The 922,746-nt window shown below is 64.3% G+C and carries 864 protein-coding genes, 7 tRNA genes, 1 other RNA gene, 2 pseudogenes and 4 riboswitches (1 of these 878 only partly in view); of the genes and pseudogenes, 391 read left to right on the top strand and 483 right to left on the bottom strand.

Annotated features, from left to right (window positions below; translation table 11 throughout):
• Positions 1-94 precede the first annotated feature (94 nt).
• The 4 genes from BH93_RS06050 to BH93_RS06035 are packed head-to-tail and all read left to right on the top strand — an operon-like array spanning position 95 to position 3,320.
• Positions 95-1,138, top strand: coding sequence for an amidohydrolase family protein (locus BH93_RS06050; RefSeq protein ID WP_037171974.1), 1,044 nt, complete (start codon positions 95-97; stop codon positions 1,136-1,138).
• Position 1,139: 1 nt separating this feature from the next.
• Positions 1,140-1,919: an iron-sulfur cluster assembly protein gene (locus BH93_RS06045; RefSeq protein ID WP_037171975.1), complete on the top strand. Its 780-nt coding sequence runs from the start codon at positions 1,140-1,142 to the stop codon at positions 1,917-1,919.
• A gap of 5 nt (positions 1,920-1,924) precedes the next feature.
• Positions 1,925-2,950 (top strand): NAD(P)-dependent alcohol dehydrogenase, encoded by a 1,026-nt coding sequence (locus BH93_RS06040; RefSeq protein ID WP_032380770.1) that lies wholly within the window; start codon positions 1,925-1,927, stop codon positions 2,948-2,950.
• Positions 2,951-2,996: 46 nt separating this feature from the next.
• Positions 2,997-3,320, top strand: coding sequence for a putative quinol monooxygenase (locus BH93_RS06035; protein WP_027498443.1), 324 nt, complete (start codon positions 2,997-2,999; stop codon positions 3,318-3,320).
• Here BH93_RS06035 and BH93_RS06030 read toward each other — a convergent pair.
• The 3 genes from BH93_RS06030 to groL all read right to left on the bottom strand — a co-directional run bounded on the left by BH93_RS06030 (position 3,317) and on the right by groL (position 6,821).
• A complete protein-coding gene (locus BH93_RS06030; RefSeq protein WP_037171976.1) occupies positions 3,317-4,219 on the bottom strand; it encodes an alpha/beta fold hydrolase in 903 nt (300 codons plus the stop codon). The two genes, BH93_RS06035 and BH93_RS06030, sit on opposite strands and share 4 nt — an antisense overlap.
• A 40-nt stretch (positions 4,220-4,259) precedes the next feature.
• On the bottom strand, positions 4,260-5,048 hold the full coding sequence (locus BH93_RS06025) for an RsiV family protein (protein ID WP_037171979.1): 789 nt from the start codon (positions 5,046-5,048) through the stop codon (positions 4,260-4,262).
• Between the two features lie 147 nt (positions 5,049-5,195).
• Positions 5,196-6,821, bottom strand: a complete 1,626-nt coding sequence (gene groL / locus BH93_RS06020) for a chaperonin GroEL (protein WP_032380280.1) — start codon at positions 6,819-6,821, stop codon at positions 5,196-5,198.
• A 406-nt stretch (positions 6,822-7,227) separates the two neighbouring features.
• On the opposite strand from groL, the gene BH93_RS06015 reads away from it, so the two are divergent.
• Positions 7,228-8,709, top strand: coding sequence for an amino acid permease (locus BH93_RS06015; RefSeq protein ID WP_032380279.1), 1,482 nt, complete (start codon positions 7,228-7,230; stop codon positions 8,707-8,709).
• Between the two features lie 75 nt (positions 8,710-8,784).
• On the opposite strand, the gene BH93_RS06010 is transcribed toward BH93_RS06015, so the two are convergent.
• The gene (locus tag BH93_RS06010; protein WP_037171981.1) at positions 8,785-9,702 is read right to left on the bottom strand and encodes a serine/threonine-protein kinase; all 918 of its coding nucleotides are present in this window, start codon (positions 9,700-9,702) and stop codon (positions 8,785-8,787) included.
• A gap of 289 nt (positions 9,703-9,991) precedes the next feature.
• On the opposite strand from BH93_RS06010, the gene BH93_RS06005 reads away from it, so the two are divergent.
• Positions 9,992-11,851 carry a BCCT family transporter gene (locus BH93_RS06005; RefSeq protein WP_037171982.1) on the top strand — a complete coding sequence of 620 codons (1,860 nt, stop codon included), beginning with the start codon at positions 9,992-9,994 and terminating at the stop codon, positions 11,849-11,851.
• Positions 11,852-11,893: 42 nt separating this feature from the next.
• Here BH93_RS06005 and BH93_RS06000 read toward each other — a convergent pair whose 3' ends face one another.
• A complete protein-coding gene (locus BH93_RS06000) occupies positions 11,894-12,223 on the bottom strand; it encodes a winged helix-turn-helix transcriptional regulator (RefSeq protein ID WP_037171984.1) in 330 nt (109 codons plus the stop codon).
• 79 nt (positions 12,224-12,302) lie between these two features.
• Between BH93_RS06000 and BH93_RS05995 the strand changes: the two genes are divergently transcribed.
• Positions 12,303-12,650 (top strand): DoxX family protein, encoded by a 348-nt coding sequence (locus BH93_RS05995; RefSeq protein WP_032402070.1) that lies wholly within the window; start codon positions 12,303-12,305, stop codon positions 12,648-12,650.
• Here the strand turns inward: BH93_RS05995 and BH93_RS05990 are convergent.
• The 5 genes from BH93_RS05990 to BH93_RS05970 form a co-directional block, all read right to left on the bottom strand.
• Entirely contained in the window at positions 12,630-13,232 is a 603-nt protein-coding gene (locus BH93_RS05990) for a DJ-1/PfpI family protein (protein ID WP_037171986.1), read from the bottom strand. The two genes, BH93_RS05995 and BH93_RS05990, sit on opposite strands and share 21 nt — an antisense overlap.
• Positions 13,233-13,238: 6 nt before the next feature.
• Positions 13,239-13,916: a GOLPH3/VPS74 family protein gene (locus tag BH93_RS05985; protein WP_037171987.1), complete on the bottom strand. Its 678-nt coding sequence runs from the start codon at positions 13,914-13,916 to the stop codon at positions 13,239-13,241.
• An 81-nt stretch (positions 13,917-13,997) separates the two neighbouring features.
• A complete protein-coding gene (locus BH93_RS05980; protein WP_032380273.1) occupies positions 13,998-14,342 on the bottom strand; it encodes a UBP-type zinc finger domain-containing protein in 345 nt (114 codons plus the stop codon).
• A complete protein-coding gene (locus tag BH93_RS28120) occupies positions 14,339-15,772 on the bottom strand; it encodes an ATP-binding protein (RefSeq protein ID WP_037171989.1) in 1,434 nt (477 codons plus the stop codon). Before BH93_RS28120 ends, BH93_RS05980 begins: the two co-directional genes overlap by 4 nt.
• The gene (locus BH93_RS05970; protein ID WP_037148826.1) at positions 15,769-17,424 is read right to left on the bottom strand and encodes an FAD-dependent oxidoreductase; all 1,656 of its coding nucleotides are present in this window, start codon (positions 17,422-17,424) and stop codon (positions 15,769-15,771) included. Before BH93_RS05970 ends, BH93_RS28120 begins: the two co-directional genes overlap by 4 nt.
• A gap of 424 nt (positions 17,425-17,848) precedes the next feature.
• On the opposite strand from BH93_RS05970, the gene BH93_RS05965 reads away from it, so the two are divergent.
• From BH93_RS05965 to BH93_RS05940, 6 genes are all read left to right on the top strand, one after another.
• Positions 17,849-18,646 (top strand): DUF1206 domain-containing protein, encoded by a 798-nt coding sequence (locus BH93_RS05965; protein WP_037171992.1) that lies wholly within the window; start codon positions 17,849-17,851, stop codon positions 18,644-18,646.
• A 154-nt stretch (positions 18,647-18,800) separates the two neighbouring features.
• Entirely contained in the window at positions 18,801-19,265 is a 465-nt protein-coding gene (locus BH93_RS05960) for an SRPBCC family protein (protein ID WP_037171993.1), read from the top strand.
• Between the two features lie 88 nt (positions 19,266-19,353).
• On the top strand, positions 19,354-19,623 hold the full coding sequence (locus tag BH93_RS05955) for a GlsB/YeaQ/YmgE family stress response membrane protein (RefSeq protein WP_027498459.1): 270 nt from the start codon (positions 19,354-19,356) through the stop codon (positions 19,621-19,623).
• 133 nt (positions 19,624-19,756) lie between these two features.
• Complete coding sequence (locus BH93_RS05950; protein ID WP_032401775.1) at positions 19,757-20,473, top strand: phosphatidylserine decarboxylase; 717 nt, start codon at positions 19,757-19,759, stop codon at positions 20,471-20,473.
• Positions 20,474-20,481: 8 nt separating this feature from the next.
• Complete coding sequence (pssA, locus tag BH93_RS05945; protein ID WP_032380268.1) at positions 20,482-21,336, top strand: CDP-diacylglycerol--serine O-phosphatidyltransferase; 855 nt, start codon at positions 20,482-20,484, stop codon at positions 21,334-21,336.
• 58 nt (positions 21,337-21,394) lie between these two features.
• Entirely contained in the window at positions 21,395-23,575 is a 2,181-nt protein-coding gene (locus BH93_RS05940) for an AAA family ATPase (protein WP_037171995.1), read from the top strand.
• Positions 23,576-23,628: 53 nt separating this feature from the next.
• Here the strand turns inward: BH93_RS05940 and BH93_RS05935 are convergent, their stop codons facing one another.
• Together BH93_RS05935 and BH93_RS05930 are read right to left on the bottom strand one after the other, a co-directional pair.
• On the bottom strand, positions 23,629-24,381 hold the full coding sequence (locus BH93_RS05935) for an isocitrate lyase/PEP mutase family protein (RefSeq protein WP_037171996.1): 753 nt from the start codon (positions 24,379-24,381) through the stop codon (positions 23,629-23,631).
• Between the two features lie 61 nt (positions 24,382-24,442).
• Positions 24,443-24,859 carry an NUDIX hydrolase gene (locus BH93_RS05930; RefSeq protein WP_242459133.1) on the bottom strand — a complete coding sequence of 139 codons (417 nt, stop codon included), beginning with the start codon at positions 24,857-24,859 and terminating at the stop codon, positions 24,443-24,445.
• A 226-nt stretch (positions 24,860-25,085) separates the two neighbouring features.
• Here BH93_RS05930 and BH93_RS05925 point away from each other — a divergent pair, with 226 nt between their 5' ends.
• From BH93_RS05925 to mnhG, 6 genes are read left to right on the top strand one after another with little or no spacing between them, the layout of a single operon-like run.
• Entirely contained in the window at positions 25,086-27,950 is a 2,865-nt protein-coding gene (locus tag BH93_RS05925; RefSeq protein ID WP_037171997.1) for a Na+/H+ antiporter subunit A, read from the top strand.
• Complete coding sequence (locus BH93_RS05920) at positions 27,947-28,603, top strand: Na(+)/H(+) antiporter subunit C (RefSeq protein WP_037171998.1); 657 nt, start codon at positions 27,947-27,949, stop codon at positions 28,601-28,603. The genes BH93_RS05925 and BH93_RS05920 overlap by 4 nt, the downstream gene beginning before the upstream one ends.
• Positions 28,600-30,243 (top strand): Na+/H+ antiporter subunit D, encoded by a 1,644-nt coding sequence (locus tag BH93_RS05915; RefSeq protein ID WP_032380263.1) that lies wholly within the window; start codon positions 28,600-28,602, stop codon positions 30,241-30,243. Before BH93_RS05920 ends, BH93_RS05915 begins: the two co-directional genes overlap by 4 nt.
• A gap of 8 nt (positions 30,244-30,251) precedes the next feature.
• On the top strand, positions 30,252-30,893 hold the full coding sequence (locus BH93_RS05910; RefSeq protein WP_329955168.1) for a Na+/H+ antiporter subunit E: 642 nt from the start codon (positions 30,252-30,254) through the stop codon (positions 30,891-30,893).
• On the top strand, positions 30,890-31,147 hold the full coding sequence (locus tag BH93_RS05905) for a monovalent cation/H+ antiporter complex subunit F (RefSeq protein WP_032380262.1): 258 nt from the start codon (positions 30,890-30,892) through the stop codon (positions 31,145-31,147). The genes BH93_RS05910 and BH93_RS05905 overlap by 4 nt, the downstream gene beginning before the upstream one ends.
• The gene (mnhG, locus tag BH93_RS05900) at positions 31,144-31,485 is read left to right on the top strand and encodes a monovalent cation/H(+) antiporter subunit G (protein ID WP_032380261.1); all 342 of its coding nucleotides are present in this window, start codon (positions 31,144-31,146) and stop codon (positions 31,483-31,485) included. The genes BH93_RS05905 and mnhG overlap by 4 nt, the downstream gene beginning before the upstream one ends.
• On the opposite strand, the gene BH93_RS05895 is transcribed toward mnhG, so the two are convergent.
• From BH93_RS05895 to BH93_RS05875, 5 genes are all read right to left on the bottom strand, one after another.
• On the bottom strand, positions 31,451-32,740 hold the full coding sequence (locus BH93_RS05895; protein WP_052064876.1) for a phosphatase PAP2 family protein: 1,290 nt from the start codon (positions 32,738-32,740) through the stop codon (positions 31,451-31,453). The genes mnhG and BH93_RS05895 overlap by 35 nt on opposite strands.
• 38 nt (positions 32,741-32,778) lie before the next feature.
• Positions 32,779-33,909, bottom strand: coding sequence for a glutamate--cysteine ligase (locus BH93_RS05890; RefSeq protein WP_230592342.1), 1,131 nt, complete (start codon positions 33,907-33,909; stop codon positions 32,779-32,781).
• A 1-nt stretch (position 33,910) separates the two neighbouring features.
• On the bottom strand, positions 33,911-34,627 hold the full coding sequence (gene sodC, locus BH93_RS05885) for a superoxide dismutase[Cu-Zn] (protein WP_037171999.1): 717 nt from the start codon (positions 34,625-34,627) through the stop codon (positions 33,911-33,913).
• A gap of 113 nt (positions 34,628-34,740) precedes the next feature.
• Entirely contained in the window at positions 34,741-35,274 is a 534-nt protein-coding gene (locus tag BH93_RS05880) for a LytR C-terminal domain-containing protein (protein WP_242459132.1), read from the bottom strand.
• Positions 35,275-35,333: 59 nt separating this feature from the next.
• Entirely contained in the window at positions 35,334-35,672 is a 339-nt protein-coding gene (locus BH93_RS05875; protein ID WP_032380761.1) for a DUF3263 domain-containing protein, read from the bottom strand.
• Between the two features lie 293 nt (positions 35,673-35,965).
• Here BH93_RS05875 and BH93_RS05870 point away from each other — a divergent pair, with 293 nt between their 5' ends.
• The 3 genes from BH93_RS05870 to BH93_RS05860 are packed head-to-tail and all read left to right on the top strand — an operon-like array spanning position 35,966 to position 38,388.
• Positions 35,966-36,568 (top strand): peptide deformylase, encoded by a 603-nt coding sequence (locus tag BH93_RS05870; protein WP_032401768.1) that lies wholly within the window; start codon positions 35,966-35,968, stop codon positions 36,566-36,568.
• A gap of 49 nt (positions 36,569-36,617) precedes the next feature.
• A complete protein-coding gene (locus BH93_RS05865; RefSeq protein ID WP_052064915.1) occupies positions 36,618-37,538 on the top strand; it encodes an N-acetylglutamate synthase, CG3035 family in 921 nt (306 codons plus the stop codon).
• 49 nt (positions 37,539-37,587) lie between these two features.
• Positions 37,588-38,388 (top strand): exodeoxyribonuclease III, encoded by an 801-nt coding sequence (locus tag BH93_RS05860; RefSeq protein ID WP_052064877.1) that lies wholly within the window; start codon positions 37,588-37,590, stop codon positions 38,386-38,388.
• On the opposite strand, the gene BH93_RS05855 is transcribed toward BH93_RS05860, so the two are convergent.
• The 3 genes from BH93_RS05855 to BH93_RS05845 all read right to left on the bottom strand — a co-directional run bounded on the left by BH93_RS05855 (position 38,358) and on the right by BH93_RS05845 (position 39,836).
• Positions 38,358-38,942 carry a hypothetical protein gene (locus BH93_RS05855; RefSeq protein ID WP_155290873.1) on the bottom strand — a complete coding sequence of 195 codons (585 nt, stop codon included), beginning with the start codon at positions 38,940-38,942 and terminating at the stop codon, positions 38,358-38,360. The two genes, BH93_RS05860 and BH93_RS05855, sit on opposite strands and share 31 nt — an antisense overlap.
• Positions 38,943-39,038: 96 nt before the next feature.
• Positions 39,039-39,389, bottom strand: coding sequence for a GNAT family N-acetyltransferase (locus BH93_RS05850; RefSeq protein WP_037172002.1), 351 nt, complete (start codon positions 39,387-39,389; stop codon positions 39,039-39,041).
• Between the two features lie 120 nt (positions 39,390-39,509).
• Entirely contained in the window at positions 39,510-39,836 is a 327-nt protein-coding gene (locus BH93_RS05845) for a GNAT family N-acetyltransferase (RefSeq protein ID WP_032380255.1), read from the bottom strand.
• A gap of 291 nt (positions 39,837-40,127) precedes the next feature.
• On the opposite strand from BH93_RS05845, the gene thiD reads away from it, so the two are divergent.
• Complete coding sequence (thiD, locus tag BH93_RS05840) at positions 40,128-40,982, top strand: bifunctional hydroxymethylpyrimidine kinase/phosphomethylpyrimidine kinase (protein ID WP_032380254.1); 855 nt, start codon at positions 40,128-40,130, stop codon at positions 40,980-40,982.
• Here thiD and BH93_RS05835 read toward each other — a convergent pair.
• From BH93_RS05835 to thiO, 7 genes are all read right to left on the bottom strand, one after another.
• Positions 40,944-41,765, bottom strand: coding sequence for an adenylate/guanylate cyclase domain-containing protein (locus BH93_RS05835; RefSeq protein WP_037172004.1), 822 nt, complete (start codon positions 41,763-41,765; stop codon positions 40,944-40,946). The two genes, thiD and BH93_RS05835, sit on opposite strands and share 39 nt — an antisense overlap.
• 37 nt (positions 41,766-41,802) lie before the next feature.
• On the bottom strand, positions 41,803-43,260 hold the full coding sequence (locus BH93_RS05830; RefSeq protein WP_037172005.1) for a M28 family peptidase: 1,458 nt from the start codon (positions 43,258-43,260) through the stop codon (positions 41,803-41,805).
• Between the two features lie 33 nt (positions 43,261-43,293).
• Positions 43,294-44,064 carry an ABC transporter permease gene (locus BH93_RS05825; protein WP_037172006.1) on the bottom strand — a complete coding sequence of 257 codons (771 nt, stop codon included), beginning with the start codon at positions 44,062-44,064 and terminating at the stop codon, positions 43,294-43,296.
• A complete protein-coding gene (locus BH93_RS05820) occupies positions 44,064-45,026 on the bottom strand; it encodes an ABC transporter ATP-binding protein (RefSeq protein WP_032401761.1) in 963 nt (320 codons plus the stop codon). The genes BH93_RS05825 and BH93_RS05820 overlap by 1 nt, the downstream gene beginning before the upstream one ends.
• 284 nt (positions 45,027-45,310) lie before the next feature.
• Entirely contained in the window at positions 45,311-46,060 is a 750-nt protein-coding gene (locus tag BH93_RS05815) for a thiazole synthase (protein WP_037148847.1), read from the bottom strand.
• 4 nt (positions 46,061-46,064) lie between these two features.
• Positions 46,065-46,280 (bottom strand): sulfur carrier protein ThiS, encoded by a 216-nt coding sequence (thiS, locus tag BH93_RS05810; protein ID WP_037172008.1) that lies wholly within the window; start codon positions 46,278-46,280, stop codon positions 46,065-46,067.
• Positions 46,277-47,344: a glycine oxidase ThiO gene (gene thiO, locus BH93_RS05805; RefSeq protein ID WP_242459214.1), complete on the bottom strand. Its 1,068-nt coding sequence runs from the start codon at positions 47,342-47,344 to the stop codon at positions 46,277-46,279. Before thiO ends, thiS begins: the two co-directional genes overlap by 4 nt.
• A 158-nt stretch (positions 47,345-47,502) precedes the next feature.
• Between thiO and thiE the strand changes: the two genes are divergently transcribed.
• Positions 47,503-48,195 carry a thiamine phosphate synthase gene (gene thiE / locus BH93_RS05800; protein WP_037172010.1) on the top strand — a complete coding sequence of 231 codons (693 nt, stop codon included), beginning with the start codon at positions 47,503-47,505 and terminating at the stop codon, positions 48,193-48,195.
• 19 nt (positions 48,196-48,214) lie between these two features.
• Complete coding sequence (locus tag BH93_RS05795; RefSeq protein ID WP_052064878.1) at positions 48,215-49,024, top strand: lipase family alpha/beta hydrolase; 810 nt, start codon at positions 48,215-48,217, stop codon at positions 49,022-49,024.
• On the opposite strand, the gene BH93_RS05790 is transcribed toward BH93_RS05795, so the two are convergent.
• The 4 genes from BH93_RS05790 to BH93_RS05775 form a co-directional block, all read right to left on the bottom strand.
• Positions 49,014-49,826 carry an ABC transporter permease gene (locus BH93_RS05790; RefSeq protein WP_037172012.1) on the bottom strand — a complete coding sequence of 271 codons (813 nt, stop codon included), beginning with the start codon at positions 49,824-49,826 and terminating at the stop codon, positions 49,014-49,016. The two genes, BH93_RS05795 and BH93_RS05790, sit on opposite strands and share 11 nt — an antisense overlap.
• Positions 49,823-50,773, bottom strand: coding sequence for an ABC transporter ATP-binding protein (locus BH93_RS05785; protein WP_037172013.1), 951 nt, complete (start codon positions 50,771-50,773; stop codon positions 49,823-49,825). The genes BH93_RS05790 and BH93_RS05785 overlap by 4 nt, the downstream gene beginning before the upstream one ends.
• Positions 50,770-51,861, bottom strand: a complete 1,092-nt coding sequence (locus BH93_RS05780; RefSeq protein ID WP_155290874.1) for a LolA family protein — start codon at positions 51,859-51,861, stop codon at positions 50,770-50,772. Before BH93_RS05780 ends, BH93_RS05785 begins: the two co-directional genes overlap by 4 nt.
• Positions 51,862-51,933: 72 nt before the next feature.
• A complete protein-coding gene (locus BH93_RS05775; protein ID WP_037172015.1) occupies positions 51,934-52,770 on the bottom strand; it encodes an NUDIX hydrolase in 837 nt (278 codons plus the stop codon).
• Between the two features lie 86 nt (positions 52,771-52,856).
• Here BH93_RS05775 and BH93_RS05770 point away from each other — a divergent pair, with 86 nt between their 5' ends.
• From BH93_RS05770 to BH93_RS05760, 3 genes are read left to right on the top strand one after another with little or no spacing between them, the layout of a single operon-like run.
• Positions 52,857-54,161 carry a hypothetical protein gene (locus tag BH93_RS05770; protein WP_242459131.1) on the top strand — a complete coding sequence of 435 codons (1,305 nt, stop codon included), beginning with the start codon at positions 52,857-52,859 and terminating at the stop codon, positions 54,159-54,161.
• Positions 54,158-55,129, top strand: coding sequence for a glutamate ABC transporter substrate-binding protein (locus tag BH93_RS05765; RefSeq protein ID WP_032380241.1), 972 nt, complete (start codon positions 54,158-54,160; stop codon positions 55,127-55,129). The genes BH93_RS05770 and BH93_RS05765 overlap by 4 nt, the downstream gene beginning before the upstream one ends.
• 7 nt (positions 55,130-55,136) lie before the next feature.
• Positions 55,137-57,593, top strand: coding sequence for a serine/threonine-protein kinase (locus tag BH93_RS05760; protein ID WP_197914557.1), 2,457 nt, complete (start codon positions 55,137-55,139; stop codon positions 57,591-57,593).
• Here the strand turns inward: BH93_RS05760 and BH93_RS05755 are convergent.
• Positions 57,590-58,780: an acetate kinase gene (locus tag BH93_RS05755; protein WP_037172020.1), complete on the bottom strand. Its 1,191-nt coding sequence runs from the start codon at positions 58,778-58,780 to the stop codon at positions 57,590-57,592. The genes BH93_RS05760 and BH93_RS05755 overlap by 4 nt on opposite strands.
• Positions 58,777-60,903, bottom strand: coding sequence for a phosphate acetyltransferase (gene pta / locus BH93_RS05750; RefSeq protein WP_037172021.1), 2,127 nt, complete (start codon positions 60,901-60,903; stop codon positions 58,777-58,779). Before pta ends, BH93_RS05755 begins: the two co-directional genes overlap by 4 nt.
• Before the next feature lie 60 nt (positions 60,904-60,963).
• On the opposite strand from pta, the gene BH93_RS05745 reads away from it, so the two are divergent.
• On the top strand, positions 60,964-61,491 hold the full coding sequence (locus tag BH93_RS05745; protein WP_037172023.1) for a nitroreductase/quinone reductase family protein: 528 nt from the start codon (positions 60,964-60,966) through the stop codon (positions 61,489-61,491).
• Here the strand turns inward: BH93_RS05745 and fgd are convergent.
• The 8 genes from fgd to BH93_RS05705 all read right to left on the bottom strand — a co-directional run bounded on the left by fgd (position 61,488) and on the right by BH93_RS05705 (position 68,837).
• Positions 61,488-62,501, bottom strand: coding sequence for a glucose-6-phosphate dehydrogenase (coenzyme-F420) (gene fgd / locus BH93_RS05740; RefSeq protein ID WP_032401751.1), 1,014 nt, complete (start codon positions 62,499-62,501; stop codon positions 61,488-61,490). The genes BH93_RS05745 and fgd overlap by 4 nt on opposite strands.
• A gap of 64 nt (positions 62,502-62,565) precedes the next feature.
• Complete coding sequence (locus BH93_RS05735) at positions 62,566-62,898, bottom strand: YidH family protein (protein WP_037172025.1); 333 nt, start codon at positions 62,896-62,898, stop codon at positions 62,566-62,568.
• A complete protein-coding gene (locus tag BH93_RS05730; RefSeq protein WP_155290875.1) occupies positions 62,895-63,047 on the bottom strand; it encodes a hypothetical protein in 153 nt (50 codons plus the stop codon). The genes BH93_RS05735 and BH93_RS05730 overlap by 4 nt, the downstream gene beginning before the upstream one ends.
• Before the next feature lie 8 nt (positions 63,048-63,055).
• On the bottom strand, positions 63,056-63,757 hold the full coding sequence (locus BH93_RS05725) for a GNAT family N-acetyltransferase (protein WP_155290876.1): 702 nt from the start codon (positions 63,755-63,757) through the stop codon (positions 63,056-63,058).
• 67 nt (positions 63,758-63,824) lie between these two features.
• Positions 63,825-65,696: an adenylyl-sulfate kinase gene (gene cysC, locus BH93_RS05720; protein ID WP_037172027.1), complete on the bottom strand. Its 1,872-nt coding sequence runs from the start codon at positions 65,694-65,696 to the stop codon at positions 63,825-63,827.
• Entirely contained in the window at positions 65,696-66,625 is a 930-nt protein-coding gene (cysD, locus tag BH93_RS05715; protein ID WP_032380234.1) for a sulfate adenylyltransferase subunit CysD, read from the bottom strand. Before cysD ends, cysC begins: the two co-directional genes overlap by 1 nt.
• The gene (stf0, locus tag BH93_RS05710) at positions 66,622-67,413 is read right to left on the bottom strand and encodes a trehalose 2-sulfotransferase (protein WP_037172029.1); all 792 of its coding nucleotides are present in this window, start codon (positions 67,411-67,413) and stop codon (positions 66,622-66,624) included. The genes cysD and stf0 overlap by 4 nt, the downstream gene beginning before the upstream one ends.
• A gap of 62 nt (positions 67,414-67,475) precedes the next feature.
• Positions 67,476-68,837 (bottom strand): sulfatase family protein, encoded by a 1,362-nt coding sequence (locus tag BH93_RS05705; RefSeq protein ID WP_037172031.1) that lies wholly within the window; start codon positions 68,835-68,837, stop codon positions 67,476-67,478.
• A 47-nt stretch (positions 68,838-68,884) separates the two neighbouring features.
• Here BH93_RS05705 and BH93_RS05700 point away from each other — a divergent pair, with 47 nt between their 5' ends.
• Both BH93_RS05700 and map read left to right on the top strand, forming a co-directional pair.
• A complete protein-coding gene (locus BH93_RS05700; protein ID WP_080738921.1) occupies positions 68,885-69,757 on the top strand; it encodes an SUMF1/EgtB/PvdO family nonheme iron enzyme in 873 nt (290 codons plus the stop codon).
• 50 nt (positions 69,758-69,807) lie between these two features.
• The gene (map, locus tag BH93_RS05695) at positions 69,808-70,575 is read left to right on the top strand and encodes a type I methionyl aminopeptidase (RefSeq protein WP_037172033.1); all 768 of its coding nucleotides are present in this window, start codon (positions 69,808-69,810) and stop codon (positions 70,573-70,575) included.
• On the opposite strand, the gene BH93_RS05690 is transcribed toward map, so the two are convergent.
• Entirely contained in the window at positions 70,576-70,989 is a 414-nt protein-coding gene (locus tag BH93_RS05690; protein ID WP_080738942.1) for a GNAT family N-acetyltransferase, read from the bottom strand.
• 263 nt (positions 70,990-71,252) lie between these two features.
• Here BH93_RS05690 and BH93_RS05685 point away from each other — a divergent pair, with 263 nt between their 5' ends.
• The gene (locus BH93_RS05685; protein WP_032380229.1) at positions 71,253-71,732 is read left to right on the top strand and encodes a winged helix-turn-helix domain-containing protein; all 480 of its coding nucleotides are present in this window, start codon (positions 71,253-71,255) and stop codon (positions 71,730-71,732) included.
• A gap of 2 nt (positions 71,733-71,734) precedes the next feature.
• Here BH93_RS05685 and BH93_RS05680 read toward each other — a convergent pair whose 3' ends face one another.
• Positions 71,735-72,148: an HIT family protein gene (locus BH93_RS05680; RefSeq protein WP_242459129.1), complete on the bottom strand. Its 414-nt coding sequence runs from the start codon at positions 72,146-72,148 to the stop codon at positions 71,735-71,737.
• Between the two features lie 61 nt (positions 72,149-72,209).
• Positions 72,210-72,301: riboswitch (ZMP/ZTP riboswitch) on the top strand.
• A 22-nt stretch (positions 72,302-72,323) separates the two neighbouring features.
• Between BH93_RS05680 and BH93_RS28220 the strand changes: the two are divergent.
• Both BH93_RS28220 and BH93_RS28215 read left to right on the top strand, forming a co-directional pair.
• A pseudogene (locus BH93_RS28220) lies at positions 72,324-72,620 on the top strand (tetrahydrofolate dehydrogenase/cyclohydrolase catalytic domain-containing protein); the annotation flags it as partial.
• Between the two features lie 13 nt (positions 72,621-72,633).
• Complete coding sequence (locus BH93_RS28215; protein WP_242459128.1) at positions 72,634-73,206, top strand: hypothetical protein; 573 nt, start codon at positions 72,634-72,636, stop codon at positions 73,204-73,206.
• Here BH93_RS28215 and BH93_RS05670 read toward each other — a convergent pair.
• The 4 genes from BH93_RS05670 to BH93_RS05655 form a co-directional block, all read right to left on the bottom strand.
• Positions 73,121-73,645: a hypothetical protein gene (locus BH93_RS05670; protein WP_037172036.1), complete on the bottom strand. Its 525-nt coding sequence runs from the start codon at positions 73,643-73,645 to the stop codon at positions 73,121-73,123. The genes BH93_RS28215 and BH93_RS05670 overlap by 86 nt on opposite strands.
• Before the next feature lie 149 nt (positions 73,646-73,794).
• Positions 73,795-75,120 carry an ABC transporter substrate-binding protein gene (locus BH93_RS05665; RefSeq protein ID WP_037172038.1) on the bottom strand — a complete coding sequence of 442 codons (1,326 nt, stop codon included), beginning with the start codon at positions 75,118-75,120 and terminating at the stop codon, positions 73,795-73,797.
• A gap of 14 nt (positions 75,121-75,134) precedes the next feature.
• A complete protein-coding gene (locus tag BH93_RS05660; RefSeq protein ID WP_037172039.1) occupies positions 75,135-75,974 on the bottom strand; it encodes a carbohydrate ABC transporter permease in 840 nt (279 codons plus the stop codon).
• Entirely contained in the window at positions 75,974-76,861 is an 888-nt protein-coding gene (locus BH93_RS05655) for a carbohydrate ABC transporter permease (RefSeq protein ID WP_037172040.1), read from the bottom strand. The genes BH93_RS05660 and BH93_RS05655 overlap by 1 nt, the downstream gene beginning before the upstream one ends.
• A gap of 140 nt (positions 76,862-77,001) precedes the next feature.
• Here BH93_RS05655 and BH93_RS05650 point away from each other — a divergent pair, with 140 nt between their 5' ends.
• Complete coding sequence (locus BH93_RS05650) at positions 77,002-77,760, top strand: 2-phosphosulfolactate phosphatase (RefSeq protein ID WP_037172041.1); 759 nt, start codon at positions 77,002-77,004, stop codon at positions 77,758-77,760.
• Positions 77,761-77,858: 98 nt separating this feature from the next.
• On the opposite strand, the gene BH93_RS05645 is transcribed toward BH93_RS05650, so the two are convergent.
• From BH93_RS05645 to BH93_RS05635, 3 genes are read right to left on the bottom strand one after another with little or no spacing between them, the layout of a single operon-like run.
• Positions 77,859-79,205, bottom strand: a complete 1,347-nt coding sequence (locus BH93_RS05645) for an LLM class flavin-dependent oxidoreductase (RefSeq protein WP_037172043.1) — start codon at positions 79,203-79,205, stop codon at positions 77,859-77,861.
• Between the two features lie 14 nt (positions 79,206-79,219).
• Positions 79,220-80,092, bottom strand: a complete 873-nt coding sequence (locus BH93_RS05640; protein WP_037172044.1) for an LLM class flavin-dependent oxidoreductase — start codon at positions 80,090-80,092, stop codon at positions 79,220-79,222.
• Positions 80,093-80,098: 6 nt separating this feature from the next.
• Positions 80,099-80,413: a rhodanese-like domain-containing protein gene (locus tag BH93_RS05635; RefSeq protein ID WP_037172045.1), complete on the bottom strand. Its 315-nt coding sequence runs from the start codon at positions 80,411-80,413 to the stop codon at positions 80,099-80,101.
• A gap of 164 nt (positions 80,414-80,577) precedes the next feature.
• Between BH93_RS05635 and BH93_RS05630 the strand changes: the two genes are divergently transcribed.
• A complete protein-coding gene (locus BH93_RS05630) occupies positions 80,578-81,543 on the top strand; it encodes a squalene cyclase (protein ID WP_037172046.1) in 966 nt (321 codons plus the stop codon).
• A gap of 205 nt (positions 81,544-81,748) precedes the next feature.
• Here the strand turns inward: BH93_RS05630 and BH93_RS05625 are convergent, their stop codons facing one another.
• Entirely contained in the window at positions 81,749-83,047 is a 1,299-nt protein-coding gene (locus tag BH93_RS05625) for an NtaA/DmoA family FMN-dependent monooxygenase (RefSeq protein ID WP_037172048.1), read from the bottom strand.
• 166 nt (positions 83,048-83,213) lie between these two features.
• Between BH93_RS05625 and BH93_RS05620 the strand changes: the two genes are divergently transcribed.
• Positions 83,214-85,028: an FAD/NAD(P)-binding protein gene (locus BH93_RS05620; RefSeq protein WP_037172050.1), complete on the top strand. Its 1,815-nt coding sequence runs from the start codon at positions 83,214-83,216 to the stop codon at positions 85,026-85,028.
• A gap of 9 nt (positions 85,029-85,037) precedes the next feature.
• Here BH93_RS05620 and BH93_RS05615 read toward each other — a convergent pair whose 3' ends face one another.
• On the bottom strand, positions 85,038-85,640 hold the full coding sequence (locus BH93_RS05615; protein ID WP_037172051.1) for a TetR/AcrR family transcriptional regulator: 603 nt from the start codon (positions 85,638-85,640) through the stop codon (positions 85,038-85,040).
• Between the two features lie 92 nt (positions 85,641-85,732).
• Between BH93_RS05615 and BH93_RS05610 the strand changes: the two genes are divergently transcribed.
• The 7 genes from BH93_RS05610 (at position 85,733) to BH93_RS05580 (ending at position 93,192) form a co-directional block, all read left to right on the top strand.
• Positions 85,733-86,752 (top strand): aldo/keto reductase, encoded by a 1,020-nt coding sequence (locus BH93_RS05610; protein WP_037172052.1) that lies wholly within the window; start codon positions 85,733-85,735, stop codon positions 86,750-86,752.
• A 1-nt stretch (position 86,753) separates the two neighbouring features.
• A complete protein-coding gene (locus BH93_RS05605; RefSeq protein ID WP_037172054.1) occupies positions 86,754-87,620 on the top strand; it encodes an LLM class flavin-dependent oxidoreductase in 867 nt (288 codons plus the stop codon).
• A gap of 132 nt (positions 87,621-87,752) precedes the next feature.
• A complete protein-coding gene (locus BH93_RS05600) occupies positions 87,753-88,841 on the top strand; it encodes an ABC transporter substrate-binding protein (protein WP_242459127.1) in 1,089 nt (362 codons plus the stop codon).
• A complete protein-coding gene (locus BH93_RS05595) occupies positions 88,841-89,698 on the top strand; it encodes an ABC transporter permease (protein WP_037172055.1) in 858 nt (285 codons plus the stop codon). Before BH93_RS05600 ends, BH93_RS05595 begins: the two co-directional genes overlap by 1 nt.
• Entirely contained in the window at positions 89,674-90,432 is a 759-nt protein-coding gene (locus BH93_RS05590) for an ABC transporter ATP-binding protein (protein WP_080738922.1), read from the top strand. The genes BH93_RS05595 and BH93_RS05590 overlap by 25 nt, the downstream gene beginning before the upstream one ends.
• Positions 90,429-91,757, top strand: coding sequence for an LLM class flavin-dependent oxidoreductase (locus tag BH93_RS05585; protein ID WP_037172056.1), 1,329 nt, complete (start codon positions 90,429-90,431; stop codon positions 91,755-91,757). Before BH93_RS05590 ends, BH93_RS05585 begins: the two co-directional genes overlap by 4 nt.
• Before the next feature lie 37 nt (positions 91,758-91,794).
• Entirely contained in the window at positions 91,795-93,192 is a 1,398-nt protein-coding gene (locus BH93_RS05580; protein ID WP_052064880.1) for a PLP-dependent cysteine synthase family protein, read from the top strand.
• A gap of 88 nt (positions 93,193-93,280) precedes the next feature.
• Here the strand turns inward: BH93_RS05580 and BH93_RS05575 are convergent, their stop codons facing one another.
• Positions 93,281-93,490 carry a dodecin gene (locus BH93_RS05575; RefSeq protein ID WP_037172057.1) on the bottom strand — a complete coding sequence of 70 codons (210 nt, stop codon included), beginning with the start codon at positions 93,488-93,490 and terminating at the stop codon, positions 93,281-93,283.
• 301 nt (positions 93,491-93,791) lie between these two features.
• Between BH93_RS05575 and BH93_RS05570 the strand changes: the two genes are divergently transcribed.
• Together BH93_RS05570 and BH93_RS05565 are read left to right on the top strand one after the other, a co-directional pair.
• A complete protein-coding gene (locus BH93_RS05570) occupies positions 93,792-93,953 on the top strand; it encodes a hypothetical protein (RefSeq protein WP_155290877.1) in 162 nt (53 codons plus the stop codon).
• Between the two features lie 29 nt (positions 93,954-93,982).
• The gene (locus BH93_RS05565) at positions 93,983-95,056 is read left to right on the top strand and encodes a YeiH family protein (RefSeq protein ID WP_242459126.1); all 1,074 of its coding nucleotides are present in this window, start codon (positions 93,983-93,985) and stop codon (positions 95,054-95,056) included.
• 309 nt (positions 95,057-95,365) lie between these two features.
• On the opposite strand, the gene BH93_RS05560 is transcribed toward BH93_RS05565, so the two are convergent.
• Genes BH93_RS05560 through BH93_RS05505 form a run of 12 tightly spaced genes read right to left on the bottom strand, consistent with a single transcriptional unit; the run spans position 95,366 to position 109,761 of the window.
• Complete coding sequence (locus BH93_RS05560; protein WP_242459125.1) at positions 95,366-96,673, bottom strand: NtaA/DmoA family FMN-dependent monooxygenase; 1,308 nt, start codon at positions 96,671-96,673, stop codon at positions 95,366-95,368.
• Positions 96,674-96,707: 34 nt separating this feature from the next.
• The gene (locus BH93_RS05555) at positions 96,708-97,787 is read right to left on the bottom strand and encodes an LLM class flavin-dependent oxidoreductase (protein WP_197914556.1); all 1,080 of its coding nucleotides are present in this window, start codon (positions 97,785-97,787) and stop codon (positions 96,708-96,710) included.
• Position 97,788: 1 nt separating this feature from the next.
• Entirely contained in the window at positions 97,789-98,820 is a 1,032-nt protein-coding gene (locus BH93_RS05550; RefSeq protein ID WP_037172061.1) for an aldo/keto reductase, read from the bottom strand.
• 40 nt (positions 98,821-98,860) lie between these two features.
• Positions 98,861-99,886: an aldo/keto reductase gene (locus BH93_RS05545; RefSeq protein ID WP_037172063.1), complete on the bottom strand. Its 1,026-nt coding sequence runs from the start codon at positions 99,884-99,886 to the stop codon at positions 98,861-98,863.
• 56 nt (positions 99,887-99,942) lie between these two features.
• The gene (locus BH93_RS05540; protein WP_037172064.1) at positions 99,943-101,154 is read right to left on the bottom strand and encodes an acyl-CoA dehydrogenase family protein; all 1,212 of its coding nucleotides are present in this window, start codon (positions 101,152-101,154) and stop codon (positions 99,943-99,945) included.
• The gene (locus BH93_RS05535) at positions 101,151-102,062 is read right to left on the bottom strand and encodes an LLM class flavin-dependent oxidoreductase (RefSeq protein ID WP_037172246.1); all 912 of its coding nucleotides are present in this window, start codon (positions 102,060-102,062) and stop codon (positions 101,151-101,153) included. The genes BH93_RS05540 and BH93_RS05535 overlap by 4 nt, the downstream gene beginning before the upstream one ends.
• Before the next feature lie 37 nt (positions 102,063-102,099).
• A complete protein-coding gene (locus tag BH93_RS05530) occupies positions 102,100-103,338 on the bottom strand; it encodes an LLM class flavin-dependent oxidoreductase (protein ID WP_037172065.1) in 1,239 nt (412 codons plus the stop codon).
• On the bottom strand, positions 103,335-104,552 hold the full coding sequence (locus BH93_RS05525) for an acyl-CoA dehydrogenase family protein (protein ID WP_037172066.1): 1,218 nt from the start codon (positions 104,550-104,552) through the stop codon (positions 103,335-103,337). The genes BH93_RS05530 and BH93_RS05525 overlap by 4 nt, the downstream gene beginning before the upstream one ends.
• On the bottom strand, positions 104,549-106,165 hold the full coding sequence (locus tag BH93_RS05520; RefSeq protein WP_037172067.1) for a dipeptide ABC transporter ATP-binding protein: 1,617 nt from the start codon (positions 106,163-106,165) through the stop codon (positions 104,549-104,551). The genes BH93_RS05525 and BH93_RS05520 overlap by 4 nt, the downstream gene beginning before the upstream one ends.
• Entirely contained in the window at positions 106,162-107,064 is a 903-nt protein-coding gene (locus BH93_RS05515) for an ABC transporter permease (protein WP_037172068.1), read from the bottom strand. The genes BH93_RS05520 and BH93_RS05515 overlap by 4 nt, the downstream gene beginning before the upstream one ends.
• Entirely contained in the window at positions 107,061-108,119 is a 1,059-nt protein-coding gene (locus BH93_RS05510) for an ABC transporter permease (protein ID WP_037172070.1), read from the bottom strand. Before BH93_RS05510 ends, BH93_RS05515 begins: the two co-directional genes overlap by 4 nt.
• 7 nt (positions 108,120-108,126) lie before the next feature.
• On the bottom strand, positions 108,127-109,761 hold the full coding sequence (locus BH93_RS05505) for an ABC transporter substrate-binding protein (protein ID WP_037172247.1): 1,635 nt from the start codon (positions 109,759-109,761) through the stop codon (positions 108,127-108,129).
• A 233-nt stretch (positions 109,762-109,994) separates the two neighbouring features.
• Here BH93_RS05505 and BH93_RS05500 point away from each other — a divergent pair, with 233 nt between their 5' ends.
• The 3 genes from BH93_RS05500 to BH93_RS05490 are packed head-to-tail and all read left to right on the top strand — an operon-like array spanning position 109,995 to position 113,457.
• Complete coding sequence (locus BH93_RS05500) at positions 109,995-111,122, top strand: acyl-CoA dehydrogenase family protein (protein ID WP_037172071.1); 1,128 nt, start codon at positions 109,995-109,997, stop codon at positions 111,120-111,122.
• Positions 111,119-112,183, top strand: a complete 1,065-nt coding sequence (locus BH93_RS05495) for an LLM class flavin-dependent oxidoreductase (protein WP_037172074.1) — start codon at positions 111,119-111,121, stop codon at positions 112,181-112,183. Before BH93_RS05500 ends, BH93_RS05495 begins: the two co-directional genes overlap by 4 nt.
• Positions 112,180-113,457, top strand: coding sequence for an MFS transporter (locus BH93_RS05490; protein ID WP_080738924.1), 1,278 nt, complete (start codon positions 112,180-112,182; stop codon positions 113,455-113,457). Before BH93_RS05495 ends, BH93_RS05490 begins: the two co-directional genes overlap by 4 nt.
• Here BH93_RS05490 and BH93_RS05485 read toward each other — a convergent pair.
• The 12 genes from BH93_RS05485 to BH93_RS05430 form a co-directional block, all read right to left on the bottom strand.
• A complete protein-coding gene (locus BH93_RS05485; protein ID WP_242459124.1) occupies positions 113,435-114,103 on the bottom strand; it encodes a class I SAM-dependent DNA methyltransferase in 669 nt (222 codons plus the stop codon). The two genes, BH93_RS05490 and BH93_RS05485, sit on opposite strands and share 23 nt — an antisense overlap.
• A gap of 141 nt (positions 114,104-114,244) precedes the next feature.
• Positions 114,245-114,691, bottom strand: a complete 447-nt coding sequence (locus tag BH93_RS05480) for a nuclear transport factor 2 family protein (protein WP_037172076.1) — start codon at positions 114,689-114,691, stop codon at positions 114,245-114,247.
• Entirely contained in the window at positions 114,688-115,116 is a 429-nt protein-coding gene (locus BH93_RS05475; RefSeq protein ID WP_052064882.1) for a nuclear transport factor 2 family protein, read from the bottom strand. The genes BH93_RS05480 and BH93_RS05475 overlap by 4 nt, the downstream gene beginning before the upstream one ends.
• Positions 115,113-116,054 carry an NADP-dependent oxidoreductase gene (locus BH93_RS05470; protein WP_037172078.1) on the bottom strand — a complete coding sequence of 314 codons (942 nt, stop codon included), beginning with the start codon at positions 116,052-116,054 and terminating at the stop codon, positions 115,113-115,115. The genes BH93_RS05475 and BH93_RS05470 overlap by 4 nt, the downstream gene beginning before the upstream one ends.
• 38 nt (positions 116,055-116,092) lie before the next feature.
• A complete protein-coding gene (locus BH93_RS05465) occupies positions 116,093-117,217 on the bottom strand; it encodes an LLM class flavin-dependent oxidoreductase (protein WP_037172079.1) in 1,125 nt (374 codons plus the stop codon).
• Positions 117,214-117,954, bottom strand: a complete 741-nt coding sequence (locus BH93_RS05460) for a DUF1684 domain-containing protein (RefSeq protein ID WP_037172081.1) — start codon at positions 117,952-117,954, stop codon at positions 117,214-117,216. Before BH93_RS05460 ends, BH93_RS05465 begins: the two co-directional genes overlap by 4 nt.
• The gene (locus BH93_RS05455; protein ID WP_037172082.1) at positions 117,951-119,306 is read right to left on the bottom strand and encodes an NtaA/DmoA family FMN-dependent monooxygenase; all 1,356 of its coding nucleotides are present in this window, start codon (positions 119,304-119,306) and stop codon (positions 117,951-117,953) included. The genes BH93_RS05460 and BH93_RS05455 overlap by 4 nt, the downstream gene beginning before the upstream one ends.
• Entirely contained in the window at positions 119,303-120,379 is a 1,077-nt protein-coding gene (locus BH93_RS05450; RefSeq protein ID WP_037172083.1) for an LLM class flavin-dependent oxidoreductase, read from the bottom strand. The genes BH93_RS05455 and BH93_RS05450 overlap by 4 nt, the downstream gene beginning before the upstream one ends.
• On the bottom strand, positions 120,372-121,970 hold the full coding sequence (locus tag BH93_RS05445; protein WP_037172084.1) for a dipeptide ABC transporter ATP-binding protein: 1,599 nt from the start codon (positions 121,968-121,970) through the stop codon (positions 120,372-120,374). Before BH93_RS05445 ends, BH93_RS05450 begins: the two co-directional genes overlap by 8 nt.
• Entirely contained in the window at positions 121,967-122,860 is an 894-nt protein-coding gene (locus BH93_RS05440; protein WP_037172086.1) for an ABC transporter permease, read from the bottom strand. Before BH93_RS05440 ends, BH93_RS05445 begins: the two co-directional genes overlap by 4 nt.
• A complete protein-coding gene (locus BH93_RS05435; protein ID WP_037172088.1) occupies positions 122,853-123,833 on the bottom strand; it encodes an ABC transporter permease in 981 nt (326 codons plus the stop codon). Before BH93_RS05435 ends, BH93_RS05440 begins: the two co-directional genes overlap by 8 nt.
• Positions 123,834-123,837: 4 nt before the next feature.
• Complete coding sequence (locus BH93_RS05430) at positions 123,838-125,454, bottom strand: ABC transporter substrate-binding protein (protein ID WP_037172089.1); 1,617 nt, start codon at positions 125,452-125,454, stop codon at positions 123,838-123,840.
• 220 nt (positions 125,455-125,674) lie between these two features.
• Positions 125,675-125,768: riboswitch (SAM riboswitch) on the bottom strand.
• Positions 125,769-125,871: 103 nt separating this feature from the next.
• On the opposite strand from BH93_RS05430, the gene BH93_RS05425 reads away from it, so the two are divergent.
• Positions 125,872-126,672, top strand: a complete 801-nt coding sequence (locus tag BH93_RS05425) for a phosphotransferase (RefSeq protein WP_052064883.1) — start codon at positions 125,872-125,874, stop codon at positions 126,670-126,672.
• An 89-nt stretch (positions 126,673-126,761) separates the two neighbouring features.
• Here BH93_RS05425 and BH93_RS05420 read toward each other — a convergent pair whose 3' ends face one another.
• Positions 126,762-127,193 carry a hypothetical protein gene (locus BH93_RS05420; protein ID WP_155290878.1) on the bottom strand — a complete coding sequence of 144 codons (432 nt, stop codon included), beginning with the start codon at positions 127,191-127,193 and terminating at the stop codon, positions 126,762-126,764.
• Positions 127,194-127,632: 439 nt separating this feature from the next.
• On the opposite strand from BH93_RS05420, the gene BH93_RS05415 reads away from it, so the two are divergent.
• Both BH93_RS05415 and BH93_RS05410 read left to right on the top strand, forming a co-directional pair.
• The gene (locus BH93_RS05415; protein WP_052064884.1) at positions 127,633-129,474 is read left to right on the top strand and encodes an HNH endonuclease signature motif containing protein; all 1,842 of its coding nucleotides are present in this window, start codon (positions 127,633-127,635) and stop codon (positions 129,472-129,474) included.
• A gap of 150 nt (positions 129,475-129,624) precedes the next feature.
• Positions 129,625-129,972 carry a TfoX/Sxy family protein gene (locus BH93_RS05410; protein WP_037172093.1) on the top strand — a complete coding sequence of 116 codons (348 nt, stop codon included), beginning with the start codon at positions 129,625-129,627 and terminating at the stop codon, positions 129,970-129,972.
• Between the two features lie 28 nt (positions 129,973-130,000).
• Here the strand turns inward: BH93_RS05410 and BH93_RS05405 are convergent, their stop codons facing one another.
• The 8 genes from BH93_RS05405 to BH93_RS05370 all read right to left on the bottom strand — a co-directional run bounded on the left by BH93_RS05405 (position 130,001) and on the right by BH93_RS05370 (position 137,966).
• On the bottom strand, positions 130,001-130,546 hold the full coding sequence (locus tag BH93_RS05405) for a nucleoside deaminase (RefSeq protein ID WP_242459123.1): 546 nt from the start codon (positions 130,544-130,546) through the stop codon (positions 130,001-130,003).
• Complete coding sequence (locus tag BH93_RS05400; RefSeq protein ID WP_155290879.1) at positions 130,543-131,982, bottom strand: MFS transporter; 1,440 nt, start codon at positions 131,980-131,982, stop codon at positions 130,543-130,545. The genes BH93_RS05405 and BH93_RS05400 overlap by 4 nt, the downstream gene beginning before the upstream one ends.
• A 10-nt stretch (positions 131,983-131,992) precedes the next feature.
• Positions 131,993-132,517 (bottom strand): GNAT family N-acetyltransferase, encoded by a 525-nt coding sequence (locus BH93_RS05395; RefSeq protein ID WP_052064885.1) that lies wholly within the window; start codon positions 132,515-132,517, stop codon positions 131,993-131,995.
• A 16-nt stretch (positions 132,518-132,533) separates the two neighbouring features.
• On the bottom strand, positions 132,534-133,532 hold the full coding sequence (locus BH93_RS05390) for an FAD-dependent oxidoreductase (RefSeq protein WP_037172256.1): 999 nt from the start codon (positions 133,530-133,532) through the stop codon (positions 132,534-132,536).
• A gap of 40 nt (positions 133,533-133,572) precedes the next feature.
• Positions 133,573-134,550: a transporter substrate-binding domain-containing protein gene (locus BH93_RS05385; protein WP_037172097.1), complete on the bottom strand. Its 978-nt coding sequence runs from the start codon at positions 134,548-134,550 to the stop codon at positions 133,573-133,575.
• A gap of 34 nt (positions 134,551-134,584) precedes the next feature.
• A complete protein-coding gene (locus BH93_RS05380; protein WP_037172099.1) occupies positions 134,585-135,376 on the bottom strand; it encodes an amino acid ABC transporter ATP-binding protein in 792 nt (263 codons plus the stop codon).
• A complete protein-coding gene (locus BH93_RS05375; RefSeq protein ID WP_242459212.1) occupies positions 135,373-136,266 on the bottom strand; it encodes an amino acid ABC transporter permease in 894 nt (297 codons plus the stop codon). The genes BH93_RS05380 and BH93_RS05375 overlap by 4 nt, the downstream gene beginning before the upstream one ends.
• Positions 136,267-136,453: 187 nt before the next feature.
• Positions 136,454-136,551, bottom strand: a riboswitch (SAM riboswitch).
• Between the two features lie 83 nt (positions 136,552-136,634).
• Positions 136,635-137,966 (bottom strand): LLM class flavin-dependent oxidoreductase, encoded by a 1,332-nt coding sequence (locus BH93_RS05370; RefSeq protein WP_371832084.1) that lies wholly within the window; start codon positions 137,964-137,966, stop codon positions 136,635-136,637.
• Positions 137,967-138,191: 225 nt separating this feature from the next.
• Here BH93_RS05370 and BH93_RS05365 point away from each other — a divergent pair, with 225 nt between their 5' ends.
• The 4 genes from BH93_RS05365 (at position 138,192) to BH93_RS05350 (ending at position 141,577) form a co-directional block, all read left to right on the top strand.
• On the top strand, positions 138,192-138,530 hold the full coding sequence (locus BH93_RS05365; protein ID WP_371829197.1) for a WhiB family transcriptional regulator: 339 nt from the start codon (positions 138,192-138,194) through the stop codon (positions 138,528-138,530).
• 120 nt (positions 138,531-138,650) lie between these two features.
• Positions 138,651-139,409 carry an HAD-IIA family hydrolase gene (locus BH93_RS05360; protein ID WP_155290891.1) on the top strand — a complete coding sequence of 253 codons (759 nt, stop codon included), beginning with the start codon at positions 138,651-138,653 and terminating at the stop codon, positions 139,407-139,409.
• Entirely contained in the window at positions 139,409-140,482 is a 1,074-nt protein-coding gene (locus tag BH93_RS05355; protein ID WP_037172106.1) for an isochorismate synthase, read from the top strand. The genes BH93_RS05360 and BH93_RS05355 overlap by 1 nt, the downstream gene beginning before the upstream one ends.
• A gap of 153 nt (positions 140,483-140,635) precedes the next feature.
• A complete protein-coding gene (locus BH93_RS05350; RefSeq protein WP_037148901.1) occupies positions 140,636-141,577 on the top strand; it encodes a TauD/TfdA dioxygenase family protein in 942 nt (313 codons plus the stop codon).
• 5 nt (positions 141,578-141,582) lie between these two features.
• Here the strand turns inward: BH93_RS05350 and BH93_RS05345 are convergent, their stop codons facing one another.
• From BH93_RS05345 to BH93_RS05330, 4 genes are read right to left on the bottom strand one after another with little or no spacing between them, the layout of a single operon-like run.
• Positions 141,583-142,806, bottom strand: a complete 1,224-nt coding sequence (locus tag BH93_RS05345; protein WP_037172107.1) for an O-succinylhomoserine sulfhydrylase — start codon at positions 142,804-142,806, stop codon at positions 141,583-141,585.
• On the bottom strand, positions 142,803-143,216 hold the full coding sequence (locus tag BH93_RS05340; protein WP_037172108.1) for a rhodanese-like domain-containing protein: 414 nt from the start codon (positions 143,214-143,216) through the stop codon (positions 142,803-142,805). Before BH93_RS05340 ends, BH93_RS05345 begins: the two co-directional genes overlap by 4 nt.
• Before the next feature lie 45 nt (positions 143,217-143,261).
• The gene (locus BH93_RS05335) at positions 143,262-143,789 is read right to left on the bottom strand and encodes an Rv0361 family membrane protein (protein ID WP_037172109.1); all 528 of its coding nucleotides are present in this window, start codon (positions 143,787-143,789) and stop codon (positions 143,262-143,264) included.
• Positions 143,790-143,823: 34 nt separating this feature from the next.
• A complete protein-coding gene (locus tag BH93_RS05330; RefSeq protein WP_032380198.1) occupies positions 143,824-144,684 on the bottom strand; it encodes a TauD/TfdA dioxygenase family protein in 861 nt (286 codons plus the stop codon).
• A 295-nt stretch (positions 144,685-144,979) separates the two neighbouring features.
• Here BH93_RS05330 and BH93_RS05325 point away from each other — a divergent pair, with 295 nt between their 5' ends.
• Entirely contained in the window at positions 144,980-146,365 is a 1,386-nt protein-coding gene (locus BH93_RS05325; RefSeq protein ID WP_032380197.1) for an FAD-dependent oxidoreductase, read from the top strand.
• A gap of 101 nt (positions 146,366-146,466) precedes the next feature.
• Here the strand turns inward: BH93_RS05325 and BH93_RS05320 are convergent, their stop codons facing one another.
• On the bottom strand, positions 146,467-147,336 hold the full coding sequence (locus BH93_RS05320; RefSeq protein WP_242459121.1) for an SMP-30/gluconolactonase/LRE family protein: 870 nt from the start codon (positions 147,334-147,336) through the stop codon (positions 146,467-146,469).
• 55 nt (positions 147,337-147,391) lie between these two features.
• Between BH93_RS05320 and BH93_RS05315 the strand changes: the two genes are divergently transcribed.
• The gene (locus BH93_RS05315) at positions 147,392-148,138 is read left to right on the top strand and encodes an amidohydrolase family protein (protein ID WP_032380743.1); all 747 of its coding nucleotides are present in this window, start codon (positions 147,392-147,394) and stop codon (positions 148,136-148,138) included.
• Between the two features lie 4 nt (positions 148,139-148,142).
• Here the strand turns inward: BH93_RS05315 and BH93_RS05310 are convergent, their stop codons facing one another.
• Both BH93_RS05310 and purT read right to left on the bottom strand, forming a co-directional pair.
• Positions 148,143-148,625 carry a DUF456 domain-containing protein gene (locus tag BH93_RS05310; protein ID WP_037172112.1) on the bottom strand — a complete coding sequence of 161 codons (483 nt, stop codon included), beginning with the start codon at positions 148,623-148,625 and terminating at the stop codon, positions 148,143-148,145.
• A gap of 24 nt (positions 148,626-148,649) precedes the next feature.
• Positions 148,650-149,786: a formate-dependent phosphoribosylglycinamide formyltransferase gene (gene purT / locus BH93_RS05305; RefSeq protein WP_197914645.1), complete on the bottom strand. Its 1,137-nt coding sequence runs from the start codon at positions 149,784-149,786 to the stop codon at positions 148,650-148,652.
• Between the two features lie 156 nt (positions 149,787-149,942).
• Between purT and BH93_RS05300 the strand changes: the two genes are divergently transcribed.
• Entirely contained in the window at positions 149,943-151,019 is a 1,077-nt protein-coding gene (locus BH93_RS05300; RefSeq protein ID WP_037172115.1) for a CaiB/BaiF CoA transferase family protein, read from the top strand.
• A gap of 101 nt (positions 151,020-151,120) precedes the next feature.
• Here BH93_RS05300 and yczR read toward each other — a convergent pair whose 3' ends face one another.
• Positions 151,121-152,602, bottom strand: a complete 1,482-nt coding sequence (yczR, locus tag BH93_RS05295; RefSeq protein WP_032380741.1) for a MocR-like transcription factor YczR — start codon at positions 152,600-152,602, stop codon at positions 151,121-151,123.
• A gap of 91 nt (positions 152,603-152,693) precedes the next feature.
• Here yczR and BH93_RS05290 point away from each other — a divergent pair, with 91 nt between their 5' ends.
• A complete protein-coding gene (locus BH93_RS05290) occupies positions 152,694-153,218 on the top strand; it encodes a methylated-DNA--[protein]-cysteine S-methyltransferase (protein ID WP_037172259.1) in 525 nt (174 codons plus the stop codon).
• Positions 153,219-153,286: 68 nt separating this feature from the next.
• Here the strand turns inward: BH93_RS05290 and BH93_RS05285 are convergent, their stop codons facing one another.
• Positions 153,287-153,727: an LGFP repeat-containing protein gene (locus BH93_RS05285; protein WP_037172117.1), complete on the bottom strand. Its 441-nt coding sequence runs from the start codon at positions 153,725-153,727 to the stop codon at positions 153,287-153,289.
• A 164-nt stretch (positions 153,728-153,891) separates the two neighbouring features.
• Positions 153,892-155,181, bottom strand: a complete 1,290-nt coding sequence (locus BH93_RS05280; RefSeq protein WP_032380192.1) for an adenylosuccinate synthase — start codon at positions 155,179-155,181, stop codon at positions 153,892-153,894.
• Positions 155,182-155,344: 163 nt separating this feature from the next.
• On the opposite strand from BH93_RS05280, the gene BH93_RS05275 reads away from it, so the two are divergent.
• Both BH93_RS05275 and BH93_RS05270 read left to right on the top strand, forming a co-directional pair.
• Positions 155,345-156,049 (top strand): hypothetical protein, encoded by a 705-nt coding sequence (locus tag BH93_RS05275; protein WP_052064886.1) that lies wholly within the window; start codon positions 155,345-155,347, stop codon positions 156,047-156,049.
• A gap of 16 nt (positions 156,050-156,065) precedes the next feature.
• Positions 156,066-156,839, top strand: coding sequence for a site-2 protease family protein (locus tag BH93_RS05270; protein WP_037172120.1), 774 nt, complete (start codon positions 156,066-156,068; stop codon positions 156,837-156,839).
• A 1-nt stretch (position 156,840) separates the two neighbouring features.
• Here the strand turns inward: BH93_RS05270 and BH93_RS05265 are convergent, their stop codons facing one another.
• The gene (locus BH93_RS05265) at positions 156,841-157,782 is read right to left on the bottom strand and encodes a helix-turn-helix transcriptional regulator (RefSeq protein ID WP_037172121.1); all 942 of its coding nucleotides are present in this window, start codon (positions 157,780-157,782) and stop codon (positions 156,841-156,843) included.
• A 53-nt stretch (positions 157,783-157,835) separates the two neighbouring features.
• On the opposite strand from BH93_RS05265, the gene BH93_RS05260 reads away from it, so the two are divergent.
• A complete protein-coding gene (locus BH93_RS05260) occupies positions 157,836-158,303 on the top strand; it encodes a pyridoxamine 5'-phosphate oxidase family protein (protein ID WP_037172122.1) in 468 nt (155 codons plus the stop codon).
• Here BH93_RS05260 and BH93_RS05255 read toward each other — a convergent pair.
• The 3 genes from BH93_RS05255 to BH93_RS05245 form a co-directional block, all read right to left on the bottom strand.
• Positions 158,293-159,216, bottom strand: coding sequence for a cation diffusion facilitator family transporter (locus tag BH93_RS05255; RefSeq protein ID WP_032380187.1), 924 nt, complete (start codon positions 159,214-159,216; stop codon positions 158,293-158,295). The genes BH93_RS05260 and BH93_RS05255 overlap by 11 nt on opposite strands.
• Positions 159,217-159,311: 95 nt before the next feature.
• Complete coding sequence (locus tag BH93_RS05250; RefSeq protein ID WP_197914643.1) at positions 159,312-160,379, bottom strand: FUSC family protein; 1,068 nt, start codon at positions 160,377-160,379, stop codon at positions 159,312-159,314.
• Positions 160,380-160,443: 64 nt separating this feature from the next.
• Positions 160,444-160,860, bottom strand: a complete 417-nt coding sequence (locus BH93_RS05245) for a DUF3151 domain-containing protein (RefSeq protein ID WP_032380738.1) — start codon at positions 160,858-160,860, stop codon at positions 160,444-160,446.
• 148 nt (positions 160,861-161,008) lie between these two features.
• Here BH93_RS05245 and BH93_RS05240 point away from each other — a divergent pair, with 148 nt between their 5' ends.
• Positions 161,009-161,830, top strand: coding sequence for an Rv0361 family membrane protein (locus tag BH93_RS05240; protein ID WP_155290880.1), 822 nt, complete (start codon positions 161,009-161,011; stop codon positions 161,828-161,830).
• Between the two features lie 87 nt (positions 161,831-161,917).
• Here BH93_RS05240 and fbaA read toward each other — a convergent pair whose 3' ends face one another.
• Positions 161,918-162,958, bottom strand: a complete 1,041-nt coding sequence (gene fbaA / locus BH93_RS05235; protein ID WP_032380186.1) for a class II fructose-bisphosphate aldolase — start codon at positions 162,956-162,958, stop codon at positions 161,918-161,920.
• A gap of 152 nt (positions 162,959-163,110) precedes the next feature.
• On the opposite strand from fbaA, the gene BH93_RS05230 reads away from it, so the two are divergent.
• Both BH93_RS05230 and BH93_RS05225 read left to right on the top strand, forming a co-directional pair.
• Complete coding sequence (locus BH93_RS05230) at positions 163,111-163,851, top strand: VTT domain-containing protein (protein WP_371828239.1); 741 nt, start codon at positions 163,111-163,113, stop codon at positions 163,849-163,851.
• A gap of 73 nt (positions 163,852-163,924) precedes the next feature.
• Positions 163,925-164,590, top strand: a complete 666-nt coding sequence (locus BH93_RS05225; protein WP_032380735.1) for a DedA family protein — start codon at positions 163,925-163,927, stop codon at positions 164,588-164,590.
• Positions 164,591-164,716: 126 nt separating this feature from the next.
• On the opposite strand, the gene BH93_RS05220 is transcribed toward BH93_RS05225, so the two are convergent.
• The 4 genes from BH93_RS05220 to BH93_RS05205 all read right to left on the bottom strand — a co-directional run bounded on the left by BH93_RS05220 (position 164,717) and on the right by BH93_RS05205 (position 168,126).
• Positions 164,717-165,853: a glycoside hydrolase family 76 protein gene (locus tag BH93_RS05220; protein ID WP_037172123.1), complete on the bottom strand. Its 1,137-nt coding sequence runs from the start codon at positions 165,851-165,853 to the stop codon at positions 164,717-164,719.
• Positions 165,854-165,914: 61 nt separating this feature from the next.
• Entirely contained in the window at positions 165,915-166,595 is a 681-nt protein-coding gene (locus BH93_RS05215; protein ID WP_032401532.1) for a TrmH family RNA methyltransferase, read from the bottom strand.
• Positions 166,592-167,251: a DUF6636 domain-containing protein gene (locus BH93_RS05210; RefSeq protein WP_242459120.1), complete on the bottom strand. Its 660-nt coding sequence runs from the start codon at positions 167,249-167,251 to the stop codon at positions 166,592-166,594. The genes BH93_RS05215 and BH93_RS05210 overlap by 4 nt, the downstream gene beginning before the upstream one ends.
• A gap of 86 nt (positions 167,252-167,337) precedes the next feature.
• Positions 167,338-168,126: an SDR family oxidoreductase gene (locus BH93_RS05205; protein WP_037172263.1), complete on the bottom strand. Its 789-nt coding sequence runs from the start codon at positions 168,124-168,126 to the stop codon at positions 167,338-167,340.
• A gap of 89 nt (positions 168,127-168,215) precedes the next feature.
• Between BH93_RS05205 and BH93_RS05200 the strand changes: the two genes are divergently transcribed.
• Entirely contained in the window at positions 168,216-168,668 is a 453-nt protein-coding gene (locus BH93_RS05200) for a hypothetical protein (protein ID WP_032380183.1), read from the top strand.
• Here BH93_RS05200 and BH93_RS05195 read toward each other — a convergent pair.
• Positions 168,636-169,274, bottom strand: a complete 639-nt coding sequence (locus BH93_RS05195; RefSeq protein ID WP_052064888.1) for a lysoplasmalogenase family protein — start codon at positions 169,272-169,274, stop codon at positions 168,636-168,638. The genes BH93_RS05200 and BH93_RS05195 overlap by 33 nt on opposite strands.
• Before the next feature lie 131 nt (positions 169,275-169,405).
• Between BH93_RS05195 and BH93_RS05190 the strand changes: the two genes are divergently transcribed.
• The 5 genes from BH93_RS05190 (at position 169,406) to BH93_RS05170 (ending at position 174,488) form a co-directional block, all read left to right on the top strand.
• Positions 169,406-170,005, top strand: coding sequence for an Rv1733c family protein (locus BH93_RS05190; protein WP_155290881.1), 600 nt, complete (start codon positions 169,406-169,408; stop codon positions 170,003-170,005).
• A gap of 81 nt (positions 170,006-170,086) precedes the next feature.
• Positions 170,087-170,548, top strand: coding sequence for a MarR family winged helix-turn-helix transcriptional regulator (locus tag BH93_RS05185; protein WP_052058227.1), 462 nt, complete (start codon positions 170,087-170,089; stop codon positions 170,546-170,548).
• The gene (locus tag BH93_RS05180) at positions 170,545-171,771 is read left to right on the top strand and encodes an MFS transporter (RefSeq protein WP_032380180.1); all 1,227 of its coding nucleotides are present in this window, start codon (positions 170,545-170,547) and stop codon (positions 171,769-171,771) included. The genes BH93_RS05185 and BH93_RS05180 overlap by 4 nt, the downstream gene beginning before the upstream one ends.
• Positions 171,772-172,045: 274 nt before the next feature.
• Positions 172,046-173,893 (top strand): hypothetical protein, encoded by a 1,848-nt coding sequence (locus tag BH93_RS05175; protein WP_037172126.1) that lies wholly within the window; start codon positions 172,046-172,048, stop codon positions 173,891-173,893.
• Positions 173,880-174,488 carry a class F sortase gene (locus tag BH93_RS05170; protein WP_032380178.1) on the top strand — a complete coding sequence of 203 codons (609 nt, stop codon included), beginning with the start codon at positions 173,880-173,882 and terminating at the stop codon, positions 174,486-174,488. Before BH93_RS05175 ends, BH93_RS05170 begins: the two co-directional genes overlap by 14 nt.
• 20 nt (positions 174,489-174,508) lie before the next feature.
• Here BH93_RS05170 and pyrE read toward each other — a convergent pair whose 3' ends face one another.
• The 5 genes from pyrE to clpB all read right to left on the bottom strand — a co-directional run bounded on the left by pyrE (position 174,509) and on the right by clpB (position 180,590).
• The gene (gene pyrE, locus BH93_RS05165) at positions 174,509-175,057 is read right to left on the bottom strand and encodes an orotate phosphoribosyltransferase (RefSeq protein WP_032380731.1); all 549 of its coding nucleotides are present in this window, start codon (positions 175,055-175,057) and stop codon (positions 174,509-174,511) included.
• Between the two features lie 105 nt (positions 175,058-175,162).
• Positions 175,163-175,741 carry a LemA family protein gene (locus BH93_RS05160; protein ID WP_037172128.1) on the bottom strand — a complete coding sequence of 193 codons (579 nt, stop codon included), beginning with the start codon at positions 175,739-175,741 and terminating at the stop codon, positions 175,163-175,165.
• Positions 175,742-175,798: 57 nt separating this feature from the next.
• Positions 175,799-176,914 carry a hypothetical protein gene (locus BH93_RS05155; RefSeq protein WP_371832094.1) on the bottom strand — a complete coding sequence of 372 codons (1,116 nt, stop codon included), beginning with the start codon at positions 176,912-176,914 and terminating at the stop codon, positions 175,799-175,801.
• A 93-nt stretch (positions 176,915-177,007) separates the two neighbouring features.
• Positions 177,008-177,952: a DUF5666 domain-containing protein gene (locus tag BH93_RS05150; protein WP_037172131.1), complete on the bottom strand. Its 945-nt coding sequence runs from the start codon at positions 177,950-177,952 to the stop codon at positions 177,008-177,010.
• A gap of 91 nt (positions 177,953-178,043) precedes the next feature.
• On the bottom strand, positions 178,044-180,590 hold the full coding sequence (gene clpB, locus BH93_RS05145; protein ID WP_037172132.1) for an ATP-dependent chaperone ClpB: 2,547 nt from the start codon (positions 180,588-180,590) through the stop codon (positions 178,044-178,046).
• 200 nt (positions 180,591-180,790) lie between these two features.
• On the opposite strand from clpB, the gene BH93_RS05140 reads away from it, so the two are divergent.
• A complete protein-coding gene (locus BH93_RS05140) occupies positions 180,791-181,954 on the top strand; it encodes a globin domain-containing protein (RefSeq protein WP_037172133.1) in 1,164 nt (387 codons plus the stop codon).
• Positions 181,955-181,971: 17 nt separating this feature from the next.
• On the opposite strand, the gene BH93_RS05135 is transcribed toward BH93_RS05140, so the two are convergent.
• Complete coding sequence (locus BH93_RS05135) at positions 181,972-182,643, bottom strand: hypothetical protein (RefSeq protein WP_155290882.1); 672 nt, start codon at positions 182,641-182,643, stop codon at positions 181,972-181,974.
• A gap of 291 nt (positions 182,644-182,934) precedes the next feature.
• Between BH93_RS05135 and BH93_RS05130 the strand changes: the two genes are divergently transcribed.
• Positions 182,935-183,354 carry a helix-turn-helix domain-containing protein gene (locus tag BH93_RS05130; protein WP_032380730.1) on the top strand — a complete coding sequence of 140 codons (420 nt, stop codon included), beginning with the start codon at positions 182,935-182,937 and terminating at the stop codon, positions 183,352-183,354.
• 9 nt (positions 183,355-183,363) lie between these two features.
• Here BH93_RS05130 and BH93_RS05125 read toward each other — a convergent pair whose 3' ends face one another.
• Both BH93_RS05125 and BH93_RS05120 read right to left on the bottom strand, forming a co-directional pair.
• Positions 183,364-183,639 (bottom strand): DUF2277 domain-containing protein, encoded by a 276-nt coding sequence (locus tag BH93_RS05125; protein ID WP_032380171.1) that lies wholly within the window; start codon positions 183,637-183,639, stop codon positions 183,364-183,366.
• A 22-nt stretch (positions 183,640-183,661) separates the two neighbouring features.
• Positions 183,662-184,237, bottom strand: a complete 576-nt coding sequence (locus BH93_RS05120) for a TetR/AcrR family transcriptional regulator (protein WP_037172135.1) — start codon at positions 184,235-184,237, stop codon at positions 183,662-183,664.
• Between the two features lie 96 nt (positions 184,238-184,333).
• On the opposite strand from BH93_RS05120, the gene BH93_RS05115 reads away from it, so the two are divergent.
• Positions 184,334-185,731, top strand: a complete 1,398-nt coding sequence (locus BH93_RS05115) for a cytochrome P450 (RefSeq protein WP_037172265.1) — start codon at positions 184,334-184,336, stop codon at positions 185,729-185,731.
• On the opposite strand, the gene dinB is transcribed toward BH93_RS05115, so the two are convergent.
• Positions 185,732-186,919 (bottom strand): DNA polymerase IV, encoded by a 1,188-nt coding sequence (gene dinB / locus BH93_RS05110; RefSeq protein WP_037172266.1) that lies wholly within the window; start codon positions 186,917-186,919, stop codon positions 185,732-185,734.
• A gap of 166 nt (positions 186,920-187,085) precedes the next feature.
• Here dinB and BH93_RS05105 point away from each other — a divergent pair, with 166 nt between their 5' ends.
• Genes BH93_RS05105 through BH93_RS05095 form a run of 3 tightly spaced genes read left to right on the top strand, consistent with a single transcriptional unit; the run spans position 187,086 to position 191,031 of the window.
• Complete coding sequence (locus tag BH93_RS05105) at positions 187,086-189,359, top strand: putative bifunctional diguanylate cyclase/phosphodiesterase (protein ID WP_080738946.1); 2,274 nt, start codon at positions 187,086-187,088, stop codon at positions 189,357-189,359.
• An 11-nt stretch (positions 189,360-189,370) separates the two neighbouring features.
• A complete protein-coding gene (gene bluB / locus BH93_RS05100) occupies positions 189,371-189,991 on the top strand; it encodes a 5,6-dimethylbenzimidazole synthase (protein ID WP_196249226.1) in 621 nt (206 codons plus the stop codon).
• Complete coding sequence (locus tag BH93_RS05095; protein ID WP_037172137.1) at positions 189,988-191,031, top strand: hypothetical protein; 1,044 nt, start codon at positions 189,988-189,990, stop codon at positions 191,029-191,031. The genes bluB and BH93_RS05095 overlap by 4 nt, the downstream gene beginning before the upstream one ends.
• Before the next feature lie 4 nt (positions 191,032-191,035).
• Here BH93_RS05095 and BH93_RS05090 read toward each other — a convergent pair whose 3' ends face one another.
• The 4 genes from BH93_RS05090 to BH93_RS05075 form a co-directional block, all read right to left on the bottom strand.
• Positions 191,036-191,548 carry a DUF427 domain-containing protein gene (locus tag BH93_RS05090; protein ID WP_032380167.1) on the bottom strand — a complete coding sequence of 171 codons (513 nt, stop codon included), beginning with the start codon at positions 191,546-191,548 and terminating at the stop codon, positions 191,036-191,038.
• 22 nt (positions 191,549-191,570) lie between these two features.
• Entirely contained in the window at positions 191,571-192,269 is a 699-nt protein-coding gene (locus BH93_RS05085) for a DUF2637 domain-containing protein (RefSeq protein WP_037172138.1), read from the bottom strand.
• A gap of 48 nt (positions 192,270-192,317) precedes the next feature.
• A complete protein-coding gene (locus BH93_RS05080) occupies positions 192,318-192,620 on the bottom strand; it encodes a WhiB family transcriptional regulator (RefSeq protein ID WP_080730720.1) in 303 nt (100 codons plus the stop codon).
• 120 nt (positions 192,621-192,740) lie between these two features.
• Positions 192,741-193,301: a gluconokinase gene (locus tag BH93_RS05075; RefSeq protein ID WP_032401511.1), complete on the bottom strand. Its 561-nt coding sequence runs from the start codon at positions 193,299-193,301 to the stop codon at positions 192,741-192,743.
• An 80-nt stretch (positions 193,302-193,381) separates the two neighbouring features.
• Between BH93_RS05075 and BH93_RS05070 the strand changes: the two genes are divergently transcribed.
• A complete protein-coding gene (locus BH93_RS05070; RefSeq protein ID WP_032380157.1) occupies positions 193,382-194,125 on the top strand; it encodes a FadR/GntR family transcriptional regulator in 744 nt (247 codons plus the stop codon).
• A gap of 59 nt (positions 194,126-194,184) precedes the next feature.
• Positions 194,185-196,737: a trehalose-phosphatase gene (gene otsB / locus BH93_RS05065; protein WP_037172141.1), complete on the top strand. Its 2,553-nt coding sequence runs from the start codon at positions 194,185-194,187 to the stop codon at positions 196,735-196,737.
• A 250-nt stretch (positions 196,738-196,987) separates the two neighbouring features.
• Here otsB and BH93_RS05060 read toward each other — a convergent pair whose 3' ends face one another.
• A complete protein-coding gene (locus tag BH93_RS05060; RefSeq protein ID WP_032380155.1) occupies positions 196,988-198,094 on the bottom strand; it encodes a LacI family DNA-binding transcriptional regulator in 1,107 nt (368 codons plus the stop codon).
• 142 nt (positions 198,095-198,236) lie between these two features.
• On the opposite strand from BH93_RS05060, the gene BH93_RS05055 reads away from it, so the two are divergent.
• Genes BH93_RS05055 through BH93_RS05030 form a run of 6 tightly spaced genes read left to right on the top strand, consistent with a single transcriptional unit; the run spans position 198,237 to position 203,209 of the window.
• A complete protein-coding gene (locus BH93_RS05055) occupies positions 198,237-199,247 on the top strand; it encodes a metal ABC transporter solute-binding protein, Zn/Mn family (RefSeq protein ID WP_197914551.1) in 1,011 nt (336 codons plus the stop codon).
• A gap of 31 nt (positions 199,248-199,278) precedes the next feature.
• On the top strand, positions 199,279-200,112 hold the full coding sequence (locus BH93_RS05050) for a metal ABC transporter ATP-binding protein (protein WP_037178111.1): 834 nt from the start codon (positions 199,279-199,281) through the stop codon (positions 200,110-200,112).
• Positions 200,109-200,987, top strand: a complete 879-nt coding sequence (locus BH93_RS05045; RefSeq protein WP_032401506.1) for a metal ABC transporter permease — start codon at positions 200,109-200,111, stop codon at positions 200,985-200,987. Before BH93_RS05050 ends, BH93_RS05045 begins: the two co-directional genes overlap by 4 nt.
• A 10-nt stretch (positions 200,988-200,997) precedes the next feature.
• Positions 200,998-201,759: a LamB/YcsF family protein gene (locus tag BH93_RS05040; RefSeq protein WP_037178245.1), complete on the top strand. Its 762-nt coding sequence runs from the start codon at positions 200,998-201,000 to the stop codon at positions 201,757-201,759.
• The gene (pxpB, locus tag BH93_RS05035; protein ID WP_037178114.1) at positions 201,756-202,358 is read left to right on the top strand and encodes a 5-oxoprolinase subunit PxpB; all 603 of its coding nucleotides are present in this window, start codon (positions 201,756-201,758) and stop codon (positions 202,356-202,358) included. The genes BH93_RS05040 and pxpB overlap by 4 nt, the downstream gene beginning before the upstream one ends.
• Positions 202,355-203,209 carry a biotin-dependent carboxyltransferase family protein gene (locus BH93_RS05030; protein ID WP_037178116.1) on the top strand — a complete coding sequence of 285 codons (855 nt, stop codon included), beginning with the start codon at positions 202,355-202,357 and terminating at the stop codon, positions 203,207-203,209. Before pxpB ends, BH93_RS05030 begins: the two co-directional genes overlap by 4 nt.
• On the opposite strand, the gene BH93_RS05025 is transcribed toward BH93_RS05030, so the two are convergent.
• On the bottom strand, positions 203,199-204,035 hold the full coding sequence (locus tag BH93_RS05025) for a shikimate dehydrogenase family protein (RefSeq protein ID WP_037178118.1): 837 nt from the start codon (positions 204,033-204,035) through the stop codon (positions 203,199-203,201). The two genes, BH93_RS05030 and BH93_RS05025, sit on opposite strands and share 11 nt — an antisense overlap.
• A complete protein-coding gene (gene shiA, locus BH93_RS05020) occupies positions 204,032-205,426 on the bottom strand; it encodes a shikimate transporter (RefSeq protein ID WP_052065955.1) in 1,395 nt (464 codons plus the stop codon). Before shiA ends, BH93_RS05025 begins: the two co-directional genes overlap by 4 nt.
• A gap of 117 nt (positions 205,427-205,543) precedes the next feature.
• Between shiA and BH93_RS05015 the strand changes: the two genes are divergently transcribed.
• Positions 205,544-206,317: an IclR family transcriptional regulator domain-containing protein gene (locus tag BH93_RS05015; RefSeq protein ID WP_052065957.1), complete on the top strand. Its 774-nt coding sequence runs from the start codon at positions 205,544-205,546 to the stop codon at positions 206,315-206,317.
• Positions 206,318-206,319: 2 nt separating this feature from the next.
• Here BH93_RS05015 and rlmB read toward each other — a convergent pair whose 3' ends face one another.
• Genes rlmB through BH93_RS04990 form a run of 5 tightly spaced genes read right to left on the bottom strand, consistent with a single transcriptional unit; the run spans position 206,320 to position 210,389 of the window.
• Entirely contained in the window at positions 206,320-207,303 is a 984-nt protein-coding gene (gene rlmB, locus BH93_RS05010; protein WP_032380147.1) for a 23S rRNA (guanosine(2251)-2'-O)-methyltransferase RlmB, read from the bottom strand.
• Positions 207,303-208,718, bottom strand: a complete 1,416-nt coding sequence (gene cysS / locus BH93_RS05005) for a cysteine--tRNA ligase (RefSeq protein WP_037178247.1) — start codon at positions 208,716-208,718, stop codon at positions 207,303-207,305. Before cysS ends, rlmB begins: the two co-directional genes overlap by 1 nt.
• A 23-nt stretch (positions 208,719-208,741) precedes the next feature.
• Positions 208,742-209,206 (bottom strand): 2-C-methyl-D-erythritol 2,4-cyclodiphosphate synthase, encoded by a 465-nt coding sequence (gene ispF, locus BH93_RS05000; RefSeq protein ID WP_032380146.1) that lies wholly within the window; start codon positions 209,204-209,206, stop codon positions 208,742-208,744.
• A gap of 10 nt (positions 209,207-209,216) precedes the next feature.
• Positions 209,217-209,882 (bottom strand): 2-C-methyl-D-erythritol 4-phosphate cytidylyltransferase, encoded by a 666-nt coding sequence (ispD, locus tag BH93_RS04995; RefSeq protein WP_037178123.1) that lies wholly within the window; start codon positions 209,880-209,882, stop codon positions 209,217-209,219.
• A gap of 18 nt (positions 209,883-209,900) precedes the next feature.
• The gene (locus BH93_RS04990; protein ID WP_027494344.1) at positions 209,901-210,389 is read right to left on the bottom strand and encodes a CarD family transcriptional regulator; all 489 of its coding nucleotides are present in this window, start codon (positions 210,387-210,389) and stop codon (positions 209,901-209,903) included.
• Between the two features lie 288 nt (positions 210,390-210,677).
• On the opposite strand from BH93_RS04990, the gene BH93_RS04985 reads away from it, so the two are divergent.
• The 3 genes from BH93_RS04985 to disA all read left to right on the top strand — a co-directional run bounded on the left by BH93_RS04985 (position 210,678) and on the right by disA (position 213,931).
• Positions 210,678-211,286 (top strand): hypothetical protein, encoded by a 609-nt coding sequence (locus BH93_RS04985; protein WP_032380144.1) that lies wholly within the window; start codon positions 210,678-210,680, stop codon positions 211,284-211,286.
• 53 nt (positions 211,287-211,339) lie between these two features.
• Positions 211,340-212,737 (top strand): DNA repair protein RadA, encoded by a 1,398-nt coding sequence (gene radA / locus BH93_RS04980; RefSeq protein WP_037178127.1) that lies wholly within the window; start codon positions 211,340-211,342, stop codon positions 212,735-212,737.
• A gap of 108 nt (positions 212,738-212,845) precedes the next feature.
• A complete protein-coding gene (gene disA, locus BH93_RS04975; RefSeq protein ID WP_032380142.1) occupies positions 212,846-213,931 on the top strand; it encodes a DNA integrity scanning diadenylate cyclase DisA in 1,086 nt (361 codons plus the stop codon).
• Here disA and BH93_RS04970 read toward each other — a convergent pair.
• The 3 genes from BH93_RS04970 to BH93_RS04960 all read right to left on the bottom strand — a co-directional run bounded on the left by BH93_RS04970 (position 213,928) and on the right by BH93_RS04960 (position 216,273).
• Complete coding sequence (locus BH93_RS04970) at positions 213,928-214,803, bottom strand: SCO6745 family protein (protein WP_037178128.1); 876 nt, start codon at positions 214,801-214,803, stop codon at positions 213,928-213,930. The genes disA and BH93_RS04970 overlap by 4 nt on opposite strands.
• A gap of 15 nt (positions 214,804-214,818) precedes the next feature.
• Positions 214,819-215,556 (bottom strand): hypothetical protein, encoded by a 738-nt coding sequence (locus BH93_RS04965; protein WP_032401496.1) that lies wholly within the window; start codon positions 215,554-215,556, stop codon positions 214,819-214,821.
• A 90-nt stretch (positions 215,557-215,646) separates the two neighbouring features.
• The gene (locus BH93_RS04960) at positions 215,647-216,273 is read right to left on the bottom strand and encodes a carbonic anhydrase (protein ID WP_037178249.1); all 627 of its coding nucleotides are present in this window, start codon (positions 216,271-216,273) and stop codon (positions 215,647-215,649) included.
• Positions 216,274-216,363: 90 nt separating this feature from the next.
• Here BH93_RS04960 and BH93_RS04955 point away from each other — a divergent pair, with 90 nt between their 5' ends.
• A complete protein-coding gene (locus BH93_RS04955; protein ID WP_037178131.1) occupies positions 216,364-217,248 on the top strand; it encodes an A/G-specific adenine glycosylase in 885 nt (294 codons plus the stop codon).
• Positions 217,249-217,282: 34 nt separating this feature from the next.
• Here BH93_RS04955 and BH93_RS04950 read toward each other — a convergent pair whose 3' ends face one another.
• On the bottom strand, positions 217,283-217,852 hold the full coding sequence (locus tag BH93_RS04950; protein ID WP_037178133.1) for an RBBP9/YdeN family alpha/beta hydrolase: 570 nt from the start codon (positions 217,850-217,852) through the stop codon (positions 217,283-217,285).
• A gap of 55 nt (positions 217,853-217,907) precedes the next feature.
• On the opposite strand from BH93_RS04950, the gene BH93_RS04945 reads away from it, so the two are divergent.
• Positions 217,908-218,252, top strand: a complete 345-nt coding sequence (locus BH93_RS04945) for a MerR family transcriptional regulator (protein ID WP_037178252.1) — start codon at positions 217,908-217,910, stop codon at positions 218,250-218,252.
• A 31-nt stretch (positions 218,253-218,283) separates the two neighbouring features.
• Here the strand turns inward: BH93_RS04945 and BH93_RS04940 are convergent, their stop codons facing one another.
• Together BH93_RS04940 and BH93_RS04935 are read right to left on the bottom strand one after the other, a co-directional pair.
• On the bottom strand, positions 218,284-219,093 hold the full coding sequence (locus BH93_RS04940) for an alpha/beta fold hydrolase (protein WP_037178135.1): 810 nt from the start codon (positions 219,091-219,093) through the stop codon (positions 218,284-218,286).
• Positions 219,094-219,097: 4 nt separating this feature from the next.
• Complete coding sequence (locus BH93_RS04935; protein WP_037178138.1) at positions 219,098-219,835, bottom strand: alpha/beta fold hydrolase; 738 nt, start codon at positions 219,833-219,835, stop codon at positions 219,098-219,100.
• 36 nt (positions 219,836-219,871) lie between these two features.
• Here BH93_RS04935 and BH93_RS04930 point away from each other — a divergent pair, with 36 nt between their 5' ends.
• Positions 219,872-220,183 (top strand): antibiotic biosynthesis monooxygenase family protein, encoded by a 312-nt coding sequence (locus BH93_RS04930; RefSeq protein ID WP_032380136.1) that lies wholly within the window; start codon positions 219,872-219,874, stop codon positions 220,181-220,183.
• Positions 220,184-220,193: 10 nt separating this feature from the next.
• On the opposite strand, the gene BH93_RS04925 is transcribed toward BH93_RS04930, so the two are convergent.
• Together BH93_RS04925 and BH93_RS04920 are read right to left on the bottom strand one after the other, a co-directional pair.
• The gene (locus BH93_RS04925; protein WP_052065959.1) at positions 220,194-222,506 is read right to left on the bottom strand and encodes a putative bifunctional diguanylate cyclase/phosphodiesterase; all 2,313 of its coding nucleotides are present in this window, start codon (positions 222,504-222,506) and stop codon (positions 220,194-220,196) included.
• Between the two features lie 173 nt (positions 222,507-222,679).
• Positions 222,680-223,117, bottom strand: coding sequence for an OsmC family protein (locus BH93_RS04920; protein ID WP_032401489.1), 438 nt, complete (start codon positions 223,115-223,117; stop codon positions 222,680-222,682).
• Positions 223,118-223,228: 111 nt separating this feature from the next.
• Between BH93_RS04920 and BH93_RS04915 the strand changes: the two genes are divergently transcribed.
• Both BH93_RS04915 and BH93_RS04910 read left to right on the top strand, forming a co-directional pair.
• Complete coding sequence (locus tag BH93_RS04915; protein WP_080739288.1) at positions 223,229-224,416, top strand: lipase family protein; 1,188 nt, start codon at positions 223,229-223,231, stop codon at positions 224,414-224,416.
• A gap of 65 nt (positions 224,417-224,481) precedes the next feature.
• Positions 224,482-225,807, top strand: coding sequence for a serine hydrolase domain-containing protein (locus BH93_RS04910; RefSeq protein WP_052065961.1), 1,326 nt, complete (start codon positions 224,482-224,484; stop codon positions 225,805-225,807).
• Between the two features lie 158 nt (positions 225,808-225,965).
• On the opposite strand, the gene BH93_RS04905 is transcribed toward BH93_RS04910, so the two are convergent.
• The 19 genes from BH93_RS04905 to dacB all read right to left on the bottom strand — a co-directional run bounded on the left by BH93_RS04905 (position 225,966) and on the right by dacB (position 246,394).
• Positions 225,966-228,506: an ATP-dependent Clp protease ATP-binding subunit gene (locus tag BH93_RS04905; RefSeq protein WP_037178140.1), complete on the bottom strand. Its 2,541-nt coding sequence runs from the start codon at positions 228,504-228,506 to the stop codon at positions 225,966-225,968.
• A gap of 274 nt (positions 228,507-228,780) precedes the next feature.
• The gene (gene lysS / locus BH93_RS04900; protein WP_037178143.1) at positions 228,781-230,304 is read right to left on the bottom strand and encodes a lysine--tRNA ligase; all 1,524 of its coding nucleotides are present in this window, start codon (positions 230,302-230,304) and stop codon (positions 228,781-228,783) included.
• A 36-nt stretch (positions 230,305-230,340) separates the two neighbouring features.
• Positions 230,341-230,763 carry a rhodanese-like domain-containing protein gene (locus BH93_RS04895; protein ID WP_032380719.1) on the bottom strand — a complete coding sequence of 141 codons (423 nt, stop codon included), beginning with the start codon at positions 230,761-230,763 and terminating at the stop codon, positions 230,341-230,343.
• Positions 230,764-230,774: 11 nt separating this feature from the next.
• Positions 230,775-231,344, bottom strand: coding sequence for a cysteine dioxygenase (locus BH93_RS04890; protein ID WP_037178146.1), 570 nt, complete (start codon positions 231,342-231,344; stop codon positions 230,775-230,777).
• Between the two features lie 159 nt (positions 231,345-231,503).
• The gene (locus tag BH93_RS04885; protein WP_032380131.1) at positions 231,504-232,304 is read right to left on the bottom strand and encodes a type III pantothenate kinase; all 801 of its coding nucleotides are present in this window, start codon (positions 232,302-232,304) and stop codon (positions 231,504-231,506) included.
• 5 nt (positions 232,305-232,309) lie between these two features.
• The gene (panD, locus tag BH93_RS04880; RefSeq protein WP_032380718.1) at positions 232,310-232,741 is read right to left on the bottom strand and encodes an aspartate 1-decarboxylase; all 432 of its coding nucleotides are present in this window, start codon (positions 232,739-232,741) and stop codon (positions 232,310-232,312) included.
• 4 nt (positions 232,742-232,745) lie between these two features.
• Positions 232,746-233,654 carry a pantoate--beta-alanine ligase gene (panC, locus tag BH93_RS04875; protein WP_037178149.1) on the bottom strand — a complete coding sequence of 303 codons (909 nt, stop codon included), beginning with the start codon at positions 233,652-233,654 and terminating at the stop codon, positions 232,746-232,748.
• Positions 233,651-234,565 (bottom strand): Rossmann-like and DUF2520 domain-containing protein, encoded by a 915-nt coding sequence (locus tag BH93_RS04870; RefSeq protein ID WP_037178152.1) that lies wholly within the window; start codon positions 234,563-234,565, stop codon positions 233,651-233,653. The genes panC and BH93_RS04870 overlap by 4 nt, the downstream gene beginning before the upstream one ends.
• 114 nt (positions 234,566-234,679) lie before the next feature.
• Positions 234,680-236,011, bottom strand: a complete 1,332-nt coding sequence (locus BH93_RS04865) for a DUF6779 domain-containing protein (protein ID WP_052065963.1) — start codon at positions 236,009-236,011, stop codon at positions 234,680-234,682.
• A gap of 90 nt (positions 236,012-236,101) precedes the next feature.
• The gene (locus BH93_RS04860; protein WP_032403783.1) at positions 236,102-236,572 is read right to left on the bottom strand and encodes a DUF3180 domain-containing protein; all 471 of its coding nucleotides are present in this window, start codon (positions 236,570-236,572) and stop codon (positions 236,102-236,104) included.
• Entirely contained in the window at positions 236,569-237,078 is a 510-nt protein-coding gene (gene folK / locus BH93_RS04855) for a 2-amino-4-hydroxy-6-hydroxymethyldihydropteridine diphosphokinase (protein ID WP_037178155.1), read from the bottom strand. The genes BH93_RS04860 and folK overlap by 4 nt, the downstream gene beginning before the upstream one ends.
• Positions 237,075-237,524: a dihydroneopterin aldolase gene (folB, locus tag BH93_RS04850; protein WP_242459119.1), complete on the bottom strand. Its 450-nt coding sequence runs from the start codon at positions 237,522-237,524 to the stop codon at positions 237,075-237,077. Before folB ends, folK begins: the two co-directional genes overlap by 4 nt.
• Complete coding sequence (gene folP / locus BH93_RS04845; RefSeq protein WP_037178158.1) at positions 237,521-238,369, bottom strand: dihydropteroate synthase; 849 nt, start codon at positions 238,367-238,369, stop codon at positions 237,521-237,523. Before folP (BH93_RS04845) ends, folB begins: the two co-directional genes overlap by 4 nt.
• Positions 238,370-238,388: 19 nt before the next feature.
• The gene (folE, locus tag BH93_RS04840; RefSeq protein WP_037178265.1) at positions 238,389-239,057 is read right to left on the bottom strand and encodes a GTP cyclohydrolase I FolE; all 669 of its coding nucleotides are present in this window, start codon (positions 239,055-239,057) and stop codon (positions 238,389-238,391) included.
• A 149-nt stretch (positions 239,058-239,206) separates the two neighbouring features.
• Entirely contained in the window at positions 239,207-242,050 is a 2,844-nt protein-coding gene (gene ftsH / locus BH93_RS04835) for an ATP-dependent zinc metalloprotease FtsH (protein ID WP_037178161.1), read from the bottom strand.
• A gap of 303 nt (positions 242,051-242,353) precedes the next feature.
• Complete coding sequence (hpt, locus tag BH93_RS04830; protein WP_032380712.1) at positions 242,354-242,905, bottom strand: hypoxanthine phosphoribosyltransferase; 552 nt, start codon at positions 242,903-242,905, stop codon at positions 242,354-242,356.
• Positions 242,906-242,916: 11 nt separating this feature from the next.
• On the bottom strand, positions 242,917-243,903 hold the full coding sequence (gene tilS / locus BH93_RS04825) for a tRNA lysidine(34) synthetase TilS (protein ID WP_242459118.1): 987 nt from the start codon (positions 243,901-243,903) through the stop codon (positions 242,917-242,919).
• A gap of 5 nt (positions 243,904-243,908) precedes the next feature.
• A complete protein-coding gene (locus BH93_RS04820) occupies positions 243,909-245,006 on the bottom strand; it encodes a zinc-dependent metalloprotease (RefSeq protein WP_032380126.1) in 1,098 nt (365 codons plus the stop codon).
• Positions 244,991-246,394 (bottom strand): D-alanyl-D-alanine carboxypeptidase/D-alanyl-D-alanine endopeptidase, encoded by a 1,404-nt coding sequence (gene dacB / locus BH93_RS04815; protein WP_032380125.1) that lies wholly within the window; start codon positions 246,392-246,394, stop codon positions 244,991-244,993. The genes BH93_RS04820 and dacB overlap by 16 nt, the downstream gene beginning before the upstream one ends.
• Positions 246,395-246,537: 143 nt before the next feature.
• On the opposite strand from dacB, the gene BH93_RS04810 reads away from it, so the two are divergent.
• On the top strand, positions 246,538-247,029 hold the full coding sequence (locus BH93_RS04810) for an inorganic diphosphatase (RefSeq protein ID WP_032380124.1): 492 nt from the start codon (positions 246,538-246,540) through the stop codon (positions 247,027-247,029).
• Between the two features lie 63 nt (positions 247,030-247,092).
• Positions 247,093-247,551, top strand: coding sequence for a PAS domain-containing protein (locus tag BH93_RS04805; protein ID WP_032380123.1), 459 nt, complete (start codon positions 247,093-247,095; stop codon positions 247,549-247,551).
• A 37-nt stretch (positions 247,552-247,588) separates the two neighbouring features.
• Here the strand turns inward: BH93_RS04805 and BH93_RS04800 are convergent, their stop codons facing one another.
• The 3 genes from BH93_RS04800 to BH93_RS04790 form a co-directional block, all read right to left on the bottom strand.
• Positions 247,589-248,665, bottom strand: coding sequence for a GGDEF domain-containing protein (locus BH93_RS04800; RefSeq protein WP_242459117.1), 1,077 nt, complete (start codon positions 248,663-248,665; stop codon positions 247,589-247,591).
• A 126-nt stretch (positions 248,666-248,791) separates the two neighbouring features.
• A complete protein-coding gene (locus BH93_RS04795) occupies positions 248,792-249,256 on the bottom strand; it encodes a MarR family winged helix-turn-helix transcriptional regulator (protein ID WP_032380122.1) in 465 nt (154 codons plus the stop codon).
• A 1-nt stretch (position 249,257) separates the two neighbouring features.
• Positions 249,258-250,085: a crotonase/enoyl-CoA hydratase family protein gene (locus BH93_RS04790; RefSeq protein ID WP_032380121.1), complete on the bottom strand. Its 828-nt coding sequence runs from the start codon at positions 250,083-250,085 to the stop codon at positions 249,258-249,260.
• 119 nt (positions 250,086-250,204) lie between these two features.
• On the opposite strand from BH93_RS04790, the gene BH93_RS04785 reads away from it, so the two are divergent.
• Entirely contained in the window at positions 250,205-250,702 is a 498-nt protein-coding gene (locus tag BH93_RS04785) for a 2-oxo-4-hydroxy-4-carboxy-5-ureidoimidazoline decarboxylase (protein ID WP_037178163.1), read from the top strand.
• A 21-nt stretch (positions 250,703-250,723) separates the two neighbouring features.
• Here BH93_RS04785 and BH93_RS04780 read toward each other — a convergent pair whose 3' ends face one another.
• On the bottom strand, positions 250,724-250,948 hold the full coding sequence (locus tag BH93_RS04780) for a DUF6480 family protein (RefSeq protein WP_032380119.1): 225 nt from the start codon (positions 250,946-250,948) through the stop codon (positions 250,724-250,726).
• Between the two features lie 28 nt (positions 250,949-250,976).
• Complete coding sequence (locus BH93_RS04775; protein ID WP_032380709.1) at positions 250,977-251,555, bottom strand: TetR/AcrR family transcriptional regulator; 579 nt, start codon at positions 251,553-251,555, stop codon at positions 250,977-250,979.
• A gap of 152 nt (positions 251,556-251,707) precedes the next feature.
• On the opposite strand from BH93_RS04775, the gene BH93_RS04770 reads away from it, so the two are divergent.
• From BH93_RS04770 to BH93_RS04760, 3 genes are read left to right on the top strand one after another with little or no spacing between them, the layout of a single operon-like run.
• A complete protein-coding gene (locus BH93_RS04770) occupies positions 251,708-252,712 on the top strand; it encodes a hypothetical protein (RefSeq protein WP_037178166.1) in 1,005 nt (334 codons plus the stop codon).
• A 4-nt stretch (positions 252,713-252,716) separates the two neighbouring features.
• Positions 252,717-253,682, top strand: coding sequence for an allantoicase (gene alc, locus BH93_RS04765; protein WP_037178169.1), 966 nt, complete (start codon positions 252,717-252,719; stop codon positions 253,680-253,682).
• A 27-nt stretch (positions 253,683-253,709) separates the two neighbouring features.
• Entirely contained in the window at positions 253,710-254,183 is a 474-nt protein-coding gene (locus BH93_RS04760; RefSeq protein ID WP_032403756.1) for a YbaK/EbsC family protein, read from the top strand.
• A 42-nt stretch (positions 254,184-254,225) separates the two neighbouring features.
• Here BH93_RS04760 and BH93_RS04755 read toward each other — a convergent pair whose 3' ends face one another.
• From BH93_RS04755 to BH93_RS04750, 3 genes are read right to left on the bottom strand one after another with little or no spacing between them, the layout of a single operon-like run.
• Positions 254,226-254,729, bottom strand: a complete 504-nt coding sequence (locus BH93_RS04755) for a hypothetical protein (protein ID WP_037178173.1) — start codon at positions 254,727-254,729, stop codon at positions 254,226-254,228.
• Positions 254,730-254,746: 17 nt separating this feature from the next.
• Complete coding sequence (locus BH93_RS28110) at positions 254,747-254,875, bottom strand: hypothetical protein (protein WP_254925613.1); 129 nt, start codon at positions 254,873-254,875, stop codon at positions 254,747-254,749.
• 9 nt (positions 254,876-254,884) lie between these two features.
• Positions 254,885-256,216 carry an aminotransferase class V-fold PLP-dependent enzyme gene (locus tag BH93_RS04750; RefSeq protein ID WP_037178176.1) on the bottom strand — a complete coding sequence of 444 codons (1,332 nt, stop codon included), beginning with the start codon at positions 256,214-256,216 and terminating at the stop codon, positions 254,885-254,887.
• Between the two features lie 53 nt (positions 256,217-256,269).
• A riboswitch (SAM riboswitch) is annotated at positions 256,270-256,385 on the bottom strand.
• Between the two features lie 196 nt (positions 256,386-256,581).
• On the opposite strand from BH93_RS04750, the gene BH93_RS04745 reads away from it, so the two are divergent.
• Together BH93_RS04745 and BH93_RS04740 are read left to right on the top strand one after the other, a co-directional pair.
• Positions 256,582-260,523 (top strand): Pls/PosA family non-ribosomal peptide synthetase, encoded by a 3,942-nt coding sequence (locus tag BH93_RS04745; RefSeq protein ID WP_080739291.1) that lies wholly within the window; start codon positions 256,582-256,584, stop codon positions 260,521-260,523.
• A gap of 2 nt (positions 260,524-260,525) precedes the next feature.
• The gene (locus tag BH93_RS04740; RefSeq protein WP_094609591.1) at positions 260,526-261,863 is read left to right on the top strand and encodes a M1 family metallopeptidase; all 1,338 of its coding nucleotides are present in this window, start codon (positions 260,526-260,528) and stop codon (positions 261,861-261,863) included.
• An 85-nt stretch (positions 261,864-261,948) separates the two neighbouring features.
• Here the strand turns inward: BH93_RS04740 and BH93_RS04735 are convergent, their stop codons facing one another.
• The 14 genes from BH93_RS04735 to BH93_RS04670 form a co-directional block, all read right to left on the bottom strand.
• A complete protein-coding gene (locus BH93_RS04735; RefSeq protein ID WP_037178179.1) occupies positions 261,949-262,143 on the bottom strand; it encodes a hypothetical protein in 195 nt (64 codons plus the stop codon).
• Between the two features lie 10 nt (positions 262,144-262,153).
• Positions 262,154-262,717 (bottom strand): hypothetical protein, encoded by a 564-nt coding sequence (locus tag BH93_RS04730; RefSeq protein WP_155291143.1) that lies wholly within the window; start codon positions 262,715-262,717, stop codon positions 262,154-262,156.
• A gap of 81 nt (positions 262,718-262,798) precedes the next feature.
• Positions 262,799-263,413: a hypothetical protein gene (locus BH93_RS04725; RefSeq protein ID WP_037178185.1), complete on the bottom strand. Its 615-nt coding sequence runs from the start codon at positions 263,411-263,413 to the stop codon at positions 262,799-262,801.
• A gap of 198 nt (positions 263,414-263,611) precedes the next feature.
• Positions 263,612-264,862, bottom strand: coding sequence for an MFS transporter (locus tag BH93_RS04720; RefSeq protein ID WP_165712643.1), 1,251 nt, complete (start codon positions 264,860-264,862; stop codon positions 263,612-263,614).
• Complete coding sequence (locus tag BH93_RS04715) at positions 264,859-265,515, bottom strand: GntR family transcriptional regulator (RefSeq protein ID WP_037178188.1); 657 nt, start codon at positions 265,513-265,515, stop codon at positions 264,859-264,861. Before BH93_RS04715 ends, BH93_RS04720 begins: the two co-directional genes overlap by 4 nt.
• Positions 265,516-265,574: 59 nt before the next feature.
• Positions 265,575-265,772: a hypothetical protein gene (locus BH93_RS04710; RefSeq protein WP_032380110.1), complete on the bottom strand. Its 198-nt coding sequence runs from the start codon at positions 265,770-265,772 to the stop codon at positions 265,575-265,577.
• A gap of 110 nt (positions 265,773-265,882) precedes the next feature.
• Complete coding sequence (locus tag BH93_RS04705) at positions 265,883-266,293, bottom strand: DUF2752 domain-containing protein (RefSeq protein ID WP_037178191.1); 411 nt, start codon at positions 266,291-266,293, stop codon at positions 265,883-265,885.
• A 19-nt stretch (positions 266,294-266,312) separates the two neighbouring features.
• On the bottom strand, positions 266,313-266,654 hold the full coding sequence (locus tag BH93_RS04700) for a cupredoxin domain-containing protein (RefSeq protein WP_032380705.1): 342 nt from the start codon (positions 266,652-266,654) through the stop codon (positions 266,313-266,315).
• A 23-nt stretch (positions 266,655-266,677) separates the two neighbouring features.
• The gene (locus tag BH93_RS04695; RefSeq protein WP_037178195.1) at positions 266,678-267,652 is read right to left on the bottom strand and encodes a HEAT repeat domain-containing protein; all 975 of its coding nucleotides are present in this window, start codon (positions 267,650-267,652) and stop codon (positions 266,678-266,680) included.
• A gap of 9 nt (positions 267,653-267,661) precedes the next feature.
• On the bottom strand, positions 267,662-268,297 hold the full coding sequence (locus BH93_RS04690; protein WP_197914637.1) for a HEAT repeat domain-containing protein: 636 nt from the start codon (positions 268,295-268,297) through the stop codon (positions 267,662-267,664).
• A 43-nt stretch (positions 268,298-268,340) separates the two neighbouring features.
• Positions 268,341-270,398 carry an FUSC family protein gene (locus BH93_RS04685; RefSeq protein WP_037178200.1) on the bottom strand — a complete coding sequence of 686 codons (2,058 nt, stop codon included), beginning with the start codon at positions 270,396-270,398 and terminating at the stop codon, positions 268,341-268,343.
• 21 nt (positions 270,399-270,419) lie between these two features.
• Positions 270,420-271,712: a GAF domain-containing protein gene (locus tag BH93_RS04680; protein ID WP_037178202.1), complete on the bottom strand. Its 1,293-nt coding sequence runs from the start codon at positions 271,710-271,712 to the stop codon at positions 270,420-270,422.
• A 44-nt stretch (positions 271,713-271,756) separates the two neighbouring features.
• Positions 271,757-272,524: an acetoin reductase gene (locus tag BH93_RS04675; RefSeq protein WP_037178204.1), complete on the bottom strand. Its 768-nt coding sequence runs from the start codon at positions 272,522-272,524 to the stop codon at positions 271,757-271,759.
• Positions 272,521-273,579, bottom strand: a complete 1,059-nt coding sequence (locus BH93_RS04670; RefSeq protein WP_037178206.1) for a 2,3-butanediol dehydrogenase — start codon at positions 273,577-273,579, stop codon at positions 272,521-272,523. The genes BH93_RS04675 and BH93_RS04670 overlap by 4 nt, the downstream gene beginning before the upstream one ends.
• A gap of 181 nt (positions 273,580-273,760) precedes the next feature.
• Here BH93_RS04670 and BH93_RS04665 point away from each other — a divergent pair, with 181 nt between their 5' ends.
• Both BH93_RS04665 and BH93_RS04660 read left to right on the top strand, forming a co-directional pair.
• Positions 273,761-274,876, top strand: coding sequence for a hypothetical protein (locus BH93_RS04665; RefSeq protein ID WP_037178208.1), 1,116 nt, complete (start codon positions 273,761-273,763; stop codon positions 274,874-274,876).
• Between the two features lie 91 nt (positions 274,877-274,967).
• Positions 274,968-276,809, top strand: coding sequence for a flavin-containing monooxygenase (locus BH93_RS04660; RefSeq protein ID WP_037178210.1), 1,842 nt, complete (start codon positions 274,968-274,970; stop codon positions 276,807-276,809).
• Between the two features lie 68 nt (positions 276,810-276,877).
• Here BH93_RS04660 and BH93_RS04655 read toward each other — a convergent pair whose 3' ends face one another.
• From BH93_RS04655 to BH93_RS04630, 6 genes are read right to left on the bottom strand one after another with little or no spacing between them, the layout of a single operon-like run.
• Positions 276,878-278,353, bottom strand: a complete 1,476-nt coding sequence (locus BH93_RS04655) for a carboxylesterase/lipase family protein (protein WP_037178213.1) — start codon at positions 278,351-278,353, stop codon at positions 276,878-276,880.
• Positions 278,354-278,410: 57 nt separating this feature from the next.
• On the bottom strand, positions 278,411-279,415 hold the full coding sequence (locus BH93_RS04650) for an aldo/keto reductase family protein (protein ID WP_037178215.1): 1,005 nt from the start codon (positions 279,413-279,415) through the stop codon (positions 278,411-278,413).
• A 40-nt stretch (positions 279,416-279,455) separates the two neighbouring features.
• Positions 279,456-280,709, bottom strand: coding sequence for a hypothetical protein (locus BH93_RS04645; protein WP_037178218.1), 1,254 nt, complete (start codon positions 280,707-280,709; stop codon positions 279,456-279,458).
• Positions 280,710-280,716: 7 nt separating this feature from the next.
• On the bottom strand, positions 280,717-281,181 hold the full coding sequence (locus BH93_RS04640) for a MarR family winged helix-turn-helix transcriptional regulator (protein WP_037178220.1): 465 nt from the start codon (positions 281,179-281,181) through the stop codon (positions 280,717-280,719).
• Positions 281,178-281,777 (bottom strand): DJ-1/PfpI family protein, encoded by a 600-nt coding sequence (locus BH93_RS04635; RefSeq protein ID WP_037178223.1) that lies wholly within the window; start codon positions 281,775-281,777, stop codon positions 281,178-281,180. The genes BH93_RS04640 and BH93_RS04635 overlap by 4 nt, the downstream gene beginning before the upstream one ends.
• A gap of 40 nt (positions 281,778-281,817) precedes the next feature.
• A complete protein-coding gene (locus BH93_RS04630; RefSeq protein ID WP_037178226.1) occupies positions 281,818-282,462 on the bottom strand; it encodes a hypothetical protein in 645 nt (214 codons plus the stop codon).
• A gap of 95 nt (positions 282,463-282,557) precedes the next feature.
• On the opposite strand from BH93_RS04630, the gene BH93_RS04625 reads away from it, so the two are divergent.
• Together BH93_RS04625 and BH93_RS28210 are read left to right on the top strand one after the other, a co-directional pair.
• Positions 282,558-282,917: an ArsR/SmtB family transcription factor gene (locus tag BH93_RS04625; protein ID WP_037178228.1), complete on the top strand. Its 360-nt coding sequence runs from the start codon at positions 282,558-282,560 to the stop codon at positions 282,915-282,917.
• Positions 282,914-283,951, top strand: coding sequence for a TIGR03086 family metal-binding protein (locus tag BH93_RS28210; RefSeq protein ID WP_052065972.1), 1,038 nt, complete (start codon positions 282,914-282,916; stop codon positions 283,949-283,951). Before BH93_RS04625 ends, BH93_RS28210 begins: the two co-directional genes overlap by 4 nt.
• A 7-nt stretch (positions 283,952-283,958) precedes the next feature.
• Here BH93_RS28210 and BH93_RS04615 read toward each other — a convergent pair whose 3' ends face one another.
• The 3 genes from BH93_RS04615 to BH93_RS04605 form a co-directional block, all read right to left on the bottom strand.
• The gene (locus tag BH93_RS04615) at positions 283,959-285,104 is read right to left on the bottom strand and encodes an acyl-CoA dehydrogenase family protein (protein WP_371832093.1); all 1,146 of its coding nucleotides are present in this window, start codon (positions 285,102-285,104) and stop codon (positions 283,959-283,961) included.
• A gap of 69 nt (positions 285,105-285,173) precedes the next feature.
• Positions 285,174-285,995 carry an SDR family oxidoreductase gene (locus BH93_RS04610; RefSeq protein WP_037178232.1) on the bottom strand — a complete coding sequence of 274 codons (822 nt, stop codon included), beginning with the start codon at positions 285,993-285,995 and terminating at the stop codon, positions 285,174-285,176.
• 70 nt (positions 285,996-286,065) lie between these two features.
• On the bottom strand, positions 286,066-286,920 hold the full coding sequence (locus tag BH93_RS04605; RefSeq protein ID WP_037178235.1) for a sulfurtransferase: 855 nt from the start codon (positions 286,918-286,920) through the stop codon (positions 286,066-286,068).
• A gap of 65 nt (positions 286,921-286,985) precedes the next feature.
• On the opposite strand from BH93_RS04605, the gene BH93_RS04600 reads away from it, so the two are divergent.
• Positions 286,986-288,131, top strand: a complete 1,146-nt coding sequence (locus BH93_RS04600) for an NADH:flavin oxidoreductase (RefSeq protein WP_037178238.1) — start codon at positions 286,986-286,988, stop codon at positions 288,129-288,131.
• A 73-nt stretch (positions 288,132-288,204) separates the two neighbouring features.
• On the opposite strand, the gene BH93_RS04595 is transcribed toward BH93_RS04600, so the two are convergent.
• On the bottom strand, positions 288,205-290,508 hold the full coding sequence (locus tag BH93_RS04595; RefSeq protein ID WP_165712640.1) for an HNH endonuclease: 2,304 nt from the start codon (positions 290,506-290,508) through the stop codon (positions 288,205-288,207).
• 142 nt (positions 290,509-290,650) lie between these two features.
• On the opposite strand from BH93_RS04595, the gene BH93_RS04590 reads away from it, so the two are divergent.
• Positions 290,651-290,923 (top strand): hypothetical protein, encoded by a 273-nt coding sequence (locus BH93_RS04590; RefSeq protein WP_037176079.1) that lies wholly within the window; start codon positions 290,651-290,653, stop codon positions 290,921-290,923.
• On the opposite strand, the gene BH93_RS04585 is transcribed toward BH93_RS04590, so the two are convergent.
• Positions 290,920-291,735 (bottom strand): IclR family transcriptional regulator, encoded by an 816-nt coding sequence (locus tag BH93_RS04585; RefSeq protein WP_052065554.1) that lies wholly within the window; start codon positions 291,733-291,735, stop codon positions 290,920-290,922. The two genes, BH93_RS04590 and BH93_RS04585, sit on opposite strands and share 4 nt — an antisense overlap.
• Positions 291,736-291,844: 109 nt before the next feature.
• On the opposite strand from BH93_RS04585, the gene BH93_RS04580 reads away from it, so the two are divergent.
• Both BH93_RS04580 and BH93_RS04575 read left to right on the top strand, forming a co-directional pair.
• Positions 291,845-292,606 (top strand): CoA transferase subunit A, encoded by a 762-nt coding sequence (locus tag BH93_RS04580; RefSeq protein ID WP_037176075.1) that lies wholly within the window; start codon positions 291,845-291,847, stop codon positions 292,604-292,606.
• On the top strand, positions 292,603-293,241 hold the full coding sequence (locus BH93_RS04575; RefSeq protein WP_037176074.1) for a 3-oxoacid CoA-transferase subunit B: 639 nt from the start codon (positions 292,603-292,605) through the stop codon (positions 293,239-293,241). The genes BH93_RS04580 and BH93_RS04575 overlap by 4 nt, the downstream gene beginning before the upstream one ends.
• Before the next feature lie 67 nt (positions 293,242-293,308).
• On the opposite strand, the gene BH93_RS04570 is transcribed toward BH93_RS04575, so the two are convergent.
• The gene (locus tag BH93_RS04570) at positions 293,309-294,157 is read right to left on the bottom strand and encodes an aldo/keto reductase (RefSeq protein ID WP_037176072.1); all 849 of its coding nucleotides are present in this window, start codon (positions 294,155-294,157) and stop codon (positions 293,309-293,311) included.
• 54 nt (positions 294,158-294,211) lie between these two features.
• Between BH93_RS04570 and BH93_RS04565 the strand changes: the two genes are divergently transcribed.
• The 5 genes from BH93_RS04565 to BH93_RS04545 all read left to right on the top strand — a co-directional run bounded on the left by BH93_RS04565 (position 294,212) and on the right by BH93_RS04545 (position 299,076).
• Positions 294,212-295,885, top strand: coding sequence for a phospholipase D family protein (locus BH93_RS04565; protein ID WP_037176070.1), 1,674 nt, complete (start codon positions 294,212-294,214; stop codon positions 295,883-295,885).
• Positions 295,886-296,012: 127 nt separating this feature from the next.
• Positions 296,013-296,906 carry a 1-phosphofructokinase family hexose kinase gene (locus BH93_RS04560; RefSeq protein WP_242459210.1) on the top strand — a complete coding sequence of 298 codons (894 nt, stop codon included), beginning with the start codon at positions 296,013-296,015 and terminating at the stop codon, positions 296,904-296,906.
• Entirely contained in the window at positions 296,903-297,652 is a 750-nt protein-coding gene (gene surE, locus BH93_RS04555; protein WP_037176066.1) for a 5'/3'-nucleotidase SurE, read from the top strand. The genes BH93_RS04560 and surE overlap by 4 nt, the downstream gene beginning before the upstream one ends.
• A 94-nt stretch (positions 297,653-297,746) precedes the next feature.
• Complete coding sequence (locus tag BH93_RS04550; protein WP_037176064.1) at positions 297,747-298,784, top strand: M4 family metallopeptidase; 1,038 nt, start codon at positions 297,747-297,749, stop codon at positions 298,782-298,784.
• Between the two features lie 10 nt (positions 298,785-298,794).
• A complete protein-coding gene (locus BH93_RS04545) occupies positions 298,795-299,076 on the top strand; it encodes a protealysin inhibitor emfourin (RefSeq protein WP_052065549.1) in 282 nt (93 codons plus the stop codon).
• 43 nt (positions 299,077-299,119) lie between these two features.
• On the opposite strand, the gene BH93_RS04540 is transcribed toward BH93_RS04545, so the two are convergent.
• Genes BH93_RS04540 through BH93_RS04530 form a run of 3 tightly spaced genes read right to left on the bottom strand, consistent with a single transcriptional unit; the run spans position 299,120 to position 302,202 of the window.
• A complete protein-coding gene (locus BH93_RS04540) occupies positions 299,120-299,779 on the bottom strand; it encodes an NADPH-dependent F420 reductase (RefSeq protein ID WP_037176063.1) in 660 nt (219 codons plus the stop codon).
• A 37-nt stretch (positions 299,780-299,816) separates the two neighbouring features.
• Complete coding sequence (locus BH93_RS04535) at positions 299,817-301,307, bottom strand: flavin-containing monooxygenase (RefSeq protein WP_037176061.1); 1,491 nt, start codon at positions 301,305-301,307, stop codon at positions 299,817-299,819.
• 28 nt (positions 301,308-301,335) lie between these two features.
• Positions 301,336-302,202 carry an SDR family oxidoreductase gene (locus BH93_RS04530; RefSeq protein WP_037176060.1) on the bottom strand — a complete coding sequence of 289 codons (867 nt, stop codon included), beginning with the start codon at positions 302,200-302,202 and terminating at the stop codon, positions 301,336-301,338.
• Positions 302,203-302,275: 73 nt separating this feature from the next.
• On the opposite strand from BH93_RS04530, the gene BH93_RS04525 reads away from it, so the two are divergent.
• Positions 302,276-302,920 (top strand): TetR/AcrR family transcriptional regulator, encoded by a 645-nt coding sequence (locus tag BH93_RS04525; RefSeq protein WP_037176058.1) that lies wholly within the window; start codon positions 302,276-302,278, stop codon positions 302,918-302,920.
• A 7-nt stretch (positions 302,921-302,927) separates the two neighbouring features.
• Here the strand turns inward: BH93_RS04525 and BH93_RS04520 are convergent, their stop codons facing one another.
• Positions 302,928-303,929 carry an EamA family transporter gene (locus BH93_RS04520; protein WP_037176056.1) on the bottom strand — a complete coding sequence of 334 codons (1,002 nt, stop codon included), beginning with the start codon at positions 303,927-303,929 and terminating at the stop codon, positions 302,928-302,930.
• Positions 303,930-303,968: 39 nt separating this feature from the next.
• Between BH93_RS04520 and BH93_RS04515 the strand changes: the two genes are divergently transcribed.
• Together BH93_RS04515 and BH93_RS04510 are read left to right on the top strand one after the other, a co-directional pair.
• Positions 303,969-304,502, top strand: coding sequence for a CGNR zinc finger domain-containing protein (locus tag BH93_RS04515; protein WP_037149106.1), 534 nt, complete (start codon positions 303,969-303,971; stop codon positions 304,500-304,502).
• Positions 304,503-304,566: 64 nt separating this feature from the next.
• Positions 304,567-304,878, top strand: coding sequence for a hypothetical protein (locus BH93_RS04510; protein WP_141215839.1), 312 nt, complete (start codon positions 304,567-304,569; stop codon positions 304,876-304,878).
• A 33-nt stretch (positions 304,879-304,911) separates the two neighbouring features.
• Here BH93_RS04510 and BH93_RS04505 read toward each other — a convergent pair whose 3' ends face one another.
• Together BH93_RS04505 and BH93_RS04500 are read right to left on the bottom strand one after the other, a co-directional pair.
• On the bottom strand, positions 304,912-306,009 hold the full coding sequence (locus BH93_RS04505; RefSeq protein WP_037176054.1) for a hypothetical protein: 1,098 nt from the start codon (positions 306,007-306,009) through the stop codon (positions 304,912-304,914).
• Positions 306,006-306,206 (bottom strand): hypothetical protein, encoded by a 201-nt coding sequence (locus tag BH93_RS04500; RefSeq protein WP_037176053.1) that lies wholly within the window; start codon positions 306,204-306,206, stop codon positions 306,006-306,008. Before BH93_RS04500 ends, BH93_RS04505 begins: the two co-directional genes overlap by 4 nt.
• 470 nt (positions 306,207-306,676) lie before the next feature.
• On the opposite strand from BH93_RS04500, the gene BH93_RS04495 reads away from it, so the two are divergent.
• Genes BH93_RS04495 through BH93_RS04475 form a run of 5 tightly spaced genes read left to right on the top strand, consistent with a single transcriptional unit; the run spans position 306,677 to position 311,927 of the window.
• Positions 306,677-307,798 (top strand): ABC transporter ATP-binding protein, encoded by a 1,122-nt coding sequence (locus tag BH93_RS04495; RefSeq protein WP_037176051.1) that lies wholly within the window; start codon positions 306,677-306,679, stop codon positions 307,796-307,798.
• A 37-nt stretch (positions 307,799-307,835) separates the two neighbouring features.
• Complete coding sequence (locus BH93_RS04490; protein WP_052065545.1) at positions 307,836-309,212, top strand: ABC transporter substrate-binding protein; 1,377 nt, start codon at positions 307,836-307,838, stop codon at positions 309,210-309,212.
• Positions 309,209-310,168 (top strand): metallophosphoesterase, encoded by a 960-nt coding sequence (locus BH93_RS04485; RefSeq protein ID WP_080739173.1) that lies wholly within the window; start codon positions 309,209-309,211, stop codon positions 310,166-310,168. The genes BH93_RS04490 and BH93_RS04485 overlap by 4 nt, the downstream gene beginning before the upstream one ends.
• Before the next feature lie 18 nt (positions 310,169-310,186).
• Positions 310,187-311,128, top strand: a complete 942-nt coding sequence (locus BH93_RS04480) for a carbohydrate ABC transporter permease (RefSeq protein WP_080739236.1) — start codon at positions 310,187-310,189, stop codon at positions 311,126-311,128.
• Entirely contained in the window at positions 311,118-311,927 is an 810-nt protein-coding gene (locus BH93_RS04475) for a carbohydrate ABC transporter permease (RefSeq protein WP_037176048.1), read from the top strand. Before BH93_RS04480 ends, BH93_RS04475 begins: the two co-directional genes overlap by 11 nt.
• Here the strand turns inward: BH93_RS04475 and BH93_RS04470 are convergent, their stop codons facing one another.
• The 5 genes from BH93_RS04470 to BH93_RS04450 form a co-directional block, all read right to left on the bottom strand.
• Entirely contained in the window at positions 311,928-312,821 is an 894-nt protein-coding gene (locus tag BH93_RS04470) for a LysR substrate-binding domain-containing protein (protein WP_037176930.1), read from the bottom strand. It lies immediately after the preceding gene.
• 129 nt (positions 312,822-312,950) lie between these two features.
• On the bottom strand, positions 312,951-313,409 hold the full coding sequence (locus BH93_RS04465; RefSeq protein WP_037176047.1) for a hypothetical protein: 459 nt from the start codon (positions 313,407-313,409) through the stop codon (positions 312,951-312,953).
• A gap of 78 nt (positions 313,410-313,487) precedes the next feature.
• Positions 313,488-314,711 carry an AGE family epimerase/isomerase gene (locus tag BH93_RS04460; protein ID WP_037176046.1) on the bottom strand — a complete coding sequence of 408 codons (1,224 nt, stop codon included), beginning with the start codon at positions 314,709-314,711 and terminating at the stop codon, positions 313,488-313,490.
• 39 nt (positions 314,712-314,750) lie between these two features.
• Entirely contained in the window at positions 314,751-315,308 is a 558-nt protein-coding gene (locus tag BH93_RS04455; protein WP_037176044.1) for a dihydrofolate reductase family protein, read from the bottom strand.
• Positions 315,309-315,378: 70 nt separating this feature from the next.
• Complete coding sequence (locus BH93_RS04450; RefSeq protein ID WP_371832092.1) at positions 315,379-315,759, bottom strand: RidA family protein; 381 nt, start codon at positions 315,757-315,759, stop codon at positions 315,379-315,381.
• Between the two features lie 109 nt (positions 315,760-315,868).
• Here BH93_RS04450 and BH93_RS04445 point away from each other — a divergent pair, with 109 nt between their 5' ends.
• Complete coding sequence (locus tag BH93_RS04445; RefSeq protein WP_037176042.1) at positions 315,869-316,237, top strand: winged helix-turn-helix transcriptional regulator; 369 nt, start codon at positions 315,869-315,871, stop codon at positions 316,235-316,237.
• Here BH93_RS04445 and BH93_RS04440 read toward each other — a convergent pair.
• On the bottom strand, positions 316,232-317,137 hold the full coding sequence (locus BH93_RS04440; protein ID WP_080739172.1) for an alpha/beta fold hydrolase: 906 nt from the start codon (positions 317,135-317,137) through the stop codon (positions 316,232-316,234). The two genes, BH93_RS04445 and BH93_RS04440, sit on opposite strands and share 6 nt — an antisense overlap.
• On the bottom strand, positions 317,134-317,829 hold the full coding sequence (locus BH93_RS04435) for a TetR/AcrR family transcriptional regulator (protein WP_052065543.1): 696 nt from the start codon (positions 317,827-317,829) through the stop codon (positions 317,134-317,136). Before BH93_RS04435 ends, BH93_RS04440 begins: the two co-directional genes overlap by 4 nt.
• A gap of 109 nt (positions 317,830-317,938) precedes the next feature.
• Here BH93_RS04435 and BH93_RS04430 point away from each other — a divergent pair, with 109 nt between their 5' ends.
• The gene (locus tag BH93_RS04430) at positions 317,939-319,060 is read left to right on the top strand and encodes a DUF2087 domain-containing protein (protein ID WP_037176040.1); all 1,122 of its coding nucleotides are present in this window, start codon (positions 317,939-317,941) and stop codon (positions 319,058-319,060) included.
• Between the two features lie 38 nt (positions 319,061-319,098).
• On the opposite strand, the gene BH93_RS04425 is transcribed toward BH93_RS04430, so the two are convergent.
• The gene (locus BH93_RS04425; RefSeq protein WP_037176038.1) at positions 319,099-320,190 is read right to left on the bottom strand and encodes a spore photoproduct lyase family protein; all 1,092 of its coding nucleotides are present in this window, start codon (positions 320,188-320,190) and stop codon (positions 319,099-319,101) included.
• A 63-nt stretch (positions 320,191-320,253) separates the two neighbouring features.
• Positions 320,254-322,779 carry a putative bifunctional diguanylate cyclase/phosphodiesterase gene (locus tag BH93_RS04420; RefSeq protein ID WP_165712636.1) on the bottom strand — a complete coding sequence of 842 codons (2,526 nt, stop codon included), beginning with the start codon at positions 322,777-322,779 and terminating at the stop codon, positions 320,254-320,256.
• Between the two features lie 349 nt (positions 322,780-323,128).
• On the opposite strand from BH93_RS04420, the gene BH93_RS04415 reads away from it, so the two are divergent.
• On the top strand, positions 323,129-324,226 hold the full coding sequence (locus tag BH93_RS04415; RefSeq protein WP_037176036.1) for a DNA alkylation repair protein: 1,098 nt from the start codon (positions 323,129-323,131) through the stop codon (positions 324,224-324,226).
• A gap of 54 nt (positions 324,227-324,280) precedes the next feature.
• Here BH93_RS04415 and BH93_RS04410 read toward each other — a convergent pair whose 3' ends face one another.
• From BH93_RS04410 to BH93_RS04400, 3 genes are all read right to left on the bottom strand, one after another.
• Positions 324,281-325,294 (bottom strand): zinc-binding dehydrogenase, encoded by a 1,014-nt coding sequence (locus BH93_RS04410; protein WP_037176922.1) that lies wholly within the window; start codon positions 325,292-325,294, stop codon positions 324,281-324,283.
• 144 nt (positions 325,295-325,438) lie between these two features.
• Positions 325,439-325,511, bottom strand: a tRNA-Thr gene (locus BH93_RS04405).
• Between the two features lie 66 nt (positions 325,512-325,577).
• On the bottom strand, positions 325,578-326,273 hold the full coding sequence (locus tag BH93_RS04400) for an SDR family oxidoreductase (protein WP_037176035.1): 696 nt from the start codon (positions 326,271-326,273) through the stop codon (positions 325,578-325,580).
• Between the two features lie 87 nt (positions 326,274-326,360).
• Here BH93_RS04400 and BH93_RS04395 point away from each other — a divergent pair, with 87 nt between their 5' ends.
• A complete protein-coding gene (locus BH93_RS04395; protein ID WP_037176033.1) occupies positions 326,361-326,879 on the top strand; it encodes a CGNR zinc finger domain-containing protein in 519 nt (172 codons plus the stop codon).
• Here the strand turns inward: BH93_RS04395 and BH93_RS04390 are convergent.
• From BH93_RS04390 to BH93_RS04370, 5 genes are all read right to left on the bottom strand, one after another.
• A complete protein-coding gene (locus BH93_RS04390) occupies positions 326,876-328,063 on the bottom strand; it encodes a DNA polymerase III subunit delta' (protein WP_037176031.1) in 1,188 nt (395 codons plus the stop codon). The two genes, BH93_RS04395 and BH93_RS04390, sit on opposite strands and share 4 nt — an antisense overlap.
• Before the next feature lie 27 nt (positions 328,064-328,090).
• Positions 328,091-328,759 (bottom strand): DUF3558 family protein, encoded by a 669-nt coding sequence (locus BH93_RS04385; protein WP_037176029.1) that lies wholly within the window; start codon positions 328,757-328,759, stop codon positions 328,091-328,093.
• An 18-nt stretch (positions 328,760-328,777) separates the two neighbouring features.
• The gene (gene topA / locus BH93_RS04380; protein WP_037176028.1) at positions 328,778-331,786 is read right to left on the bottom strand and encodes a type I DNA topoisomerase; all 3,009 of its coding nucleotides are present in this window, start codon (positions 331,784-331,786) and stop codon (positions 328,778-328,780) included.
• A 109-nt stretch (positions 331,787-331,895) separates the two neighbouring features.
• The gene (locus BH93_RS04375) at positions 331,896-332,483 is read right to left on the bottom strand and encodes a hypothetical protein (protein WP_037176027.1); all 588 of its coding nucleotides are present in this window, start codon (positions 332,481-332,483) and stop codon (positions 331,896-331,898) included.
• A 138-nt stretch (positions 332,484-332,621) separates the two neighbouring features.
• Positions 332,622-332,825 carry a cold-shock protein gene (locus BH93_RS04370; RefSeq protein ID WP_005248460.1) on the bottom strand — a complete coding sequence of 68 codons (204 nt, stop codon included), beginning with the start codon at positions 332,823-332,825 and terminating at the stop codon, positions 332,622-332,624.
• A 400-nt stretch (positions 332,826-333,225) separates the two neighbouring features.
• Here BH93_RS04370 and BH93_RS04365 point away from each other — a divergent pair, with 400 nt between their 5' ends.
• The 3 genes from BH93_RS04365 to BH93_RS04355 all read left to right on the top strand — a co-directional run bounded on the left by BH93_RS04365 (position 333,226) and on the right by BH93_RS04355 (position 337,845).
• A complete protein-coding gene (locus BH93_RS04365; protein ID WP_197914546.1) occupies positions 333,226-335,595 on the top strand; it encodes a DEAD/DEAH box helicase in 2,370 nt (789 codons plus the stop codon).
• A gap of 354 nt (positions 335,596-335,949) precedes the next feature.
• Positions 335,950-336,486, top strand: a complete 537-nt coding sequence (locus tag BH93_RS04360; RefSeq protein WP_052065541.1) for an FAS1-like dehydratase domain-containing protein — start codon at positions 335,950-335,952, stop codon at positions 336,484-336,486.
• 96 nt (positions 336,487-336,582) lie between these two features.
• Positions 336,583-337,845 carry an alpha-hydroxy acid oxidase gene (locus BH93_RS04355; protein ID WP_037176026.1) on the top strand — a complete coding sequence of 421 codons (1,263 nt, stop codon included), beginning with the start codon at positions 336,583-336,585 and terminating at the stop codon, positions 337,843-337,845.
• A 205-nt stretch (positions 337,846-338,050) separates the two neighbouring features.
• Here the strand turns inward: BH93_RS04355 and BH93_RS04350 are convergent, their stop codons facing one another.
• The 7 genes from BH93_RS04350 to ssd form a co-directional block, all read right to left on the bottom strand.
• Entirely contained in the window at positions 338,051-338,398 is a 348-nt protein-coding gene (locus BH93_RS04350) for an Rv3654c family TadE-like protein (RefSeq protein ID WP_037176025.1), read from the bottom strand.
• Positions 338,395-338,706 (bottom strand): TadE family type IV pilus minor pilin, encoded by a 312-nt coding sequence (locus BH93_RS04345; protein WP_037176024.1) that lies wholly within the window; start codon positions 338,704-338,706, stop codon positions 338,395-338,397. Before BH93_RS04345 ends, BH93_RS04350 begins: the two co-directional genes overlap by 4 nt.
• A 23-nt stretch (positions 338,707-338,729) precedes the next feature.
• Positions 338,730-338,933 carry a DUF4244 domain-containing protein gene (locus tag BH93_RS04340; RefSeq protein ID WP_032380048.1) on the bottom strand — a complete coding sequence of 68 codons (204 nt, stop codon included), beginning with the start codon at positions 338,931-338,933 and terminating at the stop codon, positions 338,730-338,732.
• Between the two features lie 63 nt (positions 338,934-338,996).
• On the bottom strand, positions 338,997-339,569 hold the full coding sequence (locus BH93_RS04335) for a type II secretion system F family protein (protein WP_037176023.1): 573 nt from the start codon (positions 339,567-339,569) through the stop codon (positions 338,997-338,999).
• A complete protein-coding gene (locus tag BH93_RS04330) occupies positions 339,566-340,345 on the bottom strand; it encodes a type II secretion system F family protein (RefSeq protein WP_037176022.1) in 780 nt (259 codons plus the stop codon). The genes BH93_RS04335 and BH93_RS04330 overlap by 4 nt, the downstream gene beginning before the upstream one ends.
• Positions 340,342-341,535: a TadA family conjugal transfer-associated ATPase gene (locus BH93_RS04325; protein WP_037176021.1), complete on the bottom strand. Its 1,194-nt coding sequence runs from the start codon at positions 341,533-341,535 to the stop codon at positions 340,342-340,344. The genes BH93_RS04330 and BH93_RS04325 overlap by 4 nt, the downstream gene beginning before the upstream one ends.
• Positions 341,523-342,638, bottom strand: coding sequence for a septum site-determining protein Ssd (gene ssd, locus BH93_RS04320; RefSeq protein WP_080730713.1), 1,116 nt, complete (start codon positions 342,636-342,638; stop codon positions 341,523-341,525). Before ssd ends, BH93_RS04325 begins: the two co-directional genes overlap by 13 nt.
• 334 nt (positions 342,639-342,972) lie before the next feature.
• Here ssd and BH93_RS04315 point away from each other — a divergent pair, with 334 nt between their 5' ends.
• Positions 342,973-343,818 carry an HAD family hydrolase gene (locus BH93_RS04315; RefSeq protein ID WP_230592590.1) on the top strand — a complete coding sequence of 282 codons (846 nt, stop codon included), beginning with the start codon at positions 342,973-342,975 and terminating at the stop codon, positions 343,816-343,818.
• A gap of 359 nt (positions 343,819-344,177) precedes the next feature.
• Here BH93_RS04315 and BH93_RS04310 read toward each other — a convergent pair whose 3' ends face one another.
• The 5 genes from BH93_RS04310 to BH93_RS04290 all read right to left on the bottom strand — a co-directional run bounded on the left by BH93_RS04310 (position 344,178) and on the right by BH93_RS04290 (position 350,247).
• Positions 344,178-344,924 carry a hypothetical protein gene (locus BH93_RS04310; RefSeq protein WP_037176020.1) on the bottom strand — a complete coding sequence of 249 codons (747 nt, stop codon included), beginning with the start codon at positions 344,922-344,924 and terminating at the stop codon, positions 344,178-344,180.
• 30 nt (positions 344,925-344,954) lie between these two features.
• On the bottom strand, positions 344,955-346,628 hold the full coding sequence (locus BH93_RS04305; RefSeq protein ID WP_037176019.1) for an ABC transporter ATP-binding protein: 1,674 nt from the start codon (positions 346,626-346,628) through the stop codon (positions 344,955-344,957).
• 1 nt (position 346,629) lies between these two features.
• Positions 346,630-347,568, bottom strand: a complete 939-nt coding sequence (locus tag BH93_RS04300) for an ABC transporter permease (protein ID WP_094617952.1) — start codon at positions 347,566-347,568, stop codon at positions 346,630-346,632.
• Complete coding sequence (locus BH93_RS04295; protein WP_032380042.1) at positions 347,561-348,484, bottom strand: ABC transporter permease; 924 nt, start codon at positions 348,482-348,484, stop codon at positions 347,561-347,563. Before BH93_RS04295 ends, BH93_RS04300 begins: the two co-directional genes overlap by 8 nt.
• A gap of 140 nt (positions 348,485-348,624) precedes the next feature.
• Complete coding sequence (locus BH93_RS04290) at positions 348,625-350,247, bottom strand: peptide ABC transporter substrate-binding protein (RefSeq protein ID WP_032380685.1); 1,623 nt, start codon at positions 350,245-350,247, stop codon at positions 348,625-348,627.
• A gap of 445 nt (positions 350,248-350,692) precedes the next feature.
• Between BH93_RS04290 and acs the strand changes: the two genes are divergently transcribed.
• Positions 350,693-352,636 (top strand): acetate--CoA ligase, encoded by a 1,944-nt coding sequence (gene acs / locus BH93_RS04285; RefSeq protein WP_037176017.1) that lies wholly within the window; start codon positions 350,693-350,695, stop codon positions 352,634-352,636.
• 68 nt (positions 352,637-352,704) lie between these two features.
• Here the strand turns inward: acs and BH93_RS04280 are convergent, their stop codons facing one another.
• The 3 genes from BH93_RS04280 to BH93_RS04270 all read right to left on the bottom strand — a co-directional run bounded on the left by BH93_RS04280 (position 352,705) and on the right by BH93_RS04270 (position 357,157).
• Positions 352,705-354,513, bottom strand: a complete 1,809-nt coding sequence (locus tag BH93_RS04280; protein ID WP_080739234.1) for a glycosyltransferase family 39 protein — start codon at positions 354,511-354,513, stop codon at positions 352,705-352,707.
• 186 nt (positions 354,514-354,699) lie between these two features.
• On the bottom strand, positions 354,700-355,680 hold the full coding sequence (locus BH93_RS04275) for a cytochrome c oxidase assembly protein (RefSeq protein WP_037176015.1): 981 nt from the start codon (positions 355,678-355,680) through the stop codon (positions 354,700-354,702).
• Positions 355,681-355,786: 106 nt separating this feature from the next.
• Entirely contained in the window at positions 355,787-357,157 is a 1,371-nt protein-coding gene (locus BH93_RS04270) for an MFS transporter (protein WP_037176013.1), read from the bottom strand.
• Between the two features lie 244 nt (positions 357,158-357,401).
• Here BH93_RS04270 and BH93_RS04265 point away from each other — a divergent pair, with 244 nt between their 5' ends.
• Together BH93_RS04265 and BH93_RS04260 are read left to right on the top strand one after the other, a co-directional pair.
• Complete coding sequence (locus BH93_RS04265; protein WP_032380038.1) at positions 357,402-357,896, top strand: phage holin family protein; 495 nt, start codon at positions 357,402-357,404, stop codon at positions 357,894-357,896.
• Positions 357,897-357,920: 24 nt separating this feature from the next.
• Positions 357,921-358,853, top strand: coding sequence for an alpha/beta fold hydrolase (locus BH93_RS04260; RefSeq protein ID WP_032380037.1), 933 nt, complete (start codon positions 357,921-357,923; stop codon positions 358,851-358,853).
• A gap of 22 nt (positions 358,854-358,875) precedes the next feature.
• Here BH93_RS04260 and marP read toward each other — a convergent pair whose 3' ends face one another.
• From marP to nth, 4 genes are read right to left on the bottom strand one after another with little or no spacing between them, the layout of a single operon-like run.
• Positions 358,876-360,066, bottom strand: coding sequence for an acid resistance serine protease MarP (marP, locus tag BH93_RS04255; protein WP_032380036.1), 1,191 nt, complete (start codon positions 360,064-360,066; stop codon positions 358,876-358,878).
• Positions 360,063-360,749 carry an NUDIX hydrolase gene (locus tag BH93_RS04250; RefSeq protein WP_037176916.1) on the bottom strand — a complete coding sequence of 229 codons (687 nt, stop codon included), beginning with the start codon at positions 360,747-360,749 and terminating at the stop codon, positions 360,063-360,065. Before BH93_RS04250 ends, marP begins: the two co-directional genes overlap by 4 nt.
• Before the next feature lie 23 nt (positions 360,750-360,772).
• Positions 360,773-361,381, bottom strand: coding sequence for a TlpA family protein disulfide reductase (locus BH93_RS04245; RefSeq protein ID WP_052065759.1), 609 nt, complete (start codon positions 361,379-361,381; stop codon positions 360,773-360,775).
• A gap of 50 nt (positions 361,382-361,431) precedes the next feature.
• Positions 361,432-362,118: an endonuclease III gene (gene nth, locus BH93_RS04240; protein WP_242459209.1), complete on the bottom strand. Its 687-nt coding sequence runs from the start codon at positions 362,116-362,118 to the stop codon at positions 361,432-361,434.
• Positions 362,119-362,291: 173 nt separating this feature from the next.
• On the opposite strand from nth, the gene BH93_RS04235 reads away from it, so the two are divergent.
• Together BH93_RS04235 and BH93_RS04230 are read left to right on the top strand one after the other, a co-directional pair.
• On the top strand, positions 362,292-362,561 hold the full coding sequence (locus tag BH93_RS04235) for a hypothetical protein (protein ID WP_032380033.1): 270 nt from the start codon (positions 362,292-362,294) through the stop codon (positions 362,559-362,561).
• 268 nt (positions 362,562-362,829) lie between these two features.
• On the top strand, positions 362,830-363,504 hold the full coding sequence (locus BH93_RS04230) for a Crp/Fnr family transcriptional regulator (protein ID WP_027494494.1): 675 nt from the start codon (positions 362,830-362,832) through the stop codon (positions 363,502-363,504).
• Here BH93_RS04230 and BH93_RS04225 read toward each other — a convergent pair whose 3' ends face one another.
• Positions 363,505-364,299 (bottom strand): MBL fold metallo-hydrolase, encoded by a 795-nt coding sequence (locus BH93_RS04225; protein WP_037176008.1) that lies wholly within the window; start codon positions 364,297-364,299, stop codon positions 363,505-363,507.
• 71 nt (positions 364,300-364,370) lie between these two features.
• Between BH93_RS04225 and BH93_RS04220 the strand changes: the two genes are divergently transcribed.
• A complete protein-coding gene (locus BH93_RS04220) occupies positions 364,371-365,231 on the top strand; it encodes a Gfo/Idh/MocA family protein (RefSeq protein WP_037176005.1) in 861 nt (286 codons plus the stop codon).
• Between the two features lie 4 nt (positions 365,232-365,235).
• Complete coding sequence (locus tag BH93_RS04215; RefSeq protein ID WP_037176004.1) at positions 365,236-366,639, top strand: wax ester/triacylglycerol synthase domain-containing protein; 1,404 nt, start codon at positions 365,236-365,238, stop codon at positions 366,637-366,639.
• Here the strand turns inward: BH93_RS04215 and BH93_RS04210 are convergent.
• Together BH93_RS04210 and BH93_RS04205 are read right to left on the bottom strand one after the other, a co-directional pair.
• Positions 366,620-367,078, bottom strand: coding sequence for a RidA family protein (locus BH93_RS04210; RefSeq protein WP_037176002.1), 459 nt, complete (start codon positions 367,076-367,078; stop codon positions 366,620-366,622). The genes BH93_RS04215 and BH93_RS04210 overlap by 20 nt on opposite strands.
• Positions 367,079-367,084: 6 nt before the next feature.
• Positions 367,085-367,252, bottom strand: coding sequence for a DUF4177 domain-containing protein (locus BH93_RS04205; protein WP_094609297.1), 168 nt, complete (start codon positions 367,250-367,252; stop codon positions 367,085-367,087).
• 106 nt (positions 367,253-367,358) lie between these two features.
• Between BH93_RS04205 and BH93_RS04200 the strand changes: the two genes are divergently transcribed.
• Together BH93_RS04200 and BH93_RS04195 are read left to right on the top strand one after the other, a co-directional pair.
• The gene (locus tag BH93_RS04200) at positions 367,359-368,366 is read left to right on the top strand and encodes an ArsA-related P-loop ATPase (protein ID WP_037176000.1); all 1,008 of its coding nucleotides are present in this window, start codon (positions 367,359-367,361) and stop codon (positions 368,364-368,366) included.
• On the top strand, positions 368,363-369,493 hold the full coding sequence (locus BH93_RS04195) for an ArsA family ATPase (protein WP_032380027.1): 1,131 nt from the start codon (positions 368,363-368,365) through the stop codon (positions 369,491-369,493). The genes BH93_RS04200 and BH93_RS04195 overlap by 4 nt, the downstream gene beginning before the upstream one ends.
• A 47-nt stretch (positions 369,494-369,540) precedes the next feature.
• On the opposite strand, the gene BH93_RS04190 is transcribed toward BH93_RS04195, so the two are convergent.
• Positions 369,541-369,864: a WhiB family transcriptional regulator gene (locus BH93_RS04190; RefSeq protein WP_008712729.1), complete on the bottom strand. Its 324-nt coding sequence runs from the start codon at positions 369,862-369,864 to the stop codon at positions 369,541-369,543.
• Between the two features lie 295 nt (positions 369,865-370,159).
• Here BH93_RS04190 and BH93_RS04185 point away from each other — a divergent pair, with 295 nt between their 5' ends.
• A complete protein-coding gene (locus tag BH93_RS04185; RefSeq protein ID WP_032380683.1) occupies positions 370,160-372,508 on the top strand; it encodes a penicillin-binding protein in 2,349 nt (782 codons plus the stop codon).
• Positions 372,509-372,574: 66 nt separating this feature from the next.
• On the opposite strand, the gene BH93_RS04180 is transcribed toward BH93_RS04185, so the two are convergent.
• Positions 372,575-373,039: a GatB/YqeY domain-containing protein gene (locus BH93_RS04180; protein ID WP_037175998.1), complete on the bottom strand. Its 465-nt coding sequence runs from the start codon at positions 373,037-373,039 to the stop codon at positions 372,575-372,577.
• Between the two features lie 185 nt (positions 373,040-373,224).
• Between BH93_RS04180 and BH93_RS04175 the strand changes: the two genes are divergently transcribed.
• The 6 genes from BH93_RS04175 to BH93_RS04150 all read left to right on the top strand — a co-directional run bounded on the left by BH93_RS04175 (position 373,225) and on the right by BH93_RS04150 (position 377,280).
• Positions 373,225-374,163: a metallophosphoesterase gene (locus BH93_RS04175; protein ID WP_032380682.1), complete on the top strand. Its 939-nt coding sequence runs from the start codon at positions 373,225-373,227 to the stop codon at positions 374,161-374,163.
• A gap of 17 nt (positions 374,164-374,180) precedes the next feature.
• Positions 374,181-374,254: transfer RNA gene (locus tag BH93_RS04170), tRNA-Pro, on the top strand.
• 116 nt (positions 374,255-374,370) lie between these two features.
• Positions 374,371-374,796, top strand: coding sequence for an SRPBCC family protein (locus tag BH93_RS04165; protein WP_032380025.1), 426 nt, complete (start codon positions 374,371-374,373; stop codon positions 374,794-374,796).
• An 86-nt stretch (positions 374,797-374,882) separates the two neighbouring features.
• Positions 374,883-375,785, top strand: coding sequence for an ABC transporter ATP-binding protein (locus tag BH93_RS04160; RefSeq protein WP_037175995.1), 903 nt, complete (start codon positions 374,883-374,885; stop codon positions 375,783-375,785).
• Entirely contained in the window at positions 375,782-376,528 is a 747-nt protein-coding gene (locus BH93_RS04155) for an ABC transporter permease (protein WP_037175993.1), read from the top strand. Before BH93_RS04160 ends, BH93_RS04155 begins: the two co-directional genes overlap by 4 nt.
• The gene (locus BH93_RS04150; protein ID WP_037175991.1) at positions 376,525-377,280 is read left to right on the top strand and encodes an ABC transporter permease; all 756 of its coding nucleotides are present in this window, start codon (positions 376,525-376,527) and stop codon (positions 377,278-377,280) included. Before BH93_RS04155 ends, BH93_RS04150 begins: the two co-directional genes overlap by 4 nt.
• Positions 377,281-377,337: 57 nt before the next feature.
• Here BH93_RS04150 and BH93_RS04145 read toward each other — a convergent pair whose 3' ends face one another.
• From BH93_RS04145 to BH93_RS04095, 11 genes are all read right to left on the bottom strand, one after another.
• Positions 377,338-378,309 (bottom strand): LLM class F420-dependent oxidoreductase, encoded by a 972-nt coding sequence (locus BH93_RS04145; RefSeq protein ID WP_027494506.1) that lies wholly within the window; start codon positions 378,307-378,309, stop codon positions 377,338-377,340.
• An 11-nt stretch (positions 378,310-378,320) separates the two neighbouring features.
• Positions 378,321-379,121, bottom strand: a complete 801-nt coding sequence (locus tag BH93_RS04140) for an SDR family NAD(P)-dependent oxidoreductase (protein WP_037175988.1) — start codon at positions 379,119-379,121, stop codon at positions 378,321-378,323.
• Positions 379,122-379,150: 29 nt separating this feature from the next.
• On the bottom strand, positions 379,151-380,950 hold the full coding sequence (locus tag BH93_RS04135; RefSeq protein WP_037175985.1) for a glycoside hydrolase family 15 protein: 1,800 nt from the start codon (positions 380,948-380,950) through the stop codon (positions 379,151-379,153).
• Positions 380,947-381,639, bottom strand: coding sequence for an HAD family hydrolase (locus BH93_RS04130; RefSeq protein WP_037175983.1), 693 nt, complete (start codon positions 381,637-381,639; stop codon positions 380,947-380,949). The genes BH93_RS04135 and BH93_RS04130 overlap by 4 nt, the downstream gene beginning before the upstream one ends.
• Positions 381,640-381,721: 82 nt before the next feature.
• Entirely contained in the window at positions 381,722-382,195 is a 474-nt protein-coding gene (locus BH93_RS04125; protein ID WP_032380678.1) for a Dps family protein, read from the bottom strand.
• A gap of 144 nt (positions 382,196-382,339) precedes the next feature.
• Positions 382,340-383,869 (bottom strand): catalase, encoded by a 1,530-nt coding sequence (locus BH93_RS04120; protein WP_037175981.1) that lies wholly within the window; start codon positions 383,867-383,869, stop codon positions 382,340-382,342.
• Between the two features lie 185 nt (positions 383,870-384,054).
• A complete protein-coding gene (locus tag BH93_RS04115; RefSeq protein WP_037175980.1) occupies positions 384,055-384,690 on the bottom strand; it encodes an acetoacetate decarboxylase family protein in 636 nt (211 codons plus the stop codon).
• The gene (locus BH93_RS04110; RefSeq protein WP_037175978.1) at positions 384,690-386,381 is read right to left on the bottom strand and encodes a GMC oxidoreductase; all 1,692 of its coding nucleotides are present in this window, start codon (positions 386,379-386,381) and stop codon (positions 384,690-384,692) included. The genes BH93_RS04115 and BH93_RS04110 overlap by 1 nt, the downstream gene beginning before the upstream one ends.
• A complete protein-coding gene (locus BH93_RS04105) occupies positions 386,378-387,895 on the bottom strand; it encodes a flavin-containing monooxygenase (RefSeq protein WP_037175976.1) in 1,518 nt (505 codons plus the stop codon). Before BH93_RS04105 ends, BH93_RS04110 begins: the two co-directional genes overlap by 4 nt.
• Positions 387,892-388,497: a TetR/AcrR family transcriptional regulator gene (locus BH93_RS04100; protein ID WP_155291062.1), complete on the bottom strand. Its 606-nt coding sequence runs from the start codon at positions 388,495-388,497 to the stop codon at positions 387,892-387,894. Before BH93_RS04100 ends, BH93_RS04105 begins: the two co-directional genes overlap by 4 nt.
• Positions 388,498-388,551: 54 nt before the next feature.
• Positions 388,552-389,913: a neutral zinc metallopeptidase gene (locus BH93_RS04095; RefSeq protein WP_037175974.1), complete on the bottom strand. Its 1,362-nt coding sequence runs from the start codon at positions 389,911-389,913 to the stop codon at positions 388,552-388,554.
• 153 nt (positions 389,914-390,066) lie between these two features.
• On the opposite strand from BH93_RS04095, the gene BH93_RS04090 reads away from it, so the two are divergent.
• Together BH93_RS04090 and BH93_RS04085 are read left to right on the top strand one after the other, a co-directional pair.
• Entirely contained in the window at positions 390,067-390,792 is a 726-nt protein-coding gene (locus BH93_RS04090; protein WP_037175972.1) for an LpqN/LpqT family lipoprotein, read from the top strand.
• Between the two features lie 62 nt (positions 390,793-390,854).
• Positions 390,855-391,166: a hypothetical protein gene (locus BH93_RS04085; RefSeq protein WP_052065534.1), complete on the top strand. Its 312-nt coding sequence runs from the start codon at positions 390,855-390,857 to the stop codon at positions 391,164-391,166.
• A gap of 42 nt (positions 391,167-391,208) precedes the next feature.
• Here BH93_RS04085 and BH93_RS04080 read toward each other — a convergent pair whose 3' ends face one another.
• Positions 391,209-392,381 (bottom strand): epoxide hydrolase family protein, encoded by a 1,173-nt coding sequence (locus tag BH93_RS04080; RefSeq protein WP_037175970.1) that lies wholly within the window; start codon positions 392,379-392,381, stop codon positions 391,209-391,211.
• A gap of 79 nt (positions 392,382-392,460) precedes the next feature.
• On the opposite strand from BH93_RS04080, the gene BH93_RS04075 reads away from it, so the two are divergent.
• Both BH93_RS04075 and BH93_RS04070 read left to right on the top strand, forming a co-directional pair.
• Entirely contained in the window at positions 392,461-393,027 is a 567-nt protein-coding gene (locus BH93_RS04075) for a CGNR zinc finger domain-containing protein (RefSeq protein ID WP_037175968.1), read from the top strand.
• 54 nt (positions 393,028-393,081) lie between these two features.
• Positions 393,082-393,966 (top strand): polysaccharide deacetylase family protein, encoded by an 885-nt coding sequence (locus BH93_RS04070; protein ID WP_037175966.1) that lies wholly within the window; start codon positions 393,082-393,084, stop codon positions 393,964-393,966.
• A gap of 354 nt (positions 393,967-394,320) precedes the next feature.
• Here the strand turns inward: BH93_RS04070 and BH93_RS04065 are convergent, their stop codons facing one another.
• The 3 genes from BH93_RS04065 to BH93_RS04055 all read right to left on the bottom strand — a co-directional run bounded on the left by BH93_RS04065 (position 394,321) and on the right by BH93_RS04055 (position 398,430).
• Positions 394,321-396,012, bottom strand: a complete 1,692-nt coding sequence (locus BH93_RS04065) for an HNH endonuclease signature motif containing protein (protein WP_242459116.1) — start codon at positions 396,010-396,012, stop codon at positions 394,321-394,323.
• Between the two features lie 48 nt (positions 396,013-396,060).
• Positions 396,061-396,462, bottom strand: coding sequence for a DUF6855 family protein (locus BH93_RS04060; protein ID WP_037175964.1), 402 nt, complete (start codon positions 396,460-396,462; stop codon positions 396,061-396,063).
• Positions 396,463-396,597: 135 nt separating this feature from the next.
• Positions 396,598-398,430, bottom strand: a complete 1,833-nt coding sequence (locus BH93_RS04055) for a multicopper oxidase family protein (RefSeq protein ID WP_037175961.1) — start codon at positions 398,428-398,430, stop codon at positions 396,598-396,600.
• Between the two features lie 117 nt (positions 398,431-398,547).
• On the opposite strand from BH93_RS04055, the gene BH93_RS04050 reads away from it, so the two are divergent.
• Complete coding sequence (locus tag BH93_RS04050) at positions 398,548-399,618, top strand: ABC transporter ATP-binding protein (protein WP_032379999.1); 1,071 nt, start codon at positions 398,548-398,550, stop codon at positions 399,616-399,618.
• A 49-nt stretch (positions 399,619-399,667) separates the two neighbouring features.
• On the opposite strand, the gene BH93_RS04045 is transcribed toward BH93_RS04050, so the two are convergent.
• Both BH93_RS04045 and BH93_RS04040 read right to left on the bottom strand, forming a co-directional pair.
• Positions 399,668-400,690: an aspartate-semialdehyde dehydrogenase gene (locus BH93_RS04045; protein WP_037150007.1), complete on the bottom strand. Its 1,023-nt coding sequence runs from the start codon at positions 400,688-400,690 to the stop codon at positions 399,668-399,670.
• Positions 400,691-400,692: 2 nt separating this feature from the next.
• Entirely contained in the window at positions 400,693-401,958 is a 1,266-nt protein-coding gene (locus tag BH93_RS04040; protein WP_032379997.1) for an aspartate kinase, read from the bottom strand.
• Positions 401,959-402,106: 148 nt separating this feature from the next.
• On the opposite strand from BH93_RS04040, the gene BH93_RS04035 reads away from it, so the two are divergent.
• Both BH93_RS04035 and leuA read left to right on the top strand, forming a co-directional pair.
• Positions 402,107-403,783, top strand: coding sequence for an FUSC family protein (locus BH93_RS04035; RefSeq protein WP_037175959.1), 1,677 nt, complete (start codon positions 402,107-402,109; stop codon positions 403,781-403,783).
• Positions 403,784-403,946: 163 nt separating this feature from the next.
• Positions 403,947-405,758 (top strand): 2-isopropylmalate synthase, encoded by a 1,812-nt coding sequence (leuA, locus tag BH93_RS04030; RefSeq protein WP_037175957.1) that lies wholly within the window; start codon positions 403,947-403,949, stop codon positions 405,756-405,758.
• A gap of 141 nt (positions 405,759-405,899) precedes the next feature.
• Here leuA and BH93_RS04025 read toward each other — a convergent pair whose 3' ends face one another.
• Together BH93_RS04025 and BH93_RS04020 are read right to left on the bottom strand one after the other, a co-directional pair.
• Positions 405,900-406,100 carry a hypothetical protein gene (locus tag BH93_RS04025; RefSeq protein WP_037175955.1) on the bottom strand — a complete coding sequence of 67 codons (201 nt, stop codon included), beginning with the start codon at positions 406,098-406,100 and terminating at the stop codon, positions 405,900-405,902.
• Between the two features lie 36 nt (positions 406,101-406,136).
• Positions 406,137-406,364, bottom strand: coding sequence for a hypothetical protein (locus BH93_RS04020; RefSeq protein WP_037175953.1), 228 nt, complete (start codon positions 406,362-406,364; stop codon positions 406,137-406,139).
• A gap of 150 nt (positions 406,365-406,514) precedes the next feature.
• On the opposite strand from BH93_RS04020, the gene BH93_RS04015 reads away from it, so the two are divergent.
• Entirely contained in the window at positions 406,515-406,892 is a 378-nt protein-coding gene (locus BH93_RS04015) for an SHOCT domain-containing protein (RefSeq protein ID WP_037175950.1), read from the top strand.
• On the opposite strand, the gene BH93_RS04010 is transcribed toward BH93_RS04015, so the two are convergent.
• Positions 406,861-407,772 carry a LysR family transcriptional regulator gene (locus tag BH93_RS04010; protein ID WP_037175948.1) on the bottom strand — a complete coding sequence of 304 codons (912 nt, stop codon included), beginning with the start codon at positions 407,770-407,772 and terminating at the stop codon, positions 406,861-406,863. The two genes, BH93_RS04015 and BH93_RS04010, sit on opposite strands and share 32 nt — an antisense overlap.
• Before the next feature lie 72 nt (positions 407,773-407,844).
• Here BH93_RS04010 and BH93_RS04005 point away from each other — a divergent pair, with 72 nt between their 5' ends.
• The 3 genes from BH93_RS04005 (at position 407,845) to BH93_RS03995 (ending at position 410,821) form a co-directional block, all read left to right on the top strand.
• Positions 407,845-408,741, top strand: a complete 897-nt coding sequence (locus BH93_RS04005; RefSeq protein ID WP_037175946.1) for an EamA family transporter — start codon at positions 407,845-407,847, stop codon at positions 408,739-408,741.
• 120 nt (positions 408,742-408,861) lie between these two features.
• Entirely contained in the window at positions 408,862-410,124 is a 1,263-nt protein-coding gene (locus tag BH93_RS04000; RefSeq protein ID WP_032404550.1) for a Mur ligase family protein, read from the top strand.
• The gene (locus BH93_RS03995) at positions 410,117-410,821 is read left to right on the top strand and encodes a type 1 glutamine amidotransferase (RefSeq protein ID WP_037175943.1); all 705 of its coding nucleotides are present in this window, start codon (positions 410,117-410,119) and stop codon (positions 410,819-410,821) included. The genes BH93_RS04000 and BH93_RS03995 overlap by 8 nt, the downstream gene beginning before the upstream one ends.
• A gap of 20 nt (positions 410,822-410,841) precedes the next feature.
• Here BH93_RS03995 and BH93_RS03990 read toward each other — a convergent pair whose 3' ends face one another.
• The 4 genes from BH93_RS03990 to BH93_RS03975 all read right to left on the bottom strand — a co-directional run bounded on the left by BH93_RS03990 (position 410,842) and on the right by BH93_RS03975 (position 413,566).
• Complete coding sequence (locus tag BH93_RS03990; RefSeq protein WP_037175941.1) at positions 410,842-411,876, bottom strand: hypothetical protein; 1,035 nt, start codon at positions 411,874-411,876, stop codon at positions 410,842-410,844.
• A gap of 94 nt (positions 411,877-411,970) precedes the next feature.
• Positions 411,971-412,579 (bottom strand): recombination mediator RecR, encoded by a 609-nt coding sequence (gene recR, locus BH93_RS03985; protein WP_037175939.1) that lies wholly within the window; start codon positions 412,577-412,579, stop codon positions 411,971-411,973.
• A 9-nt stretch (positions 412,580-412,588) separates the two neighbouring features.
• Positions 412,589-412,900, bottom strand: a complete 312-nt coding sequence (locus BH93_RS03980) for a YbaB/EbfC family nucleoid-associated protein (protein ID WP_242459115.1) — start codon at positions 412,898-412,900, stop codon at positions 412,589-412,591.
• Positions 412,901-413,134: 234 nt separating this feature from the next.
• A complete protein-coding gene (locus tag BH93_RS03975) occupies positions 413,135-413,566 on the bottom strand; it encodes a hypothetical protein (RefSeq protein WP_037175937.1) in 432 nt (143 codons plus the stop codon).
• Positions 413,567-413,629: 63 nt separating this feature from the next.
• Between BH93_RS03975 and BH93_RS03970 the strand changes: the two genes are divergently transcribed.
• The gene (locus tag BH93_RS03970; protein WP_155291061.1) at positions 413,630-414,280 is read left to right on the top strand and encodes a hypothetical protein; all 651 of its coding nucleotides are present in this window, start codon (positions 413,630-413,632) and stop codon (positions 414,278-414,280) included.
• Here the strand turns inward: BH93_RS03970 and BH93_RS03965 are convergent.
• Positions 414,277-414,711, bottom strand: a complete 435-nt coding sequence (locus tag BH93_RS03965; protein WP_032379987.1) for an SRPBCC family protein — start codon at positions 414,709-414,711, stop codon at positions 414,277-414,279. The genes BH93_RS03970 and BH93_RS03965 overlap by 4 nt on opposite strands.
• A gap of 258 nt (positions 414,712-414,969) precedes the next feature.
• On the opposite strand from BH93_RS03965, the gene BH93_RS03960 reads away from it, so the two are divergent.
• On the top strand, positions 414,970-416,415 hold the full coding sequence (locus BH93_RS03960; protein WP_052065527.1) for an FAD-binding oxidoreductase: 1,446 nt from the start codon (positions 414,970-414,972) through the stop codon (positions 416,413-416,415).
• Positions 416,412-417,728, top strand: a complete 1,317-nt coding sequence (locus tag BH93_RS03955; RefSeq protein WP_037175934.1) for a class I SAM-dependent methyltransferase — start codon at positions 416,412-416,414, stop codon at positions 417,726-417,728. The genes BH93_RS03960 and BH93_RS03955 overlap by 4 nt, the downstream gene beginning before the upstream one ends.
• Positions 417,729-417,736: 8 nt before the next feature.
• On the opposite strand, the gene BH93_RS03950 is transcribed toward BH93_RS03955, so the two are convergent.
• Both BH93_RS03950 and BH93_RS03945 read right to left on the bottom strand, forming a co-directional pair.
• Positions 417,737-418,519, bottom strand: a complete 783-nt coding sequence (locus BH93_RS03950) for an alpha/beta fold hydrolase (RefSeq protein WP_037175931.1) — start codon at positions 418,517-418,519, stop codon at positions 417,737-417,739.
• A gap of 29 nt (positions 418,520-418,548) precedes the next feature.
• The gene (locus tag BH93_RS03945) at positions 418,549-419,481 is read right to left on the bottom strand and encodes an oxygenase MpaB family protein (protein WP_037175929.1); all 933 of its coding nucleotides are present in this window, start codon (positions 419,479-419,481) and stop codon (positions 418,549-418,551) included.
• Between the two features lie 23 nt (positions 419,482-419,504).
• Between BH93_RS03945 and BH93_RS03940 the strand changes: the two genes are divergently transcribed.
• The 3 genes from BH93_RS03940 to BH93_RS03930 are packed head-to-tail and all read left to right on the top strand — an operon-like array spanning position 419,505 to position 422,779.
• Positions 419,505-420,077, top strand: a complete 573-nt coding sequence (locus BH93_RS03940; RefSeq protein WP_032379983.1) for a TetR/AcrR family transcriptional regulator — start codon at positions 419,505-419,507, stop codon at positions 420,075-420,077.
• Between the two features lie 26 nt (positions 420,078-420,103).
• On the top strand, positions 420,104-420,364 hold the full coding sequence (locus tag BH93_RS03935; RefSeq protein WP_032379982.1) for an acyl-CoA-binding protein: 261 nt from the start codon (positions 420,104-420,106) through the stop codon (positions 420,362-420,364).
• Between the two features lie 48 nt (positions 420,365-420,412).
• Positions 420,413-422,779 (top strand): FdhF/YdeP family oxidoreductase, encoded by a 2,367-nt coding sequence (locus tag BH93_RS03930; protein WP_037175927.1) that lies wholly within the window; start codon positions 420,413-420,415, stop codon positions 422,777-422,779.
• Positions 422,780-422,787: 8 nt separating this feature from the next.
• Here the strand turns inward: BH93_RS03930 and BH93_RS03925 are convergent, their stop codons facing one another.
• Positions 422,788-423,606 carry an oxygenase MpaB family protein gene (locus tag BH93_RS03925; protein WP_037175923.1) on the bottom strand — a complete coding sequence of 273 codons (819 nt, stop codon included), beginning with the start codon at positions 423,604-423,606 and terminating at the stop codon, positions 422,788-422,790.
• A 92-nt stretch (positions 423,607-423,698) separates the two neighbouring features.
• Here BH93_RS03925 and BH93_RS03920 point away from each other — a divergent pair, with 92 nt between their 5' ends.
• Entirely contained in the window at positions 423,699-424,307 is a 609-nt protein-coding gene (locus tag BH93_RS03920; RefSeq protein WP_037175920.1) for a TetR/AcrR family transcriptional regulator, read from the top strand.
• Between the two features lie 22 nt (positions 424,308-424,329).
• Here BH93_RS03920 and BH93_RS03915 read toward each other — a convergent pair whose 3' ends face one another.
• Both BH93_RS03915 and BH93_RS03910 read right to left on the bottom strand, forming a co-directional pair.
• Positions 424,330-424,968, bottom strand: coding sequence for a GntR family transcriptional regulator (locus BH93_RS03915; RefSeq protein WP_037175919.1), 639 nt, complete (start codon positions 424,966-424,968; stop codon positions 424,330-424,332).
• Between the two features lie 6 nt (positions 424,969-424,974).
• Positions 424,975-426,117, bottom strand: a complete 1,143-nt coding sequence (locus BH93_RS03910) for an acyl-CoA dehydrogenase family protein (RefSeq protein ID WP_037175914.1) — start codon at positions 426,115-426,117, stop codon at positions 424,975-424,977.
• 135 nt (positions 426,118-426,252) lie between these two features.
• On the opposite strand from BH93_RS03910, the gene BH93_RS03905 reads away from it, so the two are divergent.
• Positions 426,253-427,749 (top strand): aldehyde dehydrogenase family protein, encoded by a 1,497-nt coding sequence (locus BH93_RS03905; RefSeq protein WP_037175912.1) that lies wholly within the window; start codon positions 426,253-426,255, stop codon positions 427,747-427,749.
• Between the two features lie 2 nt (positions 427,750-427,751).
• Positions 427,752-428,672 carry an oxygenase MpaB family protein gene (locus tag BH93_RS03900; protein WP_052065521.1) on the top strand — a complete coding sequence of 307 codons (921 nt, stop codon included), beginning with the start codon at positions 427,752-427,754 and terminating at the stop codon, positions 428,670-428,672.
• Here BH93_RS03900 and BH93_RS03895 read toward each other — a convergent pair.
• From BH93_RS03895 to BH93_RS03885, 3 genes are read right to left on the bottom strand one after another with little or no spacing between them, the layout of a single operon-like run.
• Positions 428,647-429,741, bottom strand: coding sequence for an NAD(P)-dependent alcohol dehydrogenase (locus BH93_RS03895; protein WP_037175909.1), 1,095 nt, complete (start codon positions 429,739-429,741; stop codon positions 428,647-428,649). The genes BH93_RS03900 and BH93_RS03895 overlap by 26 nt on opposite strands.
• A complete protein-coding gene (locus BH93_RS03890; RefSeq protein WP_037175906.1) occupies positions 429,741-430,214 on the bottom strand; it encodes a DUF4334 domain-containing protein in 474 nt (157 codons plus the stop codon). Before BH93_RS03890 ends, BH93_RS03895 begins: the two co-directional genes overlap by 1 nt.
• Positions 430,215-430,243: 29 nt before the next feature.
• Complete coding sequence (locus tag BH93_RS03885; protein ID WP_037175904.1) at positions 430,244-431,431, bottom strand: TetR/AcrR family transcriptional regulator; 1,188 nt, start codon at positions 431,429-431,431, stop codon at positions 430,244-430,246.
• Between the two features lie 178 nt (positions 431,432-431,609).
• On the opposite strand from BH93_RS03885, the gene BH93_RS03880 reads away from it, so the two are divergent.
• The 15 genes from BH93_RS03880 to BH93_RS03810 all read left to right on the top strand — a co-directional run bounded on the left by BH93_RS03880 (position 431,610) and on the right by BH93_RS03810 (position 445,617).
• Positions 431,610-432,407 (top strand): enoyl-CoA hydratase-related protein, encoded by a 798-nt coding sequence (locus BH93_RS03880; RefSeq protein WP_037175902.1) that lies wholly within the window; start codon positions 431,610-431,612, stop codon positions 432,405-432,407.
• A gap of 117 nt (positions 432,408-432,524) precedes the next feature.
• Positions 432,525-434,108, top strand: coding sequence for a fatty-acid--CoA ligase FadD5 (gene fadD5 / locus BH93_RS03875; protein ID WP_052065519.1), 1,584 nt, complete (start codon positions 432,525-432,527; stop codon positions 434,106-434,108).
• A gap of 3 nt (positions 434,109-434,111) precedes the next feature.
• Positions 434,112-434,921 carry an MlaE family ABC transporter permease gene (locus BH93_RS03870; RefSeq protein ID WP_037175900.1) on the top strand — a complete coding sequence of 270 codons (810 nt, stop codon included), beginning with the start codon at positions 434,112-434,114 and terminating at the stop codon, positions 434,919-434,921.
• A complete protein-coding gene (locus BH93_RS03865; protein ID WP_080739171.1) occupies positions 434,921-435,769 on the top strand; it encodes an MlaE family ABC transporter permease in 849 nt (282 codons plus the stop codon). The genes BH93_RS03870 and BH93_RS03865 overlap by 1 nt, the downstream gene beginning before the upstream one ends.
• Positions 435,766-436,926, top strand: a complete 1,161-nt coding sequence (locus tag BH93_RS03860; RefSeq protein ID WP_242459114.1) for an MCE family protein — start codon at positions 435,766-435,768, stop codon at positions 436,924-436,926. Before BH93_RS03865 ends, BH93_RS03860 begins: the two co-directional genes overlap by 4 nt.
• The gene (locus BH93_RS03855) at positions 436,923-437,933 is read left to right on the top strand and encodes an MCE family protein (RefSeq protein ID WP_037175897.1); all 1,011 of its coding nucleotides are present in this window, start codon (positions 436,923-436,925) and stop codon (positions 437,931-437,933) included. Before BH93_RS03860 ends, BH93_RS03855 begins: the two co-directional genes overlap by 4 nt.
• Entirely contained in the window at positions 437,930-438,904 is a 975-nt protein-coding gene (locus tag BH93_RS03850; RefSeq protein WP_037175896.1) for an MCE family protein, read from the top strand. The genes BH93_RS03855 and BH93_RS03850 overlap by 4 nt, the downstream gene beginning before the upstream one ends.
• Positions 438,901-439,965 carry an MCE family protein gene (locus BH93_RS03845; RefSeq protein ID WP_242459113.1) on the top strand — a complete coding sequence of 355 codons (1,065 nt, stop codon included), beginning with the start codon at positions 438,901-438,903 and terminating at the stop codon, positions 439,963-439,965. The genes BH93_RS03850 and BH93_RS03845 overlap by 4 nt, the downstream gene beginning before the upstream one ends.
• The gene (locus BH93_RS03840; protein ID WP_037175893.1) at positions 439,962-441,005 is read left to right on the top strand and encodes an MCE family protein; all 1,044 of its coding nucleotides are present in this window, start codon (positions 439,962-439,964) and stop codon (positions 441,003-441,005) included. Before BH93_RS03845 ends, BH93_RS03840 begins: the two co-directional genes overlap by 4 nt.
• A complete protein-coding gene (locus tag BH93_RS03835) occupies positions 441,002-442,213 on the top strand; it encodes an MlaD family protein (RefSeq protein ID WP_037175892.1) in 1,212 nt (403 codons plus the stop codon). Before BH93_RS03840 ends, BH93_RS03835 begins: the two co-directional genes overlap by 4 nt.
• Positions 442,210-442,680 carry a hypothetical protein gene (locus tag BH93_RS03830; protein WP_037175889.1) on the top strand — a complete coding sequence of 157 codons (471 nt, stop codon included), beginning with the start codon at positions 442,210-442,212 and terminating at the stop codon, positions 442,678-442,680. Before BH93_RS03835 ends, BH93_RS03830 begins: the two co-directional genes overlap by 4 nt.
• Before the next feature lie 221 nt (positions 442,681-442,901).
• Complete coding sequence (mihF, locus tag BH93_RS03825; protein ID WP_008712632.1) at positions 442,902-443,216, top strand: integration host factor, actinobacterial type; 315 nt, start codon at positions 442,902-442,904, stop codon at positions 443,214-443,216.
• 47 nt (positions 443,217-443,263) lie between these two features.
• Entirely contained in the window at positions 443,264-443,746 is a 483-nt protein-coding gene (locus BH93_RS03820; RefSeq protein WP_032379978.1) for a cation:proton antiporter regulatory subunit, read from the top strand.
• 19 nt (positions 443,747-443,765) lie between these two features.
• A complete protein-coding gene (locus BH93_RS03815) occupies positions 443,766-444,938 on the top strand; it encodes a cation:proton antiporter (protein WP_032379977.1) in 1,173 nt (390 codons plus the stop codon).
• A gap of 13 nt (positions 444,939-444,951) precedes the next feature.
• On the top strand, positions 444,952-445,617 hold the full coding sequence (locus BH93_RS03810; protein ID WP_052065517.1) for a GntR family transcriptional regulator: 666 nt from the start codon (positions 444,952-444,954) through the stop codon (positions 445,615-445,617).
• Between the two features lie 42 nt (positions 445,618-445,659).
• Here the strand turns inward: BH93_RS03810 and BH93_RS03805 are convergent, their stop codons facing one another.
• Complete coding sequence (locus tag BH93_RS03805) at positions 445,660-447,798, bottom strand: 3-hydroxyacyl-CoA dehydrogenase NAD-binding domain-containing protein (RefSeq protein WP_037175887.1); 2,139 nt, start codon at positions 447,796-447,798, stop codon at positions 445,660-445,662.
• A 9-nt stretch (positions 447,799-447,807) separates the two neighbouring features.
• Positions 447,808-449,019, bottom strand: a complete 1,212-nt coding sequence (locus BH93_RS03800) for an acetyl-CoA C-acetyltransferase (protein WP_037175885.1) — start codon at positions 449,017-449,019, stop codon at positions 447,808-447,810.
• A gap of 234 nt (positions 449,020-449,253) precedes the next feature.
• On the opposite strand from BH93_RS03800, the gene BH93_RS03795 reads away from it, so the two are divergent.
• Complete coding sequence (locus tag BH93_RS03795) at positions 449,254-449,490, top strand: hypothetical protein (RefSeq protein ID WP_037175884.1); 237 nt, start codon at positions 449,254-449,256, stop codon at positions 449,488-449,490.
• A gap of 12 nt (positions 449,491-449,502) precedes the next feature.
• Here the strand turns inward: BH93_RS03795 and BH93_RS03790 are convergent, their stop codons facing one another.
• The 6 genes from BH93_RS03790 to phoU all read right to left on the bottom strand — a co-directional run bounded on the left by BH93_RS03790 (position 449,503) and on the right by phoU (position 459,494).
• On the bottom strand, positions 449,503-451,851 hold the full coding sequence (locus BH93_RS03790) for a DNA polymerase III subunit gamma and tau (RefSeq protein ID WP_037176899.1): 2,349 nt from the start codon (positions 451,849-451,851) through the stop codon (positions 449,503-449,505).
• A gap of 44 nt (positions 451,852-451,895) precedes the next feature.
• Positions 451,896-454,289 (bottom strand): helicase-associated domain-containing protein, encoded by a 2,394-nt coding sequence (locus BH93_RS03785; protein ID WP_037175883.1) that lies wholly within the window; start codon positions 454,287-454,289, stop codon positions 451,896-451,898.
• A gap of 52 nt (positions 454,290-454,341) precedes the next feature.
• Positions 454,342-454,917: an HhH-GPD-type base excision DNA repair protein gene (locus BH93_RS03780; protein WP_037175881.1), complete on the bottom strand. Its 576-nt coding sequence runs from the start codon at positions 454,915-454,917 to the stop codon at positions 454,342-454,344.
• A 106-nt stretch (positions 454,918-455,023) separates the two neighbouring features.
• Positions 455,024-457,747, bottom strand: a complete 2,724-nt coding sequence (locus BH93_RS03775) for a helix-turn-helix transcriptional regulator (protein ID WP_037175879.1) — start codon at positions 457,745-457,747, stop codon at positions 455,024-455,026.
• 252 nt (positions 457,748-457,999) lie between these two features.
• Entirely contained in the window at positions 458,000-458,803 is an 804-nt protein-coding gene (locus BH93_RS03770) for a transglutaminase-like domain-containing protein (RefSeq protein WP_052058346.1), read from the bottom strand.
• A gap of 37 nt (positions 458,804-458,840) precedes the next feature.
• Positions 458,841-459,494, bottom strand: a complete 654-nt coding sequence (gene phoU / locus BH93_RS03765; RefSeq protein ID WP_037175876.1) for a phosphate signaling complex protein PhoU — start codon at positions 459,492-459,494, stop codon at positions 458,841-458,843.
• Positions 459,495-459,599: 105 nt separating this feature from the next.
• Between phoU and BH93_RS03760 the strand changes: the two genes are divergently transcribed.
• Positions 459,600-459,929 carry a YnfA family protein gene (locus BH93_RS03760; RefSeq protein ID WP_032379969.1) on the top strand — a complete coding sequence of 110 codons (330 nt, stop codon included), beginning with the start codon at positions 459,600-459,602 and terminating at the stop codon, positions 459,927-459,929.
• 25 nt (positions 459,930-459,954) lie between these two features.
• Here BH93_RS03760 and BH93_RS03755 read toward each other — a convergent pair whose 3' ends face one another.
• Complete coding sequence (locus BH93_RS03755; RefSeq protein WP_037175875.1) at positions 459,955-461,256, bottom strand: lipase family protein; 1,302 nt, start codon at positions 461,254-461,256, stop codon at positions 459,955-459,957.
• Positions 461,257-461,376: 120 nt separating this feature from the next.
• Positions 461,377-462,048: a TetR/AcrR family transcriptional regulator gene (locus BH93_RS03750; protein ID WP_037175873.1), complete on the bottom strand. Its 672-nt coding sequence runs from the start codon at positions 462,046-462,048 to the stop codon at positions 461,377-461,379.
• Positions 462,049-462,153: 105 nt separating this feature from the next.
• On the opposite strand from BH93_RS03750, the gene BH93_RS03745 reads away from it, so the two are divergent.
• The gene (locus BH93_RS03745; RefSeq protein WP_037175872.1) at positions 462,154-463,671 is read left to right on the top strand and encodes a DHA2 family efflux MFS transporter permease subunit; all 1,518 of its coding nucleotides are present in this window, start codon (positions 462,154-462,156) and stop codon (positions 463,669-463,671) included.
• 54 nt (positions 463,672-463,725) lie between these two features.
• Here BH93_RS03745 and BH93_RS03740 read toward each other — a convergent pair whose 3' ends face one another.
• On the bottom strand, positions 463,726-465,012 hold the full coding sequence (locus BH93_RS03740) for an aminotransferase class I/II-fold pyridoxal phosphate-dependent enzyme (RefSeq protein WP_037175870.1): 1,287 nt from the start codon (positions 465,010-465,012) through the stop codon (positions 463,726-463,728).
• A gap of 54 nt (positions 465,013-465,066) precedes the next feature.
• Positions 465,067-465,161, bottom strand: an RNA gene (ffs, locus tag BH93_RS03735) — signal recognition particle sRNA small type.
• A gap of 95 nt (positions 465,162-465,256) precedes the next feature.
• Between ffs and BH93_RS03730 the strand changes: the two genes are divergently transcribed.
• A tRNA-Ser gene (locus BH93_RS03730) sits at positions 465,257-465,344 on the top strand.
• A gap of 287 nt (positions 465,345-465,631) precedes the next feature.
• Here the strand turns inward: BH93_RS03730 and BH93_RS03725 are convergent.
• Entirely contained in the window at positions 465,632-466,378 is a 747-nt protein-coding gene (locus BH93_RS03725) for a 3-hydroxybutyrate dehydrogenase (RefSeq protein ID WP_037175868.1), read from the bottom strand.
• The gene (locus BH93_RS03720) at positions 466,375-467,793 is read right to left on the bottom strand and encodes an MFS transporter (protein WP_032404528.1); all 1,419 of its coding nucleotides are present in this window, start codon (positions 467,791-467,793) and stop codon (positions 466,375-466,377) included. The genes BH93_RS03725 and BH93_RS03720 overlap by 4 nt, the downstream gene beginning before the upstream one ends.
• Positions 467,794-467,932: 139 nt before the next feature.
• Here BH93_RS03720 and BH93_RS03715 point away from each other — a divergent pair, with 139 nt between their 5' ends.
• The 7 genes from BH93_RS03715 to BH93_RS03685 all read left to right on the top strand — a co-directional run bounded on the left by BH93_RS03715 (position 467,933) and on the right by BH93_RS03685 (position 477,000).
• The gene (locus BH93_RS03715; protein WP_094618253.1) at positions 467,933-468,841 is read left to right on the top strand and encodes a LysR family transcriptional regulator; all 909 of its coding nucleotides are present in this window, start codon (positions 467,933-467,935) and stop codon (positions 468,839-468,841) included.
• A gap of 281 nt (positions 468,842-469,122) precedes the next feature.
• Entirely contained in the window at positions 469,123-469,221 is a 99-nt protein-coding gene (gene kdpF / locus BH93_RS03710) for a K(+)-transporting ATPase subunit F (RefSeq protein ID WP_080734555.1), read from the top strand.
• A 4-nt stretch (positions 469,222-469,225) separates the two neighbouring features.
• Complete coding sequence (gene kdpA / locus BH93_RS03705) at positions 469,226-470,998, top strand: potassium-transporting ATPase subunit KdpA (RefSeq protein WP_037175865.1); 1,773 nt, start codon at positions 469,226-469,228, stop codon at positions 470,996-470,998.
• Complete coding sequence (gene kdpB / locus BH93_RS03700; protein WP_037175863.1) at positions 470,995-473,091, top strand: potassium-transporting ATPase subunit KdpB; 2,097 nt, start codon at positions 470,995-470,997, stop codon at positions 473,089-473,091. The genes kdpA and kdpB overlap by 4 nt, the downstream gene beginning before the upstream one ends.
• Before the next feature lies 1 nt (position 473,092).
• Positions 473,093-473,731: a potassium-transporting ATPase subunit C gene (locus BH93_RS03695; protein ID WP_037175861.1), complete on the top strand. Its 639-nt coding sequence runs from the start codon at positions 473,093-473,095 to the stop codon at positions 473,729-473,731.
• Between the two features lie 31 nt (positions 473,732-473,762).
• Positions 473,763-476,309: a sensor histidine kinase gene (locus BH93_RS03690; RefSeq protein ID WP_052065513.1), complete on the top strand. Its 2,547-nt coding sequence runs from the start codon at positions 473,763-473,765 to the stop codon at positions 476,307-476,309.
• Positions 476,302-477,000, top strand: coding sequence for a response regulator (locus BH93_RS03685; RefSeq protein WP_037175860.1), 699 nt, complete (start codon positions 476,302-476,304; stop codon positions 476,998-477,000). Before BH93_RS03690 ends, BH93_RS03685 begins: the two co-directional genes overlap by 8 nt.
• Here BH93_RS03685 and BH93_RS03680 read toward each other — a convergent pair.
• The gene (locus BH93_RS03680) at positions 476,963-478,183 is read right to left on the bottom strand and encodes a hypothetical protein (RefSeq protein ID WP_052065511.1); all 1,221 of its coding nucleotides are present in this window, start codon (positions 478,181-478,183) and stop codon (positions 476,963-476,965) included. The genes BH93_RS03685 and BH93_RS03680 overlap by 38 nt on opposite strands.
• A 235-nt stretch (positions 478,184-478,418) precedes the next feature.
• Here BH93_RS03680 and BH93_RS03675 point away from each other — a divergent pair, with 235 nt between their 5' ends.
• Together BH93_RS03675 and BH93_RS03670 are read left to right on the top strand one after the other, a co-directional pair.
• Positions 478,419-479,099, top strand: a complete 681-nt coding sequence (locus tag BH93_RS03675) for a hypothetical protein (protein WP_037175859.1) — start codon at positions 478,419-478,421, stop codon at positions 479,097-479,099.
• A 68-nt stretch (positions 479,100-479,167) separates the two neighbouring features.
• A complete protein-coding gene (locus tag BH93_RS03670; protein WP_037175857.1) occupies positions 479,168-479,890 on the top strand; it encodes a mycothiol-dependent nitroreductase Rv2466c family protein in 723 nt (240 codons plus the stop codon).
• Positions 479,891-479,903: 13 nt separating this feature from the next.
• Here the strand turns inward: BH93_RS03670 and BH93_RS03665 are convergent, their stop codons facing one another.
• From BH93_RS03665 to arr, 3 genes are read right to left on the bottom strand one after another with little or no spacing between them, the layout of a single operon-like run.
• On the bottom strand, positions 479,904-480,521 hold the full coding sequence (locus BH93_RS03665; protein ID WP_037175855.1) for a dihydrofolate reductase family protein: 618 nt from the start codon (positions 480,519-480,521) through the stop codon (positions 479,904-479,906).
• 46 nt (positions 480,522-480,567) lie between these two features.
• A complete protein-coding gene (locus tag BH93_RS03660) occupies positions 480,568-481,434 on the bottom strand; it encodes an alpha/beta fold hydrolase (protein WP_037175854.1) in 867 nt (288 codons plus the stop codon).
• Between the two features lie 47 nt (positions 481,435-481,481).
• Positions 481,482-481,910, bottom strand: a complete 429-nt coding sequence (gene arr, locus BH93_RS03655; RefSeq protein ID WP_037176895.1) for an NAD(+)--rifampin ADP-ribosyltransferase — start codon at positions 481,908-481,910, stop codon at positions 481,482-481,484.
• 297 nt (positions 481,911-482,207) lie between these two features.
• Between arr and BH93_RS03650 the strand changes: the two genes are divergently transcribed.
• From BH93_RS03650 to BH93_RS03630, 5 genes are all read left to right on the top strand, one after another.
• Entirely contained in the window at positions 482,208-482,576 is a 369-nt protein-coding gene (locus tag BH93_RS03650; RefSeq protein WP_037175853.1) for a nuclear transport factor 2 family protein, read from the top strand.
• Positions 482,577-482,758: 182 nt separating this feature from the next.
• On the top strand, positions 482,759-483,472 hold the full coding sequence (locus BH93_RS03645) for a haloacid dehalogenase type II (RefSeq protein ID WP_052065508.1): 714 nt from the start codon (positions 482,759-482,761) through the stop codon (positions 483,470-483,472).
• Positions 483,473-483,482: 10 nt separating this feature from the next.
• Complete coding sequence (gluQRS, locus tag BH93_RS03640) at positions 483,483-484,343, top strand: tRNA glutamyl-Q(34) synthetase GluQRS (protein ID WP_037175851.1); 861 nt, start codon at positions 483,483-483,485, stop codon at positions 484,341-484,343.
• 103 nt (positions 484,344-484,446) lie between these two features.
• The gene (locus BH93_RS03635; protein WP_080739170.1) at positions 484,447-485,286 is read left to right on the top strand and encodes a hypothetical protein; all 840 of its coding nucleotides are present in this window, start codon (positions 484,447-484,449) and stop codon (positions 485,284-485,286) included.
• A gap of 79 nt (positions 485,287-485,365) precedes the next feature.
• The gene (locus BH93_RS03630) at positions 485,366-486,109 is read left to right on the top strand and encodes a queuosine precursor transporter (RefSeq protein ID WP_032379950.1); all 744 of its coding nucleotides are present in this window, start codon (positions 485,366-485,368) and stop codon (positions 486,107-486,109) included.
• On the opposite strand, the gene BH93_RS03625 is transcribed toward BH93_RS03630, so the two are convergent.
• From BH93_RS03625 to BH93_RS03605, 5 genes are all read right to left on the bottom strand, one after another.
• Entirely contained in the window at positions 486,106-486,942 is an 837-nt protein-coding gene (locus BH93_RS03625) for a PaaX family transcriptional regulator (RefSeq protein ID WP_037175848.1), read from the bottom strand. The genes BH93_RS03630 and BH93_RS03625 overlap by 4 nt on opposite strands.
• On the bottom strand, positions 486,923-488,131 hold the full coding sequence (kynU, locus tag BH93_RS03620) for a kynureninase (RefSeq protein ID WP_037175845.1): 1,209 nt from the start codon (positions 488,129-488,131) through the stop codon (positions 486,923-486,925). The genes BH93_RS03625 and kynU overlap by 20 nt, the downstream gene beginning before the upstream one ends.
• The gene (kynA, locus tag BH93_RS03615; protein ID WP_037175844.1) at positions 488,131-488,985 is read right to left on the bottom strand and encodes a tryptophan 2,3-dioxygenase; all 855 of its coding nucleotides are present in this window, start codon (positions 488,983-488,985) and stop codon (positions 488,131-488,133) included. Before kynA ends, kynU begins: the two co-directional genes overlap by 1 nt.
• Positions 488,986-489,059: 74 nt before the next feature.
• On the bottom strand, positions 489,060-490,367 hold the full coding sequence (locus BH93_RS03610) for an MFS transporter (protein WP_052065506.1): 1,308 nt from the start codon (positions 490,365-490,367) through the stop codon (positions 489,060-489,062).
• Between the two features lie 20 nt (positions 490,368-490,387).
• Positions 490,388-491,806, bottom strand: a complete 1,419-nt coding sequence (locus tag BH93_RS03605; protein WP_052065503.1) for a M20 family metallopeptidase — start codon at positions 491,804-491,806, stop codon at positions 490,388-490,390.
• A 187-nt stretch (positions 491,807-491,993) separates the two neighbouring features.
• Here BH93_RS03605 and BH93_RS03600 point away from each other — a divergent pair, with 187 nt between their 5' ends.
• From BH93_RS03600 to BH93_RS03590, 3 genes are read left to right on the top strand one after another with little or no spacing between them, the layout of a single operon-like run.
• The gene (locus tag BH93_RS03600; protein WP_242459207.1) at positions 491,994-492,878 is read left to right on the top strand and encodes a LysR family transcriptional regulator; all 885 of its coding nucleotides are present in this window, start codon (positions 491,994-491,996) and stop codon (positions 492,876-492,878) included.
• 57 nt (positions 492,879-492,935) lie between these two features.
• Positions 492,936-493,313, top strand: coding sequence for a BlaI/MecI/CopY family transcriptional regulator (locus BH93_RS03595; RefSeq protein WP_032379946.1), 378 nt, complete (start codon positions 492,936-492,938; stop codon positions 493,311-493,313).
• On the top strand, positions 493,310-494,191 hold the full coding sequence (locus BH93_RS03590; RefSeq protein WP_037175842.1) for a M56 family metallopeptidase: 882 nt from the start codon (positions 493,310-493,312) through the stop codon (positions 494,189-494,191). The genes BH93_RS03595 and BH93_RS03590 overlap by 4 nt, the downstream gene beginning before the upstream one ends.
• 2 nt (positions 494,192-494,193) lie before the next feature.
• Here the strand turns inward: BH93_RS03590 and BH93_RS03585 are convergent, their stop codons facing one another.
• The 4 genes from BH93_RS03585 to BH93_RS03570 form a co-directional block, all read right to left on the bottom strand.
• On the bottom strand, positions 494,194-494,913 hold the full coding sequence (locus BH93_RS03585; protein WP_037175841.1) for a VIT1/CCC1 transporter family protein: 720 nt from the start codon (positions 494,911-494,913) through the stop codon (positions 494,194-494,196).
• Positions 494,906-495,382 (bottom strand): DUF2231 domain-containing protein, encoded by a 477-nt coding sequence (locus BH93_RS03580; RefSeq protein ID WP_037175839.1) that lies wholly within the window; start codon positions 495,380-495,382, stop codon positions 494,906-494,908. The genes BH93_RS03585 and BH93_RS03580 overlap by 8 nt, the downstream gene beginning before the upstream one ends.
• Positions 495,383-495,432: 50 nt before the next feature.
• Entirely contained in the window at positions 495,433-499,836 is a 4,404-nt protein-coding gene (locus BH93_RS03575) for an amino acid adenylation domain-containing protein (protein WP_242459112.1), read from the bottom strand.
• A 162-nt stretch (positions 499,837-499,998) separates the two neighbouring features.
• Entirely contained in the window at positions 499,999-501,360 is a 1,362-nt protein-coding gene (locus BH93_RS03570; RefSeq protein ID WP_052065497.1) for an HNH endonuclease signature motif containing protein, read from the bottom strand.
• A 230-nt stretch (positions 501,361-501,590) separates the two neighbouring features.
• Here BH93_RS03570 and BH93_RS03565 point away from each other — a divergent pair, with 230 nt between their 5' ends.
• Entirely contained in the window at positions 501,591-502,277 is a 687-nt protein-coding gene (locus BH93_RS03565) for a pyridoxamine 5'-phosphate oxidase family protein (RefSeq protein WP_037175835.1), read from the top strand.
• Here the strand turns inward: BH93_RS03565 and tgt are convergent.
• The 7 genes from tgt to BH93_RS03530 form a co-directional block, all read right to left on the bottom strand.
• Complete coding sequence (tgt, locus tag BH93_RS03560; protein WP_037175833.1) at positions 502,231-503,469, bottom strand: tRNA guanosine(34) transglycosylase Tgt; 1,239 nt, start codon at positions 503,467-503,469, stop codon at positions 502,231-502,233. The two genes, BH93_RS03565 and tgt, sit on opposite strands and share 47 nt — an antisense overlap.
• 48 nt (positions 503,470-503,517) lie before the next feature.
• The gene (locus BH93_RS03555) at positions 503,518-505,458 is read right to left on the bottom strand and encodes an ABC transporter ATP-binding protein (RefSeq protein ID WP_037176890.1); all 1,941 of its coding nucleotides are present in this window, start codon (positions 505,456-505,458) and stop codon (positions 503,518-503,520) included.
• 8 nt (positions 505,459-505,466) lie between these two features.
• Positions 505,467-507,200, bottom strand: coding sequence for an ABC transporter ATP-binding protein (locus BH93_RS03550; RefSeq protein WP_037175831.1), 1,734 nt, complete (start codon positions 507,198-507,200; stop codon positions 505,467-505,469).
• Positions 507,201-507,293: 93 nt separating this feature from the next.
• The gene (locus BH93_RS03545) at positions 507,294-509,582 is read right to left on the bottom strand and encodes an MMPL family transporter (RefSeq protein WP_037175830.1); all 2,289 of its coding nucleotides are present in this window, start codon (positions 509,580-509,582) and stop codon (positions 507,294-507,296) included.
• Between the two features lie 2 nt (positions 509,583-509,584).
• Positions 509,585-510,268 (bottom strand): acyl-CoA-like ligand-binding transcription factor, encoded by a 684-nt coding sequence (locus BH93_RS03540; RefSeq protein ID WP_037175829.1) that lies wholly within the window; start codon positions 510,266-510,268, stop codon positions 509,585-509,587.
• An 86-nt stretch (positions 510,269-510,354) separates the two neighbouring features.
• Complete coding sequence (locus tag BH93_RS03535; RefSeq protein WP_037176889.1) at positions 510,355-510,813, bottom strand: RrF2 family transcriptional regulator; 459 nt, start codon at positions 510,811-510,813, stop codon at positions 510,355-510,357.
• A gap of 46 nt (positions 510,814-510,859) precedes the next feature.
• On the bottom strand, positions 510,860-511,495 hold the full coding sequence (locus BH93_RS03530; protein ID WP_037175828.1) for an SOUL family heme-binding protein: 636 nt from the start codon (positions 511,493-511,495) through the stop codon (positions 510,860-510,862).
• Positions 511,496-511,605: 110 nt separating this feature from the next.
• Between BH93_RS03530 and BH93_RS03525 the strand changes: the two genes are divergently transcribed.
• Entirely contained in the window at positions 511,606-512,511 is a 906-nt protein-coding gene (locus BH93_RS03525; protein WP_037175827.1) for a sterol desaturase family protein, read from the top strand.
• Here the strand turns inward: BH93_RS03525 and BH93_RS03520 are convergent.
• Positions 512,492-513,181 (bottom strand): YceI family protein, encoded by a 690-nt coding sequence (locus BH93_RS03520; RefSeq protein WP_037175826.1) that lies wholly within the window; start codon positions 513,179-513,181, stop codon positions 512,492-512,494. The two genes, BH93_RS03525 and BH93_RS03520, sit on opposite strands and share 20 nt — an antisense overlap.
• Before the next feature lie 120 nt (positions 513,182-513,301).
• Here BH93_RS03520 and BH93_RS03515 point away from each other — a divergent pair, with 120 nt between their 5' ends.
• The 3 genes from BH93_RS03515 to BH93_RS03505 are packed head-to-tail and all read left to right on the top strand — an operon-like array spanning position 513,302 to position 515,714.
• Positions 513,302-514,312 carry a PHP domain-containing protein gene (locus BH93_RS03515; protein WP_037176887.1) on the top strand — a complete coding sequence of 337 codons (1,011 nt, stop codon included), beginning with the start codon at positions 513,302-513,304 and terminating at the stop codon, positions 514,310-514,312.
• Positions 514,309-515,223, top strand: a complete 915-nt coding sequence (locus BH93_RS03510; protein ID WP_032379931.1) for an alpha/beta hydrolase family protein — start codon at positions 514,309-514,311, stop codon at positions 515,221-515,223. The genes BH93_RS03515 and BH93_RS03510 overlap by 4 nt, the downstream gene beginning before the upstream one ends.
• Positions 515,224-515,258: 35 nt before the next feature.
• Positions 515,259-515,714, top strand: a complete 456-nt coding sequence (locus BH93_RS03505; RefSeq protein ID WP_037175825.1) for a hypothetical protein — start codon at positions 515,259-515,261, stop codon at positions 515,712-515,714.
• A 416-nt stretch (positions 515,715-516,130) separates the two neighbouring features.
• On the opposite strand, the gene BH93_RS03500 is transcribed toward BH93_RS03505, so the two are convergent.
• From BH93_RS03500 to BH93_RS03485, 4 genes are all read right to left on the bottom strand, one after another.
• Positions 516,131-516,221: transfer RNA gene (locus BH93_RS03500), tRNA-Ser, on the bottom strand.
• 58 nt (positions 516,222-516,279) lie between these two features.
• Positions 516,280-516,477, bottom strand: coding sequence for a CsbD family protein (locus tag BH93_RS03495; RefSeq protein WP_032380656.1), 198 nt, complete (start codon positions 516,475-516,477; stop codon positions 516,280-516,282).
• A 93-nt stretch (positions 516,478-516,570) separates the two neighbouring features.
• Positions 516,571-517,026, bottom strand: a complete 456-nt coding sequence (locus BH93_RS03490) for a nucleoside deaminase (protein ID WP_037175824.1) — start codon at positions 517,024-517,026, stop codon at positions 516,571-516,573.
• A 3-nt stretch (positions 517,027-517,029) separates the two neighbouring features.
• Entirely contained in the window at positions 517,030-517,569 is a 540-nt protein-coding gene (locus tag BH93_RS03485; protein ID WP_037175823.1) for a tRNA adenosine deaminase-associated protein, read from the bottom strand.
• 63 nt (positions 517,570-517,632) lie between these two features.
• Between BH93_RS03485 and BH93_RS03480 the strand changes: the two genes are divergently transcribed.
• Positions 517,633-518,604 carry a prephenate dehydrogenase gene (locus BH93_RS03480; RefSeq protein ID WP_037175822.1) on the top strand — a complete coding sequence of 324 codons (972 nt, stop codon included), beginning with the start codon at positions 517,633-517,635 and terminating at the stop codon, positions 518,602-518,604.
• Here BH93_RS03480 and BH93_RS03475 read toward each other — a convergent pair.
• Positions 518,577-519,092 (bottom strand): putative glycolipid-binding domain-containing protein, encoded by a 516-nt coding sequence (locus tag BH93_RS03475; protein ID WP_032380655.1) that lies wholly within the window; start codon positions 519,090-519,092, stop codon positions 518,577-518,579. The genes BH93_RS03480 and BH93_RS03475 overlap by 28 nt on opposite strands.
• A 223-nt stretch (positions 519,093-519,315) precedes the next feature.
• Between BH93_RS03475 and BH93_RS03470 the strand changes: the two genes are divergently transcribed.
• Positions 519,316-519,657, top strand: a complete 342-nt coding sequence (locus BH93_RS03470) for a hypothetical protein (RefSeq protein ID WP_242459111.1) — start codon at positions 519,316-519,318, stop codon at positions 519,655-519,657.
• An 18-nt stretch (positions 519,658-519,675) separates the two neighbouring features.
• On the opposite strand, the gene BH93_RS03465 is transcribed toward BH93_RS03470, so the two are convergent.
• From BH93_RS03465 to BH93_RS03455, 3 genes are read right to left on the bottom strand one after another with little or no spacing between them, the layout of a single operon-like run.
• Positions 519,676-520,053, bottom strand: coding sequence for a hypothetical protein (locus BH93_RS03465; RefSeq protein ID WP_242459110.1), 378 nt, complete (start codon positions 520,051-520,053; stop codon positions 519,676-519,678).
• Positions 520,054-520,093: 40 nt separating this feature from the next.
• Positions 520,094-521,917, bottom strand: coding sequence for an ABC transporter ATP-binding protein (locus BH93_RS03460; protein ID WP_037175819.1), 1,824 nt, complete (start codon positions 521,915-521,917; stop codon positions 520,094-520,096).
• Positions 521,910-523,703: an ABC transporter ATP-binding protein gene (locus BH93_RS03455; RefSeq protein WP_037175818.1), complete on the bottom strand. Its 1,794-nt coding sequence runs from the start codon at positions 523,701-523,703 to the stop codon at positions 521,910-521,912. Before BH93_RS03455 ends, BH93_RS03460 begins: the two co-directional genes overlap by 8 nt.
• A gap of 178 nt (positions 523,704-523,881) precedes the next feature.
• Here BH93_RS03455 and BH93_RS03450 point away from each other — a divergent pair, with 178 nt between their 5' ends.
• The 5 genes from BH93_RS03450 to BH93_RS03430 all read left to right on the top strand — a co-directional run bounded on the left by BH93_RS03450 (position 523,882) and on the right by BH93_RS03430 (position 527,761).
• Positions 523,882-525,030, top strand: a complete 1,149-nt coding sequence (locus BH93_RS03450; protein WP_037176883.1) for a DNA cytosine methyltransferase — start codon at positions 523,882-523,884, stop codon at positions 525,028-525,030.
• Complete coding sequence (locus BH93_RS03445; protein WP_037175817.1) at positions 525,027-525,443, top strand: very short patch repair endonuclease; 417 nt, start codon at positions 525,027-525,029, stop codon at positions 525,441-525,443. The genes BH93_RS03450 and BH93_RS03445 overlap by 4 nt, the downstream gene beginning before the upstream one ends.
• Positions 525,444-525,539: 96 nt before the next feature.
• Positions 525,540-526,601 (top strand): hypothetical protein, encoded by a 1,062-nt coding sequence (locus BH93_RS03440; protein WP_155291060.1) that lies wholly within the window; start codon positions 525,540-525,542, stop codon positions 526,599-526,601.
• A gap of 9 nt (positions 526,602-526,610) precedes the next feature.
• Complete coding sequence (locus BH93_RS03435) at positions 526,611-527,300, top strand: DUF998 domain-containing protein (protein ID WP_037175813.1); 690 nt, start codon at positions 526,611-526,613, stop codon at positions 527,298-527,300.
• Entirely contained in the window at positions 527,276-527,761 is a 486-nt protein-coding gene (locus BH93_RS03430) for a GAF domain-containing protein (RefSeq protein ID WP_037175811.1), read from the top strand. The genes BH93_RS03435 and BH93_RS03430 overlap by 25 nt, the downstream gene beginning before the upstream one ends.
• Here BH93_RS03430 and dhaL read toward each other — a convergent pair.
• On the bottom strand, positions 527,745-529,400 hold the full coding sequence (dhaL, locus tag BH93_RS03425; RefSeq protein WP_037175810.1) for a dihydroxyacetone kinase subunit DhaL: 1,656 nt from the start codon (positions 529,398-529,400) through the stop codon (positions 527,745-527,747). The two genes, BH93_RS03430 and dhaL, sit on opposite strands and share 17 nt — an antisense overlap.
• Positions 529,401-529,465: 65 nt before the next feature.
• Between dhaL and BH93_RS03420 the strand changes: the two genes are divergently transcribed.
• Entirely contained in the window at positions 529,466-530,017 is a 552-nt protein-coding gene (locus BH93_RS03420; protein WP_032379918.1) for a YceI family protein, read from the top strand.
• 38 nt (positions 530,018-530,055) lie between these two features.
• On the top strand, positions 530,056-530,787 hold the full coding sequence (locus BH93_RS03415) for an SIMPL domain-containing protein (RefSeq protein ID WP_037175806.1): 732 nt from the start codon (positions 530,056-530,058) through the stop codon (positions 530,785-530,787).
• Here the strand turns inward: BH93_RS03415 and BH93_RS03410 are convergent.
• The 5 genes from BH93_RS03410 to BH93_RS03390 all read right to left on the bottom strand — a co-directional run bounded on the left by BH93_RS03410 (position 530,784) and on the right by BH93_RS03390 (position 535,723).
• Positions 530,784-531,893, bottom strand: a complete 1,110-nt coding sequence (locus BH93_RS03410) for a CaiB/BaiF CoA transferase family protein (RefSeq protein WP_037175804.1) — start codon at positions 531,891-531,893, stop codon at positions 530,784-530,786. The two genes, BH93_RS03415 and BH93_RS03410, sit on opposite strands and share 4 nt — an antisense overlap.
• A gap of 31 nt (positions 531,894-531,924) precedes the next feature.
• Positions 531,925-532,566 carry a TetR/AcrR family transcriptional regulator gene (locus BH93_RS03405; RefSeq protein ID WP_037175803.1) on the bottom strand — a complete coding sequence of 214 codons (642 nt, stop codon included), beginning with the start codon at positions 532,564-532,566 and terminating at the stop codon, positions 531,925-531,927.
• Between the two features lie 53 nt (positions 532,567-532,619).
• Positions 532,620-533,987: a lipase family protein gene (locus BH93_RS03400; protein WP_037175801.1), complete on the bottom strand. Its 1,368-nt coding sequence runs from the start codon at positions 533,985-533,987 to the stop codon at positions 532,620-532,622.
• A gap of 247 nt (positions 533,988-534,234) precedes the next feature.
• On the bottom strand, positions 534,235-535,116 hold the full coding sequence (locus tag BH93_RS03395) for a dioxygenase family protein (RefSeq protein ID WP_037175799.1): 882 nt from the start codon (positions 535,114-535,116) through the stop codon (positions 534,235-534,237).
• Between the two features lie 196 nt (positions 535,117-535,312).
• The gene (locus tag BH93_RS03390) at positions 535,313-535,723 is read right to left on the bottom strand and encodes a hypothetical protein (RefSeq protein ID WP_032388013.1); all 411 of its coding nucleotides are present in this window, start codon (positions 535,721-535,723) and stop codon (positions 535,313-535,315) included.
• Between the two features lie 125 nt (positions 535,724-535,848).
• Between BH93_RS03390 and BH93_RS03385 the strand changes: the two genes are divergently transcribed.
• Positions 535,849-536,247: a hypothetical protein gene (locus BH93_RS03385; protein ID WP_037175797.1), complete on the top strand. Its 399-nt coding sequence runs from the start codon at positions 535,849-535,851 to the stop codon at positions 536,245-536,247.
• Here the strand turns inward: BH93_RS03385 and BH93_RS03380 are convergent.
• Complete coding sequence (locus BH93_RS03380) at positions 536,219-536,428, bottom strand: hypothetical protein (protein WP_037175795.1); 210 nt, start codon at positions 536,426-536,428, stop codon at positions 536,219-536,221. The genes BH93_RS03385 and BH93_RS03380 overlap by 29 nt on opposite strands.
• 93 nt (positions 536,429-536,521) lie before the next feature.
• Here BH93_RS03380 and BH93_RS03375 point away from each other — a divergent pair, with 93 nt between their 5' ends.
• The 4 genes from BH93_RS03375 (at position 536,522) to fahA (ending at position 540,285) form a co-directional block, all read left to right on the top strand.
• Positions 536,522-537,049 carry a MarR family winged helix-turn-helix transcriptional regulator gene (locus BH93_RS03375; protein WP_037175793.1) on the top strand — a complete coding sequence of 176 codons (528 nt, stop codon included), beginning with the start codon at positions 536,522-536,524 and terminating at the stop codon, positions 537,047-537,049.
• A 71-nt stretch (positions 537,050-537,120) separates the two neighbouring features.
• Positions 537,121-538,314 (top strand): homogentisate 1,2-dioxygenase, encoded by a 1,194-nt coding sequence (locus BH93_RS03370; protein ID WP_032385929.1) that lies wholly within the window; start codon positions 537,121-537,123, stop codon positions 538,312-538,314.
• Complete coding sequence (locus BH93_RS03365) at positions 538,260-539,099, top strand: hypothetical protein (RefSeq protein WP_347402322.1); 840 nt, start codon at positions 538,260-538,262, stop codon at positions 539,097-539,099. Before BH93_RS03370 ends, BH93_RS03365 begins: the two co-directional genes overlap by 55 nt.
• A gap of 19 nt (positions 539,100-539,118) precedes the next feature.
• A complete protein-coding gene (gene fahA, locus BH93_RS03360; protein ID WP_037175789.1) occupies positions 539,119-540,285 on the top strand; it encodes a fumarylacetoacetase in 1,167 nt (388 codons plus the stop codon).
• A gap of 17 nt (positions 540,286-540,302) precedes the next feature.
• Here the strand turns inward: fahA and BH93_RS03355 are convergent, their stop codons facing one another.
• The 3 genes from BH93_RS03355 to BH93_RS03345 all read right to left on the bottom strand — a co-directional run bounded on the left by BH93_RS03355 (position 540,303) and on the right by BH93_RS03345 (position 542,689).
• Positions 540,303-541,130, bottom strand: a complete 828-nt coding sequence (locus BH93_RS03355; protein ID WP_080739228.1) for a transporter substrate-binding domain-containing protein — start codon at positions 541,128-541,130, stop codon at positions 540,303-540,305.
• 266 nt (positions 541,131-541,396) lie between these two features.
• Positions 541,397-542,056: an IclR family transcriptional regulator gene (locus BH93_RS03350; RefSeq protein WP_037175787.1), complete on the bottom strand. Its 660-nt coding sequence runs from the start codon at positions 542,054-542,056 to the stop codon at positions 541,397-541,399.
• A gap of 93 nt (positions 542,057-542,149) precedes the next feature.
• A complete protein-coding gene (locus BH93_RS03345; protein ID WP_037176878.1) occupies positions 542,150-542,689 on the bottom strand; it encodes a gamma carbonic anhydrase family protein in 540 nt (179 codons plus the stop codon).
• 173 nt (positions 542,690-542,862) lie between these two features.
• On the opposite strand from BH93_RS03345, the gene BH93_RS03340 reads away from it, so the two are divergent.
• From BH93_RS03340 to BH93_RS03330, 3 genes are all read left to right on the top strand, one after another.
• Positions 542,863-544,086, top strand: a complete 1,224-nt coding sequence (locus BH93_RS03340; protein WP_037175785.1) for a CaiB/BaiF CoA transferase family protein — start codon at positions 542,863-542,865, stop codon at positions 544,084-544,086.
• 1 nt (position 544,087) lies between these two features.
• A complete protein-coding gene (locus BH93_RS03335) occupies positions 544,088-544,960 on the top strand; it encodes a hydroxymethylglutaryl-CoA lyase (protein WP_037175783.1) in 873 nt (290 codons plus the stop codon).
• 72 nt (positions 544,961-545,032) lie between these two features.
• A complete protein-coding gene (locus BH93_RS03330) occupies positions 545,033-546,412 on the top strand; it encodes an SLC13 family permease (RefSeq protein ID WP_037175781.1) in 1,380 nt (459 codons plus the stop codon).
• Positions 546,413-546,453: 41 nt separating this feature from the next.
• Here BH93_RS03330 and BH93_RS03325 read toward each other — a convergent pair whose 3' ends face one another.
• Positions 546,454-546,966: an Lrp/AsnC family transcriptional regulator gene (locus BH93_RS03325; protein WP_037175780.1), complete on the bottom strand. Its 513-nt coding sequence runs from the start codon at positions 546,964-546,966 to the stop codon at positions 546,454-546,456.
• A 207-nt stretch (positions 546,967-547,173) separates the two neighbouring features.
• Between BH93_RS03325 and hppD the strand changes: the two genes are divergently transcribed.
• Positions 547,174-548,379: a 4-hydroxyphenylpyruvate dioxygenase gene (hppD, locus tag BH93_RS03320; RefSeq protein ID WP_037176876.1), complete on the top strand. Its 1,206-nt coding sequence runs from the start codon at positions 547,174-547,176 to the stop codon at positions 548,377-548,379.
• A 28-nt stretch (positions 548,380-548,407) separates the two neighbouring features.
• Here hppD and BH93_RS03315 read toward each other — a convergent pair whose 3' ends face one another.
• Positions 548,408-548,893 carry an Lrp/AsnC family transcriptional regulator gene (locus BH93_RS03315; RefSeq protein ID WP_037175778.1) on the bottom strand — a complete coding sequence of 162 codons (486 nt, stop codon included), beginning with the start codon at positions 548,891-548,893 and terminating at the stop codon, positions 548,408-548,410.
• 158 nt (positions 548,894-549,051) lie between these two features.
• Between BH93_RS03315 and pdhA the strand changes: the two genes are divergently transcribed.
• From pdhA to lpdA, 4 genes are read left to right on the top strand one after another with little or no spacing between them, the layout of a single operon-like run.
• Complete coding sequence (gene pdhA / locus BH93_RS03310; protein WP_037175777.1) at positions 549,052-550,167, top strand: pyruvate dehydrogenase (acetyl-transferring) E1 component subunit alpha; 1,116 nt, start codon at positions 549,052-549,054, stop codon at positions 550,165-550,167.
• The gene (locus BH93_RS03305) at positions 550,164-551,168 is read left to right on the top strand and encodes an alpha-ketoacid dehydrogenase subunit beta (protein WP_037175775.1); all 1,005 of its coding nucleotides are present in this window, start codon (positions 550,164-550,166) and stop codon (positions 551,166-551,168) included. Before pdhA ends, BH93_RS03305 begins: the two co-directional genes overlap by 4 nt.
• On the top strand, positions 551,165-552,445 hold the full coding sequence (locus BH93_RS03300; RefSeq protein WP_037175773.1) for a dihydrolipoamide acetyltransferase family protein: 1,281 nt from the start codon (positions 551,165-551,167) through the stop codon (positions 552,443-552,445). The genes BH93_RS03305 and BH93_RS03300 overlap by 4 nt, the downstream gene beginning before the upstream one ends.
• Positions 552,442-553,809, top strand: a complete 1,368-nt coding sequence (gene lpdA, locus BH93_RS03295) for a dihydrolipoyl dehydrogenase (protein WP_037175771.1) — start codon at positions 552,442-552,444, stop codon at positions 553,807-553,809. The genes BH93_RS03300 and lpdA overlap by 4 nt, the downstream gene beginning before the upstream one ends.
• 19 nt (positions 553,810-553,828) lie before the next feature.
• Here the strand turns inward: lpdA and BH93_RS03290 are convergent, their stop codons facing one another.
• Positions 553,829-555,025, bottom strand: a complete 1,197-nt coding sequence (locus BH93_RS03290; protein ID WP_242459109.1) for an EAL domain-containing protein — start codon at positions 555,023-555,025, stop codon at positions 553,829-553,831.
• 337 nt (positions 555,026-555,362) lie between these two features.
• Here BH93_RS03290 and BH93_RS03285 point away from each other — a divergent pair, with 337 nt between their 5' ends.
• Positions 555,363-556,391, top strand: a complete 1,029-nt coding sequence (locus tag BH93_RS03285; RefSeq protein WP_052065484.1) for an Rv1355c family protein — start codon at positions 555,363-555,365, stop codon at positions 556,389-556,391.
• A gap of 78 nt (positions 556,392-556,469) precedes the next feature.
• Entirely contained in the window at positions 556,470-557,630 is a 1,161-nt protein-coding gene (locus BH93_RS03280) for a GGDEF domain-containing protein (protein WP_037176872.1), read from the top strand.
• Between the two features lie 13 nt (positions 557,631-557,643).
• Here the strand turns inward: BH93_RS03280 and BH93_RS03275 are convergent, their stop codons facing one another.
• Positions 557,644-558,402 (bottom strand): hypothetical protein, encoded by a 759-nt coding sequence (locus tag BH93_RS03275; RefSeq protein ID WP_242459108.1) that lies wholly within the window; start codon positions 558,400-558,402, stop codon positions 557,644-557,646.
• A gap of 476 nt (positions 558,403-558,878) precedes the next feature.
• The gene (locus tag BH93_RS03270) at positions 558,879-560,180 is read right to left on the bottom strand and encodes an MFS transporter (RefSeq protein ID WP_037175769.1); all 1,302 of its coding nucleotides are present in this window, start codon (positions 560,178-560,180) and stop codon (positions 558,879-558,881) included.
• Between the two features lie 295 nt (positions 560,181-560,475).
• Between BH93_RS03270 and BH93_RS03265 the strand changes: the two genes are divergently transcribed.
• Positions 560,476-561,885, top strand: a complete 1,410-nt coding sequence (locus BH93_RS03265) for an FAD-binding oxidoreductase (RefSeq protein ID WP_052065752.1) — start codon at positions 560,476-560,478, stop codon at positions 561,883-561,885.
• Here the strand turns inward: BH93_RS03265 and BH93_RS03260 are convergent.
• The 5 genes from BH93_RS03260 to BH93_RS03240 all read right to left on the bottom strand — a co-directional run bounded on the left by BH93_RS03260 (position 561,869) and on the right by BH93_RS03240 (position 566,516).
• Positions 561,869-562,978: a helix-turn-helix domain-containing protein gene (locus tag BH93_RS03260; RefSeq protein WP_037175766.1), complete on the bottom strand. Its 1,110-nt coding sequence runs from the start codon at positions 562,976-562,978 to the stop codon at positions 561,869-561,871. The genes BH93_RS03265 and BH93_RS03260 overlap by 17 nt on opposite strands.
• A gap of 29 nt (positions 562,979-563,007) precedes the next feature.
• The gene (paaI, locus tag BH93_RS03255; RefSeq protein ID WP_176457523.1) at positions 563,008-563,376 is read right to left on the bottom strand and encodes a hydroxyphenylacetyl-CoA thioesterase PaaI; all 369 of its coding nucleotides are present in this window, start codon (positions 563,374-563,376) and stop codon (positions 563,008-563,010) included.
• 23 nt (positions 563,377-563,399) lie between these two features.
• On the bottom strand, positions 563,400-563,717 hold the full coding sequence (locus BH93_RS03250) for an EthD family reductase (RefSeq protein ID WP_037175764.1): 318 nt from the start codon (positions 563,715-563,717) through the stop codon (positions 563,400-563,402).
• Positions 563,714-565,741: a phenylacetic acid degradation bifunctional protein PaaZ gene (gene paaZ, locus BH93_RS03245; RefSeq protein ID WP_037175763.1), complete on the bottom strand. Its 2,028-nt coding sequence runs from the start codon at positions 565,739-565,741 to the stop codon at positions 563,714-563,716. The genes BH93_RS03250 and paaZ overlap by 4 nt, the downstream gene beginning before the upstream one ends.
• 163 nt (positions 565,742-565,904) lie before the next feature.
• A complete protein-coding gene (locus tag BH93_RS03240; RefSeq protein WP_032380646.1) occupies positions 565,905-566,516 on the bottom strand; it encodes a TetR/AcrR family transcriptional regulator in 612 nt (203 codons plus the stop codon).
• A 111-nt stretch (positions 566,517-566,627) separates the two neighbouring features.
• Here BH93_RS03240 and BH93_RS03235 point away from each other — a divergent pair, with 111 nt between their 5' ends.
• The 11 genes from BH93_RS03235 to BH93_RS03185 all read left to right on the top strand — a co-directional run bounded on the left by BH93_RS03235 (position 566,628) and on the right by BH93_RS03185 (position 576,390).
• The gene (locus BH93_RS03235; RefSeq protein ID WP_037175761.1) at positions 566,628-567,827 is read left to right on the top strand and encodes a thiolase family protein; all 1,200 of its coding nucleotides are present in this window, start codon (positions 566,628-566,630) and stop codon (positions 567,825-567,827) included.
• The gene (locus BH93_RS03230) at positions 567,824-568,546 is read left to right on the top strand and encodes an enoyl-CoA hydratase/isomerase family protein (RefSeq protein WP_037175759.1); all 723 of its coding nucleotides are present in this window, start codon (positions 567,824-567,826) and stop codon (positions 568,544-568,546) included. Before BH93_RS03235 ends, BH93_RS03230 begins: the two co-directional genes overlap by 4 nt.
• Positions 568,543-569,394 (top strand): 3-hydroxyacyl-CoA dehydrogenase family protein, encoded by an 852-nt coding sequence (locus BH93_RS03225; protein ID WP_037175757.1) that lies wholly within the window; start codon positions 568,543-568,545, stop codon positions 569,392-569,394. The genes BH93_RS03230 and BH93_RS03225 overlap by 4 nt, the downstream gene beginning before the upstream one ends.
• Positions 569,391-570,161 (top strand): enoyl-CoA hydratase/isomerase family protein, encoded by a 771-nt coding sequence (locus tag BH93_RS03220; protein ID WP_037175755.1) that lies wholly within the window; start codon positions 569,391-569,393, stop codon positions 570,159-570,161. The genes BH93_RS03225 and BH93_RS03220 overlap by 4 nt, the downstream gene beginning before the upstream one ends.
• 130 nt (positions 570,162-570,291) lie before the next feature.
• On the top strand, positions 570,292-571,239 hold the full coding sequence (paaA, locus tag BH93_RS03215) for a 1,2-phenylacetyl-CoA epoxidase subunit PaaA (protein ID WP_032379887.1): 948 nt from the start codon (positions 570,292-570,294) through the stop codon (positions 571,237-571,239).
• Positions 571,236-571,598, top strand: coding sequence for a 1,2-phenylacetyl-CoA epoxidase subunit PaaB (paaB, locus tag BH93_RS03210; protein ID WP_037175753.1), 363 nt, complete (start codon positions 571,236-571,238; stop codon positions 571,596-571,598). Before paaA ends, paaB begins: the two co-directional genes overlap by 4 nt.
• Before the next feature lie 43 nt (positions 571,599-571,641).
• Positions 571,642-572,559, top strand: coding sequence for a 1,2-phenylacetyl-CoA epoxidase subunit PaaC (gene paaC / locus BH93_RS03205; protein ID WP_037175752.1), 918 nt, complete (start codon positions 571,642-571,644; stop codon positions 572,557-572,559).
• A 41-nt stretch (positions 572,560-572,600) separates the two neighbouring features.
• On the top strand, positions 572,601-573,062 hold the full coding sequence (gene paaD / locus BH93_RS03200; RefSeq protein ID WP_052065751.1) for a 1,2-phenylacetyl-CoA epoxidase subunit PaaD: 462 nt from the start codon (positions 572,601-572,603) through the stop codon (positions 573,060-573,062).
• A complete protein-coding gene (gene paaE, locus BH93_RS03195; protein WP_037175750.1) occupies positions 573,062-574,156 on the top strand; it encodes a 1,2-phenylacetyl-CoA epoxidase subunit PaaE in 1,095 nt (364 codons plus the stop codon). Before paaD ends, paaE begins: the two co-directional genes overlap by 1 nt.
• Before the next feature lie 19 nt (positions 574,157-574,175).
• The gene (paaK, locus tag BH93_RS03190) at positions 574,176-575,483 is read left to right on the top strand and encodes a phenylacetate--CoA ligase PaaK (protein ID WP_037175747.1); all 1,308 of its coding nucleotides are present in this window, start codon (positions 574,176-574,178) and stop codon (positions 575,481-575,483) included.
• Between the two features lies 1 nt (position 575,484).
• Entirely contained in the window at positions 575,485-576,390 is a 906-nt protein-coding gene (locus BH93_RS03185) for a helix-turn-helix domain-containing protein (protein ID WP_037175745.1), read from the top strand.
• 10 nt (positions 576,391-576,400) lie between these two features.
• Here BH93_RS03185 and BH93_RS03180 read toward each other — a convergent pair whose 3' ends face one another.
• From BH93_RS03180 to styD, 9 genes are all read right to left on the bottom strand, one after another.
• Positions 576,401-577,636: an acyl-CoA dehydrogenase family protein gene (locus BH93_RS03180; RefSeq protein ID WP_037175743.1), complete on the bottom strand. Its 1,236-nt coding sequence runs from the start codon at positions 577,634-577,636 to the stop codon at positions 576,401-576,403.
• A gap of 115 nt (positions 577,637-577,751) precedes the next feature.
• The gene (locus BH93_RS03175; protein WP_165712629.1) at positions 577,752-578,705 is read right to left on the bottom strand and encodes a helix-turn-helix domain-containing protein; all 954 of its coding nucleotides are present in this window, start codon (positions 578,703-578,705) and stop codon (positions 577,752-577,754) included.
• Between the two features lie 119 nt (positions 578,706-578,824).
• A complete protein-coding gene (locus tag BH93_RS03170; RefSeq protein WP_037175738.1) occupies positions 578,825-580,354 on the bottom strand; it encodes a GMC family oxidoreductase in 1,530 nt (509 codons plus the stop codon).
• 102 nt (positions 580,355-580,456) lie between these two features.
• Complete coding sequence (locus BH93_RS03165) at positions 580,457-582,166, bottom strand: amidohydrolase (protein ID WP_037175736.1); 1,710 nt, start codon at positions 582,164-582,166, stop codon at positions 580,457-580,459.
• A 22-nt stretch (positions 582,167-582,188) separates the two neighbouring features.
• The gene (locus BH93_RS03160) at positions 582,189-582,680 is read right to left on the bottom strand and encodes a hypothetical protein (protein ID WP_037175733.1); all 492 of its coding nucleotides are present in this window, start codon (positions 582,678-582,680) and stop codon (positions 582,189-582,191) included.
• 5 nt (positions 582,681-582,685) lie between these two features.
• Positions 582,686-584,101, bottom strand: a complete 1,416-nt coding sequence (locus tag BH93_RS03155; protein ID WP_037175732.1) for an APC family permease — start codon at positions 584,099-584,101, stop codon at positions 582,686-582,688.
• Entirely contained in the window at positions 584,094-586,040 is a 1,947-nt protein-coding gene (locus BH93_RS03150) for a primary-amine oxidase (protein WP_037175730.1), read from the bottom strand. Before BH93_RS03150 ends, BH93_RS03155 begins: the two co-directional genes overlap by 8 nt.
• Before the next feature lie 88 nt (positions 586,041-586,128).
• Positions 586,129-586,698, bottom strand: a complete 570-nt coding sequence (locus BH93_RS03145) for a TetR/AcrR family transcriptional regulator (RefSeq protein ID WP_080730754.1) — start codon at positions 586,696-586,698, stop codon at positions 586,129-586,131.
• Between the two features lie 221 nt (positions 586,699-586,919).
• Positions 586,920-588,404, bottom strand: a complete 1,485-nt coding sequence (gene styD, locus BH93_RS03140; RefSeq protein ID WP_037175728.1) for a phenylacetaldehyde dehydrogenase StyD — start codon at positions 588,402-588,404, stop codon at positions 586,920-586,922.
• Positions 588,405-588,697: 293 nt separating this feature from the next.
• Between styD and BH93_RS03135 the strand changes: the two genes are divergently transcribed.
• The 4 genes from BH93_RS03135 to BH93_RS03120 all read left to right on the top strand — a co-directional run bounded on the left by BH93_RS03135 (position 588,698) and on the right by BH93_RS03120 (position 592,580).
• Entirely contained in the window at positions 588,698-589,753 is a 1,056-nt protein-coding gene (locus tag BH93_RS03135) for a carbon-nitrogen hydrolase family protein (protein ID WP_037175726.1), read from the top strand.
• A complete protein-coding gene (locus BH93_RS03130) occupies positions 589,746-590,747 on the top strand; it encodes a phenylacetaldoxime dehydratase family protein (protein WP_037175724.1) in 1,002 nt (333 codons plus the stop codon). Before BH93_RS03135 ends, BH93_RS03130 begins: the two co-directional genes overlap by 8 nt.
• A gap of 20 nt (positions 590,748-590,767) precedes the next feature.
• Complete coding sequence (locus tag BH93_RS03125) at positions 590,768-591,718, top strand: helix-turn-helix domain-containing protein (protein ID WP_037175722.1); 951 nt, start codon at positions 590,768-590,770, stop codon at positions 591,716-591,718.
• 130 nt (positions 591,719-591,848) lie between these two features.
• Positions 591,849-592,580, top strand: a complete 732-nt coding sequence (locus BH93_RS03120) for an SDR family oxidoreductase (RefSeq protein WP_037176863.1) — start codon at positions 591,849-591,851, stop codon at positions 592,578-592,580.
• A gap of 14 nt (positions 592,581-592,594) precedes the next feature.
• Here BH93_RS03120 and BH93_RS03115 read toward each other — a convergent pair whose 3' ends face one another.
• Positions 592,595-593,572: an alpha/beta hydrolase gene (locus tag BH93_RS03115; RefSeq protein ID WP_037175720.1), complete on the bottom strand. Its 978-nt coding sequence runs from the start codon at positions 593,570-593,572 to the stop codon at positions 592,595-592,597.
• 243 nt (positions 593,573-593,815) lie between these two features.
• Here BH93_RS03115 and BH93_RS03110 point away from each other — a divergent pair, with 243 nt between their 5' ends.
• Together BH93_RS03110 and BH93_RS03105 are read left to right on the top strand one after the other, a co-directional pair.
• Positions 593,816-594,268: a MarR family winged helix-turn-helix transcriptional regulator gene (locus BH93_RS03110; protein WP_155291058.1), complete on the top strand. Its 453-nt coding sequence runs from the start codon at positions 593,816-593,818 to the stop codon at positions 594,266-594,268.
• Positions 594,265-594,645 (top strand): DUF5313 family protein, encoded by a 381-nt coding sequence (locus tag BH93_RS03105; protein ID WP_037175718.1) that lies wholly within the window; start codon positions 594,265-594,267, stop codon positions 594,643-594,645. The genes BH93_RS03110 and BH93_RS03105 overlap by 4 nt, the downstream gene beginning before the upstream one ends.
• On the opposite strand, the gene BH93_RS03100 is transcribed toward BH93_RS03105, so the two are convergent.
• The gene (locus BH93_RS03100) at positions 594,639-597,020 is read right to left on the bottom strand and encodes an ATP-binding protein (RefSeq protein WP_037175717.1); all 2,382 of its coding nucleotides are present in this window, start codon (positions 597,018-597,020) and stop codon (positions 594,639-594,641) included. The two genes, BH93_RS03105 and BH93_RS03100, sit on opposite strands and share 7 nt — an antisense overlap.
• 123 nt (positions 597,021-597,143) lie before the next feature.
• Here BH93_RS03100 and glgX point away from each other — a divergent pair, with 123 nt between their 5' ends.
• On the top strand, positions 597,144-599,186 hold the full coding sequence (gene glgX / locus BH93_RS03095) for a glycogen debranching protein GlgX (protein ID WP_037175716.1): 2,043 nt from the start codon (positions 597,144-597,146) through the stop codon (positions 599,184-599,186).
• Here the strand turns inward: glgX and BH93_RS03090 are convergent.
• The gene (locus tag BH93_RS03090; protein ID WP_080739166.1) at positions 599,117-600,583 is read right to left on the bottom strand and encodes an FAD-dependent oxidoreductase; all 1,467 of its coding nucleotides are present in this window, start codon (positions 600,581-600,583) and stop codon (positions 599,117-599,119) included. The genes glgX and BH93_RS03090 overlap by 70 nt on opposite strands.
• Positions 600,584-600,705: 122 nt before the next feature.
• On the opposite strand from BH93_RS03090, the gene BH93_RS03085 reads away from it, so the two are divergent.
• On the top strand, positions 600,706-601,269 hold the full coding sequence (locus tag BH93_RS03085; protein WP_037175715.1) for a TetR/AcrR family transcriptional regulator: 564 nt from the start codon (positions 600,706-600,708) through the stop codon (positions 601,267-601,269).
• Positions 601,270-601,271: 2 nt separating this feature from the next.
• Here the strand turns inward: BH93_RS03085 and BH93_RS03080 are convergent, their stop codons facing one another.
• Genes BH93_RS03080 through BH93_RS03070 form a run of 3 tightly spaced genes read right to left on the bottom strand, consistent with a single transcriptional unit; the run spans position 601,272 to position 605,343 of the window.
• The gene (locus BH93_RS03080) at positions 601,272-602,978 is read right to left on the bottom strand and encodes a glycerol-3-phosphate dehydrogenase/oxidase (protein WP_037175712.1); all 1,707 of its coding nucleotides are present in this window, start codon (positions 602,976-602,978) and stop codon (positions 601,272-601,274) included.
• Positions 602,975-604,492: a glycerol kinase GlpK gene (glpK, locus tag BH93_RS03075; RefSeq protein ID WP_037175711.1), complete on the bottom strand. Its 1,518-nt coding sequence runs from the start codon at positions 604,490-604,492 to the stop codon at positions 602,975-602,977. The genes BH93_RS03080 and glpK overlap by 4 nt, the downstream gene beginning before the upstream one ends.
• Positions 604,489-605,343 carry an MIP/aquaporin family protein gene (locus BH93_RS03070; RefSeq protein ID WP_037175709.1) on the bottom strand — a complete coding sequence of 285 codons (855 nt, stop codon included), beginning with the start codon at positions 605,341-605,343 and terminating at the stop codon, positions 604,489-604,491. The genes glpK and BH93_RS03070 overlap by 4 nt, the downstream gene beginning before the upstream one ends.
• 122 nt (positions 605,344-605,465) lie before the next feature.
• On the opposite strand from BH93_RS03070, the gene BH93_RS03065 reads away from it, so the two are divergent.
• On the top strand, positions 605,466-606,452 hold the full coding sequence (locus tag BH93_RS03065; RefSeq protein WP_155291057.1) for a sugar-binding transcriptional regulator: 987 nt from the start codon (positions 605,466-605,468) through the stop codon (positions 606,450-606,452).
• On the opposite strand, the gene BH93_RS03060 is transcribed toward BH93_RS03065, so the two are convergent.
• From BH93_RS03060 to BH93_RS03035, 6 genes are all read right to left on the bottom strand, one after another.
• Positions 606,412-607,980: a flavin-containing monooxygenase gene (locus tag BH93_RS03060; protein ID WP_080739165.1), complete on the bottom strand. Its 1,569-nt coding sequence runs from the start codon at positions 607,978-607,980 to the stop codon at positions 606,412-606,414. The genes BH93_RS03065 and BH93_RS03060 overlap by 41 nt on opposite strands.
• On the bottom strand, positions 607,956-608,837 hold the full coding sequence (locus BH93_RS03055) for a methyltransferase family protein (RefSeq protein ID WP_080739164.1): 882 nt from the start codon (positions 608,835-608,837) through the stop codon (positions 607,956-607,958). Before BH93_RS03055 ends, BH93_RS03060 begins: the two co-directional genes overlap by 25 nt.
• Complete coding sequence (locus BH93_RS03050) at positions 608,828-609,838, bottom strand: fatty acid desaturase (protein WP_037175707.1); 1,011 nt, start codon at positions 609,836-609,838, stop codon at positions 608,828-608,830. The genes BH93_RS03055 and BH93_RS03050 overlap by 10 nt, the downstream gene beginning before the upstream one ends.
• Positions 609,835-611,127 carry a hypothetical protein gene (locus tag BH93_RS03045; protein ID WP_052065482.1) on the bottom strand — a complete coding sequence of 431 codons (1,293 nt, stop codon included), beginning with the start codon at positions 611,125-611,127 and terminating at the stop codon, positions 609,835-609,837. Before BH93_RS03045 ends, BH93_RS03050 begins: the two co-directional genes overlap by 4 nt.
• Complete coding sequence (locus BH93_RS03040) at positions 611,124-612,140, bottom strand: polyprenyl synthetase family protein (protein WP_080739225.1); 1,017 nt, start codon at positions 612,138-612,140, stop codon at positions 611,124-611,126. The genes BH93_RS03045 and BH93_RS03040 overlap by 4 nt, the downstream gene beginning before the upstream one ends.
• 226 nt (positions 612,141-612,366) lie before the next feature.
• The gene (locus tag BH93_RS03035) at positions 612,367-613,269 is read right to left on the bottom strand and encodes a LysR family transcriptional regulator (protein ID WP_165712625.1); all 903 of its coding nucleotides are present in this window, start codon (positions 613,267-613,269) and stop codon (positions 612,367-612,369) included.
• A gap of 85 nt (positions 613,270-613,354) precedes the next feature.
• Between BH93_RS03035 and BH93_RS03030 the strand changes: the two genes are divergently transcribed.
• The 3 genes from BH93_RS03030 (at position 613,355) to BH93_RS03020 (ending at position 616,121) form a co-directional block, all read left to right on the top strand.
• Entirely contained in the window at positions 613,355-614,245 is an 891-nt protein-coding gene (locus BH93_RS03030) for a LysR family transcriptional regulator (RefSeq protein ID WP_037175704.1), read from the top strand.
• A 121-nt stretch (positions 614,246-614,366) separates the two neighbouring features.
• Positions 614,367-615,698 carry an MCE family protein gene (locus tag BH93_RS03025; RefSeq protein WP_037176853.1) on the top strand — a complete coding sequence of 444 codons (1,332 nt, stop codon included), beginning with the start codon at positions 614,367-614,369 and terminating at the stop codon, positions 615,696-615,698.
• A gap of 66 nt (positions 615,699-615,764) precedes the next feature.
• Positions 615,765-616,121 (top strand): STAS domain-containing protein, encoded by a 357-nt coding sequence (locus BH93_RS03020; protein WP_037175702.1) that lies wholly within the window; start codon positions 615,765-615,767, stop codon positions 616,119-616,121.
• On the opposite strand, the gene BH93_RS03015 is transcribed toward BH93_RS03020, so the two are convergent.
• Positions 616,098-617,246: a PP2C family protein-serine/threonine phosphatase gene (locus tag BH93_RS03015; RefSeq protein WP_080739162.1), complete on the bottom strand. Its 1,149-nt coding sequence runs from the start codon at positions 617,244-617,246 to the stop codon at positions 616,098-616,100. The two genes, BH93_RS03020 and BH93_RS03015, sit on opposite strands and share 24 nt — an antisense overlap.
• On the bottom strand, positions 617,243-618,043 hold the full coding sequence (locus BH93_RS03010) for an alpha/beta fold hydrolase (protein WP_037175699.1): 801 nt from the start codon (positions 618,041-618,043) through the stop codon (positions 617,243-617,245). The genes BH93_RS03015 and BH93_RS03010 overlap by 4 nt, the downstream gene beginning before the upstream one ends.
• An 87-nt stretch (positions 618,044-618,130) precedes the next feature.
• Here BH93_RS03010 and BH93_RS03005 point away from each other — a divergent pair, with 87 nt between their 5' ends.
• Positions 618,131-619,183 carry an NAD(P)H-binding protein gene (locus tag BH93_RS03005; protein WP_052065477.1) on the top strand — a complete coding sequence of 351 codons (1,053 nt, stop codon included), beginning with the start codon at positions 618,131-618,133 and terminating at the stop codon, positions 619,181-619,183.
• Here BH93_RS03005 and BH93_RS03000 read toward each other — a convergent pair.
• The 8 genes from BH93_RS03000 to BH93_RS02965 all read right to left on the bottom strand — a co-directional run bounded on the left by BH93_RS03000 (position 619,180) and on the right by BH93_RS02965 (position 629,492).
• Complete coding sequence (locus tag BH93_RS03000) at positions 619,180-620,664, bottom strand: amidase (RefSeq protein WP_037176851.1); 1,485 nt, start codon at positions 620,662-620,664, stop codon at positions 619,180-619,182. The two genes, BH93_RS03005 and BH93_RS03000, sit on opposite strands and share 4 nt — an antisense overlap.
• Before the next feature lie 43 nt (positions 620,665-620,707).
• On the bottom strand, positions 620,708-621,910 hold the full coding sequence (locus BH93_RS02995) for an MFS transporter (protein WP_037175696.1): 1,203 nt from the start codon (positions 621,908-621,910) through the stop codon (positions 620,708-620,710).
• A gap of 77 nt (positions 621,911-621,987) precedes the next feature.
• The gene (locus tag BH93_RS02990; protein WP_037175694.1) at positions 621,988-623,163 is read right to left on the bottom strand and encodes a 4-hydroxybenzoate 3-monooxygenase; all 1,176 of its coding nucleotides are present in this window, start codon (positions 623,161-623,163) and stop codon (positions 621,988-621,990) included.
• 64 nt (positions 623,164-623,227) lie between these two features.
• Positions 623,228-623,980 (bottom strand): IclR family transcriptional regulator, encoded by a 753-nt coding sequence (locus BH93_RS02985; RefSeq protein WP_037176850.1) that lies wholly within the window; start codon positions 623,978-623,980, stop codon positions 623,228-623,230.
• A gap of 36 nt (positions 623,981-624,016) precedes the next feature.
• Positions 624,017-625,159, bottom strand: coding sequence for a citrate synthase 2 (locus BH93_RS02980; RefSeq protein WP_165712623.1), 1,143 nt, complete (start codon positions 625,157-625,159; stop codon positions 624,017-624,019).
• A gap of 42 nt (positions 625,160-625,201) precedes the next feature.
• A complete protein-coding gene (locus BH93_RS02975; protein WP_037175651.1) occupies positions 625,202-626,707 on the bottom strand; it encodes a carboxyl transferase domain-containing protein in 1,506 nt (501 codons plus the stop codon).
• Complete coding sequence (locus BH93_RS02970) at positions 626,704-627,903, bottom strand: CaiB/BaiF CoA transferase family protein (protein WP_037175649.1); 1,200 nt, start codon at positions 627,901-627,903, stop codon at positions 626,704-626,706. The genes BH93_RS02975 and BH93_RS02970 overlap by 4 nt, the downstream gene beginning before the upstream one ends.
• A gap of 218 nt (positions 627,904-628,121) precedes the next feature.
• On the bottom strand, positions 628,122-629,492 hold the full coding sequence (locus BH93_RS02965) for an SLC13 family permease (RefSeq protein ID WP_037175647.1): 1,371 nt from the start codon (positions 629,490-629,492) through the stop codon (positions 628,122-628,124).
• 194 nt (positions 629,493-629,686) lie between these two features.
• Between BH93_RS02965 and BH93_RS02960 the strand changes: the two genes are divergently transcribed.
• From BH93_RS02960 to BH93_RS02935, 6 genes are all read left to right on the top strand, one after another.
• Positions 629,687-630,385 carry a FadR/GntR family transcriptional regulator gene (locus BH93_RS02960; RefSeq protein ID WP_032377660.1) on the top strand — a complete coding sequence of 233 codons (699 nt, stop codon included), beginning with the start codon at positions 629,687-629,689 and terminating at the stop codon, positions 630,383-630,385.
• Positions 630,386-630,564: 179 nt separating this feature from the next.
• Positions 630,565-631,725 (top strand): acyl-CoA dehydrogenase family protein, encoded by a 1,161-nt coding sequence (locus tag BH93_RS02955; RefSeq protein ID WP_037175644.1) that lies wholly within the window; start codon positions 630,565-630,567, stop codon positions 631,723-631,725.
• Positions 631,726-631,761: 36 nt separating this feature from the next.
• Positions 631,762-632,970 carry an acetyl-CoA C-acetyltransferase gene (locus tag BH93_RS02950; protein WP_037175640.1) on the top strand — a complete coding sequence of 403 codons (1,209 nt, stop codon included), beginning with the start codon at positions 631,762-631,764 and terminating at the stop codon, positions 632,968-632,970.
• Positions 632,971-633,005: 35 nt separating this feature from the next.
• Complete coding sequence (locus BH93_RS02945) at positions 633,006-635,180, top strand: 3-hydroxyacyl-CoA dehydrogenase NAD-binding domain-containing protein (protein WP_037176834.1); 2,175 nt, start codon at positions 633,006-633,008, stop codon at positions 635,178-635,180.
• Between the two features lie 28 nt (positions 635,181-635,208).
• Positions 635,209-635,838, top strand: a complete 630-nt coding sequence (locus BH93_RS02940) for a TetR/AcrR family transcriptional regulator (RefSeq protein ID WP_347402321.1) — start codon at positions 635,209-635,211, stop codon at positions 635,836-635,838.
• A gap of 132 nt (positions 635,839-635,970) precedes the next feature.
• Complete coding sequence (locus BH93_RS02935; protein ID WP_037175637.1) at positions 635,971-637,518, top strand: acyl-CoA synthetase; 1,548 nt, start codon at positions 635,971-635,973, stop codon at positions 637,516-637,518.
• A gap of 55 nt (positions 637,519-637,573) precedes the next feature.
• On the opposite strand, the gene BH93_RS02930 is transcribed toward BH93_RS02935, so the two are convergent.
• From BH93_RS02930 to BH93_RS02910, 5 genes are read right to left on the bottom strand one after another with little or no spacing between them, the layout of a single operon-like run.
• Positions 637,574-638,773, bottom strand: a complete 1,200-nt coding sequence (locus BH93_RS02930) for an MFS transporter (protein WP_037175636.1) — start codon at positions 638,771-638,773, stop codon at positions 637,574-637,576.
• A 3-nt stretch (positions 638,774-638,776) separates the two neighbouring features.
• Entirely contained in the window at positions 638,777-639,439 is a 663-nt protein-coding gene (locus BH93_RS02925; protein WP_037175635.1) for a class II aldolase/adducin family protein, read from the bottom strand.
• A complete protein-coding gene (locus tag BH93_RS02920) occupies positions 639,439-640,374 on the bottom strand; it encodes a carbohydrate kinase family protein (RefSeq protein ID WP_037175634.1) in 936 nt (311 codons plus the stop codon). The genes BH93_RS02925 and BH93_RS02920 overlap by 1 nt, the downstream gene beginning before the upstream one ends.
• A complete protein-coding gene (locus tag BH93_RS02915) occupies positions 640,371-640,850 on the bottom strand; it encodes an SRPBCC family protein (protein WP_037175633.1) in 480 nt (159 codons plus the stop codon). Before BH93_RS02915 ends, BH93_RS02920 begins: the two co-directional genes overlap by 4 nt.
• The gene (locus BH93_RS02910; protein ID WP_037175632.1) at positions 640,832-642,259 is read right to left on the bottom strand and encodes a flavin monoamine oxidase family protein; all 1,428 of its coding nucleotides are present in this window, start codon (positions 642,257-642,259) and stop codon (positions 640,832-640,834) included. Before BH93_RS02910 ends, BH93_RS02915 begins: the two co-directional genes overlap by 19 nt.
• Before the next feature lie 138 nt (positions 642,260-642,397).
• Between BH93_RS02910 and BH93_RS02905 the strand changes: the two genes are divergently transcribed.
• Positions 642,398-643,009 carry a TetR/AcrR family transcriptional regulator gene (locus tag BH93_RS02905; protein WP_052070381.1) on the top strand — a complete coding sequence of 204 codons (612 nt, stop codon included), beginning with the start codon at positions 642,398-642,400 and terminating at the stop codon, positions 643,007-643,009.
• Between the two features lie 15 nt (positions 643,010-643,024).
• Here BH93_RS02905 and BH93_RS02900 read toward each other — a convergent pair whose 3' ends face one another.
• From BH93_RS02900 to BH93_RS02890, 3 genes are read right to left on the bottom strand one after another with little or no spacing between them, the layout of a single operon-like run.
• Complete coding sequence (locus tag BH93_RS02900) at positions 643,025-643,912, bottom strand: siderophore-interacting protein (RefSeq protein WP_037175630.1); 888 nt, start codon at positions 643,910-643,912, stop codon at positions 643,025-643,027.
• Between the two features lie 10 nt (positions 643,913-643,922).
• Positions 643,923-644,996, bottom strand: a complete 1,074-nt coding sequence (locus tag BH93_RS02895; protein WP_080739159.1) for an ABC transporter substrate-binding protein — start codon at positions 644,994-644,996, stop codon at positions 643,923-643,925.
• 20 nt (positions 644,997-645,016) lie between these two features.
• Complete coding sequence (locus tag BH93_RS02890) at positions 645,017-645,601, bottom strand: TetR/AcrR family transcriptional regulator (RefSeq protein WP_037175626.1); 585 nt, start codon at positions 645,599-645,601, stop codon at positions 645,017-645,019.
• A 102-nt stretch (positions 645,602-645,703) separates the two neighbouring features.
• Between BH93_RS02890 and BH93_RS02885 the strand changes: the two genes are divergently transcribed.
• The 4 genes from BH93_RS02885 to BH93_RS02870 are packed head-to-tail and all read left to right on the top strand — an operon-like array spanning position 645,704 to position 650,117.
• Entirely contained in the window at positions 645,704-646,618 is a 915-nt protein-coding gene (locus BH93_RS02885; protein ID WP_037175625.1) for a metal-dependent hydrolase, read from the top strand.
• 11 nt (positions 646,619-646,629) lie between these two features.
• Positions 646,630-647,739: a PDR/VanB family oxidoreductase gene (locus BH93_RS02880; RefSeq protein WP_242459107.1), complete on the top strand. Its 1,110-nt coding sequence runs from the start codon at positions 646,630-646,632 to the stop codon at positions 647,737-647,739.
• 12 nt (positions 647,740-647,751) lie between these two features.
• A complete protein-coding gene (locus BH93_RS02875; protein ID WP_037175622.1) occupies positions 647,752-649,287 on the top strand; it encodes a flavin-containing monooxygenase in 1,536 nt (511 codons plus the stop codon).
• The gene (locus BH93_RS02870; RefSeq protein ID WP_037175613.1) at positions 649,284-650,117 is read left to right on the top strand and encodes an SDR family NAD(P)-dependent oxidoreductase; all 834 of its coding nucleotides are present in this window, start codon (positions 649,284-649,286) and stop codon (positions 650,115-650,117) included. The genes BH93_RS02875 and BH93_RS02870 overlap by 4 nt, the downstream gene beginning before the upstream one ends.
• Positions 650,118-650,135: 18 nt before the next feature.
• Here the strand turns inward: BH93_RS02870 and BH93_RS02865 are convergent, their stop codons facing one another.
• A complete protein-coding gene (locus BH93_RS02865; protein ID WP_037175606.1) occupies positions 650,136-650,789 on the bottom strand; it encodes a TetR/AcrR family transcriptional regulator in 654 nt (217 codons plus the stop codon).
• A gap of 124 nt (positions 650,790-650,913) precedes the next feature.
• Here BH93_RS02865 and BH93_RS02860 point away from each other — a divergent pair, with 124 nt between their 5' ends.
• From BH93_RS02860 to BH93_RS02845, 4 genes are read left to right on the top strand one after another with little or no spacing between them, the layout of a single operon-like run.
• Positions 650,914-652,047 (top strand): VOC family protein, encoded by a 1,134-nt coding sequence (locus BH93_RS02860; RefSeq protein WP_032377675.1) that lies wholly within the window; start codon positions 650,914-650,916, stop codon positions 652,045-652,047.
• Positions 652,044-652,979: a fumarylacetoacetate hydrolase family protein gene (locus tag BH93_RS02855; RefSeq protein WP_032377676.1), complete on the top strand. Its 936-nt coding sequence runs from the start codon at positions 652,044-652,046 to the stop codon at positions 652,977-652,979. The genes BH93_RS02860 and BH93_RS02855 overlap by 4 nt, the downstream gene beginning before the upstream one ends.
• Positions 652,976-654,601 (top strand): bifunctional 3-(3-hydroxy-phenyl)propionate/3-hydroxycinnamic acid hydroxylase MhpA, encoded by a 1,626-nt coding sequence (mhpA, locus tag BH93_RS02850; protein WP_037175602.1) that lies wholly within the window; start codon positions 652,976-652,978, stop codon positions 654,599-654,601. The genes BH93_RS02855 and mhpA overlap by 4 nt, the downstream gene beginning before the upstream one ends.
• Complete coding sequence (locus BH93_RS02845) at positions 654,598-655,413, top strand: SDR family oxidoreductase (RefSeq protein WP_037175600.1); 816 nt, start codon at positions 654,598-654,600, stop codon at positions 655,411-655,413. Before mhpA ends, BH93_RS02845 begins: the two co-directional genes overlap by 4 nt.
• Here BH93_RS02845 and BH93_RS02840 read toward each other — a convergent pair.
• The 3 genes from BH93_RS02840 to BH93_RS02830 are packed head-to-tail and all read right to left on the bottom strand — an operon-like array spanning position 655,410 to position 659,081.
• The gene (locus BH93_RS02840; RefSeq protein WP_155291099.1) at positions 655,410-656,510 is read right to left on the bottom strand and encodes a lipase family protein; all 1,101 of its coding nucleotides are present in this window, start codon (positions 656,508-656,510) and stop codon (positions 655,410-655,412) included. The two genes, BH93_RS02845 and BH93_RS02840, sit on opposite strands and share 4 nt — an antisense overlap.
• A 53-nt stretch (positions 656,511-656,563) precedes the next feature.
• A complete protein-coding gene (locus BH93_RS02835) occupies positions 656,564-657,691 on the bottom strand; it encodes a HoxN/HupN/NixA family nickel/cobalt transporter (protein ID WP_080739224.1) in 1,128 nt (375 codons plus the stop codon).
• Positions 657,692-657,719: 28 nt separating this feature from the next.
• Positions 657,720-659,081, bottom strand: coding sequence for an MFS transporter (locus tag BH93_RS02830; RefSeq protein WP_037175599.1), 1,362 nt, complete (start codon positions 659,079-659,081; stop codon positions 657,720-657,722).
• A 184-nt stretch (positions 659,082-659,265) separates the two neighbouring features.
• Here BH93_RS02830 and BH93_RS02825 point away from each other — a divergent pair, with 184 nt between their 5' ends.
• Positions 659,266-660,318: a DUF3068 domain-containing protein gene (locus tag BH93_RS02825; RefSeq protein ID WP_165712620.1), complete on the top strand. Its 1,053-nt coding sequence runs from the start codon at positions 659,266-659,268 to the stop codon at positions 660,316-660,318.
• A gap of 72 nt (positions 660,319-660,390) precedes the next feature.
• On the opposite strand, the gene BH93_RS02820 is transcribed toward BH93_RS02825, so the two are convergent.
• Positions 660,391-661,008: an SACE_7040 family transcriptional regulator gene (locus BH93_RS02820; protein WP_080739157.1), complete on the bottom strand. Its 618-nt coding sequence runs from the start codon at positions 661,006-661,008 to the stop codon at positions 660,391-660,393.
• A 90-nt stretch (positions 661,009-661,098) separates the two neighbouring features.
• On the opposite strand from BH93_RS02820, the gene BH93_RS02815 reads away from it, so the two are divergent.
• The 6 genes from BH93_RS02815 to BH93_RS02790 all read left to right on the top strand — a co-directional run bounded on the left by BH93_RS02815 (position 661,099) and on the right by BH93_RS02790 (position 667,660).
• Positions 661,099-662,676, top strand: coding sequence for a carboxyl transferase domain-containing protein (locus BH93_RS02815; RefSeq protein ID WP_037175597.1), 1,578 nt, complete (start codon positions 661,099-661,101; stop codon positions 662,674-662,676).
• A 5-nt stretch (positions 662,677-662,681) separates the two neighbouring features.
• Entirely contained in the window at positions 662,682-664,676 is a 1,995-nt protein-coding gene (locus BH93_RS02810; RefSeq protein WP_037175596.1) for an acetyl/propionyl/methylcrotonyl-CoA carboxylase subunit alpha, read from the top strand.
• Positions 664,673-665,839 (top strand): acyl-CoA dehydrogenase family protein, encoded by a 1,167-nt coding sequence (locus BH93_RS02805; RefSeq protein WP_037175595.1) that lies wholly within the window; start codon positions 664,673-664,675, stop codon positions 665,837-665,839. The genes BH93_RS02810 and BH93_RS02805 overlap by 4 nt, the downstream gene beginning before the upstream one ends.
• Positions 665,840-665,880: 41 nt before the next feature.
• Complete coding sequence (locus BH93_RS02800; RefSeq protein WP_052065745.1) at positions 665,881-666,321, top strand: MaoC family dehydratase; 441 nt, start codon at positions 665,881-665,883, stop codon at positions 666,319-666,321.
• A complete protein-coding gene (locus BH93_RS02795; RefSeq protein WP_037175591.1) occupies positions 666,318-667,127 on the top strand; it encodes an HpcH/HpaI aldolase/citrate lyase family protein in 810 nt (269 codons plus the stop codon). Before BH93_RS02800 ends, BH93_RS02795 begins: the two co-directional genes overlap by 4 nt.
• A gap of 80 nt (positions 667,128-667,207) precedes the next feature.
• Positions 667,208-667,660 carry a MarR family winged helix-turn-helix transcriptional regulator gene (locus tag BH93_RS02790; protein ID WP_032377685.1) on the top strand — a complete coding sequence of 151 codons (453 nt, stop codon included), beginning with the start codon at positions 667,208-667,210 and terminating at the stop codon, positions 667,658-667,660.
• A gap of 1 nt (position 667,661) precedes the next feature.
• On the opposite strand, the gene bla is transcribed toward BH93_RS02790, so the two are convergent.
• Entirely contained in the window at positions 667,662-668,591 is a 930-nt protein-coding gene (gene bla / locus BH93_RS02785; RefSeq protein WP_037175589.1) for a class A beta-lactamase, read from the bottom strand.
• A gap of 103 nt (positions 668,592-668,694) precedes the next feature.
• Here bla and BH93_RS02780 point away from each other — a divergent pair, with 103 nt between their 5' ends.
• Both BH93_RS02780 and BH93_RS02775 read left to right on the top strand, forming a co-directional pair.
• A complete protein-coding gene (locus BH93_RS02780; RefSeq protein ID WP_037175588.1) occupies positions 668,695-669,549 on the top strand; it encodes a LysR family transcriptional regulator in 855 nt (284 codons plus the stop codon).
• Entirely contained in the window at positions 669,546-670,451 is a 906-nt protein-coding gene (locus BH93_RS02775) for a serine hydrolase (RefSeq protein WP_037175583.1), read from the top strand. Before BH93_RS02780 ends, BH93_RS02775 begins: the two co-directional genes overlap by 4 nt.
• On the opposite strand, the gene BH93_RS02770 is transcribed toward BH93_RS02775, so the two are convergent.
• The 3 genes from BH93_RS02770 to BH93_RS02760 form a co-directional block, all read right to left on the bottom strand.
• Positions 670,424-671,119 carry a hypothetical protein gene (locus BH93_RS02770; RefSeq protein ID WP_037175581.1) on the bottom strand — a complete coding sequence of 232 codons (696 nt, stop codon included), beginning with the start codon at positions 671,117-671,119 and terminating at the stop codon, positions 670,424-670,426. The two genes, BH93_RS02775 and BH93_RS02770, sit on opposite strands and share 28 nt — an antisense overlap.
• A gap of 114 nt (positions 671,120-671,233) precedes the next feature.
• Positions 671,234-672,043, bottom strand: coding sequence for an enoyl-CoA hydratase/isomerase family protein (locus tag BH93_RS02765; RefSeq protein ID WP_242459106.1), 810 nt, complete (start codon positions 672,041-672,043; stop codon positions 671,234-671,236).
• A complete protein-coding gene (locus tag BH93_RS02760; RefSeq protein WP_242459105.1) occupies positions 672,027-673,562 on the bottom strand; it encodes an acetyl-CoA acetyltransferase in 1,536 nt (511 codons plus the stop codon). The genes BH93_RS02765 and BH93_RS02760 overlap by 17 nt, the downstream gene beginning before the upstream one ends.
• Positions 673,563-673,623: 61 nt before the next feature.
• On the opposite strand from BH93_RS02760, the gene BH93_RS02755 reads away from it, so the two are divergent.
• Positions 673,624-674,232 (top strand): TetR/AcrR family transcriptional regulator, encoded by a 609-nt coding sequence (locus BH93_RS02755; protein WP_037175576.1) that lies wholly within the window; start codon positions 673,624-673,626, stop codon positions 674,230-674,232.
• A gap of 64 nt (positions 674,233-674,296) precedes the next feature.
• On the opposite strand, the gene BH93_RS02750 is transcribed toward BH93_RS02755, so the two are convergent.
• Together BH93_RS02750 and BH93_RS02745 are read right to left on the bottom strand one after the other, a co-directional pair.
• The gene (locus BH93_RS02750) at positions 674,297-675,433 is read right to left on the bottom strand and encodes a PrpF domain-containing protein (RefSeq protein ID WP_037176822.1); all 1,137 of its coding nucleotides are present in this window, start codon (positions 675,431-675,433) and stop codon (positions 674,297-674,299) included.
• Between the two features lie 112 nt (positions 675,434-675,545).
• Entirely contained in the window at positions 675,546-676,937 is a 1,392-nt protein-coding gene (locus BH93_RS02745; RefSeq protein ID WP_037175575.1) for an SLC13 family permease, read from the bottom strand.
• 136 nt (positions 676,938-677,073) lie between these two features.
• Between BH93_RS02745 and BH93_RS02740 the strand changes: the two genes are divergently transcribed.
• Positions 677,074-678,009 (top strand): LysR family transcriptional regulator, encoded by a 936-nt coding sequence (locus BH93_RS02740; protein WP_037175573.1) that lies wholly within the window; start codon positions 677,074-677,076, stop codon positions 678,007-678,009.
• On the opposite strand, the gene BH93_RS02735 is transcribed toward BH93_RS02740, so the two are convergent.
• Positions 677,993-678,664: a GntR family transcriptional regulator gene (locus BH93_RS02735; RefSeq protein WP_032405075.1), complete on the bottom strand. Its 672-nt coding sequence runs from the start codon at positions 678,662-678,664 to the stop codon at positions 677,993-677,995. The two genes, BH93_RS02740 and BH93_RS02735, sit on opposite strands and share 17 nt — an antisense overlap.
• 166 nt (positions 678,665-678,830) lie before the next feature.
• On the opposite strand from BH93_RS02735, the gene glyA reads away from it, so the two are divergent.
• Genes glyA through BH93_RS02695 form a run of 8 tightly spaced genes read left to right on the top strand, consistent with a single transcriptional unit; the run spans position 678,831 to position 687,822 of the window.
• Positions 678,831-680,111 (top strand): serine hydroxymethyltransferase, encoded by a 1,281-nt coding sequence (gene glyA, locus BH93_RS02730; protein ID WP_037175571.1) that lies wholly within the window; start codon positions 678,831-678,833, stop codon positions 680,109-680,111.
• A complete protein-coding gene (locus BH93_RS02725; protein ID WP_032367894.1) occupies positions 680,108-681,346 on the top strand; it encodes a sarcosine oxidase subunit beta family protein in 1,239 nt (412 codons plus the stop codon). Before glyA ends, BH93_RS02725 begins: the two co-directional genes overlap by 4 nt.
• A gap of 51 nt (positions 681,347-681,397) precedes the next feature.
• Positions 681,398-681,676 carry a sarcosine oxidase subunit delta gene (locus BH93_RS02720; protein WP_032377699.1) on the top strand — a complete coding sequence of 93 codons (279 nt, stop codon included), beginning with the start codon at positions 681,398-681,400 and terminating at the stop codon, positions 681,674-681,676.
• Positions 681,673-684,516 (top strand): 2Fe-2S iron-sulfur cluster-binding protein, encoded by a 2,844-nt coding sequence (locus tag BH93_RS02715; RefSeq protein ID WP_037175569.1) that lies wholly within the window; start codon positions 681,673-681,675, stop codon positions 684,514-684,516. The genes BH93_RS02720 and BH93_RS02715 overlap by 4 nt, the downstream gene beginning before the upstream one ends.
• Positions 684,509-685,087 (top strand): sarcosine oxidase subunit gamma, encoded by a 579-nt coding sequence (locus BH93_RS02710; protein ID WP_037175566.1) that lies wholly within the window; start codon positions 684,509-684,511, stop codon positions 685,085-685,087. Before BH93_RS02715 ends, BH93_RS02710 begins: the two co-directional genes overlap by 8 nt.
• Before the next feature lie 40 nt (positions 685,088-685,127).
• Positions 685,128-686,036: a dihydropteroate synthase gene (gene folP, locus BH93_RS02705; RefSeq protein ID WP_052065743.1), complete on the top strand. Its 909-nt coding sequence runs from the start codon at positions 685,128-685,130 to the stop codon at positions 686,034-686,036.
• The gene (locus BH93_RS02700; protein WP_052065451.1) at positions 686,033-686,443 is read left to right on the top strand and encodes a glycine cleavage system protein H; all 411 of its coding nucleotides are present in this window, start codon (positions 686,033-686,035) and stop codon (positions 686,441-686,443) included. The genes folP (BH93_RS02705) and BH93_RS02700 overlap by 4 nt, the downstream gene beginning before the upstream one ends.
• Positions 686,440-687,822: an L-serine ammonia-lyase gene (locus BH93_RS02695; protein WP_037175564.1), complete on the top strand. Its 1,383-nt coding sequence runs from the start codon at positions 686,440-686,442 to the stop codon at positions 687,820-687,822. The genes BH93_RS02700 and BH93_RS02695 overlap by 4 nt, the downstream gene beginning before the upstream one ends.
• Before the next feature lie 173 nt (positions 687,823-687,995).
• Here the strand turns inward: BH93_RS02695 and purU are convergent, their stop codons facing one another.
• The 3 genes from purU to BH93_RS02680 all read right to left on the bottom strand — a co-directional run bounded on the left by purU (position 687,996) and on the right by BH93_RS02680 (position 693,156).
• Complete coding sequence (gene purU / locus BH93_RS02690) at positions 687,996-688,844, bottom strand: formyltetrahydrofolate deformylase (RefSeq protein WP_037175562.1); 849 nt, start codon at positions 688,842-688,844, stop codon at positions 687,996-687,998.
• Positions 688,845-688,869: 25 nt separating this feature from the next.
• Positions 688,870-691,335 carry a GcvT family protein gene (locus tag BH93_RS02685; RefSeq protein ID WP_037175559.1) on the bottom strand — a complete coding sequence of 822 codons (2,466 nt, stop codon included), beginning with the start codon at positions 691,333-691,335 and terminating at the stop codon, positions 688,870-688,872.
• 177 nt (positions 691,336-691,512) lie between these two features.
• The gene (locus tag BH93_RS02680; protein WP_155291055.1) at positions 691,513-693,156 is read right to left on the bottom strand and encodes a BCCT family transporter; all 1,644 of its coding nucleotides are present in this window, start codon (positions 693,154-693,156) and stop codon (positions 691,513-691,515) included.
• Positions 693,157-693,519: 363 nt separating this feature from the next.
• On the opposite strand from BH93_RS02680, the gene BH93_RS02675 reads away from it, so the two are divergent.
• From BH93_RS02675 to BH93_RS02650, 6 genes are all read left to right on the top strand, one after another.
• Positions 693,520-694,605, top strand: coding sequence for an S-(hydroxymethyl)mycothiol dehydrogenase (locus tag BH93_RS02675; RefSeq protein WP_165712616.1), 1,086 nt, complete (start codon positions 693,520-693,522; stop codon positions 694,603-694,605).
• A gap of 370 nt (positions 694,606-694,975) precedes the next feature.
• Positions 694,976-695,338, top strand: a complete 363-nt coding sequence (locus tag BH93_RS02670) for a bifunctional 3-phenylpropionate/cinnamic acid dioxygenase ferredoxin subunit (RefSeq protein ID WP_037174693.1) — start codon at positions 694,976-694,978, stop codon at positions 695,336-695,338.
• On the top strand, positions 695,335-696,498 hold the full coding sequence (locus BH93_RS02665) for an NAD(P)/FAD-dependent oxidoreductase (protein ID WP_080739098.1): 1,164 nt from the start codon (positions 695,335-695,337) through the stop codon (positions 696,496-696,498). The genes BH93_RS02670 and BH93_RS02665 overlap by 4 nt, the downstream gene beginning before the upstream one ends.
• A 94-nt stretch (positions 696,499-696,592) precedes the next feature.
• The gene (locus BH93_RS02660) at positions 696,593-697,744 is read left to right on the top strand and encodes an aromatic ring-hydroxylating oxygenase subunit alpha (protein WP_197914540.1); all 1,152 of its coding nucleotides are present in this window, start codon (positions 696,593-696,595) and stop codon (positions 697,742-697,744) included.
• A 41-nt stretch (positions 697,745-697,785) separates the two neighbouring features.
• Positions 697,786-698,478: a GntR family transcriptional regulator gene (locus BH93_RS02655; protein WP_080739099.1), complete on the top strand. Its 693-nt coding sequence runs from the start codon at positions 697,786-697,788 to the stop codon at positions 698,476-698,478.
• 63 nt (positions 698,479-698,541) lie between these two features.
• The gene (locus BH93_RS02650; protein WP_037174694.1) at positions 698,542-699,345 is read left to right on the top strand and encodes an IclR family transcriptional regulator; all 804 of its coding nucleotides are present in this window, start codon (positions 698,542-698,544) and stop codon (positions 699,343-699,345) included.
• Here BH93_RS02650 and BH93_RS02645 read toward each other — a convergent pair.
• Complete coding sequence (locus BH93_RS02645; protein WP_037174695.1) at positions 699,315-700,190, bottom strand: bifunctional methylenetetrahydrofolate dehydrogenase/methenyltetrahydrofolate cyclohydrolase; 876 nt, start codon at positions 700,188-700,190, stop codon at positions 699,315-699,317. The two genes, BH93_RS02650 and BH93_RS02645, sit on opposite strands and share 31 nt — an antisense overlap.
• Before the next feature lie 112 nt (positions 700,191-700,302).
• Here BH93_RS02645 and BH93_RS02640 point away from each other — a divergent pair, with 112 nt between their 5' ends.
• Complete coding sequence (locus BH93_RS02640; RefSeq protein ID WP_052065222.1) at positions 700,303-700,761, top strand: hypothetical protein; 459 nt, start codon at positions 700,303-700,305, stop codon at positions 700,759-700,761.
• Positions 700,762-700,768: 7 nt separating this feature from the next.
• Here BH93_RS02640 and BH93_RS02635 read toward each other — a convergent pair whose 3' ends face one another.
• Positions 700,769-702,145, bottom strand: a complete 1,377-nt coding sequence (locus BH93_RS02635; RefSeq protein ID WP_037174696.1) for a cytochrome P450 — start codon at positions 702,143-702,145, stop codon at positions 700,769-700,771.
• Positions 702,146-702,262: 117 nt separating this feature from the next.
• On the opposite strand from BH93_RS02635, the gene BH93_RS02630 reads away from it, so the two are divergent.
• On the top strand, positions 702,263-702,568 hold the full coding sequence (locus tag BH93_RS02630; RefSeq protein ID WP_032405153.1) for a hypothetical protein: 306 nt from the start codon (positions 702,263-702,265) through the stop codon (positions 702,566-702,568).
• A gap of 31 nt (positions 702,569-702,599) precedes the next feature.
• Here the strand turns inward: BH93_RS02630 and BH93_RS02625 are convergent, their stop codons facing one another.
• Positions 702,600-703,397: an endonuclease/exonuclease/phosphatase family protein gene (locus BH93_RS02625; protein ID WP_037174697.1), complete on the bottom strand. Its 798-nt coding sequence runs from the start codon at positions 703,395-703,397 to the stop codon at positions 702,600-702,602.
• Positions 703,398-703,545: 148 nt separating this feature from the next.
• Between BH93_RS02625 and BH93_RS02620 the strand changes: the two genes are divergently transcribed.
• Positions 703,546-703,965, top strand: coding sequence for a nuclear transport factor 2 family protein (locus BH93_RS02620; RefSeq protein WP_037174699.1), 420 nt, complete (start codon positions 703,546-703,548; stop codon positions 703,963-703,965).
• Between the two features lie 19 nt (positions 703,966-703,984).
• Here the strand turns inward: BH93_RS02620 and BH93_RS02615 are convergent, their stop codons facing one another.
• Positions 703,985-704,647 carry an IclR family transcriptional regulator gene (locus BH93_RS02615; RefSeq protein ID WP_197914627.1) on the bottom strand — a complete coding sequence of 221 codons (663 nt, stop codon included), beginning with the start codon at positions 704,645-704,647 and terminating at the stop codon, positions 703,985-703,987.
• A gap of 216 nt (positions 704,648-704,863) precedes the next feature.
• Between BH93_RS02615 and BH93_RS02610 the strand changes: the two genes are divergently transcribed.
• The 6 genes from BH93_RS02610 (at position 704,864) to BH93_RS02585 (ending at position 710,164) form a co-directional block, all read left to right on the top strand.
• Positions 704,864-705,688, top strand: a complete 825-nt coding sequence (locus BH93_RS02610; protein ID WP_037175080.1) for an SDR family NAD(P)-dependent oxidoreductase — start codon at positions 704,864-704,866, stop codon at positions 705,686-705,688.
• Positions 705,681-707,120, top strand: coding sequence for an FAD-dependent oxidoreductase (locus BH93_RS02605; protein ID WP_037174701.1), 1,440 nt, complete (start codon positions 705,681-705,683; stop codon positions 707,118-707,120). The genes BH93_RS02610 and BH93_RS02605 overlap by 8 nt, the downstream gene beginning before the upstream one ends.
• Before the next feature lie 24 nt (positions 707,121-707,144).
• Complete coding sequence (locus tag BH93_RS02600; protein WP_037174703.1) at positions 707,145-708,476, top strand: MFS transporter; 1,332 nt, start codon at positions 707,145-707,147, stop codon at positions 708,474-708,476.
• A gap of 11 nt (positions 708,477-708,487) precedes the next feature.
• Positions 708,488-709,267: an SDR family NAD(P)-dependent oxidoreductase gene (locus tag BH93_RS02595; RefSeq protein ID WP_037174705.1), complete on the top strand. Its 780-nt coding sequence runs from the start codon at positions 708,488-708,490 to the stop codon at positions 709,265-709,267.
• On the top strand, positions 709,267-709,773 hold the full coding sequence (locus BH93_RS02590) for a nuclear transport factor 2 family protein (RefSeq protein ID WP_037174706.1): 507 nt from the start codon (positions 709,267-709,269) through the stop codon (positions 709,771-709,773). Before BH93_RS02595 ends, BH93_RS02590 begins: the two co-directional genes overlap by 1 nt.
• 112 nt (positions 709,774-709,885) lie before the next feature.
• A complete protein-coding gene (locus tag BH93_RS02585) occupies positions 709,886-710,164 on the top strand; it encodes a hypothetical protein (RefSeq protein WP_242459104.1) in 279 nt (92 codons plus the stop codon).
• 30 nt (positions 710,165-710,194) lie between these two features.
• On the opposite strand, the gene BH93_RS02580 is transcribed toward BH93_RS02585, so the two are convergent.
• Positions 710,195-710,794, bottom strand: coding sequence for a hypothetical protein (locus BH93_RS02580; protein ID WP_155291004.1), 600 nt, complete (start codon positions 710,792-710,794; stop codon positions 710,195-710,197).
• Between the two features lie 177 nt (positions 710,795-710,971).
• On the opposite strand from BH93_RS02580, the gene BH93_RS02575 reads away from it, so the two are divergent.
• A complete protein-coding gene (locus tag BH93_RS02575; RefSeq protein WP_242459103.1) occupies positions 710,972-711,349 on the top strand; it encodes a hypothetical protein in 378 nt (125 codons plus the stop codon).
• Positions 711,350-711,409: 60 nt separating this feature from the next.
• On the opposite strand, the gene BH93_RS02570 is transcribed toward BH93_RS02575, so the two are convergent.
• The 4 genes from BH93_RS02570 to BH93_RS02555 form a co-directional block, all read right to left on the bottom strand.
• A complete protein-coding gene (locus BH93_RS02570; RefSeq protein WP_155291005.1) occupies positions 711,410-712,072 on the bottom strand; it encodes a hypothetical protein in 663 nt (220 codons plus the stop codon).
• Positions 712,073-712,208: 136 nt separating this feature from the next.
• Positions 712,209-712,281, bottom strand: a tRNA-Arg gene (locus BH93_RS02565).
• A 50-nt stretch (positions 712,282-712,331) separates the two neighbouring features.
• Positions 712,332-712,421: transfer RNA gene (locus BH93_RS02560), tRNA-Ser, on the bottom strand.
• A 123-nt stretch (positions 712,422-712,544) separates the two neighbouring features.
• Entirely contained in the window at positions 712,545-713,309 is a 765-nt protein-coding gene (locus BH93_RS02555) for a dienelactone hydrolase family protein (RefSeq protein WP_037174710.1), read from the bottom strand.
• Between the two features lie 93 nt (positions 713,310-713,402).
• On the opposite strand from BH93_RS02555, the gene hisC reads away from it, so the two are divergent.
• Complete coding sequence (gene hisC, locus BH93_RS02550; RefSeq protein ID WP_037175082.1) at positions 713,403-714,458, top strand: histidinol-phosphate transaminase; 1,056 nt, start codon at positions 713,403-713,405, stop codon at positions 714,456-714,458.
• Here the strand turns inward: hisC and BH93_RS02545 are convergent.
• Positions 714,447-715,493: an alpha/beta hydrolase gene (locus BH93_RS02545; RefSeq protein WP_037175084.1), complete on the bottom strand. Its 1,047-nt coding sequence runs from the start codon at positions 715,491-715,493 to the stop codon at positions 714,447-714,449. The genes hisC and BH93_RS02545 overlap by 12 nt on opposite strands.
• A 292-nt stretch (positions 715,494-715,785) precedes the next feature.
• Positions 715,786-715,989, bottom strand: a complete 204-nt coding sequence (locus BH93_RS02540) for a DUF3072 domain-containing protein (protein ID WP_032381115.1) — start codon at positions 715,987-715,989, stop codon at positions 715,786-715,788.
• A gap of 143 nt (positions 715,990-716,132) precedes the next feature.
• Between BH93_RS02540 and BH93_RS02535 the strand changes: the two genes are divergently transcribed.
• Both BH93_RS02535 and BH93_RS02530 read left to right on the top strand, forming a co-directional pair.
• Positions 716,133-716,465 carry an excalibur calcium-binding domain-containing protein gene (locus BH93_RS02535; RefSeq protein ID WP_037174711.1) on the top strand — a complete coding sequence of 111 codons (333 nt, stop codon included), beginning with the start codon at positions 716,133-716,135 and terminating at the stop codon, positions 716,463-716,465.
• Positions 716,466-716,543: 78 nt separating this feature from the next.
• Complete coding sequence (locus BH93_RS02530; protein WP_242459102.1) at positions 716,544-717,464, top strand: pseudouridine synthase; 921 nt, start codon at positions 716,544-716,546, stop codon at positions 717,462-717,464.
• 10 nt (positions 717,465-717,474) lie between these two features.
• Here the strand turns inward: BH93_RS02530 and BH93_RS02525 are convergent, their stop codons facing one another.
• The 3 genes from BH93_RS02525 to BH93_RS02515 all read right to left on the bottom strand — a co-directional run bounded on the left by BH93_RS02525 (position 717,475) and on the right by BH93_RS02515 (position 719,462).
• Positions 717,475-717,846: a DUF4288 domain-containing protein gene (locus BH93_RS02525; protein WP_242459101.1), complete on the bottom strand. Its 372-nt coding sequence runs from the start codon at positions 717,844-717,846 to the stop codon at positions 717,475-717,477.
• 45 nt (positions 717,847-717,891) lie between these two features.
• Positions 717,892-718,704, bottom strand: a complete 813-nt coding sequence (locus BH93_RS02520; RefSeq protein WP_037174714.1) for a formate/nitrite transporter family protein — start codon at positions 718,702-718,704, stop codon at positions 717,892-717,894.
• 122 nt (positions 718,705-718,826) lie between these two features.
• Positions 718,827-719,462: a hypothetical protein gene (locus BH93_RS02515; protein WP_155291006.1), complete on the bottom strand. Its 636-nt coding sequence runs from the start codon at positions 719,460-719,462 to the stop codon at positions 718,827-718,829.
• Between the two features lie 246 nt (positions 719,463-719,708).
• Between BH93_RS02515 and BH93_RS02510 the strand changes: the two genes are divergently transcribed.
• The 5 genes from BH93_RS02510 (at position 719,709) to BH93_RS02490 (ending at position 726,481) form a co-directional block, all read left to right on the top strand.
• Positions 719,709-721,646 (top strand): AAA family ATPase, encoded by a 1,938-nt coding sequence (locus tag BH93_RS02510; protein WP_080739100.1) that lies wholly within the window; start codon positions 719,709-719,711, stop codon positions 721,644-721,646.
• Positions 721,612-723,390 (top strand): UvrD-helicase domain-containing protein, encoded by a 1,779-nt coding sequence (locus BH93_RS02505; protein WP_080739101.1) that lies wholly within the window; start codon positions 721,612-721,614, stop codon positions 723,388-723,390. Before BH93_RS02510 ends, BH93_RS02505 begins: the two co-directional genes overlap by 35 nt.
• Positions 723,391-723,870: 480 nt before the next feature.
• Positions 723,871-724,491: a hypothetical protein gene (locus tag BH93_RS02500; protein WP_155291007.1), complete on the top strand. Its 621-nt coding sequence runs from the start codon at positions 723,871-723,873 to the stop codon at positions 724,489-724,491.
• A 458-nt stretch (positions 724,492-724,949) separates the two neighbouring features.
• Positions 724,950-725,510, top strand: a complete 561-nt coding sequence (locus BH93_RS02495; RefSeq protein ID WP_037174717.1) for a hypothetical protein — start codon at positions 724,950-724,952, stop codon at positions 725,508-725,510.
• Complete coding sequence (locus BH93_RS02490) at positions 725,507-726,481, top strand: ImmA/IrrE family metallo-endopeptidase (protein ID WP_037174718.1); 975 nt, start codon at positions 725,507-725,509, stop codon at positions 726,479-726,481. The genes BH93_RS02495 and BH93_RS02490 overlap by 4 nt, the downstream gene beginning before the upstream one ends.
• Before the next feature lie 509 nt (positions 726,482-726,990).
• Here the strand turns inward: BH93_RS02490 and BH93_RS02485 are convergent.
• Positions 726,991-727,278 carry a hypothetical protein gene (locus tag BH93_RS02485; RefSeq protein WP_037174720.1) on the bottom strand — a complete coding sequence of 96 codons (288 nt, stop codon included), beginning with the start codon at positions 727,276-727,278 and terminating at the stop codon, positions 726,991-726,993.
• A gap of 9 nt (positions 727,279-727,287) precedes the next feature.
• Positions 727,288-728,337 (bottom strand): GTP pyrophosphokinase, encoded by a 1,050-nt coding sequence (locus BH93_RS02480; protein ID WP_037174721.1) that lies wholly within the window; start codon positions 728,335-728,337, stop codon positions 727,288-727,290.
• Positions 728,338-729,108: 771 nt separating this feature from the next.
• Between BH93_RS02480 and BH93_RS02475 the strand changes: the two genes are divergently transcribed.
• The gene (locus BH93_RS02475) at positions 729,109-730,491 is read left to right on the top strand and encodes a deoxyguanosinetriphosphate triphosphohydrolase family protein (RefSeq protein ID WP_242459205.1); all 1,383 of its coding nucleotides are present in this window, start codon (positions 729,109-729,111) and stop codon (positions 730,489-730,491) included.
• Between the two features lie 301 nt (positions 730,492-730,792).
• Here BH93_RS02475 and BH93_RS02470 read toward each other — a convergent pair whose 3' ends face one another.
• The 5 genes from BH93_RS02470 to BH93_RS28270 form a co-directional block, all read right to left on the bottom strand.
• A complete protein-coding gene (locus tag BH93_RS02470) occupies positions 730,793-731,098 on the bottom strand; it encodes a hypothetical protein (RefSeq protein WP_052065226.1) in 306 nt (101 codons plus the stop codon).
• A 13-nt stretch (positions 731,099-731,111) separates the two neighbouring features.
• Positions 731,112-732,014 carry a hypothetical protein gene (locus BH93_RS02465; RefSeq protein WP_155291009.1) on the bottom strand — a complete coding sequence of 301 codons (903 nt, stop codon included), beginning with the start codon at positions 732,012-732,014 and terminating at the stop codon, positions 731,112-731,114.
• A 59-nt stretch (positions 732,015-732,073) separates the two neighbouring features.
• Positions 732,074-732,343 carry a hypothetical protein gene (locus BH93_RS02460; protein ID WP_155291010.1) on the bottom strand — a complete coding sequence of 90 codons (270 nt, stop codon included), beginning with the start codon at positions 732,341-732,343 and terminating at the stop codon, positions 732,074-732,076.
• Between the two features lie 175 nt (positions 732,344-732,518).
• A complete protein-coding gene (locus BH93_RS02455; protein WP_037174728.1) occupies positions 732,519-732,770 on the bottom strand; it encodes a helix-turn-helix domain-containing protein in 252 nt (83 codons plus the stop codon).
• A gap of 158 nt (positions 732,771-732,928) precedes the next feature.
• Complete coding sequence (locus BH93_RS28270; protein WP_371832091.1) at positions 732,929-733,237, bottom strand: DUF3892 domain-containing protein; 309 nt, start codon at positions 733,235-733,237, stop codon at positions 732,929-732,931.
• Between the two features lie 253 nt (positions 733,238-733,490).
• On the opposite strand from BH93_RS28270, the gene BH93_RS02445 reads away from it, so the two are divergent.
• The 3 genes and pseudogenes from BH93_RS02445 (at position 733,491) to BH93_RS27865 (ending at position 735,871) form a co-directional block, all read left to right on the top strand.
• Positions 733,491-734,507 carry a hypothetical protein gene (locus tag BH93_RS02445; protein WP_155291011.1) on the top strand — a complete coding sequence of 339 codons (1,017 nt, stop codon included), beginning with the start codon at positions 733,491-733,493 and terminating at the stop codon, positions 734,505-734,507.
• A gap of 452 nt (positions 734,508-734,959) precedes the next feature.
• Positions 734,960-735,205 (top strand): annotated as a pseudogene (locus BH93_RS28265) (uL30 family ribosomal protein); the annotation flags it as partial.
• Positions 735,206-735,331: 126 nt separating this feature from the next.
• Complete coding sequence (locus tag BH93_RS27865) at positions 735,332-735,871, top strand: hypothetical protein (protein ID WP_037174731.1); 540 nt, start codon at positions 735,332-735,334, stop codon at positions 735,869-735,871.
• 1,069 nt (positions 735,872-736,940) lie between these two features.
• Here the strand turns inward: BH93_RS27865 and BH93_RS02435 are convergent.
• A complete protein-coding gene (locus BH93_RS02435) occupies positions 736,941-737,303 on the bottom strand; it encodes a site-specific integrase (protein WP_037174734.1) in 363 nt (120 codons plus the stop codon).
• Positions 737,304-737,463: 160 nt separating this feature from the next.
• Here BH93_RS02435 and BH93_RS02430 point away from each other — a divergent pair, with 160 nt between their 5' ends.
• The 12 genes from BH93_RS02430 to BH93_RS02375 all read left to right on the top strand — a co-directional run bounded on the left by BH93_RS02430 (position 737,464) and on the right by BH93_RS02375 (position 747,319).
• Positions 737,464-737,814, top strand: a complete 351-nt coding sequence (locus BH93_RS02430) for a hypothetical protein (protein ID WP_037174735.1) — start codon at positions 737,464-737,466, stop codon at positions 737,812-737,814.
• Positions 737,811-738,059, top strand: coding sequence for a hypothetical protein (locus tag BH93_RS02425; RefSeq protein WP_037174736.1), 249 nt, complete (start codon positions 737,811-737,813; stop codon positions 738,057-738,059). The genes BH93_RS02430 and BH93_RS02425 overlap by 4 nt, the downstream gene beginning before the upstream one ends.
• Positions 738,056-738,274 (top strand): hypothetical protein, encoded by a 219-nt coding sequence (locus BH93_RS02420; RefSeq protein WP_155291012.1) that lies wholly within the window; start codon positions 738,056-738,058, stop codon positions 738,272-738,274. Before BH93_RS02425 ends, BH93_RS02420 begins: the two co-directional genes overlap by 4 nt.
• A gap of 387 nt (positions 738,275-738,661) precedes the next feature.
• Positions 738,662-738,865 carry a hypothetical protein gene (locus tag BH93_RS02415; protein WP_037174739.1) on the top strand — a complete coding sequence of 68 codons (204 nt, stop codon included), beginning with the start codon at positions 738,662-738,664 and terminating at the stop codon, positions 738,863-738,865.
• The gene (locus BH93_RS02410; protein WP_037174741.1) at positions 738,858-740,972 is read left to right on the top strand and encodes a type IV secretory system conjugative DNA transfer family protein; all 2,115 of its coding nucleotides are present in this window, start codon (positions 738,858-738,860) and stop codon (positions 740,970-740,972) included. Before BH93_RS02415 ends, BH93_RS02410 begins: the two co-directional genes overlap by 8 nt.
• A 127-nt stretch (positions 740,973-741,099) precedes the next feature.
• The gene (locus BH93_RS02405; protein WP_037174743.1) at positions 741,100-741,939 is read left to right on the top strand and encodes a replication-relaxation family protein; all 840 of its coding nucleotides are present in this window, start codon (positions 741,100-741,102) and stop codon (positions 741,937-741,939) included.
• Positions 741,936-742,937 carry a DNA-methyltransferase gene (locus BH93_RS02400; protein ID WP_037174744.1) on the top strand — a complete coding sequence of 334 codons (1,002 nt, stop codon included), beginning with the start codon at positions 741,936-741,938 and terminating at the stop codon, positions 742,935-742,937. The genes BH93_RS02405 and BH93_RS02400 overlap by 4 nt, the downstream gene beginning before the upstream one ends.
• Positions 742,938-742,949: 12 nt before the next feature.
• Positions 742,950-743,549 (top strand): antirestriction protein ArdA, encoded by a 600-nt coding sequence (locus tag BH93_RS02395; RefSeq protein ID WP_052065228.1) that lies wholly within the window; start codon positions 742,950-742,952, stop codon positions 743,547-743,549.
• A gap of 86 nt (positions 743,550-743,635) precedes the next feature.
• On the top strand, positions 743,636-744,001 hold the full coding sequence (locus tag BH93_RS02390) for a helix-turn-helix domain-containing protein (RefSeq protein ID WP_037174745.1): 366 nt from the start codon (positions 743,636-743,638) through the stop codon (positions 743,999-744,001).
• 45 nt (positions 744,002-744,046) lie between these two features.
• Entirely contained in the window at positions 744,047-744,724 is a 678-nt protein-coding gene (locus BH93_RS02385) for an ImmA/IrrE family metallo-endopeptidase (protein ID WP_052065229.1), read from the top strand.
• Positions 744,721-746,715 (top strand): recombinase family protein, encoded by a 1,995-nt coding sequence (locus BH93_RS02380; RefSeq protein WP_052065230.1) that lies wholly within the window; start codon positions 744,721-744,723, stop codon positions 746,713-746,715. The genes BH93_RS02385 and BH93_RS02380 overlap by 4 nt, the downstream gene beginning before the upstream one ends.
• A gap of 160 nt (positions 746,716-746,875) precedes the next feature.
• Positions 746,876-747,319 (top strand): hypothetical protein, encoded by a 444-nt coding sequence (locus BH93_RS02375; RefSeq protein WP_037174746.1) that lies wholly within the window; start codon positions 746,876-746,878, stop codon positions 747,317-747,319.
• A 65-nt stretch (positions 747,320-747,384) separates the two neighbouring features.
• Here BH93_RS02375 and BH93_RS02370 read toward each other — a convergent pair whose 3' ends face one another.
• The 14 genes from BH93_RS02370 to BH93_RS27860 all read right to left on the bottom strand — a co-directional run bounded on the left by BH93_RS02370 (position 747,385) and on the right by BH93_RS27860 (position 754,600).
• Positions 747,385-749,076 carry a Gp37-like protein gene (locus tag BH93_RS02370; RefSeq protein WP_052065231.1) on the bottom strand — a complete coding sequence of 564 codons (1,692 nt, stop codon included), beginning with the start codon at positions 749,074-749,076 and terminating at the stop codon, positions 747,385-747,387.
• A 3-nt stretch (positions 749,077-749,079) separates the two neighbouring features.
• The gene (locus tag BH93_RS02365; protein ID WP_037174748.1) at positions 749,080-750,285 is read right to left on the bottom strand and encodes a phage major capsid protein; all 1,206 of its coding nucleotides are present in this window, start codon (positions 750,283-750,285) and stop codon (positions 749,080-749,082) included.
• Positions 750,286-750,529: 244 nt separating this feature from the next.
• Complete coding sequence (locus tag BH93_RS02360; protein WP_037174749.1) at positions 750,530-750,808, bottom strand: hypothetical protein; 279 nt, start codon at positions 750,806-750,808, stop codon at positions 750,530-750,532.
• Between the two features lie 131 nt (positions 750,809-750,939).
• Positions 750,940-751,092: a hypothetical protein gene (locus BH93_RS02355; RefSeq protein WP_155291013.1), complete on the bottom strand. Its 153-nt coding sequence runs from the start codon at positions 751,090-751,092 to the stop codon at positions 750,940-750,942.
• The gene (locus BH93_RS02350) at positions 751,085-751,405 is read right to left on the bottom strand and encodes an HNH endonuclease signature motif containing protein (RefSeq protein WP_037174750.1); all 321 of its coding nucleotides are present in this window, start codon (positions 751,403-751,405) and stop codon (positions 751,085-751,087) included. The genes BH93_RS02355 and BH93_RS02350 overlap by 8 nt, the downstream gene beginning before the upstream one ends.
• Before the next feature lie 8 nt (positions 751,406-751,413).
• A complete protein-coding gene (locus BH93_RS02345) occupies positions 751,414-751,563 on the bottom strand; it encodes a hypothetical protein (protein WP_155291014.1) in 150 nt (49 codons plus the stop codon).
• A 125-nt stretch (positions 751,564-751,688) separates the two neighbouring features.
• Positions 751,689-751,853 carry a hypothetical protein gene (locus BH93_RS02340; RefSeq protein WP_155291015.1) on the bottom strand — a complete coding sequence of 55 codons (165 nt, stop codon included), beginning with the start codon at positions 751,851-751,853 and terminating at the stop codon, positions 751,689-751,691.
• The gene (locus BH93_RS02335; RefSeq protein ID WP_037174751.1) at positions 751,850-752,125 is read right to left on the bottom strand and encodes a WhiB family transcriptional regulator; all 276 of its coding nucleotides are present in this window, start codon (positions 752,123-752,125) and stop codon (positions 751,850-751,852) included. Before BH93_RS02335 ends, BH93_RS02340 begins: the two co-directional genes overlap by 4 nt.
• The gene (locus tag BH93_RS02330; RefSeq protein ID WP_037174753.1) at positions 752,122-752,301 is read right to left on the bottom strand and encodes a hypothetical protein; all 180 of its coding nucleotides are present in this window, start codon (positions 752,299-752,301) and stop codon (positions 752,122-752,124) included. The genes BH93_RS02335 and BH93_RS02330 overlap by 4 nt, the downstream gene beginning before the upstream one ends.
• A gap of 176 nt (positions 752,302-752,477) precedes the next feature.
• Positions 752,478-752,846 carry a helix-turn-helix domain-containing protein gene (locus BH93_RS02325; protein ID WP_165712610.1) on the bottom strand — a complete coding sequence of 123 codons (369 nt, stop codon included), beginning with the start codon at positions 752,844-752,846 and terminating at the stop codon, positions 752,478-752,480.
• A 56-nt stretch (positions 752,847-752,902) separates the two neighbouring features.
• Complete coding sequence (locus tag BH93_RS02320; protein WP_037174755.1) at positions 752,903-753,382, bottom strand: hypothetical protein; 480 nt, start codon at positions 753,380-753,382, stop codon at positions 752,903-752,905.
• A complete protein-coding gene (locus BH93_RS02315) occupies positions 753,379-753,666 on the bottom strand; it encodes a hypothetical protein (RefSeq protein ID WP_155291016.1) in 288 nt (95 codons plus the stop codon). Before BH93_RS02315 ends, BH93_RS02320 begins: the two co-directional genes overlap by 4 nt.
• Before the next feature lie 98 nt (positions 753,667-753,764).
• Positions 753,765-754,391 (bottom strand): hypothetical protein, encoded by a 627-nt coding sequence (locus BH93_RS02310; RefSeq protein WP_037174757.1) that lies wholly within the window; start codon positions 754,389-754,391, stop codon positions 753,765-753,767.
• Positions 754,391-754,600 carry a helix-turn-helix domain-containing protein gene (locus BH93_RS27860; RefSeq protein WP_037174758.1) on the bottom strand — a complete coding sequence of 70 codons (210 nt, stop codon included), beginning with the start codon at positions 754,598-754,600 and terminating at the stop codon, positions 754,391-754,393. The genes BH93_RS02310 and BH93_RS27860 overlap by 1 nt, the downstream gene beginning before the upstream one ends.
• 97 nt (positions 754,601-754,697) lie before the next feature.
• Between BH93_RS27860 and BH93_RS02305 the strand changes: the two genes are divergently transcribed.
• Positions 754,698-755,225, top strand: a complete 528-nt coding sequence (locus tag BH93_RS02305; RefSeq protein ID WP_052065232.1) for a helix-turn-helix domain-containing protein — start codon at positions 754,698-754,700, stop codon at positions 755,223-755,225.
• Positions 755,225-756,343, top strand: coding sequence for a tyrosine-type recombinase/integrase (locus BH93_RS02300; RefSeq protein WP_037174760.1), 1,119 nt, complete (start codon positions 755,225-755,227; stop codon positions 756,341-756,343). Before BH93_RS02305 ends, BH93_RS02300 begins: the two co-directional genes overlap by 1 nt.
• Before the next feature lie 59 nt (positions 756,344-756,402).
• Here the strand turns inward: BH93_RS02300 and BH93_RS02295 are convergent.
• Together BH93_RS02295 and BH93_RS02290 are read right to left on the bottom strand one after the other, a co-directional pair.
• Positions 756,403-756,492: transfer RNA gene (locus tag BH93_RS02295), tRNA-Ser, on the bottom strand.
• Positions 756,493-756,537: 45 nt separating this feature from the next.
• On the bottom strand, positions 756,538-757,050 hold the full coding sequence (locus BH93_RS02290) for a MarR family transcriptional regulator (RefSeq protein WP_080730805.1): 513 nt from the start codon (positions 757,048-757,050) through the stop codon (positions 756,538-756,540).
• Positions 757,051-757,127: 77 nt separating this feature from the next.
• Between BH93_RS02290 and mgrA the strand changes: the two genes are divergently transcribed.
• Together mgrA and BH93_RS02280 are read left to right on the top strand one after the other, a co-directional pair.
• Positions 757,128-758,162 carry an L-glyceraldehyde 3-phosphate reductase gene (mgrA, locus tag BH93_RS02285; protein ID WP_037174761.1) on the top strand — a complete coding sequence of 345 codons (1,035 nt, stop codon included), beginning with the start codon at positions 757,128-757,130 and terminating at the stop codon, positions 758,160-758,162.
• Positions 758,163-758,243: 81 nt separating this feature from the next.
• The gene (locus BH93_RS02280; protein ID WP_037174762.1) at positions 758,244-759,233 is read left to right on the top strand and encodes an NAD(P)H-quinone oxidoreductase; all 990 of its coding nucleotides are present in this window, start codon (positions 758,244-758,246) and stop codon (positions 759,231-759,233) included.
• A gap of 70 nt (positions 759,234-759,303) precedes the next feature.
• Here BH93_RS02280 and BH93_RS02275 read toward each other — a convergent pair whose 3' ends face one another.
• Positions 759,304-760,509, bottom strand: coding sequence for a cysteine desulfurase-like protein (locus BH93_RS02275; RefSeq protein WP_037174763.1), 1,206 nt, complete (start codon positions 760,507-760,509; stop codon positions 759,304-759,306).
• Positions 760,510-760,725: 216 nt separating this feature from the next.
• Between BH93_RS02275 and BH93_RS02270 the strand changes: the two genes are divergently transcribed.
• From BH93_RS02270 to BH93_RS02250, 5 genes are read left to right on the top strand one after another with little or no spacing between them, the layout of a single operon-like run.
• A complete protein-coding gene (locus BH93_RS02270) occupies positions 760,726-761,307 on the top strand; it encodes a bacterial proteasome activator family protein (protein WP_037174765.1) in 582 nt (193 codons plus the stop codon).
• Positions 761,308-761,367: 60 nt separating this feature from the next.
• Positions 761,368-762,249 (top strand): galactan export ABC transporter permease subunit Wzm/RfbD, encoded by an 882-nt coding sequence (gene wzm, locus BH93_RS02265; RefSeq protein ID WP_032381189.1) that lies wholly within the window; start codon positions 761,368-761,370, stop codon positions 762,247-762,249.
• A 16-nt stretch (positions 762,250-762,265) separates the two neighbouring features.
• Positions 762,266-763,066: a galactan export ABC transporter ATP-binding subunit Wzt/RfbE gene (wzt, locus tag BH93_RS02260; RefSeq protein WP_170944878.1), complete on the top strand. Its 801-nt coding sequence runs from the start codon at positions 762,266-762,268 to the stop codon at positions 763,064-763,066.
• Positions 763,050-763,961: a galactofuranosyltransferase GlfT1 gene (gene glfT1 / locus BH93_RS02255; protein ID WP_037174766.1), complete on the top strand. Its 912-nt coding sequence runs from the start codon at positions 763,050-763,052 to the stop codon at positions 763,959-763,961. Before wzt ends, glfT1 begins: the two co-directional genes overlap by 17 nt.
• A 51-nt stretch (positions 763,962-764,012) precedes the next feature.
• Complete coding sequence (locus BH93_RS02250) at positions 764,013-764,876, top strand: TylF/MycF/NovP-related O-methyltransferase (RefSeq protein WP_037174767.1); 864 nt, start codon at positions 764,013-764,015, stop codon at positions 764,874-764,876.
• Here the strand turns inward: BH93_RS02250 and BH93_RS02245 are convergent, their stop codons facing one another.
• The 4 genes from BH93_RS02245 to BH93_RS02230 all read right to left on the bottom strand — a co-directional run bounded on the left by BH93_RS02245 (position 764,877) and on the right by BH93_RS02230 (position 770,100).
• Entirely contained in the window at positions 764,877-766,769 is a 1,893-nt protein-coding gene (locus tag BH93_RS02245) for a glycosyltransferase (protein ID WP_037174768.1), read from the bottom strand.
• 111 nt (positions 766,770-766,880) lie between these two features.
• Complete coding sequence (locus tag BH93_RS02240; RefSeq protein ID WP_037174770.1) at positions 766,881-767,714, bottom strand: alpha/beta fold hydrolase; 834 nt, start codon at positions 767,712-767,714, stop codon at positions 766,881-766,883.
• Entirely contained in the window at positions 767,711-768,316 is a 606-nt protein-coding gene (locus BH93_RS02235) for a TetR/AcrR family transcriptional regulator (RefSeq protein WP_037174771.1), read from the bottom strand. The genes BH93_RS02240 and BH93_RS02235 overlap by 4 nt, the downstream gene beginning before the upstream one ends.
• Entirely contained in the window at positions 768,313-770,100 is a 1,788-nt protein-coding gene (locus tag BH93_RS02230; RefSeq protein ID WP_037174772.1) for an N-acyl-D-amino-acid deacylase family protein, read from the bottom strand. The genes BH93_RS02235 and BH93_RS02230 overlap by 4 nt, the downstream gene beginning before the upstream one ends.
• 132 nt (positions 770,101-770,232) lie before the next feature.
• Here BH93_RS02230 and BH93_RS02225 point away from each other — a divergent pair, with 132 nt between their 5' ends.
• Genes BH93_RS02225 through BH93_RS02205 form a run of 5 tightly spaced genes read left to right on the top strand, consistent with a single transcriptional unit; the run spans position 770,233 to position 775,820 of the window.
• Positions 770,233-772,515 (top strand): hypothetical protein, encoded by a 2,283-nt coding sequence (locus tag BH93_RS02225; RefSeq protein ID WP_242459100.1) that lies wholly within the window; start codon positions 770,233-770,235, stop codon positions 772,513-772,515.
• 14 nt (positions 772,516-772,529) lie between these two features.
• Positions 772,530-773,585 carry a glycosyltransferase gene (locus BH93_RS02220; RefSeq protein WP_197914624.1) on the top strand — a complete coding sequence of 352 codons (1,056 nt, stop codon included), beginning with the start codon at positions 772,530-772,532 and terminating at the stop codon, positions 773,583-773,585.
• Positions 773,582-774,523, top strand: a complete 942-nt coding sequence (locus BH93_RS02215) for an NAD-dependent epimerase/dehydratase family protein (protein WP_037174773.1) — start codon at positions 773,582-773,584, stop codon at positions 774,521-774,523. Before BH93_RS02220 ends, BH93_RS02215 begins: the two co-directional genes overlap by 4 nt.
• On the top strand, positions 774,520-774,987 hold the full coding sequence (locus tag BH93_RS02210; RefSeq protein WP_037174774.1) for a GtrA family protein: 468 nt from the start codon (positions 774,520-774,522) through the stop codon (positions 774,985-774,987). Before BH93_RS02215 ends, BH93_RS02210 begins: the two co-directional genes overlap by 4 nt.
• A complete protein-coding gene (locus BH93_RS02205; RefSeq protein ID WP_032381098.1) occupies positions 774,984-775,820 on the top strand; it encodes a glycosyltransferase family 2 protein in 837 nt (278 codons plus the stop codon). Before BH93_RS02210 ends, BH93_RS02205 begins: the two co-directional genes overlap by 4 nt.
• A gap of 8 nt (positions 775,821-775,828) precedes the next feature.
• Here BH93_RS02205 and rfbB read toward each other — a convergent pair whose 3' ends face one another.
• Positions 775,829-776,833 carry a dTDP-glucose 4,6-dehydratase gene (rfbB, locus tag BH93_RS02200; protein WP_037174775.1) on the bottom strand — a complete coding sequence of 335 codons (1,005 nt, stop codon included), beginning with the start codon at positions 776,831-776,833 and terminating at the stop codon, positions 775,829-775,831.
• Positions 776,834-776,923: 90 nt separating this feature from the next.
• Between rfbB and BH93_RS02195 the strand changes: the two genes are divergently transcribed.
• From BH93_RS02195 to BH93_RS02185, 3 genes are all read left to right on the top strand, one after another.
• Complete coding sequence (locus BH93_RS02195; protein ID WP_052065234.1) at positions 776,924-777,700, top strand: hypothetical protein; 777 nt, start codon at positions 776,924-776,926, stop codon at positions 777,698-777,700.
• Positions 777,701-777,820: 120 nt separating this feature from the next.
• A complete protein-coding gene (locus BH93_RS02190) occupies positions 777,821-778,903 on the top strand; it encodes a WXG100 family type VII secretion target (protein WP_242459099.1) in 1,083 nt (360 codons plus the stop codon).
• Positions 778,900-779,268, top strand: coding sequence for a hypothetical protein (locus BH93_RS02185; RefSeq protein ID WP_155291017.1), 369 nt, complete (start codon positions 778,900-778,902; stop codon positions 779,266-779,268). The genes BH93_RS02190 and BH93_RS02185 overlap by 4 nt, the downstream gene beginning before the upstream one ends.
• Positions 779,269-779,284: 16 nt before the next feature.
• Here the strand turns inward: BH93_RS02185 and BH93_RS02180 are convergent, their stop codons facing one another.
• The gene (locus tag BH93_RS02180; RefSeq protein ID WP_052065236.1) at positions 779,285-779,803 is read right to left on the bottom strand and encodes a maleylpyruvate isomerase family mycothiol-dependent enzyme; all 519 of its coding nucleotides are present in this window, start codon (positions 779,801-779,803) and stop codon (positions 779,285-779,287) included.
• A gap of 129 nt (positions 779,804-779,932) precedes the next feature.
• Between BH93_RS02180 and rfbA the strand changes: the two genes are divergently transcribed.
• Both rfbA and BH93_RS02170 read left to right on the top strand, forming a co-directional pair.
• Complete coding sequence (gene rfbA / locus BH93_RS02175) at positions 779,933-780,805, top strand: glucose-1-phosphate thymidylyltransferase RfbA (RefSeq protein ID WP_037174776.1); 873 nt, start codon at positions 779,933-779,935, stop codon at positions 780,803-780,805.
• Positions 780,802-781,386, top strand: a complete 585-nt coding sequence (locus BH93_RS02170; RefSeq protein ID WP_037174777.1) for a dTDP-4-dehydrorhamnose 3,5-epimerase family protein — start codon at positions 780,802-780,804, stop codon at positions 781,384-781,386. The genes rfbA and BH93_RS02170 overlap by 4 nt, the downstream gene beginning before the upstream one ends.
• A 45-nt stretch (positions 781,387-781,431) precedes the next feature.
• On the opposite strand, the gene BH93_RS02165 is transcribed toward BH93_RS02170, so the two are convergent.
• Positions 781,432-781,950, bottom strand: coding sequence for a GtrA family protein (locus tag BH93_RS02165; protein WP_080739128.1), 519 nt, complete (start codon positions 781,948-781,950; stop codon positions 781,432-781,434).
• Between the two features lie 47 nt (positions 781,951-781,997).
• Between BH93_RS02165 and BH93_RS02160 the strand changes: the two genes are divergently transcribed.
• Genes BH93_RS02160 through BH93_RS02150 form a run of 3 tightly spaced genes read left to right on the top strand, consistent with a single transcriptional unit; the run spans position 781,998 to position 786,104 of the window.
• Positions 781,998-783,449 carry an FAD-binding oxidoreductase gene (locus tag BH93_RS02160; RefSeq protein WP_032405385.1) on the top strand — a complete coding sequence of 484 codons (1,452 nt, stop codon included), beginning with the start codon at positions 781,998-782,000 and terminating at the stop codon, positions 783,447-783,449.
• Positions 783,446-784,210, top strand: coding sequence for a decaprenylphospho-beta-D-erythro-pentofuranosid-2-ulose 2-reductase (locus tag BH93_RS02155; RefSeq protein ID WP_032381093.1), 765 nt, complete (start codon positions 783,446-783,448; stop codon positions 784,208-784,210). Before BH93_RS02160 ends, BH93_RS02155 begins: the two co-directional genes overlap by 4 nt.
• Positions 784,211-784,214: 4 nt before the next feature.
• Complete coding sequence (locus tag BH93_RS02150) at positions 784,215-786,104, top strand: galactan 5-O-arabinofuranosyltransferase (RefSeq protein WP_052065237.1); 1,890 nt, start codon at positions 784,215-784,217, stop codon at positions 786,102-786,104.
• 256 nt (positions 786,105-786,360) lie between these two features.
• Here the strand turns inward: BH93_RS02150 and BH93_RS02145 are convergent, their stop codons facing one another.
• Entirely contained in the window at positions 786,361-786,819 is a 459-nt protein-coding gene (locus tag BH93_RS02145) for a hypothetical protein (protein WP_052065239.1), read from the bottom strand.
• 173 nt (positions 786,820-786,992) lie between these two features.
• On the opposite strand from BH93_RS02145, the gene BH93_RS02140 reads away from it, so the two are divergent.
• Positions 786,993-787,229, top strand: coding sequence for a hypothetical protein (locus BH93_RS02140; RefSeq protein ID WP_052065240.1), 237 nt, complete (start codon positions 786,993-786,995; stop codon positions 787,227-787,229).
• Between the two features lie 230 nt (positions 787,230-787,459).
• On the opposite strand, the gene BH93_RS02135 is transcribed toward BH93_RS02140, so the two are convergent.
• From BH93_RS02135 to BH93_RS02115, 5 genes are all read right to left on the bottom strand, one after another.
• Entirely contained in the window at positions 787,460-788,413 is a 954-nt protein-coding gene (locus BH93_RS02135) for a LysR family transcriptional regulator (protein WP_037174779.1), read from the bottom strand.
• Positions 788,414-788,830: 417 nt separating this feature from the next.
• The gene (locus tag BH93_RS02130; protein WP_037174780.1) at positions 788,831-789,373 is read right to left on the bottom strand and encodes a CGNR zinc finger domain-containing protein; all 543 of its coding nucleotides are present in this window, start codon (positions 789,371-789,373) and stop codon (positions 788,831-788,833) included.
• A 336-nt stretch (positions 789,374-789,709) separates the two neighbouring features.
• Positions 789,710-792,097 carry an ABC transporter permease gene (locus tag BH93_RS02125; RefSeq protein WP_037174781.1) on the bottom strand — a complete coding sequence of 796 codons (2,388 nt, stop codon included), beginning with the start codon at positions 792,095-792,097 and terminating at the stop codon, positions 789,710-789,712.
• Positions 792,094-792,873 (bottom strand): ABC transporter ATP-binding protein, encoded by a 780-nt coding sequence (locus tag BH93_RS02120; protein WP_052065241.1) that lies wholly within the window; start codon positions 792,871-792,873, stop codon positions 792,094-792,096. The genes BH93_RS02125 and BH93_RS02120 overlap by 4 nt, the downstream gene beginning before the upstream one ends.
• A 498-nt stretch (positions 792,874-793,371) precedes the next feature.
• The gene (locus BH93_RS02115) at positions 793,372-795,093 is read right to left on the bottom strand and encodes a fatty acyl-AMP ligase (protein ID WP_037174783.1); all 1,722 of its coding nucleotides are present in this window, start codon (positions 795,091-795,093) and stop codon (positions 793,372-793,374) included.
• Positions 795,094-795,547: 454 nt separating this feature from the next.
• On the opposite strand from BH93_RS02115, the gene BH93_RS02110 reads away from it, so the two are divergent.
• The gene (locus BH93_RS02110; protein WP_242459098.1) at positions 795,548-796,501 is read left to right on the top strand and encodes an ATP-binding cassette domain-containing protein; all 954 of its coding nucleotides are present in this window, start codon (positions 795,548-795,550) and stop codon (positions 796,499-796,501) included.
• Positions 796,502-796,607: 106 nt separating this feature from the next.
• Here the strand turns inward: BH93_RS02110 and BH93_RS27780 are convergent, their stop codons facing one another.
• The 6 genes from BH93_RS27780 to BH93_RS02080 form a co-directional block, all read right to left on the bottom strand.
• Positions 796,608-797,312, bottom strand: coding sequence for a helix-turn-helix transcriptional regulator (locus BH93_RS27780; RefSeq protein WP_197914536.1), 705 nt, complete (start codon positions 797,310-797,312; stop codon positions 796,608-796,610).
• A 515-nt stretch (positions 797,313-797,827) separates the two neighbouring features.
• Positions 797,828-798,058 (bottom strand): MbtH family protein, encoded by a 231-nt coding sequence (locus tag BH93_RS02100; RefSeq protein WP_037174787.1) that lies wholly within the window; start codon positions 798,056-798,058, stop codon positions 797,828-797,830.
• A gap of 22 nt (positions 798,059-798,080) precedes the next feature.
• The gene (locus BH93_RS02095) at positions 798,081-805,208 is read right to left on the bottom strand and encodes an amino acid adenylation domain-containing protein (protein WP_052065243.1); all 7,128 of its coding nucleotides are present in this window, start codon (positions 805,206-805,208) and stop codon (positions 798,081-798,083) included.
• Positions 805,205-825,625 carry a non-ribosomal peptide synthase/polyketide synthase gene (locus BH93_RS02090; RefSeq protein WP_165712605.1) on the bottom strand — a complete coding sequence of 6,807 codons (20,421 nt, stop codon included), beginning with the start codon at positions 825,623-825,625 and terminating at the stop codon, positions 805,205-805,207. Before BH93_RS02090 ends, BH93_RS02095 begins: the two co-directional genes overlap by 4 nt.
• A complete protein-coding gene (locus BH93_RS02085; protein WP_052065246.1) occupies positions 825,622-835,146 on the bottom strand; it encodes a non-ribosomal peptide synthetase in 9,525 nt (3,174 codons plus the stop codon). The genes BH93_RS02090 and BH93_RS02085 overlap by 4 nt, the downstream gene beginning before the upstream one ends.
• 76 nt (positions 835,147-835,222) lie before the next feature.
• Positions 835,223-835,492 carry an acyl carrier protein gene (locus tag BH93_RS02080; protein ID WP_037174788.1) on the bottom strand — a complete coding sequence of 90 codons (270 nt, stop codon included), beginning with the start codon at positions 835,490-835,492 and terminating at the stop codon, positions 835,223-835,225.
• 450 nt (positions 835,493-835,942) lie between these two features.
• Here BH93_RS02080 and BH93_RS02075 point away from each other — a divergent pair, with 450 nt between their 5' ends.
• The 3 genes from BH93_RS02075 to BH93_RS02065 are packed head-to-tail and all read left to right on the top strand — an operon-like array spanning position 835,943 to position 838,639.
• Complete coding sequence (locus BH93_RS02075; RefSeq protein ID WP_080739108.1) at positions 835,943-836,413, top strand: cobalamin-dependent protein; 471 nt, start codon at positions 835,943-835,945, stop codon at positions 836,411-836,413.
• Positions 836,295-837,806: a hypothetical protein gene (locus BH93_RS02070; RefSeq protein WP_242459204.1), complete on the top strand. Its 1,512-nt coding sequence runs from the start codon at positions 836,295-836,297 to the stop codon at positions 837,804-837,806. The genes BH93_RS02075 and BH93_RS02070 overlap by 119 nt, the downstream gene beginning before the upstream one ends.
• Entirely contained in the window at positions 837,803-838,639 is an 837-nt protein-coding gene (locus BH93_RS02065) for an ABC transporter permease (RefSeq protein ID WP_155291018.1), read from the top strand. The genes BH93_RS02070 and BH93_RS02065 overlap by 4 nt, the downstream gene beginning before the upstream one ends.
• 2 nt (positions 838,640-838,641) lie before the next feature.
• On the opposite strand, the gene BH93_RS02060 is transcribed toward BH93_RS02065, so the two are convergent.
• Positions 838,642-839,664 (bottom strand): MupA/Atu3671 family FMN-dependent luciferase-like monooxygenase, encoded by a 1,023-nt coding sequence (locus BH93_RS02060; RefSeq protein ID WP_037175112.1) that lies wholly within the window; start codon positions 839,662-839,664, stop codon positions 838,642-838,644.
• A gap of 5 nt (positions 839,665-839,669) precedes the next feature.
• Positions 839,670-840,653, bottom strand: a complete 984-nt coding sequence (locus tag BH93_RS02055; RefSeq protein ID WP_197914534.1) for an ornithine cyclodeaminase family protein — start codon at positions 840,651-840,653, stop codon at positions 839,670-839,672.
• A 304-nt stretch (positions 840,654-840,957) separates the two neighbouring features.
• Here BH93_RS02055 and BH93_RS02050 point away from each other — a divergent pair, with 304 nt between their 5' ends.
• Entirely contained in the window at positions 840,958-841,908 is a 951-nt protein-coding gene (locus BH93_RS02050; RefSeq protein ID WP_037174790.1) for a TauD/TfdA family dioxygenase, read from the top strand.
• Between the two features lie 18 nt (positions 841,909-841,926).
• Here the strand turns inward: BH93_RS02050 and BH93_RS02045 are convergent, their stop codons facing one another.
• From BH93_RS02045 to BH93_RS02025, 5 genes are all read right to left on the bottom strand, one after another.
• Positions 841,927-844,218 carry a pyridoxal-phosphate dependent enzyme gene (locus tag BH93_RS02045; RefSeq protein ID WP_052065248.1) on the bottom strand — a complete coding sequence of 764 codons (2,292 nt, stop codon included), beginning with the start codon at positions 844,216-844,218 and terminating at the stop codon, positions 841,927-841,929.
• A gap of 22 nt (positions 844,219-844,240) precedes the next feature.
• On the bottom strand, positions 844,241-845,170 hold the full coding sequence (locus BH93_RS02040) for a GHMP family kinase ATP-binding protein (protein ID WP_052065249.1): 930 nt from the start codon (positions 845,168-845,170) through the stop codon (positions 844,241-844,243).
• Positions 845,167-846,723, bottom strand: coding sequence for an argininosuccinate lyase (locus BH93_RS02035; protein WP_037174791.1), 1,557 nt, complete (start codon positions 846,721-846,723; stop codon positions 845,167-845,169). The genes BH93_RS02040 and BH93_RS02035 overlap by 4 nt, the downstream gene beginning before the upstream one ends.
• Positions 846,723-849,905, bottom strand: a complete 3,183-nt coding sequence (locus tag BH93_RS02030; RefSeq protein ID WP_052065250.1) for a non-ribosomal peptide synthetase — start codon at positions 849,903-849,905, stop codon at positions 846,723-846,725. The genes BH93_RS02035 and BH93_RS02030 overlap by 1 nt, the downstream gene beginning before the upstream one ends.
• Positions 849,906-850,416: 511 nt before the next feature.
• A complete protein-coding gene (locus BH93_RS02025; RefSeq protein WP_037174793.1) occupies positions 850,417-851,100 on the bottom strand; it encodes a DedA family protein in 684 nt (227 codons plus the stop codon).
• Between the two features lie 175 nt (positions 851,101-851,275).
• On the opposite strand from BH93_RS02025, the gene BH93_RS02020 reads away from it, so the two are divergent.
• Complete coding sequence (locus tag BH93_RS02020) at positions 851,276-852,496, top strand: sensor histidine kinase (protein WP_037174794.1); 1,221 nt, start codon at positions 851,276-851,278, stop codon at positions 852,494-852,496.
• Positions 852,487-853,131, top strand: coding sequence for a response regulator (locus BH93_RS02015; protein ID WP_037174795.1), 645 nt, complete (start codon positions 852,487-852,489; stop codon positions 853,129-853,131). Before BH93_RS02020 ends, BH93_RS02015 begins: the two co-directional genes overlap by 10 nt.
• A 373-nt stretch (positions 853,132-853,504) precedes the next feature.
• Here the strand turns inward: BH93_RS02015 and BH93_RS02010 are convergent, their stop codons facing one another.
• A complete protein-coding gene (locus BH93_RS02010) occupies positions 853,505-854,335 on the bottom strand; it encodes an NAD-dependent epimerase/dehydratase family protein (RefSeq protein WP_037174797.1) in 831 nt (276 codons plus the stop codon).
• Positions 854,336-854,427: 92 nt separating this feature from the next.
• On the opposite strand from BH93_RS02010, the gene BH93_RS02005 reads away from it, so the two are divergent.
• Positions 854,428-855,069, top strand: a complete 642-nt coding sequence (locus BH93_RS02005; protein WP_037175117.1) for a ScbR family autoregulator-binding transcription factor — start codon at positions 854,428-854,430, stop codon at positions 855,067-855,069.
• A gap of 38 nt (positions 855,070-855,107) precedes the next feature.
• On the opposite strand, the gene BH93_RS02000 is transcribed toward BH93_RS02005, so the two are convergent.
• On the bottom strand, positions 855,108-856,007 hold the full coding sequence (locus BH93_RS02000; RefSeq protein WP_242459097.1) for an AfsA-related hotdog domain-containing protein: 900 nt from the start codon (positions 856,005-856,007) through the stop codon (positions 855,108-855,110).
• 205 nt (positions 856,008-856,212) lie between these two features.
• Complete coding sequence (locus BH93_RS01995) at positions 856,213-856,509, bottom strand: hypothetical protein (protein ID WP_037174798.1); 297 nt, start codon at positions 856,507-856,509, stop codon at positions 856,213-856,215.
• Positions 856,510-856,600: 91 nt separating this feature from the next.
• Between BH93_RS01995 and BH93_RS01990 the strand changes: the two genes are divergently transcribed.
• Genes BH93_RS01990 through BH93_RS27775 form a run of 3 tightly spaced genes read left to right on the top strand, consistent with a single transcriptional unit; the run spans position 856,601 to position 857,878 of the window.
• Positions 856,601-857,206 (top strand): TetR/AcrR family transcriptional regulator, encoded by a 606-nt coding sequence (locus BH93_RS01990; RefSeq protein ID WP_037174799.1) that lies wholly within the window; start codon positions 856,601-856,603, stop codon positions 857,204-857,206.
• Positions 857,203-857,754 (top strand): hypothetical protein, encoded by a 552-nt coding sequence (locus tag BH93_RS01985; protein WP_197914532.1) that lies wholly within the window; start codon positions 857,203-857,205, stop codon positions 857,752-857,754. The genes BH93_RS01990 and BH93_RS01985 overlap by 4 nt, the downstream gene beginning before the upstream one ends.
• Positions 857,693-857,878 (top strand): NIPSNAP family protein, encoded by a 186-nt coding sequence (locus tag BH93_RS27775; protein WP_197914530.1) that lies wholly within the window; start codon positions 857,693-857,695, stop codon positions 857,876-857,878. Before BH93_RS01985 ends, BH93_RS27775 begins: the two co-directional genes overlap by 62 nt.
• Before the next feature lie 14 nt (positions 857,879-857,892).
• Here BH93_RS27775 and BH93_RS01980 read toward each other — a convergent pair whose 3' ends face one another.
• Positions 857,893-858,918: a zinc-dependent alcohol dehydrogenase gene (locus BH93_RS01980; protein ID WP_037174800.1), complete on the bottom strand. Its 1,026-nt coding sequence runs from the start codon at positions 858,916-858,918 to the stop codon at positions 857,893-857,895.
• 132 nt (positions 858,919-859,050) lie between these two features.
• On the opposite strand from BH93_RS01980, the gene BH93_RS01975 reads away from it, so the two are divergent.
• The 4 genes from BH93_RS01975 (at position 859,051) to BH93_RS01960 (ending at position 868,650) form a co-directional block, all read left to right on the top strand.
• Positions 859,051-860,820, top strand: coding sequence for a glycosyl transferase (locus tag BH93_RS01975; RefSeq protein WP_037174801.1), 1,770 nt, complete (start codon positions 859,051-859,053; stop codon positions 860,818-860,820).
• Complete coding sequence (locus tag BH93_RS01970) at positions 860,798-864,007, top strand: arabinosyltransferase domain-containing protein (protein ID WP_052065251.1); 3,210 nt, start codon at positions 860,798-860,800, stop codon at positions 864,005-864,007. Before BH93_RS01975 ends, BH93_RS01970 begins: the two co-directional genes overlap by 23 nt.
• A gap of 75 nt (positions 864,008-864,082) precedes the next feature.
• A complete protein-coding gene (locus BH93_RS01965) occupies positions 864,083-867,400 on the top strand; it encodes an arabinosyltransferase domain-containing protein (RefSeq protein WP_037174802.1) in 3,318 nt (1,105 codons plus the stop codon).
• Positions 867,401-867,678: 278 nt separating this feature from the next.
• A complete protein-coding gene (locus BH93_RS01960; RefSeq protein ID WP_037174803.1) occupies positions 867,679-868,650 on the top strand; it encodes a hypothetical protein in 972 nt (323 codons plus the stop codon).
• A gap of 143 nt (positions 868,651-868,793) precedes the next feature.
• On the opposite strand, the gene BH93_RS01955 is transcribed toward BH93_RS01960, so the two are convergent.
• The 16 genes from BH93_RS01955 to cobM form a co-directional block, all read right to left on the bottom strand.
• Entirely contained in the window at positions 868,794-870,338 is a 1,545-nt protein-coding gene (locus tag BH93_RS01955; RefSeq protein ID WP_032381086.1) for an acyl-CoA carboxylase subunit beta, read from the bottom strand.
• A gap of 3 nt (positions 870,339-870,341) precedes the next feature.
• On the bottom strand, positions 870,342-875,492 hold the full coding sequence (pks13, locus tag BH93_RS01950; protein ID WP_037174804.1) for a polyketide synthase Pks13: 5,151 nt from the start codon (positions 875,490-875,492) through the stop codon (positions 870,342-870,344).
• Between the two features lie 42 nt (positions 875,493-875,534).
• On the bottom strand, positions 875,535-877,433 hold the full coding sequence (gene fadD32, locus BH93_RS01945) for a long-chain-fatty-acid--AMP ligase FadD32 (RefSeq protein WP_032381084.1): 1,899 nt from the start codon (positions 877,431-877,433) through the stop codon (positions 875,535-875,537).
• Between the two features lie 180 nt (positions 877,434-877,613).
• Positions 877,614-878,612 (bottom strand): LLM class F420-dependent oxidoreductase, encoded by a 999-nt coding sequence (locus BH93_RS01940; protein WP_032381083.1) that lies wholly within the window; start codon positions 878,610-878,612, stop codon positions 877,614-877,616.
• 206 nt (positions 878,613-878,818) lie between these two features.
• Complete coding sequence (locus BH93_RS01935) at positions 878,819-879,775, bottom strand: cutinase family protein (protein WP_032381082.1); 957 nt, start codon at positions 879,773-879,775, stop codon at positions 878,819-878,821.
• Between the two features lie 26 nt (positions 879,776-879,801).
• Positions 879,802-880,350, bottom strand: a complete 549-nt coding sequence (locus BH93_RS01930) for a DUF732 domain-containing protein (protein ID WP_037174805.1) — start codon at positions 880,348-880,350, stop codon at positions 879,802-879,804.
• A 97-nt stretch (positions 880,351-880,447) separates the two neighbouring features.
• Positions 880,448-882,331, bottom strand: a complete 1,884-nt coding sequence (locus BH93_RS01925) for an alpha/beta hydrolase-fold protein (RefSeq protein WP_371832083.1) — start codon at positions 882,329-882,331, stop codon at positions 880,448-880,450.
• 221 nt (positions 882,332-882,552) lie between these two features.
• Positions 882,553-883,566 (bottom strand): alpha/beta hydrolase, encoded by a 1,014-nt coding sequence (locus BH93_RS01920; RefSeq protein WP_052065252.1) that lies wholly within the window; start codon positions 883,564-883,566, stop codon positions 882,553-882,555.
• A 348-nt stretch (positions 883,567-883,914) separates the two neighbouring features.
• Entirely contained in the window at positions 883,915-884,940 is a 1,026-nt protein-coding gene (locus BH93_RS01915) for an alpha/beta hydrolase (RefSeq protein WP_371829223.1), read from the bottom strand.
• A 219-nt stretch (positions 884,941-885,159) separates the two neighbouring features.
• The gene (gene zomB / locus BH93_RS01910) at positions 885,160-887,025 is read right to left on the bottom strand and encodes a flagellar motor control protein ZomB (RefSeq protein ID WP_037174807.1); all 1,866 of its coding nucleotides are present in this window, start codon (positions 887,023-887,025) and stop codon (positions 885,160-885,162) included.
• Positions 887,003-887,908: a decaprenyl-phosphate phosphoribosyltransferase gene (locus tag BH93_RS01905; protein WP_037174808.1), complete on the bottom strand. Its 906-nt coding sequence runs from the start codon at positions 887,906-887,908 to the stop codon at positions 887,003-887,005. The genes zomB and BH93_RS01905 overlap by 23 nt, the downstream gene beginning before the upstream one ends.
• On the bottom strand, positions 887,905-888,441 hold the full coding sequence (locus BH93_RS01900; protein WP_170944675.1) for a phosphatase PAP2 family protein: 537 nt from the start codon (positions 888,439-888,441) through the stop codon (positions 887,905-887,907). Before BH93_RS01900 ends, BH93_RS01905 begins: the two co-directional genes overlap by 4 nt.
• The gene (locus BH93_RS01895; RefSeq protein WP_037174809.1) at positions 888,419-890,326 is read right to left on the bottom strand and encodes a glycosyltransferase; all 1,908 of its coding nucleotides are present in this window, start codon (positions 890,324-890,326) and stop codon (positions 888,419-888,421) included. The genes BH93_RS01900 and BH93_RS01895 overlap by 23 nt, the downstream gene beginning before the upstream one ends.
• Positions 890,323-891,552 (bottom strand): UDP-galactopyranose mutase, encoded by a 1,230-nt coding sequence (gene glf, locus BH93_RS01890; protein WP_052065253.1) that lies wholly within the window; start codon positions 891,550-891,552, stop codon positions 890,323-890,325. The genes BH93_RS01895 and glf overlap by 4 nt, the downstream gene beginning before the upstream one ends.
• 67 nt (positions 891,553-891,619) lie before the next feature.
• Entirely contained in the window at positions 891,620-892,369 is a 750-nt protein-coding gene (gene cobF / locus BH93_RS01885) for a precorrin-6A synthase (deacetylating) (protein WP_037175124.1), read from the bottom strand.
• A complete protein-coding gene (gene cobM / locus BH93_RS01880; protein WP_037174810.1) occupies positions 892,366-893,109 on the bottom strand; it encodes a precorrin-4 C(11)-methyltransferase in 744 nt (247 codons plus the stop codon). Before cobM ends, cobF begins: the two co-directional genes overlap by 4 nt.
• 181 nt (positions 893,110-893,290) lie before the next feature.
• Between cobM and BH93_RS01875 the strand changes: the two genes are divergently transcribed.
• Together BH93_RS01875 and BH93_RS01870 are read left to right on the top strand one after the other, a co-directional pair.
• A complete protein-coding gene (locus tag BH93_RS01875; protein ID WP_037174811.1) occupies positions 893,291-895,501 on the top strand; it encodes an N-acetylmuramoyl-L-alanine amidase in 2,211 nt (736 codons plus the stop codon).
• Between the two features lie 70 nt (positions 895,502-895,571).
• Positions 895,572-896,465 carry a M23 family metallopeptidase gene (locus BH93_RS01870; protein ID WP_080739111.1) on the top strand — a complete coding sequence of 298 codons (894 nt, stop codon included), beginning with the start codon at positions 895,572-895,574 and terminating at the stop codon, positions 896,463-896,465.
• A 15-nt stretch (positions 896,466-896,480) separates the two neighbouring features.
• Here the strand turns inward: BH93_RS01870 and BH93_RS01865 are convergent, their stop codons facing one another.
• Entirely contained in the window at positions 896,481-897,317 is an 837-nt protein-coding gene (locus tag BH93_RS01865; RefSeq protein WP_037174812.1) for a Cof-type HAD-IIB family hydrolase, read from the bottom strand.
• A 75-nt stretch (positions 897,318-897,392) separates the two neighbouring features.
• Here BH93_RS01865 and BH93_RS01860 point away from each other — a divergent pair, with 75 nt between their 5' ends.
• Both BH93_RS01860 and msrA read left to right on the top strand, forming a co-directional pair.
• Complete coding sequence (locus BH93_RS01860) at positions 897,393-898,424, top strand: NADP-dependent oxidoreductase (protein ID WP_032381072.1); 1,032 nt, start codon at positions 897,393-897,395, stop codon at positions 898,422-898,424.
• 55 nt (positions 898,425-898,479) lie between these two features.
• Positions 898,480-898,992 (top strand): peptide-methionine (S)-S-oxide reductase MsrA, encoded by a 513-nt coding sequence (gene msrA, locus BH93_RS01855; protein WP_032381071.1) that lies wholly within the window; start codon positions 898,480-898,482, stop codon positions 898,990-898,992.
• A 58-nt stretch (positions 898,993-899,050) separates the two neighbouring features.
• On the opposite strand, the gene BH93_RS27855 is transcribed toward msrA, so the two are convergent.
• On the bottom strand, positions 899,051-899,701 hold the full coding sequence (locus BH93_RS27855) for an NAD(P)-dependent alcohol dehydrogenase (protein WP_242459095.1): 651 nt from the start codon (positions 899,699-899,701) through the stop codon (positions 899,051-899,053).
• Entirely contained in the window at positions 899,635-900,096 is a 462-nt protein-coding gene (locus BH93_RS27850; protein ID WP_242459094.1) for an alcohol dehydrogenase catalytic domain-containing protein, read from the bottom strand. Before BH93_RS27850 ends, BH93_RS27855 begins: the two co-directional genes overlap by 67 nt.
• Before the next feature lie 95 nt (positions 900,097-900,191).
• Here BH93_RS27850 and BH93_RS01845 point away from each other — a divergent pair, with 95 nt between their 5' ends.
• From BH93_RS01845 to BH93_RS01825, 5 genes are all read left to right on the top strand, one after another.
• Positions 900,192-900,773, top strand: a complete 582-nt coding sequence (locus BH93_RS01845) for a TetR family transcriptional regulator (protein ID WP_037174813.1) — start codon at positions 900,192-900,194, stop codon at positions 900,771-900,773.
• Between the two features lie 53 nt (positions 900,774-900,826).
• Positions 900,827-902,125 carry a YhgE/Pip domain-containing protein gene (locus BH93_RS01840; RefSeq protein WP_371832082.1) on the top strand — a complete coding sequence of 433 codons (1,299 nt, stop codon included), beginning with the start codon at positions 900,827-900,829 and terminating at the stop codon, positions 902,123-902,125.
• A 19-nt stretch (positions 902,126-902,144) separates the two neighbouring features.
• Positions 902,145-902,888, top strand: coding sequence for a CPBP family intramembrane glutamic endopeptidase (locus tag BH93_RS01835; protein ID WP_037174816.1), 744 nt, complete (start codon positions 902,145-902,147; stop codon positions 902,886-902,888).
• Positions 902,889-902,893: 5 nt separating this feature from the next.
• Positions 902,894-903,496, top strand: a complete 603-nt coding sequence (locus BH93_RS01830; protein WP_037175127.1) for a DinB family protein — start codon at positions 902,894-902,896, stop codon at positions 903,494-903,496.
• A 341-nt stretch (positions 903,497-903,837) separates the two neighbouring features.
• Positions 903,838-905,184: an HNH endonuclease signature motif containing protein gene (locus BH93_RS01825; RefSeq protein ID WP_080739112.1), complete on the top strand. Its 1,347-nt coding sequence runs from the start codon at positions 903,838-903,840 to the stop codon at positions 905,182-905,184.
• A gap of 61 nt (positions 905,185-905,245) precedes the next feature.
• Here BH93_RS01825 and BH93_RS01820 read toward each other — a convergent pair whose 3' ends face one another.
• Positions 905,246-905,845, bottom strand: a complete 600-nt coding sequence (locus BH93_RS01820; RefSeq protein ID WP_155291020.1) for a hypothetical protein — start codon at positions 905,843-905,845, stop codon at positions 905,246-905,248.
• A gap of 127 nt (positions 905,846-905,972) precedes the next feature.
• Between BH93_RS01820 and BH93_RS01815 the strand changes: the two genes are divergently transcribed.
• Positions 905,973-906,656: a response regulator transcription factor gene (locus tag BH93_RS01815; RefSeq protein WP_080739113.1), complete on the top strand. Its 684-nt coding sequence runs from the start codon at positions 905,973-905,975 to the stop codon at positions 906,654-906,656.
• Entirely contained in the window at positions 906,653-908,107 is a 1,455-nt protein-coding gene (locus BH93_RS01810) for a sensor histidine kinase (RefSeq protein ID WP_242459093.1), read from the top strand. The genes BH93_RS01815 and BH93_RS01810 overlap by 4 nt, the downstream gene beginning before the upstream one ends.
• Here the strand turns inward: BH93_RS01810 and BH93_RS01805 are convergent, their stop codons facing one another.
• A complete protein-coding gene (locus tag BH93_RS01805) occupies positions 908,108-908,593 on the bottom strand; it encodes a GNAT family N-acetyltransferase (RefSeq protein WP_037174821.1) in 486 nt (161 codons plus the stop codon).
• 9 nt (positions 908,594-908,602) lie between these two features.
• Positions 908,603-909,343, bottom strand: a complete 741-nt coding sequence (locus tag BH93_RS01800) for a lysophospholipid acyltransferase family protein (RefSeq protein WP_037152791.1) — start codon at positions 909,341-909,343, stop codon at positions 908,603-908,605.
• A 101-nt stretch (positions 909,344-909,444) separates the two neighbouring features.
• On the opposite strand from BH93_RS01800, the gene BH93_RS01795 reads away from it, so the two are divergent.
• Complete coding sequence (locus BH93_RS01795) at positions 909,445-910,323, top strand: hypothetical protein (protein WP_037174822.1); 879 nt, start codon at positions 909,445-909,447, stop codon at positions 910,321-910,323.
• Between the two features lie 44 nt (positions 910,324-910,367).
• Here BH93_RS01795 and serS read toward each other — a convergent pair whose 3' ends face one another.
• Positions 910,368-911,621 (bottom strand): serine--tRNA ligase, encoded by a 1,254-nt coding sequence (gene serS, locus BH93_RS01790; RefSeq protein ID WP_032405417.1) that lies wholly within the window; start codon positions 911,619-911,621, stop codon positions 910,368-910,370.
• Between the two features lie 11 nt (positions 911,622-911,632).
• Entirely contained in the window at positions 911,633-912,025 is a 393-nt protein-coding gene (locus BH93_RS01785; RefSeq protein ID WP_037174823.1) for an ankyrin repeat domain-containing protein, read from the bottom strand.
• A gap of 24 nt (positions 912,026-912,049) precedes the next feature.
• Here BH93_RS01785 and BH93_RS01780 point away from each other — a divergent pair, with 24 nt between their 5' ends.
• Positions 912,050-913,141: a septum formation family protein gene (locus BH93_RS01780; RefSeq protein ID WP_037175130.1), complete on the top strand. Its 1,092-nt coding sequence runs from the start codon at positions 912,050-912,052 to the stop codon at positions 913,139-913,141.
• Between the two features lie 13 nt (positions 913,142-913,154).
• Complete coding sequence (locus BH93_RS01775) at positions 913,155-913,487, top strand: metallopeptidase family protein (RefSeq protein WP_080734486.1); 333 nt, start codon at positions 913,155-913,157, stop codon at positions 913,485-913,487.
• A gap of 152 nt (positions 913,488-913,639) precedes the next feature.
• On the opposite strand, the gene BH93_RS01770 is transcribed toward BH93_RS01775, so the two are convergent.
• Positions 913,640-914,437 carry a CbtA family protein gene (locus BH93_RS01770; protein WP_037174824.1) on the bottom strand — a complete coding sequence of 266 codons (798 nt, stop codon included), beginning with the start codon at positions 914,435-914,437 and terminating at the stop codon, positions 913,640-913,642.
• Positions 914,428-914,622, bottom strand: coding sequence for a CbtB domain-containing protein (locus BH93_RS01765; protein ID WP_037175133.1), 195 nt, complete (start codon positions 914,620-914,622; stop codon positions 914,428-914,430). The genes BH93_RS01770 and BH93_RS01765 overlap by 10 nt, the downstream gene beginning before the upstream one ends.
• A 282-nt stretch (positions 914,623-914,904) precedes the next feature.
• Between BH93_RS01765 and BH93_RS01760 the strand changes: the two genes are divergently transcribed.
• The 4 genes from BH93_RS01760 to BH93_RS01745 all read left to right on the top strand — a co-directional run bounded on the left by BH93_RS01760 (position 914,905) and on the right by BH93_RS01745 (position 917,953).
• A complete protein-coding gene (locus BH93_RS01760) occupies positions 914,905-915,471 on the top strand; it encodes a histidine phosphatase family protein (protein WP_037174825.1) in 567 nt (188 codons plus the stop codon).
• An 87-nt stretch (positions 915,472-915,558) separates the two neighbouring features.
• Positions 915,559-915,870 (top strand): PE family protein, encoded by a 312-nt coding sequence (locus BH93_RS01755; RefSeq protein WP_032381057.1) that lies wholly within the window; start codon positions 915,559-915,561, stop codon positions 915,868-915,870.
• 83 nt (positions 915,871-915,953) lie between these two features.
• On the top strand, positions 915,954-917,132 hold the full coding sequence (locus tag BH93_RS01750; RefSeq protein WP_052065257.1) for a PPE domain-containing protein: 1,179 nt from the start codon (positions 915,954-915,956) through the stop codon (positions 917,130-917,132).
• Complete coding sequence (locus BH93_RS01745; protein ID WP_037174826.1) at positions 917,129-917,953, top strand: ESX secretion-associated protein EspG; 825 nt, start codon at positions 917,129-917,131, stop codon at positions 917,951-917,953. Before BH93_RS01750 ends, BH93_RS01745 begins: the two co-directional genes overlap by 4 nt.
• 37 nt (positions 917,954-917,990) lie before the next feature.
• On the opposite strand, the gene BH93_RS01740 is transcribed toward BH93_RS01745, so the two are convergent.
• From BH93_RS01740 to BH93_RS01730, 3 genes are read right to left on the bottom strand one after another with little or no spacing between them, the layout of a single operon-like run.
• The gene (locus BH93_RS01740; protein ID WP_037174828.1) at positions 917,991-918,656 is read right to left on the bottom strand and encodes a histidine phosphatase family protein; all 666 of its coding nucleotides are present in this window, start codon (positions 918,654-918,656) and stop codon (positions 917,991-917,993) included.
• The gene (pheA, locus tag BH93_RS01735) at positions 918,653-919,585 is read right to left on the bottom strand and encodes a prephenate dehydratase (RefSeq protein WP_037174829.1); all 933 of its coding nucleotides are present in this window, start codon (positions 919,583-919,585) and stop codon (positions 918,653-918,655) included. The genes BH93_RS01740 and pheA overlap by 4 nt, the downstream gene beginning before the upstream one ends.
• A 9-nt stretch (positions 919,586-919,594) precedes the next feature.
• The gene (locus BH93_RS01730) at positions 919,595-920,317 is read right to left on the bottom strand and encodes a hypothetical protein (RefSeq protein WP_037174830.1); all 723 of its coding nucleotides are present in this window, start codon (positions 920,315-920,317) and stop codon (positions 919,595-919,597) included.
• Positions 920,318-920,434: 117 nt separating this feature from the next.
• Between BH93_RS01730 and BH93_RS01725 the strand changes: the two genes are divergently transcribed.
• The 3 genes from BH93_RS01725 to BH93_RS01715 form a co-directional block, all read left to right on the top strand.
• The gene (locus BH93_RS01725) at positions 920,435-921,205 is read left to right on the top strand and encodes a DUF2470 domain-containing protein (protein WP_037174832.1); all 771 of its coding nucleotides are present in this window, start codon (positions 920,435-920,437) and stop codon (positions 921,203-921,205) included.
• A gap of 33 nt (positions 921,206-921,238) precedes the next feature.
• Positions 921,239-922,048, top strand: coding sequence for a CPBP family intramembrane glutamic endopeptidase (locus BH93_RS01720; RefSeq protein ID WP_032401438.1), 810 nt, complete (start codon positions 921,239-921,241; stop codon positions 922,046-922,048).
• Positions 922,049-922,579: 531 nt separating this feature from the next.
• On the top strand, positions 922,580-922,746 hold the 5' portion of the coding sequence (locus BH93_RS01715; RefSeq protein WP_371832081.1) for an LCP family protein. The gene runs 1,198 nt beyond the window's last position; the window shows 167 of its 1,365 coding nt (coding positions 1-167); it begins with the start codon at positions 922,580-922,582; its stop codon lies beyond the right edge, outside the window.

Below are 922,746 nucleotides of genomic sequence, written 5' to 3'. Positions count from 1 at the left end.
ACAGCGAGAGGCCCCCGAGGCGGCCACACCGCCTTACCGTCGTGCACAGACAAACGTGACCCACGTCACGAACTGCACTTCGGGAGGCTCACGCATGTACACGAAAAACGGCGAAAACTTCTTCATCGTCGACGCCCACGTCGCCCTGTGGGACGCGCGGCAGGAGAACCAACGCAACATCCACGGCAAGCAGTTCATCGACTGCTTCTACGACTATCACCGCAACCTCTCGCCCGAGAGCGAGCTGTGGACGTACGACGAGTACCTCTACCAGGGCGGCGAGCGGTTGATGCACGACCTGTTCGAGATCGGATACGTCGATCACGCGATCTTCCAGCCGGCGCACCTCGGGGAGTTCTACAAGACCGGGTTCGGGCAGACAGAGGAAGCGTCGGCGCTTGCCGCCGCACACCCGGACAAGTTGACCTACAACCACCACTTCGACCCGCGTAACGGCGAGCGTGGCCTCGACCAGCTACGCGCCGACGCGGAACGATTCGGGCTGAAGGGCGTCAAGCTCTACACCGCCGAGTGGCACGGCGACTCGCGTGGCTACAAGCTCGACGACGACTGGACGCGCCGCTACCTCGAGGTGTGCCGCGAGGTCGGCATCAAGAACATTCACGTGCACAAGGGTCCGACCATCCGTCCGCTCGACCGCGATGCGTTCGACGTCGCGGACGTAGACCATGTGGCCACCGACTTCACCGATCTGAACTTCGTCGTCGAACATTGCGGACTGCCGCGCCTCGAGGACTTCTGCTGGATCGCCACCCAGGAGCCCAACGTGTACGCCGGCCTCGCTGTGGCCATTCCGTTCATGCACACGCGCCCGAAGTACTTCGGTCAGATCATGGGTGAGCTGCTGTACTGGCTCGGCGAGGACCGCATCTTCTTCTCTTCCGACTATGCGCTGTGGACACCCAAGTGGCTGGTCGAAGGATTCGTCGACTTCCAGATCCACGAGTCCCTCGACGAATACGCGCCCATCACGCTCGAGCAGAAGAAAAAGGTGCTCGGACTCAACGCCGCCAAGCTCTACGACATCCCGGTGCCGGCCGAGCTGCAGCTGCCCGACGCCGACGAGACCGAGACCGGTCCTCGTCAGCCCGAACGCGCCGACCTCGCGGCGGTGTGACATGACAACCGCTACGACTACCAGGAAGGACGAGGCGTACGCCGCCCTCGGTGTCGTCCTGGATCCCGAATTGGACGAGCCCATCACCGATCTCGGCTTCGTCCGATCCCTCGAGGTAGACGAGGGCACCGTCCACCTTCATCTGCGGTTGCCCACGTCGTTCTGCTCGCCGAACTTCGCGTACCTCATGTCGGGGGATGCGAAGGACGTGTTGACGGCATTGCCGTGGACCGAGCGTGTTCTCGTCGAACTGGACGATCACCACGACTCGGACAAGATCAACGCCGGCCTCGCCGCCGACGCAGGTTACCGAGGCACTTTCGGGCACGAGGCCGAGGAGGACCTCGAGGAATTACGAGCGACGTTCCGACGCAAGGCATATGTGGCGGCGATGGAACGGTCGCTCATGGCATGGTTGCGCGCCAATCCCGACTCGACCGAAAATGACTTGGCTGCAGTGGTTCTCGGAGATCTAGCGGACGATCGCACCTCGACCGCGCTGCTTCGCCGACGTGAGGCACTCGGGCTGAGGGTCGACCCGGCAGCTCCGGCTCTGGTCGACCACACCGGTCGTTCACACACCGGAGATCTGACGATGGTGATGCGGCGCGCCCGCGCCACCCGCGTCTCGATCGACGGCAACGCGCACTTCTGTCGTGGATTGCTGCAGACCCGCTACCCAGGGTCGGAGGAGCAGCAAGTACCTCGGATGGAAGGCGCGTTCATCCCCCTCACCACCCTCACCGTCCAGCACAGCACTACACAGGAGCAGTCACGATGAGCATGATGCGCGCAGTCCAGGTGGTCGGGTACCACAAGAATCTGGAGATGACCGAGGTTCCGATTCCGGAAGTACAGGGCCCACTCGACGTCATCGTCAAGATCGGCGGGGCCGGCGTGTGCCGCACCGATCTGCACATCCTCGAAGGCCAATGGGCCGAAAAGTCAGGCGTCACACTGCCCTACACGATCGGGCACGAGAACGCCGGGTGGGTCCATGCCGTCGGCTCGGCGGTCACCAACGTGCGCGAGGGCGACAAGGTGATCCTGCATCCACTGGTGACGTGCGGGTTGTGCCGCGCCTGCCGATCCGGAGACGACGTCCATTGCGAGACGAGCGATTTCCCCGGCATCGACACCAACGGTGGATACGCCGATTACCTACGGACCAATGCGCGAACCGTCGTCAAGATCGACGATTCACTCGAACCGTCCGCCGTAGCCGCACTGGCCGATGCCGGTCTGACGGCGTACCACGCGGCGGCGAAGGCGGCCAGGCGTCTGACACCGCGAGACAAGTGCGTCGTCATCGGAGCAGGCGGTTTGGGCCACATCGGTATTCAGGTACTCGAGGCGCTGTCCCCGGCCGAGTTGATCGTCATCGACCGCAATGCCGATGCCGTGAAGCTGGCGCTCACCCTGGGCGCAGATCACGCGGTGGTCGCTGACGGTACCCAGGTCGATCAGGTCATGGAACTCACCCGCGGCTTCGGGGCCGAGGTGGTACTCGACTTCGTCGGCGAAAACGGCTCCACCGCAGAAGGATTGGCGATGACCAGGCGGGCCGGTGACTATCACGTCATCGGGTACGGCGAGAACGTCGACGTGCCGACCATCGACCTGGTCTCGGCGGAGAAGAACATCGTCGGCAATCTCGTCGGGTCCTACAACGACCTGTGTGATCTGATGTCGCTCGCCGCACGCGGTGCCGTCAACCTGCACACGCAGACCTACGCACTGGACGACTTTCAGAGCGCCATCGACGACCTCGACAACGGACGAGTTCGCGGCCGCGCGATTCTCGTACCGTGAAATCGGGTACAGCCCAGATTCGTCACTACAACCACAGGGAGCAACGTTGATCTTCATCACCGCCAAGTTCAAGGTCAAGCCCGAGCACGCCGACAACTGGCCCGAGATCTCACGCGATTTCACCGAAGCGTGCCAAGCCGAAGAAGGATGCCTCTGGTACTTCTGGTCGCGCACCCTCGACGACCCCACCGAGTACGTCCTGGTGGAGGCATTCAAGGATCCCGATGCCGGTGCGACGCACGTGAACTCGGATCACTTCAAGCAGGCCCAGAAGGACCTCCCGCCGTACCTGCAGGAGACGCCGAAGATCATCAGCCAGGAAGTCGACGGAACCGACTGGAACGAACTGGGCGAGCTCGCGGTCGACTAGTCCCGTTCGCGATCCCGGACCACCTGGCCCAGAGTCACGATGGCGTCGGCGAACTGCCCGGGCAACTCCTGAGGCGGGTTGTGACCGCAATCGACCTGACGAACATCGATCAGATCGGTGAAGTGCGCCGCGTGGTCCGGGCTGCCGTACAGCGAGGCGACGGTGTCCTCGGTCGGATCGATCACGACCGTGGGCACCGTGATCCTCGGTTGCCGCGTCAGCAACTCCTGCGTTTCTGCATAGGGCGCGTCCCCGGACTCGATGCCGTATCGGTGCCGGTAGGAATGCACGGACACGTCCACGAAGTCGGGGTTGTCGAACGAGGGTGCGGTGGCGGCGAATTCGGAGTCACCGAACCTCCAGGTAGGCGACCAATCCGTCCACAGTGTCTGGGCGATCTCTGCGCGGTAGGCCGCCAGCCCGGCCCGGCCCCGCTCGGAGTGCAGGTAGTACTGGTACCAGTACCGCTTCTCGAGGTGCGGCGGCACCGGTGTGGACACAGCGGCAGCGATGTCCTGGACCAGATATCCGGAGACGCTCACCAGGCCCGACACCAGCTCCGGCCACAGCGCGGCGACGACGCAGGCGGCTCGCCCACCCCAGTCGTAGCCCGCGACGATGGGCTCGTTCAGTCCCAGCGCGATGATCAGCTCGCGGACGTCGTGGCCGATCGCGGCCTGCTCACCGGAGCGCATCGTGTCGGCGTCGACGAACCGGGTAGGTCCGAAGCCGCGTAGGTACGGCACCACCACGTCGTAGCCGGATTCTGCGAGCAGCCTGGCGACGTCGTCGTAGGACCTGGTGTCGTAAGGAAATCCGTGCAGCAGCACCACTGCGCGGCCGGACGGATCACCGAAGCGGTCGAAGGCGATGTCCAGCACCCCTGCGCGAATCATCATGGGTCCATGCTCGCATTGCGGTGGCGGTCAGTGCCGACAGTCAGCTGCTCAGCACGTCCTGCATACCGGGAGCGAGTACGTCGGACAGGTCGGTCCATGGGACGGTGATCGTGATGAGGCCGATGCCATAGGCCCCCACCTGATAGTCCCCGAAGTGAATGTTCATCCCCTCCGGCGATGCCGTCCAGTTCCCGAAGTTTGCCACCGTCGGCTCGATGCCCGAGCGCTCGAAACTCTCGCCCGCGCGGGTGGTCGGCAGGATCTTCGCTGCTCGATCCGACAGCCGTGCCAGGCCTGTGTCGAGGTCGGTGAAGGCATCGCCGAGGGAGATCGGCTGTGCGGTGTCGGCGTCGATAGTCACGGTCGCAAGCAGTGAATTGCCATGCGCACCAGGCGGCACGGCGATCCAGTCGGTGATCTGTTCGGCACTGATCACGCGCCGGCCGACGTAGGTCGTACCCGTCGAGTAACCGTCGCTGAGGGCGAAGTCGTATCCGTAGTCGCCGTCGATCTGATCCTGGAGTGCAGCGCGCATCGACTCGTTGAACTCTGCCGTCGCGGCGGGATTCCCGCCACTGAGCTGCGGAATGGCGACGTCGTAGGTTGCATGTTGCGTGGATCCGGTGACTCGAGTGCTGCCGACGACGTACGGCTCGACGGCATTCGAGGTCGTGGGCGGCGCTGTACTCGCAGGCTCGGCTCGCTCGGTCGTGACGGTGACATCAGTGGTCGTCGGTGCCGACGCAGGCGTGGCGGTTCCCGAGGTGGAGCAGCCCGCCACGGCCGCGGTCACGGCCACTGCGGCGACCATCGAGCGAATACGAATCATGACCGACCCTAACCACAAACTCGACGGGTAGTACCCCGAATCGGCTGCAGCCGACCGCGCTCAGCGCGGCCCACTGCACCGGATTCGAGCACGAAAAAGCCCGACCCCCTCGAAAGGGAGTCGGGCTTCTTCAGCGAGGGGCTGGACTCAGAAGTCCATGCCGCCCATGCCACCGGTCGGATCGCCAGCGGGCGCTCCGGCCTTTTCGGGCTTGTCGGCGACGACGGCCTCGGTGGTGAGGAACAGAGCCGCGATGGACGCTGCGTTCTGCAGTGCCGAGCGGGTGACCTTGACCGGGTCGTTGATGCCTGCAGCGAGCAGGTCCTCGTACTCGTTGGTCGCGGCGTTGAGGCCGTGACCGGCGGGCAGGTTGGCAACCTTGTCCGCAACGACGCCGGGCTCGAGGCCTGCGTTGAATGCGATCTGCTTGAGCGGAGCGGACAGCGCGACGCGAACGATGTTCACGCCGGTTGCCTCGTCACCGTCGAGCTTGAGGTTGTCGAGTGCGGGCGCTGCCTGGAGCAGTGCCACGCCGCCACCGGCGACGATGCCTTCTTCGACGGCTGCCTTGGCGTTGCGCACTGCATCTTCGATGCGGTGCTTGCGCTCCTTGAGCTCGACCTCGGTTGCGGCTCCGGCCTTGATGACTGCAACGCCGCCGGCCAGCTTGGCCAGGCGCTCCTGCAGCTTCTCGCGGTCGTAGTCGGAATCGGAGTTCTCGATCTCGGCGCGGATCTGGTTGACGCGACCGGCGATGGCGTCGGAATCGCCCGAGCCCTCGACGATGGTGGTCTCGTCCTTGGTGATGACGACCTTGCGTGCCTGACCGAGCAGCTCGAGTCCGGCGGTCTCCAGGGAGAGGCCGACCTCTTCGCTGATGACCTCGCCACCGGTGAGGATGGCGATGTCGGCGAGCTGCGCCTTGCGACGGTCACCGAATCCGGGAGCCTTGACGGCGACGGACTTGAAGGTGCCACGGATCTTGTTCACCACGAGGGTGGAGAGAGCTTCGCCCTCGACGTCCTCGGCGATGATGACGAGCGGCTTGCCGGACTGGATGACCTTCTCCAGCAGGGGCAGCAGGTCCTTGACGGTGCTGATCTTGGAGCTGACGAGCAGGATGTACGCGTCTTCGAGGACGGCTTCCTGACGCTCTGCATCGGTGGCGAAGTACGCCGAGATGTAGCCCTTGTCGAAGCGCATGCCCTCGGTGAGCTCGAGCTGCAGGCCGAAGGTGTTGGACTCCTCGACCGTGATGACGCCTTCCTTGCCGACCTTGTCCATTGCCTCGGCGATGAGCTCGCCGATGGACGGGTCGCCTGCGGAGATGCCAGCGGTAGCAGCGATCTGCTCCTTGGTGTCGATCTCCTTGGCGGACGCGAGCAGAGCCTCGGTGACGGCTGCAACAGCCTTCTCGATGCCGCGCTTGAGGCCGAGCGGGTTCGCGCCGGCTGCGACGTTGCGCAGGCCTTCACGGACGAGTGCCTGGGCGAGAACGGTAGCGGTGGTGGTGCCGTCGCCTGCGACGTCGTCGGTCTTCTTGGCGACCTCCTTGACGAGCTCGGCACCGATCTTCTCGTAGGGATCTTCGAGCTCGATCTCCTTGGCGATGGAAACACCATCGTTGGTGATCGTGGGAGCTCCCCACTTCTTCTCGAGTACGACGTTGCGACCCTTGGGGCCCAACGTCACCTTTACTGCGTCGGCGAGGGCATTGAGGCCTCGCTCGAGGCCACGGCGTGCCTCTTCGTCGAACGCGATGATCTTGGCCATTGCGAAGTGATCCTCCGGATTGGGGGTGACACATTGCTGGCCGAGCTCGGTGCCCGCGACGGACGACCAGGGGTGTCGTTGATTCCCCGGCCTCACCGTGTCCCGACCTGGCACTCACGTGTCGAGAGTGCCAACTGCATTTCTAGCACTCGACCATGGCGAGTGCAAGGTCGTCCGCCTCGAGCGAACCACCACCGCCCCTGTGCCCGACGCCACCGCGCGACGCAGGTCTCGAGCAGATGCTCAGCCGAGCTGCCATTCGTCACACACTGTTCACACCAGTACGCGTTGTTAACATCCGAATACTGTGCATCGAACCCTCGGCGCTAATACCGTTGAGCGACAACAGCTTCGACGCCACAAAATTCGGACAAAACCCTACAAATCCGACAGTAAGGATCGAAACATGTCCGATACGGTCGACACCTCGTACGACAACTCGGCGATGGACCACGAGGAAGAGGGCTACCACAAGGGCCTCAAACCTCGGCAGTTGCAGATGATCGCGATCGGTGGCGCAATCGGCACCGGCCTGTTCCTCGGCGCGGGCGGACGCCTGGCCAGCGCCGGGCCCGGCCTCTTTCTCGCCTACGCACTCTGTGGAATCTTCGTCTTCTTCATTCTGCGTGCCCTCGGCGAGTTGGTGCTGCACCGTCCGTCGTCGGGCAGTTTCGTCTCCTACGCGCGTGAGTTCTTCGGCGAGAAAGCCGCTTTCGTCGCCGGGTGGATGTACTTCCTGAACTGGGCGATGACGGCCATCGTCGACGTCACCGCCATCGCGACGTACATGCATTACTGGGGCAGTTTCGAGGTGATCCCGCAGTGGGTCATCGCATTGATTGCTCTGGTCATCGTCATGAGCTTGAATCTCGTGTCGGTCAAGTGGTTCGGTGAGATGGAGTTCTGGGCGGCCATCATCAAGGTCATTGCCTTGGTGACCTTCCTGATCGTGGGCGTCGTGTTCCTCGCGGGCCGGATCCCCGTCGGTACCCAGATGCCGGGCATCAGTCTCATCACCGACAACGGCGGGTTGTTCCCGTCGGGCGCGTGGCCGCTCGTCATCGTCATCTCCGGCGTCGTGTTCGCTTACGCCGCAGTCGAATTGGTGGGCACTGCCGCGGGTGAGACCGAGAACCCGGAGAAGATCATGCCGCGGGCGATCAACTCGGTCATCGCGCGTATCGCTCTGTTCTACGTCGGCTCGCTCGTACTGCTCGCGCTGCTGATGCCGTACACCGCATACCAGTCCGGTACCTCACCGTTCGTGACGTTCTTCTCGAGCATCGGCCTCGGCGGCGCGGGCACCATCATGAACATCGTGGTGCTCACGGCGGCACTGTCTTCCCTGAACGCCGGCCTGTACTCGACCGGCCGCATCCTGCGGTCGATGGCGATGAACGGCAGCGCGCCGGAGTTCACCAAGAAGATGACCAAGGGCGGAGTGCCGTTCGGCGGCATTCTGCTCACCTGCTTCATCACCTTGTTCGGTGTCGCCCTGAACGCGATCGCGCCCGGCGAGGCATTCGAGATCGTGCTCAACATGTCTGCACTGGGCATCATCGCCAGCTGGGCAACCATCGTCCTGTGCCAGATCCAGCTGTACCGCTGGTCCAAGAAGGGCATCGTGGAGCGGCCCAAGTTCCGCCTCTTCGGCGCGCCGTACACCAGCTACGCGACGCTGGTGTTCCTGTTCGGCGTGCTGGTACTGATGGCCTTCGACGCGCCTATCGGGTCGTGGACCATCGCCACCCTGGTGGTCATCATTCCCGCGCTGATCGGTGGCTGGTACCTGGTACGCACCAAGGTGCTCACCGTCGCCGAGGAACGCTTGGGCTACACCGGTCAGTACCCGGTGGTGGCGAATCGTCCGACCGAACCGGAGGAGTGACCCGTACACACCCCGAGGAACAGGGCCCCGCATCGAGTCGATGCGGGGCCCTGCTTCGTGCACGGGCCGGTGTCGTCAGGAGAACCTGAGCCATCTCGATCGAGTGAACGGTGAGCGTCGCACGGGCGGTTCCGGAATCCCTGCGGCAATGGCGGCAGCGACGGCGTCGGCCAGGTCCACGCAGGTCTCGAAACGATCCGCCGGGTCCTTGGCCAATGCGCGTGCGACCACCGCATCGAGTCCCCGCGGTAGTGATCGCCGACGCCGCGTCACCGCAGGCGGCTCGGCCGACAGATGGGCTGCGGTGATCGCGAGTGGCGTGGCCAAGGGGTACGGCGTTCGCCCGGTGAGTAATTCGACCAGAGTCGCCCCCAGTGCGTAGACGTCGGTCTGCGCGCTCAGTGCTTCCCCGCGGAGCAGTTCCGGTGCCGCGTAGTGAATGGACGCGAGCACCGTTCCGCCGACGACCAACGGCGTCGAGTCGTCGACCAGACGCGCAATTCCCCAGTCGGACAACAACACCTGCTCGTAGCCGTCCACCCGCTCGGTGGAGATGAGGATGTTCGACGGCTTGACGTCCCGGTGCAGGACGCCGTTCGAGTGGGCGTAGTCGAGCCCCTTGGCCACCTCGGCGACGATGCGCGCCACCCGGGAGACGTCGAGCGCGATCTGACCGCGAGCGACCAGCCGCGACGCGCTGTACCCGTCGACGTAGTGCATCGACATCCACAGCTGGTGCTCGAACTCACCATGTTCGTGCACCGACACGATGTTCGGATGCACCAAGAGCGCCGCAACGGTGGCCTCGGTCCGAAATTTGGTGCGTAGTCGCGGTGACCGCGATGCGTCACGATCGAGAACCTTCAGTGCTTCGAGCCGATCGTGTCCGCGACCGAGGACCAGGTACACCTCACTCATGCCGCCGACCCCCAGGCGACGCTGCACTCGAAAGCCCGCAAACTCGGTGCCCGGCTGCAACCGACCGGGAGTCACGGAATCACCTGTGCAACAGCACTACTCGCGGCACATCGACTCCCACGAAGGACGACCGGGCGAGACCGCAACATCGACAGAACTGTAGTCCGTTCGGGTGTTCGCGGCGACTCGGCAGACTGTCGACGCGGGCTTGTCTCCCCTGCTCACCGGCTCCGTCACGTTTCGCCGCCCGCGCCGACGTCGTTTATGGTGATTACCGGTACTTGACCAAAACAAGGGAAAAAGAACGGCAAACCGATAGTGGTCAGCCGATCACCTCGACTCGAGTTGTAAGGAAGTCAAGTAAGTGAAAGCAGTAAAAGAAGCGTGGGGCGGCCTGCTCAAGCCGGTCTTCGTCCCCGCATCTATCGTCATTTTTGTCATGATCGCCTTCTCGGTGATCTACGCCGGCACTGCCGCCGACGCATTCGACAATCTCAACAACGCCATCACCAGCGGAGTCGGCTGGTGGTACATCCTGGCCACCACCGGCTTCGTGCTGTTCGCGCTGTACTGCGGTCTGAGCAAAGTCGGCAACATCCGCCTCGGACGTGACGACGAGAAGCCCGAATTCGGCGTCCTGTCCTGGTTCGCGATGCTGTTCAGCGCCGGCATGGGCATCGGCCTGGTGTTCTACGGCGTCGCCGAGCCTCTTTCGCACTACGTCACACCGCCCGAAGCCGGCGGCGTTCCCGGCAGCACCGACCCGGCAGCGCGTCAGGCGATGGAGCTGACCCTGTTCCACTGGGGTCTGCACGCCTGGGCCATCTACGTGGTGGTCGGCCTCGGGCTGGCCTACATGACGTACCGCAAGGGACGCCCGCTGTCCGTGCGTTGGCTGCTCGAGCCGCTTCTGGGGCGCAAGCGCATCGAGGGCGGCATCGGCCATGCGATCGACGCCGTCGCAATCATCGGCACGTTGTTCGGCGTTGCCACCTCGCTCGGATTCGGTGTGCAACAGATCTCGGCCGGCCTCGAGTACCTGGGTTGGGTCGATACCAACAACTGGGTGACGGTCATCATCATCGCCGGAGTCACCGGTCTCGCGACGTTCTCCGTCGTGTCCGGCGTCTCACGAGGGCTCAAATGGCTCTCCAACATCAACATGGGAATGGCCGCGGCTCTGGCAGTCTTCGTTCTGATTGCCGGACCGAGCCTGTTTCTCATGCAGTCGTGGGTGCAGAACCTCGGCGGCTACATCCAGGCGTTGCCCGAGTTGATGCTGCGCACGTCACCGTTCTCCGACGACGGCTGGACCGGCGACTGGACCATCTTCTACTGGGGCTGGTGGATGAGCTGGGCGCCGTTCGTCGGCATGTTCATCGCCCGCATCTCACGCGGCCGCACCATCCGCGAGTTCGTGTTCGGAGTACTGCTGGCACCGACGATCATCGGATCGCTGTGGTTCACGATCTTCGGTGATGCCGGCATCCTGCGTCAGCGCGAGAACGGCGACCTGTTGGTCGACGGTGCCGTCGACACGAACACGAGTCTGTTTCAGCTGCTCGACACGTTGCCGTTGGCCACGATCAGCAGCGTGCTGGCGATCTTCGTCATCGTGTTCTTCTTCGTGACGTCCTCCGACTCCGGCTCGCTGGTCATCGACATCCTCTCCACCGGCGGCGATCTGGAGCCCCCGAAGATCACCCGCGTGTACTGGTCGATTCTCGAAGGCGTGGCAGCGACGGTTCTGCTCCTCATCGGCGGAACCGGATCGTTGACGGCCTTGCAAACGATGTCGATAGCCACGGCAGTGCCGTTCTCGATCATCCTGGTGCTCGCGTGCGTGTCGATGCTCAGGGCCTTCCGCTACGACGTCGCCACCACCCCGCGGTACGTGCGCGTGACCACTACGCCGGAGGTCAAGGACAGCGAACAGGACCCAGCTCGGTCGACTCCGCGCAAGAAGGCGTCGGCAGGCATCTCGAGCACGTTCTCCGGCCTGACAGCGTCACGGGAGGGACTCACTTCGCCCGCTCGCACCGGGACCGTCGTGCTCGCGGTGCACGAGGTGTCCACCGAACAGCTCGAGGTTCATCCCGAGACCGGAGCCGTCGAATACTCGAGCGACAACGCTCCCGTCGATCCGCTGGGCGGCGAGGTGTTCGACACTCAGGAGTTCGCCGACTCCGCCGAGGGACAGAAAGACAGCAACCACCCCGGCTGATCGATCGATCCATCTCTGGCCCTCGCGACAGTGTTGCGGGGGTCAGAGGTTTTTCGAAGCCCAGTCGGTGAGCGCCTCGAGCGACGGCAGCAGCGCCTCCCCCGACGTCGTCAGGCTGTACTCCACCGAGATGGGGGGCCCGTCCGTGACGGCGCGCGCCACCAGTCCCGCTTTGCCGAGTTCTCCGAGTCGCTCCGACAGCACCGAGTCACTGATGCCGCCGACAGCGCGGCGCAGGTCCGAGAATCCCATCGGCCCGTTCATCAGCGTCGCAAGAAGAAGTCCGTTCCATCGCTTGCCGAGAAAGCCGAAGGCTTTGGTCAACGCTCCGTCACAGGCACGGGAGTCATGTGGCTGTTCGTTCGTGACCATGACTCCACCCTACCGAGGTGCTACAGTCCGCCTTGCTACTTCTGATTTACTAGTGGCCCCAGAAATGAAAGCAGGGATCATGTTCATCGCAACCCTCGTCGTCTCGGTACTGCTCGCCGTGGCGCTCACGTTCTCGGCAATCGGCAAACTGACGAAAAATCCCTCCGTCATCCCGATGCTCGAGCAGGTGGGCGTCCCCGCCGACAAGATTCCGTGGTTGGCCTACGCGGAGATACTCGGTGCCATCGGCCTCCTGGTCGGCCTGTTGGTCTGGCCCATCGGCGTGGCAGCTGCTGTCGGCGTCATCCTCTACTTCGTCGGTGCGGTTGCCGCGCACCTTCGCGCCAAGGACAAGGACTTCGCCCCAGCCGCCGGACTCGCCGTGTTCGCCGTCGTGGCGCTGGTTCTACGGGTGCTCAGCGCCTGACCAGTCGTAGTCCATCTGGCCCGCGGTGGCGAGGGCGTGATCCGCGCCCGCCCACCGCGCGACCAGATGCAGCGCGAGATCGAGGCCGGCACTGATACCGGCCGATGTCGCCAGATCGCCATGATCGATGTACCGAACGCCCTCGTGCACCACGAGTGCAGGCCACCTTGTCCGCAACAATTCCAGATCTTCCCAGTGCGTCGTCACCGGACGCGCGTCGAGCAGTCCCGCCGCCGCGAGCACGAACGCACCGGTGCACACCGACGCGACCACTTCTGCGGTGGGTCGAGTTCGCTGCAGCCACTCCAGAACTCGGCCGTCCGCTTCGACGGCGTCGACGACGCCGCCGGGAACCAAGACGAGGTCGTAGGTCCGCGGATCGTCGATCGTGGTGTCGACGCCGATCCTCATGCCACCTCGCGCACGCACGGGCGAGGCATCGACGCCGACCAGTACCACCTCGAAAGGCGCTGCGCTACCAGCACGTTCGGCGACACGATCGGCCACCGAGAACACCTCGAACGGACCGCAGGCGTCGAGCACCTCGACGTCGTCGAACAACAGAATCGCTACGCTTCTCATGTCGCCTCAGCTACTCGTGGTCGAAACGATGACGGGCACCATGACAGCAGCCATCACCGCAGTGTTGACGTCGGAAACTGCCTTGCGTACTGCCTCCCCTGCCCACTCACCCTCGGCAATCTCCTTGGCCCGCTTCTTCAACAGCTTCTTGTCCGCATCTGTGATGACCTTGTGAGTGAGATCCACCGCCGAGACGAGCGAGATCAGGGCCGCGGAATGCGGCTCGGGAGTCGTGCCGTCGACGAGCGCGCTTCGTAGCGCATCCCGCAGCACCTTCTCCCGCGAGGTGTCGCGCGCGGGCCACGTCGTCGTCGGGAACAACCCCAACACCTTGTCCTGCTTCTCGGTGACAAAACCCTGAGCCACCAGACGCGCGGCCAGTTCCTTGGCCAGATTCTTCTGCGACTTCTCGATCACCTTCTGCGGCTTCATCGGCCGTGACGTCGTTGCCACGAGATCGAACACACGGCGCAGCAGTGCATCTTCGGGCGGCTCCCCCGCCACGACCACGTGATCCTTCTCGAGCTGCTCGTCGGGGCCGGTGATGCGCAGCGATCCATTCATTGCGAGCTCGACGACCAACGCGCCGGCCAGCACCCGCGGCAACTTGGTGCTGTCTGCCGACGGTTTGCCCGACTCGTCGTCGAGCAACAACAGCAGCAGATCCTCCGCAATCAACGTCATGGAGCGAGATTACCCACAACGCGCGCCCGATTTGCGGTGTTCACCTTCTCGCTACCCAGTGTTTCACCGGTGCCGAACGAGTCAGTTGATCAAGCTCTGCCAGTTCGACGGCACCCGTTCACGCGGCCCCGGAACCGTCTGGTCGAGTGGATGATGCTGCGGTGGAGCAAGTTCGGGGCCGTCGTACATCTGCTCGTCGGCGTAGTTGTAGAACCATTCCTCGCCGGGCTCGTAGCTCCGCACGAACTGATGTCGAGTGGATTCGGCGTGCTTGCTGGCGTGCTGCGACGGCGAGGAATCGCAGCACCCGATATGACCGCACTGCGCACACCGACGCAGGTGCACCCACCAGCCCTGCGTCTGAGTGCACTCGACACAGCCGGGTCCCGACGGCGGAACCTGCGGGTCGATGCCTTCGATGGTCATGATGCCTCCTCGACAGCGGGTTGGACTGGCAGTCTCACGATGAAGCGCGTGTTCCCAGGTTCGGACACCACCTGCAGGTCACCCTGGTGCTTCTTCACCACGATGCGCCACGAGATGTCGAGGCCGAGACCCGTACCCTCGCCGACGGCCTTGGTGGTGAAGAACGGCTCGAAGATGCGTGACCGAATCTCCTGCGGCACACCGGGTCCGGTGTCGCAGATCTCGATCTGCACTTGATCCTCGTCCAACGACGTGCGCACCGTCAAAACCCCCGACCCATCCATCGCCTGCACGGCATTGTCGATCAGGTTCGTCCACACCTGGTTGAGTTCGGCGGCATAGGCGGGGATGGGCGGAACCGCCGGATCGTATTCCTTGACCACCGCGATGTCGTCACCGATCTTGCGGCCCAACATGATCAGTGTGCTGTCGAGCAACTCCCGCACATCCACGGTCTGGTACGGCGCGCGGTCCATCTGCGAATATTGCTTCGCGGCACCGACCAGCGTGGAGATTCGCGTGGTCGAATCCGCGATCTCGTTCATCAGCAACTCGGTTTCGACCGTGTAGTTGAGCCACCTGATCGCACCCTCGAGCATGGCCGGATCGTCGACGGTCGCCGATACCCGATCGAGCCACGGCACATCGAGCCCCGCCGAGACGAACGTGGGGGCCAGATCCCATCCGTCTCGAATGTCCTTGTCCTCGAACCATTCTCCGAGCTCGTCCTCGCGGTCCGACGCCTCCATGGCCGTCAACTTCGGTGCCTTCGCGACCAACTCGACGGCCTCGTTCTGCAGTTCGACCAGACGCGCCAGGCTCGCGCGGTCGAGGGTGCCGCCGGCGATCATCGCCAACTTCTGCCGCATGTGCGCCACCCGATTGCGCAACGCGGACGTCGCCCGCACCGCGGCCGCGGCCGGATTGTTGAGCTCGTGCGTCAACCCTGCCGACAGAGAACCCAACGCCAGCAAGCGCTCTCGCTGCTCCACCACTTGCTTGGTGTTCTGATTTCCGAAGAACAATCCTTCGAGCAGATGCAGGGCCATCGGAAACCACTCGCGCACGATCGATGCGAAACAGTCCGCGTCGAGCACGAAGAAGCGCGAGGGCTCACTCACCCGCATCGAACCCTGGTACGTCTGAGGCACCCGATCACCCAGATATGCCTGCCACGCACCGGCATACACCCCACGTTGCGACGTTCGGTTGATCACCAGATCCTCGCCGCCCGAGAGCTTCGAGAGCACCACAGCACCGTCCATCAAGACGTAGAAGCACGTCGCCGGCTCGCCCTCGGCGTACACCGGACCCGGTTCGATCGTCTCGATGCGCCCGTCCCGACACAGCTCAGCCAACTGAGAGTCGGTGAGATGCTCGAACAGGAACAGCGTCCGCAACTCGTCCGGATCACACGCGAGCGTGCTCACGGGTTCGCCAGATATCTGTGCACCAACATCACGGCCATTGCTCCCTCTCCCACTGCCGACGCGACACGTTTGGCCGAGTCGGATCGAACGTCCCCGGCCGCGAACACCCCGGGCACACTCGTCTCGAGGTGATGCGGAAGTCGGGTGGGCGTCCACCCGGCGGGTCCGCGTCCGTCGGTGACGAGGTCCGGTCCGGTGACCACAAATCCATGATCGTCCCGAACGAGCACTCCGTCGAGCCACTCGGTACGCGGGGCAGCCCCGATGAACAGGAACAGGTACTGCGCGTCGACCGTCGAGGTCTCGTCGGTGGCCCGGTTGCGCAGCGTGATCGACTCGAGGTGACCGTCGCCTGCCACGCCCGCGACCTCGGTACACGGCCGAACGCTGATCTTCGGATTCTCTTCGATCTGCTTGATGAGGTAGTACGACATCGACGCTTCGAGCGAGGTGGCACGGATCAAAATGGTGACGGACCTGGCCCCGCGCGAGAGGTACACCGCTGCCTGCCCGGCCGAGTTCGCGCCGCCGACGATGTAGACGTCCTGCTCGGCGCAGCGTGCGGCCTCGGTCATCGCCGATCCGTAGAACACACCCCGGCCGGTGAAGTCGTCGATTCCGGGTGCGTCCAATCGTCGATAGGCGACGCCGGTGGACAGGATGATCGTCTGCGCACTGATGCTGCGGCCGTCCGCGAACCGCACGGTGCGCGCGGATCCGTTGACATCGAGTCCCACCACGTCCTGTGTGGTGACGACCTCGGCACCGAACTTCAACGCCTGCCGCCGGGCTCGCTCGGCCAGCTGCGCACCCGAGACCCCGTCGGGAAATCCCAGGTAATTCTCGATGCGAGAGCTCTGACCGGCCTGACCGCCCGTCGCGGTCCGCTCGATCAGTGTCGTTCGCAGACCCTCCGACGCGCCGTACAGAGCCGCTCCGAGTCCTGCCGGACCGCCGCCGATCACGACGAGATCGTAGAACTCCTCCGAGGGCGAGACGGTCAGACCGAGCCGGTTACCGAGTTCGGCGTCGGACGGTTCGATCAACGCATCACCCTCGGTGGTGATGACCACCGGGAGCCGGTCGTCTGCCACACCTGCCGCGGCCAGCAGTCGCGCGCCCTCGGACTCGTCGGACATGTACCAGCGGTAGGGCAGTTGATTGCGGGCGAGGAACTCGCGAATCTCCGACGACCGCGCGGACCAGCGGTGGCCGACGATCTTGGTGTCCTCGACGGCTCGGTGGTCGTACGCGCACCAGGCTTCGAGTTGGGCGTCGAGCACGGGGTAGAGCTTTTCCTCGGGCGGATCCCACGGCTTGAGCAGGTAGTAATCGAGATCGATGACGTTGATGGCGTCGATCGCCGCGTCCGTATCCGCGTAGGCGGTGAGCAGAATGCGGCGGGCCGTCGGGAAAAGGTCCATGGCCTGTTCGAGAAATTCCATGCCGCTCATCTGGGGCATGCGGTAGTCGGCCAACAGAATGGCGACCGGGGTGCCGCGCAGCGTGAGTTCTTTGAGTGCGTCCAGTGCCCCGGCACCGGATTCGGCGCGCACGATGCGGTACTGCTCGCCGTAGCGGCGGCGCAGGTCGCGGGCGACCGACCTCGATACTCCGGGATCGTCGTCGACACTGAGAATGACCGGTTTCATGACCCTCCAGGACTGATGCTCACCAACCTCATGAGCATGCCACCGGCTCGCCCCGAATGGGAGGCAAGCGGGCCTGGAAAGAGCGGGGTCAGATTCGGCCGCGTCTGATCAGATCGAGTTCGTGTGGGGTGAGGAGTCGTTCGAGCTTCTCGGCCGGCCAGGTTCGCGGGCTTCCGCTCATCCTGGCGGTCTTCAACAGGGGTAGATCACTGCTGGTACGACGCATTATCGACTGTAATTTCACGGTGGATCACTCCGAACAATTTCTTCGTTGGTCCCGACACTCCGCTTGCTACATCGGTCAGTGTCCGCTCGGTGTTAACGCAGCAGTGGGATCTCGTGCGGCGTTTCGTGGGGAAACACGGTTTCTCGTGCCCCTCCTCGGGGTAAACATTCCTTCAAATCAACTGATCGGGGAACGTTCGTGAACACGTCGGGAAAGTCTGTAGCCAACACCGTTCAAGACAACGGTGCATTCGAGAAAGCGGCGCGCGCCGGCCACTTCGTCAGCGGAGTGCTGCACATCCTCATCGGATACATCGCGATCCGGCTGGCGTTCGGTCAGGCGGGTAACGCCGACCAGTCCGGTGCGCTCGCCGAACTGGCCGACAAGCCCGGCGGAAAGATCGCCCTGTGGGTGGCCGTGGTCGCCTTTGTCGCATTGGCCCTGTGGCGAATCGTCGAAGCGATCGTCGGCAAGAAATCCGACGCCGACGAGGGAAGTGCGCTCGATCGCCTCAAGGCGGCGGCACTGGCCATCGTCTACATCGCCTTCGCATTCTCGACCTACGGTTTCGCGACCGGTTCCGGAAAGTCCAGCGGCCAGCAGAACGCCGGCTATTCGGCCCGGTTGATGGAATCCGGCGGCGGCAAGCTGGTGCTGATCGTCGTGGCCCTCGTCGTCATCGGTGTGGGCGGCTACCACGTCTACAAGGGCGTCTCGAAGAATTTCCTCGACGATCTCGAAGGCCACCAGAGCGGAGCCGTCGTCAAACTCGGTATCGCCGGATACGCAGCCAAGGGCACGGCGCTGGTCGGGGCAGGCATCCTCGTCGTCGTGGCGGTACTGCAGTCCGATCCCTCCAAGGCCACCGGAATCGACGGTGCCGTCAAGACACTGGGTGCCCAGCCGTACGGGCAGGTTCTGCTGGTCCTCGCCGGAGTGGGAATTGCGCTCTACGGGCTCTACGCGTTCGTGTTGGCTCGCTTCGCTCGCATGTGAGTGGAGCTCGCTTCGCTCGCAGGTGAGCGGTAACTCGTAGCAGGGTACGAAGTTCCGCTCACCTAGCTGGCCAATTGTGTCCGCTGACACATAGGATGCGCACGATTGTATGTGACAGTCAGTTGCACGTACCACGACCAATTGGAGGCCCACGTTGAGCAGGACTCTCGAAGCCACGATCGATATCGCCGCGAGCCCCGAGACGGTCTGGTCGATCGTCTCCGACCTCCAGCGCATGGGCGAATGGAGCCCGCAGTGCAAGAAGATGAAGGTCCTCGGCGGACCGGTCGGCAAGGGCACCAAGACGCTCAACGTCAACCGCAAGGGCCTGCTCGTCTGGCCGACGACGTCCAAGGTCGTCACTTTCGAGCCCAATCGTGAACTCGCGTTTCGCGTCGTCGAGAACAAGACGATCTGGTCCTACACCCTGACCCCCACCGCCACCGGAACCACCGTCGTCGAGAAGCGGGAGGCACCCAGCGGCACGTCGACGGTGTCGTCGTTGCTGGTCAAGCGCATCCTCGGCGGCATCGACCAGTTCGACGTCGAACTCGTCGAGGGCATGAACAGCACCCTGCGCCGCATCAAGGTCGAGAGCGAGAAGCTGGTAAAAAAATAATTCTTCTCAGGAAGGTTTCAGGTTTGTTTCCCTCGGGCATCCGGCGTTTCGACAAGCAAACGACACGAACGGAAAGTGGGGGCAACATATGTTGGGTCTCGGAATCATCGGCTGGATCATCATCGGCGGACTCGCAGGTTGGATCGGCAGCAAGATCATGAAGACCGATGCTCAGATGGGCATCATCCTGAACATCGTCGTCGGCATCATCGGCGGCCTCATCGGTGGATACCTGCTCAAGGTCTTCGGCGTCGACGTCGAAGGTGGCGGACTGATCTTCAGCTTCATCACCTGCATCCTGGGCGCATGCATCTTGCTGTTCCTGGTCAAGCTCGTGACAGGTCGCAGCCGCGTCTGATCGACTCGCAGCTCCCGACTGCCGGGGCACCTCACGTACGCTGTGAGGGCCTCGGCAGTCGTGCGTCTGCGCCTCGACTGCTTCCAGCACCACGACATGCCAACCCCTGTCCGACGAAAAGTTAGAGGAGACCGTGGCACGCCGTCCCGCCCCGATTGGTCAACCGCCCCGCACCGGAGTGGCTCACATCGTCGACTTGGTCCGTGAAACGGTTCCACCGCTACACCCCGCAGGGCTTCCGTTCGTCGGTGGTCCGCTCGCAGTTGCAGTGCTCGGCCGCCGCTCGAAGTGGGTTCGCAATGCCGGACTCGTCGCCGCCGGAGCCTGCGCCACCTTCTTCCGCCACCCATCACGGGTGCCGCCGAACCGCCCCGGAGTCGTCGTCGCTCCCGCCGACGGCCTCGTCACCCTCGTCGATACTGCGGTCCCGCCGGCCGAGCTCGATCTCGGCTCCGAGCCGGTCCCGCGCGTGAGCATCTTCCTCTCGGTCCTGGACGTGCACGTACAGCGTGTTCCCGTCGGCGGCCGAGTGATGGAGGTCGTTCATCGCCGCGGCCAGTTCAAATCCGCCGATCTCGCCGAGGCCAGCGAAGTCAACGAACGCAACAGCATGCACATCAGGACCGACTCCGGCCAGGACGTCGCCGTCGTGCAGATCGCCGGCCTCATCGCGCGACGCATCATCAACAACGCCAAGGTGGGCGATACGCTCTCGATCGGCGACACGTACGGCCTGATCCGATTCGGCTCACGCGTCGACACCTACTTCCCCGCGGGCACGACCTTGCTGGTCGAGCGCGGCCAACGCGCAGTCGGTGCCGAGACGGTCCTCGCCGAGCTGTCGCAGTAGACGCCGACATGATCACCAGACGCGCCAAGCCGCCTGCTGCCATCCGTCTGCTCCCGTCCGTCGTCACGATTCTCGCGCTGTGCTCCGGCCTGTCCGCGGTCAAGTTCGCCCTCGACGGTCAGCTCGGCACCGCACTCGCCATGATCGGTGCCGCCGCCATTCTCGACGCGTTGGACGGGCGAATCGCGCGTCTGCTCGACGCCACCAGCAAGATCGGTGCCGAACTGGACTCGCTGTCCGACGCCATCTCGTTCGGCGTCGCCCCGGCGCTGGTCTTGTACGTGACGTTGCTCGAAGGCAGCAGCGGCGGCTGGATCGTCGCACTGGTCTACGCGGTGAGCATCGTTCTCCGGCTCGCCCGCTTCAACACCTTGCTCGACGAGGACGACACCCCCGCGTACGCTCGCGAATACTTCACCGGCGTTCCCGCACCCGCCGGGGCACTCATCGCGCTGGCCCCGATCGCCGCATTCGAGGAATTCGGCGACGGCTGGTGGGCGTCGTTCTACGTCGTCGCCGGATGGTCGATCGTCACCGCGGCTCTCATCGTCAGCCGCATCCCCACCCTCGCGCTCAAGACGGTGTCGGTCCCGCCTCGACTGGCGGCCATCCTGCTGGTTCTGGTGGCTCTGCTCGCCGCCGCGCTCATCACCTTCCCGCTGGTTCTCCTGATGGGATTGGTGCTGGCCTACCTGGTCCACATCCCGTTCGCGGTGCGATCACAACGCTGGACTGCCGCGCGCCCGTACACGTGGGACGCCAAGCCGGCCGAGCGCCGCGCGGAGCGACGGGCCATCCGACGCGCGCCGGGTAACAATCGGCGGTCGCAGGCTCGTCTGGGACTGCGTCGGCCTCGTAGTTGACGCCTCGCAGCCAATGTCGGTAGTGGAGCCTGCGGAATGACCCCAGTAGGTTGGGTGTGTGACCGAATCTCGCTCGACGACGCCTGAGCTCGTTCTCACCGCTCGCCTGAATACCTCGGCGGCCGACGCCAGACGCGGTGTCGTTCGACTGCATCCGGAAGTGCTCGCCGCTCTCGGCCTGCGGGAGTGGGATGCGTTGGCGCTCATCGGTTCTCGGCGTACTGCGGCCGTCGTCGCTGCGGCTCCCGAGGGATCACCGCAGGGCACGGCACTGCTGGACGATGTCACTCTCTCCAATGCCGGCTTGCGCGAAAATGCCACTGTCGCAGTCGCGCCCGTCACCGTCTACGGTGCCAAGACCGTTACGGTGACCGGCTCCGCGCTCGCCACCGGTTCCATCTCCGACGCCACCCTGCGACAAGCGTTGCTCGGCAAGGTGTTGACGGTGGGCGACACGGTATCTCTGCTCCCCCGCGATCTGGGCCCCGGCACGTCGACGAGTTCGGCGACGCAAGCGCTGTCGAGGACGTTCGGGGTTGCCTGGACCACCGAACTGTTGACGGTCTCCGCCGTCGACCCGTCGGGTGGGCCGGTGAGTGTTCAGCCCAACTCGGCGGTGAGTTGGGGGACCGGCACCGTGGCCGCTTCCGGCACAACACAATCCGCGTCGGTACACATCCCGAGGGCTGCTCCCCCACGAGTGAGCGCGGCTGATCTGGTGGGCGTGAGCGCACAGTCGGCAAAGCTGACCGAGTGGCTGCGTCTCGCCTTGGACGAATCGGAACTACTGGCCACACTCGGCGCATCGCCACATCTGGGAGTGCTGATCACCGGGCCGGGTGGGGTGGGCAAGGCCACGCTGGCCCGCGCGGTGATCGCCGAGCGAGCCTGCGTGGTACTGGACGGTCCGTCGATCGGCGCACTCGAGGCGTCCGCTCGCGTCGAGCGCGTCACTGCGGCGGTGGACGAACTCGCCGGCTCCGGGGTTCTGATGATCACAGACGTCGACGCACTGTTGCCGTCCGATCCCGAACCGGCGTCGACCTTCGTGCTCGACGTGCTGCGCCGGGCCGTCGACACTCCGGGTCTGGCCCTGATCGCGACGACCGCGCATCCCGAGGCCACCGACGCACGACTACGGGGCCAGGACCTGTGCGATCGCGAGCTCACGCTCACCCTGCCCGACGCCGCCGGCCGCAAGGGATTGCTCGAACACCTGCTGAAGAAGGTGCCGCAGGATGACGTCGATCTTGTCGAGATCGCTTCACGGACACCGGGTTTCGTGGTCGCAGATCTCGCTGCACTGACGCGTGAGGCGGCGTTGCGTGCCGCAGCCCGCGCGTCGGAGAACTCGGCCGCAGCCTCGTTGACTCAGGACGATCTGGTGGGCGCTCTGCAAGTGATCCGCCCGCTGTCGCGTTCGGGCAGTGAGGAGCTCGCGATCGGCAGCCTGTCCCTCGAGGACGTCGGCGACATGGTCGAGACCAAGCAGGCACTCACCGAGGCCGTGCTGTGGCCGCTTCGGCATCCGGATTCGTTCGCGCGCTTGGGAATCGAACCGCCGCGCGGTGTGCTGCTCTACGGTCCACCCGGGTGCGGCAAGACATTCCTCGTGCGCGCTCTCGCCAGCTCCGGCCAGCTCAGCGTGCACTCGGTCAAAGGCGCAGAGCTGATGGACAAGTGGGTCGGCTCCTCGGAAAAGGCTGTGCGAGAGCTCTTTCAGCGAGCCCGCGATTCTGCGCCGTCGCTCATCTTTCTCGACGAGGTCGATGCGCTCGTTCCCCGACGCGGGCAGAGCTCGGATTCGGGCGTCGGCGATCGGGTCGTGGCAGCGCTGCTGACCGAGCTCGACGGCGTCGAACCGTTACGCGACGTGGTGGTACTGGGAGCAACCAACCGGCCCGATCTGATCGACCCGGCCCTGCTGCGGCCCGGCCGACTCGAGCGTCTGGTGTTCGTGCCGCCGCCGGATTCCGATGCCCGGGTGGACATCCTGAAGGCGTCGGGCAAGTCCATTCCACTGGCCGAGGACGTCGATCTGGAATCTCTCGCCCGCGATCTCGACGGCTACTCCGCCGCCGATTGCGCGGCGCTGCTGCGCGAGGCGGCCTTGACGGCGATGCGTCGGTCGATGGATGCCGCGGCCGTCACGGCCGCCGATGTCGCCACCGCTCGGGCGACGGTCAAGCCGTCACTCGATCCCGACCAGGTGGCGCATCTGCGGGCCTACGGGTCGTGAGCGGAAGCTCGTAGCGGGCTACGAGTTTCCGCTCACCTGCGGCGAAGCCGCTCTCACTTCCAGCGCGCGAGGACCTCTTCGGCGCGCTTGGCGAGCACCATCTGGAAGATCGGCCCGAAGCTGATGCGACCGACACCGAGGGATGCGAAGTGCGAGAGATCGCCCTCGGCGGGGTTGGCAATGGCGTTGATCGGCAGCGGGAGTTCCTCGGCCAGACGCTTGTAGTCGGCGTCGTTGTGGAAGCCGACAGGGTAGAGCGAGTCGGCTCCGGCATCGGCGGCCAGCTTCAGACGCGCGATGGCGCGGTCGACGCGATCGTTCTCGTCGCCGATCTCCTTGACGAACAGGTCGGTGCGGGCGTTGATGACCACGTGCACGTCGGTGGCGTCCGACGCCGCGCGCAGTGCTCCGACGAGGTCGGCGTGCTCCTGTGCTTCACGGAGGCGTCCGCCCTCGCTGTGGACGGTGTCCTCGATGTTGAGGCCGACCGCTCCGGCGGAGATCAGTCCGTCGATCAGGCGCTTGGGGTCCTCGCCGTAGCCGGATTCGATGTCGACCGAGAGCGGTGCGTCGACGGCTCCGGAGATCTGCGTGATGCGGGCGAGGAGTTCGTCGAAGGTGATGCCCTCGTTGTCCGGCTTGCCGATGGAGTCCGAGACCGGGTGGCTACCGACGGTCAGCGCGGTGAAGCCCGCGGACACGGCCAGGTTGGCGGACCAGGCGTCCCACACGGTCGGCAACACGACCGGGTTGCCCGGCTTGTGCAGCTCGAGCAGGGTGGTGGCTTTCTGGGACAGATCAGTCATGGAGACTCCTTCGCGGTGGCTGTGGAGAACGTACGTTCTCTCACTGACCAACGTACCTGCTTCAGTCGATCAAATCGAGTGCTTTCATTCGGTCGAACACCATCAGTGACCCCGGAGCGACGTCGGGCATCGCGGCGTACTCGTCCCGGGTGAAGTACCTGATCTCGGCAATTTCGCTGGTCGGCGACGGTTCGCCGACCAGATCGGCCAGAAAGCAGGTGATCTCGAGCGGTGTTCCCGTCGGATGTCCCCAGGCCTCGCACTCGAACACTCCGAGGAGACGAGCATCGATCACTGCGACGTCCAGTTCTTCTCTGATCTCCCGGTGCAATGCCTGCTCTGCCGTCTCACCGGGGTCGATCTTGCCGCCCGCCATGTAGAACGCGGATTTGCCGACCGATCGCGCCTGGATCATGCGACGGTCTCGAACGTAGGCCAACCCGGCCGTCCGAATGAGCCTCTCACCGTTCGCGGGCATAGTTCCTCTTTCCGAGATACGTCCGATTTGTACCGCTGGGTCCGCCGTCGACCATGCAAAGTAGGATGGAATCCGACAACCGAGGTGCCACCGTTCGGTGGCCGGTTCGTTATTTCTCAAAGCCATAGGTCGAATTTCACACAGATTTCAAAACCCTACTCATCGCCGCCCTACGACCACCGCCTCGGCCCCGCAGCCGATGCGACCCGAGACGACGGAGTGATTTTTGCTCGCCATTCTTCTTGCGCACACCGCCGCCGCGCTGCTCGCCCCGCTCCTCGTCCGGTGGTGGGGTCGCACTGCCTTCTTCCCGCTCGCACTCGTTCCCCTGCTGAGTCTGATCTGGGTGTTCGTCAACTGGAACACAGAGCAGAAGCTGAGTATCGAGTGGGTTCCCGGCCTGTCGATGAACATCGATATGCGGTTCGACTCCCTCGCCGCCATCATGTCGTTGCTGGTGCTGGGCATCGGCGCGTTGATTCTGCTCTACTGCGCCCGCTACTTCGAGGACGACGAGCCACGGCTCGGCCTGTTCGCCGCCGAAATGGTCGCGTTCTCCGGTGCCATGTTCGGCCTCATCACCAGCGACAACATGCTGGTGCTCTACATCTTCTGGGAAATCACGACGGTCCTGTCGTTCCTGCTCGTCGGCCACTACGCCGAGCGTGCCTCGAGTAGGCGTGCGGCCACGCAGGCTCTGCTCGTCACCACCGCAGGCGGGCTGGCGATGTTGGTGGGCATCATCGTCCTCGGCCAGGCCGCGGGCACGTACAACCTGTCCGAGGTAGTCACGAACGCCCCGGGCGGCTGGCTGCCCGGCGTGGCGATCGTGTTGATCCTCATCGGCGCGCTGAGCAAGTCGGCCATCGTGCCGATGCACTTCTGGCTCCCCGGAGCCATGGCCGCCCCCACACCGGTCAGCGGCTACCTGCACGCCGCGGCCATGGTGAAGGCCGGCATCTACCTGGTGGCGCGCCTCGCACCGGGTTTCGCCGACTCGGGTCCGTGGCGCGCGACCATCATCAGCTTGGGGCTGCTGTCGATGATCCTGGCCGGGTGGCGCGCGCTGCGTGCCTTCGACCTCAAGCTCATCCTGGCGTTCGGCACCGTCAGCCAGCTCGGCTTCCTGATGGTGCTGGTGGGCATCGGCTCCGAAAAAGCCATGCTGGCCGGCCTGACGATGGTGATCGCGCACGCGATGTTCAAGGCAACACTGTTCATGGTCGTGGGCATCGTCGATCACACCACCGGCACGCGCGACATTCGCAAGCTCGCCCACCTCGGCAAGAAGGCCCCGTGGCTCGCCGCCATCGCAGCGCTCGCTGCCGCCAGCATGGCCGGCCTGCCCCCGATGATCGGTTTCGTCGGCAAAGAGACGGCCCTGTCGGCGGTGATCAGCACTCCGACGCTCGATCCGACCGTCGCCGCCCTCGTCGTCGCCGGCTTGGTGATCGGGTCCATTCTCACCGTCACCTACAGCATCCGATTCGTCTGGGGCGCGTTCGGCCGCAAGCAGCTCAAGCGTCCGAGCCCGTCGGTGAAGAACATGCACGCGCCGTCCGCGCTGTTCCTGGCCGCGCCAGCATTCCTGGCGGTTCTCGGCCTGGTCGCGGGATTCGCGTCCTCGATCGTCGACCACATCGTCAGCCCTTACGCACGCACCCTGCCGTCGTACGGGCAGGAGCCGTACCACCTGGCGCTCTGGCACGGGTTCAACCTGCCGCTGGCGTTGACCGTCGTCGTCGTCACCGGCGGCGTCGGGCTGTTCATAGCCCATCGTGTGGTCAACCGACTCAAGTTCGAGCACCCACCGCTCGGCAACGCCGACCGCATCTACGACAACGTGCTCAAGTCCATGGACACCCTGTCCATCCGCCTCACCGGCACCACGCAGCGTGGTTCGCTCCCCCTCACCCAGGGCACCATCCTGCTGACCCTGGTGCTGCTGCCGATCATCGTGTTGATCGTCGGGCAGAAGCCAGGCCTGGAGTACACCCTGTGGAACACCCCGCTCCAGTTGGTCATCGGAGTGATCATGATCGCGGGTGGCCTCGGGGCAACCGTCATGCGAAACCGTCTGGCAAGCGTCATCCTCGTCGGACTCACCGGCTACGGCTGCGGCGTCATCTTCGCCATCCACGGTGCACCCGACCTCGCCCTGACCCAGTTCCTCGTCGAGACCCTGACCCTCGTGGTCTTCGTGCTGGTGCTGCGCAAGCTGCCGGCCGAGGTCGACGACCGGGGCTCGGCCGGATCTCGCGGCCCCCGCGCCGCGCTCGCCGTCGCCGTCGGCGCAACGGTCAGTGTGCTGGGAGCATTCGCGATGAACGCCCGCAGCGCAGCTCCGGTCTCACTGCAGTTCCCCGAGGCCGCGTACGAGCTGGGCGACGGCAAGAACATCGTCAACGTGATCCTCGTCGACATCCGCGCCTGGGACACCCTCGGCGAGATCTGCGTTCTGCTGGTCGCCGCAACGGGCGTGGCCAGCCTGGTCTTCCGCAACCGCCGGTTCGGCAGCGCTCCGCGAGTGTCCGACGCCCCCGCATCGAACGCCTCCTCGTCGAACTCGGACTCCAACTACGCGGCGGAGACGACGTGGCTGTTGGGTGGCGATCTGATCGATCCGCGCCATCGCTCACTGATTCTCGAAGTGACGACGCGGTTGATCTTCCCGACGATCATGGTGCTCTCGATCTACTTCTTCTTCTCCGGCCACAACGCCCCCGGCGGCGGTTTCGCCGGTGGCCTCACGGCCGGTCTGGCGTTGGTGCTGCGTTATCTCGCGGGCGGCCGCTACGAGCTCGGCGAAGCGGTGCCGATCGATGCCGGAAAGATCCTGGGTCTCGGGTTGATCTTCGCGGCCGGTACGGCGGTGGCGTCGATGTTCCTCGGCGCACCTGCACTGTCCTCGGCGACGTTGGAAGTGACGCTGCCGATACTCGGTGACATCAAGCTCGTCACCGCATTGTTCTTCGACCTCGGTGTGTATCTCATCGTGGTCGGGTTGGTACTCGACGTGCTGCGCAGTCTCGGCGCACGTCTCGACGCACAGGTGGAAATGCAGAGCCAAGGCCGAGTGAGCGCCCCATGACCGCTGATCTCGGAATGCTCATAATCGTCGGCGTCCTCGTCGCCGCCGGCGTCTACCTGCTACTCGAACGCAGCATCACCAAGATGCTGCTCGGCCTGTTGCTGTTCGGCAACGGCGTCAATCTGCTGTTGCTCACTGTCGGTGGGCCGGCCGGTACGCCGCCCATCGTGGGCCGGGACAACTCCCTGGGCCAAAGCATGGCCGATCCGTTGGCGCAGGCGATGATCCTGACGGCAATCGTGATCACCATGGGTATCGCGGCCTTCGTCCTCGCACTCGCCTACCGATCGTTCACGCTCAACACCAAGGACGACGTCGAGAACGACCCCGAGGACACCAAGGTCTCCAAGCGCCGGTCGATGGCCGAGGCACCCGACCGCGACCGCTCCGACGACCCGGTGACGGGCGAACCGAGCTTCGGCGGCGACGCATTCGACTCGAAGGGCAATCCGATCCCCCTCGAGGAGATCAGAAACCTCGAAGACCTCGAATGCTACGAGGATCTGCACGACGGCGACTTCGACAACGACGACGACAACCCACAGCTCCGCGGGCTCGACGGTCTCGATACGGCCGAGAAGGACGACAGCCGCCCAGAGAACGGCAGCAACGACGACCGCAGCACCGACGACACGAAGGGAGACGACAAGTGACGATCTCCCCGGGCGTGATCGATGCCCTGACTCCACTACCCGTTCTCATTCCGATGCTCGCCGCGGCCCTGACGTTGGTACTCGGCCGCAAACCCCGCGCGCAGCGTTTCATCACCATCGTCGCGCTGACTGCCGTGGTCGCGATCTCGTCGATGATGCTCTACCTCGCCGATCGCGACGGCACCAGCGCACTTCAGGTCGGCGGTTGGGATTCACCGCTCGGCATTTCCCTTGTGGTGGACCGACTTTCGGCGATGATGCTCGTCGTTTCCTCGATCGTGTTGCTCGCGGTCATGGTGTACTCGATCGGTCAGGGTATCCGCGACGGCAGTGAGAATCAGCCGGTCTCGATCTTCCTGCCGACCTATCTCGCACTGACCGCAGGCGTGTGCAACGCCTTCTTGGCCGGCGACCTGTTCAATCTGTTCGTCGGCTTCGAGGTACTGCTGGCCGCCTCGTTCGTGCTGCTGACTCTGGGAGCCAGCGCAGACCGCGTGCGAGCAGGCGTCTCGTACGTGATGGTCTCGATGGTGTCCTCACTGATCTTCCTGATCGGTATCGCCCTGGTCTACGGCGCCACCGGAACGCTGAATCTGGCACATATCGCGGTGCGGATGGACGACATCCCGTCGGGCACGAGAACCGCGATCTTCGCCGTGCTGCTGGTGGCGTTCGGCATCAAGGCCGCGGTGTTCCCGCTGTCGACGTGGCTTCCCGACTCGTACCCCACCGCCCCGGCCCCGGTCACGGCAGTGTTCGCCGGTTTGCTGACGAAAGTCGGTGTGTACGCGATCATCCGCGCACACACCCTGCTGTTCCCGGACGGCTCACTCGACAACGTGTTGATGGTCTGTGGTCTGCTGACGATGCTCGTCGGCATCCTCGGCTCCATCGCCCAGAGCGACATCAAACGACTGCTCTCGTTCACCCTCGTCAGCCACATCGGCTACATGATCTTCGGCGTCGCGCTGTCGACCCAATCGGGATTGTCGGGCTCGATCTACTACGTCGCGCACCACATTCTGGTGCAGACGACGCTGTTCCTCGTCGTCGGCCTGATCGAGCGTCAGGCCGGTTCGTCGTCACTGCGACGACTCGGCGGTTTGGCTGCGGCCAGCCCGGTGCTGGCGATCGTGTTCCTGGTGCCCGCCCTCAATCTCGGTGGCATTCCACCGTTCTCGGGCTTCATCGGCAAGGTCGCTCTGCTGCAGGCCGGTAGCGAACAGGGCAGCGTGTTGGCCTGGCTGCTCGTCGCCGGCGGCACCGTCACCAGCCTGCTGACGCTGTACGTGGTGGCCCGGGTGTGGACCAAGGCATTCTGGCGGGCTCGCGCCGACGCCCCCGAGGGCGACCTGGCCGACAACAGCCCGTCCGCTCTGCTCGACGACTCGTCGGACATTCAGTTCGGTGACCGCGAGGACGTCGGCCGGATGCCGGCCTTCATGTTGATCCCGACGATCGGCCTCGTCGTCGTCGGCTTGGCGATGACGGTGTTCGCCGGCCGCATCATCGACATCAGCGACCGCGCCGCAGCGGACCTCCGCGATCGCTCGGTGTACATCGACGCGGTGCGCGGTGCGGAATTCGTCGGCGATCAGGCCTACGAGCAGGCTCGTGCAGACGAGGAGGGCACCCGATGAAGATGAAGATGGACCGCTCGATTCTGCTGCGTCTGTGGACCCTCGCCTGGTTGACGGCCATCTGGGTGCTGTTGTGGGGCAACGTTTCTGCCGCGAACATCCTCGGCGGTATCGCAGTGGGACTGCTGATCATGGTGCTGCTGCCGTTGCCACGAGTTCCGGTCGAGGGCCGCATCCACGTGTTCTCGCTCGTCAAGCTTGCCGTCGTATTCCTCTACTACGCAATCGAATCCAGCGTCAGCGTCGCCTGGTTGGCGATCCGGCCGAAGGCCCCGCCGGTCACCGGAGTGCTGCGCTGCCGCATCGCGATCAAGTCCGATCTGGTACTCACCCTGTTCGTCGACGCTATGAATCTGGTGCCCGGCACCATGGTGCTCGAGATCGACCGAACCCGACGCCTGCTGTACGTGCACGTGCTGGACATGGGTACCCAGAAGGCGGTCGACGGCTTCTACGCCTACGTCCGACACCTGGAGAAGCTGTTCATCGCCGGCTTCGAGCGTGATTCCGACTGGAAGCCCAGCCCCCTGCACTACCAGGAGTACGAGCAGTACCACGGGGTGCTCGGCGACGACCCCGTCGAGGCCGATTCGGACGCTCCTCGGGACGACAAGAAGACCGACGACAAGAGGAAGGGGGACTGGTCGTGACCGTCGTACTCGCCGTAGCAGGCGTCCTCCTGATCGCCGCCGCGATCCTGACCGCGTTCCGATTGCTCGACGGCCCCAGCACACTCGACCGACTCGTCGCCATGGACACGATTCTTGCCGTCTCCATGTGCGGCCTCGCGGTGTGGGCCGTCTACAGCCGCGACACCACGCTGGTACCGGCCATCGTCGCGCTGTCGCTGGTCAGCTTCGTCGGATCGGTCAGCATCGCACGATTCCGGGTGAGGGACGAATGAGCACCGTTGCGCAGGTCATTGCATCCATCTTCATTCTGTTGGGGGCACTACTGGCGTTCACCGCCGCCGTGGGCATCGTGCGCTTCCCCGATACTCTCTCGCGGATGCACGCGGCCACCAAGCCGCAGGTGGTCGGTCTGATCATGGTGTTGATCGGGGCGATCATCAGCCTGCGCGGAAACGTCGACATCTGGATGCTCGTGCTGGTGGGTATTTTCACCCTGGTGACCGCTCCGGTAATCGCTCATACGGTCGGCCGCGTGGCCTACCGAGAGCAGCGGGGCCGCGACGGCCTGCTGATCGTCAACGAGATGGAACCGGACGAGTCCGATCGGTAGCTCGGGGCGAATCGGCGAAGAACACCGCATGGAAGCCGAACGCCATGGCTGCCAGTACGCCGAGAACGAGCGGCCCGAACACCTGAGGGTGTGATGCGAATGCGGCGGCGAGATAGCGGTAGCTCACCAACAGCGCAGCCATCGCGGCGCAGCCGTAGGCCACCAACGTGATTCGGGCCCGATTCCAGCCGCGCTCGGGGTCGCGGAGGACGGATTCGAGAGTCAGGCACAGCACTGCACCGGCCACCAGATCGACGCCGTAGTGGTAGCCGAATCCGAGAGTGGCGGCAAGCGTACCGAGCAACCACAGGGTGCCGCCGGCGCGCAGCCACCACGGGCCGCGTCGGGAATGGATGAAGATGCTCAGCGCCCATGCGGTGTGCAGGCTCGGCATGCAGTTTCTCGGAGTCTCCGAGTCGAACGGGATCTCGCCGAGCGCGCCCGAGAGCGGCATGACCTGCGATGGCCACGAATCGAACGCGAACATCGGTCCTACCACCGGGAACAGCAGATAGAACACCGGTCCGACGAGTCCGATGAGCAGAAACGTGCGGAACAGGAAGTGCCTCGGCCAGGCTGCACCCGCGGCAACTCCGCGTAACTGGTACAGCGCAACGACGATCGCCGCGACGGGAAGCTGGATGTAGATCCAGTGCAGCGTTCCTTCGGCGACCGGGCCGAGGCGGTCCAGGATGTTGCCCAGGACCCAGGACGGATTCCCCAGCGCGTGATCGGCGGCGTATGCGTATTCGTCGAGAACGTAGGGCCGAACGACGGTGGTGATGTGCAACCAGGCGTCGCCCGCCTTGGTCGCGAGCAACAGCAGTGCTCCCAGAGCAACACCGCGCATCGCCCGAGTGTCCCCCCGACCGGCGACGTAGAACCCGAGCCCGACCAACACGAGCGACGGGCCGTTGCCGACCGTCAGGGTGGCGTCGAAACCGAATCGGACACCGAGCACAGCAGCATCGATCAGCGCTGCGATGACCAGGGTGCGCAGACGGAGAGCAGTGTTCAGTCCTACAGTGGCCAGGACCAGCGCCGCCCACGGCAGCGACATCGACTTCGGTGTGCCGAACAGGTCGTTCCACACGCTCGGCAGCGGGCCGGGAAAGTTCCAGACCGTCGCGATGATCTGCAGCAGCACCAGGAACGCGGCAACGAGGGCAGCGCCGACGATCAGGGGACGAACAGAGTTCTCACGTGTCGAATCGACCTCGACGGTCCCGACATCCCCCTGCAGCACGCCGTTGATCGTAAACGGTGAGTGAACACAAAGTTAAATACAAACGGTCACGATTGGAGCTCGGTGACCAACGACTCCACGACGGCTCGCAGATCTCCGCCGGACTGCGCAGCCACCGCACGCTGGCGTTGGTACGACGCCCCGCGCCGGGGAATGTCGGCCACCGCGGCCAACTCGTCGACGCAGTTCAACCGCACGGCCGTCGGCGTCAACTTTTCGAGCAGGTCGTGCAAATCGTCGGTGACCAGGCGTTCGTTGCTGCTCGAGTCCAGGATGATCTCGGCGTCGAGGCCGTACCTGGCCGCTCGCCACTTGTTCTCCTGCACGTGCCACGGCGGGATGGACGGCAGTGTCTCCCCCGCTTCGAGTCGCTCGTCGAGGTGGACGATGAGGCAGTGTGTCAACGCGACGAGGGCCGCCAACTCCCGCTTGCTCGACGCCCCGTCGCACACTCGGACCTCGATGGTTCCCCACTTCGGTGCCGGCCGGATGTCCCAGTGCATGCCGCCGAGTTGCTCGATGACGCCGGTCTTGAGCTGATCGCGAACGAATCCCTCGAACTGCGACCAGTCCTCGAACTGGAACGGCAGACCGGCTGTCGGCAGCTGCTGGAACATCAGCGCACGATTGCTGGCGTATCCGGTGTCGTTTCCAGCCCAGATCGGCGAGGAGGCGGACAATGCCAGCAGGTGTGGGTACTGCAGGAGCAGCGAGTTGAGAATGGGAAAGACCTTGTGGGGCGACGAGACTCCCACGTGCACGTGCACTCCCCAGATCAGCATCTGCCGACCCCACCACTGGGTGCGCGCGATCAGCTCGTCGTAGCTCGGCGAGCTGGTGAGCTGCTGGGTGGACCATTCGGCAAACGGGTGCGTGCCCGCCGAGAACAGATCGATTCCCAGTGGATCCGCGGCGCGGCGCACCAGGTCCAACGAGCCGCCGAGGTCCTCCATGGCCTCTCCGACGTTCTCGCACACTCCGGTGACGAGCTCGACGGTGTTGCGCAGCAATTCCTTGGTTACCCGAGGGGTGTCCCCGGCGATATCGCGCACGCCGTCCATCACCGCTTCGGCGGAGTTGACCAGGTCTCGCGTGTTCTTGTCGACCAGTGCGATCTCCCACTCGACGCCGAGCGTCGGGCGAGGTGAACTCGCGAAGTCGATCCGGGGAGCGCTCAAACTACTGCAGTACCGCGCACGCAGCCCGAGCACCGGCGTCGCCGGTCATCAGGGTCGTCATGTCCGGCACCGCGGCACCGTCGGGAAGTGTGTACCGCGGCGGAATGTTCGCGAAGTTGTCGGCACCCTCGTGCACGATCACCGAGGTTCCCGCACCGCCGGCGCGCAGATCGTCGAGCGTGATCGTGTCGGTCGTGGTGACGAGTCGTCCGGTGCCGTCCTCGCCGACCTGGATGGACGTCAGATCACCGCTGGCCGGATGCTCGGTGCGGCCGTCGACCTGCAGGTGACCGCCCGCAGACAGGAATGCGCCCGGTTCCCCGCCGGTGGGTGCCACGGAGTTCGGCTCGCAGGCGGCCACGGTGTGAACGTGGAAGCCGTGGAATCCGGGAGTCATGTTCTCGACCTCGGCGGTGACGGTGAGCTTCTCACCCTCGGCCGCGAACGTCACTGTGCCCACCTCGGCACCGGAGGCGTTGCGGAGGGTGCCCTCGATGGTCTCCTCGGAGCCCGACCCGGACTCGGCCCGGCCGTCGCCTGCCGTAGCGGCCGCCGACGGATCGGACTCGCCGGTCCAGACCGGCGGAACGGTACCGGGGGTATCGGACGCAACCTCGCCGTTGCTGCAGGCAGAGAGACCGAGCGCTGCGATCGCGAGGACCGGCACCGCGTAACGCAACGATCGGGTCGCAGCAGTGCGTCGCTTGAACATGTCCATCGGAAATCGCTCCTCTTTCAGGCAGTTTCGCCGGGCTCGAAAATAATAACGTGCCGCCCGATTCGACCGAACCGGGCACGTCGTCGATGTGGTGAACTCTCGGGTCTGGATACCTATTGCGTCACGATGACGACGACGCCGACCGTGGATTCGAGCGAGGTCGGCTTGGGCTCGGCCGGAACACCGAGTTCCGTGGCGATCGACTGCGCAGCTTGTTCCTCACCTGCAGCAGTTCCGTAGTACACCGCCGTCTGGGCGAACTGGGCCTCGCTGAAGTTGCCCGTCTCGGCGACGTTCCATCCCCCGGCGGTCAAGGTGCTCGCGGTACCGGCCGCGAGACCGGAGACGTTGGAGTTGTTGAGCACCCGCACTTCGACGTCGGCGGAGGTGCCCGAGGTGGTGGGGGCCGCGGAGCTGGTCGACGCGTCACCTGCCGGTACCTGCGCTGCGGGGGCCTGCGTCGTGGGTGCAACCACAGCCGGCGCGCTCGTCGTCTCGGAAGCGGAGGGCTCGGCGGCCGCCTCGTCGGAATCGGAACCGGTGAGCGAGAGTGCACCGATCGCCGCGAACAGGATCGCGAGCGAAATCAACACCATGGCCAGAGCGCGGAGTGGTGGCCCGGTCTGTTCCGGGTTGGGGCTGCTCACGTACTCGACCCTAGCCGACCGTCGACGGCGGCTCGGAACACGCCGATAGTCGGACCTGCTCAGACGTCGAAACCGAGCCGACGTGCCGCGCGAGCCTTCTGCCGACTCGCCCGCAGGCGGCGCAGGCGCTTGACCAGCATCGGATCCGCGGCGAGCGACTCCGGACGATCGACCAATGCGTTCAGAATCTGGTAGTAGCGGGTGGCCGACATGGAGAAGAGTTCCTTGATGGCCTCTTCCTTCGCACCGGCGTACTTCCACCACTGCCGCTCGAAGGACAGGATGTCGTGCTCTCGTCGACTCAGGCCGTCTGCACCGACTTCGTTCGGATCCTGCGAGCCGTCCGAACTTCCCGGTTGCTGAGCCTGGTTCGAGTCACGCGCTGCTGCGCCGTCCATCCCACTCCTCGACTTCTCGACTCCCTGGACCTGTGCGATCACCAACTCGTGAGACCACAGACCCTGGGGAAATCTGCTTCCCCCAGTACTGCCGGCACCCGTACGCGCACCGACCGAATTACACAGTTGTGTTTCGAGAATCATTCAACCATGCTCGATGCCCGAGGCACGGCTCCCGCGAGGTACCGGCGCGTGGCGTGTTCGACGAAGACCGGCAGCGCAAGGGACCACACGCACCACCCCCCCTGGGTCATTCCGCAGGCTCCACTCCCGCACCACTATCCTTGTCGACCATGGCAATTCTTCCCATCCGGATCGTCGGCGATCCGGTGCTCCACACCGCAACCGCTCCCGTCACCGAGTCACCCGCCGAGCTGGCCGAGCTGATCGCCGACATGTACGAGACCCTGGCCGCCGCGAACGGCGTCGGTCTCGCGGCGAACCAGGTGGGCGTCGGCAAACGTCTGTTCATCTACGACTGCCCCGACCAAGGCGCGGACGGCAAGGTCTTCCGGCGACGCGGGGAGGTCGTCAACCCCGTCCTCGAGACGTCCGAGATTCCCGAGACGATGCCCGATCCCGATGACGACGACGAGGGCTGCCTGTCGGTTCCCGGCGAGCAGCACCCCACCGGCCGCGCCGACTGGGCTCGGGTGACCGGCACCGATGCGAAGGGCGATCCCGTCGACATCGAAGGCCGAGGCTTCTTCGCTCGGATGCTCCAACACGAAGTGGGTCATCTCGACGGTTTCCTCTACACCGACGTACTCATCGGACGACACGCACGGGCAGCCAAGAAGGCCATCAAGCGCGCCGGCTGGGGCGTGCCGGGGCTGAGCTGGACGCCCGGCACCGTCGACGATCCGTTCGGGCACGACGACGAAGACGAAGACTGACCGACCCGATGATCGTCGACCAGTGAGCATTCCGGTGGGTACCCGGGTGATGCTCCGCTATCGGCTGCCGCCCGGGCACACCCATCCGATGACGGACGTGATCGGTGAGCTGGTGACGCTCGACGCCGATGCCGTCTCGGTCCGCGGCCGGGACGGATCGTTGGTGCAGGTTGCCGCCGAGCGCGTCGTAGCCTTGAAACCGTTGGGCCCGAAGCCGATTCGGACGTCGGAGATCAGGGCACTCGAAGCTGCCGCCGCCGACGGATGGCCGGGCGTCGAGCGAGAATGGATCGACGGTTGGCAGCTGCGCTTCGGTCACGGTTTCACCGGTCGCGCCAATTCGGCGGCACCGCTCGAGCCCGGGGCGTCGACGACGCCCGAGACGCTGGCGAGAATCTGCGATCGATACACCGCACGGGGATTGACGCCGACGCTGTCGCTACCCGATCGTCTCGGCACCGCTCCGGCCGGATGGACGTCGTACAACGAGAGTGCCGTCATGGCGGCAGACATCTCGAATCTTGTTCTGCGCGAGGGCGACTCGGCCATCACCGTCACGGCGGAGCCGACCACCGACTGGCTGACGTCACTGCACTACCAGGGTCGCGCAGCACCTCACGGCGCTGCAGAAGTGGCGTCGGCGATCCACGAGGGCACCCTCGGGTTCGGCACGCTCGGAGCAGGTGCAGTCGGATCAGGCGCGATCGCAGTCGGACGAGCGGCGGTCACCACCGCCCCGGACGGTCGCCACTGGGTGGGACTGACCTCCCTCTGGGTCTCCCCCGAACATCGCCGCAACGGACTCGGCACCTTGATGTGCGGCGAACTGGTGCGGTGGGGACGCGAGCACGGCGCAACCCACGCGTACCTGCAGGTGGCCGTCGACAACACCGTCGCGCTCGCCCTGTACCGAGACCTGGGCTTCGTCGACCATCACCACTATCGCTACGCGCGACCGGATTCACACTGAGGCGATCGGTCGGACACCGTGTCGGCGGCGTTCTATAGGGTTCCTCTCCGTGCGCTTGGCTACCTGGAATGTGAACTCCGTCCGCTCTCGTCAGGATCGAATCGTCGATTGGTTGCAGCGATCCGATGTCGATGTACTCGCGATGCAGGAAACCAAGTGCAAGGACGCACAGTTTCCGTATCAGCGGTTCACCGATATCGGATACGAGGTGGCCCACGTCGGACTGAGTCAGTGGAACGGCGTCGCCATCGCGTCCCGAGTCGGTCTCGACGACGTGCAGATCGGGTTCGAGGATCAGCCCGGGTTCAGCAAGGATCCCGAGATCGATCCCGCGCAGGAAGCCCGCGCCATCGGAGCCACGTGTGACGGTGTGCGCGTCTGGAGCCTCTACGTGCCGAACGGCCGCGACCTCGCCGACCCGCACTACACCTACAAACTCGAATGGCTCGCCGCCCTGAAGGCCGACGCTCAGGCGTGGGTTGCGGCCGATCCGGAGGCCCAGATCGCGCTCGTGGGCGACTGGAACATCGCGCCCACCGACGACGACGTCTGGGATCCTGCGCTGTTCGAGGGCAAGACCCACACCTCCCAGGCCGAGCGTGATGCTTTTGCCGCATTCGCCGACGCCGGATTCACCGAGGTGACGCGGCAGTTCACTCCCGAGCCCGGAACGTATACCTACTGGGATTACACGCAGCTGCGGTTTCCCAAGAAGCAGGGCCTACGCATCGACATGGCGCTGACCTCGCCTGCGCTCTCGGCCCGGATCACCGGTGCCTCGATCGACCGCGAGGAACGCAAGGGCAAGGGAGCCAGCGATCACGCTCCGGTGATCATCGAGATCGGCTGAGCAGACCGGACCGAACCGCCTGCCACCGCTCGCGCGGCGATGATCGCCCCTACGGCGATCAGTAATCCGTGGGCGATCCGCAGGGCCGGCGGGGCGTAGAACTGCGGGAGAAACAGGATGAATCCGGCGGCCAACACCATCGCGTAGCGGTTCCGTAGAGCGAAGATCACCAGCCCGACAGCAATCGAGACGAGCCCGAGGCCGAACATCACAGACTGCACAGGCGAGTAGCGGATCGGATCGGCAAGATCGATCAGGCCCGGGTTGGAGTTCGCTACCGCGTCGACACCCAGAGCATGCAGGGCGAACCTCTCTGCGCCGTAGTACGGCAGAACGAGCCCGACGCCGATCCAGGTGGTGACCACTGCGGGATCGGACCGACTACCTCCGTAGAGCACGACCAGGCCGAGTGCAATGAAGCCGAGCATCGCGAAGGTGTGAGCCGGCACCCAGCTCGAGGATGCGAAGGCGTCCGCTCCTGCGCTCCCCACCTCGTCCGAGTAGGGCCGCAATGCGGGGTAGAGGGCGAACATGAGGCCGAGGAAGAGGTACATAGCTGCACGTATCGGGAGTACCAACCTTTCGAGAGCGGCGCTCTCTACAGGAATCAGTATTCACCCATGGTGCACTCCAGGCAAGAGCAGTGCTCTCTACTCGGCGATCAGGTCCAGAAATTCCTCGTGCTGCGCCAGATACCGTTGGACGTACGTGCAGATCGGAACGATGCGCCACTGACGATCACGCGCGGTGTTGAGCGAGGCGCGCACCAGCACACCGGCCCACCCACGATCGCCGAACTCCTCCTTGACGACGGTGTGCATGAGCGCCACGACGCAGCCTTCGCCCACCTCTCCGTCACCGAAGCGGTAGCCGAGAATGCCGACGAGCTCGTCGTCGACGAAAAGATCGAATCTGCTGTGATCGACGTCGTCCTCGATGCGGACGACGGGTCGCTCGACAGGTGTCGCCGGGACGGAGCGACGAGAAATGATGTGACTCATGTCACTTATGAGACCAGTGTTACTCGTGTGACGCGAGTCGAGTGCCTCGATCGTCGCCGAGTCGAGTCCTTAATGTGACCAGCCTTGATGTGACCAGCGAGAGACCGACCCGAGTAGTGGTCAGAGGGCGACGAGCATGTCGTTGTATTCCGGGTTCGCGGCGGCGAATCGCTGCACGTAGGTGCAGACCGGCCTGACCTTCCAACCGTAGGAACGTGCGCTGTCCAGCGCGCGCCGTACCAAGATTCCGGCCAAGCCCTGATGACCGAAGTCCTCGGTGACGACGGTGTGCATGAAGGACACGACGTGCGTGCGCGTTGCGCGCGTGCCGTTTCCCTCCACCTCGAAGAATCCGACGATCCCGACGAGATCGCCGTTCAATCGAAGCTCGAACCGGTTCTGATCCTTGTTGATCGAGACATCAGCGCTAGGAGAACTCGCAAGCATGGGACGCCTCCTTCGCTGTGTATGGGGTGGTGAACGAGTGAATCGAATGTGACGTGCACCACTATTAAACATGCGTGCGGTGGCTCTGTCACCTTTTCTACCAACAAACCTTCGGATGCGTAGGTTTGTCCGTCCATCCCGACTCGAATGCTGGTATCGGTCATAAGCTGCCCTGTTCGACGTTGTGATACAACAACATTCGAAGCCACGTCGCGTTTTCACCGAATATTCACAGGTTCGGATTCGGCCGCCGAGACGGTCGCCTCCGCCCCGCCGGTACTGTCGTCTCTCGTGAAGTTCCTACCGCTCACGCCCAACGGCGAGACTCCCGTCCGCGCGCTGACGATCGCCGGAACCGACTCCGGCGGCGGGGCCGGAATCCAGGCGGACAGCCGCACGATGGCCATGTTGGGCGTCCATGCGTGCGTTGCCGTCGCCGCGGTGACGGTCCAGAACACCGTCGGTGTGACGGGCTTCCACGAGATCCCGCCCGAGATAGTCGCGGCCCAGGTTCGCTCGGTGGTCTCGGACATCGGCGTCGGCGCAGCGAAGACCGGGATGTTGGCGTCCACCGCCATCATCGAAGCGGTCACCGCCGTGTGCACCGAGGTGGGCATCGGCCGCGACCGGCCGGTACCCCTGGTCGTCGATCCGGTGTGCGCATCGATGCACGGCGATCCGCTACTGCACGCCGAAGCGCTCGACGCCATCCGCCACACCCTGTTTCCCATCGCCTCGCTGGTGACCCCCAACCTCGACGAGGTCCGGTTGATCACCGGCATCGAGGTGGTCGACGACGCGTCCGCGCACCGCGCCGCGGAAGCCCTGCACGGCTTGGGCGCGCAGTGGGCACTGGTCAAGGGCGGTCATCTGCGCACATCCACCCACAGCACAGACCTGCTGTTCGACGGCGACACGTTCCTCGAATTCACCAGTGACCGCATCGACACCGGCAACGATCACGGCGGCGGCGACACCCTCGCTGCCTCGATCGCGTCGGCACTGGCACACGGATACTCGATGCCCGACGCGGTGGCCTTCGGTAAGGAGTGGGTCACCCGTTGCCTGGCCGCGTCCTACGACCTGGGTGCGGGCCACGGCCCGGTGTCACCGCTGTGGCGACTGCACGAGTCGGAGGATGCGTAGGTCGTCGGGCGCGCCCTTGATCTTCGGAGCGAAGAAGCTGCGGCGATAGGGCTTGGCCACCACGTGTAGGGCGTCGAGCACCTCCGGCGGGACCGCCTCCAGGGCCGCGGCGGAGATCATGACGTTGCCGTTTCCGCCGGTCTGCATCACGCGGGCGGCGACGGTGACGTCGACACCGAGCCAGTCCGATCCCACCTGACGCGGGCTGCCGGTGTGGATACCGACGCGCATCGTCGGGGTGTGTCCGTCGACATTCACGGCGCCGAGGGCATCCCGTGCTGCGAACACGGCCTCGACGGCTTTGTCCGCATCGGAGAACACGGCCATGATGCCGTCGCCGAGCCTTTTGACGACGTGACCGCCGCGGAACGCGACCTCGGGTTCGACGGCTTTCGAGACTTTGCGAAGCAAAGTCAGCGTGGCGGTATCGCCCGCACGAAGCGACCACGACGAGAATCCGACGAGGTCGGTGAAGACGATCGTGACGTCCGATTCGCCGCGGCCGCGGCCGGCCCGCTCGAGGATCGCCTGCCACACCTGCAGGGCACCGAGGCCGACTTCACGGGATGCACCCGGTTCGTCGTCGAGTCCGTTGGCGGCCAGAAACCGATCCGCAACGCGGGCGACGGCCAATGCTCGTCCCGGGCCGTCGATGGACATCGGATCGCCGAACGTGGGATCGCCGGGTAGTGCTCGCCGCACACGTCGAACCGCCCCGACCACCGTGGGCGCTCGATTGGTGGTGCGGACCCACTCCACCACCGAGGAGACGACTGCGTTCACAGCATCGAGCGTAACCCACGGTTACACATACTTAGCCTCACCCTTCGGCGCGTGCAGCCTCGCGCGCAGCACCGACCGGAACTCCGTTGGGGCCCTCCACAGACTGCGCGTAGACGCCGATTCCGTAGGCGACGGCGGCACCGTTCTTCGCCAGTGCGGCGCGGTCGACGTTCGCCAGGGTGTCCTGATCGGTGTGGTAATTCTCGTCGAAGGTCTGATCGGCAGTGCCGCCCCACTTTGCAGCCTGCTCGGCCGTCTTGTTCTCGTCCGCGCCGCTGAAGACGCCGCCCGCCGGAATGCCGACCTCGATGAACGGGCCGTAGTCGGATCGACCGTCGAAATCGGTGCCGTCCGCGGCGACGCCGTCGGCGGCCAGCCGCTCGACGAAGGTGCGCTCGATGGCGTCGGATCCGGCCGGTCCCGCAGGCTCACCGACCTTGTCGGAGTCGTCGCCGTCGTACGCGAGGTAGCCGGCGTTGTGCGAGCCGATCATGTCGAAGTTCAAGTACAGGGCGATGTTTCGCTTGTCGTCGTCGGACAGGCCCTCGACGTACTTGGTGGAACCGACGAGCCCGTCCTCCTCGGCACCCCAGAACGCGAAGCGCACCGCGTTGGTCACCTCGGGCGCACTACCCATCTGCAGGGCCGTCTCGAGTACTGCCGATGTGCCGGTGCCGTTGTCGTTGATGCCGGGGCCCTCGGGCACGCTGTCGAGGTGAGCACCCGCCACCACAACGTTCTCGGTAGAGCCCGTGGTGGTCTGGGCGATGATGTTGCGGCTCGTGGTCGTGTCGGTCGTCGTGACGAGGGTCAACGTGACCTCGGGTGCCGCGAGGACCGCTGCGCCGTCTTCCTGGCTGACGCCGCCGGTCGGGATCTTTGCGGTCTCGGGATCGCCGAGTGTCCCCGAATCCAGCGGTCCCGGTTCGTTGTTGACGATGATCGTGGCTGCCGCACCCAGTTCGGCGGCGACGGTCTGCTTCGCACCGAACGGGCACACGCCGCGCGGCACGACGGCGACCGCACCGGCGAGATCGAGGCCGGCGTAATCCGCTGCCTCGCATCCGTCTGCACCGGCGGGAGCCCCGACGACGCGCGCGGTGATGCCCTCGGCGGGTGTGGTCGGTGAATAGCTGAGCGCGAACACCGGAATCTCGGTGCCCTCGAGCGACAGGGTCTGGGTCTGCGCCTCGAAGGTCTCGAACTCGAACTCCGGAGTGGTGACTTCGAAACCGGCCGATTCGAGTTGCGAGACAACGTAATCGACACTCGCGTCGTATCCGGCGGTACCGGCGGCACGGTTTCCGTCATGTGCGGCGGCGATCGTTTCCAATTCCTGGAGGTGCCCGACGAGGGCGTCCTCGGTGACCGCGGCCGACAGGCCCGGCCCGTCGGGTGTCGCGAAAACTCTGGCCGGTTCCTCGTCCGAGGTGGACGAGCAACCGGCCAGAATCAACACAGTGACGGCGCTACCTGCAAGCAAGGAAATCCGCATAGCGGACACCCTACCCAGACAAATCGCAGGGTGTCAGGCGTCCCGACGATTGACCACGAACACTGCTGCGCCGAAGATCACCGCAGTGAAGACGACGAAGTAGATCAGACTGCCTACCGGACCCCAATGGAAGTCGATGCCCGCCGAGCCGCCCAGGAAATGGTCGGCGTTCTTGAAGGGCAGGAACGGCTGAATCTTCTCGCCGACCTTCGGGATGACTCCGACGAGGCTCTCGATCAGCAACGGCCACAACAGTAGGACGGCGATGGCACCGGCGGACTGCCGGATGAGCGCACCCACCGCGACAGCGAGAACGATCTGCACGAACGCCAGGACGGCAGTGCCGTAGATGACTCGCCAGGTGCCGTCGACGTCGAAGCTCAAGAGCGCGCCCGCTTCTTCACCCGCGATCGATTTCGCCAGGAAGAATGCACCGAACGCCAGGATCAACGATAGAACCGCGCCGTACACGCCGACGATCAGCGCCTTGGCACCGAGCACCGAGGCCCGGTTGGTGACTGCCTGAAATGTGGTCCGGATCAGGCCGAAGCGGTATTCGCTGGTGACGGTAAGTGCCGCCAGGATCATCAGCACCATGATCCCCAGCCCTCCTACACCGCTGCCGACGACGTCGTATGCGGTGGTCGGCGGAAGCCCCTCCGGAGCATCCGGGCCGATGGCCGTCTTTGCGGCCCAACCGAGGATGGCTCCGAACCCGAGGCCGAATACCACGACGATCGCGCTGCACCACCACGGCGATTTGGTCGAGGTGAACTTGATTCTTTCTGCTGCCAAGACGCCCATCAGAGTGACCCGCCCATCGCTTGCTGAGTGTTCTGGTCTTCGGCGCCCGCGCCGTGGTACTGCACAGTGTCTCCGGTGAGTTTCATGAATGCTTCCTCGAGTGAGCCTCGCTGAGAGGCCAACTCGTGCAGGGTGATTCCGGCGCGGCCGGCGATATCGCCGATCGTGTCGGTCGTGGAGTTCAGCACCACGAGCGAGGGCTGAAGCTCATCGGTCTTGTCCGGCTCGCGCACGGTGAGACCGGCGGTGGTCAGGGCCTGCCGGAGGCCGTCGAGCTGTGGGCTGCGCACGCGCACCGATGCCTCGGACGCGTGGTCGATGAATTCCTGCACCGAGGAATCCGAGATCAGCTTGCCGCGTCCGATGACGATGAGGTGCTCTGCAGTCTGGGCCATCTCCGAGAGCAGGTGGCTCGAGACCAGCACCGTGCGGCCCTCGGCTGCCAAGCGCTGCATGAACTTTCGGATCCAGACGATGCCCTCGGGGTCGAGGCCGTTGACCGGCTCGTCGAACAGCAACACTTTGGGATCGCCCAGCAGAGCGCCCGCGAGACCGAGCCGCTGCGACATGCCGAGCGAGAAGCCGCCCGCATTCTTCTTCGCGACCTCGGACAGTCCCACCAGACGCAGCACCTCTTCGACGCGCGACTTGGGGATGCCGTTGGACGCGGCCATCCACTCGAGATGAGCACGTGCCGAACGATTGGGGTGCACCCACTTGGCGTCGAGCAGAGCGCCGACGGTACGCAGTGGCTGCTTCAGGTGGCTGTAGCTCTTGCCCTCGATGGTCGCCGAGCCCGAGGTGGGTCGGTCGAGCCCGAGGATCATCCGCATGGTGGTCGACTTGCCTGCGCCGTTGGGGCCGAGGAAGCCGGTCACGATGCCGGGTTTGATGGTGAAGGTGAGGTTGTCGACCGCCGTCACCGCGCCGTATTGCTTGGTCAATCCTGTCACTTCGATCATGGGGTCAACCTTCCCCGATCGAACGCGTCCGCACATCGACCTACAGTCGCCGATTGCATCATCCTTTCGGATGACACACACCCTGAGACAGTCGGTCACATGGGCGGCGAGCAATTACATCGGCACCCGTGGCCGACCAGGCGCAGCCGCAAACGCGCGCGCGTTTGCCAGATGCGAGCGGAACAGTTCTCGTATTCGCCACTGTTCTGCGCGCGTTTCACAAATGCGCGCGCGTTTGCCGGATGCGAGCACCCTGGAAGGTGCCGGGCCGCCGACGCAACCGCTCACATCGGCGAGCTGGCCTGCGCCCAGAATCGTTTCGGGATGCGTCCCGCATGTCGGGCCTGGTAGCCAGCCGCTACTGCATGTCTCATCGCCGACGCCATCAGGGCGGGATCCTTCGCCCGGGTCACCGCGGTCGCGAGCAGCACCGCGTCGCAGCCGAGTTCCATCGCGAGGGTGGCGTCGCTGGCGGTACCGATTCCGGCGTCGAGGATCACCGGCACCGTTGCAGCGTCGACGATCATTTCGATGTTGTGCGGGTTGGCGATGCCGAGACCGGTGCCGATGGGCGAGCCGAGCGGCATGACGGCCACGCAGCCGATGTCCTCGAGCCGCTTGGCCAGAACCGGGTCGTCGGTGGTGTACGGCAGCACCTGGAAGCCGTCGTCGACGAGTTGCTCTGCGGCTTTGACCAATTCGATGGCGTCGGGCAGCAGGGTTCGCTCGTCGGCGATCACTTCGAGTTTCACCCAGTCGGTCTCGAGCGCCTCACGACCCAGCTGCGCGGTGAGCACTGCCTCGGCCGATCCTCGGCATCCTGCGGTGTTCGGCAGCGGCGCGATGTTCAACCGGCGCAGCAGATCCAGCACTCCCGTCCCACCCGCGGCGTCGACGCGACGCATCGCAACAGTGGTCAGTTCGGTTCCGGACGCGACGAGCGCCTCCTCGAGTACCGCGAGATTGGCCGCTCCCCCGGTGCCGGTGATGAGCCTGGAAGTGAAGGTGCGGTCCGCAATAGTCAGACCCGTCATGCCCTCAACCACCCTGAACTGCCGTGAGAACGTCGATGTTCCAACCCTTTTGGACGTCGGTGGTGTCCCACCGGCTCTTGGGCAGCACGGAACCGTCGACGGCGACGGCGATGCCCTTCTCCGGCATTCCAAGCTTGTCGAGGAGTCGAGTCATGGTCATGTCCTCGGTGAGCAGGTGATCCTCGCCGTTGACGGTGATGCCGATGGCAACCTGTGTCATGGTGTCCTTTCGATCTGCGGGCTGAGAATGTGCGAGAAGCGTTCAGGACTGGCGGCTTTCGCCTCGGAGATCTCTTCGCCGGAGACAAGTGCGGCTACCGCGTCGGCGGTGATGGGGGCGAGCAGGATGCCGTTTCTGCCGTGGCCGGTGGCGACGATCACCTGGGGAGACAGCCTGCCGATGATGGGTAGTCCGTCCGGGCTCATGGGCCGCAGTCCGGCAGCTGTTTCGTACAGCTCGTATTCGCCGATACTCGGCATGAGCCGTTCGGCGTCGGCTATCAGGTCTCGTACCCCGGCGACGGTGACCTGGGCGTCCTGACCGGATTCGTATTGTGTTGCGCCGACGACCAATCCGTCCCCCCGTGGCACCAGGTAGATCGGTCTGCCGTGCACGGTTCCGCGAATTGTGCGGTGCGGCGGGGGCGCGGCGCTCGGTCGACGACGCAGCCGCAGGATTTCGCCCTTGACCGGCCGGACGGGCAGCGTGGGCCACAGCGCGGCCGACTGTGCCCCGGCGGCCAGCACCACCTGATCGGCGTCGGGGATGGTCTCCACCGGGGCGGCCACGAACTCCACTCCCGCATCCAGGCATCCCTGCTCGAGCGCGGCAACCAGCGCTCGATTGTCGACGGACAGCTCGGTCGGTGCCAGCAGGCCGAGCCGAATATTCTGTGCCAGAGCAGGTTCGAGCTCACGCAGCTGTGCGCGGCCGAGGATCTCCAGTTCGTGTCCTTGCTCGCCCACCCACTCGGCAACGGTCCGCAGATCGGCGGCATCGGCGGAGTCGAGGGCAACCGTCACCGATCCGGACGCGGAGAACACCGACGGGCCGGGCAGGCGCTCGGCGAAGTCCGGCCACCGCGCCAGCGAGGCAGCACCGAGATGCAGGAGTTCGTGTTCGCCCGGCCACCCCTCGGACAGCGGGGCCAGCATGCCGCCGGCCACCCAGGACGCGCCCTTACCCAGAGCTGGATCGTGCACGACCACTCGGTGACCGTCCTGGCTCAGGCGCAGCGCCGTCGACAGCCCGATGACGCCTCCGCCGATAACGACGATGTGCACGCGATTCACGTCCTCACTCCCTGCGCCCGCATGATCGGGTTCAGGTATTGACGGTAAGGGCGGCGAACCCACTCTCAGCCCCACGATCCTCGGGACTCCCGCGATATCTCGGCCACTCCGTCGTCGGTGGCGGCCACCATGAGAATACAGTTCGCTTTGTGCATCCATCTCAGACCGCCCGCAATCAGACTCCCCGTGAGCGTCTTGCGTCCGCTCGCCTGTACCTGTGTACCGATGCCAGGCGCGACAAGGGCGATCTCGCGCAGTTCGCCGAGGCCGCGCTGTCCGGTGGCGTCGACATCATTCAGCTGCGCGACAAGAACTCGGCCGGTGAGCGCCAGTTCGGGCCGCTCGAGGCCAAGGACGAGCTGGCTGCGCTGGCGATTCTGCTCGGCGCGACCAAGCGGCACGGTGCACTGCTGGCGGTCAACGACCGCGCGGACCTGGCGCTGGCCTCCGGCGCGGACGTGCTGCATCTCGGTCAGGGCGATCTGCCGGTGCACTACGCCCGCCAGATCCTCGGTCCGGACGTGGTGATCGGCCGCTCGACGCAGAACCGCGCCCAGTCCTCGCTCGCCGCGATCGAGGACGGCGTCGACTACTTCGCCGTCGGGCCGGTCTGGCCGACGCCCACCAAGCCCAACAGATCTGCCGCTGGGCTCGAGACTCTGCGGGCCACCGCGGACTCACTGCCGGAGCGGCCGTGGTTCGCCATCGGCGGCGTCGACGCCACCAACGTGGATCAGGTGAGGGCAGCCGGTGCCGATCGCATCGTGGTGGTCCGCGCCATCACCGAGGCCCGGGACCCGCAGGCAGCCGCCCGCGCGCTGGTCGAGGCTCTGCAGGCCTAGCCGGGGCACACTGGACGGAGTGTTCTCCTCCCTCGCCCCGGCCCGTCGCCGGTTCGTCCTCGCTCTCCTCGTCCTGGTTGCAGTCGGGGTCGTCGTCGTTGCAGCGGTTGTTGCGTCGGCACTCCGTACCGATGACCCCGTCGCGAGCGTCGACCAGTCGGTGCCCGGCCCGGTGCTGCTGGTCCCCGGTTTCGGCGGTTCCACCGATGCGCTCGACGTGCTCGCGGCCGCGCTGCGGGAAGACGGTCGCGACGCCACCGTGGTGGCCCTACCGGACGGTGGCGTGGGTGATCTGACCGTGCAGGCGGGCACCTTGCGGGACGCCGCCGACGCAGCTCTGACTCGAACGGGAGCGACGTCTGTCGACGTCGTCGGGTATTCCGCAGGCGGTGTGGTGGCCCGGATCTGGGCCGCCGACCTGGGCGGTAGCGAGCAAGCCCGGCGCATCGTGACTCTCGGCTCCCCGCACCACGGCACCCAGGTGGCGGGGCTGGCGGCCCAGGTCCTGCCCGACCGATGCCCGACGGCCTGCCAGCAGCTCGCCCCGGACAGCTCCGTGCTCGCCGCCCTGAACTCCGGCGACGAGACCCCGGAGGGGCCGCAGTGGGTGTCGATCTGGACCGACGTGGATCAGGTCGTGACCCCGCCGAACTCGGCCGAACTCGACGGAGCGATCGACATCCCCGTCCAGAGCGTGTGTGCGGATTCCACCGTCGATCACGGGAACCTGCCCCGCGATCCTCTCGTCGCCGCGATGGTCTCCGCCCAGTTGGACGGCGGCTCCACCACCCAGCTCGGCGCAGCTGATTGCAGCCGTCTCAGCTGGTGATGTCCTTGGTCGTGAAGTTCGCCCATGCTGCGCCGAGAAGCACGACGACGTAGACGCCCTGCAGACCGACGCCGCGAACCAGGTCCCGCGTCGGCACCGGGTCGCGGAAGAGGTCGACGAAAGCCAGCCAATATCGCGTCGGCAGGTACGGCGCGATGGCGTCGGCCGCGTCCAGGGTCAGCAGCAACGAGCTGGCGATGAGGAAGGCCAACGCGCCCAGCGTCGCGGCGAGCGGGGAGTCGGTCAGGGTCGAGAGGAACAGGCCCATGGCGGCGACTCCGAGCATCGACAGCGTCACGTAGAGCACGGCGATGACGGTGCGCACGGCGACCTGTTCATCGGTGAGCACCGTGCCGGACACGCTGGAGACGCCGGCCAACGACGTGGTGTCGAACAGCGTCGTACCGACGAAGTACGCGACAGCGGCCACGATGACCACGGCCAGCAGCACGAAGGCAGCCACCGAGATCAGCTTCGCCACCAGTAGCTTGGTCCGTCCCACCGGGCGGGCGAGCAAGTAGCGCAGGGTGCCGGCCTGAGCCTCCCCGGCTACGGCATCGCCGGCGATGACCGATACCGCGACGGGCAGGAACAGTGGAAGCACGATGGCGAGCGCGGCGAGCGGGAAGAGCTGACCGTTGGTGAGCACCGCCGACAGGAAGGCGGGGCCTTCGCCGGGCCGCGGACCGACGTCGGTGAGGGCCAGCAGACCCGCGACGACGGTGGGCAGCAGATTGAGCAGGAGAATGACGACCCACGTGCGGGGTCGGCTCAGCATTGCGCGCAGTTCGACGCCGATCATGCGGTCACCTCCGTCCGGGTGGAGCGGACGGGGCCGTCGACGCGGTCGGCGCTGGTGCCGGTGACGGCCAGAACGGACTGCTCCAGACTCATCTGTTGCGGGCTCAACTCGTTCACCCGGACCCCGCCTTCGACGAGCAGTCGATTGAGCAGGGCCGAATCCGGGTGTTCGATCACGAGCTGCTGCCCTTCACGGTGGAGCAGGGTGGCGTTCTGGACTCCGGAGAGCACGGTGACGGCCTCGGCCGGGTCCGGGGTGCTCACGAGCACTCGGCCGGTGGGCTGTTGGAACGCGGAGAGCTGATCCTGCAGGACGAGGCGACCCCGATCGAGCACTCCCACTCGGTCGCACAGTTGCTCCACCTCGGCCAGCAGGTGGCTCGAGAGGAACACCGTGGTGCCCTTCGCATGCAGCTCGAGGAGCAACTCGCGAATCTCCAGGATTCCCTGTGGGTCGAGACCGTTGGTCGGCTCGTCGAGGATCAGCAGCTCGGGGGTGCGCATGAGCGCCGCGGCCAAGCCGAGGCGCTGCCGCATGCCGAGCGAGTACTGCTTGACCGGTCTGCGTCCCACGCCGGCGAGGCCCACCTGCTCGAGGGCTTCGCCGACGCGGGCGTTTCTGGTTCGCCGTGACCGGCCCGGCCCGGCCGCGTCGAGCAGCGTGAGATTGCGGCGTCCGGAGAGGTTGGGGTAGGCGGCTGGGTTCTCGATCAGTGCCCCCACCCGCGGCAGCACGCTCCTGCGTCGCCGCGGCATCTCCTCGCCGAGCACCTGCATCTGCCCGGAGGTCGCCAGGACCAGCCCGAGCAGCATCCGCACGGTCGTCGTCTTGCCGGAGCCGTTGGCACCGACGAAGCCGTAGATGTCGCCGGCGCGCACGTCGAGGTCGACGCCGTCGACTGCCCGCACCGATCCGTAGCTCTTGGTCAGGCCGGTCGTGCGGATCATGTGGCTGCTCCTTCGAGCTGCTGGGCGGCGGTGGCCAGGGTTTCTGCGGTGACGGTGCCGGAGAGCAGGTACCGACGACGGTCAGCGGTGGGCTCGGTGATCAGGACGTTGAGCGGGCCGATCGTCAGAGCGACGCTGCTGCCGCTGACGACCGCGCCCGGCGCGGCCCGCAGCTGATCGAGGAGCCCGCGCGCGGCGCGACGCGGTAGCGGAGCGGCGATCAACTCCGTCACGCCTCGGCCGTAGATTCCCACCGCACCCTCGCTGCCGCGGTCCCTCAGATCCAGTCCCGACAGAGTCGAAGGGAGACGAGCAGAGTCGATCCCGTCGGCGAACGAGGCGATGTCGAGACCGTCCTGCTGCTGCACATCGGTACCCGGCGGCGGGACGAAACGGACGGTGTCGGCGTCGGGGGTCGCGGAGGAGAAGTCGAGGAACGCGGTGCTGACGATGGGGCGAGCGACCCCGTCGCCCAGCACGTCGACCTGTAGTGGAAGCCCGCTGTCGGGGTCGGCCCACACGTCGACCTCGGTGATCGTGCTCTGAGGTTCGCTGGGGATCAGCCGCAGGCCGGGGGCGTCGCGGCCGGCAATCCGACGAGTCGGCAGCCGAGTGACCTCGTCGGCGGTCGCCTCGCTGAGCAACCGCTGCCCGAGCTCCGGGGGTAGCAGGTCGGCTTGGCGAGGCAGGCGCAGACTCGGCTCGGGGACGGGGGTCACCACGGCCGTGTTCTGTTCGTAGTCCCAGCTCCACAGCCGAGCCGGGCTCCGGTAGAGACCGCGCTCTCCGGCGAGGCGCACGGTGTCGACGCGCCAGCTGTCCGGGGCGCGATACCAAGCGCGCAAGGTCGTGGTGTCGCCCAGCAGGTCCGGAAGTCCGCCGAGTCCGTCGGTGACCGGCAAAGTGACACCGCCGACCGCCTGGGCATAGCCCGAATACGGGGTCGCGGTGGAGGACTGGACGCGGGAGAGCAGTTCGGCCGCATCGATGTCCGACGCGTCGACGGGCCAGCGCTCGATCACCGAGGGCGTGGCGACGAGCACGGCGATGCCGAGCACCACCGCCAGCCACCGCCACTTTTTGTGCACTCCATCGACCGTACGGACGTACCCGGTGTGCTGCATGTGAGCAGAACCGACCGCGGTCGAACGCCAGGTTCTCTACAACCAGCCGAGGACTGTCGACGGCGTCAACACCTGCACCGAGTCGGGCAGTCGGTCGCGCAGTCCGCGGTCGGCGGTGACCAGCGCCGTCAGATCTCCGTCGAGACGGGCCTGATCGGCCAAGGTGTCGTCGCCGCTGCCGTTCGCGAGAATCGTCCTGGTGCGCGGGTCGTTCACCACCGCGCCGCGGGCCTCACCTTCGAGGACGGCCTCGATTCTGGTGAGCCACCCGTACTGGCCGCCGGGCAGTTCGACGGTGCGTGGCAGCGTCTCGGCGAGCGAGGTGAGCAGTGCGCCGGTCGATCCGGCGCGGTCCTTCCACCAGCCGTTCGGTCGTGAACCGAGCACGTTGGCGGTGTCCAGTAATATCCGCAGCGGCACGGTGCGCAGCGCCGACCAGCTCGATGCGAACCCCGGGTGCAACGGGAGGTCGGCGACGATCGATTCCGGCACCCAGCGCAGTTCGGTGCTCTCACCGTTGGGCACGGTGGTCAGTGGATGATCGGTATCGGCAACGACGGTGGTGTACGACCAGCCGCTAGCGACACTCGCAGTGACCCGTTCGCTCCGAACGCACAGCTGCTCGGCAGCGATACCGGCTTCCTCGTGAGCCTCGCGTACGGCCGCGTGCTCGGTGCTCTCGTGAGAGTCACGGGCCCCGCCGGGCAGCGCCCACGTTCCGCCCTGGTGGCTCCACAGTGCGCGGTGCTGCAACAGTACGAGTGGTTCGCCGGTGTTCGACGGTGCGCGGAGCAACAGTCCGGCGGCTCCGTGCTTTCCCCAGTGCCGAGAACCGTCGGCACCGATCACCCACCCGTCCCCGTCACCTCGCATGCTCACCACCCTAGGGGAATCGTCCGCGTGTAGTGACTGTGCTGTAGTGGCTGCAGTACGGTCCGCCTGCTTATATGCTCGGTGACGTGATCGCGGCCGGCATTACCCCCTCCGCTGCCGTGCCTCCGACAACGGCCACTCCCGTCGGTACCGTTGCCGGCAAGCCACCGGTTCGCTACACGATGCGTTCGACGCCTGCGCGGTTGGTCGCGATGGGAACCGCGCTGGTGGTGTTGGCGTTGACGGTCGGAAATCTGGCGTCGACGGCCGTCACCGAGCGGGTGGACACCTTGGGCACACTGCTGGTGCGGACCGAGCCGTTCGCGAACTCGGCGCAGAATCTGTACGGGGCACTGTCGGTGGCCGATTCCGCTGCCGCAACCGCATTCATCGCCGGCGGTCTCGAACCGGCGGAGGTACGCGAACGCTACTCGCAGGCACTCGGCGAGGCGTCGTCCGAACTGATCGCAGCGTCGGCCGGAGTGACCGAGAACGACGAGGCCACCAGTGCGGTGCTGACGCAGATCGCCGCCGGACTACCGGTGTACAGCGGTCTGGTCGAGACGGCCAGGGCCAACAACCGGAGCGGGAACCCGGTGGGGGCGGCGTATCTCGGTGAGGCCTCGACCATGATGCAGACAAGTCTGCTGCCGCTGGCCGAAAAGTTGTACACCGAGCAGGCATCACGGGTGTCGGCCGATCAGGAACGGTTCACCAGCCCGCCGTTCTTCGCGATCGGGTCGGTGGTGTTCCTGCTGATGATGACCGGCCTGGCGCAGTGGTACCTCTCGCGAACGACGCGTCGAACGTTGAACATCGGATTCCTCGGTGCCACAGCCGCTGTCGTCGGCCTGCTCGGCTGGATGCTGGTGGTGGGCCTGATCTCCTCGATCGCTACCGACCGCGCGCTCGATCGCGGCGTCGCGCCGCTGAAGTCGTACACGACGGGTTTCATCATGGCCCAACAGGCCAGAGCGGACGAGACCCTCGATCTCGCACGCCGCGGCGGCAGTCAGGATTACGGACAATCGTTCGACGCCAACGTCTCTCGAATGTCGGAGATGTTCCAGGGTGATACCGCGGTGATCGACGCGTTGAACACGTGGTCCGGCTCGCATGCGCGCATCGATTCCGCGCTCGAGGTCGGCGACTTCAACGGCGCGGTCGCCATCGCCACCGGAACCTCGGAATCCGATTCGGCCGCCGCCTTCACTGCACTGGACAGTGTTCTGGTCGACGGAATAGAGAACGCGCGAGCCGAACTACGGTCCAACATCGACCGCTCGGTCGGTGTGTTGTCCGGCTTGTCCAACGGCGCGTACGTGCTCACCGTCGTCGCCTCGGTGGCGTTCGGTGTCGGCCTGTTCCCGAGGCTGCGTGAGTACCTGTGAAACGTCTGCTCGCCGTCGGCCTCCTGACCACCGCACTGCTGGTCGGCTGCACCCCGCCGGAAAGCTTTGCGCCACAAGTCGATACGACGTTCTCCGAACCGCCGCTACCGGACGGGGCATCCGTGGCCGCCCGGCCGACCGAGACTCCGGCCGACGACGAGTGCGCCCGCCCCACCGCCAGCCTGCGCCCACTCACGACCGGCACGGATGCTCCGCCGGTACCGCAACCGACCATCGACGCACTGCGCGCGAAGGGCCGCCTGGTAGTCGGACTCGACACGGGCAGCAACCTTTTCAGCTTCCGTGATCCGATGAGCGGGCAGCTGGTCGGGTTCGACGTCGACATCGCACGGGAGATCTCGCGGGACCTCTTCGGCGATCCGAATCGGTTGGACTTTCGCATTCTGACCTCGGCGCAACGGCTGGAGGCCCTGCAGGATTCATCGGTGGACATCGTGGTGAAGACCATGACCATCACGTGCGCTCGACGCAAGGACGTCCAGTTCTCCACCGTGTATTTCCAGGCGCAGCACCGGATTCTGGTGGTGCAGGGGTCGGGTATCCGCGGCGTCGGCGACCTGGCGGACAAGCGCGTGTGCGCCGTCGAGGGCACCACCTCACTGCGACGACTGCAGCGAGTGCAACCCGCAGCGACCGTGGTCACTGTGCCGATGTGGTCGGATTGCCTTGTGGTGCTGCAACAACGACAGGTCGACGCGATCAGCACCGACGACGCCATTCTCGCCGGTCTGGCTGCGCAGGACCCGTACCTCGAGATCGTCGGCGACAGCCTGAGCCCGGAGCCGTACGGAGTCGGGATCAACCGAGACAGCGAGGATCTGGTGCGGTTCGTCAACGGAACACTGGCGCGCATTCGCGCCGACGGAACCTGGAATCGCATCTACAACCGATGGCTGACGGTCCTCGGCCCCTCCCCCGGCCCGCCCACCGCGTCGTACAGCGACTAGGGGCATCATGGACGACGACGAACAGCAACCTACTGCCCCGGCGGACAAGACGCAGGCAGTCTTTCGGGCCGAGTCGGGAACCGACGGAATCGAACGCACCCAAGCAGTGTCGAGAAGCCCAGCAGTGTCGAAGAACCCAGCCGTGTCACGGGCACCGATCGACGATCGGACCGCACGGACGCCGGGACCCGTATCCCCGGACGCCGGCTCGACCGAACGCGGAACAGCGAAATCGGCTGCAACACGGGCCGCATCGACCCGTTCCAGGACGGGTAGGTCCAGATCCGGTCGATCGCGCAGCACCGGCCTTCGACGTCGGCTCGGCGGCGGGCTGGTCGACGTACCCCGGGTGGAGCCGGTCGATCCCGAAACTGCGGTGATGTCGGATCCGACGGTGCCGCAGCACAAGCGGTTCTGCTGGAAGTGCAACGCCAAGGTCGGCCGCACCGAGCCGGGCGAGCCCGACATCGCCAAGGGCGTGTGTCCGCACTGCGGTACGACCTTCGACTTCACGCCCCTGCTCGAACCGGGCGATCGAGTGGTCGGCCAGTACGACGTGCAGGGATGTATCGCGCACGGCGGACTCGGCTGGATCTATCTCGCCATCGACCGCAACGTCAGCGACCGCTGGGTGGTGCTCAAGGGACTACTGCACTTCGGCGACGAGGAAGCCCACGCGGTCGCGGTCGCAGAGCGTCAATTCTTGGCCGAGGTAGCGCATCCCGGCGTCGTCAAGATCTACAACTTCGTCGAGCAACCCCGCAGCGACGGGTCGACCGTCGGCTTCATCGTCATGGAGTACGTCGGTGGACGGTCGTTGCGCGACATCCTCGGTACGTGCGACGGCGGGAGGATGCCCGTCGAGCAGGCACTCGCCTACGTCCTGGAAGTGCTTCCGGCACTGGGCTACCTGCATTCGATCGGCCTGGTCTACAACGACCTCAAACCCGAGAACATCATGGTCTCCGACGACCAGATCAAACTCATCGACCTCGGCGCGGTCGCGGGTATCGAGGACTACGGCTACCTGTACGGCACGGTGGGCTACCAGGCACCGGAGATCGTCAAGACGGGACCGACGGTGGCGTCGGACATCTTCACGGTGGGCCGCACGCTCGCGGTACTGACGCTGGACATGCCCTCGAAGAACGGAAAGTATCTCGAGGGCCTGCCGTCGGTCGAAGACTCCGAAGTGCTGCAGCAATTTCCGTCACTGCACCGACTGCTGCTGCGCGCGACGCACGAGAACCCCGCTCGACGGTTTCGATCAGCGGACGAATTCGCCGGGCAAGCGACCGGGGTTCTACGCGAGATTCTGGCCATCCGAACGGGCGTCGAGCGCCCCGGACTGTCCACGGTGTTCAGCCCGCCCCGTACCACCTTCGGAACCGAGCAGTCGGTGGGCCGTACCGATACCTATGTGGACGGCACGGTGCGCCACGAACGCATGACCGCAGCCGAAGTTGTTGCGGCGCTCCCCGTTCCACTGGTGGACCCCAATGATCCGAGCGCGCCCTTGCTCGCGGCGGCCGTACACGTCGAACCTCGCCAGACCCTGGACTCACTGCAGCACGCCAAACGCAACGGCATCGAACGTGTCACTGCAGGCGCGGACAAGCCCAAGGACTCCACGACTTCCTCGTCTCCTGTCGACCTGGGGGTCGAGATCACCCTCGCCGAGGTCAAAGCCAATCTGGATCTCGGAAACGTCGTCGAGGCCACCGAGATTCTGACCAAGGTGCAGTCCGAGGACCACGCCGCCGATCCGTGGCGGGTGCAGTGGTACGCGGGCCTGATCGCCCTGCTCCATCACGAATACGAGTCTGCGTTCACCAGTTTCGACAACGTACTCGGGGCGATGCCCGGAGAGCTGGCCCCCAAGCTCGCCCTCGGTGCCACCTCGGAATTGCTCGGTCACGTCGCCGCGGGCAAAGCCGACGAAGCCGAGAAATGGCGGGCCCGAGCCGAGGGCCTCTATCGAGCTGTGTGGCGTACCAACCGCGGCATCGTGAGCTCGGCGTTCGGCTTGGCCCGACAGTTGCAGCGGCGCGGCGATCAGACCGGGGCCATCGCCGCTCTCGACCAGGTGCCGATCAGTTCACGGCACTACTCGATGGCGCGCATGACCAGTGTGTTGACGCTGCTGATGGATCGCTCGCGAGCCGAACTGTCCGAGGCCGACTTCCGTTCCGCCGCCCGCCGAGTTGCGTTGCTACCCAAGGCGGAGAGCCGGGCACTGCAGATGCGGACGCTGGTGCTCGCGATGGCGCTGGACTGGATCGTCTCCGGCCACGCCGCCACGGCCGAACGGGAGCCGATTCTCAGCGTCCCGTTCACCGAGGACGGATTGCGGCGTGGCACCGAGAAGGGGCTACGGGCGTTGGCCCGCAACGCCACCGATCGCGCGCATCGCTTCTCACTGGTGGACCTGGCGAACGCTATCCGGCCCCGTTCTCTGTTCTAGTCGCCGTCACGAACCAGATCGTCCGTCGCCCGAGCGATCGCCAACTCCTCGTTGGTCGGCACCACCAACACGGTCACGGTCGACGAATCGGTCGAGATGACCCGAGCCTGCTTGCTGCGCACTGCATTACGATCCGGGTCGATCTCGATGCCGAATCCCTCGAGGTTCGCCAGCGCGTCGGCACGCACGGCGGCCGCGTTCTCGCCGACACCCGCGGTGAACGTGATGACGTCGAGCCGGCCGAGTCCGAGCATGTACGCGCCGATGTACTTGCGCAGGCGATGGATGTAGACGTCGTACGCCAGCCGCGCGGAGGCGTCGCCGTCGTCGATCCGTTGTTGCAGTTGCCGGAAGTCGTTGACCCCGGACAATCCGATCAACCCGGAACGACGGTTGAGCAACGCATCGATGTCGTCGACACTCATGCCTGCGCTGCGGCGCAGATGCATGATGACGCCGGGGTCGATGTCGCCGCTGCGAGTACCCATGACGAGTCCCTCGAGCGGGGTCAGGCCCATCGAGGTGTCGACTGCCTTGCCCCCGGAGACCGCCGATGCCGAGGCTCCGTTGCCCAGGTGCAGGACGATCTGGTTCAGGTCTGCGAGATCGCGTCCCAAGAACTGCGCCACCTGGCCGGAGACGTAGTGGTGCGAGGTGCCGTGAAAGCCGTAGCGCCTGATGTCGTGCTCGGCGGCGACGGTCGCGTCGATGGCATAGGTCGCGGCTGCGTCGGGCAGCGAATGAAAGAAGGCCGTGTCGAACACCGCCACGTGCGGAACGTCCGGAAGCTGCTTCCTGGCGACCTCGATGCCCAGTACGTTCGGCGGATTGTGAAGCGGTGCAAGGCTACTCAGGTCCGATATCTGCTGTACAACGGCGTCGTCGATGATCGTCGGACGGTAGAACACCGTTCCTCCGTGGACGACTCGGTGCCCGACGGCGGTGACGTCTGAGCCCAGTTCGATTCCGGCATCCGCGAGCATCTCGAACGCCAGCGCCAGACCGGCACCGTGATCCTCGATGTGCTGGGTACGCTCGACGCTCTCGCCACGATGGTCGAGTTCGACGCGGCCGTCGGATTCACCGATGCGCTCGACGAGCCCACTGGCCACGGACTCGCCGGAGCCGGGGTCCACCAGTTGGAACTTGACCGACGACGAGCCGGAGTTGACGACGAGGATACTCACGATTCGCTGTTCTCCTTGGCTGCGTCGGCAATACCCTGCGCCTGAATAGCCGTGATGGCAACGGTATTGACGATGTCCTCGACGAGTGCGCCGCGGGACAGATCGTTGACGGGTTTGCGCAGGCCCTGCAGAACCGGTCCGACGGCAACGGCACCGGCGCTGCGCTGGACGGCCTTGTACGTGTTGTTACCGGTGTTGAGATCCGGGAAGATGAACACCGTCGCTCGGCCGGCCACCTCGGAGTCGGGCAGCTTCGACGCGGCGACGGACGGCTCGATGGCCGCGTCGTACTGGATCGGACCTTCCACGAGTAGTTCCGGATTCCGTTCGCGCACAATCGCAGTGGCCTGCCGAACCTTGTCCACATCGGCCCCGGAACCGGATTCTCCGGTGGAGTAGGACAGCATGGCCACCCGCGGCTCGATGCCGAACTGGGCCGCCGTCTGCGCCGAGGACACGGCGATGTCGGCGAGCTGCTCGGCTGTCGGGTCGGGTACGACGGCGCAGTCGCCGTAGGCGAGTACGCGATCGGACAGGCACATGAGGAAGATCGACGACACCGTCGACACTCCCTCGGTGGTCTTGATGATCTCGAAGGACGGCTTGATGGTGTGCGCGGTGGTGTGCGCCGCGCCCGAGACCATGCCGTCGGCGATTCCCCTGTGCACCATCATCGTTCCGAAGTACGAGATGTCGGCCATGATCTCGCGGGCTCGCTCGATCGTCATGCCCTTGTGCTTGCGCAGTTCGGTGTATTCCGCCGCGAAGTCCTCGGTGTACTCGCAGTTGTTGGGATCGAGCACAGTGGCTTTGTCGAGGTCGACGCCCAGTTCCGACGCACGTCGCCGAACAGGGCCCTCTTCGCCGAGGATCGTGAGGTCCGCAACCTGACGCTGCAGCAGTCGGCCGGCAGCCCGAAGGATGCGATCGTCGCCGCCCTCGGGCAGGACGATGTGCTTGCGGTCGGCGCGGGCCCGGTGGATCAGCTGGTACTCGAACATCTGCGGAGTCGTGATGGTGGGGATGGCGATGTCGAGCCGTCCCAGAAGGGTTTTCGCGTCCACTCGCTGTTCCATCAACCCCAGTGCCGTGTCGACCTTGCGCTGCGATCCCACCGCGACACGGCCTCGGGTCTGCGCCGCGGCAGAGGCGGTGTCGAAGGTGCCGAGATCGGTGGTGAGGATCGGCAGCCGGGGGCCGAGTCCCGCCACCAGACGTGCGATGGCCGGATGGGGCTCGATGCCGCCGTTCATGATGATGCCGGCCAGCGACGGAAAGCCCTCGGCCTCATGGGCATTGACCAGTGCGAGCAGTACGTCCGATCGGTCCGCAGGCGCGATGACGACAACGCCTTCGGTGAGGCGCTCGAGGATGTGCTCGGCTGTCATGCCACCGACCATGACCCGCAACGCTTCTCGCTGCAGCAGCGACGAGTCACCACTGTAGAGAGTGCCGTCGACGGCGTCGAGCAGCTCGGCCATCGTCGGGGCCACGAGGAGGGGGATCTCCGGCAAGCTCCACGCAGGCACCCCGACCGACGCCAACGCATCGGTGACCGCATCGAGATCGTCGGGGGCACAGCGGTTTGCCACGATCGCGGCCAGATGAGCGTGATGTTGGCGTAGTTCGGCCTGGCACAGAGCGGCCAGCTGCGCGATCTCGTCGGGTGTGCGATCCGATCCACGCAGCGCTAGCAGCACCGGGGCACCGAGATTGACGGCGATCCGGGCATTGAAGCCGAGCTCACTCGGACTGCCGACATCGGTGTAGTCGCTGCCCACGATCACCACGGCGTCGCACTGAGCAGCAACCTCGTGATAGCGATTGACGATCTCGCTGAGCGCGGCATCCTGGTCGGTGTGCACCTGCTCGTACGTGACGCCGAGCGACTGCTCGTACGTCAGATCCGCGGTGGTGTGCTCGACGAGAAGTTCCAGAATGTAATCGGGTTCGTCGGTCGAGCGCGCGATGGGACGAAACACCCCCACCCGGGCGGCCGTCGCGGCGAGCATCTGCAGTACGCCCAACGCGATGGTGGACTTGCCGGAGTCACCTTCCGGTGACGCGACATAGATGCTGGAGGGATACATACCGGCCGTCTCGGCACTGGTGGGCTCAGCCATGATCGCTAGCCTAGTGGTTGCGGTGTTGACACCGAGGGCAGTCCGGTTGTCCTATGAACCATGGCCGATTCACCGTTCCCGGATGTGCGCTGGGGCAGCGAGACCTCGTTCATCCGCAAGCCCGCCGTGAAGTTCGCGTCGACGAAGCCCGGTTCGTGGGTCATCCGCAATCTCGCAGGCGTCGACCGATGGTTGCTGACCAAATCCGACGGTCGCTTCACCGTGCTCGGCCCGATCGCCGCTCCGGTGGTACTGCTGACCACGACCGGCCGCAAATCCGGCAAGCCGAGGACGAGCCCGCTGCTGTACTACCGGGAGGCCGACAAGATCTATGTCGTCGGATCCAATTTCGGTCAGCAACATCACCCGGCATGGACGTCCAACCTCCTCGCCGATCCGAAGGCCGTGGTGGCCATCGGCGGCAAGAAGATTCCGGTGACGGCCACCCGAATCACCGGCGACGCGAAGGCCCGCATCTACCGCCAGTTCGACGCGATGGTCGAGGTGTACGGCGAATACGAGACCAGGACCGACCGCGACATGCGACTGTTCGCACTCGCGGCCGATCTCGGGGCTCCTCGTAACTAGCCGAGCTTCCGCAGGCGCGGCGCGAGATCCTTCTCGAACAGTTCGAGGAACCGCTTCTGATCGTGACCCGGAGCGTGGAACACCAGGTGGTTCAGGCCGGCGTCGGTGTACTGCTTGACCTTCTCCACTGCCTCGTCCGGATCCGATGCCACGATCCACCGCTTGGCAACCTGCTCGATCGGCAGCTCGTCGGCGGCCTTCTCCATCTCGATCGGATCGTCGATCGAATGCTTCTGCTCGGGCGTCAGCGACAGCGGGGCCCAGAAGCGGCAATTCTCCAGCGCCAGTTCGGGATCGGTGTCGTAGCTGATCTTGATCTCGATCATCTTGTCGATCTCACCGGCGTCGCGCTCGGCCTTACCTGCGCCCTCTTCCACAGCCGGAAGGAGCTTGTCGGTGTAGAGCTCCATGCCCTTGCCCGAGGTGCAGATGAATCCGTCGCCCGCGCGTCCGGCGTACCGCGCCACGACGGGTCCGCCGGCCGCGATGTACACCGGGATGCCGCCCTCGGGGACGTCGTAGATCGACGCGCCCTTGGTCGTGTAGTACTCGCCCTCGAAATCGACGCGGTCGCCGAGCCACAGCTCGCGCATCAACCGCACGGACTCACGTAGGCGCGCGAATCGTTCCTTGAACTCCGGCCATTCGCCGGTGAATCCGGTAGCGATCTCGTTGAGCGCTTCGCCGGTACCGACACCGAGCATGATGCGCCCGGGGTACAGGCAGCCCATCGTCGCGAATGCCTGGGCGATGACCGACGGGTTATAACGGAACGTCGGGGTGAGCACCGAGGTACCGAGCTGGATCGTGTTGGTGCGCTCACCGACGGCAGTCATCCAGGCGAGCGAGAACGGTGCATGCCCGCCCTCGTGCCGCCACGGCTGGAAATGGTCGCTGACCGTCGCGGAGTCCATTCCGTGCTGCTCGGCGAGAACACCGAGCTCGACCAACTCACGCGGCCCGAACTGCTCCGCCGATGCCTTGTAACCGAGTTTGAGACCCTGCGCCACGCCGAACTCCTGTCGTTGGTCGTCCTAGTTCTTCGATTGTGCACCCGCAGTGATCCACCGAGTACTACTGGATCCCCAGAACTGTGACCACTGCAGCCAGCAAAGCCACCGCACCGATACCGATCGCGAAGATCCACAGGTCTCGAGACTCCGGCATCGGTGCACCGTTCTCGAGGGCATTGCGAACACGCATCCACCGCCGCAAGCCGATGATCGGTGCCGCGGCGGCGAGTCCGATCAGAATCAGACCGAGTGCCGTCCGCACCCATCCCGTACTGAAATCGGGAACGAGGTGAACGATCGCAATTCCGCCGGCCAGGAGCCCGAGCGAAGTCCGCAGCCACGCGAGAAAGGTGCGTTCGCTGGCGAGCGTGAACCGCTCGTCGGGGCGCGTCACTGCCGTGCGGCCATGCGCTCGCGAATCAGATGGGCAACGAGTTCAGGATCGTCGGGGGTGAAAACCGGCGAGATGCGGCGGATAGTCAGCACCACTGCAGTGTCCTTCTTGGGACGCATCACGTCCAGCGGAAGCCACTGATCGACCATCGCACTCGTCAGTCGGCATGCTCCGCGTTCAGTGCGGGCGTTCGGACCAATGTCAGATGGGAGGTCCGACGTAGCTCGAATCCGATGGACAGGTAGAGGTCGATGGCGCGCACGTTCGCAGCCGATGCATGCAGGAACGGCTCCTCTCCGCGGGCGCGGATACCGTGACCGACCGCGCGCACCAGGTCCGTGGCCAGACCCTGCCCTCGGAATGCCGGGTCGGTGCACACCGCGCTGATTTCCGTCCACCCGGGCGGGTGCATACGCTCGCCCGCCATCGCAATCAAAGCACCGTCGCGTCGAACACCGAGGTACGTGCCGAGCTCGATCGTCCGGGGCAGGAACGGTCCGGGCTCGGTGCGGCGAACCAGATCGAGCATCTCAGGGACGTCTGCTGCCGTGAGCTCGACGGCCTCAGTGAAGGGCCGCGTCTCGAGGTGCGTGCCGACGAGTTGCACCAAACCGAAGGTCTCCACGTGCGACCACCCCGCGGGCACTTCGCGTTCCGGTCCGTTCAGTGCCACCACGGTTCGCGGTCCGAACAGGGCAGCGATGTCGTCCCAGTCCTGCGGATCGAGAACGTCCGGGTGCACCAGGAACGGAGACACCTCGGGATCCGCCCGCATGACCCGCCCGCGCCGGACCGCAAAGCGAGAGAGTGCGCCGTCGAGAGAATTGCGAATGGGTTCGTCGAGAGGATGAGCGGACACGAAAGTCAGGATTCCACAGGGGTGGTGCCGGCCGAACGACCCGTGCCCAGAGACAACAGGAACGGTCTCACCTGGTGCCCCCGCGTCGCTCGTGTTCCTCCAGAACCGCCAAGACCTTCTGCACCAGATCGTCGATGTCGGCTCCTGTGGTGTCGATCGTCAGGTCCGGGTTCGACGGCGCTTCGTACGGGGCGTCGATGCCCGTCAGCCCCTTGAGTTCGCCGGCCCGAGCGCGGGCGTACAGGCCTTTGGGATCGCGGCGCTCGCATTCTTCCAACGGAGTGCTGACGGCGACCTCTACGAACGGTAGCTTCGCAGCGTCGTTCAGTGCACGAGCGATAGCGCGGTCCGATTCCAACGGCGACACGAGCGAGGCAATGGCCACCACCCCGGCATCGGCGAGAAGTCGCGTCAGGTGCCCGACGCGACGGATGTTCTCGGCTCGGTCGCCTGGACTGAAGCCGAGATCGTCGGACAGTCCGTGGCGCACGTTGTCGCCATCGAGAAGGTATGCGGTACGGCCCGATTCGACCAACGCGCGTTCGAGCGCCACCGCCACTGTCGATTTACCCGAGGCCGGCAGCCCGGTGAACCAGACGGTTGCTCCGCTCTGCCCCGTTGCGCCCCAGCGGTGTGCACGATCGAGCGCCGAGGGGTGCCACTTGATGTCGTTTCGGGTCTGCTCGCCGGGCTTGACTTCCCTCGCCTCTGCGATGGTGCCTGCACCGACTGTGTCGTTCGAGGATTCGTCGATCAGAATGAACGCACCGGCATCTCGGTTGCCCAGGTACGGATCGGCCACGATCACCGACGATGTTCTGAGAGTCACGATACCGATGTCGTTGAGCGACAACTCGACCGGCGAGTCCTTCTCGTCCAGAGTCTCCGGATCGAGCCTGGAGTGCAAGGCCTGCACCGTCGCCCGGACTGTCCTGGCGGTGTGTTTGAGCGACACGCGGTCCCCGGCACGCAGCGGAGTCGCGCCGAACCAGCACACCGTTGCGTCGATCTCCCGCGCGAGCACCGGCTCGTGTGCACCGTCCACACCACTGACCAGGACGTCTCCGCGGCCGATGTCGATATCGTCTGCGAGCTGGACCGAGATCGACAGTGGTGCAACAGCGGTCGTGCGATCGTCGTCGAGAGTGTCGAGTCCGGTCACAGTCGAACGAGACCCCGACGGCAGCGCGACCACCTCGTCGCCGACGGACAGTGTTCCGGCCGACAGCCTGCCGGTGTACCTACGTCGCTCCCCCGCGGTCGGTCGAGACACCCATTGAATCGGCAGACGTAACTCAGCGGGTTCCGCTGCAGGAGCGGCCAATTCGATGCTCTCGAGATGCTCGAGCAGAGTCGGGCCGTGGTACCAGGGGGTATTCGCAGAGCGGTGCACTACGTTGTCGCCGTCCTTCGCGGCCAACGGGATCACCGTCAGTTCGACGCCGCCCAACCTCTCGGCGAGCAAACGAAGCTCGGCCTCCACCTCTCGGAACCGATCCTCGCGATAGCCGACGAGGTCGATCTTGTTCACGGCGGCCACCAGGTGTTCGACGCCGAGCAGCGTCGAAATCCTGGCATGCCTGCGTGTTTGCCGCAGTACCCCGGCGCTGGCGTCGACCAGCAGCACTGCGACGTCGGCCGTCGACGCACCGGTGAACATGTTTCGGGTGTACCGCTCGTGACCGGGGGTATCGGCCAGGATGTAGCTCCGCGATTCGGTGGAGAAGAATCGGTACGCCACATCGATCGTGATGCCCTGCTCCTGCTCGGCGCGCAACCCGTCCGACAGTGCCGCCAGGTCCGCAACGCCGTCCTTCGTGACCGCGTCCAGGTGGTCGAGCGGCAGGCTGTCGGTATCGAACATCAGCCGACCGATCAGCGTGCTCTTGCCGTCGTCGACCGAGCCTGCCGTAGCCAGTCGCAGAAGTTGCCGTGTCATCAGAAGTACCCCTCACGCTTGCGGTCTTCCATCGCGGCCACCGACGTTCGGTCGTCGGCGCGAGTTTCTCCCCGTTCGGATACCGTCGCCGCGGAGATCTCTCCGATGACGCCGGCAATGTCGGTTGCGTGCGAGCGCACAGCTCCCGTGATCGTCAGGTCGCCGACTGTGCGGTAGCGCACCCATTCCGTCGACGCACGCTCGTGCTCGGTGGGCGAGGTGAACTCCGATGTGCTGAGCAGAATCCCGTCCCGCTCGAACACTTCTCGCTCGTGCGCGAAGTAGATGGACGGAAGCTCCAGGCCTTCGAGTTCGATGTAGCGCCAGATATCGAGCTCGGTCCAGTTGCTCAGCGGGAAGACGCGTACCTGCTCGCCGCGGCGGATGCGCCCGTTGTACAGCGACCACGGTTCGGGGCGCTGCGCCCTCGGGTCCCACTGGCCGAACTCATCGCGGAAACTGAGCACTCGCTCCTTTGCCCTGGCCCGCTCCTCGTCGCGCCGCGCCCCACCGAACGCAGCGTCGTAGCGGCCTTCCTCCAACGCGTCCAACAGAGTTCGCGTCTGAAGGCGGTTGCGTGATGCATTGGGCCCGCCGACCTCGGTGGAGCGGCCACGGTCGATGGAGTCCTGCACCGACGCGACGATCAGCTTGTGCCCCGAACTTTGCACGCGTCGATCTCGAAATTCGATGACCTCGGGGAAATTGTGTCCCGTGTCGACGTGCAGAACCGGGAAGGGCAGCGGCGACGGCCGAAACGCTTTCTCTGCCAACCGAAGCAGAACGATCGAGTCCTTGCCCGCCGAGAAGAGCAGTACAGGCCGCTCGAGTTCGGCCACCACCTCACGAATGATGTGGACCGACTCCGCCTCGAGAATCCTGAGCTCGTCTACGGTGGTGGGATCGGAATTCGCGAGACTCGCACTCATGCGCTCACCCTTTCGGCCGTGTAGCGGTCGATCCAGTCGTCTGAGCGGCGATCGCCCTGCCGCTTCAGCGCAGGTGGTGGTGCCAACGCTGGATCGAGTCCGAGCGCCGCCAGCACCCGCCCGACCTGGCCGGTCGTGTCCTGGGCGAGTTCGCTGAAGCCGACGTCGAGTGGCGTCACACCAGCCTCTGCGAACCAGCCCGTCCAGGACTGTTCCTGCTCGACGAGGATTCGATGCAGATGTGCAATTCCGTCGGCGTGGTACTCGGCGCGAGCGTCAACCTCGGGATCGGCGCTGCCGCGCCATACTTGCGTCTGTACCGCTCTCCACATCGACACCGCTTGCGCCACAGTGTCTTCGCGCCTGACGTGAACCAGAAGTACGTCCTCGCCAACGACATCGTGGATGGCCGAGAGCAGATCCTCGCCCGACCGATCCGGTAGTGCGTCAGCCCATCCGGTGAGCAGCGGTGTCTGGTTCCACATCAGTTTGCCGCCCCACACGCCGTTGTCGCTGCGCCCGGCCGCCCGAATTCGATCCCGCCACTGCACGGCGGTCTCGGTAGCCGGGGTGCCCGGGACCAGCGGCGCGAGCAGGCGAAGTATCGATTCGTCCTCGACGCCGGCGAACCATTCACGCGGTTGCGGTGCCAGTGACGTCGTCGGCAGGTACTGGAAGAACTCTTGCGGCTCGCCTGCCACTCCCGTCGCGCGCAACGATTCGACCAGCAGAGTGCTGCCGCTGCGCTGCGATGCCAGCACCAGATAGGAACGTGGAAGTTCGCTCATGGACGAGAGCGTAAACGAACTCCAACAACCGCGCGCAACAGGCTATTTCAATCTTTCAGCGTTTAACCCTTGCCTGATTCGCCATCATGTGCAGCGTCGATTCCCCGCTCGGAACTGAGCGGAGAACGAGACGTCGGCTTCAGCCCGTGCACGACGACGTAGTCCTGGGTGTAGCGATCGGAGATGCGGGTTCCGACGAAATCCGACGGAATCACGTCCCGGGTGTACTCACGCCACGTGTGCAGACGCATTGCCAGATCCTCGGCGACGCTGCGATACGACGGGTCGCCGTATACGTTGACGGTTTCTCCTGGATCGGTACGTAGGTCGTACAGCTCCGTTCGTGCTCTCGGACCGGCCACGGCACCGGCAACCGCCTGACCGGACGGGCTTTCCTCGATGTCCCAGGGCAGATCCAGCTCCGGACGATCCGTGTAGTTCTCGATGTAGCTGTGATCCTTGGTCCGCACGGCCCTGATGGGGTCGAACGAGTCGTGGTAGGTCTTCGACGTGAAGACCTGGTCGCGAGCCACCGCGGAATCTCCGGTCAGCTGCGCTGCATGCGAAAGTCCTTGTACCTCATCAGGTACCGGCACCCCCAGCAGATCCAATAGCGTCGGCACGAGGTCGACCCCACTGAACAGCTCGTCGTACACCTTCGGCTGCAGTCCGCGCGACTTCGGCGGGCGGACGATCATGGCGATTCCGGTGCCTGCCTCGTACAAGGTCGACTTCGCGCGCGGGAAAGCCGGGCCGTGGTCGGTCATGAACACGACCCAGGTGGTCTCGTCGAGCCCCGTCTCGGTGAGCGTGTCGAGCAGCTCCCCCACCGCTGCGTCCGCCACCTCGACCGACCCGTGGAACTCGGCCAGATCGGCCCGGACCTCCGGGGTGTCGGGCAGGTAATCGGGAACTTCGATCGACGAGGCGTCGACCGGGGTGTATCGCTCCCGAGGGTAGGGCCGGTGCGTCTCGAAGAAGCCCGCCGTCAACAGGAAAGGTCGGCTGCGATCCTCACGCAACCACTCGTCCGCCTTTTCCACGACATACTCGCAGTACGAGTTCGACACATCGAACGTCTCGAACCCCAGCCTCGAAGGAAACGAAGTTTCGTGCTGCATACCGAACAGCGTTGTTTGCCAACCGGATTCACCAAGAAGAGCCGGCAAGGTCTGCACGCCTGGGCGATACTCCCACCCATGGTGCGCCAAGCCGACCAGCCCGTTGCTCTGCGGGTAGCGTCCCGTGAACAATGAACCCCGCGAGGGCGAGCACAGTGGCGCAGTGGCATGCGCGCGGGTGAACAGGATTCCCTCAGCGGCAAGCGCGTCGACGCGCGGGCTCGATACCGAGCGCACCCCGTACGCGCCCAGGTGACGCCCCAGATCGTGCCAGTGAACAATCAGGACGTTCTCTTCACTCATTGTTATTGCCTAGCACATCGTTCGGCTCAGGATGCGATCATGAGGACATGTCCGCATGCTGTACACCCGGCCGCAACGGGAGCGTCGGTGCCCCGACCAGCATGTCGAGCTCCGGTGTGGCGCCCGCGATGGCGGACCTGAACGGAACTGTGTTTCTGATGGGTAGCGACGATCCACTCAGCTACCCCGAAGACCTCGAGGGACCGGTGCGCCGAGTTGCCGTCGACAGCTTCTCCATCGGTATCACCACGGTGACGGTGCGCGAGTTCGCGGCATTCGTCGATGCCACCGGGTTCGTCACCGACGCCGAGACCTTCGGAGATTCCCTCGTGTTCGCCGGCACCCTCCCCTCCGCGGACCGGTCCCCCGTCGTTCCAGAGACCCCCTGGTGGCGCGTTGTTCCCGGGGCGAACTGGCGGGCACCGGCCGGGCCGAAATCGTTGGTCGACGCCGTCCGCGACCTGCCGGATCACCCGGTGACTCACGTGTCCCGACGCGACGCCGCAGCATTCTGCGCGTGGTCCGGGACAGGGCTACCGTCCGAGGCTCAGTGGGAGTTCGCAGCCAGGGGCGGGCTGGAGCAGCAACCGTTTCCGTGGGGCAGCGAACCGGATCTCTCTCGCATGAACACCTGGCGCGGCCACTTTCCCGGCTCGTCGACCGACACCGTGTACACCTGCGCTACAAAGACATTCGACCCCAACCGGTACGGCCTGTACGAATGCACCGGCAACGTCTGGGAGTGGACGACGGGCGCATTCGACGCCTCCCGCCGCGACCGGCGTGGGGTGATCCGTGGCGGATCGCACCTGTGTCACGCCAGTTACTGTCGACGCTATCGCACGTCGGCGCGCTCAGGAACGTCCGAGGACACGTCCACTGGTCATATCGGCTTCAGAGTCTGCAGCATCCCGACCTAGAGGTATAGTTATACCGGTATAGTTATCGCATAACCCACGAAAGGTGCCCCATGATCGAAATTCTCCCGCCGAGCAAGATCCCCCTCGCACGCAAATCCGGCGCTCTGGTCGCCGAAATTCTCGAGACCGTCCGCGAGCGTGCCACCGTCGGCACCAACCTGCTCGAGATCGACGAGTGGACCAAAGACATCATCCTCGGAGCCGGGGCAACGTCCTGCTACGTCGACTACGCGCCCTCCTTCGGCCGCGGTCCGTTCGGCCACTACATCTGCACCTCCGTAAACGACGCTGTGCTGCATGGCCTTCCGCACGACTACGCATTGGCCGACGGCGATCTGCTGACTCTCGATCTCGCCGTGGTCCTCGGCGGCGTGGCAGCGGACTCTGCCATCAGCTTCGTAGTCGGCGAGCCCCGAAAAGAAGACACCGCCATGATCGACGCCACCGAGCGGGCTCTGGCTGCGGGGATCGCAGCGGCACGTCCGGGAAACAAGATCGGTGACATCTCGCATGCCATCGGCGCCGTCCTCGGCGAGGCGGGCTACCCGATCAACATGCAATTCGGCGGCCACGGCATCGGGTCCACGATGCATCAGGACCCACATGTGTCCAACAACGGGCGGCCGGGCCGCGGCTACGGCCTTCGCCCCGGCCTGATGTTGGCACTGGAGCCCTGGATCATGGAAGACACCGACGAGCTCGTCACCGACGACGACGGCTGGACTCTGCGCAGTACGACGGGATGCCGCACCGCGCACAGCGAGCACACGGTGGTCATCACCGACGACGGTGCCGAGATCATGACCGTGCGAGCCTGACTACAGGCGCTTCTCGAAGGTGTTCGAGAACGGCAGGACCTCGTAGGGAGGAAACACCGGGATTCGGGTGTAACCGCTCTTCTCGTACAGCCGAACTGCGTCGGGCTGTCTGTCCCCGGTCTGCAATATCAGCCGCGGCAGGCCCTGGTCGCGGGCGGCATTCTCCGACGCCTCCAGCAGGGCAGCCGATACTCCCGTGCCGCGATGGTCGGGATGAACGAACATGCGCTTGAGCTCGAGGTCCGCCCCGTTCCAACGCAGCGCTGCATGTCCGACGGCGTGCGCATCCCCCTCCGAGTCACTGCGATACACGACGAACGTCCGGTGCACAGTGCTCTCGTCGACGGCGTTGGCCTGGGTCTTCGACATCAGAGCGGACCGGTCTGCGTAGCGGGGACCCACCTCGGCGGCCATCGCCGCGCGCAGGGCTTCGGCGTCGGGATGATCCCAGTCGACGGCTCGGGTGAACAGGGCGGCGCGGGGTCGGCATACATCGGTCACGCCCGATCGCAACACGTCGACGGTCTTGGGGTCAACAATTGCGATCACGGTGAGCGCATCTCTGGCGCACGAGCCCGCCGTCGATCACCCTGTGACGGTGAACAAGAACTGTTGCTGCCCACGCTGACCAACTGCCCGGTATCCGCAGCACACCCTTGTCTCAGGAGCTCTCCAGCATGACCACCGAAGCCACCGTCGTTGTCCACATCTCCGATTCCGGCACATCATCCCTGCAGGGATTGACCCGACCGCAGTTGCACGCACTCGCCGATGCGCTTCGCAGTGCCGCCAAAAGCTATGCGCCGCATGCAAAGATCCTCACGCGATTCGATGTACGGGTCAACGACCTGAACGCGCCCCTGGTCATCGACATCCCCGCCCGCGACGTGATCCTCGGCGGCAAGAGCATTCGACTCAGTCACACCGAGTTCGAGATCTTCGCGTATCTGGCTCAGCATCCACGCGTCGTCGTTGCGAGATCCGAGCTCAACACATCCGACGGCGGACGCAGCGTCGACGTCCACCTGTCGAGGGTGCGCACCAAACTAGGCCAATTCGGTCGACTGATCACCACGGTCAGAGGAACCGGATACCGCTTCGACCCGGAGCCCGGAATCCGCGTCGTCACCCAACCGACGGTATTGCGCAGCGCCTGACGTCAGGCGGGCATCAAACCCTTCATCTCGGCTGCGAAGCTCTCAGCACCGAGCCCATCGACTCTGTGTGGCCCAGGCTCGTCCCGAACTGCGAACCACTCGACCGACGCATCGACACCCGGCCACCGAGGAATCACGTGCACATGCAGGTGGGGATGACTGTGCCCGATCGCCGCGACATACACGTACTCGGCACCGAGCCGCGTGAGGGTGCGTGAGACCGCCGTGACCGTCTGCCCTACCTCGGCCGCTTCCACGTCGGTCAAAGTCCCGAAGTTCGCGGTGTGCCGAATCGGCGAGACCATCGAATGTCCCCGAAGCACGAGGCCGTCGATCGACTGTTCCGGAAGGTGAAACGCCACGACTCTGTCCGACGCATGGAGAAAGTCCCCGGGTAGCTCGATCTCTCCGGTCACTTCCCTACAGAGCAAACAGGTTTCGTCCATGACAAGCGTCGAGAATAGCGGTAATGTCTCTGTCACACAGCATGACTGGCGAAGGTGGAGTTACCACCGGGGAGTGCTGCGATCAGTTCACCGAAGGAAACGCCGACCGCCTGGGTGTTTCACACGACCATCGTGTGGAGGACCGATGAAAATTTTGAATGGCGCAGTGGTCGCAGCAGAGATCTTGGCGCACACGGCGACGCGGGCAGAGGCACTACTCGAAAGCAACGGTGCCACCGCAGTTCTGGCCACTGTTCTCGTCGGGGACGACCCCGCATCACGGACATACGTGAACATGAAGGCGCGGCGTTGCGAGCAAGTCGGCATCAGGTCACGACGCGTCGAATTGGACGCCGGAACGACAACGTCCGAGTTGATCGCCGTCATCGAGAATCTATCGGCCGATCCGGCAGTGAACGGATTCCTACTGCAACATCCCGTTCCCGAAAACATCGATGAACGTGCGGCATTCGACGCCATCACGCCCGCCAAGGACGTCGACGGCGTCCTTGGCCGCAACGGCGTTCGGCGGGGTTGGGTTTCGATCGTGCACGCCGGGAGGAATTCTGCGCTTGCTCGATGCGTACGACATCGAAATCTCGGGCAGGCGCGCCGTCGTGGTCGGCCGCAGCCCGATACTCGGGCTACCGGTGGGCCTCCTGCTGCTCGGCAGAAACGCGACAGTCACCTACTGCCACTCCAGAACCGCTGACCTGGAGGCCGAGGTGGCGCGCGCAGACATCGTGATTGCCGCGGCCGGGCACGCCGAGCTGGTCCGAGGCTCGTGGATCGCCCCCGGTGCCGTTGTCATCGACGCGGGATACAACGCAGGCAATGTCGGCGACGTGGAATTCGCGGCCGCCGCGGACCGCGCTTCAGCGATCACTCCAGTCCCCGGAGGCGTCGGGCCCATGACCATAGCGCTGCTGCTGGAGCAGACGCTTACTGCGACAGAGCGCCAGCTCTACGGCGACGGTTTCGCCGGACCACCACGAACACGAGCAGTGCAACCAGAACCACGGCGATGATCGCGCCGAGTGCCGTTGCGCCGCGGAAACCCGGCGCACTGGTGTCGAGGGTGCGTTCACCGGCATGGGCGGCATTGCTGGTACCGAGGACAATGGTGAGGGTCAACAGGTTCGGAATCGCAGTGACGACGGCGAGGACGACCGACCCGATGGCAAGCTGCTTGCCCGCCCTACCCTTGCGGACCGTCCAGGCGCTCCAGAAGAACACCAGCGGCGCGAACGTGCAGACGATGCCGAACAGCAGGCCCCACAGAATGCCCTTGGTGAACGTGCGGTCGGCCAGTTCTTCGACCCGCAGACTCCACCAGCGCGGAAGAAATGCCGCCAGGATGAAGTACGCGATCAACAACAGGACGATGCCGGCTCCGACGAGGATGCCCCGCCTCTTCCAGTTCGCCGAGCTGGTCGACGGTGCGGGCGTGGTCGGATCGGCAGTCATGAGGCCATCGTAGATCGTGCGTGGCCGTACCCCACGCGAGTCGAGACCCGATCGTTAGCTTCCATCGTCGACACGCGCTCTCGATCGCAGTCTCACGGCCGTGTCGTGCCCCCGAACCCTGATCGATCCACCCTCTCCCGCTCTCATGCCTAACCCGAGACCTGTTCGTTCGCCGCGTCCTGCGCTGCCGTGAGCGCTTCGGGAATCGATCCTGCCCGTCCGGCGAAGATTTCCTTTAATGCGGAGTCGATATCGGCAGCCGCTGCCTGCGCTCCCGGAACCGGGTCGTTCTCGAGCACGCCCTCCTGCACGGCTTTCGGGAACACGCTCGCGTCGACGCCCTTTCCACGCCAGTAGTCGAAGTAGGACTGCTGCGCTCCGGTCACCGCCGGGATCAGCGACCCGCTGGCACCGAGGGCAGCGCTGCCTTCGGAGCTACCGATCCAGGCGAGCACCTTCTGCACCGACTCGTTGTTCCCGGACTTCGCATTGGCTGCGGCGATGACGCTGTTGGTAACCGGGATTCGGCCCTCCGGTCCGGCTGGGATGGGAGCCAGTCCCCACTCGAAGTCGGCACCTTCGTCGATCTTGGCCAAGTTGTAGGCTCCGGACTCGAACACCGCGAGCTTGCCCTGCAGAAATTGGTCGACGCTGAAGTCGGCGTTGTCGTTGGTGTCCGCAGCCGACGGCGCGACCTTGCTGTCATCGACAAGTCCTACGGCGTACTGAATTGCCTCGATAGCCTTTTCGTTGCTCCCGAAGACGTACTTGCCGTCCTCCTGGTACAGACCACCGTTCGAGCCGATGAAGTTACCGAGGATGGCATCGAAATCGTAGGCGGCGTTGAATCCGTACTGCGTCACCTGCGAGGCGTCGAAACCCGGTTGCTCTGCCGTCCGCCCGGCAGAGTCCACGGTGAGCTTGCGAAGTGCCGGAAGGAAGGTGTCAGCTGCGACGTTTTTCGGATCCCAAGTCAAGTTTTCCAGATCGACACCCGCATCGGCGACGAGCTTCTTGTTGTAGTACAGCACTTTTCCGCCGTCGATGAGCTGGGGCACGCCCCACAGCGAATCGTTGCGTGTGTACTGGCGAACCGCGGTGTCCTCGAATCCTGAGACGGCATCGGGCAAAGCTTCGCTGACGTCCACCAGGCTGCCGTTGTCAGCGTAGCTACTGAAGTTCGGCGCGTTGACCCAGAAGATGTCGTCACCGCCGCCGCCGGACAGGTCTGCTCGCAGCTTGTCCCAGTAGTTCACCCACGGAACCTGATTCACCTGGACGGTGATATCGGGATTCTGCTTCGTGAACTCCTCGAACGACGCCTCGTAGGCAGCGGCCACAGCGTCGTCGCTCCAAATTCGGAACGTGACAGTACCCGCGTCACTGTCGTCTCCCGATCCGCATGCAGTCAGCCCTGCGGCCAGTGTCAACGCACCGACAATACCGACTACCCTTTTGAAATAGTTGCGCTGCATCTAATTTCCCCTCCTCAGTTGAATCCGCGGATCGCCAGCGAGTCGACGATGTGTTTGTGGAATGCGATGAACAGCGCGAGCAGCGGCACGATGGCGACCGTCGTCGCTGCCATCACCAAAGTCCAATTTCCGTTGTATTGGCTTTGCAGATTCGCCGTCGCCACAGTGATCACCTGCCAGCGCTCCCCGCTGGTGATGATCAGCGGCCACAGGAAGTTGTTCCAGTGCGTGACGACGGAGATCACCACCAGGGTTGCGATGATAGGCCTGCTCACCGGAATGACGATGTGCCACAGGGTGCGCAGATGTCCGGCTCCGTCGAGTCGTGCTGCCGCCAGCAGGTCCTCCGGGATGCGGAGGAAGTGTTGGCGGAGCAGAAAAATGGCGTAGGGCGATCCGAACATCGTGGGCAGTACCAAAGACCAGAACGTGTTACGAAGACCTGTTTGCGAAAATATTGCGTACAGCGGGATCAGTGTGACGATCGCCGGCACCATCATGGTCGAGAGGTATACCCAGAACAACACGTCGCGCCCCGGAAAGCTAAGTCGCGCAAAAGCATAGGCAGCCATGATCGAGAAGGTCACCTGTGAGATCACAATGGTCGCAGCTACTGCGACGGTTACCAGAATTGAGCGTCCGAACGACCCGCTGCCGAGCAACTGTGAGTAGGACTCGGACGACAGCGGTGAAGGCAACGAGGTAGGCGCGGTGCCGGCGAACTGTCGGGCAGTCTTGAGCGAAGTGAGGAAACTGAGCAGGAACGGCACCAGTATCACCAGGGCGGCAGCGGTCAGCATCACGTACACCACGGCAGTGGACGTATGGCGTTTCGAGAACGTCGAAGTTGCCATCAGCTGAGCTCGTAGCTCGTGCGGCGGGAGAAGTATCGTTGCTGCGCGACCGTGAAGACGGCCAGCACGAAGAACAGGACCAAGGCCATCACAGCGGCGTTACCGAACTGAAAAGAACTGAACGCCTCGTAGTAGATACGCCCGCTGACGACGTCGGCAGCCCGCTGCGGACCGCCGTTCGGTGCCAGAGCGTATGCGGTGTCGAAGATCTGGAAAGAGCTGATCATTCCGGTCACGAGAACGAAGAACGTGGTCGGTCGCAACAGCGGTAGTTTGATGTGCCGGAATTGCTGCCAGGAGTTGGCACCGTCGATCCTGCTCGCCTCGATGATGTCGTACGGGATGGCACCGAGACCGGCAGCGAAGAAGAGCGATACGTAACCCACGTTCGTCCACACGCTGACGAAGATCAGCACGGGCAGAACCAGCTTCGGCTCCGACAACCATTCGATGCGGAGCCCGATGACGCTGTTGAGCAGTCCATCCGTCGGCGCGAGGATCCACTTCCACACCACGCCGAGCGCCAGCGGCGCACACACCCAGGGCAGCAGCAGTATCAGTCGAAAGACACTCGCACCTCGGTCTCCACGAGCCAGCAGCGTACCGAGAAACAGTCCGACAACGGTCTGCGCCGGCAACGCGACGGCAACGAATACGGTTGTGATCAGCAGTGAATGAGCGAATCGACCGTCCTGAAACACGGCGCTGACATTGTCGAGACCCACGAACGACGGGTCACCGATCAGGTCCCACTTCTGGAAAGCGAGCCAGATCACGACTGCTATCGGAACGAGCAGGAAGAGTACGACACCGAACAGGCTCGGGAGGAGGAAGAGATAACCAGCCGCAGTTTCCCTACGAGCGGATCGGTGATGCGTCGACGGCACTCGGTGAACTGTAGGGCGAAGCGGCAGTTCGACCTACGGTCAGAATCACCCGGAGTCGATGGGTTGACAGATCACCGGCCACCCGTGCGCGGACGATTGCAGCATCGATCCGCCTACCGCGCGCGGGTAGCATCACCGCGGTGAATTCTGCACACCGGCAATTGTCCTATGACGTTCGGTTCGAGTGGGGCCTGGCGGGCGCGAAGGCTGTTGCGCCCGAGTGTGATCTGGCGGTCGTGGTGGACGTGTTGTCGTTCACCACCACATTGAGCGTAGCTCTGGACGCCGGCATCGAAGTACTACCCTTCCGGATGCGCGGCGACGAAGCACAGGCCTACGCGCAGCACCACGATGCAGTCCTTGCGGTCGGCCGATCCGTCGCTCGCGGAGATCAGATCAGTCTGTCGTCGCCGACCATCCGGGATCGAGCCTCGAAACCCGAACGGCTCGTGTTGCCCTCGCCCAACGGGTCGACCATCTGTTACGAACTGGCCGAGGCAGTGTCGTGCGTCGTCGGCGGGTGTCTACGAAACGTCGACGCGAACGGGCAGTGGGTTGCTGCCGAGTTCGCCGACGGCGCTCGGATCGCAATTATCGCCGCGGGAGAGAAGTGGCCGGATGGGACACTCCGACCGGCCGTCGAGGATCTATGGGGCGCCGGCGCCCTGATCCGGGCTATCGCTGGTCAGGGGCGACGCCGGACGCTGTCACCCGAGGCCCGGATGGCCGGTGCCGCATGGACTGCAGTCGAGGCAGAACTCACCCCAGCCCTCGAAGCATGTTCGAGCGGACGTGAACTGATCGACGCCGGCTATCCGCGGGACGTCTCGATTGCCGCGGAAGTCAACGGCAGCGACGTCGTACCAGTTCTACGACACGACCGCTTCGGCCCCGCCTGATTTCAGCCGAACAGGCCACCGGTTCCATACCGATCTCTATCCCGCATTCGGAGCCGAGGACTCGGCAAAGACGATCGGCGAGTTGACGTTCCGCAAGCCTATGAGGCCTTCACCTTGTCCGTTGCGGCCTCCTCGTCCAGACCGAGGTGCCCGCGCAGCGTGGTGCTCGTGTACTCGGTTCGATACACCCCGCGCTCCTGTAAGGCCGGAACCAATTTGTCCACGAGGTCGTCGATGGCATCACCCAAGTGATAGGGGTTGATGTTGAATCCGTCGACCACCCGGTGCCGAACCAGATCGGCCCATCGATCGGCCAACGCCGCAGGCGTTCCGGAATGGAACCGGGACGCAGGCGAGATCTCGAGTACCAGTTCGCGGATCGACAGGCCTTTCTCCTCGGACAGCGTGCGCCACTGGGCAATCTGATCGAGCTTGCCGGTACGTGCATCGACGGAGAGGGTGCCACGGGACGGATCGAGCTCGTCCTCTACCGGATCGATGTCCGGCAGTGGACCTTCCGGGTCGTAGCTCGACAGATCCTTTCCCCAGTAGTGCTCGAGGAACGCAATGGCGCGAACTCCGTTGTAGGCGTTGGATCTTAGCCAGCGAACCTTCTCCTCCGCCTCGGCTTCGGTATCACCGAGCACCACGGTGACACCCGGCAGAATCTTGACCGCATCGGCGGCGCGACCGTATGCAGCCGTTCGTGCGCGCAGATCTCGCGCATACGCCACCGCCGCGTCGTAGGCGTTGTTGGCCGAGAACACGACGTCGGCGTGCCTCGCTGCCAGATCCCGTCCACCCGAAGAATCCCCGGCCTGAAAGAGCACGGGCCTACCCTGCGAACTGGACCGAACGTTGGGTGTTGCAAGGGCTTTCAGCAGATCGGTATCGGCGTCGATATCCGTACCCGCCCAATACTGTTTCGCCAGTTCGACCACCTGGGTTGCCCGCTCGTAGCGTCGTTCGTGGTCCAGCCAACCTCCGCGACGGAAATTCTCACCCGTCCATGCGTTGTCGGTGGTGACGATGTTCCATCCGGCGCGCCCGTCGGAGAGGATGTCCAGGCTCGCCAACCGCCGGGCGAGCTCGACGGGGATGCTGTAGGTCGTGTTCTGTGTGGCGACCAGTCCGATGCGCTCGGTCACCGATGCCAACGCAGCGAGCTGTGTGATCGCGTCCGGCCTGCCGGCGATGTCGGTGGAGAGGATGGCACCGCGGTTCTCCCGCACCCGCTGACCGTCGCCGAGGAAGAAGGCATCGAACAGACCACGTTCGAGCTTGGTTGCCACCTCGACGAAGGTGTCCGTCGCAACCTGATCGGGTGCCTTCGGATCCTCCCAGACCGTCTGGGCGCCGATTCCCGGATAGAACACGCCCAGATGAATCTGTGCATTCGGGTCGAACGGTGCGCCGGTGTCCGGGTGCTGGTCGTTGGTGCTCACGATGATTCTTCTCCCTATTTCCGAGCCGAAGCGGCGTAGCGGCTGACCGGACGCGCCAGTCCCAAATTCTCGCGCAGCGAGAGTCCAGGGGTCGGCCTGCGAAGCAGATGTGCCGGGACGGCAAGGTCTTTCACGGCGTCAGTCCCGAGATGTAAGCGGATGCCGTCGACCACGCCGGCCAGCGATTGGGCGTCGGACAGATCGTCGATGTCGGCGAACACCAGGGCTGCTCCATCGGCGCGCGCCGCTGCCGCCCGATCCGCGACATCGTCGCCGCGCACCAACGCCACATCCAGCAGATCGGTGACGCCCAGATCTACATCTCCGATGACGACCACCTGACCCTGCGGCGAACGTGGGGTGATCAGGGGCCCGACGACGCCGAAGAACTCGCCCTCGAACCGCACGTGATGCACCTTGGCTGGGTCGAGATATCGACCGGTCGCCGCGTCACGGATAACCGTGTCGTCCTCCCACGAATCCCACAGCCGCCGAGACACGTCGATGACGTCACGGACCTCGGCGGTCACGCTCGACCGCACCTCCGATCCCACTGCTGCATGAGCAGCGGGAGAGTTGTCTGCGCCGATCACCCAGGCTCCTCGTCCGTGGGATGCATGGTCGAGGCTGGCGAGTTGCGTTGCGAGAAAGAACGGTTCGGTAGTGACTGTGTGGACGGTGGGAGCCAGCCCGATGGTCGATGTGGTCGAGGCGACAAACGCAGCGCGCGTGCCTGCATCGAGTCGATTCCGGGCCGAGACCAGAGAATCACCGAAGGTGACGACTGTGAAACCTGCGCGTTCGGCGTCCGCGACGTCGCTGCGAAGTCGCTCGGGTGACTCGTCGTAGCCGTCGAGTTCGAGGGCAAAGTACAAGGTGTCAGCCATTGTCGCTCACACGCCCTGAATCGGCAGGCCGTGATCGCGCAGCGCGGGAAAGCCACCGTCGACGTGCGCGACATTGGTGTATCCGAGCTCTTTCAATTTCTCGACGACCGGTCCGGATCCCTTGACAGAGCCGCAGAACACCACGATGCGCTCGGAACGGTCGCGATTGTCGGCACCGAATTCGACCGCCACATCGTCCTTGTCGACCACGATCGCACCTGCGACAGTGCCGAATTCGATTCTCGACGGTGCGCTTCGCACATCCACCAACGTGGCCTCGCCCGCCACGGCTTCGCTGGGGCTGATCAACTCCGAACTCATCGTGATCCTGCTTTCTCCGGGGCATACATCGATACCTGCGCAACAGCCCACGTTGCCGCAGATGCGCTCGAGAATGAAGGGTTCGAATCAGCATGAGGTAAACCAAGGAATACAGATGTGAACACCTCAGGACGAATGGCCGGACGACGATAGGCTGCCTGATCATGGTCGCCGATTCCCTGCGAAGCTGGCTCATCGACTCGGATCCAGCGCTGCGTTGGCAGGTGGAGCGCGATCTCTTGGACGAACCGTCCGAAGTTTGGGAAGCAACTCGCGCCCGAGTTGCCACCGAAGGTTTCGGTGCAAGGCTTCTTGCGCTGCAAGATCCGGACGGGCAATGGGCCGGCGGCGCATTCTTCCCTGCGGATTTCGATAGTTCCGCGGCTTCGGGACAACCCTGGACTGCGACCACTTGGTCGCTGAATTCGCTGCGCGAGTGGGGTCTCGACCCCGCGGTCCTGCGAGCGCGCCGCACGGTCGAGTTGCTCGACAAGAACAGTCGGTGGGAGTACGACAACCTGCCGTACTGGGGCGGCGAGGTCGACTGCTGCATCAACGCGTGGACGGTCGCCAACGGGGTGTGGCTTGGTGCGGACGTCGAGGGCATCGTTCAGTGGTTTCTCGAACGCCAACTGCCGGACGGTGGTTGGAACTGCGAGTGGGTCGAGGGATCCACCCGCTCATCGTTTCACTCGACACTGAACTCGTTGAAAGGATTGCTGGAGCACGACAAGGCCATTGGTGCCACGGAAAGAACTCGGGCTGCCCGGCAAACCGGTGAAGAATATCTGCTGAGGCGAAAACTGCTGCACACCCTGTCCACGGGCAAGCACGTCGGGCCATGGGTGGATGAATTCTTCCACCCATCCCGTTGGACGTACAGCGCCCTCCATGCCGCCGACTACTTTCGGCAGGCCTCCCTTCTCGATGGGACAGCGCCCGATCCCCGTATGGAGGAGGCGATCGGAACCATCAGAGCCGCCCGCCAGAGCGATGGAACGTGGTTGCAGGGCCACCCTCATCCAGGTCAGGTGTGGTTCGATATCGACGCACCAGAGGGCGAACGCTCGAAGTGGCTCACCTTGATCGGAACCCGAGTGCTGACGTGGTGGGATTCCTACTACGGATGATCGACACTCGGCGCGGTGACGGCACGCCGTAACGGTCTACCTCGAAGCAACGCTTGCGACGTCAGCCGCGGATGCCGAAGTCGACCGCAGCGTGGGTGCACGCAGGCTGCGATCCGAGGCGGTCGATGAGAGCCGCTACTCGCGCTTTGAGCCAGGTCATGACCCTGACGCTAGGCTCGATGCGCAGAATATGCACCCGTTGCAATCACGCTGATTCGAATGGTGGCAAGGGAGGAAGTTCGACATTTTCGCGGAAGGTTCCGCCGATGTAATCGGTGCCGAGGATGCCCCGTTTGCGCAGTTCCGGGAACAGTCCGTTGAGAACGAAGTCTCCGGTCCGTGGGTCGGTCAGGCCCCCGACGGAGATGACGTCGAGAACCCCCGCGTCGTAGCGTTCCTGGATGGCGTCGGCCAGTTGCTCGGGGGTTCCCGCCGCTGCCCAGTGGCCGGTGTCCTTCGACGCGATGATCAACTCACGCAGCGTCTTTCCCTGCGCCGCCAGTTTGCCGAAGATCTCCACTCGGCCGCGTCGACGGTTGACCGAGGACGGGTCGGGCAACACCGACTCCGGGATCGGCTGGTCCAGTGGCACCTCGGACAGATCGACGCCACCACCGAGCATGTCTTCGAGCCGTATTCTTCCGGCCTCGAAGTCGGTCGCATCCTCGGCCTCGCGAACGATCCGCGCCACCTCGGCTTCCGATGCGCCGTAGGTGGCGTGGAAGGAACTGAAGATCAGGGGCAGTTGGTCGCCGCGGCCCAGTTCGGCGGCCCGGGTTCTCACGGCCTTGGTGTAGGTGACGGCGTCTTCGAGGGTCGCGAGCGAGGTGAACACCACCTCCGCGAATCGGGCACCCAACTCGATCCCGCCTGCAGACTGCCCGGCCTGGAACTGTACCGGTCGACGCTGCGGCAACGCAGGAATGTTCAGCGGACCCTGGACGGTAAAGTACTTGCCCCGATGGTCGATGCGCTCCACCAGCGTGGCATCCAACTCGGCACCGTTCGGCCCCGGCGTCAATGCGCCGGGCTTCCAGCTGTCGAACAACTTGTTCACCACCTCGAGCGACTCGGTGGCGCGTGCATACCGCTCCTCCGGGCTCGGTAGGTCCAGGTCGCTGTAGTTCTCCTCCCCCAGCGACGAGGTGACGGCATTCCACGCGGCGCGGCCGTTGCTGACATGGTCGAGCGTCCCGAAGAGCCTCGCCAGGTTGAACGGATGATGGAACGTCGTGGTGACGGTCGCGATCAGCCCGACATCCGAGGTGACCGCAGCCAGCGCGGCCAGATAGATCAACGGTTCTTGGGCGCCGATAGCACCTTGCGACCCGAAGCTCAGCAGGTCGGCCGCGAAGAGCGCATCGATCTTGTTGGCCTCCGCAATTCTGGCAACCTCGAGCGCCTGATCGAGAGTGGACTTGGTGGAATCGACTGCCGCGTCGTAGATATCGGTTCCACCACTGACGCCGGTGACGGTCTTCAGTGTGCGACGACGCTCGCTCATGCGCCCTCGAGCCGAACTGTTGCGAGTGTCATGTGGAACGACGGTAAAGTGCCGCCGGCCGAAAAGGGAAGACTTCGACTCAGCGTGATTTTTTACACCTGCATTCCCCGATTTCGGCACGTGCATACTTGATTTCGAGACGTCTGCACACTCGGGAAGGAAGCCAGTGACCGCGTTCACCATTGCGATAGTCGGCGCAGGCCCCCGCGGTACCGGGGTACTGGAACGGCTTCTGGCACGAGAGTCCGCGGCGGATATCCGCGTCCACGTGATCGATCCCTTCCCGCCCGGGGCAGGCAGGATTTGGCGCGGCAGCCAACCACCCCTGCTGTGGATGAATTCAGTAGCGGCCGATGTCACCATGTTCACCGACGACACCACCGTTGTGGACGGACCCATCCGAACGGGTCCAACCCTTGCCGAGTGGGTTCTCGACAACGTAGACACACTGCGCGCGGACCCCGAACTTCAGGACGAGCTCGAGCGGTTCACGCCCGGATCGTTCGCCTCACGCACCCTTCAGAGTCGCTACCTCGGTTGGGTGTTCGAGCGCGCCATCGCTGGGTCCAGCGCGCACGTGCGGGTGCACCGGGCGCGGGTCGTCGATGTGTCGAGCGAGCAAGTCCTCACCCTCGACGACGGGTCGAACATCCACGCCGACGTCGTTCTGCTCGCGCAAGGCCATCCCGATGCGCTTGCCTCACAACGGGAGACAGAATTAGCAGACTTCGCGAATGCCCACGGGTTGACGTACATCGGCCCCGGATACACCGCAGATCTGGACCCGGGACCGGTACCTGCGAGTGAGCCGGTGTTGGTTGCCGGACTCGGGCTGGCATTCATCGATTGGATGGTATTGCTCGCGGAAAGTCGCGGTGGCACCTTTGCACGGAGCGAGAACGGCACACTGGTGTACACACCTTCGGGCCGAGAGCCGGTGCTCTACGCAGGCTCGCGACGCGGGGTGCCGTATCACGCGAAACTCTCCTACGACATCGCGGCCGCGCGGCCACCTCTGCCGAAGTACTTCACCGCCGACGCGTTCCCCGGCGACGGACCGCTGCACTTCCGCGACGAGATCTGGCCACTGGCGTCCAAAGAACTTGCCTGGGCCCACTATTACGAACTGTTCGCAGCTCATCCCGAGCGCACGTCCGGATCGTGGACCGACTTCGAGTGCGGATTGACCGAGATCGATTGGCAGTCGGAGGAACTCGTCCGGTTCGTCGAACAGTACGTTCCGAAGGACGATGACCGGATCGATCTCGCGCGCATCGACAAGCCCTTCGCCGGAGTGCGATTCGAGAGCCTGGAGGATGTTCGGACACACCTGGACGAGTACATCGTGACCGACCTACGCCGTCGAGCCGACCCTCACTACAGCTCCGACGCAGCAGTCTTCTCCGCGTTGCTGTCCGTGTACATGACGATCGGTGAGTTGTTGCGCCGCGGCCGGATTCCGGCGCACTCTGTTGCAACGGACGTCGAAGGCTGGTTGCATTCGTTCTTCAGCTTCGTCGCCAGCGGACCGCCGCCGCTTCGTCTCGAACAGCTGTTGGCCCTCAGCCGTGCCGGCATCGTGCAGTTCCTCGGCCCCGAGGTCACCTTCGCTACCGAGGGCGACCGGTTCGTCGCCCGCAGCGCCGCTCACGACGTGGTGATCCATGCCGACACCCTGATCGATGCGCGGCTCCCCGTGGCGTCGATCGCGAGGGCAGGTGATGAACTGCTGCGCACCCTGCATGCCCGCGGTGACGTGACCGATATTCGCGCGACCGAACGCAGCGCCGCGAAAGTAGCCGTGGACGGGCACTCTCGATTGATTACAGCGTCGGGGGAGATCGCAGGGAACCGGTATGCCGTGGGTCCGTGGGTCGCCGGACACACGTGGTCGAGTGCCTTCCCTCGGCCGAGAACCAACGCTGGGTTCTTTCGACACAACGACCAGTTGGCCGCAGAGCTGCTTCGCCATCGACTCTGACGCTGTCCGTCAACCGATCCCGTCACATTCCGTCCTGATACGCAGTCCTGCAACCAACACCCGCGCCATTTTTCGCGGGTCGTAGCGGGGATCCGTTGCACCAATACACAGGTTGCCGACCGCGCGCATCAGCTCCAGTGCGGTCTGCCCCGGTGCAATCTCCCCCGAGTCCGCGGCGGCGTCGAGCAGTGACTCGCACACGGGGATCAGCCGATCCAGGAAGTAGCTATGCAAAGTTTCGAATCCGGCGCTGTCCGACTGCATCGCCTCGGCCAGACCATGTTTGGTGACCAGGAAGTCTACAAATCGGTCGATCCACAGCACCAACGCGGCGTGCGGTGATTCGCGGCCGGCGAGGAGCTCCTGACCCGCGCCGACACACGCCTCCACCTGATGCCGGAAGACGGCAACGACGAGGTCACCACGCGTCGGGAAGTGCCGATAGATGGTGCCCACGCCGACGCCGGCCCTCCGGGCAATCTCGCGCACCGGTACCTCTACTCCCGAGTCGACGAACGCAGTTGCAGCCGCGTCGAGCAACGTCGCCTCGTTCCGCCTCGCATCCGCTCGTTTCCTGGGCTGCTCGGCCTCGGTCACTGTCCCTCCAGGCATCGACAAACGGAACGATGTTCCGTATGTTGGTTTACGGAACACCGTTCCGCTTACTCACACAGTAGCCCCACAGCGGCCAAGAGGAGATCACCATGCAGTACCGCACACTGGGACGAACCGGCGTCCAGGTCAGCACGCTCTCGCTCGGCGCGATGAACTTCGGAGCCATCGGGCGCACTACGCAGGACGAGGCCACCGCCATCGTCGATGCCGCACTCGAGGGCGGCATCAACCTCGTCGACACCGCGGACATGTACAGCCAGGGGCAGTCCGAGGAGATGGTCGGCAAGGCGATCGCAGGTCGGCGGGAGAACGTCGTACTGGCCACCAAGGTGTTCAACCCGATGGGCGACGAACGAAATCATCAGGGCAGCTCCCGCCGCTGGATCGTCACCGAACTCGAGAACAGCCTGCGCCGACTCGACACCGATCACGTCGACCTCTACCAGATTCACCGCTGGGATCCCACGACGAGCGACGAGGAAACCCTCTCCGCCCTGACGGATCTGCAGCGCGCCGGGAAGATCCGCTACTTCGGCTCCTCCACCTATCCGGCTTACCGAACAGTGCAGGCGCAATGGGCCGCGAAGGAACACCATCTCGCACGGTTCGTCACCGAGCAGCCGCCGTACTCGATCCTGCAGCGCGGCATCGAATCTCATGTCCTTCCTGTCGCCCAGGAATACGGAATGGGAGTGCTCGCGTGGAGCCCCCTGGCGGGCGGATTCCTCTCCGGTGCCATCCGGGCCGGGCAGGCCGCGACCTCCCAACGCGCCATGATGATGCCCGAACGCTTCGGTACCGACACTCCCACCGGACAGGCCAAACTCGACGCTGTGGAGAAACTTGTCGCTGTCGCCGACGATGCCGGGCTGACGCTGATCCAACTCGCTCTCGGTTTCGTGACGGCACATCCTGGAGTCACCAGTGCAATCGTCGGGCCGCGTAATGTCGCCCATCTACACTCGCAACTCGCTGCTGCAGACACCATCCTGACCGGCGATATCCTCGACAGGATCGACGAGATCGTAGCGTCCGGTGTCGATCTCGCTCCCGGCGACAAGTTCGACACCCCACCCGCCCTGCTCGACGCGTCACTGCGGAGACGCTGACATGGCCAGTTTCGGGATCATGACCCCGCCGCAGAACGTCTCCTACGTAGACCTGCTCCGGGTGTGGCGCGAGGCAGACGACATTCCGGAGATCGAGCATGCGTGGCTGTTCGATCACCTCATGCCCATCGGCGGAGATCTCGACGGCCCGATCTTCGACGGCTGGACCATGCTGGCCGCACTGGCCGCTCAGACCGAGCGGATGCGACTCGGAATCATGGTCACCAGCAACCGCATTCGTCCACCGGCGATCCTCGCAAAGATAGCCGCCACGGTCGATGTGGTGTCGAACGGTCGGCTGGACCTCGGCATCGGTGCCGGGTCACGGCCGAGCGTGCCGATGGCGAGACGGGAGTACGACGGCAACGGTCTGCCCTACAGCGACGCCGCGGAAGCGGTGGCGCGGCTCGGTGAATCGCTCACCGTGATTCGCAGACTCTGGACCGAGGACGAACCCTTCGACTTTCACGGTACCCACGTCGACCTCGTCGGGGCCTTCCAGAACCCGAAACCTGTTCAGCGACCCGGCCCACCGATCGTCATCGGCGGCCGAGCAGCAGGTGTGCTGCGTCTCGTCGCCGCGCACGCCGACACGTGGAACATCCCCGGCGGGGACCTCGACGACGCACTGGACCGAGCGAGGCTACTCGACCGGTTCTGTGCCGAGATCGGGCGCGATCCAGCGACGATCACCAGATCGGTCGCTCTCGGGGTGTCGTTCGAGGAACCCGAGAAGACGAGAAACGAGATCGGTGACGCCGTGACTGCGGGATTCGATCACGTCGTTCTCATCCTCCCGGGCCCCTACCCTGCCGGCATCGCGCACCGAGTGAGCGAGGAGTTCATCAGACCCAGCGGGCACTCGTGAGACATCCCGCGCCACCTTCGGTTTCGTCGCTATCGGCCCACCACCTCTCCATCTCGAGCAGTCGGGAAGCGACTTAGAATCACGCTAACGTAAACTGTTGTTCAACAATCGGTCTCACGTTTCACTGGTCCCATGCGCACCTTCATGGCCAGACGACGACCGTTCCGAACCGCGACCACTGCCCTGGTCGCCCTGTGCACTGTGGCCGTGGCTCTGTCCGGTTGTGCGTCGGTCGATTCGCCGGACAACGCTCTCGCTGCCGACGCGGCGTTGCCTACCGAGATTCCTCAGGGAACCAAGCTGGTCATCGCGGACCAGTCGGAGGCTCAGCAGACCGTTCTTGCCGCATCGGGCGAAGCAGATGCTCTGCCGTTCGACTACGAGTTCGCAAACTTCGTGGGCGGGCCCGCGATTCTGGAGGCCTTCCGGGCCGGTGCCGCCGACGTCGCTATCGTCGGCGACACCCCGCCGATCCAGGCTCTCATCGCCGGCCAAGATGTGCCCATCATCGCTGCACGCCAGTCGGATCCGAACAACACTCGGCTGGCAGTAGCCGCGGGCCGAGACATCACTACTCTCGCCGATCTTCGCGGCACCAAGATCGCCTACGCCGAGGGCACGGCACAGCAAGCAATCGTGCTGCGCGCGTTGGCCGCTGCCGACCTGACCACCGACGACGTCGAGCTCGTCCGGTTGCAGCTGTCGGAGTTTCCGGACGCCATCCGCACCGGTCAGGTGGACGTAGCGCCGCTCGGCGAGCCCAATCTGACTCGATTCCTTGCCAATCCGGGCGCAACGTTGATCGACGTCAGCGAGTCCGACGGGACGTCCACAGGGTTGAGCTACCTGTACGCGCGACGTGAAGCACTGCAGGATCCCGCCAAGGCCGCAGCCCTGCGCGCCTATGTTGCGTCGTACATTCGCGCGGTCGACTGGTCCAACGACAACCCAGACGAGTGGATACAGGCGTACTACGTGGACAACCAGGGGCTCACCGAGGCGGACGGTCGACGCATCGTGGAATCGCTCGGACCGTCGACCTTCCCTGTCCTCGACGAGGCTCTGGTACAGCGTCAGCAGGACACCATCGACGTCATCGACGCCGCAGGCGAACTGCCTCGAAAAGTCACCGCATCCGACGGATTCGACCTGCGATTCGAGCCGATCATCGCGGAGACGGTCACCGATGTCGGCGGCGCACGCACCCGTGAGGACAGCTGATGGCCACCCTGGCACTGCGCCGCACCGGCAAGCCACACGTACTCGACTCGACCGGCAAGCTCGCGCCCCGGCGTACCTCGACCCGACGCCTCGGGCCGGGCAAGGCAATTCCGTACGGGTTGGCCGTCGGCCCATTGCTTCTCCTACTTCTCTGGGTGATCTCGTCCGCCGCCGGATGGCTGGACCCGCAGACCCTCCCGGCTCCTTGGACCATCTATCAGGCCGCGGCCGAACTGATCGCCGACGGTCGCCTGCAGAGCAATCTGCTCACGTCCGTTCAGCGCGCGGGGATTTCACTCGTACTGGGCGTCGCCATCGGGGTCGTACTCGCCCTCGTCGCCGGCCTGAGCAGGCTCGGTGAAGCTGTGGTCGACGGGCCGGTGCAGATCAAACGCGCGATTCCCACCCTGGCCCTGATCCCGTTGTTCATCGTCTGGTTCGGAATCGGCGAATCGATGAAGATCATCGTCATCACAACGAGTGTGCTCATCCCCGTCTACATCAACACCCATGCCCAATTGCGCGGAGTCGACAAACGGTTCGTCGAGCTGGCCGAGACAGTCGACCTGTCCCGCTGGCAGTTCATCCGAAAGATAGCTCTCCCAGGCGCACTCCCCGGTTTCTTCACCGGACTGCGCATGGCGGTCACGATCTCGTGGCTTGCACTCGTCGTAGTGGAACAGGTCAATGCCACCAGCGGCATCGGCTACCTGATGACGCAGGCACGCACCTACGGACAGATCGACATCATCGTCGTCGGGTTGGTGGTGTACGCGCTGTTCGGATTGATCGGCGACACCCTCGTCCGGTCGGCCGAGAGAAAGGCACTGGCATGGCGACAGACACTGGGCGGCTGAGCACCACCACGACGCCGAACGATACTCGAGTAGTCGAAGCTCGTGGTCTCAGCAGAGGTTTCGACGATCGACTCGTGTTGGACAGCATCGACCTCGACATTCACAGGGGCGAGTTCGTTGCGCTGCTCGGACGAAGCGGCTCGGGCAAAAGCACGCTACTGCGCGCATTCGCCGAATTGGACGACGGCGTGCTCGGTTCCGGCGACCTCCGCGTGCCCCGAGCTCGTGCCGTCGTGTTCCAGGACTCTCGTTTGCTGCCGTGGGCACGGGTACTCGACAACGTCGTCCTCGGACTCACCGGACGCGACGCCTCGGCTCGTGGCCGCGCCGCCCTGGCCGAGGTGGGTCTGGAGGGCCGCGAGAGAGCCTGGCCCAAGGAACTGTCCGGCGGCGAACAGCAGCGAGTTGCGTTGGCCCGCTCATTGGTTCGCGAGCCGGAATTGTTGCTCGCCGACGAGCCGTTCGGAGCACTCGACGCACTGACGCGCATCCGCATGCACGTCCTGTTGCAGGATCTCTGCGCGCGCCACAACCCTGCCGTGCTGTTGGTCACGCACGACGTCGACGAGGCAATACTGCTCGCCGATCGCGTACTCGTACTCGACAGCGGCCGCTTCGTTGCCGATCGCCAGATCGATCTGCCGTCACCGCGTCGTCACGGCGACCCCCGATTCGTATCGCACCGCAACGCTTTGCTCGAGGCGCTCGGTGTCGAGGAAGGAGCACACGCATGACCCGAAGCCTGCACTTCAACGCCTTTCTGATGTCCACCGGCCATCACGAGTCGTCATGGCGTCTTCCCGAATCCGATGCGCGGTCCGGCACCGACATCAAGCACTATCAGCGACTGGCCCAGATCGCCGAGCGAGGAACGTTCGACTCGATCTTCTTCGCCGACAGCCCCCAATTGATGGCCAATGTCGCGCGCCGCCCGTCCGGGAACCTGGAGCCCTTGCAGATTCTGACGGCTGTATCGACGGTCACCGACCGGATCGGTCTGATTGCCACTGCCACAACGAGTTACAACGAACCGTTCAACCTCGCTCGTGCCTTCGCCTCCCTCGACCACATCTCGGGCGGTCGTGCCGGCTGGAACATCGTCACCACGGCGGGCCTCGAGGCGGCACAGAACTTCAACCTTGACGAGCTGCCCAAGCACGACGTTCGGTATGCCCGCGCGGCGGAATTCGTCGACGTGGCCCAGAAGTTGTGGGACAGCTGGGACGACGATGCCATCTCAGCAGACAAGGAGTCCGGCGTATGGGGACACAACGACAGGGTGAGAACCGTCGATCATCGAGGCGAGTTCTTCTCCGTCCGTGGACCGTTGAATGTCCCACGACCGATCCAGGGGTATCCGCTTCTGGTACAGGCGGGTTCGTCCGAGGACGGCAAAGATCTCGCGGCCCGGTACGCCGAAGCAGTGTTCACCGCGCAGCAGACAATCGACGACGCTCGTGCGTTCTACACGGATCTGAAAGCGCGGGCAGCCGCTGTCGGTCGAAATCCTGACCACATCAAGATTCTGCCCGGCATCGTCCCGGTCATCGGCTCGACCGAGGCCGAGGCTCGCGCACTCGAACTCGAGCTGGACCGGCTCATCGTGCCCGAATACGCACTTGTTCAGCTCGCGAAAACCTTGAAAGTGGATCCGTCCACACTGCACCTGGACGAACAGCTTCCTGAGCAACTACTGCCCGAGGACGCTATCGAAGAGGCCAAGAGCCGCTACACCCTGATCGTCGAACTCGCTCGACGCGAAAGGCTCACGGTGCGTGAGCTGATCGGACGCCTCGGCGGCGGACGCGGACACCACACGTTCACGGGTACGCCGCTGCAGGTGGCCGACGCCATCGAAGAGTGGTTCCTCGGCGGAGCCGCAGACGGCTTCAACATCATGCCGCCGGCGCTTCCCTCCGGGCTCGAGGTCTTCGTCGATGAGGTGGTTCCGATTCTGCGGGCACGGGGACTGTTCCGAACCGAGTACACAGGATCGACGTTGCGCGAGCACTACGGCCTGCCGCGGCCGACAAATCAGTTCGGTCTGGTCTCGGCCTGAAGATCGTTCCACTATCGCAGAACCGAGGTGTCGAAGAGTGAGTGCGGAAAGCGACAATTGTCCTGATACCGCTGGACTCAACGTCTACGAGTCAGTTGCGGATGCCATTGGACACACGCCGCTGGTTCGACTGAACCGAGCGACCGAGGGCATCGCTGCGGCCGTCTACGCCAAACTCGAGCTGCTCAATCCCGGCGGAAGCGTCAAGGACCGTGCCGCGCGTCAGATGATTCTCGATGCGGAAGCCAGCGGTGAGCTCAGGCCCGGCGGAACAATTGTCGAGGGCACATCGGGCAACACCGGTATCGGACTCGCCGTTGTCGCCGCGTCGCGTGGGTACCGAACCATCGTTGTCGTGCCGGACAAGACGAGCGTCGAGAAGGTTGCGTTTCTGCGCGCCTACGGTGCCGAGGTGAAAGTGACGCCCGGCGCGTTGCCGACACATCACCCCGATCACGTGCGCAACGTCGCTCGACGGATCGCCGACGAGACCGACGGCGGCTGGCTCGCGGGCCAGTACGACAATCCAGCGAATCCCGGTGCACACTACGTCACGACCGGACCCGAGCTGTGGCGTCAGACGGCAGGTGCCATCACGCATTTCGTTGCCGGCATCGGCACGGGCGGGACGATCAGCGGAACCGGGAAGTACCTGAAGGAAGTCAGCGACGGAGCGGTCCGAATCATCGGAGCCGATCCCGAAACCTCCAGTTACAGCGGTGGAGACGGGCGAGCGTACTACGTCGAATCGATCGGCCACTTCGTTCACCCCGACTCGGTCGAGGATATCTGGCCAGAATCCTACGACCGCGGCATCGTGGACGAGTTCATCACCGTCAGCGACCACCAATCGATCACGGCTGCACGCACTCTGGCCCGAACCGAAGGGCTGTTGGTGGGCGGATCAGGTGGAACGGCCGTCGCGGCAGCGTTGCGAGTTGCCCGAACGCTGCCCGCCGATTCCGTCGTCGTGGTGCTCATTCCGGACTCGGGTCGCGCGTACCTCTCGAAGTATTTCGACGACGATTGGGTCGCGCGCTTCGGATTTGCCGACCGCGCGGAGAGTGTCGACCGCGCCGTCGAGGACCTGCTCGGCGAGATCACCACTCCGGAGGCCGTACCGTCCAACGTTACTGTGGGTGAGGCTCTTTCGCTGCTGGGGTCGCGCGCCGAGCTGCCGGTTGCACTGCCGCGTAACCGGACCGGCCCGCAGGTTATCGCCGAGATCCTCGGATCGGTGACTGCTGAAGAATTGCGCGACGTCGATCCGTCCGCTCCGCTGACGGCTCACATCTCACCGCCGCTTGTAGTCGTCGGGGCGTTCGAAAGCGTCGACTCGGCAGTTCGGCGCGTGGGCATCGATCGTCGTACTGTCGTCGTCGCCGGATCGGGCGTCGTGGTGGGGCTACTCGAGCCACGACGGCTGAGTCGCTGACGGTACGCCTGTCGCGGCGCATATACGGGAGAGGGTGAAGTCGGCCTCGGAAGCTTCCCGAGGCCGACTTCAATCGGCCACGCTCGCTTCACTCCTCGAGCTTGAAGCCAACCTTGATCGTGACCTGGTAATGCTTGACCTCGTTGTTCTCGATGTGGCCGCGAGTCTCGACCACCTCGAACCAATCGAGGTTCTTCAGCGTCTTGCTTGCCCGTGAAATGGCGTTCGTGATCGCATCGTCGGATCCCACCGTGGACGTCCCGACGATCTCGGTGACTCGGTAGACGTTGTCACTCATTACTCAAAGTCCTTTCGTAGCGTCGTTCCAGTGTGCATCCAGCGGACCGAAGAGGGCCACCATTCGAATCGGCCCGATCCGAACGAGAGGTGGACTGCAGGAACGACCAGTCGAATCACGTTCTGTCCATCTGCTTTGCGGAATGCTGCGGGCATGCAGAGTTTCGGATAGATGTTTCTTCGGCCGCGTCTCATGTCGTTGCCCGATGTGGTAGCCCATACGCCCGACGGCGCGATGAAACGCTGGAATCAACGTGATTCGAACTGTTCGCATTCGCAGCGACCGCCCATAGCGTCGGTGCATGTCCGAAAAATCCGATACGCCGCTCGCACCCGACGGGGACTCGTCCACGGAAGAACTCAGACTTTCCTGGCTGACTGAGGACTGGGCCTCGGTCGTCGTCGGACTTGCTCTCATCGCGCTGGTCTTCGCCGGCGCAATCAAAGGGTGGTTGATCCCATGAGCGACAACCTGCAGCTAGAAAACGGACGAATGAACCGCAGCGTTCCATTGGCACTCGGTGGCGTGCTCGCCGTGGTGGTACTCGGTTCGCTGACAAGGCTGTTGGAAACTCAGGTTCCGAACTGGCTTGCCGACACCCCACTCGAAGGCATAGCCAAGGCAATCGAATTCCCCATCTATGCAATAGCTCTCGGCCTCATCGGCAATTTTGCACTCGGCAGGCTGGGCCTTCGTGAAAAACTGTCGGGGGGCTACCGAACCGAGTTCTTCATCAAGACGGGTCTTGTGCTGTTGGGCGCGTCGGTCAATCTGAAGATTCTGGTGACGGCAGCGGGGCCCGCAATCGTTCAATCAATCCTGTTGATCACCATCGTTTTCGGATTCACCTGGTGGTTCGCAGGCAAGCTGGGCATCGACGACAAGCTGCGCGCTCTACTCGCCTCCGCCGTCTCGATCTGCGGCGTCAGCGCTGCGATCGCCGCTGCCGGTGCAGTGCAGGCCAAGAAAGAGCAACTTGCCTACAGCGCATCTCTCGTCATCGTGTTCGCGCTGCCCTCGATCTTTCTGTTGCCATGGCTGGCTAGCGTTATCGGGCTTCCCGACGCGGTTGCAGGAGCCTGGATCGGTGGAAACATCGATACCACAGCGGCTGTGGCAGCGGCAGGAGCGCTCGCGGGCGAGGATGCCCTGCAGATTGCCACTATCGTCAAGACCACGCAGAACGCTCTCATCGGGTTCGTTGCCATTGCGCTCACCGCGTACTTCGCGTTGAAGGTCGAACGCACGTCGTCGGCGCGTCCGACCATCTCGGACTTCTGGGGGCGTTTCCCGAAGTTCGTCCTCGGCTTCATCGCAGCATCGATCATCGGAACGTTGTGGGTCGCGAACGTCGACGGCGGCAAGGCCGACATCGGCGTGATCAACGACCTCCGAACCTGGTTCTTGATCTTCGCATTCGTCTCGATCGGGCTCGAGTTCTCGGCCAAAGGAATTCGAGAGGCTGGGTGGCGGCCGATTGTGGTCTTCGGCTCGGCCACCGTCGTAAATATCGTTGTCGCGCTCGGACTTGCGCTGGTTCTGTTCGGCAGCTTCGAAGTCGGCTGATTCACAACCGGCCAGCCGAGACCCGTAAGCCGCATACGTGGTGATCGCAACGCTCGCCCACGCCCCGCTCCTCTACCGGCTCGCAGTCCGCGAGGCCGACATCGTCGTCATCACGCCCCACACCGTTGCGGACGTGCAAGGTGCTCGATTCATCTTGCAGGCGAGGATGAATCGAATACCTTTCCGACAATCTCCGGCGACCACTGAACCTATTCGACGCTCACTCCATCGGGATGCGTCAGGTAGTAGAAGACACCCGTGTCGCTCGCGAGCGGACCGGCGTCCACCCGCGCGCCGGCTCCCACGAGGTTACCGAGCCTCGTGTCGTTGGATCGCGTCGGACGTCTCTACCTCGAGCCCCAGCCTCTCACGGAGTGTCGTTGCGCTGTAGTCGGTCTGGAACAGCCCGCGCTCCTGCAGAATCGGCACGACGAGGGTTGCAAAATTCTCGAAGTCCACGGCGGTGTCGGCAGGCATGATCGTGAATCCGTCAGCGGTGCCTGCCTCGAACCAGGACTGCAGATCGTCGGCCACCTGTTCCGCCGATCCCACCACCAGCCGGTGGCCGGACCCTCCTGCCCCGCGCTCGATGAGTTCGCGCGGTGTGATGGCTCGTTCCTCGATGAGAGCGCGGGTGGAGATTGCAAAACCGGATGAGAACGCAGTGATCGGAATCGACGCAGGGAGGTCGGCTGCCGAGATCGCGTCGTCCGGACCGAACGAACCGTCGGGAAGTCCGAGATTGTTCAGCAGAGCCGCTGTGAGCCGCTCGATGGGCATCGAACGGTAGAGCTCCTCTGCCCGCTCCCTGGCCCCGGCCTCGGTGGCGTCGACCACGACAACCACGCCGAGCGAGATCTTCACCGCGTCCGCTCCGCGCCCTGCACTCACGGCTCGCCGGCGTATGTCGTCCCGGAACGCCACCGCCTTCGCCCTGGTCTGCGAAACAGTGAACACCACGTCGGCGAAGTCTCCGGCCAGCGTCAACCCACCCTCGGATCCTCCGGCCTGCACCAGAATCGGCCGCCCCTGCGGACCGGGCGGAACGGGAAGTGGACCCGCGACGGAGAAGAACTCACCCTCATGATCGATGCGGTGGATCTTCGTGGTGTCGGCGTAACGCCCCGAGTCCTTCTCGGCCACCAGCCAATCCGGCTCCCAGCTGTCCCACAAGCCGGTCACCACTTCGAGGAACTCCCATGCCCGACGGTAGCGAGTGGCTTTGTCGGGATGCTCCGTCAGTCCGAAATTGGCGGCGGCGGCTTCGGTTCCAGTGGTGACGATATTGACTGCCGCTCGGCCCTTCGTCACGTGATCGAGGGCCTGGAACCGTCGCGCCAAGTTGTACGGCGAGTTGTACGTGGTCGAACTCGTGACGATCACGCCGAGGTGGGCGGTGAGCGCGGCCAGATGCCCCAGAAGAACGAGCGGGTCGATTCCGGTTCCCGGAGCCTCTTCGATCTCGCCGCGTAGGGCCGGTCCGTCGCCCAGGAACACTGCGTCGATCTTCGCCGCTTCGGCAATGACGGCGAGGCGGGCGAAGTGGTCGATGTCGAGATATGCCAACGGGTCGGCATGCGGCAGTCGCCAGGCGTGCCGAAAGTGACCCGGTGTCATCAGTGACAGATTCAGGTGAAATGGCATAGCTCGCTCACAATCGGATCGGGTGACCGGCGGTCGCCGGGTACCACCCGAGCGCCGGTGCGAGCTCTCGGGCGGTTGTCTCGAGCAGTCGCCGATGCTCCGCGGGTTCGGGCACTCCCGGTACGAAACTGACGAGCAGATCGGTGATCTCGCGTAGCGCCGGATCCTCGGTGAGCTCCGCAGCCAGAACATCACTCGGCCCGATCAGCGCCCGGTCCGAGGCCAGATACTCCTCGACGGTCTGCTCCGGTCTGGCTTCCCCTGTGGTGCTCCAACTCTGCCAACGGCGCACCCCGGGAGAGACCAGGCGCAGCGCCTGCGCGCGGTCTTCGTGGGGATAGACCGCACGGGAGACCTGAATTCGTGGGGCATGCACCGGGTCCGTCCACGCCGCGCGGTACTCCGCTACCAGCTCGCCTTGACGTTCCCGCGCCTGCCGAGCCGTCCCGCCCCGCCACGCCGTCGCTCGCGAGAGCTGCAGGCCGTCCCCCGATCGTGCAACTGCGCGCACGGCGTCGCCTGCGACAGCCGGATCGCTCGTCGTTGCCTGCCACAGCCGACTACGCACGCCCGCACCCGGCGGGTGGAGAACCTCACCCGCACTGTTGAGAGCCGACCCGTCGAGTACCTCGTGCAGCCTCGCCACCGACTCGTCGAACAGTCGGTGCCTGTCGCCCAACGGCTTCCCGAACGCTTCCCACGCCTGCGGGAACGGGCCGGAGCCCACGCCCAGTTCGACGCGTCCCCCGCTGATCGCATCGAGGGTGGCCACGTCTTCGGCGACCCTCAAGGGGTCCTCCAGCGGGAGGACGAGGACCCCCGTCCCCAAACGAATGCGCGTCGTGTGTTGCGCAATCGCGGCCAGGGTCACCAACGGTGACGAGATGTGTTCTTTACCTTGCCGGAAGTGCCGCTGAATGACCCAGCCGGAGTCGTAACCCAATTCCTCGGCGTGGACGAACAACTCGACGGCTTCGCGATACGCGTCGGCGGGTGCGAGGTCTCGGTCGAGATGGAGTAGAAAGCCGAGGCGGAACGGACGCCCGTCCTCGACGCCCGCACCGATGGACGCGCCGTGGTACGCCATGTCAGAGATTCAGTCCGGTGCCGTGCACACCGAATTCCTCGATGATCGCAAGGTCCTCGTCGGTCAGTGACGGGAAGCTCAGCGCCTGTACGTTGTGGTCCAGCTGCCACGTCGAGCTTGCTCCGACGAGGGCCGACGTCACAGCAGGCTGACGAAGAACCCACTGAAGTGCCAACTGAGCCAACGACTGTCCGCGTGATTCGGCCAGTTTGTTCAGTTCCGCGGCGCGCTGACGGTAGGTGTCGGTCAGAGCGTCGGGCGTCAGAAAAGTGCTGTTGACGGCGCGTGCTTCGGCCGGGATCGACTCGAGGTACTTGTCGGTCAGCAGACCCTGTGCCAGCGGCGAATACACGACGAGCCCGAAGCCGTCCTGCTCGGCGAGTTCGAGTAATCCGTTCTGCTCGATGCGTCGATCGAAGATCGAGTATCTGGGCTGGTGCACGAGCAGCGGCACGCCGGCCTCGCGCAGCAGCACGGCGGCCTCGTGGGCGCGCTCGGGGAGGTAGTTGGACAGGCCGACGTACAGCGCCTTGCCCTGTTGGACGGCCGAAACCAATGCTCCGACAGTTTCTTCCAATGGCGTCGTCTCATCGGGGCTGTGATGGTAGAAGATGTCGACGTAATCGGTGCCGAGATCGCGAAGACTGTGCTCGAGCGAGCCGAGCAGCGACTTGCGAGATCCGCCCTTCAGGTACGGGCTGGGACCGATCGCATTACCCGCCTTGGTGGACAGCACGATTTCGTCGCGGTACGCGGCCAGGTCCTTGCCGAGTACTCGGCCGAAATTCTTCTGTGCTGCCCGGTGCGGCGGGCCGTATCGGTCCGCGTTGTCGAAGTGGGTGATACCCAGATCGAACGCGTGCAGGATGATCTCCCGCTGGGTCTCGAACGAATAGTCGGTACCGAATTTCTGCCACAGGCCGAACGAAAAGGCAGGCAGATCGAGTCCTGATGTGCCACTGCGCCGATAGTCGATCTTGTCGTAGCGATCGGCGGCCGCGAGGTGTGGGGTATCGAATGATCCGTATGACATGAGACGAAGGCCTTTCAACGATGGAGGTTGCGGTGGTAGGTCAGTTGTTGCGGCGCAGCGCATCCGGAGACAGTGAGGGTGTGTCCGCTCCGGTATCTCGGTCCTGGAACTGCGTGCCGGGTTCGACGATCTCGTCGATGCGATCCAGCACATCGGAACCGAGCCGAACGGTGCTCGCCTTCAGGTAAGCCTCGAGGTGTTCCTGGGTTCGTGGACCGATGATGACACTGCTGATCGCAGGGTGTTCGAGTGCGAACCCGATGGCGAGCTCGATGATGGTGAGTCCATTGTCCTCGGCGAGTCGGGCCAGGGCGTCGGCTGCTTCCAGCTTGCGCCTGTTACGCGCCGCACCGACGTCGAACCGGCCCGGTATGAGATCGGCACGCGCAGAATCGGGTTGCGGTGCATCGAGCCGGTAACCGCCGGAAAGCCATCCGGCCGCGAGTGGACCGTAGGACAGCACTCCCACTCCGTACTTGCGCACCACCGGAAATACCTCGCGTTCGACGCCTCGGACGAGCAACGAGTACGGGAGCTGTTCGGTATGCGGGGCGATGAGCCCGTGCTTCTCGGCGATCCAGTGCGCCTCGACCTGCAGGTGCGCAGGGAAGACGGAGGTGCCGTAGTAGAGAATTTTTCCCTGCCCGATCAGGTCGTTCAACGTCTGCAGCGTTTCGAGCAGGCTGGTGGTGGGATCCGGGCGGTGCGCCTGATACAGATCGATCCGGTCCGTTCCAAGCCTGCGCAGACTGTCCTCGACTGCACGGGTGATCCAGCGCCGTGAGTTTCCAGCGTGGCGCGGGTCGGTACCGATCTGTCCGTGGAACTTCGTGGCCAGGAACACGTCGTCACGACGACCCGATATCGCCTTGCCGACAATGGTTTCCGACTCGCCCTGCCCGTACACATCTGCAGTGTCGATCGAGCTGATCCCTGCATCGAGCGCCGCCCCGATGATGCGAAGGCTTTCGGATTCCTCCTGCCAGCGACCGAAATTCATCGAACCCAGTGTGAGCGGGCCGATGCGAACTCCGGTGCGGCCCAGTACGCGGTCTTCGTTGGACATTGTTCCCTTTCGTGGGTAGCTCGAAATCGATTCGGGCTTTTATTGAGACTCGGGGTTTAGAAGAGCCCGGTCGTGGGCGGATCCTGCCCGGTCAGGTGATATGCCCCGGCGACAGCTGCTTTCCATTGTCGCGGATTGTGATTGGCCGCCGTCCTCGCGTTGCGCCAGTGCCGATCGAAGCCCGACCCCCGATCGGTGATGGATCCACCCCCGACGTCGAACAGCAGTTCAGCGGCTTTCAAGGCCGATTCGATAGCGACGATTCCGGCCTCGGCGACGGTCACCGAGGCACGGGCTCCGGCGTCGCGAGCCTCGGGTCCGGAGAGACCGCGTGCATCCTGCACTGCCTCGGCCGCCAGAATCACCACCGCGCGAGCTGCAGTGGCCTTCGCCGCGATCTCGCCGACGGTCTGTCGGACGTACGGATCGTCGACGCTGTGTGGGGCTGAACTGTGTTTGATCGGACGGGCACGCTCACGCACGAACCACACCGCATCGTCGCGGGCCCGGGCCGCGATGCCAGCCTGTACCGCAGCGAGATAGAGCTGAGCGAAGGACCCGAGCCACGGATTGTCGGGCGTCGCGGCGTCGAAATCGACGGCCTCGTCGGCGTGCACCCGCACTCGGGTGAACAGAGTCGATCCGCTCTGTGTCAGTCGTTGACCGATCGCATCGAAGTCGTCGTTCCGCTCGAGCCCGGCACGGTCGGTGGGGACGGTGAAACGCACCACCTCCCCTGTATCGGTCACCGCGGACGACGAGAAGTACGACGCGTAGAGCCCGCCCGTCGAGTAGAACTTGCGGCCGTCGACGAGGTATCCGTCTCCGTCACGGGTAGCGGTGGTGGAGATACTTCCGCTTGCCCCGCCGTTTCGTTCGTTGCCTGTTCCCGCGAACAGAGCCCCCGCTCTCAGACGGTCCAGATTGACCTCACGCAGGGGCACGTCCTTCCTCCCGGCTATCTGGTTCGCTACCAGAAACGTGGGTCGAAGCGCCTGTGCCACATTGGAATCAGCACGGGCAATCTCGATGACCAGGTCGGCGACGTCTCGAACGGTTCCGCCTGCACCGCCCTCGTGACGTGCAATTCCCGTCAATGCGATTCCGGCACCGGCAAGTTCGCGTACCTCGGGAAAAGCGTAGTCGCGCGACTCTTCACGCGATCGAGCCGTCTCGCCGAGCGTGGCCAAGATGGGTGCCACCACGGAGCGGATCCCGTCGACGGTCAGCTGCCGAGCCGTATCGAGAGTGTCCGTCTGCGTGCTCATGCGGGTACCTCCGTACGAGTACGCAGTCCGAGTCTGTCCCGCAGACTTCCACCCGCCGGTCTCTCGATGTGGGCCGCGACCGCGCGGATCAGATCGACCACCTCCCCCGCATCGAGGTCATCGGTGACGAGCACGACGCCGTTCACCTCGTCGTGGGCGTACCACTCCAGGTAGTCCGGCACCGTTCGAGTCCTGACCAGGACGGTCACGTCGGTCCGATTCCTGCCCGCCGCCCCCAGCGCCGACGTGAGCGAACGCAGTGACGCGACCGCACTGGGAACATCGATGATCACCACATCGGCATGTGCCGCCGTACGCTTCCATCCCACCGCGTCCGGCTCGGCAACGACGAGAGGTGGTCGCCCCTGACGCGATGCAGGACCGTCCAGTGGGCCCGCCACTCGATAGAACCGACCGTCGTGCTCGATCGCCCGAACGAGGCTGTCGTCGACCACGAGTGCGCGTTCCTGGTCACCGAGAAGTGCAGAGGCCGGAAAAGACTCCCACAGCTGTTCGAGGATGCCCGCGTACTCACCCCATCGCTCGGCGGACTCGACGGCTCCTCGATCGGGGGCCGTTGCATCGCTCACTTCGTCGCCATCGCCCGGATTCAGGACGAGCCCGACCAGGCCATCGGTTGCCCGGTCGAAGGCCGACACCCGACGCGCCAGATTGTACGGCGCATTGTGAGTGGTTCTGGCGTCGATCAGGTATCCGAGACCGTCGTGGTGGCCGGCGAGATAAGCACCCGTTACGGACGGATCGACTACCGCCGATTCACCTGCCCGGTCGAGAAGTCTGATCGCATCGATGCCGGACTCCTGCGCCACGGCAAGGATGGCATCGGCATCGGCCAACGACACCCCCGCATCCGAGTCCGTCACTGCCAGTTCGAGTACGACGGTCATGGTGTGCTCCTGGTTTCGTCGAAGGCGAATCGCGTTCTCACACTGCACTCACTAGGGGACGAGTCGTCGACGTCGGTGCGGCAGGGAGACCGAGACCGAGATGACCCCGCAGGGTCGTGGTCTCGTACTCGGTTCGGAACAATCCACGGCGCTGCAGTTCGGGAACGAGATGATCGGCGAAATCATCGAATCCCGAGGGCAATACGTCGGGCATGACGTTGAAGCCATCCGCAGCCCCTCCGCGGAACCACCGCTCGATATCGTCGGCGATCTGCTCGGGAGTGCCGACGACGATCCGGTGTCCGCCTCCACCCGAGAGCTTCTTGAGCAGCTGCCTCACCGTGGGGTTCTCGCGGTCGATGATGTCGCGGACCACACGATAGAACGTCTGCGAACCGCCGGCGTGGTCCGGGTCGCGGAGCAGTTCGGCAGGGATCGGCTCGTCGTCCGGAAGACCGTCGAGGGAGAAACCGAGCTGACCGGACAGCCGTGCACGGGCGTAGGCGTCGGGTAGTAGTTCGTCGAGTTGCTCACGACGAGCGAGCGCCTCGGCTTCGGTACTACCGAGGACCGTCGAGAGCCCGGGAAGCACCACGATTTCCTCTGGATCGCGGCCGAATCGCACTGCACCCTGGCGTATTTCGGAACGGAACGCACGTGCCTTGTGGAGATCCTGTTCGGCGGAGAAGACCACCTCGGCCACGCGCGAGGCGAGTTGCTTGCCATCGCTCGACCCGCCGGCTTGGACTACCACGGGCCTGCCCTGGGGGGAGACCAGCTCGGCACGAGAACTCCATTGCGCAACAACGTGTTCCACCACATCGGCCGCTCTGCGGTATCGCAGCGCGTGCTCGGGCTCGCCGTCACGACCGAAGTTCGCGCCCGCTATCGGGCCGGCCGTGGTCACCACGTTCCAGCCGAACCGACCACCACTGACGTAGTCGAGATCACCGAGTCGACGGGCGATTTCACGGGGATCGTTGTAGGAGGACGAGAGGGTGGCAATGAGTCCGATGCGTTCGGTCTGCGCGGCCACTCGCGCCAGCACCGTGGTCGGCTCCAAATTGTTGCCGGGTCGGTGGCGTGTGCTCGGGTCGAACTGTGGTCCGTCGGCAAGGAACACCGCGTCGAGTGCGGCCTCCTCCGCCTTCTTCGCAATCGAGGTGTAGTGGTCGATCGAGTAGCTCGCCAGTCCGTCGGTTTCGGGAAACCGCCAGGAGCCGCCGAAGACACCGGCATTGAGGATGTTGACATTGAGATGTAGCCGACGCGTCATCGCTGACTCTCCGATTCTCCGTAGTAGCCCGAGACCGGGCGAGTTCCGTTGACGAGGTTGTCCCCGATCACTCTCGGCTTGTAGATCAGCGGATTGTGTGAGGCCAGAGTCCTCGCGTTACGCCAATGACGATCGAGTCCCACCCGGGCGCGAACTGTGGACGATCCGCCGGCGTCGAAAGCGCTCGAGGCCAGGTCCAGGACAGCATCGGCCACGCCGATCTGCGCTGCGGAGGTTTCGACGTACGCGTCGGCGAAAGCCGCTTCGTCATCGAGTTCGTGCGCCGAGTGCAGCTGCTCTGCAGCGTGTTTCAGCAACGTCTCTGCGGTGAGTGATCGGGAGTACAGGGTACCGATCACCGCGAGCACATCGGGGTCGGACGCAGCGTCCTGGGTTGTCGCGTGGCGACCGGTCCGTGTTCGAGTGCGCACGATGTCGACGGTCTCGGCCACCGCGCTACGAGCGATACCGACGAGATTTGCCAGGTGGACGATCTGCACGAAGGAGTCTAGACCGCGCAGTGCGTCCTTGTCCACGCCCACGTCACCGTGTGGCTCGACGGGTACGGCGGTGAAAATCGTTGTTCCACTTCCGGTCTGACGTTGACCCACGCCGTCCCAGTCGTCGATGTGCTGAACTCCTGGGTGGTCGGCAGGGAGAACCACGAATCCTCGGCGGTCGTTCTCGTCCAGCACGGCGGCACGGATGAACTGCGCGAAGCGCGATCCGGTCGAGTAGAACTTGGTACCCGACACCACCCTGCTTCCTGCATCGTCGACACCGACCCGAGCGGTGATGGCACCGTGCCCGCCCACTGTCTCGAGTCCCACGACCGAAGCCGAGGGTTCCGATTGAGCATTACCGAACACGGCCCCGTCGGATATCTTTCGCGACCAGTGCTCGGCTACCACGGGATCTGTTTCGCGTCTGAGTATCTCGGTCGTGGTGAAGTGACCGCGCCAGATCTGCGGAATGTTGGAATCGGCCTGCCCGGCCTCGGCGAGCAGTGAGAACAGCGTCGGCAGATCGACGTCGAAGCCGCCGAACTCTTGGTGGACGCGTAGCTTTCCGAAGCCTGCACGAGCCAGCTGCTGCACCAGCTCGTACGGATGCTCTCCCGAACGGTCGCGTTCGGCAGCACCCTTAGCCAATTCGGCGAACACCGTGCGGAACTGCGCCACTGCAGCGTCGAGATCGTTCGTCGATGCGCTCATGCTGAACCTCGTGTGCCGATGGAGTCGCGGCCTGCGATCGCCTCGAGCAGTTTCACGGTGTAGTCGCTGGTGGGGTTGTCGAATACCGTACTCACGGGACCTTGCTCGACGATTCGGCCGCGTTGCATCACCGCAACCCTGTCCGAAATGGCCTCCACGACAGCCAGATCGTGCGAGATGAACACGTAGGTCAGCCCGTGTTCGCTCTGCAGCCGCTGCAGCAGCTCCAGGATTTGGGCCGCAACCGACACGTCCAACGCCGAGATCGGTTCGTCGAGCACCAGGACCTTCGGCTCGAGGATCAACGCCCGGGCGATCGCGACGCGCTGCCGCTGTCCGCCGGACAGCTCGCGCGGATGGCGAGCAGCGAAATCAGCAGGAAGCGCTGCTGATTCGAGCGCAGCCGCCACCTCGTCGACGTTCTTGCGACGACGCCCCCACCGCGGTTCCTGGAACGATCGGAGTGGCTCCTCCACCACGTCGAACACACTGAATCGTGGGTCGAACGACGAATACGGATTCTGGTAGACGATCTGCACGTCGCGGCGAAGCGGCCGAAAATCCCTGCTGCTCAGCGTCGTCGTCTCTGTGCCCAGGATCGTCACCGCTCCGGAGGTCGCGTTGGTCAGCCCGGTCAAGATGCGCGCCGTGGTGGATTTACCACTTCCGGACTCGCCTACGATCGAGAATGTCTCCCCTGCGCGCACCGAGAACGAAATTCCCTCCACAGCAGGCTTGTCGCCGTATGTCTTGTGGAGTTCGGCGACCTCGATGACCGTCGCCTTCTCAGCGGACACAGCGGCTTTTATCGGCCGAGAGGCACGACGCGACGGCACACTGTCGAGAAGATGTCGGGTGTAACTGTCTTGCGGGTTGGCCAGCACGTCGGCCGTTGCGCCCAGTTCCACCAGATGCCCGCCCCGCATGACACCGATGAGATCGGACCGGTCGGCGGCGACACCGAGATCGTGGGTGACCAGAACGAGACTCGTCGACGACCGGGTTCGCAGGTCGTCCACGAGATCGAGGACCTGTTTCTGCACGGTCGCGTCCAGGCCGGATGTGGGCTCGTCCGCAATGATGAGGTCCGGTTCCGAAGCTACTGCGGCAGCAACCAATACACGCTGCTGCATGCCGCCCGACAATTCGTGCGGGTACTGCTGGTATCTGCGTTCCACGTCGTCGAATCCGACCAGACCGAACAGATCGAGTACTCGTGCCCGCCGCGCGTCCGCGTCGAGATCGGTGTGCAGCCTGAACACGTCCTCGACCTGATGCCCCACCCGTCGCACCGGATCGAGCGAGACCGACGGGTCCTGCGGGATCAGGCCGATCGCACTGCCGCGGACCTGCCGCCATTCTCTGGGTGTGAAGGTGTTGAGATCCCGACCGCGGAAGGTGATCGTGCCGCCGAGTACGTGGCCGTTCGCGGGTAGCAACCCCAAGATTGCCTGCCCGGTGGTTGTCTTGCCCGACCCGGACTCCCCGACGAGCGCCAGAACCTGACCTGGACCGACGTCGAACCCGACCCCGTGTACCACCGGTCGTAGATCCCTGCCGGTTCGATATCCGACGGTGAGGCTGTCGACGGACAGTACTGGTGTGCCGGTCATCGGGCGTTCCGTTTCTGGAGGTGGCGAGAAATGATGTTGGTCGACATCACTACTGCGATGATGGTCAGTGCGGGGTAGAGGGTGAGCCAACCCCTGGTTGCGATGAACTGCCTACCGTCGGCCACCAGCAGCCCCCACTCGGGGTCCGGCGGCTGCGCACCCAACCCGAGGAAACTGAGGGACGCAATCCAGATGATGGCAATTCCGAGCTGAACCGCGATCAGTGAAATGGTGGGTGCCAGCGAGTTCGGCACCACGTGACGGCGCAGAATCGTGAACGTCGTTGCGCCGCTCGTAACTGCGGCCTCCACATAGCTGCTCGTCCGCACCTTCAGCACTTCGGAGCGAATCAGCCGAGCGAATTTCGCGGACGACGTGACCCCGACAGCCAGTGCGGCCGGAATCAATCCAGCGCGGCCGGTGCTGGCGGAGTACAACACGACGATGGAGATGGCCAGAAGGAACTCGGGAATGGAGAGCACCACATCGATAACGCGCATGACGACACTGTCCAGGGCACCTCCGAACCATCCGGCGACGGAACCGAGCAGGGAGCCGGCGACGACCGCAACGGCAACGGCAAGGCCTGCGCCGAGCAATGAGGCACGCGCTCCATAGACGATGCGAGAGAACAGATCTCGACCGAGTAGATCGGTTCCGAACCAGTGCTCTCCCGACGGCGGCAGCAACTTACGAGTGTTGTCGATGGCGATGGGATCGAAGGCTGTGAACAGCGACGGCGCGACGGCCCACGCGGCCGCGATCGAGAAGATTGTCACTGCTACTGCCAGCACGGCATGACCACGCAACCAGCGAAGTACTGTGCCGATCGATCGTGCATTGTGGGACGGTTGTACTGCGGTGTCGTCCTGTGGCGCAGCGGAGTCCAGGGTCGTCATGGCATCGACACCTCCGCTGGGAGTCCACGACCGACCGACACCGCGCCGATGCCGTCGAGCCGGGAATCGCCGAGCAGGGTCTTCGCCGGTGCCCGTAGTCCGGCTCCGGCCCTTCGTGTCCGACCTGTCGCCACCAGTATTCGTGGGTCGAGGAACGGGTAGGCAATATCGACGACGAAGTTGACCACCACGAACGCCGATGCGGCGATGAGCACGACCCCCTGCAGAACCGGAAGGTCCTGGGTACCTACAGCATTGACGGTCACCTGTCCGATTCCGGAGCGAGCGAACACGGCTTCGGTCACCACCGAACCAGCGATGAGCTCGCCGCAGACCAGCCCCAGGAGCGTCAGCACCGGAAGCGACGAATTTCGCAGTACGCCGCGACGGAAGCTGTACCCTTCGCCGGCTCCCCTGGCCCGCAGTACGTGGACGAACGGCAGATCGCGAGTCGTGGCGATCGAGATGGCCAGCACCTGTGCCAGTGGTGCCGTGATGAAGATCGCCAAGGTCACCGCAGGTGCAAGAAGCGCAAGGAAGGTGCCGTCGTCGGTGGAGGGGATCAAACCCAACTCGAAGGACAGGAACTGCAGAGCGAGGATGCCCACGACGAATGTGGGCACCGAACCGAACAGCGCCGGAATCGCCCCGAGCAACTCGCGCACCGGCTTCCACGGCGCGTAGTTGGCACCCGTCGCCAACAGAGCCGCGAAGATCAATCCGAACACCAACGCCAGACCGGTCAGCTGCAGCGTACTCGGCAAAGCCTGGGCCAGAAGACTTCCCACAGTGGTGCCGTTGGTCAGAGAGAATCCGAGATCACCGTGCAGCACCGACCCAAGCCCGCTGAAGTACTGCACCACCAGGGGTCGGTCCAGGCCGTAGTAGGCAATCAGCGCCTGCGCGGACTCCGGTGACAGTTGGGCCTCCGGGTTCTGGATCCGGTTGCTGACCGCGTCGCCGGGCAGTGCATTGAGGAGCAGGAAGGACAACGTGTACGCGGCCCACAGAACAAGCACTGCCTGCCCAGCCCGCTTCAGGATGTAGGTACTCATTCCGCGCCTACTCCGACAGCCAGGTGTCGTAGAACCAGGAGCGACCGGTGGATTCGGTCGTGAAGCCCTGCACCTCGGGAGCAAGTCCGAAGACCTGCGTCTCGTCGTAGAGAGGAATCGAGTAACCCTCAGTGAAGATATGGTCCTCGACCGCCTGGATCGCTGTCTCTCTTGCTACCGGGTCGAATTCGGCAGACTGTGCCTCGAGTAGCCGGTCCAGCTCGGCATCCGGGACGGCATTCTTCGTCACGTTCTGCCGATCACTGCCATAGGAGGTACGCAGCACACTCGGTTCCGCAGTCGAGGTCTGGCCCTGGGTGAAATACCAGTCGGGGGCACTCGCCAGCTGCGATTCGTACTCGGTCAGCGACGGACGGGTCAGGTTCACCTCGACACCTGCTTTGCGCCACTGCGATTGAACGACTTCGATTACGGACTGTGATACCTGGTAATACGGCGCGACGCGGAGGTTGAACGACAGACGCTTGCCGTCCTTCTCGCGTACTCCGTCGGCTCCCACTGTCCAGCCGGCGTCGTCGAGCAAGGATGTCGCCTTGTCCAAGTCGTAGGCGAGGTAGCTGCTCGACTCACCCCGTAGTGGGGTCCCCTGCACCAAGGCGCTGGTCGGAATCGGATAGTTGGGCGACAGAACGGACTTGTTGATCTCGTCCCGATCGGTAGCCGCTTGCAGAGCCAGCCGCACCTGCTTGTCCTGGATCGGCGCTGTGGGGTCGCTGAGATCCACCGTCAGATCGTTGGTCTCGCCCTGGACCGGGATGGCCACAAGAATTCCGCCACCGGCAGTGACCGTCTCCTCGTCGTACGGCGCAATGTTACGAGCGATCTGCGCTTCCCCTGATTGCAAAGCGCCGACGCGTGTTCCACCCTCCGGAACAGTCTTGAACACGATCCTGTCGAGATATGCCTTGCCGCTGTGCCCGGACCCTTCGGGTGCCCAGTCGTAGTCCTGGCGGCTCGTCAACGTCACACCCGTCGTTCCGTCGACGGATTCGACGACGAACGGACCGGTACCCACCCAGTTACGCAGATCGCTCTGACCGTTGAGGTCTCGATCCAGAAACGACTGCGCCAATATCGAGCTCGCGCGGTAGTTCGACAGAATCTGGATGAACCCGGCGTTGGGCTCGGACAGCTTCACTGCGACCGTCCGGTCGTCGATCGCATCGGTACCGGCGTAGTCGGTCCAGAACGGATCCTTGGTGATTCCGCGAGCCTCGTCGCCGTTGCCGTGCTGATCGAAGTTCGCCTTGACGACCTCGGCTGTGAGCGCGGTGCCGTCACTGAACGTGACGCCCGGCTTCAGCACGAACGTGTAGGTGAGGTTGTCGTCGCTGATCCGATACGACTCGGCCAACCACGGTCGGTATTCACCGGTTTCGGGGTCCTGCCAGATCAGACGCTCGGCAAGATTGTCCGAGACTTGACTGTTGGACCAGATCGAGTTGGTGGGCTTCCACGCGTTGTACTCGACCGGATCGTAGAACGTGAGCGTGCCACCGGACACCGGTGATCCCACGTCGGCCTGCGCGGCGGGACCGCTGCTGCACGCTGCCAATGCAAAGACAGCGGAGGCAGAAACAATGACGGATGCGACGGTGCGTTGAGACTTCTTGGTGAACACGTAGTTCGCCTTTCTACAGAGATCTGTCCCGACAGACAATATGAATACATCCAGGCGACCCACGCTTCGAGCGCGGACTCGATCGACGATTGAGGACAGTCAACGGCACTCGCGGAATTCGGTCACGAGTTCTATTCATCGTGATTACAAGGTGGGTGAAACCCACTCGACCGCAGTAGCTTTGTGCACACTGCAGAGCGGGGGACGTATGAGCCGAATGGAGAAACGAACGCATGACGCCTAGCTCGTTCCGCGTAACCCCGTCCACGCAATTGATTACCGGAGAAAAAGAAATTCCGTTCCTCGATCGCGTACTCGAGTACGCCGAACGCGCGCTGCGGCCGTCTGCCCTGCAGACCGACAAGCACGGAGTAACCCATGAGCGAATCGAACAATTCTCGGAACTGAAGCTGCTCAATCACCTTGCCCCTCCGGAATTCGGCGGTGCTGCAGTCGATCGAACAACCGATCGTCGACTTCACGAGGCAATCGCAGGGGCGTGCCTCAATACGTGGCTCGTCTGGGCCCAACATGGACCGATGGTCGGCAGACTCGCCGAAGCACACGCCGCAGGTAGAGAGTTGCCCGAGTTGGGTTACGAAATTCTGCGTGGACGTGTGCTCGTCGGGGCGGCGGTCAGCGACGTTCGAAAGTTTCCCGATCACTTCATCGAAGCGGTCCACAATCGCGGCAGTTGGACGTTCTCGGGAACGGTCTCCTGGGTCAGCGGTTGGGGCCTCAACACGGTGTTGACCGTCGCCGCGGTCGAACGCGCGACGCGCACGGTGGTCACTGCGCTGGTACCCGTCACCTCCGAAATCCGTCCAGTGGGACTGGGCCTGAGCGCAGTTCACGGGAGCCGCACCGAGCGGGTGAAGCTGGCGGACGTAGTGGTGCCCGACGAATACGTCATCGACAGGGTGCCGCTCGCCACCTATCGCACGAAGGACTTCGGTGTTGCAAGCGATGCGCGTCCACATCACTTCGGGTTGGCCGAGACGGTGCTTGCCGAACTCGACGTGTCCACACCGGCAGCCCGACAGGTTGCCCAGGCGTGGCGACCTCGCATCGCACAGCTGCGTGCCGATGCCTACGGCCTCAGTGACGCCGCGAAGCAGTCCGGCGACGACCGGCACCGTGCAGGAGATCGCCTGCGCATCAAAGCTGAGGTCGGAGAAGCATTGTCGACGCTGACGCGGGCTCTGCTGATCTCACGCGCAGGCCGCGGCATTCAATCCGACGACACTGCACAACTCCACGCACGTTCGGCATTGTTTCTCCTCGTGCAGGGCCAAACCTCGGATGTACGTGAGGTGCAGCTGAACAGAATCGCCCTCGAAGGGACAGAAGAGAGAACATGACCAACGAATTCCTCTGGTACATACCCAATCAGGTCGATCCCGGCCACCGCGGCGACGACGCCGTCGAGGGCCACAACAGCCTGGAGAACCTGACCGGTCAAGCCATTGCGCTCGAGCAGAACGGCTGGGCGGGCGCATTGATCGGTGCCGGATGGGGCCGTCCCGACACATTCACGGTTGCAACAGCCTTGGCGGCTCGAACCACCACGTTCGAGCCGCTCATCGCAGTCCGTCCCGGATACTGGGCTCCCGCCCACTTCGCCGCCTCGGCAGCAGCTTTGGATCATCTCACCGGAGGTCGGGTACGGGTCAATATCGTCTCCGGCAAAGACGATCTCGGTGCCTACGGCGACGTCGACAGCGATCAGTCGCGCCGTTACGAACGAACAGCAGAGTTCATCGCACTGGTACGCAAGCTGTGGACCGAGGAAAACGTGACCTATCGAGGTGAGCATTTCCAGGTGGAGAATTCGACCGTGTCCCCGCCGATCGTCGGACGCCCTGGCCGTCCGCACCCCAAGCTCTACTTCGGGGGTGCCTCGGAGGCAGCCGAGCGAGTGTCGGCCGCTCATGCGGACGTTCAGTTGTTCTGGGGTGAGACGCTCGACGGAGTTGCCGAACGAATCGATCGGCTGAAAAACTTTAGCGAGGATGTCGACCGGCAACATCGACCGCTCGAATTCGGCTTGCGCGTCACCACTTTCGTCCGCGAGACCACCGATCAAGCGTGGACCGATGCGGAAGCCAAGGTGGCCGAACTCGCAGGTTCGCAATCCGACGCATTCCGAAATCCGCACCGTCGAGTCGCCGTCGGGCAACAGCGTCTGCTCGACCTGGCATCACGTGGAGATGTGTTGGACGACAACCTCTACACGGCCCCCGGACGCGTGGGCGGCGGCGGTGCCGGCACCACCTGGCTCGTCGGGTCGGCGCACGACGTAGCCAAGTCACTGCGCAAGTACCAGGATCTCGGGATCACCCATTTCGTCCTGTCGGATACGCCCTACCTTCGTGAGATCGAGCGCCAAGGCACCACCTTGCTGCCGCTGCTGCGCGAATGACACTCGCGGCCACCGACTCGCTACTGCTGTCACCGAAGTCGAAGCAACGCTTGGTTGCCGTGTTCGCACTGACGAACTCGATCGGTTACATCGCCATGGTGCAGACCCTGCCGGTTGTGCTGATTCCCATGGCCGACGACCTAGGAACATCGCGAACCGCAATCGCGGCGGCGACAACGGTCTCGACCTTGATGGGGGCCTTCGCTGCACTACCGGTAGGGCGGGTCCTGGACCGAGTCGGTGGCCGCGCCCTCATGGCGACCGGGTCCGGGTTGGGCGCGGCGTCGGTACTTCTCTGGTCACAGGCCCAGAGCCTCCTGCTGTTGTACGGCGCGTTCGCCCTGATCGGTTTGGCGTTGTCCATGTCGACCTACGAAGCGTCCTTCGCGGTACTGGCCGTATCTGTCGAGCCCCCGCAGCGAAACCAGTCGATCCTGACGGTGACGATGGTCGTCGGCCTGGCGACCTATCTTGTCTACCCCCTCGTAGGGTGGCTGAACATCCAGTTCGGTTGGCGGACAACCGTCATTGCTCTGGCAGCGACTTTGGCCGTCACCGCCGTACCGGCTCATGTTGTCTCGGTGCCTTCGCGAACAACACACCGCAGCCGAATTATCGGGCGCTCCGGCGCTCCGCTCGGCACTGTGCTGCGGCAGAGCCGGTTCTGGCTGCTGACGGTCGCATTCGTCGCGCAGGCAGCGTCGTCGGCCGCATTCTTGCTGCTCGGAATCACCTACCTGATCGATAGAGGGCATTCGGTGCCCGTCGCCACCTCTGTCCTGATCTCAGTCGGGGTACTGCAGATCGTCGCCAGACTCATTCTGACGGTGGCGGGCAGTCGCTTGTCTTTCACGGTGGCAGCCGCCGTATCCTTCGCAATCCAGGGCATCGGGCTTTTGTTGTTGCCGTTGGTCGGGCTATCGATTCCGTTGACACTGCTGTGTGTGGCGGCGGTGGGCCTCGGCCAAGGCGTGGCCGTCGTCGCGAAGCCGGCGGTCCTGGCCAACACGTTTGGGGTACTGCATTTCGCAAGTGTGCTCGCGGTCATCACCGTTCCGACAGCACTCGCGCGAGCCGGATCGCCCCTGCTCGCAGCCTGGTTGGGTGATTGGCGATTTCTCGTCGGATGCGGTGGGTTGTCTCTGATCGCTGCACTCGCGTTGCTCCCGCTGCTGCTGAGATCATCTCGGAACACCGACGAATCCTCGGCTGCGGGTCGTGACAGGGATTCGACAGGAACGGTTCAGTCCGCTACCTGCGCGCGTACACGCTGATGTGCCGCTCGCTCGAGGCGGTGAAGGGCTCGCCGTTCCAACCACCCCACCGGCTCCGCAACTGCAATCCGGCGATTCTCGCCATCAGATCCATCTCGGCCGGCCAGATGAGTCGGCACGAGATCGGGTCCAGCCGAATCCCGCTATCGGTGAACGAGACGTGGTTCTCGTCGAGGATCTGTGTGACCGGGTCATAGCGATTGACATCGAGAATGACCTCACCGGCAGTAAGTCTTTCGACGTTGACGAACTGGTTCCCGCGCAACCATGCCGACGGCACACCGGCTTCGACGACGAAGACTCCGGTTGCCGTCAGGTGCGAAGCCGCGTTCTCGAAGCAACGCACCTGACCGTCCTGAGTCAGCAGGTTGTAGATCGTGTTGTAGACGAGGTAGACGAGCGAATATTCGTCCGCTGGGCCGGTCGCGCTCGACATGTCGCCGATCGTCACATCGATTTCGTTGCCGCCCGGCTTCTCACGCAACCGAGCGACCATATCCGGCGACAGCTCGATACCGTCGACTCGAATGCCCCGGTGTGCAAGCGAAATCGCGATACGCCCGGTACCGACAGCAAACTCGAGTGCGGATCCGTCGGCGGCCAGACCGGCGAGAAAGCGAACGGTGTCGTCCTCATCGCCACGCACGGATCTGTCGTATCGCCGTGACACCTCCGGTCCAAAACTGGTCGCGGGGTCGAATCCTTCCATGCGAATGATGTTGTCAACCGGGCGCACAACCATCAACCGATTTATCCAGCGCAGCCGAACCAGTCGCCGCGGCTCCTGTCATCCCCTCCAGGAAGCGAAAGTGAATGTCCTGCTCGACGGACCGCCGGGGTCGTCGCGTCGACGGTTTCCGCGGCTTGCGACTCGGTGCGCGATTCTCCAGCCACGGTGGGTGTGCACCAGCGTGTCCTGGTAGTCGCCGCTGCCCGCGGTGCCGTCGGTTCGAACGATGACGAACTTGCTCCACGCCCGGATGGTTCCATCCGGGCGGCGGGTGAGGATGGTATTGGACGTGTGGTGTGGGTGATAGGGCCGAACGTTCTCGACCATCTCTTGCACCGCCGAAATACCCTGCCGAGCAGCCTCTCCGGCCCCGAAGACCACATCGTCGGTGAACACTGTGTGGACCTGATCCCAGTCCCGGTTGTCTATCACCTGGGCGTAGCGGGAGAGAACGTCCAGGATCTCGGCCGCAGTGTCGGAATCGACGCGAACTTCCGCGGTCACGACCGAGCCCAGCTCGCGAACGATTCCGCCTCGTGTTGAGCAATGTCCGGTCGATTGCGAACGGTGATGCGCCTCCTCGAGATTCGGGCACCGTCTCCGGTCGCGATCACCTGATCGACGTAATCACCGGTCAGAGAGGTGGCGTCGAACTCGACCACGATGAACCGACTCCACACCCGCGCTATATCACCGTCGATATCGGTGATGGTGTTGAGCGTGTGATGAGATCGCTTCGGATCGAACGACTCCAGATACCCCCGGATACCGTCGAGTCCGATGATCAGGTTTTTCTCTGCCTCCAGGGTTGCATCGGGAGTGAAGACCGACGCCAACTCTTCCCACTCCTGATTGTCCACCACGTGCGCGTAGCGCGCGAGTACCTCCGCGACAGCCCAGTTGTTCAGCACGTCAACTTCTTCCGTCACGGAATCAACACGAACTTTCCGCGCGGGTGATCCCTTTTCAGTTCCAAGTGCGCTGTGGCTACATCGGCCAACGGGAACGTCTTCGCGACGACGACCTCGAAATCACCCTCACCTGCTTGTCGCACGAGTGACAGGGCTGCCTTCTTACGCCGTTCCGCGCTCTGCGGGTTACCGCCACCCACCGAAGGGAAACCCTCGTTGGCGGCCCGCTCGAAGGCAGCGATCGTGACCAAACGGGCTTTGTCCGTCAACAATTCGAGGGATACATCCACGGCCTCGTCGGTGCCGACCGTGTCGATGGCCGCATCGATGCCGTCGGGTGCCACGGCCCGCACACGATCGAGCAATCCCTCGCCGTACTCGATCGGCACCGCACCGTATTTCCGCAGAGCGTCATGGTTCTCCGCACGCGCTGTGGCGATCACGGTCGCACCACGGGCCTTTGCCAACTGCACGACTATGGATCCGACTCCGCCGGCCCCGCCGTGTACGAGCACGGTGTCGCCGGTCGACACAGCGACCGTTTCGAGCGTGTCGTATGCGGTACCGGCGACGACGAGCAGGCCGGCAGCGACATTCCAGTCCAGAGAGGCGGGCTTCGGCAGTACCGCATCCGCAGGAACGAGAATCTTCTCGGCGTATGCCCCCTTCGCACCGGACACGATCACCTCGTTGCCGACCGAGATCGGCCCGCCCGCACCTTCGGCCGCGTTACCGACAGCAACGACGACGCCGGCCGCTTCGCTACCGAGCGGGAGCGGAAGCGACGACTCGTCGGTGCCGAACGCGCCGCTGTAGAGCTTGTAATCGATCGGATTGACCCCGATGGCCCTCACCTCTACCAGAACCTGCCCTGCTGCAGGCTTGGGCAGAGCCCGATCGACGATCTCGACGACCTCTGGCCCACCGAATGATGTTGCTACCGCTACTCGAGTCATGCCGCCCTCAACTGTTCTCTCACATCGTTTGTTCCCGACTACACGCGTAATCGCGGTAGTCCCCATTCCTTACCGAGCAGTTCGTACGAGAGCAACCGGTCGGCGTGGTCGTGGGTCATCGAGGTGACAACCAATTCGTCTGCGCCGGTGGCCTTCTGCAAACCATCGAGCTTCTCGCACACCGTCGCCGCCGAGCCGGTGAATTGGGTGTCTACGCGATCGGCCACCAGTGAGTACTGCTCGTCGGACAGCGGTGTGAGACTCCTGGGATCCGGATACTCGACGGCACCGTGACCGCTCCGAATGCTGTACACCCACTGAGGGAACGACGCCGCCAACTCGTGCGCGCTGGAATCCGAATCTCCCACAACCACATCAGCTGACACTGCAACATACGGATGGGACAACGTTTCCGACGGCAAGAATGCACTCCGGTACTCGTCGATCGCGTCGAGTGTCGTTCCAGGACTGACGTGGTAATTCGCGACAAACGGTAGTCCTCGAGCACCCGCTTCACGGGCGCTTGGCCCTGCACTGCTTCCGAACAACCACACTTGCACCTGGGCACCCGCACCGGGACGGGCCGACAAGGGCACACCGTTTCGCTCATAGGTATCGGACAGCAGCGCCGCGATATCGTCGAGCTGATCACCGAAGTCCGGTGAGATCGCCTCGGGCTGCTGGAGGGCACCCAGCGATGCTGCCAGTCGGGCCGACTTCAGCAGTGCAACAGGTGAATACGGAGCTGGAAACAGCACCCCGTCGATCGTTCGCGCATCGCGAGGCTGCTCGGGTACCGGGTCACCGGACAGCGCTTCGGCACGCCGCTGCCCGGATCGACCCACACCAAGATCGATACGACCCGGATACAACGCGTCCACCGTTCCGAAGGACTCCACAACGGCGGCAGCTGTGGTGAAACCGAGCTGGACCGCAGCCGATCCGACGCGAATCCTGTTGGTAGCAGCGGCGATCAGACCGATCAGCACGGCGGGTGACGAACTCGCGACTGCCACGAAGTGGTGCTCGGCCACCCAATAGCGCTCGTAACCCCACTCTTCGGTCTGGCGCGCCAGATCCAGGGTGTTTCGCAGCGTTTGCTGGATGGTCGACCCCTCGCTGATCGGGGACAGATCGAGAACGGACAACGGAACTCGCGTCATCTCGGGTTCTTCTCCCCGGCCTCGACGTCGACGGTCAGCCTGTTCTCAGCAGGCGCGACGGGGCACGTCGCGTAGTCGGTGAACGCACACGGAAGGTTGGATGCCCGGTTGAAATCCAGCACAACGGAACCGTTCTCGGGTGCCGCAATGGAGAGAATCCGTGCAGCCGGATAGGTCGTCACCCCGCTCGTGGCATCGGTGAACAGGACCTTCAGACCGTTGCCGGTGCCGCCGAACGCAATCAGTTGCGCAGCGGTACCGGCCAACTCGAAGTCGAGAGTGCCCACGGCCGAGTGATGGTGTTCGAGTCCTTCCACCACGGCTCCGGTCGTGACGGTCACCGGCGAGTCGTACGGGGTGAACGTCCCGGTGGCAACGAACTTCTCGCTCGGCTCGTAGGCCGGGATACCGCTGTAGGACTGGAGGGTCTGCGCTTTCGGGTCGTGTACCCGCAGCGCGACAGAACCGGTCCGACGGATCACCTCGATCCGCCGACCTCCGTCCTCGACCAGGATGCCCGGTGCGCCCTCCACCGGATTCAGAGTCGTCACGCCGTCGAACCCTTCGACAGTCACCGAATCGGCGTCCGCCTTCCACCGGCCGGGAAGATCGGCGACGGTCTCGAATTCATCTGTCAGCCAGTACAAACCGGTCAAGGAGACCCAACCCAGAGGATCACCGTAGGACGCCTCTCGGTCTGCATGCCATTGCTTCCAGTCCTGTTCGAAATCGCTCATGATGCTCGCACTCCTTGACGCTGTTCGTACGGGTGACGCAGACCGAGATGGTCGCGCAAGGTGGTTCCGGCGTATTCGGTGCGGAAGCTGCCGCGGTCCTGAAGTTCCGGAATCACCTTGTCGACGAATTCATCGAGGCCGGCTGGGGTGATGTGCGGGACGAGGATGAAGCCGTCGCTCGCGTTGTTCTGCACGTAACTGTCGATTTCCTCGGCCACCTGCGCAGGGGTTCCGACGAACTGCTGCCGCGTCGTCATCGCGATTATCAGTTCACGAATGCTCAGGTTGTCTGCTTCGGCGCGCTCGCGATACTGCTGGGCAATGGTTCTGGGGTCTCCGTGTCGCGCACGGCCACGGGTGATGGACACCTCGCCGCTGGGTTCGATGTCGGGCAAAGGCCCGTCCGGGTCGTACGCGGACAGGTCCTGTCCCCACACCTGTTCGAGGAACGAGATAGCCGTCTTACCGCTGACCTGCTGATGCCGGATGTGGTGCGCCCTCTCGGCAGCATCCTGCGCAGAGTCGCCGAGCACGAAGGTCGCCGCGGGCAGCACCTTCAGGTCGTCGTGTTCGCGGCCGTACTTGGCGAGCCGACCCTTGACGTCGGAGTAGAACTTCTGTCCGTCCTCGAGCGTGCCGTGGATGGTGAAGATGGCGTCGGCCTTGGCGGCGCCGAACTCGCGGCCCTCGTCGGAATCGCCCGCTTGCAACAGAACCGGATGCCCCTGCGGACTGCGCGGCAGCGTGAAGCGACCCTGCACATCGAATTGCGGACCTGAATGCGAGACTGCGCGGATTTCGGACTCGCGACCGAAGATTCCCCGCTCGCGGTCGACGACCAATGCGTCGGACTGCCAGGAGTCCCAGAGCTTTCGCGCGACGTCGATGATCTCGTTGGCGCGCACGTACCTATCCGCCCGATCGAGATAGCCGCCCCGCCGAAAATTCTCGCCGGTGAACGCGTCCGAGGACGTCACCATGTTCCATGCCGCCCTACCGTCGGACAGGTGGTCCAGCGACGAGAACTGTTTGGCGAGCTCGAACGGTTCGTTGAACGTGGTGTTGATCGTCCCGGCCAGTCCGAGCTTGGTCGTCACCGATGCGAGAGCGTTGAGGACGGTGAGCGTATCCGGTCGACCGACCACGTCGAGATCGTGAATCTTGTTGCGATGCTCTCGCAGTCGCAATCCTTCGGCGAGGAAGAAGAAGTCGAACAGGCCGCGTTCGGCCGATTCGGCGAGATGTACGAACGAGTCGAACTCGATCTGGCTCTTCGATTCCGGATCGGCCCAGACGGTGGTGTTGTTGACGCCAGGGAAATGGGCACCTAGATGTATCTGCTTCTTCGTCACAGGCTCTTCCCTTCGAGTGCGTAGCGATTGACGGGACGCGTCAGGCCGAGACGATCACGCAGAGTCGATCCGCTGCGGGTGTCGGTGGCCGGTAATGATCGGATTCCCGACGGCAACGCGAGCGGTACCAGAGTCACACCGTCCAGGCCGGCCGCTTCGATGGAACCGAGCAGGAGATGCAAGCCTGCCAAGTCGCCGATATGCGACACGCCCTCAGCGGCCCTGACGTGCCCCGCCCAGTTGTCGAGCTGAGCGAGTTCCTCAGCAGCAGAATCGGATACCAAGGTCTCCACGTCCAGCAGAACGAACACCTCGGCCGGGTCACGGCCTTCGGCAACGACGGCCCGTCGAACGCGGCCGGCGGTCGTCGCCGCGTCCTCGACCGTGTCGGCGACGATGCGGACGATGTCGGCACGCGCAGCGGCCACCGACACGGACTCCGTGGAGTCACCGCGAATCACGACCAGCGACTGTCCTTGAGGAGACCTCGGAGTGATCGACGGACCCTTGACCGAGAAGTTCTCACCCTCGAAGTCGATGTAGTGCAGCTTGTCTCGGTCGATGAACCGCCCCGACTCGACATCGCGGATCTCCGCGTCGTCCTCCCAGCTGTCCCAGAGCCTGGTGACGACCTCGATTGCCTCGTCCGCCTCGCGCCACAGGCTGCCGTTGTCCTGCTCCGCTTTCCGACCGAACAGCGCTGCTTGCTCGGCACCCGGACTCACCTCGACCTGCCATCCGGCCCGGCCGTGGGAAGCGAAGTCGAGGCTCGCGATCTGCTTCGAGATGTGGAACGGCTCGGTGTGCGTGACGGTGATCGTGGGCACCAGCCCGATCTTCTCGGTGAGGGCAGCTGCCCGGGCCGCGATGGCTGCGGCCTCGAGCGTCCGACTGGCAATCGAATCGCCCAGGAACGCGAGATCGATACCCGCTCGGTCTGCAGTCTGGAGCTGGTCGATCCAGAACCCTGCGGTGAACGCCTCGTCCGCGCGAGAATCGGGACGACGCCAGGCCTGCGGATGTGCGCCGGTGCCTTTCAGCTCTATCGCGGTCAGGAACAGCTTGTCAGACACTGGTGCTCGCTTTCTCGTGTGCGCTTCCGGGAATTGCCCCGAGTAGCTCGCGGGTGTAATCCTGCTGTGGACTGTCGAACAATGCTGCGGTGTCGCCGTATTCCACGATGACGCCGGATTGCATGACGGCCACGGTGTCACTGATCTGACGGACCACGGCCAGATCGTGCGAGATGAAGAGGTAGCTCAGGCCCAGCTCCGACTGGAGGTCGTCGAGCAGCGTCAGGATCTGCGCCTGCACAGACACATCCAGGGCCGAGACCGGCTCGTCGAGCACCACCAGTTCCGGCGCGAGAGCCAACGCTCGGGCGATGGCGACGCGCTGGCGCTGCCCACCCGAGAGCTCGGCCGGCCGTCGGGCCAGGTAGTCGCTGGTGAGTGCTACCTGATCCAGCAGCGTTCGGGCACGCTCGGAACGCTCACGCGAGGAACCGACCTTGAACGCGTCCAGCGGTTCTCGCACGATCTCGCCGACGCGCAGCTTTGGGTTCAGTGACGCGTACGGGTTCTGATAGACGATCTGAACACGCCGCCGCAGTTCACGCCTGGCCTTGCCACGCAGACCTGTGATGTCCACGCCGTCGAACGTGACCGAACCCGACGACGCGGTCTCCAGGCCGATCGCGATGCGCGCCAACGTGGACTTACCGGACCCGGACTCGCCGACGAGCGAGACCGTCCGCCCGCGTTCGACGGTCAACGTGGCTCCCTTGACCGCATCGAGGTGGATGCCGCGGCCTATGGTGAACCGCTTCGAGACGTTGCTGACCGTGAGGATCGGTTCGGCTGCCGTGGTGCGCGCGGGTCGTACGGTCGTATTCAGCGACGGCGCAGCGGCCAACAGTTGACGTGTGTACGCGTGCGTCGGGTTCGCCAGTACCTCTGCGGTGGGGCCGGTTTGCACAATCCGACCCGCGCTCATGACGATCAGGCGATCGGCTCTGTCCGCAGCCACGCCCAAGTCATGAGTGATCAGCAGGACAGCGGCACCGGTCTCGGCGATCCTGGCGTCGAGATGATCGAGGATGCGTCGCTGCACGGTGACGTCCAGGGCGCTGGTCGGCTCGTCGGCGATCACCAGTTCCGGGCGGCACGCGAGAGCGATTCCGATCAGTACGCGCTGACGCTGCCCACCGGACAGGTCCTGCGGATACTGCCGCGCCCGCACCTCGGGGTTGTCCAGACCCGCTTCGGTGAGGATGCGAATTGCCTCGACCTTCGCGGACCGGCGATCTGCGAGACCGTGCACCCGCAGCACCTCGGCAACCTGGTCGCCGACGCGAACCACCGGGTTCAGCGAGGTGGTCGGATCCTGCGGGACGAGCCCGATATGACGGCCGCGCAACCGGTTCAACGTCTTGTCCGAGGCTGTGTCGAGCCGCTGCCCGACGAACGTTACCGATCCGCCCACGATGCGGCCGGAACCCGAGAGCAGACCGATGAGGGCGTGGGCAGTCGTCGACTTCCCGGAGCCCGATTCACCGACCACGGCCACCACTTCACCGCGGTCGACGGTGAACCCGATGCCGGAGACGGCGGTCGTCTCACCGTAATTGACGTGCAGATTCTCTACTTCGAGAATGGGGCTCATTGTGATCGCCTCTCAAGTGCGTGCCCTAGGCGGTGCGCGGACACGACGACGGCCACGATCACCAATCCCGGCAATGTGGTCATCCACCAGGCGGTGGCCAGGAAGTTGCGGCCCTCGGAAATCAGCGATCCCCACTCCGGGGTGGGCGGAGCAGCGCCGAAGCCGAGGAAGCTCAGCGCCGATACCGCGAGAACTGCCATACCGAATTCGACTGCAGCGAGCGCGATCACAGGGCCGTACGAGTTTCTGAGGATGTGCCTGCGGAAGACATCGAACCACCGCACACCCGAGGCGTAAGCCGCTTCGACATACAGTGATCTGCGTACCCGCAGCACCTCCGAGCGCATCACTCTGGCGAAATTGGCAATCAGCGTGACGCCGACGGCGATAGCGACGTTCACGGTGCCGAAGCCTAGAGCGGTCACCAGCGCCAGCGAGAGCAACAGCGTCGGAATCGACAGCAACACATCGACGATTCGCATCAGCACCGCGTCGACTAATCCGCCGACGGCACCCGAAACCAGACCGATGATCGAGCCGACCACCAGGGCGATACCGACTGCCAACAGCGTTGCCGTCAGAGACAGTCCGGAACCGTGGACCACTCGGGTGAAGACGTCACGGCCGATGTTGTCGGTGCCGAACCAATGCGACGCGCTGGGCGCCTGGAGCTTGTCCGCCGGTGTACCCACCAGCGGGTCGCCGCTTGCGAAAACGGACGGGAACAGCGCGAACCCGAGAGCCAGCAACAGCACGACCACGGAGGCACCGAGCCAGATGTGCTTCAGCACGTCTCGGGGACCCCGGCGCCGCGCGGGTGCCGGTGCTTCTTCGACTACCGGGGGAACTGCCGAATGGACGGCGGCCTCGCGAATCAGGATGTCAGACATGAGCTTTCTCCGGTTCTGCACTGGCCTGCACGGGCCGGTATTCGCGCACGATGCGCGGATCGATCAGCGGATAGAGCAGGTCGACTGCGAGATTGACCAGGACGAAGACAAGCGAGGTCAGAACGACAATGCCTTGCACCACTGGAATATCCTGGGCCAGCACCGATGTCTGGGTCAGCCGTCCGACTCCGGCGCGCGAGAACACCGTCTCGACCACCACCGATCCGGCCAGCAGGGTGCCCACCAAGACTCCGGCAATCGTGAAGGCCGGGATCGAGGACAGTCTCAGAACGTGTCGCGTCTGCACCCGAATGCGTGAGACCCCCTTGGCCCGAGCCACATCCACGAACGGCTGCTTCCACGTGGTCGCCATGCTGGTAGCCAGGACCTGCGCGATGACAGCACCGGTCGGCAATGCCAGTGTCACCGCAGGCAACACCAACGACGCCGCGCCTGCGTCACCGAACGCCGGAAACCAGCGCAGTCGGAACGAGAACAGTTGCAGCAGCAGTAGTCCTACCCAGAACGTCGGCACCGCCACCCCGAGCGGTGGGAGCGCTAGCAGCAGGTTCTTCAGCCAGACGATCTGGGTGTACGTGGCGGCGTAGGCCACCGCGGATCCGAACACGACCGCCAGCACCAGGGCCGTCCCCGCCAAGCCGAGTGTGCTGGGCACCGCGTCGAGAATGGCCGTCGTCACCGGCTGGCCGGTGGCGATGGACAGTCCGAAGTCGCCCTGCACGGCCCCGACCAGCGAGTGCCAGTACTGCACCAGCACCGGCTGATCGAGACCGTAGCGGGCCTGCAGTTCGGCGATGGCCGCAGCGTCGGCCGGGGTGCCCGAGCCGGCCGAGTCCACGGCAAGACTGACCGGATCCGAGGGAAGGAGGAAGAGCACGATGAACGAGATCGTGAACGCAGCCCACAGCACTGCCAGTGCCTGCAGTACTCGCTGTCCGATGTAGCGGGTCATAGCTCTACTGCCCGCTCAGCCAAGTGTCGAAGAACTGCAGGCGAGCGGAGGCCTCGAATTTGAGATCCTGCACTTTCGACGCCGCGCCGACTGCCTGCGACAGCTCGATCGTGGGAATCCACAATCCGTTGTCGAGCACCTGCTGCTGCGCGGTTGCGAGGATCTCGTTGCGGGCCCCCACGTCGGTGGTCGAGAGCTGCTCCGTCAACAATGCATCCAAATCCGGAATCGGGCCGCGCGCGTTCAAGTTCCGACCGTCCACGGCAAACGAGGTGCGCAGAATGTCACCGTCGGCGCGGGTGCTGTTGTAGTACGTCGCGTCGTAGTCCTTTGTGCCTTGCCGTGCCGTCGCCTCCGAAGTGGAGACCAGCTCGAGCTGTAGGTCGACACCCACCGCGCGCAATTGCTGCTGGGTCAGCTCCAGAATCGCCTGGTTGCCGGCAAACACCGCTGAATACATGACCTTGAAACTCAGCCTCTGCCCGTCCTTTTCACGGATGCCGTCCCCACCGGGAACCCATCCAGCCGCGTCGAGCAGCGACTTCGCCTTCTCGGGATCGTAGGTGACATCGGCGAGTTCGACGTACCCCGGCGTGGCGCTGGCCAACGTGCTTGTCGCCGTTCGGAAGTCCGGTCCCAAGACCGTATCGACGAGTTCCTGACGGTTGATCGCCGGCACCAAGGCCGTCCGGACGGCGGGGTCCTGTAGCGCACCGCGAGTGACGTTGGGCTGAATGCCGAACGGAACGCCCGGATTGGATGCCGTCAGGATCCGGCCACCGGTCGCCTCGATCTGTGGAGCGTCCTGCGGTAGTGCATCGCTGACGGCGTCGAGCTGGTCGGAGGACAGGCTTCCGGTACGGACACCCGATTCGGGCACGATGGTGAACTCGATGCGGTCCAGGTAGGCCTCGCCCTCGTGACCGAATACCGCAGAGCCCCAGTTGTATCCGCTTCGCTTGGCCAGAGTGACGGAACGGTCCTGTTGATAGTCCGCGTAGGTGAACGGTCCCGATCCGACGTTGGTACCCAAGCACCGCGACTCAGCCGACTGCGCCGAGGTCGCGATGGATTGAATTCCGAGTTGAGGCGTCGAACTCGCCTGCAGGAACTGCGCATTGGGTGCCGAGAAGTCGATGCGAATGGTGAGGGGGTCAACGACAGTGGCACCTTGATATCCGGTCAGGTAACTGGCAGCAAGCGGAGCCTTGGCAGCACCGAGGGTGCCGGTGATGGCGTCGAAATTGTCCTTCACGGCGGTGGCGTCGAGCGGGGTGCCGTCACTGAACGTCACACCGTCCTTCAGCTGGAAGGTGAAGGACTTCGCGTCGGCACCGACCTCCCAACTCTCGGCCAACCATGGCTCGACTTCTCCGGTTTCAGGGTTCTGGTCGGTAAGCGAATCGACCACCTGCCGGGTGACGTAGATGGTTTGATTCGTACCCGCCTGAGCCGGGTCGGAGCAGGTAGGAGCCCCGGACAGTCCGTAACGCAGCGTCCCTCCGGACTGCGGTGGGCCCGCGTCGGCGGCCGAGGTGTTGGCGCTACCTGCGCACCCGGCGAGCAGTGTGGCGGTGGCGGCGATTACTCCGGCCACCAGAAGAACAGGGCGAGTGGACACGTGGGTGTCTCCGGTATCTGGTCGATCGCACGAGAACTCCGGCGTCCGAGCCACGTGTGCCCAGGAAGGAGTACGTGCAGATGATGAGGTGTGGTGTCGAAAAGTACGGTGCCGAAATGTCAGCTAAGACAGGTCGAACCGTTCAGACGGCACAAATCGAGATGGAGCCGGCGACAACCGGTGACGAAGCCTGCAGCTACTCGGGTATTCACGTGCGTTTCCTCCATCGGTCCCGGCGGTAGCACCCTCACCCGACAAGCGGGGGGTTGCTGCGACGTCATAGAGCCAGGTCTCTCGGTCGCTCTGGATGGTCCTACGTGTTCGATACTACGAGAGGGTCCGCGCAGTTGCCAACTTGGGTGAAGATCGGGGCGGTTTCCCGCCTGCACTCCTACATCGACATGAGAACGTAGAAGCATGAAGTACGAGACGGAAATGCCGTTGTCGGGAGGCAACAGCACCGTCGTTCATCGGGTCGCCGAGACGGTGCGTCGAGTAACGGGAGACCACTCGTCTGCCGTACACAGTCTCCTAAAGGAGTTGGAGCGCAAGGGCTATCCCTACGCTCCGCGATTTCTGGGGGTGGATGGCCAGGGTCGAGAAATACTCACGTATCGACATGGGACTGCCGGGAACTACCCGATGCCGGCCGCCATTCGCAGCGTCGAAGCTCTGGAGAGCGCTGTCCGGATCTTACGTCGATTACACGACCTCACCATCGGTGTGCAGTTGCCCGACGGCCATGCGCGACACCTACCCGACGGCGTCGACCCCGAGGTGATCTGCCACTGGGATGCAGCTCCGTACAACTTCGTCTTCGAGGGATCCACAGCCGTCGCGTTGATCGATTTCGACGAAGCTGGACCGGGCCGTCGCATCGACGACCTGGCCTACTTCGCCTATCGATTCGCGCCACTCTGCAGTGCCGACAACTTCTCCGACGGAGGATGGTCCCCGGACACCGATCGATGGGACAGGCTGCGCCGAATCTTCACGATCTATCCCGACCCTCGGACTGCCGAACTCCCAGACATCGTCATCGCCAGACTCGCGGCAATGAAGAACGCAACCAGCGGAGGGCTCGCGCACGCGCATGGTGCCCTCTATACGCGAGATCAACTGTTCATCGATCAGAACCGAAACAACATTGCCGAAGCCGTCTGCTCCGCGAAGAAAGCTGTCGCAGGTTACGACGGCACAGCATCACTCTCGGACTGAGCGATCGATCTCCTGCGGAGGGCATTTCGTCCCTATCGCAGTCGACATTCACTCGAGAAATCAAGCAACCATGGGACTATCCCCACTAGTCAGACGGCCACTGTCAGCTCAGAGTTCTCGTCGGCAATTGAGACCGAATCAGGCTGCTGCTCAGCAATATTCGATACCCGAGCGTTCACACGATGCACCCAGTACCCAACCGTTTCGCCGGCCGAGGCAAACCGATCCAGCACGTCCATGCACAGCCAGGTCGCAACCGAGAAGTCCTGTTCCACCCCGTCGAGGCCCATGAGTGCCAACTCGTGGCCCACGGCGATGAGAGCGCGATCGACACCGGAACTACCGCGCTCGAGCCATCCCAACGCCCGCCGGAGATACTCCCAGTCAGCCGCGGGCACAGACTCGGTGGCCGATTGCCTGCACAACTCCGCCGTCGCAACGAGCGCGTCCACAACCGCTCGCGACGGTGCACCGTCGAGTTCGACGAGCATGCCTCGATCGGAATCGATCAGATCGGCCATACAGCGCCAACGGGTCGGAAGGGCGACGTCCTCTGGCCACAAGTCCGTCGTACCGAACTGAAGTCGAGTGATCAGTTCCTTCGGTGAACTGCACGAAGCGGCGAAACTAAATGCGTCGTTCATGTCGATCGTCCCCACTGGGTCAACACACAACATTGGACACCGACCCGACAGTCGAGTTCGGAGGTACTGACAAGCAGCGGCTTTCGTCACCGAAACAAGCAACGCTGCTGAGGTCGTTACGTCCGCCTTGGGAAGTATTGAACCCCGCCACCAGCATCTACGCGACTCGTCGTTACGCGAGATCGACAATGTCACACTTTCGATCGATGTGTAATCCCCCACATAGTTCGATGCTCCACTCCACCGTTTCAACAGCCAAGTACGACCGGGAACGTGTGTTCGAAAGTGTGTCGGTGGGTCGCGATAGATTCTGATCATGCTTTCGGGGGACGGCGGATCAGGGGTGGACGGCATCGAGACGGTGCCGCCTCCCCCTGTCGTGTCCGATCCCGCACTGTCGATACTTGTGGACCGTGTCGAGTCCGCGGTCGCCGAGTTGGCCGGGCAGGGGTCGGTGTCGTGGACCAATGCCGACCGGCGTGCGGTGATCCAACGCATGGAAACGCTCACCCGATCCGTGACGGCGTACTCGTACACCTGGCTCAACGAGTTGATCACCCAACACGGCCTCGATGTGTATCCGGGGTCCGTGCCGTGCTCGGTGGCCTGGATGCTGCGGATCACCCCACGAACCGCCGGGGCGCGAGTGCGTCTCGCTGCGGAGTTGGGCGATCGCACCGCACTGTCCGGTGAAGCCCTGCCCCCGTTGTTGCCGCACACCGCGACAGCGTTGCGGGCGGGGTTGCTCGATGCCAAGCATGTGCAGATGATCCGCGAATTCTTCAAACACTTGCCGACGAGTGTCGATCCGCAGACCCGCGATCTCGCCGAACAGCAGTTGGTGGGGTACGCCTCGACCCGGCGACCCGACGACTTCGCACCGTTGGTGGCGCACCTGGACTCGATCCTCAACCCCGACGGCGACTACGACGAGGACGAGGACGGTAAGCCCAAGCCACGCAAACGACGCGATGCGTTCTTCTACCTCGGTGAGCAGGGTGCCGACGGGATGTCGGAAGGCAACTTCTGCGTCGATTCCGAACTACGCGCCTATCTCGAGGCTTTGTTCTCCAAAGCTGCGAAACCGGGCGTGAACAATCCGGCCGACCCGACATCGGTCGTCCACGACGAAACCAGCGACCACGACGATCAGACCAGCGGCGGCGGGAGCGGCAGTGCCACTGCGCCGACGCCCGAGCCGACGTCCGGTGATGCCGGGTCGAGCGATGCAGGCCTGTGGGATGAGACGACCTGCAACGAGGCCAGCGACTGCAGTAACGACGACTGCTGCAAAGGCGACTGCGGAGTCGGTGCCGACTGTGGTTGCCGCACAGAGTTCGACGACACGCTCGACTCCGACGGATACGACGGCTCCGACGACACTGCAGACACTGCTGAACCCGGCGGCCACTCCGCATCCGACGCCGGCGGTGACCATCACCTTGACGATGACGCACCGGACACCGCAGTGCGCGACGCTGCCGCCGCGCGTGATCGACGCACCCAGAACGAACGTCGTCACGACGCCCTGAAACTGGCACTCCGGCACACACTCGCCTCCGGCACCCTCGGCACTCACCGCGGCCTCCCCGTCACCGCCATCGTCACCATGACCCTCAAAGACCTGAACGCCGGCTGCGGCTACGCCATGACCGCCACCGGATCCCGCGTGTCCATCCGCGACGCCATCCGCATGGCATCCCACGCCCACCACTACCTGACCATCTTCGACGACCACGGCCGAGCCCTCTACCTCGGCCGATCCAAACGCATCGCCTCCGCCGACCAACGCATCGTCCTCATCGCCCGCGACCGCGGCTGCAGCTTCCCCTCCTGCACCCGACCCGCGACCTGGTGCCAAGCCCACCACCTCGACGACTGGACCGACGGCGGACCCACCGACATCGACTCCCTGACCTTCGCCTGCGACATGCACCACGCACTCGTCGGCACCGGACCAGGAAAATGGGCAACCACCAAAACCACAGCAGCACATCGATATCCGGGCCGCACCCTGTGGCACCCCCCCACAGGAATGGACCCCAAGCGCCGCGGGCTGATCAACCACGCACACCACCCCGAAGAAGTCCTCTACCCACCCGACCACCACGGCGAGACCGGAGATGCAGGTGACGAGGAACCACGACAACCCGCATGACGACCTACACCAGCATCACGGCACAGCTCTGCTTGCTGCACAGACATGCGCTGAAGCCAACGGCATGCCACACGGCGAGTGATCCACTCTTGCGCCCACTACCGATCAGGTCTTCGATGGGGGCAACGACCATCGAAGGGGCGCAAGCACATGGCGTACGACGAGCTTCTTGCAGATCGCATCCGCGACATCCTCTCCGATCAGGAAAGTCTGCGCGAGCAGAAGATGTTCGGCGGTCTGGCCTTCATGGTGCGAGACAAGATGGTGGTGTGCGTCGGCACCGGGAATCGTGCTCTGCTGGTTCGGGTGGAGGGAGTTCGCGAACCCGAATACCTCCAGCGCGACGGAACAGACCATGCCGTGATGGGCAAAGATCGGTCGATGGGCGCAGGGTGGATCACCGTCGACGCGAATGCACTGACAACCGAAAAGGCACTGGATTTCTGGGTCGCCGCCGCGCTCGCACACAACGCGAACACTGCAGGCCGGACACCCTGATCGCTACTCACGAAGTGAGACACCTACCCTACTGATTGCCGTGTTGCTGCGCCCAACGGCGCATTCCTGCCGGACCCGTTCCCTCTGCGTATCTACGGAACAGCCTCCGCGATTCGTCACGACGAATCCCGCCGAGCACCTCGCGTGGCTTGACGAAGTGCGGAGACCGGACCGGTGGTTGCCGAACACGCAATAGTTCGGCCGCTCCGTCGTCCGGCGACTCGAGGGCAAACCACACTCGGCTCACGCCGAGCGCGACAGCAGCGCCCACGCACACAAGACACGGCTCGACGGTCACCGCAAGAGTCGGGTCCCCCGACGCCGGACGGAACCCGAGCGCCTTGTCTGCCTGTTCCAGGGCGAGCAGATCAGCGTGTACGAGACGTCGCCCCTGCGCTCGCTCCTGTGTGTACGCACTTCCGAGCACCTGTTCGGCATCGAAGACCACTGCCCCGATCGGCAATTCGCCCCGGTCCAGACCCGCGACGGCAACCTCGATCGCGGCACCGATTGCCGAGTCAGTTGCGTGCCCACCCGGCGGGACGTTGCCGTTCTCCACATCCGCTCCGGTCACGACTTCAGGCCTTCGAGGCCTCGTCTGCGGCGACGCGCGTCGGCGATGGCGAACACGAGGGACAGCAACAGCATCGCGAGACACACTCCCAGTCCGGCGGCGACGGCCCGGCCGTAACCACCCGCCGAGGACCCGAGTATTCCGAGATAGATCCCCGATACCGCCGCCAGCGAAATTGTTGCCGAGAGTCGTTGTGACAGTTGCAGGAATGCAGCTGCCACGCCACTCGCTCCGGCCGGGGCGTACTCGAGGGTCAAACCACGATTGGGTGCGTCCACCAGACCGCTCGCGACCCCCGACACGGCTGCGAGTACTACGAAGACGATCACCACATGTTCTCGCGGAACGGTATTGACCGTACCGATGTACCCGGCGACCACTGCGATTTCGACGACAACCGCCCCCACTACCGCCGAACGTCCGAACCTCGACACCAGCCGCCAACCGAAGGCCGAGGTGACCGCCATCATGAGCGAACTCCCGGCCATGACCAACGCCGCGCGCAGAGCACTGAAGCCGAGCCCCTCGATCAGATAGAGGCTGAGCACCGCGTTGAGAGCCAGCACCGCACCGAACCAGAACATCGCCACCAACGTGCCCAAGACGTAACCGCGTCGAGCCAGGAGTGCAGGCAACAGAACGGGCACTCCCCCGTGCGCTGCAAAACGGCGCTCCCACAACCAGAACCCGACCAGCATTGCGCCCGACGCAGCCACCGACAACATCGAGAATACGAACGCCATCGACGACACCAACGGAAGCAACAGCAGCAGCGTCGCCGTACCGAGCGCGAGCAACCCCACGGAATCGACGCGGACACCCTGCCGGGCAATGCGATCCGGTCGCAGATACACCACAGCGAGGATCAGCGTCACCACCGCGAACGGTACGTTCAGCATCAACAACACCCGCCAGCCGACATCCGGATCGAGCCAGCCGAGCAATGCGCCACCGAGCACGGGACCACACAGCCCGGCCACACCGCCCGCCGTGCTGTACGCACCCAACGCCCGTGCTCGTTCCCGACCGGAGAACCGATCGGTGATGATGCCGAGCACCTGAGAAGACACCACTCCGGCACCCACACCCTGGCCGAGTCGAGCAGCCACAACCATCCACGGGTCGGCAGCCATCGCGCCGAGTAGCCCCATGACCGAGAACAATGCGAGCCCGCACAGGAACAACCGGCGACGACCGATCACGTCCCCGAGCCGTCCTGCTGGGACCAGCGCCAACCCGAACGTCAGCGAGTAGCTCGCCAGAATCCATTGGACCTCTGCGGTACCGGCCCCGAGCGAACCGCGAATCGCTGGTATGCCGATGCCGAGGACAGCCGAATCGAGCAGAGTGGTGAACCCTGCTGCGGCGCAGACGAATACCTCTCCGGTAGTACCCGTGGTTCTGGTATCGAGCTGCGTCCCGGGCGGGGAACTCACTGCAGCGATCTCATTCGAGACTCTTCTCGAAGGGATGCGATCCGACAGTCTTGGACGGCAAGCTCCGGTCGAACAATGGGGTGTATCCGGCTGACAGGTACAGGGCCACGGCCTCGGGCTGATTCCAGCCGGTCGTCAGATACACCCGGCGATATCCGCGATCGCGTGCGCTGCGTTCCAGCTCGGCCACAACGAGTTTGCCGAACCCCCTGCCACGGTGCGCCTTCGAGGTCCAAATACGCTTGAGCTCGGCGGTAGTCGAGTCGTATTGCCGGTACGCGCCGCCGGCAACCGGAACACCGTCGTCCAACGCCATCACCAGCACACCGCCCGGAGGGGCGAACTCTCGAGCGGGATAGGACTTCAATTCTTGATATTGAACGCCGGGACTGCGGCCGTACCTGGACGCATACTCCGCCGCCAGCTCCTGCAGCAGAGGTGCCGCAAGCGGATCGTTCTGATCGACTTCGACGAAGTTCAGCCGTACTCGACCGGTGTCGCCAGTGCGAGGGTTCAGATCGAACGTTGCGCTCATGTGCCTCCTGTCTCGATTATCCGTCGACCAGATCTGCGACCAGTTCCCCGATCGCGGGGGCGAACTTGAATCCGTGGCCCGAGAATCCTGCAGCGACAACGGTGTTGCCACTGCGTCCGACGGCGAAGTTGGAATCGGGAGTACTGGTGTACAGACACGTCAGCGGTTCGGCTGTATCGGCGTTCACTCCCGGCAGCCACGTGCGCGCGTACTCGATCAGGCGATCGACTCCCGCGGGATCGGCCGCGAAGTCGCGGGTGTGCGGATCGACGACCGGTCCGGTGGCATGCTCGCCGATCTTGACGCCGTCGGGCGACGACAACCCGTAGATGCCGGCAGTATCGAGAAGTGCACCGGGGTGGTGGATGAAGCTCGGCCACAATTCGTCGGAAAGCAACGGCGCGAAATGCGCCGGCTGCTCCTGCGTGGTGACCAACGGCGGAGTGGCACCGTACGGCGCGAACTCGGCCGTCCATGCTCCCGCCGCGAGAACGACGACATCGGCCACGTAGGTGCGGGTGTCCGTCACCACGTCGGAGCCGGAGATCTCACGCACCGGACTCTCGTATTCGACCGTCGCACCGCGTGAGCGAGCTGCCGCTACAGCTGCGGCGACGCTGTGATCGGCGTGAAGTCGCCCGGCCGCAGCATGGAACAGCACTGTGGTGTCGAATCGAAGACCTGGCCACCGTCGCTGCGCAGCAATGGGTTCCAACACCTCGAACTCCAGACCTGCCCGCTCCAGTGCACCGATCCTCGGATTCACCGTCTTCGGATCTCCATGATCGACGGCTCCTGTGATGTCCAACAGCTCTGTGTCGGTAGCGGTTTCGAGCTCACGCCAAATTCCGTGTGCCCGGGCGGCCAGTGCCACGTAGTTGTCGTCGGCATATGCGTGCCGAAAAATTCGCGAGCTGCCGTGCGAGGCACCGTTCTTGTGCCCCGGCCCGAACTGCTCGAGCAGAGTGACGTCATGACCGCGTCGCGCAATCTGCCACGCCGACGACGCGCCCATGATGCCGCCGCCGACGACTACTACTACTTTCACCGCGCTCCTACGCTGCGGGCTTGCGAGGCAACCCGGGCGGGTTGATGACGGACTCGGACACGGCCTCGGACTGCAGACCCCAGCGATCGATCACCTTCTGGTAACTGCCATCGTCGATGGCATGTTGCAGTGCCTCACGGACGGCCTCGATGAGACCGTTGTCCTTCTTCGTCAGCACCGCGATCTCACCCTGCAACGCATCGCCGGCACCGGAGAACGTCCCGACAACCTTCGATTCCCCACTGGTTGCCGCGTGGTAGACGGCAGAGGGGTTCGGCCCGAGATAACCGTCGATGCGCTTGGATCCCAATGCCAAGTAGTAGTCGGAGGTGTTCTGGTAATACGCCAGCTCGGCCGGCGCGAGACCCTCGGCCACATTCGCCTCGTTCCAGTCCACCAACAGCTGTTCCTGGTTGGTGCCGGACCCGACGCCGATCTTCTTGCCGGCGATGTCCTGACGCTTCTCCACCTTCCAGTCGGTGTCCTTCTGGGTCTCGAAGGCGAGATTGTCGAGCCGGTAGGTGGCGAAGTCGTACTTGTCTTTTCGCTCCTCGGTGACCGTGACATTGGAGATGAACACATCGTTCTCGCCGGAATCGATCTTGACGAAGTTCTGCGACCAGTCCGCAACCTGCAGATCGACGTCCAGCCCGAGAATATCTCCGACGAGGTAAGAGAAGTCGACCTCGGATCCGACGATGGAGGTGTCGTCGGTGGCGTAGAAGCGCAGCGGCGGCGCAGTTCCGCCCGCGCCGGTGACGATCAGCGTGCCTCGATCTCGAATGGCCTGTGGCACTTTTGCGGCGATCTCGTCGACCTTGTCGACTCGGACTCTTTCGGTCTGCTCGGGTGTGAGGTCGAAGCTTTGCCCGTCCTCGGTCACGACCTGCGACTCGGCCTCGGGTTCGCTGCAGGCGGTCGCGGTGAGCGCCACGATGGCCAATGCTGCGGCCATGACCGTCAGCCTGCGTGATGGTTTCGACATGAGTGTTGTCCGTCTTTCGCTGAAGTGAGGTGGTCTACAGAACGTGAGAGAGGAAAGATTTGGTCCGCTCGTACTGCGGGGAGTCGAGAAGCGCTGCAGGAGTGCCCTGTTCGACGATGACGCCGGCGTCCATGAACACGATGGTGTCGGCGATGTCGCGTGCGAAGGCGACTTCGTGCGTGACGATCACCAGCGTGGCACCACCGCGGGCAAGTCCGCGGATGACTTCCAGTACCTCGCCGACGAGCTCCGGATCGAGAGCCGAGGTGGGCTCGTCGAACAGAATTACTTTGGGACGCAACGCCAGTGCTCGCGCGATGGCAACTCGCTGCTGCTGGCCCCCGGAAAGCCGACGCGGGTAGTCGTGCGCTTTCGCGCCGACACCCACCCGCTCGAGCAGCGCGAGCGCCTCGGGCTCGACGTCGACGCGCTTACGCTTCTGCGCCGAGATGGGAGCCTCGACGACGTTCTCGAGCACGGTCAGGTGCGGAAACAGATTGAAGTTCTGGAACACGAACCCGATCTGCGAACGCTGACGCAGAATCTCACGGTTGCTCAGCTCGTGCAGCTTGGCACCCTTGCGTTCGTAGCCGACCAGATCGCCGTCTACCCGGACAGTCCCCTGGTCGACTTTCTCGAGGTGGTTGATGATGCGCAGCAGGGTCGATTTACCGGATCCGGACGGGCCGATGACTGCGGTGACCTCCCCGGGCCGGACGACGAGGTCGACGCCTTTGAGCACTTCGAGGGAACCGTAGGACTTGTGTACGCCGCGCACCTCGACGGCATAGGTCTTCGCGGTCGTCGTGGCATCGAGTGTGGTCATCGTGTCGCTCCTCGCGGGGCGAGAGTGATCTCGGCCAACTTCGTTCGCAGCTTCTGGATCGGCGTCAGCTCGACGGTGCGGACAGCTCCCTTGGCGTAGTGCCGCTCCACGTAGTACTGCACCACCGACAGAATCGAGGTGAGAATGATGTACCAGACGGTGGCCACCATCAGCAGCGGTACCACTCGGCCGCTTCGTCCGTAGATGACTTGAACCTGGTAGAACAGCTCGGCGATGGCCATGACGGAGACGATCGAGGTGCCCTTGAACAGGCTGATCACCTCGTTGGCCGCGTTGGGGAGAATGCCTCGCATCGCCTGCGGAAGAATGATCTTGAAGAACTCTCGCCTTTTCGGAATACCCAGTGCTGCAGACGCTTCCAGCTGTCCCTGATCTACGGAGATGATACCGGCGCGGACGATCTCAGCGGAATATGCAGCCTGATGGAGAGCGAGTCCGACGATCGCAGCCGTCGACCCGCTGATGACGTTGTTGACGTCGAACTCGAAGAAGCTGGGTCCGAACGGAATTCCCACCGACAGGGTTTGGTAGAGATACGCGATGTTGAACCAGAACAGCAGCTGCACGATCAGAGGAATGGATCGGAACGCCCAGATGTAGAACCATGCAATCACCTGTAGGACAGGATTGTTCGACAATCGCGCGACCGCCAAGGCGATGCCGAGCGCGAAGCCGATCAGGGTGCCCCAGAACGTGAGCTGGATGGTGAGCCACAGGGCCGAGAGCACCGATTGCGCGGTGAAGTACTGGGCGAACGTGCCCCAGTCCCAACCCGGATTGGTGGCGAAGCCGTGCAGGAACTGGGCAACCACGACCAGGGTGGCGATGCTGATCACCCAACGCCACGGATGCCATTTCCTGGCCAGCACGAGTTGCTCGTCGGGGACCTGTGCGTCGTCACCGGGGTTCGAGGCCGCAGGTCGAGCTTGTAGTTGAGTCACCGGAACCGCCGGGCCGGATGGGCAGCGATCATCGCTGTGTGCCTTTCGAGGAATTCGAGCTGTGAGTACGCGAATCGTCAAGCGTGCGTACAGGTACAGATGCTCATCAGCAGTGCCTCCATCGGTCCTGGCGGTAGCACCCACACCTTCGGCGAGGAAGGGGGTTGCTGCGACGTCATCGAGCCAAGGTCTCTCGGTCGCTCTGGATGGTGACAGGAATGTATAGAACGTGGGATTGAAAAGTCAAGTGCGAGTGTCACTTCGGGTTGAAATCACGATGATTTCAACCCTTGCCGTCAGAGCGATCGGCCGAATGCTCCCCGAAAGCGGGCGGCGGGATGCGCGTCGGGCAGGCGATCGACACCGGTCAGCTTGCGCCTGACGGTGCCGGTCTCGTATTCACGCTTGGCCAACCCCCGCTGCTGCAGGACCGGCAGTACGTGTTCCACGAACTCGACGTAGCTTCCGGGAAGGGTGGAGTTGATGACGTTGATCCCGTCGACACCGGCGTCGCGCCACTGTTCGAGACGATCGGCGATGGACTCGGGCGTTCCCACCACCCGGCCGCTCCGAGTCCGCATGTGCGCGAGATCGCGAACGGTGGGTTCTCTGTCGGTGATCGCTTCGCGAAGCCACGCCAACGTGCTCTGCGACCCCTCCCCCTGCACTTCGCCGATCGGGGTGTCCAGATCGTAGAAGCCGAGATCGATGCCGATTCCGCCGGCGGCATGCGCGATCATCGCCTCGTCGTCGACGAACTCGTCCAGCTCCGCTTCCTTCCGCCGCGCCTCGTCATCGGTGCTCCCGATGACGAATGACAGCCCCTGGTAGAACTCGAGATCGTGTGCCGCTCTGCCATTGTCGACCACCAGCCGCCGTGTGTCGGCAATCAGCGCCTGGGCGGCCTCGGGTGACGGGGACGCGATGAACTGCGCTTCGGCATTTCGGGCCGCGAAGCGTCGACCCGTCGGCGAGGAACCTGCCTGAAACAGCACCGGCGTGCGCTGCGGCGACGGCGCAGACAGATGCGGCCCTTCGACGCGGTAGCGCTTGCCCACGTGATCGATCGTGTGCACTTTGGAGAAGTCCGCGTGCACCCCGGTCTCCTTGTCCTGCACCAGAGCTCCGTCGTCCCAGGAACCTTCCCATAGCTTGTAGACCACCTCGACGTACTCGTCCGCCCAGGCGTATCGGTCCTCGTGCAGGGCCAGATCGCCGAAGCCGAAGTTGCGCCACGCGTTGGCCGACATACTCGTCACGATGTTCCAGGCAATCCGACCCTGCGACGCGTGATCGAGGGTGGACATCTTGCGAGCGAAGTTGAAGGGATGCTCCTGCAGGATCGACGACGTGATCGCAATGCCCAGATGTTCTGTCGCATAAGCGATCGCCGACGCAACTACGGATGGATCGTGGCTCGGGATCTGCAATCCGGACTCGACGAACTTGCGCGACGAGCCTCGGTGGTCGTTGTACAGGCCGACGACGTCAGCGAAGAAGATGAAGTCGAACTTCCCCTGCTCGAGCAGTCGGGCCAGTGAGACCCAGTGTTCGAGGGACGCGAAATTCGTCTGCTCTGCTTCCGGCCTACGCCACGCACCGTGCACGATGTGAGACGTGGTGTTCATGACGAATGCGGAAAACCTGAGCGGCCGAGTCATACCGCCACCATGCCACGAAGACACATGCCGGAACACCGCGCAGACGTCGGCAGCGCACCGAGCACAGCCCCTCGAATCAGCCTGATTTCAACCATTGCGTCGCGCCAACGACGCGGCGAGCCTTTTCGGTAGCGAATCGTTCTGTGTGGGCTGGGTCTCGCACAGCATCGACGAAAGGAATGGGTCGCCACGATGCCGAACAGCTCTGCCACGTCGAAGAACACCGCAATCGCCATGATCGAACGCAGAATCTCCTCCACCACCGAATCCTGGGACTGGCAGATCGACGCACTGTGCCGAGGCCAGGACTCGGAGATCTTCTTCTCCCCGTCGGGTGAGGGGCGAACGGCACGTCGCCAACGCGAGGATCGCGCCAAGCAGGTGTGCGCCGGCTGCGGAGTGCTCGACGCATGCAAACGGTTCGCGCTGGCAGCCAACGAACCGTTCGGAGTGTGGGGCGGAACGACTGCCCGCGAGCGACAACAGCACCGAGCCAACTCCCGACGTGCCGACGAACGGCAGGCGAGCTAGTAGCAGGAGTGAAGCCGGCGGAACGACCCGATAGTTCGGCAGTCGACCTTGCGGCTCGACCCGGTAGTTCACAATGGAAGGGTGAGCGAAACCGAGAAGCCCCAGCAGTGGACGTATCTGATGGACATGGACGGTGTCCTCGTGCACGAGGATCACCTGATCCCCGGTGCCGACACGTTCCTCGCCGAGCTGCAGGCCAACGAGATTCCGTTCATCGTGCTGACCAACAATTCGATTCGTACCCCCCGTGACCTGCGCGCACGTCTCGCGTTCACCGGTCTGGACATTCCGGAGAAGTCGATCTGGACCTCCGCTCTCGCCACCGCGACGTTCCTCGGCAATCAGCGGCCCGGCGGCAGCGCGTACGTCGTCGGCGAGTCGGGTCTGACCACCGCGCTGCACGACATCGGCTACACCCTCACCGACTCGAGCCCGGATTACGTGGTGCTCGGCGAGACCCGGACGTACTCGTTCGAGGCCATCACCACCGCCATTCGTCTCGTCGAGAAGGGTTCGCGCTTCATCGCCACCAACCCCGACGCCACCGGACCGTCCCGTGAGGGCTCGCTGCCGGCGACCGGTTCGGTGGCCGCGCTCATCACCAAGGCCACCGGTAAAGAGCCCTACTACGTGGGCAAGCCCAACGCGTTGATGATGCGGTCAGCTCTGCGTGCGATCGGAGGGCATTCCGAGAACACGCTGATGATCGGCGACCGGATGGACACCGACGTGCTCTCCGGTCTCGAAGCCGGGCTGCAGACCATCCTGGTCCTCACCGGTATCTCGACGATCCAATCCGTCGAGCAATATCCGTACCGACCGACCAAGGTCCTCGATTCCGTCGCAGACCTGGTGGGCCGCACTCAGAACCCGTTCTGATGACACTCGAATTCGTACTCTCCCGGCAGGATCACCACGTCGTCGGACTGGGCGTCCGGCACGCTTTTCCCGATGTCGCCGACGCGGTGGCCGCGGTGCGGGAGGGCCGAAACGTCGTCGGCGCAATCCCTTTCGACATGTCCGACGCCACCGCCCTCATCGAGCCGGATGAGTTCTACCGACTCGACGGGCCTTGGTCGACGGTCGATGCTCAACCGCCGTTACCGGCCGTGACCGTCACGCGCCAGATTCCCGATCCGGAAGTCCATGTGCAGCGAGTGCGCGATGTCGTCGAGCAGCTGAAAGCCGGTGTGGCCGAGAAGATCGTGCTCGCTCGGGCCATCGAAGTGACCGCAGATGCACCGATCGATCCCGCCTCCGTGTTGAGCGCACTGGTCACCCGAGATCCGATGGGCAACGGCTTTCTGGCGGATCTGTCGCCCGCAGGTAAGACCGGCACGCACATCGTCGGCGCGAGCCCGGAACTGTTGGTTCGCAAGCGCGGCAACGTCGTCACCTGCCATCCGTTTGCCGGAACGGCTGCGCGTTCCACCGATCCCGACGAAGAAGCACGTATCTCCGCGGCGTTGGCGGCCAGCGCCAAGGATCAGGCCGAGCACCGATTTGTCGTCGACGAGATCCGTGCTGCGTTGGAGCCGTATTGCGAGACGCTCGATGTGCCCGAGTCACCCCAACTCAGCAGCACTCCACAGCTGTGGCACCTGTCCACGCCCATCGTCGGCACCTTGGCCGATCCCGCGACCTCGGCGCTCGATCTCGCGCTGGCACTTCATCCCACCGCTGCCGTCGCGGGCGTTCCCCGAGCCGCGGCCATGGCTGCGATCGCGGACTTCGAGGGCTCCCGCGGCTTCTACGCCGGAGCCGTCGGGTGGACCGACGGCAGCGGCGACGGCGAATGGATGGTCACGATCCGCTGCATCGAACTCGCTGCCGACGGACTTTCTGGAACGGCCACAGCGGGCGGCGGCATCGTCGCAGATTCCGACCCCGACGCCGAACTGAACGAAACCACGGCCAAGTTCCGAACGGTACTCAGCGTTTTCGAGCACTGACGTCGCTTTCGGACACCGCTACCGATCGCCCGTCGCGTTGAGATCACGGTGAATCGAACTGTGTACATCGACGATCGACAATGGTCAGCTTGTTGAATTCCACACTGCACCGGCGCAATTCGGGCAGTTCTTCAACCAGCGAAAGGTACCGACATGTCGGTGGACACTCTTGTCGAGAATGACACAGCTCTGCGTGCAATCAAGATCGGCGGCAATCTCGGTGCCCGCATCGAGGGAGTACGACTCGGTGGCCACCTCGATGCGAACACCGTCGAGTTCGTTCGGCGCGCTCTGCTCGAACACAAGGTGATCTTCTTCAGCGGCCAGCACCACCTCGACGACGAAAGCCAGTATGCGTTCGCGGAACTACTCGGATCGCCGACCACTCCGCACCCCACGGTCACTTCTCGCGGCACCAGAACGCTGTCCATCGACTCCGATTACGGCAAGGCCAACAGCTGGCACTCGGATGTGACCTTCGTCGACCGCATCCCGAAGGCCTCGATCCTGCGTGCGGTCAGCCTCCCGGAATACGGCGGGAACACCACGTGGGCGTCACAGACTGCCGCCTACGCGCAGCTGCCGGATTCGTTGAAGGCGTTGGTCGACAACCTCTGGGCCACCCACTCGAACACCTACGACTATGCGGCGACAGCGGCAGAGAAAATTCAGAACTCCAAGACCGAGGAGTACCGGAAGGAATTCCAGTCCACCTACTTCGAGACCGAGCATCCGGTGGTGCGAGTACACCCCGAGACCGGTGAGAAGACTCTGGTTCTGGGCCACTTCGTGAAGAACTTCATCGGATTGTCGACCAAGGAGTCGCAGACGCTGTTCGATCTCCTACAGAATCGAGTGACAAAGCTGGAGAACACTGTTCGCTGGACATGGAGCCTCGGCGACGTCGCAATCTGGGACAACCGCGCCACCCAGCACTACGCCGTCGCAGACTGGGACGATCAGTACCGCCGCCTCGAACGCATCACCCTGGCGGGCGACGTGCCGGTACACCCCAACGGAGAGAAGAGCCGAGTGGTCGCAGGCGATGCCGCGCACTACTCCCTCATCGACAAGCCGGTACCGGTGACACTCTGACCCCGCTACTTCAGCGCCTGATCCAGGTCTCCGATCAGGTCCTCGGTGTCTTCGAGCCCGATCGAGATGCGCACGACGCCGTCGGTGATGCCCACTGCCGCACGACCTTCCGGCCCCATCGCACGGTGCGTGGTGGTGGCCGGGTGCGTGATGAGCGACTTCGAATCGCCCAAGTTGTTGGAGATGTCGACGATACGCAACGCGTCGAGCACCTCGAAGGCGCGCTTCTTGCCCTCTCCCTCGGGAGCATCGAGCTCGAAGGTCACGACGGTTCCGCCGCCCGACATCTGCGACTTCGCCAGCTCGTACTGCGGATGTGATTGCAGGAAAGGATATTTCACCCAGCGCACCGCCGGGTGAGCTTCGAGGAACTCGGCGATCTGCAGCGCGGAGTTCACCGAATGCCGCACCCGCACCGGCATCGTCTCGAGCCCCTTCAGCAGTGTCCAGGCGTTGAACGGGCTCAGTGCAGGTCCGGTGTGCCGCATCAGAGTCTGCACCGGGCCTTCGATGTACTCCTTCGAGCCCAGGATCGCCCCGCCGAGTACCCGGCCCTGGCCGTCGATGTGTTTGGTGCCCGAGTACACGACCACGTCGGCCCCGAGTTCGAGGCTGCGCTGCAGCAGTGGCGTCGCGAACACATTGTCCAACACCACCGTTGCGCCGGCAGCATGCGCCAGCTCGGAGACGCGCCGGACATCGACCAACGACTGCATCGGGTTGGACGGGGTCTCGAAGAACACCGCCGTCGTCGGCACCGACAGCGCCTGCTCCCACTGCTCGAGGTCTTCGCCGTCGACGAAGACGGTCTCGACGCCCCAGCGCGGCAGAATCTCGTTGCAGACCACGAAACACGACCCGAAAAGGCTACGCGCAGCGACCAATCGGTCGCCGGCCTTCAGCAGCGCACCGAGCGCGGTGAACACCGCGGACATGCCGCTGGACGTCCCGAAGCATGCCTCGGCACCCTCGATCAACCGCAGTCGCTCCTCGAACATCTTCACTGTCGGGTTGCCGTACCGCGAGTACACGAAATGATCGATGTCGCCGGTGAAGGCCTGCTCGGCCGCGCCGGCACTCTCGTACACGAAACCCGAAGAGAGATACAGCGCTTCGGCGTTCTCGTCGAACCCGGATCGCATCAGACCGCCGCGAACTCCCAGCGTTCCCTGACCGACACCTTCGGGTAGCGGCTTCTCGAAACCCCCACCTTTGGGAATGTTCGTCACGACTGCCTCCAGGGCAACCCGACTGCACGCCAACCCGTGGCTCCGCGGTGGCCGTCGGCGTCGGTGGCACCCTCGAAACCGTCGAGCACGTTGTAGGACGGGCCGATGCCCGCTGCCGTCGCGGCTTCCGCGGCACCGATGGACCGCTGACCGGAGCGGCACAGGAAGACCACCGGCCGATCGCCGTCCACCCCTGCGGCTTTCAGGTCATCGACAAAATCGGTGTTGCGCGCACCGTCGGGGTAGCTGACCCACTCGATCAGGTGCGTCGGACGGTCGATACCGGAGGTGTCCGGAACACCGACGTACTGCCACTCGGCGCGCGTACGAACATCCACGAGCACAGCCTCGGGGTTGCTCTGCAACAACTCCCAAGCCGCTTCCGGGGTTATGTCACCTGCGTAGGTCACTGGATCAGCCTTCCGTCACTTGCCGTTACATCACACATACCGAGATCAGACATTGCAGACCAGCCACTTGTCGTCGACGCGGACGAACTTCCACTCGTCGTCGGTCTGCACTCCGGATTTCTCTTCCTTCAGCGGGACGGTCACCCTGCCGCGGTCGCCGTTGACCTCGTACTCCGACGGCACCCCGTCGATCGACGTCTCGCCGTTGCGCTCGACCTCGCCTGCTCGATCGGTTCGGTACTGCGCATCGTCGCCGGGGACGAGCACGGCGACCTGATCGAAGCAGGTGTTCTCACGCAGGAGATCTGCGTCGCCGGAGTTCTGTGCCTCGAGGAATCCGTCGACGGCGTCGGTCAGTAGCTGCGCCTGCGTCACGTTGTTCTCCGCGGGAGCGAACTTCGAAGCCGCGAAGATACCGACGAGCAGAACGACGACGATGCCCGCGGCGATGATGAACGGCCACGCGTTGGGCGGACGCTGCTCACCGGAGTCGGCGGCCGCTTCGGAAGCGTTGTTGCGCGCTTCCTCACGACTGTCGACCCACTGCTGCCTACGTTCACTCCACGACGCCATGTAGGCAATCTTCCTCGATCCAACGGGCCCGGAACTACCGGGGTCCGACGGGAATGTCTCCGCGCAATGTGATGCGATGCATCTTGCGGTGCTCGGTGCCGTAGTCGCGGTTGGCGTAGTGCGAGGTGCTCCGGTTGTCCCACAGCACCAGATCGCCGAGACGCCAGCGGTGCCGCACGACGTGCTCGGGCTTGGTGAGGTGCGCGTAGAGCAAGTCCAGAATTCCGCGGCTCTCCGCCTCCGACACGCCCACGATGTGGGAGGTGAAACCGGGGTTGACGAACAGCCCCTTGCGGCCGGTTTCCGGATGAACCCGCACGACGGGATGTTCGACGGGGACCAGCGCGGTGACTTCCTTGCCGTCCCACACGTTGCCCTTACCGCCGCGCTTCTGCGCGAGGTAGTAGCCGAATTCGCGGTTGCCGTCGTGAATCGCGGTGAGCCCGTCGATCATTCGCCGTACCGGTGCCGAGAGGGACTCATAGGCGAGCTGGCTGTCGGCCCAGTTGGTGTCGCCACCGTGTGGGGGCAGGACGACGGGACGCAGGATCGACCCCATCGGCGGACGTTCCATGAAGGTGACGTCGGTGTGCCAGACGTCGGCGAACCCGTTGTCCTGACTGTCGAGCGCATACACCTCGGGGGCGACGTGGCCACTGTCGTGTACCGGGTGACCGGCGGTGAGGTCACCGAGACGGCGGCCGAATTCGACGTGTGCCGCGTCGTCCAACGTTTGCCCGCGCAGCACCAGAACCTTGTATTCGACGAGGGCTCGGCGCACGGCGTGGATCTGCGCATCGGACGCCGACGCGACGTCGAGGCCGATGACCTCGGCACCGAACGACGGGCCGAGCTTGTCGAGTGTGAGGGTGGCGGTCTGTTCCAGGGTGGTCATGTGTCCTCGAATCTGTGCACGGCGAGAGGGCTGGTTCAGGCAGCGCTGCCGTCGAGAGAGGGATCCCGTCCTGTTCAGGAAGGGGAAGGGCGTCGGGTCAGGTCACCGACAACACATGTTGGTGCAGGTACGACAGAAGTCGACGGTGAACCGTCGGACCAGGTATGTCGTCTGCACAGAGCAATTCCTACCGGAAACCGGGAAATCCGGCAAGTTGCCCACTGCCCCAGCTCAGGTTGTCCTTAATTTATGCTGGGGTGTCCGCACTTCCCTCGAAGAAGGTAGCTCGCTGCACATGACTGATCAGACTCGTCCACTCCGCGTCGCCATCGTCGGTGCCGGACCGGCCGGCATCTATGCCGCCGACGCGCTCATGAAGTCCGACCACAATGTCAGCGGACCGGGCGTGAGCATCGACCTCTTCGAGCGGATGCCTGCACCGTTCGGGCTCATTCGCTACGGCGTTGCCCCCGACCACCCGCGCATCAAGGGCATCATCACCGCCCTGCACAAGGTCCTCGACAAGCCACAGGTTCGCCTGCTCGGCAACATCGATTACGGCACCGATATCAATCTCGACGATCTGCGCCGCTTCTACGACGCCGTCATCTTCTCCACCGGAGCCAACGCGGACCGCGCACTGAACATCCCCGGCATCGACCTCGACGGCAGCTACGGCGCCGCAGACTTCGTCTCCTGGTACGACGGCCACCCGGATGTGCCGCGCACCTGGCCGCTCGAGGCCGAGAAGGTCGCCGTCCTCGGCGTCGGAAACGTCGCCCTGGACGTCGCACGCGTCCTCGCCAAGACCGGCGACGAACTGCTCCCCACCGAGATCCCGGCCAACGTCTACGAAGGACTCAAGGCCAACAAAGCCCTCGAGGTGCATGTCTTCGGACGTCGCGGACCGGCTCAGGCCAAGTTCACCCCGTTGGAGCTGCGCGAGCTCGACCACTCGCCGAACATCGAGGTCATCGTCGCCCCCGAGGACATCGACTACGACGAAGGCTCCGAGCAGGCCCGCCGCAACTCCAAGCAGGTCGACATGGTCGCCAACACCCTGCAGGACTGGGCCATCCGCGACGTCGGCAACCGCCCGCACAAGCTGTTCCTGCACTTCTTCGAGTCGCCCAGCGAGGTTCTCGGTGAGGACGGCAAGGTGGTCGGTCTGCGTACCGAACGCACCGAACTCGACGGCACCGGCAACGTCAAGGGCACCGGCAAGTACAACGACTGGGATGTCCAGGCCGTCTACCGCGCCGTCGGCTACCTCAGCCAGAACATCAGCCAGCTCCCGTTCGACGAGCAGGCAGGCACCATCCCCAACGAGGCCGGACGCGTCGTCGAGTCACCGCACTCCACCACTCCCGTCCCCGCCACGTACGTCACGGGCTGGATCAAGCGCGGACCCGTCGGCCTCATCGGTCACACCAAGGGCGACGCCAACGAAACCGTCGCGAACCTGCTCGAGGATGCGCCGAACTTCGCCGGTGCGGCCGAGCCGGATCTCGATGCCGTCACGTCGTTCCTCGAAGGCAAGCAGGTGCCCTTCACCACCTGGGACGGCTGGTACCGCCTCGACGCCCACGAGCGTTCACTCGGTGAGCCCGAGGGCCGCGAGCGCGTGAAGGTCGTCGAGCGTGAGGACATGCTGAAGGCCTCCGAGCCCGACAAGGCCTGAGCGGCTGCGCCGCATGTGAGCGTGGAGCCTGCGGGTCGTTCCGCAGGCTCCACTCCTGCCTCGTAGCCCACTACGAATTTCCGCTCACATGCGCGAAGCGCCTACACCCGAACCGCCAGCAGCTTTCCCTCCGTCTCGATCTTGCGCTGATGCTCGTTGAAATCCGGTGCAGCGCAGACGAACAGCGTGCGGCCGTCGGATCCGCCGAGTCCGCAGGCGAAGACCCCGAGGTCGAAGTCGAGCTGATCGAGCACCTCTCCACCCTGCGCGACGTGCAGCACCCGCTGACCCAGCGCATCGGCGATCCACATCGTGCCGTCGGTGTCGATGCAACATCCGTCGGCAGCCACTTTCACCTCGCCCAGAGCCGTTGCCATGTCCGTCGACGACGGCAGCTCACCGAACGTCGCCCAGTCACGCCGCTCCCCCAGTGACCCGTCCTCGGCGATGTCGAACGCACTGACCCGGTTACCGACCGTCTCGTCGACCAGCAGCTCACCCGAACCCGTGAACGCCATCCCGTTGGGGAAGTACAGATCCGATGCCACGACGTGTGCAGAACCGTCCGGGTCGACGCGAATCAGATCGGCCGTCTCGACGGGAGCGAAGTTCATCAGGTCGAACCCGAAATTCCCGATGTAGGCGCGGCCCTGCGCGTCCACGAGCATATCGTTGAGGTTCGCCGTCACGTACGTCGACAGGTCGGCGTGGACGGTCAGCGAACCGTCGTGCTCGCGCAGCAGCAGTTTGTAGTCGCGCATCGACACGATCAGCAACCGGCCGTCCGGCAACCACCCCAGGCCCGACGGCTGATTGGGCACCTCGGCTTCGACTCGCACGTCGGAGCCGTCCTCGAGGGCAGAGACGACCCGGTGCGAATAGAAGTCCGATACCCAGATCCTCCCTTCGTGCCAGCGCGGACATTCGAAATAGGTGTAGCCGTCGAGAACGACAGTGGTCTCCGGTTTCATGTTTCGCATTCAAACACCGCGACACCGGGCCGCGACGGCGAATCAGCGAGCTGGCATGCTGAGACCCGTGTTCGACGCCCACTTGCACATCATCGACCCCCGTTTTCCGCTGATCGAGAACCACGGGTTCTTGCCCGATCCCTACACGGTCTCGAATTATCTGTACGACGTGGACGGGCTCGGCATCACCGGCGGTGCGGTGATCTCGGGATCGTTTCAGGGCACCGACCAGAGCTACCTGCTCGCTGCTCTGGAGACCCTCGGGCGCGGCTGGGTGGGCGTCACCCAGATCGATCCGGACTGCTCCGACGAGGACATCGTCGCGCTCGACGACGCGGGCGTGCGCGGTATGCGCTTCAACCTCAAACGCGGCGAGACGGATGTCGAGATGCTCACCACCCAGGCACGTCGCGTGCACGAACTGGTCGGGTGGCATGCCGAGCTGTACGTCGATGCGTCCCTGCTGCTCTCGCTCGAACCCATCCTCGCGAAGTTGCCGGCGGTGAGCATCGATCACCTGGGCTTGTCCACTCAGGGTCTGCCGTACCTCCTGAACCTCGTCGACCGCGGGGTACGCGTCAAGGCAACCGGATTCGGCCGAGTGGATCTCGACATCGCCGACACACTGCAGCAGATCCATCGAGTCAACCCCGCGGCGTTGATGTTCGGCACCGATCTGCCGGGCACCCGTGCCCCACGCCCGTTCTCGGAGAACGACATCGACATCATCACCCACGCCGTCGGCGGCGACCTACCCGCCGTGCTCGACGGTAATGCCCGGGCTTGGTATCGGGTCCCTTAGGCCCTCAGACGAGTACGGCTCCCCCGAGCCACACCGCTGAGGCGAGCAACGCGCCGAACAGTTCCACCAGGATCGACAACCCCGCGGCCTTGGTGGCGTGCACGGTCGATCGCCAGGCCTCGGAATGGCTGCGGTGCCTGGGCACTTCGGCCACGTAGACGCCTGCGATGAAACCGATGAAGAGCCCGACGACGGGGATGACGAAAAATCCGACGATGCCGAGCAGGCCGCCGACCACCAGCGATCGCATCGGCACGCCCGCCTCCCGCATGCGACGGCCCGGCCAGGTGTATTTCACGACGCCGCTCAGCACCAGCAATAGCGTCACGATCGCGAACACCGTCCATGCGGCCGCTCCGCCGGTGAGCCACGCCCACACCGCGACCGCCGCGAAGATCAAGATTGTGCCGGGCAGAATCGGGACGACGATGCCGACGAGGCCGACCAGAATCACCAGGCCGACCAGGACTTCTCCGAGCGCGCTCATGAGCTCAGTGTGCCCTGTGCCGGGTCAGACGACAGGACGAACCTTGCCTGCCGCCTCGCGGGCCCGGCTCCGCGCCGTCTCGATGTCCGACGCGGTCGACACCGCGACACCCATCCGGCGCCGGACGAAACTCGTCGGCTTGCCGAACAGGCGCAGGTCGGTCTCGGGAACCGACAACGCATCGGCGACGCCTTCGAAGGAAATGCCGTCCGCATCGACACCGCCATAGATCACGGCCGACGCGCCGGGCGAGAGCAGCGTCGTGTCGATCGGCAGACCGAGCACGGCGCGGGCATGCAGCTCGAACTCCGAGAACCGTTGCGTCCGAAGCGTTACCAGACCCGTATCGTGCGGCCTGGGGCTGACCTCGGAGAAGTACACGGTGTCGCCCTGAACGAACAACTCGACACCGAACAGCCCGCGCCCACCGAGCGCCGTCGTGATGCGCTCGGCGACGTCGCGGGCACCGGCGAGGGCCGCGTCGGACATCGGCTGCGGCTGCCAGGATTCGATGTAGTCGCCGGATTCCTGCAGGTGGCCGATAGGCTCGCAGAAGAAAGTTCCGTCGACGGCTCGCACGGTGAGAAGTGTTATCTCGTAATCGAAGTCGACGAATCCCTCGACGATGACGCGGCCGAGGTCGACGCGACCACCCTTCAGTGCGTACTCCCAGGCCGCCTCGACATCGGCTTCACTGCGAACAACGGACTGACCCTTGCCCGACGACGACATGACCGGCTTGATGACGGCCGGAAAACCTATGGTGGACAGCGCTTGTCGAACGTCGTCCAGCGAATCGGCGAATGCGTAAGGCGAGGTCGGCAGCCCGAGTTCCTCGGCTGCCAATCGCCTGATGCCCTCGCGGTTCATCGTCAACTGCGTCGCCCGAGCCGTGGGAATCACCACGCTTCGGCCTCGGGCTTCCACCTCGGCGAGGGCGTCGGTGGCAATGGCCTCGATCTCCGGAACCACGAAGTCGGGCTGCTGCGAATCGATCAGCGCCAGAAGCTCTTCCGGATCGCTCATGTCGATGGTGAATGCGTGGTGGGCCACCTGATGGCCGGGAGCATTGTCGTAGCGATCGACGGCGATCACCTCGACACCGAGGCGTTGGAACGCGATGATGACTTCTTTGCCCAGCTCACCTGAGCCGAGCAGCATGACCCGGGTCGCGCCGGGAGTCAGTGGAGTACCGATGCGGACGGGATCTGGGGCAGTCACAGCCCTATTATCCACACCCACATTACTTGGACGACCTAGTACAAGTTAGTCTCCATTCACAATTGCAGCGCACAACGTCGGAACGAGGCAATCAACGTGTCGAACACTGGTGGACCGCTCGCGGGGCTCCGCGTCGTCGAACTCGCAGGAATCGGGCCCGGCCCGCACGCGGCACTGCTGCTGGCAGACCTCGGCGCAGACGTCGTGCGCGTGCAACGCGCCGGACAGGTCTCTCCCCACGACCACCAGCTGCGCAGCCGCACCATCGTCGAGGCGAACCTCAAGGACCCGGCCGACATCGAGAAGGTTCTCGGCCTCGTCGAGCGCGCCGACGTGCTGATCGAGGGATTCCGCCCCGGTGTCACCGAACGCCTCGGCCTCGGACCCGACGACGCCCTTGCCCGCAACCCGCGCCTGGTCTACGGCCGCATGACCGGCTGGGGTCAGGAAGGCCCCTGGGCCCAGACCGCAGGCCACGACATCAACTACATCTCCGTCACCGGGGTGCTCAACGCGATCGGCCGTGCGGGCGAACGCCCGGTGCCGCCGCTGAACATGGTCGGCGACTTCGGCGGCGGCTCGATGTTCCTCGTCTTCGGCATCATGGCGGCGCTCTACGAGCGACAGAACTCCGGGCAGGGCCAGGTGGTGGACGCCGCCATGGTCGACGGCACCGCCGCACTCTCGCACATGATCTGGTCGTGGCGCGGAGTCGGAGCCTGGAGCGACGACCGCGGCACCAACCTTCTCGATACCGGCGCACCGTTCTACGACACCTACGAGACCTCCGACGGCCAGTACATGGCAGTCGGCTCGCTCGAGCCGCAGTTCTACGCTCAGCTCCTCACCGGATTGGGCCTCTCCGATGCAGACCTGCCGTCGCAGATGGACAAGTCGCGCTGGCCGGAACTGCGCGAGAAGTTCACCTCGACGTTCCTGACCAAGACCCGTGACGAATGGGCCACGATCTTCGACGGCACCGACGCGTGCGTGTCGCCGGTCCTCACCTTCGCCGAGGCCCCGAACCACCCGCACATGAAGGATCGAGACTCACTCATCGACGTCGGCGGCGTCACGCAACACCGTCCGGCACCGCGGTTCTCCCGCACCGAGAACGGAGTCCCGACGCCACCGCCCGCCGCCGCTACCGACATCGCGTCGGTCTGGGCGTAACCGTCTGCGCCGAACTCGAAGTTGTGGACAATTTTCGGGTGATTTCCATCCATAACTTCGAGTTCGCGGTCAGAACACCAGCCGCTCAGAACACCAGCCGCTCAGAACACCAGGGCCGGCTGCTCCGCTTCGGCGCTCGGGGCCAAGGCTCGATATGCCGCGGCCGTCGCCGCAACAGCGGCCCGAAGTTCTTGCGGCTCACGGGTGTACGGCAGCCTGAGGTAGCGCTCGAAGGCACCCTCCACGCCGAATCGTGGTCCCGCTGCCAACACCGCTCCGAATGCGGGAGCCGTGGCGGCCAACGCACTCGATACCGGAGCGGGCAGCTGCAACCAGAGCGACATGCCACCCTCGGAACGGCGATAGCGCCAGTCCGGAACATGTTCGGCCAGAGCATCTTCGAGAATGTCCCGACGCTCACGCAGTTGGGACCGACGCAGATCGAGGGCCGGTTCCGCGTCCTGAAGCAGAAACGACGACGCCAACTGGTCCATGATCGACGTACCAAGGTCGTGTGCTGCCCGGGAGCCCGCGAGCTGTGAGACCAGGGACGGGTGTGCCCTGATCCACCCGATGCGCAGGCCACCCCAGAACGACTTGGACGCCGAACCGATCGTGACGATATCCGAACCGGAGACCCGCCCGAACGATGCGACCGGCGGTGGCGGCGGCGCGTCGAGCCACAGGTCCACCATGGTCTCGTCGACGATGAGCGTCATTCGGGTGTCGCGGGTGATGCGCGCGAGTTCGGCCCTGCCCTCGGCACTGAGCACCTGCCCGGTCGGGTTGTGGAAGTCCGGAATCAGATATGCCACCTTGGCTGCCGTTTGTCTTGCCGCGCTGCGAATTCCGTCGAGATCCCAGTCGCCGTCCGCGGGGCGCACCGGCACCGGCACGGGTCGCGCACCCACTCGCCTGATGGCCTCGAGCGCGTTGGGATACGTGGGGTGATCGATCAGGACGCGATCGCCGGGCGAGGTCAGCGTGCCCAGCAGAAGCCGAACTGCCTGCTGCGCACCGGAGGTGACCATGATCTGATCCGCGGTTGTTGGCAGTCCACGTTCGACGAAGCGCTGTGCGATGGCCTCCCGCAACACCGCCAGACCGATGGGCTCCATACCGTGCGTCGGCAGATACGCCGGAAGTGCTTGCAGCGCAGACTCGTACGCGGCCGTCATAGTGCCGTCCGCGGCCGACATCGCCGCGTGAGACATGTCCACCACCGGACCCGACGGCGACGTCGATTGAATCAGTAGCCCGTTCGGGCTGGGGGCAGAGGGCAGAGCGACCGTACTGCGTGAGCCCTGCTTGCTGATGAGATACCCCTCGTCACGCAGCACGGAATACGAGGAGGTGATCGTCGTGCGGCTCAGGTCGAGAGCAGCAGACAGATCGCGTTCGCTCGGCAGCCCTACGCCGAGCGGAATCCGGCCGTCGTGAATCAGCAGACGCACGCCGTCTGCCAACGCGCGATACGTCGGACGCGAGGCCTTGCGCTTGCCGGATCCATCCGCGGAGGCGTCGGCGCGCCAGCTACCGAGATCGCGGGCCAGTGACGTTGCATTGAGAACTCTCGAGGCCATGCTCCCCAGTATTCGCGCACTGGCATCGAACATTCAAGTCCATTCGCCGATCAACTGGACTGCTCCGGGGCGACGGGTGGATACTGGATCCATGCCGAGCAGCACGCTCTTCGACACCGCCATCGGACGCTGCGGTATCGCGTGGACCGAGGACGGAATAGTCGCCGTTGCGTTGCCCGAACCGTCGGACGAGGCAATGGAGGAGTACCTGGCCGGCTTCGGCGCTGCGCACGGGCAGGTAGATGCACTTGCGGCCGATGCAATCCACCGAATTGTCGGCCTGCTGGGCGGACGTACCGTCGATATGAGGCCGATTCCGCTGGTTCTCGACGTCTCCGAGTTCGACGCCTCGGTGTACACCGTGTGCAGCGAGATTCCCCGGGGCTCGACCCTCACCTACGGCGACATAGCCCGCCGACTCGGCCATCCCGGTGCGGCCCAAGCGGTAGGCGGAGCACTCGGCCGCAATCCCGTGCCGATCATCGTCCCGTGCCATCGAGTACTCGGCGCGGGCACGGAAGTCGGAGGCTTTTCGGCACCGGGCGGAGCGAACACCAAACAACGAATTCTCGGCATCGAGGGAGTACCGGGGTTCGACGAGCCGACACTGTTTTGAATTATCGCGGTGGTAATTCAGACTCCACGACCGGATAAATGGCTCGAAACAGGGAAGAGGAATAGTTTTCAGGCAGAAACTTCCAGCGAAGAAAGAGGGCCGTCGACTGCCGATACCAATACAGCGTCCGGTCCGGGGCTGACGTCCGATTCATCCGATCGACCACCGATGGTGAACGCACCCACTTCCGGCAACCAGCCGATGGCCCCACGCTGAAAAAGGTTGTATCTACCGGAACCGGTGGGTGTCGGACGCTCGTTGCTGATCGGATAGCCAAGTGCGCCATAGGGTCCCCCATGTCCCAGGTACCAGTCCAGGATGGGACCGTGCACCTCGTGCGCGCCACCTTCGGGTAGCGCGAACACGGTGGCGTGCGTGAAATCGAGCATTCCCCCACCTTCGGGCCCGAGCATGAATTCACCGGTCTGCGCACCGATCCAGGGATGTTCGTAAGCGAACCGATCGAATTGGTAGCCGAAAACTTCCAATCCGTTGTAATTTTCAGTCATCGCCCGACCTTCCTTCGCCCAACCTGGTCGCAATTATCCACGCCGATGAGTGGCGGCGCCCTCCAATTTCGACATATATGTGAATGAGCGCTATTCGAGTGCGCTCGGGAAAGAAGAAGACCCCGAGGCGTTGCGCCTCGGGGCCTGTCATTTCACCGAAATGTCTACCGCAGAATGTCCCGGCGAACGATGGTTTCGTCGCGGCCCGGTCCGACGCCGATGCACGACATGTACGCACCCGACAGCTCTTCGAGACGCAGGACGTAGTTCTGCGCGTTGATCGGCAGTTCCTCGAACGTACGGGCACCGGAGATGTCTTCCCACCAACCGGGCATCTCTTCGTAGATCGGCTTCGCGTGATGGAAGCCGGTCTGCGTCATCGGCATTTCGTCGTGCCGCACACCGTCCACGTCGTACGCAACGCAGATCGGCACCGTGTCCAGGCTGGACAGCACGTCGAGCTTGGTCAGGAAGTAGTCGGTGATGCCGTTGACGCGGGTGGCGTATCGCGCGATGACGGCATCGAACCAACCGGTGCGCCTGGCGCGACCGGTGGTGACGCCCACCTCGCCGCCCTGCTTGGCCAGGTACTCGCCGTGATTGTCGAACAACTCCGTCGGGAACGGACCCGAGCCGACACGCGTCGTGTAGGCCTTCAGGATGCCGAGCACGGTCCCGATCTTGTTGGGGCCGATGCCGGAGCCGACCGATGCGCCTCCCGCCGTCGGATTCGAGGACGTGACGTAGGGGTACGTGCCGTGATCGACGTCGAGCAGCGTGCCCTGCGAGCCTTCGAGCAGAATGGTCTCGCCGCGCTCGAGCGCCAGGTTCAGCTGCAGCCTGGTGTCGGTGATGCGGTGCTTGAAGCCCTCTGCCTGCTCGAGCACCTCGTCGACAACCTGCTGTGAATCCAACGCCCGCCGGTTGTAGATCTTCGAGAGCACCTGGTTCTTGAATTCGAGTGCGGCCTCGACCTTCTGGGTCAGAATCTTCTCGTCGAGCACATCGGCCGCTCGGACTCCGACGCGGGCGATCTTGTCCTGGTAGCAGGGCCCGATACCGCGCCCGGTGGTACCGATCTTCTTGGCACCGAGGAAACGCTCGGTCACCTTGTCGATGGCCACGTGGTACGGCATGATCAGGTGCGCATCGGCGCTGAGCAGCAGGTTCGAGGTGTCGACGTCGCGCTTTTCCAGCCCGTCGAGCTCGGTCAGCAACACACCGGGATCGACGACGACGCCGTTGCCGATGACGTTCTTCACGCCCGGCGTGAGGATTCCCGACGGGATCAGATGGAGCGCGAACTTGTCGCCGTTCGGAAGCACAACGGTGTGCCCGGCGTTGTTTCCGCCCTGGTAACGAACGACCCATTGAAGGCGTTCGCCGAAAAGGTCGGTGGCTTTGCCTTTGCCCTCGTCGCCCCACTGGGCGCCGATCAGGACTATCGCCGGCATGTGCTCTCCTACGTTGCTTTCGTGCGAGGACGTGCTGCAGATTTGCTCGAACGAATGCAGCAGTCACCATTTGTCGCAGGCGCGACAGTGGCCGGGAGAACAGTCTAGCCGAGCCGGTGAGCTGGCCCGCATGCCGCTACGGTGGAACCGAAACGAGGGCACTATGGTCGTGACGAGGTTCGACCGAAGACCGAGGAGCGCCGTGACACCGTTCGTTCTGCACTGCGGAAGTCCGCTGCTGCCGATCGCGCTGACCGACGTCCCGCTGCGTAGCGCCGATGCCGTACCGACCGACGACGACTGCAGCGCTCTCTTCTCGGACATCGAATCCGCTCCCGCACCCCGCATCATCGTCCTGGGCGACGACGCTTCCCTGGCCGCAGTACTGACCCGACTGATGCGTACCGACCGCCTGCACGTCGAAGTCGCCTTCGTACCGGAGACCGCGACCAACGCAGCCCACATCTACAAGCTCGGTACCGGATCGCGCGCCGCCAAAGTGGCGCTCACCGGGACGGCGTCGAGCACACCCCTGATTCGCGACGACGCGGGCAAAGCCGTCGTCGGTCGGGCGCTCCTCGGCGGTGCCGACGGAGCGGAACTCGAGGGCGAGGCCTACGTCGACGACACTCGCCTGTTCTCCGGCGTCGTACCCGGCGTCGAGGTGGCACCCACCCCGGAGCTGCCGGGTCTACGCGCGCGAGTGATCGGCCGTCGACGTCTGCTGCCCCGCCGCTGGGTGAGCGGGCGCGCGATGCAACTCGGCTCCCCCGCAGCTCAACTGATGCGCGACGGCATCGGCGGCGACAGAACGGTGAAGAGATCCACGTTCTACCGCCACGATCAGGAGTGGTTGCTGGTCCGATGACCGTCCCGCTGATCCGATGACCGTCCCACTACGGCGCAGTCCCGTTCTGCCGAGTCCGGTGTTCGTTGCCGTTCTGGCTGTCGCAGGAGTGGGCGGCGCGCTGGCCTGGACGGCCGAGGACGTCACGTCGTTCACGGCGCGGCTCGGGGTGTTCGTTCTGGTCCTTGCCGGCTGGATCGCCTCGGTCTGCCTGCACGAGTTCGGCCACGCCTTCACCGCATTTCGCGCCGGCGATCGCGAAGTCGAGCTCCGCGGCTATCTGACGCTCAACCCGCTGAAGTACACCCACCCGTTGCTCTCGATCGTCCTGCCGGTGGTGTTCATCGCGATCGGCGGAATCGGACTACCAGGCGGTGCCGTGTACCTGCGCACCGGCCAGTTCTCGGCGTCGACGCAACGGCGGATCGCCCTGGCCGGCCCGTTCGCCAATGCCGTTGTCGCCGTGGCACTTCTGGTCGTCATCAGACTGTTCGGCTCGGACGGCACTCACCCCGCGTTCTGGTACGGGCTCAGCTTCCTGGCGTTCCTGCAGATCATGGCCACCATCCTCAACCTGATTCCGGTACCGGGACTCGACGGATACGCCGCGCTGGAGCCCTCGCTCTCACCCGCCACGAGGGCAGCGCTGGCGCAGTTCAAGACGTACGGTCTGCTCGTACTCGTGGCCTTGCTGTTCGTGCCCTCGGTCAACTCTGCATTCTTCGGAGCGATCTACACCCTGTTCGGGCTGTCCGGTGTTCCCGAGTTCTTCGCCGGTAACGGCAACTACCTGATGCGATTCTGGGTGTAGCTCAACCGTTGTCGAGTGCGATGTTCGACGCGAGGTCGCGCAGAGATATACGCAGAGAGGTCGGCTCGAGCACCCGGACTCCCCCACCGAGCGCGATCAGCTGTCCGAGCGCCACCTCCTCGCTCTCGAGCATCAGGTCCACGGTGGTCCAGCCGTCGTCGTCGGGCGGCGCAGTTGCCGGCATCGCCGTGGCACCGATCACCCGAGGCAGAGCGCGAATTGCGGAGTCGGACAGACGAACACGACATGCATACGTCAGCAGCGACCGATCGAACTCCGCCATCGACGCGTTCCACCACTGCGCGAGGTCGAATCCCTCGGGCCGAACGACCGGAGTTTTCGACTCCGTGACGCTGCCGATCCGGTCGACCCGAAACGACAGGACGCGCTCGCCGCGCGTGGCCACCAGGTACCAGACCGACGCCTTCACCACGAGACCGAGCGGCCCTACGACCCGTCTCCCACCGCGGTAAGCCATCTCGATCTCCCGACCACCGAGCACCGCACGAGCCAGCACCGGCACGACATCGTTCGCGGCGGGCACGGTGAACCACCCGGGAACGTCCACATGCACACGCTCACGCCACAGTTGCGCGCTCGCCCGCAACGGAACCGGCAATGCGCCGAGAAGCTTGCTCTCGGCCGCAGCGGTGACATCGGACAGACCCAGGTCGGCAGCAATCGAGGGCATCCCGAGAAGCATCAGCGCCGACGTTTCGATCCCGGTCATACCGGTCAGTGCGGACTGCCACCCGTCGAGCAGCCGGATGCCGCCGCCGGGGCCGGTTTCGGTCCACAGAGGCACTCCGGCCGCACCGAGTGCGCCGATGTCGCGGTAGATGGTTCGGACGGATACCTCGACCTGGTCGGCCAGGGATTGCGCAGTCGCCGTTCGCCCCTGCTGGAGCAGCAGCATGATGCGGAGCAACCGCGCGGAACGCATGTCTCGATATTACTGACACAAGGTGTCAGTAATGGTGGCGAATACTCGTCACTATGACGACGTGGAACGAGTTCTCGACTGCAGCACCGAACCTGGCCTCGGCGGTGCGGGCCAGATTCACCGCTCACAAGCACCATGTTCTTGCGACGCTACGAGCAGACGGCTCGCCGCGCGTGAGCGGAACCGAGGTGGAATTCGACGCGAGCGGCGTAGTGCGCCTCGGGTCGATGCTCGGCGCGGTCAAGGCGCGCGACCTGCAACGTGACGGACGGTTCGCGCTGCACAGCAATCCTGGGCATCATTCGATGGACGGCGGGGATGCGAAGATCGGCGGAGTGGCCGTCGAGATCACCGATCCGGCTGTGCTGCAACCGATATTCGACGCCGCGCCGGGCGAACTGGTGCCGTACCACGTGTTCGACCTCGACATCACCGAGATCGTGCTGACGTCCCTGGTGGACGATCACATGCAGATCGACGTCTGGCGTCCGGGCACCGAGGTTCGTACCGTCACCAGGTGATCTCTTCCTTGCACGTTCGGCCGTGTGCCGCCGGCTCGACCTGCACCGTGGCGTGGTCGAGTCCATAGGTGGACAACAACGACTTGGCACGATCGAGCACCATCGACGACGAACCCTCGCACTCGAGATGCACTGTGGCCACATCCATTCCGGTGGTGAGCGTCCACACGTGCAGGTCGTGCACTCCGGTCACTCCGGGAAGTGCGCTCAGGTCACCCGTCAACGCGTCCACGTCGACGTCGGCCGGACTGGCCTGGGTGAGAATGCGTAGCGCAGAGCCGGCCAGCTTGATCGCTCGCGGAATCACCCACAGGGAAATCAGCACACCCACGACGATGTCCACCCAGGTCCACTGGAACAGCAGCATCAGCACGCCGCCGACGAGCACCCCCACGCTGCCGACCGCGTCGGCCAGGACTTCCATGTATGCGCCGCGGACCGCGAGCGAGTCCTTGGCGTCTCCGCGAATGAGCAGCATGACGACGATGTTGGCCGCGAGACCGGCGGCCGCAGTGAGAATGAGTGGTAGGCCGGGGATTTCGGGAGCGTCACCGATCCGCGATACTGCCTCGTACATGATGAAGGCCGCAACACCCAGCAGCAGAACAGCATTGGCGATGGCGGTCAACACCTCAGCGCGGTGCCAACCGAAAGTTCTTGCCGCGGCAGCGCTTCCCTTACGTGCCAGCAGAAGTGCAATCAAACCCATGGACATACCGAGGACGTCGGTGAGCATGTGGCCGGCGTCGGCGAGCAGTCCGAGCGAGCCGATCGCCAGCGCCACGGTTGCCTCGACGACGAGGAACACCACCAGAATGGCGAGAGCGACAACCATCTTGCGTACGCGGGACTTGGGTGGCCCTGCGGGCGAATGACCGCCCACACCGTGACTGTGCCCGTGACCGGCGCCCATGACTCCCCCTTGCGTGCCTGTATCTACTTCCGGCAGCCACCATATGCGTACATACGCATATATGCAATGGTGTCGTGCGGGGCGCAGGCTCCGGTTCACAACTCCGGCGGGACGTGCGGATGCTTCACCGTCGGCGGAAGCGTCGCCAACGCAGAAATGCGCTTGAGCCCGGCGACCTGCAGCAAGTCGACGATGATCGACCGCAACTGCGCCAACACCACCGTCGCCGACAGACCGGCATTCGAGATCAACTCAGGCTTGGCACCGGCCGCAACCGAACGCAACACCCGCGCAGCCTCCGCCGCATCCGGCTTCTGTCCCGGATCCGCCAGAATCATCTGGCGTAGAACTTCCACCGCGTGCGCCAGCTTCTCCACCTCGTCGACGACACGTGGATCGAGAATCTCGTCGTCTCGCACCAGCGTCAGCGACCGCCGAGCGAGCACCCGAATATTGCGGACGGCATTGTCGATGGGATCGGCCGTCGCCGCGAGCGCGGCCAGACGATTGCGGTGATTCCAGTACATCGGCGAGATCCGGGCAATTTCCCGGCCGCCTTTGAGATCGGTTCGGAGCGCATCGATACCCGACTGCGTTGCACGCGCCTTACGCAGCCCCTCCTCGATCGGTTTGGGATCGTTCGCCACCAAACCGTCGGCCACCTTCTGCAACACACTTGCAGCCGTAGCCAGGACGTTCGCGGCATCCTTGCGGGCCCGCCAGACCGGATGCGTCGGAATCAACGCCACGATCGCGATGCCGACCAGACCGCCGACCAACGCGTCGACCATGCGGTTGGGGCCACCCATGTTGCCCGGCGGGATCAGGGTCGCCACCAGCACGGCGGACGATCCGGCCTGCATCGCGATGATCGGACCACCGTCGAGGAACACCGCGGCCGACATCGCCAACACGACCACCAACGCGATCTGCCACGGCCCGCTGCCGATCAGCGAGATGAGCAGATCGCCGATGCCGATGCCCACCGTCACTCCGACGACGAGCTCGGCCGATCGGCGCAGGCGAGCGCCGAGCGAGACGCCCAGCGAGACGACAGCGGCGATCGGCGCGAAGAACGGGCTCTCGTGACCGACGATGTCCGTTGCGACGAACCACGCCACACCTGCGGCCAACGCGCACTGAATGATGGGCAGCAGCGACAACTTCAGCCGAGCACTGCCCGATTTCAGCCGGGTGCGCCCCCGCGAGCGGCTGGCGCGGGCTCGATCAGCCCAGGCCGAGCGCTTCTGCTGCCTTGGGGTCACAGTCTTCGAGGAGGTCGAGGCAGCGGGCGTACTCGTCGTTCTCGTTGATGTCGCGGGCGGCTTTGGCGAGGACTGCGACGCATCGGAGGAATCCGCGGTTGGGCTCATGGCTGTACGGGACCGGCCCGAATCCCTTCCATCCATTACGACGCAACTGGTCCAGACCTCGGTGATATCCGGTACGCGCATAGGCGTAGGCGGTGATGGTGGCACCCGATTCGAGCGCGCCCTCGGCAAGATATGCCCACGCGATGGACGCGGTCGGATGCGCAGCTGCGACCGTCTCGGGGGCCTCGTGATTCAGCAGTGCGGATTCGGCCTCGTCGTCGCCGGGCAACAGTGTGGGTTGGGGTCCGAGCAGATCACCGAAAGAAGTCATGGCGCTCATTGTGCCCCTACGTCACCGAATCGTGTCCGAACACCCCCGCATCGCTCGTGCCGGACCGCAGATGCGGTCGATAGGCTGCCAGCTGACGAAATTTCAGACATACCGCTCTTGCGAGAATTCGGTGAACGAGGGAGAACGCATGCCGGACGAGAAGAAGAATGCACCCTCCGAGGCCGACGCCGCCACCGAGAACGACGCCGCCACCGAGAAAATCGATCTGGGCAAGAAGAAGCTGGTCGACGAGCCCGCCGACACTCCGACCGAGAAGATCACCACTGATCCAGCCGAGGTACCGGCAGCCAAGCCTGTCGCAAAACCGACCGCGGCACCGCGTCGTATTCCGCCACGGGACGCCGCTGCTGGTTCCTCGAAAGCTGTTGCGGCAGAAAAGAAAGCACCGTCAGTGGTGCCGCAACCGGTCGGGCCCCGCAAGATCGAGCCGCAGCAGGCCGTTGCGAAACAGGTTGGTGCCGGTGCCAAACAGGCAGTTCCCCAGCGCGTCGGACCGCCGCCCGCGGAGCCGAAGAAGCCGAGCCACAAGAAGTGGTGGGCGGCACTGGTGTCCGCGGTGGTCGTGATCGCAGTGGTTGCCGCAGGGGCATACCTGCTGATCGACCGCACGAGCGAGGACAACTCACCGGAGGCACAGATCCGGTCGACCGTCGAATCGTTCACCAGGGCGCTGGCCGGCGGTGACCTGGCCACGCTTCGCAGCACCTCGTGCGGGGATCTGGCAACGTTCTACCGCGATATCCCGGACACCGAGTTCGCCGACGTCCACCGCGTCTCCGTGGAGCAGGGCAGCATTCCGACCGTCGACAGCATCGACGCCATTCAGGTCACCGACACCACCACCGCGATCGCGCAGGTGATCGCGCACACCGATGCCAATCCGAACGATCGGTCGCCGCGCACCTTCGACCTGAGCCTCGAAGGCGATCAGTGGAAGGTGTGCAGCTGACGCTGCATGTGCGCGGCGGAGCCTGCGGGTCGTTCCGCAGGCTCCACTCCTACCTCGTAGCAGGCTACGAGGTTCCGCTCACGTAGATCAGCCTGCGGATACGCTGCGGCCGGCGGACTTGAGGTCGTTGCACGCCTCGACGACACGGGCCGTCATGCCGGCCTCGGCCTTCTTGAGGTAGCTGCGCGGGTCGTAGGCCTTCTTGTTGCCGACCTCGCCGTCGATCTTGAGCACACCGTCGTAGTTGGAGAAGAAGTGTCCGGCGATGGGACGGCTGAACGCGTACTGGGTGTCGGTGTCGACGTTCATCTTCACGACGCCGTACTCGAGAGCCTCTTCGATCTCGCTCTTCGCCGAGCCCGATCCGCCGTGGAAGACGAAATCGAACGGCTTGGAACCCGAAGCCAGACCGAGCTTCTCCGTTGCGACCTTCTGGCCGTCGGCGAGCACGGAGGGCTTGAGCTTGACGTTGCCCGGCTTGTACACGCCGTGCACGTTGCCGAAGGTGGCCGCCAGCAGGTACCGCGAGCCCGCATCGCCTGCACCGAGCGCCTCGACGGTCTTGAGGAAGTCTTCGTTCGAGGTGTAGAGCTTGTCGTTGATCTCGGCCTCGACGCCGTCTTCCTCGCCGCCCACGACACCGATCTCGACCTCGAGAATGATGTTCGCTGCTGCAGCACGGGCGAGCAGATCCTTGGCGATCTCGAGGTTCTCGTCGATCGGGATGGCCGAGCCGTCCCACATGTGCGACTGGAACAGCGGGTTCTTGCCTGCGTCGACGCGCTCCTGCGAGATCGCGATCAGCGGACGCACGTACGTGTCCAGCTTGTCCTTGGGGCAGTGGTCGGTGTGCAGAGCGATGGTGACGTCGTACTTGGCGGCGATCACGTGCGCGAACTCCGCGAGCGCCACGGCACCGACGACCATGTCCTTGATACCGAGTCCGGAGCCGAACTCGGCACCACCGGTCGAGAACTGGATGATGCCGTCGCTACCAGCGTCGGCGAAGCCCTTGATAGCGGCGTTGATGGACTCGGAACCCACACAGTTGATTGCCGGAAAAGCGAACTTGTGTTCCTTCGCCCGGCCCAGCATCTCGGCGTAGACCTCGGGAGTTGCGATAGGCACGGCGTCATTCCTCCATTGAAAGTTCGATTGTGTCCCGTGCAGTATGGCAACTACCGGGCTCGGTGTCGTGCATACCCGCATCACCCCGGTCATTACGCAGGCTCCACTCCCGCTCACCGACTGTTCAGGAGTTACCAGTTTCGGCCGGTAGTGTGGGCGCGGTGAGTCTTCTAGCTGCCTCGGAATCGGTGACGACCAATCTGGCCCTGTTGCCCGGATTCCTCGACCCGGTGAACCTGCTCAACTCTTTCGGACACTGGGTGCTCATCGGGCTCCTGCTGGTGGTGTTCATCGAGTCGGGTCTGCTGTTCCCGCTGCTACCCGGCGATTCCTTGCTCTTCACGGCCGGGTTGATCGCAGCGTCGAAGTCCACCGAGATCGAGCCGTTCGCATCGATCTGGACGCTCGTGATCCTCATTCCGATCGCGGCGATTCTCGGCGACCAGGTCGGCTTCCTCATCGGAACCAAGGGCGGTGCCGCTCTCTTCAAGAGCAACGACGCTCGATTCTTCAAGAAGAAATACATCGACGAGTCGCACCTGTTCTTCGAGAAGCACGGTCCGATCACCATCATCCTCGCGCGCTTCGTTCCGATCGTGCGGACGTTCGCGCCGGTCGTCGCCGGTGCGTCGCACATGAAGTACTCGCTGTTCCTCACCTACAACGTCGTCGGCGGCATCCTCTGGGGCGCGGGCGTGACGGTGTTGGGGTACCTGCTCGGGCAGATCGCGTTCATCCGCGAGCACGTCGACATCATCTTCCTGATCATCGTGGCCGTCTCCGTACTGCCCATCGTGATCGAGGTCGGCAAGCGAATGATCAAGGCCCGTAAGACTCCGCTCGGCGAGGCAACCGACGCGATCGAAGCCGACGCCCCGGACACCAAGTCCTGATAGTGATCTTCCGAAAGTGATCGAGCCTGTGCATTCGATTACCACCGCTCTGAGCGCAACGGCGCTGCAGGACGTGTCCACGCAAGCAGCCGGTAGCTTCGGCCCACTGCAGACGGCGGGCCCCCTCGTCGTCTGGGTCGTCGTGATGACTTTCGTGTTCATCGAATGCGCGGTCATCATCGGCCTGTTCCTCCCCGGGGACTCGATGCTGATCACAGCAGGAATCGTGATGGCGACGCACGCGTCGGGCACCGGTCACATCTGGGCACTGTCGGTCGGTGCGATGGTCGCAGCTATCGCCGGTAATCAGGTGGGGTACATGATTGGCCACCGAACCGGCTCGACTTTGGTGGCCCGCAAGAACGGCAAATACCTCAACACCAAGAACCTGCACAAGGTGAATCTCCTGCTCGAGAAGCACGGATTCTGGGCGGTGCTCGTCGCGCGATGGATCCCCTGGGTGCGCACACTGTGCCCGCTCGTCGCAGGCGCGGCAAAGATGGATCACCGCCGCTACACCATCGCCAGCACCCTCGGCGCGATCATCTGGGCACCGGTGCTGTTGCTGATCGGTTTCTACTTCGGGTCGTTCCTGGAGAAGATCCCGTGGCTGCTGCCCGCGGTTCTCATCAGCATGATCGTGCTGCTCGTGGTCGGAACCGGTTTGGGAATCTGGCAGTACCGCAAGGAAATGGCACGGCCCGAGGAGACCATCGAGGTCGAAGAGGTCGTCGAGTAGGGACGGGCCACCGCACCTGAGTGTTCGGCATCGACGTTCGGGCGCGGCTTTCCGCCGATCGACTGCGATCGTGAACACTCAGGTCCGTTCTATCGAAACCTGCAGGAGTGGAGCCTGCGGAACGACCTAGAACCCTGCAGCCGAGACTCGGTAGGCGGCTTCCATCAGCATCCAGCCGCCGAGTTGGACCGACAGATCTCGCTCGGGTACGTCGGACGGTCGGACGGTGCCCTCGGCAAAAGTGGCGATGTGCAGTCCCTGGCCCGGGAATCGTGCTTCGCGGGTCCAGTCGGCTCCGAACAGCGGGTTGTCTTCCACTTCGAGTCGGTTTTCCCACGCGGCCTCGGCCGAGTGCAGCACGATTGCCGCGGCGAGTTCGCGGGCACGATCGTCGGCGTCGGAGTCTCCGGGCAGCTCGACCGCGACCACGGCCAGGTAACGCGCCAGGATGGAGTTGAACAGTCCGCCGTCTCCCCCGCCGCCGCCGGTGATGACGAGGTTACGGGTCAGGTGGTTCTCGACGGAGTCGACCAGTGTGTGGACTCGCTTCGCATGCCTGGGCTCGCCGAGTCGAACCGCGAGTTCGGTCTCGAGGCCGAGCGTGACTCCCTGGCAGTAGCTGTAGATCGCACGTTCCAGCTCGGGCTGTTCACCCGCGTCGACGATCGCGCGAGTGGAGTGCACTCCGTCGATGATCAAGCCGGTTCGCTGGTCCCGCAGAGTCCGATTCATCCAGTCCGACATCTCCTGGGCACGCCACAGTCGACCGGTGCGAGCGAGCATGATCGCGGCCGGACCGTTGGCCGGGGCGTTGTAGAAGTCGTCCTTCTTGCGCCACGGAATGCCGCCACCCTCGGCCGGAGCCCAGGCGTCGAACAGCTCCATCTCGATCTGCTGGATGCCACCGCGATTGCCGACGAAGTGCTGACGCTGCGCGCGTTCGAGTGCCAGCCCGAGCCAGGCCATGTCGTCGTAGTAGTTGTTGGTCCATCCGCTGATGTTGCGGGTGCGATGCGCTCGGGTGATCTTGTTCAGTCTGCGACGGCGCTTGGGAGTGAGTTCACGATCTGCGGCATCGACTGCGCAGTCGAGCAGATGGGCCTGCCACCAGTAGTGCCAACGCAGGAACAGCCGCTCACGGCGGACCGGAGGCCAGGCGACGACTCCGAGCGTCGTGCCCGGCAGCCCCCACAGCCGACACATGTGCCGCGCGACGACGGCCCCCTCCGCAGCGTCCGCACGCTGCGACCACAACTCCTGCATACCGAAGATCCTGCCACTACCGTTGCTGATTCGTTACATCCCGCCCCGGATCAGCGCGCTGTCACCAGGCAGTGTCGAGGTCGGCATGCTGCCGAATCCATGCATGCATGGCGATCCCAGCGGCGACACCTGCATTGATGCTGCGTGTGGAGCCGAACTGGGCGATCGATACCGTCATCGACGACGATTCGCGGGCCCCGTCGGTGACGCCCGGTCCCTCTTGGCCGAACAGCAGCAGGCACTCCCGCGGGAGCTCGGCCGTCTCGATCGGTACCGATCCCGGGGTGTTGTCGACGGCGACGACAACCAGGCCCTGCTCGGCGGCGAACGCCATCAACGCCTCCACCGAATCGTGGTGATGGAGATGCTGGTAGCGGTCGGTGACCATGGCACCGCGGCGATTCCATCGACGTCGTCCGACGATGTGCACAGCCTGGGCGGCGAAGGCGTTCGCAGTGCGCACCACCGTGCCGATGTTCGCGTCGTTGGTGAAGTTCTCGATAGCGACGTGCAGCGAGTGGCGTCGAGTGTCGATGTCTTCGACGATGGCCTCACGCCGCCAGTAGCGGTAGGCGTCGACGACGTTGCGGCGGTCACCACCGGCGAGAAGCTCTGGATCCAACCGTGGATCGTCGGGTGGCGGTTCGGAGTGGGAATCGGCCCAGGGGCCGACGCCGTTGGGGTTGTCGCCCCACTCGGTGGGGCCGATGTCCTCCGACGGAGTTGCGCTGTCGCCGCTCAAAAGACTTCGTTGCTGTCCGGTGCGATGCGGAATCCGTGGCCGGTTGCGTCGTCGACGCACGAGATGCCGTTCTCGGCCGATGTACAGGTGAAGCCGGCCTCGGCGATGGTCGCGCCCACAGCCAACGGTGGATCGATCGTTTCCCCGCCCGAGGTGTACACCACTCCACCCGAGCACATGAATGCCGCGGGACCCTCGTTGGTGACTCGAATTCCGTTGCCCCAGTTGATCATACAATCTTCAGGCCGGGGCGGAACCGGGTCGGTGGTGCCCTGACACCCGGCCTCGGTACGGCTGGACAACGGCACGATGCCGCATTGGAACAGACCGTCGGGAGAACTGAAGTAGTACGCACCACCGATGGCGGCGTACGTCGTCTGCGGTTCGGCGGTGGGCGGCGGTTCGACCGGCGGCGGAGGCGGAGGGAGCGGCACCTCGGTTGTCGTCACCGGAGCGACGGTGGTGGTGGGCGCGGTCGTCGTCGGGGCAGGCGTTGTGGTCGACGGCGGCGGTGGGGGCTGAGCGGCCGACTCACTGCTGCAACCGGAGAGAACGAGTGCCGTGGCCGCCCCGATCCCGACCAACCAACCTCGCACCGAACGAATTTTCCCGGCCTTGCTCGAACCCAACTTGCTCGAACCACACGTGCTCAGCATGAAAAAACCCCGACCCACCTTTCGACACCGATTGCTCGAAAGACCGACGATACCGGCGTGCCGCCGGCATCCTTCGGCGAGAAGTCCTAGGTGTGGCTCAGGCGCCGGTTGACCTCACGAGTGAGCCATGCGGGCGAGAAGCGTGACCCGAGCGAAAGCGCCTTGGACGGCAAACCGACCGGGAAATGCACCTTGTGCAACCGCCGCTTGACCGGACGGGTCGCGGCGAAGATCGCGTCGGACACGTCTTTCACGGTGAGCTTGATACCCAACGAGCTCGTGGTGCCCGTCGAGACACCCTGGGTCATCGCCGTCTGAACGAACAGCGGCCACATGGCCTTGACCGAGATGTCGTACTTGCTCCACTCGAGATCCAACGCCTCGGTGATGCCGCGCACCGCGAACTTGGACGCGCCGTAGGTCACCAACTCGGGCTGACCGTAGATGGCCGACGCGGAGCACAGGTTGACGACCTGCGCGCCCGGGGTGTCCTTGAGGTAGGGAAAGGCCGCGAGGGTGCCGTAGATGACCCCGTTGACGTTGATGTCGATCTGACGACGGTGCACCGACAGCGGCATGTCCTCGAAGGCACCCGCGGCAAGGATTCCGGCGTTGTTGATCAGAATGTCGAGTCGACCGTCGCCCTCCCCGACGAACTCCTTCAACCGGGTTTCCCACTGGTCGGAGTTGGTTACATCCAAGACGCCGGTGACTACACGGCCGCTGAGCGAGGCAGCTTCCTTGCCGAGTGATGCCAAGCCGGTCTCGTCGATGTCGTATGCACCGACGAGGTAGCCACTGGCCGCGAACTTGAGAGCAGTTGCGCGGCCGATACCTGCTGCCGCGCCTGAGATGAAGACAGTTGGTCGAGTCACATCGAACACCGTACATGTAACCCTACTTACCGGTAACCCCCTATCGTCGAATATCGAAGCACCGCTGCAGGCGGCCCAGGAGTGTCGAAGTGAACAACACGAGAATCGTGCGTGCCGTCGTCGTCGTGACGGTCGTGTACGCGGTCGTGCTGGCGATTTGGATCGGCTGGCTGAACCCTCGAACGCCGCCCGGAACGCTTCCGTATCAGCTCGCTGCCCTGGTCGCCGGATTCGGCGCGGCTCTCGGACTGGCGATGATGATCGCCGGCCGCCCGACGCGTGAGCAGAAGGAACTGATCGAGCACGGCGTCGAGGGCTGGGCGACGGTGGATGCCATCCGCCGGATCGACCACGACACGGCCGAGCTGGACCTGGAATTCACCGTGCCGGGCTCGAGCAGCTACTTCGGCAAGATCGTCTACGACATCCCTGAATCCGACACCGCCCGGTTCGAGCCGGGGACGGTGATCGCGGTGCGCGTCGACCCGGCCCATCGTGAACGGGTGCTGCTACTGCCCCGACCGCAGAGCCTCGACGAGTAGCACCTGCGCCGCCACGTACGTCGACAGGATGATCGCCTCCGCCGTCCTGCGTTGACGTTCCTCGGACAGAAACAGTCGCCGGAACACGATCAGCGCATCGGAGGCGGTGAACAGCGCGCCGCCGATCATCAGCCGTCGATCGCCGCCGCGCGCCCGGGAAACGGCAGAGAGCGTCGACGTGGTCGCCAGCACGGCTCCGTACGCCGACAGGGTCGACGCCACCGCCGGCTGGCGTCGGGCCAGCAGAGCCGCCGCGGCCGCCCATCCGGCGTACCTCGGAATCGCGTCGATCGGTGTCGGTCGTGCACCTCGGCGAAGAAGCAGACAGGCATAACTTCCCTGCATCACCGCGAATGCACGCGCGCCCCATTCCAGAGCGGAATCGTCGTCGGGATCGATCAACAGAACATCACCTGCCGTCGCCGCGGCGAGACCGGCCAACAGCACTCGGTCGCGAGCCGGATCGAGCGCGGTCGCCAGGGCAGGCACGATCAGCGGCTTGGCGATGCATTGCAACCGCGTCGAGCCGGTCCAGGCTCCGACCACCGTCACGGCTCCGGCAACCAGAGCAGCACCGCGGGCACGACGCACCCGGTCGACAGTCATTCCACTCCTTCCACCGAACCCATCACAACGGACATCACATGTGACGCTGACCCCTCCTGCTTGATACTCGCAGGTCGGCTCGTCATCGTGTAAAGGTCGGTCGGAATCATTTCGAAGTAGTGGGGACCATCATGCGCCGTAAACTCACCGGGCAGGCCCGCTCGGCACACACCGACTTCTCCGGCTACCCCAACCCGTTGCTCCGCGACTGCGACGTCCGTCAGGCCCGCATCAAGCACTGGGTCACCGCGTTGCTGATCGTCATGATTCCGGTGTCGCTGTGGCTCGGGCTGAGCGCCCACGCCGATCAGCAACAACGCCTCGAGACTCAGAGCAGCTCGATTCACCAGGTCACCGCAACCACGACGGCAACCGCCGAGACGACGTCCGTTGCCTCGACCGAGTTCGGCTCGTCCGGTGCCGCAGCTGCCACTGCCGTCGACTCACGCTGGGTCTACCGGGGCGTCGAGCACACCGGGCGCGTCAGCGTCGACACCGGTTCTCCGGCGGGCACCACCACCGAGATCTGGGTCGACAACAGCGGCAACCTGAGCTTGCGACCACTGACGTCGGCGGATGTCGTCGCCGCATCCATCTTCAACGCAGTCGGTAGCTGGGTGCTGGTCGCGGTGGTTCTCATCGGCTTCTACCACGTGATGTGCTTCCGGTACGACGGTCGACGCAATGCCGAGTGGGATCGCGACATCGCCGATCTCCTGAGCCGACACTGACTCGCCCCCTGGCTCCCCCGGTTATCCCCGGAGGTCGGCCCCGCGTTGCGATAGATAGTTAGTGTATGTAACAATAAATCGGTGAGCCACTCCGACGAAGACATCCGGGACCTCCTCTCGCAGCTGGTCACCAGTTCGTCACGCTTCGTCCGATTGGCCGCCCGGTTCGGCAGCGACGAATGGCCGCGAGCATGGATGCGGGCCCTGTCGTTGCTCGAGGAGTATCAGCCACTGCGCATTAGCACCTTCGCCGAGCTGGATCGATGCTCCCAACCATCGGCGACGGCGTTGCTCGCCAAGCTGAGCAACGCCGACCTCGTCACCAGACGATCCGACCCCGACGACTCGCGCGCCGTGCTCGTCGAGATGACCGAGGCCGGCCACCGTTGGCTGGCCGACGGTCGACGTCACCTCGTCGACGGACTGGTCCCGTACCTGTCCGACCTCGACCCAGAACAGATCCAAAAACTGACCGACGGCTTGGGTGAACTTCGCAGCATCCTCGAGCCCGTCGATCACGGAATGAGAGGAACTCTTTCGTGACCACCAGCACCTCCCCCGACAGCCTGCTGAAGCAGCCGCGCGCGGTATGGGCAGTCGCATTCGCCAGCGTCATCGCCTTCATGGGCATCGGCCTCGTCGATCCCATTCTCAAGCCCATCGGTGAGCAACTCGATGCCTCGCCGTCCCAGGTGTCACTGCTGTTCACCAGCTACATGCTCGTCACCGGCGTCGCGATGCTGATCACCGGAGTGGTGTCCAGCCGCTTCGGCCCGAAGCGCACATTGCTGGTCGGCCTGGCGATCATCGTCGTCTTCGCCGCGCTGGCCGGCACGTCCGGATCGGTCGGCGAGATCATCGGCTTCCGCGCCGGCTGGGGACTGGGCAACGCACTCTTCATCGCCACGGCGCTGTCGACCATCGTCGGTGCCGCGTCGGGCGGAGTTGCGCGCGCGATCATCCTCTACGAGGCCGCGCTGGGTATCGGCATCGCGACCGGTCCCCTCGTCGGCGGTGTCCTGGGTGGATTCAGCTGGCGTGGACCGTTCTTCGGCGTCGCGGCACTGATGGCCGTCGCGTTCATCCTGCTCATCGTCATGCTCCCGGACACCCCCAAGCCCGCGCACACCACATCGATCCTCGATCCGTTTCGTGCTCTTCGGCACCGCGGATTGTTGACCGTCGGGATCACTGCTCTGCTCTACAACTACGGCTTCTTCACCTTGCTGGCGTACACGCCGTTCCCGCTCGACATGGGCACCTACTCGATCGGATTCATCTTCTTCGGCTGGGGTCTGTGCCTGGCCGTGGCGTCGGTGTTCATCGCACCGAAGCTGCAGCGGGCCTTCGGAACGCTGAACATGATGATGCTCGCGCTACTGCTGTTCGCCGTCGACCTGGCCGTCATGGCGATGTTCACCGAAAACAAGACGGTCCTGATCGTGGGCACCGTCGTGGCCGGGTTGTTCCTCGGCGTCAACAACACCCTGATCACCGAGACGGTCATGATCTCGGCACCGGTCGAACGGTCGACGGCATCGGCTGCCTACAGCTTCGTTCGCTTCACCGGTGGAGCAGCGGCGCCGTACCTGGCAGGCAAGCTGGGCGAGTCCAACATGCACGTGCCGTTCTGGGTGGGTGCCGCGTGCACCGCGCTGGCGATCGTCGTCCTGGCCACCGGACGAAAGGTGCTCGCTCACGTCGACGACCACGAACCTGCACCTCACAGCATCGACGAAGCCCAGGCTGTGACGGTCGGCGACTGAATTACGTTCATCCGAAAGCCTTTTCGCGACGGTCGAGATCACGGATCTCGGCCGTCGCGTCGTATCTGCGGCCCCTTTCGTCACATGAGCCTCATCCGTAACACTTTCATAACCAAACCACTGGTAAAGCCCTTTTCTGTTTGCTGGACCGGACGGTTGGTTTACGGTTCCCCCATCACGGTTGTTCGTGTGACTCACCAACAACACTCGTTCCGCGTGGGAGGACGGGTGCGCGCAGCACGATGCTGCCACTGACCGAAGGGCCACAATCTCCATGTCGCAGAAGTCGATCGCCAGGTCCAAGAAGGCGCGCCTCGCCGCTGCCGGGGCCGCCATGGCACTGTCCCTCTCCATCGTTGCACCGGGAATTGCCAGTGCACAGGAGCCGACGACCCCGGAAAGCTCCGCCGTCGAGCAGCCGGCCACCGAGGGCGGCACCGAATCCGGGGCCCCCGCCGCCGGAGAAGGCGCAGGCGTGGACGGATCGGCCACAGCCTCCGTCGACGGGCAGCTCCAAGCCCCCGCCCCCGCTGTCACCCCCGAGGATGCAGCCGCGGCAGCCGCAGCCGCAGCCGCCGTTCCGGCCCCCGAGGCCCCGTCGGCCATCCGTCCACTGCCGCAGGTGACCGGCGGCGTCGTCTTCAACGACGACGGAACCGCGACCGTGAACCTCGACATCATTCCGCAGCTGTCCGACGCCGAGAAGCAGGCGATCACCGACGCCGAAGCTGCCAGCAAGGAAGCCGCAGCCGCTTCGGCTGCTGCCCAGGTGCGTCTCGAAACGGCCAAGGCCGCCGAGGCCAGCGCGAGCACCGACGCCACCAAGGCCGAGGTCCAAGCAGCCGAAGCCGACGTCAAGGCAAAAGCAGCAGCCGCAGAGGCCAAGGCTGCCGCAGTCGCCAGCAAGGCCGCGAGTGCAAACGTCACCGCAGCCAAGAACACCGCAGCTGAATTGAAGACCGAGGCCGACGAGACCAAGGCTGCAGCCGATCAGGCCGCAGCCGACGCCGCAGCAGCAGAGAAGATTGCCGCCGACCTCGAGGCAGCAGCGGTCTCGGGAGACCCCGAAGCCACCGCCGCCGCCGAGGCCGCCCGCGCCGACGCAAACGCAAAGGCCGAACTGGCTACCACCGCCAAGGCCGACGCCGACGCGTCGAACAAGGCAGTGGAAGACTCGGTCGCAGCGCTGCAGGAGTCGTTCAAGAACTTCAATCTCGCCAAGGTCGTTGCTGCCACCCGCGCCGCAGCGGCCACCGCCGCGAAATCCCTCGCTCTGCACGTCGAGGCTCAGACCGCGGCAGCCGTAGCCGCAATCGCCGAGCAGAACGCCAAGAATCTCGAAGCAGCAGCAGAGGCTGCCGCCGGTGAGGAAACCGAGTCGGAGAAGGCAGCGTCCGACGCCCGTGACACGGCAGACGCAGCCAAGGCCGATGCCGACGCCAAGGCCGCCGCTGCAACAGCAGCACAGGCAGCACTCGACGAAGCGCCGACCGATGCCGACATCGCTGCGTTGCAGGCCACGGCCGACGCAGCCGCCCAGGCCGTCGTGGATGCCGACGCCGCAGCTGCGGCCGCCGACGCAGATCTTGTGGCCAAGACCGATGCAGCCGCTGCCGCAAAGACCAAGGCCACGGAAGCCGCAGCCACCCTGAAAACCGCTCAGGATGCTGCAACGGCAGCCAAGACCGAGGCCGACGCCAAGGCGAAGGTCGAGGCCGACCTCAAGGCCGAGGCAGCCGAATTGGCCGCCAGCGGACCGAAGTTCAGCTGGACCATCAACCTGGGCAACACCGTCCGCGAGGATGTTCCGGTCACCGAGGTCGACGAGAACACCGTCGTCGTCGACAAGACCGGCGTCTCGCTGGTCGGCGTCAAGAACGAGGACGGATCGTTCACCGTCGCGGATTACTTCACCACCGACGAGAACGGTGTCGTCAGCGTGGCCGGCGATCTGCCGCCGGTCGATCTCGCACTCGGCGACTCCTCGAACGAGGCGTCGGGCGGATCGGACAGCTCGTCCAACACCCCGGTGATTCTCGCCGGAGTGGGCGTGGTCGTAGTAGCGGCAGCGGGTGGAGTGTTCTACCTGCGTCGCCGCAACTCTTCCGATGCCACCTCGTAGTACCCGCTGGCTGTGGACGGCGATCCTGACCTTCGTTCTACTCGTATCAGGTTGTGCGAGTGACGAAGTCGGGATCGCCGCACCCGATCGCTCGCCGGTGCAGTCACAGATTTCGGTGGCTGCGCCTGCGAGCGACGTCGCTCCTGCCCAGCCCGAGTACATCGAGCTCCGATCTTCGGACGGCACCACCTATCTGAGCAGCCCCATCCATCCCGATCCGCTCTATCGCGGCGGCGAGAGCGGCCAGGTGCTGAACCCAGTGGACGAACTACCGGCCTGGTGGGCCGAGAGCGGCATGCCGGGTACCTCGACCGAACAGACGGTAGTTGTTGCCGGACACAACTATTCGAAGCGGGACGCCCCGTTCAAGGCGTTGCGGGTGGTTGCTCCAGGCGACACCGTTGTGCTGCGAACCGCGAGCGGCACTCTGGAGTACGCCGTCGAATCGGTCGGCCCCCTACCCAAGGGATCCCTGTTGGCCGACAACGAACTCAGACGTTCGGTACCGGGACGATTGATCCTGGCCAACTGCGACGTCCAGGGCGGCGAACCGACCGACGACAACTTTGTGGTCGTCGCGCAATTGGTTCGCTAGCAAGCCGATTCGGGCCGGGGTTACAGGCCGAGGTCTGCCAAGCCGAGCAGGGATCGATATTCGAGCCCCTCTGCAGCAATGACCTCGTCCGCCCCGGTCGCCCGGTCCACCACCGTGGCCACCCCGACGACCGTCGCGCCCGCGTCCCGCAGAGCTTTGACGGCAGTGAGCGGCGAATTTCCGGTCGTCGTCGTATCTTCCACCACCAGAACGCGTTTGCCGACGATATCCGGTCCCTCGATCTGACGCTGCATGCCGTGCGCCTTCGCAGCCTTACGCACCACGAACGCGTCGATCGGACGACCCTGGGCATGCATAATCGACATCGCCACCGGATCTGCGCCCATGGTCAGCCCGCCGACCGACACGAAATCCCAATCGGAGACCAAGTCACGCATCAACGAGCCGATCAACGCGCCCGCCCGATGATGCAGCGTCGCCCGACGCAGATCCACGTAGTAATCGGCTTCCTTGCCGGAGGACAACGTGACCTTCCCGTGCACGACGGCAAGGTCTTTCACCAAATCGGCCAGTTCCTGCCGGTCCGAATTCGCGGCACTCTCGGCCATGTCGGGGTTCCTCTCGTCGCACCACGGATCTTCGAAGGTCGCTACGAACTTACCCACAACAAAGCGGGTCGTTCCTGGCGGCTCGCCACTCCGGCCGCTCCGCCCCTACGCAGCGACCTGGGCCGACAACTGCTCGTCGAGGACGTCCCTCGTCTCCACGAACGGTTCGGGCGCCGTCAGAGCACGAGACTTGGCGACGATGGACGACGGGAAGGTGCCGATCGCCTGCGACAGTCGGTAGGCGGTGTCGTTGTAGACCCGCACCGCCCCCGCAATTCGACGTTCGGTCACGGCCAGCTCCCCGGCCGGTCCTTGAAACGCCCAGTTGCCCAACACGTTCCGACCCGCGTCCGCCTCGGCGAGAACGGCGTGAAAGGCGGCGGACAACGCATTCTCGGCAGCCGCCTGTGCCGCCGGTCCCAGGTCGCGATCACGCACGGCCCTGGACCACGAGCGAGCACCGCCGAGCTGGCGCACTGCATCGGCGGACAACCCGGAAGCGTCGGCGGCCTCGATGAACGGCACCAATTGCTGGTGCCGCCGCTCGAGCTCTACGTCGACCAGCCGCAGACTCTGCTCGGTCTGCTCGCTGTACCGACCCAGCCGACGCACCGTGCTCGCGACGTAACCGACCAGCAACAGGACTACGACAACCACGATGGCCACAACCACAAAAACCGTCACGAGGTACGAATTTAGCTGCGTCCGAGCTCCCGAGCCCGTAAACACGCCCGAAAGAAATCAGGGCTGATTGCGCCGACGCTCGGAATCGAACGGAATCGGACGCGACGCAGGCGGACGCGGTACCGGGCGCGACGGACTCGCCGAACGTACGGCCTGCGGACCAGCCGCGTCGGGCCTGGGTGGACGAGGCCTGCGACCCGGTTCCTGAGGACGCGGCTCATGGTCGCGGGGTTCCTGAGGACGGGGCTCCTGGGGACGGGGCTCCTGGGGACGGGGCTCCTGGGGACGGGGCTCCTGGGGACGGGGCTCCTGCGGGCGAGGTTCCTGAGGACGGGATGTCTGGGGACGCGCTACCTGAGGACGAGCCACCTGGGGAGGTCGAACGCGTGGCTCGGATCTGGAGGGCTCGGCAACTCGCGGCTCCGACTGGGCCTGCTGGGGCTGTGGGCCGCGGGCCTGCTGGGGCTGTGGGCCGCGGGCCTGCTGGGGGCGAGCTTCCTTGACCAACGGCCGGCCCGGATCGCCTCGATCACGGCCGGGCTCGCCTGCGCGTGCGCCGTAGACCGCGCTACCGCGCACGGGGGGAAGCACGTGCAGCATGCCGGACAGTCGTGCGACTGCGTCGATGGCCGCGTCCCAATCACGGCCCGAGCTGCCCAGCGGCAGCGATCCCAGCGTCCAGTCCTTCTCGCTCCACAGCAACTGAAGATTTTCGGGAACGGATTCGGTGAAAGCAGCCATTCGCTGGTCGCAGACCCGGCGAGCGATATCGACATCGGTGGCGAACACCACGCGCGGGCCGATGGACCCGAGCAGTTCCATGTCCTCGTCGCGCGGCGGTGGCGTCGAGCGAGGCCGTAGGTCTATGTCGACGTCGGAACCGACCGAGCGCTGCACGGCCACGATGGTGCCCGTTTCCTCGACGTCGAAGAGAACGAACTCCTCACCCCGTCGGACACCGGTCACCACGCCGAGAGCGACGTCGAATTCGGGCTTGGACAGGGCCGCACGGGAGAACCGGGTGACCAGTTCTTCATCGTGCGGTCGATACTCGTATCCCTGCGCCTTGGCCCACATCTGCCGCAGCCGCCCGGATTGATCTCGCTTGGACCTGTCGATGTAGAGCAGGGCCACTGCACCTACCAGTGCAATCGCCGCCAGGCCGAACCACATTGCCGTCATCGCGAACCACCTTAATCGACATCCACGCCGTCACCGCCCACCACCGCCGGGTCCTGTGAACGATCCCTACGACAATGCCGGCTGCTAACCGCCGAGATTCGGGGTCTCGATGATGACGTTCGCGCGAATGGTCCCGTCCTCCACCGACTCGCCCTGCACCACGACGAAAGCGCCAACCTCAAGCGACGCCAGACTGGTGCCGGACAACGAGATTATCTGGGTCTGCGGCGTGGTCTGCACCGTGACCGGCGCACCATCGAGTCCGTCGATCGTCAGACTCGAACCGTCGTTGGCGCTGATCGTTCCCACTGACGAACCGAGTTGCCCGAGTATCTCCGGAATACCGCCCGGGATGAGTTCGGGCGTGGTCGTCGCACCCGATTCCGTGGAACGCGGCGTGGTCGTGGGCGTACTCGACGGCGAGGGCCGAATGGACGTCGACGGCGCAGCTGCAGTGGTGTTGGAGTCGTCCGATCCACCGCTCAGGAAGGAAATTCCGAAAACTACGACGATCGCGAGGACGACGAGACCGATCAGGGCCAGAACCCACGGACGAGGACCCTTGCCACCCGAATCGGCGGCGGGTTCCTCGGCGGGTGGCCCTCCGAACTGCTGGGGTTGGCCGAACTGCTGGGGTTGGCCGAACTGCTGAGTCTCGTAACCCGGCGCCTGGCCGTACTGCGGTTGGCCGTACTGCTGAGTCTGGCCGTACTGCTGAGTCTGGCCGTACTGCGGTTGGCCGTACTGCTGAGTCTGGCCGTAGGCCTGATTTGCTGCTGTCTGTTGATCGGGGTCGTACGGCGGCAGCGCCTGCGTGGGCTGATACCCCGGCGGATACGCCGGTGGGTCTTGGTTCTGCTGGGCCGGGTTCTGCTGGGCCGGGTCCTGGTACCCCGGGCTCTGGTACCCCGGACTTCCGGACGCCTGAGTCGGATACGCCTCGGTGGGATGAGCGTCGTCGGGTCGGTTGCGCTCTGCCGCATCCTGGTCGCGCTCCCGCGGTGACCGTGGGTCGTCCGGATTCGTCATTCCACGAGGGTACCTACCCGGCAGAACGCAGGTGGCGACACAGAACGGGCCCGCACGAGCAGTGCTCGTGCGGGCCCGTCTCGCAGACCTCCTAGCCCAGGATGAGGCGTTCGCCGTCCGGGCTTGCGTTGACCGACACCACGTCGCCGTCGTGGACGTCCCCGGCGAGCAGCAGCTTCGCCAGTTGATCGCCGATGGCCTGCTGGATGAGTCGCCGCAGCGGCCGAGCGCCGTAGAGCGGGTCGTAGCCTCTGGCCGCGAGCCACATCTTCGCCGGCGAAGACACCTCGAGCGTCAGACGACGAGCGGCAAGACGCTTGGTGAGGAAGCCGAGCTGGATGTCGACGATCGACTCGAGCTGGTCCTCGGACAAGGCGTCGAACACCACGACGTCGTCGAGTCGGTTGACGAACTCGGGCTTGAACGAGCGTCGCACCGCGTCCATGACCTGCTCCTTGGTACCGCCGGCACCGAGGTTGGAGGTGAGGATCAGGATCGTGTTGCGGAAGTCGACGGTCCGGCCCTGGCCGTCGGTGAGGCGGCCTTCGTCCAGTACGGCGAGCAGGATGTCGAACACATCGGGGTGCGCTTTTTCGACCTCGTCGAAGAGCACCACGGTGTACGGACGCCTGCGCACGGCCTCGGTGAGCTGTCCGCCGGCCTCGTAGCCCACGTAGCCCGGAGGCGCACCGACCAGGCGGGCGACGGCATGCTTCTCGCTGTACTCGCTCATGTCGATCCGCACCATCGCGCGTTCGTCGTCGAAGAGGAACTCCGCCAACGCTTTCGCGAGCTCGGTCTTACCCACACCGGTGGGCCCCAGGAACAGGAACGATCCCGTCGGACGGTTGGGGTCGGCCACACCTGCGCGCGCTCGACGGACGGCATCGGACACCGCCTGCACCGCATCCTTCTGTCCGACGACTCGCTTGCCGAGTTCGTCTTCCATGCGGAGCAGTTTGGCGGTCTCGCCCTCGAGCATCCGGCCTGCCGGGATTCCGGTCCAGGCCGCCACCACGTCGGCGACGTCGTCCGGACCCACCTCTTCCTTGAGCATCACGTCACCCTGCGCGGGCGACGCCTCGGTCTTGACGGCGAGTTCCTTCTCGAGCGTCGGGATGCGTCCGTATCGAAGCTCGGCTGCCTTGCCGAGATCGCCGTCGCGTTCGGCGCGGTCGGATTCGCCACGCAGATTCTCGAGCTCTTCCTTGAGCACCCGCACCGAGTCGATGGCGTTCTTCTCGTTCTGCCAACGGGTGCTGAGCCCGGCCAGCTTCTCCTGCAGGTCGGCGAGTTCCTGACGCAGCTTGTCCAGGCGAGCCTTCGACGCGTCGTCGGTCTCCTTGGCCAGCGCCATCTCCTCGATCTCGAGGCGACGCACGGCGCGTTCGACCTCGTCGATCTCGACGGGGCGCGAGTCGATCTCCATGCGCAGCCGCGATGCAGCCTCGTCGACGAGGTCGATCGCCTTGTCGGGCAGGAACCTGGCCGTGATGTACCGGTCACTCAGGGTTGCCGCGGCGACCAGGGCAGAGTCCGTGATCCGGACACCGTGATGCACCTCGTAGCGCTCCTTGAGCCCGCGCAGGATGCCGACGGTGTCCTCGACCGAGGGTTCACCGACGTAGACCTGCTGGAAGCGACGTTCGAGGGCAGCGTCCTTCTCGATGTACTTGCGGTACTCCTCGAGGGTCGTCGCACCGACGAGCCGCAGTTCGCCGCGGGCGAGCATCGGCTTGATCATGTTGCCGGCGTCCATCGCGGATTCGCCGGTCGAGCCTGCTCCGACGATGGTGTGCAGTTCGTCGATGAACGTGATGACCTGACCTGCGGAGTTCTTGATGTCGTCGAGCACGGCCTTGAGCCGCTCCTCGAACTCACCGCGGAACTTCGCGCCCGCGACCATCGAACCGAGATCGAGCGAGACGACGGTCTTGCCGCGCAGGCTTTCCGGTACGTCGCCGGCGATGACGCGTTGCGCGAGTCCTTCGACGATGGCCGTCTTGCCGACGCCGGGTTCGCCGATGAGCACCGGGTTGTTCTTGGTTCGCCGGGACAGCACCTGGACGACGCGGCGGATCTCGGTGTCGCGTCCGATGACGGGATCGAGCTTGCCTTCTCGCGCGAGCGCCGTCAGGTCGGTGCTGTACTTCTCCAGCGCCTGATAGGTGTTCTCCGGATCCGCGCTGGTCACCCGAGCGCTGCCCCGTACGGCTTGAAACGCGTCGCGCAGCTCGTTGGCTCCGGCACCATGGCCGGAGAGGAGCTTGGCGACGTCGTCGTTTCCGGTCGCGAGACCCACCATGAGGTGTTCGGTGGAGACGAACTCGTCGTCGAGTTCGGTGGCCAGGTGCTGCGCTGCGGTGATCGCGGCGAGGGTTTCACGGCCGAGTTGCGGAGTGGTGGTCGAGCCGGATGCCGAGGGCAGGCGGTCGACGAGGTTCTGCGCTTCTCGACGCACCGTTGCAGGGTCGACGCCGACGGCCTTCAGCAGTGGAGTGGCGATGCCGTCGGTCTGATCGAGCAACGCCACCAACAAATGTGCCGGACGGATATCCGGGTTGCCGGCCGCGGATGCGGCCTGCAGAGCAGCAGAGAGCGCTGCCTGCGACTTCGTGGTGGGAGTGAAACTGTCCACCGGTCACCTTCTTTCTCGGATCGGTTCTTGCGTGTCGCTGGGTACAACCATAGACAAGTTGAGTCTGTTCCGCTCAACCTTGAATTTCTCGAGCGCCCTCTCGCGCGAAAGTCTCGATCGGTCTACTTTGGTGACGGTCGACAGTGGCTGTGTCATCGGCGGCGAACTCGGTGGCGAATCGGTGGGGTGGAGGTTGATCGATGCTCGACGCACGAACGATCTCCCTGGTCCGCACCGGTTTCAAAGCCGTCGTCGCGTCGCCGGACGGCCCTGCCCGGCTCTCCAGGTCCTTCTACGCACACCTCTTCGCCGAGTACCCGGACTTCCGATCCCTCTTTCCCGCCTCGATGGATTCGCTTCGCGAACACTTCGTACTGGCGCTCGGCTACGTCTTCGAGCATCTCGACAGCACCGACCGCGTCGAGCCGTTCCTCGAGCAACTCGGCCGAGATCACCGGAAGCACGGCATCTCGGGCGCGCACTTCCGCGCGGGTAGCTCGGCTCTGATCAGCGCGTTCCGCACGTTCGCCGGTACCGAGATGTGGACCGACGAGGTGGAGACGGCCTGGCACGACGCACTCACCGTGGTCAGCAACGCGATGGCCGCCGCCGCAGACAACGACGAACTGCCGCCGTACTGGAGTGCCACCGTCGTCGAACACCAACGGCTCCTCGACGACCTCGCGGTGGTGCGATTGAAGACCGACGGCGAGATCCCGTACTTTCCCGGGCAGTACGTGAGTGTGCAGATCCCGCAGCGGCCCAAGTTGTGGCGGTACCTGTCCCCGGCCATTCCGAGCAACCCGTACGGCGAGATCGAGTTCCATGTTCGACGCGTATCCGGCGGCTGGGTGTCTCCGGCCATGGTCACCGAGACCCGGGTCGGTGATCGCTGGTCCATCAGTCCACCACTGGGCGGGATGCACGTCGATCGCGCGATCCACGAGGACGTGTTGATGATCGCGGGAGGCACCGGCCTGGCTCCGTTGCGTGCCCAGGTCATGGAGATGGCTCAGCGCAGCAACAATCCGCGGGTGCATCTGTTCGTCAGCGGTACGTATCCGTGCGATCTCTACGATCTGGACACCCTGTGGCAGTTGTCGCTGTCCAATCCATGGCTGACGGTTGTTCCGGTAACCGAGGAGCTGGAGGATCCGTGGTGGTACTCCGGCCCGGCGCGCGAGCTGCCGTGGGGAATGCACCATCGACTGCACGGTGCGGTGGGCAAGGTCGTCACCCGATTCGGCTCCTGGGCCGATCGCCAGATTCAGATCTGTGGGTCGCCGTCGATGGTGCGCACCACGCTGTACGCACTACGCAAGGTCGGCACCCCGATGGAGCATGTTCAGCACGATCCGTTCTGATTGTGCCGCAACGCTTTTCAGCTGGACAACGATTTCGGCGGCACGTCCTCGACAACCCCGCCGACCACCAGACGTGGAGTCCAGGCCTCGGTGACGAGTCGGCCGTCTCCGGTGATGATGGCATCGGGATCGGGATCGATGAGGATGGGATATCCGGTATCCGGGGTAACTCCGACGTTCTGCACCAGCAGACCGTTCTCGATGGTGTAGTGCACGTGCACCGGCTGCAGATCACCGTCGAACGCCCACGGACGGCCGATGAAGATCACGGCGATGCCGACCTCGTCCAGTACCGACACCGAGCCATCGTGCTCGAGCCGCAGACTCCACAACGGCGGCATCGACGTCGTGAACTCGAATCTGTGCGGTGCCTGCGGGGCGAGAAGATGGATCATCAGCAGCGCGCCGTCGTGCGGATCTCGCTGCGGCACAATGACTTCGTACGATCCGCACTCGTAGAACCTGGATCCGAACGGCCCGGGAATGCCCGTGCCGAGATCGCCCGCAATGGCAAGTTCGAGCCGAATGAAGCCGGAGCCGTTCTCGGCTCGAAGGGTGATTCCCTCGGAAGGATGCGGCGTGGGCGACTCGTCCCGCGGCGCGTAGGACAGAACCGCGCGCAGCAGTGGTTCGACCACCTCCGCGTCACCGTCGCGTGAATCGAACGTTCGTCGTCGACGATCGGCCATCTCCACCCCCTTCGCCTGGCAATCCAGTGTGCCACCGAGGTGCCGATCGTGCGACGAATTCTGCTCGAAAACCATCTGTTCGATCGAGACGGTCCACTATCGAAGCCCGCCGGGGCTACCGATGTGCCCGCAAGGTCAGGAAACCGATCAGTACTATTTTCGGCTAAGTTTCTGCAGGTCAGCCATGGTCCAGCGGAACCATGGCACCGGCTACTATCAACCGGTTCGGTCCGCGGCGGATCGATCTGCCCGGTGGGCAGCGGCCGTGTCAGGAAGGCAAACACATCCCCGATGTCCGCTGATTTCGCCGCACGTCTGAACCATCTGTTCTCCACGATCCACCCTGCGGGACGCAAGCCACACACCAACGCGGAGGTGGCCGACGCTCTCGCCCTGCGCGGGCACCAGATCTCCAAGCCGTACATCTCGCAACTGCGATCGGGCCAACGCGCCAACCCGTCCGCCGACACCGTGACGGCACTGGCTGCCTTCTTCAAGGTCAAGCCCGATTACTTCTTCGACAACATCTACGCAGCCAAGGTCGATCACGACCTCGAATTGCTGGGCCGACTGCAGGGATACGGCCTACGTCGCCTGTCTGCCCGCGCGTTCGACCTGTCCGAGGAATCGCAGAACCTACTCAGCTCGATGGCCGAGAAACTGCGCGTGAGCGAGGGACTGCCGGCGGTGCCGCCGGACAGCACCCGCTAGGACGCGTATTCAGGCACCCGCCTTGGCGGCAATCCTCGCCTGCACTTCGGGACGCCGCAGAGGCGGCACCGTGGGAGGTGGCTGACGCCGGTCCGGCAGTGCATCGAGGAGCCGATGCGTCGTTGCTGTCACCTCGGCGACGGCCAGCTCGAAGGCGTCGCGCGTGGCGTCGGACGTCTTCTGTACGCCGCTGATCTTGCGGACGTACTGTCGCGCGGCGGCTTCGACTTCCTCGTCGGTTGCGTGTGGTTCCAACCCTCGAAGGGTGGTGATGTTTCGGCACATGTGTCGACGATAGCCCCGCAGCTCACCCCTCGAGAAGACCCGACAGCGCGCGAAGGCACAGCTCACGAACCTGCTCGCGATCGAGGGTTCTGCGCTCCACCCAATCCAGGCACACCGCTCGCACGAACGCGATCCAGCCGCGCAGCGCTGTTCGCACCATCTCGTCGTCGGCGAAGGTCGGGGGCAGCGCAGCGAGGATCCGCTCCTGCTGAACAGCGAACTCTCGCGTGAGGATGTCGTTGATCCGATGGTCACCGAGCAACGCGCCCCGGTTGACGGCACGGAGGCCGTGCGCGTGTTCGTCGGAGTAGGCGATGTAGGCGTCGAGACCGGCTGCGACCTGCTCGAGGACGGGCAGCGAGGTGTCCGGCGCGGTGACGTCGAGGTTGCGCTCGGATTCGGTGCGCACGATCTCGACGAAGAACTCCCGCTTGGACGGGAAGTAGTGGTACATCAACCCTCGGGACACTCCCGCGAGATCGGCGACCTCCTCGATCCACACATCCTCGTACGGCCGCTCGGCGAACAGTGCGGAACCGATCTCGAGCAATTGCGCGCGACGCTGCGCCGGCGTCATGCGCTTACGGGGTGTGGTCATGGGCTTCGGATCTTACTTGACACGAGTTCAACAGTGAGTACGGTCACTATTACACATCAGTTCAACAACATGCGGTTCGTCAACGAGGGAGCGGCAATGTCGACACAGTTCGCGGTGCGAAACGGCTCGCTACCGCATCCTCCCTACCGACTCCCCGTCCTCGGCGACGTCGTCGGCGTCGATCCCCGCACCCCGATTCAGGACTCCACCGTCTTGGCCGGCCGACTCGGCCCGATGTTCGAGCGCGAAATTCTCGGGCGGCGCTTCGTCTTCGCCTCCGGTGCCGACGTGGTGGGCGAGCTGTGCGACGAAAAACGCTTCGAGAAGTTTCTGCCCCCTGGAGTCGAGAATCTACGGGATATCGGGGCGGACGGATTGTTCACCGCCTACAACCACGAGCCGAATTGGCAACGCGCCCATGACCTTCTGCGTCCAGCCTTCACTGCGGGTGCCATGCGCGGGTACCACGAGATCATGGTCGACGTCGCCGATGACCTGATCGAGCACTGGGAGGGCCGCTCTCGTAGCGGTGCCGACACCGACGTGGCCTCGGACATGACAAAACTGACCCTCGAGACCATCGGACGCACCGGCTTCAGTTACAGCTTCGGCTCGTTCGCGCGCGCCGACCCGCATCCCTTCGTGGCCGCCATGGTCGGCGCACTGACGTACAACCAGCGGCGGTCGTTGTTGTCCATCCCCGCGTTCGCAAAGCCCTTGTTCGCCAAGTCCGATCGCAGATACGCACACAACAAGCAGTACTTGGCCGAGGTCCTCGCCGATGTCGTCAGAACCCGCCGCCGATCGAACGAGGACTTCAGCGACCTGCTGCAGATCATGATGGATGCGGCGAAAGATGCCGACAATCCGAATGCACTGAGCGAGGCCAACATCGGATACCAGATCCTGACGTTCCTGATCGCCGGCCACGAGACCACCTCGGGTGCACTGTCTTTCGCGCTGCACTACTTGGCGAACCACCCCGAGGTGTTCGAGCGCGCCCGCGCCGAGGTCGACGAGGTCTGGGGCACGGGCAAACCCCAGTTCGGCCAGGTTCCCAAACTGCGGTACGTCCGCCGAGTCCTCGACGAATCGCTGCGCCTGTGGCCGACGGTTCCCGCGTTCGGACGCGGCGCGCGGGCAGACACCGTCATCGGCGACGACTACCGCATGGCGGCCGGCGACTGGGCAGTCGTTCTGGTGACGGCCTTGCACCGCGATCCGGTGTGGGGTGACCGTCCGAGCGACTTCGATCCCGACAATTTTCTACCCGATCGCATCAAGGCACGCCCCGCGCACGTGTACAAACCCTTCGGTACCGGCGAACGTGCCTGCATCGGAAGACAATTCGCTATCCACGAAGCGGTTCTGGTACTCGGGACCATCCTGCAGCGCTTCGATCTGCAGGCCGACCCGTCGTACCGACTGAAGGTCCAGGAGCGACTGACCATGATGCCCGAGGGCTTTCGGGTTCGGCCCACAGTTCGCACGTAGTCAGTCCGGTAGCAGGGGGACCGAGATTCCCGGATCTCGGCCGAGCAGCACCCCACGCGTCAACGACGTGGAGCCGAACTTCTTGTGCACCCCGTCGAGCGCACGGTCGAGCGCCGATGCCTCCGGGGGCTTGCGCACCTGCGGTGCGTCGAACTGCAGTTCCAGTTGCTCCGCGCCGCCCTTGTCGATGCTCGAGACGGTGACACCGACGAGGGTGATGCCCTTCTCCGCGATCATCGGTGCCGCGTCGTGCAGCAATTCCAGCGCGGCGTCGAGAATGTCCCGGGTGTCGGCGGTGGCTCGATCGAGTGTGTGCGATCTGGTAGCGCGGGTGAAATCGGCAAAACGCAAGCGCAACATGACAGTTCGACCGGTTCGGTCCGCTGCGCGCATACGGTGTGTGACGCGATCGACGAGCCCGATCAACGATGCCTCCACCTCGGCTGCGTCGTGCCTGCCGCGTCCGAGTGCCCGCTGTGCGCCGATGGAACTACGCGACTTGCCGGGCTGGACGCGTCGGGGATCCCGGCCCATTGCCAGTGCATACAGATGCGCGCCCGCACCCTTGCCCAGCACCGAGGCCAACGACCGCTCGCCGTAGGCCGCGATGTCGCCGACGGTCCTGATGTCGAGAACGTGCAATTTCTCGGCGGTCACTTTCCCTACGCCCCAGAGTCTTTCGATGTTCAGCGGGTGCAGGAACTCGAGTTCGCCGCCGGGCGGTACGAGCAGCAGACCGTCCGGCTTCGCGAACGCACTGGCGACCTTCGCCAGGAACTTGGTGGTGGCGATCCCGACGGTGATGGGCAGCCCCACCTGCTCGGCCACCTCCTGCCGCAGACGCTGTCCGATCTCCGTTGCACTGCCCGCAATCTTCTGTAACCCACCGACGTCGAGAAAAGCCTCGTCGATGGAGATGCCCTCCACCAGCGGAGTGGTGTCGTGAAAGACGTCGAAGACGTCCTTGCTCGCCTGCGAGTACGCCTCCATACGCGGCGGCACCACGATGGCCTGCGGGCACACGGCCCTGGCCTGACCGCCGCTCATTGCGGTGCGCACCCCGAACGCTTTGGCCTCGTAGCTGGCGGCGAGCACCACTCCCCCTCCGACGATGACCGGCTTGCCGCGGAGCCGGGGGTCGTCGCGTTGCTCCACCGAGGCATAGAAGGAGTCGAGGTCGGCGTGCATGATGCTCGCCAAATTCGGATTGTTCGACTCCACGAGTCCATGCTCGCACGGGCTACCGACATACTCTTGATACACAAGCAGAGCAATCGAGACAGCCGAAGTGACCCAGATCACCGAGTGTGCCATTGTTGAGTCGTCGGATCGGCGTGAACGGCTGGAGAGAATCGTGACGGCCTGGTGGCGGTGGTACGCAGCCCTCGGCGTACTCGGCTGCCTCGCCTACTTCGCGGTTCCGAGCATCGCCGCGGCACAATCGATCTTCGTGCTCGTCGGTGCATCCGCTGTTGCGGCCACCGTGATCGGCACCAGGATGCACCGGCCGAGCAATCGCACTGCGTGGTTGACCATCGCGCTGGGCACCGGGCTCTGGGTCGTCGGCGACGTCGTGTTCGAGTGGATCGACGTCACGAGGGGCAGCGTTCCCGAACCCTCGCTCGCCGACGCGTTCTATCTGGTGGCCTACCCGATCTACGGGTTCGGCCTGTTTCTGCTGGTCCGACACAAATGGCGAGCGAGCGAGCGCGGTCACGTCGCCAACAGCGCCATCGTCATGGTCGCGTTCGGATTGCTCACCTGGGTGTTCGCCGTGCAGCCGACGCTCGGCAACGACGGCATTTCGGGGACAGCCGGCCTTGTCGACGTGGCGTACCCCGCCATGGACATCTTTCTACTCGGGTTGCTGGCCCACTTCGTCGGCTCACGACAATGGCGCACTCTGTCCTACCGTTTGCTGACGGCGGCAGTATTGCTGCTGGTCGTCACCGATATCGTCAACAATTTCTCGATCGTTTCGGAGCCGTCGTCGGAGCGCTCACTGATCGACGCCGGGTGGACCATGTCGTACGTCCTCATCGGCGTCGCCGCCCTGCATCCGTCCATGCGGCGAATAACGAGCCCGAACATCGAACCCGAAGCACACCTGATGGCATCGTTCACCACCCCTACGGTCGTCGTCTTGACCGCCGCTACCCTGACGGCTCCGACGGTCATGTTCATCGAGGTGATTCGCGACGAGCCGATCGCGCAGTGGGTCTGGGCAGTTCTGCTCTGCGCATCGGCGTTGGTGATTCTGGTGATATTCCGCATCACGGATCTGCTGCGCTTGCTCCACACCCAAACCGTGCGGCTCCGCGCCGCTGCCGACACCGACCACCTCACCGGTCTCGCCAACCTCCGCGCTCTTGAACACAGAATTTGGCAGAACGCGGGCGACACCACCTTGCTGACGGTCGACATCGACCGATTCAAGGAAATCAACGACACATTCGGACGCGGCCTGGGCGATCAGGTTCTCGTGGCGGTCGCCGACAGACTGCGGGGTGTCGTCGACGATTCGATCATGTTGGCGCGCTTGGCAGGTGACGAGTTCGCGCTGTGCGGGACGGCGGATTCGATGGACCCGACCGAACTGGCTCACGAGATTCAGCGGCGGTTCGCTGCCCCGTTCGATGTGGGCACCATGACGCTGCTGATCGAGGCGAGTGTGGGTGTGGCGTTCAGCCTTCCCATCGCCGAGGGCGAGGACGAGGCCACCCCGGATCGGCTGGTGCAGCGTGCCGATCTCGCCGTGCAGGCCGCGAAGGCGACGCAGTCGCGCGTCGCGTTCTACGACCGCTCCATGGACCGCGACACGAGCGCGCAACTGATCATGCTCGGCGAGTTGACCACGGCACTCGGGTCCGACCAGCTGGAACTGCTGTATCAACCCCAGGTCGATCTCGAGTCGATGACTGTCGTCGGCGTTGAGGCGTTGCTGCGGTGGCATCATCCGAACGGGATGCTGCTTGCGCCCAGCGCATTTCTACCCACCGCCGAACGGACCGGGCTGATTCGGCCGCTGACGAGCTACGTGCTCACCCGTGCGCTCGCCCAACGCAGTCTCTGGGCAATGGACGGACTGGATCTACAGATGGCCGTCAACATCTCGACCCGCAACCTGTTCGACGACACCCTGATCGCGCAAGTACGCACCGCGTTGAGGGAATTCAACTGCCCTGCAGAACGATTGACACTGGAAGTGACAGAGACCTCGGCAATGACCGACCCTGTGGGTGCAACCGAGATGCTGTCGATTCTGCATGCGATGGGCGTACAGGTCGCCATCGACGACTACGGCACGGGATACAGTTCGCTCGCCTACATCGAACGGTTACCGGTGCAGGAGCTCAAGATGGATCGAGCCTTCGTCGGCGGGATGGCCCACGATCCCGCACACGCCGCGATCGTACGATCGACCGTCGAGCTCGCCCGTACGCTGGGGTTGTCGGTGACTGCAGAGGGCGTGGAGGACGAGATGACGATGACCGCGCTACGCGAACTGCGATGCGGGCGTGCCCAGGGGTACCACCTCGGCAGACCCACCTCATCGGATCTACTGCCCGCCCTCGTCGCTGAACAGAACACTCGCTTGAAAACTGTTACAGGAGAACGGATAGCATGACCGAGGCAGCCCTGTCGGTGTACGCCGCGATTCGATCTCGACGCGATGTCCGTGCCGAGTTCGACGGAACCGTCGTCGGCGACGACACGCTGCGCCGCATCCTCGGTGCCGCGCATCAGGCCCCGAGCGTCGGCAACACCCAGCCCTGGGACTTCGTCGTGGTCCGCAAGCCCGACACGTTGAGCGCATTCGCCGCCCACGTCGCGGGCTGCCGACAGGATTTCGCCGACAAGCTCGATGCCGAACGCCGAAAGACGTTCGACCCCATTCGGATCGAGGGGATCGAAACAAGCGGGACCGGAGTGGTGGTCACTTACGATCCGAACCGTGGAGGACGGCACGTCCTGGGCCGCGACACCGTCGACGACACCGGATTGTTCTCTGCTGTGCTCGCGATCGAGAACCTATGGCTGGCAGCGATTGCCGAGAACGTCGGCGTCGGCTGGGTCTCGTTCTACGACGAGGCGTACCTCACCGAGTTGCTCGACATCCCCGCTCCGGTGCGTCCCATCGCTTGGCTGTGCGTCGGCCCGGTCGAGTCGTTCCAGGAGGTGCCGGATCTGGAGCGCTTCGGTTGGCGCTCTCGGCGTCCCCTCGACGACGCCCTCCACTTCGAGCAGTACCGCCGATGAGGGCGCGCCTGGTTGCGGTGGCAGTAGCCTGTGTGCTGGTGGCCGGATGCTCTGCCGCCGAATCCCCTACCGAACCGTCCGCTCCGGCAACGACTCCGGCGGCCGAGCCCGCACAGGCTCCGGATTCGGCCGACCCGATCGGCACCGTCGTCGCGCTACCGGGCGCTCCCGAAGGTGTTGTGGTCGGGACATCCGGGATCGCTGCCGCAGCGGTCCGAGAGCCCGACGGTGTGGTGCTGTTCGACTCGGCGACAGGTGTCGTGCGACAAATGGTCCAGACGACCGGAGCACCACGGCATCTCTCGCTCGCCGGCCCCGACGGCCCGGTGCTGGCACCGCTCGAAGGCAGCGACGAGCTGGTCGAGGTCTCACTCGACGACGGCGCGATCCTGTCGACCGCCACCGGTGTGGGCCGTCAGCCGCACGATGCCGTCTCGACCTCCGACGGCACGATCGTGGCCACCAACGAAATGGGTGGCGGAGTGATCTTTCTGCGCGACGGCTCGGTGCTGTCGGAGCTACCGCCGGGCCCCGTCCAACCCGGTGGAGTCGCAGCCGTCGGGCCGTACGCAGCCGTCGCAGACGTGCAGGGCAACGGCGTGTGGGTCTACGAAGGCGCGGCACAACGCGAGGTGGCGCAGGCCCCGATCGGCGTCAAGCTCACGCATGCAGAGACGGTGAACGAGACGACGGCCGGATTCGCCGACACCGACGGCGGAGCAGTCCTGCTCACATCGGTCGACGCCGCTGGGGCTATTCGTCAGATCGCGTCGATCGACGCACCCGGCAACCCGTACGGGCTCGCCGTGGACACCGACCGTCAGCTGCTGTTCGTGACCTTGACCGCGTCGAACCTACTGCGGGTGGTCGACGTGTCGGATCCCACTGCTCCGCGAATTCTGGGCGACGTCCCGACGGTGACACAGGCCAATTCCGTCGCGGTCGATCCGCGCACCGGGAACGTGCTGGTGACCGGCAGCGATCCCGGTGCGGCGAGCTCGATTCAGATCATCGCCCGCGCCCAATTGCCCGCGGAGTGAGGCGTCACCAGCCGTAGGAGCCCGGAATTCCCTTGAACGGGCCGACGACGTCGTCGGTGATCCAGCCCTCGTAGAAACCGCCTTCCTGCGGTCGGACCGCTTCTCCATCGATTTCGCACTGCAGACGGCTGGGCGAGAAGGCCAGGTAACCCGCGATCGCGGCGAACCGTGGCGTCGGGTTCTCGTAGCTCCATCCGGCTGCCTCTGCAACGGCGTCTCCGCCGTGCACGTCCCAGTACGTTGCCGCGCCTTTCCACTCGCAGTGCGTCGAGCGCGCTGCCGAAGGGGTCAACGCACCCGGAACGACGTCAGCCGGCGAGATGTACCAGGTGGGTGGATGGCTGGTCTCGAGTACGCGGTAGGCGGCGGTGGTGCGGGCGACCACCTCGCCTCCGAGTCGAACGACGAGCGAACGGTTCGAGGACTCGAGGCTCGGCGGACGGGGGTAATCCCAGACGGATTCCTGGCCGGGCTTCGGCTTCTCCGGAACTACGGATCTCGGCAATTGTGGACTCATCCTTCGATGGTGCCACCGGGTGTCACGGGGCGTCGACGGGATAGAGATCGTCCACCCGTTCTTCGTCGAGAATCCAGCGATCCACCTCGTCGAGAGGTTCGACGACGCGCACCGATGCCACCGCTGGTTCAGGCACGGGCTGCTCGATGCGGACTCGCTCGACGGGTTCGGTATTCGGGAGTGGGACCGGCATGGCGGGAGCCGGTGCGAGGAGTTCGGATTCCGCCGACTCAGCTCTCGAAACGGTGGCAACGTGTTCGTCGGTGTTCGGTTCCTCGGCGTCCGAGATGTCGATGGTCTTCGGCAGTTCTGCGGGGACGCGAACGAGAATGCCGAGCCCGTGCGTCGCGGCCAACAGACTCACCGGGGCGACGGTCGCGATGGCCGCCGACAGAGCGGGATGCAGCATGCCGGCATCGGATATGAAGGCGTGCATGGCATTTGCGCCGATACTGACCAGGGCCGCGGTGATCAACACACCCCAGAAGAAGCGTCGGCCACTGCGTTGATCCTCGAACTGGGCGAGCGCGATCACGGAGATGGTCGCTTGGAGAATGGTGCCGTCGACGATCACGGGCCACAGCCATGACAGCGAGCGCGGGACACCCGCCATCGTGGCGAGATCCCACAGTGCGGCGAAACTCAGCACGAACGACGCAATTCCGATGACGGTGGTGATGACGACCGCACTGACGAGCGTGGCACGCAGGACCTTGTTCATGGGTCGTCATGAAACACGAGACCACCGACAGGTTTCGGTGCAGCAGAATCAAGCGGTACGGACGGCTCCGCGGTAGACGTCGGCGCGGTCGTGTGCCGACATTCCGCCCCACACTCCATAGGGCTCGTTCGCTTCGAGTGCGTGCCTGCGGCATTGGTCGAGGACCGGGCAGCGACCGCAGACCTGCTTGGCGGCCTTTTCACGCGAGGAGCGGGCGCGGCCCCGTTCACCCTCGGGGTGGAAGAACACGGACGAGTCAAGTCCACGACACAGGCCGTCGAGTTGCCAGTCCCACACATCTGCGTTGGGGACGGGAAGTTGGACCGGCCTGGCGGGTGCGCCTCGCACCATGAGCTGTCTCCTCACTGAAAAAGTGAACAAGCTCACCTTCCCTCATTCGTCGTACTTTTACAAGCTCCTTCGTTCATTCGTAGTACTTAAAAGCAAGCGCGCTTGCTTGAAACCCGACCGTCAATGGCTCTCCGACATCCCTGCCCGCTTCTCGAGCTCGACGAGGACCTGTTCGGCGATCTTCGTCGGAGGCGGGCCGATGTCGACGACGATGGCGTTCTCGTCCTCACCGAGCGGCTCGAGTGTCGAGATCTGGGTATCGAGCAACGAGGACGGCATGAAGTGGTCCATCCGGGCATTGAGGCGCCCGCTGATCCGATCCTTGGTTCCGGCCAGATGAACGAAGATCACCTCCGCACCCTCCCTCGAAGCGGCACTGAGCACGTCCCGATACGACCGTTTGAGCGCCGAGCACGTCACGATCCCGGATCGGCCCGTCGTGGTGTGGTCGGTGATCCACTCCGCGATCACGTCGAGCCACGGCCACCTGTCCTCGTCGGTCAACGGCTGCCCCGACGCCATCTTCGCCACGTTGGCGTCCGGGTGCAGGTCGTCGCCCTCCTGTAGGTCCCATTTCAACGCCCCGGCGAGGATGCCCGCCACCGTGGACTTGCCCGATCCGGACACTCCCATCACCACGAGAACCGGATGATGCGCTCTGCCTGTCGTCTGCGATGCCATCCCTCGATACTGCTGCATCGAGCTCGTTCGGATCGGACAGACGCGAGAAACCGGGCCACCCGTGGGACGATCGATCGGACATGACCGAGACCAATGATTTCCGCCAACTGCACGATTCGGTTCTCGACGAGCTCGGTCGCGACATCGTCAGCGGCGCGATCCCGGGCGGAACCCGAATCTCGGCCGACGACGTCGCCGTGCGGTTCACCGTCTCGCGGACGGTCGTACGGGAAGTGGTCCGGGTTCTCGAGTCGCTGGGGTTGCTCACCGTGCGGCGGCGCGTCGGGATCACCGTGCAGGGTTCCGAGAACTGGAACTCACTGGATCCGGTGGTAATTCGCTGGCAGCTGGCCGGGCCCGCGCGCGCGGAACAACTGTTACTGCTCAGCGAATTACGTTCGGGCATCGAGCCTTTGGCAGCCAAGCTGGCAGCTCACCGAGCAACGCCCGAGCAGTGCGGCGCATTGACAGCCGCCGTCATCGGAATGTCGTCGACGTCCCGCGCGGCCGACTCCGAGGCGTATCTCGAACACGATTGCAACTTTCATCGGACGCTGCTCGCCGCGTCGGGCAATCCGATGTTGCGGTCGATGTCCGACATCGTGGTGGAAGTTCTCGCCGGACGCACCCGGCACGCCCTGATGTCGAGGCAGGCAGACCCGGAGGCGATCCGTCTGCACGGGGTGGTCGCCTCGTCGATCCAGTCCGGCGACGCCGACGCCGCACAGCGAGCCATGTTGGCCATCGTCACCAAGTCCGCCGCATCGATGTCGGCGGCCTCGGGTGTGACGCCGTCGCCCGGTCTGGTGCCCGACCAGCAGTGATACACAGAGCGCACAAAGCCAGGTACGCCGAGGCGGGGTTCATCGCCTAGATTCGACGGGTGACTGCTCTCGAATTGCCGCTCGAACTACGCCGCGCACTCGTTGGAGTAGCTCGGACTCCGCGTCTGCTCGTCGCGTCCGATTACGACGGCACCATGGCACCGATCGTCTCCGACCCACAGAAGGCCTTCCCGCATCCCGAGTCGGTGAGCGCCATGCGCGGGCTCGCCTCACTGGCCGGCACCAACGCCGCCGTCATCTCCGGGCGCGCCCTCCGCGATCTCGCGATCCTCTCTCGGCTGCCGTCCGAGGTGCAGTTGGTGGGCAGCCACGGCAGCGAGTTCGACGCCGGGTTCGTCAACGCCATCGACGACGACGCCAAGAAGCTCCTCACCCTCATCACCGGAGAACTGCAGGCCATCGCCGACGCCCATCCCGGCGTGAGTATCGAGACCAAGCCGGCCAGCGTCGCGCTGCACGTGCGCAACGCCGAGACCGCCGCCGGTGACGAGGCGCTCGCGGCCGTGCGTTCCGGCGCAGCAGCACGCGACGGCGTCCAGGTCACCGAAGGCAAGTCCGTCATCGAGCTCGCGGTCATCGTCACCGACAAGGGAGTCGCGCTCGACATCCTTCGCCATCAGGAAGCAGCCACTGCTGCAGTCTTTTTCGGCGACGACGTCACCGACGAGAAGGCCTTCAGCCACCTGCACGGCCCCGATATCGGGGTCAAGATCGGGCCGGGCGAGACCCTTGCCGAATTCCGCATCGACAGCACCGAACAGGTCGCGCTGGCGTTGGCGTTCCTGTTGGAGGAGCGTCGGCAGTGGCTCTCGGGTGCCGACGCCCCGCGCATCGAACGTCTGACGATGCTGGCCAGCCCCAATGCCGTTGCGCTGCTGACCCCCGATGCCGATGTCACCTGGCTGTGTCACCCCGAACCCGACTCCGCGGCCGTGTTCGCACATCTGCTCGGCGGCGATCAGGCCGGTCACTTCAGCGTCGGACCCACCCGCGCATCGTTGCCGCTCAGTCAGCAGTACGTGGACGGCACCATGACGGTGCAGACCAAATGGGCCAGCCTGCAGGTCACCGACTACCTGCCACACGACATCGGCCAGGGCCAGACCGCGTTGACCCGCGTCATCACCGGCAAGGCAACCGCTGTGGTGACGTTCGCGCCGCGTCCGGAATTCGGAAAAGCGTGGGCATCACTGGAACCCGACGCCGACGGCCTGCGCATTCTCGGGACGGCCGACCCGATGGTGCTGCGTAGCCCCGGCGTCACCTGGAACATCGTCTCCGACGGGTCGCAGCAGACAGCGCATGCAGAGGTCGATCCCTCGAACGGGCCGATCGTTCTCGAATTGCGGCTCGGCACAGACGATCTGAGCGAGCACCCCTGGGCCGAGTTCGAGCGCCGTCGCGCATCGGAGGCCTACTGGAAGGACTGGGCCGACGGCCTGGACCTGCCGCCGCTCAAGCGCGATCTGATGAAGCGATCGGCACTGACTCTGCGCGGCCTGGTGCACGCCGAGTCCGGTTCGATCATGGCGGCCGCCACCACTTCACTGCCCGAAGATATCGGCGGAGTGCGTAACTGGGACTACCGCTACTGCTGGTTGCGTGACGCTGCACTCACCGCGACCGCACTGGTGGACGTGGGATCGGTGGCCGAGGCCGAGAACTACCTGTCCTGGATCCACGGAGTACTGGAATCGGTGTCCGGCCCCGAGCGTCTACACCCGCTGTACACGATCTGGGGCCTGGGACTTCCACCCGAGGCCGTCATCGACGAGCTCCCCGGCTACGCCGGTTCACGTCCGGTGCGCGTGGGAAATGCTGCCAACCAACAGGTTCAGCTGGACGTCTTCGGCCCCATTGTCGAATTGGTGTCCGCCCTCGCACACGCACGTAAGGCCGCAGGTTCGGAGAACGGCCTCTCCGACGACGACTGGGAACTCGTCTGCGCCATGGTCGAAGCCGTCGAGCGACGTTGGTTCGAGCCCGATCACGGCATCTGGGAGATCCGCGACAATCCCCGCCACCACGTCTACTCGAAGGTGATGGGGTGGATCACCGTCGATCGCGCCATCGGTCTGGCCGAAACCTTCGGTCGCACAGCCGAATCGAGCTGGGCACCACTGCGCGAGACCATCCGCGAGGAAGTGCTCGCCAATGGCTGGAACGACGAGGTGCAGTCCTTCACCGCCGCCTACGACGGCACCGACCTCGACGCCGCAACGTTGTACATCGGCCTGTCCGGGCTGATCGATCCGGCCGACCCCCGCTTCGCCGCCACCGTCACCGCCACCGAGGCCGAACTGCGAAGTGGATCGACCGTCTACCGCTACCGCCACGACGACGGACTCCCCGGCGGCGAAGGCGGATTCCACCTCTGCGCCGCCTGGCTCGTCGAGGCATACCTGTTGGTGGGACAGCGCGCCGAAGCCGAGGCCTTGTTCGCCCAACTGGTCAGTGCCGCAGGCCCCACCGGACTGCTCAGTGAGGAATACGACCCCATCGCCGAACGATCACTCGGCAACCATCCGCAGGCCTACAGTCACCTGGGTCTGCTGCGTTGCGCGAGATTGCTCAGCGCCCAACCTGCCTGACTCCCACCCCCGCCCCCCATGCGCGTCCCCGCCCCACCCCTTCCCGATTGGGATCAATGCGCCTTTGTTGCACTCAGACCGACTGAAACCCACATTCATCCCGAACGGGCTTCCGGCTGACATTGAATGAATGCGGCTTTGTTGCACTCAGAGTGACTGAAGTCCACATTGATCCCAAATAGGGGGCGAGCCGAAAATGGGGCGGGTGAATGGGGGGGCGGGCGAGAAGGCGAGCGGGCGACGGCAGAGGTCAGGCAATAGCGGGCGGTTGCTCCGGCGGCGGTCCCGCGGTTCGGCCGCGGAAGAGTTCGGTCGGCAGGGTTTCGGCGGCGACGATGCCCGAATGCGAGGACGAGAGCACCAGTTTTCCGGCTCGACGGCCTTTTTCCTCGGCGTCCTGGCGCACGGTGGTGAGGTTCTCGCGGATGGCGTCGGAGATGCCGTCGAATCCGGTGACCGAAAGTTGGCTCGGCACATCGATTCCGGAGACCCGCGCGAAGTTGAGTGCACCGAGCGCGATGACGTCGGTGGTGCAGAGCAACGCCGTGGTTTCGCGATTGGCTTGCAGTGCTTGGGCCGCGGCGGAGTGGCCGGAGCGAACGGTGTGGTCGAAGCGTTCGACGACGGTGAGGGTGTCGGGGTCGAGTCCGGCGTCGATCATCGCGGCCTGCACTCCGGCGATACGTTCGCGTTGGACGTGGAAGTGACTGTCCGCCAGCCGCCCCGGGGGTACGACGCCATCGCGGCGGTCGCGTCCGAGCCGCATGCACAGCACGGCGAGATGCTCGTGTCCGAGCGAGATGAGATGTGCGGCAAGCATTTTCATGGCGACGCGGTCGTCGATGGCGACGAGGGCGGCCTCGGGGATGTTGCGGGGCTGGTCGCAGACGACGATCGGCAGGTGGCGTTCGCGCACGGCAGCGAGGTAGGGGTCGTCGTCGGCGACGGAGTACACGACGAATCCGTCGACTCCCGCCTGCTGCACCACGGCAGCGGCCTGGACGTCGTCGCGTTCGGCACCGGCGGGAATCAGCAGTAGGCCTTGCCCTGCGGCCTCGCAGGATTCGGCGAGGCCTGCGAGGAAGCTCATGGCGGCCGGGTCACGGAAGGAGTAGCTCAGGGCCTCGGTAAGGAGCAGCCCGATGGCCCCGGCCTTGCGGGTACGCAGCGATCGGGCGACCGGGTCGGGGCCGGCGTAGCCGCGCCGTTTGGCCGCCTGCAGTACGCGTTCGCGCAGTTCGGGAGAGAGCTGATCCGGTCGGTTGTAGGCGTTCGAGACAGTGGTGCGCGATACCTTCAGCTCGGCAGCAATCGACGCCAACGTCGCTTGACGTCGCGGTTCGCTCGACCTGACCATTACCGGGACGTTAGTCCCACAACGCACTCCGGAGAAATTCGAGGTCGCCTTCGTCCGATTCGATCGAGAGCCCCGACGAGCGCTAGAGTACAACGGTAACGGTTTCCATTAGCGTCAAGCATTGCCCATCAGGAGTACATCGATGTCGTCCATCCATCGCGCGTCCCGGACCACGCTCATGGCCGCACTGGGCCTGACCTGCGCCGCAGCCCTCACTTTGAGCGCATGCAGCTCCAGCGATCCCGCGAGCACCGAGTCCGCCCCCGCTACCCCCGTCGACGGGCCGATCACGATCGTCGCGTCCACCAACGTCTGGGGAAGCGTCGCCGAGGCGGTTGCCGGTGACCTCGCGACAGTGACGTCGATCATCTCCGATCCCTCCGCGGACCCGCATTCCTACGAGGCGAGCCCGGCCGACGCGGCTGCCGTCTCCGAGTCGTCGCTCGTGGTCTACAACGGCGGTGGCTACGACCAGTTCATCGAGGACATCCTCGGCTCCGAGGGCAAGGATGTGCCGTCGGTCGACGCCTTCACCCTGCTCGACGACAGCCACGATCACGACTCCGAGCCCACCTCCGATGCAACTGCCGAACCGACGACGGACGACGGTCATTCGCACGGCGAGGTCAACGAACACGTCTGGTACAACGCCGAGGTGGCAGCGCACACCGCCGAGGAGATCGCCGACAAGCTCGGTCAGCTCGATCCCGACAACGCCGCGCAGTACACCGCCAACGCCGAGGCGTTCCACGAGCAGGTCCACGCCATCACCGACGTGACCGCACAGATTGCCGCCGATTTCCCGAATGCGCCGGTGGCACAGACCGAACCGATCGCGCACTACCTGATCGAGGAGTCGGGACTCGACGATCGCACCCCCGAGGACTTCAAGGACTCCATCGAGGAAGGCAACGATCCGTCGCCCGCCTCCATCGCCGCGACGCGAGATCTGTTCACGTCCAAGTCCGTTCGCGCGTTGGTCTACAACATTCAGACCGAGGATGCCGTCACCCAGGACATTCGCTCCACCAGCGAGGCCGCGGGCATCCCCGTCGTCGAGGTCACCGAAACACTGCCCGCAGGCATGACGTACATCGAGTGGCAGACCAAGGCTGCGACGGATCTTCGGGCCGCCCTCACCACCGCCTCCTGACCCGAACCGGCGTGATGGAAAGCTGTAGTACATGCCTGCTGTAGAACTGCGCGATGCCGGACTGGCGTTCGGCGAGCGCACGCTGTGGCAGAACCTGGACCTGACGGTCGAGAAGGGCGAATTCGTCGCCGTTCTCGGCCCCAATGGGTCGGGTAAGACGTCTCTGCTCAAGGTGTTGCTCGGCCAGAATCAGCTCACGTCCGGCACAGCCGCGATCGACGGTGATCCTGTCCATCGCGGCCAGTCGGGAGTCGGCTACGTCCCCCAGCAACGCAACATCGACGACGATCTGCCGTTGCGCGGACGCGATCTCGTCGGCCTGGGCTGGGACGGCCACAAATGGGGCATGGGACTGCGCGGCATGCGACAGCGCAAGGAAACGGTGCAGCGAGCGATCGATCAGGTCGACGCCAACTCCTTCGCGGGTGCACCGGTCGGCTCGATGTCCGGCGGGGAGCAGCAGCGACTGCGCATTGCCCAGGCACTCGTCGGGGACCCCTCGGTCCTGCTGTGCGACGAGCCCCTGCTCAGTCTCGACCTCGCCAACCAGTCACTGGTCTCGAGCCTCATCGATCGTCGACGGCGTGAGCACGAGACAGCCGTCCTGTTCGTCACTCACGAGATCAACCCGATCCTCCCGCTCGTCGACCGCATCGTCTACATCGTCGACGGCCGGTTCCGCATCGGAACTCCCGAGGAGGTCATGAACACCGAGGTGTTGTCCGAGCTCTACGGCACCGAGGTCGAGGTGCTGAAAGTCCGCGGCCGACTCGTGGTCGTCGGGACCGGCGACTCGATCGATGCGCTCGGCTCGGCGGGCGCCCACCATCCACCCGTGCCGCACGACAGAGAAGACAAGGCATGAACGAGAAGGTTCTCGAGGCATTCTCGAAGATGCTCGACTTCGACACCACCGCCAACCTGCTGACCTACGACTTCGTGCAACAGGCGCTGATCGCGGCCGCAATTCTCGGGCTGCTCGCGGGCGCTCTCGGGCCGTTGATCGTCAGCCGGCAGTGGGCTTTTGCGGTGCACGGATCCAGCGAACTCTCGCTCACCGGTGCATCCGCAGCCCTGCTCGTCGGCATCACCGTCGGTCTCGGTGCCATCGTCGGCTCGGTCGTTGCGGCGGTGATGTTCGCACTGCTCGGCAACAAAGCCCGCGACCGCGACTCGGTCATCGGCGTCATCATGTCGTTCGGGCTCGGCCTGTCGGTGCTGTTCATCTGGCTCTACCCGGGCCGAACCGGCACCAGCTTCTCACTGCTCATCGGCCAGATCGTCGGCGTGGGGCAGAGCGGAATTCAGCTGCTGCTGGTGTGCGCGGTGTTGGTGTTGATCGTGCTCGCGGTGGTCTACCGGCCGCTGCTGTTCGCCAGTACCGATCCCGAGGTGGCGCTGGCCCGCGGCGTCCCCGTCCGCGCGCTCTCGGTCGTGTTCGCCGTTCTCGTCGGCGTGGCGTGTGCGCTGGGCGTCCAGATAGTCGGAGCCCTGCTGGTGCTCTCGCTGCTCATCACTCCCGCCGCGGCTGCCGCGCGGGTCACGGCCAGTCCGCTCAAGGCGACGCTGCTGTCCATCCTGTTCGCCGAGATCGCCGCTGTCGGTGGCATCCTGCTCTCCCTCGCTCCCGGACTTCCCGTCTCGACGTTCGTGACGACCATTTCGTTCGTCATCTACCTCCTCTGCCGCGCTGTGGGTGCGACGCGTAAGGCCAATTCCGGACGGCTCGTCGCCGCCTAGGATGTGCAGCGTGACGGCCATCGATCTCAACGCCGATCTCGGCGAAAGCTACGGCGCGTGGACTCTCGGCGACGACGACGCCATGCTCGCCGTGGTTTCGAGTGCCAACGTTGCGTGCGGCTTTCACGCCGGTGATCCCACCACTCTGTTGCGGACGTGCCGTTCGGCAGCTCGAGCAGCCGTGCGCATCGGAGCGCAGGTCGGCTATCACGACCTCGCCGGGTTCGGCCGACGCTTTCTCGACGTCTCCCCCGCCGACCTCACCGCCGACGTGATCTACCAGATGGGCGCACTCGATGCGCTCGCCCAGGTAGCCGGCTCTGCCGTTGCCTACGTCAAACCGCATGGGGCGCTGTACAACGCGATCGTGCATCACCGCGAGCAGGCACGAGCCGTGGTCGAGGCCGTCACCTCGTACGACGCGACCCTGCCGGTGCTCGGGCTCCCCGGCTCGGTCTTCCTCGAGGAGGCGGAACGGGCCGGACTGCGCACTGTCGCAGAGGCTTTCGCCGACCGCGCCTACACACCGCAGGGCACGCTCGTCTCGCGCTCGGAGCCCGGCGCGGTGCTCTCGGACCCCGACGCCGTGGCCCAGCGAGTGTTGACCATGGTCACCGACGGCACCGTCCGAGCGGTGGACGGCTCGAACATCGACGTTCGGGCCGACTCGATCTGCTTGCACGGCGACTCCCCCGGCGCAGTCGCGATGGCCACCGCCGTCTCGAACCTACTGCGCACCAACGGTATCGACATCTCGGCATTCGTCCGATGAAGATTCTCTCGGCCGGTGAGAATGCATTGCTGGTCGAATTCGACGGACTGGACGAGACAATGGCGTACTACCGGGCGATGGCGGCCGATCCGCCGCCTCCAGTCGTGGATCTGGTTCCGGCTGCCCGCACTGTGTCGGTGACGTTCGACGGACCGCCGGGGCCCGTGCTGCAGTGGATCTCGTCGGTACAGCCAACCGTCGAGGGGACGGAAGCAGGATCCGACACCGTCACGATCCCGGTGATCTACGACGGCGAAGACCTCGACGAGGTGGCCCGCCTGACCGACTTGTCCACCACCGAAGTCGTTGCGGCACATCTCGATCAGACATGGACAGTCGCGTTCGGCGGCTTCGCGCCCGGGTTCGGCTACCTGGTCGGCACCGACACCCGACTGCACGTCCCGCGGCGAGACTCACCGCGTACCAGCGTTCCGGTTGGTTCGGTGGGGCTGGCGGGCGAGTTCTCGGGCATCTACCCACGCTCCTCCCCCGGCGGCTGGCAGCTCATCGGGCGCACGGACGCGCAATTGTGGAACCTCGACCGCGATCCACCCGCATTACTACGCCCCGGCACCACTGTCCGATTCGAGCAAGCATGAGGGCCCTGACCGTGCTGCGGACGGGGCCGCTGTGCACCGTGCAGGATCGTGGCCGCCCGGGGCACGCGTCGATCGGCGTCGGCCGCTCCGGTGCCGCGGACCTGCTGTCGCACGATGCCGCAAACCGCCTGGTGGGCAACACTTCCGATGCCGCGACACTGGAAGTGACCTTCGGCGGACTGACGCTACGCGCCGAGTTCGACACTCTCGTAGCAGTCACCGGTGCGCACGTGACCTGCCGCGTCGACGGCATGGAGCAGGGACTCTGTTCGACACTGGTGATACGAGCGGGGCAGGAACTGGAACTGTCCGCGCCGACCTGGGGTCTGCGCAGCTACCTCGCCGTACGGGGCGGGATCGACGTGCCCGTTGTCCTGGGCAGTCGCTCGACAGACACGATGTCGGGCATCGGCCCGGCCGTCCTGACCCCCGGCACCGCCCTGCCTGTCGGCAACGATGAGGCGTCCTGGCCCGCTGCAGATTTCGCACCACCACGCGCCCAACCCGGCGCACTGGGTGTCAGCTTCGGGCCGCGCGAGAACTGGTTCACCGAGCGCGCTCGATCGCTACTGCTCGAGCAGCCGTGGACCGTGACGCAGGATTCGGATCGCGTCGGGATCAGGCTGGACGGTACCGAACCCTTGACCCGCGCGATCGACGACGAATTGTCCAGCGAAGGAATGGTTCTCGGTTCGCTACAGGTTCCGCCGTCCGGTCAGCCGGTACTGTTTCTCGCCGACCATCCCGTCACCGGCGGCTATCCGGTGATCGCCGTAGTCACCGCGGGCGATATGTCTGCCGCCGCACAGCTGACCCCCGGCAACCGGGTGCACTTTCGCGCTATCGGTTGATTCCGGCCGAAGCTGGGCAGATCTCCCGAATGCTGCGCCGCAGGGCATCGGACATGCGTTCGGGTAGTCCGAGCGGGCGAACCATGGCGTCGGCCTGGTGGAACAGGTGCGTCCAGCCATCGATCAGATCGATTCCGCGGTCCGCGGTATAGGCCTCGGCGGCATTGCGCGTGTCGGCGTACACGAAGTCGTACACCGTAGCCGACGGTGCCAGTTCGCCTGTTCCCCAGGCGAGTTGATCCTCGGAGCCGTCACGGCCGATCGGCGTCGCGTTGATCACCAGGTCGTAGGAGTCCAGATCCACTGCCCGATCCGACCAGTCGACAACCGAGGCCGACCCGTTGTACCCGCCGAGCTCGGCGACGAGCCCGGCCGCCGAGCTCCGGTCGACGTCCGAGACCACCAGCCTGTCGATGCGGCCCTGCAACGCGAAGGCGGCGGCGTGCGCGGCGCCACCGGCTCCGAGCAGCAGCGCCGAGCCGAAGGTACGTCCCGAGGTCGCCGCTCGTACCGCCGCGATGTCGGTGTTCATCGCGAACAGGGCTCCCGCACGCAGGAACAGCAGATTCGCCACCCCGGAGACCGTTACATCCGGATCTGCCTCGTCGGCAACCGTTGCAGCCCAATGCTTCCAGGGCATCGTCACGTTCGCAGCATCGGTGCGTCCGCCCCGGAGGGCATTCTCGACGTCGGGTAGGTCGGCAACATCGGCGACCTCCCAGGCGTCGTAGCTGGACGACACGTCGGCGATCTCGAACGCACGCGTCCACAGCGCGGGTGACATCGCGGTGGACGCGTGCGAACCGACCAGAGTCAGTGAGCTCATACCGACTTCGAGACACGCTCTGCAACAACGGCTTCTGCTGCAGGGGCGGCCTGATCGGAGATGGAGGTGACATCCGAGGAGCCCATGTTCTTCATCAGTGCTGCGACCACGGCCGAGATGATGCATCCCAGAGCCAGGTACGCCGCGACGTAGTGCCACGAGCCGTCGTTCCAGCTGACCAGCGCCGCTGCGATGAACGGGGTGAAGCCACCGGCGATCGCGCTGGCGACCTGATAGCCCACACCGGCTCCGCTGTAGCGAAGTTCGGGGCCGAACATCTCCGTGAACAGCGGCTGCTGCACCGAGACCACCATGTCGTGCGAGACGTTGACCAGGATGACGGCCAGTATCACGATCGCTACCACCGAGGCCGCCTGCAGGGACAGGAAGAAGGGGACGGCTGCCAGAGCGCCGACGACGGCACCGGTGACGAAGATCGGCTTACGGCCGAAGCGGTCGGCGATTGCCGCGTAGGTCGGGATGCTCAGGATGCCGATGCCGCCGACCAACAGCGCGACGTTGAGCATGAACTGACGTTCGTAGCCCAGTTCGTTGACGGTGTAGCTCAGCGCGAACGTGGTGACGATGTACATGGTGAACAGCTCTGCCATGCGCAGCGCGATGATCTTGAGGAACGAGCCGGGGTGCTCGGTGATCGCCTGGATGACCGGCAGCTTCTTCTTCTCGCCGCTCTCCTCGACTGCCTGCTCGAACACGGGCGATTCCTCGACACCGGATCGGATCCACAGGCCGAACAGTACGAGCACGGCACTGGCCAGGAACGGTACGCGCCAGCCCCAGCTGGTGAATGCGTCGTCGCTGAGCAGGTTGCTCATGATGGTGACAGCGCCGGTGGCGAGGATGAGACCGACGGAGTAGCCGACCTGGACGCCACTGCTGTAGAACGCCTTCTTCTTCGCCGGCGCGCTCTCGACAGCCATCAGGGATGCACCACCCCATTCACCGCCGACTGCGAAGCCCTGGATGGCGCGCAACAGCACCAGCAGCAAGGGCGCGAACCAACCGATCGACTCGAAGTTGGGAACCAGGCCGATCAACGCGGTTGCGACGCCCATCAGCAGCATCGTCCAGATCAGCATGCGCTTGCGTCCGAGGCGGTCACCGAAGTGGCCGAAGAAGATTCCGCCGAGGGGCCGGAAGAGGAAGCCGACACCGAAGGTCGCGAACGCGGCCATCACACCGACTGCGGGCGAGACGCTCGGGAAGAACTGGGAGTTGAACACCAGCGCGGCGATGATGCCGTACAGCAGGAAGTCGTACCACTCGACCACGGCACCGACGAAGCTGCCGATGGCAGCTTTCCGTGCTCTGGATCCGTCCGCGACTGCGACGTCAACGTTCACTTGTCGGCCCTTCGGTTTTGTGCGCATCGCGCACAGTTGTTTGTTATTCGCACAACTGTAACCAGAGGCGGCCTTTGTGGTCAACACCACAAGCACGGAGCGGTGTGATGCAGCGCGAACAGGGCCATGAGGCAGACTCGAACCATGACGGCCGAGATCGCCCCCGACGACCAACGCCCCACCTGGTTCGTGCAGTCACTCGAACGCGGACTGAGCGTGCTGCAGTGCTTCGACGACGCGCATCCGGCCCGCACGCTCACCGAGGTCGCCGAGGCCGTCGGAGTCACCCGAGCAACGGCTCGCCGACTGCTGCTGACGCTCGCAGAATTGGGATTCGTCCGCCAGGACGGCCGTCAGTTCACCCTCACCCCGCGAGTGATGAATCTGGGCTTCTCGTTCCTGTCGGGAATGGACCTTCCCCGCCTGGCCGAACCCCACATCGAAGCGCTCGCAAGACAATTGGGCGAAACGACGTCGGTGGCCATCCTCGACGGATTCGACATCGTCTACGTCGCACGCGTTCCGTCGTCTCGCATGTTGCGGGTCGTCATCACGTTGGGCACTCGATTCCCCGCGCACGCAACGTCTTCGGGTCGAGTGCTGCTCGCAGCCCTCCCCGAGAGCGAGCTCGAACGATACTTCGCCGACGCCCCCATCGAAGCCCTGACCCCGCGCACGCTCGTCGATCGAGACGCACTGCGCGCCGAGATCACTCGGGTACGCAGCGCCGGATGGTCGGAGGTCGTCGACGAACTGGACGTCGGAATGCGCGCTGCGGCAGTACCTTTGCGCAACAGCAACGGCACCGTCGTAGCGGCATTGAACACGTCACTGCACGCGAGGAACTACACCCCGACGGACATGATCGACACCGTCGTCCCGGCGATGCACGACACCGCCGCCCGCATCAGAACCTAGGTCTACCCGCGGCGTTGCCGGGCGATGTCGGCAAGCACGACGCCTGCCGCGACGGAGGCGTTGAGCGATTCCACCGGCCCCGCCATCGGGATCGACAGGATGTGATCGCAGGTCTCGCTGACCAGACGCGAGAGGCCCTTGCCCTCGGATCCGACGACGATGACAACCGGACCCTTGCCGTCGAACGTGTCGAGTTCGGTGTCGCCGCCGGCATCGAGGCCGACGACCGTGACGCCCTTGGACTGCCAATCCTTCAGCGTCCGAGTCAGATTGACCGCTCGCGCGATGGGCAGCCGAGCAGCGGCACCGGCACTGGTTCGCCACGCCACTGCGGACACACTCGCACTGCGCCGCTGCGGGATCACGACGCCATGGCCACCGAACGCCGCCACCGAACGCACCACTGCGCCCAGGTTGCGTGGATCGGTGATGTTGTCTAGCGCAACGAGCAGCGCAGGTTCCTGGTGCGTGCGCGCGTTCGAGATCAAGTCGTCGGGATGCGCATAACGGTACGGCGGTACCTGCAGCGCAAGGCCCTGGTGCAGTCCGTTGGCGCTGAGCTTGTCCAGATCGGAGCGTGGCACCTCGAGGATGGAGATGCGCGCGTCGCCCGCTCGCTGGACGGCTTCCTTGAGCCGGTCGTCGCTGTCGGTCCCGACAGCAACCCACAGGGCCGTCGCGGGCACACCAGCGCGCAGGCACTCGACGACGGGGTTGCGACCGAGTACCACCTCGGGGCCGTCCTCGGCCTTACGTCCGGCCGGCCTGCTGCCTGCGCGGCCACCGGTGGTGCCGCCGCGGTTCTGCGCGGACTTCTCGGCGAGCTTCGCCCGGCGCGCCGCGGGATGCTTGGTGCGCTCGGAGGCGGGAGGCGTCGCACCTCGTCCTTCGAGGCCCTTACGACGCTTGCCTCCGGAACCGGCGACCTGCCCCTTCTTGGTGCCGTCCTTGCGGATTGCGCCGCGCCTACTCGAATTGCCTGCCATCACAAACCTGCTTCGTCGGTCTTGCTCGTACCCAACGACCATTCGGGCCCGTTGGGTGTATCTGTCACGTCGACTCCGGCCTCGGCCAATCGATCGCGTATCTCGTCTGCGGCGGCCCAGTCCTTGGTCGCCTTCGCCGTTGCTCGACGCTCCAGCTCGGCCCCGACCAATACGCCGAGCGCACCGAGAGCGGCTGCATCGGAACCACTGTCGCCGGCCCAGTGCGGATCGAGCGGGTCGACGCCCAGAATGTCCAGCATCGCCCGCACACTGCCTGCGTGCTCCACCGCGGCCGGTAGGTCACCGGACTCGAGCGCGGTGTTGCCCAACGTGACGGTGGCATGAATCTCGGCCAACGCCTTGGGAACTCCGAGGTCGTCGTCGAGGGCCGCGGCAAATCCTGAGGTCCATTTGCCCATCGGTACCTCACCGGCGCGTTCGACGGCTCGTCGGACGAACCCCTCGATGCCCCGGTACGTCACGGCCGCGGTCTCGAGCGCGGTGTCGGAGTACTCGAGCATCGACCGGTAGTGTGCGCCACCGAGGTAGAACCGAAGCTCTTGCGGCCGAACCTTTTTGAGCACATTGGGTACCGAGAGAACGTTACCGAGGGACTTCGACATCTTCTCGCCGCCCATCGTCACCCACCCGTTGTGCAGCCAGTACCGCGAGAAACCGTCTCCGGCCGCCATCGACTGCGCGCGCTCGTTCTCGTGATGCGGGAACACCAGATCGAGCCCGCCGCAGTGGATGTCGAAATCCGCGCCGAGGTACGTCTCCGCCATTGCCGAGCATTCGAGGTGCCAACCCGGGCGCCCCGGGCCCCACGGCGTCGGCCATGACGGCTCGCCGGGCTTGGCACCCTTCCACAGCGTGAAATCGCGGGGATCACGCTTGCCCTCGGCGACGCTCTCGCCCTGATGCACGTCGTCGAGCTTGTGGCCGGACAGCGCGCCGTAACTCGGGAAGCTCTGCACGTCGAAGTAGACGTCGCCGCACTCGTCGGCGTAAGCGTGGCCGCGTTCGATCAGGCGCTCGATCATCTGGACCATCTGGGTGATGTGCCCGGTGGCGCGCGGCTCGGCCGACGGGGGAAGTACCCCGAGTCGGTCGTACGCCCAGGTGAAGGACCGCTCGTAGGTCGCGGCCCACTCCCACCACGGACGGCCTGCATCGCGTGCCTTGTTGAGGATCTTGTCGTCGATATCGGTGACGTTGCGGACGAAGGCGACGTCGTAATCGTGCGCCAGCAACCACCGCCGCAACACGTCGAACGCGACGCCGCTGCGCACATGACCGATGTGGGGTTCACCCTGCACCGTCGCCCCACACAGGTACACCGATGCATGGCCAGGGACCAAGGGGGTGAATTCCCGCAAGGCCCTCGTCTCGGTGTCGTGTAGGTGAAGGGTCACGACCAGCAATGCTACCGGTGGTTTTACCCCGTCATGACAAGTGCGGTCGCGATGGCGGCAATTCCTTCACCGCGACCGGTCAGGCCGAGCCCGTCGGTGGTGGTCGCAGACACCGATACCGGCGCACCGAGCACCCGCGAGAGAACCTCCTGCGCCTCGACGCGGCGCGGTCCGATCTTGGGCCTGTTGCCGATGATCTGTACCGCAGCGTTGCCGATCGCGAATCCGTCCGCGTCGAGCAGCCGCTTGACCTCGGTCAACATGGCAGCTCCGCTGACCCCGTCCCATTCCGGACGGCCGGTGCCGAAGACCGAGCCGAGGTCGCCGAGACCTGCTGCGGACAGCAACGCGTCGCACAGAGCGTGGGAGGCGACGTCACCATCGGAATGTCCCTCGAGTCCGTCCGCGTCCTCGAACAGCAATCCGGCCAGCCAGCAGGGTCGGCCGGGAGCGATCGGATGGACGTCGGTGCCGATGCCGACTCTCATAGCGCGCCTCTCACAGCAGGGCCTGTGCCAGTAACAGATCGTGTGGTGTGGTGATCTTGAATGCGAGGGCGTCGCCGACGATGGTGTGCACCGTTTCGCCGATGCGCTCGACCAAACCTGCGTCGTCGGTGGAGACGTCCGTAGCTGCGTCGTACGCACGACGCAGGACGTCGGCGTCGAAGCCCTGTGGTGTCTGTACCGCTCGCAGACTCGCGCGATCGGGGGTACCGACCACTGCGCCCATGAGATCGACTTCCTTGATGGTGTCGACGACCGGAAGAACCGGAATGACGGCGGAGCGGCCGGCCCGAACCTCGTCGACGACGCGGGCGATCAGCGTCGGCGGAGTGAGGGCACGCGCAGCATCGTGGACGAGTACGACGGCCGCGTCACCGACAGCAGCGAGACCGGCTCGCACGGAATCGGTGCGCTCGACGCCACCCGCTACGACGAGGACATCGGCACCCACGTGGCTGCGAGCCACATCGAGAAGATCCGCGGGGACTATGACGACGATGCGATCGACAGCACCCGAGGCCCGAAGCCCGTCGACGGACCGCGTCAGAAGAGAGTCGGTACCCAGACAGACGAATGCCTTCGGCTCGTCGTGTCCGAGCCGAAGGCCTTTGCCTGCAGCGGGTACCAGCGCGACTACGTCGCCGGCAGCACCGTTCACTCTACGAAGCTGTTCACACTACGAAGCTGTGGCGAGAACTTCGTCGAGCATGGTGTCGGCCTTGGCCTGGTCTGTTCCTTCGGCCAGTGCCAACTCGCCGACCAGAATCTGACGTGCCTTGGCGAGCATGCGCTTCTCGCCTGCCGACAGTCCACGATCCTGTTCGCGTCGCCAGAGATCGCGGACGACCTCGGCTACCTTGTTCACGTCACCGGAGGCCAGCTTCTCCAGGTTCGCCTTGTAGCGGCGAGACCAGTTGGTGGGCTCTTCGGTGTGCGGTGCGCGCAGCACCTGGAAGACTTTGTCGAGGCCTTCTTGCCCGACGACGTCGCGAACGCCTACGTACTCCGCGTTGTCCGCGGGGACTCGAACGGTGAGGTCGCCTTGCGCGACCTTGAGAACCAGATACTCTCTCGGTTCACCCTTGATGGTGCGTGTCTCTATCGCTTCGATCAGCGCCGCTCCGTGATGGGGGTAAACGACGGTGTCTCCGACCTTGAAAATCATGTGACAAGTGCCCCTTTCGATTTACCCAGAATACCACGTCCGATATCAACGGTGCAGGTCAGGGGCATAGCGATGCCGAATCAGGGGTTGACACAGACGGATCGACGTGTATCCGGGGCCACATTTTCACGCGGGCCGTTCTGCATGTTCTTCTCCTGACAGGCACCCCCACCTGGCATCATCGGGCCGCTGGCAGACCCCACGAGCGGTCGGTGGACGAGAACTACTACTCTGCCTAGTGGACGAGATGGACCGAGCCGGCCCGGCACCACATGGAGGACGACCGAAGTGACTGCAATCGACGCTGCGACACCGCTTGGCCGCCATCGTAAAGTGGCCGCCACTCTCGCTCTTCTCGCCGGTGGCGCACTCGCCCTCACGGCGTGCGGCGCAGGCCAGATTTCCCAGACTGCCACCCAGGTCGCCGCCGTCAACGGCAACTCCGCCGACGTCGGGGCAATTCAGCTGCGCAACGTCCACGTGGTGTACCCCGATTCGCAGGAGTACAGCATCGAGCCCGGCGGCACCGTCGAGCTCGGCTTCACCGCCATCAACTCCAACCCCGCCGATTCCGACGAACTGACCGGCATCTCGTCCCCCGAGGCGCAGATCACCATCGTCGACGAGGCGGAATCGGGAAGCAACGAGATCGCTCCGCTCACCGCGCTCGGTGCAGGTTCGCCCGCCGACGTTCAGCTCGACGATCCCCTTCTTCCGATCCAGTTGATCAAGGTCGAGATGGCCGACATCAGCGAGAACGTACGTCCGGGCCTGACCCTTCCGGTCACGTTCGAGTTCGCGAACGCAGGCGAGGTCGTCGTCAACGTGCCCGTCGACGCCGGTCACGAGCTCGAGCGTTCCGAAGAGGCAGTCTCCGAGCACAGCGGCGGCCACTGATCTCCCTCTCGAGGTCGCATCACCCTGTCGGTGCCGATCGTTAGGCTCCAACAGTGGTCAAACTGAAGTCGAGCTACCGCTGCTCCGCATGTCATCACTCGGTCTCGAAATGGGTCGGGCGCTGTCCCGAATGCGGTAACTGGGGATCGATGGACGAGGTCCAGGCCACCGCCGCTCCTCTGACCACCCGCGCAGGCGCGTCGGCACTGCGTTCCGGCGGCGGGGCGATGGTCCCGACCACGCCCGCAGCTGCTCTGACGACCATCAGCAGTGCCACGTCTCAGGCCAACACCACCGGGATCGACGAGTTCGACCGCGTACTGGGCGGCGGTCTCGTCCCCGGTTCGGTCGTTCTGCTCGCGGGTGAGCCCGGAGTCGGAAAATCGACCCTGCTGCTCGAGGTCGTGCATCGGTGGGCCCGCTCGGCACCGGATCGCCGCGCGCTCTACGTCACGGGTGAGGAATCAGCCGGCCAGGTTCGGTTGCGCGCGGACCGCACCGGCGCGGTACACGAGCGAGTATTCCTCGCCGCGGAATCCGATCTGGCCACGGTGTTCGGCCATGTCGAGCAGGTCAAGCCCAGCCTGTTGATCGTCGATTCGGTACAGACGATGCTCGCCGCCGACGTCGACGGGGTCATCGGCGGAGTCACGCAGGTTCGCGCCATCACCAGTGCCCTGACCACCCTGGCCAAGACCACCGGGGTGGCGGTGCTGCTCGTCGGACATGTCACCAAGGACGGCGCGGTGGCAGGTCCGCGGTCGCTCGAGCATCTGGTCGACGTGGTGCTCAACTTCGAGGGTGACAAGCACTCCACTCTGCGGATGATCCGGGGCGTCAAGAACCGGTTCGGGGCCTCCGACGAGGTGGGGTGCTTCGAGTTGCGAGAGACCGGCATCGTCGGCATCAGCGATCCGTCCGGGTTGTTTCTGCATCATCGAAGCGACGCCGTCCCCGGTACGGCCGTCACGGTCACCATGGACGGCAAACGGCCGCTGCTGGCGGAGTTGCAAGCACTGATAGTCGACACCGCGATGCCGTCGCCCCGGCGCGCGGTCAGCGGACTCGACCATGCTCGCGTGGCGATGATCCTGGCCGTCCTCGAACGCCGGTGCGGGGTCAAGGTCTCCAAGGCCGAGGTCTACGCGGCCACCGTCGGCGGCATGCGCACCAGCGAACCGTCCGCGGACCTCGCTCTCGCGGCGGCCGTCGCCTCGGCCGTGCGCGATCAACCCCTCCCTGCGGGAATGGTGATTCTGGGCGAAGTGGGCCTGGCCGGCGAGGTGCGACGCGTGGCCGGGTTGGGCCGCCGACTCGCCGAAGCTGCACGACTGGGCTTCAATTACGCGATCGTCCCCGAGGACGCAGGCCCCATTCCCGACGGCATCAAGGTCAAGACGGTGACGAACGTCGGTGAGGCGTTGACCTATACGCGTATGCGTCCCGTATGACACCGGGCAGTACTCTTTGTCGGGCTGCCCGGTGTAGCAGCGCAGTACTCTGTGTTCGCACGAGTAGATCCGCAGCACGACGCCGATACGAACACGAGGGGGTTGGCCATGGAGGGCACCACGCCGTCCCCAGCGTTGCGCGAGACCATTGCTCGGCTCGCACCGGGGACTGCGCTGCGTGACGGCCTGGAGCGAATTCTGCGCGGCCGCACCGGCGGGTTGATCGTCCTCGGGTACGACGAAGAAGTCGAAGCGATCTGCGACGGAGGCTTCGAGCTCGATGTCGAGTTCGCCCCGACCAGGCTTCGCGAGTTGTCGAAAATGGATGGCGCAGTGGTGCTTTCGACCGACGGCAAGCGCATCGTTCGGTCCAATGTCCAGCTGGTGCCCGACCACAAGATTCCTACGGTCGAATCCGGTACTCGGCACCGCGCCGCCGAGCGCACCGCCATGCAGACCGGCTATCCCGTTGTCTCCGTGAGCCAGTCGATGAGCATCGTCAGCGTGTACATCGGCGGCATCAGACACGTCGTCGAGGGCTCGGCCACCATCCTCTCTCGCGCCAATCAGGCCGTCGCGACCCTCGAGCGTTACAAGGCCCGGCTCGACGAGAACACCCGTCAACTCTCGGTCGTCGAGATCGAGGACTTCGTGACTCTGCGCGACGCCCTGACCGTCGCGCAGCGGCTCGAGATGGTGCGACGAGTGTCGGTGGAGATCGAACAGAACGTTCTCGAACTCGGCACCGACGGCCGCCAGCTCGCCCTGCAGCTCGAAGAGTTGTTGGGCGACAACGACGTCGATCGCCAACTGGTGGTGCGCGACTACCTGGCCGGCAACGAGCCGTCGAGCACCACCGGGGTGGAGAAGGCACTCGCCGCCCTCGACAAGCTGACCGACGTCGATCTGCTGGATCTGACCACTCTGGCCCGCGCCTTCGGCTACCCCGCGACCATCGAGGCCCTCGACACCCCGATGAGTCCTCGCGGGTATCGGGTACTGACGCGCGTTCCGCGGTTGCAGTTCAGCCAGATTCACCGACTCGTCGGTGCCTTCGGCACGCTGCAGGGGCTACTGGCCGCCACTGCTGCCGATCTGCAGTCGGTCGACGGAATCGGTGGACTGTGGGCCCGACACATCAGGGAAGGCCTCTCCAGACTGGCGGAGGCCTCGATCTCGGGTCCGTACGACTAGGACGCTTTCTTCTTCGTCCCCGGCAGGAAACCGGCGTCGATCACGGCCTTCACATACGGCCGTGCGCTCGTGATCAACTGCTCCGCGTCCGGGACGTTGTTCCACACTGCCGACGCCATGGCATCGGTGCGCTCTTCGATGTGCTGATCGAGAGCGGTGCCGTTGTCGGTCAGAGTCTCACCGTCGGCAGAGGTGGTGAGCAGTCCGCGGGTGGCGAGTCGTGCTGCGGCCGAGTCCCATTCGCTCTCGGACCACTGCCTCGTCAGCTGCGTGATGCGCTTGCCGAGTGCTCGGCGGCCGGGCTGCGGGGTCGGGCGGACGGCCTCGTGGAACACGGCCGCTTCCGTCGGGTCGAGTTCTGCGTCGATCAAGGCGGCGAGGTGGCCGTCGCCGCGCCATTCACGCAGAACGGTGATCGAATGCCAGAGGGCAAGATGCGGCACGTCGGGTCGTTCGGTGGAATGCCACGCTGCGGAGAGCGGCCGACCGGCGAACGAGGCGGTGTCGCCGATATCGCCCAGACGGCCAGCCAACGTGGCGAGCGCCGGGTCGTCCGCCAAGGAGCCGAGAGCCGTTCCGAGAACGGAATCGAGCAGTGCCCACCGACGGTCGGACACCGCATCCAGACCGACGGCCACAGCGGCAGGCCACGCGCGCTCGATCAGCACCGGGTTGAAGTTGTAGAACGCAGCCGCAACGACACTCGGCGCGCACGGGCCCATCGGGGCGGCCCGTGCACCGACGTACCAGGCATGACCGTCGAGTCCGGTGTCCTCGTAGGCCGTCCCCAACTCGGGATTGAAGTAGGCGGTGACGTGAAAGGGTTCGAGAGTCTTGTAGGCGACACGGGCGAGGGCTGTCGAAGTGGTCATGAGATTCGACCGTACTCAGCCGGTGATGTTGAACGGCTCCGGCACACTCTTGAGCTCGCCGAGCTGCGCGATCGCCTGGTACGCACCGACACCCACCGGGATGCGCTCTTCACCGCAGCCGGGGACGGAGTTGGTACCCGACCACTTGACCGTGAATCCGGCTTGCTCGCCGGGCTTGAAGGTACGCAGATCGGACGCGGCGTTGGGGAAGCAGTCGACGTTGGACCAGATGCGCTGATTGTCGAGGGTGTAGACGAGTGCCTGCTGCAGACCGGCACCGACGTCACGCTGACATTCGGCGGAGCCGATGTTGGTGATGACCACGGTGAACACGGGCTCTTCACCCAGACGGTAGGTGGCCTTCTCCGGCGTCACCTTGATTGCCAGTGACTGGTCCGGGCACTGATTGGCGATCACCGGAGCCGGTGCACCGCTGGTGGTCACTGCTGCACCGCCACCGGCTGCAGAGTCGGTGCCTCCACCCGATCCACCCGATCCACCGGAACCGCCGCCGGAGCCACCCGAGCCGCCGGAATCACCTTCGGTAGCGGACGAACTGGGTGATGGCAGAGCCGAGGTCGATGCCGGTGCCGACACGACACCGGCCGGTGCGGCCTCGGTGTCGTCGGAACCGCCGCTGAGCGACGCGATGAACCACACGATCAATCCGAGGACGACAACGGCCGCACCGATGGCGAGCGCGCGGCGTCGCCAATAGATTTCGGGAGGCAAAGGCCCGCTCGGTTCCAACACGAATCAACCGTATGCGGCCGGAGGCAACCTTTCCCTGAGCCCACGCGGCGTGTCGCGCGAACGACTCGCTCGCACGGGCTCGGGCACGAGTCAGGCGGGCTGTTCGCCGATGTCGCCGATGACCTCGCGGAGCTGAGCGTGCCCCTTCGACAGCTGGTAGGTGAGGCCGACGATCGCGAGTTCCCCGGCCTCTACCTTCTCGGCCACGATGCGGGAGCGCTGCATCAAAAGATTGCCGGTCTCCTCGACGTGCCGTGCCTCGAACTCGTCGACGGCCTGGTAGCCGTCGCGGCGGGCCGAGAGCACCGACGGGGTGACGCGCTCGACGACGTCGCGGATGTAGCCACCGGGGACGTCTCCGCTTTCGAGGGCATCGACGGTCGCCTGCACTGCACCGCAGTGATCGTGGCCGAGCACCACGATCAGTGGCGCGTTCAGCACCGCGACGCCGTACTCGATGGAACCGAGGACGGCGGAGTCGACCACGTGACCGGCGGTGCGAACGACGAACATGTCACCGAGGCCCTGATCGAAGATGATCTCGGCCGCAACGCGCGAGTCGGCGCAGCCGAACAGGATGGCACCGGGATGCTGAGCGCTCTCGAGACGAGCACGGTCCTCGATGCCCTGCGACGGGTGCAGGACCTCTCCGGAGACGAACCGTTGGTTGCCTTCCTTGAGTGACTTCCAGGCAGCGATCGGATTCGAAGCAGGCATGGGTTTCATTGTGCACGCGGAGCGGGCGCGGGGCGAGTCGGGTTCACTACTGTTGATCTCGATCACAGACACGAGAAGAAGGGCGCACAGTTGCCGATCGATGCCGAGGCTCTGCTCGGGTGGTTCGACACCGACGGACGCGACCTGCCGTGGCGTAGTCCGGGCGTCAGCGCCTGGCAGATCCTGATGAGCGAGATCATGCTGCAGCAGACTCCGGTGGTGCGGGTGGCACCCATCTGGGAGCAGTGGGTGCAGCGGTGGCCGGTGCCCTCGGCGATGGCCGCGTCCTCCCAGGCCGAGGTACTGCGTGCGTGGGGCAAGTTGGGCTATCCGCGTCGAGCGCTGCGGTTGCACGAGTGCTCGCGAGTGCTCGCCGAGGAGTACGGCGACGAGGTGCCGAGCGACGTGGAGACACTGCTGAGCCTGCCGGGCATCGGTGCCTACACAGCAAGAGCGGTCGCGACTTTTGCTTACGGTCAGCGAGTTCCGGTGGTGGACACCAATGTTCGACGCGTTGTCGCGCGTGCGCAGCATGGCAACGCCGAGCCCGGAAATCCGTCCACCTCGAGGGATCTGGCCGATGTGGAACAGCTGCTTCCGGTGAGCGTCCCGCGGGCCGCTCGATACTCGGCGGCATTGATGGAGCTCGGCGCGTTGATCTGCACCGCCAAGAATCCTGCGTGTCTACTGTGCCCGCTGCCGGAGTGCGCCTGGATCGAGGCGGGCAGACCGGCGCACACCGGTCCTGCGAAGAAGGTCCAGAAGTTCGCGGGCACCGACCGACAGGTTCGCGGCAAACTCATGTCGGTGCTGCGCGAGAGCACCGGCCCCGTCGAGCGAGCTCAGCTCGACATCGTCTGGCCCACCGACCCGACCCAGCGCGATCGAGCTCTCGATTCACTGCTGACCGACGGGTTGATCGAACAAACCGAATCGGGATTGTTCGCCCTCGCGGGTGAGGGCTCGGACGGCTGAGAGCAGCTACAGCCGCTACCCAGATGCCGGACCGTCAGCGAAATCGGGCCACCGCATCGAAGACGGGTGGCAGGGAGGTGACTCCGTCGTCGGCGAGAAAGTGGCCCGCACCGGGAACGATCTGCACCGACGCGTCGAGCAGTCGAGCCAGCCGATCGGTGTGCGTAGGGGGAACGATCGGGTCGTCGTCCGATCGCAGGATCGAGATCGACTCGACGTGGTCCTGCATCGTCGACAGCATCACACCGCCGGCAACGAAGCCGTCGAGAACGGGTAGCGCAGGTAGCCTGTCGACGAACCCCGAGACCAAGACGAGCGTTCCCAACTGCCATGGCCCCGTGAGGGTGGCGAGGTGCCGCAGTACGGCGAGGCATCCAAGGCTGTGCGCCACCACGATCGTGTCGGGCCCCGGCGTCCCGAGCGTCGCTGCTACCTCTGCCTCCCAGCAATCCCGATTCGGCGACGCGGGATCCGGCAACGGAGGGATGTGCGCAGAGATTCCAACGCTGTCCAATTGCTCGGCGAGCCAACCGAACCAATGGTCCTCGGGCGTTGCCCGGTATCCGTGGAAGATCACCGCTCGTCTGCTGGTTGTGAATGCCATACTGCCGGACGATAAGGGTTGACACCGGCGAGAAGGTCAAGTGCGAGGGGCAGAGATGTTGATCAGCGAGCTCGCTGCACGAACCGGGGTGTCGGCGCGCGCCCTGCGCCACTACGAAAGTCGCGAGGTGCTCGTCCCCCACCGCGATGCCAACGGCTACCGCGTGTACGCCGAGTCCGACGTGCTGCGCGTGCTGCAGATCAAGTCGATGATCGCCGCGGGGCTCACGACGGCCACGATCGCTCGGTACCTCGAATGCGCACGAAGCGGCGACCACGGCATCACCTTGGACATGTGTCCCCGACTCCGTGCGGAGGTGGACGCGCTGTCGGACCGATTGGATCGACAACAAGCCGCTCTCGAGGAGACTCGCGAGCGCCTGGGCGCACTCACCTCGTAGACCGAGCAGTCTTCCGACGCAGGATAGTTCGCTACCGCGAGAGAAACTCCCCGAGCGCGGCGTTGACCGCATCGGGGCGTTCGAGGTAGCCGAAGTGACCGGTGTCGGCGATTTCGACGTACTGCGCACCGGGTATCGCGGCGGCAACGTCGCGGCACTGCTGCACCGGAATCATGCGGTCGTCGGCGAATCCGATCACCAGAGATTTCGCCCTGATTGCCCGATACGCCGCCAATCGGTCTGTCCCGGAGCGCATTTCGAGTCCGATCTGCGCCCGCATTCCCGCCGTCTTCCTGCCGCCCGAATATTCGAGAACTGCCAGCCAGTCACCGATCGCACTGTCGTCGGCCAGGGTTTTCGGTGAAAAGTTCTGCATCGCAGTCATTGCCGCGCGGTACGACGCGGGAAGTTCGATTCCGGCGTCGTGGAGATCCTTCTCGCCCTTCGACATCTGCGCACGAAAGGTGGTGGTCTTACCGAAGGTGGCCATCATCACTGCATGCGACACCAGATCCGGCCGGGCCAAAGCCAATTCCTGGGTGACGCGGGCACCCATCGAGGTACCCACGACGCGCGCGGGGCCACCACCGAGGTGCTCGACGAGGGCAGCGGTGTCGGCCACCAGGTCGTCGAGCATCATCCCGCCTGCGCACTCGGAAGACGGTGCGATGCCGCGATTGTCGAATGTGACGACCCGGTATCCCTGCTTCACCAGGGTCGGAACCTGATGGGTTCGCCACACTCGTCCCGGACTACCGGTGCCCATCACCAGCACCACCAGCGGACCGTCGCCGGTCACGTCGTAGTTGAGGTCGATTCCGTTGAGCTTCGCGAGCGGCATCGGATCATCTTAGTGTGCTCAGGAACCCCTCGACGGCCGCGCGATATCGCTCGGGGCACTCGTCGTGAATCAGGTGCGCTGCGTTCTCGATCCGCACATACGTCGATTCGGGATTGCGTGCGTGCATCTGTCTCATCTGTCCGGCCGGTGTGATGGTGTGTTCGCCCTCGATCAGCAACACCGGAGCATCGACGGCATCCCATTCGTTCCAGAAATGACGCGTACCCCATTCCTGCGAGATCGCCTCGAAGGTGTCGATGTCGCCGTGCAGTCGCCAGCCGGCGTCATCGCGCTCGAAGGAGTCCAGAAAGTATTGTCCTGCAACGTCTCCGAAAAACGCACGCACCGCATCCGCGTCGGGAAAGGGTTGCGGCCATGCCCGCATCATGGTGGCCCAATCGTCGGCGGTGCGGCCCCGGAAGTCCGGCGCGATGTCTTCGACGACGAGGGCGGTCACCAGGTCGGGTCGCCGTGCTGCCGCGCACCAGCCGTGCAGCGCCCCCATCGAATGGCCGATCAACACACTCGGGCCGAGCGACTCCAGATTCTGCAGAAGGTCCGCTACGAACGACTCCGTCGTGAGCTCGGCCGGTGCCGGCCGCCGGTGCCCGGGTGCGTCGTAGGTGTGCACGTGCCCGAATTCTCGAAGCCACGGAACCTGTCGACGCCAGGTGGCCGCACTGCCCATCAACCCGTGCAGCAGCAGTATCGAACGGCCGGATCCACCCTCGTCGTAGAGCATCACCGCCGAGCATAACGGCGGAGTAATCTCTCGAGAATGGCCATTGTGAAGATCAACGCGATCGACGTACCGGAGGGCGCAGGCCCCGAACTCGAGAAGCGCTTCGCCGCGCGCGCCGGAACCGTCGACGGCTCCCCCGGATTCCTCGGGTTCCAACTCCTCCGGCCGGTCAAGGGTGAATCGCGCTACTTCGTCGTCACCCAATGGGAAGACGAGGAGTCGTTCCAGGCCTGGTCCGGTGGACCGTCTCGCCAGGCACACGCCGGTTCCGGTGAGGGCAAACCGGTTTCGTCGGGAGCGTCACTGCTCGAATTCGAGGTTGTGCTGGACGTGCCTGCCACATCGTGAACAACGCCGCTCAGATGCGTTCGCGAGCGAGTTCCCACTCGAGTTTCGTCGGCGTCTCCGAATCAAGTTTCGTCACGGCGTCGGCCAGGAACTCTGCGGGCATCGGTCTACCCAGGAAGTAGCCCTGGGCACCGTCGCACCCGAGCAGTCGGAGCGCATCGAGCGTGCCCGCGTCCTCGACCCCCTCTGCCATCACTCGTACCCCGAGGCTTCGAGCCAGGTCGATGGTCGAGCGCACGATCGACGCATCGGTGTCGTCGGTGTTCATCTTCGACACGAACGAGCGGTCGATCTTGAGCGTCTGCACCGGCAGACTCTGCAGATACGCCAACGAGCTGTACCCGGTGCCGTAATCGTCGATAGCGATGGTCACCCCCAGGCTGCGCAGGGACGCCAGCGCGTTCACCGAACGCACGGGGTCGGTCATCGCGGTTGTTTCGGTGACCTCGAATTCCAGGGTGTGCGCGGGCACCGCGTACTTGGCCAGCGCAGCCGACACCTGTTCGGTGAGCGTCTCGTCGAGCAGATTCCGGACCGAAAGATTCACCGAGACAGACAGATTGATGCCGCCCCGCCGTAGCGCGCTGCACTGCGCCAACGCCTCGTCGAGCACCAACGCGGTGATGGCGGGCAGCATGCCGGTGCGCTCGGCGTCGGGCAGAAAGATCGACGGACCGATCAAGCCCTCACGTGGATGCTGCCACCGCAGCAGAGCTTCGACGCGATCGACGCTGCCCGATTCCAGATCCAGGCACGGCTGGAAGAACACCCGAAGCTGATGATCCCGAATCGCAGTGTCGAGCTCGCCCAGCAACCGCATCTGATCGTGGCGGTCACGATCCATGTCGGGTTCGTATCGACCGACTCTGGTCTGCGCTGCCTTGGCCGCAGTCAGCGCTACGTGAGCCTGCTGCATCATCGCCTCACCGTCGATCGGCGTCGCCGATGCGCCCTCCGGCCGGTGTGCACATACCGCCGACTCTTCGATGGCCGCTATTCCGACCGTCGCATCGAGGGCGACGTTGATGTCGTGGACGAACATCTTGCGACTGACGGCGAACTGCAGCTGTGCGGCGGTCTCGCACACATCGATCCGATCGGAAGTTCTGCGCATCGCCACAACGAATTGATCACCACCGAGGCGTCCGACCAGATCGTCGGATCGAACCGATGCGACGAGTCGATGGCCGATCTCACGCAGCACACTGTCGCCGACGCTGTAGCCGAACGTCTCGTTGATCTGCGCGAAGCGGTCGATGTCGACCACCAGCGTGAAGATGTCCGAATCACCGCGAGTTGCGAGCATCGTGTCCAACCGCTCCCGCAGCAGACGCCGACTGGCGAGTCCGGTCACCGCGTCCGTACGGGCAACGTCCTCGAGAATGGCGGCCTGCAGTCGCAGAGTTCGCACGAAGCGCGCCATCCGGAACCCGACAAGCAGGATGACCAGCGCCGAGGATCCCACGATGACCCAACCCCATTGCTCGACGGGGACGCCGCGGGCCAGCTGCACAGTCATCACCGTCGGTGTCACGGCGACCGCAACCGAGAGTCCGAAAAACCGTCCCCTACCGAATTTGAACGGACCGGGCCGGGCGGCCCGCCTGGCCGACTTCTGCACATCGTGCAGGGCGACCACTCCGAAGCAGACGTTCGAGGCCAACCACAACACGTTCGGAATCGTCGATCGGTAGACCTCGGTATTGCTCGCGGCGGCGTAGGACGCGAAGTCGGCCGATACGAGCATCACTACCCCTGCTGCCGCGGCCAGAAGGGGAACTGTGGCCGACCGCGTGACGAGGTACAAACTGCCGACGAGGGTCAACAGGAACGCGTCGACGGTGAGGTATGCCGTTGCCGGCCACAGGGCCATGGCCTCCGAGAACGACCGGGTCGAGCCGTCGGAGATGACGAACACCCAGGTGACGAGACCGAATCCGACGGCGACGATCAGGCACTCGTACAGTTCCTCCAGCCCGAACACCAGACCGTTCTCGTCGGCGGCCCGGGCGAACCCGACTGCGATGATCGCGTACCCGAGAAGGTAGGGCACGTCGGCAGCGGAGAACGTCGGTACCCGACCACCGTCGATCTTCATCACAGCTATCAGCGCGTCCCCGATGCCCCAGCTGCCGAAGCCGACGGCCATGTACTTCCACGTCCGCTTGTCCGGGCCGGGTTCACGCACGTAGCGGTGCACGAAGGCAGCCACTGTGGCCGAGACCACGATTGCGTAGATCGCGTTCCGGGGTAATCCCTGCGGGGCAATTGCGTAGGCCACCACCGCAATCGCACCGAGACCCAGGAAGCGCGTCCACAACATGGTGGGCCGATCCTTCCTAGGCCGCTCGGTGCGTACCCCGAACGTACGCAACAGCCGATCGAACCCGACGTTTGACCTCGATTCGTCACCGAATCATCCGTAGATGGGTCAATTAACGAACTATTTCAAACCTGACGATCGTTCGCCAGTCTCACATCGGGCCCCGCGTCTGTTCAGCCCTCCAAAGACGCATCCAAAGTGATGTCGACGCCGGTCAGCGCCTTGCTGACGGGACACGTTTCTTTTGCAGCCTGAGCAGCCTTCGCAAACCCGTCTGCGTCGAGACCGTCGACCTCGCCTCGAACGGTCAGCTTGATACCCGTCAACTTGAACCCGGGCTGGTCGGGACCGAGCGACACGTCGGCGGTGACCTCGAGGCTCTGCGGGGTACCACCCGCCTCGGCGATCAGGGCCGACAGCTGCATCGCGTAGCAACTCGAGTGAGCAGCTGCGATCAGTTCCTCGGGGCTGGTGGTGCCGTCGGCATTCTCGGCGGCGCGCTTGGGAAACGAGACGTCGAAAGTCGCTGCGCCGGAACTGGACAGCTCGACCTGGCCGGAACCCTGCTCGAGAGTGCCGTTCCAAGCTGTGCGTGAGGTACGAGTTGGCATCGGACTTCAATCCTTTCGTTGTCGACCCTGTGTAGGACCGATACTCAGGCTAACGTCGGCGGCACGGCCGGGCCATCGAGTGCGGGAATCTCGACACGAAGGGTGCAACAGATGAAGAACTGCTCTCGAGCAGTGGTGATCGCAGCGGCGGTGATGCTGGCGAGTGCAGTGATGTCGACACCGGTGGCGGGTGCCGATTCACTGCGCGACTTCTACGACGCGCCCGTCCCGAACATCGCCGCAGCGGCCCCCGGCGAGGTGGTGCGGACCAAGCCGGTTACCTCACCCAAGGGATTCGGCTTGGGCTTCGACATCGAACGCATCCTCTATCGGTCCAACGACACTCACGACGACCCCATGGTCGTGTCCGGCTACTCCATGACCCCCACCGCTCCGTGGCCTGGCCCCGGCCCGCGGCCGGTGATCGCCTACGCACCCGGCACCTCCGGCATGGCCGACCGCTGCGCTGGATCGGCCGTTCTCGGCACCGTCGGGTCGTCCCCGGCCATCCTGCCGCTGCTCCTCGCCGGATACCGCGTCGTCGCAACCGACTACCAGGGGCTGGGCACTCCCGGCGGACACACGTATCTGAACCGGATCGCCTCGGGCCGCGCTCTGCTGGACGCAGCCAGAGCGGCAGACGCCGACCCAGCCACCCCGGTCGTGTTGTTCGGCTACTCCGAAGGCGGATTCGCGTCGGGGGCCGCCGCCGAACTCGCTGCCACATACGCCCCGGACCTCGATATCGTCGGGGCGTATGTCGGTGCACCACCGGCAGATCCGACGCTCAACATCGACAACCTGGACAACACGACTCTCGGCAGCGCCGTACTCTTCGCCGTCGACGGCATGATCAACTCCTACCCGGAACGAGCGGAGAACATCCGCAGCTTCTTCGACTCCGACGGCATCGCCGCCCTCGATGCCGCGCAGAACTGGTGCACCACCGACCCCGCGGCCACCGACATCGTGCACACCAGCGACCTCACCCGGGACGGCCGACCACTGATCGAGCAGCTGAGCAACCCAGCTTTCGTCGAGGTGACCGCAACGAACACCGTCGGCCGCATCGCCCCCACCATGCCGGTGTACCTGTCGCATGCAGTCGAGGACGACACCGTGCCCGTCGAGCAGAGTCGAACTCTGCGCGAGCGCTGGCAGGATCTGGGCGCACAGGTCACCTACCGCGAGTACGAGTTTCCGGCCATCCCCTACAAGGGCGCGAACCACCTCCCCGGATCACTGGCCGCATACTCCGACGTCCTGCCCTGGATCGCAGACCTCATGCGCTCGAGCTGATCTCAGGTGTGAAATCAGGGTGTTCACCGAGGCGTCGACCCCGGTGACGTTGGTTCACTCCATCCATGCGAATCGTGCACGCCCTCCTGACCGTCGCAGCAGTCCTGACCGCATCGCCTACCTTGCCCGGTGGTGAGACCGCGTCGGATGTCGAGGTCGTCGCCCAGGAATTGGGCCTGCCGGGAGTGGCTTTTCGAGTGGTCTCCGAACGTGAGGTCATCGAGAACGTCGAGTACGGAGTGGACGGACACGGTGCGCCGATCGATGACGGCACGCCGTTCGTCTGGGGTTCGGTATCGAAGTCGGTGACGGCAGCAACGGTGCACTCTCTCGCCTCGCAACATCGCCTCGGTCTGGATGGCACCGTGAATTCGATTCTCCCGGAAAGTGATTCGATCCTTCCCGACGACGTCACGATCACCGACCTGATCCACCACACCAGCGGACTCCCCCACGACGTCGCCCCACTCGATGTGTGGGGACGAACCGACCGGGCACTCGACGTCGTGCCCACCCTCGACGTCACCGCTGCGGAGCGCGGCACTTTCCGATACTCCAGCCTGAATTATTTACTGCTGCAGGCCATCGTCGAGAAGATGACTGCCGAACCGTTTGCGAACGTCGTGGCTCGTGAAACCGGAGTGCACACCGTGGGTGCCGTCGCGCCCGGACACGTTCCGTTCTTCGGACTACCTCGACGCATCGACACCGGGATAGATGCCGCAGGACTCGGCTACGGCTACCTCGGTGGTTCGATCGACGAACTCTCGCGTTACGCGGCGCGGCAACTGACCGACCCGGCCTCGCACAGTCTCGACACGGTGCCGACGGGCTCGGGCACGGCATACGGAGACGGGTGGTACGTCGAAACGCTGCCCGACGGTACTCGGATGCGCTGGCATTCGGGAGCGGTTCCCGGCTACTTCACGCACGTTGCGCTGATTCCCGAACGCCACCTGGCCGTGGTGTTCGCGACCAACAGATACGGCGAACTGGAGGCCGAAAACCTGGCGTCGGCGTCCCGCTCACTCGTCCTCAACCGACTCGGGATCGACGAACCCCGCAGCACCGGCCTCGGCATGTACGAGATCGCGCTGATCGCGTCGAGCACACTCGCGGTGTTGCTGGCACTGTGCGCAGGCCGAATCCTGCTTCGCATCAGGACTGCCCCGGGTCGATGGGCACCTGCGCACATCCTGATGGCCGTCATTGCCGGCGGAAAGCTGTACTTCGGGATGCCGATGCTCACCGGTGCCCCCATCTCGACCCTTTCCCGCTGGGCTCCGGATGTGACCCTGCTGTTCTGGATCGTGCTGGCCGAACTTGCGATCATCGCTGTTGCCCTCGTCCCTCGGGTCTGGATCAATGCGCCTTTGTTGCAGTCTGACTGACTGAAATCCACATTGATCCACAAAGCGGAGGGGTCGGCGGCGGGGTGGGCGTCGGGGTGGGAGTGGTCGGCGGGCGGAAGGGTCGGTGGGAACGGCTGGACATACGACAACGGGCGACCCTCCGAAGAGGATCGCCCGTTGTGTGGAGCTGGTGGAACTTACTCGCTGTCGCTGTCTCCGGTGGCCTTGGCCAGATCGACCGGGACCTCGTCGGGGACGATGATGGCCTTCTTCTCGCCGCGGAACGTGAACTTCGCGTCCTCGCCTGCGCCTTCGCCGTCCCAGTTCTCGACGTCGACCAGGATGATCTGGCCGGCTTCGATTTCGCCGAAGAGGATCTTCTCCGACAACGCGTCCTCGATCTCGCGCTGGATGGTGCGACGCAGCGGCCGCGCACCCAGGACGGGGTCGAATCCACGCTTGGCCAGCAACGACTTCGCCTTCTCGGTGACCTCGATCGCCATGTCCTTGTTCTTGAGCGCACCTTCGACTCGGTTGAGCATGAGATCGACCATCTGGATGATCTCGTCCTTGGTGAGCTGGTGGAACACGACGATGTCGTCGATACGGTTCAGGAACTCGGGGCGGAAGTGCTTCTTCAGCTCGTCGTTGACCTTGAGCTTCATCCGCTCGTAGTTCGAGCCGGTGCCTTCACCCGAGGAGAAGCCGAGACCGACTGCCTTCGAGATGTCCGAGGTACCGAGGTTCGAGGTGAAGATCAGCACGGTGTTCTTGAAGTCGACCGTGCGTCCCTGTCCATCGGTCAGGCGACCGTCTTCGAGGACCTGCAACAGAGTGTTGTAGATCTCCGAGTGGGCCTTCTCGATCTCGTCGAACAGCACGACGGAGAACGGCTTGCGGCGAACCTTCTCGGTGAGCTGGCCACCCTCTTCGTAGCCGACGTATCCGGGAGGAGCACCGAACAGACGCGAGGCGGTGAAGCGGTCGTGGAACTCGCCCATGTCGATCTGGATCAGCGCGTCGTCCTCACCGAAGAGGAAGTTCGCGAGAGCCTTCGACAGCTCGGTCTTACCGACACCGGACGGGCCGGCGAAGATGAACGAGCCCGACGGACGCTTCGGGTCCTTCAGACCTGCACGGGTACGACGGATCGCCTTCGAGACGGCCTTGACTGCCTCGACCTGACCGATGATCCGCTTGTGCAGCTCGTCCTCCATGCGGAGCAGACGAGTGGTCTCTTCCTCGGTGAGCTTGAAGACGGGGATGCCGGTCCAGTTGCCCAGAACCTCGGCGATCTGCTCGTCGTCCACCTCGGCGATAACGTCGAGATCGCCGGAGCGCCACTGCTTCTCACGCTCGGCACGCTGACCGACGAGGGTCTTCTCCTTGTCGCGCAGGTTCGCAGCCTTCTCGAAGTCCTGTGCGTCGATGGCCGATTCCTTCTCCCGGCGCGCGTCGGCGATCTTGTCGTCGAACTCGCGCAGGTCTGGCGGCGCGGTCATCCGGCGGATGCGCATCCGAGCGCCCGCCTCGTCGATGAGGTCGATTGCCTTGTCGGGCAAGAACCGATCGTTGATGTACCGGTCGGCCAACGTGGCGGCCGCGACGAGTGCACCGTCGGTGATCGAGACGCGGTGGTGTGCCTCGTAGCGATCGCGCAGACCCTTGAGGATCTCGATGGTGTGCTCGACGGTCGGCTCGCCGACCTGGACGGGCTGGAAACGACGCTCGAGTGCGGCGTCCTTCTCGATGTACTTGCGGTACTCGTCGAGAGTGGTGGCACCGATGGTCTGCAGCTCACCACGAGCCAACTTCGGCTTGAGGATCGACGCGGCATCGATGGCACCTTCGGCAGCACCCGCGCCGACGAGCGTGTGCAGCTCGTCGATGAACAGGATGATGTCGCCGCGGGTGTTGATCTCCTTGAGCACCTTCTTCAGGCGCTCCTCGAAGTCACCGCGGTAACGGCTGCCGGCCACGAGCGAGCCGAGGTCGAGGGTGTAGAGCTGCTTGTCCTTGAGCGTCTCGGGAACTTCGCCGTTGACGATGGCCTGAGCCAGTCCCTCGACGACGGCCGTCTTACCGACACCGGGCTCGCCGATCAGAACAGGGTTGTTCTTGGTACGACGCGAGAGCACCTGCATGACGCGCTCGATTTCCTTCGCGCGACCGATGACCGGGTCGAGCTTGCCTTCGAGCGCTGCCTGGGTGAGGTTGCGACCGAACTGATCGAGGACCAGTGACGTGGACGGGGTGCCCGCCTCGCCGCGACCGCTGCCGCTCTCGGACGGCTCCTTGCCCTGGTAGCCGGACAGCAGCTGAATGACCTGCTGGCGTACCCGGTTGAGGTCGGCTCCGAGCTTGACCAGAACCTGAGCTGCGACGCCTTCGCCTTCGCGGATCAGGCCGAGCAGGATGTGCTCGGTGCCGATGTAGTTGTGGCCGAGCTGCAGTGCTTCACGCAGACTGAGCTCGAGTACTTTCTTGGCGCGCGGGGTGAACGGGATGTGACCGGACGGAGCCTGCTGGCCCTGGCCGATGATCTCCTCGACCTGGCTGCGTACTCCTTCGAGGGAGATGCCCAGCGACTCGAGAGACTTGGCGGCGACGCCTTCGCCCTCGTGGATGAGGCCGAGCAGAATGTGCTCCGTGCCGATGTAGTTGTGGTTGAGCATCCGGGCTTCTTCTTGAGCCAGGACGACAACACGCCGCGCGCGATCGGTGAACCTCTCGAACATCGCTCTCCCTCACTTCTTGGTGGGTGGTAGCTCGCCCACCAGTTCTTCTAGCGCCGCAGTGTCCATACGCTGAGGTCGCTTGTGCATTTGAAGGTAAGACTGGTACTCACTGTAGTTGGCCGACGTTACGAACGCCGACCCTCCACCCCTGAAATGCTGCGCAACCGCCCGCGAATACGGACTGCCTTGCCTGCTTACTGTTCATAACGCAGGCACAATGCAAAACGTTTCCCATTCGATGTCCGCTGCTGGCGAACAGCGCTGTACCGACCGATCAGGCCTGGGAGGGCTTGACGATCGGAAACAGGATCGTTTCGCGGATGCCGAGGCCGGTCAGCGCCATCAACAGACGGTCGATGCCCATGCCCGTTCCGGTGGTCGGCGGCATGCCCTGCTCCATCGCGGCGAGGAAGTCCTCGTCCAGAACCATCGCCTCGTCGTCGCCCGCCGCAGCCTGACGAGCTTGGTCCTCGAAACGCTCGCGCTGGATGATCGGGTCGATCAACTCGGAGTATCCGGTCGCCAGCTCGAATCCGCGAACGTACAGGTCCCACTTCTCGGTGACGCCGGGCTTGCTCCGGTGCTGCCGCGTCAGCGGGGACGTCTCGACGGGGAAATCGCGAACAAACGTCGGCTCGGTCAACGCGTCACCCACCTGGTGTTCCCACAGCTCCTCGACCAGCTTGCCGTGGCCGTAGATCGGGACGCCGTCCTTGCGCGGCACGTCCAGCCCGACCTTGTCCGCGATCGCGAGCAGTTCGTCGACGGTGGTGTCGGGGGTGACGTCGAACCCGAGCGACTCCGACAACGACGGGTACATCTCCAGCGTCGCCCATTCTCCGCCGAGATCGTAGGTGGTGCCGTCGGGCAACGTCACGACCGTCGATCCCAGCGCGGCCATGGCCACTTCCTGAACGAGCTCACGCGTCATCTTCGCCGAATCGTCGTACGTGCCGTAGGCCTCGTACGTCTCGAGCATCGCGAACTCCGGCGAGTGCGAGGAGTCGGCACCTTCGTTACGGAAGTTGCGATTGATCTCGAAGACCTTCTCGATGCCGCCGACGACGCATCGCTTGAGGAACAGCTCCGGCGCGATCCGCAGAAAGAGATCTGTGTCCATGGCATTGGAATGGGTGACGAACGGCCGGGCCGCGGCACCGCCGTGCAGCGTCTGCAGCATCGGTGTCTCGACTTCGAGGAAGCCGCGACGCTCGAGCGCGTTGCGCAGCTCGCGAACCACAGCGATGCGCTTGCGCGCAGTTTCACGCGAGGTCGGGTTTGTGATCAGATCCAGGTAACGCTGCCGGATGCGCGTCTCTTCGCTCAGTTCCTTGTGCGCGACGGGCAACGGCCGCAACGACTTCGACGCGATCTGCCACGCATCTGCCATGACCGAGAGCTCGCCGCGTCGGGAGCTGATCACCTCTCCGTGCACGAACACGAAGTCGCCGAGGTCGACATCGGCCTTCCATGCTGCGAGGGCGTCCTCGCCGACGCCGGCCAGGCTGATCATCGCCTGCAGCTGGGTACCGTCGCCCTCCTGCAGCGTGGCGAAGCAGAGCTTGCCGGTGTTGCGGACGAAGATGACGCGGCCGACGACTCCCACGATGAGACCGGTGGTCGTGTCGGCTTCGAGCTCGGGAAACTCGGTGCGGATCTCGAGCAGGGAATGGGTCCGCGGAACCGACACCGGGTACGCCTCGACCCCGCGCTCGAGCAGCGCAGCGCGCTTGGCACGACGAATCCGTAGCTGCTCCGGGGTGTCGTCGGCGGGCTGGGTAGAAGCTGTATCACTCACGCGCAGATACTTTACAGTCCGAGCGGGTAAGGACGGTCAGTGCGCTGCGACGGCCTCTGCCTCACGAACGCAGTGCTTGGCCTGCGTCAACACTCCGAGCAGCCCGGCCGATTTGAGGGCCTGATAGCCGCCGACCAGATCGGTGGCCTTGTGCAGACCCAGCAGCTTGAGCGACGCGGCCGCGAGCGAGGAGGTATAGCCCTCGGAGCAGATGACGATCCACTCGACGTCGTGGTCGGTGGCGATCGCCAGACGCGCGTCGCTGGTGGGATCCAAACGCCATTCGAGAACGTTGCGTTCGATGGCCAGCGCGCCGGGCAGCGTTCCCTCGACGGCACGCTGGGCCTGCGGGCGAATGTCGATCACGACGGCACCGCGGTCGACTGCGTCGCGCAGCTCGAAGACGGTGATGCGGTCGATGGTCTCGCGAGCGGATTCGAGCATGTCGACGATGGTCATGGTGTGAATGGTCATCGTGTGGCCTTCTCGGGTTCGTCGGTGAGCTCGCTGCGGGTGCGGCGCAGAGTCGCGCGCTCTGTGACCTCGTAGTAGGACATCGCCGTCAGTGGCGGTGAGTATGCGTGCACGCTGAGAGTGGGCCCGGTCGTGGTCGACGCCGGATCGTGCATCACGTCGTGCACCCATCCCAGCGGGAAGGCCGCCTGATCTCCAGCGTCGAGATGACGCTCCTTCAGTTCGGTTCCTGCCCAACGATATTCGAGCAGGGACCCACTCAGGACGGTCAGTGCACCGAGCGATCCGGCGTGATCGTGCAGTTCGGTGGATCGCTCGGGAACCCAGCTGATCAACCAAACGTCCAGATCGTCGTCGGAATGCAGTCGAGTGGCCCAGCGCTCGTCGGTAGGCCACAGCCCACCGCCGGGTAGCAGGTGGTCGAAGCGACCTTCTAGGACGTCCGATGCGCCTTGGTCGGTGATCCGCAGCAGGTCGGGAGGACGCAGCCGCGTCGGAAACGTCGAGACCGACCGCGAGGACAATGTGGGTCGGGAGGGTGCAGAAAATACAGGTGTGGAAAGCATGAAGCTCTACTCCAGGGGTGTGTGACGAACGAGGCAACGGTCAGCCTCGACAACACTCCTGGGTGGCCATGCACGTCATCACGCCGACGATTCTGACACACGAACGCCCGATGCGCTACCCGCTCACCGAAGCATTCAGCGCGGACGCCACTGAAACATCTAGCGTGGCCGCCGCTTTGCCATGTTGCGTTCGTAGACCAAGCGGAGCCCCTCGAGCGTCAGGTCCGGTTCGTGGTGCTCGATGGTGGTCGACTCGGGCAGGATCAGCGCCGCGATGTCTCCGGTGCCGATGACCGCGACGTCCTTACCGGTAACCTCCGGCACCTCGCGCCTGATCCGTCCGACGAGACCGTCCACCAGGCCCGCGAACCCGAAGATGGTGCCCGACTGGATGCATTCGACGGTGTTCTTGCCCAGTACCGACCGCGGTCGGACCATCTCCACCTCGCGCAGCGTGGCGGTGCGGGTCGACATCGCCCACGCCGACATTTCGAGGCCGGGTGCAATGGCACCGCCGAGGAATTCCCCTTTGGCCGATACGACGTCGACGCAGGTGGTGGTGCCGAAATCCACCACGATGCACGCCGAGTCGTACAGATCATGCGCGGCAAGGGTATTGACGATCCGATCGGCTCCGACTTCTTTGGGATTGTCCACCAGCAGCGGAACACCGGTCCGGACGCCGGGTTCGACGACCACGTGTACCACATGATCCCAGTAGCGCGTGAGCATGGTGCGCATCTCTCGCAGCACCGACGGCACCGTCGACAGCGCGGTGATACCGGTGATCTGTTCCGAATCGGCTCCGAGCAACCCACGCAACATCAACGCCAGCTCGTCGGCCGTCACATGAGGGTCAGTTCGAATGCGCCAGTCCCGCAGCAGCTTCGAGTGATCACCGGTGCCGGTGAACAGCCCGACCACGGTGCTGGTGTTGCGCACATCGATCGCGAGGAGCATCGAAATCAGACCAGCACGGAATCGGCCCGCAGATCGCGCGGCGTGATCAGACCCGAGCCCGCAGGCGCATGAGCCGGGTCGCTGCCGAGTTCGACCGGCCGGTTCTTCTCGTCGACGAACACGACCCGAGGCGCGTAGTCGGCTACTTCCTGCTCGTTCATCACCCCGTAGGCGATCAGAATGACCAGGTCACCTGGGTTCACCAAATGCGCTGCAGCTCCGTTGATTCCGATGACCCCGCTGCCGCGCTCACCGGTGATCACATAGGTTTCCAGCCGAGCCCCGTTGTCGATATCGACGATGGTGACCTGCTCGCCTTCGAGCAGATCGGCGGCCTCCATCAGATCCTGATCGACAGTCACCGAGCCCACGTAGTGCAGGTCTGCATGCGTGACGGTGGCGCGATGGATCTTGGACTTCATCATGGTACGAAACATCGTGTCACTCTCCACTTTTGGGATCGTCGGGGTATTCAAGAAAGCCGGTGCCGACGGCGACACCGACGTTGTCGATCAATCTCGTGGTGCCCACCTTGGCTGCCACGAGCAGTCTGCCGTCTCCGCGCTCGGGAGCCGGGCCGAGATGCGGGTCTCGTACCTCGAGGTAATCGACCTGCACCAGCGGTGCCTCGTCCAGAACGGCACGCGCAGTGGCGATGATGGCCTCCGTGCCGCCCGCCGCAGCGTGTGCCCCGGCCACCAGCGCGGCCGACAGGGCCATCGCCGCATCTCGCTGCTCGGGGTCCAGATACCGGTTACGCGAGGACAGTGCGAGACCGTCCTGCTCGCGGACCGTCGGTACCCCGATGACGGCGACGTCGAAGTTCAAATCTCGCACCATCTGCCGGATCAGCGTCAGCTGCTGGTAGTCCTTTTCCCCGAAGTACGCGCGATGGGGAGCCGCGATCTGCAGCAGCTTGGCGACGACGGTGAGCATACCCGCGAAATGCGTTGGCCTGCTGCCGCCTTCGAGTTCTGCGCCGAGCGGTCCGGGATTGACGGTGGTGCGCGGTCCCGACGGATACATGTCCGATACCGACGGCGCGAAGACCAGCTCGACGCCCTCCTCGCGGAGCAGAGCGACATCGGCGTCGAGGGTTCGTGGGTAGGCATCGAGATCCTCGCCGACCCCGAACTGAAGGGGGTTGACGAAGATCGACACGATGACCACCGCGCCGGTGAGCTTGGCCTGGCGCACCAATTGCAGGTGACCGGCGTGCAGCGCACCCATGGTCGGCACCAGCGCGACCTGCTTCCCGACACCCCGTAGGGCCTTGGACACCGACGTGATCACCGCGGGATCGTGGTGAACTGTCAACTGCCCCTTGGCGTAGCTACCCGCGAGGGTCATTGCTTCCCTTCCAGAAGTTCGATCAGGTCTGCCCTGGCACCGATGCGCTGCGCAGAGCGAAGAGACAGCGCCCGATACCCGGCAGCGATTCGAGGATCGACGGTCCCCAGCACGTCGAGGTGCTTACCGACGGCGGCGGTATCGCCTCGGGCCACCGGGCCGGTGAGCGCCGATTGCCCGTTGCGCAGTGCATTGTCCAGCGCAGCTTCGAGCAGTGGAGCCAGAACACGCTCGGGCACACCACGTTCGGCGTCGGAGCCAGGAAAACCCGGTCCGGCCAACGCAACTCGAAGCGCCTCGACCGCGTCGACCACAAGGGTGACGAGGTGATTGCTACCGTGCGCGAGCGCAGCGTGGTAGAGCGCCCGATTGTTCTCGGCCACATGCACCGGCTCGCCGCCGATCTCGAGCACCAGAGCCTGCGCGACGGCGTAACCGATCTCGTCACCCGCGGTGATCCCGAAACACGCCGCCGTCATCCGGTCGGTGTCCTCGGCTCTGCCGCTGAACGTCATGGCCGGATGGATGGCAAGAGGCACGGCACCGAGGGCGGCCAGTGGTTCGAGGACCGAGACGCCGTTCGCACCGGAGGTGTGCACCACCAACTTGCCGGGCGCCACCGCTCCCGTTGCTGCCAGGCCGGCGACGATCGACGCCAGTTCACTGTCCGGCACAGCAAGAATGAGCAGTTCTGCGCGGCGAGCGACGTCGTCGACAGGCAGAACCTGCGACTCGGGCAAACGGTCGCGCACCCGAGCGAGCGACGCGTCCGACACAGCCGCAGCACCCACGACAACGTGTCCGACGCGTTCGAGCGCCTCACCGAATGCAGTACCTACCCGCCCGGCCGAGACGACACCCACCGTCAATCGAGCTGGAGACAGACCACCAGTGAACCCTGATGAGGTCACCGAAAACTTCCTCTCGTTCGTTCCAGTCCCGCTCGGCGGGTACCAGACGTCCTGCAGGGAACAATAGCGACAGCGGCACCGGCGGTGCCATGGAAAACCGGTGTGATCTGGTTCTCAGTCTGCGCGACGGCGACGACGCCGCGTGCCTGCGTCGGTGGTCGTCGTGTCGGCCGAGTCGCCGCCGGCCAGACCGGCCATGATCTCGGCGACGGAACGACCGTTCGAGTGTGCGCCGGTGGCATCCTCGTCGGTCGACTCTGCGCGCCTACGACCGCGCCGAGGCGAACTGGAAGTATCCGCAGCCGAAGTCTCGTGGTCACGATCGGCCGAGAAGAACGCATCCGCCGATTCACGCAACGCACTGCGCGACGCCGGGTAGGGGTCGCCGTCCTGGGCCGAGTCCGATCCGTACGCAGGACCCGAGACGTAGTCCGCTGCAGGCTCGGTTTCGGAATACTCGGGCTGATCAGGCTCGACGGGAGTCGAGAACTCCTCGGCCTGAAACTCGGGGGCCTGAACTTCGGGGGCCTGGTACTCCTCGGCCACGTCGGTCTCGGCCTCGTACGTTTCCGCGGCGGGCCGAGGTTCGTAGTCCTGCGCGTCCGGCTCCGCTGCCGGCGGACGCGTCTGCTCGAAGTTGTACGCCGTGAACGGCGAGCTGGGCGGAGTGACTCGCGCGGCCGGCCTCGGCGCGCCGTACGGACGCGGTCGCGCTGCTGGGCGCTCGAAAGCATCGACCTCGTCCACCGCTGTTGCCGTCGCGTCGTAGCTCGGCTCCTCGGTCTCGAACGAGTTCTCGGCGTACGAACCCTGCGCGGCGGTGGCCTGCGGCATCTCGTCCGGTCCTTCGGGGTACACCACCGACGTCTCGGCCGTGACCGGCTCGTCGTAGGGAGTTCCGACACCATTGCTGTTCCCACCACCGGGGATGTACAAGCCGGACGGCGCAGGCTGGTAGCTGTCGTATCGCCGACCGCCGAGTTCCTGCATTCTCATCGCCTCGGCCCGTAACGCGACACGTTCGGTCGGCAGATTGCCGTCGAACAGCACCTGCAGGTTCTGGCGGAGCGCGGCGAGTTCGTTGCGCAATGCTGCGACTTCGTCGATCTCCATTCGCGATTCGCTACGAACCCTGGCCTCGACGCTCATCTCGTACTCGCGTCGCGCCGAAATCTCACGGGCCAACTGCAACTCGTAGACCGTCTGCAGATCCTTGGCCTTGGTCTGGTCCGCAGCCGATTCCCGGCGGTACTTGGTCATTGCGAAAGCACCGATCACGGCAGCCCACAGCGCGGAGAGAACACCGACCCTCATCCACTGAACACTCTCGGTGAACAACAGGAACACACTGGCGACGATGCCGAACACGACGAGCGCCGCAAGAAACAGCTGGCTCGCACTACGCCTGTTTCGGCGCCCCTTCTTTGCGCGAGTCTGATCTGTCATGTTCACAAGGGTAACTGGCAACCCGTTCGCAAATAGTCATCCTCGGCCGATCGCTTACACAACCGAGGTAACAATCAAATGTTTCGTGCGTTACCGGGAACGCTCGTCGTCCCGATCTTTCGGGGTTCGGCAACATTGCTCGAGCCACACCGCGGCACCGACGACGGCCACTCCCGCAACCAGCGCCACCATCGCCCCGACCCGATCGGACGACGCCGCCCGCACCGTCGTGGCACGCGGCATCACATACACCAGAAATCCGACACACACCCCGACGACAGCCGTCCCCACCAGCATCGATGCCTTCGCCAGCACGAGCGCCCTGTAGACCGTCAACGGATTCAGATCGTGCAGACCGGTGCCCACGCGGTGCTCCGCGATGCGATTGCGGACGATCACCGCGGTCACCACTTCCACCACCGCCACCAGATACAACGACGCCCCGGCGTACACCGGAATCGGCGGCAACGAACCGTAGAAAACCCGGACCAGCAGCCAGGTGCCGACCGAGGCGACCAGGAAAATACCCAAGACATCCCCGACCTTGGTGGGATTGGTCACCACAGGCGATCACCGATGCCGTCGAGACGTACGACTCCGGCACGCTCCTCCGCACTCAATCGCGACAGCAACTCGGTCACCGGCACATCCTCGTCACCGACGCGCAAGGTGGCGTCGGGTTCGACGTCCAGCCACGGCAGCAGCACGAATGCCCGCTCGTGCGCGCGGGGATGCGGCAGTAGCAGTCGAGGGTCCTCGCTGATCACGTCGTCGCACACGATCACGTCGACGTCGAGGCTGCGTGGCCCCCACCGCTGCACTCGAACGCGATCCGCCGCTTCCTCGAGTTGCTGCCCCAGGCACAACCAGTCCCAGGGGTCGTACGCGTCGTCCTCGGCCACCAGGGCCGCATTGAGAAAATCCTGCTGCTCGACGCCACCCCAGGGCGCAGATCGGTAGACGGCCGAACAAGCAACGATTCGCGATCCCAATTCTGTTGTCACAGAACGTAAGTGGCCCATCGAGTCGCCGATGTTGCTGCCGATCGACAGCACCGCACGCGTCACGTCCGCTCCCGGTACGCCACCACGGCCACGTCCTCGAATGACAGTGGGATGGGGGCAGACGGCTTGTGCAGCACTACTTCCACCGCGTCGACGCGGGAATCGTATGCCAGCACCACCTCGGCGATCTCGGCCGAGACCGTCTCGATCAGGTCCCGGGAAGGTCCCGAGATCACGGCCGCGGCACGTTCGGCCAGTTCGCCGTAGTGCAGCGTCTCGGTCAGATCATCGCTCTCGGCTGCGGGACGAAGGCTCATCCACACGGTGATGTCGACGACGAAGTCCTGACCGTCACGCTTCTCGAAGTCGAAGACTCCGTGATTTCCGCGGACCGTCAGGCCACGTAGTTCGATGCGGTCGCTGCGACGCGTTCCGAGACCGTCGCGGCCACTGATCTCGGGGCCACTGATCTCGGGGCCACTGATCTCAGGGCTACTGCTCTCGCTCATGCCCGATCACCCTGCCATGCCTTCACGACGGCGACCGCGTCGAGTGACGCCTGGACGTCGTGCACCCGCACACCCCAAGCGCCGCCTGCGACGGCGAGTGCCGAGACGACGGCCGTGGCGATCTCGCGTCCGTCCGGCGGTCGAGGCGAACCGTCTTCGTCGGCCAGAAGCGACCCGAGGAAGCGTTTGCGAGAGGCACCTACGAGTACCGGAAAACCGGCCGCCACCAGCTCGGGTAGGCCGCGCAGCAGTTGCCAGTTGTGCTGGGCGTTCTTGGCGAAGCCGAGGCCGGGGTCGAGCACGAGCGCCGATTCGTCGACCCCCGCGGCCACCGCACGATCGACCTGTTCCAGTAGTTCGCTGCGTACGTCGGCAACCACGTCGTCGTACCGGTCGGCCGGACCGGAGTGCCGATACTCGGACCCGGCGGCCCGCCAGTGCATCAGGATCCACGGCAACCCGCCGTCCGCGACCACCCCGGCCATGGCCGAATCGGCCCGTCCGCCCGATACGTCGTTCACTATCGACACGCCCGCCTCGATGGCGGCCTCGGCAACCGAGGCGCGCATCGTATCGACACTGGTCACCACGCCTTCTGCGGCCAGCGCAGCGATCACCGGCACCACACGCTCAGCCTCGAGAACCGGGTCGATTCGGTCGGCCCCTGGACGCGTCGATTCACCACCGATGTCCACGACGTCGACTCCGCGGCGATGCATCGCCAACCCGTGCTCGACGGCGGCGTCGACGTCGAGGTACCGACCGCCGTCGGAAAAGGAGTCGGCAGTGACGTTGAGAACGCCCATGACGACGGGGGCCGACGGGATACTCCTCGCAAGACTCATCGGGTATCGACCGGTCGCGTCATTTCCGCAGAATCAGGTCCAGTGCTTCCGAACGCGATGCCGCGCTGGACTGCAGCAGACCGCGCACGGCCGAGGTGGTGGTGCTGGCCCCCGGCTTGCGAATTCCGCGCATCGCCATGCACAGGTGTTCGGCCTCGATGACGACGATCGCTCCGCGCGGATCGAGCTTGCGCATCAAGGCGTCGGCGATCTGACTGGTCAGACGTTCCTGCACCTGAGGACGCTTGGCGTACATGTCCACCACGCGCGCCAGTTTCGACAGGCCCGTGACCTTGCCGCTCTTGCCGGGGATGTATCCAACGTGTGCGACGCCATGGAACGAGACCAGGTGGTGCTCGCACGTGGAGTACATCGGGATGTCGCGGACGAGTACCAGTTCCTGATGTCCCTCGTCGAACGTCGTGTTCAACGCCGTGTCCGGGTCGGTGTAGAGCCCGGCGAAGATTTCGCGGTAGGAACGCGCGACGCGGGCCGGGGTGTCGAGCAGGCCGGGGCGATCGGGATCCTCGCCGACGGCGATCAACAACTCACGTACTGCGGCCTCGGCGCGAGGCTGGTCGAAGACTGCCCCGGTGGCGTAGGCAACCGTCTGCTCGACCGCTCGCTGCTCGACTGCCGGGACTTCTGCCGAGTCGCTGGTCGACTCGTCGGTCCGATTGACTGACACGTGAACGTACCTCCGTTTGGGCTTCACGAATGTGACGGCTGGGCCCACCTGCAACGGTCCGAAGCGAACAATTGCGGATGAGCCCAACACAGTTCGAACGACGTGCTGGGCCGACCGTCACGATCGACCCAGCAAGCCTAATGACAGGCCTAGCGGTACGAACCCCCCGGCCCTTCCCAGCGGTGCGTCTGCGGACCTTCGTCGCCGTCGTCCTCGGCTCGCTCGTCGCGCCGCGAATCCTCGGACGAAGTGTCGCCGGAACGGTCGTCACCGGGAAGCGGGTAGTTCTGCGACGGACCGGGCACCTGCCACGACGCAGCCGACGGCTCCTCGTGCGCGGAACCGTCCGCGTTCTCGCCGTACGGAGGCGCGTGTCGAGACGTCCGACCTTGATCCCGCGTATCCGGCCGGAACGGATCCGGCTGATACTGCGGCGGTTGGTACGCCTGTTGGCCGGTCGGCGGTTGGTACGACGGCGGCTGCTGATACGTCGGGTGCTGTCGGTAGGTCGGCTGGCCCTGAGGAGGCTCGTACCGATTCTGTTCCGGCCGATCCGATTCCGGCTGCTCACGAGTCGGCTGGTTCTGGGCCGGCGGAGTGGTCGGGCCTTGGTAGCGCGGGACCGACGGCTGATCGCGCGGCGGCCAGCCCGGAGCAGACCATCCTGCCGGAGCGCCGTAATCGGGCCGTGAACCCGAGTTGGGGGCCGGCCGTGGTTCCGGTCTGCGATAGCCCTCGGAGTAGCCGCCCTCGTTGGGAGCACCGCCGTTGGGAGCACCGCCGTTGGGAGCACCGCCGTAATTGCCGTTGGGGCCACCGCCGTTGTAGCCGCCACCATGCATCGGGCCGCCGTTGCTCGGGGCACCGTTGCTCGGAATCCCGTTCGTCGGGGCACCGTTCGTGGGAGCGCCGTTCGTCGGAGCACCGTTGACCGGGCCGCCGTTGTATCCGTTGCTTCCGTTCGGGTAGCCGCCCTTGCTCAGCTGCGGCGAACCGGAGTAACTGGGCTGCGGAACCTGTTGCGGCGGAAGCTGTTTCGGAGCCGGCGGCACCGGAGGCCACGGCTCGCCGCGCTCGGCGGCAAGTTCGCGCGGAGTCTTCACCGGCGGCTTGTCCGAGGGCTTGCGGTCACCGAAGTCGTTGAACAAGGTGATGCGCGGGCGCTTGGTGACGCTGTGGAAGATCTTCTCCAGGTCCTTGCGGGTGAGCGTCTCACGTTCGAGCAGCTCGGAGGCAAGGGTGTCGAGCAGGTCGCGGTACTCGTTGAGGATGGCCCACGCTTCGGTGTGCGCGGCCTCGATGAGCTTGCGCACCTCCTCGTCGATCTCACGGGCGACCTCGTGCGAGAAGTCGGACTGCTGACCCATCGAACGGCCGAGGAACGGGTCGCCCTGTTCCTGCCCGTACCGAACGGCTCCGAGCTTGCTGCTCATGCCGTACTCGGTGACCATCGCGCGGGCGATCTTGGTGGCTTGGTCGATGTCGGATGACGCACCGGTGGTCGGCTCGTGGAACACGAGCTCCTCCGCTGCGCGGCCGCCCATGGCCATCACGAGACGAGCGATCATTTCCGACCGCGTCATCAGGCCCTTGTCGTCCTCGGGCACCGTCATCGCATGGCCGCCGGTACGGCCGCGCGCGAGGATGGTGACCTTGTAGACCGGCTCGATATCGGGCATCGCCCACGCGGCGAGTGTGTGTCCACCCTCGTGGTACGCGGTGATCTTGCGCTCGTGCTCGCTGATGATGCGGCTCTTGCGACGCGGACCACCGACGACGCGGTCCACCGACTCCTCGAGGGAAGCCTCGGTGATGACGGTGCCGTTCTCACGCGCGGTGAGCAGCGCCGCTTCGTTGATGACGTTGGCCAGGTCTGCACCCGACATTCCGACGGTTCGCTTGGCGAGACCCTCGAGGTCGGCGTCCTGAGCAACGGGCTTGCCTGCCGAGTGCACCTTCAGGATTGCTCGACGGCCGGCCAGGTCGGGGGCACCGACCGGGATCTGCCGATCGAAGCGGCCCGGACGCAGCAGCGCGGGGTCGAGGATGTCGGGGCGGTTGGTCGCGGCGATGAGGATCACGCCGGTGCGCTCACCGAAGCCGTCCATCTCGACGAGCAACTGGTTGAGCGTCTGCTCGCGCTCGTCGTGACCGCCGCCCATACCTGCACCGCGCTGGCGACCGACGGCGTCGATCTCGTCGACGAAGATGATGCAGGGGCTGTTCTGCTTGGCCTGCTCGAAGAGGTCGCGCACGCGGGATGCACCGACACCGACGAACATCTCGACGAAGTCCGAGCCCGAGATGGTGAAGAACGGGACGCCCGCCTCGCCTGCGACGGCGCGCGCGAGCAGCGTCTTGCCGGTTCCGGGAGGGCCGTAGAGCAGCACGCCGCGCGGAATCTTGGCACCGAGCGCTTGGTAGCGCGCTGGGTTCTGCAGGAAATCCTTGATCTCGTACAGCTCTTCGACGGCCTCGTCCGCACCTGCCACGTCGGCGAAGGTGGTCTTGGGCATGTCTTTCGTCAGCTGCTTGGCCTTGGACTTGCCGAAGCCCATGACTCCGCCGCGACCGCCACCCTGCATGCGGCTCATCACGAAGATGATCACGCCGAGGATCAGCACCATCGGAAGGATCAGCAGCAGGAAGGAGCTGAACCAGCTCTCCTGGGTGACGGTGGTGTTGTAGCTGTCGAGGCCCTGCGAGTCGACCTTGTCGAAGATCTGCTCGGACGCCGAGTCCGGGTACTTCGCGATGATCTTCGTCTCGTTGTCGGTGGCGTCGGAGGCCTCTTTGAGTGTCAGCCGAACCTGTTGCTCACGGTCGTCGATCTGCGCGGACTCGACGTTGCGATCATCGAGCTGGGCGATCGCCACCGAGGTGTCGACCGTCTTCCAGTCCCGCGTGTCGTTACCGAAGTAACTGAAGGCATAGATCACCAACAGAATGCCGAAAACGATGGCAAGATTTCGTATTACTGTCTTCCGATTCATACAGCTTCAGCCGACTCGGCCGTGTCCTTTCAGTCCGCTCCCGCGCGCTGGCTGCTCCCTGCCCGCCGGATACTCCAGGCTAGCGCGAGACTCGGACATCTGACTCGCTCATACCTGGCGCTCTGCGTCCACGCACCAGTTTGCGTCGACGCTTCTTCCCCTCCAACGACCGCACTCCCCCGGCAGTTCCCCACCTCTTCGGCACCCTATCCGCATCGATGGACCATTGCATACGTGTCGGCGCGGCAATGGTCCATTCACGCGGGGCGGTTCACGCGAACCGGGTGGACCGAACGACACGGCTCAGCTGTAGACCTTGGGGTCCAGCAGGCCGATGTACGGCAGATCTCGGTAGCGCTCGTTGTAGTCGAGGCCGTATCCCACGACGAACTCGTTGGGGATGTCGAAGCCCACGTTCGCGACCTCGACGTCGACCTTGATGGCGTCGGGCTTGCGCAGCAGGGTCACCACCGAGAGCGAGGCAGGCGAGCGGGTCGCGAGGTTGCGCTTGAGCCAGCTCAGCGTCAGACCGGAGTCGATGATGTCCTCGACGATCAGCACGTGGCGTCCGGTGATGTCGCGGTCGAGGTCCTTGAGAATCCGGACGACGCCGGAGGACGACGTCGACGAGCCGTAGGAGCTGACCGCCATGAACTCGAGCTGCGCCGGGATCGGCAGCGCCCGGGCGAAGTCGGTCATGAACATGATCGCGCCCTTGAGGACGCCGACCAGGAGCAGGTCGCCTTCCGGGGAGCCTTCGGGATACCGCTTGGCGATCTCTTCTGCGAGTTCCGCAGTGCGCGCTTTGATCTGTTCCTCGGAAATGAGAACCGATTCGATGTCGCCCTCGTACACGGGGTTTCCCTTCATTCGTTCTCCAGGCCGACGCTCAGCCTGCCACGTCGACGCGAGCACACCAACCTGGCGTCGGGCGTTCCGCCTGGCAGGGCAACCCCGCCCTGGCCAGTCCACCGTACGACAAGGGCATCGACGGCTCGGAGCTGTCGATCGGTCGACGACGTCACTCCCCGGCCGAGCAACCATCGGCGCAGCACGCGGCGGCGTACTGCGGGGGCGAGCGTCTCGATCGCCGAGACCTCGATGTCCGATCCGTCGGTGTCTGCAACGGACCCGGCAAGCGCGTCGAGCACGTCGCCGTCCTCACGCAACTGCTCGGCCGTCCGCGCGAGCGCAGCGGCGACGCCGCCGCCCAGCACGTCCTCGAGCAACGGCAACACCTCGTGGCGCAGCCGCACCCGAGTGAAATCGGTATCGGTGTTGTGCGGATCCTCGAACGGCTCGAGCCCCAGCTCGACGCACGCGGCCCGGGTGATCGCCCGCCTGACTCCGAGCAGCGGACGGCCCCACGGTGCGGCGAACGCCGTCATGCCCGCAATCGACCGCGGCCCCGATCCGCGGCCCAACCCGAGCAGCACCGTCTCGGCCTGATCGTCGAGAGTGTGCGCCACCAGCACCGACGCGTCGCCGCGCGCGAGATTCAACGCGTCGTATCTGGCTCTGCGGGCCGCTGCTTCCGTCCCTCCGGAACCGGTGACGTGCACCGGCAGAACCCGGGCATCGACCACACCCAACTCCAGCGCCCGTGCCGCCGCCGTCGCCGCGACCTCGGCCGAACCCTCCTGAAGACCGTGGTCGACGATCAGCGCACGCACGTTCGGGGCCTCGGCCACGCCCGCGGCCGTCAAGGCGAGCGAATCCGCGCCACCGGACAGCGCAACGGCAACCGGACCGGGGTGCGCAGCGAGCCACGCCCGCACCGCATGCCTGATCTCGAGCAACGCGGGGCCCTCGGGCAATCTGGGTCGTTCCGCAGGCTCCACTCCCTCGGGCAAGAGCACTAGCCCAGAACTCGCGCGATCCACGCGTCCGGGTTCTCGATTTCGGACAGCAGCGGCAGCGTGTCGGGGCCCGTCCACACGGTGTTGAAGCGTTCCATTCCCACTGCGGCGACCACGTGATCGACGAATGCCTTGCCGCGGACGTACTGCGCCATCTTCGCATCCATCCCCAGCAATGCCCGGACGACGCGTTGGAGCGGGTTGACCTTGCGTCGTCGCCGTTGGTCGAATGCACCGCGAATCTGCGTCACGGTCGGCACGACGGCCGGCCCGACGGCGTCCATCACGTGGTCGGCGTGGCCTTCGAGCAGAGTACCGAGCACCAGGAGCCGATCGATGGCGTCGCGCTGCGGCTGGGGTTGGGTGGCACGCAGCAGGCCGACGATGCCTGCGTCCTCCGATTTTGTCGTTCCGCTCGGATTCTTGCGGGCCTTCAACGCACCGGTCAACCGATTGGCGACGTCCGAGAGTGGCTCGTCGGTGCCGTCGGAGAGCACCCCCACGTTCTCGCGCATGTAGCCGCCGAGCCACGGCGCGGAGGAGAACTGCACTCGGTGCGTCACTTCGTGCAGGCACACCCACAGGCGGAAGTCGCTGGGCGAGACGCGCAGTGCGCGTTCGACGGCAATCACGTTCGGTGCGACCAGCAGCAACGTTCCGTTCTCCCCGGTGAACGGATCGTACTGTCCCAGAATGGCACTGGAGAGAAACGCCAGCATCGCGCCCGCCTGAAGTCCTGCGGGTTTTCCGCCGAGGAGCCCCGACGGTGGCGTGTCGTCGTCGTCCCCGGTGAGGTGCTTCATCGACGACGCGGCCGCGGCGATCCAGCCTGCTCGATCGACCACCTGGGCGTCGGGCACCGGGAGCCCATCGGCCAGACCGGTGGTCTCACGAACCGGCCCCTCGGCTCGAATCGATGCGGCGGCAAGCTCTTCCACGGCCGCCTCGGCGGTGTAGCGCGAGGTGGCCGGACCCGGCCGGGCCAGCTTTGCCCCGGCTTTGGCGGCTACCGACCAATCGACCGCACCGGCGAACCCGGACGTGCTCTCGTTCTCGTCGGCACTCGCCGCTGCTGCTGACTTCACTGGCAACCACACAATCTCAAGGTCGATGCCACGGCATCGAGGGCGGGGCGACTGACCTCGGGTGGCCGGTCGTTCGACATCAGCGCGAAGGTCAGCACACGGCCGTCGACATCGACGACGTATCCCGCGAGAGCGCTTGCATTGGAGAGGGTTCCGGTCTTGGCTCGCACCCAACCCGCTCCGGTTCGATCCCCCGAGGCATACCGATCCGACAACGTTCCGGTGGCACCGGCGACGGGCAGGTAGTCGAGCATCGGACGCAACGTCGGCTGTTCGGATCCGGCGGCCGAGGTCAGCACCTGATCGAGCAGTCGGGCCGGAATCTTGCCGTCCACCGACAGCCCACTGGCATCCTCCAGAGCCAACCCGGCCATATCGAAACCTGCCGTGTAGAGAGTCTGTCCGATGGCCGCCACCGCGCCGGAAAAGCTTGCTGCCGTGTTCATGTCGATCGACAGTTCGCGTCCGACCGCCTCGGCGAGGACGTTGTCGGAGCGATAGATCATCTGCTGCAAGCGGTTTCGCAGCGGGGCGGACTGCACCGACGCGAGCTGATCGGCGCCCTCGGCGGCCGTACCCGTCGTCACTGCCGCCGGATCGACGCCCAGTCCTGCCGCCAGTGCGCGGCCCGCGTCGAGCGCCGGAGTGGTGCTGCGGGGTGACTCGTCGACGAGCGGATCGGACCTTCCGCCGTCGAGCATGATCGGTTCGATCGGGGTGATCGAACCGGCGGCGATGTCGGCTGGAAACCAGCCCTGCGCCATGGTGTCGCCGGAGTAGATCGAGGTGTCGACGCTGATGCTGCGTACCGTCGTTCCGCTGCGGCGGATCTGCTCCACGAGATCGTCGATGCGGGCCGCGCCCGGATAGAACCCGACGGTGCCGACCGGCAGTGCGGTGAGCGTGGGGTCTCCGCCCGCGATCAGCACGATGTTTCCTTCGCCGCTGCCCTGGACGACGCGAGTGGTGACGCGGTGATCGGCCGGGAGCGCGAGCATCGCGGCGGCCGCGGTGAGCACCTTGGTCGTCGAGGCCGGAGTCATCGGCGCATCGGGGTTCCGGGACCACAGAACCTGGCCGGTCTGTGCGTCGGCGACGGTTCCGGTGAAGGTGCCGAGATCGGAATCGTCCACCACCCCGGCCAGTGCGCCGGCCAGCCCCGCCGAGCTGGGCGACGGTGCGGACTCGGGAAACGCAGTGATCTTCGGGTTCGGCAGCACGGTGTCGGGCGGCGGCGCGATCGCGGTCTCGGCACCGTCGGACACCGACGGGAGCACGAGCGCGGCGGTGGTCACGGCAAGGATCACCACGAACACCGCGCACAGCGTCAGGATCAACCGCTTCTTCCTGCGCCGCCGGCCCGCTGTGGGACCGAGGAACCGCCGTGTCAGCCCCGCCACCGTTCCTCCGTCATTGCCGTGGTCGTACCCATGATCGTCCAGTCAACAGTATCCTCGGGTCCGGTAGCCTTGCGCCGCCACCATCTTTCGCATTCGTAACCGCTCGGGCCCCACCGGCTCGACGAAGACAGTAAGGACTGCACGTGCCGTTCGACGTCACCATCGAGATCCCCAAGGGGCAGCGCAACAAGTACGAGGTCGACCACGTCACCGGACGTGTGCGCCTCGACCGCTACCTCTACACCGCGATGGCGTATCCAGCCGATTACGGTTTCATCGAGAACACGCTCGGCGAGGACGGCGATCCGCTGGACGCACTGGTGCTGCTGCCCGAGTCGGTCTACCCGGGTGTCATCGTCGAGGCGCGGCCTGTCGCGATGTTCAAGATGGTCGACGAAGCGGGCGGCGACGACAAGGTGTTGTGCGTGCCTGCAGGTGACACCCGCTGGGATCACATCCAGGATCTGAGCGACGTATCGACGTTCGAGCTCGACGCGATCAAGCATTTCTTCGTCCATTACAAGGATCTCGAACCCAACAAGCACGTCACCGGGGCAGACTGGGTGGGGCGCGCAGAGGCCGAGGCCGAAATCGCCGCATCGTTCAAGCGCTTGACGGACAATCCGGGTCACTGATCGTTTCGGCACTACACACTTCGTCTCGGCCGAGCGCCGACGAAACACAGTTTGGGGAGACCTATGACCGACAGCAGTTCCAACGGCGCCGCCGGTGATCGGCGCAATCTCGACTCGCGGGCCATCTCGGATCCGACGCAGTTCCCCGATCTGCCGGTGACGGTCGTTCTCGACCGAATTCCGGTGCCGATCCTCGCTGTCGATCCCAGCGGTGCGATCGTGTTCGCAAACGAGGCCTTCGACGATCTGTTCGGTCTCGACCGCACCGAACGCGTCGACTTCCACCTGCACGACATCTTTCCCGACCGGGCACCGGAGGGGGTCAACGTCGCCGACATGTTCTTGACGACGGTGGCCACCCGCGCGGATTCGCTGTGGCGGATGACCGACAAGACCGGTGACGTCGTTCAGGTACGCGCCAGCAAGTCGATCCTGCGCCGCACCGAGGACACCATCGTTCTCGTCGCGCTCGAGGATTTCACGGACCAGTTGTGGAACGACCCCAAGAGCGCCTTGCGCTGACGTTCTCCCCAAACGAGTGACGGTGTGTGCCGGCTGATCAATCGCCGGCATACACCGTCGTTCTGTTTCCACCCGCGTGCTTCGACTCGTACATTGCCGTGTCGGCATCGAGCAGCACGTTGCGCACCAGCTCGGCTGCGGCGTACGAGGACACGGCCGCTCGCCACCGAGCGGCATCGAGTACGGCGACACCGATGCTGACCGTGACCGGCACGTCGTCACTCGCGTCGTGCACTGCCTCGCGAATATCGTCTGCGAGGTGGTCGGCCGAGTCGCCGCAGACCGGTACCGCGATCGTGAATTCCTCGCCCCCGGTGCGCGCCACGCAGGGCCGTCTACCCGTTGCGGCGGTGAGGCGCCGGGCCGTTCGGCGCAGGACCCGGTCGCCCACGGCGTGCCCGTAGGTGTCGTTGACCAGCTTGAACTGATCGAGATCGACCACCATCAGCGCCGCCGACTGCTCCTCCGTCAATCGAGCCATCATTCGGTCGAGTCGCAATTCCAGACCCCGTCTGTTGAGCAGGCCTGTCAGAGAGTCCGTATTGGCGAGGTCGAGTTGGCGCTGAATGACGGCTCTGAACGCCAGCACCGAGTTGACCACCAACACCGTCACCAGTGCCCGCGCGACGATCGACGCGGGATCGCCCGGCTGCTCGACGACGGCCAACACGGCGAGCAGAAGAATCACGGCGTTGACGAATGCGGTGTGGAATTTGAGCACGTTGCGCCGGGAGAAGTAGGCGATGTAGGTGCCGATCACCGAGAACAGGGCCGCGCCGTACAGGGCGAGATCCCGGTCGTCGAAGGTCAGCAACATCACGGACACGCCCACGTCGGCATAGATCACGAACCACCCGGGCATGTGCGACGCGTCGACCGAGCGCAGCCACCACCACGCTCCCACCGGCACGGTCGAGAGCAGCACGATCATGCAGATCACGACGGCCGTCGCGCCGACCGGGCCGTCGCCGGACAGCATGATGATCGAGCCGATCAACCCGAACGACGGAACGAGAACTGCGATTCCTCTCGCAACGCGGCGTTCGAGCCGAACCGAAGCCGATCCTGGTCCCCGGTCGGAGGACTGGGGAGGCCCGTCGTGATCGGTTGGCACCACATTCCCTCCGTCCGTTCGGGCAGTTCGAGCGTCCGGGTAAGGCATCGCCTGCGTCCCGATCGTCGCTGGGATCACGAGTACGGGACGAACTCGAGATCCCACGCTGTTCAGGTTCCTCGCGGCTCAGACGTTACCCGTGCGCTGATCGGGTAGGTCCGGCCTGACGGTTTCGTAATCGGTCAAGAATCGATCCAACAGCCCGACCAGCGCCGATCTGTCGTCCCTCTCCCATTTCTCGATGACTCGCCCGAGCGCCTCGGTTCGGCGTTGCTGAATCGCCGCGGCAACTTCCTGGCCCGACTGCGTCACCGCGAGGACGAAGGCCCGACCGTCCCGTTCGTCGGGCAGCCGCTCGACGTGACCCAGTTCGACGAGCTGAGCCACCTGCCTGCTCACCGTCGACGGATCCGAATTCACCATGGCAGCAAGCTCACTGGACCTCATGGGCCCGTCACGCAAGAGCCGGAACAGACAGACGTAGGCGGCACCTTCGACGCCACCCGACGACGAGATCTGCGCGATGTTGCGCTCGCGTAGGCGCTGCAATCGAACCAGCTGGGTGCCCAACTCCTCGGCAAACTCGACCACGTCAGCTACCGGTGAACTGAGCCGGCCGCTTCTCGAACACGGAGGTGATCGCCTCGGTGAGATCGTGCGAGGCGAGGAAGGCGGCATTCCAGGCCGCCACGTACCGCAGCGAGTCGTCGACGCTGGAGGACCGGGAGTGGTCCAGTACGGTCTTGATGCCCTGCACCACCAGCGGCGGGTTGGCGGCGATGGCGGCCGCGCACTCACGGGCGGCGGCGAGGGTGGCATCGTGGTCCTCGAACACGTCGTTGACCAGGCCGATCTTCTCGGCGCGGGCCGCGTCGATGTCCTTGCCGGTCAACGCGAGCTCACGCAGGTGGCCGTCGCCGATGATCGCGGGGAGCCGGGCCAGAGAACCCATGTCGGCGACGATCGCGACCCGCACCTCGCGCACGCTGAACTTCGCGTCGGCGCTGGCGTATCGCACGTCGGCGGCGGTGATGAGGTCGACGCCACCGCCGATGCACCAGCCTTGGATCGCTGCGACGACGGGCTTGCGGCAGTCCGCGACGGCGTTGATCGCCTTCTGCATCGTCTTGATGGTGTCGTGGAAGGACGTTCGAGGACCGGCCAGCGCCTTGTCTGCCATGAGAGGGCCGAACGTGCCTGCCATCGCGGCCAGATCCAGTCCGTAGGTGAAGTTCTTGCCGGAGCCGGCGAGCACCACTGCCCGAACCTCGGGATCGGCATCGAGCTGCGCGAACAGCTCGGTGCTCTCGCTCCAGAAGTCGGGGCCCATTGCGTTGCCCTTGCCGGGCCCGAGAAGTGTCACTTGCGCGATGTGGTCCGCGATCTCGACAGAGAAGGCTTTCCAGGTACGTTCCGTCATGCGTGCGAGCCTAGCGGGATCGCCTGAGATTGCCGCACCGCATGTTACGGCGCGTAACGTCTGCGCTAAGTCCCTGCTCAGCTCTGGTACATCCGGCGCAGTCGGCCCACTATCGACACATGCTGATGCACCAGGGATTGGGACTGGAAACGTTCAACGACCTGCCGCGTCGCAAAGCGGTGCACGCACTGTACGAGTGCTGCTGCTCGGTGGCGTGGGCTTCACGGGTGGCCGACGGCCGCAGCTATCGCTCCCGCGCCGACCTGTTCTCCGCAGCCGATGCCGAACTGGCCGAGTTGTCGGACCAGGACGTCGATTCGCTCGCCGCCAATCTTCCGGAGCCCGGCAAAGTGTGCGCCGCCATGGATGCGAACACGCGAGGAGCGCTGGGAACCGCTGCTCGCGCCTACGACGAGCGCTTCGGATTTCCGTACGTGGCCAGTGTGATGTTCGGACCCGAGGGGTTCGAGCCACGCGAGATCCTGGTGGATCTGGGTCACCGACTCGACAACGACGACCGCACCGAGCGCAAGATCATGCGCAACGAGCTCGCGGAGATCAACCACATTCGACTGAACCGACTTCTCGGCCCCGAGGGTGGGTGGCCTCCGTACTGACCGCCCGAGACAGGTCCGGGATCAGCCGAACAGGCCGACGACGCGACCGATAAGTCCACCGGCGATCAGGATCGCCAGCAATGCGACCACGCAGATGATCACGATCGGCATCACTCGGCTGCGCTGCGGCGGTTCGTGGTTGGGTCCGCCGATACCTGTCTCGGCGGGCGGGGTGTCTCCTGGGGTGACGCCGCCACCCGCTTCGAGTCCTGCGGTGACGTCCGGATCCGGATTCTGAGCATTCATCTTGCGTGGTTACCCGGTGCGGTCACCCTCAATCGAGATGTGCCCTAGCTATCGCTCCGGCGAACAGTTCGGACACCGCGTCGGCGATGATTCCCTCGTCGATGTCCTCCGGATCCACCGAATGTTCGACGGCCAATCCGGAGATCAAGGCCGTCAGTGACGTCGCGACGCGTCGGGCATCGAACTTGTCGCCCACGCCCCACTGGTCCGCGCGTTCGGCGATGAGACGTTCGAGCTCACGCCGCAGCGCTCGACGGTCGGTGCGGTAGCGCTCGGCGACGGCCGGGTCGCGTCCGGCCAGGATGCCGAACTCGACGGTGAGCAGCGGCCAGCGAGGTTCGGCGACCACCCACGAGGCGATCTCGTTGCCGCCCGCTCCTGCTGCGGCACCGGAATCCAGATCGGAGATGTGGGCCAGCACGCGGGCCGCGAGGTCGAGTGAGCGTTTGGCGAGCAACTCGGCGAACAGCGCCTGCTTGGACTCGAAGTTCGAGTACACGGCCCCCTTGGTGAAGCCGGCGCGGTCCGCGATATCAGTGAGTTTGGCTGCTGCATAACCCTTTTCGGTGAACTCGTCGGCAGCGGCGGCGAGCAATCGGTCTCGCACGTCGGCACGCTGCGGTCGTCGCTGCGACTGTGTCGACCCCCACTTTTCTTGCTCCTCGGCAATCACGATACCTAGAGTATTGAATACCTCGGGTATCGACAAGGCTCGCGGAATTCGACCCCGCAGATTTCACACGGTTCAGGAGTTCACCCATGCGCAAGATGTCATTGCTCGCCGCCGCAGTCCTGGTGCTACAGCTCGGCTTCATCCTGAGCTATGTCTCGGCGTTCCATCAGCCGACGCCGCACGCGATCCCGATCGCGGTGGTGACCGAAGCAGGCCTCCCGGAAGGACTCGATCAGCAGACCGCCGATCGTCTGGACGCCATCGACGGTGCGCCGCTCGACGCACGCACCGCAGTCGACACCGCCGAGGTTCGCTCGCTGCTCCGCGACCGCGACATCATCGGGGCCTATGTCGTCGGCGCGAACGGAACGGACACGCTCATCACTGCCAGTGCGGCCGGCAGTTCCGAGGCCACCGCGTTGCAATCGATCTTCACCGAGGTGGACGCCGCGCAGGGCCGCCAGTTCGTGGTTCGCGACGAGATCCCGGTCGGGGTCCACGACAACCGAGGGTTGTCCGGTTTCTACCTCTCGGTCGGCTGGGTCGTCGGCGGCTACCTGCTGGCCGCGGCATTCGGACTGCTGATCGGGGCACCGTCCTCGCGCCGCGAAACCTACATGCACGTCGGCATTCTCGCGGTGTACTCCCTCGCTTCCGGAGCGCTCGGAGCGTTTCTCACCACCCACGTTCTGGAAACCTTTGCCGGCCACTGGTTCCCACTCACCCTGCTGGGCACCGGCGTGGTCTTCGCCACCGGACTGGTCACCATGGGCCTGCGCGCACTGATCGGCGTCGCTGCGGTGCCTGCCGCGATCGTACTGTTCGTGATCCTCGGAAACCCGAGCGCAGGAGGAGCATTCGGAGCCGATGTGCTGCCGTCGCTCTACGCCTCGATCGGGCGCTGGATCACCCCGGGCATCGGCACCGAGGGCGTGCGGAGCATCGTGTACTTCTCCGGCACCGGGCTGGGGCAGCCGGCACTCGGACTGGCGCTCTACATCCTGGCCGGTACGGCACTCCTGGGTGCCGCGGCACTGCGGCGTCGGCGGGCACACCACCCGGTGAGCTCACGCGAGACCAGTAAAGTGTGATCCCATGACTGCCACCTTCCCCCTGCCACTGCCAGATCTCGCCGTCCGCACTCTCGGAGGCGCAGTGGTGTGGGCGAACGACGAGACGTTCGCGGAGAAGGAGAATCTCGTCAGTCCGGGCAAAGCCGACTATTCGACGGCGACGTTCGGACACAAGGGTCAGATCTACGACGGTTGGGAGACGCGTCGGCGCCGCGAGGCCGGATACGACGAGGCCATCGTGCGTCTCGGGGCACCCGGCGTCGTATCGGCGATCGTCGTCGACACCTCGTGGTTCACCGGCAACTACCCGCCGGAGATCTCGATCGAGGCCGCCGAGGTCGAGGGGTTTGCCTCCCCGGACGAGCTCCGCACGCAGACCGAGTGGACCACCATCGTCGCCCGTAGTCCGGTCAACGGTGACAGCGAGAACAGATTCCAGGTCGCCTCCGACGCTCGGTGGACGCACGTGAAGCTGTCGATCTATCCCGACGGCGGAGTGGCTCGCCTGCGAGTCCTCGGCCGCGGCAAGCCCGACCCCAAGTTCCTCGCGGCCGGGCCGGTCGACCTGGCCGCCCTCGAGAACGGTGCCTACGTCTCGGCATGCTCCAACATGTTCTACAGCTCCCCCAACAATCTGCTGTTCCCCGGTCCTCCGCGGTCGATGGGCGAGGGCTGGGAGACCTCGCGTCGACGCAACGATGCGAACGACTGGGTCCAGGTGCAACTGGCGGGCACCGGACTCGTCCGCCTCGCCGAGCTCGACACCACGTGCTTCCTCGGCAATGCGCCGGGTGCCGCATCGTTGCGCGGACGGCTCGGTGACGGCGAATGGATCGAGCTGTTGCCGAGAACGACGTTGCAGCCCGACACCCGGCATCGCTTCGTACTCGACCACGAGACTCCGGTCTCGGAGGTTCGGATGGACATCTTCCCCGACGGCGGGATGGCGCGATTGAGACTGTTCGGTGATCTCGACACATCTGCGTAAACGAGGCTGGGGCAATAGGGTTGGTTCATGTCCCGGCTACTTCATCCGAATGCAGCCCATGTGGCCGACACTCTGATTTCACGTGGTCATCACGGAGTGGTGGTGAACAGTCCGGAGGGCACCCACACTGCCGCCGATGCCGCTGCGGCACTGGGTGTCGAGGTGGGTGCGATCGTGAAGTCGATGGTGTTTCTGCTCGACGACGAGCCGGTGCTGTTGCTCGTGTCCGGAGCGCACAATGTTCATCTCGAGCACACCGGTGAGCGTCTCGGTGGCAGGTTGGCACGGGCGGATCTCGACACGGCCAAACACGCGACCGGGCAGCCGATCGGTGGTATCGCACCGGTCGGCCACCCCACGAACCTGGACACTTTCGTCGACCAGGATCTGGCCGGTCACGCCGAGGTGTGGGCCGCGGCAGGCCACACCAACACGATCTTTCGATCGACGTACACCGAATTGTTGCGGATCACCGCGGGCTTGGCCATCGACGTCACCTGACCCCCGACGCCCTGAAGACGCGAGACCTCAGGACACGAGCCCTCAGGATGCGAGGGTCGGGGCGATGCGCGATGCTCCGAGGACTTCGTCGACGGCATCGACGTCGAACCGAGTTCCGCGCGATCCGAGCAGCGGCAGCACCCCGGAGCTCAGGAATGTCGACTGCCGATTCACATCGTCGTGGACCTGCAACGTCACCCCGTCGGCGACGTCGGCCGCGGTGACGTCGGAGATCAGACTGGCCAATCCCGATGGTGTACCGACGTAGCGGACGGACGACGGGCTGATCGGCGCGTCCAGTCCGGCGAACTCGCGACGAGCCGTCCGAGCATCGGCCGCGATGTGGATCTCGAGGTCGAGGAACACAGCTGTACCGTCGGCCGACTCGCCGCGCTCGACGGTTTCGGCGCGTAGCCGCGCGCGTTGCTGCTGCGCTTCCCGCAGGTCGGAGGCCTGGATTCGGACGATGTCCGCGTCCGGAGCCACGGTCAGTTCGGACCAGATCGCATCGAATTCGACAGCGACGCGAGTGTGGTTGTGCGACATGAGTGGTGGTCCTGATTCTAGAAGTCGGAGAACGCATTCGGTCGGAGCGGAGCCGAAATCGAACACGAGCCGGACGCAGTGCGGCACAGATCCACGTATCTGTTGCACCAGTGGCGGTTGCCCAGCCACGCGACACTCACGGTCATGACGCCATGCTAACCGTCCGAGGGGGTGCACGGGGATCCAACCCCGGCGGCCCCGTCGACCAGGCCCGGAAAGGGTCGAGGGTCCGGCACGGGGTTCCACCAGCCGCCGTCCTCTTCGTAGTGCCAGTCCGGCCCGGACTCCACCAGGGCGGCGAGTGCGTCGACGAGCCGGTCGACATCGGCCGAGGAACTGCCGAGGCCGATGCTGGCTCGAACCGCGCCGTCTGCATGGCCCAGCCGGCGGAGCAGTGGATGCGCGCAGAACTTTCCGTCCCGCACGCCGATGCCGTGCTCGGCCGAGAGATACGCAGCCACCTCACCCGGGTCGCGTCCGGCCACCGTGAAGGTGACGATGCCGACGGTGTCGGGCGCGTCGGCCCACACCTGCAGTAGTTCGACGCCCTCCAGATCCGCCAGGCCGGCCCGCAGTCGGGACGACAATTCGTGCTCGTGTGCCTGCAGCTCGGCGTCGTCGAATCCCGCGATGGCCTCACAGGCTGCAGCCAGTGCGGCAACTCCGAGCACGTTGGGAGTGCCTGCCTCGTGCCGCTGAGGTGCTGGGGCCCACTCCGTGTGGTCGATGCTCACGCTGCGTACCGCGCCGCCACCGGCCAGGTGAGGCTCACCGGCGTCGAGCCAATCACGCGCGCCCACAAGCACTCCCGCACCGAACGGTGCGTACAGCTTGTGCCCGGAGAAGGCGAGGTAGTCCACGCCGAGGGCAGCGATGTCGATGCGGCGATGCGGAACCAGCTGAGCTCCGTCCACCGCGATCCGCGCGCCGTGCCGATGTGCCAGAGCTGCGAGTTCCGCAATGGGAAGAACCTCGCCGGTGACGTTCGATGCACCCGTGATCGCCAGCAGTGCAGCAGGTTTCACGGCCAGCTCGGCGTCGAGACGGTCGATGGTCTCGGCAAGTGTCGACGCGGCCACCACGACGCGGCGATCACGCCACGGAAGCAGGTTCGCGTGGTGCTCGATATCGAGCACCACGGTGTCGCCCGGCACACACGCGGCCAGCAGATTGAGCGAGTCGGTGGTGTTCCGCGTGAAAACCACCACCGAATCCTTCTGCGCACCAACAAAATCGGCGACGGTCACCCGAGCCTTCTCGTAGGCAGCCGTCGAGACGCGCGAGGCGTAGCCGGCACCTCGATGCACGCTCGAGTAGAACGGCAGCAGTTCGGCGATCCGATCGGTCACTGCCGCCAGGGCCGGCGCGCTGGCCGCGTAGTCGAAGTTGGCGTAGGTGCACGTGCCACCCTGCACCAGGGGTACCTGCAGATCCGTGCCCGAAACAGGGGCAAAAGGAGCACAGGGGCGGGAAAGTACAGATGTCATGACAGATCAAGCCCTCACGTTCGAGGGACCCGCAACCGAAGAGTTCGTGAACGAGTCCGCGCTTGCCGCGCCGGTTTTCCGGCAACAGCCTGGTCGTCACCCGGAGCACCCCACCGCGGAGGAGGGTTGCCGACCAGCTAGCCGGGGCTTGATGCTGGTACTCGTGACCGTGGACAGAACCTTTGCAAACCCGCTGCGGTTTTGTCAACCCGGGACTCACACGTGTGCAGCAGTAGGATTTCCGCGGTGGGAACGCGCGCTCGTTCACCTGCTGGCAAACAGAACGTGAGATAACCAACGGCGCTGCTGCTCACCAGCACCACAGAGTCACTTGCCAACGAATCGATAAGGACGCCCGGTTGTCTGTGCATCAAGAGAACGATCTGCCGGGTTCGAGCGCGGACATCGCGCCTGCACCGGCGGCGTTTCTTCGCTCGTCTCTCGCTCCTCCCGCCCGGACGCTCATCGACGTTCTCCGCGACACCGCCCATCGTTTTCCCGACGCCCCCGCCATCGACGACGGTGCCGTGTCGGTCAGCTACTCCGAATTGTTGGACGACATCGCCGAGGGTGCCAAGTGGCTCGCCGATGCCGGCGTCCGGCGCGGCGATCGCGTCGGCATCCGCATGCCGTCGGGTTCCTTTTCGCTCTACGTGGCCATTCTGTCCATCCTCGCGGCCGGTGCTGCCTACGTTCCGGTCGACGCGGACGACCCCGAAGAGCGCGCCGAGCTGGTCTTCGGGGAGGCCAAGGTGACGGCCATCGTCACCGCAGGCGGTATCGCGGCCGGTACTGCCCCCAAGCAGGACATCCCCCAGGACGAACCCGAACACAGCGCTGTGCCACCCACTCCCGAGGACGATGCGTGGGTCATCTTCACCTCGGGTTCCACCGGCACACCCAAGGGCGTTGCGGTCAGTCATCGCAACGCGGCGGCGTTCGTCGACGCCGAAGCGCGCATGTTCCTGCAGAAGGATCCACTGGGCCCCGGCGACCGCGTGCTCGCCGGCCTGTCGGTGGCGTTCGACGCGTCGTGCGAGGAGATGTGGTTGGCGTGGCGACACGGTGCGTGCCTTGTGCCCGCGCCGCGTTCGCTGGTGCGGTCCGGCTTCGATCTCGGTCCGTGGCTCGTCTCCCGCGACATCAGTGTCGTCTCGACGGTGCCGACCCTCGCGTCGCTGTGGCCCGCGGTCGCACTGGAGGCGGTGCGGCTGCTCATCTTCGGCGGTGAAGCATGCCCCCCGGAGCTGGCCGAGCGACTCGCCGTCGAGGGCCGCGAGGTCTGGAACACCTACGGCCCCACCGAAGCAACGGTCGTCGCGTGCGCGGCCATCATGGACGGGAAGGGTCCCGTCCGCATCGGATTGCCGTTGGACGGGTGGGACCTGGCTGTGGTCGACGCGTCGGGCGCTCCGGTACAGGTCGGTGACATCGGAGAACTCGTCATCGGCGGCGTCGGACTGGCGCGGTATCTCGATCCGGCCAAGGACGCCGAAAAGTATGCGCCCATGCCCTCACTCGGATGGGAGCGGGCGTATCGGAGCGGCGATCTGGTCAAGCTCGAGCTCGAAGGCCTGCTCTTTCAGGGCCGCGCCGACGATCAGATCAAGCTCGGTGGTCGACGCATCGAACTCGGCGAGATAGACAATGCGCTGCAAGCACTTCCGGGTGTCAGCGGTGCTGCTGCGGCCGTGCGCAAGACCGGTGCGGGAAACTCGGTTCTGGTCGGCTACCTCGCCAGCACCGACCCCGATTTCGATCTCGAGGCCGCCCGAACACTGTTGGCCGAGCAGCTTCCGTCGGCGCTCGTACCGCGCCTCGCATTGGTCGACGAGATGCCCACGCGCACCTCGGGCAAAGTCGACCGCAACGCTCTGCCTTGGCCACTGCCCGGCTCGGCTGGTGCGTCGGCGCTCGGCGGCACGGCAGGGTGGGTGGCGCAGCTGTGGACCAACATCCTCGGTGCTCAGGTATCGGACGAGAACGCCGATTTCTTCGCCAACGGCGGCGGATCGCTCTCGGCCGCGCAACTGGTGACGGCATTGCGTGAGCGGTTCCCCGAGGTCACCGTCGCGCAGTTGTACGACCACCCCCGATTGGGTTCGCTCGCACAGTATCTCGACGACCTGAAGCCGGTCGTCGAGGCCGTTCCACGTGAGGTCGCCCCCACTTCGCGCACCGCCCAATGGGCGCAGATTCTGGCGACGGTTCCGTTGACCACCTTGACCGGGTTGCAGTGGGTCACCTGGCTGGGGTTGCTGTTCAACGTCATGTCGTGGTTCGGCGACGTGTCGTGGGCTCCGACGCTGTCGTGGTGGTGGATTCTGCTCGCATTCGTCCTGTTCATCACGCCGGTCGGGCGGATGGCAATTTCGGTGATCGGATCTCGCGTCCTGTTGGCCGGGTTGAAACCCGGTGCATACAAGCGCGGCGGGAGCATGCACATAAGGCTTTGGGCGGCAACACGATTGACCGATGCCAGCGGTGCCTCCAATCTTTCGGGTGCACCGTGGATGGTCTATTACGCGCGCGCTCTCGGTTCGAAGATCGGCAAAGGCGTCGACCTGCATACGCTGCCGCCGGTCACCGGCATGCTCGAGCTGGGCGACGGCTGTTCCATCGAGCCCGAGGTGGATCTGTCCGGGCACTGGATCGACGGCGATCTCGTCTACATCGGCGGCATCGAGATCGGTGCCGGGGCCACCGTCGGCGCCCGCTCGACACTTCTGCCCGGAACCAAGGTCGGCAAGAACGCGGTGGTCACCGCCGGCTCTGCCGTCGTCGGACGAGTGAAGGCCGGGCAGATGTGGTCCGGTTCGCCTGCGCAGAAGGTCGGCAAGGCCGATCATCCGTGGCCCGCCGAGACACCTCCGCGCGCGACCCATTGGGTGTTCGCGTACGGCGTCGCATCCCTGTTCCTCTCGGGCATGGCACTGTTCTCCATCGGTGTCAGCCTGGTGCTCATGGGCTGGTGGATTCACACTGCCGACTCCGTGCTCGACGCCTTCCAACGTGGACTGGTGATGTTGCCCGTCGCCACTCTGGTGTCGCTGGCGGTGTTCGCACTGATCACCGTTGTCGCAGTCCGGTTGCTCAGCATCGGACTCGTCGGCGGATACCACCCCGTGCGCAGCCGTATCGGCTGGCAGGTCTGGGCCACCGAACGGTTGATGGACTCGGCGCGCACGTTCCTCTTTCCGCTCTACGCATCGTTGCTGACGCCGCACTGGCTCCGACTCCTCGGTGCGAAGATCGGCAAGGACGTCGAAGCGTCGACCGTGCTGATGATCCCCAAGTTCACCACCGTCGCCGACGGCGCGTTCCTGGCCGACGACACCATGGTCGCCAGCTACGAACTCGGCGGCGGCTGGATGCATCTGGGCGACGCCAAAGTGGGCAAGCGGGCGTTTCTCGGTAACTCCGGCATGACCGGGCCAGGACGAACCGTTCCGAAGAACGGCTTGGTCGCGGTGCTGTCGGCGACGCCGGACAAGGCGAAGTCGGGCTCGTCGTGGCTCGGCAGCCCACCGGTGCGATTGCGCCGGGCGGCCGGTAGCGCGGACTCGTCGCGCACGTTCGATCCGCCCAGGAAGTTGAAGATCGCCCGTGCACTCGTCGAGACGTGCCGGTTGATTCCTGTCGTCGTGACGTTCGGCATCGGGCTCGGGGTGCTGTTCGGGCTCACCGCCATCGCCGACTCCGTCGGCTACTGGTTGGCTGCGCTGCTCAGTGGCGTCGTGCTGCTCGTCGCCGGTTTCGTGGCTGCGGCAGTGTCGGCGTTGGCGAAGTGGTTGTGGGTGGGCCGGATCGGCAAGACCGACCACCCGCTGTGGAGTTCGTTCGTGTGGCGCAACGAGGTGGCCGACACGTTCGTCGAGACCGTCGCCGCGCCGTGGTTCGCGCGCGCAGCCGAGGGCACCGCCGTCCTGAACATGTGGCTGCGGTGGCTCGGCGCGGACATCGGCCGCGGTGTCTGGTGTGAGACGTACTGGCTGCCGGAGGCCGATCTGGTGACGTTGGCCGACGGTGCGACGGTCAACCGAGGGTGCGTTGTGCAGACGCACCTGTTCCATGATCGGATCATGTCCATGGACACTGTCGATCTCGGCGCAGGCGCAACTCTGGGACCGCACTGTGTCGCATTGCCCGCTTCGGGTATAGGTGAAGGTGCGACGGTGGGGCCTGCCTCCCTGGTGATGCGCGGCGATACGGTTCCCGCGCATACTCGTTGGCAAGGCAATCCGATCGCGCCGTGGGCCAAGGGTGATCCCTTTCCGCGTATTCGCGACGACCGAAACGAGGGGTGATCGTGGGAGGCAGATTGGTGGCACCGGTGTTCGACGTCGATTCCAGCGACAACCCGATCGACACGTATCTTCCGCAGAACGGCAACCGCGGCTACCGCGTCTCACGCTACGAGCTCGACCTCGAGTACAAGGTGGAGAGCAACCGGTTGACGGGCAAGGCGAAGATCACGGCGGTCACCACTGCGACGGTGTCCAAGTTCGCGTTCGATCTCGGCCCGGCGATGAACGTGTCAAAGGTATCGGTCAACGGTTCGCGTTCGGTGAAGTTCACCCATCAACGCGGCAAGTTGAAGATCACGCCCGCCAAGCCGATCGCCTCGGGTGCGGCGTTGGTGGTGACGGTGACGTACGGCGGAACTCCCAAGCCCATCAACGGTTTGTGGGGTGAGGTCGGCTGGGAAGAGCTCACCGAGGGATCGATCGTCGCAAGTCAGCCGAACGGCGCTGCGTCGTGGTTTCCGTGTGACGATCATCCGGTGTCCAAGGCCAGCTACGGCATCACCATCACCACCGATTCGCCGTACTACGCGGTGGCCAACGGAACGTTGGTGCGCAAGCAAACTCGCGCCAGCCGAACCACGTGGGTGTACGAGCAGCCCGAGCCGATGGCCACGTATCTCGCGACCATCCAGATCGGTCCGTACGAGCATCGCATCGTCAGCCCGGGTCCGGTGCCGATGAAGGCGATCACTCCCCCGCGACTGCGCGCACAGTTCGACCACGATTTCGGCCGTCAACCGCAGATGATGGACACTTTCGTACGGCTGTACGGCCCTTACCCTTTCGCGTCGTACACCGTGGTGGTGACCGACGACGATCTCGAGATTCCGATCGAGGCGCAGGGGCTGTCGATCTTCGGGGCCAATCACTGTTCGGGTTCCCGGTACTACGAGCGTCTGGTGGCTCACGAGTTGGCGCACCAGTGGTTCGGCAATTCGCTGACCCTCGGCAAGTGGGCCGACATCTGGCTGCACGAGGGATTCGCGTGTTACTCGGAGTGGATCTGGGCCGAGAACTCCGGCGGCGCAACGGCTCACGACAAGGCCAAGCGCGCGCACACCATTCAGCGTGGTCTGGCGATGGATCTGCAGCTCACCGATCCTGGGCCCGAGCGCATCTTCGACGATCGCGTCTACAAGCGCGGTGCCCTGGCACTGCATGCGGTACGACGCACCATCGGCGACGAGCGCTTCTTCGGACTGATCCAGGAATGGACCTCCAAGTACCGCTACTCGACGGTGGCGACCGCGGACTTCACCGACCTCGCCTCCCGCTTCGGTTGCCCCCGAACTCTCTGGGACGCATGGTTGATCGACAAACAGTTGCCGTCGTTGCCGTAGTTCCAGCAGGCAATCGGCTCCCCAGTTTCGGATATCGGCCTGCAATCGGAGGCATATTTCCGAATCCGGGGAGCCGATCTGCCGATCAGACCCGGCGACGACGCTTCTGCGCATAGCCGATGGTCAAGAAGCCCGCCGACATCAATGCGAAAAGATTGATCGGCGACGCGATGGCACGGCCGACACTCGCATCGAGTGCCACGACCTGAAACAGTACCCAGAACACGACGACGCCCAGCACGGCGAAAATCGGCCAGGGTCCGGAGTAGTTGTATTTCATATTCGCTCCTTCAGCAGAAGGTTGCTCCACCGGTAAGGCCACCGCCGACGGCTCCGCCGATTGCGCCCACCAGACCACCGCCGACCGTGCCCACGATCGGCAAGGTCACCGTCCCGACAGCAGCACCGGCGAGTCCGGCTGCGGTACCTCCGGACACTGCGCCTCCACCGATTCCGGCGATGCAGTTACCGATGCCCAAGGTTGTGACTTCACCTGGACGGGGCACAGTTACCGCGTGCACGCGCAACGACGAACCTGACACTGCGTACTGAATCCCCACAGGGCTACCGTCGGCCGAGGTGGCCGCAGTCGGCAAAGCCTCTGTCGCTCCGGTTTCGATGCTGGTTGCGGTTGCGGTTCCATCGTTCGCTACTGCGACGTCGTAGCCGACCAGCGCCACAGTGAAGTCACTGTCGCTGGTTTTGGCGACTCCGAGGGCGGGCGAATCCACGGTCTGTGCCTGCACAGGAACTGCTGCCGTCACTATGGAGCCGAGTCCTGCTGCGGCGACGAAGATTCCGGTAGCGATGCGTGAGGCGTTGCGCTTGTTCATCATCCCCTTCGGTCTCAGCAATTCATTTCCTTAACCAAAGTATTGAAATGGCGGCGGGCCCGTCAACCCCTTGGGGTGCAAACCTGACTGTTCACCTCATCGCTACCCGAGCGAGATGATCAGCCCGGCGACGGCGGCACCGTACATCGCTGCCGTTGCCAATGCTTGACGCCAGAACCCCCGCGGGAACGACGCCGCCCAGCGTCCCTTGCCGTCCAGTCGCAGGTCGCAGGGGAAGTCGCTGATGGCCATGGCAGACGAGGGCTGCTTCGAGTGCGCGAGCACCACCCCGGTGGTGAACGGCAGTCCCCGAACGAACAGGTGACCGCGCGCCTCCCCGGCCCGGTATCGCACCGCAGATTCTGTGACAACGCCTGTGTACCAACGTCGTTTGACGTTCCAGCCGGTCGCGTGCGCGAGGCGAAGGTTGCGATCGCCGCGCAGTGCCGTGTCGACGGTCTCGACGTCTGCGATCACTCCCCAGCGCAGCATCGACATCCACTGACCGATCCGTCTGCATCTAAGCACCAGGGCCCCGAGCAGCACGATCGCGAACATGTACGGCACCAGCTCTGGATACCTCGACCAGCAGGCAGCCGGCACGATCACGGCGATCAGAAACCAGTACGCCTCGCGGCGGTTCCACACGGTGGCACCCGCCAGCGCCGCCGTCGGAGGAACTCGGTGCGGCGGGGCAATGCGCGCGGACTGCAGCATGATGCCGCTGATCCTAGAGCCGAACCGGTCGGCGCGCACCCACCAGTAACGCCGCTGGTGTGGTCCTCGTCGCAGCGGCAATTGCCGGTGCCGCGGTGTTGATCCGCCATCGACGTGAGGAACTCGGAACGCGCAAGGGGTCCTGACCCCCGTCGTGCGCGTTTTGCGTACTCAGAGCTACGCAAAACGCGCACGACCCTAGGGCAGGTGAGCAGACGTCTTAGATCGCACCACCAGGCCACAGATTCCGGCCATCACCGCGCCGAACCCGAAGATGATCGGATACGTGACCACCCCGGGCCAGGTCTCGGTGAGCGCCGACAGCACAGCGGGCACCGCGAAGCCCAGGTACGTCAGCGAATAGAACACCGCGGTGAGGCCGGCGAGGTCGTCGGGGCCCGCAATGCGTTGCACCTCTTGCAGACCCGAGACCAACGCCATGCCGTATCCACATCCGAGTACGGCTGCCGCGATCAACGCCGCGGCAATGGTCAGCACCGACGCTGCCCACGCCGCGACAGCCATGCCGACCACCAACAGAGTCAGTGCGACCAGAGCACCTCGCGCATTGGCGGGTGTGTCGATCCGTCGCCCGACGGCCTGGATCGCAAATCCGGAGCCGAGGGCAATCACCGCCATCGCCGCCGAGAGAGCAACGGGATAGCCGCCACCGGGCTCATCGGCCAATGCGTCGGCCATCAGTGACGGCAGCACTGCATAGGCGACGCTCGCGGCACCGAACACCCACGGTGCCAACGGCAGTACGACGAACAGGAACCGTCGATGCGAAGCGGACGGGATCCTCAGGTCGTCGAGCAGCTTCTTGCTCTTCGATGTCACTGACGCCGTGCGTGTTTCGGGAACGGAGAGCATGCCGATACTGGCGACGATGCAGATGAGCACGTGCACGCTGTAGGCGAGGTGTGTCGGCCACGGTGCCCATTGCGCGAGCACACCGGCAACTCCGGCACCGAGAGCGAAGCCCGCCGTCAGCGACATCGCTGCTCGGCGCGCTCCAGCACCGGGCTTGGCGGTGGCATCACGGCTCGAGAGTTCCTTGACCCAGCTGCCGCCCACGGCCATGCCGATTCCGAGCGCGATGCCGCTGAGCACACGTCCACCGAAGAGCATGAAGGCGTTGTCGGGTCCGAGTGCGATCAGGATGGAACCGGCCGCGGCAATTGCGGGGGCGGGCAACATGATCGGGCGTCGGCCGAGTCGATCGGACAGCGGCCCGCAAATCAGCATCGCCGGAATGATGCCCAGGACGTAGGCGAACAGGAACGTATCGACCACCACGGCAGAGAAGCCGTGATCGAGCCGGTACATCACCAACAACGGCGTGAACTCGTTACCGCCCCAGGCGACGGCGAACATGCCCGACGCCACCAGCAGCCAGCGTCGCGCAGTCAGCTCGATGTCTCGATCGTTCGTGATCGTTTCGCTCATCGCGATCCCCCTTTTCCTGGCCGCAGGCCGTGCACCCCGAGCATGTGTTGTTCGACGGCCCGCTCGAATCCGTCTGCGTCGCCGGCCTCGATCAGGTCGGTGAGTCGGCGATGGTCGTCGACGATGCGCGAGATCTGGCCCGGATCCCGCGTCACCGAGGCTGCGGTCATCCGGCGCTGACGCTCGCGAAGTCCGTCGTAGAACGCGTCGAGCAAGGGATTGCCACCGGCTCGGACGACGGTGCGATGAAAATCGGCGTCGACTGCGCTGAACTGCGCGGCGGTGCCGTCGATCGCCAACTTCCCCTGCAACTGCAGGTTCTCGCGCAGCGCGTTCACCACAGATGCCCGGGCGGTGACGTCGCCGATGAACGCGCGAACACTTCCTGCCTCCACGAGGCGACGCGCACCGACGACACTTTCCGCCTCACCCACCGCGATCGGCACCACCAGTGCCCCGCGCTTGGGGTACAGACGCATCCACCCCTCTACTTGCAGACGCAGAAACGCCTCGCGTACGGGCGTGCGACTGATCTCGAGCCGGGTTGCGATTTCACCCTCGCTGACGAGCTCACCGCCGGGCAGATCACCCGAGACAATGAGCTCTTTGACCGTCGCGTATGCCGTATCGGCAGCAGATTTCGTCTCGAGCACAACATAGATACTAGATGCACCTCAACTGTGCACCAAACCGCGCCGTGTGGAGGGGTCGGTCAGGGAACCCAGTGGCGTGCGGCGATGTCGTCGATCACCGGATCCCCGTCCTGCGCCGACTCGAGTGCCTCCAGGTCGTCGCGCAGTGCGTTGAGCCGCGGGTCGTCCCCTTCGGCCTGTTCGGCGGCCGTCCCACCGTCGTCGGCGAGTTGCGCGAGCAGCTTCGCACGCACCCGATCCTTCAGAGAGTCACTCATTCGTCGTCACCTTTCTTGAACACACGTCGGGCCGTGGGGATGAGCGCGATGAGTACGCCCAGCAGCACGATGATCGAGAAGATTTCCAGCAGCATGGCACTTCCTTCGGTTCAGGTCGGGGCGATCGCGGTGCCCCATGGGGTGTTGCGCACCACGGTGAAGGCGGTCAGTACAGCAGCGAGCACCAGTACCGTCGGCCGATTCGGCCGAGGCGACGTCAGAGGTGTCTGCGCCCACCGTGCGCGAAGCCACGCGGCCCAGACACCGACCGCAACAACAGCCAAGACAACCGCAACGACATTGCTCGACGCGGCCGCCGCGATGTCTCCGCGAGTGAGGTCACCGAGCGCTCGGGTGGCTCCGCATCCGGGGCACCACAGTCCGGTCAGTGCATGGAACGGGCAGGGAAGGTACGACGAGGTGCGCGGGTCGCGAACGTGCAGCAGCACTGCCCCACCGACAGCGGCAGCGGCCACACCGAGGGGTGCGGCGATGTTGCGTGATCGGGTCGGTGCCGTCATGCCCCTGAGCCTAGGAGTTTCAGGGCTCGACGACGATAGATGCCGTCATGTCCGGATGCGGCGTGCAGTGATAGGTGAAGGTGCCCGCGGTGTCGAAGGTGTGCGTGAACTGGCCGGTCTCCATGAGTTGACTGCGAAACGAGTTGTCGTCGGCGACAACGTTGTGTGCCATGCCTTTGTCCGCGAACACCCACGTGACGGTCTCTCCCACGGAGATCGTCAGTGTCTTCGGCGAGTACATCCGGTCGGCGACGGTGACCTGATTCTCGGCAACGGGTTCGGTGGACGCGGCCGGGGTGGTGGCGGTGGAGCAGGCAGTCAACGTGATCAGCAGTGCCGCGAACAATCCGAATGCCTTCATGACCTCGACGGTACCGAAAGGGCTCATTCCCTCCGGCCGAGGATGTACTGGGCCGTCAGCGCAATCGATCGGTCCGAGTCGCGGGTCAAGTCCTGCAGCGCCTGCAGTGCTGCCGGTCCCGGGATGCTCGCCAACGCCTGCGTCACTCGTTGTCGCACCACGGAGTCGTCGATGCCATCCATCAACGCCGCAACCGTCGACGCGTCGGATCCCAGCACCCCGAGTGCATCTGCAGCGTCCACATCGTTCGTTCCGTCGTGGACCATCGCGATCAGCGTCGGGATGGCGTCGGTGATTCCTCGGGCCGCCAATTCCAGGGCAGCAACGCGCCTGATCTGCGCATCGTCGTGGACCAGCGCCTCACGCAACACGTCGGTGGCGTTGGGGTGAGAGATCTCGACGACGGTATCGACGGCGCGGCGTCGGACATCGGGGTCCGGTGAACGCAGACCTTCCCGCAGCGGCCCCATCGCATCGCCACCCGTCTGGGCGAGAGCCCACCGAAGCGCGCCGGCCACGTTGGTTGCGGGTTCGCGCAGCACTGCTTCGGCCAGGGCCTCCGCCGGGATCGGTCGATCTCCGACGGACGCCAGCGCCGCCGACTGCCGCTTTCCTGCACTCACCGACTGCAGATCGCCGAGCATCGCGACGGTGCCGAGCACGTCCTCCCAATCGTCGGGTCGGGCACCGCCGATGCGACGCAGCCGGGTGAGCAATTCGGTATCTCGCGCGATGCGTTCTTCGGCTCGGGCCGCGAGCTCGTCGACGAGTCCCGAGGCCGCAAAACTCGGATCGTCCAGCGCACGACCGACGTCGTGCAACGACAGACCAAGCGAACGCAGGGATTCGACGTGGAAGAGTCGCCGCACATCCTCCGGGGAGTATTCGCGGTAGCCGGTACTGCTCCGCGAGGTCGGCTGCACGAGCCCGAGGCGGTCGTAGTGTCGGAGCATGCGCGCACTGACCCCGGACCGCCGCGCCACCTCACCGATCAACATCGTCCTATCTCACCCCGCTGTATCGACTACGCCAAGGGCATCGGCGCGTTTGGCCTCGAACAACGCGAACCCGGCATCCGGGTCTCGGAGCAGCGACTCGGTGGCCAGCGCGTGGGCACGAACAGCAACATCCTTGCTCGACGCGGCGTGCCGCAACATCGGCTCGATCACCGAACCCAGTGCGACCAGAGCACGACTCAGGCTCCGCTGGACGTCGTGCCCACCTCGCCCGAGTTGCGTGCCCAGCATCGCGGCCAGCTGTTCTTCGCTTCCGGTCGGAACCAGAACCACCGCGGCTCGCCACGCGCTACGTGCGACTTCGTCGTCGGGGTCGGAGATCAACGCCTCGGTGATGACCTGCCACGCCGCCCGATCCTTGATCTTGGACAACGTGTGCAGCGCCTGGCTGCGAGCTTGGGCCCCGCCGGATCGCACTTCCTCCATCAACCGCGGAACCGTCGGCGACGCGGGTAGCCGTATCAGGGCCCAGGTCAACATCTCCCGCACCTGAAAATCCGGTTCGACGGCGCATCGCTGCAGCAGTGCGTCGAGGAACTGCAGATCCGGTGTCGTACCGAGATCGAGCGCGGCCCGCAGCCGGGCCGACGGATTGCTGTGGTGCAGTGCCCCGTTTACCGAATTCATCGAGTTCATGCGGCCCAGCCAAGACCTTGTCACCGTGCCAAGGTCAACCCCGACTCAGCACGTCCGCGAGAGTTCGGTTCATCGTGTTCAGCGCGCGCACCGCACCCCGCAGTGGACCGGGCGCGTTGGTGGAGGTGAGCATGACATCCAGGACTGTCGTCTCGGTGACTTTCTCCGGCGGCTCGACGTGCTTGCCCGCCGCGGCCGCCTCGACGTGACGTACGGTCTCGCGCACCAGAGCCGCAGCATCGCGCAGAGCCCGGGCCGTGTCGTCCGACGGGGCCGTTTCCGCGTCGGCGCGAGAGGCCAGCACACCGGCTCGGGCCAATGCATGGGCAGATCGGCTACTGACGGCCAACACTCGCAGCAGTCGTTTCGCGCCTCGCCTGCTGCGGGTCGTCGGCCCCAGGACGAGTGGCTTTCCGGCCGTTACGACGTCCTTCAACGCGTTGTCGAGCGCGCGGGTCGACGCCACCAGGTCGGTCTCTCCTCCCGGCGCCACCACCGCTTCGACACTGGCCTCGATCAACGCGTCCAACTGTTCGAGGTAGGTATCGACCTTGTCCACCATCGTCTTTCGAGTTCCGGTCGAGAAGATGAAGTACGCGGAGACGATACCGACCACGCCGCCGACGGCGGTCTCGGTGATACGAAGCTCGAGCACCTCGATACTGAAGGTGCCCAACAGCCCGTAGAGCATCGCGAGCAGAATGGTGACGAAGAACGAGAGCAACGCGTACGCCACGGTCACCAGGTAGAACGCGAAGAAGACGCAGACGACGATCAACACCAGCTGCAGCGGTTGATTGTTGCCCACCAGTGCGGCGATCACCACACCGGCCAGCACGCCAGCAACGGTTCCGAGGACGCGTTGGCCTGCGCGCGTGAGGATTTCGCCCCGAGTCGACGCCCCGGTGAACACCAGGAACGCCGTCAGCACCGCCCAGTACCAGCGGTCGGGCGAGACCAGTTCACCCAAGACGGTCGCCGCGCTGGTGGCCACGGCCACCTGAATTGCGGCCTTGGTGCTGGGGTTCAGCCCGCTCGGCTCGTCCTTTGCCGCGGGCTCGGTCGAATCGGGCTCGGGGCTCGCAGCAACCGAGACTGCATTGGTGGTGATGTGATGAATAGCGATGTGCGCCTGCACGGCTCGCTGCGCGGAGACCGTAGCGATGCCTGCGGGGGTCGACGGATCGGCGCGTTCGGCGGCCGTTGCGGCCATCCGACGGGCGGCCCGAAGCTGTTCCGAGGACGGCGTGTTCTGCAGGACCGACCCGAGTGCCGTCGTCGCCTGGCCCAGCGCTTTGGGCCATGGCTTGGCCGGATCGAGAGCCCAGAGCGAGCTGACGAGTTGTTCGGTTGCGATCTGGGCGTCGAACACGCGGAGCGACAGATCGGTGCTGGTGACACTGAGCAGCTGACCGGCGTCGTGTCGGTCGAGCCAGTCGTCGATCATCAGCGCTGTGTTGCCGAGCCGATCGAGTCTGCGGCGCAACAGGTTCAAGTCACGGTCTTCTCGCCTCGACGCCGCCTCGAGCACCGATACCGATACCGCCCGCATGGCGAACAGCAACCGACGGACTTCCACGATCGGCCGATCCGGGAAGATCACCGCGCGCACGAACAGCGCGATCGCCAAACCGCCGAGGATCGCCGCGATGAGCATCGGCAGCTGCCCCGGGGTCGCGCGCAGAAACAGCGCGAAGAAGTACGAGATGAACGACACCATCCCCAGCGCCGTGCCGCGGGGGCCGAATCTGCGGACCCACACCGCCGCGAACAACACCGCAATGAAGCCGACGTCGGCCACCTTGCCGAGCTCGGAGAGCAACGCCGCCAACGTCACTGCCGCCGAGGCAGGCAGCGCCATCAGTGCGGTGGTGATCAGCCGACTGTGCTGGTCCTTGTCCTTCACCGCCGCCGACGCCTGCATCGCCACCACGGTTCCGAGCATCGCGACCGTCACCGGCTGCCCGATGGCGCGCGTGATCGACACCAGCGTCACCATCGCCAGCAGCACCGTGAGCGTGGTCGCCGACGCACTCCGCAGCCGTACCTGTCCCGGATCCGAGGCATCGAGGATTCGGGCGAGGCGGTTCATTCCTCGATTCTGCGCTACGGCTCAGCCCCGTGCCGCCCGGATCGCCGGGGCCGACGAATGCGGTAGCAACCGACTCATGTCCGACGGCGTGATCACCTCTACGGTCGCCGATTCGTCCAACCGATACGGCTGCGTGGAGATGATGCCGGCGAGGTGTTTGCGCAGCCGCGACATCTCGGCCCGCACGGTGATCGCCCGGCCGTCGTCGCCGAAGAGATCGGCTGCCATCTGCGACGCGGTACGCCCCTGTCGATGGGTGGCGAGCAGGTACAGAATTTCGGCGTGGCGGGGCGTCGGCTCGTGGGTCCACTCCCCCACCTCGCTGCGCACTTCGATACGAGGTTTCTGCGAATTGCGCAGGTCGATGCGAATTCTCGTCGATCCGACATCGGCGACGCCGGAATCCATTGTGCTGGCGGGTCGGACGAGCCATCCACCGGGCAGGGGTTCGAAGTCGCACACGCCGAGGGTCGGCAGCCAGAAGCGTCCCGTCGCGAGATCCTCGGGAAGCAGGATGCGATTGCGCAGCGCTACCGATTCGACGGCCGCGACCCAGCCGTTCGCGTCGACGGCCAGGGCCGGGGACTGCAGTCGCGCGAGCATCGGTGCGGCCACCGACCGCAGTCGGTCCAGGGTGCTCCGGTGAATCTCGCGCAGTTGAGATTCGGCCAAACGTGCAACGGCGTCGACCAGGGCGATGGTGGTGGGGTGCACCGTCTTGGCCGGTCCGCTGACGTCGATGGCTCCCAGTACCTGACCGGTTCGCGGGTCACGGATGGGAGCTCCGGCGCAGGTCCACGAATGATGGCTGCGCACATAGTGTTCGGCCGAGAAGATCTGCACCGCGCGCCGTGAGACCAGTGCAGTGCCGATGGCGTTGGTTCCCACCGAGTCCTCCGCCCAGTTGGCCCCCTCTACGAATCCGAGATCGTCGGCGCGGTCGAGGACGGCCGTCGATCCGCTGCGCCACAACACGCGGCCGTGGCGATCGGCGACGACGAGGATGTTGTCGCCGTCCTGCACCACCGATTCCAGGCCGCGGGCCAGATCGTCCAGGATGTCGAACAACCCCGACTCGCGTCGGCTCAGCTCGAGATCGGAGACGTCCATCTGCGTCTCGGCGGGGTTGCCCAGTTCGGGGTCGATGCCCAGGGTCTGCAACCGCCGCCACGAGTCACCGATGACCTCGCGGGGACGTGCGGGCGACTTGCCGCCGGTCATGGTCGCGTCGTACACGGCAGTGAGAATCTGCGCGTAGCGGCGCGGGTCTTCGCCGGCCGCCAGCGCAGGTTCAGGACCTGTCGACTGCGTCATTACAGTCAATTGTGCTCCAGCTCACAGATCGATATCAACGGGGGTTACCGATAGACCACGCCACCGTCGATCAACGGTGCCTGGCCCGTCATGTAGTCGGAGTCGGGTCCGGCGAGATACGAGACGAACGCTGCCACGTCCTCGGGCGTCTGCGCCCGACCGAGAGCGATACCGCCGACGAACTTGTCGTAGGTTTCGCCCTCCGCGGCGCCGGTCAGCTCGGCGAATCGTTTGTCGATGGTCACCCACATATCGGTGCCGACAACACCGGGGCAGTACGCGTTGACGGTGATGCCGTCGGCCGCGTACTCCTTGGCCGCAGCCTGGGTCAGTGCCCGAACGGCGAATTTTGTTGCGCTGTAGACCCCGAGCATCGCAAATCCGTCGTGACCCGCGATGGACGACGCGTTGATGATCTTGCCCTTCTGGCCGAGAGACTTGAATCTTGCTGCGGCAGCTTGAATTCCCCACAGCACACCGTCGACGTTGACGGCCCAGATCTTCGCGACGTCCTCGGGTCGAACATCGTCGAGCGGGGCTACTTGCGCAATTCCCGCATTGTTGACGATGACGTCCAAGCCGCCGAGCGCACTGTGCGCGTGGTCGACGGCCGCGAACACCTGGTCGCGATCACTGACGTCGGCCACGAATGTCGTTGCCTTCGAGCCAGTTCGACGCACCTCGTCGGCGACCCCGGCAATCTTGTCCTCGGCCAGATCCACCAAGGCGATGTCGTGACCGTCGGATGCCAACCGCAATGCGATGGCCCGGCCGATGCCCTGCCCCGCTCCCGTCACCAACACCGCGCTCATGCGGATGCTCCAGTCGACGGATCGACCAAAACCTTCATCTTCGTGCCTGCGTGCAGCGCCTCGAACCCGTCGTCGATGACGCCGTCGAGCGCAATCTTGTCCACCCAGCCCGTCGTGTCGTAGTGGCCCTGGCTCATCAGATCGATGACGGCCTCGTAGTCGGCGGAGGTGTAGCACAGCGAGCCCTGAATTCGGGATTCGTTCATCACCAGCTTCTGCAGCGGCGTGGTGAGAGGCTTTTCGTAGATAGCGACGCTGACCAGCGGCTTACGCGCACCGATACAACCGAGCGCGGCCTCGACGGCAGGTTGCACGCCGGCCGCGTCGTAGATGGCGTCGGCACCCTTGCCGTCGGTGAGGTCGGCGATGTAGGCCGGGATGTCGAGAGCCGTCGGATCGAGGGTCTTCGCTCCGAGGGCCTCGATCGATGCTCGACGCGTCGGTGACGGTTCGACGACGTAGACGTGGTCGAGTCCTTTGCCGCGCAGTGCGAACCACAGTCCGATGCCGATCGGCCCGGCTCCGAACACCATCGCGGTGTCCTCGGGATTCGGATCTCCCAGTGTCGCAGCATGATAGGCGACCGACATCGGCTCGACGAGGGCTCCGAGTTCGAGAGAGACGTTGTCGGGCAACACGTGAATCATGTCGGTGGGGACCACGGTGTACTCGGCCATTCCGCCGTCGGACATCAGTCCGTGGAAGCCGATCTGCGCGCAGATGTTGTAGTTGCCCGCCCGGCACGGCCCGCAGTGTCCGCAGCGATAGAGCGGCTCGATGGCGACGCGGTCGCCTATTTTCACGCCGGTGACTGAGTTGCCGAGCTCGGTGACGGTGCCCGAGAACTCGTGCCCGAGGATCAGCGGCATCTCCTGACCGGTCAGCGGATGCGGCGAGGTGGGGATGAAAATGGGGCCGGCGTAGTACTCGTGCAGGTCGGTTCCGCAGATTCCGTTGAACCCGATCTTGATCTTGACCTGCCCTTCACCGGGATGAGGCTCGGGGACGTCGGTGATCTCCACCTTGTTGGGTCCGTAGTACATAGCTGCGCGCATCGGTGTTCACTCCTGACTGGATTGGATGCGTTCATGTCTATGTGACGCCGACCACTTCAGACAGGGTTGCAGCGCGTTGCATTGCGTCGGCCGCAGTGCAACCTCCCGCAACCCTGACGGTCGGGTGTGATTCAGCTCATAGTGACGGCGTCACCTTCGCCTCGAACGAAACGAGCAGCACATGACCGCAACCGCAGACCGCCCGCTGAGCACGCCGAAAATTGTTCCACCACAGGGCAACTGGCTCGTGTTCGGAGTTGCCAACCTCGCCGTCGTGGTGGCCGTGTCGCTTGCGACGTGGTATCTGCTGGCAGACCCCACCACCAGCCCGTGGAACTTCTATCCCCTGCCGTTCAACGCCGCGCTGTTCTGGGCGATTCTCTTCATCGTGTTCATCGGATTCGATTGCGAGTTCGTGGGATTCGACTCTCTGAAGCAACCGATGCGCGGGCTCGCGATCCTGGCATCGACGGCGGTGTTCGCCGTTGCCGTCACCTGGATCCTCGGCAGCGGGCTCGGGGCGTTGTACCCGGATTTCGCCGGCTCCCGGGAGGGCGGACTGGGCTATTTCGCCGGTGCGCTGTTCGTGCTGTTCGGTTTCGGAACCTGGGTGATGGTGGTCCTGAACTGGCAGCACTGGCCGTGGACCGTGCTGCGCATGAAGCAACCGCTGATCGGGCTGTGCGAGATCGCCTTCGTTGCCGTCCCGACTCTGGCGCTGTATTTCGTGTTCGGACTGCCGTCGGTCTCGCTCTCGGCCACCGACCCACTGATGTCCGTCGACACCGTACTGGGCTGGTTCTACTCGATCGTCGTCTCGGTGATCCTCACCGGCCAGACCCTCGACAACTGGCCGTGGAAACTGGCCGGTGGCGGCGGACGAACCGCCCTGGCGGCGACGGTCGGCAACGCGGTTCTCGGCACCGCGATCTACTTCCTGATGGTTCCCCTGGCGAAGCTCCTGGTCGGGTCCGACGCCACCGCCGAGCTCGGCTCCGTCATCAACCAGTTCCCGGCGCAGATCGGAGTGTGCTGGGCCTTCTGGATGATTTTCTGGGCCAACGGCTTCGGCAATCGATTCCCCGCGGCGGGACGCGCAGTGCTGACCTTTGCTCTGGCGATCGGCACGTTCCTGGCCTACTACTTCGTCGTTGCGGAGCACGTCCTGCACGAGCCCGTCGTGGCGGCAGGCATCTCCGGTAACGCGCTGGGCTTCATCGACTGGCTGGTGCTCTGGACGTTGATCTACGTCGTCGGATTCCAGTCTTTGGGGCTGAAGAAGCTGTCACCCGCCTGAGCCGCTGCAACGCATTGCAACTCTCGACCCACACCCGCAAGAGGAGTGTGCTGGGTCACATAGAAGGCACCACGAACCGCTAGGAGTTTTGATGACCCAGACCATCGAGCCGGCCTCGATCACCCGCACGCACACCCCGCAGGAACGGGTCGACGCCTGGCTGACGAGCTTCGAGGACGCACTGGTCGCACGAGACATCCCCCGAGTTGCCGGCATGTTCGCCGTCAGCAGCTTCTGGCGCGATCTCGTCACGTTCACCTGGAATCTCAAGACCGTCGAGGGTCGCGAGGGCGTCAGCGACATGCTGTCGCAGCGACTCGACGACACCGATCCGACGGGTTTCCACACCACCGAGGTTCCCGACGAGGCGGACGGCGTCATCTCGGCGTGGATCGAGTTCGAGACCGCAACGAGCCGAGGCAAAGGGCATCTGCGCCTGACGGTGGACGCCGACACTGGCGACGACGTCGCGTGGACCCTGCTGACGACCATGCAGGAGCTCAAGGGCCACGAGGAGCGTCAAGGCAAGTCCCGCGTCAAAGGCGCGGTCCACGGCTCCAACGCCGATACCCAGAACTGGGCGGAGAAGAAGGAGATCGAGGAGAACGAACTCGGCTACAGCGTGCAGCCGTATGCCCTCGTGATCGGTGGCGGTCAGGGCGGTATCGCGCTGGGAGCTCGATTCCGACAGCTGGGGGTGCCTGCGATCGTCGTCGACCGCGCCGAACGCCCCGGCGATCAGTGGCGTGGACGCTACAAGTCGCTGTGCCTGCACGACCCGGTCTGGTACGACCACCTCCCCTACCTGCCGTTCCCGCCGAACTGGCCGGTGTTCGCCCCGAAGGACAAGATCGGCGACTGGCTCGAGATGTACACCAAGGTCATGGAAGTGCCGTACTGGAGCAAGACCACCGCGAAGTCCGCCACCTACGACGAGGTGGCGAAGGAGTGGACGGTCGTCGTCGACCGCGACGGTGAGGAAGTGATCCTGCGGCCCAAGCAGTTGGTGATGGCCACCGGGATGTCCGGCAAGAAGAACGTGCCCAACTTCCCCGGCATGGACGAGTTCGAGGGCGAGCAGCACCATTCCAGCGAACACCCCGGTCCCGACGCCTATGTCGGTAAGCGCGTGGTGGTCGTCGGTTCCAACAACTCCGCGCACGACATCTGCAAGGCACTGTACGAGACGGGCGTCGACGTGACGATGCTGCAGCGTTCGTCCACGCACATCGTCAAGTCCGATTCGCTGTGCGAGATCGCTCTCGGGGATCTGTACTCCGAGCGGGCCGTCGAGTCCGGAATGACCACGGGCAAAGCCGATCTCACGTTCGCGTCGCTGCCGTATCGGATCATGCACGAGTTCCAGATCCCGGTGTATCAGCAGATCGCGGAGCAGGACAAGGACTTCTACGATCGCCTCGAGAAGGCCGGCTTCCAACACGACTTCGGTGACGACGGTTCGGGACTGTTCATGAAGTACCTGCGCCGGGGCTCGGGCTACTACATCGACGTCGGCGCATCCGAGCTCGTCGCGGACGGCAAGATCAAACTCGTTGCCGGACAGGTGGAGCGGATCAGCAAGACCGGCGTCGTCCTCGAAGACGGTACCGAGCTGCCGGCCGACCTCATCGTCTACGCCACCGGCTACGGCTCGATGAACGGCTGGGTCGCCGACCTGATCGATCAGGAGACCGCAGACAAGGTCGGCAAGTGCTGGGGTCTCGGCTCGGACACCACCAAGGATCCCGGTCCGTGGGAGGGCGAGCAGCGCAACATGTGGAAGCCGACGCAGCAGGAGAACTTCTGGTTCCACGGCGGCAATCTGCATCAGTCGCGGCACTATTCGCTCTACCTCGCGCTGCAGATCAAGGCGCGCTACGAGGGTATCGACACCCCGGTCTACGGGCTGCAGGAAGTGCATCACCTGCGGTGACCCATGTGCGCGGAACCTCGTAGCAGAGTACGAGGTTCCGTGCACATGCGGCGCAGCCGCTCAGCCGCTCAGCGTATCCCGTCCCACACCGCGCGAGTCGCCGGCCGCGGGTCCAGAACGACGCCCGGCTCGTCCCCGAACATCATCACCGCACGGTCGGTGCCGTACGAGTCCCAACCGGGCGAGCCGTCGCGCACGAATTCGACCCAGGCACGGTGCATCTCGTCGGCAACCTTCTGCGGCGGATTCGGGCCCGTGATTCGTGCGGTCTCGGACTTGTGCAGCATGTCGAACACGAACGGGATCTCGAGTGCATGACAGGCCCCGAGCGCGCCGTCGAACAGTGATGAGCGCCAGGTGAATTCGTAGACGAAGGCGTTTCCGGAGCGGGCTTCGACCAGACGCGTGGCCGGTATGCGGAAGAACCAGTCGGTCATGACCGCGATCATCAGCTCGCCGGCCGAGGCGTCGGGCAGCTGTTCGCGGTACCGGTCCAGCGCCGACGGGTCGGCTCGGTACCCGGCGAGGACCACCTTCACGTAGTCCTCGGTGAGGTGCGGGACAATCCCGGCCGGGACGATGAAGAACGCATGTTCCTCACTGGTGGTTCCGATCAGCACGTCCACCTGTGCGCTCGCGCCATCACTGATGATTCGCGAAAACGGCAGCCCCGGAACGACATCACCGTCGATGTACGGCTCGAAGGCCATCACGTTCAGGGCGAGCTCACCCCAGGCTCCGGTCGGAGCCTCGGCCGTGATTCGATCGGACAGTTCACGCTGAGCATCGACCAAGGCATCCACCGGCACCGACCCCAGGCCGTCGACCGTCGCCTCGACGCCGAGCGAGGCCGCCAACGCAGCGGATACCTTGGCGGCAGTCTCGGCGGTGATGACGTGGTGGCCGGCTCCGCTCTGCAGAATCGCCCGTTGGAAGAGTCCCTCGGCACGAGGCATCGACATCAGGGTGCCGACGCTCATCGCGCCGGCCGACTCTCCCGCGATGGTCACCCGGGCCGGGTCGCCGCCGTAAGCAGCAATGTGGTCGCGTACCCATTCGAGGGCCGCGACCTGATCGAGCATCCCGCGGTTGGCGGGGGCTCCATCGATCAGTGCGAAACCGTCGACGCCGAGTCGGTAGTTGATCACCACGGCCACGATGCCGTCGCGCGCGAAGGCGGTACCGTCGTACGTGGGAATGGCGTTGCTGCCGTTGACGAATGCGCCGCCGTGGATCCAGACGAACACCGGTGCCGAGCCGCCGACGTCGGGGGTGAAGACGTTGACGTTCAGGCAGTCCTCGCCGGGTACCACCGGCTCACTGAGGATCTCACTGGTCGGCGGACGGTAGCCCACCTTGGGAACGGTGGCCCCCAACTCGAGCGCGTCGCGCACTCCGTCCCACGTGGGCGGCGGCGACGGAGCCTGAAATCGGCGGGGTCCGAACGGAGCCTCGGCGTACGGCACTCCGAGGAACGAGGTGACGCCTGCGCCGGTCCGACCGCGAACCTGGCCCTGAGGTGTATCGACGATGATCGTGTCCATACGTCCTTATTACCCTGTTCGCTTCGCCTTGTCGGTCGGACCGGCAACTTCGGGTGCTCAGACCAGACGTGCCTCGGGCGAGCCCGTCTTGCCCGCGTCACGCTCGACGGAATCACCGAGGGCCTCGTCGATCTTCGCGAGCACGTCGGCGTCGAGGGTGACCTCGGAGGCCTTGATGTTCTCGGCGATCTGCTCCGGTCGCGAGGCACCGACGAGCGCGGCGGCGATGTTGTCGTTGGCCAGCACCCAGGCAACAGCCAACTGCGCCATGGTGATTCCGAGATCGTCGGCTATCGGCTTCAGCTGCTGCACCCGGGTGAGCGTCTGATCGTCGAGGTAGCGCGCGATCATCTTGTCGCCGCCCTTGTCGTCCTTGGCGCGCGAACCGTCGGGCAGAGGTTGACCGGGAAGGTACTTGCCGGTGAGCACACCCTGGGCGATGGGTGACCAGACGATCTGCGAGATGCCCAGTTCCTTCGACATCGGGATCACCTGATCCTCGATGACACGCCAGAGAGCCGAATACTGCGGCTGATTCGAGATGATCGAGAAGCCGTTCTGGCGGGCGAGTTCCTGCCCGGCGCGGAGCTGGTCGGCGGTCCATTCCGAGACGCCGATGTAGAGCGCCTTGCCCTGGCGGACGACGTCACCGAACGCGGCGATGGTCTCCTCGAGCGGGGTCTCGACGTCGTAGCGATGAGCCTGGTAGAGGTCGACGTAGTCGGTGCCGAGCCGACGCAGCGAGGCGTCGATGCCTTCGAGAATGTGTTTGCGGGAGAGTCCGGTGTCGTTGGGGCCCTTGGGTCCGACGGGGAAGTAGACCTTCGTGAAGATCTCGAGCGATTCCCGACGCTCGCCTTTCAGCGCGTCGCCCAGCACCGTCTCTGCAGCTCCGTTGGCATAGACGTCGGCCGTGTCGAACGTAGTGATGCCCGCGTCGAGAGCCGCGCGTACACACTGGGTGGCGATGTCGTTCTCCACCTGCGATCCGTGCGTCAACCAGTTGCCGTAGGTGATCTCCGAGATCTTGAGTCCACTGTTTCCGAGGTATCTGTAAGCCATGAAGAAAACGGTACTCCGGTGACTTTCGGGTCAGGCTCCTTCATGTCGTCTCGTCCGACGCCCGGTAAAGATCAAGAGCCCACATCCCGATGCCGGCGAGCACCACCGTCGCGGAGGCAGCTCCCGTCGAGAGCCACAGGTCGATGCTGGGAGAGAACGTGCTCGTGTCGATCGACGTCAACGGTGTGTAGGCAGTCCAGCCGTAGGTGACGACCATCGGGACCGTGATCGCCACCGGCACCGCGAGGCCTAGCGTCGAGGTCGTGGGGGTGGGGGTCGAGGGGGTGCACGAAATGTACAGGTAGGCCGCAGCGGCCGGAAATACCACCAGACTCGCCGCGTAGTGCACGTTGTCCATCGGCGGGTACTCGAACAGTGCGGTCACGCAGACCAGTGCCAGAGCAGTGATGCCGATCCACGAACGCCCCCAGCGTATTCCGAGTACCACACCGACCGACACGGCGAGTGCCGTGACGGCCACGAGCCCGAGTACCCAAACTCCGTCCGACACATCGATACCCACACCGGAAGTGGTGTTCGCGGTGAGCAACACGGCCGTCCCGGCGAGAACGAGCCTGCCACCTCGGCCCGGCAGCAAAGCCGCGGCTGCGAACAGTACGGGTACGACGAGGATTCCGAAGTACCAACGACCGACGAACCCGTATTCGCTCTGAAACACGCTGAGTCCGAACAGTACATCGAGCAGAAGGCCACCGATCGAGACCAGCAGTATCGCCCCGACCGTACGGATGTCCCGCTCGGGTGGCGAACAGTCGTCACCGCTGTCGACACGAGCTGCCACGAACACCGTCAGCACCACGAGGGCGCAGAGGACCGGTACGACCACCGGAGTGCCGATATCGGACTCGGTGAGGTAGTCGGCGTAGCGACGCGGGATACCTGGGTAGTGCAGGGCCTCGACCGCGCCTGCACTGAGCAGGCCCAGAAGGAACGACCCGATCAGCAGCGCTTGTCGAACTCGTGCACCGTTCGCCCGTACTGCAGTGCATCCCAGGAGAACTCCACCTGCCACCACCTCGGCGAGGTCGGAGGGCATCAGCAGTGCCGTCACGCCGGCGACAACGGCAGCGGCGATGGACAGGCCGGCCAGAATACTGCGCCGACGAACGAGCATCGCCAGACCCGACGCCAGAATCACTGCTGTCGCAACTCCTCCTCCACCGCTGGAGAGCAGCACGCCGCCGACGCTGGTGTCGCCGAAGATGTCGACCCCGTCGGATTGCGACAACAAACCGGCCAGCAGTCCGGAGAGCAGTAGTGCGAGCACAGCCATTGCCGAATTATGCACGGCCGCCGCGGTAGTGACGGGAGGCTGCGAGGATCTTCTCAAGGGTATCTGCGAATGAGCGTAATTCGTCCTCACCCACCGCGGCACCCACGGCGTCCGACCACGCGTGTTGAGCGTCTCTCAGTGCGGCGACTGTCTCGCGCCCCTTGGAGGTGGGTTCGAGTAGCTTGGCCCGTCTGTGGTGAGGGTTGTCGACGTAGACCGCCCAGCCTTTGTCCACCAACAGATTTGCCGTCCGCTGCACGCTCTGCCGCGCCAATCCCAACCCGACGCGTCGCGCGATATCAGCGACCGACAGCGGCTCGTCCAGGGTGGCTCCGAGGACCTGCCACCACGCCGGTGTCAGTCCAGTCGGCGCGGTGATGTCCTGTGCCGCAGCGAGAAACTCGCCGTTGAGCTCGAAAACAGGCAACACCACCGCCGTCAGCGCATCACCCTCCGGACTGCGGTCGGTCATGCCCCCGCCAGCTGGTCGTAGTACTTTCGCTCGCCTGTCGTGTACAGGCCGTACCAGGCATCGATGACGGGTTGCGGAAACACGTTCAGCCGCTCGAACACCAGCTTGGCGAACTCGATGGGTGCAGTCGCGCCGGCAGTGATGACCGTACCGTCGGACACCGCTTTGTCGTCTCGGTAGTGCTCGGCTCCGCTGTATTGCTCTGCAGCAGTGAGAAAGTCGGCAGCATTAGACGTATGCGGCCGGTCGTTGAGCAGTCCGGTCCGAGCCAGCCCGTAGGTGGCACCGCAGATCGCCACCACCGGGGTCCCCGCCGCAACGAGTTCGGCGGCAAGCTTGAGTACCGTGTCGTGCCCGGACTCCCAACTGCCCGCTCCCGGCATAATCAACGCGTCGAGTGTCGGCAGATCCGCCAAGCCGACGTCCGGAGTGATGCGCAATCCTCCCATCGTCGTCACAGCCTCCCCCGTCTCCGAGGCGACGATCAGCCGGTTGGCTTCCGGGTCTTGTTCACGGGCCATGGCCAGGCCGGCGGTGAGGTACCCGTATTCCCAGTCGGCCATGGTGTCGGTGGCATAGAGCGCAATGGTGGTCATCGGAACGTCCTCACGTCGATTGACAGTATGCTGTCAATCATCACCCCATTGACAGCAGGCTGTCAATCCCCGGCAACACCCGAGTGGCTCGCGCGCGCGGATCCACCTCGTCCAGATAGATCCGGCATGCCGCGTGATATCGCTGGTCGAAGGCCATACCCGCGGCCACTTCGCCCCCGAGCGCATCCGCATCCCTGGCTGTACCGCGAGCCCGTGCGACGTCCATCGGGGTGTCGACGAAGACCGTGTAGTCCCAGTAGTCAGGCAGCGGCGGCCGGTGAAGAAACGTTCCGTCCACCACGACGATCGCATCGGTAGGCACCGGCTCAGGCGGATCTTCCACCGGCTCATCGGACGACAGATCGATGATGCGACGCCGGATCTCGCCGCTTCCTTTCGGGCCCAACGGGATCAGCACCTGCGTACACAGCGCGTCGAAGTCGTATGCGTCCCGGTAGTAGCCGGTAGCCGACGCTCGCCCCTGCCGATACCGATGGGCGCGCCGGTGATGGAAACCGTCCATGGTCACATGAATCGCAGGACGACCCTGCGCTGCAACAGCACTCACCAGCCACCGCGCACAGGTCGACTTTCCCGATGCCGTCACCCCGTCGATCGCCACACGTAGCGGGTGCCCCAGATCTCGAGAGATCACGTCCCGCACCATGTCCTCACCGATGCCCATCCGACGAGGGTAGGCCAAGAGAAGTACTCAACCAAATGGTTGACTATGTACGTCACGCGGCTTATCCTCGGCTTCACCGAGAAAGCGAGGAGCCGATGGAGGATCACACGGAGCAACTCGACAAGACATTCGCGGCCTTGGCCGACCCCACTCGACGCGACATGGTGGCGCGGCTCGCCGCCTCGGATGCGAGTGTCAGCGAATTGGCGGAGCCGTACGACATGAGCCTGCAGGCCGTATCCAAGCACGTGAAGGTGCTCGAGGAGGCCGGACTGGTCACCCGTAGCAAAGATGCCCAGCGTCGGCCGGTGCATCTGGACGCTGAGGTCTTCGGGCTGATGACGAAATGGATCGAGCGCTACCGACAGGAAGCAGAACAACGCTATCGACGCCTCGACGCCCTGCTGGACGGCATCGCAGACGACAAGACCACCGAGACGAAAGAGGTGTCATGACTGTGCACGAAACCGAGATCCTCGCAGACGAGAAAGTACCCACGATCGAGATCGTTCGAGAGTTCGATGCAACACCGGAGCAGGTGTTCCGCGCTCACATCGATCCCGAGCTGTATCGGCAGTGGGTGGGGCCCAGATCGTTGACCACGCGAATTCTGAAGTGGGAGGGCCACACCGGAGGTTCCTGGGCATTTGCCAACGATCGGGACGGCGAGGAGATCGCAGCCTTCTTCGGCAGTTTCCACGAGGTCAGGGACAACGAGCGGATCGTGTGGACGTTCACCTACGAGGGCCAACCCGATTCGGTTGCACTCGAGACGCTCACCTTCGAGCGCCGCGACGGCGGGGGCACGCTCCTGAAAGTTCTCAGTGTGATGTCGGACTTCGCAACTCGCGACGGGATGCTGTCCAGTGGCATGGATGTCGGGGTGAAAGAGGGTTACGACAAACTCGACGAACTGCTCGGGCAACGAACAGGGCCGGCCCAGCAGCACCTACAGGACGCGGCAGCGTTCACCGCGCTGGTCGAGTCCGCCTCGCCCGAGGACTGGCCACGCCCCAGCCCGGTATCGGACTGGGCCGCAATCGATGTCGTGAAGCACCTGATCGAGTGGTCTCGCGGCTTTCTCGCCGGCGGCGCGGGAATCGAGTTCCAGACCCTGGACATCGACGCCGACCCGAAAGCCGCATGGAGGCACCACGTCGCCGACATCCAGGCAATTCTGGACGACCCTTCCGACCGCGTGTTGAGCAACCCGCACACGGGAGACATGCCGGTGGACGAGGCGATCGCGATGTTCTACACCGCCGACATCTGGATGCACTCCTGGGACCTCGCGAAAGCCCTTGGCTTGGAACACGACTTGGGCCAGGATCGCTGCGCTGCGGCCCTCGACGCCATGCGACCGATGGAGCAGATGCTACGGGACAGCGGACAGTACGGGCCCGCCGTCCCGGTTGCCGACGACGCGTCCCCGCAGGACAAGCTGATGGCCTTCATCGGCCGTGACCCGGCCTGGCAGCCGGGTCGATGACCTAGGTTCAGAAGTACTTCTTCAACTCCATTTTCGCGATCGACATCTTGTGCACCTCGTCCGGACCGTCGGCCAGACGCAAGGTGCGAATGTGGGCGTACATCATCGCGAGCGGGAAATCGTTGCTCACTCCGCCGCCGCCGTGCACCTGGATGGCACGGTCGATGATCTTCAGTGCCATCTCCGGTGCAGCAACCTTGATGGCTGCGATCTCGGTGCGCGCTTCCTTGTTCCCGACGGTGTCCATCAGGTATGCGGCTTTGAACGTGAGCAGTCGCGTCTTCTCGATCTCGATCCGCGCCTCGGCGATCCAGTCCTGAATGTTCGAGCGCATCGCCACCGGCTTACCGAACGTCACTCGCGATACTGCACGGCGACAGAGCAATTCGAGCGCACGCTCGGCAACGCCGATGGTGCGCATCGCGTGGTGGATACGGCCGGGCCCCAAGCGAGCCTGACTGATGGCGAAGCCCTCGCCCGGACCCTTCAACACGTCCTTTGCCGGCACCCGCACGTCCTCGAAGAGCACCTCGGCGTGACCTTCGCGGTCGATGTAGCCGAACACCGGCAGATTACGCAGGACCGTGACCCCGGGTGCGTCGATGGGTACCACCAGCATCGACTGTTGACTGTGGGTAGCCGCCTCGGGATCGGTCTTGCCCATAACGATCAGAACCTTGCAGTTCTTGTGCATCGCATTGGACGTCCACCACTTGCGACCGTTGAGGATGAAGTCGTCTCCGTCGCGGTCCATCTTCATGGCGATGTTCGTGGCGTCGGAACTGGCGACGTCGGGCTCGGTCATCGCAAAGGCTGAGCGAATGGTGCCGTCCAGCAACGGCTTCAGGTACTTCTCTTTGTGCTCGTCGGTGCCGAAGAGCGTGAACACCTCCATGTTGCCGGTGTCCGGTGCGTTGCAGTTGCATGCCTCGGGAGCGAGCAAGCTGCGGCCCATGATCTCGGCGAGCGGTGCGTACTCGAGGTTGGTCAGACCGGGGCCCCACTCGGGGTGCGGATGGAACAGATTCCACAGTCCACGTGAGCGCGCTTCCTTCTTCAGATCCTCGATGATCGGCGGCTGGAAATGCGGGTCACCGGAGTCGAGCATCTGCTGCTCGTACACGGCCTCGGCCGGGTAGACGTGAGAGTCCATGAACTCCAACAGATCCGACTCGTATTTCTTCGCACGGTCGGAGGTCTCGAAAAATGCCACGGTGGGCCCCTATCGGTTGTTGTCGAGCAAGCTGTCCTGGTAGCGACGCATGCCGCGCAACCACCGGTCGTAGTCGGCACCCTTGTTGCGGTACATGTCCAGTACGTTCTCGTGCGGCAGGATGAGGAACTGCTCGCGGTCCATCGCGTCGAGCACCACATCGGCAACGTCGAGGGGTTCGAGGACGGCACCGGCGCTCAGCACCGCCGCAGTTGCGGCCGCTCCCAACGCATCTCCGGACTCGCGTCCCTCGTACAGCAGTTTGGTGTTGACACCCATGGGGCACAGGCAACTGACACGAATGCCTCGGTTGCCGTAGGTGACGTTCATCCATTCGGCGAATCCGACGGCCGCGTGCTTGGTCGTCGCGTATGTGGCCGAACCGATCTGGGTGAGCAGACCTGCCGCAGAGGCGGTGCTGACGAAATACCCCTCACCACGCTCGAGCCAACCCGGTACCAAGAGCTGCGCTGCGCGTATATGTGCGCGTACGTTCACATCGAACGAGAGGTCCCAGTCCTGTTCGGTGGCGTCGAGTCCGGGTGCGCCGCTGATACCTGCGTTGGCGAAGTAGAGATCGACCGGACCGAACGAGGCCTCGGCCTGTGCGATCAGCCGCTCGATATCCGCGATGTTCGACGCGTCCGCAGCGACTGCGACGGCCGTCCCCGGCCGATCTCGTTCGATGGCGTCGACCACTGCTCGAGCCGTCTTCCCGTCGAGGTCGGAGACGACGACGCGTGCGCCGTGCTCCGAGAGTCGAGCAGCGATGGCCCCGCCGATTCCGCCACCAGCGCCGGTGACGATGGCAACCTTGCCTTCAACCTTCATTCCCCAGGTATAGTTGAAGTCAGATTCAAGTTCAACCCTGGTTCGGTGAACGTCCAGCTCAGGCAGGGTGTCATGCTCTCGGCCGCGTCGGATCGGTGATCCATCCCGACCACGAGCCCGGATACAACGCAGCGTCGATACCAGCCAATTCGAGGGCAAGAATCTGGTGTGCGGCGGTCACCCCGGATCCGCAATAGACAGCGACGTCTTTCCCCTCCGGCACAAGTCCACCGAATGCGCCATCGAGTACCTCGGGATCCAGAAACTGTCCGTCAGAATCGACGTTGTCGGTCGTGGGTCGGTTGATCGCGCCCGGGATGTGACCGGCTACGGGGTCCACCGGCTCCACCTCGCCGCGGAATCGTTCGGGTGCCCGCGCGTCGAGCAGTACGTTGTCCCGGGCGAAATCGAGTACGTCGTCGACGTCGAGGACGCGTGCCAGGGATGGCCGGGCGGTGAAAGATCCAGCCGCCACGATCGACGGTTCGGTGCCGATCGGGAATCCGGCGGCCATCCACTGAGCCAGACCGCCGTCGAGGACTCGCACGTCCGCGTGGCCGTAGTAGCGCAACAGCCACCAGCCGCGCGCGGCCGCGGTCGCCGGTCCTCCGTCGTAGACCACGACCGAGGAGTCGTCGCTGACGCCGGCGCCGCGCATCGCTGCGACGAAGGTCTCCTCGTCGGGCAATGGGTGACGGCCGCGGTGATTCGGGTCGTTCCTGCCGGCTCCACTCCCGTGGTCCGGCGGGGCGGCCAGATCGGCATCGAGGTCGACGAATTGGGCGTGCGGGATGTGCCCGGCCTCGTAGCCCGCTCTGTCGCTCCCGGTCTGGAGCGTGAACCGGATGTCGAGGACGACCGGGGCCCGTCCCATCTCGAAGAGATCGTGCAGTTCGGCGGCAGAGATCAGCGGCGAAGGGCTCATAAGCATCCGACGCTAACAGCCCCGCACGGGGAATAGCTCGGTGTCGATACGGGTTGTGCGCAGGCGTGACCGAAACTGCATCCACAACTCAGCATCTGTCCACCGCCGGGCTCTTCGAGCCGTTCGAGGTCAAGTCGCTGAAGCTGCGCAACCGCTTCGCCATGGCTCCGATGACGCGCGCCTTCTCGCCCGACGGCATCCCCGGCCCGGATGTGGCGGAGTACTACCGCAAACGCGCCGCCGGTGGTACCAGCCTCATCATCACCGAGGGCACCTACATCCCCGATCCCGCCGCAGGTCCTCACACCCGCGTCCCACGGATCTACGGCGACGCCAGCCTCGAAGGCTGGAAGGGCGTCGTCGACGCGGTGCACGCCGAGGGCGGCGCGATCATCCCGCAGCTGTGGCACCTCGGCGTCGAGCGGGGCACCGAGCCTCGCCTGTTCCCCGACGTCACCACCGTCAGCCCGTCCGGAATCGCCCTCGACGGCTCCTCGGTCGGTAGAGCCTTCACCGACGCCGACCTCGACGAACTCACCTCCCAGTGGGTACAGGCTGCGGTCAACGCACAGAACACCGGCTTCGACGGCCTCGAACTGCACGGCGCTCACGGCTACCTGCTCGACGAGTTCCTGTGGGCTACAACCAATGTGCGTGACGACGAGTTCGGTGGCTCGCTCGAAGCCCGCACCCGTTTCCCGGCACAGGTCGTTGCTGCGATTCGTGCGGCCGTCGGCGAGGACTTCGCCATCGTGTACCGATTCTCGCAGTGGAAGAGCAATCACTTCGACGCTCGGATCGCACAGAACCCCGAGGAACTCGGACGCGTACTGACGCCACTGGTCGACGCCGGAGTGGACGTGTTGCACGCGTCGACCCGACGCCACTGGGATCCGGCGTTCCCGGAGCTGGACGGCAACGACGGAAAGCTCGGCTTAGCTGGTTGGACGCGCAAGCTCACCGGAGTTCCGACGATCACCGTCGGATCGGTCGGCCTCGACTCGGTGTTCACGTCGGCATGGTCGGAGGATGCCGCGTCGGGTGTGACCGGATTGGACGCTCTCGTCGGCCAATTCCAGGACGGCGAGTTCGATCTGGTGGCCGTCGGGCGCGCGTTGCTGTCCGATCCGGAGTGGGTGAACAAGGTGGGCGACGGCCGCGTCGACGAGCGCATCGAATTCACGCGCGATCACATTCAGCACTTGGTCTGACGGAGCGGGCACGGGTCTGACGGAGCAGGCACGGGTCTGACGGAGCAGGCACGGGGATTCACGGCAGTATCGCCTAGAACGGCGGTGCTGCCGTGTCGTCTGTCTCGGGTTGTTGGTTGTCGGGTGGGTCGGGGTAGGCGATGATGCCGGATCGTCTGGGTTTTGTGGGGATGTGTGGCGTCAGGTCGTTGCCGATGATGGGTACGGCTGTGCCGTTGGCGGGCAAGGTGATTCGGGTGGTCTTGGAGGTGGAGGTCCACAGAATCGCACCACCGGGGAGCATGACGGCTTTCCAGTAGCCGGCGGTTTTGACGGTGTGGTGGAACTCGCACAGGCATTGGAGGTTGTTGACGGTGGTCCAGCCGCCACCGAGGGGGTTGGCGTGATCGAAGGCGATGATGTGGTCGAGTTGGCAGCGGTCGGCGGGGCGGTGGCAGTCAGGGAAGCGGCAGTGTCGATCACGTAGACGTACCGCGGCGGTGGTGAGGGTGTCGGGTCGGTAGATCAGGGCTCGGTCGGTCAGTGGGTCCCGTCCGACGGATTTTCCGAGGGTGGGGTCGGCGGCGATCGCAGCTTCGAGCGCAGCGGCCAGTGATGCGTTGCCGAGGTAGAGACCCGAGGGTGTCCGGTGTGCGGGTGTGTGGGCTGCTGTAGGGATCGTGCGGTTGTTGCGCCGGAATACGGAGGACAGATCGAGGGCAGAGCTGTGCCGTGTGCCCCTGCCGACTGGCGTATGGGTGCAGAACAGGGCTGCAGCGGAGGTCAGCGACTGCAGACGACGCTGAGATCGATCGTCGCCCGGTGCCGGGTCGGTCGGGCCAGTCGCTGCTGGGACTGGATCCGGTAACGAACCCTGCTCGGCCGGAGGCTTCGGAGTAGGCGATGACACGGTGGCCGCCGCTGGTTCAGGTACAGGCGTCGCACCGGCTGTTGTAGAGCCGGATGGCGTTGTGGAGCCGGATGGCGTTGTGGAAGAGCCTGATTCCGAACAGTCCGGTCCGGTATCAGGTGCCGGCGATGCCTGTTCCGCAGGTGATCGTGGAGCTGACGCGGGTTCGGACGATGCATCAGGGTCGATGTCCGACGTCGCCTCCGCTAGCGGGTCGCTCACTGGTGCCCCTGAGCGCGTTGCTGCGTGCTTCCGGACAGGATCGGCGGCGTCCGCGGTAGGGGTTGCCAACGGGTCAGTCGCAGGTACGGGCGTGGACTCGTCGGTCTCCTCGGCATCGTCGGTCTCGTCGGTCTCGTCGGTCTCGTCGATCTTTTCTGCCGGTTCTTCCGGTGCCGGTGCAGTGGCCGGAGTCGGTTCGGTCGAGGAGTCAGCGTCCGCCCCCAAATCCGTAGCCGACGCCATTCCCCCACCAGCATCAGCGTCTACGTCTGGTTCCGTCGCTGTTCCCACCTCGGATCCTGGTGCCGCCTCTGTCTTCTCGCTGTCCGAGCGTCGTTCCCATTCCCCGGTTTCCGGGTTCTGCACCGCCAGTCCCAGTTTCTCGGCGAGGGTGACAGCGTCGGTGAGCAGGATCTGCCACTGACTGTTCCGTGCCAACTCCCGCGCGAGATCGGGGTCGATCGATCCATGACCGGCCAGATACGCCGGGTTCGCGAGCAACCCGATGAGGGTGCCGATATCGACGGCGATCATCGTCAACGGCACCCGACGATCCGGCAATGCCGCATCCTTTTTCGGGCAGTCATCACGTTGGCACAGGCATGCCAAACGGGGTTCACCGTGCATACGGGCCATGAACGCATCACACAAGCGATCTTGTTTGCCGCGAGGATCTTTCGTGCAGAGCGTGTCGGCCATCTCCCTGAGCAACTGCCACGCCGCCACGGCCTCGGGGGCAGTCAATTCCGCTCGAATCCGCGCCAACTCACCGGCCGGGCTGTACGAAACATGACGGAACCGTTTCGCGAACTCCCGCAGCGCTGCCGCTTCCTCGGGCGCGACCCGCAGCAGGATGTCCCAGATCTCCTTCTCCAGCGGACCCGGTGACGACCTGCGTGCGGCCTCGACGATCTCGTCCTCGACCAGAGACACGATGTCGTCGGAGAGGTTGTCGAGGATCCGGCACACCGTCCGTACCCGCGGGAGGTCGATTTCCCCGGACTCGAATGCGGACTTCACCAGCGGAAGCCGGGTATGCAAGGCGACGCCCACGGAGACGTACGATTCGGCGACGGTGGCGGAGCATCCCAACGCCACTGCCATCTCGGTGCGTCCGTACCGGCTGTAGTGCTTGTACTTGGAATCGAGGGTGATCCAGTCGCAGTGCACGCGGTAGCAGGCGTTGATCTTGCGAGCCGCAAGACGATTCTCTGCTTGCGCGGCAGCGGTCAACGCCTCCAGCGACACGGTCGGTACTGCACCCATTTTTCACCCCCCGGTGAGCAACGATTCAGAACATGCGTTCGAACTGAAAGAAGACTATCTCGACCCACCGACAAGAACGCACAAGCCGCACAAAGGTCGGCTGGCCCGCCACTATTCGCCGAATCGTTCTACACTCCGACCCATGACCGAGCCCGATTCCACCGCGGCCGAGCTGGCCGAGTTGCGCGCCCAGGCCAGCAGAGGCGATCAGGATGCACTCGACCAGTTGGTCGAACTCGCAGGCTCTCGAAACGACCTCGACGAACTGCGCTCCCTCGCCGACGCAGGCAGTACCGATGCCGTCGACATCCTGGTCGAACTTGCCGGTGAACGCGGTGATCGCGTCGAGCTGCACAGGCTGGCGGCCGCAGGCAGCCAGGACGCCGCGGACATTCTGGACGAGCTCGACAGCTAACCGGGGCCTGGCCGCTCCCCCAGTTGCACGGTGAGTCGGTGCGCCGCATCGAGGAGCATCTTGCCCAGCTCCCGTCGTCGATCGTCGCGGAATCGTGTCTCGACACCGGTCAAGCTCAGCGCCCATGCCGGCTTGTCGGCGCGATCGAACACGGCGGCACCGAGCCCCCAGCTACCCTCCACGAGCAACGCCGGGTTGACGGCGAATCCCGTGGAGCGGGTATGCACTATCCGCCTGCGAATCTCCACGGCGGAGTGACTCTCTCCCCACTCCGGCACCAGGTTCACGGCATCGAGATACTCGTCGACCTCCCGATCCGGTAGGTGCGCAAGAATGGCCAACCCTGCGGACGCCACTCCTAGCGGCAGCCGGATTCCCTCGTACAGCACGTGCGAGCGCAGCGGAAAACTTCCCTCCACTCGGAGCAGGCACACCGTCTCCGAACCCCGACGGGCCGACAAAAACGCACTCTCACCACTCTCGGTTGCCAACGCCTGCACAACTTTTCGCGCCTGGTCGGTGATGTCGTACCGCAGGGCCGCCATGGACCCCAGCAGGTAGATCTCCGGCCCCAGCGACCAGCGGCCGGTCGCAGTGTCACGATCGACGAATCCCTGTTCCGCGAGCGTGGACAGCAGGCGATGGGTGGTAGGCCGCGCGATACCGGCCGCCCGCGCGAGGGCAGTGGTGGAGGCACCGGATGGCTCCTCGGCTCCCGCTGCCCGCAGCAACGAACAGATCTTCCCGATCACACTCGCGTTGGCATCCGATGACGTCACCCTAGGATCGTACGTCCATTGAGTGGACACCATGCCTCAATCCGTTCACCGACCGAGCAATCAGAGCCGTTCTTGCCACAACGAAGTCCAGCTCAGGTTCACTGAAGTCATCGTTTGCTCAACGAACACATCAGGAGATCTTGTGACAGGAAAGACCTACGCGTCCGCTGCCGACGCGGTCGCGGACATCGGCCGTGGGGCGACCATCGCGGTCGGCGGCTTCGGGCTGTGCGGTATCCCGGACGCTCTCATCGAGGCCATCGCGAACACCGACGCCGACGAGCTGGAGGTGTTCTCCAACAACTGCGGCGTCGACGGCTACGGACTCGGAATCCTGTTGGCGGCCGGACGCATTCGCCGGGTCACCGCCTCGTACGTCGGAGAGAACAAAGAGTTCGCCCGGCAGTACCTCGCCGGCGAACTCGAAGTCGAACTGACCCCTCAAGGCACACTCGCCGAACGACTCCGCGCCGGCGGCAACGGTGTTCCCGCATTCTTCACCCCCGCCGGGGTCGGCAGCCCCATCGCCGACGGCGGAATGCCGTGGCGCTACAACGCCGACGGCTCGGTATCCATCGCATCGCCGCCCAAGGAAACGCGAGTGTTCGGCGACAAGCGGTACGTACTCGAAGAATCCATCAACGCCGAATTCGCACTGGTGCACGCCGAAACAGGCGATACAGCAGGCAATCTCGTGTTCGACAAGACCGCGATGAACTTCAATCCTCTCGCTGCGATGGCCGGCAAGATCACCATCGCGCAGGTCGAGAATCTCGTGGAGCCGGGCGAGATCGACCCTGCCCACGTACATCTCCCCGGCGTGTTCGTCCAACGCGTCGTCCACACCGGGCCACAGGACAAGCGCATCGAAAAGCGCACCGTCAGTTCAGGAGTTCGAGCATGAGTGCAGGATGGACGCGCGATCGGATGGCCGAACGCGCCGCAGCGGAGATGATCGACGGCGAATACGTCAACCTCGGCATCGGACTGCCGACACTGATCCCGGGGTACCTCACCGACGACGTCAAGGTCACCCTGCACTCGGAGAACGGCATCCTGGGCACCGGCCCTTACCCCACCGAAGACAAGGTCGACGCCAACCTCATCAATGCGGGCAAGGAGACCGTCACCGTCAATCCCGGTGCCGCGTACTTCGATTCGTCGTTGAGCTTCGGGATGATCCGCGGCGGCCACATCGACACCGCGGTGCTCGGCGGCATGCAGGTCTCCCGCACCGGCGACCTCGCCAACTGGATGGTGCCCGGCAAGATGGTCAAGGGCATGGGCGGCGCGATGGACCTCGTACACGGTGCCCGACGCGTCATCGTCGTCATGGAACACACCGACCGCGACGGCAATCCCAAGATTCTCGACGCCTGCACTCTGCCTCTCACGGGCCAGGGCGTCGTGAATCGCATCATCACCAACTTGGCCGTCATCGACGTCGTCGGCGACGGCACGCTCGAGCTGGTGGAACTGGCACCGGGCGTGACCGCCGAGCAGGTCACCGCCGCAACCGGATCGACTCTGAAAAGCTGAACGACTGTTGGCTCGAAACACTGTGGGCCCGAACATCCGAAGACGTTCGGGCCCACAGTATTACGTTCTAGTCCGGAATCATGTCGAACGTATCCGGATTCGGTCCGTTACGACCCTGCTCCCCCTTGTCGAGAGCCGTGATGGCGTCGACATCGGCGGAGCTGAGCTCGAAGTCGAAGATCTCGAAGTTGGCCTTGACCCGCTCCGGCGTCACCGACTTCGGGAAGATGATGTTGCCGCGCTGAATGTGCCAGCGGAGCACCACCTGCGCGACGGATTTGCCTGCCGCGTCGGCGATTCGCTGCAGTTCCGCGTCGTCGAGGACGTTGCCCTGAGCGATCGGCGACCACGCTTCGGTGGGGATGGCATGCTCACGGCCGTAGGCCCATACGTCGTTGTTGACGAAGTACGGGTGCACCTCGATCTGGTTCACCGCGGGGACCGTATCGGTCTCCTGCGCAAGGCGATCGAGGTGAGCGGGCTGGAAGTTGGAGACACCGATATTGCGGGCGCGGCCGTCGGCTGCGAACTCCTCCAACGTCTTCCACGTGGATACGAAGTCGCCGTCGTAGCGGGTGGGAAGGGGCCAGTGGATGAGGAAGAGGTCCACGTAGTCGGTTCCGAGGTCGCTCAGCGTCGCGTCGAACGCCCTACGCGCGTCGTCGGGCCGGTGAAAACCGTTGTTGAGCTTGCTGGTGACGAAGGCCGATTCGCGATCGATTCCGGAGTTACGGATGCCCTCGCCGACCTGCTTCTCGTTGCCGTACATCTCGGCGGTGTCGATGTGTCGGTAGCCGATCTCGAGCGCCGTTTCGACGGCCTTCGCGGTCTCCTCCGGGTCGATCTGGAAGACGCCGAAGCCGAGCTGGGGAATCTGCTTGCCGTTTCTGAGCGTGACGTTGGGTACCTGAGTCATATGGCCGGGGTGCCCGCCCACTCTCGCCTTCAAACCGGGTGAAATGATGCGTGCGTGATAGTGCAGCGCATCCGGCGCGTCGTAGACGGAGTTGCCGAGAAATTCGGCCGGTCCACCTCCGCTCTGATTGCCCCCGAGCGCCACTTCGACCCCGCGCACCCATGGTTCCTCACCGCGCCCGAGCGGGGCAACGACGACACCCGAATTTCGGCGTGGACCGACGGCAACCGCGTCGAGAATCTGGTGCACGGCAAGACCTACTTCGCCGCACTCGCACGCGCCCTCGAGCAGACCGAGCGCGACGATCTGGTGCTCTTCACCGATTGGCGCGGCGACCCGGAGCAGCTGCTCACCGACGACGGCGTGACCGTCGAAGACGCCCTGGCCGCCGTCGCGCACCGCGGTGGCGTCGTCAAGGGCATGGTGTGGCGCTCCCACATCGAGACCCTCGGTTTCACCGGTCCGAAGAATCGCAAGCTCGCACTGCGGCTGGAGGAGGCGGGCGGCGAGGTCATTCTCGACCAGCGCGTGCTGGTGACCGGAAGCCACCATCAGAAGTTCGTGGTCGTGCGGTACGGCAGGAAAGATCTGCCCGACGTCGCGTTCGTCGGTGGCATCGATCTGGCCCGTGCTCGACGCGATGACGCCGATCATTTCGGCGATCCTGTCTCACGTCCCTTCCCACCCGAGTACGGCGAGATTCCCGCGTGGCACGACGTGCAGGTGCAGATCGAAGGCCCGGCGGTGCGAGACGTGGAAGACGTCTTCCGTGAACGCTGGGAAGATCCGGCGGCTCTCTCCCGTTTGCCGTGGCACGCGATACCCGACCTGCTGCGCGGAGTCACGCGCGAACCGTCGGAACTCCCTCCGGCGGCGGAAGCCCCGGAGCCGCAGGGCACGTGCTCGGTGCAGCTGTTGCGCACCTACCCCCGCCGACGCCCCGCCTACCCGTTCGCCACCAAGGGCGAGCGCAGCGCGGCCCGCGCGTACGCCAAAGCTCTCGACAGGGCCACCGAGCTGATCTACATAGAGGATCAATATCTGTGGTCGGTCGACGTCGCTCGCGTCTTCGCCGCAGCCTTGCGCCGGAAGCCGAACCTGAAGTTGGTCGTGGTGGTCCCCAAGCACCTCGACGACGACAGCAACTTGACCATTCCTTCTGCGCTGCTGGGACACTCGGCGGCACTCGGGGTCATCCGCGCGGCCGGCGGTGATCGCGTACTGGTACTCGACATCGAAAACGACCGTGGCATACCGGTATACGTGCACTCGAAGGTCTGCATCATCGACGACGTGTGGACCGCGGTGGGATCGGACAACTTCAATCGCCGCTCCTGGACCCATGATTCGGAGCTGACCGCGGCCATTGTCGACGAGCAGCGCGACGATCGCACACCCGTGGACCCGGCAGGCCTCGGCGACGGTGCCAGAACCCATGCGCGCAACCTGAGACTCGAACTGATCCGCGAGCACCTGGGACGGGCCGACGGCGACGACGCGGACCTCGTCGACCCGCAGCAGTTCTTCGATGTGGTCTCGGCCAGCGCGACCGCTCTCGACAACTGGCATCGCAACCCGTCCGCCAAGTCCCGGCCCGTCGGCCGACTGCGCAGGCACGAGATCTCGGTGCCGCCCGTCTGGCAACAGCGACTCGCCGCACTCGCCTACCGCTTGTTCGTCGACCCCGACGGACGCCCCATCGGGATGCGCCTGCGTCGTCGATTCTGAAGACATCTTCGACCGACCCTTCCCGCTCCACCCGTTTCGGACCTGACAAATCGGGCATTCGCGATCGGTGCCTTCCTCCTCTCGAACACCCACTGCCCTCGTCTTCGCACCGTCTCCGCTGTTGACCGTGACTCTCGACGCCGCCCCGAACGGCAGTACCGAACTGCACGTACACGCAGGCGGTCAGGGTCACTGGATCGCGCGGATGGCGTCGGTGCTCGGTCTCGATGTCACGCTCGCCGGGGTCTTCGGCGGCGAGATCGGCACAGTACTGCGCGGCATCGTCGAGAGTGAGGGCATCTCCGTCGTCTCCATCGATATCGGCCAGGAAAGTGGCTCCTACGTGCACGATCGCCGCAGCGGAAAGCGTGAGGTCCTGGCCACGGTCGACCCGCCGCCGCTGGCCAGGCATGCACTCGACGATCTGTTCGGCGCGGCACTCGCCACCGGTGCCCGTAGCGACGTCGCGATCCTCGGCGGTCCGCATGCCGACGACATCGTGCCGACCGAGGTGTACGAGCGGCTGTGCGCGGACCTGCGTGCGCTCGATGTCCCGGTGGTAGCCGACCTGTCGGGACCGACGATGCAGGCTGCTCTCACCGGCGGTCTCACGGTGCTCAAGGTCAGTCACGAGGATCTCATCGCCGACGGCGGTGCCGAGTCCGAAGACCCGAAGCACCTGATCGAGTCGATGCGAAAGATGCACGACGCCGGTGCCGAGGTCGTCGTGATCTCACGAGCGGGAGACCCGGCGTTGGCTCTGGTGGAGGGCGACGTACTCGAGATCGTCACCCCGGGTCTGCAGATGGTGGACCACCACGGCGCAGGCGATTCGATGAGCGCCGGCATCGCCGCCGGAATCGCCCAGGGAATGTCGATGCAGGAGGCGCTACGGCTGGGCGGAGGCGCGGGCACAGCCAACGTCACCCGCCGCGGCCTCGGTAGTGGCCGAAAAGATCTGGTACTCGGGCTGACCGAATCGGTGGACGTGCGTCCGTACAGCAAGGCGGGCAAGAAATGAGAGCCCTGATCACGAACGACGACGGCGTGCACAGCGCGGGCATCGCACTGCTGGCACGAGTGGCCCTCGATGCCGGCCTCGACGTCGTGGTGGCCGCGCCCCACGAGGAGCGCAGTGGTGCCAGCGCTTCGTTGACGGGGATGGGCGTCGACGACCACCTCGGTATCGAGCTGACCGAGATCGAGGGACTACCCGATGTGACGGCCTATGCGGTGCAGGCCTCGCCTGCCCTCATCGCGTTCGTCGCCACGAGAGGAGCGTTCGGCGACACCCCGGACCTCGTGCTCTCGGGTATCAATCACGGCCCCAATACCGGTGCTGCCGTCCTGCATTCGGGAACGGTGGGCGCAGCGTTGACAGCCCTGACGCACGGGGTTCCCGCCATGGCCCTGTCCTCGCTCGCCACTCGGCCGTCGCATTGGGAGACCGCCGAACACGTCGCACATCTGGCCGTCACCTGGATGGTCGCGCACCTGACCGTCGATGCCGTGGTCAACGTCAACATTCCCGACGTTCCCCTCGCCGACTTCGCCGGAATCGTCCCGGCGTCACTGGCTCGCTACGGCGCAGTACAAGCCGAAATAGGAGACCGCGGAGAAGATTTCGTCACCGTCCGGTTCGACGCGATCCAGGCCGAAGACGACGACTCCGACGCCTCCTTGCTGGCCCGGAACTGGGCGACCGTCACCGCACTGCGTCCCCCGAGCGAGGTGGACCGCGTCGATCTGTCGACGATGTGCGAGTGAGCTCGGCACGCCGGGCAAACCAGAATTGTCGGTGCCCTCGGGCACACTGGGAACTACGCACCGCACATGCCACGGACCTAGGGGGTCAACGAGTATGACGTTCCATTCTGTAGTTCCACCGTTTCTGCTCGAACGGCTGCAGGGAGCCGGTGCCCGCGCCACGCTGCTTGCCGACCGTGAGATGCGGGCGGGACGAGAAGTCGTCCAAGCTCGTACCGCCATTGCGCCGCGGACAGGCGGCACACTCGAACGCACCATCTCCGACGCGAAATCGACCCGCGACCTCCCGGGCCAGCAGGTCCGCGCCGAGGGTGAAGATCCCACCGGTGATGCCGCGACCGACGAGGCATACGACGGTCTCGGCGCAACGTACGCGTTCTTCGACGAGGTCTACGGCTACTCGAGTCTCGACGGCAGCGGCCTGCCCCTCGACGCGACGGTGCACTACGGCCAGGACTACGACAACGCGTTCTGGGACGGCTCACGCATGGTGTTCGGCGACGGTGACGGCGAGGTGTTCGCACGCTTCACCATCTCGCTGGGCGTCATCGCGCACGAGCTGGCACACGGGTTCACGCAGTACACCACCCCGCTCGAATACAAGGACCAGGCCGGCGCACTGAACGAGTCCGTCTCCGACGTGTTCGGCGCACTCGTCGAGCAGTACACCGCGAAGCAGAACGCCGAGGACGCGTCGTGGCTGATCGGTGAAGGTCTGTTCCTGCCCGCCGTTCAGGGGAAAGCTCTGCGCTCGTTGCTCGAGCCCGGCACCGCGTACGACGACGATGTGTTGGGCAAGGATCCGCAGCCGGCGAGTATGGACGATTTTGTCGTCACCACCGAGGACGAGGGCGGGGTGCACATCAATTCGGGTATTCCCAACCGCGCGTTCGCCGTTGCCGCGACCACGCTGGGAGGTCCGGCGTGGGACCGCATCGGGCAGGTCTGGTTCGACACGATGACCGCCGGGGGACTCTCGCCGACAGTGGACTTCGCCGGCTTTGCCGCCGCAACACGCGCGGCGGCGAACAAGCGATTCGGAGCCGGGTCCGACGTTGCCGAGGCCGTGGCCACGGGTTGGTCTACCGTGGGGGTGAAGACAACCGGGAAGCCGAACGACGATCGGGTGTGATCGAGGGCAGATGAGCCTGCGCATCGAGGTACTACGAACCGGCGGCGTCGCCGGAATGTCCAAGCGTGGCATCGTCGAGACCGACGAGCCGGAATGGCAGTCGTTGGTCGAGGCCGCGCAGCCGTACCTTGCCGATCAGCAGGCCACCGACGCGGCCGAGTCGAACGCCCGCGACACATTCGTCTGGAGCGTGTCGGTGGGCGAGCATTCGTGCCGAGTCGGGGATTCTGCCCTGACCGGGCCCCTACGCGACCTCGCGGAGCGCACACTCCGCGAGGGCCGCGTCAGGTAGTTCAGCAGTTGTAGTCGACACAGCCCTGTAGTCAGCCCAGCTGTCAGGCCTTCCACTCCTCGCTGCGTTCTTCGGTTGCCTTGCTCAGTGCCTCGACGGTGGCGTCGACCCCGAAGTCCTTGCCGTAGACCGGCGAACCCGGCTGCTGTCGCCAGGATTCTTCGAGGGTTCCGGCATCGACCGGGTCGAAGCCGAGCTCGTCGATGACGGAGAACACGAACTTCTTCGAGTCGTCGTCGTTGCCTGCGATCGGCAGCGCGATGCGCCCGTCGGTCCCGACCGGTACGCCCTTCTCGAGCAAATGCTTGTACCAAATTCCGTTGAAGGCCTTGATCACCGGCTCACCGAGTTGTTGGGCCACCCACACGCTCTCGGGTGTTCCGCCTTCGATTTCCTCGATCAGCCCGTCCCGCTGTTGCGGGTAGTAGTTGTTGGTCTCGATGATCGGGGCACCAGGCTTGCGAGCACTGGTGATCGCTGGAGCGAGATCCGGAACGTTCTTCTGCGGGATGCTCAGAATGACGAGGTCGGCATCCTCCGCGGCATCCGCGGCGCACACCGCGGTCGCTCCGGTTTCCGCCGCCAGGTCGGCGAGAGTCTCCGGATCACGCGAGTTGGAGAACCGAACCTCGTGACCGAGTGTTGCGAGTCGGCGCGTGAGCGTGCCGCCGATCTGTCCACTTCCGATGATGCCAATTTTCATGTCCGGAACAAACGATCCCGGACGGGATCTATTCCCGTCAGGAACCGACAGAGACTTTCGAGCGGGGCCGGCCGAACTTCATCGCCTTGTCCACGAGCTTGCCGTACCGCAGAACCGGCAGGTCACGGAAGTAGTTCATCCGCAGCTTCCACGGAGTTTCGCTGCCCTGCCTCGGGAAGTTGTCCACGGCCCGCAGCACGTAACCCGCGGCGAAGTCGAGGAACGGTTCTTCGTCGATCGACGGATCGCGCTCGAGTTCGACGGTGCTGTATCCCTTCTCGTCCATGTGCGCGAGCAGTCGCATGACGTAGTTGGACACCATGTCGGCCTTCAGCGTCCACGAGGCGTTGGTGTAGCCGACGACAAAAGCGAAGTTGGGGATGCCGGTGAGCATCATGCCCTTGTAGGCCATGGTGCTGGGCAGGTCCACGTCGTTGCCGTCGACGCGGAACGTCGCGCCGCCGAGTGCGGACAGGTTCAATCCCGTTGCGGTGACCACGATATCGGCGTCGAGGTGCTGGCCGGACTTCAGCTTCAGGCCGGTCTCGGTGAAGCTGTCGATGTGATCGGTGACGATCGAGACCTCGTCCTTGCGGATCGAGCGGAACAGATCGTTGTCGGGCACCAGGCACAGCCGCTGATCCCACGGGTTGTAGGACGGGGTGAAGTGGGTGTCGAGGTCGTATCCCTTGGGCAGCCACCCCTCCTGGAGCTTCCGGATCCGCTTCTTCATGAATTCCGGGTACTTCTGACTCAAGGTGAAGATCAACATGGCCATCGACACGTTCTTGAGTCGGGTCGCGCTGTACGCCAACTTCTTCGGCAGCCGCTTCCGCAACGCCTGCGCAATCGGGTCCTTGGACGGCAGCGAGAGGATGTAGCTCGGCGAGCGCTGCAGCAGGGTCACGTGCTCGGCATCGCGAGCGAGGTTGGGGGCCAACGTGATCGCGGTGGCACCACTGCCGATGACGACGATCTTCTTGCCCGCGTAGTCCAGATCCTCGGGCCAGTGCTGCGGGTGGATCACCTGACCACCGAAGTTCTCCTGGCCGGCGAATTCGGGACTGAATCCCTTGTCGTAGTTGTAGTAACCACTGCAGGAGAACACGAACGACGCGGTGATAGTTACTGTTTCGTCGGTGTCGCTGCGCTGCGCAGTGACCGTCCAGAACTGCTGCTCGGACGACCATTCGAGGGCGACAACCTTGTGGTGGTACCGAATGTGCTTCTCGACGCCTGCTTCTCGAGCAGTCTCGACGATGTAGTTGCGGATGTCGGTGCCGTCGGCGATGGACTTCTCACCCATCCACGGTTTGAAGCTGTAGCCGAGGGTGTACATGTCGGAATCGGAGCGAATACCGGGGTAACGGAACAGATCCCACGTGCCACCGATCGCGCCGCGGCTTTCCAGGATGGTGTAGGTCTTCCCGGGCAGATCGTGCCCGAGGTGACGCGCGGCCCCGATGCCGGACAGGCCGGCACCGATGATGAGGACATCGACCTCGGGGGTAGTCAGTACGGCAGTCATATCAGCAACGATTCCTTAGGTGGGGGGGTCAGCTGGTCTTGTTGCGAGCGCTCTCGGACCGACCGAGGCGAGCTACTTCTTCGTCCATCTTGGGCAGGATGGTCGGCACGTGCGCCAGCATGCTGCGATCGCCGACGCGCGAGGTGATGACGGCCTTGAACCAGGACGCTGCACCCACCCATCGCGGTACGTACACGCGACGCTTGCGCTTGGCCAGGCCGTCGACGAAAGCGTCGACGCACTGCTCGACGGTCATCGTCTTGCCGAGAGGGCCCGGTAGTACCGCAAGCAAGTCCTGGAATGCCGTGAGATCGGATTTGGCGTCCCGCACCATCGGTGTGTCGATCCACGCCATGTGTGCGGAGCCGACGTCCACACCCCGGTAATCGACCTCCAGCCGAAGCGCATTCGCGAAGTGCTCGGCCGCAGCCTTGCTCGCGTTGTAGGCCGCAAGACCGGGGCAGGGCGTGAACGCTGCCAGCGAGGAGACGACGAGGATGTAGCCGTTGCGTTCGATCAGCGACGGCAACGCAGCGCGAACGGTGTTGAACACGCCCATCACGTTGATGTCCATGACGCGTTGGAACGTGGTCGGGTCCACCTGCATGATCGAGCCGTAGCTGGCGATTCCCGCATTGGCGAGTACCAGATCGATGCCGCCGAACGCCTCGATCCCGCCGTCGACGGCGCGCTGCATGTCGTCCAGACTTCGGACGTCGGCGACGAACGCCTCGGCCTTCAGCTGCGTCGCCAGCTCTCGCAGCGGGGCCTCGTCGACGTCGACGAGTACCAGCCGGGCACCTTTGCCTGCCAGGTCGCGCGCTGTGGCGGCACCGATTCCCCGTGCTGCTCCGGTGATCAGAACCACCTTGTTCCGTAGCGTCGACGCCGCCATGTGCTCCCCCTCGATGCGAATGCTTGTCTGCGAACACTTTGCATCTGATACCGAGCGGTGTCAAGATCTGTGTGTGACCACCCATCACAGTGAAGTCGGCCGCACCTACCGAGGTGCCGATCCGCAGCAGCGGCAGCAGGAGCGTCGGATCCGCCTGCTCGACGCAGCCGTCGAAGTATTCGGCACCACCGGCTATCGGACCGCGACGGTGGAGAAGGTGTGCAGCGAGGCGGGCCTGACCAAGCGCTACTTCTACGAGTCGTTCACCAACAGCGAAGACCTGCTGATGGCGACCTACACCCGCGCCACCGACGCCATGCGCGAGAGCATTCTCGCCGGAGCAGCCGCCGAGACGGATTCCAGCGAACAGGTGCTCCGAGGGGCACTCACCGGCTTCTTCACGTTCGTCGCCGAGCAGCCCAAATCGGCTCGAATTGCCTTCGTGGAAATCCTCGGCGTGTCCCCTACCGTCGACGCGCTGTACCGCAAGACCACCACCTCGTTCTCCGCGACGGTGCTACAGGTGGCCGAGACCGTCGGGTCCAGCCGCGGCCTGGCCGGGCCCAACCGTCGAACATTGGCGATGGGACTCGTCGGCGCGGTCCTCACCATCGCCCAACAGTGGCTGCTGTCCCCCGAACGCGAACCGTTGGATTCGGTGATCGCCAGCGCCCACACCATTCTGGCCGCAGTGGTGTTCGGACGCGTCGACGGCTAGCGAGTCTTCAGGCCCTGCTCTGCAGAGGCTCCACCGGTGCGTCCGCGGTGGATCGTTCGCCGGACTTGACGACGACCACGCCGAGCAGAACCAGTGCGCCACCGGCCAATTGGATCGACGCCGGAGCCTGCCCGAGCAGCAGCCACGCGAAGACAAGTGCGGCAACAACTTCCATCAATCCCATGAACGACGCCAACCGCGACCCGAGGCGTCGGCCGGCGGCGATCCCGAGCACGTAGGCCAATGCGGCGGTCACGACGCCGAGGCCGATGATCGGAACCCACCACGGAACGACCGCATCGACGAAGGTGACATCGGTGAGCGGGGCAGCGAACGGGATGATGCCGACGAGTCCGGCAACCAGCAGGATGAGCCCACCCGTGAGTAGGCCTGCCCCGGCGAGCACGATCGGCGGAAGTCCGTTGCTCTCGTCGGCAGAGAGCACCCAGTAGACGGCTGCGCCGGCCATCGAGCCCAGTGCCCACAGCACGCCGACCGTGTCGATGTCGGCTCCGGAGATCAGGTCGAGCACCAGCACCAGACCCATCGCAGCCAACAGCGCACCCACCACGGTCAGGCGGCCCGGACGCTGCTGGTGCCTGAACCACATCCACCCGATGACGGCCACCGGCGAGGTGAACTCGATCAGCAGCGCCACGCCCACCTCCATACGTCCGACGGCGTTGAAGAAGGCGAGCTGGCAGCCGGCCACCGCAAACGCTCCGTACGCAAGGAGCAGCTTCCAGTTCTTCGCCAGCAGGCCCCAGCGCCCGCGCAACGCGAGGATCGACGGAATCAGCAGGACGGCTGCCGCCAACAGAATCCGTGCAGTCACCGCGGCCCCGGCCGTCCAGCCGGCGTCGAGCAATCCCGTGGCCAGCGAACCGGAGAGCCCGAACGACGCGGCCGAGAGCAACGCGAACCCGAGCCCCGACAGCCGGCGCGAGCGCGCAGCAGCGTCGTGTGTGGCCGCGAGATCCACCGTCGTGTCATGAGTGTAAGCCGTCATGACATGTGACAGTAGAGACCGACTTGGTAAGGTGTCAACATGCTTTTTGCTCATGACGCAGAACTGTCGCTTCTGTCCGCCGTGGCATTGGTCAACTCCGCCGAGGATCCGGACACGTTGACAACACGCAACGAGCTGGCCGAGTTCTTCACCGAGCAGGGCTACTCCGGCCGCTTCGACGGCGACGACACCGAGCTCGAGGCGGTGAGGGCACTGCGTCCGACCCTGCGCGCTCTACTCACCAGCAGCCGCGAAGACGCCGTGGTCGAGGTCAACCGACTGCTGGCCGAGTCCTCGGCCCTGCCGCGACTGGTCCGCCACGGAGACCTCGACTGGCACGTTCACGCTGTGGCCGACGACAGTCCGCTCGCGACCCGCATCGTCGTCGAAACCGCGATGGCGATGATCGACGTCATCCGCGCCGACGAGCTGTCCCGCTTCGACGTCTGTGCCGATCCGGACTGCAACGGGTTGGTTCTCGATCTCTCACGCAACCGCTCACGCCGGTTCTGCAGCACGACCTGCGGCAACCGAGCGGCAGTTGCCGCCTACCGCGCACGTAAGGCCCAGTAGCGGAGGCATAGTCGACGGACTTCCGGGTATCCGGGGATGGAACTTAGCGAGAGGAACATCCCCCATGGTCGAGAAAAGGCCTTCCAAGACAAGCTGGGCACGGGCGGTCGAGAACATGTTGGCCGTCATCTTGATTTTCGCCGGAATCGCGGCCGCAGGCGGTCTGATCGCCGCCTTGGCGGGCGGCTTCGAAGGGTGGGCCATCGTTGCCGGTGTCACCGTCGTCGTGCTGTTCGGTGCCGCGTTCTTCGCCGTTCGAGACGGTGCCCGACGCCGCGCTCGTGAAATCGACACGGTCGTCTACGCACCCGACAGCACCGACCAATTGTTCGACGTCGACCCGAACACCGGTGAGCGAACCCCGCACCGCGAATAGTTCGACGTGCTGTGCTTTCGGTGAATCACGAGGTCATGATGGCACCGACTCGAGACGGACGATCGAATCGGTTCCGAGAAAGAACACCCCCGACGCGGTCTCGACGATCGAACCCGACTCGGTGAATCCGTCGGACCGTTCGGGCAGTGGCCATCGCCACCGCACGTCGTTCGATTCCGTGGTGGCCACGAGCGCGTTCTCCTCGAACGAATAAGCGGTGTTGCCGACGGTCGTCTCGGACGCGTACGGGTCGCGCAGCGTCCACACGTCCGCACCGCCTGCGTCGACGACGGTTGTGTCGGAGGTCAATTCGAGACCTTCGAGCGGCGTTCCGGTACGGGGATCGAAGAATGTGGCCTCACCGCCGAGGGTGACAAGGCCTCGTCCGTCGGACACGTGAATCAGCGGGCCCTCGACGCCGTCCCAGCCCGCGAAGGACGTGATCGGGCGCGACCACATCCGATCGAGGGCATCGATGGAACCCCCGTGCAGCACCGATTCGCCATCTTCGGGGTTGCCCTCGAGCAGAAAGACGGACTGCCCGTCGCTCTCGATGGCGTACGGGAACCAGGCTTCGGGGATCGGCGTTCTCCGTGCCTCCCCGTCGTCCACGCCGATCCTCACGACCGACGGGACGTCGGAATACGAATCCAGACAGACGATGTCGTTACCCACGAGCTCGCTTGCGCACTGGTCGACACTGCCGGGTGACTTCTTCCACCGGATACTCCCGTCCTCGGCATCGATGGCCACGAACTCGATCGAATCCACGGAATACGACCGAGGATTCGGCAATCCCGCGGCAGTGACGAGAACATCACCGGCGTCGATCACCCCGGCGACACTCGAATCGAATTGCAGATTTGCTGCGGGAGAACGAAATGCGAAGAACTCGCGTCCGTAGACGGTCTCCGCGTCGATCTGCCACGTCGGGTCGAGGATGGGCCCGGTCCGTGCCTGCGTGGTTGTCGTCTCCTCCGAGAACGTCGGTGTCATAGCCTGGACGTCCGACGGCTGTTCGACGGGAACGTCCTGCATCGATACCACGACGACTGCGGCGACGACGGATACGGCGGCAACAGCCACCGCAACTCCGGCGCGAATGGTGGACCTTCTCTGCGAATGAGTCATGGCCACTGCGTAATCGGAGCCTGCGCCACAGCATCGAGCACCTCGAAAGACAGTGGTTCCGGCAACACCAGCGGTGCGTACTGGGTGGGCTCGAGGTCGACCGTCGAGCGAACCGACACCTGCACCCCGGACGGTCGTGTCACCGTCACCGAACGCGTGAGCTGTGTGGTGCCGTCCTCGGAGACGAAGCTGTTCATTTATGTCGGCGTCATAGCTTTCGGGGCCGTACGCGGACTCTGGATCGTAGGGATCGAGATTGCACCCTCACTCGACGGGGGCAGCCCGACCTCCGAACAGCCCGGGAATTTCACCGGATACGTCGATCGGCTCGGACACAACATCGGAATCACTGACTACACAGCCGACTCCGGCGATCGAAGCAGGCCGGCCGCGCTCACCCGAGGGCCACCACCGTGACGATGACAGAGATCTGGATGATCGCATTGAATCTTCTACTGTCGGGCACGAGACGAAAATCCAGACCCAGAGGAAGGTTTCGGCGCTGTTGCGTTGACGATCGGTTGAGTGCGACAACCTATCGTTCCAGCTCAACGAGGTTGCTCTGCGTTCTGCTCGCCGCGACGACCGCGTTGCGTTCACCTCCGATACACCAGCGGGTGTTGGCATATGGCCATCGATTCGACAGCACCAGGTGAGGGGTTGTGCGGTGGGCCGTATACAGCTCGAGTCCGTATCCAAAAAGTTCGGCAGCAGCGATGCGTTGACGGAGATAGATCTCGATATCGCCGACGGCGAATTCCTGGTTCTACTCGGACCGAGCGGCTGCGGGAAGTCGACCCTGCTTCGACTGGTCGCAGGCATGACCCAGCCGACCGGCGGCCGAATCCTGCTCGACGGCAAAGACATCACCGTCGTGCCGCCGCGTAACCGAGACCTTGCGATGGTGTTTCAAAGTTACGCGCTCTATCCGCACCTGAGCGTTGCCAAGAACATCGGCTTCCCGCTTCGGTCACGCAGATTCTCCCGTAGCCGTATTGCGGATTCGGTGGCCGCCGTTGCCACAGCCCTCGATCTGAGTGAGCTGTTGTACAGACGACCGGCCGAGCTCTCCGGCGGGCAGCGGCAGCGAGTTGCTCTGGCGCGGGCCATGGTTCGAGATCCAGGCGCATTTCTGATGGACGAGCCCCTGTCCAATCTCGACGCTAAGCTCCGCAGCGCCACCCGCACCGAGTTGATCGAACTGCATCGGCGGATCGGCACCACCTTCCTCTACGTCACACACGATCAGGTCGAGGCGATGACGATGGCGACGCGAATCGCACTGATGGACAACGGCCGCATCGAACAGGTCGGCACACCTTCCGAGCTCTACGACACCCCGAAATCGGTTTTCGTGGCCGGATTCCTCGGTGCCCCGCCGATGAACCTGTTCGACGCCACCGTCACGGCGCATCGAGGCGAACTTCACGCCGTGGCTCCAGGAGTGAACATTCCCCTGGGGATCGAGGCGGGCGCACATACCGATCAGCCGGTCACAGTCGGCATCAGGCCGGAGAAGATGCACATCACGGACGCACCCGCTCGCCTACATGCCGACGTCACGACGGTGGAAAACCTCGGCAGCGAGGAGCTCGTCCACGTTCGAGCAGGCTTGAACACATTGTGCATCAGAGCATCTCGCCCGTCCCAGGCCTGCGTGGGAAACCCGATCTCCATCCGGGTCGAGCCCACGGACGTGCATCTGTTCGACCCCGAAACCGGGCGACGCCTGATCTGGGCACCCGAGGACACACCTGCCCGAGACCGATCACCGCTCTACGTCGCCTGACCATCCCTCTCGTCTCATCGAACGGAAAGTGCAGACAGTGAAACGCATTCTCATCGGATCGGGAGCGCTGGTAGTGAGCGCTCTGATGTTGACTGCCTGCGGAGGACTGGGCAGTACCTCGGCCCCCACCTCGACAGCAGTACCGGCATCGATTCCAGAACTCGCCCCTGATCAACCGGTATCTATCGTCTTCGAGAGCTACAACTACGGGCTGGCCGGCGCCTGGACGGACACGTTCGACGCCCTGATCTCCGAGTTCGAGAAGCAACATCCGAACATCACCGTCACCGCGCAGAAGCCTCAGGGCAACAGCCCCAATCCGGCCACCGACACGGTGTCGAGCATCCAGAGCCAGATGGTCGCCGGGGCCGCTCCGGACGTGGCGCAGCTCGGCTTCAGTGACCTCGACTTCACCATCCACCAGCTGGGCGCGAAATCACTCGACGATCTCGTCGGCAAGGACGAGGTACAGCGCAACTTCGACGGCGTACGGCACCCGTACGCCCCCACTGCGCGAGCACTTGCCGACTGGGACGGCACGACATATGGAGTGCCGTTCGTCTTCTCCACGCCTGTCTTCTATTACAACGCAACACTGTTCGAGCAGGCCGGTCTTGATCCGGCGACTCCGCCGACCACGTGGGACGAGGTGGCCACTGCCGCATCGGCCATCGCGTCGAAGACCGGTAAGGGCGGGGTGTATCTGGACTGCCTCACCAAATCGGCCAAGGACTGGTGCTTCCAGAGCCTGGTTCGGTCCAACGGCGGTCGAGCGATATCGCAGGACCGGTCGACGCTCGAGTTCGATGCACAACCTGCCGTCGACGCCACCGCCATGGCCCGCGGACTCGTCGACGCCGGGGCCACGCCGAAGCTCAGCCAGCAACAGGGGTACGAAGCCTTTGCCCGCGGCGACATGGGAATGATCCTCGAAACGAGCGCGATACAAGGCACGTTCATCAAGGGCGCGAAGGACAAGTGGGACCTGCGGGCCACCACGATGCCGTCGTTCGGCTCGAAGCCCGTCGTACCGACCAACTCCGGGGCGTCACTGTTCACCTTCGCCTCCGACCCCGCGAAGCAGCGTGCATCCTGGGAGCTGATCGAGTTCCTTACCAGCGAAGAGTCCTACATCGCGATCTCGGAGGGCATCGGCTACCTGCCTTTGCGTACCGGGCTCGTCGACGATCCCGACGGTTTGGAGGAATGGGCCGAGTCCAACCCATTGATCGAACCCAACCTGACGCAGCTGGAAACGATGGAGCCGTGGGTATCGATGCCCGGCAATGACTATCTGCAGATCCGGGACGGCATGATGGACGCCGTCGAATCGATCGTGTACCAGGGTGCAGACCCGGCTGCGACATTGACTGCCGCCCGTGAGCAGGCCACGATGCTTCTGCCCGCATCATGAAGGGGGCAGGAGTGGAGCCCGCGGAACGACCCAAGAAGGCAGGAGTGGAGCCCGCGGAACGACCCAAGAAGGCAGGAGTGGAGCCCGCGGAACGACCAGATAGGTCGGCATTCACGCTCGTGCAGTTGACCGATACTCATCTGCGGGCCGAGGGAGAACTTGTCCACGGAAGTGTCGACACATTTGCCAATCTGACGTGTGTTCTCGACATGCTCGCGGCCTCCGGGCAGCGCATCGACGCGATGATCTTCTCCGGTGACGTGGCCGACGACGGTGATCCGGCCGCGTACCGTCGACTGCGGGGTGCTGTCGATCCGGTGGCCGAATCACTGGGTGCAGCAACGATCTACGCGATGGGAAATCACGACGAGCGGGCGGCGTTCGGTCGCGAGTTACTCGACGACCCTCGGGCGTGGGACCCGGATCGCACGTTCGACTCGGTGCAGGTCGTCGACGGAGTTCGTATCGTCGTCCTCGACAGCTCGACACCGGGGCGACACGACGGCCGGATAGAGCCACATCAACTACGTTGGCTTGCAGAAGTATTGGCGGTGCCATCACTTCGTGGCACGATCCTAATACTGCATCACCCGCCCATTTCGTCGCCGGTGGTGACGGTCGACTATCTGAGGCTGCAGAACCCTGCTGACCTCGAGTGCACGATTGCGGGATCGGACGTGCGGGTGATCGTTTGCGGCCACGCCCACCACACAGGTGCAGGGTCCGTCGGCGGTGTTCCGGTGTGGGTCGGTCCTGCGATGTCGTACCGTGTCGACACCTTTCCCCCGGCCGGGCGGCACCGAGGCCTCTCCGGCTTCGGCTTCACTCGCATAGACCTGCTCGAATCCGGTTTCACCGCAACCGCCGTCGAGGTGACGCCTGCCGCTACCGTGTACGATGAGTCTCGGCAATCGGTACTCGACAAGCTCGCCCATCTCTCACACCAGGCCGGGTGAGAAGGGGTGTTCATCGCCGTGGCGGATCGACCGCTCGAGACCGTCGTCGGTACGAATGCAGGGCCCCTCGTTCGCCAGGGCCGGTGGCGGCGGGTGATCCGGTCGGCGCAGCCGTACTTGTATCTGACACCGGCTGTCGGCCTGTTGATCGTGTGGACGTACCGACCACTGGTGCAGGCCGCGGAACTGTCGACCTACTCGTGGAACCTTCTGCCGACCACACCGATGGTTCCAGTCGGTGCCGACAACTATCGACGACTGCTCGAGCTACCGGCCGTCGGAGATTCCCTTTGGCGCACAGTGATTTTGATCATCGGGCTGTTGCCGTTTTCCATCGTACTTCCGGTGACCATCGCGTTCGCCACCCGAAAGGTGAACGGACGCGCACGGGTTGTCTATCAGAGCATCGTCTTCGCGCCGTTCCTCATCGCGCCCGTCGCCGGAGCGGCCGTGTGGCAATGGCTGCTCGACCCGGGTGCAGGCATCGTCAACCGCGTCATCGGCTCCGATCGCAACTGGATTCAGGACGCCGACACCGCACAGTTCGTCATCATCGTGATCACAGGTTGGCACTTCCTGGGTTTCGCAGTTCTGGTGGTGTCCGCGGGGATGGCCGGTATCGACACGTCGTACCAGGAGGCGGCGGAGTCGGACGGTGCGTCCAAATGGCAGATCGACCGGTGGATCGTTCTGCCGCTGCTGTCGCCGACGTTGGTGTTCCTCGCCCTGATGACTGTGTTGTTGAGCGCCCAGTGGACGTTCCCGCTCATCGATACCCTGACTCAGGGCGGTCCGTCCCGGTCTACCACCAACATTTATTACCTACTGTGGGACTACGGCTTCCGCACTTTCGATGCCGGCCTGAGCGCGGCCGCCGGCATCGTGCTGTTCGTGGGATTCGGGGCGCTCGCCGGCGGTCTCGTGTGGTTGTCGGAAAAGGTTGCCTTTCATGACGATTGATATCGGCCGCGTACGCGGACATCTGATTCTCGGCATCACCGCGCTGGCGTGCGCGTTTCCGATCTACTGGTTGTTCGCGACGTCGTTGCGCCGCCCCGACGACGTCTATTCGCTCTCCCCCGTGCCGTGGCCCCTCTCAGTGTCCAACTATGTCGACGCGGCGGACAAGGTGGACCTGTTCGGTCTGTTGGGCAACACGTTTGCCGTTGCGCTCGCGTCGTCGACGGCGCAGCTGCTGATCGCTGTCTTGGCGTCGTACGCCTTCGCGATGTACACGTTCCGGTTCCAGAAGTTGCTGTACCTCGCGTTCGTCGGCACGTGGCTGGTGCCGTTCCAGGTGACGATGTTGCCGAACTACGTTCTGCTGTATCAGCTGGGGCTCATCAACACCCTCGCAGGCGTCGTCGTGCCCACACTCTGTTCCGCATTGGCCGTGCTGTTGCTTCGTCAACACATGGCAGGCTTTCCGAAAGAGCTGATCTCGGCCGCACAAATGGATGGACGTTCCTCGTGGTCGATCCTGTGGACTGTGGTGGTCCCCAACCTCAGGCCCGCACTCGCAGCCCTGTCGATCCTGTTGTTCGTCAACTCCTGGAACGAATATTTCTGGCCTGCAGTGGTACTGCAGCGAAGCAACGCCGTCCTGCAACTGGGTCTGCGTAGCTTCATGGGCACCGAGGGCACCGACTGGGGACCGATGATGGCTGTCGCAGGAATGGCGTGCCTACCGGTGTTCCTGCTCTACGTCGTTCTGCAACGGCACATCGTCGACGCGTTCGTCAGGTCGGGCCTGAAGTGATCACGCCGGTTCGATACAACGCACGAAAGCGTCGACTGCGGGGTTGCACTCGTTGCCTCGCCAGACGAGATACAGATCGATTGTCGGGACTGGATCGAACAGCTTGACGGCCACTGTGTTCGACCCAACGGCTCCCATCCCCGCCGAGGTCGCCCGCGACCACGACGCGAACCCGACCAATGGCTTCACCGACACCACGTGAGCCGTCGCACCTGGGTCATCGGCAGTCTGAGCCACATGGAGTCCGATGCGGTTGTCGGCGGCCGCCGCGAAAATGGAGTCGTACATCGCCGGGCACTGCTCTCGGTCGAACAAGATGCAGGATTGACCTGCCAAGTCCGCGAACGGAACTCGGGACAGACCTGCCCAACTGTGTTTCCTGCCGACCACGGCGACAAGCGGTAAACCCTGCAGCACCCGGCGATGCCTGAACTCCCCCGATCCAGGGCGGCCGTAGACGAGCGCAACATCGAGAGTGCCGTCTTTCAGAGCCGTCAACTGTGGGCCGGTTCGCTTCTCCCACAGCGAAACCACGACGTCCGAGTGATCGCGATTCATCCGGGCCAGGGCGTCGGGCAGTACGTGCCGACTGGCCGGCAAGTTGTAACCGATGTTGAGAGACCGTTCCTCACCGGTCGCGACCGCCCGGGTGACCCTGGCCGCCGTGTCCATCTGTCGAACTATGAGCCGCGCCTGACTCTCGAATTCGCGACCCGCTCGTGTCAGCGTCACCTCGTGCGACGTCCTGGCCACCAACGTCACTCCCAGCGACTTCTCCAGCTTCTGCAATTGGGCGCTCAACGACGGCTGGGTGAGGTGCAGGCGAGCGGCGGCGCGTCCGAAATGCAGTTCTTCGGAGAGGGCAATGAACGCCGTCAGATGCCTGAGCTCCATGATCTGCCCTTCGAGATGGGATGATCTCGCCAGGGTATAGAGCGCACACAACAACATCTGAACACCGGACGTCCAGCTGATGCATTCTCGGTCGAGACGTGCCGACGGTGCACTTCTCGACAGCGCGTTCTAACTGCGCGTCGACTGCAGCTTCCGCGCTGATCTTGCGATCACGAATCCTCCGATGCCGACTACACCGAACCAGATGTCGGCGATGATCCCGACTGTCTGCACCTGATCACCTCGTGCGAGCGTGACGACATCGAGCATCAGCGCGGGGACACCGCGAGCCAAAGCCAAGCACGATCCGACCAACATCGCCCACGTCACGCGCCGATGCCACACGGTCGATTCGATGCCGGTTCCGAACCAGGCGAACAGTCCCGCTCCAATGGCGATGATCGCGGTCGCGATGAGGTCGTAGGCGAGGAACACCGGCCGTTCACCGATGGGCGCGATCTCCGCTGGAACACCACCGCGCCAACCGGCAGCCCACGCTACGTGCACAGCGGCAAAGACTGCGCTCGACAGTGCGAGAAGGTACGCGACGGTGCGATGCGCGGCAGGTGGACGCAGTATTCGAGCCATCACTCCATAATGGTCCGACACGACGGTGACGCACATCCGGGAACACCCTGATCTGGCGCGAGCGCGTGCGGCGAGAGGCTATCCGAATGAGGCCAGGAGACTGGAGCGAAGCTCGTATCGACTGATCCACGTCGCCTGAACGGCGTGATATAGATCGGGTTTGCCGCTCCACACCGTCGCAGCCGGAACATTGTCGGAATCGAGTTCGTGGTGCCAGGAGCCGCCGACGCGGTCGATGAAGGAGTCGGCCGCAACGTCCCACCATTCGCCATAGTCGTTGTCGTACCGATCTTCTCCGGTGTGACGCCCCAGTGTCGCGGCGGCGGCGATCGCCTCGCACAGCACCCAGTGCAGGCGCTCGGTCACCACGGGACGTCCGGACCAGTCGGTGGTGTAGACGAACCCCGGGGTCGGGCCGGGTTGCCAGCCATCCAGCGCCGCTCGGTGATACAGAGACTTCGCCGACTCGACATAGTCGTGGCCGTGGGCGCTGGTCGCAACCATGCTGGCCTGCACCAGAAGTCGTGCCCACTCGAATCCGTGACCCACCGTCGCCCCGTACGGCTTGAACTGGTTGGCGGTGTCGTCGCTGTTGTACTCGAGCTGCGGAATCCATTCTGCAGTGAAGTGTTCCGGAATGCGCCAGTCGTTGGCCGCAGCCCACGTACATACGTTGTCGCAGATGCGTACTGCGCGTTCACGCCAGATCGTGGGCGCACCCGCATCGACGGCAGCCAACAGCGCTTCGACCATGTGCATGTTGGCGTTGATTCCGCGGTAGTCGTCGAGTTCGGTCCAGTCGGCATTCCATGTGTCCGCACACATTCCGTAGTTCTCGTCCCAAAAACGTGCGGCCACGATGTCGAGGGCATCGTCGAGAAGACTGCGACCATCAGGGTGCCCCGCGGCGGCGGCAGCCGAAGCGGCCAGCACCACGAACGCATGTGTGTACGCGTTCTTGACAGCATCGGGCGAGGTCGCGTCGGCGCTGGACTCGAACCAGCCGCCGTTCGTGCTGTCCCGCAACGTCGTCAGTAGGCCGTCGAACACTCGATCGGCTTTCCTGCGAGACCCGGGATGCCCCTGGAGCGACGCCAAGAAGTGCACGTGCGCCATCCGTGCGGTGATGTACGTCAGGGCCGGGTGATCGAGATCGGGGTTCCCTCGATTGTCCAACCACACAGCGCCACCGGCAGGGTGCTCGAGCGAGGTTCCGAAATCGAGAAGACGAGACGATTCGGTGTCGAGCCACAGCTGATGCGAGGGAAGGGTCCACCAAGTGCGACGATGTCCGGAGCTCATGTGTTCATTGTGCGCTGTGCTCGATGGACTGGGCCGAAGTCAGCGAGAGACGCTGTAGCGCATGTAGACCCACCCGGAGGCCGCGAACACTCGGTGCTCTTCCAGAGCCAGGTCGAGGTGCTGCCCGACCGGAAAGTAGGGCTTCCCGCCGCCGAGGATGGTCGGCAGGAGGATGACCTCGAATTGATCGATCTCGTCGACCAGCGACTTCGCCAGTGCGGCACCGGCGACGGCTATGGTGCCCTCGGTCTCTCGTTTGATCCGCTGAACCTCCGCGACTGCATCGGCACTGCGCACCAACCGACACCCGTCGGCAACGGAGTCGAGGGTGTCGGAGAAGACCGTGCGCGGCGTGTCTACGTACAGCCGTGCGAACTCCGCCTCGATATCCTCGCCGTCGGCGCGTTCCGGGGCCGTCCAGAAGTCCTCCATGGCCTCGTACATTCGACGGCCGAACAGGAAGGCCGCGGTCTCCTCCGTCTGACGATTGAAGAATCGATGCGTCTCCGCGTCGGGCATGGCGTAATCGAGACTGCCTGCAGAGTCCTCGACGAAGCCATCGAGGGAAACGATCATGTTGTACGTCAGAACGGCCATGTCACTCCTGAGGTCGGGTGGGTTTGTCAGTATCGACCTACGCACCGACGAGAAATCACCGGTCGGCGGGTCAGTCCAGAATGGCCGTCGCCTCGACCTCGACGAGTACGTCGGGCTCGAACAAATAGTCCACTCCGATCAGCGATGCCGGTGGCATCGGAGTCGGCAGTCCGATCTCGTCGGCGACGCGCGTGACGCCGTCCATGAACTCGCCGATCAGCTCGGGAGCCCAACGCGTGACGTAGAACGTCAACCGCAGAACATCCTCGAATGTCGCTCCGGCACCGGTCAATCCGATCGCGGTATTGCGGAGCGCCTGCGCGACCTGCCCGGCCAGGTCGTTCTCGGCGACCGCCGACCCGTCACCGTTCCGTGCAATCTGGCCGCTGACGTGGACATGTCGAGAACCCTGACCCACCGCCACGTGGTGATACGGGGTGGGTTGCATCATGCCGGACGGGGTGAATCGAATGACGCTCAAGGTGTTCCCTTCGTCGTAGAAATTCAGGTATAACGTTGATACCTGGTACACAAAGGGCACTTCAAGGGAACCTGGTTTCATGACCGATACCGCCGACGGCAACGCAGAACTGACGATCACCGCCCCGCATCGTGAACTGCTGGATCAGGTGCTCGACAAATGGTCGCTGCAAGTACTGAACGAATTGTGCGAGCGCCCCTGCCGATTCAACGATCTCCGGCGCGCGATTCCTGAGGTGACTCAAAAGTCGCTCACCACAACTCTGCGTAAGCTCGAACGCAACGGGATCATCGAACGCACGGTTCTGAGCACCCGGCCGGTGGCGGTGGAATATCGAATCACGTCCCTGGGCAAAACGCTTCGGGCTCCCGTCGACGTACTGCTGGCGTGGGCAACCGCGCATATGGACGACATCGAGCGAGCGCGAGACCGATTCGATGCCCTATGACGGCACCGATGACACCTCGGCGCGCTCGGTCAAACGGGTGATGAAGCGCGCGATCTCTGTCGGCTTCTCCTCCGCCATGAAGTGGCCTGCGTCGATGGCCTCGTAGGTCAGATCAGGTGCCCAGGCACCCCAGAGCGCGGCCGCGTCGAAGCCCAGTTGCGAACCCCAGTCCTGAGATATCACCCCTACGGGCATGGCGAGACGCCTGCCGTCGATGCGGTCCTGTAGATCCATCTCGAGGTCGATGCCGGCAGTCGCTCGGTAGTCGGCAACGATGGAGTCGACTGCGGCCACCGAGCTGTCGATGTAGTGCTGACGGACTTCGGCCGAGAACGTCGAGCCGTCGGGGTCCCACGCGTCGAGAAAAGAACCGAAGAATTCGGCAGCAACGGCCCGAATCATCCGCTCCGGCAACCCCGCAGGCTGCGCCATCAAGTACAGGTGCCAGGCCACCTTCGCGTCGATTCCCCGCAGAACTTCCCAGGTATCCGCCGTCGGCAGCACATCCAGGATGCCCAGGTACTGCACCGCCGACGGGTGATCGAGTGCCGCACGAACGCCCACGAGCGCGCCGCGATCGTGGCCCACCAACCCGAACCGCTCGAACCCGAGTGACTGCGTCACCCGCACGACGTCCCTCGCCATGGTGCGCTTCGAATAGGTCGCTGCATCACGCTCGGCCGGCTTCGAGCTGGCGCCGTATCCACGGAGATCGGGCACGACGACGGTGAAGCGGGACGCCAGTTCACGCGCGACATCTCGCCACATGTAGTGGGTCTGCGGAAAGCCATGCAGCAGAACCAGTGCCGGGCCGTTGCCTGCCACGGCGACACTCGATTCGACCTCTTCGTCGACCGCAATCATCGTGTAGTCGAAATCGTCGATCTTCATGTCGGTCATCGTTGCTCCTCGTTCGTTCTGTGATCGGGGTGGCCGGAGAAGATCCCCGGTGGAAGCCGGCGGGTCGTGAGTGCCGAGGCCTTCAAGGCGGGGATGACAACCGAATCGATCAGCGATGCGAGGTAGCTGTCATCGATCGAGAGCCCATTGAGGCGCCGAAGCAGAACCACCGAGCCGACCACTTCCTCGAATGGAAACGGGTCCGCCCCCTCGGGCAGCTCACCGCGGCGTATCGCAGCATCGAGTACCGAATTCGGGAGCCGCGAACCGGTGGGACCGGTCGCTCGCTCGATCTCCTCGCACAGGTCAGGGTCCTCGAGCCCGGCTTGGAGGAGTAGTAACGGCATCGAGCTGTCAGCGGCAGTCATGCTGTGCCGCAGGCGCGCACACAGCGCCAGGAGGTCTCCCCGCAAGGTTCCTGTGTCGATCTCGTCCGAGTCGACGCGCTGCGCCGGACCGGCTTTGACAGCTGCGATAACCATGTCGCGCTTGGTCTTCCAGCGTCGGTACAGAGTCGCTTTCGACGCTCCGGCTCTACGTGCGACCCCCTCGAATGTCACGGCGTCGTAGCCGACTTCACCCAGCAGGCCGATGACTGCGTTCAGAATTTCGGCTTCCCGTTCCACGTCCCGCGGACGCCCTACGGACGTGGACGGCTGCTCACGTTCCTCGTTCCCATTACGATACGGCACGTTTCGTACCGTATCACGTGGCCACTGCTCCCACCTCTTTTAATCAGTTCACGTGCTCCACGACCCGTGAGAGGGTGAACATCCTCATCGACGATCAGAAGGGTCAACCGTGTCTGCCAGCTCGACCGACCGCGCCACGAACGCACCCGAGGTCCTCGCCGCGCTGGCGACAATAGTTCGACCACAACGGATTCTGACTCTCGCGTCCGCAAGCGCCACAATTGCGCTGACGCGGGCGGTCGAATTGTCCGCACCCATGGTCTCTACCCGAATTCGGAGCGTTGTCACCGATCCCAACGATTCGAGCGTCGAAGATTTCGTTCGAGGGAACCAGCCCAAGTTCGATTTCCTCGAACCCATCTCGGGTTCCGTGTTCGACCTACCAGCGAGGCATCTACACGACATCGGTCCGTTCGATCTGGTCTGGATCGGTAGTGATTCTCTGGTGAGAGATGCCCGGTTCCTGCATTGTGTGTGGCCCCACGTCGCGGCAGGCGGAGTTGTCGCTATCGACAATGCGATGCGGCACGCTGACGCGAACCCACTGTGGAACGCCATCCTGCGTTTCGCCGCCGACGACATCGAGACGTTGACGCTACCGGCACTCGGCATGGGCAACGCGACGGCGATCGGCCTCCTCAGGAGACGAACCGAGTCCCTCCGCCCCGTGAATTTCACCGACGAGATGGTTGCCGCAACCGGCGTTCCGGTGCGATTCGAGTCCATCGGCATTCACGACGATCCATCGTTGCTGGATCACGCAACCGGCGTTCTTCACGTTCTCGCGGACGCGGATCTTCGAGCGGTGCTGTTCGCGATCGGCGGTGGAGTCTCGACATTGGGCGCGCTTCGGTCCCACACCTCGCTGGCCGAGCGTGCGCTGAACAAGGCGGTCGCGCGTCTGATCGCCCTGTCGATCGTGTCTCGCACCGACGATGGGCTCGTCATCGACCGGTCGACGTTCGAGAGCTTCCTGCAACTCCCTCGTAGGACTCCCCCACCGACGGAGATGTCTCGATACAGCCGTGATCGACCCGCGTTCCTGAAAGCGATCGCAGACCAGATGAGCGAAACGACTTGGGCCACAGAGCATCACGTCAACGAGCTGTGCAGTCTCTTCGACGACGACTACGCAACACTACGACGCGAGCTCGTCGACACCGGATTCCTCGAGCGAAACAGCACGGGATCGATGTACCGGTCCAGCGGTCGAGCCCACAGTCAGCCGTAGCACCCGCATAGGTCCGAAACGTCCGAGGTCGGGGTACTTCAGGTCCAATAGAGCAGCTGTGCGTCGGGCAGGACCCCGCGAAGCTCGTCGGTGAACCAGCTGCGCATCTCGGCCATCGTGTCCTTGGGATAGACGTACTTCACTCCGCCGAACTTGTTTCTCTTTGCGGTGCGCGCATTTTCGTCCATCTCCAGTTTCGTGCCCGGATACCAGCTCAGCAGCACGTCTTTGCTCGACGGCGTGAACCGATGAGTGATGATTTCGGCGGTCAGATCGAGATCGGGGACATCGCGCAACGCGTCGGCGACATCGGTCAGCAATCGCCCGTACTGCTCCCGCCATTCCGGGATGGGCATGATCGGGGCAATGGTGAGACCGACTCGGTAACCGGTCAGCGCCAACTGCCGCAGTGCCTCGATCCGCGCCGGCATACGTGCGGTTCCACCCTCGAATCGGTGTGCGATGTCATCTGCGTTGACCGACAGTCGAACTCGGGTGCGGCGCCCATGGTCCAGCGTCACCAGCTCGTTGACGTCGTCGAATTTGGTGGTGAAACGCAGCGACACGTCGTCGCCGTACGCACCCGCGCCCACTCTGCGGACGGCCTCCGCAAGGGACCCCGTCACGTGTTCGATCCCCAATGGGTCGGTGTAGCAGGACAACTCGAAGGTGGTGCCCTCGTGGCCCCGCTCCTCGGTGCCGGAGGTGATGGAACCACGGCCCGCATGAGTGCCGATACCGGCCAGGACGTCGTCGAGATTGGCGAACACTCTGGTGATCGGTGGCCCCGACAACGAGCCCGCGAGATAGCAGTACTGGCAGTGCGCCGGGCACCCCTTCGCAAGGTCGATGCGCCAGTCCGCACTGGGCGGAATGGGTTGGGGTTTCATCACACTCGGCGGTGCCACCACCACGGCCATGGTCGTCTTGGCTCGCGCGTAGGTCTCTCGCTCGGACTCACCGCGCAATCCGGTCAAGCGATCGCCCGGGAGGATGTCGATGTCGTCGACCCCGGCCGCCTCGCAACGGCGAAGAATTTCTGCGGTGTGGGGTAACTCGGACGCGGATTTGGTGACCAGGACACGAGAGGGCGTCCAGAGTCGGGTGGGGCCAACCAGAAGATCATCCATTACTTCTCTTCAACGCACCGGCGAGCGCAATGCTTCCCGGTTGCCGCAGCTCAGGCGAGAAATTCAGGAACCCCACGAGTCAGCGGGGATCTTCGCGGGCCGGCCCAACAGATAGCCCTGTCCCTGAACCGAACTCGGCAGTGCGTCGAGTTGGTCGAGAGTCTCGATGCCCTCGACCACACAACCCAGATTCAGATCGCGGGCGAGGTTGATGATCGCCCGAACGATGCTGCTACTCGTCGAATCGCTGGTCATGGTGGCCGTGAACGAACGATCGATCTTCACCGCGCTGACCGGGAGAGTGGCGAGGTACCGCAGGCTCGCGAACCCGGTGCCGAAGTCGTCGATGGCAATTCCAACGCCCAGTGCGCGCAGTTCGCCCAGCTGACGCAGCATCGAGGAACCCGATTCGAGAAGCACCGACTCGGTCAGCTCCAGGACGAGATCCACCGGTGCCATGTCGTGCCGAGCGAGGGCAGCACCCACCGCCGCTGACATGTCGACGTGCTGAGCCTGCCGGGCACTGAAGTTCACCGCGATAGTGACGGGGGCGTCCGACACGGAGGTGGGCGGGTTCGCGAACCGCCACTGCGCGAGAGTTCTGAGCGCATCGTCGAGCACCCGCTCGCCCAGCTCCGAAATGAGCCCGGTGTCCTCTGCCACCGGGATGAATCTGTCGGGCGTGATCTCTGCGCCGCTGTCGTCACGCAAGCGAGCCAGAGCCTCGAAACTCGCGAGCTGCCGGCTCTCGAGATCGTAGACGGGTTGATACGCCACGCTCAAAGTCGCGGCCCCACGTCGTCCGGAATCGAGCGCACTCCGCAGAGTCTGCTCGACGTAGGCACGCTCGAGTGCGTTCGCACGCAACGCGTCGTCGAAGAGTTCGATCCGGTCCTTGCCGAGTTGCTTCGCCCGGTACATCGCGGAGTCGGCGTCCCGCAGCACCTCCTGCGCGCTGGCACCCTGACGAACCAGCACCATCCCGACACTGGCCGACACCACGTACTGACGACCCCGGTGAACGATCGGTGCCGCGAGCACCGTCCGGATTCGCTCGGCGACGCGCTCGGCCAATCCACCGCCCACTCGCTTGCCGAATCCACTTTCGGCGGGCAGCGCTTCGATGACGAGAACGAACTCGTCACCACCCACTCGGGCAATCGAATCATCGGCTCGCAGCACCGAGCGCAAACGTCGAGCAACCTCGACGAGGACCGCGTCACCGGCAGCGTGGCCGCCGGTGTCGTTGACTCGTTTGAACCCGTCCAGATCGCAGAACAGCACCGCAGCCGCAGCCCCCGTACTCGCGCCGCGCTCGATCGCCGAGCCGATTCGGTCCAGCAACATCATCCTGTTGGGGAGACCGGTCAGCGGATCCTGCAGGGCTGCCCGCTCGAGGGCGAGCTCCGCCTCGACGACGTCGGTCACCTCCCGCACGACCGAGAGCACCTCCGCCACCGCACCCGACGGCCCGTGCCGAAACGGCGTGGTGCGTCGTGACAGCCACCGCAGGGTGCCGTCGGACGCCCGTACTCGATACCGAATGCTGACGCTTTCCCCCTCCGGCAGCGATGCCGCTTCCCGGTCCGCGGCGCGAACGACATCGACGTCTTCTTCCACCACCCCGTCCAGTCGATCGTCCCCGTCGGTCGCGTCGTCGGGCCTACCGAGCCCGCTCCACGGCGGCCGATCGTCGTCTACCGACCCATCCGCATTCGGCCCGTCCAGCAGCGACCGAAGGCTGCGAGAAGCCCACGTCACGCGGCCGGTATCGACAGCGGTCACCGTGGTGATGTCCGGTGACGCCGTCAACACAGCGTCACGGAAAGCTCGCGCCTGCTCGAGCTCGGACCTTGCCTCCCGCTCGGCGGTGACGTCCTCGGAGAGCACCATCGCACCGACGATCAAACCTGAATCGTCACGCAGAGGCCTCGCCTGGACCTCGAACGTCGCGCCGGTTCGAGAACCGACCGAGTCGAACGAAGACACGTTGCCCGACAGTGCCGCTCGGTAATGCGGCTCGAGATGAGCAAAGACATCCGGTGGCACGATATCCCGCAACAGCTGCCCCTCCATTCGTCGCGGGTCGTAGCCCTCCGCCAGCAGACCGGCACCCTCGACCAGGACGAACCGCAGATCGCAATCCACGAGCAGCACCGACGTGTGCGGTAGATTCGCCGCCAGTTGCCGATATCGGGCCTCGCTCGCATCGTCGAACATCGCGGGCGAACGGAGCAACGGCCCGTAGAAGCGACGCATCCCCAGGTAGATCACGCCGGCGAGCGCGGTCGACGCCGTCACCGCAACGTCGACGCTTCCTCCCATCGACTCGCGCATCGCGTCGAGCATCCCTGTGTCGGAGCCTGCGGCGAGATGCGAGGCATGGCCGTCGAACCCCGCGAGCAAGTGCACCGCATGAACCAGGTGATGAGCGGCGCAGGTCAGAAAGATCGCTGCCGTCGCCACCGCCAAACGATTGTTTCGGAACTGCCCTGTTCGCAGCAGCCCCCGGACGATGAACAGCACGATCCCCAGATACGCAGCAGCGGTGATTCCGTTGAGAATCACCACCGAAAGCCACCCGCTCACAGTGAACATTCTCCGGAACGGCACCGGGAACACGCACCCCGATGCAACTCGACACGAACGACGGGCACGACGCGACCCCCCCCAGGGTTATGACCCATGGTGCACAGGGGCCGGTCCGGCCGGAGAACTCCAGTCGACCAGCAGCCCAGCGCATTGTTGATCCGCGAAGGCTATCCCAGTCCGATTCGAACCGCTGACGTTCGCGCCGCCCGAATTTGGGTGTCGCTGCGACCATTTCGGATCTACGCATGCCCGACGACGACGACTGGAGCCGATCTCGCCCCTGCGCCCAGTTCCCGCAAACAGTCAGCATCCCTACGATGTCACTGCTTCGGGGTAAGAACCTCTCATGCCCTTCGCCGACGAACTCATCGGACCGGACACAGCCGGCGCGCTGTTTCGCACCGTTCGCACCGCCGCACCGAGCGCTGATCTGTCGTTACTCGATGCCTCGCCAGGTCTTCTGGGGCCGCTCGCGCTCAGAGCGCGCGCAGATCTACTGCGTGACGCACTGCTGACGGGACTGCCTGGCACCTACGTCCAGTTCGCCGGCACCATTCGACGGGCAGCCACGGATCCGGACTTCCAGGGTTGGTTGGTCTGGCCCGTCACGAGCGCTGTTGCATCGAAGGCCGTCGAGGAGAAGACCTCGAGCGCGTTCGACGACGGGATGTCGTTGCTCGCCGAGCTCACCGGCCGACTCAGTTCGGAATTTGCCATCCGCACTTTCCTTCGAGCCGATCTGGATCGCTCTCTCGCCATCGCGCTCGAATGGACGCAATCCTCGGACGAGCACGTGCGCCGTCTGGCATCGGAAGGGACCCGCCCGTACCTTCCGTGGTCGGTTCGGGTCCCCGAGATACTCGAGCGTCCGGGCGTCACGGTGCCGATTCTGGACAGGCTGTACCGAGACGACAGTGAGTACGTTCGACGTTCGGTTGCCAACCATCTCAACGATTTCAGTCGAGACGTCCCGGACATCGTCGTCCAGGCCGCAGCGCGGTGGCTCGACGACCCGGATGCGAACACCGGCCGGCTCGTTCGACACGCGCTTCGGACAGTGATCAAGGACGGAAACACCGATGCGCTTGCTCTACTGGGGTTCGCCCCGGCCGAACTGGACGTGACAGGCCCGGCCCTCGACGTCGCGGAGGTGCCCATCGGGGAAAGCCTGGAATTCAGCGCATCGATCCGCAACCTCGGCCTCGAACCCGCACAGGTCGTGATCGACTACATCGTTCACCACACGAAGGCCAACGGTGGGGTGACCGGAAAGACGTTCAAACTGAAGACAACAACGATCGCGCCCGGTGAGAGCGTCGACGTTCGTCGGAACCATTCGTTCCGGACGTTGACCACACGCAAGTACTACCCCGGCCCGCACGCGATCGAGCTCCAGATCAACGGTGTGAGTTACGGTCGCGCGGAGTTCGAGCTCGTGAGCTAGTTTCGGGTGTGCACGGCGAACACTCCATTGCCACAGTGCCCGCGCGGCTGCCGATCACGCCTGATCGAGAACCTCCGGCGGAACGAGCACGAACTTTCCGACGTGGTCCTTCTCCACGAAGCGCTGCTGCGCCGCCGCGATCTGCTCGAGCGGAAAAGAATCGGCCAGCAACGGCCTAATTTCACCGGCTTCGATGTACGACACGAGGTTCGGGAACACGTCCTCGCCCCACGCTGTACACCCGAGGAGCGTGAGATCGTTCAGATACATCGTCCGTAGATCCAACTCGACGACGGGCCCTGCGATCGCACCCGAGGACACGTAGGTTCCCCCACGAACGAGAAGATCGAGCAACGGACCGAACCCTGTGCCGGCGACGTTGTCGATCACCACATCGACGCTGCGCTTGCCGAGGGTGCCCACCACGTCCACGTCGCGTCCGTATACCTCGTCGACGCCGAGTTCGCGGAGCTGATCGTGCTTGGCAGGGCTCGCGATACCGATCACGCGTGCGCCTCGCCGAGCGGCGAGTTGCACTGCGGCAGAACCGACTCCACCCGACGCGCCGGTTATGAGCACCGTCGACCCTCGACGCACTCCTGCGCGAGCGATCATGTTCTCCGCCGTGCCGTACGCACACGGGATCGTCGCCAGCTCTGCGTCGGCCCACCCACACTCGACCGCGAAGACCTCGCTCGCCGGAACGACGACGAATTGGGCGAACGCGCCGTTCATGTCCGATCCCAACCAGCGCGTCTCGCCCGACGAGAATCCGTCGACACGCATGCACGCTCGAACCAGGACACGGCGACCGACGAGGGACTCGTCGGTCTCGGCGTCCGCACATACGATCCCGCAGCAGTCCGTGCCCTGAATCAGCGGAAACGGTGTCGTGTCGTTCCACCCACCGTCCTGGTACCAGCCCACGCGCGTGTTGATTTCGGTGTTGTTCATCCCTGCTGCCAACACTCGAACGAGCACCTCACCCGGACCCGGCACGGGTCTGGGTACCTCGGAGACGACGAGCTTGTCGTATCCACCGGTGCCGGTCGTGACGATCGCTGTCATAAGACCCCCACCGGCACCGTGTACCTCGTCAGGTCGCATGAGCTGATTTTGCAGGACCGATGCGGCGAACAGGTCGATCCGGCCGGAATCGAACAACAGAAAAGGCCCCCGACATGCTCTTGCATGTCAGAGGCCTTCTGAGTGAGCCGCCTAAGAGAATCGAACTCTTGACCTTTTCATTACGAGTGAAATGCTCTACCGACTGAGCTAAGGCGGCGTGCCTTTCGGCGTTGGTGAGTCTAACGGAGCATCAGGTCGAAACGAAAATCGCCTCCCCCGGCGGTCAGCCTGCGAGGCCGAGGCCTTCCGCCGGTCCGCTGAGGATCGACTTGACGTGCCTGGTCAGGTCGTCGGCGAGCACTTCGGTCTCGCCCGCTTCGACGGCGTCGAGAACCTGGCGCACCACGTCACGTGGGTCGTTCTTCGGGACGTCGAGTTCGGCGATCATGTCGGTGTCGGTATATCCCAGATGGACTCCGACGACCAGCGTCCCCTGCGGGGCCAGCTCGAGCCGCAGCGAGTTGGTCGCCGACCAGATCGCCGCCTTGGATGCCCCGTACGCACCCGCACCGCCCAACCACGACAGCACGGAGTGGATGTCGATCAGTGCTCCGCCGCCGTTGGCTTTCAGGATCGGCGCGAATTCCTGCGCGATCCGCAGGGCCCCGAACACGTTGGTCTCGAACACCGCACGCACGTCGTCGATCGATGTCGTCAGCAACGGTGTTGTTCCGGGAGCGCCCGCGTTGTTGAACACAATCGACACATCGGATGCGATATCACCAAGCGCTGCAATAGAATCCGCGTCGGTGACGTCGAGCACTACCGGGACGATACGAGGATCCGAGTCCTCGCGTGGGTTCCGCGCAGTCGCGTACACCTTCGCTGCCCCACGCTCGAGCAATGCATCGACCGTCGCCTTGCCCAAACCGCGCTGACCGCCGGTCACCAACACTGTTGCTCCCGAAATCGACACCATCGGACTCATCCTTACGACAGAGGTTAAATGCTTTTGACTACGTCAGTAATAGTTGACCGGGACGACATAGTCAAATACTGTTCACTTATGTCACAGTCGCCGACAGAGCGCTTTCACCTCGCACCGGCACCCGACGGCCTGCAGGTGGTTCAGAATCTGTTGAACACGCGAGCTATCGACGTGTACGGACTCCCCGACCTCATCGCCGACGGCGAGGCAGCGTCCACAACCTGGGAAATGCCGCTGTCGGACGACGACGCGACGGCCCTCCGAACGCTGCGAGCGAACGTCGAAGCAGCCCTCGCCGGAGAACTACCGCCGATCCCAGTGGTGAGCGTCGAATTGATACCGGACACCGATGGCATCGTCCGACTCTCGCCCACCGGCAGCGGGGCCCAGTACATCGCGTCGGAGATCTGGTCCGAAGTGCTTCTCGCACAAAAGGCAGACACGTGGCGTCGACTCAAGCGATGCAAGAACGAGTTGTGCGGATCTGCCTTCTACGACCGCTCCCGCAACAACAGTGGCGTCTGGCACGACGTCAAGACCTGCGGCAACGTTGCCAATCTCCGGGCTTCGCGGGCGCGGAAAAAAGCGAAGGACTAACGCAGCACGTCTCCCAGAGTCGCCACCATCGCATAGATCGCGAACTTCGGTTTCGCGTTGACCGCCAACGACTCTCGGCATTCGAGGATCGCCTCGATGCTCTTCAGCAATGCCTCGGGCGAGACGGCTTTCGCCATCCGCTCGACTTGCTCGGCCATGTCGGGGTGCGTTGCCGTCGCGGTCGATCCGTACGAGCGGGCGAGTGCATCTCGATACAGGCCGACGAGATCCATCAATGCCCGATCCAGTGAATCGCGACCGGTTCTGGTGGCGCGAGACTTCTGCCGCTTCTCGAGGTCTTTGAGCACACCGGCAGAACCGCGCAACGCCCCCGCTGCACCCTTGCCGGTTCCGCCCGCGCCCAGAGCCGTTCGCAGTTCCTCGGTCTCGGCCTCATCGCGGGAGGCGCTCATCTCCTTGGCCTCGTCCTCGGCGGCCTTCACCAGCTCCTCGGCCGCGAGGTAGGCCTGATTGGGCCGAGCCGCGGCCGACGCCAGAGCCAGCGCCCGTTTGCGCCGCGCTCGCGCGTCCTCGTCGGTGGCGAGCCGACGCGCTCTGCCCACATGCCCGCCACTGATCGACGCGGCCCACTCGGCCGTCTCGGCGTCGAGCTTGTCGCGGGTCTGCAACACCTGCGCGATCGCGGGCACCGTGGGCGTCACCAACGAGACATGGCGGCATCGCGAGCGCAAGGTCACCGAGATGTCCTGCGGATCGACCGACGGAGCACACAGCAGGAACACCGTCCGCGCCGGCGGCTCCTCGACCACCTTGAGCAGAACGTTTCCGGCACCCTCGGTGAGACGGTCGGCGTCCTCCACCACGACCACCTGCCACAACCCGGTGCTGGGACGACGCGAGGCGATGGACACGATGTCGCGCATCTCCTTGGTGCTGATGCTCAGGCCCTCGGGTACGACGCGTCGCACATCGCCGTGGGTACCGGCCATCGTCGTCGAACACGCCTGACAGTGACCGCATCCTGGAACACCCTCGGTGGTGCACTGCAACGCCGCAGCGAAGCACAGAGCGGCTACGGAGCGCCCCGATCCGGGAGGGCCGGTGAAGAGCCACGAATGCGTCATCGCCGAGGAGTCGACACCGGTACGAGCAGCCACCGCGGCAGCCGTCAGATCGGCCTCGACATCTTCCTGACCGACCAATCGATCGAACACACCCACCATGCCGCCAACCCTAACGGTTGGGTCCGACTACCCCGGCGCGGGCAGGAACGGCTCGAGCGACCGAAGAATCTTCTCGGTCGTCGCGCATGCATCGATCGGTTCCGTGGGCTCGAAGTCGATCTCGAACACATTCAAGCTCACGTTTCCCCCGGACGTCGTGGTCTGTGCATTGCACGACTGACTCTTCCCGTCGTCGTCGAGGGTCGAACCGATTCGAAACACGTCGAAGGTGAAGGCACCCACCTTCTCCGACCGCACGTCCTCCAAGTCCGGAGTCGACTTCGGATCGGAGAAAATCAGGAATTCGGTAACAGACATGGTCACCGACAGCGAGTAGTCCGAACTCGTCCACACACAGACGCCGGATGTGTCGGGTATCCCTGGAGTGAGCGAGTCCTTCAACTCGAGCGCGCCCGTCGGATCCAAGCTCGCGAGCGGCAACGAACACGGATCGAACAGCTCACCTGCCGGGACGTCCGGCCTGGACACCGACGGAGTCACCGAACCCTGCTCGGCTGCCGTCGCTCGGCCCTGGACCACCTGAGAGCAGCCCGTCGACGTGGCAACGACGCATCCGAGGGCTACGAGACCGATCAATCCGCGCTTCACGACGGTTCGACGCATCCCGTCGACCGAATGTTCCCGCCGATCGCCGAACTCGAAGTTACGGCGGCTTTCGGCCGTCTTTCCGTCCACAACTTCGAGCTCGTCGGGCTATTCGCTCTCGGTCTTCTTCGCAGGAGCCTTCTTGACCGGGGCCTTCTTCGCGGCAGTGGTCTTGGTAGCAGTGGTCTTGGTGGCGGTCTTCTTGGCAGCAGCTTTTTTGGCCGGAGCCTTCTTCGCCGCAGTCTTCTTTGCCGGGGCTTTCTTGGCGGCCGCCTTCTTGGCCGGTGCCTTCTTCTTCACCGGGCCGCGAGCACGCCTGTCCGCCAACAACTCCGATGCACGGTCGTCGGTGATCGACTCGACCTCGTCGTCCTTGCGCAGACTCGCGTTGGTCTCACCGTCGGTGACGTACGGCCCGAATCGGCCGTCCTTGATCACCATCGGCTTCTCACTGATCGGGTCGACGCCCAGCTCTCGCAGCGGCGGCTTGGCCTCCCCCTGACGTCCGCGACGCTTGGGCTCGGCGTAGATCTTCAGAGCCTCTTCGAGACTGACCGTGAACATCTGATCCTCGTCCGCGAGCGAGCGAGAGTCGGTGCCCTTCTTCAGATACGGGCCGTAACGGCCGTTCTGCGCGGTGATCTCTTCCTTGGACTCGGGATCGACGCCGACGATGCGCGGCAACGACAGCAGCTTGAGGGCATCCTCGAGCGTGATCGTCGCCAGATCCATCGACTTGAGCAACGAGCCGGTCCGCGGCTTGGGGCCGGTGGCCTTCTTCGCGGCAGCCTTCTTGGCCGGTGCTTTCTTGGCTGCAGCCTTCTTCACCGCAGTCTTGACGCCACCGCCACCATCACCGTCGTTACCGGTCGGGATCGGCACGATATCGGGCTGAGGCGGCGTCGGCTCGGGTTCCGGCTCGGGCAGGATCTCGGTGACGTACGGCCCGAAACGGCCTTCCTTCGCGACGATGTCGTGGCCGGTCAACGGATCCACACCGAGCTTGCGGCCCTCTTGCGGTGTGGCGAAGAGCTTTTCGGCGAAGTCGAGCGTCAACTCGTCCGGCGGCAGATCGTCGGGCAGGTTCGCCCGCTGGCTGATCGGATCGCCGTCCGGATCGTCGTCGTTCTTGACCATGCGTTCGAGGTACGGACCGTAACGGCCCACGCGCACATGGATTTCGCGTCCCTCGGAGTCGTCGAACAGACGGATCGAGTTGATGGTGCGGGCGTCGATCTCTTCGAGATTCTGGCCCACCATCTTCTTCAGGCCGCCGGATCGCGCCACCGAACCCTCGGCACCGGTCTCGCCGCCGAAGTAGAAGTTCTGCAGCCAATCGCCGCGTCGCTCACGGCCTCCCGCGATCGCGTCGAGATCGTCTTCCATTCCGGCGGTGAAATCGAAGTCCACCAGACGCCCGAAGTGCGCTTCCAGCAACGCAATCACCGAGAACGCCACCCACGACGGCACCAGAGCACTGCCACGCTTGTAGACGTAACCGCGGTCGAGGATGGTCTTGATGATCGAGGAATACGTCGACGGCCGACCGATTCCCAGCTCTTCGAGCGTCTTGATGAGCGACGCCTCGGTGAATCGAGCCGGCGGGTTGGTGGTGTGACCGTCGGGATCGAGCTTGGTGGCCGTCACTGCCTGTCCGGCCTTCAGCGCGGGCAGACGCGACTCGGCGTCGTCGGTCTGACCGCCCGCCTCGTCGTCGACGCTCTCGACGTAGGCCTTGAGGAAGCCGGCGAACGTGATGGTGCGGCCCGACGCGGAGAACGTGCACTCCTCGCCTGTGCCTGCGGTTCCGGTGATGCGCAGCGTCAGTGTGGTGCCGCGCAGATCCGCCATCTGCGACGCCACCGTGCGCTGCCAGATCAGCTCGTACAGCCGGAATTCGTCGGTCTGCAGCGCCGAGTGCAGCTGGCCGGGAGTCTGGAACACGTCACCCGCGGGGCGGATGGCCTCGTGCGCCTCCTGCGCGTTCTTGACCTTGCGGGTGTACTGCCGGGGAGTGGGATGCACGTACTCGGGGCCGTAGAGCTCGGTTGCCTGCGCCCGTGCCGCGGAGACCGCCGACGCGGACAGCGACGTCGAGTCGGTACGCATGTAGGTGATGTAGCCGTTCTCGTACAGACGCTGCGCCACTCGCATGGTCCGTTCGGAACTGAACCGCAGCTTGCGACCGGCCTCCTGCTGCAGCGTCGACGTCATGAACGGCGGGTACGGCTTGCGGGTGTACGGCTTGTCCTCTGCCGACGCGACCGTCAGATCGACGCCTTCGAGAGCCTCGGCGAGGCGTCGGGCACGCGGTTCGTCCAACACGGTCACGGACTCGGTCTTGAGTTTGCCGTCGGCCCCGAAATCGCGACCGGCGGCGACGCGATTGCCGTCGACGTTGACCAGCCGGGCTCCGAAACTGCGCGGGCTCGCCTCGGCACCGGCGTCGAGCGTGGCGGAGATGTCCCAGTACTCGGCGCTGCGGAATGCCATCCGCTCGCGCTCACGCTGGACGATGATGCGGGTGGCGACGGATTGCACTCGGCCCGCCGACAGCTTCGGCATGACCTTCTTCCACAGCACCGGGCTCACTTCGTAGCCGTAGAGACGGTCGAGGATACGACGGGTCTCCTGGGCGTCGACCAGGTCTTGGTCGAGGTCGCGAGTGTCGGCGGCGGCCGCGAGGATCGCCGGCTTGGTGATCTCGTGGAAGACCATGCGTCGAACAGGGACTTTGGGGTTCAGGGTCTCGAGGAGATGCCAGGCGATGGCCTCACCCTCGCGGTCGGGGTCAGTGGCGAGATACAGCTCGTCGGCGTCTTTGAGCAGACTTTTCAGCTCTGCGACCTTGCCCTTCTTCTCGGGCGAGACGACGTAGAGGGCCTCGAAGTCGTGGTCGACGTCCACACCGAGACGCGCCCAGGGCTCGCCCTTGTACTTGGCGGGGACGTCCGCGGCACCGCGGGGAAGGTCGCGAATATGGCCGACGGAGGCCTCGACGACGTAGTTGCTCCCCAGGTACGGGGCGATCTTCCTTGCCTTGGTCGGAGACTCGACGATGACCAGACGACGCGGCTCGGCGGAGCTGTCCCCCGTGCCGTTCTTACGTGCTGCCACCTTGCTGCCGAACCTTCCCTAGTGCGTTTTCACAGGCAGATTTGCCTGTCCCACTACTAACAGACTGACATACGTCGACCAAATACTCGCAGATCAGTCACATATCGGGCTACTCCGCGCGCGGCCAAATGGTACGTGCGTCCACGTTCCGGGGAGCCTCACCGACGTTCTCGGTGAGACGCAACAGCCGTCGTCGACCGGTGATTCTCAGCCCCGGATTGGAGCCTCGAGTGCCGATCAGCGTCGGCGCGATGCCCGCACGCATCAACGACTGCGCGAGGACGGAATGGGTGTCCGGTGCGTGAGGATCGAGTCCGAGCACGTACCGCTCACCCTCGGCCTCGGGACGACCGGCCGCCAGCACCCAGGCGCGGAGTTCGCGCGAACCCGGTACCCACCCGGGAGGGACGGCTTTGACAGCACCCTTGGTCCACAGAGACGCCAGTGCGAACAGTTCGGGCACCGACGCGGTACGCACCAACGGCCGGTTCTCCTCCGATCGCCCCAACTCTGCAGTCAGACCACACTGCGCGATGAGTTCGGCGATGGCCTCCGCGCGCCACTGCGCGTCGACGACGACTGAAATACGGGCCGAGCCCGCGGAGGTGACGACGTGGCCGGTGGCAGCCAGCAGCCCACTGAGATCGGTCACCGCGGGCGGCAACGATTCGGCGGAGAAGAAGGACAGCTGGTTCACAGCAAGGACATTAGGACATCGGCGGCCACGCTCACGGCTTTCGCCGCACTCGGGTGGTTCGGATATGAGTCATCCCCCTCCCGCGATCGACTCCACCGGAGACCACCGCGAAAGGGGGATGACAGTTCTCGACTCGGATCAGACTGCGCGAACGCCCGTTGCCTGAGGACCCTTGGTGCCCTGGCCGACCTCGAACTCCACGCGCTGGTTCTCCTCGAGGGTGCGGAAACCGCTGCCCTGAATCTCGGAGTAGTGGACGAAAACGTCAGCGGAGCCGTCTTCTGGTGCGATGAATCCAAAGCCCTTTTCGGCGTTGAACCACTTCACAGTTCCCTGTGCCATGCTTTTCCTTCTCTTTCTAACACCGGATTCGATGGAGCGCACTTTCGATCCATCGGGCCGGTTCCGACCGCTGCACTTGTACGAATCCCCCTCAGGATTCCCCCTGATGGACGAGCTCTCCCAGTACCGCGCCCGCAACATGAGATCCTGCGAAGCGTAGAACGAACACAGAAGCTGCGACCGCGTCAAGTGAACCATGAACTCCACGTTCGCAACAGTCGAAAACCGACCCTTTTCGAACAATTTGCCCATGTTGTGGAAACGCACAACACGAGACGGATGAATTGCGGCTCCCACCAGGGCCCGAACGAGCCGTCGACGGCCCGCGATAGCATGGGGATCCCAGGTCGCGAAGAGCCCGACGGCGCTTGTAGATCGAACGAATGCATGGAGACCGGCAGTGAGCGAGAACCATCCGCTGGACGGTGCGGATGGCGCGAGCTACGGGCAGCGGTTGTTGGATCGAGTACTGGCGGGTTCGCCCGCGAACGAGAGCCCGCTGACCCACGTCGCCGAACTGCCGGCACGGGTCTCGCAGTTCGCCTCCTGGCCGTCGTGGGTGGGCCCGGAAGTGGTGCAGGTGATCACCTCTCGTGGGATCGCACAACCGTGGACGCATCAGGCACGTGCGGCAACACTCGCCGCCGAGGGCAATCACGTGGTGCTCTCGACGAGCACCGCGTCGGGCAAATCGTTGGCGTATCAACTTCCCATTCTGACGACTCTTTCTGCCGACGCTCGGGCGACCGCGCTGTACCTGGCTCCCACCAAGGCCCTCGGTGCCGATCAGCTACGCACCACCATCTCGATCACCGACGAGTTGCGGGAACTGTCAGGCGAACTCGCAGAGGTGTTCCCGAGTGCCTACGACGGTGACACTCCGATCGAGATTCGCCAGTGGGCACGCACCAATGCGCGGTGGATCTTCACCAACCCCGACATGCTGCACCTTGGCATTCTCGGTTCGCACGAGCGTTGGTCTCGGTTTCTCCGCAATCTTCGTTATGTGGTTGTCGACGAATGTCACTACTACCGCGGCGTTTTCGGATCCAATGTCGCGTTGGTGCTTCGCAGGCTCCGACGCCTCTGCGCACGGTACGGTGCATCACCGGTGTTCGTGCTCGCCAGCGCCACCACGTCCGAGCCAGGGCGGGCTGCGAGCCGCCTCATCGGAGCGCCGTGCGAAGAAGTCACCGAGGACGGCTCCCCGCACGGAGCCCGCACCGTCGCACTGTGGGAACCACCGCTGCTGAAAGAGATCACCGGTGAAAACGGCGCTCCGGTAAGGAAATCCGCAGGCGCGGAGGCGTCGCGCATCATGGCCGATCTGTTGGTGGAGGGTGCCCGTACGCTGGCATTCGTACGCTCCAGGCGCGGAGCCGAGGTCACCGCACTCGGCGCTCAGAGAATTCTCGCCGACGTCGATCCGCAACTGGTGCGACGCGTCGCCGCCTATCGCGCAGGGTATTTGGCGGAGGACCGGCGAAAACTGGAATCCGATCTGTCCGACGGCACGTTGTTGGGCGTCGCCACCACCAACGCACTCGAATTGGGCGTCGACATTGCCGGTTTGGACGCGGTGATCGTCGCCGGCTTCCCCGGTACCGTCGCGTCGTTCTGGCAGCAGGGCGGCCGCGCCGGACGTCGCGGAGAAGGATCGCTCCTGGTTCTCGTTGCGCGCGACGATCCACTCGACACGTATCTGGTGCATCACCCGGCGGCCCTGCTGGACAAGCCCGTCGAGGCCACCGTCACCGACCCCACCAATCCGTACATTCTGGCTCCGCAATTGCTCTGCGCTGCAGTCGAACTGCCGATCACCCTAGCCGAGGCCGAGGAGCTGAGCGCAGAATCGGTACTCGAGGAGCTCGAGCTGAAGGGCTACGTGCGCAAGCGTCCGCACGGATGGTTCATCACGCCCGAGGGCCAGCAACTCTCACCGCACGGTGCGGTGAACATCCGCGGCGGCACCGGTGTGCAGGTGGCCATCGTCGACGGCGAGTCCGGCCGCATGCTCGGTACGGTCGACGGCGGACGAGCACCCGCCACTGCACATCCCGGCGCCGTCCACATCCACCAGGGCGAGTCGTTCGTGGTCGACGAACTCGATCTCGACGCCGGTCTGGCGTTGGTGCACGCGGAGCAACCCGAGTGGAACACCTCGGCCCGCGAGATCACCGACATCTCGATCACTGCGGTGCACGAATCCGTCGACTACGGCGAGGTGCGCGTCGCACTGGTGCAGGTGAACGTCACCCATCAGGTCGTCGGATATCTCCGACGCCTGCTCTCGGGCGAGGTACTCGATTCCATCGAACTCGACATGCCCGCCCAGACCCTCGACACCCGAGCCGTCATGTACACCATCACACCGGAGTTGTTGGAGCACAGCGGGGTTCCGTACGAACGATTCCCCGGATCTCTGCACGCAGCCGAACACGCCGCCATCGGATTGCTGCCCTTGGTTGCAACGTGCGATCGATGGGACATCGGCGGAGTGTCGACGGCTCTACACCCCGACACCGGGCTGCCGACGGTCTTCGTCTACGACGGATACGACGGCGGAGCCGGATTCGCCGACCGCGGCCACGTGGCCATCGCCGATTGGCTCGCCGCCACCAAGGACGCCATCGTCTCCTGCGAATGCCAAACCGGATGCCCATCCTGTGTGCAATCCCCAAAATGTGGAAACGGCAACGATCCACTGGACAAAGACGGTGCCGTTCGAGTGTTGACGGCGATACTCGCGGCCGTCACTCGAGAGGGTTGACCCGGCTTGGGTCCTGGGCGCTGGGGTGTGAGTGCGGGGTTCGGCGGTTCGGGGTTCGCCGCGTCCCGGGTTCGAGGCAAACGCGCGCGCACTCGCTGAACGCGCGCAAAATCGCGGCCAGAACGGAGCGATTCCGCGCGCGTCTGGCAAACGCGCGCGCATTTGTCAGAGGTCTGGACGCGACGCGCGCTGTCATCCGCACCCGGCAACAAGAGGAGCCCTGGCGAATCTCCAGCACACCGTCGACTCGACTGTGATCGATCGCAAATGTGCGCAACTCTGACGGCGTGTCAGTTCTGAGGCTGTTCCAATTCTGGTGACTCGGCACAGGCTCGGAGCCTCTGGAGGTTCGACATGACGGTGATCGACCAACCAACGGATCTGTCTCCTGCGGCCGTTCCAACCATCGCAGACAAGGTCGGGTGCCACTATCGACCACCGCACGATTACGAGGTCGGTCGCGAACAAATTCGTGAATTCGCCCGTTCCGTCCACGACGACCATCCCGCCCATCGCCTCGAAATCGCGGCCGCTGCGCTCGGCTACGCCACGTTGATCGCTCCGGTCACCTTTGTCAGCGTCATCGGCACCCGATTGCTGCCCGAACTGTTCGCCCACCTGCTGATCGGCTATTCCGTCAGCGACGTTCTACACACAGATCAACAAATCCTGATCCGCCGACCGATGCAGGTCGGCGATCGCGTCAGCTCCGACCTGTGCCTGGAATCGTTTCGGCAATCCTCGGGAAGCGACGTGATGGTCACCAGTAACACCCTCACCGATCAGCGAGGCGACGTACTGGCAGTCACCCGAACGACTTTCGTGGCCCGGACCGGTGGATACACCGATCCAGAGATCGCCGATGCGCTGCACAAGCTGATGCGGAGCTGACGGGCCGGGGCACGGGCACGCCACCCTGCGCGTCGTTGCCAACACCTCGGGTGGTGTGGTGGGAAGAGGATCAGCCCACAGAATCGAGACCGTCACATGCCCATCACCCGGCAGCTACCCAACCCCTCCGATCTCCGTGACCTCATATCGTTCAAGAAGCCCGATCTGAATCTGCGTCGACGACGCCTGAACGCCGCTCTCACCATCGACGATCTTCGTACCATCGCCCGCCGTCGCACCCCTCGCGCGGCATTCGACTACACCGACGGTGCCGCTGACGCCGAGATCTCGCTGTCGCGGGCTCGTCAGGCCTTCCGCGACGTCGAATTCCATCCCTCGATCCTGCGGGACGTCTCCCACGTCGACACCTCGACGACGGTGTTCGGTGGGCCTTCCGCGCTCCCGTTCGGCATCGCCCCGACTGGATTCACCCGCCTGATGCAGACCGAGGGCGAATACGCCGGTTCTGCAGCCGCCGGCGCTGCGGGAATTCCGTTCTGCCTCTCGACCCTGGGCACCACGTCGATCGAGGACGTCAAGGCCACCAACGCGAATGGGCGAAACTGGTTCCAGCTCTACGTCATGCGAGATCGTGACATCTCGTTCGGGCTGGTCGAACGCGCAGCAAAGGCAGGCTTCGACACACTCCTGTTCACGGTCGACACACCGGTCGCCGGAGCTCGCCTACGAGACAAGCGAAACGGGTTCTCCATCCCGCCGCAGTTGACCGCGTCGACGATCGCCAACGCCATTCCGCGTCCGTGGTGGTGGTGGGATTTCCTCACCACGGCCAAGCTCGAGTTCGCGTCGTTGTCTTCCACCGGCGGCACGGTCGGAGAGCTGCTCAATTCAGCGATGGATCCATCGATCTCGTTCGACGATCTCGACGTCATCCGTGACATCTGGCCCGGCAAGCTCGTCGTCAAAGGTGTTCAGTCTGTGGCAGATTCGGCCCGTCTGGCCGAACTGGGAGTCGACGGGATCATTCTGTCGAACCATGGAGGTCGACAACTCGATCGCGCTCCCGTTCCCTTCCACCTGTTGCCTCAGGTCGTTCGCGAAGTCGGCTCCGACTTCGAGGTAGCCGTCGACACAGGCATCATGCATGGTGCCGATATCGTCGCCTCCATCGCGATGGGTGCGTCGTTCACGCTCGTCGGCCGGGCCTACCTGTACGGCCTGATGGCCGGGGGTCGCGAGGGCGTCGACCGCATGATCGACATCCTGCGCGAGGAAATCGTGCGCACCATGCAACTGCTGCAGGTCAATTCACTCGTGGAACTGACTCCGGAGCACGTCACCCAGCTCACCCGGCTCGCCCCTCTGCAATCAGGTGCGCGCACCTTCCCGCCACGCTGACCGCTGCAGACGGAACGTCGAGGCCGGGGTTCGAGGCCGGGGTTCGAGGCCGGGGTTCGAGGCCGGGGTTCGAGGCCGGGGTTCAAGGCAAACGCGCGCGCATTCGCTGAACGCTCGCGAAATAGCCGGCCAGACGGGGCGATTCCGCTCGCACCTGGCAAACGCGCGCGCGTTTGCGGATACGGGCAGTCGAGCGGGCGTCCGGTCAACCCGGACCCGCCCGAGCCGAGGCGATGGCGTCGGACATTCCGAAGCGACCCAGGAACACCGGCTGACCCACCGTCACGATCACGTCCCACTCGTCGATCGTGCACTTCCGCAAATCAGTCGACATCCTGCTCGCCACTGATCGCGCCGACTCGCAAGCGTCGGCCACCCCACGATCCAGTGCCCCCGCCCCGGCCAACGCCGCGAGATCGGCCGCAGACTGCGCCTGATGACGAGCACCCACCGCCGAACCGACGTGCATCACCATCACCACGACGGCGATCAACGCCGATATCGCCAGCGCCGCCAACACCGTCGCGCCACCCTCGTCGTCGCGCAACCTCATTCCACTGCAACCGGTTCCGCAGCAGCAACCGCCTCGGCCGACAACGTCAAGCCCGGTAGCGGACTCGCCACCTCCACCCGCGCGACGAAGAACTCGCCATCCTCCCTCACCGTCACCAGAGCCCCCTCCGGCGCGACCCTCTCCCCTACCGAGACAGCACGGGCCCCATCACCTCTGGCCGCTAATCGAGCTGCTTCCCTCGCCGCATCGACACAGCCGATGTGCATGGTGACCGACACGATCGCACCGATACACACCACGATCACCGCGACGATGGACGCGATCGCGAACGCCGCCTCCACCGTCACGGCCCCGTCATCATCGGTCGCGATCAGACGGCAGTGTTCAACGCTCGATCGATGATCCCCGTCAACGCCGACACGATGCTGTCCCCCGTCACCACCGTGTACAGCACCGCCCCGAACGCCGCGGCGGCGATGGTGCCGATCGCATACTCCGCCGTGGACATGCCATCGTCCTCCACACCGAACAACACGATTCGAGTCTTCAACTCCTGCAGTGCGTTCTCGATCATCTCGATTCCCCTCCCTGTTCTCCGACGCGGCAGTTCCGCACCGGAAGATTGTCGGCGCGGCGGTCACAGCAGACCGCCGCCCAGTACGTTGCCCGCCAGGCCGATCACCACGGGGATGATGCCGAGACAGATGAAGGCAGGCAGAAAGCACAAACCCAGCGGCCCGCTGATCAGCACGCCCGCGCGTTCGGCCACAGCAGCCGACGCGTCCTCGGCGCGAGTTCGTTGCGTCGCAGCCAGTTCCGTCATCGCCGACGCCATGGACGAGCCGGCCCGCGCAGATCGGCGTGCCATTCGCGCCAACGCCTCGGTTTCCGGATCGTGCGCGACGGCGTCCCATGCGGTCTCGGCATCGGCTCCGAGTTCGAGCAGATCGGCAGCTTTGCGTAACGCGATCCCGAACGAGGCGGGAGCGGACTGCGCTGCGGCTGTAGCGGCCGTTGCGATCGGAAGCCCCGATCGCAAACACGCGGCGAGCAGGTCGAATGTCGTTGCCACCGCGAGTGGATCGGGTCTCGAAACATCGACGACGTCGGTCTCGGCGCGGCCATCGGCTGCCTGTCTGCGCAGCCCGCCGCCGACCGAAGGCAGAGCGACCAACGCCGTTGCCAGGCAGAGGACTGCAGCCCACATCATGTGGTCACCTTGCCGGTGATCGCGTCGGTCCACAGCAGGCCCGCGCAGCCGAGTGCCGTTCCGATACACAGCAGAACGCCGCCCACCCCACCGCCGAGCAGAATCTGCAATGGATTCGCACCCATCAACTGGCCGAGCGCAACACCGAGGATCGGCAGACCAGCCAGCACCAATGCAGTAGCCCGCGCACCGGCCAGCGATGCGTCGGTTCGTTCGCGGAACCGTCTGCGCCCCAGCATGTCGTCGCGAACAGCGTCGAGCAGTTCGGCGAGCGCGAGCCCATGCTCGTCGGCCACGTGCCAGGCTGCGGCCAGCCGTCCGAGCTCGGCGTCCAGCAGCGAATCGGACGCGGCAATACCGTCGGCCGCCCTGCCGCCGAGCCTGGACCGCGATGCCGCACCGCGCAGCGCAGCCGAGGCAATTCCGCCGCATTCGTCGGCCGCCACCGCGCTGGCCGTGGCGGGGTGAGATCCCACGCGAAGCTCGCCGACGATGACCTCGACTCCGGTTGCCAACCAGTGTAATTCGATCGCTCGTCGATCGCGCTCCAGCCGACGTCTGAAGCGAGTCCACCCGGTACCTCCCGCCACCGCCGCTGCGGCCACGGCCCAGACGCCGCCGAGCCACCACACCGCGACAGCCGCAACCAGTGCAGCGCAGCTCGGCACCAGCCATTGCGGCACCGTCGATGCCCTGCGCTTCTCTATAACCAGTCCCCTGGAACCGTTCGGCCACAACAGAACTGCGACAGCGACGAGAACCAGTACAGCCGTCATCGGACATCCCCGCAGCGGCGGTCCAACAGTTCGACCAGTCGACTCTCACCCGGCAGTGCGTCGCCGTCCACAGACCAGGCCGGCACGATGTGTACCCGTCCGGTCGGATCGACGTCGACCACCCCGATCTCCCGCAACCGTCGCGTACCGTCCGCGCTGCGATGAACGTGTAGCACCACCTGAACGGCCGCGGCAAGCTGACTGTGCAGCGCATCACGTCCCATTCCACCCAGCGCCGCAAGGGCTTCGAGACGCGCCGGCACTTCGGCGGGGGAGTTCGCATGGATCGTTCCGGCTCCGCCGTCGTGCCCGGTGTTGAGTGCCGTCATCAGGTCGATCACCTCGGGGCCGCGTACCTCACCGACAACGAGCCGATCGGGGCGCATCCGCAGTGCTTGACGAACCAGCTGCCGCACCGATACCTCCCCCACCCCTTCGACATTGGGCGCGCGGGCTACAAGACGCACCACGTGCGGATGTGCCGGTGCCAACTCGGCCGCGTCCTCCACGCAGACGATCCGTTCGGCCGGATCCACCTCACCCAACAGCGCGGCAAGGAGTGTGGTCTTTCCAGCGCCGGTACCACCGACGACCAAGAAGGCCAAGCGTCCGAACACGATTCGACGCAGCAGCTCGTAGCAGGCGTCGGTCACGGCGCCCGATGCACGCAGCGCTGCGAGTCCCTGCGTCGCGGGTCGCAGAACCCGAAGCGACACACACGTTCCCCCGCTCGCCACCGGTGCCAGCACAGCGTGCAGCCGGACGCCGAACACGTCCCGCCCCACTCCGGGCAGCCGACCGTCGACCCAGGGTTGCGCGTCGTCCAATCGCCGACCGGCCGACAGTGCGAGCCGCTGCGCCAGCCGACGCACGGCCGCTTCGTCGGCGAAGCGAATCGCGGTGCGTTCGAGTCCACGCCCACGATCGATCCATACCTGATCCGGCGCGGTGACCAGCACGTCGGTCACTCCCGGCTCGGACAGCAGCGGCTCGAGCGGGCCCGCTCCGGTCAGCTCGGTCTGCAGAACACGCAGCGCCGCAAGCATATCCGTGTCACCGATGACGCCCCCTGCCTCGGCTCGGATGGCCGCGGCCACGGTCGCCGGAACGGGAGCGGCGGCAGATACAGCAAGGCGATCACGGACGCGGTCCAACAGATCCGCAGTGACGACGGCGCTCACGCCGCCCACCGCCGTGCGCCGGGCTTCTGCGCGAAGGTCTCCAGCACGCCGCTCGCCGCTGCCGCCAAGGGCGAACGTCGACCGAGAACGAGGCCGCCCCGCTCGAGTCGCTCGGCCAATCCCGGCTCGGCGCGCATCGACGTCAACAGCGGTAGATCGAGGGCGACGGCAATATCGTCGGCCCGCAGCCCGCCCGGCGCAGGTCCTCGAACGACGATACCGACGTTGGCATTTCGATCTGCCACGTGCGCTGCGATCGCTTCCGCGGAGGTGACGGCGCGTAGCTCCGCCGGCAGCACCAGCACGACGAGGTCCGCGGCGGCGTACAGAGCGTCGGAGATGTCGCCGGGATGACGCGGGACATCACACACCACCAGATCGCCCGCTGCGCGTCCTGCGTCGAGCACAGCCGTCACAGCGACGGCAGTCAGCCCGAGACTCCGGCTCTCGGATCTGCCGAGGGCCAACACGGACAGCCCGTCGCGCGAGGGCAGTGCACCGTGCAAGGCGTCGGCGGATACTCGACCACCTTCGACGACCAACCCAGACCACCGCAGACCGGGCGTGTTCTCCCAGCCGAGCAACAGATCGAGTCCACTGCCGTACCGGTCGCCCTCCACGAGCAATGCGCGCCGACCCGCGCTGCTACTACTCAGACCGAGCGCAGCGGCGAGCGTCGACGATCCTGCTCCACCCCGCGCGCCGACCACGGCGATGACGCCACCGTCTCCTGTCGGTGCCGACGCCGGTTCGCCCAGCAGGCGCACCAACGCATCCTCGTCCGAGGGCAGCGAGATCACTTGTTCGGCACCGAGCGCGGTGGCGGTTCGCCAATCGTCGAGTGTCGGCGTTGCAGCAGTCACGAGAACGACACCCGCTCGTCGCGAATATCCGATCGACAGAGCGGTCTCGGCGGACGCGAAATCGACCAAAATAGTTCCGGCGTGATCCCAGATCGACCGTGTCGAATCGATACCGACCAGTAAGTTCTGCTCTTCCACAACACAATCCGCGGCCGCCGCAATTCGATACACGTCCTCGCGCAGACCGCGAAGTTCGATCGACATCGCGACGGACGAGTGTGCGCTGTGCTGTAGCCGGTCCGTTTTCATGGGCCAAGCCTGCGTGAGAATTTGCTCGAGATGCGCGCGACTTGGGGAAATGTGGATAGATTCGGCCCTGTGGATGAATAACGGTACCTCTGTACCACTTTTCGACCCAACCCAGAAAAGAGGACGACCCTCGCCAGGGGGGGAGGAGGCGAGGGTCGTCTGGTTCAGCCCCGGGGGGTCGGGCTGAACACCGCCCGGGATGAACCGGGCTCATGGAAAATACTACACCCGTGGATGTCCTTGTTTGCAAGTTCAACTGTCGGATTTTCTGGACGAACTTCGACCGAGTCCGCCAGTGCCACCACAGGACATCCTCCGGTCACCACCTGCCACTATGGTGACAAACGTGACCCAGAGCGCGAGCAACGACGACGCCCCCGCCGGCCGACGCCCAGCGCGCGTCGCGGCATTCTTCGACCTCGACAAAACGATCATCGCGAAGTCCAGCACGCTGGCATTCAGCAGGCCGTTCTTCGACCAAGGTCTGATCAACCGGCGGGCAGTACTCAAAAGCAGCTACGCGCAGTTTCTGTTCCTGCTCTCCGGGGCCGATCACGACCAGATGGAACGCATGCGCGCCCACATCGCGAGCATGACGGCCGGGTGGGACGTCGAACAGGTACGGGCAGTAGTTGCAGAAACCCTGCACAACATCGTCGATCCCCTCGTGTTCGCCGAGGCGGCCGACCTCATCGCCGACCACAAGCTCAGAGGGCACGACGTCGTGATCGTATCGGCGTCCGGCGACGAAATCGTGCATCCCATCGCAGAACTGCTGGGAGCCGACCACAGCATGGCGACCACGATGGTGACCGTGGATGGCAAGTACATCGGCGAGGTCGACTTCTACTGCTACGGCGAGGGAAAGGTCGACGCCATGAACTCCCTGGCAGCGCAACATGATTACGACCTGGCCTCGAGCTACGCGTATTCGGATTCGATCACCGATGTACCGATGCTCCGCGCTGTCGGGCACCCGACCGCCGTCAACCCCGACCGGGCACTGCGCAAGGAAGCCGCCTCCAACGGATGGCCGATTCTCACGTTCTCCAACCCGGTCTCGCTGCGATCGCGTATCCAGACCCCGTCCGGAAAGACCGTAGCGGTCAGTGCCGCAGCAAGTTTCAGCGCTCTTGCCGCAGGTGTGATCACCTACGGGCTGCTTCGTAGAAAACGATGAGGCACAAACCCTTGATGTGAGGCGCGTCACGGGGTACAAAGGACGTACGGAAGAACGCAAGGCCAAGAACGAATCGGAAGAGAAGATTCGCTCTCCCGACCGGGATTCCCAGCACGGACACCGGCACCCACGCGGAGCTTGCCACCTAATGGCAGAAGCGCTGTGGGCCTGCGAAATTCGCCAATGATCAGCAAGAACCCTGCACCGGTTGCAGGGATGACCTCATCACTGTCGAATCCTCGCCGAGGCCACGTGGTAGTCCATCACAGCCCACCTGTGCACGCTTGGTAACCAGGCGCTCCGTGCTAACGGGCGGCGACGTCGACGCAAGTCGGCATCGCCGCCCTTTTACGTGCTCACTACTGCGCAGCCTCGGCAATCGAAGTCGCTTCTGCCGCACCGGCTTCGAAAGCTCCACAGCACAGAATCACCCAACTGCCGACGCCCGTCGCGGTGCCCTCGGCAAATCCCGATGCGCCGTCTCGGTACGCGTTCGCTCGACGCATCCAGCTGACCTCGGGAACGCCGAGATTGTGTGGATCGAATCCCGACGATGCTGCCACCAGTCTCGATGCAGCACGCGCAACGATGCCGTCGGCAGATCCGAAAGCTTTGAGCGTCAACAACTCACCGTGCACCACCGCCGCGATCACCGGGGCGGGTGCAGAGGTGCCACCGGTCACCAGCTGAGCGAGCAGATCGAGTCGCTCGCCGACTCCCGCATCGCCGCGAGGGCGACCGAGGGCGGAGGCGTCGTCGACGAGGTCGGCCGCGGCCAACAAGTGCAGACGAGCAAGGGTCTGCAATGGGGCGCGCTTCCAGGTCGACAGTGTGTTCTGCAGAGCGTCACCGTCGAGGGCGGCGGCGACGCGGAGTGCGCCGGCAAGGATGGGGTCGCCTTCTTCACCGTCGCGGGGAAAATCCATCGAACCGCCCTCGAGCGCGGACGACGACCGAGCTGCACGCACAGCAGCCTCGGCCGCGTTGGCCGGCCAGCCGCGACGGTTGGTCTTGTGTCGATGCACTGCGCCCAGAGCGTCACGCGCGCGTTCGGCGGAGTCGACAACTCCGGGCAGTTCCAACAGCGGGGCGAGGGGGTCCGTCACGACAGACGACGGTACCCCCTCCCCTCACCCCTACTTTGCCCCTGCCGCCAACAGCTCGGCCCGGGCCTGGCGACGCTTGGCCTGTTCGGCCGGGTCCGGCACCGGGACGGCCGCGAGCAACCGCTTGGTGTACTCGTTGGTCGGACGACGCAGGATCTGGTCCGTCGTACCGAATTCGGCCAACTTGCCCTTGTTCAACACCGCGATGCGCTTGGCCAGCACCTCCACCACAGCGAGGTCGTGACTGATGAACAAGCAGGCGAAACCGTACTCACGCTGCAGTTCCTTGAACAGCTCGAGCACCTTCGCCTGTACCGACACATCCAACGCAGATGTCGGTTCGTCGGCCACCAGCAGCGTCGGCTCCAGGGCGAGCGCCCGCGCGATACCGACTCGTTGGCGCTGCCCACCGGACAGCTGGTGGGGATAGCGGTTGCGCATCGTCCGCGACAGATGCACCTGGTCGAGGAGTTCCTCGACCTTCTTGTTCCGCTCGGACGCACCGAGTTCGGTGTGCAGCAGCATCGGCTCGGCAATCGACTGGCCGATGGGCCAGCGCGGGTTCAGCGACGAACCCGGATCCTGGAACACGATGCCGACCTTGCTGCGCACCGCGCGCAGTTCACGATTCGACATGTTGGTGATGTCGACGCCGGCAATGGACAACGAGCCGCCGGTGAGCTTGTTCAGCCCAACCACGGCCTTGCCGATCGTGGACTTACCCGAGCCGGACTCGCCGACGAGACCGACGACCTCACCCATCTCGATATCGAGGCTGACCCCGTCGACAGCCCGGAAGACCGTGCGGCCCGGGTAGTCGATGACGCCGTCGACGATGCTCAGTGCGCGGGTGTCCTCGACGGCGCTCGGCTCGGCGATGGTCCCCGCGGCCACCGACTCGGTGCTGCTGCCGAGGTGCGGAACCGAGGCGAGCAACTGCTGCGTGTACGGATGCGACGCATCCTTGAAAATTGTTCGTGCAGCATCGGTTTCGACGATGACGCCGTCCTTCATCACCGCGATGCGGTCGGCCATGTCGGCCACCACACCCATGTCGTGGGTGATCAGGACGATCGACGCGTCGATTCGGTTCCGCAGGTCGCGCATCAGGTCGAGGATCTCGGCCTGCACCGTGACGTCCAATGCGGTGGTCGGCTCGTCCGCGATCAGCAGCGACGGATCCGAGGACAGCGCCTGGGCGATCATGGCGCGCTGACGCTGCCCACCGGAGAGCTGGTGCGGGTAGTAGTCCACCCGAGTCTCCGGATCAGGCATCTCGACGAGCTTCAGCAGCTCGACGGCCCGCGCCTTCGCTTCCTTCTTCGACAGCGACGTGTGCGCGCGGATGGCCTCGGTGATCTGCCAGCCGATCGAGTACACCGGGTTGAGCGCCGTCATCGGCTCCTGGAAGATGACCGCCACGTTCTTGCCGCGGATCGGTGCCAGCTGCTTCTCCGGCAGCCCGACCAATTCTTTGTCGCCGAGCACGATGCTGCCCGAGACACGTGAATTGTCTGCCAGCAGACCGGGAATGGCCATGGCAGTGGTCGACTTACCGGATCCGGACTCACCGACGATGGCCAGTACTTCACCGGCCGCGACGGTGAACGAGACGGAATCGGCGGCCTTGCGCCACACTTTCTCGACCTCGAACTCGACCGTCAGATCGGTGACGGTCAGGACCGTGTCCTTCTGGATACTCATGTCAGTTCCGTTTCGGATCGAGTGCGTCACGGAGTGCGTCGCCGAGCATGATGAACGCGAGCACCGTGACGGAGAGGAACGCGGCCGGGAACAGCACCAGGTACGGTGCCGTCAGGAACACGTTCTGACCGAGGTTGATCTGTAGGCCCCACGAGATCTCGGGAGCCTGCAGTCCGATTCCGAGGAACGTCAGTGTCGCCTCGGCCGCAATGAACGTACCCACCGAGATGGTGGCGTAGATGATCACCGGCGCAAGGGCATTGGGCAGAATGTGCCGCACCAGAATCCGGTACGTGGATGCGCCCAATGCCTGAGCAGCCTGGACGTACTCGCTGTTCTTGATCGCGATGACACTCGATCGGACCAGTCGCATCGCCGTCATCCAGCCGAACACGATCAGCGCGAGCGAGACGGTGAAGATCGTGCGCTGTGCGGTCACCGTCAACAGAATGAGAGCACCGAGCAGCAGCGGGATTCCGAAGAACACATCGGTGAACCGAGCCAGGATGCTGTCGATGAAACCGCCGAAATAGCCTGCGAGAGCACCGATCAGCACACCGATGATGAGCACTCCGATGACCGACAGCACGCCGATCGACAGCGAGATCCGCGCACCGTAGATGACGTTGGCGTAGTAGTCGCACCCCTGAATGTCGGTGCCGAACCAGTGTTCGGCGCTGGGGGTCTGGCGCGAGTTGGACAGCGAGCACACCCGTGGGTCGATGCCCCGCGCGAACAGTTGCGGGAACACCGCCATCACCAGGAGCACAGCGAGCAGGAACGACCCGATGATGAAGAAGGGGCTCTTGCGCAAGAACTTCCACGCGTTGCCCCACAGGCTGGCCTGGCCGACCAGATCCACGGCCTCGCCGGTGATGACGTTGCCCGGCTGGCCCTCGTCCGCGGCGTGGTGAGCTGCGTTCGTATCTTCCTTATTCATAGCGAATCCTTGGATCGAGAACCGCGTAGAGAACGTCCACCACGAGGTTGAAGAAGATGTAGAAGAACACGAAGAGCGTCACGATGCCGACGACGACGGCACCTTCCTGACGCGCCAGTGCGTCGTAGATAGCGCGGCCGAGACCCGGCAGGTTGAACACCGTTTCCGTCACGATCGCACCGCCCAGCAGACCGCCGACGTCGGCACCGATGAAGGTGACGACGGGAATCAGCGAATTGCGCAGCGCATGGCGAACGATGATGCGGCGGTTGCTGATTCCCTTGGATTTTGCGGTGCGGATGTAATCCGCCGCCATCGACTCCGCCACGGACGTACGAGTCAATCGGGCGACGTAGGCCATCGACAGCGACGCGAGCACCAGGCCGGGGAGCAGGTAGCTCGACCACCCGTTGTTGATACCGGAGATCGGGAAGACACCCAGTTTCACCCCCAGCGTGAACTGCGCGATGAAGCCGAGCACGAAGACCGGGACGGAGACCAGCAACGTCGTCGAAATGAGCACGAGGTTGTCGAAGAACGACCCCTTCTTCAGGGCCGACAGGACACCGGCTGCAATGCCCATGACCGTCTCGAAGACCACGGCGACGATCGTCAGCTTGATGGTGACGGGCAGGGCCCGCTCGATGGTGTCGAGCACGGGGCGGCCGGAAAAGTCGGTGCCGAAGTTGCCCTGGAAGAATCCGGCGATGTACTTGAAGTACTGGACGAACAGGTTGTCGTCGAGGTTGTACTCGTCTCGCAGCTGCGCGACGACGGCAGGGGCGAGCGGGCGATCTCCGGCAAGGGCGCGGATGGGATCACCGGGCAATGCGTACACCATGGCGAAGATGAGAAAAGAGGAGCCGATCAGGACGGGAATCGTCAACAGCAATCGGCGGGATATGTAGCGACCCACTGTGGTTTCTCCTTGGATGCGGCGATCCTGCGAATCGGGTCTCGCTTACGCAGGTCTTCGGCGGGCGCGGCGCCCACCGCCGAAACGAACCGATGGGTGGCAACGGAGTCACATCCGTTGCCACCCACCGGTGTCCGTTATTAGCTGACTACGACGTCCTCGAGGACGATGTCGCCGGTGTTGTCGATCTTGACGTCGGAGACGCGATCGGACCACACTGCCTGATTCAGGCCGTAGAACAGCGGGGTAGCGGGCATCTGCTGGAACAGAATGTCCTCTGCCTTCTGGTAGTCCGCCGTCGCAGCTTCGATGTCCTCGGCGTTGTTGCCCTCTGCCAATGCGGCATCGAATGCCGGGTCACTGAAGAAGGTGGCGTTGCTACCGGCCGGCGGCAGTGCCGCGGACGAGTACAGCGGGGACAGGAAGTTGTAGATCGACGGGTAGTCCATGATCCAGCTCGAGCGGAACGGGCCGGTCATACCCTTGGCGTCCTGCAGCGGCAGGTACTGAGCGAACTGCAGATCGCCGCGCAGTGCGTAGTCGACGCCCAGGTTCTCGCGAATCTGGTTGCCCACGGCCGTCATCCACGAGTCGTGGCCTGCACCGGCGTTGAACCACAGGTCGACCGGCTGGCTGCGGTCGAAGCCGGCCTCGTCGAGCAGGCGGTTGGCCTCGTCGGCGTTGAGCTCACAGGTGGCACCACACGCGTCTGCGCGGTAGCCCTCGACCACGGGAGAGGCGAAGGAGTCTGCGGGGGTGCGGGTGTCGGTGAAGATCGCCGTCGCGATGGCCTGGCGATCGATGGCCATCGAGAATGCCTTGCGCACGTTCGGGTTCTGGAACCGCGGGTCGTACGTCGGGAAGCCGAGCGAGGTGATATCGGGACGAGCGCGATCGGCGTAACGATCACCGAACTGATCTCGCGCAGTGGCCCAAGCATCCTCGGGCAGATCGAGCATGATGTCGAGTCCACCGCCCTGGATATCGTTGTAGCCGGTGTTCAGCTCCGTGTAGACCTTGAAGTTGACGCCTGCGGACTTGGCCGCGTTGTCGCCTGCGTAGTCGTCGTACTTGGTGACGGTGAAGCCCTGTCCGGGGACGAAGTCCGAGTCGGCCTTGAACGGGCCGTTACCGATCGGGCGGGCACCGAATGCCGTCGGGTCGGCGTAGAACGCCTCCGGCAGCGGATCGAACGCGGTGTAGCCGAGCGTCAACGGGAAGATAGCGAACGGTCCGTTGAGCTTGACGGTGAAGGTCGTGTCGTCGACGACGTTCAATCCGCTCAGTTCGGTGGCGGCGGGCGCGGCGGTGTCGCTGCCCTGCAGATCTGCGTAGCCTTCGATGTTCTCGAAGAAGTAGGAAGCACCGAAAGCGTTGGTGCTCAACGCATTGTAGCTCCACGCCTTGGTGAAGGACTCCGAGGTGACGGGAGTGCCGTCGTGGAAGGTCCAGCCGTCCTTGAGCTTGACGGTCCAGGTGACGTTGTCCTCGGACTCGACGGACTCGGCGACGCCGTTGTACTCGACACTGTTGTCTTCGTCGTTGAACGTGACCAGCGGAGTGAAGAGTGCCTTGAGGACCTGGCTGCCCTCGCTCTCGGTGGTGTTGCCGGGAACCAGCGGATTCTCGGGCTCGCCGATGTAGATGCTGTAGATCCCGTCGGCGCTGCCGCCGGAGCTCGAGCCACCACCGCCACAGGCGGCGAGCAGGCTCGCACTCATCAGCACAGCCGTGGTGACTACCGCGGCACGTTTGATACGCAAGGAAATCCTCCATCCAGATGTGAACACGGGGTCATCCGTGCTCAGTTCCTCGGGCGCGACGCCCGGGGGTTTCGTGGGCGACCGCATGGCACGGCATGTGAGCCGTTCCAACGATCTGATGGGATGGACTTTAGACACATCCTGAAACGAACATGTGAACTCCCCCAGATTTTGCTGACCCGCGAGTAAGTCGGAAACATGATCGAAACGTTTGAGCAAGTCGATTTCTCACAGTGCGGACTCCAGCCTTGCCGAGCCGACTCCCCGAGCGCCCTGATGACCGCCCATCGTGCAGAAACTACCGATCACCGCAGATCAGGGGGTTGCAGGCGATTGCAACGGTGCGATCGCCATCACATGTGACTACCCTCACTAGGGGCTCGAGACCGGCTGTTGAGTGCCGTTTCATGGGCGAAAAGCATCGGACGAAAGAGAGCTATTCGAGATGACGACCAGTACCTCCGGAACCGACGAGACCGCGGTTGCTTCCTACGCACCCTCGGCCGAGTTCACGGCTCAGGCGAACGCTCAGGCGGATCTCTACGCCGCCGCGGAGAAGGATCGACTCGGGTTCTGGGCCGAGCAGGCCCGCCGACTCCACTGGCACACCCCGTTCACCGAGGTGCTCGACTGGTCCGACGCCCCAGTCGCCAAGTGGTTCGCCGACGGCGAGCTCAACGTCGCCTACAACTGCGTCGACCGCCACGTCCTCGACGGCCACGGCGACCAGGTCGCCATCCACTGGGAAGGCGAACCCGGCGACAGCCGCGACGTCACCTACACCGACCTGCTCGCCGAGGTCAGCCAAGCCGCCAACACCCTGACCGAACTCGGTCTCGTCTCCGGCGACCGAGTCGCGATCTACATGCCCATGATTCCCGAGGCCATCGTCTCGATGCTCGCCTGCGCACGCCTCGGCCTGACGCACTCGGTCGTCTTCGCCGGCTTCTCGGCCACCGCGCTGCGCTCACGCATCGACGACGCCGAAGCCAAACTCGTCATCACCACCGACGGACAATGGCGACGCGGCAAACCCGCCCCCATCAAGGACACCGTCGACGAAGCAGTCGACGGGGCAGCATCGATCGAACACGTGCTCGTGGTCAAGCGCACCGACTCCGACGTCGCCTGGACCGACGGACGCGACCTGTGGTGGCACGACACCGTTGCCAAGGCGTCGACAGAGCACGAGGCACAGCCGTTCCCGGCAGAGCATCCACTGTTCATCCTCTACACCTCCGGCACGACGGGTAAGCCCAAGGGCATCATCCACACCTCCGGCGGCTACCTCACGCAGACCTCGTACACCCACCACAACGTCTTCGACCACAAGGCCGGCAAGGACGTCTACTGGTGCACCGCCGACATCGGCTGGGTCACCGGACACTCCTACATCGTCTACGGGCCGCTCTCGAACCGCGCCACCCAGGTCGTCTACGAGGGAACCCCCAATTCGCCCGACGAGCACCGGCATTGGAACGTCATCGAGAAGTACAAGGTCTCGATCTACTACACCTCCCCCACCCTCGTACGCACGTTCATGAAGTGGGGCAAGGAAATTCCCGAAGCCCACGACCTGAGCTCGATCCGCCTGCTCGGCTCCGTCGGCGAACCCATCAACCCCGAGGCGTGGCGCTGGTTCCGCGACGTCGTCGGCGGCGGCACCGCCCCGATCGTCGACACCTGGTGGCAGACCGAGACCGGCGCGATCATGATCTCGCCACTGCCCGGCGTCACCGCCACCAAACCCGGCTCGGCGATGACCCCACTACCGGGCATCTCGGCCAAGATCGTCGACGACGACGCCAAGCCACTGGGCAACGGCGGCAACGGCTACCTCGTCCTCGACGAGCCGTGGCCGGCGATGCTGCGCGGCATCTGGGGCGACATGGACCGCTACAAGGACACCTACTGGTCCCGCTACGCCGAAGAAGGCTGGTACTTCGCCGGCGACGGCGCCAAGTACGACGACGACGGCGCCCTGTGGGTCCTCGGCCGCGTCGACGACGTCATGAACGTCTCCGGCCACCGCATCTCCACCTCCGAGGTGGAGTCGGCACTGGTCACCCACCACAGTGTCGCCGAAGCCGCCGTCGTCGGAGCCGCCGACGACACCACCGGACAGGGCATCGTCGCGTTCGTCATCCTGCGGGCCGGCGAGGAGAACACCGGCGATGCGTTGATCGCCGAACTCAAAGCGCAGGTCTCCAAGGAGATCTCACCGATCGCCCGGCCGCGCGAGATCTCCATCGTCCCCGAGCTGCCGAAGACCCGCTCCGGCAAGATCATGCGCCGCCTCCTCCGCGACGTGGCCGAAGGCCGCGAACTCGGTGACGTCTCCACCCTCGTCGACCCGAAGGTATTCGAGGCAATCAAAAAGGGCCGCTGAGCGCTTCGCGCATGTGCGCGGAAACTCGTAGTGGGCTACGAGGTTCCGTGCACATGCGGCGCAGCCGCTCAAGCACTCAGATCGAACACCGTGTAGTCGCCGACGGTCCTCGGCGTGAAGGTCGCGGCCACCCAGTCACCGATCGCAGACGACCTGGTCTTGCCCGTTCCCGCGATGAAGTAATGGATCTTTCCCGCGGCCACGTCGGCCTCGAATTGGTCGAGTGTGGGCGACGGGTCGGTTCCGGAGAATCCGCCCACCGGCATCACCGGGTCGTCGGTTGCGAGCTGTAGAACCGCGGCGGCATTGGATCCGATCGTCGCCGCCGCCCAGGTGTACTTCTGCGGATCGGCCTCGAGGAGTGCGGTCAGCTCCGCGTCGGGAGCCGATGGAGAGCCGAATTGCGTTGACCGCTCGGCATCTTCACCTCCTCGACCACTTCGATTCGCGGCCTGGTCGGACGCAACCGCGGGCCCGGCCGACGGGCCACCTCCCGTGTGCGGAGTGACCACGGTATCGGCGACGTATGCGACGGGGCCGGCAAGAGCGACCGCAATTGCCATCGCCCCCAGTGCAATCGACATCGGTCGGGACCGACGGAACACCAGGGCCACTGCGACGAAGACCCCGACTCCCAGCACCACCCATCGCAGCCACGGCAGAAATTCGGGAGTGCGGGCGAGAAAGACGAACGCGGTAGCCGTCGTGATCGCCGAAGCCAGCACCAGAACTGCACGCCACCAGGATTTTTCGCGCCTCACCCACAGCTCGCGGACAGCCGCTCCGACGATGGCGGCGATCGCCGGAGCGACGACGATCGTGTAGTAGGGGTGGAAGGTGCCCGACATGAAGCTGAACACCACCGAGCACCCGACGAGCCACAGCCCCCACATCACGAACCAGGCGCGCTGAAAGTCCCGCCGAGGAGCTTTGCCGCGCAACACGATTCCCGCGACCACGAGCACCAGTGCGGCCGGAATCAGCCACGAGATCTGACCACCCTGAGCGGCCGCGAACATCCGGGTGATGCCCGTCTGCGGTCCGTGCCCGCCCGGCCCGAAACCGCCTGCCTGCGCTGCATCGCCGGCGGACGATCCGGCGGTGCCCGCGTGTTCGCTACCGGTCAACCTACCCAAGCCGTTGTAGCCGAAGGTCAGATCCAGAATGCTGTCGGTCTTCGATCCACCGACCCACGGCCGGTCCGCTGCAGGCACCAGTTGCACGATCGCCACCCACCATCCCGCGGAGACGAGCACGGCGGCACCGGCGGCCAGCAACTGCAGAAGTCGGGTTCCCAGCTTGGGCGGACCGAACGTGGCGTACGCCACGGCAAGAGCCGGAACGACGAGGAACGCCTGCAGCTGTTTGGTCAGGAATCCGAGACCCATGACAGCGCCGGTCAGCACCAGCCAGCGAGTGCGTCCGTCTTCGAGAGCTCGCAGCATCGCCCACGCTGCCCCCAACAGGGTGAGGGTGAGCAAGGCGTCGGGATTGTCGTAGCGGAACATCAGCGCGAAGGTCGGCGTGGTGGCCAACACCGCGCCTGCAATCAGCGCTGCCCCGTATCCGAATCGACGGGCGACGATCGCGTACATGATTCCCACGCTCAGCACGGCCATCAGCACCTGCGGCAACAACAGTGACCACGAGTTGAGGCCGAAGATTCGTACCGAGAGCTCCATGATCCACAGCGACGCCGGTGGTTTGTCCACCGTGATGGAGTTCGCGGCATCGGACGAACCGAACAGGAACGCCTTCCAACTGATCGAGCCGGCCTGAACGGCCGCCGCATAGAAGGAATTACCCCAGTGCTCGCGGTTCAGATCGAGGGCGTAGGCCCCTGCTGTTCCGACGAGAAGGGCGGCAAGAGTGGGCATCGCCCAACGCGGTCGACTCACGTCGAGTCCAGAATCGGCGCTCACAGATTGGATGGTCACAGTCGATCACTGTCGACCTCGATCCTGAGGATGTGCGGTCAACTTCCTGAAAATCGACCGTCAATGTGGAGCGGAGCGCGCTTTGCCCGAATTGTCTGCCCCGCAACGTGATCGAGCAACGGGTCATCATTGCCTCGGTGGTTCACCCCGGAAACGGTCGTGCAACTGTGGGTCCGCGGCCCACCACAGTCCCCCAGCAGAAGCGGGAGGATCCTCGCCGGCCACCACCGTCGACTCGGCCTCGCCAGGTCGAGTCGGATGTTTTTGTGCCTCATCGAGTTCCGCATCGATGAGGTCCGACGCAGCCTTCTCGTCGAGACGGAATGCTCGCAACAGTGCCAGCAGAAACGGCATACCGAGGATGTCCCCGAGGATCCAGAACACTCCGGCCCCGATTATCTGATCGGTCACCGGTGCAGGCCCCCACGTCCTCAGTGATCCCAGATAGTCCACCGCAGGCAGGAGCGGACCGAGCCACAGCACGATTCCGAGTACGCCATCGCCGAGCATCTCGGCGATGGTGATCAGCATTGAAATCAACTGCGAGTACCGACGCGGCACCGGATCCGCCTGCAACCGAGCGTAGAAGTACAGAAATCCAACGGTCACGAACACGAGAGCAGTGCCGAAATCCGCTGCCGCATCGATAAGTACGACGTGCAACCACGGGGTCAGAAAGAACAACCAGGGTGTACCGATCATCAGCACCGATGTCGTCGCGGGGTGCACCGATATGCGAACGAATCCATGGGTGAGGAGCCGGTCGATCCTGTTCCGGCCGCCCGTTCCTGAGCCTTCGCGCAGTGCCGTGAGAGGGCGGCCCATCGCCAAGCCGAAGGGAACGACCATCAACAGCAGCACCACCTGCAGGCACCGCGCCCAGAACAGTTCATCGGCAAGGACACCGACCGCAGAGCACGTCGCGACAACGAAGGTACCGACCCCGAGCAGGAGGAACCCGGCCCGGCGTGCCGCACCTATGTGCGTCCCGCTGTGCGCCGATCGGCGCACAGCTCGCACATACGTAAAGGTGAGTACAGCAGCGACCACGATCGCGGCAGGATCGAATCGCCAGTCGACTATCAGGGAGGTCCACGTGGGAGGCACCGGAACCAGTGTGCACCCGATCCGCGTTGCACGAACGAATCAAGTCCGTTGCGCCCCAGTATGTCCGATTGTTTCGGACATACTGGGCGACGGCCGGTGAATCCAACTACACGCTGTCGAGCGACTGGTCTCGTGTTTCCTTCATGATGATCAGCGAGATCAGTGTCAGTGCTGCGGCGATGGCGAGGTACACGCCAACCCAGCCGACGCCGTAGGTGCTCACCAGCCAGGTGGCGATGAACGGTGCCACTGCGGCACCGAGGATCGACGCGGTGTTGTACGAGATTCCCGAGCCGGTGTAGCGCACGTTGGTCGGAAACAGCTCGGGCAGAACGGCACTCATGGGTCCGAACGTCAGGCCCATCAGTCCGAGGCCGACGCACATGAACACCAGCATCTTGCCTGCCGACGCGGACGACGGGTCGGCGAACCAATGGAACGACAGACCGAACAGCACGATCGCCGCGGTGATGACGATGAGCGTCGGACGTCGGCCGTACTTGTCGGCGAGCAGCCCGGCGACCGGGATCAGGGCCGCGAAGAACAGCACCGCGATGAGCTGGAGCTCCAGGAAGTCCGTGTACGGGATGGCCAGCTTGGGACCGTTGACGTCGGCCACCTTGCCCGTTCCGTAGCTGACCACCCACGTGGTCATGATGTAGAAGAGCGTGTAGGTGGCGAGCATGACGAAGGTACCGATGATCAGCTGACGCCAGCTGGTCTTGAACACCTGAGCCAACGGGGTCTTGACCTTCTGGCCGCGCTCGACGGCCAGCTTGAACACCGGCGTCTCCTCGAGCTTGAGTCGGACGTACAGGCCGATGATCACCATGATCGCGCTGAGCAGGAACGGGATACGCCAGCCCCACGTGAGGAACGCGTGGTCGGTGCCGGAGTTCGCGGAGTCGTAGCCGGTCGCGATGACGATGAGCAAGAAGATGCCGTTGGCGAAGAAGAAGCCGATCGGCGCACCCAACTGCGGGTACATCGCGGCCCAGGCTCGCTTGCCCGGCTTGGCGGTTTCGGTGGCCAGCAACGCCGCACCACTCCACTCACCGCCGAGGCCGACGCCCTGGGTGAAGCGCATGATCGCCAGCAGAGCCGGTGCCCACAGACCCACCGCGGCGTACGTCGGCAGCAGTCCGATCGCGAACGTCGCGACACCCATCGTCAGCAGGGACCCGACGAGGGTCGCCTTGCGTCCGATGCGATCGCCGAAGTGGCCGAACAGAATCGAGCCGATGGGTCGCGCCACGAACGCCAAACCGAACGTCGCGAACGATGCGAGCAGCGCGGTCGTGTCGTTGCCCGCAGGGAAGAACAGGCGGGGGAAGACGAGCACGGCGGCGGTGGCATAGATGTAGAAGTCGAAGAACTCGATCGACGTGCCGACCATCGAGGCGATCACGATGCGCGACCGAGGCACCTGAGGTGCGGGAATTGCGCCGTCGTCCGTGACGGCGTGTGGTGAACTCACGAATTGCTCCTGAAGAGGGAAGTTCCCTGGAAATTACCTGATGAACACCTGAGAATTTCACGCCCCCGGTCTGTTCGTTGCCGATTGGTGCAACATTTCCGTGTTTGTCTCGACGGGCGGGGAGGTAACCATCGGCGGGCCGAGCATCGCTCGGCTGCCGCGTAGCGGTTAACCTGCTACCTAGGCACTACTGTCGATACGATCTTCCGCAACACCGAGCAGAGCGATTACAAGGGGTCGAGAGTTGAGCGTCAGCAATGACAAGGGATACGGAAACGGCGTCCCGAATACGATTTCGTCGATACCTCTGACCGATGTCGATGCCCGCACCCCTGGTAGCGCCAGCATCGGAAATCTCGTCAAGGACGCCACCACCCAGGTCTCGACGCTCGTGCGCGCCGAAGTCGCTCTCGCCAAGGCCGAGGTCACCGGCGAGGTCAAGAAGGGTCTGCAGGGCAGCGTCTTCTTCATCATCGCGCTGACGGTGCTGCTGTTCAGCTCGTTCTTCTTCTTCTTCTTCGCTGCCGAACTGCTCGACGTGTGGCTCTACCGCTGGGCGGCCTTCCTCATAGTGTTCGCCGTCATGGTGTTGGCCGCGGCGCTGTTCGGTTTCCTGGGCTATCGCAGAGTCAAGAAGCTGCGCAAGCCCGAGAAGACCATCGACTCGCTCAAGCAGGCGTCGACGGTACTGCCGAACCAGCACGATTCCATCCCCGGAATTCCCGGCTACAAGAAGTAGTCGACGCCCGGCGAGTCGAGCAGTATGAATCAACCCGATCCGTCCACGGTCCGCTATCCGGGACAGTGGATCCATCGCGATATCCACGCCAACGGAATCCGGTTCCACATCGTCGAAGTCGGCGAACACGAACCGAACGCGCCGCTGGTGGTCCTACTGCACGGCTTCGCCGATTTCTGGTACTCGTGGCGACACCAACTCGACGCACTCGCTCGGTCCGGTGTGCGCGCCGTCGCCGTCGACCTGCGTGGGTACGGCGACTCCGACAAGCCCCCACGCGGATACGACGGGTGGACCCTCGCCGGCGACATCGTCGGCCTGATTCGCGCCCTCGGCTACCCGAACGCCACGTTCGTCGGCCACGCCGACGGCGGACTGGTCTGCTGGGCCAGCTCGGCTCTGCATCCACGTCTGGTGCGCTCGATGGTGCTCATCAACGCCCCACACCCCATCTCCCTGCGCCGCGCCGTGCTGAAGGATTCTGCACAACGCGCGGCTCTGCTGCCGCACTTCGTTCGCTACCAGGTTCCTCTGCGGCCCGAGAGGCTGCTGACGCGTCGAGGCGGCGGCGCGGTGGAAGAACTGATGCGTAGTCGAGCCGGGTCCGCATGGAAGAGCACCGAGGATTTTGCAGACACCGCCGCCAAGATGAGCTCTGCCATCCGCATTCCCGGTGCCGCACATTGTGCGCTCGAATATCAGCGCTGGGCGTTCCGCAGCCAGTTCCGCTCCGACGGCCGGCGCTTCATGGATGCCGTCGACGTGCGCACCTCGATTCCCGTCGCGCAGATCATCGGCGACCTCGACCCGTACGTGCTGCCCACCACCCTCGATCGGGATCGGCACTGGGCCCCGGGCCTGACGCGTCGAACAGTGCGGGACGTGGGGCACTACGTGCACCAGGAAGCACCGGACGTGGTGTCCGAGGAGATCCTGCGCATCGTGCGCGAGGGCTAGACGACCGGGCTGGACGACAGGGTCAGACGATGCAGTCGCCGGTACCCACGCTGACCGGCGCATCGAAGCTCCGCGCCAGCTCGTCCGCGATCTCCGACGCGGTCAGCACGAATCCGGTGTCGGGGTCGTCGACAGCGGCACCGAACACGACACCGAGAACCTCACCGGACGAGTTGACCAGCGGTCCACCGGAATTGCCCTGTCGCACCGATCCGCGCACCGTGTAGACCTCGCGTTGGACGGTTCCGGTGCGGTAGATGTCGGGGCCGCTGAGGTTGATGATCTCGCGGATCCTGGCCGGGCTCGCCGTGTAAGGACCGCCGCCGGGGTAGCCGAGCACGATGGCGTCGGATCCGGATTCGGCCGGCGTCGGCGCGAAGTTCAACACCGGTGCCTGCAGCTCCGAAACACGAAGCACAGCAACGTCTTCTTCGGGGTCGAACAGTACGACGTCGGCGTCGAGCGGGCCGTTGGGAGAATCGACGGTCACCTCGGACGTGCCTGCCACGACGTGCGCGTTGGTCATCACCAGGTCGGACCCGACGACGAAGCCGGAGCCCTCCAGTGCTTTCTGGCAGCTCGGCGCGATGCCGTTGATCTTGATGACGCTGGACTGCAGCGCCACCGGAATCGGACCCGCGGCGATGCCGGAATCCGGAGCCGCGACATCGGCAACCGGCGTACGACCGAACGGTCCGATGACGTCCGGCAATCCGGAGGTGTCGAGCAGCGCCGAGAATTCCTTGGGCACCTGACGCAACCAGTCGGGTGCCACCTCGTCGACCTTGCCCAGGACCGTCGAGCCGCGCACCGCACTGGCGACCTCGGGCTGCGACGACGACGTCAGCGGAATGGCGAGCAGCCACGCGGCAGCGAGAACGGCCGCGGCCTGCAACCCGGCCCCGATCGTGCTGTCGACGGATCTGGCTGCGCGCGAATGTATTCCGCTGCGCAACGCGCGACCCAGAACCATGCCGGCCACCTCGCCGACGATCACCAACACCACGATCAACGCGATACCGACGAAGACCCGCATTCGCGAACCGTCGACGTGCTCGAGCACGTGCGGTGCCACCAGAATTCCGGCAACGGCACCGAGCACGACGCCGAGAAACGCCAGCGCCGACGCCACCGCACCCTGCCGCCATCCCGATGTTGCCGCCAACAGTGCGATGGCGACCACCGCGATATCGACCCACCCTGAACCCGTCACCGATCGAGCCTCGCTCCTACCGCAGTCAAGCTGGCCTCCAGATCGCGTATGTCCCCCGTGTCCCACTCGGACTCCCAGCCCGACACAGCGAGCAGGCCCGCCAGAATACCGCCCGTGAATCCCCACACCAGCATTCCCTGTACCGAGAAGGCCGGGCCCTGGTAGCCGGCGGGATGGCGCACCTGGAAGCGGTTGTCCGGATCGAGCAACTCTCGCAACGGAACTCGCACCACCCGCTCGGTTTCGCCCGCGTCGACCACCCGAACCGGACTCGGGGCCTGCCAGTACGAGAGCACCGGAACCACATCGAAGCGCGACGGTGGCACGTAGATCCCGGGCATCGTCGCCAGCGGGACGACGCCGGCGGGGTCGAGCCCGGTTTCCTCCTGCGCCTCCCGCAGCGCCGTACCGACGGGACCGTCGTCGCCGGGATCGGTGGCACCACCGGGGAAGGCGATCTGTCCGCTGTGATCACGCAGTGTCGACGCGCGCTGGGTCAGCAGTACGTCGGCGTCGGCGGGGAGCCCACCGGGAGCGGTCGGATCAGCGGCGGCCGGCCCGCCGAACAGCACCAACACCGCCGCGGAACGGGTTCGGTCCTCCGGCTTCGCGTGCCGCTGCAGCACCGGGTTGATGCCGGTGGTGTCGGTCAGTCCGTTCGCGCTGCCGGCGACGTCGAGCATGCGCCCGAGCCACTCGGGTGCGCTCACGACGCAACTCCGAGGTTCTCGCGCACGGCGTCGGCGATGTCGTCGACGCTCGAGAAGGGTTGAGGTAGCACCTTGGCGACAGTGCCATCCGCAGATATCAAAACGGATACGGGCAGAACATTCGGTGCTCCCACCGCGGCCGCCACGCGGCCGCCACCGTCCTGAACTCCGGGCAGAGTGACCCCGTAATCGGTGAGCCGCGTGAGGCCGTTCGCCTCGTTGGCGTCGTTGTGGACGGTGAGGACGGTGATGGCATCACCCGCCCGCTCCGCGTATTGCTGCAGGTAAGGCAGTTCCTCCGCGCAGGGGGCACACCAGTAGGCCCAGATGTTCAGCAACGCGGGGCGGCCGGCCAGGGCTTGGCCCAGGTCGACGTACGAGCCGTCGCCGATGCATTCGAGTGTGATGCCCGTCAACGGACCCGTTGCATCGCCCGACGGCGTCGGACATGCGGCAAGACCGGCGTTCTGTCGCAACGGTGCGAGAGCTTCGGGTGTGTCGGCGGCCCGGCGCTCGGCCGTCGACGGTCCTGCCTGACCGAGGCCGGGACCGTCCGAGCGCTGCGCGCCGGGAGATTCACTGCGTGGCCACAGTGCGTAGACCATCCCGACGACGAGAATGAGCGCAACCAGAGACCAGCGAAGAGCGGCCTTGTTCACGACACGATTCCGGCAAGAGCGAGAAGGTGTTCGGTCTCGGGACCCCGCACCAGGGCTGCAGCGGCGGCTGGATCGGTCGGACCGAGGCCGAACGACGGGCAGTCCTTGGCGAGGACGCACACTCCGCACGCCGGAGTACGGGAGTGGCAGACGCGTCGACCGTGGAAGATGACGCGATGCGAGAGCAGAGTCCACTCTTTGCGCTCTATCAGTGCACCGACCGCGTGCTCGACCTTGACCGAGTCCTCTTCCTCCGTCCACTGCCAGCGCCGCACCAGCCGGCCGAAGTGGGTGTCGACCGTGATGCCGGGTACGTCGAACGCGTTGCCGAGAACGACGTTGGCCGTCTTGCGGCCGATACCCGGAAGGGTGACGAGGTCTTTCAGAGTCGCCGGCACGTCGCCGTCGAAGTTCTCCAGCAGCTTCTGTCCCAGCCCGATCAACGAGTTGGCCTTGTTCCGATAGAACCCCGTGGTGCGGATGAACTCCTCGAGTTCGGTCCGGTCTGCCTCGGCGTAGTCGCGGGCTGTGCGGTATCTCACGAACAGTGCCGGGGTGACCATGTTGACGCGTTTGTCGGTGCACTGCGCGGACAGGATGGTCGCCACGGCCAGTTCGAGGGGCGTGGTGAAGTCGAGTTCGCAGTACACGTGCGGAAAGGCGACCCCGAGCGTCCGATTCATTCGCCGAGCTCGACGCACGAGCCCGAGGTGCGTCTCCTCGCGTTTGCGCACGTCGGGGCGTTTCGGGGCTGTCGAATCCACTCCACAACTGTACGGACAAGAATGCGTAACGAACTACGCGACCGCACCGAGCTGTGTTTGTATCGAGACCTTTTCGGTGTTAACTGGCCGGTATGCAAGGACTCGCCGTGGTGCTCTTTCCGGTACTACTCATGCTCTTCGCACTCGCGATGGAGCGCGTCGAGTTCCGGCTCAGCAAGCTCGGCGTCCGGGAGCACGAAGTAGAGGAATTTCTCGATCAAGCGAGCAAGTCCGAGGTCGCCACACTGGCCAACGAAGGCTTCCCGCACGCGCTGGCTCGTTTCAACACCCGCAAGCGTCGGCAGACCCCACCGCGGACCATCGACACGCGCGACGGCATGGTCGACCAACGCGCCAGCTGAGCAACCATTTTGTCCGATAGGCCGCGATTTCGATGAATTTTCGGTGAACGGGAACACACACTCAATAGCTCTGGCAACCTGTGGTGGCGTCGATCACTCGGTTTCGACCGAGTCGAAGTAGACTCCCCTGAGGTAATTGTTGTGTTTGAACATTGCACCGGCTTCGACGCCTGAACTGCCCACGCAGTTCGGTGGGTGGCACGACTGTGTACAAACGCCTTCGGTGGTGCGGGTTTGCCGCATCGTCGACATCCCTAAAGGAGCGCAAGTGGACGACGTCCTGGCACGGGCCGGCATCTTCCAAGGAGTCGAACCCTCTGCGGTAGCGGCCCTGACGAAGCAGCTGCAGCCTGTCGATTTCCCCCGCGGACACGTCGTGTTCAACGAGGGTGAGCCCGGAGACCGGCTCTACATCATCGTTTCCGGCAAGATCAAGCTCGGACGACGCTCTCCCGACGGCCGCGAGAACCTGCTGACGATCATGGGACCGTCGGACATGTTCGGCGAGCTCTCCATCTTCGATCCCGGCCCGCGTACGTCCTCGGCCACTACGGTCACCGAGGTGCGCGCGGTCAGCATGGACCGCGCCGCGCTCAAGGACTGGATCGACCAGCGCCCCGAGATCGCCGAGCAGTTGCTGCGCGTGCTGGCTCGCCGGTTGCGTCGCACCAACAACAACCTGGCCGACCTCATCTTCACCGACGTCCCCGGACGTGTCGCGAAGGCACTGCTGCAGCTCGCGCAGCGCTTCGGCACACAGGAAGCGGGATCGCTTCGCGTGACCCACGACCTGACGCAGGAAGAGATCGCTCAGCTCGTCGGTGCCTCTCGCGAGACCGTCAACAAGGCACTCGCCGACTTCGCACACCGCGGATGGTTGCGCCTCGAGGGCAAGTCCGTGCTGATCTCGGACTCCGAGCGTCTGGCTCGCCGAGCTCGCTAGCTAGCTCCTTTCTCGAAGGTAGGCCAGCTGCGTCTTGACCGACATCCGCGCAGCCGGCCATAGCTTCTTGTCCACGTCCGAATAGACGTGGCGTACCACCTGCATCGGTTTCGCGTTCTCGCCGATCTCGACGAGCGCAGCACGAACCTGGTCCAAACGCTGCTGACGGTGGGCGCGATACGCTCGCGCCACCTCGGCGGTGTCCGGTAGTTCGGGTCCGTGCCCGGGCAGCACCGTCTTTCCGGCACCTGCTGCTTCCAGTCGGTCCAACGACTCGAGGTAGTCCGCGAGGGAGCCGTCCTTCGGGTCGAGCACCGTGGTGCCGCGGCCGAGAATCGTGTCTCCCGTCAGAATTGCGTCGTCGAGCACGAAGCTCACCGAATCCGCCGTGTGCCCGGGTGTGTGCAGTACTTCGATTCGCAATCCGGCCGCCTCGATGACCTCGCCGTGGGCCAACGTCGCGCCGTCCCCGTGCAGAAACGTCTCCCCCAGAGCGCGCACCGGAGCGGATGTCTTGCGGTGGAACCGCTTCACTCCGCCGGTGTGGTCGGCGTGTCGATGGGTCACGAGCGTCAGAACCACCGTGCCCGACGCGGCGACGGCGTCGAGATGGGCTCGGTCCTTCGGACCCGGATCGACGACGATGCACTCCTCGGCACCCGGTGCCCGCAGGATCCAGGTGTTCGTTCCGTCGAGAGTCATCTTGCCCGGGTTGTCGGCAAGCAGAACCGACGCGGTCGGCGTCACCTGCCGAAGAAGTCCGTACGCGGGATGCTGGGGGTTCGAGTCGGCCATTGAAACACTGTAGGACGCCCACTGTTCTCGAGGTGGAACAGGACCGGTGACGAGGACTACCGTCGACTCTCATGAAGATCGGACTCGTCGGAGCGGGCCCCTGGGCTCGCAAGACTCAAGCCCCCTCGCTGTTCGCTCATCCGGGAGTGGACTTCACCGGAGTGTGGGCACGCAGACCGGACGCCGCGGCCGAACTGGGAGCGCCGGTCTTCGACTCGTTCGACGCATTGTTGGGCGCAGTCGACGCGGTGGCGTTCGCAGTCCCGCCCGCCGTGCAGGCCGGGTACGCATTGCGCGCGGCGCAGGCAGGCAAACATGTGTTGCTGGACAAGCCGATTGCGGCAACCGTGGCCGAGGCCGAGGAACTTGCCGCGGCCGTCACGGCAGCCGGAGTGCGGTCGATGGTGACCTTGACTCTCCGATTCGCTCCGGAGACAAGACAATTCCTCGACGCGGCGGCCGGACGAACCTGGGCAGCAGGATCGGGAACCTGGTTCTCCGGGGCGATCCTCGGCGGGGCATACGCCAATTCGCAGTGGCGACACGACGACGGGGCGATACTCGACATCGGGCCACACGTGTTCGACCTTCTCGACGCTGCGCTGGGAACCATTGCACGCGTTGCCTATTCGCACCGCGAGGTGGCGTCGGACAGTTGGACGGTGGTGCTCGAACACGAGGGCGGTGCGCGCAGCACAGTGCAGTTGTCGCTGCGGACGCCGATCATGCCGTCCCTCATGCGCATCGAGCTGAGCGGTACCGACGGAGTCGAGACACTCACCGATCGCTCCACCTCGTCGACCGATTGCTTCGCCGTGTTGCTGGACGAATTCCTCGAGTCGGTCGAGTCGGGTGCCGATCACGAATGCTCGGTACACCGAGGACTGCATCTGCAGAAGGTGATTGATCGGGCGCGAGAGTGGGCACCCTGAATCCATGACCATGATGGACGTCAAGGACGCGATGTTTCACTTTGCGTCCGCTCCACATCGTTCGATGGATCAGTACACGGCGATCGTCTTCGACTCCGGAGACGCCGATCCACCGAGTTTTCACCAGGTGGCGGCGCATGTCGAACATCGCGCTCGGCTCGTTCCGAGGTTGGGGATTCGCATCTGCGAAGCACCGGGGCACTGGGAATTTCCGCGATGGATCCGTGATCCGCACCCAGTTCGCGACCATCTGGTGGATCACGACCTGTCCGATGGCCGGCACACGGTCGAGTCGTTCCTGGCAGAGCTGTCGAGCGTTCCGATCGACGCGACGGATCGGGCGTGGAAAATTCATGTCGGCCAGGGACTTTCGGAAGTCGACGGAGTCCGGGGAGCGGCCACTGTCGTCGTCGTCCAGATCAGTCATGCGATGTCCGACGGATCGGTGGGCACCCACATCGCCCGCGCCCTGTTCGGTCGTGCCGATAACCTCGAGAACACCGAGATCACGGTTCTCCCGGATCCGGTGGCCTCGCGTGCGCGCCCTCGGTACGACGCTGCGAAAGGTGCCGTGCTGCTGCCGCTCCGATGGGCGCGGTCGCAGATCCCGATGGTGCGCGCCCAGAAGAAGTACTTGGCCGCGGTGCGAGACGGGGAGCTGGTGGTACCCGCGCCGGTCGAGGCCGCGAGATTCAATGCCCATCCCGACGAGACCAGGGCCGTGCACGTGCTGCAGTTTCCGAAGTCGCAGTGGACCGGCGGGCCGCCGACCGTGACGGTCACCGCCCTCACCGCGGTCGGCTCCGCTATGGCCGAGTACTTCGCTGCCCACGGAGAACCGAACCGAGACGACCTCCGAGCGCTGGTACCCACCGCACTCTCAGCGTCGGTGCCGTGGCCTGCCGTCAATCGCACACTGCCCGCGGCCGTGACTCTGCACCCGCAGCTTGCCGATGCGACCCGACGAGCGTCGGCCGTCGGGGAAGCACTGGCACAGCAGCGCGAACACGTGACCGATCACCGCCACCTCGATGCAACTCGATCGGCCGAGGTCTATCCAGCGGCTCTGATGCTCGGCTTCGGCCGGCACGGTCGGCGCACGGCCCCACGCACCGGGACACCCGATCGAGTCACCACGCATACGGTCGTGACCAGCGTCAACCGTACGAGCCTCGACCTCGCACTGGGCTCGGCCCGAGCGCAGTCGTGTTCGGGCGTCGCCGCGCTCGGGCCCGGCTGCAGCGTCAGCCACGCCGTCTACGGGTACGGCGATCTGGTCACCGTCTGTGTGGCGGCATGCCCGACGACCGTCCCCGACCACGCCGACTACGCGAACATGCTGCGTTCGGCGATCGACGAGACCTGCGCTGCCCTCCACGGAACGGCGACTACCGCAGTTCGACGATGAGCTCCACTTCCACCGAAGCACCGAGGGGCAATTCGGCCACACCCACAGCCGAGCGGGCATGCTTGCCTGCGTCACCGAAGATCTCACCGATGACGTTCGACGCCCCGTTGATCACCCCGGGCTGACCGGTGAACCCCTGCGCGGACGCCACGAAGCCGACGGCCTTGACCACGCGTGCGATCGAGTCGATTCCGACGAGCGCATGGACCGCGGCGAGCGCGTTCAACGCACAGATTCGCGCCGCTGCGGTGGCGTCCTCCGCCGAGACGTCGGAGCCGACCTTGCCCGCGGACGTCAGATTCCCGTCCACGATGGGCAGCTGACCCGAGGTGTAGACGAGGGAACCCACCTGTACTGCCGGGACGTACGCCGCCAACGGCGGAACCACGTCCGGTAGCTCGATGCCCAGCTCGGCGAGCCGTTCGCTCCAGTCGGTCATCTGCGCTCAGGCCTTCGGACGCTTGAAGTACGCGACCAGCGTGTCGCCGCCGTTCGGTCCCGCCATGATCGTGACCAGTTCCCAGCCCTCGGAACCGTAGTTGTCGAGAATCTGCTTGGTGGCGTGAATCAGCACCGGTGCGGTGAAGTACTCCCAGATGATCTTTTCGCTCATGACTGTTGACCCTATCGTTCGGCCGAACACGAGGGGCGCGTCACTGCGAACACGGGAATGCCGGTTCCGTCGGACGACCGGCATCGAGTCTCTATATGGTCGAGACGTGGGTACATCGAACGAAGAGGGATGGCCGGCGAAGGCAGATGCCGCGCGGCTGCATTTCGTGTCCGGTAAGGGCGGCACCGGCAAGTCGACGGTCGCCGCCGCGTTGGCGCTGGCGCTCGCCGCCGGCGGCCGACGGGTACTGCTGGTGGAGGTCGAAGGACGGCAGGGCATCGCGCAGCTGTTCGACGTGCCGCAGCTGCCACCCGTGGAGACGCGCGTGGCCTCGGCTGATGGCGGCGGCGAGGTCTACGCGCTGGCCATCGACATCGAGACCGCGTTCCTCGAATACCTCGACATGTTCTACAACCTCGGTTTCGCCGGCCGCGCGATGCGCAAGATCGGTGCCATCGAGTTCGCGACGACCATCGCACCAGGTCTGCGCGATGTCCTCCTGACCGGAAAGGTCAAGGAATGTGTGGTGCGGACCGACAAGAAGGGAAACCGCGCCTACGACGAGGTCGTTGTCGACTCGCCGCCGACCGGTCGGATCGGGAACTTCCTCGACGTCACCAAGGCCATGGCCGATCTGGCCAAGGGCGGCCCGGTGCGTTCGCAGAGCGAGGGCGTGGTTCGGTTGCTGCACTCTGCGGACACCGTCGTGCATCTCGTCACACTGCTCGAAGCCCTACCGGTTCAGGAGACCGCCGACGCGGTACGTGAACTCGAGGCGGCAGATCTGCAGCTGGGCACGGTCATCGTCAACCGCACCGAACCGACGTTCCTGCCGGACGAGTCGCTCGAGGCCATCGCCGAGGGTGACATCGACGCCGCTGCCATCCAGGACGGCCTCGCCAAAACCGGAATCACTCTCTCCGAGGCCGACTTCGCGGGTCTGCTCACCGAATCGATCGAGCACGCGTCGACGCTCTCGGCTCAGGTGGAGAGCGCGACTCAACTCGACGAACTCGACGTCGCACGCATGTCGTTGCCGATGTTGGCCGACGGTGTCGATCTCGGCGGCTTGTACGAGCTCGCCGCCAAGCTGGCAGAACAGGGTGTCCGATGACTCGACCAGTAGCAACCGAACTCGACGTCGATCGCATTCTGACCGATCCCACGTCGAGGATCGTCGTGGTCTGCGGGGCAGGCGGGGTCGGTAAGACGACGACGGCCGCCGCGATGGCGTTACGTGCCGCCGAGCAGGGCAGGCGCGTGGTGGTGTTGACGATCGATCCGGCCCGCCGCCTGGCTCAGGCTCTCGGTCTCGGCGATCTCGACAACAGCCCGCAGCCGGTGAAATTGGGTGCGGGCGCCAAGGGCGAGCTGCACGCCATGATGCTGAACATGCGGCGCACGTTCGACGAGATGGTCATCGAACATTCGACGCCGGAGAAGGCGGAGCAAGTCCTGGCCAACCCGTTCTATCAGACTGTGGCGTCGTCTTTCTCGGGCACGCAGGAGTACATGGCGATGGAGAAGCTGGGGCAGTTGTCCCTGGATTCATCGTGGGATCTGATCGTGGTGGACACTCCCCCGTCGCGCAATGCACTGGATTTCCTCGATGCACCGCAGCGGCTCGGCTCGTTCCTCGACGGCCGGTTCATCCGGCTGCTCACCGCTCCCGGCCGTGGCATCACCCGCGTGGTCACCAGCGCGATGAGTTTGGCGATGCGCGGTGTCTCCACCGTCATCGGGAGCCAAATGCTTTCTGACGCATCGGCTTTCGTTCAATCGCTGGATTCGATGTTCGGCGGATTCCGCGAACGTGCGACGCGCACCTACCAGTTGCTACGCGAGGACGGCACCAGTTTCCTCGTCGTTGCTGCCGCGGAGCCCGACGCACTGCGGGAGGCGGCGTTCTTCGTCGAACGCCTCTCGGCGGAGAAGATGCCGTTGGCCGGGCTCGTGGTGAACCGGACGCACCCGACTCTGTCTTCGGTGCAAGCCGATCATGCTGCCACTGCCGCAGACCTGCTCGATCGGATCGACGACCCGGGCTCGACGCTGACCGCTGCGGTTCTCCGGATTCACGCGCAACGTGCTGTGACGGCAGCGCGTGAGGTTCGGCTGCTTCGACGCTTCACCGGTGCGCACCCCCGCGTGCCGATCGTCGGTGTTCCGTCCCTGCCCTTCGAGGTCTCCGACCTTGCCGCGCTACGTGCGGTGGCCGATCAGCTGACCCGCAAAGGTTAGATCGGCCGCGCTCGGCAGGCTGTGGACCTGCCGGGCCCGGCGGGGGGCTAGATAGCCGCTTGCTGCTGGCGCTGGGTCTCGAAGAATTCGGACCAGGAGTCGACCTCGGGGTGCTGCTTGAGCAGCGCCCGACGCTGGCGTTCCGTCATGCCGCCCCACACGCCGAACTCCACTCGGTTGTCGAGTGCATCCGCACCGCACTGCATCAGCACCGGGCAGTGGCGGCAGATCGTCGCGGCCTTGCGCTGCGCTGCGCCGCGGACGAAGAGCTGATCCGGGTCCGTGCCCTTGCAGCGGGCGTGCGACACCCAGGCGATGCGTGCTTCTGCTTCTTCTACATCGAGTCGCGTCGGCGCGGTTGTCGTATGCATGCGGATACCCCTTTGCGTGTCGGTCGTCCTCGCTGGACGTCCCGGAGGCTCCAAGGAAGTTTGTACCTCGCTGGCGAAGCACAAATTCTAAGAGCTGCCCCACAATCATTATCAAGTGTTACGTGAATCACACCGTGCTCATAATTTAGGTAAAGCGAGCCGCGAATGCAAGACGGCGAGGTCACATTTCTGGTACGGCCGTCCCGAGCAGGGGCGCAGCACACAGCGCATGCGGGCCTGATGCCGGTCGGAGCAGTACCCACGTACGCTGTGCTCTGTGTCAGTCGGAAAAACCGTGGCGAAGCTCGCCGGATGTTCAGCACTCGCCGGTGCGTTGCTCGCCGGCGTGATGTTCCCCATGGCCGGAGGATTCGGGTACGCCTCGAACCGAGCCGCCGATACCGTCGACAACGTGTCGGCCGAGTTGGTCGAGGGAGCAGTACCTGCCGTCTCGACGATGACGGACGTCAACGGAACGCCCATCGCCTGGCTGTACGAGCAGCGCCGTTTCGAGGTACCGAGCGACAAGATCTCCAACGAGATGAAGCTCGCCATCGTCTCGATCGAGGATCGCCGCTTCGCCGAACACCGAGGTGTGGACTGGCAGGGCACGCTGCGCGCGTTTCTGACCAACACCACCAGCGGCCAGGTGGAGCAGGGCGCGTCCACCATCGATCAGCAGTACGTGAAGAACTACCAACTGCTGGTGGTGGCCAAGACCGACGCCGAGCGTCGTGCCGCGATCGAGACGACACCCGCCCGCAAGATCCGCGAGATCCGGATGGCGCTGACTCTCGACAAAGAGCTCACCAAGGACGAGATCCTCACCCGCTATCTCAACCTGGTGCCGTTCGGTAACGCGTCCTTCGGCATCCAGGACGCGGCCCAGACCTACTTCGGCATCGACGCCAGCCAGCTCAGCGCCGTCCAGGCCGCGATGCTCGCCGGAATGGTGCAGTCCAGCTCGGCCCTCAACCCGTACACCAACGAGGAGGGCGTGCTCGAGCGCCGGAACACCGTGCTCGACACGATGATTCAAAACCTGCCCGAGCGTGCTGCAGAACTGACGGCCCTCAAGTCCGAGCCGCTCGGTGTACTGCCGGTTCCCCAGACCCTGCCCCGCGGATGCATCGCGGCAGGTGACCGCGGATTCTTCTGCGACTACGCATTGCAGTACCTCGCCCAGGCCGGAATCAGCCAGGAGCAGATCGACAAGGGCGGGTACCTCATCCGCACGACGCTCGACCCCGCGGTGCAGAACTCCACCAAGGCCGCGCTGGTCGAGAACACCAGCCCGAACCTCGACGGCGTCGCCACTGTCATGAACGTCGTCGCACCCGGGCAGGACCAACACCGAGTTCTCGCGATGGGCAGCAGCCGCACCTACGGCCTCAACGCCGACGACGACGAGACCGTGCAGCCGCAACCGCACTCCCTCGTCGGCAACGGAGCGGGCTCGATCTTCAAGATCTTCACCACGGCCGCAGCCATGGAGCGTGGACTGGGCACCAGCGCAACGCTGCAGGTTCCCAAGCGCGTGGAGGTCAAGGGAGTCGGCGACGGCGGTGCCAGAAACTGCCCCGCTTCCACGTACTGCGTGGAGAACGCGGGCAACTACCCACCCGCGCTGTCCATCACCGACGCACTGGCTCAGTCCCCCAACACCGCGTTCGTCAAGCTGATCGAGTCGGTAGGCGTCACGCCGACGGTCGATATGGCTGTCCGCCTCGGCCTGCGCTCGTACACCGACCCGGGTTCGTCGGGCACCGACCAGTCGATGGCCGATTTCCAGAAGAGTCAGAACCTGGGCTCGTTCACCCTCGGACCGACCTGGGTCAACCCGCTGGAACTGTCCAACGTGGCTGCCACGCTCGCCTCCGGCGGCAAATGGTGCCCGCCCACCCCGATCGATTCGATCTTCGACCGCGACGGGAAGCCCGTTCCGGTCGCGCACCAGGCCTGCGAGCAGGTCGTCGAGCCCGGCTTGGCGAACACCCTTGCCAACGCGATGAGCAAGGACGACCAGGCAGGCGGCACGTCCGCGTCCGCCGCCGCATCCGCCGGCTGGAACCTGCCGATGTCCGGTAAGACAGGTACCACGGAGTCGAACCGATCCTCGGGCTTCCTCGGGTTCACCAACAACTACGCCGCCGCCGTGTACACCTACGGTGATTCGCCGACGCCCAGCGAGATCTGCTCGTTCCCGCTGCGGCCATGCGGCTCGGGCAATCTGTACGGCGGTAACGAGCCGGCGCGGACGTGGTTCGATGCCATGACCCCGATCGCCAACAACTACGGGCCCGTCGCATTGCCACCCGTCGACCAGAAGTACGTCCGTGGCTCCGCAAACGGTCAGGTTCCCGATGTCACCGGGCAGAGCCAGTCGTCTGCGACGTCCACACTGCAGGGTGCGGGCTTCCAGGTGACCGCGGTGACGACGGCCGACCAGGCTGCACGCGGCACCGTGGTGTCGACCTCACCGTCGGGTTCGGCGGTACCGGGGTCGAACATCACGATCTACGTCAGCGACGGCTCGGTTCGACCGGCCCCGGCTCCGGCCCCTGCGCTGCCGAACATCCAGATACCGGAACTACCGCCGGGCATCCAGATTCCGGCGATCCCCGGTCTGACGGCTCCTCGCTAGTGCCTGCGGCAGTGGTGTGGTTGTGTGCCCCAGAGGGGACCTAACCGCACCACTGGGCGGAGCGCACTACAGGCGGTCTTTGACGGCCTTCGAAAGTCGCGATCCGTCGGCCTTACCCGCTGCGAGTCCCGACGCGATCTTCATGACCTGACCCATCTGCTTCATCGCCGGTCGCTCTCCGATGTCCTCGGCCACCTGCGCGATGGCGGTGTCGACGATGGTGGCCAGTTCCTCGTCGGTGAGCGGAGTGGGCAGGTATTCGTTGATGATCTGCGCCTCGGCATGCTCGTTCGCCGCAAGTTCGCCGCGGCCGTTCTGGGTGTAGATCTCGGCCGATTCGCCGCGCTTCTTCGCTTCCTTGGCAAGCACTTTCAGCACGTCGTCGTCGGTCAACTCGTGGGCCTCCTTACCGGAGACCTCCTCGGTCTGGATGGCGGCGAGAATCATGCGCAGCGTAGCCAGGCGGAGTTTGTCCTTCGCCTTCATCGCTGCGGTGAGGTCGGTACGGAGACGGGCCTTGAGTTCGGACATGGCGGAAACGCTACGCGGCGCAGTCGTCGGCTCGCACGTCCATATGCGGTTGCTGCCGTATCGTGGATGAGGTGTCCGCACAATTCAGTCCCTCGTTTCTCCGTACCTCGGCGCAACTGCGCACCGCCTCCACGCAACTGCGCACTGCTGCAGAACAGGCTCGCGATGCCGTCCGAGCAGCTCCGTTGAAGAGTTCCGTGATCGGGACTGCAGGCGCGGCAGCGTTGGGGCTCGGATACGCCACCCTCATCGAGCGCAATGCCTTCACTCTGCGCGAGACGTCCATGGCCGTGTTGGAGCCGGGTTCGGCGACTCTGCGGGTGCTGCACATCAGCGACCTGCACATGATGCCGGGCCAGCGGATGAAGCAGAACTGGCTGCGTGAGCTGGACCGGCTCGAGCCCGATCTGGTCGTCAATACCGGCGACAACCTCTCCCACCAGCGCGCGGTCCCCAGCGTGGTGCAGGCGCTGGGGCCGATGCTCGCCCGGCCGGGCCTGTTCGTGTTCGGCAGCAACGACTACTTCGCACCCAAGCCGAAGAACCCGTTCAAGTATTTCGACAAGAACCACAAGCGCACGACGGGTGAATCGCTGCCGTGGCGCGATCTACGGGCGGCGTTCTCCGAGCGCGGCTGGCTCGACGTCACTCACGTGCGTCGTGAGCTCGAGGTCGCCGGGGTACGCATCGCGGCTGCAGGCGTCGACGATCCCCACCTGAAGCGCGATCGATACGACACCATCGCGGGTCAGCCGAATCCCCTGGCCGACCTGCGCCTGGGCATCACGCATTCGCCGGAGCCGCGGGTGTTGGACAAGTTCGCTCAGGACGGTTACGACCTCGTGCTCGCCGGTCACACACACGGCGGTCAGCTATGCCTGCCGTTCTACGGCGCGCTGGTGACCAACTGCGAGATCGACCGTTCGCGGGTCAAGGGCCCGTCCAAGTGGGGCGCGCACACCCAGCTGCACGTCTCCGCGGGAATCGGAACCTCGCCCTACGCACCCGCACGCTTCTGCTGCCGGCCCGAGGCCACCCTGATCACGCTGACTCCGGCCCCAAGAATGGGTCCGAAAAACGTCTCCGACGAGGGCGTTTCGCGTTCCGAGGCAGTCGTGAGTTAGACTTCTCCAGCGGTACACGGGGTGTGGCGCAGCTTGGTAGCGCGCTTCGTTCGGGACGAAGAGGTCGTGGGTTCGAATCCCGCCACCCCGACAGTTGGACCACCGAAAGGGACCCACTCGATTCGATCGAGTGGGTCCCTTTTCTTTGCCCTGTCGACGCTACTGTGAGTCGACTCTGCCGACCCCGAGCGAACGGACCTCACGACCATGCCGACCCCGACCCGCGTCCACGTCACCCACCGGTTCGTTTCTCCACCCGAGGTCGTGTTCGCGGCGCTGTCCGAGCACGAGAACCTCGGGCCCCTGTTCATGGCGAAGATCGACCGCGTGCGCGACGGCGATACGTCGCGCAACGGAGTCGGCTCCACCCGCAGCCTCAAGCTCGGGCCGATGCCCGCGTTCGAGGAAACCACCATCACGTCCGAGCCGAACTCGCTGATCGAGTACCGCATCACCAAGGGTGGTCCACTACGCGGCCACTGGGGCGTGCAGAAGTTCACCCCCACCACCGACGGCGGCACCGAACTCGACTACACGATCGGATTCGACGCGCCCGTCCCCGGGCTCGCCGCGATCGTCGGCAAGGCCTTGACGTCGAGCATCTCGAAGAATCTGTCGCGCCTGGCCCCGTAGAGGTACGGGCGGCGTCATCCTCGAGTATGACGATCTCGATACTCTCGTGCGACGACTCTCCATGATCGACGCGCCAGAGTCGGGGTATGGACATCGTCAGAACTCACAGCCTCGGCAAGCGCTACGACACGCATACCGTCGTCGACGACGTGAACCTTCGCATTCCCGAGGGCTGCGTCTACGGCTTTCTCGGTCCGAACGGATCGGGCAAGTCGACGACCATGAAAATGCTGCTGTCCCTGATTCGACCGACATCGGGTGAGGTGGAGATCCTGGGCAGGCCTATGAATCACGGCACCCGCCGCGAATTGCTCTCGCACATCGGATCACTCATCGAATCGCCACCCGGATACGGACATCTCACGGGTGCGGAGAACCTTCGTATCGTGCAACGCTCGCTCGGTCTGCACGCCGATCAGATCGAGCGGGCAGTGACCACCGTCGGTCTGCAGGAACACCTCGACAAGAAGGTGAAGAACTACTCGCTGGGAATGAAACAGCGCCTGGGCATCGCGATGGCACTCGCGCGCGAACCACAACTCCTGATCCTGGACGAGCCCACCAACGGCTTGGACCCGGCCGGCATCGAAGAGATCCGCGGCTTGCTCCGCCATCTCGCCGAACACGGTGTGACAGTGATGGTCTCGAGCCATTTGCTCGGCGAGATCGACAAGACGGCGAACATGCTCGGAATCCTGAGCCAGGGTCGCCTGATTTTCCAAGGCACCCGCGACGAGCTGTTCGCCGCCTCCACTCCGGACGTGCTCATCGACACCATCGATCCACAGTGCGCACGTTCGGTTCTGCAGCAACGCATTCCGTTTCGGATCGAGGAGCACACGCTGAGACTGTCCGGCATCGACGACCGGGGTACCGCACAGGTGGTGGCGGAACTCGTCGACGCAAACGCAGGCGTCTACGGCGTTCGGCGCGACGATCAGTCGCTCGAAGACGTATTCATGAATCTGACGAAGGGTGGCCGATTGTGACGACCGTACGCAACGAATTCGCCAAACTCAGGCACCTGCACATCGGCGCGATCGCCGCATTGCTGGTCGCCGCGATCGTGGGGTTGACCTTCGTCGGCGCTCTCACCGCGGCGACGTCCAACGATTCGGCCGCGGTGTCCTGGGCACTGCCACTGGCCGGGCTGTCCCTTGCCGTCCCCATCGCGTCGCCGCTGCTGATCGCAGTGATGGCCAGCCGCACAGTGGAAGTCGAGCACCAGTCCAACGGCTGGCTGCTGAACCAGACCACTGGAGCCGACCGCGGAGCCCTCGTTCGCGCGAAGCTCGTCTCCACGGGCCTAGTCGTCGGTGGAGCGACGGTGGCGGCCAGTGCTGCAGGTGTGTTTCTGGGGACCGTCATCGGAGTGACCCAACCGTTGCCTGCCGGTCTGTGGCTGGGCTACACGGCGGCGGCGGTGACGGCCAACCTCGTGGTACTCGCTCTGCACCTGCTGATCTCGGCGCGAGTGGACAACCAACTGGTCGCGCTGGGAATCGGCATCGTGGGTACCGTCATCGCGATCTGCGCCTCCGGATTCCCTTCCTGGGCAGCACACCTGACGCCGTGGGGGTACTACTCCTTGGCGTCCGCCGCCGACTACCGAGGCGAGCAGGTGGTGACACTGACCCCGTCCTACGCCAGCATCGTCGCCCTCGGCGTTGTCGGGGCAGTGTTGTTCTGGCTCATGACCGTTCGACTCGATCGACAGGAGGTACGAGCATGAATGCGTTCTCAGCGGAAATGATCAAGCTCAGGCGCTCGCAGGCATGGGCGGTCGTCGTTCTCCTCCCGCTGATCGTCGCGGGTGTCGGAACATTCAACACGATCGCGTCGGGCGCAGAGTTGGCAGAGGGATGGCGCACATTGTGGTTGCGCACAGTCGTGTTCTACGGCCTGTTCCCACTCGCACTCGGCGTTGCCGTACTGGCCTCGCTGGCGTGGAAATCCGAACACCGAGGAGGGAACTGGAATGCCCTGATGAGTGGGCCGGTTCCGTCGACGCGCATCGTGATCGCCAAGACGGCTGTGGTGGCAACGCTGACCGCGGTCATGAACATCGTCATGCTGGCAGCCGTCGTCGTTCTCGGCAAGGTGGTCTTCTCGCTCGACGGCATGCTTCCTTCCGAGCTCTTCGCGACCAGCGCACTCGTCGTGGTGGGGTCACTACCGGTGGCGGCTCTGCAATCCGGTCTGTCGATGGCGATCAGGTCGTTTGCGGTGCCGATTGCCATCGCGCTCGTCGGGGCCGGTATATCGGTGTTCCTCCTCACCGCCGAGCTGACCGAGGCAATCTTCGTGTTGCCCTATGCCCTGGCAACTCGCGCAACCCAACTGGCCTCCGGAACTTTCGGTGACTCGGGTTCGCTGACCACCGGAGCCGCGCTGTCGGTCCTGACGGCCACGGCACTGCTCACCGCCGTAGTCGTCGCACTGACCGGCTGGGCACTCGACCGCAAGGACATTCACGTTCAGTGATCGAACGAGCAAGACCCCGATCCACGGTGCCGGATCGGGGTCTTGGAGCAGTCAGGGTCAGCTGGACGCAGCGCGCAGCTTCTCCAACAGCGGGCCTGCGGCCTCGGCGAGGAACCGTTCTTGGGTTTCGTCGCCCACCTGCACGAGGGCGATGTCGGTGTACCCGGCCTCCCAGTACGGCTTCACGGCCTCGACGATGGCGTCCAGGTCGGGTCCACACGGAATCGTGTCGGCCACATCTTCTTTCCGCACGAACTTGGTGGCGCCGGCGAATCCCGCCGTCGTCGGCAGATCGGCGTTGACGGCCCAGCCACCGGCGAACCAGCGGAATCGATCGTGTGCGCGATCGATGGCAGCGTCCTTGTCCGGATCCCAGGAGATGGGGATCTGTCCGATGGAGCGCGCCGGTCCTTCGTGGTTGTCCGACCACGCCTTGACGAGATCGGCGTCGGGCTCGGTGGCGATGAGGTGATCGCCGTACTCGGCGAACCGCGCCACCGCCTTCTCACCACCGGCGGCGATGCCGATCGGCACGCCACCCTCGGGCAGGTCCCAGATCCGCGCGGAGTCGACGCGAAAGTGCTTGCCCTCGTATGTGACCAAGCCACCGGCGTGCAGTGCCCTGATGATCTCGAGTGCCTCGACGAACATGTCCTGCCGCTTGTCGATGGACGGCCATCCCTCACCCACGACGTGCTCGTTGAGGTTCTCCCCGCTGCCGAGGCCGAGGGTGAAGCGTCCGTCGGCCAGGATCTGCAGCGTGGCAGCCTTCTGCGCGACGACGGCCGGGTGGTACCTGATGATCGGGCACGTCACGTACGTCATCAGCTCGACGCGCTCGGTGGCCTGAGCCACCGCGCCCAGCGTCGTCCAGGCGTAGGGCGAGTGACCCATGGACGAGAGCCACGGTGAGTAGTGATCGCTGCTGACCTCGAAGTCGAAGCCGACCTTCTCGGCTCCGACGGCGTACTTCACCAGCTCCTTCGGGCCGCTCTGCTCGGTCATCAACGTGTATCCGAAATTGGTCATGATGTTCTCTCCTAAATTGTTGCGACGGAACCGGCGTCGACTCGGTAGTTCGATCCGTTGACGAAGGACGCGCGATCCGAACACAGGAACGTGATCACCGCGGCGACTTCCTCGGGCTCACCTCGACGTCCCAGCTCCATGTACGGACGCTCCTCGTCGAGGAAGCTCTCGATGGCACCGTCACGGTCGGTGCCCTTCTCCTCGGCGCGCTTGTCCATCATCGCGTCGGTCATCGGGGTGTGGATGAACGCGGGAGAGACGGCATTGACCAGCAATCCCTCCGACGCATAGCTGCGCGAGAGTCCCTTGGCGAGGGCCAACACGCCGGCTTTGGCTGCGCAGTAAGGCAATTCGTCGTCGTACGGCTGCACGGCGTCCTCGGAGGTCAGCAACACGACGCGTCCCCAACCACCACGTCGTAGCGCCGGCAGAAATGCCCGCAGTAGCCGGACGGGACCCATCAGGTCGATGTCGAGGGTGGACCGCCACCCCTCCTCGTCGATCTCGTGAAACAGCCCTTGCGCGCCCGTCACTCCCGAAGACTGGACGAGGATGTCGATGTCGCCCACGGCCCGCTGTGTCTGCGCCGCCAAATTTTCGACGGCCTCAGTGTCGGTCACGTCCGCAGCGAATGCGAACAACTGCCCATCGGGCGCTTCGAGCTGCGCTGCTGCGTCGTCGAGCGAGGTCTGATCCTTGTCGCTGATCACAACCCGAACACCCTCGGCCAGCAGCATTTTCGCGGTGTGCCAGCCGATACCGGAGTCCGCTCCGGTCACCAGTGCTGTCTTACCGTCGATTCCCAAATCCATGAAATCCCACCTTGTCCAAGAGAGTGCTGTCAGGCTGTGGCGTCATGCGAGCGCGCAATGGTCAGCGCCGCATTCACCAGGGCCAGGTGGCTCAAGCCCTGCGGGAAGTTACCCAGAAACGACCCATCCGAAGCATCGATCATTTCGCTGTACAACCCGACGTCGTTGGACAGCTCCACCAGCTCGTCCATCAGAGCTGTGGCCTCGTCGTCTCGGCCGACGCACGACAATGCCGACACCCGCCAGAAGGCGCAGGCCACGAACGTCGCTTCTTCCTGTGCGACTCCGCTGTAGCGATACATCAGCGGCCCGGCACCGAGCTCGTCGACGAGAGCATCGATGGTCGACGAGAGTCGTTCTCCACGATCGAAATCCATCTCGGCGGCCAGCAACACGGATGCGTCGAGTCCGTCGGCCCCCGGGTACGCGAGGTAGGCCTGCCGCTCGTCGGACCAGCATTCGGTTTCGATGTAGCTCCGAATGCATTCTTTCTCGGCTTTCCATCGATCCGGTATGCCCGGGATCTCCCCGGCTTCCGCCAGGTGCACGGCGCAGTCCAGCGCCTGCCAGCAACCGAGCTTGGAGCTGGTGTAGTGCTGCTCGTCCTCGAGCTCCCAGATTCCGGCGTCCTTGCGCTGCCACGAATCGCATGCCTCGTCCGCGATGGTGGCCAGCAGGCGACCGGTCTGCGCGTCGAGAATGTTCCCCGCGTCCACGTACTGCCGAATGATCGAGAACAGATCCCCGAAGATCATCAACTGCAGTTGATCCGCCGCGGCGTTACCGTTCACCACCGGCCCGATGCCTCGCCAGCCGGGCACGTCGGGCTGCTCGGTCCCGCCGGGCAATTCGCCGCCGAGGGTGTAGAAGACGTTGACCAAGGGATCGTTGGATCGGATGACTTTCAGCAGCCACGCCACCGCCGCATGGATCTCCTCACGAAGACCGAACCGCTGCAGGGCGCGAATCGTGTACGCGGCATCGCGAACCCACGCGTAGCGGTAGTCCCAGTTCTTGCCACCGGTACGGTTCTCGGGCAGTGATGTTGTCGCGGCGGCAGCAATGGCCCCGGACGGGCTGTGCAGCAACAACTTCAGTGCCAGCGCACTGCGAGCGACGTGCTCCGACCACGGGCCCTGGTAAGAGAACTCGTCCGACCACACACGCCAATTGGCGATGGTCCGGTCGATTCCCTCGTCGAGGTGCTGCGGATCCGGCAGCGGCAGCGGTTCGTTCTCGGTTCCCACCACACCGAGTACGTGCCGAGAGCCCGGGTGAGTGGTGAAGACACCGCTGATGTCGCGGTCCGCGAGCTGCACGTCCTCTATGCCCAATGTCCTTACCGCCAAAGTCAATCCATCGACGCGCAGGACGGTGCCGTGTTCGGTGTCGTACGCCCACGGCGAGGCGATCCCGAGCATGGTCCCCGGCGCGACCGCCCACGTCAGCTCGACACTGCCCTCGAGACCCTCGACGCGACGTGCCAACTCCACCCAGGGCAACCGTCCGGCCACGCCGGTGTTGAGCGAGTCGGTGATCCGCACGGCGCCGGAGTCGGTACGGAATGTGGAACTCAATACGTTGGTGCCGGGGACGAATTCACGCTCGACGGTGAATTCGTCCCGCGGCGCGAGTTCGATGTAGCCGCCGTGTGGCGCGTCCAGCAGCGCCGCGAACGGAGGCGGTGAATCGAGATTCGGAACCGGAAACCAATCGATGCGGCCGTCGTCGGCGATCATCGCCACGGTCCGGCCGTCGCCGATCGCACCGTAGCTCTCGATGGGGACGTAGCCGTCGACCCTGGGGTGCGGCTTACGGAACTCGCTCAAGCACTTGCCTTTTCGTCGGAGTAGATGGGGCTGGTCTCGATGTTGGCCAGCAGATCGGCGGGGTCGTCGAACACGGCTACCGCTCCCGCGTCGAGCAATTCGCTGCGCGAGATGCCACCGCTCAGCACACCGATGGCGCGTACTCCCGCACGTCCGGCCGCTTCGATGTCCCACACACTGTCGCCGACCATCACCGCACGCTCCGCCTGAACACCGGCACGCTCCAGCGCAACCGCGACGATGTCGGGTTCGGGCTTGGCCACCTCGGCGTCCTCACCGGACGTCACGACGGCAACCGAGTCCTCGACGTCGAGCAGATCACGCAGAGTCGAGAGCTCGCTCTCGGGGGCGGATGTGGCCAGCACAACGGTGAGTCCACGGGTATTCAAGTCCGCCAACAGTTCACGGGCACCCGGGAGCACTTCGAGATCGGACGAGGCATCGGCGTAGTACTCGCCGTGCAGCTTCTTCGCTTCCTGCGCCACCGCACTGTCGGACGACCCGACCAGCGCCTCCAACAACTTCGACCCGTCCATCCCGATGCTGCGATGAATACGCCACGACGGCACTTCGTGCCCGGCTTCACGAAACGCTCGCGACCAGGCGTCGACGTGCACGTAATTGGAATCGACGAGAGTTCCGTCGATGTCGAACAGAACAGCCCCGACGGTGGGGTTCGAGACACGCATGGTTCTCGGATACCCGGGGGTGGTGCACGCAAACAACAGGCCCCCCGCTGTGTGCGAGGGGCCTGTCGGGTGGAAAGAAACGTCAGCTGGCCTGCGCCTGCCACATCCAGTGCAACTGCTCGAGTCGCGCGGTGATGCCGATGAGCAGGTCCTGCGTCACCGGATCGGCCTCGCCGGTATCGGCGATGCGTCCGCGAAGGCGCTCGACGACGGCAGCGATGTTGTCGACAACGGCGGGCACGACCTCACTGTCCTGAGTCCACCCTGCACCGAAGCCCTTGGTGCCTGCGGTCGAAGACACGGTCGCTGCACGGCCGTCGGGGCTGACGCCGATAGCAGTGGCACGCTCGGCCGCCTGATCGGTGAACTCACGTGCAGCAGTGACCAATTCGTCGAGCTCGAGGTGCACGGAGCGGAAGTTCTTGCCGATCACGTTCCAGTGCGCCTGCTTCGCGATGAGCGAGAGGTCGATGAGATCGACCACGGTGCCCTGAAGCGCGTCGCCCGCAATCTTCTGCTGGCCTGCGTCGAGGGTGCTGGTGATGGGGTTCGTCATGATGTGGCCTCCCTGCCGTTGGACGACGGTATGCATCGCACACCATTATTGTTCTTTCGTCTGTACTACACAACGGCACGTGGACTCACGTTGTTCCGGATCGACGCCATCATCGCTGTGACGCCGATCCCAGGATCGGCCGGATCAGACCTTGGCGGCCTCGTCGGACGGATCGTCGGTTGCGCCGGCACCGGTGGTCGGTGCGGTCTCGTTCTGCTGCGACCGAACACCTTCCTCGACCTTCTTGCCGAGCTCGGGGTCGACGTTGGTCCAGTACTCGAACACTCGACTCAGGACGGGCTCGCTGACGCCGTTGAGAACGTGTCCGACGATGTTCCCGACGAGACGCTCACGCTGGGCGTCGTCCATGACCTCGCGGACCAAGGCTCCCGCTTGCACGAAGTCGCCGTCCTCGGGGTGCTCGATGTACCCGGTGCGTACGAAACGAGGCTCGAAGTCCCACGCTCCGTCGTCGCCGTACTTGTTCGTGTCCGCCGATGGGCCGCCGAACGAGTTCGGGGCGTAGACGGGCGTCTCCGGGGAGTTGAACGAGTACCGCATGTTGCCGTCCTTGGAGTACGAGTTGACCTCGGACTTCGGGGCGTTGACCGGCAGCTGCGCGTAGTTCGCTCCGATGCGGTAGCGGTGCGCGTCGGCGTAGGAGAAGACACGGCCGAGGAGCATCTTGTCGGGGCTGAAGCCGATGCCGGGCACGGTGTTGGACGGCTCGAACGAGCTCTGCTCGATCTGAGCGAAGAAGTTCTCCGGGTTGCGGTTCAAGGTCATCTTGCCGACCTCGATCAGCGGGTAATCCTTCTGCGACCAGACCTTGGTGAGGTCGAACGGGTTGTACTTGTAGTTCTCGGCATCGTCGTACGGCATGAGCTGCACCTTGAGGGTCCAGCTGGGAAAGTCGCCGTTCTTGATGGATCCGAAGAGGTCCTGACGGTGGTGGTCGGGGGACGTACCCGCGACCTCGTCCGCCTTGTCCTGCGTCAGGAAATCGATACCCTGATCGGTCTTGAAGTGGAACTTCACCCAGGTCTTCGTGCCGTCCTCGGCGATCAGCTGGTAGGTGTGCGAGCCGAATCCGTCCATGTGGCGGAACGACTTCGGGATGCCGCGGTCACCCATGAGCCACGTCACCTGGTGTGCCGACTCGGGCGAGAGAGTCCAGAAGTCCCACTGCATGTTGTTGTCACGCAGGCCGGAATCGGGCATGCGCTTCTGGCTGCGGATGAAGTCCTGGAACTTGATCGGGTCCTTGACGAAGAAGATCGGGGTGTTGTTGCCGACCAGGTCCCAGTTGCCTTCTTCGGTGTAGAACTTCAGCGAGAAACCACGCGGGTCGCGCCAGGTGTCGGGGCTGCCCTGCTCGCCCGCGACCGTGGAAAAGCGTGCCAGCATCTCGGTCTTGGCACCGGGCTGCAGAGCCTTCGCCTTGGTGTACTTGCTGATGTCTCCGGTGATCTCGAGTTCACCGAACGCGCCTGCGCCCTTGGCGTGCACGACGCGCTCCGGGACCCGCTCACGGTTGAACTGGGCCATCTTCTCGATCAGGTAGTGATCGTGCAGGAGGATCGGACCCTGCGTTCCGGCGGTGAGCGACTGATCGTCGCTGGGTACGGGGATACCCGAGTTGCTGGTGGTGGGCTTATTGATCGGCTTGGTCATACGAAGCCTCCTGATGGCTGGAGTAAAACCGGGAGGGCTGTCCCGGGGACGCGCTGAACGGCCGGACGCTGGACCGCTTCGTGGGGAGAATGCCTCGCGGGGCTGCGACATAAACCCCTGACGCGGCGACGCCTCTGGCTTTCAGCATGCCATCAATCTGGACTAAGTCAAGAAAAGAGCGGCTTTCAGGGCACCAACTGCGCTTCACCGGTTCGCATCGACCCCGACACGATCTGCAGTCCGAAATAGGTGCCCGACGGCATCCAGCGGCTCAACGTCGGTCCCGTCGCTTCCACCCGGACCCGGGCCAACCTGGCCTTACCCTTCAGACGAGCGATACCGACGGCCGAGCCGCCGTCGACCGGTTGCGCGAATCCGATGGACCCGAGCATCGGAAACTGCGGTCCGTAGCCGCGAGAATCGGTGTGCACCGACCACTCACCGCTGCTCACCCCGGCCTTTCCCAAGACTTCGCCGTCGAACTCGGCCAGCACCTTGGGCAGGTGCCAGTTGGTCCTACCGCCGTGTACGGACGTGGCGGAATCGACGGCGATGAACGGAACCGCCATCCGAGGAGTGCGACCGACGTCTCGGCGCAGTACTGGGCTCGCCAGAATCTCGCGGTACGGGCCGACGGGTGACGTCACGTAATCGACCACCATGGCCATCGTGATCGGCAGGGTTGCGGCTCCGGACGGACCGAACTCCGACGACCGTGCTCGATGCCACCAGATCGTGGCCCGGACGTTGGCGGGCCATGGCGCTGCAGGGCTGACCGGCCAGTCGGTGCGCTCGGTCTCGGACTCGGGCACGCTCCACATCAGGAGTCCCTCCCCACCACGGTCAACGGAAGCCGCAGCGCACCCGGCGCGGACACCGGTACCACCGGGCGGACCGGCTGTGTGGGTGCAACTTCCTGGTACTCGCTTCCCGCCGCGGGGCGCTTGTCGGGCTCACCCTTGTTGGGCCACAACGCCATTGCACGCTCGGCCTGCGCGGTGATGGTCAGCGACGGATTGACCCCGAGGTTGGCACTGACGGCCGAGCCGTCGAGCACATGCAATCCGTCGTAGCCGTACACACGCTGGTAGCCGTCGATCACACCGGTCTTCGGTGAGTCACCGATGGCGCAGCCGCCGAGGAAGTGCGCGGTCATCGGAATGTTGACGATCTCCGCGATCGACCCGCCCGGGTCGCCGCCGATCTTGTCGGCGAGCAACCTGATCGCTGTGTGTCCCTGCGGAATCCACTGCGGTGGTGGCTCGCCCGCACCGGGCCTGCTGGTGAGCCGGCGACCGAACGGGCCCTTCTTCGATCCGAGTTCGAGCGAGTTGTCGTCGGTCTGCATCACCAACGCGATGACGGTCCGCTCCGACCACCGGTGCACCGACAGGCTCCGCACCGCAGCGCCGGGATGACGCAGGGCGACCCCGAGGGTCTTGAGCACTCGGGGCATCTTGCCGCCGCCGTCGCTCAGCACCGTCTGCAACAGTCCGATCGCGTTGCTGCCCTTGCCGTATCGCACCGGCTCGATGTGAGTGTGGTCGTCGGGATGGAACGACGACGTGATCGCCACACCCTCGTGGTAGTCGACCTCGCGGCCGCGAGCGGTCGCGGCGAGGACCGCCTCGGAGTTGGTGCGCACCAACGAGCCGATCCTGTCCGACAACCGCGGCAGCGAACCCTTCTCCTTGGCTGCGAGCATCAGCTTCTGCGTGCCGTAGGTGCCGGCCGAGAAAATCACCTGATCGGCGGTGATGGTCTTCTCCTTGCGGCGCAGCTTCCCGCCGGTCCGACGCGTCACCACGTCGTAGCCTGCGCCGTTCGGCCGCACATCGACAACCGTGGTCAACGGAAGAACATGCGCGCCTGCATGTTCGGCCAGATAGAGGTAGTTCTTGACGAGTGTGTTCTTCGCGCCGACGCGGCAGCCCGTCATGCACGATCCACATTCGGTGCAGCCGGTACGCTCGGGCCCGGCACCACCGAAGAACGGGTCGGGAGCCGTCTTGCCGCGGTCCCCGAAGTACACGCCCACCGGCGTCGAGGTGAACGTGTCCCCCACCCCCATGTCCTCGGCCACTTCCTTCATCACCTTGTCCGAGGCGGTGATGGTGGGGTTCGTCTCGACGCCGAGCATCCGGCGCGCCTGGTCGTAGTACGGATTCAACTCGCGCTGCCAGTCGGTGATCGAACCCCACTGCGGGTCCTCGAAGAACTTCGCCGGCGGCTGGTACAGCGTGTTCGCATAGTTCAGCGAGCCACCGCCCACGCCGGCTCCTGCCATCACCAGCACATCGGGCAGCAGGTGGATACGTTGCACGCCATAGCAACCCAGCGCCGGAGCCCACAGGTACTTACGCAACCGCCAGCTGGTCTTGGGCAGCTCGTCGTCCTCGAATCGGCGACCGGATTCGAGAACTGCCACCCGGTAACCCTTCTCGACGGCCCGCAGCGCGGCAACGCTGCCGCCGAAACCGGAGCCGATGATCAATACGTCGTAGTCGCTCATGCGGATACCACCTCGTGGTCTGATTCGGGGTTGTCTGGTTCGAGAGTGTCGGAGACGATTCGGTAGTTCGAGACATCGAACTCTCGCGTCTTGTTGCGGAACCGGAATGTGTAGGTAGGCCACATCGTGGAGTTGCGACCGTTGGCGTCGAGGTACCAACTCGAGCAGCCGCCGGCGTTCCACACGGTGCCGTCGAGCGCGGAGTCGACCCACGAATTGTGCTGCCGCTGAGCCGATTCGTTGACCTCGACGGCCGCAATCCTGCGATCCTTCATTTCGTTCAGCGCGGAGACCACGTAGTTGGCCTGCGACTCGAGCATGTACACGATGGAGCTGTGCCCGAGGTTGGTGTTGGGGCCGTACATCAGGAACAGGTTCGGGAACCCGGCGACGGTGGTACCGAGGTGCGCCTGCGGGCTACCGCCCCAACGTTCCGCGAGGGTGCGACCGTCGTTGCCGCGCAACAGATGCGACACCGGCGGCTCGGTGGGAGTGAACCCCGTCGCGAAGATGATCGTATCCACCTCGTGATTGCGACCCGAGGCGTCGACCACGCCGTTCTCGGTCACCGACGTCAGGCCCGACGTCACGAGATCGACGTCCGGACGGTCGAGCGTCCGGAGCCAATCATTGGACAGCAGAAGCCTTTTGCAGCCGGGGGCGTAGTCCGGGGTCAGAGCGGCCCGCGTCGCGGGATTCTTGACCTGCCGCTTCAGGTTGGCTTTGGCGAAAACCTTCACCGCGGGCAGCATCCATGGATTGTCGGCCAGAACCGTCACATAGGCCTCGCGATAGCCGTAGATGATGCCGCGCACCGCACGATGGGCCGCAGGAATCTTCTCGTACAGCGTTCTTTCGAGCCGGCCGATGGTGCGATCGAGTCGCGGGATCACCCAGGCGGGGGTGCGCTGGAAGACGGTGAGGCGCTGCGCGCGGTCGACGATCTCGGGGACGAACTGCACCGCAGACGCTCCGGTGCCGATGACGGCGACGCGCTCACCGGTGAGGTCGTGCTCGTGATTCCAGGTGGCGGAATGGAATACGGTGCCGGAGAACGCTTCGATACCGGGTACGTCCGGAATCTTCGGAGTGGACAGCGCTCCGGTGGCGGCAACCAGCACCCGCGCGCTCGTTGCGCCCTTCGACGTCTGCACCGACCACCGCGAGTTGCTCGAATCCCAGGTGGCACTCTGCAATTCGCAGTCGGTGACGATCCTGCGCTGTAGTCCCAGCCGCTCCACCACAGATTTCAGATAGGAGAACAGTTCCGGCTGGCGCGCGAAGGTATGGCTCCACTCGGGGCTCGGCGCGAACGAGAACGAGTAGAGCGAGGTGGGCACATCGCAGGCGCACCCCGGGTAGGTGTTGTCTCGCCACGTGCCGCCCACATCGGATGCACGCTCGATGACGGTGACGTCGGCGGCCGGGTCTGCGGCGAGGATCTTCGCCACCGCCGCCAGACCGGCGAACCCGGCTCCCACGACGAGGATGTCCACGCGCTGCTCGAGACTCATGACGTCATCACCTTTTCGGACCAGATCGGAAGGAGCCGCTCACGCAGTTGCGCGTCGGCCTCGGGAGTACGGAACAGCGCCGAGACGGCCAGGCCGCGGGCGAGTTCGACACTGAGCTCGATGGATTCGGGCGACATCTTGCTACCCATGACGATCTGGGCGCCACCCTGAATGGCCTCGGCGACGCGTCGTTCGAGGGGGATCATCGCCTCGTGCAGCGCCGGATCCGTACGGGCCGCTACCCAGAGTTCGAGGGCGGCGTAGAACAGGGGCCCGGAGAACGCGTCGGCGAGAATCTCGGGTCCTCGCGCCGGATCGGGTTCGGCCTCGAGGATCTCCGAGAGCCTGCGGTCGACCAGGTGCTCGATGGCCGCGATCACCAACGACTCCTTGGACGGAAAGTGGTGCAATTGCGCTCCCCGAGACACACCGGCGCGCCGCGCTATTTCCTGCGTGCTGGTCTTGGCGAAGCCCAGTTCGACGAGACTGTCGATCGCGGCGTCGAGCAGCTTCGCGCGGGTTCCCGCGGTGCGCTCTGCCTGCGTGCGTCTCCCGGTCGGCTCGGCGTCGTTCAATCCTGTGTCGGTAGTCACACTTCGCACAGTAGCGCTAAAACAACAAACAGTCCAGCCTGACTTTAAGTTTCTGTTCGGCCGTCAGATGCAGGCCTGGGCCCCGTCCATCACACCGTGCCGGAACGCCTCGACGCGCAGGAACCCACTGCCCTGACGGGACTCGTCACCGTCACCGCGGAAGAGCAGCAGCGACGCGATCGCCTCGTCCAGGTCCCCGGGCGAGAGCGTGTATCCGCTGGTGGGACGGTTCTGCAGCAACACGCTGGCCGCCCAGCTCCCGGCAAAGCAGTCGCCCTGCAAGGACGTGTCCTGGGTGTCGGCGTCGATCCCTGCGTGGGCCATCCCCGCCAACCCGTATTGCGTCGCGATGAGCGCCGCGACGGCAAAATCCCCACCCTGCTCGTAGAACCGCGGCATCGCGTCGACGGCGTCGAACCCCACGTAGTCGTCGGGCACGCAGTAGAACAGCACATAACCGGAGGCAGACTGGCCACCACAGTCGGGCGCATCGGACGGGTCGAAGGCAACGACCGGCTTCAGTGGCTCCCACGGCCGGCCCGTCAGCTCCGGGAAGAGCACGCTCCAGTAATCCTCGAGATCTTTCGGTACACCGTCGATGATCTGCTCGAGCGGAGCGTCGCCGCCCCGATCGGCGTCGGACTGGCTGGTGAACGGCAGCTGCAGGACGGGAGGCGAGCCGTCGACGTACGGTTTGCAGTCCATCGGGCCGCCGTCGAACCCGGTCTGGAACGAGCTGACGCGGTCGAAGCCGCTGCCGTGGGCGGAATCGCTCTCGGCCGAACTACCCGGCTCATCACGTAAGTACAGGAAACCGGCCAGAGCACTGTCGAGTTCGGCCTGCGACGGATCGAAGGCGGTGGCGTCGGACACCGCATGAGCCGCCCACGCTCCCGCGAAGCAGTCGGCGTGAATTTCACTGGTGACGGTCATGCCCTCGAAGTTGGCCCTGGCCTGGATCGCGTGCCCCCACTCGTGGGCCATCACGACGGGAATCACGAAGTCGCCGAACCGTTGCTGGAGATCGGGGAGCAAACCTTCGCTGTCCCACGCCACTACGTCGGCGCTGGGGCAGTAGAAGGCGTTGCCCGCGATATCGTCGGCCGAGGACGCACACGGCGGCACATCGCCGGAAGACGGGACGACGGCATAGAAGCCACCGCTGACGGGTCTGTAGTCGCTGCCGTACACAGCGGGGAATTGCTCGGCCCAATACGACTGCAGATCATCGATCGCGGCGGCGACAATTTCGTTCACCGGATCGGACGCATCGCCCACCATTCCGGCGGATGCGGGCGCGTCACCTGCCGCCGCCTGGGGTGTCGATTCTGTTGTGCTGGAGCCGAATTGCGCCGAGCCACCGCACGCGGACAAGGCCAACGCCACTACGCCGACCACCGCGAACGTCTTCACTACTGACCTCATGGCTGCAGACGCTAACCAGCGAGGATTGGAAATCGATTGGAAGGTGCGCCCCACTTTCCAATCCATTTCCAATGTCACGGTTCTACGATCCGGTCGGTTCGATCCCTGCTGTAGCGACCTGAATGCTGTATCCGAACGAACGAAAGAGGACCGATGACACTCTCTAATATTGGCGTTCGTGGGGCCGCATGTGCTGCCGTGGTGATACTCGGGATCACCGCCGCCGGATGCAGCAGTAGCTCCGACACGGCAACGGCCACGACCTCGGCAGCCGCAACCACGACGACGGAGGCAGCCGCGACCACGACGGTCAAGAAGCTGGCGCCCGCCACCACCACCGAAGCCCCCGCCGGCCCCAACCCCACCATCGCCGACTACATCGTCGAAGCGGGCCTGACCGAAATCCCCGTCACCCGTGACGATCCCACCGCGCCCACCATCAACCTCGCCATCCCGGAAGGCTGGGTGGACGCGGCCGAACAGACCCCCGAGTGGGCCTACGGTGCGATCATCTACCCGGAGGTCGCCGCCGACGAACGCACCCCGAGCATGATCGCGATCGTCTCCAAGCTCGAAGGCGACGTCGATCCCCAGGCCATCATCGACTATGCCCCAGGCGAATTGATGAACCTTCCCCAGTTCACTCCATCCGGGGAAGGTGCCGTGTCGACGTTGTCGGGCTTCCCGGCGTACCAGATCGCCGGAACCTACGTCGACGAGACAGGGGCCGAGCTGGTGTCGGCGCAGAAGACCGCGATCATCACCGGGCAGGACGGCTACTACATCCTGCAGATCAACGTCGACGGCAGCGTCGATCAGTTCGACCTACTGGTCGACGCCACCACCCAGGTGGACGACCAGACCGTCATCACCCCGTAATTCGTTGCCGAGCACGGTGATCGGAGCTGGGACGCTCCGATCACCGTGAGACAGGTTTGCCAATGTCTACAGCACCGCCGAGCACTGTCTCGCCATTGAGCATCGGACCCGACGAGCCGTATTCGGAGCCCAAACGCTTTCTCCGCAAGCTGAATCCACTGCGCTGGGTGGCGCTGGCGAACGGCACACCCGTGGTGCTGAAACAGATACTTCAGCTGGGGCTGCTCATCGTGTGGCCGGTGTGGTTCGTGTGGGTGATCATCCGTGCCGTGTGCTTCTTCGCCTTCTTGCTGCTGCTCTACCCCGTCCGAGCGAATCAGAAGAAGAACCACCCCGAGGACTACGCCCGAGCACAGGCGCGGCGACTACCCTGACGCGCTCGGCTACTGCCGAATATCATTGCTCGGTAACTTGTTTCATCGAATACCCGCAGCCGAGAGTACGGCCGCGAAGCCCTCTTGCAGATCCCTGACGAAGTAGGTGGGATCTTCCAGCGAAGGAAAGTGTCCCCCATTCTCGGGAGTCCTCCATCGGACGATCTGCCGAAATCGGTACTGAGCCCACGGCCGAGGATTCTTCTCGATATCGCGCGGATACGTGGTGATCGCCGCAGGAACGTCGACCCGCAGGTCCGGATCGAGGGAGTTGTGGCTTTCGTAGTAGATCCGAGCCGACGACGCTCCGGAGCGCGTGAGCCAGTACAGGGTTACGTTGTCCAGCAGTCGGCCCCTGGAGATCACCTCGAACGGGCTGTCCTCGGTATCCGTCCACTCCGCGAATTTATCGAGGATCCACGCGAGCAACCCGACCGGGGAGTCGACGAGTGAGTATCCGATCGTTTGCGGCCGGGTCGCCTGCTGCTTCGCGTACGCACAGTGGTGCCGCCGGAAATTTTCGGAGTCCTCGGTCCAACGGCGCTCGTCGGGAGTGAGCGCTTCTGTCGGCATCCCCGGTGGCGGTTGCGCGAGAGTTGTGTGGATTCCGATGACATGCTCCGGAAACCGGCCACCGAGGATCGTGGTGATCACGCCTCCCCAATCGCCACCGTGGGCGAGAAACCGGTCGTAGCCCAGCCTGTGCATCAACTCGACCCACGCGGACGCGATCTTCTCGGTTCCCCACCCGGTGGCAGTCGGCTTGTCGCTGCAACCGAAGCCGGGCAGAGACGGGATCACCACGTGGAACGCCGGTGCCTTGGCATCTCGGGGATCTGCCAACTCGTTTACGATGTCGACGAATTCGACGCAACTGCCCGGCCAGCCATGGGTCATGATCAGTGGGGTGGCATCCGCGCGTGCCGATCGTCGGTGCAAGAAGTGAATGCCGACGCCGTCGATCGTCGTGCGCCACTGGCCGACTCGATCGAGTCGTTCCTCGAACGATCGCCAGTCGTAGTCGGTGTGCCAATAGTCGACGGTCTCGACGAGGTCGGCCAGAGGGACGCCTTGTTCCCATCGGCCCGTGCCGGACGACACCGTCTCCGCGTCCGGAAGGCGTGCAGCCTTCAATCGCGCACGTAGATCGTCGAGGTCCGCGTCGGACGCCCGGAACTCGAATGCATGCACCTGCGTGGAGTTGAGTGTCGTCATGGGGTCTCCTTGATTGGAACCGGCTTAGCCAGTTCTACATCTCCAGGTGACCTCTGCGCAACCGGCTAAGCTGGTTCCTATGGCTGCAGAGTTTCCCGACTTCCGCCCCGGCAGCGTGCTGTCCACCGCGTTCACCGGGACACTGACCGAGCGACGCGGCGACCCGCTGGAACGAATCCCGGTGCCGCACCGGTTCGTCGACTGGTTGGCACTGAACGGGCTCTCCGTGGACAACTGCACCGCGGCCCAACTGGACCTGGCTCTGGAACTGCGAGAAGCGATACACCTCGCCGCGACGGCAGCAGCGGTCCACGAGGCCCTGCCCGCGTCGGCCATCCAGGTCGTCAACGACCACAGCGTTCGGGGCAACGCGTCGGCGGTCTTGACGTCAGAGGGCACAAGCCGATGGACGTTGAACTCGGAGTCGGCAGTCGAGGACGCCCTGGGGGTCATCGCTGCCGACGCCATCAGCATCATCGCCGGCGAGCGGGACGGAAAGTTGGCGCTGTGCGCATCGCCCACCTGCCGAGCCGCGTTCTTCGACACCAGCCAGAGCCGTAGCCGCAAGTGGTGCGACATGAACACGTGCGGAAATCGTCAGAAGAAGGCGCGGTTCGTTGCCAATCAGCGTCGTAATTCCGTGTGAGTCGATCGACCGTGCAGCAGTTTGCGCCGACGAGCCGCGGGCAATTCTGCCGCTATGCCTCTCGCCTCCCACGGACGCTTCGACTACTCCCCCATCGTCGATCGGCCACAATTCGAGTGGCCGGGTGGCGCGCGCCTCGCCGTGTACATCGCCGTCAACTGCGAACACTTTCCCTACGACGACGGCGAACCCGGACTCGGATACACGCCCGCGATGGATCAGCCCAACACCTACAACTGGGGCTGGCGTGAGTACGGGAACCGCGTGGGTGGTTTTCGGATCGCAGAGACGTTGCAGCAGAGCGGAGTTCGCCCGACTCTCCTCGTGAACACCGAGGTGTACGAGCATGCCCCACAGCTGGTCGACGCCTTCCGTGGGCTCGGCGCGGAAGTCGTCGCGCACGGCCGAACCAATGCCGTCCAACCGAACGAGCTGGCCGAGGACTCCGAGCGCCGCTCGATAGACGAGGTGACGACCGCTATCGAGCGTCACGAAGGCTCGCCGCCTCGCGGATGGATGAGCCCCGGGGCCAATCCCAGCCGCGTGACCGAGGACCTGCTCGCCGAACGCGGTTACGCGTACACCTTGGATTGGCCGATCGACGATCAGCCGGTGTGGCTGAAGACCCGCGGCGGCCCGTTGCTGAGCATCCCGTATCCGCACGAGGTCAACGATCTGCCGATGTTCGTGCACCACCACCAGACCGCAGAAGCGTTCGAGCACAACATCATCGACAGCTTCGACGAGCTGAAGGAGAACTCGACGCACCAACCCGTGGTGCTGGCGATCTCCCTGCACACATTTCTCACCGGACAGCCCTACAGACTTCGACGGTTCCGCTCGGCTCTGAGGCATATGACCGCCAACGGTGACGGCGTCTGGTTCACCACTCCCGGCGACATCGCGGCGCACTATCGAGGGCTGGTACCTCCGCCCTAGGTCGGTTGTCGACCCGTGAGCGACGGGTATACGACGGACTGTCCACCGCTGGGGCGGCGGGGGACCTAGTCCCGTGAGCGGCCACCGATTGGCGAGGTGCTCAGTTCTCTGGTCGACGCGGCGTTGGCCCGAGTGACCATGCATGCCGGTCGTGCCCCGCGGACGACAGCCCGGCGATGACGCTCGGGTGAGCGAGAGAACCTTGGGCACAAGCGATTCCTGGCCCGTCCGTGCTCATCGACAGCACCGTGCTCACGGGGAGGCCGCACGACGAAGCCCAGGCCGATGGCCGCACGGCCGGCGCAGGGCTCGCATGGGAATTGCTTGGGCGGTCGAGTGGAGCGTCCGGTGTAATCAGGCTGCGCGTCGTTTTCGTCGGTGGTAGGTGGGGATGGGTTGTCTTCGGGGGTCGACGGATTCGGGTGGGATGACATACGGGTGTCCGTCCTCGCCCATGATCAGTTGCCAGTCGCCGTGGTGGACGAGGCGGTGGCATTCCCCGCAGACCAACGCGAGGTTGTTCAGATCGGTTACGCCGCCGTCTTCCCAGAACTTCACGTGGTGGGCCTGGCACCACTGCGCGGGGCGGCCACACATCACGCAGCAGGTATCGCGGATGGTCAGGGCGATGCGTTGGTCGTCGCTGGCGAGTCTGGTGGTGCGTCCGAGCGCGAGCGGGACGCCGTGGTCGTCGACGATGACCGGGGTCAGGTCGGCGTCGCAGGTGAGGAGTTCGGTAAGGAAGCGACTGATCGGGCCGGTCCAGTCGAGGTGGAACGGCCAGTCGGCGTCGCCCGGCTCCGGCGCAGACTTCTGCCCGGCACCACCACCACCGGCACCATTACCGTCGGCTGCTTCTCCGCGGCGAGCATCGGCGTCGCCCGGCTCGGGCGCAGACCTCTGCCCGCCGCCATCACCACCGTTTGGTGCTCCGCCGCGAGCATCGGTATCGCCTCGGGCAGCGCCATCAGAACGCCCGCCAGTGGGACCGGTGCTGTCACCCTCTTCGTGACGCACTGCATCAACGCTTGAACCGACCCTGTCGTAGCCGGCACCGGTTCTCGTCGAATCCGTTGTTGTACTTCCGGGTTGCTCTTTGCCGCCGTGGGCGAGCAGGTCCCGCAGTGGAACGATCAGGTGCACCGACGCCCGCGACCCGCCCGCCGACCCGCGGCCACCGCCGCGCAGGTGCCGGTCGAGGATCTGATCGAGTGCATCGGCTCGCCGCTTCGACGGGCTACGTGGATCGCGCTCGCCACCGGGACCGGGCCGCGGCGCCGTCAACGCCGACAGGGCGGTGAGCAGCTTCTCGGCCAGCAATCGGTCGGCGTTGCCACCGAATTGATAACGACCGTTCGCGAGAGGATGAAGATCGAACCGGTTCAGGTCCGGGTTCTCCGACACCGGTGCCGGCGCGGGAGTCGGCGGAACCGGCTCGGGTGCAGGCGGTTCCGGATCGGGCAGCCTACCGCTTGGAGTCGCTGAATGATCGCTCCGCCCCGCCTGATCTTGACGCTCCTGCTCCCGCTCTTCCTGCTCTCGTTGTTGTTGCTCGCGTCGGTCCTTCTCGTGCCGAGCTCGGGCGTCGTCGGCCGCAGAGTGCGCCAGTGCTTGCGCACGTGAGGTGACCTGACCGGCGGTGTTGCGTATCGCAGTCTCGAGGAGTTCGGCGACGATTGCGTCGCGTCGTTGCTCGTCGAGGGTGGGGTCGGCCAGCAGGACGACGTCGTAGCCCTCGGCGATTGCTGCGGCGTGCGCGGCATGGATCCGACCATCGGCGAGGGCGTCGAGCACGGTGTGGTGATCGTGCAGCCAGTACCCCAGTGCGTTCTGGCGGGCGGCTGATCCGTCGGTGATCCGAACCGATCGGGCGTACCAGCGGGTGACGGACGAGTGACCGAGTTTCATTGCCAAGCCGCGTCGGTCGATTTCAGCGAGCAGCGTCAATCTGGTTGCAGCGAGTGCGTTTTCGAGGGAGGTCACGTCAGCGAGCTCGGAGACCAATTCCTGGTCCGCGAGCTCGAACACATCCCCCCATGTCTTCACACCACGAAAGCTATACCCACCCACCGACACACTTTTTCGACAACGGCTTTACAACGCTCGCATGCTGTTGTTCCGGGCGTTGTGAGTGAGCTCGGCCAGGCCGAGCTCTTCGAGGAGCGGCGGCAGGTACATCCCGAACCGGCCGCGGTATCCGTTCCTGAGCCCGTACCAACCGCCGACCGGGTTGTCCTCTGAGCGCCCCCACGCTTCGACCGTGTCAGGAGCAGCCGGCTTCTTCTCGTCTGCGGCACCGAGCAGTACCCAGTCGGCACGTTCGGTGAGCCAGCCGTGCAAATCCTCGATTGCCTCGATGCGGTATCGCAGTGTCGTCGACCCCACCTGGCATACGAGGGCAGGCGGCTCGTGGTCGGGATCGCGGTACATGGTGTACGCCGAGGTGCCGGGGGCGGTGGTGAGAGCCCACGGGTCGGATTTGGTTCCGCTGCTCATGGCCGGGGTCCGTTCCGTTGTCGCAGTCGGCCGATGGGCAGAAATCTCGACCGAGCACGGTGATTGCCTTACGCGGCTCGGTCAGTGTGGGCCGACCGGACGGTGAACGCAACCAGCTACCGACCCCTGACTACGTCACGGAGCGACGGTGCGGTACCGCAGCATCATTTCGTGGTCCTCGTGATCGAGCATGTGGCAGTGCCACATGTACCCCTGCAATTCGGACGGACCCGAAGCCGGCATGTCATGACCGCCCATGTCGTGGCCGCTCATATCGCCACCGCCGTGGTGCGCGGCCGGTCCCGCGAAGGTGGCGTCGGGGTCGAACCCGAGTTCGTCGGCCGTCGGGAATCGGACGAGGATCTGGGTGACGGTGCCCGGGTACGTGTTGACGGTGTCCTTCCACCCGGCTTCCCAGGTAGCCGGCGGCACCGATGGACCGGTGAGGAACTTCTCCACCGGCGGAGCCCATCTGGTGCCGAACGTGGGCCGGGGAAAGTCGCGTTGGTACGCGGCGAGGTCGATCGGAATACGTCCCAGCGTCCGAAAGTGCGCCAGGTGCAGGTGAATCGGGTGTGGTTCGACCGTCGTGTTGACGATGTTCCACATCTCCACGGTGCCCTGCTTCGGCATCTCGATGTCCGGGTCGGAGTACCGCAGGTTGTTCAGGTTCATCAGCGTCATGTCCAGGTTCAGCCCACTGGAGGGCTGGTTCACGGTGACGGTGCGGGTAAAGGTGGGGGTCGGCAACGCGGGCAACACATCCGGCTGCCCCTTTCCTCCGCGCAGCAACGACGGCATACCGCCCCGGAACCCCGCCGTGGACGCGACGCGGAACTGGCAGAACATCGGCATCGGGACAGCTCCGAGCGACGCCGCCTGAGCCGGTGGCGGTTCGTCGTTGAGCAACTCGACCAACGCCCCTGCTTCGACGGCGCCGAAGTCGACGAGGATGTCGGCGCGTTCAGCAGGCGCAAGGCGGATGCTGGTGGTTTCCACCGGGGCGTCGAGCAATCCCCCGTCGTTCCCGATGACCCAGAAGCGTAACTTGTTGGTGAAGAACAGGTTCCACACACTGTACGACCCGGCGTTGACCAGGCGCAGCCGGTACATGCCGCGGGCGACTTCCATCGTCGGCCAGATCTTGCCGTTCACGACGCCCACGTCGCCGGTGCCGCCGCCTTCCCACTTACCCTGCGGGACGGTGATGTTGGAACGGATGCTCATGCTGCCGTCGGGATTCATGATCTTTTCCTGCAGCACCAGCGGCAGCTCGAACTCACCCGAGGGCAGTCCGAGGGCGTTGTCTGAAGTGCCGGTGTCCCAACGGTCTCGGACGAGGTTCATGCCGAGCAGGCCTGCATAGACGTTGATGCGCGTCATCGACATGGCGTGGTCGTGGTACCAGAGTCCTGCGGCGTCGTTGAGACCCGGGAAGTTGTGCGTCATCGACTCGCCCGGGCGCACCAGCATCTCCGAGTGACCGTCGCTCGCCGGCTCGGTGATGCTGCCGTGCAGGTGGAGCGACGTCGGCGTCATCGTGCGATCCATCTCGCTCATGCCGTGCAGCGAGGTGTCGATGTCGGCGGCGAGAGGGTTACCGGCGGTGGTGTTCGAGTACTTCAGCGTCCAGGGCTGGCCTTGCTGCGACTCGATGGTGGGCCCGAGGTAGTCGCACCGGCCGTAGCCGAACGTGGGACCGGGTCGCAGATCGGCATGGAAGGCGTGAGTGGAGCTGTGTGCGTCGAGCGTGACCTCGGTACCGCTGATGAGCGGCAATCGCGGGAGTTCGTCACGGAACGGCGTCAGCGGCGGCGAATGGAAGAGGAGAGGACTCTGCCCACGGAGGAAGTCGTCGGCCAGTGCTCGACGGGTCGTCGATGCCACGGGTAATGCTGCTGCGCCGGCTGCCACTGCGGCGACGGCCAGCCCACGCAGGGCGGTTCGTCTGGACACGGAGCCGCTCACCCGGCCACCTTCCTCCTGGTTGTGATTGGGCCCATACTATGTGCTGGTCGGCTCCCGCCGTCACCCCACACTCGGATCGTCCGGCACGTTCCTGCCGGTGGAGGGATCTATTTCGTCATGGCAACAATCTCGTTCGAGCGCACGACCAGGCTTTTTCCCGGCTCCGACACCCCAGCGGTGAACGAGCTCGACCTGCACATCGAGGACGGTGAGTTCCTCGTTCTGGTCGGCCCCTCCGGCTGCGGCAAGTCGACGTCGCTCCGGATGCTCGCGGGGCTCGAAGAGGTCAATTCCGGTCGCATCCTCATCGGCGGCAAGGATGTCACCAATTCCGAACCCAAGGATCGCGACATCGCGATGGTGTTCCAGAACTACGCGCTGTACCCGCACATGACCGTCGCCGAGAACATGGGGTTCGCGCTCAAGCTGGCGAAGGCGAACAAGGAAGACATTCGCACTCGCGTCGAGGAGGCCGCGAAGCTGCTCGACCTCGAGCCGTACCTGGATCGCAAGCCGAAAGCCCTCTCCGGCGGTCAGCGTCAGCGAGTTGCCATGGGCCGCGCCATCGTTCGGCAACCTCAGGTGTTTCTGATGGACGAGCCGCTGTCCAACCTCGACGCCAAACTGAGGGTTCAGACGCGGACGCAGATCGCTCAGCTACAGCGCCGGCTCGGCACGACGACGGTGTACGTCACCCACGATCAGGTCGAGGCCATGACGATGGGTGATCGCGTCGCCGTTCTGAAAGGTGGTGTGCTGCAACAGTGTGCCACTCCCCGTGAGCTCTACCGCACCCCGGTCAACGCATTCGTCGCCGGGTTCATGGGCTCGCCGTCGATGAACCTGTTCCGCGCCCCGGTCACCGACGGCGGCGTCCGCCTGGCCGATCAGGTGATTCCGGTGCCGCGTCAGACCCTCGGTTCTGCGACCGAGGTGATGTTCGGTATTCGGCCCGAGCACATCGAGATTGCCGACAGCGGAATTGCTCTCGAGATCGACGTCGTCGAAGAACTCGGTTCCGAAGCATTCGTGTTCGGACGAGCGGACATCAACGGCAAGTCCGAAACCATTGTCGCTCGGGCCGATTGGCGTAGCCCGCCCGAGAAGGGCGACCGCGTCCATGTGCGCATCGACGACGCACACGCGCACATCTTCGACGCCTCCGCCGAAGGTCACCGCCTGAACTGACCGTCGTGCGCGTTGTGCGAAATTCCAGCTACGCACAACGCGCACGACCTCAGACCAGCAGCTCGGCGATCTGAATGGTGTTGAGCGCGGCGCCCTTGCGCAGGTTGTCGCCCGAGACGAACAGCGCGAGTCCGCGGCCCTCGGGAACGCCCGGGTCCTGACGGATGCGGCCGACGAGGGAGTCGTCCTTGCCTGCGGCTTCGAGCGGGGTCGGCACGTCGACCAGCGAGACGCCCGGTGCGGAGGCCAGCAGTTCGCGGGCCCGCTCGACCGACAACGGTGAACCGAACTCGGCGTTGATCGACAACGAGTGGCCGGTGAACACCGGCACGCGCACACAGGTGCCACTGACCAGCAGGTCCGGCAGTCCGAGGATCTTGCGCGATTCGTTGCGCAGCTTCTGGTCCTCGTCGGTCTCGCCGGATCCGTCGTCCACCAACGCGCCGGCCAGCGGCAGGACGTTGAAGGCGATGGGCGCGACGTACTTGTTCGGTGCCGGGAAATCGACCGACGAACCGTCGTGCACCAGCTTTTCGACGTCGTCGATGACGGCGCGTGCCTGGGTGGCGAGCTCGTCGACGCCGGCGAGTCCGCTACCGGAGACGGCCTGGTAGCTCGAGACGATCAGTCGCTGCAAGCCGGCTTCGTCGTGCAGCACCTTGAGCACCGGCATGGCGGCCATGGTTGTGCAGTTGGGGTTGGCGATGATGCCGCGCGGCGGGTTCTTCGCCGCTTCGGGGTTGACCTCGCTGACCACCAGCGGCACGTCGGCGTCCTTGCGGAACGCGGACGAGTTGTCGATGACGACCGCGCCGGCTGCCGCGAACCGCGGTGCCTGCTCACGCGAGAGCGTGGCACCGGCCGAGAACAGTGCGATGTCGATGCCGGTGAGGTCGGCGGTGGAGGCGTCCTCGACGATGATCTCTTCGCCGCGGAACGGCAGCTTCTTCCCCGCCGAGCGCGCGGAGGCGAAGAATCGAACGGTGTCGGCGGGAAAGTTGCGCTCCTCCAACAGGGTTCGCATGACGGCACCGACCTGGCCGGTGGCTCCGACTACTGCAACTGTGGTCATGGTTATCGTCCTGTTCCTGCGTGTACTACGGCTTCTTCGTCGCCACCCAGATCGAAGGCGGCGTGCAACGCGCGTACCGCTTCGTCGAGCTGGGTGTCGCTGCACAGCACCGAGATACGGATCTCGGAGGTGCTGATGAGATCGATGTTGATACCGGCGTCGGCGAGGGCCTCACAGAACGTCGCGGTGACGCCGGGGTGGCTCTTCATGCCGGCACCGACGAGCGAGACCTTGCCGATGTGATCGTCGTAGAGCACCTGCGCGAAGCCGATTTCGGCCTGCAGCTTGGTGAGCTTCTCCACTGCCGTCGGGCCGTCGGCCTTGGGGCAGGTGAAGGTGATGTCGGTCTTGCCGGTGTCGATCTTGGAGACGTTCTGCAACACCATGTCGATGTTGATCTCGGAGTCGGCGACGGCGCGAAAGACCTTGGCGGCGTAGCCCGGTGTGTCGGGCAGACCGACGACGGTGACCTTCGCCTCGCTGCGATCGTGTGCGACGCCGGTGAGAATTGCTTCTTCCACTGGAATGTCCTCCATAGATCCGGAGACGATCGTTCCGGGTTTTGTGGTGTACGACGAGCGCACGTGTACGGGAACGTTGTAGCGACGGGCATATTCGACGCAACGCAGCATGAGCACCTTCGCGCCGCAGGCGGCCATCTCCAACATCTCCTCGAACGAGACGGTGTCGAGCTTCTGAGCGTTGGGAACGATGCGCGGGTCGGCGGTGAAGATGCCGTCGACGTCGGTGTAGATCTCGCAGACATCGGCGTTCAAGGCCGCGGCGAGCGCGACGGCGGTGGTGTCGGACCCACCACGACCGAGCGTGGTGACGTCCTTGCTGTCCTGGCTGACGCCCTGGAATCCGGCGACCAGAACGATCGAACCTTCGTCGAGTGCGCTACGGACGCGGCCGGGGGTGACGTCGATGATCTTGGCGTTCCCGTGCACGCTGGTGGTGACGACGCCTGCCTGGGAACCGGTGAACGACCGCGCTTCGGCACCGAGCGAGTGGATGGCCATCGCGACCAGCGCGTTGGAGATGCGTTCACCCGAGGTGAGCAGCATGTCCATCTCGCGAGCAGGCGGGGCCGGGCACACCTGCTGTGCCAGGTCGAGCAGTTCGTCGGTGGTGTCGCCCATCGCCGACACGACGACGACAACGTCGTTGCCCGCCTTCTTGGTCTCGACGATTCGTTCAGCGACGCGTCGGATACGTTCGGCGGTCCCCACCGACGATCCACCGTACTTCTGGACGATGAGAGCCACGCGTATTACCTCCGCTGGATAGCCGACAATCGTTCGATTGTCCGCGGGTCACCTTACCGAGCGAGCGTCCCGAACAGTGGTCCGGGTAGCTCCGAGCTGGGATTTCAGGGTGGTCTGCCTGCGGCTTCGCCTGTCCTAACATGTTCGAGTGACCGTTCCAGAACATCTCCCACCACCGCCGGCCCGAGGTCTGCGGGTGCTCTTCGGGCTGCCCGCTGTCGGCCGTCGCTGGCCGGGTGGTCTGCGTTCGGCGCTGGCGTTCGGGGTTCCGGCGATCGTGGCGTGGCTGCTCGGGTTCCACACCGAGGCACTACTGGTGGTCTCGGGCAGTTTTGCGGTGATCTACGGCGAGGGTCGCCCCTATCGATCGCGCTGGTGGGTAGTACTGATCGCAGGCGGCGCGCTGGTGGCCTCGGTGTGGCTCGGCGCGACGGCCGGGCAGCTCGCCCTCCACTTCGGCGAGACCGGATGGGCACGGATGATTCCGGTGGCCGTGCTGTCGGCTCTCGCCCTCGTTGCGGTCTACGTCGTGGCGGCGCTTCGACTCGGTCCGCCGGGAGCCTTCTTCTTCGTGCTGGTGTGCGCGGTGGCGTCGTACCTCCCTGCCGCCGACATCAGCGCGACCCGCGGCGCCGTCTGTGCGGCTATTGGCGTCGCGTCGGCGCTGGTCGTCGCGATGTCCGGGGTGGTGCGGGATCCGAGAGGACCCGAACGGGCGGCGGTCGGTGCGGCGGTGGCCGCGATCGAGAAATACACGAGCGCGCCGGCGGCCGCCGTCGCCGATCGGCACACTGCCGCCTCGCGTCTGCACGCGGCCTGGGCCGCGGTGTACGAGGCCGGATCGGCGCGCGCGACCTCCCGCCCCGCGCTGGTACAGACGCTGTTCGACGCCCATCTCGCGTTTGCGGCTGCGACGTCGGCGCGCGCCGGCACCGCGCCGGACCCGGAGAACGAGGTGGAATCGGCACGAGATCAGCTGCCGCTCGCACGTCCGAGCATCGGCTATCGGTTGAAGCGCTCGCTGCATCGAGATTCACACGCGGCGTCCACGGCGATCCGGGTGTTCTGCGCGGCGGCAGCTGCGGGCGGGATCAGTGTGGCGCTGGGTCTGAGCAGGCCGGATTGGGCAATCCTCGGCGCAGTCCTGGTGCTCCAACAGGGGCCGGATCGCGTCCACGGGACATACCGCGGCATGCAGCGACTCGGCGGCACTCTGGCCGGAGTGGTGTTGTTCTCGGCAATCTATCTCTCGCCGCTGACCGGTCTCGCGGTGATCGTGGTGCTTATGGTGCTGCAGTTCGCCATCGAGATCAGCGTGGCGCGCAACTACGGCCTCGCCGTCACGTTCATCACCCCGCTCGCGTTGTTGATGGGCACCATCTCGCATCCGGGTGCTCCGCTCGGCGGCATCGTGGTGGATCGGGTGGTCGAAACCGCGGTGGGGGTTGCCCTCGCGTTCGCGGCGCTGTGGTTGTTGTTGCCGGGCGCGTTTCGACGCGCACTGCTGTGGTCCGATCGGCGGGTTCTGGACCTGACCGCCCGATTGCTGACGACTCTGCGAACCGAGAAGGTCACGGCGGCAGCCACTCTGACGCTTCGACGGGACGTGCAGTTCGAGCTGGTCGGCGCGGCCCTCGCGGGAGCCGAAGCGGCGCACAACGATCGCCGCTGGGCGCATCGCGTGTGGACCCGACACGCAGAGGTCGATCACCTCGGATACGAACTGCTCGCACGGTGTTGGACCGCGGCCGATGTCGGACGACTGAACGACATCGAGCAGTGGCAGCGCAGGCACGACACCGTCGCCGAAAAAGTCGACTCCTGAACCCTGGGGTAGGCGGTCGGTCTGCGGTAGTACACTCACCCCATGCTGCGAGCTCTCCTTCTTAACAGCCGCGACGGGGTCTGAGACCAGACTGGCTTCCCGTCGCGGGGTTCGTTGCGCCGGTCGAACACATTGTTTTGATCTGTACGGAGAGACGAAGACCATGTCACCAGCCGACGCATTCACCTCGGGATCTCGCACCATCACCCCGCCCTCGCGGCCCGCGCCCAGCGACCAGCCCGCCTGGAACACCCAGAAGAACTCCTCGATGCCCACGTTCCGTTATCGGCCGTTCGCCGAGGAAGTGGAAGCCATCACCCTCCCCGACCGCACGTGGCCGGACAAGATCATCGACCGGACGCCGCAGTGGTGTGCGGTGGATCTGCGCGACGGCAACCAGGCTCTGATCGACCCGATGAGCCCGGCCCGCAAGCGCCGCATGTTCGATCTGCTGGTTCGGATGGGCTACAAGCAGATCGAGGTCGGCTTCCCGTCGGCCAGCCAGACGGACTTCGACTTCGTCCGCGAGATCATCGAGGACGGCGCGATCCCCGACGACGTCACGATCCAGGTTCTGACGCAGTGCCGTCCCGAGCTGATCGAGCGCACCTTCGTCGCCTGCGAGGGTGCCCGAAGCGTCATCGTGCACTTCTACAATTCCACCTCGATCCTGCAGCGCCGAGTGGTGTTCCGCGCCGATCGTGATGTGATCAAGAAGATCGCCACCGACGGTGCCCGCAAGGTTCTCGAGGAAGCTGCCAAGTTCCCCGATACCGATTGGCGCTACGAGTACTCCCCCGAGTCCTACACCGGCACAGAACTTTCCTACGCCAAAGAGGTGTGCGACGCGGTCACCGCGATCATCGATCCCACGCCCGACAAGCCGTTGATCCTGAACCTGCCCGCCACGGTCGAGATGGCGACACCGAACGTCTACGCCGACTCGATCGAGTGGATGAGCCGCAACCTCGACCGCCGCGACAGCATCGTACTGTCGCTGCATCCGCACAACGACCGCGGAACCGGTGTTGCTGCAGCCGAACTCGGTTACCAGGCCGGCGCAGACCGCATCGAGGGATGCCTGTTCGGAAACGGCGAGCGCACCGGCAACGTCTGCCTCGTCACGCTGGGTCTGAACCTGTTCACCCGCGGCGTCGATCCGCAGATCGACTTCTCCAACATCGACGAAGTCCGCCGAACCGTGGAGTACTGCAACCAACTTCCCGTTGCCGAGCGCCACCCCTACGGCGGCGATCTGGTCTACACCGCGTTCTCGGGCAGCCATCAGGACGCCATCAACAAGGGCCTCGACGCGATGAAAGTCACTGCGGACGAGCAGGGTTCGGACATCGGCGACGTCACGTGGCAGGTTCCGTACCTGCCCGTCGACCCCAAGGACGTCGGCCGCACCTACGAGGCCGTCATTCGCGTCAACTCGCAGTCCGGCAAGGGTGGCGTCGCGTACATCATGAAGTCCGATCACGGACTGAACCTGCCGCGTCGTCTGCAGATCGAGTTCTCCCAGGCCGTGCAGAGCATCACCGACGGTGAGGGCGGCGAGGTCTCGCCGAAGGAGATGTGGGACGTCTTCGCCGAGGAGTACCTGACGCCGATCCGTCCGCTCGAGCGCATCAAGCAGTCGGTCGTCGCGGCCGAGCACGACGGCGGCACCGACACGATCACCGCGACGGTCAAGGTGGACGGCGTCGAGCAGGAGATCTCCGGCTCCGGCAACGGACCTCTCGCCTCCTTCGTCGACGCGCTGTCCACCATCGGATACGACGTCAGCGTGCTGGACTACTCCGAGCACGCCATGTCCGCGGGTGACGACGCTCAGGCTGCGGCCTACGTCGAAGCCTCGGTCACCTCGCCTGCGGGCGTCGCCACCACCGTCTGGGGCGTCGGAATCGCGACATCGATCACCACCGCATCACTGCGTGCCGTGGTCTCGGCTGTGAACCGCGCACTGCGCTGACGTGCAACACCGAGAAGCCGCCCATTCATCATGAATGGGCGGCTTTGTCGTGTGCCGGACGCCCTGCCGCCACCAGGAACTTCACGGTTCGCTGCCCGGTGCGTCGGCCACCGGGAGCAGGTCGTCGACCGGGAAGAACAGCTAGCGCATGCAGGCTGCGCCCTGATACGCGACCAATTGCTTCTGCGTTTCGGTGGGCACCGGGATCCGCGCGTACACCGGCTTTTCGTCGCCGAAGGCAAGGTAGATCGGAAAGACGAATGGCTTCTTCGAGTCCGCGATCGCGTGCGCTTCACACGACGCTGTGGTGATGGTGAGCGGAATAGCCAACTCATCGATCACAACGACGAAGCGGCCTGAACCCGACGAACCAACGGCTCAGACCATCAAGCGCCGAACGGGCGGCTTCTCGCACGCACCGTGAGCTATCCGGTCGATCTTGCGGGGGGGGGAGACATAGCGCAGGTACAGCCGCGTCAGCAGAGTGAACACCGCTCCCGCAACGACCGCCTGCAGCAGGGACTTCCAGACGGACCCGCTGTCGAGAAGAACGAAAACGGCGAACATCAACACGGTGTACACGCCACTGGCCACGAGTAGTTTCATCACGCCTCCCCTGGTTCTCGTCGATCAGGATTGTTACCCACGCTAACTCAATGCTCGACAAAGAGAAAGCTCTCAACCGACGTCATAGCCGGTGCGCCGCGTGGGAGAATCGTTCTGCCGTCGGGGCACACAACGGAATGGAAGTTCGCCATGGACTCTTTCTGGGATTTTCTTTGGCTTCTCGTCGTCGGATTCGCCTTCGTGGCCTATCTGATGGTGATGTTCTCGATCATCGGAGACCTTTTCCGTGATCACAAGACATCCGGGGTTCTCAAGGCCGTGTGGGTGTTCTTCCTCATCGTTGCGCCGTTCCTCACCGCGCTGGTGTACCTCATCGTGAACGGCAGCAGCATGGCCAAGCGTCAGGTCGCTGCCCTGCAGCACGCGAAGGATCAGCAGGCGGACTACATCAAACACGTCGCCGGTCGATCCGCATCCGAAGAGATCGCGCACGCAAAGGCATTGCTGGACAACGGAACCATCGATCAGGACGAGTTCAGGACGTTGAAGGCCAAAGCGCTGTCCTGAACTCGGCTTCCGCTCGGAATGCGTCGAGCACAGCGGCGATCGCCGGTAGTCGACGCGCACCGGGCCTCGTGGCGAGTTCGTAGATGCGGCCGGCCCGCACCCCGGACAGTTCTCGCCGCACCAGGCCCGGATGAACGACGGCATAGCGCGGCATCAGCGCCACTCCGTGCCCGGCGGCCACGAGGGTCTCGGTCACTCGAAAGTCATTGATACGCTGCGCTACTCGTGGCGCTACACCGGTGACGGCGGCAACGGAGAGCAGCACGTCGTCCACAGGGAATCCGCCGCGGACGCTGATCCACCGCTCGTCGGTCAGCTCTCTCAGGTCCACCGTTTTGTGCTGTGCCAGTGCATGGTCGGGAGGCAACACCAGATCGATGGGTTCGCGCATGAGGGTCGTCACTTCGATGCGCGGGCCTGCCGTCGACGGAGCCCGATCGTCCCGGTGAGTGAGTACCACGTCGTAATCGGCAAGTAGTTCGGGCACAGAGGATGCCGGCAGGTCCTCGTCGCGCGCATCGATGTCGACGTCCGAGCCCGCGAGACGGGTCAGCACTCCGGGCAGTAGCAGCGCGGCACCGGACGGGAACAGTGCTACACGGACGCGCCCCTGCGGTGACGCTCGGTATCGATCCATCTCTGCCGTGGCGCGGGCGAGGGCCGCGAGCACATCGTCGGTTCGCAGCACCAACGCGCGGCCGGCGTCGGTGAGGCGCAGCCGACGCCCATCGGGTTCGAGCAGTGTCACGCCGGCCTCGCGAGCCAGCAACTTGAGCTGTTGAGACACCGCCGACGGCGTCATCGACAGGGCCTCGGCGACGGCGGCCACGGTTCCCCGGTCGGCGAGTTCCGCCAGGATCCGAAGCCGCTCCACGTTCATACAGAAAATCTTAACTGTTGATGCGGATATATTCGATTGTGCTCATCATTTGCTCCCGTCACGATTGACGGCATGACCACTCGCGACCGCCTGCTCGGATTGACCGTCGCCGTGCTGTGGGGGCTGAACTTCCTCGCCATCCGCGTCGGGCTCGATCACTTTCCACCCTTCTTCTTCGCCGCGCTGCGGTTCCTGGTCATCGCAATCCCCGTCGTGTTGTTCGTCCCACGCCCGAACGTCCCACTGAAGTGGTTGCTGCTGTACGGATTCGGATTCGGATTTCTTCAGTTCGCCTTCCTGTTCGCAGCGATGGCGGCTGGCATGCCCACCGGATTGGCGTCGCTCGTGCTGCAGTCGTCCGCACCCTTCACCGTCGTTCTCGGCGCGGTTCTGCTGCGCGAACACGTCACCCGCCGACAGGCCATCGGCATTGCGATCGCCGTGGTCGGCATGGTGCTGATCGGGTGGGACCGCGCCCAGAACGCCACCCTGCTGCCGGTGATCCTCACCCTGCTCGCCGGCCTCGGCTGGGCGTTCGGCAACCTGGGAAACCGACTCGCCAAGTCCGATTCCCCGATGACGCTGATGCTGTGGATGACCGTCGTCCCGCCGGTACCGATGTTGGCGCTCTCGGCGATCGTCGAGGGTCCGAGCATCGGCTGGCACGCCCTCGCCGAGTCGTTCGGCCCGCAGGGCTGGCCCGGTCTGGTGGCGTTGGCGTACATCGTGATTCCGGCCACCATCATCGGTAGCGGCCTCTGGAGCATTCTGATGAGTCGCAACCCCGCCGGCCTGGTCGCACCGTTCTCACTCCTGGTTCCCGTGGTGGGCATCGCCGGTGCCTGGATCTTCCTCGGCGAGAACCCGTCCGTGCTGGCGTTGATCGGTGGCGTCGTCGTGATCGGCGGCTGCCTCGGCGGTATGGTCGTCCGCCGGCCCGCCGAAGTACGGGAGAAAGCGCCGGTGTGAGGGGCGGGGAGCGGAGCCTGCGGAACGACCAAGGGGGGGCGGGAGTGGAGCCTGCGGAATGACCGAGGGGTAGCAACCGCCGACGTGAAACTGCACGCTCTTCTGTGCCAGACTCGGCGGATGGTTGAAGTGGGTGAGCGCAGGCGTATCGGCGCACGGGGCCGCGTGGCACTGCGCGCGGCAGAGCTGGCGACCTGGGCGTCTCGCAAGGCAGGCCGGGGTAAGGGCTCGATGATCGGCGGACTCGTCGCACTCAAGATCGACCCCAACATCCTCGGCGGGCTCGGCCGGGGTCGACGCACGGTCATCGTCACCGGTACCAACGGCAAATCCACCACCACCAGAATGACCGCCGCAGCACTGGCCACTCTCGGCGACGTCGCCACCCAGGCGGACGGCGCGAACATGGACGCGGGCATCGTCGCGGCCCTACACGCGCACTTCGATGCCGAGCTGGCTGCTCTCGAAGTCGACGAACTGCACGTCCCCCACGTATCCGACGCTGTGGACCCCGCGGCCATCGTATTGCTCAATCTCAGTCGCGATCAGCTCGACCGCGTGGGCGAGATCAACATGATCGAACGCAAGCTGCGCGCCGGATTGGCCCGGCACCCGGAGACCGTCGTCATCGCCAACTGCGACGACGTACTGGTTACGTCGGCGGCATTCGACGCCCCGAACGTCGTATGGGTCGCCGCCGGTGGCGGGTGGGCAGGCGACTCGGTCAGCTGTCCCCGCACGGGCGAGCCCATCCTGTGGGAGGGCGAGCACTGGTACAGCACCGGCAGCGACTTCAAACGTCCGACGCCGGATTGGTGGCTCGACGACGAGAATCTCTACGGTCCCGACGGGCTCGTCCTACCGATGACGTTGTCGCTGCCAGGAAAAGCCAACCGCGGCAACGCAGCTCAAGCAGTAGCCGCAGCAGTGACGCTGGGCGCGAACGCAGAAGATGCCGTCGCCGCCGCGTCGAGCGTCGATGAGGTCGCCGGGCGCTACTCCACCATTCAGTACGGATCACATTCCGTCCGAATGCTTCTCGCGAAGAACCCCGCCGGATGGCAAGAGGCGCTGTCGATGATCGACCCCACCTGCGACGGACTCGTCATCGCCGTCAACGGTCAGGTACCGGACGGCGAGGACCTGTCGTGGCTGTGGGACGTTCGCTTCGAGCACTTCGAGAACGTCGCCGTGGTCGCCGCCGGTGAACGCGCAACCGACCTCGGAGTCCGACTGCTCTACGCGGGCTCGCAGCACACCACCGTCGCAGATCCGTTGCGGGCCATTGCTTCCTGCCCGCCGGGACGCGTCGAGGTACTCGCCAACTACACCGCGTTCCGCGACCTCGGTCGCGCGCTGGCACGTGAGGTGAAAGATGTCTGAGTCCACCGTTCGCATCGGCCTCGTTCTGCCCGACGTGATGGGCACGTACGGCGACAACGGCAACGCGCTCATTCTGCGACAGCGGCTGCGCATGCGCGATATCGACGCCGAAGTCGTCCAGATCACCCTGAGCGATCCGGTTCCCGATTCACTCGACGTTTACACCCTTGGTGGAGCAGAGGATTCGGCTCAACGCCTGGCGACTCGTCACCTCACCCGATATCCCGGATTGCAGAACGCCGCGGCTCGCGGTGCCCCCGTGCTGGCGATCTGCGCCGCGATCCAGGTACTCGGCCACTGGTACGAGACCTCCGCAGGCGAACGTGTCGACGGCATCTCACTGTTCGACGTCACCACCGCACCTCAGGCCACACGTTCGATCGGCGAGGTCGTCACCGAGCCTGCACTCGACGGCCTCACTCAGAAACTCACCGGATTCGAGAACCACCGCGGTGGAACAACTCTCGGCCTGGACGCGTCCCCACTCGCCAAGGTCACGCACGGCGTCGGCAACGGTGTCGGCGACGGACGCGAAGGCGTCGTGCAGGGTTCGGTACTGGGCACGTACATGCACGGGCCGGTACTCGCCCGAAACCCGGAGTTGGCGGACTACTTGCTGGAGCGTGCCTTGGGCACCACGCTCGCTCCCCTCGACCTGCCCGAGGTTGTTCGCTTGCGCGAGGAGCGGCTGCGTTAGTGCCTGCGGCAGTGGTGCGATTAAGTGCCCTGGGCGGCACTCAATCGCACCACTGCGCAGCGCTCGCACGCATACGACGCATCTGTCCACCCCTCCCGCACCAAGACCTCGCGCACCTCGCGGTACACCCCACATGGGTCTTGACTTACTTCCTGCCACCCGTAGACCAGCCGAGCGCGATCGCTGAGTTCGGCGGCGTTGTCTCGCAGACGGTCTCGAAACCTGACATTCCTCGCCGAGTGGAACTGCTGACCGTCGAGGCGAACGATCAGACCACCTTCGGCATATTCGACATCCTCGAACAGCACCCGATCACCGACGAGATGGGGCGCTTGACGACGTCCGGACGGCAACCCGTGCGCCCGTTCCACATCGGTTGCGTACCTGAATTCGAGTACCGACTGGACGCCACCAGCCAGCAGCGACAGGGCGTCGAGCAGGATTTTCTTGTACCTCCTCGGCCGCCGCAATTCGATCTTCCGGCGCATCGCCGCGACGGACACCCTCCCGTTGGTCATCGCCGAGACGAAGACAGCTGCGGCCTCGTGCGCCGTCGCTTCGGACACAGCCAAGTCCAAGACCGTGTCTTCTTTGCTCGTCCGACGCGGATCCGTGTCGACACCGATGTGTTCGATGGCCAATGACCGGTGCAACACAACGCCGGGATGGATACACGCATTGCTGAGCGAAGTCGGCCGAATCAAGACATGCCGCCACGTCGGCGGCTGGCTGATGGCAGAGCAATTGCGCGGCACAGTCAGATGGATGGGGCCTGCAGGCCGACGCAACATCCCCCACTCGTGCGCGGCAGTGTCATGACTCAGGATTGCGCTGCCGCCCCCGTACAACAACGCCGCCTGCAGCTCCATCTGCCGGCTCATCGGACCGTTGGTCACGCAGATGACGTTACGAAACACCCGCAGCCACTGACCGGTCTCGACAGAATGGCCGATGGCCTTCGGCGTGAATCCGCACGCGCGAAGCTGCACAGTGGTCATTACGCCATGTTGGGCATCGAGCAGCGAGCGGAACAGCTGGGTCTCGTCGTTGTCCATGGCGGGATGATGCACCTGGGGTACGACAAGTGCCGTGGCAGTGGTGTGGTTGAGTCCCGCCTGGGGCACTTAACCACACCACTGCCGCAGGCACTCACATACGTCGCCTACCGGTCAACGCACGCCCCAGCGTCAACTCGTCGGCGAATTCGAGATCTCCACCCATCGGCAGGCCGGAGGCGAGGCGGGTAATGGCCAGGCCGGGGAAGTCTCGCATCATGCGGACCAGATAGGTGGCCGTTGCTTCGCCCTCGGTGTTGGGGTCGGTGGCGATGATGACCTCGGTGACGTCCACTCCGTCGTCCTGAGTTCCCACGCGGGTCAACAACTCCCGGATGCGCAGCTGGTCCGGACCGACGCCGTTGAGTGGATCGAGCGCCCCACCGAGCACGTGGTAGCGGCCTTTGAACTCCCGCGTACGTTCAACGGCCTGAACATCTTTGGGCTCTTCGACGACGCAGATCATGGATCGGTCACGGCGCGAGTCCGAGCAGATTCGGCACAACTCCTTGTCCGAGACCGTGCCACAGACGATGCAGAACTGAACACCGTCACGAATGCGCTGCAGCGCGCGCATGAGCCGATCCACCTCGGGAGGCTCGACGCCGAGGAGATGAAAGGCTATGCGCTGAGCGCTCTTCGGACCGACCCCGGGAAACTTGCCGAGTTCGTCGATCAGATCCTGTACCGGACCTTCGTACACTCTTCTCGCCTAGAACCCGGGCAGGCCGGGCATGCCACCGAGACCACCCGCGAGGGGGCCGAGCTTTTCGCTCGCCACGTTCTGCGCTGCCTTCGACGCATCGGCGATAGCGCCGATCACCAGGTCCTGAAGGGTCTCGATGTCTTCGGGGTCGACGACCTTGGGGTCGATGGTCAGCCCGACCACCTCACCGGTCCCTTTGACGGTGGCGACGACGAGTCCGCCGCCCGCCTGGCCGGTCACTTCGGTCTCCGCGATCTCCGCCTGCGCCGCCATCAGCTGCTGCTGCATCTGCTGGGCCTGCTGCAGGATCGATGCCATGTCGGGCTGCTCACCGGGTTGCACTGTGCCGTCCTCTCGCGTGGGTTCGAAGCGAACACCAGCGTAGCCGCACCTCGGATCGCTGTGATTCACTGCGCGTCGAATCGACATACCGCTCTGAGTGTCCACAATTTCGCGGCAGACACGGGATCGCGCCTGCGGTGACGAATAGTGGACACTCAGCGCAGTACCTTCCGGCGATGCCGCACGACGGTTCGCCCTCGGCAACGAGGATCAGCGTTGCTCCGCGCCATGGTCGTATGCGGCGGGGAGGAGTTCGCCGGCGAGAACGCTGACGAGGCCGTCGGGCGAATCGATGATCACGCGCATCAGGGGATAGAGGTCGGCGAAGATCTGACGATCCTTGCCGCACGGGCTCTTCACCCCGCGCCCGTGGTTGCCGACCGCCACGATGTGAGTCGGCTCGGTCGCACCGGCCGCCCGAGCCGCTGCAAGCGCGACGGTTTCTGCGCACGGGCCACCGGTGAAGTGATAGAGATTCACCCCGGCGAAGGTTCGGCCGTCCGCCACTCTCACCGCCGCACCCATCGTGTGGATGCCGTCCTCATCAGGTCCGGTATCCGTCGACGAATCGATTGTCTGCCTGGCCAGTTCGACCAACGACCGATCCCCGTCGGTCACGGGTAGCGCGGAGGTGAAGGACACGCCGCGATTCTAGAGCCCGGCGTCTGAGGATCCGTCAGTTCTGACCACCCGTACCCTGTGGGCATGAAGCCGCCTGCGAGCCCCTCCCCTCGCAAGCGTCGCGTCACCGCCGAGACCATGGCCGAGGCGGGCATCGCGCTGACTCTGCCCAGGGTGACGGTGAAGTCGGTGGCCCAGAGCCTGGGTGTTTCGATCGTCGCGATCTACAACAACATCGAGGATCTGTGCGCGCTCAAGGCCCTGGTGGCGGAAGAAATTCTGCGCCGGTGGTCGCCGCCGCTTCCCGGTGACGACGAATCGATGCACGACGCACTACTGACACTCGCCTCCGCGATGCGCGAGCTGGTTCATTCCAACCCGGGCATCGCGGAGTATCTGATCGGTCTGACTCCCAGTTCCATCGACGCTCTTCGGATGGCCGACGTCGTGCAGACGCGCTATCGACTGCGCTACGACCTCACTCCGAAGCAAGCGACGTGGGCCGTCATCACCGTCGTCGAGCACGCTCTGGCCTTGGCGGAGATCGTGTACAACGATGCCCGACGCGATCGTGAGTACGACGACGCGATTGCCGCGCGCACCGACCTCGACACCCTGCCCGGGGCCTACGACACGATCGACCGCGGACCCGATGGGATGTTTGTGTGGTCGATGCGCACCGTGGTGGTCGGGACCCTGGCGCTGATCGAGGCCCCCGACTTCGAGCAGACTTAGATCAACTCGCGACGCAGGTTCTCCAGCGTCGCGGCCTGGATCTTCTTCAGTCCGAGCGGCGCGAAGGTCTTCTCGAAGAATCCGCCGATGCCGCCCGCGCCCTTCCATTCAGTCGTTGTCGTTACCGCGGTGCCGCCGCCGTCCGGGGCTACCGACCAGGTGGTGACCATGGAGGAGTTGGCGTCCCGTTCGGTGATGGTCGATCCGGCGACGGAGACCGTCGCGGCGACATTCCGCACCCGCTTCTCGGTGGCCTGCAGGGTCCACTTCGCCACTGTTCCGTCTCCCTGACCGCCCTGGACCACCTCGTAGTCGCGGTACTGCTGGGGCAGGATGCGGGGGCGCACCGTCTCGTAGTCGGCGAGAGCTGCAAGCACCCGATCCGGTGTGGTTGCGATGGTGACGGAACTGGATGCACTGACCTGAGCCACGGAAACGTTCTCCTTCGATAGCGAGCGGGATGTGCATCCATCCTGCCTCGCCGAGCGGTCACGCCCGGCATCGCGCCGAACGGCATGTGGCATGCATCACAAAGAATTTTCACACTCGCCAAAACACATGCATGATGCAACCATTTTGTCTGAAATATGACGATTCCCAGCCCTGTTTCGGCAACAGTTGCGTGAAGTTTCACCGCTCGGACGCCCACGCCGGTGGATACCGAGCAGTACGAGATATAGCGTCTGTACGTGGCTTCAGTGAATGCTCTTCTCGGACGACGGCCAGAACCGAGGGAGAGCGGTTACGCAGCGCACCGATCGGGTGTCGAGCAGTTGCTTCGCAGCTATCGAGCGATCCCCGCCGATGCGACGGTGCGTCTGGCGAAGAAGACGTCCAACCTGTTCAGGGCCAGGACGACATCGAACACCCCAGGACTCGACGTGTCCGGCTTGAGCAAGGTCATCACCGTCGATCCCGCCGCGGGCACCGCCGACGTCGCGGGCATGTGCACCTACGAGGACCTCGTCGACGCGACGCTTCCCTACGGCCTCGCTCCCCTCGTCGTCCCGCAGCTCAAGACGATCACCCTCGGCGGAGCCGTCACCGGCCTCGGCATCGAGTCGACGTCGTTTCGCAGTGGGCTCCCGCACGAGTCGGTACTCGAGATCGACGTCCTCACCGGAAGCGGCGAGATCATCACCGCAACGCCCGAAGGCGAACATGCCGACCTCTACTGGGGCTTCCCCAATTCCTACGGCACCCTCGGCTACTCGACCCGTCTGAAAATCCAACTCGAGCCCGTCCTGCCGTATGTCGCGTTGCGCCACCTACGATTTCACGATCTCGAGACCCTTCAGTCCACGATGGACACCATCGTCACCCAACGCGAGTACGACGGAATCGAGGTCCACTACCTCGACGGCGTGGTCTTCAGCGCCGACGAAAGTTACCTCACGCTCGGCGTCCAGACCGACGAACCCGGGCCGGTCAGCGATTACACCGGTGCAGACATCTTCTACCGCTCGATCCAGCACGATTCGGACTCACCGAAAACCGATCGGCTGACCATCCACGACTATCTGTGGCGATGGGACACCGACTGGTTCTGGTGCTCTCGCGCATTCGGGACCCAGAACCCGACAATTCGACGCTTCTGGCCGCGCAAGTATCGACGCAGCAGCTTCTACTGGAAGCTGATCGGCCTCGACCGTAAGTACGACATCGCCGATCGACTCGAGAAGCGCAAGGGAAATCCGCCGCGCGAACGCGTCGTGCAGGATGTGGAAGTTCCGATCGAACACACCGCCGGCTTCGTGGCGTGGTTCCTCGACAACATTCCCATCGAGCCGTTGTGGTTGTGCCCGTTGCGACTTCGCGAGCCGGCGGCCCCCGGTGCCAATCCGGCCCGACCGTGGCCGCTGTACCCGCTCGAGCCCAAACGCACGTACGTCAACATCGGCTTCTGGTCCTCGGTACCGATCGTCGCCGGCGAACCCGAGGGTGCAGCGAACCGCGCAATCGAGAAGAAGGTCACCGACTTCGACGGGCATAAATCGCTGTACTCGGACGCTTACTACACCGAGGATGAATTCGCCGTGCTGTACGGCGGCGAGAGATACCTCGAGCTGAAAAAGAAATATGATCCCGAAACCCGATTGTTGGATTTGTACTCGAAGGCGGTGCAACGCAAATGACGACGTTCAAGGACTCCGGTAATCGAACGGCGAACGGCAACCAGAAGCTCAAGATCTCCGAGATTCTGGAGCTGATCTCCGACGGCAACATCCCACTGCGTTTCACCGCATACGACGGCAGTACCGCCGGACCCGAGGACGCGAAGATCGGCCTCAACCTCAAGAGTCCGCGCGGAACCACCTATCTGGCAACCGCTCCCGGCGATCTGGGCATGGCGCGGGCGTACGTCTCGGGTGATCTGGAAGCCACCGGAGTGCACCCGGGTGACCCGTACGAGCTGCTCGCGCTGATGGGTGACCAACTGCATTTCCGCCGCCCGTCGGCCATGACACTGACATCGATCGCGCGTTCGCTCGGCTGGGATGTGTTGCGGCCCATCGCTCCCCCACCCCAGGAGGCGATTCCGCGGTGGCGTCGTATCGCCGAAGGCTTGCGCCACTCCAAGACCCGGGACGCGGAAGCGATCCATCACCACTACGACGTGTCCAACGCGTTCTACGAGATGGTGCTCGGCCCGTCGATGACGTACACGTGCGCTGCGTTCGAGTCCGCCGACAGCACACTGGAAGCGGCGCAGGAGAACAAGTATCGACTGGTGTTCGACAAGCTCGGTCTGAAGCCGGGCGATCGCCTGCTCGACATCGGCTGCGGCTGGGGCTCGATGGTGCGCTACGCGGCCCGACGCGGCGTGAAGGTGATCGGCGTGACGCTCTCCCAGGAGCAGGCGTCGTGGGCGCAGAAGGCCATCGCCGAGGAGGGCCTGTCCGAGTTCGCCGAGGTGCGCTTCTCCGATTACCGCGACGTACCGGAGACCAACTTCGATGCCATCTCGTCGATCGGACTGACCGAGCACATCGGTGTGCACAACTACCCGTCGTACTTCTCGTTCATCCAGTCCAAGCTGCGGGACGGCGGTCGACTCCTGAACCACTCGATCACCCGACCGGACAATCGTGCGCATGCCAAGGCGGGCAGCTTCATCGACCGCTACGTCTTCCCAGACGGTGAGCTCACCGGCTCGGGACGCATCATCACCGAGATCCAGGACGTCGGCCTCGAGGTCCGCCACGAGGAGAACCTGCGCGAGCACTACGCGCTGACCCTCGCCGGATGGTGCCAGAACCTCGTCGACAACTGGGACGCGTGCGTCGCCGAGGCCGGCGAAGGAACAGCCCGCGTATGGGGCCTCTACATGGCCGGGTCCCGTCTGGGATTCGAGCGCAATGTGGTTCAGCTGCACCAGGTTCTGGCGGTCAAGCTCGGGCCGAAGGGTCAGGCGAACGTGCCACTTCGACCTTGGTGGAACGGCTGATTCAGCTCCTACCGACCCGTCCCGCGCAGAATCACGCGAGCGGTTTCGACGGGCTGATCCCAGTGCGGGAAGTGTCCGCATTTGTCGAACCAGTGCAGGGTGGCGTCGGGGAATCGCTCCAGCGCCACCTTCGCCTGGCTGGGAGTCGTCACCTTGTCCTGGCGACCCCAGCCGATGAGCAGCGAGCCCTGCAACGACCCCTTCGGTGCACCGAGCTGCTTCGGCCCGTGGATCAAGGCCTTGCGTGCGGCGTCGAGTGACGGCGAGGTTTTGGCCGAGAAGCCCTTCAGCTCCCGCTCCACCAATCCACTCGGCAATTTCCACGGCGCAGCCGAGAACTGGGCCAGCGCAGCCGTTCTCGTCACCGGATTACCGGACAGGAACGGCACCAGCGGCTGCACGTTCTTCATCAGTGCCAGCGACGCGGTGATCGTGGCTCCGAAGATCTTCACCTGACGGTCGTTCCAGAACCCGCCGGGATCCAGTGCCACCATCGAGCCTCGGTGGCCACGGCGGCCGAGCTCGACGACCATGCGTGCGCCCATCGAGCTGCCGACGAGATCGGCGTCGGACAGTCCCTCGTCGTCGAGGTACGTGCGCAGCGCATCGGTGAGCGACGCGATCGAGACCTCGGGCAGCGGCGGAGTCTGCCCGAATCCGGGCAGATCGAGCGCGACGACCTCTCGATGTGCGGCCAGGGCAGGAACGATGGGATCCCAGTTGCGGTGCGAGGACCCGAGACCGTGCACGAGGACGAGGGGCTTGCCGGTTCCGGTTCTGACGTTGTACATACCCCCCGATGTACCCGAAGACCTACGATCTACACCTTCGGGCTGTAGTGCGACGGGTTGGAGCGACGCGTGAGAGGTGGCAGATTACGAGCCGGCGTGTGCACCAGCGGTGAGGTCGCCGGAGTTCGGCCGAGAGCGCGATCCCACCCGGCCCGGCCACGCGGATGCAGCCGACGACGCGGCGGCACCAGCCGGAACGCCAGGTTCACCGCCCTCCCGAACAGCACGAACCGCTGCTCGTCCCGCGCAGACCAGCCGCATCCGAGGAGTGCGCGCACCGGCTCGTCGTAGAGACCGACGGTGATCCACACGAACAACGCAGCCACCGGACGCCGCAGTACCGCCCAGACCCGATCTGGCAGCCAGGCTGCGTACGGCGGTGGTCCCAGCTTCGACAGGTCCAACACCCCGCGCGCGGCCATGTTGTCTTCCAACACGGTGCTGCACATGTGTTCCCAGTATTTCTGGAACTCGGGCCAGGTGGCGGGCACCGGACGCATGCTCATGCCGTAGAGGCGGTACCACTGCACGTGCTCGTCGAACAGCTGCACCTTCTGTTCCTCGGTCAGCCCGCCCATGAAGTGGTCGGCGGTGAGCACCGTGCCCATGAAGAAGGTGGCGTGCGCCCAGTAGAACGTGTCGGGATCGAGGGCGTGGTACTTGCGTCCTTTGGCGTCGATTCCCTTGATGTTCGTGTGGTAGCCACGCACTTCGTGCGCGGTCTGCTCGGCGCGATCTCCGTCGAACACCACCCCGCCGATGGGATACAACGATCGGTACAGACGCTGCCAGCGCTCGTCGAAGAACGTCGAATGCTGCTCGACCCCGGCACCGAGGCCGGGGTGCATGTTCTGCATCGACCCTGCCCAGACTCCCTGCAGCATCCCCCGCCAGTCGCCGAAGTACTTCCAGGTGAGCGAATCGGGACCGAGCGGGACCGGACGATCACTCTGACTACGCATGTTGTCAGACTAGGGTTGACAACATGCGTAGTCAACAGTTGGAGGAGCGTAGATCCAAGCGGTACGACGCATTGCTCGCCGCGGGGGTCGAGCTTCTCGGCTCTCCGGACGGCCCGGCGGTCAACGTGCGCGCGGTCTGCCGAACCGCCGGACTGACCGAGCGGTACTTCTACGAGAGCTTCACCGACCGGGACACCTTCGTCCGGGCGGTGTACGCGTGGGTCGGTTCACGAGCGCAGACCGCGTTGCTCGACGCCGTCACAGCCGCGGCCACCCCCGAGGACACGATCGCCGCGCCGGTCCGGGCATTCGTCGAACTCATCATCGACGAACCGCGAACCGGACGGGTGCTGCTCATCGCGCCGTTGGCGGAACCGGCACTGAGCCGACGCGGTCTGGATCTGCTGCCCGGTTTCGTCGAGTTGGTGCAGTCACAACTTCCCGACACCGACGACCGACAGCTGATCGCCGTCGGAACCGTCGGGGCACTGACCGCCCTGTTCATCGGCTACCTCGACGGCACCGTCACCGTCACCCGCGAAGCCCTCGTGGCGCACTGCATTCGGCTGATTTCCGATGCCTCCGTGCGAGGATGACACCACCTCTAACCGAAGGAGTTTTCATGTCCGATCTCGATCAGTCGTTCGCCGATGCGCAGGTAGACGTCAAGAAGCTCACGTCCAAGCCGAGCAACGACGATCTGCTGAGCCTGTACTCGCTCTACAAGCAGGGTTCGATCGGTGATGCCTCGGGTAAGCGTCCCGGGCGACTGGACATGGTGAACCGCGCGAAGTTCGATGCCTGGGCGAAGCTCGAAGGCACGAGCCAGGATTCGGCGAAGCAGCAGTACGTGGATCTGGTGACCAAGCTCCTCGCCGGCTGAGCCTACGGCTATGGTCGAGTGCGGGGGTAACGCAACGAAGGGACCCGCATGAGACGCACCGACAGCGACGTCGACGAGGCCGAGCTCGACATCGAGAAGCCGAAGACCCACGCGGCAGGCCCCGTCGCCGTCGCAGTGTCGATGAAGCGAGCACTCGGGCACATGGGCCCGAAGCGCACCGCGCAGACGCTGCTCAAGCTCAACCAGGCCGAGGGTTTCGACTGCATGAGCTGCGCATGGCCCGATCCCGATCCGGGCCACCGGCACGCGGCGGAATTCTGCGAGAACGGCGCGAAGGCCGTTGCGGAGGAAGCAACGACAACGCGGGCGACCCCGGAGTTCTTCGCGCAGCACAGCATTGCCGAGTTGGACTCCCACACCGAGCACTGGCTCGGCCAGCAGGGCCGGATCACGCACCCGATGATCAAGCTGCCCGGCGGCAGCCATTACGAGCCCATCGAATGGGACGACGCGTTCCGTCTGATCGGTGACGAGCTGAAGAGCCTGGCCAGTCCGGACGAGGCCATCTTCTACACCTCGGGGCGCGCCTCCAACGAGTCCGCGTTCACCTACCAGTTGTTCGCTCGATCGTTCGGCACCAACAACATGCCCGACTGCTCCAACATGTGTCACGAGTCGACGTCCATCGCTCTGCAGGAATCCATCGGCATCGGTAAGGCCAGCGTCACGCTCGACGACGTTCACACTGCCGAACTGATCATCCTGGCCGGCCAGAATCCCGGCACCAATCACCCCCGTATGCTCTCGGCCCTCGAGCTGGCCAAGCAGAACGGCGCAAAGATTCTGTCCATCAACCCCCTTCGCGAGGCGGGTCTGCTGAATTTCAAGAACCCGCAGACCCCGCGCGGCATGGTGGGACCGGGAACGGACCTGTCGGATCTGCACCTGCCGATCAAGCTCAACGGCGATCTCGCTCTGTTCCAGGCCATCGGCTCGCTGCTGGTGCAGTGGGACGCACTCGATCACGAATTCCTCGACAACTACACCGTCGGCTTCGACGCGTGGAAGGCACACGTTGCCGAGGTCGACTGGGATCTCGTCACCGAGGTCACCGGGTTGTCGGTAGCGCAGATCACCGAGGCCGCCGAGATGCTGCGCGACTCCAAAGCCACCGTCTTCTGCTGGGCCATGGGCTTGACGCAGCACCGCAATGCCGTCGCGACCATCAAGGAAGTCACCAATCTCGCGTTCGCGCAAGGCAATATCGGCAAGGCAGGTGCCGGACTGCTGCCGGTGCGCGGCCACTCGAACGTGCAGGGCGACCGCACGATGGGCATCTGGGAGCGCCCTCCGGTGGCTTTCCTCGACGCGATGGCCGCGGAGTTCGACTTCGAGCCGCCGCGCGAGCACGGCTTGGACACCGTCGATTCCATCCGGGCCATGCGCGACGGCAAGGCGCACTTCTTCCTCGGTCTCGGCGGCAACTTCGTCCAAGCGACGCCGGACAGTGACGTCACGTTCGAGGCGCTGCGCAAGATGCGCATGACAGTGCAGATCTCCACCAAGATCAACCGATCCCACCTCGTCTGCGGTGAGACCGCCTTGATTCTGCCCACCTTGGGACGCACCGAGAAGGACGTGCAAGCCAGTGGAGAGCAGTGGATTTCGGTCGAGGATTCGACCTGCTCGGTGCACTCCTCGCGTGGTCCACTGAAGCCGGCCAGCCCGTACCTGCGCTCGGAGGTCGCGATCGTCAGCGGAATCGCCGAGGCCACCCTCGGTGACCGATACGGTCTCGACTGGAAGGGATTCCGCGACGACTACCGCAACATCCGCAAGCACATCTCCCGCGTCGTCGCCGGTTGCGAGGGCTACGAGGTCAATGTTCGACGCCCCGGCGGCTTCGTCCTGCCACACCCGCCGCGCGACAGTCGGACATTCGAAACCAAGAGTGGCCGAGGTGAATTCGCGGTGTCACCGATCGACGTGCTGCAGGTTCCGCCGGGCCATCTGATCCTGCAGACTCTGCGCAGTCACGATCAGTTCAACACCACCATCTACGGCCTCAGCGATCGGTACCGCGGCATCGAGAACGGCCGACGCGTCATCTTCGTGCACCGAGAAGACATCTCCACGCTCGGCTTCCGCGACGGCGACATGGTCGATCTCGTCACCAAGTGGGACGACGACGATGTGGAACGGTGCGCGCCGTCGTTCCGCATCGTCGAGTACGACACCCCGCGTGGGTCGGCGGCTGCGTACTACCCCGAGACCAATCCGCTGATTCCGTTGGATTCGACTGCGCTGCAGAGCAATTGCCCCACCTCTAAGTCGGTCATCATCTCGATGGTCCCGGCGGGGACGGGTGTGCAGGGCACGGCCGACGGCCATCAGGACAACGAGGGATCGGACGAGGGTCACAAGTCGCACCCGCAGCCGCATCACCTGAGCTGAGGCTCCAACTAGACCAGTGCCCGCCCCGAGCGCATCCGACGCTGGACATCGTGCAGCAGGATGTTGAACGGCAGTGCTCGCACGACCGGCGGCACCATCCGGTTGAGCAGAGACGCGCTGCGCAGCAGTAGCGCAAACCGTTTCTGCTTGACCGGATCCCAGGGCAATTCCATCTCGTCCCGGAATCGCTGGGGTAGGAATCCCGTGGTCACGAAGCGAAAGAACGGCCCGATCAGCGGATGCAGTACCGAGGGTCTGGCGAACGTGGCCGAGGCGATGCCGTGCAGGTAGCGCCGAATCGTCGGATCGATGTGAATGTCGTGCAGCGCTGCTTCCCAGTACTTCTCGAACGCCGCTCGATCTGCGGGCCACATCTCGGGTGGCATCTGCAGTGTCGAGCCGAGTACGTGGCACGCCTGGTACATCTCATCCGCAGTGTCCGGATCGGGTGGCCCGTACAGGGCAACGTACACATCCTCGAAACCGCGGTAGAGGCACGCCGCCACCCACAGCTGCAGGTTGGGATCGAAGGCGTTGTACTTCACCGGACTGTCGGCCGTCGACCGCACGGCTGCATGAGATCTGTTGGTCGCCTTGCGGTATGCAGCCTTGGTCTCGTCGTCCCCCATGCCCGCGACGGCGAGGTAGGACAACGTGGTTCGGGTGCGCTTGATCGGGTGCCGATTGATCTGTCCGGATTCCACGCGGCTCTCGAACACCCCGTACCCGACGGCGGGATGCCCGAGTTGCATGATGACGTTCGCGGACCCGGCGAGCAGGCCGAACCCCGTCATGGACTTGCGCAGAAAGTCGGTGTCGACCGTCATGATGCAATCGATTCCTTCACTGTCGGCAATCTGAGTACATCTGTGTTCAGATCAAGCTAGGCGTGGATGCCCGGGGATGTCAAGATGTATCCATGCCCGATTCACCCCGCATCTACGGCGGCGTCGACGGTTCGGCGCGCATCGCCGAGCGCCGGCGCATCCTCATCGAGACCGGCCTCGATCTTCTCGGAACAGCGAAGCCCGACTTGACCGTTCGCGGGGTGTGCCGCCGGGCCGGCGTCGTCAGCCGCTACTTCTACGAGAGCTTCGCAGACCGGGACGCGTTGATAGAGGCGGTGTACGACCACGTCGTCGACGATGTCGCAGCCATCGCGCTCGACGCGGTCGCCGCAGCACCGAAGGACGACCGCGAACGGGTACACGCCGGGATCCGTGCGATCGTGCGCGCTGTCGCGGAAGACCCGCGCCGTGGGTTCCTCCTCTTCTCCACCACCGCGGTCGGCGACATCCTGGTGGCCAAACGGGCAGAGTCGACGAAGATGTTCGCCCATCTGCTGGCCACTCAGGCCACCGAGTTCTACGGCACGACAAGAGACCACAATCTCGATCTGACAACCCATTTCGTCGTCGGCGGATTCGCTCAGGTCCTCACCGCGTGGCTCGGCGGAGAACTGGAACTGAGCGAGGAAGCCGTCGTCGACCGCTGCGCCGAACTGTTGTTGGCCGCCTCACCCAGGTAGCTGCCTCACCTGTGCAGCCGCCTCACCCGTGCAGCCCTCGAACCAATGTCGCGCCGACGAGGAACTGCGTGCACATCAGGTCTGCGACACCGTCTGCGTCCCGTCGACGAAATGCCTCGATCAGTTCTTCGTGGCTGCTGAGCGCGTGCTCGCACCACTGCCGGTTCGACGCGTACAGCCGGGACGGCGTGTATCTGACGGCACCCAACAGAAACCATGCCAGCTTGGTCCCACCGGCGACTTTGTTGATGTACCTGTGGAATTCGAACTCGCAGGATTCGATGCCATCGAGGTCGCATCGGAACACCGCATCACGTAGTCGGTCGTTCAGCGCGCGCACCGCGTCTATCTGTTCGTCGGTGATGAGGTGAGCCGCGCGGCGAGCCAGTGTGCCCGCAATCGTGCCCTGCAGCCAGAAGATGTCGTCGATGTCCTGCTGCGTCAGTTCGCTGACGCGGTAGCCGCGCCGAGGTACCAGCTCCACCAGACCTTCACCGCGGAGAGACACCAACGCTTCACGAACCGGTGTCGCACTCACACCCAGTTCGGTAGCCGTCTCGTCGATTCGCACGAATGCACCCGGCTCGAGCGCACCCGTGACGATCTGCTGGCGAATACTTGCGGCGACATCCTCCGAGAGCTGCGGGCGACGACGCAACACGATGACCTAGAGTCCGTACGTCTTGCCGATGATGTCACGCTGAATCTCGTTGGTACCGCCGTAGATCGAGGACACGAGAGTCGTCCGAACGTGCTTTTCCATGTCGAACTCGGTGGCGTAGCCGTAGCCGCCCATCATCTGCATGCCCTCGAGGGCCACCTTCTTTGCGGTCTCGGTGAGCTTGAGCTTGGCCATCGAGGCTTCGCGAGGGAACAGCTTCGTCGGGTTCTCGTCGACCAACCGAGCGACGTGGTAGACCAGCAGCCGTCCGCACTCGATCTCGGTGGCCAGATCGGCAATACGATGCCGCAGCGCCTGGAAGGTGCCGACGGGCCTGCCGAATTGCTTTCGCTGCGAGATGAAGTCGAGCGTGTCGTCGAATGCGCGCTGCGCGGTACCGAGCATCATCGCCGCGAGAATGAGGCGCTCGATGTTCAGACCGGTCATCAGCTGAGACCATCCTTGCCCTTCCACCCCGACCACCGCGTCCTCGGGAAGCACGCAATCGGTGAAGTACAGATCGTTGACCTCTTTGCCGCCCATCGTGTCGATGCCGACGATTTTCAGTCCCTCGATGTCGGCCGGGACGTCGAACATCGTCAGGCCCTCGTGCTTTCCACCGCCTCTACCGGTACGTGCCACGAGCAGGATCCGGTCGGCGAAATGCGCGTTGGAACACCACGTCTTCTGGCCGTTGATCAACCAGCCGGAGTCCGTCTTCTCGGCGCGGCAGCTCAGGTTTCCGACATCCGAGCCGGCCTCGGGCTCGGACATCGAAATCGAGTAACTCCGGCCGGCGACGATTCCGCCGAGCACGGTCTCCTTCTGCGATGGCGTCCCGAACTTCTCGTAGGCCGCACCGGTGATCAAGGTCGGGCCGATGCCGCCGATGGGGGCCATGGCCTTGGCGGATTCTTCGAGCAGAATGCACAGGTCGACGGTGCTGCCACCCGCTCCGCCGTGTTCCTCGGAGATGATCGCGCCGAGCCAGCCCAGCTCGGCCATCTTGTCGTAGAGCGCTTGGTTGTGGGTGTGCTTCCCGTGTTCGGTGAGGGCATCCCGCTGGGACCTGGTGCCCGCCTCTTTGGCACAGAAAGACGCGACTGCCTTCGCGAACGACGTCTGCTCTTGGGTGAAGTCGATACTCATGGATCTACTCCTGCACTTGCTCCTGCACGACCGGGCAACGGGGGTTGTAGCAACCGGACACGACGCATAGTGTGTCCTGGACAACATTGAATCACATCAAATATATGTGATGCGATCCGCTGGAGGATAGAGCCCATGACGGACCAGATCGAACGAACTACCGAGAGCACCTTCGAAAGCCTCGACCCCAGAACAGGTGTCGCGCTCGCTACGTATCCGATCGCGGGCACCTCCGACGTCGACGCTGCCGTCGAACGCGCCCGGTCGGCCGCCAGATGGTGGGACATACAAGGCTTCGTCGGGCGCAAGCGGTGGTTGCTCGAATTCAAATCTGCCATCGCGCGTGACGCCGCGAGCCTCGCCGCCGTCATCGCCGCCGAAACCGGCAAACCGGACGAGGACTCCCTGCTCGAGGTGATGTTGGGCGTCGAACATCTCGATTGGTCCGCCCGTAATGCCGAGAAGATTCTTCGGCAGCGCAAGGTCGGATCCGGTCTGCTCGCCGTCAATCAGAAGGCCTACGTCGGATACCGCCCGTTCGGCGTCGTCGGAGTCATCGGGCCCTGGAACTATCCGCTGTACACCCCGATGGGCTCGATCGCCTACGCCCTGGCCGCCGGCAACACCGTCGTGTTCAAGCCCAGCGAGCTCACCCCTGGCGTCGGGGTCTGGTTGGCCGAGAAGTGGCGGTCGCTCGCCGCTCCGCACCCGGTGTTCCAGACGATCACCGGCGACGGGTCCACCGGCACCGCCCTGGTCGAATCCGGCGTGGACAAGATCGCATTCACCGGCTCCACGGCCACCGCCAAGAAGGTCATGGCCACGTGCGCGAAGTCGTTGACGCCACTGGTCGCCGAGTGCGGTGGCAAGGACGCGATGCTCGTCGACGCAGACGCAGACATCGCTGCCGCAGTGGAATTCGCGACGTTCGGGGCGATGGGCAATGCCGGCCAGACCTGCGCCGGCGTCGAACGTATCTACGTCGCAGCTCCGGTGTACGACCGATTCGTCACCGAATTCACCACCGCCGTACGGGCACTGAAGCCCGGCGGAACCAAGACCTCGTCCTACGGCCCGATGACGCTGGGCAAGCAGAGCGACATCGTGCGCGGCCAGATCGAGGATGCCTTGGCCAAGGGCGGCAAAGCTGTTGTCGGCGGTCTCGATTCACTGCACGGGCCGTACGTCGACCCGGTTGTTCTCACCGACGTGCCCGAGGACTCCACTGCGATCACCGAAGAGACGTTCGGCCCCACTGTCGTGGTCAACAAGGTGCGCGATCTGGACGAGGGCATCGAGCGAGCCAACGCCTCCAAGTACGGACTCGGCGCATCGGTGTTCACCAAGGACGGAGCAGTGGGTCGACGCGCCGCCGAGAAGCTCGATTGCGGTGTGGTGACGGTCAATTCGGTCCTCGGATTCGCCGGCGTTCCGGCGCTGCCGTTCGGCGGCACAGGCGACTCGGGATTCGGCCGAATCCACGGGGCCGACGGCCTTCGTGAATTCAGCACCGTCAAATCTCTGACCGTGCAGAGCTTTGCATCTCCGCTCAATCTGCTGACGATGAAAAGGAAGGCACGGGACATGAAGATCTCCGTGCTCGCACTCAAACTTCGGCACGGACGGGGCTGAGCATGGACATCACGCCGAAGAGGGGACGCTTCGGCTGGCTGCGGCGCATCGAGGAACTCGACCCGGTGCGGGATTGCCATACGATCCACCGCATCACCGCCGGCTACGAGTTTCCGTGGGACTACCAGCGTGCGCTCGAGTTCGCGCTGTTCCGCACCTATTGCGTGCCGACCATCTCGGCGTTGCTCGCCCGCACGGGCGAGTTCGAGAATCGCCCGCAGAAGCGCTACGACGACACCTCGCTGCTGATGGCCGAACTGCTCGAGCACGGATACGACTCCGAGCGGGGACGTGAATCGCTTCGGATGGTCAACCGGATGCACGGGCAGTACGACATCTCGAACGACGACATGCTGTACGTGTTGACGACGTTCATCTACGAGCCGATCGAGTGGATCGACACCTACGGATGGCGTCGCCTGCATCCGAAGGAACGACTGGCCACGTTCCACTTCTACTGCGCAGTGGGAAAGCGCATGGGCATCAAGAACATTCCAGAGTCGTACACCGAATTCGCGCAGTTCAAGCTCGACTACGAGGAGCGCACGTTCCGGTTCACCGAAGACAATCGGCGCATCGGCACGTACACCCTCGATCTGTACTGCTCCTGGTACCCCGCTGCGCTGACCCCCGCAGTGAAGCAGACAGTGTTCGCACTGTTGGACGACCGGATGGCCGGTGCCTTCGGCTTCCCCGCAGGCTCACCGACGGTCGAGCGGGTGGCCGTGCGGGCCCTGCGCGCCAGGGCCCGCGCGGAGCGGTTCCTACCCAAGCGGACGCACTCGCGGGCCACCGCCGACGCGTCGAACAAGACCTATCCCGGCTACCCCGTCGGCTACCGCCCTCGGGATCTGGGAGCTGCCGCCTGCCCGTACACCGCTGACTCGGCAGCACCGATCACGGCCACTCCAGCACCGGCTTGACGGTGTCACCGCGGCGGTGGTCACCGAGAGCGGAGTCGATTCGGTCGTACGGGTAGCGGGTGATCAGCCGATCGACGGGGAGCGCCCCCGCAGAGTACATCTCGGCGAGTGCCGGGATGAACTGCTGCGGGACGGCGTCCCCCTCGAGGCATCCGCGAACTCCTCTACCGCTCAACACCGTATCCAGCAGATCCAGCTGCAACACACCGCGACCGAGGGCCACGATCGCCAGCGCGCCGCCCTTGCCGAGAGCAGCCATCGCGTCCCGGATCACCTCTGCATTGCCGGTGGTGTCGAGTGCGTGCGTTGCCCCTCCGTCGGTGGCGTCCAGTAGCGCAGCGCTCGCTTCATCCGACGCCGGATCGATTACCGTGTGTGCACCGACACTCGACGCCAATTCTCTTCTGGCGCTGGATCGTTCCACCGCGACCACGCGCGCACCGGTGGTGATCGCCGCGAGCACGGCTGCCATCCCCACCCCGCCTGCTCCGTACACCACCACGGAATCCCCGGACCGGGGCTTCAGGACGTTCAGCACTGCCCCTGCACCCGTCTGCACGCTGCACCCCAGCGGAGCTGCAACAGCGAGGTCGATATCCCGATCGACGACGACGGTGTTGTCCTGACGAGTCAACGCGAACTCGGAGAAGCTCGACTGTCCGAAAAATCCGTCGAGTACCGGAGCGCCACCGCTCGTGACGATGCGGGACGTGCCGTCCGCGCGTGCGCCGAACTGGTTCAGAGCGTGGCCGTCCAAGCAGTAGGCCGGCCGCCCCTGCCTGCAATTGCCGCACACGCCGCAGTGCCGGAACGTCAGCACCACATGGTCGCCGGGACCGATTCCTCGGACGGACCGGCCCACCGACTCGACCACGCCTGCACCCTCGTGCCCGAGCAGTACCGGTCTTTCGGCCGAACCTGCCCGTCGCGCAACGAGATCGGTATGGCAGATCCCCGTCGCCTTCATCCGGACCAGGATCTCGTTCTCGCGGGGTTCGTCGATGTCGATGTTCTCGACGGTGAACGACTCGGCCGGGTCACGCGAGAGCAGTGCCCGCGCAGCGACCATCAGTCTCGCTCCAACACGAAGTAGAAGTGCTCGCCGCGAGAGAGCACCAGCTCCGGTTTGCCGTTCATGATGCCCATCAGCCTGCGGTCGTCGATCTGTTTGAAGTGATCGAAGACGGCTTTGCCGTCGTACACCATCGTGGCGGTCACCTCGCCCCGAAACTCGATGTTCCACAGCGATGCCTCCCCGGACCCCATCTCGACGTTGGAGAACAGCGAGCCGTCGTCGGCGCGGCAGATCAACGGTTGCGCCTCGGTGACGGAGATGAAGTTCTTTCCGTGCCAATTACTGGCGGGCAGTGCCCGGCACAGTCCGTGGCCGGTCTGGAAGGCGGCACCGGTCCAGCTCCCGAGGATGTCCTCGGCGCGTACAGGGGCGAGCTGCGACCAGAGTTCGTCCAGTTGCGCTGCCGAGACACCCGAGGTCCGTGCCAGCAATTCGTCTGTACGCGTCGTCGTTTCACGATCGGTCATAGCTGTTCTCCGTTTCACGTCGAGTGGATTCATCCCAGAAGTACCGCCGTCATCGCCTGTTGCACCCTGGCCACGGTTCGGTCGGAGCGCTCGAACCGCACCGTACGACCGACGTCGAAGACCAACCCGAGAGCGGCGTGGATCAAAAATCGTGAGACCACCACGCTCGTGTTCGGCCGTGCCTCACGCAGTAGTTGCGCCCAGCCGTCGATGTTGCGGCGCTGGATCCGGCGCAGTGTGGTCCGCCGATCGGCCGGCAGACTTCCGATCTCGGCGAAGTACACGGCCACCAGTTCGCCCTGCCGGAAGGTCAATTCGGTGTACAACCTGGCGAAAGTCCGCACCGCGTCGACCGGGGAGTTCGAGTGCTCGAGCGCACCGGCCAGGGTGTCGGTGAGCTGGGCGTTGGCCCGGTGCAACGCAGCCTCGAGCAGCTCGGCCTTGCTGGGGAAGTAGCGGTACACACTGGAGGCCGTGATCGACGCCGCTGCGCCGATGTCGTCCAGACCAACCTCGTGGTAGCCGTGCAGATAGAACAGCCGAATCGAATGATGCAGCAGCTCTTCGCGTTTCGATGCATGCTCGAGCACCGATTCGCGGTGGGGAGATTCACTGCTCTGCTGCGGAAGTTCGGTCCGCAGTACCGACTGTGCCGCAGCGAGCATCGACTCCTCGATCTGCTTGGCCGACAGCGCCGATCGATGTGCGGTGATGCTGGCGACCGCACTGATCGACGCGGTGGCCAGCAATGCTGCGTCGGCCTCGGGTAGATCGGGGCGAAGCTGTCGCAGCGGATTCATCACGCGTTCGTGCAGCGTTGCCATCGACCGGCGCAGGGCGCGCCGATCCTCCCCCACCAAATAGCGCCCCTCCCACCGATACAGTCCACCGGTTCGACGGTTGTCGATGGTGGTGCGGATGATGGCACCGATGACCGCATCGAGCTGGGCCTCAGGATCCTCTCGAGTGATGACCGCGGGCTCGGTTGCCGCGAGCAACGAATCGGCCAGTCGCAGGACTGCACTGACGAACAGTGCGTACTTGGTCGGAAAATGCCGGTACAGCGCGGGGCCCGAGATGCCGACCGTGGCCGCTATCTCCTCGATACCGACAGGGTGATAGCCGCGTTCACTGAACGCCTCTGCCGCCGCTGTCAGAATCTGCGCTTTGCGATTTCGTGGTCGACGGCGTTCCGTCGCTGTACCTGTGTCAGTCATGACCTGTCCTCGTACCGACGGGACCGAACCCGACGTTCGTTTTCCATCGTAGCGGTAGCCCGAACACGAACGATCTGTTCGACGGATTTCTCTGAAACCCTGACAATCAGTCGATTTGATGCGTTAAGTTAGCGGCAATTCGCAACTGGGTAGCGCCACCGGCCGACGGGAGTTCATCATGACGAACGGCCTGCACTGCAGTTCGGCCGCTGGAATCCTGTCACTGCGCATCGACCGGCCGCACCGAATGAACGCTCTCGACGGCCCTACCGCCAAGGCCCTGATCGACGCACTGACCACAGCCGCGTCCGACCCTGCTGTGCGAGTGGTGGTCGTGACGGGCACCGGTTCCGCCTTCAGCACCGGTGCCGACATCGCCGAAATGGCAGCTGCCGAGCGGATTTCCGACGCACAGGCCGACGCCGAGGAGACGATGCGGGTGGCAGCGGCCTTGGTGCATGCGGTGCTCGACGCGCCGATGCCGGTGATAGCACAGGTCAACGGCATCGCCGCGGGTATCGGGGTGTCGATCGCTCTTGCCGCCGATCTCGTCTACGCGTCCGAGGACGCCCAATTCCTCCTGCCGTTCACGTCGCTCGGGCTGATGCCCGACGGCGGCAGCACCCTCCTGGTCCCGGCCGCGGTGGGACGCGCACGCGCAGGCGCGATGGCGCTGTTGGGTGAGCCGATGAGCGCGGCGGATGCGGCCTGGTGCGGGCTCATCACCGCGGCAGTGGCTCCCCAGGAACTCGACGAGCATGTTCGGACGATCGCAGGCAGACTTTCCCGCGGTCCGCGTCGCGCACTGGAATTGACCAAGCGCGCTCTGACGGCATCGACTCTGGCACTGCTGGACGCAGCACTCGACAGGGAGACCGCCGGGCAGGTCGAACTACTGACGGCACCGGAATTCGCCGAGGGACTCGCTGCCGTACCGAACCACCGACAGCCTCGGCTCCGAAGCGAATCCCCATGAACTTACTCAACGACTGACCTGCAGCAATGCACTCGACAAACTGCAGACAAAGCACTGCTCACTAGGTAAGCTCCACCACATTCGAACCCCGCCTCACGGCTCAGAGAGGAACCGGCGATGGCCGCTCACACGGACTCGACTGCACGCACGATCCACACCGACGAACCCCAACTCTCCAGCCGAAGCAACTGGAACAACCATGTTCGACGGCACGCGACGATGCAGCCGACGAGCGTGGCCCTGCGGTTCCAGGGGCGATCGATCACCTGGCGCGAACTGGACGACCGAGTGGCGAGGTTCGCAGGGGTGCTGAAGGATCGAGGGGTCGGCTTCGGCGACCGAGTACTGATCGTGATGCTCAATCGACCCGAGTATCTCGAAGCGGTCCTGGCGATCAACGCACTGGGCGCTCTGGCCGTCCCGGTCAATTTCCGAATGACTCCACCCGAAGTCACGTTTCTCGCTCGAAACAGCGGCTCCGCCATCGTGATCACCGACGACGCCCTCACACCACTCGTCGACGCAGTTGTGGCACAGTCCGATTCACCGCCGGTCGTCATCACGGTCGGAGAGTCCTACGAGCGCCTGCTCGCCGAAAGCGAACCCGCAGCGGTGGTCGACGTGCCCGACGACGCGTCCGCACTGATCATGTACACCTCGGGTACCACCGGACGCCCCAAGGGCGCCGTTCTCACCCACGCGAACATGCAGGCCCAGGCGTTCACGTGCATTCGCGCACTGCAGATGAGCGAGACCGACGAGGTCGGATTCTGCGCCTCCCCCATGTTCCACATCGCGGCACTGGGCAGCCTCGCCCCGAGCCTGCTGCTCGGCATCACCACCGTGATCTACCCGGTGGGCGCCTTCGACCCCGGCACCCTGCTCGATGTCCTGGCCGCAGAACGAGTCACCAACCTGTTTCTCGTACCGGTGCAATGGCAGGCCATGTGCGCCGAGCAGTCTCGCAGCCCCAGAAAGCTTGCGCTGCGGGTGATTTCCTGGGGTGCGGCACCTGCGTCGGACACCGTACTGAAGGCCATGTCGGCGACGTTCCCGGATGCGCTGAACGTCGCCGTGTTCGGCCAGACCGAGATGTCGCCCATCACCTGCGTCCTCGACGGCTCGGATGCACTGCGCAAGATCGGATCCGTCGGACGCGTGATCCCGACCATCGCGGCGCGGGTGGTGGACGACGAGATGAACGACGTGCCTCAGGGTGAGATCGGCGAAATCGTCTACCGGGGACCGACATTGATGCGCGGCTACTGGGAGAACCCCGATGCCACGGCCGACGCGTTCCAGGGCGGCTGGTTTCACTCCGGCGATCTGGTGCGCCAGGACGAGGAAGGCTTCGTCTTCGTCGTCGACCGGAAGAAGGACATGATCATCTCGGGCGGCGAGAACATCTACTGCGCGGAGGTCGAGAACGTACTGTTCTCACACCCGAGAATTCTCGAAGCCGCCGTGATCGGTCGCCTCGACGACAAATGGGGCGAGGTACCCGTCGCTGTTGTCGCACTTCACGATTCCCAGAACGCGCCCGATCTCACGCTCGACGAGTTGACCGTGTGGCTCGGTGATCACCTGGCCCGGTTCAAGCACCCCAAGGATCTGGTGATCGTCGATGCGTTGCCCCGCAACGCCAGCGGCAAGGTTCTGAAGGTCTCACTCAGGAAGTCCTATTCGCCGACGCCGGCCTGACCGATGAGATTCGAGCCACCGGTCGCGCGAGGTCCGGTTCGCGATCTCGTCGATCAGATCGGTGGCCTGTCGGCGTTCTCGACGACCGCCTGCTCGCGCGCCGTGACCGACATGGTTCGAGGCCGGTTACCGGTCGCCGAGACAGTCAACCAGGCTCTGTTCGTCGCGCGTGTGTGCACGGTTCCCGCTCTGCTGTTGATGCTCCCCATCGGCGTACTGATCGCGGTGTCGGTCGGGTCACTGGCGGGAAGGCTCGGTGCCGGAGCCTATTCCGGCGCGGTCGTGGCGTTCGTGGTGGTCGGTCAGGCTGCGGCGTTGGTGTGCGCACTGATGCTCGCAGGCGTTGCCGGATCGGCGATCTGCGCCGATCTCGGATCGAGAACGATCCGTGAGGAGATCGCCGCCATGGAAGTGATGGGCGTCGACGTCGTCGCCCGACTGGTGGTTCCCCGGCTCGTTGCCTCGGTTGTCGTGGCCGTTGTCATCTGCGCCATGGTCACACTCGTCGGTGTGTCGGCGTGCCTGTTCTACCAGGTACTCGTTGCCGATCAGTCCGCAGGCGCGTTTCTGGCCACGTTCACCGAATACGGCCGCGTCTCCGATTTCGTCATGGCCATGATCAAATCGGCCTGTTTCGCGGTGACGTCGACGCTCATCGCGTCGTACCGGGGACTGCACGCCAAGGGCGGACCGAGTGGCGTCGCCGACGCGGTCAACGAAGCCGTCGTCCTGGCATTTGTCATGGTCTTCGTTGTCAATACCGTTCTGTCGCAACTCTATGCAGTCGTCGTTCCCGCGGTCGGGACGTACTGATGGCGTTCGACACCCGCGTTCGACTCCAGCGCAGAACCCGGGCTGCAACCTCGGCGATGGTGGACGTCGGCCGGCACGTCACCTTCTGGTTCGAGACCATCGCGGCCATCCCGTACACGGTGCGCCGATACTCGAAACACGTTCTGCGCCACGTCGGCGAGGTGAGCTTCGGATATGCATCGCTACTGGCCGGCGGCGGCACCATCGGCATCGTGTTCGCGATGTCGGCCGTCGCGGCGATGATGGTCGGCGTCGAGACCTACCGCGGTCTGGACCTGATCGGTTTGACCTCTCTGTCCGGGCTGCTCTCGGCACTGGCGAACACCCGGGAGCTGGCACCGGTCATCGCCAGTATCGCGTTGGCGGCCAAGGTCGGGACCGGATTCACCGCCCAACTCGGTGCCATGCGAATCTCCGAGGAGATCGATGCGCTCGATTCGATGGCGGTGCGGCCTATTCCGTTCCTGGCCACCACCCGGCTGATCGCGGCAGTGGTGTGCATCGTGCCGATCTACATGGTCGGCCTGATCGCCGCCTACGTCGCCACGCGATTGGTCGTCGTCACGTTCGGCGGCAGCTCGGCCGGTACGTACGACTACTACTTCCACCTCGCGTTGACCCCGAGCGATCTGGTGTATTCGGTCGTCAAAGCGGTCGTGTTCGCGATCATCGTCGCGCTCGTCCACTGCTCCTACGGTTTTCACGCGTCGGGCGGACCGGAGGGGGTCGGCCGCGCCGCCGGCCGCGCACTACGTACCTCGATTCTGGCGATCGGTATCACCGACGTGTTCCTGACGTTCGCGCTGTGGGGAATCGTTCCCACCGTGCCCGGGCTCGGTGCCTCGTGACGGTCCCGAACCAGCCTGCTCCCCGTCGTCTCAGCCCCGGCCGACGCATGCTCGTGTTCCGCGGAGTCGTCGCGTCCTGCACCGCAGTGGTCGCTGCGGTCGCATCGGTTGCCTACAGCTCGGGCACCTTCGACTCCGCACCAGAAGTATCGGTCGTGCTTCCCGCGACAGCAGGATTGCTCACCGGGGAGATCGGCGTCCAGTATCTCGGCGTTCGAGTGGGCGAGGTCGTCGACATCGAGCCGGGTGTCGATCGATCTCGAGTGACGATGCGCATCGACGCAGACCGAATAGATGCGGTGCCGGCATCCGCGCGTGTTCGAGTGGTGCCACGAACTCTGTTCGGAGACATCTACATTCAACTCGTTGCAGTCGATCGACCGTCCTCCGCGGCACTGGCGGACGGGATGGTGCTGCAACCGGACGCGTCTGCCGATGCAGTCCAGGCGAGCGATCTGTTCCGCACGGTGACCGACCTCCTCGACGGCCTGGAACCGGATCAGGCGCAGCTGGCTCTGACCGCGCTCGGCACCGCACTACGCGGCAGAGGTCAGAGCATCGGCGAGAGTATCGACCGGCTCGCCTCCGTCACCGACCGACTCGAACCCGGAATCGAGGCCGCCCTGAGCCGTATGCCGCAGCTGCGCGAGTTGACCGAGAACATCGCTGCCGCAACGCCGGACGTGCTCGCCTCGGTCGCTGCCGCGACCACTGTGTCGCAGACGTTGCTCGATCGATCCGACGGCGTGCGGTCACTGTTGACTGCAGCGGCAGGGACGGCGGAGTCCGCGCACGCCGTGGCGGCCGAGAACCGGAGTGCAGCAATTGTTGTCGTCCGCAGCGGCGGCTCGGCGATCGGTGCACTGGCGCGAAGTTCCGACGGCCTCACTGCGACGCTCGATCGGTTGGGGCCGTTCGGCGAGGCCGGTGCGCGGATCTTCGCCTCGGGCAAGTTCGATGTCACCGCAGTACCCGACTTCTCCGAACCGCTTCCCTACACTGCCGCCGACTGCCCGCGGTATCCCGGTCTCGCCGGACCCAACTGCGCCCTGGCCGAGATACAGGACGCCGCAACCGGCACATCGGTCCCACTGAATCCCGCCAGCACGCTGCTGCTGGCTCCGCTGCTCCGTGGCACCGAGGTGACCGTCCGATGAGTATCCGACCCCCGATGTCGCTTGCCGCCTTCGTCGCCGCAGGTGCGCTCTCGGCCGTGGTCGTCATCCAGACGCTCGATGTCCCGGTCGCCGGTGCCACGACCCGGTACACCGCCGAATTCGTCGGCGTCGAGGGCCTCCGGGACGGCAACGACGTCACCCTCGCAGGAGTCCGGGTCGGCAAGGTCGCCGACGTCCGGTCGACCACCGACGGTCCCACCAGCATCGCCCTGGTGTCGTTCTCCGTGCAGTCCGATGTGCAACTGCCCGGGAACGTCACCGCCGCAATCCGATACGGCGACATGCTCGGTGCGCGGTATCTCGCGCTCGAAACCCCCGCCGACCCGTCGGGCACCCTGGCGGCGGACGAGGTGATACCGCTCTCGCGAACCTCTCCTCCCGTCGACCTGACCGCGTTGGTCAACGGCTTCGAGCCGCTGTTCGACGCGATCGACCCGAACCAGATCAACTCGTTGGCACGCTCGATCGTCGACGCTTTCTCTGGTCGGTCCTCCGCGATCGAATCGTTGTTGGTACGAGTGGCGTCGATGACCCGGGGATTGACCGACAACGAACAGATTCTCGACGAACTGATCGCGAGCCTCGGAATGGTGACGAGCGATCTCGACTCGCATTCTGCCGACATCACGCGCCTGATCGACGGGCTTGCCGAGCTCGCCGACGTGGCAGTCCGACACGGAGATCAACTCGTATCCGTACTGGAGGACGGATCCGACTCGGTGCGATCGTTGGCCGAACTGTTGACGCATGCGGCCGCTCCGCTCGATGCCATCGTTGCCGACAGCACTGCGACAACCGATGCGTGGACGGCGAACACAGAACCGTTCGACCGAACCATGACGTTGCTTCCGGAGCTTGCACAGTCCATCAATCGCATCGGCGACTACGGCGGTTGGCTCAACCTCTACACGTGCAACTTCACCCTGCTGGCAGGTGACTCCGAAGCGAACATCTTCGGCACGACTCACTCGGAGATCTGCCGATGACCACCACCAAGCTCGGTGTCGGCGGGATCGTGATGATCGCCGTGGCACTGGTGTGCGCTCTGGCCGTACCGCAGGCCTGGTATCTGGTCCGCACCCATTCCTACACAGCGCAATTCGAGAATGCCGGCGGGCTCACCGAGTCCGATCCGGTGTACGTCGCCGGAGTACCCGAGGGCCGTGTCGACAGCGTCGATATCGTCGGTACCCACGTCCAGGTGACGTTTCGGCTCGACCGGGACCACACGCTCGGCGACCGAACGCACGCGTCGATCCAGCTGCGTACCATCCTCGGGAAGCGCTACCTACAGATCGTCCCCGACGGCAGCGGTTCCCTCGGAACGGACAACACCATCCCCCTCGAGCGAACATCGGTTCCGTATTCCCTCGACCAGATCTCGGCCGCCACGAACACCACCGCCGCCGACGTGGACGTTCCCGGACTCGAGGAGATGGTTAGAACCTTGCGAGAGTCGCTGCCGGAGAACAGTTCGACACTGCGTGACGCCCTCAGCGGCATCGGTTCGGCATCGGCACTGCTGGCCGAGAACGACGAGCAGATCTCCGGATTGCTCGATGCATCCCGATCTCTGTCCTCGTCGCTCGCCGCGGAAAGTGCATCGCTGTCGTCTCTGGTGAGCAACGCCGAGTTCGTGCTGTCGGTGCTGGCCGATCGACGGACTGCACTGAGCCAGTTGGTGAACGACCTCCGAACCGTCACCGCCACCGCGTCGACATTCCTCGACGACAACTCCGAGCAGCTCGATCGTCTGATCGGCAACCTGCGCGGGGTCACCGACACCCTCGACCGAAACGGGCAGAACATCGACACCCTCATGACAACCCTGCCCGCCGCCTTGCGCGCAGTCACCGACGCCACCGGCAACGGAAATTGGGTGGACGTCTCGGCCCCGGCCGGCCCGATCGCCGACAACCTGCTGTGCACCTTGGGCATTCAGACGGGATGCCGATGAGAAAGACACCGACTGCGCTGATCGCGGTGGCTGCTCTGGTCGGCGGCTGGTTCGTTCTCCACGGCTCCGAGCACTCGACCACCGTCACAGCGGATTTCGCCTACATCAACGGCGTCCATCCCGGAAGCCCGGTCCGGATTCTCGGTGTTCCGGTGGGTACCGTCACCGACATCACGCCCCGGGGCAATGCGGTGCGCGTCGTCATGTCCATCACCTCGGACGACGCCATTGCGGCCGACGCCGAGGCGTACGTCATGAACCCGTCGGTCATCAGCGACCGATTCATCGAGATCGGGCCGGTGTATCAGGGCGGAGAAGAACTCGGCGACAGCGTGATTCCGGTCGAGCGTAGCCATTCGCCCATCAACTTCGACCAGCTCCTCGACAGTGTGGACGTGATCGCCACTGCGGTCGGTCCCGAGGGAGCCGACCTCGGTGCCGCAGCGGCCGAACTCGCCGAATCCACCGACGGGACAGGACCGGCGGTCAACGACGCCATCCGCAACATTGCGCAGGCGACCGCCGTGATCGGCGGGAACAGCGAGAACATCGGCGCACTCATCGAGACCGTGAACCAGCTGATCACCGCTGTCGGCCATCGAGACGGTGCAGTGGAATCGGTGGTGAACTCACTCGATCGCCTCGGGCAGGAGTTCCGCACTCAGGACCTCGACGTGGGCACTCCGATCGCCCAACTGACGTCGATGTTCGACGAACTCGACCGGTTGCTCGCCGGCCGGGGCGACGATCTACGCGCTGCACTCGACAATGCCGCCGATCTGACCGGTCGATTGGCGACGCACGAAGCACAATTCGCCGAACTGATGGACGTCTTGCCGTTGGCGATGCAGAACATCGGAAAAACCATCGGCGACGACCAGCGAGGACGAATCCGTTTGAACGTCTCCACCGATCTCGACCAGTTCGCCTCGACGGTTCCGCTGTGCCGTGACCTGGCTCTGCCGATCTGCACCGGGGCCGGATTCACCAACCCGATACCGGTGCCCATCGGGGCATCCGATCCACTGGGTCTGATTCAACAGTTGGCGCAGGGCCGATGAGAGGCCCCACTGCTCTGGCGAGCCTGGCGGTGTCGGCCGTCCTCGTCGGCACACTCACCGGATGTAGCCTCGGTCTCGGTGAACTTCCACTCGGCCGTTCTGCGGACGGATCCGATTACCTTGTGACCGCAGTGTTCTCGCGGGCCGACCGCATCAGGCTCGGTGCCGAGGTACGGAGCGGGCAGCAACTGGTCGGCCGGGTTCACGATCTGTCGACCGACGGGGGTCGAGCTCGGGTCGGTCTGAGCCTGTCCCGAGCCGTTCCCGTTCCGGCCGATGTCACCGCATCGATCGAAGTGGCGTCGGCGCTCGGGGATCCGTACATCCGACTCGATCCACCGCAGACACCGTCGGGAGATCGGCTGTCCGACGGTGCCGTCATCACCGACACCGACATCGGGCCGGAGCTCGAATCATCGCTCGCCGCTCTCGGTCTGGTGCTGAACGGCAGCGGAATCGGTCAGCTCGACACCATCGTCACCGAGCTCGACACGGCGTTCTCCGGCCGTGGACCGCAGGTCGGGGAGCTGCTGCGCAGCACCGACACCATCCTTGCCGCAGCCGACGCGCAACGCGGCGAATTCGATCGTGTACTGCAGGCCGCACGCGACGTGTCCGCCGCGCTGGCCGACAACCGCACCGTCATCGACGACGGACTCGCGGTGTCCGCGCCGACGATCGAGTTGCTCGTTCAACAACGAGACCGACTGGCGTCACTGCTCGACAACACCGCCTCGCTGGCCACAACGGCTCGAGACATATTGTCGGACAACGGGAAGCAACTCGAGGACGGCGTCGACGATATGGCCCGCGTACTGAGTTCGGTTCAGGGATGGAACGATTCGATCACCCCGACTCTGAACGAGATGAACAACTTCATTGCGGGCTTCGACGGAGCCGTGCGGGGCGACTACCTCGCCTTCGACGGCGCACTCGACCTGCCGGAGACAGTGGGCGAGTTGACCACCGGTGGACGCATCGCCGACGTGCCCTCGGCACTAGGACAGCTGTTGGCACCGGTGCTGCGGGGCCCGAAATGAGGCGGCCCGTCACCGTTCAGCTGATTCTCTTCGCCATCACGGCCGTGGTGGCACTGTTCGCAGGGACCGTCTATGCGCTCGGCCCCTCGGCATTGCAGGGTTCGATCACAGTGACCGCCACGACGACCGATGCCGCGAACCTGGGAGTGGGCGCGGGCGTCACGTACCGCGGAATCGAGATCGGCCGAGTCACCGACGTCGCGCTGTCCGCCGACGGGCTCGGTGCCGACATCGCAGTCTCGTTGGACCCCGATGCTTCCGTTCCCGTCGGCTCTCCGGCTCGGGTGACCGACAGCAATGCTCTCGGCATTCAGACACTCGACATCGTGCCCACCACCGCGGAGGGCCCGTATCTCGTCGACGGAGACACGTTGACCGTCGACGACGCCGATCGGCCCCGTCGAGTCGACGAGGTCATCACCAGCATCTCGACACTGGTCGACTCGATCGACCCCGCCTCGGTGAGTTCCCTCACGCAGACCATGGGAACGGCCCTCGACGGGACCGGGCGGGCACTGGGCCGACTGATCGACGACGTCGACGCCCTCACTCGAATGCTCGACGCGCAGGCACCGGCGTTGGCCAACATCATCGATACCGGGCTCCCGATGCTCGACGCACTCGCGCCTGCATCGGACTCGCTGCCGGCCACCGCGGCTGTGACACGTGATGTGACCGGCCAACTCGTCGGAAACGAACCGTCACTGGTCTACCTGCTCGACCGGTCCCCCGCGATGCTCACCAGAACCCAGCACCTTCTCGACGACACCCGTGGAACGACGGGAGCATTGCTGACCAATCTGGTGTCGGTAACCGGTGTTCTGGGTGACCGCACCCCCGCACTGTCGGCTCTGCTCACCGCTCTGCCCGACACACTGGGCAAACTCACCTCGGTCGTGCACGGAGACCGCGGCGATTTCACACTGGTCGCAACCCAGGGCCCGGTCTGCTGGTACGACACGCCCCGCCGCGCGGTCGGCGACGAATCTCCGCGCGATCCGAATCTGACGTTGTACTGCCCGCCCGGCGAGAACCTGGCCCAGCGCGGGTCGCAGAACGCACCCCGTCCCAACGACCTAGGACTGACCGATTCGACCCGCCCCGGCAACGTGACCGGACCACCGATCGCCGACGATCCGGTGCTGATTCCCACCGGACTCGAGGCGCTCGACTACTGGAAGAAACTGCTCGAAGGAGTACAGCAATGACCATCCGCCGAGGTATCGCCCTCCTGCTGTTCATCGCTCTCGTCGCAGGCGTCGCCGTCCTCGGTTACCTGTATCAGGGCACCCGGACGATGGATGGCCTCCGAGCCGAGGCGCTGGACTCGGCAAAGCAGTACACCGAGCAGCTCTCCACCTACGACTACGCCACACCGACAACGAATCTCGACCGCGTGATCGCATCGTCCACCGAGGATTTCGCCGCCGACTATCGCGACGTGTCGACGAGCCTGACCGACTTGTTGCGCCAGGGTCAGGGCCGAGCGACCGGTCACGCCGTCACGGCCGGAATCGTCGAGATCGACGGTGAACACGCCGTCGTTGCGGTGTTCCTGGATCAGGAGGTATCCAATCTCGCAGTACCCGATGGGCGGACCGATTCCTCCCGGATGTTGATCGGACTCGACCGCTCGGGCGACCGTTGGTTGTTGGCATCTGCAGACCCGGCATGAGCCCTCGAACGCGCCCGTTACATCAGGCCTCGGAGGGCCGATGTGCTGGTCGGGGCACACCGCGAATCGGATAGGACGTAGCCTGGCTTGGAAGGTTCGGTGGTTCGACCGTGAATGACACCCGTGTTGTTCGGTTAGATTGGAAGAGCCACCAGGCACGATGCAAGAGGGTCGAGACCTGTCAACGAGCGACGGGTCACCACAATCGAGGAGAACAGGCCATGGCTTTACCAGTACTGACACCGGAACAGCGCACCGCGGCGCTGGCCAAGGCGGCCGAGGCACGCACTGCGCGGTCGAAGCTGCTCGCATCCGTCAAGTCCGGCGAACTCAGCGTCGCTGACGTTCTCGCCAAGGCGGAGAACGACGAGATCGTCAAGAAGACCAAGGTGTCCGCCCTGATCAAGGCCCTGCCGGGTGTTGGATCCGTGCGCGCCGCACAGCTGCTCGAGCAGCTGTCCATCGCCGATACCCGCCGTATCGGTGGCCTCGGTGCCAACCAGCGCGAAGCACTGCTGGCTGCCGTCGCATCCTGATTCGCAACTTGCGATAACGCGTTACCCGCAGGGCTAGCATTTCGACCATGAACGTCGAAGTGACCCTGCTGCCGGGAATCGGGGTGCGGAAAGATTTCGCCCTCGCTTCCGGGCGCCGCATAGGCGTCATCACCCGCAAGGACGGCGCGAACGAGTTGATCGTCTCGCGCAAGGACGACCCCGATGCGACGCAGGCATCGATCACGCTGAGCAATGAGGAAGCGGCGGCCCTGGGCAATCTGCTCGGGTCGCCGCAACTCATCGCTCAGCTCGGGGAAGAGCATCGTGACCTCCCCGGAATCAACACTCGCCAACTTCCCATTCGCGCGAATTCACGGTTCGTCAGCCGCACACTCGGCGACACCACCATGCGCACCAAAACCGGGGTATCGGTTGTCGCTGTCATGCGCGCCGGCCAGGTACAACCCTCCCCCACCCCCGACTTCACGCTGGCCGCCGGTGACCTGCTGGTCGCCGTCGGTACCGCGGACGGACTGGACGCAGCAGCCAAGTTACTCGGCAATGCCTGAGATCAGTCGGGGCTGAGCAGTGGCCGAGAGCGCACTTGCCCTCACCGAGCTGGGCGCAGTGTTCTTCGTTCTCGGACTTCTCGCTCGTCTCGCGGGGCGAATCGGTGTCTCCCCCATCCCGTTCTATCTGCTCGGCGGTCTCGCATTCGGCAACGGCGGCATCATCGACCTCGGCGGCATCGGCGAGTTCAGTGAGATCGCCAGCGAAATCGGCGTCATCCTGTTGCTGCTTCTGCTCGGACTCGAATACACCGCCGCCGAACTCGTCACCGGGCTCCGCCGATCCTGGATGGCCGGACTGGTGGACATCGCACTGAACTTCGCGCCCGGTGCAGTGGTCGCGCTGCTCCTCGGCTGGGGCGGAGTCGGAGCGCTCGTGCTGGGCGGCGTCACCTACATCTCGTCGTCGGGCATCATCGCCAAAGTGCTCACCGATCTGGGCCGACTCGGTAACCGCGAAACGCCGGTCGTGCTGTCGATCCTGGTGTTCGAGGACCTGGCCATGGCCATCTACCTGCCGATCCTCACCGCAGTACTGAGCGGAGTGAGCTTCCTCGGCGGTCTGGAGGCCCTCGGAATCTCACTGTTGGTCATCACCTTCGTGCTCGTGGTCGCACTGCGGTACGGCAGGTTCGTCTCCGCCATCGTCGACAGTCCCGACCGCGAGGTGGTCCTGCTCAAAGTCCTCGGATCGGCACTGCTGGTAGCAGGCGTCGCGTCGGAACTGCAGGTCTCCGCGGCCGTCGGTGCGTTCCTGCTTGGCATCGCGATTTCCGGTTCGACGGCCGACAACGCCACCCGCATTCTCGAACCACTCCGCGACCTGTTCGCGGCGATGTTCTTCGTGGTGTTCGGGCTCGGCACCGACCCCACCACCATCCCACCGGTACTGGGCTGGGCGGTCGTGCTCGCGGTCACGACGACAGCCACGAAGGTCGCGACCGGATGGTGGGCGGCGGGGCGTCAGGGAATCGGGAGACCGGGCCGACTACGCGCGGGTGCGGCGCTGGTGGCACGCGGAGAATTCTCCATCGTCATCGCCGGTCTTGCCGTGGCAGCAGGCGCGGTGGAGGGCGAACTCGCGGCTCTGGCGACGGCATACGTGCTCCTGATGGCCATCCTGGGACCGATCGCCGCCCGCGTCGTCGAACCGGTCGCGCGGGTAGTACTCCGCACCAAGCCCGCGGTGTGATTGGCTTTTCTACATGGCAGAGAAGCGGACGGCTCTGAGGCGACGGCCCCAGCTGTCGGAGGAGGTGGCGAGCCACGTCCGGCATCTCGTGATGTCCGGCGAAGTGAGCCCCGGAGACTTCATCCGACTGGACGAGACCGCCGCCGAGCTCGGGGTGAGCGTCACCCCGGTACGCGAGGCCCTGCTGACCTTGCGGGGTGAAGGCATCGTCGAGCTCGTCCCACACCGCGGGTACAAAGTGTCACCGCTGACGCCGAACGACATCGTCGACATCTTCTGGCTGCAGGGCCGGATCGCCGTCGAATTGGTGCGCCGCGCGGCACCGAAGATCACCGAGACCGAACTGGATCAGCTCGCTGAACTCACCGCAGCGCTGTCGACCGCCGTCGAGAACGGCCGGGCCGAGGACGTCGAGACCATCGAATTCGAGTTCCATCGTGTGCTGAACCGTCTGGCCGACTCGTCCAAGCTGGCGTGGTTTCTCAACAACGCCACCCGCTACACCCCCACCCGCCTGTACGCGACCGACCGCGAGTGGGGACGAGCAGCAGTGCGCAACCACGAGGAGCTCATCGAGGCACTGGTTCGAAACGACATCGACGCCGCCTGCGAATTGATGAAGCAACAATTCACAGACGGCGCCGAGAGGTTGATCGCTCATCGGGCTTCGCCCTCGTGAGCGTTTTGCGTAGCTGGAGCTACGCAAAACGCGCACGACGGGTCAGGAGCGAAGCGACGCGGGAACCTGGAAGCGATCGCCGTACTTCTTGGCCAATTCGTCTGCACGAGTGACGAATCCGGCCTGACCACCCGGGTAGCCGACGACGTACTGATGCACGCCGCCCGTCCACGCCGGGAAGCCGATGCCGAAGATCGAGCCGATGTTGGCGTCGGCGGTGGTGTTCAGGACACCCTCGTCGAAGCACTTCTGCGTCTCGATGGCCTCGATGAACAGCATGCGCTCCTTGAGGTCCTCGAACGGAATGTCCGCCGAACCCGACTTGAACGCATCACGCAGTCCGGGCCACAGGCCGGCGCGCTTGCCGTCCTCGTACTCGTAGAAGCCCGCGCCCTTGGCCTTCGACGGACGCTCGAACTCGTCGACCATCTTGTCGATGACCTCGCCGGCCGGGTCCTCGGGCGGAGTTCCACCGGCGGCCTTGATGGCGTCGTAGGTTTCCTTGCGGATCTTCTGCATCAGGTTGAGCGTGAGCTCGTCCGAAAGCTGCAGTGGCGCAGCCGGGTAACCGGCCTGCAGACCCGCCTGCTCGATGGTCGACGGCTCGACGCCCTCGCCCAGCATCGCGATGGCCTCGTTGATGAACGTGCCGATCACGCGAGAGGTGAAGAAGCCGCGACTGTCGTTGACGACGATCGGGGTCTTCTTGATGATCTGCACCAGGTCGAATGCCTTGGCCAAGGCCGCATCCGACGTCTTCTCGCCGCGGATGATCTCCACCAGCGGCATCTTGTCGACGGGTGAGAAGAAGTGAATTCCGATGAAGTCTTCCTGACGCTTGATGCCCTGAGCGAGGCTCGTGATGGGCAGCGTCGAGGTGTTGGAACCGAGCAGCGCCGTCGGATCGACGAGGTCCTCGATCTCCTGGAAGACCTTCTGCTTCAACTCTTCCGACTCGAAGACGGCCTCGATGACGAGGTCGGCACCTTCGACGTCCTTGGCATCGGCGGTCGGGTGGATGCGTGCGAGCAGAGCGTCCGACTTCTCCTGGGTGGTCTTGCCACGCGAGAGTGCCTTGGCCTCGATGGCCTCGGAGTACGCCTTGCCCTTCTGCGCCGACTCGATCGCAACGTCCTTGAGCACCACGTCGATTCCGGCCTTGGCACACACGTACGCGATGCCCGCGCCCATCATGCCTGCGCCGAGAACCGCGACCTTGGTGAAGGTGGTCTTCTCGATGCCGTCGGGACGAGACTTACCGGCGTTGATCGCCTGCAGGTCGAAGAAGAACGCCTGAATCATGTTCTTGGACACCAGACCGGTGACCAACTCGGTGAAGTACCGCGACTCGATGGTGCACGCATTGTCGAAGTCGACCTGCGCACCCTCCACTGCCGCAGCGAGAATCGCGCGCGGAGCCGGCATCGGTGCGCCCTTGATCTGCTTGCGCAGGTTGGACGGGAAAGCAGGCAGGATCTGCGCGAGCTTCGGGTTCGACGGCGTACCGCCGGGGATCTTGTAACCCTTGACGTCCCACGGTGCGACGCCACCCTCGGGGTTGGCCTTGATCCATGCCTTGGCGGTGGGCACCAATTCGTCGATGCTGCCGACCAATTCGTGCACCAGACCGATTTCGAGAGCCTTGGCCGGACGGAACCGAGTGCCCTGCGCGAGGACCGTCATGAAGCCGGTCTGGATGCCGAGCAGTCGCGTGATGCGGGCAACGCCGCCGCCGCCGGGCAGGAGACCGAGCGAGACCTCGGGCAGACCGATCTGCACGCCGGGAACATCGGCCGCGATGCGGTGATGCGTCGCGAGAGCGATTTCGAGTCCGCCGCCGAGTGCCGCACCGTTGATGGCGGACACGACCGGCTTGCCGAGCTTTTCGAGCCGACGCAACTGTCCCTTGACTTCCTGGACCTCGTCGAACACCCGCTGGGCGTCCTCGGGCTTGGCTGCGATGAGGGTGTGCAGATCGCCGCCGGCGAAGAACGTCTTCTTGGCGGAGGTCAGCACGACTCCGGTGATGCTGTCCTTCTCGGCCTCGAGGCGGTCGACCGTCGCGCCCATCGAATCCTTGTACAGCTGGTTCATCGTGTTGGCGCCCTGGTTGGGGTCGTCCATCGTCAGAACGACGATGCCGTCGGCGTCCTGGTCCCACTGAATCATGTTGTCAGACATCGTTCTACCTCAGACTCGCTCGATGATGGTGGCAACGCCCATGCCGCCGCCGATGCACAGGGTGATCAAGGCGTACCGGCCGCCGCGGCGCTCGAGCTCGTCGAGCACGGTGCCGGTGATCATGGCTCCGGTGGCACCGAGCGGGTGGCCCATGGCGATGGCGCCGCCGTTGACGTTGAGCTTCTCGTTCGGGATCTTCAGATCCTTCTGGAAACGCAGCACCACGGAAGCGAACGCCTCGTTGAGCTCGAACAGATCGATGTCGTCGACGGTCAGGCCGGCGGTGGCGAGAACCTTCTTCGACGCCGGGGTCGGTCCGGTCAGCATGATCGTCGTATCGGCACCACTGGTGGCCGTCGCGACGATGCGGGCGCGCGGGACCATGTTCAGGTCCTTGCCCGCCTGCTCGCTGCCGACGAGGACGAGGGCTGCGCCGTCGACGATGCCGGAGCTGTTGCCGCCGGTGTGGACGTGATCGATCTTCTCGATCCAGTGGTACTTCTGCAGCGCCACGTCGTCGAATCCGCCCATGGCCGCGATACCGGTGAATGCCGGGTTCAGCTTGCCCAGCGACTCGACGGTGCTGCCCGGACGCATGTGCTCGTCCTGATCGAGGATCAGCAGACCGTTCTGGTCGGTGACCGGAACGACGGACTTGGCGAAGTAGCCACCGGACCACGCCGCTGCGGCGCGCTCCTGGGACTGGACGGCATACGCGTCGACGTCTTCGCGGGTGAAGCCTTCGATGGTGGCGATCAGGTCGGCACCGATGCCCTGCGGGGCGAAGTAGGTGTCGTAGTTGGTGGCCGGGTCCATGGCCCATGCGCCGCCGTCACTGCCCATCGGCACGCGCGACATCGACTCGACGCCGCCGGCGATGACCAGCTCGTCCCAGCCCGAACGCACCTTCTGCGCGGCCAGGTTGACCGCTTCGAGGCCGGACGCGCAGAAGCGGTTGAGCTGAAAGCCGCCGACGGTGTCGGGCATCTTCGCAGCGAGCACAGCCGTACGAGCGATGTCGGCACCCTGATCTCCGACGGGTGAGACCACTCCGAGAATGAGGTCGGAGATCCGGTTCTCGTCCATGTCCGGGAAACGTCGACGAAGCTCGTCGATCAGGCCGGTCACCAGGGAAATGGGCTTCACCGAATGCAGGGAGCCGTTCTTTCCCTTACCTCGGGGAGTCCTGATGGCCTCGTAAATGAATGCCTCTGTAGTCACAGCGCGCAGTTCCTTCCAGATACTCGATCTTCTCGCGGTCGCCGTCGCGGCCGACCGCATCGGTGCGAGGCCATGGCAGACCTCAGCTCATGCCACAGTAAAGCCGCGAGAAGACCCGGCGTAAGGACCGAAACGAGCGTTGTAGATGACCCGACGCTCCGGTTCAGGTTTGAACGACCCGTGCGTGGGACACTCCGAAAGATCAGATTTACCGAGCGTGGAAGAAGACCGACCATGGAAACCGACAACGAATTGACCGTGGGTTCGCGCGTCAAGGTACACATTCGCACCCCCGGCACGGACGAGAACTCCGGCCAGGAAGCCTACGAATCGGGCGCGATCGTCGAGGATTTCGGCGTTCAGGCAGCCGACACCACATCGCGAGAGTGGGCAGTGGCCAGACGCTGGGCCGTGGCACTGGACAGCGGGCGACTCGTGTTCGCCGACAACGAGGATCTCACCGTCGGCTGAATCGGCTGTCGGTCAGGTCTCCTTGAGCGGTACCGCTCCCAATTCACTGACCAACAGCTCCATCGCCACCGTTTCCGGATCGCGGCGAACCGTCGGATCCGCGGGCTCGGCCGCAGCCTTCAGCAGCTCTTCCTCGTCCTCCGGCGTCTCCGGTGGCGGTGGGCCTACCGGCTCCGGCTCGTCGGGATAATCCGGTGCTTCGGGCATCGGTATGTCGGCGTCGCCGGTCGATCCGTCGCCCGCTGATCCGAAACCGTCCGACGTGGGACGGGAAGCCCCTGCCTGGCTCGGCCTCGAGAACTTCGGCAGCGACGCGGGTTTCGCTGCCGGTTCATCTTTTTTTGCTGATGACGCTTCCGGTGGGGCCGCCGCCCCGACCAGACACACCACCGACCACTCCACCCCGAACACATCACGCAGGGCGTCGCGAATGACGTCGGCGTTGCGCGGTTCCTCCAGCCGTTTGGCCAGCGGAGCCGAATCATGGCCGAGCGTGATGGTGCCGTTCTCGACGGTGCGCACCGAAGCGCCGGAGAGCATGACCTCGACGGTCCTGCTCCGGTCTCGCACCTTGGTGCGTACCTCGGACCACACCGCGCGCACCGCAGCCGCGTCGGGCTCGTTCGATGCAGCAGCAGGAGCCGCTGCAGGTTCCGGTTCCGGTTCGAATACGGGGTCAGGTTCGGGGCCGTAATCGTCTTCCGGTTCCGGGGGAAAGTCCTCGTGCGACACGGAGGCAGCTGGGCTCTCGGTCTGCTGCGCTGCAACGGAATCCGAAGATTTCGGTGTCGAATCGGGTTCAGGTGCCGCGGTCGGCTCTGGCTCCGCAACGGGCTCTGGTTCCGCAACGGGCTCGGGTTCCGCGACGGGCTGGGGGGTCGAAGACGGCTCGGGCGTCGCGACAGGTTCCGGAGTCGGAGCGGCGGGCACCGGTTCCACAACGGGCTCGGGTGCCACGACAGGGGTGGGAGCGGCCGGCGCTGGTGGTGTCGGTGCCGGCGCGGGTGTCGCTTCGGCAGCCGGGGGCCGTTGGGACGGTCGCTGGAACTTGCTCGGCGGGGCTGAACTGGGCGGGGTGACACTCGATGGAGCCGAGTTCGACTGCGCCGAATCGAACGCGGACGGCTCCTCGGCGGCGTGCACCTGCGGTCGCGTCGGATCCGCCGCTGCTTGTGCGACGGCTGCCTGCTCCCCTGCCGGGAGGGTGACATCGAGTCGACGTTCCACACGCTCGAGTCGTTGCAGCACAGCCGACTCCGCGTCGGAGGCCGAGGGCAGCAGCATCCGGGCACACATCACTTCGAGAAGCAGACGCGGCGCGGTGGCACCGCGCATCTCACCGAGGCCCGAGTGCACGATTTCGGCATAACGGGTCAGCGTCGCCGAACCGAGCAGATCCGCCTCGTCACGGAGCCGTTCGAGGACGTCGCCCGGCACGTCGACCAGCCCGCGCTCACCGGCGTCGGGCACGGCCTTCAGCAGGATCAGATCTCGCAGCCGATCGAGGAGATCGACGGCGAAGCGGCGTGGGTCGTGCCCCGCGTCCATCACCTTGTCGACGGTGCCGAACAGTGCGCCGCCGTCGCCCGCAGCCAATGCGTCGACGGCCTCGTCGATGAGTGCGACGTCGGTGACGCCGAGCAGCGACAGAGCCCGTGGGTACGTGACGCCCTCGGGCCCGGCTCCGGCCAGCAACTGATCCATGACGCTGAGCGAGTCACGGGGCGAGCCGCCGCCTGCGCGGATGACCAACGGATAGACCGCATCCTCGACCGGGACCTGTTCCTGGCCGCAGATCTTCTCCAGCAGAACGCGCATCGTCGACGGCGCGAGCAGCCGGAAGGGGTAATGGTGGGTACGCGAGCGGATGGTGGGGAGCACCTTCTCGGGCTCGGTGGTCGCGAAGATGAAGACCAGATGCTCCGGCGGCTCCTCGACGACCTTGAGCAGCGCGTTGAAGCCCGCCGGGGTCACCATGTGAGCCTCGTCGATGATGAAGATGACGTAGCGCGACTCGGCCGGGGCGTACACGGCTTTGTCGCGCAGATCTCGGGCATCGTCGACGCCACCGTGGCTGGCCGCGTCCATCTCGACGACATCGAAGTTGCCGGGGCCGCCGGGTGCGAGTGCAACGCAGGAGTTGCACACTCCGCACGGCGTCGACGTCGGCCCTTCCGCGCAGTTCAGCGATCGGGCGAGGATGCGCGCCGAGGAGGTCTTTCCGCAGCCACGCGGGCCGGAAAAGAGGTAAGCGTGGTTGATTCTGTTGGAATCTAGCGCCACGCTGATCGGCTCGGTGACGTGCTCCTGGCCGACGACTTCGGCGAACGTCGCTGGACGGTACTTCCGGTAGAGGGCCACGCCCGAAAGGGTACCGGCGACCACGGACACACTTGCATCGCGCGTCACCGTGGGCCGGTGGAGACCGCTCTGATGTTCATGATCGCGAAGCTCTCCCTGGTACCGGTGGAATCCGAGAGCGCGAAGAGCCAGTTGCCGTCCTGCAGGGCATCCGAGATCGCGTGCCGCACGATGGCACCCTTGGAGTTCTGGTAGTCGATGGAGACAGGCGTGCCCCGAGCTGCGGCGTCGGTCAACACATCGAGCTCCCTCGGCAGCAATCGGCTGTGATGTTGCAGCGACGCTCGCACTCGGGCCTGGTCGACGCGCCCCGCGTCGCCGGTGCGCAACAGCCGTGCCAGCTCCCGTGGATCGTGTCGAGGCGGTGCAGAGTGGGCGGCCTGATGTGTCGTCCGGTGGGTCACCGCGCGCACCCGAGGTGCGCTCTCGAGTTCGAGCTGCCCGGTATCGGAGTGCCGCACCGGGGAGTATCCGTGCCTACGAAGGACGGCGATCGTGTCGATCGGTGTTGCCGAACTGATCAGGACCGTGGGCGCGAGCCGATGGAACTCGAGCACCGCCAGCGCCTCGTCTTCCTCGATGGTGGTGAGCAGTACGACGTCCTCGGAGACGATGGCGCAGGGAATCCTGCGCACGGCGAGCGCGCCGTAGGTGCGCCAACAATCCTTGATCGTGTACGCCAGCGCTTGGGGGACGTCACCCTCGGCCATCCCGGTCAAGGCCTCGATCAGCTCGTCGCCGGTGCCGCCGGTGTCGAAGAAGCTGCGGATGGTTGCCGGAGTGAACCGCCAGACCGACGCTACTTCCCTCGATTCCGGCTGTGCGGCCGCGCCGAGTATCGACGCCACCTCGGTGCTCGGCGGCCCGGTGACCACTGCCGTCGAATCGGGAAGCAACCGCACCGAGAACGGCACCCGGTCGGCCATGTCCTGTAGCTGCTCGTTCAGAGCCGCAGCGATCTGACGACGATCGCCGTCCCGGCCGGCGGGGAACTTGGTGAGGATGCTGCACAGATCGGTCGGTGCACCGCCGGCCATCACTCCGAGTCGAGTGGCCTCGGTCCAGAGCGCACTCACATGGCCTGAACCCGCGCTCGTCGAGACGACAGGGATGTGCCAGTCGAGGTAGCAGGCGAAGTCGTCCGGACCGGACAGCACAGTCGTCCGGGCGTCAGGACCATCGTGTCGCAGAAGAGCAGTCAGTGCCGTCGCGCGCAGGTCTGCCGCCGCAGGATCGTCGAGCATCTTCTTGAGCACCGGCACGGTCTTCTGCGAGGCTCGAGGCACCCGATGCGTCGGCGTGAACGGCGAACACCACCAGGCGGCCAGCAACGTGGCCGCCTGCTCGGGTCGCGCACTGGTAGACCAGGTTTCGTACGCCGAAGTCAATGCGACGCCGGTCTTCCCCCGCTCGGCGATCAATCCGGCCTCGCACGCCAGCATCAGCATCAGCGCGGTGTCGTGCTCGTCGGCAAATCCCAGGCGCGTCGTCAGCGAACGGAGCTCTTTGGCGCTGACACCACCGGTCTTCATCATCGTCAGGCCGTCGGTGTCGACGGCCGTCAGCAGCGCCTGCGTGTGTTCGCAGAACTGCAGCAGGGCAATGGAACGCGTGCGCCGTACGTCGTCCTGCGAGAGCGTGCGCGCGGCAAAGCTCGGCGGAGCGAGTTCGATGGGCAAGCGCCACCCCTGCCCTCGCAGCGCGATGCTCACCTCGAGCGGCATCTCGACGCGATGCCCGTCCAGTCGATACAGCAATCCCCGCTCGAAAGCGGCGGCACCTGCGGTCGGCGGCACATCGAAGATCAGCGACACCGGATTGCCATCGACGAAGCGAGACAACATCTCTCGCATCTCGACCGGGCCGTCGTCGTACAGGGCGCGGATTCGTTCGGGGGTCATTGCGCCTGCGACGGCGTCCGCGCGTGCAGCCCGGTCGAGCGAAGGATCGACACCTACACGGGTCAGCACGGCCAACCGATCCTGTTCGACGGCGCAGCGCAGGAACAGCTTTCGCTGCCGCAGAGCCAGTCCGAACGGATGCGAGAACACCCCGGACAGATCGACGGGACAGAATTCGACCGTATCCGAGCCTTCTGATGTGTGCGGCCGGATCAGACCGTAGGACATCAGCTCGGCCAGTGCGGCCTCGATGTCCGGCGTGTGGTTCGCCGTTCCCTCGCAGACCCAGTGACCGACCTCGGCGCGGCTGAGATCGACCATGAGGGCGAACAATTCGAGCAGATCCAGCGCACCCCGGTCGAGCTTTCTCGGCAGGGCCGCCACCCGCCACGGTGAGCCGAGCAACTGTGCGAGCAATCCGAACGAGCGCGGTGGCGGGTCGGTGACCACATCCGGTCGACGGCGCAGCAGACCGGTCAGCTCGTCCTCGCCGAGCGAAGCCAGCCACCCCTCGTACGTCCCGATACTCTCGGTCATTTCTTCCCCCCGGTGAAAGTTCTGCCGAAGCTACCGCCGGGCACCGACAGACTTACTTCTTCTTGGCTGCCGCTTTCGCTGCCTTCTTGAACTCGCGCACCTCGAGCAGGGATTTCTCGTCCACGACGTCGGCGATGGATCGACGCGCATCCTCGTCGCCGTACGCTCCGGCGGCCTTGCGCCACCCGTCGGGCGTGACGCCCATCTGCTTGCCGAGCAGCGCGAGGAAGATGCGCGCCTTCTGATCGCCGTATCCGGGGAGCGCTTTGAGACGCTTCAGCACCTCGGCACCGTCGGGGTTCTCGCGGGTCCAGATCTCCTGCGGTTTGCCGTCGTAGTTCTCGACCAGAAACGCAGCCAGCCCCTGGATGCGCTTGGCCATCGAGCCGGGGAACCGATGCACGGCCGGGGTCTGCGCGCACAATGCGGCGAATTCGTCCGGATCGGCGTCGGCGACGGTATCGACTTTCAGATCACCGAGACGGTCGACGAGCTTCTTCGGGCCGGCGAACGCAGATTCCATCGGTACCTGCTGATCGAGCAACATGCCGATCAGCAGCGCGAACGGATCCTCGGCGAGCAGTGCATCGGCCTCCGGATCGCCGACGAGGTGCAGTGTGCGAGACATGGCTCCGATCCTGCCACGGTGGCTGTCGATCCGTAGCCGGGGCGCAACAGATCCGATTCGGTTCCATGCGCTCACCATTGTCCGAACAAGCTCCAGAAGGTCTCGTTCACCGTTTCGCGAAGCGCGCTGCTTCCGTGCGGTTCTGGGCTCCGAGTTTGGTCAATACATTCGACACGTGCACGCTGACGGTCTTGACGCTGATCACGAGGCGCTCGGCGATCTGCTTGTTAGTGCATCCCTCCCCGAGGAGTTCCAGAACGTCCCACTCGCGACGAGTCAACAGGTCCGCGCCCAGGGGTCGACGCGCATCGCCGAGTCTCACGGTGGCCCCGAGCCGATCGTAGATTGCGATGGCCTCATCGGCCGTGTGCGCGGCCGCCGACCGGTCCCCCGCCACCTCGAGGGCTTCGGAGAGCGACTGCAGAGCTCGGGCACGCTCGAACGGCTGAATTGCGAACGCGTCCACGGCCGCACGCCACGCCGCCACCACAGAGGCAGCATCCCCGTATCCGCAGTTGAGACGCAGGTGGCCCAACTCGGCCTCGCCCCGCCGTATCCATGCGGTCGACTCCCAACCGTAGGACGGGCTGGAACTCGCTGTGCGCTCGATGTCGGAGTGCAGGCGTGATCCGATGTCCAGTGCCGCCTGAGCACCGATGACGGTCGACCCGCGACGCGCCGCTTCCATCGCCAGTACCGACAATCTGATGCGTCCCCCGAACCACGGGTTGTGCCATTGCGCGCCCACGGTCGCCACAGCGGCTTCGAGGCAGGTGATCACGTCGCCGAACCGCCCGTCGCACAACGCTGTATAGGCAACAGCTGTGCTCGTCAGAATCGTGATCATGCCGTCCTGAGACTCGAAGGGTCGAACGCGTTCGATGTCGGCCGCGAGTTCCTCGTCCCCGATTGCGGCGCGAACCTGAAACCCTGCACACAGCTGCTCGGCCGAACCCAAAGGTGGTGCGGCCGATTCGATCCGAGCCAAGTCGGCAAGGGCCAGAGTCCAATCACCCGAGTAGTACCGCACGTTCGCCAACTGGACACGCGCTCCGACGCCGTAGGGCGTCCATTGGCGGCCGGCGGATCGGGCGATCTCGACTGCCTCCTCGAACGACTCCTGAGCCGATACGAAGTCACCGTCGTCGAATTCGACCATTCCGAGATTGAACTTGCTGCGCAACAGATTCCCGATGTCACCGCATCCTCGTGCGAGTGCGGCGGTACGAATGAGGAGCGTGCGCGACGCCGCGGGGTCATTGTGGCGTCTGTGTAAGCGTGCCAGGGTGATTCGTGCATCTGCCGACAGCCCCGGGTCGCCGAGCGATTCTGCGATACGTACAGACTCCTCGGCCCAGGCGAGCGACTGATCCTCCCGGCCCAGGGCCTCGGTTATCCGCGCACCGAGACCGGTCAAGTGCACTCTCCATGAGGCGAATTCCTCAGCGGCCGAAATGATCAAAGCGTGCTCGACGGCCGCCAGGGCCGAATCCTCTCGCTCGATCGCCAGGGCCGATGTCGCCTCGGCTTGCAGCAAGTCGAGGCGCTCGGGGATCGTCAACGCATCCCCACCCCGTTCCAATTCGGCACGGACGACGGAGAGCGCCCGCGGGTCTTGCCCTGCTGCCGTCGACGCCGACGCGTATTCCAACACCAGTGCCGTTTCCGTCGGCTCCCATTGCGCCTGTCGCAGTTCCAGTGCGGCGGCGAGGTGGGCCATGGCCTCAGCAGGAGCAGCCAGCGTCATCGCCTCGCGGCCCGCATCGACGTGGGCTCTGAACGCCTTCGGCAGATCGTGGGCCAATTCTGCGTGTCGAGCCAGGTCTGCGGCGGCACCACGATGCCGGTGTTCGGTGAGCGTGTCGACGAAAGAAGCGTGCAACCTCGCACGACGACCGGGCAGGACGTCGTCGTAGATGGCATCGGCCAGGAGCGCGTGCCGAAAGACGTAGTAGAACTCGGTGGTCTCCACGAGCCGGGCGTCGACGATCTCGCGGATCACGTTTTCGAGCCGGTCGTCGTCCAGACCGGTCACCTCTGCCAGAACCTCGTGCGCGACGCGGGGGCCACCCACCGCCATCGTTTCGGCTACCGACTTCGCCTCGGGCGACAAGGCGTCGAGCCGGACCAGCAGTAGCTCGGCAAGGCCCGGCGGAATCGACGATCCGGAACGCTGGCCGGCAGACACGAGTTCTTCGATGAAAAATGGGTTGCCTCCCGAGCGCTCCACGATGACGTCCCGGGATGCCACATCCGTCGCTGCAGGAAGCGAATCGAGAAGGCGATACGACGATTCGACGTCGAGAGGCGTCAAGTCGACTCGACGGACGTAGCTCAGACGTGTCCACTCGGAGAGCGACTGCCGGAGTGGGTGTTTGCGATGCAGATCGTCGCTACGATACGAGATCATCAAGGACACATGCGTTTTCGCGAGTCTCGACAGCAGAAATGTCATGAGCTCACGGGTGGAGGTGTCCGCCCAGTGCGCATCCTCGACGATGAGGAGCGCCGGGCGGTCGGCCCCAGCTGCAGTCAGTGCGACGAGGGCAGCATCGAACAGTTCGGTCCGTGTGGTGTGCGGGAGCGGACCGAACAATTCGGTGAACGCGAGATACGGAATACCTACCTCACCGAGGTCCAAGCACCGCCCGACCAGTACCCGAGTTCCGCGCGCTTCCGCATTGCGTCGCAGTTCTGCCAGCAGCCGCGTTTTGCCGACACCGGCGTCACCGGACACGACGGCCGCGGCAGGTACGCCTCGGGCAGCGTCGGCGACGACCTGTTCGAGCGCCGCGAGTTCGGCGTCCCGTCCGATCAGAGTGCGAGCCACGCCAACAAACTACGCCGCGCTCGTGGTCGGCGGTCGTTCTGTGCGCGCCTGCGCACTCGGCGGTCGTACGCTCGCAGCGAATCGGCGACACGGCGTTCATGATCGGCCAGAACATCGTAGGTGGGGTGCATGGAACCCACTCTGGCTCCGCCGCGCCGTCCACACATCGGACGAGTTCCCTATCTTCGGTCGAACCGTGGTCCGAGACAGCCCTAGGGAACAGCCGACGCGATCACCTTCACAAGGGGCCGGTCAGGTAATCGACACCAGTTGAGTGATGTCGTCGAAGGGCAAGGGCCCGTCGACGACGGCTCCGACGACGGCGCTGTTGAGGATGATCGATCCGCCGTGGTTGTCCAGGAAAGCGGTATCGGCTGCGTCCCGTCCGGTGGCGATGCGGACCAAGGTCGATCGCGGCGCGAGACAGGTCGCGTCCACCACACGCCATTGGCCTTCGACGAAGGCTTCGGCGACCGCGTGGAAGTCCATCGGATCGCAGCCCGGTGCGTAGACCGCTACCAGCCGAGCGGGGACGTTGACCGCACGCAACAAGGCCACCACGAGGTGGGTGTAATCGCGGCACACTCCGGCACCGGCGAGGAGAGTGTCCACAGCGCCGTCGATGGGGTCGCTGCTGCCCGGGACGTAGCTGAGCCGCGCCCCGACCCAGGACGAGACCTCGGCGAGCAACTTCTCCGACGGCGGGTAGGAACCGAATTCGGTTGCTGCGAAGCCGAAGAACTTGTCTGCTTCGGAGTAGCGGCTGGGCCGTAGGTACAGCGAGAGATCGTAATCGGAGACCGGGGCCGGCTCGGTGTTGCCATAGATGGTTGCCGAGTACGACGCCTCGAGCTTGCCGACTCCGGCGTACAGCTTGTGGATCCGGGTGCCGTGCGCGCCGCTGATCTCCTGCGCTTCGACCGGCTGACCGTCGAGTGTGAACGACAGAGCTTCCCACACTTCGGTTCCTGGATGCGGTGCGATCGCGATCTGGAACTCGAGGGTGCTGGCCTCGGTCACGTCGACATCGAGGTACGCGGAGACGTCACGTTTCATCGTGCCGATCCTGCCATCTCCGAGCCGTTCGCGCAGATCATGAATCGTCGGTGAGACGTTCGCCCGTCACCAGGAATATGACTCTCTTGGCGACCTCGACCGTGTGATCGGAATAGCGCTCGTAGAACCGGCCGAGCAACGTGATGTCCACTGCGGCAGGCACGCCGTGCGGCCAATCGGGTGCGGAGGTCAACATGAACAGGCTGCGATGCAGTGCGTCCATTTCCTCGTCCTGAATGCGCAGACTCGCGGCGAGTTCGGCGTCTCTGGTTTCCAGCACGCGTTGCGTCACCTCGGCCTGCGCGACGGCAACTCGACCCATCTGCTCGAACACGCCCTCGACCTCGGGCGGCAGTACGTGCGCGGGATGGCGGCGACGAGCCAGTTCGGCGATATGCACGGCAAGGCCGCCCATTCGCTGTAGATCGGCGACGATGTTGATGCCGGAGACGACTCGGCGTAGATCGTGAGCAACGGGTGCCTGCAAGGCAAGAAAGCCGAACGCTCCGTGCTCCCATTCGACCGCGAGAGTGTCGATCTCCTCGCGGTATTCGATGGTCTGTTCGGCGAGGACGATGTCTGCCGTCAGCAATGCCCGGGTGGCGTCTTCCATTGCCTTCTCGGCGATTCTCGACATTTCGGACAGGTCCGACGCCAAAGTGTCGAGCGCCTCCGTGTAGCTGTCCCTCATGTACTACTCACCCCTACCGAATCAGCCCTCGACGCGGGGCCTGTAGGCCTGTACCCCCAAACGCATCCTTCTACACCGGGTTGGTGCCGTGGGAGCCTTTGTCGCATGAACATTGTGAAGTCGGTCATGTTGTTCGCGGTGGCCGCCCTGTTCGAGATCGGCGGGGCATGGCTGGTGTGGCAGGGAATTCGCGAGCATCGGGGATGGCTGTGGGCCGGAGCCGGGGTGATCGCCCTCGGTGCCTACGGCTTTGTCGCCACGCTGCAACCCGACGCCAACTTCGGCCGCATCCTCGCCGCGTACGGCGGCGTGTTCGTGGCTGGGTCGCTGCTCTGGGCCATGGTGGTCGACGGCTTTCGGCCCGACCGCTGGGACATCACCGGCGCGTCGATCGCCTTGATCGGCGTCGCGGTGATCATGTACGGCCCGCGCTGACTCGCGCGGGCCGTACTTCAGCAGATCAGCAGTTCGACGGCGCAGGCACTCCGTAGAACCGATCCTTGATCCAATTCTGCGCCTCGCCGAGACCCAAGATATCTGGAATGAGGTGTCCTGCACCGGATCCCGGCACAATCGCCGGAACCTGCGCGGAGCTCAGCTGCACGGTGGCACCCTTGCCGCACCAGTCACCGGCCAGACCGACTGCCTGTCCGTGGGGCACGATGTCGTCGGACGTACCGGACTGGATCAGCACCGGTGCATTCGGAGTACGCTCACCGATCTTGTTCTTGGCCAGGATCTCCTGAGCGACGGGCAACCTGTCCAGCACCACCGACAGCGGCTCGCCGGTCTTGGTGTACTCGTTGGTGCGGTGCAGCCCGACGTTCAGAATCGTTTCTCCCACACACTGATTGGCCACCAAATTCAGCATGGCCTTGCCTGCGTCGTTGATGTTCTCGTCGACGATCGGCCGCAGACCGGGGTCGGAATTGAGGAGACCGTTGAGGGTGTAGCCGATGACGCCGGTGAGGATGGTGCCGTCCACCTGCTCGAGAGTTGCCTTCAGATCTGCCGGCGGTGCGCCTGCGTAGGTGCCGACGAGGTTCATCTCCGGTGCGTACTCACCGGCGAGTTCTGCTGCAGCAGCGGCAGCGCCACCACCCTGCGAGTAGCCGTACGCGGCCACCGGACCGTCTCCGGAAATCTTGGTGCCCTGCAATTTCTGGGCCGCGCGGGCCGCGTCCAGCACGGCGTGCGCCTCCGAGGCGCGGTTGACGTACGTGTGCGCACCGGGCGTGCCGAGGCCCTCGTAGTCGGTGATGACGACGCCATAGCCCTGGGACAGCAGCGAATACGCAGCGAGGACCTCGTACTCGACCATGAAGCCGAGCGGCGGGGTGTAGGTGATGACGTTGTTGAGCATCTTCGACGGCGCGCACTGATCGCCCTGACCCTGAGTTCCCGGGGCGAGCACCACCAGCGGACGCGGACCCGGGCCGGTCCATTCCGCGGCAGGATCGATGTAGGTGCCGGTGACGGCATTGGCCGCGTCGTTGGAGTCGGTGCTGCGGTACATGATTCGAGTCGCGGCACCGGGCAGCGGGCCGCTAATCCCGGGGACCGACAGAGCGAGATGCGAAGGCTCCGAACGGATGACGTCACCCGGCGAACCGGCAGGAAGCGGACTGGGCGGAACGTAGAAATCGGATTCGACGGTCGAACCCGTCGAGGGTGCCGCCGATACTGCCGGAGCGAGCGCTGTCACCCCGATGAACACAGCTGCTACCGCCACAGCCGAACCGAACACACGCTTGGAACGCACGTACAACCCCCAACGTCGACCACTTGTCACCAAGTGAGCACTACCCCGCGTAGCACTTATCGTGACGCACCTTACGTGATGCGTCACACAACGCATAGGGCTAGTTTGGATTCCTCACGATCAGCGTCGACGCCGGTGCATCGCGGCTTTGGCCGCGTCGACTTCTTCGCTGGTGAACGGGCGCCCCGGCAGCGTCGATCGCGGGACACCGTCACCCCGCAGACCGTCGAGCAACACGGTGAAGTAGCGACGCCAGTTGGCGGCGTCGACAGCGCTGGAGAATTCGACGCTCGCGCCGATCATGCCGAGCAATGGATAGAAGTCGTTGACCGCGACGTCCGGTCGCAGCTGCCCGGATGCCAGCGCGCGATCGACGATCTTCTCGAAGAACGGATCGATGCGCGAGCGAACCTGTGCGATACCGCGGCAGCCCTCGTCCGAGCCCAGGACGACGTCGCCGAGACCACGATCCGCCGACATTCCCTCACAGACCTGGGCCAGGAACTGCACCAGCCCTTCCCATGGATCCTTCGCCTCGAGCGCCCGCTTTGCGGTTGCGAGCATGTCCTCGAGTCGCTGCTCGAATACACCGTCGATCAGTTCTTCCTTGCACGAGAAGCGTCGATAGACGGTTCCGACGCCCACCTTGGCATGCGCCGCGACGTCGTCGAGCGTGATGTCGATGCCATGTGAGGCGAACAGCTCACGGGCCGCATCCACGATGCGACGTCGATTGCGTTCGGCATCTGCCCTTAGGGGCTTCGATGCCGCTGTGTCCGCTCTCACACTCATTCGATGTCCGTTTCACCCGATAAGCGGAGGACATTCCTCCACTTAGCTGCTACCTTTGCTCTACAACCGGAGGGTACACCTCCGCATAGTCGAACCGAGGACACTATGACCACCATTTCATCGGAGAACGTGGGCGACGCCACGTCGACCACTTCGCCGGTCGACGAGCGCGCGCATCGGAATCGTTGGCTGATTCTCGCGACGCTCGGACTGGCCCAGCTCATGGTCGTGCTCGACGCGACCATCGTGAACATCGCACTCCCCGCCGCCCAGCTCGACCTGGGCTTCGACAACGCCGACCGCTCCTGGGTCGTCACCGCGTATGCACTCGCGTTCGGCAGCCTGCTGCTGCTCGGCGGCCGCCTCAGCGACCTGTTCGGACGACGCAACACCTTCCTCATCGGACTCGTCGGCTTCGCGCTGATGTCGGCGGTGGGCGGCGCGGCCGTCAACTTCGGCATGCTCGTCGCCGCCCGCGCCGGTCAGGGCGTCTTCGGCGCTCTCCTCGCGCCCGCGGCTCTGTCTCTGTTGGCCACCACCTTCACCGATACCAAGGAACGCGCCAAGGCATTCGGCATCTTCGGTGCCATCGCCGGCGGCGGCGGCGCACTCGGCCTGCTGCTCGGCGGCATGCTCACCGAATGGGCCAACTGGCGCTGGAGCCTGTACGTCAACCTGATCTTCGCCGCGCTCGCATTCGTCGGCGGCTTCCTGTTCCTGGCCAAGCACAAGGTCGACGTCCGACCTAAGCTCGACATCCCCGGCACGATCGCCGTCTCGGCCGCGCTGTTCTCGATCGTCTACGGCTTCGCCCACGCCGAGTCCGACGGCTGGGGCAACTCGGTCACCCTCGGATTCCTCGCCGCAGGTGTCGTCCTGCTCGCGGTGTTCGTGACCATCCAGATGCGCGTCGAGCACCCGTTGCTGCCGTTGCGGATCGTGCTGAACCGTACTCGTGCGGGATCGTTCCTCGCTGTATTCGTCACCGGCGCAGGCATGTTCGCGGTGTTCCTGTTCCTGACGTACTACCTACAGAACACCCTGAAGTACACACCCATCACCACCGGGTTCGCATTCATGCCGATGATCGCGTCGCTGATTCTCACGGCGACACTGTCCACGGCACTGATCCTCCCACGCTTCGGACCCCGCATCCTGATGACGACCGGCCTGATCGTGGCTTCCGTCGGAATGGGACTGCTGACGCAGATCGACATCGACAGCAGCTACGTCACACACATCCTGCCCGGCCTGGTCATCATGGGCCTCGGACTCGGAGCCACCATGGCACCGGCCATGCAGGGCGCGATCTCGGGCGTCGACCCGGACGACTCCGGCGTCGCGTCGGCCACGGTGAACACGATGCAGCAGGTGGGCGGCTCGATCGGCACGGCGCTGCTCAGCACCGTCGCCGCCAACGCGGCCACCAGTTACGTCAGCACCAACATGGCAACGGCAACCGATGCGGCTCTGCTGCAGGCCAATGCCGAGATCGCCAGCTACACCACCACGTTCTGGTGGGCGTCGGGAATCTTCCTGCTCGGTGCAGTGCTGTCGGCCACGCTCCTGAAGAAGGGACCGTTGCCCTCGGCTCCCGAAGGTGCGGTTGTCGTCGGGCACTGAGTGCGCTAGCGCAGTGGTGTGGTTATGTGCCCCCTGAGGCACATAACCACACCACTAGCTTTCGAGCAGTTTCTCCGTCGCGGCCAGCAACACGCAGGTCGCGACGCCGTCCATCGACTTCTCCAGCTCACCGAGCGAAGGGAAGCTCGGGGCGAGGCGAATGTTCTTGTCTTCCGGATCTTTTCCGTACGGGAAGGCCGAGCCGGCGGCTGTCAACGCAATTCCGGCGTCCTTGGCCAGCGCGATCGACCGCGCGGCCGTTCCGTCGAGCACGTCGAGGCTGATGAAGTAACCGCCCTTGGGTTCGGTCCACGAGGCGATCTTCGACGCACCGAGCCGATCTTCGAGGATCTGCTGCACCAGAGCGAACTTGGGCTTCAGGATCTCGCGATGCTTGGCCATGTGAGCCCGCACCCCATCGGCGTCGCCGAAGAAACGCAGATGGCGAAGCTGGTTGAGCTTGTCCGGACCGATGCTCTTCTTGCCGAGGTGCTTCTGATACCAGGCGAGGTTCTCCTCGGAACTGCCGAAGAAGCTGACGCCCGCACCGGCGAACGTGACCTTCGACGTCGAGGCGAACACGAACGCACGATTGGGGAAACCTGCCTCGGCTGCCATCCCGATGACGTCGTAGGACGGCGCGAACTCCTCGGTCAGCGGGTGCACCGCGTAGGCGTTGTCCCAGAACAGACGGAAGTCGGGTGCTGCAGCGGGCATGGTGGCCAGCGCGCGAACGACTTCCTCCGAGTAGACGGCACCGGTGGGATTGGCGTAGTTCGGCACCACCCACATGCCCTTGATCTGCGGATCCGACGCCACCAGAGTGGCGATCTCGTGCACGTCCGGGCCGTCGGGCCCCATCGGAACCGGGATCATCTCGATGCCGAAGCTCTCGGTGATCGCGAAGTGCCGGTCGTAGCCGGGTGATGGGCAGAGGAATCTGATGTTCGGCTCGGCCGACCAGGCGCGGGGCGAATCGGGCAGACCGTGCAGCAGAGCCCAGACCACCAGGTCCTGCATGATCTCGAGGCTCGCATTGTTGCCGGCGAGCAAGTTCTTCACCGGGATACCGAGCAGTTCACCGAAGATGGCACGCAATTCCGGCAGACCCGCGAGGCCGCCGTAGTTGCGGCAATCGGTGCCGTTGCCGTCCTTGAAATCCGCGCCGGGAAGCGTCAACAGATCGGCAGCAAGATCGAGCTGCTCGGGTGACGGCTTGCCGCGGGTGAGATCGAGCTTCAGATTCTCGGCCTTGAGCTGCGTGTACTTCGCGCTCTGCCGCTCGTGCTCGGAGGCGAGCTCCTCATGGTTCATCAGACCCAACTGGGTTTGCGCTGGCATGCGGAGCGGCCTCTCGGTGACTGGGTTCCCCGGACAGTGTTGATGTCACTGAAATAAAGGGGACCCCGCGCACCCGGCAGAGCCCATTGACCCTTGCTGCCTTCCGGCCCTGGGGGAGTTCACAGGATGCGCGCCGCGCGGGATCCGTTAGGAAGTGTAGCCGTCCCCGCGGCGTGGTCGCATCACCACCCTTCGCGCCTCCCGATTTGGGAGATGGTGGGGGTAACCGGGTAAGCTCCCCCACGGAGGATTCGCCTAGTGGCCTATGGCGCTCGCCTGGAACGCGGGTTGGGTTAACGCCCTCAGGGGTTCAAATCCCCTATCCTCCGCCAGAGAAGCCCCCGTGACATGTCACGGGGGCTTCTTGCTGTTCGAGGGAGTTGCCATTCGCGCGCGGGCCCGATCGCCCGCCCTGGTTCGTGCCCACCCCGTTCGCGCGCCCACCCCGTTCGCCCGCCCACCCCGTTCGCGCGCCCACCCCGTTCGCGTCAATGGACCCTTGCACCGGTCAGACGTATGCAAGGGTCCATCCACCCAGTTCGTGATTCCGCGTCGATGGCACATTGACGCGCTCAGACGTGTGCAGTGGTCCATTGACGCGGAACGGGCGGCACCGAACCTAACGAGCCGACCAACCACCGTCCATCGTGTACGACGCCCCGGTGACCATGCCCGCGTTCTCGGAGGTCAACCAGCCCACCAGTGAGGCGACTTCGGCCGGTTCGACGAGTCGCTTGATGGCAGCCTCCGTCAGCAGCACCTTTTCGAGTACTTCGTTCTCGGGAATCCCATGTGCCTTGGCCTGGTCTGCGATCTGCTTCTCGACCAATGGCGTACGTACGTATCCCGGGTTGACGCAGTTGCTCGTCACTCCGTGGGCTGCGCCTTCGAGGGCCGTCACTTTCGACAGTCCTTCGAGTGCATGCTTGGCGGTGACGTAGGCGACCTTGAATTCCGAGGCCCGCAGTCCGTGCACCGATGACAGGTTGACCACCCGCCCGAAGCCGCGAGAGTACATGTGCGGCAACGCAGCCCGAACCAAAAGGAACGGAGCCTCGACCATCAGCGTCTGGATTCTGCGGAACGCGCCTGGGTCGAAGTCGACTATCGGTGCGACGGTTTGGATACCCGCGTTGTTGACCAAGATGTCAATGTCCAAGCGAAGATCGTCCAGCGCGGTGGTGTCGAGCAGATCCACCGACCACACCTCACCGCCGATCTCCGACGCCAATTCCTTTGCGGCAACGTCGTTCACATCGGCGACGGTGACGCGTGCACCGCGGCCGGCGAGCTCTCGCGCACACGCAGCCCCGATGCCGGACGCTCCCCCGGTGACGAGGGCGGAGCGTCCGTTCAGGTCGGTCACCGCTGTGCATTCTGATCGAGCAGACCGGCCTTCGCCAACTCGGCCTCGGTGGCCAGGTTCTTGGCGTCGGCGATGTCGATGCTTTCGAGCGCGAGTCCCTTGGTCTCCCGAGCGACGACGACGGCAACCACGGTGATGGCGCAGGCCACGGCCAGGTACACCGCGATCGGTACGGACGAGCCGTAGATGTCGAGCAGCTTGACCGCGATGATCGGGGCCAGCGAACCGGCGACGATCGAGGTGACCTGATAGCCCAGGGACACACCGGAGTACCGCATACGCGTCGGGAACATCTCGGCCATGATGGCGGGCTGCGTGGCGTACATGAAGGCGTGGAACATCAGGCCGATGATGATGGCCAGCAGGATGACGACGTTGTGTCCACTGTTCATCATGGGGAACGCGAAGAAGCCCCACGTGGCCGCGGTGAGCGCACCGGCGAAGTACACCGGACGACGACCGATGCGGTCGGCGAGCCTGCCCACCAACGGAATCGTGCAGAAGTGGATAGCGTGGGCGATCAGCATCCACCACAGGATCGTGCTGGTGTCGGTACCCACCTCGACCTTGAGGTACGTGATGGAGAAGGTGACGACGAGGTAGTACATGACGTTCTCACCGAAGCGCAGGCCCATCGCGGTGAATACGCCACGCGGGTAACGCTTGACGACCTCGAAGACGCCGTACGACGCGGCCTTGATGACCTCGGCCTGCTTGTGTGCCTCGAGGAAGATCGGGGCGTCGGAGACCTTGGTGCGGATGTAGTAGCCGACGAAAACGATGACGGCGGAGAGCCAGAACGCGACGCGCCAGCCCCAGCTGAGGAAGGCTTCGTCGGACAGGGTGGTCGTCAGGACCAGCAGCGCGACGGTGGCGAGCAGGTTACCTGCGGGCACACCGGCCTGCGGCCAGCTGGCCCAGAATCCGCGAGACTTGTTCGGGCTGTGTTCTGCCACAAGGAGAACCGCGCCTCCCCATTCGCCGCCGACGGCGAAGCCCTGAATGAAGCGCAACGTCACCAGCAATGCCGGTGCCCAGTAGCCGATCGCCTCGAACGTCGGCAGGCAGCCCATGAGGAACGTGGCTCCGCCGACGAGGACGAGGCTGAACTGCAGCAACTTCTTTCGGCCGTACTTGTCGCCGTAGTGGCCGAAGACGATGCCGCCCAACGGTCGAGCGACGAAGCCGACGGCGTAGGTGACGAAAGCCGCGAGGATCGCGTCGAGCTCACTGGTTCCGGCAGCGAAGAAGATCTTGCTGAACACCAGCGTTGCGGCGGTGCCGTAGAGAAAGAACTCGTACCACTCGACGATGGTGCCTGCCATCGACGCTCCGACGACCTTCTTCAGGCCTGCGGGGGTGGCATCGGGATCCGGTGGTTCGGGTCGTTCGGTCAGCGGCTGATCGACGCTCATAACTTCTCCTGTGTTGCTCGGCACTGCGTGCTCGTATCTGTGACAGACCACACATGTAGCGGGGTTGCTCTGAGTATTGGTGCAGATGTTTCTGGGCGCAAGAGCCATGAACGCAGGTGGGATCTGCAAAACTGCACACATGACACGCGGTGGCGCGAAGATCCCCAGTGCAGACGACCTGCTGGTGCTGCTCGCCGTCAGTCGAACCGGTCGTTACAGCTCCGCAGCCGACGACCTGGGCATCAACCACACGACCATTTCCCGACGCATCGCCGCACTCGAGGACACGCTCGGCGGCCGAGTCCTCACCCGTGGAGCCGGCGGCTGGGAGCTGACGCAACTGGGCCACGGGGCGCTGGCCGCCGCCGAGGCTGTCGAGGATGCGCTGCGCACCCTCGTCTCGAGCGATGCAGGCGCGCTGGAAGGCGTGGTCCGTATTTCGGCGACCGACGGATTCAGTGCCTACATCGCAGCCCCGGCCGCGGCGCGGGTGCAGCGCGCTCATCCGCGGGTGTCCGTGGAAATCGTCGCGGTCACCAGACGCGCGTCGCAGCAACGATCGGGCCTGGACATCGAGATCGTCGTCGGACAACCGCAGGTGCATCGCGCGGAGGCCATCCGGCTCGGGGACTATCTACTCGGCCTCTACGCCTCCGAGGCGTATCTGAAGGAACACGGAACACCGCAGGTGCCGGCCGACCTCTCCGCACACCCGTTCATCTATTTCATCGACTCGATGCTGCACGTCGACGATCTCGATCTGGCCCCCAACTTCACCCCGACGATGCGCGAATCGGTCACCTCCACCAACGTCTTCGTCCACGTCGAAGCCACTCGAGCATCAGCAGGAATCGGACTGCTGCCGTGCTTCATGGCAGACCGTCACTCCGACCTTCACCGAATCCTGCCCGACGCCATCGCCGTGAAACTGACCTACTGGCTCGTCACCCGCACCGAAACCCTGCGACGACCGGAGGTGTCGGCAGTGGTCGACGCGATCCGCGCGGTCGTCACCGAGCAGCGCTCGGCTCTGCTGGGAGAGAGCTGACTAAAAGGCCGCGTCATATTTGTGTCATGACTGAATTCCCAGGCGTAAAGGATCCGTAAGGATCGTCTTCGGGCCAATTTCGACGGCGTAAACATATCGATGACCGGAAGCTCTAGAGCCTCCGACCAGCGCTGATGATGCGTTGGACCACACTATGTCGAAGAGGCTTGAACGTTCATGGCTGATTTGGGTTATCTCCTCGTCACGGCCGCGGGGTTCGGTGTGTGTGCACTGATCCTGCGGGCGTTGGCGACCACTGCCACTACGAAGGCGAAGGCGAAATGACGCTCGACGGAACCATCAACGTCGTACTCGTGGTGATCGCCGCCGCGGTGGTCATCTATTTGTTCGTGGCACTGCTCGACCCGGAGAGGTTCTGAGACCATGACCGCAGCTCTGGCAGCATCGCTCCAGATCCTCGTGGTCGTCGTCGTTCTGGCGATCGCGTACGTACCTCTCGGTGACTACATGGCGAAAGTCTTTGCCACCGAACATGATGTCGACTCGAGAACAGAGAGCCTCGGTGCCGCAGGGAGTACAGCCACCCTGCAGCGCACCCGCGGCGGCACCACCGTGTGGGCAGATCTTCGTATCGAAAAGCTCATCTACCGCCTCTGCCGAATCGACCCGCGCTCCCAGCAGACCTGGGTCGGATACGCGCTCTCGCTACTCGGTTTCTCCGCTGCGAGTGTCCTCTTTCTCTATGCGCTGCAACGAGTTCAGGGTGTTCTCCCGCTGAACGGAGGACTGTCGGGAGTGAGCCCGTCGGTCGCGTTCAACACCGCGATCTCCTTCGTCTCCAACACCAACTGGCAGTCGTACACACCCGAGACCACGATGTCGAACCTGACGCAGCCCTTGGGCTTGGCGGTGCAGAACTTCGTTTCTGCCGCAGTCGGCCTCGCTGTCGCCATCGCCGTCGTGCGAGGTTTCGTGCGCGTACGGGCCGGCGGTGAGATCGGCAACTTCTGGGTCGACCTGGTCCGCGGAATCCTCCGTATCCTGCTACCGCTGTCTTTCGTCATCGCACTGATTCTGCTGACGCAAGGCGTAATTCAGTCCTTCAGCACAGGTTTCGCCTCGACGGGACTCGACGGGTCGTCGGTCTCGAACGCTTTGGCTCCTGTCGCATCGCAGGAGGCGATCAAGGAACTGGGCACCAACGGTGGCGGGATCCTCGGCGCGAACTCCGCGCACCCGTTCGAGAACCCGACCCCATTGACCAACGTCGTGCAGATCATCTCGATCCTGCTCATCCCGGTGGCACTGACCCGTACGTTCGGGACGATGGTGGGCGATCGTCGTCAGGGCCTGACCCTGCTCGCGGTCATGGCGGCACTGTTCGCAGCACTCCTCACGGTCACTGCAGTCGCAGAATCCGGTGCTCGCGGCGTCGCCGCGCAGGCAGCAGGTTCGATGATGGAGGGCAAGGAAGTTCGGTTCGGCATTCCCGGATCGACCCTCTTCGCTGTTGCGACAACGGGAACTTCCACCGGCGCAGTCAATTCCGCGCACGACAGCATGTCTCCCCTCGGCGGAGGAGCCGTCCTGCTGAACATGCTCTTCGGCGAAATCGCTCCTGGCGGTGTCGGAACCGGTCTGTACGGACTGCTGGTGCTCGCGATCATCGCGGTGTTCGTGGGTGGACTCCTCGTCGGCCGCACGCCCGAGTACCTCGGCAAGAAGATCGGGCAGCGCCAGATCACCCTCGCCGCGCTGTCGGTACTGGTGATGCCCGCATTGGTTCTGATCGGCACCTCGATCACCGTGATCCTGTCCTCCACCACCGGCTTCCAGGGCAATTCGGGTGACCCGGGTACGCCAGGGTCGATACACGGATTCACCGAGGTCCTCTACGCCTACGCCTCCGCCTCGAACAACAACGGCAGCGCGTTCGGCGGGTTGACCGTCACCAGCGACTGGTTCCAGACGTCCCTGGGTATTGCGATGCTGCTCGGACGCTTCCTTCCGATCATCTTCGTATTGGCACTGGCCGGTTCGCTCGCCACATCCAAACGCACCGCTCCGAATCCCGGCACCCTTCCCACGACCGGACCATTGTTCACCGGACTGGTACTCGGAACCGCCGTTCTTGTTGCGGCACTGACATTCTTCCCGGCCCTGGCTTTGGGCCCGATCGCAGAGGCACTGCAATGACCGTCACCTCATCCAGGCTCGTCGACGACGAATCCGACGTCGACGACTCCCCTACCCCGGTCCGATCCGGGTACTTCAGCCCCCGGCAGATGTGGACGTCACTGCCGTCCGCGTTCGCCAAACTCGACCCTCGGCATCTTGCCCGCAACCCGGTCATGTTCGTCGTACTCATCGGCTCCGTCGTCACCACTGTCCTCGCAATCCTCGACCCGTCTGTGTTCTCGTGGCTCGTAGCGGCCTGGCTGTGGTTCACGTTGCTGTTCGCCAACCTTGCCGAGTCCGTGGCCGAAGGCCGTGGCAAGGCCCAGGCCGCGAGCCTGCGTGCGGTCAAGCGAGATACGGTCGCGCGCCGTCGGACATCGAACGGGACCATCGAAGAGGTTCCCGGCACCGAGTTGAAGGTCGGTGACGAGGTCGTCGTCTCCGCCGGCGAGATCATTCCGGGAGACGGCGATGTCATCGAAGGCATTGCGAGCGTGGACGAGTCGGCGATCACCGGCGAGTCTGCGCCGGTCGTCCGCGAATCGGGCGGTGACCGTTCCGCAGTGACCGGCGGCACCGGAGTGCTCTCCGACGAGATCGTAGTCCGTATCACCGCGGCTCAGGGCCAGACTTTCGTCGACCGGATGATTGCCCTCGTCGAGGGTGCATCGCGCCAGAAGACCCCGAATGAGATCGCGCTGAACATCCTGTTGGCTTCGCTGACGATCATCTTCATGCTGGCCGTCGTCGCGATCGGACCGATGGGCGCGTACGGCGGCGAGCAGCAAGACCCGATCAAGCTGATCGCGCTACTGGTGTGCCTGATTCCGACCACCATCGGAGCGTTGTTGTCCGCCATCGGAATTGCCGGTATGGACCGACTGGTTCAGCGCAACGTGCTGGCGATGTCGGGCCGCGCCGTCGAGGCAGCGGGCGACATCGACACGCTCCTGATGGACAAGACCGGCACGATCACCTTCGGCAACCGTCGTGCGACCGGGCTTCATCCCGCGCCGGGCACGACGGCAGGCGAACTCGCCGCAGCAGCACGGTTGTCCTCCCTCGCCGACGGCACACCCGAAGGCCGCAGCATCGTCGATCTGTGCGGAGTCGAATACTCGTTGCCCCTGCACGCCACGGACACCGAGAAGACCGGCGAGTTCGTCGCCTTCACCGCCCAAACCCGCATGAGCGGAATCGATCTCGACGGCACCCAGGTCCGTAAGGGTGCTTCGGATTCGGTGCTGGCGTGGGTCCGCAGCAACGGCGGCCCCTCGATCTCCCTGGAGATCGACGACATCTCGAACAGCATCGCCGAGATGGGCGGCACACCGCTGGTGGTCGCTACTGCGCCCCAGGGCGGTCCCGCGCGCGCACTGGGTGTCATCGAACTCTCCGACGTCGTCAAACCCCACATCGCGGAGCGATTCGCTCAATTGCGGGCCATGGGAATCAGGACTGTCATGGTCACCGGCGACAATCCGCGGACCGCGAAAGCCATTGCGGCCGAAGCAGGTGTCGACGACTTCCTCGCCGAGGCCACACCCGAGGACAAGCTTGCTTTGATTCGCAAGGAGCAGGAAGGCGGCCGCCTGGTCGCGATGACGGGCGACGGCACCAACGACGCCCCCGCTCTGGCGCAGGCCGACGTCGGTGTCGCGATGAACACCGGCACGTCAGCAGCAAAAGAGGCCGGCAACATGGTCGATCTCGATTCCGATCCGACCAAGTTGATCGAGGTCGTCGAAATCGGTAAGCAGCTCTTGATCACCCGCGGAGCGTTGACGACGTTCTCCCTCGCCAACGACCTCGCGAAGTACTTCGCGATTCTGCCGGCGATGTTCAGCGTCGTCTACCCACAACTCGACGGCCTCAACATCATGCGGCTCGCCACTCCCGAATCGGCGATTCTGTCTGCGGTCATCTTCAACGCTCTGGTGATCATCGGGCTGATTCCGCTGGCGCTCAGAGGTGTTCGCTACGTCCCGTCGAGCGCTTCGACACTGCTGCGCCGCAATCTGCTGCTCTACGGAGTGGGCGGCGTCATCACCCCGTTCATCGGAATCTGGCTCATCGACCTCGTCGTTCGTTTCATCCCAGGGATAGGCTGACATGCGTTTCGTACAGAGATTTCTCGGTCAGATCGTGGCAGGACTGTCGGTGCTGCTGGCGCTGACGGTCATCGTCGGTATCGGGTATCCAGCGGCAGTGTGGGCGGTGAGCCGCATCGGATCCAGCGCAGCCGAGGGGTCGCCGCTGCGTGACGCGAACGGGTGCGTCGTCGGTAGCAGTCTGATCGGTGTCGACCCGCAGGTCGAAGCGGGAGCGCCGGATCCGTTCTTCCACAACCGAGTTACCGGGTCCATCTCCGACGAGGATGCTTTTGCCGCGAGCGACCCGGCCGCGTCGCTGCCGACCAACCAGGGCCCCAGTAGCGAAGCACTGGCGGCATTCATCGAGGAACGTCGTGCCGTCATCGCCGAACGTGAAGGCGTCGACCCGGCCGCTGTACCGGTGGACGCGGTCACCGGATCCGGCTCGGGTATCGATCCTGATATCAGCCCCGCCTACGCGGCGATCCAGATCCAACGCGTCGCGCAGGTCAACAACATGAGCGTCGACGCGGTGACGGCTCTGGTCGCCGAACACACCGACGGCAGGCAGCTCGGGTTCCTCGGCAACGAGACCGTGAACGTGCCGGAGCTCAATGTTGCTCTGGGACTGACGGCACCGGGGTGCGGAACGAGCTGAACCTCGACGGTCCAGGGCAGCAGGTAGAGACATGGGAAAAAAGACCGGCAAGCGGGGGTCCGGCGGACTCGATCGCGGTGAATTGCGCATCTATCTCGGGGCCGCGCCGGGGGTCGGTAAGACGTTCGCGATGCTCGGTGAAGCGCACCGTCGACAAGAACGTGGATGCGATGTGGTCGCGGGCGTGGTGGAAACCCACGGCCGCGCCCGCACCGCCGCCTTACTGGACGGCATCGAACTGGTTCCTCCGCGGATAGTTCACTACCGCGGATCGATCGCGCAGGAACTCGATGTCGCGGCGATCATCGAGCGCGAGCCTTCTCTGGTGCTCGTCGACGAACTCGCCCACACCAACACCCCGGGTAGCGCCCATGAGAAGCGCTGGCAGGACGTCGAGGAATTGCTGGCAGCGGGAATCGATGTGGTCTCGACCCTGAATGTGCAGCATCTGGAGAGTCTCAACGATGTTGTCGAGCAGATCACCGGTGTACCGCAACGAGAAACCGTCCCGGATTCGGTGGTGCGGGCAGCGGAACAGATCGAATTGGTCGACGTGGCTCCAGAAGCGCTGCGCCGCAGACTCTCCCACGGAAACATCTACGCAGCCGAGAAGGTCGACGCAGCGCTGAGCAATTATTTCCGCCAAGGCAATCTGACTGCCCTGCGCGAACTGTCGTTGTTGTGGATCGCCGATCAGGTCGACGCCGCGTTGGCGAAATACCGCAGCACACATGACATCACCGACACGTGGGAGGCCCGTGAGCGTGTTGTCGTCTCGGTGACCGGTGGACCGGAGTCCGAGACCCTGTTGCGTCGCGCAAGCCGGATCGCCTCGCGGTCCAGCGCGGAACTGATGGTGCTGCACGTGATCCGCGGTGACGGCCTCACCGGCGTCTCGGCACCGCAGATGGGGAAGGTCCGCGTACTCGCAGCGAGTCTCGGCGCAAGCATGCACAGTGTCGTCGGTGACGATGTGCCGACCACGCTGCTCGACTTCGCACGAGGGGCCAACGCAACCCAGCTCGTCATCGGAACCTCGCGGCGGTCTCGCTGGGCCCGAATACTGGACGAGGGCATCGGTGCTGCGGTCATTCAGAACTCGGGCAAGATCGACGTGCACATGGTCACCCACAACCAGACCAGTCGAGGTTTTCGGCTCGGCCGGCTGATTCCGCCCAATCCGAAGCACCGACGAATTCTGTCCTGGGTCGCCGCTGTTGTCGTACCCGTCGTCTCGGCCCTGGCGATGCTGCTGGTGGATCCGTATCTCGATCTCGGCGGCGAGAGCGCCCTGTTCTTCATGGTCGTACTCGCCGTTGCGCTCCTGGGCGGCGTTGCGCCCGCAGCACTGTCGGCGTTGATCGCAGGATTGCTGCTCAATTATTTCTTCGCCGACCCGCGGTACAGCTTCACCATCGCCGAACCCGACAACTTCGTCACCACCGTGGTGCTGCTCATCATGGCAGTGGCAGTGGCATTTCTCGTCGACGCGGCCGCCCGACGCACCCGCGAAGCTCGGCGAGCGTCACAGGAAGCCGAGCTCCTGACACTGTTCGCCGGAACGGTGTTGCGCGGCGGCGACATTCGAACGCTGTTGGAACGAGTCCGCGAGACGTACTCCCAACGTGCGGTCTCGATCATCAGAGGCGCTGGTGTCATCGTCGAATCTGTCGGTGATTCTCCACCCGCCGTGCCCGATGACGCCGACACCGCGATCGACACCCCCGACGGTTCCTTCACGTTGCTCCTGTCCGGTACCAAGACCGGCGCCCACGATCGACGTGTGCTCAGCGCAGTAGCCAACCAGGCAATGGGTCTGATCAGGCAGACCGAACTCGCCCAGGAGGGCAGCGCCGCAGCAGGATTGAAGGAAGCCGACCGTCTTCGGCGGGCGCTGCTGTCTGCGGTCAGCCACGACTTACGAACGCCGCTCGCCGCGGTCAAGGCTGCGGTGTCGAGTCTGCGTGCGACCGATGTCGAATTCTCTGCCGAGGACACCGCCGAGCTGTTGGCGACCATCGAGGAATCGACCGACCAGCTGACGGGCCTGGTGGGCAACCTGCTCGATTCGTCACGGTTGGCGGCGGGGGTCATCCAACCGAGCCGGTCCATCGTGTACGTCGATGACGCGGTTGACGCAGCGCTCGTCGGAACACACACAGGTCGCGAACTCGTCATCGTCGATGTCGACGACGTCGCTGTCTCTGCCGACGCAGGTCTGCTCGAGCGCGTGCTGGCGAATTTGATCGACAATGCGCTGCGACACGCCCCCGGATCGCCGGTGCGGGTCGGGGCCGCCTACATCGGCGACCGAGCGGTGATCACCGTTGCCGACAGCGGCCCTGGGATCGCTCCCGGAAGCGAAGAGGCCGTGTTCGAGTCCTTCCAACGATCGGGCGACCGCGACAACACCACGGGCGTCGGGCTCGGACTCTCCGTTGTGCGTGGGTTCGTCGAAGCCATGGGAGGCTCGGTGACGGTGTCCGATACTGCAGGCGGCGGGGTGACCATGACCGTCGAATTGGCCCGAGCGGAATCGACTGCCAGAAGCGACTTCTCCGGGCAGACCCATGGGTGAATCCCGTTCCGCGATCAAGGTTCTGGTTGTCGACGACGAACCGCAGATCGTGCGCGCACTGCGCATCAACCTCACCGCCCGCGGTTACAACGTCGTCACCGCGGCCACTGGGACCGGCGCGCTACGCGCCATTGCGTCCGAGCACCCCGATGTCGTCATCCTCGACCTCGGACTGCCCGATATCGGCGGCCTGGACGTGCTCGCCGGCTTGCGAGGATGGAGCGAGATTCCGGTGATCGTGCTGTCCGCGCGCACCGACAGCGGCGACAAGATCGAGGCCCTCGACGCCGGTGCCGACGACTACATCACCAAACCGTTCGGGATGGACGAATTTTTGGCCCGGCTACGCGTCGCCGTCCGCAGACGAGCCATCAGGACGTCGCCTACGGACCCGCTCGTGACCACCTCGTCTTTCACCGTCGATCTGGCCTCCAAGAGGGTGACCAGGGACGGCGAGATCGTGCATCTCACGCGTACCGAATGGGGAGTCCTCGAGATGCTGGCCCGCAATGCAGGCAAGCTGGTGGGGCAGAAAGAACTACTCCGAACTGTCTGGGGCCCAGGGCACGATCACGGCTCCAACTATCTGAGGATCTACATGTCTCAACTTCGACGCAAGCTCGAAGTCGACCCTGGCAAGCCTCGGCATCTCATCACCGAGACGGGTATGGGGTACCGACTCGTGGAGTGAAGCGGACCGGAGCAGGCATCTCGGGGAGCAGATCCAGATGGTGGGCTTGGCCGTCGGACAGCGTCAGGACGCTCGGGCAGTCCTCGGGACCGTCTGCGATCGCGAGAACGTCACCGACCCGAACATCCGCCGGAAGCGACACTTCCGAGACGATCACGCACCGGCGCAGAGGATCACTGCCGTCCGCGAGTACGAACAATTCCTCACCGCCGAGGCTGTGGCGGTTGACGATGACCGCCGCGGCCGGACCGGCCGGGGCGCAACCGGTTCCACCGTCCACCACCACGACGGCTCGTTGCGAATTCGTCCGGTCGATCGACCGGACACGGCACACCGTCACCATGGACGCGTCGGTGATCGACTCCCCGGTCTCGACGGCAAGCTGCGGACGCGGAAAACGATGCCGAATGCAGCCTTCGTCGACGGCGTCTTCGACGACGTCGGACGGGAGCGCAGTATCGAGTCCCGTCCGAGAATCGATCCGCAGATGCAGTCGATTGCCGAGCACACCGTGGTCTCGGTAGGCCTGAGCCATCACCCCGAGAGACTCGACGATCCGTGCGAACACCCCATCGAGAGTGGACGCGCTGCATTCGACACCGTCGAATACCGTTGCAGGACAATCGACAACCTGAGCGATGACATTCTCCGCGTATTCACGATTGCCATCGGTGCTGACCAGAGTCGACTGCGCGGGGGCTACGGCACGGTCCACATCCGGAACCCGGTAAAGACCTGCGGCGACGACGATTCGGCCCACTCGCTCACCCGGCGGGAGTGACAGAAGGAGACCTGCAGCCTGCGCGCTCTGCGCACGGCCGACGATGTGCGAGGGATCGACACCGAGTTGCCGAGCTGACGACAACGCTGCCATCGAGTCGACGACCAGCGTCAAGTGCTGCTCCCCTATCCAGCGCGCGACAATCGGGGCCAGCACACTGCCTGGCTTGTAGAGCATTTCGGCTGTGAACGACCCGAGCGAGATGCGATTGCACCTACCGCGCAGGCTGGTTTCGTCGATCACGCACACCGGCGTCGAGTAACGATCGGCGATGTCGTCGAGGAACATTCCTGCCACCGTCACTCGACCGTGTCGATAGTGCGTCGTACTCGGCCACACGGCATGATCCAACCGCGGCGATAGAGCACCTCTGAGCGACGGCAGATAATCCAACAGAGTCATCGAACACATCTCCTCGTCGATACTGGGCCGAGTGCGGGCCTACCAGACGATCATCGTCCCGAATCCAGGCGAATGACCCTGCCTTGACGGGAAATTGACGCTGCGGACGATGACCTTGACGCCGCGGTAACAGATGCGCCTCGACCATCTGCACGCCGTAAGAATCTCGGTACGTCGCATCAAAACTCCGTCAACGAACCGCCCGAGCGGTTCGCGCGGGCGTATATCTGAGTGCATGACACTCTCGCTCGAAGCGCCCGATTACTCGACACAACTGCACAATTCGATTCACCTCATGCGTCGGGTCATTCCAGGGGTCGGCTTCGGTATCCGCGCGGCCGAGCTCGGCGACCGAGCTCTGGCCACCTGGGTACGGAACTCCGGTGTCACCGTCCTCGCGCACGATGACGACGAGCTCGATCGTGCGCAGCTCAGCGGGATTCGACCGAACCACATAGTGTTTCGATGCGGGGCCGGCACCGACGGCATCCGCAGTGCCGTGCACCGCGGGGTGTTCCGTTTTGTCGTCGGTACGGAGCCGCAGATCGCTCGATTGACACAGTGCGCGCAACGAACCAAATACGTCTACCTCGACAGCGATGCGCCGGCAGCACTCTGCGGTCACCGAGTGCAGGTGGTCGGCCTCCACAGCGACGTCAGCAACTCCGGCGACCCGGCCGAATGGGCTTCGGCCGCCGAGGAAGCGCTGCGCCGCACGTGCGTGTCCACGACGTGCGGGTCGCCGGTGCACCGCATCATTCTGAGCGGCGGATCGACCGAGGAGTGGATGAACTACTCCGTCCCGTACCTGACGTCCGTCGTGCGCGCTGTGGACGCTGCGCTGGGTGAGGGGTGCAGTCGGTGGAACCTGCCCCGGCCTGCCGTCTCGGTGATACCGGCGCAGGCGGCCCGCTGATTGCTCCGGGAGGCGGCGTATACCGTCGAGTGGACAGAACTTCCGTCCCGAGAAGGAGCGTCCACTCGATGGCCGATATCGATTTCTATTTCGATCCGGTGTGCCCGTTCGCCTGGATGACCAGCAAGTGGGTCCGCAAGGTCCAAGCCCAGCGCGACTACACCGTCGACTGGCGGTTCATCTCGCTGCGCCTGCTCAATTCCCACATCGACTACGACGCGCACTTTCCACCCGAGTACGAGGCCGGCCACACCGCAGGTCTACGACTGTTGCGGGCCGCCGCCTCTGTTCGTCGTGAGCACGGGTCGGCCGCGATCGGGCCGCTGTACGACGCCCTCGGAACGCACATCTTCGACACCGAGGTGGTGCCCGACGACGCTGCGAGCCACGGACATCGCGGCACCGCAGAATTCCTGGGGCCGATCCTGGAAGAACTCGGGTTGCCCACCCATCACACTGCAGCACTGGATGATTCGTCTCTCGACGACGAGATCCAAGCCGAAACCGATCACGCTCTCTCGCTCACCGGAAAGGACGTCGGCACGCCCATCATCGCCTTCGAGCCGCCGGACGGCGTCGCGTTCTTCGGTCCGGTGATCAGCCGACTCCCCAGCGACGAGGAGGCAGTAGCTCTGTGGGACAACGTGATCGGCCTCGCTCGATTCCCCGGCTTCGCCGAGATGAAGCGCAGCCTGCGTGAGCTCCCCCAGCTGAAGGCGCTGGGGGTTCAGGGGGACGAGGCAGGAGTGCAACAGGACTGGCACGCAGGTAGCCGACGACAGAAGAAGTGATGTGTCGGCCGGATCAGCCGCCTCGCACGTCGTCCATGTTGCCGACTTCCGGGGTTCCGGCGTCCAGGCCGTAACGCAGGTAGACGGTGCCCTTCCCGCCGACGGCCGGTGGCTCGAGCAGCGTCAGGTTGCTGGGCACGGTTCCGTCGGCGAACACCCTTTTTCCCGCCCCGAGAACGATGGGATGCACCCATAGGTCGAGTCGATCGAAGAGCTTCTCGCGCAACAGAGTCTGTACCAGATCGAGACTTCCGACGACCTTGATGTTGTCGTGTCTCTCTCGGATCTCACGCACCGCATCGACCAGATTCGGTCCGAGTTGGGTCGAACCGTCCCACAGCAGATCGGGTGTGCCACGCGAGGCCACGTATTTGGGGATCGCGTTGAACAACGTTGCAAACGAATCATTTTGGTTCGGCCAGTACGCAGCGAAGATGTCATAGGTGCGCCGACCGAGCAAGAGCGCATCCGTGCCCTCGTATGCGGCGACAACTTGCGCCCCGGAGACCTGGTCGAGCAGAGGAGCCTGCCAGCCACCGTAGGGGAAATTCTCGGGATCTTCTTCGGGGCTTCCGGGTGATTGTGCGACGAGGTCGAGGGTGGCGAACAGCTCCAACGTGATGAGGCCCATGATTACTCCTGGTTCGATAGTGGTTTTCGGTGTGCCGAAACCTTATTCAGCCCAATGCCTTTCGCAGAGTCTCGGCAAATTCTGTCGGCTTTCCGGTCTGACCGAATTCGCCGCCGAGGAATCCCGAGTGGCCGCCGGGAAAGATGGTCGGCTCCAATCCGAGCAGCGCCGCAGTCGAATACGCTGCGCGAGCAGCGATGTGACCGTCCTCGGAACCGCCGGATTCTTCCCCTACGCCGATCACCACCGTCGTAGGTGCTGCACGCAACGCATCGACGTCCGGTGCGAAGTCCACTCCGCCCCCGCGCATGTTGGACATCAGTGCGTCGTCTCGGGTTCCGTCGTCCTCGGTCGGGAGGCCGAACTGCGCCGGGTCCGATGCCGGGCGTGCGAAGAACGCGTCGTCGATGGGTCCTGCGTGCATGAGCAGCGACATGAATTCGGCCATTGCCGGCCCGCGGCCGTGAGCGTCGTAGGTTGCCACCATGTTCGCGCACACTGTCGCGATGTTCTCGCGGTCCGGCAAAGTGCCTCCGGCGGGTGGTTCGTGAGCCACCAACGTCCGAATATCGGACGGGTACTTGCCTACGAGCACCAGCGCATTCACCGCACCCCCGCTCGAAGCGAACACATCGACAGGCCCGTGGCCGACGGCGGTGAGCACTGCATGCAGGTCGTCGGCATGTTCGCCGAAGGTGACCGCGGCGGTCGTGTCGTCTCGGCGACTACGTCCGACATTTCTGGGGTCGTACGTGACGACCACCCGGTCGCGGAAGTGCGATGCCAACGTGCCGAACCCACCCGCATCCATCGGCGAGCCGATGAGCAACAGGGGTGTGACTCCGGGCTCGAGCTCGCCGATCACGTCATAGGTCAGGGTTGCACCGGGAACGGAAACTGTCTGTGTCGTCATGCTCGTGTGGACCTCGGTCCGAGCGAAAACTCACCGGTCGGTGTCGCCTAGTCGTAGAGAACCGCCGTGCCCGTCTGTCTCAACTTCTCGAGACCGTCTCGGAAACGCTGCAGGTATTCGGGCGAATGTCCGACCCAGTCGGTCGTCTCCTCGACTATCCGCACCGGTTCTGCGCTGCGATACGAGTGCGTCGGGTTGCCGGGAAACTTCTTGTCCGTCACGTTCGGGTCGTCCTCCACACTGCCGGTCGGCTTCACGATGTAGACCCGCGGATCCCCCTCGCCGACGGCCATCTCCGCCGCGAGCACGGCACCGTCCAGCACCTTGGTCATGTAGATGTAGTTCGAGATGTGCTCGGGACGGTAATTGGAGCAATAGCCCGGGACCAGAAAATCACCGGCCTCGAGATCAGCCTTGGTGCCATGAAAGTAAGCACCGGATTCGTGCACTCGAAAACGCTCCGGTGTATCGGCCATGTCTGCCATAGAAACTCCTCCGTGTCGGTAGCCGGAAGAGTGTGCATGCTCGACGGGGTCTTGCCGCAAGCCCCCACCCCGGCGATACACTGAAGGCAACGCAGACGAGTTCGTTCATGAATTCGGCTCTGCCAGGCGAGGGCTCACAGTCCCGACTCGAACCTGGATGTGGCCGCCGCGAACGGCTCGAGTCGATAGATCCTGAAGCAGTGGCGTCATCGCCGTCCACGGATGAGCCACATCCTTCGGAAGTCAAGACCGCCTACACCCGCCGGAGCACGCTGCGATACTGACCCGATGCACGATCTCGAAGTCCAGTTTTTCATCGATCTCGAGTCTCGCGTCTGGGACGCGCTGGCCAACGGCGACGCAGACGCCGATCTCGAACTGCTGTCTGCCGACTTCGTCGGCGTGTATCCCACCGGTTTCGCCAATAGGGCGGACCACGCAAACCAACTAGCTGACGGGCCCAGCATCGCGTCCTACTCGATCTCGGAAGCGAAACTGATCGAAGTTTCTGGGGATGCGGCGATGCTCTGCTATCGCGCTGACTACCTCCGGCCTCATCGCAGCGCGGGCGAGGCGATGTTCGTCAGCTCGCTCTGGTTCCAACGAGATGGCCGTTGGCAGAACAAGTTCAGTCAAGACACACCTGCCAACTCCTGACTGCGCTGCCTAGCCAACTGCAGCGGGCGTCCTACAGCACCCGGCGGTCTCCGAACCCGTCACTGGCAACGGCAGCGGCTTGCGCAATTGCTGGTCCACTCGCGATGAAGAGAATGTCGATACGGTCGGGTGAGCCTCGTCGTTGCCCGAGGAAAAGAGAACCACCACAAGGAGCTCAGTTCGTGAACGATCCCGACAACCCGAACGAGTCGCCTGCACTGCGTCGACCACGCGTCATCGTCTTCGATGTCAACGAAACGCTGTCCGACATGTCTCCGTTGTCGCATCGCTTCACCGACGTGGGAGCCCCCGCCGAACTTGCATCGCTGTGGTTCGCGAGTGTCCTGCGTGACGGATTCGCCCTGACCGCCGCTGGCGCGGCGCGGCCATTCGCGGACGTCGCATCCGGGCTGCTTGCAGTGATGCTGCCGCCCAAGACGCTGGATCGAGGGATCGACGATGCCGTCGAGCACATCATGGGCGGTTTCATGGGCCTGGACGTACATCCCGACGTAGCGGACGGCATCAAAGCACTGACTGCGCTCGACATCCGGTTGATCACCCTGAGCAACGGCGCGGTCGGCGTCGCTCGAAAACTGCTCGAAGGTGCCGGAGTACTGGAACACACAGAGATGCTGCTGTCCGTCGACCAAGCCGGGGCATGGAAGCCCGCCGCACAGTCGTACCGATACGCGCTCGATCGGTGCGGCGTCGAACCCCACGAGGCCATGCTCGTCGCCGTCCACCCGTGGGACATCGACGGTGCCCACCGTGCCGGACTGTCCACGGCCTGGATCAACCGAACCGGCACCGCCTACCCACAGCACTTCACCGCACCGGACCTCGAGGCGACGTCACTGCTCCACCTCGAGCAACTACTGCAGCACGCGACCTAGAGTTGTCCCCATGCCCGCCGGACGTTTCGCCCCCAGTCCCTCCGGCGATCTCCATCTCGGGAATCTGCGAACCGCATTACTGGCCTGGCTCTTCGCCCGCTCCACCGAGAGACGTTTCGTGATGCGCGTGGAAGACCTCGATCGCGTGAAAGCCGGCTCCGAGCAACGTCAACTCGACGACCTCGCCGCCGTCGGACTCGACTGGGACGGACCGATCATGCGGCAATCCGAGCGTCGGGAAATCTACGACGCCACGATTCGCACGCTCACCGCCGCCGGGCTGACGTACGAATGTTTCTGTACGCGTCGGGAAATCCTCCAGGCCGCATCCGCGCCGCATGCTCCCGACGGCGCGTATCCCGGAACCTGTCGCAATCTCACCGCAGACCAAAAAGCAGCGAAGGACCGCCCACCTGCCATTCGATTACGTTCGCAGGTAACACAATTCACCATCGTCGATCAGCTGCACGGCCTGTTCCGAGGGCAGGTGGACGACTTCGTCCTTCGCCGATCCGACGGTGTGCCCGCATACAACCTTGCCGTCGTCGTCGACGATGGCGCGCAAGGCGTCGACCAGATCGTGCGCGGCGACGACCTTCTCACCTCCGCCCCACGGCAGGGCTACCTCGCTCAACTCCTGGGCCTCACCCCCGCTACTTATGTCCATGTTCCCCTCGCTCTCAACGTCGAAGGCAAGCGTCTTGCCAAGCGGGACGGCGCGGTGACGCTGCGCGAACGACCCGATGCGTGGGCGCTCATCACTGCTTCCCTCGGTGTGCCGAATACGAAGAACGCAGAGGAACTGCTGGAGCGGTGGAAGCCGACGCAGGTGCCACGCGATCCGTGGGTGTTCGACCCCTCGATCGTCTGACCACGAGCCGATCGAGATCACGTTGCAACGCGACAGGCCCCAACTCGGGATCAATCGGACGTACAGTGACCGCGACAAACTTATCCCGAGGGAGAAGGACATCATGACCTCAGGCGGTTACGACCCCGACAAGGATCCACAGAACCCCGGCGGGTTTCCCCCGCCGCAGGGCGGCTATCCGCCACCGGGCAACTACCCACCACCCGCGCAGGGCAACTACCCGCCTCCTCCCGGCGACTACCCCCAGCAAGGCGGCTACCCACCACCCGGTGGATACCCGCCTCCCCCACAGGGCAGTTACCCACCGCCTCCGGCGTTCGGTGAGGCACCGATGCCGACGCAGCTGTCCGTGGGAACGGCCATCGGCTACGGCTTCGAGAAGTTCAAGCAGAACGCACTCGTCTGGATCGGCATCGTCCTGATCGCCGCAATCATCCAGGGCGTACTGAACTACGTGTTGAGCTCCAACAGCTTCTTTCTCAGCCTGATCTTCAGTGTCGTCATAGGAGTCGTCGCACTCCTCATCCAGGCGGCACTCGTTCGCGGCGCACTGCACGAGGTCGACGGAATCAAGCCCGCATTCGGGTCCTTTTTCCAGTTCGGCAACGTCGCGTCCGTCATCATCGCCGGCATCCTCGTCGGCATTGCAACCGGCATCGGCTACATCCTGCTGATCATCCCCGGCATCGTCATCACGTTCTTCACGTGGTGGACCTTCCAGTTCGTCATCGACCGCGGTGACGAGCCGATTCCTGCAATCAAGGCGAGCGCGCAGGCAATCGCGTCGAACGGCGGAACCCTCTTCGTGCTCGCCCTCGCCCTGGTCGGCCTCAACATCGTCGGTGCGATCCCCGTCGGCCTCGGTCTGCTGGTGACCATTCCGATCACGATCATCGCCGGTACCTACGCTTACCGCGTCACGGTGCGTGGCCGCGTCGCCTGACCTGTAATCCGCCTCGATGGGCGCGCATCCCTCACCTCGGGATTCGCGCCCATCGTCGTCTCGGTGCTTGGATCCAGAGGTGACTACTACCGAACACACCGCCCCCGACGGCGGCACCGAGTCTGGGCAGGCCACGTTCGCTCACATCAGCAAGGGTTACTACGCCCCCATCGTCGCGCTCTTCGTGGCGACGCTGCTGATCTCGAACGTGGCCGCCAGCAAAGGTGTCGCCTTCTTCGCCTCGTCCGACGTCATGCTCGGACCGTTCCAAATCCTGCCGATCAATACCGACGGCGCATTCTTTCTGTTCCCCCTCGCCTACATCCTCGGCGACGTACTCAGCGAGGTCTACGGCTTCAAGGCCACGCGCCGCGCGATCTATCTCGGTTTCGGCTCCCTGCTGCTCACCTCCGTGTGCTTCTGGATCGCCATCGAACTCCCCGCCGCCTCGTTCTACGAGAACCAGGCCGCCCTCGAGAGCGTCGTCGGCGTCGTCCCCCGACTGGTCCTCGCCGGTCTCGCCGGCTATACCGTCGGGCAGCTCCTCAACTCCGTCGTCCTGGTCAAGATCAAGGAACGCACCAAGGAAAAGCACCTGTGGGCGCGACTGATCGGGTCCACCATCGTCGGCGAATTCTTCGACACGCTGATCTTCTGCTCCATCGCCGCCGGAGTCATCGGCATCAGCACCTGGACCGACTTCATCAACTACGTCATCGTCGGATTCCTGTGGAAGACGCTGGCCGAGGTCATCGTCATGCCGATCACGTACCGCGTCATCTCCTACATCAAGAAGCGCGAGCCGTCGTACCAGGATGGCTAGGACGCGACCCATTCCATACTGAGGTCGAAGTAGCGCTCCCGGGCCGTCTCGAACGTGGCGACGGCCCGGGTGCCCGGCCAGTCTTCCGGTGTCATGGACGGCGGAAGACCAGGGTCGACGTAGGGAATGACGCGCCATTCGTCGAGCAACGGCACGAAAGTGACGAACGCGTCGCGGGGGTCCCCGGCCGGGACCTCGGAGTCGTAGGCGGCCAAGAATGCTCGATGCCGATCGGCGATGCCGGCCAGATCCCACCACTGCGCGGCGCTCTCACGCAGCGTGGTCGGCGCCGCGACCTCGGAGGCGACGAACGTCGTCACGTAGGGCGAGAGCTCCAACGCGTCGACGATGGCACCGGCCTCGTCCGCGAGATATTCGGGTGCGATCCACAGACCGGGTGAGACTGTGCCGCATCCTATTCCGGTGAGTCGACGCCTCAGTTGGTGGCGCGCGGCGCGTTGGGTCTCGGGGATGGTGAACGAGATGAGCCGAAACGGATCGCCGTCGGCCATCCGCCGGAACCCGAAGATCCGACCGTCGCCGCGCGCGAACATCGCGTCGGCCTGCTCGGTGATGCGATAGCCGGTGCGGCCGTCACGATTACTCGATTCGACGACGCCCTTCTTCTTCAACCTGGCCACCGCGATGCGCGTGCTCTCCGGTGGCACCCCGAGCGCGTCCATCCAGACGACAAAATCGGCGATGGCGAACCAACCTCCGAGAGGGCGGACGTAAGCCCCGAGCACGGTACGCACCAAGGAGGTGGCGCTTCCCGGTCGAGAGTCGAAGTCGTCGAGGATGGCCCCGGCAGTGCTAGGCGCGGAGTTCGTCACGGATGGCCACGATTCCCAGATACACCTCTCGGTACGAGGTACTCAACGGGCTCAATCCCAGGCGAATACCCTGCGGCGCGCGGTAATCCGGGATGACACCCTTCTCCCACAGGTGAGCGGTGATCGCCTTGAACTCGGGATGGTCGATGGTGACGTGACCGCCGCGTCGATTCGAGTCCTCGGGTGAGGCGATCTCCACCCCGAGCGGAACCAGCATCTCGCGAACGAGCTCGAGGGCGTATTCGGTCAACGCAACGGACTTCGCGCGTATCGCGTCCATTCCCACCTCGGCGATCATCTCGATGGTGTCCTGCATCGCGATCATGCCGAACACCGATGGTGTGCCACTGATGACGCGTCGAATACCCTGTGCGGGAACGTAGCCCTGTGCCATCTCGAAGGGATCGGCGCGACCCATCCAGCCCCAGATCGGTTGGACGAAATCGCCCTGCAGATCACTGCGCACGTACGCGAAGGCCGGTGATCCGGGTCCTCCGTTGAGGTACTTGTACGTACATCCGACGGCCAGATCCACTCCCCAGGAATCGAGTTCGAGCGGTACCGACCCGACGGAGTGGCACACATCCAGCAGCATCAGCGCTCCGGCTGCGTGCGTGATGCGCGTCGTCTCGGCCACGTCGACGAGGACGCCCGACCGGTAGGCAACGTGAGTGATCACCACCAAGGCGGTGTTCTCCCCCACCACCTCGGCGAGTTGTTCCGGTGTGACGCCACCGCGGCGGTCCGTCTCGATCCACCGCAGCGTCATGTTCGACTCTGCCGCAATACCTTCGAGCAGATAGCGATCGGTGGGGAAGTTGTCACGGTCGATGACGATCTCGGTGCGGCCCGGTCGCATGGCGATCGCCGCCCGCGCCAGCTTGTACAGCAACACCGTCGTCGAATCGCCGATGGTGGTCTGGCCGGGCGCTGCACCCAGGGTGGCGTCGGCCAGGGCGTCGCCGATGGTGATGGGCAGGTCGAACCACTGCTCGTCCCAGCCGCGGATGAGGCGTCCGCCCCACGCGTCGGTCATGAAGGCGTTGATCCGTTGGACGCTTGCCCTGGTGGGCCGGCCCAGCGAGTTGCCGTCGAGATACGCGGTGATCGACGGGTCGTCACTACCGAGGAACTTGTCGCGATAGCTCCGGAGCGAATCCTTCTCGTCGAGCTCGAGTGCACGTTCCATCATCGTCCGATGTCCGTTCTGACAGCGAGCAATTCGGGAAAAAACGTGAGTTCGAGTGCCTTCTGCAGAAATCCGACGCCGCTCGACCCTCCGGTTCCGCTCTTCATTCCGATGGTGCGCAGCACCGTACGCATGTGACGGAAGCGCCAGAGCTGAAAGTTCTCCTCCAAGTCGACGAGCTCCTCGAATGCCTCATACACCGCCCAATGTTCGGTGTGATTCTCGTAGACGAACTTGATCAGCGGCATCAGGTCCTCGTTGAACGTGTATGCCGTCGTGACATCACGGTCGAGGGCCGATGCCGGTACGTCGTACCCCTGCCGCGCCAACGATTGCCAGAAGGCGTCGTACAGGCTCGGTTCGTGCAGCAGAGTCGAAAGCTGTTCGTGAGCAGCAGGATCCGACTCGAAGACCTTCAACATGCCCGCATTCTTGTTGCCCAGCACGAACTCCACGGCCCGGTACTGATACGACTGGAAACCCGAGGAGTTGCCGAGGAAGTCACGGAACTGGGAGTACTCCGTCGGGGTGAGCGTGGCCAGCACCGACCACTGCTCGGTCAGTGTCTTCTGAATGTGCTTGACCCGGGCCACACACTTGAGCGCGGTGCCGATGTCGTCGGCATCCAGAGCCGCACGCGCGGCCAGCGTCTCGTGCAGCACCAGCTTGAGCCACAGCTCGGTGGTCTGGTGCTGAATGATGAACAGCAGTTCGTCGTGATGCTCCGGGGTGCTCACCGGCTTCTGGGCGCTGAGCAACGTGTCGAGGTCCAGGTACGAGCCGTAGCTCATGCGGTCACTGAAGTCGGTGACGACAGTCTTCTCTATCGCGCGAGTATTGGCTTCGACGCTCATCGCTGGTCCTCGAGGTGGTGGGCTGGTGAGTCAACCGTATTACATATCCGTGCCGACCGCTAGGTATTCGTAAGCTATCGAATTCCGCGGATCCGCACTGCGCCGATGAGCGCAGCAATACTGACCAGGGACACCGCGAGGATGTAGTAGCCCGGGGACACTGCTTGTCCGGTCGCGGCAACCAGAGCGGCCGCGATCGTCGGGGTGAATCCACCGAAGATCGCCGTGGTGACGTTGTATCCGAACGACAGTCCGGTGGCCCGCGAATGGACCGGGAACGCGTCGGACATCACCGACGGCAGCGCGCCGAAGTAGAGCGCTTTCAGTAAACCCAGAATGGTCATGACGAGAGCGAGCGTGAGGAACGACGGCACCGCGATGAGCCACATGAACAGCGGAACGACGCTCACGCCGATCGCAATTGCCGACGGCAACATGATCTTGATACGGCCGACCTTGTCGGACAACTGACCGACGAACGGCGTCACCACCGTCAGGATCACACCGGTGATCATCAGTGCGACGAACGACAGCGAGTTGTTCAGTCCCAGTTGCTTGATGCCGAAGGTCGGCAGGTATTGCAGAATGAAGTTGAGCGCGGTGGACACCACCAGCACACCGCCGGCAATGAGGATTCCTCCCCATTGGTTCTTGAACAGATCGCGCACAGGCGATTTCGGCACGTCCGACGTGGCGACCACAGCCGGTGATTCGTCGACGTGCCGGCGAATGAACCACCCCACCGGGCCCACCATGAGCCCGAAGATGAAGGGGACGCGCCAACCCCAGTCCACCATGCTGGCCTCGGACAACACCGCGGTCAGTCCGGCTGCGAACGAGGCCGCCATCAGCGTTGCCAGCCCCTGGCTGGCGAACTGGAAGCTGCCGAAGAATCCGCGACGTTTGCCATTCTGTTCGACGAGAAAGGATGTGGCCGCGCCGAATTCGCCGCCTGCAGCGAAACCCTGAATCAGGCGCGCCACGATGATTCCGATGGGCGCGAGGATGCCGATGTCGTCGTAGTTGGGCATGAAGGCGATCAACGCGGTACCGAGCACCATCAGGCGAATGCTCATCACCAGAGCCTTCTTTCGCCCTTTCCGGTCTGCGTAGGACCCGCGGATCAGTCCGCCGAGGGGACGAATCAGATACGAGACTCCGAACACTGCAAACGTCTGAACCAGCTGCACGCCGGGGTCGGCCGAAGGAAAGAAGTTCTGGCCGATGTAAATGGCGAACAGCGCATAGATGGCGATGTCGAACCATTCGAGTGCGTTGCCGATGGTGGCGGCCGCGATGGCACGGACCGGATTCTTCACGGACACAACGGCTTCACCCGCGCCGTCACGATCGGGGGTTCGATGGACGTGTGCAGTGGACATGTCGGATTCTCCGGTGATGTTCAGGAGCGCGAGGCGCTGGCGGATTCGAGCGGTGTGTTGTGACCACCGGCGACATTGCCGATGTCGTAAAACAGGCCGGCGGCCATCGCGAGACCTTCACGAGCGATGGAAGCGAGCATGTGCTCGTCGGGTGCGTGCTGACGGCATCCCGGGTAGGAGTGCGGCATCCAAACCGTCGGAATGCCGAGAGTGTCGGTGAACACGTGGTTGGGCAGGGACCCACCGATGTTGGGCAGCACAGTCACCGGAGATCCGACTGTGCGCTCGACCGACCGCGCGACCGTGCGGACCCAGCCATCGTTCGGGTCCGTTCGGCTGGCGGGAAACGAGATGCCGAGTTCGACGGAGACCATCGAGTAGCCGTGCGCATCGAGGTGGCGTCGTAGCCGCGCGTCCAGATCGTCGAGGTCGGTACCCACGACGTACCGCAGTTGCAGCCGCGCTCGCGCCTGGCCGGGGATCGCATTGACCGGTTCGGCGATGTTGCCTGCGCTCATGGCGATCACTTCGAGGGTGTTCCATCCGAAAACCCGCTCGGCGGGCGACAATTCGGTAGCCGACCAGCCGGAGTCGACAACCGGATCGCCCGGGGTACGGCCGACCTCCACGTCTCGCAGGGCCTCGACGATGGACTCCGGAATCTGATTGGGCACCAGGCTGTCCAACAGAATGCGGCCGTGGCCGTCGACGAGCGTTCCGATGGCACCGGCCAGGGTGGTTGCCGGGTTGCGGAGCAGTCCACCCCAGTTGCCCGAGTGGTAGCCGCGCTCACGCAGGTCGACGACGAGATCGAAGTCCACTCCCCCGCGGGCACCGAGAAACAGAGTCGGCGTCTGGGCATCGAGACGTGGCCCGTCCGAGGCGATCAGCACGTCGGCGATGAGTTCTTCGCGGTGGTCGGACGCGAATTGCTCGAGCCCGGGTGATCCGATCTCCTCCCCCGTCTCGAACAGGAGCGTCAGATTGAACCCCAACGAGCCGCGGGCATCGAGAACGGTCCGCAGTGCGGCGAGGTTCACCAGATGCTGGCCCTTGTTGTCGGCGGTTCCTCGGCCGTAGAGCCGTCCGTCCCGTTCTACGAGAGTCCACGGCGACAGACCGTCCGACCAGTCCTCGGCCATACCCAGAACCACATCGGCGTGGCCGTAACAGAGCACGGTCGGCAAGTCGGGGCTCTCGTGACGGGTGGCGATCAGAAAGGGACCACCGTCCCCAACCGGGTTGGGGTGCGTCTCGACCGCACACCCGAGCGCCTCGAGCCGCGGCACCAGAAGGTCCTGGAGATATGCCGACAACGCAACCCGCCCGGCCGCCGACTGACTCTCCGACGGAACGGACACGAGCTCGGACAGTTCGCGGTGGAACTGGCCCGAATCGTAGAAGTCCTGGGCCTGCGCGATCACATGCTCGCGTTTCATCGAATCTCCCTCGCCGTCGGCCTGGTGTTCGCCTGACAGTAGCGAGCCCGATACCGTCTACACCATTGCCGATTGGCGCTCCCTGCGTTGCCTCAAAAGCAACGCTCGGACCCGGAGAGGCTCGGTGACGATCACGTGTCACCGCTGTGACCGTGCTGTGAAAGAAGGAGCGATCTCGTTGCATTTGATGCCCTCCGCGCTCACGTACTTCTGCGAAGTAGCCCGAACCGGGTCCGTCACCGAGGCGGCCGCGGCGCAACACTTGGCTCCGTCAGCAGTCAGTAGGCAGATCGCCAAGCTCGAACGCGACGTCGGAGTGCCGCTCTTCGCGCGCCACGCCCGAGGAATGACGCTCACCGAAGCCGGCCATCGCCTCCTCGCCCACGCACGCCGACACGAAGTGGAGTCCTCGACCCTTCTCGCCGAAATACGCAGCGTCGACGCCACCGAGCACGGAACCGTCACCGTTGCCTGTACCGAGGGGTTCTCGCAGTCCGTGGTTCCACGGGCCATGGCGTCGGTCCACCGGACTCACCCGTCCGTCACGTTCACCTTGGATGTGGTGGGGCGAGAGGAGGCCAGTCGACGGGTAGTCGACGCCCGAGCGGACGTCGCGGTCACCTTCTCGCTCGGTCGCCGCACCGACGTGACGGTCGAACACTCCATCACGGTGCCCATCTGCGCCGTCGTCGCGCCCGGCCACCCCCTGACCGACCGAGAAAGCGTCGACCTGACCGACATCTGTGCCTATCCTCTTGCGCTGTCGACCACCGGTTCGAGTCAACGCGAACTGTTCGACGCGGGTGTGCGGCTGGAAGGTCTGTCGCCGCACGTAGGCCTGCAGTGCGAGCGGCTGGCCCCGATTCTGGAGTTCGCACGATCGAGCGATGGCGTCGCGCTTGTCAGCGACCTCGGCGGCGATCGTAAACTGGGCCTGACCTACATCCCGCTCGTGCATCCGGTGTTTGCCCAGCGTCGCGCCGAGATTCACACCATGCAGGGCCGACCGCCGTCACCGCGCACGGTTGCCTTGATCGACGCGTTGACCGATATTCTCGAGGCCGCGGGATAGTGAAGGGACATCGAACTGGCCTATCCTCGAAGTACCCGACTCGAGTGAGGAATCGCAGTGCGTAGAGCGTCCGGACAGTTGGAGGAGTCGATCCTCGAGCTGCTCGGCGAGCACACGGAACTCTCGGTGGCCCAGGCGCGCGAGCATCTGGGTTCGGAGCTCGCTCACACCACTGTCATGACAGCGCTGGTGCGCTTGCACGGCAAAGGCCTCGTCGATCGCGAGCGGCGCGGGCGTTCCTTCGTCTACACCCTCAATGCCCCGGTCGATGAGATCCCCGCACTGCGGGCCGCGATGCGGATGCGTACCGAGCTCGGCGCGAGAGCCGAACGTGCGGACGTGCTGGCCAACTTCGTGGCCGCACTCGACCCCGAGGACGAGGCCACGCTGCGAGAGCTACTCGCCAAATCTGACGCAGCCGAGCAGCATCGATGACCCTGCTCCTGATCGTGGCCGTGCTGCCGTGGGTGCTGTCGCTGCTGCTGGGATTCGGAGCAGCCCACATCGACCGCCGACTCAACCCGTCGACCGCAGTCGTTCTGCTCCCCATCCTGTCGATGGTCACCGCGTTCGCGGTCGCCGCGTCCCTGGCCGCGCTGGCCGCGGTTCTTCTGGCGTCGGCTCAGATTGTGTGGGTGCTGCTGGGAATTATCCTCTGCGCGTTGATGTTCTGGCGCACGGTCGAGGTGGCGCGCCATGTTCGACGCGTTGTGGTCAGCACGTCCATCGCATCCGAATTCGGTGACGAGGCGCGAGCGACAGGCGGCATCGTTGTGGTCGACTCCGACGTTCCCGACGCCTTTGCCGTCCCCACCGGCGGAGGTACCGTCGTGATCACGACCGGCCTCGTGGAAGCTTTGTCGGACAACGAATTACGCGCGGTGATCGAGCACGAGCGCGCTCACCTGCGGCACCGTCACAGCGTGTGGATCCAGATGTGCGAGATCGGGGCCCTGATCGATCCGATTCTCAGGCCGCTGTCCGCCACGGTACGACATGCCGCGGAGCGTCAAGCAGACGAGAACGCGGCCGCTCTGGGCCGTCGAGATACGTTGTCTGCCATAGCCAGAACTGCTTTGCTGCGGGCCCACCTCGACCATGGAACCCGCGCTCTCGCCAGTACCGGGGGCGACGTCGTGCGCCGAGTGCAGGCCCTCAGCGAACCACCACGGCACCGTCCCGACCGCGGAATCCTCGCCGCCGGGCTGGTTCTCGTCCTCGCATTCACCGTCATCTCGGTGGCGTTGTTCGACGTCGTCCAAGATGTGGTGGCACCCGAAACCGGAGAAGCCGCCACCTCGATTTTCCGCTGATCTCAGATACCCGCGACGCCCGCGAGTTGGCCGATCGCATAGGTGACAGCCATCGCGATTGCACCACCGATGACTACCCGGCTCACTGCCGGCCGAGCGGGCGCACCGCCGAGACGTGCGCTGATACTGCCGGTCAGGGCCAGAGCAACCAGTACCACGACGAATGTCACCGGGACGCGCAGCGACGCGGAAAACAGCAGGATGGACAGTAGCGGCAGAAGCGCGCCACTGACGAACGACACCGCCGACGACCCGGCCGCCTGCCACGGATTCGTCAGCGCATCCGGGTCGATTCCCAATTCGACGTCCACGTGCGCGGCAAACGGATCGTGTTCGGTGAGTTCGCGTGCGACGGTCTGCGCGGTGTCGGCCGAGAGCCCCTTGGCCTCGTACAGAGCCGCGAGCTCGGCCAATTCCTGCTCGGGTTGTTCTTCCAACTCCCGGCGCTCTTTGATCAGCAACGAACGCTCGGCATCACGCTGCGTGCTCACCGAGACGTACTCACCGAGTGCCATGGATACGGCCCCCGCAACGAGACCCGCGAGACCGGCAGTCAGCAGCGATCCTCGGTCGGTGGTGGCGGCGGCGACACCGACGACCAGACCGGCGGTGGACACGATGCCGTCGTTCGCACCGAGGACCCCGGCCCGTAGCCAGTTCAGTCGACCGGACAGATCTCCGTGCGGTTCGTGCTCGTGCAGGCTCGGCTCGGGCTCACTCATCGCCGGCCGTCGCCGATACGTCGTCCCACGCGGCGCGAGCGCCGGACTCACCGATTCTGTACACCTGGACGATTGTGGTCGCTCCGATCACCACGGCCAAGACCACCACCGCAATCGACTGCCACCGAACCGGCGCGTTGCCGCGACGCTCCCGCAGATGCAGGAACACCAGTGCTGCGGCGACGACGACCAGACCGACGGAGAAGTAGATCATCCAGTCACCGATCTCGGTGTGCTGTTCGACCGCCTCGGTCTTGGGTACGCGCTTCTCGAGCCACTCGCCCGCCTCGGTCGTCAGCGGAGTCAGCACCAGCGTGAACGCCGCCAGGGCTGCGATGAGCCACACGAGCCTGCTGCGCACACCGGTCCAGATGCTGGCGGCGATAGCGAGGATCGCGGTGAGCGGTGCCAGGACCACGATGAAGTGAACGAGCAGAATGTGGGCCGGTAGACCGTTGAAGGTGGGCATGCGTTCTCCCGCTGGCTTCGAAGTCGCGTGCGCCTCACGCACCGCACATGCTACACACCATGTAGTAGTTGCGTCGACGGTTCGAGTGCTGCCAGAGCTCGCCACTCCGAGTGGGGTTCTGCGACCATCGCATGCACGATCTGCTCGAGACGCCGCCCCAGTGCCACAACGGTATTCGCGTCGAACAATGCTGTGGGATAGACGATATCGATGTCCGTACAGATAGCGCCCCTGGGTCGTTCCGCGGGCTCCACTCCTGTCTTCCCTTCGCCGTCTCGATGTTCGGTGACGTGAAAATGAAGGTCACACTTGGCGATGTCGATCGGCCGCGGCGTGATCTCGAAGCGCACGTCCCCCGTAGTGAGGGTCTGGGTCGCAAAGACATCCAACGACAGCGCCACCTGAAAGATCGGGTGCCGCCCATCCGCCGAGTCCGCAGCGAGATCGGCGACGACATCCTCGAACGGCACCGACGCGTGGTCGAAGGCCCGTAATTCACTCGCTCGGGCCGACCGCACGACGTCCTCGACGGTCGATGCGGCCGCGATGTTCGTCCGGATCGCGACGGTGTTGGTAAATGTTCCGACGAGTTGCTCGAGTCTCGGGTCGTCGCGACCGGCTACCGGGGTTCCGATGACGATGTCGGTGGATTCCGTCGTCTGCGCGAGCAGAATCAACAGTGCTGCGCGGAGAACGGTGAATCGTCCGGTCCCGCAACGCTGTGCCAGATCGGTCATTCTCTCGGTGGTGGCTGCGTCGAACCGAAGCGACGTGCGAGCGCCGGAGAAGTCCCAGTCACGCGTACGAGGGCGGTCCAACGGCACGTTCCTCGAGCTGCGTATGTCCGCCAATTCCGCGCGCCAGAAGTCGAGGTCGGCCGACGCGTCGCGGTCCGCAGCCCAGACGCTGTAATCGGCGTACTGCAAGGGTAATTCAGGCCACGACGGCGCGGTGCCGGCAATTCTGGCGTGATACGCCATGACGAAATCCGACGCCAACAACCCGAGCGACCAGCCGTCCACTGCACTGTGGTGCACGGCGCACGCGAGCACGTGGCGATCGGGTGCTACTGCGAACAGTCGAGCTCGGATGGGGAACTCGGTGCGCACGTCGAAGGGGTGCTCGAGAGTCTGCACCACTGCGGCGTCATCGAAGTCCACAACATCGAGATTCGGTACCGCCCTAAACGAATCGGGCTCGACTGCCTGCACCGGAACCCCGTCGACATCCGGATAGCGCGTCCGCAACGTGCTGTGCCGATCGATCAGATCGGTCATCGCCTGTAAGGCTGCTGCTGCGTGGAACTCCCCGGAAATCGTGACCGTGAACGGCAGGTTGTACAGCGGAAGCCGTGCGCTTCGATCGATGTGGCGTTGCTGCGGCGCGAGCGGGATAGCGACTACGCCCTCCGACATTCCACGTTCGGGACGCGAATTCTGCTGCCGCCCAACCAGACGACGCTCATCGATACATGTAGCCAAGGCCTGAACGGAGGGGGCACCGGCGAGGTCTCGCACTCCGATGTCCACCGAGGCCTCGGCCCGCACCGATGCGACCACTCTGGTCGCCGCCAGCGAGTCGCCGCCGAGGTCGAAGAACGAAGCGGCGCAATCGATGCCGTTTATTCCGAGCACGCGCGCGAACACTGCCGCCACCATCTCCTCGGTGACACCGGACGGCTCGATCGGAGTACCGGTCGTCGGAGTGGTCAGCCTCGGAACAGGAAGGGCACCGCGGTCGACCTTTCGATTGATCGTCAGCGGAATCTCCTTGAGGACTGTGAGGGTCGCCGGCACCATGTGGGCAGGCAATCGCCCGGCGAGATCCCTGCGGATATCCTCGGTGTCGAGCACATGTTCGGTGAGTGCGGCAACGACGTACCCGTCGATACGCAGGTCCCCAGCTCGACTGCGGCGCAAAGCCGATGATGCCGCTGCGACGTCCGGATACGCCCGCAGCGCGGCGTCGACCTCGCCCAGCTCGACGCGATTTCCCCGGATCTTGATTTGATCGTCGGTGCGGCCGAGGAACTCGAGCGTGCCATCACCGCGCAGCCGCGCCCGATCTCCGCTGCGGAACATCCGACTCCCATTGCTGCCGAACGGGTTCGCAACGAATCGCGCAGCTGTATCCGCGGTCCGACCGAGATATCCGCGTGCGACACCGGGCGTCTCGATGTAGATGTCGCCGACTGCCCCCGACGGAACGGGCCGCAGCGTGCGATCGAGAAGGTGAATCACCGCCCCCACCATGGCTCGACCGATTCCGTCCGCGCTACCCAAAGTCAGTGGCGCGGTCATCGTGACACTGCAGGTCGTCTCGGTGGGGCCGTAGGCGTTGAACAGTCGGTGACCCACCGACCAGCGGTCCACCGTGTCCTGCGGTGCCGCCTCACCGCCGATGATGATGGTCCCGACACCCGACAGTGCTGCGGGATCCAGCGTCGCCAGCACCGAGGGCGTGATGAACAGATGCGTAATTGTCTGCTGCGCAATCAGGTCCGACAGTTCAGCGCCCGCGTAACTACCTGCCGGCGCAATCACCACTGCCGCGCCCGCGGTTGCTGCGGCCAGCACCTCGACGATGGCGGTGTCGAATCCAGGCGAGGCGAGGTGACAGACTCGTGAGTCGACATCGAGGTGATAGCTGCTCCTGATCTGTTGCACCAACGCGGCAATGCCATCGTGGGTGACAACCACGCCTTTGGGGGTGCCGGTGGAGCCGGAGGTGTAGATGACGTACGCCGCGTGGTGTGGTGCCGTCGGCGCGGCTTCGTCACCCGGGTCACCCTCCGCGAGAACGTCATCGAGGTTCAGCCACTCCCCGTCACCGAACTCGCCCCCGCCCGTGCACAGGCCCAACACCGCTCCGCTGTCCCGCACCACGAACTGTGCCCGCTCGAGGGGGTGATTCGGGTCGACCGGAACATACACCGCACCCACTCGTGCGATGGCCCAGAACGCGACGACCCCCTCCACGGATCGGCCGATGCGCACGGCGACCCGGTCCTCGGTACCGATTCCTCGGGCACTCAAGACGGATGCGAGTGCGGCGACTCGTGCGGCCAATTCTCCGTAGGTGATCGAGAAGGCCGCATCCTGGATCGCAATTCGGTTGCTGTACTTGGCGATTGCCGCGGCCAGCGTTTCGTTCAGAGATCCCTGCTCGGTCACGGCCGCGCCCACCGAGGCTGGTGTCGTTCGTGGCTCCTCGGGCAGGAATAGGTCGAGGTCGGCCACTGCCGTATCGCCGCAGCTCGATTCGGCGAAGCGGTCGAGAAAGTGCAGGAAACGTTCGTGGCGGCACGCAAGGTCGCTCGGCGTGTAGGCGGCAGGGTTGGCCTCGAAGTCGATGCGCGGACGAGCACCGCCTCGACCGGGATAGATGTTGACGGCAAGATCCGACACCGGGCCTGTGGTCAGAATGTTGATCTCGCCGTCGAAGTCACCGACGGCCACGGTGTTCGCGAACATCATCACGTTGATGGTCGGACCGAAACGCCCTGCGTGCAGGGCATTCCCGCTCTCGGACACCGGCGGTCTGCTGCGCTGGTGTCGGAGGACAGCCCCGATTGCGACCTCGGCCGACTTCACCACGTTGTTCACCGTCGCCGATCCGACGCTCGGCAACCGCAGCGGCACCACATGCGACAACGACGACCCGGCCCCGCGCAGCAGTGCCGTCGGCCGTGCCGAGACCGGCAGCGAGAGATCGACGTCGTCTACAACGTTCATGCGTGCGAGGAAGGCCGCGAATGCCGCGATCACCACGGTCGACGTGGCGTGGCCGGGGGCGGAAACAGAAATCGACCGATCCTCCCCGACGACGATCGGCACCGACGCAGGCTGAGCACTCCGGCCCCACGGTGCGCCATAGCCCAGATCAGCGGACTCCCAGTGCGCCCGATCGCGCCGCGCGCGGGCGGATGCGTGGTAGCGCTCGTCCTCGGCGAGAAGTGCCGCCGGCGTCGTCGGATCGATCTGGGGCGGCTCGACGCTGCCCTGCACCGCGGCATACAGGGCAGCCGCCCGCTCGAGCACCTTCATCGAGGCATAGCCGTCGAGCGCGATGTGGTGGGCTCTGGTGTACCAGAACACGCGATCGTCCCCGACGCGGAGGACGCGGAGCCGCACCAGCTGGCCGTAGATCGACAAGGGCGTTCGACAGTCGTCGTTCATCCACTGCATTGCCGCTTCTTCCGGACGGTCCTGTCCACGGAAGTCGAGAACCACCACCGCCTCGGTCTCCGCGTCCACGAATCGCTGCATCGGAGTGCCGTCGACCTCGAAAATCCGCATGGTCGACGACGAGAACTCGCGATGCGCTCTGCTGCCGCAGGCGGCCAACGCGTCGACGTCGACGGCACCGACGATGTCGACGTAATACGCAATGGTGAAGGGCACGTCGGGCATGAACTGCTGGGCAATCCAGATGTCGGCCTGGGACGAACTCACAGGTAAGGCGTCGTCGAACATCGTGGTCCCCCCACTGCAATCCATCTACTACACAATCAGTAGTAATAGGCTACCTCGGCAATTCAACGGAGGCACTCCGCCCCGACCTCGTCCAGCCCCGCACCGTGTTCTCGGTGCGGGGCTGGATTCGTATGCGTGGGCTTACGCGATGTGGGGGCCGGCTCGGGCGTGGGATTGCCGGGGTTCTCGGTAGGGGTCGACGGTGGCGGGTGGGACGAACCAGGGGTGGTTGTCTGCGGCGATGAACACTTCCCAGTCGGAGTGGTGGATGAGTCGGTGGTGGAATCCGCACAGTAGGACGAGGTTGTTCATGTCGGTGGGTCCGCCGTCGGTCCAGTGCCAGATGTGGTGGCCTTCGGTCCACGCTGCGGGTTTCCCGCAACCGGGGAACGCGCAGCCGTGATCGCGGGCGGTGAGCGCGCGTTTCTGTTTCGCGGTGACGGTGCGGGCAGTGCGAGCGAGATTGATGGGAGATCCGTGCTCGTCCATGACGATCGCGGTGAGAAGACAATCGCAGGCGAGTTGGCGGGACGTCTCGCGGGAGAGCGGTCCCATCCACGGCAGCCACCCGACAGTGGTGCCGTCGCCGAACAAATCCCTGTACGCGCGACGATCGGCGGCCGGTCCACTGTCACAACCCTCAGCATCACCGCCTCCGGTGCTGCTGCTCGCGCCATCGGATTCGGTTGCGGTGCCAGTGTTCTCGCCACTGCCACTGCCACTATCGCCTGCTGCAGTACCGCGCAGGTCGGTGAGGTCGCGCAGGCTGATGTGCAGGTTGACGTGCGGTTTCTCTCCGCCTTCGGTGGGGCGATTACTCGACGCGATGTAGCGGTCGAGGATGTGCCCGAAGGCGTCGGCTCTGCGTTTGGCGGGGCTGCGGTCGTCCTGGGTGCCGTCGGCTGCGGGTCGGGGTTCGGTCAACGGTGAGAGCGCGGCGAGGAGTTTTTCTCCGGTGATCGCGTCGAAGTCACCTTTGAGCGCCAATCGCCCGTTCAGGGTTTTCGAGGCGAAGAGTTCGTTGCGGTCGGTGTCCTCTGGTGGTGGCTTGTTGCCACCGTAGGTGTCTTTCAGTTTGGTGATCGCTTCGCGGATGCGGTCGGTGCGTGCGCCGGGTCCGGTGGCGGCGGTGATCATGGCGGCGCGGGCGATGTCTTGGCCTTCTTGGGGGAGGTTCTTGGGTGGGGTTTCGGCGAAGGTGAGGATCAACGCGGCGTGGTCGACGGACATGACGCCGGTGTTGACGGCGTCGGCGATGTCGGGGAAGTTCTTCAGTCCGCGGGCGAGGGCGACGATCTTGTTCGCTTTGCTCGGGGTGAGCAGGGTGGTGGAAGTCAACCACCCTGCGGGTCCGGGGAATCCGAGTTTCTCGCGGGCCACGCGAGTATCGATCTCGGCGACGAGGGCGATCCGGTGGGCTTCCATCAATTGGATCTGGTGGGAGACATCGGCAGCGTCGGCGAGGAGTTCTGCCTCGCTCAGTTGCCAGATCTCTGCGGTCATGGGGGTAAGTGTATCGAATGCATGTTCGATACACAATGATAGTGCAATCGAAAACTATTGTCTTGCAAAATGATTCGGGAAAGCAAACCTGTCGGTAGCACGTGGTAATGCCTCAGATTCTCGCACTATGTCCTCCATCGATGGGCAGAATCGCACTGAGCATGTGGCTCGTGGTTGAGAGACACTCTGTCCCAGTCTCGTGGCTGGGACAGAGCACATAGAATTCATTCGTGCCGCAGAGCAACCACTATCACCATTTGATGTTCGGTCCTGCTGCAATTGCGCGGCAGAAGGTCGACGGCAGCTACACCGCCTACGGCTCACAGACCGAGCGCCCCGACGACGGTCCGATGTCTCTCGACACTCGCGAGAAGGCCATGATCCGCGCGGTGGATCAGTTCCAGATCGCCACTGTTGCCGAGACCGGCTGGCCCTACATTCAGTATCGAAGCGGCCCCAAGGGGTTCCTGCAGGTCCTCGACGACCGCACACTCGGCTTCGCCGATTTCGCCGGCAACCATCAGTACGTCACGGCGGCCAATCTCGATCACGACGATCGCGTCGCCGTGTTCTTGGTCAATTACCCTCTGCGCCAACGCCTCAAGCTCTACGGCCGGGCACGAACCGTCGAGGCCGCAGATGATCCCCAACTACTGGACCGACTGAGAAAGATCGGCGACCTGACCGTCGCCGCCACGTGCGAGCGCAGCGTCGTCATCGACGTCGAGGCCTTCGACTGGAACTGCACCCGCAGCATCATCCCCCGCTACGACGCGGCATACCTCGCGGACCTGTCCGAGGTGTACCAGCGCAAAGCTGCAGAGCGGGAACAGGAACTGCTACAGCGGATTTCGGAGCTCGAAGATCAACTCACGCAGTCTTCGGCGCATAGAAGCGACCCAGAAACTCCGTCTTGAATTCGGCGAAACGTCCCTGCTCGATCGAGGCTCGAATGTCGTCCACCAGTTTGACCGTGAAGCGCTCGTTGTGGATGGTGCACAGCGTCGACGCGAGCATTTCCTTGGCCTTGAACAGGTGATGGATGTAGGCCTTGGTGTAGTGCGCGCAGGTGTAGCAGTCGCAGTTCTCGTCGATCGGGGTGAAGTCGCGTCGATGCTTGGCGGTGTTGATGTTGAAACGGCCCGACGGCACGTAGATCGCTGCATTGCGTGCCACGCGTGAGGGATTGACGCAATCGAAGGTGTCGGCGCCGTTCTCGATGGCGGTGAAGAAATCGTCCGGTTCGCTGATCCCGAGCATGTGCCGCGGCTTGTGTTCGGGCAGTTCCTCGTTCACCCACCGAGTGATGGTGCCGAGGTTCTGCTTCTCGAGCGCACCGCCGATCCCGTAGCCGTCGAAGCCACGGCCTGTTTCGCCGGTGATCGTCTCGAGATCGTGGGCGGCCTTGCGTCGTAGATCCTCGTACTGCGCGCCCTGCACCACTCCGAACAGCGCCTGGTACGGCTTGTCGGCGCGCTCGACCGTGAGCCGTTCGTGTTCGAGGACGCATCGCTTCGCCCACGCCTGGGTTCGGTCGACCGACATCTCCTGATAGCCGCGGGTATTCATCAGCGTGGTCAGCTCGTCGAACGCGAACATGATGTCGGCACCGAGCCGATGCTGAATCTGCATCGACACCTCGGGAGTGAATCGATGCTTGGAGCCGTCGAGATGGGATTTGAACGTCACGCCGTCGTCGTCGACGTGAGCCAGCCGCTCCTTGCCCTCGGCGATGACGTCGTCGGACTGCACGCGCGTGGCGTCCATCGAGATGACCTTCTTGAACCCGACACCGAGCGACATGACCTGGAATCCGCCGCTGTCGGTGAACGTCGGCCCGTCCCAGTTCATGAACTTGCCCAGCCCACCAGCCTCGTCGACGATGTCCGAGCCCGGCTGCAGGTACAGGTGGTACGCGTTGGCGAGCACCGCCTGCGCACCGAGTTTCTTCATCGCCTCGGGCAGCACCGCTTTGACGGTCGCCTTGGTGCCCACCGCGATGAACGCGGGGGTGGCGATGTCACCGTGCGGGGTGTGGATGGTGCCGGTGCGCCCGAGCTCACCGTCGAGCCGGGTGCCGATATCGAAGCCGAAACTGGAGGAACTCACCTGGTCAGTATGCGGCTTCGCCGCTTGTGAGCGGAAATTCGTAGCCCGCTACGAATTTCTATGCACCTGCGGCGAAGCCGCTCCAGCCGCATTGAGGCGGAAGTACGCACCCCTGGCCTCGAGAAGTTCCTCGTGATTGCCCTGCTCCACGATGCTGCCGTTTTCCATCACCACGATCGTGTCCGCGTCCCGGATGGTCGAGAGACGATGCGCGATAACAAAACTGGTGCGATCGCTGCGCAGTTTCGCTGTGGCCTTCTGCACCAACAGTTCGGTTCGAGTGTCGACGGAGCTGGTGGCCTCGTCGAGGATGAGGATCAACGGCTTGGCCAGGAAGGCGCGGGCGATGGTGATGAGCTGCTTCTCACCGGCGCTGACGTTGTTTCCCTCCTCGTCGATGATCGTGTCGTAGCCGTCGGGCAGGGAGTGCACGAAACGGTCCACGTAGCTCACCCGCGCGGCCTCGAGGATTTCCTCTTCGCTGGCGCTCGGGTCGCCGTAGGCGATGTTGTCGCGAATGGTTCCGCCGAACAACCAGGTGTCCTGCAGCACCATGCCGGTGCGAGCGCGCAGTTCTTCGCGGGTCATCTTCCTGGTGTCGACGCCGTCGAGAGTGATGCGGCCCGAGTCGATCTCGTAGAACCGCATGATGAGGTTGACCAATGTGGTCTTTCCCGCACCGGTGGGACCGACGATCGCGACCAGGTGACCAGGATCGGCCACCAGCGAGAGGTTTTCGATCAGCGGGCGGTCGGCCGAGTAGCCGAAGGAGACATTCTCGAATTCGACGCGTCCCCGTCGCTCGATGGGCCGCACCGCATCGGCGGGATCTGCATCCTCTTCCTCGGCGTCGAGCACCTCGAAGATGCGCTCGGCGGAGGCGACACCGGACTGGATGAGGTTCACCATCGAACCGACCTGAGTGAGCGGCTGTGTGAACTGACGCGAGTACTGGATGAAGGCCTGCACTTCACCGAGACTGAGCGTGCCGGACGCGACCCGCAGCCCACCGACGACGGCGATGACCACGTAGTTGATGTTTCCGAGGAACATGATGACGGGCATGATCATGCCGGAGATGAACTGAGCTCGGAAGCTGGACTGGAAGAGCTTTTCGTTGCGATCGCCGAACTCGCGCTCCACCTCTTCCTGTCGACCGAAGGCCTTGACGATCTCGTGGCCGGTGTACGTCTCCTCGATCTGGGCGTTCAGCTTTCCGGTGTGCTTCCACTGTGCGACGAAGTGCGGCTGCGAACGCTTGGCGATGACGGCGGTCACCGCGAACGACGCCGGAATGGTCAGCACCGCAACGAGAGCCAGCAGTGGCGAGATCCAGATCATCACACCGAGGATGCCGAGCACGGTGAGAATGCCGGTGATCAACTGACTGAGTGTCTGCTGCAGGCTGGTCGAGACGTTGTCGATGTCGTTGGTGACGCGGCTGAGCGTCTCACCGCGCGCATTGTTGTCGAAGTACTTCAGCGGCAGTCGATGCACCTTGGCCTCGACGCTAGCGCGCAACAACAGGATTCGACGCTGCAGCGCGATGTTGAGAATGTAGCCCTGCGCCCAGGCGAGCAGTGACGAGAGTACGTACAGCACGAGGACCCACATCAGGACGGTTCCGACAGCACCGAAATCGATACCGGCACCGGGGATGACATTCATGCCTGACAGCAGATCGGCCGTCGAATCGTTCCCGGCTGCCCGAAGCCCGTCGATCGCTTGCTCTTTCGTCTGACCGGGCTCGAGGCCCCTGCCGACGACGCCGTCGAAGATGAGGTCGGTCGCGTGGCCGAGCACGGTCGGCGCGGCCACGGTGAGCACGGTGCTGGCGATACCGAAGGCCAGCATCACCGACAGGAGCACCTTCTCGGGAGCGAGCAGGCCGACCAACCTCTTGAACGAACCCTTGAAGTTACGGGCCTTGGTACCCGGCACCACAGCCTTCGCGACGGGTGCGTCGTCCTTCTCTTCCGTCTTCTCCACCTGCGCGGTCACAGTGCACCGGCCACGGCGCGCTGTGAGTCGACGATCTCGGCGTAGGTGGGGCAATCGGCCATCAATTGGTCGTGGGTACCCACACCTACCGGCTTTCCGTCGTCGAGTACGAGTATCTGGTCGGCGTCGATGATGGTCGAGACACGTTGAGCAACAACGATCATGCACGCATCTCGCGTCACCGGCTTCAGTGCCGCCCGCAGATTGGCATCGGTCGTCAGATCCAGTGCGGAGAACGAGTCGTCGAACAGGTAGATGCTGGGTTTGCGCACCAGCGCACGAGCGATGGCCAGGCGTTGACGCTGACCACCGGAGACCGTCGTACCACCCTGTGCGACGGGTGTTTCCAGTCCCTCGGGCATGGCGCGCACGAAGTCGGCACCCTGGGCGATCTCGAGTGCCTCCCACAGTTCCGCGTCGGTGGCGTCGGACTTGCCGTATCGCAGATTGCTGGCGATGGTGCCCGAGAACAGGTACGGCTTCTGCGGAATCAGACCGATCTCGGAACGCAGCAGATCCAGATCGAGTTCGCGGATATCGACTCCGCCGACGCGTACCTCACCGCCGGTGACGTCGATGAGTCGCGGAATCAGGTTGACCAGCGTGGACTTTCCGGAGCCGGTACCGCCGATGATCGCGGTGACCTTGCCTGCTTCGGCCCGCAGGTTCACTCCGCAGAGCACCGGATATTCGGCACCGGGAAAGGAGAATTCGGCGTTGACGAGCTCGACCGTTCCCGGCGAGGATGCGAAAGTCTTGGGCTTGTCCGGCAACACGACCGACGATTCGGTGGCCAGTACCTCACTGATGCGGTCGGCACACACCGACGCGCGGGGCACCATCATTGCGATGAAGGAGGCCATCATCACCGACATGAGGATGAGCATGATGTAGCTGAGAAGGGCTGTGAGAGACCCGATCTGCATGGTGCCCTGATCGATGGCATGGCCACCGAACCAGATGACGGCGACGCTGGTGACGTTGCTGATGAGCATGACCGTCGGGAACATCAACGCCATGAGCCGCCCGACGCGTAGTGCGGTTTCGGTGAGTGCGGTGTTGGCCGCTCCGAACCTGTCGACCTCGAAGTCCTCTCGGACGAACGCCCGCACCACGCGAATTCCGGTGATCTGTTCACGCAGAACACGATTGACGGCGTCGATGCGCTTCTGCATCGAGCGGAAGGCCGGCACCATCTTGACGATGATCAGGCCCATGGAGATCGCCAACCCCGGTACCGCGATCAACAGGATCCAGGAGAGGCCGAGGTCCTCGCGTAGCGACATCACGATGCCACCGACGCACATGATCGGAGCCATCACCACGATGGTGAACCCCATGACGATCACCAACTGCACCTGCTGAACGTCGTTGGTGTTGCGGGTGATCAGCGACGGCGCACCGAACTGGCCGACCTCACGAGCCGAGAACGTGCCGACGCGGTGCAGGATCGCGCCACGCAGATCGCGTCCGACACCCATGGCCGCGCGAGCACCGATGAACACCGCGGCCACCGAGCTGATGATCTGTACTGCCGAGACCGCCAGCATCAGTCCGCCGGCAGAGAGGATGTAACCCGTGTCGCCCGTGGTGACGCCCTTGTCGATGATGTCGGCATTGAGGCTGGGCAGGAACAGCGCCGCCAACGTGGCGACGAGTTGCAGCAGAACCAACGCGACGATCGGCAGCTTGTACGGCGCCAGATACGTGCGCAGCAGGGGAATCAGCATGATGGCCGAAGATTACTCGTACACATGGATGACAGTCTCTCCGTTTTTCGAGTGTTGCGGGCAATCTTCGGCCGACCGGGTGCAGCCCTGGAACTACAGGGTCTTCTCCGGAGCCGTCTTCAGCTTGGCACCTTCGATGTCCACGTTGGGCAGGATCTTGTCCAGCCACTTCGGCAGCCACCAGGCCTTGTCGCCCAGCAGCGCCATCACCGACGGAATCAGCACCATGCGCACGACGAACGCGTCGAAGAACACGGCAGCGGCGAGCGCGAAGCCGATGGACTTGATGAACGAGTCCGGCTCGGCGATGAACGCAGCGAACACCGAGATCATGATGACTGCGGCCGAGGTGACCACGCGTGCGCCGTACTTGAAACCGTTGACGACGGCATCCTTGGCGGCCGCGCCGTGCACGAACTCCTCACGCATACGCGAGACGAGGAACACCTGGTAATCCATCGCGAGACCGAACACCACACCGATGAGGAAGATCGGCATGAAGCTGACGATCGGCTGCGGGTTGGAGATCAGGCCGAGTCCACCCTCTTGGAAGATGAACACCGTGGCACCGAAGGTCGCGAGCACGCTGAGCAGGAACCCGAGCGTTGCGGTGAGCGGCACCAGGATGGAGCGGAACACCAGCATCAGCAGTACGAATGCCAGGCCGACCACCACTGCGAGGTACGGGATCAACGCGTCCTGCAGTCGTTCCGAGACGTCCAGTTCGAGTGCCGTCTGACCGGTGACTCCGTAGGAGACGCCGTCGCTGGCCACGACGCCGGGTTCGGCGTCGCGCAGATTCGCCACGAGGTTCTTCGTCTGCTCACTGTTCGGCGAGGACGACGGGGTGACCAGGATCTGTGCGGTGTCGCCGGCCTGGTTGACGGCGATGATCTGGGCGTTGGTCACGTCGGATTGCCCGGTGATGGTCTCGACGACCTTGCCGAACGACGCCGTCCGATCGGCCTCGGCGACGTTGGACGCGTCGGCGATGACCAGTAGTGGGCCGTTGCGTCCCGGCCCGAAGCCCTCGTCGACGATGTCGTAGGCCTGACGGGCGGGCGTCGACGGGTCGGCGGTAGCGGTGGACGGCAGTGCCAACGACAGACCGGTGGTGGGTCCTGCGATGACGCCGAGCAGGACGATGCCGCCGATCAGTCCCAGTGCGGGCCTCTTGACCAGGAACCGAGCCCAACGCAGTCCGTTGGTGGGGGTGGCGTTGGGGTCTTCCGGGTCGGTGGTGTTGACGAACTTGATCTTGCCTGCGAAGGCCTTGCCCTTGTACAGACCGAGCATCGCCGGCAGGAAGGTGAGCGCGATCAGTACCGCGACGAACACTGCAAAACCTGCGGCGAGACCCATCTGCGACAGGAACGGAATGCCGACCACTCGGAGTGCCACGAGGGCGATGAGCACCGTAGCACCGGCGAACACCACGGCCGATCCCGCCGTTCCCACAGACCGTCCGACGGCTTCCTCGCGGTTGTCGGTGAGCGTCAGCTCGTGTCGGTAGCGGGCGAGGATGAACAGGGAGTAGTCGATCGCGACGGCCAGGCCGATCATGATCGCGAGCACCGGAGTGAACGACGACAGGCTCGCGAAGCCGGACGCCGTGGTGATCGCGAGGCTCGAGATACCGATTCCGACGATGGCGGTGATGAGCGGCAGGCTGGCAGCCGCAGCGGATCCGAACATGATGAGCAGCACGACGGCGGCGACGGCGAGGCCCACGATTTCCGAACTGCCACCGGGCGAGACGTTCTCCTGCGCGACGGTACCGCCGAGGAGGACGGTCAGTCCGGCGTCACGAGCGGGCTGTGCCGCCTCGTCGAGCTGGGTGCGGATCTGGTCGGTGACGTCGGCGAGTTCGACGTTGATCGGCACGGTGATCGTGCCGACGTTGCCGTTGGGGCTGAGCGGGGAGGTGGCCGCTGCGTCGGCTGCTACCTGGTCTGCGGGAGTGCCCGCGTCCGTTGCCGCCTGGGTGTATCGCTCGATGATCGACTGGTTGGCTGCAACCGGATTCGCCAGCGGCTGACCACCTTCGGCGGGTTTGGCGGCGTCGACCTTCTCGATCTCGGCGATGGTGGCGTCGATCGCCGAGGTGTACTGCGGAGTGTCCAGCGACTGCCCGTCGGGTGCCTGGAACACGTACTCGGCGCTGACCGCGGTCAGCGGATCCTCGGCGGTGCCGAAGCGCTCGGACTGCAGGTCCAGTGCAGCCTGCGCGGGTGTACCCGGGATGCTGAACGAGTTCGCGGTGGGACCGGACAGCGTCGCCGCGCCCACTCCGGCGAGGACCAGAATCGCCAGCCACAGTCCGAGGACGATGCCCTTGCGTCGGTACGCGAATCTTCCGATTCGGTAGAGATAGGTGGCCACTGTCAAGCTCCTCGGTTGTGTTCGGACGTGTGGGGGTGAGGTTCGGGTTCGGGAGTGGAGCCTGCGGAACGACCCTTGGGCTCGGGCAGTCCTGCTCGGAGTTGGTCGAAGGCCTCTTCGATGAGGGCCTTCGGTGTCGACGCACCCGAGGGGTCGGTGATCCAGATGTTCAGTGCGGACGTCACGGCACCACCGACGGCCATTTGCAGCAGGTTCGGGTACAGGTCGGTGTCGATATCCGTTCCGGTTCGCTCGGCGATGGCCTCGCCGAGTTTGCGGGTCAGGGAGTGATGCATTTCGAGCTTGCGGGCCATCAACGCGGGGTTGGCCTCGATGAGGCGGGCCGCAGCGAAGGTATCTTCCAGGTCCCTGCCGGGATCAGCGACAAGGTTGATTGCTATGTGCCGCAACGAGTCCCAGATCGGCTCCGTCGACGGCCGCGCACGCAGCAGCTCGAACCATTCGAGTGCCGAGACCTCGATGTGGTGCAGAACCGCTTCTTCCTTGTTGGAGAAGTAGTTGTGGAACGTGCGGGTGGAGACTCCCGCTTCGTGCGCGATGGCGTCGGCGGTGACCGCGTCGAAGCCGTGCTGCTTTCCCAGACGCACGGCCGCCAGACCGAGAGCGTCGCGGGTAGCGGCCTTCTTGAGATCACGAAGGCCCGTCGGGGAAGTCACGAGTACCAAAGTACGGAACTTGCACGCTTCTGCAAGTTTGCAGAGACGTGCAATATTGTCGATCCCGCCACACCTGACCGCCGGTGTGACTCAGATCATCGGCGAGCCCATGCCGTCGGCTCGCTGACCAGCTCTTTCACAAAGCCCGGCAGATCGTCCTCGACGATATCCGCCAGCGACACCGCCTCGAGCACCGCGCGCAGATTGACGCGCACCGCCAGCCACACCCGGGTGAGCGGCTCGGCCGGGCCTGCATACTCCGCGTCCTCGGGCCGTTGACCACGCACCGACGCCAGCGGCCCCTCGACGGCCCTGATCACATCGGCAACGGAAATGTCCGACGCCTCCCGCGCCAACCAATAGCCGCCGTCCGGCCCCCGCCGGCTGCAGACCAGATCCGCGCGACGCAGATCCGAGAGCACCGATTCGAGAAACTTGTGCGGTATACCTTGCGCAGCGGCCAGCGCCTCGGCTTTCGCGGGGCCCTGCCCGTCGACCGCCGCCAGTTCGATGAGCGTCCGCACCGCATAGTCCGCCCTCGCCGTGATGTGCACCGTCAATTCCTATCATTTCGGTAGGAAATTAGCGAGCAGTCGACCGTCAGGAACCGTCCGGTACCACCACGACCACCTCGTTGCGCCGCAGTGGTGCCACGGTCCAGGGCGGATCGTAGAACCAGGTCATCGGCTCACCCAGCATCTCGATGCCGTGTGCGCGCAGCGCTGCGGTCAACGCCGCCATCTGCGGTTCGACGTCGTCTCGGCCGCGCCCACCGCTGAAACGCAGCACGGCCACCGTCTCCGCCGGAACCGACGTCAACGTCACGCGGTCGTCGTCGGGCTTCGGCAGTGTGTCCATCGTCCACTTCGACGGCATGAAGAACCGAACGACCCAGCCGTCGCTGCCGGGCGTGCTCGACACGGGAGCCGTCATCGCGATCTTCTGGGAGCCTGCGGACGACTGACTGACGGGAGCGGTCATCGCGACCTTCTGCTTGCCCCCGTTTCCACCGAAAATGTACCGGGCCAGGCGACGGAAACCCTCTTGACGTGCCTCTTCCTCGTCTGCGTCGACTGTGGTCTGCGCCGCGATCCGTGGTTCGTAACGACGGATCTCCACTGCATCGGTCAGTCGCCGGCTCGTATGCGGCGGCTCCTCGGTGCCGACCCGAATTCCGACGACACCCAACGCGGCCTCGCCCACCTGCCCGATCATGGACGTGATTTTCTTCAACAAGTCCGACTCCGCTCTCTCGGCCGACAGTTGCGCCCTTCCACGGTACGAGCCGTGGGAAAGCCGGACAGGCAGCGTTACACTTAGTCCCTTACTGTCACGCGGGAGGTTCGATGGACAACTGGATCGGTTCGGCGTGGAATGCCCTACCCGAACCGCTGCGAGATCCCGTCGCGCTGGCCATCCCCGCGTTCGCGCTGCTCCTGACGATCGAATGGATCGCGGCCGCGAAGCTCGAAGACGGTGAACGCGGCGGCTATTCCGGCAAGGACGCGCGGGCCAGCCTGAGCATGGGCTTGGTGTCGATCGCGACCACCACGGCGTGGAAGGCGCTGGCGTTGGTCGGCTACACGGCCGTCTATGTCTACGTCGCGCCGTGGCACCTCCCCGCGGACGCCTGGTACACCTGGGTGATTCTGATCCTGGGCGTCGACCTGCTCTTCTACGGATATCACCGCATCGCGCATCGAACTCGACTCATCTGGGCGACGCATCAAGCCCACCACTCGAGCGAGTACTTCAACTTCGCCGCGGCGCTGCGACAGAAGTGGAACAACAGCGGCGAGGTCATCATGTGGCTGCCACTCCCCCTGCTGGGCATGCCGCCGTGGATGGTGTTCGTCGGATTCTCGATCAACCTCGTCTATCAGTTCTGGGTGCACACCGAGCGCATCGACCGGTTGCCACGCCCGTTCGAGTACGTCTTCAACACGCCCTCGCATCACCGCGTCCATCACGGCCGCGATCCGCAGTACCTCGACAAGAACTACGGCGGAATTCTCATCATCTGGGATCGGCTGTTCGGAAGCTACGCCGAGGAGGTGGAGCGGCCGAACTACGGATTGACCAAGCCTGTCGACACGTTCAACATCTGGACCCTCCAGACACACGAATACCGCAACATCGCACGGGATGTTGCGGCATCGCGGTCATGGAAGGAACGCGTCGGATACCTCGTGGGACCGCCGGGATGGACGCCGCAGGCCCCACGAGAACGAGCTACTGCCGACTCAGATTGATGAGGAAGTCGACGGTGCCCGAATCCTCGACGGTGACGAAGCCGAGCGACGGCGGTTCGACGCCGTAATCGGCCCACGTCGTCGGAATGGCACCCGATGCGATGAGCGTGTCACCGGATTGCAGTACCTGCATCTCCACCGAGATGGGTCGCGTCTGATCCTTGAGCGTCAATGTGCCTTCGGCCGTGACGGTTTCGGTGGTTCCGTCCTTGGGGAGGCCGGCCAGATCGATCGGCGAGTCGATCGTGAACGTCGCCGTCGGATACGTCGCGGTGTCGAAGATGTTGCCGCGGAACTGGCTGTCTCGACGATCGCTGTCGGTGGTGATCGAATTGGTCTGCACCACAACCTCACCGGCGGTCAACGAGTTGTCTGCGATGGTGACCGAGCCGCTGACCTCGGACGTCGACCCGACAACGGTCACGTCCGAGCCGTTGAGAACCTCGTCGACGGTGTAGCCCGCCGCGGTGGTGTTCGACGCGTCACCTGGGGTGACGGTCCATGTTCCGTTCAGATCCGCGGTGGTCGCGGCCTGCGCGCCCGAGGTGTCGACGGTCGCCGCTGGCGCGGCATCTTCTTGGAACGACGCGTAGATCTTGGGCCCGAAGTACAGCCCGAGCGCCACGAGCACAACGACAACCACGCCTACGATCCACCATTTCTTGGTCATGACCGCCGATGATAGTTGCAGCTTCAAGCCCATGGGAGATGAGAGACCTGGCAACTCCCTGAGAGTTTTGTCCGTTTACCCCGTGAACACGTGTCGGCACCGACAGGCACAATGGAACGCATGGATCCGGTGGACGCACTTCGAGAGATCGGGTACTGGCTTGAGCGCTCACGCTCGGACACCCACCGCGTCAAGGCCTATCGGCGAGCCGCCGATGTCGTCGAATCTCTCGGTCCTGCACAACGATCCGAGCACGAGAAGGCCGACAGCTGGTCCTCGCTGGCCGGCATCGGAGCCAAGACCTCGCTGATTATCCGTCAGGCTCTGGCGCAGGACGTCCCGGATTATCTGGCCGAGCAACGAAACGCTGCCGAACCCATCGGCAACAATGCCCTCCGCGCTGCGCTCAGGGGTGATCTGCACACCCATTCCAGCTGGTCCGACGGCGGTAGCCCCATCGAGGAGATGATGCGCACCGCGGCCAGGCTCGGCCACGAGTACTGCGCGCTGACCGATCACTCCCCGCGCCTGAAGGTAGCGAACGGCCTCACCGCCGAGCGTCTGCGCGCCCAACTCGACATCGTCGCCGAACTCAACGAACGGCTCGCACCGTTCCGCATCCTCACCGGGATAGAGGTCGACATCCTGGACGACGGGTCACTCGACCAGGACGAAGGCCTGCTCGCCGAACTGGACGTTGTGGTGGCGAGCGTGCACTCCAACCTCCGTGCCGATTCGAAGGCGATGACCAAACGCATGGTCACCGCCATCGCGAACCCGCACGTCGACGTCCTCGGCCACTGCACCGGACGGCTCGTCGAGGGCGGTCGCGGCACCAGGCCCGAATCGACGTTCGACGCGCCCGTGGTGTTCGAGGGCTGCCGCCAATTCGGCACCGCAGTGGAGATCAACGCCCGACCCGAACGACAGGATCCACCCGAGCGCCTCATCGACATCGCGCTCGAACGCGAGTGCCTGTTCTCCATCGACACCGATGCGCACGCACCAGGCCAGCTCGACTGGCAGGGGTACGGCTGTATCCGCGCCGAGGCCCGCGGTGTGCCCGCGGAGCGAGTGATCAACACCTGGCCGCTCGACGAACTGCTCGATTGGACGGATCGCCGCGCGTGAACCGTCGTCACTTCCTCTCCGGCCTGCTCGCGGTGGCGCTGGTCGGCTGCAGCTCCACCGACACCGATTCCTCACCGAGTACGGCCGAGACGTATTCGGCTGCGCTGCAACCGGTCTCGGGCCCTGTCGGCGATCCCGTCCGATTGAAGTACGGATACGATCCGGACAACATCGGCGATCTCTACCTCCCCGACAACAACGCCACCTCACTCCCGGTGGTGGTGATGATTCACGGAGGCGGATGGCAGGAAGATCTCGACCTGTCGTACTTCGAGCAGATGTCGGCGGCCATCGCCGACGAAGGCATCGCCGTCTGGAACGTCGAATATCGGCGCGGGCCGAACAACTGGGCCAACACTCTCTCCGACGTCGACGACGCCACCGAGGCGCTGGCCACCGTCGTACAGGACGCAGCAGGCGGGAGGCTCGATCTCGATCGCGTCCACGTCGCCGGGCACTCGGCCGGCGGTCAGCTGGCCGCATGGGTGGCCGCTCGACACCTGATGCCCGTCGACGCGCCGGGAGCGGAACCGAAGATCAAGCCGCGTAGCGCCACCATCATGGCCGGCGTGTTCGACATGAAGCGGGCGGCCACACTCGGAAACGACAAGTTCGTGCCGGTCTTCCTCGGCGGCATGCCGAACGAGGTACCGGGCCGCTACAAGATCGCGTCGCCCATCGAATATCTCCCCCTCGACGTTCCGCTGACTGCGCTGCACGGTGACGCCGATCAGACGGTGTCGGTCAATCAGAGTCGCGTTTACGTCGATGCAGCGACCAAGGCGGGCAGCACCGACACCGAACTCGTCGTACTGCCCGGAGCCGGCCACGGCGCGTTCCTCGACCCGAAGAACCGGGCCTGGTCGACAGCATTGAGCACCATCACCGGACGTGCGCAGACCCTGCTCTGACGTCGGTGGTTCCGCCGGGGTGGTACACAGTTGCGATGAACGGAAAAATCGCGACCGGATTGCTCGGGCTGATCGTGGCCGTCTCGATTGCCGGATGCAGCGACGATGCGTCGACCGAGGCCGCGTCGACCACCTCCGCCGCGGCCAGCACAACGACGTCTGCCGCGGCCTCCACGACAGTTCCCGCCAGCACCACGCTCGACGCCCCGGCACCCGCGGACACTCCTGAGTCCGAGGCACCTGCTGCCGAGCCCGCCGCCCCCACCGATCCAACCTCGGGCGTCACCGGCGAAGCGCTGTACCAGCAGACCTGCACCCAATTTCTGCCGTCCATCGATGCACTCGAACAAACCGGAATCTCCGATCGCGCCAAGTCGGTCGAGGGTCTGCGCAACGAAATGACCACCGCGCCGAGCTGGAACACCGTGCCGCCGAGCGATCAGGAACAAATTCTGCGTGGACTCGCCGCCGCGGGTACGGGGCAATGCTGAGCGTCTGAGTCCCCAGTGATCGCGCAAACGCGCGCGCACTTGCCAAGTGCGCGCGGTTTAGACACCGAATCGGTGGCGAATCCGCGCGCATCTGACGAATGCGCGCGCGTTTGCGGCAGAACCCCAACCCGGCTGAGCCGCACACCCCGCGCCCACCTCCGCCCGGTGATCCCACCCCGGTGATCCCGGTGATCCCACCCCGGTGATCCCGCAAACGCGCGCGCACGTGCCACGTGCGCGCGGTTTAGACACCGAATCGGTGGCGAATCCGAACGCGTCTGACGAATGCGCGCGCGTTTGCGGCAGAACCCCAACCCTGCCGGCCCCAACCCTGCCGGCCCCAACCCTGCCGGCCCCAACCCCAGACCTGCGAACACAAAAAAACTCCCCACCTGCGTGAACAGGTGGGGAGTTTTTGGCGGTGGCGGAGGGATTTGAACCCTCGGACGGGGATTACCCGTCACACGCTTTCGAGGCGTGCTCCTTAGGCCGCTCGGACACGCCACCGCAGAAGACTGTACCGGAATGACGGCCTGAGGCTAAATCGCCTGCTCAGCACATAAAACTAGTTGCCGGTGAGCTTGTCCTTGATGTTCGAGGCTGCGTCCTTGACCTTCTCGGCACCGTCTTTGAATGCTGCCGAGGTCTGGTCGCCCTTGCCCTCTGCTTCGAGGTCCTTGTCTCCGGTGGCCGAACCTGCGGCTTCTTTCGCCTTGCCGCCGAGGTCTTCGGTCTTGTTCGAGATCTTGTCGCCGAGTCCCATGAGTGTCTCCTTCGCAAGTTCGGAGCGCAGCGTTGCGCTCTGCCCTCCACCCTCCACAAAATTGGACATCGGGGCCACCGTGTGACGAGATCGTTATCTCTGGCGAGCGAAGAACCTGGTCAGCACGTCGGCGCATTCGGCTTCGAGTACTCCGCCGCGAACCTGCGGCCTGTGAGTGAGTCGACGATCCCGCACGACGTCCCACAGCGAGCCGACCGCTCCGGTCTTGGGTTCCCACGCGCCGAACACCACAGCGCCGACGCGGGCCAACACCAGCGCCCCCGCGCACATCGTGCAGGGTTCCAGCGTGACGGCCAGGGTGCAGCCCTCGAGTCGCCAACCGTCACCGTGCACCGCCGCTGCTCGCCGCAATGCGATCACTTCCGCGTGTCCGGTGGGGTCGCCCGACGCCTCGCGCGCATTGCAGGCCCGGGCGATCTCACGTCCCGAGGCGTCGAACACCACGGCTCCGACGGGTACATCGGCGTCCGATGCCTCGGCCGCGGCCGAGAGCGCTGCGCGGATCATGTCCGCGTCGGACACCACCATCGGTCAGCGTCGCAGCTTGTTCACCGCTGCGGCGAACTCGTCCTCGAAGCCAAGGCGTTCGGCGATGGATTGCAGCTGCTCGTCCGGGTAGTCGTCGGTCTCGGCGACGATGATGCCCAGCACGGCCTCGGGTAGTCCGAGATCGGCGAGTAGGGCGAGGTCGCCCTCTTCGTAGGGTTCGATGTCGTCGAGCTCGTCGGGGTCGACGTCAGGAATCTCGATGTTCAACGCATCGAGAACGTCTGCGGCAATTTCGTAGTCCACTGCGGCCACCGCGTCGGACAGCAGCAGGCGCGTGCCGTTCGGTGCCGGACGCAGGATCACGAAGAATTCCTCGTCCACATCGAGCAGCCCGAACACGGCACCCGAGCTGCGCAGTTCACGCAGTTCGGTCTCTGCCGCCGACAGGCTGGTCAGTGCATCGTCGGACAGCGGCGTCACGGTCCACTTGCCGTCCTCTCGGACAACTGCAACGCCGAATCCCTCGAGGTCGTCGTACTCCGATGCGGATGCGCGATCGTCTTTCGCGCGCTGTGCGGCCATGCGCGCAACGGTAGTCCGGTATGGGTCGGTATTCGAAGTCCACCTCCCATCGACAGCACCCACCTGTGCCAATCTGATCGGGTGACTTCTTCCTCGGTGTGCGTTCTCGGTCTCGGACTGATCGGTGGGTCGATTCTGCGCGCGGCACACGATGCCGGCCGTCCGGTGTGGGGGTGGAACCGATCGGCCGACGCGATCGCCGGTGCTACAGCCGACGGATACGACGTCGGTACCGACCTGACAGCTGCTCTGACCAGGGCATCCGAGGAGGATGCGCTGATCGTCATCGCCGTCCCGATGCCCGCTGTCGATTCAGTTCTGGGCGCGGTCGCCGAGCACGCGCCCTCGGCTCCGATCACCGATGTGGTCAGCGTCAAGGCCGAGGTCGCTGCCGCTGTGACTGCTCGCGGACTGCAAGCGCGCTATGTCGGCGGGCACCCGATGGCGGGCACCAATCATTCGGGCTGGTCTGCCACCGACCCCACGCTGTTCGCCGACGCGGTGTGGGTGGTGTCCACCGACCCCGGAGTCGACGCCGACGTGTGGGTCCGCGTGGCCCGGCTCGCCCTGGACTGCGGTTCGGTGGTGGTGCCGGCCGAGAGCGTCGAGCACGATCGCGCCGTGGCCCGGATCTCCCACCTGCCGCATCTGCTGGCCGAGGCACTGGCGATCGTGGGAGCGGCCGGCGGGCCGTTGGCGTTGGGCCTGGCTGCGGGGTCGTTTCGCGACGGAACGCGGGTGGCGTCGTCGTCGCCGAATCTCGTCCGGGCGATGACCGAGGGCAACGCAGCCGCGCTACGAACTGCACTCGACGAAGCGATGCATGCGCTCACCGAAGCGCGCGAAGAACTGGACAAGAACTCGACGAAAACACTGGTCGACGCCGGAAACGCAGCGCGGCTGCAGTACGAGCAGCACCAACGTTTCGAGATCACCGACATCACCCCGGGTGAGCCGGGGTGGCGAGAAGAACTGCAGGACGCGGGTCGACGCGGCGGCGTCGTGCGTCAGATCCGTTCGGCCAGTCCGGGGTAATCGAGAACGAATCCCTCGGCATCGACCGTGACGGACGATGTCGACACCGGCGAGATGACGTGGATGCCCTCGGAACCACTGCTGTAGGTCAGCGTGGCCTCCTGGATGCTGAGGTCGAGGAGATTGACGTACACCGTCGGTACCTCGAGGTCCTGGACCTGGGTGTGCAGACCGAAGCGACGGATGGGCAGCGTGTTGAAGAACGGACTGAGCACCATGTCGACGTCGAGCGCGCCGCTGTAGGTCGAGCGCTGATGGCTGGCGCTGTTCTCCACCATCCAGTAGCCCTCGTCGTCTCGACTCACTGACGCCTGCCGGTCACCGGAGGCGAGCGAGGTGCGCACCGACAGCCGCTTGGTGACGCCGTATTCGTCGGTCACCAGGTCGTAGGAGGCGCTGAAGGCGGGATGATCGGCACACGCGGCACCGATGATGCGTCCGGCAGCCTTGATTCGGTTGCCGGAGAGCTGGACGCGCACGGACTCCATGCGGGGAACATCGTGCGCTCGCCACGTCAGGATCGAGGGCCAGGTTTTGGCGTCGGTGGAGTCAGACGCAGGGACGGAGGCATGCTCGGCACCCGATGCTTGAGTGATCACCCATCTACGGTAGGCGACGAGCCCCCCTCGAGAACAAGCGGACGTGCCTTTTCCTCTTTCACTCCTGGTCATTCCGCAGGCTCCACTCCCGCCATTACTTAAGGTGATGACCGTGACGACAGAGAACACAGGCGGCGGGCAGTTCGATTTCGCACATTCCGAACAGGCTGCCAAGAGTCGACAGGACAAAGCGACGGCATTGGCGCGCTATGTCTGGGATCGCGGTATCACCGGAGCCGAACTGCTCGACCTCACCGACGCCGTCCGCAGGAAACTCGCCCGCGCGGCAGACCTGCACCCACCGAGCACGATGGAAACCTGGACCATCGTGGCCGAGCTGCTCGACCGCAAATCCGCATGGGCGGCCGAACACCCCAGTCACGACGGCGCGACGCCACAGCACGCCGACGAGAAGATCATGTGGGTCAAGCCGCCCATCACGCCCTGGACCTGATCGGTCACCAGGCCGATCTCACTGGCGATAGATCTCCACGTGGGCACCGGTGACCACACCGAGGGTCGACGTCGGCTGGTCCCAGCTCGAACCGCAGTTGCCCGACGCCTGACCTGTCGGCACGAAGGATCGGCTCGACGAGGTGTAGGGGCCGACCGCCAGGAACGGAACGGCGGCGGTGACATGGAAGCCCCAACATTCGGTGATCAGTACGTACTCCCTCCCCGGAGGAGCACCGGTGTCGTGGCACGTTGCAGACGCGCCGAAGGCATCGTGGGCGATGGAGCAATCCTGAGTGTCAGCATGGGAAACGCCTGCGCCGATGATTGCTGAAAAGGCCAGACCTGAGACGACGACGGTGGCAACTCGTGTTGCCGCTACAAATGTTCTTCTCATACAGGTCATTTCGCCGGGGACCGACCAGGCGTTACGAAAATCAGACCAGCGAGTCTTCCCACGCCTCGTGCAGGTGCGCAAAGCGTCCCTCTCCCGCGATCAGATCCTCGGGAGTTCCGTCCTCGACGATGTCTCCGTCGGACATGACCAGTACGCGATCGGCGATCGCCACCGTCGACAGGCGGTGCGCGATGATCAGCGCCGTTCGCCCCTGCAGGATGGTCTCGAGCGCACGCTGCACCAGCCGCTCGCTCGGGATGTCCAAACTCGATGTTGCCTCGTCGAGCACGATCACCGACGGCGCAGCGAGGAACACCCGCGCGAAGGCCACCAATTGCCGTTGACCCGAGGACAATCGGCCACCGCGCTTGCGTACGTCGGTGTCGATGCCGTCGGGCAGCGACGCGATGAACTCGGTCAGTCCGACGGCGTCGGCCGCAGCCCGCACGTCCGCATCGGTCGCCGTCGGGCGTCCGAGACGGATGTTGTCCGCCACCGAACCGGAGAACAGGAACGACTCCTGCGTCACCATGACGACGTTGCGGCGTAGGTCCTCGTCGCTGATCTCCCGCATGTCGATGCCGTCGAGTCGCACGGCTCCGGCCGTCGGATCGTAGAAGCGCGCCAACAGCTTTGCCAGTGTCGACTTTCCGGCTCCGGTGGCCCCGACCATCGCGACCACCTGACCTGCGGGCACGTGCAACGAGAACTCGGGCAGCACAACGCGCTCGGAGCCGTACGAGAAGTGCACGTCGTCGAACGTGATGTCGCCCTTCACCGTTCCGATCTTCACCGGATTCTTCGGTGCGATCACCGACGGTTCCTCCTCGAGCACACCGGAGATCTTCTCCAGCGCAGCCGCGGCGGACTGGTAGGCGTTGAAGACCATCGCCAACTCGTCGAGCGGCCCGTAGAACCGTCGGAGATACAGCACGTAGGCGGCAAGCACACCGATGTCCATGTGACCGTTGATCACTCGCCAACTACCGAACACCAGGATGATCGCAAGCGTGACGTTGCCGATCCAGCGCACGATGCCGGTGTAGCTCGCCATGCCGCGCAACGCCGCGGTGGTGGCGTCGCGATACTCCGAATCCTCGGTGCTGAGAATGGCGTCGTTGCGGCCCTCGCGTCGGAACACCTGTACTGCGCGAATGCCGCCCATCGACTCCACGAAGTGGACCACGACACGCGCGATCGCCACCCGTGTTCGACGGTATCCCTGGCGTTGGCGACGCTGCGACCACCGCGTGACGAGCACCAGGGGAACGAAGCCGGCCAGCACGATCAGCGCCATCGGTACATCGAGATACACCAGGATGATCGCGATCGACACCATCGACAGGATGGCCGTCAGTGCATCGTTGAGCGCACTTTCGAGCAAGGTCTGCAGAGACTCGACGTCGCTGGTCAGTCGCGAGATCAGCCGCCCCGAGGTGTATTTCTCGTGGAACGACAGGCTCAGCTTCTGCGCATGATCGAACACCCGGCCGCGCAGGTCGTACAGGATGTTCTGGCTCAGCCGCCCCGAGACGGTGAGAAACGCATAGGTGGTGAACATTCCGAGCAGCCCGAAGCCGGTGTAGCCGCCGACGGCCCACAGCAGCGGGCCCCAATCACCCTGTCCCGCAGCACCGACGCCGTTGTCCAGCGCATAGGCGATGAACAGTGGGCCCGCCACGTAGGTGATGTTGTCGACCAGGATGATCAGGAACGACAGCAGGGCCTGCTTCTTGTACGGGCGCACCAGAGATGCGAGCAAACGACGAGAACGTCCGGCCAGCACCAGGTTTCCGGTGGCGTCGACCTCGGATTCCTCCCCGCCGACACCCCGCCAATCCTCGGTGGAGCTCTGATCACTCATGGACCGACCCCATCACCTCGCGGTACCGCGGCGACGACGCCAACAGTCCCTCGTGCGTTCCCTGCTCCACAATTCTTCCGTTCTCGAGATAGAGCACGCGGTCGGCCAACGCAGCGGTCGACGGCCGGTGTGCCACCAGCACTGTCGTCGAATGCGCCAATACGCGCCGCAACTCCTTCTGTACTTTCGCTTCGGTGTCCACGTCGAGCGCGGACAGCGGGTCGTCGAGCACCAGCACCCGTGGCTTGCCCAGCACCGCGCGCGCCAACGCGAGCCGCTGCCGCTGTCCGCCGGACAGGCTCATGCCCTGCTCGCCGATGCGAGTGGCCAAACCCCACGGCAGCCGCTCGACGAAATCCGTTGCGTGCGCGATCTCCAACGCCTCGGCGATCTCGGCATCGGACGCACCGGGAGAACCGAGCGCGATGTTCTCGCGAGCACTGGCCGAGAACAGCACCGGATCCTCGAAGGCCACCGACACGATGGAACGCAGGTCCGACAATCGCATCGACGTCACGTCGATACCGTCGATCGTGATGGACCCCTCGGTGACGTCGAACAGCCGAGGAACGAGGTTGGTCAGTGCAGTCTTGCCGCTGCCGGTGTTACCGACGAGCGCAACGGTCTCCCCCGGCTCGATGACAAAACTGACATCCTCGAGCAGCGGCGAGGACGCGTCGGGAAAGGTGAATCCGACACGGTCGAATTGCACTCGGCCGCGGATTCTTTCGGGCAGTTCGATGGGATCGTCCGGATCGGTGACGGTTTCGGGAGTGTCCATGATCTCCCAGTACCGATCCGCTGCCGTACGTGCATTGTTCAGCTCGGCCAGCAGGTAACCGAACGACTCGATCGGCCACAACAGGAACGTGACGATGGCGATGGCGGCGACGAGGGTGCCGACCGTCATCGTGCCCTGCACGATCGAGTACGTCCCCACGGCCAGAATCGCTCCGATGGTGATCGGTTGCAGCCCCACGATGACGGCCCAGATGATCGCGAGGTAGCGCACCTTCTTCAGCTCGGTCCCGCGCAGAGTGCGAGCCTGGCGAAGAAACTGCTTGCCCAGGTGCGCACTTCGACCGAAGGCCTTCAGAACACGAATGCCTTGAATGGATTCCTCGACCGTCGTCGTGACATCGCCCGCCTGATCCTGGGCGTCACGCGCTACGACGCGGTACAGCGTCTCGAACTTGGTGCAGGCGATCACCAGCGGCACCGACGTCGCCAGCATGATCAGCCCCAATTGCCAGGACTGGACCAGCAATACGCCGATACCCACAACGAGCGTGACGGCGTTGATGATGATGAACGGGCCGATGAACGCCATGAACCGGCGTAGCGAACCGAGATCGGCGATGGCGCGCGAGAGCAGCTGCCCCGATTCCCAACTTTCGTGCGCTGCGACCGAGAGCCGCTGCAATTTGTCGAATACTGTTGCACGAGCTGTGATTTCAAATTGACTCGACGGCCTGGACACCAGGTAACGCCGCACCCAGATTCCGGCCGCGTCGATGGTGCCGAGCAACAGGACGAATGCCGCAGGCCACCAGACAGCTGAGAAATCGCGATCGGTGATGGGGCCGTCGATGACGCGTTGCATCACCAGCGGAATCACCAGACCGGTCAAAGTCGCGATGAGTGAGACCACGATCGAGCCGATGTAGAACCACTTGTACGGGGCCAGGAACGGCGCAAAACGCTGCAGTGAGCTGGGCGCCTTCGCCGTGTCCAGGTATGGCTGATCGAGGGTTCGGGTTTCGGGATCGAGCACACCCGTAGACACAGTTCTTCTCCTTATTGCTGTGCTCGAATGATTTCATTGCACAGGCTCAGTTTCCAACCGATTTTTCGGCCCTCGCATTCCAGTGTGAAACCTCGAGCTAGGTCGAGGTCAAGGCCGACCACTCTCGAGTACCGTAGGACCGTCGGGCGAGAGAAGGGCACACGTGAGCGCACGGTCGATGGTCGGGTTGTTCGCGGGAATCGGCGGGCTCGAGCTGGGGTTGGCCGAGGCGGGCTGGTCGACGCAGTTGCTGTGCGAGGTCGATCCCGGAGCCCAAGCCGTCCTCACCGCCCGTATGCCCGACGTCCCCCTGCACAGCGATGTCACCACACTCCGGAGCCTGCCTGCCGACACCGAACTGGTAGCAGCGGGCTTCCCGTGCCAAGACCTCTCCCAGGCTGGACGCACCGCGGGCATCACCGGTGCCCGATCCGGCCTGGTCGACGAGGTGTTCCGGCTGGTCACGCGGCGGCGCGGCCCGCGCTGGCTGCTCATCGAGAACGTGCCGTTCATGCTGCAACTCGGCCGCGGGGCCGCCATGCGGCACATCACCGACGCGCTCGAGGACCTCGGTTACATGTGGGCCTACCGCGTCGTCGACGCCCGAGCGTTCGGATTGCCGCAGCGTCGGCAGCGGGTGGTGATGCTGGCCTCGCGCACCGACGATCCGCGCGAGGTGCTGTTCTCCCAGGATGCCGGCCCGTTGCCCGACGGCGATCCGAGCACCCAGCCGTGCGGGTTCTACTGGACCGAGGGAATCCGCGGACTGGGCTGGGCCGTCAACGCGGTCCCGACGCTCAAGGGCGGGTCCTCGCTCGGCATTGCCAGTCCCCCGGCGGTGCGGTTGCCGTCCGGGGAAATCGTCACGCCCGGCATCATCGGGGCCGAGCGTCTGCAGGGATTCGATCCGGACTGGACGCTGCCTGCCGTCCAGCAGCCCGGCGTCCGCAGCGGACATCGCTGGAAGCTCGTCGGCAATGCCGTCAGTGTGCGGATGGCGTCATGGGCCGCGCGCGCTCTCGACGACCCGAAGCCCTATGACGCCTCGAACGATGCGACTGTTCTGCCTGGCCAGGCCTGGCCGACAGCAGCCTGGGGACGTGACCGGACGACGTTCAAGGTGACGATCTCGGCCATGCCGGTGCACGAGCCCTACGAGGACCTGGCCGGCTTTCTGGACGACTCCAAGCTGCTCTCCGCTCGCGCGACCGCCGGATTTCTCAAACGGGCCCGGGCCGGTAGCCTCCGTTTCGCTCCGGGATTCCTCGACGATCTCGACGCCCACCTCGAGCGCATGGGCGGGTACGCCGAGCGGGTCCCAGTGTGAGCGCTTCCCGGCCGATAACCGATGCGAAAACCAGCGCGAGACTGAGCAAGCAGAAACGCCGCGACACCAAACCCGAGGTGGCCCTGCGACGAGCACTGCACCGCCGAGGTCTCCGGTATTTCGTCGATCGTGCTCCGCTGAAGGGCATGCGGCGTCGAGCAGATCTGGTCTTTCCCCGACGCAAGGTCGCGGTCTACGTCGACGGCTGCTTCTGGCACAGCTGCCCGGTGCACGCGACCAAGCCCCGCAACAACGCTCAGTGGTGGGCCGACAAATTGGCCGCCAACGTCGCCCGCGATCGCGACACCGACGAGAAGCTTCTCGCGGAGGGCTGGCGCGTGGTGCGCATCTGGGAACACGAAGACCCCGCTATCGCCGCCGACCGCGTTGAGAACGAACTCCAAGCTGAATAATCTGGGTCATTCCGCGGGCTCCACTCCCGCCTGAAACCATTTCGAGCCCGCGCGCGTCCAACCCCATGATCGGTCGATTCGAGTTCGGGGGAAACGGTGCGTAGAAATTGGTTGCTCGCGGCGGTGGCGCTGGCGATGTCGGTATCGACGAGCGGATGCGCGGTGGTGTTGCTCGGCAGCGCGTTCCCCGCAGGCAGTTCGTCGCCCACCGGCAGTTCTTTACCGCAGAACAGGTACGGATTCGAGATGTCGGAGGCAGACCAATATCTGGCCGACACGGCAGAATTCGTACGCAGTCTCGATCCCTGTGGCTTTCTCACGGAAGACGATCTCGCTGCCCTCGGCACCGTGGTCCAGCTCCGCCCCGAGGGCGAATTGAGCACGTGCTCGGCCAGCCTGAGCCCCGCAAGATCGAGCGCCACCGACTCCGTCTCGATCGATCTGAACGGATATCAACCGACGTCCGACGACACGGACTACGAGCAGATCACGATCGGTGACGAACAGGTGTATCTGGACAACTCGTCGCAGGGGTCGTGCCGTATCGGCTTTCCGCTTCGCGACGAGTTCGACGGCACCACCCCGGGGCCCATGGACGGTTTCCTCACTGAATCCGGCCGCGGCTTCGCCACGGTCGACGTCTATCGCGCCGACTCGGACGCGTGCTCTGCAGCAAAATCCATTACCGAGACCGCACTGGGTCTGTTGGAGGATCCACCGCTGCGCGCCGATTCCAAGTACAACCTGCCGCTTGCCTCGAAAGATTTATGCGGCGTCTTGGAACACTTGCCCGCAACCTGGACGGTGGACCGCTGGAACCCTCCCTCCGATCCGTACCGTTGCCACTTCACGGCGTCCTCGGCAACGTTCGAGGACAACGTGGCGATGCTCGACGTCACTCTCGACTACGTCGACGGTGACATGCGCTCGAATGACCGCACGACCGTCGAGCAGGGCGGCTACACCGTCGAAACACGCGGCTCGGATTCGGCGTGCTTCGCGGACATCGTGTTGGGCAACCCCGTGCTCGGTATGCCGGAGAAAGACGACACTGCCGCCCTTTTTGCCCGCACGGTTCCCACTCTGACCGTCCTGACCGACCAGTGCGAGTCCGCGGTCGCACTGGCGGTGGCAGCTGCCGATGTACTGACTGGCTAGCCTTGATCGGTGCGTTCGAGAACTGAAGGCGTTGATATCCGCCGCGTCGTAGTGGCGATCTGCTTGATCCTCGCCGGACTGCTGTACTCCGCGTGGGTGGCCGAATTCTTAATCGACACCGGTCTCGACCCCACCACCTCGTTTCTCAGCGAACTCGACGCCCGCGATCAGCCGTACCGCGAATTCTTCTCCACCGCAGACGTCGTCACCGGTTCACTGATGGTCGTCGCAGCAGTACTCGGCTTTCTCGCCACCCAGCGTCGACGGCTCGTCGTCACCGGCTGGGTGGCGTCGGGCATCTTCGGTATCGCCACCATCGCCGACGCGAAACTTCCACTCGAGTGTGTGGCCGCCGACGATCCGACCTGTCCGATCGAGCCCAGCGGATTGTTCCCGCAACTCCATCACCTGCACGCACTCACCAGCACCATCGCGGTGTTCGCGATCTTCACGGTCATGATCGCGTTCACGCTCGCTGCATTCCGCTATGAGCCCTATCCCCTCCTTCGGACGCTCGGTGTCGCGGTGCTGGCTGTCACGACCCTGGCAACGGCATGGCTGATGATCGCCGACAATCTTCCCGGCGATCACGGCCTCGGTGTTGCCCAGCGGGTTCAGGTGGGCGGCATGTCGGCGTATCTGGTGGTGTTGGGGTGTGCGCTTAGACTCGGTGCATGTCCTTCACCGCGACCGAACTGAACGGGTCCAAGGTAGAGCAGTATCAGCAGCTCGCCGAGCAGGCCAAGGGCCTCGTATACGAAGAGTCGAACCTGATCGCCAATGCCGCCAATCTCTCCGCGTTGGTCTATCACGCTCTGCCGGAGGTCAATTGGGTCGGCTTCTACCTCTTCGACGGCACCGAACTCGTCGTCGGTCCCTTTCAAGGTCAGCCCGCCTGCGTGCGCATCGCGCTGAGCAAAGGCGTCTGCGGCTCTGCCGCCACCACCCGCGAGACGCAGCGAGTTGCCGATGTCCACGCCTTCCCGGGCCACATCGCGTGCGATGCCAACACTCGCTCCGAGGTCGTCGTACCGCTGTACCAGGGCGACACTCTGATCGGTGTGTTCGACTTGGACAGCCCCGTGCCGAATCGCTTCGACGCCGACGATCAGGCCGGCCTCGAAGCGATCGCGGAGGTCTTTCTCAGTTCGATCCGTTAGAAGCTGCCGCCTCGAAGAACCAGGCCATGACGAGCGCACCGGGGTCGACGACGCCTCGCGCGGCTTCGCCGACGTAGCTGGCGCGACCGCGGTTGGCGGTCATGTCCTCGGTCGATTCGGCTCCGGCCTTTGCGGCGTCTGCTGCATTCTGCAGGGTGCCGCCGTCCTTCTCGAGCGCCTCGACGGCCGGGGCGATGGCGTCGACCATCGTCTTGTCGCCCACCCGTGCGCCGCCGAGTTCGGTGATGCTGTCCAGCCCGGCACGGGCGGCCTGCCCGATAGCCGCGGGATCCGGCTCGGATTCGAGCATCGTCCGGTAGAACTGGCGGAACCAGATGCCGAACAGTGCGCCGGACGTACCGCCCGCATGGCCCAGGTAGGCCTCGCTCACTGCCTCGAATACCGTTGCTGCCGAATAGGTTTCCTTCACTGCGCCCAGATCGAGTTGTTCGAGCGCGGCCACCATGTTGGTTCCGAAGTCGCCGTCGCCCGCCTTGCGATCCAACTCGGTCAGAGCCGGCTCCTCGTCGAGCACACGCTGCGCCCACGACCCGATCCACTCGGAAACGAAGGTCGACTTCCCACCGGTGTCGGACGGTGAGAACGTCGGCCCGAATGCTCCGCGTTCGGCCACCGGCTTCGCGCCCCGGCTCTGAGCGTTGGGCCAACCGGGTGCGTCGGTCGGCTCGTCCCACAGTTCGAGCATCTCGTCGTCGGCGCGCACGAGTGTGATCGACGCGCCGCCCATGTTGAGTGCAGTGACGAAACTTCCGACGAGTGAGCGGGAAATCTCGATACCCTTGCCCTGCAGGTACTCCGAGAGCTCGCCGAACAGCAGATGTAGCTCGAGCGGATGCGTTGCACCGAGCCCGTTGACGATCGCAATCACCGATTCGCCCGAATTCAATCCGAGCGAGCCCACGATGGGCTCGGTCAGCTTCTCCACGATCTCCCGAGCGGGCAGCCGGGGCACGCGGTCGGTGCCGCGTTCTCCGTGGATACCGATGCCGAGTTCGATTTCCTCCTTGGGTAATTCGAACGACGGACCGTCGGCGCCCGGTAGCGTCGGCGGGTTCAGCGCGACAGCCATACTGCGCGCGTTCACCGCTGTTCGACGCCCCAGTGCAACGACCGCCTGCAGACTGTCGCCGCGTTCTGCCGCTGCACCGCATACCTTTTCGACGACGATGGTCGCCGCGGTGCCGCGACGCCCCGGGCCGTCCTCGCTCTCACTGGCCACGTCGTCGTCGACGAGAATCACGTCGGCGACGATGCCGTCCTCCTGCAACAATTCTCGGGCGATCTTGAAGTTCATCACGTCGCCGGTGTAGTTCTTCACGATGTGCACCACGCCGCCGCCGGAGTCCACCGCCTTGGATGCCTCGTGCACCTGAAGGGCGTTCGGTGAGGTGAAGACCAGACCGGGGCAGGCTCCGGTGAGCATGCCGCGACCGATGAAACCGGCATGCATCGGCTCGTGGCCCGATCCCCCACCGGACAGGAGGGCAACCTGACCGTCGGAGATGCGATAGCGGCGGGTGAGAAATCCGGGATCGGCATGCCAGGTGACGTCGTCGGTGGCGGCGACGAAGCCGCGGAGGGCGTCGGCAACGAATGTTCGAGGGGAATTGGAGAACATGGCTCCACCCTAACCACCTGCGCCGCGTCCCTTCCTCGGTTCTGCGGGACCGATACAGTCGGGGCATGACTACCGCGACCTGGACGCTCGACGCATCGGACGGTGGACAGTTGGCCGTTCGGACGGATGTCACCGGACGGGCAGCCAAGATGGGCCATCGCCTCACGATTGCGGTGACCTCCTGGACCGCGACGGTCGAGTGGTCGGGGGACGCGCCCACCGCGGTCTCCCTCGTTGCCGAGGTGAGTTCACTCGAGGTGGTCCATGGCGAGGGTGGACTGACACCCTTGATCGGACCGGAGAAGATAGTGGCGAAGGCAAACGCGCTCAAGAGTTTCGAGGCCGACCGACATCCATCGATCCGATTCGTTTCGGAGGAGATCACCGCCGTCGACTCCGGATTTCGACTGGCCGGCACGGCCGAGATTCACGGCGTGTCCAGGGAGATCACCGTGGATGTGACCGCCACCGACCTCGGTGATCGATGGCACATCGAGTCCGAAACTATTGTGCGCCAATCGGATTACAAGATCACTCCGTATTCGCAGATGTTCGGAGCCATGAAGGTGGTGGACGAGGTGACCGTGACGTTCGACGCCGAGTATCGCAAGGCCTGAGCCTTCCCAATTCGCCTGTCATGATGGACACTACGGCGATGAGTCGAAATCGATGGATGATCGGATCGTGCGCATCGGCCCTGTTGCTGACCGTGGCCTTGACCGCGGGGTGCAGCAGCCCAGCGACGTCGTCCCCCGATGGACCTCCCGGAGTGAACGTCAACGGCGTGGGAGAAGTCCAGGGCGCACCGGATACGTTGACGACGCAGATCGGTGTTCAGGCCACAGCCGAGGACGTCACCGCCGCCATCGAACAGGCCAATTCTGCCGTCAGTGAGGTCACGGACGCAGTGATTGCAGCCGGCGTCGCCCGCGAGGACATCCAGACTCAACAGGTGTCGATCGATCCGCAGTACTCGGGCGCACTACCGGGCGGCACCTCGGCTATCTCCGGATACCAAGCCACCAACACCTTGCAGGTCACGGTTCGCGACCTGTCGAAGGCCTCCGCGGTGTTGGGCGACGCCACAACGGCCGGCGGAAACGCGACCCGCATCTCGGGAGTCTCCTTCAAGATCGACGACGATTCCGAACTGATCTCCGATGCCCGGTCCAGGGCGTTCGCCGACGCCCGCGATCGCGCCGAGCAGTACGCATCGCTCGCAGGCGGGGAACTCGGTGACGTTCTGTCGATCACCGAGTCGATCAGCGGCCAGGAGCAGGCGCGGACCTTCGGCGAGTCCGCCAGTTCGGCAGACATGGCGGTGCCTATCGAACCGGGACAGCAGACCGTGTCCGTGTCCGTGTCGGTGAAGTGGGCGTTGAACTAGGACCGGGCGGGCGGTGGAAAGCGGTAGTTCACCGGAGTGGCCGAGAAGTCCAGAGGATTACGGACGCCGTCGGCCACTGAACCCGGAACCTGCACTCGCGGTTCGAGACCGAGCGAGTCCGCGAAAGCAAACGCCTCTTCGATGGAATTGACCGGACCCGCGGGGACGTTGCGGGCCATCAGATCTCGGTACCATTCGTCCGCGGTCCGTGCCCGCAGCGCCGAGGTCAACGCGTCGACCAGGTGATCGCGATGTTCGACGCGAGCAGAATTGGACGAGAAGCGATCGTCCTCGGCCAACGCAGGCAATCCGAGCACCTCGACCAGGGCCGCGAATTGCCGGTCGTTTCCCACGGCCAGTGCCAATGGACGGTCGGCAGTCTCGAACACCTCGTACGGCACGAGCGAGGGATGCTTGTTTCCCATCGGGACGGGCACAACGCCTGCCCCGAGGTACGCCGCCGACTGGTTGCTCAACGCGGACAGCACCGACGCCATCAGCGAGGTGTGTACCTGCTGGCCCGCACCGGTCTGTGATCGATGATGCAGTGCCGCAAGGACTCCGCTCAGTGCATGTAGACCGGTGACGATATCGACCATCGCCACTCCCACCTTGGTCGGTGTCGAGGCGTCGGGTCCGGTGACGCTCATCAGCCCGCCGACGGCTTGGACCACCAGATCGTATCCGGGGAGCGCAGCTCCTCCCCCGGTGCCGAAGCCAGAGATCGAGCAGTAGATCAGGCCCCGGTTCGATTGCGACACAGTCGAATAGCCCAGACCGAGGCGTTCCATCGTTCCGGCGCGGAAGTTCTCGATCACGATGTCCGCGCCCGAGACGATCTCACGTGCCTGGGCGACCCCGCTCTCGGACTGCAGGTCGATGAACCGCGATGTCTTGTTGCGATTGACCGAGTTGAAATATGTTGCCGTACCGGAAGAGTCGTATGGCGGGCCCCACGATCGGGTGTCGTCACCGATTCCGGGTCGCTCGATCTTGATCACGTCGGCGCCCATGTCGCCGAGCATCATCGTCGCGTACGGGCCGGCGAGCACACGGGAGAAGTCCGCGACCACGAGGCCTGCGAGTGGACCGGTGGCAGGTGTCATCGGTCCACTGTATTGCGCGACACGCCGCAGTTCAGTTCAGGTCCGGAACGAACGCTCCCAGAACGGCAACCATCGTCTCCACGATGTGCTCGATAGGTGGGCGAGGGGGATCGGTGCGCGACCAGTCGGAGACGATCTCGGTGAGCGCACCGAGGAATGCCGTTGCGGCCAAACGGTATCCACCTGGCGGAACGAAATCAGAACCGACTTCCGAGCGCAGGGTGTTCTCGAAGAACTGTACCCACTGTGCACGACGGCGCGTCCGGTGCTGCTCGACGGCATCGCTGACACCCAGCATCTCCAGATAGGAAATTCGTGCTCGGCGTGGGTCCCCTCCGATCGATCCGACCAAGGCCGTCATCGCAGCAACAACCAGCGCGCGTCGATCTCGGTCGAGTTGCCCGTCGAGTGCGGCGACGACTGCAGCCAGGGCGTCGTCTTGGATCAGGTCGTACACATCCACGAGCAGCGCCTCACGGTTGGCGAACTCACTGTAGAACTGACTGCGCGCCAGACCGGCTGCAGCGCAGATATGCGCAACCGAGGTGGCTGCGTATCCGCGTACCCCGATGACCTCGATCCCGGCGTGCAAGAACCGCGCGCGGCGATCGGCTTTTCGCGCGGCGGACGATCGTCCCGCGTAGATGCGGCCCTGATCGTCGGCGACAGTCACCGGCGGAGTCTACCGCCGGCGACACCTCGCCTGCCGTACGCCGATCGGTTCCCTCACGCCCCGATCGGCTTACCGAACAGTCCGGCGACTATCTCGCCTACAGCGTCGACGAAGAGCGGGTGTGCACGTGTGTCGAGCGCCATCGAGCCGACGTCGTTCGTTCGGCAACCCGCTTCCACCGGAACACCGGCGAACCGGTCGCGCATCCACAGCACCGCGCTCGGAAAAGCGATCAACTCCAGCGTGATGTGCTCGCTGAAATGATCACGGGTGTACGTGACATCGGCACCCGGACGGCTGCAGTACGAATCGACCATCGCGTTGACCGGTCCGATCGGCACCAGCCAGTCCGGGTTGGAATGGTAGACGTAGAGCGGCATATTCGGTGTGGTGCCGCCGAGCTGCATCGCAGACAGGGCCTTCTTCACCACCGGTTGTTGAATCGGGTCGCCGTCGGTGTGCAGGAAGCCCTTCAGGTTGACGAACGGCAGCAGTGCCGAGCTGTAACCGACACAGAGATTGTCCTTCGCCGCGAACAACGCCCGGCCGAGCGGATCGATATGTTCGTCGACGAAATCGGCCAACTCGGGATCTTCACGACTGGCACCGATGATCCCGGCAGCGACGATTCCCGAACCGAGTGTGTTGTTCGCGTTGTCCACCAGCGCCCCGAGTTCAGCGGGAGTTCCACCCTCGGTGACTCCGACGATGTCGAGCTCGGGGGCGTAGCGTTCGGCCAGTTCGGCTGCATGCCCGGTCGCTATCGCGCCACCGGAGTAGCCGCTCATCCCCACCTTGGTGGCCTCCCCGGCCAACTGCATCGGCTCGAAGTTCTCGGCCGCTCGGATTCCGTCGAGTGTGATCCGACCGGCGACCGGCCCTGCGGCGAACGAGTTGTTCGGACCTTGGTGATCAGGTACCGATACTGCCCATCCCTGCGCCAACGCTGCCTGCACTTCGAGGAATTGAGCACCCGAGGTCACCGCGCCCGTCACCGGCCAGGGAATCGCACCCGCTCGCATCGCATACGAAGGCGCGCAGTAGGCAGCGAGAGAATCCTCGGCCAACTGGATGGAGATCAATGGCCGCGATGCCGCGGGGACGCCACGGGGCTTGATGACGGTGGTCACCGCAGCGATCGGCTCGTCGCGACCGTTGTTGGACCGGAACGACAACTGCCACGCGTCGACCTGCGTGGGGATGACGTTGAGAGTGGCCAGCTCGACCGGCCGCGCAGCGATGATCTGGCCCGGCGCGGTCGCGGCCACCACGTCGGCGGGCGGAAGGTAGAAGTCGGTGTCGAACTCCGGAATCTTCGGCCACGTGAACGGTGCCAGAGGCGGCTGAATGTCCACCTCGCTCGCATCGGGTGCAGCAGCAGCGGGCGTCGTCATGGCGGCGAAAGCCGCAGCGGCGGTCATCACGCTGATCGCTGTACGCAGCGTCCAAGAGCGGGCAGAAGACACGGGTGTACTCCTTCGCGCCGGAGGACGGGATCCACAGGAGGCGCGCCCGGCGACGGTTCGTACAGCGCATCCGTCCATCTTGGACACCGATGTCCGAGATGGTGCTCAGAACTGTAGAGCGAAGTGGCGTGGATAACAATCCCCGAATCGAAAGAGATTCAGAAGTGAACCGATCCCAAGTGCACTGGGCTGCGCCCGTTCGTCACGCGACCGCGAACGACCGCTTCGCCAAACCGAACTGGAAGCCGGTGATCGCCGTGTTCACCGGGGCTTCCGGATTCTCGGCGGCACCGAGCGTGACGAACAGCGGCGTGAAGTGTTCGACGGTCGGGTGGGCATACGGCATTCCCGGTGCGGCACTGCGGAAGTCCGCCAGCGTTGCGACGTCACCGCGCGCCAACGCGTCGGCCGCCCAGAGATCGAAGTCCTCGGACCACGTCGGGACGGTATTGGTCACGAAGTTCTCACGGGACAGGAACGGCAACCCATGCGTCATGAATCCGGATCCGATGACCAAGACGCCCTCGGCGCGAAGCTCTTTCAGCGCAGCGCCTATCGCCATCAGCCGATCGGGAGCATGCGTCGGCAGGCTCAACTGCAGAACGGGGACATCGGCGTACGGGTACATCACCTTCAGCGGAACCCAGGCACCGTGATCGAGGCCGCGAGAGGTGTGTCGGTGCAGATTTTCCGACGCCGGTATGGCCGCAGCAACGCGAGCGGCCAAGACCTCGGCGTCGGGCGTCCGGTATTCCATCGAAAAGTACCGCTGAGCAAAACCACCGAAGTCGTAGACCAGTGGGGTCGCGGCCGCCGAGGCAGACAGGCTCAGCGGAGCCTCTTCCCAGTGCGCGCTGACGATGAGGATCGCCTTCGGCTTGGGCATCGACTGCGACCAGGTGAACAGCTGGTCCATCCAGAGTGCATCGTCGAAAACCGGGGGCGCGCCATGGCTGATGTACAGGGCAGGCATCGGGCCGTCGTTCGGGGTCCACATCTGCTGCGACCGGCTCGTGGGTGCTACGTCGGCGAGAAACGCATCGAATGCGGCACCCGCGACGGGCGGGTTCATCACAGAAGTCATGGCGGGTCCTTCGAGTGTTCAAGTTGAACCTTCAACCTACCACTGGAGTCCAATCACGACAACATCGGACCAGCCGGTCTGGACCGAACCACACTGTGGGTGATCTCAGCGCCCACTATCAGTGCTGAAATACCTTTTCCCGTTTGTGAGAGCGAATTGTGGACGCTCACGTCAGTGCTCCACGCCGAGGACACGGCTACTCCACGACGACGCGGCCACCACCGGGAAGGTTGGGCGTGTCCGTCGTGATCGTGAGATCGACACGGCCCGCACCGGTAGCGAGAGTGATCGGCTCGGTCGATATCCCACCCGCCGAACCGGATCGGCCGTTGTCGATGTTCGTCCACACCACGGTCACCGGAACCGGCAGCAGGCCGACCGCTGACGAGCCCATGTCACCCGCACCAGAAATCTTGCTCACTGTCGTCACCGTGACCTCCCCTGCCTCGATCACCGTCGCCGTTGCCTCGACCGGCCCCGACCCGAAACTGACGCCGTGTTGCAAGAAGACGAATGCCTGTACCGGCCTGAGCTCCGTGGTGGTTGCGGCCGACGCGATGCCCGCCGACCCCAGCGTCAGGGCTCCCGCCACCAGTGGCACCGCCACGAGGCGAAAGACTCTATTTCTCGAAAACACGATGCTCCCCATTTCGTCGAATTCGTCCGCTGTTCGAGAACATCCTGCAACGGACCAAGCGGTATGTAGCCCCCTCGGGTCCTAGGCTCGGCTGTATGCCGGATGTCTATCGCGCCCCGATGCCGAATGGCGTCGAGCGTGCCCTCACCTACGGACTCTGCGGTATGTCGGCGAACGACGAACGCTCGCTACGACGGGTCGAGCGTTTCGAGCAGGTCGCGGACGGATCTTTCGTCTGGACGCGAACCGAGCACGGCGAGTACTTTCTCGGCCGAATTTTCGGCCCACTGCGGGAAGATCACAGCGTCGACGCGGTGGCGTCGAACATGATCTTCGTCCGTGACTGCGAGTGGATCGGCGAGCCTGTTCCCGAGCACGAGGTACCCGCCGCGACGCTGCGCACATTCGCGCGCGGCGGGCGAAATTTTCAGCAGACACACGACCCGCAGGTCGGTGCAGAGTCGGCTAGCGTGTGGCGAGCGCGAGGTCGCTGACCTGGGGATCGACCTGTACGAGAGAGTAACCCTGGATCTCGAACTTGTTCTCCCCTCCGGGCGGTCCGAGCACGGCGCGGACGATCAGGGTCGCGGCAGCAGCGACGAGTGCGATCACGATGACCACTGCTGCCACGATCAGCAGGGTGCGGGGGCCACCGAACAGGTTCTTCGAGCTCATGGGTCCATCATGGCCCCTCCTCGGTGGGACACGAATCTCGCTGCGTGAGTAGTAAAGATGTTGATCAGATGAGTTCGTGGCTACAGTGAATCCGTGACCGACGCACCCAAGCCCGATTTCTGGTCGTTCATCGACACCGCCAACACCACACTGGCCCGGGAGTACGGGTTCGAGCATCAGCTGGCCACCGAGGTTCTGCTGACACTGAACCGAGCGTCGAACATTGTCACGTACGACCTCGAGTCGACGGTTCATCGCCCGCGAGGCTGGTCATGGTCGTCGTTTCGGCTGATGTTCGTCACGTGGCTCGCCGGCCCGATCGAGCCGCGACGAGCAGCCGAATTGACCGGCATGAGCCGCGCCGCCGTGTCGAACCTGTCCAAGACACTCATCTCCGGCGGCCTGCTCGCCAGCACGCCCGACGAGAAGGACGGACGTTCGGTGCGCCTCGCCCTGACCGCGCTGGGGCACGACGAGATGGTCGCGGCGTTCGCCGAACAGAACGAACGGGAGAACGCATGGGCCAGCGCGCTCACCGAACCCGAACAGCGAATCCTGGTGATGCTGTTGACCAAACTGATCACCAACCGCAGCCAGTTCGACGTACGGGGGCGCAACTGAAGGTTGCGTAGATCACGTGAAAGTAGTTAATGTCTTTACTACAAGCGGTGACAGAACTCAGGAGAGAGCACGTGGCCTACTACCGGCAGCTCGGATCGGTTCCGCCGAAGCGGCACACCCAGCACCGAACTCCCGACGGCAACCTCTATTACGAGGAGCTGATGGGCGAAGAGGGCTTCTCCTCGGACTCGTCTCTGCTGTACCACCGCCACATACCGTCGGCCATCGTCGATGCCACGGTGTGGGACCTGCCCGATCAATCGACGACGCCCAACCATCCGCTCGTGCCGCGGCACCTGAAGTTGCACGAGCTGTTTCCCGAATCCACGGTGGCGGACACCGACGTGGTCACCGGACGACGCCTCGTTCTGGGCAACGCCGACGTCAGACTGTCCTACGTCGTCGCATCGAAAACTTCACCGCTGTATCGCAATTCGATCGGTGACGAGATGGTCTACGTCGAATCCGGTTCTGCCACCGTCGAAACGGTGTTCGGTACTCTCCAGGCGCAGCAGGGTGACTACGTGCTCATTCCGCGTGCGACGACGCACCGTTGGATTCCCGACGGCCCCCTGCGCGCCTACGCCATCGAGGCCAACAGTCACATCGCTCCACCGAAGCGGTTCCTGTCGAAGTACGGCCAGTTGCTCGAGAACGCTCCCTACTGCGAACGCGATCTGCACGGCCCCACCGAGCCTCTACTCGCCGACGGCGAAGACATCGAAGTACTTGTCAAGCACCGTGGTTCGACGGGCATCGTCGGAACCCGCTACGTCTACCCGCAACACCCGTTCGACGTAGTGGGGTGGGACGGCTGCCTGTATCCGTACACGTTCAACATCTCCGACTACGAACCGATCACCGGCCGTGTGCATCAACCGCCGCCTGCGCATCAGGCATTCGAGGGGGCCAACTTCGTGATCTGTAATTTCGTTCCGCGCAAGGTCGACTACCACCCGCTCGCAATCCCGGTGCCGTACTACCACTCCAACGTCGACTCCGACGAGATCATGTTCTACGTCGGCGGCGACTACGAGGCCCGCAAGGGTTCCGGAATCGGCCAGGGATCGATCTCGGTGCATCCGGGCGGTCATGCTCACGGTCCGCAACCCGGTGCCTACGAACGCAGTATCGGCGCCGAGTTCTTCGACGAACTGGCCGTCATGGTCGATACCTTCCGCCCCCTCGAACTCGGCGAAGGAGCGCTCGCGTGCGAGGACACCGGGTACGCGTGGACGTGGGCAGGCCGGGGGCCGAACCGATGATCCCGAAGTTCTTCCACCGCCTGTGCGACGACGCCGCTGTCTTTCCTCCCGGCAATACACCACTCGATGTTGCTGCAGCACAACATCTCGAGTACCGGGCGAGTTCTTTCGCAGACCTCGTCGGACCGTTGGTCGTTCCGATGGACCGGGTGAACGAGCTCGTCCTGGGCGCTCGGATGGAGGTCGCGTTGACCGCACCTGCAGGCCCGGGCAGCGTAGAAGCGGGCCTGCGGGTCGCCGACCGCACCGCCGGGGTCACGGTCGTTGCCGTCGAAGTGGCCGTACCCGAGGGCACGAACATCGACGCCTTGCGCAACATCACTCAGGACATCGACATCTACGTCGAAATCCCCCGAGACTCCCGACGAGACGACATCTTCGACGCAGTCGACGAGTTCGGGTATCGAGCCAAATTCAGGACCGGCGGCGTCACGGCCGTCGAGTACCCGGACGAGCGGGAGCTTGCCGCGTCCATCTACGAGGCGGCACAACGCGAGGTCCACTTCAAAGCCACCGCGGGTCTGCACCATGCCGCCCGTAACACCGATCCCCACAACGGTTTCGAGCAACACGGTTTCCTCAACGTGATCCTCGCCGCGCAGGCCGCACACAGCGGCGCACGCGTCGGTGAGCTCGAGAAGATCCTGGCGATCCGGGACGCCGACGTCCTCGCCGGTCTCGTCGCCGGGATCGAGGGTCAACGCGCCTTCGCATCTTTCGGCACCTGCAGCATCCGCGAACCCCTGGACGACCTGGTCCGCCTCGGACTCGTCCCACCTCAGTGAACCAAGGAGCGCGCCGTTCATGACGCACATCGACATCCCCGCCGACTCCGAGTTCGGAATCGACAACCTGCCTTACGGCATTTTCAGTACTCCTGGTTCGGACGCTCGAGTCGGAGTCCGGTACGGCGACAATGTGATCGATCTTTCTGCCGCTCTGAACGATTCGGTTTTCGCCTCCCCCAGCCTCAATGCTTTCATGGCGCGCGGCCGCAGTCGGTGGGTCGAGGTCCGCGAGTCCGTCACCGCCATGATCGTCAGTGGCACGACCCCCGCGGAAGCGATCGTCTCGGTTTCCGACGTCACGATGCACCTGCCGTTCGAAGTTGCGGACTACGTGGACTTCTACGCGTCCGAGCACCACGCGTCCAATCTCGGTCGACTCTTCCGGCCCGATGCCGAACCGCTGCTACCGAATTGGAAGCACCTGCCCGTGGCGTATCACGGCCGGGCAGGGACAGTGGTCGTCTCCGGGACCGACATCACCCGGCCTCGAGGGCAACGCAAGGCACCCGACGAGCCGTCGCCCACGTTCGGTCCGAGTCGGCGACTCGATATCGAAGCAGAGATGGGCTTCATCGTCGGCGTCCCCGCGGATGGTCCCATCTCTCCGGATCAATTCTCCGAGCACGTGTTCGGTGCCGTCATCGTCAACGACTGGTCGGCTCGCGACATCCAGGCCTGGGAGTACGTGCCGCTGGGACCGAATCTCGGCAAGAGTTTCGCGACGTCCATCTCTCCGTGGGTGGTTCCCCTGCTCGCGCTCGAGCACGCGCGAACCTCGACGCCGGTTCAGGATCCCGAGCCGCTCGAGTACCTGCGCGAAACCCGCTCCTGGGCTCTCGATATCGATCTGACCGTGTCCTGGAACGGCCATGTCGTCTCTCACCCGCCCTACAGTGCGATGTACTGGTCGCCGGCCCAGATGCTTGCCCACGAAACCGTCAACGGCGCGAGCAGCCGAACCGGTGACCTGTTCGCGTCGGGCACCATCTCGGGACCCGAGAAGAATCAGCGCGGGGCATTCATCGAATTGACCTGGGGTGGTAAGGAACCGGTGTCACTCGGATCGGAGACCCGCACCTTCCTCGAGGATGGCGACGACGTCGTCATTGCCGCGAGTGCTCCGGGGCCCAATGGATCTCGCATCGGCTTCGGTGACGTCCGTGGCCGGATAGCACCCGCCTGAGGGCCGCTGTCGCGCGGTCAGCCCCACCATGGCTTCTTGGCCGCATCGAACGTGCCATCACGCTCCGCGATCGAGAGCCAACTGTCGACGTACTGCTGCATCACACCGTCTCCGCGTGGAAGCATGTATGCCTTCTGCGTGTGCGTGAAGGGGTTGTCGGGATGAACAGCGCACAGTTCGGGGTGCTCGTTCTGTACCCACAGGGTTTCCGACGCGTCCGTGGTCATGACATCGGCGCGGCCGGCGATGATTTCATCGAAGATGGCGTTGTTGTCCGCGAACCGAATGATCTCACCGTTCGGGTAATTCGCTTCGGCGAACTTCTCGTTGGTCGCACCGGGCGGGGTGATCGACCGGACTCCTGCCCGGTTGATCTCGTCGATCGTGTCGTACTTGTCGACGTTGGTGCACAACGTGATCGGCGTCTTTCCATCCTCGACGGTGGCCGACGAAAAATAGGCTATCGCAGCACGATCCGTCGATACGGTAATGCCTCCCACCGCGATATCGCACTGGTCGAGAAAGTCCTGACTGAGGTTCGGCCACGTGGTGTGCACGTAGTCGACCTTCACATCCATCCGGGAGGCAAGGTCCTCGACCATCGTGATGTCGATTCCCTCGTATTCCTGGGTGGCGGGGTCGAGGTACGAATACGGCCGATAATCACCGGTCGTACACACTTTCAGCGTTCCGCTCTCGAGTACAGAATCCAGCCTCGACGTGGTTGCGGGTGGCTCCGTGGCCTCGGCAGCGTCGCTGGACCCGCTGCAGGCACCGAGCACGCCCACGCAGAGCGCCATCCCGGCGGCGGTCAGAGTGGACGAGAGTGTGGCGGTTCTCTTCATACCCAATGTCTCCTCGGCACAGTACTTCTCGTGCGTCTTGTGGCGTACGCACTCGGCTTCGTGTCGGCGCAATTTAACAACCGATCGTTCGGTCTACAATGCACACCTTAACCAACAGAAGCCCAACGGGTGCAGGAATATGAAACTCGGTGGCGACGCTGCCGCGGACGTTTGTGCGGCATCGGGTCGCAAAGACACCGAGGCCCAACAGGTCTCGTAGATGCGACGGCAACATCGGTCAACGAATTGTTCTCACCCGAAGGCCGCTACCACTCGGATCGAACGACCAGGGACTGCTCGATTTCGAGTGCAGCATCACGCACGGCCTCACCCCACATCTTGCCGGCAGACGTCGGCACCCTCTCTATCGGACCCGCCACGCAGACGGCGGCAACGATGCGCTCGTCCCGGCGGACCGGTGCACTCACCGAGGTCAGTCCTGGGGTTCGCTCGGACACCGATTCCCACCAGCCGAGTGCGCGACTGTCGGCGTCGGCGTCGAGATCGCCTGCCAACACGTGGCCCGCCGACCCCGCTCCGAGGGGAAGTAACGCACCCACGGGCAACGACGCCCGGAGTTCGTGTTGTGAATCCTCCGATACCAGGCACAGCCGATGCGATCCCCGCAGTACCCATAACTGCGCGGATTCTCCGGTCTCCTGCCGCAGGCGCCTGAGAATCGGTACGGCGAGCCCGCCGAGAGTGGAGGTACCGAAGCGATCGCCGGGGTGAAGAAGGCCGTCGTTGTCCCGGCGGAGCATCGAGTACCGCACCATCTCGCCGACCAGCCGATAGACCGTCGATGCAGACAGGCCAAGCATTTTGGCGAGGTCGCCGGTGGTCCGTGGACATGCCTCGACCGCATTGAGAATCGCCGCGGCCCGAGCCAAAACCCCGGTAGTGGTGTCGGCGCTACCGTCCGTCACTGCTGTCGACCTCCGTTTTCGATTCCCACTCAGCATCGGCAACATGGCCGACACTGCCTACGCAGCATAGGCGTTCGGCGGTCTACGACGCCGTCAGCAGGGCCGAGCGCCACGGTGGACGCCGGCCAGATCGCGGTAGGTGAGCGCGTTGACTGTGCAGTGCTCGACCTCCTCGTCGGTCAATTCCCGCCGAACCTTGGCGGGGACACCCGCCACCAATGATCTGGGTGGAATACGAGCGCCTTCGGTCACCAGCGCGCCCGCTGCAACGAGGCAGTTCTCTCCCACCACTGCGCCGTTCATGATGACGGCAGCCATGCCGACCAAGGTTCCGTCCCCGACGGTGCAACCATGCAAGACGGCATTGTGTCCCACACTCACGTTCGCACCGATCGTGAGCGGAAAGCCCGGATCCACATGTGCGACAACACCGTCCTGAATATTGGACCCACCGCCGATCGTGATCTCCTCCGAGTCGGCACGCAGAACGGCCTGGTACCAGACACTGCTGTCCGGGCCCAGATTCACTCGTCCGACGAGCGTTGCAGTGGGGGCGACCCACGCGGACGCGTCGACCGTCGGTGATCCGCACTCGAGCGCGAGCAGCATCGACCCTGAGCTTGTATCGGCCATGAGTTCCTGTCCTTCCATCGGCACAGTAATTTCGGAATCCACGTCACAGTGGTTGCCATCAGTGATCCAGCACACTACGGTCATTCCTACCAGAAGATAATGGAGTTATCAAATAATGATAATCAAGCAATCTTCGCTCGGACCTACTACCCAACTGCAGGGAGTGACCATCGGTGTCCACCACCACTGAGAACGGCCCATTGCACGGAATCCGTGTGATCGAGCTGGGCAACTTCATCGCCGCACCGTTCGCCAGTCGACTTTTCGCGGACTTCGGTGCCGACGTCATCAAGATCGAACGCCCTGGCGTCGGCGACGAACTCCGCGGCTGGCGTCGAACCCGCGGAGACACCTCCATGATGTTCAGGACCATTGCTCGCAACAAACATTCGGTGACTCTCGATCTGCGTACCGACGAAGGCCGCGATCTCGCGCTGAAGTTGGTCGAGACCGCCGATGTCGTCGTGGAGAACTTCCGGCCCGGAACCCTCGAGCGCTGGGGCCTCGGACCCGACCGCCTCCAGGAAGCCAATCCCGACGTGGTCATGGTCCGCATCTCGGGTTACGGCCAAACCGGCCCGCATCGGGACCGAGCCGGCTTCGGCGGAGTAGCAGAAGCATTCGGCGGATTGCGCCACGTCACCGGTCACGCAGATCGCGAGCCGGTGCGGCCGGCAGCACCGATCGGCGACGTGCTGGCCGGATTACACGGTGCCGTCGGCGCTCTGGTGATGCTCCTGGCTCGCGAACGAAGCGGAGATCATTCCCGGCCCAAGGTTGCCGACGTCGCCCTGTACGAGGCGGTGTTCATGGCCATGGAATCGCTGGTCCCGGACTACGACGCATACGGCACGGTTCGCCAGCGCACAGCGGGCAATCTCCCCGGCGTGGTCCCCAGTGGCATCTATCGGTCCCAGGACGGCAGCGTCATGATTGCTGGAAACTCGAGCAGCGTGTTCGGACGGCTCATGACTGCGGTAGGGCGAGCAGACCTGGCCGCCGACCCGGAATTGGCCGACGGCGACAAGCGATTTGCGCGCGAGGCCGAACTCGACGGAGCGATCTTCGACTGGACGTCGGTAAGGCCGACAGCTGTTGTCGTCGACGAACTCGGTGCCGCCGGTATACCCGTCGGAGAAGTATTCGATGCAGCTCAGATCGCCGAGGACGAACACTTCGTTTCACGCGGAATGGTGCAACCGCTGAAAGTCTCTGTGGAACAGGGCAGTACCGAGGAAGTTCGCTTTCCCGGAGTGGTTCCGCGATTCGGCGACGAGCCGACCGCCGTGAGATGGGCGGGGCCGGACCTGGGCGAGCACACCGACGATGTCCTCGGACGCACACTCGGGCTCACCGAAGAGCAGCTGGACGATCTCCGCGCCAGAAAGGTGATCTGAGATGCGCGTACACATCACCGACGTCTATCTCCGCGACGGTTTGCAGGACGAGAAGTGCATCGTCCCCACCGAGGACAAGCTGGCGGTGCTCGACGCCACCCTTGCATCGGGCATCACGTCCCTCGAGATCGCGTCGTTCGTCTCTGCCACCCGAGTGCCTCAGATGGCCGATGCGGAGGACGTCGTCGCGCGTGCACCCCACCGAGCCGGAACCCGTTACAGTGCATTGACGTTGAACGGTCGTGGCGTCCATCGGGCCGCCGAGACGGACATCGACGTGATCCAGATAGTCACCTCGGCCAGCGAGGGCCACAGCCGCGCCAACGCCGGCCGCTCGTCCGACGATGCCTTGCGCGACCTGAGTTCCGCGGTCGCGCTGCACCCCGACCGTACATTCATCGGCGGAGTCAGCACCGCCTTCGTGTGCCCGTTCGACGGCGTCATTGCACCCGAGCGGCTCGTCGAGGTGTGTGAACGCATGGCCGACACCGGTGTATCGAGCCTCGGTCTGGCGGACACTCTTGGCATCGCGACCACAGATCAGGTCCTCGCCGGTGTCGACGCCGTCCGAACAGCGTTGCCCGAGTTGACGATCAGTCTGCACCTACACAACGCTCGAGATCAGGCCCTCGAGACAGCAGTACGGGCGGCGATCGATCTGGACATCGAGTACTTCGACAGTGCACTCGCCGGGTACGGCGGTTGCCCATTCGCTCCGGGCGCACACGGAAATCTCGCTACCGAAGAACTGGTCGACACATTCCATCGTGCCGGAATCGACACCGGTATCGATACGTCGGCCCTGGCTACCGCCGCCGCTCTCGCTCGCACGGTGGTCGGCCGCGGCCGTCCACTCCTCACACCCACGCACTGATGTCGCGGGCTACGGCCCGTACGCCGCCGCGCTCCCGCGGCCCACCTCATCCCCCTGCCCGAAAGGCCAGCCATGGTCTACGCAATCTCGATCGTCGCCCTGATCGCCATCTTCACGGTCGCCACGATCACACCCATCAACATGGGTCTACTCGCCTTCGCCGGTGCCTTCATCGTCGGTGGCGCAATATCCGGCATACCCGTAGAAGACGTCATCGACGCCTTCCCTGGTAGCACCTTCATCATCGTCGGCGGCATCACGCTGCTGTTCGCCATCGCCAAAGCCAACGGAACCATCGACGTCGTCATCGACCGCTCGCTCCGACTGGTGGGCGGACGACGCTGGGCGATCCTGTGGATGATGTTCCTGTTGTCCGGGCTGCTGATGGCTCTCGGATCCGTTCTGGCCGTGGGCATGCTGGCCCCGATCGCGATGCCACTCGCCAAGCGCAACAACATCAATCCCTTCCTGATGGGCATGGTCGTCAGCCACGGCGCTCTCGCCTGCTGCTTCTCGCCGATCAACCTTTACGGTGCCTTCGTTAACGGCCTGATGGACTCCACCGGTGTCGGCTCACACCCACTGGCGCTGTTCCTCATCCCGTTCGTGCTCAACACGCTCATCGCGCTCGTACTCTTCCTGGTTCTCGGCCGCGACCTCATCCGAGACCGCACGCGTGCGTTCGACGTCCAGGACTTGCGCGACAACGAAGGCGGACTGCCCGTCCCGTCGGGCCCACGCCCGGGTCATACCGGACTGCCCGAGGGTAGCGGTGGTGGCACTTCCGTGAAGGTCGAGGTCGACCACATCGAATCCTCCTCGGTCACAACAGTTCCGAACGAGAACGTCCCGCTCACCCGAGTACGGGTACTCACCCTGCTCGGGATCGCAGCACTGGTTCTGTTGTCCGTGACGCTGGGAGTCGACATCGGCGTCAGCGCGATCTGCGTGTCGGTCGTGTTACTGCTGTTGGCGCCCAAGACCCACCCCAAGGTGGTCGACAACATCGCCTGGCCTGCCGTGGTTCTGGTCTGCGGTGTTCAGACGTACATGGCGGTCATGACCCAGAACGGCACATTGGGATTCCTCGGCGACGCCGCCTCGGCCCTCGGTTCACCCCTGTTGACGGCGCTCATCCTGTGCTACGCGGTGGCGATCATCTCGGCTTTCGGGTCGTCGATCGGCACCATCGGTATCGCACTACCGCTTGCCGCACCCTTGCTCGCGGCCGGCGAACTCGGAGCCATCGGATTCGTTGCTGCCATTGCTTTCTCGGCTACCGTGGTGGACGTGAGCCCGTTCTCCACCAACGGGGTCATGGTTCTGGCCGAAGCCCGAGTGGACGACAAGGCCCGATTCCAACGAAAGATGCTCGGCTACTGCGGATTGGTCGTTCTCATCGCTCCGCCGACCGTATGGCTGCTGACGGTGGTTGCGCCCTCGATGACCTGACCCGAACGCCTCGCCCGGCCCCTGCCTCGACCCGTACGCGCTCAGTCGTGCGTTCGTCGATAGGCAGGGGCCTTCGGCGTTCTCTCGGGCTCGGCGGTGTTCAGCAATGGCATCGCTCGAAACGCGACCAACTCCGAGAGCACGACCACACTGGTGGACCGCGCAATCGTACGAGATTGGTTGAGTACGATCAGGGTTCGCTGTAGGTCGTCATGCGACGCCGCGGCGACCCGGCACAACACATCTCCGGCTCCGGTCGTCGCGAACGCCTCCAACACCCCGGGTATCTGCTCCAGGACGGCGACGACGTCACCGAGCGCGCCCTGGGCAATCTCCAATGTGACGAACGCCTGAACGCCGTAACCGGCTGCTGCCAAACCGATTCGAGGCTGATAGCCGGTGATGACACCACTGTCCTCCAAACGCTGCAGACGGGCCGACACAGTCGCGCGTGCAACACCGAGCGCTCGCGACAGCTCGAGTACGCCGATCCTCGAATTGTCATGCAGCGCAGCGAGCATTGCCCGGTCCAACTCGTCCATTGTGGATTCCATCGTATACCTCCGGTTTGCTAGGCGAATTGTATAGCAAACTGCGTCTGTACCTGGCCGATCTGTACAGCGTCGATAGTAAAAGTTGGGTCGATTGACACCTATCACCGGCGATGTTTGAGTCATCAGGACAGTTCGCGCAGCTCGAACCGAAGGCGGCCGAAACTCTTGTCGCCGCGCCCGATCCATCACCTGAACCAGGGAGACTTCATGAGCCTCGACAACATCCTCAACGACGACGAAAGACTGGCCGACCTCGACGCCGATCAGCTCCGTCAGCTCGTCGGCCTCGTGGAGTACGACGACAAGCGAGATCCCTTTCCCGTCAGCGGCTGGGACGCGATCGTGTGGGTGGTCGGCAACGCGACGCAGACCGCGCATTTCTTCCAGTCCGCCTTCGGCATGGAGCTCGTTGCGTACTCGGGCCCGACGACCGGCCAACGTGACCACCACGCCTACGTCCTCAAGTCGGGCGCAGTGCGCTTCGTCATCAAGGGAGCCGTCGACCCCGACAGCGAACTGGTGGCGCACCACACGCGCCACGGCGACGGCGTCGTCGACATCTCGCTGGCCGTGCCGGACGTGGACCGGTGCATCGAACATGCGCGGGCCCAGGGCGCGCGAGTACTGCAAGAGCCGACCGATACGTCCGACGAGCATGGGACGGTCCGCACCGCGGCCATCGCGACCTACGGCGACACCCGGCACACGTTGGTCGACCGCTCGCGCTACACCGGTGCCTACCTGCCCGGTTATGTGCCGCGCACGTCGACGTTGCAGCGACCGGAAGGCGCACCCAAGCGCATCTTCCAGGCCCTCGATCACGTGGTCGGCAATGTCGAGCTGGGCAAGATGGACGAGTGGGTCGACTTCTATCACCGCGTCATGGGCTTCACGAACATGGCCGAGTTCGTCGGGGCCGATATCGCCACCGACTACTCGGCGCTGATGAGCAAGGTCGTCTCCAACGGCAACCATCGGGTGAAGTTTCCGCTGAACGAACCGGCCATCGCCAAGAAGCGTTCACAGATCGACGAGTACCTGGACTTCTATCGCGGCCCGGGCGCACAGCATTTGGCGCTCGCGACCAACGACATTCTGTCGTCGGTCGATGCCCTCCGCGCCGCCGGCGTCGAATTTCTCGCCACCCCCGATTCGTACTACGAGGATCCCGCACTGCGCGCCCGGATCGGTAACGTCCGAGTGCCGATCGAAGAGCTGCAGAAGCGCGGAATTCTCGTCGACCGAGACGAGGACGGGTATCTGCTGCAGATCTTCACCAAGCCGCTGGTCGATCGCCCGACGGTGTTCTTCGAGATGATCGAACGCCACGGCTCGCTCGGGTTCGGCATCGGCAACTTCAAGGCACTGTTCGAGGCCATCGAGCGCGAACAGGACGCTCGCGGCAACTTCTGACTCGTGATCTGTTCGACGCCGCCCACTGTCATCGTTCGGTGGGCGGCGTCGTTCGTCCTAGACCACCTCGGTCCTCGTCGAAGATCAGCCACGTGCGGGTCGCCCGAACGCCGTCGAGCGATTGCAGCCCCTCCAGCACCACTTGCCGCAGACTCTCGTTGTCGGGAGTCCTGATGAGTACCAGCACGTCGAAATCCCCTCCGAGCAAACTGAAATGGTCGACGAACTCCATCGATCGCAAACCCTCGGACACACTGCGCCACGAGTCCTGACGGATGGACATCGCGATGAATGCAGAGGTACCGAGCCCGGACGCCGCGTGGTCCACCTGCACGGTGAACCGTTCGATGACGCCCGCATCCTTGAGCCTGTCCACCCGCGTATAGGTATGTGCACGAGAGAGATTGAGACGATCGGCCAGCACCCGCATCGAGACCCGACCGTCGGAGGTCAGCTCGGTGAGAATGTGCCGATCCGTGTCGTCCAATTCCACACGTCTCGAGACGTCGTCCATTCGTCCGCTCCTACCTCGTGGTTCATTGTGCCGATCGGACACTTTCGAGGCCTGCGTCGAGATCGGCAGCCATATGTCTGCAATTCTACGACCATCGGACTTCTTCCTCACCGAATCGACCAGAATCACCGTACAAGCCTATTTCAGGAGAGTGCGACATGACGACCGTCGAGAAGGTTCCGGCAACGTCCTACCAACAGTTCATGCCTGCCGACCGTCCCGTGCAATATCTCGCACCCGATGGGACGGGCGTGGACAGTGCCGCCCGCTACGCACACCCGTCGAACGAGCGGCTGCTCGAGATGTATCGCTCGATGGTCCACGGTCGCCGATTCGACCAGCAGGCAACGGCATTGACCAAGCAGGGCCGGCTCGCGGTCTATCCGTCCTCGCGCGGACAGGAGGCGTGTCAGATCGCCGCCGCCTTGTGCCTGGGTGAGCAGGACTGGATGTTCCCGACGTACCGTGACTCGATGGCTCTCGCGGCGCGAGGCGTTGACCAAGTGGAATTGCTCGGCATGCTCGCCGGGTACTGGCACTGCGGCTACGACCCGACCGCCTACAAGGTCGCCCCGCAATGCACCCCTCTGGCAACACAATTGCTGCACGCGACCGGTTTCGCCTATGCCGAGGCCAAGCAGGGCCGAGACACCATCGCCCTCGCGTTCTGTGGCGACGGAGCCACGAGTGAGGGCGACTTCCACGAAGCCCTCAACTTCGCCGCAGTGTTCCGCGCCCCGGTGATCTTTCTGGTACAGAACAACGGCTTCGCCATCAGCGTTCCCCTCGCCCGTCAGAGTGCAGCTCCCTCGTTGTCGCACAAGGGAGTCGGCTACGGCATCGGCAGCGAGCAGGTCGACGGCAACGACCCGATCGCGATGATGGCCGTGATGGACGAGGCTGTGAAGTACGTCCGAGCAGGCAAGGGACCGGTGGTCGTCGAGGCGCACACCTACCGCATGGATGCCCACACCAATGCCGACGACGCCACCCGCTACCGCAAGGCAGACGAGGTCGAGGGCTGGCTGGCCCGAGATCCGCTCTCGCGCCTCGATTCCTACCTCGAAGCCCAGGGTCTGCTCACCGACGAGCTCCGCGAGCAGATGGCCGTATCTGCCGACGCCGACGCCGCGGTACTTCGCGCAGGCATGAACGTCGAGCAGGATGTCGACCCCGAGGATCTGTTCCGGTTCGTCTACTCCTCCCCCACCCCCGGCCTGACCGAACAACGCAATCAGGTTGCCGCCGAAATCGCTGCAGGAGAACTGTCATGACCACGATGACCATGGCCGGAGCCCTCAACGCCGCCCTGCGCGACGCGTTGACCGAGGACGACAAGGTCGTTGTGTTCGGCGAGGACGTCGGCACGCTCGGCGGCGTCTTTCGCGTCACCGACGGACTGACCCGAGACTTCGGTGACGATCGCTGCTTCGACACCCCGCTCGCGGAGTCGGGCATCGTGGGATTCGCGATCGGAATGGCCATGTCGGGCTACAAGCCCGTCGTCGAGATGCAGTTCGACGCCTTCGCCTACCCGGCCTTCGAGCAGATCGTGTCTCACGTTGCCAAGCTGCGCAACAGAACTCGTGGATCGCTCACCGCGCCGATGGTCATTCGGATTCCGTTCGCCGGTGGTATCGGCGGCGTCGAGCACCACTGCGACTCGTCCGAGGCCTACTACGCCCACACCCCAGGTTTGAAGGTCGTCTCCCCGTCCACCGTCGCCGACGCGTATTCGCTGATGCGTGACGCCATCGCAGATCCCGATCCGGTGATCTTCCTCGAACCGAAGCGGTTGTACTTCTCCAAGGACGACATCGAGCTGGCCAAGACCGAGCCGATCGGCACCGCCGTCGTGCGTCGTGCCGGTACCGACGTCACTCTGCTCGCGTACGGCCCCACCGTGTCGGTTGCCATGCAGGCAGCCGAGTTCGCGGCCGAGGACGGCCGGAGCGTCGAGGTGATCGACCTACGTTCGCTCAATCCGTTCGACGACGTGACCGTCGCGGCCTCGGTACGTAAGACCGGTCGCTGCATCGTGATTCAGGAGGCGCAGGGCTTCGCCGGCGTCGCAGCGGAGATCGCCTCACGCGTATCCGAGCGCTGCTTCCATCACCTGCACGCTCCGGTACTGCGGGTGACCGGACTCGACATTCCCTATCCTGCACCGAAACTCGAGCACTTCCACCTGCCGTCCGCGGACCGCGTTCTCGACGCTATGGACCGTCTGCAGTGGAACGACGCTCCCGACCTCAGCAAGGCGGTCACGGTATGAGCATGCAGGTATTCCTGCTCCCCGATCTCGGTGAAGGACTGACCGAGGCCGAGATTGTCGAGTGGAAGGTCAAGCCCGGCGATACGGTCACCATCGATCAGGTTGTCGTCGAAGTGGAGACCGCGAAAGCCTCCGTCGAGGTGCCCTGCCCGTTCGAGGGTGTCGTCGGCGAATTGCATGCGGCCGAGGGCACCTCACTTGCCGTCGGCGCTCCCCTGATCAGCATCACCGGCGGTGCCGTCGCCGATACGCCTGCGGCCCACGAGCGTTACCGCGAAGAAGAGCGCGCCGGTTCGGGCAACGTCCTCATCGGCTACGGAACCGGCCACGGCCCTACCGGCCGCCGTCGACGAAGTGCGGCTGCGCCGCAGTGGCGTGAAAAAGTGCCCCCTGAGGCACTTAACCGCACCACTGCGCAGCACACCTCAGCACCGAAGGTGCTCTCCCCCATCGTCCGCAGCATGGCACTGCAGGGTGGGCTGGATCTGACATCTATCGATACAGCCGGCGGCCACGGAGTGATCACCCGCGCGGACGTCGAGCGCGCCATGGCCGGTTCGACCGTTGCTTCCTCACCGGAGGGCGTCACTCGAATCCCGATCACCGGGATTCGTAAGACCATCGCCGACAAGCTCTCTCGCAGTCGCGCGGAAATCCCCGAGGCCACCGTCTGGGTCGACGTCGACGCGACGGCTCTGCTGCAGGCCCGCCGCGACCTCGATGCCTCCATCGACGGAGTCAAGGTGACGCTGCTGGCGGTGCTGGCAAAGCTGACGATGATCGCGCTGGCCAAGTTCCCCGAGCTCAACAGCACGGTCGACACCGCAGCCGGCGAGATCCTGCGCTACGAGAACGTCGGACTCGGCATTGCCGCACAGACCGATCGCGGATTGATGGTTCCCGTTGTGCCGCAGGCCGACAAGGCCGATCTGAAGGAACTGTCCGAGCGGTTGGCCGAGTTGACCGAACTCTCACGGACCGGTTCTCTCCCTGCAGCTCGACTGAGCGGCGGAACGTTCACGCTCAACAACTACGGAGTGTTCGGGGTCGACGGCTCGGCCGCGATCATCAACCATCCCGAGGCCGCGATCCTGGGCATCGGACGCATCATCGACCGCCCGTGGGTGGTCGACGGCCGATTGGCCGTCCGCAAGGTCGCGCAGCTGTCGTTGGCCTTCGATCACCGCGTGTGCGACGGCGGAGTGGCCGGCGGGTTCCTGCGCACTGTTGCCGATTTCGTCGAAAATCCCGTCGTGGCTTTGGGATCCGTCCGATGAGTGACGTGGACGTTCTCATCCTCGGTGCCGGATCGGGTGGGTACTCCTGCGCCCTGCGCGCCGAACAGCTCGGCCTGTCCGTGGCATTGATCGAGGAAGACAAGCTCGGTGGCACCTGCCTGCACCGCGGGTGCATCCCCACCAAGGCGCTGCTGCACACGGCCGAGGTGGCCGATGCGGTGCACGGGGCTGCTCATGTCGGCGTTACCGCATCGTTGACTGGTGTGGACATGCCTGCGGCGCTGGACTATCAGCGCAGCGTGGTCGCCGGCCTGTACAGCGGGCTGCAGGGTTTGTTGAAGCGTCCGAGCATCGAGATCGTCTCGGGCCGTGGTCAGGTCGTCGGTCCTCGTACCGTCGAGGTGGACGGTCGACGCATCACCGGGGCCTCACTCGTTCTCGCGACCGGATCGTATTCGCGCACCATCCCGGGCATCGAGCTTGGACCTCGTGTCCTCACGAGCGACGGAGCGTTGGCGCTCGATCGAGTTCCGGAATCTGTCGTCGTACTCGGCGGCGGGGTCATCGGTATCGAATTCGCCAGTATCTGGGCATCATTCGGTGCCAGGGTCACCGTCGTCGAAGCACTGGATCGCATCGTTCCGGGCGAAGACGAATGGTCGTCGAAGCAGTTGACCAAGGCATTACTCAAGCGCGGCATCGACATTCGTACCGGGACCAAGGTCGAGACCGTCACCGAATCTTCCGATGATGTCGCGGTGATCTTGTCATCCGGCGACACCCTCTCGGCCGATGTCGTGCTGGTGTCCGTCGGACGCGGGCCCCGTACCGACGGTCTCGGGCTGGCCGAGCAGGGCATCGCTACCGAACGTGGCTTCGTCCCCGTCGACGACAACCTGCTCACCACCGCGGAGGGCGTCTACGCCGTCGGCGATATCGTGGCGGGGTATCAGTTGGCTCATCGCGGCTTTCAGCACGGCATGTTCGTCGCCGAGCACATCGCCGGCCTCGCACCGGCACGCATCGACGGTGATCTCGTTCCGCGCGTTACCTATTCGCATCCCGAGGTGGCGTCGGTCGGTCTCACAGAGAAGGCCGCGGAGGAGAAGTACGGAACCGTGACGTCGGTGGTCTACGACCTCGGCGGCAACGGCAAGAGCCGCATTCTGTCCAGCGCCGGCGGAGTCAAGGTGATTCGAGCACGAGACGACGGTCCGGTCGTCGGCATCCACCTCGTCGGCGACCGTGTCGGTGAATTGATCGGTGAGGCGCAACTCGCGGTTGCGTGGGAAGCATTGCCGTCGGAGGTCGGTAGTTTCGTTCATGCTCACCCCACGCAGAACGAGGCTCTCGGTGAAGCAATGATGGCGCTGTCGGGACGTCCACTATACGCCCACACTTGACCTGCTCGAACAGATTTCGTCAGGGTCGATCCGTCGGTCGGTCGGGCCCGGGACGAGCGGGGCTCGTACTGTGCACGATCAGCGTGCGCGCGACGTCGCAGACCTCAGCTGGATCGACGGTGAAGAAGTACATCCACTGGTTGGACGGCGACTCCGAATTGTCGGGGTCGACCGGACGTGCGACCAGGGCGCAGTAGAACCGTTGGCCGATGACGGCGATGGCACCGATTCTTTGCGAAGGTTGTACCAGTTCGGCGTGGCGCACTCTGTCAGCGGCCATGAACAGTGCACGAGGTGCGTCCAGCGCTTTGACATACGGGTGCCGGTGCGCCAGATGCTGCAGTTTGCGCGCCATGTCTGTGCTGCACAGTTCTGGTTCGCGAAACGCAATGACGATCGTCAGGGTTTCGCTTGCGGTCATGGCGAAGTCGAGCAGATGGTCCGAGATGGACGTGAGTAGCGTGATGGACGTCGTATCGGTGTTGCGGTCGTCGAGAATGTCTGTCAAAGGTCTCGGTACGGACCAACGCGGTTCCACGGGGAACAACGACGTCGGGGACGAATCGATCGGGGCGGGCCGTCCGAGGTGAAATCCTTGGCCGTACGCGGCACCCCATGCAATTGCTTTTTCCTTCTGCCGCTCGGTTTCGATTCCTTCGGCGATAAGTGCCACATCGAACCTGCTCGAGTACGCGAGCACGGCAAGCAGCGTGGTGAGCCTGTCAGGGGAGAGGTTGTCGTCGAGCAACGATCGGTCGAGTTTGATCACCTCAGGGGACAGAAGGGGTAGAACCACCATCGAGTCGGGGTCGGCACCGACGTCGTCGAGCGCGATGGCGATGCCGCCGCTCCGCAGTTGATCGGCCGATCGGAGCAATCGAGCCGGGTCCGTGAGCAGGGAACGCTCGGCGAATTCCGCGACGGGCCGAACTCCCGAGCCGCCTGCACGTAACAGCTCGCCGAGGTGGCGGGCCGAGGTCGAGGAGTTCTGGGAGGACATCGAGTCGGCCTCGATGTTGACGAACAACGTACGCGGCGGGTGGTCTGCGGGGGTGAACTGTGCCGCTGTGGTGACTGCCGACGATATGCATCTGCGGTCCAGCTCGTCGACCACCCCCATCGTGCGAGCGACGTCGAAGATCTGTTCCGGCGAGGTGTCCGGAAAAGCCGACCACCTGGTGAGTGCCTCGTGCGCAACGACCAGACCGGTCCTCAAGTCGACGATTGGCTGAAAAACTGAGGTCAGTGAGTTGAGACGCTGATCCAAGCCACTGTCGACGCCCACTCTCACCCCACGTTCTCGATACCACCGCTACACGTACGCAGAGGTATTCGTTACCTGTGCCTCGGCACACGGGGCTTTGTCCGTACGCGGGCTCTGCCACAGCGGGCTGGTCGGCTCTGCTTAGTTCTTATCAAGCGATGTGCATCCTTGGCAACAATCGCCCGTCATTGTTCAGTAACGTGAAGCAGTCCGGCGTTGCGTCCGGCTGTGGGGCGTGATCGGTGCCGGCTATCGCCGACAATCATCCAAAAGATGCGGAGGCTCAGCAATGTCAGAGCACAGGGTGTTCGACCCGTCCCGGCACGAAGACGACTCGATCGTCCGTGGACTGCTCGACGACCCCACCGTCGGTGTCGTCGACACGACACCCGGTCAGCTGCACTCGCTACGACAACTGCTTCCCACCGTCGCCGACACCGAAGCGGAAGAACCGCGGTGGGTGCACTACCCCTGGCGGCGCGCCCTGGTGCGGGTCCTCGGCCCACGCGACTTCGATCGGCTACGACTGGACCGCAACAGAAACAAGATCACCACCGAGGAACAAGGTCGACTCAGAGGCCTACGGGTGGGAGTTGTCGGGTTGAGCGTCGGCCACGCCGTCGCCCACACCCTTGCGTTGGAAGGACTGTGCGGCGAGTTGCGTCTGGCAGACTTCGACGAACTCGATCTCTCGAATCTCAACCGAGTCCCGTCCTCGGTGCTCGACTTGGGCGTGAACAAGGCGGTCGTCGCGGCCCGACGGATCGCTGAACTCGACCCTTACCTGAGGGTGCAGGTGTTCTCGGATGGTGTGACGGCAGAGACGCTCGACGGCTTTCTGGACGGGCTCGATCTCGTTGTCGAGGAATGCGACTCGATCGATACCAAGCTGCTGATCCGCCATCACGCCCGAGCCCGAGGCATTCCCGTGGTGATGGAGACCAGCGATGGCGGCGTCCTCGATGTCGAACGCTTCGATCTCGAACCCGACCGACCTGTGTTCCACGGACTGCTCGGAGAGATGGATACCGCGGATGTTGCCGGAATGACCATCGAACAAAAGAGCACAATCGCGGCGACCCTGCTCGACCCGAGCAAACTGACACCGCGAATGACTGCATCGTTGCCGGAAATCGGGCGCACGCTCTCGACCTGGCCGCAGCTCGGCGGCGACGTCGCGCTCGGTGGTGCCGCTGTGACCGCTGCTGTGAGAGCATTCGGCCGCGGTGAACCGCTCTCGTCCGGTCGGCGGCGAATCGACCTGGATGCGTTGGTGCGCATCGGACTCGACCCGGCAGCCGACACTGCGAACGCATGAACGGGCGCAACCCCGGCCGGAGGCATCGACAGATACTGTTCATGGGGTTCGCCCGAAATTGATCTGAGGAATCACCCGATGAACGTGATCGACAAGTCGTCTGGTCGACGCGCGAAATCCTGGCGGTCACGGCTCGACACCCGCACTACCGCGGTCATTGCCAGCGCCACCGGTGCCGTACCGCTGCTGGCCATTGCCCTGTTGTCTCCAACGTTCTTGCGGCCGAACGCGCTTCCGGTTCTCATCGGGGTGCTGACGTTCACCGCAATCACCGTGCTCTTCGCTGCCAAAGTGGGGCGGTTGAGTGAACGCCAATTCGCCGTCCTGGGGTTCGGAGGCATGACCGGAGTCGCGATCAGTGCCTACCTGATCGCAGATCCTGCCGGAACACGCGCGGTCACCTCCATGCTGGCGATCGTTCCCGCCATCGCCGCGTCGAGTTCACCGCCTCGGGTCACCGCCGGACTGTCTGCGGCCTCGGTGGTCATGGCCACGGTGCTCTCGGTGGTCAGTGTGGGGTCCTCCGGGTGGGCGGTGACCGCCGTTGCGATCGGTGCCGCGGCGACCACGGTGCTGGTGCCGGTGGCGCTCATCGGCGGCTTGCGCCGAACCCTGTCCTCGGTCAACGAGAAATTGCAAAGGCTGGCCGACACGGACCCGTTGACCGGTCTGGTGAACCGCCGTGGACTGCTCTCGAATGCCCAGGCCCTCGTGCACGAGGCCTGCGAGCGAAGGAACCCGCTGTCTGCCCTCGTGATCGATGTCGACTACTTCAAGACCGTCAACGACACCGCCGGTCATACAGCCGGGGACCGAACGCTCGCAGCAGTCGCCGACACTCTGGCTCGTGCAGTGCACGCGGTGGTCGGCACCACCGGCGCGGTCGTCGCTCGAACCGGTGGCGAAGAGTTCCTGATCCTCGCCTCTCACCGAGACGGTCACGAGCTCACACAGCAGATACTCGATCGGATCCGGTCCGACTGCACGGTCACCGTCAGCATCGGAACGGTGACGCTCGACGTACGGCCCATCGCACCCGGTGACCCGGCGTTACCCACCGCAGACGTCGCTTCGAGCGAATCGAGCGGTCTCGATCAGGTGCTCGACGCCGTCGTGCGCGCCGCCGATGCCGCGCTCTACCGAGCCAAAACCGACGGTCGAGACCGCGCCTGCCACGCCGGGACTCTGACGATCACATGGCAGGCCGACACGCAGACCGGGCACGCCGAATGTAGCTAGCGGCGGCGATCCGTCACGCCACGCACCGCACGTGCCGATCGTTGCCGCACAGTGAGCGTGCCTCGTCGACCATCGACTGCCATACCCCGGGCCGTGCGGTGTGGGCGAGAGTGTCCCGGTCCCACCACATCATGACGGTCCGGTATTGCTCGGTCGGGTACGCCGCGGCAGGGATGGTGTGGTCGATCCGCCCACCGGAGCTCTCCCACAAGCGCAGGACATGATCGGCCGCGCTGGCGAACAGGTACCGGCTGCCGGTCAGTTCGAGCGTCGGCAACGCTGTTCGAGCCAGGACATTCGACACCGTCCGCCCTGCGGCCCCCGCATCGACCCACGCGCTTTTCATTTCCACGATTCCGTGGGAAAGCCGAGACCGAAGCAGGTCGGTGACAGGTGCCAGTCCAGGCGAATCCTTCCACTCGGTCAGGACATGGGATTGCTCGACCATCGCGTACGGCCCCTGTGCTCGAACGCCACCGAGCATCTTTCCCGTCGGATCGAGCACGACGTAGAACAGGGTTGTCGTGGCACCCGAGGCGACTTCGTCCATGTCCAGCGCAGCGGTGACCCCGTGACGTGAGTACGACGCCCATGCTCCGGCGACGTAACGGGACCACAGTTCGGGCGAACCCGACGGCGTCGCAGCTGTCAACGTCAGTGCCCCCTCCGCGCACAGCGTCGACCGGTGAACGGAGTCGAGCCCGTAGCCGGGGCCGCCTGCAGATCCGATGGAGCGTGCCGAAGGCGCGCTGGGGAGGAGGGGGGTGGTCATGGGCGAACTCCTGGGTGTTACTCGAAACCCTTCTGGGGCCATATCGAGTGCATGGTCGATTCCTGAACAATCGTCAAACCTATTGTGCGCAGAAAACGACCCCAGGACCAAGGAAATGGTTCAAAACATACTTTGATTCACTTACTAGTTATCGGACTGTGGAGTATCACAGGCTGAACCGAGAACTAGAATCTCGGTTTGTGATGCGTCACATGATGAGCATCGGACGCTCGCCCGTGCACATCGGCATTCCCACTTCCACACAGTCCCCCTGCATGAAGAAGTCGCCACGACGCCCGGGTAGGCCGTCAGCGCGGACTCGACGAGCTGCTGCGCGAAGCCGTGACCTTGCGGTGGCCCACTGGCCCGATGCGGACAGGCTCGTCGACGAGGACGCGAAGGGCGATCGGCGTCGCCGCGAGCGACGAAGGCCCCGAAACCATTGGAGCGGTTTCGGGGCCTTCGTCGTGAACGCGTCAGACGTTCAACTCCTCGTCTCGACGGTTCTTGATCCGCGAAGTCGCCACGAAGGAGATTGCGGCCAGGATCATCAGGTAGATCGAGATCGACATCGACGTGCCGGTTCCCTTGAACAGTGCCTCAGAGATGGTCGGAACGAAAGCTCCACCGAGCACCGTGCCGATGGCGTAGCCGATGGATGCGCCGCTGAATCTGACTGCTGCGGGGAACATCTCGGCGTACAGAGCCGGCTGCGGGCCGTACGAAAGCCCGAGTCCGACGGCGAAGAGACCGAGGGCCACGTAGATCCAGTGCAACTCCCCGGTGTCGACGAGCAGGAAGAAAGGAATGGCGCACAACACCATTGCCGCGTTGCCGAGATTCATGATGGTGGTTCGGGCGTAGCGATCGGACAGATGCGCGCCGAGGAGAGTGAACACTCCCCAGACGATGGCTGCGAACAAGCTGGCCACCAACACATCCACGCGAGCAAGTCCGTGTTCACGCGTCGAGTACGCCACGATGAATCCGCCCACGATGATGTAGCCGTTTCCGTTGGTGCCGATGAACGACAGCGCGGCCAGCATGACCTGCTTCTTGTTGGTGCGCCACAGTGCGCGGACCGGCGTGTGGTTGCGCTCCTTGCGTTCTGCGAGCTCCTTGAACACCGGAGTCTCCTCGACGCGGCGTCGAATGTAGAAACCAACGAGGATCAGCACGAAGCTGATGAGGAACGGAATACGCCAGCCCCAGGCCTCGAACTGCTCCTCACTGAGCAAGCCGGTGCACAGTGCCAACGTTCCCACCGCAATGAGCATGCCGAGTGGAACACCCATCTGGGTTGCTGCGCCGTAGATTCCACGCTTGCCCTTCGGGGCGTGCTCGACGGCCATCAGCGCTGCGCCGCCCCACTCGCCGCCGGTGGAGAACCCCTGCAGAATGCGCAGCACGATCAGAATGATCGGAGCCCAGATGCCGATGGTCGCGTAGGTCGGCAGCAGTCCCATACCGACCGTGGCAGCACCCATCAGGGTGAGGGTCGCGATGAGGACCTTCTTGCGACCGATCTTGTCGCCGAAGTAGCCGGCGACGATGGCCCCGAGAGGACGGAAGACGAAGCTGATACCGATGGTGACGTAGGCGACCAGCTGTCCGGACGACCCCATGGGCGCAAAGAACAGTTGGGCGAAGATGAGCGACGCCGCCTGCGCGTAGATGAAGAAGTCGTACCACTCGACGGTGGTACCGACCATGCTGGCCATGGCGGCGCGGCGATGCTCACGCGACACCCCGGTGGGCGTCTCGACCTGAGTTGACATCGACTTGTCTCGTTTCGTTCGGGCTCCGGCGCTCGGGCATCGAGCGGCCGTTCGGAGTGGGGCGGGGCGGGTTGCGATGAGTGAAGGACGGCGACTACGTGCATCCGCAGAATCGGATAAAACTCACCGTCCATTCGGTCGGTAAATACTGTGACCGGCGCCACCGTAGTTTGTCAAGGTGGTCGCGTACATAACAAGGCGATGGACGCACTTTGTCGGAAACTACCGATCAGGGCCTCTCGCTTCGTCCGAAACGACGCAGACGTCGACAGTGACGCCGGTCATACTCGAACTCATGGCCGCACCTACGTCGACTCTCGTTCCCCCCTCGCCGGTCATCGACGAACTGATGCGCGCCCTCGGTGCCGACGCGGTGGTGACCGACCCCGACATCCTCGCCAGTTACCGGCACGACTCGGCAGCGTTGTGCGAATCCACCCTGCCACTGGTGGCGGTACTGCCGACCACGGAGTCGGACGTCCAGGCCGTCATGAGCATCGCGTCGGCACACCGCATTCCCGTTGTGCCACAGGGAGCATTGACCGGCCTGGCCGGAGCAGCGAACGCCAGCGTGGGAGCCATCGCCCTCAATACCCGGCGCATGAACAAGATCGTCGAGCTGGACGTCGTCAACCGCACCGCCGTCGTGCAACCCGGTGTCACCAACAAAGAGTTGAAAGATGCTGCCGTGCAGCAGGGACTGACGTACCTCCCGGATCCATCCAGCTGGGAGGCGTCGACGATCGGCGGCAACATCGCCACCAACGCCGGCGGCCTGTGCTGCGTGAAATACGGCGTCACAGCACGATTCGTCCGTGGGCTGCGCGTCGTGCTTGCCGACGGCCGCGCCACGTTCGTCGGGCGACGCACCGTCAAAGGCGTGGCTGGGCTCTCCCTGGCAGAGCTGTTCGTCGGCTCCGAGGGAACGCTCGGCATCATCACCGAGGCCACCGTCGGCCTCGATTTCCCCAGCGCCGTACCACTCACGATGGCTGCGACCTTCCCCTCCACTGTCGCTGCAGGAGAGGCAGTGTCGAGAATTCGTGCGGCAGGTATCACCCCGAGCCTGTTCGAGTTGTTGGACCGCACCACCATCGCCGCTATCGACGCCTACGCCCGTATGGACTTCGGCACCGACGCCGCGGCCGTGCTGATCGCCCAATCCGACATCGGTGACGGTGCAGTGCAGGAGCTCGAGGCTATCGCCGCACTGTGCACCGCAGCCGGTGCGACCGATGTGGCCGTTGCCGAGGACGAGGTCGAATCGGAGCAGCTCGTGCAGGCCCGTCGACTGGCGTACCCGGCACTCGAGGGTCTCGGTTCGCCGTTGGTCGACGATGTGTCCGTACCCATTTCGCAACTCGCCACGATGATCGACGAGGTGGGCCGGGTGGCAGACCGGCTGGGCATCGTCATCGGAGTCGTCGGCCACGCAGGGGACGGCAACATCCATCCGACGGTCATCGTCGACCCCCTCGACCCCTCATCGTTGGCCAAGGCGCACAGCGCGTTCGACGAGATCGCGGCATTCGCCCTCTCACTCGGCGGGACCATTACCGGGGAGCACGGCGTCGGCTTGCTCAAACGCGATCTGCTCGAGACCGAACTCGACTCGGTTGCAGCGGAACTGCAACGCGGCATCAAGGAATTGCTCGACCCGCACTACTTGCTCAACCCCGGGAAGGTCCTCACCGCCCGGCCCTGAGCCGTAGCGACATCCACACCAGCAACCGGGTGTCCGCGTCGTCGAGATCGAGACCGAACAACTCCTTGGTACGCCGGAGTCGGTAGCGGAAGGTGTTGGGGTGCAGGTACAGCGATGTTGCTGCGGCGGCAACGTTGGACTCGTGCGCCAACAACGCCAGCACCGTCGCGGCGTACTCGGTACCTTCCGAAGCATCGCAGGAAAGCATCCGTTCGACGGCAGGCAACGCCAACGAGACTTCCGACAGAGCTTTCCCTGCCCTGCGCAGCGTGGCGTGGACTCGGACCTCCTCGAACATGATGGTCGGAGAACCGTCCTCGCAGCCGTCGAGCGCCCACTGCGCATGCACTCGAGCAGTCATCGGGCGCTCGTCCGGTCCACCGAGCGCGAACGTCACCGGAATTCCGAGGGCAGATACAGCCCTGCGTCGAACATGCTCGAATTCGTCTACGGTGATTGGGATTTCGGAACGCATCACGAGGAAGGCAGCGCCGTCGATCACGACAGCACCCGAGTCGAGCTGTTGCCCGAAGGTCAGGTCGAGCATCCCCCGCAGTCGCGACGCGGCGGCGTCCGGCCGGTCCGACTGCACCCGGGTCGCCAGCACCGTATACAGCTGCCCATCGGGTGTGACGGCAGTTGGATCGGTCAGTAGTTCACGTGCCCTGGGCTTTTCGACACCCACAGCCTGCGGTCGCTGGCTCAGCAACGGTATTGCTTCCGCTGCTGCCCGTTGCAATGCCGCCACCGCGGCCGGATCGGGCGGCGACACTGCCACGGTGGGGACGATGCACCAGATCGAACCGAGATATTCGCCGCCACTGGTCACCGGCACGGCCAGGCGAGGAAGCACCCCGGCTACGGCGACGACCCGCACAGTGCAGCTGCGCCGGAAGTCCTCGTCGGTATGGTGCGCCATGTACTCGGCCGGAACCTGCTTGCCGAGAATCCCGTCGCGCCGCACGTCGTCGATCGGTTGCCCGGGCAGCGACGAGTAGGCCACGACGTAGCCGGCCGGGTCCATCACCGATACCGCGCCGCCCACAGCAGCCGCCGTGGCGTCGGCCAAGGCAGACAGATCGGCAGTGGTCATCGACTCACCGTACTTCCGAACAGATCCGACTACCTGGCCACGGTCCGACTGTCACCTCGGAATTCGGCGACCAGCTCGTCTCGACACGTCACCGACACGTCGTAGAGGCCGTTCCGGCCGAACCGCGCACGCTCGACGGCATCTGCAACCAGCACGTCCCCGGCCGTCGTCGGACGGAGGTATCGGATGTCGCAACGTGCCGCGACGGCCGAATCGTCGTGCGAATTACAGGCCATTGCGAACGTCGTGTCCGCCAGAAGGAACACGTAGCCGCCGTGGGTGATGGCATAGCCGTTGACCATGTCCTCGGTCACGACCATCGACATCCTCGCGTGTCCAGGTGACAGCTCGATCAATTCGATACCGAGCTTGCGGGACGCGGCGTCGACCTCGAACATCTCTCGCGCGATCATCGAATCCGTCACGGCTGCAACACCGACTGCTCGTTCTGGGTGAACATCGTGACGCCACCGGTTGCGAAGTTGCGCAGATCCTTGCCCGCGGCCTTCATCTCGGGCGAGGACAATCCTGCCTTCAGCGATGTCTCGTCCGCGAAGTACAGGCTGGCGATCGCGTAGTACGGCGGCGGTGAATCGTCGAGCGAGTCGAGCGTGCCCCAGGTGAAGTCGACCAAACCGGGGACTGCCCGCGCGAGGGGCACGTGCACCTCGGCGTAGTGACGATCGAATGCGGCGGTGTCCTCGGGCATCCCGTAACAGACGGCTACTCGTACGCTCATGACGCGGCCTCGGGCTTCGCGACGAGAGTGAGAACGTCGTAGGTGGCTACGGGATCGCCGTCCTGGTTGACAACCACTGCATCCCAACGTACTTCGCCGTAATCGGCACTCTGACGCGGAGTGATGAGCTTGGCGGTCAGCGTCACCGTCAACGAATCCTCGGCCTTGACCGGCGTCAGGAAGCGAAGGCTGTCGACGCCGAAGTTCGCCAGGACAGGGCCCGGTGCCGGGTCGACGAACAGTCCAGCAGCGAGCGAGACCACCAGGTAGCCGTGGGCCACGATTCCACCGAACAGCGGATTGGCCGCTGCCGCTTCAGGATCGGTATGAGCGTAGAACGTATCCCCGGTGAACTCGGCGAAATGATCGATATCAGCGCGGGTGACCTGCCGTGGTCCACCGATGATGGTGTCGCCCAGTTTCAGCTCACCAAGGTTCTTGCGGAACGGGTGGACGTCGCCGGCCGTCTGCTTCGCCCCGGCAACCCACTTGTTTCCGACGGCCGTCAGGACATCCGGTGTTCCCTGAATTGCAGTGCGCTGCATGTGGTGCAGGACGCCGCGGATACCGCCGAGTTCTTCACCGCCGCCTGCTCGGCCCGGCCCACCGTGCACCAGTACCGGCAGTGGCGAGCCGTGGCCGGTCGATTCTTTCGCATCCTCGGAGTTCAGCACCAGAATGCGGCCGTGGTACGGAGCACTGCCCAGGACGATCTCACGCGCGATCGCAGAGTCCTTGGTCACGAGAGATGCAACCAGAGAGCCCTTTCCGCGGGCTACGAGGTCGAGCAGGTCTGCGGTGCTGTCGTACCCGATGACGGTCGATACCGGCCCGAACGCCTCGATCTCGTGCGGTTCGGAGGCGGTCTTGTCGCCGGCCTTCAGCAGTACCGGTGCCATGAATGCCCCCGCTCGCTGATCCACCGCGTCGGGATCGCCGAAGACCACCGATGCGGACTTGGTCAGTCCACGAATGGATTTGAGGACTTCGTCGCGCTGATCGATACTGGCGAGTGCACCCATGGTGACACCCTCGTCTGCCGGATCACCGACGACGACCTTCTCCAGCTTTGCCTTCAGCGCCTCGATGACGGGCTCGACCGAGTCTTGCGGCACCAGTACACGGCGGATCGCCGTGCACTTCTGACCGGCCTTGGACGTCATCTCGGTGAAGACACCCTTGATGAAGAGGTCGAACTCTGGATCATCCGGTGCCACATCGGATGCCAATATCGACGCATTGAGAGAGTCGGCCTCGGCCGTGAAATGCAGTCCTTCGCCGACGACGTTGGGGTGTGAGCGCAGGGTCGCAGCGGTATCGGCGGATCCGGTGAACGCCACCGAGTCCTGACCACCGAGGTGGTCGAGCACACCGCGGGCACTGCCACACAGCAGCTGCACCGAACCCTCGGGCAGCAATCCCGACTCGATGATCCGTCGGAACACCAGCTCGGTGAGGTACGCAGTTTGGCTGGCGGGCTTGACGATCGACGGCACGCCCGCGATGAACGCGGGGGCCAGCTTCTCGAGGAAGCCCCAGACCGGGAAGTTGAACGCATTGATCTGGACGGCGACGCCGCGCCGCGAGGTGTAGATGTGCTGACCGAGGAAGGTGCCCTTCTTACCGAGCTGCTCGATCGCGCCGTCGAGATAGACCGTCTCGTTGGGGAGTTCGCGTCGGGCCTTGCTCGCGTAGCTCAGGACGGTGCCGAATCCGCCGTCGATGTCGACGCCGGAATCGCGGGTGGTGGCTCCGGTGTGCCGGGAGAGTTGGTAGAACTCCTCCTTGCCGGCCATCAGCGTCAGGCCCAGTTGCTTGAGCAGGGCTGCACGCTCGTGGAACGTCAGGGCTGCGAGCGCGGGCCCTCCGACGGTGCGGGCGTAGTCCACCATGCCTGCGACGTCGAGTCCGCTGGATGACACCCGAGCGATCTCGCTGCCGTCGACGGCGCTCAACAGCGGCGCTCCCTCATCGGTTGCGGAATACCACGTGCCCTGGGCATAGCTTTCCAGAAGTCTGCTCACAACGCCTCCATCTCACCGTACGTTCGGTCGGTAATTACCATCGCCGTCGGACGCCGAGATGTCAAGACTCGACAGCGGACCTGGTTGTTCACGATCGGAGCCGATCGGCGGAAAGCCGCGCACGGTCGCCGATGCCGAACACTCAGGTGCGGGGGCACCGGGTCTACGTGCGACGCAACCCGTCGAAGGTCAGGGCCACCACGGCGTCGGCCAATTCCTCGACCGATCCACCGGTGCGCGGGCGATACCACTCGATGAGCGAGTTGACCGTGCCGAAGACCAGCTTGGACGCGAGCGCCGGGTCGACACCGGGACGCAGGTCGCCTTCTTCGGCCGCGGCGACCACGAGCCCGGTGACGAACGAGTCGAATTCGCGCCGACGGGCGAGGGCACGCCGCTCGACGTCGGTGTTGCCTCGCACTCGCAGCAGCAGCGTCACGTAGGGCAGTTCCGCACACAGGATGTCCACACTGCGTCGCACCAGGTATTCGAGGCGGTCGATGTATCGCCCGGTCGTCGCCCGATCCTCGGTCGTCACCGCGAAGAGTGCATTGAGCGCCCTCGACAGCGCGAGTTCGAGCAACTCGGACTTGCCCGATACGTGGTGGTAGATCGAGGACTTGGTGATGCCGAGCCGCTTCGCCAGAACTTCCATGCTGGTGCCGTCGTATCCACGGTCGTTGAAGACCTTGACCGCCACTGCCAAGAGCGAGTCCAGGTCGTATCCCGGCCGCCCTGGCTGTCCGGTCTTGCGCGGCGCGCGTGCGGTTGTCATTGCCACATCTTCTCAGTCGACGCCCGATTCCACAGCACCGTGGGCAGCAAACCTTGCCAAACGACCGAATGTTCGGTTATTAATGACGCAACCGTACGGAGGAGATTTCAAGTGGGCGAAGTATTTCTCGTGGCCGGCGCACGCACGCCGCACGGACGCTACGGCGGAGCACTGGCCTCGGTGCGCCCCGACGATCTGGCCGGGCTGGTCGTCGCGGAGGCGGTCCGGCGCGCGGGTGTGCCCGTCGACCGGATCGACGAGGTGATTCTGGGCGCCGCGAACCAGGCAGGCGAGGACAATCGTGATGTGGCGAGAATGGCCGTTCTGCTCGCGGGTCTTCCGCACACGGTGCCGGGATATACCGTCAACCGCCTGTGCGCGAGCGGACTGACTGCAGTTGCGAATGCCGCCAGCACCATTCGCAGCGGTGAGGCCGACATCATCGTCGCCGGTGGCGTCGAGTCCATGACACGCGCGCCGTGGGTCATGGCCAAGCCGGGAACCGCGTGGGCCAAGCCCGGAGAAATCTTCGACACCTCCCTCGGCTGGCGATTCACCAATCCGACCTTCGCCTCCCACGACGCGGGGACCGATCCCAAGATCACTCTGTCGATGGGCGAAACCGCCGAGGAGGTTGCGCTCAGCGAGGGCATCACCCGCGAGGAGTCCGACGCCTTCGCGTTCCGCAGTCAGCAGCGAGCCGTCGCCGCCCAGGACGCCGGACGCTTCGCCGACGAGATCGTGCCCGTCACGACCAAGAACGGCGAGGTCACCGAGGACGAAACACCCCGTCGCGGCACCACACTGGAGAAGCTCGGCACGCTGAAGACCGTCTTCCGCAAGAACGGCATCGTCACCGCAGGCACCTCGTCGCCGTTCACCGACGGTGCGTCGGCATTGGTGGTGGCATCGGAAGAAGCCGTGAACAAGTACGGCCTCGAGGTTCGCGGACGCATCGTCACCAGCGCGAGTGCGGGTATCGCACCGCACATCATGGGGCTCGGGCCGGTGCCGTCCACACAGAAGGCGCTCGCCCGCGCAGGATGGTCGGTCGAGGATCTGGGTGCCGTCGAACTCAACGAGGCCTTCGCGGCACAGTCCCTCGGCGTCATCCGCCAGCTGAAGCTCGACGAGAACATCGTCAACGCCGACGGCGGTGCCATCGCTCTCGGCCACCCTCTCGGCTCGTCGGGTGCTCGAATTCTGTTGACGCTATTGGGCCGGATGGAACGTGAGAAAGCGTCCCGCGGACTCGCGACGCTCTGCGTCGGCGTCGGGCAAGGCGTGTCGATGTTGATCGAGGCACCGTGAACACGCTCGTCGTGGAGGAGCTGACGGACCGCGTTGTCGTCACCCTGAATCGCGAGAAGCAGCGCAACGCAATCGATTCCGAGATGATCGGTGAGCTGCACGAGGTGTGCGCGCTCGTGGAGCAGGATCCGAGAATCGTCATTCTGACCGGAGCGGGCGAGCACTTCGCCGGGGGTGCCGACATCAATCAGCTGCGGGCCCGCACCCGCGACGATGCGTTGCGCGGCATCAACCGAAACCTGTTCGACCGCATCGCCGCACTCCCCCTGCCGACGATCGCCGCGGTGCGCGGCTACGCACTCGGGGGCGGAGCCGAGCTGTCCTACGCCTGCGACATCCGTATCGCGTCGCCGACGGCCGTGTTCGGTAATCCCGAACCAGGGCTGGGCATCATGGCTGCCGCCGGGGCCAGCTACCGGCTACCGACTTTGGTGGGAGTGTCCGTCGCGAAGCAGGTTCTCCTCGGTGGCCGGACGCTCGACGCTCAGGTGGCACTCCGTTCCGGCCTGGTGCTCGACGTCGTCGACGAGCCCTTGGCCGCAGCGCATTCCCTCGCGGATCGCATTGCCAAGCAAGCACCTCTGGCGCTGAAGCTGACCAAGAAGATTCTCGATGCTCCTGGTTCACACCCGTGGGCCGACGACATCGCGCAGGCCGTGCTGTTCGAGACCGAAGACAAACAACGCCGAATGACGGCATTTCTGGAGAAAAAGAAATGACAGTTCCTACGCACGTGGCCATCGTCGGCGGCGGCCGGATGGGCGCGGGGATCGCGCAGGTGTTCGCAGCCCTCGGATCCACCGTCGTCATCGCCGAGGCAGCCGACCAACAAGCAGCCCTCGGTCGAGTCTCGACCGGACTCGACCGGGCGCACGAGCGCGGCAAACTCAGCGAGGACCCGTCGGCCATTCTCGCCCGGGTCTCCACCGTTGCCGGGCCTGCCGATCTCCCGGCCGACCTCGACCTGGTTGTCGAAGCCGTCCCCGAGATCCCGTCGCTCAAGGTCGAGGTACTTGCTCTCGTCGACAAGATCGCCGGGCCCGAAACCGTCATCGCGTCGAACACGAGCTCGATATCCATCGCCGAACTCGGCGCAGCACTGAGTGATCCGAGCCGCTTCATCGGAATGCACTTCTTCAACCCGGTTCCGGCGTCGACTCTCGTCGAGATCGTGCGCGCGCCGGCCACCTCCCCGGACGTGGTGCAGCGAGTACAGCAATGGGTGTCGCTCCTCGGCAAGACCGAGGTGCTCGTCAACGACTCCCCCGGTTTTGCGACGTCACGCCTCGGCGTCTGCCTCGGGCTCGAAGCCATTCGGATGTTGGAGGAGGGCGTCGCCGACGCCGAATCCATCGATCGAGCCATGGAACTCGGGTACAAGCATCCGATGGGTCCGTTGCGGTCCACCGACCTCGTCGGGTTGGACGTTCGGCTCGCGATCGCAGAACACCTGGCGTCGACCCTCGGCGACAGGTTCACACCCCCGCAGTTGTTGCGAGACATGGTTGCTCGCGGTGACATCGGACGCAAGTCCGGTCGCGGCTTTCACGATTGGACGAACGCATGACGGTACGGTTCGACATCACCGACGGCCTGGCGACCATCACCGTCGCGCGCCCCGAGGCACACAACGCCCTCGACGTCACGACGAAGCTCGCGTTGGCGGAGGCCGTTCAGAACGCCGCCGCACCAGAGGTCCGTGCCGTATTGATCACCGCCGAGGGCAAGAACTTCTGCGTCGGCCAGGATCTGGGTGAGCACGTCACCGCGCTCGAGGCCGATCCGGCCACGGCGATGGACACCGTCGGTGAGCACTACAACCCTGTCATCCGAGGGCTCGCAGCGCTCGAGGTGCCGATCGTCGTGGCCATCCCCGGCGCATGCGTCGGCGCAGGTCTCGGGATCGCACTGGCCGGAGACATCCGAGTGGCCGGCACCAAGTCGTCGTTCGCGACGGCTTTCACCGGCATCGCCCTGGCCAGTGACTCGGGATTGAGCTACACGTTGGTCGAGGCACTGGGATCGAGCCGGGCCGCGGGTCTGATGCTGCTCGGCGACAAGATCACCGCCGCGCAGGCCCTCGACTGGGGCCTGGTGCACCGCGTCGTCGACGATGCGGATGTTCTCGAGACAGCGCGCACGCTGGCCACCTCCCTCGCGTCCGGCCCCACCCAGGCCTTCAAGCAGGTCAAGTCGCTGATCGCGCGCTCCGGACTGTCCGACGCACTGGACCGCGAGGCGCAGGCACAGACCGCTCTGGGCCAGACGCAGGACCACAAGGCAGCGGTGGATGCGTTTCTGGCGAAAAAGAGAGCCTCCTTCGTCGGCATGTGAGCGGAAACTCGACCCCTGCTACGAGGTTTCGCGCACGTGCGGCGAAGCCGCTCTCGCCACTCTTGTGCGCGAAGCCGCACTCGAGGCATACTGGTTACCAACCGATCATTCGGTAATGAAAGTAGGACTTATGACCACGTCAAACACCTTGTCCGCCGAGACGCTGCAGGACGGGTTCGATGACACCGTCGCCCGCGAACAGCGCGTCGAGCCCCGCGACTGGATGCCCGACGGCTACCGCAAGTCGCTCATCCGCCAGATCGCCCAGCATGCGCACTCCGAGATCATCGGTATGCAGCCGGAGGGCAACTGGCTCACTCGTGCGCCGTCATTGCGCCGCAAGGCGATCCTGATGGCCAAGGTGCAGGACGAAGCCGGCCACGGCCTATACCTGTACTCCGCCGCCGAGACGCTCGGTGCAGACCGCGCCGATCTGACGGTCAAGCTCATCGAGGGCAAGCAGAAGTACTCCTCGATCTTCAACTACCCCACCCTGACGTACGCCGACGTGGGCACCATCGGCTGGCTCGTCGACGGTGCAGCGATCTGTAACCAGGTTCCCCTGTGCCGCAGCAGCTTCGGCCCGTACGCACGCGCGATGATCCGCGTCTGCAAAGAGGAGTCGTTCCATCAGCGACAGGGCTACGAGCTGCTCGCCACGATGATGCGCGGCACCGACGAACAGCGCGCCATGGTTCAGGAATCGGTGAACCGTTGGTGGTGGCCCGCACTGATGATGTTCGGCCCGCCGGACGACGAGTCCCCCAACACCGAGCAGTCCATGAAGTGGGGCATCAAGCGCCACACCAACGACGAACTGCGCCAACGCTTCGTCGACATGTCCATCCCGCAGGCGAAGGCACTGGGCGTCACCTTCCCCGACCCGGACCTGAAGTGGAACGAGGAGCGCAAGTCGCACGACTTCGGCGAGCCCGACTGGTCCGAGTTCATGCAGGTGATCAAGGGCAACGGAGCCTCCAACGTCGAGCGCATCGCGAACCGTCGGGCAGCCCACGACGGCGGAGCCTGGGTCCGCGAGGCCGCAACCGCTTTTGCCGAGAGGAACGCAGCATCATGAGCGAGTTCACCGCAGAGGGCGGCCACGGAGCAGTGCCTACCGAGGGTGTTCCGGTAGAGCCCAAAAAGGAAGCGGTCAAGGCCGATTGGCCGTTGTACGAGGTATTCCTCCGGGGCAAGCGCGGCCTGAACCACGTGCACGTCGGATCACTCCACGCCGCCGACGACCACATGGCCCTCCGTCACGCTCGCGACGTCTACACCCGCCGCAACGAAGGCGTCAGCATCTGGGTGGTTCCGTCCAACTCGATCGTCGCGTCCTCACCGTCGGAAAAGGATCCGTTCTTCGCACCGAGCGGCGACAAGGTCTACCGCCACCCGACGTTCTACGAGATCCCCGACAACGTTCCCCACATGTGAGACCCGTACCGCTGCAACACCACTAATCCGAGGACAAGTACTCATGACCGATCACGACAGCGCCTACGAGGGCCTCGTCGACGAGGATTCGCACGGGCAGTGGGCATTCGGCACGAGCTTCGACGACCCACTCGCCGGAGTCGACACCACCGTTCCCGACGACGTCGACCTCAAAGCTCTTGCCGCATACTGCCTCATGCTCGGCGACGATGCGCTGATCAGCTCGCAGCGCCTCGCCGAGTGGAGCACCCGCGCACCGGAACTCGAAGAAGAAGTGGCGCTGGCCAATGTCGGCCTCGACCTGCTCGGGCAGGCCCGGCTGCTGCTGGCCCGTGCCGCCAAGGCCGATCCGACGGTCGTGCCGTTCATCTCGGACACCTCCCCCGCACCGGCCGAGGACGCGCTCACGTTCTTCCGCGACGAGGCCGGATTCAGGAACGTACGACTCACCGAGCTCGACAACGGTGACTTCGCCAAATCTCAGGTGCGCCTGCTGGTGTTCTCGACGTGGCGGCTCGCAGTCTTCACTCGCCTGCAGGATTCCCGAGATCCCGTTCTCGCCGCGGTTGCGAACAAGGGCGTCAAAGAGCTGACGTACCACCGCGACTACTCGGCTCGCTGGGTCGTCACCCTGGGCTGCGGTACGGACGAATCGAAGCGACGCGTGCGCGACGCCGTGGCTCGGATCTGGCCGTACGTCTCCGAACTGTTCGTGCCGACGGACGAGGAGATCGCCCTCGCGAAGGTCGGTGTCGGCGTCGACCCACGCGACGTGCGCGAGGAGTTCGATTCCGTTCTCGCGCAGGTGCTGCACGCCGCCGAGTTGGAGGCACCCGAGGGCAAGTCGGTCGGCACCATCGGCGGCCGCGGCGGCAGGTGCGGTATCCACACCGAGGCATTCGGCCCGCTGATCGCCGAGATGCAGGTCGTGGCGAGAGCGCATCCGGAGGGAGTCTGGTGACCACTCTCGAACGAACGGCACGCGAGATCGCCGCGACCGTCATGGATCCCGAGATGCCGTTGCTCACTCTCGACGACCTCGGCGTCCTGCGCGACGTCGAGGTACGCGAGAACGGCAGTGTGCTCGTCACGATCACTCCGACGTACTCGGGATGCCCGGCGATGGCGACGATGCGCGACGACATCGCGCACAAGCTCACCGACCACGGCTACTCCGACGTCGAGATCGTCACCAGCCTCTCCCCCGCGTGGAGCACCGACTGGATCTCCGAGGAAGGCCTGCGCAAGCTTCGCGAAGCCGGCTACTCCGTACCCGGCCCCGCCCCGGCGCGGACGAGCGGTCCGGTCCCGTTGACCCTGACAGTGAAACCACGGCAGATCGCCTGCCCCCAATGCAGTTCCACCAATACCCGCCTCACCTCCGAGTTCGGTGCCACCCTCTGCAAAGCCCAGTACCGGTGCGACGACTGCCTCGAGCCCTTCGACCACGTGAAGGAAATCTGATGACCGTCACCGCCGAACCCGTACAGAAGAATCTGCGGAACAAGCCTTTTCACACGTTGACCGTCGCGGACGTCGAGTCACTGTGCGACGACGCCGTGGCCGTCACGTTCGACGTGCCCGAACACCTCACGGACGAATTCGACTTTCGCCCAGGACAATCCCTGATGCTCAGCCGTACGGTCGACGGCGTCGAGCACCGCCGCTCCTACTCGATCTGCGCACCGGTGGGCGCGCGTCCCCGCGTCGGCGTGCGGGAGGTGAGCGACGGCCTGTTCTCCTCGTGGTTGGTCCACGACGTCAAGGCAGGCGATCGAATCGATGTTCAGGGGCCCACCGGCACCTTCCACGCCGATCCGGCCGAGGCGGGCAGGCACGTTCTCATCGCGGCCGGCTCGGGCATCACCCCGATGCTCTCGATCGCCGCCTCGGTCCTGACCAACCCCGACGCCGAAGTCGTTCTGCTGTACGGTAATCGGCGGACCCGAACGGTGATGTTCGCCGAGGAGATCGCGGACCTGAAAGACCAGTACGGCAGCCGGTTCGACGTCATTCACGTCCTGTCCAGGGAGCCGCGCGAGGTCGAACTGTTCAGCGGAAGACTCGACGCCGAACGACTGCGCGAGATACTCGACACCGTCGTCGCCACACCGGATATCGATCATTTCTGGCTGTGTGGCCCGTTCGGGATGGTCACCGATGCCCAACAGGTTCTCGGAGACCTCGGTGTGGCGAAGACCAGCATCCACGCCGAGCTGTTCTATGTCGACGACGTGCCCCCGCCGCAGGAGAAGCATCGCGAACCGGGCATCACCGGCCCGAGCAGCGAGGTCACGATCATCCTCGACGGCCGTGAGGTGACAGGTGCACTGCCGCAGGACGAGTCGATCCTCGACTCCGCCGAGCAACTGCGCTCCGATCTTCCCTTCGCGTGCAAGGGCGGGGTGTGCGGCACCTGCCGCGCGAAGATCACGTTCGGCGAGACGGATATGCGGCGCAACTACGCATTGGAAGACAACGAAGTCGATGCCGGCTTCGTGCTCACCTGCCAGACCTACCCACTCAGCGACACCGTCACCGTCGACTTCGACGCCTGAGACCAACGAGAGAGCAATCATGACCAGTGTGCTGTCCGCCCCCACAGACACCCCCGACATCGAATTCGCGTCCCGGGATCGAATCTCCACTCTCCAGTTGGAGCGCCTGCAGTGGTCACTGCAGCACGCCTACGACAACGTTCCGCATTACAAGAAGGCCTTCGACGACGCCGGTGTGCATCCGACCGATCTGAAGGACCTGTCGGATCTGGCGAAGTTCCCGTTCACCGCGAAGAAGGATCTGCGCGAGAACTATCCGTTCGGCATGTTCGCCGTCCCGCAGAACCAGGTCTCGCGCATTCATGCGTCCTCGGGCACCACCGGCCGACCGACCGTCGTCGGATACACCGCGAACGACATCAGCAATTGGGCGGACCTCATCGCCCGTAGCCTTCGCGCAGGCGGGGTGAAGCCGTCCGACAAGGTGCACGTGGCCTACGGATACGGACTCTTCACCGGCGGACTCGGAGCGCACTACGGCGCAGAACGACTGGGCTGCACCGTCATTCCGATGTCCGGTGGTATGACCGATCGTCAGATCCAGCTCATCGAGGACTTCGAGCCCGACGCAATCATGGTGACGCCGTCCTACATGCTCACGATCGTGGACGCGATGGTCAAGAAGGGCATCGACCCGGCCAAGACCTCGCTGAGAACCGGTGTCTTCGGCGCAGAGCCCTGGACCGAGGAGATGCGCAAGGAGATCGAGAAGACCCTCGACATGGACGCCGTCGACATCTACGGCCTGTCCGAGGTCATGGGACCGGGTGTCGCGATGGAATGCGTCGAAACCAAGGACGGACTCCACATTTGGGAGGATCATTTCTACCCGGAGGTCATCGATCCGGTGACCGGCGAAGTCCTGCCCGACGGTGAGGAGGGTGAACTGGTGTTCACATCCTTGTCCAAGGAAGCGATGCCGATCATCCGCTACCGCACCCGCGATCTGACCCGTCTGCTGCCCGGAACTGCCCGCACGATGCGTCGGATGCAGAAGGTCACCGGCCGCACCGACGACATGATCATTCTGCGCGGCGTCAATCTCTTCCCGACGCAGATCGAAGAGCTGATCCTGGCAGTTCCCGCTCTGGCACCGCAATTCCAGTGCGTGCTCGAGCGCGCAGGCCGCATGGACTCGATGACGGTACTCGTCGAAGCCCGCCCAGACGTTCCCCTCGACACGCACGCAACAGCAGCGGCGACGCTGAAGAAGCTGGTCAAGGATCGTATCGGCGTCAGCATTGCGGTCGATGTCGTCGCACCGGCAGCTCTCGAGCGTTCCATCGGTAAAGCCCGCCGTCTGATCGACAACCGCCCAGCCGTATGACATGAGCCCGGTGGCACAGAGTTTCGAGCAATGGCGCGAGAACGTCTCGACGGCGTTCGTGCCGCTCGACGCTGTGTCCACCGGGCCGTCGTCGTTCGAAGGCACGCTGGTCTCGTCGACGCTTGGGGCCTTGCAACTGAGTGAGGTCACCGGCCGAGAGGTCGACGTCAGGCGCACGCGCGCAACCATCCGGCGGTCCGACCCCGGGTTGATCAAGGTGGGTCTGCAACTGACGGGGTGCGGCACGATCGTCCAGAACGAGCGCGAGGCCGTGCTGCGTCCGGGCGACTTCGCGGTGTACGACACCAGCGCCCCGTACGAACTGCATTTCTCCGGCAATTTCGAGATGTTCGTCGTGATGTTCCCGCGCCGAGAACTGCGCATCGACGCCCGGGAGTTGACGACCGTGGCGGCACGGCGCATCGAGGGTGCCCGGGGAGTGGGCGCGTTGGTGTCACCGTTTCTGCATACGCTGCGCCGCAACGCTCTCGACGGCACTCTGCCCACCACGCCGATGCTCGAGCACGCTGTACTCGACCTTCTCGGTGCCGCTCTCGACGACGCAGCGCCGCACGAGGCTCCAGGTTCGACTCTGCTGATCGAGGCCAAGGCTCTCGTCGAATCACACCTGTCCGATCCCTCGCTGTCCACGGCGTCTCTGGCTGCGCGTCTGCACATTTCGACGCGCTACCTGCAGAAGCTCTTCGAGTCCGACGGTCGCACGGTCGCCGGCTGGATCAGATCCAGGCGACTGGATCGATGCCACCGCGATCTGCGTGACCCTCGTTTCGCCGCGGACAGCATCGGAACCATCTGTGCGCGTAACGGTTTGATCGATTCCTCGAACTTCTCGAAGCTGTTCAAGGAGACGTACGGGATGTCGCCCCGGGAGTATCGAACCGGGTGAGCCGACGAGCTCAGGCCATTCCGGACGCAGCGAGTGGATCCCATCCCACAGTCCGCATCAACTCGTGCATCTGCCGACGACGTACACCGGTGTTGCTCCCCTCGATGATCGGGTACGCAGTGGCATCGGCGAGATATCGCAGTATCGGAAAGCTCGGATTGTATGCTTCGACGCCGACGATCTTGACCAAGTCGTTGATCACTGCGACCGCCGTCTCGGATCCGAAAATCTTGGCGTGCAGGGCCATTTCGAGCGCGCTGGGATGTTGCGACAGCACCGCGTCGAGCGCACGCCACGACAGCAGTCGCACCGCTTCGATCTTGCCTTTCGCATCGGTGAGTACGTCGGCAACCGCTTGATGATCGATGATCGGCACCGTCCCGCCCCTCTTCTCCGACGTGGCGAACGCAAATGCCGCAGCGAAGGCCTGGCGCATGGCAGCGACGGAGAACGTTCCGATCGATGCACCGCTCGCCAAGAAGGCATTGCGAGTCAATTGCACTCCCTGTCCCTCTTCCCCGATCAGGTTGGACCTCGGGATGCGGACGTTGTCGAATGTGACGCGTGAGGTCAGGCAGCCCTTGAGGCCAGGCAGGTCGTACACCTCTTCCACCGAGAATCCGGTCGAGAGCTGTTCGCGCTCGACGACGATGATCGACACGCCACCGGGAGTCCGGCAGACGACCGTCATGATGTCCGGTCCGAGCCCGTCCCACCCTCCCAGGTGTGACGCCCAGATCTTTTCGCCGTTGAGGACCCAGTGGTCTCCGTCGAGGATTGCGGTCGTCCGGGTACCTTCGGCAGGCGGCGGCGCGTCGAAATTGGCACTGCCACCGGGTTCGCTGTAGGCCATGGCCGCGACCGGGCTGCCGGCGTCGACCAGGAACGGTGCGACGAAGCGAGCGACCTGCTCCGGGGTCCCGGCCTCGTACACGGGTGCGAGCGCAATCAACGGCCCCGCCAGACTGATCGTGAAATCAGGACTGGCAGAGGCGAATTCCTCGACGAACAGCGCCGCGTCCACACCACTCGAGGCGAGTCCGCCGAAGGGTACCGGAATCAAGCCTTTGAGGAATCCCGCCTCCACCGCTTTCTCGAATACCGGTCGGGCCAACAGGGCGCGTTCGAGTGGGTCGGGCGTGGATCGCACCTGTGCGGACAGGTCGTGGAGATAGGTGTCGGCGAACTGACGCGCGCCCTTCTTCAGTGCTTCCTGCTGGTCGGTGAGATCGAAACTGATGGGCATGGGGCGTCCTCTTCCAGTCGGCGGGTTGCAGACTCCCATCACACCGCCGGAGGGAACCGATGGTCTTGCTGTGCAGCGCAAGACTCTGTGCCGTGTGCGCAACGCCCCCGCGCCCTCACGCCGAGCAGCGCGCCTGTGCCCGATAGTCGCGTGCAGACATGGAGTACTTCTGCCGGAAGGCTCTACTGAACGAGCTCGCGTCGATCATGCCGTGGCGCACCGCAATACGTGAGATGCCGGCCGAGTTGTTCGGATCTCGCAGCACAGCGGCAATCGCAGCCAGTCGGTGCTCACGCACCACCGTGGCGAACGACGGGCCCTTGGAAAATGCGTAGTGGACGGTCCGCGGCGACACGGACAACGCGCGCGCGACGACCGAAACAGACAAGTCGGGGTCACCCAGATGGGTACGAATGTATTCGGTTGCCGACGCTGTGATCGAGCTCGACGAATCTGCAGCAGTCCCCCACGTGTCACCGAGAACTGCTGCCACCGTGGCGTGAAAGGCGCGCTCGAGATGAGCGCCTGACGACCACGGCGTCGACTCGCCGGAACTGTGCTCCCACAGCGCTTTCATGACCGACGCCACGGCCAGACCGGTACCCGAACCCGTATCCATCGATCGCCCGATCGCCGCGGTATGCAACAGGTCGGACTCCGCCAGGCAGCTGTGCGGCACCTGGTAGGACATGACGCGCCAAGGACCCTCGTAGTCGAACCAGAACGGGCGAGTGGTGTCCACAACGGTGAACTGACCAGGGACGACACTCGTCACACCTGCAGATTCCGTGCGGACCCGACAGGTACCGGCCAATTGGATGTTCACGTAGAACACCCCTTCACCGGTGTGCGCTACTTCTTTCTCTCCGTGCGCGATCCGTTGCCCGACCGATTCGAGCACGGCGCGATTGGTCGAACCCAGTGGCCTCAATTCGACGCGGGCATCGAAACCGCCGTCAACGGTCGGCTCAGTCTCGGGTGTGAGTGGAGTGAACTCACGGCAGATCACCTCCCGCCACACCTCGAATCGATCGCTTCGACGGTGGGTGGACAAATCGTGCACGACCATGTCGACTCCGCTCGAATACCGATGACCTCCGCACGAGGCATGCACCATCCATGGTGACGTCACCGCACTTCGGTGACGTCACCTCCACGTTTCGCGGGTGCAACAACCCAGTCCGTTCCCTAGCTTCCCAGGATCAGATCCGAGGCCCGCTCACCCACCATGATCGACGGCGCGTTGGTGTTGCCCGACGGCACGGTGGGCATGATCGACGCATCCGCGACTCGCAGTCCTTCGACGCCTCGCACTCGAAGATCGCCTCCGACAACAGCATTGACATCCGATTCGGTACCCATCTTGCAGGTGCCGACCTGGTGGTGGTACGTGCCCGCGGTTTGGCGAACGTAGGCTCGCAGGTCGTCACGAGTACGCGCGCTCGGTCCCGGAACCACCTCGGCCTTACGCCACGGTGCGAAAGCGTCGGACGCACCGATCTCGCGGCAGATCTCCACCGCATCGACCATGGCCTCGAGATCGTACGGATCGGCCAGAATGTTCGGATCCGCCAGTGGCAGTTCACTCGGATCCGAGGACGCCAACCGCAGCGTGCCACGCGAGCGGGGAGCGACGATGCCAGGTGCGATCGTGTAGCCGTTCTCGGGCACCGGGTATCCGTCTGCCGGGTAGGGAATGTGCATGAACAGCGGTTGCAGATCCGGTGCGGCACCGGCCCATCCATTGCTGCGGGCGTACAGCTGCGCCTCGAGCAGATTGTTCGTACCGGCTGCGAGCGGCTCGAGGGACTCGTAGATGTTGCTGAGCAGCAGGTGGTCGTGCAGATTCTCGCCGACCCCCGGCAGGTCGACGACGGTGTCGATTCCTAATTCAGCCAAGTGCCCGGACGGCCCGATTCCACTGAGCATCAACGCCTTCGGTGATCCGAGAGCTCCGCCACACAGGATCACCTCGTGATCGGCGAACGATCGTTCCAGCTCGGAACCACCGAGGCTGTACTCGATTCCCACCGCGCGGCCGTTCTCGAGCACCACCTTGTGCACGAGGGCCCCGGTGGTGACGGTCAGATCGGGGTTGTCCAGCACCGGGCCGACGAAGCTCTTCCACGCGCTCATTCGTTCACCGTCGCGGGTGGTGGTGTGGTTGTAGCCGGCACCCACCATCTCGTCGGCGTTGAAGTCGTCGATCAGTTTGTGCCCGTGTTCGACTGCCGCATCGACGAAGGCCGCAGCCAGCGGATGCGGGGTACCCATGATGGACACCGGCAGTGGCCCGTCGCCGCCGTGGAACTCGTTGGCACCGAGCTCGTGTGACTCCGAACGCTTGAACAGCGGCAGCACGTTCTCCCAAGCCCACCCGGCATCGCCGGTGGCGGACGCCCACCCGTCGTAGTCACTGGAATGCCCTCGCACGTAGATCATTCCGTTGAGGGACGAGCTGCCGCCGAGTACGCGTCCGCGCGGCCAGAAGATCCGGCGATCGTTGGCGTGCTTCTGCGGAGTGGTGAACAGTCCCCAGTCCTGCGAGCCACCCAACAGCGTGGGCCAGCCCTGCGGTGAGTGGATCGCCGGGTCGGTGTCCACGGGACCTGCCTCGATCACGTGCACGGTATGTCCCGCGTCGAGAAGCCTCCTGGCGATGACGCTTCCCGCCGAACCTGCTCCCACTACGATGTAATCCGTCGAATTCGTCGACATGTGCTGCTTCTTTCTGTTGTGACCGTCGACACAACAATCGCCGATCACCGCGACGGAAACATGTAGCTGAGCGCACACATTCTGGGCCAGATGCGCCCTCGCTCAGTGGTCGAGCCAGGTGGAGCTGCGGAACACCTCCACACCTCCGACCACGGTCGAGACAACCTCGACCGAGGGAATGTCGTGCGGATCCATGACCGTCAGATCACCGTCCAGAATGCACAGGTCGGCTACCTTGCCCGGCTCGAGCGAGCCCTTCCAGTCCTCCGCGAAGTCCTGCCACGCTGGGTTGATCGTGTAGGTCCGCACGGCGTCGGCCAATCCAATGGTCTGCTCCGGCCCACTGACCCGGCCGGATGCCCGGCTCTCCCGCAGCATCATCGTCGAGATGCCCTGACGCCAGTCCGGTGTGGTGACCGGCGCATCCGATGAGCTCATCAGGGCCACGCCCGACTCGATCGCACTCCGGTACGGCCACTCGTACGCTGCTCTCTCGACCCCGACGACGCCTTCTTCCAAGTCGGCGATCGTCCACTTGATCGTCGGATTCATGTTGACGCCGATGTTGTGCTCGGCCAGCCGGGCAAGAGTCTGTGCACTGATGAAATCGCCGTGGATGAGGTAATGCCGCGCGTCGTCACGCGGATGGGACGATTGCGCCGCGATCAATGCGTCGGCGACCGTGTCGATGGCTCTGTCACCGGTGACGTGCACGCCGATCTGATGACCGGCCTCGTGCCCGATCCGGATCATCTCGGCCACCTCGTGCACCCGACGCTCGTCGGTGTCACCACCCACGCAGAGTGATCCGCACCCGCCACCGACGTACTCCTCGTGCATCCACGCCGTCTTGCTGGGCGGGATACCGTCGGCGAACACCTTCACGCCAAGGATCCGAAACATGCGCGGATCCGCGGTCGACGGCGGTTCGATGGTGCTGAGGTTCTTCTCGAATTCTGCTGCAGTTCCGCTCATTCCGGTGGGCAGCATCAGCGCCGAGACGCGAATGCCGAGGTCACCTGCCGCGGCGAGGTCGGCGTAGATCGACAGGCCCTCCTCACCCATCGCACCGCCGGCCAGATCTTCGCCGCCCGGCCCGAGAGCTGGGTCGGTGAAGCTGGTGATTCCTTCCCGCTGCAGGATGGAGATCGCCGATCGTACTGCTTCCGTTCGCCGTTCGCGTGTCAGCTTCGGCAGGGCAGACTGAACGAGACTCTGCGCCCCCTCCTGCAGGATGCCGATCAGTCGGCCCGATGCGTCCGTCGGCATCACTCCCCCGTCCGGCACGGCCGTCTTCTCGTCCACCCCCGCGTGTTGGAGAGCGACGGTGTTCACCCACGAGACGTGCCGGGAGAAGTCCTGCAGGAACACCGGGTTGCCGGGCGAGACAGAGTCGAGATCGAATCGCGTCGGTCGCACTGCGGAGTCGACTACACACTCCTCCAGATAGCCCTCGTCCCAACCTGTTCCGACGATCCACTCTCCGGGCTCCGCTTTCGCCACCGCGCCTGCCACCGCGTCGACCACGTCGGCGATCGATCGAACGGTCGGAAAGCTCAGGTCGAGCGACAGCGGTGGGGTGTCCAGTCCGAACGCCACCGCGTGCAGGTGCGAATCGTTGATGCCCGGCAGAACGGTCTTGCCTGCGAGATCGACTGTCACGGTTCGCGGCCCGACGAACGCCTCTATGTCGGTATCGGTTCCGGCGGCCAGAACAACGCCATCGGCGATCGCGAGCGCACTCGCGATCGTGAAATCCGTGTCCACGACGAACACTGCGCCGTTGCGATAGACGATGTCTGCTGTAGTCATTGTTGTCTCCTGGATAGTGGAATCAGATAGCTACGGGTGCCATTCCGATGATCATGAGAAGGGAACCGGCCGCGGCCCGTCGGCCCGAGTGGCTCCGGTGAAACATGTAGAGCGTCGATCCGATCCAAACTGCGAGTAGGGCCACTACGACGAGACCCGGATCGAGACCTGGCCCATGGCGATGCATCGGAGCCGCCGGGGCCGGCTCGGCTGTCGAATGGGTATGGACCGAGGGCATGAGCAACAGCAGGACAGCCATACAGGTCAGGTCGACGACGCATGGACCCGACGGCGATGGCCGCGAAATGCCTGTGGTCACATACAGAGCCGCCACGATGAGTGCAAGACTCGCCAGCATTGCGATGGTGGAATCCATACCGAACGCCACCATGGCCGCCATGACGATGGCCATGCACAGGTGTGCCCACCGCACCCGCCCCGTGTGGTTGCTGCGTCCGAGCAGCGGAAGAACAGCACCCACTGCACCGAACGCCATCAGCACCGTCATGACCATCGGCGTCAGACCTCCGTCGTCTCGAGGGTTCGACTCCGAGTCACTCGTGCCGTCACTGTTCCTCCCACGAAGAATGCCACCACGACGATCAGCAACAGGGCGGCGAGCACTTCGGAACCACCGATCAACAGCGTGAAATTGTCCAACACGAGACCGAGGATCGCCACCAGACCCATGGTTCCGAGCGCCGGGGCGACAAGGGTGTGCCAGGTGCGTCTGTCCACGGTCGATCGACGAAAGAACGCGATGATCGCTGCGCCTGTCAGGATCATCAGGACCAGGATGCTCACGGTGGCCAGTCCTGACATCCAGGTGAACAGCTCCAACACCGGATCTGCGCCTGCGGCCGCGAAGACCACGAGAACCACCGTCGCCGAGGCTGTTTGGAACAGTGACCCCATGTGTGGGGAGCCGTGCCGAGAGTGCGTGCGCGCCAGCATCGACGGGGCGACACCTTTACGAGCGAGCGCGAAGACGTACCGGCCGATCGCGTTGTGGAACGCGAGAAGGGCGGCGAACAGACTGGTGACCAACATGATTTCCATGATGTCCGCCGACATCGGGCCCAGGTACTGGGCTGCAGCCGCGAAGGTCAATCCCGCCGTGTCGTCGGCAGCGGCCTGCGCGACGGACGCACTGCCGAAGGCGAGCACCACGGCCCAACTCGACACCGCATACACCAATCCGATGGTGACGACAGCGGCGTAGGTCGCGATCGGAACGGTCCGCGTGGGGTTACGTGCCTCCTCACCGTAGATCGCGGTGGCCTCGAAACCGATGAACGACGCAATGGCGAACATCAGGGCGATTCCCGGGGATCCGCTGAAGAAGGCCGAGGGAGTGAAGGATTCGACGTCGATGCCGGCGGCACCGCCCTTGGCGAACACCGCGACCGACAGGATCACGATGATGCCGATCTCGAGCACCAGCAGGACCCCGAGCACCTTGGCACCGAGATCGATGCTGCGGTAGCCGAGTAGCGCCACGATCGCGACGAGGCCGAGCGCCCAGACCCACCACGGAAGATCGGGACCGCCGTACTTCACCACGAGGCTGTCGACGGTCGACGCAGCGAGGCCGTAGATGCCCGCTTGAATGGCGGTATAGGTCAGCAGCGCCAGACCCGCAGCGCCGAGGCCCATGGTTCTCCCGAGCCCCTTCTCCACGTAGGCGTAGAACGCACCGGTGTCCACCATGTGTCGGCTCATGGCCGCGTAGCCGACGCTGAAGATCAGCAGGACGATCGCCGCGACGATGTAGGCGAGCGGAGCGCCTGCCCCGTTGCCCGTCGCAATCATGACCGGTAGAGCACCACCGATGGCGGTCAACGGTGCCGCAGCGGCGATGACCAGGAACACGATCCCGACGACGCCGATGGAACCGCGCAGTGCGCCTGCCGAATTCGACTGTGTTTCAGACATTCTGCTCACCGCCTGCGCAACTGGAGACGGCACAGTGCGTAGACGTCGAGCGCGGCACGTCGAGGGTGGGGTTGCGGTCGAAGAATCCTGCAGGCTTCAACTTGAAGCCGGTGTAGTCCACCGGCATGATCGGCCAATCCTCGGGACGCGGGAAATGGGTGAGCCCGAACGTGTGCCACAGCACGATGTCCTCGTCGACGAGGCTACGGTTCGATGCCACGAATGCAGGCAGGCCCGCTCCCCCGTGATGTTGGTTGACGAAATCGCCTGCGGCATAACGTTCGCTCCGGTCGAACTGCGTCACCCACAGATGCTTGGTGGCGAACGTGGCCCGTCGTGCGATCGACGAGTTGTCATCGGCCAGCAGCAGCGGCTGACCCTCGGGGTGCAATGTGTATCCGACCGGCTTTCCGAGCCGGCTCAACGAGGTGGGATTGGTGACGTGCCAGACGCGGCCGACCGTACCGTCGGCAACGCGTTGGGCCTCGGATTCGGTGGCGAGCGGGGTGTGTTGCAGAGCAAAGGCGTTGCCGTGCAGGTTGTCCGGCCCCATCGGCACCCGGCGGGTCTCGATCTCCTCGACGGAGTTGCCGATGCCGTCGACCATCATGTCGAGTCGCGCGCTGAACAGGTGCTGGTGACACGGCGCTCCGAGTCCAGGGGCGATCTCTGTTGCGTAGGGGTAGTCACCACCGGGATGCCCGGACGTGAACACGATTCCGGTTGCTTTGACCTCGAATTCGATGGTGCCGTCGAGGTACAGGTACCAGAAGAAGCCGTAGTCGTAGTTGCCGATGGTGGTGAAGAAGGAGATCACAAGTCGGCGCTGGCGGCGGGTCTCGTGCGAGCCCGACCACAGATCGGTGTGCTTCCACAGCACCCCGAAGTCCTCCTCGTGCATGCACACGGCATTGGTCAACGTTTTCGGATTCCCGAATTCGTCGGCGATCACAGCATCGAAATACGTGATGTCCCCGACGCAGTCGCAGCCGAGTTCGAGGGAGTTCGCATACCGTCCCACCAGGTACTCACCGGTGTCGAAGTAGTTCTGCCACGACCGCACCGGCGATGGATCGCCATAAGGGACAACCATTTCGGCGATCGATGCGCGATGGATGATCGGGCGAACGGTACCGTGGTCCTCGAACCCGATCTGGTGCAGCACCAGACCCTCGCGGACGTCGAAACCGACGCGGAAGGACCACTTCTCCCAGTCGACGCGATTGCCTCGAACCGTAAAACTCGGCCCCTCGGGTTGGGTGATCTCGATCGGCTTCTGCGTGGTGCGCAGCGGGCCGGTGACGGACAGATCGTCGAAGTTTCCCGATTCCTCAGGGATGGGGACCGCACCGAGATCGACGACCCTGTCCACCGTCCGGTTCATCACGTCGACGAACGCAACCAGCCCGTCGATGGGATGCGCCCACGCATGATCGGCGGGGTGGTCCTGACGAAAGGCCAAGCCGCGCAGTATGCGTCGGCCATGCTCGCCCGGGTAGTCGAACACCCCGGCAGACAGGGGTGCCACTCGAACATCGGCCACGTCCAGTCCGCGGGCGGCCAGCGCGGCGAGCCAGGCGGGGTCGGTGGACAGCACACTCTCGACGAGCTCGAATTCCTCGTCGAGCACCGGCATCTGGCCGTCACGGATCGCGTCGAGCCGAGTAGAGCCGATAACCTGACGCTCGTCGAGGGAGACGAGAACGTCGACGGCATCGGGGGTCGAGATGTCGTGCAGCAGCACTCGATAGGTGCGTCGGGTGGTCGGTTCCTCGACGTACAGCTCGGACTTGTCCGGTTCGTCGAGTCCGACGTAGACGAACCGGGTTGCGGCCGTGACGAATCCGGCGGCGTCGACGATGTCTCGAACCTGTGCGATCTCGTCTTCGGTGGGCAACGACAAGGCGTGGTCGATTGCGTGGGGCGTAAGGGTTGGCATGGGTGTTCCTCGAGGTCGGGTGTTGGTTCTACAGACGTTGAATAACGAAGGCATGCGGAAAGGCGCGAGTCACCCGCACACAGGGTGGTTACAGCTGAGCTATGAACCGATCGAGCATCTGGAACTGCCGATCGGCGGTGGTGTCGTCAGGGGTGAGCACGCCGAGAATCTGCATGCCCATCATCATGTTGAGCAACGTTTCGACGGCGAGATCGACATCGAAGTCACCGGCATCGCCTTCCGCGCGAGCCTGCTCGAGAAACTCTGCCATCCGCGTCCGCCACGACACCAGGGACCGACGGTTGGTCTCGTCCATGTGCTCGTCGTACATCGCGCGCTGCCACAGCGAGACTGCAATTCTCGCCTCGAGCAGAGTCTCGTCGGTCGTCGGCATCACTTCTCGGCAGAAGATGCGAAGGGCATCGAATCCTGTTGCCTCGCCGAGGGCTTCGTCGATACGACGGTTCGTCGCCTCGAAGACGTGCTCGAACGCGGTTCGGAGAATCTCGTCCTTGCCCGCAAAGTAGTGGCTCAGCGCGCCGTTCGTGTATCCCGCCTCGGTCGCGATGTCCCGCATGTTCGCGGCATCGATCCCCTTGGCAGCGATCAAACGCCAGGTTGCCGCGGTGATCGCGCGGCGGCGTTCGTCGTGATCCACGAGCTTGGGCACAGCCCTACGGTAGCGGCTCCCCGCGCAGACCTAGGGTTCGGGCATCGTCATCATCGCCTTCCGATCCGTTCGGACGTTGTTCTACGTCCGTTGAACTAAATCTTGCGACCTGCTCGTTACGAACCGAGTTTCCTTCGGTAAACACCGCGTTACCCCAGGTGAGCGGAACCTCGACCCCTGCTACGAAGTTCCGCTCACCTGCGTCAGCTCTAGAGAACGATCGTGACGACTTTCTCCTCGGTGTTGGCCTCGATTCCGGCCCATCCCAGTTCGCGGCCGGTGCCACTGGACTTCATGCCGCCCCACGGGAGCGCGGGATCGATTGCTGCCCAACCGTTCACCCACACCGCACCGGAACGAACCTGCCCGGCCAGGGTGTGCGCCCTCGACACGTCGCGGGTCCAGATCGAGGCGGCCAATCCGTACACGGTGTCGTTGGCGATGGCGATCGCCTCATCGGCCGTATCGAAGGGAATCACCGTGCCGACGGGTCCGAAGATCTCTTCCTGCGCGATCTTCATGCCGTTGTCGGCGTCGGCGAAGATCGTCGGCTCGACGAAATAGCCTGCACCGTCGGGTCGACTGCCACCGGCCGCCACTCGAGCTCCGCCGTCGCGTCCGGCCTGGATGTACCCCAGAACCGTGTCCCGCTGCGTGGCGTTGACCAGTGCACCCATTGTCGTCGACGGATCGAAGGGATCGCCCAGTACCTGCGCCGATGCCGCGGCGGCCAGGCCGTCGACCACCTGCGAGTACAGCGAGCGATGCACCAGCACTCGGGTGCCGGCAGCACACACCTGGCCCTGGTTGAAGAACAGTCCCATCGCGGTTCCGTTGATCGCTGCCTCGAGATCCGCATCCTCGAGAATGATCTGCGGCGACTTGCCGCCGAGCTCGAGCGTGGTCCGCTTGAATGTGTCGGCGGCTTTCTTGGCGATGAGCTTGCCGACCCGCGGGCTGCCGGTGAAGCTGATCTTGTCGACGTCCGGATGGCCGACCAACGCGTCGCCCGTCACTTCCCCCAGTCCCGGAACAACATTGACCACTCCGGCAGGTACGCCCGCCTCGTCGATCAGACGAGCCAGATGCAGGATGGACAACGGCGCGTCCTCCGGCGGCTTGATCACCACGGTGTTTCCAGCCGCCAGCGCAGGCGCGAGCTTCCACCCGGCGATCATCAGCGGGGTGTTCCAGGGAACGATCATGCCGATCACACCGACGGGCTCGCGAACGGTGTACGAGTGCGTCGGCTGCCCGAAGTAGCCTGCAGTGGGGATGGAGCTGCCGGTGATCTTGTCGGCCCACCCGGCGAAGTGCCGGAAAGTGGCTGCGGCATTGGGGATGTCGAGCATCGCCGGCTGACCCACCGGCTTGCCCACATCGAGAGCCTCCAGCCGCGCCAAGAGATCACCGTCCCGCTCGATGAGGTCGGCGATCCGGTTGAGCAGCTTCCCCCGAGTCGCACCGGGGGTTGCGCCCCACTCGCCACCCAGTTGTGCGCGGGCCGCACGCACCGCGGCATCGACGTCCGAGGCGGTGGCCGCAGCAACCTCGGCCAAGGGCTGTTCCGTGGTGGGGTTGATATCGGTGAAGGTGCCTCCGTCGGATGCACCGCGCCACTGCCCTGCGATGTAGAGCTCGGTGGCGGTGCCGGTCGGCAACGACGGTGCGGCCGATTCCTGTACTGCGGTCATATGTCAAAGCTCCTTCTCGGGTGCCGATCACGGCACCTGTGGCGTGTCCGTTCCCAGATTGCGCCCGCGGCGGCTCGGAGGTCTTGTGTGATCGCGCACACATTGTGCGATAGATGCGCACCACCGATCGACCTCCGCGCGTGACGATCGTGTGTCGAGACATCGGGACCCGGTTACCACCGTGTTTCGCCGCCCCGGCGTGCGACGGAGAGTCAATTTTTCCGACACGACGAGGCCATCGAACGGCCTTTCAGCAGGCAAAACTGGGGCACTCCCCAACGAAAGGCCCTTCCATGAACCACCATCAGTTCCGCGCCGCAGCAGTCCAGGCCGCGCCGATCTTCCTCGATCTCGACGCCTCGATCGACAAGGCGATCGGCCTGATCGAGGACGCAGCTCGCGCCGGAGCCGAGCTCGTCGCGTTTCCCGAGACCTACCTGCCCGGCTACCCCTGGTACATCTGGCTCGACGCACCGGCATGGGGATTCCAGTTCACGCAGCGCTATTTCGACAACTCACTCGAGTACGGGACACCGCAGGCAGCTCGAATTGCGCAGGCCGCCAAGGACAATCACATCATGGTCGTGATGGGTCTGAGCGAGCGGTACAAGGCCAGCCTCTACATCGCCCAGTGGATCATCGACGCGGAAGGCAAGACCGTCGCCATGCGTCGCAAGCTCAAGCCGACTCACGTCGAACGCACCGTGTACGGCGAGGGCGACGGATCCGATCTGTCGGTGTACGAGACCGACCTCGGACGCGTCGGCGCACTGTGCTGCTGGGAGCACTTGCAGCCACTGTCGAAGTACGCGATGTACGCCCAGAACGAGCAGGTTCACATCGGAGCGTGGCCCAGCTTCTCGCTGTACACCGGGGCGGCCTATGCCCTCGGGCCCGAGGTCAACACGGCTGCCAGCCGCATCTACGCCGTCGAAGGTGGCTGTTTCGTCATCAGCCCGTGCGCGACGGTCTCGCCCGAGATGATCGACATCATGTGCACCGACGACGCCAAGCGTGCGATGCTCACCGCGGGCGGCGGTCATGCCCGCATCTTCGCGCCCGACGGCCAACTGATGCACGAGCCGCTTGCACACGATGAGGAGGGCATCGTCTACGCCGACATCGACACCAGCCTGATCTCGATCGCCAAGGCTGCCGCCGACCCGGCCGGCCACTATTCGCGTCCGGACGTGACGAGACTGTGGCTCGACAAGACTCCCGGCGACCGCGTCGTGTCGGGTGCGCAGCCAGTCGCGAACGCGCGCTACGACTTCACCGAGGACGCCGCCGAGGTACGTCTCGAGATCACCGAGCAGCTCGCTCACGACGAGGACGCCGCCCATGTCTGAGCTCGAATCCGCGATACCCGATCATCTCGTCGTTCCACGGTCGTGTCCGCGCAGCACACCCGAGGGCTACCAGCCGCCCTTCCCGTCGTACGTCGCCCGCTTTCCGGTGTCCACCGAGCGAGTCGTCATGGGCTACTTCGGAATACAGAGCATGCCCGACGCCTCCCCGTGGGGTGACGAAGGTCCACCCCGGACGGACCGGGCGCGCTACACCGACGAGGAAGGCACCGACACGACGGTGTTCATCGGCTACTGGGACGACGTGGCAACGTTCGACCGCTGGTTCGACACCGTCGGCCGACACTGGACGAGCGTCCGAGGTCGCTTCGTCGAGATCATCAGACCGACCGTCGACCGCTACGAGACACTGTTCTCCTCCACCGGACGAATGGAAGGTGTTGCCACTCTGACCGATTCACTCAGCGGGACCATCGTCGAGCATGCCTACTGGGGCGGGGTTCGAGATCGAATCCCGTTGTCGCAGAACGACTCGCTTGCTCCCAGTGGGGATCCGGAGATCGTCCGCGAGGGCGACAGAGTCAGGATCGTGCCGCAGGAGAACCTCTGCCTCATCCGATCCGGGCAGGACTGGGCCGATACGGCCGGGGCCGAACGGGAGATGTACCTGCGAGACGTCGAACCGGTGTTGCGTGCCGGCATGGACTTTCTCCGCGACGACGGACTGGCCATCGGCTGCTTCGCCAACCGGTACATGACCGTCGTGACCGACAACGGCACCGATACCGACAAATCGTTCGGCATGAGTTGGTGGCGCAGCCTGAGCGATCTGGAGACATGGGCCGAGTCGCATCCGACGCACGTGGCCATCTTCGGTGCCGCACTGAAGTATCTGTCGACGATGGGCCCCGCTGCCTCCCTGAGGCTCTATCACGAGGTGACCGTCGCGGCGGCGGACGAGCAGTACTTCGAGTACTTCGGTTGCCACGGCCGCACAGGTCTTCTGCGCACCGCTGCGGAGCGTTCTACTCTGTGACCGGACAGGAGGTACCTGACATGGGCGATCCGCTGCGCACCGATTCGGTGGACCAAGCCGACAGCGTCGACTTCTGGACGGCGGCGGTGAGCCGGACGTACGTCGATCTCGAGTGCACGATTCCGGAGGACGCGTCTGCGATCACCGGGCGTATCGAGTCGACCGGGCTTGCGACTCTCGGATTGTCGCGGGTGACGGCGACGGCGCAGAGCGTGCTGCGGACGCCTGCAGGTATCTCCCGAACCAGTGACGACTACTTCCTGGTCAGTGTTCAGACGTCGGGAACCGGGTTCGTCGTCCAGGACGACCGAACTGCGGTCCTGCAACCGGGGGACTTCGCGCTCTACGACACCACCCGGCCCTACAGTCTTCGCTTCGACGACCCGTTCGCTCAGTACGTTCTGATGCTCCCCGGAGCAACGCTACGGACGCTCGTCCGGGATACGAATTCGCTGACCGCGCGGGCTGTGTCCGGGCGGCACGGCGCGGGAAAACTGCTCGTCAGCATGATCTCGTCGATCATGGACGACGCCGACATGAGCACGGCCTCGGCCGAGGCCGTGTCGCAGAGCGTCGAGTACATCCTGGTCGCGGGCCTGGTCGGACTCACCGGAGTCGAGAAGCCCGCACCGTATGCGGCGTCCGAGAGACTCGGCGAGATCAAGCGCGCGATGACCGCGCGACTGCGGGATCCGGACCTGACCGTGACGGAAGTGGCTGCCTCGCTGCACTTGTCGTTGAGCACGGTGCATCGAGCCTTCGCCGGTGAGCCGTGTACCGCCAGCGAGTGGATCTGGATGCAGCGACTCGACGGCGTCAAACGTGCTCTGTGCGAACCGCAGAATGCCCGCACGACCATCGGAGCCCTGGCTGCATCCTGGGGATTCACCGACCCGGCCCACTTCAGCCGTGCCTTTCGGGCGCGCTTCGGCTGCACTCCCAAGGACTTTCGCGACAGCAACCGCGGGTGAGCCCAGATCCCCAATGACCCTGCCGGCGTGGGCCGCCCACCCAGTACGGCCACGAAATGACTCCCGTGCTTCTACGAAACTCTCTGTGATCGCGCACACATTGTGCGGCGGACGCGCACCGAGTGAAGCGATGCTGGACGGCGTGAACACCACCGCGAATCGCACCTACGTTTTGATCGGCGGAGGAACCGGAATCGGCTATGCCGTCGCCGAGAAGCTGATTGGGCTCGGGGCCCGCGTGGTCCTGGGCGGCCGTACCAGCACCACCCTGGAACAGGCTGCCTCCCGGCTGGGAGGACACACGAGATGGGCGACTGTCGATACCTCCGAAGACGAGTCGGTCCAACAGTTCTTTCGCTCGGTGGACACCGTCGACGGGATCTTCACGACAGCAGCCGGCTACCGCACCGGGTCGATGCGGGAGCTCAGCATCACCGATGCAAGCACCCCGTTCGAGTCGAAGTTCTGGGGTCAGTACCGCGTGGTCAAGGCCGCCCTCGAACTGCTGGCCGCTGATGCGTCCATCGTGCTGATGTCGGGGGCTGCCAGTGTTCGCCCGCCCGCTCCGGCTCCCGCGTACGTCGCAGCAAATGCAGCGATCGAGGGGCTCGCCCGCGGATTGGCCGTCGAACTGGCTCCGATTCGCGTCAATGCGATTGCCCCGGGAACCATCGACGGTCACTTGTGGTTGCAGCGCGAAGAGAGCATTCGTACAGCAGCTTTCGAGCAGTACAGCCGCGATGCCCTGTTACGTCGCCCCGGCCACGAGCACGAAATTGCCGATTCTGTCGTCTACCTACTGACTTCGACGTATACCACCGGATCCACCCTGTACCCGGACGGCGGCTACGCGTTGCGCTGAGCAACCCTGCGACATCAGATCCCGAGCGAGCCTGCCAGCGTCGGCCAACTCTTGGGCAACTGGTCCACCCAGTAGGGCCACGAGTGAGTCCCGGTCTCGGTGAAATCGAAGGTGGCGGGGATGTTCAACTGACCGAGTCGGTCCGCAAGTCGGTGGGTGCAATAGTTCGCCCCCACCTCGATGAGACCGCCGACCACCACAACATCCAATGCCGATGCGCTGTCGAAACTCTCGTGCGGGCCCGGTGCACCGGTTCCCACCGACACGTATACGTCGGTGCCGCGCAGACTCTCTGCATTGACGACCGAATCGTGCTCCACCCAGGCAGGATCGAGAGGTCCGCCCCACATGTTGTCGGCGTTTCCACCGAAGGCTCCGACGATGGCCCGAATGCTTGCCTGGCCCAACGGCTCCGAGGACGCGAAGCACCCGCTGTACGACGCCACCCCGGAGTAGACGTCCGGGTTACGTGCGGCCAGCATCATGGCCGATTGAGCACCCATCGACAGCCCCGCGATCGCGTTGCGTCCGTTGCCGTCCACGGCTGCGTCGATCAACGGCGGAAGTTCCTTCGTCAGGAACGTCTCCCATTGGTACCGGCCGAGCTTCGGATCGTCGCGCTGCCAGTCCGTGTAGAAACTGCCGGGACCGGCCAACGGCAGCACGACGTTGATGTTCTTGTCGGCGAAGAATTCGGCGGCTCCACCTTTGCGCAGCCACATGCTGTTGTGCGGATCCTCTTCACCGATGCCGCTGAGCATGTACAGCGTCGGGCGCGATCCGGTCTTCACGGCCGGAGTCAACACCTGTACCTCGACGATTCCGCCCATGGCAGGCGAGTCCACACTCAGCGTGCGCAGGGTGTCGGACGCGATCGCGGTGTCGACGATGCGAGCAGCGGAGTCGGCCGGAGCGGCGACAGCCACGCCGATCGAGGACAACGACATCGCTGCAACGACGATGAACGGGGTGAAGATGCGTCGACGACGCATGGCGATCCTCCGGGAAATTTCGAGGGAAACAGCGAATCGACACGGAGCATCGCACAAGTTCGGACGGGATATGACGTCGAATGCGAAGTCCGTCGAATTGGACCGACCGGGACTCTGCCGTCGCATCACCGTGGGAGCTGTTTCCCTGTTTTGCAGCGCTTTTCGGGCGCAACTCTCGATTCGACCGCGATTGTTATTGCACGAACCATTCGTGCACTAACTAAATCTGCTAGCCTGGTTGTCGTGAACACCACCGACGATCCACTCGCACTCGATCGGCAAGTCTGTTTTGCGCTCGCCGTCGCCAACCGTGCTGTGCTGTCGGTGTATCGGCCACTGCTCGAGCCGATGGGGCTGACGCATCCGCAATATTTGGTGATGCTGGCACTGTGGGGCGAGTCGCCGATGTCGGTCAAAGCCATCGGATCGGCGTTGCAGCTCGACTCGCCCACGCTTTCACCGCTCCTCAAGCGTCTGGAATCGATGGGGCTACTGTCCCGCACGCGCAGCCCCGAGGACGAACGCGTCCTGCTGATCGCGCTCACCCCGGCTGGGACCGCACTGAGAACGAGAGCAGAGAAGATCCCGCCCGCTGTCGTGGAGAAGCTCGGCGCGTCACTGGCCGAACTGGACGACCTTCGACGCGTCCTCACCCGTGTCAACGACGCGGCCATCGCAGCAGGAGCACTGTCATGAACACGAACCGGAACCGACCGTCCTTCGGCCAATGGCTGGGCTACGCCGTCCTCGGCCGCAAACTGCCCGATTCCCTGCAGGATTGGGTTCGACGCGACCTCGTCGGGCCGGGTGCGACGCCGCGTCACATCCTGCGGTCGATGATTCCGTTCCTGCCGATCTTCATCGGATTCTTCGTCTTCTTCCCCGGAGCGATCTGGCTACGCGCGTCGATGGTGTTGCTCAGTCTGCTGCTCGCGCTGTTCTACACCGCCGCCTACATGGACCAGAACCGCGCCCGTCGCCTCGAAATCCATGGGCTACCGGCAGATTTGAAGAGTGAGAAGAAGATGGCCGACATGCAACGCGAGCGCGAGAACTACCGCCGCAATCACTGACCCTCGCGGCTGAGCCCAGCGGTGAAGTCGTCGGCGATCATGGTTGCCAGGTCGCGGGTTTTGCGGTTGGTGTTCTGCGACAGTTCGGTCAGTTGCGCGAAGGCCGCGTCGGCGTCGATGCGGTACACCGACATCAGGATTCCGACAGCACGACCGATGGCCGCGCGGGTGTCGAGGGCGCTGCGCAGCGTCGCGGTCTGGTTGTCGCTTTCTTCGAGCAATTGCTCGCGCATGCGGGACAGTTCGAGGTGCACTCGAACTCGGGCCACCAGCTCACGGTCGTGGAACGGTTTGACGATGTAGTCGTCTGCACCGCGCCCGAGGCCGTCGAGCACGAAGTCGGTTCCCGCCCTCGCAGTCAGCAGGATCACCGGCACTCGCTGCAGGGCGTCGTCGCGGCGGATGTCGCCGACGAGGTCCAGTCCGCTGCGTCCGGGCAGCATGACGTCGGTGAGCACCAGTCCCGGTGTCGTCGAGCGCGCGCGGTCCAGCGCGGTCTCGACGTCACCCGCGGTCGTGATGGTCCATCCTTCGTCGGTGAGCAGCCGGACGAGGTAGTTGCGCATGTCGATGTTGTCTTCGACGAGCAGTATGTCCGCGCGGTCGATCGTGACCGTTGCCGGTTCGTGCGGTGCGAAGATCGCGGACACCGAATCCACAGCCGGGATCGGTCGATCGACGCCCGCGATCGACTCGACGGGCAGTCGAGGTACGAGCACGGTGAAGGTACTACCGACACCCACCTGGCTGTCGACGTCGATGCGTCCGTCCAGGGCCGTGATCAGATCCGACACGAGCGCGAGTCCGATCCCGGACCCCTCGATGCTGTGCGCACCGGATCGTTCGACGCGGTGGAACCGATCGAATATTCGGGGCAGATCGTCCTCGGGAATGCCGAGACCGGTGTCCGCGACGACCAACCGAATCGCGTCCGCATCGGCTCCGAGGCGGACGGAGATGCGACCGGCCGGGGTGTATTTGACGGCGTTGGCGACCAGGTTGAAGACGACCTTCGCCCACATCTCTCCGTCGGTGAGAACGACCACGTCCTCGGCCGCGTCGACCACGAGCTCGAGGCCCTGATCCGACACCACCGCCGCGAACATCGACGCACAGTCACGCGTCACCGCGGCCAGGTCGGTGGGCTCGAGACGGGCGCGCAGTCGGCCGGCGTCGGCGCTGACGACGTCGAGCAGATCGTCGACGAGACGACGGAGCCGAGTCGATGCACGGTGGACGACGTCGAGGGAGTCGCGGTCGGAGTCGGTCAGGATCGACGTGGTGCTCTCGCGCACGGCGTCCAGCGGGCCGGCCAAGAGGGTGAGCGGAGTCCTGAACTCGTGTCCCACGTTCTCGAGCAGTCGAGTCTTGGCCTCGTCGGCCTCAGCCAGCGCCGCGACGCGAAGCCGTTCCATCTCGAAAGCATGCGAGGCGGTCAATGCCGTGGACACTCGCTCGGCCACTGCGACCAAGAACGAGGTGGCGGAATCGTCGCGGGCTCGAAATGCATCGACTCCGACCAGCAACGCACCGATGGGTCGAGCGTGTCCGGCCAGCGTCAGCGGAACGATCACCGCATTCTCGACCGTTCCGTCCACGTCGACGGTCGCGCGAGCGATCCGTCCGTCCGAGACCCCGACAACGTCGGCGAGGTCCCAGGTAGCGGCCTCGCAGCCGAGTGCACCCGCGGTCGCGATGTGCTCGAGTTCTCCGTCGTCGGCAAGATCGCGTCGCAGGTACGCCGCCACCAGAGGGAACTCACGTGCTTCGTTACCCAGCGCCTCGACTGCGGCGCGGCAGATGCCGACGGGGCCACCGGTGTCGTCGCCGGTCAACGATCCGAGAGCGAGGAGCGCATGCATGCGCCGCTCGCCGAGCACCTGCATCGTCACCTCCGTCGTGGCAACGAACACACCCAGCACCGTGCCGCCCGGCCCGAAGATCGGGCTGTACGAGAAGGTCCAGTACGTCTCTTCGGGGTAGCCGTACCGCTCCATGACGAACAGCTGGCGAACACCGTGCACGGGCTCGCGGCCGTCCACCACCTGCGCGCACAGGCCTCCGACGTAGTCCCACATTTCGGACCAGCAGTCACTGGCCTGCTGACCTACCGCCCCGGGAAACTTGTCGCCCAGAAAGTCGGTGTACGAGTGATTGAAGATCTGCACCAGGTGCGGTCCCCACCAGATCAACATCGGGATGGTCGACGGCATGACGGTGCGAATGGCGGTCACCAATTCCCGCGGCCACTCCTCCACCGGACCGAGCTTCGTGGCGGTCCAGTCGAGCTCACGAAACCGAGTGTCGGTGGCGTTGTCACCCGGAAACAGTTCGTCCAGCCGGGCATCACTGTCGGCGGGTTCAGGGGGATTCATCGCATCGTCCTTCTCATCATGCGTCCCGCTTGTCTCCGGCCGGCGCAATCTCGGCATCGATACTAGCCGAACGACCGGTATGCAGGCGTTTCGCACACCCCCCGTGGGGGTACAGCGGCGAGCATGCCCTCCTCATCAAGTCTCCCGTACCCCCTGGGCGTCTCGCGTCTGTCGAACGACGGTGCCAACCTTGCCGTCTACTCCGAAACCGCGGACTCGGTGTCCGTGGTCGTCCTGAACGACGACGGAACAGAGCGCAGTACAACGCCGTTGACGCTTCGCACCGGTCATGTCTTCCACGATCTCGTTCCCGATGTGACGCCGGGAGCCCGCTACGGACTGCGGGTCGACGGCCCGTGGGATCCCGCCTCGGGCCTGCGGCACAATGCGGCGAAGCTGCTGCTCGATCCGTATGCCACCGCCATCACCGGTCAGGTCGACTGGAACGAATCGGTGTTCAGCCACCTGCACGCCGAGCCGGAGACCCGCAACGACGAGGACTCGGCTCCGTACATGCCGTATTCCGTTGCGGTGCAGTCGAATTTCGATTGGTCCGGTGACGAGTCGCCGCGCACACCGTTGGACAAGACGGTCGTCTACGAGGTGCACGTCAAGGGCTTCACTGCCACCAATCCGGATGTGCCCGAGGATATTCGGGGAACGTACGCCGGCTTGGCCCACCCCGCCGCTATTGCGCACTTGAAGCGCATCGGGGTCACGGCAGTGGAGTTGCTGCCGATCCACCAGTTCGTCCAGGACTCGCACCTGCTCGAAGAGGGCCGACGCAACTACTGGGGTTACAACTCCATCGGCTTCTTCGCACCGCACAACGAATACAGCAGCAACGGCGACACCGGCGGCCAGGTCGACGAGTTCAAAGCACTGGTCAAGGCCATGCACGACAACGGCATCGAGGTCATTCTCGACGTCGTCTACAACCACACCGCCGAGGGCAACCATCTCGGACCGACCCTCTCGCTCAAGGGAATCGACAACGGCTCGCACTACCGATTGGTCGACGACGACCGGAGTGCGTACTACGACACCACCGGCACCGGCAACAGTCTCAATGTCGGCCACCCCGCTGCGCTGGCGCTGATCCTGGACTCGCTGCGGTACTGGGTGACGGAAATGCACGTCGACGGCTTCCGGTTCGACCTCGCGAGCACACTGACCCGTCAGGACTCGGACCTGGACGTGCACAGCGCTTTCCTGAGCCTCGTGCATCAGGACCCGACGCTCGCTCCGGTCAAACTCATCGCCGAGCCGTGGGACACCCAGGGCTACCAGGTCGGCGGCTTCCCGGCTCGCTGGTCGGAGTGGAACGGCAAGTTCCGCGACGACGTTCGAGACTTCTGGCGCGGTGAGAGCGGCGCGCTCCCGGCTCTGGCGCAACGCGTCACCGGCAGCCCCGACGTCTACGAGAGCACCCGGCGCCCCACGTTGGCGAGCGTCAACTTCATCACCGCACACGACGGCTTCACGTTGGCGGACCTGAACTCCTACGACGACAAGCACAACGAGGAGAACGGCGAGGACAGTCAGGACGGCGAGTCCGACAACCGCTCGTGGGGTTGCGGCGCCGAGGGACCGACCGACGACGAGGGTGTCAATGCACTGCGCGCTCGTCAGCAGCGCAACCACTTGGCGACGCTGCTGCTGTCGGCCGGAGTGCCGATGATCCTCGGCGGAGACGAGCTGGGCCGGACGCAGAACGGCAACAACAATGCCTACTGCCAGGACAACGAGGTCTCCTGGTTCGACTGGAGCGCAGCCGATCAGGAGCTCATCGACTTCACGACGCATCTGATCGCGCTACGTGACGAGCACCCGGCACTGCGTCCCACGTGGTTCCGTCACGACAGCGATTCCGACGAGGAAGGAGCCGGCCCGGACACCGTCGACTTCTACCGCGCCGACGGCGAAAAGCTCTCCGACGACGACTGGACCGACGGCAACGCGCACAGCATTCTGGTTCTCATGCGCGGCGGCGAGGGAGACGCGTCGTTCGCCTGGATGGTGAATGCTTCTCCGTCACCCGTCGAATTCACTCTGCCGGAAGGGAAGTGGGCTCAGTCGATCTCGAGCGACCCCGATCAGGCGTACGAGGCGGGCGGTCCGTCGATCCTGATTCGTGAGCACTCGTTCACGTTGCTGCAGGGCTGACCGGTCCATCGTTCGAGAACCTGTTGCCACTCCTCCGATTCGGAGCGTCCGGCCCACGCGATGTAGCCGTCGGGCCGGACGAGAACGGCTGGGCCTCCATCGGTGCGACGAGCGATACCTGCTGTACTGCAGTCGCTCTCGCCGATCAGCAGAAAGTCGTGCGCACGAAGCCTGTCGGTGACCGTGCCCTGGTTCAGCGGGATCCGTACGGCTCGGGTACCCACCAGGGCATGGTCACCTCGGGTGCGCGCGTACGAAATCCCCACCCCCGAGAACATGCCCGCGATCTTGCCGACCGCACGTTGCCTACGAAGCACCCGTGCGGACACGATGTTGCGTAGCTTCTGCGCTACCACCGAGCGCAGCAACAACATGCGGATCGTCGCGCCGCTACTGCGCAGCACCAGCTTTCCCACGGGATGCCGCTCGTCGTGATAGGTGTCGAGGATCTTCTGGTCGGCACCGCCGAGGACGGCAGCCAGCTTCCAGCCGAGGTTCATCGCGTCCTGGATTCCGGTGTTCATGCCCTGTCCCCCGGCAGGCGAATGTACGTGCGCAGCATCGCCGGCCAGGAATACTCGGCCCACTCGGTAGCGCCGGACTTGCCTCTCGTCGCAGGAGAAGCGCGAGCTCCATCGCACGTCGGTCCAGCCGTAGTCGGTTCCGATCGCACGGCGCACCACGTCGCGAAGCCGCGTCTCGTCGACCGATGCAGCTACATCTGCCGTGTCGGTACGGTCGCAGGCAATCACTCGGAACCAGCCGTCGCCGAAGGGCGCAACGAACGCAAAGCAGTCCTTGCCCGCGCCGATGTTGATCAGACCGTTGGGCGGATCGGTCAACCGGACATCCGCGAGCATGATCGACCGCAGCAACTCCTTGCCGGGGAAGTCGAGTCCTATCGACGTGCGGACGATACTGTGCACCCCGTCGGTGCCGGCCGCATACGACGCCGTCCATTCCTGCGCGCTGCCGTCGGCCGCCCTCCCGCGCACCACGACTCCGTCGGCGTCCTGTTCGAGGCCGGTGACCGTCACCCCGCGCAGAATCCGCGCACCGGATGCCCGCGCGTACTCCTCGAGTCGAGAGTCCACGTTGGTCTGTGGTGTGACCAGCAGATACGGAAACTGCGACGGTAGTACGCCGAGGTCGAGGGACAGCCCGTTCCAGAGTTTCAGTCCCGAGGCGTGCGCTCCGGTGGTGAGCAGGTCCTCGGCCAGACCACGACTGTCGAGGACCTCCAGCGTGCGGGCGTGCACTCCGAAAGCTCGCGACAGCGGTGACGGTGCATCGTGTTTCTCGAGCACCGTCACCGAGCGGCCGGCACGCGCGAGTTCCCCCGCCAGCATGCAGCCCGCCGGACCTGCACCGACGACGATCACGTCCGAATGGTTCATGACGTACTCCCACTGTGGTCAGCGAATTCCTGGGTCAGCGAATTCTCGGTCAACGCTTGTTGACTTCCGACGATAGACCCGTCGAGCGCAGTGGTCAACGGTCGTTGACTTAGGCTACGGAGATGACCGAACGACAACCTCGATCCGCGACCGCCACCCGGGCTCGCATTCTCGACGCAGCCCGCGCACAATTCGCGGCCGACGGCTACGACCGCACCACCATGCGGTCCGTCGCCGGCACGGCAGGCGTCGACGCGGCCATGGTCGTCCGGTATTTCGGAACCAAGGAAGCGCTGTTCGCCGAAGCCGCCACATTCGTACTCGACATTCCGGATCTGACCGACATCGCACCCGACAGAATTGCAGAAGTGTTGATGCCCAGGTTCTTTCAGATCTGGGAGGAGGACGGCACATTCCTTGCCTTGATGCGCGCGGCCGCCACCAACGCCGCCGCAGCCGCGGCGATGCAACAGGTGTTCGCCACGCAGGTAGCGCCTGCCCTGGCCGCCGTCACGGTCGACCGGCACGCAGAACGCGCTGCGCTCGTCGGAACCCAGGTACTCGGCCTGGTCTTCGCTCGCTACATCCTCCAGGTGTCGCCACTGGCAGAGATGAGCCACGAGCAGTTGGTCCGGTGGGTAGGGCCGACGCTGCGGCGCTACCTCACCGAACCACTCGACCGATAAGGTCAGCTCACCCCGGCGCGCACGTCCGGTGCCCCGAGTCGGGCTGCATCGGCAGTGTCGTCATCGGGCTGCTGCTGCGAATCGCGTTCTGCCAGAACACGAAGCCGATAGTGCTCGATCTCCTCGGCAACGTGCTGATCGTCCCATCCCAGGATGGGTGCCACCAGCCGGGCCACCTCGTCGGCGGCCGCTTCACCACGATCGGGAACCTCGATGGAGATGCGGGTACGACGCGTCAGAATATCTTCGAGGTGCCGCGCGCCTTCATGACTCGCGGCATAGACGGCCTCGACCTTGAGGTACTCCGGTGCACTCTCGAGAGGCTTGCCGAGCTCGGGATCGGCGCCGATGAGATCCAACAACTCACCCATCAGGGTGCCGTACCGACCCAGCAGATGCTCGACGCGTGAGACGCGCATCCCGGTGCGTTCGGCCGTGAGAGCGCGGGAGTTGAACGCACCCAGGTAGCCGTCGGCACCGACCAACGGGATGTCTTCGGTGACGCACTTCGGCACTGTGCGCTCCAGCCCGTGTACCGCGGAATCGACTGCATCCTTGGCCATCACTCGATAGGTGGTGTACTTGCCGCCCGCGATGACTGTCAGGCCGCGTACCGGACTGGACACCGCATGCTCCCGGGAAAGGGTGCTGGTGGAATCGGATTCACCGAACAGCAACGGACGCAGACCTGCGTAGACGCCGACGACGTCGGTCCGGTCCAACGGATCGGCGAGCAACTTGTTCACATGGCCGAGGATGTAGTCGATGTCGCTCTGGCTCGCGGCCGGGTGAGCCAGATCGAGCTTCCAGTCGGTATCGGTTGTCCCGATGATCCAGTGACTGCCCCACGGGATGACGAACAGCAGACTCTTCTCGGTTCGCGTGATGATGCCGGTGGCACTGTTGATGCGGTTGCGCGGCACCACCAGGTGCACACCCTTGGATGCGCGAACCTGGAATTGTCCACGCCCACCGACCATCTGCTGCACCTCGTCGGTCCAGACACCCGCCGCGTTGATGACCTGCTTGGCCCGTACCTCGAAGGAGCGGCCCGTTTCGAGGTCGCTGGCCACGACGCCGACAACCTTGTCGTCCTCCCGAAGGAAGCCGGTGACGCGAGTGCTGTTGGCGCACAACGCGCCGTAGGCCGCTGCGGTACGGGCAAGCATCATCGTGTGCCGCGCGTCGTCGACCTGGCCCTCGTAGAACTTCACCGCACCGCGGATCGCCGAACGCTTACCGGACGGAAAAGACTCGAGCGTCTTCTTCTTGCCGAGGTGCTTGTGATGGCTCGGCACACCGCGTCCGGCACCCATGACGTCGTACACGCCGATGCCGAGCCCGACGTACGGACGATCGATCACCTTCTCCAGCGGATAGATGAACGGCACCGGGCGAGCGAGGTGCGGGCAGAGCTTGTTCAGTACCAGCGAACGCTCCTTCAGCGCCTCGAACACCAACGCGAAGTTGAACTGCTCGAGGTAGCGCAGACCGCCGTGGAACAGCTTGCTCGAGCGGCTGGACGTGCCGGCCGCGTAGTCCCGCGCTTCGAGCAGGCCCACCTTCAATCCGCGGGTCACCGCGTCCAATGCGGTACCCGCTCCGACGACGCCGCCGCCGATCACCAGGATGTCGAGCTCTTCGGCTTCCATCCGCGCCAACGCATCCGCGCGTGACTGTGGGCTCAAAGCCGTTGTGGTGGAACTCATTCTTCATCAACCCAATCGAGAGTTCGTGTTACTGCCTTCTTCCAGCCGGCGTACAACTTCGCCCGCTGGTCTTCGTCCATGGACGGGGTCCATGTCTTGTCCTCGGCCCAGTTCTGGCGGATGTCGTCTTCGCTCTCCCAGTACCCGACGGCGAGGCCGGCCGCGTATGCCGCTCCGAGAGCAGTGGTTTCGGCCACGACGGGACGAACCACATCCACGTTCAAGATGTCGGACTGGAACTGCATCAGCAGTTCGTTGACGACCATTCCGCCGTCGACCTTGAGTACCTCGAGATCGACACCGGAGTCGGCGTTCATCGCCTCGATCACTTCACGCGTCTGATAGGCCGTGGCTTCGAGTACGGCTCGGGCCAGATGCCCCTTGTTGACGAACCGCGTCAATCCCACGATGGCACCGCGGGCATCCGACCGCCAGTGCGGAGCGAAGAGTCCGGAGAATGCGGGCACGAAGTACGCGCCGCCGTTGTCGTCCACCGAACGTGCGTCGGTCTCGATGTCCGCGGCGGAGGAGATCATGCCGAGGTTGTCCCGCAGCCACTGCACGAGCGAGCCCGTCACGGCGATCGAACCTTCGAGCGCGTACACCGTCGGCTGGTCGCCGATCTTGTAGCAGACCGTGGTCAGCAGTCCGTTCTTGCTCATGACCTTTTCGGTGCCGGTGTTGAGCAGCACGAAATTTCCTGTGCCGTAGGTGTTCTTGGCCTCGCCGGGAGACAGGCAGGCCTGCCCGAAGGTGGCTGCCTGCTGATCGCCGAGGATGCCGGCGATCGGCACACCACGGAACGGCCCGCGCTCGCGACCGGTACCGTACACCTCGGAGCTGGAGCGGATCTCGGGCATCATCGACATCGGGATGTCCATGTCCGCGCAGATGCTCTCGTCCCACTGCAGGGTGTCGAGATCCATCAGCAGGGTGCGTGAGGCGTTGGTGGGATCGGTGTAGTGCAACCCGCCGTCGGTGCCGCCGGTCATGTTCCACAGCACCCAGGTGTCCATGTTGCCGAAACACAGTTCTCCCGCTTCGGCTTTCGCCCGTGCACCGTCGACGTTGTCGAGGATCCACTTGATCTTCGGGCCGGAGAAGTAGGTGGCCAAGGGCAGTCCGGTCTTGGCGGTGTACTTGTTGGCGTCGCCGCCGCCCAGCGCGGTGGCGATGCGATCGGTACGGGTGTCCTGCCAGACGATGGCGTTGTAGATCGGCTTGCCCGTCGCGCGTTCCCACACCAGCGCCGTCTCACGCTGGTTGGTGATACCGACTGCGGCGATGTCCTCGCGCGTCAGGTCCGCTGCGGCCATGGCACCGGCCGCGACGGCGCGCACGTTGTCCCAGATCTCCGACGCGTCGTGCTCGACCCAGCCGGCCTGAGGAAAGATCTGCTTGTGTTCCTTCTGATCGACGGCGACGACGGTGCCCGCGTGATCGAAGATCATGCATCGTGACGACGTGGTTCCCTGATCGATCGCGGCGACGTACTTTCCTGCGAACTCGCTCATGGCTTTTCTCCTGTGGTCTGGGTGTCGGCTGGGAGTCGTGATGGCGGCTCGGGCGTCGAACCTTCTTGCTTGCGTAGGTTCTTTCCGATCAGCAGGTCGTACAGGAACACTCCTATCGGTCCGCCTACGAGAGGTCCGACGATCGGGACCCAGAAGTACAGGCCGCCGTATTGATCACGCCACGCTCCACCGTATCCGGTGATGTACGACGCCAGGCGAGGTCCGAAATCTCGGGCCGGATTGATCGCGTATCCGGCGTTGGTGGCCCATGCGAAGCCGATGGCGACGACGATGAGGCCGACGATCAGAGGAGCCATGTTGGCCATCGGTGCGGTGCCGAGCGAATCGGTCACGGCCACGATGAGGAACAGCAGGATCGCGGTGCCGATGATCTGATCGATCAGCGCCGAGGACACACTGACCGGCAGAGTGCCGTTACCGGGAAGCGTCGAGAAGATCGTCTGGGTGGCCGTGGTGTGTCCCGGGTCCACCGCATTGATCATGTCGTTGTAGTTCCAGCGCACCAGCAGCGCGGCCACGAAGGCACCTGCGGTCTGCGCGAGGATGTACGGCGCAACCATCTTCCAGCTGAATCCGCGGAAGAGTGCGAAGGTGATCGTCACCGCAGGGTTGAGGTGTGCGCCGGTGATGCGACCCGCAACGTAGATGCCGAACATCACGCCCAGCCCCCATGCCCAGGCAATCGAGTCGTGGTCTCCGAGACTTCCCGCTTCACCCCCCGAGACGACCTGCGCGACGACGCCGACGCCGAACAGAATGAGAATCATGGTTCCGGCGAACTCGGCAGCCATGTGCGCCGGCAGTCCCCATTCCGGTTCCTTACGAGCCATTGTGTAGCCTCCGCAAAGTTGGTGATGCACGCCACATTGCGTGCTGTTTGCCACGGTAGACGCCCTGCACTGCGTTGCACAGCTGATGCACATATGTGCAATTCGGTCGTACACTGGTGCCGGTGACGGACCCCGACATCACTCCCGAATCCGACCTGCGGACCGGCCACGCCACCCAGGCCGCGCGGCTGTACTACTTCCAGGACATGACGATGGCGGCGATCGGCCGTGAGCTGGGTGTCTCCCGCTCGACCGTCTCACGACTGATCACCTTCGCGAGGGCGTCGGGACTGGTGGAGATCAAGATTTCGACACCGCTCGGACATGCACCGCGGATCGAGCGGGCGTTCGCCGATCTGTACGACATCCGTGCACACGTCGTCCCCGTCTCGGAGACGGTAGACGAATTGCAACGCCTCGATCGTGTCGCCACATTCGCCGGTCGATTGCTGACATCGTTCTTCGAGTCCGACATGGTGATGGGCGTTGCCTGGGGAACCACAGTCAGCGCCGTCAGCCGCAAGCTGGCACCCAAGAGAACCCACAACTCGACCGTCGTGCAACTCAACGGGGCGGCCAACACCCGCACCACCGGAGTCTCCTACGCAACCGACATCATCAGAACCTTCGCCGACGCCTACGGCGCTGTGGCACAGGGCTTTCCGGTTCCCGCATTCTTCGATTACCCCGAGACCCGCCGACACCTGTGGCGTGAACGCAGCATCAAGCGAGTACTCGAGTTGCAGGATCGGATGAACCTGGCCGTGTTCAGCATCGGCGTCATGAGCGGAGCCGTGCCGAGCCACGTGTACAGCGCCGGCTACCTCGAACCCGAGGACGGTGCCGAACTCCGACGTGACGGCGTGGTCGGAGACATCGCCACCGTGTTCCTACGCTCCGACGGTAGTTACGACCGTATCGCGTTGAACGACAGGTCCAGCGGGCCGAGCCTCGACCGACTCAAAGCCGTTCCCCGCCGGGTCGCGATCGTGGCCGGGGAATCCAAACTCGACGCCCTCACCGCGGCCCTGCGCGGTGGTCTGATCACCGATCTGGTGATCGACGACATCAGCGCAGCGAACCTGGTGTTGCGCTCACGGCGGCCGTGAGTGATGCGGCGCGCTGTACGACGTCGTAGGACTCGATGTCGAATGTGCGTAGCTGCCTTCGGAATCGAAAGCTGAAATCAGGCCATAGCGCCACGTTGCGCCCGGTGCTGTCCAGGAACCAACTTCGACATCCACCGGTGACCCAGACGCTTTTGCTCATCTTGCGCTGGAGATCGCTGTTGTAGCGTTCCTGCACCTCGGGGCGCACCTCGACGCTGGCGATCTGCTGATTCTGTACAGCGGCTACCGCGTCGACTATGTACTCGATCTGCGACTCGATCATGTAGATGGCCGAGGAGTAGCCCAGCCCGGAATTCGGCCCGAGGATGACGAACATGTTCGGGAACCCGGCTACGGCGGTGCCCTTGTACGCCGAAACTCCCTGTTCCGCATACAACTCGGCCAACGTTCGACCGGCCCGGCCGCGAAAGAGATCGAACGCCGGCGAGTCGGTGATGCGAAAGCCGGTGGCGACCACGATCGCATCGACGGGACGCACGGTGCCGTCGGCCGTCACGATCGAATCCTTCTGCACGCCGGCAATTCCGGAGGTGACGACATCGACGTTCTCGCGACCGAGGGCCGGATAATATTCGTTCGAGGACAACATCCGCTGACAGCCGACACGATATTCGGGAGTGATCCGAGCTCGCAGGGCGCGGTCTCGAACCTCGATTCTCATCTTGACCGCCGCGATCAGTCCGAGGCCGACGGTCGCCGGGGGAAACTTGATGAGCACGATCGCGTAAATCTCTCGCAGCAGATAGAGAATCGATCGAAAGGCACTGGTGAGACCGGGAACTCGGCGAAAGGCAAACCTCTCGAGCGTGCTGTACTTTCGGAGCAGCCTCGGGAAGATCCACGGTGCCGTCCGTTGGAAGACATCGAGATGGGCGACCGTGCTCGCGATTGCTGGAACGATCTGAATGGCCGATGCTCCGGTACCGATCACCGCCACCCGCTTCTGTGCGAGGTCGATGGTGTGGTCCCACTGCGCCGAGTGGAAGACGGGGCCGTCGAAACGGTCGATCCCCTCGATGTCCGGCATGTTCGGCTCGCACAGTGCACCCATGGCCGAGACCACTACCTTCGCACTGATCGGTCCGCGGGTTGTGGCCAGCATCCAGCGCGACGTCGATTCGTCCCAATCGGCCGCGATCAGTTCGTGATCGAAGGAGAACTTCCCTCGAATGTCGTGCCGCTCGGCGACGCCGAGAATGTAGTCCTGGATCTCCGGCTGCGTCGAGAACGATTGCGACCAGTCCGGGTTGTGATCGAACGAGAACGAGTACAGGTGCGAGGGAACATCGCACGCGGCACCCGGATAGGTGTTGTCGCGCCAGGTTCCGCCGAAGTCGTTGCCGCGTTCCAGAACGACGAAGTCCTCGATACCGCGTCTGCGCAGTGCCACTGCGAGCCCGATGCCGCCCACACCCCCACCGATCACCGCAACCTCGACCTCTCGCACAGGGGTCGGCGCGGAATCGGATGGGTGCGGACGAGTTACTGCGGTGTCGTGGACGACCATGGTGTGGAGTCACTTTCGGTGGTGCGTTGGATGGTGTCTTCGGATCGCCCGGTCGCGGCACGTGGTGCCGTTCGGCGCAGCACGCGCATCGGAGACGGAAAGAACGCCGGTACCCGAGCGGCGTAGGCGCGGTACGAACTGCCGAACCTCGCCAGTAAGTCGCGTTCCTCGAGCGCAGTCCCCAGCAAGATGTAGCCGGTGAGACCAGCGGCCCACAGCAGATGGCCGGCTGTCATCTCGCTCGCGGCCCAGAAGGTCAGCAGCAGTCCGGTCATCAACGGGTGACGCACCAACCGATACGGCCCGTGGACCTGCAATCGATCCGCGGTGGCGTCGGGAATCCGGATCACATACTCGCGGTACGCCTGTCGCAGGCCCAGCAGGTGGAAGTGGTCGAGCAACAGTGTCGCTGCGTAGACCAGAAGCACGCCCACCCAGAAGGCGGAGTCGAGAACACGGCCTGCAACACCGTCGACCGACCAGATCCGGTACGGGATGGGCTGCCAGGCCAGGACGAGAACCCAGACCACCGCGCTCACCATGAAGATGTAGACGGTGCGTTCGAGCGCTTCGGGTACCCGCCGGGTGAGCCACGCCTTGAACGACGGTCGCGCCATCCCCGAGTGCTGCAGGCCGAACAGCGCGATGAGCGCCAGATCGATGGGGATTGCAACCCACGGCGACAGATGCGGTCCGTCGTCGACGGTTTTGGGTAGCAGCCGACCGCCGGAGAAGAGCAACAGCAACGGAACCGTGATTCCGGCGATCACGTACCCGGTCAGGGCAACGAGGAAGTGCAGCAGCCGAGCTCGATCGCTCAGCGTCGCGCGGACCTGTTGCCCGGGAGTCAGATCCATGCGAACCAGCGCAGAACTCGCGGCCGTACGGTCCCTGCTTCTATCCTGCTCTCCAGCTTGGCTTTCCAACGCTCACCGTACTTCGCGTCGAGGAACGCGCCCGGGATCGCCAGTCGCCATGCGGACTGGATCGTCATCCAGTACGGAACGATGACCTCCGGCTCCACGTCGCGCATGAACACGAGCTTGTCCGGAATGACACTCCAGTGCACACCGGGATAGCGATGGTGCACACTGTGATACCCCTGATTGAAGATGAAGAAGTTGAGCCAGTTCCCGGCCGTGTTCAGCGACTTGCTCGGGTCGTCCTCGAAGCCTCGGGCAGGGGCATGGGTGAGCCACGCGAAGTACCCGGAATTGACCTGCGTGATCAAGAACGGGATCCAGTAGAACACCACGAACGGACCCGTCCCGGCGAGGTACCAGGTACCGACGATAAAGGTCAGTGCAACAGCGCAATCGAACACGAACTGACGCCGTCGTTTACGTCTGCCGTCCGACACCCCGGTGGCGAACAACTCACGGACCGTGTGCATCTTGACGATCGAGCCGTACCGGATCCAGTATCCGACGGCACCCAGACCGTGCTCCCGACCCTCGGTGGACGTCACGTCTCCCGGGCCGTCGTTGTATCGGTGATGATTGAGCACGTGCACCTCGCGCATCTCGGCCGCCGTCAAGGAGGCAGGGAGGGAACACAGGATGTCCACCACTCGATTGGCCCGACGCGAGACGAACAGCGGGCGGTGGGTGTGCATGTGCATCACCCCGATGGTCAAGGAGAAGCTCAGCAGGGTCAGGACGAGCACGAGAGGCATCGCGATGTACCAGCGCTGGGCGATCGGCGCGAACAGCCCGAACGCAAGAAGCCCGAGCCACAGCGCGATGTGGACGAGCGGGCCCACATTCGCCGGATTCTCCAGACGGAAGATGCGTCTGCTGATCGGATCTTTCGGCTCGCCGGTCGTACCGGTCTCGTTCCGGGGTGTCACCGCAGTCATGGTTGCCTTTCAGAATCGAGTGGGAGATGCGGTGCCATCCGGGACATCGCAGCCGTCTGAAACCGAGTGCCGAGAAGGTGCATGGCGTTGCTGTCGCCGGGGTGCATTCGCTCCAGCGATCCGAACGCGAGGTGGTCGGCGATCATCATCCGGCGGATCTGATCGTCGGGCAGCTCGCCGCGCATCGCTCCGGTCGGCAGCCCGTCGACGAGCGCCATTGCCGAGTCCACGACGATCGCACCCATCGAGGTGCCCTGGGAGTGCGCATCGACGCGCGGAAACAGGTTGTCCGGCGACTCTCGACCTTCCTGGGGCGACGAGTCGAGCAGGAACTCGACCGTTGTGTCCACCGACTCACGCAAGCGATCGAGCATGGCCTCCCATCGGCCGGTACCGGTGGCCGCGACCACGGCGCCGACCAGACGCAGCCTCCTGGAATACGGACTTCGCACTCCCACCGCGCCGCAGAAGAAGGCGGTCGTGGTGATCGACATATAGGCGACGGCCGCCCGAGCACCCTTGCTCCGGATTCGCCGACCGAGATGCGACAACAGCGCGAACGTCCCGAGTGCCGGTGTCAGCAAACGCAATACGATCTCGTGCGTCAACTCGGCACCGGTACCCACTCGGTAGAGCTCGAGTTCCTGATCGCGGAGATCGTTCGCCAGTTGCGCCGCGGCTCCCACACAGTGGGCCAGCTCGGCGACATCCTCGTTGCCGACGTCCTGATCGTTCTCGCAGATCACCGCGCACGCGTGGACCACGACACGTCCGAGCACTCTCTCGCCGTACGTGATCCGCGACATCGGCACGTCGAGATTGTCTGCCATCGCAGTGGCAACGTCGATCGACAACTCTCGCACCCGCGCACGTCCGGCGGCCGGTAGCCGACCGACCAACGCCCGAACGTCGGTGATCCGTTCGGCGAGAATGGAATCCACCGCGTCGCTCTCACGCAGGATCCGTGCGCGCAACGGGGGTGGCGGAACCGGGTCCTCGCCCACGAGATATCGGGCCGCCCAGAGCACCGTCGTCGCCGCGCCCTCGGAACCGGAGTAGAGATCCTCGTAGGCGTCGAGCACTCGGCAGGCCAGCACGGCCGCAGTCGATTCGGCGCGCTGCAGCTCCGGCAACAGGTTGATAGCCACGGCCAGATTTCGTGCGGCGGGTATCAATGCCGATTCGGCGAGTTCATCCGGCGAACCTGCGCGTACGAGCGCGGCCGGATCGACTGCACGTCGAAGATCCCGTACACCGCGGGCAAGTATCAGCAGACGGTTGGCCTTCACCGGAGCACGACTCGTCGGGCCAGTGTGCGCAAGTGCTCTCGCGCAGGCGAATCGACGAAACACTCGGTCGCGACGCAGGCCTGCCGCGTCGCGGAATCGGCGAACTCACGGGCACTGGCAATCGCTCCGCTGTGCGTCAGTGCGGCCTGCAGGTCACGGCTGGACACCGATTCGTCGAGCCACATCGTCCGCGCTTCGGCATCGGTGCACAGCCATTCGATCACGGGCCAGGTGGGCACTCTGCGTTCGAGATCTCCGCAGGCATCCTTACCGAGGTTCGGACCGCCCTCGATGTCGCGGACGTCGTCCATGATCTGGAATGCCAACGCCAGATGATCTGCGTAGTTCATCAGACTGCGCAGTCCGTCGTCGTCGACTCCGCCTGCTGTACCACCGTAGGCGCAGGCGACTCTGAACAGAGTCCCGGTCTTGGCTCCCGCGACCGCGCGGTAGTGCCTCCTGAGCGCGTCGTCGTCGAGATCCGGCGGCAAGGTCTCGATCAACTGACCGTACGAGAGCTCCGACAGCTCATCGAGATACGTCACACCGACGGCGTGCCCGATTCGGGCGAACACCGAAGGGTTGGCGTCGAGCACTCTCGCGACTTCCCGCAGTGCGGTTCCGGCCAGATGGAAGCCCGCGTACGCCGCCACTCGAACACCGAATGCGGCTGCAATGGAATCGTTGTCGCGGCGAAGTACCGACCCGTCACAGATGTCGTCGTGTATCAGAGAGGATTCGTGCAGCATCTCGACCGCCGCTGCGATGTCGACGGCGTCGTGCAGCGGCACCGCATGAGCACCCGGCGCGAGCTGAGCACACGCAAGTACCATCCCGGCACGCACACGCTTTCCCGGTATCGAGAGAACATGATCATAGATCGAGCGAAACGTACTGTGCGGCTCGAGAATACGGTTCATTGCGGCACCGACGTCGCGCAGTTGCGCCGAGATGACGACGACATCCGGCTCGGCCGGAGACGCCCATTCCAGACCCATGGCATCAGCAACCATCGACAACACCACTCGAACGACGAGCGTTGTCAGGCAACACTTTCGATAGAGATATCAGGCGTGCGTGCGTATCGAAACACACCTGTCTCCGGAATTTTCGGTCCATGAATACTCCCCCGCCGATCGCCCCCTGATCCTGCTGCGCGCCACATTAAGTGACACAGGGCACCGACAGCCAGCCGAGGCAACGGAATGACGCAAAGCCATAGCCAAAACGCACAGTCGGTCACGAATGATTCGTTTTTGTACCTAGCGAATGGCCGCGAACAAGTTGATCGATGAACGAATTCATAAGCGGTGCTACCCAATTGGGAGAATAGACGAGCCTGGTGCGCTCCGGCGGCGATGCCGGCCAGGGGACGACCGAACCGCCCGCTTCAGTCACCGAACGCGCCATCGACTCACTCATGACCGCCGCGCCGATACCGTGGGCGACGAGTCCCGGCAGGGCCTGCTGCGGCACCCCGCTCAACACCACGGTCGCCACGATGCCGAACCCTGCCAGAGCGTCGATGACCCCCACGCCTACACGATGCGTCGGCGCAAGCACCGCCAACGGAACCGCCGCGTCGAGTTCGTCGAGGGTGCCGATATGTTTCGATCCGGGCGGAAGCGCAAGCACGAGAACGTCATCGGGTAGGTACTCGTGGACGAGGTCGCTGGAATCGTCGAAATCGGGCACCACCGCGCAGTCGATCTGCCCCATCCGAACCTGCGCCAGCGCTTCCGAAGGATCGGCGATCGACACGACGTCGATCCTCGAGCCAGGTCGCGCAGCGACGAATGCCGCGATCAGTTCCGGTGTTGTCGAACGGTCCGACAGTGCGATGCGTACAGTCGGTGCCGCGCCGCCGGGATTCGTCGTCCGGAGTTCGTCGACCACTCGCTCGGCCGCTCGATGGTCGAGTACAGTTCGACGCGCAAGCGGTAGTAGGGCAGCACCTTCGGGGCTCAGAACCAGCGTATTGGCCTCACGGCGAAACAACTCGACACCCAACTCGGTCTCGAGACTTCGCACGGTGCCGGACACCGTCGGTTGGCTTACCCCGAGTGCACGAGCCGCGTTACCGAGTCCATGCTCGTCGACGACGGCCACGAAGCACTCGAGCATCGAAGTGGTGACGTTCACGGCATCAGTGTGAACACTTCGGTGGAGCTGCGGCATCACGGGGGTACGTCGGGTGCCTTCCGGTGGCATCGATCGACGGGACGCGATGGAACTTTCTTCACGGCTACTGCGGCAGTGCGTTGCCGTCGCCGACGCAGGTTCGATGAGCGGTGCGGCAACCGAACTCGGGCTCAGTCCGTCCACTGTCTCGCGCGCTATCGCCCGATTCGAGGAGCAGACCCAGGTGACCGTTTTCGAGCGGCGCGGTACGAGGCTCGTGCCGACCGATGCGGGACGGGAAATAGTGGACGCTGCCCGGCGCGTCGTGGACGATCTGGACCTCTTCTCGGCCCTCGCCGTCGACGCCGCCCTCGGCCGGGCGGGTGCAGTAGTGGTGTCGGTTCCGGCCGACGACACCGGACCGGTTCTGCCGACCATGCTCGCGTCGGTGACACGAGGACGACCGCGCCTGAATGTGCACATTGCACGCGCTGAGACCGCCACGGCAGCAATGGAATCTCTGCGATCCGGCGCAGCAGACCTGGCGTTGATTCCGCGTCTTTTCACTCCGCCCGATCTGCTCGGCATCCACGTCGGACGCCAGGAGTTGACGCTGATCGTCCCCGCGGCGTGGACGCAGTCGAATGCTCGGATCACCGATCGCCACGGACTCGACTGGTTGGGCGAGTTTCCCTTCATCACCGGTGCCGTCGAGACCACCAGTGCGCATGCGCTGGAACGACTTCGACGCTCGGGCGCTCGGGCGCACACGGTGCTGACCGGTACGCCGGTTCTGACGATACCGAGCCTGGTGGATGCCGGCGTGGGTGCTGCACTCGTACCGAGCTGGGTACCCCTGGACACGTTTGCCCATCTGCGGTCGATCGATCTGACGCCACCGCTGACCTACTCCATCACCCTGATGCACAGGACCGGCGAGCAATCCCCCGCGACCCGGCAGTTCATCGATTGGGCACGGTCCGCCACCGAGGAGTGAGCTGCATCTCATATTTCCGACGGTGATATGTGCATCTCACAAGCAGTCGCGCAGTAGTAAGTGTGACGTCATGTACCACTAATGTTCGCGGCATGGTTGACGCTCTCGATCCGTGCTTCCCGTGACCGGCACCCCCTCGCCGCTGCAGAACCGGCTTCTCGGAATTGCCCTCGTGGTACTCATCGTCGTGTTCGTCGGGTGGAGCGTCACCTCGTACAACAAGACGTTCGAGGACGTCGTGACCGTCTCCCTCGAGACCGACAGCGTCGGCAACGCTCTCCCCCGCAATGCCGATGTCAAGGTGCGCGGCATGATCGTCGGAGAAGTCCGATCGGCGACGACTACAGATGGCGTCGTGACCTCCGAGTTGGCGATCCAGCCGGACATGGCCGAGATGATTCCGTCGAACGCCACCGCACGGCTTCTCCCGAAGACACTGTTCGGCGAGCGGTACGTATCGCTGATACTTCCGGACGGCGCACCGGCCTCGCCGATCGGTGAGGGCACTGTCCTGAAGCAGGATCGCAGCGGCAATGCCATCGAGGTGGGACAGCTGCTCGACGGCCTGTTGCCGTTGCTCCAAGCCGTGCCGCCGCAGGACCTGTCGAACACACTCGGCGCTCTGGCGCAGGGTCTGAGCGGTCGCGGCGAGGAACTCGGCCTCACCATCGACCGCCTGGAGAACATCTTCGCCGGGCTCAACACCGAACTTCCCGCGATCCAGCAGGACCTGCGTGGTCTCGCGGACTTCTCGCAGACCTACTCCGATGCGGCTCCCGAATTGATCAATGCTCTGGACAATCTGCGGACCACCGGCAACACCGTCGTCGAGAAGCGCCCGGCCCTCGAGACGCTCTATGCCTCGGTCACCTCGGCCGCGGGCACGACCGCAGATTTCCTCGACGCCAACTCCGCCGACGTCATCGGCCTGGCCGCCAATTCGCGCGAGGCGCTCGAGGTGTTCGCCGAATTCTCCCCCGCTCTCGGCTGCACCGTCTCACAGTTCGCCGAGGGTGCCAGGCGCGGCAAGATCCTGCTCGGCGACGGTGACGAGTATCCCGGCATCAACGTGTCGATGCCCTTGGTCAATCCGAAGGGGCGTTACCTGCCCAACCAGGACGAACCGAGGCTGTTCGAGCAGACCCGAGGCCCGAGCTGCTACTCGTCCCTCGATCGCTATGCCGGCGAGTACTTCCCCCAGTATCCGGGCGGTTCACCCAACGACGGCTCGTACCAGGTGCCGACGAGGAACCCCGGCGAGCAGAACGTTCCCGTCCTCCCGGCACCACAGCTCTCCCCCGTACCCGCCTCGTACGCAGGCTCGGTCACCGAGCAACAGACCCTGGCGGTCATCTACGGCGGGGCCACCGGAATCGAGCCCGATGCAGTGCCGTCCTGGACGACGACGGTCGGAGCTCCCGCCCTCAGAGGAACGCAGGTCACCTTCCAGTAATCCCTACTGATTGAATGGTGCGCAACCCCGTCGACGAGCGCGGCGGGTAACGATTCAGGAGTACATATGTCTGCCGATACGAACGCCGGGTTCTCGATTCAATCCAGCAACGATGGCCGAGTAGCCGTCATTGCGGTGTCCGGCGAACTCGATATCACCACCGCACCGGCTCTCGCCACCGCCATCCAAGCGCAGATCGAGTCCACACCATCGGCCTTGATCATCGATCTGTCCGCCGTCTCGTTCCTGGCCTCGGCCGCGATGACCGTGCTGGCAAGGACGCAGAAAGATCACGGAGAGACGGTGACATTCTCGGTCGTCGCCGACGGACCGACCACCAGCCGTCCGATCAAGCTGATGGGCCTGGACCAGGAATTCGCACTGCATGCCGACCTGGCGTCAGCGCGCGCTGCTCTCGACTGACGAGACTCCCAATGCCATGACGGCCGCGTCGTCGACCAGACCGTCGCCGAAGCTGTTCAGCAGTTTCCGCAAGTGGTCGATCAGGGCGGCCGGCGCTGCGGGAGCATGCTCGGTTGCGAAATCCAGCAGTGCGCCGTCGTCGTCGTAACGGCCTGTGCCCACCCGAGCCTCGGTGAGGCCGTCCGTGTAGAGCATCAGGGTGTCGCCGGCATCCAGCGTCACCGTGGCCGAGACGAAGCGCGCGTTGCGCAGTATTCCCACCAGCTGCCCGCCGGTCATGAATACGTAGTGCGCGCTGCCATCGGTCCGAATCACCAACGGCGGCGGATGGCCACCACTGGCCATGCACACCTCGAATCCCTCTGCCGAACGGCTGAGAACACCGAACACCGCCGTACAGAACTGCGCGTTGTTCTCGCGAAATTCTTGACGCAGAACCGAATCCAGGTTGTGCAGCACTGCCACCGGATCGTGGTCGTATACCGCGGCCGCACGCAACGTGTACCGCGTCAGCGAGGTGACGGCTGCGGCCGACGCGCCTTTTCCGCACACGTCGCCGAGGAAGAATCCCCACCGGTCGTCCGAGAGCGGAAACAGATCGTAGAAGTCGCCGCCCACCTCGTCGCTCGATGCCGCGTGGTAATGAGCAGCCGCGGTCATTCCCGACGGCGGTAGCAGACTCGGCGGCAACAGCGACCGCTGCAGTGTTTTCGCCAGCAGTTCTGCCCGCGTGCGGGATTCGAGCAGTTCACGCTCGTAGGTGCGTCGATCCCGGGCATCGAGCGCAGTGATACGGATCAGCACCGGCGTGCCGGACTCGTCGGTCTTGACGTTCGCGGTCATGAAGACGGGTAACCGACGACGATCCGACGTCACGAAGTCCAACGCGATGCCGTCGAGCTGGCCGTACATCCGCAGGATGGGGCCGAAGTGCGTCTCGTAGTGAATGCGTCCACCACCGGTGAGCAACTCGGTGAAGTCCGTACCGATCAACGCGTCGACGTCGAAACCGAGCCAACCCGCCAGCGTCGTGTTGAGTCGGGCGATCCGCATGTCGGGATAGACCGACAGGTAGCCGCACGGCGCGTTCTCGTAGAGATCCTCGATGTCGAGTTCGTTGATCACGACGATCTCACGAAGGTCGCAATCGCCTCGGCGGTCTGCTCCGGTTCGGTGACGTGCGGGCAGTGGCCGCTCGCGTCGAGAGTCCTCAGGGTGCTGCCCGCAATGTGTTCGTGAACGTACCTGCCGACCTGAGGCGGGGCCAGCGAATCTCTGGCGCAGTCGACGATCATCGTGGGCAGGGTGACCCCGGCCAAATCAGCGCGATTGTCGGACAGGAACGTGGTGCGGGCGAACACCCGTGCGCACTCGGGATCGGTTCGGCAGAAGCTCGCGGTCCACATGTTCTCCAGATCGGGTCGATCCGGCGCATTCACCACGATCGGTGCCATCGATGCGGACCAGCCGAGATAGTTGCTGTCCAACGACTCGAGCAACTCGTCGATGTCCTCACGGCTGAACCCGCCACGGTAATCACCGTCGTCGATATAGCGCGGAGACGGCGTCAGGAGAAAGAGCTTGGAAAACCGGTCGGGAGCCGCCTGGACCGCAAGAACACCCATCATCGACGCCACCGAGTGACCGACGAACGTGACGTCGCAGAGGTCGAGTTCTTCGACGATCTCGACGATGTCCCGGGCGTAAGCGTCCAACGGCACGTACTTCTCGGCATCCCAGGCGGCCGGGTCCGACGCGCCCGACCCGACGTGATCGAAGAGCACGACCGAGAAATCCGCCGCCAGGATATCGGTCACCGAACGCCACAGCGTCTGGTCGCAGCCGAACCCGTGAGCCAGCATCACCACGGGTCCGTCGGCGGCCCCGACGACCCTGACGTTGTTCCTGGTTCGTGCGTTCACCCGCACAGTCTGTCATCTGTCGCCGACAGCGGGGAGTGAGACTGCTCCGACCGGGTATCGCATGTACCTACAGAAACGAGATTCATCATGCGAGTACTGGTCACCGGCGCAACCGGATACATCGGGTCTCGGCTGATCCCCGTGCTCCTCGAGCAGGGCCACGAGGTCCACGCGGCGATGCGTGACCCCGCGAAGAAGTCGCGCTTCGCATGGGGTGCCCAGGTCACCGCCGTGCATTTCGACCTCGACGAGCACGAGACCTTCGATACCGCGACGGCAGATGTCGACGCTGTCGTCTACCTCGTGCACTCGATGGACGAGGGAGACTTCGTCGAGAAAGATCGCCACGCGGCACAGTCCATGGCCGCCGCAGCCGAACGCAACGGCCTACAACGGATCGTCTACCTCTCCGGTCTCATCCCCGACGACGACACGCCGTTGTCGGACCATCTGCGCTCACGACTACAGGTCGAGGAAACGTTCCTCGACAGCTCCGTCGATGCCACCGTGCTGCGCGCGGCCATCATTCTCGGCTCCGGATCGACGTCCTTCGAGTTGGTTCGACGTATGACCGAGCGGCTGCCGCTCACTCCGATACCGACGTGGATGCGCAGGCAGGTCCAGCCCATTGCCGTCGGCGATGTGGTTGCCATCATCGCTCGCGCCCTGGGCGACACCGCCCGTCCCGGTTCCTTCGACATCGGGGGCACCGAAACGATGAGCTACCCGGAACTGCTGCAGGCGTACGGCAGCGTCGCCGGCCTGCGTCGCGCCCAGATTCCGGTCCCGCTGCTGCCGACCGGATTGGTGGGCCGTGCCGTCGCGATCATCACCGGCATGCCCCCGGGCACGGTGATCTCGTTGGTGGACAGCCTCACTCACGACATGGTGGTACGTCGAGGCAACGCCGCTACGGAGGTGTTCGCCGATCCGGATACGACGCCGATGAGAGTCCGAGAAGCCTTGCAGCGTTCCATCACCGTGGTGGCCGACGAGGGTACCGACGCTCACGCCGATCCCCAGGCCGCCGCCGACACCGATCCCGATTGGGCCGGTGGCGTCGTCGACATCGTCGACGGGCAGGTGCGGCAACGGCCGTCGGGAATTTTGGGCAAGGCCCAATTGGGAGCGACCCGCTAGTCGAGGGCCTCGTAACGATGCGTCCAGGGTGCTGCTCGTTCGATCTGGCCGGCGAGTTGGACGAGCAGCCCTTCTCCCCCCAGAGGTGCGGTGAAGTGCGCGCCCATCGGGAGACCGTCCGGTGTCCAATGCACGGGAAGCGACAGCGCCGGACGTCCGGTGACGTTCGCCAACTGGGTGTACGGAATCCACGAGATGTTGTCGTCGATCATCTGATCGACGATGCCCGTGTATCGCAGGACCCCAGCAGTTCTACTGCGCAACAACAACTCCGACGCCAGCTGCAGCGGCTTCGCGAGCTCGAACGCGCCGATCTTCGGGGGTAGCTCGGCAAGGGTGGGCGTCAGCAGCAGATCGTACGTCTCGAAGTACGTTGCCAGCGCGCGCACATGCTTGTGCCGGCCTTCCACCGCCTCGAGGTAGTCGACACCGCTGGCGGATCTGCCCAGCGCGGCCATGATTCGGGTATCACGCTCGAATTTGTCGTCGCCGCAACCGGTTCTGCGCTTGACTTCGTCCATCTCCCAGGCCATGTAGGTGAACCAGGCCAGCAGAAATTCGCGATTGAGGCTCGTGTCGTCGTACGGCGAGGCATCGAGAAGTTCGACGGTGTGGCCGAGGTCGGTCGCAATCTTCGCCGCCTGTTCCATCGCGGCGACAGCCTGCGCGTCCGGCGCTGGATTCACCGACGTGGCCGCATACATTCCGATGCGTAAAGGCTTGGGGTCCTTGCCCGTTCGAGACAGAAAGGTGCCATCCGGCCGGGCAGGCGAGTAGCCGGAGGTCGCCTCGCCGCCCGCCAGTACGTCGAGCATCGCTGCCGTGTCTCGTACCGACCGCGAGACCACACCCTGTACCGCTGCCCCGTGCATCGCCTCACCGAACGTGGGGCCCGACGGCACCAGTCCGCGGCCCGGCTTGAGTCCGACCAGTCCGCAGCACGCCGCAGGAATGCGAATCGAACCGCCGCCGTCGTTCGCTCCCGCCACCGGGACGAATCCGGCCGCGACCGCCGCAGCGGATCCACCCGAGGAACCACCGGGAGTTCTGCTGTGGTCCCACGGGTTCCGAGTGGGGCCGAACACCGTCGGCTCGGTGATCCCCTTGGCACCGAACTCCGGGGTGTTCGTCTTTCCGAAGATGACGAGGCCGGCATCGAGCCAGCGCTGCACCACCGTGGAATGTTCGGGCATCGGCAGGTCCGTCAACGAACGGGAACCACTCGCAGTAGGCAGCCCGGCGTAGTCCTGCGAGAGATCCTTGATCAGAAACGGCACTCCTGCGAACGGGCCTTCGAGCGTTCCGGTAAGCTGCTCGTCGGCTTGCTCCCGCATCGGACGTACGATCGCGTTGAGAGCCGGGTTCACCGACTTCGCTTGCGCCGATGCACAATCGAGTAGCTCACGGGGCGTGACCTCGCCGTTGGCCACCAGCTCTGCCAGCCCGAGCCCGTCGTGCTTCCGATACTCGTCGATACGCATACCGGCCACAGTAACCGAGAACACCTGCGCCACGACTGCGAATTCAGTGTCGGGAATTCGACCCCGGAAGAGGTCGCAGCGCTCCCATCACGAGCAGCGAACATGCGAGAAGACCCGCAACGACGAGCAACGCGTGGAGCACATCACCATGACCGCCGAGGAAACCGATCAGGGGCGGGCCGCCCAGGAAGGCGAAGTATCCGATGGAGGCCACCACACTCACGCGTGCGGCTGCGGCAGCGGGCTCGTCGGCGGCTGCGCTCATGGCAACGGGGAACCCGAGCGAGACGCCCGATCCCCACAGGAATGCGCCCAGAAACGCCAGCGGCACAACCGGACTGAGCACGAACAACAGCACTCCGACCACCGAGACGGCTGCCAATCCTCGGAGTACGACGACTCGACCGTAGCGATCGAGCAATCCGTTACCGAACCACCGCACAGCGGTCATAGCCACCAGAAACGTGGTGAAGGCGAGGGTTCCAGCCACGGCCGACGCGTCGTATCCGTCGATCAATGCGATGTTGAGCCAATCGTTTCCGCTGCCCTCGGCAAACGCGAACGACAAGGCAACGACGCCGATCAGCAGGGTGCGCGGTTCCTTCCACCGCGCGAGGGCGTGCGGCCGCGAGGCGTCGGCCGCCGGCTGTTCGGGTTCGGCATCGGATTCGTTCAGGAAGCTGCGCACTCCCCACGGAATGGTGCAGGCGATCACGGCTGCGACCGTCAGCAGATGCACCGTGACCGAGATGTTCAGCGCCACCATCGCAGTGCCGATCAGGGCTCCCACCACAGTGCCGGCGCTGAAACCCGCGTGGAACCGCGGCATGATCGAGCGCCCGAGCCGACGTTCGGCCACCGCACCGTGGACGTTCATGGCGACATCCCATGCACCGTTGGCGAATCCGAGCACGAACAGTCCGATGAGCAACGGCACTACACCCACGAGATAGCCGGTGGCGATGATCGTCAGACCGGCCGCGAGAACGAGGGACATGACGGTGACCGTGAGCCGAGACCCGAAGCGGTTGATGATGATTCCGGACATCGGCAGCGCGAGCAGGGATCCGACTGCGATGGCGAGCAACACGATTCCGAGTTGAGACGAGGTGAGTTCGAGGCGATCGCGCACCTGCGGGATCCGAGAAGCCCAACTGGCGAAGGCGAAGCCGGCCCCGATGAACGCGATATAGGTCGCCCGCACCGCCACGGCCGTGCGCGCCGAGGCGGCGTCGATATCAGACACTGTGAATTACCCTGTTCTCTCGCTGTCCTTCAAGGGTAACGAACGACGGTGTCGACGCCGCGGTGGCCGCCGAGGGGTCAGAACCCGATCGGCAAACCGGCGTAGTTCTCCGCCAGTCCCATGGCGCCCGCTTCGCTGGAAGCCACCCACTTCAGCTGCGAGAGCTGCAACTGCGCATCGAACGGGTCGTCGCCCGTGTGCAGCATCGTCGTCATCCACCACGAGAAGTGCGTGCAACGCCAGACGCGTCGAAGTGCCGTGTCGCTGTACGTGTCAGCACTCTCGGTCCCCTTCCCCCGCAGCATCTGGGCCAGGGCCGGTGCCAGTAGAGCCACATCGGCAACCGCAAGGTTCAGACCCTTTGCACCCGTGGGCGGCACGATATGCGCTGCGTCGCCTGCCAGAAACAGATTGCCGTGTCGCATCGGTGTCTGCACGTAACTGCGCATCGGCAGCACGCTCTTCTCGGTGATCGGTCCCGGGTTCAGCGTCCACCCGTTCTGACCGTGTCCGAGCCTGTCTGCCAACGCATCCCAGATTCGATCGTCGGACCAGGTGTCGATATCGGTCCCGTTCGGCACCTGCAGATACAACCGACTGACCGTCGACGATCGCATCGAGTGCATGGCGAAGCCGTCCTGATGCCAGGCGTAGATCAACTCGTCCGTCGACGGCGCGACGTCGGCGAGAACTCCGAGCCAGGAGTACGGGTACACCCGTTCCCACGTGTTGCGGACAGCATCGGGCATGGCAGCACGACTCGGCCCGAAGGAGCCGTCGCATCCGGCGATGACGTCCGCGTCGATCCGCATCGCGTTGCCCGACGCGTCCGTGAAAGTGACGTAGGGGTTGTCGGATTCGACGTCGTGCAGCGCGGTATCGGAGACGTCGTAGTAGATCTGCTGGCCGGCCTTCTCGCGTGCCGCCACGAGATCCTTCGTGACCTCGGTCTGCCCGTAGACCCACACGCTTCGGTCCACCAGATCACGAAAGTCGATGTGGTGCCGCTCTTCCGGCCACTGCAGATAGATACCGCGATGCTCGTGGCCCTCGCGGTGCAGGCGCTCCCCGAGTCCATGTTCGTCGAGCAACTGGACCGTCGAATGCTCGAGAATTCCGGCTCGGATCCGGGCGAGCACGTAGTCCTGAGTACGCGACTCGATCACGATGGAGTCGATCCCCTGCTCGCCGAGCAGGTGGGACAGCAGCAGACCCGCGGGCCCTGCACCGATGATGGCAACCTGTGTACGCATGAGTCGAGTACACCTCGGTGATCCACGTCTCTACAAGCCAGAGCTTCCACTGAGTGGAAGAAGACTACCCAGTTCTCAGACTGCGGCCGATTCCCTGGGCCGCAACCTGTAGCGCCGCAACCAGTCTGACGCGATCACGCCCGATACTCGGAACCACGAGCCCCAGCGAGGCGACCACGTTCTCGCCGTCGCGAATCGGAACGGCCACAGAGCATGCCCCGAGGGTCATCTCCTCGACCGTCTGCGCGTATCCCTCGCGATGGACCCGGCGTAGTTCGTTCTCCAACTGCGCCGGTCGAGTGACCGTGAACGGGGTGATGCGAGTCAGGTTTCGAAGCACGTGATCGTGTACCTCCCTCGGCGCGTACGCCAACAGCACTTTGCCCACCCCGGTCGAGTGCAACGGCAATCGCGCACCCACCCGACTGATGGCAGGCACCGACGCGTGGCCTGCCAACCTGTCGAGGTACAACACCTCGTCGCCGTCCCGAATGGCCAGGTGCACCGTCGCGAGAGTCGCACCGTAGATGTCGTGCAGAAACGGCGACGCGATCTCGCGCAGATCGGACTGATCCGGTGCCAACAATCCGAGCTTCCACAGTCGACGCCCCACTACGTACCGACCGTCGTCCGAGCGCACGAGCGCTCCCCAGTCGACCAGTTCACGCACCAGGCGGTGGGTCGTGGCGATGGGAAGGTTTGCGCCATCGGCCAATTCGGTCAACGTCAACGCAGGGGCATGTTCGTCGAACACCGACAGCACAGCCAGCAGCCGCGAGGCCACCGAGGCCCCGGGATCCCGCACGTTCCCAGCCATCAGCACGACGATAGCGCCACTCCACGACCTCCCCGCTCAGGATGGGGTTCGCGCCACCCAGCCGTCGACGGACTCGGGGGTGCGGGGTTCGGGGCCGGTGTACAGGGCAGCCGGGCGGACGAGCTTGCCCAGGCGCTTCTGCTCGAGGATGTGCGCGCACCAGCCTGCGGTGCGTCCGCAGGTGAACATCGCGGGCATCATGTGGGCGGGGACTTCGGCGAAGTCGAGGATCACCGCGGCCCAGAATTCGACGTTGGTTTCGATGGCGCGGTCGGGGCGGCGTTCACGCAGTTCGGTCAACGCGGCCTGCTCGAGCGCAGCAGCGACCTCGTAGCGGGGTGCGTTCAACCTTTTCGCGGTGGCGCGTAGGACGCGGGCGCGGGGGTCTTCGGCGCGGTAGACGCGGTGCCCGAAGCCCATGAGCTTTTCCTTGCGGTCGAGGATGCCGGTGATCAGGGCGCGGGCGTCGCCGGTCCTCTCGACTTGTTCGATCATCGGTAGTACGCGGGCGGGGGCGCCGCCGTGCAGGGGTCCGGACATGGCGCCGATGGCACCGGACAGGCAGGCGGCGACGTCGGCTCCGGTGGAGGCGATGACGCGGGCGGTGAAGGTGGAGGCGTTCATGCCGTGTTCGGCGGCCGAGACCCAGTAGGCGTCGATGGCGGCGACGTGTGCGGGGTCGGGTTCGCCTTTCCAGCGGACCATGAAGCGTTCGGTGACGGTGGCGGCCTGGTCGATGCGGGTCTGGGGGACGGCGGGTTGGTAGATGCCGCGGGCGGATTGGGCGACGTAGGACAGGGCCATCACCGAGGCGCGGGCGAGGTTGTCGCGGGCGGTGGTGTCGTCGATGTCGAGCAGGGGTTGGTAGCCCCAGATGGGGGCGAGCATCGCCAGGCCGGCTTGGACGTCGACGCGGACGTCGCCGGTGTGGATGGGGAGGGGGAAGGGTTCGGCCGGTGGGAGGCCGCGGCCGAATGCGCCGTCGACGAGCAGGGCCCAGACGTCGCCGAAGGTGACGTTCTGTGCGACGAGTTCTTCGATGTCGACGCCGCGGTAGCGCAGTGCGCCGCCGTCCTTGTCGGGTTCGGCGATGTCGGAGGTGAACGCGACGACACCTTCGAGACCGGAGACGAAATCCTCGGGGACTGTCGAGTTCGAATCCGCGATCGTGGCGGTCATGGTTGTCTCGTTTCGTGGAGGGTGGTCGGTCCGGGCGGGTTTTCAGGCTGAGGCAGTAGCCGCGAAACCGATTCGATTGAAGCGCTTTTCCCGGGCGATCATGCGCATCGACGGATCCTGAGCGATCAGGTCGGCGAGCTCACGGTGCAGAACGGCACCCACCCGGTCACAGAACTGCTGCGATTCGTCTGCCGCGTCGGTCAATTCGGGAATGATGATGTCGACGACGCCGGCCCGGAAGAGATCGAGCGAACGGACTCCCTGCTTGGTGGCCATCTCGGCCGCATGAGCAGTGTCCCGATGCACGATGGCCGACGCACCCTCGGGCGGCAGCGGCGACAGCCATGCGTGCTGGGCTGCCAGAACACGGTCCGCCGGCACCAGCGCGAGTGCGCCTCCGCCGGTTCCCTGACCCAAAAGCAATGACAGCGTGGGCGTTTCGAGGTCGACCATATCGGCGATGCAGCGGGCGATCTCTCCCGCCAGGCCACCCTCCTCGGCCTCCTTCGACAGCGCGGCACCAGCGGTATCGATGACAGTGACGAGCGGCAGCTTCAGATCCTGTGCCAGACGCATTCCGCGTCGAGCCTCGCGGAGAGCCGCGGGACCGAGCGGAGTCTTGGTCGTCTGACCCCGTCGGTCCTGCCCGAGGAGAACACACGGCATGTCGCCGAACCGGACGAGCGCGAGAATCAGACCCGGGTCCGACTCACCCTGACCGGTACCGTTGAGCGGCAACACATCTGCCGCGGTGCTGAACAGCAGTTCGCGTACACCGGGGCGGTCGCTCCTGCGGGAAGCCAGGATCGACGTCCACGCGGGCACGTCCTCGATCTTCCACTCCAGCGCTTCGACGCTGCGCGGGCGGTACGACGGGATGTCGGTCATGATCCGCAACGCGCGGTCGACGATCTCGCCGAGCTGCTCGGGTGGCCGGATGGCGTCGATGAGTCCGTGCGCCTGAAGATTCTCCGACGTCTGCACACCGGTGGGGAACTTCGCGTCGTACAGCGCCTCGTAGACGCGGGGCCCGAGGAAGCCGACGAGGGCACCGGGCTCGGCGACGGTGACGTGCCCGAGCGAACCCCAGGATGCGAAGACGCCACCGGTGGTGGGGTGCCGCAGGTACACGATGTACGGCAGATTCGCCGCCTTGTGCGCGGTGATCGCCGCGGTGATCTTGACCATTTGCAGGAACGCGACGGTGCCCTCCTGCATGCGGGTTCCGCCTGAGGTCGGCAGCGCCAGCAGCGGCAGGCGCTCGTCGGTCGACCGGTGCACCGCGTTGACCAGCCGCTCGCCCGCCGCAACACCGATCGAGCCGGCCAGGAAGGCGAACTCCCCGAGCAGAATGGCCACCTTGCGGCCGCGGATGGTGGCGGAGCCGGTGAGTACGGACTCGTCCAATCCGGTCTTCTCACGGGCCGCGGCGAGTTCGCTCGCGTACTCGTCGTCGACGACGTAATCGGCGGTCGGGGTATCCCAGGAATCGAAACTGTCGGCATCGATCACCAGATCGAGCAGTTCGAGGGCGGTCATTCTGGTCATCGTGTCGCCTCTTTCAGCCAGTCGCGGACGAGTTGGTCGTCGGCACCGAGTACCGGCGGTGCCAGGTGGTTGGTTTCGGTGACCTCGGTGCCGTCGGACTCGAAGAAGCGCAGCGGCGGCCCGGGAAGAGTGACCTTGCCGAGCGTCGCATGCTCGACGTCGACCAGCAGACCTTGAGATTTGGTCTGCTCCCACTCGTACACTTCCTGGATGTTCCGCACTTTGCCTGCGGGAACACCGATCTCGTCGAGGAGAGTCAGCAGCGGCTCGGTCTCGTAGGTGCGGAAGATCTTGGAGACGAGCTCGATGACGTCGTCGCGACTGTCGACCCGCTGCGGGTTGGTGGCCATGCCTTCGAGGTCGGGGTCGATACCGAAGCCCTCGCAGAACCGGTGCCACAGTCCCTCGCTGCCCACCGAGATCTGCACGGCACCATCGGAGGTCGGAAACAGGCCGTACGGGCAGATCGACGGATGGTGGTTGCCCTGAGCCTTGCCGATCTCGCCGGCGACCGTCCACTTGGTGCCCTGGAAGGCGTGCACTCCGACGACGCTGGCGAGCAACGAGGTGCGAACCACCTTGCCGCGGCCGGTGCGGTCCCGCTCGCGCAGAGCCGCGAGAACTCCGAAGGCTCCGTACATTCCGGCCAGGAGATCTGCGATGGGAACGCCGACCCGCTGGACGTCGTCCGGGCTCGAGCCGGTGAAGGACATCAGCCCCGCCTCACCCTGCGCGATCTGGTCGTATCCGGATCGGCCGCCCTCGGGGCCGTCGTGGCCGAACCCACTGATCGACAGCACCACTGTGCGCGGGTTGATCTCGGCGATCCGCTCGGGCGAGAAGCCGAGCCGGTCGAGAACGCCGGTGCGAAAGTTCTCGAGCAGGACGTCCGCTCGTTCGATCATGTGCTCCAACGCTTCTCGGCCATCGTCGGTCTTCAGGTCGAGGGCGATGGACCGCTTGTTGCGGTTGGCCGAGAGGAAGTACGTCGACTCGCGCTCGGCGTCACGCGGAGTGACGAAGGGGGGACCCCAGACTCGGGTGTCGTCGCCGCCCTTCGGAGTCTCGACCTTGATGATGTCGGCGCCGAGGTCGCCGAGCATCATCGCCGCGTGTGGGCCGGCCAGAGCGCGGGTCAGATCGACCACCACGGTTCCTTCGAGCGGTCCGGTTCTGCCTGTCGTGTTGAGGGGCATCGAAGTGATCCTTTGCGTCGAAGCGAGGTGGGGGCTGAATACGGGAGGATTGGATTACTGGGCCAGTGGCCTATCCAATTCCATTGGACCAGCGATTCCCGAAGAAGTCAAGTAACGATGTACGAGTCTTTGCCCAGCTCAGACGCGTGATGGCGGCACGCCGAGTACACGTGCCGCCATCGTTCGAGTGCTGCCAGGCCCGAGGACGTGCCGAACGGCTACATCCAGCCGGGGACGACCAGGATGCCCCAGGCGATCAGTGGACCGATGATCACGACCAGCGCGCTGTATTTGAGAATCTGCTTGTAGAACACGTCGCGATCGATGTCCTGGGCGTTGGCGAGCACCAGCGCTCCGTTCGTGGAGAACGGGCTCACGTCGACGATGGTCGAGGCGATGGACAGGGCAACGATGACTCCGATGGCCCCCACTTCACCGGCCAGCAGGAACGGAACGGCCAGCGGGATGGTGACGCCGAGGATCGCCGTGGACGAGGCGAACGCCGAGACGATGGCACCGATGTAGCAGAGCAGCATTGCCACGAGCAGGGGGATGCCGATTCCGGCTACTGCGTCGCCGACGTATTCGACGGTTCCGGCTTCCTGCAATACCCCGACGAACGTGAGCACACCGCCGATGAGCAGCACCGTCGACCAGCTGATCTGGTTGATCGCGCCCTTCTGGGCCTTGGGCGACGCCAGAGCGAGGATCACGGCGACCGTCATCGAGATGAAGCCGACATCGAGATCGAGTACGAGCGAGAAGATCGCAAGCGATGCCAGGCCGATGAGCGTGAGGATCTGATCGAAGGTGATCGCCTTGACCGCGGTGGCCAGCGGCGGTGCGTTCTCGACGGTGACCGTCTGACCGGACGGCTTGGGAGTCGACGACCCGAACCCGCGCATGACCGTCCGCGAACCTCCGCCGCCGACGCCGCCGCTGTCGCCGTCGGGGCGGGTGCCGTCCTCGTCGTGCACGCTGCGGCCGATGAGCGATCGTCCGCCGAGGAACATGAAGAGCGCAGCCCCGATGGCAGCATTGAAGAGCATGCTGCCGAGGAAGAGTGTGAGCGGACTGTTGACCAGCCCCGCCTTGGCGGCGATGTTGTTGACGGTGACGCCGTAGATGCTGATGGGCGAGAATCCGCCCGCCTGCGCACCGTGGATGACCATCATGCCCATGAGCAGGGCATTGATCTTGTAGCGCGCGGCGAAACCGAGGGCGATGGGGGCCACGATGGCCACAGCAGCGGGCCCGAGCGCTCCGATCGACGTCAGGACGCCGGTGATGCCGAACATCACCCAGGGGATGAGAGCCACTCGGCCGCCGACGAGTCGAACGGCACCGCGGACCAGGAGGTCGACCGTGCCGTTGTTCTGCGCGATGGCGAAGAGGTACGTGATGCCGACGAGGGTGAGGAACAGGCTGCTCGGGAAGCCGGCGATGATGTCGTCGGCACCCATGCCCACGGCAATGGTTCCGACGAAGAACGCCGCCACGAACCCCAACGCACCCATGTTCACGGGGAACACGGTTGCAGCGAGGAACATGACGACGAGCGCAAGGATGGGTATCAACTCGGTCGACATCGAAGGTCTCCGGTCCGTCTCTGGTAGCACTCGAGCGGTTGCCCGAGATCTTCAGTGGCTAATTGGACTGGCCACTGAGTCAATAGGGACTCAACCAGTGAAGTGGATCACTTGTCAAGCCGGGATGTGTCGACCGTTACGTACTTTATGACGGCTAGGGTGGAGGTCCAGAGGAACAGAGAGCGAGTGACACAGTGGCTGAGCAAATTCGCCCCGTGACCCGACCACGGCTGTACGAGGTCATCGTCGAACAGCTGTGCCAGCACATCGCCGACCGCGAGATGAACCCTGGCGATCGACTTCCCCCCGAGCGCGAGCTGGCCGGACACCTCGGCGTCAGCCGAGCATCGCTGAGCCAGGCCCTCGTCGCACTCGAGGTGCAGGGCATCCTGTCCGTCCGACACGGCGACGGTGCAGTCCTGGTGCGACGACCCGTGGGAGACATGGCAATTCGCGCCCTACGCGAACACGCCGACCGTCTGCCCGAGGTGATCGAAGCCCGCGAAGCGCTCGAGGTCAAACTCGCAGAGCTCGCTGCTGCTCGTCGGAGCGACAGCGAAATGGCCGCAATCGACCACGCCCTGTCCGTGATGGCCTCGGAGATCACCGACGGCGATCGCGGCGACTCCGGCGACGAACTGTTCCACCGCGCGATCACCGAGGCGGCACATTCCCCGCTGCTCGCCCGACTCATGGGAGAAATCGCCGGCCTGATTCGCGAGACGCGCATCGAATCCCTGTCGCAGTCGAACCGTCCGCAGACTTCATTGGAGCACCACCGCCGCATCGCCGAGGCTGTGCGCCAACAGGATCCACTCGAGGCCGGCCGAGCGATGGCCGAACACATTCGAATCGTCTCGGACGTCGCGCTGCTGCGAGCAGGCGACAGCTAGACACTTTCGGAAGCGGTCCCCCGCCGAACTCGAAGTTGTGGATCAATTCCGACCCGAATCCGTCCATGACGTCGAGTTCGGCAGGGTGGGGAGCATCGTTGGTTGACATCCAGGTCAGCGTCGCGCCATCATTATTGGCACAGCGCCAATAAGTCGGCGCTTCGAGCCAAGGACTTGCCATGACTGCACTCGCAGACCGCACCAGCGACGACCTCGCTACCGAGCTCGCCGACGTGCGCCAGCTCGCCAGAGGATTCTTCGAGAAAGAGGTAGCGCCGCACCGAGAGGACTTCGCGGCAGCCGGACGTCCCAGTCGCGACGTCTACCGCACAGCGGGAAGCCTCGGGCTGCTCGGCATGTCGGTGCCCGAGCAGTACGGCGGCGGTGGCGGCGACTTCCGTCACGAGGCGGTGCTGTTCGAGGAGCAGGTCCGGGCGGGCGACACGGCCATGCAGTTGGGCGTGCACAGCGGCATCGTTCCGCACTACATCCTGGCGTACGCGTCCGAGGAGAAGAAGCAGCGCTGGCTGCCGAAGCTGTGCTCGGGCGAGTGGATCGGTGCCATCGCAATGACCGAACCGGGCACCGGCTCGGATCTGCAGGGAATCACCACCCGCGCGGTTCGTGACGGCGACGACTACGTCGTCACCGGCGCAAAGACGTTCATCTCCAACGGATCTCATTGCGATCTGATCATCATCGCTGCCAAGACCGACCCGTCCGCGGGAGCCCGGGGACTGACCCTGCTCGTCGCCGAGGTGTCCGACGACACCGAGGGATTCCATCGGGGACGAGTGCTGCACAAGATCGGCCAGAAGGGCCAGGACACCGCCGAACTCTCTTTCGACGGCCTCCGCATCCCTGCCGCCAACATCCTCGGCGACGCCGAAGGTCGCGGGTTCGCCCAGTTGATGCAGCAACTCCCCCAGGAGCGCCTGATCTGCGGCATCGCCGCCGCAGCGATGATCGACGCAGCCGTCACACAGACCGTCGAGTACACCAAGTCGCGCAACGCCTTCGGCAAGACACTGTTCGATCTGCAGAACACCAAATTCGAGCTCGCCGAATGCGCCACCATCGGACGCGTCGTGCGCACCTTCGTCGATGATGCTGTAGCGCAGTATATTTCCGGAACACTCGACGTCACGACCGCCGCAATGGTCAAGTACTGGACCACCGACCGGCAGTTCGAGGTGGTGGACCGCTGCCTGCAGCTCTTCGGCGGCTACGGCTACATGGAGGAATACCCCATCGCCCGCATGTTCGTCGACGGCCGCATCGCCCGCATCTACGCCGGTGCCAACGAAGTCATGAAAGACCTCATTTCCCGCTCCCTGTAGAACTCGGCAATCTTGTTGCCCCAGAAAGGCACCACCATGGAGGCGTTCCTCTACGACGCAGTGCGCAGCCCACGTGGCCGCGGCAAGAGCTCCGGCTCACTGCACACCGTCAAACCGGTCGATCTGGCCGCGAACACGTTGTCCACGTTGCTCTCTCGACACTCGCAGCTCGATCCGGCCCTGATCGACGACGTCGTGCTCGGTGTCGTCACCCCGGTCGGAGATCAAGGCTGTGACATCGCCCGAACCGTCGCGATGGTTGCCGGGCTGCCGGACAGTGTCGCCGGCGTTCAGCTCAATCGCTTCTGCGGATCCGGACTCGAAGCCGTCAACACTGCGGCGCAACGTGTTCGGTCCGGCTGGGATCGGCTCATCGTCGCCGGTGGCGTCGAATCGATGTCTCGTGTCCCGCTCGGGGCGGACGGCGGCGCATGGCCGTGCGACCCACTGACCAACTACGGCAGCTACTTCGTTCCGCAGGGAGTCAGTGCAGACCTCATCGCGACGATCGAGGGGTTCGATCGCGACGCGGTCGACGCCTATGCCGTGCGTAGTCAGCAACGAGCGGCGCATGCGTGGTCGATGGGCCACTTCGAGAAGTCCGTCATCCCGGTGTTCGACGCCAACGGCCGGCTGATGCTCGATCACGACGAGATCATGCGACCGGAGACAACCACGGCCGATCTCGCCGCCCTGAAACCGTCGTTCGACCGGATGGGCGCGCTCGCCGGATTCGACGCCGTCGCCATGCAGAAGTACACCGAGGTCGAGCGTATCGACCACGTCCACCATGCCGGCAACTCCTCCGGCATCGTCGACGGCACCGCGATGGTTCTGATCGGCTCCGAAGAGGCCGGTCGCGCAGGCGGATTGACCCCGCGCGGACGCGTCGTGGCCGGGGTTGTCGCGGGATCGGATCCGACGCTGATGCTCACCGGCCCGGTTCCGGCCACCCACAAGGTATTGAACGCCGCGGGACTGACGCTCGACGACATCGCGGTGTTCGAGGTCAACGAGGCATTCGCCTCGGTGGTGCTCAATTACGCGAAGAAGCTGAACATCGACCACGACCGCATCAACGTCAACGGTGGCGCGATCGCGATGGGCCACCCGTTGGGCGCAACCGGAGCCATGCTCACCGGAATGGCCCTCGACGAACTCGAGCGCCGCGGCGAACGCTACGCACTGATCACGCTGTGCATCGGTGCAGGAATGGGCGTCGCCACCATCATCGAGCGCCTGTGACCGACCCAGCACTCGAACAACGACCCGAGGAAACGATGAACAGCTCTGCGGCACTGAAGACTTCCACGATCACCGGCGAGATCGGCACCGACCGAATCCTCGTGCTGACGATCGACGATCCGACACAGGCCACCAACACGATGAACACCGCGTTCGGCGAGTCGCTCGGACAGTCCGTCGACTGGCTCGAGGCCAACCTCGATGCGTACGACGGCATCATCGTCACCTCGGGGAAGGATTCGTTCTTCTCCGGTGGCGACCTCGAGCTGCTGCGCGACGCCGGTCCGTCCGATCATGCGGTGATCGCCGACGCCCTCGATTTCACCAAGGACAAGTTTCGTCGCCTCGAGCGGCTGGGCAAACCGGTCGTGGCAGCACTCGGCGGCACCGCGCTCGGCGGTGGCTTCGAGATCGCACTGGCCTGTCATCACCGAATCGCACTGAGCCGAAGCAATTCTCGATTCGGTCTACCCGAGGTGACGCTCGGTCTACTGCCCGGCACCGGCGGCGTCACCCGAACGGTCAGGATGTTCGGCATCGTCAAGGCCCTGACTCAGGTTGTGGGCCAGGGCCAGCGGTATCGGCCGGACCGAGCACTGGAACTCGGACTCGTCGACGAGGTCGTCGACACCCACGAGCAGATGATGGCGAACGCACGTGCCTGGATCGTCGCCAATCCCGAAGCGCTGCAGCCCTGGGACAGGAAGGGATTCAAGATTCCCGGCGGCACCGCGGCCTCACCCGCGCTGGCTGCGCAGCTGCCTGCCTTCGCGGCAACGGTACGCAAGCAGGTCAAGGGTGCACCCATGCCCGCTCCGATCGCGGTGGTTGCTGCGGCCGTGGAAGGTTCGGTCCTCGACTTCGAGTCGGCGTCGCTGGTGGAAACCCGGCACTGCACCTCCCTCGCCTGCGGAGCGGTGTCGGGCAACCTGATCCAATCGATGTTCTTCGATCTGGGATCCATCAACAAGGGGGGCTCTCGTCCCAGCGCCGAACCACACCGGGTACCCGAGAAGGTGCTGGTGATCGGGGCCGGAATGATGGGTGCCGCCATCGCCTACGTCGTCGCCTCGGCGAAGGTTCCCGTTGTGCTTCGCGATATCTCGATCGAATCCGCCGAGCGCGGAAAGGATTACGCACGTTCGATTCTCGGCAAGGCCGTCACGAAGGGACGCACGACCCAGGCCGACGCCGATGCGGTGCTTGCGCTCATCACGACCACCTCCGACGCGGCAGACGCCGAGGGGTGCGATCTCGTCGTCGAGGCCGTCTTCGAGGATCCCGCCGTCAAGCAGCAGGCCTTCGAGGATGTGGACAAGTACCTCACCACCGACGCACTACTGTGCTCGAACACCTCGACGCTTCCGATCACTCAACTGTCCCAGGGAGTCTCGCGTACCTCCGACTTCATCGGCACGCACTTCTTCTCCCCGGTGGACAAGATGCCCTTGGTGGAAATCGTGGTGGGCGAACACACCAGTGACTCCGCTCTGGCTCGCGCGTTCGACTTCGTACGGCTCATCGGCAAGACGCCGATCGTGGTCGGCGACAGTCACGGCTTCTTCACCACTCGGGTCATCGGCAGATTCATGGACGAGGCGATTTCGTTGGTCGCCGAGGGTGTACACCCGGCCACCGTCGAACAGGCTGCGCTGCAGGCCGGCTACCCGTCCGGCGCGCTCGCACTGATGGACGAGATTTCGTTGACGCTGTCGCGCCACATCCGAGAGGGCATGGCCGAGGCCGCCCGCGTCGACGGACGAGGGTGGATCGTCTCGAAGTCCTACCCGCTGGTCGATCGCCTGATCGACGAGTTCGATCGTCCGGGCCGCAAGGCGGGACGTGGGTTCTACGAGTACGCCGAGGACGGCACCAAGCTCGGACTGTGGCCAGGCCTGGTGGAGCACTACCACCGACCCGATCACGGAATCTCGTTCGAGGACATGATGGATCGTATGCTCGTCGCGCAATCGCTCGATTCGATCGCGTGCCTCGACGAGGGTGTCCTGCGTACGGTCGCCGATGCGAACATCGGTTCCATTCTCGGCATCGGCTACCCGGCCTGGACCGGAGGCGTGCTGCAGTTCGTCAATCAGTTCGACGGCGGTCTCCCCGGATTCACGCGGCGGGCCGACGAACTGCGGGCACGGTACGGCGATCGGTTCGTCGTGCCGAGGTCTCTGCGCGCCCGCACCGAGCGGTACCTCTGACGCGTCGCGGCATCGGTTCGGTGCGATCATGAGAACCATGCCGGCTGCAAGTACACCCAAGTGGAATCGTTTGGAACCGGACGAGCGACGCACGCAGATCCTGGCCAGTGCGGTTCGCTTGTTCGGTGACAAGCCGTACGCGGAGGTCTCGATGTCGGACGTCGCCGCCTCGGCCGGGGTGGCCCGCGGGCTCATCCACCACTACATCGGCAGCAAACGCGATGTGTACCTCGAGTGCGTTCGCTTTCTGGTCACCGTTCCGCCCATCGAGGACGTACACCTGCCCACGGGTTCGCTCGAGGAACGAGCCCGCGGCAGCGTCCACTGGCTGGTCGGCGTGATCGAAACGCACGGCACGGCGTGGGTGTCGATGGCCAGCGGATCGGGCGTCGACGAGCAGGTGGCACAGATTCTGGACGAGGCCGACGATCTTGCGGCCGAACGAGTCTTGGACGCAACGGCATTCGAAGGCAGAGGCGGTGACCGTCGAATCGCGACCTCCGCGGTACGGGCGTTCGGCGGCATGGTGAAGGCTGCGGGCCGTGAATGGCTCGTGCGCGGCACGCTGAACCGGGAGCAGGTCGAGACCCTGCTGACCGATGTACTCGTGACCGTTCTCGGTACCGTCGACGCCATGGACGACTCTCGGGAACGTTAGCCAGACAACCATTTTCGCGGATTGTCGACACCCGCCGAGCCACGTGCTCACTATTGACACCGCGCCAACAAGATGGAACTGTGACGGTATTCACCCGGGCACCCTCGCCCCCTCTCGCACAAGGGACTCGATATGTATCTCACCCAAGGCCTGCACCGCTCTGCGGCGACAACTCCGAACCGGGCCGCGACGGTGTTCGGCGACCGCACTCGGACTTTCACCGAACAGATCGACCGCGTGGCGCGATTGGCGGCAGGCCTGCAGGCCATCGGAGTCGAGGCCGGTGATCGCGTGGCGATGCTGGCGTTCAACAGTGACCGATACTCCGAATACCTGCTCGCGGTGCCGTGGGCAGACGCCGTGCTCAACCCCGTCAACATCCGGTGGTCGCCCGTGGAGGTCGCTTACGCGCTCAACGACTCCGACACCAAGGTCCTGCTGGTCGACGACACCTTCGGTGCCATGGTCCCGGCACTGCGCCCCGCATGCGCCGGCCTGCAGACCATCGTCTACTGCGGGGACGGTGCCACCCCCGAGGGCATGGTCTCGTACGAGGACCTGGTCTCGTCCCACGATCCCGTTCCCGACGCGCGACGCAGCGGCGACGCCCTTGCCGGCCTCTTCTACACCGGTGGCACCACCGGATTCCCCAAGGGCGTCATGCTCTCGCACGCGAACCTCGTCACCTCGGGCCTGGGAACGGTGGCGACCGGACAGCTGCTCGACGACGCATCGATCCTGCTCCATGCCGCACCGATGTTCCACCTCGCCGATCTGGCCGCATGGGTGGGTCAGGTCATGCTCGGCGGCACCCACGTCATGGTTCCGTTCTTCGAGCCGACCGCCGTCCTCGGCGCGATCGCGAAGCACGCCATCACCGATGTGCTGCTGGTACCGACGATGATTCAGCTTCTCGTCGACCACCCCACGTTGAGCGAGTTCGACACCTCCTCGCTGAGCCGCGTGCTGTACGGAGGATCCCCCATCTCCGCCGGCGTCCTCGAGCGCACCCTCGCTCGGCTCCCGCAGGCGCGCCTCACTCAGGCCTACGGCATGACCGAGCTGGCACCGGTCGCGTCGCTGCTCTGGCCGGAACACCATGTGGGAGAACGCATCGGCTCGGCCGGTCGCGCGGCCCCGCACTCGGAGATCCGGATTCTGGGCCCCGACGACCAGCAGTTGCCCACCGGCTCGGTCGGCGAGATCTGCGTTCGCGGTGGACACGTGATGCTCGGCTATTGGAACAAGCCGGAGGAGACGGCAGCGGCCGCTCGCGACGGGTGGATGCACACCGGCGATGTCGGCTACCTCGACGCCGACGGATTCCTGTTCGTGGTCGATCGACTCAAGGACATGATCATCACCGGCGGCGAGAACGTCTACAGCGCCGAGGTGGAAAGCGCACTGAGCCTGCACCCCTCGGTGCTGGCCTGCGCCGTGATCGGTGTTCCCGACGGCGACTGGGGCGAGCGCGTCCACGCCTGTGTCGTGCTGGCCGAGGGCACGTCGCCGACGGTCGACGAACTCCGCGATCACACCCGCAGCCACGTTGCCGGATACAAGACCCCGCGCACCATCGAGTTCGTCACCGCACTGCCCATGAGCGGAGCGGGCAAGATCCTCAAGCGCGAACTGCGGGACGCGCACATGGCGAAAGACGCTCTCGGAGCGTCCCGGTAACCTCTCCGGTCGCTGATCGACCGAGCATCAGGGCTGCGTCACCGCCGCTGAGCGATCATCGCACCGATTTCACCTGCCATGTCACCGCTGCCCCGAGTGCGGCCAGTACCCCCACCGCCGCGAACAGCGCCGGGTATCCACCGACGGTGGAGAGAAACACACTCGCGAGCAGCGGAGCCATGGCAGGTGGAACGATCGCCCCGATGTTCATCACGCCCAGATCGGTCGCCCGACTCTCGGCGGACGGAAGAACCCCGGTCACCAGCGCCTGATCGACAGCCATGTACGCGCCGAATCCGCCGCCCAGCAACGCCGCCGAGACGAACGTGGCGTCCATCGTGGGATGCACCGCCAGGACGAAGCCGGCGACGGCCTGCATCGATGCCGCGACCGCCACGAAGATCTTGCGGCGACGCATCCTGTCCGACAACGGACCGAAGGTGAAAGTGCACACCACACAGGCGATCAGGTAGACGACGGTGACCTCGAGCAGCGATCCCGTCGGATCGGTCACTCGCAGGCCGTCGGTGAGGAAGAACAGCAAGTAGCAGGTCCCGAGAGAGTTGGCCACGTTGACCAGGATTCGACCCCCGAAGGCCCACGCGAAGTCGCGGTGACGCAACGAATCGAGCAGCGATGCCACGATGCTGCGCAGGCTCAACAGCGCTGTCGGTGAATCGGTTTCGCGATACGACAGCAGAAACGGCACCGCGCAGATCACCAGGGCAATCGCGACGGCGAGGTACCCGCCCAGTACCGACAGTGCGAGTGTGGACACCAGGGCCAGGCCCGCCACCACGCCCAGCGCCTGCGGCGCGTAGATCGCACTCGACACCGTTCCGCGCTGCTCGTCCGGCACGCGGTCGGCCACCACTGCGGTCAACCCTGCTGTTGCAGCACTCAATCCGAGCATCGCCACCGACCACGCCGTCCCGATTCCGAGAACGGTACTTTGCAGCCCGGTGACCACCAACGCACCGGCGAAGAACAGGACGCCGCCGCCGAACCAGACGCGCCGTCGCCCCAACCCGCTGCGAGTGCGGTCGCACAGCGATCCGCACACGGGCAGACCGATCAGGAGCACCACGGCAGAGACCGCGTTGATCACAGCGAAGTCGAACACCTTCGATTGCGGATCGATCTGTTGCAATCGCTCGGGCAGAAGTAGCTGCAGTGGAACCAGATTGGCCATCCAATAGCCCAGCCACGCCACGGAGAACACGGCAATCCAGAGCGGGCGCACCCGGGTGGTCATCGGTCAGTCTCTTCGCACGGGTGCCGCGGTTCCGTATGCACGGCGCACCGCCTCGTCCAAGGTTGCCGCCAGTTGTGCGTCGGTGAGAGCACGTGGGCGCGCCACCGACGCAGCCGATAGGTATACCCCGCAGAGCCATTCGAGCAGTTCTGTGTTCGACAGCGCCGAAGCGAGGTCGTGACCGGTGGCCACCGACCCGTGGTGGGCCATGATCACCGCCGATTTGGACGCGATCGCCGCCACTACCGAACGTGCGAGCTCGCCGGTGCCGAACGGCGCGAACGGCACAACCGGGACGGTGCCGCCGAGAGCGATCTGTGCGTAGTGCACCGGCGGCAGTTCGTCGGTGACGAGTGAAAGAGCCACTGCTGCAGAAGAATGCGTGTGGACCACCGCGCGCGCGTCGCTCGCCTCGTAGATGCCCAGGTGCAAGCCCAGTTCCGATGTCGGCTCGTATGCACCCGTACTCACGACGCCGTCCATCCCGACGAGCGCGACGTCCTCGATCGTGGCGTCGGCCAATACGAGGCCGGTCGCCGTCACCGCCACCACATCGTCGACACGGCCGCTCACGTTGCCTGCAGTTCCGAGAACCAGGCCCCGTCGGCCCAGTTTCCGGGCGGTCTCGGCGACGGACTCTCGGAGTTCGTCCACGTCGGCCGGCATCAGATGGTCCTGCAGGTGCGAGCGAACTTGCGAACGACCTCGAGGTCGTAGGTCCCGAAGTCGGTACCGAGACCCTGCGCGACGTGCGCGGCGGTCGCGTTGCCCAACTCCGCTGACTCGACGACGCTCATGCTCAGCGACAGGCCACGAACGAACCCTGCCGAGAACGCATCTCCGCATCCACTGGTATCCACCACGTCCACGGCGTACGCGGAAACTTCGACGGCGTCCTCGGCCGTCACGACGAGTGTGGGCGACGCCCCGGCGGTGGCGACGACGCAGGACGCACCGAGTTCGAGCAGCCGGCGGCACCCCTCCTCGAGGGTCGCACAGCCGGTCCAGCCGAGGACCTGCTCGTCGTTCGGCAGCAGGTAGTCGACGTACGGGAGTGCGGGCGCGAAAGCACCGAGGCCCTCGGGAACGGACGGTGCCAGACTGTCGACGGTGACGACGACGCCGTCCTCGTGAGCGCGACGAGCGATGTCGCGCGCGGTGTCCGGTCCGAAGAACTCGGGTCCGCCGAGATGCAGGAAGTCGACGTTGTGAAACATGTTCCACGGAACATGCTGAGCCAGATGGCCGTTGGCTCCGATCACGTGCAGAGCCGGCCGGGATCCGTCCGGCCTGATCGGCAACACCGACGCCGAGGTCTGCACCCCGTCCAGACGATGAACCAGGGAGACGTCCACTCCGTCGTCGGCGAGGAGCTGGAGTAGAAATGTGCCGGCCGAATCATTTCCGACGACTCCCGCGGTGTGGACCGCGGCACCGAGCCGGGACAGCACCAATGCCGTTCCCGCGGCGGTTCCCGCGGCCGACATCGCGATCTGCTCGGCCAGTACGGCCTGCTGCCCGTCCGGAATTTCGGTCACTGGGCGCACCAGAGTGTCGAGGATGTGCACACCCAGGGTGAGTACCTCCGGCGGTACTCTCATCGGATCGATTCCGCTCGCTCGGAGAGGAGGATGGCCTCCAGAGTGCACATGGAAACGTCGAATCGCGCAGACATCCCGGCGGTGGCGACAGGCCGCACCAGGCGTCCCGCCCAGCGCGGGGAGACGTCGAACCGGAATTCGAAAGTCATCGCCGTGGAGGTGCCGCCACTGAGCGGCGCGAATCGAAATACGTTCGCCACGTTGGTGAGCGGCGCAAAACCCTGCCCCGAATCCACTCGCAGTCGATTCGCTTCCAGCTGCCGGACGGTCCAGGTGGCGTGAGTGGTGAAGCGGCCGAGCGCTGCCACCTCCTCGGTGTAGACACCGCCTGCGCGTGCAGTGCCGTGATGGGTGGTGACCGACCGGACGTCGGTGACCCACTCCGCATAACGACTGGTGTCACTGGTCAGTGCCCACACCTCTTCCGGGCTCACCGAAAGGGTGCGATGGGCCGAGACTACGAAGCGTTGTTCCACGAGAGTTCTCCTTCGGTCGACAGAATTTCTGCTGCTGCGTTTTCACCCGACCGCACGGCGCCGTCCATGTATCCGTTCCAGTAGTCGGAGTGTTCGGCGCCTGCCCAATGCACTCGGCCGAACACGGTGTCTCGCCACCGGCCGAGCTCGGTCAGCACTCCGGGGGCCAGCACCGCGGTGGGCCCGCCGCGGGTCCATTGCTCGCGAGTCCAGTCCAGCTCGATCCATTCGGTCGGTTCCAGGGCGCGCGGCCCCACCGCGGAGGCGAATGCGCGAAGAACCTCGCCGCGTCGTTCGGCGTCGTTACCGTTCGACCAGTTTCGGCCGCCCCGGTGGCGTGCACCCCAGGTGCCGACGAATCCCATCAGTACTCCCTGACTTCCGTCGGGCGGCGAGTTGTCGAACATCGAGGACACCGGGATGTTGCTGTCGCGAAAGAGGGCTTGCCCGGAGAGCCCACTCGCGCGCCAGAACGGTTCGGGGTACACGGCCTCGCACTTGGCCAGGCCGCCGAAGTTCATCCGCTGGAACAGCGCCTCCTGGACTGCGGGAAGTGTTGGACTCCAGTCGATTCGGGCGGCCAGAACCGGAGGAATCGCGACGACGACCGATCCGGCGATCCACGATTCGGTATCGGTCCGTACCACCACTCGATCCGGATACTGCTCCACCCGGCGCACCGGGCTGTCGAGCCGGACGGCGTCACCGAGCTGCTCGGCCAGTGCGATCGAGATCGCCTGGGAGCCACCGACGAAGCGCCATTGTTGCGCTCCCCCAGCCACACTCATCAATCGGTCCACCGTGCCGGGGGTGTACTCGTTACCCGCCCCGGCCACGTACGCCAAGCCGAAGAGCGCGGACACGTCGGCGGCCGTGCCGCCGAACACCGAGCCGAGCAGGATGTCGAGTAGCTCCACTCCACCGTCGGTGGCCGCGTGGCGACGAGCCCAGGTGGCCAGAGTTTGGGTGTCCCACTCGTGCGCACGGGGTGCATCCCACGGTCTGTCCACGGGAATCTGCCTGGCGGCTCGATCCATTCGTGCAACGAGCATCCCGACGTCGGGTAGCGAGAGGGCGTCGGGTGGGACACCACCGGCGAAGCGTCGGGCGCGTCCGTTCTTGACGTAGACGCTCGATCCGATGTCGTGGGCAGGAAACGTGGCGACGCCGACCGCGGCGGCAAGGCGAAGGATGTGATCCTGCGTCGGACCGACGAACTGCCCACCGGTCTCCACCACAGCGTCTCTGCCGATCGTATGGTTGACCGTCCTCCCGCCGACCCGATCTCGGGCTTCGAGAACCTGGACGGTCAGGCCCGCTGCTGCCAGCTCCCTGGCGGCGGTCAGACCCGCGAGCCCTGCGCCGACGACCACTACGTCCACACGCGAGGCTTCCGGAATCTCGGTCATGGGTGCTCCTTTTCAGGGCTGTTCGATGTAGCGGCGACAGTAGCTCAATATTGGCCACTCGGCCAGGATTGGCCGAAATCGCCTGCTGAAGGGCACTGCGATGGGGGCAGACGACAGCACCCCGGCTACGTTGTATCGATGACCGAAGAGCGCCGAAAGACTCGATACGCACGTGGCCAGGAGCGCCGCGACGCCCTGGTCGACGCGGCCATCGGCGTGATCGGAACGCGTGGACTCGAACGCGTCTCGTTTCGGTCCGTGGCCGACGCCGCCGGCTTCCCGCCGTCGACCACCAGCTATTTCTTCGGCTCGGTCGGTGAGCTCATCGATGCCGCGATCACTCGAATTGCCGAGAACGTGACGACGAAGGTCACCGCGCTCCTCGAGGTGGCGCACACCGGCGGCCTCACGCGCGACGATCTCGCCGACGCGATCATGGACCTGGTCTCGCTGCTCTCCTCCCCCGAGGACGACGACTCCCTCGTCCAGTTCGAGGCATACCTCGCCGTGCGCAGACGGCCCGAGCTGGCAGATTCGGTGCACCGAATCATGCGGATGATCGAGGAGGCGGCCGAAGCGGCGCTCGGGGCATTCGGCATCGCGGAACCACATCTACCGGCTCGGCACTTCCTGGCCTTGATCGACGGCTACACCCTGCACGAGATCGCCAGGCCCACACCGGGCGGAAACCGACCTGCACTGCGAGACGCGCTGTTTCGGGTCCTCGATTCGTACGATCGAACGCCCTGACTCCCGTCCGCGGTGCTACAAACCGGCGCGCTCGAGGATTTCGTCCCAGTGGAGCTCGGCCTCGGCCTCACCCATTCCGGTGGACGCGATTCGCTCGTAGTCGTCGATCAGTGAATCGGCAACGCGCTCATAGCGTTCGAGCCACGCCTCTTTGTCGTCACGCCAGTAGCCGACGATGGCCAGCCGTTTCGCGGGTATGCCGATGTCACCGCGCAAGTACTTGCGCACAGCTCTCCCTGCCGAGGCCTCCCCACCGAACCAGACGTAGCCATTTCCCGCCGGTATCTCGTACGCGCGAACGGCATCGGACAATTCCGATGGTGCGCGGCCGTTTCCGGCCACCCGCCGGTCCATCGTCACCGAGGCCGCCGATCGAACGTCCAGCACGTCGTCGTCGTGAGCCACCTCGACGATCGCATGCGCGCGCAGGCCGGCAGGCAGCTGCTCGAGTGCACGGCACAGAGCCGGTAGCCCCGGCAGATCGGCGATCAACAACATCCACTCCGTGTCGGCAGGCGGCTCGTACCACGACCGAGTTCCCCACATCCCCAGCGCCGCACCCGGCTCGGCCGAGCGAGCCCAGGCCGCGGCCACCCCGCCGACGTGGTCCACGAAGTCGATCGTGATCCGGTCCCCGTCCCAGCGCCTGACGGTGTAATTGCGGCACTCACGACCCACGCCGTCATGATGAGCGAGAACTCCGTTGCGACGGGTCATCTCGGGCGGCGCACTCTCTCCGTCTGCAGGGAAGTACAGGTGGACGATCTCGTCGGGCACACCGCTCGACTCGAACCCATGCGCATCGGAGGAATCGAAGACAACGCGAATCAGCGACGGCGACAAGCGAATCGATTCGACCACTCGCGCAGTGAGGTATCCGCCCTCGTCACCTCGGCCGGCCATGACGAGGCCCTCAGCTCTGCTCGGCAGGCTCGACGAACAGCGTTTCGATGTCGTCGAGGATCAGGCCGAGGCCGATGGGATCGGACGAGTTCCACGCGCTTGCCGACACCCAGTGCACCCGATCCTGCTGTACGGCAGGCAGTGTCGACCACAGGGGTGCGTTGCTGATCGCGTCTCGTTCGGCAACGGCTCCCTCGTCCGTGTAGACGAACAAGGTGTCGGCGGACGCGAGAGTGTTCAGCGTTTCGTCCGTGATATCGATGCGGAACACACTGGGGTCCTGCTGCCCCTCGGGCTGCGCCATTCCCAACCCGCGGAAGGCAATGCTCTCTCCGGTTCCGACGCGAATCGAATACTCGCCCCGCTCACTGAGCCGCACGGCCGAGACCGGCTTGTCGGCGAGTCCTGCATCCGAGACTCGCTGCTTCAATTCGGCCATCCGATCCGTGAGGCCCTGCATCGAAGCCGCTGCCTCGGCCTGCTTCCCGAGTACCTCGCCCACGGCGGTAACGCCGTTGGACACATCGTCGAGCGACACCCCGTCGTTGTACGCGAACCCGTAGGTCGGCACTCCGCTGGCCGCGAGCTTGTCATAGATCTCCTTGTTCCAGGCCTTCTCGCCTTCGCCGTCGTAGCCGGCGACCACGATGATCAGGTCCGGATCCTGAGCCAGGATCGCTTCGACGTTGGGATCGAATCCCCCGCCTTCCCCGGCAATGTTCTCGACGCCGGCGGCGCGCTGGTCGACATGAGCAGGGAGCGCAAGTGGATTGAACGACGCCGCCACCGGCTTCGCGTCGAGCGAGAGCATCAGCGCCAGAGAGATCGGGTCGGCAGCGACAACTCGTGATGGCTCGGCGGGAACCTCGACCGGACCGAAGTAGTCCTGCACCGTTCTGGTGCTCGCAGCCTCGGCCGGATCCGACGGTTCCGAGGTGGCGCTCGAGCAACCGACCAGGGCGACCAGCGCCAGTGACAGTGACAGTGACAGTGTTCCGGCAAGTGCGTACCGCCGACGCCGCGCAGAGGCGGGCAGTCTCCTGGGGCTGGTCGAGCGATTGTCGAGCACAGAATATCGAGGCATGACTGGGCAGCCTAGCCTAACTATTCGCTGCGGTGGTCTCCGTTGACCAGCAACGGCACGATGCTGCGGTGCGCGAAGGCGAGCAAGTCGTCGTACGTCTCGAGGGCAGCGCCGGCGGCAGGCGTCAACAGAATCGAATGCACGACGCGAACCACGATTTCGGGGGCATCAGGTACTGCGAAACTGTCCGAGTCCACCTCTCCCCGGGCGATCTGCGCGGCAGCGTCTATCGCGGACGCGAGCAATGTCGACGCATTGGTCGTCAACTGTTCGAGCACCAACGCACTCTCGGAATCGAACATCTTGAGCAGAACGGGGTTGGTTCGCACCGAATCGATCGTCGTCGCAAATCCGTGCGCGGCTCGATCCGCACGCGACGACTGTTCGGCGGCCGCTGCCGCCACCGCGACGAACAGCCTCGTCGATTCACGCGCCATGACCGCCCGCACCAGCTCATCCTTGGAGCCGATGCGGCGATAGACGGTCACCCGGTTGATCTTGGCGCGCTTGGCGACGTCGCCGATGGTCGTTCTGGGAATGCCGACCTCGCCGAACAACTCCAACGCGGCATCGAGGATCGGCCCGTCGTCACCGTCTGGATGCATCGTCCGATCCTAACGTCACCCTCGATCACTTCTTGCAACATTGCAACACCAATTGTTGCTATGTAGCATCAGGACATCAGCATCTCGACGAATGGAGCTCGAATGTCTCGCGACAGAGCGATCGACCCGAACGCGCGCCACACGGACGAGTCCTACGCGATCGTGGCCCGTGCGGTGACGTTCGACTGGACCGGCGTTCCGCTGCAATACATTCCGCGCGAGTGGTACGCCACCCACTTCTGGAATGTGATGCATCTGGTGCTGCCCGAGGGCGAACGGGCGATGGCCGACGTCTTCGCCCTCGCGCTTCCCTACATCGACGACCGCAGACTGCACGAGGAGGTCGTCGGATTCGTCGGGCAGGAGGCCACTCACGCGTCCTCCCACGAAGGCTTCCGCACCTACCTCGTGGCCCACGGAGTCGACATCGAACCGATCCTGCAGCGGATTCGATTCGCGGTGGGCGTGGTGTTCGGCGACCACGGCCTCACCGGCCGCGCAGCCAAAGCGTGGCTCAACGAGCGACTCGGAATCTACGCAGCGGCAGAGCACTTCACCGCCGTGGTAGGTGAATGGCTTTTGGACAACACCGAATTCGACCGTATCGGCGTCGACCCCACGATGCTGGACCTACTCCGCTGGCACGGTGCCGAGGAACTCGAACACCGCAACGTGGCATTCGACGCATTCCAGTACGTCGACGGTGGTGGATTTCGCCGCGCCCGCACCGCAGTGATAGCCAGCGCGGGGTTGGCGGTGTTGTGGTTCAGCACCGCCGCGTACCTGTACAAGAATTCGGTCGCCACCCCGCGCACCGGGAAACGCCGACTTCGCACCCCGTGGCCTCTCGCCTTCGCGCGAGCGTCTCGCAAGCAACTCATCCCGGGCCTGTCGTTCCTGTTCGTCCAACTCGCCCTGTACATCCGACCGGGGTTTCACCCATCGAAGATGGGCGACATCGACAAGGCCGTGCGATACCTCGCACAGTCACCCGCTGCACTGGCTGCCCAGCAGTGACGACTACAGCAGTGACGACTACAGCACCTCCGGTGCACAGCCATCTGGGCGAGGTCACCGTGACCGCGCCCGGCCTCGGCCTGCGGGCCGTCGGTGCCGCGTCCCGTTTCTACGCCAAGTTGGTCACCGACTCGTCCCTCGTGACCGCCCTGTCCCCGGCCCGACCGCGGCGATGCGTCGGCTACGAATTCGAGACCACCATCGACGAGATCGTCGACGAGGCCGAGGACGTGCGCTCACTGTTGCTCCGTCGCAGCGACGGTGCTGCATTGCCGACCTGGTTGCCCGGTGCACACATCGACGTCACCACCCCGTCCGGTTCGGTGCGGCAGTACTCGCTCGCCGGACATCCCGGCGCACGTGATCGCTACCGCATCAGCGTCCGCAAGATACCCGGCGGCACGGCCTCCGCAGAGATCCACACCCTCTCCCGCGGCGATGTTCTGCGAGTTCGCGGACCCCGCAACGCTTTTCCGATGGCAGCCGCCGAGCACTACCTCTTCGTGGCCGCCGGCATCGGCATCACCCCCATCCGGTCCATGATCGAACGCGCAGTCGCCGAGGGCACACGGTGGACGCTCTACTACCACGGAAGATCGCGTGCGAGTCTGCCGTTCGTCGCCGAACTGCAACAGATGGCGCTCGCCTCACATGGTCACGTGATCGTCAGAACCGATGACGTCGAGGGACTTCCCATTCCTGCGGACATCGTCGATCTCGGAACGGGATCCTCGGCCCTGTACGTCTGCGGACCCGCGGCTCTCTCGCGCAGATTGCGCGCGGAGGCCGCCGGCAGCACCGCGGTTCGGGAATTCCACACCGAATTGTTCGCGCCTGCACCGGTGGTCGACGGCACCCCGTTCGTACTGAAGCTCGACGGCTCCGGCGACACCATCGAGGTCGGTGCGCAGGAGACTGCTCTCGACGCGCTCCGAAAAATTCGGCCGGATCAACCGTTCTCGTGCCGCCAGGGCTTCTGCGGGGCCTGCGTCGTGGGGCTCGTCGGCGGCCGCGTCGAGCACCGCGACCGCGTGCTGAGCACCACCGAGCGCGAGAATTCACTCACCCTGTGCGTCTCACGTGGCGCGGTCGACGGCGAAGTTCTCGTCCTCGATCTGTAGAAGGAGACCCTCATGACTGCAACACATTCCACTGCCGACACAGCCGTGCCGCACATCGACGTCGCTATCGTCGGCGCGGGCTTCGGAGGTCTCGGGGCCGCGATCAGGCTCGAGCAGGAAGGCCGCGGCGACTTCTTGGTCTTCGAGCGCGATACCGCCGTCGGTGGAACCTGGCACGTCAACACCTATCCCGGTGCCCAATGCGACATTCCATCGGCGCTGTATTCGTTCTCGTTCGCGCCCAATCCGAACTGGACGCGCTTGTATCCGCTGCAGCCCGAGATCGAGCAGTACCTCGACGACTGCACCGACCGGTTCGGAATCCGGAATCGAATCCGCTTCGGACACGAGGTACTCGACGCGACGTGGGACGGCGAGCGAGCGCAGTGGGTGGTTCGCACGAGCGGCGGGACATGGACTTCTCGGATCCTGATCGGAGCCCTCGGCCCGTTCAGCGAACCGGCCACTCCCACTATCGCAGGGCTGGATTCGTTCTCGGGCTCGGTGTTCCACTCCGCGAACTGGGACCACGACTATTGCGTGAAGGGTCGACGCCTCGCCGTCATCGGCACCGGTGCTTCGGCGGTGCAGTTCGTCCCTCGTCTGGCCCCCGAGGCCGGGCATCTCACGTTGTTCCAGCGGACACCGACGTGGATTCTTCCGCACCCCGACCGGCCCATCTCCGACTCCGCCAAATCCGTGTTCGAGAAGTTCCCACCGGCTCAGCGCGCCATGCGTCGCATGTTCGATCTGTTCCAGGAAGCGTTGGTGCCGGGATTGATTCGACACCGTTCTCTGTTGGCTCCACTGACTGCACTCGGGCGCGCACACCTGCGGCGTCAGGTGAAGGATCCGATTCTTCGCGAGAAGCTCACGCCCTCCTATGCATTCGGTTGCAAACGGCCGACCTTCTCCAACAAGTTCTACCCGGCTCTGTGCCGGGAGAACGTCACCGTCGAGACCACCGGCATCGACGCAATAGTGCCCGAGGGAATCGTCACGACCGACGGAACGGTGCACGAGGTGGATGCGATCGTTCTCGGAACCGGCTTCACCGTCGCCGGCCACTCGGGCTTCCGACGCATCGCCGGGCGAGGCGGAACGTCGCTGGCGGACACGTGGCCGGGCGGCGAGATGTCGTCGTATCGAGGGACCACGGTGCACGGTTTTCCGAACTTCTTCATGCTGCTCGGCCCCAATTCGGTGGTGTACACCTCGCAGGTCGTCACCATCGAAGCACAGGTGAACTACATCCTGGCGGCCCTGCGCGCCATGGACTCCCACGCGATCTCGGCGCTCGAAGTGAGCAGGCGCGCGCAGACCGAGTTCGCCGATCACACCGATGAACTACTGGCAGGGTCGGTGTGGAACTCGGGCGGATGCAGCAGCTACTACCTGAGCCCCTCGGGCCGAAACGTCACCTATTGGCCGGGTTCGGTCCGCAACTTCACTCGACGCATGTCCACCATCGAGCTCGACCATTATCACTGTCGGAGTGCGGCGGCCGGTGTGGATCCGACGCTCGTGACGACGAAGGACCTCGTATGAACAAGTCCATGGACCTCACCGGCAAGGTCGCGTTGGTGACGGGTGGGGCACGCGGCATCGGAGCTGCGACCGTGGCGTCACTACTGTCCGCGGGAGTCCGAGTGGCGGTGGTGGATAGGGACTTTCCACCCGGGACGTCCGGTTCCGACAAGACACTTCACCTCGTCGGTGACGTCACCGATCCGGCAGCGATGGTGGACTGCGTCGCGGCAACGATCGACACGTTCGGCCGCCTCGACATCGTGATCGCCAATGCCGGAATCACGCCGCCGCCCGCCACGATTCGGTCGATCGACCGCGCCGTCTTCGACTCGGTGATGGCAGTGAACTTCGGCGGCGTCCTCAACATCGTGCGGGCCGCTGCCGACGAGATCGTGGCGAGCGGCGGCCACATACTGCTCGTATCGTCGTGTGCTGCATTCACTCCCGGCATGGGCGGGTCCGCGTACATGGTGAGCAAGGCTGCCGTGGAACAGCTGGGACGCGCTCTGCGTATCGAATTGGCTGCCGTCGGCGCATCGGCCGGTCTTGTGTACTTCGGAGTGGTGGATACCGACCTGGCGCGTCACACCCTCGACGACGACCCGATCGGTCAGCGAATCGGCGGATTGCTCCCGTGGCCGCTGGGCCGACGCCTGCCGTCTCGGCGGGCCGCGGAGTTGCTCGTCCGGGCGGTCCGCACCCGTCGGGCACGACTGATAGCCCCTGCTGTGTGGACGCCGTACTTCTGGTTCCGCGGAATACTCAACCCGATTCTGGAGCGTCGGCTCGTCCACGACCGCGCGATCGCTCAGATCATTCGCGATCTGGAATCGACTCGCGCACGCTGACATTCGTGCGGTAGCGCGCTACTCGGTCTCGTCCCCCACGCTCGGGACGTCACTCATCGGCGGCAGCGGCCGCGAGCACAGGTCCTGGGCGTCGCCGTCGGACATTCCCAGCGCGAGCAGCACGGTGTACGCCATTTGGTCCACGGCCTCGCCGTCGTCACGATCGGGTTGCTCGAGCAGGAGCTGGCCGAGACCGAGCAGCGCACCTGCCACCAATGCCAGGGACAGCTGTATGTCCTCGACTCGGAAGTACCCTGCACCGATTGCGGCCACGATGTCTCTCGCAGCACGTGGACCGAGGCCGTGCTGCGACGTGATCAACTCGGGACCGGAGTGGATGAGTACCCGGCTCAGTTCCGGTTGCAGCCGAAAGAGTCGGCCGGATATTCGGAACGATCGAGTGAATGCCTCGGCGGGATCTGCGTCGGCGTCGGTCAACGAGTCCAGGTAGCGTCCCAGCAGTTCCAGGGCACCGTCGACCGCCGACTGGAACAGCTGCTCGCGGCTGACGAAGTGGTTGTAGAAAGAGCCCATCCCCACGTCGGCTGCCTGAGTGATCTCCGCGATCGGAGCGTTCAGCTCGCCCCGAGCGATGAAGCCTTGCGCCGCCGCAATCAGCGCGCCACGGGTGCGCGCCTTCCGCCGTTCGAGGCGATTCTGGGTCTCCGCCATGTTCCCTACCTCTGTCTACGCTGGTCTACCCGCTGACCCTTCCTCACCGCTGACGAATTTGTCAACACTCTTGACTGACTTAGTAGTCATAGGTGACGATAGTGTCAACAACGAGGGAGGGCTGATGGGACACGACGTCGACGGCCACAAGAACATGCATGTGGATCAGGGCGCGCTACCAGGCGAACACCCGGGAAAAGCCACCGACCCGATCGTCAAGGTGCGCGACATCGCCTGGCTCGAGTTCCGCAAACCCGATCTGGCCAAGGCCGAGGCGTTCGCCGTGGCGTTCGGATTCACCGTCTCGCTACGGACGTCCGAGGAGATTCACCTTCGAGGCACCCACATCGGCTCACCGTGCGTGATCATCCGACGCGGTAAGCGAACGCGGTTCGTCGGTGCAGCGTTCGCCGCCGCCGAGGATGCCGACGTCGTCCGACTCGCCGAGGCCACGGGGCAACGCGTCCACCGACTGCCCGACACCCTTGGCGGTATCGCCGTCACTCTGACCGATCCGGGCGGCCAGCCCGTTCAGGTCGTCTCGGGGTACACCGAGCACCCGGAGCTTCCGGGCCAGGACACACATACCTACAACTTCGGCGATCCCCGCAACCGGGTGAACGCCACTCAGCGCCCACCGCATCAGCCCGCACGAGTACAACGACTCGGGCATGTGGTGCTGCAGCGAGTGGACTACCTGGAGAACCTGAACTGGTACCTGCACCACCTGGGACTGATCGTCAGCGATTTCCTCTACTACGACGGCCAACGCGACCGAGGCCCGGTGATGAGCTTCATCCGCTGCGATCGCGGCAGCATCCCCTCCGATCATCACACGCTCGCCATGACTCTCGGTCCGTCCGACAGGTACGTGCACTCGGCGTATCAGGTGACCGACATCGACGCCATCGCCGCCGGTGGCGAATTCCTCACCGAGCACGGGTACAAGCATTCCTGGGGTATCGGCAGACACATCCAAGGCAGCCAGATCTTCGACTACTGGCGTGATCCCGACGGTTTCCTGGTGGAGCACTTCAGCGACGGCGACATGTTCGACAATTCGCTCGAACCCGGCTGGGCACCGATGACGGCGTCGGGCCTCGCACAGTGGGGCCCGCCCGCATCCAAGGACTTTCTCGGAATCGCGCCGAGCAAAGCGTCTCTGCACGAACTGAAATCGATTCTCTCCTCGCTACGCAACAACAACGAATTCGACACCGAACGCCTTCGCGGCCTGATGAAAGTGGCTTCCTCATGAGCATCGCTGTACTCCGCACCGCCGACGCCTGGTGGGTCGAGACCCCGAACGGAGCGTCGCGCATCGACACTTCGGCAACCACCACTGCCGAGCTTCTGGCCGATCGCGCGGCCGTGGACGCCGCCCGTGCCGGCACCGATGTCGTTGCGGTGGAGACACTGTCGCTGCTCTCCCCGGTCACCGCACCGTGTCGCGTGATGGCGAACATGACCAATTTCGTCTCGCACGTCAAGGATTCGGGCATGAACCCCGAGACGGTGCCGCTGACGTTCTTCCGGAAGACCTCGGGTTCGATCAGCGGCCCCACCGACGACGTCGTCAAGCCGCCGCACGTGAAACTTCTCGACTACGAGATCGAGATCGGTCTGGTGTTCGGCAAGACTCTGACCGTGGGCACCAAGATCGATGCCACCAATGTGGCCGAGTACGTGGCGGGACTCGTACTCACCAACGACGTCTCGGCGCGTGACGTGCAGCTGCCGAAAACCCAGTTCTACGAGGGTAAGTCGTACCCCACCTTCACTCCTGTAGGCCCACGATTGGTACTGCTCGAGCAGGGCGAGTTCGATCGATTCGGCGAGTTGGCCATGACACTCCGAGTGAACGGCACTGTTCGACAGGACAGTACGGTCGCAGACATGATCTTCCGGCCGGTCGAATCGCTGAAGGCGCTGAGCAAGTTCCAGCGCATCGATCCCGGCGACCTGCTGCTCACCGGCACACCCGGCGGTACCGCCCTCAAAGCTCCCGCCAAACCGATCGAGATGATCGGTGCTTTGATTCCGCCGTCGGTCAAGTGGAAGGTCTTCTTCAAGAAGCAGGCCAAGAATCCCGACTTCCTGCAGGACGGCGACGTGCTCGAACTGACGAGCTCGACTCCCGACGGAGCCCTGGATCTGGGGGTTCAGCGCACCCGGGTCTCCTACCGATGAGCGAACACGAGCTCGACGGCGCGCACCACCGGGTGGTGATCGTCGGCGCTGGGCCGACGGGGATGACCGCCGCGCTCCAGCTGGCCCGGTACGGCGTACCCACTCTCGTCCTCGACCGATGGGCAGATGTCTATCCCCAGCCGCGCGCGGTCCACCTCGATGACGAGGTGTACCGAATTCTCCACGACATCGGTGTGGCAGAGGATTTCGCCGCCATCTCACGTCCGGCGCGCGGGCTACGACTGTGCACCAAGGACCTGCGGACCCTGGCCGAGTTCGAGCGCGATCCCGACGACAGACCGCACGGCTATCCGCAGGCCAACATGTTCGATCAACCCGAACTCGAGCGTCTGATGCGTTCCCACATCGCTCGCTACGACGGCATTGCGATGCGCGGTGGATACGAGATCACCGATGTACAGAATCTGAAAGACAGCGTCCGGGTCTCGTACACGTCCACCGAGGACGGAACGCTGCATTGGGTGACCGCCGACTACGTTCTCGGGTGCGACGGTGCCAACAGTGTGGTGCGCAGGTCCATCGGTTCGAAGATGGAGGATCTCGGTTTCGAGCAGCGCTGGCTGGTCGTCGATATCGAGACCGATGTCGACCTCGACCAGTGGGACGGTGTGCATCAGGTGTGCGATTCCGAGAGATCGGCGACGTACATGCGTATCGGAACCACGCGCTACCGCTGGGAGTTCCAGATGCTCGATGGCGAAACCCTCGACGAGTTCACCGATCTCTCGGCAATACACCCACTGATCGCACCGTGGTTCGTTGCGGCGGAGATCCCTGAGATGAAGCTGATTCGCAGTGCCGAGTACACATTCAAGGCACAGATTGCCGATCGGTGGCGTGATCGCCGGGTCTTCGTCCTGGGCGACGCCGCGCATCTGACGCCGCCGTTCATCGGTCAGGGAATGGGTGCAGGTCTGCGCGACGCCCGCAACCTGGTGTGGAAGTTGGTCGGCGCACTCGACGGACACGTGCCCCAGTCCGCGCTGGACAGCTACGAGACCGAACGAAAGACGCACGCCAAGGCCATGATCAGGCTGGCCGTGATGATAGGGCGGGCCATGACCGGCGGGAGCAAGCTCACCGGCATCATGCGGACCAACATCGCGCCCGTCCTCGGACATCTTCCGGTCATCGGCGACAAGGTCACCGCGAGCACTACGCCCTCGCTCGTCGGATCGCAGTACGTCCTGCGATCGCCGATGCAGCCTCGCTCACTCGCCGGACAACTCTGCCCGAACAGGCTGTTGGACAATGGGATGCGACTCGATGATCGGGCACCTGGGCAGTTCCTGTTTCTCGCGTCGACACCCCTGACCGTGGAGCAGCGACGCGAAGTCCAGCGGCGTGGGGCCGCAGCGGTGGAAGTAGCGGCCTCGTCCGATCTCGGCTTGTGGCTGCGGCGCGGTCGCGCTGTTGCAGCGATCGTTCGTCCGGACCGGACGGTGATGTCGGCCGGCAAGTCGGTGCCGTCTCTGCACACCTCGGTGCCGAGCACCACACTGTGCACCGAAGATCGCCCCTCGCCCAACGCGGCGAAACCTGTTCACACAACCCGTTCCACGCGCACAGCACCTCGCACAGCAACAAAGAGGCGTAGATGAATACTGCAATTGTCACCGGAGCGACGTCCGGAATCGGCGAGGCGATCGCCGAACTTCTCATCGCTCGCGGCTTTCGCGTCATCGGGACGAGCCGCAACAGCTCGGCCGTGGTCGAACCCATCCCCGGCGTCGACTACCGCGATCTCGACCTGACAGATCCGGCATCGATTCGCGCGTTCGTGGACGGAATCGGCGACACCCCGATCGATGTGCTGATCAACAATGCCGGTGAAAGCCAATGCGGACCGATCGAAGAACTCCCCATCGAGGCGATCACCCGACTGTTCCAGCTCAACGTCTTCGGCGCGATCGAGCTGACCCAGGCTGTGTTGCCGGCCATGCGTGAGCGGGGCCGCGGCAGAGTCGTCAACATCGGGTCGATGCTCGCCAGCTTCCCCCTGGCCTACCGCTCCTCGTACGCCGCAACGAAGGCTGCGATCAAGGGGTTCGCCACCGCGGCGCGGTTCGAGCTCGAGCCGTACGGAATCGACATCACCACAGTCGAACCCGGCTCGATCGCCACCGGGCTCTCGGCGCGTCGCACAAAGTACTGCGGACCGCATTCGCCGTATCTACGCGATTTCACCACGGTGATCGCGAAGCTCGACGCCAAAGAGGCACAGGGCATCTCGGCCGAGACCGTCGCCAAGACCGTGTTGCGAGCGGTCGAGGACAAGAAGACTCTTCCGATCTACGCCGTCGGCAGCAATGCTCCTGCAGTGTTTCTCGCCCAACGATTGCTGCCACGCACCGTGCTCGAGAAGTTCACGGCCCGCGCATACGGACTGCCGAGCAAGCGCCCGGTCAACTAGCGGAACAGTCCTGCGACGAACGGGATCGTGTCGGCCTGTGACTGGACGAGGGCTCCGCTGTGGTCCGTGTTGTAGGCCCGGAACGTCACAGGCTGACCGGCGGCCGTGAGACGGGCGACGTAGGCGGCAGTGGTCGGGAACGGAACGTCGATGTCCTGCAGCCCGTTTCCCATGAAGAAGGGCTTGTCGAATCCAGTTTCGGGCATCGCCATGTAGTCGTCGAGCACGGCCGTGAATCCCGGCAAGCCGGTCAGCGGCGCGGTGAAGAAATCGCCGATCTTGACGCCGTCGAGTTGCTCCTCGAGGTCCGCTACACACGCCGTCTCGGCCAGAGCCGCGTACTTCTTTCCGAGGGGGGTCAAGATGTTGTCCAGCCCGAGCTCGGGGTGCGCGTAGCGCAACGAAGCGCCGATGTACGCGACGTACGCAGTCAGTCCCGACGGTAGCTCCACGGGCGGAACGCCCGGTCCACCTATCGAGACCAACTTCTCGATGTACGCGGGAGTTCCGGTACCGACCGCTCCGCGGTAGTCGAGATCGGGTCCGCCGAATTCCGTTGCGTACCGCGCGGTGTAGATGGCGGCTCCACCGCCCTGCGATTGGCCGACGGCCACCCAGGATCGCGAGAGGTCTTCGCTGTAATTGCGGCCGGCCTTGACCATGTCCACGACGTTGTGTGCCGTGGTCCTACCGTCGAGATACGTGGGCAAGCCGGGTGTTCCGAGTCCGGCGTAGTCACTGGCGACGATGGCGTAGCCCTGCGCGAGCCAGTTCCCCAGATACGGCAGATCACGTTCGGCCAGAGCCGGTCCCGCGACGGACGGTGCGCACGAGTCACCGAGTCCGGACGTGCCGTGGGCCCACGAGATCACCGGCCAACCGCCGTCCGGGGCAGTGCCCTGCGGCAGGAAGACGGTGCCGGTGCTGAGCGCCTTCTCGCCGAAAGTGTCGGTGGTGACGTAGGTGAGCACTTCGGCCGAGGACGAACCGGGAATCCAGAAGTCCTGTGGCAGCTCACGACTGGAGACGACGTCGCCGATGTCCTGCGTGATCGCCGGAGCAGCCGAGGCAGGGGCGGCCAGCAGGCCAGAAGCCATGCTCGACGCGAGCGCTGCGACGACTGCGAGGACACCGATCCGACGACGAGCAATCACTGATTCTCCATTGCATTCGAGTGTCCGAGCGCGCCACCGCGTTCGTCGATGCGCGCCACCTTGTAATACACGACCGCGCCGATCCAGACAACGAAGAACGTGCCGACGACGAGTTGGCCGGCCAGATTCAGATCGATGACGGCCAGTGCGTCCCACAGGCCACCGGTCAGCTGGAACTGCTCGGCAAGCAGGGTCAGCAGCTGCACCGTCCCGATCACCAGGGCCACGAAGACCGAGAGGCCCGTCATCGTCATGTTGTAGTAGATCTTGCGGACCGGGGTGACGAATGCCCATCCGTATGCCTTGGACATGAAAATGCCGTCGATCGTGTCCATCGTGGTCATGCCCGCGGCGAACAGGACCGGCAGCGCGACGATCGCCATCGGTGGGAGTCCGCCTGCGATAGCGGTCGTGCCGGCGATGGCGAGCAGACCGACCTGAGTGGCGGTATCGAAACCGAGCCCGAACAACAGGCCGAGCGGGTACATCTGCCACGAGTGGTTGATCATCTTGTCGTAGCGGCCCCGGAACAGTCGATTCATCAAGCCGCGCTTGGCCAGCAGCTCGTCGAGCCCGGCCTCGGTGAACTCACCGCGTTTCGCGCGCCGCCACACCCCGACGATGCCGGCGAGGACCGCGATGTTCAGCGCGGCGATGAGATAGAGGAACGTTCCGGACACCAACGTGCCGATGATGCCGCCGACCCCGGCGAAAGCATCCTGGAATGCCGTCGCCTGCGAGGCGACGAAGGCAATCGCGGCGACGAACACGAACACGACGGTCGAGTGACCGAGCGAGAAGAACAGCCCGACGGCCAACGGCCGCTTGCCCTTCTGCAAGAGAAAGCGGGTGGTGTCGTCGATGGCGGCGATGTGATCGGCGTCGAACGCGTGCCTGAGACCGAGGGTGTACGCCAGCACGCCCGCTCCCGCGTAGACGAGGGTGCCGTCGGCTCCGGTCAGGCCGTGGATGCTGGGAATCGAGTCGTAGTGGGTGAACAGCCCCCACCCGATCACATGCAACGCGGCAATGAAGCCGGCCATCGCCAGCAGCCGCGGAACCTCGTCGAGAGTGAATCGACTCTGCCGTCTGCCGAGCTCGACACGCGATAGTTGGGTCGTCATGTCGATCATTGTCTCCGATGACGACGGATTACTCTTCTCGCGCTGCGGCGGCCAGGACGCGTTGCGCATCGCCTTCCACGGACCAGTAGGCCAGGAGGGCGAGAACTCCGCCGACGGCCAACAGCGGTAGGAGCGGAATCATGCCGACCGTGAGTGAGTTCGCAGCATCGGAGACCACGCCGACCAGGAGCGGCCCGACGGCACCGCCCACCGTCGCGGCGATCTGGAGCATGCCGAATCCCAGACCTCGGTCACGTGCCGGGACGACGTCGGCGACACACGCGGTGAGCGTGGGGAGGGCGAAAGCCGAGAAGAACGCGAAGACGGTGAGAAATACGACGAACACCACCGTGGAGTTCATTCCGAGGGCAATCGACATGAAGACGCTGCCCAGCAGAATCCCGCCACCGCCGAGCAGTACTCGCCACTGCGCGAGGCTGGTCCCGATCATGGCTCGTCGGGTTGCCATCGCGGCGACGAGCGTGCCGAGAACGATCCCCACAAGTGTCATTCCTCCGCCCGCCGTCGCGGCCGCCGATTCGGACAGGCCGTATCGGCGTTGCAGCAGACTCGGAAGCCAGAAGGTCAGACCACCGATCGACAGACTCATGACCGTCAGAGCCGCTCCGGTGAACCACAGCGTTCGGATGGGCAGAACTCGCCGTATCTGCGAGCCCAGCGGCCCGGACGGTGCTGCAGTCTGCGCGCTCGGGTCTGCATGGGCTGCCACCGTGTCGGCGTATCCACGTTCGGGTTCTTTCAGACGTGAGACGAGCACTGCAACAAGCAGTCCCGGGATCGTCATGACCATGAACGCCCCGCGCCAGCCCAGCCAGTCCGCCAGCACACCACCCAGGACGATGCCCGCGCCGCCCAGGTACGCGGACGTTCGCCACCAACCGAACGCGGTGGATCGTGTTGCAGGCGGATAGAAGTCGGCAAGCAGACTCGCGCTCGCCGGGTTGTCCACCGCCTCCGCGGCGGCAAGACCGACCCGCACGAGGTAGAAGATCAGGAAGGTGGGCGCAAGCGCCGAGCCCAGCGTCGCCAGAGACCACAGAACGACGACCCAGGTCACGATCCTGCCGCGATCGTGACGGTCGGCGAAGTACGCAGCCGGTATCGCCAGGACGCCCGCGGCGATCGCGGAAGCACTGGGCAGCGATCCCGCCACCGCGTCGCCGAAACCCCATTCGGCCTGCAGCTGAGGAAGAACCGCGGCGACGAGGCTGAATTCGATACGGTCCACGAAGGCCACGAGGACCAACACGATCGCCGGTCCCCAGCCGAAAGGAAGGACTGCAGAACCGGGCCCGGTTCGCAACGTCCCGATGGTTCGCCAACGGCTGCCGCGATCGACCACCGTGCCTCGATCGATACCGGTCGCCATGGTCGTCCCCCTGTTCAGCGCGATCGACACCAGTGTGCACCGCGAGGCACAGTCTCAACATCGGTTGATGTCTCTGTCATTTCCCCCGAACGTGCTGACAGGTCACAACCCGGAAGCGGACATTCGGCGCTTTCGTCACGGCAGGATGAGATGGCCGGAATCGAAAATAGTTGGGACGGTGTTCATGTCACGGGTGAGAATCGCGATGTGCGTGCTCGCAGGACTGGGATCCTTCGCGATCGTCGTTGCGCTCCTTCTGCCCACCCTCGTATACGACAGCCTGGCCGTGACTCCCCTCGACATCGCAGCCACCACGGTGGCCACCACGGCAGACGGAGCAGGCGGTGAGGTCCTCGACTCGAGGACGATCACGGGACCCGGCCCCTTGTCGATCGCAACAGGTGTTCCCCTCGTTCTCCAGCGGTACATCACCGTGGAAAATCCCTCCGACGCGGACCGCGTCACCTTCCAGGTCGGAGCGACGGTGCGACGCGCCGACCGCGACGGGGACGAGAGCCTGCTGACCGCCTCGGTGGATCGAGTGACCAGCGACCGGCGCACGGGCTTACCCGTCGAGCCGGCGGGATCACTACAGACCACCGTCGATTCGGCTGCTGTTCCATTGCCGCGCACAGGGTTACAGCATCGCTTTCCCTTCGATACGCAGCCGATCACGTACACGGTCTACGACGCGACGGCGTGGACGAGCTTCGAGGCGAACTTCGTGGAGGAACTCACCATGGAGGGGCTGCCGATCTATCACTTCCGATCGATCGTGACCGAAGCCGACCTCTCGACCACGACGCAATCGCCGATCAATTCGGTGACCCTGCCTGCATCGAAGTGGGGACTGGGCGACGGGGACGAACCGATCACGATGAAGCGGTGGTACTCGAACGTTCGCGACATCTACGTCGAACCCAGAAGCGGAAGCCTGGTGTGGGGCAGGGAAACCCCGTACCAGTACTTCGCGAGAGATCCGAAGATCCCCGAGGTCACCATTTTCAAGGCGTCGATCGCCCTGGACGAGACGGGCCGCTCGGAGCAGGTGGCCTCGGCGCGCGATGCAGCGAACAAACTGGCCTGGTTGACTTCTCGCGGACCGTTATTGGGATACACGGTCGGTGGGGCCTGCCTCGTCGGTGCCGTTGCCGCCGGGATGATCGGGTCCCGTCGCGCACGCTCGCCCGAGCCCACCCGACAGCACGCGGACGAAACCGAACACGCGGCAGTGTAGGTGCAGTCAGTGTCCACAATTTGCGTCCGCAGGCGGGATCGCGATCGGTGAGGTGAATTGTGGACACTCAGGTCAGTTCCGTACCCCCAGAGCCCCCAGTGCCATTGTTCGCAACACCGGCCGAGCACTTCGTGACGGAGTACGCCCCGCGCTGTAGGGCGTCGAGTTGATCAGGCCGAAGACCGCGTGCGCTGTGGTGCGCGCATCGGCCTCGTTCAACTCCGGGTCGACGGCACACAGCACCTCGACCCACAGTTCCACGTACTCGCGCTGCATTCGGCGCACCTTGCGTCGAGCTCCCTCGGGCAGGCTCTGCAGGTCGCGATCCTGGATGCGAATGAATGCCGGTGTCTCGAAAGCGAAATCGAGGTGGAACTCCACCAAGGCCGACACTGTCCCCGAGTCGACGGCCTCTCGGCCGACCACCTCGCGGCCGCCGTCGAGCAGATACTCCGAGATTCCGACCATCAATTCGACGAGCACCGCCTCCTTGTTCGGAAAGTGGCGATAGACGGCGGGACCGCTTATTCCGACTGCCGCACCCAGATCCTCTAGCCGCACGGAGGTGAACCCGCGATCGGCGAACAGCGATGCCGCGGCGTCGAGCAATTGTTGCCGGCGCTCGGCCTTGCGTTGCTCGCGCACGGTCGTCGGCTTTTCCAACTCCTGCACCCCCTCGACCCTGGACACTCAGTTAATCGTAGTTTACTATCATGTCAGTTATCAACCATTAACTCAACTCCTGCGACACCGACGTCCGACCCCTAAGGCGTGCACCTCATGGCGATCGATACCGCTGCCAACCGCGCAGATCACGAGCTTCTCACCAGCGAACTCGCCGACCGGCTCGCCGCCGCGGCCCTGGGCGGCAACGAGAAGTCCCGGCAGCGACACATCGCCCGCGGCAAGCTGCTCCCCCGCGACCGCGTCGACGAGCTGCTGGATCCGGGCAGCCCATTCCTGGAAATCGCCCCACTGGCCGCCAACGGTTTGTACGACGACGAATGCCCCGGTGCCGGTGTGATCGCCGGCATCGGCCGCGTCTCCGGACGCGAGTGCGTGATCATCGCCAACGACGCGACGGTCAAGGGCGGCACCTACTACCCGATGACGGTCAAGAAGCATCTGCGCGCTCAGGAAATCGCGTTGCAGAACACCCTCCCGTGCATCTACCTCGTCGACTCGGGCGGCGCATTCCTGCCGCGTCAGGACGAGGTGTTTCCCGACCGCGACCACTTCGGCCGCATCTTCTTCAACCAAGCGACCATGAGCGCCAAAGGGATTGCGCAAATCGCTGCCGTCATGGGCTCCTGCACCGCGGGCGGTGCCTACGTGCCTGCGATGAGCGACGAAGCGATCATCGTCAGGAACCAGGGCACGATCTTCCTCGGCGGCCCGCCATTGGTGAAGGCCGCGACCGGCGAGGTCGTCACGGCCGAAGAACTCGGCGGTGGTGATCTGCACTCGAAGATCTCCGGCGTCACCGACCATCTGGCCGACGACGATCGAGACGCACTGCGACGCGTGCGCCGCATCGTTTCCACTCTCGGACCCCGCACCACGCGGCCATGGGACGTCGTCACCACCCGCGAGCCCGTTGCCGATCAGAGCGAGATCTACGACGTCGTGCCCACCGATCCTCGCACCCCGTACGACGTGCGCGAGGTGATCACCCGAGTGGTCGACGCAGGCGAATTCGACGAGTTCAAGGCCGAATACGGCAAGACACTCGTCACCGGATTCGCCCACCTCCACGGCCATCCCGTCGGAATCATCGCCAACAACGGTGTCCTGTTCGCCGAATCTGCCATGAAGGGCGCACATTTCATCGAACTGTGCGACAAGCGCAGCATCCCGCTCGTCTTCCTGCAGAACATCACCGGCTTCATGGTCGGCCGCGACTACGAGGCAGGCGGCATCGCAAAACACGGCGCGAAGATGGTGACGGCCGTGGCCTGCGCCCGCGTCCCGAAGATCACCGTCGTCATCGGCGGCTCGTACGGTGCAGGCAACTACTCCATGTGCGGCAGAGCATATTCGCCCCGCTTCCTGTTCATGTGGCCCAACGCCCGCATCTCGGTGATGGGCGGTGAACAGGCCGCATCGGTGCTCGCCACCGTGCGCAGCGACCAGCTCGATGCAGCGGGCAAGCCGTGGGGCGACGAAGACCAGGAAGCGTTCAAAGCTCCGATCCGGGATCAGTACGAAAGTCAGGGCAACCCCTACTACTCGACGGCCCGGCTCTGGGACGACGGCATCATCGACCCCGCCGATACCAGGCAGGTTCTCGGACTGGCTCTCTCGGCGTGCGCGAATGCGCCGCTAGAGCCGGTCTCCTACGGCGTTTTCAGGATGTGAGAGACATGACCACGATAGACACCATTCTGATCGCCAACCGAGGCGAGATCGCCGTCCGAGTGGCACGCACGTTGCGTCGCATGGGGATTCGCACCGTCGCCGTCTACAGCGACGCGGACGCCGACGCCCGGCACGTCCGCGAAGCCGATACCGCAGTACGACTCGGCCCCGCCAGCGCTCGCGAGAGCTACCTCGACATCGCCAAGGTGATCGCCGCCGCGAAAGCCACCGGCGCACAGGGAATTCATCCCGGATACGGCTTCCTGTCCGAGAACTCGGAATTCGCAACCGCTTGTGCCGCAGCGGGAATCGCCTTCCTCGGACCTCCGGCCAAGGCCATCGAAGTGATGGGCGACAAGATCGCCGCCAAGGCCGCCGTCAGCGCCTTCGGCGTCCCGGTCGTACCCGGCATCTCCCGACCCGGACTGTCCGACGAGGACCTCATCGCCGGCGCGCCGGACGTCGGGTTCCCGGTGCTGGTCAAGCCGTCCGCAGGTGGCGGCGGCAAGGGCATGCGTCTGGTCGAGCGCGCCGAGGACCTCCCCGCGGCATTGACGAGCGCTCGCCGCGAAGCGGCCTCGTCCTTCGGTGACGACACCCTCTTCCTCGAACGATTCGTGTTGCGGCCTCGGCATATCGAGGTGCAGATCCTCGCCGACGGACACGGCAACGTCATCCATCTGGGCGAACGCGAATGCAGTCTGCAGCGGCGACATCAGAAGGTCATCGAGGAAGCACCGTCACCGCTGCTCGACGAACAGACCCGGGCGCGCATCGGCGAGGCCGCGTGCAACACCGCCCGAAGCGTCGACTATTCGGGTGCCGGCACGGTCGAATTCATCGTCTCGGCGGACAGCCCGGACGAGTTCTTCTTCATGGAGATGAACACCCGCCTGCAGGTCGAGCACCCGGTCACCGAGATGGTCACCGGCCTCGACCTCGTGGAATGGCAGGTCCGGGTGGCTGCCGGTGAAGCGCTCACTCTGAGCCAGAACGACATTCAGCTGACCGGCCACGCCATCGAGGCCCGCGTCTACGCCGAGGATCCCGGCCGCGGATTCCTCCCCACCGGCGGCACCGTCGTCGGATTGCGTGAACCCACCGGCCCCGGCATCCGCGTCGACTCCGGCCTCGCCGTCGGAACCGAGGTGGGCAGCAACTACGACCCGATGCTCTCGAAGGTCATTGCCTACGGCCCAGACCGCAGCACGGCCCTGCGTACCTTGGATCGGGCGCTCGCCGACACTGCCGTGCTCGGAGTTGTCACGAACATCGAGTTCGCGCGATTCCTGCTCGTCGACAACGACGTTCGAGCCGGCAACCTCGACACCGGACTGCTCGACCGCCGGGTCGAGGATTTCGTCGCCGCCGAGGCAACCGACGAGGCGCTGATCGCGGCCGCGGCTATCGCCTGGCTCGATGTGTGGCAGGCGGCAGGCCACGACATCTGGGGTACGCCGTCGGGATGGCGTGTGGGAGCGCACGCGCCGTTCCACTGCCGTCTGGCATCGGGAGGTCGCACTGCCCACGTGTCCATCACCGGGACACTCGATGCGGCAACGGTCGTCGTCGACGACGGAATACCGCGCACTCTGCGAGCCGTGGCCGCCGGAGAATCGGTGGATGTGGTACTCGACGATCGACGCGAAACGATGACGTTCGCCCGAATCGGTTCGGCCACCTGGGTTTCCAGCTCTCGGGGTACCTGGCGTGTCGATCGGATCGCCGAGCCCAGTGTGCGCGAGAACGAAGCGCACTCCGGGGACGCCGAGATCCTCTCACCGATGCCGGGTTCGATCATCGCGATCGGAACCACCTCCGGCAGCGCCGTCACCGCAGGCTCGGCCATCGTCGTCGTCGAGGCGATGAAGATGGAACACACCTTGACCACGCCCATCGACGGCACCGTCGAACTCACCGTTGCAGTGGGGGATCAGGTCCGCGTAGACCAAGTCCTCGCCCGAATCGTTCCCACCGACACCGAACAGGACCAGCCATGACCGATCATCTGTCTTCGTCGAATCTGCCCGACGAGTACCAGCAACTGGTGAAGTCCGTTGCCGACTTCACCCGGACGGTCGTCGCGCCGGTCTCGGCGAAACACGACGCGGAGCACTCGTTTCCGTACGAGGTCGTCGCTGGGATGGCCGAGATGGGCCTGTTCGGTCTGCCGTTCCCCGAGGAATACGGCGGCATGGGCGGCGACTACTTCGCCCTGTGCCTGGCACTCGAGGAGCTCGGTAAGGTCGATCAGAGTGTCGCGATGACGCTCGAAGCCGGCGTCTCGCTCGGTGCCATGCCCGTCTACCGCTTCGGCAACGATGCGCAGAAGGAGCAGTGGCTGCCCAAGCTCACAGCGGGTGAAGCCCTGGCCGCGTTCGGTCTGACCGAGCCCGGTGCGGGTAGTGACGCGGGCGGCACCAAGACCACCGCCAAGCGTGACGGCGGTGACTGGATCATCAACGGCAGCAAGCAATTCATCACCAACTCCGGTACCGACATCACCGAGCTCGTCACCGTCACCGCGGTAACCGGCGTCGACGAGGCAACCGGACGCAAGCAGATCTCCTCGATCCTGGTGCCCACCGACACCCCGGGCTTCGTCGCGGAGGCTGCGTACAACAAGGTCGGTTGGAATGCGTCCGACACACACCCGCTCAGTTTCACCGATGTGCGCGTACCCCAGGAGAACCTGCTCGGCCAGGAAGGTCGCGGGTACGCGAACTTCCTGCACATCCTCGACGAAGGCCGGATCGCGATCGCTGCGGTATCGGTCGGTGCCGCGCAAGGCTGCGTGGACGAGAGCGTCAAGTACGCCAAGGAGCGTGAGGCCTTCGGTGCTCCGATCGCCCGCAATCAGGCGATCTCGTTCAAGATCGCCCGCATGGAGGCCCGTGCCCACACTGCTCGGACTGCCTACTACGACGCAGCGGCATTGATGTTGGCGGGCAAGCCGTTCAAGAAGGCAGCGTCCATCGCCAAGCTCGTCGCCTCCGAGGCGGCAATGGACAACGCGCGCGATGCCACGCAGATCCACGGCGGCTACGGTTTCATGAACGAGTACGTCGTCGCCCGTCATTACCGCGACAGCAAGATCCTCGAAATCGGTGAGGGTACAACCGAGGTCCAACTGATGCTGATCGCCCGGAGCCTGGGACTGTGAGCGACAAGCGCATTCGCCAACGCGGCCTGTGGTTCGAGGAGATGGAACTGGGCACCGTCTACGAACACCGCCCGGGACGGACCATCACCGAGGCCGACAACACACTGTTCACCACGCAGACGATGAACACCCAAGCCTTGCACCTCGACGCCGCCTACAGCGAGACAACACCTTTCGGCCAGCGCCTGGTGAACTCGATGTTCACGGTCTCGACCCTCGTCGGGTTGTCGGTGACGCAGTTGACCCAGGGCACCATCGTCGCCAATCTCGGCTTCTCCGAGGTCTCCTTTCCCAAGCCGCTGTTCCACGGCGACACGCTGTACGCGGAGACGGTGATCTCGGACAAGCGCGAATCCAAGTCTCGCCCCGGCGAAGGCATCGTGACGTTCACTCATACCGGGCGAAATCAGCACGGAGACATTGTCGCCATCGCCGTCCGCAAGACGTTGGTTCGGATGCAACCTTCGGAGGACCCGTCGTGACATGGGTTCCGCCCGGTCCGGCATGGCTGTTCTGCCCGGCAGACCGACCCGAGCGATACGAAAAGGCTTCAGCCCGAGCAGATGTGGTGATCCTCGATCTCGAAGACGCTGTCGGTGCCGCGGACAAGGCCGGTGCTCGCGAGTCCGTAGTGTCGACCGCTCTGGACCCATCGCGCACCATCGTCCGCATCAATGCGCACGGCACCGAGGATCAGGCCGCCGATCTCCAGGCGTTGAAGCACACCGAGTACACAACCGTCATGCTGCCCAAATGCGAATCGGCCGAACAGATTGTCGCTCTGGCTCCGTTGAACGTCGTCGCGTTGATCGAGTCTCCGCTCGGCGCGATGACGGTGTTCGACGCACTCGCGGCCGACAACGCCATCGGTGCCATGTGGGGTGCCGAGGATCTGGTGGCCGCCATGGGCGGCAATTCGAGTAGGCACACCGACGGCTCGTACCGCGATGTTGCACAGCATGTTCGGTCGCAGACGCTACTGGCCGCGAAGGCGCGGGGGGTGTTCGCGCTCGATTCGGTGTTCCTCGACATCCCCGATCTCGACGGGGTGCGTGTGGAGGCCGACGACGCCGTGGCCGTCGGCTTCGACGGCAAGGTGGCCATTCATCCGAGCCACATCCCGGTCATTCGCGACGCCTACGCGCCGACCCCCGAGGCGATCGAGTGGGCCACCGCCGTGCTCGACGCTGTGGCACACAATCGCGGCGTCTTCACCTTCCGCGGTCGGATGGTCGACGCACCCGTTCTCGCGCATGCTCGACGCATCATCGCGCGTCGAACCTCGTAGAAGAGGTAATTGCAGACGCCGTTAATTGTCGGCGCGGTATGGTGGGTGGTCACGAGTACAGGTATCGAAAGGCACGACCAATGAGCGCACACGACCCCGCCCTGACTGCCCTTGCGCAGAATTGGCTTGCGCTTGCCGTCCTGCACGGACGTATCGAAAGCCGCATCGAGCGAGCGCTGCAGACCAACCACAATCTCAGCGCGCGCGAGTACTGGTTGCTCGACGTCCTGGGCAGGCAGCACGACGGGGTCGGCGGTCACCTCCAGATGAAGCAGGTGGCCGACGCCGTCGTACTGAGCCAGAGCGCGACGACCCGCCTGGTCACTCGGCTCGAGGATCGGGGGCTGCTCACGCGGTACCTGTGCCCCACCGATCGCCGCGGTATCTACACCGACGTCAGCGAAGAAGGCCTGGCCCTGCTCGAGGCAGCGCGGCCGACCAACGATGCGGCGTTGCGCGAGGCTCTGGACGAAGCATCCGACGAGCCGGATCTCGTCCCGTTGGTCGACGCCGTTCGACGCGCCGAGGGCTGATTCACTCCACCTGTTCCACGGCTGCGCTGGTGGCGTCGGCTACCAAGGGGTTCATGGCCGGCGAATCTTCCACCCCCGACGTCGTCGCGCTGAGCACGACCAGCAGGATCCTCTGCCCGTCCGGTCCGAAGAGCAGTCCGGCATCGTTGGAGACGCCGTAGCTACCGGTACCGGTCTTGTCGGCCGAAGTCCATTGCGGCGCAATGCCAGCCCGGAACCGGGCGGTGGACGTCTCGGTGTCGCCCATCCACTCGAGCAGCTGCTTGCGCGAGGCCTCGGTCAGAACATCGCCGTCGAGCAGGGTTCGGTAGCCGGCGGCCAGCGAGTTGGGTGTCGTTGTGTCCCGTGGATCACCCGGGATGGCCGTGTTCAATTCCGGCTCGGTGCGATCGAGGCGAAACTCGGTGTCACCGAGTGATCGTGCGAAATCGGTGAGTGCCGCGGTGCCGCCCGCCTCGCGAATCAGTAGATTGCCGGATGTGTTGTCGCTCTTGGTCAATGCGGCCGCTGCCAGGTCTGCGATGGTGACTACCGAGCCTGGGGCCCAATCGACCGCCGATTCGGGCACCTTGTCCTCGGCGGTGATCGTTCTGGTGTCGGTGAGCTGTAACCTGCCTGCATCGACGGCGGCGAGTGCGGCACCGACGGCATACACCTTGAAGGTGGAGCAGAACGCGAAACGTTCGTCGCCGCGGTAACTCTGAGTGGAACCGGTCGCGAGATCGAGGACACTGACGCCGAGCCGCGCAGTGTCCCTGGCCTCGAGTTCGAGATAGTTCTGTTCGGCCGAGGCTTGTTCGGTGGTGGACTGGGCGGTGCTCGCGGCCGTCTGCGGCGGTTCGGTGGTGGCCGTCGAGGAACAGGCCACTCCGGCAGTCAGCGCCGCCGCTGCGATCACGGTGATCAGTCGGGTGGATGTCGAAGTACGCATGGGGTCATGCGATCACACCCTCTCGCCTCCGGGCCAAGTCCCGAGGCATGGCTTCGTCATTCCACTTCGGTATCGCGGCAGGTAGACGTGTTTCAATAGGTCGGTGGATCTTGTTCGCCATCTCCAGTACTTTGTCGCCGTCGCCGAGGAACGCCACTTCGGGCGCGCAGCGGCGGCTCTGGGCGTGACGCAGCCACCGGTGTCTCGGGCGATCAAGACCCTGGAGAAGCACCTCGGTGTCGTACTCGTGGAGCGGACACCCGACGGTGCCGCCATCACCGAGCACGGGGCTGCGCTGTTGCCACGGGCTCGCTTGATCGTCGACGACGCACGCCGATTGACCACCACGGCAGAGTCACTCGCCGCGTCCGAGACGGTCCGCATCGGCCTCATCCCCCAGCTGGACGATGCACTGGCCGCACGTATCGCCGCGTCCGTCGGAGTCCAAGCGCGGGTGGAGACCGGCGGTGCAGTGTCTTTGCTGGACCGGGTGCGATCACACGAACTCGACGTTGCCGTGATCGATCACCCGGTGGTACTCGATCGACTGGTGGCCGGACCAGTGATTGCGTTACCCCGGCGGGTCAGCGTTCCTGTCGGTCACAGGTCGGCCCGAGCGGCGCGGCCGCGACTGACCATGTTGTCCGACCTCGCCTTCGCCACTACACCACGGGCTGCGAATCCACCTGCACACGACCTGCTGCTCGATGCGTTTCGGCGCCACGCCCTCGATCCAGAGGTGTTCGTTGCGAACACCTTTCGCGCCGTCACGATCAGCGTTGCGTCAGGTCGATGCTTCGGGCTCGTACCTGCCGCGAGTCCGGTACTGCCTGGCACCGAACAACTCGACCTCTCGTCCGACGACGTTGCCCTGCGAGTGCGGATCGTGCGCCGCAACGACGAGGCCGAGTCTCTGGTGAATCTCATCGACCGAATCCTGTTGCAGGCCGACAAGTGAATACGACCGACGAACAGCTGCGCGCCGTATTCGCCGACGCAGGCTGTCGTGGTTGGGTACGCGCCGAGCGGATCGACGGCATCGGCACGGCCGTCGATTACGAGGGAGACGACCCCGTCGTCGCCGCGTCGGTGTGGAAGATCGTGCTGCTCGTTGCCGCTGCGCGTGCGTTCGACGAAGGATCCTTGACTGCAACCGATTCGGTGCGACTCGTTCCGGCACAGTGCAGTCCCGGGCCGACCGGCATCTCGAGTTTCGCGGATCCGGTGACCATGAGTTGGCGGGACATCGCACGCTCGATGATCACCGTCTCCGACAATGCCGCTGCCGACGCACTTCTCGGCGCAGTGGGGCTCGATGCACTCACCCGAGTGATCGACGATCTCGAACTCGAACACACGCGCATCGTGGGTGGCACGAAACAACTGGGTGATCAGATCGTCCGGGATACCGGCCGGTTGAACGCGGACGAAGCGGTGGGCCTACTGGCCAGCAACTACACGGTGGTCGACAGCTCGGGTTTCGATCCGGCGTACACCTCGTGCACCACACCTCGTGACAGCAACACCGTTCTGCGCTCGATCTGGCTGGGCACCGCGGCATCGACGGCGCAGTGTCTCTACATGAAAGCGGTTCTGGCTCAGCAGGTATGGCCGCACAGAATTCGCAGCGGAATCCCGTACCCGGATGTGCAGGTCGCGGGCAAGACCGGAACCATCGGGCCCATTCGCAACGAGGTTGCCGTGGTGTCGTTTCCAGGCGAGACGCCCGTCGCGGTGTCGGTGTTCACCAGGGCAGCGCGGATGGACCTGTACCTCCCGCTGGTCGATCAGGCCATCGGCCATGCGGCCAGAATCGCAGTGACGGCGGTACGTCAGGCACCGCACTCGGGAACGCCGTGACCGGATCGGCACCACGTGTTGACGCCGGGAGCGTCGCCCAGATCGTAGGTCATCAACACGCGGGTGTCGTTGTACCCGATACTCGGCGAGGCCTCGAATCGTTTGCCCTCGTACAGGGTTCCGCCCAGCCCGTCTCCGGCCAGGAACGTGCGCTCCAGCAGCGTGACGACCACGCCGTCTTCCTTGTCGTCACCGATCGGTGTGTAGGTGGCCGTCCAGGTTTCGACGTCGCAGCAACTCGCTCCGGTGGTGAACGTGCTGCTCGCCGGGTCGGGATCGAGGTGAAGAATGCTTGCGTGCCGCTGCCAATCCCCCATGATCGTCGACGCGAGGTCTCCATCGGGGTTCGATACAGGAGGAATCTGCGGCTGCACCGGATCCTGAACGGGCGGCTCGACCGCCACAGGCTGAGTAGGGGGCGCAGCAGCGGTCGGTGCAGGTACCGACGCGTCGATCGGCCCTGATCCATCGCCGGTATCCGGTTCATCGGCCGCCGGACTCTCCGATGGCGCGTTCTCGACCGGAGCCCCTGGTTGGGCACCGCCCACCTGGGTGGACGTCGCTACTGCCTGCGGGGCGGGCCGAGCGTCATTGTCGCCGCAGGCCGTCAGGGCGGCCATGGCCACCACCGTCAACAGGGCGGATCCGATCGAAGAACGCACTCTCATGACGACTCCCCACTCGCGACGAACATCGTGCCCGGTCTATCGCCTCGGGCACGACTCCGTTACTTGCGCTAAGCAGGTCACGCTTGGGTAACAGTGCTTCTCAGCGCTGAGCGCTCACTGCGCGGTCCATGTCGGATCCCGTTTCTGCAGGAATGCGGTGATTCCTTCGACGACGTCCTGGGTGGTGGCGAGTCGATCCAATTCCCGACGGTTCTGCTGCCACGATTCTTCCTCGTGCGCGATGGTGCCGTCGGAGATGCGTCGAGCGAGCCGCTTGGATGCGCGCACCGCGAGCGGCGCGCCCTCCGCGCACAGGCGGGCGAGATCGAGTGCCGTACCGAGAACGTCATCGGGCGCGACAACCCTGTTGACCAGCCCCCATCGCGCGGCCTCCTGTGCGGAGATCGGCTGACCCGTCAAGATCATCTCCAGCGCAACGTGTTCCGGCACCGCGGACATCAGCCGAAAGGCACCGCCTGCACCGGCGACGAGTCCGCGACGGATCTCGGGTAGACCGAATACGGCCGTGTCCGAGGCGACGACCATATCCGAGGCCAGAGCGATCTCGGTTCCACCTCCCATCGCGGACCCGTTCACCGCCGAGATGACGGGAACCGAAATCGGGTGTTGGACAATCCCGGCGAACCCCCAATTCTCGGTCTCGGGCGGGGTCACCGCGCCGGGGCCTCCGGTGCCGAGGGCTTTCAGATCGGCACCCCCGCAGAAGGTCGCCGATCCCGCGCCGGTCAAAACGATGGCACGGATGTCGCGGTCGGCCTCGGCCGAATCCCAGGCTTGCCCGAGCAGCGTGTGCACGCGTGCGTCGATGCTGTTGGCAGCCTTCGGTCGGTTGATCGTGACGACGAGTACATGACCTTCACGCCTGGTCAGTACAACAGGTTCGATGCTATCGGCCTCGGACACGAATATTCCCCTCGTTCGACTCGACGCTGACTGTTGCTCCGATGATTTCACGTGCAGGTTCGCTTCGATAGAGGGACAACGCATGCGCACTGGCCGTATCGCCGGGTGCTGTCTGGGCGGCAACGCGTCGCCCGCGCTCGTCCCTCCCGACGAGGAAAGCCTGGTTCGGTTCCTGCTGCCGTGAATGCTCGACGGAGACAGTCTCCACCACAAGATCCCCGTCCTCGACAGGTGCTCGAGGCGGCGGATCCGATTCCAGCACTGCGGGTTCGGGATTTCCGATGTAGCCGAGCGGATGGTGTTCGGCACCCAACAGCACGGAGTGGTGGTAGGTCAGATATCCACCGTTCGCGTGCACCAACGCACAACTCTTCCCGCCACGAATCTCCCGAACCGATGCGGTGATCGAATGCAGCGAATGACTACTGAGAGGTCCGCCGAAGGAAGAATGGCCACCGGTCACTGTGGGAATCAACGACTTCGGCGTTCCGAGGTGACGTGCGGCCAGGGTCGGCACGATCGGAAAGCAGCTGTAGACGTCCAACACGTCCACTTGCTCGACCCCGATCTCCGCGCCGTGCAACGCGCGATCCATCGCGTCTTCCATCGCTGGGGACCGGCCGAAACTACTGCGGTCGAGAATGTCGACCGTGTCCTCGGCACCGGCACCGCCCCAGACGTACACGATGTCGCTTTCGGGCACACCACGTTCGCGGGCTTCGGCCAAGCTCGTCACCACGATGCACGCCGCCTGGTCGACGAACGGCATGGCGTTCATCGACAGCGGATACGGCTCGCACACGATGCGATTCTTCGGCGACGGGGTGCCGATGTCCGCAGCCGTCCGTGCTCGCCCGTTCCACGAGTACGGATTCTTCTCGGCAACAACGGAGAACGTCGCATACAGCTCGCTGCACTCGGCCTGCCGTGCCTCCGGATCCAGGCCGGACTCGAAGCGAAATCGGCTCTCGAACAGCGGATAGATTCGGACCGGTGAGATCAGACCGGCTTCTTGCATTGCAGCGCTGCCGAGTTGGTCGAGGTCGAAGGTGGGTGGACCGCCCGGATCCGTGCTCCACCCGCCTTCGTCGACGGGGTCTCGACCGGCCTTGACCAGTGCGCTCATCGAGGCCTGGGCTTCACCGCCCGCGATCACCGCCACCGTCGACTCTCCGGAAGCAATGCGCGCGGCCGCGCGATCGAGGAGCCGCGCAGGCCATTGCCCACCGATCGGAGCGTCGAACACGTCTGCGGGTGTGGCACCGAATATACGTGCCAGCGCCGCGGCGGGACTGGCGTAGGCCCAGCTGGCGATATGACAGAACGCGATGCTGTCCGCGCGGCGAATCCACGGCTCCGACGTCGGCGAGTCCCGGAGTGCTGCAGTCGCAGCGAGCGTGATCAGTTCCATGGGTTCGACGCCCATGGGTTCGCCGCGGCCGCTTGTTTCACCGATAGCCACGATCACCGGAACACGTGTCGGATCCACCGTCGACGCCTCGTGGCGTGCAGAACTCATGACCGGAAACCTATTACAGACAGAGATTGTCTGCAATCCCGTCAGGTGCGACAATTCGAGGGTGACCGACGAAGCCACGAGCCGACGGGGACGTCCTCGCGATCCGCATCTGGAAGACCGCGTCTACGACGCGGTGCTCGAGGTGTACTGGGAAAAGGGGTGGTCCGGCTTCACACTCGACGCCGTCGCCCGCCGCGCTTCGGTCGGGAGAGCCGCGCTCTACCGACGCTGGGAATCGAAGGGAGCCTTGGTCGTCGATGCACTGGAAGCCCGAAGTCCACTCGCGACGCCGATCGACCTCGGCACGCTGCGGGCAGATCTCGTCGAGCTCGCAGTGCAGCTTCTGCAGGGTTACCGAGGGACAGCCGGTCTGGTCAGCCTGAGGGTCGCCCTCGATGCGCGGGTGCACCCCGACCTACTCGGCCGAATGATGGAGACGCTCAACAAGAGCCGTCTGGTCGCGGCGCGCCTGATCGTGCATCGAGCTCAGAGTCGAGGCGAATTGCCCGAGTCCGCCGATACCACCCGAATTCTCGAACTGGTGACCGGTGCGGTGTTCAGCCACGTCATCTTCTCGCATCGCACCGGTTCCGATCGAGGCGACACCGAGGACCGCGTCTACGCAGAGAATCTGGTCGACGCGGTCCTCGATGGTGTCGGCACGACATGACACGAACGTGAGCAGAGGATCGGAATCTTCCGCGACGTCGCCGCGCGGTTCCGAGGCCACGAACTCAAGCGGAGTTGGCACCGACCAGGGCGGGCATCGGCACCACGAAGAGGTCTGCAGTGGCGATACGCCGGACTGCGCGATGCAGGGTGACCGACTGCAGCAGCCCGTTGCCGTCCACCGCATAATCGACCTCGAGCACCCCCGCGGCGGTACCGATACGAATGGTCCCCGGACGGCCGACCCCCGCGTTGGCGGTGACGACCCCTCCGATGACGGTTGCCGCTGCGGCCACCGCCACCGCCGAGGTCAGTCCGATCGCCGGGTGCGGTGCCATCATCGACAGCATGCGTACCGAGATGTCGTAGTCAGCGGCGGCAACATGATCACCCGTGGTGGTCACGTAGTCTCGCGGCGGTCCCACGATCCCGACCTTCGGAATGGCATGCGAGACAGGTTCTTCGGGCTTACTCAGCCCCATCCGCAGCGCTGCCTGGCGGCGTAGCGCGATGAGGGTGGGGACGTGCGAGCCTACGACATCGTTGGTCTCCGACGCGGTCAGCCCGAAATCGGCAGCATCGAACAGTGCGGCGGGCGCTCCCGCCCGAACGAACGTTCCTCGAAAGCCTCTGTTGCCGAGAGTGACTCGATCGATCTCTGCACCGGTGGGGAGCATCGTCACTCGGTCCGAGGCCGGATCGGTGAAGGTCAATCCCACCGGGACGCCGAGAGCGGTGGTGCCGGGGACGGACGCGTCGCCCTCCGCAGGAATGCGTCCGCCGGGAGTTGCGATCTCCGCCGCCAGAATCGCGCCGGTGTTCTCGTTACGCATCCGCACCACGGTGACGTGGTCGTCGACGGCGACTAGACCGGTCTGCACTGCGTAGAGACCGATCGCCGTCGCGCAGTTTCCGCAGTTGCTGCCCCACTCCACGGTGCGGTTCTCGATGGCGACCTGAGCGAACAGGTAGTCGACATCGATACCGGGTGCGCCGGAGCGCCGCACGATTGCTGCCTTGGAGGTAGTGGAGCTGCCGCCCCCGACCCCGTCGAGCTGCCGCGGGTCGCCGGAACCGAAGGCTGCGGTCAGGATGTTGTCGAGACCGCCGGCGTCGGCGATGTACGGGTCGATGTCGACCGCGTTGAACAGCCAGCACTTGCTGGTGCCTCCACGCATCCACGTTCCACGAAGAGTGAACATCTGGTGTGCCTTCCGATCAGGATCCGATGCTTCCACCCTGCGACCGAGGATGCTCAAGCACAATTACGAAATATGTTCATGCCGTGCAGCAGCGCTTAACGCGCCTGCTGGGTCAGAACAGGGCGGGAACGACGACCAGGATCAACCAGCACAGGGCAGGCGCGATGGCCACGACGACTCCTGCGTTGAGCAGCAACTGGCGGTAGAAGCGCGGACGCTCGATGTTCTGTGCGTTGGCCAGCACGAGAGCACCGTTGGTCGAGAAGGGCGAGACGTCGACGACGGTGGCCGAGATGGCCAGAGCAGCGACGACACCGACGACCGGCAGTGCACCGGTACCCAGCAGCGGCATGGCCAGCGGGATGACGGCGGCCAGCAGAGCAGTGGAGGACGCGAACGCCGAGGTGATGCCGATGACGTAGCAGAGCACGATGGCCACGATGATCGGAGCGCCGATGGTGATCGCCATTTCGGCCAGGTGATCGATGGTGCCGACTTCCTGCAGGATCGAGATGTAGGTGACCATGCCGGCGACCAGCAGAACCGTCGACCAACTGATGTCTGCGATGGCCTCGTTCTGCTTCTTCAGATCCGTGAACGCCAGGACTGCTCCGGCTCCGATGGCGATGAAGCTGATCGGCAGGTGCAGTACGAGAACGAGCACCAGGAGTGCGCCGATGAGGAACAGCGTGAGCTTCTGTACGAACGTGACCGGGGCCGGTGCGTCGACCAGCGTGGTTGTTTTCGGACGAGTGAGCACCGCAGTGTTGCCGCCTGCCGTGCTGCCTCCGCCGGTGCCGCCGCCGGTGGGGACGGGCGTCTTGACCGGTGATCCGCCCACCGGGCCACTGCCGGGCGCGGGGTCGGTGGAGCCGGTTGCGGTGTACTCGAAGCCCTTCACCCTGGCCAGGGCTGCGTAGCCGACGACCGTCAGCACCGAGAGCAGCAGGTTGATGCCGTAGCTGGCGAAGAACAGCGTCCACGGGTTGAGCGCGAGGCCGTTGCTCTCGACGATGTCGCGAACCAGAACGCCGGAAACGGAAATCGGAGAGAACGCACCTGCGTGGGCACCGTTGATCACCATGATGCCCATGACCAGCGGGCTCATGCCGGTTCGTGCTGCGAATGCCATGGCTGCAGGAACGATCAGTGCGACCGCGGCGGGACTGAAGGTACCCAGCGCCGTCAGGACCGAGGCGACGAAGAAGAAGACCCACGGAACTACCGTCACTCGGCCGTGTACCGCTCTGATGCAACTGTTCACCAGCAGATCGATGGTGCCGTTGCGTTTGGCCATACCGAAGAAGTAGGTGACGCCGACGATGGTCAACACGATCGAGCTGGGGAACTCGTTCAGGATTTCCTTGTCGTCGAATCCCAGTGCGAAGTACCCGACTACGAAGGCACCGATGAAGCCGAGGATGCCGATGTTGATCGGAAAGAAGGTTGCGATCACGAACATCGCAACCAAGGCGATGAGCGGGAGGATCTCGATGGAAGTCATGGGCGTCTTTCGGGTGGTGGTAAGTGCTGGGTTACATCTGCACTCGAACGTTGTCCCAGTCACATTATTGACGCCGGTCTTTTAGGACAATATCGTTTTGCTACCTAGTCGTTTAGCTGAGCTGAAAGATGGCCGCATGAACCACACGTTCGACGTCGTCACGTTGTTCCTTCTGCTGGACATCGCCGAGGCCGGCTCGCTGACCGCAGGTGCCGAGCGGGCGAACATGACCCCATCCGCGGCGTCTCAGCGCATCAGCAAACTCGAACACAGCATCAAACAGCCGGTACTGACCCGCCTGCCACGCGGTGTGCAGCTCACCGAAGCCGGCGAAATTCTCACCAGCCGCGCCCGCCTGTTCAGACGGGAGATGCGAGCGGCGAGCGGCGACCTCGAAGCAATCCGGGGGCTCGAACGCGGTTCGGTTCGGCTCGGCTCGTTTCCCACGGTCAGTGCGTCGCTGCTCTCCGACGCGTTGAAGGACTATCACTCGCGATGGCCCGATGTCGACGTTCGGGTTCGTTCGGCGGTGCGCCCACAGTTGCTCGACATGCTGCATTCGAGCGAAATCGACTTGGCGCTGCTGTGGAGCTACGCCTGGACGGAGGAGGCAGAACGATCGCTGTCACTCGAGCCACTGATGGAAGACCAGACCGTGCTGCTGCTGCCGATCGACGACGATCGACTGCAGCACGACGTGTCGCTGCACGATCTCGAAAGCGCGCGCTGGATCATCCGCAGCAACGACCACCCTGCTGCCGAAGTTCTGTATCGCAGTTGTCGCGTAGCAGGATTCGAGCCCGACGTCGTGTACGAGGCCCACGACTATCAGGAGATCGAGGCCATGGTGGCCGCAGGCGTCGGCATCGCGATGGTTCCTCGTTTGTCGGTGGTGCATCACCGACCCGACGTGACTGCGGTCGCCTTCCCGGAATCGGATCGGGTTCCCACCCGCGTCATCTACATCGCGTCACTCGCTCGGCGTCAGTACACCCCGGCGATGTACGCGATCTCGACCGCATTGAGAGGTGCCGCCGAGCGAATTGCGGCTGCTACTACAGCAACTCCCTGATTGCGTTCTCGAACCCGGTGACGTGTTCGAGGGTCAGTTCCGCCGCCGTGTCGGCATCACCGTCGATGATGGCCTGCAGCAGCACGACGTGTTCACGAACATGGCCGGCGACGTTCGGCAGTCGGTCGAGGAACAGGCACCAGATGCGGGTGGCATGGGCGTCGAGGCTGACCAGGATGTCTTCGAGGTGAGGATTTCCCGACGCCCGATAGATTTCCCGATGCACTGCAACATCTTTGCGCAGCACCTCACGTGAATCGTCGGTGTCGTCGATGCTCGCGATGGAGGCCGCGAGTTCCGCCAGCCGGTCTCGCGCTGCCCGCGTGGCCGTGCGTGCCGCACGCGCCGAGGCCGCGGGCTCGAGCTGCTTACGAATCTCCGAGATGTTGGCCAGGTCGGTCATGTCGACGGCGGTCGCGAAGGTTCCACGGCGGGGGTACGCAACAACGAGTCGCTCGCGCTCCAGTCGTTTGAGGCCTTCACGGATCGGGGTGCGCCCCAACCCCAACTGCTCGGCGAGACGATCGTCGTTGATGGGTTCGCCGGGGCGGATTTCCAGCATGATCAGCTGCTCACGCACTATTTCGTACGCTCGATCGGCGTTGGTACCGACGGACTGCGCTGCATCGATCACCGGTGGAATTCCGATTGTCATCTTCTCTGCTCACTCCCGGTCGATGCCCCGCCCTTGACGGCTCTGCGTTGTGATCTTACTCTATTGGCATCTTGATATATCAGTTCCACGTAATTGATCTTCCAGAAGGGCGGCCATCTTGACGCAGGACTTCGCACCGACGGCGACGGCCCCGCACCCGCGAGGCGTGACCAACCGCGTACTCGCCGATCTCGATCCCGAGGTGCACCGCGCGATCAGTGCCGAGCTCGGCCGTCAGCAGAACACGCTCGAAATGATTGCGAGCGAGAACTTCGCGCCGCTGGCCGTGATGCAGGCACATGGTTCGGTTCTGACGAACAAGTACGCCGAGGGCTACCCCGGTCGGCGCTACTACGGTGGTTGCGACAACGTCGACGTCATCGAGCAACTCGCCATCGACCGGCTCAACGCTTTGTTCGGATCGACGTTCGCCAACGTGCAGCCGCACTCCGGTGCTCAGGCCAATGCCGCTGCGATGGCAGCACTTCTGCAGCCGGGTGATTCCATTCTCGGTCTCGCACTCGCCCACGGCGGACACCTGACGCACGGCATGACGCTGAACTTCTCGGGCAAGCTCTACGACGTCTCGGCCTACCACGTCCGTGAGCACGACCACCGCGTCGACATGGAAGAGGTGGAGCGCCTCGCCCACGAGCACCGCCCCAAGCTGATCATGGCCGGGTGGTCCGCCTACCCGCGTCACCTCGACTTCGCCGAATTCCGCCGTATCGCAGACGATGTCGGCGCATACCTGATGGTGGACATGGCGCACTTCGCAGGCCTGGTCGCCGCCGGACTGCACCCGTCACCCGTACCGCACGCACACGTGGTCACCTCCACCACGCACAAGACGCTCGGTGGCCCACGCGGTGGTGTGATCATCACCGACGATGCCGCTCTGGCGAAGAAGTTCAACTCGTCGGTCTTCCCCGGCCAGCAGGGTGGACCGCTCGAGCATGTCATCGCAGCCAAGGCAGTGTCCTTCAAACTCGCTGCCGAAGCGGACTTTCGAGAGCGGCAACAACGCACCCTCGAAGGTGCGAAGATCCTGGCCGACCGACTGCTGACCGACGACGCAGCGGCCGCAGGCATAGATGTGGTCTCGGGCGGCACCGACGTCCATCTCGTTCTCGTGGATCTGCGCACGTCCGAACTGGACGGCAAGCAGGCCGAGGACAGACTGCATCACGTCGGAATCACCGTGAACCGCAACGCAGTTCCGTTCGATCCACGTCCGCCCATGGTGAGCTCCGGAGTCCGCATCGGCACCCCGGCCCTCGCGACCCGCGGCCTGGACGCCACGGCGTTCGCCGAGGTAGCCGACGTCATCGCCCACGCATTGCGTCCCGACACCGACGACCGCGGACTCGATGCACTGCGCATCCGGGTCGAATCCGTCGCCGCGCAGTTCCCCCTCTACCCCGACCTGACGGAAGGCTATCGATGACCGCCCCCGCAACCCCACCGGGCGCACATCTGCCCGATCACCCGGACTTCCTGTGGCGCAACCCCGAACCGAAGAAGTCGTACGACGTCGTGATCATCGGCGGCGGCGGCCACGGCCTGGCCACCGCGCACTACCTCGCCAAGAACCACGGCATCACCAATGTCGCTGTGCTGGAGAAGGGGTGGCTCGCCGGCGGCAACATGGCGCGCAACACCACCCTCATCCGCTCGAACTACCTCTGGGACGAGAGCGCGCGAATCTACGAGCACTCCCTGAAGCTATGGGAGGGACTGGCCGACGACCTCGACTACCCCATCCTGTTCAGCCAGCGCGGCGTCCTCAACCTCGCACACAGCCTGCAGGACGTCCGCGACAGCGTGCGACGCGTCGAAGCCAACCGACTCAACGGCATCGACGCGCAGTGGGTCGACCCCGACGAGGTCAAGAAGCTGTGCCCGATCGTCAACATCTCCAGCGACATTCGCTACCCGGTACTCGGCGCGACGTACCAGCCGCGCGCCGGCATCGCCAAGCACGACTACGTCGCCTGGGGATTTGCCCGACGCGCCGACGCGGCCGGCATCGACATCATCCAGAACTGTGAGGTCACCGGCTTCACCACCGACGGCAATCGCGTCACCGGGGTCAAGACCACCCGCGGCGACATCGCCACCGGCCAGGTCGCTCTGTGCGCGGCCGGGCACACCTCCACTCTGACGGACATGCTCGGCATCAAGACTCCGCTGCAGAGTCATCCACTGCAGGCCCTGGTCTCGGAGTTGCTCGAGCCGGTCCACCCCACGGTGGTCATGTCGAATGCCGTGCACGTGTACGTCTCTCAGGCGCACAAGGGCGAACTGGTGATGGGCGCAGGCGTCGACTCCTACAACGGTTACGGCCAGCGCGGGGCGTTCCACATCATCGAACGACAGATGGCCGCTGCGGTCGAGTTGTTCCCCGTCTTCGCTCGCGCGCATCTGCTGCGTACCTGGGCCGGCATCGTGGACGTGTGTCCCGACGCCTCCCCCATCGTCGGGCGCACGCCGTTCGACAACGTGTTTCTCAATTGTGGTTGGGGTACAGGCGGATTCAAAGCCACCCCCGGTGCCGGTTGGTGCCTGGCCGACACCATCGCCAACGACGAGGTGCACGAGTACATCGCACCGTTCAGTCTGGACCGATTCGTCACCGGCGCGCTGGTGGACGAGCACGGCGCAGCAGGCGTGGCTCACTAGTTTCTCCGCCCCGACACACGCAGCACCCGAACGAGAAATCTTGGAGTGGCAATGCAATTGATCGAATGCCCGTGGTGCGGGAGTCGAGAAGAAACCGAATTCCACTACGGCGGCCAGGCGCACATCGCCTACCCCGAGGAGCCCTCGGCCCTCACCGACGAACAGTGGGCGCACTTCGTGTTCTTCCGCGACAACCCCAAGGGGCTCTTCGCAGAACGGTGGAGCCACAGCGCGGGCTGCAGGCGTTGGTTCAATGCCGTACGGGACACCGCCACCTACCGAATCCACAGTGTCTATCGCCTCGACGACCCGAAGCCGGTGAACCCATGACCGCATTCCGCACCGCATCCGGCGGCCGCATAGACCGCACGAGCACCTTCGACTTCACGTTCGGCGGCTCGGCGCTGCAGGGACATCCTGGCGACACGCTGGCATCTGCGTTGCTCGCCAACGGCATTCATCAGGTCACCACCAGCATCAAGCTCGGCAGGCCCCGTGGATTCACCGCCGCATGGGCCGAGGACACCGGCGGACTCGTGCAGATCGAGGAGCCGTTCCCCGAGCCCATGTTGCTCGCCACGACCATCGAGCTGTACGACGGTCTGGTCGCCCGCGGCATCCCCGGACAGGGGCGTCTCGCCGAGATCTCCGACTCCGCCAAGTACGACGCCATGCACGCCCACGCCGATCTGCTGGTCGTCGGGGCCGGCCCCGCCGGTCTGTCCGCCGCTCTGATCGCTGCCCGCAGCGGCGCTCGGGTGATCGTCGCCGACGATCAGAGCGAGTTCGGCGGTTCGCTCCTCGGCTCCGACGACGTCATCGACGGCCGGCCCGCACTGGACTGGGTGGCCGACGCGGTGACCGAGTTGTCGACCTTCCCCGACGTGACCTTGCTGCGCCGCACCACCGCGTTCGGTTCCTACGACGACGGCTTCGTGCTCGCGCTCGAGCGCCGCACCGATCACCTGGGACTGGAAGCGCCTGCAGCACTGAGCCGTCAGCGCGTCTGGCGCATTCGATCGCGTCACATCCTGGTGGCCACCGGTGCCCACGAACGTCCGGTCGTCTTCACCGACAACGACCGTCCCGGAATCATGCTGGCGCACAGCGCACGTACGTTCCTGCATCGCTACGGCGTCACGGTGGGCACCGAGGCCGTCGTCTTCACCACCAACGACAGTGCGTACAAGGCAGCCGTCGACCTGCACGACGCAGGGGTCCGCATCGCGAGCATCGTCGATGCTCGCGACAGTGCGCCCGAGTACTGGCTCGGCCTGTGCCGCGAGCGCGGCATCGAGGTGCGCACCGGGAGCGTCGTGTCCGGCACCCGCGGCGACACCCGCGTCACCCATGCACTGGTGACCGATGCCGACGGTGCGACCGACACTCTCGGCTGCGACGTACTGCTCGTCAGTGGCGGCTGGAACCCCGCGGTGCACCTGTTCAGCCAGGCCCGCGGAAAGCTGCGCTACGACGGCGAACTCGGCGCATTCGTGCCCGCGGACGACGTCGAGGGCATCAGTGTCGCGGGGTCGGCATCGGGGGTCTTCGATCTGGCCGGATGTCTACGCGACGGCGGCAAGGCCGCGGCAAGTGCGCTGACCCGTCTCGGCTTCGATGCTCCCGAAACCTCGCTTCCTGTTGTCGATTCCGTGCCCAGCAGTGATTCGCTGGTGCTCTGGCGGGTGCGCGACGACGCAGGCGCCGACAGCCAGTTCGTCGACGTACAGCGCGATGCGACCGTGGCCGATCTGGTCCGCGCCGTCGGTGCGGGCATGTCGTCGATGGAACACATCAAGCGCTACACCACGATCGGCACCGCACACGATCAGGGCAAGACCTCGGGTGTGGTGTCCTCGGGCATCGTGGCGGAACTGCTCGACAAGCCGGTGGAGAACCTCGGCACCACCACGTTCCGACCGCCTTACACCCCGGTAGCGTTCGCGGCGTTGGCCGGGCGTAATCGCGGCATGGCATTCGACCCGGAACGGGTTACTGCAGTCCATGATTGGCACGTCGAGCGCGGTGCGGTCTTCGAGGACGTCGGACAGTGGAAGCGTCCCCGCTACTACCCACTTCCCGGCGAGGAGATGCACGACGCCGTGCTCCGCGAGTGTGCGGCCGTGCGTTCGGGCGTCGGCATGCTCGACGGTTCGACTCTCGGCAAGATCGACGTCCAGGGTCCCGACGCCGGTGTGGTGCTGGACATGTTCTACACGAACATGATGAGCAATTTGAAGGTCGGCATGGTTCGGTACGGCGTGATGTGCGGCGCCGACGGCATGGTGATCGACGACGGCACCGTGATGCGCCTGGCGGACGACCGATTCCAGGTGTTCACCACCACGGGCGGCGCAGCAGGAATGCTCGACTGGATGGAGGAATGGCTGCAGACCGAGTGGCCGCACCTCGCGGTTCGGCTGACGTCGGTCACCGAGCAGTGGGCCACGTTCCCCGTCGTCGGGCCGCGCTCCCGCGACCTCGTCGGCGAGATCTTTCCCGAACTCGACGTGTCCAACGAGGCGTTCCCGTTCATGGCCTGGCGAGACGCCTCGATCGACGGTGTACCGGTGCGCGTGGCGCGAATCAGTTTCTCCGGTGAACTTGCCTTCGAGGTGAACATCGATTCCTGGCACGCCCATTCTCTGTGGTCGCGGCTGATCGACGCGGGCGAGAAGTACCACATCACCCCGTACGGCACCGAGACCATGCACGTGCTTCGGGCGGAGAAGGGCTACCCGATCGTCGGCCAGGACACCGATGGCACCGTCACACCGCAGGATCTCGGCATGAGCTGGGCGGTGTCGAAGAAGAAGCTGGACTTCATCGGAAAGCGGTCGTTCGACCGTGCCGAGAACCGAAACCCGTTGCGCAAGCAGTTCGTCGGACTGCTGCCGGTCGACCGGGAGACCGTCCTCCCGGAGGGTTCGCAGATCATCGAGCACTCCGACAGCGGCGTCCTACCCGAACTGCCGGTACCGATGCTCGGCCACGTCACCTCGAGCTACGCCAGCGCAGAATTGGGCCGCCCGTTCGGGTTGGCCCTGCTCGAGGCCGGACGTGACCGACTCGGCGACATCCTGCACGTCCCGGTGGGCGACACCCTGATCGCCGTGGAAGTCACCGGCTCCGTACTCGTCGATCCGGAAGGTAACCGCCGTGATGGCTGACCGACTCGCCACCAGAAGCCCACTCTCACAAACAGTCCTGCCGGACTCGCCTGCTGTCCGCATCGTGGAGGAGCCGTTCCTCGCCGCGATCGACCTGTGGGTCGACCCGAGCGGACCGGGCGGGGCCGCTGCCTCGGCCGAGCTCGGCACCGAACTCCCGGGCCCCGGCCGCGTCGCCGAGGGGACGAACACCACCGCCATCTGGCTCGGGCCCGAGGAGTGGCTGGTGATCGGAGCGGGCATTGATCCGGTCGAGCTCGAACAGCGCCTCGGCTCGGCCGTACGCTCGCACCGAGGCGCGGCAACCGACGTGTCCGCTCAGCGAACCAGTCTGCGGCTGAGCGGTTCTCGGGCGCGTGAGGTTCTTGCGAAGGGCTGCTCGATCGACCTGCATCCCACCGTCTTCACGGCAGGTTCGACTGTCCAGACGATGCTGGCGATGGCAGGCATGATCCTCATCGCGTGTGACGACACGGGGACGGACTATCGCATCCTCGTGCGCTCGTCGTTCGCACGCTATCTCGCAGCCTGGTTGACCGACGCGGCCGAGGAATACACCGTCGTCGGCTGATTCGGACCGCAGGACCCGCGCGAAAGAAAAGGTGATCGCAGTGCTCACGACCGTCTCCACAGCAACACGGGCAGCCGATGCCCGCGATCGACTGCTGACCCGGCTGACCACCTCCCATCCCGTCGTGTGCGGGATCGTCAACGTGACCCCGGATTCGTTCTCCGATGGCGGCCGCTTCCTGGACTCGGATCGTGCTGTGGCACATGCACTGTCGATGGTCGACGACGGAGCCGAGTTGCTCGACATCGGCGGTGAGTCGACCCGGCCGGGGGCAACCCCACCCACCGTCGACGAGGAGATCGAGCGAGTCGTACCGGTGATCGACGCCCTGTCCAGGCACACCTCGACACCGCTGTCGGTCGATACCTCACGCCCAGAGGTGATGCGGGAGGCGGTGCGCGCCGGGGCGAGCGTCATCAACGACGTTCGTGCCCTTCGCCTTCCCGGTGCACTCGACGCAGCAGCCGAGCTGGGCGCCGCCGTGTGCCTGACGCATATGCAGGGCGAGCCGTCGACGATGCAGCATTACCCTCGCTACGGCGACGTCACCGCGGAGGTGTGCGAGTTTCTCGAAGACCGGGCTGCCGAATGCATCCGGGCTGGGATACCGCCGTACCGCATTCTGGTCGACCCAGGCTTCGGATTCGGCAAGACCCTCGAGCACAATCTGCAGCTGCTCCAGGGCCTTCGGGCTCTCACCGCGTCCGGTAGGCCGATCATGGCGGGTGTGTCGCGCAAGGGAATGATCGGTGCCATCACCGGCAGAGAGGTCGACGGCCGACTCGCCGGATCACTCGCTGCCGCGATCATCGCGGCCCAGAACGGGGCGTCACTCCTCCGGGTTCACGACGTCGCCGCCACCATCGACGCACTGGCCGTGATGCGAGCAGTGAGTTCACTCGACTCGATTCCAGGTCAATCCACGAAGAATGCCGAGGCCACCTCATGACCGCAGCCCTCTCCTCTGCCCGCCGACTCTTCAGCACCGAGCACGGCTGGATGGCCGTCGACCCGTTCGGCTCACCTGCTCAGACTCCGAGCCGAGTGGGCGTGACACCGACGGCATTGGGCGGCGCGGCCGACATTCTCGACGTCGACCTGCCGACGGTACGTACCGTACTCACCGCGGGTGAGGCCTGCGGCACCATCCGCACGTCCACTGGGTCGGTCACGGTGTTCGCCCCGGCGAGCGGCATGGTCACGATCGTGAATCCCGTTGTGCTCGAGGATCCTTCGATCGTGGCCGCAGACCCGCTCGGTGCAGGCTGGCTGTTCGCCGTCCTGACTCCCGCTGCCTCGTCGTTCGACGATCTCACCACGCGCGAGCCGACCGACGCAGCTCGGGTGGGCTCATGACGATCAGCGTGTTCGATCTCTTTTCCGTCGGGGTCGGACCCTCGAGTTCGCACACGGTCGGTCCGATGCGTGCGGCTGCTCGCTTCGTCGACGACCTGCGCACCATGTCTGCCTTCGAAGACGTTCGTGAGGTGGCCGTGGACCTGTACGGCTCGCTGGCCGCGACTGGAGCGGGACACGGCACCATGACCGCGGTGCTGCTCGGGTTGGAAGGGCTGCTGCCCGAGACCATTTCCACCGAGATGATGGAACAGCGGCAAGCATCGATGGCAGCCACGGGGCGCATCCTTTTCGGCGGTACCCGCGAGATCGACCTCGCGGTGGACGACATCGTGCTGCGCCCGCTGACGGTCTTGCCGTTCCACCCCAACGGAATGAAACTGACTGCTCGCGCGGCAGATTCGACCGAACTCCACACCGAGACCTACTTTTCGGTCGGTGGCGGATTCGTGGTGACCGAGGCACAAAGCGTCGAGACCGTCGCGCCGGTCGCCTCCGCGAACGGATTCGCGTCGGCCAAGGAGCTGCTCCAGCTCTGTGAACGGCGACGCTGCAGCATCAGCGACGTCATGACCGAGGTCGAGCTCGAACACCGCACGCTCGACGAGATACGCGATGGGCTGCTGCACATCCGGGACGTCATGGTCGAGTGCGAGGTTCGCGGCATCTCCCGCGACGGCTACCTCCCGGGCGCGCTCGAAGTGCGACGCCGAGCGAGGGACTGGTTCCTCCGACTCGACGCCGAGGACCCGCACCGCTCGAGCGAATTCGCCGAGGACTGGGTCAATCTCGTCGCGCTCGCGGTCAACGAGGAGAACGCGTCGGGCGGGCGAATCGTGACAGCCCCCACCAACGGCGCGGCCGGCATCATCCCGGCCGTACTGCACTACGCCACTCGCTACACCGCCAACGGGGTCGCCGACCCCGACGGCAGCACGGTGCGCTTTCTGCTCACCGCAGGCGCGATCGGATCGCTCTACAAGGAGATGGCGTCGATCTCGGGTGCAGAAGTGGGCTGCCAGGGCGAGGTGGGTTCGGCAGCGTCGATGGCAGCCGCCGGTCTGGCCGAGGTACTGGGCGGCACACCAGAACAGGTGGAGAACGCCGCCGAGATCGCGATGGAACACAGCCTCGGTCTCACGTGCGACCCCATCGGCGGGCTGGTGCAGATTCCGTGCATCGAACGCAACGCCATCTCGGCCGGCAAGGCCATCAACGCAGCTCGTATGGCGTTGCGCGGTGACGGCACTCATCGCGTCAGCCTGGACCAGGTGATCGAGACCATGCGCTCCACCGGGGCCGACATGCACTCGAAATACAAGGAGACCTCCAGCGGCGGTCTCGCGATCAACGTGCCGGTGAACTTCGTGGAGTGCTAGAGCTGGAGTGCTAGACCCGGGGGACCTCACACCTCTTTTCCGGGGTGCGCGTCGATTCTCTGCAGAGGGAACCAGCGCGCACTCGGCAGAAAGGGTGTGAGGTTCACGCACCACCGCACCAGATGACCAAGGGCCCGTACCGAATCCGGTACGGGCCCCTCGTGTGTGTCGGCTCAGCTGAAGATGACCGTCCGGTGTCCGTGCAGCAGGACGCGATTCTCGCAGTGCCAGCGCACCGCTCGCGAGAGTGCGAGTGCCTCGGCATCCTGTCCGACGGTGGCCAGACGAGACGGGTCGTGAGTGTGGTCGATACGAATGACCTGCTGCTCGATGATCGGGCCCTCGTCGAGGTCGGGGGTGACGTAGTGCGCCGTCGCACCGACCTGCTTGACGCCCCGGTCGAAGGCCTGATGGTAGGGCTTCGCGCCCTTGAAGCCGGGCAGGAAGGAGTGATGGATGTTGATTGCCTTGCCGTGCAACGCTCGACACGTCTCGTCGGAGAGCACCTGCATGTACCGGGCCAGCACCACCAGGTCCACCTCGTACTCGGCGACGAGGTCCAGCAGACGCTGCTCGGCCTCGGCCTTGGTACCCGGGGTGACGGGGACATGGACGAACGGCAGCCCGGCGGCCTCGGCCATCGGCCGCAGCACCTCGTGATTGCTGACCACGGCCACCAGTTCGCCACCGAGATTCTGTGAACGCCAACGAAAGATGAGGTCGTTGAGGCAGTGCCCCATCTTGGAGACCATGACGAGCACGCGCGGCTGACTGCAGCCGTTGAAGGTGTACATCATCGCGAATCGATCGGCCACCTCCCGGAAACTCTCGGTCAACTTCTCGATGTCGGTGGTGCGGCTGGCCACGAACGACGTGCGAAGGAAGAACGAGCCGTCCGTCGAGTCGTCGAACTGTTGGTGTTCGGCGATGTCGCAGTCGTTGTCGAAGAGGAACGCACTGACGGCCCGGACGATGCCCGGCCGCTGTCCGCAGCTGAGCGTGAGAGTGAAGTTCTCGGTCATCGAATCTCCTGGTACTGGTGGGTCGTCAGCTGCGGATCTTGGCCATCTCGGGGTCGACGAGAGGCTCGGCCACGACGGTGGCGGACACGAGCCGATCGAAGTATCGAATCTGTACTGCTGCACCGGGTTCCGCACTACTGGCCGGAACCCAGGCGTAGGCGATCGGCGCGCCGACGGTATGCCCGAACGATGCACTGGTGACGTAACCGGCGGGTTCGCCGTCCACCAGGACCGGCTCGTGGCCGAGTACCACCGACGTGCCGTCGTCGATCTTCAGGCAGACCAACTTCTTCGAGACGGAGTCGTCGGACATCTCGAGGACGGCGTCGCGGCCGCGGAATTCACCCTTCTGCGGGCGCACCGCGAAGCCGAGACCTGCCTCGTAGGGGTTGTGTTCGGTGGTCATGTCCGAGCCCCACGACCGGTAGCCCTTCTCCATGCGCAGGCTGTTGAACGCAGCGCGCCCGCCTGCAATGATGCCGAACTCGGACCCGGCCTGCCACAACATGTCCCAGAGTCGCTGGCCGTAGTCGGCTGTGGTGTACAGCTCCCACCCGAGCTCGCCCACATACGACAACCGCATCGCGGTGACGGGTACTCCACCGATCCGAACCTGCTTGCAGCGGAAGTACTTGAAGTTCTCGTTGGAGAAGTCGTCCTGGGTCAGCTTCTCGACGACGTCGCGGGCATGCGGACCCCACAGACCGATGCAGCAGGTGGAGCCGGTGATGTCGTCGACGGTGACGCTGCCATCGCTCGGCGCTTCGCGGCGGAGGTAGTCGTAGTCGAGATTGCCGTTCGCGCCGACCTGGAATTCGTCGGCCGACAGCCGCGCAACGGTGAGATCGCTTCGCACGCCTCCTTTCTCATCGAGAGCGAGGGTGTACGTGACGGCCCCGACCGTCTTGTCCATCTTGCCGGACGTCAGTCTTTCCAGCAGCGCCAGCGCACCGGTGCCGCGCACGCGAAGCCGCTTGAGCGGGGTCATGTCGTACATGGCGACGGATGTACGGGTCTTCCACGCCTCGGCCGCGGCGATGGGCGAGTGGAACATCGATGCCCACTCGTCACGCTTGGGCGGCTGCCACTCGGCGGGAAGCTGTTGCACCAGAACGGCATTGGCCTCGTACCAGTGCGGGCGCTCCCACCCGCCGCCTTCGAGGAACACGGCACCGAGTTGGTGCTGCCGCGCGTTGAAGGGGCTGACCCGAACATCGCGCGGGGACAACCGCGGCTGCGAGGGATGCAGAACGTCGTAGATCTCGACGAAGTTCTGCTGCGAGGTCTCGCAGACGTATGCGGGATCGAGTTGGAAGTCCTCGAATCGGTTGACGTCGCACCCGTGCAGTTCCACCTCGGAGCGTCCGTCGACCAGCAACTGCGCGATGGCCCTACCGACTCCGGCCGAGTGCGTCACCCATACGGCCTCGGCGATCCAGAAGCCCTTGACGTCCGGGGACTCACCGAGCAACGGTCCGCCGTCCGGCGTGAACGAGAAGACACCGTTGAAGCCGTGGTCGATCTTGGCGGTCTCGAGACAAGGCAACAGCAGTTTGGACTGCTCCCAGGACGGGGCGAAATCCTCCTGCGTGAAGTCGAGCATGGACGGCATGGCCTCGTCGGACACACTGTCTCCGCCGGGCAGGGTCTTGGTGTCGACGGGCATCGGGCGGTGGGCGTAGCTGCCGATGCCGAGACGGTCGACGTGCTCGCGGAAGTACAGGTCCTGGTCCTGGTGACGAAGGATGGGCAAGCCGGCTTCGGCCGCTTCGGTGTTGCGTCCCACCAGTTCCGGGATCTGGTCGGTCTTGGCGTACTGGTGCGCCAGCGGCAGCAGCGGCACCTTCATGCCGACCAGCTCGCCCACATCGGGGCCCCAGAAGCCGGCGCAGGAAACCACGATGTCGGCTTCGATCACGCCGTGATCGGTCGCCACACCGGTGACTCGGCCACCCGTCTGTTCGATACCGATGACTTTGGTGGAACCGCGGAAGACGGCTCCGCGCGATTCTGCGCGTCGGGTCAGTGCCACAACGGCACGGGACGCCTTGGCAAGACCGTCCGTCTCGACGTACAGACCGCCGAGAACACGCGAACGATCCAGCAGCGGATGCAGTTTGGCGCATTCGGACGGATCGATGACCGATCCTTCGATTCCCCAGGACGTGGCCCAACCCTGCTTGCGGTGCAGGTCGGCCAGACGCTCTTCGGTGGTCGCCACTTCGAGGCCACCGAGCTGGTTGAAGCACCACTGCCCGTCCACCTCGAGGCCCATGAACTTCTCGACCGTGTACCGGGCGAGTTCGGTCATCGTCTTGGATGCGTTGGTCTGGAACACCAGACCCGGTGCGTGCGAGGTGGATCCACCCGTGAGAGGGAGCGGCCCCTGATCGAGCACGGTGATGCGATCCCAACCGCGCGCGGTGAGCTCGTCGGCCACGTTGGTACCGACGATGCCGGCGCCGATGATGACAACTCTCGGTGAACCCATGGTGGTCCTTCCGTATCGGGGTGGAGAGATGGAGCTCGGTCGCGACGACTGACGACCTGCACGACAACTAACCATAGATTGATATATCAAGAGTATGGGCAGGGGTGGATGTGGTCAACCCCCGAAATACCGTTGGTGCGGGACGCGCATGGACGCGCCCCGCACCAAAGGCTCACTTCATTTGTCGGACTTGACTTTCGGCGGAGCCTTGGGGCTCTTGACGATGAACGGGTCGTTCGTGACGTCCTTGTACAGCGAGACACACGTACCGATCATCACCAGCACGAACGGTGCCGCCACGATGATGGTCATCGTCTGCAACCCATTCAGGGCGTCCGATCCTCCCGTCCACAGCATCAGGATCGCGATGCCGCCGGTGACCACACCCCAGAAGGCGACGACCCCGCGGGACGGATCCAGAGTGCCTCGTTGCGACAGGGTGCCCATCACGATCGAGGCGGCATCGGCCCCACTGACGAAGAAGATGCCGACCAACACCATCACCAGCACCGACGAGATACCGGCCAACGGGAAGTGGTCGAGAACCGCGAACAGCTGCGATTCCGGCTTTCCGAGGGCCACCAGGTCTTCGGTCCCCTTCTGCTGCTCACCGATTGCCGCTCCGCCGAAGATCGAGAACCAGACCAAGCTCACCGACGTCGGAATCAGGATGACGCCGATGACGAACTGGCGGATGGTGCGGCCACGACTGATGCGAGCGAGGAACATTCCGACGAAGGGGGTCCACGAGATCCACCATGCCCAGTAGAAGATCGTCCAGGACGAGAGCCAGGACTCGGTCTCGGGACCACCGGATGCCGCCGAACGCGCCGACATGCCTGCAATGTGCGCGGCGTAGTCACCGAGGGTGGTGGGCAGCAGGTTCAGGATCAGCACCGTCGGCCCGAGAACGAACACGAACAGCGCGAGCACGAGAGCCAGCACCATGTTGATGTTGGAGAGCCACTGAATTCCCTTGGAGATCCCCGACACTGCCGAGGCCACGAACGCGAGCGTCAGGATGGCGACGACGGCGACGAGCAGAAGCGTCCCCGCTTGGTTGACCCAGCCGAGAACCTCGATACCCGAACCGATCTGCAGTGCACCGAGACCGAGGGAGGCCGCGGTGCCGAACATCGTGGCGAAGATCGCCAGAATGTCGATGACCTTGCCGATGGGGCCCTCGGCGTGACGACCGATCAACGGGATGAACGAGGAGCTGATGAGCTGCTTGCGGTCCATCCGGTACGTGCCGTAGGCGATGGACAATCCGACCACGGCGTACATCGACCACGGGTGCAATCCCCAGTGGAAGATGGCCGTCGACAGTGCCGTTCCCACAGTCGAATCGGTGGTTCCGGGCGGTGGCGTGACGAAGTGGGTGAGCGGCTCGGCCACTCCCCAGAAGATCAAGCCGATTCCCATGCCGGCGCTGAACATCATCGCGATCCAGCTGACGGTGTTGAATTCGGGCTTCTCGCCGTCCTTGCCGAGCGGAATCTTTCCGTATCGGCTGAGCGCGAGCCACAGCGCGAAGATCACGAACCCGGTCGCCGAGAAGATGAACAGCCAGCCGACGTTCGTCACCACCCAATCGAGTACGGACGCGTTGACGGACTTCATGCTCTCGGTGCCGAGAATGCCCCACGCCAGAATCGCGATCACGATGGCGGCGGTGATACCGAACACCACCTTGTCGGTGCGCGGCTTGCCCTCCTCTCCGTGATGATAGACCTCGAGGGGGCCGTACTGATGAGGGGCGGGCTTGTCGGGTGACGCGACCCGAGTCTTGTCGCCCCGGGGTTTGCTGTTCGTTGTCACATCGTTCTCCCTCCGGCTGTCGCCGAATAGGTGTGTCGCCCGTGCACGCAGCGTGGGTGGTCGGATAGATGCGCGACGCGTTGCTCTCTGCGCAACTGCGAAATGTCTGAACTCGAACAAGACTGAGCCGACCCGAGGGCTGTGTCAAGAGATGGCAAGGCTCTTCTATGCATTCAATACGGCCACTGCTCGCCGCATACACGCTCTTACCAGCACGCAGTCGAGTGAAGGCGCGCTGGACGACCCGAATTCGATACTGGCATTTAACATTGGATACTGCACGGTAATTGATATATTAGCGCTATTCCAACAGCCGCAGCTGCGCCGAATGCCGCTGCTCAACCGATCTCAGGAGCATCAACCATGCCGCAGCAGGTCCGCGCCGTCGTCGCCAAGAGCAAGGGCGCACCCGTCTCCATCGAGACGATCACCATCCCCGATCCCGGCCCCAACGAGGTCGTCGTGAAGATCCAGGCCTGCGGGGTGTGCCACACCGACCTGCATTACCGCGAAGGTGGCATCAACGACGAATTCCCGTTCCTGCTCGGACACGAAGCCGCCGGCATCGTCGAGACCGTCGGCGACCGCGTCGAGCACGTCGAGGTCGGCGACTTCGTCGTCCTGAACTGGCGCGCGGTCTGTGGGGAATGCCGGGCCTGCAAACGCGGCACCCCGTGGTACTGCTTCGACACCCACAACGCCGCACAGAAGCTGACCCTCGACGACGGCACCGAGCTGACCCCCGCCTTGGGGATCGGTGCGTTCGCCGAGAAGACCCTCGTCCACGAAGGACAGTGCACCAAGGTCGCCGCCGACGCCGATCCCGCCGTCGTCGGGCTGCTCGGCTGCGGGGTGATGGCCGGGCTCGGGGCGGCGATGAACACCGGCCACGTCTCACGCGGTGATTCGGTCGCCGTGATCGGGTGCGGCGGTGTCGGTGATGCCGCGATCGCCGGAGCGCGCCTGGCGGGGGCGTCGACGATCATCGCGGTCGATCGTGACAAGGGAAAACTCGACTGGGCCCTCGAACTCGGAGCCACCCACACCGTCGACTCCTCGGTGGTCGACGCCGTCGAGGCCGTTCAAGAGTTGACCGGGGGTTTCGGTGCCGATGTGGTCATCGACGCCGTCGGCCGCCCGGAGACCTGGAAGCAGGCGTTCTACGCGCGGGATCTGGCCGGCACCGTCGTGCTCGTCGGGGTGCCGACCCCGGAGATGACCCTCGAGATGCCGCTCATCGACTTCTTCTCCCGTGGCGGATCGCTGAAGTCGTCCTGGTACGGCGACTGCCTACCCGAACGCGACTTCCCGCAGTTGGTCGATCTGTATCAGCAGGGCCGGTTGCCGCTCGAGAAGTTCGTCACCGAACGCATCGGCATCGAGGACGTCGAGGCCGCGTTCGACAAGATGCATCAGGGCACCGTGCTGCGTTCGGTCGTGGTCCTGTGAGCGGGACGTTTCGTGTCCAGAACGTCGTCACGTCAGGAACGTTCAGCCCCTCCGTTACGCCGCTTCGGTGCTGATATATCAAAATTGACCGTTCTACCCGTCGGTAATGGTCGTGCCCGGGTGCCCTCGACGGATTCCGTCGTCGGGGGCATCATCGAGTCGGACGGAAGCCCTCGCCGAGGATTCAAGTCATTGCACGGGCTAACCACCTGCTCAGCTGGTAGAACGCGCAGTTTGTCCGCTTCCGGTTACGTCGTGTTTCACGGGTATGAAAAGTGCCGCCACCTATTGACACATTCTGATGGCGATGTTCACACTGTTGTTGCGGGAAGTAAGACGTGTTCCGTATAGCGATACAGAAAGGATCCGAATGCTCAAGGTGTGTCCCTTGGCCGACCTCCCGGGCGGCGAAGCTCTGCGCGTCGACACGACCCCTCCCGTGGCGGTGTTCCACACCGAAGACGGTGAGCTGTTCGCGATCGATGACACCTGTACGCACCAGGACGCGTCGCTCGCGGACGGATGGCTGGAAGGGTGTGCGGTCGAATGTCCGCTGCACGCGTCCACTTTCGATCTGCGCACCGGTGCCGTCGACGCTCCCCCCGCGAAGTTGCCGGTTCGTACTCACACCGTTGTCGTCGACGACGGTGTGATCTACATCGAGCTGAGTACCGCGACCCCCAATCTTCCGCCCGACGTTCGCGGCCGGCTGGCTGCCGAGGGACGTTCATGAAGAGCGTCACCATCGTCGGGGCCTCCCTGGCCGGCCTGTGCTCGGCACGTGCCCTACGGGCGGCCGGGTTCGACGGCTCGCTCACCATCGTCGGTGCCGAGAGCCACCGACCGTACGACCGCCCTCCCCTGTCGAAGGAGTACCTCGCCGGCGACGTGGACGCGAGCACTCTCGCACTCGAGCCCGACGACGAAAACCTGGACGCCACCTGGATTCTGGGACGTACCGCCACCGCACTCGATCCATCGCGTCGCACCGTCACCCTCGACGACGGTGCCGAACTGACCTCCGACGGTGTCGTCCTCGCCACCGGCTCGCGCGCACGATCGCTTCCCGGCACCGATCACCTCGCCGGTGTGCACGTGTTGCGAACGATCGACGATGCCGACCGGCTGCGTGCAGAACTCGCACCGGGCGCGCGTCTGGTCGTCATCGGCGCAGGTTTCATCGGAGCCGAAGTAGCCTCCACCGCAAGGAAACTGGGCTTGGACGTCACTGTCGTCGAAGCCGCCCCGTCACCGCTCGCCGGGCCACTCGGCGCACGACTGGGTAGCGCGGTGGGCAATCTGCACCGCGACAACGGCACCACCTTGATCTGCGGGGTTGCCGTCGACGGACTGACCGGCACCGATCGAGTGACAGGCGTTCGGCTCGCGGACGGCAGACTGCTCGACGCCGACGTCGTGGTCGTCGGCATCGGCGGCATTCCGAACATCGATTGGCTCGGCACCAGCGGACTCGCTCTCGGCAACGGAATCCTGTGCAACGGTGGCGGCGCAACCGGCATACCCGGAGTGGTCGCCGTCGGCGACTGCGCCGCATGGCTCGATTCGACCGGTGCCCACAAGCGCGTCGAGCACTGGGCCGGGGCGTCCGAACGGCCTACCGTCGCGGTGTCCACCCTGCTCTCGGGTAGTTACGGCGGCCAACACGTCAAACCTCCGTACTTCTGGTCCGATCAGTACGGATCACGTATTCAGTTCGCCGGCACCGCCGGGCCGGACAGTGAATGCACCATCGAGGAGGGTTCGCCCGAGCTCGGGAGCTTCCTCGCCGTCTACCGATCCGACGGGCTCCCGGTCGGCGTTCTCGGTGTCAATCAGGTTCGTTTGTTCACCCGCTGGCGTCGTCAGCTCTCGGCTCCCGCTCGCGCGGTCTGACCACACCCAGGCTGCTGCTCCACCCGTCGTATTCCATTACCCCAGTTGACGTCTCGTCACCGATCCACAAGATCGGCCACGTACGGAGGACCCCTTGACCACCATTCCCGACACCACGCCGCCCGCAACCTCCCTTCCCCTGCCCGAAAGCCTCATCTCCACCCTTCCCGGTCGCTACTACACCGATCCGGCCATCTTCGAGCTCGAGCAGGAGAAGATCTTCGAGGAACTGTGGATCTGCGCGGTCCGTGCCGCCGATCTGGACAAGCCCGGTGCCTTCCGCACCGTGCAGATCGGCCGCGAAAGTGTCATCGTGACGCGCACCCGAACCGGGGCGATCAAGGCCTACCTGAACGTTTGCGCACACCGCGGCGCGCGAATCTGCATGGAGGACAAGGGCGAAGTCAAACGATCGTTCCAGTGTCCGTACCACGCCTGGACCTACGACCTGGACGGAAAGCTCATCGCGGCACCGAATCTCACCAAGATGCCCGACATCGACCGGGTTCGTTACGGCCTGTCGTCAGTGTCCGTCGAGGAATGGCTCGGATACGTCTGGGTCAATCTCAGCGAGAATCCGGCGTCCTTCGACACCACTGTGGTGCAGGACATCCGCGATCGACTCGGTGATGTCGAGTCGATCGATCGCTACAAGATCGAGGACCTGGGCCTCGGCAGGCGCGTGAGCTACGACGTCAAGGCCAACTGGAAGCTCATCATCGAGAACTTCATGGAGTGCTACCACTGCGCCACCATCCACCCCGAGCTGACCGAGGTGCTACCGGAATTCGCCGACGGTTACGCCGCCCAGTACTACGTGGGCCACGGAGCCCAATTCGGCGAATCGGTCAAGGGATTCACGCTCGATGGTTCCGAGGGACACGACTCCATCCCTGGAATCGCGCCCGAGCAGGACAGGCGCTACTACGCCATCACCGTCAGGCCGCAGGTGTTCGTCAACCTCGTCCCGGATCATGTGATCATCCACCGGATGTATCCGATTGCCGCCGATCACACTCTGGTGGAATGCGATTGGCTGTATCTGCCCGGTGTCGTCGCCTCGGGTCGGGACCTCCAGCACTCGGTGGAGTTGTTCCACCGCGTCAATCTGCAGGACTTCGAGGCGTGCGAACGCTGCCAGCCCGCCATGAACTCCCGTAAGTACCGCAACGGCGGGGTTCTGGTGGGCAGCGAACACCACATCGGCATCTTCCACGACTGGTTGAAGAACCGCATCGAGGCCTGACCGACCCTGTCGCGCGCTCGGTGCCGATAGGATCGATGACCATGAGTGTCGAGGTCGCGTCGTCCAGCACCACCGGATCACCGGGGGTGCCGGGCGAACCGGGGGCGACCATGGCGGACGTCGCCTACGCGGCCATTCGCGACAAGCTGATCATGTTGACGATCAAGCCAGGTGAAGCCGTGGTCGAGTCGGCGTTGTCGGCCGAATTGGGCGTCGGTCGCACGCCGGTGCGGGAAGCGCTCAAACGGCTCGAGTACGAGCGCCTGGTGATCTCACATGCCCGCCGTGGCACCTTCGCGACGTCTATCGACGTCGCCGATCTGGGCGACATCTCCGAGATTCGCCAGCGCCTCGAACCGCTGGCGGCAGCGAAGGCAGCCACCGCGGCCACGGCGACCCAACGTCAAGTTCTGTTGGGCATGGCCGACCGCACCGAGAAGTTCGAGGCCGCGCCGCCGAGCCAACACGACCTGATCAAGTGGGACGCCGAGGTACATCGCACCGTCTACCGACTGGCGGCGAACCCGGTTCTCGAAGATGCCTTGATTCGCTACAACAATTTGGCCACACGCATCTTCTGGTTGTTCATGGATCGACTGCCCCCGCTCGCCGATCACGTGGGTACCCACACCGCGCTGCTCCGGGCGATCGCGGCCGGAGATGCCGAGGACGCTGCAGCGATTGCCCGAGCCCATGTGACCGAGTTCGACGACGCGGTTCGCGCCGTCATCTAGATTCCAGGCTGCGCCCCGAGGGGCATGACCACGGGCAACTGCCTCTTACGTATAGTCCAAAGCGTGGCCAGCGACGATTCGACCCGTGCCCCGGAGGGTGGCGTCCAATCTGTCGACCGCGCATTTCGGGTGCTCGAGGTCGTGGCCCGACTCGGGGAGGCGGGCGTCAGCGCCATCGCCACCGAGATCGGTGTGCACAAGTCCACGGTGTCGAGGCTGCTCGCGTCGCTCGAAGAACACGACATGGTGATGCAGACGCACAATCGCGGTAAGTACCGGCTCAGCCTCGGAGTCCTGCGGCTCGCCGCCGCTGTACCCGAGCGCCTGGAGATCACCGAATACGGCCATGCCGTGTGTGAACGCCTGGCCGGCAAGCTCGGCGAGACAGTGAATATTGCTGTGCTGCGGGCCAATACGGCCATACATCTGGATCAGGCTCGCGGTCCCAGTTCGGTCGGCACCCACAACTGGATCGGGGAACAGACTCCCCTGCACGCCACCGCGAGCGGCAAGGTGTTGCTCGCCTCGCTGGACGCCGACACCCGGAAGACGGTTGTCGATTCGCTCGACCTCCACCGATACACCGAACACACCCTCACCACCAAAGCCGCTCTGACGGCCGAACTCGATGCCGCTGTGTCCCTGGGGTATGCGGTGGTCGTCGAGGAATTCGAGACCGGACTCAATGCCATCGCAGCTCCGGTTCTCGACTACACCGGCAAGACGACGGCGGCACTGAGCGTCTCCGGTCCGGTGTATCGCTTCGACGAAACCAGAATGCGGGCCATCGTCCCGGACGTGCTGGCCGCCACCGCCGAGATCAGCGAGAAGATGGGCTACCGCGAGTCGTTCATCCCCTCGGCCTGAGCGGCTTCCGCACACTCGACGACGTTCGTCAGCAGCATTGCCCGCGTCATCGGACCGACGCCGCCTGTCGCTCCACTGAGCCGCCCCGCGATCTGCTCGACGCCGGGGTGCACGTCACCGAGAATGCCCTCGACGGTGCGAGTAATTCCTACCGACAGCACCGTTGCCCCGACACTGATCCAATCCGGTTGCACCAGATGCGCAACGCCCGCAGCGGCGATGACCACATCGGCGGCCCGAGTGTGCGCGGCGGTGTCCACGGTTGCTTCGTGACACATCGTGACCGTCGCGTGTTCGCTTCGCCGGGTGAGCATCAGCCCGAGCGGACGCCCGACCGTGATGCCGCACCCGATGATGCAGAAGCGTGCGCCGGTGATCGGAACATCATGGTGGCGAAGCAGTTCCAGTATTCCGCGCGGCGTGCACGGCAACGGCCCGTCCATGCCGAGAACGAGCCGACCCAGATTGGTCGGATGCAGCCCGTCGGCGTCCTTGCGTGGATCGATCAGTTCGATCACCCGATGAGTATCGATGTGCGGAGGAAGCGGCAACTGGACGATGAAGCCGGTGCACTCGGGGTCGTCGTTGAGCGCGTGCACCGCGTCTTCGATCTCGTGCTGGGTCGCGGTCGTGGGCAACCGCACCTGAATCGAATGCAGTCCCACCTCGGCACAGTCGCGATGCTTCGCTGCGACGTAGGAGCGGCTACCCGGATCGTCACCCACCAGGATCGTGCCGAGACCAGGCCGAATCCCCTGCTGGGCGAGCTGTTCGACGCGATGTCGCAGATCGTCCTTGACGATCGCGCTGACCGCCGTCCCGTCGATCTTGAGCGCTGTGGTCATTCTGAGATTCCTCGGGTCGGCAGGCCGCTGCGGTTCTGATATATCAACTGTCGGCCAGAGTACGGCGGGTCGCCTCGGCCGGTCAAGAGCGGCTGTGTGGGAGGGTCGAGCCATGGAGCCCTTGCAGCCGATGCGGCCGGTCGACGTGCAAAGCGACGAGCGAGAGTCTGCACCGCAATGGAAGGTGTGGGGTGCGCGCATCGTCCTTGCAGCACTCGTTCTGACGGCGGTTCTGGTCGAGGACGGACAGTCATGGATGGTCGTCGCAGGGGTCTGCGTGTCCGTCATCGGCGCTGCGCTGACTGTTGCGTCGACACGGCGAAGGATGCGAGAGAACGCGGGCCGGCGAATTCCCTGGGACGGTCGGCCGCCGATCGAACCCCGGCAAGTAGACCTGCTGGAGACCGTCGGATTTCCGATGGTCGTTTTCGGCGTCGCGGTGGCCGCGAAGAGCGCATCAGTGTCGTGGTTCATCGCATTGCCGATCGTCTGCATCGGCGCTGTCGCGGTGCCCCTCGCGGGGCACACATGGCACAACTACCGCGTCCGGAGGGATCAGCCCAAGGTCTGATGCCTGGTCAGATGCGAAGTTCGACGTACAGGCCGTGTTCGGATGCCGTATGGATCGGATATCGATTGTCGTACTGCGTCGGGTCGACCTGAGCGTCCGGGTACGCACGCAAGAATGCGGTGACGAAAACGGCGATCATCGACAACGCGAACGACTTCCCCGGGCACGACCTCGGACCCTTGCCGAACGGCATCACCTTTGCCGAATCGACAACTGCACCATGCGCGTTCAGTAGCCGTGCCGGATCGAACGTGGGCCCACTCAGGGCATGAACTGCATGAATGTTCGGCATTATCAGCGTGTTTCGATGAAGCCGCACCACGCGGTCACCGACCTTCAGATCGAAATCCTCCGTGACTCGGCCGTTGAAGACCGATCCTGGTGTGTCGACCCGCAGTGCCTCCATCACGCACGCCCGCACCACCGCCGATGCGCCAGCAGATTCTGGGGCAACCGCGCCGACTTGGGTCTTCCAGATCGAATTCACTGGGGCCAGTACGTGTTTCAAGGTCGCGAGCACCGCGGTACGGGTGGTATCCACGGCGGCCACGAACGACGTCGCGGTGTCGTCACGGATGACGCCGGTGGAGAACCCGGAGTCACTGTGCAGCCGCGCGAGGTGACCCGCGACGGTCGAATCCGGTAGGTGAGCCGACATCTGCAGCATGTGCTGCTGCAGCGCGCGTGTGTTCGCACGCATCAGGCGTTGCTCGCGCGTCAACGGCAGGTGCTGCAGCCTCGGCTCGACCCTCATCGCGTAGGTGTTCGCGAACTTCCGCAACCGCAGAAAGTTCTCGTACAGCGCCTCCGCGAACGGGAGGCTGCACTCGCGTCCCTCCCGGTCGACGTACCGGACCGGCGCGAACGCTGCCTCACCCCACACAGCCTCGGCCACTGCCTCCCGGACACACACCGTGACGACCGGACGCAGATCGAGACCGATTTCACCGGAGTTGACCGGTAGATGGCGGTCCAACGCACGCACGGTGACCTCGAGCGCGTCGCTCGAACCGGTTGCCACCACGAGGTTTCTCTTGCGTTCCTTGAAATCGGCTCGCGTCGACGACGCGAAAGTGACGGCCTCGGGGCTCAGCTGTCCGAACGAATGACGCGCCGCAGTATCTCGGTCGATGTGAACGCCCGCGACCTTGGGATTGACTATCGCGTCGATCGCCCGCCGGGACAGCGCATACAACTGCACGCGACTGCCCCGCCACGTGCCGATGAAATCCGAGGTGCCGTCGCCGATGAAAAGATGGTCACGGGTCAACTTGTGTTCGATGGCCCCTGAGACCCCGAATTCGGCAGACAGGGGCAGCGCCCCACCCTCGAAGTGAATCCCCTGCCGAATGTAACTGGAGCGCTGCGCGAACACCGAGCTCACGTCATCACGGCTCCTCGACAATCACTCCTGCCGCCACTCGGCTGCTTCGGCCAGCTTAATCGCGGGTCGAGCGGCGCAAGGAGGATCGGAGAGAGTATTTCGGCGATACTGGAAACCATGATTCGCAACGTGGTTGTCGGACGCCTCCGTGCCTCGACCGATTCCGAGCAGGCCGACGCAGATGCGGCACAACTTCGGGACGGTCTCGCCGGAATCGCGGCGTTGAACCTGCCCGGCCTGCTCATGCACCACAGCGGCATCGATCTCGCACTGCGCGAGGGCGGTTGGAGCTTCGCTATCACCAACGACTGGCTCGACGCCGACAGCTACCGCGTCTACGACCTCGACGCCGAACACAATGTTCACCGTGCCCGAATCGCCGAGGTCTGTGACCACATTGCTCGAGTGCAGTTCGAAATGTGAGCGAGCCGAGCCTCCGGATCTACATCTCCCGCTATGCGAGATCCAAGGCAAGTGCTCGGTGGTCGGACACCTCTGGTTTCGCGACGATCTCGAAGCTTCGAACTGCAGTCGGATCGGACACCAACAGATAGCTGGCGCTTCGAATTCGTTTCGTATAACTGGACGCTCGCGTGTCGGCTTCTCCCACCAGGTCGGTCATTCGGTGCTCGGCCAGCAGTGTGAATGTCGTGCTCGACGGCAGCAGATTCAGGTCGCCGCAGAGCACGATGACGTCGCTCGACGGCCGGACATGTTCGACGACCTCCACCATCTTCTGGGCCTGCTCCAGCCGAATGGGACTGTCGTCCTTGCCTGCTGGATCACGCAGACCGTGTAGTTGGATGACGGAGACGAACCTGTCGGCGACGCGATCGCGAACGGTCACCGTCAACGCGGCTCGTGGCCGGTCGTCCACGTTCCACTCCGTGTGATCGACGAACCGTGAGTGCACGAACCGCGCGTCGAGTCCGACGACGGGACAGTCCTCACGTACCCAGGTCGCAATCCCGAAGTCCTGTCTCAGTTCCACGCCGTCGGCGTCGGTGACAGGTCCGGCGTCGTTGGCGACGAAATACGGGGTGTATCCGGGCAATGCGGCGGACACGTCGCCGAACAGATCGAGCCGCTGCGGCAGAGTGCGCTCACCGTCGGCGAACGTTGCCCAGCCCGATCGATTCGGCGTTCGCGTGACTTCCTGAAGGCAAATGATCTCGGCATCAACGGATTTCAGCCATCCCACGAGTTCGTCGTACATGGCGCCGCCCCATGCATTGATCGAGATGATCTTCACAGCACGATGATGTCAGACGTGGCGTGACTCGCGCGCTTCATTTTCGGCTGCGCCGAGTGGACCCCTGGCTCGACTGCCGGACGGACCGGACGTAACGTCATCGGCAATACGCACTGTCCGTGCGAATAGCGCACCGAAGGAGACGCCGATGCCCGATCCAGATGCGGGAACCATTGCCGAGGTCCAGCTTTTGTACGGCAGGCAAAGCCACGCAATCGATTCCGGACGCGCAACGGAATGGGCAGAGACATTCACCGCAGACGGCGTCTTCGATTCACCCAGTTACCCAGAACCCGAGGTCGGTAGCGACCAGCTGACCGCCTTTGCCCAACGCTTCTTCGACAGCGCGGCCGACGCGAACGAGAGGCGTCGGCACGTGATCACGAACATTGCCGTCGATCTAGTGAGCGTCGACGAACTGACAATCGACTGCTACCTCCAGATCATGGCAACACCGCGTGGCGGCGAGACCCGGCTCGTCCGATTCACGTCGGTCCGGGATCGTGTTGTACGAGTGAATGATCGGTGGCGCATCCAGCACAGGACCGTGTCACGCGACGACGCCTGACACGACCCTCAACCACCGGCTAACGAAGCAAACGCCCCAACCGTGCCGCCGCAGCGACGACGGCCGCACCGAGTTCCTCTTCGTCGTCGATCTCGAACACCGACGCACCCAAACTCGCCATGGCGTCTCCGCGGCGACCCGGCACCACGGCGGACACTCCGCCGACCGATGGAATCACTTCACCGTGGGTGACCGCATATCCGACGCTTCGCGCCCTCGTCACTTCTGCACGTTCCCCATCCACCGGGGGCAAGGACGCGAGCATTGCCAGGCCGGCAGATCCTCGGTCGATCGGATCGACCTGCCCCCCACGGAACGCAACGTGCACCTTCGCGCCTCGTGGCTCGACAACCATCAAAGCCCTTACTTCCGTCTGATTTTCGCGAACGACGAGATGGACGGTCGCTCCCAGCTGATCCGCCAGTTCTTCGAGAACGGGGCGCGCCACGGTTCGCAGATCTTGCTCGACGGGTTCGGCGAGCGCCACCAGCCCGGCCCCGAGCGAAATGCGCTTGAAGTCGTCTCGCCGGCACAGATGATGAGCCTCGAGCGTGCGAACCAGCCGGTGCGCGACGGTGCGGTGCACACCGATTCCGTCGGCGATCTCGGTGATCGACAAGCCATTCGGATGTTCGGCCAGTAGCTCGAGCACGGCGAGGCCGTGGTGCAGCGTTTTGGACATCCCAGAATCGATGGCCACGGAGTGACTGCCGTCCATACGGCGTGGATCGGTGTCGGTCATGAAGCGCCCCCTATTGACGAGTGTGAGGTGGACCACCTACAGTTCGACGTGAATCGCACACTGCGTGCGATTATCGCACACAAGCTGAATCGTCGCAAGCAGTCCCTCGGACCGCTTCGCAGGCCCGATCACGATCTTTCGCACGAGGAGAACACCATGAACAACCCCAATCCAGGACGCGTCGTCGCTCGCACGATGACTGCGGTCTACCCCGAACTATCAGGCAAGGTTGCTGTTGTCACCGGGGCCGCTCAGGGAATGGGATCGGTGTTCGCCAAGGGACTTGCGGCGCGCGGCGTACACGTAGTCGGTGCCGACATCAACGACGCTCGAATGAAGGAAACAGCGGAGCAACTCAACACGGAGCTGGCCACCGACTCGCTGGTCGAGCAACCCGGAACGATCATCGGCGCTCGAGCCGACGTCACCGTCGCCGATGATCACGAGGCTCTCGCCCGAACCGCTCTGGCCGAATTCGGGCGGATCGACTTCTGGATCAACAACGCGGGGATCTTCCCGTTCGCGTACGCCGCGGACATCACCCCCGAGCAGATAGGTGCCACGCTCAGCGTGAACGTCGAAGGCGTTCTGTTCGGTTCGCAAGCAGCAGGTCGCCATATGCGTGAAGGCGGCGCGATCGTCAATATGTCCTCGGTATCCGCGCTTCGCGTCCGTAAGGGCCGCGGTGCCTACTGCACGTCCAAAGCGGCCGTCGCCCACCTGACGGAATCCCTTGCCGTCGAGTTCGGAGACGTGGGCATTCGCGTCAACTCCATTGCACCTGGCTACATCGACACCGAGATGACTCGGTGGGTACAGGAAGATCCCGAAGCGCTGGCCAAAGCACTCGATTCCGTTCCCCTGCATCGACTCGGCGCACCGGAAGAAGTCTTCGGGCCGCTCCTGTTCCTACTGTCGGACAGCGCTCGCTACGTCACCGGCCACAGCATTGCGGTGGACGGCGGGTCGCGACATGTCTGACACAGACTACGACGTCATCGTCATCGGCGGTGGCGGCGCGGGGCTTGCCGCCGCAGTCACTGCAGCCGAAAACGGTGCGTCCGTCATTCTTTTCGAGGCGCGCAAGGAACTGGGCGGATCGACGGCACTGTCGGCCGGATTGTTCACCGCTGCAGCGACAAGCGTGCAACGCGCCCTCGGAATCGACGACAGCGCAGAGAAGTACTTCCAGCACTACATGGACCTCAATCAATGGATGCTCAAGCCCGGCCTGATCAGAACCTTCTGCGAGCAGGCAGGACCGACTCTGGAGTGGCTGATCGAACTCGGATTGGACATCCCCGCAAAGACTTCCGGCAACGCACATCAACCGGGCCTGAGCCAGGCGGGTGTCGAGGACGTCTGGAGGGGTCACGTTCCGAAGGATCAGGGGTACGGCCTCGTCCAGGTTTTGGACGCCGCACGCCGCTGGCACGGAATCGAGGTCGTTCTCGACACTCGTGTGCAAGCGCTACTCACCGAGAACGATCGGGTCGTGGGAGTCGTTGCCGATGATGTCGAACTCCGTTCTGCGGCAGTCGTCGTTGCCTCGGGCGGTTTCGCCCGGGATCCCGAGCTGGTCGATATTCATTTTCCAGCTGCCAACCGGGCCGGCTCCGCTCTCTTCGTTGTTGCCGCCGAGGGCAGCCGCGGTGACCACCTTCGCTACGCGCCGTCGGTGGACGCGTCCATAGCAGGTCACGGGTGGGGACTCATGCTGCCCACCGTCTACTTTCAGCGATACCACCACTGGCAGTCGGGATTTCCCCCGAAATCACGTATTCACGTGAACGCCGCGGGACGTCGATTCATGGACGAGGACGCCTCGTACGCGGTCTCGACCGGAATCATCGACGGTCAGGGTGGCTCCGCGTGGATGATCTTCGACGACAACGCTCGACAGAATCTGCCTGCGGGGTATGCCGATTGGGCACCCGATCGTATCGAGGACGAGGCAGACGCCGGCCGGACACTTCGCGCATCCTCCCTCGCGGAGCTGGCCGAACTCATGGCAGTGCCCGCCGCGGCCCTCGATTCCACGGTCGAGCGATGGAACGCGCATCTGCCCCACGGCGAGGACCCTGACTTTCTGCGCCATCGGACACTCGCCAACAAGGGCAGTACGTCGAATCCCAAACCCATCGAGACCGCCCCCTTCTATGCCGCACGAATCCTCCCCGCCGAATTGGTATGCACGCATGCAGGTTTGGAGATCGACTCCGATTCCGCCGTGCTGACAACACGCGGCACCCGCGTACCCGGACTGTTCGCTGCCGGCGAGGCAGGAGCGGGAGTTCTCGGGCAGCGGTACGTCGGTGGCGGTAACGCTGTCGCCAATGCACTCACCATGGGCCGGATTGCCGGTCGAAACGCCGCCCTTCACACCGTCGATGCACAGCCACTGACGGCCTGACCACCACCGACCTCGAGGACACCGATGACTACGAACGATCGCGCCGTGCAGCCCGAGTCGGATGCACGAGCCCCCAGTACGAACCCGAAACAATCTCCCCTGACAGTGATCCGGGCCGCTGTCGTCGGAACCATCGTCGAGTACTACGACTTCGGCATCTACGGCTACATGGCCACCACCATCGCCGCGCTGTTCTTCGTGTCCGACGATCCGACGGCCGCCCTTCTCGGTACGTTCGCGGCGTTCGCCGTTGCCTTCTTCCTGCGCGTTCCGGGCGGAATCTTCTTCGGACACATAGGCGACAAGTACGGCCGCAAGAATGCGCTGTCCTGGACCATCCTGCTGATGGTGATCGCAACCGCCGGAATCGGTCTACTCCCGACCTACGTCACCCTGGGAGTGTGGGCCACCTCGGTTCTCGTCCTGTGCAGATGCCTACAGGGATTCGCTGCCGGTGGTGAGCTCGGAGGGGCGAACGCGTTCGTCTCCGAGTCCGCGCCGACGCGGTGGCGTGCGACCCAGACGTCGATGGTCAACACCGGAACCTACATCGGATCGTTGCTCGCCTCGCTGTGCGCACTGGCACTGAACTCCGTGTTCACCGACGAACAGATCCTCTCCTGGGCATGGCGAATCCCGTTCCTGCTCAGCCTCGTGATCGGCGGCGTCGGCATCTGGATCAGGAACCGTCTCGACGACACCCCGGAGTTCAAGGAGCTCGAGGACAAGGGAGAGACCAAGAAGCTCCCCATCTCGGAGCTACTGAGCACCTCGGGCGGCAGCGTCGTGAAGATCATCCTGCTCGGTGCGCTCATCACCGGCGGCTACTACATCGCATCGGTCTACGCCGCTACGTACCTCAGGACCGAGGGTGGCCAGACCTCGCAAGCAGCATTTCTCTCGACCTCGCTCGCGTTGGTTCTGGGAGTGATCACCCTGCCTGTTTCGGGCTACATGGCCGACAGATACGGGCGGAAGCCCGTCCTGTTCGCGGGTAGCTTCGCGGCCATCGTTCTCGGTGTCCCGATGTTCATGATGATGGCCGGCGGCACGCTGTGGCAGGCCGTCGTCGGGCAGTCGGTGTTGTTCATCGCGGTGTCCGTCGTCAACGGTGCCTCGTACGTGACCTACGTGGAAATGCTCAAGACCTCCGTGCGGTACACGGGCCTGGCCCTGGGCAACAACACCACCAACATGTTGCTCGGTGGCACAGCACCTTTCATCGCCACGTACCTGATCTCACTCACCGGAAATCCGCTCGCACCCGCCGGCTACTTCGTCTTCTGCGCCGTCATCACCTTCGCCACGGTCTTCTTCGTGACCGAGACGAAGGGGACCGAACTGAAAACAGAGTGAGAGGCCCTCGCATGAACTTCGAGAACAAGACGATAGTGGTGACCGGCGCAGGCAGCGGCATGGGCCGAGTCGAATCGGAAATGCTGGCGGCCCGGGGAGCCAAGGTGTGGGTCACCGACATCTCGAAGGCCACAGGCGAAGCGGTGGTGAAGAACATTCTCGATTCCGGCGGTCGGGCAGAGTTCTACCAGCTAGATGTCACCGCACCCGACTCGTGGACGGCACTGGCGAAATCCATCGAGTCATCGGATGGTGACCTCGACGGACTGGTCAACAACGCCGGTGTCAGTCACCGAGCGGGCATCGAGGACACGACCGTCGACGACTGGCACCGCGTCATGAACATCAATCTGAGCTCGGTGTTCTATGGAATGAAAGCTTGTGCGCCACTTCTCAAACGGGGTGGTGGTTCGATCGTCAACGTGTCGTCCATCGCCGGAATGCTCGGCTACTTCGCGGCAGGTTACGGCGCCAGCAAATGGGGCGTGCGTGGCCTGTCGAAGGTAGGAGCACTCGAATTCGCCGAGTTCGGAGTTCGAGTCAATTCGATCCATCCGGGCCTGGTCGACACACCGTTGCTGCATTCCGGCTCAACGGCTTTCGTGGAGACAAGCCTGCAATCGGTACCCGCGGGGCGCGTCGCCGACGCCGAAGAAATCGCAGAATCGGTCGCGTTCCTGCTGTCGGATTCATCGCGGTACATCACCGGCACAGAAGTCGTCGTCGACGGTGGCCTGACCTCCGGCGGGATCTACCACCGCATCACCAACGAGTTGAAAGCTGGTGGCTGATGTCGAGTGAAGACCGAGTGGCGATCACCGAGGTGCTGTATCGATACGCCCGGGCTGTGGACCGCAAGGACTTCGAGAGCCTGAGAAGGTGCTATTTCCCTGACGCCGTCGACCACCACGGGGGCTATCTCGGCACGATCGACGGTCTGATCGAGGACATCGAGCTTCGTCATCGAACCATCGACAGCTCGATGCACTTCATAACCAACGTCATCATCGATCTGGAGCCTTCCGAACAGGAGGCCGAGGTCGAGTCCTACTGCCTGTGCTACTTGCGGCAAGAACCCGAGATCGGATCGTCGACGCACGTCTTGACGACCGTGAAATGCCGATACGTCGACCGCTTCGAAAGACGGGACAACGAGTGGCGGATAGCCGATCGAGTAGTCGTGTTCGACGAGTCCCTCTGCACCACTGTCGAAAACGTGCTCGACCCGTCTTGGATCACCTCCCGCCGTTCCCAAGCCGACCCGGTATTCACACGTGGGGCCCGAAACAGCGGGTGACAAGTTGCGAACGCCAAGATCCGTTGGGTATCTACTATGGAGGCGACGTCATCGTCCAGCTGCGCTGACAGGTTCTATTGGCACGTTCGCGCTGCACTCGATTGGAGACTCGGTGAAACGTAAGTCCCCTTCTCAGTCGATGTTCCGCGACGGTGCCGGAAGCCTGGCGTTGGTGGCGGGCATCGTGGCGGTCATCTGCGCATTCGTGCCGTTCGTCGGAGACTTCGTGACCATCCCGACCGGAATCGTCGCGGTGATCAGTGGCTGGATCGGTCTCGGCCGCGCGGTCGAGGGCGATGCGTCCAACGGTCGGGAGGCAGTGATCGGTGCGGCGCTCGGGGGTGTCGGATTGTTCATCGTGTTTCTGACCTTCGCGGCATCGTCCATGTGATCTCAGGACCATTCGCGGCCGACGGCGAATTCAGTTTTTGCGGAGTCCCGGGGTCATCGCGATGTCGGTTACTTGTTGGACCGTCAGCACGCGATCGGCGGATACATCGACATGGCTGCCGTCGGTCGCGTATACCTCTACGCGACTTCCTTTTTCGGATGACCTGACATCGACGACGGTGCCGTCATTCAGTGTGCGGCGCTCATCGACGTACCCCGCAATACACGCCCCGACGGGTTGATCGGATGTCGACAGCGTCACGTTCACGTCGCCCACGGCCCCGCCCAGCGCGATTCGCCCGTACGCAGTGGCGCCGGTGTCGAAGGTGTCGAAGGTCAGCGGTGGGAACATCGCATCGGGCTCCACCGTGGTCCCAGCGGGCAGTGCCTGAATCAAGGCGGCGGATTTGGCCGATGCGTCGAACCCCGCGGGGACAGAATCGGGTCCCGCGATTGCGTAATTGATTCTCTGCATGTCCTCGGGCAAGAGCACCTCCTCACAGCCGGGTATCGACACGGCGGCGGGTTGGGGATCGTGGAGTAGACCGGCGACTACGACGCCGGCTGCCACGGTGCCGACGACCACCGCCACTGTGGACCACACCGACTTCGGGTCACCTGGATTTGCCACCCTGCCAGTGTCCACTGCCGACGACGACCCGGCGAACCCTGACCGACGTCTCGCAGCGTCGCCCACGACGGAAGGGGGATGTAACGGGCGATGACCGTGCGTCGACCTAGGGGCATGAAGATTCCGCGGTTTGTCCGTTATTCGCCTGTCGCATTCGTTCTCTGTACAGCAGCCGCAGTGCTCAGCGCTCCCAGCGCGTCGGCCGAAGTCGTGAGTCTCGACATACTTCCCGGTCTGAGTTTCGGGCAGACCACGCCGTACGGGGTCGGATGCACGTACGTCGCCGTCGCTCGCACCGAACAGCTGGTCGAACCGCGCGTCGACATAGCTCCACTGGATGCCGAGTCCGCGATGCCCATCGAGGACTTCGTATGGCAGTTCGATGGATACTTCAGCACCCCAGTCGTACTCGGGCACAAAGTGACTCTGTGGACACCTACCACCCCCGGTCAGCATTCATTGATGGCGTACCAAACGTCGGCCGGTGGCCCTGTTGCAACGGTGAACGTCAATCCAGCCACCCCGGCTGGGCCGCTGTGCTTCGTCGCGCCCTAGGTGTCGGCACCACCGCGTGTCAGCATCGAGTTCGATGACATGCGGGGGGGCGAGGCAGGCTTATCGCCTGGACCGTTCGGCAAACCATGACGCCACCGCTCCGACCACGAACACGGATGCCGTCAGCATGATGTTCAGACACAGGCTGAAGCGGGAGTCGAATGCCCATTCTCGCGGAACCAGGTTCTCGACGTCGTAGAGGTTCGACACCAGACTCGCAGCTACCGCGACAGCTCCTACTGCCGTCAGTAGGAGTGATCTCAGACCGACACCCCACACCAGAACGGCCGCCGATAACGTCAGCAGGGGCACGAGCCCTCTGATGGTCAGATTGCCGAAGTAGAACAACAGTCCGCCCTGCAGCAGAACGATTGTCAGGACTGATGATCCGAGACTTGCAACGAGCCACAGCCGAACCTTCGATGTGATGCCTGATCTACGTTCGCTCCACCCGCAATAAACCGCGACAGCCCCGATGCACACCGGCACGGCAATCAGCCAGTACAGACTTGTTTCCGGTGCTGTGAGGAACGCAGATCCGCCCACCCACATCGGATCCGACACCGACTCACCGGCCTCGAACGGCTGCCGAACGTAGAACGGCACAGCACCGACGAAGAGCAGTGAGAGGAACAAGAGAGGGACGGCCAATCGCGGGACCACGGCTCTCGGCGAAGCGTCGGACTCACTCACGGCTGCCGGTCCACCCGATCGATCGCTCACGTTGCCTCCTCCAGGGATGACAACAAACCCTACGCCCGGTTTGTTTGAATTGTCCAGATCCCGGCCGGACCGGGGCCAATCCACGCAAACAAAAATGCCCCGAACCGCATCGCTGCAGTTCGGGGCATTTTTCCTGTGCGCCCGAAGGGATTCGAACCCCTAACCTCTTGATCCGTAGTCAAGTGCTCTATCCGTTGAGCTACGGGCGCATGTTCAGTTATCCAACTGGTCTAGCTGAACGATAAAAATCTACCGTTCGTGGCGGAGGCGAGAGGATTTGAACCTCCGGTCCCGGTGAAAGGACAAGTCATTAGCAGTGACTCCCATTCGGCCGCTCTGGCACGCCTCCTAGGCTGCCGGCCCTCTCGGACCGCCGAGGAAAGAGATTACACACGGCAAAGGCCAGAAGGCAAAACGGCTGGTCGACGCCTCAGGTTCGCACGGCGTTCGCGTAAAAGATGCTTGTTGCTCGTCAACGCATGAAGCTGTCGAACCAATCGAAGATTCGAGTCTGCGCGTCCACGAGTGCGGCCTCGGCCGGGTCGGTGTGGTCGCTGCTGCCCGGTTGTTCCCTGGGATGATCGGCCCGATGCTGCACACCGGAATAGCTGACGATGTTCGTGGCCACTGAGGCGTGCGTGGCAGCCTCGCGGAGGGCTTCGATGTGATCGGGTGGGGTGTGCGGGTCGTCCTCGCCGTAGAGACCGAGCCAGGGGGCTTGCAGCTTGGGTGCAGCCTCGACCAATGCGACCGCGTCGGAGTTGAGCGGTTCGACGATGCCCGCCGCGGCAACACTGACCGCCGCTCCGACCGGACGGCTGGTGGCCACGATCAGCGCTGCTGTGCCAGCGTCGTCGAATCCGATGACCCCGACACAATCTGGATAGACCCCGCGCTGAACCAGCCAGTCGGAGGTGGCGTCGAAGTCTGCGAAGAGGTCGTCACCGAAGACTTCCTTGTCGTCGCTGTGACCCCGGTGAAAGAGATTCGGGGCGACGGCGAGCCAGCCTTCCATCGCCAGCGCACGCAGCAGGTCGAGCAGAGACTGGGGAATTTCACGAGCCTCGTGCAACACGACGATTCCGCCGCGCGGTGTGCCCTCCGGTTCGACGGCCGTCAGAGGCACCTTCTCTCGTGGGGGAGATTCGTGCGCGGACGTATCCACCTCGTCGTCCGCGCCGACTGTGGGCGCGGTGGCGGACCGAAGGACTGCGACGTCGCTGAAGATTCCCGACATACTTATCGAAGATAGGACGATCGGTCCGGTCGTGCACAGCAATAACACGGACGCGTAGAAGTCAACCCCGAACCTGAGCGCATAATGGCAGCCGTGACCGCGCACATCCGCCCCGACCTCGACGCCATCCCCGCTTACATTCCCGGCCGTAGCTTTCCGGGGGCAATCAAGCTGGCGAGCAACGAAACAACGCAAGGCCCCCTGCCCAGCGTGCATGCCGCTATTGCCGAGGCCGTCGGTGGCGTCAACCGCTACCCCGATATCCGGGCGACGGCACTCGTCGAATCCTTGGCGAAGAAGCTCGGCGTTGCGACCGAAAATGTGGCCGCAGGTAACGGTTCGGTTGCACTGTGCCAAGAGGTCGTTCAGATCACGTGTGGCACCGGCGACGAGGTGCTGTTCGCATGGCGTTCGTTCGAGGCGTACCCGATCATCGCGCGCGTTGCCGGTGCGACGCCCGTGCAGGTTCCACTGACCGCAGACCACGTGCACGATCTCGACGCGATGCTCGCGGCCATCACCGACCGCACCCGCCTGATCTTCGTGTGCAACCCCAACAATCCGACGGGAACCGTCGTCCGGCGCGCCGAGCTCGAGGCCTTCCTCGACGCGGTGCCGTCGAACATCCTCGTCGTACTGGACGAGGCCTACTTCGAGTACACCCGTCCCGCCGCTGACGGTGATCACGTCGATGGCGTGGAACTCGCGCGTGGACGACGCAACGTGATCGTGCTTCGCACCTTCTCGAAGGCGTACGGTCTCGCCGGCCTGCGGGTGGGCTACGCGGTAGCCGACCCGGACGTGATCACAGCGCTGTCCAAGGTGCGTATCGCCTTCGCAGTCAGCACGATCGCGCAGCAGGCAGCGTTGTCGTCGCTCGAGGCCTCGGCGGAGTTACTGGCCCGCACCGACGCCCTCATCGTCGAACGCGACCGCGTACGCGACGCTCTGATCGGAGGAGGCTTCGACGTCAACGCCTCGCAGTCCAACTTCGTGTGGCTGCCGTTGGCCGAGAGGTCCGGTGCATTCGCGTCGGCTGCAGCCGAACAGGGCCTGCTGCTGCGCGCCTACGGAAACGACGGCGTGCGGGTCACCATCGGCGACCCGCACGAGAACGACGCGTTCTTGAAGTACGCCCTACAGGCCTAGCGCGCGTTCGAGCGTCGGCCAGGATTCACGCAGGTCGTCCTGCCAGTACGGCCAGCCGTGAATGCCGTAGGGGCGATAGACGGTTGTCGCAGGGATGTCCAACGCGCGCAGTCTCGTATCGAACACCGTCGTGCAGTACAGCGCGGCGGCCTCGAGCGGCCCGCCCATGAGCGCACTCTCCGGTCCGCTGCCGCCAGGGCCGAGTTCGTACGGGCCGGGCAAACCGGTACCGACAGAGATGTAGACGTCTTTGCCGCGGAGGGCCTCGGCGTTGGCGGATGGGTCGTGCTGCACCCAGAGAGGATCGGTGTTCTCGCCCCACATGTTGGACGCGTTTCCGCCGTTGGTCGCGACGGTAGCGCGCACCGCGTCCTTGAAGTTGGTCTGCGAATTGTCGTAGCAACCGCTCAGGCCAGCGACGCCGGTGTAGAGCTTGGGGTGACGCGTGATCAGATCCATCGCGGCCTGCGCGCCCATCGAGACACCCGCGATCGCGTTGGTGCCGTTACCGGAGAAGCGCGCATCGATCAGCGGCGGCAGCTCCGACGTCAGGAACGTCTCCCACTTGTTCACACCGAGTACCGGATCCGAAACATTCCAGTCGGTGTAGTAGCTGCTCGATCCGCCGACCGGGAGCACCACGTTGACCTGCTTGTCCGCGAAGAAATTGACTATGTCGGTCTTCTGCGTCCAGGTGCTTTCCTTGTAATCGGATTCCTTGCCTGCACTCACACCGTCGAGCATGTAGAGCGTGGGACGCGATACGGCCTGCGCGGCCGGAAGAAGAACCTGGACCTGAATGGCGCGGCCCATGGCGGGCGAGTCGACCCACACCGCAGCGCGGCGGTCGGTCAGCATGTCGACCCGATCGATCCGCGCCGACGCCGTCGGCAGGGACTGGGCCTCCATGCTGGGCACTGCACCGCCACCATCGGAACTGCCGGTACCGGGCAGCGGCTGCGCCCCGGCGAGACCCGACCCCAGCAGGGAAACTGCCAGAGCAGTTCCCGCTACTGCCAACACACGACGGTGCATCTGATCTGCCATCCTCCCCAGGCGCACCCTCGCGGGCGCAACACAAACAACATCCGTTACACAACGTACCCACCGCTACGCAGACACGCCGAAGCCTGTGGGTCCGCTCACAGTAGCCGCGAAACGACGCGTACAAAAGTCTGCGTAATCCTTTGTTACATCTACCGAAAATGTAACGGTCTACCTGGTCCGATGTACCGAATCTCGCCGTCGTTCGGGAGGCACTCGATGTGACATTCGGTGGACTTTTCGGGGGTCGATGTCACATCGAGTGGACTTCCGTGGTGCCGACTCAGCCGCGGCCGGTCTCGCCCTGCAATTTGTCGATCATTTCCGACGCCTGAGCCTTGTTCAGATCGTCGGGGACTTCCTGCCCGGCTTCTTGAGCGAGGGTGCTCAAGTAGCTCTTCTGCGGCCCGGTCATCGGCTCGTCGCCGGTGACCCAATCGTCGGGATCCTTCTCGGGGTTCTGGTTGACCTGCTCGTTTTCGCTCATACGTTCGTAAGTACGCCGAATCGGCGGGTTCCAAACACATTCGTGTTCAGGAGACGCGCCCGTAGGTCGTGCGAATGACTTCATTGACAGTTCAATGACCGCCCGGCAATGCTCCACGTCACACCCCCCTCGATTGGAACCTCATGAAGACGAAAAACCTGCTGGTCAAGATCGGCATCTCCAGCGTGATTGCGGCGGCAGCCGTGGTCGCCTCCCCTGCCGTCGCCTCCGCCGACCCGATCACCGATTTCCTGTGCGGAGCCGGCTCGGCCCAGTTCTGCATCCTGCCTCCGCCGCCCGCCTTCGCACCCCCGCCGGCGCCGCAGGGCGCACCCGCGCCCGCACCTCAGCCCAGCGGATTCCAGTACAAGAACTGTGACGCCGCGCGTGACGCCGGTGCCGCTCCCGTCTACCGCGACGAGTACGGCTACGGCCCCCACCTCGACCGCGACAACGACGGCATCGGCTGCGAGTAGCGAATTCGCACTTGTGCGGGCAGATAGCTCGGAATTGTCCGCACAAGTGCGATCTCGGCGGGCGGATACGCTCATTCGGTGAGACGACGCCAGCAACCTCCCCTGGCGAAGCGACACGGACTGGACCCCGCGCGCATCCGAATGCCCGAGGACGGCACATGGCGCACCGTCCGTGAGTTCCTGACGGCGACCGAGTTACGAATCCCTGCACACCGGATCGACGCCATGTTCGACGCCGGCGAGATCGTCGACATGGCCGGCCCCATCTCCTCCGACGCGCCGTACGTGGCCGGCGAGGCCGTCTGGTTCCACCGCGACCTTCCGACGGAAACCGTTGTGCCGTTCGATATTTCGATCGTGCACCGCGACGATGCGCTACTGGTGATCGACAAGCCGCACTTTCTACCGACCATCCCCCGCGGCGGACATATCCTGCAGACCGCGCTGGTGCGACTGCGCCTGGAACTCGATCTACCGCAACTGGTGCCCGCGCACCGACTCGACCGCGTCACCGCGGGTCTGGTCTTGTTCGTCGTCGACCCGAAACTTCGTGGCGCGTATCAGACGTTGTTCCAGGATCGAAAGGTTCACAAGGAGTACGAGGCAATCGCTTCGTACGACCCCACACGGACCCTGCCCACCATCGTTCGCAGTCGAATCGTCTCGGAGAGAGGACAATTCACGGCCCACGAGGTCTCCGGAGAACCCAACGCGCACACCACCGTCGAACTCCTGGACCATCGGGCCGGACTCGGCCGCTATCGACTGACACCGTTGACCGGCCGCACCCATCAACTGCGACTGCACATGAATTCGCTCGGGGTGCCGATCCTCGGTGACGACCTCTACCCGACGGCCACCAACCGGGCCGTCGACGATTTCACCGATCCACTCCAATTACTCGCCAGTGCAATCGAATTCATCGACCCGATCTCCAAATCTGTGCGACGCTTCGAGACCGGATCGAGCCTGGAGCGTTGGGAGTCGGACGAAGGTTGACGTCTCGCGCTCACGTCGCCAACGGATCACGTCCCCCGAGCATCATCTCGAACTCGGAATAGGTTTCCAGGGAAGCGAAGTGGCGCGAATAGAGATCCACGGCGTCTTCGGTTGGATTCTGTAGCGCCCGGGCCACATCGACCACATGCGCCAGCCGGATGTACGACCGGTCCTCGCCGGGGCCAACCGCATACTCATGCTCGCGCGCAAGGGTTTCGACAGCTCGCCGTGCAGCAGCATCGTCCACCGCGTGGACCAAATAGAAGTCCTCGCGATAGTATTCCCCGTCGCCGGCGACCTTACCGAGCTCGAATACCACGATTCCGACATAAGCCTGCTTGGCAGCGTTCATACCGACGAAGGTAGCAGCGGGTTCGATCACCGCTCTCACCACCGAGAAGGCTCCAAAACCTCCTCTTACCCAGCGCTACTCAGAATGTCGGTCACGTTCGGACTTCACCAGCTCCTTCGTGCGCACCAAGCGCAGCGCGGTGACCAACACGACGCCCCCGATGATGTTGAACAGCACTGTGTATCCGAACCATTCGATCCAGGCGACATAGCTCACGTCGGCACCCGCGTGGATGGCCCCGAAGATCAGCAGGGAATCGAGAATCGAGTGGAACAACTGCAGTCCGGCCAGAAGGAAACCAGCCGCCATTGCGGCGATGATCCGCGCGACGTCGGATGTTGTTCCCTGCTGCATGCGGGTCAGCAGGGTCATCGTGCTGCCACCGAGAACAGCCAGGCAGATCGACTGAAGATTCAGGGGTGCGTCGACGAAATGATGCGCCGACTCGGACAACACCTCGAGCCACTGCGGAAACGCGTGCGCGATCAACCACATCACGAACCAACCGCCCAACAGATTGGCCAGTAACGTCCCGACCCACAGCCTCGCCAGCTGCAACGGTGTTCCGTTGCGGGCCACCACCGCTGCGATCGGCATCAGGAAGTCCTCGGTGAACAGCTCACCATGTGCGAGATAGATAGCCACCAGGCCGATGCCGAACGCCAGGCCCGCCAGTAGATGACTGTCGGTCTCGTCCAGCACCGCGAGATACGCCATCACACCCAGAGCAACTTCGAGCCCGCCGAAGAATCCGGTGATCAGGACTGTGCGCACGGTGCGGTGCAAGCGCTCGGCACCTTCGGAGACGACAGCGTCGAAACTTTCCTCGAGTTCCTCTTCCAGAGGTCCCTCGTTGTCGCCGTCGCTGCGCCGCGCTTCTTCGCTCATTCGCAGGTAGTACCCACTGAGCTGGTATTGATACCAGCCCGCCGGCCACGTCGTAGTTCGAGTTTCGTCCGGGCAAACAAAACCGGCCCACCCTTGCGGGTGGACCGGGTTCCAACAGCGAATCATGTGGCGGAGGTAAGTGCATGGCATTCAAACCTGTCCAAGGAAACGCGTCGAATGTTGAGCAAGTGGTCTGAGCTGCAAGGATAAGCGGCTGAGCCCTGCCGCTCGCTTAGCTCCATTGCGTCCAGTTCGGCCGAGACGGTCTCACGACCAGTATCAAAGGCCACAAGCAACGGTCTCTCCGCCAACGAGAGGGTGATGCGCCACGCAGGAATGCGCACACCTGCGCTGTCGTAGAGGTAGTCATTCTTACCTGGGGTCATGAGTATGTGGTCGTCTTCCACCGGGATGCGGTAGGCGACATAGCCATGATCGGTGATCAGAGCGAACGCATAGGCGCCCTCGGAGGCGTAGATCCCTGATCCGTCTGATTGCGGGGCTTGCCGCATCGTCGAGGGTGCGGTGCGTTGGTCTTCGCGAGACAGAAGACTCGTTGCGTCAACGATCGGATCGACGGCGGGAACAGGCATCGGTGGTAGATGTCCGAGTTCACCTGATCGCTGCATGTCACGAGCGATGGCGATGTTTGCTCGGGCGATGGTGCGGAGACTGCGCTCCGCTTGTGCCAGCTGGTTGTCTTTGCGGTGCTTTTCTAAGCGTTCTTCGTCGGGTTTGAGGTTTTTAGATTTGGTCATAGGGTTACCTCATTCTACAGTTTGCCTATAGACAAAAGAGTTGCAAAACAGATCTTTCAATTCGATAGCTCTTGATCCGCCAAACTTAATGAATACTGCTACTATCCACATATCAAATGCATTCCAAATCCACGGTGGACATGCGCGACGCGCCAGCAAGCGAGCAATACATAACGTTTGGTCTGCCGAAAGGTATACTCACTATGCTTAAATATTAGGTAAAGCATAAAAGAGGAGAATCGATCAATGTGGCTCAAGGAACTGTATCTAAAAAATTTCAGGTCATGCGAGGATACAAAGGTCGAACTTTCTAGGGAGATTACGGTACTTATTGGCGAGAACGCGTCCGGCAAGAGCGCCGTCGTCGACGGAATCCGAGCGGTCACAACATCTGCTATCGAAAGGGGTGGGCTTACCTACTCAGTCGAATCTGATGTATCGAGAAACTCCGATCCGCAGAGTCCTGTCGAGATTATGGCTCGATACACAGATCTATCAGATGCACAGAAGGCTGTGTTCATGACAGAGCTAGTGGACGACCACGACGATCTTATTTACAGAAACACATTCAGTCGAAATCCAGACGACCCGTACTGGAAAGCGAGCCACTTTACGGTGGGTGACGTAAACGCAGACGATCCAGAACCTATCAACCGTCGTCGTATAGCTCACGTCTACCTTCCACCACTGCGCGACGCCGTTCGAGAGCTTGACTCAGGGGGCGGTGAGCGGCTTTCAGAGGTACTACGAGTACTTACCTCGAAGGACGAAACTGCGCGAAAAGATTTTATTGCAGATGCAAACGATAAATTGACAGCCATATCAGGGCTCGATCTTCCGGTTAAAGCACAAGAGCAGATACAGACGCACCTTACAGGTATGACCCCGCCGTCTAGGCAACACAACCTCCGTCTCGGAGGCCGGGAACAAGAGCTTCGCCGACTCGCCGGTCTGATGCGAATGCAACTAGCAGATTCTAAGATTGATCCAATGCGACTAGCTTCGTCCGGGCTAGGCTACGCAAGCTTGCTATACATAGCTACGATAGTCGTACAGCTCGTCAACGCTAAGGATTATGATCTCACGATCCTTCTCGTTGAGGAACCTGAAGCACATCTACACCCTCAACTACAGTCAGTACTACTGGACTACCTACGCCAACAAGCTTCAAAGAGCCAAACCGAGGTCGAGACTGATGGATCGCTTGCTCCCGCTGGTCAAATACAAATTGTTGTAACAACCCATTCACCGAACCTAGCCAGTTCCGTGTCCATCGACGAGGTAGTGCTAATAGCACGAACGGCGACGATCGGAAACAAAGAGGAGCTTGCTCCAGAAGAGGTGTCAGTTGACGGCGACGACCAGATGGAAGTCGCTGAAGACGAACAAGTTGAAGGTTGGGAGACTAAGGCAACCGCATTAAAATCCCTCAAGTTGCCCGATGCTGAGCGACGTAAGATCGACAGATATCTCTCGGTCACGAGATCATCGCTTTTATTTGCTCGACACATCGTCTTGGTCGAAGGTGTAGCAGAATCAGTCCTGATCCCCGCGTTTGCCAAGCAGAAGTTGTACAAAGAAGACAAACTCGCCAATAGACACCTAGCCGGCTGTACTTTCGTGGCCATTGACGGCGTTGATTTCGAACCATACTTAAAGCTGTTGCTTTTAGGTGATCACCCGCGTGTCGAAAAGATTGTAGTAATTACCGATCGAGACATCGACAAGAACGGCAAAGCAGCAGGAACAATCCGTAAGACAACATACGAAAAAGGCTTCGCCGAAGCGGTAGCCGACGGTAGATTGTCAGTACACGTGGGTCTACGTACATTGGAGGCAGATCTGTTCTCAGAGGGCTCGAACGAACCCCTGCTTCGCGAGGCGTACATTAAGCTACACCCTCAGTCCGGTGACAAGTGGAATGCCTTCTTCAAAGGGATGGAGAAGGCGACGCCTGAAGACCGCGCAAAAGCATTTAGTGACGCGATCAAAGCTGACAAAGGGAACCTCGACTTAGGAAAAGGCGACTTCGCCCAGCTCATCGCTGAGGCTCTCGAAAATGATGAAGTTGACACAGACGACTTCGCAGTACCTCCGTACATCAAATCGGCAATCGAGGCAATCTGTACTGGATTCACATCTGTAAAAGATGAGCAAAAAGGAACGCAAGATGCAACTAAGTGAGGGCCAGGAACAAGTTCTGAATGCTGAAACCAAAGTGGTATCCGCATGCCCCGGTGCAGGAAAGACCAGGGCAATCCTGGCTCGCTTTGATCAACAAGTACACGCATCTACGCGAGGCGTCGCACTCGTATCTTTTACTAATACTGCCGTAGCGGAGATCCTTTCAAGGACGCGCAAACAAAGAGATTTGGCCAAGCCGCCGCATTTCATCGGCACATTCGACCGGTTTATTCACCAGTTCATTGTTACACCGCATGTCACTAGAATAACAGGACGACGCCCGCAATACGTGGACAGTTGGGATGATCTCAAAGCTGACTGGACAGAACTTCGGGAATTATCTGTGACTGGCAAGGGAATCGAATTGTCACAGTTCACACCAAACTCCAGCGGAAAAGTAGCACTAACCGAAACACCCAGCGTCGACACGCAACAGTACCTCAGGGCATTGTCCACCGCTGGAATTGGCATCGATGGTATCCAAGATCGTGCACAGAAACTTGCCGAAAGCCTCACAGCAAAGCACGTCTATGATTGCGATCATGCACGCACATTTGCTTTGAAACTCTTAAAAGGATCCATACCGGATCCAGTCACGGATCGATTACGAAGGCGTTTTTCCGAAATAATTATAGATGAATTTCAAGACTGCTCGCAGATCGAGTACGATATTCGCTCTGAACTCGAAAGACTCAACATCAACGTAGTAGTTGTCGCAGACCCAGATCAAGGCATCTACGAGTTTCGGAACGCCAAGCCGCAACTATTTTCCGATCTCGTTGCATCCACAGCACCGTCCAGTGTAGTCAGACTCAATGACTGTTATCGGTCATCAGACGCGATCTGTGCTATCACGACGAGCCTTAGGGCTGGCCGCGATAAGATCATCTCTGCCGTCACAGAACGCCCGGAGGGTATCCCAGAACACATTTTTATACTGACTGGGACTGACTCCGCAAGACTAGAGAAGTTCCGTAGGCTGATGGCGGATTTTTATATCGCTGAAAGCAAAGGAATCTTGCTTGCGCCCACGCGGAAGCAGTGCGCGAAGATGTCCGGTGACACGACCGTCAACATTGAGGACGGTTATCACAATACAGGAAAATTACTTAGCATATTAATGCGCCTAAACTCTAGCCGCGATCCGGAGGTTCGCCGAAAGTCTTTACCGTCTTATCTCGCGTTAATATTCAAGTGTTTCGACCTGGCCACGCTGGCACCGGAAGCCCGGACCAGTGAGGCAAAGCTTGATTATCTCAAGCTAGATATAAATACAGTTCAACTGTCGTTAGCCCAACTCCTTGTTGCTTCGAATCAGTGGACTACCAAGGTGCACGTTAAGGAAGCGATCACTGCTGCAATTTTTAACGTAACGAAAGACATTAAAGCGCCCAGATTGGCAAACCTTGGGCGCAAATTTATGGTTCCGCGCGACGATGTATGGAACATGTGGCTTTCACGAAAACGAAATTCAGAATATAATGTGATCCGACATGCGCACATTCACGGCGTGAAAGGTTTAGAGTTTCCGGCAGTCATGCTTCATATCCCACATGCAATTCAGAGAGGCATACAGCCAGGTTTGAATGATTGGAACAATGGCATAAGTTCAGAAGCACGAAGAGTCCTCTACGTAGGTGCAAGCCGTGCCCAGTACCTTCTTGCTCTTTCTGTCGCGCCTTCACGTCAATCTGACCTCACTGAAATATTGGATCGAGATAATATTCCGTATAAAATCCTTTGATCTTTAAGTCCTTGCGCAGGAAAACACCAAGCGAGATTTGAACCCCTCTGACCTCCGGACAAAAAAGCGTGTCGAGTTCGACTAAAAATGTTCAAACTCGACGCACCTCTGTCATTTGAAAATGATTGTCACTTGGCGGAGGTAAGTACGGGGCATTGAAACCTATCGAAGGAGACACGTCGGAAGTTGAGCAAGTGGTATGACTTGTAGGTTCAAGCGGCTGAGTCCTGCCGGTCGCTTTGCTTGATCGCGTCGAGTTCGGCCGAGACGGTGTCACGAGCGCTGTCAAGCACTGGAAGTAGTTTCTTCTGTTCCATAGAGAAGGTGACACGAGGCAGATATGCGATCGACTGAGGTGTTCTTGAGCTAGTCGGTGTTACCTGAGATCATGCGGATGACTGAACTCCGAATCGGGAGATGCGCACCCGGGGTTCCAGCGGGCGAAGGTATCGCGTTATACCTGCCGTATATGCTACGACTGTGAACAAGCGCAGTGCCCACCATGACGGCGTGTGGATTCCGTATCGTGAAGGATCAGACATAAACTTGGACAACGCAGTTGTGGTCCGATGGCTGCAGGCCAACTGCCCACGAATCGGTGATCGAATCACGGTTGGGGCCGTCAAGCAGAGCTTCAGCTACCAATCCAGTGTTCGAGCGTTCGCCTCCAACGGTAATGTTGCGACGCCCAGAAGTTCGTCGCCCACCCGGAGCGGCGGTCCAGTTCTTGTGTTTACGCCAAGCGATGAGCTGTTGCCACTCGGAGTGTCGCTCGCGAGGGGGCTGACCTTGGGTTTGGTTGAGTATGACAGTCCTCGATTAGAGGGGTGGGCCGCCGCCACCAGAGCGCTCAATCTCACTACAGGCGAACATCATCCAGGAGTGGGTGAGGAGATCCATGCCGTCTTTGAACGCCTTGCGTTTTACGGCAACAACGGATATCGGTCGCGCGACAGTTTTTCTATGAACAGGGTTGCCTACGCAGTTGATGACCTGAGGGCTGAACAGCTCGATGACGACTTCATCGTGTCGTACATGATCGCATTGGGCACACCGTATTTGCACGCGAAGGAACTACGAGTATCGCTGGCCAAGCGGTAGCCTCGCCTAGTGCAGATGCTAGTGCTGGAGTTGTAGCGCTATAGGTCACACGGTCATTGTGAAGATCTTTCGTACCAATTCAGGATAGCCAGTTGACACAATAGTGACGACAATCGAATCGCCAAGATCACTGACACCGTACGCGTGGCCGAGAAGGTCGCAGTCCGAAGTGTGCCGTCGCTTCCTCGCGTGTTAGCTGGGGCGCTTGCTCGGAGGCATACGACTCGTACATGTCGAACTAGGATCCTCTGGGTGCGCCCGAGCTGCGCTGCGCCAAAGCATGTCCCGAGCCCACGCACGTCGCGGCGGCGGATCGCGTGGTCTTTCCGTCTTGCTCGCACCCCGTCGCGGCCTTGACCGCCGCATGCCGTTCGCCAGTCGCCCAAGAAGCCATTCGCTTGCAAGACGCTCGGTTACATTTCGTGTGCAAATTCTACGCATGATGTAAGATTCTAGGCATGGAGATGGCACAGGTCGACGACTTGGCAGGAATGATGCTGGACTCGTACGACGAGACAGCGGTGGCCGCGCGAAACTTCGCCACAGAACATGATTGGCCTATGACTGTGCTGGCCAAAGCGCAGCTGTTCAGATCCATCGTTCAAGGTCGCGTCATGAAGGATGACCGCTTCGTACTCGGCAATGCCTATGTCTCTATGGGCCGGGTCCTCGTCACCGACACCACTCTCAATACCGACCTGTTGATTCGCAGCGAGAAAGCCCTGCGGATCGAGCAGGAGCACCTCGATCCGACTCTGGATCTCGATGTTCGACGTGTCCTGTCAGGCGTGAAACTACTTGTCTACAGGTTCAGCAAGACCGGATTGACCTTGTCGTGGTGCGAATCATACGCAAAGAAGGGCAGTCGCCGACTGTTCCCGGACGGTGCACCAGAAGCTATCGGGTATTGGCCATCCGCTGCCGCTTCAACGTTGAACGAAGGGGAGTTTGACCAGGGTAGTGAAACGAACTGGGACGAGGTCGGCGACGTGGGCGACGAGGCCGGGAGTGATGAATGAACCGTCTGAAGGCGTTCCGGGAAATCGAGAGAATCACGCAGTCTGAGATGTCTGAACGCCTGGGACTATCGACAGCCATGATCTCTGCAATCGAGAGCGGCCGCCGCACGTTCGCTGGCAGCCTGGACACTATTGGCTACGGGGATGATCGATTGGTCTTACCCGATATGTCAGAGCCGCTTCATCGCACAAGGGCAGCAACGTCCGTAGCTTCGAAAAAGCGGGCGAAAGAACTGATTCGGCTGGCGGGAGAGGTTTTCCGCGAGCTGCAGGCGGCTACCCCGCAGGCACCCGCGAGCAACCTCCAGAGGCTCGCTGCTCCGACCAGCGTTGACACTGTAGAAGATCTCGCGGCGGAGGTTAGGTCACTGCTCGACAGGGAGGAGTCCGGGCCGATACAGAACTTGACCGACGCGGCGGAGAGGGCAGGGATCTGTCTCATTCCGATCTTTGGCCTCGACGGCGTGGACGGCCTGTCGTCTTGGGTCGAAGGCGTTCCCGTGATCGGCCTCAATCCCGCTGTCCCAGGTGACCGAATTCGGTTCAGCTTGGCGCACGAGATCGGACACCTTGCGATGCACACAAGTCGTCACGATCACGTGGAATCAGAGGCCAATCGATTTGCTGGCGCAATGCTGTTCCCACGAGCAGACTTCGACGCGGCGATGGTCGATAAGCCCAATATGCGGCATTTCGTATCACTGAAAGCCTCATGGGGAGTATCCGTCGCGGCTCTCATCTATCGCGCGCACGAACTCGACTACATCGATGACTCCCGATATCGATCACTTCAGATCCAGATGTCGAAGTGGCGCAGAAATGAGCCCGGAGGTTTTCGTGCGATGCACGGCACCCTGCTCAGTTGGCTGGTGAGAAGCAACGGCGGCACCACAGAAGTCGCTAAGAATTTTGGCTTCAATAGGAATCACGTTGCCGAGCTCCAAGACTGGCGTCATCTCAGAGCTGCCTAAGCGACTGCGATCAGCCGGCCCCCGTGGAACCTTGTCAAGCTCGCCTGGCTCCGACATTCCACGAGGTATGAGCCTGTCCGAGCAAGTTGGTCCACGAAAACGAAGAACCAAACTCATCGATGCTGCCCGAGAACTATGACGCACAGCTGACTTGTGCTCGCTCGCGGGGCAGCAGTCCAATCCCCGGTAGTGCAACCTTCGTAAGTCGATTGAGGCGCGCCCGGAATCGGTTCGAGCTCCGACCTGACCGCTCCAGGCGTGTCCTCGCCGACACTAGTCTGCGTATTGGAATCCATGGGAGGCGACGTCAAGCCAGGTCGTGGCCAAAATGCAATCGTTACGGCGATCACCGCCACGACGCACGCGTACGGCAACGAACGGTGCGCTACGAATTCACTCACGCGAACCCGTTCCCTCGTTGCCGCGCATGCGACGCCTATGTGTTCGTCGCTTTAAGGCTACTGCCTTGCCCGCCAAACAGTAAGCCCAGAGATCCAAACGGCCAGCACTCAATTGAACGAAAGCAGGCTCTGAACCACCGCGTTTTTGACGGCCGCACCGAGCGATCCTTGCTTGGCGAATGGGTGGTCAGCATTCAAACCTAACGAGACGTGTCGGATGCTCGACAAGTGGCCTTCTAACACAGGTTCCAGGCCGACTTCTATCACTCCATCTTGCACGGGCAGGCCGCGGGCCACGTCGCCAGCGGGTTCAAGGGCCGGAACAACTGCGTCGGCGCAGAGTATTATAACCTGCAATCTACCAGCAACGCCGTCGGAGGTCGGCGAGAAAATCATTACGCAACATTAGTCGAACCTAATTCTGCTCGCTTCTACACTTTCCAACCTACGGAGTAGCTCGGCTTTAGCTTCAGCAGCGCTGGAATTTGCATTTAGGTTTACGACTGTCGAGATCAGATGAAATCCGGTCAACTCCTGTGGCGGTTCCAGAAGCGCAAGCTGCTTCTTTAGTTCCAAAATTATCTCGGGCTTTAGCCTAGCTCGCAGACTGCCGATATCCGTTAAATCATTATCGTAGAGAATCGACAAAAGAGGAACCACATCCTTTTCGCGAAGCGGAATTTGCACTTCGGCGAATATTCGAGTGATATTCACCTCGTCAACGAGATCACGATCACCCGGGTTGCTAATGCCTCGAAGATACTGCAATCGATCATGAATCAGATCGAAATGACTGTCTATCGCTCGGAGATGATCGGCTACTATACGCAGTTGCCTCCGGACTCCAATTTCGGGCGACGAACTGGGCTTGTAAGCAAACTTGTGCTCGATCTCTCCCCATGCCTCGATGAGCATCGTGCGGACCTGTAGCTCAAACTCTGGGTACTCACGGCTCGCATCTCCGACATACTGCAAAACGTAGTGGACTGAGGAGTACCCGGTGTCTTTCACCTCCGAAATGTCAAAGCGTTCGGAATCTAACGCTAGGCGATCCATCGTATCTTTCGGCAAGTAGAACTTCGGCTTCGTATGCTTCGACAGTTCCAATTCAGGGGTGCGAGCGATCGCACGGTCGATCAATGGGATGTTGTTCGTAACATAGGTTACGACGCGCGCTCCGAGCATGTCGGACATAGCATTCATTACGACAACCGGGTGATTCTGCAAATCCAGATCATTTTTCTTTGCCTTGTCCTCGACACTCTCCAACCGCTTGACTCGGCTGTAGGTCCGTTGGATTGGACTCGGGATGGTGATCTGCGATCCCTGTCGCTCCTCCGCCCAAAACTCCTCGCGCTCCCATGCCTTGAAAACCTTTTTGAGACGATCCTGCAACGGACGTATCTGGGTAGATACATAATTCGCGTAAGCAGTCGGCAGGTCTCCAGAACTCACTATGCATCCCTTCGACTGCGGTTGATCAGTACACTCACGGTTGTCGTTTTCATCAGACTACCCCGGCGAGCACCCTTCTCCCCTAGGATTGGACTACGCGTCGCGAGGACACATGAACGGTCGTACACTGACCAGATGACACTGGACTCGATCGGTTCTCATTACTCATTCGGCACCCCGTTCCGGGCGGTCATCTTCTCAACCTGTTTGAACTACTCAAACCCACGAGCGGCTTTCCTGACGGTACCTCCGCACGGTTCTTAACTAGAATAGGAATTCTATTGCAATAGCCGACTCTGATGCTTTATAGTTGGCATATATAATTTAACCGCCCGGGAAATCAACAACAAAGATGGAGAACAGGATGAGCGCACCTATTTCCGAGCTGCCTACCAGGTCGCAGGAGATGCTATTGCAGGAACTTGCGAAATCTGCAATTGCGCTGATTTCCAATCACGAAACTTGGCGCGTGAATGGAATAGATCGAAGCGAACTGTTAGACAGACTGCTCGACGAATCACCGCGTTCAAGCAGGGAAATAATGTTCGGCGTACAGTTCGCGCTAAGTCGTGGGCTGCTTAAAACGACCGACGAGATGGTTTTCTTACCTCACGATCATAGCGTAATATCTTGAATTCCAAACGTGCATTGAAAGACGCGGCGGACGGAAGCCTTGTTGTTGACCAGTTAGAAAGTGCTCGTCATGCGAGGCTCACCGCTCTGTGGCCGCGGGAGCTTACTGGTGAGAACCCCGGGTCCAACAGCTTGGACATGCGAACACCCACAGAGCGCGATCGTGGAAGGGTTATATATAGCTCCTATCTCCCTCGACTTGCGGGAGTGACCCAAGTAGTCAGTCCGACTCTAAGGCACGGTTCGATGCATAGCCGCCTAACGCACTCTCATAAGGTGGCGACGCTGTCTCGCGAAATTGCAAACGATGTTGTGCGCATCGCACGCGCCAACGGTGGTGCCGATCGGACAAGTCAGCCTTCGGACATTATCGAAAACATTACAGAACTCGATATTCAATTGGCCGGGGGTTTGGATATTGCAGCCTGTGAACTAGCTGGACTAGCCCACGATATTGGACACGCTCCTTTCGGGCATGCCGCTGAGAAGTTTCTTGATAAATGGCTCCTTGAACTGGACGAAAATGGTGACGGGTTTGAAGGTAATGCGCAAACAACACGCGTGTTGAGCAAGCTTGACCCTCACATCATTTTGGGTAAATATGGTCTCAATCTCACGGCCGTGTCCATGGCGGCCGTACAAAAGTATCCATGGTCGCGGGATCATTCGCAGGCGTTGCGTTCTAATAAATTCAGCGTATACGCTGATGACATAACCAATCTGAAATTTGCTAGGTCGGCGGTCGGCCAAACTGTGCCTGACTCCGCCCCGTCACTAGAAGCCTCGATTATGGATATTGCTGATGACATCACGTACGCTATCCACGATCTTCAGGATTTCTATCAGGCTGGCCTGATAAATATAGAGCAAATCTGCGATGATCTGAAACGAGACTCTTCGGAATTAAATATAAACGATGATACACAATCATATTCCGGTATCTTTACGTCTTCGGCCGAAGACCTCGCACGTAAATACACCAACAGATTCGATCAACACACGTACGCTAAGGCACTGATGCGTGTGCGAGTGTGGCTTAAGCATAGCTTTTCTGGACCCTATGATGGCAGCGTTCTCATGAACGCAACCGTCAGACAAGTTTTTTCGGAGAAAATCAAGGATCTACTGAAGGGATTACGGTTCTCGCGCGACCTTAACTCAAACCCGTTCATTCATTTTGGGGACGATGACTGGCACGAAGTTCAAGTACTTAAGCAGATCGCTCAGGGACGTGTGGTCTCGGCACCATCGGTCGCTCTGCACGAGCGGTCGCAACTCGCAGCGCTCAATGTTGTGCTGCATTCGTTAGAGGAGTGGTGCTCGGAAGGTAGGGCCGCATCGCTACCCCAACCGTTGGCGGCATACGTCCTCGATCTAGACGCCCCAGAGAAGCGAACAGTTCCGCTGAGAAGGGTAATCGTCGATTTCGTCTGTTCCCTCACAGATGAAGGATGCGCGCAACTCGCCAGGAACCTCGGCGGTGTTGACGTGGCCTGGCAAAACACAGGCCGCCAGCAATAGGTGGCCAATCTGCTCGAAGTCGAACTCGGTCGTATGAATGGTCTGGTGGAGCGGCCGCGTTGTAGCGTTGGCTTCAACGCGCCGATCAGAATACCAGGAACAGCTGAAGCTGATCTCGTTCCGACTCAAAGCCGGACCAGATCAGGTGCAACAGGGTCAAGTTGGATGAAGTTCCGGCATCCGGGTGCGCGGTTCTTTAAGTACACCCAACCCCTAGTTGGATGGAACTGTTTCTCAAAGTAAAGAAAATCCACCCATCCAGGTGGCGTTTACGCAGTTGCGATAGGCGCGACATCGGGGGTCACGGAAGATCGAAGTCGACGCGGGTGAGTGCATCATCGGCCGATGTCGCGTTTACGAACGACGCCTTGGCGAGCCGTAGGGCAGGTGCAATGATGTCGCGTTCAACCTTGACCACAGTCGACACTGTCCACCCCAGCTCGCCGCCGAGGCAGGGTGTTGCACTACCAAACAGCTGCACCAGTGCCTCACGCCGATACCCATAGCGGTCAATCAGGTCGTCCACCGTGTACCAGTAAGGCCGCTCCTGATGGACGGGCTGCAGCTCGAAATCGTGCCCTTCGACGACACGAAGCGGGTCGGCCATCTGGCACTCCTCCCTACTCAAACTTCAATCCGCTAGTAGCGGCAACCAGTTTACCGGGCACATGCAGCCGCTGGGATGTCTGGATATACACCGGTCGCCTAGTTGGTGGCGGAATCTGGGGTGGCCCGGTGGAGACGGGAACACTCGGCGCACGGTGTTGACGTTTCCGGAATACGAGACTCCTCCCAGCCGTCAGAACGCGCAGAATCCTGACGCCGATGCGGAGTTCCTTCGGCAATGCCGCGAACGGGCGGAAGAGCAACGTCGAATCGAAAGAGGGCGGCGGAGCGATCTCGGTCTGTGACCTGAGGCCGTCGGGTACAGCCGACTGTCGTCCCGTGTACGTTTGTAGATTGAAGTTGAACGTTATTGCCCTTGATCGGTTTTCAGTTTGTCGAGCTCCCTCTGCCACAGAGCATAAAGACGTTGAGCGCCTTTCGCTAATCTGGTCCGCCTTAAGGTTGCTCACAATATCTTTAACGGCGCCCGCAATCGAACCAGCGTCCGTATAGAATGTTCCTCCAATAATCACCATTGCGAATGGACCGTCGATCGTGTTCGTTGCCTCACCACGAAGTTCGCGACCGACGACGGAGACGTTGATCAGCCGGACGTCGTCGTCGAGTGCGATCACACTCGACGTTTTAAGGTCAGTTGTCGAAGGTGCTTCTGCCGTCGACGCGATCTTCGCCTGTGCCGCACCGAACCCCTCATTGAAGTCAGCGACGGCTTCGGACCAGGCCGACTTCTGCGTTCGTAACCCTAAATCGCTCTCGATGCGACCGCTCAACTCGCTGAAGATGCCCTCCACCTCGGCATCGTTCCCGAGGTCGTTAATCAGGATGTTGCCAATCGCTTCGGTCGCTTGAGCACGCGTAAGCGGCGGGAGCAACACAGGGTAGGTGGACTTCTTCATCGCCCACGCGCCCCCGAGCTCCGTAAGACACATCGGTCGCGATAGAAAATTAGTCGAAATCAGCTCATCACCAGCGCGGCCCCTCCGAGCTGCTCACGCAGGTAGCTTCCGACGTCTTGACCCGACGGAATTCCAGTCGACCGCGCGGACGAGAAAAAGATCCGGTCAGTCGGGACACCACCACGAACCAACGTGTCGCGAAGCAACTTAGCCACCGGGAGATCAGCAAATGCATGGCTCAGAAAAATGTGTTGGTCGGCCACTAGCCGTGCTCCCTCATACTGTTCGATTCCTGCCCCTTGAACCAGGGTACCGATCGGCACCGCCATGCATCCATCTCCCTCTCGAGATTACCGGAGGACGGCTCCATGGCGATGAACGCGTTTGCATCCAGAAGAAAGCGCAGAGCCGACGGTTTCGCGATCGCACCGCCGTTGCTCTGCACGTTTAGATGATCGACCGAGAAACCGCGTCGATCGAAGTGCCACGCCGTCAGTAACGCAGCTAGTTCGCAGACCCGCGACGCTTATCAACGAACTCAGTGATCACCCGAAGTTCCGAACCAATGGCCTCAGCTACGTACATCAGCTCGATGATGTCGAGCCGCCGCTCCCCCGACTCGTACTTGCTGACGAACGACTGTGGCTCCCCGACGCGGCGGGCAACCTCGACCTGTGTCAGCCCAGCATCCAACCGCAGCTGGCGAAGTAATGCGCAGAGCTGCTGGTACTCGGCCGAGTAGATCGACTTTTCCACCCGACAAGCGCACCTTGCGGGATCGAATATCCCAATTTAGGATATTGATTCCAGCGGCGCTCGTCCGGTCGATGGGTACGGCGAGAGAAGGGGAGGTGCACCATGAGCGGAGGCGGCGGATTCGTCAGCGGCGGTGGAGGCTTCATCTGACCCTCCAATCAAACCGAGCGACCCTGCACCCATCCGTGGGTGCAGGGTCGCTCGCGTGCGCGCCAAAAGGTTGGCAGTGACAGCAGGTTGTCGTTGTAGTAGCCGTTCGCGTGGGTGCGAAGGTAGGGCGTCACACCGGCCTCGTGCACCGTACCTACCTCAACTTTCGACTGTGGACCCCGTACGTATGCCGTGAAGTTCCGATTGTTGATGTAGTCGACCATCTGAGCCTTAGTAGCCGATCCCTCCCCCTCACCAGTATCACCTCGCCAATAGACGTCTGTGATGTGCTCGTTGCGCGTCCCACCGGGAGACATCCGCCGGTGGGTGATTCTGAGTGCCACAGCTGTTCCTCGTTCCTTCGGGTTCCGACCCGCTCTAGGTCTACTCCCAGGCACCGACAAGATAAGCGGCTCACTACGTTTGTGCTGCTCAAGCGCACTTTCGTATACACAAGCATGTTCAATTTTGGTATAATTCGGACAGTTCATGCGTGACCCACTCCAACGAATTCACAACTTCAAGCTCGCTCTGATCGCCGTCAGTGTCAGCTTCGTCGGGTTCGTCCTGATGGTCTTCGCACGGTGGCTTGATGGCCAACCGCTTCTCGCCGATCTGGCGTTTCTCCCCTGGGGCGAGGTTGGTGGGACCCTATTCACCGCCGGAATCTTGAGCATCGGGATCGACTACCTCCTGAGTAAGGACGATGACGAGCGGGCAGAGGAGCGCATGCGCCGCATCCTCGCGACCCAAGCGCCGGCCATGAAGGCTGCTGTCATCGATGGGTTCGCCTTCGACGCCGAAGATCTTGCTGGAGTTGCGACACCCGACATGCTCGACCGCATCGTGCGAAACAGCCTCGCGCTACGGCTGAATGATGCAGAGTTCGCTCGCGAAATCTACGACGACGTCCGTGATCAGGCCATTACTGCAACCGAACGCTGGCACGACGTCAAGATCTTCATCCGCCTATCCATGGATAGGAACACGAGCGAAGCGAGTGTTCCCGGCTACGTTGCCACCATCCGTTGGGAGTACACCGTCGTACCGAAGCACGCCGTTCGGCGTTTCGCCGTGGTGTCGGATAGGGCAGAGTATCGGGATCTCATGGCGGACCCGGAGGCAACATCGACCTGGTTCATGCGCAAGGACAGCGGTATCGACGCTGGATCGACCGAGGCGTTCGAGATCGTCCAGTTCACCGTCGACGGTGAACACCGGGCAATCCGCCGCTCGGCTCGAAAGCAGGGCCAGATCTTTAGCGCGTCGATCGGCAAAGACGCCGTTGACGCGGGACTCCCGGTCACCGTGAGCTACACCCAGCGAGTGAAGCTCTTCAAGCATGGACACTTGCTACACCTCGACATGGAGCAACCGACCAGAAACGTCGACATTGATCTTGATTACAGCGACACGGACATCGACTACATCAACGTGCTCGACTTCTTCGTGAGTAGTCACAAGACCCGCGTCGAGCACATGCCCCCGAACGTGCCTGAGCGCTCGATCTCCGTGTCACACGATGGGTGGGTATTCCAACGAAGCGGGGTGGCGTTTGTTTGGGTCGGGAACCGTAACACTCGATAGGGAGGTGGCGCGAACGGACTTCCGCTCGCCCCAATAGACGCGCAGACGGTTCACAATGACTTTAGAGAGTTGTGATTACAGAGTTGACCGCTCCCGTCACGTGCTCGGGTCATTATCATTCATACAAATGACAAGGATGTAGCCGTACCGGCGTGTCTTCCCAACACGCCGGTACTTGATCCGAGAAGATTTCGACATGCGGAGCGCCAACTCAGACACGGTTGTACCGTGGAAGACCGCTACGCAGGACCGTTCGTTCAGGAAAGGGTTTACATAACGTTTACACACGAATACAATTGGAGACAGTACATGAAGTATAACACAACCCGACTACTCTGTTCGCCAATTCTCGCTGGTGCCGGGTCTGACAATGCTGAGAGCTTTCTGTCCTTCGACTCCGAAACCGTAGATTTCTCACGCGTATCACCGCCCACGATCCAGGAGACAAATTGGTGGCGTCAAGACCAAGCAGTAAAGAAGGCGATCAAGCAAGAGAGTTTCTTGAATCGGGCGAATCAGGTCTCGCACCCGGGTCGGTTCGGCTTGAACAACACTCGTCCAACCAGTTCAAGCTTAGAGTACGCAGTCACGGCGGATCAATACTTGTCACACAGAGTAAATCCAAAATCGGACAGAAGAAATCCGTCGTCGCGGCGCTGCGCACACTCGGACTGGGCAAAATTGGCCGAACATGCGTTGTCAGTCCCTCTCGCCGTTCATCCGACTGGGGAAACGTCAGGAAAGTCGCTCACCTCGTCACTATCTCCCCGTTGTTTGACAGCATCCCCCCTGGCCGCTTCACGTATCGTAGAGGAGCTACCGGTGTGACGACGCTACATGAGCAGAGGCAGCTTGGCGGAAGTCTCGGCGAGCTTATAGCGCTCGGTGAGGGCGAATATGTTCAGACTGATTTCGAGAAAGACCGAAAATCGGTCTTTTGGTCATCAGATATGCCAGCGGACGAATGCTTGTCTGAGCTTCGAGACATAGCCGCAAAGTCGCTGATCGAGATCGGCAAAGCCGAAACGTATATTGAACTTTCCGAAAAGTCAGAAACCAAAGGAAGTTCGACCGGCTCACTGAACGACGTACTTGATTATCTAGAACAAAACAAAGCCGACCCAGCTATTATTACAGTATCAATATTCGGAATGCAGATAATGTGGAACTTACCCGCCGCGAGACTTGCCGAGCACAATGTCGAGCACGCTGAAATTGGTCTCACGTACCCGCGCGAACCGGCAACGGTTGAAGCCTACGAGTTTCGCTCATTGATTCTGGATAAGTTTTTCACCAGATCTGCAAGCAAGGACCTTAGCGAAAGCGCATCAGAAGTTCTGAGTCAACTCAACCGACATTTATAAATTGAGTTTGGAGTTTAAATGCTTCCACCTCTCGATCCACCTGCGGCGGACGAAATCCGGTTTCAGCAACTCCGGGGGCTGCGGGTTCGCAGCCGGGTCACCAACGTCAACGATAGCGAATCCAACGATCCGCCGAGAATTGCTCATCGAATCAGCGCTGTCGCGGAGACGTACCCACACGCCATCGAGCTCACTATTGAAAGCACTCTCGCAACGTCTCCTCCAGAGCGTTACGCATCCATGACGAGCGGAAAATACGATCCAGTCGATAGAAAGTGGACAAGCTCCGTGATCTGCGCATCAGATCAGATCCCGAAGGAAATAGAGGGCAGGCTGTCGCCAAAGAAAACAACATCTGGCGCAGTAACGATCCATGTGCGAGCTCAGTTTGGCTTTCAGCTGCAACGTTCTTTTAGTAACCAACGCCGATTTGGCTGGTAGGCGATTCCTGTAGCTATGAATGTCGACATCCTGGGCGCGATGCCATACTTGGTGTCCACTGCCATCATCTTGGTAGGGAATTTGCTTTCGTGGGCGGTTACACGAAGTTTCAAAGTAGATCTTGACAATATTGTTGCAGTATCAAATGACGGCGAGTACTTCGCTCCCGACTATCCTCCCGAATGGTTTGTTTCAAGATTGGCTTTAGACATCGACCGTGCCCAGATTCCCGTAAGTATAGCCGCTGCATCATCAAGCGTCCTGTTACTTGCTAACGCGAATTCAGTATCATTCTACATAGCGATTAGCCTCATCGTCTTAGTACCCCTACTTTCATACGTCATTCTCGATCAGGTTACTGACCCTCAGAATCTCTACTCCGATCGCAGCTGGCTTGCTCTTCCGACAAAAATAATGATTACGTTGTATTTAGCGCTCGCCGCGGCCGCGGCTTTCATCCCTGGCATAAATACTAAAATTAGTTGAGCTTTGAAAATCAAGAGCCGCGCTTTCCGCCAGCGACGATAGTTCAAGCTAAAGAAATTTTCCTGACGAGTGCGGATTTCACACGCAGCTCGATACCCACGAGGTCTACCGATTTCTAAAATTAACACTGGGGTTCTAGAGGTTAGCGACTTCTTCCTATCGAAATCTCGTTAGCGGAATTAAACGGCAAGGCCCCTTTGTCCACTAGCAGTCCATACAGCTTTCGCAGACTGGTAACCCGTCGCCGAATAGTGTTCTCGCTGTATTTCCGTCGCCGCAGAAGCGCGACGTACTGCCGAATCTCTTTCACCGAGAGAGCTAGAACATCTTTGTCACGCCCCATCGCCCAGATACACACATCATCGAGGTCGGACCAGTAGGCCCGAGCGGTGTTGTAGCCGTAGTCGAGCAGCACCTCCTCCCGCAGCTCGGAGAACCGCCGATAACGAACCTCTAGCTCCGCCACGATCGGCATGAGGTTCTCTGGATAGGAATCGTCGCTCACGACAGTCAAGGTACCGACACTTGAGTGTCCAAGTGCTATCACGCCCAAGTGCTATCACGCTCATGCTTTTCAACCCCTGACCAGTGCCTTAGCGTCAGATCTGTCAAATCCACTGCTCAGGCGGACACCGCCTGGGTTTGAATGAGAGGCAGATCGACCAATGACCGATCTTGAACGGCGCTTCATCGACGCCGCCCCCAGCAGGTCCGGTGGTAGCCGCGAACGGCGTCACACCGTCCGCGAGCTGATTCGTATCGATGAGGCCACCACGCGGGATCTCGCGAGGATTGACGCCGCGGTGGAGATACAGCAGGAGCAGATCCGCGCACTCAACAACATCGGTACGTCCGCACTCATCTCGACGGCGCAGCTCAGCCAGACGGAGAACACGTTGGCCCAGATGGCACCGCATGCGTCCGGCAGGCTGGCGGCGATCGCCGATCTCGCCGCTGTGCAGACTGCGGAAATCTTGGTCGATTCCGCTCGTCGGGTACGGAGGGCAGCTCCATGACCCTGGCGCTGATCGTCGTCCTTGCGTTGGTCGTCTTCCTAGTTGCCGACCTGGTGTGGCTGGTGACGGCACTTGTGCAGAACCGCCGGAACCTTGCGGCGACCGTCCGCGAAGAACGACTCCGTGTCCGGCGCCTCGAAGCGGACGCTGAACGGCAGCTCTTCGCCGTGTCGGAGCATGCCCTTCGCGAGATGCTCTGCGTCGCCCGAGAGGACGCGGCACGGGGCAGGGAATGGAACCGATGAGCCTCACGTCGGTCGCGGTGGTCGCGCAGTCGTTCGATAGTGCCGCATCCGATCTCGATGACCTCGTGTTGTGGATCCTCGTCGGCCTGGCGTTCCTGTGGGTCGTCGCAATGGCGGCGGAGGTGACGTTGAACAAGGTCAAGCCGGTCCTCATGTTCATCGTCGTCGCCGCGCTCGTCGGATTCCTCGTCATCAAGGCGTTCACTGCGCTCTAGAGATCGCGTCCTGCCGATCGATATTGCGCAATAAACAACACCTCTTGACGGGTCATGCGTTGCCCCGCATAGTGATTCATGAGACGAGCGGGTCACGTCATGACCCGTGTCGACTGAGCCACTGAAGGATTCGCCGCCAAGACGAATCGCGCTCCACTCGCAGCGAGCACGATCGTCTGCCACGACGGCACCGTTCCGGCCAGTCCAGCATCGTCATCACCGCATCCAGCCCGAACGCCGCTCTCACGCGGGTAGGGCACCACCCAAGCGTCACCGAACAGCTCCTCCGCGCGTCTTCGTCGTCAGGAGGTGTCTTTCGTGCACCCAAAATTAGGCGGGTTCGGGCTGGATGCGCTCTCCACCAACTTAATTCGAGAGGAGAAGCCAATGAGTACAGACCCGTCCAACGAACACGAAGCTGTCCGCATTCACGCCGTCCGCCGCGACGAGAGCAGTGCCGCGCTCCGCAAGATCGCCCGGGCGTGCATCGCCATTGCCCGGCAACAGATCAAGGACGAGCGAGCACAGGAACCACCCAGCACACCGTCAACGATGCCGATGCCCGATACCGAGGAGAACGACCATGCGTGAGCTGCAATGGTGGGAGCTCTTTCCGCCTCGCGGGATGACCATCGAGAACGTGGCGAGCTTCGTTCGCCCCCTGGCATCGCGACCACGCGTCGGAATCCTGCGACGGACACCGATCGTCGTGCTCGAACAGTGGCAGCTCGGCGGCACGACCCGATTCCTCATGGGCCTCGACGTACCGCTGGCAGCGAGCTTCGCACGCCAGCAGGCCGATACCGTTCCCGGCCTGGTCGTTCGGCAGCTCGACGGCCCCGAACGACCCGCTATTCGGTTCGCGGCCGATATCTCGCTCCGTAGTGCCGCCGCCTCGCTGCGCACAGACACCGCCGTCGACGTAAGTCGCGCAGTGGGAGCCGCGTTGTCCCACACGTCGAAGAAGCATGCGTCCGTGCTGCAGTGGATCATCGGCCCCGCTCAGCAGCGAGTGGTCAAGCCCGGTGAGTTCAGCATCGCCGAACAGCTCGGCCTCACGCAGCGACGCACCCCATCAGCGCTCGATTCGTCGCAGTGGCGCAAGAAGGCCAGCGAACCACTGTTCGCGGTGCGGGGTCGTATCGGGACAACGGCCGAAGCCGTTGCGCTCGGTGGACTGCGCCGCGCTATCCAGCTTGCCGACAGCGCCGAAGGACACCTGCACGTCGGCAAGGGCACCAAGTACGGCGCTCAAGCGCTCACCGCCACGCAGTCGAACACGTGGGGCGGCATCCTGAGCGCCACCGAGCTTGCTGTGATGCTGGCGCTGCCCATCGACGGAACCGACCGCGCCCTGCCGATCGGCGACCCATCGCCGCCGAAATCACCAACGGATGGCCGGCTGCTCGGCAGCAGTCTCCATCCAGCGTCGCGGGATGCTCCTGTCATGTTCCCGACGGCCGCGATTCCGACGGGACTGCTCGTCATCGGCCCGACGGGCAGCGGGAAGTCGAATCTGCTGGCGTCGGTGGCGCTGGCCGACATCGCGGCTGGGCGTGGGGTCGTGGTTATCGAGCCCAAGGGAGATCTCTGCGACGCCATCATGGAACGTCTCGATCCGGCCGCACGCCGCCGGGTCATCGCCATCGACGCCGGTGAGACGGACCATCCCGTCGGCAGCAACGTGCTGGCCGGTGATCCCGCCGATGCCGAACGGCGCGCCGATGACATCGTCGGGTTGTTTCACTCGATACACGGCACCGCGCTCGGGCCCCGCAGCACTGACGTCTTGCTCCATGCCGTCTTGATCGCGGCCCGGATGCATGGAGGCACCCTGATCGATGTCCCCGCGCTTCTGACCAACGCCTCGTTCCGCCGACGCGTGGCGGCGCAGGTGAGTGATCCGCTTGTCCTCGGGCCGTGGCTGGCGTGGTTCGACAACCTCAGCGACGCCGAGCGCAGTCAGGTCGTTGCGCCGATTCTCAACAAACTGCGGGGCTTCACGTCGCGCAGCAGCATTCGCCGGCTCCTGGGGCAGTCGAATCCTGGCTGGAGTTGGGACGACGCGCTGAATTCCGGCAGCATCGTGTTGGTCTCGCTCAACCGCGGCGTCGTCGGTGCCGAAGCCGCAGCCATTGCGGGTTCGCTGTTGTTGGGGCAGTTATGGAGTGCGCTACAACGACGCAGCCGCATCGCCGAACAGGATCGGCGGCTCGCCTCGATCATCGTCGACGAGTGGCAACTGTTCACCGGAGGTCTCGACTTCGCGGATGTCCTGGCCACGATTCGCGGAGCCGGGGTGGCTGGGCTGACGCTGGCGAACCAGAACCTGGCGCAGCTGACACCGAATCTTCGCGCGGCGGTCGCCGCGAATGCCCGCAGCAAGATCTCGTTCACGCCGAGCATCGAGGACGCCAAGGCGCTCTCGGCGTGGATCGGCAGCCCGAATGTCGCACCTCAGGATTTGCTGCGGCTTGGCCAGTACGAAGCCGTTGCCGCCGTCCATACCCAGACGGGTGCAGCCCACTTTCGGACGCACCGCTTGCCCGGCCGACGTGTGGCTGCAGCGACCGTTCGTGCGCAGAGTCGGCAGCAGTTCGGCCAATCCGGCGAGGCGGTCGATGCCGAACTGCTCGCCAAATGGCAGTCACCGGAACCGGATGCGGGCATCGGGCGCATGAAGCGGGGACAGCAATGATGTATCCGCACCCCGCACAGTGGCCTACCGGTCGCCTTACCGGTCGCATCGAGTCAATCCCGTTGTTGGCCTGCGCTTTTCTGTCAAAAGTGGCGGCGAATCTCCACGCTCTTCACGGGGAGCGCCCATGAGCGCATCATCGGCCGCACGGCGGGGTCGATCGTCGCCACTGTCGGATCGGGATCTCGCAATTCTGCGGAAACTGCAAGGCTTTCGGCTGGCGACAGGAGACCACCTTCGCCGCCTGCACTTCACCGAAGGATCGCCGATCACCCGGGATCGACGATGCCGCTCCGTGCTGAAGCGACTCACCGACGTGGGTCTGATCGGTCGCCTCGATCGACGCGTCGGCGGACTGCACGGCGGTTCGCAGGGATTCGTCTACAGCTTGCAGGGCAGGGGATCCGGTGCGCTGGCACGTCTCGACGGCACGGAACCGCGCCGTCCACGGGGCGAACCTGGCGAGCGGTTCGTCGCTCACGTCCTGGCGATCACCGAGACCTACGTCAGGCTGCATGAAGCCACCGGGCCGGAACGTCGGCATGAGTTGTTGAGCTTCGATCCCGAGCCGACGTGCTGGCGACGCTACCCCGCGCCACACGGCGGCGTCAGCGTGCTTAGACCGGATGCGTACGTCCGTGTTGCCGACACCGACTACGAGGACGCGTTCTTCGTCGAAATCGACAGGGCCACCGAGAGCTTGACGACGATTCGCGCGAAGTGTCAGGCCTACGCGGCGTACTGGCGATCTGGGACCGAGCAGGCCAGCGCGGGCGTCTTCCCCAAGGTGGTCTGGATTGTTCCGAGCGAGCACCGCGCCCATGGGATCCGCCGAACCATCTCCCGCCTGAACCAGGCGGAACAGCAGCTCTTCACCGTCACCACCGAGGCCGACGCGCTCAGTGCGCTACTGCCATCCAGTGACCTTCTACCAACCACATCCTCGAAAGGAGGTGCCACCTCATGAAACCCAACACGATCGTCGTCGGCGACGTCCGCCACGTCCTGGACCGATTCGCCGATGCCAGCGTCGATTGCATCGTTACCTCGCCGCCCTACGTGGGTCTGCGTGACTACGGCCATCCCGACCAGCTCGGGGCAGAGCAGTCGGTTGACGACTGGGTCAAGAACCTTCGTCTGGTTGCGCAGGAGCTGCACCGTGTTCTGACGCCCACCGGCTCCCTGTGGCTCAACGTCGGCGACAGCTACTCAGCACATCCACGCGAGGGTGCAGCGCGAAAGTCGTTGCTGCTCGGACCCCAGCGACTCGCGCTAGCCCTGGCCGACGATAACTGGCTGGTGAGAAACGTCGTGGTGTGGGCCAAGCCGAATCCGATGCCCTCGTCGGTGACGGATCGACTCAGCACGACGTACGAGACCGTCCTGCTCTTGGTCCGCTCCCCCACGTACTACTTCGACCTCGATGCGGTCCGCGTGGCACCCGTCGACAAACGCATGCGGGCACACCGCAAGACGGCGGTTGGCTATCCGCCGGTCTCTGCCGTCCCGGTCGGCGGCGGGGTCGATCGCAATCTGGGGCTCGACGCCATGAAGCGCCGCGGGCTGAGTGCACACCCACTCGGCAAGTCGCCAGGAGATGTCTGGACGATTCCGACCGCTGGCTACAAGGGTGCCCACTTCGCAACGTACCCACTGGCACTGCCTGAACGCGCCATCCTCGCGGGCTGTCCAGAAAGAGTCTGCACCACATGCGGATTTGCGTGGCGGCGCGAGCAGGAGCAGGTGGGTGGTCGTCTTCTGCGCACCGGGGCGCTTCAGCCTGCCTGTGCGTGTCCCGGTTCGCCGTGGCGTCCTGGCATCGTGCTCGATCCCTTCATGGGCTCCGGTACCACCGCACTGGCTGCCCAGAAGCACCGCCGGAACTGGCTCGGGATCGAACTGAACCCCGACTACGCCGAGCAGGCAAGGGAACGAATAGCGCAGCACAACAACATAACTGAATAGAGGAGTCCAACCATGGAACACAACATCACACCGAACACCAATCAACACGAACAACCGGAGCCGCATGAGGTCGAGTCGACGCCTCGCACCGCGCCGCTGATCTACGTGGCGTCACTGAGCGACTACAACAACGGCGAACTCCACGGGAGGTGGATCGACGCTCGACTGCCGGTCGACGAGATCCACGAGAAGATCACCGCCATGCTCGCCGCCTCGCAGGATCCGGGCGCGGAGGAGTACGCCATCCACGACTACGAAGGCTTCTACCAGTTCCGGGTCGGCGAGTACGACCGGATCGAGACCGTTCACGCCATCGCCGAAGGGATTCAGGAGCACGGCGAGGCCTATGCCGCGTTCGTTGACCTGGTCGGCACCGAAGACGCCAGCCTCGACAGCTTCGAGGACTGCTACCGAGGGACCTACCCGACGCTGATTGCCTTCGTCGATCAGTTCGTGGATGACATGGGCTGGCAGGACGAAATCGAGAAGTTCGGCCAGCGAACGGGACTCGGGCCGTACCTGTCTATCGACTACAGCGACCTGGAGACGGCGCTCCGCACGGAATGGGACGTGATCGACGGCGAGGCCGGCTTCCACATCTTCACCAGATAACCACTGCGCGTTGACCATTCCACAACGGGTCTGCTCTTGCCCCGAAATCGGGAACCTGAGAAAATGATGAGAAGGAAACCATCACCATGAAAGATCGATCACCAACCCGCACACCACTGGCACTTCTGCTCGAACAGCTCCGCACCGAAGCGGGGTTGAGTCAGTACGCGTTGGCCGCCAAGTGCGGGTTCGATCGCTCCAACATCCGCCGCATCGAGGACGGATCGGTCGCCGACATCACCGAAGAGCGGATGCGCGTTCTCGCCGACGCCCTCGATGTCGACGTCGAACGCTTCTACGAGGCGCACTGGCTGACCGTCCGGCGGCCATTGCCGAGCTTGCCAACGTACTTCCGCAGCAAGTACCAGGACCTGACGCCCGCGCAGATTGCCGAAGTAGAAGCCATCGTCGACACCATGCGCACCGAGAATGCCGACGACCACACGCCGTAGAGCAGACGAAGTCATCGCGGAGAAATACGAAACGAAGGGAGGGGAATGGACAAGAAACTATCGACACCATCGCTGAAACGGCTGCGAGACATGATGCCGCGCTTCACGATCAGCTACCAGCAAGCGCTTCGAGTCGCCGAACGCCAAGCCAGTCGCTTGGCTCGAACGTGGGAAGCCGAACACCGGGCGATCCGCGAAGCGGACATCACCAGCCTGACGCGAATGACGATCCTGCGTCGACCATGCCCAGGCACGTCGATCACCGAGTGCCCATCTGGCGTCTCGCGCTACGAGCAGGGTAGGTGGGTCATCTGGCTCAATCCCAGCGAGACCACCTCACGACAGCGCTTCACCCTGGCGCACGAACTCAAGCACATCATCGACAACGGTGCCGCACACACCACTGTGTACAAACGGCTGACGCCGCCAGAGATCGAAGCCGTCTGCGATCACTTCGCCACGAACCTGTTGATGAGCCGGCACGCCGTCTACCACCTGTGGGGTGACGGTCTGCGAACACCCGAATCGCTCGCCATGGCCTTCCACATCTCCGTCAACGCCATGCGCCGCCGGATGACCGCACTTGGGCTTCCGACTGATCTCGACGAACCGTCCGTTCTGGACTACGCCGACACCTTCCCAGTAGCGCCCGCACCCGATACCCTGCCGGGTCACTTCCTCCCAGATCCGCCCAGTACTGCACTTCCAGGAGTAGCCGCATGAGCCGCCGCAGCACACCCAACTCACCATTCGGATCTGCCGACGACGCCGACGCGGCACCACCAGAAACGGTCCGGCGCAATCGCAGCGCCAGTCGATACGCCGGTGCTCGGAAGTCGATCCTCGAAGAACTCCGCGCCGGGAACGCCCCGACCCAGGAAGCGCAGATCGTCGCGCCTGCAGTCCGCACCGAGCGTCAAGCACGTGGCCGAGCCGTCATCTACGTCCGCGTCAGTACCGAGGAGCAGGCACGCGTCGGTGGCGGCGCGGAAGGCTACTCGATTCCGTTCCAACGCGACGCCTGCCGCCGAAAGGCCGAGGAGCTGAACCTCACCGTCGTCGCCGAGTATGCCGAACTCGGTCGATCCGCGACGACCGTCAATCGACCCGAATTTCAACGAATGTTCGCTGAAATCAACGATCTCGGTGTCACGCACGTCATCGTCCACAAGCTCGACAGGCTCAGCCGAAGCCCTAAAGCCGACTACTACGTCGATTCCGGCTTGGAGGCGACCAGGGCAGCGCTGGTATCGGTCAGTGAGTACATCGACGACACCCCGCAAGGGAAACTGAATCTCCAGATTCAGCGCGGCATGGCGAGCTACTACTCGAACAACCTCGCGACGGAAGTGATCAAGGGGCTGAAGTCGAAGCTCGCAGCGGGAGGCACCCCTGGCCGTGCACCGATCGGCTACCTCAATAAGCGCCGCCTCGAAGGCAGCGCCGATATTCGCTGGGTCGAACTCGATCCTGAACGTGCCAGCCATGTGCGCTGGGCATTCACCGAATATGCGAAGGGCGAATACAGTCTCGCCAATCTGGCAGATGCTCTCGAAGACCGAGGACTGCGCACCCGCGCGACCCCGAAAGTGCCGAGCCGTCCAGTATCGATCAGCTCGCTTCATCGCCTGTTGATCAACCCGTATTACGTCGGCATCGTGGCCTACAAAGGCGTCTATCACCAGGGAACACACGAAGCGCTCGTCGATATGGATACCTGGCTACAAGTCCAGGACGTCATGCATGCTCATAACACCGCAGGTGAAAAGGATCGGACACACAATTCGTACCTCCGCGGGACGATCTGGTGCAGCCACTGCGGGACACGGATGGTCTACTCCAAGAATCGCGGCAAGAGCGGAAACTTGTACGAGTACTTCTTCTGCATGGGCCGAAAAAACAAGAAAAATCCGTGCCCACGCGGATTCGTCAAACTGCCCGCAATCGAAGCGGGCATCGAAGACTTCTACAAACACATGCAGATCAAGGGCTCGACTGCCGAGAAGATTCGCGCGATTGTCCTCGACGAACTCGACACGGCCACGCGCGAGGCTGCCGACGCTATGGCGGCAGCGACGAGAAACAAAGCTCAGCTCGAACGTGAGCGCGCCAAACTACTCGAAGCGCACTACGCCGGGGCAGTACCACTCGACATGCTCAAGAGCGAGATGGATCGGCTGACGCGAGCCTTGAACATCGCCGAACGAGACCTTACCGAGGGTACCGAGTCACGAGCCCAGGTGAAGATCCTGCTCGATCAAGCGGTCGAAGCGATCATGACCTGCCACCGGGTGTACGCCGAGACAAAGCCTCCCATTCGCCGGATGCTCAACCAGGGGTTCTTCAACAAGCTCTACATCAACGACGATGGCAGCGTCAGCGACGGTGAGATCCACGAGCCGTTCGCGCACCTCGTGGCGCACCTGTCCACCGTCTTCTTCGACAAGCGGAAGAGCCGAGTGCCACGCGTCGTCCAGAACCAAGTGCTCGAACTTGAACAGACGGGAACAGACGGACTGTCGAACCGAGCAGCACTGACACTGGTGAAAGCCGTTGAGGCAAGCGAGCTTGCGACGCTACTGAGCTTCGACCGGGGCAAACAAAACCGGCCCACCCTTGCGGGTGGACCGGGTTTGAACAACGAACATTTGGCGGAAGCGGAGGGATTTGAACTCTCCCACGCCCCGCTGCTCAGAGTCGCGGACCTGCCCTGAGCAGTGGATTCCCGTCTACCTCGATACCCGACGATTACCCCCAATAGTGGGCAAGTGTGGGCAAAGTGTGGGCACGGCCCTTCACGCGGCCATGCCGTGTCGGACCCGCGGGGTAGCGTCCGGGCCGAGCGGACACCTTCCACCCCGAGGAGCCACACCCATGACGGACGACACCGAAACCACCACTGCACCCCCGGCACCGCTTCGCGAGGACCGCGACCAACTCCTGACACGAATCGTGGCCATCTTCAACCTCAACAGTGAGGCCAAAGTCGGCATCACCCTGACAGTCTCCGGTGTAGTCGTTTCGGGAACTCTGGTCTCGGGCGCGGCGTACTTCGACGCTGCAAACGAGACCTGGTCGAAAGGCGATCTCGCCGCAATCTGGAGCCTCGAAGTCGAGCACTACCGCCAGTTGGCGGACGGAACCGACAAGGCTGACCTTTCGACCAAAATCGCCCGCACTGGATACATACATTTGCTCGACGCCGTCGTGCATGAGGGCGGCAGACAGCTCGGCGTAGCGGCTTGGCGCGGCCGCCTCACCGAGGTTTCAGGATGGTCCCTCGGCGCTCTGAGCCAGAGTCCTTCCCACCCGGACTAGCAAGTCACGGAGAACGGCCCCGAGATTTGCTCTCGGGGCCGTTCTGGCGTTCCTGCGTCGGCCAACTAGACGACGCCGAGGGCCTGGATCATTCCGAAGAAATCTTGCAGGTCCTGGAATGCGCGGAGGATCGGATCCTCGGGTTCGCGAGAGCCGATCTTGATCTGCCACGTCGGGGTGGTGCCGCGGTCCCATGCGAGGGTGAGCTCGGAAACCTGCTCGACGAAAATCTTTCCGTACAGCGATTTCGGGCCCCGGATGGTGAACCCGACGCGGTCGCCGATCGAGAAGTCGCCGAATCCCTTTTCGCCGACGCGCCAGGGGTTTCCGTCTGTGACGGTGAGCGTTGCCCTGGTTGATTCGCGGGATTCGTACATCGCGGCGCGCTGCGCGATGAGGTACTTGAGGGTGTAGGCGCGGTCGGCACCTTGCGCCATGTCCTCGAAGTAGTGGAACCCTTTGGTCGAAAGACGTTGTGCGCGTTGAGGACTCTTGTGGGCCCCGAACGCGAAAAACGCATCAGTGTAGATCGGGGACAGGAATGCGTCCGCTACTTCGCCCATCGGCGGGATGCCTGGGATCGAGGCGGTCAGGTTTCCCGCCATGACTATGAACGCTTTGATGGTCTCGTTCACGTACGGTGCTGAGTGCCCTCCTGCGACCGTCTGCACGACCGTTGCGGGCTTGTGCTTGAACGACGTTCGGAACGTGCCGGTCTGCTCCGACTCGTAGAACACGCACCCCGGGAGCTGTGGGACTGTGCCCCGCCATCCTGGCTGGAACAGTTCTCCGGGGACGTTCGGGTCGTCGATGGTCTCGACGTTCTCGGTGATGCCATCCGATCCGATGGTCATGATCTCGTGGATCAGGCCGCCGAAGATGTCGCCGCGGAAAGCGGTCCCAGTGTTGAACCCGGACTTGTCGACGAGATCCCACACCAGGCAGCCGTGGCGGAGGTTCGCACCGGGCCACGGCGGAGGATCGCCCTCGAGGTACCGCCGGCATACCCACGTGAGCTGCGAGTCGTCGACGATTCGCCGGCACGCCTCGTGCCCGGTCTTGAATCGGGAGACGAGGATCGCGATCAGCGAGTTGTCCACCTCGCCGGGTTGCGTCGGCTTGACGGTCATCGACCAGGTGGACTGGTTGAAGTTGAACCACTGCGATGCGTCGAGCGGGTTGTCGGGCAGCATGAACGCCGACGACTCGAGACGCATGATGTTCGCGAGAAGCGCTGTCTTGCATACCTGTTTCGCGGTGCCGAACCCGATCCACGAACCGGGCTGGACCTCCGCCGGGAGCCAAGGCAGGCTCCAGAACAGAATGTGCTTTAAGTGCTGGTAATCGTGCTTGAACGTGACCTTCACGACGGACTTGCCGATGTCGTCGTGGAGGAGCTCGAACTCCTCCATCATTCCGGCCCAACGCATCCCGTCCTTGTCGACGGTGATGAACACGTTCGTCGTGCCTCGGGATTCGACGTCGACGAGCCAGTCCGACAGGTAGTAGCCCTCGGGCAGCTCGATCGTGCCGATGCCGGTCTCGTTGTTGACGAGCTGGAACGACGCCGAATTCTCCTGCGCACAGATACCGCGGAGGTTCCAGTCGCCGTCCCACAGGCGCACGAGCGGTGGCTTGAGCCGGTTCCGTTCGTCCGCGGCGAGGCGGTCGGCGATCTTCTGGAACTCGAGGTCGAAATCGATGGCGTCGGCTACACCGACGCCACCGACCTGACCGCCGACTGTGTCGACAGCCACCGATCAGCCTGCGACGAGGTCGAGATTCACGATGTGCCCGGGCAGCGGGACGACGAACTCGAAACGGCCCTCACAGCGTGCGCGTAGCTGGTTGCGGAACGCGTCGTCGTTGTGCTGGGCGAACCACAGCGTTTCGATGCCCTGCAGGTCCGTGTTGAGCTGCGTTGCCCCGGGGCCAACGAGGAAACCGGCGCCGAATTCGAGTCCGGGTACGGTGACCACGGGTCGACTCCACAGCTGCTTCGCTGCGACGTTGACGGGGCTGCCGAGCTCGAGGTGGCCGTCCGCGGTGCGCGAAAGCTCGAGTGCCTCCCAGTCGTCCGGGCTCATCACCCAGTAGCTGCCGGCCGGTGATGTGACGCCGATCTTTTCGAGCTGCGTCACGGCCTTGCGGGTGGTGACGATCCGGTCGGTGGCGAACCCCTGCTGGCGGATTCCGCTCGTGCCGAGCAGTCCTTTCAGCTCGGTGGCGTCATCGCTGCCGTCGCCGGTGCCCGCGATGATCTGACGCTCGAGCTCCGAGTACAGCCCGTACAGCAGCTCGTTGCCGATGAACTGGCCGAGCCACGGCGAGTCGGCGAGTAGGTACTTGTCGAACGGAGAGGACGTGTGCGCGAGGACCCGGAGGCGGCCGCCGCGAGACTCCATGTCGTACTGCGAGGTTGGCTTGAGCGCGCCCGGGGCGACGATCTTCGCGTTGTTCGTGCGGGCCGTCTGCTGCAGCCAGTCGAACCGCACGGTGCCGCGCTGTACGACGGGGATCAACGCGAGGAGGTTTCCGGCCGGCTTGTCCATCGGGATCGGGTCGGTGTTGAGCGTGACCGGGGTGATCGTTTCGACGTCGATCGACTTGCGGCCGTTCGCCTGTACCTGCTTGGCGATGCGGCGCGCGAGCTGGTCGAAACTCTTGCCCTGCGCCGGCAGAAAGCCCGTCTTCAGGCTCTTCCCACCGAGCGGGATCCGGTGCCTATCGTCGTCGTCGTCGTCGCCGTCGTCGTCCGAGTCTTCGTCGTCCCTGTCGGCGTTGATGCTCTTGAGCTTGTCGGCGATCTCGTCGTTCTTCTCGATTTCCTTTTCGAGACGCTCGCTCTGGTCGAATAGATCGTTGGCTTCCTTCATCTCCGCGTCAGTGAAATCGCGCTCACGGCCGATCGTCCGGAGCTCTTTCATCCGGTTCCTGATTGCGTCGTACTGCTGTTTCAGATTCATTTGTGGGTCCTCGATGGCATTGCGCTGCAACAGAATTGCGCGCAAGAAAAGTGGGTGGTCAACCGGCTCGGCGGCTGGCTGGCGGTTCCCCACGGCTGGCGGCGCTCCAACTACGAGCGGCTTCGCGGGCCAGAACTTCGCGGACCATTACTCGAAACCCGGTGAGTGAGAACGCGGCAGGCGCATCGCTGGCGGCGCTTCGACATACAGCGGCTACGCGGACGATGCACCTACTCGCCATCACTCAATTATCAGGGTAACGCATTGCCGCGTCGATGAGCTGTAACAGGGGCGCGGCAACATCGTTCGGCGAGAGCTGGTTCGAGAGTGACCTTGCGAGCGCTGCGAGCGCCGAGATCAGTCGGGCGAACCCCTCGTCGTCGGCGGCCGCCTCGCGTAGCACAAGCTGCATGCCCGGGCCGTCGTTGTTCTGCGATGCCAGGGCCATCCGGGCCGCGCGTGCAACGTCGATGTTGCGGATCTGCTCGAGGTCCGCGCCCTCGGTGTCGTGTCGATCGGTCATGGTGGTGAGTTCCTCTCGTTGTGTCTGTGCCCCTCCGGGTTGATACCCCCCATGCGCCCCAACCTGAGCGCGCACGCGAAGAGCCACCGAGTCGCTGTCCGTGGCTGAGGGCGTCCGTTCGGTGGACGCCCCTACGGGGCGGGGGCGGGTCGGGTCGCCGCGGCTCGGCGGAGTGCCGCTTTGAGGTTGGGGCTGACGTCGTCGACGCCGTCCCAGAGGTGCTCGACTGCGGCTCGCATCTGCTCGCGGAGCTCGGCGTCCTGGCTGTGCTGTGGGTCAGTCATAGTTCGTTCGCTTTCGTTCGGTGGCGGTCTTCTCGGCGTGGTGTGGTGGGCACAGCGACTGCAGTGGGCCCGTGTACATCTCACCGCCGCCGGCGAGGTTGTCGACGTGGTCGACTTCGCGGGCGAGGCGGTGGCATCCTGGCCGTTGGCAGATCGGGTGTTGCTCGAGTTGCTCGGCGCGGAGCTTGCGCCAGCGTCGTGTGCTGCCGTTCTTCCAGGCCGAGCCGGACCACGCGGGCCAGCACGTCGGGCACTTGCGTGCGGTGGTGGTTTGTTTGCAGCGTGGGCAGATGCGTGCCGGCGCGTGGGGCATGGGACCTCCTACAGGGTGGGGCGGTCGGGGTCGATGCCGAGTCGTTCGTCGAGCTCCCGGACCTCGTCCTGGCAGACGCTGCAGAACCCGCTCGGCTCGTCGGTCCAGATGGTGCAATCGGCACTGCGGCATTCGGTGTAGGTCGGCTGGTCAGGCATGGTGGTCGTCCTCTGCGCCAGTGATTTCGTGGAGTTCGTGGAGGATGCGGCGGCAGGTGGTGCAGCGGCGGTCCTCGTGTGTGGTGGCGTTAGTGCAGCCGTTGCCGAGGCATGGCTTCGGTCGGTTACCCACGGTCGGTCTTCTCGGCTGCGTCGACGAGCTGGTCCGCCAGGGTGAGCGCTTCGGGTCCGGTCAGGGCGAGGGTCAGTCCGGCTATGCGCAGGCCGATTCGATGCGTGCCGGAGCGTCGGCAGTTGACTCGGGCCTCGGGTTTGACGCTGATCTTCATGCTGCCTTTCGGGTTGGGCGTCCGTAGACGCGGCCGGCCCAGACGCCGGCGACTTCTCGTACGGGTAGGGCTTGGCGTGCGGACTCGCATGCTGCGTGGACGGGGCAGGTTGCGCAGAGCTGCACCGCTGCATCGAGGCGAATGGTTGCGGCGGCGGCCTTTTCGCCGTCGATCTCGGCATCGAACATCGGCCACCGGCCGTGGCAGGCGGCGTCTCGAAGTGTCGGGCTCTTGAGGATCTTCGCGGCCTCGGGTGTCTTGGAGTACGTCATCGGTACCTGTTGGGGTCGCAGTCGTTCACCTTCGCCGGCTCGGCGAGGTGCGGTCGGCACTGGATGCACGGGATCGGGTTGCCGTCCGGGTCCTCGCCGAGCCAGCCTTTCCGACAGCCGGGATGGTGGTCGTCGAGGGGTGGTTCCTCTTCGGTCTCCCCGTATCGATTGGGCATCTGGTTTCCTCTCTCGCGTGCGGTCAGTTAGTTGCGCTCTCAAGCCGGGAACCGATGGATCTATTGCTGGGTAACTGCAGGATCTACAGGATGGGGCGACACTGGTGTCGCTCAGACTCGTCTCAAATGTCGTCCAGACTTGCTGAGTTGTCGTCCAGACTTTGCCCAGATGTCGCTCAGACATTGCGGCTCTCAACGAGTCTGAGCGACATCGGTGTCGGGTGGACTTCGGGAGTCTGAGCGTCATCGGTGTCGCTCAGACTCCCGTCGTACGGTCGACTGTCCGGGTCGAGTTGCATCACCTCGAGCACGTTGCTCGGGAGTGACAACCGGTACTCGTCGGCCTGGTTTTTCCACCGGTTGCCCTGTCGGACACGGACGATCCAACCGTGGTTTCGGAGCCAGTCCATGCCGCGGTTGACGGTCCGTTCGGAGACCTCCATTTCGCGGGCCAACCGGGCCACGCTCGGGTGAACGTTCGACCCGGTCCTCGAAGAGCTGAACGTCGCGAGAACCAGCGCCAGGAACTTCGTGCTGCCCGGCATGGGTGTGCGTTTGACGCAGTGCTCCCACTCGAACCTGGACACTGACTCGGTCGCGTTCATTCGCCGGCGGTGCCGTTCAGGGCTTCGACAGCGTCGACGATCGCGATGGCAAGGGCGGCAGCGCTTTCGGGGTCGAGCTCGGTGTACTCCTCGACGGAGACCGCGATCCGCGGACCGGACGTCTCCCACTCCTCCTGCTCCTCGTTGTAGACGTCGTCGCACACGATCGCTACCGACCACCCCTGGTCGGGGACGTCGAACGAGCGTGTCCACGTTCTGCAGACTTCGTGGGTGTCGAGGAGCATGTGGTCGAATACCGGTGTCTCGCCGACGAACCACGCCGGCCGGCTCGCGTCCGCCGCCGGGAATTGCAGGTTGGCGATCGCGCACAGCCGAGCGCCCTCCTGTTCCTGGATCTGCATCTGGTGCATGGTCGCGGCGGCCATCGCTCGGTTCCCCTGCCCGTGCTCGGCGCACATCGCGTCGAGCGTGGCGAGATTCCTCTTGCTGAGGTGGGACTCGAATGGGTTCGTCACTTGTCGAACTCCTGGACCTCGGTGAAAGCGATTGCGGGGCGGGTAATTCCAGCGGGGCGGATCACGTGACTGAGGGCGGTGAGGAGTGAGCCGAGAGCGGCAGCCGCGTCGAAGGTGATCTCGTACCGGTGGCGGCGGTCGTCGCTGCCTTCGTCGATCACGAAGCGAACGTGTAGGTCGTCGACGAGCTGCACGATGGCTGTGGTGTTCTGGTCGAGACGGGTCCTGCCGCCGATCGCCCAATCAGGCTCGTTCGTGTCGGTGGTCTGGTTTACAGTGGTCATCGGAAGTTCCTTCTGGTGGAGTTTCGTGTGAGTGATTGGCATGCCCCCGTTGCCCTGGCCGGCAGCGGGGGCGTTCTTGTGGTGGGGTTCGGGTGCGGTCAGGTCCATCCGTTGGCTTCCGCCTCTTGTGTCCGGAGCAGGACTGCTGCGGAGAGAATCGCCAGCGCAAGGCTCTCGGCGTCGTGGGCATTGAATTGCTGTGTGCCGGCGGATTCGAGTTCGACGTTGACGGTGGGTGTACCGATGACGACGTGCCTACCGTCGACGGCGAGGGTGTCGTCGCGGCGGATCCACACGTTCGTGTCTTCGGGTGAATCGAAATCGATGGCCCACTCTCGGAGCGGCTGTCCCGTCTCAGCCAGGACGGTCGTGAATGGTTCGAGCGGCCCGGTGTGTCCCGCCGGCCGGTCTTGTTCCGTGACGGGGTGCGCGGCCTCGGCGACCGCTGCGACCGCTTGTGCTTTCCGGCCTGCGGCGTGCTGCAGCTCGAGCATTTGCGAGGCGTAGGCGTATCGCTGTGGCGCGGTCCATCCGGCGGTGACCTGCTTGAGCTTCTCGCGATTGAACGCGTTGAGTAGGGCGATGATCGTGGCGAGGGCGTCGGCGATCGCGGTAGGGTTCGTCATCAGATCGGTTCCTTCGTGAGAGTTGGGTCGGTCCTGGTTGCCCTCGATGCCCTGGCCGGCATCGGGGGCAGTTTCGTAGGGGTCGGGGGTGAGCGGCATCAGACCGCTACAGGACGGTCGTCGGTGCGCTGGAATGTGTTCGCCTCCACGTACGCATGGAGGTCGACCCACTTGTAAAGCACTCTGCTGCCGTGCTTTACAAACTTGGGACCGACTCCTTTGAACCGATTGGCTGCGAGGGTCTGTTTGCTGCATCGCAGAAACTCGGCGGCCTCGTCGGGTGTCGCTAGGGGGGATGGGGTGCTCATCCTGTCTCCTTGCTCGGGAATCCTGAATATCCATTGGGATATCTGTATTCCTACTCCACGATTTCCATGCTTGCAAGTTCCTCGCTATATTTCGATCATGGCAGCAAAGCGCGTGGAAATCGGAGCAACCGGCGAGACGGTCCGTAAGAACATCGCCAGGGTCCGTAACGACCGGGGGATGACCCTGCGCGCGCTTTCGGACACGATGAGCGAGCTCGGACACCCGCTCAGCAACTCTTCGATCAGCCAGATCGAGAACGGGTCCAGACGAGTCGACGTCGACGACTTGATGGCGCTCGCGATCGCCCTCGATGTTTCGCCAAATACCTTGTTGATTGAGCCTGCCTACGATGGGGACTTAGAAGTCAATGCGTCTGGTGCCGAACGTGTTTCAGTTCGCTCTCTGTGGTTCTTCCTCGACGGGATGCGCTCGCTACGGACGTCCAATCTGGACTTCGCGGTAGCCTCACAACCGCCGTTCCTTCGACCCGCGACGTACGCATGGCGGAGCACCAAACCCGGCGACGGGCCGTTGCTCGTCAGCCGCATGATCGAGTCGGACGGAACAGACGTGTCGATCCGGGCGAGCTTCGGCTACGGCACGATCTTCACCGAGGATGACTAGTGGCGACCGTCGAAAGCTACGAGACCGCGGGCGGCAAGCGGTGGCGAGTCCGCTACCGAACCCCGGAGCGTCGGCAGACGGATAAGCGAGGGTTCACATCGAAGCGGCAGGCGCTCGACTTCGCCGCGACGGTGACCGTGGAGATGATGACGGGCCAATACGTGCCACCGAAACTCGGGAAGATCACCGTCGCGGAGTTCGGCCCGAACTGGTTGTCCCGCAAAGAATCCGACCTCAAACCGTCCGCGTACAAGTCCCTCGAAACGGCGTGGAGGATTCACGTTCTGCCTCGGTGGGGTCACGTGCAGCTCGCCGACATCACGCTCGATTCGGTCGAGCGGTGGATCGCGGGTATGACGCGGGCGGGCAAGGGTGCGACTGTCGTCATCCGCGCCTACGGTGTCCTCGCCGGCGTGCTCGATACCGCGGTGAAAGCGAAGCGGCTCGCGAAGAACCCGGCACGCGGTGTCGAGAATCTGCCACGCAAACAGCGCAAGGCGCACGTGTACTTGTCGCACGCCGAGGTGGCCGAGCTCGCGACCGCCGCCGGCCAGTATCGCGTCCTGGTGCTCGTGCTCGCCTACTGCGGCGTCCGGTGGGGCGAGGCGATTGGCCTCCGTGTTCGCCACCTTGATCTGCTCCGGAGACGAATCAACATCGTGGACAACGCCGTTCAGGTCGAACAGCAGATCCACGTCGGTACGCCGAAGTCGCACAAGTCGCGGGTAGTGCCGGTGCCGGCATTCCTCGTCGACGAGCTGGCGAGGGTCTGCGAGGGCAAGGGCCGCGACGATCTGGTGTTCGCCGGCCGCGGTGGCGACTACCTCCGGCGATCGGTGTCGTCTACGGGATGGTTCACACGGGCCGTAGCCAAGTCGGGCGTACCTCGGCTCACCCCGCACGATCTTCGGCACACAGCGGCGAGCCTGGCCATCAGCGCGGGCGTGAACGTGAAAGCGCTACAGCGGATGCTCGGGCACGCCTCCGCGGCTATGACGCTCGACGTCTACGCGGACCTCTTCGACGACGATCTCGACGCTGTGGCGACCGCTCTCGATGCCGCTGTATCCGCACAGAGTGTGGGCAAAGCGTGGGCAGCAGGGATGGGGTCGGCCTGACCGAGGACAGAGAAAAGGCCCTGACCTGCACCGCTTGGTGAGATCAGGGCCTTGCCCGTTGGCGGAAGCGGAGGGATTTGAACCCCCGGACGCTTTTACACGTCTCTCGCTTTCAAGGCGAGTGCATTGGGCCGCTCTGCCACGCTTCCGTGTGCGATCTTAAACGGCTGGGCGGCCCGAGTCCCAATCGCCCCTCATCGTCGCGGTGCCGCCGCCGAGGTGTCCATCGCTGCGTCGACCTTCTCGAAGATGGTGCCGAGCACTTCGAGTTCTTCTGGAGAAAGCAGATCGACGAGATGTCGGCGCACACTGCGCACATGGGTGGGTGCCGCCTCCGCCAGTCGTCGACGGCCTTCCTCGGTGATCACCGCGAGCACACCTCTGCCGTCGTCGACGCAGGTACTGCGAGTGACCATGTCCTGAACTTCCATTCGCCTGATCTGATGCGTCAGACGACTTCTCGAAGACAGGACACCGTCGGCCAGCTCGCTCATTCGAACCGAGCCGTCGACCGATTCGGACAACATCACCAGGATGCGGTATTCCGCCATCGACAGATCGTGGCCATCCTGCAGATCCTTGTTCAGTACCCCCATCAATCGTTGCCCGCCGTCCATGTAGGCGCGCCATGCTTTCATTTCCGCAGTGTCGAGCCACTGCGGGTCCCCCCCGGAACCAATGGCTAGTTCGGCTGTCACCCGTGACATCTTAGGCAAGAAATCTACCGACGAGTAGCTTGCACTGGTTGAATGTTCGATTCGAGTCCGAGACCTATGGTCGAGTTATGACAGATCCCAACATCGAACCGCCGTACGTTGCCGCAGCCGACAGATACGAGTCCATGCACTTCCGGCAAGTGGGATCACGCGGACCGAAGCTCCCGGCGATCTCGTTGGGACTGTGGCACAACTTCGGCGACGACGTTCCAGTGATGAACCAGCGCGCGATCCTGCGTCGCGCCTTCGATCTGGGGATCACGCACTTCGATCTGGCCAACAACTACGGCCCGCCCTACGGCAGTGCGGAGAAGAATTTCGGCCGCATCTTCTCGGAGGATTTCGCCGGCTATCGCGACGAATTGATCATTTCGAGCAAGGCCGGCTGGGACATGTGGCCCGGCCCGTACGGCTTCGGCGGCTCGCGCAAGTATCTGCTGTCCTCGTTGGACCAATCGTTGACGCGCATGCGCCTGGACCACGTCGACATCTTCTACAGCCACCGCCCCGACCACGACACCCCGATCGAGGAAACCGCGGGCGCGCTGATCAGCGCGGTTCAGCAGGGCAAGGCCCTGTACGCGGGCATCAGCTCCTACAAGCCCGAGGGGACGCAGAAGATGGCGGATCTGCTCGCCGACGCGGGTGTTCCCCTGCTGATTCACCAGCCCAGCTATTCGATGGTCAATCGCTGGATCGAGCCCGAACTGCTCGGCACACTCGACGCGATCGGCGCAGGCGTCATCGCGTTCTCTCCCTTGGCGCAGGGCATGCTCACCGACAGGTACCTCGACGGTATTCCTGCGGATTCGCGAGCAGCACAAGGCAAGTCGTTGAACCCGGATTGGCTCACCGACGACCACATCGGACACCTTCGGGCATTGAACGACATCGCCGCCGACCGCGGTCAATCCCTCGCACAGCTCGCGCTGAGCTGGGCCCTGCGCGACCCGCGGGTGACGTCGGTACTGATCGGCGCATCGAGCGTCGAACAGCTGGAGAACAACGTGGCCGCGCTGGACAACCTCGACTTCACCGAGGACGAGCTGGCCCAGATCGACCAGCACGCCGAGGACTTCGGGATCAACCTCTGGGACCTGTAGAAGTGCCTGCGGCAGTGGTGCGGTTGAGTGCTCCAGAGGGCACTTAACCGCGCCACTGCGCCGGAGGCGCACTATGGAGACATGCGTGCCATCACACTCAAAGAATTCGGCGACCCCGACGTCATGGAATGGACCGAGGTTCCCGACCCACGTCCGAGCCGCGGGCAGGTGATCGTCGACGTCTCGGCCACGGCCATCAACCGTGCCGATCTGATGCAGCGTCAGGGCAATTATCCGCCGCCCCCTGGTGCCAGCGACATTCTCGGCCTCGAATGCTCGGGCATCATCTCCGAACTCGGCGAAGGCGTCAGCGGTTGGAACGTGGGCGACAGAGTCTGCGCACTCTTGGCCGGCGGTGGTTATGCGGAGCAGGTCGCAGTACCCGCCACTCAGCTGTTTCCGATTCCGCAAGGGCTCGATCTGCATGTGGCAGCGGCACTTCCAGAAGTCGCCTCCACAGTGTGGTCCAACCTGGTGATGGATGGACACATGCGCTCGGGCCAGGTATTGCTCATCCACGGTGGTGGTAGCGGAATCGGTACGCACGCAATCCAAGTGGCCAAGCAGATGGGCGTCACCGTCGCGGTCACCGCCGGCTCGAAGTACAAGCTGGACATGTGTGCCGATCTCGGCGCGGACATCCTCATCGACTACAAGAACCAGGACTTCGTCGACGAGATTCGTTCACAGACAAAGGATCACGGAGCAGACCTGATCCTGGACAACATGGGCGCGAAGTACCTCGATCGCAATCTCGACGCCCTGGCCATGGACGGCACCGTCGTCACCATCGGGATGCAGGGCGGCGTGAAGGGAGAGCTGAACTTCGGCAAACTCCTCGCCAAGCGCGGATCGGTTCACGCAGCCGGGCTGCGCGGGCGCCCCGAAACCGGACCGTCGAGCAAGGCCAACATCGTCGCGGACATGACGGAGCACCTGTGGCCGCTGATCTCCGAGGGACGCGTCACTGCCGTCGTGCACGCCGAAATCCCGATAACCGAAGCGGCGCAAGGGCATCGAATGCTCGACGACGCCGAGACGATCGGGAAAGTGATCCTGCGAGTCCAGTGATGTGCGCCTGAGGTCGTGCGCGGAACCTCGTAGTGGGCTACGAGGTTTCGCGCACGCGCGGCGCAGCCGCTCAAAGAGCGAGCGCAGCGAGAGCTTTGACGAGCTGATCGATTTCGTAGCGGGTGGTGTACGGAGCCAGACCGATGGAGACGGCACCACCCTCGTCGTTGACTCCGAGTGCGTCGAGCAGACGGCTGCCGCCGTGAACTCCGCTGACACTGCCGATTCCCGCCTGCGCGAGTTGCTCGGACACCTTCACCGCAGGCACACCCTCGACCGTGAAACTCACGGTGGGGACCCGCGTGGGCGCATTGCCCAGCACCATGACGTGATCCAGCGAATTCAGCGCCTTCATCAAGTAGTCGAAGAGCCCGTCGTGGTAGTACTGCAACGATCCGATCGAGAGCTCGAGACGCTCACGACGGGTTCCTGTCGCGGCGTCGTCGAGATTGGCCAAGTAGTCGATGGAGGCCACCACACCGGCCAACAACGCGTACTGGTGACTGCTGACCTCGAGCCGCGCGGGCCCCTTGGCCGACGGGTTGAGCGACATCGACGGAAGCTGCTCCAGCAGCGTCGGATCGCGAAAGATCAGCGCGCCGACGGACGGGCCACCCCACGCAGCAGCATCGATCGCAACGACGTCGGCTCCGAGTTCCTTGATGTCGACGTGAGCGTACGGAGCAGCACCGGCTGCGTCGACGACGATCAGTCCGCCCACCTCGTGCACCAGATCTGCTGCAACCCTGACATCGGGTGCGCTGCCGACGATCGGTGACGCCGCAGTGACCGCGACGAGCCTGGTGGTGGAGGTGATCAGTTCGTCGAACTGCCACGTGGGCAGCTCGCAGGTATCGATTTCGACTTCGGCCCATTTGACGTGCGCGCCGGTTCGGCTGGCCACCCGCAGCCACGGCGCAACATTGGCTTCCTCGTCCAAGCGCGAGAGCACCAGCCCGGTTCCCAGACCGAGCCGTGAGCTCATCGATTCGGCGAGCCACGACAGCAGCGTCGCGCGGTCCGGTCCGATGACGACCCCGGACGGATACGCACCCACCAGATCGGCAATCGCCACACGCGCGGATTCGAGCAGAGCTGCACTCCGCTTGGCTGCGGTGTTACCGGCCGAGTGGTTGGACGCGCTGTGCCGAAACGCCGTGGACACCGCGGTCGACACCCGATCCGGTATCAACATCCCCAGCTGAGGGTCCAGATGAATCCACCCGTCGCCGAGGGAGGGAATGGACCCTCTTACCCGCGCGACGTCGTACCCCATGCCGGACACTCTAAGCGCCGACCGGTGAAGCATGTGTTCCACGTCCCGTTTCGCCAGGGAACGGTTGCCCACTTCGCACGCTCGATCCCTCCCTGCTTCCACATCTGTCCGACGAGCCCCGGTTGTTTTCTCGACGAACTACTGTTCCCGGCGACCGAACCAGGATAATCGCCCCGGACGATCACGCAACGACGAGCGACGCGTAAAGATGGATACATGACCCAATCCGAGTCGAACAGTGCCCCCGATGACCACGTCGTTGTGATCGGCCCCAACGGAGAACCGCTTGCCCTGAGCCGCGAGGAAGCGACGGCCGCAGCGGCCCGCGCCGCCGGATCGTCGGCGAACGACGATTCGGACGACGGGTCGGGCCTGTCGGAGATGGTCGAGCAGCCCGCGAAGGTGATGCGCATCGGCACGATGATCAAGCAGCTGCTCGAGGAAGTGCGCGCCGCTCCGCTCGACGACGCCAGCCGGACGCGTCTCAAGGAAATCCACAAGTCGTCGATCCACGAACTCGAACAGGGACTCGCGCCGGAACTGCGCGACGAGCTCGAGCGTCTGGTGCTGCCCTTCGGGGACGACGTCATCCCCACCGACGCGGAACTACGGATCGCACAGGCGCAGCTCGTCGGCTGGCTCGAAGGACTGTTCCATGGCATCCAGACGGCACTGTTCGCGCAGCAGATGGCCGCCCGCGCCCAACTCGAGCAGATGCGGCAGGGCGCGTTGCCTCCCGGTGTGATGCCCGCACCGGGTGCCGGCCAGGGCGGCAGCGGTACCGGCCAGTACCTGTAGAAGGTGCGAGTTGCGCCTGCGGAATGAGCTAGAGCGTTTCGACAGGTAGTGTCGACCGTCGTGTCGGCACCAGCGAAGGATCCCGAGAGCGAGGCAGGAGAACAGATGCCTGCTCCGGTTTCGGACTCACAGACTTATCGGCGCGCGTTCGGCGATCTGCGAACCGGTTTCAATCAGCGCGAACTGTGGCTTCATCTCGGCTGGCAGGACATCAAGCAGCGTTATCGACGGTCGGTGATCGGTCCGTTCTGGATCACCATCGCCACCGGCGTGCAGGCCATCGCCATGGGTCTGTTGTATTCGGTACTCCTGGACATCGACCTGCGCTCGTTTCTGCCGCACGTCACCGTCGGTCTGATCATCTGGAACCTCATCAGTGCCGCGATTCTCGAAGGCGGAGACGTCTTCGTCGCGAACGAGGGTCTGATCAAGCAGCTGCCGAGCGCGCTCAGTGTGCACGTGTATCGCCTGGTGTGGCGTCAACTGCTGCTACTCGGCCACAACATGTTGATCTACGTGATCATCATCGCGATCTTCTGGCCCGAGGGTGGGCTGCACTGGACCGTGATCTTCGCGATCCCGGCGCTGGTGCTGATCCTGCTCAACGCCGTGTGGGTGTCCATCCTGTTCGGCATCATCGCCACCCGCTACCGCGATATCGCCCCGATTCTCGGCAGCTTCGTGACGCTGATGTTCTTCATGACGCCGATCGTGTGGACCACATCGGGCCTGCAGCAAATGGGCGGCGAGGCCGCGAACCGCGCCAAGCTCGTGGAGATCAACCCGCTGTTCCACTACCTCGACATCATCCGCGCCCCGCTGATCGGCGAGGATCAGCAGGCGTACCACTGGTACATCGTGCTCGGCTTCACCGTCGTCGGCTGGGCGCTGGCCATTCTCGCTCTCAAGAAGTACCGGGCCCGCGTGCCCTACTGGGTTTAGGGGTCAGCAGTTGTCCATCAGCATCAGTACCCATGACGCATGCGTCGACTTTCCGATCTTCGACGCCAAGACGCGGTCACTGAAGAAGGCATTCCTCGGCAAGGCCGGCGGTGCCATCGACCGCAACTCCTCCGACGTCGTCGTCGTCGAAGCACTCAAGAACATCACGATGAACCTGAAGGACGGCGATCGCGTCGGACTGGTGGGTCACAACGGCGCGGGCAAGTCGACGCTGCTGCGTCTGCTCTCGGGCATCTACGAGCCGACGCGTGGCAGCGCCACCATCCGCGGCCGCGTCGCGCCGGTGTTCGATCTGGGCGTCGGTATGGACCCGGAGATCTCCGGCTACGAGAACATCATCATTCGTGGCCTGTTCCTCGGCCAGACCCGCAAGCAGATGCTCGCGAAGATGGACGAGATCGCCGACTTCACCGAACTCGGCGACTACCTCGACATGCCGCTGCGTACCTACTCGACAGGTATGCGGGTGCGCGTTGCGATGGGCGTGGTCACCAGCATCGACCCCGAGATCCTGCTGCTCGACGAGGGCATCGGGGCCGTGGACGCCGAATTCATGAAGAAGGCGCGTCATCGGCTGCAGCAGTTGGTGAAGCGCTCGGGAATCCTGGTGTTCGCCAGCCACTCCAACGAATTCCTGGCTCAGCTGTGCGACACCGCGATGTGGATCGATCACGGCCAGGTACGGCAACAGGGCGGCATCGAGGAAGTGGTGCGGGCATACGACGGCGACGACGCGGGCGATCACGTCGCGCAGATCTTGAAGGAGATCGAGCGGGAAGATGCAGCCGGTGCCTGACCGGATCATCGGGGTTATCGTCACGCACAAGCGGCGCGAATTGTTGGCTCTCTCGCTCGAAGTGATCGGTGCGCAGACGCGTCCGCTCGATCATCTGGTCGTCGTCGACAACGCCGACGAGCCCGCTGTCCGTGAGTTGGTGGAGTCGACGGCCCTGCCGACGACGTACCTGGGCTCGCAGCACAATCTCGGCGGCGCGGGCGGGTTTGCCCTCGGCATTCTGTATGCGCTTTCGCTTGGTGCTGATTGGGTGTTTCTCGCCGACGACGACGGTCGCCCCGAGGGACCGAAGGTGCTCGAGACTCTGTACGACTGCGCCCTCGCCCACGGCCTCGACGAGGTCTCCCCCGTTGTGTGCGACATCGACGATCCGGACCGGCTGGCGTTCCCGCTCCGCCGCGGCGTCGAGTGGCGCCGGCTGCGGTCGGAGTTGATCGACCCGGAGAATCCGAACGACGATCTTCTGGAGGGTATTGCGTCGCTGTTCAACGGTGCGCTGTTCAAGGCGTCGACGATCGATGCGGTGGGCGTGCCCGATCTGCGGCTGTTCGTGCGCGGCGACGAGGTGGAAGTGCATCGTCGGTTGCAACGCTCGGGCCTGAAGTTCGGCACGTGCCTCACCACCGCCTACGTCCACCCCAATGGGGCCGAGGAGTTCAAGCCGATCCTCGGTGGACGGATGCACACGCAGTACCCGGAGGATGCGACCAAGCGGTACTTCACCTACCGCAACCGCGGTTACCTGATGTCGCAGCCCGGCATGCGAAAGCTGTTGCCGCAGGAGTGGATTCGGTTCACCTGGTTCTTCCTGATCACCACTCGCAATCCCAAGGGACTGGCCGAGTGGTTCCGGCTGCGCGGGCTGGGGCGTCGGGAACACTTCCGCCGACCCTGACGCTGCCTCCAAGGGGTGCGCGCACCCACGTGATACCGCTACCGTGTGCCCATGACGGAACCTCGGAAGCTCGCGGATCGCATCAAGTCGTCGGCACGGGAGAAGCTTCAACGAGCGATCGGCGAGGTTCTGGCACAGCAGACCGCCCAGCTGGCCGAGCAGACCAACGATCAACAGGCGAAATTGCTCGACGTCCTCGAACGCCAGCGTCGCGAGATCGACGACCTGCACGCCTTCATCCGCGGTCTCGAGATGCGCATGCGTCGCGACATCCCCTATGCCTCCGACGTCGAAGCTGCCGCGCAGAGCGCCGAGTTCGCCGAAGAGATGATGCCGCAGGCCCCGACCTTCCTCCGGCCGCACGCCACGCTGCGCTTCGCACTCGGCGAGGTCTCCATCCGCGGCATGGCCCTCGAATTCGGTGTTGCCAGCGGCACGACGCTCGAGATCATCGCCGAGGAGTTGGCGTCGCGCAAGGACATCACCGTCGTCGCCGGCTTCGATGTGTTCTCGGGCCTACCCGAGACGTGGCGTACCGGTTTTCCGAAGGGACTGTTCGAGCAGGAGAGCATTCCCGAAGTGCCGGGCGCGCAGATCGTGCCGGGATTGTTCGAGGATTCTCTGCCGGGCTTCCTGAAGGGCCACCACGAGAAGCTGGCTTTCCTGCACCTCGACGCCGACCTGTACTCCTCGACGGTCACCGTGCTGGATCTGGTGGCCGACCGACTCGCAGTGGGCACCGTCATCGTGTTCGACGAGTACTTCAATTTCCCCGGCTGGCGCAACCACGAGTACCGGGCGTGGACGGAATTCGTCGCACGCACCGGCACCGAGTTCGACTACCTCGGCTACACCGCCGACAACGAACAGGTCGTCGTGCGGATTCGTACGGCACCCAGGCTTCGATCGAACTAGCTACTGCCCGTAGAGGCGAGCCCAGTTCTCTCGGCTCGTCAGCTTCGGCACGGCGGCACGGTACGACGCGGCAACCGTCGGCGTCTCGGTGCGCAGACGCTTGAGTGCGGTCACTCCGCGCTTGAGCAGCTCGGACGCATGTGCCTTGTTGCGCTTGCGAACTCGGACGCCTTCTTGCGAGCGGTCGGTGACGATCGCGTGCGAGAACAGCGAGACGTGCCACCAGTGCGCGTCGTCGGCCGAGATGGCGACGGGGCCGGGGTTCACCGTCCCGCGCCACTGATTGAGCACTCGCTTGGCAAGCACGGCGAATTCCATGCTCTTCTTCGGGTGCGGTCCCGCAGGGGTGATGAACATATCGGCCGGACGCACCCCGGGAACGTCGTTCGCGTTGTGCCGCTTCGTTTCTCCGTAAGCGGCACGTTCGCGTCGGATCGAACCGGCGGCGTCCATACCGCCGTCGAGCAGATTGTCCGGGCCTGCCAAGAAGTCTTCGACGGCCTTGATCAGCGTGTACGCCATGCCGTATTGCATCGACACCAGGTAGCGGAGCAGGTCTGTGAAGAGTTGCTTCGCGAGCGTCTTACCGTCGAGTTCGATGTGCAGGGCGGCGGTGATCATGCCGTTGCGCAGGTTGAAGTAGCGGTGCCACTCGTCCCAGTCCTTCCACGCGAAGTCGGCGTGCCAGACGGCCGCACCCGGGAGCGTGACGGTGGCGAATCCGTTTGCGCGAGAGCGGTATCCGTACTCGATGTCATCCCACTGGAAGAACAGCGGCAACGGGTACCCCACCTGTCCGACGATCTCGGACGGGATGAGGCACGACCACCAGCCGTTGTATCCGGCGTCGACACGGACGTCCTGCTGGCGCTTGCGCTTGAACGCACTCTTGTCCGAGATCGCGTTCTTGACGTGGATTCCGGCTTCGAGCTTCTGCAGGTTCGCCACCTCGGCACCGACGTGCACACGGTCGGGGTGGAGCAGGTACAGCATCTGCGCGCCGATGATGGCGGGCTCGATGGTCATGTTGGCGAACGAGTTCATGCGCACGATCGCCTCGGGCTCGCACAGCACGTCGTCGTCCATGAAGATCACGTTGGCCGGATCGCCGCCCTTGCCCTGTACCTCGTAGAGGCCACGGGTGAAGCCACCTGCACCGCCGAGGTTGGGCTGGGTGATGTAGACGAGCTTGTCGCCGAGCTCGGCCGCCACGCGCTGGAACTTCTCCCGCGTCTGCACCTGATCGGTGCCCTGATCGATCACGTAGACGTTGTCGACACCGAGCAGCGCAATCGGGTCGTCCGCCATCGCGGCAACGGTGTTGGCGCAGTCGTCGGCGCGGTTGAACGTGCAGATCACCACCGAGGTGGGTCGCAGCTTCTCGGGCGCGGCGACGGTCCACTCGGCGTCCTGCACCGACAACTCGGTCGACGTGGTGGTGAAGCGGACGTACAGCGCGCCGCCGTCGAGGAACTGCGTGGTGGCCACCGGTACGGCCAACTGAGTCGACGCGTTCGCGGAGTCCACCGTCGTGCTGGCCATCGTGCGCTCGTGGCCCTTGTAGTCGGTCGCAACCAGATCGACTCGGCCGGCACCGGAGACGTTCGCCTGGAAGACCACCTCGGTGACCGAGGTCCACCGCTGCCAGTAGCTGGCCGGGAACCGTCCGAAATAGCTGTTCGTGTGCAGCACGCTGCGCTTGCCGATCCGCGCGCCGGTGCGGGTGCGTTCGGCATTGCCCTTGCCGACGGAGCTGTACATATCGGCACTGACCAGGGGCGACGGGCCGTCGAACAGAAGTCTCTGAACAGTCAGCTCGGACCGGCTGTCACCGCCGGAAGAAGCGGACACATCCGATGCGGAGCCGAGACGATCGAGAGCAGTGCCGTCCATACCGAGAAATACCCCATCCAGTTCGAGTAGTGGCTCTGTGAGGCCGTGGAGAGAAGAAGACCACTGACCATGGTTGCACAGCCCACGGCCGAACCGTCCGACGCTCGCCGTCTACTCCGCGTCCCGAACCCTGTCCATCAGCACGCGAGCAGCATCGACCGGGTGTGTGTACGGCCACCAGTGGCCTGCGTCGACCTGGACGACGCGCAGGTCGGGGATCCATCGATCCAGACCGTCGGTGAGGTTCGGCGACAGCATGCGGTCGTGTGTAGGAGCCACCACGGTGGTCGGGACGACGCACCGCGCAGCAGGCCCGCGGAGCACACGCCGCAGCACGTTCGCGCGGTACAGGGCGATGCCGCGCTGTTGGTCGGCCACCGTCGGGGTCGGGTCACCCTCGGCACCCAGTCGCGCCAACAGAGCAGGTACCCGGGTGCCGACCACGGGCAGGTGAAACCCGAAGACGTACCAGGACCGTGCCAGCTGCCCGATGAGCGACGGCCAACGCTGCGGCCGCACCAGCCGCGTCCGCGCGACCTGCCGCAAATGATCCAGACTGGGCCCCGACACCGACGTGTACGACGCGAAGGCGGTGGTTGCCCGAGGAGCGGCCATCGCCTCCCACATCTGGACCGACCCCCAGTCGTGAGCAAAGACGTGCACCTTGCCGGTGAGCCCCGGAATCGACTCGACCACCGCGAAGGCGTCTCGCGCCAGCTGCTCGATGGCAACGTCCGCCGCAGGCTCGAGCACGGCCGCTCCGCTGCCTCGCGTGTCGTAGGCGATCACCCGAACCGTATCGGCGAGCTCGGCGATCAGCGGATCGAACACGTGATGATTGTCGGGATAGCCGTGCACCAGCAGTACCGTCGAGCGCGCGGACGGGTTTCCGTATTCGAATACGGGAAGCTCGGCACCGGACGTGCGTACCGTCCAGCCCGTCATCCTGCGTCCGTCAGGGCGTGCAGAGTGCCACCGCGCAACAGGTGAGCAATCATTCTCAGCCGCATGGCTTCCTGCTCGGGCTGCGGATGGACCACGGCCGCCAACGCCTCACCGTCGAGTAGATGCACCACGGTGAAGATCACCGTTTCCAGATGCCGTGGATCGATCACGCCGGCGACCGGTAGCGCTCGTGCGAGTTCACCTATCTGCTCGTGATATCGAACAGTGAACGGCTGCAGTCTCTCTCGTAGCTCCTCGTCGCTGCGGGCGGCGGTCAGCAGCTCGTACCAGGCCCCGTTGATCGGGGCGCGGCACGCAGCCCTGAGCAGTTCGAGGCAGTGCTCGATCGACGCGCTGCCGAAACCGGACAGGCCGCGGCGAAACTCCACGAACTGACGTCGGCGAACCTCGTCGGCCGCTGCGACGATCAGGTCGAGCCTGGTGTCGAAATGCCGAAACATGGCACCGGACGACACCCCCGCGCGGTTGACTATCTCGCTGACACTGGTTGCGGCGTAGCCCTTCTCGCACAACGACGCAATGGTCGCGTCGAGCAGTTTTCCGATGGTCTCGGTGCGGCGCTGCTGTTGACTCGGGCTCACACACGCTCCCGGCGACGAGGAGCCGTTGAAGTGCCTGCCCGCAGGAAGCTACCTGCCCGCTCCGACACACCGAACCACGGCGCAAAGGTGCCGCCGGAGAACACCACTCGGCCCGCGACCAGGGTGGCGGTGACAGCGCGGTCGTTGCGATTGACCATTCGACTCAGGCCACCGAACTCCGGCATGGTCTCCTCCCGGTAGGCCAGGACCTCCTCGTCCAGACCCTTCGGGTCGATCACGACGATGTCGGCACGATCGCCCACCCGAAGGTGTCCGGCGTCGACACCGTAGAAGTCGGCCAACTCGCCGCTGAGCTTGTGCACCGCCTTTTCGACGGTCATGAACGGCCGTCGATCGTTGCGTGCGTCGTGCACGCGGTGCAGCAACCGGATGCCGAAGTTGTAGAACGCCATGTTGCGCAGATGCGCACCGGCATCGGAGAATCCCACGGTCACCCCGGGCTGATTGATCAGCTTGTCCATCTGCCGCTTGCGATGATTGGCAACCGTTGTGTGCCAGCGCAGCTTTCGGCCGTGCTCGACCACCAGATCCAGGAACGCGTCGACCACGTGCACACCACGCTGGGCCGCGACCTCCGCGATGTTCTTGCCGACGACCGACGCGTCGGGGCACTCGGTGATCTCGGCGTCGGCGAAGTCTCGATGCCAGACGCGTGAGCTGAACTTCTTCTCGAAATCGGCACGGAACCAGCGGCGGTAGGCCTCGTCCGAGAGCAACTCGTTGCGGCCCAACTCTTCTCGTAGATGAAGAGCTGCACGGCCGGAGCCGAACTCCTCGAACACCACGAGGTCGATGCCGTCGGAGTAGACGTCGAACGTGGTGGGCAGGTGCTGCCAGCGGAACTGCCCCTTGCCCGGCCCGTTGACCATCCGAGCGAGTGGACCGAAGACACGATGAATCCAGGGCGACGCCTTGGCGTCCGCCGCGGCAAGCAGCGAGATCTTGAGCGGAGTGCGGCCGATCCCGGTGGCCGAGGCGAGGAAGAACAGCATGTCGTACTTGGTGTTCAGGTTCGGGATGCTCTGCAACAGCCGCCCGCGTCGACGCAGAATCTTGTGGAGTGCACGGAACTCACTCCACCGCGCGTACGAGGACGGCAACGACCGAGACCGGTACCGATCCCCGTCCAACTTGTCCCACGGGTTCGTCATGGTCGACATTCCGAGCAGCCCGGCATCGAGTGCCTGCTCGAGCGCGTCGGACATGGCGCGCCATTCCTCACGGGTGGGCTTCTGACTGCGATCGGTCGAGCGGTCCAGGCCCATCACGTGCGCGCGCAGATCCGAATGACCCACCAGCGCTGCGATATTGGGGCCGAGAGGCAGCCGCTCGAGCGTTGCGATGTACTCGTCGGGGCTGTTCCACGTCTTGTGCGTATCGACCGCTTTGAGCACATGATCGCGCGGCAGCGCCTCGACCCGACTGAACAGGTCTGCGATGTCGACCGGGGTGGAGTAGAGCGTCGACAACGAACAGTTCCCCAGCAGAACCGTCGTGACCCCGTGCCGGACGGACTCCTCGAGACCCGGCCCGACGAGCACCTCGGCGTCGTAATGGGTGTGTACGTCCACGAAGCCCGGCGTGACCCACTTGCCGGTGGCATCGACCACCTCGGTCGTCGCGCCCGCCTCGAGCGGTGTGGCCGACACGGCCCGCACGACACCGTCGACGATGCCCACATCCGCTCGCACTCCCGGGCCGCCGGATCCGTCGTACACGGTGCCGCCGGTGATGACGACGTCAAAAGGGATGTTCGCGTTCATGTGACCTCCGTCATAGGATGCCGACACTCTAACTTAGAGAGTGATCACTCGCAATAGCCGCGTTGCTGCAGACATCGGCGTCGTGCACGACTCGACGTTTCGGTTACCGGGCACCTCGAGAGCTAGAGTCGGGTGTCTTTGCCCGAACTCACGGAGTTGACCTTGCCCACCACGGATACCCAGATCGCGCGCGGCTCTCTGCCCGACGGCAAACGAGAGCGCCTCGTATGGGGCGCGGCGATCGCCGCAGTCGTCGTGTTGGGCTATCTCCTGATACTCAGCGTCGACCCGCGCTTCTTCTACATCGACGACACCGAATCCGGAGCCATTCCCAACTGGCTTCAGCTCGGGCGCATCATGCGCGACGGCCACTTTCCGTCCCTCGTGCTCGATCAGTGGATGGCGGGCAACTATCCCGTCGAGGGCCAGGGCGGTCTGTGGAACCCGGTGCAGATGGCGATCAACTACATCTCGCCGTCCATCGACGACCTGGTACTGCTCGCAACGGTGGTCAAACTCGGCTTCTCGATCCTGCTGGCCTGGGGCGTCTATCGCGTCGCACTCACCTACGGAGCGCGCGCCAACTGGGCCGCCGTCGCGGGCGCGAGTGCACCGTTCGTCGGCTTCACCCTGTTCTTCGAGAACACCTCGTGGGTGACCGCACTCATCGGCACCGCGTACATCACCAACGCGTGGGCGAGCTCGGTGAAATACGCCCGCGGCCGCAGCGGCCCCATCGTGCCGTTCGTGTTCCTCTACCTGGCCATCAGCGTGGGTTACGTACACGCTGCGGTCATGGCCGGCGTGATGATCGGCTCCGTCGCGATCGGCGAACGCCTGTTCCAACGCCTGTGGCGTCCCGCTCTGACGGTGTGCAGTGTCGGTATCGCAGCGGCCGCGTGCGGGGCTGTGACCTTCCTCCCTGGAGTACTGACCTCGGCGGTCACCTGGCGCAGCGGTGACGAGGGAACGTTCAACGACAACTTCCTGACGGCACCGTGGTCGGAATCGCTGACCGCAAGCATCCCCACGGCCGTGACGAGCATCGAATCGTGGGCGGGCGAGACCACCGAGTCGCCGGTCACCTACATCGCCTGGTTCGTCGTCCCCGCGCTCGCGTTCATCGCGTGGCGTCGGGTGCCCGCGGCCTTGCGTGAGCTGGCCGCACCGCTGATTCTGCTGGCGTTCGCGCTGGTCTTCACAGCCGGGCCGAGCGACATCGGCCCCATCCGCTGGCCCGCGCGCATCCTTCCCTTCGTCGCCATCGTCGCGCTGATTCTCGTGGTCACCCTGATCAGTCGATACGGAACTCTCGACAAGCTGCGGCCCCGGCTGCTCGCGGCCGGTCTGTTGACACTGGTGTTGTTGCTGCGCGCCGGCTCCTCGGGACCGGAGTTCTTCGGCCGCCACATCCTCGCCGCGCTGGCGATCCTGCTCGTCGGCGCACTCGCGCTGCTGCTGGCCCACCGCTTCTCCACCCGGGCGACGGCAGCGCTGCTCCTCGTCACGATCGCGCCGGTTGCGATGTACCAGGTGGCAACCTACGAGCCGCCGTTCGACAAATGGTGGCTGCCCGCATCTCAGTCCGAAGCCAAGGCGCAATTCCCGCAATGGCAGGGCTCGACGTTGCAACTCGGCAGCCGCGCTCTGACCGAAACTCAGGCCGACGGGCCGGACGACCCCCAGCTGCCGTGGCACTCCCAGGTGTACGGCAACTCCGCCAAGGTCATGGGCCTGGACTACGTCAACGCCTACACCCCCGTCGGCTACCTCGATTTCGCCAATCTGCTGTGCTTCGAGCACGAAGGATCGACCTGCACGGACGCCTTCGGCCGACTGTTCGAGATCGAGCCGTACACCGGCAAGACCTACGCGGATCTGATGCAACTCGACCGCGTCGTTCTGCAGAAGCTGCAGTATCCGTTCGCGGATTCCCAACCCGCGCCCGCAGGCTGGCAGTGGGTGACCGCACCCACCCCCGAGTCGGCTCGCCAGGTCTTCGTCCTCGAACGTGTCGACGGGCTGATTCCCTCGACGTCCGGACGCGTCGTCGCGACGGTGGACGCCACAGCCGAACCCCGCAGCTCCGACGCCGACTCCGAGCACGTCGACGTCAGTGCACCCGACGGCGGAAGCGTCGTCTTCTCGCGGTTGGCGTGGCCCGGGTACACCGCGACGCTGAACGGTGAAGAGCTGCAGACGAAGGGCTTGGCCGACATCTTCCTGTACGTCGACCTGCCGCCCGGCACCGAGAACGCGGACCTCGAGATCACCTTCCGGCCGCCGGGTGAACGCCTCGGACTGGCCGCGATGGCAGGCGGAGTGCTGGTGCTGATCGGCCTGGTGGTGCTCGATGTGCGACGGCGCAGAAGCTCGAGTTCTCCGGAGTTCGGCAGTACGACGTCCAGCAGATAGGCTCAGACCTCGTGATGTCCGACGACGCTGCTACTGCTGATCCGCACCGCATTTCCATCGTGGTTCCGGTCTATCAGGGCGAGCGGACACTCAGCGCGTTGATGGACGAGATCATTCCGTTGACCCAGGTGGCGCACACTCCCCTCGGCCGGCCGATGATCGTCGAAGAGGTTCTGCTCGTCTTCGATCACGGACCCGACAACTCCGCTGCCGTCATTAGGCAGCTCACCGCTGCGCACACGTTCGTTCGCGGCGTATGGCTCAGTCGCAACTTCGGCCAACACCCAGCCACGCTCGCCGGTATGGCATCGAGCGGCGGCGAGTGGATCGTCACCATGGACGAGGACGGTCAACACGACCCGGCGGCCATCGGCGGCATGCTCGATACCGCCCTCGACCGGCAGTCCACCGTGGTCTACGCCAAGCCCACCAATGTCGCACCGCACGGATTGTGGCGTAACGCCGCCTCCCGCGGTTCGAAGTGGCTGATTGCCAAGGCTCTGGCCGGGGACAACACCGTCGACTACCAGAGCTACCGCCTGGTGCTCGGTGAAGTCGGTCGTTCCGTCGCCGCGTATGCCGGTTCCGAGGCCTACCTCGACATTGCACTGGGGTGGATCGCAGGCGACGTCTCGACGAGTCCGGTCGCTTTGCGGGAGGAAGTTGATCGTCGATCGGGTTACCGACTGCGGACACTGCTCTCGCACTTCTGGCGGATGGTGCTCTCGAGCGGCACCAAGGGACTGCGAATGGTCAGCTTCATCGGCCTCGCCTTCGCGCTGCTCGGCCTGATTCTCGTGGCCTACGTGCTGATCTCGTACTTCGTGTTCGATTCGGGTGCCGAGGTGCGAGGCTGGGCATCGACCATGGTGATCCTGCTGTTCGGCTTCGGGGCAACCCTGTTCTCACTCGGAGTAGTGGCCGAGTACGTCGGCGTCAACGTCAAGACCGCCATGGGTAAGCCGCCGTACCTGATCGTCACCGATCCCGGAAACGGCCCACTCGGACGCACCGCGCCTGCAGAATCAGTCGAGAATTCACAGTCGACCGACAACACACCCTCGACGTGACCGCGACGCACACCTGGATCGTCGGCAGCGGCGGCCTACTCGGCGCAGCAGCGACCCGGGAGGTGCAACGCCGCGGGCATCGCGTGCACACCAGCACGATCCCTTGGACGAACAAGGCATTGGCCGAAGAAGCTCTGCTGCAACGCTGTTCGGAATTTTTCGACTCGTTCGACGACGGTGCATGGAACGTGATCTGGGCCGCGGGTGCGGGTGTGAACGGCACCAGCGCAGCGCAATTCGCTCAGGAGAACGAGCTGATTCGCACAGTCCTCTCGCGCATCGAAGCAGTAGCCGCCGAACGCGCCGACACCGGAACGGTCTTCCTCGCCTCGTCCGCAGGCGGCGTGTACGCGGGCGCACTCGGAGCGCCGCATCATGAAGGAACGCAGCCGGTTCCGTTGGGCGACTACGGCTTCGCGAAGCTGCAGTCCGAAGCCATCGCGACCGAGTTCGGTGAACGCACCGGCATCAATGTGGTGATCGGCCGCTTTGCGAACCTCTACGGCCCGGGTCAGAATCTCGCGAAACCGCAAGGCCTGATCTCACACCTGTGCCGCGGATACCTGATGGCCTCGCCCGTATCGATCTTTGTGCCAATGGATACGCTGCGCGACTATCTCTACGTGTCCGACGCGGCCGAGATGGTGGCCGACACCCTCGAGATGTCTGCCGGGCAACACCTTCCGCCGACGGTCAAGATCTTCGCCTCCGGTGAGGCCGTCACGATCGGTTCGATCCTCGGAGCGTGCCGGACAGTCTTTCGCCGACGGCCGAACGTGGTGCTCGCGGCATCTCCCCTCGCCGCCTTCCAAGGCCGCGATCTGCGACTGCGGTCGACGGTCTGGCCGGAAATCGATCGTCGCACCCATCGAACGTTGCCTGCAGGCATCGCGTCGACGTTGTTCGCGACGCGTCAAGCATTGGCGGTCGGCCGATGACCGAATCGCAGACTCCCGCTCCCCCGGCCGGCATGAGCGGTGCGCCCGGGCCCCTGATGCGCATCGTCAAGAATCAGAAGATCGCATTCCTGCTCGTCGGCGGCGTCAACACCGGGTTGGGCACCGCGTGGTTCATCCTGTGGCAGTTGCTCATCGGTGAGCAGTACGGCTACCACGCCGCCATCGTCCTCGGCTATCTGTGCAACGTGCTGTGCGCGTTCGCGATGTACCGCTACCTGGTGTTCCGCGTGCGCGGGCACTTCCTGCGAGATCTGCTGCGGTTCTTCGTCGTCAACTTCGGCGCGTTCCTGGCGAACATATCGTTGATGACCATCGCCGTATCCGTGCTCCACTTTCCGCCCATCCCTTCACAATTGGTCGTCACAGCAGTGATGGCAGTCGTCAGCTTCTTCGGCTACCGCGACTTCTCGTTTCGCAGAAAGAGCCAGGCCCCCACACCATGACCCCCCGTGTTTCCGTCGTCGTCCCGGCGTACAACAACGCCGAATACCTGGCCGAGACCATCGATTCGATTCTCGCCCAGACGTTCACCGACTTCGAGCTCGTCATCGCCGACCACTCGTCGACCGACGACACCCTCGCCGTCGCGGAGAAGTTCGACGACCCCCGCATCCGTGTTCTGACGACCCCGGCCGGTGGTGGCGCACAGGCCAACTGGAACCGCGTCACCGAGGAAGCCACGGGCGATCTGATCAAACTGGTGTGCGGCGACGACACCATCGCGCCCACCGCGCTGGCCATCCAGGTGCAGGCATTCGACGACAACCCGGCCGCCGTTCTGGTCGCCTCGCAGCGCACCCTCATCGACGCCTACGGCAAGACGGTCATCGCCGCCCGCGGGCTCGGCGGACTGCAGGGAAGGGTGTCGGGGCGAGTAGCGGCAAGAACTGCAGTTCGAGCCGGTGCCAACATCTTCGGTGAGCCCGGCGGCGTGATGATGAAGCTGTCGGAGCTACGCGACATCGGACTGTGGGACAACAGCCACCCCTATCTGATCGACCAGGCCACCTTCATCGCGGTCGCCCTGCGCGGCGACATCGTCGCCATCCCACAGCCACTGGCGTCGTTCCGCATCAACTCGGGACAATGGAGCGTCGAGCTTGCCACCCAGCAGGCCCGTCAGGCGGCGGACTTCCATCGCTCGCTGCAAGCAAGCGATCCGACGTTGCTGTCCAACGGCGACGTACGCATCGGAAACGCCAAGGCTCTGATGACGTCGTTCATGCGTCGCGCGGTGTATCTGCTACTGCGCCACCGGATGTCGCGCAGCAGCTAGTCCATGCTTCAGGGCAGTACGGATTCTTTCGTCGCGTAGACCGCTTCGGTGGCGTCTTTCTGCGGTCGCCACCACTGCTCGTTGTCGCGGTACCAGTCTACGGTTGCCTTCAAGCCGGCCCGGAAGTCGACATAGGTTGGCGTCCATCCCAATTCGGTGCGGAGCTTGGTCGAATCGATGGCGTAGCGCAGGTCGTGGCCGGGGCGGTCGGTGACGAAGTCGAAGGCGTCGGGTGCGTTGCCAGTTTCTTCGAGGATCGCTTCGAGGACGGTGCGGTTGTTCGCTTCGCCGTCGGCTCCGATGAGGTAGGTCTCGCCGATGCGCCCACCGTCGATGATGGCCCAGACGGCACTGTTGTGGTCGTCCACGTGGATCCAGTCGCGCACGTTCTGCCCGGCACCGTAGAGCTTGGGGCGGGAGCCGCTGAGGATGTTGGTGATCTGACGCGGGATGAACTTCTCCACATGCTGGTACGGGCCGTAGTTGTTGGAGCAGTTGGAGATGGTGGAGCGGACCCCGAACGATCGGGTCCAGGCGCGCACCAGCAGGTCGCTCGATGCTTTGGTGGAGGAGTACGGGCTCGACGGGTTGTACGGGGTCGATTCGGTGAAACGTGCCGGATCGTCGAGTTCGAGGTCGCCGTAGACCTCGTCGGTGGAGATGTGGTGGTAGCGGACGTCGTGTTCGCGGACCGCATTGAGCAACGTGGTGGTGCCGATGACGTTGGTGTGCACGAACGGCCACGGGTCGGTCAACGAGTTGTCGTTGTGCGATTCGGCGGCGAAGTGGACGACCAGATCCGTCTCGCGAACGAGGCGGTCGACGAGGTCGGCGTCGGCGATGTCACCGTGCACGAAGTCGATGCGGTCGGCGACTGGCTCGAGGGATGCCTTGTTGCCGGCGTAGGTGAGCTTGTCGAGCACGGTGACCTGCGAGTCGGGGCGCTGCGCGAGGGTCTGATGTACGAAGTTCGCGCCGATGAACCCGGCCCCACCCGTGACAAGAATTCTCATGAACAGGCACTTTACCGGTGGAGACTCGTGCGGGCCGTTCTTGTCGGGCGCGCGTGCTAGCTTCTGTTCGACTTCGGGGGGAGTACGTCAATGGGTCTCGGCAAAATTCTGATTCGTCTCGCGGCATCGGTAGCGCTGCTGTTCGGGATCATCTGGGCAATTCCGCAGCTGGCACCTCCGGTGCCTGAACCGTACGAGGGTGTGCAGGTTCTGCCGCCGGTGTCACCGAAACCCACGGGCTCGACGACATCGCCGCCGCCGTTGCCGCCGGGCTTTCCCTCGATGAACCGTCCGCCACCGAAAATCGAGGTACCCGCCGGGCAGCCGCAGCCCATTGCCACCAAATTCGGCTGGACTTACGAAATACCGGCGGATTGGGAGAATCAGTACGACGCGTTCTCGGAGTGGACCGGCGAGGACGGGTCCACCGCTACATACGGCGCGCTGGGGCTGCACGGGCGCTTCGACTGCGAAGGTGGCGAATTTCAGACCTCGGCAATCACAGGGATGACCGGTCGACGCGTCGGAGACTTGACGGTGCTCGCGTTTCAAGAGGTGCATAAGGCCTCGATGATCTTCACCAACAGAGACGGATCCGAAACACCTACTGTTCGGATCAGCGACCCTCGGTACTTGGAAGTGGACGGTGAGCCGGCCGTCCGTTACTCAGCCTCGGTCGAAGACATACCCGACACGCCTGATTGCCCACCTCCCAGCGCAACATTCGACGTGGTCACCACAACCGGTTTCGCCACAGCAGAGGTGGCGGTCTTCGTAGTTCTGGCCGACCGGGACGTCGAGGATGCGCTGAACGACGAGGACGTCGACAGCCTTATCTCCACTCTTCGAAAGAGTCCAGTGCAATGACCGAACCTCTTTACGCTAATTCCTCGGAAATAGCCGGTCTCGGCAATCTTCTCGATCGCATCGGCGTCGACCCTGGCCAGTCATCGTTATCTGATCGACAATGCGGGCCTGAGCGAGAACGTGGTCGGGCAGATTCTGCAGCGACTCCAGCCGTATCTCGCCGGCTTCCAGGAGTTGACACGCACTCGGCAGGTTCACCTGTCCGCCAATTGCGGCGAGATGGGTGTCGAACTGAACAAGGCTGCGTGGCTGTACGCCGATCAGGATCAGCGAAACTACGACCTGTTGAACACTCACACGACACTTCCGCCACTACCGGGCATCGACCGCGGCAGTTCGGATCGTGCCGCGGTCGGGCACGTGGACGAATTCGAAGGACCCGCCGACTACGGCCGGCCCCACGGGATCGACTACCCACCAACGAATCCCGTGCTCGACGACCTCCGCGACGTACTCGCCGATGCCTCCGAGTGGCTCGGCGAGATCGACCGCACGATCTTCGAGCTCTCCGGGTGGAGCCCACTGAACGAGGCGACCATTCCGATCACCGGCAACTGGAACGAAATCCGTCGAATCGGTCAGGCGTACGAGATCGCGGGTGACGCGATGGAAGCCGCAGCAGAGTCGTTGGCTGCAGGGGTGCGCCGCGTCGACGGCTACTGGAACGGCGCTGCCGCACAGGCATTCACCGACTACGCCGACCGGCAACTGGCCGCAATGCGATGGGAAGGTCCGGCCGGACGAACGATCTCTGCGATCTGTGCGGCAATCTCCGACCAGCTTCGCGAAGCCGCCTCGGCAGTGGTGCGCAAAATCGTCGAGTTACTCGAGTCCGAAGTGGCCGTCGACAACGCCCGCGGTGCGTTGAAGGTCATGCTCAAGAAGGTTCCGGTGGTCGGTACAGCATGGCAGGTCGAAAGCATCATCGAAATATGCTGGACAGCAATGGATCTGACCATAGAACTCATCGTGAAGATCGAAAAGGTGGTCGACGACTTCGGAGCATTCCTCGACGCGCTCGGCGACCCCGAAGGCCAGGTGGGCCAGAAGATCGACGACACACTGCGGCCGCTGAACGACTTCCTCGACTACGGCGAGCAAGCCGTCGAAGCGGGCAAGACAGCGGACATCCGACCAGTACTCGACACACCGGACGAGGACTTCTCCGTCGGAACCGGCGACGAACCATGGCGGGACGCATGATCGAGTCCCTGCCTCCGCACGCCCGACCCGCATACGACCGTCTGATGGCATCCTGCGGCGAGCTCGAGGCCACGCGTGTGCGAGCCCTCGACACCGACCTGAAGGCTCCAGCGAAAACCCGCACCGTCACAACGGAACTGCTCGTGCGCCTGTCGTCATCACCGCGAGCGTCGGCCGACCTGATCCACTACGCGAGCCGCGTCGCGTCGGGTGACGGCAGTTGGGAACGAATCGAGGTGGACGCGGACCCGGTACCACCGGAAGTCGAGGAGCTCAAAGCCGATCCGCAGATCGTGTGGCCGTTGGAATGGCCGACATCGACGACGGAAGTCCTGTCTCAGCCCTATCGAATTCCATGGGAGTGAGCGCCGTTGGAACTTTTCAGGAGCGCTGAACTGTGCGCCCGGCGAAAGCCGCCAGGCGCTCGTACGCGTTTGCGTCGTCGGGTGCCGGCTGCTCAGGATCGAAAGCGCCGCCTCGCCGTTCGTCGGTCATGTTGGCCGACATGAACACCATTCCCTCTTCCGGAACGGTCTGGTCGAGATCATCGGTGCCGCGACCGAGTGCGGTCGCGAGGTCCCACGCGTGCACCGAGAATTCCGCAGCGACCATGCCGAGTGGCAGCGGTGAACCTGCGTCGATCTCGGCCAACAGTTCGCGGGTGCTCTCGGTCCACAGGGGAATCGGGTCCGAGGACGGTTCGGGCGACGCCGACCAATCGATCTCGTCGCCCCGCGCCATCGTCACCAAATTGGTCGCGGTGTGCACCAGGTGGTCGGTCAGGTCGGCGACGGTCCAGTCGGTGCAAGGCGTGGCCGATGCGCGTTCGTCCTCGGTCACTGCGGAAAGCAGAGCGGTGACCTGGCTGATACCGGTTTCGATCTGGGTGCGGCTCGTCACGATTGTTGTCCTCGGTTCTCTCGGAAGGCTGGGTATGCGGCGAGCGTAGGTGCACCTCGGAGCTCACGCAGCGGAAACGGAACAGCACAATCGAGCGGCGGACCGGAGGGTCTGGAAGACTGCGCTCTCATGCGGGGAATCATTCTGGCGGGCGGCACGGGCTCGCGTCTTCATCCGATCACGATGGGCGTCAGCAAACAGCTGGTCCCGGTCTACGACAAACCGATGATCTACTACCCGCTCTCGACCCTGATCCTCGCCGGGATCCGCGAGATCCTCATCATCACCACCCCCCAGGACGCCGACCAGTTCACCCGCCTCCTCGGTGACGGCTCCCAATTCGGTATCTCCCTGACCTACAAGGTCCAGCACGAGCCGAACGGCCTCGCCCAGGCATTCGTCCTCGGAGCCGAGCACATCGGCACCGACTCCGCGGCATTGGTGTTGGGCGACAACATCTTCTACGGCCCCGGCCTGGGAACCCAACTGTCCCGCTTCGAGACCATCGACGGCGGAGCCGTCTTCGCCTACGAAGTCTCCGACCCCACCGCCTACGGCGTCATCGAATTCGATGCGAACCGCAAGGCCATCTCGTTGGAAGAAAAGCCGGCCGCACCGAAATCGAACTACGCCGTCCCCGGCCTGTACTTCTACGACAACGACGTCATCGCCATCGCCCGCGACCTCACCCCGTCCGCCCGTGGGGAATACGAGATCACCGACGTCAACCGCCACTATCTGGAGGCCGGCCGCCTCCAGGTCGAAGTCCTGCCCCGCGGCACCGCCTGGCTCGACACCGGCACCTTCGACTCCCTCCTCGACGCCTCGAACTACGTGCGCACCATCGAACAACGCCAAGGCCTGAAAATCGGATCCCCCGAAGAAGTGGCCTGGCGACGCGGATTCATCACCGACGACGAACTGCGCGTGCGCGCCGAGAAGCTCGTCAAATCCGGCTACGGCACCTACCTGCTCGATCTGATCGACCGAGGGAACCGATGACCTTTCGTGAGTTGAGCATCGCCGGTGCCTACGAATACACCCCACGCCAGTTCGGCGACGACCGCGGCGTGTTCTTCGAATGGTTCAAAGCCGGCCTCTTCGAGGACACCACCGGTCGAGCGTTGGAGTTGAAGCAGGCGAACTGTTCGGTCTCCGCCGCCGGCGTGCTCCGCGGGATCCACTTCACCACCAACCCGCCCGGGCAAGCGAAATACGTCACCTGCGCCCGCGGAGCGTTCCTCGACGTCATCGTCGACCTGCGGGTCGGCTCCCCGACGTTCGGGCAATGGGACTCGGTGCTGATCGACGACATCGACCGCAAAGCGGTGTTCCTCTCCGAAGGACTCGGCCACGCCATCTTGTCCCTGGAAGACAACTCGACCGTCATGTACCTGTGCTCGCTGGAGTACACCCCGGCCCTGGACCGCGACATCAACCCTCTCGACCCCGCGCTGGGCATCGACTGGCCCACCACCGGACGCGACGGCACACCACTGACCTACGAGCTCTCCGACAAGGACACAGCCGCCCCCACCCTCGCCGAAGCCCTCGCACGCGGAGACCTGCCGAACCTGTCGTGAGCGTTTTGCGTAGGTCTGGCTACGCAAAACGCGCACGAGGGTGAGCTAGCGAATCTTGAAGATCACGAATCGCTGAACAAGGAAGTTGATGACCGTCGCCGTGCCCTGCGCGATGACGAAGGCAACGTTCGCGTACCAGAAGCCGTCCGGAAGAGCCTGGTAGAGCCGGGTGTAGATGCCCACCTGGACGGCGAAGGTAACTCCGTACAGCGCGACGACGGCGAAGAACCGGGCCCGTGACGGAGCCGCATTGAAGGTCCAGCGACGATTGATCAGGTAGGCCGTCGTCGTTCCGAGCACGAAGCCGATGGCCTTGGCCAGCGTCACCCCGACCCCGAACACGAAATGCAGGATCAGGTTGACGCCCTGGTCGACGATGGCCGACAGCACACCCGTCGCCAAGAAACGCAGCACCTGCGTCTTGAAGTCGAGGGCGGCGTCGGCGATGTTCTCGGTGAGCGGCAGCTCGACGGGTAGCGGAACGTGATGCTGCAGCTCTTCGTCCTCGGGCGACCAGTCGTCGTTCCCGGAGCCGTCTTCGATGGAGCGATCAGGGGTGGACACGAGGACTGACACTAGCCGCTGCCGCGGTGCGGGTACCCTCTTGAGCGATGTCCACGACAGCCGACGACGCACTCTTCCCCCTGGAACCACAGGCCGGGAACACTGCGCCGCTACCCACGCAGACCCGCACGATCTCCGGATTCGGCCGCACCGCGCGATCGACCGGAGAGGTGCTCGCCACCTCCGACCCCGAGCTCATCGCGAACGCGGTCAAGCAGGTCGCCGAGCAGAACGACTCCAAGCCCTCGTACCTGCGACGAGGCGTCATTCCACGTGGCCTCGGCCGCTCCTACGGAGACAACGCGCAGAACTCCGGCGGGCTCGTCATCGACATGACGGCACTCAACCGCATCTACAGCATCGACACCGCGACGCGGATCGTCGATCTGGACGGCGGCGTGAGTCTCGACCAGCTGATGCGCGCCGCGCTTCCGTTCGGTCTGTGGGTCCCGGTGCTGCCCGGTACGCGTCAGGTCACCATCGGTGGGGCCATCGGCTGCGACATCCACGGCAAGAACCATCACAGCGCGGGTAGCTTCGGCAACCACGTCCGCTCGATGGAACTGCTCACCGCAGACGGTCAGATCCGCCACCTGACGCCGTCGGGAAAGAACGCCAAGCTGTTCTGGGCAACGGTCGGCGGCAACGGCCTGACCGGCATCATCCTGCGCGCGACCATCGAGATGACGCCGACGGAAACGGCGTACTTCATCAACGACGGCATCCGCACCGAGAGTCTCGACGAGACAGTCGCCGCTCACCAGGACGGCACCGAGGACAACTACACGTACTCGAGCGCCTGGTTCGACGTCATGAGCGCACCGCCCAAGCTCGGGCGCGCAACGATCACTCGCGGATCGCTGGCCAAGTTCGACGAACTGCCCGCGAAACTGCAGAAGGATCCACTGAAGTTCGACGCACCCCAGCTGTTGACGGTGCCGGACATCTTCCCGATCAGTGGTTTGAACAAGCTGTCGATGAGCATGATCGGCGAGGCCTACTACCGCATGGGCGGGAACTACACCGGCAAGGTGCAGAACCTCACGCAGTTCTACCACCCACTGGATCTCGTCGGTGAGTGGAACCGAGGCTACGGGCCCAAGGGATTCCTGCAGTACCAGTTCCTCGTTCCGACCGAGGCCCTCGAAGAGTTCAAGGACATCATCCGGTTCATTCAGCGCTCCGGTCAGTACTCGGCACTCAACGTCTTCAAGCTGTTCGGCCCGGGAAACAAAGCGCCACTGAGCTTTCCGATGGCCGGCTGGAACGTCGCGATGGACTTCCCGATCAAGGCGGGCCTGAACGAGATGGTGCGCGAGCTCGACAAGCGCGTGCTCGAATTCGGTGGCCGTCTGTACACCGCGAAAGATTCGCGCACCGACGCCGAGACGTTCCATTCGATGTACCCGCGGATCGACGAGTGGATCAAGGTCCGTCGATCCGTAGACCCCACAGGCGTTTTCGCCTCCGATATGGCTAGAAGGCTGGAACTGCTGTGACGATAGACGCCGTAGGTAACCCCCAGACGATTCTCGTTCTGGGTGGCACCAGCGAGATCGGTCTCGCGATCACCGAGGAGTACCTGTCGAAGTCTCCGGCACGTGTCATCCTCGCCGCGCTGCCGAACGACCCGCTGCGCGAGAGCGCCGTTGCACAACTGACCGCCAAGGGCGCGAAGTCCGTCGATGTCATCGACTTCGATGCACTCGACACCGCATCGCACCCGAAGGTCATCGACGCCGCCTGGGCCAAGGGTGACGTCGATGTCGCCATCGTCGCCTTCGCCGTCGACTTCGATGCCGAGCAGCTCTGGCAGGACCAGCGCAAGGCCGTCCTCGCCGCGAACATCAACTACACCGCTTCGGTGTCGGTCGGTGTGCTGCTGGGCGAGAAGATGAAGGCCCAGGCGTACGGCCGCATCATCGTCATGTCCTCGGTGGCAGGCGAGCGGGTTCGTCGCTCCAACTTCGTCTACGGCTCCACCAAGGCCGGCCTCGACGGGTTCTACCTCGGGCTCGGAGAAGCGTTGCGCGAGTTCGGACCTCGGGTCACCGTCGTTCGTCCGGGCATGGTGCGCACCAAGTTCAGCGCGCACGTCAAGGAAGCGCCGATGACCGTCGACAAGGAGGTCATCGCGAAGCTCGCGGTGAACGCCTCGCGCAAGGGCACTCCCCTCATCTGGACGCCTGCTCCCTGGCGTCTGGTGATGATGGTGCTGCGGCACGTACCGCGGCCGATCTTCCGCAAGCTGCCCATCTAACTGCATGACTGTCGGGGTTGCGCCGGCGCGCAGAACTGCTTCTGCCGTCGGAGAAATAGTTGCCGGAATCCTCGTCGCAGTCGTCGTGGCTACGGTCGGGTTGTACGCCTTCTCACTGGTTCAGTGGCCGGCGTTCAACTCGTCCAACGTCACTCGCGCTCTGACGACCCTTGGCCAGGTAGTAGCTGCGGCGCTGTTCGCCACGTCGATCTACCTGTACCGAATCCATAAGTGGCCGTGGATCGCTCGACTCTCGGCGTGGGTCGGCCTGTCCGGCTTCGTCACCGTCACCCTCGGCATGCCCTTGGCGGCAACCAAGCTGTACCTGTTCGGTATCTCGGTCGACCAGGAGTTCCGCACCGAATATCTGACGCGCCTGACCGATTCGGCGTCGTTGCGCGACATGACGTACACCGACATCCCGCCGTTCTACCCCGCCGGTTGGTTCTGGCTCGGCGGACGCGTCGGCAACGTGTTGGGCATGGACGGGTGGGAAGTATTCAAGCCCTACGCAATCGGGCTGCTCGCCGTCACATCGGTGGTCGCATTCGTGTTGTGGAAGGCCCTGATTCGCAGCGACTGGGCGGTCGCCGTCAGTGCCGTCACCACTGCGCTCGTCGTCGCCTACGCCTCCCCCGAGGCCTACAGCGCCGTCATCGTGCTGCTGTTCGCCCCCGCACTTGTGCTGGCATGGGGTGCGTTGCACAGAAAAGCGGCCGGCGGGTGGGGAGCGGCGGCAGGCACCGGCCTCTTCCTCGGACTGGCTGCGACGTTCTACACCCTGTACCTGGGCCTGGCCGCATTCACCGTCGTACTCATGGCGCTGTTCGCCGCTGTTCTCGCCTATCGCGAGCGCAAGACCTGGAACGTACTGGTGCCCATCGCGATCAAGGTCGCCTCGATCGCCGCCATCTCCGGCGTCATCGCCGCGACGGTGTGGCTGCCGTATCTCATCGACTTCCTGCGCGGAGCACCGTCCACATCGGGCACGGCGCTGCACTATCTACCCGAAGCCGGTGCAACACTTCCCTTCCCGATGTTCGAGTTCTCCATGTCGGGTGCGCTGTGCCTGATCGGCACGGTGTGGCTGGCAGTGCGCTTCTCCTCCTCGCGTCGAGCGCAGGCACTCGGAGTCGGCGTCGTCTCGATCTACCTGTGGACGCTGCTGTCCATGGCTGCCACGGCCGCAGGCACCACGTTACTTTCCTTCCGGCTCGAAGCGGTCTTGATCGTATTACTCGGCAGCGCAGGCGTTTTCGGCTTTCTCGAAGGTAGTCACGCGATCTACCAGGCCATCAACGAACCGCCCAAGTTCCGTATCGCGGCCGTCGTCGTGGCGATCATCGGTGCCATGGCCTTCGCGCAGAACATCCCCCAGGTACTGCAGAGCGAGATCACCGTCGCGTACTCCGACACCGACGGTGACGGCAACCGCGCCGACATGCGCCCACCGAGCGCGGTCTCGTACTACCGCGAGGTCGACGACGCCATCACCGAGCAGACTCAGCGCCCACGCGACGAGACGGTCGTGCTGACCGCGGACACCTCGTTCCTCAGCTACTACCCGTACTTCGGCTTCCAAGGACTGACCTCGCACTACGCCAACCCGCTGGCGCAGTTCGATCAGCGAGCCGACGCCATCGAGCGGTGGACCGAGCTCGAAACACCCGACCAATTGATCGAGGCGTTGAACACCAGCCAGTGGCGCGCGCCGGACGCCTTCCTGTTCCGACGCGGCGCCGACGGCTACACACTGCGCCTGGCCGAGGACGTCTACCCCAACGACCCCAACGTGCGTCGCTACACCCTCACCTTCCCCGAGTCACTGTTCGAGGATCCACGCTTCACCGTCACCGATATCGGGCCCTTCGCGCTGGTGGTGCGGACCGGTTGATCGCTCGGTAGTCGCGCACAGAATCGCGTCCCCGGATGCGCCCGGCGTGTGGATCAGTGCGGGTATCGCTCCTCGCCGGTCACGACGATCGGTACGGGCGAGTTGTTGTTGCTGCGACCGAGTTGTGCCGCGGCATCGACGATCCAATTGGTGAACTCGACCGCCAGATGCATACGGTGTCCTTCGATCAATTCCTCCGGTGCGGCGTCTGGGAAGTAGATTCCCAGCCGAGCGTCGAATCCATCTGCGGTGTGCCTCAATTGGTGCAGCGCGTGTGCGACGATGGTGCCGTCGGCCGTCGAATTTCGGCAACGACGCGGTGCTGATAGTTCGGGTCGGGGGCTACGACTGCGTGAGCCTCGTCGGTCCACATGACCCGGGAGTCTGAAATGTGCGGTCCGATGTTTTCGACCACCTGATAACCACCCTCGATTGTTGCCATGACGAAATGCTCGGGATGAGCTGCACGTTTCTGGGCCTCGGTAGTGGACGGTGAGCGGAAGTACGCCAGGAATTCTGCGGCGCTGATTCCTGTCACATGGAGTTCGGTCTGCGCGCCGTGCCATGCGCCGTTGGACGCCGCGGTCCACGAAGCAAGCTTGTCGCCCGTCGACTGGATGTCGGACGCGAGCAGTTCCAACAAGCGCTCCTGTCCCAGCTTGGATTTGAGCGTTGCCAGGGCGCGCCGAGCGAAGAACAATTCCCAGTCGGTCACGCCTGACGGCGTTCGAGGCGGCGCTTCCCGCGGAGCTGCGGCACGGCGGGCAATCTCGCATCGCCAGTTCGGTCCTGCCAAAATCGGTCGTACCCATTCTGGTCGAACCGGAATCGACGATTATTCGCGATTCGACTACTCCAGTCTCAAGAACCGAACAGGAGATCAGAACCGTGAGCGATCTAAGTAGTCGACCAGACGGCCCGCCCATCGACGACCATACGGACGACGACTACGACCCCGCCCGGGAAGAACCGACCATCGACGGTGACGAATCACGGACCGCACGTGACCTTATCGAGGACTCGCGACCCGATTCCAACACCGTCGACGACGGATTCCTTGCGACCGACCCCGAAGAGGAATCAGGTCTGGGCGAAGGGTGGACCTCGTACAACCCTGGCCCATAGGCATTCCAGCTGCAGTGGTGTCCGTCAGAGCTCGCTCCAACCAACTGTCCTACGGCGGCGAACGCCGGCAGTCCGGGCGCATTAGCCTGTTCGTCGAACTCGCTACATTGGAATTTCCGACTGGTTTCGGCGCCAGCGCATTAGCGAAACATGTTGCTGCACGGCATATTCAGACGCTTACTCGACGTAATATTCGTTATCGGCATCGAACGATCATGCTAAATATTGAGTTATACAGTCGTTTTGAGTAGCCGACCTTCTCGTGTTGCCCAGGAAGGACGCCAGCTCGGCTCGGCGGCTGCTTCGAGCGCCATGAAATGCTGGACGACCGCGGCGAGTTCGGTGTGCGGCGGCGTTCTTTGAATCAGTGAGATCAGGTAGACCAGGGTTGGCTTGCTGATGGGGATTCGGCGCAGTTCGTGTGTCGTCGGCCAGATATATCGATCTCGTGAGCCGACGAGGTTAGCTTTCTCTGTGGATTCGGCGAGGGTGTCGAGGAGTACTTCGTCTCCGAAGTGCGGTCCTGTTGCGTCGATGTGGAGATCAAACTCTGCGGCCAGTTCTTCGTAGAACAGCTGCCACTCGCTGCGAGGTGCGATGCCCGGCAACCAGATCCGGTGTCCTCTTAGCAGTCGTGGTGTGAGCGTCTTTGCTTTTGTCAGTGGATGACGAGGACCGACGAGAAGTTGCGTCGGTGAGTCGAGCACGTGGGATATGTGTACGTCCCGCGGCAGTGTGGCCGAGTTGGTCACTGTCCGAAAGGTGGCGTCGATGCCTCCGGCCGCGACGGCGGCGGCTGATGCGTGAGGGTCGTTGACCCGCAGCGTCACTACGTCCAGGTCGAGGTCCGGGTGTGCGCGCCAGTGCTCGTGCAGGACGACCGCTTGTGCGGTGCGCAGGCCCAGGACATCTACGCGAAGTGCTCGTGAGCTGGGGCTGATCGCGGCGACGGCTCGATCGACATTCGCGACGATGCTGCGCGCGTGTGGGAGGAAGGCTTGGCCGTCGAGCGTCGACTCGACGCCGAGGGCTTTGCGTTGAAACAGTCGGGCCTCGAGCTGGCGCTCGAGCGACGCGACCCGCTTGGAGATAGCCTGCGGCGTCACTCCGAGCTCGGCAGCCGTGTGTTGAAGTTGACCGGAATCGGCGGCAATCACGAACGAGCGCAACGCTTCCGTATCCACGTCTTCAGATTAGGCGCTGTACCACTATTTGTTGTGGCTCGCGCGCATTGGGTTGATTCATCACGAGGGCATTGAGCTGGTGTGATTCGACCTGTCCGCAGATGTCGGGTGTTGAAGCAAGCCGGTGTTGTCCTCCTCGCGGCGGGGTTGGCAGTCCTACTAGCGCGCCTTGGCTCTCCTCGACGTCATCCCACGCGTGCGCATTGGAATGAGATTAAAGCCAATTGGTCACCGTCAGATACGTCGCGTTACCGGTAATTTCCAATGTCGTTCTTGCAACTTTTGACACCAACTGTGTCGCCACCGCCACTGTCCGTGGGAGGAGGCCCGATCGGAAAGTGACAGATGCCGGCCAGCCGGGAGGCCCTCAAGAACCGGGCAATTGAACAACCTTCGCGACTTTTAAATCTCAAACCGTCAGAGCCGCGCGACCGCTTTGCGTGTTCGATACGCCGCTACCGCTACGCGATTACCGCATGCAGAACTGCAAAATCTTCGAGATCTGTTGCGAGATAGATCGAACACAATCCCGCCGCAGTCGGTAACGCCGCATGTGTGGAGCCGGGACATCTCGTTAGCGCGAATGACATCGATCACTGCCATCGCCGTTTCTATCATTATTCGGTCAGCGAATGACTGCTGGTCGTCGATAGCGTGTAGATGCCAGTCCATGTTCCCGTGGCGAACGAGCTGTGGTTGCAGGGGGGCTGCAGCGAGCATGTCGTTGACGATGCCTACTGCCGTGTCACGTTCACTGAGTAGCAACCGTCCGAGAAGGGGCCGAATCTTGCGCACAGCAATCAGTTCGGCAATGTCACCGTCGAACCTGCCCATATAACCGTGTTCGAGATAGAACTCGGCGAGCTGGTCAGTGGTAGTCAACGTATCTGGTTCACCGTCGGTGTTTACCAGGTCGACAGCCGAGATCAGGGCTGCCGTCGTGTCACCGGAAAAGGCCATCTTTACTCACTACTTCTAACTCGACTGAAACCATCTGATGGGCAGAGCAGGCAGGTGCATCGGCACTGGTTGATCGGCCACACTTCTGTGCGATGCGCTAGCGCGCAGGACCTTCGGGCCCGTCCGAGCAGCAGGCCAAATGGGCCGGCGTAAGGGCACCAGCAGCACTGAGATGTCGATTGCTCGGCACGTCCAATCCAGTTCCCCCGCTACAGCGGGGTGCCCCGGTGTTTGCCCGGCCAGCCCCAAGGCTCGATCCACCGTGGCTCATTGCGGTTGCACTGCAGAGCCTTTCGGTGCAATCAATCAACAGACTCGAGGTTGGCCGGGCTTGGGTCACTGATTACTGGCTGACCCACGCCGGAAGCTGACCACAGCTGCCGTCACGCCCATCATGCACGCGATTCCCAACGGCACCAGCAGCGCCTGTGCCCAGTCCAGGTGAACACCTACTGGACTTCCTGTGGTGTTCGACAGACCGGCCGCCATCTCGTGTAGCGGCACAAGGGTACATAGCGCACCCAGCAGCACTCCGCACGCGCCGGCGATGATAGCCTCTATGACTACCACTCCGCTGATTTGCCGTTTGGTGGCACCGGAGCGGGCCAGTGTGCGCACTTGGGTCTGCCGATGCCGCATGGACATCGCGATGGTGATGGTGGCTGCGAGTACGGCGTAGCTGACAGCGACGGCGATGAAGGTCATGACGTAGCGATTGAGCAGAGTCAGGTCCTTGTCGTAGCGGGTCGAAGACCAGGTGATCGCATCCGTGACGCGGGTTCCTGCGGGGGGCTCGACGGAGGTCTGGACAGATGACGATTGCACGAACACCTCGTCCGCCACGGCCGAGGGGTCATGGAGACGAATGATGCCTTCGGACAGGGCCACACCAGGATGCTCGCCCCTCGGTTCGTCCACGATCGACGTGATCTTCGGGTTGAGGTCGGTCCCATCCGCCATTACCAGCGCAACGGAGTCGCCTGTCTGCCAGCCGTTCTCGTCGGCCAGATATCGGGGCACCTCGAAGGCAGAGGGCTCGGCCGCACTCGGAAGTGCCGTGACGGGAAGCGCGACAGTCGATCCCGGAACGACAAGTCGGGCGCGACTGGATATCCCGACCTCGATGACGTCGTACTTGTCGAACGCTTGGGACACTTGGTCAGCCGTGAGGTAATCGCCATCGGACACCACCACCGACTGGCCCTGTATCTGATTTGCGGTTTCCGCGGGGTAGGCGATTCGCATCGTAGGAATGAATCCACTGGTCAGGATGGCGAGAGCGGCCGCGATGATCGCCGGAGCAGCGATCGAGGCAGACCGGCGCGGGTTGGTGGTGACCTCGGCGCTGCCAACCATGAGAGGGGCTGACGGCCGGATCCGCCACGGCAGCCAAAGCAAGATTCGTGCCAGTCTAGGCACCAGTACCGGTGCGAGACACGCAGCAGCGATAGCAGCAGTGAGAGCGATGACGATCGCCATCAACACCGAGTCCAGACCCGGCACCGTGCGGCCAGCGATCACCTCGATCACGACGAGTGCGGCCAATGCGGTTCCGCTGATTGTTCGTAAGCGCCCGTGGCCCTTACGTGGACGAGTCGACTCGGGACGCATTGCGGCCAGCGGGCTCACCCGCGAAGCGCTCACCGCCGAGATGGCCGCTCCGATCACGGCGATGGCGATACCGCCCAGGGTCGTCGCCAAGACGGTGGGCACGTCGACCGTCACGCTGAGCTCGGCCGGCAAAATCCCCCACGATCGCAACATGGCGGCCAACGGCACCGTCGCCAGCACCCCGGCGCCAGCTCCCGCGACCGATCCCACCGTCCCCAGCAGCGCGGCTTCCAGCAGCACCACGCGGCGCAACTGCTTCGGCAACGCTCCGGTTGCGCGAAGGAGACCGAACTCCTGAGTGCGCTCGTCGACGGCGAACTTCGAGGTGACCGCGACGACGAAGAGACTCACAACCAACGACGCCAGCGCCAGCGCCGTCAGGAACTGACTGCTTAAGTAGCGGCTTTTCGCGATCGAGTCATCCTGCAAGGCACTGCGATCCGTCACCACCTCGCCACCGAACTGCGCCGCAACCGCCTGCACCGAGGCTTCTGCCGACTGATCGGTGACCTCGATACCGAGGAGGCTGGCGGCCGGGGCCAACTGCGCGGCAGTAGCGTCGTCGAAGTAGACGCCAGGACCGTCGGTGGTACCGGCGACTGTCACCTCGATATCGCCCTGTGCGGTCCGAAGAGTGACCCGTTCGCCAACGGAGGCACCGAACTCGGGCCCGAGCGCGATCTCCGACGCCTGCTGCGGTTGCTCGCCGGAAGTCAGTCGGTAGGGAGCCAGCGACGTGCTCGACCACCCATGCCCGGCGACCTGTGGATCAGCACTCGGCAGTGCTCCGGACGGGGTAACGATCTGCGCAAGGAAGCTGCGGTCCGCCACAACATCGGCGATACCCGGGATCGAGCGGACTTGCTGCGTCAGTTGGGCGAGCCGGTCTCCGCCCCACGCGCTGCGGTCACCCGCCTGTCCCAGCACATTCGTTGCTCGCTCGCCGGCCACCACCAACGACGCCCCTTGTAGCCGCTCGGGTGGCTGCGGTCCTGCGGCAGCCATGACTTGTGCTGTGGCAGTGGTGATCAGAACGCCGACGAACACCGCCAGCAGGACCCCCAGCGCGGCCGTGATCCGGCGTCGGAAGGACGCCAATGCCCAGGTGATCATGCTCTGACCTCGGCCATCCGAGCTGCGATCTGGGCGGCGGTCCGGTTGTCGCCCGGGAGGCCCCGGCGGTGCTGTAGATCGTCGACCACTTTCCCGTCACGGAGAAACAGCACTCGATCGGCGAACGAAGCCGCGGTCGGATCGTGGGTCACCATCACCACGGTCTGGCCCTCGTGATCGACGACGCTTCGCAGTAGCTCCAGGACTGACCGCGAGCCGGCAGAGTCCAATGCGCCCGTGGGCTCGTCCGCGAACACCACTTCAGGCTCGGACACCAGGGCTCGAGCGACGGCCACCCGTTGCTGCTGGCCGCCGGATAGCTGAGACGGCCGATGGTGCATCCGATCCCCCAGCCCGACCCTCGTCAGTCCTGCGGTGATTCTGGAACGCTCAGGCTTGCGTCCGGCAAGCCGCAGAGGCAGCTCGAGATTCTGGATCGCTGTCAGCGAATCGATAAGGTTGTAGGACTGAAAAACGAAACCCACCTTGGATCGGCGCAGGAGGGTCCGTGCCTGCTCGCTGAGGGATCCCACCTCCACGTCGCCTATGAAGGTCTCCCCGCCGTCCAATCTGTCGAGCCCCGCAGCGCACTGCAACAGAGTCGATTTGCCCGATCCCGATGGGCCCATCACCGCAGTGAAAGTTCTGCGGTGAAAGTCCACGCTGAGATCGTTCAGGGCGTTGACGGTCTCGTCGCCCAGGTCGTATCGGCGACGCGCGGCACGCACACGCACCGCAGGCTGCTCACTGGTGGTCCGATCGATGCTGTTGTCCATGTCCTCTAGCCAAGCGCACCGGCCGAGCCTTCGGTACGCGGAAAGTCGTACACCTTCATTGCGGAAAACCGCAATGAATTGAGCACGCACAATCGACTCCCGCCGTCGCTGGTCATCGATCGATGTGAACATGCCCAACGCACCACAGCGAGCGGGTCAGTGCGGTCGAGGGGACGCCGGAAGGGCGGAGCCTCCGTTGAGGGGATTACGGGCCGCAGCGGGTCTTCCTGCACCGCGTCGAGCGGAGAACTTGTGGGCCGTCCACCAACCTGTGGTGACAACCTGCACAGGTTGGTGGATGTCAGCAAAGGCCGCCTGTGACTTACAAGCGCGTCGGTCCAACTCGGTGCACAACGTCTGATGCATCGGAGATGCGGAGACTTCCCTGGCTTCGCCTTCGGCAAGTACAGGATTTTGAGTCCACAGAATCGGGCTTACCCACGGGGAAGACGCGAGCCATCTACCCACCATCGCCCTCGTTACCAACCCCGGGAGAATTCAGAGTGTCTCTCGATCACGGTGCAGAGCCTCCAGGTCACGGCGAACGAACAGCTCTCGCATCGCGGCACGTTCGACCTTTCCGCTCGTTGTCCGACGCACCGCTCCAGGACGGAGCAAAGCGACTTCCAGAACTCCAACGCCGAATTCACGAACGACAGTCTGACGAACGCCGTGGGCGACTCGAGCGAGCTCGTCCTCGTCGAGCGATCCTTTGATCTCATGTGTCACCACAACCGATTCCTCACCAGGAACCGAGAAGACTGCGCCGACCCCCGCATCCAATTCATGGTGGTGCGCGCGCAACTCGTGTTCGATGTCCTGAGGATAGAGGTTACGGCCGCGAATTATTATGACTTCTTTGATTCGACCCGTTACGTATACCTCGCCGTCGTGCACAACGCCGAGATCCCCCGTCCTCATGAACTTCTCATCGCTGTCACCGATACGGAGGCCAAAGGTGGCTGCGCTCGCCGCTGGATTATCCCAGTATCCGGAACTCACACTAGCGCCGCTCAGACAAATTTCACCGATTTTTCCTGCATCGAGCACTGCCAGAGTGTCGGGGTCGACAACCTGTACATCGCATTCGTGCACGGCACCACAGCTGACGACCTCTCTTGCGGCACTTGGGTTCGTCGCTGGAACGAATCGGTGTTTCTGCAGTTCGTCAGCATCAACCTGGCGGACTACTGGCGGCCGGTGGGGTGTGCCTGAGACGAACAGCGTTGTCTCAGCAAGACCATAGCAAGGCACCATTGCGTCGGCCCGAAAGCCTGCGGTGGCAAACCGCTGGCTGAACGCGGCCAACACTTCTGGCCGGACTGGCTCGGACCCGTTGATTGCATACTTCCAATTGGACAGGTCTATTCCGTCCATTTGTTCGTCGGTTATGCGCCGTCGACAGAGGTCGAATGCGAAGTTCGGTGCCGCCGTCAAGTGAATGCCCAGATCATCCATCATTTCCAACCAGAGATGCGGCCTCTTGACGAATGAAGCGGGACGCATCAACGCGGTGCATCCGCCGAGCAGGAGCGGCAGAATGATCAATCCGATCAAACCCATGTCGTGGTAGTTAGGGATCCAACCGCCGAATCTGGTCTTCTCGTCCAGGCCTAACGACCGCGCGATCGCGGCGGCGTTCGACAGCAGATTTCCGTGGGAAAGAACCACGCCCTTGGGGTCTGCGGTGGAGCCAGATGTGTACTGCAGCATGGCGATTTGAGCCCGATCCGTACTGATGACGTGGCAGTCATCGGGCGCTCCTTCGAGCCGGTCAGTCGCGGTGACGATCGCATGGGGCAACACTGAAGCAGCCCAATGTGTTACGGCTGCCAGATTCTCCTCGTCGGTTAACACCAGGGTTGCACCCGAATTCTCCGCGATCGCCTTGACGCGCCGAAGGTCATGCTGTTGCCCACTGGGGACAGGAGCGGGTACGGCCACCATCCCCACGTACAGACAGCCGACAAAGGCAGCAACGAAGTCGGGTCCGCTCGGGTAGAACAAGAGGACGCGCTCTCCTGAAGAACCGTGCCGTTGCAGACGACTACCTACCCGACGAGCATGTTCATCGAGGTCACCGTAAGTCCACCAGGAGACATCGCCGGCTCGTGAAGAACCAGCCACCCGAGCGACCGCCGGTCGCGCCGGCGAGCGGCGAGCATGATCACGGATCACGGTAGTTAGGCTCAGGGCACCGGACAATTCATCAGTCGTCATTGCTCAGTTCCTTATTGTTGCAGGACGGTTGCTTCAGCTCCGCCACTTGTCGACTCGATTGTCAGTAAATCGAAGGCTGCATCCGGCCACGAATTGGGTCTACCTAGGGGAACCTTGCGCAAGAATGCAGGCAATCCTTGGGCGTTGCGATTAGATGCCCTAGCGATGAGTAAATGCACTTCCCACCGTCGAACGCACGTGCAGGTCCCGCGAAAGATCGTGAACGCAACAGAGCATACCTTTGATTTCACGCGGTCATCAACCCCTGAATTTGTCAACATCCACTGAGCCACTGGGGTATTCACTAGACTGCCACCAGCGTCGACCCTTCAGGAAGAAGGTTCGACTACGGTGTCTTTCAGAATTATGATTCGCGCTGCGGAAAGTCCAAGCATACGGAAAAAGCAAGTGCGATCCGCGTAAATCGGCCTTTCGTCAATTTAGGAGCCGTGCTTTGGCCACACCGATGATCGAGACGGAAAGCCTGTGTCGAGACTTCGGCGAGCGCACGGTACTAGACAGCGTGAACATCAGTGTCGATCGCGGGCAGGTTCTCGGATTGCTCGGGCACAACGGCGCTGGAAAAACTACTCTGGTGCGTCTCTTGACTACCATGCTGCCACCGAGCGCCGGTTCGGCACGTGTCGCCGGACACGATGTCGTACGAGATGCGCACAAAGTGCGTCGCCTCATCGGGCTGACCGGACAGTACGCCTCGATCGATGGTCAGCTGAGCGGCCGCGAAAACCTGATCTTCATCGCACGTCTTCTCGGCGCGGGCCGTTCGGACGCCCGTCGACGCGCAGACGAGCTACTCGAGTTGTTCGAGCTCACCGGCGCATCGCGTCGGAAATGTCGGACCTACTCCGGCGGAATGCGGCGACGCCTCGACCTCGCGGCCAGCCTCGTCGGAAATCCCGAACTGCTATTTCTCGACGAACCAACCACTGGCCTCGATCCGGTCAGTCGTGGGATGATGTGGAACCTGGTCGAGCACCTTGTCAACGAAGGAACCACAGTCTTGTTGACTACTCAGTACTTAGAGGAAGCTGACCGGCTAGCTGACCAAATCACCGTGCTCGCGGGTGGCCGAGTTGTTGCCGAAGGCACTGCAACAAAGCTGAAATCTGATGTCGGTCAGGGCACTGTGCGGTTGACCGTCGCTGACACCGACCAGGCAGTTACTACGGAAGGCATGCTGCGCCGGAACGGACACGCTGCAGTAATCCACCAGGATGGTCTCACTGTCGTCGCTCCGATCGAGCGTTCCGCCGACGTCGTTCACATCGCCCGCGCACTCGATGTTCTGACGATCGAGATAACCGATCTCGAAGTCAGGGAACCAACTCTCGAAGACGTATACCTTGCCTTCGCCGGCCAACCGACCGGGGTGATACCCACACAATAGGCAATGCCTGATTGCTATCCCTGCCTTCACCTAGTCATCGATCCGCGTCGGAGCGCAAGAACAGAGAAACTGCGTTCGATACCATTCGATTAAGCACCCACCATAATCATGGGACAGAGAGCAACCGCGGCGGCCAGACGGAGCGGTCTAGGATGTTGAGTTCATACGCTTTTGCGATCAAGGCCGGTCGGTTGGCCACTTTCAATCTTCTCAACATACTGCTGACGTGATACTCCACGCCTTGCTTACTGAGGTGGAGATCCGAAGCTATCTCAGCTGTTGTGTTCCCGCCTGCGATTCGCTCGACGATTCTGAGCGCGATTTCGCTCAGTTCCAAGTCTCGTGGATGTCGATGGTTTGTCGAAGCTGACGATTTGATGATCACAACATTGAGCCAGACTCGCCGATCCGCCATCGCGTCACGCACTGAGCGATTTTCACGGAAAGCGATAAGCCTCGCGGGGGTGCTAGGCAGCGTCGCATGTTGCAGCTGCGCCTCCAGCACAACGGGTCCAGCGATCGCCGGGACCGAATCGTGATTGAAAGCTTCGACCAACCCGGCGGAAATCCGCCCCCGTTCATCAGGCTCGACCCGGCGCGGAAATTGCAGCCCCCTCAGCTCTCGGTGCTGACATCCAATAACCTGACATGCCCCCAGATCCCCAGCGACAATTCTCAAGTCACGGTCGAGAGTTATGATCCCGACTTCTGAGTGACCCACAACGCTGCTGACTAAAAGTTGAATCTGCCGTGGGACAAAACTTGAGGTCATAGTTGGCTGACGTGCCACATCGACCTTCGGTTCAAGCACGTGGGAATTCTTGTGAAGCATTGACTCCCCCAGAGCCAAAACGTCTTCACGTTCCGGCAAGTCTGTAGTCACTAAGAACGGTCATGAGGCAACATACCATTTGGATTGTTTCCTCACAACCGCTCGAACCAAGTCACCGTGACAAAATTCGAGGGCGCGCCAAGAGGTCCACTCGAGGTGCTATTCGGGTGTACCGAAGGTAAACATTTGGTGTATTTAGGCAATATCGACGCAGTCGACATCTTTCGGCTTGGAGATCGCGCATTTGCACAGAAACGCCACACTCACCGCGCAGCGTTTGGGACAATCCGGGAGCAGTAGGAGATCACCAAGAATGGCAGAATCTCCGCGATTGTCGGCCGTCACGACGCGGGATGCCTGTTAAGCACAAAGGACGGCAGCCCAAGCAGGTTCAGCCCCCTGCCAGTGCCCACCAAGAGCATCACCGCGCCGCGAGCGACTGCGCTCGTCGAGATGCACGCCGACCCCGTTTGCACGGTTTGTGGCCGTGACGTTCAGCGGCGGCCTGCTGCCTCGGCATCCATAGCTTCGACGAGGGAGAGCGGCCGCATGTCGGTCCAGTGGGTGTTGACGTAGTCCACCGCGGACTCCCGGTCGGTCTCTTCCAGGACGATCCTCCACCCCGCGGGCACCTCGACGAAAGAGGGCCACAGCGAATGCTGGCCCTCGTCATTGATCAGCACCAGGTAACGGCCGTCGGGATCGTCGAATGGGTTCGTGCTCATTGTTGTCTCCTCTGTTCGACCTTCAGGAACTCTGAAGGTGGTTTGTAAGCAGGCACGCGACCTGCGCGACTGCGGTCTCGTCCGTCATGAGTGCCCCGTGTGCGGCGTCGATCCGGTGCACCTCCATCGCCTCAACGTGCGGTGTCCAATCCCGCGGGTCGAGTCCGGATGCCGACTCCGGTTCAGTTCGAGTCGCCTGTAAGAACAGCATGGTGGTGTCGACGCGGCGAGGCACATGACGGCGCATGATCCGCACATTGTTGACGTAGGTGTCGCGGACTGCTGCCATCTCTCCGGCTTCGAGGTGTCCGATGGACACCCCCTCTGCGAGCAGGTGATCCCGAAACCGAGAGAGCAATGCTGTCTCGTCGCCGTCGAGTTCAGCGGGGTCGAAGGCAAATCCGAAGTGCCGGAAGTTGCGCTCGATCAGCTCACGTTCGTCGAGTTCGGCTGTCCGCAGGTTGATCTCGGACGGGTATGCATCGAGGATGGCCAGCAATTCCACCTCCTCGCCTGCCTCGAGCAGATGCCCGGCTAGAGAGTGGGCGACATTCCCGCCGAACGACCAGCCGAGCAGGCGGTAGGGCCCAGACGGCTGGACTGTTCGGATCTGGGCCGCGTAGTCAGCTGCCATCTCCTCGATGCTTGCGGCCGACCGATCGCGGCCGTCGAGCCCTCTGGCCTGCAGCCCGTAAAGCGGGACATCGGTATCGAGATGGGCAAGTAGTCGCGCGTAGCACCAGCCGTAACCAGCGCCGGGATGCACGCAGAAGATCGGGGTGGCTGTTCCGGCTGCACGCAGGGGCAGAAGTACACCGTGCGCATCGCCGACAGTGCTGTTGTCTTCGAAGGATGCTGCCAGCATCTCCACGGTTCGAGCCTCGAAGATCCGGCGGACTGGTAAGTGGATTCCAAGCTCGACCCGAATCCGCCCGATCAGTGCAGCCGCGAGGAATGAGTGACCACCGAGTTCGAAGAAATCCTCGTCGATACCGATGGTGGCCAGGCCGAGTACCTCTCCGAACAGGCGTGCCACGACCGCTTCCCTATGGTCGCGCGGACCTCGTCGCGCAGTGGCCGGCTCTCGGTCGGGGGCCGGCAACGCCCGGCGATCCAGCTTGCCGTTGGAGTTCAGCGGCAGCTCATCCAACGAAACGTACGCTGCGGGCACCATGTGTTCAGGCAGAGACTGCCCCACATGCTTGCGCAGAGTTGACGGTTCGGGAGCTTCTCCGGTCGGCACGACGTAGGCGATAAGTCGTGAGCCGGCATCCACAACGACGCGTACGGACGCCACATCGGGGTGCTGAGAAAGCACTGACTCGACCTCACCCAACTCGATCCGGAAGCCGCGAACTTTGACCTGATCGTCAGCCCGTCCGAGGAAGTCCAACTCGCCGGCACGAGTCCAACGAGCGAGGTCCCCGGTCCGATACATACGCGTGCCCGGCAACCCGAACGGGTCGGCCACGAACCGTTCGCCGGTACGCGCCGCTTGATTCAAATAGCCGCGTGCTAGACCAGCACCTGCTACATACAGCTCACCGGTAACCCCAGGGGGCACCCTTCGCAGCCGTTCGTCGAGTACGTGAATCAAACTGTGGCACACCGGTTGGCCGATTGACGGGACCGCGGACCACAAATCCACGTCGGCCGCCAACGCGGTTGCCGTCACGACATGCGTCTCCGCCGGACCGTAATGGTTGTGCAAGCGTCTGTCCGGGACTGCAGCGACCCACCGCCGAAGCAATGGGCTAACCGTCAGCGCCTCTCCAGCTTGGGCCACTGTCGTCAAAGCGGGTAATGCAGTGCCGGCGGCCTCGGCCGCTCGAGCCAGTGCCTCGATCACGACTGTTGGCGAATACAGCTCGTTGACTCCGGTATCTGCGAGCCAGCTGACGAAGACCGGGGGATCGCGGCGGACATCCTCAGGGCAGGAGACAAGCGTCTTACCGAACAAGACCGAGGACAAGATCTCCTGGACCGAGACGTCGAAACTCACTGCTGTGAACTGGGCGACTAGCGATCCCGGAACGGCGGGCACTGCCTCGGCGTGCCATGTCAGAAGATTGAGGACCGCCGACGCGGTCATCGTGATGCCCTTGGGCCGGCCGGTCGAACCCGAGGTGTAGATCACGTAAGCAGGGTGCGACGGACGAAGAATCGCAGTGCGCTCCGCGTCGCTGACGGGCCCGGTTACCTCTTCGGAGTCGCCGTCCGGATCAGTGGGATGCGACCCGAGATCACACACGTCCATCCACTTCACGTCGCGCAGCGGAATACGCTCGGCAAGCTCGGCCGATGTCAGCACAATCGACGGCTTTGTCTCTGCCAACATCAGCTCGATACGAGCGGCCGGATACTCCGGGTCGAGGGGCACGTAGACCGCACCGGCCTCGAGTATGGCGACCAGGGCGGTCACCAACATGGCCGAACGTGGCAATGCCACCGCCACAAGGGATTCCGGTCCGATGCCCTGGCCGATGAGGGTGCGGGCGAGTCGCCGCGACCGGCGGGCCAACTCCCCATATGTCAGCCTGACGGATCCGTCGACCACGGCCACAGCGTCCGGGCAGCTGATCACCTGCGTATCGAACAGCTCGGGCAGGGTGGTCATTGGATGCTGATGGACCGGCCCCTGCCAGGTCACGGCAAGCAACTCTTGCTCTTCAGCGCTGAGAATATCGAGCTCACCGAGGGGTCTGTCGGGCTCAGCGAGGGCACGCTCCGCGAGTCGCAACAGTCGCTGAACCAGCGACCTGGCGGTGTCCTCGTCGAACAGATCGCTGCTGTACTCCAGCCCGGCACCGAGACCGCCGTCCTCCTGCCGATCGGAGAAGGCGAACATGAGGTCGAACTTGGCAGAGCGTGATTCCGCGTTCACCGCATGTGTCCGCAATCCAGCCAGCATGAACCCCGACTTCCGGCCGAGATCAGCGGTATTGTTGAACGTCAACATCACCTGGAACAATGGATGCCTGGCCAGTGAACGCTCTGGATTGAGCAGCTCGACAAGTCGCTCGAACGGCACGTCCTGATTGTCATAGGCGGCCAGGTCGGTCGCCCGCACCCGGGCCACCAGCTCTCGCAGGCTCGGTGCGGACGAACAGTCCGTACGCAGTACCAGTGTGTTGACGAAAAAGCCCACCAAGTCATCGAGTGCTTCGTCCGTGCGCCCAGCGATCGGGGTGCCCAGCGGAATATCATCTCCGGCACCCAACTGTGACAACAGCGCCGCGACCAACGCCTGCATCACCATGAAAGGGCTCGCGTTGCACTCGGCGGAATAGGCGATGATCCTTCGATGTAACGCCGGTTCGATCTCGAAGCGCACCACCCCGCCGCGATGAGTCGCTACCGCAGGTCGGACTCGGTCGGCGGGTAGCTGTAGCTCCGTGGGCAGGGCCGCCAGCTGCTCGCGCCAGTACGTGAGCTGCCGGGCAACGGTACTGCTCGTATCGTCCTCGGTACCCAGCAAGGCCCGCTGCCACAATGCGTAGTCGGCGTACTGAACGGGGAGTGGGTCCCAAGCGGGTGCCTTGCCTTCCAGGCGCGCTTGGTACGCCGCCCCGAGATCACGGGCGAGTACTGGCACCGACCAGCCATCACCTGCGATGTGGTGCACGAGCACAAGGAGCACCTGTTCGTCCGGACCGAGTGTGAACAGATGGGCGCGCATAGGCGGTTCGGCACTGAGGTCGAATCGGTGTCGGGCCACGTCAGCGACCTCACGGTCCACCGCGTCAGGGGCGATAGCGGTGACCTCAAGTCTGGGACGGCTCGCCGCGCTACTGAGCACGACCTGGTGAGACTGGTCGCCCTCGACGACGAACACGGTGCGCAGGCTCTCGTGCCGCTCCACAACATCGCCCAGCGCACAACGAAGTGCGTCGACATCGAGCAGACCGGTCAGCCGCACCGCAAGCGGAATTGTGTATGCCGCTGCCCCGTTGTCGATCTGGTCAAGAAACAAAAGTCTGCGCTGCGCGTACGACGCCGGCACCCGCTCGGGCCGTGGCATCGCCCCGACAAGCGGTTTCCGGTCGCTCCGTTCGATGTCCAGCGCCGGGCCCAGCGACGCTACAGTCGGGGTCTCGAAAAGCTGCCGGATGCTGATCTCTACTCCCAGAGCAGATCGGATGCGGCTGACCAAACGCGTCGCGAGCAGAGAGTGCCCGCCGCAGGCGAAAAAGTCGTCGTCAATATCGACAGCCGGGATCCCCAACACGGCCGCGAACAGAACACACAGAATCTCTTCGCGTGGGTCACGGGGCGCGCGTCCAGCAGGCCGTGCAATTTCGCTGGGGGCGGGCAGTGCAGAGACATCCAGCTTTCCGTTACGGGTCAGAGGGAACGTCGCGAGGGCAACGAACGCGGCCGGTACCAGATAGCCGGGCAAGCGAGCGGCCAAGCGAGCGCCGAGGCCCACCGTGACGTCGGGATCGCCGACGACATAGGCGACCAGTCGTCGATCCCCTTGCCGATCCTCTCGAGCCAATACCGTGACACGTGCCACACCCGGCTCGGCAGCGACGGCTGCCTCCACTTCACCCAGCTCCACACGGAACCCCCGCAGCTTCACCTGTCTGTCACCGCGTCCGACGTAAGCAAGGGTGCCGTCGGCGTCGCGGCGCACCAGGTCACCAGTGCGGTACATTCGCTCTCCTGGCGCGCCGAAGGGGTCCGCAACGAAGCGCTCGGCCGTACGGTCTGGCCGACCGAGATAGCCGCGCGCCACACCGTCACCTGCGATGTAGAGCTCACCCACGAAGCCTGGATCCACAAGCCTCAGCGACGTATCGAGAACTAGGGTGCGCATACCATCGAGCGGCCGACCGATCGGCATGATCGCCGGGACCGGCTGGGTCGGCGGTAGTGCGTGACGGAGCGCAAACGTCGTGGTTTCGGTGGGGCCGTATCCGTCCACGACGGTCGTCGACGGGCACGCGCTCCGTACCTTCGAGATTGCGTCAGTGGCAACGACATCGCCCCCGGTCCAGACCTCGTGAACCCCGAGGAAGGATTCTGGGGCCTCGTCAGCGACCAGGCCGAAGAGCCCCGCTGTGAGCCATAACGCAGTCACCCCGGATCCGGTGATCAGTTCGGACAACTCTCGCACGCTCAGTTCGCCGGGTGGGGCGACGACCAGTGTGCCGCCCGACAGTATCGGCACCCAGAACTCGTAGGTGGCGGCGTCGAAGGCATGTGGTGCATGAAGCAAGACCCTCCGTTGTACCTCCGGATTCCAGCACCGGTCTCGGGCGAGGGCTGCGACATCGCGGTGAGTCACCGCTACTCCCTTGGGGCGTCCGCTGGAGCCCGAGGTGTACATGACGTACGCAAGGTTGTCGGGCCGCACCGTCGACTCGGTTACGAACCTGGGCTGCTCGTCGGGGGAGCACCGGTCCTCCAGACCAAGGATCGGCGCGCCGACGCATGCCGCCTTCTCACCGTTTGCGGCGTCCGTTAGTACAAGCAGCGCCCCGGTCTCTTCGACGATGAGCCTCATGCGCTCGACGGGATCATTCGGATGAAGGGGCACGTAGGCACCTCCCGCCATGGCCACGCCGAGTGTCGCGACGACGAGTTCGACGGACCGGTCGGCCAACAGCCCGACCCTGGCTTCCGGCCCGACCCCGCACTCAACGAGCCGTGATGCAAGATGGCGTGCTTGCCCGTCGAGCTCGGCGTAGGTCAGCGAGTTACCGCCCGCGACGACGGCGACACCATTCGGAACACGCCGAACGCATTCGTCGAACAGCGACGGCAGTGTTGCGGGTTGGCGGCCCGGAGCTCCTGTGGACGCCTCGATGATTGCCGCAGTCTCGTCGGGTGCAAGGAGCTCGAGGTGGCGCACCGATCGCGTGGGGTTCTCTGTGAACTCCTGCAGTACTGCGAGGAATCGGCGCAGCACTGTCTTGGCGATGGCCGGGTCGACGACGCTCGGGCGAATATCAAGCCGCAGGTGGACATTCCGGCGGGCGACTGCGACGAGAGTGAGGGGGTAATGGGTGCCGTCGGCATTGCGTCGTCCGACGATACGTAACCCATGGTCCGCGCCGTTCGGCGGCGGACCTGCCACATCGACAGGGTAGTTCTCGAAGACCATCGAGGTGTCGAACAGCTCGCCGTGGCCGGCCAATTGCTGAATTTCTCCAAGCCCCAAGTGCTGGTGAGCTGACATCCGAGACTGTTCGTCCTGTAACCGTGCCAGCAGCTCGGTGAGCGACTCGGCGGGGCGCAGACTCACTCGCATCGGCACTGTGTTGATGAACAGGCCAACCATTGTCTCGATCCCCGGCAGCTCTGGAGGGCGACCCGACACCGTCACACCGAAAACGACATCGTCGCGGCCCACTAGCCGGGCCAGCGCGATGGCCCAAGCGCCCTGGACAATGGTGTTCAAGGTCAGGCCGAGCTCTCTTGCCTTTCGGGTCAGCGCGCCCGTCGCTGCTTCGTCGAGCTCGTGTTCCACCCTTTCCACGCCCATGCTGATGGCACCTGTGCGACCCCCAGCCACCAGTGTCGGATCCGCAAGCCCGGTGAGGTGGTCGGACCAAGCCTGTCTGGCCTCACCTCGATCGCGGCCGGCCAACCAGGCCAAATAGTCCCGAAATGGGCGTACATCGGGCAGTCCTCGGGTGTCTCCGCGTTGCAGGTAGAGCTGGAACAGCTCTCGCACAAGAAGCGGCTTGGACCAGCCGTCGAGCAGAATGTGATGGTTTGTCAGAACGAACCAGTACCGGTCGGCAGCCAGCCGGATAAGCATGAACCTGATCAAAGGTGGCCGCGCCAGGTCGAACCGTTTCGCGCGGTCGTCCGCCATAACACGCTCGATCTCGGCAGCTTGGTTCTGACCGAATAGCCCGGAGAGGTCCACATCGGTCCATGACACCGTCACCGCTTTCGGGACGATCTGCACGGGCTGCTTCACCCCGTGGTGGCGGAACGCTACACGTAGGTTCGAGTGACGAGTGAGCAGTGACTCGGCCGCCGCTCGCAGGGCGACGGCATCCAGCTCGCCCTCCAGGGAGAACGACTGCTGAACCGCGTACGCATCGGGAGCCGATTCGTCGAAGACGCTGAGGAACAGCAGCCCCTCCTGTAGCGGCGACAGCGGCAGAATGTCCTGCACCCCAGAGCGGCTCATTCCTCGTCCTCCCAATCTGCTTCGAGATGGTCGATTTCGCTTTGGTCCAGCAGAATCAGACCGACGTCCGACGGGGTGAGCCCGCCGGACGCCCCGTGCCTGACATGGTCGACAAGAGCGGTCAGCGCGCGGAACCAGGCATTTGCCACTGTCTCCACCACGTCTTCGTCCACGAGTCGACGGGCCCACGTCCAGGTCGCTCGCAGCACGGGGCCATCGGGACCGTCGTTGGTGCGAGCGTTGAGCTCGACTACGTGCCCCAAAGCTTGTCTAGGGTCGACAGCTCCGGCACCGGCCGCGCCGCCGAGATCGGTCCACGCAGGGATGTCTATGGGGTCGGATGTCGGGCCCACCGAGCCGACCGTGAATCGACCCAGATAGTTGAATCCCAGTTCAGGGTCCGGCAGTCCCTGGAATGCCGGACTGGTGTGCGCGTTGAGGTAACGCAACAACCCGTACCCCATGCCGCGGTCGGGTACTGCTCGCAATTGCTCCTTCACTCGCTTCAGCAACGTGCCGGCGGCTGCGCCGCCCGCCCATGCCTCGGCCCGGTCTACGCCGCCGATGCTGAGCCGGACTGGATGCACCGAGGTGAACCATCCGACTGTGTTACCCAGATCCACGTCACCGGCAAAGTCCTCTGCCCGACCGTGGCCCTCGAGATGCAAGAGCGCCGAGTCGTCGCGGGCGCCGGGACGGTCAGCAACGGCCAACAGAAACGCGGTGAGCAGCACGTCGTTGATATCTGCGTGATAGGCCGCCGGCACGGAGGTGAGCAGCTGCTCGGTGATCATGGTCGGCAGCTCCAGCGTGAGGTGCCCCGCAGAGGCCTGGGTGTCGAGAGCTGGATTCAACGGGCCTGACCCGATGGAGCGCTCGGCTTCACGGGAAAGCGTATGCATCCAATGCGGAACCTCGTCACGGCGAGCCGGCGCGGTAGAAGCCTCGATCAGCCGTAACGCCCACTGCCGCACCGAGGTACCCACTGGATACAAATCGGCCGCTCGTCCAGCCAACGCCGACCGCGCGGATTCGACCAGATCTGGAATGAGGATCCGCCATGACACCCCGTCTACGACGAAGTGGTGCACGATCAGCAGGACCAGCCCGGTGCAATCGGGTCCACGATCGAACAAGACGGCGGCAAGCATCCGACCCTCGCGCGGCGCGAGACGGTCGCGGGCCTCAGCGGTGTGCTCGGCCACCGTCGTCCGCAGTGCTTCGCCGGGAAGTCCAGTGGCGTCGACATGCGTAACCATCTGGGAGGCCTCGATCGAGCCCGGATCGGAGATGTGCAACCCGCCGGCGTCGTCCAGGAGTGTCGCGCGCAGGGCGTCATGGTGATCCAGCAGGCGCTGCACGGCTCCGGCAAGGTGTCGTTCATCCAGTTCGGCAGGCACGCTGAGCAATCGTGACTGGTTGATTTGGTCAACAGGCCCTCCCCTGCCCAGCGTCCAGTGCATGACTGGAGTCAGGGGCATCGCACCGAGTGCGGACCCGGGGCCTTCGGCCCGCTCCGCGGCCGTATCAGAAAGGATCGTGGCCAGTCGCGCTACGGTGCGGTGTTCGAATATGTCCCGAATGGAAAGGACCAGACCAGCCCGGCGTGCTCGACTCACTAGCTGGATGGACATGATGCTGTCACCGCCGAGGTCGAAGAAGCCGTCATCGATCCCCACCTCGGTCAACCCCAGCACTTCGGCGAAAAGCCCTGCCAGGGTCGTCTCGCGCGCGGACCGCGGTCTGCGGTCGGTCGCGGTCCGCACCGCGTAATCCGGAGCCGGTAACGCAGCGCGATCGAGCTTGCCGTTTCGTGTGAGGGGTAGAGCGTCCAGCAAGACGAACTCGCTGGGCACCATGAACGCCGGAAGACGGGTAGCTAGGTACTCCCGTAGGTCGGGGACACTGCTTGCCACGACGTACGCCACGAGCCGCTTGGCACCCGGGTGGTCCTCTCTCAGCACCACAGTGGCGTCCCCGACTTGCGGGTGGCTAGCGAGTGCACTCTCGACCTCGCCCAGCTCGACCCGGAAGCCGCGCAGCTTCACCTGGTCGTCCCGGCGACCGCCGAACTCCAGCATCCCAGAGGGCAACCAACGCACGATGTCGCCGGTTCGGTAAAGGCGGTTACCGGAGCCAAATGGGTTTGCGATGAACCGGTCTGCTGTCAGCGCGGGGCGGCCCAAGTATCCGCGGGCGAGCCCGGCACCACCGATATACAGCTCGCCGAACACACCGGGCGACACCGGGCGAAGTGAGTTGTCCAGGACAAAGGTGGTGGTGTTCCAGAGTGGTCTACCAATCGGCACGATGGCGGGTACATCTGTTCCCGCACGCATCTGGTTGACCGAAGAGAACACGGTGGTCTCGGTTGGGCCGTACTCGTTTGCCACCACGGTGTCGGGGCAGGCCTCCAGGACTCGGCCGACCGCAATCGGGGAGACGACGTCGCCGCCCGCCCACACTTCCCGAACCTCTGAGAAGCAACCGGGGTGTTCATCGGCGAGCACTCGGAAGAGCCCGGCACTGACAAACAGTCCGCTGATTCCGCCCGCCGTGATCTCTTCTGCAAGGTCGTGTACGGCGAGTCGACCCGGCCGTGCGACGACAACCCGGCCGCCGTTGAGCAGCGGCACCCACATTTCGAACGTCGAAGCATCGAAGGCGAACGGAGAATGCATCAGCACCCGGTCGTGATTTCCTCGGCACCAGTACCGGTTCACCGCGAGGTGAGCAATGTTGCGGTGGGTGTTTGCGACGCCTTTCGGAAGGCCGGTCGAACCCGAGGTGTGCATCACGTAGACGAGCTGCTCGGGTCGGACAGACACCGGGGGTGGACTGACCGGCGAGCCGGAGCGGGTATCCGCTGGATGGACAACTGTTACGTCCAAATCGGCAGGCAGATCCGCAGCGACGCGATCGGTGAGCAGCACTACCGTCTCGGTGTCTCGAAGGACCCAGAGTGTTCGGCTTTCAGGCTGTTCAGGGTCAAGTGGCACGTATGTTCCGCCCGCTTTGAGCACTGCCAGGGCCGAAGCCACCATGTCGAACGAGCGTTCCATGAGAATCGCGACGCGGCTCTCCGCAACGACTCCAAGACCGATCAACTCCTGGGCAAGTCGATTGGTCCAGGAGTCCAGTTCGGCGTAACTGAGTTGAGTGGAACCGAGTGTGAGTGCGACGGCGTCCCGATCCCGCGCCACCTGATCGGCGAAGAGCGCCGGGATCGACCGATCGGCCGGGAAAGACTCGGAGGTGGTGTTCCATGTGGAGACCACCAGCTCGTGTTCCTCGTCACCGAGTATCTCGACATCGTTCACGGGTGTATCGGGGCGTGTGACAGCCCCTTCCAACACTCGGACGAAACGCTCGGCGAGCGACCGGGCCATGTCGCGATCGAACAGGTCGAGGCTGAACTCCAGCTCGGCCCGAATCCCATCCGGACGTTCGCGCAGCTCGAACGACAGGTCGAACTTGGCGAACTCAACCTCGGTCGACAGTCCGGTCACCGTCAGGCCGATCGGCTCTGAGACGCGTTCGGTCTCGGTTGTGCGGAGGTTGTCGTAGGTCAACGCAACTTGGAACAGTGGGTGGCGGCCTGTGGATCTTTCCGGGTTGAGTGCTTCGACGACCCGCTCGAACGGCACGTCCTGGTGTGCGTATGCGTCGAGGTCTGTCGTGCGGATCCGATCGAGGAGTTGCCGGAAGGTCGGGTCGCCCGAGAGGTCCGTGCGGAGCACGAGTGTGTTGACGAAGAAGCCGATCAGGTCGTCGAGTGCGTCGTCGGTGCGTCCAGCGATGGGGACTCCGATGGGAATATCGGTGCCCGCACCACTCCGGTAAAGCATGGTGGACACCGCCGCCTGCATGACCATGAAGGTGCTGGTTCCAGAGCTTTGAGCCAGAGTGTGTACGGCACGTCGCAGCGCATCAGGAATGTCTATGGCAACCCGACCACCGCGTTCGGTTGCCATCGCGGGACGAGTACGGCTGGTGGGTAGGGTCAGTTCCTCGGGTGACCCGGCGAGGCGTTCGCGCCAGTACGCCAACTGCCGAGCCAGAACACTGTCCGGATCGTCAGCGGTGCCCAGGGCGGTGTCCTGCCAGAGCGCGTAGTCCGCGTACTGCACCGGCAACGGATCCCACCCCGGCTCCTCTCCGGACCGTCGGGCTTCATAGGCCGTGGTCAGATCCCGGGTCAGCGGACCGGTCGACCACGCATCGGTCGCGATGTGGTGCGCGAGCAGGAGCAGCACATGCTCGTGTGGACCCACCTCGAACAACGTGGCTCGGAACGGGGTCTCCACCGAGATGTCGAAGCCGTAACGGGTTGCTACTGCCAGGTCCTCCTCCAGCCCGGCCTCCGAGGAGCTGACGATGGTCAGCCTCGTGCTCGAGTGCTCGAGCACCGTCTGGACCGGCCCGTCGTCGCCATCTGTGATGACCGTCCGCAACACCTCGTGCCGCCCGACGACATCGCCCAGCGCCGCATCCAATGCGTCACGATCCAACTCACCACTCAGCCGCAGCACCAACGGCACGTTGTAGACCGCCGAGGGACCGTCGAACCCGAACAAGAACCACAACCGTCGCTGCGCCGCCGACAACGGCACTGTCACCGGCCTCGGCACCACAGCCCGCACCTGCACCCGCGCCGACTCCGACCCGTCCAGCAACCCCGACACACCCGCTACCGTCGGGGCCTCGAACAACTGCCGAATCGACAACTCGACACCCAACACACCCCGCACCCGCGACACCAACCGCGTCGCCAACAGCGAATGACCACCCAGCTCGAAGAAACTTTCATCGATCGACGGTGCAGCAAGACCCAGAACCTCACCGAACAATCCGCACAGAATTTCCTCGCGCGGCGACCGAGGACCCCGTCCGGTCACCGAACCCCACACCGGAGCCGGTAGAGCTCGTCGATCCAATTTCCCATTCGGCGTCAACGGCAACTCGTCCAACACCACGAAAGCCGACGGCACCATTACCTCCGGCAATCGCCCCCGCACCGATTCCCGCAACATCCCCACATCGACCCCGGGAACCCCGCCAACCCCCGCCGCCGGCACTACATATGCCACCAACCGCACATCACCCGGCGCGTCTTCCCGTGCCACCACGACAACGTCGCCCACCGAGTCGCACTCACCTACACACGACTCGACCTCACCCAACTCGATTCGATGACCCCGCACCTTCACCTGATCATCGACCCGGCCGACGAATACCAACTCCCCCAACCGATTCCACCGCACCACGTCTCCCGTGCGATACAACCGGCCACCCGTGCCGAACGGATCCGCCACAAATCGCTCCGACGTCAAACCCGCCCGGCCCAGATAGCCCCTCGCCACACCCGTTCCCGCGATATACAACTCACCCGCCACGCCTACCGGAACCACCCGCAAACCCGCGTCCAGAACGAATACCTGCGTGTTCGCCACCGGTGACCCGATCGCTGGAACGTCCGCACCCGAGACGCCACCGGACACCGACCACACCGTGGTCTCCGTCGGCCCGTACACATTCGTCACCGAACCCACCGGACCTACGGCCTCGACCAGACGCGCGGCCAACTCCGCAGACAACGCCTCACCACCGACCAGAACCTGCATTCCGCTCAGCGCATCCGATCCGGAGCCGGCGACCGCGCGCCACCAACTCGGTGTGGCCTGCACTGCCGTCACCCCAGATCCGGCGATCAACGCGCGCACCGCGTCCGGATCCCGCACAGTGTCTCGATCCGTGAGCACCATGGTCGCCCCGGATACCAAGGGCCCGAACAATTCCAGACCCGCGATGTCGAACCCGACCGTCGTCGCAGCCAACACCCGATCCCCCGGCCCCCACCCGAACCGGTCCACCATGTCGACCAAGAAGTTGGTGAAAGCGCCACCGGGCACCACCACACCCTTCGGTCGCCCGGTCGACCCGGACGTGTAAATCACATACGCCGGCGACTCAGGCCAACTGCACATCGACTCGAGACCGTCACCACGGTCCTGTTCCATGAACTCCAGCTCGGCGAGGTCGACCACGGGCACATCGAGCGCCGGCAACCGATCACCCGTCCCATCGGCCGTCAGAACCAACAGCGGGGCCGCATCCGCCACCATGAAGCTCAGCCGCTCCGCCGGATAGTCCACATCCAACGGCAAGTAACCCGCCCCGGATTTCAACACCCCCAACAATGCAGCGGGCAACCCCGCAGTGCGCGGCACTGCCACACCCACCAACCGCTCCGGACCCGCTCCTCGTGCCACCAAACCTCGTGCCACTCGATCCGACCACGCATCCAGCTCCGCGAACGAGACCACCACGTCGTCCACCACCACAGCCGCCGAATCCGGCGACATGGCCGTTCGCCGCGCGAACATTTCCACCACCGACAGATCCGGCACCGACACCGACGTGTCGTTCCACCGCTCCACCAACTCCACGAACTCTGCGTCGTCCAGAACCGTGACCGCCCCGATCTGCGCATCCGGATCGGAAACCACTTCGGCCAACACCCGCACGAATCGATCAGCCAACGACCGCGCAGTCACCTCATCGAACAAGTCGCATGCGTACTCGACGACTCCGGAGGCCCCACCGGCATGGGCGTCGTCCACCAGGCCGATGCCAAGGTCGAACTTCGCGAGACCTGAGGTCAGCGGTTGAACTGTGGCGGTGAGATCGGGGAGGCCATCGAGGCTGTCGAGCGCTTGGCGCAGATCGGTGTTGTTGAGGGCGAGCATCACCTGGAACAGCGGATGCCGAGCCAACGACCGCTCCGGGTTCAGCACCTCCACCAACCGCTCGAACGGCACATCCTGGTGAGCGAACGCAGCCAGATCAGACTCTCGAACCCGCCCCACCAGCTCCCGGAACGACGGATCTCCCGAGACATCGGTCCGCAATACCAACGTATTCAAAAAAACTCCGACCAAATCGTCGAGAGCATCATCGGTACGCCCGGCAATCGGTGTCCCCACCGGCACATCCGCCCCTGCACCCGATCGCGACAGCACCACTCCCAGCGCCGCCTGCACCACCATGAACGGCGTCGCTCGGCACTCTCGAGCTACGACCCCGACCCGCTCCCAGACGCTCGGTGCGATACCGAAAACCACCCGACCACCCCGATAACTGGCCACAGCAGGCCGCGGGCGATCGGTCGGTAGATCCAGTTCCTCGGGGAGGTCCGCCAACTGCTCCCCCCAAAACTTCAACTGCTCAGCCAGCACCCCATCGACATCGCCTTCTTCACCCAGCACCGAGCGCTGCCACAACGCGAAATCTGCGTACTGAACAGGCAACGAAGCCCACTGCGGAGCCTCACCCTCACACCGCGCGGCATAAGCCACAGCCAAATCCCGGGCCATCGGGCCCCGCGACCACCCATCGCTTGCGACATGGTGCACGACCAAGAGCAGGACGTGTTCGTCTGCACTCACCGTGAACAACCAAACCCGGATCGGAATGTCCGAAGACAGGTCGAACACATGCGAGACTGCCTCGGCGAGTAGCCCTTTCACCTCGTCTTGATTCGATGACAGAACGTCGACCACGGGACGGGCACGATCGTCACTGGCGTCCAGCACGACCTGATGCGGTCCATCGGCGTCCTCCGCGAACACCGTGCGCAAACTCTCATGACGAGCCACGACATCACCGAGTGCAGCTCGCATCGCGTCGATGTCGAGGTCGCCATGCAACCGCAGGGCAACCGAAGTGTTATAGGTCGCCGAGCCGCCCTCGAACTGTTGCAGGAACCACAAGCGTTGCTGAGCGAACGAGAGCGGCACCCGATCAGGCCGGGGCAGCACCGCGATCACGGGAGGTCGGGACTCCCCGGCACCATCGACGGCGTCGGCGAGGCCGGCAACGGTCGGGGTCTCGAACAGTTGGCGGATCGGCAATTCAACCGACAACGTGCTCCGGATCCGCGCGACCAACCGGGTGGCGAGCAGGGAATGCCCGCCGAGATCGAAGAAACTGTCGTCGATCGTGGGTGCCGATACACCCAACACCTCGACGAACAACCCGCACAGAATTTCCTCACGGGGTGAACGCGGCGCTCGACCCGACCGGATCGCAATGTGCTGCGGCACAGGCAATGCCGCACGATCCAGCTTGCCGTTCGTAGTCAGCGGCACCGCATCGAGCGTGACGAAAGCGGACGGAACCATATATTCCGGCAGCTCCTGAACCAGGTGCTTGCGCCACGACGTGACATCTGCAGATCCGGAAACAGCGGGAACAACATAGGCAACGAGGCGGACATCGCCGGGGACATCCTCACGGACCACCACCACAGCTCGAACAACATCGACCCGCTCGCACAACCGGGCCGCGATCTCACCGGGCTCGATCCGATGCCCCCGCACCTTGACCTGATCATCCGCCCGACCTGCGAATACCAACTCGCCCGCAGCGCTCCACCGCGCCAGATCCCCCGTCCGATACATCCGCTCACCCGACGGACCGAACGGATCCGCCACGAACCGCTCCGATGTCAGACCCGCCCGCTCGTGATACCCACGAGCCAACACCGACCCCGCCACATACAGCTCACCCACAACACCCGGCGCCACCAAACCCAACCCAGCATCCAACACATACGCCCGCGAATTCCAGAACGGACGCCCCACCGGAACCGCACCCACCAATGCGCCCGACGGCACCCGATAATCCAAGCAATTCACCGTCGCCTCAGTCGGACCATACGCATTCACCACCACGACATCCGGATGCGCCGCCCGCCACCCCTCCAACAACTCACCCGACAACGCCTCACCACCGACCACCAACAACTCGGACGGCGAAAACTCCTCAGGCAACACCTCCAACAACGGCAGATGCGACGGCGTGACCTTCATCAACGAAGGCCGCACATCCACATCCGCGCGATCGTCCAACACCCCCAAATGCACACAACCACCCGACACCAACGGCGACCACAACGCCGTCACCGTCAAATCGAAAGCCAACGACGAATGCACCAACGACGACCCCGACACCGCAGGCTGATACACCACACGGGCCCGCTCCAGATACGCACCCAACGACCGATGCTCGACCACCACACCCTTCGGTCGCCCGGTCGAACCCGACGTATAGATCACATACGCCGCATCACCCGGATCCACCACCACATCCGGGACCCCACCGATGACCGGCAGCATCTCGACCTCATCGACCACGAGCACCGGAACCTTACTGCCCACAACCAATTCACGAGCCGACGAATCAGTCACCACCACCACCGGAGCGGCATCACCCAGCACGAACGACACCCGCTCCGCCGGATGATCGACATCCACCGGCACATACGCCGCCCCACGACGCAACACCGCCAACATCGCAACCACAGCACCCAACGTCGCCGGCAACACAACGGCGACACGATCACCACGCCCCACACCGCGATCACGCAACACCCGGGCCAACCGATCCACCCGAACGTCCAACTCCGCATACGTCACCGAAACCGAACCATCCACCACCGCCACCGCCGACGGCGTCGCCACTACCTGCTCCGCCACCAACTGCGGCAACAACACACCCCGAACAACCCGCCGCTCACCCGAACCCCAACCCAACAACTCGGCCCGCCCACCAGCACCCACAACATCGACCGCACCAACCGAAACATCCGGATCGACCACAACAGCACCCAACACAGCAAGCAACTGCCCCGCCATCCGGTCCACCGTCGCCCGATCAAACAAATCAGTGCTGTAATCGAGTACCCCGCGCAAGCCGGTGACACTTTCGGAAAAGCGGAAGGAGAGGTCGAATTTCGACGATTCACCAGGACCGGGCATCGAAGCAATCTCTAGACCTTCGACGCGGCCCGCAGTAGTAGCACTGGGGTCATCGCCGTTGTGAGCGACCATTACTCGGAACAGTGGGTGGCGGCCTGTGGATCTTTCCGGGTTGAGTGCTTCGACGACCCGCTCGAACGGCACGTCCTGGTGTGCGTATGCGTCGAGGTCTGTCGTGCGGATCCGATCGAGGAGTTGCCGGAAGGTCGGGTCGCCCGAGAGGTCCGTGCGGAGCACGAGTGTGTTGACGAAGAAGCCGATCAGGTCGTCGAGTGCGTCGTCGGTGCGTCCAGCGATGGGGACTCCGATGGGAATATCGGTGCCCGCACCACTCCGGTAAAGCATGGTGGACACCGCCGCCTGCACCACCATGAACGGTGTCGCCTGAAGCTCACGAGCCAACTCGGTGATACCACGATGCAAGTCCGCCGGAACCGTGAAACTCACCCGGCCACCACGGTGCGACGACACCACCGGCCGCGACCGATCGGTCGGCAGATCCAAGACATCGGGTGACCCGGCGAGGCGTTCGCGCCAGTACGCCAACTGCCGAGCCAGAACACTGTCCGGATCGTCAGCGGTGCCCAGGGCGGTGTCCTGCCAGAGCGCGTAGTCCGCGTACTGCACCGGCAACGGATCCCACCCCGGCTCCTCTCCGGACCGTCGGGCTTCATAGGCCGTGGTCAGATCCCGGGTCAGCGGACCGGTCGACCACGCATCGGTCGCGATGTGGTGCGCGAGCAGGAGCAGCACATGCTCGTGTGGACCCACCTCGAACAACGTGGCTCGGAACGGGGTCTCCACCGAGATGTCGAAGCCGTAACGGGTTGCTACTGCCAGGTCCTCCTCCAGCCCGGCCTCCGAGGAGCTGACGATGGTCAGCCTCGTGCTCGAGTGCTCGAGCACCGTCTGGACCGGCCCGTCGTCGCCATCTGTGATGACCGTCCGCAACACCTCGTGCCGCCCGACGACATCGCCCAGCGCCGCATCCAATGCGTCACGATCCAACTCACCACTCAGCCGCAGCACCAACGGCACGTTGTAGACCGCCGAGGGACCGTCGAACCCGAACAAGAACCACAACCGTCGCTGCGCCGCCGACAACGGCACTGTCACCGGCCTCGGCACCACAGCCCGCACCTGCACCCGCGCCGACTCCGACCCGTCCAGCAACCCCGACACACCCGCTACCGTCGGGGCCTCGAACAACTGCCGAATCGACAACTCGACACCCAACACACCCCGCACCCGCGACACCAACCGCGTCGCCAACAGCGAATGACCACCCAGCTCGAAGAAACTTTCATCGATCGACGGTGCAGCAAGACCCAGAACCTCACCGAACAATCCGCACAGAATTTCCTCGCGCGGCGACCGAGGACCCCGTCCGGTCACCGAACCCCACACCGGAGCCGGTAGAGCTCGTCGATCCAATTTCCCATTCGGCGTCAACGGCAACTCGTCCAACACCACGAAAGCCGACGGCACCATTACCTCCGGCAATCGCCCCCGCACCGATTCCCGCAACATCCCCACATCGACCCCGGGAACCCCGCCAACCCCCGCCGCCGGCACTACATATGCCACCAACCGCACATCACCCGGCGCGTCTTCCCGTGCCACCACGACAACGTCGCCCACCGAGTCGCACTCACCTACACACGACTCGACCTCACCCAACTCGATTCGATGACCCCGCACCTTCACCTGATCATCGACCCGGCCGACGAATACCAACTCCCCCAACCGATTCCACCGCACCACGTCTCCCGTGCGATACAACCGGCCACCCGTGCCGAACGGATCCGCCACAAATCGCTCCGACGTCAAACCCGCCCGGCCCAGATAGCCCCTCGCCACACCCGTTCCCGCGATATACAACTCACCCGCCACGCCTACCGGAACCACCCGCAAACCCGCGTCCAGAACGAATACCTGCGTGTTCGCCACCGGTGACCCGATCGCTGGAACGTCCGCACCCGAGACGCCACCGGACACCGACCACACCGTGGTCTCCGTCGGCCCGTACACATTCGTCACCGAACCCACCGGACCTACGGCCTCGACCAGACGCGCGGCCAACTCCGCAGACAACGCCTCACCACCGACCAGAACCTGCATTCCGCTCAGCGCATCCGATCCGGAGCCGGCGACCGCGCGCCACCAACTCGGTGTGGCCTGCACTGCCGTCACCCCAGATCCGGCGATCAACGCGCGCACCGCGTCCGGATCCCGCACAGTGTCTCGATCCGTGAGCACCATGGTCGCCCCGGATACCAAGGGCCCGAACAATTCCAGACCCGCGATGTCGAACCCGACCGTCGTCGCAGCCAACACCCGATCCCCCGGCCCCCACCCGAACCGGTCCACCATGTCGACCAAGAAGTTGGTGAAAGCGCCACCGGGCACCACCACACCCTTCGGTCGCCCGGTCGACCCGGACGTGTAAATCACATACGCCGGCGACTCAGGCCAACTGCACATCGACTCGAGACCGTCACCACGGTCCTGTTCCATGAACTCCAGCTCGGCGAGGTCGACCACGGGCACATCGAGCGCCGGCAACCGATCACCCGTCCCATCGGCCGTCAGAACCAACAGCGGGGCCGCATCCGCCACCATGAAGCTCAGCCGCTCCGCCGGATAGTCCACATCCAACGGCAAGTAACCCGCCCCGGATTTCAACACCCCCAACAATGCAGCGGGCAACCCCGCAGTGCGCGGCACTGCCACACCCACCAACCGCTCCGGACCCGCTCCTCGTGCCACCAAACCTCGTGCCACTCGATCCGACCACGCATCCAGCTCCGCGAACGAGACCACCACGTCGTCCACCACCACAGCCGCCGAATCCGGCGACATGGCCGTTCGCCGCGCGAACATTTCCACCACCGACAGATCCGGCACCGACACCGACGTGTCGTTCCACCGCTCCACCAACTCCACGAACTCTGCGTCGTCCAGAACCGTGACCGCCCCGATCTGCGCATCCGGATCGGAAACCACTTCGGCCAACACCCGCACGAATCGATCAGCCAACGACCGCGCAGTCACCTCATCGAACAAGTCGCATGCGTACTCGACGACTCCGGAGGCCCCACCGGCATGGGCGTCGTCCACCAGGCCGATGCCAAGGTCGAACTTCGCGAGACCTGAGGTCAGCGGTTGAACTGTGGCGGTGAGATCGGGGAGGCCATCGAGGCTGTCGAGCGCTTGGCGCAGATCGGTGTTGTTGAGGGCGAGCATCACCTGGAACAGCGGATGCCGAGCCAACGACCGCTCCGGGTTCAGCACCTCCACCAACCGCTCGAACGGCACATCCTGGTGAGCGAACGCAGCCAGATCAGACTCTCGAACCCGCCCCACCAGCTCCCGGAACGACGGATCTCCCGAGACATCGGTCCGCAATACCAACGTATTCAAAAAAACTCCGACCAAATCGTCGAGAGCATCATCGGTACGCCCGGCAATCGGTGTCCCCACCGGCACATCCGCCCCTGCACCCGATCGCGACAGCACCACTCCCAGCGCCGCCTGCACCACCATGAACGGCGTCGCTCGGCACTCTCGAGCTACGACCCCGACCCGCTCCCAGACGCTCGGTGCGATACCGAAAACCACCCGACCACCCCGATAACTGGCCACAGCAGGCCGCGGGCGATCGGTCGGTAGATCCAGTTCCTCGGGGAGGTCCGCCAACTGCTCCCCCCAAAACTTCAACTGCTCAGCCAGCACCCCATCGACATCGCCTTCTTCACCCAGCACCGAGCGCTGCCACAACGCGAAATCTGCGTACTGAACAGGCAACGAAGCCCACTGCGGAGCCTCACCCTCACACCGCGCGGCATAAGCCACAGCCAAATCCCGGGCCATCGGGCCCCGCGACCACCCATCGCTTGCGACATGGTGCACGACCAAGAGCAGGACGTGTTCGTCTGCACTCACCGTGAACAACCAAACCCGGATCGGAATGTCCGAAGACAGGTCGAACACATGCGAGACTGCCTCGGCGAGTAGCCCTTTCACCTCGTCTTGATTCGATGACAGAACGTCGACCACGGGACGGGCACGATCGTCACTGGCGTCCAGCACGACCTGATGCGGTCCATCGGCGTCCTCCGCGAACACCGTGCGCAAACTCTCATGACGAGCCACGACATCACCGAGTGCAGCTCGCATCGCGTCGATGTCGAGGTCGCCATGCAACCGCAGGGCAACCGAAGTGTTATAGGTCGCCGAGCCGCCCTCGAACTGTTGCAGGAACCACAAGCGTTGCTGAGCGAACGAGAGCGGCACCCGATCAGGCCGGGGCAGCACCGCGATCACGGGAGGTCGGGACTCCCCGGCACCATCGACGGCGTCGGCGAGGCCGGCAACGGTCGGGGTCTCGAACAGTTGGCGGATCGGCAATTCAACCGACAACGTGCTCCGGATCCGCGCGACCAACCGGGTGGCGAGCAGGGAATGCCCGCCGAGATCGAAGAAACTGTCGTCGATCGTGGGTGCCGATACACCCAACACCTCGACGAACAACCCGCACAGAATTTCCTCACGGGGTGAACGCGGCGCTCGACCCGACCGGATCGCAATGTGCTGCGGCACAGGCAATGCCGCACGATCCAGCTTGCCGTTCGTAGTCAGCGGCACCGCATCGAGCGTGACGAAAGCGGACGGAACCATATATTCCGGCAGCTCCTGAACCAGGTGCTTGCGCCACGACGTGACATCTGCAGATCCGGAAACAGCGGGAACAACATAGGCAACGAGGCGGACATCGCCGGGGACATCCTCACGGACCACCACCACAGCTCGAACAACATCGACCCGCTCGCACAACCGGGCCGCGATCTCACCGGGCTCGATCCGATGCCCCCGCACCTTGACCTGATCATCCGCCCGACCTGCGAATACCAACTCGCCCGCAGCGCTCCACCGCGCCAGATCCCCCGTCCGATACATCCGCTCACCCGACGGACCGAACGGATCCGCCACGAACCGCTCCGATGTCAGACCCGCCCGCTCGTGATACCCACGAGCCAACACCGACCCCGCCACATACAGCTCACCCACAACACCCGGCGCCACCAAACCCAACCCAGCATCCAACACATACGCCCGCGAATTCCAGAACGGACGCCCCACCGGAACCGCACCCACCAATGCGCCCGACGGCACCCGATAATCCAAGCAATTCACCGTCGCCTCAGTCGGACCATACGCATTCACCACCACGACATCCGGATGCGCCGCCCGCCACCCCTCCAACAACTCACCCGACAACGCCTCACCACCGACCACCAACAACTCGGACGGCGAAAACTCCTCAGGCAACACCTCCAACAACGGCAGATGCGACGGCGTGACCTTCATCAACGAAGGCCGCACATCCACATCCGCGCGATCGTCCAACACCCCCAAATGCACACAACCACCCGACACCAACGGCGACCACAACGCCGTCACCGTCAAATCGAAAGCCAACGACGAATGCACCAACGACGACCCCGACACCGCAGGCTGATACACCACACGGGCCCGCTCCAGATACGCACCCAACGACCGATGCTCGACCACCACACCCTTCGGTCGCCCGGTCGAACCCGACGTATAGATCACATACGCCGCATCACCCGGATCCACCACCACATCCGGGACCCCACCGATGACCGGCAGCATCTCGACCTCATCGACCACGAGCACCGGAACCTTACTGCCCACAACCAATTCACGAGCCGACGAATCAGTCACCACCACCACCGGAGCGGCATCACCCAGCACGAACGACACCCGCTCCGCCGGATGATCGACATCCACCGGCACATACGCCGCCCCACGACGCAACACCGCCAACATCGCAACCACAGCACCCAACGTCGCCGGCAACACAACGGCGACACGATCACCACGCCCCACACCGCGATCACGCAACACCCGGGCCAACCGATCCACCCGAACGTCCAACTCCGCATACGTCACCGAAACCGAACCATCCACCACCGCCACCGCCGACGGCGTCGCCACTACCTGCTCCGCCACCAACTGCGGCAACAACACACCCCGAACAACCCGCCGCTCACCCGAACCCCAACCCAACAACTCGGCCCGCCCACCAGCACCCACAACATCGACCGCACCAACCGAAACATCCGGATCGACCACAACAGCACCCAACACAGCAAGCAACTGCCCCGCCATCCGGTCCACCGTCGCCCGATCAAACAAATCAGTGCTGTAATCGAGTGAGCCCCGCAGCCCGGCCGGGTCGCCGTTATCTTCGCGATACTCGGCGAACCCGAACGACAAATCGAACTTGACGTGCTCCGTCTCGGCACTGACCTGCGTCACCTCAAGACCGGGGAGCGCCTCCACTTGAGCGACAGCACCCTGCGGGTCGGTGTTGTTGAAAGTGAGCAGTACTTGGAACAGTGGGTGGCGGTTGAGAGCTCGCGGCGGGTTAAGAGCTTCGACGACCCGCTCGAACGGCACGTCCTGGTGTGCATATGCCCCCAACGCAGATTCCCGCACCCGTCGGACGACCTCGCGGAACATCGGGTTCCCGGACAAGTCCACCCGCAATACGAGTGTGTTGACGAAGAAGCCGATCAGATCGTCGAGTGCGTCGTCGGTGCGGCTCGCAATAGGCGAGCCAAGTGGCACGTCGGTGCCCGCGCCCAGCCGCGAGAGCAACGCCGCCACCGCGGCCTGCACCACCATGAACGGTGTCGCCTGAAGCTCACGAGCCAACTCGGTGATACCACGATGCAAGTCCGCCGGAACCGTGAAACTCACCCGGCCACCACGGTGCGACGACACCACCGGCCGCGACCGATCGGTCGGCAGATCCAAGACATCGGGTGACCCGGCGAGGCGTTCGCGCCAGTACGCCAACTGCCGAGCCAGAACACTGTCCGGATCGTCAGCGGTGCCCAAAACCGCGTGCTGCCAGAGCGCGTAGTCCGCGTACTGCACCGGCAACGGATCCCACCCCGGGGCTCGGCCCGCAGTTCGTGCGGCGAATGCAGTTGTCAGATCGCGAGCAAGTGGCGCACGTGACCAGGCGTCACTGGCGATGTGATGACTGACCAACAGCAGCACGTGGTCGTCAGGTGAGACCGCAAACAATGTTGCCCGAAACGGCGTCTCCACGGCCAGATCAAAGTGGTGCGCACTGTGGGTGGAAACGTCCGCCGCCAGGTCGTCCGAGGTGGTTTCGACAATCTCCAATTCGTCGGAGACCTGGTCGGGCTGCAGCACCACCTGAAACGGTCCGTCGACGTCGGAACCGATCACGGTCCGCAGGCTCTCATGCCGTTCTCGCAGGTCGGCCAACGCGATTTGCAGCGCCGCCCGATCGAGCTTGCCGGACAGGCGTATTGCCACTGGTGCGTTGTACGCCACCGAATCGTCATCAAATGAATCGAGGAACCACAGCCGCAGCTGGGCGTGAGAGAGCGGGACCCGCTCTGGACGCGGTCGCACTGCAGTCACCCGGGCACGCGCGGCCGGCCCGGGTCCGGTCCTATCGATTGCGTCGACAAGACCGGCCACAGTTGGGGTGTCGAACAACTGACGGATGGCCAAATCGCAGCCAAGTACCGACCGGACCCGGCTGACCAAACGGGTCGCGAGCAAAGAATGCCCGCCCAGGTCGAAGAAGCTATCGTCTACACCGGCCGCCGGCACGCCGAGCACGTCGGCAAAAAGCCCGCACAGGATCTCCTCGCGCGGCGAACGCGGAGGTCGACCCAGCTGGGCCACGGCAGGACCCGGCACCGGCAGTGCTGCACGGTCGAGCTTGCCGTTGCGAGTCAATGGCAGCGCGTCGAGTTCGACGATCGCCGACGGCACCATGTATGCGGGCAGCACAGTGGCGAGCTGCTCGCGAAGCTGGGCGACATCGAGTCCTCGATCGCCAGACACTACATAGGCTACGAGTCGCCGATCGCCAACTCGGTCCTCGCGGACAATTGCCGTCGCTCTATCGACGTCGGCAGAACGGGCCAACGCGGCCTCGATCTCACCCAGCTCGATCCGGTAGCCCTGGACCTTCACTTGTCCGTCGACCCTACCCACGAACTCCAGCAAGCCCTCCGTGTTCCACCGAGCGAGATCGCCCGTGCGGTACATCCGAGCACCCGCTGCGAATGGGGATGCAACGAACCGTCCGGCGGTCAGGCCGGGCTGGTTGAGGTACCCGCGGGCCAAGCCGGTGCCCGCGATATACACCTCTCCTGTAACCCCGACCGGGACCGGACGCAATGCGGCGTCGACAACGAATATCTGAGTATCTGGGAAGGGACGACCGACCGGTACCGCCCCAGGCGCGATTTCGGCGCAGGGTGCGATCTCGTTCTGGACGCTGTTGACGGTCGCCTCGGTTGCGCCGTAGACGTTGAATACGGTGGCATCAGGGTGCCGTCGTCGCCATACGTCGAGTACTTCGCCAACCAGCAGCTCTCCACCGAGCATGAGCGCATCACTGGGCGACACCGCGTCCGGCGCCGCGTCGAGCATGGCGAGGTGGCTCGGTGTGCCCTTGACGAACGTGGGCCGCGAACCACTGACCACGTCGTCGGCCAGGTCACTGAGTTGGACCCGGCCGCCGCTGACCAAGGTGGTGTAGAGAGCGGTGACGGTCAGATCGAAGGAGACCGGCGAGTGCACCAGTGACGTTCCGGCCGTCATCGGGTATGCCGACCGAGCCCACTGCAGGTAAGCACTGAGTGAACGGTGCTCGATTACCACTCCCTTCGGCCGCCCGGTCGACCCGGACGTATAAATCACGTATGCGGGATCGTGCGGGGAAGCCGGACGCGCCCGCTCGGTATCGGTCAGGCGATGTTCTGGATATCCGGCACAGAGGTCGTTATCGACGAGCGGCACCATTCGGTTTGTCCCCGAAAAGAGATCAGCGGTATCACGCGTGGCCAGGACGAGGACGGGTTCCGTGTCCTGCAACATCTCGGCTAGTCGCGCGGGAGGACTATCGATATCCAGGGGCAGGTAGGCGGCTCCGGACTTGAGCACTGCGAGCAAGGCAACAACCAGTTCCGGGCCACGCGGCAGTGCGATAGCCACGTACCGTTCGGCGGCCGCGCCACGTTCCACGAGATACCGCGCCAGGCGATTGGCACGCTCGTCCAACTCCCGGTAGGTCAGGTCAGGTTCGGCGATCACTGCGACGGCGTCGGGAGAGGTGTCCACGGTCGCCTCGACCATGCGGACGACACCGTGACGAGGAGGATTGAGCACCGGACCATGGGCCAGCGCGAGAACCCGGGAGCGCTCCTGATTTCCTAGTAACTGCATCCGACCGACCAGCTGGTCCGGGTTGGAGGCGACATCCTCCAGCACGCGAACCAATCGACCGATGAGCGCCTCAGCATCGGCACGAGCTACAAGGTCGGTGCGATAACCCAACCGCAGGGTCAAGTTCTCACGCGCGGCGGCCACGAGCACCAGCGGGTAGTGAGTGGCCGCCCTGCTGCGGGTGGGTGCGAGCGTGATTCGCTTCTCGGCGTCTGCGGCACGCACGACCGGGTAGTTCTGGAACACCATCTGGGTGTCGAATAATTCTCCGACGCCGACCCGGCGCACCACTTCGGCCAGGCCCAAGTGCTGGTGGCTCAGCAAGGCGGTTTGTTCCCGCGCGACACGCGCCAACAGTTGGGTTAGTGATTCTTCGTGTCGTAGGCGGACCCGGACCGGAACGGTATTGATCAGGGGTCCGACCATCTCCGCCGCGCCGGGGAGCTCCGCCGGACGCAGTGACACCGTCATGCCGAATACGATGTCGGTTCGGCCGGTGAGCTGGGCGAGCACCAGGCCCCAAGCGACCTGGAAGACGGTATTCAAGGTCAGCCCTTGCTCCCGCGCACGAACGCTCACCGCCGCCGACAGGTCCGCGTCGACACCGTATTCCACGTCGGCGGAAAAAGCCGTGGAGTGACGGACACCCGGAGCCACAAGAGTGGGCTCGTCGACACCGTCCATCGCCGTGTCCCAGGCCGCCACTGCGGCGGGACGGTCTTGAGCGGCAAGCCAGCGTGCATGATCGCGGTAGGAGCTGACAGACGGCAACGTTGCAGCACTACCGCCGTTTTCGTAGGCGGCCAGCAAGTCTCGCAGCAGGACGGGAACCGACCACCCGTCGAGAACGGCATGGTGGTTGGTCACCACAAGCCTGTGTTCGTGCTGGCCTAGGCGCAGCAGCGCAAAGCGGACCAGTGGTGGGCGCCCGAGATCGAATCCGGACCGCCGCTCTTCTTCCAGTGCGACGACGGCGGCAGCCTCGCGTTCAGCGGTAGGTATGGCACTCAGATCCATGTACCGCCATGCCGGCGGCACTTCACGCAGGACGATCTGGGCCCACTCCCCAGAAGAGCGCTGCCGAAACGCCGACCGCAGGTTCAGGTGCCTGGCCACCACCGCTGCGACAGCAGTGTGGAGGGTGTCAGCATCAAGCGGTCCGGATACGTCGAACGCCATTTGCACGACGTAGGCGTCGGGAGCTGATGTGTCGAACGAGCTGTGAAAGAGCAGACCCTCCTGCAGCGGTGAGAGTGGCAAGACATCTTCGACAACACTGCGGCTCACAGCTGGTTCTCCCATTCGGATTTGAGGTCGCGCGCGAACAGTTCGAACTCATCGAGTTCGGTCTGGCTGAGCGAGTCCAGCGACACATCTGAGGTACTCATTCCCCCGGCATCAGGACGGGCTGCAAGCTCGGCCAATGCCGTGAGGTGCGCAAACCAGATGTCGTTGAGGGCTGCTACGTCGACCTCGGTGAGCAAGTCGCCGGCCCAAGTCCAGCTCGCGACGAGCTCAGGGCCGGTCGGACCGACTTCGGTGCGCGGGTTGAGTTCGAGCACATGCGCCAACGGCATTTCCGGGTGTTCTCCTGGTATGAGCGACGCCACCGAGCCTGCCGGGGCGAATTCAACGTCGGCACCCACCTCGAACCTGCCGAGGTAGTTGAACGCGAGTTGTGGGTGAGGCAAGCCGGCGAGTGCGGCAGCGCCGACAACGTCGATATAGCGCAATAGGCCGTAGCCGATGCCGCGGTTCGGATTCGAGCGCAGCTGATCCTTGACCCGTTTGAGGGCCACTCCTGGATCTGAGCCCGGGCCGGGGTCGAGACGGACCGGGTAAAGGGTCGTGAACCATCCCACCGTGCTCGAAAGATCCATTCCTTCGAACAGGCCCTCCTCACGGCCGTGACTTTCCAAGTGGATCAGCAATCCCCCGCTGCTACCTGATCGTCGCCGACGAGCCTGCCAATCCCTTACCGCCAGCGAGAATGCAGTGAGCAGCACGTCGTTGATCTCGGCATGGAACGCCTGCACAACTGTCGTGAGCACCTGATGGGTGATGGCACCTGGGAGCCGGGCCGTCAACGATCCGGCCCGGCCGTATGTGTCGAGCACTGGGTCGAGGCCCCGGTGCGCTATCGGTTCGTCCTTACGACCGAGGACATTGGTCCAGTGCGGCAACTCCCCGCGAAGGTTCGGGGCAGTAGCTGTGAGTCGCTGCGCCCAACGTCGATAGGTGCCTGTGGGAGGGTTCGGTTCGACGGGGCGGCCGGCGTGCGCTGCGCGCCACGTTTCCGCGAGATCGGCTACCAACACACGCCAGGACACGCCGTCGATGACAAGGTGATGAATGACGACGGCTAACAAGCCTGCTATCTCGGGCCCGCGGTCGAACCAGACCACCTGGAGCATCGAGCCGGCAAGGTCGAGGCGGCCCCGGGCAGCAAGACCATGATGGCGGACTTTCTCATCGAGCGTGTCGCCGTCGAGGCCTATGGCGTCGACCCGCTGCACCAAATCAGCGGCCGTAACCGCCCCTTCGGGATGCACCTCGTGCACCCACAGGTCGACCGCGGTTGACCCGCTGCCTCCGACCCCGAAGGTACTGCGCAGCACCTCGTGTCTGTCCACCAGAGTTTGAATTGACGTGATGAGCCGGTCCATCCCCAGGTCGGCGGGCACCTGCAGTACCGTGGACATGCTGAATTCGCGGAGCGTAGAGCCCTCCGCGGCGGTCAGATTGCGCTCCGCAAGCCACCGGGTGATGGGTAACAGCGAAACCATTCCAATTCCGCTACCAGGCTCCTCCGCGGGTTCGGCACTGGCCGGGCGAGCAATTTCTGCAAGACCAGCGGGTGTCCGGTGCTCGAAGACGTCCCGGACGGTAAAAGTCAAGCCCTCCCGCCGGGCAGCGCCGACAAGCTGGATGGAGACGATGCTGTCGCCGCCCAATTCGAAGAACCCGTCGTCCACACCGACCGAGTCGAGGCCCAGCACCGTCGCAAACACCTTGCACAGCAAGGCCTGGGCGCTGGTGAGTGGCTGCTCGGGGCTGGAACTCGACACCACCGTCGGCGCAGGCAGAGCTGACTTGTCCAGCTTGCCGTTCCGGGTCAATGGGAGTGCGTGGAGCAGTACAAACGCTGAAGGCACCAGATAGTCGGGAAGCCTGCGCGCCAGATGGGATGCCATCTCGCGCCAGTGGGACACAGGCGCATGCTCTCCGCCTGCGGGTGCCGGGACGACGTAAGCGACAAGGCGGGTTTCTCCGGTGTCGGCTCGTGGCAGTACAGCGGCGGCGGCCACTCCGGGATGATCGACGAGCGCTGCCTCAATTTCGCCCGGCTCGACACGGAAGCCGCGGACCTTGACTTGGTCATCGTCGCGGCCCACGAACTCCAGTTCGCCTGCCAACGTCCACCGCACCAAGTCACCGGTGCGGTACATGCGTGTCCCCGTTTCATCGAACGGGTTAGCTACGAATCGTTCTGCGGTTCGGCCGGGTTGACGCAGGTAGCCGCGGGCCAACTGCGCACCCCCGATGTGAAGCTCTCCGACCACGCCCGGCGGAACCAGACCCATTGCGCGGTCGAGTACGAACACGGTTGCGTTGTGGATCGGTCGTCCGATGGGAGCCACGCCAGGCCAGCGGGCCGAATCGGCAGCCAAGGTGGTCGCGGTGGCGGCATGCGTCTCGGCGGGGCCGTAGATGTTGTGCACCCGGATTCGGGTGTTGTCACCATCGGGCGTTGTGCACCACGCTCTCAAATCGGCACCCAGCCGGAACGCCTCGCCCCCCTGGAACAGATCTGTGACAGTCCCCAGTGACACGCCCATCGTCGCGGCCGCCTCCAACAACGAGTCGATCACCAGTCGCGGCGCGAACAGTTCCGTGACTGCATGATGATCAACCCACATGGCGAAGCGCTCGAGGTCACGGCGCACGTCATCCTCCGGCACCATCAACGTCTTCCCGCCGGCCAGCGTCTGCCAGATCTCCTGCACAACGAAGTCGAACGCCAGTGAGAGAAATTGGGCGACGCGAGCCCCCGGCAGCACACGGTGGGTTTCTCGATGCCAGACCAACAAGTTGACCAGTCCCGAGCGTGGCATCACCACACCTTTTGGCGTGCCGGTAGAGCCAGACGTGTACACCACATACGCCGACGACTGCGACGTTCCGGTGGGCGGTGGAGCTGTGCGCGGGTCGCATTCGGCAAGTTCGACTTGCATTCGCTGTGTGTCCAGCGCGAAGACAATATCGGAAGCGGATAGTCGAGACTCCGTGGCTAGGTCCGTCACGACGGCTCTCGCCTCTGAATCCGCGATGATGGCGTCGAGGCGCTCGGTGGGCGCTTCAGGGTCGAGCAACAACGCCGCGGCTCCGGACTTGGCGACAGCTAGCAACGCGACGGGGAGATATACCGATCTTCTCAGCGCAATGGCGACGATTCGTTCCGCTTGAGCTCCGCGCCCCCTCAGTACCCAGGACAGCTGGTTGGCCCGCTCGTCGAGTTCGCGATACGTGAGCTGCTGATTCCCGCAAATTACCGCGACTTCGTCCGGGATACGCCACACCTGCTCCTGAACGAGTTCAGCTGGGGTGAGGACGGAGATGGGCCTGGGATCGGCGCCCCATTGCAGGAGAGTGGACCGTTCGGCTGCGGCCAGCACTGGTATCCGGCTGATCGGCACTTCCGGGTCTGACACCACGGCCGACAGCACTTGTTGAAGACGCCGCGCAATCGAGCGGGCGGTGGCCTCGTCGAAAAGGTCGGTGCTGTACTCGACGGCACCGGTCAGGCCAGCGGGACTGCCGTGGAGATCGTGCTCTTGGTCCAGAAAAAAAGACAGGTCGAACTTGGCCCGTCCCCCCCGGGTGCGCTCCAGCTCAGTCGTCAGCCCAGGCATACGCAGGTGATTCAATGCCGACTGGTTGTCGTCGAGGCCGAGCAGCACCTGAAACAACGGGTGCCGAGCCAGTGAGCGGACTGGGGCGACCTGCTCTACGAGCCGCTCGAACGGCAAGTCCTGGTGTGCATATGCGTCCAAATCTGTTCGCCGAACCCGTTCGAGCAGTTCGGCAAACGTCGGATCGCCCGTCAGGTCGGTCCGCAGTACAAGGGTGTTGACGAAAAACCCGACCAGATCGTCGAGTGAGCCGTCGGTTCGACCGGCAACCGGGGTACCGATCGGCACGTCGCTTCCCGCACCCATTCGCGACAGCATGGTTCCCAGCGCGGCATGGATCGTCATGAAAAGGCTGACCTTGTTGTCCCGACCGAGCGCCAGCAGCCCGGCATGCAGCTCAGCGGGTACCGAGAACGCGACGCGCCCGCCACGGTAGGACGGCACGGGCGGTCGGGGACGGTCCGTAGGCAGCTCTAGTTCCTCGGGCAGCCCTGCCAATGTCTTCCGCCAGAACGCGATCTGGCGGGCGATCGGGCTGGCCGGGTCCTCTTCGGAACCGAGAACCTCGAGTTGCCACAGGGTGTAGTCGGCGTACTGCACCGGGAGAGGCGTCCAATCCGGCGGTCCACCCCTGACCCGGGCGGAATAGGCAAGGCCGAGGTCGGCGGCCAGTCGGTCCATCGACCATCCGTCGCCCGCAATGTGATGCAGGAGCACGTGTAGCACGTGCTCGTCGGGGCCGAGCTCGAACAGCCGGGCGCGTAGCGGGATTTCCCGCGCGAGCAAGAACTCTTCGTCGGCAACCCGATCCAGCTCGACAGCCAGCCCTTCCTCGTCCACCTTGACGACCGGAAGCGGCACCGGGCTGGCACCCGGAGGCAGCACGACCTGATGAGCACCGCCTGCGTCCTCGACGTAGATCGTGCGCAGAATTTCGTGACGATCCACCAGATCGGCAAGCGCGGCTGTGATGGCTGAACGGTCCAGCCCTCCGCGTAGCCGAATAGTCGCGGGAATCGTGTACGAGGCGCTGAGCCCATCGAGGTGGGTGAGGAACCATAGCCGCTGCTGTGCGAACGAAAGCGGCACTCGGGTCGGCCGAGGGTCGGCAGGTATCAACCTCGAACGTGCGGGGACATCCGCGTCCAAGGCCGCGCAAATTCCCGCAATCGTCGGTGCCTCGAAAAATGCCGCGACAGACAGCTCAGCACCCAGCGCGGCGCGGATCTGGCTCAGCATTCGGATGGCGGACAGTGACTGCCCCCCGCGCTCGAAGAAGTCGTCGTCGAGGCCAATCGCAGTCGTGTCGAGCACGCCCTCGATCAGCTGAGCCAACACCACCTCTCGCGGCGTCTGCGGGGCGCGCCACGGTCCGCGCTCCTCCGTCGCAGCGGGTTTTTCACCGACGGGTCCATTCGGGGGCGTGAGCAAGACGGCAGGCTCGGCGATGTCGAGTACGGCAAGTTGGCCGACCTCGGTGTCTGGTCGATCCGACCCGGCCTGCAAGATCTGTAAAAGCCGTTCGACCAGAAGTTCAGCGGTCTCTTCATCAAATCTGTCGGCGCTGTATTCGAGCTCGCCGATGAGACCGCCGGGAAGCCCCCCGGGACCGCGTACCTCCCTGAGCTCGAATGCCAGGTCGTACTTGACGACAGCGGTCGGAAGAGTCTCGATGGACACCTCGAGATCCGGCGATCCAGCGAACGACGCGAGGTATTCGACAGGATCATCGGTCCGGAAAGAGAGCATTACCTCGAAAAGCGGATTGCGTCCGAGAGAACGTCGCGGTGCGAGCCGCTCGACCACCTGCTCGAACGGCACGTCCTGGTGGGCGAAAGCGTCGAGGTCGGTCTCACGGACGCGTGCGAGCAGGTCCCGGAACGACGGGCCGCCGGCGAGATCGACACGCAGAACCAAAGTGTTGACGAAGAAGCCGACCATATCCTCGAGGTCCGGCGTGGGCCGCCCGCGGACGACCGTACCGAGCGAGATGTCTGTGCCAGCACCCAGGCGGTGGAACGTCGCGGCGAGTCCCGCATGGACGACCATGAAAGTGGTGACGCCACTCGCGGCGGCCAGATCATCCAGAGCCCGATGTAGCTCGACGGGTACAACACACGGCACGACCCCGCCACGATGGGAGCGCTGGGCGGGTACCGGGCGGGCACCCGGTAGGGCCAGATGCCTCGGGGCACCACCGAGGCGTTGTTCCCAGTAGGCGAGCCCGCGTTCCATCAGTTCGAGCGGCTCCGCATTCTGTCGGAGAGCGACATCGGCGTATTGCAGCGGAAGCGACGCACGCGATGGTGCCTGACCGCTGCTCCGGGCGACATAGGCCTCGCCCAAATCGCGCAGCAACGGCCGGAGCGAGGCCCCGTCGCAGGCCACATGGTGCGCCACCATAAGGAGTACGTGTTCGTCGGGACCGGTGCGCCTCAGATGCAGCCGCAGCGGGCGATCGGTGGCGAGCTGGAAGGCGACGCCTGCCCCGTCCGAGATTGCTTCGCTGACGTCCGGCCCGTCGATTCCACCTTGTACGAGCGGAGTATCACCGACGTCCAGAACGACCTGATGAGGGCCGTATTCGTCTTCAGGCAGCACGGTGCGCAAAACCTCGTGACGGGCGACGAGGTCGCGAGCCGCCAATTCCAGTGCATCGTGGTCCAGAAGACCCCGAAATCGAAGCACGATCGGAACGTTGTAGGCCGCACCAGCATTCGACATCCGATCGAGTAGCCAGAGCCCCTGCTGGGCACGCGAGAGCGGCAAACGCGGTGGGCGGCTGGCGGGCGCGGTGGATACGGGCACCAGGGTGGGCTCGGTGCGCAGGCGGCTCTCCAGAGTCCCGGCGAGCCCTGCGACAGTCGGAGTGTCGAAGAGGGTCCGGCCGTTCACCTCGACCCCCAACTCGACACGGATCAGCCCCGCGACGCGGGTGGCCTGCAACGAATCGCCACCGAGCTCGAAGAACCCATCATCGATACCGATCTCGGCTTCGACGCCGAGCACATCCCGATAGAACTGGCAGAGGGTCTTCTCCAAAGCCGTCTTCGGTCCGCGCCACACCGAGGTCGCGCGGTATTCCGGGGCGGGTAGGGCGCGGACATCTAGTTTTCCATTGGGAGTGAGTGGGAGCGCGTCGAGCACGACGGTCGCGGCCGGCACCATCGCGGTTGGCAACCGTTCCTCGAGGTAACGGCGCATCTCGACCGGAACGATGTTCTGATTCCGTTGCGCAACTACGTATGCCACGATCCGCGGCTGGTCGGCGCGGTCCTCACGGACGACAACAGCGACCGCCCGTACCGCAGGATGCTCGACCAGCCGGGCCTCGACCTCGCCCAGCTCGACGCGGTGTCCGAGTATCTTTACCTGGTGGTCCGCACGTCCCAGGCAGGTGAGGAGCCCCCCGTCCCATTGGGCCAGGTCGCCGGTTCGATACATCCGTTCCCCCGGCGCTCCGAACGGATCGGCGACGAATCGCTCGGCGGTTCGGTCTGGGCGGCGCAGGTATCCACGGGCAAGCAACGCCCCCGCGATGTACATCTCCCCAGGACACCCTGGGGGCACCGGACGCAAGGCCTGATCAAGCACGTGGATGCGAGTGCCGGGCAGCGGAGTCCCGATCGGGACCCGTCCCACCGGGTCGGGTGCGGACGGCGCGAGGGTGAGACACGTAGCCCCGACTGTCGCCTCGGTCGGTCCATATTCGTTGACTATGGCGAGGTCTGGGGAGGTTCGGCGCGTCGCGGCCAGCATGTCTCCGCGGAGGTGCTCCCCCCCGAGCATCAGTACCCCAGTCGGTGTGGCCGCGCTAGGTAGCTGCTGTAGCAATGACAGGTGCGAGGGAGTCGCCTTCATGAACGTAGGCGGCGACCCGAAGGAAGCTTCGATCCCGCCGAACCTCACCCGGCCACCGCAGGTGAGTGGCCCGAACAGCGACGGCACTCCGAGGTCGTACGCGATCGACGTGTGGGCTACCGACGAACCGCTGAGTTGTGGATAGGCCTCGCGCAGCCAACCCAGGAACACCGAGAGCGATCGGTGCTCCACGACCACGCCCTTGGGCGTGCCGGTGGAACCAGACGTGTAGATGACGTAGGCCGCATCGGACGGTCGGAGGGAGACTGGAGCCGGGACAGGGCCCTGGTCGATCGAGATGGCGGCCACGACGTGGGTGCGCACCTCGTCGGGCAAACTGTTGTGCAACTCGTCAGAGGTCAGGGTAAGAACGGGGCCCGCATCGATGAGAATGCGGGCGAGACGACGAGATGGCTGGTCGACATCAAGCGGGAGGTATGCGGCCCCGCTGCGTTGCACAGCAAGCATCGCGACCAGCGCATCAGGTCCCAGCGGTAGCGCAATCGCGACAACGTCACCCACCCCGATGCCTCGGCCGGTGAGGTCAGCGGCCAGCGCACCAACCTCGGCTCGCAGTTCCCGATAGGTGCGGTTGTCAGACCCGGGTGCCTCGATCGCAATGGCATCGGGAGTCCGAACGGCCTGCAGCTCGAACAGCTCCGGCAGCGCGGCGAATACCGGTGGCGTCGCACTATCGTTCCAGTCACTCAACACCGCGAGTTCGTCGGAACTGCACAAGCCGATCCGACCAATTGGGGCCGCCCCGTTTGCTGAGACATCCGTCAGGAATGCGAGGAACCGCCTGTGCATGACACGCAACGCTGCTTCGTCGTAGAGCGCCGCGTTGCCGTGCATATCGATCCGCACCGGCTCGTGCATATCCGGCGAGCCGTGAATGTTGATCACCAAGTCCTCGACGCGGCCAGGCGCGAATAGCTTCGGTGCGCCGGTCGCCGCCCCGAAGACCAGTGGCCTACCGAACGACACCACGTTCACAACAACTGCCCATAGACCATGGCTGCCGGCGCGTCGCACGTCTTCGCCCCGGCAGCGTTGGTGGCTCATCGCTGCCGCAATCTTGTCGGATGTCTGCCCAAGCAGATCCGCGAAGTTGCTCGACGGCGTCACCGCCAGCCGAAGAGGGAGGTCGTTCGCGAGCATCGTCGGGGTACACAGTGCAGCTCGACGTGTCCGCCCAGGGAACGGCAATCCGAGCACCACGTCGCGGGCACCACCGACCCGGTGGACGAATGCAGCAGCAGCAGTGATGGCCCCCACCGACCATCGGACGCCGCGCCCACGACAAACGCTGTTCAGCCGATCAACTACGTCCGCGTCCACTAGGCCGCTCACTCGGACAGCTGTGGCGGCGGGTCCCGGCTCGGAGTGACCAACGCCAGCGCGTTCCTCGATTCCTTCCACTAGGTCGGCCCAGAACGCTCGATCCCGCTCGAATCTGGGTGATGCCTGGTAATCGACTTCTTCTTCCACGACTTTGCCGACCGAACTGGGCGGAGCAGGTGGAGCAGGCTCCCCGGCGAGTAGAGCGCTGTAGACCTCGGCCAGGCGTTGGAGATGTAGGTGCAAACCCACGCCGTCCAGAACTATGTGGTGGTAGCGCACACATAGCCAGGACCGGTCGTCAGTCAAACGAAATAGTGTGTGGTCATATAGCTTGTCCTCGCGAAGGTCTAGCGACACAGCGGCGTCGGAGCGCATTCGCTGTTCCGCCGCACTCTCGGCGTCAGAACTCTCTCGCAGATCCACCACCTCGAGCTTCGCCACACCCGTCGCGGCGATTTCCTGGACCGGTCTACCGTCGAGCACGAGGAAGCGAGTGCGGAGGGCCTCCGTTTCGGCAACTACCGTCTCTAGAGCCAGACAGAGCACGGCGACATCGAGCGCTGCAGGCAAATCCACAAAACTCAGGCAGGTGTACTGCGCCGTGTCCGGCTCCAACAGTTCGGCCGTCCACACTCCCCGTTGAGCCGCGGTCAACGGAAGCAAGACGGTGCGATGATGGGGATCGGGCATAACCGGGGGCTCCTGACAACTAGCTGGCGGTTCAGCTCGGTCGGTTCGTCCGACCTGCGGGATCTAGCGCCTTCGGTTAGCGGGCGGCGGCCACTAGGTGATGGACACGTGCGGCGAGGGCGTCAACGGTGGGGTGGTCCCATAGCTCAGCGGGGTCGATTTCCACACCGAAGTGGTCTTCGCATTCCACTGTCAGGGTGACAGCCGACACAGAATCGAGACCGTACTCAACGATCGGCACGTCGACGGCAATCTCGCGTTGTGAGCGCCGCGCAAGCCTTGCCACACACGCGAGCAACCATTCCTGCACGTCCTCGACCCGAACCACTAACTCGGTGCGATCCATCCCGTTCCCCTAACTAGTATTACCACTAGATTGCAGCTGATTCGTCTACGACAGCCGTCGATTTCTGTTACAGCACTACATTCTCTCCACCCGGAGTGCGTAGTTTCGGGCGGCGGATCGCATTCATTTCAGGAACGCCCCACGCAGAGCTGGATTTCTCGGTCACCGCGAATGCAAAAGTATGTTGTCGAAGTCCAAATTACTTGCGGTGCAGTCGCTGTCAACCAACATCCCACAATCTCAAGCAGTCGACCTGAGGTGTCTAGTGAAAACCCGAGAAGCTATGGTTTGGCCTGGGATTACCCCAGCAAGATTGCTAGTCTGGCCCCTACGATGATTGATCCTTCAGGACGAGTTCTGGGTGCATATTCACGCTTACCTGACATTGTTAGGGAAATCGACGAACGCGCTTTCGAAAAGCCGGGGGCGGAACAGCAGAGGACGTTGCAGATGAAAAAGTCCGAAATGCGATCGATGCGACAGGTTGTGCTCGGAGTAGCCGAAAGTGACGCACACGCGGTGGCCAACCAGCTCATCCATAGGATGCTGACCGAGTTGGGTTTTCGTGTGCACAACCTGGGCGTATGTACTCCGCTCGAGGAGTTCTCCGATGCGGCAGCAACACTGGATGCAGTGGCAGTCGTCATCGGCAGCGTGAACGGGCATGCGGTGCACGACCTTGCAGATTTGCCGGCACTGCGGCGTGGCGGAGCGCTCCGATGCCCGGTCGTCCTCGGCGGGCGGCCCTCCATCGACCCCGCCCGAAATACGGCAGCACTGGCGGAGCTTCGCACACTCGGTGTTGATCACATCCTCCGCACGGTCGAGGAACTCCCCCCGCTCTTGGACCGAATACTTGACGCGGCCACTACCGAGCCGGCCTCGAACGTGGCTGGCCTCGAGGCATCCGTTGCTCGATGACGCGATTCTGCGCATCGGGGGCGCGCAGCGCCGTCGGCTCCCCCCATGGGATGAGGTCATCGAATGCCTGAGTGACCCGAACCGCCCCAACGCCGTCAGCGTATTGCACGCAGCGCAACGGTCTGGTCGACCGGCTCTTCAGCCCCGGTGCGGAGTAGGCGGGCATTCGGCAATGATGACGCTTCTGCGCGATATCGACGCGGGCGGTGACCCGGACATCTTGTCGGTCACGATCGACTCACACACAAGGCTGGGCCACTTCCTCACCGCGAGCCGGCTCGCGTCCGAGCAAGCCGACCAGCTCAACGGATATCCGCTCGTCTCCCACGGGTGGCGACGAGGTCGTGAGCTGGGTGCGGCCGTGCAAGTCCCGGTCGAAGTACGGCATGGGTCACCGGACGGTCGGGACCTGTTCGCAACCGCGCTCGCCGCGGGGTTCACTTCTTTCGAGGGAGGTGGACTGGGGTACAACCTGCCGTACTGCAAGGATGTCCCCATTGCCGAATCGGTACACGCATGGCAGCAGATCGATGCTGTGACGGCCGAGCTCGCTGCAATTGGAGTAGTTCTGGAACGCGAGCTGTTCGGCACGCTGACCGCCGTGTTGACGCCGCCCTCCCTATCGATCGCGGTCACCATGTTGGAAGCAGCGCTCGCTGTCGAGCAGGGCGTGCGCTGTCTCTCGATCTCTTATCCGCAGTCAGGCGAGGTGCACCAAGACATCGCTGCACTGCGAGCGATTGTCACTATGGCTCGGCACTACTTGCCCGACGACGTGACCGTCTTCCCGGTACTGCACGAATACATGGGGGTATTTCCCGCAGAGCGTAGTGCTGCCGATTCGCTGATCTTCTACGGTGCCCTCGTCGGAAGGCTCGGCGGGGCGGCGAAGGTCGTGACCAAGACTCGATCAGAAGCGTTGGGCATCCCCACCTCCACAGCGAACATCGACGGCTTACGGTTGGCGCGGGTGGCGTGTTCGCCACTACTGGATTTCGTCACAATCGACCAAGGCCGGGTAGCGGAGGAACAATTCTGGATCGAGAAGGAGGTCGCCGACATCATCGAACCCGTACTGGATGCGCCCCAGCTGAAGACGGCGATCTGTGCGGGATTCGCCGCCGGCACTCTCGACATCCCTTTCAGCGCGAGCAGACACGCGCACTCTGCCGTTCTCCCGCTGCGCGACGGCACGGGCGCTATTCGCTACCACGACGCAGGTGCGATGCCCTTCTCGCAACCGGTACTCGACCGCCAGCGCCGCTTGTTACAGGGCAGGCGCGCGGCGGGCAGCCGAAGCACCGTCACGGAGATCACCGCGGACATCGACTTCTTCGCCGACGTGATGGCCACGGTTGATCGGGCGGGTCCCGGACACGAGGCCACGCCATGATCACGTCGTCGGCCACCATCCACGATGTGGCAGAGTCCGACTCCCGTTGGCGGGGAAGCACTTTCCGGACGCAGGTCGCCGTGCAAACCGGCCGATCGCTGCGGTCGATGGTGGCCGATCCACGCGCGGCCGTCCTCGGCTTGGTCGGTCCGATCCTTATGTTGGTAATCCTCAGCCAGGTCTTCGGCAGCATTGCTGATGAATCGATCCTGCCGGCCGGCGTGCGCTACATCGACTATCTGGTGCCGGCGATCTTTGTGACAACCGCGGTCAGCTCAGCCCAGTTGGCCGGTCAAGGGCTGGTCCAGGACATGCGAAATGGGGTGTTCGCGCGCCTCCGCTCACTGCCGATCCGGCCTTTCGGGCTGTTGGTCGCACGCAGTCTTGCCGACCTCGTTCGCTACAGCGTCCAACTGTTGATGCTGCTCGGCTTCTCGGTCGGTGCACTCGGGTTCCGGCCCACCAACGCAGGGGGATTGCTGGTCGGACTGGGGGTTGCCCTGCTGATGGCATGGGCCCTGATTTGGGTATTCGTGGCCCTCGCGGCGTGGTTGCGTAGCGCTGAGGTTCTGCAGAGCGTCGGTGTACTGATGTTCCCGCTGACATTTGCCTCCAGCGCATTCGCGCCCACCGCACACCTGCCGACATGGCTGCAGGTCATCGCGGCGGTGAACCCATTGACTTACGGAGTAGACGCCCTGCGCGGCCTGTCGCTCGGCTTGGCCACCGGCCCGGGAGCCGTAGCTCCGGCAGTCCTGGCCACCCTGGCACTTGGCGGAGTGGCCGCAACGCTCGGCGGTCGGGCCTTCCGGACCACCGGTAACGGAATTTAGGTTCAGACGAAACGTGCGCGCAGCTCGTCGAGGTGGACCAGTGCGCTCAGGGCGGCCTCCGCGGACACACCGAAATCGATGAGCGCGGCCACCTCGTTCACGCCGATGGCTTGGAGCTCTTCGACGAAGGCCGCGGTCGTCTCGACCGACCCGAACAGAGCAGAGGTGCGGAAGTACCTCTCGAACGCAAATCCCAAGAGCCGGTCTTGGTCTCGGACGCCCCGGTTCAGCTCCGGCCACTGTCCACGCCATAGGTCCATGGATGACCTCAGGTATTGAAGGAACGGTTCACGCACGATCTCGCGCACCTCGGCATCGGTCCGTCCCACAAACGTATGGACCATCAGCGTTACAGTTCGTGCGACCGGGTCGTGCCCATGGGCAGCAAGCGCTTTCCGATAGGCCGCGATCTTAGGCTCCAGCTCGTCCACCCTTTGGAACAACAGTGCGGTGAGCACGTTTGCACCGAGCGCGCCTGCAAGCTCGAACGTCGCGAGACTGGAGCTGCAGGTCAGCCACAGCTCTAATGACTCTTGCACCGGACGCGGGTAGGTACTGACTTCCACCTCTTCCCCCGTGCCGCAACGTCGGCGCACCGTTTTGCCGCACCACAGGTCCTGCAACTCCCCCACCATCGCCGGCAATTCCGTCCGCCGGTCTAGAAACCGATCAGGGGCAAGGACAAAATCCTGAGAATTCCAACCCGTTGCGATCGCGAGGTCGACCCGCCCCCTGGACAGGTTGTCCACGAATCCCCAGTCTTCCACCACTGTCAGCGGGTCGTGCAGCGGCAACACGACACTGCCGGCCCGCAACCGGACGCGACTGGTCCGGGTGGCGAGCGCGGCTGCAGCCAAAGCTGGGTTCGGATACGCGCCCCCAAAGGGGTGGAAATGCCGTTCCGGCAGCCAAAGGGCGGTGAATTCGTGTTCATCAGCAAATTCAGCTGCCGCGAGGAGCAAGTCGTACTCATGCGGCGCGTCGGTGACTTCGCGGTTGGCGAAGTACAGCAGGCTGAAGTCCATTCGAGTCATCTGCGTAGCGCGGTAGCCGCGCCGCGCACCGAATAGGGGTTGAGTAGGTCCTCGGGATGGTGCTCGATCGACACCTTGGTTCCCAGCCCCAGCTCCTCGGCTGCCGCGAGGAACACATCAAGAGCGATGTGATCCTCCAGCGCGAAACCGGTGGAATCGAACACTGTCAGGCCGTCACGTTGGGCCGCTGCCTCGGCGGGGTGGGCGCTCAGATGTCCAAGGGAGGGCCCGATCTGGTTCGGCTGCAACTGCTGGCTTTCGCCTTCTCGCTCGGCCTGCTCACGATGGTCGACACAAACGAAGGCCTCTTCCAGAAGGCTGCGTGGCAGTTCGGTCTTGCCCACCTCGTCCGCTCCAATAGAGTTCAAGTGGAGGTGCGGCAAGCGATCTCCGCGATCGGGAAGCACCGGCCCGGCACCGACCGATACCGACGTGGCGGTGCATATGATGTCGCATTCAGCGAGAATGCGCTGCGGACCGGCGGTCTCTACTCGCAGGTCCAGGAAGTCGGTCCGGTTGGCAAAGCTCGCAGCTGCGGCCCCATTGACGTCATGGACCAGAACAGTGTCGATGTCGAAGATCTGAGAGAGCCCGTGGAGCTGCGTCACGGCCTGGGCACCTGCTCCAACCAGGCCCACCCGTGACGAGCCGGGTTGGGCCAGTAATCGGCTCGCGACCGCCGACGCGGCACCGGTACGCACGGCGGTGAGCAGCACTCCGTCTGCGAGCGACAGCAGGCGCCCGCTGTCGTCGTCGTACCGAGCGATGGAACCGACGATCGTCGGCAGGCCGAACAACTTGGCATTGGCCGGACTGTAAGAGATCGTCTTGACCGTAACCGAGGATCCCGGTTCCCGGTGCGGCATCAGCTCGATTACCCCTGGCACGTCGCCGTCGCGGGTGAAGCCGGCGCGGGGCGGAGATTCTGGTCTATCACCGCGCCCCAACTCGACAAACCCCGCCGTAAGTCCGTCAATCATCCGACGCATCAATTCGTCGCGGCCGATGACCTCAAGTATGCGTTCCAGGTCATCTTGACACAGCAGCCATGTCTCCATCAGTTTTGTCTCCGTTCACGGCACGCCACGGGTCTGTGAAAACAGAGCCTAGGAGCAATCGCCTTACCCGTAACATTGGCGAGCCGAAATATAAAGAAAGCACTAGCCGATATATGAGATAAGCACTAGATAGTGCGGTCGCATAGTGATGTAGCGTCTCTGGTGACGGACAATAAGAGCGATCGGTCCGCAACAAAGTGGTCAAGAACCACGGAGGTACAAGCTCATGTCGAGCCACACCCCAGCCCACGTCCGCGAAACGCGCCAGGAAACCCCAGTGCTGCACGTTGAGCCCGGTATGGTCAACGAGGGATCTGAACACTTGGCCGCAGCGGTATCCGAGCAGGTCATCAAGCAGGGTGCAGTACTGGTGAGGGGCCTGGACCTGCGTTCTCCCGGCGACGTCGATTCCGCGGCTCGCGCGGTCCTTGCGTCGACCAGTACTGAGTACGAAGGTTTCGCGCCGCGCGATTCGTTCGGCTCGAATCTTTATTCCGCCACGCATTGGCCGTCAGACCAGCCGATGTGCAGCCACCATGAATTGAGCTACACAAATCAACCTCCCACCGCATTGGTGTTCGGTTGCCTACAGTCGGGAACGAGCGGTGGAGATATCTCTCTCGCGGCCGCGGCGGACGTTTTCGATGCCCTTCCTCAAAGCCTGTCCGAATCGTTCGAAGAATGTGGCTGGCAGCTGCACCGAAACTACGGTGGATTCATCGGCATAACCATGGAGGACGCGTTTCGGACGACCGACCGCGCTGCCGTTGAGACATATTGCGAGATCCACGGCATTGTTATGGAGTGGGGACCAGGCGGGACGCTGCACACTGAGCAGCACCGCCCAGCTGTCGTCGAGCACCGCGGTCGCCGCTGCTGGTTCAATCAGATCGCGTTCCTCAATGAGTGGACGCTGGAGCCTGCCGTGCGGGAATATCTAGTATCCGAATTTGGTACCGACCGGGGTCTGCCGTTCACCACCAGGCGCGGCGATGGGAAACCGATCACGGCTGAGACTGTCGAGCAAATCAACGAGGTTTATGAGGCACTCGCGATGCCGACAAAGTGGCAGACAGGTGACCTGCTGGTAGTTGACAACGTAGCGATGGCACACAGCCGCTCGCCCTACCGAGGCGAGCGTCAGGTCGCCGTCGTGCTCGGCGATCTCCAAGAATGATCGCCATGATTCGACGGTTTACGATTCCGCGATCGCCGAGTAACTGAACTCCGCCAACGCCGATTCCACCTTTAGGCCGATGGCCGCCGCCGCCGCATCGAGGGCGCGGTCGAGGGTCCCGCGGTCGTCCGCCACCGCAATCACGTACCCCAGCCGACCGTAGGCGTCATGGGCTGGACCGACGCTTTCCCCTGGAGTCGAGTTAACAGTGACCTGCATGACACCGGGGATCGCTCGGGCCTCGTCCACACCGGTGACCTCTGCCAGAATGCCGCGATCGGCCACGGTGAGGAACTGGATACCGGAATACCGGTTCGGCGGAGGTGGCGAGCACACCGGTAGCCCGCCGAGGTATCGAATTTGCTGCTCGAGCAGGTCGACGCCGCTTGCGAGAGCTACCAGTTCCGGGATCATTCCTCCGGCCAGGCGTGGATTGATCTCGATGATCGATGGTCCGGCCGCCGTCCAACGCAACTCGGTGTGCGTCGGTCCCTCCGTCATCCCGACTGCATTCAACGCAGCCCGAACCGCCTCGACGAGAGCATGCTGACGGACCGGCGGCACACTGGCAGGTAGCACGTGTCGAGACTCCACGAAATTCACGGAGTCCAAAAGCGTCTTTTCCACTATCCCGAAGAGCCGCAATTCCCCATTGATACCGAACATTTCGACGCTGTACTCGGGACCGTCTGCGAACGACTCGAGCAATGCTCCGGGTGCCCTCTGCTGTCCACGCCCGTTGAGTGGCGCTGCGGTGATGGCCTCGATCTGCGCCACCGCCTCTGTCTCCGAGGTGCAGCACCGTACTCCGGTGGAGCCAGTCTCATCCACTGGCTTCACTACACATGGCATGGGCCATCCGGCCGCCGCCTCGCGGGCCGACCGGGCGTCGGGCACCCATCGGTATTCGGGCTGACCACAGCCGTGCTCGGCAAGGATCGCGCGTAGCTTCGCTTTGTTCCGGCAACGCTCCACCGCCTCCGGGGGAACGGAAGGCAGCCCCAGGCTCGTGGCGAGTCGCGCCACTGTTTCGACGTAGAACTCGCTCGTCGTCCCGGCTCCCGAAAGGTGTTCACGCGGGACCGTTCGGTCCAGGACCGAGATCACCGCGTCCTGATCTCCGGTATCGCACTGCACCGTCTCACACGGCGCTTCGGCAAGTCCACGGTAGCGACCAGGGTTTTCGGTCAGAAACAACACACGGAAGCCGAGCCGGGCTGCGGTGGCGATCGCGACCATCCCGCTTCCGCTCGTGTTCGACTCGATGAACACGAAGACCGGTTTGATCTCCTGTGCTCGAGGTAGAGAGTATGCCCACGCATCTACGACGGCATCGGGCAGCACGAGTCGAGGGCGACCACGCAACGGCAGCGCGGCAACGCGCTTCTCCTCCCAGTGACTGTTGCTGTGCACCGTGCTTGCGTAGCGATCCCCACGATCGGGGAAGATGCCCACAATTGTGGTTCCCGGCGGTGCCGTCGCGGCGACGGCCGACGCCACGCGGTAGACCGAGCCAGAGGTGTTTCCGGCGAAAAGCTGATGCTCCCGGGCGAGATCACGCGTGGCAGCGTAGGCCTCACGGTCGTTGAGCCAGTGCACCTCATCAATCACCGAGTGATCCAGATTCAAGGGGTGCATGCTGTTTCCGAGCCCACTCTGTAAACGCTTAGGCATGTCCGGTTGCCCGAACAGCACGCTCCCCACGCAGTCGACGCCAACACTGCGCAGTTGCGGCAGCCTCTCGCGAAGCGCTCGGGTGGTGCCACACAGAGAACCTCCGCTACCCACCGAACCAATCACGATGTCGATCGTGCCGATATCGGACAGCAACTCGTCGGCCAATGTCCGATAGGCCGCTGGGTTGTCGGGATTCTCGTACTGCCGGGGCCAGAAGGATCCGGGATGGTCCTTCATCACTTTCGCCAGCTGAGTCAGCCTGGCCCCTTGCCAGCCGAACCCGTCCATCGCAGACACGATGTGCACGACGCAGCCAAGTGCCTCCAGCTTCGACAGGGTGATTGCATCGATGCGGGGGTCGGTGACGATGTGTACCGGGTGTCCGAGTGATCTACCGACCAGGGCCACACCCAGTGCCATCGTCCCCGAGGAACTCTCTACTATCGTTGCACCCTCAGCCAGCGTGCCCGACTCGCGCGCCCGCAGGATGATGTTGCGGGCGACGCGGTCCTTCATGGCAAACAGATTGCTCATTTCGAGTTTGGCGTAGAACCGGACCTCGGGAGCTTGGGGTAGATGCAGCCGCACCGATGGGGTGTTGCCGATTGCGTCGATCACGCTGTCACTCAGCATCTTCGCTCTTCTTTCTGGGGGGTCAGGTCGAGAGTGTCAATGAGTGATATACGTCGACCTGGTCGGTGAGTTCGTGGCAGAGCCGAGCCGCGGCAGAGACTTTGGTGCGGTGACGCGGATCATTGCCGTCGAACAGGATTCCCAGGGTCGTGCCGCTGTGGGCATTGATGACGCCGAGTCCGCCGACCTCGGCGCAGATCGCCACCATCGCGTCGAGGGTCCATTTCGGACGCAGCGCCTGGTTCATCACCGCGCTTGCCGTAGCGACTTCCCCGATTGCGGTGAGGTCGCGATATCGTACCGCGCCGGTCATCCGCTCCAACAGCTCGGCGTAGACGTGTCGGTCCGCTGCGGTGAATGGTTTCGGGATCCGGTTGAACGCGACTGTGTCGACGGTTCCGCCCTCGTCGATCCCGACAACGGTAATCGGCGGGAGACTTCCGAGGATCGAGTGCAGCTGCACTCGACGGTGGTAAAACGCGACTATGCCGTTGTAGAGGACACCGTCGGTGGGCTCGATGCGAGCGAGAAGTGACTCGATCCGTGCTGGCGGCATATCGATGCCGATGGCGTTGGCGACGGCACGTGCCGTCGCGACAAGATCCGCTGACGAGCTTGCAAGGCCCTTGCCCTCGGCGATTCCGCTTTGGACGGTGAGTAGTCCGCCGACCGGGACTCCTGCGTCTTCCAGGATCATCGCTGCGAGTTGCTGGGACTTGCGCTTGTGAATGGGGCGAACCACTACTGATTCCGCTTCGGATTCTGCCGCTGCGCGGAAAGTCACCACGCTCCATCGGGCGATAGGAAAGGTCACCAAGAAGTCACCCTCACGCTCGGGGAGCACACCCTGTAGAAGCTCGCCGAACGTACCGAACGCGGTGCTCACCCCTGTACCCCCCACGAATCCGCCTCCGCCGGAGGGTGCGGTGGCCAGGCAGGGCAATCTGCTCATCCGGGTCCTCCACTGTCGATGGCCACCGCAGCAAGCCTGCGGCTGAGCTCGGCGTCGCCGTCCGAAATCCAGGCGCGCCGGGCCGCCCATTCACGCTCGGCGACGTTCAGGGCGGCGGCCTGCGCGTCGCACATGGCCGCGACAGCGTCCCGGGCCGTCGACCCTGAGGTCTTTTTGTCGGCCACCGCCTTTTCGATGTCGAACGCCTCGTCGAGAAGTTTTTGAGCAGCCTGTACCGGGTCGGGCCCAGGCACGGCTGAGCCTGCCTCGGAGAGAAGTTGCCCGAGCAGGGACCCGTCGCATGTGGAGGGGCCGAGGCCGGATGCGAGGGCCGCCACCACGTAACGTCCGGCCAACACCTGAGCATCGCGCCACGGAATACCCACATTCATACACAGAGCGTTGGCCAGCCGGAACGCCCCCAGGTGATCTGTCTCGCAGGCCACGCGCAGCTGGTCGCGCCGCAGCGTCATGACATCGAGCACCTCCCGCAGCAGGCGCAGAACGGATCCGGCAGTGTCGAAAGCGGCGGGTACTCCTGCGCCGGCTTCTTTCGAAACCTCGATCGTGTTGGAGAATGGAGTGCTCCGCTGTGCTGTGGCGACGTCGAGGAAAGCGCTGGTCAGGTGCGCGGTGCGGGCGCGAATACGCTCCAGCACGGGAAAGTTCTTCTTCTGCGGCATCGCCGAAGAGATACCGCTCCAGGCATCGGGTAGGTCGAGGAATCCATGACCACCACCTGCCCACGTCATCAGGTCGGTGACGAACCTGCTGAGGGGGACGCCGAGTAGCGCCAATTCCGCTGTTGTCTCCAATGCCCAATCGCGGGTCGCTACGGCCCGCAGCGCGTTCCCTCTGCCGTGAGAAAAGCCAAGCAGTGCCGCCATCCCGTCGCGGTCCCAAATCAAGTCACCGCCGGTCATCGCGCCGGCCCCGAGAGGGCAGTCCTCGACGGCTGCGAACGTCGCCTTCAGGCGATCCAAGGTGTGCAGGAGAGTCTCGCCGAGCGCAGTGGCATAGAAATCTGCTGTCATCACCTGCGCCGGTTGCGAATGTGTGTAGCCGGGAATGAATACTCCGGACTCACGCTGGGCGAAGCGATGCACGGCCCGAACCAAAGCCAACAGCTCATCGACGAGATCGAGGATACGGCCTCGCCCGTACATCAGCTGAGCGGTGGCCTGTAGGTCGTTTCTACTTCGGTCGACGTGCCACATCGCCGGGACGGTGGACCCACTGTCCTGCACAGCGGCGGTAACAATCCGCTCCACGGCAAACACAGTGTCGGTCATCGCGGACCCTGCAGTCGCAAGTACCGCCGCCTCGTCGACCCCATCAAGCGCTCGGTTCAGAACGACGACGTCGTCTGCGGACAGAAGCTGCATCCGGTGGTACTCCAGCAGCAGGACGCGCTCTGCGCGGACGTAGCTCGGCGTCAGGTTCGCAGCCTCGAATCGCAGTTGAGGTAAAAGGACCTCGGTGAGAAGCATGTCGTCGGGGCCTGTCGAAATTCGACCGGTGAGGGCTGCGACGTCAGCGCCGATCCCGCTCATCAGGCGACCGAGCCCGCGGTGGCGGCTGCCGTCAGCACAGTTGCAACGTAGTGGGCGACCGCGTCCGGGACCGTGCGAACGAAGTGTGGCCCGCCCCTGTCGACAGTGTGCTGCTCGACGCGCGATGCCAACGCCGTCCAGTTGGTGCGCGCGCTGCGCCCGCCCTGCGGATCGTCGGCGGCGTCGATGATGTGCAGAACAGCCTCTATTCGATACGCCGAAGAGGCCGCGACCATCTCGAGCAGGTATGAACCGGCGCAGACCACATCGTGGCGATACGCGGAGCCGACGAGTTCCGCACGCTCATGTTTGAGATCATCGAGTTCGACGTAAGAGCTGTTGTCCCGCAACGACGTAGTGATTTCCAGGTTGGACCGGCTTGAGACTTCAGCTATGTCCGCACGCAAGATGCTCTCGTCGAGCCGTGCCGCTCCGAGAAATACCGCCGACACCGGAACACCGTCCGCCTCCAACAGGCGGGCCGTCTCGAATGCGTACGCCGAGCCTGTGCCCTGCCCCCAGAATGCGATCGGACCGGGGCAGTGGGCCGCGATCTCGGCACCGAGAGCCGTTGCGACTTCGCCTACGTCGGCGAATTTCTCTCCAGGATGACCTAGGTCATGGCCGGGCAGCTCGACCCCGAATACCGTGATGTCGTGGCCGTCGAGGTACTCGGCCAGAGCTTGAAAATTGACAGCGTTTCCGCCTGCGTAGGGAAAGCACACCAGCGTGATTTCGCCACCCCTGGTTGTCCCGAGCCGATGGAGCAGCTTTGTGTCCTCGCGGTGGCGACCCTCGCCGTCGTCGTCAAGCACGTCGGCGAGCTCGCGCAACGTCGGGTCCTCTGCGATATCGCGCAATGAAAGTCGCCGATCCAGCCGGACGATCAGCCGAACTGCGGCTAGAGAGGTACCTCCGAGTTGGTAAAAGCGGTCGTCGGCACCGATTCGATCAACGGGGAGGTTGAGTACCTCCGCCCAAGCGGTGGCGAGCAGTCGCTCGGTCGATGTACGCAGCGCGGCGTAACCGACGCCTGCGCTCTGCAGGGTGGCCACCAGTCTTCGCAGCGTCTGTCGATCTACCTTTCCGTTCTCCGAGAGCGGCAACGCGTCTAGCCTGTGACAAGTGCTTGGGACCATGTAGTCAGGCAGGGTTGCGGCGAGCCCCTGACGAACGACGTTTTCGCTCAGCTCTTCGGGACCGGTGTAGAAGCCGACGAGCGAACGGTTCTCACCGTCCCCGACCACCACGACGGCACCATCGACAACTCCCGGCAGCACCATCAGCTTCGACTCCACCTCGCCGATCTCCACGCGGAACCCGCGCATCTTGACCTGCTCATCGCGGCGTCCGAGATACTCGATGCGCCCCTCGGGCAGCCAACGGCCGAAGTCGCCTGTGCGATAGAGCCGGTTGCCGGGACGGTGAGGGTCATCGACGAACGCAGCGCGAGAACGTGTCTCGTCGTTGAGGTAGCCGCGACCAACGGACACGCCGGAGAAGACGATCTCACCCGGGCTACCCAGCGGTACCAACCGGAGCCCCTCGTCAACCACGTAAGTGTGCACGTTTCGAAGCGAACGCCCGACGCAGACGAAGTCCCGAGCCGGTACACCGGTAAGCACCTCATGCATAGTGTCGTCGCCTACCTCTGTGGCACCGTAGGCGTTCACCAATGTCACCCCGGGATGGATCGCGAACCACCGGCGGACCAGATCCATCCGTAGAGCCTCGCCGGTGATGGAGAGCATCCGCAGCCGACCGAGGTCGCGGGGGCGGCGCTCGAGCTCGCCTAGAAAAACTTCGAAGTAGCTGGGCACCAGCTGTATGACCTGGATCCTGTGCTCAGCAAGCTCGTCAAGGAACTCCGACACGTCGAGCAGGAGGTGAGTGTCGACGATGCGGACCTCGCCACCGGTCAGCAACGGACCTATCAACTGCCACAGCGAGATGTCGAAGCTTTGGGACGCAGTCTGCGCCACTGCAACACCCGGACCGAGTCCAAGGTCGTCGACCTTGGCCCACAGGTGGTTCAGCATCGTGCCGTGCTCACACATTGCTCCCTTGGGAGACCCAGTCGAGCCCGAGGTGAAATACACGTATGCGAGCTGGTCCGGGGAGACCCTCGGGGTGGGTTCGAACCCGGTCGTACTGCTAACGACGGGGCGGTCGACCAACACCACCCGTGGCGGGTCCTGCAACGACGCCAGCGCGAGGTCAAGATTGCCGCTATCAGCGGATGCGGCAATAACCGCTGTCGCGCGTGCCTTCGCCAGCTGGGCGCGGATTCGCTCGGTGGGGAACTCCGGACGGATAGGCAGATAGACGCCACCAGCCCGCAGCACCGCAAGCGTCGCCGCCGCCCAGTCAAGGCCGCGTTCGAGCACCACGCCGACTACGCCCTCGGGCGGCAGCTTGCCTAGTTCGGCGGCGACGAGGCGGGAGTGTTCGTCGAGTTCGCGGTAGCTCCAAGTGCGCGTCCCGTGGCTCACTGCCGTCCGGTCAGGGTGCTCGTGCACGCGTTGCGCGAACAGGTCGGGAAACATCGTCTCGCCGATCGGCTCCCACGCACCTGCAAGTCCGTGGACGTGTTGGAGCACCTCCGGCTCACTGAGGAGACTGCGTGAATCATGTAATGCATCACCGTCCGCACATGCGCACTCGAGCGCCTGGACGAGGTACCCGCCCAACCGAGCGGCGTACGCCGAGTCGATGGTGTCGCGACGGTGTCGGACCACCCATGTGACCTCTGCTGCGGTAATCCGAGGGCTGATGACGAGCACAGCACTGGAGGCATTGTGATCCATCTGATCAACGCGATCGTCGAGCAAGATCTCCGCGTCCAGCACGGGCCCGATAGCGGATTCGGCGGTGACCGAAACGACCTCGGCCCAGCTGCCGACCACCCCAACCCTCAGCGACCCACCCGGCACGCCGACCACAAGGTCCGGATCCCCCGTCACCGACCGGATCACGACGAGGGCGACCGCACGAAGCACCTCAGGAAGGCCCACCCCACATCGGCACGCCAAGTCCTCGATCCGGGTGCGAGTCGTCATTGAGGTCGACGCCGTGATCGCGCCGAATCCCTCCTGTGCCGCTAGCCCCGGTTGGGTCCAACGCGGCACCTTGGTGCCGACCCCCATGGTCGGACCGGCCTTGGAATCAGTGAATGCGTCCATCGACGAATTGACTACCCTTCTTCCGGATTAGGTAGCGCTGTCACCGTCGTTGACACGAATTCGACGGCCACGATGCTTCCGATGAGAGGATCTATGGAAGCTTTTGTGATCGTCAAGGTGCCGGAATCAGACGCGAACGTGTTGCCTTCCACCCGCTGAAGCAAGCCATCGGCCCTGTCATCGCAGATCAGCGCATCGCAGGTGGGATGACCGGAGGCTCACGACCAGGCCTTCGACTCACTCCGACAGAAGTGGATATCTAGTGCTTCTGTTAGAAGACAATCGTTCCGAAATGCGGAGGCGGGCACGACCGGGCGCAGGGCCCAGTCGGTTGCGCCGTACCAATCGTCGTGTGACACATCGCCGAAGCCAATCGTCGTGTGACACATCGCCGAAGGGAGGGTCGACGGGTCCACTCGAGGTGACAACGTACTTGCCGCGCACAGGGCGAGGACGGCAGAGCGAGGATTCGCGCCTCGCTCTGCCGTCCTATTTCCCGGCCGATCCAGTGTCACACTGCTCGGTGTCCTGCATGATCGCTCTTGCCGGCCTGGCTGCGGGACCGCAACCGCAGTGCCACGAATACAAAGAAGGCAATGGCGACCGTCACGATGACGATTTTCTGCAGGATTTCGGCATATCCGTCGACCAGGTGCCAGTTCTCACCGAGTTGGTATCCTGCGGTGACGAATATGGTGTTCCAGATCAGGCTGCCGAGCGTGGTGAGTACGAGAAATTTCACCATTCCCATTCGCTCGATTCCGGCGGGCAGGGATATGAAGCTGCGAAAGAGCGGGACCATACGGCCGAGAAATACTGCCTTGGAGCCGTGCTTGGCGAACCAGGCCTCCGTTCGGTCGAAGTCGGTGGCCTTGATGAGTGGGATGCGTACCACCAAGGCGCGCGTGCGCTCGCGTCCGATGAGCGCGCCGACCGCGTAGACGATGATTGCGCCCAGGACCGAGCCGAGCGTCGTCCAGAAGAGGGCGGCACCGAAGGAGAAGACTCCCTGACTTGCCGAGAAGCCGGCAAGGGGCAGAACGAGTTCGCTGGGGATCGGCGGGAACAGGTTGTCGGCACCGACAACGACGGCTGCGCCTGGACCGCCGAGCGCGTCCATGACGCCGACCGCCCATCCGGCCAGCCCGTCGAGCTTCTCGGTTTCGGCAGCTGCAGAAATCAGTAAGTCGGACATTGTCATTCCCCTATTTCGTCGGTGACGTCGCTCGTCAGGAAGGTCACTTAAAACCCTAGGAACATTCCAAATGAGCGACATCGAGGAAAACCGTCGAACATGGGGGGACTTCCCCCGCGAAAACACTGCGGTTTACCGCAATATCAGGGGCCGAGTGCTCGGCTAGGCTGCTCGAGTGCTGATAAACCATGTCGTATATCCACCCGACCTGGCAGATCGAACTTCGATCAGCTCTCTTCTTCGGCGATGGCTGAAGGCACTGGCCGGGGTTCTGCTCGGTAGCCTCACTGCGATCGCGGACCTCCTGTTCACCGTCGTAGCGGTACTCGCTCTCGCGCTGGCGCGCATCCTCGGCCGGCCGGGAGTGCCGGTCAGGAGCGCAGTCGATGACGCCGCATTGACGTTGACCGGGCTCGAGCTCAAGCGGATTACCCGCCTCCACGGTCGGCTCTATACGGATGTGTTGACCCCTCGCCGCTGTCGCTGGTATCTCGGCGGGCGGTGGATGATCGGGCTACTCGGAACAGGCGTGGTCCTCTTCCTGACCCTGTGTCTCGTCGTGGCCGGCTCGATGGTTTCGGCGTGGATCCTGAACGGCAGCTGGGGCTTGATCGAGAGCTCCGACCGGGTCGATGGTCGACTCGTAGCGGTAGCGTCGCTGCCCGGAATCCTGCTGATCTTCATTGCGGTTGTCGGCGTGGCCGGGGTGGGATCGCTGGACCGCTGGTTCGTCATCCACGTGCTCGGACGGCAGTCCGACCGGTTGCTGCAGCAACGGGTTGCCGAGCTGACGAGCAGCCGCGATCACGTTGTCGACGCCATCGATAACGAACGTCGCCGCATCGAGCGGGACCTGCACGACGGTGTCCAACAGCAACTGGTTGCCCTGGGAATGCTCATCGGCCGCGCACGTCGCGCCGAGAAACCCGACAAGGTGCACGAACTACTTACCCAAGCCCACGTCGCATCCCAAGAAGCGATCAGCGAGCTGCGCGAGGTCGCCAACCGGGTGTACCCGATCGCACTCGATCAGGCCGGTCTCCACACGGCGATCGAGACGATGGCCGAACGGGCGAGCATCCCCGTCCGACTCACCTACGAACTGACGGAAAGGTTACGTCCCGCTGTGGAAACTGCCGTCTATTTCGTCATTTCGGAGGCGGTGACCAATGCAGCCAAGCACGCATGCCCAGAACTGTTGGAGGTCACCGTCACTCACCAGAAGTTCGACCGCGTACTGGCGACCATCACCGACGACGGGCCCGGCGGTGCCGACCCGTCCGGCACCGGCTTGTCCGGACTGTCCCGTCGTGTCGCTGCCATGGACGGCACTTTGACCGTGCACAGTCCGGTCGGCGGTCCAACGGTTGTGACGGCGAGCGTCCCGTGCGGGTAATCGTCGCCGAAGACTCAGCGTTGCTGCGTGAGGGTCTGGTGCGCCTTCTAATCGACGAAGGTCACAACGTGATCGCGTCGGTGGGTGACGCCGACGCGCTCCTTTTGGCAGTGGAACAGGATCGTCCGGACATCGTCGTCACCGACGTCCGCATGCCTCCCGATCACAGCGACGACGGATTGCGGGCGGCACTGACCATTCGCGGTCGGTGGCCGGAGGTGGCGGTACTCGTTCTCTCGCAATACGTCGAGAACCGCTATGCGGCAGAGTTGATCAGCGGATCCGGAGGTAAAGTCGGGTATCTGCTCAAGGACCGCGTCGCCCAGGTCGACGAATTCCTGGACGCTTTGACCAGAGTTGCCGACGGCGGGACTGCCTTCGATCCCGAGGTTGTACGGCAGCTGTTGTCGCGCACGACCCGATCGAATCCCCTCGAAGGACTCACTCCGCGCGAGCGCGATGTGCTCGAGTTGATGGCGCAAGGTCTTACCAACGCACGAATATCAGCCGATCTGCACATCTCGGTGAGCTCTGTGGAGAAGCATACGAATGCAGTATTCGAGAAGCTCGGGATAGCGAACTCCTCCGGTGTGAGCCGTCGCGTGATGGCTGTGGTGGCCTACCTACGCACCTGATGGGGCGGCCTGCCCACGTTTCTCACGCAACGGACCGATGATGACTGAATCGTTGCTCGCACACTAGTCGACCACCTGCATAGAAGCACCTGCCGCTGAATGCCGCGGGTTGCCTGTTCGGCGATCTCGGCGGGTGGTGATGACCGTCGAGGGTTTCCCATTCGCGTGACGCTGATTGCCGCAATAGGTACCAACAAAGCTGTTTCCTCACAACGGTGTCAGGAGGCTCCGCCGTCCTGGTCCTACAGAAGGAACTTGGCCGTCGAAATATTCGAGGTTGTCGTGGCACCTGTGCAGTCGCCGTGCACAGTGAACTCCTTACTCTGACGAAATCCAAAAGCTCAGATGATTTGAACTGGATTGAGTCAGTACTTCAGCTATTTCTGAACCAGTGGTCGAGACTGATCATGTCGATCTGCCGCCGGTTCAGACCCAGCTGCTGTGCACGCACCAGCGCTGTTGAGCGGTCGATCGACCGTCTCGGCACTGGCCACCCCGTTTGCCTATACTCGTGGGTCACTATTTCGAGAACCGACCGTGGCTTCGGTTCGTTGAGATGCACCACGCCGCTGGACGTAGTTTCGAGCCTGTCAGACAGGGCAGCTATTTCGCACGCAAGTCTTTCGACATGGATCGTTGACAGCAGGCTGGAGCCCTCGTCGATAATCGCATCAATCTTGCTGATAATCGTTCTCAGCCCTGGAATAAACCATCGGTCCCCTGGCCCGTAAACCAGGTGAGGGCGGACAACAAGGCCCCCGGCGTTCAAGATATGACGCTCTCCCGCTACCCGACTGCGGCTGGCAGGCGAGTGCGGCTTCAGAGGTGCCCCGTCGACAGGCAGGTCGCGGAACGGCCCGGTTCCGTACACGGACGCTGTGCTGACATAGAACAGGCGCTCGACGCCGACATCGGACGCAACGGAAGCAACGTTACGAATTCCTACGTCATTCACCTCTGTACAGCGCTGCTCGTCGCCGCCAACGTAGGATATACAGCAGATGACGCTGTCCACCTCCGACATTGCTGCATGTAAAGTAGGCAAGTCTGAGGTGTCACCGACTACGTACCGGACTCCATCGATCCGTCGATCGGACGGGTTATGTCGAACAAAACCAATTACCCGGTTACGATCAAATAATGTCAATTGCCTGGTTACGGCAGATCCGATAAATCCGTTGGCTCCAAGGACCAGCGTTGTCATACGGGTTCTCGACACGAAGGACCCCCGTCAGTTTCTTGTGAGATCGAACCGCTTTCGGAATGCGGAAACACAAATGGAAAGGTATGTGCCTGATGCAGGAGCGTGCTGAGCTCACTCGACATGCAGTGATTTTGGGAGCAGCGAAAAGCTTCGAGAAGTTCGGGTACGCCGCGAGCTTGAACACCATCCTCCAGTACTGCAGTGTCACAAAAGGCGCAATGTACTTCCACTTTAGGTCGAAGGAAGACCTCGCGCATGCGGTGATCGCGGCGCAGCATGACATTGCAATGGAAGGCGCCCGAGTCGTCTCTGACCATAGCGATTCTGCAATCGAGTCGCTGGTGTTGATGAGTAAGGAGATGGCAAGACAGCTCATCACGGAACCTATTACGCGGGGAGGCATGCGGCTGACAATGGAGATCGGCAGCATCCAGGGGCCGATCGAACAGCCATATCGTGATTGGATCGAAGCGATCCGCCAGGTTGCGACCCAAGCTGCAGTAGACGGCGACCTTGTCAAGGAAACCGATATCGATGCGCTGGCGACCTTTGTCGTAGGATCTTTCACCGGCGTCCAGATTTTGTCCGAGATCTTGACCGGCCGCGCCGATCTCTACATTCGGCTGCAGCAGATGTGGGAGTTGGTGCTTCCCACCATCGTGAACAAGCCGAAACTTGCGCACATGATGCGTCTGGCGAGACTGCCTCCGCGGGCCTGGACCAACCCGCGGTGATCTCTCGAATCCCATTTCGCAGTGGAGTGCCGCGGACATTACGGTACAACTGTGGTAATGATTTCGAGTTCCGATGTGGTGCGTTCAGACTGTGTAAATGTTATGTACGACCGTCCACACTCACTGCCGGCCTGTGCGAACGAGATGCTTACGCCGCAGGTTTCGTTCCACTCGGTGAATGTTGGGAATGCCGCTGCCAGGCAAGTTAGCTGCAGAGACGGATTGTTGGTGCGGTAACGCAAGGCTTGAATTGCTGCGCCGAAGATCACCATGCCAGGTATGTGGTCGAGCGGGTGGTCGAACAGTGCGTAGTTCCTCGGATCCGGTGCGCAGTACAGGTCCCCCGTCGGGGGGTTGACCGCGACGAGCACATCTTGCTCTTCTGTGCGTCCGACAGATGGTGCTGGAATAACCATGCTGCCTGGTGGACTGGCACGGAAATGTGCAACGTAGCTGTCTCGACCAGCCCGAATTCGTTGGTATGACTCCGGACTGACGCACCGTGCTATCGCGTTGCAGTGGGCGAGGACCCGCGGACCTTCGCGCAGTACACCAGAAATGTCGACGCGCGACACTGTCCCGTCTATCGCATCAACCTGGTTGGGTGTCATCTCGAAAACAAGTGGTATGGGCTCTGAGTTGATATCCAACTCGCCGACGATTTCGAATCCGAACTGTTCCATCAAGAACTTTGAGTGCGGCATAACGGCATATTTGGTGTGGCACAGCAGAATCACGGCCTGCCGGAAGGATTCAGCCACAATGAGTGGGTCGTGCCACTGATCCAATGGCCGGAAGACGCGATGCGAAACCGGTAGTTGTACTGCGATCTGATCTGCTGCAACATCGCTCAGTCGGTAGTCGGTGAGGAAGACCTCGCCGACATACTGCCGGTGCACAAGCTGCCGGGGCACAGTTGACCCGTAGCTCAATTCCATGGGCCACCATCCAAGTCGAGAAACCAACTGGTCAGAATTAACCATAAGTCATCAGTGCGAGATCAACACGCTGCCATTACGCCCAAACGTGACATTCCGACCCATTCTCGGCGGGACGCACGCGGCTAACCCCAGTTGTTAACCTACTGTCCATTAGACCGTTTCATGCTGCAGCGCGAAGCCCCAACCGATCACGACATTGGGGTTAGACGCGCTTCCCCTTGCCCAGTAGGCCACCGCTCACCGCGCGAATGCTCGACTGAATGAGAACGGGGTTCGACGATGTGGCCTCGGCCCGCCCGTGTTCGTCGAGATGCCCTCCCGCGTCCACCCGTCGATAGGACAGCGAAGAAGGCCCGCTCATCTGCAGCGCCCTGACCGCACTACGCCATTCCTGGTGTAGTCGGTCGTCGGCGCATCGTGCCCGCCGTTCCCGCGCTCCGGGACTGTCGTCGAGCACTTCGGTTCCGACGTTGCCCATCGCCCCGGTGATCGTGAACATGTCGACATTCCTTCGATTTTGGATTTCTGAATCCATTTTGCGCGCGCTAGGATTGGATCGTCAAATCCAATCGATCGGGAGAGGTCAAGTCATGCCTACCGACGGAGTCTCGACGGCGAAGGGTCGAGCGACCCGCGATCGCATCGTGGGTGCCGCAGCCGAGATCATGTACCGCAAGGGTGTTGCCGGTACGGCGATGCCTGCCCTGCGCGCCGACGCCGGTGTGAGTTCGTCGCAGATCTACCACTACTTCACCGACAAGGACGCACTGACCAAAGCGGTGCTCGACCGTTGGGCGGAGGAGATCGTCGCCTCCCAGATCGCTGTACTCGCGTCGGTCGAGGACTTCGCCGGATTGCGCCGATGGCGCGATCACGTCGTCAACGGTGCCGCGGGGGGATTCGGCTGCCCACTGGGAGTGCTGACGACCGAACTCGCCGGTGAGGACTGGGCTCGTCGCGCCGGCGGTGACGGTTTCGAGCGCTGGCAACACGGCATCGGCGACGCCCTCGACCGGTTGGTGGAGTGCGGCGTGCTCGGAGACGACGTCGAGGCCGCATCCTGGAGCGTGACACTGCTGTCCGCGGTGCAGGGCGGCCTGCTGCTGAGCCGGGTCACCGGCAGCACGCAGGCCCTGGCCACTGCACTGGACACGACGCTCGACGCTCTTGCGCGGGCTGGAGAGGTGGACGGATGAACACGAGCTACGACACGGCACCCGAGATCACCGGCGACGACGTGTCGCCGGGCGATCAGGCGGTTCGGTACGAGTTGGCGACGCTGTCGTTCCGGCTGCCGGACACCGAGAAGGCGATTGCCGGAATCAGGCCGTGGGTCGAGTCGGCGGATGGTGCTGGATCTCTGCTGGGCGCATGGCGCAGCGAGCACGGTGTGCTGGGCCGAGCGCATGTGTTGCGCGCGTTCGTCGACACCGCAGAGGTGGCCGTGGAACGAGATCGAGCCCGCCGAAGTGGGCGGGCCTTCGGCGCGAGGCCGCATCTGACGGATCTGTCGATGACCACCTACGCGCCGTTCCCGTTCATGCCTGCGGTTCGACCCGGCCACTACGGTGCGGTCTACGAAACCCGGGATTACCACCTGACACCCGGCGGCCTACCGCCGTCGATCGACGTGGCGTCAGGTGTTGCCCGGCCGCCACAAAGTCGACCCCATCGTCGTGGTGATGTACGCGGTCGACGGTCCCGATCGGATCATCCAGATTTGGCCGTTCGCTTCCATGGATAAGCGGCTCGCCATACGCGCCGGACTCGTCGCCGACGGCATGTGGCCGCCACTGGGCGGCCCGGAACACATCAAAGAGACGACGTCGGAAATGTGGATACCGCTCGACTTCTCGCCGCTGAACTGACAGACCGGCTACCGCTACACAGCAGTAGTGGGCGGTGCCACCAGCACGGGCTTCGCGTGGGGTTCGAGCAGCGCCTCGGGTGCGTCCGCCCAGGCATGGGTGGTGGAGATCTGCCCCGGGTGGATGAGATCGCCCGCCAACAGCCCGAGTACCGCATCGATGTGCGGCGTGACGCTGACGAACCCCGTCGACAGCGTCATGTCGCGCTGATACATGTCCCACATCGGCAGTGAGGCGCTACCGAAAATCATGGCCACGTTCGACAGATGTCCGCCCGGGGCCACACATCGGATGGCCTCGGCGAGAATTTTCGGGTGGGGCGAGGCACCGATGACCACCGGAAACCTGTTGTGATGACGGGCCGCGTCGATGGTGGGATACACCTGCGCCCCGAGAGATCGAGCGTGCTCGCGCCGCTGCTCGTCGGCGTCGACAAGCGTCACGCTGCCGGCACCGAGGGCAACAGCGTGCTGTACAGCGAACGACCCGAGGCTGGACAGGCTGTTGACGACGAGAACCGACGTACCGGGCCGGGTGGACAGTCCGCGCCACACGGCCACGTAGGCGTCGGTGAGGTTGTCTCCACAGCTCGCCGCCCGAACCGGATCGACCCCGGGAGGTAGCTTCGTGAGCATCGCGTCGGCGAACGGCACCCGCACGAGCTCGGAGAACAAGCCGCCGAACGTGCCTGCGATCGGTGCCCCGTACCCGGACAGTCCGGGATAGGCGGTGCAGGACGCGCTCTGTCCCAACCGGCAGTTGCCGCAAGTACCGCAGTTGATGTGCCAGGGCACTACGCACACGTCACCCGGCGCGATGTTGCGGACAACCGAGCCCACGGAGATCACCTCGGCGACGCACTCGTGGCCGATCGGGTAGTCGGTGCCGAAGTCGACCGCGCCGCCGATGATCGCTCGGTCGAGATCGCACGTGGTCGCGGCGAGGGGATGCACGATCGCCTCCGCGGAGCCATCGATGGTCGGATCGGGCCGGTCGGTCCACCGAAGATTGTTCTTTGCAATGAAGTGCAGCGATTCCATGAGAGCCCGTCCCCCGCCTGTCCGACCTGGTACGTCTGAACACCACCAACGTACTCAGACCGGTTCCCGTGCATGTGTGACACAGGTCGTTCAGGTTTTCGCTCACCGTGATCTTTCTGTAACCTCGACGCGATGACCACCCACGACCAGAGAGTTCTCGAGCGGCAGCCGACCACGGCACCGGCTCGACACTCCGGCGTCGGACGCGGTGACGCTGTTGCGGCGGTGGGATTCCTTGTGGCCGCGGTGTACGTCCTTCAGGGCCAGTGGCGCAATCTTTCGGGCGGCTACCTCTACAACAGCGGCCAGGACCAGACGATGTGGGAGTGGTTCTTCTCCGTCGCCGCCCATGCCGTCGCGCATCTGGACAACCCGCTGTCGAGTGACCTGCAGAATTACCCGCTCGGGGTGAATCTGATGGCGAACACCGCGATGTTCGGCATCTCGATCCCCCTGGCCCCGATCACATTGCTCTTCGGACCGACCGTCACCTGGGCGATCGCCCTCACCGCCGGCCTCGCCGGAACCTCCTTCGCCTGGTACTGGCTGTTCTCGCGTCAGCTGAACGCCTCCAAGGGCGCAGCCGCGATCGGCGGTGCGCTGTGCGGCTTCGCGCCCGGAGCAATCTCCCACGCCAACGGGCACCCCAACTTCGTGGTGCTGTTCCTGCTTCCGGTCATCGCGATGCTGGTCACGCGCATCGCGCACGGCGGCGGAACCACCAAGAACACCGTCGGGCTCGGCCTGATCGTCGCGCTGCAGATCCTTCTCGGCGAAGAGCCGCTGCTGATTTTCGCGATGTCTTTCGCCATCTTCGCCGTCGCCTACTACGTGACCCGGCCACGTTCGCTGTGGCCGGCTGTGCGCAATGCCGTCCCGCGGCTCGCTGTCTCTGCGAGTATCGCGCTGGCCATCGTCGCGTTGCCGCTGTGGTGGCAGTTCTTCGGACCGCAGTCGTACTCCTTCCTCGAACACGGACCGATGGGCAACGACGCCAAGGCCCTGTTCCAGTTCCCGACGCAATCGATCGGCGGCGTCGCGACTCCCGGGCAGAACGTCCGCATCAACGCCACCGAGGAGAACGCGTACTTCGGGTGGCCGCTGCTGGTGCTGTGCCTGGTGGCTGCCGTGTGGATGTGGCGCGTCGCGTGTGCCCGTGCCGCCGCGGCAACGGCAATCGTCATGAGCGTGCTCTCGCTCGGTGCGACGCTGATGATCGGCAAGAACGACACCGGCATCACCCTTCCGTGGACGAAGCTCGCCGAGTACCCACTCGTCGAATCCGTCCTCGAGACCCGCTTCGCGTTGGGCGCGGTGCCGGCGCTGGCCCTGCTGCTCGTGCTGGCCACCGACCGCACGTTCCGTAACGGACTGCGCCCATTGCCTGCCTTCTGGATCGCCGGACTCGCCCTCGCCCTCGTTCCGCTGATCCCGACGCCGCTGGTTGCCGTCGACAAGTCTCCGACGCCGGAGTTCTTCGCCGATGGCGAGTGGGAGAACTACGTCGACGACGGTTCCGTCGTCACCGTGCCCCTGCCACGGCCCGAGGACGCCCGCCCGCTGCGCTGGCAGATGGACGCCGACATGGGCTTCAAGCTGGCAGCCGGATACTTCGTCGGACCGAGTGATCAAGAAGAGAAGGTTGCCAAGTACGGAGCCGTCGACCGGCCGACGGCACTGTTGCTGGGCTCGGTGTACGACCAAGGCACTGTCCCGGAGATAACCGACGATCAACGCGCGCAGGCCGTCGAGGATCTGACGTTCTGGGAGGCGGACGTGGTCGTACTGCCGCCGAGCAAGCGGACCGTTGCACTGCGCACCACCGTCACCGAACTGCTCGGTGTCCAGCCGCAATACACCGGTGGCGTGTGGGTGTGGGATGTGCGGACGCTCGTCCAATAGCATCGTCGGCGTGCCCGAGACCGCTCCGAACGTCAAGACCGCCCGGCTGATAGCGATCGTCACCGGAATCATCGGTGCACTCCTGGCCATCGCAACGCCCCTGCTGCCGGTTCAGCAGGACGTCGCGACGCTGTCGTGGCCACAGAGCTCGTTCGGCAGCGTGAACGCCCCGTTGGTGAGCTACTCGCCCGTCGACCTAGAGGCAACCGTTCCGTGCAGCGCGGCCACTGCTCTCACCGACGGCGGCACGCTGGTCTCCACCGCACCCATCGCCGCTGCGAAGACCGAGCAGAAGGCACTGATCGTTCGGGTCGACGACGGCCGTCTGCAGGTGCTGCTGCGCAATCGCGTTCTTGCCGAGGCACCCGTCGACGAGCTGAGCGGTAACTGCGCGCTGACCGTGTCGTCGAACGCCACTCGCACGACCGTCGACCTCGACGGCCAGGCGAATACTGTGGACGGAGACATCCGGCCCCAGGTCGTCGGCGTGTTCACCGATCTCACGGCACCGGTCGACGGCCTCAACGTGCGCGTGGACATCGACTCGCGCTATTCCTCGACTCCGACGACGTTCAAGTTGCTGGCGATGATCGTCGGCGCACTCGCTGTCATCGCCTCCCTGTTCGCACTGCATCGACTCGACGGCATCGACGGGCGACGCCACAGACGATTCCTTCCCTCGCGCTGGAAATCCGTTACCGGAGTCGACGCCGTTGTGGTGGGTGTGCTGGTGCTCTGGCACTTCATCGGCGCGAACACCTCCGACGACGGCTATCTGCTCAACATGGCCCGCGTCTCCGAGAACGCCGGCTACATGGCCAACTACTTCCGTTGGTTCGGCGTCCCGGAAGCGCCGTTCGGCATGCCGTACTACGACATGCTCGCCGCCCTCACCAAGGTCAGCACGGCCAGCATCTGGATGCGCCTGCCCGCCACCATCGCCGCGCTGCTGTGCTGGCTGGTCATCAGCCGCGAGGTCATCCCGCGTCTGGGCCGCGCGGTGCTCACCAACCGCGTCGCACTGTGGACCGCGGGACTGGTGTTCCTCGCCTTCTGGCTGCCCTACGACAACGGATTGCGGCCCGAACCGATCATCGCTCTCGGCGCATTGTTGACGTGGTGTTCGATCGAACGCGCCATCGCAACCGGACGACTGTTGCCCGCCGCCATCGGCACCCTGATCGCCGCGTTCTCTCTCGCCGCCGGACCCACCGGGTTGATCGCCGTCGCCGCTCTGCTGGCCGGGCTGCGCCCCTTGGTGATGATCGTGGTCAAACGGGCTCGCCAGATGGGACTGCTCGCCGTTCTCGCGCCGCTGGTCGCGTCGGGACTGGCGGTGCTGATCGCGATCTTCGCCGACCAGACTCTGAGCACCGTCCTCGAAGCGACCCGGGTGCGCTCGGCTATCGGACCGAACGTGCCGTGGTTCGAAGAGCGCGTGCGCTGGGACGCATTGATGACCATCTCACCCGACGGCTCGCTCGCCCGACGGTTCGGCATGTTCGCGATGCTGCTGTGCATCGTCGTGTGCATCGCGGTGATGCTCCGCAAGAACGGACGCATTCCCGGCACCGCCACCGGGCCGTCGCGTCGGATACTCGGAATCATCCTGGGCGCATTGGCTTTGATGATGTTCACCCCCACCAAGTGGACTCACCACTTCGGTGTGTACGCCGGTCTCGCGGCGTCGCTGGCCGCACTGGCGGCCGTGGCCGTCACCGCGGCGACCGTACGATCTCCGCGCAACAGAACCCTGTTCACTGCCGCGGTTCTCTTCCTGACGGCGGTGGCGTTCACCAGTTCCAACGGCTGGTGGTACGTCTCGAGCTACGGAATTCCGTGGTTCGACAAGCCGCCGTCCATTGCCGGCAAGGGCTTTTCGACGATCCTGCTCGGCCTGACGGTTCTGACGCTGCTCTACGCCGCCTACCAGCACGTGCGATTGCCGTATCGCAGAAAAGAACCCACCACACGACGACGATTCGCGCCGTCCGCACTGACCATCGTCGCCGGCGGCGTCGTCGCCTTCGAAGTGCTCTCCTTCGCCAAAGGTGCTGTGGCGCAATACCCCGCGTACTCGATCGCACGCTCCAACTTCTCGGCTCTCGCCGGAAACTCGTGCGGACTCGCCGGTGACGTGCAGGTGGAAACCGACGTCAACGGATCGGTGCTGCAACCGATCGACCCAGCAGCGGACGCACTCGGAGCGGGCGGTAGTACCGGATTCACGCCCGACGGCGTCGCCCAGGATCTGACCGCAGACTCCGAGGACACCGCGCAGGGCAGCGCCAACTCCATCCGACCCGAGGACTCCGAGCAGAGCGCGGCGGCAACGTCGTCGAACTCCGCGGGCACCTCCGGCGGTACCAACGAGAACGTCGGACTCAACGGTAGCTCGGTCGCCCTGCCCTTCGGCTTGAATCCCGCGACCACTCCGGTGCTGGGTAGCTTCGGTGCCACCGAGCCTGCATCGCTGACCTCCGGTTGGTACCAGCTCTCCGACACCGACCGCGGCGACCTGATCGCCATCGCCGCCGCAGGGCGAATCCGATCGGTGGACAAGGACGGCATCGTCACCCCGGGCCAACGCGTCGAACTGGAATACGGGCGCCGCGACGGTAGCGCCGTCCAGGCACTGGGCCGAGTCACGCCTCTCGATATCGGCCCGTCGCCGTCGTGGCGCAACCTGCGGGTCCCGATGAGCGATCTACCGGCCGAGGCAGACATCGTTCGCATCGTCGCCGAGGACAACGACCTGGCCGGCGATCAATGGCTTGCCGTCACCCCGCCGCGCGTCCCGAAGACACAGACGCTGAACTCGCTCGTCGGATCGACCGACCCGGTGTTGCTGGACTGGGCCGTCGGACTGGCCTTCCCGTGCCAACGACCGTTCGATCATCGGGACGGCGTCGCCGAGGTGCCGAAGTACCGAATTCTGCCCGACCGCACCGGGGCCGAATCCACCAACGCCTGGCAGGACTCGATCGGCGGCGGCCCACTCGGCTGGACCGAGCTGCTCCTCGGGGCGCAGACGCTGCCGTCGTATCTCGCCGACGACTACGCCCGAGACTGGGGCTCGATCGAGAGATACATGCCACTCGACCCGGCCGCACAGCAGGCCGAGATCGCCGTCGAGCAGCAGTCTCGGTCGGGACTGTCCAGCGACGGACCGATGAAAACAGACTGAGGTCCCGTTTTTCGGCGGGTTACGGGGACGGTGCCTGTGTGACCTCTTCGTCACGCTCGCATAACATCGACTCTCGTGCCCGACGTCGTGACAGATTCATCAGCTGGTCCCCCCGTCCCCGCTCCACTGCGAGCCTCGGACGAACTTCGTGCTCAGGTACGAATTCCACGGCTGATCGCCATGGTGGCCGGCGTGCTCGGTGTGCTGTTCGCACTGATCACTCCGTTCGCCCCTGTCACGGAGACCACCGCCACCATTGCGTGGCCGCAGAACGGGCTCCTGCAGGACGTGGACGCCCCGCTGGTGTCCCAGGCACCGGTGAGCCTCACTGCGACCCTGCCGTGCTCTGCTGTCGCCGCACTCCCCGCGTCGGGCGGGCTGCTGTTGGCGACGGCACCCCCGCAGGGTGAAGGCGCTGCGCTGAACAGTTTGTTCGTGCGCGTCGGCGAGTCGAACGTCGACGTCCTCGATCGCAACGTCGTGGTCGCGACGGCACCTCGCGCCGACGTCCAGAGCACGCGCTGCGCGGCCATCGAAATCACCTCGAACGACCAGTACACCTCGGCCGCGTTCACCGGCCTGACGAACGACGACGGCCAGCCCCTGCAAGGCCGGCTCGACGGTGATCTGCGCCCCCAGGTCGTCGGCATCTTCAGCGATCTCAGCGGTGCGGCACCCGCGGACATGTCCGTCACCGTCGACGTCGACTCCCGCTTCTCGTCGTCGCCGACGTTGCTCAAGTTGCTGATCATGATCCTGGCGATCGCCTGCACCGCGCTGGCCATCGGTGCGCTCGGACGACTCGACGGCACCGATCGCCGCGCACACCGCCGCTTCTTCCCGTCCCACTGGTGGAAGTTCACCGGTGTCGACGTCACCGTCCTCGGCGTTCTGGTGGGGTGGCATTTCGTCGGAGCCAACACCTCCGACGACGGCTACCTGCTCACGATGGCCCGCGCCGCCGACCACTCCGGCTACATGGCCAACTACTTCCGCTGGTTCGGCGTGCCCGAAGCACCGTTCGGCTGGTACTACGACGTCCTCGCCGTCTGCGCCAAGATCTCGACCGCAAGCCCGTGGATGCGATTGCCCGCCCTCATCGCCGGAGTCCTGTGCTGGATGGTCATCAGCCGCGAGGTGGTTCCACGCCTCGGACGCGCAGTGCGCAAGTCCAACGTCGCGCTGTGGACCGGCGGACTGGTGTTCCTCGCCTTCTGGCTCCCGTACAACAACGGACTGCGCCCCGAACCGATCGTCGCCCTCGGCGCACTGCTCACCTGGTGCTCGGTGGAGCGTTCCATCGCCACCGGCAGGCTGCTCCCCGCCGCCGCGGCCTGTCTGATCGGAGCCTTCACCCTCGCCGCAGCACCCACCGGATTGATGTGTGTGGCAGCACTTCTCGCCGGCGCACGGCCCATCGCGCGGATCGTCGTCCGACGCCACCGTCAGGTCGGCACCCTCGCCCTGCTGGCACCGTTGGCCGCCGCCGGTGTGCTCGTCCTCGTCGTGGTCTTCGCCGACCAGACGTACGCAACGGTCATCGAGTCCACCCGAGTTCGGACCATCATCGGCCCCAACGAGGCCTGGTACCAAGACTTCCTGCGGTACTACTATCTCTTCGTCCAGACCGTGGACGGCTCCGTCGCACGCCGCTTCGCGTTCCTGACGATGATCCTGTGCCTGTTCACGACGCTGTTCGTGCTGCTGCGTCGTCGCCGCATCCCCGGCATCGCGAACGGCCCGGCCTGGCGTCTGCTCGGCGTCGTGCTCGGCACCATCTTCTTCATGATGTTCAACCCCACCAAGTGGACTCACCACTTCGGTTCCTACGCCGGCATCGCCGGTGGGCTCGCCGCCCTGACAGCGGTGGCCGTCTCCGCCAGCGCCCTGCGTTCGCGGCGCAACCGATCGTTGTTCGCAGCCGGGCTCATGTTCGTTCTCGCACTGTCGTTCTCGGGCATCAACGGCTACTGGTACGTCTCGAGCTACGGCGTGCCGTGGTTCGACAAGACGGTATCGCTGGGCGGCAACGAATCGGGCACCCTGTTCCTCATCCTCTTCGGACTGGTCCTCGCCGTCGCCGCCTTCCAGTACCTGCGTGAGGGATACGCTCCGCCACAACCGAAGCCGACGTCTCCGCGCGGCAAACGCATCCGAAAGTTCGCCGCCGCGCCACTGACCGTCATCGCCGGAATCATGGTGCTGTTCGAGGTGCTCTCGCTCGTCAAGGGTGCCGTCTCGCAGTACCCCGCCTACTCGCTCGCACGCTCGAATGTGCAATCGGTCCTGGGCAATTCGTGCGGCCTCGCCAACGATGTGCTCGTCGAGTCCAACCCCAACGCCGGCATACTCAATCCATTGCCGGGCGAGTTCGATGCCACCGCAGGCCCGCTCGGCGGATCGAGCTCCACCCTGCGCAACTTCACCGCCAACGGTATTCCCAGTGACCTCAGCGCCGATGCTGTGGAAGTCAAACCAGGACAGGGCAATACCGACCAACAGGCCGTCGGACCCGCTTTCGAGGAAGGCCAGAGTTCCGGCACCGCAGGCGGTACCGGAGCCGTGGGCGTCAACGGCTCGAACGCAGCTCTGCCCTTCGGTCTCGACCCCGCCACCACCCCGGTTCTCGGCTCGTACCAGGAGGGCATCCAGGAACCCGCGTCGGCCACGTCGAGCTGGTACCAACTGCCCGCTCGGAGCGACGACGCACCCCTGGTCGTCTTCTCGGCAGCCGGACGCATCTGGTCGTACGACGACACCGGAGCTCTCACCTACGGACAGTCACTGCTGCTCGAATACGGCAAGCGTCAGCCCGACGGAACCGTCCAGGCCGAGGGCACCTATCTCCCCCGCGACATCGGACCCGCACCCTCGTGGCGCAACCTCCGAATCCCGTTGGCGGACATCGCACCTGACGCCGACGCCGTCCGAATCGTCGCCAACGACCCCAACCTCACCGGCGACCAGTGGCTCGCATTCACCCCGCCGCGAGTTCCGGTGATGGAAAACCTGAACACCATGATCGGCAGTGAACAGCCCGTGCTGCTCGACTGGGCCGTCGGACTGCAATTCCCGTGCCAACGCCCCTTCGACCACCGATACGGCGTCGCCGAAGTGCCCGGTTACCGCATCCTCCCCGACCGCCCACTCGCCGTCAGCTCCACCGACACCTGGCAATCGGGCGAGAACGGCGGACCACTGGGCTGGTCCGAACTGCTCGCCAAGCCCGTCACCGTCCCCACCTACCTGAAAAACGACTGGGCCAGGGACTGGGGATCGTTGGAGCGCTACGAGCAGTACTACCCGAGCGCGGTGCCCGCCGAACTCGAGACCGCCGACGTCACCCGATCGGGTTGGTACAAAGACGGACAACTGCGGGTATTCGAGGACTGATCGCTCCGCCCCCACTCTCCGCGTCAATGGACCCTTGCACCCCCCCCTTTGGGATCAATGTCCCTTTGTTGCACTCTGACTGACTGAATCCCGCATTCATCCAGAAGGGGTGGGTGCGTTGTCGGCCGAGCAGGGGCCTACCACTCACCCCTGACTATTTCCGGTGCGTAAGCCACGATTCGACGCACTTGTGCACAACTCCGGCAGTCATCCACAGGGAAACCGCGAACGATGGTTTACGGCGTCGGAGTGTCAGTGTCGCGTTCGACAGTCGAGGCATGAAACGGGGAACTTGGGCCACAGACTTATCGACAATCGAGGATGTCGCCGATCACGGCGTCGTGACAAGGGCGCTGCTGCGCGCAGCAGGTGTTGCGGACGGGACGGTGGCAGGCAGATGCGCTGCCGGCGGACCCTGGCAGCATTTGCTGCCGGGGGTGGTGCTGCTGTACAACGGCTACCCCTCTCACCAACAGCGGATGGCTGCGGCATTGGCGTATGGCGGGCCACACAGCATTCTCACTGGGAACGCGGCATTGAGCGTCCATGGTTTGGGGCCGAATCCACCCTCGAACGAAGTTCACATCCTGGTGCCGAACGAGATGCAACGGGCGTCCGTCAAATTCGTGCGATCCGAACGCACCTGGCGCATGCCCGAAGCGGCGTTCGAGCACGGTCCGCGCTGCGCTCCAGTAGCCCGGAGTGTCGTCGACGCGACCCGCGCGCTCCGCGGTCGATCTCAGTGCACGGCTTTGATTGCCGAGATCATCAGACGGGGTGCGGTATCACTGGAAGAGCTGGCAATCGAGTTGGCGGAGGGGCCGAGACGTTACAGCGCGTCGACCCGGCTGGCCATAGGGGACTTGCTCGGTAACGCCCACTCGGTCGCCGAGGCCGACGCTCAACGCCTCTACCGATCGAGCGGGCTCCCGCCGATGATTCACAACGCCCGCCTGTTCGCCGCCGACGGCACGTTCCTCGGCAGTCCCGACGGCTTCCTCGATGAGGTCTGTTTCGGGTGGGAGATCGACTCACTGGCCCATCACCTGTCACCGATCGACCACGCGAAGACGATGACTCGTCGGGCGCTCATGCAGCGCCACGGTGCAATCGTGGTGTCACATCTACCGCAGGACATCCGCGACCATCCAGATCGAGTACTTGCGGACCTCCGCGCCGGATATCGACAGGCCCTCGCCCGACCCCGTCCGAACCTCTTCCTTCGTCAGGAGCTTCCATCCATGGGATGAATGCCCCTTGCAGGCACTCCAACTGCAACAAAGCCACATTCATTCACTTCTGGCTCAGAGAGACAGCTGAATGAATGTGGCTCTGTTGCAGTCTGACTGACTGAAACCCACATTGATCCCAAAGGGAGCGAAGCGACCCAGAACTAGATCGGGAGCAACGAGTGCTTACGCGGACTCTTGTGCACTTCCTTGTCTTTCAGGATGTGCAGGGCCTTGCGGATTTCGAGGCGCGTCTGCGACGGCTCGATGACGGCGTCGATGTAGCCACGCTCGGCCGCGATCCACGGAGTTGCGACATGCTCGTTGTAGAAGTTGATCAGCTGCTTGCGCAGCGCCGGTGCGTTTTCGCCCGCCTCGGCGAGTTGCTTACGACTCATGATGTTGATGGCACCCTCGGCACCCATGACGGCGATGCGGGCGGTCGGCCAGGCGAGGTTGATGTCGGATCCGAGCTGCTTCGAGCCCATCACCGCGTATCCGCCGCCGTACGACTTACGAATCACCACAGTCAGTTTCGGTACCGTCGCCTCGACGAACGAGAAGATGAAGCGGCCACCGCGATGGATGACGCCGAGGGTTTCCTGGTCCACGCCGGGCAGGAAGCCGGGTGTGTCCACGAGGAAGATGATCGGAATGTTGTAGGCATCGCTGAGGCGGATGAACCGGGCGGCTTTGTCCGCTGCCTTGGCGTCGAGAGCCCCGGACAGGTGCATCGGCTGATTGCCGACGATTCCCACCGGCCGACCGTCGACGCGAGCGAATCCGGTGATGACGTTCGGTGCAGTCTGGCCGGACAGTTCGTGGAATTCGCCGTCGTCGAAGATGCGCAGAATGATGTCGTGCATGTCGTAACCGGCATTGTCGGCGTCGGGCATGAACGAGTCGAGCTTGCGATCGGAATCGGTGATCTCCGGCTCGAGCCCCGGATTGATCACCGGCGACTCTTCCTGGCAGCTCGACGGCATGTAGCTCAGGTAGTTGCGGATCCACTCGAACGCAGCCTTCTCGTCGGCTGCCACGTGATGGACGTTGCCGTTGATGGCCTGGACGCGGGCACTACCGAGGTCGTCGAGGCTGACGTCCTCGCCGGTGACGGACTTGATGATGTCCGGACCGGTGACGAACATGTACGCCTCTTCGGTGGCGACGACGATGTCGGTGTTGATCGGCGCGTACACCGCACCACCGGCACACTTACCGAGGATCAACGAGATCTGCGGGCACAGGCCGGACAGCGCTTCGTGGCGTCGACCCAGTTCGGCGTACCACGCGAGCGAGGTGACAGCATCCTGCACGCGAGCGCCGCCGGAGTCGTTGATGCCGACGACCGGGCAACCCATCTTGATCGCGAAGTCCATGATGCCGGCGACCTTGCGGCCGAACATCTCGCCGACGGTGCCGCCGAACACCGTCTGATCGTGCGAGAACACCGCGATAGGGCGGCCGTCGACGGTTCCGTGACCGGTGACGACGCCGTCGCTGTACAGGGCACCCGGATCGTTGGGTGCCTTCACCAGTGCGCCGATCTCGACGAAGCTACCGGGATCGAGCAACGAGTTGACGCGATCGCGAGCACTGGGGATGCCCTTCTTCGCGCGCTTCGCGACCCCGATCTCGCCGGCCGGTTCCTTGGCCAGTTCGAGCCTCGCCCGTAGTTCGGCCAGCTTCTCGGCAGTGGTGGCACTCAAAATCTACGCTCCGGTTCTTGCAGACTCGATGTTCTCGAGCGTCTTCGACAGGTGGGCCGCAATTTTTCCAATGTACGGCTCGTCGACGACCGCGAGGTGATCGCCTCCGACGTACACGATCTCGAGGTCCTTCACCACCGGTCCCCAACCACCGTGCTCTTCCCGGGTGGCATACGCGGGCTCGAGCGCGATCGCGTCGTCGTGGTACTTGTCGGCCAGATACAGCGTCACGTGCCCGCCGTACTCCTTGAGCTCGGCCGTCTGGATCGCGCGATTGTCGAGCCACGAGGTGCGCTGGTGCTCGATGATTCCGCCGGGAATCTTTGCGCCACTGAGCTTCACCAGATCGGTGATGATCCGAATCTGGCCCTCGTCGTCGGAGTCGACCAACTTGTCGTACGGGATCGGGTAGTCGACGTTGTACGTCTTCTTGGCGAACTCCGCGTACCGCTCCCAGCGCTTGCGCACCTCGTCCTTGGTGTCAGGAATCTTGGTACCGGGCATGACGGTGTCGAGCAGCCCCACGTAGGCGACCTCGATACCCTCTTCCTCCATCTGACGCGCCACCTCGTAGGCGAGGATGCCGCCGAGCGACCAACCGACGAACACGTACGGTCCCTCGGGCTGGATCGCCTTGATCAGCGGCACGTACTCCGCAGCACGCGTGGCGATGGGCCCCTCGACCCGCTCGAGCCCGTACATCGGCGTACCTGCCGGCAGCTTCCGCAGCAACGGCTCGTAGGCGACGGTGGAGCTGCCTGCCGAGTGGAACGCGAACACCGGTGTGGCGGTGGAACCTTCGGGGCGAGTGCGCAGATTGCGCACGACACCGTCGATCTCACCGTCTTCGAGGTGCGGGCGGACCTTGTCTGCGAGCTGCTCGATGGTTTCCGAGTCGAGGACGTCGTCGAAAGTGATCTCGCCGCCTGCCCGCTCGGTCAGACGAGCAGCCAACTTCTCGGCCGTCTCGTCGTCGAGGATCGGCAGGGTGTTGAAGATGCCCTTGGCCGATTCCTTCGTCACCACTGCCCACGTTGCGAACGTCATCCGCTCGGCATTGTCACGCGGCGGCACGTCGGAACCGGCGGCTTCGGCGAATGCTTCCTTGCCGCCGAGGTCGGTCTGTGCCGCGGCAGCAACAGCCGGGGCAGCCTTCTCGACGGGAGCGTCGGCGGCAGGGGCGTCGGCGGCGGGAGCATTGTCCTCGACGGGGGCAGTCTCGACGGGGGCGGTCTCGACCGAAGCCGGTGCAACGGCAGCCTGCTCGGCCGCCTTCTCTGCTGCCTGCTGGTCGGCCAGTGCCTGCACCTCGTCGCGGTTCTCGATCGCGTAACGCAGGTACTTCTCCACCTCACGCAGGTTCGCGTCGCGCACGGCCTGCAATTGCACTGTGGGGATGTCGAATTCGTATTCCACGCGGTTCTTGATGCGGACGGCACTGAGCGAATCGAGACCGAGTTCGATCAGCGGAACCTCGGGCGGCAGATCCTCGGGCGCGTAGCCCATGGACTCCGCGACGATGATGGCCAATCGGTCTTCGAGCTTCTGATTGCCGTTCGGATCCCAACGGTCACCGAACGTCTCGACGACCTCCGGCAGCTCCTCCATGGGGGACGAGGATCGCTCCTCTACGACCACAACGGGTTCCGGACGCACATCACCGGAGGTGACGACGGCCTCGTGCAGCAGGGTGAACGCCGAGCCCTCGTGTGCGTGCACCTGGACCGACGCGCCACCGAGATGGGAGGTCAGTGTGGTGACGACCGTACCCACCTTCGGCACTGCAGCATGGGAGATCGAAACACCAAGGGCCACATCGGAGAACACCTGCGACGCAGCGGCCGTGACAAGTGCGTCGAAACCGGTGACGGCCGAGGCCTGAACTTCCCAGACGTGGCGGCCGTCGGGCAGCGCGACGCGTGCGCCGGGCACCCGCGTGTTACCGCTGGAGCTGACCTGCGAGTTGAGCCAGAACTCCTTGCGCAGGTAGGCAGTTCGCGGGATGGCGGCGTACGGGCCGGACTCGAACAGTGTTGCCAACTCCAGCGCGTGCCCGTGGACGTACAGCTGCGCCAGCGCGGCCAGGAACGTCTCGGCCTCGTCTTCTTTGCGCTTGAGAGTCGGGATCAGCGTCGAGTCCGCGACGCCTGCAGCCCATGCGGTCGCGGCCACGGACATCAGCGCCACCGGGTTGGGCGCGAGCTCGATGAACGTCGTATGCCCATCTCCCACAGCGACATTGACGGCCTGGGTGAACCAGACCGGATGACGCATGCCTTTGGTCCAGTAGTCGACGCCATGGATCGCCGCATGTCCGACGCGATAGTGCGCCTCACGATCGACCGACGAGTAGACCCCGGCGGTGAGCTTTCCCGGTTCGATTCCGGCCAGTTCGGCAGCCAGCTCGCCGAGCAGCACGTCGACCGCTGCGGTGTGGCCGGCGCCCTTGACGTCGAGCAGGCGAGCCATTTTGCCTGCGGCCTCGGCCATCTCGACGAGAGCCTCGACCTCGGCGCGCGGTCCACCGACCGTGGTGTGCGTCGGCGCGGCGTAGACGCAGGGCTCCACGTGCGGGAACTGATCGGTGAGGGTCTTGACCTCGTCGGGGGTGTACTCGACCAGCGCCATGGCACCCTGCGAGGCGGCACCGAGTCCGTCTTGACCCTCGGCCAGCAGCCGTGAGCGGGCGTAGATGATGCGGACGGCGTCTTCGAGGTTGAGACCCCCGGCGACGTGTGCTGCCGCGACCTCGCCCATCGAGTGTCCGATGACGGCGGACGGCTCGGCACCGTGCGCGCGAAGTGTTGCGGCCAAGGCGATCTGGATGACGAAGATGGCGACCTGGGAGTTCTCGAACTCGTAGGTCTGCGAGTCGTCGAGGATGATCTCGCGGATGGAATAGCCGGCTTCGTCGACGAGCAGCTCGTCCACCTTGTCCACCTCGGCGGCGAACACGGCGTTGGTTCGGTACAGCCGCGATGCCATCTTGCGGTGTTGCGAGCCGAAGCCGGAGAACACCCACACCGCGCCGTTGGACGCGGGCGAATCCGCGGAGAACACGCCGGGGCCCGGCTTGCCGGCTGCGATGGCGCGCAATCCGGCGATGGCCTCGGCCGTGGTGGATGCGAGAACCACTGCGCGCGAACGCCCGTGGTTACGGCGAGCCAACGTGCGGCCCACGTCGACGAGAGGCGTCGTGCTGCCCTCTTCGGTCTCGAGCCAGTCGGCCAGCTCCGATGCGGCCCGCTTACGGCGCGACGGCAAAGCCGCAGACACAGCGAGAATCACTGTCTCCGAGCCGGGTTCAGTATCGGACACAGTGGTCTCGGCCAGGATGGTCTCGGCCTCGGCTACCGGATCGGTCGTCTCGACCGCGGACACGATGGGCTCCGACACGATGGGCTCCGACACGACAGGCTCCGGATCGGCAACGATCGGCAGTTCCTCACCTGCCACATCGGTGAGGCCCTCGACGAGAGCGGCCTCCGGGTCGACGGCCGAGGCGTCGAACGCGCCGTCGGTCTCACCCGGGACGTATTCGCGCACGACGACGTGCGCGTTGGTGCCACCGAAGCCGAAGCCGGAGACGCCTGCGACGGCCTTGCCGGTGTAGCGCGGCCAGTCGGTGGCCTCCGGGATGACCTTCAGGTGTGCCTTGTCGAAGTCGATGTACGGGTTGGGGCCCACGTAGTTCAGCGACGCGGGCAGCTTGTTCGCCTGCATCGCGAGGACGACCTTGATCAATCCTGCTGCGCCCGCGGCAGATTCGAGGTGCCCGAAGTTGGTCTTCGCCGATCCCAGCAGGGCCGGCTTGTCGGCGTCGCGGCCTCGGCCCACCACACGACCGAGAGCATCGGCCTCGATGGGATCGCCCAGGATGGTTCCGGTGCCGTGCGCTTCGATGTAATCCACGCCCGACGGGTTGATGCCGGCGTCGCGGTACGCGAAGCGCAGTGCGTCGGCCTGCGCGTCCGGGTTCGGTGCCAGCAGACCGTTCGAGCGGCCGTCCTGGTTGATCGCAGATCCAGCGATGACGGCGAGTACCTGATCACCGTCGCGCTCGGCGTCTTCGAGTCGCTTGAGGACGACGAGTCCGCCACCTTCGGAGCGGATCATGCCGTTCGCGTCGGACGAGAACGCCTTGATCTTGCCGTCGGGTGCCAGCACACCCGTCTGGCCGAAGCCCACGGTGATCGGCGGCGCGAGCAGCATGTTGACGCCACCCGCCACGGCGAGATCGGATTCGCCGGTACGCAAGCTGCGCACCGCCTGGTGCACGGCAACCAGGGAGGACGAGCAGGCGGTGTCGACGGCGATCGACGGCCCGCGGAAGTCGTAGAAGTACGACACCCGGTTGGCCACGATGGCCGTGGACGTGCCGGTGAGCGCATAGGGGTGCACGGCCGGGTCGCTGACGGCGATGAGCTGGTAGTCGTTGGACGAGCTGCCGATGAAGACGCCCACCTGGCTGCCCTTGATCGAGCTGGCCGGAATGTGCGCGTGCTCGAGCGCTTCCCACGTCAGTTCCAGCGCGAGCCGCTGCTGCGGATCGACGTTGACGACCTCGTTGGGCGACATCGCGAAGAACTCGGCGTCGAAGGTCTTGACGTCGTCGAGGTAACCGCCCTTGGTCACCGTCGCGGCCACCGCGGCAGCGATGACGGGATCGGACGTGAATTCCTGCCAGCGGCCGTCGGGCAGATCGGTGATGCCGTCGCGGCCCTCGATGAGGAGCGACCACATCTCTTCCGGAGTGTGCCCGGTGCCGGGGAAGCGAGAGGACAGGCCGACGATCGCGACGTCGTGCGCGTCGCCCGACTGTCCGCCGCTGGTGTAGAAGGCGTCGTCGACGGTGCCGACCGGCTCCTCGGGTTCGCCCTCGATGATGATCTTGGCCAGCGAGGCGATGGTGGGGTGCTGGTAGACGACGGTGGCAGTCAACGTGACCCCCACCAGCTCTTCGATCTCCCCGCTCAGTGCGACGGCATCGCGAGAGGACAGACCGAATTCCTCCATCGGACGGTCGTCGGAGATGGCCGACGCCGGTTGCCCGGTCGCGTCCGCAACCCAGTTGCGTAGCCAATCCCGCAGTTGGGCGACCGTGAGGTCCGTCCCGTCCGCACTCTGAATCTTGTCTGTCTCTTGTTCAGCCATTACTCACCAAGCTATGTATCGAAGGAACGGGAGGCCCAGAGATCAGTCGGGCAGTTCGGCGTCCGGGAACGCCGTCTGCTGATATCCGCCGCGGAGCGTGCCCTCGATGTAGGCGGCCTTGCAGGCCCGCCGGGCGATCTTGCCGCTGGAGGTACGCGGAATGGAACCGGCAGGCACGAGGAGGACGTCGCGCACCGTGACGCCGTGGCGCGCGGACACCGCGGTGCGCACCTCGTCGGCAATCGGCTGCGGGTCGGCCTTGCCGGAGCCCGGAGCGCGTTCGGCGACGATGACGAGCTGTTCTGAGCTGTCGTCCGAGTCCTTCGTCAGGGCTGCGCCACTGAACTCGAACACGATGTCGGGGAGCTGATTGAGCGGGACGGCGAACGCCGCGACGAAGCCCGGCCGCAGAGCTTTGCTGGCTTCCTGGGCCGAGAACTCGAGGTCCTGCGGGTAGTGATTGCGGCCGTCGACGATGACGAGGTCCTTGACACGACCGGTGATGTAGAGCTCGCCGTCGTGATAGACACCGAAGTCGCCGGTACGCATCCAGTTGCCACCCTCGGGAGCACCGTCTGCGTGCGAGCCTTCGGCGTTGCGGTGGACGAGCTTGTTGTGGAAGGTCTCGGTGGTCTCGGTCTCGCGACCCCAGTACCCCTGACCGATGTTCTCGCCGTGCAACCAGATCTCGCCGACGTGCTCGTCGGCAACCTCGGTGGCGGTCTCGGAATCGACGATGGCGGCCCACTGGCTACGGGCGACCGTCCCGGTGGACACCTGCGGGATGGCACCGGGTGCATCGGGGGCGACGACCACGAAGTTGCCCGCATTGAGCTCGACGCGGTCGACGTAGACGACCTTGGCCTCGTCGGCGTGCTTGCTGGTCGAGACGAACAGCGTGGCCTCGGCCATGCCGTAGGACGGCTTGATGGCGGACTTCGGCAGACCGTAGGGGCCGAACGCGTCGTTGAACTTCTTCATCGACGACGTCGTGACGGGCTCGCTGCCGTTGATCAGACCGATGACGTTCGACAGATCCAGGCTCTCGCCGTTCTTCGGCAGTCCGCGCTGGGCAGCGTGCTCGAACGCGAAGTTCGGTGCCGCGGCGAACGTGCCTGCGCCGTCGGAGACCGCAGCGAGTTCCTTGATCCAGCGCCACGGGCGTTGCACGAACGCACGCGGGCTCATGATGGTGATGTATTTGCCACCGAGCGCCGGGAGGATGACGGTGAGCAGACCCATGTCGTGGAACATCGGCAACCAGGTGACGCCACGCGAATCGTGGTTGATCTCCATGCTGTCGACCATCTGCAGCGCGTTGACGCCGACCGCACGGTGAGTGATCTCCACGCCGGCCGGGGTTCGCGTCGAGCCGGACGTGTACTGCAGGTAGGCGATGTCGTCGAGCGTTGCCGTCGGCTCGACCCACGTCTCGCCCACGCTGTCCGGGACGGCGTCGACTGCGATGATGCGGGGACGCTCTGCGGCGGGCAGCGCACGGAAGAACGCGCGCACACCCGCGGCCGAGTTACCTGCGGTGAGGATGGCGCTGGGCTTGCAGTCACCGAGGACGGCGTGCAGGCGGTCGGTGTGGCCGGGCTCGTCCGGGTCGAACAGCGGCACTGCGATGGTTCCCGCGTAGATCGCGCCGAAGAAGGCGACAACGTACTCGAGGCCCTGCGGAGCCAGAATCGCGACGCGGTCACCGGGCTGGGTGACCTGCTGCAGACGGGCCGCGACCGCCTTGAGTCGGGTTCCGAACTCTGCCCAGGTCAGCTCGTGCGCCTCGCCGTCACGCTCACGGGAGTAGTCGACGAAGCGGTACGCCAGCGTGTCGGAATTCTCTTGAACGTTCACCTCGACGTGACGGACGAGCGTTTGCCCTTCACCGATGGTGATGTGGCCGTTCTCATCGATGAAATCATCGAAATTGTGGCTCATTACTTCAATCTCCTCCGACACGAATCCGCTGCCGTACAGCCTGCGTGAAGTGGACCCGCACGCCGGACTGCACGAGCGCAGACACCGAACAGCTTTGTATGTTACTGACTAGTAGCTCTACCGGTGTCGGTTTGGCACCTGGCTTCGAGGCCAGCTACATGGTACCGACACGCGACTTCGTCACTCGCCTTTCAGCAAGTCGACAACCGGTGCGAATGCTTCCATTTGAGTAGGGAAAACCCCGACATAGGACATCGTCGTTCGCGCGCGAACGTTACGGATTTGATCGGCAATCTCCTCGTACGTCCCGAATGCGAGGTACGGAGACGACAGGATGTCCTCGACGGTCAGCTTGACGTCGACGTCCACGTTCGGCGGGTAGCCGTTGTCCAGAGCCGCAAGCGCCATCTCGGCCATCTGCTCCCGATCGTCGGTGACGACGATGGTGGTGATGGCCCAGTTCAGTTCGATGTCGTCGAACCGGTCGCCTGCGGCCGCACGAATCAGCTCGACGCGCTCGAGGGTCTTCTCGATGGTCATGCCAGACAGCAGCAGCTTGCCTTCCTTCGAGGTGCTCGGCACCACGGAGATGATGTCTGCATGCTTGGCCGCCAACGCGAGCATCTTCGGACCGCCGCCACCGATGCAGATCGGCGGACGCGGACCCTGCCGCGGCCGAGGGCTGCCCTTCAGTCCGGAAATCGTGTAGTGCTTGCCCTCGAAATTGCATTCCTGACCGCGCAACAGCACGTCGAGAATTTCGAGGGTCTCCTCGAGCTTCTCGATTCGCACTCCCGGACGGTCGTAGGTGATGCCCGCCTTGTCGTACTCCTCGCGCATCCACCCCGCACCGAGGCCGAGTTCGAGTCGGCCACCCGAGAGCACATCGATGGTCGCCGCATCCTTGGCCAGCACCGCGGGATGCCGAAAACCGTTCGCCAACACTGCCGTGCCGAGCCGGATCTTGTCGGTGGCGACGGCAAGTGCGCCGAGCGCTGCGATGGGACCGACCTGATTACCCAGATGATCGGGAATCATGAAGCTGTCGTAGCCCAGTTCCTCGGCCTGTTGCGCCAGCTTGATGAATTTCCGAGCCCCGCCCTCCTCGGCGTTTCCCTCTCCGCCTGCAGCGAATCGGAATTTACGCGGCCCGGCGGTCGCGGCCTCGGCGGAACTCATCTATTGCTCTCCTCGGAGTGTGCAGCGTTCTTGTTTCGGGTGGCGAGAGCAGCCCGGCCGGGGCCGATCTGCGCAGGTCCAAGGCGCCACTCTAGCCGCTGGCCCGAGTCGATCACACCGGCTGGGGGCATCCCGGCCCAGGTTTGTGCCCGGCAATAGATCGCCGCACTTCGCGTTGTGACGTTTCCGTTATAGAGCGTCGTCGCTCACGAATGCGCGGGCGTCGGGGCATTCTCGATCAACCCGGCAGCCCATGCCGCCGTCCACTGCGTCGCTGTCGTGCCGGAGCCGTCGACGACAAAACTGTTGTAGGACGCGTGCACGGGATTGCCTGCAGCACCGATCAGAATCTGGATGCTCTGCGGAATGTTGCGGAGCGACAATCCATCCGACGGCGAGGCACAGATCAAGTCCCCGGGTGCGCAGATCTGGTTGGTCCGGTCGTCGAGCGCACCGAACCCACCGTCCCGACGCCCCGTCATGGTGATGCCGGGCAGGTCGAGTCCCCCGAGTGCCACCTCGGCACCGACGCCGTCGAGCGGGCCGGGGACGTCGGTTCCCGAGACTCCGTCGCGTCGACCGTCGGCGATGAGGGTCACCCCGAGTACCCGATCGGCAGAGATGGGGCCGTTACCCGCGCCGATGTCGGACGCGATGTCGCCGGAGATGACCGCGCCCTGGGAGAAGCCTGCGAGCACGAAGTTGGTGAGCGGGCACCGTGCGCTCACATCGGTCATCTTCTGTACGGCAACAGCTTTACCCTCGGTGCGGCTGTTGTTGTAGGACTGCTGACCGTCCGGCGGCAGAGCGATGGGGTTCGAGAACTGAGCCACGTACGGCACGGTGTAGACGTCGGCGCGCGATCCGGGGAACTGCTCCTGCAACGGACGCGTGACGTTGAGCATCAGCGACACCGGGTTGGCGGTCGGGTTGTACGGATCGTCGGTGGACGAGGACTCCCAGGTGCCGGGAATGGCGATGACCTGCACATCGGGGCAATCCGCCGGCTGCGACGTCGGCTCTTCCGGCCCTGGCGGCGGCACGGGAGTATCCGGGCCCTTCGGCAACCGTCCGGCGAGTAGGTACCAGAGGGCGACGATGATCAATCCGATGATCACCGCAACGGCGATCACCGGAAGGATTCTGCGCTTACGCTTGGCCATCGGCGTGCATCTCCATCAGCGTGGATCTATGGCCTGCAGTACGTCGCCTGCGCGGCGGCGATGTAGGTCTGGGCAGCCTGCTGGGCCTGTGTCTCGCTCATCTGCGTTCCGGCCGCACTGGCTTCGACGCCGACGTTCGCGGTGACGTAGGTCGAGATCTCGTCCGCCGCCACACCCTGGGCCTGTGCGGCGCAGATGTAGTTGGCCGTCGAGACCGCGATGTCGCCGTTGCCTGCCGGCGTGATGCCCTGCTTCTTCAGCTCGTCGAGGAAGCTCTGACCGCGGTCGTCGATCTGACTCTCGGTCGGGCCAGGGAAGTCGTCCGGAACGGGTTGCGGCTGCTCCGGCGGCGCAGTGGCCGCCTCGCCCGGGCTCGTGGTCGGGGCGGCAGTGGTGCTCTCCGCCGCCGACGTCGTCGTCGTACTCGCCTCGGTTGTCGTCGCGGCTGCTGTGGTGGTGCTCGTCGGGGCCCCGGTGGCCGTCGAGTCGTCACTTCCGCAGGCCACCAGCATCGAGCTCGCTGCCACGGCGAGTACGCCGAGAGACAGAGTTCTGGCCAGAGAGTTACGCGTCATCGATCGAAAATCCTTCGGTCGTCGGGTCGCAGGCGAGCGTACAGCCACGCTCTGAGAGAACTCTGAAGCCGTGACCGACTCCGAAGCACTCTCGAGGTCACGGCGCGATCGTCGCCACGCCGTCCTTGACGGTGATGATGCCGAACTGGAAGTTCTGCTGCTTACCGCCACCGTCGATGTCGAACTGATCGCTGGTGGGGTAGCCGAGGCGGCCGCCCTCGTAGCCGACCGATCCCCAGGCGTCGAAGATCGGGCCGTACGGGGTGGACCAGGCACCGCTGAGCGGGCTCCAGTAGATGTTGCCGGTCTCGAACTGGTTGAACCGTCCGCCGTCTCGGATCGGGCCGAGCTCGTTGGACTTGGGGAACCCGAGAGGTCCACTCTCCCAACCCAATTCACCGTACTTACCGAGAATCATGCCCTGCACCGAATGGACTCCCGCATCGGGCGAGGTGTAGATCGCACCGATCTCGAATCCCTGAACCGACCCGGGCTTGTTCGGAGTCACGACCTCGTCGAGCACCGGGTAGCCCAGGGGCCCACCCTCGTAGCCCTGGGCTGCCCACTCGTCGAGCACGGCTCCCTTGACCACATGAGCACCGGTCTGCGGCGTGAAGTAGACCATGCCGTTCTGGAAGGCGTTGAACCGTCCACGACCGTCCGGGGTACCGATCTCGCCGGTCTTCGGGAACCCGAGTGCACCCTCGGGACCCTTGTTGCCCTGGTAGATACCACCGATCGCTCCGGCGACGACCTGCGCGCCGGTGTCGGGGGTGAAGAAGACTCGGCCGAACGTGAAGTCCTGAGCGCGTCCACCTGCGACGTTGTATTCCTCGGTCAGGCACGGTCCGAGCCACGAGTTGGCTCCGCTGGCGTTGCCGATCATTCCGGCAGCACTGCACGCGGGCTTGTCCACCTCGACACCGAGCGCGGTGGCGAGCTGCGGCCACAGCTGGTGCAGCTCGAACTGCCAGTACGGCCACGAGTGCGTGCCCGACGGCCGGTAGTTCACCTGAGCCGGGATACCGAGCTGATTGAGCTTGGTGGCGAAGGTCTGCGAGGTCAACCGCGACAGGATCTCGAGGCCCATGCCGGCGTAGTTGGTGCTCACACCCGGGATGGGCGACGGCTGATCGTACGGTCCGGTGGAGCCGTTGCCACTGGAGATGTAGAGGCTGACGCCCTTCAGCTTGTCGGCGAGCAGGTACGGATCATGTTGCGCCCACAGGGAATTGGACGGCGATCCCCACATGGCGCTGGAGTTGTAGCCGCCGGCGTCGGTCATTGCGTACTGGATGGCCTGCGGCATGCCGAGCGAGGTGGTGGTCAGGATGCCCGAGAGCGAGCCGGCGAACTTGAAGAAGCCGGGGTTGCGCGCTGCGAGGAACATCGCCGAGGTGCCACCCATCGACAGTCCCACGACGCCGCGGGTGTCGGTGCTGCGCCAGTCCTTGGCCAGGATCGGCGGGAGCTCCTTGGTCAGGAACGTCTCCCACTGGTAGTTCTTGCCGTTGTCCTGATCGACCCAGTCGGAGTAGAAGCTGGACTGGCCACCGATGGGGAGGACGACGTTGACGTTCTTGTCGGCGAAGTACGACTCGGCGTCGGTCTCGGCCGTCCAGCCGTTCTCCTGGTCGGTCGCGCGCAGGCCGTCGAGCATGTAGACCTGCGGGAACGTCGCCTGGGGGTTGATGTTCCAGTCACGGGCGAGCAGCAGCTGAACCTGGATCGGCGTACCCATCGAGGGCGACTGGATCCACAGCGCGACGCGGCGATCGGAAAGCCAGTCCACGGACGTCACCGTGGCGCCGGAGGTCTGGGTGTAGGCGGGTCCGGCGTGTGCAATCGGAGCTGCGGCCGCAACCGTCGTCGTCGCGAAGGGGATCATCAGCGCGGAGGCGACGGCCAGTGCTGCTGCCGCTCGCCCGGCCCGTGTGCCGGCCGATGGGATTCGACCGAACCGAACAAGCCCAGTGCGCATGATGGTGACTCTCTTTCGACGTGAACTCTCGAAGGTCTCGTTAGGAGACATGCTTCGTATGTCTTTCTACACGTGCCGGATGGCGACGGACAGCAGACGCGCTGTGACTGATGGTGCGATTGTGAACAGAGGTGATGGATTCGATCCCACCGAAACCGAAGAATGCCGCCCTGCGTTGGTGCGCAGGGCGGCATTCTCCGAGCATCGATTACCTGTCGAGATCAGGCGTTGAGCGCGTCCAGGATCTGGGTGCGAGCCTTCCACAGCTCGGCTCCCCAGTACGGCCAGGCATGGATTCCGTTCGACGGGAAGCTGTACGTGGCCGGGATGCCGAGAGTGTTCATCCGGATCTGGAATGCACGGGTGTTGGCGAGCGAGAGCGCCTCGAGAGCCATGCCGTTGGCCGTGTTGTAGAAATCGATCGGCGCGGCAGGATGGTCGAACTCGCCGGGCAGACCGCTGGCTGCCGAGATGTACAGCGACAGGCCCTGCAGACGCGGTGCGAAGACGAACGGGTCGTTACGCAGCCACGCCGGGTTCCACGGCGGTCCCCACATGGAGTCGACGTTGAAGCGACCTGCGTCGAGCATCGCAACGCGGATGGCCTCGCGCATACCGGGCGCGGAGATGTTCAGGTAGCCCGAGAGCGAGCCGGCGAACTTGAACTGATCGCGGTGGTACGCCGCGAGCGTCAGAGCCGCGGAACCACCCATGGACAGTCCGAGGACACCGTTGTTGCTGCGCGAGACACCGTAGTTCTCGAGGAACGCCGGAAGCTCCTGCGTCAGGAACGTCTCCCACTTGTAGGTGACTTCCTGGCCGTTGAAGTTCGACGAGGTGTACCAGTCGCTGTAGAAGCTGGACTGACCGCCGACGGGCATGACCAGGGTCACGTCGTCGTTGGCGAACTGGTCCTGCGCGTTGGTCTCGAACGTCCACGCGTTGCGGTCGTCGCGGGCGCGCAGGCCGTCGAGCAAGTAGAGAGCAGCATTTCCGCCGCGGGCGGCCCACTGAACCTGAACCTTGATGGGGCCCATCTCGGACGGAACGATCAGGTCCTCGCGGCCACCGGCCGGAGTCTGGTGCACGAAGGACGCCGGTGCCGCAACAGCGACGGCTCCGCCGACCACACCGGCTGCGATGGGCAGAACGAGCGCTGCTGCGCTGACGCCGAGCAGGCGCTGACGCCAGCGTGAGGAGGCCTTCGGTGTACTGCTGAGGCCGGCAAATCGCATGGAATGGTGCTCTCTCTCATCTACGCGGTCTCCGCTGTCGTAGCGGCCCCCGGCAATCGAACAGGGCGAACTGGTGGCCCCGTGAGGCCGAGGTGGAGCTGGGGATGCTGACAAGACCGAAGCCTCGAGAAGCTGAGGTTCTGCTGAGAACAGGAGAACCGCTCGATGGAGGTTATTCCATCGAGCGGTTCCAAGGCAAAACTGTGATCAGCGTCGCAGTTTCATCTCGCCGTTTCCCCGAAACAGGAGACTATCCTGCGTCGTCCCCGCTGAACAGCCCTGAAAAGTCGTGAGTTGTCACTAGGGGCCGAAAAGCGGGCGAAACGACCGAAACGTTGTGCGGGCCGGTCAGTTACCGATGTTGGCGCTGAGGTCCGGAGCCATGACGCGAATCTGCTCGCCCCAGTAGCCCCACTGGTGGGTGCCGACGGCCGGGAACGCGTAGGTGACGTTGTTGGCACCGATACTCGCCATGCGGATCTGGAAGGCGCGGCTGTTCGCCAGAGCGATGGCCTCGAGGCCCATGCCGTTGGCGGTGTTGTAGTAGTCGATGAAGCTCTGCGGGCGATCGAGTCCGCCGGGCAGACCGCTACCTGCGAAGACCCAGACACGCGTTCCGTTGTCGCGCAGACGAGGTGCGAAGACGAACGGATCGTTGCGCAGCCACGCCGGATCCCACGGCGGGCCCCACATCGCGTCGATGTTGTAGCGACCGGAGTCCAGCAGCGCCAGACGCATCGCCTCGCGCATGCCCGGAGCCGAGATGTTCAGGTAGCCGGACAGCGAGCCCGCGTAGCTGAACTGGTCGGGGTGGTACGCGGCGAGCGTCAGAGCGGCGGAGCCACCCATCGAGATACCGATGACACCGTTGCGGTTGGGGTTGAAGCCCCAGTTGGCGCGCAGGTTCTCACGCAGGTTCTGCGTCAGGAAGGTTTCCCACTTGTAGGTGGTCTTCTGACCGTTGAAGTTCGACGGTGCGTACCAGTCGGAGTAGAAGCTCGACTGTCCACCGACCGGCTCGACGACGTTGATGTTCCACGAGGCGAGAACTGCTCCGGCATCGGTCTCGTGCTCCCAGCCCGAGATGTCCGTCGTGGCGCGCAGACCGTCGAGCAGGTAGACGACGCGGTTGGTGTTACCGTCCGCTGCCCGCCACACCCGGCTCTTGATCGGGCCCATGCTCGAGTCGGTCCAGACGTCGATGGCATTGCCGTCGAAGGCCGCGTTGGCAGTTGCGCCACCGCCCGCTACAGCCAATCCCAGTGGGAGGACCACCGCCATCAGCATGGACGTGGCGGCGCGGCGTCCCCATGACCCCGCTCGCTTGTCCGCCCCACGCTCATTCACGGACCGGCTCTTCCATCTACCCAGCATGCACTCGACCTCTCAGCTGCTTCGTCGTCACATCGGTTACGCAATCAACGCTTGATCTCGCAAGTTCATCATGTCTGTCGATCGGCCGTACAGGTCGTCCGCATACACATCCTTCGCACATATCGCGCGAAGTACGACCGCCGTTACACGATTGAGATAGCTCATCTTGGCGTCGAGATCTATTCGGCGCAACCCGGTGACTCTTTCGTGTCCTGACATCTAATTGTCGGCTTTCAATATCGGAGCCGGAAGATCACATCGCTGTATTTCGTACTTGGGCACTCGGTCGAATCGATATCCGGCGTAGAAGAACGAGCGTTTGAGATTCCGGACGAACAATTGCTTCGTCAGCGGCGCTCGATACGACGCCATCAATTCCTCGGTATCGGGGCAGGTCAGTGCAACCTGAGCTTCGGTGACCCAGTCCTCGTCCATGTACCAGGGGAGGTACGGGTGGATCCCGACGAGTCCGAGGTCGGCCACCACCCAATCCGGGTACAGGTTCTTGTCGTGCCCGATCCGGCCGTTCTCGAGCCGCTCGGTGTGCGACGCCAGCGGGTACGCCAGTCCCATCTGATCGATGACCCGCACGTCGAGGCCGACGTTCATGCTGGTCATTCCCAGGTTGAGGAAGTAGACGGTGTGACCGAACCCACCCTCGGGGATGGGCAGCGGCGGTGGAACGACGTCCCAGTAGGTGAACTGCGCCGACGGCAGCAGCAGGCCACCGTCCGGGGTGTCCTCGATCGCCTCGACCATCGCGCGCATCCGCGGATAGTCGAGATAGTCCGACGCGAGAATCGGGTGGGCGTGCCCGGTGTTGAGCGAGTAGAAGGCACGTTCGTCGACGATGCCGCTTCGGCCGACGATCGAGCCCTGCGGCATCCCCGTCGTATTCGCGGCCGCGACCGCCCAGACCACGATGCCGACCCACACGAGAACATCGGCGACGAATACCGCCGTCGCCCGGTCTGCAGACCAGCGTTTCGGTAGGGCAACGGGCAACACCGAAATCGGCAACAACAGCGTGAACAATGCCGGTAGCAACGTGCGCCCGTGCATGAAATCGCCGCCGACACGAATGGCGTACACGGCGAGGACGAAACCACTGATCAATGCGAACACGACGACGGCAGTGGGCGTCCTCAGCGCCGCGAGCCAATCGTGGAGCGACCGCGGCACCGACAGCCGAATTCGCGACACCGACAGCGCCGCTCCGACGACGAGAAGCGCGAGCGGCAACCACAGCAGGTACGGCCCCACCAGGTTGGACAGGTACGCGAATCCCTGCGACCACTTGGCTCCGCCTGCATCCTTCGATACCGCGGTGTTGGGGTACGGCAGGCCGTAGTACCCCATGCGCCAGATCTGGTAGAGCACCGGAACCGCTCCGGCAACGGCGAACACCCGGATCCTGGACAGCCAGCTCTGCGGAGCCAGGAAGATCATCGCCAGCGCGAACACGGCCACGATGGACAGTTCCGGACGCACCAGCGGGCCGAGACCGGCGAAGAAAGCCAGCCCGAGCAGTTCGACGCCACCGCCGCGGCGCTGGCCCCAGCGGACCATCAGCAACCACAGCGTCGCCAGCCAGAAGATGACCAAGCAGGTCTCGAGCCCGGACGTGGCGAAGTCGCGGGCGGGTGGAACCGCGATGTAGACCAGGACTCCTGCGGGGAGGAACAGAGTCCGCGTCGCGGTGCGACCCCGAAGCGCGAACGTACCGATCATCGCGATGACGACGGCAGCGGTGGACAGCACGAGTGCGATCGTCAGAACCACGTACTCGAGGCGTCCGTCGCTGAGCCAACTGCCCGCGTACACGAGGTAGGTCCAGATGGTGCTGGTGTTGGTCTCGACCCGCTCGCCCGCGTTGAACACCGGGCCGTTTCCGGCCAGCAGGTTGCGGACGGTGCGCAGCACGATCAAGCCGTCGTCGGCGATCCAGCGGCGCTCCCACGCACCCCAGAGGAACAACGCTCCGGTGACCACGGCCCCGACCCAGAAGACGGGCCTGGTGATCGATCCCCGAGCGGAGTCCTCCTCCCGCGTATCTCGCTGGTCAGGCGAGGTAGACAGCGACACCAACCACTCCGATCCACGCTATGGCGAGTAGCTGCAGAACCCTGTCTCCCAACGCGATCTCTTCGGGTTCGCCTGCCTCGCCGCCATCGACATCCACTGCGTATCGCAGGATTGCGATGGTAAACGGAATCATCGAGATGGCGAACCAGTTGGCACTCGTGCCCGCATCCTCCTGGAACGCCCAGAGGCCGTAACAGATGACCACGGCCGTCGCCGACAGCGTCCAGACGAATCGCAGGTAGGTGGTGGTGTAGTTCTCGAGCGATTTGCGGATCTTCGCCCCGGTTCGCTCGGCGAGCTGCAGCTCGGCGTACCGCTTACCGGCCGCCATGAACAGCGATCCGAACGCCATGATCAGCAGGAACCACTGCGAGAGCGGGATCGAGGCAGCGACGCCACCGGCGATGGCGCGGAGCAGGAAGCCGGAGGAAACGATGCAGATGTCGAGCACGGCCTGGTGCTTGAGGCCGAAGCAGTACGCCAGCTGAACGGCGATGTACACGCCGATGACCAGGGCGAGCTTCCAGTTCGCGATGAAGGACAGGCCGATGGCGAGGCCGAGTGAGACCACGGCCATCCCGTACGCGACGTTGACCGGCAACACACCGGCAGCGATCGGCCGGAAACGCTTGGTCGGATGAGCGCGGTCTGCCTCGACATCGAGGGCATCGTTGACGAGATAGATGCCCGAGGCCGCGAAGCAGAACACGACGAACGCGAGCGCAACGGACAGCAGCACGTCGCGATCGGTGACCGAGCCTGCCGCCAGCGGCGCCGCCAGTACCAGGACGTTCTTGACCCACTGACGCGGACGAAGCGCCTTGACGATGCCGTCCGCCAGATTCTTCGGCGGTGCGCCTACGGGTGCGGCATCCTCGCTCATTTGTCTCCTTCGAACTTCACGACGGCCGCAGCCGTCAACGCGCCGAGTGCCGATCCGGCCAGCACATCGGTGGGGTAATGGACTCCGAGCACCAAGCGCGAGAGCAGCATGGGTGGGACGAGGACCGCCGGTAACGGTAGCCCGGTCACCCGGCCGAGGAGAACCGCGGCCGCTGTGGTGGATGTCGCATGCGAGGACGGGAAGCTCAGCTTGCTGGGCGTCGAGACGTTGATGCGTACGGCCGGGTCGTGGGGACGCGGCCGCCGCACGATGCGCTTGATCACGATCGACGCGGCATGCGAGCCGACGGCCCCGACGGCCACCGATGCCCACTGACGCCGACGCGGCGCGTCCAGTGCAGCACCGATTCCGGCGATCGCAACCCAGCCGAGTGCGTGTTCGCCGAAGTGCGACATGCCACGCGCGACGGTGATCGCACCGGGTGCACTGCCGACTGTGCTCTGCACCTTCTCGAGGATTCGGACTTCCGTCGGCACCTCGGTCTGGCCTTTACGCCTGGTAACGAAAGACACGTTCCCACGTTTCCTTACTGGTCAGGTGCGGCACGGCATCACGGTATCGAGCTTTGAGTGCGGGGAATTCGGCTGCCAACTGCTTGCGCAACGACAGTGCTTCCTTGAGCAACGCGGCGGCCTGCGCGCGGTCGCGCTTGCGGTAGACGACGCCCCGGCCGTCGGCGGTGGTGACGGTGACGCCGTCGACCTGGGAGAGCAGGAACCAGCGTGCGTCGAGAGTCGGAACGTTGAGCTGCGGACGCTCGTGATGCTGCTCGTGCGCAGGCTTGACGTTGTGCAGCAAGCCCTTTGCCAGACGACGGACCTTGGAGATCGGGTTGCTCGGCATGCCGACGGCTCCGACCTCCTCACCGGATGCGAGCGGCAACTCCGTGGAACTGCCGACGACGACGGCGTCCGGGAATTCCTTGCGCAGTGCGTGCACCGTCGGCAGCGCCGTGGGCAGGATCTCGAGGATGTGCTCGGGACCGGCCAGGAAGTCGCGAATCGCGAGGTTCTGAATGGCGACCGTCGAGTACTCGAGGCACAGCAGGTGCTTGACGGTGGCCTTGATGGTGTCGAGCACCAGGCCCTTGCCGTCACCCGGCATGTGCAGGGACGCGACCACGAGCCGGTTGCGCAGGTGGAAGTACGCCTGCCAGTCGATGGCGTCGTCCTTGTCGCTCCACGCCATGTGCCAGATCGCCGCACCCGGCAGGGTCACCGTCGGGTAGCCGGCATCGCGTGCGCGCAAGCCGTATTCGGCGTCGTCCCACTTGATGAACAGGGGCAACGGCTGCCCGAGTTCCTCGGCGACGACGCGCGGAATCATGCACATCCACCAGCCGTTGTAATCGACGTCGATGCGGCGGTGCAGCAGCTTGCTGGTGCGCAGCGGGTCCTCGGAGAAGTCGTGGTCGTATTCGACGTTCTGCGCACCGGTCCACATGAAGTTGCTGCGGTCGATCACTTCACCCATGACATGCAGGTGACTACGCGCCTGCAGGTTGAGCATCTGGCCGCCGACGAGCGTGGGGACCTTGGCGAACCGAGACATCGCCAACGCCCGCAGAATCGAATCGGGCTCGATCTCGATGTCGTCGTCCATGAACAGAATGTGTTGGCAGGCAGTGTTGTTCAGCGCCTCGTACATGATGCGGCTGTATCCACCGGAGCCACCGAGGTTGGCTTGGTCGTGGATGGCGAGTCGCCCGCCGAGGGCTGCTGCGGCCTCGTCGAACCCGGGCTCGTCCTTGGCCTTGCGGGTGCCCTGATCCGGCATGATGACGGCCTGGATCACGTCGAGAACCAACGGATCCGAGCCAAGGGCGACAAGGGCTTTGACAGCATCGGTCGGGCGGTTGAACGTGGGGATGCCGACGGCAACCGTGGCCTCGCCCGGTGCCTCGATGGGGGCGTACCAGCCCGCGCTCTCGAGGACAACCTCGGAATCGGAGGTGATGTCGAACCAGATCCAGCCGCCGTCCTCGAACGGACCGAGGTCGATCAGAAACTCTTGTGCTGCATCGCCGTCGACGGCCTCACGGCCCTCGACGTGGATGCGCGACGCGTCGGCCTTGGACCGGTAGACGTCGATTCGGCAGTGCCCGGAGACCTCCACACGCAGCACCACGGACTTCAGAATGCTGTAGCGCCGCCAGTAGCTGGCCGGAAACGCATTGAAGTAGGTACAGAACGACACCTCGGACTCGGAGCCGATCGTGACCGAGGTTCGCGAGAGCGAGTGTGCCCGTTTGGCATTGGTGAGCGCTTCTTCGAGGTACAGGGTTCGCACGTCGAGCGGCTCACCCGAGCGGGGCAGCAGTACTCGCTGCAGCAACGCCTTGCCGAGGACCGGGACGGCGTCCGCGACGCCGTCGGCGAGGAGGTGTTTGGCGGTCACTTGTCGCCTGCCAGGGGTGCGCCGGTCTCGAAGTGCGGGGCCAGAGTGTTGTCGTACATGTTCAGCGCGCTGGCGATGGCCATGTGCATGTCCAGGTACTGGTACGTCCCGAGACGCCCACCGAAGAGCACGCCGCTGGAGGCTGCTTCGGCCTTGGCACGATCGCGGTACGCCTCGAGCTTGCTCCGATCGTCGGGAGTGTTGATCGGGTAGTACGGCTCGTCGCCGCTCTTCGCGAAGCGGGAGAACTCGCGCATGATGACCGTCTTGTCGGTCGGGTACTCGCGCTCGGGGTGGAAGTGACGGAACTCGTGAATACGAATGAACGGCACGTCGCCGTCGTTGTAGTTCATCACCGGCGTGCCCTGGAAGTCACCCGTCGGCAGCACCTCGGTCTCGAAGTCGATGGTGCGCCAACCCAGTTCGCCCTCGGAGTAGTCGAAGTAGCGATCCAGTGGGCCGGTGTACACGATCGGGGCGTCAGGGCTCTCGGCCACGATCTGCTCCCGCACGTCGAACCAGTCCGTGTTCAGCCGGACCTCGATCTTCTCGTCGGCGGCCATCTTCTCGAGCCACGCGGTGTAGCCGTCGACGGGCAGTCCCTCGTAGGTGTCGTTGAAGTAGCGGTTGTCGAACGTGTAGCGCACCGGCAACCGGGTGATGTTGCCCGCGGGCAGATTCTTCGGATCGGTCTGCCACTGCTTGGCGGTGTAGTCCCGGATGAACGCCTCGTACAGCGGACGTCCGATCAGCGAGATCGCCTTCTCCTCGAAGTTCTGCGCGTCCTTGGAGTCGAACTCGTTGGACTGCTCTTCGATGAGAGCCCGCGCCTCGGCCGGCGAGAAGTACTTGCCGAAGAACTGCGAGATCAGGCCGAGGCCCATCGGGAACTGATACGACTGGCCCTTGTGCAGAGCGAAGACGCGGTGCTGGTAACTCGTGAAGTCGGTGAACTGGTTGACGTACTCCCAGACCCGCTTGTTCGAGGTGTGGAACAGATGCGCGCCGTACTTGTGAATCTCGATACCCGTCTCGGGCTCGGCCTCGGAGTACGCGTTGCCACCCAGGTGATGCCGACGATCGAGCACCAGAACACGCTTGCCCAGCTGGGACGCCGCCCGTTCGGCCACGGTCAGTCCGAAGAACCCGGATCCGACGACGATCAAGTCGTATCGGCCGGTCGCGGAGGCGTCGGAAGAGGTGGTCTCGGAGCTCACAGCAGTCACGGGCAACCAGGGTATCCGACGATCGTGACCGCTCTACCCCACCAGGCATCGGTCGGCCGGTCCGGTGTCACGGGGTCAGGCGTCGGAGCAGGTACGTGTCCATCACCCAGCCGTGCGTCGCTTTGACCTCGTCGCGGGCGCGGCGGATGTCTGCCAAGACGTCGTCGAGTGGCCCCGCCACCAGCTTCTCGTCGACCGTGCCCAGGTTGGCACCCCAATGAATGCCCCACCCCGCGCCGGTCAGCGCGCTGCAGGCCAGGTTGCCGTCGAGCATGACCACCAGGTTGTCCAGCCCGGCAGCGACGTCGCCCGCCAGGTTGCGGCCGGTGGTGATGACGATCGGTCCGCCGATGCGATTGAGTACGAGCCGGTGACTCGAAGCCAGCATCGACACACTGGAGATGCCCGGTGTGACATCGAACTCGATGTCGCCGCGCAGTGCAGCCAACCGCTCGACGACGCGGATAGTGCTGTCGTAGAGCGCGGGGTCTCCCCAGACGAGGAACCCGACAACGGTGCCCTCCGCGAGACCGTCGAGCACGTCGGCGTAAGCGCGGGCGCGGGCGTCGTGCCAGTCGAGAACGGCGGTCTCGTACTGCCGGGGCGACCGATCGCGCGGCGGGTCGGGCACCTCGATCACCCGGTAGCTGCCACCGTGGTGGCGGTCGAGGATCTCCTGCCTGGCCGCGCCGAGATCGCCGACGGACGCGCCCTTGTCGGCCACGATGAACACGTCCACGGCCCGGAGCTTCTCGACGGCCTGCACCGTCACCTGGTCCGGATGTCCGCCGCCGATGCCGATCAGATGAATCTTCACGAGCGGTCTCGGCACGCGTCGTACAGATGCGATTCGGCGACGACGCGTCGAGCCAGGGCGGGCCCCACCAGGATGACTGCGGCCTGACGCAGGCCCGCGGCCTCGACCTGATCGGCGATATCACCCAGGTTGCCGCGCAGGATCAGCTCGTCCGGCTTGCTGGCGTGGAAGACGACCACCGCGGGGCAATCCGGCCCGTAGAACTCGGTGAGCTCGTCGGCGATGAGTCGGGTGCGGGTGATCGCCAGGTGCAATCCGAGCGTCGCGCGGGTGGCGGCGAAGTTCTTCAGCGCCTCGGTGTCGGGCATCGCCGTCGAGCGAGCCTGCGCGCGGGTGAGCACCACCGATTGCGTCACCTCGGGAACCGTCAGCTCGACGCCCAGTGACGCGGCAGCAGCGGCGTAGGCCGGCACGCCGGGGGTGACATCCCAGGGCACGCCTGCGGAGTCGAGTCGGGCGGACTGTTCCGCCAGCGCCGAGTAGAGGGACGGATCGCCCGAGCACAGGCGGGCGACGTCCTCCCCGCGCTCGTGGGCGGCGACGAGTTCAGCGGTGATGGCGTCGAGGTCCAGCTTCGCGGTGTCGACCAGGCGGGTACCGGCCGGGCAGTGTTCGAGGATGGCGTCGTCGATATAGGTACCGGCGTAAACGCAGACCGGGCTGGATCGTAGGAACTCGACGGCCCGCAGCGTGAGGAGGTCCGCAGCGCCTGGTCCGGCTCCGATGAAGTGCACAGTCACAGCTGAAAAGCGTAGGCGACATGTCCGACGCGCCGCGCCACCGGAACTACCCGGCTGTGGCTAACTGTCAAGCTAAGGTTTAGCCTTGTGTCTGATGGGACTCATGTTGCTGATGTGATACGTGATGTTCAGCAATCGAGATCCTACGACGCGTACCTACCAACAACCAGGGAGTACCGCCTTGCCGAACCGTCGAACGAAGCCGTCGATCGTTCTCGGTGCTGTCGCACTACTCGCCGTCGCGACCCCCTTTGCGGTCGCCGGCCTCACCGACAGCACGACAACCGGAGTTCGACCGGCCAACGAGACAACCCCGGTCACCGTGCCGACCACGATCGTCGAGACCGCACTCAGCGCAGCACCGGACATCGTGATTCCGCTGCAGGAGCTCACCGGCCTGCCGCTGCCCGATCTACGGCTCTCCGATCTGAAGTATCTGCCGCTGCCGGATTCCATCGTGATCCCGCCGATCCAGATCCCCGACATTCCGGGCCTGACCACGCCGGCGCCGGGGAACGCGACCGCGCAGGCACCGATTCCCCGGGTGGACGCATCGGCACCGGTCAACCCCGAAGCTGCCGACCCCACCGGGCCGCCGCTCGGTGCGGCAGTCAAGGAAATATCGCAGGACACCCCGTTCAGCATGGTGGCGTTGACCTCCGAGCAGCTGAACGGTGCGTCTGCACAGGTTCGCCGGCAGCTCGAGGACGGATCCTGGGGACCGTGGCTGCAGACCGCACCGGTCGACAGCACTGCCGACGACTCCGTTCCCGCTGCGGGAAAGCAAGGTACCGAACCGATCTTCGTCGGACTGACCAAGGCCGTGCAGGTGCTGCTGACGCCTCTGACGAGCAGTGCCGCTCCCGAAAGCTTCGCGAGTGCACCTGTTCCCGAGGTTCCGGTCGTCGAGCTGCCCGCTGCTGACGCGCCTGCCGAAGCTCCTGCTGCAGATGCTCCTGCCGCCGAGGCTCCCGCTCCCGCCGCCGCGGAACAGCCCCTCGGCTACACCCCGGCGTCGTCGAGCAAGCCACTGCGCCAGCAGGATCCGGCCCCCGTGGACCCCGCGGCCCCGATCGAGCCTGCTCAGCCCGAAGCTGCACCGGAGAGCTCGGCCGAGCAGTTGGCCTCGGCAGTGAACGACATCAGTGCCGTACTCATCACCCCCGGCACGTCCCCGGCCGACTCCGCACTCAGCGACCTCGCCACTCCGGTGGCGGGCGACGCGGGCCCCAAGGTCATCACCCGCGCCCAGTGGGGTGCCGACGAGTCGATCCGTTGCGCCACACCGACGATCGACGACTTCATCGGCGGTGCCACCGTGCACCACACCGCGGGCAGCAACGACTACTCCAAGTCCGAATCGGCCGAAATCGTCCGGGCCATCTACGCGTACCACGCGCAGACGCTCGGCTGGTGCGACATCGGCTACAACGCTCTCGTCGACAAGTACGGTCAGATCTTCGAAGGCCGCGCCGGTGGCCTGGACAAGCCGGTTCAGGGTGCCCATGCGGGCGGGTTCAACGAGAACACCGTGGGTGTCGCCATGATGGGCGACTACTCCACCGAGGATCCCTCGCAGGAGACCGTCGACTCGGTCGGCAAGTTCCTCGGCTGGAGACTCGGCAAGGCCGGTCTGGATCCGAAGGGAACCACGACGATGACCTCCGAGGGAACGGATTTCACGTTCATCGGCAAGGGCAAGACCGTCGACCTGCCGGTGATCTTCGGGCACCGCGACGTCGGCAACACCGAATGCCCCGGTGACGCCGGGTACGCCCGGCTCGGCGAGATCCGCGACATCGCAGCTGCCAACCTCGGCGGCGGGGATGCCACACCGGCGTCACCCGATACGACCGACACCGCTCCCGACACCGCGGTGACCGACCCGGCTCCGTCACGCCCGGGCACCGATGCCAGTTCCACTCTGGGCGAGAACATCCCGGCGCTGGTCGCCGAGCTGCAGCGTCTGGCGTCGACCAGTCCTGTTGCGCAGAAGTGGTTGGCCTCGGGCGGCGAGACCGGCTCACTGGGCGTACCGGTGAGCGGCCTGGTGCAGGTGAGCGGCGGCCGTGAGAAGGCGCAGTTCCAGAACGGCGAGATCATCACCAACATGGCCGGTCAGGCTGTGGCCGTGATCGGCAAGATCTTCCAGCAGTACCTGCAGCAGGGTGGCGTCGACGGCGTCCTCGGTCTGCCGGTCACCGACGAGTTCAAGGTGCCGGAGGGCTTCCGGACGGACTTCGAGAACGGTTCGTTGATCTTCAACGAGCTCACCGGAATCGTCACCACGGTGATCAAGACGTACAACGACACCTACAATGCGGAAATGCAGAACCCCGCTGCGGCACCGGTGGAACCGGCACCCGCACCGGAGCCTGCACCCGCGGGCTGACATTCCCGCGAAAGGGCCGAGTCACTCTGGTGACTCGGCCCTTTCGTGTTGGGGTGGGTAGCGTGAAGTGATGTCTACGCGGACGCGCTTTATGTTGTTGTCCTCCATCCCCCAGCTGGTCTGGCTCGCGCTCGTCGCCGTAGCTGTCGTCGGTTGCTGGACGGCCGAGAACGGCGGCCAGTGGGCCGGATCTCTACTGCTGATGTTCGCGACGTTCCTGTTCGCATACTTCTTCTCGGTACCGTCGTCGACGACGTTCGGTATTCCGTACGTTCCGATCAGCGCGATGCTGCTGCTGGTGTGCGCGGTATCGGCCGTGCGAATCGACGACTGGACCGCCGGTTTCGACACCGACTCCTTCTCGTTCGAAGCGGTGCTCACAGTCTGTGCCGTCGCGGCTACGGTTGCGAGTCGCCAACGTGCCGTGCGTGATTCGACGACTCTCCGGTTGCACTTCCCGGTCGCCGGTGGGCGGTGGGAGGTGGCCGCAGGCGAGGGCAGACTGTTCAATCATCACTGGGAGGCACCACTCCAGCGCGCGGCACTGGATCTCGTCGCGGTCGATGTTCGTGGTTCCTCGCATCGCGGGGTTCTCGCCGGATGCGACGAGGACTACTACGCCTTCGGTTCACCCGTGCACTCCCCCGTCGACGCCGAGGTGCTCAGGTGCGGCGACGGCCTGAACGACGGCGAGCTCAACCCGGCGAAACCGGCGGGAAATCACGTGGTGCTGGGAGCCGGGTCGGAGGAGATTCTGATCGCGCACCTGAAGAAGGGAAGCGTCGCTGTCACCGCGGGGCAGCGCGTGCAGGCCGGCCAACTGCTGGGAGTCGTCGGGAATTCGGGCAACTCGACCGAGCCGCACCTGCACATTCACGCCCAACGGGACGGACATGCGGTGCGCATCGTGTTCGACGACGTCCGCGGCCGGATGTGGCCGGGTCGACGCGTCATCCGCCCCTGATCCGGCGGCGACGCGTCACCACCAGCGTTCGAGAACCTGCGCCACTCCGTCTTCTGCGTTGGTGACGGTCTGTTCGTTCGCCGCCGCGACGGCAGCGGGGTGTGCGTTACCCATCGCAACGCCGAGTCCGACCATCGACAGCATCGGCACATCGTTCGGCATGTCACCGAAGGCGACGATGTCCGATACGTCGACCGACAGCGTCTCGGCCACCTTGGCCAGTCCCGACGCCTTGGTGATCCCCGGGGCCGACAGCTCGATGAGTCCGTTGTCGGTGGAGAACGTCAGGTCGGCGCGACCGGAGATCAGCGGCGCGAGAATGTCGGCCATATGGCCGCTGGTGGATCCCGAGAGCCGGATCAGCAGCTTCACCGCGGGGACGTCGACGACGTCGTCCTCGGTCATCTCCACGTTGTCGGGGTTGAGCCACGCATGCTCGTAGCCGGGCGAACTGACGAACTGCGGTGTGGCCGAGTCGTGTGCGGTCTGCCCCACTCGCTCGGCGGCCAGACCGCAGCCGGGCAACGCGCGGTAGGCGACGTCGGCCAACCACTGCAGCGTCTCGACCGACAACGTCTCGGCGCTGAGCACCCGATCGGTGGCCGCGTCGTAGATCACCGCACCGTTGGCGCACACCGACATCGGTGCGTATCCCAACTGGTCGACGACGGGTTGAATCCATCGCGGCGGCCTGCCGGTGGACAGCACGAACGGCACTCCGTCGGCCACTACGGCCGAGACGGCACGCTTGGTGCGTTCGGTGACGCGTTCATGCTGGTCGAGCAAGGTGCCGTCGACATCGCTGGCAACGAGTCGGGGGGCGAGGCGGGTGGTGTTCGGCGCGTTGGTCATCGTGACGTCATTCTGCCCTAGTGCCGAAGTGCCCTGTTTTCGACATGCACGTCTTCGATGTGGAAGGAACGGTAGATGACATCTGTGAACCGTCAGATCCGATTGGCTCAGCGCCCGGTGGGACGTCCCGACGACTCGACGTGGGATCTGACCGAGGAACCGATTCCCACCCCGGGCGACGGCGAGTTCGTCGTCACCGTCGACTACGTCTCTCTCGACCCGGCCATGCGCGGCTGGCTCAACGATGCACGCTCGTACGTGCCGCCCGTCGGCATCGGCGAGGTGATGCGCGCGCATGCCGTGGGACGGGTGTTGGAATCGCATCACCCCGATTTTGCTGTGGGAGAGATCGTTTCGGGCTCGTTCGGCGTCACCGAGCATGCACTGTCGGACGGCACGGGAGTGCAGAAGGTCGACGAATCCGTCGCACCGGCACCCACGTGGCTCGGAGCCCTCGGCTTCCCCGGATTGACGGCATACTTCGGCCTGATGGACGTCGGCAAGCTGACCGAGGGCGATACCGTCGTCATCTCGGGAGCCGCGGGCGCCGTGGGCAGCATCGCGGGTCAGATCGCGAAAGCCAAGGGAGCCACCGTGATCGGCATCGCCGGCGGTCCCGAGAAGTGCGCGTGGCTCACCGAGGAACTGGGCTTCGACGCGGCGATCGATTACAAGAACGAGTCGGTGTACCAGGGCCTGAAGGCCGCTGCGCCGAAGGGCATCGACGTGTACTTCGACAACGTCGGCGGCGAGATTCTCGACGCGGCTCTCTCACGTCTGCGCAAGGGCGCGCGAGTGGTGTTGTGCGGAGCCATCTCCGGCTACAACGCCACCGATCCGCAGCCCGGGCCTGCGCACTACCTGTCCCTGCTGATCAATCGCGCATCGATGACGGGCTTCATCATCTTCGACTACCTCGATCGGTACCAGGAGGGTATCGATGCCCTGTCAGAGCTGCTCAGCAGCGGCAAGATGACCGCACGGGAGCAGATCGAGATCGGCGGCGTCGCCGCCTTCGGATCGACACTGAACCTGTTGTTCGACGGTGCCAACACCGGCAAACTGGTTCTCGAGGTCGGCGAACGCCCCCACGACTCGGAATTATGACGGCCGCTCGTTCGTTGGACCCCATGTATCGACCGATAGAGCATAAGGAGTAACGATGTCTGCAGCCACCGAAACCGCCATCCTCGCCGGAGGGTGCTTCTGGGGAGCCGAGGAGCTCGTCCGCAAGCTTCCGGGAGTGGTCTCCACCCGCGTCGGATACACCGGCGGCGAGGTTCCCAACGCCACGTACCGCAACCACGGCAATCACGCCGAGGGCCTCGAGGTCGTCTACGACCCCACCCAGACGTCCTACCGCGATCTACTGGAGTTCTTCTTCCAGATCCACGATCCGTCCACCAAGAACCGTCAGGGCAACGACATCGGTGCCAGCTACCGGTCGGCGATCTTCTACCTGAACGACGAGCAGAAGCGCGTCGCCGAGGACACGATCGCCGACGTCGACGCGTCGGGACTGTGGCCGGGCAAGGTCGTCACCGAGGTGACCCCGGCAGGAGACTTCTGGGAGGCCGAGCCCGAGCACCAGGACTACCTGCAGAAGTACCCCGAGGGATACACCTGCCACTGGGTACGTCCGGACTGGAAGCTGCCGCGTCGGGCAACCGCCTGACGGCAGAGCGGCTGCGCCGCAGGTGAGCGAAACTTCGTAGCAGGGGTCGAAATTCCGCTCACATAGGCCGAGCACTCAGATCCGACATATCGAGTACGAATCTGTACCGAACGTCGTTGGCGGCCAGCCGGTCGAAAGCGTTGTTCACCTGAGCGGACGGCATCGTCTCCACGTCGGCGACGATGCCGTGTTCGCCGCAGAAGTCGAGTAGATCTTGGGTGTATCGGCGTCCACCACTGCCCGCCGACGCCAGACTCTTTCGGCCGATCAGTAAATCCAGGAAATCGACCGTCGTAGAGCCGAGATAGCCGACGGTGCACAGTGTTCCGTCGAGCGCGAGGCAGCGTAGGTACGGCGCAAGATCGTGCTCGACGGGCACGCAGTCGATGATCAGATCGAGACCACCTGCCAGTGCGTTCATCGCGGCATCGTCGGTCGAGACGACCACGTGATGGGCACCCAGCTCCTTCGCATCGGCGGCTTTGCTTGCGCTGGTGGTGAATACAGTGACCTCCGCCCCGAGTGCGCGGCCCAGCTTCACCGCCAGATGGCCGAGCCCACCGATTCCGGCTACCCCCAACCTCACACCAGGCCCGACGTTCCAGCGACGCAACGGCTCCCACACGGTGATGCCGGCACACATCAGGGGTGCCACTGCCGCTGGGTCGAGGTTGTCCGGGCGGTGGTAGACGAACCGATCGCGAACCACGTACTCGTTGGAATACGCACCGCGAGTGGTAGTTCGTCGTGTCGGTCACGCCCACCGTAGGTCAGTGTCGGGAACTCTCGACAGAAATTTTCCTGACCCACCGTGCACATATCGCACCGACCACACGAGTCGACGATGTTTCCGACGGCCACCGCATCGCCGACGGCAAAGTCCGTAACGCCGGAACCGATCTCGGTCACCTCCCCGACGAACTCGTGCCCGGGCACCACCGGGAAGTCACCGGGATTCCGCGTCGAGTGCAGATCGGTGTGGCACACCCCGCAGTACGTCACCCGAACGGCAACGTCGTCGACGCGAAGATCCCGCCGGGCGAATGTCCACCGCTCGAGTGGCGCAGTCTCGTCGACAGCTCGGTATCCGGTAGCTGTTCGCATGTTCGCATCCCTTCAAAAGTAACCAACTGGTTGGAAACAGTAGCGCCCGGCGAGATGGTTTTCAACCAACCAGTTGGAAATGTATGGTTTTCCGCATGGGCAATTCGGCTGCTACCCGCGCTCGGCTACTGGCCGCCGCCACCGAGGAATTTGCGACGCACGGCATCGCCGGAGCACGGGTGGACCGAATCGCAGCGGCGGCCGCGTCGAACAAATCGTTGATCTACAGCTACTTCGGCAACAAGGACACCTTGTTCGACGTCGCCTTCGACACGCGAGTCGACACCGATATCGAGAACATCGCCTTCACTCCCGAAGACCTGCCCGGGTACGCGGTGAAGCTCTACGACATGTACCTCGGCGACCCCACGCTGGTACGCCTGCTGACGTGGGCGCGGCTGGAGCGAACCCCGGCCGGGCCGCTGTTCGACCGCAGACCCGGACACGACGACGAGAAATTCGCGATGATCGCCGACGCTCAACGCGCCGGGCTGCTGGTGGACGACGTGGACGCCGCAGACATCTGGTCGATGCTGATCGCGTTGGCCGGCACGTGGGCTCAGGCGGCGATCATCCACACCGCCGACAGCAACGAACCCGTCGCCGACCACGATCGACGACGGGCGGCCCTCGCCGCCACCGTCTGGAGGGCGTTCAGCCGATCCCCGGCTGGGTGAAGCATCGGTCGAACTACCGCGCACATGGGAGCCGAACTTGCGACACTGATCCGGTGACCTCCGACAGAACCCCTCGGTCGATGGCCGATGTGCTTCGTTCACCGCGTTTCTGGCTCGCTCCGATCCTCGTTGTCTCGGCATTGATGTCGTTCCTCGCCGCCCTGTATCTGGGCGGCGTTCTCGATCCCCGAGGCAACTTGCACGACCTGCCCATCGCGATCGTCAACCAGGACGAGGGCGACACCCTCGCGGGCGAGCAACGCAATATCGGCAACGACATCGTCGACGGCTTGATCCAGAACGTCGACTCCGAGAAGGTCGCTTTCCGCGAGGTCGGCCCGGCACAGGCCGAGTCGTTGCTGTCCACGGCCGAGGTCTACGGCTCCATCGTCATCCCCAGTGATTTCACCAAGAGAATGGGAATCCTAGCGCAGGCGAGCGTGATTCCCGGCGATGTCGAGAAGCCGGTCATCACGGTGTACACCAATCCGCGGGCGGGCAGCTTCGGTATGTCGCTCGTGACCGGAGTGGCCACGCCTGCATTCGAGTCGGTGAATCAGACCGTGGGCCAACAGATATCCGATCAGGTTCGCCAGCAACTCGGCGACACTCAACTGGCGGGCGCGAGCGCACTGACGTTGGCGCAGCCGATCAATGTGATTGTGGCCCAGCATGATCCACTGCCCGACGGTACCGGCGGTGGCCTGTCTGCTTTCTACTACGCGCTGTTGCTCGTCTTGGCAGGGTTCACCGGTGCGACCATCGTCAGCACACTCGTCGACGGACTACTGGGGTTCACCCCCACCGAAATCGGCCCGAAGTACATCCACCGCGGACCCACCCAGATCAGCCGGTTCCAGACCCTGCTGGTCAAGTGGCTGGTGATGTTCGTTCTCGCCATGCTCGTATCGGGCCTGTATTTGCTGATCAGCCATCTGCTCGGCATGCCCATCACCCATGCGTGGACCCTGTGGATGTACGGCGCGTTCGCGATCACCGCCGTCGGATTCACAGCGCTGGCGGTCATGTCCGCATTCGGCACAGCAGGGTTGCTGATCAACTTGGTCGTTTTCATCATCCTGGCACTGCCGTCCTCGGGCGGCACGATTCCCCTCGAGGCGAGCCCGCCGATCTTCACGTGGCTGGCTCAGTTCGAGCCGATGCATCAAATCTTCCTCGGCACCCGCTCGATCCTGTACTTCAACGCCTCGCCTGACGCCGGCCTGCTGCACTCGGTGGGTATGACGTCTCTCGGGCTGCTCATCGGGCTCGTGTTCGGCCTGGTGTTCACCCTTCTCTACGACCGCAAGGGCCTCGACCGAAGCCTCGATTCTCCGGGCGTTATCAGCTGACGCCGGTACACTCGATCCAATGCTTGCTGTTGACCCGGCCGGAAGCGTGGCACCCAGACGTGCCTTCCACGCTTACCTCGACGTCGCCACCGTCGTGCTCGTACTCGTGGGCACCAACCTCATCGCGCACTTCACCACGGCGTGGGCCAGTATCGCGACGGTTCCTATCGCCGCAGTGCTGTTGGTCGTTCTATCGAACCGCCGTGGCCTGGGCTGGGCCGAATTGGGCCTGTCACCGAAACAGTGGAAGACGGGTTCGCTGTACGCGCTGGGAGCCGTCGGAATCGTCCTCACGGTCGTCGCGATCGGCGCGTTGCTGCCGTTGACCCGCCCGTTCTTCATGGCCGATCGGTACGCGACCGTCTCGGCCGCTGTGATCGCGTCGATGATCGTCATTCCACTGCAGACCGTGATCCCGGAAGAGCTCGCGTTCCGCGGGGTTCTGCACGGAACGCTGGGCCGGATCTACGGCGCACGGGGCGTGTTCGCGGCAGGATCTCTGTTGTTCGGACTGTGGCATATCGCGTCCTCGCTGGGCCTGACGGCGGGCAACGTCGGCCTCAGTGGGTTCCTCGGCGGTGGCCTGTTCGGGCAGATCGTCGGCATCGGGCTGGCTGTCATTGCAACGGCCGCGGCCGGTGTGGTCTTCACGTGGCTGCGCAGCCGCAGCGGAAGTCTCATCGCACCCATTGCCCTGCACTGGTCGTTGAACGGACTCGGCGCACTGGCTGCCGCCCTCGTGTGGCACGCATCGATGAACTGATACCGATGAAAGACGATCTGCACCAGTACCTTCGCATCGCACGCCAGAACATGGTGTGGAAACTCGACGGCCTGACCGAATACCAGAAGCGTCGGCCGATGACGGCGACCGGAACGAATCTCTTGGGTCTCGTCAAGCACCTGGCGATCGTCGAGTACGGCTACTTCGGCCTCACGTTCGGTCGCGAGTTCCCACCTCGTTTCGCGGAACTGGAGGCATCGGCCACGGCCCGGCTCAACGCCGACATGTGGGCCACTGCCGATGAGTCGTCCGAATCCATAGTCGCCTTGTACCGCGAGGCCTGGACGTATGCCGACAAGACCATCGATTCACACGACCTGGACACAGTCGGACGCGTCCTGCACTGGCCGGTGGAGAAGCAAGAAGTCACGTTGCATCGCGTGCTGGTGCATATGTGTATCGAAACGAATCGACATGCCGGGCACGCAGACATACTGCGCGAATTGATCGACAACTCCGTTGGACTGCGCCTCGGCAACGAGAACATGACCGACGGCGATGCAGCGTGGTGGGCGCAATACCGATCCGAGCTGGAAACAGTTGCGCGAGCAGCTGATCCAAGCTCTTCCGACGATATGACGGATTGACCTACGAGTTCGTTCCAGACGGAGACTCCCATGAATTCCAGTCGTACCGAAGAATCTATGCGGACATCTTTTGCCGACGACTCCCCGGCTACGGATTGGCGGTTTGTGATGCAGCAGAGTCCGAGATCTGGAGCAGACCGTTCGATGACGCAAGCTTCAGCGATCGACCGCCGAAAGCGTGTGGGTAAGCCGCAAGGGCGATAGATCGCACGTGTACGACTGCGTGGCGGGTTGATACCACGGGCCACCGACAAGTTTGATCTCACGAATCCTTATGCAAGACAATAGTTTTCGATTGCACTATGGTTGTCAATCGAACGCACGTTCGATACACTTACCCCATGACCACAGAGATCTGGCAACTGAGCGAGGCCGAACTCCTCGCCGACGCTGCTGATGTCTCCCACCAAATCCAATTGCTCGAAGCCCGACGTATCTCCCTCGTCGCCGAAATCGACACCCGCGTGAGCCGCGAGAAACTCGGATTCCCCGGCCCCGCCGGCTGGCTCACCTCCACCACCCTGCTCACCCCCAGCAAAGCCACCAAGATCGTCGCCCTCGCCCGCGGACTGAAGAACTTCCCCGATATCGCCGACGCCGTGAACACCGGCGTCATGTCCGTCGACCATGCCGCCCTGATCCTCGACTTCGCCGAAACACCACCGAAGAACCTTCCCCAAGAGGGTCGCGATATCGCCCGCGCCGCCATGATCAAAGCTGCGACCGGACCCGGCGCACGCACCGACCGCATCCGCGAAGCCATCACCAAACTGAAGGACACCTACGGTGGCAACAAGCCACCACCCGAGGACACCGACCGCAACGAACTCTTCGCCTCGAAAACCCTGAACGGGCGGCTGGTGCTCAAGGCAGACTTCGATGCCATCACCGGAGAAAAACTGCTCACCGCCCTCTCACCCCTGACCGAACCCCACACCGCCGCCGACGGCACCCAAGACGAACGCAGCCCCGCCAAACGCAGAGCCGACGCATTCGGACACATCCTCGACCGCTACCTCGCCTCCAGCAACCGACCCACCGAAGGCGGCGAAAAACCGCACCTCAACCTGCACATCAGCCTCCGCGATCTCACCGACCTCCGGAGCACCATGAACGCCGACAGCGACTCTGACTCTGACTCTGACTCTGACTCTGACTACGAGAATGGCAGCACCGCAACCGAATCCGACAACGACAGCCGGCCAGCCACCGCCGATCGCGGCGCGTATCGCGACTTGTTCGGTGACGGCACCACCGTCGGATGGCTCCCCTGGATGGGACCACTCTCCCGCAATACGTCCCGGCAACTGGCCTGCGACTGCCTCCTCACCGCCATCGTGATGGACGAGAACGGTTCCCCGATCAACCTTGCCCGCACCGCCCGCACCGTCAACGCCAAACAGAAACGCGCCCTCACCGCCCGCGACCACGGCTGCGCCTTCCCCGGCTGCGGCAAACCCGCCGCCTGGACCGAAGGCCACCACATCTGGCACTGGACCGACGGTGGACCCACCGACATGAACAATCTCGTCTTGCTCTGCGGATTCCACCACCGACTCCTCCACCACAGTGACTGGGAAGTGTTCATCGCCGCCGACAACCACCCCTGGTTCATCCCACCCGCCACCGTCGACCCCTACCGACAACCCCGACAATCCCACGCCCGAGCCGGCCCCCACATCACATAACCACCGACAACAAGACCAGCCCCGCACCGAGAACACGGTGCGGGGCTGGAGGAGGTTGAGCTCAGGAACCCGAGGGAGCGGCCGGCGGTGCGGGAGGAGTCGCACCATCAGCGGGAGCTGCCGGCGGTGCGGGAGGAGTCGCACCATCACCTTCGGCGGGCGGAGCAGGCGGCGTCGCACCGTCTTCCGGTGCACACACAGCACCACCCGGGCCACCTGCGCCCGGTCCACCCTTACCCGGACCGCCCTCAGCTGGGCCACCCTTGCCCGGACCACCAGCGGGCGGAGCAGGAGGAGTTGCACCGTCACCCGGGGCCGGCGGTGTTGCACCGTCAGCCGGTGCGGGGGCCGTCGAACCGTCGGTGGACTCCGGGGCTGCCGGCACCTCGGATGCATCCGACCCGCCACCACCGTCGGTTCGCTGTCCGAGGGCGGACGACGACGCCACCGTGGACACGCCAGGCGAGACGTCGGGGCCGGTGGCTGCGAACACTGCCGCCGTCACCAGGGCTCCGACGGCGAGACCCGCTGCTGCGGTCGCGGCCAGCGGTACGCGTCCCTTCCACCGCTTCGGCTTGTTCGCCCGAGCTGTGTCGGCCTCGGTACTCGGTGCGGGCTCGGGGTTCGATGCGGCGGGAATCGGCTGAGTCTGATCGTTCACGTTCACTCCTTGTTCGGACTGTCTCGTTCGTTTCGTTCTGTCACCGACATTGCCGCCGCTAGCTGAAGTCACCCTGAAGCCGGGCGCATCTTCAGGATCACTTCAGCTCGTGGGTGACAATCGAGGCATGACATACAGTTCCGCTCCCCGGGTGATGGTGGTGGAGGACTCGCTGCCCATCCGGGAAGCGCTGGTGGCCGCGTTCGAGGACGCGGGCTTCACTGCCGCTTCCCTGCCCGACGGGGACGATTTCGACACCACGATGGCAGGGTTCCGGCCCGATGTGGTGATTCTCGACGTCATGCTGCCCGGTGCGCGAGACGGTTTCGCTCTCATCGACGTGGTCCGGCAGAGCACCGACGCGGGCATCATCATGGTCACCGCGAAGGACCAACTGGCCGACCGACTGCGCGGACTGAGTGACGGTGCCGACGACTATGTGGTCAAGCCATTTCAGCTCGACGAGGTGGTTGCCCGCGCGAAATCCGTGTTGCGCCGCCGCGGTCGGTCGTCCGACGCAGTCCAAGTCGGCGATCTACTGGTCGACGAGCCTGCCGGAGTTGTGACTCGGGCGGGTCACGTTCTCGATCTGACGGCGACAGAGCTTCGCTTGGCCACGTTCTTGGTCGCGCAGCGCGGACGCACGGTCTCCAAAACGTCCATCCTCGAATCGGTTTGGGGCTACGGCGCGTACGACGGCAACCTGGTGGAAGTTCACATCAGTGCGTTGCGTCGCAAGATGGAAGCCCATGGACCGCGGTTGATCCATACCGTCCGGGGCCTCGGTTATGCATTGCGGGCTCCGCAGTGAAACGCACGCCGACCCCCTCGCTGCGAATGCGGGTGGTCGCCACCGTCGTCGTGTTGTTCGCGGTGTTGCTGGTGATCGTCGGCTCGTCGGTGGATGTGGTTCTCGGTCAACAGCTTCGGCGAGACTTGGAAGCACGGTTGTCGGACAGGTCAACCCGTGCCGTCGAGCTCGTGGAGAGCGGCGTCGGATCCGAGGATCTGGTGCAGGCCCTTCAGGGTGACGCCATCAGAGTTCGCGTCACCACTGCGGACGGCACGGTGTACGGGGCTCCCGGCGGCGAGCCTCCCGCGCAGGGCGATCGGCCCGCGGCACCCAACCCTCCGTCCGGCCCGTCGAATGCTCCCACTCCCCCGGGACCGCCCGATCCGCCTGCCCCACCGTCGGATTCGCTGGAGATCACGAAACCCCTGCCCGATGGCTCGACACTGTCGCTCCTCGGTGATACCACCGCGATCGCCGACGTTCGGCGTCAACTCCGGATCCTGATGCTGGGGGCGGGAGCCGTCACGCTGCTGCTGGCCGCCGCTGCTTTGACCTTTGCCGTGCGACGAGCACTGTCCCCGCTGGACTCGATGACGTCTGTGGCACGCCGAATCACCAACGGCGACAGAGGTAGACGGCTACTTCCCACCAAACCGAACACCGACCTCGGCCGTACGGCATCGGCCGTGGACGAGATGCTCGACGCCCTCGAGGACGCCGAACGACGCGAGGCCTCGGCCGCACGCACAGCCAAGCTCGCCGAGGAGGACATGCGCCGGTTCTTGGCCGATGCCGCACACGAGCTGCGCACACCGGTCGCCGGCATCTCGGCGTTGGCGCAGTCGCTGCAGCGCGATGCCGAGCAACGCCCCGATCGAGTCGCACGCTGGAGCGAGTTGCTGGTCGGCGAATCCGCCAGAGCATCGCGTCTTGTATCCGACATGCTCGATTCCGTTCGCGCAGAGAATACTTCGGACCTCGAGCTGACAGATTCCGACCTCGCAGACCTCACCCGCCGCACGGTGGAGAGAGCAGCTCTGCTCACCCCACACATTGGGTTCGATATCGATGCGACGCAACCGGTTCCGGTTCGGGTGGACGTAGGCCGCATCGAGCAGATTCTGTCCAACGTGCTCGACAACGCCAGTCGTTTCACGCCCAGAGGCGGCAGTATCATTGTCGCCGTGAATTCAGTGGGCAACGAGGCTGTCGTCACCGTCGACGACGAAGGGCCCGGTGTCCCAGAAGCAGACCGTGAGCGCATCTTCGAGCGGCTCGTCAGGCTGAACTCCGCACGCGATCGCTCCTCCGGCGGCGTCGGGCTCGGGCTCTCGATCGCACGGACGCTCGCTCGCGCACACAACGGTGAACTGGTCTGTGCCGCAGGGCCTACGGGCGCGAGATTTCGCCTGTCACTTCCTGGCCTCACGGGTCGTTCCGCGGGCTCCACTCCGGCGAGCGGCCGATAGCTACTCGACGATCAGGTCCATCAGCAGACTGTCGTGCCAGCCATCGGGACCCTTCTCGTATTTGCGCATGATCCCGACCGGCTCGAAACCGACTGCGCTGTAACACGCAATCGCTATCGCATTGTTGGCAGCCGGATCGATCACCAGGCGGTGGTGTCCCAGATCGACTGTCAGGTAGCGCACCAGCGTCCCCACGGCATCCTTTCCGACGCCACCGCCGTGCACTGCCGGATCCAAGAAGATGTCGATCGACGCATGCCGATACATCGGGTCGGTCTCCTCGCCGTACTGAATCAATCCGACTGGCGCACCATCCAATTCGACAACCATGCGGTTCTCTTCAGGGTTGTCGAACGGCCAGTTCTCGTCGGCGTCCTCGTCGCCCCACCGCCGGTACACCTCGGGGGTGTGCAGAATTCGGCGTAGCTCCGACACATCCTCGGCGGCGACGGGCCGTAGCACGACCCGTTCACCGCTGAGGTTCATCGCACAGTTCTACTCGGCGCGCTTGGCCGCACGTGCCGCCAGGTCCTGGGCGTCGAGCTTGTCGGCTTCCTCCAGGGTCGGGGCACTACCGCCGAGTCGGGCCGGCACCCAATACGCGCCGGGCTCGTGGTGGTAGTTCTCCTGCAGCTCGAGCAGCATCTTCTGCATCACCGCGCGTAGCTTGTCGGTCAGTTCGTTCGGCGGTCCGACCGGCGCAATCGGCTCACCGACGGCAATGGAGATCGGAGTGTTGGTGCGGCCCAATCGCTTCGGGTAGCCCTTGGTCCACACGCGCTGCGCGCCCCAGATGACCGTCGGGATGATGGGGACTCCGGCTTCGATGGCCATGCGCGCTGCACCGGACTTGAATTCCTTGATCTCGAAGCTTCGGCTGATGGTGGCTTCGGGATACACGCCCACGAGTTCGCCGTTGCGCAGACTTTCCACCGCCGACTTGTAGGACTCGGCACCTGCCCCACGATCGACGGGGATGTGCCGCAGCGCACGCATGATGGGGCCGGAGATCTTGTTGTCGAAGACTTCCTTCTTGGCCATGAAGCGGATGTAGCGCTTCACTCGCCGCGGTGGCAGTCCGGCGTAGGTGAAGTCCATGTATCCGGTGTGGTTGACGGCGATGACCGCGCCACCGGTAGCAGGGATGTGTTCCTCGCCCTCGACCTCGAACTTCAGGCCCTCGAACGCGAACACGGTGCGAGCGATGCCGATGACTGATCGGTAGACGGGTTCCACAGTCGGTTAGCGTAGTCGGTGGACGGGGCCGGAGAAAGGTGCGGCAGAGTGCGGTCGGGTCGTGCGCAGTTCGGTAGAAGAGCTATGGGGGAGACAAACACGTGAAGAACAGAGCGGCACGACCGCGGCGCAGCCGAGTCGGCCGAACCGCGCTGCCGCTGATCGCGACGATCGCACTGGTCGGTGCCTGCGATTCCGCGGTCGGGATCCCGTCCGATCAGGCCGCCTCGCCGAGCAACACAGTCGAGTCCACAGCCGACGAGTCGACCACCCAGGAATCGCCGTCGACCACAGCCACCACCCCGATGCCCCCGCGCATCCCACCGGGGCCACCCGTCGGCGAAGCGCCCGGAAATCCCGCGGCCGCGGCGGCCCTGCGGCCGTTCGTCAACGATCTCACGGGCGGCGGCATAGGTGTCGTGACGGCAAAGTGCTGGACCGTCCCGCCCACCGACATCCCGACTATGTATGTCGACACCGGTGCCATCCTCGCTGCTGTGGCTGCTCCCGCCGTCGACGGTCAGTATGCGGTGACGTGGACCGGGCCCACTGCGACGGTCGCCATCAAGCGCAGCGAGATCACGTCCGGCTACGCCTGCCCTACCGTCTACCCCACCGGCACCGCCCCTGTGTTCGACGCGGCAGACGCGGCGTATTCCGTCGATCGCTATCTGGGCCGCATCGCCGGCATTCCGGTCAACCGGGACGACGTGGAGGAGCGCTATCCACTCGTGTGCGAGAGTCGCGGCACGTGGGATCCGAACGGCACCGGGTCACCTACTGCCCCACCTCTGGCCCAGAACCCGGCGATTCTGCCGAGCATCACCTCGTTCGATCCCGACAGCGTGTTCGTCACGGCTCAGAACGGCATCTACACACAGGTCAATGCCGACATCATCGATGCCTCGGGGGCGTACCAGAACCGGACGTTCGTACTGACCGTCGGCGGCGAGGGCTACTGCATCGGCGACATCGCCTAAGCCTGCACTACTACCGCCGGAGTGGAGCCTGCGGAACGACCCAACTAGCGCAGTACGTCGGTCCCGACGAAGGGCACGAGGGCTTCCGGGACCCGGACGGTGCCGTCGGCCTGCTGGTGGTTCTCCAGGATTGCCACGATCCACCGCGTGGTGGCGAGGGTGCCGTTGAGGGTCGCGGCGATCTGAGGCTTGCCGTTCTCGTCGCGGTATCGAACGCCGAGGCGTCGGGCCTGGAAGGTCGTGCAGTTCGAGGTCGAGGTCAGCTCGCGGTATGCCTTCTGGGTGGGAACCCATGCTTCGCAGTCGAATTTGCGCGCGGCCGATGAGCCGAGGTCTCCGCCTGCGGTGTCGATGACGCGGTACGGCAACTCGACCGCGGCGAGCATTTCCTTCTCGTACTCCAGAAGCTTCTGGTGCTCGGCCGCCGCGTCCTCGGGCTTGATGTACGAGAACATCTCGATCTTGTCGAACTGGTGGACGCGAATGATGCCGCGGGTGTCCTTGCCGTAGCTGCCCGCTTCACGGCGGAAGCACGACGACCAGCCGGCGTAGCGCTTGGGGCCGTCGGCGAGGTCGATGATCTCACCCGAGTGGTAGCCCGCGAGAGCAACTTCGGAGGTTCCGACGAGGTAGAGATCGTCGGCTTCGAGGCGGTAGATCTCGTCGGCGTGTGCACCGAGGAAACCGGTTCCCGACATGATCTCCGGCCGCACGAGCACCGGCGGGATCATCATGGTGAACCCGTTCTTGACGGCCTTCTGCGCGGCGAGCTGCAGCAGACCCTGCTGCAGCAACGCGCCGTAGCCGGTCATGAAGTAGAAGCGTGAGCCCGAGACCTTTGCTCCGCGTTCCATGTCGATCAAGTTGAGCGACTCACCGAGCTCGAGGTGGTCCTTGGGCTCGAAATCGAACTCCGGGATGTCGCCGACCGTCTCGAGCAGTACGAAGTCGTCTTCGCCGCCTGCGGGTGTGCCGTCCTGAACGATGTTGGAGATCGCCCGGTGTGCCGTGTCGAGAGCTGCGTCGGCCTCGGCCTCGGCGGCCTGCGCGGCCTTGACCTTGGCGGCCAGTTCCGACGCCCCGGCGAGCAGAGCGGGACGATCCTCGGCCGATGCCTTTCCGACCTTCTTGCCCAATGCCTTCTGCTCGGCGCGCAGCTGATCTCCGGCGAGCACGGCGGCCCGGCGGGACGCGTCGGCATCGAGAAGCGCGTCGACGAGGGCGGGGTCCTCGCCTCTGGTGCGCTGCGAGGCGCGTACGGCGTCAGGATTTTCGCGAAGGAATTTCAGGTCGATCACGAGAGGGAACCTTACTTGCCGAGCAACCCCAGGTAGTCCTCGCGTCCGAACATCGTGGCGGCATCGATGGCCGACGGGTGACCCCCGCGCGGATCGGCTCCTCCGTCGACGAGAACTCGCACCACGTCGTCCTCGCCTTTGAAGACCGCACCCGCGAGTGGGGTCTGCCCCTTGTCATTGGGCTTGTTCACGTCGGCACCGCGCTCGACCAGCACGCGCACCGCATCGGCATGCCCGTGATACGCGGCAAGCATGACCAACGTGTCCCCGGACTCGTTGTGGAGATTCACCGGAACGCCCGCGTCCACATAGCTCGCCAGACCGGCCGCATCGCCGGTGCGCGCCATCGTGAACAGTCGGCCGGCCAGCTCGCTGAGGTCGTCGTCACCTGTCGGGTCGCTCATGAGGACCGAACATACTCGGGCATGATGGAGGCGATGTCCGCGAACGAAACAGACCCCCCAGAGAGCCGGAATCGGCGAACTCTCTCCGCAACCACCGCCCGACGTGGGCTCGCCATGGTTGCGGTCGGTGCAGTGCTGGCCGCGGGTGCGACGGCGTTCCTCTCCGACGGGTTCTCTGCACCCGAGAAGATCACCACCCACTCGGCAGCGAGCGGTCCGGTGACCGACGGACCCGTATCGGCATCCTCGTTCGGTGCAGCCGACCCCGGTACGTGCCTGCAATGGACGCCCACCGACGATCCGGAGACCGACCGACAGGATCTCGCCGAAGTGTCGTGCGCCGATCCTCATCGCTTCGAGGTCGCTCGCGACATCGACATGAGCGTCTACCCCGGCGTCGAGTTCGGTCCCGGCTCGCAGTATCCCGGATCCATCCGGTTCGGCCAGCTGCGTGACGAACACTGCACGGCCGCCGTCGACGACTACGTCGGTGCAAAGTTCGATCCCAACGGACTCTTCGGCGTCGGGCTGATGTTCCCCAGCCAGGCCGGGTGGGCCAAGGGCGAGCGGACCCTGCGCTGCGGGGTGCAGATGCCGTCGAACACCGGAGCTCTGCTGGAGATGACCGGTTCGATCCTCGAGCAGGACCAGTCCAAGGTATGGCCGACGGGCACGTGCATCGGTATCAATCAGAACGTGCCCGCAGATCCGGTGGACTGCTCGGCACCGCACGCCTTCGAGGTCGCCTCGGTGATCAACCTGACGCAGCAGTTCCCCGGCGGGCACCCGTCGGAGGGCGACCAGGACGCGTATCTGGAGGGCACCTGCACCGACGCCGTCAACGGCTATCTCGGCTCGGACACGGCACTACGCGACAAGACGCTGACCCTGTTCTGGGACACCATCGACGTCGCGAGCTGGCTCGCCGGTAGCCGTCAGGTGACGTGTTCGGTGGGCAAGGAACTCGATTCCGGCGGCTTCGCGACCATCGTCGGCAGTGCCAAGGGCGACATTCTCATCAACGGTGCAGCGCCTGTCCCACCGCCATCGGCTCCCGACGGCCGCGCGCTGCCCACTCCGCTGCCCGGTGCTGCTCCGATCACCACCGGAGGCTGACATCCCCACCCAGATGACCCGCGTCGACTTCGAGGAAGCCGTGTCCGACGCCCTCGACACCCTGCCGCGCGAGCTCACCGACTTCATGAACAACGTGGTCGTTCTCGTCGAGGAGGAACACCCCACCGAGGACATCCTGGGGCTGTACGAGGGCATCGCACTCACCGAGCGTTACGAGTACAGCGGACACTTGCCGGACGTCATCACGATCTACCGCAAGCCGATCCTCGAGATGGTCGACGACGAAACCGAGGCACGACGCGAAATCGCCATCACCGTGGCCCACGAAATCGGACATCACTTCGGCATCGACGACGAGCGCCTGCATCAACTCGGATTCGGCTGAGCACACTCGCTCATCCCGACCGCACTCACCTCGCTCGCATACCCCCGGAACGCACCCCCCAGCACCCCCAGGTTGGGATGAATGTGGGTTTCAGTCACTCAGATGGCCTGAATGGCGCATTCATCCCAACCGGGGGGCGAAGGGGACGCTGGCTACGCCGCAACTGCCTCTCGGCGAACAGGTCGAACTGCGCGATCGGTGAGGAACGCGAAGCCCAATCCCAGGGCCAGCCACAGGGTTGCCTGCATGGCCAGTGACGACAGTCGGAATTCCCACAGCAGAGTTGCCGGGAAGTCCGCGCCCACCTCGTTGATTTCGGGCAACAGTGCGTACCCGATGCCGACGATCACCAGGAACGCCACGATCGGTGCGCCGACGCGGACTGCCACCGAATGCTGCGATGCCACGACCTTCGCCACATAGATTCCGACTCCGACGGCCAGCAGACCGAGGATCACCGATGCCAGCCACAGCCACGTGCGCTGGGTGATGGTGTCCGGATCTCCGACGGCCGGCGGATTGGCCGGGTACTTGAGGAAGGGCACCGCTTCGATGGCCAACCACCCGGCACCGGCTCCGACGAGCGCGAGGATCGAGCCCGGGAGGGAGCTGAAGCGTCGGGCATAGTGCAGTGCCGACGCGAAGATCGCGCCCAATGCCAGGCCGGCGAGTCCGGTGGCGAGGAACAGTCCGACGCGTTGCCCGTCGCGACTGACGAGCGGATCCTCGTCGCCGTGCGAGTGCGCGGCCGTCGTGTCGGAGTCGGCGTGCTGAGCCTCGCCTGCTGCTTCCTCGATGGAGATGGCCGAGTCGATGTGCGGTTCGCCGACGACGAAGGCGACGGCTCCGGCGAGCAGACCCGCGACGAGTCCGGCGAGCAGCCCTCGCACCAACAGCTGAACGAACGTTCCCTGCAGCGGCGGGCGATGGGTGGTGTCGGTCAGTGGCATGGCAGACCCAGCAGGTGGCGGCCGTCGTGCATCAGTTCGTGCACGTACATGCCACTGCGGGAGATCGCGCCCTGATCGAAGCCGACCAGGTAGAGCACGACGAAAGCGAGCAGGATCGTCGCGGCGACGATGACGGCGAGGGCCGCCGACTCCGTCGTATTACTGGGGGAATGAGTGATTGCCATGGTGTCCTCCTGGGATATGCGTCCCGTAGTCCCTTCCGAAAAGAAGAGACGGCCATGCGAAGTACGAGTTTTCTGGCTCTCGAATTCGGACATATGCCCGACGTCGATCACAGTGGCGCAACCGTTCCGGATTTTCACCGGATTACCTGCGTACATCGCGTCTAACCTGCGAACTGTGGCACCGAACACGACGCTGTGTCAATCGCTGTCCTGACCGACCGCGGCTCGATGCCAGAGTGACAACTGCACCACAATGACATCTGGCTGCGCCACAATGACACGGTGCCTGCGCCCGTGACCCGACTGATATTGGTGAGCCACGCCAGAACCGCCGCGATGCGCACCGGCCGATTCCCCGGCGACGAGCCGCTGGACGACTCGGGAGTGCGAGACCTTGCTGCGGTGACCGACATTCCCCGAGCCGATCGCGTCCTGTCCGGACCGGAATCTCGATCGATGGCCACGGCGCAGATCTTCGGCACCGACATCTCGGTCGAACCCGCGTTGGCCGACATCGCCTACGGCCGGTGGTCCGGACTCGAGATGACCGATCTGCCCGACGCCGACGCGATGGCCTGGCTCAGCGATGCGGCGTTCATGCCGCCGGGCGGTGAGTCTCTGGTCGCGTTGTTCTCTCGCGTGCAGACGTGGCTCGACGATGTCGGTTCGACGCCCGGTCGCACGCTGGCGGTGACCTCCCCCGCTGTGATTCGGGCCGTGGTGGTGCTGGCGTTGGAGGCTCCGGTTCGGTCGTTCTGGCGGGTCGACGTGTCGCCACTGAGCCGCACATCCGTCAGTCGTCGTGGCGGCTCGTGGACGATCGGTTCGGTGGCCGAGAAGTCGATCTGAGTATTTCTCGCCTCGATGGAACCAAACCGAGCACGGTGGCGTCCTACCTACCGACAGTGGAAGTTCTTCGATCGGGGGGCGTGGCTCATGACCGTCATCAAGGTGGATCCGGTGGCACTGCAGCTCGCTGCGTCGGAGCTCGATGCGGTCGCCGCCAGGTTGCAGGCCGCCGTCACCGCGACGGCGATCCCCGTGCGGCCCCTGCCGCCCGGCACCGACGAGGTTTCTCTACTCACCGAACGATTCTTCGGCACCGCGGCCGATACCTTCGGACCTGCTGCAGCACAGGGCATTTCAGAGCTACACCGCGCCGCCGAGGAACTACGAAAGCAGGCCGCGGACTACGTGGCCACCGACGACGACACAGCGGGTGGCCTACCCGGTTTACCCGGCATCTGACGCTCGCACCGAACGCGACTGCACCACAACTCGACCGCACCACAAGAAACGATGCAGGGCTCGAACATCATGGGGGCTAGAGGATGACGCTCGGAGTGACAGGTGTGGTGTGGCTACCGCGCACGGCAACGGGAAATTCGACCCGACTGCTCGGGCCGGGTCCGGTGCCGTTGCACGTCGCCGGCGGCGCGTGGGGTTCGGTTGCTGCGGCGTTCACGGAGGCGTCGGCGAGTATCGCCGCGGTCACTGCGGCGTTGACCGCCGGGTGGGAGGGCGATTCGGCCCTCCTCGCTCAGGCCGCGCTCGCACGTTTCGCAACGTGGACCGGTGCAACGGCATTGAAAGCGGCCGCGCTGTCGGTCGAGGCTCCCGCCGCCGGGACCACCTATGGCGTGGCGCTCGCGACCATGCCGTCACTGGTGGAAATCGGCGTCGTGCAGGCCGCCAAGGTCACCGCCGCCTCCACGGGCGGCGCGCTGAACGGCAGCTACGAGGCAGCCGAGGTGGCAGACCGGTTGCTCGACATCCGGGCAGCCCTGGTGATGGAGGGATTCGAGCTGGTCAACTCGCACCGCATCGTCAAGACCACCTTCGATCATCCGCCCGCGATCGTGTCCGATTCCGGCAGCGGCCTCGGAAAGTTCGCCAACGCCGTGATGACCTCGCCCGTCCAGGCTGCGATCGGCGGCCTGATGGCGGCAACACAGAACCCCGGAGTGGCCGCGGCCGCCGGACAGATCGGTAGCGCTGCCACCTCCATCGCCAGTACCGGTGTGTCCACCGTGGCCACCGCCGCGTCGACCATCGGGTCGACGGCACTGTCCGGCGGATCCGGGGTCGGCGGCGGTCACGGATTCACGCCCGGCGGTTCGGCGCCTCTCGCGGTCGGCCCGGCCTCCACGCGTCCGGTCTCGTTCGGGGCAGGAGGTGCCGGACTCGGGGGCTTCGGCGGTGTCGGAATGCCCGGGTCTGCGCCGAGTCCTGCCGGTGGCGGTTCGACGCTCTTGGGTCCAGGCCAGAGCGGCCCTGCCAACGCGTTCGGCGCACCCACCGCCGCCGACGGGGGCCTCGCACAGCGTGGGACCGGCACGGCGGGTGCGCCCGCATCGGGCGCACGCGGCCAGGCCGAGGACGACGAACACGAGACCCCGGACTACCTCAAGCAGTTCGAGCACTTCGCCGACGGCCGTACCGTCGCACCGTCCGTCATCGGTGCGGATCCAGCCCTGTTTGTACCCGATACCAGCGGAAACGGCCGTTGATCGACTTGGGAACCGTGCCGGTGGGCCACACACTGCCGAACGCCGCGCTCGGTGTGGACGAGATGGACTTCCTGGTCGACGAGCTGTCCATCGCCGAACTGCCCGTCGTCCTCGACGTGTTTCCGCGCTTCGACGACGCCGCTGCCCGAGATCGCGCCCTCGGTCGTGGCCGAGACGCACTGGACAACGTCGGCCTGATCACCGGCGGCCGAGTTCACGAGGATCTGCAACAGTGGATGCGGGTTCTCGAACAACCGCACTGGTACGTCTCGGCGCGAGTGTTCGACGTCGAGAGCGACGAGCCGGCTCCCACCACCCGGATCTGCGTTGCGTCCGACGACCGGATCACGGTCTCCGCGGTCCGGCGAGAGAACGTCGTCACCATCCGCGTCATTCACGGCGACCCGGCCCGAGATCTCGCTGTGACGATCGGTGCCGATACGCCGTTCGACCCCGGCGTCATCAACGCTCCCACCGCATTGTTGGCCGAGGCCCTCGATGCCGCACCGAGCGATGTCGGAGCAACCGCATCCCGCCTCGGCCGCATCGGAATAGCCAACGACCGCGCGTCGGCCCTGGCATCGGCCATGTCCACGTGCGCCGGCAGAACCGAGATCACGGCTGTGGCGCCCAGACACGGCACCCGGCACGTGGCCGGTAGACCCGTCGCCCTGTTCGATACCCGAGCCGGACGCATCGTCGCCACCTCCACCCTGGCTGCCGACGGCACGTCCTGGAGCTCATTGACCGGGGCGACGGACCGCAAGGTGACGGCGGCACTGACCGAGTTGATCGAGTCGGCTCGGGAATACCGGGTCTGACGAAAACCGGGTCTGACGAAGACAGGGTCTGACAGGCTCAGCTGATCGGGTTGTCGGCCTTCTCGCTGCCCTGGCCCTCGAACGGCGGCAGGAATGTGCCCCACTTACCGCAGGCCCACCCCCCGCCGGGCAGCGGCAACAGTTCCACCGTCTGGGTGTTGTCGAGATGGTTGTCGGCTGCGAACGTGCCGTCGACGCCGGCCAGTACGGCCGCGACCAATCTGATGGCGGCACCGTGGCTCACGACGACGACATCGCCGGCCGTGTCGTCGCCGAGGTACTGCGCGCGCAACGCACCGAGCACCGGCACATAACGCTCCAGCACCGAATGCCCGCTGTCTCCACCCGGCACTGTCGCCGCCAGATCGCCGGTGTGCCAGCGATGGAAGACCTCGGTGAACTCCTTGTGCGCATCGGGGTCGTCTCGGTCTTCGAGATCTCCGGCGTAGGTCTCCTGAATTCCTTCGGTCACCACGAGGGGAACCCCGGTTGCCCGCTCGATGTAGCCGGCAGTTTGCTTCGCGCGCAACGCAATCGAAGACACGAGGACGGCAGGTGGGTGCCCCACCCAGGTCCGGGCATAGCTTTCGGCTTGCTGGTGACCCAGCTCGGTCAACTCGGCTCCGGGCGGAGCGGTATCGAGCTTCTTCGCAACGTTGGCTTTCGTCTGACCGTGCCGCACCAGAATCAGCTTGCCCATCACAGATCACCGCGTCCGGCGCGAATATCTTCGAGCCACTGCACGTGCTCGTCGATCGGCGGCGGCACCGATCCACCCGCTCCCGTTGCGATGGGCCACGATCCGAGGAACCGCAGCGGCATCTTGCGATGGAATGCCGTCAGCGCTTCGGCGACGAGCGGATCCTCGACATGGCCCGCGCAGTCGACGAAGAATCGGTACGTGCCGAATTGCGAACGCGTAGGACGTGATTCGATGAACGTCAGGTCGATGTTGCGAATTCCGAACTCGGCCAACGCCGCAGGCAGGGTGCCCGGGTCGTTGGGTGGCTCGAGCACCACGGCGGTGCGGTCTGCACCGGTGCGGGGAGCAACCGGCCGAGGCGGTGTCACCAGCACGAACCGGGTTCGCGCACCCTCGACGTCGATGATCCCGTCGGCCAACGTCGGCAGCGCCAGGCGCTCACCGGCCAACCGTGTCGAGACCGCTGCGTCGACCATTCCGGCGGCAACATCTTCTGCCGCACCGGCATTCGACGAGGCCGACTGCACTGCCGCGCCGGGTATGGTGGCCTGCAACCACTGTCGCACCTGATTGAGCGCGATGGGGTAGGCGCTGATCGTGCGGGCCGAATCCAGGGTGACGCCGGGGCCCCCGAGAATGGTGAAGGCCACCTCGATCTCGGTCTCGGCGACGATCTGCAACCGGCGACCCTCGGACAACGCGTCGAGGGTCGGCGGTACCGCGCCCTCGATCGAACTTTCGATGGGAACGACGGCCGCGTCGGCGTTACCCGAACGCACGGCCTCGAGTGCCGCGGGCGGGCTCGCTGCCGTCACGCGCTCGACGGCACCGTCCAGACCGACGGCGGCGATGGTTCCGAGCTTTTCGAACTGCGCCAGCGCCATCTCCGTGAACGTTCCGGATGGGCCGAAATAAGCGATGCGAGGCACGCCTCGAGGTTACGTTGTCGACGTCCGCGAAGCGATCAAACCGATCTCGACGAGCCGTGCGCGGGCAGCGACGGCGTCGGCGATCTCGATTCCGAGCAGCACCTCGCGCACCGCCTCCGCGGCCTCGGGGATCAGGGCCCGCAGCGCGGCGACATCGGGGGCGGCCAGAGCTGCGCTGATGTCGTCTCCGCGCAGCGATGCCACCGTCGCAGCGAGGATCGCCAGGACGTCGTCGCCGGTGTCTGCGCGGGCGACCAGGCCGACGTCTGCATGGGAGACCACGGCGAGCACGTCGGCGATGCGTCTCGGGGTGTCGGCGACGCTGATGCCCGGAGTCCGGTGCGCGAAGACGACGGCCTCCGCGGTCTCGGCCACGTCGATGGCGTCGAACACCGGGAAGACGACCAGCGGCGAGGGCAACCGCAGCGCGAGCGCATCGGCGAGATGTTCCGCGGGGGCGTCCACGTCGAATCGGACCACCTCGTATCCGCCGGTTCGACTCGCGCGGAGTTCGTCCGGGTCGATGTCGAGGTGCACCACGATGCGTCCGAGATCGGCCGTGTCCGTCGTCGCGAGCAGAGTCGACGCTCGGACCACGGGCGGGCCGTACTCGGCCCCTCGTGGGGCGGCGTTGAGCTCGTCGGAATCGGAGCAGATCGGCAGCAGCAACCCGTGCACGAGTGCGTTCGGGTCGGGTCGGTGTGGCACACCGAGGGTCAACGGAATCGGCACGCCCTCACCGTAGCCCCGGGATGCTCTTGCGATCCTCGCCACACCGGTATAACTTAGGGACACATTACTTAGGTATGCCTCACCTTCTTGCCCAGCCCGATCGCATCGGAGGAGCCCATGCTCGGCGCAACCACCACCACCGGACCGTCCACTGCCGAACGCGTGCGCAGTGCCTGCATGCGCGCCGAGGGTGCCGCCCTGGCCATCGACGGCAGCGACCCGGTGGTCACGTCCCTTCATCACCTGCGACCCAACGGCGAGATGATCCTGGCCGTCCCCACCGACTCTCTCGACGACGCCGACACCTGGCAATCCTCGCGGACGGGCATTCCTGCCGTCCTCGAACTCACCGATCACGCGCCACTGGCACTGCGCGAACCGGTGCGTTCGCTGGTGTGGCTACGCGGCGATCTGCGTCCGGTCCCGGAATCGCTGATGCGTCCCATGGCGGGAGCCGTGGCCGCAGAACACCCGCACCCGGCCCTGCTCGACGTCGGCCACACCACCTCGCTGATGCGGCTGATCGTGGGCTCGGCAGTGGTCGCGGACAGTACCGGTGCGGAACCCGTCGACGTCGAATCGCTGCTGGCGGCCGAACCCGATCCGTTCTGGGAGATGGAGACGAGCTGGCTCGAGCACCTCGATTCCGACCATCCCGATCTGCTCGCCCAACTGTCCCGACGCCTCCCGCCGTCCCTGCGGCAGGGTCGAATCCGTCCGTTGGGTATCGATCGCTACGGAATTCGGCTGCGCATCGAGAGCGACTGCGGTGACAACGACGTCCGCCTGGGATTTGCCGAGCCCGTCGACGACGTCCTCTCGCTCAGTCGCGCGCTCCGCGTACTCGCCGGTTGCCCGTTTCTGAACGGCCTACGCGCTCGCGGCTGACGCACGTTTCGAGAAACAGGGCAGACTCGTGCGGTGATCGACTTCAAGAGCTGGTTGACGCCACCGCCGCCGGAGCGCACGGCTCCCCTGCCCGACGCTCGCGAGCGCACGACCATCAAAGTCGAGATCGCGATCGTACTGCTGGTGACGTTCGGCCTCAGCGGAATGAGCAGCATCCTCTCGCTCGTCGAGGACGCCCTACAGACCGCGGCGCTGTCCGATCAGACCGTGGCTCTGAACTCGTCGCGGTCGAGCTTCAGCCTGATCGATCTGTTGTTCCAACTGCTCAGCATTCTGCGGTTGTGCGCCTGGGGCGGGCTGGGTCTGTACCTGTTGTGGCGAGCCGACCTGGCACCGCGGGCGATCGGACTGGCCAGACCGCGCCTGAAGATCGACCTCGGTCACGGCGTCGGACTGGCGGCATTGATCGGGCTGCCCGGCCTGGCGCTGTATCTCGTCGGCAATGCTCTCGGCTTCAATCTGAACGTCGTTCCCAGCGCACTCGACGACCACTGGTGGCGCGTGCCGGCCCTGATCCTGTACGCGCTGGCCAACTCCGGTGCCGAGGAGATCATCGTCGTGGCCTACCTGATCTCCCGGCTACGCAGACTCGGGCTCGGTGAAAACAAGTCTCTGCTGTGTTCGGCGCTGCTGCGCGGGAGCTACCACCTCTATCAAGGGGTGGGCGGAGGCGTCGGAAACTTCCTGATGGGGCTGGTCTTCGGCCGCTACTGGCAGCGCACCGGCAGGCTCTGGCCGCTGCTGATCGCGCATGCTCTGATCGATATCGTCGCCTTCGTCGGCTATGCCCTCCTGCGCGAACATCTGTCGTGGCTCCCCTGAATCCAGACCCGATCCAGGCTCGAGGAACCATGGTGTTCCCGCGCCGACAGCTACAGTCGATCCGTGAACGACGACGATCGCTACGGACGGCACGGCGGGCCGGACCGGCGCACGCCGCCTCCCGGTCGGACGCCCCCTCCAGGCCAGGCACCCCCTCCGGGCCAGACACCGCCTCCGGGGCGCACGCCGCCCGACCGATCGATGCCGAGTCGTCACGGCCGACCCGATCCAGCGCCCCAGCCCGGTCCAACAGCTAGGCCCGGTCCAGCACCCCATCCCGGTCCAGCAGCCCAGCCTCGTCGCGCCGAGGGGCAACCCCCGCAGCAGCCACCCCGCCGGCAGCCGCCCGACCAGCAGCGCCCCAACCGGCACGGCCAACAGTCCCCCGGCCAACAACCACCCGGCCAGCGGCCCCTCCGACAGCCGTCCGCCCAGCAGCCGCCGCCCCCTCGCGGGTATCGCCCCGGCCAGCCGCCACCCGAGCGAGGGCCGCGCCAGTACAACCCAGAGCCTCCCCATCGTCAGGGACCGATGTCGCAGCGTCCGGGGTCACCGCCCGAGCGTCCGGCACGCGGCCTCCCCGTCCCACCGGGTCAGGTACCGGAAGGCACCGAGTTCATTCGTCGCGACGGCCGGCCTGTGGCCGGGCCGGCACGCTCGGCCGCGGCGCAGCAGGCGTGGTCGCAGGCGCCGGAACC

Source organism: Rhodococcoides fascians A25f, from assembly GCF_000760935.2.
GTDB lineage: Bacteria > Actinomycetota > Actinomycetes > Mycobacteriales > Mycobacteriaceae > Rhodococcoides.
Note: the sequence above shows the minus strand (reverse complement) of the source record. Positions and strands in the feature narration are given on the sequence as shown.

Bases quoted from the DNA above. Each gene is read 5' to 3' on its own strand.
- BH93_RS06050 (WP_037171974.1), top strand. From the start codon at position 95: ATGTACACGAAAAACGGCGAAAACTTCTTCATCGTCGACGCCCACGTC.
- BH93_RS06045 (WP_037171975.1), top strand. From the start codon at position 1,140: ATGACAACCGCTACGACTACCAGGAAGGACGAGGCGTACGCCGCCCTC.
- BH93_RS06040 (WP_032380770.1), top strand. From the start codon at position 1,925: ATGCGCGCAGTCCAGGTGGTCGGGTACCACAAGAATCTGGAGATGACC.
- BH93_RS06030 (WP_037171976.1), bottom strand. From the start codon at position 4,219: ATGATGATTCGCGCAGGGGTGCTGGACATCGCCTTCGACCGCTTCGGT.
- BH93_RS06025 (WP_037171979.1), bottom strand. From the start codon at position 5,048: ATGATTCGTATTCGCTCGATGGTCGCCGCAGTGGCCGTGACCGCGGCC.
- groL (WP_032380280.1), bottom strand. From the start codon at position 6,821: ATGGCCAAGATCATCGCGTTCGACGAAGAGGCACGCCGTGGCCTCGAG.
- BH93_RS06015 (WP_032380279.1), top strand. From the start codon at position 7,228: ATGTCCGATACGGTCGACACCTCGTACGACAACTCGGCGATGGACCAC.
- BH93_RS06000 (WP_037171984.1), bottom strand. From the start codon at position 12,223: ATGGTCACGAACGAACAGCCACATGACTCCCGTGCCTGTGACGGAGCG.
- BH93_RS05995 (WP_032402070.1), top strand. From the start codon at position 12,303: ATGTTCATCGCAACCCTCGTCGTCTCGGTACTGCTCGCCGTGGCGCTC.
- BH93_RS05990 (WP_037171986.1), bottom strand. From the start codon at position 13,232: ATGAGAAGCGTAGCGATTCTGTTGTTCGACGACGTCGAGGTGCTCGAC.
- BH93_RS05985 (WP_037171987.1), bottom strand. From the start codon at position 13,916: ATGACGTTGATTGCGGAGGATCTGCTGCTGTTGTTGCTCGACGACGAG.
- BH93_RS05980 (WP_032380273.1), bottom strand. From the start codon at position 14,342: ATGACCATCGAAGGCATCGACCCGCAGGTTCCGCCGTCGGGACCCGGC.
- BH93_RS05970 (WP_037148826.1), bottom strand. From the start codon at position 17,424: ATGAAACCGGTCATTCTCAGTGTCGACGACGATCCCGGAGTATCGAGG.
- BH93_RS05955 (WP_027498459.1), top strand. From the start codon at position 19,354: ATGTTGGGTCTCGGAATCATCGGCTGGATCATCATCGGCGGACTCGCA.
- pssA (WP_032380268.1), top strand. From the start codon at position 20,482: ATGATCACCAGACGCGCCAAGCCGCCTGCTGCCATCCGTCTGCTCCCG.
- BH93_RS05935 (WP_037171996.1), bottom strand. From the start codon at position 24,381: ATGACTGATCTGTCCCAGAAAGCCACCACCCTGCTCGAGCTGCACAAG.
- BH93_RS05930 (WP_242459133.1), bottom strand. From the start codon at position 24,859: ATGCCCGCGAACGGTGAGAGGCTCATTCGGACGGCCGGGTTGGCCTAC.
- BH93_RS05920 (WP_037171998.1), top strand. From the start codon at position 27,947: ATGACCGCTGATCTCGGAATGCTCATAATCGTCGGCGTCCTCGTCGCC.
- BH93_RS05910 (WP_329955168.1), top strand. From the start codon at position 30,252: ATGGACCGCTCGATTCTGCTGCGTCTGTGGACCCTCGCCTGGTTGACG.
- mnhG (WP_032380261.1), top strand. From the start codon at position 31,144: ATGAGCACCGTTGCGCAGGTCATTGCATCCATCTTCATTCTGTTGGGG.
- sodC (WP_037171999.1), bottom strand. From the start codon at position 34,627: ATGGACATGTTCAAGCGACGCACTGCTGCGACCCGATCGTTGCGTTAC.
- BH93_RS05875 (WP_032380761.1), bottom strand. From the start codon at position 35,672: ATGGACGGCGCAGCAGCGCGTGACTCGAACCAGGCTCAGCAACCGGGA.
- BH93_RS05870 (WP_032401768.1), top strand. From the start codon at position 35,966: ATGGCAATTCTTCCCATCCGGATCGTCGGCGATCCGGTGCTCCACACC.
- BH93_RS05865 (WP_052064915.1), top strand. From the start codon at position 36,618: ATGCTCCGCTATCGGCTGCCGCCCGGGCACACCCATCCGATGACGGAC.
- BH93_RS05855 (WP_155290873.1), bottom strand. From the start codon at position 38,942: ATGTACCTCTTCCTCGGCCTCATGTTCGCCCTCTACCCCGCATTGCGG.
- BH93_RS05850 (WP_037172002.1), bottom strand. From the start codon at position 39,389: ATGAGTCACATCATTTCTCGTCGCTCCGTCCCGGCGACACCTGTCGAG.
- BH93_RS05845 (WP_032380255.1), bottom strand. From the start codon at position 39,836: ATGCTTGCGAGTTCTCCTAGCGCTGATGTCTCGATCAACAAGGATCAG.
- BH93_RS05830 (WP_037172005.1), bottom strand. From the start codon at position 43,260: ATGCGGATTTCCTTGCTTGCAGGTAGCGCCGTCACTGTGTTGATTCTG.
- BH93_RS05825 (WP_037172006.1), bottom strand. From the start codon at position 44,064: ATGGGCGTCTTGGCAGCAGAAAGAATCAAGTTCACCTCGACCAAATCG.
- BH93_RS05820 (WP_032401761.1), bottom strand. From the start codon at position 45,026: ATGATCGAAGTGACAGGATTGACCAAGCAATACGGCGCGGTGACGGCG.
- BH93_RS05815 (WP_037148847.1), bottom strand. From the start codon at position 46,060: ATGACGGGTCTGACTATTGCGGACCGCACCTTCACTTCCAGGCTCATC.
- thiS (WP_037172008.1), bottom strand. From the start codon at position 46,280: ATGACACAGGTTGCCATCGGCATCACCGTCAACGGCGAGGATCACCTG.
- BH93_RS05790 (WP_037172012.1), bottom strand. From the start codon at position 49,826: ATGATCGGCGTCGAACTGCGCGCAATGCTGAGCCGACCCCGCACGTGG.
- BH93_RS05785 (WP_037172013.1), bottom strand. From the start codon at position 50,773: ATGATCCGCACGACCGGCCTGACCAAGAGCTACGGATCGGTGCGGGCA.
- BH93_RS05775 (WP_037172015.1), bottom strand. From the start codon at position 52,770: ATGCGAGGTGACGGGGACGGGTGGGTGATCGGTGCCGACGGTTCTCGG.
- BH93_RS05760 (WP_197914557.1), top strand. From the start codon at position 55,137: ATGGACGACGACGAACAGCAACCTACTGCCCCGGCGGACAAGACGCAG.
- pta (WP_037172021.1), bottom strand. From the start codon at position 60,903: ATGGCTGAGCCCACCAGTGCCGAGACGGCCGGTATGTATCCCTCCAGC.
- BH93_RS05745 (WP_037172023.1), top strand. From the start codon at position 60,964: ATGGCCGATTCACCGTTCCCGGATGTGCGCTGGGGCAGCGAGACCTCG.
- BH93_RS05730 (WP_155290875.1), bottom strand. From the start codon at position 63,047: ATGGTCGATCAGTGGCTTCCGCTGGACGTGATGCGTCCCAAGAAGGAC.
- cysC (WP_037172027.1), bottom strand. From the start codon at position 65,696: ATGACACGGCAACTTCTGCGACTGGCTACGGCAGGCTCGGTCGACGAC.
- cysD (WP_032380234.1), bottom strand. From the start codon at position 66,625: ATGAGTGCGAGTCTCGCGAATTCCGATCCCACCACCGTAGACGAGCTC.
- stf0 (WP_037172029.1), bottom strand. From the start codon at position 67,413: ATGAGCGAACTTCCACGTTCCTATCTGGTGCTGGCATCGCAGCGCAGC.
- BH93_RS05705 (WP_037172031.1), bottom strand. From the start codon at position 68,837: ATGAGTGAAGAGAACGTCCTGATTGTTCACTGGCACGATCTGGGGCGT.
- BH93_RS05700 (WP_080738921.1), top strand. From the start codon at position 68,885: ATGTCCGCATGCTGTACACCCGGCCGCAACGGGAGCGTCGGTGCCCCG.
- map (WP_037172033.1), top strand. From the start codon at position 69,808: ATGATCGAAATTCTCCCGCCGAGCAAGATCCCCCTCGCACGCAAATCC.
- BH93_RS05690 (WP_080738942.1), bottom strand. From the start codon at position 70,989: ATGGCCGCCGAGGTGGGTCCCCGCTACGCAGACCGGTCCGCTCTGATG.
- BH93_RS05685 (WP_032380229.1), top strand. From the start codon at position 71,253: ATGACCACCGAAGCCACCGTCGTTGTCCACATCTCCGATTCCGGCACA.
- BH93_RS28215 (WP_242459128.1), top strand. From the start codon at position 72,634: ATGAACGTGCGGCATTCGACGCCATCACGCCCGCCAAGGACGTCGACG.
- BH93_RS05670 (WP_037172036.1), bottom strand. From the start codon at position 73,645: ATGACTGCCGATCCGACCACGCCCGCACCGTCGACCAGCTCGGCGAAC.
- BH93_RS05665 (WP_037172038.1), bottom strand. From the start codon at position 75,120: ATGCAGCGCAACTATTTCAAAAGGGTAGTCGGTATTGTCGGTGCGTTG.
- BH93_RS05660 (WP_037172039.1), bottom strand. From the start codon at position 75,974: ATGGCAACTTCGACGTTCTCGAAACGCCATACGTCCACTGCCGTGGTG.
- BH93_RS05640 (WP_037172044.1), bottom strand. From the start codon at position 80,092: ATGGCTGACACCTTGTACTTTGCCCTCGAACTCGACGGCTACGACGAG.
- BH93_RS05635 (WP_037172045.1), bottom strand. From the start codon at position 80,413: ATGAGTTCGGAGTTGATCAGCCCCAGCGAAGCCGTGGCGGGCGAGGCC.
- BH93_RS05630 (WP_037172046.1), top strand. From the start codon at position 80,578: ATGGTCGCCGATTCCCTGCGAAGCTGGCTCATCGACTCGGATCCAGCG.
- BH93_RS05625 (WP_037172048.1), bottom strand. From the start codon at position 83,047: ATGAGCGAGCGTCGTCGCACACTGAAGACCGTCACCGGCGTCAGTGGT.
- BH93_RS05615 (WP_037172051.1), bottom strand. From the start codon at position 85,640: ATGCCTGGAGGGACAGTGACCGAGGCCGAGCAGCCCAGGAAACGAGCG.
- BH93_RS05610 (WP_037172052.1), top strand. From the start codon at position 85,733: ATGCAGTACCGCACACTGGGACGAACCGGCGTCCAGGTCAGCACGCTC.
- BH93_RS05605 (WP_037172054.1), top strand. From the start codon at position 86,754: ATGGCCAGTTTCGGGATCATGACCCCGCCGCAGAACGTCTCCTACGTA.
- BH93_RS05600 (WP_242459127.1), top strand. From the start codon at position 87,753: ATGCGCACCTTCATGGCCAGACGACGACCGTTCCGAACCGCGACCACT.
- BH93_RS05595 (WP_037172055.1), top strand. From the start codon at position 88,841: ATGGCCACCCTGGCACTGCGCCGCACCGGCAAGCCACACGTACTCGAC.
- BH93_RS05590 (WP_080738922.1), top strand. From the start codon at position 89,674: ATGGCGACAGACACTGGGCGGCTGAGCACCACCACGACGCCGAACGAT.
- BH93_RS05585 (WP_037172056.1), top strand. From the start codon at position 90,429: ATGACCCGAAGCCTGCACTTCAACGCCTTTCTGATGTCCACCGGCCAT.
- BH93_RS05575 (WP_037172057.1), bottom strand. From the start codon at position 93,490: ATGAGTGACAACGTCTACCGAGTCACCGAGATCGTCGGGACGTCCACG.
- BH93_RS05570 (WP_155290877.1), top strand. From the start codon at position 93,792: ATGTCCGAAAAATCCGATACGCCGCTCGCACCCGACGGGGACTCGTCC.
- BH93_RS05565 (WP_242459126.1), top strand. From the start codon at position 93,983: ATGAACCGCAGCGTTCCATTGGCACTCGGTGGCGTGCTCGCCGTGGTG.
- BH93_RS05560 (WP_242459125.1), bottom strand. From the start codon at position 96,673: ATGACACCGGGTCACTTTCGGCACGCCTGGCGACTGCCGCATGCCGAC.
- BH93_RS05555 (WP_197914556.1), bottom strand. From the start codon at position 97,787: ATGGCGTACCACGGCGCGTCCATCGGTGCGGGCGTCGAGGACGGGCGT.
- BH93_RS05550 (WP_037172061.1), bottom strand. From the start codon at position 98,820: ATGTCATACGGATCATTCGATACCCCACACCTCGCGGCCGCCGATCGC.
- BH93_RS05545 (WP_037172063.1), bottom strand. From the start codon at position 99,886: ATGTCCAACGAAGACCGCGTACTGGGCCGCACCGGAGTTCGCATCGGC.
- BH93_RS05540 (WP_037172064.1), bottom strand. From the start codon at position 101,154: ATGAGCACGCAGACGGACACTCTCGATACGGCTCGGCAGCTGACCGTC.
- BH93_RS05535 (WP_037172246.1), bottom strand. From the start codon at position 102,062: ATGACCGTCGTACTCGAACTGGCAGTGACGGACTCGGATGCGGGGGTG.
- BH93_RS05530 (WP_037172065.1), bottom strand. From the start codon at position 103,338: ATGACGCGTCGGCTACATCTCAATGTCAACATCCTCAATGCCGGTGTC.
- BH93_RS05525 (WP_037172066.1), bottom strand. From the start codon at position 104,552: ATGAGCGCATCGACGAACGATCTCGACGCTGCAGTGGCGCAGTTCCGC.
- BH93_RS05520 (WP_037172067.1), bottom strand. From the start codon at position 106,165: ATGACCGGCACACCAGTACTGTCCGTCGACAGCCTCACCGTCGGATAT.
- BH93_RS05515 (WP_037172068.1), bottom strand. From the start codon at position 107,064: ATGACGACCCTGGACTCCGCTGCGCCACAGGACGACACCGCAGTACAA.
- BH93_RS05510 (WP_037172070.1), bottom strand. From the start codon at position 108,119: ATGAGTACCTACATCCTGAAGCGGGCTGGGCAGGCAGTGCTTGTTCTG.
- BH93_RS05500 (WP_037172071.1), top strand. From the start codon at position 109,995: ATGACGCCTAGCTCGTTCCGCGTAACCCCGTCCACGCAATTGATTACC.
- BH93_RS05495 (WP_037172074.1), top strand. From the start codon at position 111,119: ATGACCAACGAATTCCTCTGGTACATACCCAATCAGGTCGATCCCGGC.
- BH93_RS05490 (WP_080738924.1), top strand. From the start codon at position 112,180: ATGACACTCGCGGCCACCGACTCGCTACTGCTGTCACCGAAGTCGAAG.
- BH93_RS05470 (WP_037172078.1), bottom strand. From the start codon at position 116,054: ATGACTCGAGTAGCGGTAGCAACATCATTCGGTGGGCCAGAGGTCGTC.
- BH93_RS05465 (WP_037172079.1), bottom strand. From the start codon at position 117,217: ATGACGCGAGTTCCGTTGTCCGTTCTCGATCTGTCCCCGATCAGCGAG.
- BH93_RS05460 (WP_037172081.1), bottom strand. From the start codon at position 117,954: ATGAGCGATTTCGAACAGGACTGGAAGCAATGGCATGCAGACCGAGAG.
- BH93_RS05445 (WP_037172084.1), bottom strand. From the start codon at position 121,970: ATGAGCCCCATTCTCGAAGTAGAGAATCTGCACGTCAATTACGGTGAG.
- BH93_RS05440 (WP_037172086.1), bottom strand. From the start codon at position 122,860: ATGTCTGACATCCTGATTCGCGAGGCCGCCGTCCATTCGGCAGTTCCC.
- BH93_RS05435 (WP_037172088.1), bottom strand. From the start codon at position 123,833: ATGACCCGCTACATCGGACAGCGAGTACTGCAGGCACTGGCAGTGCTG.
- BH93_RS05425 (WP_052064883.1), top strand. From the start codon at position 125,872: ATGAAGTACGAGACGGAAATGCCGTTGTCGGGAGGCAACAGCACCGTC.
- BH93_RS05420 (WP_155290878.1), bottom strand. From the start codon at position 127,193: ATGGCCGATCTGATCGATTCCGATCGAGGCATGCTCGTCGAACTCGAC.
- BH93_RS05415 (WP_052064884.1), top strand. From the start codon at position 127,633: ATGCTTTCGGGGGACGGCGGATCAGGGGTGGACGGCATCGAGACGGTG.
- BH93_RS05410 (WP_037172093.1), top strand. From the start codon at position 129,625: ATGGCGTACGACGAGCTTCTTGCAGATCGCATCCGCGACATCCTCTCC.
- BH93_RS05395 (WP_052064885.1), bottom strand. From the start codon at position 132,517: ATGAGCGCAACGTTCGATCTGAACCCTCGCACTGGCGACACCGGTCGA.
- BH93_RS05390 (WP_037172256.1), bottom strand. From the start codon at position 133,532: ATGGGCGCGTCGTCGGCGTGGCAGATTGCGCGACGCGGTCATGACGTC.
- BH93_RS05385 (WP_037172097.1), bottom strand. From the start codon at position 134,550: ATGTCGAAACCATCACGCAGGCTGACGGTCATGGCCGCAGCATTGGCC.
- BH93_RS05380 (WP_037172099.1), bottom strand. From the start codon at position 135,376: ATGACCACACTCGATGCCACGACGACCGCGAAGACCTATGCCGTCGAG.
- BH93_RS05370 (WP_371832084.1), bottom strand. From the start codon at position 137,966: ATGAACACCACGTCTCACATCGTGCACGGTGCGTGGCGTAGGCCGGAA.
- BH93_RS05365 (WP_371829197.1), top strand. From the start codon at position 138,192: ATGCCGAACAGCTCTGCCACGTCGAAGAACACCGCAATCGCCATGATC.
- BH93_RS05360 (WP_155290891.1), top strand. From the start codon at position 138,651: ATGGACATGGACGGTGTCCTCGTGCACGAGGATCACCTGATCCCCGGT.
- BH93_RS05355 (WP_037172106.1), top strand. From the start codon at position 139,409: ATGACACTCGAATTCGTACTCTCCCGGCAGGATCACCACGTCGTCGGA.
- BH93_RS05350 (WP_037148901.1), top strand. From the start codon at position 140,636: ATGTCGGTGGACACTCTTGTCGAGAATGACACAGCTCTGCGTGCAATC.
- BH93_RS05335 (WP_037172109.1), bottom strand. From the start codon at position 143,789: ATGGCGTCGTGGAGTGAACGTAGGCAGCAGTGGGTCGACAGTCGTGAG.
- BH93_RS05330 (WP_032380198.1), bottom strand. From the start codon at position 144,684: ATGACCACCCTGGAACAGACCGCCACCCTCACACTCGACAAGCTCGGC.
- BH93_RS05325 (WP_032380197.1), top strand. From the start codon at position 144,980: ATGACTGATCAGACTCGTCCACTCCGCGTCGCCATCGTCGGTGCCGGA.
- BH93_RS05320 (WP_242459121.1), bottom strand. From the start codon at position 147,336: ATGAAACCGGAGACCACTGTCGTTCTCGACGGCTACACCTATTTCGAA.
- BH93_RS05315 (WP_032380743.1), top strand. From the start codon at position 147,392: ATGCTGAGACCCGTGTTCGACGCCCACTTGCACATCATCGACCCCCGT.
- BH93_RS05310 (WP_037172112.1), bottom strand. From the start codon at position 148,625: ATGAGCGCGCTCGGAGAAGTCCTGGTCGGCCTGGTGATTCTGGTCGGC.
- purT (WP_197914645.1), bottom strand. From the start codon at position 149,786: ATGCTGCTCGGCTCAGGTGAGCTGGGCAAAGAAGTCATCATCGCGTTC.
- yczR (WP_032380741.1), bottom strand. From the start codon at position 152,602: ATGGCCTCGAGAGTTCTCAATGCAACGTCACTGGCCCGCGATCTCGGT.
- BH93_RS05290 (WP_037172259.1), top strand. From the start codon at position 152,694: ATGCCGAGCAGCACGCTCTTCGACACCGCCATCGGACGCTGCGGTATC.
- BH93_RS05285 (WP_037172117.1), bottom strand. From the start codon at position 153,727: ATGACTGAAAATTACAACGGATTGGAAGTTTTCGGCTACCAATTCGAT.
- BH93_RS05280 (WP_032380192.1), bottom strand. From the start codon at position 155,181: ATGCCGGCGATAGTCCTGATCGGCGCCCAGTGGGGCGACGAGGGCAAA.
- BH93_RS05275 (WP_052064886.1), top strand. From the start codon at position 155,345: ATGGTCGTGACGAGGTTCGACCGAAGACCGAGGAGCGCCGTGACACCG.
- BH93_RS05270 (WP_037172120.1), top strand. From the start codon at position 156,066: ATGACCGTCCCACTACGGCGCAGTCCCGTTCTGCCGAGTCCGGTGTTC.
- BH93_RS05265 (WP_037172121.1), bottom strand. From the start codon at position 157,782: ATGCGTTCCGCGCGGTTGCTCCGCATCATGCTGCTGCTCCAGCAGGGG.
- BH93_RS05260 (WP_037172122.1), top strand. From the start codon at position 157,836: ATGACGACGTGGAACGAGTTCTCGACTGCAGCACCGAACCTGGCCTCG.
- BH93_RS05255 (WP_032380187.1), bottom strand. From the start codon at position 159,216: ATGGGCGCCGGTCACGGGCACAGTCACGGTGTGGGCGGTCATTCGCCC.
- BH93_RS05245 (WP_032380738.1), bottom strand. From the start codon at position 160,860: ATGACTTCTTTCGGTGATCTGCTCGGACCCCAACCCACACTGTTGCCC.
- BH93_RS05240 (WP_155290880.1), top strand. From the start codon at position 161,009: ATGCCGGACGAGAAGAAGAATGCACCCTCCGAGGCCGACGCCGCCACC.
- BH93_RS05220 (WP_037172123.1), bottom strand. From the start codon at position 165,853: ATGCAGGAGTTGTGGTCGCAGCGTGCGGACGCTGCGGAGGGGGCCGTC.
- BH93_RS05210 (WP_242459120.1), bottom strand. From the start codon at position 167,251: ATGCTGAGCACGTGTGGTTCGAGCAAGTTGGGTTCGAGCAAGGCCGGG.
- BH93_RS05195 (WP_052064888.1), bottom strand. From the start codon at position 169,274: ATGACTGTCGACCGGGTGCGTCGTGCCCGCGGTGCTGCTCTGGTTGCC.
- BH93_RS05190 (WP_155290881.1), top strand. From the start codon at position 169,406: ATGCGCCGTAAACTCACCGGGCAGGCCCGCTCGGCACACACCGACTTC.
- BH93_RS05175 (WP_037172126.1), top strand. From the start codon at position 172,046: ATGTCGCAGAAGTCGATCGCCAGGTCCAAGAAGGCGCGCCTCGCCGCT.
- BH93_RS05170 (WP_032380178.1), top strand. From the start codon at position 173,880: ATGCCACCTCGTAGTACCCGCTGGCTGTGGACGGCGATCCTGACCTTC.
- pyrE (WP_032380731.1), bottom strand. From the start codon at position 175,057: ATGGCCGAGAGTGCCGCGAATTCGGACCGGCAGGAACTGGCCGATTTG.
- BH93_RS05155 (WP_371832094.1), bottom strand. From the start codon at position 176,914: ATGTGGTTCGGCCTGGCGGCGATTGCACTGGTAGGTGCAGTGGCCCTG.
- BH93_RS05150 (WP_037172131.1), bottom strand. From the start codon at position 177,952: ATGACGAATCCGGACGACCCACGGTCACCGCGGGAGCGCGACCAGGAT.
- BH93_RS05140 (WP_037172133.1), top strand. From the start codon at position 180,791: ATGCTCGACGCACGAACGATCTCCCTGGTCCGCACCGGTTTCAAAGCC.
- BH93_RS05135 (WP_155290882.1), bottom strand. From the start codon at position 182,643: ATGGCCGATCGTCGACGACGAACGTTCGATTCACGCGACGGTGACGCG.
- BH93_RS05130 (WP_032380730.1), top strand. From the start codon at position 182,935: ATGTCCGCTGATTTCGCCGCACGTCTGAACCATCTGTTCTCCACGATC.
- BH93_RS05125 (WP_032380171.1), bottom strand. From the start codon at position 183,639: ATGTGCCGAAACATCACCACCCTTCGAGGGTTGGAACCACACGCAACC.
- BH93_RS05120 (WP_037172135.1), bottom strand. From the start codon at position 184,237: ATGACCACACCCCGTAAGCGCATGACGCCGGCGCAGCGTCGCGCGCAA.
- BH93_RS05115 (WP_037172265.1), top strand. From the start codon at position 184,334: ATGTCGACACAGTTCGCGGTGCGAAACGGCTCGCTACCGCATCCTCCC.
- dinB (WP_037172266.1), bottom strand. From the start codon at position 186,919: ATGCACGCCGACCTCGACTCCTTCTATGCCTCGGTGGAGCAACGCGAC.
- BH93_RS05095 (WP_037172137.1), top strand. From the start codon at position 189,988: ATGAGGGCGCGCCTGGTTGCGGTGGCAGTAGCCTGTGTGCTGGTGGCC.
- BH93_RS05090 (WP_032380167.1), bottom strand. From the start codon at position 191,548: ATGAGTCCACAATTGCCGAGATCCGTAGTTCCGGAGAAGCCGAAGCCC.
- BH93_RS05085 (WP_037172138.1), bottom strand. From the start codon at position 192,269: ATGAACAAGGTCCTGCGTGCCACGCTCGTCAGTGCGGTCGTCATCACC.
- BH93_RS05080 (WP_080730720.1), bottom strand. From the start codon at position 192,620: ATGGTGCGAGGCGCACCCGCCAGGCCGGTCCAACTTCCCGTCCCCAAC.
- BH93_RS05075 (WP_032401511.1), bottom strand. From the start codon at position 193,301: ATGGCATCGCAGACGACAGGCAGAGCGCATCATCCGGTTCTCGTGGTG.
- BH93_RS05070 (WP_032380157.1), top strand. From the start codon at position 193,382: ATGACCGAGACCAATGATTTCCGCCAACTGCACGATTCGGTTCTCGAC.
- BH93_RS05060 (WP_032380155.1), bottom strand. From the start codon at position 198,094: ATGGTCAGGTCGAGCGAACCGCGACGTCAAGCGACGTTGGCGTCGATT.
- BH93_RS05055 (WP_197914551.1), top strand. From the start codon at position 198,237: ATGTCGTCCATCCATCGCGCGTCCCGGACCACGCTCATGGCCGCACTG.
- BH93_RS05050 (WP_037178111.1), top strand. From the start codon at position 199,279: ATGCCTGCTGTAGAACTGCGCGATGCCGGACTGGCGTTCGGCGAGCGC.
- BH93_RS05045 (WP_032401506.1), top strand. From the start codon at position 200,109: ATGAACGAGAAGGTTCTCGAGGCATTCTCGAAGATGCTCGACTTCGAC.
- pxpB (WP_037178114.1), top strand. From the start codon at position 201,756: ATGAAGATTCTCTCGGCCGGTGAGAATGCATTGCTGGTCGAATTCGAC.
- BH93_RS05030 (WP_037178116.1), top strand. From the start codon at position 202,355: ATGAGGGCCCTGACCGTGCTGCGGACGGGGCCGCTGTGCACCGTGCAG.
- BH93_RS05025 (WP_037178118.1), bottom strand. From the start codon at position 204,035: ATGAGCTCACTGACTCTGGTCGGTTCGCACGCGTCCACCGCGATGTCA.
- shiA (WP_052065955.1), bottom strand. From the start codon at position 205,426: ATGCGCACAAAACCGAAGGGCCGACAAGTGAACGTTGACGTCGCAGTC.
- BH93_RS05015 (WP_052065957.1), top strand. From the start codon at position 205,544: ATGACGGCCGAGATCGCCCCCGACGACCAACGCCCCACCTGGTTCGTG.
- rlmB (WP_032380147.1), bottom strand. From the start codon at position 207,303: ATGGCAGGCAATTCGAGTAGGCGCGGCGCAATCCGCAAGGACGGCACC.
- ispF (WP_032380146.1), bottom strand. From the start codon at position 209,206: ATGAGAGTCGGCATCGGCACCGACGTCCATCCGATCGCTCCCGGCCGA.
- BH93_RS04990 (WP_027494344.1), bottom strand. From the start codon at position 210,389: ATGATTTTCAAGGTCGGAGACACCGTCGTTTACCCCCATCACGGAGCG.
- disA (WP_032380142.1), top strand. From the start codon at position 212,846: ATGGAGGGCACCACGCCGTCCCCAGCGTTGCGCGAGACCATTGCTCGG.
- BH93_RS04970 (WP_037178128.1), bottom strand. From the start codon at position 214,803: ATGACCACTTCGACAGCCCTCGCCCGTGTCGCCTACAAGACTCTCGAA.
- BH93_RS04960 (WP_037178249.1), bottom strand. From the start codon at position 216,273: ATGCCTGCTTCGAATCCGATCGCTGCCTGGAAGTCACTCAAGGAAGGC.
- BH93_RS04950 (WP_037178133.1), bottom strand. From the start codon at position 217,852: ATGGCATTCACAACCAGCAGACGAGCGGTGATCTTCCACGGATACCGG.
- BH93_RS04945 (WP_037178252.1), top strand. From the start codon at position 217,908: ATGTTGATCAGCGAGCTCGCTGCACGAACCGGGGTGTCGGCGCGCGCC.
- BH93_RS04940 (WP_037178135.1), bottom strand. From the start codon at position 219,093: ATGCCGCTCGCGAAGCTCAACGGAATCGACCTCAACTACGACGTGACC.
- BH93_RS04935 (WP_037178138.1), bottom strand. From the start codon at position 219,835: ATGCTCTACGACGAGGGTGGATCCGGCCGTTCGATACTGCTGCTGCAC.
- BH93_RS04930 (WP_032380136.1), top strand. From the start codon at position 219,872: ATGGCCATTGTGAAGATCAACGCGATCGACGTACCGGAGGGCGCAGGC.
- BH93_RS04925 (WP_052065959.1), bottom strand. From the start codon at position 222,506: ATGTTGTGGACGCGCTTCCTGGGTCTCGGTGCGATTGCGGTGGTGGCC.
- BH93_RS04920 (WP_032401489.1), bottom strand. From the start codon at position 223,117: ATGCCAACTCGTACCTCACGCACAGCTTGGAACGGCACTCTCGAGCAG.
- BH93_RS04915 (WP_080739288.1), top strand. From the start codon at position 223,229: ATGAAGAACTGCTCTCGAGCAGTGGTGATCGCAGCGGCGGTGATGCTG.
- BH93_RS04910 (WP_052065961.1), top strand. From the start codon at position 224,482: ATGCGAATCGTGCACGCCCTCCTGACCGTCGCAGCAGTCCTGACCGCA.
- BH93_RS04905 (WP_037178140.1), bottom strand. From the start codon at position 228,506: ATGTTCGAGAGGTTCACCGATCGCGCGCGGCGTGTTGTCGTCCTGGCT.
- BH93_RS04895 (WP_032380719.1), bottom strand. From the start codon at position 230,763: ATGACCATCGTCGACATGCTCGAATCCGCTCGCGAGACCATCGACCGC.
- BH93_RS04890 (WP_037178146.1), bottom strand. From the start codon at position 231,344: ATGCTTTCCACACCTGTATTTTCTGCACCCTCCCGACCCACATTGTCC.
- BH93_RS04885 (WP_032380131.1), bottom strand. From the start codon at position 232,304: ATGCTCCTCGCGATCGATGTGCGCAACACCAGCACCGTGGTCGGGCTG.
- panD (WP_032380718.1), bottom strand. From the start codon at position 232,741: ATGTTTCGTACCATGATGAAGTCCAAGATCCATCGCGCCACCGTCACG.
- panC (WP_037178149.1), bottom strand. From the start codon at position 233,654: ATGACCCTCGCGGGTAGCTACGCCAAGGGGCAGTTGACAGTTCACCAC.
- BH93_RS04865 (WP_052065963.1), bottom strand. From the start codon at position 236,011: ATGACAGATCAGACTCGCGCAAAGAAGGGGCGCCGAAACAGGCGTAGT.
- folB (WP_242459119.1), bottom strand. From the start codon at position 237,524: ATGAGCGAGAGCAGTAGCCCTGAGATCAGTGGCCCCGAGATCAGTGGC.
- folP (WP_037178158.1), bottom strand. From the start codon at position 238,369: ATGAGTCTTGCGAGGAGTATCCCGTCGGCCCCCGTCGTCATGGGCGTT.
- ftsH (WP_037178161.1), bottom strand. From the start codon at position 242,050: ATGAATCGGAAGACAGTAATACGAAATCTTGCCATCGTTTTCGGCATT.
- BH93_RS04805 (WP_032380123.1), top strand. From the start codon at position 247,093: ATGACCGACAGCAGTTCCAACGGCGCCGCCGGTGATCGGCGCAATCTC.
- BH93_RS04790 (WP_032380121.1), bottom strand. From the start codon at position 250,085: ATGACGGAACGTACCTGGAAAGCCTTCTCTGTCGAGATCGCGGACCAC.
- BH93_RS04785 (WP_037178163.1), top strand. From the start codon at position 250,205: ATGCTGATGCACCAGGGATTGGGACTGGAAACGTTCAACGACCTGCCG.
- BH93_RS04780 (WP_032380119.1), bottom strand. From the start codon at position 250,948: ATGAATGCTCAGAATCCGGATCCGGACGTCACCGCAGGACTCGAAGCG.
- BH93_RS04770 (WP_037178166.1), top strand. From the start codon at position 251,708: ATGCGCAAGATGTCATTGCTCGCCGCCGCAGTCCTGGTGCTACAGCTC.
- alc (WP_037178169.1), top strand. From the start codon at position 252,717: ATGACTGCCACCTTCCCCCTGCCACTGCCAGATCTCGCCGTCCGCACT.
- BH93_RS04760 (WP_032403756.1), top strand. From the start codon at position 253,710: ATGTCCCGGCTACTTCATCCGAATGCAGCCCATGTGGCCGACACTCTG.
- BH93_RS04755 (WP_037178173.1), bottom strand. From the start codon at position 254,729: ATGTCGCACAACCACACTCGCGTCGCTGTCGAATTCGATGCGATCTGG.
- BH93_RS28110 (WP_254925613.1), bottom strand. From the start codon at position 254,875: ATGACCGTGAGTGTCGCGTGGCTGGGCAACCGCCACTGGTGCAACAGA.
- BH93_RS04750 (WP_037178176.1), bottom strand. From the start codon at position 256,216: ATGACATCTGTACTTTCCCGCCCCTGTGCTCCTTTTGCCCCTGTTTCG.
- BH93_RS04735 (WP_037178179.1), bottom strand. From the start codon at position 262,143: ATGAAATACAACTACTCCGGACCCTGGCCGATTTTCGCCGTGCTGGGC.
- BH93_RS04725 (WP_037178185.1), bottom strand. From the start codon at position 263,413: ATGCTGCAGTCCGCGCGCATTGCCCCGCCGCACCGAGTTCCTCCGACG.
- BH93_RS04720 (WP_165712643.1), bottom strand. From the start codon at position 264,862: ATGAGCGAAACGATCACGAACGATCGAGACATCGAGCTGACTGCGCGA.
- BH93_RS04710 (WP_032380110.1), bottom strand. From the start codon at position 265,772: ATGAGTGACTCTCTGAAGGATCGGGTGCGTGCGAAGCTGCTCGCGCAA.
- BH93_RS04705 (WP_037178191.1), bottom strand. From the start codon at position 266,293: ATGACGGCACCGACCCGATCACGCAACATCGCCGCACCCCTCGGTGTG.
- BH93_RS04700 (WP_032380705.1), bottom strand. From the start codon at position 266,654: ATGAAGGCATTCGGATTGTTCGCGGCACTGCTGATCACGTTGACTGCC.
- BH93_RS04695 (WP_037178195.1), bottom strand. From the start codon at position 267,652: ATGTTGATCGGTGAGGTGGCGCGGCGGTCCGGGGTCAGTGCGCGCATG.
- BH93_RS04690 (WP_197914637.1), bottom strand. From the start codon at position 268,297: ATGAATTCGGTAAACGGGGCACTGCACCACAGCAATCCGTCGGCCCGG.
- BH93_RS04685 (WP_037178200.1), bottom strand. From the start codon at position 270,398: ATGAACCGCCTCGCCCGAATCCTCGATGCCTCGGATCCGGGACAGGTA.
- BH93_RS04680 (WP_037178202.1), bottom strand. From the start codon at position 271,712: ATGACGCAGTCGACAGGTCCTGAACCTGCGCTGGCGGCCGGCGAAGAC.
- BH93_RS04675 (WP_037178204.1), bottom strand. From the start codon at position 272,524: ATGAGCGCGGTGTTGGTGACGGGAGCGGGGCAGGGCATCGGCCGGGCC.
- BH93_RS04670 (WP_037178206.1), bottom strand. From the start codon at position 273,579: ATGCGCGCAGCTATGTACTACGGACCCAACAAGGTGGAGATCACCGAC.
- BH93_RS04665 (WP_037178208.1), top strand. From the start codon at position 273,761: ATGACCGCAACCGCAGACCGCCCGCTGAGCACGCCGAAAATTGTTCCA.
- BH93_RS04660 (WP_037178210.1), top strand. From the start codon at position 274,968: ATGACCCAGACCATCGAGCCGGCCTCGATCACCCGCACGCACACCCCG.
- BH93_RS04655 (WP_037178213.1), bottom strand. From the start codon at position 278,353: ATGGACACGATCATCGTCGATACACCTCAGGGCCAGGTTCGCGGTCGG.
- BH93_RS04650 (WP_037178215.1), bottom strand. From the start codon at position 279,415: ATGGCTTACAGATACCTCGGAAACAGTGGACTCAAGATCTCGGAGATC.
- BH93_RS04645 (WP_037178218.1), bottom strand. From the start codon at position 280,709: ATGGCTGTGCTCGCACTACTGCTCTCCGGACTGCTGGCCGGTTTGTTG.
- BH93_RS04640 (WP_037178220.1), bottom strand. From the start codon at position 281,181: ATGACCGACCGCAGTCCGGAGGGTGATGCGCTGACGGCGGTGGTGTTG.
- BH93_RS04635 (WP_037178223.1), bottom strand. From the start codon at position 281,777: ATGACCACCATTGCGCTCTATGCCACCGACACCATGGCCGACTGGGAA.
- BH93_RS04630 (WP_037178226.1), bottom strand. From the start codon at position 282,462: ATGGGCATCGGTGAGGACATGGTGCGGGACGTGATCTCTCGAGATCTG.
- BH93_RS04625 (WP_037178228.1), top strand. From the start codon at position 282,558: ATGGAGGATCACACGGAGCAACTCGACAAGACATTCGCGGCCTTGGCC.
- BH93_RS28210 (WP_052065972.1), top strand. From the start codon at position 282,914: ATGACTGTGCACGAAACCGAGATCCTCGCAGACGAGAAAGTACCCACG.
- BH93_RS04615 (WP_371832093.1), bottom strand. From the start codon at position 285,104: ATGGACTCTCACGTCTACCCGGCCGAGGCCGTGTACGAGCAGCAGATG.
- BH93_RS04610 (WP_037178232.1), bottom strand. From the start codon at position 285,995: ATGAAGGTTGAAGGCAAGGTTGCCATCGTCACCGGCGCTGGTGGCGGA.
- BH93_RS04605 (WP_037178235.1), bottom strand. From the start codon at position 286,920: ATGAGCCCTTCGCCGCTGATCTCTGCCGCCGAACTGCACGATCTCTTC.
- BH93_RS04595 (WP_165712640.1), bottom strand. From the start codon at position 290,508: ATGGGTGCAGTACCGACCGTGTCGCTGGAGGCGTTGACCGCTGCCGCG.
- BH93_RS04590 (WP_037176079.1), top strand. From the start codon at position 290,651: ATGACCGAGCCCGATTCCACCGCGGCCGAGCTGGCCGAGTTGCGCGCC.
- BH93_RS04585 (WP_052065554.1), bottom strand. From the start codon at position 291,735: ATGGTGTCCACTCAATGGACGTACGATCCTAGGGTGACGTCATCGGAT.
- BH93_RS04575 (WP_037176074.1), top strand. From the start codon at position 292,603: ATGAGTGCAGGATGGACGCGCGATCGGATGGCCGAACGCGCCGCAGCG.
- BH93_RS04570 (WP_037176072.1), bottom strand. From the start codon at position 294,157: ATGACTCAGGTACCCAACGTCACGCTCAGAAACGGCAAGCAGATTCCC.
- surE (WP_037176066.1), top strand. From the start codon at position 296,903: ATGAGAGCCCTGATCACGAACGACGACGGCGTGCACAGCGCGGGCATC.
- BH93_RS04550 (WP_037176064.1), top strand. From the start codon at position 297,747: ATGACGTTCCATTCTGTAGTTCCACCGTTTCTGCTCGAACGGCTGCAG.
- BH93_RS04545 (WP_052065549.1), top strand. From the start codon at position 298,795: ATGAGCCTGCGCATCGAGGTACTACGAACCGGCGGCGTCGCCGGAATG.
- BH93_RS04540 (WP_037176063.1), bottom strand. From the start codon at position 299,779: ATGAAAATTGGCATCATCGGAAGTGGACAGATCGGCGGCACGCTCACG.
- BH93_RS04535 (WP_037176061.1), bottom strand. From the start codon at position 301,307: ATGACTGCCGTACTGACTACCCCCGAGGTCGATGTCCTCATCATCGGT.
- BH93_RS04530 (WP_037176060.1), bottom strand. From the start codon at position 302,202: ATGGCGGCGTCGACGCTACGGAACAAGGTGGTTCTGATCACCGGAGCA.
- BH93_RS04520 (WP_037176056.1), bottom strand. From the start codon at position 303,929: ATGACGGCTTACACTCATGACACGACGGTGGATCTCGCGGCCACACAC.
- BH93_RS04515 (WP_037149106.1), top strand. From the start codon at position 303,969: ATGCTTTTTGCTCATGACGCAGAACTGTCGCTTCTGTCCGCCGTGGCA.
- BH93_RS04510 (WP_141215839.1), top strand. From the start codon at position 304,567: ATGGTCGAGAAAAGGCCTTCCAAGACAAGCTGGGCACGGGCGGTCGAG.
- BH93_RS04505 (WP_037176054.1), bottom strand. From the start codon at position 306,009: ATGACTCATTCGCAGAGAAGGTCCACCATTCGCGCCGGAGTTGCGGTG.
- BH93_RS04500 (WP_037176053.1), bottom strand. From the start codon at position 306,206: ATGAACAGCTTCGTCTCCGAGGACGGCACCACACAGCTCACGCGTTCG.
- BH93_RS04485 (WP_080739173.1), top strand. From the start codon at position 309,209: ATGAAGGGGGCAGGAGTGGAGCCCGCGGAACGACCCAAGAAGGCAGGA.
- BH93_RS04475 (WP_037176048.1), top strand. From the start codon at position 311,118: ATGACGATTGATATCGGCCGCGTACGCGGACATCTGATTCTCGGCATC.
- BH93_RS04470 (WP_037176930.1), bottom strand. From the start codon at position 312,821: ATGGAGCTCAGGCATCTGACGGCGTTCATTGCCCTCTCCGAAGAACTG.
- BH93_RS04465 (WP_037176047.1), bottom strand. From the start codon at position 313,409: ATGGCTCGAATACTGCGTCCACCTGCCGCGCATCGCACCGTCGCGTAC.
- BH93_RS04460 (WP_037176046.1), bottom strand. From the start codon at position 314,711: ATGAGCTCCGGACATCGTCGCACTTGGTGGACCCTTCCCTCGCATCAG.
- BH93_RS04455 (WP_037176044.1), bottom strand. From the start codon at position 315,308: ATGGCCGTTCTGACGTACAACATGATCGTTTCCCTCGATGGCTTCGTC.
- BH93_RS04450 (WP_371832092.1), bottom strand. From the start codon at position 315,759: ATGATGCAACCCACCCCGTATCACCACGTGGCGGTGGGTCAGGGTTCT.
- BH93_RS04445 (WP_037176042.1), top strand. From the start codon at position 315,869: ATGACCGATACCGCCGACGGCAACGCAGAACTGACGATCACCGCCCCG.
- BH93_RS04440 (WP_080739172.1), bottom strand. From the start codon at position 317,137: ATGACCGACATGAAGATCGACGATTTCGACTACACGATGATTGCGGTC.
- BH93_RS04425 (WP_037176038.1), bottom strand. From the start codon at position 320,190: ATGGATGATCTTCTGGTTGGCCCCACCCGACTCTGGACGCCCTCTCGT.
- BH93_RS04415 (WP_037176036.1), top strand. From the start codon at position 323,129: ATGCCCTTCGCCGACGAACTCATCGGACCGGACACAGCCGGCGCGCTG.
- BH93_RS04410 (WP_037176922.1), bottom strand. From the start codon at position 325,294: ATGACAGCGATCGTCACGACCGGCACCGGTGGATACGACAAGCTCGTC.
- BH93_RS04400 (WP_037176035.1), bottom strand. From the start codon at position 326,273: ATGGTGTCGATTTCGGGAGCAACAGTGTTGGTGACCGGCGGTCAGCGC.
- BH93_RS04395 (WP_037176033.1), top strand. From the start codon at position 326,361: ATGTCACAGTCGCCGACAGAGCGCTTTCACCTCGCACCGGCACCCGAC.
- BH93_RS04390 (WP_037176031.1), bottom strand. From the start codon at position 328,063: ATGGTGGGTGTGTTCGATCGATTGGTCGGTCAGGAAGATGTCGAGGCC.
- BH93_RS04370 (WP_005248460.1), bottom strand. From the start codon at position 332,825: ATGGCACAGGGAACTGTGAAGTGGTTCAACGCCGAAAAGGGCTTTGGA.
- BH93_RS04360 (WP_052065541.1), top strand. From the start codon at position 335,950: ATGACGGTGATCGACCAACCAACGGATCTGTCTCCTGCGGCCGTTCCA.
- BH93_RS04355 (WP_037176026.1), top strand. From the start codon at position 336,583: ATGCCCATCACCCGGCAGCTACCCAACCCCTCCGATCTCCGTGACCTC.
- BH93_RS04350 (WP_037176025.1), bottom strand. From the start codon at position 338,398: ATGAGGTTGCGCGACGACGAGGGTGGCGCGACGGTGTTGGCGGCGCTG.
- BH93_RS04340 (WP_032380048.1), bottom strand. From the start codon at position 338,933: ATGATCGAGAACGCACTGCAGGAGTTGAAGACTCGAATCGTGTTGTTC.
- BH93_RS04335 (WP_037176023.1), bottom strand. From the start codon at position 339,569: ATGATGTGGGCTGCAGTCCTCTGCCTGGCAACGGCGTTGGTCGCTCTG.
- BH93_RS04330 (WP_037176022.1), bottom strand. From the start codon at position 340,345: ATGACGGCTGTACTGGTTCTCGTCGCTGTCGCAGTTCTGTTGTGGCCG.
- ssd (WP_080730713.1), bottom strand. From the start codon at position 342,638: ATGAAAACGGACCGGCTACAGCACAGCGCACACTCGTCCGTCGCGATG.
- BH93_RS04315 (WP_230592590.1), top strand. From the start codon at position 342,973: ATGGTGACAAACGTGACCCAGAGCGCGAGCAACGACGACGCCCCCGCC.
- BH93_RS04305 (WP_037176019.1), bottom strand. From the start codon at position 346,628: ATGAGTATCCAGAAGGACACGGTCCTGACCGTCACCGATCTGACGGTC.
- BH93_RS04300 (WP_094617952.1), bottom strand. From the start codon at position 347,568: ATGAATAAGGAAGATACGAACGCAGCTCACCACGCCGCGGACGAGGGC.
- acs (WP_037176017.1), top strand. From the start codon at position 350,693: ATGACGACCAGTACCTCCGGAACCGACGAGACCGCGGTTGCTTCCTAC.
- BH93_RS04280 (WP_080739234.1), bottom strand. From the start codon at position 354,513: ATGCCCACTCTTGCCGCCCTTCTCGTCGGAACAGCAGGGGCCTACGCC.
- BH93_RS04260 (WP_032380037.1), top strand. From the start codon at position 357,921: ATGAATCAACCCGATCCGTCCACGGTCCGCTATCCGGGACAGTGGATC.
- BH93_RS04250 (WP_037176916.1), bottom strand. From the start codon at position 360,749: ATGCTCGACGTCGCCGGCAGCGCGAACGGACTGACCGACACCACCGGC.
- BH93_RS04245 (WP_052065759.1), bottom strand. From the start codon at position 361,381: ATGGTCTACGCACTGTGGCCACGCAGTGAATCTCCCGGCGCGCAGCGC.
- nth (WP_242459209.1), bottom strand. From the start codon at position 362,118: ATGAATCGGACGCTCGGGGTCGCCTTTCCGCACGTGTACTGCGAACTC.
- BH93_RS04235 (WP_032380033.1), top strand. From the start codon at position 362,292: ATGCAAGGACTCGCCGTGGTGCTCTTTCCGGTACTACTCATGCTCTTC.
- BH93_RS04225 (WP_037176008.1), bottom strand. From the start codon at position 364,299: ATGGCCGACTCGAACCCCCAGCATCCCGCGTACGGACTTCTTCGGCAG.
- BH93_RS04220 (WP_037176005.1), top strand. From the start codon at position 364,371: ATGAAGATCGGACTCGTCGGAGCGGGCCCCTGGGCTCGCAAGACTCAA.
- BH93_RS04215 (WP_037176004.1), top strand. From the start codon at position 365,236: ATGACCATGATGGACGTCAAGGACGCGATGTTTCACTTTGCGTCCGCT.
- BH93_RS04210 (WP_037176002.1), bottom strand. From the start codon at position 367,078: ATGACCGACTGGAGCGAACGGCTCGCCGAGCTGGGCATCGAGCTACCG.
- BH93_RS04205 (WP_094609297.1), bottom strand. From the start codon at position 367,252: ATGAGCGAAAAGATCATCTGGGAGTACTTCACCGCACCGGTGCTGATT.
- BH93_RS04195 (WP_032380027.1), top strand. From the start codon at position 368,363: ATGACTCGACCAGTAGCAACCGAACTCGACGTCGATCGCATTCTGACC.
- BH93_RS04190 (WP_008712729.1), bottom strand. From the start codon at position 369,864: ATGCATACGACAACCGCGCCGACGCGACTCGATGTAGAAGAAGCAGAA.
- BH93_RS04180 (WP_037175998.1), bottom strand. From the start codon at position 373,039: ATGTCCGAACTCAAGGCCCGTCTCCGTACCGACCTCACCGCAGCGATG.
- BH93_RS04165 (WP_032380025.1), top strand. From the start codon at position 374,371: ATGCCGACCCCGACCCGCGTCCACGTCACCCACCGGTTCGTTTCTCCA.
- BH93_RS04160 (WP_037175995.1), top strand. From the start codon at position 374,883: ATGGACATCGTCAGAACTCACAGCCTCGGCAAGCGCTACGACACGCAT.
- BH93_RS04150 (WP_037175991.1), top strand. From the start codon at position 376,525: ATGAATGCGTTCTCAGCGGAAATGATCAAGCTCAGGCGCTCGCAGGCA.
- BH93_RS04145 (WP_027494506.1), bottom strand. From the start codon at position 378,309: ATGACCAATTTCGGATACACGTTGATGACCGAGCAGAGCGGCCCGAAG.
- BH93_RS04140 (WP_037175988.1), bottom strand. From the start codon at position 379,121: ATGGATTTGGGAATCGACGGTAAGACAGCACTGGTGACCGGAGCGGAC.
- BH93_RS04130 (WP_037175983.1), bottom strand. From the start codon at position 381,639: ATGCGTGTCTCGAACCCCACCGTCGGGGCTGTTCTGTTCGACATCGAC.
- BH93_RS04125 (WP_032380678.1), bottom strand. From the start codon at position 382,195: ATGACGAACCCCATCACCAGCACCCTCGACGCAGGCCAGCAGAAGATT.
- BH93_RS04120 (WP_037175981.1), bottom strand. From the start codon at position 383,869: ATGACCAAGCCGATCAATAAGCCCACCACCAGCAACTCGGGTATCCCC.
- BH93_RS04115 (WP_037175980.1), bottom strand. From the start codon at position 384,690: ATGTGGAGCGTGCCCGAGTCCGAGACCGAGCGCACCGACTGGCCGGTC.
- BH93_RS04110 (WP_037175978.1), bottom strand. From the start codon at position 386,381: ATGAGCGACTACGACGTATTGATCATCGGCTCCGGTTTCGGCGGCAGC.
- BH93_RS04105 (WP_037175976.1), bottom strand. From the start codon at position 387,895: ATGAGTCTCGAGCAGCGCGTGGACATCCTCGTCGTGGGAGCCGGGTTC.
- BH93_RS04095 (WP_037175974.1), bottom strand. From the start codon at position 389,913: ATGAGGTCAGTAGTGAAGACGTTCGCGGTGGTCGGCGTAGTGGCGTTG.
- BH93_RS04090 (WP_037175972.1), top strand. From the start codon at position 390,067: ATGACACTCTCTAATATTGGCGTTCGTGGGGCCGCATGTGCTGCCGTG.
- BH93_RS04085 (WP_052065534.1), top strand. From the start codon at position 390,855: ATGTCTACAGCACCGCCGAGCACTGTCTCGCCATTGAGCATCGGACCC.
- BH93_RS04080 (WP_037175970.1), bottom strand. From the start codon at position 392,381: ATGACGACACTCAACTCCACGCAGGTGCATGCATTCGAGTTCCGGGCG.
- BH93_RS04075 (WP_037175968.1), top strand. From the start codon at position 392,461: ATGGCTGCAGAGTTTCCCGACTTCCGCCCCGGCAGCGTGCTGTCCACC.
- BH93_RS04070 (WP_037175966.1), top strand. From the start codon at position 393,082: ATGCCTCTCGCCTCCCACGGACGCTTCGACTACTCCCCCATCGTCGAT.
- BH93_RS04060 (WP_037175964.1), bottom strand. From the start codon at position 396,462: ATGAGCAGCGGAACCAAATCCGACCCGTGGGCTCTCACCACCGCCCCC.
- BH93_RS04050 (WP_032379999.1), top strand. From the start codon at position 398,548: ATGGCAACAATCTCGTTCGAGCGCACGACCAGGCTTTTTCCCGGCTCC.
- BH93_RS04045 (WP_037150007.1), bottom strand. From the start codon at position 400,690: ATGACCACAGTTGCAGTAGTCGGAGCCACCGGCCAGGTCGGTGCCGTC.
- leuA (WP_037175957.1), top strand. From the start codon at position 403,947: ATGTCACCAGCCGACGCATTCACCTCGGGATCTCGCACCATCACCCCG.
- BH93_RS04020 (WP_037175953.1), bottom strand. From the start codon at position 406,364: ATGAAACTACTCGTGGCCAGTGGCGTGTACACCGTGTTGATGTTCGCC.
- BH93_RS04015 (WP_037175950.1), top strand. From the start codon at position 406,515: ATGGACTCTTTCTGGGATTTTCTTTGGCTTCTCGTCGTCGGATTCGCC.
- BH93_RS04010 (WP_037175948.1), bottom strand. From the start codon at position 407,772: ATGAACGTGGAGCGGCTTCGGATCCTGGCGGAACTCGCCGACCGGGGA.
- BH93_RS04005 (WP_037175946.1), top strand. From the start codon at position 407,845: ATGACCACTCGCGACCGCCTGCTCGGATTGACCGTCGCCGTGCTGTGG.
- BH93_RS04000 (WP_032404550.1), top strand. From the start codon at position 408,862: ATGGTTGAAGTGGGTGAGCGCAGGCGTATCGGCGCACGGGGCCGCGTG.
- BH93_RS03995 (WP_037175943.1), top strand. From the start codon at position 410,117: ATGTCTGAGTCCACCGTTCGCATCGGCCTCGTTCTGCCCGACGTGATG.
- BH93_RS03990 (WP_037175941.1), bottom strand. From the start codon at position 411,876: ATGGACAACGACGAGACCCAGCTGTTCCGCTCGCTGCTCGATGCCCAA.
- BH93_RS03980 (WP_242459115.1), bottom strand. From the start codon at position 412,900: ATGGCATCGATCCTGCAGCAGGCCCAGCAGATGCAGCAGCAGCTGATG.
- BH93_RS03970 (WP_155291061.1), top strand. From the start codon at position 413,630: ATGAAGCCGCCTGCGAGCCCCTCCCCTCGCAAGCGTCGCGTCACCGCC.
- BH93_RS03955 (WP_037175934.1), top strand. From the start codon at position 416,412: ATGACGACGTTCAAGGACTCCGGTAATCGAACGGCGAACGGCAACCAG.
- BH93_RS03950 (WP_037175931.1), bottom strand. From the start codon at position 418,519: ATGTACAACGTCAGAACCGGAACCGGCAAGCCCCTCGTCCTCGTGCAC.
- BH93_RS03945 (WP_037175929.1), bottom strand. From the start codon at position 419,481: ATGCGTAGTCAGAGTGATCGTCCGGTCCCGCTCGGTCCCGATTCGCTC.
- BH93_RS03940 (WP_032379983.1), top strand. From the start codon at position 419,505: ATGCGTAGTCAACAGTTGGAGGAGCGTAGATCCAAGCGGTACGACGCA.
- BH93_RS03935 (WP_032379982.1), top strand. From the start codon at position 420,104: ATGTCCGATCTCGATCAGTCGTTCGCCGATGCGCAGGTAGACGTCAAG.
- BH93_RS03930 (WP_037175927.1), top strand. From the start codon at position 420,413: ATGAGACGCACCGACAGCGACGTCGACGAGGCCGAGCTCGACATCGAG.
- BH93_RS03925 (WP_037175923.1), bottom strand. From the start codon at position 423,606: ATGACGGTCGACACCGACTTTCTGCGCAAGTCCATGACGGGGTTCGGC.
- BH93_RS03920 (WP_037175920.1), top strand. From the start codon at position 423,699: ATGCCCGATTCACCCCGCATCTACGGCGGCGTCGACGGTTCGGCGCGC.
- BH93_RS03910 (WP_037175914.1), bottom strand. From the start codon at position 426,117: ATGAGTATCGACTTCACCCAAGAGCAGACGTCGTTCGCGAAGGCAGTC.
- BH93_RS03905 (WP_037175912.1), top strand. From the start codon at position 426,253: ATGACGGACCAGATCGAACGAACTACCGAGAGCACCTTCGAAAGCCTC.
- BH93_RS03900 (WP_052065521.1), top strand. From the start codon at position 427,752: ATGGACATCACGCCGAAGAGGGGACGCTTCGGCTGGCTGCGGCGCATC.
- BH93_RS03895 (WP_037175909.1), bottom strand. From the start codon at position 429,741: ATGGTCGCTGCGCGGGCACTGCTCTCGCGTGACCCGGCCGAGTCGTTC.
- BH93_RS03890 (WP_037175906.1), bottom strand. From the start codon at position 430,214: ATGACCGATCGTGAAACGACGACGCGTACAGACGAATTGCTGGCACGG.
- BH93_RS03885 (WP_037175904.1), bottom strand. From the start codon at position 431,431: ATGACTGACACAGGTACAGCGACGGAACGCCGTCGACCACGAAATCGC.
- BH93_RS03880 (WP_037175902.1), top strand. From the start codon at position 431,610: ATGACGAACGGCCTGCACTGCAGTTCGGCCGCTGGAATCCTGTCACTG.
- fadD5 (WP_052065519.1), top strand. From the start codon at position 432,525: ATGGCCGCTCACACGGACTCGACTGCACGCACGATCCACACCGACGAA.
- BH93_RS03870 (WP_037175900.1), top strand. From the start codon at position 434,112: ATGAGATTCGAGCCACCGGTCGCGCGAGGTCCGGTTCGCGATCTCGTC.
- BH93_RS03865 (WP_080739171.1), top strand. From the start codon at position 434,921: ATGGCGTTCGACACCCGCGTTCGACTCCAGCGCAGAACCCGGGCTGCA.
- BH93_RS03855 (WP_037175897.1), top strand. From the start codon at position 436,923: ATGAGTATCCGACCCCCGATGTCGCTTGCCGCCTTCGTCGCCGCAGGT.
- BH93_RS03850 (WP_037175896.1), top strand. From the start codon at position 437,930: ATGACCACCACCAAGCTCGGTGTCGGCGGGATCGTGATGATCGCCGTG.
- BH93_RS03845 (WP_242459113.1), top strand. From the start codon at position 438,901: ATGAGAAAGACACCGACTGCGCTGATCGCGGTGGCTGCTCTGGTCGGC.
- BH93_RS03840 (WP_037175893.1), top strand. From the start codon at position 439,962: ATGAGAGGCCCCACTGCTCTGGCGAGCCTGGCGGTGTCGGCCGTCCTC.
- BH93_RS03835 (WP_037175892.1), top strand. From the start codon at position 441,002: ATGAGGCGGCCCGTCACCGTTCAGCTGATTCTCTTCGCCATCACGGCC.
- BH93_RS03830 (WP_037175889.1), top strand. From the start codon at position 442,210: ATGACCATCCGCCGAGGTATCGCCCTCCTGCTGTTCATCGCTCTCGTC.
- mihF (WP_008712632.1), top strand. From the start codon at position 442,902: ATGGCTTTACCAGTACTGACACCGGAACAGCGCACCGCGGCGCTGGCC.
- BH93_RS03820 (WP_032379978.1), top strand. From the start codon at position 443,264: ATGAACGTCGAAGTGACCCTGCTGCCGGGAATCGGGGTGCGGAAAGAT.
- BH93_RS03810 (WP_052065517.1), top strand. From the start codon at position 444,952: ATGGCAGAGAAGCGGACGGCTCTGAGGCGACGGCCCCAGCTGTCGGAG.
- BH93_RS03805 (WP_037175887.1), bottom strand. From the start codon at position 447,798: ATGTCTGACAACATGATTCAGTGGGACCAGGACGCCGACGGCATCGTC.
- BH93_RS03795 (WP_037175884.1), top strand. From the start codon at position 449,254: ATGGAAACCGACAACGAATTGACCGTGGGTTCGCGCGTCAAGGTACAC.
- BH93_RS03785 (WP_037175883.1), bottom strand. From the start codon at position 454,289: ATGACCGAGAGTATCGGGACGTACGAGGGGTGGCTGGCTTCGCTCGGC.
- BH93_RS03780 (WP_037175881.1), bottom strand. From the start codon at position 454,917: ATGTCTCGCACACTGCACCTCGTCGGCGATCCGGAGGCCGATGCACTG.
- BH93_RS03770 (WP_052058346.1), bottom strand. From the start codon at position 458,803: ATGAAACGTGACGTCTCCGCGTACCTCGATGTCGACGTGACCGAGGCC.
- phoU (WP_037175876.1), bottom strand. From the start codon at position 459,494: ATGAGGGACAGCTACACGGAGGCGCTCGACACTTTGGCGTCGGACCTG.
- BH93_RS03760 (WP_032379969.1), top strand. From the start codon at position 459,600: ATGAACATTGTGAAGTCGGTCATGTTGTTCGCGGTGGCCGCCCTGTTC.
- BH93_RS03750 (WP_037175873.1), bottom strand. From the start codon at position 462,048: ATGAGTGTGAGAGCGGACACAGCGGCATCGAAGCCCCTAAGGGCAGAT.
- BH93_RS03745 (WP_037175872.1), top strand. From the start codon at position 462,154: ATGACCACCATTTCATCGGAGAACGTGGGCGACGCCACGTCGACCACT.
- BH93_RS03740 (WP_037175870.1), bottom strand. From the start codon at position 465,012: ATGCCAGCGCAAACCCAGTTGGGTCTGATGAACCATGAGGAGCTCGCC.
- BH93_RS03720 (WP_032404528.1), bottom strand. From the start codon at position 467,793: ATGAGCGTCGATCAGCCGCTGACCGAACGACCCGAACCACCGGATCCC.
- BH93_RS03715 (WP_094618253.1), top strand. From the start codon at position 467,933: ATGACACGCGGTGGCGCGAAGATCCCCAGTGCAGACGACCTGCTGGTG.
- kdpF (WP_080734555.1), top strand. From the start codon at position 469,123: ATGACGCTCGACGGAACCATCAACGTCGTACTCGTGGTGATCGCCGCC.
- kdpA (WP_037175865.1), top strand. From the start codon at position 469,226: ATGACCGCAGCTCTGGCAGCATCGCTCCAGATCCTCGTGGTCGTCGTC.
- kdpB (WP_037175863.1), top strand. From the start codon at position 470,995: ATGACCGTCACCTCATCCAGGCTCGTCGACGACGAATCCGACGTCGAC.
- BH93_RS03695 (WP_037175861.1), top strand. From the start codon at position 473,093: ATGCGTTTCGTACAGAGATTTCTCGGTCAGATCGTGGCAGGACTGTCG.
- BH93_RS03690 (WP_052065513.1), top strand. From the start codon at position 473,763: ATGGGAAAAAAGACCGGCAAGCGGGGGTCCGGCGGACTCGATCGCGGT.
- BH93_RS03685 (WP_037175860.1), top strand. From the start codon at position 476,302: ATGGGTGAATCCCGTTCCGCGATCAAGGTTCTGGTTGTCGACGACGAA.
- BH93_RS03680 (WP_052065511.1), bottom strand. From the start codon at position 478,183: ATGACTCTGTTGGATTATCTGCCGTCGCTCAGAGGTGCTCTATCGCCG.
- BH93_RS03675 (WP_037175859.1), top strand. From the start codon at position 478,419: ATGACACTCTCGCTCGAAGCGCCCGATTACTCGACACAACTGCACAAT.
- BH93_RS03670 (WP_037175857.1), top strand. From the start codon at position 479,168: ATGGCCGATATCGATTTCTATTTCGATCCGGTGTGCCCGTTCGCCTGG.
- BH93_RS03665 (WP_037175855.1), bottom strand. From the start codon at position 480,521: ATGGGCCTCATCACGTTGGAGCTGTTCGCCACCCTCGACCTCGTCGCA.
- BH93_RS03660 (WP_037175854.1), bottom strand. From the start codon at position 481,434: ATGACGACACAGACAGTTTCCGTTCCCGGTGCAACCCTGACCTATGAC.
- arr (WP_037176895.1), bottom strand. From the start codon at position 481,910: ATGGCCGATACACCGGAGCGTTTTCGAGTGCACGAATCCGGTGCTTAC.
- BH93_RS03650 (WP_037175853.1), top strand. From the start codon at position 482,208: ATGCACGATCTCGAAGTCCAGTTTTTCATCGATCTCGAGTCTCGCGTC.
- gluQRS (WP_037175851.1), top strand. From the start codon at position 483,483: ATGCCCGCCGGACGTTTCGCCCCCAGTCCCTCCGGCGATCTCCATCTC.
- BH93_RS03635 (WP_080739170.1), top strand. From the start codon at position 484,447: ATGACCTCAGGCGGTTACGACCCCGACAAGGATCCACAGAACCCCGGC.
- kynU (WP_037175845.1), bottom strand. From the start codon at position 488,131: ATGGAACGTGCACTCGAGCTCGACGAGAAGGATTCGCTCCGGAGCTAT.
- kynA (WP_037175844.1), bottom strand. From the start codon at position 488,985: ATGAGCGTCGAAGCCAATACTCGCGCGATAGAGAAGACTGTCGTCACC.
- BH93_RS03610 (WP_052065506.1), bottom strand. From the start codon at position 490,367: ATGTCCACTGCACACGTCCATCGAACCCCCGATCGTGACGGCGCGGGT.
- BH93_RS03605 (WP_052065503.1), bottom strand. From the start codon at position 491,806: ATGAAACGCGAGCATGTGATCGCGCAGGCCCAGGACTTCTACGATTCG.
- BH93_RS03600 (WP_242459207.1), top strand. From the start codon at position 491,994: ATGCCCTCCGCGCTCACGTACTTCTGCGAAGTAGCCCGAACCGGGTCC.
- BH93_RS03590 (WP_037175842.1), top strand. From the start codon at position 493,310: ATGACCCTGCTCCTGATCGTGGCCGTGCTGCCGTGGGTGCTGTCGCTG.
- BH93_RS03585 (WP_037175841.1), bottom strand. From the start codon at position 494,913: ATGAGTGAGCCCGAGCCGAGCCTGCACGAGCACGAACCGCACGGAGAT.
- BH93_RS03580 (WP_037175839.1), bottom strand. From the start codon at position 495,382: ATGCCCACCTTCAACGGTCTACCGGCCCACATTCTGCTCGTTCACTTC.
- BH93_RS03570 (WP_052065497.1), bottom strand. From the start codon at position 501,360: ATGACCGCAGAGATCTGGCAACTGAGCGAGGCAGAACTCCTCGCCGAC.
- BH93_RS03550 (WP_037175831.1), bottom strand. From the start codon at position 507,200: ATGCTGATTCCCCTGCTGCGCACGTATCTGGCGCCGTACAAGCTGCCG.
- BH93_RS03525 (WP_037175827.1), top strand. From the start codon at position 511,606: ATGGACAACTGGATCGGTTCGGCGTGGAATGCCCTACCCGAACCGCTG.
- BH93_RS03520 (WP_037175826.1), bottom strand. From the start codon at position 513,181: ATGACCAAGAAATGGTGGATCGTAGGCGTGGTTGTCGTTGTGCTCGTG.
- BH93_RS03515 (WP_037176887.1), top strand. From the start codon at position 513,302: ATGGATCCGGTGGACGCACTTCGAGAGATCGGGTACTGGCTTGAGCGC.
- BH93_RS03505 (WP_037175825.1), top strand. From the start codon at position 515,259: ATGAACGGAAAAATCGCGACCGGATTGCTCGGGCTGATCGTGGCCGTC.
- BH93_RS03495 (WP_032380656.1), bottom strand. From the start codon at position 516,477: ATGGGACTCGGCGACAAGATCTCGAACAAGACCGAAGACCTCGGCGGC.
- BH93_RS03490 (WP_037175824.1), bottom strand. From the start codon at position 517,026: ATGGTGGTGTCCGACGCGGACATGATCCGCGCAGCGCTCTCGGCCGCG.
- BH93_RS03485 (WP_037175823.1), bottom strand. From the start codon at position 517,569: ATGGCCGCACAGCGCGCGAAAGACGATCGCGCATCCGCATCGGAGTAC.
- BH93_RS03475 (WP_032380655.1), bottom strand. From the start codon at position 519,092: ATGGAGTCCGTGCGCGTCCAGCTCTCCGGCAACCGAATCAAGGCTGCC.
- BH93_RS03465 (WP_242459110.1), bottom strand. From the start codon at position 520,053: ATGAGAAGAACATTTGTAGCGGCAACACGAGTTGCCACCGTCGTCGTC.
- BH93_RS03460 (WP_037175819.1), bottom strand. From the start codon at position 521,917: ATGAGTGATCAGAGCTCCACCGAGGATTGGCGGGGTGTCGGCGGGGAG.
- BH93_RS03450 (WP_037176883.1), top strand. From the start codon at position 523,882: ATGGTCGGGTTGTTCGCGGGAATCGGCGGGCTCGAGCTGGGGTTGGCC.
- BH93_RS03430 (WP_037175811.1), top strand. From the start codon at position 527,276: ATGTCCTTCACCGCGACCGAACTGAACGGGTCCAAGGTAGAGCAGTAT.
- dhaL (WP_037175810.1), bottom strand. From the start codon at position 529,400: ATGTTCTCCAATTCCCCTCGAACATTCGTTGCCGACGCCCTCCGCGGC.
- BH93_RS03420 (WP_032379918.1), top strand. From the start codon at position 529,466: ATGACTACCGCGACCTGGACGCTCGACGCATCGGACGGTGGACAGTTG.
- BH93_RS03415 (WP_037175806.1), top strand. From the start codon at position 530,056: ATGAGTCGAAATCGATGGATGATCGGATCGTGCGCATCGGCCCTGTTG.
- BH93_RS03410 (WP_037175804.1), bottom strand. From the start codon at position 531,893: ATGACACCTGCCACCGGTCCACTCGCAGGCCTCGTGGTCGCGGACTTC.
- BH93_RS03400 (WP_037175801.1), bottom strand. From the start codon at position 533,987: ATGACCGCCGCTGCGGCTTTCGCCGCCATGACGACGCCCGCTGCTGCT.
- BH93_RS03395 (WP_037175799.1), bottom strand. From the start codon at position 535,116: ATGACTTCTGTGATGAACCCGCCCGTCGCGGGTGCCGCATTCGATGCG.
- BH93_RS03385 (WP_037175797.1), top strand. From the start codon at position 535,849: ATGCCGGATGTCTATCGCGCCCCGATGCCGAATGGCGTCGAGCGTGCC.
- BH93_RS03380 (WP_037175795.1), bottom strand. From the start codon at position 536,428: ATGAGCTCGAAGAACCTGTTCGGTGGCCCCCGCACCCTGCTGATCGTG.
- fahA (WP_037175789.1), top strand. From the start codon at position 539,119: ATGACGCACATCGACATCCCCGCCGACTCCGAGTTCGGAATCGACAAC.
- BH93_RS03355 (WP_080739228.1), bottom strand. From the start codon at position 541,130: ATGAAGAGAACCGCCACACTCTCGTCCACTCTGACCGCCGCCGGGATG.
- BH93_RS03345 (WP_037176878.1), bottom strand. From the start codon at position 542,689: ATGGCCGATACAAGCTCAGGGTCGATGCTGCTCGCGCTCGAGTGCGGA.
- BH93_RS03335 (WP_037175783.1), top strand. From the start codon at position 544,088: ATGCGCGTACACATCACCGACGTCTATCTCCGCGACGGTTTGCAGGAC.
- BH93_RS03330 (WP_037175781.1), top strand. From the start codon at position 545,033: ATGGTCTACGCAATCTCGATCGTCGCCCTGATCGCCATCTTCACGGTC.
- BH93_RS03325 (WP_037175780.1), bottom strand. From the start codon at position 546,966: ATGGAATCCACAATGGACGAGTTGGACCGGGCAATGCTCGCTGCGCTG.
- hppD (WP_037176876.1), top strand. From the start codon at position 547,174: ATGAGCCTCGACAACATCCTCAACGACGACGAAAGACTGGCCGACCTC.
- BH93_RS03315 (WP_037175778.1), bottom strand. From the start codon at position 548,893: ATGGACGACGTCTCGAGACGTGTGGAATTGGACGACACGGATCGGCAC.
- pdhA (WP_037175777.1), top strand. From the start codon at position 549,052: ATGACGACCGTCGAGAAGGTTCCGGCAACGTCCTACCAACAGTTCATG.
- BH93_RS03305 (WP_037175775.1), top strand. From the start codon at position 550,164: ATGACCACGATGACCATGGCCGGAGCCCTCAACGCCGCCCTGCGCGAC.
- BH93_RS03300 (WP_037175773.1), top strand. From the start codon at position 551,165: ATGAGCATGCAGGTATTCCTGCTCCCCGATCTCGGTGAAGGACTGACC.
- lpdA (WP_037175771.1), top strand. From the start codon at position 552,442: ATGAGTGACGTGGACGTTCTCATCCTCGGTGCCGGATCGGGTGGGTAC.
- BH93_RS03285 (WP_052065484.1), top strand. From the start codon at position 555,363: ATGTCAGAGCACAGGGTGTTCGACCCGTCCCGGCACGAAGACGACTCG.
- BH93_RS03280 (WP_037176872.1), top strand. From the start codon at position 556,470: ATGAACGTGATCGACAAGTCGTCTGGTCGACGCGCGAAATCCTGGCGG.
- BH93_RS03275 (WP_242459108.1), bottom strand. From the start codon at position 558,402: ATGACCACCCCCCTCCTCCCCAGCGCGCCTTCGGCACGCTCCATCGGA.
- BH93_RS03270 (WP_037175769.1), bottom strand. From the start codon at position 560,180: ATGTCAACTCAGGTCGAGACGCCCACCGGGGTGTCGCGTGAGCATCGC.
- BH93_RS03265 (WP_052065752.1), top strand. From the start codon at position 560,476: ATGGCCGCACCTACGTCGACTCTCGTTCCCCCCTCGCCGGTCATCGAC.
- BH93_RS03260 (WP_037175766.1), bottom strand. From the start codon at position 562,978: ATGACCACTGCCGATCTGTCTGCCTTGGCCGACGCCACGGCGGCTGCT.
- paaI (WP_176457523.1), bottom strand. From the start codon at position 563,376: ATGTTCGAGGTCGACGCCGCGTCCCGCAAGCTCGGTATCGAATTGATC.
- BH93_RS03250 (WP_037175764.1), bottom strand. From the start codon at position 563,717: ATGAGCGTACGAGTAGCCGTCTGTTACGGGATGCCCGAGGACACCGCC.
- BH93_RS03240 (WP_032380646.1), bottom strand. From the start codon at position 566,516: ATGACAACCGCACGCGCGCCGCGCAAGACCGGACAGCCAGGGCGGCCG.
- BH93_RS03225 (WP_037175757.1), top strand. From the start codon at position 568,543: ATGACAGTTCCTACGCACGTGGCCATCGTCGGCGGCGGCCGGATGGGC.
- BH93_RS03220 (WP_037175755.1), top strand. From the start codon at position 569,391: ATGACGGTACGGTTCGACATCACCGACGGCCTGGCGACCATCACCGTC.
- paaA (WP_032379887.1), top strand. From the start codon at position 570,292: ATGACCACGTCAAACACCTTGTCCGCCGAGACGCTGCAGGACGGGTTC.
- paaB (WP_037175753.1), top strand. From the start codon at position 571,236: ATGAGCGAGTTCACCGCAGAGGGCGGCCACGGAGCAGTGCCTACCGAG.
- paaC (WP_037175752.1), top strand. From the start codon at position 571,642: ATGACCGATCACGACAGCGCCTACGAGGGCCTCGTCGACGAGGATTCG.
- paaD (WP_052065751.1), top strand. From the start codon at position 572,601: ATGGATCCCGAGATGCCGTTGCTCACTCTCGACGACCTCGGCGTCCTG.
- paaE (WP_037175750.1), top strand. From the start codon at position 573,062: ATGACCGTCACCGCCGAACCCGTACAGAAGAATCTGCGGAACAAGCCT.
- paaK (WP_037175747.1), top strand. From the start codon at position 574,176: ATGACCAGTGTGCTGTCCGCCCCCACAGACACCCCCGACATCGAATTC.
- BH93_RS03185 (WP_037175745.1), top strand. From the start codon at position 575,485: ATGAGCCCGGTGGCACAGAGTTTCGAGCAATGGCGCGAGAACGTCTCG.
- BH93_RS03180 (WP_037175743.1), bottom strand. From the start codon at position 577,636: ATGCCCATCAGTTTCGATCTCACCGACCAGCAGGAAGCACTGAAGAAG.
- BH93_RS03175 (WP_165712629.1), bottom strand. From the start codon at position 578,705: ATGGTCGTGCACGATTTGTCCACCCACCGTCGAAGCGATCGATTCGAG.
- BH93_RS03170 (WP_037175738.1), bottom strand. From the start codon at position 580,354: ATGTCGACGAATTCGACGGATTACATCGTAGTGGGAGCAGGTTCGGCG.
- BH93_RS03165 (WP_037175736.1), bottom strand. From the start codon at position 582,166: ATGACTACAGCAGACATCGTCTATCGCAACGGCGCAGTGTTCGTCGTG.
- BH93_RS03160 (WP_037175733.1), bottom strand. From the start codon at position 582,680: ATGGTCATGACGGTGCTGATGGCGTTCGGTGCAGTGGGTGCTGTTCTT.
- BH93_RS03155 (WP_037175732.1), bottom strand. From the start codon at position 584,101: ATGTCTGAAACACAGTCGAATTCGGCAGGCGCACTGCGCGGTTCCATC.
- BH93_RS03150 (WP_037175730.1), bottom strand. From the start codon at position 586,040: ATGCCAACCCTTACGCCCCACGCAATCGACCACGCCTTGTCGTTGCCC.
- styD (WP_037175728.1), bottom strand. From the start codon at position 588,404: ATGACCGCAGTACAGGAATCGGCCGCACCGTCGTTGCCGACCGGCACC.
- BH93_RS03135 (WP_037175726.1), top strand. From the start codon at position 588,698: ATGAACCACCATCAGTTCCGCGCCGCAGCAGTCCAGGCCGCGCCGATC.
- BH93_RS03130 (WP_037175724.1), top strand. From the start codon at position 589,746: ATGTCTGAGCTCGAATCCGCGATACCCGATCATCTCGTCGTTCCACGG.
- BH93_RS03125 (WP_037175722.1), top strand. From the start codon at position 590,768: ATGGGCGATCCGCTGCGCACCGATTCGGTGGACCAAGCCGACAGCGTC.
- BH93_RS03120 (WP_037176863.1), top strand. From the start codon at position 591,849: ATGCTGGACGGCGTGAACACCACCGCGAATCGCACCTACGTTTTGATC.
- BH93_RS03115 (WP_037175720.1), bottom strand. From the start codon at position 593,572: ATGCGTCGTCGACGCATCTTCACCCCGTTCATCGTCGTTGCAGCGATG.
- BH93_RS03105 (WP_037175718.1), top strand. From the start codon at position 594,265: ATGAACACGAACCGGAACCGACCGTCCTTCGGCCAATGGCTGGGCTAC.
- BH93_RS03100 (WP_037175717.1), bottom strand. From the start codon at position 597,020: ATGAATCCCCCTGAACCCGCCGACAGTGATGCCCGGCTGGACGAACTG.
- glgX (WP_037175716.1), top strand. From the start codon at position 597,144: ATGCCCTCCTCATCAAGTCTCCCGTACCCCCTGGGCGTCTCGCGTCTG.
- BH93_RS03090 (WP_080739166.1), bottom strand. From the start codon at position 600,583: ATGAACCATTCGGACGTGATCGTCGTCGGTGCAGGTCCGGCGGGCTGC.
- BH93_RS03085 (WP_037175715.1), top strand. From the start codon at position 600,706: ATGACCGAACGACAACCTCGATCCGCGACCGCCACCCGGGCTCGCATT.
- BH93_RS03080 (WP_037175712.1), bottom strand. From the start codon at position 602,978: ATGAGTTCCACCACAACGGCTTTGAGCCCACAGTCACGCGCGGATGCG.
- glpK (WP_037175711.1), bottom strand. From the start codon at position 604,492: ATGAGCGAGTTCGCAGGAAAGTACGTCGCCGCGATCGATCAGGGAACC.
- BH93_RS03070 (WP_037175709.1), bottom strand. From the start codon at position 605,343: ATGGCTCGTAAGGAACCGGAATGGGGACTGCCGGCGCACATGGCTGCC.
- BH93_RS03060 (WP_080739165.1), bottom strand. From the start codon at position 607,980: ATGGTCGTCCACGACACCGCAGTAACTCGTCCGCACCCATCCGATTCC.
- BH93_RS03055 (WP_080739164.1), bottom strand. From the start codon at position 608,837: ATGGATCTGACTCCCGGGCAACAGGTCCGCGCGACGCTGAGCGATCGA.
- BH93_RS03050 (WP_037175707.1), bottom strand. From the start codon at position 609,838: ATGACTGCGGTGACACCCCGGAACGAGACCGGTACGACCGGCGAGCCG.
- BH93_RS03040 (WP_080739225.1), bottom strand. From the start codon at position 612,140: ATGGTTGCTGATGCCATGGGTCTGGAATGGGCGTCTCCGGCCGAGCCG.
- BH93_RS03030 (WP_037175704.1), top strand. From the start codon at position 613,355: ATGGAACTTTCTTCACGGCTACTGCGGCAGTGCGTTGCCGTCGCCGAC.
- BH93_RS03020 (WP_037175702.1), top strand. From the start codon at position 615,765: ATGTCTGCCGATACGAACGCCGGGTTCTCGATTCAATCCAGCAACGAT.
- BH93_RS03005 (WP_052065477.1), top strand. From the start codon at position 618,131: ATGCGAGTACTGGTCACCGGCGCAACCGGATACATCGGGTCTCGGCTG.
- BH93_RS03000 (WP_037176851.1), bottom strand. From the start codon at position 620,664: ATGCGTATCGACGAGTATCGGAAGCACGACGGGCTCGGGCTGGCAGAG.
- BH93_RS02990 (WP_037175694.1), bottom strand. From the start codon at position 623,163: ATGCGTACACAGGTTGCCATCATCGGTGCAGGGCCCGCGGGTCTGCTG.
- BH93_RS02985 (WP_037176850.1), bottom strand. From the start codon at position 623,980: ATGGCTGGGAACGTGCGGGATCCCGGGGCCTCGGTGGCCTCGCGGCTG.
- BH93_RS02980 (WP_165712623.1), bottom strand. From the start codon at position 625,159: ATGACCGCCACGATCGCGGATTCGAACTCGACAGTCCCCGAGGATTTC.
- BH93_RS02975 (WP_037175651.1), bottom strand. From the start codon at position 626,707: ATGACCAGAATGACCGCCCTCGAACTGCTCGATCTGGTGATCGATGCC.
- BH93_RS02970 (WP_037175649.1), bottom strand. From the start codon at position 627,903: ATGCCCCTCAACACGACAGGCAGAACCGGACCGCTCGAAGGAACCGTG.
- BH93_RS02965 (WP_037175647.1), bottom strand. From the start codon at position 629,492: ATGTCGACCGAGTTGATACCCATCCTTGCGCTCGTCGTCATGTTCCTC.
- BH93_RS02955 (WP_037175644.1), top strand. From the start codon at position 630,565: ATGACTGCACTCGCAGACCGCACCAGCGACGACCTCGCTACCGAGCTC.
- BH93_RS02950 (WP_037175640.1), top strand. From the start codon at position 631,762: ATGGAGGCGTTCCTCTACGACGCAGTGCGCAGCCCACGTGGCCGCGGC.
- BH93_RS02945 (WP_037176834.1), top strand. From the start codon at position 633,006: ATGAACAGCTCTGCGGCACTGAAGACTTCCACGATCACCGGCGAGATC.
- BH93_RS02940 (WP_347402321.1), top strand. From the start codon at position 635,209: ATGAGAACCATGCCGGCTGCAAGTACACCCAAGTGGAATCGTTTGGAA.
- BH93_RS02935 (WP_037175637.1), top strand. From the start codon at position 635,971: ATGTATCTCACCCAAGGCCTGCACCGCTCTGCGGCGACAACTCCGAAC.
- BH93_RS02930 (WP_037175636.1), bottom strand. From the start codon at position 638,773: ATGACCACCCGGGTGCGCCCGCTCTGGATTGCCGTGTTCTCCGTGGCG.
- BH93_RS02925 (WP_037175635.1), bottom strand. From the start codon at position 639,439: ATGCCGGCCGACGTGGACGAACTCCGAGAGTCCGTCGCCGAGACCGCC.
- BH93_RS02920 (WP_037175634.1), bottom strand. From the start codon at position 640,374: ATGAGAGTACCGCCGGAGGTACTCACCCTGGGTGTGCACATCCTCGAC.
- BH93_RS02910 (WP_037175632.1), bottom strand. From the start codon at position 642,259: ATGACCGAGATTCCGGAAGCCTCGCGTGTGGACGTAGTGGTCGTCGGC.
- BH93_RS02905 (WP_052070381.1), top strand. From the start codon at position 642,398: ATGACCGAAGAGCGCCGAAAGACTCGATACGCACGTGGCCAGGAGCGC.
- BH93_RS02900 (WP_037175630.1), bottom strand. From the start codon at position 643,912: ATGGCCGGCCGAGGTGACGAGGGCGGATACCTCACTGCGCGAGTGGTC.
- BH93_RS02895 (WP_080739159.1), bottom strand. From the start codon at position 644,996: ATGCCTCGATATTCTGTGCTCGACAATCGCTCGACCAGCCCCAGGAGA.
- BH93_RS02890 (WP_037175626.1), bottom strand. From the start codon at position 645,601: ATGCATCCAGACGGTGACGACGGGCCGATCCTCGATGCCGCGTTGGAG.
- BH93_RS02885 (WP_037175625.1), top strand. From the start codon at position 645,704: ATGTCTCGCGACAGAGCGATCGACCCGAACGCGCGCCACACGGACGAG.
- BH93_RS02875 (WP_037175622.1), top strand. From the start codon at position 647,752: ATGACTGCAACACATTCCACTGCCGACACAGCCGTGCCGCACATCGAC.
- BH93_RS02870 (WP_037175613.1), top strand. From the start codon at position 649,284: ATGAACAAGTCCATGGACCTCACCGGCAAGGTCGCGTTGGTGACGGGT.
- BH93_RS02865 (WP_037175606.1), bottom strand. From the start codon at position 650,789: ATGGCGGAGACCCAGAATCGCCTCGAACGGCGGAAGGCGCGCACCCGT.
- BH93_RS02860 (WP_032377675.1), top strand. From the start codon at position 650,914: ATGGGACACGACGTCGACGGCCACAAGAACATGCATGTGGATCAGGGC.
- BH93_RS02855 (WP_032377676.1), top strand. From the start codon at position 652,044: ATGAGCATCGCTGTACTCCGCACCGCCGACGCCTGGTGGGTCGAGACC.
- mhpA (WP_037175602.1), top strand. From the start codon at position 652,976: ATGAGCGAACACGAGCTCGACGGCGCGCACCACCGGGTGGTGATCGTC.
- BH93_RS02845 (WP_037175600.1), top strand. From the start codon at position 654,598: ATGAATACTGCAATTGTCACCGGAGCGACGTCCGGAATCGGCGAGGCG.
- BH93_RS02840 (WP_155291099.1), bottom strand. From the start codon at position 656,510: ATGGCTTCTGGCCTGCTGGCCGCCCCTGCCTCGGCTGCTCCGGCGATC.
- BH93_RS02835 (WP_080739224.1), bottom strand. From the start codon at position 657,691: ATGACGACCCAACTATCGCGTGTCGAGCTCGGCAGACGGCAGAGTCGA.
- BH93_RS02830 (WP_037175599.1), bottom strand. From the start codon at position 659,081: ATGGCGACCGGTATCGATCGAGGCACGGTGGTCGATCGCGGCAGCCGT.
- BH93_RS02825 (WP_165712620.1), top strand. From the start codon at position 659,266: ATGTCACGGGTGAGAATCGCGATGTGCGTGCTCGCAGGACTGGGATCC.
- BH93_RS02815 (WP_037175597.1), top strand. From the start codon at position 661,099: ATGGCGATCGATACCGCTGCCAACCGCGCAGATCACGAGCTTCTCACC.
- BH93_RS02810 (WP_037175596.1), top strand. From the start codon at position 662,682: ATGACCACGATAGACACCATTCTGATCGCCAACCGAGGCGAGATCGCC.
- BH93_RS02805 (WP_037175595.1), top strand. From the start codon at position 664,673: ATGACCGATCATCTGTCTTCGTCGAATCTGCCCGACGAGTACCAGCAA.
- BH93_RS02800 (WP_052065745.1), top strand. From the start codon at position 665,881: ATGGAACTGGGCACCGTCTACGAACACCGCCCGGGACGGACCATCACC.
- BH93_RS02790 (WP_032377685.1), top strand. From the start codon at position 667,208: ATGAGCGCACACGACCCCGCCCTGACTGCCCTTGCGCAGAATTGGCTT.
- bla (WP_037175589.1), bottom strand. From the start codon at position 668,591: ATGCGTACTTCGACATCCACCCGACTGATCACCGTGATCGCAGCGGCG.
- BH93_RS02770 (WP_037175581.1), bottom strand. From the start codon at position 671,119: ATGAGAGTGCGTTCTTCGATCGGATCCGCCCTGTTGACGGTGGTGGCC.
- BH93_RS02760 (WP_242459105.1), bottom strand. From the start codon at position 673,562: ATGAGTTCTGCACGCCACGAGGCGTCGACGGTGGATCCGACACGTGTT.
- BH93_RS02750 (WP_037176822.1), bottom strand. From the start codon at position 675,433: ATGTTCACTCTTCGTGGAACGTGGATGCGTGGAGGCACCAGCAAGTGC.
- BH93_RS02745 (WP_037175575.1), bottom strand. From the start codon at position 676,937: ATGACTTCCATCGAGATCCTCCCGCTCATCGCCTTGGTTGCGATGTTC.
- BH93_RS02740 (WP_037175573.1), top strand. From the start codon at position 677,074: ATGAACCACACGTTCGACGTCGTCACGTTGTTCCTTCTGCTGGACATC.
- BH93_RS02735 (WP_032405075.1), bottom strand. From the start codon at position 678,664: ATGACAATCGGAATTCCACCGGTGATCGATGCAGCGCAGTCCGTCGGT.
- BH93_RS02725 (WP_032367894.1), top strand. From the start codon at position 680,108: ATGACCGCCCCCGCAACCCCACCGGGCGCACATCTGCCCGATCACCCG.
- BH93_RS02720 (WP_032377699.1), top strand. From the start codon at position 681,398: ATGCAATTGATCGAATGCCCGTGGTGCGGGAGTCGAGAAGAAACCGAA.
- BH93_RS02715 (WP_037175569.1), top strand. From the start codon at position 681,673: ATGACCGCATTCCGCACCGCATCCGGCGGCCGCATAGACCGCACGAGC.
- BH93_RS02710 (WP_037175566.1), top strand. From the start codon at position 684,509: ATGGCTGACCGACTCGCCACCAGAAGCCCACTCTCACAAACAGTCCTG.
- BH93_RS02700 (WP_052065451.1), top strand. From the start codon at position 686,033: ATGACCGCAGCCCTCTCCTCTGCCCGCCGACTCTTCAGCACCGAGCAC.
- BH93_RS02695 (WP_037175564.1), top strand. From the start codon at position 686,440: ATGACGATCAGCGTGTTCGATCTCTTTTCCGTCGGGGTCGGACCCTCG.
- purU (WP_037175562.1), bottom strand. From the start codon at position 688,844: ATGACCGAGAACTTCACTCTCACGCTCAGCTGCGGACAGCGGCCGGGC.
- BH93_RS02685 (WP_037175559.1), bottom strand. From the start codon at position 691,335: ATGGGTTCACCGAGAGTTGTCATCATCGGCGCCGGCATCGTCGGTACC.
- BH93_RS02675 (WP_165712616.1), top strand. From the start codon at position 693,520: ATGCCGCAGCAGGTCCGCGCCGTCGTCGCCAAGAGCAAGGGCGCACCC.
- BH93_RS02670 (WP_037174693.1), top strand. From the start codon at position 694,976: ATGCTCAAGGTGTGTCCCTTGGCCGACCTCCCGGGCGGCGAAGCTCTG.
- BH93_RS02665 (WP_080739098.1), top strand. From the start codon at position 695,335: ATGAAGAGCGTCACCATCGTCGGGGCCTCCCTGGCCGGCCTGTGCTCG.
- BH93_RS02655 (WP_080739099.1), top strand. From the start codon at position 697,786: ATGAGTGTCGAGGTCGCGTCGTCCAGCACCACCGGATCACCGGGGGTG.
- BH93_RS02645 (WP_037174695.1), bottom strand. From the start codon at position 700,190: ATGACCACAGCGCTCAAGATCGACGGGACGGCGGTCAGCGCGATCGTC.
- BH93_RS02640 (WP_052065222.1), top strand. From the start codon at position 700,303: ATGGAGCCCTTGCAGCCGATGCGGCCGGTCGACGTGCAAAGCGACGAG.
- BH93_RS02630 (WP_032405153.1), top strand. From the start codon at position 702,263: ATGATTCGCAACGTGGTTGTCGGACGCCTCCGTGCCTCGACCGATTCC.
- BH93_RS02620 (WP_037174699.1), top strand. From the start codon at position 703,546: ATGCCCGATCCAGATGCGGGAACCATTGCCGAGGTCCAGCTTTTGTAC.
- BH93_RS02615 (WP_197914627.1), bottom strand. From the start codon at position 704,647: ATGTCCAAAACGCTGCACCACGGCCTCGCCGTGCTCGAGCTACTGGCC.
- BH93_RS02610 (WP_037175080.1), top strand. From the start codon at position 704,864: ATGAACAACCCCAATCCAGGACGCGTCGTCGCTCGCACGATGACTGCG.
- BH93_RS02605 (WP_037174701.1), top strand. From the start codon at position 705,681: ATGTCTGACACAGACTACGACGTCATCGTCATCGGCGGTGGCGGCGCG.
- BH93_RS02600 (WP_037174703.1), top strand. From the start codon at position 707,145: ATGACTACGAACGATCGCGCCGTGCAGCCCGAGTCGGATGCACGAGCC.
- BH93_RS02595 (WP_037174705.1), top strand. From the start codon at position 708,488: ATGAACTTCGAGAACAAGACGATAGTGGTGACCGGCGCAGGCAGCGGC.
- BH93_RS02590 (WP_037174706.1), top strand. From the start codon at position 709,267: ATGTCGAGTGAAGACCGAGTGGCGATCACCGAGGTGCTGTATCGATAC.
- BH93_RS02555 (WP_037174710.1), bottom strand. From the start codon at position 713,309: ATGTCGGGAATCTTCAGCGACGTCGCAGTCCTTCGGTCCGCCACCGCG.
- BH93_RS02545 (WP_037175084.1), bottom strand. From the start codon at position 715,493: ATGCACCGTCGTGTGTTGGCAGTAGCGGGAACTGCTCTGGCAGTTTCC.
- BH93_RS02540 (WP_032381115.1), bottom strand. From the start codon at position 715,989: ATGAGCGAAAACGAGCAGGTCAACCAGAACCCCGAGAAGGATCCCGAC.
- BH93_RS02535 (WP_037174711.1), top strand. From the start codon at position 716,133: ATGAAGACGAAAAACCTGCTGGTCAAGATCGGCATCTCCAGCGTGATT.
- BH93_RS02520 (WP_037174714.1), bottom strand. From the start codon at position 718,704: ATGAGCGAAGAAGCGCGGCGCAGCGACGGCGACAACGAGGGACCTCTG.
- BH93_RS02515 (WP_155291006.1), bottom strand. From the start codon at position 719,462: ATGACCAAATCTAAAAACCTCAAACCCGACGAAGAACGCTTAGAAAAG.
- BH93_RS02510 (WP_080739100.1), top strand. From the start codon at position 719,709: ATGTGGCTCAAGGAACTGTATCTAAAAAATTTCAGGTCATGCGAGGAT.
- BH93_RS02505 (WP_080739101.1), top strand. From the start codon at position 721,612: ATGAGCAAAAAGGAACGCAAGATGCAACTAAGTGAGGGCCAGGAACAA.
- BH93_RS02495 (WP_037174717.1), top strand. From the start codon at position 724,950: ATGGAGATGGCACAGGTCGACGACTTGGCAGGAATGATGCTGGACTCG.
- BH93_RS02490 (WP_037174718.1), top strand. From the start codon at position 725,507: ATGAACCGTCTGAAGGCGTTCCGGGAAATCGAGAGAATCACGCAGTCT.
- BH93_RS02485 (WP_037174720.1), bottom strand. From the start codon at position 727,278: ATGATTTTCTCGCCGACCTCCGACGGCGTTGCTGGTAGATTGCAGGTT.
- BH93_RS02475 (WP_242459205.1), top strand. From the start codon at position 729,109: ATGCGAACACCCACAGAGCGCGATCGTGGAAGGGTTATATATAGCTCC.
- BH93_RS02470 (WP_052065226.1), bottom strand. From the start codon at position 731,098: ATGGCCGACCCGCTTCGTGTCGTCGAAGGGCACGATTTCGAGCTGCAG.
- BH93_RS02465 (WP_155291009.1), bottom strand. From the start codon at position 732,014: ATGAAGAAGTCCACCTACCCTGTGTTGCTCCCGCCGCTTACGCGTGCT.
- BH93_RS02460 (WP_155291010.1), bottom strand. From the start codon at position 732,343: ATGGCGGTGCCGATCGGTACCCTGGTTCAAGGGGCAGGAATCGAACAG.
- BH93_RS28270 (WP_371832091.1), bottom strand. From the start codon at position 733,237: ATGTCTCCCGGTGGGACGCGCAACGAGCACATCACAGACGTCTATTGG.
- BH93_RS02445 (WP_155291011.1), top strand. From the start codon at position 733,491: ATGGTCTTCGCACGGTGGCTTGATGGCCAACCGCTTCTCGCCGATCTG.
- BH93_RS02430 (WP_037174735.1), top strand. From the start codon at position 737,464: ATGACCGATCTTGAACGGCGCTTCATCGACGCCGCCCCCAGCAGGTCC.
- BH93_RS02425 (WP_037174736.1), top strand. From the start codon at position 737,811: ATGACCCTGGCGCTGATCGTCGTCCTTGCGTTGGTCGTCTTCCTAGTT.
- BH93_RS02420 (WP_155291012.1), top strand. From the start codon at position 738,056: ATGAGCCTCACGTCGGTCGCGGTGGTCGCGCAGTCGTTCGATAGTGCC.
- BH93_RS02415 (WP_037174739.1), top strand. From the start codon at position 738,662: ATGAGTACAGACCCGTCCAACGAACACGAAGCTGTCCGCATTCACGCC.
- BH93_RS02410 (WP_037174741.1), top strand. From the start codon at position 738,858: ATGCGTGAGCTGCAATGGTGGGAGCTCTTTCCGCCTCGCGGGATGACC.
- BH93_RS02405 (WP_037174743.1), top strand. From the start codon at position 741,100: ATGAGCGCATCATCGGCCGCACGGCGGGGTCGATCGTCGCCACTGTCG.
- BH93_RS02400 (WP_037174744.1), top strand. From the start codon at position 741,936: ATGAAACCCAACACGATCGTCGTCGGCGACGTCCGCCACGTCCTGGAC.
- BH93_RS02395 (WP_052065228.1), top strand. From the start codon at position 742,950: ATGGAACACAACATCACACCGAACACCAATCAACACGAACAACCGGAG.
- BH93_RS02390 (WP_037174745.1), top strand. From the start codon at position 743,636: ATGAAAGATCGATCACCAACCCGCACACCACTGGCACTTCTGCTCGAA.
- BH93_RS02385 (WP_052065229.1), top strand. From the start codon at position 744,047: ATGGACAAGAAACTATCGACACCATCGCTGAAACGGCTGCGAGACATG.
- BH93_RS02380 (WP_052065230.1), top strand. From the start codon at position 744,721: ATGAGCCGCCGCAGCACACCCAACTCACCATTCGGATCTGCCGACGAC.
- BH93_RS02375 (WP_037174746.1), top strand. From the start codon at position 746,876: ATGACGGACGACACCGAAACCACCACTGCACCCCCGGCACCGCTTCGC.
- BH93_RS02365 (WP_037174748.1), bottom strand. From the start codon at position 750,285: ATGAATCTGAAACAGCAGTACGACGCAATCAGGAACCGGATGAAAGAG.
- BH93_RS02360 (WP_037174749.1), bottom strand. From the start codon at position 750,808: ATGACCGATCGACACGACACCGAGGGCGCGGACCTCGAGCAGATCCGC.
- BH93_RS02355 (WP_155291013.1), bottom strand. From the start codon at position 751,092: ATGACTGACCCACAGCACAGCCAGGACGCCGAGCTCCGCGAGCAGATG.
- BH93_RS02350 (WP_037174750.1), bottom strand. From the start codon at position 751,405: ATGCCCCACGCGCCGGCACGCATCTGCCCACGCTGCAAACAAACCACC.
- BH93_RS02345 (WP_155291014.1), bottom strand. From the start codon at position 751,563: ATGCCTGACCAGCCGACCTACACCGAATGCCGCAGTGCCGATTGCACC.
- BH93_RS02340 (WP_155291015.1), bottom strand. From the start codon at position 751,853: ATGAAGATCAGCGTCAAACCCGAGGCCCGAGTCAACTGCCGACGCTCC.
- BH93_RS02335 (WP_037174751.1), bottom strand. From the start codon at position 752,125: ATGACGTACTCCAAGACACCCGAGGCCGCGAAGATCCTCAAGAGCCCG.
- BH93_RS02330 (WP_037174753.1), bottom strand. From the start codon at position 752,301: ATGCCCAATCGATACGGGGAGACCGAAGAGGAACCACCCCTCGACGAC.
- BH93_RS02325 (WP_165712610.1), bottom strand. From the start codon at position 752,846: ATGCCGGGCAGCACGAAGTTCCTGGCGCTGGTTCTCGCGACGTTCAGC.
- BH93_RS02315 (WP_155291016.1), bottom strand. From the start codon at position 753,666: ATGACCACTGTAAACCAGACCACCGACACGAACGAGCCTGATTGGGCG.
- BH93_RS02310 (WP_037174757.1), bottom strand. From the start codon at position 754,391: ATGCCGCTCACCCCCGACCCCTACGAAACTGCCCCCGATGCCGGCCAG.
- BH93_RS27860 (WP_037174758.1), bottom strand. From the start codon at position 754,600: ATGAGCACCCCATCCCCCCTAGCGACACCCGACGAGGCCGCCGAGTTT.
- BH93_RS02305 (WP_052065232.1), top strand. From the start codon at position 754,698: ATGGCAGCAAAGCGCGTGGAAATCGGAGCAACCGGCGAGACGGTCCGT.
- BH93_RS02290 (WP_080730805.1), bottom strand. From the start codon at position 757,050: ATGTCACGGGTGACAGCCGAACTAGCCATTGGTTCCGGGGGGGACCCG.
- mgrA (WP_037174761.1), top strand. From the start codon at position 757,128: ATGACAGATCCCAACATCGAACCGCCGTACGTTGCCGCAGCCGACAGA.
- BH93_RS02280 (WP_037174762.1), top strand. From the start codon at position 758,244: ATGCGTGCCATCACACTCAAAGAATTCGGCGACCCCGACGTCATGGAA.
- BH93_RS02275 (WP_037174763.1), bottom strand. From the start codon at position 760,509: ATGGGGTACGACGTCGCGCGGGTAAGAGGGTCCATTCCCTCCCTCGGC.
- BH93_RS02270 (WP_037174765.1), top strand. From the start codon at position 760,726: ATGACCCAATCCGAGTCGAACAGTGCCCCCGATGACCACGTCGTTGTG.
- glfT1 (WP_037174766.1), top strand. From the start codon at position 763,050: ATGCAGCCGGTGCCTGACCGGATCATCGGGGTTATCGTCACGCACAAG.
- BH93_RS02250 (WP_037174767.1), top strand. From the start codon at position 764,013: ATGACGGAACCTCGGAAGCTCGCGGATCGCATCAAGTCGTCGGCACGG.
- BH93_RS02245 (WP_037174768.1), bottom strand. From the start codon at position 766,769: ATGGACGGCACTGCTCTCGATCGTCTCGGCTCCGCATCGGATGTGTCC.
- BH93_RS02240 (WP_037174770.1), bottom strand. From the start codon at position 767,714: ATGACGGGCTGGACGGTACGCACGTCCGGTGCCGAGCTTCCCGTATTC.
- BH93_RS02230 (WP_037174772.1), bottom strand. From the start codon at position 770,100: ATGAACGCGAACATCCCTTTTGACGTCGTCATCACCGGCGGCACCGTG.
- BH93_RS02220 (WP_197914624.1), top strand. From the start codon at position 772,530: ATGTCCGACGACGCTGCTACTGCTGATCCGCACCGCATTTCCATCGTG.
- BH93_RS02210 (WP_037174774.1), top strand. From the start codon at position 774,520: ATGACCGAATCGCAGACTCCCGCTCCCCCGGCCGGCATGAGCGGTGCG.
- BH93_RS02205 (WP_032381098.1), top strand. From the start codon at position 774,984: ATGACCCCCCGTGTTTCCGTCGTCGTCCCGGCGTACAACAACGCCGAA.
- rfbB (WP_037174775.1), bottom strand. From the start codon at position 776,833: ATGAGAATTCTTGTCACGGGTGGGGCCGGGTTCATCGGCGCGAACTTC.
- BH93_RS02195 (WP_052065234.1), top strand. From the start codon at position 776,924: ATGGGTCTCGGCAAAATTCTGATTCGTCTCGCGGCATCGGTAGCGCTG.
- BH93_RS02185 (WP_155291017.1), top strand. From the start codon at position 778,900: ATGATCGAGTCCCTGCCTCCGCACGCCCGACCCGCATACGACCGTCTG.
- rfbA (WP_037174776.1), top strand. From the start codon at position 779,933: ATGCGGGGAATCATTCTGGCGGGCGGCACGGGCTCGCGTCTTCATCCG.
- BH93_RS02170 (WP_037174777.1), top strand. From the start codon at position 780,802: ATGACCTTTCGTGAGTTGAGCATCGCCGGTGCCTACGAATACACCCCA.
- BH93_RS02160 (WP_032405385.1), top strand. From the start codon at position 781,998: ATGTCCACGACAGCCGACGACGCACTCTTCCCCCTGGAACCACAGGCC.
- BH93_RS02150 (WP_052065237.1), top strand. From the start codon at position 784,215: ATGACTGTCGGGGTTGCGCCGGCGCGCAGAACTGCTTCTGCCGTCGGA.
- BH93_RS02130 (WP_037174780.1), bottom strand. From the start codon at position 789,373: ATGGCCTTTTCCGGTGACACGACGGCAGCCCTGATCTCGGCTGTCGAC.
- BH93_RS02125 (WP_037174781.1), bottom strand. From the start codon at position 792,097: ATGATCACCTGGGCATTGGCGTCCTTCCGACGCCGGATCACGGCCGCG.
- BH93_RS02120 (WP_052065241.1), bottom strand. From the start codon at position 792,873: ATGGACAACAGCATCGATCGGACCACCAGTGAGCAGCCTGCGGTGCGT.
- BH93_RS02115 (WP_037174783.1), bottom strand. From the start codon at position 795,093: ATGACGACTGATGAATTGTCCGGTGCCCTGAGCCTAACTACCGTGATC.
- BH93_RS02100 (WP_037174787.1), bottom strand. From the start codon at position 798,058: ATGAGCACGAACCCATTCGACGATCCCGACGGCCGTTACCTGGTGCTG.
- BH93_RS02095 (WP_052065243.1), bottom strand. From the start codon at position 805,208: ATGAGCCGCTCTGGGGTGCAGGACATTCTGCCGCTGTCGCCGCTACAG.
- BH93_RS02085 (WP_052065246.1), bottom strand. From the start codon at position 835,146: ATGCCCGATCCCCATCATCGCACCGTCTTGCTTCCGTTGACCGCGGCT.
- BH93_RS02080 (WP_037174788.1), bottom strand. From the start codon at position 835,492: ATGGATCGCACCGAGTTAGTGGTTCGGGTCGAGGACGTGCAGGAATGG.
- BH93_RS02075 (WP_080739108.1), top strand. From the start codon at position 835,943: ATGAAAAAGTCCGAAATGCGATCGATGCGACAGGTTGTGCTCGGAGTA.
- BH93_RS02065 (WP_155291018.1), top strand. From the start codon at position 837,803: ATGATCACGTCGTCGGCCACCATCCACGATGTGGCAGAGTCCGACTCC.
- BH93_RS02060 (WP_037175112.1), bottom strand. From the start codon at position 839,664: ATGGACTTCAGCCTGCTGTACTTCGCCAACCGCGAAGTCACCGACGCG.
- BH93_RS02055 (WP_197914534.1), bottom strand. From the start codon at position 840,653: ATGATTGACGGACTTACGGCGGGGTTTGTCGAGTTGGGGCGCGGTGAT.
- BH93_RS02050 (WP_037174790.1), top strand. From the start codon at position 840,958: ATGTCGAGCCACACCCCAGCCCACGTCCGCGAAACGCGCCAGGAAACC.
- BH93_RS02045 (WP_052065248.1), bottom strand. From the start codon at position 844,218: ATGCTGAGTGACAGCGTGATCGACGCAATCGGCAACACCCCATCGGTG.
- BH93_RS02040 (WP_052065249.1), bottom strand. From the start codon at position 845,170: ATGAGCAGATTGCCCTGCCTGGCCACCGCACCCTCCGGCGGAGGCGGA.
- BH93_RS02035 (WP_037174791.1), bottom strand. From the start codon at position 846,723: ATGAGCGGGATCGGCGCTGACGTCGCAGCCCTCACCGGTCGAATTTCG.
- BH93_RS02030 (WP_052065250.1), bottom strand. From the start codon at position 849,905: ATGGACGCATTCACTGATTCCAAGGCCGGTCCGACCATGGGGGTCGGC.
- BH93_RS02025 (WP_037174793.1), bottom strand. From the start codon at position 851,100: ATGTCCGACTTACTGATTTCTGCAGCTGCCGAAACCGAGAAGCTCGAC.
- BH93_RS02010 (WP_037174797.1), bottom strand. From the start codon at position 854,335: ATGACAACGCTGGTCCTTGGAGCCAACGGATTTATCGGATCTGCCGTA.
- BH93_RS02005 (WP_037175117.1), top strand. From the start codon at position 854,428: ATGCAGGAGCGTGCTGAGCTCACTCGACATGCAGTGATTTTGGGAGCA.
- BH93_RS02000 (WP_242459097.1), bottom strand. From the start codon at position 856,007: ATGGAATTGAGCTACGGGTCAACTGTGCCCCGGCAGCTTGTGCACCGG.
- BH93_RS01995 (WP_037174798.1), bottom strand. From the start codon at position 856,509: ATGTTCACGATCACCGGGGCGATGGGCAACGTCGGAACCGAAGTGCTC.
- BH93_RS01990 (WP_037174799.1), top strand. From the start codon at position 856,601: ATGCCTACCGACGGAGTCTCGACGGCGAAGGGTCGAGCGACCCGCGAT.
- BH93_RS01985 (WP_197914532.1), top strand. From the start codon at position 857,203: ATGAACACGAGCTACGACACGGCACCCGAGATCACCGGCGACGACGTG.
- BH93_RS27775 (WP_197914530.1), top strand. From the start codon at position 857,693: ATGTACGCGGTCGACGGTCCCGATCGGATCATCCAGATTTGGCCGTTC.
- BH93_RS01980 (WP_037174800.1), bottom strand. From the start codon at position 858,918: ATGGAATCGCTGCACTTCATTGCAAAGAACAATCTTCGGTGGACCGAC.
- BH93_RS01975 (WP_037174801.1), top strand. From the start codon at position 859,051: ATGACCACCCACGACCAGAGAGTTCTCGAGCGGCAGCCGACCACGGCA.
- BH93_RS01970 (WP_052065251.1), top strand. From the start codon at position 860,798: ATGTGCGGACGCTCGTCCAATAGCATCGTCGGCGTGCCCGAGACCGCT.
- BH93_RS01960 (WP_037174803.1), top strand. From the start codon at position 867,679: ATGAAACGGGGAACTTGGGCCACAGACTTATCGACAATCGAGGATGTC.
- pks13 (WP_037174804.1), bottom strand. From the start codon at position 875,492: ATGGCTGAACAAGAGACAGACAAGATTCAGAGTGCGGACGGGACGGAC.
- fadD32 (WP_032381084.1), bottom strand. From the start codon at position 877,433: ATGAGCCACAATTTCGATGATTTCATCGATGAGAACGGCCACATCACC.
- BH93_RS01940 (WP_032381083.1), bottom strand. From the start codon at position 878,612: ATGAGTTCCGCCGAGGCCGCGACCGCCGGGCCGCGTAAATTCCGATTC.
- BH93_RS01935 (WP_032381082.1), bottom strand. From the start codon at position 879,775: ATGGCCAAGCGTAAGCGCAGAATCCTTCCGGTGATCGCCGTTGCGGTG.
- BH93_RS01930 (WP_037174805.1), bottom strand. From the start codon at position 880,350: ATGACGCGTAACTCTCTGGCCAGAACTCTGTCTCTCGGCGTACTCGCC.
- BH93_RS01925 (WP_371832083.1), bottom strand. From the start codon at position 882,331: ATGCGCACTGGGCTTGTTCGGTTCGGTCGAATCCCATCGGCCGGCACA.
- BH93_RS01920 (WP_052065252.1), bottom strand. From the start codon at position 883,566: ATGCGATTTGCCGGCCTCAGCAGTACACCGAAGGCCTCCTCACGCTGG.
- BH93_RS01915 (WP_371829223.1), bottom strand. From the start codon at position 884,940: ATGCTGGGTAGATGGAAGAGCCGGTCCGTGAATGAGCGTGGGGCGGAC.
- BH93_RS01905 (WP_037174808.1), bottom strand. From the start codon at position 887,908: ATGAGCGAGGATGCCGCACCCGTAGGCGCACCGCCGAAGAATCTGGCG.
- BH93_RS01870 (WP_080739111.1), top strand. From the start codon at position 895,572: ATGTCTACGCGGACGCGCTTTATGTTGTTGTCCTCCATCCCCCAGCTG.
- BH93_RS01865 (WP_037174812.1), bottom strand. From the start codon at position 897,317: ATGACCAACGCGCCGAACACCACCCGCCTCGCCCCCCGACTCGTTGCC.
- BH93_RS01860 (WP_032381072.1), top strand. From the start codon at position 897,393: ATGACATCTGTGAACCGTCAGATCCGATTGGCTCAGCGCCCGGTGGGA.
- msrA (WP_032381071.1), top strand. From the start codon at position 898,480: ATGTCTGCAGCCACCGAAACCGCCATCCTCGCCGGAGGGTGCTTCTGG.
- BH93_RS27850 (WP_242459094.1), bottom strand. From the start codon at position 900,096: ATGCGAACAGCTACCGGATACCGAGCTGTCGACGAGACTGCGCCACTC.
- BH93_RS01845 (WP_037174813.1), top strand. From the start codon at position 900,192: ATGGGCAATTCGGCTGCTACCCGCGCTCGGCTACTGGCCGCCGCCACC.
- BH93_RS01835 (WP_037174816.1), top strand. From the start codon at position 902,145: ATGCTTGCTGTTGACCCGGCCGGAAGCGTGGCACCCAGACGTGCCTTC.
- BH93_RS01830 (WP_037175127.1), top strand. From the start codon at position 902,894: ATGAAAGACGATCTGCACCAGTACCTTCGCATCGCACGCCAGAACATG.
- BH93_RS01825 (WP_080739112.1), top strand. From the start codon at position 903,838: ATGACCACAGAGATCTGGCAACTGAGCGAGGCCGAACTCCTCGCCGAC.
- BH93_RS01815 (WP_080739113.1), top strand. From the start codon at position 905,973: ATGACATACAGTTCCGCTCCCCGGGTGATGGTGGTGGAGGACTCGCTG.
- BH93_RS01805 (WP_037174821.1), bottom strand. From the start codon at position 908,593: ATGAACCTCAGCGGTGAACGGGTCGTGCTACGGCCCGTCGCCGCCGAG.
- BH93_RS01785 (WP_037174823.1), bottom strand. From the start codon at position 912,025: ATGAGCGACCCGACAGGTGACGACGACCTCAGCGAGCTGGCCGGCCGA.
- BH93_RS01780 (WP_037175130.1), top strand. From the start codon at position 912,050: ATGGAGGCGATGTCCGCGAACGAAACAGACCCCCCAGAGAGCCGGAAT.
- BH93_RS01775 (WP_080734486.1), top strand. From the start codon at position 913,155: ATGACCCGCGTCGACTTCGAGGAAGCCGTGTCCGACGCCCTCGACACC.
- BH93_RS01770 (WP_037174824.1), bottom strand. From the start codon at position 914,437: ATGCCACTGACCGACACCACCCATCGCCCGCCGCTGCAGGGAACGTTC.
- BH93_RS01765 (WP_037175133.1), bottom strand. From the start codon at position 914,622: ATGGCAATCACTCATTCCCCCAGTAATACGACGGAGTCGGCGGCCCTC.
- BH93_RS01755 (WP_032381057.1), top strand. From the start codon at position 915,559: ATGACCGTCATCAAGGTGGATCCGGTGGCACTGCAGCTCGCTGCGTCG.
- BH93_RS01750 (WP_052065257.1), top strand. From the start codon at position 915,954: ATGACGCTCGGAGTGACAGGTGTGGTGTGGCTACCGCGCACGGCAACG.
- BH93_RS01725 (WP_037174832.1), top strand. From the start codon at position 920,435: ATGCTCGGCGCAACCACCACCACCGGACCGTCCACTGCCGAACGCGTG.